The following is a 922,746-nucleotide window of genomic DNA, read 5'->3' as shown; positions in this document are numbered from 1 at the left end:
CGCGAATCGGTCGACGCGATCGCCGCCCTACGCTGATCCCCCTAGGCTGACCTGGCCAATGTAGGAGCCTTCGGCAGCTCCTACACGAAATGTGTGTCAGCCAGACAGGCATAAAAAAGGGCTCCTCGAAGGAGCCCCTGGGCCGCAGCCCGCCGTCCGGGAAGGACGTGCATGGTAAGTCGTTACAAATTCAGATTGTCGTGTCGGAATAAATGCCCTGTGTCAGCCGACGGCGTGAAGTTCGTTGAGTCTGTGGATTCCCGCAGTGCCGGTCATACCGTCCCAGTTGTCGCCGCGTCCTTCTCGCCAGCCGTTAATCCAGGCTTGACGTACCGACGGTAGAGTAAATGGGCAAAGCTCACGGGATTTGCCACCAACGCCATATTGATATCCGCGCAAAAATGCTCTTTCCAACGGATCACGCTTAAGTCTTCTCATAGGGTGTTTCCCTCACTTGTTGACTGTTTTGTGTCGCGTTGACCTCAACTGAGGTCTGGCAGAAGAAACCTGCCATGGTGCGGCTCGCTGCCGGCGTGGCGAGCCAAGGTGTTGACGCCGTTGCGACGTCAACCTGTGTTCAGTTCTAACCAATGAGTCACACCGAGGGAATGATCGTTTTGTCATAAGGACGTAACGAAATTAGTGCTACAGCCATAAGTAACGACGGGTTTCATGCACGGTTTTTCAGCAAACCCCGGTATGATCGGCCCCGCGCTGGATGATGGGGTTAATTCTTTAGTGAGAATGACCCACGTTTGCGCTGGGGTATAAAGCGACGAAGGGTCGCTTTAAGACTTTTTGTTGCATCAACTTTTTTATCTGTCCCGGCATCTAAGCTCTTTTAACCCGAGCAGCGGGGATGGAACGGCACACCTTCGTGCCACACGGGCGTTCTTTTAGAAAAGCGCCTGATTGAAAACCGGATCGGCAATGCGTTGCCGATTCACTAGCCAAAGGCTCTGGAAATACCATGTCCGACCGTTTCGAACTCTTCCTCACTTGCCCTAAAGGCCTTGAAGGCCTGCTCATCGAGGAAGCCGTCGGGCTTGGCCTTGAAGAAGCGCGCGAGCACACTTCCGCCGTGCGTGGCATGGCGACCATGGAAACCGCTTATCGCCTGTGCCTCTGGTCGCGTCTGGCCAACCGTGTGTTGCTGGTGCTCAAGCGTTTTCCGATGAAAGACGCTGAAGACCTCTACCACGGCGTGCTCGACATCGAGTGGCAGGATCACATGCTCAGCGACGGTACCTTGGCCGTTGAATTCAGCGGCCACGGCTCAGGCATCGACAACACCCACTTCGGTGCCCTGAAAGTCAAAGACGCCATCGTCGACAAACTGCGCACCCCACAGGGCGACCGTCCGTCGATCGACAAGCTCAACCCGGATCTGCGCATTCACCTGCGTCTGGATCGCGGCGAAGCGATTCTCTCCCTCGACCTCTCCGGCCACAGCCTGCACCAGCGCGGCTATCGCTTGCAGCAAGGTGCGGCACCGCTGAAGGAAAACCTCGCGGCAGCCATCCTGATCCGTTCCGGCTGGCCACGCATTGCTGCCGAAGGCGGCGCACTGGCTGACCCGATGTGCGGTGTTGGTACGTTCCTCGTCGAAGCCGGCATGATTGCCGCCGACATGGCGCCGAACCTGCGTCGTGAGCAGTGGGGTTTCACCGCCTGGCTCGGTCACGTCCCGGCGCTGTGGAAAAAACTCCATGAAGAAGCCGTCGAACGCGCCGCTGCCGGTCTGGCCAAGCCACCGCTGTGGATTCGTGGTTATGAAGCTGACCCTCGTCTGATTCAACCGGGTCGCAACAACGTTGAGCGTGCCGGCCTGAGCGAGTGGATCAAGATCTACCAGGGCGAAGTCGCGACCTTCGAGCCGCGTCCGGATCAGAACCAGAAAGGTCTGGTGATCTGCAACCCACCGTACGGCGAGCGTCTCGGTGACGAAGCCAGCCTGTTGTACCTCTACCAGAACCTCGGTGAGCGCCTGCGTCAGGCCTGCCTGAATTGGGAAGCGGCGGTATTCACCGGCGCGCCGGATCTGGGCAAGCGCATGGGCATTCGCAGCCACAAACAGTATTCGTTCTGGAACGGCGCACTGCCGTGCAAACTGCTGTTGATCAAAGTGCTGCCGGATCAGTTCGTCACCGGCGAGCGTCGTACCCCGGAACAGCGTCAGGCCGAGCGCGAGCAAGCGGCTTACGACCAGACTCCGGACGAGCCGCAAGAGCGCAAATTCAACAAGAACGGCAACCCGATTAAACCGACGCCAGCCCCGGCACCGGTGATCGAGCAACCGCGCTTGAGCGAAGGCGGGCAGATGTTTGCGAACCGCCTGCAAAAGAACCTCAAGGCCATGGGCAAGTGGGTCAAGCGCGAAGGCATCGATTGCTACCGCGTCTACGATGCCGACATGCCTGAGTACGCGATGGCCATCGACCTGTACCACGATTGGGTGCACGTCCAGGAATACGCCGCGCCAAAATCCATCGATCCGGAAAAAGCCTCGGCGCGCATGTTCGACGCCTTGGCCGCCATTCCGCAGGCGCTGAACGTCGACAAGAGCCGCGTGGTGGTCAAACGCCGCGAACGCCAGAGCGGCACCAAGCAGTACGAGCGTCAGGCTGCACAGGGCAAGTTCAATGAAGTCAGCGAGGGCGGCGTGAAGTTGCTGGTCAACCTCACCGACTACCTCGACACGGGTCTGTTCCTCGACCACCGCCCGATGCGCATGCGCATTCAGAAAGAGGCCGCCGGCAAGCGCTTCCTCAATCTGTTCTGCTACACCGCGACCGCCAGCGTACACGCGGCCAAGGGCGGCGCGCGCAGCACCACCAGCGTCGATCTGTCGAAGACTTACCTCGACTGGGCGCGCCGCAACCTGTCGTTGAACGGCTACTCGGACAAGAACCGTCTGGAGCAGGGCGATGTCATGGCGTGGCTGGAAAGCAGCCGTGACGAGTACGACCTGATCTTCATCGATCCGCCGACGTTCTCCAACTCCAAGCGCATGGAAGGCATCTTCGACGTGCAACGTGATCAGGTGCAGTTGATCGACCTGGCCATGGCCCGTCTGGCAACCGGCGGTGTGCTGTATTTCTCCAACAACTTCCGCAAGTTCCAGTTGGAAGAAAACCTCGCCGAGCGTTACGCGGTCGAGGAAATCAGTGCGCAGACCATCGATCCGGATTTCGCCCGCAACACCAAGATCCACCGCGCCTGGAAAATCACGGCTCGTTGACGCTTTGCCGGGTTGGATCCACAGAGCCTTGATTTTTAAAGGCTCCGTGGATCTGCCCGCGCTAGCTAAATTAGTGGCTAATAGCTATAACTCACACACGGTCAATGGGGTTTTCCCGTAAATGCTGGCGTAGTGAGTTGTCTTTATGTCGTTGCACCCCGTGCGCCCAAAGATTCTGGGTTTCATCAGCGAAGACGTCTCGGCCTGGCTGGTCGCGCTGCTGGTATTGCTCGCCGGCGGGATTCTCACGGGGCTGCTCGCCTGGGCCACCCTCAATCAGTTTCAGCAACAAACCCGTCAGCGTTTTCAACTTCTGGCCAACGAACGTTACAGTCGCATCGAAGAACGCTTTCAGGATCAGGAGCAACGCCTCGACGGCCTGCGCCGCTTCTTCGCCAACTCTGAATCGGTGTCCCGCGCCGAATTCGACGGTTACACCCAACCCTTATTAATGCGTACCCAGGCCTATTCGTTTGCCCTCAAGGTCAGCGGTGCCGAGCGCGCTGCGTTCGAGCAACGGGTGCGTGACGAAGGCCTGAGTAACTTCACCCTGCGTGAACTGAATGCACAGGGCGAGCTGCAACTGGCTGGCGTGCGCGATGCCTATGTGCCGGTGCTCTATAGCCAGACGCAAAGTCGGCTCGGCTCACCGTTGGGTTATGACCTGCTCGCGCAACCTTTACGCCGCGACACGTTGCAACGCGCCGACAGGCTCGGCGGTCTGGCAGTATCGCAACCGATGCATCTGGTCAGCATCGAGCCGTCCTATGCGCGCGGTGTGCTGCTCGTCGCGCCTGTAAGCCGCAGTGGCGAGCGCCAATCGTTCGGCTACGTGATGGCGGTGATCAGCATGCGTCAGTTGCTGGCCGACGGTTTGCCGGATGCCTTCCATGACTATCTGTCGGTGCGCATTCTCGACATGTCGACCAATGATCAGCACGAGGTGTTGTTCGAGTCGACCAATGAACCGGCGCCGAGCGACCTGACTGCCACGCGCTTGGTGCGCATGGCCGATCATGATTATCAGGTCGATATTCTGCCGAGCGACGCGTTCGTTCAGGCCAACCATTCGTCGGTCGGCAGTGTGATCATTCTGGGCAGCTTGCTCAGTCTGCTGCTCAGCGCCTTGCTCTATGTGTTGGTCAGTCAGCGCCAGCGCGCCTTGCGCATGGTCGAATTGCGCACACAGGAACTGCATGCCAGCGAACAGGAGCTGCGCGGCACCCACGGTCAGTTGCGCGGCGTGCTGAATGCGGCGACGCAGGTGGCGATCATCGCTACCGACCTGCGCGGTGTGATCAATACCTTCAACCCAGGCGCCGAACAAATGCTCGGCTACAGCAGCGCCGAGGTGGTCGGTCACATGACCCTGGAAAACCTGCACCTGCCCCGTGAGCTGACGGCCCGTGCTGCCGAATTGAGTGCGCGCTACGGTAAAAGCATCCCGACCTGCCACGCGATGCTGGTCGAGGGCGGCGAAGTCGGCGGCCACGAGGCCCGCGAGTGGACGCTGGTGCGCAGCGATGGCAGCCATATTCCGGTGAACATGCTGGCCACCCCGGTGCTCGATGAGCAGGGTTTATGGGTCGGGCATCTGGCGATCTGCATCGACATCACCGAGCGCAAGCGCGTGCACGAAGTGCTGGCCGCGCGCGACGTGCTGCTAAAGAAACTCAGCGCGCACGTACCCGGCGGCATCTATCAGTTCAAGATGGAATTCGACGGACGCTTCAGTGTGATCTACGCCAGCGACGGCATCCGCGAGATCTACGAGCTGGAGCCGGACGTGCTGCTGTTCAACGCCGAAGCGATCTTCACGCGCATTCATCCACAGGACGTTACTCGTGTGCGCTCTTCCATTCGCGCCTCGGCCGACAGCCTCAGCCCGTGGCGCGAGGAATACCGCGTGCAACTGCCCGAACGTGGCCTGCGCTGGGTGCGCGGCGAGGCGACGCCGGAGGAACTGCCGGGCGGCGGCGTGCTGTGGCACGGCTATATCTCGGATATTTCCGACCTGAAACGCGTGGAAGAAGAACTGCGTGCGCTGTCGGTGACCGATTCGCTGACCGGCATCCACAACCGCCGCTATTTTCAGGAACGCCTGACCACGGAAATGGCCCGGGTCGAGCGCGGCGGCGGCGAGCTGTCGGTGATCATGCTCGACATCGACCATTTCAAACGCATCAACGATCAGTACGGCCATGCCGTGGGCGACCGCGTGCTGCAAGCGGTGTGCGAGCGGATCGGCCATCGATTGCGGCGCACCGATGTGTTCTGTCGCTTGGGCGGCGAGGAATTCATGGTGCTGTGCCCGGACATCGACGGCGAACACGCGTACATGTTGGCGGTTGAGTTGTGGCAGGGTTTGCGCAGTGCGCCGGTGGATGTGGTCGGCGTGGTCACGGCGAGTTTCGGGATCGCCAGTTGGCGACCGGAGGAGGGCGCGGATGCACTGTTGCTCAGGGCGGATTCGGGTGTGTATATGGCGAAGCAGCGCGGGCGTGATCGCGTCGAGCAGATGAGTTAGCCGCGACGCTAAACCCTTGTAGGAGTGAGCCTGCTCGCGATCGCGATATGTCAGTCACTTTGATATGCCTGAACTGACGCTATCGCGAGCAGGCTCACTCCTACAGGGGGCCGCGGTGATCAGAGGACCGAAGCGGTCTGCGCCAGTTTCGGCTGTTTGTACAGATCGAGCAGCACCTGATCCAGAACCGACGATGCCCCAAACGGTGCCTTGTCGTTGAGGATCGCCACCACCGCCCAAGTGTTGCCATTCACATCACGGCTGAAACCGGCAATCGCTCGCACAGTGTTCAAAGTACCTGTCTTGACGTGCGCTTCACCGCGCATTGCCGTGGTCTTCAGACGCTTGCGCATGGTGCCGTCGGTACCAGCGATCGGCAGCGAGCTGATGTACTCGGCGGCATACGGGCTGTGCCAGGCGGCTTGCAGCATGCTTGCCATTTCACGGGCGCTGACCCGTTCAGCACGGGACAGGCCGGAGCCGTTCTCCATCACCAGGTGCGGCGCAGTAATGCCTTTCTTCGCCATCCACTGGCGCACCACACGTTGTGCGGCTTTCGCGTCATCACCGTCGGCGTCGTTGCGGAATTTCTGCCCAAGACTCAGAAACAATTGCTGAGCCATGGTGTTGTTACTGTATTTGTTGATGTCGCGGATGATCTCCGCCAGATCCGGCGAGTAAGCACGGGCCAGCAGCTTGGCGTTGCCCGGCGTCGAGGCCAGACGATCCTTGCCCTGAATGCTGCCACCCAGTTCTTTCCAGATCGCCCGCACGGCGCCGGCGGTGTAGGTCGCGTGGTCGAGCAGCGACAGGTAAGTCTGCGAGCTGCAACCTTCGCCCAACTGGCCGGCCACGGTCACGGTCACGCTGCCATCAGCTTCTGGCACCGGGTTGTAGCGCACGCCGCCGGTGCATTGTTTGGAGGGCAGGGCTTTAACGGTGTTGGCGATGTGGATGCTGGCAATCGGCGGTTCAACCGAGATCAGTACCCGGCCATTGTCGTTGCGGGCAACAAAGCGCAGGGCTTTGAGGTTGACCAGCAGCGAATCCGGTTTGACCAGGAACGGTTTGTTCTCGTCATTGCCGTCATCGTTGAATTCCGGCAGCACCGGCTGCACGAAGAAGTTGCGGTCGAGGATCAGGTCGCCGGTGATCTGGGTCACGCCGTTGGCGCGCAGGTCGCGCATCAGCAGCCAGAGTTTTTCCATGTTCAGCTTCGGATCGCCGCCACCCTTGAGGTAGAGGTTGCCGTTGAGGATGCCGCCATTGAGGTCGCCGTCGGTGTAGAACTCGGTCTTCCATTGATGATTGGGGCCGAGCATTTCCAGCGCCGCGTAGGTAGTCACCAGTTTCATGGTCGAGGCCGGGTTGACCGAAACGTCGGCATTGAACACGGTCGGCGTGCCCGGGCCGTCGAGCGGCACCATCACCAGCGACAGGGCGCTGGGCTGCAATTTGCTCGCCTTGAGGGCTTTTTCAACGTTGGGGGTCAGGGAAGTATTGATGGTGGCAGCAGAAACAGGCAGGGCCAGAGGCAGAAGAAGGCCAGCGAGCAATAGAGGACGCAACGATTTGATCATATGAAATAAAACCCTACAGTCGAGGGGAAAATAACGAGGACATGGATGAAAAAGCCCTCAGCGGTCATGAAAGTGTCGGCATTATGCCCCAAGGTGTTACAGCTTGTGCCTTGTCGGGGCCGGCCAATACGTTATTTTTTTACAGGCGGTCGGCTTCAGGGGCCAGAGAGTCGGGCAATCGACGGCTTAAACTGGTAAAGTGCCGGCCGTTAATACTTATGAGGATTGTTCCAATGGCGACTAACCGTTCCCAGCGTCTGCGCAAAAAACTGTGCGTTGATGAATTTCAAGAGCTGGGTTTCGAACTGAACCTGGACTTCAAAGAAGACTTGTCCGAAGAAGCCATTGACGCTTTCCTCGAAGCCTTCATCAAAGAAGCCATGGAAGCCAATGGTCTGGGTTATGTTGGCGGCGACGACTTCGGTCTGGTTTGCCTGCAGAAGCGTGGCTCGGTCAACGAAGAGCAGCGCGCTGCCGTTGAAGCCTGGCTGAAAACCCGCTCCGAGCTGACCAAGTATGACGTCAGCCCGTTGCTGGACGTTTGGTATCCGGAAAAGCCGATCAACGCGGCTAAGTGATACTGAAAAAAACGGCGACCTGAGGGTCGCCGTTTTTTTTCGTCTGGGGTTTGGGGGGGCGGTTTGGGATTTGTGGTGAGTCTACCCCTCACCCCAGCCCTCTCCCCCTGGAGAGGGAGCCGACTTGTGGGCTGTTCAAAATTTGAGTTCGACTCGGTATCCCGCGTCGCTATAACTCCCGCATACAACGCGGTCAGTCCCCTCTCCCTCCGGGAGAGGGCTAGGGTGAGGGGCTTTTGACCTTAAGCTTTGCGCCAATTGAGGATCAGCAAGGTCAGCACCCCCGCAACAATCCCCCAAAACGCCGAACCAATGGAAAACAGCGTCAACCCCGAGGCCGTGACCATAAAGGTGATCAACGCCGCTTCCCGTTCCTTCACCTCGGTCATGGCAATGCTTAAACCATTGATGATCGAACCGAACAACGCCAGCGCCGCAATCGACAGCACCAGTTCCTTCGGCAGCGCGGCAAACAATGCCGCCAATGTCGCGCCGAACACCCCGGCAATCCCGTAGAAAATCCCGCACCAGACCGCCGCGGTGTAGCGCTTGTTGCGATCTTCATGGGCGTGCGGCCCGGTGCAGATCGCTGCGCTGATGGCCGCCAGGTTGATGCCGTGGGAGCCGAACGGCGCCAGCAGCAGCGAGGCGATACCGGTGGTGGTGATCAGCGGCGAGGCCGGTACGTTGTAGCCATCGGCGCGCAGGACAGCGATGCCGGGCATGTTCTGCGAGGTCATCGCGACCACGAACAATGGAATGCCGATGCTGATGGTCGCCGCCAGCGAGAAGTGCGGCGTCGTCCATACCGGCGTCGCCACTTCCAGATGAAAACCGCTGAAATCCAGCAAGCCCATGAAGCCCGACAGCGCGGTGCCGATCAGCAGCGCGGCGAGCACGGCGTAGCGCGGTGACAGACGCTTGACCAGCAGATAGGTAAAAAACATCCCCAGTACCAGCCCGGTACGATGCTGCGCGGCGACGAAGATTTCGCTGCCGATCTTGAACAGAATCCCTGCCAGCAATGCCGCCGCCAAAGAGGCCGGAATCTTTTTTACCAGCCGCTCGAAGCTGCCGGTCAGCCCGCAGATCGTCACCAGCACCGCGCAAGTGATGTAGGCGCCGATGGCCTCGCCATAGCTGACACCGCCAAGACTGGTGATCAGCAGGGCCGCGCCGGGCGTCGACCAGGCGATGGTGATCGGCGTGCGATAGCGCAGCGACAGACCGATCGAACACACTGCCATGCCAATGGAAATCGCCCAGATCCACGAAGAAATCTGGCCGCTGGTCAGGCCCGCCGCTTGCCCGGCCTGGAACATCAGCACCAGTGAGCTGGTGTAGCCGGTCATCATCGCAATGAAACCGGCGACGATCGCCGAGGGCGAGGTGTCGGCCAGAGGGCGCAGTCGAGTGTGGGTGGCGTCGTTCATGACAACGGTGTTCCTTATACAGATAAAGATGTCCCCTTTGACGCGATCCCTTGTAGGAGTGAGCCTGCTCGCGATGGCGGTGTGTCAGTCGAATTATTATTGAATGACACACCGCCATCGCGAGCAGGCTCACTCCTACAGGGAAATGTGCACTGAAGGCGGATTCTGTGATCAAGCCTAAACTCAATCGTAACGGATCGTTGCAATACAGCCGAAGTCACAAACAGCCGTACAGTCGTGTTGCCACCTTCCATTGTGTACAATCGCGCTGTTTTTTACGCGATACTTGCCAGCGACCTACTGTGCCGTATTACAGTCACGGTCTATTCGCCGCAGTTCTCCCGACTCGAGTGCCCATGAACGAACAGTTGCAACCCCTCAAGAAACAACCGCGAGCAGGCAAAGCCGGCCGCAGCGGAACCCAGGACGATATTGTCTACGCGCATATCTTCGAGGCCATCCTCGAACAGCGTCTGGCGCCCGGCACAAAATTGAGCGAAGAAGCGCTGGGGGAAATCTTCGGGGTCAGCCGCACCATCATTCGCCGCGCGCTCTCGCGTCTGGCCCATGAAGGTGTGGTGCTGTTGCGGCCGAACCGTGGCGCCGTGGTTGCCAGCCCGAGTGTGGAAGAGGCGCGACAGGTGTTCCTCGCCCGCCGTCTGGTGGAGCGTGCGATCACTGAGCTGGCGGTGCAACACGCCACCGCCGAGCAGATCGCCGAGCTGCGGCAGATGGTCAACGACGAGCGCGACAGCTTCTCCCGTGGCGATCGTGGTGCCGGTATTCGTCTGTCGGGCGAATTCCACCTGAAACTCGCGGAAGCGGCGATGAACGCACCGTTGATCAGCTTCCAGCGCAGTCTGGTTTCACAGACGTCGCTGATCATTGCCCAGTACGAAAGCGGCAACCGCTCGCACTGCTCGTATGACGAACACACCCAGTTGATCGACGCGATCGAGAAGCGCGACGGTGAGTTGGCGGTGAATCTGATGATGCATCACATGGATCACATCGACAGCAAGCTCAACCTCGATGAGGAGGGTGCGTCGGATGACTTGCATGCGGTGTTCTCGCATTTGTTGCAGACCAAGAAACCGGGGCGCCCAGCGGCCAAGCTCTGAGCCTGCTCGCGAAGGCGATCTGACAGGCAATAAAAATCCCCCGGGGTGAACACCACCGGGGGATTTTTTATGCCTTGGAAAAAGCTTAGCGCTGATGCACTAGCGCACCCGCCGCATACGTCTGCTGCACCGTGCGGTCATCACCCAGCGTCATCAGCACAAACAACGTTTCGGCAATGTTGTTGGCCTGCTTCAAGCGGTAGCTCAGCAGCGGCGTAGCGTGGTAATCCAGCACCAGGAAGTCGGCGTCGGAACCCGGTTGCAGATTGCCGATCTTGTCTTCCAGGCGCAGCGCCCGCGCACCGCCCAGTGTCGCCAGATACAGCGACTTGAACGGGCTCAGTCGCGCACCTTGCAGCTGCATCACTTTGTACGCTTCGTTCAGTGTCTGTAGCAGCGAGAAACTGGTGCCGCCACCGACGTCAGTGCCCAGGCCGACATTGAGCTTGTGCTTCTCGGCCATCGGCAAGTTGAATAGGCCACTGCCGAGGAAGAAGTTCGAGGTCGGGCAGAACGAGATCGCCGAGCCGGTTTCTGCCAGTCGCGCGCATTCGTCGTCGCACAAGTGCACACCGTGGGCGAACACCGAGCGCTCGCCGAGCAATTTATAGTGATCGTAAACATCGAGGTAGCCCTTGCGCTCCGGGAACAGCTCCTTGACCCACTCGATTTCCTTGAGGTTCTCGCTGATGTGGGTCTGCATGTACAGATCCGGGTATTCGGTCAGCAGTTGCCCGGCGAGGGTCAGTTGTTCCGGGGTGCTGGTCGGCGCGAAGCGCGGGGTCACTGCGTAGTGCAAACGGCCCTTGCCGTGCCAGCGCTCGATTAGCGCTTTGCTCTCGACGTAGCTCGATTCGGCGGTGTCAGTCAGATAGTCCGGCGCGTTGCGGTCCATCATCACCTTGCCGGCGATCATCCGCAGGTCAAGCTTCTCGGCCGCTTCGAACAACGAGTTCACCGACTGTGGGTGCACGCTGCCAAATACCAGTGCGGTGGTGGTGCCGTTGCGCAGCAGCTCCTTGACGAAAATGTCAGCGACTTCGTCGGCGTGGGCCTTGTCGCCGAACTGGCTTTCGCACGGGAAGGTGTAGGTGTTCAGCCAGTCGAGCAATTGCTCGCCGTAGGCACCGACCATGCCGGTTTGCGGAAAGTGAATGTGGGTGTCGATGAAGCCCGGAGTAATCAGCGCGTCTTGGTAGTGCTCGATTTCGATGTCTGCCGGCAGCGTCGGCAGCAAATCACTGGCGTGGCCAAGGGCGCTGATCTTGCCGCCATCGACCACCAGCAGGCCATCCTCGAAATATTCGTAGGAGGCTTCGATCCCGACTTCGGCAGGGTCGGCGATGCTGTGCAGGATGGCGGCGCGGTAGGCTTTGCGAGTCAGAGGCATGAGGGTTCTCTAATCAGTTTGAGGCTTTGAGTTTGGTGGCTTGACTGCGCCGCGACACCGGCAGCAGTTTGGCAATCGGTTCGGCGCTGGCAGTCTGCTGGCCGAAGTTGGCGTTGTAGGTGGCGATGATTTCGCCGGCGATGGAGATGGCGATTTCCACAGGCAGTTTGCCTTTGACCTCGCCGATGCCCATCGGGCAGCGCATGCGTTGCACGACGCCGCTGTCGAAACCGCGATCACGCAAACGATGTTCGAACTTCGCGCGTTTGGTCTTCGAACCGATCAGGCCGAAGTAGGCGAAGTCGTTTCGCTTGAGAATCGCGGCAGTGAGTTCAAGGTCGAGCTGATGGTTGTGGGTCATGACGATGCAATAACTGCCGGCGGGCAGCTCATCGATTTCATCCGCAGGCTCTTCGGAAACGATTTTACGCACGCCGTGGGGGATGTGTTCGGGGAATTCGGCCTCGCGCGAATCGATCCAGCGCACCCGGCAGGGCAGGCTGGCGAGCAACGGCACCAAGGCGCGGCCAACGTGGCCGGCACCGAACACAGCGATTTGCGCCTGCACCTGGCCCATCGGTTCGAACAGCAACACGGTGGCGCCGCCGCAGCACTGGCCCAGGCTGGCGCCGAGGCTGAAACGCTCCAGATGGGTGTCCTGCTTGCCGCTGGCGAGCATCTCGCGGGCGATCTGCATGGCTTTGTATTCCAGATGCCCGCCACCGATGGTGTCGAAACTCTGATTAGCGCTGATGACCATTTTCGAGCCGGCGTTGCGTGGCGTCGAGCCGAGTTCTTCGATGATCGTCACCAGCACACAGGGCTCGCCCTGGTTCTGCAGGTCGGCGAGGGCGTCGATCCAGTTGTACATAGTTCACCCCTACAACATCGTTGTCTGTTCGGGCCTCTTCGCGAGCGAGCTCGCTGCCACATTTGGAATGCATTCCCCTGTGGGAGCGAGCCTGCTCGCGAATGGCCGCGCCTCGGTCTTTAGAGCGGAGCCAACTCGGTTTCAGCTTCAACGGCTTTCACCGCTTTCAACTGACGCATCTGCTCGCAACCCCACAACACTCGCTCCGGCGTAGCCGGCGCATCGATCTGCGGCTGATGCTTGTAATCACCGAGACTCGCCACCGCATCCTTGATCGCACACCACGAGGCAATCCCGAGCATGAACGGCGGTTCACCGACAGCCTTGGAATGGAACACCGTGTCTTCCGGGTTCTTGCGGTTTTCCACCAGCTTCACCCGCAGGTCGAGCGGCATGTCCGCCACCGCCGGAATCTTGTAGCTGGCCGGGCCGTTGGTCATCAGCTTGCCTTTGTTGTTCCAGACCAGCTCTTCCATGGTCAGCCAGCCCATGCCCTGAATGAAGCCACCTTCGACCTGACCGATGTCGATGGACGGGTTCAGCGAGGCGCCGACGTCGTGAAGGATGTCGGTACGCAGCATTTTGTATTCGCCGGTCAGGGTGTCGACGATCACTTCGCAGCACGCCGCGCCGAAGGCGAAGTAGTAGAACGGACGGCCACGCGCCTGGCTGCGGTCGTAGTAGATCTTCGGCGTCTTGTAGAACCCGGTGCTCGATAGCGACACCTGATTGAAATACGCCTGCTGAATCAGCGCTTCAAAGGTCAGGATATGGTCACGAACACGCACGTGGCCGTTGTGGAATTCAACGTCTTCTTCAGTGACTTTGAAGTGACGTGCAGCGAATTCGATCAGGCGTTTCTTGATGATTTCCGCCGCGTTCTGCGCCGCTTTACCGTTCAGGTCAGCGCCGCTGGACGCCGCTGTCGGCGAGGTGTTCGGCACCTTGTCGGTGTTGGTCGCGGTGATCTGCACGCGATCGATTTCAACCTGGAACACTTCGGCCACGACCTGCGCGACTTTGGTGTTCAGGCCCTGACCCATTTCGGTGCCGCCATGGTTCAGGTGGATGCTGCCGTCGGTGTAGATGTGAATCAGCGCACCGGCCTGGTTCAAGAAACTCGCGGTGAAGGAAATACCAAATTTAACCGGGGTCAGCGCCAGGCCTTTTTTCAGGATCGGGCTGTTGGCGTTGTAGCGACGGATCGCTTCGCGACGCTCGTGATACTGGCTGCTTTCTTCCAGTTCGGCGGTCATTTCCTCGAGCATGTTGTGCTCGACGGTCTGATAGTAATGGGTGACGTTGCGTTCGGTCTTGCCATAGTAGTTGGCCTTGCGTACCGCGAGCGGATCAAGCTGCAGGTGACGGGCAATCGCGTCCATCACTTCTTCGATCGCGACCATGCCTTGTGGGCCACCGAAACCACGGTAAGCAGTGTTCGACGCGGTGTTGGTCTTGCAGCGGTGACCGTTAATGGTCGCATCGCCGAGGTAGTACGAGTTGTCGGAGTGGAACATCGCCCGGTCAACGATCGAGGCGGACAAGTCCGGCGAGCAGCCGCAGTTGCCGGCCAGATCCATGTTGATCCCGTGCAGGCGTCCGGTGCTGTCGAAGCCGACGTCGTATTCGACGTAGAACGGGTGACGCTTGCCGGTCATCAGCATGTCTTCAACACGCGGCAGACGCATCTTGGTCGGCTGGCCGGTGAGGTGCGCGACCACGGCACACAGGCACGCCGGACTCGCAGCTTGAGTTTCCTTGCCGCCGAAACCACCGCCCATGCGGCGCATGTCGACGACGATTTTGTTCATCGACACGTCGAGTACTTCGGCGACCAGTTTCTGCACTTCGGTCGGGTTCTGCGTCGAGCAGTAGACGATCATGCCGCCGTCTTCGGTGGGCATTACCGAGGAGATTTGCGTCTCCAGGTAAAAGTGTTCCTGACCGCCGATGTGCAGCGTGCCTTGAATGCGGTGTTCAGCAGTGGCCAGCGCAGAGGCGGAATCGCCGCGCTGGTGGGTGTGGCTGTCGAGCACGAAGTGGCGTTTGCGCAGGGCCTCAACCACGTCGAGCACAGGTTCGAGGTCTTCGTATTCGATGATCGCCGCCATCGCGGCTTTGCGCGCGGTTTCCAGATCCTTCGCGGCGACGGCAAGCACCGGTTGACCGACGAACTGCACGTCATCGATGGCCAGCAGCGGATCGCCCGGCATCAACGGGCCGATGTCTTTCAGGCCTGGCACGTCTTCGTGGGTGATGGCGATGCGCACGCCCTCGAAGGCGTAGCACGGCGAGGTATCGATGCTGATGATTTTCGCGTGGGCGCGGTCCGACATGCGTGCATACAGGTGCAGTTGGTTCGGAAACTCCAGGCGGTCATCGATGTACTGCGCTTCACCGGACACGTGCTTGGCGGCGCTGTCGTGCTTGACGCTGCGGCCGACACCGGAGGTCAAATCCTTGGCGAACAGTTCAGCCAGTTCAGCTTGAGTTTTCTCTACGCCGTGATGGTTAGACATAAGCGGTCACCCGAGTCTCGATGTGCGGTGTTTGCAGTTCGATGAAGTATTTGCGCAGCAGGTTCTGCGCGCTGAGCAGGCGATATTCCTTGCTGGCGCGGAAGTCCGAGAGCGGGGTGAAATCTTCCGCCAGGGCAGCGCAGGCGCGTTCGACCACGGCGTTGTTGAACGGCGCACCGATCAGCGCGGCTTCACAGTGGGCAGCGCGTTTCGGGATCGCAGCCATACCGCCGAAGGCCATGCGCGCATCGGTGATCACGCCGTTTTCGACGCGCAGGTTGAAGGCGGCGCAGACGGCGGAGATGTCGTCGTCCAGACGCTTGGAGACTTTGTAGGCACGGAACAACTGCTCGGCGCTGGCGCGCGGGACGATGATCTTCTCGATGAACTCACTTTCCTGACGGGCAGTGACTTTGTAATCGATGAAGTAATCGTCAAGGTTCAGGGTGCGGCGGGTTTCGCCCTTGCACAGCACAACCTGCGCGCCGAGGGCGATCAGCAGCGGTGGCGAGTCACCGATCGGCGAGGCGTTGCCGATGTTGCCGCCGAGGGTGCCCTGGTTGCGGATCTGCAGCGAGGCGAAGCGGTGCAGCAACTCGCCGAAGTCCGGGTACTCGGCGTTCAACGCTTCGTAGCAATCGGAGAGGGCGGTGGCGGCGCCGATTTCAATGCGGTCTTCGAAGGTGTCGATGCGCTTCATTTCCGCGACGTTGCCGACGTAGATCATCACCGGCAGGGTGCGGTGAAACTGGGTGACTTCCAGTGCCAGATCGGTACCGCCGGCGAGCAGACGCGCTTGTGGATAAGCATCGTAGAGGTCGGCCAGATCGGCGACGGTCAGCGGCACCAGGCAGCGTTTGTCGCCGCTGTTGAGTTCACCGATATCGGTCGGGGCAATGGCTTTGAGGCGCGAGATGGTCTCCGCTTCGCGGGCATCGAACTGATCCGTTTGCTTGCCGCAGCACGATTGCTCGGCAGCCGCCAGAATAGGGCGGTAACCGGTGCAGCGGCAGAGGTTGCCGGCCAGCGCTTCGTGGGCCTTGGCGTGATCCGGTGCATCGCTGTTCTTTTGCAGGGCGAACAGCGACATGACGAAACCGGGGGTGCAGAAACCGCACTGCGAGCCGTGGCACTCGACCATGGCTTTCTGCACGCTGTGCAGTTCGCCTTTGTGCTTGAGGTCTTCGACGCTGATCAGTTGTTTGCCGTGCAGCGACGAAACAAAGGTCAGGCACGAATTGAGGCTGCGATAGCGAATGTGTTCGCGGCCAGCGTCATCCGTTTGCAACTCGCCGACCACCACGGTGCAGGCGCCGCAGTCACCGCTGGCGCAACCTTCTTTGGTGCCGGATTTACCGACGTGTTCACGCAGGTAATTGAGCACAGTCAGATTCGGGTCCAGGGCGTGCTCGCTACGGAGTTCCTGGTTAAGTAAAAACTGGATCACGGAAGGCCTCGCAGACTCATTATTGTTGTTAACCGACTTGAGCCGAATTTAGCAGGTCTGACTTTTCGGTCAATGGTTTTCTGACTTAAAGGTCAGGAAAGTGTATTTCGTCGATCAACAACGTGTCTATTCAGTATTGACCCACATCGGATCTCCTGCTTTTTTGCGGGAATCGTGCCAAAAACCGCTGAGTGGGCACTCCGCCATGACCGTGCATTTGCGCTACACTGCGCCGCTTGTGCAGATCGATAGAGTTTGAAGGACAACCATGACGTTCAAGGCGCCGGACAGCCTCGCCGAGCAAATCGCTCACCACCTCGCCGAACGCATCATTCGTGGCGAAATGAAGCCGGGAGAGCGCATCCAGGAACAGAAGGTCACGCTGGCACTGAATGTCAGCCGCGGTTCGGTCCGCGAAGCCTTGCTGATCCTCGAACGCCGTCACCTGATCGCGATCCTGCCGCGCCGTGGCGCGCACGTTACCGAGCTGACGCCGCACAAGGTGCAGAGCCTGTGCACGCTGATGAGCGAGCTGTACATCCTGCTTGGCAACTCGGTGGCCAATGGCTGGCAAGTGCAGTCGGACATGGCGCCGTTCGTGCAGATCCAGCAGCGCTTGACCGCCAGCTACGAGCGTCAGGACATCCGCAGCTTTGTCGACGACAGCTTCGCGGTGATGCGCGCCGCTTATCCGTTCGCCAACAATCCTTACCTGCAAGAAACCGTCGAGAACCTGCAGCCGGCGATGAGTCGTGCCTACTTTCTCGCCCTCGAACAGCGCAAGGCCTCAATGAGCGAGTTCCTCGAACTGTTCGAACGCTTGCTGGCCGCTGTGCTCGCCCGTGATTTGCCGCAGATCCGCATCGTGCTGACGGCTTACGCCCAGCGCAGCTGCGATCTGGTGGTTTCTGCCCTGACGGTTGCCTAAGCGTGCGGCTCAAGTGCATCAAACTGGCGGGATTCAAATCCTTCGTCGACCCGACCACGGTGAACTTCCCCAGTAACATGGCGGCGGTCGTCGGGCCGAACGGTTGCGGCAAGTCGAACATCATCGACGCCGTACGCTGGGTGATGGGCGAGAGTTCGGCGAAGAACCTCCGTGGCGAGTCGATGACCGACGTCATCTTCAACGGTTCGACCAGTCGCAAACCGGTGAGTCAGGCGAGTATCGAGCTGGTCTTCGACAACTCCGACGGCACGCTGCTGGGCGAATACGCGGCCTACGCCGAGATCTCGATTCGCCGCAAAGTCACCCGCGACAGCCAGACCACTTATTACCTCAACGGCACCAAATGCCGGCGCCGCGACATCACCGATATCTTCCTTGGCACCGGTCTTGGCCCACGCAGCTATTCGATCATCGAGCAGGGGATGATCTCCAAGCTGATCGAATCCAAGCCCGAAGACCTGCGTAATTTCATCGAAGAAGCGGCCGGCATCTCCAAGTACAAGGAGCGCCGCCGCGAGACCGAAAACCGTATCCGCCGCACCCACGAAAACCTCGCGCGTCTGACTGACCTGCGCGATGAGCTGGAACGGCAACTCGAACGCCTGCACCGCCAGGCCGAAGCGGCGAAGAAGTATCAGGAATTCAAAGCCGAGGAGCGCCAGCTCAAGGCGCAACTGTCGGCCCTGCGCTGGCAGGATCTCAACGATCAGGTCGGCCAGCGCGAGTCGATCATCGGCACCCAGGAAATCAGTTTCGAAGCCTTGGTCGCTGAGCAGCGCAATGCCGATGCGGCCATCGAACGCCTGCGTGACGGGCACCATGACCTGTCCGAACGCTTCAATCTGGTGCAAGGGCGCTTCTATTCGGTCGGCGGCGATATTGCCCGGGTCGAGCAAAGCATCCAGCACGGCCAGCAACGTCTGCGGCAGTTGCAGGACGACTTGAAAGAAGCCGAACGCGCACGCCTCGAAACCGAGTCGCATCTGGGCCACGACCGCACGTTGCTACTGACCCTCGGCGAAGAGCTGGACATGCTTACCCCCGAGCAGGAAGTCACCAGCGCCGCCGCCGAAGAAGCCGCCGCTGCGCTGGAGGATTCCGAATCCGTCATGCACGGCTGGCAGGAGCAGTGGGACGCCTTCAACCTGACCGCCGCCGAACCGCGTCGTCAGGCCGAAGTGCAACAGTCGCGCATCCAGCAGTTGGAAACCAGCATGGAGCGCCTCGCTGACCGGCAGAAACGCCTCGGCGAAGAGCGCGCGTTGCTCTCGGCTGATCCAGAAGACGCGGCGATAATGGAACTCAACGAGCAGCTCGCCGAGTCCGAAGCGACCCTCGAAGATTTGCAGACCAGCGAAGAAGCCCAAGTCGAAAAACTCGAACAATTGCGTCAGGAGTTGCAGCAAGCACTGACCGCGCAGCAACAGGCGCAGGGCGATTTGCAGCGCCTCAACGGTCGCCTCGCGTCCCTCGAAGCCTTGCAACAAGCCGCGCTCGATCCAGGCACCGGCACCGCCGAATGGCTGAAGGAACACCACCTCGCCGAGCGCCCGCGTCTTGCCGAAGGCCTGAAGGTTGAAGCAGGTTGGGAACTGGCGGTGGAAACCGTGCTCGGCGCTGACCTGCAAGCGGTGCTGGTCGACGACTTCAGTGGCTTCGATTTATCCGGGTTCACCCAAGGCGATCTGCGCCTGCTCAGCCCGGCCAGCGATGGCGTGCGCGTGGCGGGCAGCCTGCTCGATAAGGTCGACGCGCAGATCGATCTGTCGCCGTGGCTGGGTCAGGTCAAACCGGTCGACAGCCTCGAACAGGCCTTGGCTTTGCGCGGGCAATTGAGCGCTGGTGAGAGCCTGATCAGTCGTGACGGTTACTGGGTCGGTCGGCACTTTTTACGCGTGCGTCGGGCCAGCGAAGCGGAAAGCGGCATGCTCGCCCGTGGCCAGGAAATCGAAGCGCTGCATCTTGAGCGTGAAGAGAAAGAAGCCACCGTCGAGGCGATGGAAACCCGTCTGCAAACCCTGCGTGCGCAACAGCGTCAGCAGGAAAACGGCCGCGAACATTTGCGCCGTTTGCTGCAAGACGAAGCGCGTCAGCAGGGCGAGTTGAAAGCACAGCTGTCCGCCGGCAAAGCCAAGGCCGAACAGCTGACCTTGCGCCGCAAACGCCTCGATGAAGAACTGGTCGAACTCGGCGAACAGCGCGAACTCGAGCACGAACAAATCGGCGAAGCGCGCATGCAATTGCAGGACGCGCTGGACGCCATGGCGCTGGACACCGAGCAGCGCGAGTTGCTGCTGGCCCAGCGTGACAGCCTGCGCGAACGCCTCGACCGCGTGCGTCAGGAAGCGCGGCAGCACAAGGATCATGCGCATCAATTGGCCGTGCGTCTTGGCTCTTTGCGCGCGCAGCACGACTCCACGCGTCAGGCGCTGGAACGTCTGGAAATGCAGGCCGAGCGCCTCACCGAAAAACGCGAACAGTTGAGTCTGAACCTGGAGGAGGGCGAGGCACCGCTGGAAGAGCTGCGCCTGAAACTCGAAGAACTGCTCGACAAGCGCATGACCGTCGACGAAGAACTGAAAACCGCGCAGATCGCCCTCGAAGATGCCGACCGCGAACTGCGCGACGCGGAAAAACGCCGGACTCAGGCCGAGCAGCAATCGCAGTTGATTCGTGGCCAGCTCGAACAGCAGCGCATGGAATGGCAAGCCCTGACCGTGCGCCGCAAGGCCTTGCAGGATCAACTGCTCGAAGACGGCTACGATCTCAACGGCGTGCTCGCGACATTAACCGCGCAAGCCAGTGAACGCGAAGCCGAAGAAGAACTCGAACGCATCAACGCGCGGATTCAGCGCCTGGGCGCGATCAACCTCGCGGCCATCGATGAATACACGCAACAGTCCGAGCGTAAACGTTATCTGGATGCTCAAGACGCCGATCTGGTCGAAGCGCTGGAGACCCTGGAAAACGTCATTCGCAAGATCGACAAGGAAACTCGTAATCGCTTCAAAGATACCTTTGATCAGATCAATGGCGGTTTACAGGCGCTTTTTCCAAAAGTTTTCGGTGGTGGACGGGCGTATTTGGAACTGACGGGCGAAGATCTACTCGATACAGGGGTAACGATCATGGCGCAGCCGCCTGGGAAGAAGAACAGCACCATCCATTTGCTCTCCGGCGGGGAAAAAGCCCTGACCGCACTGGCACTGGTTTTTGCCATCTTCAAATTGAACCCGGCGCCGTTCTGCATGCTCGATGAGGTTGACGCGCCACTGGATGACGCTAACGTTGGACGCTACGCACGCTTGGTCAAAGAGATGTCGCAGACCGTGCAGTTCATCTATATCACCCACAACAAGATCGCCATGGAAATGGCCGAGCAGTTGATGGGCGTGACGATGCATGAGCCGGGTTGTTCGCGACTGGTAGCCGTGGATGTCGAGGAGGCGATGGCGATGGTGGACGCCTGAGCCAGCGTGGTGTCGGAAAGGTAATTGAGGGTTGTAGGACTTTTTTACCGGGTTCGACTTGCTGGCCAATCGACATATTCGCGCAAGCCAATGAGACAGACGGTGTAAAGTTGTCTTTGGTCGTGCTAGTTTAATGTCAATTTTTCGTATACGTGGGCAAAACGCCTGTCAGAACATAGAGTTGGCGCCACGTTTTAAAGCGGTTTGCACAATGTAAACCCCTTATTTTTCAGCATTTTTTATAGAGGCACGGGATTACATGGAAATCGGTCTGCGCGAGTGGCTGATCGTCATCGGCATCATTGTGATAGCCGGTATTCTTTTCGATGGCTGGCGCCGTATGCGCGGCGGCAAGGGAAAACTGAAATTCCGTCTTGACCGAAGTCTGTCCAACCTGCCGGACGAGGACACCAGCGCTGAGCTGTTGGGCCCGGCCCGTGTTCTGGACAACCATAAAGAACCACAGCTGGACGAACACGACCTGCCGTCGGTGAGCATGCCGGCCCGCGAAGCACGCGAGCCTCGCGAATCCGGCTCGAAACGTGGCAAGCGTGGCAGCAACGGTCCGGCTCAGGGCGACTTGAACCTCGACCTGGATCTGGACGGCGGCCCGAGCTTCAGCAGCCGTGACGACGATTTCGCCGAAGACAGCAAGCCATCGCCGGCGGTGGTCGACAAGGATCAGCCGCAAGCTGAAGAAGTGCTGGTGATCAGCGTGATCTGCCGCGACGCTGCCGGCTTCAAAGGCCCGGCGCTGTTGCAGAACATTCTCGAAAGCGGTCTGCGTTTTGGCGAGATGGATATCTTCCATCGCCACGAAAGCATGGCCGGTAACGGTGAAGTGCTGTTCTCCATGGCCAATGCGGTCAAGCCGGGTATCTTCGATCTGGACGACATCGACCATTTCAGCACTCCGGCGGTGAGCTTCTTCCTCGGCCTACCAGGCCCGCGTCACCCGAAGCAGGCCTTCGACGTGATGGTGGCGGCAGCCCGCAAGTTGTCGCAGGAACTCAACGGCGAGCTGAAAGATGACCAGCGCAGTGTTCTGACCGCGCAGACGATTGAGCACTACCGTCAGCGCATCGTTGAATTCGAACGTCGCGCCCTGACCCAGAAGCGCTAAGGCCAAGATCAAAAGATTGCAGCCTCGTTTCACTCGACAGCTCCTACAGGAATGCTATTTCTGTAGGAGCTGCCGAAGGCTGCGATCTTTTGCTTCTGCTGCCACAGATAGATGAATTAGAGCAGCCTCGGCTGCTCTTTTGCTTTATGAGAGAACACCCATGACCGCCGCGAAAAACCGCATTCTCGAGCTACGCGCTGAACTCGATCAACACAACTACCGTTACCATGTCCTCGACGAGCCGAGCATTCCGGACGCCGAGTACGACCGGTTGTTCCACGAGCTCAAGGCGCTGGAAGCGGCCAATCCGGAGCTGATTACCAGCGACTCGCCGACCCAGCGCGTCGGCAGCGTGGCGCTCACCGCGTTCACTCAGGTGCGTCACGAAGTGCCGATGCTCAGCCTCGGCAACGCCTTCGAAGAAAGCGACATGCGCGAGTTCGATCGCCGCGTCACCGAGGGGCTGGATATCCCTGCAGGTGATCTGTTTGGCGGCGGCGCGGCGGTGGAATACAGCTGCGAGCCAAAGCTCGATGGCCTGGCGGTCAGCCTGCTCTATCAGGACGGTGTGCTGGTACGTGGCGCCACACGCGGCGACGGCACCACCGGCGAAGACATCAGCGTCAACGTGCGCACCGTGCGCAACATTCCGCTGAAGCTGCATGGCGAAGGCTGGCCGGCGACGCTGGAAGTACGCGGTGAAGTGTTCATGTCCAAGGCCGGTTTCGAGCGCCTGAACGCCTCGCAGCTGGAAGTCGGTGGCAAGACCTTCGCCAACCCGCGCAACGCCGCCGCCGGCAGCTTGCGCCAGCTCGATTCGAAGATCACCGCCAACCGTCCGCTGGAATTCTGCTGCTACGGCATCGGTCAGGTTTCCCACGATATTGCCGACACCCACATCGGCAACCTCAAGCAGTTGCAGCAGTGGGGCATGCCGATCAGTCACGAGCTGAAGCTGGCCAAGGGCATCGACGAATGTCTGGATTACTACCGCGACATTGGCGCGCGCCGTAACTCGCTGACGTATGAAATCGATGGCGTGGTGTTCAAGGTCAACAGCATTGCCGATCAGCGTGAACTGGGCTTCCGTGCCCGTGAGCCGCGCTGGGCGATTGCGCATAAATTCCCGGCGATGGAAGAACTCACCGAACTGCTCGACGTCGAGTTTCAGGTTGGCCGTACTGGCGCTGTTACGCCGGTGGCACGATTGAAACCGGTCAAGGTCGCTGGCGTCACCGTGGCCAACGCCACGCTGCACAACATGGATGAAGTCGCGCGTCTGGGCCTGATGATCGGCGACACCGTGATTATCCGCCGCGCCGGTGATGTGATTCCGCAGGTGGTGCAGGTGGTTCTGGAGCGCCGCCCGGAAAACGCACGGCCGGTGGCGATTCCCGAGAGCTGTCCGGTCTGTGGCTCACACGTCGAGCGCACGCAACTGGTCAAGCGCAGCAAAGGCAAAGAAACCGTCAGCGAAGGCGCGGTGTATCGCTGCGTCGGCCGTCTGGCCTGCGGCGCACAACTGAAGCAGGCGATCATTCATTTCGTTTCGCGTCGGGCGATGGATATCGAAGGGCTGGGCGACAAGAGTGTCGAGCAACTGGTCGATGAAGGTTTAGTCAATTCGCCGGCTGATCTGTATGCGCTGAAGTTTGACGATATCGTCGATCTGGAAGGCTTTGCCGAAGTCTCCAGCAACAAACTGTTGGCAGCCATTGAGGACAGCAAGAAGCCGGGGCTGGCGCGCTTCATCTATGCGCTGGGGATTCCCGATGTCGGCGAAGAGACGGCCAAGGTGCTGGCGCGCTCGCTGGGTTCGCTGGAGCGTGTGCAGCAGGCGCTGCCGCAAGTGCTGACCTACCTGCCGGATGTCGGCTTGGAAGTGGCGCACGAGATTCACAGCTTCTTTGAGGATGCGCATAACCAGCAGGTGATTGCCGAGTTGCTGGGGCATGGTTTGCAGATTCAGGATCAGGGTGAGCTGGGCGCCGAGTTTGCTGCCAGCACGACGCTGGGTGGCTTCCTCGACAAGCTGCACATTCCGTCGGTCGGCCCCGGTGGCGCGCAGAAACTGGCGGACAAGTTTGGCTCGCTGGAAGCGGTGATGGATGCGGACTGGCTGGACATGCGTCAGGCATTGCCGGAGAAACAGGCGAATTCGGTGCGAGAGTTTTTTGCGTTGCCTGAGCATCGGCAACTGGCTGAGGCATCTGAGAAACAACTGCGTGATTTCGGCATGCACTGGCAGAGCGAGAGGAAAGTCGTGGAAGGCTTGCCACTGTCCGGCGAAACCTGGGTGCTGACCGGCAAGGTCGAGTTGATGAGCCGCGATGTCGCCAAGGAGCATCTGGAAAGCCTGGGCGCCAAGGTCGCGGGTTCGGTGTCGGCGAAGACCCATTGTGTGGTCGCAGGCCCCGGCGCCGGTTCCAAACTGACCAAGGCCAATGAGTTGGGCGTGAAAGTGATGGACGAAGAAACTTTCATCGCGTTCCTCAAAACTCACGGCGTCGCCGTTTAAGATCAAAAGATCGCAGCCTGCGGCAGCTCCTTGGGGTTAGTGTCTAGCACATTGATCTCCTGTAGGAGCTGCCGCAGGCTGCGATCTTTTGATTTATCCCAAACACAGCGCGGGAACGATGTTGTCACGGGAATGATCTAGTCTTGGCAAGCCCCAGGGAGAGATCGCCATGCACCGTTTTTTCGAGCAGCTCAGTTCCCGCATCATCGCGCCGTTCATGGGCGAATCCTCACGCAACAGCAAAGTCTGGCCGTGCCGCTGCGGCCAGTCGCTGTTCTTTCGCAACAGCCAGTGCCTGGCCTGTAACGCTTTGCTCGGTTATCAACCGGAAGAAAGTCGTCTGACTTCGCTGCAACCGGGCCCGTACGAGGGCAGCTGGACGCTCGACGCCGATCCCGACGCCGGATTGTTCCGCCGCTGCGCCAACCTCGACACAGCCGCCGCGTGCAACTGGCTGCTGCCGGCCAACGATCACGACAGCCTGTGCATCGCTTGCAGCCTCAATCGCACCATCCCCGACCTGTCCGATCCGGACAACCCCGAACGCTGGCGCAAAGTCGAAATCGCCAAGCGTCGTCTTGTCGCACAACTGATCACCCTCGGCTTGCAGGTCATCCCGAAGAGCGTGGATGAAGACACCGGGCTGGCCTTCGATTTCATCGGCGTCGACCTCGAAGGCAACGCGCCGATGACCGGCCACGCCAACGGCCTGATCACCCTCGACATCAAAGAAGCCGACGATGCCCACCGCGAGCAGGTGAGGGCGCAGATGCACGAACCGTATCGCACGCTGCTCGGACATTTTCGCCATGAGGTGGGCCACTATTACTGGGATCGCCTGATCGCCAACGGCCCGTGGCTCGGCTCATTCCGCAGCCTGTTCGGCGACGAACGCGCCAGTTACGCCGAGGCGCTCGATCGTCACTATCAGCAAGGCGCGCCGCTGGACTGGCCGCAGCAATACGTCAGCGCCTACGCAACCATGCATCCCTGGGAAGACTGGGCGGAAACCTGGGCGCATTACCTGCACATGATGGATGCCGTGGACACCGCGTTGGGTTTTGGCATGAGCGCGCGGGAAATGGATTTTGATTACCAGCCGTTTCCGACCAGCACGCTGTACGACCCGGAGCATCCCGGCGGCGAGGCGTTCCTATCGTTCGTCAATGCGTGGATCGAGTTGGCGGGGATGCTCAATGAACTGTCACGCAGCATGGGTCAGCCGGATTTCTACCCGTTCGTGCTGCCGGCGGCGGCGATTGCCAAGTTGCACTTCATTCATCTGGTGATCCAGCAGGCGGGCGGCCGGGCGGACGAGGTTTTGGCCCTGTAGGCGCTGCCGCAGGCTGCGATCTTTATGTCCTTGAACCCGTTCATATTTTTAATCTGCAACCAACGGTTGTAACTTCGTCTCAGATAGGTACAATGGCGCGGCTCGCCGACAGGCAAGCGTCGTTATGGTGACCCCATCGGTCCCCCCGCAACGATTACCCGTGAACCTGGTCAGAGCCGGAAGGCAGCAGCCACAGCGGGAACATTGTGTGCCGGGGTGTGGCTGGTGGGGTTACCACCTTAACGAACAATCGAACGCTTCAACCAGAACTGCATGGGTTTCGCCCACTGCGGTTTTTTTGTGTCTGCGATTTGTCAGGTCGACACAAATCCCCTGTAGGAGTGAGCCTGCTCGCGATGGCGGTGGGTCAGTCAGCTCATGTTTGGGAGACAGGACGCCATCGCGAGCAGGCTCACTCCTACAAGGGTTATGGGGTGGCTTCGGATGACCCGGTATAGAGCCGGATAATCTCATCAATCTCCCCCGACATTTTCATCCGCAGCAACGTGCGCAATATCCGCTGCACCGGCACTTTCGGGTCATTCCTCACATAGCACCCGACTTTCTGCTCCTGCAACACCGCTACCCCTTGCAGTTGCTGCTCCGGCATCAAGCGTTGGTTAAACCAGTCCAGCGTCCACTGATTGCTCACTGCATACCGATAACGCCCGGCCAGCAGCTTCTCCAACACCTGCTCCTGATTGCGCGCATCTTCGCGTTGCAGTCGGTCAGCGTCGAACAACGGTTGCAGAGTCGGGTAGGTGTAGCCAAGCACGGTGCCGATGGATTGGCGGGGCAGGTGAGCGGGATCGGCGCTGGCAGGTTGATCCTTGCGGCTGATCAACAGATCGCGCTGGAAGAACAACGGCAGACTCCAGATGTAGTCCCCCGACTGATTCGGCAGCCATGACTGCGCGGCATAGCAGCGCACGTCGATCTCGCCGTGCTCCATCGCCGTCTGCACACGGGCGCGGGGCAGGACGTGAAATTCGGCCGGTACACCAACCTGCGTGGCCAGGCTGAGCATCAGATCGTAAAGGATGCCCTGGGTCGGGCGGCCGCGTTCGTATTGCACCATCGGCATCGCCCAGCTGTCGGGCATGGCAAAGCGCAACGGGGTTTGCGCTGCCGTCACATTCAGGCTGATTCCCAACAACGCCCCCACGGCCCACCGCATAAACGCTCCGGTAATTCCCGATCCCGAGCCGATAAAAGCCTCTGCTGATGCAGCTTAGCCATATTAGAAGAGGACACCGGATGCAATTTTGCCTTTGCTCCGCTAGCATTAGCCGCTTCTGCTTCCTTCGCTGCGACGGTTTTCGATGAGTTATCAGGTTCTTGCACGTAAATGGCGTCCGCGCTCGTTCCGCGAAATGGTCGGCCAGACCCATGTGCTCAAGGCTCTGATCAATGCCTTGGACAGCCAGCGGCTGCACCACGCGTACCTGTTCACCGGTACGCGCGGGGTGGGTAAAACCACGATTGCGCGGATCATTGCCAAATGCCTGAACTGTGAGACAGGTATCACTTCCAGCCCGTGCGGCGAATGCTCGGTGTGCCGTGAAATCGACGAAGGTCGCTTTGTCGACCTGATCGAGATCGACGCCGCGAGCCGCACCAAGGTCGAAGACACCCGCGAACTGCTCGACAACGTGCAGTACGCGCCAAGCCGTGGGCGCTTCAAGGTCTACCTGATCGACGAAGTGCACATGCTTTCCAGCCATTCCTTCAATGCGCTGCTGAAAACCCTCGAAGAGCCGCCGCCGTACGTCAAGTTCATTCTGGCGACCACTGACCCGCAGAAACTTCCGGCAACGATTTTGTCGCGCTGCCTGCAGTTCTCGCTGAAGAACATGACGCCCGAGCGTGTGGTCGAGCATTTGACCCACGTCCTGACCGCCGAAAACGTGCCGTTCGAAGACGATGCACTGTGGTTGCTCGGTCGCGCCGCTGACGGTTCGATGCGTGACGCCATGAGCCTGACCGATCAGGCGATTGCCTTCGGTGAAGGCAAGGTGCTCGCCACCGACGTGCGGGCAATGCTCGGTACGCTGGATCACGGTCAGGTCTATGACGTCCTGCATTCGTTGATCGAAGGCGATGCCAAGGCGTTGCTTGAGGCGGTGCGTCACTTGGCTGAACAGGGCCCTGACTGGAACGGCGTGCTCTCGGAAATTCTCAACGTGTTGCACCGCGTGGCCATCGCTCAGGCGTTGCCGGAAGGTGTCGACAACGGGCACGGTGACCGCGATCGCGTGCTGGCCTTGGCGCAGGCGTTGCCGGCCGAAGACGTGCAGTTTTATTACCAGATGGGCCTGATCGGTCGGCGAGATTTGCCGCTGGCGCCGGATCCGCGTGGCGGTTTCGAAATGGTCCTGCTGCGGATGCTGGCTTTCCGGCCCGCCGACACCGCGGACGCCCCGAGGCAACCGCTAAAGCCAGTGGGGATCAGCCAGGCCACAGTTGATTCCGCAAACTCCGTGGCTGCCGCGCCTAAACCTGCGCCGGTAGTCGCTGCGGCTGTTGCGCCGGCTCCAGCTCCGGCACCCGTGGCGGTACCAGCGCCTGCACCGGCTCCCGAACCCGCGCCGGTTGCGCCCGTTGCCGCGCCAGAACCTGAACCTGAACCTGCGCCTGTCGTCGCCGAAGCCGTCGTCGCCGAAGCCGTCGTCGACCTGCCGTGGAATGACCCGGCTGAGCCCGAGACGGAGCCAGAGCCCGAGCCTGCGCAGCAACCCGCCGTCGAGCCGGTACTGGAAACCACCGCCGAGCAACCCGATTTGCCGCCGATGCCGTTGCCGACCCCGGACAGCGTCGTTCCGGAGGCTCCAGAATGGGCCGCCGCACCGATTCCCGAGCCGTCGGTCGCCGAGGTCGATGCCGCCACACCGGGCATCGACATGGACGACGAGCCGCCGCTCGACGAGGACTACATCGAGCCGGACATGGATTCGGCCTACAGCTACCTCGACGAACTGGCCAGCGAACACGCCGCCGAGCCTGCCCCGGAACCTGAGCCAGAACCGGCTGCGGCGCCGGCCACAGGTTTGGCGTTGCAATGGCTGGAGCTGTTCCCGAAACTGCCGATCTCCGGCATGACCGGCAGCATCGCCGCCAACTGCACGTTGATCGCGGTCGATGGCGACCATTGGCTGATGCACCTCGACCCGGCGCACAGCGCGCTGTTCAACGCCACGCAACAGCGGCGTCTGAACGACGCATTGAACCAGTTCCACGGTCGCACGCTGAGCCTGACCATCGAGCTGATCAAGCCCGAGCAGGAGACCCCGGCCCAGGCCGCGTCCCGTCGGCGCGCCAACCGTCAGCGCGAAGCGGAAGAGTCGATCCATGGCGATCCGTTCATCCAGCAGATGGTTCAGCAGTTCGGCGCGGTGGTGCGACACGATACTATTGAACCTGTCGACGCCTTGGTCGCCCAAGGCTAATAACTGAAGGTGCCCGGCCTTGCTGGCCGGGCGCTGTTTTGATCCAAGTACTTTGAGGTGATTCCCATGATGAAAGGTGGCATGGCCGGCCTGATGAAGCAGGCGCAGCAGATGCAGGAAAAAATGGCCAAGATGCAGGAAGAACTGGCCAACGCCGAAGTCACCGGTAAGGCCGGCGGCGACATGGTCACCGTGGTGATGACCGGTCGTCACGACGTGAAAAGCGTGAGCATCGACCCAAGCCTGGTTGAAGGCATGAGCGAAGACGACAAAGAAATGCTGGAAGCGGTGATTGCTTCCGCCGTCAACGACGCCGTGCGCAAGATCGAAAAAAACAGCCAGGACAAAATGGGCAACATGACCGCCGGCATGAACCTGCCAGCGGGTATGAAACTGCCATTCTGATTCGCCAATCGGCGGCAGATGAGCTACACAAAATGCCAGGCATTGCGCCTGGCATTTTTGTTTCTGGCCCTTGGGTGTGTGGTGTCTTTGAGGCCGCCTTCGCGAGCAGGCTCGCTCCCACATCTGGAATGCATTCCCCTGTGGGAGCGAGCCTGCTCGCGAATGAATTCACCTCGGTCCACCTGAATAAACATCGAACGCGCAAAAGCCTCAACGGTCTGCTCTATACCCGCTGAATTCACCCTTCACAGGAGACGCTGACATGTCCGAACCTCTCACCCTCAACCAGCGCTTTGTCCTCGCCTCACGCCCGGTCGGTGCGCCGACCCCGGAAAACTTCCGCCTCGAACGCGAAGCGCTGCCGGATCTGCAGGACGGTGAAGTACTGCTGAAAACCCTGTACCTGTCCCTCGATCCCTATATGCGCGGACGCATGAGTGACGCGCCGTCCTACGCTGCGCCGGTGCAAATCGGCGAAGTGATGACCGGTGGCGCTGTCAGCCGTGTCGAGGACTCACGTCATCCGAAGTTTCATAAAGGCGATCTGGTGGTCGGCGCCACCGGTTGGCAAAGCCACAGCATCAGCGACGGCCGTAACATCATCCCGATTCCGTCCGGTCTGCCGAGCCCGTCGATGGCGCTGGGTGTGTTGGGCATGCCGGGCATGACCGCGTACATGGGCTTGATGGACATCGGTCAGCCTAAAGAAGGCGAAACGCTAGTCGTCGCTGCGGCGTCCGGCGCGGTGGGCTCGGTGGTCGGCCAAGTGGCGAAGATCAAAGGCCTGCGCGCGGTCGGCGTGGCCGGCGGTGCCGACAAATGCAAATACGTGGTCGAAGAGCTGGGTTTCGATGCCTGCATCGATCACAAGGCGCCCGATTTTGCTGAGCAATTGGCCAAGGCCTGCCCCGATGGCATCGACATCTATTACGAGAACGTCGGTGGTCATGTGTTCGATGCGGTGATGCCGTTGCTCAACCCCAAGGCGCGCATTCCGTTGTGTGGCCTGATCGCCGGTTACAACGCCTCCGAAGCGCCGCAAGGCGCGGATCGCCTGCCAATGCTGCAACGCACACTGCTGACCAAGCGCGTGCGCATTCAGGGCTTTATCGTGTTCGACGACTACGGCGATCGTCAGCCGGAATTCATCAGCCACATGGTGCCGTGGGTGCGCGATGGCAAGGTCAAATTCCGCGAGGACGTGGTGGAAGGCCTGGAGCAGGCACCCGAGGCGTTTATCGGTCTGCTGGAGGGGCGCAACTTCGGCAAACTGGTAGTGAAGGTCGCGCAGGACTGAGTATTTGACGCTGGCCGGAGGCGCGGGTATAAACCGCGTCTCGTTGTTTTGTCGGACTTTTTACCCATGAGCTTCAGCCCTTTGATTCGCCAACTGATCGACGCCTTGCGCACCTTGCCGGGCGTGGGTCAGAAAACCGCCCAGCGCATGGCGTTGCAGATGCTCGAGCGTGACCGCAGCGGCGGTTTGCGTCTGGCCCAGGCCCTCAGCCAGGCTATGGAAGGGGTCGGTCACTGCCGCCAGTGCCGCACGCTGACCGAAGACGATCTGTGCCCGCAATGCGCCGATACCCGCCGTGACGACACGCTGCTGTGCGTGGTCGAAGGGCCGATGGATGTGTATGCCGTCGAGCAGACCGGCTTCCGTGGGCGCTACTTTGTGCTCAAGGGCCATTTGTCGCCGCTTGATGGCCTCGGGCCTGAGGCGATCGGCATTCCGCAGTTGATGACGCGGATCGAAGAGGCGGGGACGTTTACCGAAGTCATTCTCGCCACCAATCCGACAGTGGAAGGTGAGGCGACGGCGCATTACATCGCACAGCTGCTGAGCAACAAAGGCCTGATCGCTTCGCGGATTGCCCACGGCGTGCCGTTGGGTGGTGAGCTGGAGCTGGTCGATGGCGGCACGCTGGCGCATTCGTTTGCCGGGCGTAAACCGATCTCCCTCTGATAAAAATCAAAGGATCGCAGCCTTCGGCAGCTCCTACAGGGAAGCGCGTATTTCCAATGTAGGAGCTGCCGAAGGCTGCGAACTTTTGATCTTCTGCATCTTGTAAACCAAGCAAGCGCTCGGTTAAGTTCGGCGAACCCTTCCGTGGAGCTCGCCCATGCCTGCCTTTCAGGAATACTTCGACCCCAGCCACCAATTGGTCCGCGACAGCGTCAGACGTTTCGTCGAACGCGAGATCCTGCCGGACATCGATCAGTGGGAAGAAGCCGAAAGCTTCCCCCGCGAGCTATACCTGAAGGCTGGCGCGGCAGGCATCCTCGGCATTGGTTACCCCGAAACGCTGGGAGGCAGCCATGAAGGCGATCTGTTCGCCAAGGTTGCCGCCAGCGAGGAGTTGATGCGCTGCGGCTCTGGCGGCCTGGTAGCGGGGCTCGGCTCGCTGGATATCGGCTTGCCGCCGATCGTCAAATGGGCCCATCCCGAGGTGCGTGAGCGTGTTGTGCCGCAAGTGCTCAGCGGCGAGAAGATCAGCGCCCTGGCGGTCACCGAGCCCGTCGGCGGCTCCGACGTCGCCAACCTGCAAACCCGCGCCGTGCGTGACGGTGACTGCTACCGGGTCAGCGGCAGCAAAACCTTTATCACCAGTGGCGTACGCGCCGATTTCTACACCGTTGCGGTGCGCACCGGTGCGCTGGGTTTCGGCGGCATCAGCCTGTTGTTGATCGAGAAGGGTACGCCGGGCTTCACCGTTGGTCGCCAGCTGAAGAAAATGGGCTGGTGGGCGTCGGACACGGCTGAATTGTTTTTCGACGACTGCCGGGTGCCTGTGGGAAATCTGATCGGTGCCGAAAACATGGGCTTCGCCTGCATCATGGGCAACTTTCAAAGCGAACGACTGGCGCTGGCGCTGATGGCCAACATGACCTCACAGCTTGCGTTGGAAGAGAGCCTGAAGTGGGCGCGCGAGCGTGAGGCGTTCGGCAAGCCGATCGGCAAGTTCCAGGTGATCAAGCATCGCCTCGCCGAGATGGCCACGGCGCTGGAGGTCTCGCGGGAATTCACCTATCGGCAAGCGGCGAAGATGGCGGCGGGGCAGAGTGTGATCAAGGAGATTTCCATGGCGAAGAATTTTGCCACGGACACGTCGGACCGGATCACCACCGAGGCGGTGCAGATTCTCGGCGGGCTGGGGTATATGCGCGAGAGTCTGGTGGAACGGCTGTATCGGGATAACCGCATCTTGTCGATTGGCGGCGGGACGCGGGAGGTGATGAACGAGATCATCAGCAAGCAGATGGGGCTTTAGGTTTTGCGTGGAGGCGCCCGACGCCTTCGCGAGCAGGCTCGCTCCCACAGGAGAATGCATTCCAAATGTGGGAGCGAGCCTGCTCGCGAAAGCGGTCTGACAGGCGCTACTTACTTATCAGTCAGGGCAAACTGCGTCAGGCAGAAGGTAGGAATCCCCATGTCCTCAAGCCGCTGCGACCCGTTCAGCTCCGGCAAATCAATGATCGCCGCCGCCTCATGCACCCGCGCGCCCATGCGGCGAATCAGGTTGGCGGCTGCAATCAACGTCCCGCCAGTGGCGATCAAGTCATCGAACATCACCACCGAGTCGCCTTCACACAGGCTGTCGGCGTGTACTTCCAGGAACGCTTCGCCGTACTCGGTCGCATAACCTTCGGCCAACACGTCCGCCGGCAGTTTGCCTTGCTTGCGGAACAGCACCAGCGGCTTGTTCAACTGATAGGTCAACACCGAACCGATCAGGAAACCACGGGCATCCATCGCGCCGATGTGGGTGAAGTCGGCTTCAACGTAGCGGTGGGCGAAGCTGTCCATCACCAGGCGCAGGGCCGTCGGCGACTGGAACAGCGGGGTGATGTCGCGAAAGATCACGCCCGGTTTCGGGAAGTCGATCACTGGGCGGATAAGCGATTTGATGTCGAAGGAGTCGAAGACCATCGTCGAGGTGTCCTGGCAGGGCTGCAAACGGCGCAGTATACCCGCGGCTGAAACGCTTCGCTCAACCGCGGATCGAGATCAGCCTTCGATCGAGCCACCGGCCAGTGCGCACAACTGGATCGGGTCGAGGATGTGAATCTCCTTGCCCTCGGCGGCGATCAGCTCGTTTTGCTGGAAGCGCGTGAACACGCGAGACACGGTTTCCACGGCCAGACCGAGATAGTTGCCGATTTCATTGCGCGACATGCTCAGGCGGAACTGATTGGCCGAGAAGCCGCGAGCGCGGAAGCGCGCGGACAGATTGACCAGAAAGGTGGCGATGCGCTCGTCGGCGGTTTTTTTCGACAGCAGCAACATCATTTGCTGGTCGTCGCGGATTTCCCGGCTCATCACGCGCATCAACTGGCGGCGCAGCTGCGGCAGTTGCAGGGCCAATTCGTCGAGGCGTTCAAACGGAATTTCGCAGACCGAGGTGGTTTCCAGCGCTTGGGCGGAGACTGGGTGTTTCTCAGTGTCCATGCCGGACAGGCCGACCAGTTCGCTCGGCAGGTGGAAACCGGTCAGTTGCTCTTCGCCGCTGTCGCTGAGGCTGAAGGTCTTCAGGGCGCCGGAGCGTACTGCATAAACGGAATCGAACGTGTCGCCCTGGCGGAACAGGAACTCGCCTTTTTTCAGCGGGCGGCCACGTTTAACGATTTCGTCCAGCGCATCCATGTCTTCCAGATTCAGAGAAAGTGGCAGGCAGAGAGGGGCCAGGCTGCAATCCTTGCAATGGGCCTGGTTGTGAGCGCGCAGTTTAACTGGCTCGGACATTTCTTTAATCCTTGTGGGAAAACACACATAAGCCGTAAGGGTAACCCACGGGAGGACATTCAGGCCAGTCTGTGGCGACTTTGTCCCACCGCCATAAAGCCGCAGAGCGAGCCGCCGATATACAGGTATCAGAACGCATACAAGGAACGCTTCGATGGCCACCATTGGCACGCGGGGCCCCGGTAGCAGCGACGTTGCGGCAGTGCCGGAAACGTTTAAAGCTTCGTCGGGCAATGCACGCGACCCAGACTCGACCGAAGAGGCAACCCCGACCTTGGTCGAGGGCGTCAAAGTGTCGCTGTCCGGTGCGTCGATCGCAAAATCCGCCGGTGTCGGTGGTGAAAACAGCGACATCGACGACAGCGGATTGCCGGAGAACATCCAGCAATTGCTGAAGATGATCCGCAAGTTGCAAAAACAGATTGCCGAGAAAAAGGCGCTTATCGAAGCGGTCATGGCCGACAAGCGCCTTTCCAACGAAGAAAAAATCAACAAGGTCGCGGCTCTTCGCGGCGCCATCGCCGCGTTGAATACGGGTCTGATCACCGCCAACCTGGCCTTGTCCAAAGTGGTGGGGCAGTCGGGCCTGACGGCGGATCAGAATATGAAAGTCGGTTCGCTGCTGATGAAGAACTAAATCACCCGCGAGAAACGCTGGCGGTTCTGCTGCTCCAGATACGCATCGAACACCATGCACACCGAGCGCACCAGCAGACGTCCCGCTGGCAATACTTCGATCCGCTCGCGATCCAGTTCGATCAGGCCATCACTGGCCATGCCTTGCAACTGCGGCCACAGCGTGCCGAAATACCCCTGAAAGTCGATGTTGAACTGCTGCTCGATCTCGGCGAATTCCAGACTGAAATTGCAGATCAGTTGCTGAATCACTGCACGGCGCAAGCGATCATCGGCGTTGCACACCAGGCCCCGGCTAGTCGCCAGTTGCGCGGCGGCGAGGGTGTTCTGGTACTCGTTGAGGTCGCTGCTGTTCTGGCAGTACAGGTCGCCGATCTGGCTGATGGCCGACACGCCCAAGCCAATCAAGTCGCAATGACCATGGGTGGTGTAACCCTGGAAGTTGCGTTGCAGGGTTTGCTCTTCCTGGGCAATCGCCAGCTCATCGTCGGGCAGGGCAAAGTGATCCATGCCGATGTAGCGATAGCCGGCGGCGGTGAGCTGTTCGATGGTGCGCTCGAGCATTTCCAGTTTCTGCGCGGGCGCCGGCAGTTCATTGCCATTGATCCGCCGCTGCGGCATGAAGCGCTCCGGCAGGTGTGCATAGTTGAACACCGAGAGCCGATCCGGTTGCAGGCTGATCACTTCCTCGACGGTGCGGGCGAAGTTTTCCGGCGTCTGCTTGGGCAAGCCGTAAATCAAGTCGATATTGATCGAGCGAAACTGCAGGGTGCGCGCGGCATCGATCACCGCGCGGGTTTCTTCCAGACTCTGCAGGCGATTGACCGCGCGCTGCACCGCCGGATCGAGATCCTGCAGGCCGATGCTGACCCGGTTGAAGCCGAGTTCGCGCAGCAGGCCCATGGTCGACCAGTCGGCTTCGCGCGGGTCGATCTCGATACCGTAGTCGCCGGAGTCGTCGTCCAGCAGATTGAAATGCTTGCGCAGGTGCGCCATCAACTGCCGCAGTTCGTCGTGGCTGAGAAAGGTCGGCGTGCCGCCGCCAAAGTGCAATTGCTCGACTTTTTGTGCCGGGTCGAGGTGGCAGGCGATCAACTGGATTTCCTGCTCCAGCCGCTGTAGATATGGCGCCGCGCGACCTCGGTCCTTGGTGATGACCTTGTTGCACGCGCAGTAGTAGCAAATGTTCGCGCAGAACGGCACATGCACGTACAGCGACAACGGGCGCAGGGCCTTGCGGCTGTCGCGCAGGGCATGAAACAGGTCGAAGGTACCGACCTGACCGTGAAATTGCACGGCCGTCGGATAAGAGGTGTAGCGCGGCCCCGCCAGGTCGTAGCGGCGGATCAGATCAGAGTCCCAACGAATGGCGTCGAGCATGCGGGCATTCCCCCGGATAGGCTGGCAGTGTGGCGAGTCTAGGGGAGGGCGCGCAGGGGCATCTTGATTTGCATCAACAGCATAAGATCAAAAGATCGCAGCCTGCGGCAGCTCCTACAGGGAAACGCATTCCAAAGGTAGGAGCTGCCGAAGGCTGCGATCTTTTGATCTTAATGGCCCATCAACCAATGCTGATGCGGTCCGGGCAATGTCCATATCCCGAACAGAATCACCAGCAAACCACCGGCCATGCGCACGCTGCGTTTGCGCAACAGCGCCGTAACCCGCTCAGCCGCAAGCCCTGTGGCGAGCAACACCGGCCAGGTGCCGAGGCCAAACGCAAGCATCAACAATGCACTGTCCAGCGCATTGCCCTGACTCGCCGACCACAACAGCGTGCTGTAAACCAGTCCGCACGGCAGCCAGCCCCACAACGCGCCAAGCAACAGCGCGCGAGGCAAACTCGACACCGGCAGCAAGCGATTGGCGACCGGCTGAATGTAGCGCCACAGCCCGCGGCCGAGGCTTTCAATGCGGGTCAGTCCGCTCCACCAACCGGCCAGATACAAACCCATGGCGATCAGCAACAACCCGGCCAATACACGCATGAACAATGCGCCTGGACTGTTCGCCACCGCCCATCCCGCCAGCCCGATCAGCAAGCCAGCCGTGGCATAACTGAGGATTCGGCCCAGGTTGTACGCCAGCAACAAGCGAAAACGCCGACTGCGCTGCTCCTTGGGGATCGCCAAAGTCAGCGCGCCCATCAAACCGCCGCACATGCCCAGGCAATGACCACCACCGAGCAGGCCGAGGATCAATGCCGAGATCAGCAAGGGCGCCAGTTCAAGCATGAGGCGGGGCCTTGTCGTCCGGTTTGCTGGCGTTGACTTCGTCCACGGCGGCGGTGTGGTTCGGATCCTGATCATCGAACAGAATGCTGTGCGCAGGGCCGTCGAGGTCGTCGTACTGACCGCTGTCCACCGCCCAGAAAAAGATGTACACGGCGATGGCCACAATCAGCAGGGCGGCCGGGATCATCACGTAGAGAGCTGGCATCGGTACTCCAGGCGCCCGCACGGTTCAGGCCGGCAGCGGGCGGGTTTGTGATCGGGTGCTGGCGGGCGGCGGACTCGGCAGGCGAGTCAGGCGCAGGGCATTGAGCACCACGGTCAACGAACTGATCGACATGCCGACGGCGGCCCACACCGGCGTGATCCAGCCGAGGGCGGCGAACGGCAACATGAGGCCATTGTACAGCGCCGCCCACAGCAGGTTCTCGATGATTACCCGGCGGGTGCGCCGAGCCAGAGTGAACGCTTGAACCAAGGCGTCGAGACGGTTGGACAGCAGCACCGCATCGGCGCTGGTTTTCGCCAGATCGGTGGCCGAACCCATGGCGACACTGATGTCGGCTGCCGCGAGCACTGGTACATCGTTGACGCCGTCGCCGAGCATCAGCACTTTGCGACCTTCCTTGTGCAGTTGCTGCAGGACTTGCAGTTTGTCGTCCGGGCGCAAGCCGCCGCGAGCCTCATCAATGCCCAGTTCCGCCGCCACACTGGCGACCATCGGCGAGCTGTCACCGGATAACAACAGCGTACGCCAGCCGCGTGCCTTACAAGCAGCGAGCAAGGCGGGGGCGTCATCACGCAAGCGATCGTCGAGGACGAACCACGCCAGTGGCCCTTGAGTATCGCCGAGCAGCAACCATTGGCCGGCCTCGTCCGGCATCGACGGTGCCGTTGCGCCGCTGAGGGCGCAGACAAACTCGGCCTGGCCGATGCGCAAACGCTGTCCGCCCACCAAGCCTTCGAGGCCAAGCCCCGGCGTGCTGTGGACGTCTTCAGCGGCCAGCGGCGCACGGCCAAAGGCACGGGCAATCGGGTGTTCCGACCGGTTTTCCAGAGCGGCGGCGAGGCTCAGGCATTGATCACTGTCCTGCGCGCCGAGTGGGCGAATCGAACGCAGCATCAATCGGCCTTCGGTGAGGGTGCCGGTCTTGTCGAAGATCACCGTGTCGATCTGATTCAAGCCTTCCAGCACATGCCCGCGCGTCAGCAGCAAACCAAGTTTGTGCAAGGTACCGGTGGCAGCGGTGAGCGCGGTCGGCGTCGCCAGCGACAGGGCGCACGGGCAGGTGGCAACCAGCATGGCGAGGACAATCCAGAATGCTCGCGACGAATCCAGTTCCCACCACAACAGGCCAATGGCGGCTGCGGCGATCAGCGATAACAACAAAAACCATTGCGCGGCACGGTCGGCGATTTCTGCCAGTCGCGGTTTTTCCGCTTGAGCGCGGTCGAGCAGGCGGACAATGGCCGATAGGCGCGTGTCTTGGCCCAGCGCCTGAACTTCCACGGTGAGCGCGCCTTCAACGTTGAGCGTGCCAGCGGTGACCGCATCGCCCGGCATGCGCGGTTGCGGCAGGTATTCGCCGGTGAGCAGCGATTCGTCGATGCTCGACTGGCCGTCGATGATCTTGCCGTCCGCCGGCAGAATCGAGCCGGCCTGCACCAGAATCCGCTCGCCGAGGCGTAGCTCGCTGAGCAGGATGCGTTCGCTCTGGCCGTTGTTGTCCAGCCGTAGACACGAGGCCGGCAATAGATTCACAAGTTGCGCCGTCGCGGCAGCGGTGCGCTCACGGGCACGGCGTTCCAGATAGCGGCCGGCGAGCAGGAACAGCGCAAACATGCCGACCGCATCGAAATACAACTCGCCAACGCCGGTGATCGAAGTCCAGATCCCGGCAATGTAGGCGCTGCCGATCGCCAGTGACACCGAGACATCCATGGTCAGGTGGCGCGTGCGCAGATCGCGCATTGCGCCTTTGAAGAACGGCGCGCAGCTGTAGAACACGATCGGTGTGGTCAGGAACAGTGCGACCCAGCGCAGGATCGTGTGCAGCTCGGGGCTGAGGTCGATGTTGAATTCCGGCCAAGTGGCCATGGTCGCCATCATCGCCTGAAACCACAGCAGTCCAGCCACGCCGAGCTGGCGCAGAGCGAGGCGGTTTTCACTGGCCAGTTGTTCGCTGGCACGGTCGGCCTGATACGGGTGGGCGGCGTAACCGATGTGGCGCAGTTCGGCGAGGATCTGGCTCAGCGGTAATTGCGCGTCGGCCCAACTCACGTGCAAACGATGGTTGGACAGGTTCAGCCGCGCCTCGGCCACGGCGGGCAGCGTGCGCAGGTGTTTTTCGATCAGCCAGCCGCAAGCGGCGCAACTGATGCCTTCCATCAACAGGGTGGTTTCGGCCAGATCGCCTTCATGGCGAACGAAGGGTTGCTGCACATCGGCGCGGTCGTACAGGGCCAGCTCATCGACCAATTGCACCGGCAATGCTTCGGGGTTGGCCGAGGCTTCGCTGCGGTGTTGGTAGTAGCTTTCCAGACCACCGGCGACGATGGCTTCGGCCACAGCCTGACAGCCCGGACAGCAGAACTCGCGGGAATCCCCGAGTACGACGGCGGTGAAGCGGCTGCCGGAGGGGACGGGCAGGGCGCAGTGGTAGCAGGGGAGTGGGGTGGTCATGGCATCGTTGAGGGGTTAAACCCTTGCATTGGAGTTGTCCGCTTGCCCTCACCCCAGCCCTCTCCCGGAGGGAGAGGGCGCCGATCGGTGTGAGCCTGGATTTTCACTGTCATACACAAAACGTGCAAACGCTCGAGATCAGTTCCCTCTCCTGGGGGAGAGGGCTAGGGTGAGGGGGCTTTCGAAGTTGCTTATTTTTTCAGGTCTTCGGCGCCTTGCAGCGGCTCATCACCGAGCAGCAGATCCTTGTCATGGCTCACCAACTCTTCCTCGAACATGCGCCACACATGGTCATCCTGACTGCCGAGCAATTCGACAAAGCGACGACCCTCAACCTTGTCACCCAGTTGACCGATGTAGCGGCCCGTTTCAGTCTCGCTGCGAGTCAGGATAATCTTGCGATCCTTCTCGGGCTGCGTCGGCGAAATCAGGTTCAATTCCAGTGTCTTCGGCTGACTGTCACCGCTCAAACGCAGATCAACCTCACCAGTAACATCATCCAGACGCACCGCCGCACGCATCTTCAGATTCTGCGCCAACAGCTCACGGTCCAGCGAACGGTTGATGCCTTTGCCAGCCTCGTAATAGTTGTCGTTGACGAGGTTGTCCGGGTTGTTCACCGCAATGGTCACCATGGACAGGGTCAGGGTCACCGAGCAGGCCAGAATCCCGATGATGATCCATGGCCAGAGGTGCTTGTACCAGGGACTTGCGGCGTTTGCTGCGGGCATGTTCAGTTCTCTCAACGGATTTGTGGGCCGATGAATCGGCTCTTGGCTTCAACGTGGACGCTGTCATCATCGGCATCCTTGAGGAGGAATTTCACCTCGTTGGTGCTCGATGGCAGTTGTTCCGGCGCGCTCGACAACTCGACCGGCATGCTGACGATGTCGCCGGCCGCGACTTTGATCTCGCGCTTGCCTTGCAGGCGCAGATCCGGCAAACCGCTGGCTTCGAGCACGTAGGTGTGGTCGCGCTGATCCTTGTTCATGATCTTCAGGCTGTAGACGTTTTCGATTCGGCCTTCAGCGTTTTCGCGGTACAGCACGCGGTCCTTGCTGACGTCAAAACCGACCAGCGAACGCATGAAGAACGCGGTGACCAACAGGCTGATCATCGCCAGCAACACCACGGCATAACCGATCAGGCGTGGCCGCAGTTTATGGGTTTTCTGCCCAGACAGGTTGTGTTCAGTGGTGTAACTGATGAGCCCGCGCGGGTAATCCATTTTGTCCATGATGCTGTCGCAGGCATCGATGCACGCGGCGCAGCCGATGCACTCGATCTGCAGGCCGTCGCGGATGTCGATGCCGGTCGGGCAGACCTGAACACACATGGTGCAGTCGATGCAGTCACCAAGGCCCTGGGCTTTGTAATCAATACCTTTCTTGCGCGGGCCACGGCTTTCGCCACGACGTGGATCGTAGGAGACGATCAGCGTGTCCTTGTCGAACATCACGCTCTGAAAGCGCGCATACGGGCACATGTAAATACACACCTGCTCGCGCAACCAGCCGGCGTTGCCGTAGGTAGCGAGGGTGAAGAAACCGACCCAGAAATACGACCAGCCATCGGCTTGCCCTGTGAAGAACTCAAAGACCAGTTCGCGGATCGGCGAAAAGTAGCCGACAAAGGTCATGCCGGTGACGAAACCGATCAATAGCCACATCACGTGTTTGGCGGCTTTGCGCAGGAACTTGTTGGCGCTCATCGGCGCCTTGTCGAGCTTGATGCGCTGGTTGCGGTCGCCTTCGGTGACCTTCTCGCACCACATGAAAATCCACGTCCACACACTTTGCGGACAGGTATAACCGCACCAGACGCGCCCGGCATACACGGTGATGAAGAACAGGCCGAACGCGGCAATGATCAACAGGCCCGAGAGCAGGATGAAATCCTGCGGCCAGAACGTTGCGCCGAAGATGAAGAACTTGCGCTCCGGCAGATTCCACCATACGGCCTGGTGACCGCCCCAGTTCAGCCACACCGTGCCGAAATACAGCAGGAACAAGGCGGCGCCGCCCATCATCCGCAAGTTGCGGAACAGACCGGTGAAGGCACGGGTGTAGATTTTTTCTCTGGAGGCGTAAAGGTCAACGCTGTTGTTCGCGTTTTTGCTCGGTGGTGTGACGTCGTGTACCGGAATCTGATTGCTCATCATTGCATCCCACGGCAGTGGAAAAATGCCTCGGTCGATACGTGCCAACCAAGGTCAAAAAGGGGCGTTGCAGTGGCGCAATGATACGCCGGTCGCTCTGGGTCGAGGGTGCGACCTTTGGTCGCGTTGGGTAAAAAACCTGAATGGTGTAGCGAATGCAGTAAAGCCTGATGCAGGTCAATTGACTTATTGAGTATGGACGGTTTTGGCGTGGTGGCTAATCCGTTGTTGTCAGGGGTTCATCGGTACGACGCGCTTGCCACCGCAAGCCTTGGAAAAATCTGGGTCGACTTGAAGGGGGGCGAGCACTGACAGTGTCATCTTCAGGTTTCCAGTTGCAGAAGTTGCCGAGTGAGCACTTCAAAGTGCAACTTCAAACATGGCTTTTTGCATCAGGCGTTGTTGTAAGTTTTTTTTGTGCCTGAAACATATCTACTTGATTGTTCTGGTTCGGTGCTTTGAAGTTTTCTGTTTTTTCTAATAAGTTCTGTTTTCGCGAAAACTTGTTCGCGTGTAATTGATTAATTTAAATGGAATTTTAAGTATGACTTTCAATAAGTTTACAAGCGTTGTGCTGGGGGTTTGTTTATTGGCTTCGGTTGCCTGCGCTCAGGCGATGACCGGAACCCCGAAACACATGGTTTTTGCCTCGGATACTCAATATCCCTGGACCGACAAGACAGATAACCGTGATCCTGAATCCGACTCGGAATTCGAAGTTCGCTCCAAGTGGCTGGTCGACAGTCAGCTTGCGAGTATTGCTGATTTCAGAAATCAGCATGGTTCGCAAGCCCAGGTTCCACTGATGATCAATGGTGACATAACCGCTTTTGGTCATGGCTGGCAGCGGTCTTTTATGAAGGATATGTTGAACAAACACTTTAAGGGTGACTACTTGTACGGCCTGGGTAATCACGATTATGAAAATAATGTTGATGATTGTTTTACCAATAGCTGTGCGGCGGGAAGTATCGTCGAGTTCAAGGAACATCATGAAGGCAAGGTGGACAGCTTTGATTTGAAAGTCACCAGTGGATTTCTCAGCAAGACGTACTCCGGCAGTCTCGCGTATTCAAAAAATATCGGCGAAGTTCATATGGTTCAGCTCAATAACGAGCCGACTTATACCACCCGGATTGCTCATCCACTGAACCCGACGACATTTGAAATCAACGACGCGCTGGACTGGCTCGAGAAGGACCTCAGGCTGGCACGAGTTTCGGGTTACGCCATCATCATCAATATGCATAAACCGTTGAACCACAAAGGGACCCAGGCGCAACAAAAACGCTTCCACGACATGGTCAATAAATATCAAGTGACGGCGATCTTTGCCGGCCATTTACATAAGGATGGAGGTGATGCTTATTGGGAGGGTAGCGTACCCATCTACCTGAGCGGCAGTACGTCTCAGCAAACCTATCTGATTGCCAGTTTCACCGAGGACCGCAAGCAGTTGCAGGTCTATCTGGTGAAGAACAATCAGTGGCGCAATCGAACGCTGATCGATACGACGCCGGTGCATTCAATCTTTGCCAAGCGCCCATAAAAAAAGCCCCGCCAGTGATTAGGCGGGGCTTTGTACGATCAGTGATTGGCAGCGTTCCATGGATTGATCAGATGAACGCCGCTGAGTTGGAAATCGGCAACATTACGGGTGACCAGCGTCAGCCCATGAACAAGCGCGGTGGCGGCGATCAAAGCGTCGCATTCATTGCTGCGATCAGGCACGTGCAGCTGTGCGCATCGGCTAGCGACGGCGCTATCGACCGAGAGGATTCTTCCCGAGAATGCGGGTTTGACATGACGCTCGAGCCAGTTGCGCAGCATCCCTCCTTGTGGCGGGTCGCGGCGTTCGATACGCAGAATGCCGGTTTCCAGCTCCAGCACAGTGATGGCCGATAAATACAGGCTGGCCGGGGCAACGCTGTTTGCCCATGTCACCACTTGCCGGTCGGCTTGGGGTTTTCTCAGCTCGGAAACGACATTGGTATCGAGTAGAAACATCAGGACAGATCCACGCTGCGAGGGAGGATGACGGCGCGCTCGGGTTCGAATTCGATGTCAGGCGCATTCGGCATGACCAGCAGGTCGACGATGCTGGTCTGGCTACCGGTCAGTTTCTGGTACTCCTCGATGCTCAGCAGTACATGGGCAGGCTTGCCACGATCGGTAATGATGACCGGACCCAGATGCGCGGCTTTTTTGGCAGCACTGGTGTCCTGATTGAATTCGCGGCTGGAAATGGTCGTGATGGCCATCAAGTTCGGCCTCCGGTGATTCTGGTGTAGAAACGTTACTACGCTGAGGTTTTCCCGGCAATCGGAAAGGTGGGTTGCGGACGATCGGTTTATCACTGTCATAACGGCACCAGCCAGAGCGCCCCAGCCAACGGGCAGGGGCGCAGGATATCGGGCGAATATTCGCTGCGTTTTGCTGCTTTTTCAGAGCAATCGGCCGCCGCCGAGACCGTCCAGACCGCCACCGTTACCTGGATGGGCCATGGTGTCTGGCGATGTCGAGCGTGCGAGCGCAGCAGGTGTTTTTACCGGCGTTGCTTGATGGTCAGGGCAGGGCTGCAAACATTTTGGCAGTGTGTTTTCGTTATTTTTTGACATGTAGGCTTCATCCTTGAAGGTTGACCCGATGCTGCTCATCGGGGTGGGAAAAACCTACAGGGCACCTTTCCTCAGGTCTATTGAGCAAACGTTACAAGTCATGAATGCCAGCATGAAAAAAGGCCCCGCCAATCAATATTGGCGGGGCCTTTTTTTGTTTCAAGCGATGACCCTATTCGGCGTTCGCTTCCGGTGCTTTTTCACCGTGAGACAGGCTGTAAACGTAAGCCGCCAGCAGGTGCACCTTGTCGTTGCCTTGCAGTTGTTCCTGCGCAGGCATCTGGCCCTGACGGCCGTAACGAATGGTCTGCTGCAGTTGCGCAAAGCTCGAACCGTAGATGAAAGCACCCGGGTGAGTCAGGTCAGGCGCGCCCATGGCGGGAGTGCCTTTGCCGGCCGGACCGTGGCACGCCACGCAGTTGGCGGCGAACAGTTTGCCGCCGTTGGCCGGATCAGCCTTGGTGCCTTCCGGCAGCTTGCGGCCATCCAGATTGGTCACGACAAAAGCTGCCACGTCGGCAACGCCTTGCTCGCCAATCACTTCAGCCCAGGCCGGCATCACCGCGTGGCGACCGCCCATGATAGTGGTCTTGATGGTTTCCGGCTCGCCGCCCCAGCGCCAGTCGGCGTCGGTCAGGTTAGGGAAACCGTAAGCGCCCTTGGCGTCGGAACCGTGGCACACCGAGCAGTTGGAGGCGAACAGGCGGCCACCCATTTTCAGTGCTTGTGGATCCTTGGCGACTTCTTCGATTGGCATCGCGGCGAACTTGGCGAAGATCGGACCGAATTTGGCGTCCGAGCGAGCCATTTCCTTTTCCCACTCGTGTACGCCGGTCCAGCCGGTCTGGCCGTTGGCGAACGCGGTCTGTTTGTCGTTATCAAGGTAGTTGTAGCCCGGCAGCAGGCCTTTCCAGTTGCCCAGGCCCGGGTACAGCACCAGGTAACCCAAGGCAAAAATGATGGTGCCGACAAACAGCATGAACCACCATTTCGGCAGTGGGTTGTCGTACTCCTCGATCCCGTCGAAGGAGTGCCCGACCGTCTCGTCCGTCTGTTCGCTGCGCTGGCCCTTGCGGGTCGACAGCAGCAGCCAGGTCAGGGCGAAGATCGTACCGAGACTGAGGACTGTGACGTACAGACTCCAGAATGTAGTCATTCTTTGTTACTCCTAGAAGCTTGCTCGACGTGCTTGATGGCTTCGGGATCATCCGCAAAAGGCAACAAGGTCGCGTCTTCAAACTCCGACTTGCGCTTGGGGCTGAACACCCACAACGCCAGACCGATGAAGGCCACCATCACGACAACGGTGCCCAGGCCACGAATCATCCCGATATCCATCTAATTCACCGTTTGCTTTTGATGATGGTGCCCAGGCCTTGCAGGTAGGCCACCAGCGCGTCCATTTCGGTTTTGCCCTTCACGGCATCCTTGGCACCGGCGATGTCTTCGTCGGTGTAAGGGACGCCGAGCGTGCGCAAGACTTCCATTTTTTTGGCCGTCTCTTTGCCGTCGAGCTTGTTTTCCACGAGGAACGGGTAAGCCGGCATTTTCGACTCAGGCACTACGTTGCGCGGGTTGTACAAGTGCGCACGTTGCCAGTCATCGGAGTAACGACCGCCGACACGGGCCAGGTCCGGACCGGTACGTTTGGAGCCCCACAGGAACGGGTGGTCCCAGACGCTTTCACCGGCAACCGAGTAGTGGCCGTAGCGTTCGGTTTCAGCACGGAACGGACGGATCATCTGCGAGTGGCAGCCGACACAACCGTTGGCGATGTAAACGTCGCGGCCTTCCAGCTCCAGTGCCGAACGCGGCTTCATGCCTTCGACCGGCTTGTTGGTGACGTCCTGGAAAAACAGCGGAACGATTTGGGTCAGGCCGCCAACGCTGACGGCGATGACCATGAAGAAGGCCAGCAGGCCAATATTCTTCTCGACAGCTTCATGCTTCATCAGTGAGCTCCAACGACAGCGATCTGGGCAGCGGCTTCGGCTTCAGCCGGGTTCGAGGCGCGCACGGTGCGCCAGACGTTGTAAGCCATCAGGAACATGCCGCTGGCGAAGAAAGCACCGCCCAAGGCACGCACGATGTAACCCGGGTGGCTGGCTTGCAGTGCTTCAACGAACGAGTAGGTGAGGGTGCCGTCGTCGTTGATTGCACGCCACATCAGGCCCTGAGTGATGCCGTTGACCCACATCGAAGCGATATACAACACAGTGCCGATGGTCGCGAGCCAGAAGTGCGCGTTGATCAAGCCGACACTGTGCATCTGCGCACGGCCGAACAGACGCGGGATCATGTGGTAGATCGCGCCGATCGAGATCATCGCCACCCAGCCGAGAGCGCCGGCGTGTACATGGCCGATGGTCCAGTCGGTGTAGTGCGAGAGCGAGTTGACGGTCTTGATCGCCATCATCGGACCTTCGAAGGTCGACATGCCGTAGAACGCCAGGGATACCACGAGGAAACGCAGGATCGGGTCGGTGCGCAGCTTATGCCAGGCACCCGACAGGGTCATCATGCCGTTGATCATGCCGCCCCAGCTTGGCGCCAGGAGGATGATCGACATCGCCATGCCTAGCGATTGTGCCCAATCCGGCAGTGCGGTGTAGTGCAAGTGGTGCGGGCCGGCCCAGATGTACAGGGTGATCAGTGCCCAGAAGTGCACGATCGACAGGCGATAAGAGTAGATCGGACGCTCGGCCTGTTTCGGCACGAAGTAATACATCATCCCGAGGAAACCGGTGGTGAGGAAGAAGCCCACCGCGTTGTGGCCGTACCACCACTGGATCATCGCGTCGGTCGCGCCCGAGTAGGCAGAGTAGGACTTGAACAGGTTCACCGGCAGCGACATGTGGTTGACGATGTGCAGCATCGCGGTCACGACGATGAAGGCACCGTAGAACCAGTTACCCACGTAGATGTGCTTGGTTTTGCGCTTGGTGATGGTGCCGAAGAACACCAGACCGTAAGTGACCCAGACAATGGCCAGCAAAATGGCGATCGGCCATTCCAGTTCCGCGTATTCCTTGGTGGTGGTGTAACCCAGCGGCAAGGTAATGATCGCGCCGACAATCACCGCTTGCCAGCCCCAGAAGGTGAAGGCCGCGAGGCTGTCGGAAATCAGTCGCGTCTGGCAGGTTCGCTGCACGACATAGTAGGAAGTGGCGAATAGTGCACAACCACCGAAGGCGAAAATCACCAGGTTTGTGTGCAACGGGCGCAGGCGTCCAAAGCTCGTCCACGGCAGACCGAAGTTCAACTCCGGCCAGACCAGTTGCGAGGCGATGAAGACACCGAGCCCCATGCCAAGGATCCCCCAGACCACCGTCATGATGGCGAACTGGCGGACTACCTTATAGTTATAAGCAGTCGGACTGATTGCTGTGCTCATTCTAAGGTTCCACGGTTTGGGTGTTTTATTAGGATTAAAATCGGCCGCAAGTATGCAGAGAGCAGGGGGTCATTGCAACGCGCCATGACCTGGGTCAATGCTTTCCAACGCTGATTCTGCGGCCTTTCCATGCGCCGCGTAAGGACAAAATCGGCCTCGGACAAAATGTCGCAGCGGACGAAAAAAGCGAGGGGTTCAGGTCGCTTGTAACGGGGTGTGTTCAAACGCTCGGTTCGGGTGACGGATGGCAAATGGCACGACAGCCGGTATCTACCGGCGTTTGCGGCCACATCAGTCAGCCGGTTCGCGGAACACAGCAGTCAGCGTTGACCTGGAACCGGCACAAGCCAGTCCGCATCGAGCAAGCGTAGACCCGAATCCGGGGAACCGAAAGGAGAGGGTGTGAAGGGGTGCGACAATGCGTCGCAAAGGGGCTGGATGCTGCCGCACCGAGAATGGTGCGGCAGATGTGTACGCAATACTTACTTTTTCTTGTCTTCAGTAATCAGTTTTTCTGTATTCAATCCGTGCGACAGGCTGTACACATAAGCGGCCAGCAATTGCACTTTATCGTTACCCAGCAGTTCGTTCTGCGCCGGCATATGGCCCTGACGACCGTGGCGAATGGTCTGCTCGAGTTGAGTCAGGCTGGTGCCATAGATAAACCCGGCCGGGTGCGTCAGATTCGGCGCGCCCATGGCTTCAGTGCCGTGACCGGTTGCCCCATGACAGGCCACGCAAGTGGTGCTAAATGCCTGCTGCCCCGCTTGCAGATCAGCCTTGCTGTCGGCGGGCAGCGGCAGGCCGGCGAGTTCGTGACGCACATAGGCGGCCACGTTCTTCACCCCGGCTTCGCCCAAAACTTCGCCCCAGGCCGGCATCGCCGCCATCCGGCCACCCATGATGGTGGTTTTGATGGTGTCGGCGTCGCCGCCCCAGCGCCAGTCGCTGTCGGCAAGGTTAGGGAAACCGAACGCGCCTTTGGCATCGGAACCGTGGCACACCGAGCAATTGGAAGCGAACAAGCGGCCACCCATTTTCAGCGCCTGCGGGTCCTTCGCCACTTCTTCCAGCGGCATGGCGGCGAACTTGGCGAAGATCGGGCCGAACCTGGCGTCAGCCTTGTTCATCTCCTTTTCCCACTCGTGCACGCCGGTCCAGCCATCCTCGTAACCCGGCAGGATGCCTTTCCAGTTGCCCAGGCCCGGATAAAGGATCAAATAGCCCACGGAAAACACCAGGGTGCCGGCGAACAGCATGAACCACCACTGCGGCAGCGGGTTGTCGTACTCCTCGATGCCGTCGAAGCTGTGGCCCATGGTCTGGTCGACGCTGCCCTTGGTTTCGCCCCGGCGGGTGCCGATCAGCAGCCACGTCAGGCCGATCAGGCTGCCGATGGTTAGTACGCAGATCCACGTACTCCAGAAGGTGGTCATGGCCGGGTACTCCTTGGTTCAGGTGCTTGGGTTGTTTCAAATGCTGGGGTAGTTTCGGGTTGTGGCTCGTCGGCGAACGGCAGCAGACGTGCTTCAGCGAACTCTGGGGTGCGCTTGCGGTTGAACACCCACAAGGTCAAGCCGACGAACGCTACAAACACGACAACGGTGCCTAAACCACGGATCAGCCCTGCGCTCATATCAAAGACCATCGTGCTCACCTCTTGCTCTTGATCGCAGTGCCGAGCACTTGCAGGTAAGAAACGAGGGCGTCCATTTCGGTCTTGCCCTTGAGGCTGGCCACCGCGCCGCTGATGTCGTCGTCGGTGTACGGCACGCCGAGGGTGCGCATGGTCTTGAGCTTGGTTTCGGTGTGGCTGCTGTCGACCGCTTGCGTGACCAGCCACGGGTAGGCCGGCATTTTCGATTCCGGTACGACGTTGCGCGGGTTGTACAAGTGCGCGCGGTGCCAGTCATCCGAGTAGCGGGCACCGACCCGGGCCAGATCCGGACCGGTACGTTTCGACCCCCACAGGAACGGGTGATCCCAAACGCTTTCGCCCGCTACCGAGTAGTGCCCGTAGCGTTCGGTTTCGGCGCGGAACGGCCGGATCATCTGCGAGTGGCAACCGACGCAGCCTTCGCGGATATAGATGTCGCGGCCTTCCAGTTGCAGCGCGGTGTAGGGTTTCATGCCTTCCACCGGTTTGTTGGTGACGTCCTGGAAGAACAGCGGGACGATCTGGGTCAGGCCGCCGATGCTCACGGCGAACACCATGAGCAACATCAACAGGCCGACGTTCTTTTCAATCGTTTCGTGTTTCATGGCGGACTCCTCAGGCCATCTGCGCGGCAGCGACGACGTCAGCAGGCTGCGAGGCCCGCACGGTGCGCCAGGTGTTGTAAGCCATCAGGAACATGCCGCTGAGGAAGATCGCCCCACCAATCAGCCGCACGACGAAGCCAGGGTGGCTGGCCACCAGGGTTTCGACGAAGGAGTAGGTCAGCGTGCCGTCCTCGTTGACTGCGCGCCACATCAGGCCCTGAGCGATACCGTTGACCCACATCGACGCGATGTAGAGCACGGTGCCGATGGTCGCGAGCCAGAAGTGCGCGTTGATCAGGCCGACGCTGTGCATCTGTGCTTTGCCGAAGATTTTCGGGATCATGTGGTACAGCGCGCCGATGGAAATCATCGCCACCCAACCGAGGGCGCCGGCGTGTACGTGGCCGATGGTCCAGTCGGTGTAGTGGGAGAGGGCGTTGACGGTTTTGATCGCCATCATCGGACCTTCGAAAGTCGACATGCCGTAGAACGCCAGCGAGACCACAAGGAAGCGCAGGATCGGGTCGCTGCGCAACTTATGCCAGGCGCCCGAGAGGGTCATCATGCCGTTGATCATGCCGCCCCAGCTCGGCGCCAGCAGAATCAGCGACATCACCATCCCCAGCGACTGCGCCCAGTCCGGCAGCGCGGTGTAGTGCAAGTGGTGCGGGCCGGCCCAGATGTACAAGGTGATCAGCGCCCAGAAGTGCACGATCGACAGGCGATACGAGTACACCGGACGTTCTGCCTGTTTCGGCACGAAGTAGTACATCATCCCGAGGAAACCGGCGGTGAGGAAAAAGCCTACGGCATTGTGGCCGTACCACCATTGCACCATCGCGTCGGTTGCACCGGCGTACACCGAGTACGACTTGGTGAAACTCACCGGCAACTCAAGGTTATTGACGATGTGCAGAATCGCCACGGTGATGATGAACGCGCCGAAGAACCAGTTGCCCACATAAATGTGCTTGGTTTTGCGCTGCATGATCGTGCCGAAGAATACGATGGCGTAGGCGACCCAGACGATGGTGATCAGGATGTCGATCGGCCATTCCAGCTCGGCGTATTCCTTGGAACTGGTGTAACCCAGTGGCAGGCTGATGGCTGCCAATAGAATTACAAGCTGCCAGCCCCAGAAGCAGAACGCGGCGATTTTTGGTACAAACAACTGGGTCTGGCAGGTGCGTTGCACCGAGTAGAACGAACTGGCGAACAGCGCACAGCCACCGAACGCGAAGATCACCGCGTTGGTGTGCAGCGGGCGCAGACGGCCGAAACTGGTCCAGGGCAAATTGAAGTTGAGTTCGGGCCAGACCAATTGGGCCGCGAGAAAAACCCCGAGCCCCATGCCGACGATGCCCCACACCACCGTCATAATGGCGAATTGGCGGACCACCTTGTAGTTGTAGGCGGTACTGATAGAAGTGTTCATGGTTCCCCATCCACGGTTCAGCCGAAGTGAGCGCGCGCAAAAGACGCGGCGAATCCTTCGTCTGGAGTTATAGGCAGACTAAAAGCGAGGCAAGCATGGACAAACAGCACAAGGCCAGTATTGACGGGGATCAATGGGCGCAGTGCGTGCTCGATCATGGATGGCTTTGGAACGCCGCCAGTGGTGAGGCTTCAGCGACGTTGATCCTGGCCCACGGTGCTGGTGCGCCGATGGACAGTGACTGGATGAACGATATGGCTGGGCGCCTTGCCGGGCTTGGGGTGAATGTGTTGCGGTTTGAGTTTCCGTATATGGCGCAGCGGCGGGTGGATGGGGTGAAGCGGCCGCCGAATCCTGCGGGGAAATTGCAGGAGTGTTGGCGTGAGGTGTATGCCGAGGTGCGGCGTCATGTCGCTGGGGTTTTGGCCGTTGGCGGGAAGTCTATGGGTGGGCGGATGGCGAGTCTGCTTGCTGATGAGTTGGGGGCTGACGCGTTGGTGTGTCTGGGGTATCCGTTTTATGCGGTGGGGAAGCCGGAGAAACCGCGGGTTGAGCATTTGGCTTCTTTGCAGACTCGGACGTTGATTGTGCAGGGGGAGCGGGATGCGTTGGGCAATCGTGAGGCTGTCGAGGCTTACACTTTGTCACCGAGTATTGAGGTGGCGTGGCTAGTGACCGGGGATCATGACCTCAAGCCATTAAAGGTTTCCGGGTTTACCCATGAACAGCATTTGGCTGCCGCTGCGCAGAAAGTATCCGAATTTCTCAAGGGTTAACCGAGATCCCGAACCGCATAAAGATCGGCTCCCTTTCCCCCTCGCCCCCTTGGGGGAGAGGGCTGGGGTGAGGGGGTAGATCTTGAACGCGACACATTTTTCAATCTGAGTACATATCCGTTGCTGCGGTAACGGCCGCTCAGGGTTCCGCCCTTACGGCGGGTCACTTTTTACAAACGCCTAAAAAGTAACCAAAAACGCTTGCTCCTACGTCCGGCCCGCTCGCTAAGGCTCGGGGTCCCTTCGCTGCGGGATCGATCCGGGCGCAGCGTCTCCGGTTTGCTTCGCTGCACCTCCTCTCGCTGTGTTTGGCTGCGCCAAACGGTCGCTGCGCTCCCACGCCAGGATCAATCCCTCCACTCAGCCTTCCGACGTCGCCCGTGGATCAAGATCAAGAGCAGGCGAGCTGACACTCGGCCTATTGAGTGGTTAAGGGCCAAGCGGTGTTCGGCTATTAATTTGTGTTGTGACTGCCCCTCACCCCAGCCCTCTCCCGAGGGAGAGGGAGCCGATTTGTGAGCTTTTCAAAGCCTGAGTTCAACGCGCTATTGCACGTCGGCGTACCTCTCCCAAACACCGCGATCAGTCCCCTCTCCCTCTGGGAGAGGGCTAGGGTGAGGGGCTTTTGATCTGTTTCAGAATCTGAACTCGACTCGGTATTTCACGTCGGCGTACCTTGCCCAAACGCCTCGGTCAGTCACCTCTCTCTGGGAAGGAGAAGAGCCGATTTGTGTGCTTTTCAGTGCTTGAGTTCAACGCGGTATTGCACGTCTGTATACCTTGCCCAAACACCTCGGTTCAGTCCCCTCTCCCTCTGGGAGAGGGTCAGGGTGAGGGGCGATTTCGCTGACACGATAAAAAACTGGAAGCGCTCTCTGTCCAGCATTTCCTGTGCGTAAACATGATTCCGTGAGCGCGTTTAAAGTACACGAACCGTTACGCCATCGGGCCTACAACACCTTGCGCCGTTACCTACGCGTACGCCAGAATCCGCCGGCTTACGCGGCTATAGGCCGGGCTATATCGTTTGCCTGTCACTGCAAATCAGTGATCGGGTTTGGTAGCCCGCTTTAAATTGTCGTTGTTGCGACACCGTCGATGCTGTCTCCTTTTTTGAGATATGGCTTTGTATGGTGGGCATGCGTGGGGCTCCTCTGTGAGCGCCGGGTTACCCAATTTGACCGGTCTACCAACCCGCGCATGGCCGCCACCCGCCGTTTGGTAGCGAGGGTGATGGCTCCCGTTTTTTCAAATTGGAGCTTTATCTATGTTCAAAATCACACCAAACCCACCAGTCACCGACCCAGTCCCCCACGACCCCTCACTTGATCCGCAAAAGGTCAAAGAAGCGACTGATCGCGCCCTCGACTACTACCTCAGACCCGAAGCCCTGGGGGCTCCACCAAGCTCGCCAAAATTTCGCCCCGTCTATCTCGTCGACCCCACGCTGGATGACGAAACCCTGCTGGTCGAGGCTAGCGAGTCGCTTTCATACGCCCATGCCATGGCCGGTAACATCGCCAACTCAATCGGCGGCCCGGAGCGCAAACCGCTGCTGGCGCTGCAACAGGTGATCATGCTCAACGAACTGTTGGTCAATCGACTGCTGGATAAGCTGAAGTTGCCTCAGTAGTTTCGCTGGCTGTTATGGCTTCATCGCGAGCAAGCTCGCTCCCAAATTGAATCTGCGGTGATCACTGATTGAGTGCCCGACAACGATCCCCTGTAGGAGTGAGCCTGCTCGCGATGGCGGCCTGCCAAGCACCATCGATTTCAAACAGGCAATAAAAAACCGGAAGCTTTCGCCGTCCGGGCTTTCAGAATTAAAAGATCGCAGCCTGCGGCAGCTCCTACACAATGGCTTTTTAGGAGCTGTGGCAGGCTGCGATTTTTTTGATTTACTTTGTAATGGGTAGCCTGCCAGTGATCACAAATTTATCGAGCACTTTCTGCCCATCACGGGCGGCTTGTCGAACATCAAGGAATGTCAGTTCATCACGAACTTTCTGTTTTGCGGGTTTTCGAGCAGGGGTTGTATTCATGCTTGCCGGTCTGCGTGATTGAGTAGCGACCGGCAAACGATAGAACCTGGCCTCAACGAGCACCAGTCGGCGCATTCTGGGCTCGTTGTAGGCAGTGTCTGCATTGCTTGAGTGAGATCTTCGCCGGCAGAGAAGGCCTCTTCGCGAGCAAGCTCGCTCCCACAGGAGATTGTCGTCGGACACAGAACTGTGGTTCCGAGCAGTTCCAATGTGGGAGCGAGCTTGCTCGCGAAAGCGGTCTGCCAAGCACCATCATTTTCAGACAAGCAACAAAAAACCCGGAAGCTCGCGCCCTCCGGGTTTTTTTAGTTACCGCCAGTTCAATCAGCGGTTAAACCGCTCCACCAACGAGTACTGCGTATTCGCCGTCTTCGTCAGTTCTTCACTCAGCAACGCCGAGTTATGCGCCTGCTCGGAAGTCTGATCCGCCAACTCCGAAATATTGCTGATGTTGCGGCTGATCTCCTCAGCCACCGCACTTTGCTCTTCGGTCGCGGCTGCAATCTGCGTGGTCATGTCGGTGATGTTGGCCACCGCTTCACTGATCCCGACCAGCGCCTGATCCGCTTCCAGCACCCGCGCTACACCCTCTTCAGCCTGACGATGCCCGGCTTCCATGGTTTGCACAGCACTCGAAGCTGTCTGTTGCAGCTTGGCGATCAGAGCGTGAATCTGCCCGGTCGATTCGCTGGTGCGTTGCGCCAGTTGGCGTACTTCGTCAGCCACCACGGCAAAACCACGGCCCATTTCACCGGCACGCGCGGCTTCGATCGCAGCGTTCAGAGCGAGCAAGTTGGTCTGGTCGGCGATGCCTTTGATCACATCAACCACGCCGCCGATTTCGTCGCTGTCCTTGGCCAGTTGGGTCACGGTCAGACCGGTTTCCCCAACAACTACGGATAGACGCTGAATGGCTTCGCGGGTTTCCCCGGCGATGTCACGACCACGACCGGTCAGGCGATTGGCTTCCTGAGTCGCGTCAGCGGTGCGCTGCACGTGGCTCGCCACTTCCTGAGTGGTCGCGGCCATCTGGTTGACGGCGGTGGCGACTTGTTCAGTTTCCACGCGTTGACGTTCCAGGCCGGTCGAGCTGCTGTGTGCCAGTCGGTCGGATTGCTTGGCCTGATCGGTCAGGTGTTCGGCTGTGTCCTGCAAACGGGTCAGGCAGGTTTTCAGGCGTGCTTCCTGGCTTAGGATCGACATTTCCAGACGCGCCTGCGCGCCACGGCTGTCGGTGTACATCTGCGCGATCAACGGGTCGGAGGTGGTCTGCTCGGCCAGGCGCAGCAGGCGTTTGAGCCCGCGTTGCTGCCATTGCAGGCCCATCAGGCCCAGCGGCACCGACAAACCGGCAGCCAGAGCAAAGCCCCACTGCGAGTTCAGTGTCGCGCCGATCACGAAGCTCAGTTGGCTGACCAGAATGAACGGCAGCCAGTCTTGCAACACCGGCAGCCATTTATCGCTGGAAGGGATCGCCGACTTGCCCTGGTTGATGCGTTGGTAGAGCGCTTCGGCACGGCGGATCTGTTCGGCGGTGGGTTTGATCCGCACCGACTCGTAACCGACCACCTGATTGCCGTCGAACACCGGTGTTACATAGGCGTTAACCCAGTAATGGTCACCGGTCTTGCAGCGATTCTTGACAATGCCCATCCATGGCAAGCCTTGTTTCAGTGTGCCCCACATGTGCGAAAACACCGCAGCCGGGACGTCGGGGTGACGAACCAGGTTGTGCGGCGCACGGATCAGTTCCTCACGCGAAAACCCGCTGATCTCGACGAATGCGTCGTTGCAGTAGGTGATCACGCCCTTGGCGTCGGTTGTGGAAATCAACCGCTGCTGAGCCGGGAAAGTCCGTTCGCGTTGTGTAATGGGCTGGTTATTACGCATGGTTTTTCAATCCGCAAGGCTTTGAAAGGTTGTCGGCGGTGCCAGCTTTTTATTGAAATTTTTTTTCAATAATCAGCACAGCGTCGCAAAACGGCGCTTGCTTCAGCCGGCGAGCATCGGATAAGTGAACAAGCCGAAATGCAGCAGGTTCAGGCCGAAATGCGTGGCGATCGCCGCGCCGAGTCCGCCAAAACGGTAGGCCAGACCATAACCGACGCCCGCCAGCCCTGCCAGCAACACCCAGGTCCAGCCCGCGCCGGCATGCACCAGACCAAACAGCAGCGAGGCCAGCAGCAGGGCGAGGTTGTCCCCGTACGGCAAGTGTTTGAAGCGCTGGCTGAGGCCGCCCTGTATATAGCCGCGAAACAGCGCTTCCTCGACCAAGGTCACTAGCAGCAGGTTGTTCAGCACCCACAGCCAGGCCTGATCCGGCCATTTCGGTGCCCAGGCAATCACGCCCAGCAACAGCGCGCCGCCGAGGGCCAGAACCGTGCTTAGCGTCAGGGCGAGGGCGGTGGCGTACACGCTCAGGCGTAACGAACGTCGCCCGACAATCCACGGGCACACCAGCAGCAGCCAGAAGCCAATGAGCGGTTTATCCAGATTCAGGTACATCGAGAATGGCACGGCGTTGTCGGTGAAGCGCTGCGGATCAATGGCGCGACCGTTGGCGAAGCCCGGCAGCCAGTGCAACGCCAGCGCCAAAGCCAGCACGATAAATAGGCCATGGCCGAGAAAACGTGCGACCGGAACCTGTTGCTGGCGAACGGCAAAACCGGCGAACACCAGCAGCCCCACGGAAATCAAAGCGAGCCAGCCGAGGTGGCCGTAGCTCAGCGCCCATCCATAACCGAGGCTGAGAAGCGCCAGATAGAGCCATGGCAAAGCCTTCATCGAAAGTCCCTGTGCAGAATGTGTGGAGGGGCTTTCTACACGGGTGGGGGCGTGGGGACAAGTGAAGGTGTGGCGGTGATCGGGGACAACCAAAATATCCTTGGTAACCCGATCAACTGTAGGAGTGAGCCTGCTCGCGATTGCGGTGTGTCATTCAACGCAGATGTTGGCGGACCCACCGCAATCGCGAGCAGGCTCACTCCTACAGGGTTTTGTATTTGGCTGACGAATCAGTGCAGATTGAGTTTCGCGGCAGCACGCTCGGTGATTTCCGTGCGCAACTTCAGTGATGGCGCCGCACGCAAACGTGCCTCATCGACAATCGCACCCGGCGCAGTCTCCGGGCTGCCCGCGTTGAACGGCGGCGCTGGGGCATATTCCAATTGCAACTGAATCAGTTGCGCCGTGTCGGCCCCCACCAACTCTTCAGCCAACACCAAGGCAAAATCGATCCCCGCTGTAATTCCGCCACCCGTAAACAGATTGCCGTCACGCACCACCCGATCCTTCACCGCAATCGCCCCCAATGTCGGCAGCAAATCGTGATACGCCCAATGCGTGGTCGCGCGTTTGCCTTGCAGCAGGCCTGCTGCGCCGAGGACCAGCGAGCCGGTGCACACTGAGGTCACATATTTCGCCTGAAGGGCCTGGCGTTTGATGAAGTCCAGCGTCTGCGCGTCTTCCATCAACGGCCCGACACCGCCGCCGCCGGGAATGCAGATCACATCCAGACACGGGCAATCCTCGAACGTGATGGTCGGTTTCAATAGCAGACCGGTGCTGGCGGTCACCGGCATCAGATCCTTCCAGATCAGATGCACCTGCACGCCCGGCAACGAGGCGAGCACGTCGTACGGCCCGGTCAGGTCGAGTTGCTGAACCTGTGGAAACAACAGAAAACCGATCTGCAGCGTCATCGTTCTTGCTCCATGAAAAAGGGGTGGACGGCTTCACTGTAGGCGCGTAGGTTCTGGCGCATACGCCAATAACCCCACGAATTACGCCAAATGCCCAAAGCCATCCACGTACTCGCGTTTGCCAACATGCAGATCCTCGATGTCACCGGGCCGTTGCAGGTGTTCGCCTCGGCCAACGACATCGCCCGTCAGCGCGGCTTGCCGATGCCTTATGCACCGAGTGTGATTGCCAGCGGCGGCGGGGCGGTGATGTCATCGGCGGGTTTGGCGGTGTTGGCTGAGCCGTTGCCCGAAGCGCCCAGCGACACGTTGATCATTGCCGGTGGCTGGGGCATTTATCCCGCCGCCGAAGATGTGCCGCTGGTGGATTGGGTGCGCCAACATGCCGGCAAATGTCGACGCGTGGCCTCCGTGTGTACAGGGGCATTTCTGTTGGCCGCCAGTGGCTGGCTTGATGGCCGCAGAGTGGTCACCCACTGGACCCGCTGCGAACAACTGGCGCAGCAGCACCCGAAACTGCAAGTCGAAGCCAATCCGATTTTCATCAATGACGGCCCGGTGTGGACCTCGGCAGGTGTCACTGCCGGCATCGATCTGGCGCTGGCGATGGTGGAAGAGGACTTGGGCAGCGACATCGCATTGGACGTCGCCCGGCATCTTGTGGTGTTTCTCAAACGTCCGGGCGGACAGTCGCAGTTCAGCGTGACCCTGTCGTTGCAGAATCAGGGCAATCGTTTTGATGAGTTGCACGCGTGGATCGCCGAAAACCTCACCTGCGATCTCGGCATCCCGACGCTGGCCGAGCAGGCTGGCATGAGCGAACGCAGTTTCGTCCGCCATTACCGCGCCGACACCGGCCAGACCCCGGCGCGGGCGATTGAACTGATCCGCGTCGAAACCGCCCGGCGATTGCTCAGTGACACAGGTTTGCCGGTCAAACGCATCGCCGCCAATTGCGGGTTTGGCAGTGAAGAGACATTGCGACGAAGTTTCCTGCGGGCTATCGGCGTGACGCCTCAGGCGTATCGGGAGCGGTTTTCGGTTAGCGCTGCAGCAGAACTGGTGATGCCTTGAGCATTTCCGGTGGGGCTTTCTCCGGTTCAGATAGACTGCGCAGCTTATTCTGCCAACCGACTTCAAGGACGATGCATGTCACTCAAATCGCTGCTTGCTCTGCTGGTATTCGTCGGGATGCTGGCCGGTTGCGCTTCGCCGCCCCCGTCACTGCCGGATACCCCGCAACGCCGTGAACTGATGGAGCGCATGTTTGCCAAGTCGACGATCATGCTGTCATTCAAGGAACTCGAAGCACGAGCTGCCGCCGAGCCGGGCGAACGAAAGCGCCAAGTCTCTGCAGATGAGGCAGTGGCCAGCCATAAGAAACAAATGAATGTCGACCTGCCAGCCGCGTACTGGCAGCAGCGCCGCGCAAACCTCGCGCAACTGATCGATGCCAGAGCCAAGGGCGAAGCCATCGGCCTGACGGCTTATAAAGAAAAGTACTTCGAGCAGTTGTCCGAGGCTCCGACGCCCATGCTAGCGGCTCTGGCCGATGCACCGCGAATGGACGCGCTGCCAGAGTTTGCGCTGGTGCTGCCCAATGATCATCAACTCAGTTACTTCTACTTGATGACCGTCGCGGATGAGACGTTCTGGGAAATTGAGCAGTTTTACCAGCACATGGCCGATCTGGATGCCCAGTACGGCGTATGCGCGCTGTACCCGGATTGCTACCGCCCGGACTTCCGCACGGCTAAGCCTCGGCTTCCGCCACCTGATTGAAATACTTCGTCCGATCCGGCGTAAACGTCACACGCATCTTCGTCCGCGAGCAGGTCAGCGAACGCTCTTCACTCAAATCGATATCCAGATCCTCGCCGCGCAAGCCTTGCCATTGCGCCAGATACTTCAGCGAGCCATATTTTTCGTTTTTCTTCAGGCTACGGCTCACGCCACCCTTCCAGCCGAGCACTGGCAGTTCGCCGGCGAGACATTTTTGCGCGAGGTCGGGGAAGCGGGTGGCGCGTTGGCGGCCGATTTCCCAGCATTTGATCAGGCCTTTGTCCGCGGCTTCCCAGAGTTGGGTGCGGGTCAGGCCGCTGCGAAGAGGCGTGTCGATGGTGCGCTGGACGTGCTGGGACATTCTGGTTCCTTGAATTCGGGTTTTATTGGACAGCTCCGCTGTGCCCGTTGCGGTGGATGGTAGGGGCGGATGTAACGGCTGGCAACAAGGTATTTCGGGGTGTAAGTGCAAGTTACGAGGGTGGCTTTACGTGGCGTTTGTGAGTTTTTTGCAGGCATTGATTTACACAAAGTGTCGCCGCAGGTAACCGGTGCAGGGGGCAGCGCCGAAATTCGGCGCTGGGTGATGTGTGTGGCGTGTAGTCCGGCTTCCCACAAAAGGCGTTTAAAGTACGATTTATCTGACAGACGCTGACGAAGAACGGGACGACCTCAAGGCTGCCACTCACTCTTTTCCCCGCTCAAGCGTCGATCCAGAAAGCTCGCCGCACTGATCAACGCCAGATGTGTCAACGCCTGTGGCGTATTGCCAAGGTGCCGGCCATGGCTGTCGAATTCTTCGGCATACAACCCGAGCGGGTTGGCATAGCGCAGCAATTGCTCAAACTCCAGATGTGCTTTTTCAACCTGCCCCGCGCGAGCCAGGCATTCGACATACCAGAACGAGCACGCAGCAAAAGCGCCTTCGGTGCCGGCCAGGCCATCGATATTGCTGTCGTCGTTGCGATAGCGATACACCATGCCGTCGCGCACCAGATGTTTTTCAATCGCCTCAAGCGTCGACAGCCAGCGCGGATCCTTGGCGCTGACGAAGCGCACCAACGGCATCAGCAGCATCGAGCCGTCCAGCGCCGTGCCACCCTTGTACTGAACGAAATGCCCGCGCTTTTCATCCCAGAAGTTGTCCCAGATATCCGCGTAGATCGCCTGCCGGGTCTGATCCCATTGCGCGAATGGCGCCGGCAGCGAGCGTTTCGAGGCCAAACGAATAGCCCGGTCCAGCGCTACCCAGCACATCAAACGCGAGTGCAGAAAGTGGTGCTGCTCACCGCGCATCTCCCAAATGCCAACGTCTTTGGTCTGCCACGTCTCACAGACTTGATCGACGACTTCGCGCACGTGTTTCCAGCCCTCGTGGGAAATTGCATCGCCGTATTTGTTGACCAGATACACCGCGTCCATCAGCTCGCCGAAGATATCCAGTTGAATCTGATCGTAAGCGCCGTTGCCGATGCGCACCGGTTGCGCGCCGCCGTGACCGGACAGGTGCGAAAGCTCGGTTTCCGGCAATTCCTGTCGTCCGTCGATGGCGTACAGAATGTTCAACTTCATCGGCTTGCCGCAGCAATCGCTGACCCGTCCGCGCAGCCAGCCCATATAGGCGTTGGCTTCGCCGACAAAGCCCAGGCGCATGAGCGCGTACACCGTGAATGACGCGTCGCGGATCCACGTGTAGCGATAATCCCAGTTGCGTTCGCCGCCGGGCGTTTCCGGAAGACCGAAAGTGGCGGCAGCGAGAATGGCTCCGTGTTTGCGCGACGTCAGCAGTTTCAACGCAAGGGCCGAGCGGTTGACCATTTCGCGCCAGCGTCCGCGGTAAATCGACTGTCCGATCCAGTCGCGCCAGAACTTCAGCGTGCGTTCCATGCACAAGTGTCCGGCGCCTTCGGCGAATCGAGGATCATCGGTGGCACCGAGCATGAACGCCGCCGTTTCATCTTGCTTGAGCGTGAATTGCGCCACCGCTGCTTGCGCATCGATCCGCAGCGGCTGGTCCGAAGCCAGGCGCAGTGATGGTTGGCCAGCAGCGCTGAACGTCACGTCTTGTTGATCCATCTCTGCTCGGGTGTCGGCTCGGGCGTAATCGTGGCGCACGGCGCAGCGCATCGTGAAAGTCGCCGAGCCACTTACTACGCGAACCCGCCGCATTAACAGCGGCAGGGCATCGTCACTGTCTCCGATAGGCAACAGGTCGGTGATTTCTACCACCGCACGCTCACTCAGCCAGCGGGTTTGCAGCACATTGGTGTCGGGCAGGTAAATCTGCTCGCGGCGCGCATCGGGCAAGTCCGGCGCCAACTGAAAAATCCCCGCGTCGGGGCTGTCCAGCAACGAACAGAAAATCGACGGGCTGTCGAACTCCGGCCAGCAGAAGAAATCCACGCTACCGCGATCATTGATCAGCGCTGCACTGCGCATGTCACCGATGATGCCGTGGGCATCGATCGGACTTTGTCGTTCCAGGTGATGCTCAGCCATTGCCGCGAAACTCCGGATAGAGGCTCATGCCGCCGTCGATGAACAGGGTGGTGCCGACGATGTAATCGGAGGCATCCGAGGCGAGAAAGACCACGGCGTTGGCGATGTCTTCCGCGTCGCCGATACGGCCGTAGGGGATCAGCTCCAGCAGCTTGTCGCCGGCAGCGCCTTCGGTCGCGTCTTTGTTGATTGCCGTGCGAATCGCCCCCGGCGCGATGCCGTTAATGCGAATGCGTTGATGGCTGACTTCCTGCGCGAGGGTCTGCATCAATTGATCGACGCCACCCTTGGACGCGGCGTAATTGACGTGCCCGGCCCAGGGAATGCGCTGGTGCACCGAACTTATGTGGATGATCTTGCCGGCCGCGCGCGACACGCCTTCGCGAATGCCCTGGCGATTGAAGATGCGCAGGGCGGCGCGAGCGCAGAGGAACTGCCCGGTGAGGTTGACGCTGATCACTGCGTTCCAGTCTTCGAGGGTCATGTCCACGGCGGCGGCGTCTTTTTGCATCCCGGAATTGGCGATCAGAATATCCAGCGAGCCGAAGGCGTCGAGGGTTTCGGCGAACAGTCGTTCAACGTCTTCTTCCTTCGAGACGTCGGCGCCGATGGCCAGCGCCTGGCCGCCGTCGGCAATGATCTGCCGGGCCAGTGCTTCGGCCGGTTCTGCCTGGCGGTTGTAGTTGATGACCACCGCCGCGCCGGCAGCGGCGAGGGCTTTGGCGGCAGCGTGGCCGATGCCGGAGCTGGCGCCGGTGATCAGGGCTGTTTGTCCGGCGAGGGAAATGTGCATGCAAAGTCGCACCTTGGGTCAGTGGGCTTATTTAGCTGACTGACGTGCGGCGGCGAGAGTTCATCTCGCGATCATGAAAAGATCGACAGCTTCAGACCCGATAGCGCCCACTTGTGCGATGCCATTCGACATTGCCGGCCAGCCAGCTCTTGATTCCGCACAGGTAACGTTTGAGCGGCGCTGATGCGTTCGGCAGTACGGACTGTTCTGCGGCTTCGTACAAATGCATGATTTCTTCGTGAATGGCGGCACTTTGCGCCATGGCTTGTTCGGGCGAGCATTGCTGTTCACGGGTCAACAGCAAAGGCAGGTTGAAATCACCGATCCCGGCCTGCTGTTCTTTCAGCGCCGAAAAAAGATCATTGGCAATGATCGTCGCGCTGGCGGCCAGAGCCGTGACGCGTCGCACATCCGGTGCGCTATACACATTCGCGGGGAGTTCGTAGCCCCCGATGATGTCGATCAACGACAGGCACGGCAGGAAACTGTTGACCTGACGGTGGGCCAGATATTCCCAAAGCGCGGGCGTGAGACCTTCGGTGCGCCAGGCCGCTTCGGCGCTCATGGTCACGAACATGGCGATGATTTCATGGCGTACGCGTGCGACCTGTGCCGGTGTTGCGAGGGCCTCCACCCGCGCCAGATAGCCGCGCAGAGCGACCAATACCGGATCGCTGCTCAATGCCTGCTCAAGACCGGGCCGGAACCGTTCGCTCAAGTACACCGGTTCCAGCGCCGCCAGCGCCACGGACAGGCGCGGGCCGACCATTTTCGGTTCAGATCCCGTTCTCTCATCATCACAGTAGTAATCATCGACAGCGAAGAGGGCGGCAAAACATTGCGCCGCCAGCAACAGCCGAGCCGGATCATCGGTGTCGGTATGACACAGCATGGCGAAGCGGCCGAAGCCCATGGCGCGCACTTTTGCATGGTGTCCTGGAAAAATTCCGACCTGCTCAATCCACGGCATGAGGCGATCATCCACTTCTGCCGCCAGAGAGAGGTCGACTCTAAAGGGCGCAAGTCCATAAAGCTGCGGGACGGTCCAGGGCGATTTCATCGACGATTCCTTCGCGGTTGAGCGCAGGGTCATCAGAGCCCTATTGGCCAAAAAAGGCACCTGTCAGACCTGACAGGTCTGTGCGTTTTGCGACGGATGGTCAACGTCGATCCAGCATCCAACGGAGATTTCCATCGGTCTGGTCAGTTGACACCGGCAGGCTCGCCGGGGCGGCTGAGTCATCTGTTTATCAAAAGGCCCTTGGACTTCACTCCTTCACATTCCACCAACAATTGCGCGCTTCCCCGCCACCCGACCCTATGGCAACTTGGCGGCCCTTGATGAGGCTGCAGTCCATGGCAAACCCTTACCGCGAATTATTCAACGCCCCCGGTGCACGAAATTTTGTGCTGGCCGGGATGATCGCGCGCATGCCGATCTCCATGACCGGTATCGGTGTGATCACCATGCTCTCGCAGTTGAAGGGCGGCTATGCGTTGGCCGGTGCGGTGGCGGCGATGTTTGCCTTGGCCACCGCGTTTTGCGCGCCACAGGTGTCGCGTCTGGTTGACCGTTATGGCCAGCGAAAAATTCTCCCGGTATCGGCGTTGATCGGCGGCGGAGCGCTGCTGATGCTGCTGCTCTGCACCCGCTTGCAGGCACCGACCTGGACGCTGTTCATCTTCGCCGCGCTGGCCGGTTGCATGCCGAGCATGTCGGCGATGGTGCGGGCGCGCTGGACGGAAATCTATCGCGGTCAGCCGCAATTGCAGACGGCTTATGCGCTGGAGTCGGTGCTTGATGAAGTCTGCTTTATCGTCGGTCCGCCGCTGTCGGTGGGGTTATGCGTGGCAGTGTTCCCCGAGGCCGGACCGTTGGCGGCGCTATTGGCGCTGGCGATCGGCGTGACGGCGTTCGTTGCCCAGCGCAGCACCGAGCCGCCGGTGCACCCGCATGCGTGCGAACATCACGCCTCGATCATTGGTTCGACCGACGTTCAATTACTGCTGGCGCTGATGATCGCCATGGGCGTTATTGTCGGCGTGATTGATGTAGTCAGCGTTGCGTTTGCCCAACAGCAAGGGCAGCCGGCGGCCGCGAGCATCGTGCTGTCGGTGTACGCGATCGGTTCGTGCCTGGCCGGCATCGCCTTCGGTGCGATGCGCTCGAAATTGCCATTGCCGCAGTTGTTCCTGTACGGCGGGGTGGCGACGGCGGTGACGACATTGCCGCTGTTGCTGGCGAGCAATATTTTCGGCTTGTCGCTGGCCGTATTCGTTGCCGGGCTGTTCTTCTCGCCGACGCTGATTGTGGCGATGGCGTTGATTGAACGCATTGTGCCAGCGGCCAAACTCACCGAAGGGTTGACCTGGCTGGTTACCGGTTTGAGTATCGGCGTGGCCGTCGGGGCTGCCGGCTCCGGTTGGCTGGTGGACGCTTTCGGTGCGCGCAGCGGTTTCTGGCTGGCGATTGCAGCAGGGGCGGTGGTGCTTGGCTCCGCGATACAGAGCTACCGCCATCTCAAGTAGGAGCTGCGGCACGCTGCGATCTTTTGATCTTGATCGTTAAAGTCAAAAGATCGCAGCCTCGTTTCACTCGACAGCTCCTACAAAGTGGAGGTGGCAACTGTTTACCAGCCCCGTCCCGAATTCACCCAGAAATTCACCGACAGTGATGTCGACACCGACTCCACCTGATGGAACCAGCCCTCCGGCAAAAACAGCAGATCCCCAGCCTCCAGCGTTACGCGCAGGAAGGTCACGTCCCGAGCGGCGGGGAAGCGCTTGTAATCCGGCGCATCGGGGTTGAAATCACAACCATCCAGCCCGCCCTTCGGCGCCGTCGACCAAGTGCCCAGCGCCTCGCGGTGATGCGGCGCGGCGAGGGTGAATTTCTTCTGTCCCCAGACTTGCGCGAACAGGTTGTCGGTGTCATCGCGATGCAGCGGCGTCAGCGTGCCTTTGGGACCGATCCAGATACGCGGCGGAATGAATAACGAGGCGTCGAAGTAGGCCGGGTATTTGATCTGTTGCATCAACTGCGCTGGCAGAATGTTGTTGCCCATATACGCTGGCGGCTCGCCATCCGCACCCTTGACCGCCGGTTGGTCCAGCGAGGCGATAAAGTCGGCCATCGACGTCGAGCGGAAATCACGTTCGGTGGAGAAGGTTTTCTTCACGTAATCGCCATGGCGGGTGATGCCTTGCAGCTCGGCGAAATGCACCAGCGATTCTTCGCGGCTGAGCTTGAACAGTGGCCAGTCGTGCAGCGCATTGCTGATCACCACCGGAATGCCATTGGGCAGGTAACGGCTGTTGAATTCGGCGACCGACAGATCACTGCGGGCAAGGCGTTCGATGCTGCTTTGGGTCGGCAGGCTGGCGGTGAGTTTTTCACTGAAGCGCGGCGGGGTTGGGTAGCGCTTGTTCATGTCGACTTTTTCCGCCACGGCGCCACCGTGCATCGCATGCTCGATGATTTGCGGCAGCATCGTTGCCAGGCCCATGTTGCCGCCGATTTTCAGGCGCCCGCTGGCGAACAGCTCCTCAACGTTGGCCATGCCGCTCATGATCCCGAGGAAATCGCGCTCGGCGACTTCAATGGTCACGTCCGGGCTGGCGTGAAGTCCTGGCTCGGTGCGGCTGCTGGCCTTGACCTCTGACCAGAAAGCCAGGTGCGGGCCAAAGACGAATTGGAAAACGCCTTCGATGCCGACGGCACCGGCATTGGCGAACAGCTTGCCCAGAATGCTCTGCAGGTCCACGGTGAATCCTCGTTATTGGTTTTGGCCTGAACAGTTAACGAGCGCCTGTGGGGGGAATTTACCGGTCGATGACTAATTTAACCGCCACGGGATCCGTTTCTCTCTACAGATGAATTTTCCGAGGAAAGCGTGGTGACCAAGCTGACCCTGCTGTGCCTGCCGTATTCCGGCGCCAGTGCCATGGTCTACAGCCGCTGGCGGCCGAAACTGCCGCAGTGGCTACACTTGCAACCGGTTGAGCTGCCGGGACGTGGCGCACGTTTTGGTGAGCCGCTGCACACTGACATGCGTGGGCTGGCGATGCAGCTGGCCAAGGAATTGCGCCCGACCCTAAAAGCGCCTTATGCGCTGTTCGGCCACAGCCTTGGCGCGTTGCTGGCCTGCGAAATTGCTCATGCCTTGCGTGCGCTGGGTTGTCCGGAGCCGGTGGCGATGTTCGCTTCGGGAACCGCGGCGCCGACGATGCGTGCCGATTATGATCGCGGCTTTGCCGAACCCAAGACCGACGCCGAATTGATCGAACAATTGCGCACGCTCAATGGCACCAGCGAGGAAGTGCTGGCCAACGAAGAATTGATGAGCCTGACCCTGCCGATCCTGCGTGCCGACTTCCAGCTCTGCGGCAAGTTCGAGCCGCTGGCCCGACCGCTGCTCAACTGCCCGGTGCATGTGTTGGGCGGCAAGGCAGATCGCGCCACCACCGAGCAATTGATCGGCTGGAGCAAGGAAACCCGCGGCAGTTTCTCGGTGGACATGTTCGCCGGCGGGCACTTCTTTATTCATGAGCATGAAGCGAAGGTGCTGAAGGTGATCAAGGATCAGCTCGACGTGCATCATCGCCGGCATGCCATGGCCGCCACCGCCTGAACACCGAAAATCCCTGTGGGAGCGAGACTGCTCGCGAATGCGCCCTGTCAGCCAATATAGATGGCGCCTGACACACCGCGTTCGCGAGCAGGCTCGCTCCCACACTGATTTGCACATGTCTCAAACCCTCGCATAGCCCGCCTGACAGTTGTTCTCATTCGCTAATTTTTCCGGTCTGCATTCGTTTTATAGGGATGACGTGCCTTTGTGCTTCCTGCCTACTGATCCGGATGCTGAGAAATGAATGCTGAAGACTCCTTGAAACTTGCTCGCCGGTTTATCGGGTTGCCCCTGGAAAAGCGCCAGATGTTCCTCGCGGCGCTGCAAAAGGAGGGCGTGGATTTCGCCCGGTTTCCGATCCCGGCCGGGATCGAAGCCGAGGATCGCCTGGCGTTGTCCTACGCGCAGCGGCGCATGTGGTTTCTCTGGCAACTCGATCCGCAGAGCGGCGCCTATAACCTGCCGGGCGCGGTGCGCCTGAGCGGCCGCCTCAACCTCGGCGCGCTGGAGCAAGCTTTCGCTAGCCTGGTCGAGCGTCACGAAACTCTGCGCACGGTGTTCCAGCGCCAGGCGGACGACAGCCTGTTGCAGGTGCCGGCCACGGCGCCGCTGATGATCAGGCATCAAGATTTCAGCGCGCTGCCAGCCAGTGAGCGGGAACAGGCCGTGGTGCAGGCCGCCGAACAGCAATCGGTATTGCCGTTCGATCTGGCCGTCGGCCCGCTGCTGCGGGTGACCTTGCTCAAGCTCGCCGAGCAGGAACATGTTCTGCTGCTGACCCTGCACCACATCGTCTCCGATGGCTGGTCGATGAACGTGCTGATCGACGAATTCATTCGTTGCTACGACGCGTTCGATGCCGGTCAGCCGCCACAGCTGAGCACGCTGCCGATCCAGTACAGCGACTATGCCTTGTGGCAGCGCCGCTGGCTGGAGGCGGGCGAGCAGGCGCGGCAACTCGATTACTGGCAAGCACAACTGGGTGACGAACACTCGGTGCTGGAGCTGCCGCTGGATCATGCCCGCCCGGCGATGCCGAGCTATCGCGGCACTCGTTACGAATTCGCCATTGATGGGCAATTGGCCGAGCAACTGCGCAATACCGCGCAGAAGTATCAGGTCACCCTGTTCATGTTGTTGCTCGGTGCCTTCAACGCGCTGCTGCATCGCTACACCGGTCAGACTGACATCCGTGTCGGCGTGCCGATTGCCAACCGCAACCGTGGCGAAATCGAAGGGCTGATCGGCTTCTTCGTCAACACTCAGGTGTTGCGTACTCGACTGGACGGGCAGACGCGAGTCGATGACCTGCTGCGCGGGATCAAGGAAACCGCGCTCGGCGCTCAGGCGCATCAGGATCTGCCATTCGAGCAACTGGTCGAAGCACTGAAACTGGAGCGCAGCCTCAGTCACACGCCGCTGTTCCAGGTGATGTACAACCATCAGCCGCAAGTGGCCGATATCGCCACCCTCAGCACGGCGTCTGGCCTGGTGCTCGACAGCCTCGACTGGCAGAGCCGCACCACCCAATTCGATTTGACCCTGGATACCTACGAGAAGGGCGGCAAGTTGCACGCCGCGCTGACGTACGCCAGCGATTTGTTCGAGCCCGCGACCATTGAGCGCATGGCGCGCCACTGGCTGCGTCTGCTCACCGCCATGGTCGCCGATCCGGCGCAACGCATCGGCGAATTGCCGTTGCTGGAAGCGGATGAACAACACACGCTGGTGCATGACTGGAACAACGTCCACGCGGTCTATCCGACCGAAACACCGATACACCAACTGATCGAAGCGCAAGTTGCGCGTACGCCGAATGCGCCGGCGCTGCTGTTCGGTGAGCAGACCCTGAGCTACGCCGAACTGGATGTCCGCGCCAACCGCCTGGCGCATCTGCTGCGTGAGCAAGGCGTGCGGGCCGACAGTCTGGTCGGTGTGTGCGCCCTGCGTTCGGTGGAAATGGTTATCGCGCTGCTGGCGATTCTCAAGGCTGGCGGTGCTTATGTGCCACTGGATCCGGAGTACCCGCAGGAACGTCTGGCGTACATGATCGAGGACAGCGGCATCACTTTGCTGCTGACTCAGGATGCTTTGCGGGCATCGCTGCCGACTGACGGCGTCAAGGTCATCACACTGGATCAGCCAGGTCTGCTCGACGGCTACAGCGACAGCCGTCCCGAGGTCAGCGTCGATCCGCTGAATCTGGCCTATGTGATTTACACCTCCGGCTCTACCGGTAAACCGAAAGGCGCCGGCAACAGCCACGCCGCGCTGGTCAACCGTTTGTGCTGGATGCAGGAAGCGTACGCGATCGATGCCAGCGATTCGGTGTTGCAGAAAACCCCGTTCAGTTTCGACGTGTCAGTCTGGGAATTCTTCTGGCCGCTGCTGACCGGCGCGCGCCTGGTGGTTGCCGCGCCGGGTGCGCACCGCGATCCGCTGCAGCTGATCGACATCATCAACCGCCACGGCATCAGCACGCTGCACTTTGTGCCGTCGATGTTGCAGGCGTTCATTCACGAGGCGGGCGTTGAAAGCTGCGTGGGCCTCAAGCGCATCGTCTGCAGCGGTGAAGCGCTGCCGCTGGACGCGCAACTGCAAGTCTTCGCCAAACTGCCGAATGCCGGCCTCTACAACCTCTACGGCCCGACCGAAGCGGCCATCGACGTGACCCACTGGACCTGCGTTGACGAAGGCGCCGACAGCGTGCCGATCGGCCGGCCGATCGCCAACCTGCGTACCCACGTCCTCGACGCCGAGTTGCTGCCGGTGCCAAGTGGGGTGGCTGGCGAACTGTATCTGGGCGGTGCCGGTCTCGCGCGCAGTTATCACCAGCGTCCGGCGCTGACCGCCGAGCGTTTTGTGCCGTGCCCGTTCCACGACGGCGCGCGGCTGTACCGCACCGGAGACCGTGTGCGTCAGCGCGCCGACGGCGTGATCGAATACCTCGGTCGTCTCGACCATCAAGTGAAACTGCGCGGTCTGCGCATTGAGCTGGGCGAAATCGAAACCCGCCTGATGCAGCACCCGCTGGTGCGCGAAGCGGTGGTGCTGGTGCAGGGCGGCAAGCACTTGGTGGCCTACCTTGTGCTGGAACAGGCTCAGCCGGACGAACAGTGGCAGCAGGACGTCAAGGCGTGGCTGCTCGGCAGCCTGCCGGAATTCATGGTGCCGACCTACCTGATGACGCTGGCCAAACTGCCGGTCACCGCCAACGGCAAACTCGATCGCAAAGCCTTGCCGCAACCGGATGCGGCGCCACAACAGGCGTTCGTCGCGCCGCAGGATGCGCTGCAAAAAGCTCTGGCGGCGATTTGGGAGGACGTGCTCGGCCTTGAACGCGTCGGCCTCGAAGACAACTTCTTCGAACTGGGCGGCGACTCGATCATCTCGATTCAAGTGGTCAGCCGTGCGCGGCAGGCCGGGATTCGACTCAGCCCGCGCGACCTGTTCCAGTACCAGACTGTGCGCAGCCTCGCGCTGGTTGCCACGCTGGATAATCAGACCTCGGTAGATCAAGGGCCGGTGACCGGCAGCGCCGTACTCGGGCCGATCCAGCAGCACTTCTTCAGCCGCGCGATGCCGCTGCGTGAACACTGGAACCAGTCGCTGCTGCTGACGCCGCGCGACACCCTGAATGCACAGTGGCTTGATGCCGCGCTGGCGCAGGTGATCAATCATCACGACGCCTTGCGCCTGCGCTTTGTCGAAAGCGCCGAAGGCTGGCAGCAAAGCCACGGCCCGCTGGTCGACAGTGCTGAGCTGTGGCTGCGTGACGCCGAGACTGCTGAGCAATTGCAGGCGCTGTGCAACGAAGCCCAGCGCAGCCTTGATCTGCAAAACGGTCCGCTGCTGCGTGCACTGCTGGTGACGCTGGCCGATGGCTCTCAGCGCCTGGCGTTGATTATTCACCACTTGGCGGTGGACGGCGTTTCCTGGCGGGTGTTGCTGGAAGATGTTCAGCAGGCGTACGAGCAATTGGCGGCGGGAGGCGGCATTCAGTTGCCGGCCAAGACCAATGCCTTCCAGACCTGGACCGCGCGCCTCGAAAGCGCCGCTTCACGCTTCGACGAACAACTGGATTACTGGAAAACCCAGCATCAAGGTGCGCAGGATTTGCCGTGCGAACGTCCCGATGGCAGCCTGCAAAACCTGCACGGCGAGAAAATCGAATGGCGCCTTGATGCCGAGCGCACCCGTCAGTTGCTGCAACAGGCACCGGCCGCGTATCGCACGCAGGTCAATGATCTGCTGCTCACCGCATTGGCGCGCACCATCAGCCGCTGGACCCGGCAGCCGGGTACGCTGATTGAACTGGAAGGGCATGGTCGTGAAGACCTGTTCGATGACATCGACCTAACCCGCACCGTGGGCTGGTTCACCAGTCTGTTCGCGGTCAAGCTGACGGCTAGTGACGATCTCGACGGGTCGATCAAGTCGATCAAGGAGCAGCTGCGCGCGGTGCCGGACAAAGGTCTGGGCTACGGCGTGCTGCGTTATCTGGCGGCGCCATCGGTGCGCGCCGAGCTGGCGCAGTTGGCACCGCCACGCATTACCTTCAACTACCTCGGCCAGTTCGACCGTCAGTTCGACGACGCCGCGCTGTTAGTGCCGTCCGCTGAAACCAGCGGCGTCGCCCAGGATCCGGCTGCGCCCTTGGCCAACTGGCTGACCGTAGAAGGTCAGGTGTATGGCGGTGAGTTGTCGATGAGCTGGGGTTTCAGTCGTGAGATGTTCGACAGCGCGACCGTGCAGCATCTGGTCGATCGATACGCGCTGGAACTGCATGCGCTGATCGAGCATTGCTGCACGTTGCAAGCCGCGCAAGCGACGCCGTCGGACTTCCCGCTGGCGCGCGTGACGCAAGCGCAACTGGATGGGTTGCCGGTGCCAGCGGGTCAACTCGACGATGTCTATCCTCTGTCGCCGATGCAGCAAGGCTTGCTGTTCCATACCCTCTACGAACAAGCCGCGGGCGAGTACATCAACCAGTTGCGCGTTGACGTACAAGGTCTCGATCCCGAGCGGTTCCGCGCTGCGTGGCAAGCCACCGTCGATGCGCAGGACATTCTGCGCAGCGGGTTCGTCTGGCAGGGTGAGCTGGCGCAGCCGGTGCAGATCGTCCACAAGCAGGTGCATCTGCCATTCAGCACGCTGGACTGGCGCGACCGCGACGATCAGCCCGCAGCGCTTGCGGCGTTGGCCGATGCCGAGCGTCAGCAAGGTTTCGATCTGAGCAGTGCACCATTGTTGCGACTGCTGCTGGTGCAGACTGGCGCCGAGCAATGGCACCTGATTTACACCCATCACCACATCCTCATGGACGGCTGGAGCAACTCACAGTTGCTCGGCGAAGTCTTGCAGCGCTACAGCGGGCGCACGCCGGCGAATGGCGGCGGGCGTTATCGCGACTACATCGCCTGGCTGCAACGCCAGGATGGTCAACTGAGTCAGGCATTCTGGAGCGGTCAATTGGCCGCGCTGCAAGAGCCGACGCGACTGGCGCGCGCAGCCACCGGCGGCGAGAACCTCAGCGGCCACGGCGATCACTACCTGACCCTGGACGTGCAGCGCACTCAAACACTGGAGGCCTTCGCCCGCCAGCAAAAAGTCACCGTCAACACCTTGGTGCAAGCGGCGTGGCTGCTGTTGCTGCAACGCTATACCGGTCACGAAGCCGTGGCGTTCGGTGCGACCGTGGCCGGGCGTCCGGCGGATCTGCCGGGCATCGAGCAACAGGTGGGTCTGTTCATCAACACCTTGCCGGTGATTGGCGCGCCGCGTCCGGATCAAAGCGTTGGCAGCTGGTTGCAAGCCGTTCAGGCGCAAAACCTGAGCCTGCGCGACTTCGAACACACGCCACTGGCGGACATCCAGCGTTGGGCCGGGCAGGGCGGTGAAGCACTGTTCGACAATATTCTGGTGTTCGAAAACTACCCGATTGCCCAGGCGCTGAGTCAGGCCGGACAAGGACTGACATTCGGCGAGGTCGGTAACCTCGAACAGACGCACTATGCACTGAGCGTGGCGGTCACGCTTGGCCAGCAACTGGCGTTGCACTACAGCTTTGATCGCGGCCAGTTTGACAGCGATGTCGTCGCCGGCATCAGTGCACACCTGCTGCAATTGTTGGAACAGTTCGCCCTGTCGGCCGAGCGCAATCTCGGTGAAATCGCTCTGGCAGATGCTCAAGAGCAGGCACGCCAGCAAGCCGAAAACCACCCGCAGCCGTACCCGGTGGACATCGGCGTGCATCAGCGCATTGCCGCATTGGCCGCTGAAAATCCGCAACGCACAGCGGTGATTTTCAATGATCAGCATTTCAGCTACGGCGAAATCGACCAGCGAGCCAATCAACTGGCGCACGCGCTGATCGCCCGTGGTGTCGGTGCCGAAACCCGCGTTGGCGTAGCGTTGCCGCGCAGTGAGTCGGTAATCGTCGCGCTGCTGGCCGTGCTCAAGGCGGGCGGCGCCTATGTGCCGCTGGACACCAGTTATCCGCGCGAGCGTCTGGCCTATCTGATCGAAGATTCCGGGCTGGCGCTGCTGATCAGCGACTCGTCGGTGTCGGCGCAATTGCCGGTCGATGAAGCGGTGCCGCTGCTGGAACTGGATCGCCTCGATTTGCGTGAGCTGCCGATCAAGGCACCGCAGGTGCAACTCGATCCGCACAACCTCGCCTACGTTATCTACACCTCCGGTTCCACCGGCAACCCGAAAGGCGTCAGCGTCGCGCACGGCCCGTTGGCCATGCACTGTCAGGCCATTGGTCAGCGCTATGAGATGCGTGACAGCGACTGCGAATTCCACTTCATGTCGTTCGCCTTCGATGGTGCCCACGAACGCTGGCTGACCAGCCTGACTCACGGTGCGTCGCTGCTGATTCGCGACGACACGCTGTGGACGCCGGAGCAGACCTACAACGCAATGATCGAACACGGCGTAACCGTGGTCGCCTTCCCGCCGGTGTACTTGCAACAACTGGCCGAACACGCCGAGCGCGTCGGCAATCCGCCGAAGGTGCGTATCTATTGCTTCGGCGGTGATGCGGTGCCGAACGCGAGTTTCGAGCGGGTTAAACGCGCGCTCGATCCGGACTACATCATCAACGGTTACGGCCCGACCGAAACCGTGGTCACCCCACTGATCTGGAAGGCCGGACGCGAAGTGCCATGCGGTGCAGCCTATGCGCCAATCGGCAGCCGCATTGGTGACCGTAGCGCTTATGTGCTCGACGCCGATTTGAACCTGCTGCCGCAAGGCATGGCCGGTGAGTTGTACCTTGGTGGTACAGGGTTGGCGCGGGGTTACCTGAACCGTCCGGGTCTGACCGCCGAGCGCTTTGTCGCTGATCCGTTCAGCACCACCGGCGGTTTGCTTTATCGCACGGGCGACCTGGTGCGTCAGCGTGGCGATGGCACGTTCGACTATCTGGATCGCATCGATAATCAGGTGAAAATTCGTGGCTTCCGCATCGAGCTCGGCGAAGTCGAAGCGGCGCTGCAAGCCCTCGACGGCGTGCGCGAAGCGGTGGTCGTCGCGCAGGAAGGCAGCGCCGGCAGTGGCAAGCGCCTGGTGGCGTATGTAGTCGGCGATGCAGACCGTGCCGGCTTCACCGACGATCTGCGTGCACAACTCAAGGCGACGTTGCCGGCGCACATGGTGCCGGCGTACGTGCTGCGTCTGGAACGCATGCCGCTGACACCGAACGGCAAACTGGATCGCAAGAACCTGCCGAAACCGGACGTCAGCCAACTGCAGCAAACTTACGTTGCACCGCAAACCGCGCTAGAACAGCAACTGGCGACGATCTGGCAGGACGTGCTCAAACTTGAGCAAGTGGGCGTCAGCGACAACTTCTTCGAGCTGGGCGGCGACTCGATCATTTCGATTCAGGTGGTCAGCCGTGCACGGCAGGCCGGGATTCGCTTTACACCGAAAGACCTTTTTCAGCACCAGACCATCGCGGCGTTGGCGTTGGTGGCGCAGACCGGTGAAGCGCTGCAGTCGATTGATCAGCAACCGGTGACGGGCAGCACTGCGCTGTTGCCGATTCATCAGGAATTCTTCGCGCAGGCGATTCCCGATCGTCATCACTGGAACCAGTCGGTGATGCTCAAGCCGAATCAGGCGCTGGACGCGCAGCTGCTGGAACAAGCGCTGGACGCTTTGGTACTGCATCACGACAGCTTGCGTCTGGACTTTGTCGAGCAGGCTGACGGCTGGGTCGCGCAATACCGCGATGCTGCAACGCAAGCGGGCGAGACCATCCTCTGGCAAGTCGAGGTGGCTGATCTCGCGGCGCTGCAGGCCCTGGGTGAAAAGGCCCAGCGCAGCTTGCAATTGAGCGGCGGCTCGCTGATTCGCGCGGTGCTGGCGAACCTGGCTGACGGTACGCAACGCCTGTTGCTGATCGTTCATCACCTGGTAGTCGACGGCGTGTCGTGGCGAATTCTGTTCGAAGACCTGCAGAACGCTTACCGGCAGATCCTTGCCGGTCAACCCGTGCAATTGCCGGCCAAGACCAGTGCGGTCAAAGCCTGGGCAGCGGCCTTGCAGGACTACTCGGCAACCCCGGCGCGGCAGGCAGAATTGAGCTTCTGGCAGCAGCAGTTGCAGGGCGCTTCGGCTGCCTTGCCTTACGACCATCCGGACGGTGGGCAGCAACACGATCAGGCGCTGACGATCCGCCGCAACCTCGACAAAAACCTCACCCGCCAGTTGCTGCAGAACGCTCCGGCCGCCTATCGCACGCAGGTCAACGATCTACTGCTGACGGCACTGGCGCGAGTGATGGTGCGCTGGACCGGTGCTGACAACGCGTTGGTCTTGCTTGAGGGCCACGGTCGCGAAGACCTCTTCGACAACATCGATCTGACCCGCACGGTCGGTTGGTTCACCAGTGTGTTCCCGGCGCGTCTGTCGCCAGTGGCTGAGCTGGGGGCTTCGCTGAAACAGATCAAGGAGCAGTTGCGGGCGATTCCGCACAAAGGCATCGGCTTCGGTGCGCTGGCACATCTGGGCGATGCGCAGGCTCGCGAAACGCTGCAGGCCTTGCCGGCACCGCGCCTGACCTTCAACTATCTGGGCCAGTTCGATGGCAGTTTCGATGTGGCCGACCAAGCCTTGTTCGCACCGACCAGCGAATCCGGTGGCGCCGAAGTCAATATGCAAGGGCCGCTGGGCAACCCGCTGGCGCTGAACGGCAAAGTCTTCGGCGGCGAGTTGGACCTGAGCTGGACTTACAGCGGCGCCATGTTCGACGCGGCGACCATTCAGCGTCTGGCCGATGACTATGTGCAGGAGCTGACAGCACTGATCGGCCACTGTTGCGACAGCGGCAACCGCGGCGTGACGCCGTCGGACTTCCCGCTGGCGCAACTGTCGCAAGCGCAACTGGATGCGCTGGTGCTGGAGCCGCAAGGCATCGATGACATCTACCCGCTATCGCCGATGCAGCAGGGTATGTTGTTCCACACCCTGCTCGAACAGGGCAGTGGCGACTATATCAACCAGATGCGCCTGGACGTCGATGGCGTCGATCCGCAGCGTTTCCGCGCTGCCTGGCAAGCGGTGGTGGATGCCCACGACATTCTGCGCACGGGGTTCTTCTGGCAGGGCGACTTGCCGCAACCGGTGCAAGTGGTGCAACGGCAGGTGGACGTGCCGTTCAGTGTGCTCGACTGGAGCGGCAAGGCTGATCTGGATTCGGCGTTGCAAACCCTGGCTGATGAGGAGCGCGCACTGGGGCTGGACCTGACCTGTGCGCCGCTGCTGCGTCTGGTGCTGGTGCGCACGGCGACTGATCGTCATCACCTGATTTACACCAACCATCACATCCTGATGGATGGCTGGAGCAGTGCGCAATTGCTCGGCGAAGTGCTGCAGCATTATCGCGGCGAAGCGGTGCCGCGTCCGGCGGGTCGCTATCGCGATTACATCGGTTGGCTGCAACGTCAGGATGCAACGGCGGCTGAAGCCTACTGGCTGGCGGCGCTGGAACCTCTGCACGAGCCGACGCGTCTGGCCAATGCCATTGCACGGCCAGTCGATGCTTTGCCAAGTGTCGGTTACGGCGACCATTACCAAGTGCTGGATGCTGATCTGAGCGTGCGTCTGGGTGAATTTGCCCGGGCCTCGAAAGTCACCGTTAACACGCTGGTGCAAGCCGCATGGCTGCTGCTGTTGCAGCGCTACACCGGCAAGGACTGCGTGGCGTTCGGCGCGACCGTGGCCGGGCGTCCGGCGGATCTGCCGGGAGCCGAAGAACAGATCGGTCTGTTCATCAACACCTTGCCTGTGGTGGCCGCGCCGCAAACGCAGCAGAGTCTGGCCAGTTGGCTGCAAGCCGTGCAGGCGCAGAACCTCGCTTCACGCGAGTTCGAACACACGCCGCTGGCGGACCTTCAGCGCTGGGCCGGGCAGGGCGGTGACGCACTGTTCGACAGCCTGATGGTTTTCGAGAACTATCCGATTGGCGAAGCGCTGGAGCGCGGCGCGCCGCAGGGTTTGCGTTTTGGTGCAGTGGTCAATCAGGAACAGACCAACTATCCGTTGACCTTGCTGGTGAGCATGGGCGCGCAACTGTCGGTGCACTTCAGTTACCAGCGCGACAGCTTCGCCCCGGCCAGCGTGGCGCAGTTGGGCGCGAGTCTGCAGCGTTTGCTGACGCAGATGGCTGCAGCAGGTGAACGTTCGTTGAGCGAGTTGAACCTGATCGACCACATCACGAACGTCGACACCGACTTCGTCACCGAGCTATGCATTCATCAAGCCATCGCTCGCCAAGTGACGGCGACCCCGGATGCACTGGCGGTGACCTTCGCCGATACACGATTGACCTACGGCGAACTGGACGCGCAGGCCAACCGTCTCGCGCACAAGTTGATCGAGCTCGGTGTCGGTCCTGAAGTGCGCGTAGGCGTGGCGGTGCCGCGTTCCGAGCAGTTGCTGATTGCGCTGTTGGCGGTGCTCAAGTCGGGTGGCGCTTATGTGCCGCTGGACCCGGATTACCCGGCCGATCGCGTTGCCTACATGCTTGAAGACAGCCGTGCACGAGTGCTGCTCACCGAGCAAGCAGTCGCGGCGACGCTGAGCGTGCCGGGCGATACGCAGGTGCTGCTGATGGATCAGGATTCGCTGAGCGGTTATTCAGCCGTCGCACCGCAAACCAAAGTGCAGCCGGACAACCTCGCGTATGTGATCTACACCTCCGGTTCCACCGGCAAACCGAAAGGCGTGGCGATTGCCCACCGCAATGTCATGGCGCTGATCGATTGGTCGGCCAAGGTCTACAGCCGTGACGACATTCAAGGCGTGCTGGCGTCAACTTCGGTGTGCTTCGACCTGTCGGTGTGGGAGCTGTTTGTCACGTTGGCCAATGGCGGTTCGCTGATCATCGCGCGCAACGCGCTGGAGTTGCCGAACCTGCCGGCGCGCGATCAGGTACGCCTGATCAACACCGTGCCGTCGGCCATCGCTGCGCTGCAACGCGCCGGGCAGATTCCGCCGAGCGTGCGCATCATCAACCTGGCCGGTGAGCCGCTGAAACAAGGGCTGGTCGACGCGCTGTATCAACAGCCCACCGTTGAGCATGTCTACGACCTTTACGGCCCGTCGGAAGACACCACCTATTCGACGTGGACTCATCGCACCGCCGGTGGCCAGCCGCGCATCGGTCGTGCTCTCGATCACAGCGCCAGTCACTTGCTCGACGCCGATCTGCAAGCGGTACCGCACGGGGTTTCGGCGGAGCTGTACTTGTCTGGTGCCGGCATCACCCGCGGTTATCTGGGTCGTGCGGCGATGACCGCTGAGCGCTTTGTGCCGAACCCGTTGGTTGGCAATGGCGAGCGCATGTACCGCACCGGCGACCTGATTCGTGAACGCGAAGAGGGCGAGCTGGAGTACATGGGGCGGATCGACCATCAGGTGAAAATTCGTGGATTCCGCATCGAACTGGGCGAGATCGAGGCGCGATTGCTCGCGCAACCGGTGGTCACCGAAGCGGCGGTGCTTGCCGTTGAAGGCGAGGGCGGTGCGCAACTGGTGGCCTACGTGGTCGCCGCGCAACTGGATCTGTATGACGGTGAAGCGCAGCGGCAACTGCGCGACGGACTAAAGACTGGCCTCAAGTCTTCGTTACCTGACTACATGATTCCCGCGCACCTGCTGTTCCTTGAGCAGTTGCCACTGACGCCCAACGGCAAACTCGACCGCAAGGCCCTGCCAGCGGTGGATGCCAGCCAGATGCAGGCCGCGTATGTCGCGCCGCAGAGTGAGCTTGAGCAGCAGGTCGCGGCGATCTGGCAGCAAGTGCTCGAGGTTGAACGCATTGGTCTGAACGATCACTTCTTCGAACTGGGCGGGCACTCGCTGCTGGCGGTCAACGTGGTGTCGCGCATGGCCCTTGAACTGGGCCTGACGCTGACCCCGCAACTGTTATTCCAGCACCCCGTCCTGAGCGACTTTGTCGCTCGACTCGATACAGAAGGCGGGGCAATCAACGAACAGAAACTGAACAAGCTGGAAGCCCTGCTTGACGATATGGAGGAAGTCTGATGGACAAGAGTGTTGCTTTGAGGGTAGCCAAGCGCTTTATCACTCTGCCGCTGGACAAACGTAAGCTGTACCTGGAAAAGATGCTCGAAGAGGGCGTCTCTCCGGCCAACCTGCCGATCCCGGAAACACGTTCCGGGTTTGCAGCGATTCCTCTGTCGTACGCTCAGGAACGCCAACTGTTCCTCTGGCAAATGGACCCGCACAGCACCGCGTATCACATTCCCAGCGCCTTGCGCCTCAAGGGGCAGCTGGACGTGGCGGCGCTGGAGCGCAGCTTCAATGCCGTGGCCGCGCGTCATGAAAGTTTGCGCACCACGTTCGCCGAGCACGGCGAAACTTTCTGTCAGGTGATTCACCCGCAGTTGCCGCTGAGCATCACCCTGGCCCCTTTACCGGCCGGCCTCGACACCGCTGGCGCAGAGGCGGCGATCAAGGCGTTCGTCGAAAGCGAAACCACGCGCCCGTTCAATCTGCAACAGGGGCCGCTGCTGCGCGTGGCATTGCTCAAGGTCGCCGATGACGATCATGTGCTGGTGTTGATCCAGCACCACATCATCTCCGATGGCTGGTCGATCAAAGTGCTGGTCAACGAGTTGATCCAGCATTACGCCGCCGACACCGCCGGGCAGCCACTGGCATTGCCGGAACTGGAGGTGCAATACGCCGACTACGCGATCTGGCAGCGTCACTGGCTGGAAGCGGGCGAGCGTGAGCGGCAACTGGCTTACTGGATCAAGACGCTGGACGGCGAGCAGCCGGTGCTGGAATTGCCCATCGACTTTCCGCGCCCGGCGGTGCAAAGCCTGCGCGGTGCACGTCTGCAACTGGACCTGCCAGCCGCCCTCGGCGATGCGCTCAAACAACTGGCCCAGCGTGAAGGCGCGAGCCTGTTCATGGTGTTGCTGGCGTCGTTCCAGGCGTTGCTGCATCGCTACAGTGGCCAGGCGCAGATTCGTGTCGGCGTGCCGACTGCCAACCGCAACCGGGTCGAAACTGAAGGCCTGATTGGCTTCTTCGTCAACACCCAGGTCTTGAATGCCGAGGTCAATGGTCAACTGCCGTTCAACCAATTGCTGGCGCAGGTCAAGCAAGCGGCGATGGCCGCCCAAGCGCATCAGGATCTGCCGTTCGAGCAGTTGATCGAAGCGCTGCAACCGGAACGCAGCCTGAGCCACAGCCCGGTGTTCCAAGTGATGTTCAACCATCAGACCAGCCGTGATCAGGGCCGTGGCGCGGTGCAACTGCCGCAACTGAGCGTCGAGGATGTGCAGTGGGAAGGGCGCACCGCGCAATTCGACCTGACCCTCAATACCTATGAATCGAATGACGGTTTTGCCGCCGAGCTGACCTACGCCACCGATCTGTTCAAACCGGAAACCGTCGAGCGTCTGGCCCGTCACTGGCAGAACCTGTTGCAAGGCATCATCACCGCGCCAACCCAGCGTGTCGGCGAACTGCCGCTGCTGGACAGCGCTGAACACGGCGTGTTGTTGCAGGACTGGTTGCGCGTGGCGGATCACAGTGCGCAGGCCGAGTGCGTGCAGCAGGACTTTGCCTTGCAGGCGCAACAAAACCCGCAGGCCACGGCGCTGATCATCGGCGACGAGGTGCTGACGTATGGCGAACTGGATACCCGGGCCAATCAACTGGCGCATCACCTGATCAAGGCCGGCGTCGGCCCGGATCAGTTGGTCGGCATCGCGGTCGAGCGCAGCGTTGAGATGATCGTCGGCCTGCTGGCGATCCTCAAGGCCGGTGGCGCTTATGTGCCGCTGGACCCGGCGTATCCCGAGGATCGTCTGGCCTACATGATCGAAGACAGCGGTCTGCAATTGCTGCTGACCCAAACGCACTTGCAGGCGCAATTGCCGATCCCGGCGGGTGTGCAAACCCTGTTGCTCGATCAGCCCGGTGACTGGCTGGCGGCTTACCCACAGACCGCGCCGGACGTTGCCGTCAATGGCGAACACTTGGCGTACACGATCTACACCTCTGGCTCTACCGGCAAACCGAAAGGCGTGATGGTACGCCACGCGGCGCTGCGCAACTTTGTCGCGAGCATGATCAAGCAGCCGGGGATTGCCGCTGCGGATCGCATGCTGTCGCTGACCACGTTCTCCTTCGATATTTTCGGCCTGGAAATCTACGGCCCGCTGCTCGCCGGCGCCTGTGTGGTACTGACCGGCAAGGACGTGCATCAAGACCCGCAAGCGGTGCTCGAACTGATCGAGCGTCATGCCGTCAGCGTGCTGCAAGCCACGCCATCGACCTGGCGCATGCTGCTCGACAACGAACACGCAGCGATTCTCAAGGGCCGCACGTTCCTCTGTGGCGGTGAAGCGCTGCCGCAGGAACTGGCCCAGCGCATGCTGGCGCTGACGCCGAGTGTGTGGAACCTGTATGGCCCGACCGAAACCACGATCTGGTCGGCGCAACATGCGCTGAGCGTGGACGACAGTCGTCCATTCCTTGGCACGCCGATCGACAACACCGCGCTGTACATCCTCGGCAGCGACCTTGAGTTGAATCCGCTCGGCGCACCCGGTGAATTGCTGATTGGTGGTGACGGTCTGGCGCGTGGTTATTTCCAGCGTCCGAGCCTGACCGCTGAACGTTTTGTGCCGGATCCGTTTTCGGCAAACGGCGCGCGTCTGTACCGCACCGGCGACCTGACCCGTTATCGCGCAGAAGGCGTGATCGAGTACATCGGGCGCATCGACCATCAAGTGAAAATCCGTGGTTTCCGTATCGAGCTTGGCGAGATCGAAGCGCGCTTGCTTGCGTTGGACAGCGTGCGTGAAACCGTCGTCGTCGCTCAGGACGGCCCGACCGGTCCGCAACTGGTCGGCTATGTGGTGCCGTCCGCCAGTGCTGTTGACGAAGTCGAACTGCGCGCCGCACTGAAAGCCAGCCTCAAGGCTGAGCTGCCGGAATACATGGTGCCGGCGCACCTGTTGTTCCTCGCGCAACTGCCGCTGACGCCCAACGGCAAAGTCGACCGCAAAGCCTTGCCGGCACCCGACGCCAGCCAGTTGCAATCGACTTACAGCGCGCCGCAAACCGCCACCCAACACACCGTCGCCGAGATCTGGCAAGCGGTGCTCAAGCTTGAGCGTGTCAGCCTCAGTGACAACTTCTTCGAACTCGGCGGCCATTCCTTGCTGGTAACGCAAGTGGTCTCCCGTGTGCGTCAGGCGCTGAACGTTCAGGTGCCGCTGCGCACGCTGTTCGAACACAGCACGCTGGAAGATTTCGTTGCTGCATTGGGTGTCGATCAAGCCACTCAGGAACCACCGATTGTTGCCTTGCCACGCCTGCAACCGCTGGCGCTTTCCTATGCACAGGAACGCCAATGGTTCCTCTGGCAGCTGGAACCGACCAGCAGCGCTTATCACGTTCCGGCGGCACTGCGTCTGCGTGGCGAACTGGATCTGCCGGCGTTGCAGCAAAGCTTCAATGCGCTGATCGAGCGCCACGAGTCCCTGCGCACCTGCTTCGTCGAAGAGCAGGGCCAGACCCTGCAAGTGATTCAGGCCCACGGCACGCTGAATCTGCAAGTGCAGGACGTTGCCGGGCTGGACGATGCAGCGTTGCAAGCGCTGGTCGCCGCAGAAACCCTGCACCTGTTCAATTTGCAGCAAGGCCCGTTGCTGCGGGTGAAACTGCTGCGCCTGGCCGCCGATGACCATGCGCTGGTGATCACCTTGCACCACATCGTCTCCGATGGCTGGTCGATGAACATCATGGTCGATGAACTGGTGGCGCTCTATGCCGCCTACAGCCAGAGGCAGACCGCGACATTGCCCGCGCTGCCGGTGCAATACGCCGACTACGCCGTGTGGCAGAAACAGTGGATGGACGCCGGCGAGCGCGAGCGTCAACTGAGCTACTGGACCGCGCAACTCGGCGATGGCGATCAGCCGTTGCTGGAGCTGCCGACCGATCGTCCGCGTCCCGCCGAGCAAAGCTATCGCGGCGCGCGTCGCGACATCCCGCTGAGCCTCGAACTGGCCACTGCCCTCAAGCACGTCGCGCAGCGTGAAAACGTCACCCTGTTCGCGCTGCTGCTGGCGTCGTTCCAGACCTTGCTGCACCGCTACAGCGGTCAGGCCGACATCCGTGTCGGCGTGCCAGTGGCCAACCGTAATCGGGTCGAGACTGAAGGGCTGATTGGCTTTTTCGTCAACACTCAGGTACTCAAGGCCGAATTCGACAGCCAGCAGACGTTCCGCAGCCTGTTGCAACAAGTGAAGAACACCGTGCTCGGCGCTCAGGCCCATCAGGATCTGCCGTTCGAGCAACTGGTCGACGCGCTGCAACCGGAACGCAGCCTCAGCCACAGCCCGCTGTTCCAGGTGATGCACAACCACCAGAGCCAGGCGCGTCAGGCGCAGGGCGCGACACGCCTGCCGCAACTGCAGATCGAAGGCTTGCCTTGGGCGTCCAATACCGCGCAGTTCGATCTGACGCTGAACACCTTTGAGTCGACCGACAATGTCTGGGCCGAGCTGACTTACGCCACCGACCTGTTCGACGTCGAGACCATCGAGCGTCTGTCGCAACACTGGACGAATCTGCTGCAAGGCATCGTCGCCGACAGCGCCCAGCGTATCGCCGAACTGCCACTGCACGATGCCACCGAGCGCGGCGCGACCCTGCTGCAATGGAACCCGGCCGTGGCCGACTTCCCAAGCGAGCAGTGCCTGCATCACTTGATCGAAGCCCAGGCCGCCCGCGCACCGTACGCGGTTGCCGTGACGTATGCCGAGCAGTCCTTGAGCTACTTTGAGCTCAACAGCCGCGCCAACCAGTTGGCGCACAAGCTGATTGCCAGCGGCGTCGGCCCGGACGTGCGCGTCGGTCTGGCAGCCGAACGCAGTCTCGACATGCTGGTCGGACTGCTCGCCATTCTCAAGGCGGGCGGTGCTTACGTGCCGCTGGACCCAAGCTACCCGGAAGAGCGCCTGAGCTACATGATTGGCGACAGCGGCATTGGCCTGCTGTTGACCCAAAGCCATCTGCTCGGTCGTCTGCCGGTGCCGGATTCGGTGCGCAGCCTGATGCTCGATCAGGATCGCGAAGACCTCGAGGGCTACAGCGACAGCAATCCGCACGTGAGCATGAGCGCGGATAACCTGGCGTACGTGATCTACACCTCGGGATCGACCGGCCAGCCCAAAGGCACCTTGCTCGCCCATCGCAATGTGCTGCGCCTGTTCGAAGCCACTGATGCCTGGTTCGATTTCGGCCCTTCAGATGTGTGGAGCCTGTTCCACTCCTATGCGTTCGACTTCTCCGTGTGGGAGATTTTCGGCGCGTTGCTGTACGGCGGCAAACTGGTGGTGGTGCCTTACGAGGTCAGCCGTGCGCCGGAAGATTTCTTTGCCTTGCTGTGCCGCGAAGGCATCACCGTGCTCAACCAGACGCCTTCGGCGTTCAAGCAGTTGATGCAAGTCGCCTGTGCTCCGGAGCACGCCGCGCAACAACTGGCGCTGCGTTACGTGGTGTTTGGCGGTGAAGCACTGGAAGTGAAGAGCCTGCGTCCATGGTTCGAGCGTTTCGGCGATCAGGCGCCGCAACTGATCAACATGTACGGCATCACTGAAACCACCGTGCACGTGACCTACCGGCCGTTGTCGATGGCCGATTTGCAGCGTGACGCGAGCAGCCCGATCGGCGAGCCGATTCCTGACCTGTCGTGGTACCTGCTCGACGGCGACCTGAACCCGGTAGCCAAGGGCTGCATCGGCGAGCTGTATGTTGGTCGCGCCGGTCTGGCGCGCGGTTATCTGAACCGTGCCGATCTGACTACGTTGCGCTTCATCCCCGATCCGTTTGCCGCTGACGGCGGTCGTCTGTACCGCACCGGCGACCTGGCGCGTTATCGCGCTGACGGCGTGATCGAATACATCGGGCGGATCGACCATCAGGTGAAGATTCGCGGTTTCCGTATCGAACTCGGTGAGATCGAAGCGCAACTGCTCGAACAGACTGCCGTGCGTCAGGCGGTGGTGCTGGCGCAACCGGGCCTCAGTGGTCAGCAACTGGTTGCTTGGCTAGTGCCGAACGATGCGGCGTTGCTCGACGCCAGCGCCGCTGAGCAAGCGCAATGGCGCGACAGCGTGCGTGCCGAGCTCAAGGAAAACCTGCCGGATCACATGATCCCGGCGCACCTGTTGCTGCTCGGGCAATTGCCGCTGACGGCCAACGGCAAGCTCAACCGCAGCGCGTTGCCGTCGCCGGATGCCAGTCAGGCGCAGCAGGCCTATCAGGCGCCGCAAAGCGAGCTGGAACAGCGCTTGGCGGCGATCTGGCAAGACGTGCTGAAGCTGCCGCAAGTGGGCCTCAACGATAACTTCTTCGAATTGGGTGGCGACTCGATCATTTCGATTCAGGTGGTCAGCCGCGCACGGCAGGCCGGCATTCGGCTGAATCCGAAAGACTTGTTCCAGCACCAGACCATTCAGCGTCTGGCGCTGGTCGCGCAGTTGGGCGACGATGAAACGAGCATCGACCAGCAAGCGGTCACCGGCGCGGCGTTGTTGCTGCCGATCCAGCAGCAGTTTTTCGAAGACGATATCCCTGAGCGTCAGCACTGGAACCAGTCGGTGTTGCTCAAGCCGCGTCAGCCGCTGGACGCGGAGAAAATCGAGCAAGTATTGCGCGCGCTGGTCGCGCATCACGATGCCTTGCGCCTGAGCTTCACTCTGCACAACGGCGTGTGGCAGGCCGAGCACCGCGCGATTGAAGCGCAGCCGCACAACCTGCTGTGGCAAGAAGACGTCACCGATGCCGCTGCGCTGGAAGCCTTGGGCAATCGTGCCCAGCGCAGCCTCGACCTGCAGAGCGGGCCGTTGCTACGGGCGGTGCTGGTGAATCTGGCCGATGGTACTCAGCGTTTGCAGCTGGTGATCCATCACCTGGCTGTCGACGGTGTGTCGTGGCGGATTCTGCTGGAGGATCTGCAAAACGCTTATCAACAAGTGCTCGACGGTCAGCCCCTGAACCTGCCGTCCAAAACCAGTGCCTTCAAGGACTGGAGCGAGCACTTGCAGCGCTACGCCAACAGCGCGGCGTTGCAACAGGAACTGGCTTACTGGCAGGCATGCCTGAGTGATGTCGGCAGCGATCTGCCGTGCAAGCGGATGGACGCCGGTCAGCAGAACAGACTGGCGCAGACGGTACAGACCAAACTGGGCGCGGAGCTGACCCGACAACTGTTGCAAGAAGCGCCGGCGGCTTATCGCACTCAGGTCAACGACCTGTTGTTGACGGCGCTGGCGCGGGTGATCGGGCGCTGGAGCGGGCAGTCATCGACGCTGATTCAGCTCGAAGGCCATGGCCGTGAAGAGCTGTTCGACGGCGTCGATCTGACCCGCACCGTGGGCTGGTTCACCAGTCTGTTCCCGGTGCGTCTGACCCCGGCGGCTACGCCGGGCGAGTCGATCAAGCAGATCAAGGAACAACTGCGCTCGATCCCCAACAAGGGCATCGGTTTCGGTGCGCTGCGTCACCTTGGCGATGCTCAGGCACAACAGAGCCTGCGCACCTTGCCGACCCCGCGCATCACCTTCAACTACCTCGGCCAGTTCGACGGCAGTTTCGAGGGCGATGACGGCGCGCTGTTCGCTCCGGCGCCGGACAATGCCGGTCTCGACCAGAGCCCGGACGCGCCAATGGGTAACTGGCTGACCCTCAACGGTCAGGTGTATGGCGGTGAACTGCGCGTGGGCTGGACCTTCAGCAGCGAGCGTTTCGACAACGCCGTGATCGAAGCACTGGCGGCGGATTACGCCAAAGAACTGGCCGCTTTGATCGAGCATTGCCTGACCCCGGGCGTCGAAGGCCTGACGCCGTCGGACTTCCCTTTGGCGGCGCTGACCCAGGCACAACTCGACGGCTTGCCTTTGCCGGTCCAGCAGATTGCCGATGTCTATCCGCTGTCGGCGATGCAGCAGGGCATGTTGTTCCACAGTCTCTACGAACAGGCCACCGGTGATTACATCAACCAGGTCCGTCTCGACGTCGAAGGCCTCGACCCGCAGCGCTTCCAGCAGGCCTGGCAAGCGGCGGTGGATAACCACGACATCCTGCGCACCAGTTTTGTCTGGCAAGGTGAACTGGCGCGCCCGGTGCAAGTGGTGCACAAGCAACTGGACATGCCATTCAGCGTGCTCGACTGGCGCGAGCGGGGCGACTGCCGGACTGAACTGGACACGCTGGCCAGTGCCGAGCAGGCGCAAGGTTTCGACCTGAGTCAGGGGCCGCTATTGCGTATGGTCGTGGTGCGCCTGGACGATCAGCGCTGCCATTTGATCTACACCAACCACCACATCCTGATGGACGGCTGGAGCAACTCGCAGTTGCTCGGCGAAGTGCTGCAGCGCTACAGCGGCATTGCCCAGCCGACGCTGGCCGGGCGTTATCGCGATTACATCGAATGGCTGCAGCGTCAGGACGTGCAGGCCAGCGAACATTACTGGACCGCGCAACTGGCTGACCTGGAAGCGCCAACCCTGTTGGCGCAAGCACTTCAGGCGCAGCGTGGCGACGCCCCGCGAGACGGTCATGGCGAACATTTCTGTGTGCTCGACGCGGCGCAAACCCGGCAGTTGGGCGAGTTTGCCCGGCAGCAGAAAGTCACCCTCAACACGCTGATTCAAGCGGCCTGGTTGCTGTTGTTGCAGCGCTTGACCGGTCAACAGAACGTCGCATTCGGCGCTACGGTGGCGGGGCGTCCGGCGGAACTCAAAGGTGTCGAGCAGCAGATCGGTTTGTTCATCAATACCTTGCCGGTGATCGCCAGCCCACGTTCGCAATCGAGCGTAGGTGAGTGGTTGCAGAGCGTGCAGGCGCAGAATCTGACGTTGCGCGAGCATGAACACACGCCGTTGTTCGACATTCAGCGGTGGGCGGCGCGCAACGGTGAAGCGTTGTTCGACAACATTCTGGTGTTTGAAAACTACCCGGTGTCCGAGGCGCTGGAGCAGGGCGCGCCGCAGGAATTGCGCTTCGGCGAGATCAACAACCATGAGCAGACCAACTATCCGCTGACGCTGTTGGTACATCTGAGCGATGAGTTGTCGATGCACTTCAGCTACCAGTGCGACAGCTTTGCGGCGCACAGCATTGTGCAGCTCGGCGGGTTCTTGCAGCACCTGCTCGGGCAAATGAGCGAGTCGGGCGAACGTACGCTCAGCGAGTTGAACCTGATCGATAATGTCACGAGCGTCGAGACCGATTTCGTCGCCGAGCGGTGCATTCATCAAGCCATCGCTCGCCAAGTGGCGGCGACTCCGGATGCGCTTGCGGTGACCTTCGCCGATACACAACTGACCTACGCTGAACTGGATGCGCAGGCCAATCGTCTGGCGCACAAGTTGGTCGAGTTGGGTGTCGGCCCGGAAGTGCGCGTGGGCGTGGCGATGCCGCGTTCCGAGCAGTTGCTGATTGCGCTGTTGGCAGTGCTCAAGTCGGGTGGCGCGTATGTGCCGCTGGACCCGGATTACCCGGCGGATCGCGTTGCCTACATGCTCGAAGACAGCCGTGCGCGGGTGCTGCTCACCGAGCAAGCGGTCGCTGCGACGCTGAGCGTACCGGGCGATACGCAAGTGCTGCTGATGGATCAGGTTTCGCTGAACGCTTATCCGGCTAGCGCACCTCAAACATCGGTCATACCGGACAACCTCGCCTACGTGATCTACACCTCCGGTTCCACTGGCAAACCGAAAGGCGTGGCGATTGCCCATCGCAACGTCATGGCGCTGATTGGCTGGTCGGCCAAGGTTTACAGCCGCGACGACATCCAAGGCGTGCTGGCCTCGACTTCGGTGTGCTTCGACCTGTCGGTGTGGGAGCTGTTTGTCACCTTGGCCAATGGTGGTTCGCTGATCATTGCGCGCAATGCTCTCGAACTGCCGCAGTTGCCAGCGCGTGATCAGGTACGCCTGATCAACACCGTGCCGTCGGCCATCGCTGCACTGCAACGCGCCGGACAGATCCCCGCGAGCGTGCGCATCATCAATCTGGCCGGCGAACCGCTCAAGCAAGGCCTGGTCGACGCGTTGTATCAGCAGTCGACGGTCGAGCACGTCTACGACCTCTATGGCCCGTCGGAAGACACCACCTATTCGACCTGGACCCGCCGCGTTGCCGGTGGTCAGGCGCGCATTGGTCGTGCCCTGAACTACACCGCCAGCCATCTGCTCGATGCCGATCTGCACGTTGTGCCGCAAGGTGTGTCGGCGGAGCTGTACCTCTCCGGTGCCGGCATAACGCGCGGTTATCTGGGCCGTGCGGCCATGACCGCCGAGCGGTTTGTGCCCAATCCACTCGCCAGCAACGGTGAGCGCATGTACCGCACTGGCGACCTGATTCGTGAACGCGAAGAGGGTGAGCTGGAGTACATGGGGCGGATCGACCATCAGGTGAAGATTCGCGGTTTGCGTATCGAACTCGGCGAAATCGAAGCGCGCCTGGTGGCGCATGACGGCGTACGCGAAGCGGTCGTGGTGGCCAGTGAAGTGCAGGGCAGCCAGCAGTTGATCGCCTACCTTGTGCCGAGTGATCCGGCGACGGTCGACGCCAGCGCCGAGCAGCAACGTCAGTTGCATGACAGCCTCAGTACCTGGCTGGGCGCAACGCTGCCGGATTACATGGTGCCGACCCATCGTCTGTGGCTGGCGCAAATGCCGCTCACGCCCAATGGCAAGATTGATCGCAAGCGCTTGCCGATTCTGGAACTCACGGCGGCGCAACAACACGTCGACCCGGTCAATGCCACCGAGCAGGCGTTGGTGGAGATCTGGAAAGACGTGCTGGGGCTGGCACAGGTCAGCACCAGCGACAGCTTCTTCGCCCTGGGCGGCGATTCGATCATTTCGATTCAAGTGGTCAGCCGCGCCCGTCAGCAAGGCCTGGAACTGAGTCCGAAGGACCTGTTCCAGCACCCGACGATTGCGCAATTGGCCCTGCGCGTCGAAGCCTCCTGCGATAAGCCGGTGGCAGCACTGATCGAGGTGCCGCTGCATGGTCTGAGTGAGGTGCAAGTCGCGCAATTGCCGCTGCCGCAAGATCAGTTGGCAGGTCTTTATCGTCTGTCGCCGATGCAGCAGGGCATGCTGTTCCTCGGCCTGAACGCGCCGGAGTCGGATCTCTACATCAACCAGTTGTGCATTCCGGTGCAGGGCCTTGACCCCGCGCGGTTGAAAGACGCCTGGGCAACCGTCAGCCGACGCCACGATATCCTGCGCACCGGATTCCTCTGGCAGGACATGGCCGAGCCGCTGCAATTCGTCCTCGCCGATCCGCAATTGCCAATCAGCCTGCTTGACTGGCGCGAGCAGAATCACTCGGCCGAAGCGCTGCAAGCGTTGGCCGATGCCGAGCGAGCCAAGGGCTTCGATCTCGATCAGCCGCCGCTGCAACGCCTGACGCTGGTGCAAGTGGGCGAGGACAGCTATCAACTGATCTGGACCTACCACCACATTCTGCTCGACGGCTGGAGCAGTTCGCAGTTGATCGGTGAGGTGTTGAGCCAATACTCCGGCAAGCCATTGGCCGACGCCGTGCCGTACCGCCGCTATATCAACTGGCTGCAACAGCAGGATGGCAACGCCAGTGAAGGGTTCTGGCGTCAGCACCTGAGTCAGCTCGACGAGCCGACTTATCTGGCCGACGCCGTGGCGCGCACCGGCAGCGGTCGTGGCCACGAAGCGTTGTACAGCCGCCTGGGCGAAGAACGTACCGAACAGCTCAAAGCCTTCGCGCAAGCACAGCAAGTCACCCTCAATACCTTGGTGCAGGGCGCGTGGCTGATGCTGCTCAGCCGTTACAGCGGTCAGCGTTGTGTGGCGTTCGGCGCCACGGTGGCGGGGCGCCCGGCGAGTCTGCGGGCGTCGGAATCGATCCTCGGTCTGTTCATCAACACCTTGCCGGTGATCAAGGATGTACCGGCCGAGCAGGCGGTCGGCGACTGGCTGCGCGACTTGCAGGACTTCAACCTGGAAATGCGTGAGCGCGAATACACCCCGCTCACCGACGTGCAGCGCTGGGCCGGACGTGCCGGGCAATCGCTGTTCGACAGCATCATCGTGTTCGAGAACCACCCGATCGACCAAGCGCTGCGCGAGTGGCGCGATGACTCGCTGAAGTTCGGCGAGATCAGCAACGCCGGCCTGACCAACTTCCCGATGGACTTGATGGTCACCCTCGAAGAGGGGCTGGTGATCGAGTACATGTTCCTGCGCGAGCATTTCGACCGGGCGACCGTTGAAGGCATTCGCAGCAACATGGAAGGCTTGCTTGCGGCGTTGGCACAGGATGCGGCGCAACCGCTGGGGCGCATTGGTCTGCCAACGGGGCAGGCGGCTACCGCGCAGGTTGTGCCGGCCGCTTCGCAAGCACCGGCCGTGCATCAGCGGATCGCTCAATGGGCGGCGCAGCGTGGTGAGCAGACGGCGCTGATCTTCAATGGCCAGACCTTCAGTTACGGGCAGATCGACGCCCGCGCCAACCGTCTGGCCCATGCGCTGATCGCTGAAGGCGTCGGCCCGGAAATACGCGTCGGCGTGGCGTTGCCGCGTAGCGAAAACATGATCGTGGCGTTGCTCGCGGTGCTCAAGGCTGGTGGCGCTTATGTGCCGCTGGATGCGACCTATCCGCGTGAGCGCCTGAGTTATCTGATGCGCGATTCCGGAATTGCCTTGCTGCTCAGTGATTCGAGTCTGCGTCAGGTGCTGCCAACGCAGGACAACCTGCATGTGCTGGAGCTCGATCAACTGGATCTGAGCGCGCACTCCGCCAGCGCACCGGATGTTGCGGTGCAACCGGGCAATCTCGCCTACGTGATCTATACCTCCGGTTCGACCGGCCAGCCGAAAGGCGTCGGTGTCGCTCACGGCCCGTTGGCGATGCACTGCCAGGCGATCGGTCAGCGTTATGAAATGAGTGAGGCCGATTGCGAGCTGCACTTCATGTCGTTCGCGTTCGACGGCGCGCATGAGCGCTGGTTGACCACTCTGACACACGGCGCGCGTTTGCTGATCCGTGACGACAGCCTGTGGACCGCCGAGCAGACGTACAGCGCTCTGCATGAATACGACGTAACCGTGGCCGCGTTCCCGCCAGTGTATTTGCAGCAACTGGCCGAACACGCCGAGCAAGACGGCAATCCGCCGGCGGTGCGTATTTACTGCTTCGGTGGCGATGCCGTGCCGTTGGCGAGTTTCGAACTGGCCAAACGTGCGCTCAAGCCGCAATACATCATCAACGGTTACGGGCCGACGGAAACCGTGGTCACACCGCTGATCTGGAAGGCCGGTGCGGATGATCAGTGCGGTGCGGCCTACGCGCCAATCGGCAGTGTGGTCGGCGAGCGCAGCGGTTATGTGCTCGACGCTGACCTCAATCCATTACCCGCGGGCGTTGCCGGTGAACTGTACCTGGGCGGCGCGCTGGCCCGTGGTTATCTGGGCCGTGCCGGCGGCACCGCCGAGCGCTTTGTGGCCAACCCGTTCAGCACCGACGGCAGTCGTCTGTATCGCACCGGTGACCTGGTTCGCCAGCGCGAGGACGGCACTGTCGACTACTTGGGACGGATCGACCATCAGGTAAAAATCCGTGGTTTCCGCATTGAGCTGGGTGAAGTCGAGGCGCGTCTCAAGCAGCAGCCAGGCGTGCGCGACGCGGCCGTGGTGGCCCGTGAGGGGGCCAGTGGCAAGCAATTGCTCGGCTACGTGTTGGCGAATGCCGATACGCAAACCGATGGTTTGTGCGAACGCCTGCGCGAGCAGCTCAAGGCCAGCTTGCCGGACTACATGGTGCCTGCGCACCTGATGTTGCTCGACCGCATGCCATTGACGCCGAACGGCAAGCTTGACCGCAAGGCGCTGCCGAACCCGGACGCTGAACAGCGTCAGGATTACCTGGCGCCGCGCACTGAGCTGGAAAAGGCCCTGGCGAAGATTTGGCAGGAGGTGCTGAAAATCGAACGCGTCGGCCTCACCGACAACTTCTTCGAACTGGGCGGTGATTCGATTCTCAGCCTGCAAGTGGTGGCCCGTAGTCGTGTGCTCAAGGCTCAGGGGCTGAGCCTGAAACTGCGCGACCTGATGCAGAAACCGAGCATCGCCGAACTGGTCGCCAGTGTGCAGGGCAGCGCCGAAAAAGCTTCCGGGCTGTTGGCGATGAACGCAGAGGTCAAGGGCGTTGCGCCGCTGTTCTGCATCCACGCAGGCTTCGGCACGGTGTTCGACTACGAGCCGTTGGCGCGCCGTTTGAGCGGTCGTCGTCAGGTGTTGGCAATTCAGTCGCGCATGCTCTTGGACCCGGCATTCAACGATGTGTCGTTGCAGAGCATGGCCAGCGCTTACGTGGCGCAGATTCGCGAGAAGCAGCCACACGGGCCGTATCACTTGTTGGGCTGGTCGCTGGGCGGGACGTTGGCGATGTTGATGGCCGCGCAATTGGAACAGGCTGGTCAGACCGTGAAATTCGTCGGCCTGGTGGACAGCTTCGTGCCGTCGGCCAAGGTCAACGAAGGCGCAGTGGATGACTGGCAGGCTGATCTGCGCGATTTCCTGCGGGTGACCCTGCCGGATGCTGCGCAGGACTTGAGCATCGACGGTGAGGAAACACCGCAGAACCTGCGGGCACTGTTCGCCGGCGCCATGAGTGTCGAACGTGGCGCTTCAACCTACGTGGCACTCGGCGCCGATGAACTGGCCCATGTGTTCAGCGTGGCACGCCGGCTCAAGCAATTGTCGTTGCAACTGGATCGCTGTGCTCCGTTGGCGGTCAATCCGATCTGCTGGTGGACGCTGGGTCGCGAAGAGGAGGCTGTGGAACTGGCGGCGCAACTTGAGCAACCGGGTATGGGCGGCGAATGGCTCGATTGCGGGCACTTCCAGATCCCGCGCGATGAAACTTTCCTGTCCGAGGCTGAAGAAATGCTCGGCGAGATCGTTGAACCAGTAGCCATGTCCTGAACTATGTTCTGAACCTGAAAAAACGGTCGGGCGCCTTTATGGCGCTCGACCTGTCTGGAGAGATACGAATGTCGTTGAACCCTGATATCGCCGCGTTCCTGCAACTGGTCGGCAACGGCCGGGCCAGTGGCAAGCGCGTTGGCATGCATGAGCTGAGCCCGGCAGAGGCTCGCGAACAGTTTGATCAGTCGTCGTTGTTGATGGACGCCGGCGGCGAAGAGCTGGTTGTGGTGGATGAACTGCAATTGCCGGTGCGCGATGGCACGCGTCTGAACGCGCGGATCTACAGCAATCAGCCTTTGAGTAGCGGTGCCGGGCGTCCGGCGCTGTTGTATTTCCATGGTGGCGGTTATGTGGTCGGCAGCCTCGATTCCCACGATTCTCTGTGCCGGGCGTTGGCTTCGATGGCTGATTGTGTGGTGTTGTCGGTGGCGTATCGGCTGGCGCCGGAGTTTCGCTTTCCGACGGCAGCCAACGACGCCCGCGATGCCTGGGACTGGCTGGTGGCCCGTGCTGCGGATCTGGGCATCGATGCCGCGCGTCTGGCGATTGCCGGTGACAGCGTCGGTGGCAGCCTGACCACGGTGCTCGCCGCGCAACTGACGGATGCGGCTGTGCAGCCGCGCTTGCAGGTGCTGATCTATCCGGTCACCGATGCCAGTCGCAGCACGCCTTCCATCGAGCAGTTCGGCGAAGGGTATCTGTTGGAGAAGGCTTCGCTGCAGTGGTTTTATGAGCACTATCAGCGTGATGCCAGTGATCGTCTCGATCCGCGTTTCTCGCCGTTGCTGGCTGAGGTTAACGCTAACGTTGCGCCGGTGCTGTTGGTGTTGGCCGAGTGTGATCCGTTGCACGATGAGGGCGTGGCGTATGCGCGTCACTTGCAGGCGGCGGGGGTTGCGGTGGAGCTGAAGGTTTATGAGGGAATGACCCACGACTTCATGCGCATGGGGGCGATTATTGATGAGGCTGAAGAGGCGCAGGAGCATATTGCTGGGTGCTTGGTAGAGGTGTTTGCTTTGGCTTGACGAGGGGGGGGGAATATCCGTTGCTGCGGGTGTTGCTGATTAGGGTTCCGCCCTTACGGCGGGTCACTTTTTCCAGACGCCGAAAAAGTAACCAAAAAGGCTTGCTCCTGCGTGCGGCCCGCTCGCTGGGGCTCGGGGTTCCTTCGCTCCGGGATCGATCCGGGCGCAGCGTCTCCGGTTTGCTTCGCTGCACCTACTCTCGCTGTGTTTGGCTGCGCCAAACGGTCGCTGCGCTCCCACCCCCGGATCAATCCCTCCACTCAGCCTTCCGACGTCGCCTTACAGATCAAGATCAAAAGCAGGCGAGCTGACACTCGGCCTATTGAGTGGTGAAGAGCACAGCGTGGTCGGCTTTGGGTTTGGTGGTGGATTTGCCCCTCACCCCAGCCCTCTCCCGAGGGAGAGGGAGCCGATTTGGGTGTTTTTCAAGATCTGAGTTCGACTCGGTATTTCACGTCGGCGTATCCCTCCCAAACAGCCCGATCAGTCCCCTCTCCCTCAGGGAGAGGGCTAGGGTGAGGGGCTCTTGATCTGGCTTTTGATCTTGCTTCGGCTTTTGATCTTTTGCCCCATCGGCAGGCCGAGCGTAGGTGTTCATCCCGGGGGTTAGGCGCGCAGCGCCGTGCGGCGCAGCCGCACACATCGAGAGGAGGTGCAGCGAAGCAAACCGTAGGCGATGCCCCCGGATGGACACCGTAGCGAGGGAACACTGAGCCTAAGCGAAGTGCCGTACGCCAGGGGCAAAGCCTTTTGCTTACTTTTTGGCGTTTGAAAAAGTGAGTCGCTGTAAGAGCGAAACCGCCAGCGGCAGCACCCGAAGCAACGGATATACACCCAAAACCCAAGATCCCAACCCCCCAAAAGCCTGGTCGGCCCACAGGCCGCCAAGCCCAAATCAGCCCCAAAAAAAACGCCGGCAAATGCCGGCGTTTCAGTGAGCGCAAAACGTATTACCAGTTGTAGGTCACGTCAGCAGTCATGGTACGGCCTTCGCCGTAGTAGCAGTCGAGGGTCCCGTTGCACGCGGCAACATACTTCTCGTCGGTGATGTTCTGCAGGTTAGCCTGCAGCTTCACACCTTTGACATGTAGAGGCGATTTTTCCAGATCATAGGAAACCATCGCGTCATACACGGTGTACGACGGTACCTGGAAGGAATCCGACTCGTAGTCCGAGCCGTAGCTTTGTTGTACGTAACGAGCACCCAGGCCCATGCCGAAACCGGCCAGAGCAGTAGAAATGTCGAAGTCGTAGTTGATCCACGCCGATGCGGTCAGCGGCGGAGCCATGGCCACGGTGCGACCTTCGCGACCGTCGTTGGCGCTGTGCCACTTGGTCTGGTTACGCGACACGGCGGCCAGTACGCGCAGGTTCTGCGTGACATTGACCTTGCCTTCCAACTCTACGCCACGCGAACGCACCGTACCGCTCTGCACGCTGAACCCCGGGTTGTTGAGGTCGGTGGTCAGCATGTTGTCCTGGTCGATCTGGTAAGCCGACAGCTGAATGAAACCGTCGACGAAGGTCGGTTCGTACTTGATACCGACTTCGTACTGCTTGCCGGTGGTCGGTTCGAACGCACCACCGCCGATGTCAGTACCGGTTTGCGGCAGGAACGATTCGGCGTAGCTCACGTAAGGGGTGATGCCGTTCTCGAACTCGTAGCCAAGGCCGGCGCGACCGGTGAACTTCTCGTCTTTCTGGTTGCTGTGACCACCGGTCAGCGGTTGCTTGTTGTCGGTTTCGGCGAAGTCGTAACGACCGCCGAGGGTCAGGAACCACTGGTTCCAGCGCAGTTGATCCTGAGCGTACAGACCGGTCTGGGTGATGGTGTTATCCCATTTGTACGGCTGGCGGAAGTTGATCGCGCTGCCATACACCGGGTTGTACAGGTCGATACCCGGAGCAGTGCGGTCATACAGGCCAAGGAACTTCGAGTTGAAGTGGTAGTAGTCCACGCCCAACAGCACGGTGTGGTCGATATCGGCAGTCTTGAACTTGGCCTGGGCAATGTTATCGAGGCCGTAGACCTTGTTGTGCTGCGACCAGTCCACGGCGTAACGGCTCTGGAAGCTGCTGTCGTTGAGGCCGGTGACCGGGTTGGTCGGGAACGAATAGCCGTGCAGCGGCGCGACGTACTGGTCGTTGACGTCGGCGTAACGGGCATTCTGCTTGAAGGTCCAGACGTCGTTGAGTTCGTGAGCGATTTCGTAACCGACGACAAACTGCTCGCGATGGTATTTGTTCACGTCCGGCTCGCCGATGAAGCGGCTGCGGCTGATGCGACCATTGGAGGTGCTCTTGACTGTGCCGAACGCTGGCAGGCCCTGGGCTTCCGGTACGTCGTGGTCCTTCTGGTACTGGCCGAACACGGTGATGGTGGTGCGGTCGTTCGGCAGCCAGGTCAGGCTTGGCGCCAGCATCATGCGGTTCTGGCTGGCGTAGTCGATGGCCGAGTTGCTGTCGTTGACCACACCGGTCAGGCGATAGAGGAATTCACCCTGATCGTCGATCGGGCCGCCGAGGTCGAAGGCACCGTAGGCGCGGTCGTAGCTGCCGCCACCGATCTTCACTTCGTGCAGCGGTGTCGCGGTCGGACGCTTGCTGACCATGTTGACGATGCCGCCAGGCTGGTTCTGACCATAGAGCACCGAGGCCGGACCTTTGAGCACTTCGATGCGCTCCAGGGTGTATGGGTCGATCTGCAGCGAACCGCCGGTGCTGCCGCCGCCGTAAGGCATGTGCAGGCCGTCGAGGTACAGCGGAGTCGGGGAGAAGCCGCGGGAAGTCGGCTCGTCAAAAATCTTCACGCGGTCGGCGAATCCGCCACCAGTGATGCCCGGGGTATAACGCAGGGCCTCGGTGACCGATTGCGAACCGCGCATCTTGATTTCGTCCTGGGTGACGACGTTGATCGTCTGCGGGATGACCTTGATTGCCGTATCGGTTTTCGAACCCGTGGCGCTGCGTTTGGCGACGATCCCGTCGACCGGACCCCAGGCCGATTCCGCGGTGGCGGAGATGTTGGTCGGTGCCAGATCCAGACTGGCGCCGCTGTTGCTGCGCGAGCGCAACGCGACGTTATTGCCTTCAACGCTGTAGGCAATGTCGGTGCCGTTGAGCAACTGCGCGATGGCGGCAGTCGGTTCCAGGTTGCCGCTGACCGCGCTGCTGCGCAGACCACTCACTTCATCCGGGCTGTACAGCACCTGAAGGTTGGTCTGGCGGCCGAATTCCTGCAAAGCGCTCCCCAGCGACTGGGCAGGAATATTGATCGCCACGGCCGCAGCCTGCGCCTGGCCGATCATCGGCAAGGTCAGAACCATGGCGCACAGCGCTGGCAACGTGGAACGGAAAGAACGGCGGATCAGCAGAGCCTTGGCGAGCGGGTGGAGTCCGTGCGGTGCGGGCATTATTCTTCTACTCTTCAAAGTGTTGACTGAGAACTATTTCTATTAACTGTAAATAAGACGTTGAACCTTCCGAAAACCGGAAAGGCTCAACGCACTTTTTTTACAAATTTTTCACAATCAGGCGGGTTGAAGCTCGGTGACCACTTTGCCGGCGCTCATGCGCACCAATTGGTCGGCGACATCGAAGTAACGATCGTCGTGGGAAATGACGATGATGGTTTTGCCCAGACGCTTCAGGTCAGGCAGCAGCTCGGTGTAGAAAATGCGGCGGAAGGTCGGGTCCTGGTCGGCGGCCCATTCGTCGAACACCAGCACCGGACGCTCTTCCAGCCATGCGTTGATCAACGCCAGACGCTTGCGCTGGCCGGTGGACAGGTCGGTGGTGGTGAACGAACCGTCACGCACGCTGACCTTGTGGGCGATTTCCAGACGCTGCAGGTATTTGTTGGCGTCTTCCGGGATATGCGTGTCGCCCTGGACCACGTCGTCGAACAAGTAATAGTCGGCGAAAATCGTCGTGAACAACTGACGATAATCATCGCGGGTCGCGGCGTCGATGATCTGCTGGTTAAGGCGGATCTCACCCTGTTGCGGCGCGTACAGGCCCAGCAGCAGCTTGATCAGGGTGGTCTTGCCACAGCCGTTTTCACCGACGATGAAGATGATGTCGCCCTGTTCGATTTTCAGGTTCACCGGGCCGAGACGGAACGGTGCCGCACCTTCCACGGTCGGGAAGCTGTACGACACATCGGTCAGTTCGAGGCTGTGCACAACGTTGTTTTTCGGGCCTTGATCGCTGAGCAACAGATGCGGTTCGGGCGAGGAGAACTGCTCCGACAGATCGGCGATGCGGCGGAAGGCGATCTGTGCGCGGCTGACAATCGGCAAGGTGCTGATCAGGTGTTCCAGCGGACCTTTCATGTACAGCAACACCAGCACGAAACCGCTGATCACCGCTTTATCGGCGCTCGGCCACAGCGATTGCAAGCCCAGCGCCAAGCCGATGACCACAAAAAACAGCATCGAACCGAGGGTTTTGGCGATGACGAACGTATTCACCGAGCGCACCTGGGTGTCGCAGATCTTGTTCGCCGTTCCTTCGATACCGGCAACGAACATACGGTGGCGGCGAGGGCGGTGGATGCGCAGTTCTTTCGCGCCTTCAGCCACGGCGTGGTAGTTTTTCTGCAACTCGTCTTCGTAGTCGCGGGCCTTCATGAAGCCCTGCATGCCACGCCCGCGAGCAATGTACTGAATGATCGTGCTCAGCAGAATCGCGACCACCACCATCAAAAACATCGGCCATGACAACATCGCCAGATAGCCCATGCAGCCCAGGGTGACGGTCATGGAAATCGCCAGCGGGGCGAAAGCGAAAGCGAAGTCGCTGATGGTGTCGACGTCGTGGGTCAGCACCGGGATCAGACGATGGCTGCGATAGCGCTCGATCTGTTCAATGGGGGCCGAGAGGACTTTCTCGCCCAGCTCCTTACGCAGTTTGGCAATGATGTGCTGGCCGACATAGTTGGTGCCGATGTCGGAGAAAATCGAACTGGTCAGGGCCAGCAGGCACAACCCGGCGAAGATAACGACCACGGTGTTGCTCAGGTCGCCTTCGGTGTGCAGCACGCTGTTGATGGTCGCCAGCAGCGCGGTGACACTCAGACCACCGACCATGCCGAGCAGGGTCGAGACGGTCACGATCAGCCGAAAGGGTTTGAGCAGGGCGAACAATTCTTTGATCACCCCGCGTGTTGGTTTGCTCATGGAGGTTCCCTGCTTGAAAGAGCGGCGAAGGCCGCTATTGATCGCGGACTTCGCCTGGATGACGTAGAGGGCGGTGGCGCACCGTGGCGGTTCGCGCTCACCTGTAAAACGACTGGCAGGACGGCTAATTTAGCCGGCGATGGCGTTACAGATCGCGGGCGACGCGAAAGCCGATCCAGTCGCCGCGCGTGTCGGTGTAGGTGGCATTGCGGTTACCGGAGCGGGAGAACACTGGCGCTTCGCCCCAGTCGTTGCCTCGGATGCGGCGGATCTCGCATTTGCCGCTCAGCCAGGCGCTGCCGTCGCTCGGTGCGCCGACGTAGTTTTCGTTGTAGCAGTCGGCGGTCCATTCATAGATGTTGCCGTGCATGTCGTACACGCCGAAGGCATTGGCTGGAAAGCTGCCGGCCGGCGCCGTGAAGTTGTAGCCATCGGCGGCGCCGTAAGTGTTGGCGTGTTTGGCGATGCTGTATTCCTTCCCCTCATCGAATGGGAAGGGGAACGGCCCGGTGCTGCCACCACGTGCGGCGTATTCACGCAGGGATTCGCTGACCAGTCGATATTGCTTGCCGGTCTTTTTCGACAGCCACGCCACGTACGCTTCGATTTCAGGAAAGTCCATGCACACTGCTGGGTGCTTGTCGGTGTACTGTTTGCGCGGGTCGCTACCCTGATAGTCGGGGATGCCGGCCTTGCACGCGCGACCGGGGCGGGTGTCGCCGTCGGGCATCTTGTAGCCGCTGTCCTTGAGGTACGCATCCCACTCGCCGCGCAGCACCTGAAAGCGGCTGATCGCCAACGGTTGGGCAAACGTCACCGGGTGCATCGGGCCTTCGTCAGGCTCACGGCCGACCTCGTCATCCGGGGTGCCCATGGTGAAGGTGCCGGTGGGCAGCACAACCATTTCCGGGCAGTCCTTGCAGTCCTTGAACACCTTGCCCGGCGCCGCAGGCGTGGCGGCCAGGGCAACGCCAGGCAGCAGGCCAGCGGCGAGGGCGGTGAGCATCAGCGCCGGCAGGGTCTTGAGAGGAAAACGACGCAGTTCACTGTTCATGGCGGGTCTCGCTAAAAGAAAAAGGGAGCGCTCAGAGGGCTTGGTCGAGCACGGCCAGCAGACGGTCGATTTGTGCTTCGTCGTTGAGCAGCCCGGGGGCGGTGCGGATCACCGGGCCGACATCGCGGTGGACGGCATCGGCGACCACACGGTTGGCCATCAGGTGCGCAGCGATCTTGTCGCTGTCCTTGCCCTTGACCCGGAAGAATGTGAAACCGGCGGACAGCGCAGGACTCAACGGCGTGACGAGTTCGATTTGCGGACGTTGTTGCAGGCGCTGTTTCAAGTAACTGTTGAGCGCGTGAATGCGTGCTTCGACATCAGCCTTGCCCAGTTGCAGGTGCAACTTGAACGCCTCGTCCAGTGCCCAGCGATGCTCGAACGCGTGGTAGCCACCCGGGGTCATGGTGGTGGAAAACGCTGTGGCTTCGGAGAACGTCGGAATAACCGGCGTGACGTATCTGACGTCTTCGAAGCGGCTGCAGATGATCCCGGTACCGCGTGGGCCGAACATCCATTTATGTGTGCCGGCGATGAAGAAGTCGCAGTTCATTTGCGCGAAGTTGAGGTTGTCCACGCCGAAGCCGTGCACGCCGTCGACCACATAGACGATCCGGTCGGCATCGCTGCGACCGCGATTGTGCTTGTCGACGATTGCGCCGATCTCGCCGATTGGCAGTTTCAGGCCGCTGCCCGAATGTACCCAGCACATGCCCAGCACGCGGGTTTCGGGGCGTATGGCGTTGTCGATGTTGGCGAGGATTTCGGCTTTGCTGGCGCTGTACACATCCTTGAACAACGGGATCTTGCGCACCCGCGTGCCATCGCGTTCGGTGCGCAAGGCGAGGATGGTGTGGGTGGCGTAATGTTCGTGGACGGTGGTGAGAATTTCCTGGTCGGCGCGCACATGCACGCCGCCATAAATCGTCGCCAGGCCTTCGGTGGTGCTGCCGGTCAGCGCGATCTGCTTGGCGTTGGCCTGCAAGTAGCGAGCGGCCCAGACCCGCACGTTTTCCTCGCGCTGTTCGATCACGCCCAGGTCCCAATCCATCGCCAGACCGGGGTTTTTGTCGAGGGCCGCGCGATGCTGCTCGATGGCCTCGCGCACCGGTTTGGGGTGCGAGGTGATCAGAAAATTGGAGAAGTGCAGCCAGTCCGGGTCCTGATCGAACAGCTGTTGCAGCTGCGCCCACTTGTTGCGCGGCAGCGGCGCAACGGCTGAAGCACTGGCGAGCGTGGGCAGGCTCGCACCCAGTGGCAGCGCCGCAGCCAGTATCCCGGCCTGCTTGAGAAAAGCACGACGATTGCTCATGGCCTAGCGGTTCCCGGTGCAGCGGCCAGTGCCGGTTTCGCGGCTTTCTCGACCTGATCCCAGACCCGCAGGAAGTTGCCGCCCCACAGTTTGGCGATATCCGCCTCGGAATAACCGCGCGAGATCAACTCGGCGGTGACGTTACGGATCTCGCCAACGTTCTCGAAACCTTTGACGCCGCCACCTTCGTTGAAGTCGGAGCTGATGCCGACATGATCGATGCCGATCTTGCGCACCGCGTAATCGATGGCGTCGCCCAGGTCCTTGAGGCTGGCTTTCGGCTCTTCTTCGAGGATGCCGTAGAGGCGGCCAGCGTACTGGCCGAACTTCTGTTCGGACCACGCGGCAATGATCGGATCACCGGGCATCAACGCCATGGCCAGGTTTGGCAGGGGCGGCAGATCGAAGTCCTTGCGCATCTCATTGAGTTTGTCTTGCGTGGTCTGCGTCAGTGGGCGCAGGTATTGCGAGAATGCGACGATCTGCACCACGCCGCCACTGTTCTTGATCAGCTGCATTTCCTTGTCGCTGAGGTTGCGTGGAATATCGACCATCGCGCGTGGCGCCGAGTGCGAGGCGATCAGCGGCGTGCGGCTCAGTTGCGCGACTTGCTCAAGGGCCTTGGTCGACATTTGCGAGACGTCGATGATCACGCCCAGATCGTTCAGGCGCTTGACCGCTTGCTTGCCCAGATCCGAGAGACCGTCGAGGGCGTCCGGTGAATCATTGAGGAACGGCAACGGACGCGATGAATCAGCCCAGTCGTTATTGCCGATGTAGCTGAAACCGAACATGCGCATGCCGCGCGCCGTCCACATATCCAGCAGGCTCAGATCGTGGCCCAGCGGGTAGGCGTTGAGCATGCTGATGAAAATCGCGAATTTGCCTTCGCCGTGCAGACGACGGAAATCATCCGGGGTGTAGGCGATGGCGACCTGATTGGGATAGTCGCGGACCATGCCGGAGATGATCTTGAAGCGAATTTCCTGCTGGTTGCGCGCCTCGTCAACGAAGCCGGGTGTTGGCTTGTGCGGTGCGTTCGGACCGTTCCACATTTCTGGCCAGCCGAAGATGGTCAGTGCCGCGCCGGACAGGCGACCGCGATTGGCTTTGGCCAGATCGAACTGGCCGTCACCGTCCTTGTCGGCCTCGTGGCCGTCGGTGCCGAAGTTCTGCGTCAGGCTGACATGGCTATCGAAAGAGAGCATGCGTTCGTGCAGCTCATCTGCCTGTTTCATGACTTTGACCGGGTAGCCCAGGTCATCCTTGAACCAGTGTTGCCATACGGCAAAGCCTGCGCCGGCGCTGATCGCCAAGGCTAACGGCAGGCCAATGAATAGAGCCTTTTTCGAACGTGGTTTTGTCATTGCCATCTCAGTCGGGTTCGCCATTGAGGTGCAGGCGCGGGGGCCTTTGCTATCTGGGAAGAACGAGTGGATGGCCGTGGAATTTAGGTTGCCAGGTTAAAAGATCGCAGCCTTTGGCAGCTCCTACAGGGATATACATTCCATGTAGGAGCTGCCAAAGGCTGCGATCTTTTCAAACCCACATAAATTTACCTGCGCAACAAACGTTCTAGCTTGGATAAAGCCTGCTTCATGGCTGACACAGGTAGGGCAATGAAGATTTCTCGACGATGGTTCATGGCAGGCCTGGCGCTGACTGGCGCTGCCGTGCCGGCGGCTTATTTTGGGCATCGTGAATGGACGAAGCCGGATCCGACGATCACGCCGGGCGAGGCCTCTTTTGATGTGGCGGACATGGCCGGTCAGCGCCTGGCGAACGCCTTGCGCGGGGTCTGGGATATCCGTTTCGAAGGCGCTGACGCGGGCCTTGCAGGCTTGCCGCAGAAAGGTCTGCAGGTGCTTCTCGACATTGGCCATAAAGGTCGGGGCGTGTGCGGTTTTCTCGATACGCCGGAGCGTTTGCGCTCTGGCGAAACACCTCGTTACCGAATTCTCGGTGATCTGGCCAAGGCCGATGCGGCGAAACTGAGTTGGCGGTTGATCGGCGCCGATGGCCAGATCAGCTATGAGCTGGACATGATCCTCGATGAGGTCTGGGCCGATTTCGGCAATGCCGGCAGCGGCACTCTCAGCGGCAAAGCGCTGCGCCTCGACCGGCCGTTGAATTTGCCTGCGCAGGACAACCGCTTCGTCGCGGTCAAGCAGCTGTTTCCCGAAGCCCGCGAGCGCACGCCGCTGAACGCGACGCTGCTGGCGTGGTTGATTTCTCCTGAGCATCGCCTGTTCCACCAGTTGTGGCATGCGACGCGCGACAAATGGCACAAGCTTCCCGAGGACAAGCGCGAGGCGCTGCGCGGGATTGGCTGGCAGCCCGGGCCGCGTGACAAGGAGCGAGATGCCCGTGGCCCGCGCAAAGATCGCAACGGCTCCGGCGTGGACTTCTTTTTCATGCACCGGCACATGCTCGGTACGGCGCGTTCCATGCAGGACCTGCCGTCCTGGGAGTATTTCCCGCTACCGCAGCCGGAGTTGATCCGCGATCGCATCGGTTTCGCCCGCTACTTCGACAACCACGACGGCACGGCTTTGCCGCCAACGTGGACGGCGGCGGGCGACGATGAGTTCAGTCAGTGGGTCAGCGACATCAAGACTGCTGAAACCTATGAAAGCAACTTCCAGGTCTGGGAGTCGCAATACCGCGATCCGGCGTATCTGGCGAAACTCACGTTGGGGCAGTTCGGCTCCGAAGTGGAGCTGGGGCTGCACGACTGGCTGCACATGCGTTGGGCTTCGGTGCCGCGCGATCCTTCCAATGGGCAACCGGTGCCGTTTGCACGGGATCCGGCAGACTTCGCTGCGCGCTGGTACAACGCTGAAAACGACTTCCTCGGTGACCCGTTTTCATCCCACGTCAACCCGGCGTTCTGGCACTTTCATGGCTGGATCGACGATCGCATCGAAGACTGGTTCCGCGCCCATGAGCGTTTTCATCCGGGTGAAGTCAGCCGCCTGCAGGTCAATGGCGTGCAGTGGTTTGCGCCAGGGCGTTGGGTCGAGGTTGATGATCCGTGGCTGGGGCCGATCACCCATGGCTGCAGCACCACGCCGGGTCTGCAGGTGGGCAAGTCGGTGGAAATGGATCCGGAAACCATGAAACTGGCGCTGCGCATCACCTTCATCACCGACGAAGAAAAACTTGCCGGGCTGTTCCGCCGCGTGCCGCAACGACCGTGGTATGCGCGCAATCTGAAGCCTAAAACCAGCCCGGCTTGAGGGCTGCGTCATCGTTCATTCGCGAGCAGGCTTGCTCCCACAGGATCAGGTGTTGCTCGCAGATTGCGCAAACACAGCCATTCATTGTGGGAGCGAGCCTGCTCGCGAAAGCGGTCTGTCAGGCAAAGCTATTACTGCGTCCACCCACCGCCCAGCGCCTTGTACAGCGCAATGCTTGCCTGCACTCGTGACAGCCGCAGTTGCGCATTCTGGTCCTGCGCGGCATACAGCGTGCGCTGGGTTTCCAATACCGTGAGCAAATCTTCAGCACCGGCCTCGTATCGACTTTGCGCAATGTTGAAAGCGGTCTGCGCCTGATTCAATTCTTCGTTCTGCCACAACCGCTGCTCGTCCAGCCGACGAATGCTGTTGAGGGCTTTTTCCACGTCGGCGAAACCGTTAATGATCGCGCCACGATAGGTTTCCAGCAGCTCTTGCTGGCGTGCCGTGGCCTTGTCGCGTTCCGCGCCGAGGCGACCGTTGTTGAAGATCGGTGCGACCAGCCCGGCGGTCAGGTTGTAGAACGGGCTGCGAATCAAATCGTCGAACTGGTTGGCGCCTGAGCCGAGCTGGGCGGTCAGGGTCAGTGCTGGCAACATCGCCGCTCGGGCGACTTTGACGTCAGCTTCGGCGGCGGCCAGTTGTGCTTCGGCGCGCGCGATGTCCGGACGATGAGAGAGCAACTCGCTGGGCACGCCGGCGGCAATATCAGGCCATTGCAGGTGATCGAAGGACTCTGTCGGCGACAGTTGCTGCACCGGTCGGCCGAGCAGGGCGGCGAGGCTGATCAACGCTTCCTGGGCTTGCTGTTGCACGCGCGGCAATTGCCACTGCTGGGCGGCGACCAGGCTCTTCTGCTGTGCCAGTTCCAGCGCGGTCGCCGAGCCTGAATCAAAACGCGTCTGCACCAATTTCAGCACGCTTTGTGCGTTGGCCAGATTGAGTTCGGCGATGCGGCTCTGCTCGCGCAGTGACAGGGTTTGCGCATACGTGCTGGCTACGCCGCTGAGCAATGTCAGCTCGACGGTTGCCCGGTCGAATTCGCTGGCCTGCAAAGTGAACTGCGCGCTGTCCCGCGAGGCGCGTTTGCCGCCCCAGAAATCGATTTCGTAAGTGGCACTCAGATTGGTGTCGAAGTAGTCCACGGCTTTGTTGCTGCTGTTGGCATCGAGCTGGCTGTAGCCATTGCCGCGCAGCAGTTTCTGCCGATTGGCATTGAGCCCGGCCTTGACCTCCGGCAGCAGTGAGCCGCCGGCGATCACCGTGCCGGCCTGCGCCTGGCGCACGCGGGCAACGGCGGCCGCGAGGTCGAAACTGCCGACGCGGGCCTGTTCGATCAGGCGATCCAGCTCGGGGCTGCCGAACTGCGTCCACCACTGCAGGTTGTTGCGGGCGCTGCTGGCGCTGTGCGGCGACTGCCAGATCGCGGGCGCTTGCACGCCACTGTCGGGGCGTTGCACGGGACTGCCGCAGGCGCTGAGGATCAGGCACACGGTCAATAAACTGAGGCGCGGTTTCATAGATCGATCATTCACTGGTAAGGGCCGTGACCGGGTCGAGCCGGGCAGCTTTGCGGGCTGGCATGAAGCCGAAGACAACACCGGTGACAAGGGCGCAGCCGAAAGCGCCGAGCACTGCCATCAACGAGAACGCGACGGCCACTTCGCTCAGAATCAGCACGCCGCCAACGATCAACGCCAGGGCGATGCCGGCAATGCCGCCGACCACCGAGAGCATCACTGCCTCGGTGAGAAACTGGCGCAATATGTCGCGCTGCCGCGCACCGGTGGCCATGCGGATACCGATCTCGCGGGTACGTTCACGCACGGTCATGAGCATGATGTTCATCACGCCGATGCCGCCGACCAGCAGGGAAATCGCGGCAATCGAGCCGAGCATCAGCGACAGGGTATTTTGCGTGCGCGCCTCGGCCTGGATCATTGCGGCATTGTTGGTCAGCTCGAAATCCTTCTTGCCGTTGTGCAAGCGCAGCATGAGCTGCTCGATGGCTTCTTCGGCGTCCTTGACCTTGCGTGCGTCGGTGGCGGCGATGGCCACGTATTCCGGATCGCGGGTGCCGAACAGCCTGACGCTGGCGGCCGAGTAGGGGATGGCGATGCGGTTGTCGCTGTCGGAGTCGCCAGAGCTGGCGCCTTTTTCCGCCAGTACACCGACCACCTGAAACGGTACGTTCTCGATCAGGATGTATTGGCCGATCGGGTTGATCACGTCCTTGAGCAGTTTGCTCCGGACTTTGTGGCCAATCACCGCCACTGCGGCGGCGTTCGCCTCGTCGGCCTCGGTGAAATAGCTGCCTTGCACCACCGGCCAGTTGAAGATCGCCGGGAAGTTGGTGTCGTTGCCGCCGACGTAACTCAAGTGGTCGGCATTGCCGAACCGCACACCGGCCTCGGCGCCGTTGACCGGCATGATCCGTTGCACTTGCGGCAGGCTCGCCAGTGCGCGGACGTCGTCGAGGGTGATGATCCCCGGTGGCGTGCGCGGATTGGGCGCCGAGCCGCTGAGGTAAATGATGTTCGAACCGAACGCGCCCATCTGCGCCATGACCTGACGCTTGCTGCCTTCGCCGACCGCAAGCATTACCACTACCGAGGCTACGCCGATGATGATGCCGAGCAGGGTCAGCGCGGTGCGGAAGCGATTGATCCACATCACCCGCCAAGCGGCGTGCAAGGCGTCGACTAGTTCGCCTTTCCAGGCGCCGGTGGCTTCGGCGCCTTCGACCAGGCGTTTGCGCAGATCGACGGCTTGCAAGGCGCCAGGGTTGGCGCTGGTCTGGGCTTCGGGGTTGTCCTTGGCGCTGTCACTGATGATCAGGCCGTCGCGAATTTCAATGATGCGTTTGGCCCGCGCCGCCACTTCGCGATCGTGGGTGATGAGAATGACGACGTGGCCCTGACTCGCCAGTTCGTCGAGCAGCGCCATGACTTCCTTGCCGCTGTGGCTGTCGAGGGCGCCGGTCGGTTCGTCGGCAAGAATAATGTGGCCGCCGTTCATCAACGCACGGGCAATCGACACCCGTTGTTGCTGGCCGCCCGAGAGCTGGTGCGGACGGTTGCCGGTGCGTGAGGCCAGGCCGAGGCGGTCTAGCAGGGCGGCCGCGCGGGCGTGGCGCTCGGCGGCCGGAGTGCCGGCATAGATCGCCGGCATCTCGACGTTTTCCTGGGCTGAGCCTGACGGAATCAGGTGATAACCCTGGAACACGAAACCAAAGGCTTCGCGGCGCAGCCATGCGAGTTCGTCGCTGTCGAGGCCGGCGACGTTTTCCCCGGCGAAGCGGTATTCGCCGGACGTCGGGCGGTCGAGGCAGCCGAGGATGTTCATCAGTGTCGATTTGCCGGAACCGGATGCGCCGACAATTGCCACGAATTCGCCGGCGTGGATCGACAGGTCGATGCCGCGCAGTACATGAACTTCAGGTGCGTCGCCGCCGCCGTAGGATTTGCGGATGTCCTGCAGATCGATCAAGGGCGTTTGCATTCAACCACCACTGCCGTCAGCGGGGCCGATGAGCAGGTGATCACCTTCGTCAAGTCCTTCGAGAACCTGCACCTTGAGCCGATCGCTGATCCCGGTACGTACCTCGCGCGACTGGATCTTGCCGTTGGCAGCGACCACTTGGGCTGTTTGCAGGTTGGCGGTAGCGCTGCCTTGCAGAGCAGCCACTGGGGCAGTGAGGACGTCCCTGGCCTGATCAGCGACGAAAAACACCTGGGTAGTCATCTCGGCCATCAAGGCGTTATCGGCGTTATCGACGTCGAGCAAAACCGTGTACAGCACGACGCGAGCGCTGCCGCTTTTACTGCTGCTGGCCGGGCTGCCGCCGCCCTGGCTGGTCTGATCGAGCGGTTTTGGTGGCACCGGCAGAATTTGCCGCACGGTGCTGCTCCAGCGCCGGTTGCCGCCGCTGAGGGTGGTGAAATAAGCCGTCATGCCCGGTTTGACATGGCCGATATCTGCCTCGGAAACCTCGGCCCAAACGGTCATCGGTGACAGCTTGGCGATGCGCAGGATCAGCGGTGTCTGCTGTTGCGCGTTGAGGGTCTGGCCTTCGCGGGCATCGAGGGCGACCACGGTGCCGGCCATTGGCGCATAGATCCGCGTGTAGCCGAGCTCGGCCTGATCGCTGCGCAGGCTGGCTTCAGCCTGACGGATTTGCGCCTGGAACATGTCGATGCGCGCTTGCGTGGCTTTCAGTTCGGCGCGGGCGGTCTGCACGTCTTCCTCGCGGGTTGCACCGCCAGCCGCCAGATTCTGTTGGCGCTGATACTTCTGTTGCGCCAATTCGTGCTGGGCACGTTGTTCCTGCAATTGCGCCTTGAGGTTCTCGACCGAGAAGCGGCCGGCGTCAAGCTTGGCCTTTTGCGTTGATGGATCGATTTCCACCAACAACTGTCCTTCCTTGACCACGTCGCCGACTTCGACATGGATTTTCTGAATCTGCCCGGAGGCTTGCGCGCCAACATCCACGTAACGACGCGGTTGCAGTGTGCCAAGCGCGGTGACGCTGCTTTCGATGTCGCCACGGGTCACTTGCACAGTGGTGAATTTATCCCGACCTGGCGGCAGGATCTGCCACGCAGCGTACGCGACAGCGGGGATCAGACAAAGGACTACGAGCAGGGCGCGTCGGGCGGGGCGGGGACGTTTCATGCAGGGTTCCGGCCAGTGAAAATCGGCCCGTCGTTCGGCTGGCACACAGATTCGGGCAGCACTGAACGCTGTCGCAAGGTGCGACAGACACGGGGAGCTGTCCTGTAAACGATGGAAGTGCAGGAGAATTTAACTGCGGACATACGAAGTTACAGCTATAGAGCAGCACTATTTGTCGGTCAACGATAAACACCACTTTAAATCTATATGAGAATTACTATAAATTACGCACCTCAAGTTGCCACTATCTTGCTACTGCGTTTTGCGCAGGGGTCAATCAGTGAGCTCAAGGACAGAACCCGCAGGTTTGCGGCCGGGAGTCATGTTGGAAAACTACTATCGCGAGCTGGTGTGTTTCCTGAACGCCAAGCTCGGCAACCGTCAGGTTGCCGAAGATGTGGTGCATGACGCCTATCTGCGAGTGCTGGAACGTTCCAGCGACACACCGATCGAGCAACCCCGCGCCTTTCTCTACCGAACCGCGCTGAATCTGGTCATCGACGATCATCGGCGCAACGCTTTGCGCCAGGTCGAGTCACTCGACGTGCTCGATAATGAAGAGCGCTATTTCACCCCGTCTCCCCACGGCAACCTTGATCATGGCCAGCGCCTGGAGATGCTTCAGCGTGCGTTGGCCGAGTTGTCACCGCTGTGTCGCGAAAGTTTTCTGCTGCGCAAGATCGAAGGCCTGTCACACCCGGAAATCGCCGGGCAGCTCGGCATTTCCAAGGCTCTGGTGGAAAAGCACATCGTCAATGCCATGAAGCATTGCCGCCTGCGCATCAAGCAATGGGATGCCCATTGAGCCGTCCGCGTTAAATTTTAATTCACTGTCCTCGTTCCTACTCAACAGACGACCTGCTGTCCTGCTCAAGGCCAGTCAGGTCACTTAGGCTCTCCTTGCCCCTTGTTGAGGGGTTCATCCAGAGGACACTGGAAATGACTCAGGCAATTGCATCGCCCATCGTTCACGACCTGATCGGCGTCGGTTTCGGCCCTTCGAACCTGGCACTGGCCATCGCTCTGCAAGAGCGCGGCCCGACCCAAGGCGAGCTGGATGTGCTGTTCCTCGACAAGCAGGCCAACTACAGCTGGCATGGCAACACCCTGTCGACGCAGAGCGAGTTGCAGATTTCCTTCCTCAAGGATCTGGTGACCCTGCGCAATCCAACCAGCCCGTACTCGTTCGTCAATTACCTCAAATATCACGGTCGTCTGGTCGACTTCATCAACCTCGGCACCTTCTATCCGTGCCGTATGGAGTACAACGACTACCTGCGCTGGGTTGCCGGGCAATTCGCCGAGCAGAGCCGTTACGGCGAAGAAGTGCTGACCATCGAGCCGGTCCTGCACAACCACCAGGTTGAAGCGCTGCGGGTGATTTCCCGTGGCAGCGATGGCCAGCAGCATGTGCGGACCACCCGTTCGGTGGTGGTCAGCGCCGGCGGCACGCCGCGCATTCCGGAGGCGTTCAAGGCGCTGAAGGGCGACACTCGTGTGTTCCACCATTCGCAGTACTTGTCGCAAATGGCCAAGCAGCCATGCGTCAACAATAAACCGATGAGCATCGCGATCATCGGTGGCGGACAGAGTGCGGCGGAAGCCTTTATCGATCTGAACGATTCGTTCCCGTCGGTACAGGTCGACATGATCCTGCGCGGCTCGGCACTCAAGCCTGCCGACGACAGTCCGTTCGTCAACGAAGTGTTCTCCCCGGAGTTCACCGACCTGGTGTTCCAGCAGAACAGCGCCGAGCGTGAGCGTCTGGTCAACGAGTACCACAACACCAACTATTCGGTGGTCGACATCGACCTGATCGAGCGCATCTACGGCATCTTCTATCGTCAGAAGGTGTCCGGGGTTGCCCGTCACGCGTTCCGTACGTTGACCACTGTCGAGAGCGCTACCGCGACCGAAAACGGTATCGAACTGGCCGTGCGCAACAACGCCACCGGCGAAGTCACCGTGCGCAACTACGATGCCGTTGTTCTGGCGACCGGCTACGAACGGCAGATGCACCGCAAACTGCTGGCACCGCTGGAAGAATACCTGGGCGACTTCGAGGTTGATCGCAACTACAAAGTGATCACCGACGAACGCTGCAAGGCCGGCATCTACATGCAGGGCTTCTGCCAGGCCAGCCACGGTCTGAGCGATACGTTGCTATCGGTGCTACCGATTCGTGCGGACGAGATTGCCGGTTCTTTGTATGAGCATGGCAAGAACCGTGGGCATCGTTCGATGGCGGATCTGCTGTTGGCAACCGCCAGCTAAGATCAGCGGCGCCTGATACACCGCTATCGCGAGCAGGCTCGCTCCCACAATGGTTCTGTGTACGCAGGACAAAATGTGGGAGCGAGCCTGCTCGCGAAGGGGCCATCAAAATCACCGCAAAATCCGAATCCTGAACCCTTCCTGAACACCCGCCACATTCCCCGACACACCTCCTTTTGCCGGTTTACTCTCCCATCATCGGGGCGTAAGCTTCGCGCGTTTTCATCAATAGCGGAGACCCACAGTGGGTACTTGTTCGAGTGACAGTTGTCGGCCGGTCTCGGTAACCGGCAGATTCTCGGCAAGATAACGCGCAGACTTTCTCTGTCGTTGTCTCGCCGTAAAAGCGAGCAGCGGCATCCCGTGCATGACCCGTCCTGGGCCATGGCTAGACGTCCTTCTCATCGACGCTGAACAGAGCGTGATTGCGACTTCATTGTTGTGATCGCAGCCCTATCGACACGCCTGTCTTTTCTGACCGGCGCGCCAAGCCTTGCCGTGCCGGTTTTCCGGCGGACGAGGCGCGGCGGTACCTGCTTGACAGTTTCCCGGCTGACCATAGGGGCAACAGCCATGAAACTTACGCTCAAGGAATTCTTCGCAGGTTTTCTGCGGACCCGCCACATCGCCCGGCACTTCCGTCGCCTGGCGCTGCTGGAATCGATCAGCGACTCCACGGTCAGCCGTGAAGTCCCGCCCACTCTGGCCAACACCCTGGTCGATGCCGCGCAGTGCGACAGCGGTATGTTGCTGTCGTCACTGGGTACGCATTCCGATGGCCTGACCGATTTCGAAGTCGATGCGCTGCGTGCGCAATACGGCCTCAACGAAGTCGAACACGAGCAGCCGCTGCCATGGTGGATTCACCTGTGGCACTGCTACAAAAATCCGTTCAACCTGCTGCTGACCCTGTTGGCGGTGATCTCGTGGTTGACCGAAGACCTCAAAGCCGCCGTGGTGATTTTCTCCATGGTGGTGCTGTCGACGCTGCTGCGTTTCTGGCAGGAAAGCAAATCCAACCAAGCCGCCGATGCGCTCAAAGCCATGGTCAGCAACACCGCGACGGTGATGCGCCGTGACGCGCCACGCAGCGAGTTGCCGATCAAGCAATTGGTGCCGGGCGATCTGATCGTGCTATCGGCTGGTGACATGATTCCTGCCGATTGCCGGGTGCTCAGCGCCAAGGATCTGTTCGTCAGCCAAGCGGCGATGACCGGCGAATCGATGCCGGTGGAAAAGTTTCCACGTCAGGCTGATCGCGACACGCGCAATCCTCTGGAGCTGGACAACATCCTGTTCATGGGCACCAACGTCGTCTCCGGCACAGCGGTGGCGGTGATTCTCACCACCGGCAACAGCACTTATTTCGGTGCGTTGGCCCAGCGTGTTGGCGCTACTGATCGCGCAGTGACTTCCTTCCAGCAAGGCGTCAACAAAGTCAGCTGGCTGTTGATCCGTTTCATGTTCGTGATGGCGCCGCTGGTGCTGTTCATCAACGGTTTCACCAAGGGTGACTGGACCGAAGCGCTGCTGTTCGCACTGTCGATTGCCGTCGGCCTGACCCCGGAAATGCTGCCGATGATCGTCACCTCGACGTTGGCCAAAGGCGCGGTGTTTCTGTCACGCAAAAAGGTCATCGTCAAACGTCTGGACGCGATTCAGAACTTCGGTGCCATGGACGTGCTGTGCACCGACAAGACCGGCACGCTGACTCAGGACAAGATCTTCCTGGCGCGCAATGTCGATGTCTGGGGTGAAGACTCCGATGACGTGCTGGAAATGGCTTACCTCAACAGCTACTACCAGACCGGCCTGAAAAACCTGCTGGATGTCGCGGTGCTGGAACACGTGGAAATTCACCGTGAACTGAAAGTCGGCACGGCGTTTCGCAAGGTCGATGAGATTCCGTTCGACTTCAATCGTCGGCGTATGTCGGTGGTGGTCGAAGGGCGTGGCCAGCCACACCAGTTGATCTGCAAAGGTGCGGTGGAAGAAGTGTTGGCGGTGTGCAGCCGCGTGCGTCACGGCGAGGTCGATGAAGCCTTGAGCGATGAATTGCTGACCCGGATTCGTCAGGTCACCGCAGCATTCAACGCTGAAGGCTTGCGCGTGGTGGCGGTGGCCGCCCGCTCAATGCCCGAAGGTCGCGAGATTTACAGCCTGGCCGATGAGCAGGACCTGACGCTGATCGGTTACGTGGCGTTCCTCGATCCACCGAAGGAAAGCACCGCGCCAGCGCTCAAGGCCTTGGCCGAACATGGTGTGGCAGTGAAGGTGCTGACCGGTGACAACGAACTGGTGACTGCGAAGATCTGCCGCGAAGTCGGCCTCGCGCAACAAGGCCTGCTGCTGGGCAATGACGTTGAGCGCATGAGCGATGCCGAACTGGCGGTAGCCGTGGAAACCACCAATGTGTTCGCCAAACTGACGCCGTCGCACAAGGAGCGCATCGTGCGCATCCTCAAAGGCAACGGTCACGTGGTCGGTTTCATGGGTGACGGCATCAACGACGCACCCGCGCTGCGTACGGCTGACATCGGTATCTCGGTAGACAGTGCGGTGGACATCGCCAAGGAAGCGGCCGACATCATCCTCCTCGAAAAGAGCCTGATGGTGCTGGAGGAGGGCGTGCTCGAAGGCCGGCGCACCTTCGCCAACATGCTCAAGTACATCAAAATGACTGCCAGTTCCAACTTCGGCAACGTGTTCTCGGTGCTGGTCGCCAGTGCGTTCATTCCGTTCCTGCCGATGCTTCCGATGCACCTGCTGGTGCAGAACCTGCTCTACGACATTTCGCAGATCGCCATTCCATTCGATAACGTCGACGAGGAAATGCTGAAAAAACCACAACGCTGGCAGCCGGGCGATGTCGGGCGCTTCATGCTGTTCTTCGGCCCGATCAGTTCGATCTTTGACATCACCACGTTCGCCTTGATGTGGTACGTGTTTGACGCCAACACGCCGGATCACCAGACGCTGTTCCAGTCCGGCTGGTTCGTGGTCGGCTTGCTGACCCAGACGCTGATCGTGCACATGATTCGCACGCCGAAGATTCCGTTCCTGCAAAGCCGTGCCGCCATGCCGCTGCTGGTGATGACCGGGATCATCATGGCGGTTGGCATCTTCCTGCCGATGGGGCCGCTGGCGCACTACTTCAAATTGCAGGCGCTGCCGTCGCTGTACTTCGTGTTCCTGCCGGTGATTCTGCTGGCGTACATGGCGCTGACCCAGGCGGTGAAAGGTTTTTACATCCGCCGGTTCGGCTGGCAATAAACAGCTAGAACGCTGCCCCCTGTAGGAGCTGCCGAAGGCTGCGATCTTTTGATTCTGCTTCCAAAGATCAAAAGATCGCAGCCTTCGGCAGCTCCTACAGGGCTGTGTATTTTTTCAGGGAGATGACGATGCAAGCCATCAACAACCTCAACCTCGATTCGCTGCTCGACACCCTCGTCAGCCTCAGCGCTGCGTTCATTCTCGGCGGTCTGATCGGCTTCGAGCGCCAGTACCGGCAACGCACCGCCGGCCTGCGCACCAATGTGCTGGTCGCGGTCGGTGCGGCGATTTTCGTCGACATGGCCAACCGTCTCGCCGGCGCTGAAGGCGCGGTGCGTGTGGTCGCCTACGTGGTGTCCGGCATCGGTTTTCTCGGCGCCGGGGTGATCATGCGCGAAGAGGGCAACGTGCGCGGCCTCAACACCGCCGCGACTCTGTGGACTTCAGCGGCGGTCGGCGCCTGTGCCGGCGCCGATCTGCTCGCCGAAGCCGTACTCGGCACGCTGTTCATTCTGGCCGCCAACACCTTGCTGCGGCCGATCGTCAACAACATCAACCGCCAGCCACTGGACGTGGTCTCGGCGGAAGTCACCAACATCGTCTATGTCATCGCCCGACGCTCACAGCAAACCGCCGTGTTTGCCTTGCTCGAAGCCGAGCTTGAACGCAGCAACTACCCGGCCAGCGATGTTGATGTGCATGCGTTCGGTGCCGATGAAATCGAGATCGAAGCGACGCTGGCGACAACTTCGGTCGATGGCGATGAACTCGACGCACTGGTGGCGCGAATTTCCACGTCGGCGCTGGTAGTGCAGGCGTTCTGGAGTCCGAGTACCACTGAGTAAACTGCCTCACCCTCCGATGAGTAGCTGTTTTTTTCGGAATATTCCTACAGATCCCGCCACGAGGCTTGCGTAGTCTTGCCGCACCCAGAAACCGTGACCCCGGGAGATTGACCATGATCAATAAAGCCCTGCGCATCCTGATCGCCGACTCGCAGCACTTCCACCGGATGAAAGTCGAGCGCTTGTTCAACAGCCTCGACTATTACCGCGTGGCGCCGGCGCAAAGCCTTATCGAACTGATGACGCTGGTGGATTACGGTTGCGAGCCCTTCGATGTGGTGGTCATCAACGCCGAACTGGCGGCGGGCTCGCTGGATCTGCTGGGGTTCTTCCTCGATAACCCGCAGGTTCGTCAGGCGTTGATCTACAACGAAGGCACGGCACCGCTACAGCAGGCTTCGGGCTTCGCTCAGGAAAATGTACACGTCAGTCATTTGTCACTGCCCTCAAAGCAGTCGATCCGCCAGTTGATGGCGCTGGTCGATGTACCCGCAAAGCCACACGAACCGGCCGTGCGCAAGGTGTGCCCGTCGGTGCAAAATGCTGCACATGCATAAAAAATCCCTGACCACAACTGTCAGGTCTGACAGGTGATTCGCTCGCCGTTCCATGTAACAGTCCCTGCGCAGCCACTGAGTCTGGATCAGCCCCCATCGGTGGCTCGTTCGCCAGACTTTGCATCGGGAGTGGCCATGAAGTCAGCGCTGATCGTCGATGATCATCCGGTGGTGCGCGCCGCCATCCGAATCGTGTTAATAGCTGCGGGTTTCAAACTGATCTACGAAGCATCTCAAGGCAACGAGGTGGTGTCGCTTATTCGTGAACACAAGCCTCAACTGGTGATACTCGATCTGAATTTGCCAGTACTCGATGGACTGGACGTTCTGGAGCGAATCAGGGTCAATAATCTTCAAAGCCCGGTGGTGGTTTTCAGTACATACGAACCTGCGTTCTATCAGGAGCGCTGTGTGCGTGCCGGGGCCATGGCTTACGTGACCAAAACCAATCAACTGGAGCAGTTGCGCAATGCCATTCGTGCGGTGATGTCAGGGCATACCTATTTTGCCGCACTCCCGGACTATTTCAGCACGCTGAATGCCGTGCAGGCCACGGAAAAACAGATGATCGATCAGCTCTCTGATCGTGAGATGAGCATTTTCCAGCAGCTGGCGCAGGGCAAGTCCAACAAGGCGATTGCCGAGGACATGCACCTGAGCCACAAGACCGTGAGTACTTACAAGACCCGCCTGATGAAAAAACTCGGGGTGATTTCGGCGATGCACTTGCGCGACTTCGCCAAGCGCAATCATTTGATCTGAGCGATCGCACATGAAGCCAGGATGCTGGATTGTCTGGTGGTGGTTGAGCCTGATGGCCACCTGTTGGGCGAGTGAAGCGCCGCAAGTGCTGCAAGTGCTGACCCGCACGGGACCGGGAAATGTCCAGCTACGTCTGGACGAACAGGATCGGCAATGGCTGCGTTTGCACCCGGTGTTGCGCATGGGCATTTCCGGACCGGATTACCCGCCGTTCGAGATCTCCCGCAATCAACAGGAACTCGAAGGGCTGACCGCTGATTACGCCGATCTGCTGGCGCAATTACTCGGCGTGCGCATCGAAGTCCTGCGTTTTGCCAATCGCGATGCGGTGATGGCGGCGCTCAAGCGCGGCGATCTCGATGTGTTGGGGACTTCCAACAGTTTTGAGACCGCCGACCCGGACATCATCCTGTCCCGTGCTTACGCCGAAGATCAGCCGATGCTGGTGACCCGGCTCGAAGAACAATTGCCGAGCGATCTGGCCGGCAAGCGTCTGGCCATGGTCGAGGACTATCTGCCGCTGGCGAGCGTGCAAGCGTTTTATCCCCACGCCAGCGTGCAGCGTTATCCTTCGGCGATGGATGCGCTGGGCGCGGTGGCCTTTGGCGCGGATGACGTTTATCTGGGTGACTTCATCAGCGCCAACTACCTGATCAACACCAATTATCGTAACGACCTGCAATTGGCCGGCCCGGCGGGACTGGACGCCAATGCGTTCGGCTTTGCCCTGTTGCGCAGCGACCCGCACCTCAAACGCATCGTCGATAAAGCGTTGGCGGCCATCCCCATGGAGCGCCGTCAACGTATCGAGCAACGCTGGAGCGCTGGCCTTGCCGAAATGGCTGAACAGTCGCGGGTGCAACTCAGTGCCAGTGAGCGGGAGTGGCTGGAGCAGCATCCGGTGGTGCGCGTCGGTGCCATCGAAGATTTCGCACCGCTGACTTTTTTTGATGCCGATGGCCGTTTCAGCGGGCTGTCGGCGCAACTGCTGAACTTGATCAGCCAGCGCAGCGGCCTGAAGTTCGATATCGTGCGCGGAGCATCGCTCGATCGCCAGATAGAACAGCTCAAGGCCGGTGAACTCGATGTATTGCCGGTGGTGACGCCGAGCAGCGAGCGCGAAACCGAACTGCAATTTACTCGCGCCTATCTGAACAATCCGTTTGTGCTGGTCAGCGCAAACACTGCGCAGGGGCCGCTCAACCTTGATGACCTGGCAGGCAAGCGACTAGCGATTTATCGCGGCCATCCGTTGCGCAGTTATCTCCTGGGACGCGTGCCGCGCGTTCGTCTGGTCGACGTCAAAAGTCCCGCTGAAGGCATGGCGATGATTGCCAAAGGTCAAGTCGACGCCACGGTGAGCTCTCTACTGGTCGCACGCTTTCTGATCGCCCGTCACTACCGTGAACACCTGCGGATCAGCGGCACCGTCGGCGATCAACCGGCGCGCATTGCGCTGGCGACCGCACCGCAAATGCCCGCGCTGCATTCGATCCTGAACAAGGCACTCCTGAGTATCGCCCCGCAACAGATGGACGAACTGGTTGAACGCTGGAGCCACGATGTGGTGGTCGATGACAGTTACTGGTTAAAACATCGCCAGGAAATCCTGCTTGGCTTTGCCGGTGCAGCGGTCTTGTTGGCGCTGGCACTGGCCTGGATCGTTTTTCAGCGCCAGCAGATTCGCCGGCGCCAGCAATGGTTGCAGCAATTGCAGGAAGCCAAGGATGCGGCGGACGACGCCAATCGGGCGAAAACCACCTTTCTGGCGACCATGAGCCATGAAATCCGCACGCCGATGAATGCCTTGATCGGTATGCTCGAACTGGCCTTGAAGCGCGCAGAAGAGGGTGTGACCGATCGTTTGGCCATTCAGGTGGCGTCCAACGCCGGGCAACAATTGCTGGCGCTGATCGGCGACATTCTTGACATCGCACGGATCGAAACCGGGCATTTGTCACTCGCGCCCGAACGCGCCAACCTGCGTGAACTGGTGGTGTCGGTGTGTCGGGTGTTTGAAGGGCTGGCGCGGCAGAAACGCTTGCTGTGGCACATCGAACTCGATGCGCGCAGCAATGTGGACGTGCTGATTGATCCGACGCGCTTCAAACAGGTGCTGTCTAATTTGCTCAGCAACGCGATCAAGTTCACCGAGGAGGGTGAGGTCAGTCTACGGCTGACGGTGAGTGCAAGAATGACTGAGCGCCTGGCCGTGAAGGTGCTGATTGAGGACAGCGGAATAGGGATCAGCCACGATGATCGGCAGCGGCTGTTCAGCCCTTTCGTGCAGGCGAGCAATCACTCGCAGTCGGTACGCAGTGGTTCCGGACTTGGGCTGGTCATCAGTCGCAGCCTCTGCGAAATGATGGGCGGCACGCTGCGGCTCGACAGTACGCCGGGCGAGGGAACGCAGGTCGAAGTGAGTCTCGAACTGCCACTGTTGGTCGTCCTCGCTCAGCCCCCGGCAACCCCACGAACTGCGGCTGCTGATACGTGTTCACTGAGCGTGCTGGTGGTGGACGATCACCCGGTGAACCGTTTGCTGTTGTGCTGGCAGTTGAGTGAACTCGGCCATCACACGGTCGACACCGAGAACGGCGATGAAGGGTTGGAGCGCTGGCGGGCGCAGGCGTTTGATGTGGTGATCACCGACTGCAACATGCCGCGGCGCAACGGTTATCAACTGGCGCGGACCATTCGTGATGAAGAAGCTATTACCGGTCGCGAACCCTGTCTGATTCTCGGGTTTACCGCCAATGCACAGGCCGAAGAAAGAACGCGTTGCCTGCATGCCGGCATGGACGAATGTCTGTTCAAACCGATCCGCTTGCACGACCTGGCGCAGGCGTTGGCGGCGGCCAGTCATTGCGACATCGCGGTTGACCCCGTTGAGGTGCTGGCGCTGGCGGAAATCGACCTGAGCACCCTGGAGCAAATGGCCGGGGATAATCGTGCCATGATCGAACAGTTGCGCAAGGAAGTGTTGAACAGTTTGCAACTCGATCTGCAACGTCTTGATGATTTGCAGCCTGAGCTGGATCGTGCAGGGCTGCGTGAACTCACTCATCACATCAAGGGCGGGGCGCAGATGGTGGGCGCGGCGCAAGTAGTGGCGGCGTGTGTTGATCTGGAACTGGCGAGTCAACAGGCGCAAGCGGCCACGCTGGGCATCGCAGTCGAGACGTTGCGCAAGGCCATGACCGGTCTCGCGCAACGTCTGCAGGCCTGAACGGGCAATATCGCTGGATCAGTCCCAGTCTGGCGCGATGCCTTTCGGACTGGTCAGGCGATGGCCGCGATCCAGTTTGGCAATCAGTGCCATGTCGGCGTCGCTCAACGTCAGCGCCGTGGCGGCGAGGTTGCTTTGTAGATTGGCCTGTTTGGTCGACGAAGGAATCACGGCATAGCCCGACTGCATTGCCCAGGTGAGAGTGACTTGCGCCGGAGTAGCCTGCAGGCGCTCGGCGATTTGCAGGATCAGCGGATCGTTCAGCACTTCACCGTAGGCGAGGGTCATGTACGACGTGATGTGGATGCCTTGGCTCTGTGCAAACTCGACGACTTTACCGTTTTGCAGGTACGGGTGCAGTTCGATCTGGTTGGTCGCGATGTGGTCGGCACCGACCGCGGCGATCGCCTGTTGCATCAGCTCGATGGTGAAGTTGGACACACCGATCTGCCGGGTCAGGCCCAGGCGTTTGGCTTCCAGCAGGGCGGCCATGAACTCTTCGACCGGGACCTGGTTTTCCGGCGATGGCCAGTGAATCAGCGTCAGGTCGAGGTAGCCGGTCTGCAGTTTTTCCAGGCTTTCCTTGAGGCTGTCGATCAGGCGATCCTTGGCGAAGTTGGCGACCCAGATCTTGCTGGTGATGAACAGCTCTTCACGCGGGATGCCGCTGGCTGCGATGGCCTGGCCGACATCGGCTTCGTTTTCGTAGATTTGCGCGGTGTCGATGACCCGGTAGCCGAGTTCGAGGGCGGTGCTCACTGAGTCAATGACGACCTGGCCTTGCAAGCGAAACGTGCCAAGGCCAAAAGCGGGAACAGACATGAAAGACTCCAGGGGTTGCAGTGGGAATGGCCGGGAGTATCCGCGTCTGCATCGTTGAGAAAAACCGCTGGCGGGGCAAAGCACTGTTGACCGCAAGTCATGAATCCACCCATTGATTTTTGTTGTTTGGACTGGCCCTATCGCGAGCAGGCTCACTCCTACATTGGAACGCGGTCTCCTGTAGGAGTGAGCCTGCTCGCGATGGTCGCGACTCGGTCTCAGGCTATATCGCTCTGCGCAAACTCCTCCCCGAGAAAATCAATCAACGTGCGCACCGACGGCAACAACCCGCGCCGCGACGGAAAGATCGCATGCACCACCCCGCATTTCGGAGCCCAGCCCGGAATCAACTCCACGACTCGTCCGGTAGCAATGTCCTCTCGCACGACTACGCTCGGCAGATGCGCCACGCCAACGCCGGCAATCACCGCCTGACGCAAGGCAATCAAATCATCGGTGACCATCCGCGGCGTATGCCGATTCAGCGCCGTGTTGCCATTCGGCCCGAGCAGTTCCCATTGATATTCGCGCTGCGCCGCCCCCCAATGCAGGCTCGGCAGGCCATTGAGGTCAGCAGGCGAGGGCGGTGATGACAGACGTTCGACGAACTACGGGCTGCCGACCACTGATTGCGTACTGTTGCCCAGCACTTTCATGACCATGTCGGTGTTTTCCAGCGGCGGGAAACGCACGCGCAAGGCAATGTCAATGCCTTCATGCAACAGATCGACACGGCGGTTGGTGCTCTCGATAAACAACTCCACCATCGTTCTCCAGATAGAACGCTAAGGCTGATTTTTGCAGTCTAGTGCATTAATGGTCATGGATTTAAGCTTAATCCATCACATCACTCACCCCATTGGAGACAACCATGAAAAACATCATCGGTATCTACACCAGCCCGCGCGGCCATTGGGTCGGCGATGGTTTCCCGGTTCGCACGCTGTTTTCCTACGACAACCTGGGCAAACACATCAGCCCGTTCCTGCTGCTCGATCATGCCGGCCCGGCCGACTTCACCCCGACGACTGAACGGCGTGGCGTTGGTCAGCATCCGCACCGTGGTTTCGAAACCGTGACTATCGTGTATGAAGGCGAAGTGCAGCATCGCGATTCGACCGGCAGTGGCGGCGTGATCGGCCCGGGCGATGTGCAATGGATGACTGCGGCTTCCGGGATCCTCCACGAGGAATTCCATTCGGAAAACTTCGCCAGAACCGGCGGCAAACTGGAAATGGTCCAGCTGTGGGTCAACCTGCCGGCCAAGGACAAAATGGCCGCGCCGGGCTACCAGACGATTCTCGACAGCGACATCCCGAGCATTGCGCTCAAGGACAACGCCGGCAGCCTGCGCCTGATCGCCGGTGAATTCGAGGGGTACAAAGGCCCGTCGCGCACCTTCACACCGATCGACGTGTGGGATCTGCGCCTCAACGCCGGCAAGTTGCTGACGCAGGATCTGCACGAAGGCCGCAATACCGCGCTGGTGGTGTTGAAAGGCTCGGTGCAGGTCAACGGTGTGGAATCGGTGCGTGAAGGGCAGTTGGCGCTGTTCGAACGTGACGGCCATCAGATGACGCTCGAAGCCAGCCAGGACGCGGTGGTGTTGCTGCTCAGCGGCGAGCCGATCGACGAACCGATCGTCGGCCACGGCCCGTTCGTGATGAACACCGAGCAGGAAATTCACCAGGCCTTCGCCGACTTCCAGTCCGGCCGCTTCGGTCAGATGCACGCTTAACGCATCACCACTCCGCTCTACACAGGACGCGTAGGCCGGTTCGCAGGCCAGGGATGGCTGTTGCCTATAGAAAAGAGGAAACGCACATGACCACTCAATACAAACGTCTGGACAAGAACAACGCTGCGGTGCTGCTGGTCGACCATCAAGCCGGACTGCTGTCACTGGTGCGCGACATTGAACCGGACAAATTCAAGAACAACGTGCTGGCGCTGGCCGATCTGGCCAAGTACTTCAAACTGCCGACGATCCTCACCACCAGTTTCGAAACCGGCTCCAACGCCCGTTGGTGCCAGAGCTGAAGGCGCGTCCGGTACGTTCAACGAACTGACCAGCGAATCGGCGTGGAACCGCATGTCCAGCGCCGGTGCGCAATTGATGACCTGGTTCGGTCTGGCCTGCGAGCTGCATCGCGACTGGCGCAACGACATCGAAGGGTTGGGCACGCTGTTCTCCAACCACATCCCGGACTACCGTAACCTGATGACCAGCTACAGCACCCTGACTAACGGTAAGTAATCTGCCACCCCGTAAACCTGTGTAGGAGCTGCCGCAGGCTGCGATCTTTTGATGTTGTTTTTTAAAGATCAAAAGATCGCAGCCTGCGGCAGCTCCTACATGGGTTTCGCGGTGTTTTGGCGTGGGTGTTCAGGCTCTGAAATCAATTGCTCCTACACTTGCTCAATCTGTGCGATCTTCTCGCGATTGGCCCCCGTCGGAGTTGTTTGATGCTGTCTCTGCTCACCGAACATCCGTTGTTCTGCGCGTTGATCCTGATCCTCCTCGATCTGGGCCTGTGGCGTCTGATCTCCTCCCACGGCAGCGAGTGGAAACTGCTGGTGCGGGTGCTGATTTTCACGCTGTTCAGCGTGCTGCTGTTCAACGAAGGCCTCAACCCGATGGAGCCGGCGCCGTGGGCCGACAACGTGCCGCTGCATCTGGCGGCGACCGGATTGCAGATTGGCTGGTGGCTGTTCGGCGCGCGCACTCTGACGGTGTTGATCGGCGCGGTAATGATGCAGCGGGTCGGCCACACCGGGCGGCTGTTGCAGGACTTGCTCGGCGCGGTGATTTTCCTCATCGCAATCATTGCCGCGCTGGCCTATGTGCTGGATCTGCCGGTCAAAGGCGTGCTGGCGACGTCTGGCGCCTTGGCGATCATCGTCGGTCTGGCTTTGCAGAGCACACTCAGCGATGTGTTCTCCGGGATCGTCCTCAACACCACCAAGCCATATCAACTGGATGACTGGATTTCCATCGACGGCACGGAAGGGCGGGTCACCGACATCGACTGGCGCGCTACGCGTCTGCAAACCAGTCAGGGCAGCATGGCGGTGATCCCTAACTCGCTGGCGGCCAAGGCCAAGATCATCAACTTCAGTCGACCGAGCAATATGTTCGGTGTCGCGGTCAGCGTGCAGGTCAGCCCGCATGCCCGGCCCAGTTCGGTAATCGATGCGCTGGAGCGGGCAATGCAGGGCTGTCGGCAGCTGCTCGATACGCCAGCGCCGAGCGTGGCACTGAAAAGCTCCAGCAGCAGCGGTGCGGAATACGAAATCAGCGGGTTCGTCGCGTCGATGGGCGAGAAGCGTGTAGTGCGCAATCAGCTGTTCGATCTGGCCTATCGGCACTTGCAGGCGTCCGGGGTCAATCTGCTGTCGAGCGATGAAAGCTCTGCACCGACCAATTTGTCGCGGCCCCGGGCGTTGCTCGACAGCTCGCCGATTTTTTCCACCCTGCGTCAGGAAGAGAAAGACACCTTCAGCCAGAACATGAGCCTGCAAACCTTTCGCGCCGGTGAAATCATTCTTGCGGGCGGCGAGGTCAGCGATCACCTGTTCATTATCGAGTCCGGAGTGGTTTCGGTGACATTGAAGCGCCACGGCACACCATTCGAGTCCGGGCGCATGGGGCCGGGCGAGGTGATTGGCGAGGCTGGGATCTTGTCCGACACCGCGTTGCCGGCGGACTTTTCGGCGAAGACCTTTTGCGCGTTGTATCGCATCGAGAAGTCCTACCTTAAACCGTGCCTCGATGCGCGCCATGACATCCACGACGCGATGCAGACGCTGCTCGATTTCCGCCTGCACAAGGCGCAGTCCCTGACCGAGGAAGCGCCGGCGGTGGTACCGAAAAGAGGCTTTTTGCAGTGGCTGCGCAATCGCGCCTGAAGGGTCAGGCGCCGAGTTTCTGCTCCAGATGCAAGCGCACCTGCGGCCACTCGTCGTCGATGATGCTGAAGCGCACCGAGTTGCGCTTGCGTCCATCCGGCATGATCCGCTCATGGCGGACGATGCCTTCCTGTTGCGCGCCAAGGCGCAGAATCGCGTTGCGCGACTTCTGGTTGGTCTCGTCGGTGGTGAACTGCACGCGCACGCAATCGAGCACTTCGAAGGCGTGGCGCAGCATCAGGTACTTGGCTTCGGTATTGACGAAGGATTTCTGCCAGCTCGCCGCGATCCAGCTGCTGCCGATTTCCAGCTTGCGATTGAGCGGGTCAATCTTCCAGAAGCGGGTTGAGCCGATCACTTCCCCGGTGTCTTTCAAGACAATGACAAACGGCAGCACCGTGCCGGCGTCACGGCCGTCGAGGGCTTTTTTCAGGTAGCTGTCGACGATGCTTGCTGAAGGCACAACCGTGACGGTGAGGTTCCACAACTCGCCATCGGCGGCAGCCTGGAGCAGGGCGGCGGCATCTGAATACTGAAGCGGGCGCAACAGGATGCGCTGACCTTGCAGCGTGGTTGGCATGGGATTCAGGTCTCGGCGGAACGGGCGAATGACGAGTGTCTATTACGCCGCAGTGGGTGGATCCGATGCAACCGTGGCGATGTTCACGAGGTCACAATTTTCACAGCCCATGGGCAGGAGCCTCAGCCGATGAAAAACCTGCGGATCGCCACCTACAACGTCAACGGCCTGCGCGCGCGTCTGCCAAATCTGCTGGATTGGCTCAAGCGCGAACAACCGGACATCGCCTGCCTGCAAGAACTCAAATCTGTCGACACGGCATTCCCCGCCGCAGAACTGGAAGCCGCCGGTTATGGCGCGATCTGGCAAGGCCAGGCGTCGTGGAACGGCGTGGCGATTCTCGCCCGTGATGCGCAACCGCTGGAGAGTCGACGCGGTCTGCCGGGCGATCCGGATGACAAGCACAGCCGTTATCTGGAAGCAGCGGTGCACGGCGTTCTGGTCGGGTGCCTGTACCTGCCCAACGGCAATCCGCAGCCCGGTCCGAAATTCGATTACAAACTGGCTTGGTTCGAGCGGCTGATCAGCTATGCGAAAGACCTGCAAAGCAGCGATCACCCGGTGGTGCTGGCCGGTGATTACAACGTCGTGCCCACTGATATGGACATCTACAACACCCGCTCCTGGCTCAAGGATGCGCTGCTGCAACCGCAGAGTCGCGAGTGCTACCAGCGCCTGCTCGATCAAGGCTGGACCGATTCGCTGCGGCATCTGTACCCCGAGGATCGCCTCTATACGTTTTGGGACTACTTTCGCCAGCACTGGCAAACCAACTCCGGACTGCGCATCGATCATCTGCTGCTCAACCCGGCGCTGAGTTCCTATTTGCACGAGGCCGGGGTCGACGCCTGGGTGCGCAACGAGCCGCATGCCAGCGACCATGCGCCGACGTGGATTCGTATCGGTTCACGCAAGAAACGCTAGCGGGCGATTGGCGAAATCAATTGTCGAAAACAGTGCCCGATCCCGTATACATGGCGACCATCAACGCAGTGACCTGCGGCCCCATGCATAAGGATCGAGCAATGAGTGAGCCACGCCTGACGAATCTGAAGCTGTACCTGCAACGTTTGGGCTTCGACACACCGCCCGCGCCGGCGCTGGACAGCCTGCGGCAGTTGCAACTGCGCCATACCGGCGTCTTCCCTTTCGAGAATCTGGCGACGATAACCGGTGCACCGGTGCTGATTGATCTGCCGTCCATTGAAGAAAAAGTCTTGCTCGGTGGGCGCGGTGGGTACTGCTATGAACTGAATAACCTGTTCTTTGCCCTGTTGCTGGAGCTGGGCTTCGATACACGGGCCATCAGCGGGCGCGTGGTGATGAATCAGCCGGAAGGCAGCTGGACGGCGCGCACGCACCGCTTGAGTCTGGTGACCATCGACGATGTGCGCTACATCACCGATGTCGGTTTTGGTGGCATGGTGCCGACTGCACCGCTGCTGCTCGACACCGAAGCGGAGCAACCAACGCCACACGAACCTTATCGCATTGAAAAACAGGCCGACGGCTACATGCTGCGTGCCAACGTGGCGGGGGAATGGCGGCCGATGTACCTGTTCGATCTGCAACGCCAGGAAGACATCGATTACACCGTCGGCAATTGGTATGTCTCGACTCACCCTGAGTCACCGTTCAGCCAGCGTCTGATGGTGGCGCGCACCGGGGAGGGCTGGCGCAAGACGCTGAATAACGGCAGTTTCGCTGTTCACCGCATGGGCGCCGAGAGCGAGCGGCGTGAGGTCGCGGACGTCGAGGATCTACTCGATCTGCTTGAGGTTGAGTTCGGGATACGTGTCGCGCGCCCAGAGTTGTTAAGGCCGGTGCTCGGACACCTTATCCAGCCTGGTCAGGGATCCTCAGCGTAAGCATCGACCTGGATCGTGAAGCGATTGATCTTCGCCCACGACTCCCGTTGCCTGACCTCTGTTTCCTCTGAGCCAATGCTGATCAGGTAGTTGATGCCTGTTGCTGGATCTCTGAATCCATTTTGGGTCGAGTCCCAGACACAACAGGCGCGCGTGATCGGCGAAATCCCGAAGTGCTGTTCAAGGTACTGTTCGGCTTTCGAAGCATTGGCCCCGGATACTTCATAGCTGGCGGAAAATGGCTGGCCCATGCGATCAAGCGCCTGTGTGCAGCCTTTGAATTCAACAAACGATGGCTTGTCTGCGAGCTTCGACAGAAAGTCATCACAGCCAAAGTCGGCACTGGCGCTGTTGGCAATGACCAGCAACAGCGCGGGTATCAATCGGATAAGTAGCAACCGTTTCAATTATTTCTCCACCAGCAATTCACCGACATATTTCCCGCCTTCACCTTTGACTCGCCGGCAGATCAGGTAGTCGTAAACATCGTTCCATTTGATCAGCTCATAAAAGGTTACACAGCCGTCGGACAAATGGCCGACGTGGATGTAACGACTGCTGTTGCCTTTTGTGCCTTGCAGTTCAATGGGAAACCAGACGTCGGTGCAATGCAGATTACCTTGTGCCTTGTAGCCACCTGTGGAGATATTTCCGTGGGAGCGGTCGGGTGCCATGATCCGGTGGCGTCCGGGAGGAATCGGGGTAAATTCGCCGCCCCACTGGCTGTTCAGCGTCACCTTCGCCGTTTTTCCATTGAAGCTGACCTGTGCCCATTGCTGCAGGAGTTTGCCTTTGAACTCCGAGACCGCATGAGCCGGTGCACCGGTGTACTTGACCTTGACGGTGGCCGGCGCCGTTGGCGGGGTATCCATCAGGTACTTCAAGGCATTTTCGGTTTTCAGGCTGGCCGTCTGCCCGACGAACTCAGAATTGCCGTCGGCGATGCGGAAGTAGGTCCGACCACCGGATTCCTTGGTGAAGGTCACTTTGGTGTATTCGCAGAGGGCGACAAGTGTGCCCTTAGGCTCGAGTTTGACACTCAGCCAACCGTTTTCGTCAGCCCGTTTGGTGTATTTGGTGACAACGACCGCCGGATGCGTACTGCCACCCTGTCGGTTCGAGGGAGCCTGGTTATTGTTGAGGATTGCCTGCGCCATGCTGGTTACAGCTCCTTTCAGGTGAATTCAGCCGCTGGTTTTTTTCTGCTCAGGCTAGGTCGTCAGGCTCCAGATGCAGCATTTCGCTCGCGCGGGTCGACACTCTTTGAGTCAGTCCGCGCTCATTGGTGACACCGCGGATTACCTTGCCCGACGCGGTGGTGATCTTGTAAGCGAAGTCGGGTACGGGCTCGCCATCGGCGTCCAGCAACGTGAACTGTTCGTCGAAACCCAAGTTGATCGGCGGAACGGGGCTGATCGCTGCGCCACCGCCGCTCTGGCCAATGATGACGGTGCCGGAACCGCCGACGATAACGTCGCCGTGGCTGCCCAGGCTGCCTTGCGTGGCGGCGTTTTTACCATTGATGAAAACGGTCGCGGAAATGTTGCCGCTGATGGAGCTGCCGCAAGAGGCGGGGTCGCCGAGGCGCGCGGCTGGCAAACCATCGAAGAATACGTCGGGGGAGCCGGCAACTATTTTCTGTGCCGCATGGGCAGGGCATGTCGTGGCATCTGTTGCGCGTGCAGCGGGCTTTCCACTCATGGTGATGTCCTTTTCTTGCCCGGCAGCGGGCATCCATTAATCCGTACGGCGTGGTGCTTGATCCTGCCACGTGATAGGGGAGCACTCAAGTGGTCAGGCCGTTTGAGTGATGAGTAACCCTCCGCTGTTTTTTGTATACAAAACCATGGACACTTGTCGCGAGTTTTGAATACAGTGTGCGCATAACAAAAACCAGGGAACCCCCCACCATGAAAACGCCCCATGTTTCACACCAACGGCCCGAGGACGAAAATCTCGGGGTCGGCGCGAATATGGCTTACGGCCTGCAACATGTTCTGACCATGTACGGCGGTATCGTTGCGGTGCCACTGATCATCGGCCAGGCGGCCGGCCTGTCGCCGGCGGACATTGGTTTGCTGATTGCTGCTTCATTGTTTGCCGGGGGGCTGGCGACACTGCTGCAAACCCTGGGTCTGCCGTTTTTTGGCTGTCAGTTGCCGCTGGTACAGGGCGTGTCGTTCTCCGGCGTGGCGACCATGGTCGCGATCGTCAGCAGTGGCGGGGAGGGCGGCTTTCAGTCGGTGCTGGGCGCAGTGATTGCGGCGTCCTTGATAGGCTTATTGATCACACCGGTGTTCTCGCGCATCACCAAGTTCTTCCCGCCCTTGGTCACCGGAATCGTGATCACCACCATCGGCTTGACGCTGATGCCGGTGGCCGCACGCTGGGCCATGGGCGGTAACAGCCATGCGCCGGACTTCGGCAGCATGCAGAACATCGGTCTGGCGGCGGTCACGCTGGTATTGGTGCTGCTGCTGAGCAAGGTCGGCAGCTCGACCATCTCGCGTCTGTCAATCCTGTTGGCCATGGTGATCGGTACGGTGCTGGCGGTGTTCCTTGGCATGGCGGATTTCTCCAGCGTCACCACCGGCCCGATGTTCGGCTTCCCGACGCCGTTCCATTTCGGTATGCCAACCTTCCACTTCGCCGCAATCCTGTCGATGTGCATCGTGGTCATGGTGACGCTGGTGGAAACTTCGGCGGACATTCTGGCGGTCGGTGAAATCATCGGCACCAAGGTCGATTCCAAACGTCTGGGCAATGGACTGCGGGCGGACATGCTGTCGAGCATGTTTGCGCCGATCTTCGGTTCGTTCACCCAGAGTGCGTTCGCCCAGAACGTCGGGCTGGTGGCGGTCACCGGGATCAAGAGCCGTTACGTGGTGGCCACAGGCGGTATCTTCCTGGTCATCCTCGGCCTGCTGCCATTCATGGGTCGGGTCATTGCGGCAGTGCCGACTTCGGTACTCGGTGGTGCCGGTATCGTGCTGTTCGGCACCGTGGCAGCGAGCGGCATCCGTACCTTGTCAAAGGTTGATTATCGCAACAACGTCAACCTGATCATTGTCGCCACCTCGATCGGTTTCGGCATGATCCCGATTGCTGCGCCGAACTTCTACGATCACTTCCCAAGCTGGTTCGCGACCATTTTCCACTCGGGCATCAGCTCGTCGGCGATCATGGCGATCCTGCTCAACCTGGCCTTCAACCACTTCACCGCCGGTAACTCGGATCAGCAATCGGTGTTTGCCGCAGCCGAAGAGCGGACGTTGCGTTATCGCGATCTGGCAGCGCTGCGTGAAGGCGATTACTTCAGCGACGGCAAGTTGCACGACTGCGATGGCAAGGAAGTGCCAGTCATCGAGCCTGATGATCACGATCATGGGCACGGTGCGCCGAAGGTGCAGGTGAAAAGCAGCGAGCATGTCTGACCGCTGTGGCTGAATAGAAAAGGGTCGATCTGTTAACCACAGATCGGCCCTTCTTCATTTCAAGATCAAAAGATCGCAGCCTTCGGCAGCTCCTACACAGATCTCATACTTTGCCGATTCTGCGGATGAACGCTGAACCTGTAGCTGCCGAAGGCTGCGATCTTTTGAGCTTTTCGAGCGCCCACAAAAAAGCCCCTGAATCTCTCGATTCAGGGGCTTTGCTATTTGGCTCCACAACCTGGACTCGAACCAGGGACCCAATGATTAACAGTCATTTGCTCTACCAACTGAGCTATTGCGGAATTGGTGCGTATGTTACTGATTCAAAAAGAGAAGTCAAGCGCCGGTTGCAAAAACGAGTGAATTCTCGGGACGGACGGTGGTTTGTCAGCGATTGGCGGTTACCAGAACCGTAGCAGAGGTCTACCATGGCCGCCCGGAAGTGGTCACACGCGCTGCCGGCCATTCGCCGAAAAAGGTCCGCGTCATGAACCATTTGTCCCGCAACAACGAGGTGTTCGCATGAGCATCGCGCAAATCAGCCTGCCTAAAGGCGTCGGTCCACACGCCGAAAAACTCTTCGACGCAATCACTCAGGCTGGCACCGCTGAAGAATTGAACCGCGCCGGCGGCAAGGCTGAAGGTTTTGTCCTCGGCCTGGAAAGCACCAAGGCGATCAAAAGCCAGATCGCCGAATCGCTGTATGTCGCTTATGACGATGCCGCCACTCAGCGCGCGAGCGAACTGGCTTAACTGCCGAAGGTAATGGTGCCCAGCATCAGTTTGGCGTAAGCCGCTGTGGCTGCCAGTTGCACCAGCCACAGGACCAGGCCACCCAGGAACACCCCGGCGGCGACTTGCAGCACCAGGCTTTTTTCGCGTTTGGCCGAGGCGCGAGGGATGAAATCATCCAGATCGTCACGGTCGGCGCGCAGGTTGTCGTTTTTCATATGGGGTCTCTTCAGAAATCTCGGGTGTACACAAAACCTGTAGGCCTTCGCCTGCTCGCGATAGCGTCGTGTCAGCCGAAGATTCATTACCTGACACGCCGCTATCGCGAGCAGGCTCACTCCTACAGTTTGATTTGTGTGCAGTCTAGAGGGTATGGGGCGTTATTCGTGACAATAAAAAACGGGAAGCCCCAAGGCTTCCCGTTTTTCATCACGCGGCGAAATCAGATGACCTGAACAATCGCATCCGTTACAGCCTTGATGTTGCTCTGGTTCAGCGCCGCCACGCAGATGCGGCCGGTGTCCAGGGCGTAGATGCCGAACTCGTTACGCAGGCGATGCACTTGCTCAGTGGTCAGGCCGGAGTAGGAGAACATGCCGCGTTGACGACCAACGAAGCTGAAATCGCGGCCCGGTGCTTTCTCGGTCAGCAGGGCAACCATCTGCTCGCGCATGCCGCGAATGCGCAGGCGCATTTCGGCCAGCTCGGCTTCCCACTGCGCACGCAGTTCCGGGCTGTTCAGTACAGCAGCGACGATGCTTGCACCGTGGGTCGGCGGGTTGGAGTAGTTGGTGCGGATCACGCGTTTGACTTGCGACAGCACGCGCGCGCTTTCTTCTTTCGATTCGCTGATGATCGACAAGGCGCCAACGCGCTCGCCGTACAGCGAGAACGACTTGGAGAACGAGCTCGAGACGAAGAAGGTCAGGCCGGATTCAGCGAACAGACGCACGGCAGCGGCGTCTTCGTCGATACCGTCGCCAAAACCCTGATAAGCCATGTCGAGGAACGGCACGTGACCTTTGGTCTTGACCACTTCCAGTACGTTGTTCCAGTCCGCCGGGGTCAGGTCGACGCCGGTCGGGTTGTGGCAGCACGCGTGGAGGATAACGATCGAGCCGTTCGGCAGGGCGTTGAGGTCTTCGAGCATGCCGGCACGGTTAACGTCGTGGGTGGCGGCGTCGTAGTAACGGTAATTCTGCACCGGGAAACCGGCGGTTTCGAACAGCGCGCGGTGGTTTTCCCAGCTTGGGTCGCTGATCGCCACAACGGCGTTCGGCAGCAGTTGCTTGAGGAAGTCGGCACCGATTTTCAGTGCGCCGGTCCCGCCGACAGCCTGAGTGGTGATGACGCGACCGGCGCTGATCAGCGGCGAGTCGTTACCGAACAGCAGCTTTTGTACGGCCTGGTCGTAGGCAGCGATGCCATCGATCGGCAGGTAACCGCGCGAAGCGTGTTGAGCGACGCGAATCGTCTCGGCTTCGATCACGGCGCGCAGAAGTGGAATTCGCCCCTCTTCGTTGCAGTAAACACCCACGCCCAGGTTGACCTTGGTGGTCCGGGTATCGGCGTTGAATGCTTCGTTGAGGCCCAGGATTGGATCGCGGGGTGCCATTTCGACAGCGGAGAACAGGCTCATTATTGCGGCGGCTCTGAATGGAGAATGGAGGGACGTGTCGCGCTCCAGCCGGATGCACTAGAGCGGTGCACAAACGGGGAGCTAGTATAGAGGCCATTACTGAACAATGGCGACAGGCGATTCGGCTTTTAGGCCAAGTTTTTCCGATTATTTCTTGACCGTTAGTCGACTGCTCGTGTCAGAGTCTTTACCGGATGTAGGACGTTTGCCTTGAAAGGTGAGGCAATCGCCACCACATTGAGCACAATCCAGCTTTTTTCTTGCGCGACACTGGTCGTTTGCGGTCGTCCCCGTGGTGCTCCGTTTTACTCGGAATGCCGCGATTCCAGAGGTGTTTATGTCCGAATTCCAGCTCGTCACCCGCTTCGAACCCGCCGGCGACCAGCCGGAGGCCATTCGCCAACTGGTGGAGGGCATCGAAGCCGGCCTGGCGCACCAGACGCTGCTCGGTGTGACCGGCTCGGGCAAGACCTTCAGCATCGCCAATGTCATCTCGCAGATTCAGCGCCCGACGCTGGTGCTGGCGCCGAACAAAACCCTCGCCGCGCAGTTGTACGGTGAGTTCAAGGCGTTTTTCCCGAACAATGCCGTCGAATACTTCGTTTCCTACTACGACTACTACCAGCCCGAAGCCTATGTGCCGTCGTCCGACACCTTCATCGAGAAGGACGCGTCGATCAACGACCACATCGAACAGATGCGCCTGTCCGCGACCAAAGCGCTGCTTGAGCGCAAGGACGCGATCATCGTTACCACGGTGTCATGCATCTACGGTCTCGGTAGCCCGGAAACCTATTTGAAGATGGTGCTGCACGTCGATCGCGGTGACAAACTCGATCAGCGTGCGTTGCTACGGCGTCTGGCCGACCTGCAATACACCCGCAACGACATGGATTTTGCCCGTGCGACGTTCCGTGTACGCGGCGATGTGATCGACATTTACCCAGCGGAATCCGACCTGGAAGCGATACGCATCGAGTTGTTCGATGACGAAGTCGAAAGCATTTCCGCATTCGACCCGCTGACTGGCGAAGTCATCCGCAAGATGCCGCGCTTCACCTTCTACCCGAAGAGCCACTACGTGACGCCACGGGAAACCCTGCTCGACGCCATCGAACACATCAAGGTCGAACTGCAGGAGCGTCTCGAATATCTGCGCAGCAACAACAAACTGGTGGAAGCCCAGCGGCTGGAGCAGCGCACCCGTTTTGACCTGGAAATGATCCTCGAACTGGGTTACTGCAACGGCATCGAAAACTACTCGCGCTACCTGTCCGGGCGTCCGGCCGGTGCCGCGCCGCCAACCCTTTACGATTACCTGCCTGCTGACGCTTTGCTGGTGATCGACGAATCCCACGTCAGCGTGCCGCAGGTCGGCGCGATGTATAAGGGCGACCGTTCGCGTAAGGAAACCCTCGTCGAATACGGTTTCCGCTTGCCGTCGGCGCTGGATAACCGGCCAATGCGTTTTGACGAGTGGGAAGGGGTCAGCCCGCAGACCATTTTTGTCTCGGCGACGCCGGGCAACTACGAAGCCGAGCACGCCGGGCGTGTGGTCGAGCAACTGGTGCGTCCGACCGGGCTGGTCGATCCGCAGATTGAAGTGCGTCCGGCGCTGACGCAGGTCGACGATCTGCTGTCGGAAATCTCCAAGCGCGTGGCAATCGAAGAGCGTGTGCTGGTCACCACGCTGACCAAGCGTATGGCTGAAGATTTGACCGATTACCTCGCTGACCACGGCGTGCGCGTACGTTACCTGCACTCGGACATCGACACCGTCGAGCGGGTCGAGATCATCCGCGATCTGCGTCTCGGCACTTTTGATGTACTGGTCGGTATCAACCTTCTGCGCGAAGGCCTGGACATGCCGGAAGTGTCGCTGGTGGCGATTCTTGATGCGGACAAGGAGGGTTTTTTGCGCTCCGAACGTTCGTTAATCCAGACCATCGGCCGCGCGGCGCGTAACCTCAATGGCCGGGCGATTCTTTACGCCGACCGCATGACCGGGTCGATGGAGCGAGCGATTGGCGAGACCGAGCGTCGTCGCGACAAGCAAATCGCCTTCAACCTGGAAAACGGCATTACCCCGAAAGGCGTGTTCAAGGACGTCGCCGACATCATGGAAGGCGCCACCGTGCCGGGCTCGCGCAGCAAGAAGCGCAAAGGCATGGCCAAGGCCGCCGAAGAGAACGCCAAGTACGAAGCCGAATTGCGCTCGCCGAGCGAGATCACCAAGCGCATTCGTGCGCTGGAAGAGAAGATGTATCAACTGGCGCGGGATCTGGAGTTTGAAGCGGCGGCGCAGATGCGCGATGAGATTGCCAAACTGCGTGAGCGGCTTTTGGCTGTTTGATCTTCATTGCCTGAGCGGGCCTCTTCGCGAGCAGGTTCGCTCCCACCTTGGATCTGTGTCGTTCACAAAACCCCTGTGGGAGCGAGCCTGCTCGCGAATGGGGCGACTCGGTCTTAATGAGACTCCCCAGCCTTCAGCCCTTGCGGCAGTTTTTTGGTCAACAAAATCGCCAACATGCTGATCCCCAACGCAATCCCGACAAAGTGAAATGCATCGTTGTAGGCCATGATCGCCGCCTGCTGATGGACGATCTCGCTCAACTTGCCCAACGCTGCCGTGTCACTACCAAACCGATCCGTCATCGACGCTAACCGTTCCGCCACCTGCGGATTGGTCGGCACCACCGCCTCGCGCAAATAGTCGAAGTAAGTCTTGGTGCGCGCATCCAGCAGCGTCGCCAACAGAGCAATCCCGATCGCACCGCCCAGGTTACGCAGGATATTGAACAGACTCGACGCCGACCCTGCGTCCTGCGGCAGGATGTACGCCGTGGCGATCAGCGAGATGGTCACCATGATCAACGGCTGCCCCAGCGCGCGAATGATCTGGATCTGATTGAACTGCGGCCCGGCGAAATCCGGGTTTAGCACTCCCGACGAAAAACTCGCCAGCCCGAACAATCCAAAGCCAAGCGTGCACAGCCATTTCGGCGAAACAATCTTCATCAGCTTCGGCACCAGCGGAATCAGAAACAGCTGCGGCACGCCCATCCACATGATCACTTCGCCGATCTGCAGCGCGTTGTAGTTCTGGATCTGCGCCAGGTACAACGGCAACAGATAAATTGAGCCGTACAACCCGACACCCATGCCCAGGCTGGAAATACTCGATAAACCGAAGTTGCGATTGCGCAGAATGCCGAGGTTGATCAACGGATTGGGTTTGGATATCTGCACGATCACAAAAGTGATCAGGCTCACCAGCGCAATGCTGCCCAGCGTCACGATCAGGCTTGATTCCAGCCAGTCCTTGCGATGGCCTTCTTCCAGAAACACCTGCAAGCAGCCGAGGCCAATCCCCAGCGTGAGGATGCCGGTGTAGTCGGTGCTTTTCAGCAGTTCCCAGTGCGCTTCTTTCTTCTCCAGCCCGTACATCAGGCCGGCGATCATGATCAGGCCCGGTGGGATGTTGATGTAGAAGATGTATTCCCAGCCCCAGTTTTCCGTGAGCCAGCCGCCCAGCGTCGGGCCGATGGACGGCGCGAAGGTGGCGGTCATGGCGAACATCGCCATGCCTTTGGCGCGGTGGTGTTCGGGGAGTTTGATCAGGGTCAGGGTGAACGCCAGCGGGATCAGCGCGCCGCCGGTAAAACCCTGCATGGCGCGGAAGACGATCATGCTCTCCAGGCTCCAGGCCATCGAGCACAGCAGCGATGAAACCAGAAAGCCCAGTGACACCCACACCGCCAGACGTCGCGCCGAGAGCAACTGCACCAGCCACGCGGTCAGCGGAATCATGATGATTTCCGCGACCAGATAAGAGGTGGAAATCCATGAGCCTTCTTCCAGCGTCGCCGACAGCGCGCCCTGAATATCTTTCAGCGACGAGTTGGTGATCTGGATGTCGAGCACCGCCATAAAGGCGCCGAGCATCACGCTCATCACTGCAATCCAATCGCGCCGGGTCGGTTCGCCGACCGGGCGGATCAGCGAATCACCGGCCATTGTCCGGGGCGTCTTTGATATTCACGGTGGCGGTCACCGACATGCCCGGACGGATCTTGCCGTGCAGCGGGTTGTCGGCCTTGAAGGTCAGTTTCACCGGAATTCGTTGCACGACTTTGGTGAAGTTGCCGGTGGCGTTGTCCGGCGGCAGCAGGCTGAACTGCGCGCCGGAAGCAGCGAACAGGCTGTCGACCCGCGCTTCGATTGGCGTGTCGCCATACGCATCAAAGGTCAGCTCGGCTTTTTGCCCGGGCTGCATGTGGCCGATCTGGGTTTCCTTGAAGTTGGCCTGCACCCAGATGTCTTCGTCCGGGACGATCGACAGCAGATAGGCGCCGGCCTGCACCACTTGACCATTACGCGCGGCGCGCTGGCCGACCAGACCACTGATTGGCGCGTGGATTTCGCTGCGGGTCAGGTTGAGTTCGGCTTGCGCGAGATCGGCGCGGGCGTTGGCGATTTGTGCGTCGAGGCGTTTGATTTCCGCGTTCAGGGCGTTGACCTGTTGGCGCTGGCCCTGTGCGTCGGCTTGCGCCTTGGCTACTTGCGAACGGGCGATATGCGCGTCAGCGGAGAGGGTGGTCACGCGTTCTTCGGAAACATAACCGGGTTTGCGCAGGGTTTCGGCGCGCGACAAATCCATCTGCGAGCGGCCCAGCGTTGCTTGTGTAGTCGCCACTTGCGCGTCACTGGAAGCAATCAGACTGGCTTGCTGAGTCAATTTGCTTTGCGCTTGCAGGCGTTCCGCCTCGCGCGTCGCGAGGGCGGCGTTGGCCCGATCAATGGCCAGACGGAAATCATTCGGCTCCAGGCGCACCAGCAGTTGGCCTTTTTCCACGTGTTGATTGTCCTGCACCAGCACTTCGTCGATGCGCGCGCTCAATTGGCTCGAGACACGGGTGATTTCGCCCTGGACATAGGCGTTGTCGGTGCTTTCATAAAAGCGTCCCTTGAAAAACCAATGGGCGAAAAAGCCCCCGGCGATCAGCAGGACGAGCAGCAGGAAAATCAGCAGGCGACGCTTGAGTTGGGCAGGCATGGGCAAACTGTAGTCGAGGAATTGTAAGGAAAGTTATCAGCAGGCGAATCTGGCATACAGCCGATAAACGGTAAATGCCATCCGTTGATATTTGCCCATTCACCACGGCTTACGGGCGTTACAGACGCAAACTTGGCTTAAATGCCCTGCCCGCTGGAGCGGGGCGGGTGTCGCCTGTTACCATTCGCCGCTTGATTGTTTTGCTTTTCATTCTTTTCGAGACATGCCATGACCACCGTCCGCACTCGCATCGCGCCATCGCCTACCGGGGACCCCCACGTAGGTACCGCTTACATCGCATTGTTCAACTACTGCTTTGCCAAGCAGCATGGCGGTGAGTTCATCCTGCGGATCGAAGACACCGACCAGTTGCGTTCGACCCGCGAGTCCGAACAGCAGATCTTCGACGCCCTGCGCTGGTTGGGTATCGACTGGAGCGAAGGTCCGGACGTTGGCGGCCCGCACGGTCCATACCGGCAGAGCGAACGCGGCGACATCTACCAGAAGTACTGCCAGCAACTGGTCGACATGGGGCACGCGTTCCCATGCTTCTGCACCGCTGAAGAACTCGATCAGATGCGCGCCGAGCAAATGGCTCGCGGCGAAACCCCACGCTATGACGGCCGCGCGCTGCTGCTGTCGAAAGAAGAAGTCGCGTCCCGCCTGGCCGCTGGCGAACCGCACGTAATCCGCATGAAAGTGCCAAGCGAAGGCGTTTGCGTGGTGCCGGACATGCTCCGTGGCGATGTCGAGATCCCGTGGGATCGCATGGACATGCAAGTGCTGATGAAGACCGACGGCTTGCCGACGTACTTCCTCGCCAACGTCGTCGACGATCACCTGATGGGCATCACCCACGTGCTGCGTGGCGAAGAATGGCTGCCATCGGCGCCGAAACTGATTCTGCTGTACGAATACTTCGGCTGGGAACAACCAGAGCTGTGCTACATGCCGCTGCTGCGTAACCCGGACAAGAGCAAGCTGTCCAAGCGCAAGAACCCGACTTCGGTGACTTTCTACGAACGCATGGGCTTCATGCCGGAAGCGATGCTCAACTACCTCGGTCGCATGGGCTGGTCGATGCCGGACGAGCGCGAGAAGTTCTCGCTGCAGGAAATGGTCGACAACTTCGACCTCAAGCGTGTCTCGCTGGGCGGGCCGATCTTCGACATCGAGAAACTGTCGTGGCTCAACGGCCAGTGGCTGCGTGATCTGCCGGTGGAAGAGTTTGCCAGCCGTCTGCAGACCTGGGCGCTGAACCCGGAATACATGATGAAGATCGCGCCGCTGGTGCAGGGGCGCGTTGAAACCTTCAGCCAGGTTGCGCCGCTGGGCGGGTTCTTCTTCGCTGGTGGCGTCAATCCGGATGCCAAGCTTTTTGAGTCGAAGAAACTCTCGGGTGATCAGGTTCGTCAGTTGATGCAGTTGATCCTGTGGAAACTGGAAAGCCTGCGTCAGTGGGAGAAGGACAACATCACCGCAACGATTCAGGCGGTGGTTGAATCGCTGGAGCTGAAACTGCGCGATGCGATGCCGTTGATGTTTGCCGCGATCACCGGGCAGGCGAGTTCGGTGTCGGTACTCGATGCGATGGAAATCATTGGCCCGGATCTGACGCGTTATCGTCTGCGTCAGGCGATCGACCTGCTGGGCGGCGTATCGAAGAAAGAAAACAAAGAGTGGGAAAAGCTGCTGGGCGCTATCGCCTGATAGCTTAACCCCCCTGTAGGAGCTGCCGAAGGCTGCGATCTTTTGATGTTGGCTTTTAAAAACCAGATCAAAAGATCGCAGCCTGCGGCAGCTCCTACAGGGGCATGCTTTATCCCAAGTCCCGGTTTTTCGGGAGGAGGGCGGTAAGTGATTGTTATGCCGACGAAAAACTTTGAAATTTTTCAAAAATAAGTTTGACAGGCTTTCGATACGCCCTTAAGATTCGCCCCGTCCTCAGCGATGACATCAACGATGAGGGGCTATAGCTCAGCTGGGAGAGCGCCTGCATGGCATGCAGGAGGTCAACGGTTCGATCCCGTTTAGCTCCACCAATTTACACTTCGAAGCCTGGCCACACCGGCTCCGAAGCGATCAACACTCAGCGTTGATCAGTTGTATAGAAGGGTTTGCGTCCCCTTCGTCTAGTGGCCTAGGACACCGCCCTTTCACGGCGGTAACAGGGGTTCGAGTCCCCTAGGGGACGCCAGTTTTACAGAAGCGATGTTGCAAAACTTCGCTCCGCCGCGAGGCGAAAAATCCGGGGCTATAGCTCAGCTGGGAGAGCGCCTGCATGGCATGCAGGAGGTCAGCGGTTCGATCCCGCTTAGCTCCACCAATTTACAGTTCAAGGTCTGGCCACACCGGCCTTGAATCGATCAGATCTCAGCACTGATCAGTTGTATAGAAGGTTTGTGTCCCCTTCGTCTAGTGGCCTAGGACACCGCCCTTTCACGGCGGTAACAGGGGTTCGAGTCCCCTAGGGGACGCCACGATTACCCGCTCTGCGGGATTTTATAAGGGTCATTCAATTATTGAATGGCCCTTTTGTTTGTCTGGCGTTTGGCCAACTCTCCTTTTTCCTTACACTGTGCTTCAGACCAGCGGTCATATCCTTGACTTGCAGAATATTATTATGCGAATAATATTCTAGTCGTAATATTCGGAGGCTACGATGAACGATAAAAAAGCTCAAACCCGCGAACGCATCCTCAAGGCTGCCAGCGCCGCACTGATTCAGCGCGGCCCGGCTGACCCGAGCGTGGGCGAAGTGATGGGCGCCGCCGGCCTCACCGTCGGTGGCTTCTATGCGCACTTCGAAAGCAAGGACGCAATGATGCTCGAAGCGTTCAAGCAATTGCTCGGTCGCCGCCGCGACCTGATTGCCGACATGGATGCCGAGTTGACCGGCGAAGAGCGCCGCGCCCTGGTCGCTGCGTTCTACCTGTCGCGCAAGCATCGTGACTCCAGCGACGCGGCGTGCCCGATTCCAGCTTCGATCGGTGAATTGGGCCGTTTGCCGGAGTCGTTCCGCATCGCGCTGAACGAGCACCTGGAATTGATGATTGCGCAGTTGGCGTCCAGCCCTGAGGACACCGACAAAGCCCTGGCCGACGTGGCCTTGATGGTGGGTGGTCTGGCCCTCGCCAGGGCGCTGGGCCCGGGAGATTTATCCGATCGATTGCTGCGCGCTGCCAAGTCGGCGGTGCGTTGACCTGAAGGCAGCAGGCCTGAGGAGAGAGCGATGAACACGTTGAAGTGGGTTCGTGGCGTTAATGGCACCTTGGGCTGGATTGCACCGCAACGGGTAGCGAGCAAAATGCGTCTGGCGTTCATGACGCCGCGCGCGCTGCCACTGCGCGATTGGGAGCTGCCGCTGCTGGCAAGTTCCGAGCGGATCACTTTGCGCTTCGGTCTCTCGGCGCTGCGCTGGGGCCAAGGCCCGGCGGTGTTGCTGATGCATGGCTGGGAAGGGCGGCCCACTCAGTTCGCTGCGCTGATCACTGCACTGGTCGATGCCGGGTATACCGTCGTCGCGCTGGATGGTCCGGCCCACGGGCGCTCGCCGGGGCGTGAAGCCAATGTCGTGTTGTTCGCTCGGGCAATGCTCGAAGCCGCTGCCGAATTGCCGCCGCTGCAAGCGGTGATCGGTCATTCCATGGGCGGCGCCAGTGCCATGCTCGCCGTGCAATTGGGCTTGCGCACCGAAACCCTCGTCAGCATCGCCGCGCCTGCACGCATTCTTGGCGTACTGCGCGGGTTCGCTCGCTATGTCGGCATGCCCCCTCGAGCGCGTTCCGCGTTCATCCGTCAGGTCGAGCAAGACGTTGGCATGCGCGCTGCCACGCTCGATGTCGCTCACTATCAGCTGGATATGCCCGGTCTGATCGTGCATGCCGAGGACGACAACTTCGTCTCGGTCAAGGAGTCGCAACTGATCCACGAATCCTGGTTCGACAGCCGCTTGCTGCGCCTTGAAGGAGGCGGGCATCAGCGTGTGCTGGCCGACCCGCGCGTGGTTGATGGCGTGTTATCACTGCTGGCTGGCCGCAGCCTTCAAGCGCGCCAATCGGCGTGAGCTCCGTTACACTGCCCCGGTTGAATACATTGACCGGGAGTGTGGCATGGGCTGGGATCGGGCAACGCCGTTTACCATTGATCTGCAAGTAGGCGCCGAGGACATCGATGGGCTGGGCCACGCGAACAACGCGGTGTACGTGACCTGGCTCGAGCGCTGCGCCTGGCGCCACTCGCAGCGTCTGGGCCTGGATCTGGTGGAGTATCGGCGATTGGATCGGGCGATGGCCGTGGTCCGTCACGAGATCGATTATCTGGCTGCCGCCTATGAAGGCGACGAACTGCAATTGGCGACCTGGATCGTCGATTGGGATCAGCGCCTGAAAATGACCCGGCATTTCCAGCTCAAGCGCCCGAGCGACAACACCACGCTGCTGCGTGCGCAAACCACTTTCGTCTGTATCGAGCTGTCCACCGGCAAGCCCAAGCGCATGCCGGCCGAATTCATTGACGGTTATGGTCCGGCGATCCATATTTCAGAATCTGCGAAAATCTAATGTAGGAGTGAGCCTGCTCGCGATAGCGGTGTGTCAGTCACTTATTTTTGACTGACACACCGCTATCGCGAGCAGGCTCACTCCTACAAGGGAAATGTGTTGTTCTGCGGATTTGCGCGATATCCAGTAAACTGCCGCACGTTTTTCTTCAAGTAGTGTTTTCCCATGCAAATTGCTCTGGCGCCCATGGAGGGGTTGGTCGACGACATTCTCCGCGACGTGCTGACCCGTGTTGGCGGCATCGACTGGTGCGTGACCGAATTCATCCGGGTCAACGATCAGTTGCTCACGCCGGCCTATTTCCACAAGTTCGGCCCAGAGTTGCTCAACGGTGCCCGCACCGCCTCCGGTGTGCCATTGCGCGTGCAATTGCTCGGTTCCGACCCGGTGTGCCTGGCGGAAAACGCTGCACTGGCCTGCGAACTCGGCTCCGAAGTCATTGACTTGAACTTCGGCTGCCCGGCCAAGACCGTCAACAAATCTCGTGGTGGTGCGGTTCTGCTCAAAGAGCCGGAACTGCTCAACCAGATCGTCGAGCACGTGCGCCGCGCCGTACCCGCGCACATTCCCGTGACCGCGAAGATGCGTCTTGGCTTCGATAGCCCCGACGGTTCGCTGGTCTGCGCCACAGCGCTGGCCGAAGGCGGCGCCGAACACATCGTGGTCCACGCCCGAACCAAAATGGACGGCTACAAACCACCGGCGCATTGGGAGTGGATTCCGCGCGTGCAGGACGTGGTCAAAGTCCCGGTGTTCGCCAATGGCGATATCTGGAGCGTCGAAGACTGGCGCCGCTGCCGCGAAATCAGCGGCGTCGAAGACATCATGCTCGGTCGCGGTCTGGTGTCGCGCCCGGATCTGGCCAAACAGATTGCTGCCGCCCGCGCCGGTGAAGAAGTCGTCGAGATGAGCTGGGCCGAGCTGATGCCGCTGATCCAGGACTTCTGGCTGCAAGCCAAAGCGCAGATGACCGCACGCCAATCGCCGGGCCGTTTGAAGCAATGGCTGGCCATGCTGACGCGTAATTATCCCGAGGCCACCGAGCTGTTCACCGTCCTGCGCCGTGAGACCGAGCCGGATCACGTCTCGCGTTTGCTCGGTCTGCCGGTCGCCGAAGCGGCCTGAAAAAAATCTGCAAATAATCTCTTGAAATCAAATCAGCGGTCCCTATCTAAGGGTTACGCGATGCCGAATTCGGGTCGCGGAGTCAAAAAACCTTGCTGATTGTTTTCAGGAGATTTGAACCATGAGTACTGCATTTTCCCTCGCGCCACTGTTCCGTTCCTCGGTGGGTTTCGACCGTTTCAACGACCTGTTCGAAACCGCCCTGCGCAACGAGCCAGGCAGCAGCTATCCACCTTACAACGTGGAAAAACACGGTGACGACCAATACCGCATCGTCGTAGCGGCCGCCGGCTTCCAGGAAGAAGACCTGGAACTGCAAGTCGAGAAAGGTGTGCTGACCATCAGTGGTGGCAAGCGTGATGCCAACGAAGGCGTGACCTTCCTGCACCAAGGCATCGCCCAGCGTGCTTTCAAGCTGTCCTTCCGTCTGGCCGATCACATCGAGATCAAGGCTGCCGATCTGAGTAACGGCCTGCTGAGCATCGACCTGCTGCGCGTGATCCCGGAAGAAGCGAAAGCCAAACGCATCCCGATCAATGGGGTGCAGAAGCCGGCGCTGCAGCACTGATTCATGTGCCGCAACACAATCGTCTGAACAGGCGATGAGCCGCTGAATGAAGGCCCCGATACGTCGGGGCCTTTTTTGTGCGCGCAAGAAAACCGTTGTTCGGCTTTGCCGCAGGCGGCGGTTTCTCTACAATCCGCGGCAGTTTTGCCGACCCCCATTCCGCACCGGTCGGCCTGGAGCCTTTTTTCATGGACGAGATTCAACAGCGCTGGCTGTGCGCCCTGTCTGCGCCAATGGCGGCGATCAATACCGGCGCCAGCTACGACGACCCGGCGTTCTGCGACGATCGCTACATCGACCTGAAAGACAGTTGGGGGATCGATGACCGTGGGCAGCTGTTCGACATGCTCGAACGGATGACCGACGACGGCCATGCCAAACACCTCAGTGCAGCCTATATGGTGTGGCAGCGCTGTCTGCCGAGTGAATGGCAGGCCTTGCTCGACGACCTGAGTCCCCGCGAACGCATCCTGCATGAGTTTGCCAGTCGCACCTTCGGCAGTTGCGGGCCGGGCGGGATTTTGTCCTGGGACTATGGCCGCATGGGTTTTCTTTTGCGTTGCGCGGTGCGCAATCAGTGGGTCGACCTGGACGAAAGCAACTGGCTGCACAGTCGTTTGGCCCTCAGAGCGCAATTTCACTACGGTAGCTGGATGGCTTACTTCGACGGCTTTGTGGTGGGTCGGACGTTTTGGTCCTGCCTGAGCGCCAGCGACGATGAGCTGGCGCGCGAACTCGATCGACAAGGCGCCAACGCCCTTAACCTGCGGATTGCCCGCGGCCTTGCCGAAAACATCCCTCGGTTCCTTGCTGATTTGCCGTGGCATATGGAAATCTATTTGCCGCCACGCCCGGCATCGCTCAAGGAGTTCGACTGGTCATGAGTTGCTGGATCCGCTTGGGCATCGAGCCTACTAACGACGAAACCCTGATTCGCAACGCCTACCGCGCACGCTTGCCGGCACATCACCCGGAGACTGACCCGCAAGGCTTCCAGACGCTGCGCATGGCCTACGAAAACGCCCTGCGTCTGGCGCGTGAAGACGAGGAAGAAGAGCCCGAGGACGAGTACGAGTCCCAAGCCTCAGAACAGACTGTGGTTGAGGTCCCTCCAGTGCTCGGGGATTTTTGCGAGCTGCTGGATGATCCCGCGCGCCGGTTCAATTTCGCCGCGTGGCAGGCCTTTGTCCGAGGGCTGGATGAGCTGTCGCTGGACGTGCTCGATGAACTCAGCTGGCCGCTGTACCACCGGATGGCCGACGCCGGTCCGTTGTCGTACCGCTGCGCGAATCTGTTGGCCAAGCGTATGGCCTGGGATCAACAGCTGCTGGATCTGGGCTTCGACGACGCGCATCAGGTGGGCTTCTTTCTCCAGCGAATCGAAACGCCGGACCCGTTCGATACGGATCTGATGTGCACATGGTCAGAGGCCGCCCAGACTGAAGCGCTGTGGTACGCCCGTAGTCTCGACTTCATCTTCAATCAGCGTCCACTGCAGGAGTTCGCCGACTTCGCCAGTCGGCACACCTGTCTGCCATTGCCGAATGATGCCGCGTTCCTCAAGCGTCTGTTGGTGCAGTTCACTCAGGCAGGTATTGGCGGGCCGACATTTTTGCAGTGCTGTGTCGAACAGCAGCTTGCTGCACCGGATGATGTCGACTGGCTTTACCTGTTGGCATGTCAGAACAGTCTGCAGGGGCGCGACGATCAGGCATTACCGTGCTGGATCCGGCTGTGGAACGAGCACCGCCATCCGATGGCTGAAAGTCGTCTGCTGGAGTTGTGCGCCAAGCGCCAGCCGACTTTTCTGCCGCTGCTGATTCAGGCATTCGATCGCCTGCAGGCTATTTCTGACTGGCCAGAGGATCTTGGGGATGACGCCCAAGTGTATGGCTGTCCGTCTCAACATCCCGAGACGCTGAACCGCTGGCTGGGTGTCGGGCGGTTGAAGCTTGAGAGCCTTGCGCAAAGTTTTGTCGATTGGCGCATGAGCGGTGATGAGCTGCCATTGCTCGCGCAATTGCTGGGCGAAAATGCCGACAGCCGATTGCTGCATCTGTACCGCTACGCCTGGGCGCTGCATCGGGGTGATTCGGCGTTGTTGCAGCAGATTGTGGATGCACCGCTGCCGATCGATGCCCTCGAAAGCCTGGTGATGAGCGGATTCAAATATCAGTCCGCCCAACACTTGCGTTGGTTGGGCAGGGCGCCGATTGCGCTGGCCATGAGCGCGTTCAGCGACGTGGATTCAGGTTCGCGGCCATTGCCGCAGGTGCTGACACAAGGCGAGCCGCACAAGGTCTGTCGTTTGTGGTTGCGTCGCTTGCGGCCTTACAGCGACGCTGCGCTGGAACGACTGGCAGACGCGTTCACGCTGGCCGCGGTCAAAGATGATTGCGACTTGTCCGAACTCGATTTGATTCTGCAGTTGAGCCGGCGCGGGATTCAGTTGCCACCGGTCGGGCTGGGTGAGGCCACCTGGGAGTGGCACGCGCAGACCTTGTTCTTGCTGGCATTGCTGGACCAGCCCGAACGCTGGTTGCAAATGATTGATATGCAGTGCGTGGAGCGCCTGCCTTTCAATCCGGCCCATCCGTTGAGTCGCCTGCAACCTTTGTTGCGGCGCTTGCTGCGCGAGCAAGGCAATTTCCACGGTTTGCTCGGATGGCTGCAAGGCAATGACCCGGTGCACGGTTTGTTGGTGCAGCAATTGTTCAGCGTACAGCAGGCACTCGACAGTGCCCGGTTGCCGGCCAATACCCTGCTTTACACCTGCCTCGAAAGCGATCGTGCTGCCTGCGGCGATGATTTGCTGGGGTTGATGATGTTCTGGGGCGTGCTCTATCACGACCCGAGCCTGAGTGCCGAGCAGCATCGCGCATTGTTGCAATCGATTGCGGCAATCAGTTGTGAGGACGAATGGTTCGAAGGCTTCCGCGACGGTTTGATCAAAGGCGAACCGGTGTGGCCGCCGCGCAAAGTGCTGAACGATTTTGGTGTCGACAAACTGCTGGCGTATGAAGCGCTGGATGCGCTCAAGGGCTTGCTTCGCTATGGCGCTGCCGGGGTGCCGAAAACGCGCGTCTTGCGCCAACTGCAACAGGGCAAGGACGATGTGCAGAACAGCATCGGCCTGCGCCTGGCCCTGTGCGCGATATTGTCCTGGTCGGAACGATTACTGCTGGCGAAAAGCGATGTTCAGCCGGTAGCGGCGACAGCGATCTGGCGCCTGGGATCGCGGTTGGGGCGCAAGGCTTTTATCGCTCAGGTCTTGGGGTGTCTGGTGATTGCGCCGGTGGCAGGGCTGATCAGTGGCACCACGGGCGCTGGCATTCTTATCTTGCTATTGGCCGTGCTGTTGTTGTTCGGCGCCATTCTGCGTCGCTTGCACGACATGGGCCGGGGCATCCCGACGTTGCTGATCTTCCTGGCGCTGACGCCGGTTTTGCCATTCCTGCCATTGGTGCTGTTCGGCTTTCCCGGTGACAAGCTGCCCAACCGTTATGGTGTGCCGCCGGACAGCGGCGATAGCGAGATGCTGTCCAGCGGCCTACAGGCTGCTTTACGGCGGCTCAACGGCTAGAGGCGCAGTTGATCCAGCGCCTTGTTCAGCTCCGAGCGATGGCTGGCAATCTCCGCTGATTGCTGGCCGCCGAGCACCGTGGTGAAGTTGTGCAGCCATTCGGCAATGTGCTCGCGTTGCGCGCCGAGGCTCTGCATCCATGCCCGTTCCAGACGAGCCAGCAATGTGCGGTTGGGCAGCGCATCGCGTGGATGGACCTTCAGCGTCGACAGCCGGTTATGGCTGTCGCGGCGCGCTTGCTCATCCAGGCCCGTGGGGCTGCGGTCGATGCTATGACTGTGACGCTCGCCGGTTTCGAGCAGGGTGACGTCCACCTCGAGCAAACCGTTGATGTCATAACTGAAGCGCACATCCAGCGCCTGAATGTGCGCGGTGGGCGTCAAGGTGACATCGAAAGCATCAATGAGAATGTTGTCGCATACCCACGGCCGCTCACCCTGATAGACCGCGATGCGCAGCACTGCCTGCTGAGGGCGGGTGGTGTAATAGCGCTCCACCCGTGAGGTCGGAATGATGGTGTTACGTTCGATGATCGGCGAAAACGCGCCATCGATGTCTTTGCCGCGGATGGTCTCGATGCCCAGCGTATACGGGCAGACATCCGTCAGAATCAACTCTTCAACCGCCCCGTCACGCGCCTTGCACGCCGCTTGCGTCGCCGCCCCGAGCGCAACGATGGTATCCGGATCAAGATGCCGGTAAGGCAAACGCCCGAACAGCGTGGCGACCATTTGCTGCACCGCCGGCATGCGCGTGGCGCCGCCGACCAGCACCAGGCTGTCGAGGTCGCGGGGCTTGAGTCGGGCGTCGCGCAGGGCCTGTTCGATCGGCGCGCGCAAACGCGCCAGCAACGGTTCCCAGATTTTTACCGCAGCGGCTTCGTCCAGTGACCATTCGAAGGTCTTGTCGGCGTGGCGCCAGCTCAGGTGTTGAGTGCCTTCGCCGAGTTTGCATTTGAGCTGCTCAAGGGCATCACCGAGGCTGGCCATGCTTTGCGCATCGACCATTGCCGGGGTCAGTTGCCAGTGTTTCAGGCAGGCCTGCAACAGCGCCGCCGTGAAGTCTTCGCCGCCCAAAAAGTTGTCGCCGGTGGAGGCGTGCACTTCGATCAGTGGCAAAGCGTATTCCAGCACCGTAACGTCGAAGGTGCCGCCGCCGAGATCGAAGATCAGCGTGCGTTCGAACTTCTGCTCATGCAGCCCGTAAGCCATGGCGGCGGCCGTCGGTTCGTTGATCAGACGCGTCACCGAGAGCCCGGCCAGTTCGGCGGCAAACAGCGTGCGTTTGCGTTGCTCATCACTGAAATACGCCGGCACGGAAATCACCGCTTCCGAAACGGCGTGGCCGAGAAAGGCTTCGGCGTCTTGCTTGAGTGAGCCGAGTACCAGCGCTGACAACTCTTCCGGGCTGAACCGACGTGTGCCGAGCTGAACTTGTTTGTCGCTGCCCATAAAACGCTTGAATGCTGCAGCGGTTCGTTCCGGGTGCGTGGTCAGGCGGGCGCGGGCGGCTTTGCCGACCAGAATCGTGTCGTCTTCATCGAGGCTGATCACCGAGGGCGTCAGCACATCACCCAGGGCGTTGGGAATCAGGCGGGCCTGACCGTCCTGCCAGACGGCGATCAGACTGTTGGTGGTGCCAAGGTCGATGCCCAGCAGAGCCGGGCGGGGGAGGGTTGCATCCTGCATGACAGATCTCGAAACGGCGCAAAAAACGCGACCCTACAGGTTGCCGCAAACCGTGGCAATTACGCGTCTGTTGCAACGTGCACCGGTTATGGCAGGAGTTTTTTCAGATCCTCCAGCGCAACCGGTCGACTGTGCAGATAACCCTGATACAAATGGCAGCCCAGACCTTGCAGGAACGCCAGTTGTTCGGGGGTTTCCACGCCCTCGGCAATAACTTCCAGCTCCAGGCTGCGCGCCATGGCAACAATCGCGCGGATGATCTCGGCATCGTTCGGGTCGGTCGTTGCATCGCGGATAAACGACTGATCGATTTTCAGCGTGTCTAGCGGCAGGCGCTTGAGGTAGGTCAGTGACGAATAACCGGTGCCGAAGTCGTCCATGGCGAAACTCACGCCGAGCTTTTTCAACCGGCGCATTTTGCTGATGGTGTCTTCCAGGTTCTGGATGACGATGCCTTCGGTGATTTCCAGTTTCAGCAGCGAGCAGGGCAGGCCATGGCTGCTCATGCTGTGTTCGACGCGCTCGACAAAGTCGTTCTGGCGGAACTGGCGCGGACTGATGTTGACGCACAGGCTGAAGTTCAGCGGGTCGACCAGTTTCAGCGCGATCAGTTGTTTGAAGGCATTGCAGGCCTCGTCGAGGATCCAGGTGCCGACTTCGAGAATCAGGCCGCTGTCTTCCAGCACCTTGATGAACTCGGTAGGCGACTGCGCGCCCAGTTCCGGGTGATTCCAGCGCACCAGGGCTTCGGCGCCGATGATGCGGTTGTCGCGGGCATCGACCTGCGGTTGAAAGTGCACATTGAATTCCCCGCGCGACAGCGCCAGGCGCAAGTCGGTCTCCATGCGCAGCCGCTCGCTGGCGGCTTTCTGCATGGTGTTGTGATACATCTGCGTGGTGTTACGCCCGGAATCCTTGGCCCGGTACAGGGCAATATCGGCGCGTTTGAGCAGGTCGGTCGGCGTCGAGCCGTGATCGGGGATCAGCGCCACGCCGATACTTGGGGTCACTTGCAGGCGCTGGCCGTCGAGGAACATCGGTTCCGAGAGCAGTTCGCGCAGGGTGTCGGCCAGATTGCGCACTTGCGCGCTGACTTCATTGCGCGAGCCTTCGAGGCCGCTGAGCAGTACGACAAACTCATCGCCGCCGAGGCGCGCGACCGTGTCTTCCATGCGCACGCTGGCTTCGAGCCGCGCGGTAATGATCTTCAGCACGGTGTCGCCGACCGGATGGCCTAGGGAATCGTTGATGTGCTTGAAGTGATCGAGATCGAGGAAAAGTAGCGCGCCACGCAAATTGTGGCGCTTGAGCAAGGCGATCTGCTGGCTCAGGCGATCCATCAGCAAGGCGCGGTTGGGCAGGTTGGTCAGCGGGTCGTGATAGGCCAGATGACGAATTTGCGCTTCGGCGTTTTTCAGCAGGCTGACGTCCCGCGCGGTCAGCAGCAGGCAAGCAGTTTCATTGAGGGTGATCGGCTCGACCGAGACTTCCACGGTCAGCATCTCCCCGCGTTTGTTGCGCCCGAGCATTTCCTGATGGTGCACGCGGCCCTTGATCTGCAATTCGGCGAGTAATGCCGAGCGCTGTTTTTCCTCAGCCCAAATCCCCACCTGATAAACCGTTTTACCCACGACTTCTTCTGCGCGGTAGCCAGTGAGACGGCAGAAACCGTCGTTGACCTCCAGATAACGTCCGGTGTCGCGCTCGGTGATGGTGATCGCGTCGGGGCTGGAGTGGAACGCCTTGGCGAACTTTTCCTCGCTGGCTTTGAGCGCCGCTTCCGAGCGCTGCTGCTGGGTGATGTCGCGCAGGGTGGTGACGATGCATGGCTGGTCGCCGACGCTGATCTGCCGACTGGAAATCACGCAGGTCAGCGACTGCCCGTCCTTGTGCTGGACGATGATCGCGACATTGCTCAAACCCTGTTCGCGGATGACCCGTTCAATGCGTTGCAGGCTTTTTGCCGAGGCGTCCCACAGGCCGATTTCTTCGGCGGTGTGGCCGATGACGTCGGGGGCGCTCCAGCCAAAGGTCTGAGTAAAGCTGTTATTGATTTCGATGAACTCGCCACTGTCCTGGCGGGTGACGCAGATCGGGTCGGGGCTGACCTGGAACAGCGTGGCGAATTTCTCTTCCGAGGCCACCAGCCGCTGTTCACGTTCGACCTGATCGGTGATGTCGAGCAACGTGCCGGCCATGCGCAGTGGCGCGCCGTTGTCGTCACGGTAGAGGCGGGCACGGCTTTCCAGATAGCGCGAGCTGCCGTCGGGCAGTTGCACGCGATAGGTCAGCTGATAATTGCCCGCCGGGCCTTCGCGCAGGCTGCGGTAGGCGTCGCGCATGCTGTCGCGCTCTTCGCCGGGCACGCCCTCGAAAAACTCATCGAACGACTCGTGAAACGGTTTCGGTTCCAGGCCGTGCAGTTGCGCGGCCCGCGCCGAGCCGTAGAGCATGCCGCTGGGAATATGCCAGTCCCAGGTGCCGAGCTGCGCCGAGTCCAGTGCGAGATCGAGGCGTTCCTGGCTGTCCTTCAAGGCGTGTTCGGCGGCTTTGCGCTCGGTAGTGTCGAGGAAGGTGCTGAGCAGATACGGCTGACCTTCAAGTTCGACTTTCTGCGCACTGAGAATGCCGTCGTGAATTTGCCCATTGCTGGCGCGAAATTGCACCTCCATGCTGATCAATTCGCCCTTGGTGTTGGTCTTCTTGACCAGTTCTGCGCGCTGCTCGGGGTGCACCCACAAGCCCAGCTCTAGCGTGGTACGACCGATGGCGCTTTGTACCGGCCAGCCAAACAGGCTTTCGAAATACTGGTTGGCTTCGCTGATCAGGCCGTCTTCCTGGCGGGTCAGCAGGACCATGTTCGGGCACAGGTGGAAAAGTGTCGCGAAACGTTTCTCCGAACTGCTCAGGGCCTGTTCGCGTTGTCTCTGGTGGGTGATTTCACGAATCACCCCGATCATTCGGGGGCGGCCGTGTTTATCCGGCAGCAAGCTGCCGCTGATCTCCAGCCAGTGCAGGCTGCCGTCGGGCCAGCGGATGCGGTGGTGCATCGCCTGTTCCAGCGGCGCCCCGGCAATCACCGCGTGGAAGGCGCGGACGGTTTTCGCGCGGTCTTCCGGCGGCAGCAGATCGAGGTATTCCAGATCTTCGGGCAGCGGTTGCCGAGGATCGAAGCCGAACAATGCCTGGGTGCCACGCGACCAACTGATCTGCCCGCGCTCGATGTCCCAATACCAGGCGCCGAGCCGCGCGCCGTTGAGCGCCGCCAGCAATTGCGGCGCACTCTCCCAGCTCTGCTCGGAATGTCGCGGGTCAATCGCCTGAATACGCGGCATCGGCGGAATTCGGTCAACAGATTTCGGCATTGTGGACAGGCCTTGAGCTGATGGTGGCGTTAGGCACAGGGGTAGCGGCTCTATAGGAGTAGCACAAGTTGGCCTTAAGTCCCTGGCAGATCGATTTGTGCATCCAGCAAGGCCATAAATGCTCTTGCCGCATTCGATAGCGTCCGTTCAGTGTGCAGGATATAGCCTAGCTGGCGACTGAGCTGTATGCCCGGCAATACGATGCTTGCCACCTGTTCGTCGAGCATGGTGCGTGGCAGAACGCTCCAGGCCAGACCGATGGAGACCATCATCTTGATGGTTTCCAGGTAATTGGTGCTCATGGCGATGTTCGGCGTCAGTCCCTGGGCCTCGAACAGGCGTTGGACAATATGGTGGGTAAAGGTGTTGCCGCCGGGGAAAACTGCCGGATGACCGGCAATGTCCGCCAGACTGACGGCTCCGTTATTGATCAGCGAATGCTCGGGCGCGACCACGAAATCCAGCGGGTCGTCCCACACTGGCTTGGCTTTGACCAGTGCGTGAGGCTCCGGCGCCAGGGTAATGACCGCCAATTCGGCGCGGCCGTGGAGTATTTCTTCGTAGGCCACTTCCGAATCGAGGAACTGTATATCCAGCGCCACCCGTGGGTAACGGCGGGTGAACTCCCTTAAAAGTGGCGGCAAACGGTGCAAGCCGATGTGGTGACTGGTGGCCAGGGTCAGGCGCCCACTGACTTCACCGGTGAGGTTGGTCAGCGCGCGGCGGGTGTCATCCAGCACGTTGAGTATCTGGTAAGCCCGTGGCAACAAGGCGCGACCCGCTTCGGTCAGGCCGACTTCACGGCCCAGCCGATCGAACAGGCGCACCTTCAATTGCTGTTCCAGCCCGGCGATGCGTTTGCTGATCGCCGGCTGCGTCAGGTGCAGCCGTTCGCCGGCGCCGGAGAAGCTGCCGGTCTCGGCAATCGCGATAAACGCGTTGAGGTTGGCCAGATCCATCGTCGTATTCCAGTTGGTTATCCAAAGCATAAAAAATATGAATTTGAGTTATTTAATCTAACCCCATAGGATCGGCCTCACAAGCCAAAGGGTTATTGATAAGCCCAGGGCATAGAAACAAGCTGATGAGGAACCGTCTGATGGCCGGCAAAACGCTCTACGACAAGCTCTGGGATTCGCATTTGGTCAAGCAGCGCGACGATGGCTCGGCGCTGATCTATATCGATCGTCACATCATTCACGAAGTGACCTCGCCGCAAGCCTTCGAAGGCCTGCGTCTGGCCGGGCGCAAGCCTTGGCGCATCGATGCCAACATCGCGACCCCGGACCACAACGTACCGACCACCCCGGAGCGCAAGGGCGGCATTGAAGCCATTGCCGATCAGGTCTCGCGTTTGCAGGTTCAGACCCTCGATGACAACTGTGATGAATACGGCATCGTCGAATTCAAGATGAACGACGTGCGCCAAGGCATCGTCCACGTGATCAGCCCGGAGCAGGGCGCAACCTTGCCGGGGATGACCGTGGTCTGCGGCGACTCGCACACCTCGACCCACGGCGCCTTCGGCGCTCTGGCTCACGGTATCGGCACTTCCGAGGTCGAGCACGTGCTCGCCACCCAGTGCCTGGTCGCGAAGAAAATGAAAAACATGCTGGTGCGCGTTGAAGGGCAACTGCCGTTCGGCGTGACCGCCAAGGACATCGTCCTCGCGGTGATCGGCAAGATCGGCACCGCCGGCGGCAATGGCCACGCTATCGAGTTCGCTGGCAGCGCGATCCGCGACTTGTCCGTCGAAGGCCGCATGACCATCTGCAACATGTCCATCGAAGCCGGCGCCCGCGTTGGCCTGGTGGCAGCGGATCAGAAGACCGTCGACTATGTGAAGGGCCGTCCATTCGCCCCGAAAGGCGCGGAATGGGACATGGCCGTCGAAGCCTGGAAAGACCTGGTCTCCGACGCTGACGCCAAGTTCGACACCGTGGTTGAGCTCGACGCTGCGCAGATCAAGCCGCAAGTCAGCTGGGGTACTTCCCCGGAAATGGTTCTGGCCGTTGATCAGAACGTGCCGGACCCGGCCAAAGAAATGGACCTGGTCAAGCGCGACTCGATCGTCCGTGCCTTGAAATACATGGGTTTGACCGCCAATCAGGCGATCACCGACATTCAATTGGATCGCGTGTTCATCGGTTCCTGCACCAACTCGCGGATCGAAGACTTGCGCGCTGCGGCGGTGATTGCCAAGGGTCGCAAAGTCGCTTCGACCATCAAGCAAGCGATCGTGGTGCCGGGCTCGGGTCTGGTCAAGGCGCAAGCCGAAGCCGAAGGTCTCGACAAGATTTTCCTCGAAGCCGGTTTCGAATGGCGTGAGCCGGGTTGCTCGATGTGCCTGGCGATGAACCCGGACCGTTTGGAGTCCGGCGAGCATTGCGCCTCGACATCCAACCGTAACTTCGAAGGCCGTCAGGGCGCCGGTGGCCGTACCCACCTTGTCAGCCCGGCCATGGCGGCGGCGGCAGCGGTGAACGGTCGTTTCATCGACGTTCGCGAATTGATTTAAGGAGCGCAGCATGAAAGCTTTTACTCAGCACACTGGTCTTGTCGCGCCTCTGGATCGTGCCAACGTCGACACCGATCAGATCATTCCGAAACAGTTCTTGAAGTCGATCAAACGCACTGGTTTCGGCCCGAACCTGTTCGACGAGTGGCGCTACCTCGATGTCGGCCAGCCGTATCAGGACAACTCCAAGCGTCCGCTGAACAAGGACTTCGTCCTCAACGCCGAGCGTTACCAAGGCGCCAGCGTCTTGCTCGCTCGCGAGAACTTCGGTTGCGGCTCCAGCCGTGAACACGCGCCGTGGGCGCTGGAAGAATACGGTTTCCGCAGCATCATCGCGCCGAGCTACGCCGACATTTTCTTCAACAACAGCTTCAAGAACGGCTTGCTGCCAATCATCTTGAGCGATGCTGAAGTGGATGAATTGTTTAAGCAGGTTGAGGCCGAGCCGGGCTATCAATTGCAGGTCGATCTGCAAGCGCAGACTGTGACGCGTCCGGATGGCAAGGTGTATAGCTTTGAAATCGATGCGTTCCGCAAGCATTGCTTGTTGAACGGTCTGGACGATATCGGTTTGACCTTGCAGGACGGTGATGCGATTGCGACGTTTGAGGCCAAGCATCGTGTGAGCCAGCCGTGGTTGTTCCGCGACGCGTAAGCAAGTTTTGAATTGATGCAGTTCAGGCTGGCCTCTTCGCGAGCAAGTTCGCTCCCACAGGGAATGCATTTCAAGTGTGGGAGCGAGCTTGCTCGCGAAGACGGCAGCTCGAACAACACAAATATCAGGATGTGACCATGACCAGCACCGCCCAGCACACTCAGGTCGTACAAAAGCAATTCGGTGAGCAGGCCGCCGCCTACCTGAGCAGCGCTGTTCACGCGCAGGGCAGCGAATTCGCACTGCTACAGGCTGAGCTGGCCGGGCAGGGCAACGCCCGGGTACTGGATTTGGGGTGCGGCGCCGGTCACGTCAGTTTCCACGTCGCACCGCTGGTCGCGGAAGTGGTCGCCTACGACCTGTCGCAGCAAATGCTCGACGTGGTCGCCGCCGCTGCCGTTGATCGGGGGATGAGCAACATTGCCACGGTCAACGGCGCCGCCGAGCGTCTGCCGTTTGCCGATGGCGAGTTCGACTTCGTGTTCAGCCGTTATTCGGCGCATCACTGGAGCGATCTCGGCGTGGCCCTGCGTGAAGTGCGCCGGGTGCTGAAGCCGGGCGGTGTGGCGGCGTTCGTTGACGTGTTGTCACCGGGCAGCCCATTGTTCGACACTTACCTGCAAAGCGTCGAAGTGCTGCGCGACACCAGCCACGTGCGCGATTATTCCGCCGCCGAATGGCTGCGTCAGGTCAGCGAGGCCGGTTTGCACGTGCGCAGCACCACCCGTCAGCGCCTGCGTCTGGAATACACCAGTTGGGTTGAACGCATGCGTACACCGGAAGTGATGCGCGCCGCGATCCGCCAGTTGCAGCAGTCGATGGGCCACGAAGTGCGCGAATATTTCGAGATTGATGCCGACGGCTCTTTCAGTACAGATGTCATCGTGCTGATGGCCGAGCGATAAGAATTTTTCCGGGCGCGTCTAATATGGCGCACCGACTGAAGACACGAGGAAAGCATGAGCAAGCAGATTCTGATTCTCCCAGGTGACGGTATTGGTCCGGAAATCATGGCCGAAGCGGTCAAGGTTCTTACACTTGCCAACGACAAGTACAGCCTGGGTTTCGAGCTGAGTCATGACGTGATCGGTGGCGCCGCCATCGACAAGCACGGCGTGCCGCTGGCCGACGAAACCCTCGACCGCGCTCGTGCTGCCGATGCTGTGCTGCTGGGCGCTGTGGGTGGTCCGAAATGGGACACCATCGAGCGTGACATCCGCCCTGAGCGTGGTCTGCTGAAAATCCGTGCGCAACTGGGCCTGTTCGGCAACCTGCGTCCGGCGATCCTGTACCCGCAACTGGCCGACGCTTCGAGCCTTAAGCCGGAAATCGTCGCTGGTCTGGACATCCTGATCGTCCGTGAGCTGACCGGCGGCATCTACTTCGGCGCGCCGCGCGGCACCCGCACTCTGGATAACGGCGAGCGTCAGTCCTACGACACGCTGCCTTACAGCGAAAGCGAAATCCGCCGCATCGCCCGCGTCGGTTTCGACATGGCCATGGTTCGCGGCAAGAAACTCTGCTCGGTGGACAAAGCCAACGTGCTGGCGTCCAGCCAACTGTGGCGTGAAATTGTTGAAGAAGTAGCGAAAGACTATCCAGAAGTCGAACTCAGCCACATGTACGTCGACAACGCCGCGATGCAACTGGTGCGCGCGCCGAAGCAGTTCGACGTGATCGTCACCGACAACATGTTCGGCGACATTCTGTCCGACGAAGCGTCGATGCTCACCGGTTCCATCGGCATGCTGCCGTCGGCCTCGCTGGATTCCAACAACAAGGGCATGTACGAGCCTTGCCACGGTTCCGCTCCGGACATCGCCGGTAAAGGCATTGCCAACCCGCTGGCAACCATTTTGTCGGTGTCGATGATGCTGCGTTACAGCTTCAATCTGCATGACGCGGCCGATGCCATCGAGAAAGCCGTCAGCGTCGTGCTGGATCAAGGCCTGCGCACTGGCGACATCTATTCGGCCGGTTGCAGCAAAGTCGGTACGCAGGAAATGGGCGACGCAGTAGTCGCCGCGCTGCGGAATCTGTAATCTCTCGGGCCCGCTGCGAAATTCAATACAAAGCAGCGGCCCACTTTTCAAGAAGGTGTAGTTGCGATGAAACGTGTAGGTCTGATCGGTTGGCGCGGGATGGTCGGTTCCGTGCTCATGCAGCGGATGCTGGAAGAGCAGGATTTCGATCTAATCGAGCCGGTGTTTTTCACCACGTCCAACGTCGGTGGCCAAGGCCCGTCCGTGGGCAAGGACATTGCTCCGCTCAAGGATGCTTACAGCATTGATGAGCTGAAGACCCTCGACGTGATTCTGACCTGCCAGGGCGGCGACTACACCAGCGAAGTGTTCCCGAAACTGCGCGAAGCCGGCTGGCAGGGTTACTGGATCGACGCGGCCTCGAGCCTGCGCATGAACGATGACGCGGTGATCATTCTCGATCCCGTCAACCGCAAGGTCATCGACCAGCAGCTCGACGCGGGCACCAAGAACTACATCGGCGGCAACTGCACCGTCAGCCTGATGCTGATGGGCCTGGGCGGTCTGTTCGAAGCCGGTCTGGTCGAGTGGATGAGCGCCATGACCTATCAGGCGGCCTCCGGTGCCGGCGCGCAGAACATGCGTGAACTGATCAAGCAAATGGGCGCAACCCACGCCGCTGTCGCCGATCAACTGGCCGATCCTGCCAGCGCGATCCTCGACATCGACCGTCGCGTAGCGGATGCCATGCGCAGCGAAGCGTACCCGACCGAAAACTTCGGTGTGCCGCTGGCCGGCAGCCTGATCCCGTGGATCGACAAGGAACTGCCGAACGGCCAGAGCCGCGAAGAGTGGAAAGCTCAGGCCGAGACCAACAAGATTCTCGGTCGCTTCAAGAGCCCGATCCCGGTCGACGGCATCTGCGTGCGCATCGGCGCCATGCGCTGCCACAGCCAGGCGCTGACCATCAAGCTGAACAAAGACGTACCGATCGCCGATATCGAAGGGCTGATCAGCCAGCACAACCCTTGGGTCAAGCTGGTCCCGAACCAGCGCGAAATCAGCATGCAGGAGCTGAGTCCGACCAAGGTCACCGGCACCCTGAATGTTCCGGTGGGTCGTCTGCGCAAGCTGAACATGGGTTCGCAATTCGTCGGTGCTTTCACCGTCGGCGACCAACTGCTGTGGGGTGCGGCCGAACCGCTGCGTCGCATGCTGCGGATTTTGCTTGAGCGTTGATCGTTTGCGGCAATGAAAGAGCCCGTGCCTTGTGAGAGGTGCGGGTTTTTTTATGCCTTGGATTTCTCGGTTGCCTAGTCTGGCCCCTTCGCGAGCAGGCTCGCTCCCACAGGGGGAATGCATTTCAAATGTGGGAGCGAGCCTGCTCGCGAAGAGGCCGGTCCAGACACCGCAAATCCCGGCAGAAATTGCCTGTGCGCCAGTCACCCGGTAAAGTGCCGCTCCCCCCGTTTCGCCAGAGGCTCGCACCATGACCCAGACCCTAGATATTGCCGTGATCGGCGCCACCGGTACTGTCGGCGAAACCCTCGTACAGATTCTCGAAGAGCGCAGCTTCCCGGTCGGCACCCTGCACCTGCTGGCGAGCAGCGAATCCGCCGGCAGCTCGGTGCTGTACCGCAACAAGAACGTGCGCGTTCGCGAAGTCGACGAGTTCGATTTCAGCAAGGTCAAACTGGTGTTCTTCGCCGCCGGCCCGGCCATTACCCTGAGTTACGCCGCCCGTGCCCACGCTGCCGGCTGCTCGCTGATCGACCTGTCCGGCGCCTTGCCGGCCGATCAAGCGCCGCAAGTGGTACCGGAAGCCAACGCCGAAGTGCTCGCTGGTTTGAAAGCACCGTTCCAGGTCAGCAGCCCAAGCCCGTCGGCTACTTCGCTGGCCGTGGTACTGGCGCCGCTGCTCGATCTCATTGACCTGCAATACGTCAATGTCACCGCCAATCTGGCCGTTTCCGCCCAGGGTCGCGAAGCCGTTTCCGAGCTGGCGCGGCAGACCGCCGAGCTGTTGAACATGCGCCCGCTGGAGCCGACTTTCTTTGATCGGCAGATGGCGTTCAACTTGCTGGCTCAGGTCGGCACGCCCGACGCGCAGGGCCATACGCTGCTGGAAAAACGTCTGGTGCGCGAGTTGCGTCAGGTGCTGGCCAAGCCTTTATTAAAGATTTCCGCAACTTGCGTTCAAGCCCCGGTGTTTTTTGGCGATAGCTTTAGCGTGACCTTGCAGTCAACGTCGGCTGTCGACCTGGCGAAAGTCAACGCTGCACTCGAAGATGCGCCGGGTATCGAGCTGGTCGAAGCCGGTGATTACCCGACTGCAGTCGGTGACGCGGTAGGGCAGGATGTTGTCTATGTCGGTCGCGTGCGCAGTGGTGTCGACGACCCGGCGGAACTAAATCTGTGGCTGACGTCAGATAACGTACGCAAAGGCGCGGCCCTTAACGCTGTGCAGGTGGCTGAATTGTTGATAAAAGACCTGCTGTAAAAGATACTTGGCAACAATTTGTCGACTGATTCTAGGTGAGCGCTATGCTTGCCCAGATTGATCGATAACGTGTCACCCTCCGGGACATTCCGGGGCATCAAAGAAATAATCGCGCGCGACATCTGTCGTCGCGCGCAATGCCTTACGGCAGCGGTATTCAACATCTTCTCGCTGGCCGAGGAACGTTCAAACAAAGGATGAGGCTATGGTTCAAGTTCGCAAACTGGTGTTAGCAATAGCGGCCGCCTCGGCGCTGTCCTCCGGTATGGCGCATGCCCTCGGGCTCGGGGAGCTGACCCTGAAGTCGACCCTGAACCAGCCGCTGGTGGCTGAAATCGAGCTGCTCGACGTCAAGGATCTCACCGCTGCCGAAGTGGTGCCGAGCCTGGCTTCACCTGAAGATTTTGCCAAGGCCGGCGTCGATCGCCAGGCCTTCCTCAATGACCTGACTTTCACTCCGGTGCTCAACGCCAGCGGCAAAAGCGTGCTGCGCGTGACGTCGAGCAAGCCGCTGTCGGAACCGATGGTGAAATTCCTCGTGCAGGTGATGTGGCCGAACGGCCGTCTGCTGCGCGACTACAGTGTGCTGCTCGATCCGTCGAAGTTCTCGCCGCAGACCGCTGACGCCGCCGCGCAACCGGCGCCGTCGCAGACCGTTGCTGCGCCGACTACTGGCGCCACGCACCCGACGCAGTACACCACCACGCCGCGCGATACCCTGTGGGAAATCGCCGCGAAGGCGCGTACCGGCGGTTCGGTGCAGCAGACCATGCTGGCCATTCAAGCGCTGAACCCGGATGCGTTCATCGGCGGCAACATCAACCGCCTGAAAACCGGTCAAGTGCTGCGCCTGCCGGATTCGGTGCAAAGCACTGCGTTGCCACAATCGAAAGCGATTGCCGAAGTGGCGGCGCAGAACGAAGCCTGGCGTCAGGGCCGTCGTTATGTGGCCAAACCGGGCACTGGTCAGCAGCAGCTCGATGCGACCAACCGTGGTCGCGGCAATACCGCTGGTGCACAGAATGCCCAAGACAATCTGAGTCTGGTCTCCGCTGAAAGCGCCAAGGCGCGCGGCAAGGGCCCGGCGGGTGACGCCAAGGCGCTGAGCAACAAGCTCGCGGTCACTCAGGAAAGCCTCGACACGACCCGTCGTGACAATGAGGAACTGAAAAGCCGCGTGTCCGATCTGCAAAGCCAGATGGACAAGCTGCAAAAACTGATCGAGCTGAAAAACAATCAGCTGGCGAAACTGCAGGCCGAAGGGGCGGGCGCTGCGCCAGCCGCAAACGCTGCTGCACCGACGGTGCCTGCAATCACGGCTGAACTGGCTGCCACCCCGCCGGCCACCCCGGCAGAAGCGGCGCCGACGCCAGAGTCCGCGATTGCACCACCGGCTGAAGCGCCAGTTGAGCCAGTGGTCGCACCGAAGCCGCCTGTCGATGAAGAGAAAACCTTCAACGATCTGCTGACCAACCCGATTCTGCTGGGGCTGATCGGTGGTGGCGCAGTCGTTCTGCTGCTCCTGCTGTTGCTGCTGGCGCGTCGCCGCAAAGCTCAGCAGGAAGCCGAGAAACATCTGCGCATGGCCCGTGCCTTGTCGGAAGAGCAAGAGTTCTCCGCCGAGCAGGATCTGCCGGAAAGCAGCTTCGAAGGTCTGGAAACTCCTGCGGCGAGCGTCAAGCTCAACACTCCGGCACCTGCTCCGGCCCCCGTAGTGGCTCCGGTAGTCGCCCCGATAGTGATGGCCGAACCGATTGCTGCGCCACTGGTGGCGCCGGCCGCCGAACGTTCGGACGACGTGCTCGACAAGGCGCAATCGCACATCAACGCCGGTCGCCTGAATCAGGCAGCCGCGCTGCTCGAAGAGGGCGTCAGCCTGGAGCCGCAGCGCAGTGACCTGCGTCTGAAGCTGATGGAAGTTTACGGTCAGCAGGGCGACCGCGATGCCTTCGTCGGTCAGGAGCGTCAACTGGTGGCCAATGGCGACAACTTCGCCAAGGTCGAAGAGCTGAAAAGCCGCTTCCCGGCCATGGCCGTCGTTGCTGCCAGTGGTCTGGCCGCTGCCGCCGTGGCTGCCGAACTGGACGCGCAATACGTCAAGGATCTGCTGCTGGATGAGCCAGAAGCACCTGCGCCAGCGCCAGTGGAAGACGACCTCGACAGCGCGTTTGATCTGAGCCTGGACGATCTCGACAACATCACGCCGGTAGAGCCTGCGCCGGTGGTTGAGCCTGAAGCACCGGTCGAGCTGGACGAATTTCCGGCGGACGACGACCTGAGCTTTGAGTCGGTGCTGCAACAGCAGACCGATATCAAAGAGAACCTGGATGATCTGTCGGACTTCGACCTCGATCTGGACCTCGGTGCCGAGCCGGCGGCTCCTGCGGTTGATCTGGCGGACGATGACTTCCTGCTGGATCTGGACGAAGGCGTGAAGGATCTGCCGCCGGTCGAGGCGCCGGTGGTGGCCGATGTGCCGCAGGATGATCTGGAGCTGCCGGCCGATTTCGATCTGTCGCTGGCCGATGAAATGGACAGCAACCCAGCGGCCGAGCCTGATGCGTTCGCTGCTGAACTGGACGACGTCAACGCCGAGCTGGATCGTCTGTCGCAAAGCATTGCAGAGCCGACCTTCACTGAAGCCGATGCAATGAAGGGTGATGATCTTGGCGAGGATGATTTCGACTTCCTCGCTGGCACCGATGAAGCGGCGACCAAGCTCGATCTGGCTCAGGCCTACATCGACATGGGCGACAGCGACGGTGCGCGCGACATCCTCAACGAAGTGTTGACCGAGGGTGACGAGAAGCAGCGTGGCGAGGCCAAGGACATGCTCTCGAGCCTGTAGTAAGTCCAGCGGTAAACGAAAACGGCAGCCCGGTGAGGCTGCCGTTTTTGTTTCGGTTGGATTATGGGTTGTCTGATTTGCCGTCTTCGCGAGCAGGCTCGCTCCCACCTTTGAAATGCATTCCCCTGTGGGAGCGAGCCTGCTCGCGAAGAGGGCGGCACTGCTGATAGAGAACTCTGGTATCCCTGAACCGCCGCCTTATAATGCCCGCCTTTGCACAAACAGCAGGCTGTCCCACCTTGGCAAACATAGATAACCCGGTCGCCGAAATGGCCCCCGACGGCTTTTACCGCGTCGCGCTGGGCGTTGAGTACAAAGGCTCGCGCTACAGCGGCTGGCAGCGTCAATTGGCGGGTGTGGCGACGGTGCAGGAAGAACTCGAAAAAGCCCTGTCGAAAGTCGCCAATTCGCCGGTTTCGCTACAGTGCGCTGGTCGCACCGACGCGGGCGTGCATGCCTGCGGACAAGTGGTGCATTTCGATACGACGGTCGATCGTTCACTGAAAGCCTGGGTCATGGGCGCCAATATCAATCTGCCCCATGACATCAGCGTCAGTTGGGCGCGGGTGATGCCGGCGCATTTTCACGCGCGGTTCAAAGCTATCGCGCGGCGTTATCGCTATGTGATCTACAACGATCAGATTCGCCCGGCGCATCTCAACGAAGAAATCACCTGGAACCACCGTCCGCTGGACGTCGAGCGCATGGCCGAGGCCGCGCAGTACCTGATTGGCACCCACGATTTCAGTGCGTTCCGCGCCGGCCAGTGCCAAGCCAAGTCGCCGATCAAAAAAATGCATCACCTGCGCGTGACCCGTCACGGCAAGATGATCGTGCTCGATATACGCGCCAACGCGTTCCTGCATCACATGGTGCGCAATATCGCCGGCGTGCTGATGACCATTGGTGCCGGTGAGCGCCCGGTGGAGTGGATGAAGGAAGTGCTGGAAAGCCGCGAGCGCCGTTCCGGTGGCGTTACGGCGCATCCGTACGGTCTGTATCTGGTGCAGGTCGAGTACCACGACGAATTCCCGTTGCCCGAGCGTTTTATCGGGCCACATTTCCTTACGGGTTTCTCCGAACTTGACGGCTGACGCCCTCGAACGCTTTTGTTACCATCCGGGACTTTCCCGGATTTTGCCTCGGAGTTTTTCTCGATATGTCAGCCGTTCGCAGCAAGATCTGCGGGATTACCCGCATAGAAGATGCGCTGGCCGCCGTTGAGGCCGGGGCAGATGCGATCGGGTTCGTGTTCTATGCCAAGAGTCCGCGTGCGGTCACCGTGCAGCAGGCGCGGGCGATTATTCAGGCATTGCCGCCGTTCGTGACCACCGTTGGCCTGTTCGTCAACGCCAGTCGCTGCGAGTTGGGGGAAATCCTCGATGCCGTGCCGCTGGATCTGTTGCAGTTCCATGGCGATGAAGCCGCTGAAGATTGTGAAGGCTGGCATCGTCCGTATATCAAGGCGTTGCGGGTCAAGGCCGGTGATGACATAGCGGCTGCCGTTGACGCTTATCCCAGCGCCAGCGGTGTTCTGCTCGATACCTACGTTGAAGGCGTGCCCGGCGGAACCGGTGAGGCGTTCGACTGGTCTTTGATTCCGCAGGGGTTGAGCAAGCCATTGATTCTGGCGGGTGGTTTAACCCCAGAGAACGTCGCAGAGGCCGTGGCTCGGGTAAAACCCTACGCGGTGGATGTCAGCGGCGGGGTAGAGGCGAGCAAAGGCATCAAGGATCACGCAAAGGTTCGGGCGTTCATCAACGCGGTACGCAAAGCGCCATATTGATGTGACGGCTGGCAGTCTGCCGCCGTCCATCAATGCACTTGCACAAAGCAGGCGCGGCTGAGGGTTTCTGGATCGCACGCAGGTCATGTTTCGCGCTGACCGTGGCTGTCCACCAACCATCGCCACACACATGAATTTAGCTGAAGGGCATACGCGGGGCTGCGAACCAGAGCGTTCGGGCCGCCGGTACTGGAGAAAGAAAGCATGAGCAACTGGTTAGTAGACAAACTGATCCCTTCGATCATGCGTTCCGAGGTCAAGAAGAGCTCGGTCCCTGAAGGTCTGTGGCACAAATGCCCGTCTTGCGAGGCGGTGTTGTATCGTCCAGAGCTGGAAAAGACCCTGGACGTTTGCCCTAAATGCAACCACCACATGCGCATCGGCGCACGTGCGCGCATTGACATCTTCCTCGATGCCGAAGGTCGCAACGAACTGGGCGCCGATCTGGAACCGGTTGACCGTCTGAAATTCCGCGACGGCAAGAAGTACAAGGATCGTCTGACCGCCGCACAGAAGCAGACCGGCGAAAAAGATGCGCTGATCTCCGTCAGCGGCACCTTGCTGGGCATGCCAGTGGTGGTCTCGGCTTTTGAATTCGCCTTCATGGGCGGTTCCATGGGTGCCATCGTCGGTGAGCGCTTCGTGCGCGCCGCCAACTACGCGCTGGAAAACCGCTGCCCGATGATCTGCTTCGCCGCCTCTGGTGGTGCGCGCATGCAGGAAGCGCTGATCTCGCTAATGCAGATGGCCAAGACTTCGGCTGTGCTGGCGCGTCTGCGTGAAGAAGGCATTCCGTTCATCTCCGTACTGACCGACCCGGTCTACGGCGGTGTTTCGGCGAGTCTGGCGATGCTCGGCGACGTCATCGTCGGTGAGCCGAAAGCCCTGATCGGCTTCGCCGGTCCGCGCGTTATCGAACAAACCGTGCGTGAAAAACTGCCGGAAGGCTTCCAGCGCAGCGAGTTCCTGCTGGAGCACGGCGCGATCGACATGATCATCCACCGTCAGGAACTGCGCCCGCGTCTGGGTAACCTGCTGGCACAAATGACTGGCAAGCCGACGCCGAAATTCGTCGCCGCGCCAATCGAGCCGATCGTGGTTCCACCGGTACCTGCTGGCCTATGACCGAGCGCACCCTTGGCGAATGGCTCGCCTACCTTGAGCAGTTGCATCCGTCGGCCATCGACATGGGTCTGGAACGTTCACAACAGGTAGCGTCCCGTATGGGGCTGGGCCAGCCGGCGCCTCGGGTGATCACGGTCACCGGCACCAACGGCAAGGGTTCCACCTGCGCTTTCGTGGCTTCATTGCTGCGGGCGCAGGGCCTGAGCGTTGGTGTCTACAATTCTCCGCACCTGCTGCGTTACAACGAGCGGGTGCAGCTCAATGGCGTCGAAGCCACTGACGCGCAACTGTGCGAAGCCTTTTCAGCAGTCGAGGCCGGGCGCGGCGACACTTCCCTGACTTACTTCGAAATGGGCACCCTCGCGGCGTTCTGGCTGTTTCAGCAGGCCGGGCTGGATGCGGTGGTGCTGGAAGTCGGGCTGGGCGGGCGTCTGGACACGGTCAACGTGGTCGATGCCGATATCGCACTGGTCACCAGCATTGGCGTCGATCACGCCGATTATCTGGGCGACACCCGCGAATCTGTGGCCTTCGAAAAGGCCGGGATCTTCCGCCAGGGCAAGCCTGCTCTGTGTGGAGACCTCAATCCACCGCAACCACTGCTCGACAAGGCGCGTGAACTGGCATGTCCGTTCTTCCTGCGTGGGCGTGATTTCGACCTCGGTATCACTGATCAGCACTGGCAATGGCGCGGCACTGATGCGCAAGGTCAGGTTGTCGAGTTGCGCGACTTGCCGCTGCTCGATCTGCCGATGGAAAACGCCGCGCTGGCGTTGCAGGCGTATTTGCTGCTCGGTTTGCCATGGAATGCCCAGCAGATCGTCGCTGCGTTGCGGGCCACTCGCGTGGTCGGGCGACTGGATCGCCGCGCGTTCGAGTGGAACGGCAAGCGCCTGAATCTGTTGCTCGATGTTGGTCACAACCCGCATGCTGCCGAGTATCTGGCCCGTCGTCTGGCCTCGCAGTCACCGGTCGGCAAGCGCTTGGCGGTATTCGGCCTGTTGGCCGACAAGGATCTGGATGGTGTTGTCAGCGAATTGAATGCTAGTGTCGAGCATTGGGCCGTTGCACCGCTGGATTCACCGCGCACACGTCCAGTGGCTGAATTAAGCGCTGCATTGCAGAACCTTGGCGCTGCGGTCACGTCTTACGACAGTGTCGCGTCCGCGCTGGAAGGGCAGTGCGCCGTGGCAACCAGTGACGACGAGATTCTGTTGTTCGGATCATTTTATTGTGTCGCCGAGGCCCTTGAATGGCTGGCCCGGCGCTCCACGGAGGAAGCGGCAAATGGCTTTGCTGGATAAAGCGTACAAGCAGCGCATGGTTGGCGCTTTGGTGCTGGTCGCGCTGGCGGTGATCTTCCTGCCAATGCTGTTTTCCCGTCAGGACGAGCAGCGTCAGGTAACTGTCGAATCGCCCGCCGCACCACAAGTACCTGTCGTGCCGCAAGTGCAAATGGAAACCGTGGCTGTTCCCGAGCCGCAAGCCTTGCCGCAAGAACCGGTGCCGACGGATGAAGAAGTCGCAGAAGATACTGCACCTGTTGCGCCTGCGCCGGCGGCTCCCATTATGATTACCAAGCCTGTTGCGCCGCCGGCGGTGGCCAAGCCGATTCCTGCGCCTGCCCAGCCGATTACCTCTGCATCGAGTAAGCCTGACACGACGCAAAGCCGCGTCGATGCCAACGGTCTGTCGGTGAGCTGGTCGGTGCAACTGGCCAGTCTGTCGAGTCGTGCCAGCGCCGAAAGCCTGCAGAAGACCCTGCGCAGTCAGGGCTATAACGCTTACATCCGCTCCGCCGATGGCAAGAATCGGGTGTTTGTCGGTCCGCTGATCGAGCGTGCCGAGGCTGATCGTCTACGTGATCTGTTGGGTCGTCAGCAGAACCTCAAAGGGTTTGTCGTGCGCTTCCAGCCTGAGCGCGGCTAAAAACTATCGCGCCGATTGAAATGCACTGACAATCGCAGCTTACCGAGAGGCATGCGCTCTGCTAAAATGCGCCGCCTTATCCGTCTGTAGGCTGCACTGTGCCATTTACCTGGGTTGACTGGGCGATCGTTGCAATCATCGCCATCTCCGCTTTGATCAGTTTGAGCCGCGGCTTCGTCAAGGAAGCATTATCGCTGGTGACCTGGATCATCGCAGGAGTCGTCGCCTGGATGTTCGGTGGCTCATTGTCCGAGTACCTCGCCGGATACATCGAAACCCCATCGGCTCGCGTGATCGCGGGCTGTGCCATCATGTTTGTCGCCACGCTGATCGTGGGCGCAATGATCAATTATCTTATCGGCGAGTTGGTTCGCGTCACCGGGTTGTCCGGGACCGATCGATTCCTCGGCATGGCCTTCGGCGCAGCGCGTGGCGTGTTGCTGGTGGTCGTGGCGGTCGGGCTGTTGAGTCTGGGGCCGGTACAGCAGGACGGGTGGTGGAAAGAATCACAGCTCGTACCAAAATTTCTATTGGTCGCTGATTGGTCCAAAAACCTGATTCTCGGGTGGAGCAGTCAGTGGCTTGCCAGCGGAATCAGCGTACCCGCTGATATTCCGTTCAAGGAGCAACTCTTGCCGTCGGCGAAAACGCCCCAGTGAGTGTTGTTCAGTTCAGATCCATTAAGTAGGGGTTGCGTCGCATGTGTGGCATCGTCGGTATCGTCGGTAAGTCGAACGTCAATCAGGCGCTGTATGACGCGCTAACCGTGCTCCAGCACCGCGGCCAGGACGCTGCCGGTATCGTGACCAGCCATGATGGCCGGTTGTTCCTGCGCAAGGACAATGGCCTGGTGCGTGACGTGTTTCAGCAGCGTCACATGCAGCGTCTGGTCGGCCACATGGGTATCGGCCACGTTCGTTACCCGACCGCGGGCAGCTCGACTTCGGCCGAAGCCCAACCGTTTTACGTCAACTCGCCTTACGGCATTACGCTGGCGCACAACGGTAACCTGACCAACGTTGAACAGTTGGCCAAAGAGATCTACGAATCCGATCTGCGTCACGTCAACACCAGTTCCGACTCGGAAGTGCTGCTTAACGTGTTCGCTCACGAACTGGCCCAGCGCGGCAAGCTGCAACCGACTGAAGAAGACGTGTTTGCCGCCGTGACCGACGTGCACAACCGTTGTGTTGGTGGTTACGCCGTTGTGGCGATGGTGACCGGTTACGGCATCGTCGGTTTCCGTGACCCGCACGGCATCCGCCCAATCGTGTTTGGCCAGCGTCATACCGACGAAGGCGTCGAGTACATGATCGCCTCGGAAAGCGTTTCGCTGGACGTGCTCGGTTTTACCCTGATTCGCGACCTGGCCCCGGGCGAAGCGGTCTATATCACTGAAGACGGCAAGCTGCACACCCGTCAGTGCGCGACCAACCCGTCCCTGACACCGTGCATCTTCGAGCACGTCTACCTGGCGCGTCCGGATTCGATCATCGACGGCGTGTCGGTCTATAAGGCCCGTCTGCGCATGGGCGAGAAGCTCGCCGAGAAGATCCTGCGCGAGCGTCCAGAGCACGACATCGACGTGGTTATCCCGATTCCGGACACCAGCCGCACTGCGGCACTGGAGCTGGCCAACCACTTGGGCGTGAAATTCCGCGAAGGTTTCGTCAAGAACCGTTACATCGGTCGTACCTTCATCATGCCGGGCCAGGCGGCTCGCAAGAAGTCGGTTCGCCAGAAACTCAACGCTATCGAGCTGGAATTCCGCGGCAAGAACGTGATGCTGGTCGATGACTCGATCGTGCGCGGTACCACCTGCAAGCAGATCATCCAGATGGCCCGCGAAGCCGGCGCGAAAAACGTCTACTTCTGCTCGGCAGCCCCAGCGGTACGCTTCCCGAACGTGTATGGCATCGACATGCCAAGCGCCCACGAACTGATCGCGCACAATCGTTCGACTCAGGACGTGGCGGATCTGATCGGCGCTGATTGGCTGATCTATCAGGACCTGCCTGACTTGATCGAGGCGGTCGGTGGCGGCAAGATCAAGATCGAGAACTTCGATTGCGCGGTGTTCGACGGCAAGTACGTCACCGGCGACGTCGACGAGGCGTACCTGAACAAGATCGAGCAGGCGCGTAACGACTCCTCGAAGATCAAGACCCAAGCGGTCAGTGCGATCATCGATCTGTACAACAACTGAGTTATCACCGGCCCTGAGGGGCCGGTTTTGTATCTGACTTTCAATTTTCGCGAACAGGGCAAGGAGTGACAGCATGAGTCAGGAATGGGATGCCGGTCGACTGGATAGCGACCTCGAAGGCGTAGCGTTCGACACCCTGGCCGTACGTGCCGGTCAGCACCGTACGCCGGAAGGCGAGCACGGTGATCCGATGTTCTTCACCTCCAGCTACGTGTTCCGCACCGCTGCCGACGCAGCCGCGCGGTTTGCCGGCGAAGTGCCGGGCAACGTTTACTCGCGTTACACCAACCCGACCGTGCGCGCGTTCGAAGAGCGCATTGCCGCGCTGGAAAGCGCCGAGCAGGCCGTTGCCACCGCAACCGGCATGGCCGCGATCATGGCAGTGGTGATGAGCCTGTGCAGTGCCGGTGATCACGTACTGGTTTCGCGCAGCGTATTCGGTTCGACCATCAGCCTGTTCGAGAAGTACTTCAAGCGTTTTGGCGTTGAAGTCGATTACGTTCCGTTGGCTGATCTGTCGGCATGGGATTCGGCGATCAAGTCGAATACCAAGCTGCTTTTCGTCGAATCGCCATCCAACCCTCTGGCTGAACTGGTCGACATTGCCGCACTGGCGGAAATCGCTCACGCCAAAGGCGCGATGCTGGTGGTCGATAACTGCTTCTGCACGCCAGCGTTGCAGCAGCCGCTGAAAATGGGCGCAGATATCGTTGTGCACTCGGCGACCAAGTTTATCGACGGTCAGGGCCGTTGCATGGGCGGCGTGGTTGCCGGTCGCAGTGAGCAGATGAAAGAGATCGTCGGCTTCCTGCGCACCGCCGGGCCGACCTTGAGCCCGTTCAATGCGTGGATCTTCCTCAAAGGTCTGGAAACCCTGAACCTGCGGATGAAGGCCCACTGCGCCAACGCCCAGGAGCTGGCCGAATGGCTGGAGCAGCAGGACGGCATCGAGAAGGTGCATTACGCCGGTCTCAAGAGCCATCCGCAGCACGAACTGGCCCAGCGTCAGCAGAAGGGCTTCGGTGCGGTAGTGAGTTTCGAGGTCAAGGACGGCAAAGAGGGCGCGTGGCGCTTTATCGATGCCACCCGGTTGATTTCGATCACTGCCAACCTCGGTGACAGCAAAACCACCATCACGCACCCGAGCACCACCTCCCACGGCCGTCTGGCGCCGCAGGAGCGTGAAGCGGCAGGCATCCGTGACAGCCTGATCCGCATTGCGGTCGGTCTGGAAGATGTGGCGGACCTGCAGGCCGATCTGGCGCGCGGTCTGGCAGCGTTGTGATCGAGTTGTCTACGCCGACAGCGGGTACCCATGGCCGCGTTGCGCTGGTCACGGGAGCCGCGCGCGGTATCGGTCTGGGGATCGCGGCATGGCTGATCAGCGAAGGCTGGCAAGTGGTGCTGACTGATCTGGATCGTGCGCGCGGTTCGAAAGTGGCGAAGGTGCTGGGCGAAAACGCCTGGTTCATCGCCATGGACGTCGCCGATGAGGGCCAGGTCGCGCTCGGCGTTGCCGAAGTGCTGGGGCAGTTTGGTCGCCTCGATGCGCTGGTGTGCAACGCGGCGGTCGCCGATCCGCACAACATCACCCTGGAAAGCCTCGATCTGGCGTACTGGAATCGTGTGTTGGCGGTGAATCTCAGCGGGCCGATGTTACTGGCTAAGCACTGTGCGCCGTATCTGCGCGCGCACAACGGTTCGATCGTCAACCTGGCCTCGACCCGTGCGCGGCAGTCGGAGGCGGACTCCGAGGCGTATGCGGCGAGTAAGGGCGGCTTGTTGGCGCTGACGCATGCGCTGGCCATCAGCCTCGGGCCGGAGATTCGCGTCAACGCAGTCAGCCCGGGCTGGATCGATGCGCGGGATCCCTCTGCGCGTCGGGCCGAGCCTTTGGCCGATGCCGATCATGCTCAGCATCCGGCGGGCAGGGTAGGGACGGTTGAAGATGTGGCGGCCATGGTCGCCTGGTTGCTGTCGAGGAATGCCGGGTTTGTCACTGGGCAGGAATTCGTCGTCGATGGCGGTATGACGAAAAAGATGATCTATAGCGAGTAGATCGCCTTTTTCTCTGAATTTGCGTTGGATGAACTGACGCCTTCGCGAGCAGGCTCGCTCCCACATTTGGAATGCATACCCCCTGTGGGGGCGAGCTTGCTCGCGAAGGCGGTCTTGCAGGATGGAAAAAATTCGTCTTTTTAAGAAAAACTTCAATCCTGCTATTGACTTAGGTTCGCTACCTGCGTAAATTTCGCGGCCTCGGAGATGCAAACGGGTGATTAGCTCAGCTGGGAGAGCGTCTGCCTTACAAGCAGAATGTCGGCGGTTCGATCCCGTCATCACCCACCACTCCCCGAGAAACTTGCGTAAGCAAGAGCGTAGGCTGAAAGTGCCTGCACCGACGCGCAGCGGTAGTTCAGTCGGTTAGAATACCGGCCTGTCACGCCGGGGGTCGCGGGTTCGAGTCCCGTCCGCTGCGCCATATTTTACGAATCAGGCTTGTCTGGTTCGCGATTGCAAAGCACCGAAGCTTGCAGTCAAAACGAGTTACTTGAGCGTAAGCTCAAAGCGATACGCAGCGGTAGTTCAGTCGGTTAGAATACCGGCCTGTCACGCCGGGGGTCGCGGGTTCGAGTCCCGTCCGCTGCGCCATATCTGCTTCAAGGACCACTGAACGCCTTGAAGCACCGAAAGCAACCCTTGGTTGATTCGGAATCGATAGCAAAGACCCTGGTCGAAAGACTGGGGTTTTTTGTGTCTGAAATTTGGCTATCCACCTCTTTTTCTCCTGCCTAAATCCTGAATCCAATACAAATCCCTGTAGGAGTGAGCCTGCTCGCGAAAGCGGTGTGTCAGCTAATAATGTGCTGGCTGACACTACGCCTTCGCGAGCAGGCTCGCTCCCACAGGGGGGGATATCTATTGGTTCGGTAATCTGCTGCGGTGCCACGTCGCATTGATTTTTTGATTCTTTAGTCAAATTTTTGTAACTGGTTGTTTGCTGCGAGCGCAGAAACCTTTAAAGTTAACCTTTCGGTCAGCTTTGCACTGTCAACACGCCCTTTGTTTCGCCAGAAAGGGCTTCTGCAAGACTCGAGATTCCCCAGTAGATAACCAGAAGGGCGGACACATAACCGCCCAGAGGATGATCCATGTCCAACCGTGATATATCCCGGCGCTCGTTCCTCCAGGGCGGGCTGGTGGCGGGTGTGAGCGTCACGCTCACGCCGCTCAGCACCCAGGCGCTGGCTGCCTTGATGGAAAACACTGTCACCGTGCCGTCCGAAAAATGGCTCGGCAATAACGGCAAGGCGCGTCAGCGTAACGATGCACTGTCCAAAGTCTGCGGCAGCAAGGTCTTCGCCCGCGACATCCGCTCCAAGGACATGCCGGGCTGGCCTGAACAGCAAGGCCACGCCATGCTGCTGAAAACCATCAAGGCTGACCGCATCTACGCCGGTTACGACCTATCGTGGCTCGGCGCCGATTTGCAGCCGGACCGCATCGTCACCGCGGCTGACCTGGACAAGGACGGCATCGTCTTCCCGGAAGAGCACGCCCCGGATCCGTTGCTGCCGGAAGGCAAGGTGCCGATGTTCATCGGTCACCCGGTAGCGATCCTGATCTGGAACGATTTCGAGCGTTTCCGTCAGGCCAAGAACAAACTCAAATTCAATGACAAAGCGATTCGTTACGGTGCGAAAGTGCCGTTCTACGAAGGCGATCCGTATGGCAGCTTCCGCTACGTACGTGTGGGCGGCGCGACCTCGGCAGACGAAGATGAATTTGCCAGCCTCAAGGATTCGATCCTGTTCCCGATGCTGAAAAACCGTCGTCCAGTGTGGAATTCTCAGCCCAATCTGCATGGCAGCCTGACCGAGCGCGGCCTGTTCTACGCCGACCGCATGAAGAAAGAGATCGACACCCCGCCGGACAACTGGCTGGTGTTCGACGAGCGCTACAAAACCCCGTCGATCGAACCGGCCGCGATGGAGCCGGACAACGGCAATGGCTGGTACGACCCGAAAACCAAAACCCTGCACTTCGTCGTGGCCACCCAGTGCCCATTGGAAGCTGCGACCGAGACCGCGAAAATGATCGCGCCGTCGCGCTTCGGCCTCGACAACCTGAGCATGCACCCGGGTTACACCGTGGGTTACGGTTCCAAAGACCACAACATTTTCGTCTACTACGCAGCCCTTGCTGCACTGTACGGCGCTGGCGTGCCAGTGCGTCTGGCCAACGACCGCTACGAGCAATTCCAGAGTGGCATCAAGCGCCACCCGTTCGACATCCGCTACCAATTGGCCGTGGACAAGAACGACTACAGCTTCAAGATTTTCCGCGCTGACATGAGCGTCGACGGTGGCGGCCGGGTCAACTACAGCCCATCGGTAGCGGCGGTTGGTGCCACGGCGGCGCAGTCGATCTACTACATGCCGCAGAATGACCTGCAGGTCACCGCCTACCACTCGCGTGGTGTCGAGGCCGGTTCGATGCGTGGTTACGGCACCCTGCAGAGCATGGCGGCGACCGAAATGATGGTCGACGAAATCGCCAATCGCCTCGGTGTCGATGCCATCGACCTGCGTCGCAAGAACGCCCTGCGTTCGGGCATGAAAAACACCCAGGGCGCGATCCCCGCCGGTGCTTTGCGCCTGCATGAAATTCTCGACAAGGCCTCGGTGCACGAGGTCTGGAAAAACCGCGACGCGATCAAGAAACAGCGCGAAGCTGCCGACCCGGACAACTGGTACGGCGTTGGTTTTGCCATTTGCCAGAAAGACTTCGGCACCGGTTCCGAAGCGCCGATGGCCAGCATCGAATTCACCGCTGACGGTCGCATTACTCTGCGCCATATCGGCATTGAGATCGGCACCGGCATGTCCACCTCGCAAGCCTTGGTCGTGGCCGACTTCCTCGGCAGCCCGGCGCACGAAGTGAAAACCGGCGAAACCGAGTGGAAGGAAATGCAGCTGATCACCAGCGGCAATCCTTACATCATGAGTCAGGCCGAGCAGGACAACCTGCTGCGCAACCCGCGTTGGGTCGGCAAACTGGCTTCGGCCTCGTCGGCGACCAACTCGGCTTACTACTTCAGTCACGCTACCCGTGAAGCAGCGCGCGTGCTGTTCAACAACGGTTTGTGGCCGGCGGCAATGGAGATCTGGCGTCAGGGTCCTTACGGCGGTCAAGCCAACCCCTACGTCGTGCGTCGCGAAGATGCGCATTGGGTCAACGGCAAACTCACGGCCAACGGCATGCAGCCGTTGAGCTTCGAAGAGCTGGCCAAACACGCTCACGAGCGTGGTCTGGTGACCGGCGCCACCGTTCACGCATTCAACCGCTGGAGCTGGGCAGAAGCTGAATACAGCATCGACGGCGTGCGCGAGCGTCTGCCGCTGGATGGTCTGGCAGTGAAGTATGGCGATGGTGCGCCGAAGGCGAAGAAAGCGTTGATGACCACGTCTGGTTTCCATCTGTTGGACCGCCAGAACATCAATTATCCGGTTGTTCAGCTGAACAACGCTGCCGTGACTTACTACAGCCCGGTCGCCACGCTGGTCGAGCTGAAGGTCAACAAGGGTTCTGCTGAAGTCGAAGTGCTCAACCACCATTCGTGGGTCGAGTGCGGTCGTGTGTTGGTGGAAGAATTGGTCAAGGGCCAGCTCGAAGGCGGTATTGCCATGGGCATCGGCCACGCCTTGATGGAAGAGATGCCTCTGTACGAAGGTGGACCGGGAGAGGGTGACTGGAACTTCAACCGTTACCGTCTGCCGATGGCACGTCACGTTGCCGTGTGGAAACAGACGTCGGAGATTCTGCCGGCGCTGTCGCTAAGTGATCCGTCCAAAGGCATCGCCGAAGTGGTGATGATCCCGATTGTCGGTGCCATCGGTAACGCCGTGGCCCACGCCATCGGTAAACGTGTTCGCGATCTGCCAATCACTGCTGCGCGCATCAAGGAGGCCCTCAATGGCTAACCGTCCGCTTCAACTGACCCTCAATGGTCAATCCGTCGGCCCGGTGGACATCCCTGATGACCTGCCGATGATCGACTACCTGCACGAATACAAAAACCTCACCGGCTCGCGTCTGGGCTGCGGCCAGGGCATCTGCCACGCCTGTGTGGTGATCGTCGACAACCCGGACGGCACCAGCGAAGAAGTGCGCACCTGCATCACCGGCGCGCATTACTTCGAAGGCAAGAAAGTCCGCACCATCGAAGCTCACGCCAAGCGTGATGAGGCGGGCCAGGTCACCGAACTGAACCCGATCCAGCAGCGCTTCGTTGATGAGTTCGCCTTCCAGTGCAGTTACTGCGCGCCGGGCTTCGTCAACGCTGCGACCGTGCTGGTTGAAAAGCTGCAGCGTCAGCCGACCGTGCAAAGCAAGCTCGAACAAGTCATCGAGGACAGCCTCGGGCATCACGTCTGCCGTTGCACCGGGTACGTGCGTTATTACAACGCGACCCGCAACGTGCTGACCGATCTCGGCCTGGTCAAGGAGGGTTAAGCATGAAGCTTTTTCTGACCCGCCTGACCCTGGCGGTCGGCCTCGCCGCGCCGGTGTTGTTTGCCCACGCCGATGATCAGGTCAAACGCGGCGAATACCTCGCTCGCGCCGCTGACTGCATGGCTTGCCACACCGCAGCGGGTGGCGCGCCGTTTGCCGGCGGCCTGCCGATCGTCTCGCCATTCGGAACGATCTATGGCACCAACATCACCCCGAGCAAGGAGCACGGCATCGGTCTGTACAACGATGACGAGTTCTTCGCTGCGCTGACCGAAGGCAAACGCCGCGATGGCGCGAACCTGTATCCGGCGATGCCGTACACCTCGTATCACTTGATGCCGCGTGCAGATTCGGATGCGATTCATGCGTACCTGAAAACCATCGAGCCAATCGAGCGCGCAGCGCCGGTTACCAGCCTGAGCTTTCCGTTCAACGTGCGTCTGGGCCTGATGGGCTGGAACATGATGTACGGCAAAGCCCTGAAACTGGAGCCAGCCGAAGGTAAAAGTGAGGCCTGGACGCGCGGCCAGTACATGGTCGAGGTGCTCGGCCACTGCGGCGAATGCCACACGCCACGCGGCCTGCCGGGCGCGATGCAGTTGGATAAACGCCTGACCGGCGGCATCCTCAATGGTTATCTGGCGCCGAGTCTGCTGGCCACTGATCTGGCTGCGCGCGGCTGGAATGAGCAGGATCTGAGCACGTTCCTCAAGCACGGCATGAGTGCGCAGGGGACGATGTTCAATGAGATGTTCCCGGTGTTCCACAACAGCACCCAGGGCCTGAGCGATGCGGATCTGGCAGCGATGGCGACGTTCCTGCTCGGCGACCAACCTCCTGCAGCCAAAACGCTGGTTGAAGTGCCAGTCGAGAAGCTCAGCGCCAGTGCCCAGCGCGGTCGTCAGGAATACCTCAACGTTTGCGCCGGTTGCCATGCGGTTGGTGGCGAAGGCAAGCCGCACATCGCGGTGGCCATGCGCGGCAACACTACGCTGCGCCTGGAAGACCCACGTAACCTGTTGCGGGTGATCGAAGATGGTATTGGCGAACAGAAGTTCTCCGGCTTCGAGCATATGCAACCGATGCCGGGTTTCGCCGACAAGCTCAGTCCTGAACAGCTGACGGATCTGCTCAACTATCTGCGTCAAGGTTGGGGTGGTCAGTCCGCTGAGTTGGCGGTGAGTGAGGTGCAGAAGCTGCAAGCCGACGCACCGTCCATCGAGCACAAGGCGCACTGACATGCAGCATCTCGATCTACAAGTGGTGCGGCGAGCGCTGGAGTGGTCGGTGGCGGGGCAGCGCATCTGGCTCTGCACCGTGCTCACCACTTACGGTTCGGCACCGCGTGCGCCGGGTTCGCTGCTGGCGGTGAACGATGGCGGACAGTGGATCGGCTCGCTGTCCGGCGGTTGCGTCGAGGAAGATTTCCTGGAGCGCGTCGCCGAAGGTGCGTTTCTCGATGCGGTCAACGTCGTGCGTTACGGGGAAGGCGACGATCCGCGTTCGCGAGTCAGCCTGCCTTGTGGCGGCATTCTCGACGTGCTGGTTGAGAAATTTGACGCTGACTGCGAGGTGCAGGCGCATCTGCGTGAATTGGAATCGGCGCTGCTCGGTCAGCGTCGCTTGATTCGCGAGGTCGATCTGGTCAGCGGTGCGCGCAGTTTGTTCGCTGATCGCGAGCAGGGTGCGCGGATCGAGCGTGAGATTGATCGGGTGCGCATCCGTGTCGGCGCGGCACAGCGTCTGTTGCTCGCCGGCTACTCCAGCGTGGCGCAGGCGTGTGCCGAGTTTGCCGTTGGATTGGGTTTTGATGTGATTCTCTGCGATCCGCGTGACGAGGTGCTTGAAGGCGTGGTGCTGGATGGCGTGGAAATTCGTCGGCAATTGCCGTCGGTGTTTATTGCTGATGGTGGCTGTCATCGTGATACGGCGGTGGTGGCGCTGACGCATGATCCGCGCATCGACGACCTGGCGATGATGGAAGCAGTGCGCACCGAAGCGTTCTACATCGGCGTGATGGGGTCGCAGCAGACGTCGCAGAAGCGCTTCGAGCGGTTGCGTCGTATTGGTGGCTTGGGCGAGGCTGAGCTGGCGCGGATTCATGCGCCGATCGGTCTGAACCTCGGCAGCAAGACCCCGGCGGAAATTGCTTTGGCGGTGCTGGCCGATATCCTGCGCATCCGCAGCGGGATTGCTCGGGATCAGCTCTGAGTGCTGTATTTAATAAAAAGGGCCGCGACCAGCGGCCCTTTTTTTACATCCCGAATTTATCGCGTAGCCCGTAATACCACGCACCCAGTGCGGCAAACGGCGTGCGCAACAGTTGCCCGCCGGGGAACGGGTAGTGTGGCAAGTCGGCAAACGCATCGAAGCGCTCAGCCTGACCGCGCAGCGCCTCAGCCAGCACCTTGCCTGCCAGATGCGTGTAAGTCACACCATGGCCGCTGCAACCCTGCGAGTAATAGATGTTGTCGCCCAAACGGCCGACTTGCGGCAAACGCGACAGGGTCAGCAGAAAATTTCCTGTCCAAGCGTAATCAATCTTCACATCCTTGAGTTGCGGGAAAGCCTTGAGCATCTTCGGGCGAATGATCGCTTCGATGTTCGCCGGATCACGCGCGCCATACACCACGCCGCCGCCGAAGATCAGGCGCTTGTCGCCGGTCAGTCGGTAGTAGTCGAGCAGGTAGTTACAGTCCTCGACACAGTAATCCTGCGGCAGCAGCGCTTTCGCCAGTTCATCACCTAGCGGTTCGGTGGTGATCACTTGCGTGCCGCATGGCATCGATTTGGCCGCCAGTTCCGGCACCAGATTGCCGAGGTAGGCGTTGCCCGCGACGATGATGAATTTCGCCCTGACTTTGCCTTGCGGTGTATGCACCACCGGGTTGGCGCCGCGCTCGATGCGCACGGCAGGCGATTGTTCATAGATAGTGCCGCCGAGGGATTCAATCGCCGCCGCTTCGCCAAGCGCGAGGTTCAGTGGATGGATGTGCCCGCCGCTCATATCAAGCATGCCGCCGACGTACTGATCGCAGGCAACCACTTCGCGGATGCGGCGTTGATCGAGCAATTCCAGTTGTGTATGGCCGAAGCGCTCCCAGAGGCGCTTCTGCGATTCCAGGTGGCCCATCTGCTTGGCCGTCAGCGCGGCGAACACGCCGCCGTCCTTCAGGTCGCACTGGATGTTGTACTTGGCCACACGCTCGCGAATGATCCGGCCGCCCTCGAACGCCATATGTCCGAGTAGTTGCGCCTGCTTCGGGCCGACACTGCGTTCGATCACATCGATGTCACGGCTATAACTGTTGACGATCTGCCCGCCATTACGCCCGGAAGCGCCGAAACCGACCTTGGCCGCTTCCAGCACGGTGACGCGAAAACCGTTTTCCAGCAGAAACAGGGCAGACGACAATCCGGTATACCCGGCGCCGATCACACAGACGTCCGTCTCCACATCATCCTGCAAGGCAGGGCGGGGCGGTACGGCATTGGCCGACGCAGCGTAATAGGACTCTGGGTAAAGGGTGTTCGCCATCCTGCAGCCTCTGTTTAATATATTTTACGAGTGCGTCGATCCTACCCGAGTTGAAAAACCTCCGCTAGCCACCGGAAAATCTTCGCCAACGACCCGAAATTAAATATTTTGCATATTCATAGGGTTAGGTGAAAAAAAGGTGTTGACACCCCTCCGGAATTCCGTAGAATGCCGCCTCACAGCAGGCACGTAGCTCAGTTGGTTAGAGCACCACCTTGACATGGTGGGGGTCGTTGGTTCGAGTCCAATCGCGCCTACCAAACAAAATCCGCTCTGCTGGGCGGTCTGGAAGGGCTCACCGAAAGGTGGGCCCTTTTTTGTTGTCTGGGGTTTCTTCAGAACGTTCACAAAATATCGGGTTCGTTCACACTGGGCAATGTGAACGCTGATTTCCGTGGGTTTTTGGCGTGCCGCAAGCAATGGCGCTTATGCCTGCGGCTACTGCTGAGAAGGGTGGTAAACAAAGCTGTATAGCTTATTTGGCGAGTGCGTATCACTCGATTGCGGCTGGCTCTGAATCATTTCCTAGCATTGGATGATCGCTGCCACTTGGCAGTTCCTCTGCCCGAGCTTGAGCAGTCCATGCAATTCCAGCAAGCTCTTTCATTCGATCAACAAGCGGTTTGGCGTTTGTTCCCAGCTTCCCGAGCATCACTCCGGCGTCACCTACCAAAGCGTAAAATCTGCTGAGGTCGGAAACCTTTTTGTGCATCTCCCTCTGCATTTCTTCCAGTCGCTTCAGAAGTCGCTGCTTATGATCTGCATCCAGTTCCGTGTTCGCGGAAACCAATTCTCTTAACTCATTCAGCAGTTGTTGAATTCGCTTAAGGTCGCCATCAGTAAACTCATAGCCGAACGCGTTATTGAGGGTGACGGAGAAATGGTTTTTCATCTGGTCGAGCTTTCGCTGGTTCGTGTCAATCCGTAGCTTAGCCTCAACCTGATGCTTCACTTCAACAAGGAATCTTTGTAGTTGGGAGCACGTTGTTTTCAGAACTGAGTTTATGGTGGGGGGGAGTGCGTTGACGCTTATGCGTCCTGTCTCTGACAAGCTGGATACAAGGGCATAAGCCTCAAGCATTATCTCCTCGTCGCGGTCCTCCCATTCGCCTTCGTCGAACGAAAGTACAAAAGTTAATGCTTCGATGGTTCCGGCTAGCGGATCATCCATCACCTTATCCAAAATTTCCTGTGGTATCCGCATACTCTTCCTTGCTTTTCTGCTGTTCGTTGTTGAAAGTGATGCTATATAGCCACAGTCATAGGAAGTATTACCAGTGCAGGTTTGGGGGCTTGGCTAGTGATTCACTTATGAGCAACTGTAAGAAACGGTGTGGCCTTCAATTCCCTTCTCAACATCTGCCATCAGGAAGTACACGATAGCGTCTCTTCTGGCTGAATCGCACGCTCTTGGATTGTTGCACATGCGATCTAGCCGGGTATCCGCACAGCCATAGCCTTCAGTGCAATGGCGAATCGTGATGAGGTGGCGCGTGCGTCATTGCTCACGGGTGGTTTCATTCCTGCATTCTGAATCAGGCTGTCAGCATTCACTGTCGTGCAAGTCAGTCCCAGGAGCAGTGCGAACCCTGCGATCAAGTTTTTCATTGGTTACTCCATGTATTGTGTTGAGTGGGTCGAGGCGTCTTCTGAGCCTAACTTCCCTTGGCGGCTCCGTAGACCAGCGTAGTAAGCCCGCTTATGAATGCCTTCAGAGGGTTATCTCGGCAGAACTTTTCTACCACTAGCATTGCGTCGTTCAGGTTGGCAGTGCCCAGCACATTACCTCCATTGGGTAGTGCCACGTTCTGCCCTGTGATGTAGCCAGCGGTGTAGTCGAAGTAGCGGGTGTACTCCGGTGTATTCAGCGAGCGTATGAAAGCCCCGCAAGTGTTCGTAGTTCCCAGCCCGTACACGACAACAGGAGGGCCAAATGTCTCAGGTGGGTCCGCTGCTTGAGAGGCGACCGAGAATGAAAACATTGCGCTTATCAGAATGGGCCGCACCATCAGTTTCTCTCCTTGGGGTATCCGTGGGCTGTCGCCCTCGCCAAAGAGTAGGCAATGTCGAAAGATTGTTTTTACACAAATCCCAAATTGCCCAAATTTTTGATGAGCACTTTCAGGAAGAGGGGGGCGTTCTGAGAAATATAATCTGGAAGCCGTCACGGCGAGCTAGGTGTTAAGCAAGAAGCGACGGGCTCAAATAAAAAGCTGCGGAATCTTGAAATAAACCTAGGTCGCTGGAAGCTCCTACAGCCTCAGAACGAGTCGTTGAAAGCGAGCATCAGACGACGTATTGCCGTTGGTGTGAACTAACTGCCACGAGAGGTACGCAAGCCTTTGGTGTTAAGGCAATAGGCTACTGACTGGAGCGTATTCACTTTGTTGTAGACACAGGCGAGCAGGTGGGGTTGTAAGGCTGCCTAATGGGGGTTGACGCTCTTCAAGCGCGGTCATTGGCGACTGTGATGCCTGCGACAGCACGACCCTTGGTGAGCGCATCAGCACGGTTTTGCACTGTACTGCAATCGCATCTCTGACGACTCGAGCCAGTCAAGACGTGTTCTAGGTGACGACAGGACACGCCGAAGGAGTAGGATCGGGTGACGCACAAGGAGGTTCACCATCATGAAGATGTTATTTGCAACAGCGCTAATGGCATCCGTGCTGGGCAGCGCACCAGTCACCTCTGCTACGTTCGACGGCAATACATGCCTTGGCGACTGCTCGGGTCATCAGGCCGGGTATGACTGGGCTGAGCAAAACGATGTTGACGACGAATCGTCATGCAGCACGCCATCACCCTCATTCAACCAAGGGTGTGAGTCCTACGTCGAAGAGAACGCTGCCTCTGTGTCTGATGATGAGGATGATGAGGACGAATAACCAAGATCGCTTTCCACAGAAGCTAAGAACTACCGCAGAGGAGGCGACATGACAAAGCGTCTGGTGCAGAAGACTGCCAAGAAAAACATTCACATTCACAACGACATTTCCAACACAGCTAACCACCTCAAGAAACGAATCGAGGAAATGGAAAGGGCCGGGAATCGCGAAGGTATAGCGTTAGACATCACTGCTTGTCTCGTGATGCTGGCATTCACATTTGAATCGCGGCTCAACTTCATTGGTGAGAAAAAGGTGGATGGTTGGATTGAAAGAGATCGCTTCCCCGAGAAGTTGAAAAATATACAAAAGGCACTGAATCTTGCGCCCAACTACTCGGTACGCCCGTACTCTTCCGTCAAGCAATTGCAGGACTTCCGCAACATCATTGCACACGGTAAGCCAAGCAAGGTTGAGGTAAATGAAGCGGTAGATTTCCAGCCGGGCGCCGACTACGACGACTTTGATCTTAAAGGCGCGTGGGAAGCTTTTCTTACCACTGACTTCATGCGGCAATGTTCCGACGACATCGATAAAATTTGGAATGAATGGCTTGCGACGGCAGAAATCGACCTGCATGAAACGCTTACTCATGGCGAATACAGCATTACTCTGATGGAAAAAGCCCCTGTTTCGGGGGGGGACTGATCGTTTGGGGAAGAAACTATTCTCGCAACCCCGCCAAAAACCAAGTTGGCAATCGGTGTTCAACCGCGTGCTGATGATGCTGGGAAACTCTATAGGGATAGCTACACCGCTCGACCAAATGAGCACGCGCGTTGCAAGCATGTTAAGTGCGAAAAATTCCGATCCTGATCGCGCCTCTGTTGTGTTTGGTGTTAGCGTTAGTGAAAATCAAATTTCATCACATAAACAGAGGTGAGGGATGCCTGAAAAAATTGCTTTTCACATGCCAGGAAATTTGACATTCCTCACCACCGATTCCATTCCTGAGCATATGATTGCAGACTGGCAAAAAGAAGTTCTCAAGGAGGGTAGGCATTCGGAAATAATAGCTACAACAAATGAGTTTCTCGAAAAAATAAAAAGCTATGAGCTGCACGATGCGCTAGGTCTTACTGCGCTCTATACCTTTATAAAGGCTGTCATAAAGGACGGGCATAAGTCCAGCTATCCTGAACATGCTGATCTTGAGGTCTTGCAGGCACTACTGCTTGGCTATGAAGGAGTTCTTTCTAAGAAACCGCTTCCTCGTAATGAAATAAGCGAGTTTTGGTTGGAGTTAATGAAGCAGAACTATGCTGCGTCGCACAATAATAAGAGAAAAGATCAATCCCCTATTGAGGTGCTTGCAGATAGCCATATTGCGTATTATCGAAACCCATACGGTGACGATTTTTTTGACAGGATGCTTGTTGAAATCACTTCCGAGTATGATAGTCGCTATTTGAGAACTGGGCATTTTGCGACTGCTGGCAAACTACTTGTTTTCATTAGAAAAACTATATGGGAAAGATTTCAATCCTTCTACGGTCTTTGGATTGAGATGTTTGGCTATAGTCGAAAGCGACTAATAAGTGAGATTTCACGATATACCCAGCTAATCGAATGCGAAGAGCCGATAAGTGATTGGAAGTCGGTCAGTAATACTTCGCTTAGAAACCACCTTAGAAATCTTGTTGAGGATCATGCAGTAAAGAATATGTTTAAGCTTGATCATGATTGGATTAAGAATTCAAATTTCGATTGCGATTTATCAATAGCTATCTTGGACAAGCTGAGCCTGTCTAGGCTAGAAGGACTTGAGGGGTTTAACGGGTTATGTAGGTTCAACCCTATAGCTGATCGTCCCTTTATCAAGTCTGACGACGGTTATTCAATCTACTGCCTTTTGACCTTGATGAGTCTTCCATTTTCTTCATTGTTGACGATTCTGGACAACAATCCAGATGCGAAAACTAAAATGGAAAAAATCCGAGGTTTTTTCGCCGAGCGAGAAACGGCACGAATTCTTAATGAGGCTTTTCCCTCAGCCAAACACGTATCCTCCGGGTATTGGTTTAGAAACAAAGAAGAACGAATTGAGTCCGATCTTGTAGTTTTGGTCTCACGACATTTGTTGATATTTGAAGCAAAAGGTGCACTTATAACTGATCGTATGAGGTCGGGCGCGGCTGGTGCCGCACAGCAGTTTCTTAAAAAAACATGGGGGAAGTCGACTCAGCAGGGCGCTGCTTTATCCGATCATCTTAAATACGCTAAGCAGTCCGTGAATATTGTGGATGGCAAAGGGGTCGTGCAATTAGTTCTTGATCCAAATGAAATACGTACGGTTTCACGGTTTAGCGTTTCACTGGAGCAAGTTGGTCCGCTAATGAACTCGCCAAGAATGTTACGTGATCTAAACATCATTGATGAGGATATGCAGCCAGCACCATGCATTATACTTTCCGAGCTGGCGAATCTTCTTGAAGTGCTGAGGGATGAATTGCATCGGTTGCACTATTTGACTCGCCGCTTCGCAGTTTGCAATAGAAATCAAATTTTCGGGGACGAAATGGATGTGTTTTCCATTTACCTACGAACAGGCTTTGCCGGGCTACTTGCATCCGAAGATTTTATGATGATTCTCGGTGAGTCCTACCAGCTATCTGAATATAAGCGGCAAGATGGTAAGTTGAAAATCCCCAAGGATAGCGCGTTGCGAAATTCATCATATTTCGAGTCGCTTCTGTCTTTGATGCGAACAAGAAAGTCCTCGGCTTTATTAGAGGTAGGGCTCTTGATATTGGATATGCCGTACGAAGAGCAGTTGACTTTTGAACGTGAGATAAAACGACGCTTCATAGGTAAGCCTAACGAGTGCGATACGCCTGTCGTATTCTCGACAATACGTGGGTTGCTAGGTGACTTTACAATATGCGGTATTTATATGGATCGGGATATTGCCTATCCACTCCGGCAACAAATGGCCTTAAACACGCTTGCTTCCATTGGCGGGGAGTGTAAGGCCGTTGAAGGTTTCGCGTTTGCCAAGTTGAATAAGAGCTCGGCCCCTTACGATGCGTTGTACTACGCTGGAAATTTATTTTCCGGAGATGTTAGGTAGATTTACCCGGCTTCGTGAACAGGTGTTTTATCAATATTTTAGGTCAGATTAATGGAGCTAAAGGTACACCTTAGATAAGTTAATTAGAAATCATTATGTTGGATAACGACGTCACTTCCCCAGAATCTGAGTTGGCAATCGGTGTTCAACCGCGTGGTGATGTCGTGCGTACCATAGAGCCACAAGCCTCAGCTCCAGCAGCGATTCCAGGTGCTCGTGTTAAACGAGATGTCCACGAGGTTAGGTGGATAATCAGGTCAGAGCATCAACGATTTATCCACATGCGTGATTCTGGCAATATTTAGGGTGGGTACGTTGGCTAATGAGCGACCGGTATGTTCGCTAGTAATCCCCTCAGAAAACACATCACAAACATACTTTTGCAGCTTGCTTTCCAAACTTTCCCACCAAGCGGGATGCATATATATATTTTCGATCAAGCTGATCATAAAAATCGCGAGGTGGTCTGATGTAAGGTTTTTTTCTGCAAATTGTTTTATAAGTTTATGTGCGGTAGTGGCGTGCTCTTGTAGCCACGAAATAACTATATAGCCTTTCTCTGTATTCGAAAAAGAATTGATGACTATATAGTCTGGAATATCCTTAACATTTTGAGAGAAGCGCTGTATCGACTTTCCATCAAAGCCAAATTTTGGAGCTACAATAGCGCTTCCCATTATGGCTGGTGGTCGTTCCAGTTCGAATACCACATGTTTTAGTTGAGAGGCTTTCTCTTCTGTAAACATCATGTCTAGCTTGCCTTTTATATACGCAAGGTCGTTTTTTGTCAGGTCATTTCCGTTGTAGGCGCTTCCCGCAAACTGCTGGAAGTCTATTTGCTGATTTAGTGGGAGCCCTTTATCAAAGCCTTTAACATCATGGAAAACCTTCGAGGCGGCACTTTTAACATATACCTCACTCGAAACTGCACGATAAGCCACAAGAAAACAGTGTTCAGAGTTAATGCCAAAAGCACTGTCTTCAATGGGGGAAAACAATGTTTTGTCGTGGTGAGAGCAAAAGCCAGTAAAGGTCGAAGCTTTATTGATTCCTATTTTTGTAGGACTAAGCTTTCCTGCTTTTATGTTTTTCTGCGCGTTAGAATAAAATGATAAAACATGACCATCAACTGATATCTCTTTGAGTGAGGAGCTTTTGGATACTGTATGTGCGTTTATTATTTTGTTGGTGCATTCTGAACGTAAAGTTGGCGGCACGCTGCACGTTTTCGACACGTTGAACTTTTTCAAGGTTTTGTAAGCGTCAGCAAGACTAGCGGCGGGCTGCTTCTCACGATCAAGATGGCATTTCTTAAACTTAAGTTTTGATCCGCACCAGCATGGATCGTTGCGTCCTAAATTCATTTTTACGCAGACTCCTTTCTATTGAGAAATACCAAACCCTTGTATTTCGGAATCTGATTCTCAGTCTAATGGGTATTGTGCTGCTGTGAATTTATTGCTCTCACTTCAACAGGTCTATTTTCTTCTGCTCTTCAAGCTTCTTACGTTGAAGCCAAAGACCCAAATACGAAGTGCTGTTACCGGTATGAGTAAATATATAAATCAATGAGCTGACACTTGCACCAGCAAAAGCAATGATGATTCCCCACTCATCATTCCTCGGCATTCCTTTATCAACCATCAGATAGCCAAGGGTTAGCAATGAAGCAATGTTGAATAATATTGAGATAGTTTTCATTCTTCACTCGTTGATGGAGTCGTGATACCCAACGATACTGGGCGTGAGCGTTCGACACGGCGGATGATAGCTGACTACCTCAAGCAATGCACCACGGATAAATCTGCTCCCTGAAAGGAGCTTGCTCACACCAAAGGTCTGTCATCCTGCACAACGGTTAAACTGAAGGTGTGAGCAAGCGAGAGAATTTTACAACACTCTTACTTTTACCCAAAACTCTAATCCTCCCTATTTTGGAATCTCGACTTCAAGTTGAAATCAGAAGTCCACGCTGATGAAATCCGGTAGTGAATGTTTGGATATCGGTCTGACGTTTCCAACCGGCATGACAATGTGGGCCGCTGAGTGCCCAATCTTTATCAGAATCCGTAGGATGATGGTCTTTATGCGGTCTGAGGCTGCGCAGGATCGCGTACAGGCTGTTTTAATGCGATGTGATTACACGGCGCACTGCCTTGCCGTTTATCGTTGCTCTGTGAGCACTACAGAAAAAGTAAGGTTGAATCGCTCCATCACACGTTTAACTGCCATTGGTGAGAACTTATTACCAAGTGCTATTCCTTCATGGCACGTTGAACAGACGACAGTGATACACCAAGGGATTCAGCAGTGACTCTGTAGCTCTTACCACTAGCAATGCAAGCACGGATATCATCATTGGATACCGCCTTGGTGCGTCCCTTGTAAACCCCTTTGGCCTTTGCTTTAGCGATGCCTTCACGTTGACGCTCTTTTATCATGGAGCGTTCAAACTCAGCTACAGCACCCATCACCTGTAACATTAGGTTCTGACTGGCATTCGTTTCACCAGTGAACTCAAGAGACTCCTTGTGAAACTTGACTGACACACCTTTGGCATTGATGTCTTTGACAAGGCTCAGGAGGTCTGGGAGGCTGCGAGCGAGACGGTCAATAGAGTGCACGTGGATAACGTCACCTTCACGCACAAACTCAATCATCTGTTGTAGCTGGGGACGGTCTGTTGTTGCACCACTCACTTTGTCTGTGAATGTCTTGGCGAAGGTCAGGCCATCAAGTTGACGGTCGGTATTCTGGTCAGCAGATGAAACTCGAATGTACGCAACGTCAACCATTTGGTGTACCTCTGTAGTCATAGGGTCTAGAGGTTTTCATTGTGTGCCTGTATCAAACTGAAAACAACCCTATGAATACGCGTTTTTTGTATTCACCGACTAGTGGTCATGGACTAAACCCAATTGAACACGACAATCATGCTTGCCGTATTCGATTGATGCCGTCGCTGATTGCTTGGGCGTTGGTGTCCAACACCTGAAGCGAGCCCAACACGTTTTCAGCCACGTATGCGCCTCCTTGGCGTGTTGCCCAGCTTGCAAGCTCTTCTAGCGCAGCAGCGATCCCATGTTGGTTGTGCAGCAACAGGGTCAGTACATCAGCTGTGGTGATGTTGTTGTCTGGCATGGCTTTCGTCCTTGATAGGTGATGTAGAGATCGTAGTTCAGCACATGGGTACGGCGTATAGTGGCATCTGAGGTGAAATTGATATACCAGTCATGGTTGATGGCAACACCGTGTAGCGGAGGTCACAGCATGTCTGTGATGAGCTTCATTCAGCATCTGATAACCAAGCCAGTTGGTATGGTGCGTTCGCTCTAGGTCAACCGTGTGAAAGCCGCTACCACTGTCTGGTTTGGATGCCATCATGGATAAGGTTTCCGCCAAAAGTCTATACCACGTTCATCACCGACTTCGACGTGGTTTTGTCTTAGATTCAATCAGATTGCTTTCATCTGTGAGGGAATCTAGGGAGAAAGTGAAACGTGCTTAACCGAGAATGGTTGAAGGCCAGGTATAATCAGGGTTGTGGGACATTACCGCATACACATCAGACTGTTCTGACTCTCTGTCACACCTGATTTTGGCTCTGATAATAATCCTGTTTCCCTGATGATTGTTCAAACTTGTTTCTGTGTGTTTTCACACAGCAGATTGCTGACATGTTCTGATTGTCAATCAGAAATAACTTCTAGAGTTTATCAACTCTAATACATAGACATGATAGCAAGCTGAACGGAGTGAAGTGCTCTTAGAGAGGAAAGGGTGATAAACCCCTCTCGCTTTTGAACTTTCTTCTGTGAATACAGAATATGCACTTCCTGTCGTATGCGACAGAATGTTCGCTCTAAAGAGAAAATGCTTTTTGGTTTGAGAGGTCTAGCCTCTCCTCTTTCTTGATTTTACTAATACACATTAGCGTGTGTCCCACACAGAAGATTATACTATTCTCATTAACCTATTCAAAGCTTACGCTTTAACGGCCCAGTCGTTCGCTTTCGCTTTCTCTCTCTTTCCGTCGTTAATTAAAAAATGATCAATCGTGACCAAGCCTGGCTTACTGGTCACGTACGCAGGGTGTTCACCCTAAAAAAAAGCATCGTTCGCTTTGCTCTCTTTCTTTCCGACGTTAATCCGCTCGTCGGAAATCGCGTAAGGCTTTTCCATAGCTGTAGTAGTCGCCCTGTCGATAAAGCTCAAGTATCTCATCGGGTACTTGTTTGAGAGGGCGATATGTCTCAAGTCTCGTGATGTAATAAGACTGACTAACCTCAACCTCGGCATCAGCACTGAGACGCTCGAGAGTTTTGGGCTGGCTACGCTCGAGGTATTTGATTATTCCGTGCGCTACGAAGCGGGCAGCCTTAATAATTCTTTCAGATTGACGTTTTTCATATCCGAGTTTTTGTAGCGGTTCTGTTTCAAAAGTGGGCAGCCAGAGAGCAGCACGCACGTCCTTCATCGAAACATTAGAAACATTCCGAGATTGTCCTACTGCGGTGAGGGTGCTACCAAACAGAATATCATCAAGCCACTCTGGTCTTTTTTTCTCTGCCAACAGAGAAGGGAGAATCACAGACACTGGATTAACTGTCACGATACGTGGACGACCGCGCTTTCGCTTGAGTGTTTGATCGTGGCTTATGCAGGAGTCGTTCGCTGCTACTAAGGGCGTATTGAGCGCGTTCGCCAATGAATGGGCTGTAGCTTGTTGTTGCATAGGTTTTCTCCTTGATAATGTTTTATTTAATAGGCAATTCCTCACGGTAGCTGCCAGTGGGTTTGGGCGAAGTTAAGATATTCAAGCCGGTCTAAGTTTTCGTCTCCAGCGAATGAAAACATTCTCTAAAAATGGCGTCAAGCATCTTTATCTTTTCTAAATAAAAAAGTTTTCTAAAGAAAACGAGTTCTGTAAATGAAGTCGGCTATACTCGCATGAGGAACTGACGGCAAGCAAAAGCCCTGCACAGCCCTATTGAGCTGTCTGGGCAATGGTGGGTAGGGTTGCATTGGGAAACTACCTGTATCGCGTTATACGAGGTTCTGTCTGGTGTCGCGGTCGGCGTCTGTCACTGGATCATTCGGTTACTCAGGAATGACCAACGGAGTAAATGTATTTAGCACTTCTTTGTCTATCTCTGACATTCGTCTGCTGCGAGCGTCATCAACCTTCTTTTGTTCTTTCGCTTGCGCTGCTTGAATAAGTTGTTGACGTAGCAAGTCTTGATATCGAACTTGTTCACCTTGCAAGAATTCAACATACTCAGCTTTCACTCGCACTCGGATGTCATCAATATCTTTCTGCTGTTTGTTATCTGGCTTGATCATCCAGCACGAATGATTGAGTGCTTCGTGCGTGACACCTTGGTTGCGAGCGACTCTATAGTCCTCTGCAACTTTCGAAGCTACCAACTCAAGAAAGTCATGAGGCAGTGGTGATCGTATAAATTCCATACACTGAGTAGTACCCCGATAAACATTTACCCAGCTATCAACACGAGCTTCGAATTCAGCATTATCCCATTTAGGCGGGACCCCCTTCACAATGATTTTTGCATCAGTCATTTTTCACTTCTTCCTTTTCCGTTTAATAAAATCTAGCATATTCTTAATGGTGGTTATTCTGTATTGCTCGTCACGATCTAGTTGAGTGATTGTGATGGCTGCACCATCATCAATATTCTGTGCAATCTGAGTGATATGTTGTCGTGCCTTTTCCTTTGCATGTCGCTCAAAAGCTCTCGCAATACCACGACTGAAGTAATCCGAATTAGCACTCATAGCAATTCATTCTTGTTATTCATTTTCTTCCGATCAGTGTCTCTTAGGTTGTTTGCAATCGTCGTTAGCATTACTTGGAGTGTGTGTTGCTTATTTGTGTAGCCCGTACGATCCATGATGAACTCAAGCTGTGCGACCGCCCTGTCGTTCAATTGCACTCTCATTGCTTACATCCCGCAATTGCTTGAGCTTGTAGATGATCACTTACCGACACGCCACCAGCTTCAGCATTACCTTTAATAACTTCATAGTCGGTGACGCTAAATATCAACTTAACTGAAATCATTGCTGATTGCTTTGCATACCAAATCCGCCAGCGGCAAGTATTTGAACATGTTCGGGCATGACTCCTTTTATTGGCTAGCGCTGTTCCGCAACTGGAACATTGTTTTGTTTTGGACATAATAGACCCTCCGTTGGATTGGTGGTAATAAAGGCTTGGTGTTTGTTAAGCAGTCTGTTTTCGAGACATTAAAAAAGGTCTAACCGTTAAGTAAGACCTTTTGAAATTAGGGGGGCTAAGGACATGGCTAAGTTTGGAAAATGGTGCTCAGATAGGCGGTGTTGCCTCTCTCCTTATATGTACCATTCTACACTAGCAAGCGCACTTTGTCAATATGTTGAGCAACTTTGTCAAGCGCTTTCTTCAACTATCTTTCAGTATAAAAGTTGCTTTCAGTATAAAAGTTGAGTTGATGTCGCTTGGCAGCGAAAGGTGTCCCAATGCTTCGACCATAGCTTTTATCGGGATACGGCTGCCGTAAACACCGATGGTGACGGCAGAGTCTTCGTGACCAGCGATACGCTTGATCAGGGAATCTTGTACTCCAGCATCCCGTAGGTCATCGATCATTGTGTGACAGAAACTGTGAATGGGTTTCGTTGGGTTCGTGGCTTAGCATGCCGCATTGGAGCTGACGAATCATTTGGAAGGGGAGAGGCAGCCAACTCCTATCTCATCATGGCTGCCCGCCCTGTTTGATCAGTCGATCAGGTGCAGCACGTCCCTAACATTGAGGTGGGAGTATCGCGCCACGGATCGTGTATCTCTATGCCCTGACACAATCATGATCTGAGCATTGTTGAAGCCTTTCTTTGCAACGTTGGTGATTCTGGTGTGCCTGAGTTGATGTAGCCTGACACTGCTGTCTAAGCCAGCCTTCACACGTGCCAAGCGCACGGCTTGAGTAACGGCGTGCGGTGTAACTGTAAACACTTGACCGTTTGGGTGGCGTGCCACAATGGCACAAAGTTGGGCGAGTTCAAGAATCTCTACCGCACGGTGGGTGAGGGGAACTGACCGTGTACCGTTCTTCCCGTCGATAACATCAGCGATACGGTCCTTGAGGTGGAGGCAGTCTTTTGTCAGCTTCAGAATTTCGGATCGTCTCATGGCAGTCTCATAAGCCAGTTCAACGATGAGCTTCATGGTGGGTGAGAGCTTCGCCAATAGTCGCTCAAGCTCACTCGCTCGGATCACCTTGTCAGAAGATCGGTCTGGCTTCGGTAGGGCGATATCACTCACAGGGTTGTGAATGTCGATCAGCAATCCGCGTTTAGCGAACCTGTAGAAACGTGACATGAATGCAAGCTGCGTCCTGCACGTCGATGGCTTCACTTTTTTCAGTCGCATGATCTTGAAGTCGTTGATCATCTGAGGCGTGATTTCGTGAATGGGCTGCGTGAAGTGTCTGCCCAGATGCTCCACGATTTTCAGTGCGTGGTCGTAGCTGCCTTTGCCCTTGAGCATGGTTTCGCAGTAGGTCATGCCCAGCGTATATATAGTGTGATGCTTGCGATCCACCGTCACGGCTTCGATCTGTCTCGCCCATAGTTCTGCTTCGGCCTTCGTGCTGAAGGTCTTTGACTGGGGGGATTTACTTTTAACCCGTACCTGAGCGTTCCAGTTGCCGGATGGGAGTAAGCGAAAATTAGCCATTTTTGACGCCTCATGATGTGAATGGGCGTTCTGAGAAATCCAAGAGCAGCAGGGCTCGGAGCTCGCTCCTAGCAGACCTTGACATGGTGGGGGTCGTTGGTTCGAGTCCAATCGCGCCTACCAAACAAAATCCGCTCTGCTGGGCGGTCTGGAAGGGCTCACCGAAAGGTGGGCCCTTTTTTGTTGTCTGCGATTTGCAAAACTTTTGCAAAACCCTCCGTAGAGTGCCAGTTCGACTCCGCGCTTAATCGATCTCCGGGCATTCCAAATTCCATGAGTAGACCTTCATGGTTTTTATATCTTCGCCCACGGTTCCTGCTCCAAGGCAGGTTCTCTGTTCGGTGTAGTTGAGCTGATGTGTTGAATTCCCATGGTGCAGGATTCAATTTCTACGAAGCCTTTTCTCTTTACGATGTTTTCTACGCCAAACTTCCCTGAGCAGGTCGGGTGGCGGAAGATTGAGGAATCGCCGTTCGTCGCCAGCGTCCTTTGAAAAAGTGTGGATATTGAATAGGTTACGATTGTTACTAACCAGCCAGTTATCAAAAAAATGTTGTTACTGTTCGTGGAATTAAGTAACATTCGCCCCGCGTTCACCACCACGGTTTATGCATTTTTAAATCCCAAGCTTCCATCAGCTGCTTGGGATTTTTTTTGCCTGCGATTTGGCATCTGCTGTTTCAAATTCTCCTCGCAATGCCTCATCGCGCCCGACGATTCCGTCGCAAGCAAATCCCTGCTTTTTCGACTACTACTGACTGGCCGATTTTCAACTCTTTCTGGTGGAGGTGTGTCGATGCTGGTTCACTGGTTTCTCGCAGCTGTTCATCTGCTGGCTTTTGCTTTGGGCTTTTGGGCGGTTCTGACTCGCGGGGCGGCATTTAGTCGCCTGGCTGCCGGTTCAGGCGAGGCCAAGCGCGTTTTACTGGCCGATAACCTGTGGGGCATTTCTGCGTTGATTCTGCTGGTGACAGGCGGGATGCGGGCTTTTGGCGGCTTTGAAAAAGGCACTGACTATTATCTTCACCAGTCACTGTTTCATCTGAAGATGACCCTGTTTGTGCTGATTTTGATTGTAGAGCTCGCCCCGATGATCACGTTGATCAAGTGGCGGATCGCATCTGCGCGCGGCGCGGTACTCGATACCGGGCGCGCGAGGCTGTACGCCCGAATCAGTCATGTCGAGGCATTGTTGCTGGTGCTGATGGTGGTTGCGGCGACGGGGATGGCGCGTGGCGTGACATTCGGTTAGAGGGCAAATTCTCTGCGGTCTATCGGAAACGTCCGACAGCCAGCCAGGGGGAGGGCAGGTAGTATCGTGCGGCAAGGGAATAGAGGGGGGAAGTAGAATCGGCTTATCGTGTCAGGCGCCGTACCCAGCAGAGTGGGGAGCGGATGGCAAAACGGCGCATGAAGCTCTAGCCAGTCATTCCACAAGGTAAACGGACTGGCTACTGACTGCGAGGCGGCTCAGGGAGTTTGTGGTTTGTCCGGGGCGGTCAGGCCAGCCTGAATGCGCTGGTAAATCTCTTCTCTGTGCACGGCAACGTTTTTCGGAGCGTTGATACCAATGCGGACCTGTTGGCCGCTTACGCCCAGAATGGTGATAGTGATGTCATCACCGATGTTTATGCTTTCACCGACTTTGCGGGTGAGTATCAGCATGGTCTTCTCCTTGATTGCTTTGTAGGGCACCTGATTCAGACAGTGCAGAGGTCGGTGGTACGTATAGATTAGTGCGAAGTCTCACGGTTTGGGTGCCTCTTTCTGACGCGCAGATGCGGCATTAATTCCCAGGGCGTAACTATACAGAGGCTGCAGGCATCAATCTCGTTGTTTTGTGCCCATTTTGCGGGGCTCGCGAAGTATTTATGAATGATAAGATCGCGGCTTTGAGAATTTCGAGGAAAGCGTTGTGCGCAAATTGGTTTGGGTAGTCGCGGCACTGGTATTGGCAGGGTGTGGTGAAGGCAAGAATGCAGACGCACCAAAACCACAGTCGGCAGCAGTGACGGCGCCGGCGGCGGCCGCTGCACCACAATGGGATCTCGAAGTGCGCGGTGAAACGCCACAGGCTATCAGCGACCTGAGTGGCTGGTTGATCGAGCACGCCTTCGTACCTACGGTGATCAAGGACAGCAGTGGCAAAGCGCGAATTCTGATTGGTCCTTTCAACTCGCAAGCCGACGCTGAGGCCCGAAAAGTACAAGTGGATGCTGCTCTGGTGAAAGCCAAGAAGCAGAATATTGAATCGGTAGTGATCGAGCACCCGATCACGCCGTAAACGCTGCGTTTCAGCGGAGCGACCTAAAGGACCTTGGATGTGGCTCGTCTTATACGAGTCAGTCACGATTTTCCGAAGGAGCTCCGCATGGCCTCCGCCAATCCTTACAAGCTGTTCGACGTCATCCTGCATCGCAAAACCTTACTCAGCCCGCACATGATGCGGATCACGCTGGCCAGTCCTGCTGTTAAAGAAATGGCCACTTGGGCGCCTGATCAAAGGGTGAAGCTGTTTTTTCCTGCGGCTGATGGTTCGCCTGCCAGGCTTGCTCAGGGAGAGGGTTGGTACGCCCGGTTCAAGGCAATGATTGCCGATCGACGTCCGGCCATGCGCACTTACACCATTCGCCATTTGCGTGCAGAACAAGGCGAAGTGGATATTGATTTCGTCCTGCATGGCGAAACCGGACCTGCTTCGCGTTGGGCGCTTCGGGCGCAGCCCGGTGATTCGATGCAGGTTCTCGCTCCGGATCGCCGGTTTTCAGCACGGGACGCCGGAGGATTCGAATGGAAGCCGCCGCAGACCCTCAAGCAGGTTTTGCTGGTCGCCGACAGCACCGCGCTACCTGCGGCCATGGGCATTCTCGATGAGTTGGCCGCTATGGCCGAGCCACCTCTGACTCAAGTGTTTTTCGAAGTCGACAGTGTCGAGGATATGCTGGCAGTTCCCGATTGGGCCGGGCTGACGGTGCAGTGGCTGATCCGGGACCAGGCCAGCGCCGGTACGTTGATGGCGGCGGCGGTACAGAAAGTCGTTCCAGCCATTCATGCCTCATCCATCGGCAAGGCTGTCGAGTTGGCCGAGGTCGATATCGATAAAGAGATTCTTTGGGAAATAGCCGAGACAGCCAGTGAGGGTTTCTATGGCTGGATCGCTGGAGAAAGCGCTGCAGTGATGAGCCTGCGCAGATACCTGATCAAAGAGTGCGGGATCCCGAGGGAGTCGCTCAACCTGATGGGTTACTGGCGCTACAACAAGGCGGGCAGCTAGCCACAAAAAAGGCCTCGGACATGACGTTCGAGGCCTTTTCGTTTAAGTGGTCGATCAACCGCAGGCTTTCATATTCACCGGACCGACAAATTCATTGCCGCGCCCCATCACGCACGCCACGCTCTGATTGCGCTGGCGCTCCCAGTCTTGCACCGGGTAAGTCTTGTCCCATGCCTCATACAATTGCCGATCCTGCTTCGACAGGCGCAAGCCGTACTGCTTGCTCATGTAGAAGTATGTGCGGGCAATCATGCCGCGAATCGACGGGCGAGGCATGACCTTCTTCGCCTTGAAGTCGACCTGGGTCAGGCACGAACCGTATTGCCCGGATTGCACTGGCAGCCAGCCGTAGCTGAAATTGCTGCGATCGCCATTGACCTCGCCAATGCTCGGCACCAGGTTATGCAGATCGGCTTCAGCCTTTTGATAGCTTGGGTCGTATCGGGTGCAGTTCTTGCGGCCGCCTTCCTGCCAACACTGACGCTGATGGCCGAACTGCCAGGCCGGCACGATGTGTTCCCATTCAATACGTGACGCACGTTTGGCATTCTTGCGCGGTACGTAACCGCAAGCCTTCAGGTCAACCTTGTTGCCGGTGTACTTGCACCCGCAATAAAACTCTGTGGACTGCGGTGCATAAAGCTTCCAGGCAACCTTCTTGGCTTCGGTAAATGTGCGGGGGGCGCCAGCCTGGGCACCCATGGCGATGAACAGCAACAGCAGAGCAAAACAGCGGACACTCATTGAATCAATCTTCCTTCGGCACAACCCAAAAAATCTGCACGCCACCGTCGTCGCGATAGGCAAGGGTAACGTTGTCGTTCTCGTCGATTTCCTCGAGCAGGCGCTCCCACTCGTCCATCGGCTCGTCCGGCAGACGGAAGATCAGTGCCGCTTTGGCTTTCTGTGCGGTGGGGGAATTGATGATTTTCTGAACGCGCATGCCCATGCGTTCGTAAGCGTCAGGAGCATCAGGGGAGGTGGCCACGAGGTTATCCTTATTAAGCTGTACGTGCATACAGTATTTAACTGTAAGCATTTTCGCAACTGCTTAAAATTCAAGAAAATCCTCTGACAGCGCTTTTCCGATTTTGGTGTAGGTCGTGTCGAATTTTTTGTGGGAAAAGTGCGAGAGCGTTGTGAGCGATGCACCACCCGCCCGACAGGCGAATGGCGCAGGGTGCCCAATCAAGAATTGATTGGGCGAAGGCCCATCAATATTCCCAGAACATCCGTTGCAGCTCTTTGCTGTCGTTGGTTTTGGTCAGGGCGACCATTGCCAGGATGCGGGCTTTTTGCGGGTTCAGGTCGTGAGCCACAACCCAGTCGTACTTATCATCTGGCTGTTCGGCGTTACGCAGGACGAAGCCGCCAGCGTTGACGTGGGAGGAACGAATGATTTGCACGCCATCCTTGCGCAGTGCTTGCAGGCTCGGAACTACGCGAGAGGACACCGAGCCGTTGCCGGTACCGGCGTGGATGATTGCCTTGGCACCGGATTGTGCGAGGGCCTTGTAGGCAGTATCGCTGACGTTGCCGTAGGAATAAGCGATTTCTACGTCAGGAAGGCTCTTGATGTTTTTGATGTCGAATTCAGAATCCATGGTGTGACGCTTGGCTGGCAAGCGGAACCAGTAGGATTTGCCTTCTACCACCATGCCCAGTGGGCCCCAGGCACTTTTGAAGGCTTCGGTCTTGATGTTGATCATCTTGCTGACGTCGCGACCGGACTGGATTTCATCATTCATGGTCACCAGTACGCCTTTGCCGTGCGCTTCTTTGCTGCTGGCTACGGCCACGGCGTTGTACAGGTTGAGCATGCCGTCTGCAGACATTGCGGTGCCCGGACGCATCGAGCCAACCACGATGATCGGCTTGTCGGTTTTTTCCACGAGGTTGAGGAAGTAGGCGGTTTCTTCCAGGGTGTCGGTGCCGTGGGTGATGACGATGCCGTCGACGTCTTTGCTGTCGGCCAGTTCGGCTACACGACGACCCAATTGCAGCAGGTTTTCGTTGGTGATGCTTTCCGAGGCAATCTGCATGACTTGTTCGCCACGCACGTTCGCCAGTTTGCTCAGTTCGGGAATGCCGGCGATCAATTGTTCGACGCCAACCTTCGCCGCCTGGTAGGTGGCGCTGTTGGCGGCGCTCGCGCCAGCGCCGGCGATGGTGCCGCCGGTGGCTAGTACTACGACGTTAGCGAGCTTGGTCTGGGTTTCGACTTCTTTCGCCTGAAGGGCGGTGGGCAGGAGCAGGAGGAGGGCCAAAGCGCCCGGAACCAAAGTGTTGAAAGCAGATTTCATTATTTTTCTCTCTAGTAGTGAGACGGTGCTGATGCAGGTTCATCTAGATGCACTCCGAGCCGATCTGGATGCCCGGGGTGCGGTGAAGGGAGCAGGATCTGTACCAGCCGTACTTTGCGTCAGAGAAATGTTTAACTCGATGATTTACATCAAGATTTTATTAGTTGGCAAATCGCGGGACGAATCGTTTATCCGGGTTTCCGAACAATGGGCGCTTTCTCGTTCGGCTCTCCGAAAAGGACTACTGCTTTTGTCGAGTGATTCCAGTGGCCGGTTTCGGCTTTTGTGCTAAAGAAACCTTCGCGGGGGCCGATGGTTGTTCAAGTAAACAGAATCTAGGGAGTTCACATGTCACTGACGGTCGGTTTATCTAATCCTGCTGCAGTCACCATCGGCGGCAAAACCGCAGCGACAATCAATGCATTGAGCGAGGCGGGAGCTGAGGCTTCCACCGAGGCGCTGGGCACTGAGAAAGAATCGAACAATCAGGTCCGGACCGGTGGTGCTGCTGCGCCAGAAGACAGCAAGGCTGAAAGCGGCGACAACCTGAGCGTCACGGTCAAGATGTTGCTCAAGCGCATGCAGGAATTGCAGAAGCAACTTCAGGAGCAGCAACAACAACTGGCGGCCGCACAGGCCAAGAGCTATCCGACGCCTGAGGCCAAATCGCAGGCGGTGATGTCCATTCAGGGGCAAATCGCGCAAACCAGCGCTGCGATGGCAGAAGTGGCCGGTGCACTGGTCAAGGAAATGACGAAGAGTTCCACCAGCGGTAATCTTGTCAGCACCACGGCATAAGCAGCGGAGGGCGAGTCGGACGATTCGCCCTAAAAAAAATGACGATTTCTGATTGTTGACAAATGTCGGCGGGATTCGCATAGTTCGGTCTACGCAAACGTTTGCGCGGCTCTCCCGGCGCTATATGGCCCGCAGATAGCCAAGTAGCTTACGCCAGCGCAAGCGTTGCTCACAATAATCATAAGATCGGAGTGAACCCATGAAGCTGCCATTCGCTGGACGTCTTCTTGCTGTCGCTATGCTGGCTGCCACAGCCGCCGCACTACCTGTCTCTTCGGCATTCGCCGAATCCGCCGAAAAACCTAAAGTCGCGCTGGTCATGAAGTCTCTGGCCAACGAATTCTTTTTGACCATGGAAGATGGTGCCAAGGCCTACCAGAAAGAACACTCCGCCGATTTCGACCTGATCTCCAACGGCATCAAGGATGAAACCGACACTGCTGGCCAGACCCGCATCGTCGAGCAAATGATTCTGGCCAAGGTCAATGCACTGGTCATTGCGCCTTCCGATTCCAAGGCCATGGTGCCGGTGATCAAGAAAGCCGTCGACGCTGGCATCACCGTGATCAACATCGATAACCAACTCGATCCGGCAATCGTCAAAAGCAAAAACATCAGCGTGCCTTTCGTAGGTCCGGACAACCGCAAAGGTGCGCGTCTGGTCGGTGAGTACCTGGCCAAGCAGCTGAAGGCCGGTGACGAAGTCGGCATCATTGAAGGCGTGTCCACCACGACCAATGCCCAGCAGCGCACTGCTGGCTTCAAGGATGCGATGGATGCGGCGCAAATCAAGATCGTTTCCCTGCAGTCCGGTGACTGGGAGATTGACAAGGGTAACAAGGTTGCCGCCTCTATCCTCAGCGAATACCCAGACGTCAAAGCACTGCTGGCCGGTAACGACAGCATGGCCGTCGGTGCTGTTTCCGCCGTACGTGCCGCCGGCAAGGCTGGTCAGGTTCAGGTCGTCGGTTACGACAACATCAACGCGATCAAGCCAATGCTGAAAGACGGTCGCGTGTTGGCCACGGCTGACCAGTTCGCTGCCCGACAAGCGGTGTTCGGCATCGAAACCGCGCTGAAAATCATCAAGGGTGAGAAAGTTGACAGCGGCGCCAACGGCGTGATCGAAACACCGGTCGAGCTGGTCACCAAGTAAGTCTTCTGGCGACACAACGGCGCTCGTCCGTCCGGGCGAGCGCATGGAGAGTTTTTATGTCAGTTTCCGCCCCGAACGCTGTCCTCTCGGTCAGCGGTATCGGTAAGACCTATGCGCAGCCGGTGCTCAGCGGCATCGATCTGACGCTGATGCGCGGTGAAGTGCTGGCGCTGACCGGCGAGAATGGTGCCGGTAAAAGTACCCTGTCGAAAATCATCGGCGGACTGGTCACCCCGACCACCGGCCAGATGCAATTCCAAGGCAAGGACTACCGTCCGGGCAGTCGTACCCAGGCTGAAGATCTCGGCGTGCGTATGGTCATGCAAGAACTCAATCTGCTGCCGACCTTGTCGGTCGCGGAAAACCTGTTTCTCGACAATCTGCCAAGCAATGGCGGCTGGATCAGCCGCAAGCAACTGCGCAAAGCGGCGATCGAAGCCATGGCGCAAGTCGGTCTCGACGCCATTGATCCGGATACGCTGGTTGGCGAGTTGGGTATCGGCCATCAGCAGATGGTCGAAATCGCCCGCAACCTGATTGGCGACTGCCATGTGCTGATTCTCGACGAACCGACCGCGATGCTCACCGCGCGCGAAGTTGAAATGCTCTTTGAGCAGATCACCCGCTTGCAGGCGCGCGGCGTTTCGATCATCTACATTTCCCACCGTCTCGAAGAGCTGGCCCGAGTCGCACAGCGCATTGCCGTGCTGCGTGACGGCAATCTGGTCTGCGTCGAGCCGATGGCCAATTACAACAGCGAGCAACTGGTAACGCTGATGGTCGGTCGCGAGTTGGGTGAGCATATCGACATGGGCCCGCGCAAGATTGGTGCCCCGGCGCTGACGATCAAAGGACTGACGCGCTCCGACAAAGTTCGCGATGTCTCGTTCGAAGTCCGTGCCGGCGAGATCTTCGGGATTTCCGGATTGATCGGGGCAGGGCGCACAGAATTGCTGCGCCTGATCTTCGGTGCAGACACCGCCGACAGCGGCACCATCGCCCTCGGTTCGCCAGCCAAGGTCGTCAGCGTACGTTCGCCGGTTGATGCGGTGCGTAATGGCATCGCGTTGATTACTGAAGATCGCAAAGGTGAAGGCCTGCTGCTCAGTCAGTCGATCAGCGCCAACATCGCCCTCGGCAACATGCCGGAAATTTCCACTGGTGGGGTCGTCAACAACGGCGAAGAGATCGCTCTGGCGCAGCGTCAGATCGACGCCATGCGCATCCGCAGTTCAAGTCCGACACAACTGGTCTCAGAGTTGTCTGGCGGCAACCAGCAGAAGGTCGTGATCGGCCGCTGGCTGGAGCGTGACTGTTCGGTGCTGCTGTTCGATGAGCCGACCCGAGGCATCGACGTTGGTGCCAAGTTCGACATTTATGCCCTGCTCGGCGAACTGACGCGCCAAGGCAAAGCACTGGTGGTGGTGTCCAGTGATCTGCGTGAACTGATGCTGATCTGCGACCGGATCGGCGTGCTATCGGCAGGGCGCTTGATCGACACCTTCGAGCGCGATAGCTGGACCCAGGATGACTTGCTTGCCGCCGCGTTCGCCGGCTACCAAAAACGTGATGCGCTGCTCAATGAAGCGGCGCCTAGGGATCTCCCATGAAAACTGCTTCTCCTGCCGGCAAACGTGGTGGCAACTTCTATGGCCTGGGCACTTATCTGGGCCTGGCCGGTGCCTTGCTGGCGATGATTGCGCTGTTCTCGGTCTTGAGCAGCCACTTTCTGTCCTATAACACCTTCAGTACCTTGGCCAACCAGATTCCCGATCTGATGGTGCTAGCGGTCGGCATGACCTTCGTGTTGATCATCGGTGGCATCGACCTTTCGGTGGGTTCGGTTCTGGCGCTCGCCGCTTCGACGGTCAGCGTCGCCATTCTTGGCTGGGGCTGGGGCGTGTTGCCGTCAGCATTGCTCGGCATGGCAGTGGCGGCACTGGCCGGTACGGTCACTGGTTCGATCACAGTGGCGTGGCGCATTCCATCGTTCATCGTTTCCCTGGGTGTGCTGGAAATGGCTCGGGGACTGGCCTATCAGATGACCGGATCGCGCACCGCGTACATCGGTGACTCGTTCGCTTGGCTGTCGAATCCGATCGCGTTCGGCATCTCGCCGTCGTTCATCATTGCCCTGCTGGTGATCATCATTGCTCAAGCGGTTTTGACCCGCACCGTGTTCGGTCGCTACCTGATCGGCATCGGCACCAACGAAGAGGCGGTGCGTCTGGCGGGGATCAATCCGAAACCCTACAAGATTCTGGTTTTCAGCCTGATGGGCCTGCTGGCCGGTATCGCCGCGCTGTTTCAGATTTCCCGTCTGGAAGCCGCTGACCCGAATGCCGGTTCTGGTCTGGAGTTGCAGGTGATCGCCGCTGTGGTGATCGGCGGCACCAGCCTGATGGGCGGGCGCGGTTCGGTGATCAGCACGTTCTTCGGCGTGTTGATCATCTCCGTGCTGGCGGCGGGTCTGGCGCAGATCGGGGCGACCGAACCGACCAAACGAATCATCACTGGCGCGGTCATCGTGATAGCGGTGGTACTCGATACTTATCGCAGTCAGCGCGCCAGTCGCCGGGGCTAAGAAATGGCAACGATCAAGGACGTGGCAGCCCTCGCGGGAATTTCCTACACGACGGTGTCGCATGTGGTGAACAACACGCGGCCGGTCAGTCAGGAAGTGCGGCTGAAAGTCGAGGCAGCGATCAAGAGCCTCGACTATGTGCCAAGTGCAGTGGCGCGCTCGTTAAAGGCCAAGACCACTGCAACCATTGGCCTGCTGGTGCCGAACAGTCTCAACCCGTACTTCGCGGAGTTGGCGCGGGGCATCGAGGATTACTGCGAGCGTAACGGCTACTGCGTGATCCTCTGCAACTCCGATGACAATCCTGACAAGCAGCGCAGCTATTTGCGTGTGTTGCTGGAGAAGCGCATCGACGGTTTGATCGTCGCCTCCGCTGGCGGTGACAGCGGTCTCGCGCAGGGACTGGCCGGGGTGAAAACGCCGATGGTCATCGTCGACCGTGGTCTAGACGGTGTCGATGCCGATCTGGTGCGCATCGACCACGAATACGGTGCATACCTGGCGACCCGTCATTTGCTGGAATTGGGTCACCGCGACATTGCCACCATCGGCGGCCCGGCCAGTACCAGTGTGGCGCAGATGCGTCAGGCCGGTTATTGCCGGGCGCTGAAAGAGGCGGGCATCGACGTCCGCCAGGAGCGCATGCTGGAAAGCGACTTCACCAGTACGGGTGGATACAACGCGGCGGCGATTCTTCTTGAGAGCAATCCACCGAGCGCGATCTTTGCCGGTAACGACATGATCGGCATCGGTGTGCTGCGTGCGGCGGCGGAACGTAATGTCCGCGTGCCGAGCGAGTTGTCGGTGATCGGTTTCGACGATATCCAGATGAGCCGTTACGTATATCCGGCACTCACCACTGTGGGGCAATCGATCCTGCAGTTGGGCGAGATGGCGGCCGAAGTGCTGTTGCGAAGGATTGCTACGCCGACTCTGGGTACCGATCAGCGGATCGTGACCCCGAGTATTGTCTTGCGCGAATCGACCGCACCGTTGTCCGGCGTGTTCACCGAATACCGCTGAAACCGAATTGACGAGTAATGATGTATGCCAGCAAATGTAGTGGTAATAGGCAGCCTGAACATGGACCTGGTGACCCGGGCGCCACGGTTGCCCGTAGGTGGTGAAACGCTGATCGGTCATTCGTTTGCCACGGTTTCCGGTGGCAAGGGCGCCAATCAGGCGGTGGCCGCAGCGCGTTTGGGCGCACAGGTGGCAATGGTCGGCTGCGTTGGCAATGACGACTATGGCGTGCAATTGCGTGACGCTCTGCTGGCTGAGCAGATCGATTGTCAGGCCGTGAGCACGGTCGAGGATTCCAGCGGTGTGGCGTTGATTGTGGTCGATGACAACAGTCAGAACGCCATTGTCATTGTCGCCGGTGCTAACGGTGCCATGACACCCGCAGTGATCGATCGGTTTGATGCGGTGCTGAAAGACGCCGACGTGATCATCTGCCAGCTGGAAATTCCGGATGCCACGGTGGGGCATGCGCTCAAGCGTGCCCGCGCCCTCGGCAAAATCGTCATTCTCAATCCGGCACCGGCCAGTCGTCCGTTGCCGGCAGACTGGTTTGCCGCGATCGACTACCTGATTCCCAACGAGAGCGAAGCGAGCGCATTGAGCGGATTGCCGGTGGATTCGCTGGAAGCCGCAGAAGCTGCTGCCAGCCAGTTGATCGCCATGGGGGCGGGCAAAGTCATCATTACTCTGGGGGCTCAAGGCTCGCTGTTCGCCAATGGCAAGGGCTTCGAGCATTTCCCTGCGCCGAAAGTGAAGGCCGTCGACACTACAGCGGCAGGTGACACCTTCGTCGGTGGTTTTGCCGCTGCGCTGGCCAATGGCAAGTCCGAGGCCGAGGCTATTCGCTACGGACAGATTGCCGCTGCGCTGTCGGTAACTCGTGCCGGCGCGCAGCCGTCCATTCCAACCCAATCCGACGTACAGGCCTTTGAACCCGTATGAAAAAGACTCCTTTGCTTAACGTCGCCTTGTCGCGGCTGATCGCGTCCCTGGGCCATGGCGACATGGTGGTTATTGGTGATGCCGGGTTGCCAGTGCCGCCGGGTGTCGAGCTGATTGACTTGGCGCTGACCCACGGCGTCCCGGATTTCATCAGCACTCTGAAAGTCGTGCTCAGCGAGATGCAGGTGGAAAGCCATGCGCTGGCCAAAGAAATCTTCGACAAACAACCGACCGCGCTTAATACGCTGGATGAGTTGAATGAAGAGGGGGCCCTGGGTCGTCGCGATCTGCTCAGTCATGAGCAATTCAAGGTTCTCAGCCGACAGGCTCGGGCGATTGTTCGTACAGGTGAATGTCAGCCGTACTGCAACATCGTGCTGGTCGCTGGAGTCACCTTTTAACTTTTGATTTCACAAGCACAAGGAATGCGCCATGCAACGCTATGCTCAGAAACTGCATCAATTCATCCGGAGCCTACTGCTTTTGTCCGTGATAACTGCCACCGGCGCTCAGGCGGCGGAGAAAATCGACCTGATCATCGACACCGACCCAGGTGCTGACGATGTAGTCGCCTTGCTGTTCGCTCTGGCCTCGCCGGACGAGCTGAATATTCGCGCGCTGACCACCGTCGCCGGCAACGTGCGCCTCGACAAGACTTCGCGTAACGCCCGACTGGCGCGCGAGTGGGCAGGGCGCGAAGACGTACCGGTTTATGCCGGTGCGCCAAAGCCGCTGATGCGCACGCCGATCTACGCCGAGAACATCCATGGCAAGGAAGGCCTGTCGGGTGTCACCGTGCACGAACCGAAACAGGGTCTGGCTGAAGGCAATGCGGTCAATTACCTGATCGATACCCTGAAAAAAGCCAAGCCGCACAGCATCACGATCGCCATGCTCGGTCCGCAGACCAACCTGGCATTGGCGCTGATCCAGGAGCCTGAAATTGTTCAGGGCATCAAGGAAGTGGTGATCATGGGTGGTGCGCACTTCAACGGCGGCAACATCACCCCGGTGGCTGAATTCAACCTGTTTGCTGACCCGCAAGCGGCTGAAGTCGTGCTGAAAAGCGGCGTGAAACTGACCTACCTGCCACTGGACGTGACCCACAAGATTCTCACCAGTGATGCGCGCCTGAAACAGATCGCGGCGCTGAACAATAACGCGAGCAAGATTGTCGGCGACATCCTTAATGAGTACATCAAAGGCGACATGGAGCACTACGGTATTCCGGGTGGCCCGGTGCATGACGCTACCGTTGTGGCCTATCTGCTCAAGCCGGAACTGTTCACCGGTCGTTCGGTGAATGTCGTGGTGGATAGCCGTGAAGGGCCGACTTTCGGTCAGACCATCGTCGATTGGTACGATGGCCTGAAAGCGCCGAAGAACGCCTTCTGGGTGGAAAACGGCGACGCGCAAGGCTTCTTTGATTTGCTGACCGAGCGCCTGAAGCGCCTGAAGTAAATCATTCGCCCGCAGGTGCCAGCCTGCGGGTTTCTACACCCTCTCAGTGTGTTCAACCTGCTCGGTCGGGTAACGCTCGAAAATCTGCTTGATGAATTGCTGAGCCGCCTCCGTACCCAACTCCTTGACCAATAGATCGATACCAATCAGCGCAAGCTCCTCGGTGGTTCCCGGGCTGTAAGAGCTGTGTCCGTCTGCCCATTTGGCATTAATGGCGGCGTCGATGCTGATGGTGGTCATGGGAGCGCTCGAAAAGTCGGAAAGTCTGAGTTTCGAGTTAACCATTTTGTCGGGCGTTTGGCACTGCGACTTAGGCATGAACGGAGCGCTATGCGACACTTGGTCTTTCAAGGCTTTCCAAGGACCGTGCTGTGCAGATCGATTTGAACACCCCTGACGGATTGACGCTCGACGCTGTGCGCCAGTTGCTTGCTTCGGCCAGTGATGACGAGCACACGCAACTGCGCGTGACCAAGGGCGGTATCGCTTACATTTCTTCCGGCGTTACCGGCGGGCAGGATATCGATGGTCTGTTGTTTCGCCTGGAAACCTGGGCCAAGGGCTCGGGCTACGTGGGCAATGTCGCGGCCAGTGACGAGGTGTGGGTAATGCAGATTTTCAATGCGCTGAAGGACAACTGGCCGAATCCGCCGTATGACTACATCGACGTTTACTGAGCGCTGTTAATATTCAGTCACGATTGATTGCTGAAGTGACGCATGCCGCTCAGGCACACTCGGCGTTTTTCTGATCGTGGGGCAGGGTGATGGCCTTGGCTGTGAAACCAAAAGCCGGAATGGCGGTCGCACGATCTCAGCTTAACCATTTTGAAAACAAGGAGGCTTCATGCCTTTGAAGTTCGCGACACTGGGTGCACTTATGGCCGCTGCCATGTTGGCCGGTTGCAGCACGACCTCCAGCGAGTCGGCAAAGGAATCTGCGGCGACCGAAGCCGGTCACAGCCGCTGTGAAGCAACGGCGGCGGAGTTCGCCATTGGCAAGAAAGCTTCGCCAGAGCTGCTGGAGCAGGCGCGCAACAAGGCCGGGGCGCAAAATGCCCGCTTCCTCAAGCCGAACGATATGATCACGCTCGAGTACCGCTCTGACCGCTTGAATCTGAACACCGACAACAACCTGGTGATCACTCGCGTCAACTGTGGCTGATGAGCGAAGGCTTTTGTTGCAGGCATAAAAAACCCCGTCACATGGACGGGGTTTTTTTAGTGCGCGCAGAAATTACTCTGGGCGAACCTGTGCAGCTTGCATACCCTTTTGGCCTTTCTCAGCCACGAAAGAGACGGTCTGGCCTTCTTTCAGGCTTTTGAAACCGTCGGATTCGATAGCTTTGAAGTGTACGAACAGGTCGTCACCGCCACCTTGAGGAGTGATGAAGCCGAAGCCTTTTTCATCGTTGAACCACTTAACGGTGCCGGTTTGGCGATTAGACATGGTGTATCTCCAAGAAACATATATTTTTCAGTACTGTGCTGCTCAGGCCAACTGGGCACACCCGGGTATCATAGTCGAAATGTTCGCTTTGGTAGCCCCCCGGACGTGCTGTTTGCCAATCAGTCGTGTTTTCTTTACTGCCTTTTTCTGCTGAAAGCCCCGGTTTACAAGGCTTTGCGCGGAACGTAAAGACAATAAAAAAACCTGTAAAACCTGCATAAATCGTCTGAAAAGGCTCAAATTCAGCCCTTTTTACAGGCGCTGAGCGGACTCAGAATGCTTTTTTGATCACTTTTTCGCCGGAGTATTTGCCTTGCATTTGGCGATTTGGCCCAGTGCTTTCTGCTGCAATTCAGGAGTGGCTTTGTTGTCCATCAGCGCCTGAATGTCGCTCGCTGGATAAGACTTGATGGCGTCAGCGCCGCAAGCACAATGGGATTTGGCAGCTGCAGCACCGATTTGTTGGGTCGCCGCCTGGGTGCACTGGGCCATGTACTTCTCGCGCTCGCCCTTCGGCCAGTCGGCGTGGGCACTCAGCGGCAGCAACATAACAATAGGGGCGACGACGGCGAACAGGGTATTCAGACGCATGCGAGGATGCTCCTTGTGGGTCAATGTCTTGTTATCTGAGGGCTGAAGGGGCCATCAAGTTCAGCACTCTGGCATAAAAACAGACGATTTGCCTTGTGATCAAACAGAGGCATAAGTGACCGCTCATCTGTGCTAGCATGCCGGGCTCAAGCGTTCTCAGGCTCCGGATGACCCACAGTCCCGGCAGCGGTCGACGTGCGAATATTTCGATTTGAATCCCAGTCACTCTGGTTCGGTTTTCCGGTTGGCCGCAAGGCTCCTGCCGCTGTAAGGCAGGCGTTCGTCATTGAATGGCCTGGATCGGATCTTGTACTGGCTCATCCCAACCCACGTGACCTTTGGTAGGGGTCACCACTAGGAGAGGAGGCGCCATGCCAACTATTACTCTTCCCGACGGCAGTCAACGTTCATTCGATCACCCGGTTTCCGTAGCCGAGGTCGCCGCATCCATTGGTGCCGGTCTGGCCAAAGCCACTCTGGCCGGCAAGGTCAATGGCCAACTGGTCGACGCCAGCGACATCATCAGCAGCGACTCGACCCTGCAAATCATCACGCCAAAGGATGAAGAGGGGTTGGAGATCATTCGCCACTCTTGCGCTCACTTGGTGGGTCATGCGGTCAAGCAGCTGTATCCGACCGCGAAAATGGTGATCGGGCCGGTCATCGACGAAGGCTTCTATTACGACATCGCCTTCGAACGTCCTTTTACTCCGGACGACATGGCCGCTATCGAACAGCGCATGCAGCAGCTGATCGAAAAAGATTACGACGTGATCAAGAAAGTCACTCCGCGCGCCGAAGTGATCGAAGTGTTCAAGGCCCGTGGCGAAGACTACAAGTTGCGCCTGGTCGAGGACATGCCGAACGAGCAGGCCATGGGGCTGTACTATCACGAAGAATACGTCGACATGTGCCGCGGTCCGCACGTGCCGAACACACGCTTCCTGAAATCCTTCAAGCTGACCAAGCTGTCCGGTGCCTACTGGCGCGGCGACGCCAAGAACGAGCAACTGCAGCGCGTTTACGGCACCGCTTGGGCAGACAAAAAGCAGCTGGCCGCTTACATCCAGCGCATCGAAGAAGCTGAAAAGCGCGATCACCGCAAGATCGGCAAGCGTCTGGGCCTGTTCCATACCCAGGAAGAATCCCCGGGTATGGTGTTCTGGCACCCGAACGGCTGGACTCTGTACCAGGTGCTCGAGCAGTACATGCGCAAGATCCAGCGCGACAACGGCTACCTTGAGATCAAAACCCCTCAAGTCGTTGACCGCAGCCTGTGGGAGAAATCCGGGCACTGGGCCAACTACGCCGACAACATGTTCACCACGCAGTCGGAAAACCGCGACTACGCCATCAAGCCAATGAACTGCCCGTGCCACGTGCAGGTGTTCAATCAGGGCCTGAAGAGCTACCGCGAACTGCCGATGCGTCTGGCCGAGTTCGGTGCTTGCCACCGTAACGAGCCGTCGGGTGCGCTGCACGGCATCATGCGCGTACGTGCGTTCACTCAGGACGACGCCCACATCTTCTGCACCGAAGAGCAGATGCAGGCTGAGTCCGCTGCGTTCATCAAGTTGACCATGGACGTTTACCGCGACTTCGGTTTTACCGATGTCGAGATGAAACTGTCCACTCGTCCGGAAAAACGCGTCGGTTCCGACGAGCTGTGGGATCGCGCTGAAGCTGCATTGGCTGCAGCCCTTGATTCTGCGGGCCTGCCGTACGATCTACAGCCGGGCGAGGGGGCGTTCTACGGTCCGAAGATCGAGTTCTCGCTGAAAGACTGCCTTGGTCGGGTCTGGCAATGTGGTACTCTGCAGCTCGATTTTAACCTGCCTGTCCGTTTGGGCGCTGAATACGTCTCCGAAGACAACAGCCGCAAACACCCAGTGATGTTGCACCGCGCGATCCTCGGTTCCTTCGAGCGTTTCGTCGGGATTCTGATCGAGCACTATGAAGGTGCGTTCCCTGCCTGGCTCGCGCCAACGCAGGCGGTGATCATGAATATCACTGATAAACAGGCAGATTTTGTTGCAGAAGTAGAAAAAACTCTCAACGAAAGCGGATTTCGTGCCAAGTCCGACTTGAGAAATGAAAAGATCGGCTTTAAAATCCGCGAGCATACTTTGCTCAAGGTTCCCTATCTCTTGGTAATCGGAGATAAGGAAGTCGAGATGCAGACTGTCGCTGTGCGTACTCGTGAAGGTGCTGACCTGGGCTCGATGCCCGTCGCCCAGTTCGCTGAGTTTCTCGCGCAAGCGGTTTCCCGGCGTGGTCGCCCAGATTCGGAGTAATTATTATTAAGCGTGAAATGAGACAAGATAAACGAGCTGCACCGAAAGCCCCGATCAACGAGAATATCTCGGCACGCGAGGTTCGGTTAATTGGGGCTGAAGGTGAACAGCTTGGGATTGTGTCAATTGAAGACGCGCTTCTTAAGGCTGAAGAGGCCAAACTGGATTTGGTGGAAATTTCCGCCGATGCAGTACCCCCTGTTTGCAAACTGATGGACTACGGCAAATCGATCTTCGAGAAGAAGAAACAGGTTGCCGCAGCCAAGAAAAACCAGAAGCAGATTCAGGTTAAAGAAATCAAGTTTCGTCCAGGGACGGAGGAAGGGGATTACCAGGTAAAACTGCGCAACCTGGTACGTTTCCTGAGTGATGGGGACAGGGCCAAGGTATCCTTGCGATTCCGCGGCCGTGAGATGGCCCACCAGGAGCTGGGGATGGAACTCCTCAAGCGGGTTGAAGCTGACCTGCTCGAGTACGGTTCGGTCGAACAGCATCCTAAGATGGAAGGACGCCAGCTGATCATGGTCATCGCCCCGAAAAAGAAGAAGTAATCAACAGGGCACGGCAGGCCTTCTGATTATGTTTATCAACTGAATGCGGAGTATCCGAACATGCCAAAAATGAAAACCAAAAGTGGTGCTGCTAAGCGGTTTCTGAAAACTGCTAACGGTATCAAGCACAAGCACGCTTTCAAGAGCCACATCCTGACTAAAATGTCGACCAAGCGTAAGCGTCAACTGCGCGGTAGCAGCTTGCTGCATCCGTCTGACGTGGCAAAAGTCGAGCGCATGCTGCGCCTTCGTTAATTTTAGTCAAGAATAGAGGAAGTAACTCATGGCTCGTGTAAAGCGTGGCGTCATTGCCCGTAAGCGTCACAAAAAAATTCTGAAACTTGCTAAAGGCTACTACGGCGCACGCTCCCGCGTATTCCGTGTTGCCAAGCAAGCGGTAATCAAGGCAGGCCAATACGCCTACCGTGACCGTCGTCAGAAAAAACGTCAGTTCCGCGCTCTGTGGATCGCTCGTATCAATGCTGGTGCTCGTGTTAACGGTCTGTCCTACAGCCGTTTCATCGCTGGCCTGAAAAAAGCGTCCATCGAGATCGACCGTAAGGTTCTGGCTGATCTGGCAGTGAACGAAAAAGCGGTGTTTGCTGCGATTGTCGAGAAAGCTAAAGCCACCTTGGCTTAAGTACCCCCGACAATCACCCGGCCTCACTTCCGTGGGGCCAGGTGGTAAACGTCTTAAATAGGGGAAGAGCCTTCAAGCTCTTCCCCTATTTTGTATCTGGAGTCTGTACATGGAAAACCTGGATGCGCTGGTCTCTCAAGCACTAGAGGCTGTGCAAAGCGCTGAAGATATCAATGCCCTGGAGCAAATCCGGGTTCAATACCTTGGCAAAAAGGGTGAATTGACTCAGGTGATGAAGACCCTGGGGAATTTGCCGGCAGAAGAGCGTCCGCAAGTCGGTGCGCTGATCAACGTTGCCAAGGAGCGTGTTACAGGCGTTCTCAATGCGCGCATGGCTCTGTTTGAAGAAGCCGAACTGGCTGCCAAACTGTCTGCCGAATCCATTGACGTGACATTGCCGGGCCGTGGCCAGACCTCCGGTGGTCTGCATCCGGTGACCCGGACTCTGGAACGTGTCGAGCAGTTCTTCACCCGCATCGGCTACGGCATTGCCGAAGGCCCTGAGGTCGAAGACGACTATCACAACTTCGAAGCGCTCAACATCCCAGGCCATCACCCGGCCCGGTCGATGCATGACACCTTCTATTTCAACGCCAACATGCTGTTGCGCACCCATACCTCGCCGGTACAGGTCCGCACCATGGAATCGAAGCAGCCGCCGATCCGCATCGTCTGCCCAGGCCGCGTGTATCGCAGTGACTCCGATATCACCCACTCGCCGATGTTCCACCAGGTCGAAGGCCTGCTGGTTGATCGCGACATCAATTTTGCCGATCTCAAAGGCACCATCGAAGAATTCCTGCGGGTGTTCTTCGAGAAAGAACTGGCCGTACGGTTCCGTCCTTCGTACTTCCCGTTCACCGAGCCATCCGCTGAAGTCGACATGGAATGCGTGATGTGCAGCGGTAAAGGCTGCCGCGTCTGCAAGCAGACTGGCTGGCTGGAAGTGATGGGCTGCGGCATGGTTCACCCGAACGTGCTGCGTATGTCCGGCATCGATCCGGAAGAGTTCTCCGGTTTTGCCTTCGGCATGGGCGTCGAGCGTCTGGCCATGCTCCGTTACGGCGTGAACGACTTGCGTCTGTTCTTCGACAACGACTTGCGGTTCCTCGCGCAATTTCGCTAGTCGTAACGAATTCTTAGGAGAGCAGGATGAAATTCAGTGAACAATGGCTGCGTGGCTGGGTTAGCCCGCAGGTAAATCGCGACGAGCTGGTTGCTCGTCTGTCGATGGCTGGCCTTGAGGTCGATAGCGTGACCCCGGCCGCCGGTGTTTTCAGTGGTGTTGTGGTGGGCGAGGTGCTGAGCACCGAGCAACACCCTGATGCCGACAAGTTGCGCGTGTGCCAAGTCAGCAATGGTGCGGAAACCTTCCAGGTCGTGTGCGGTGCGCCAAACGTGCGTCCGGGCCTGAAGATTCCGTTCGCCATGATCGGTGCTGAGCTGCCGGGCGACTTCAAGATCAAGAAAGCCAAGCTGCGCGGCGTTGAGTCCAACGGCATGCTCTGCTCGCAAGCCGAACTGCAGGTCGGTGAAGGCAATGACGGTCTGATGGAACTGCCGGCCGATGCGCCGGTGGGCGAAGATTTCCGTGTGTACCTAGATCTGGAAGACGCCAGCATCGAGGTCGACTTGACCCCGAACCGCGGCGACTGCTTGTCCCTGGCCGGTCTGGCCCGTGAAGTCGGCGCGCTGTACGACGCGCCGGTGACCCGTCCAGTGGTCATGAGCATTCCTGCCGTGCACGATGAAGTGCGTTCGGTAGAAGTGCTGGCGCCAGCAGCATGCCCGCGTTACCTGGGTCGCGTTATCCGTAACGTTGATCTGTCCAAGCCGACGCCGCTGTGGATGGTTGAACGTCTGCGCCGCGCCGACGTGCGCAGCATCGACGCTGCCGTCGACATCACCAACTATGTGATGCTCGAACTGGGTCAGCCGCTGCATGCCTTCGATCTCGCCGAAATCAATGGCGGCATCCGTGTGCGCATGGCGGAAGAGGGCGAGAAGCTGGTACTGCTCGACGGTCAGGAAGTCAGCCTGCGTAGCGATACGCTGGTGATTGCCGACCACACCCGCGCGCTGGCGATTGCCGGTGTCATGGGTGGTGAGCACAGTGGTGTCTCCGCGACCACTCGCGATGTATTCCTGGAAAGTGCGTTCTTCGACCAGATCGCTGTGGCGGGCAAGGCTCGTTCCTACGGCCTGCACACCGACGCATCGCACCGCTACGAGCGTGGCGTCGACTGGCAACTGGCCCGTGAAGCCATGGAGCGCGCCACCGGCCTGCTGCTGGATATCACTGGCGGCGAAGCAGGCCCGATCATCGAGACCGTCAGCGAGCAGCATCTGCCGTCGATCGCACCGATCACCCTGCGTTCCCAGCGCATCACCCAGATGCTCGGTATGGAAATGGACTCCGCCCAGGTTGAGCGTTTGCTCGGCGGCCTGGGTCTCGGTATTTCCGCCGACGGTGAAGGCCAGTGGCGCGTAGAAGTGCCAAGCCATCGCTTCGACATCAGCCTGGAAGTCGATCTGATCGAAGAACTGGCGCGTCTGTACGGCTACAACCGTCTGCCGGTTCGTTACCCGCAAGCGCGCCTGGCGCCACAAGCCAAAGCTGAAGCACGTAGCGATCTGCCGGAGCTGCGTCGTCTGCTGGTGGCGCGTGGTTATCAGGAAGCGATCACTTACAGCTTCATCGATCCGCGTCAGTTCGAACTGTTCAGCCCGGGCGTCGAGCCGTTGTTGCTGGCCAATCCGATCTCCAATGACATGGCTGCCATGCGTTCGTCGCTGTGGCCGGGTCTGGTCAAAGCGCTGCAGCACAACCTCAACCGTCAGCAGGATCGCGTGCGTCTGTTCGAAAGCGGTCTGCGTTTCGTCGGTCAGCTCGAAGGCCTGAAGCAAGAGCCGATGCTGTCCGGTGTGGTTTGCGGTAGCCGTCTGCCGGAAGGCTGGGCACAAGGTCGCGACACCGTCGACTTCTTCGACGTCAAAGCTGACGTGGAAGCGGTGCTGGGCTTCGCCGGCGCACTGGATTCGTTCACTTTCGCTCCGGGCAAACACCCGGCGCTGCACCCGGGTCAAACCGCGCGCATCGAGCGGGAAGGGCGTGAAGTCGGCTTCATCGGTGCTATTCACCCGGAATTGTCGAAAGCATTGGGTCTGGATCGTCCAGTCTTCGTTTTCGAGCTGGTTCTGGCTGAAGTGGCACTCGGTAAAATGCCGAAATTCCACGAGTTGTCGCGCTTTCCTGAAGTGCGTCGTGACCTTGCACTGATTGCGCACAAAGACGTCGCGTCCGCAGCCGTACTGGACGTAATCCGTGAAAATGCAGGCGAATGGCTCACAGATCTCAGGCTGTTTGACGTGTATCAGGGTAAAGGTATTGATCCTGATAGAAAAAGCCTTGCAGTTGGCTTGACCTGGCAGCATCCATCGCGCACTCTTAATGACGATGAGGTGAATTCGACGACGCAAAATATCCTCACCTCGCTCGAACAAAGGTTGAACGCCACGTTAAGGAAGTGACGTATGGGGGCTTTGACGAAAGCTGAGATGGCGGAACGTCTGTATGAAGAGCTGGGCCTGAACAAGCGGGAAGCCAAGGAATTGGTCGAACTGTTTTTCGAGGAAATCAGGCACGCTCTTGAAGACAACGAGCAGGTCAAATTGTCCGGTTTCGGCAATTTCGACCTTCGGGACAAACGCCAGCGGCCTGGCCGCAACCCGAAAACGGGGGAAGAAATCCCGATCACGGCTCGCCGTGTGGTCACCTTTCGTCCAGGGCAGAAGTTGAAGGCCCGAGTTGAGGCTTATGCTGGAACCAAGTCATAACGACGAACTACCCGTCATCCCGGGCAAACGCTACTTCACCATCGGTGAAGTCAGCGAGCTGTGTGCCGTAAAGCCACACGTGCTGCGCTACTGGGAGCAGGAGTTTCCTCAGCTCAACCCCGTCAAACGCCGCGGAAACCGCCGGTATTATCAGCGCCAAGACGTGCTGATGATCCGGCAGATCCGCGCGCTCCTTTACGATCAGGGTTTCACCATCGGCGGCGCACGCTTGCGTTTGTCCGGCGATGAAGCCAAAGACGACACGACCCAATACAAGCAGATGATTCGGCAGATGATTGCCGAACTGGAAGACGTACTGGTGGTTCTCAAGAAATAAAAAGCAGCGTTTGAATACTTCCAGTTTTCAAACGCTTGCGCTATATTCTTGAGCGTTCTTCGAGGTGAAGAACAGTTGCAAAACCAGTCGGGGCGTAGCGCAGTCCGGTAGCGCACTAGCATGGGGTGCTAGGGGTCGAGTGTTCGAATCACTCCGTCCCGACCATTATTCCTGAGTAAAATCAGACAGTTAAGCCGATCAGATGGATCGGCTTTTTTGTGCCTGCGCAAAACTACCCGGTAATTTCGTTGAGAAGGCCTGGATTCACTCCGTCCCGACGATCTTTGCTGGCATTCAGCAAGCGTAAAACACCATTAAAAACCAGACATCCCCTCCGCACGAGAATTGATGCCTTCCTCAGCATCTGATTCCATCTCGTCTATGCGTAGTAAAGGTTCAGCGCAATCAGCTCAAACACAGCCACAAATACGCAGAACGTAACGAATCCCCGGGTAAACACCCTGCGAGGCTTTTCATAGCCTTGATAGTTACTGAATGCGCTGCAAAGGTTTCCCAGAAAATCAATAAAATCCATCAGATCTGCATCCTCGCCTGCACGCTTCACGCATCTTGCCAATTCCAGTCTGGTTGAAGTTTCTCATTGTCCTTACGGTCGGCCTCGGTAGTCGGCGTAGGGCTCTACTCCACCCACGGGGGTGGCCCGTCGTAGAGGGAAAGTCATCTGCAACTCTGTCTATGCAGCTCAGCATCAACAACTAATAAGGATATTAAGTGTTTCACAAACTGATATTACTGGCGTTGATCGCCAGTTCAAGCGGCTGTGCAGCAACGGCCATGCGGATGGATTATGACAAGCACCGATGTCCCTACATCGGTGTTCGGCTCGACTGGTGGTTGGTCGGTACATCCAAAGGCAAGTTGATTCCCTTTTTACTGATCGACGCGCCATTTTCATTGGTGGTCGATACCGTATTCTTCCCCTTCGAATATCAATACACCTGCAATTTCTGACTGGCGGGTAGTGCAACCCAAAGCAATGTAAAACTCCCTTAGAAAAGTCTTGGCATGTGCCAAGGCTTTTTCGTTGCTGACGCCTCCGCCGATAAAACTCAGGACGATCCAACCCTGCAGTCCCGCACCTGCATCAATGCAAACCCCAGAAGATTCAGACCTTTCCACAGATTCGGATCGTTCACATCTGCGTGATCCTGCGCGAGCCCAATTCCCCAAATGTCATCAACCGGGCTCGCTTCGACGATGACCCGAGATCCAGTGCGCATCAGGTATTCGTTCAGCTCCGGATTTTGGGAAACCTTGGCTTGGTTTGCCCGGACGACGATGTCGTATCGGTGGTGCAGCCAGAGCTGGTCGTTGAACCCGTGCACCTTGCGGCCGAGGGCTTTGGCGGCGTTCGGGGTCGGGGCCTGGAGTACTTGTGCACGAATTTCCTGATCGTCGAACAAGGCTGCCTTCTCGGCCATCATGAAGTGTTCGGCTGTCGGGTAGCGTTGCCCCTCGACAACGAATTCGGCTTCATACCACTGGCTGAAGCACGAAGCCGTGACGGCGTTTTTGCTTCGCTGGTGTCCCCAGAAAAAAGTGAAATCCAGAGGCTCTCCAGCGTTGAAGCGAGCGCGTAGATCTTCGAGAAGTTTAGAGTCGTGCAATGAGATTTCCTCGGTAACTGACGTTCGACGTTACAGTTGCTGTGCGTGTCAGGGCAATACGCAATATTGCCCAGAGACTAATCCAGTGGGCCCAAGACCTGGCGGTAGTGTTCTTCGCCTTGAAGCGTCTGCCGGGTCAGGCGGATTTCCAGGCCTTGGGGGTTTTCTTTGCGGTTGCCGCTGAGCTGGCGCCAGCCCATCTCGGGTTCCCAGACGCGTACTTGCAGGTCGCTGATGCTGTCGAGCACCGCCACTGCCTGTTTCGGCGCGGGCAGCGGGTAGTGATCACGTGGCGTGGCGGCGGCGCGGTACAGGGTTTGATCTTTCAACCACCAGCGCACGCGCTGCAAGCCGTTGTGCGAGGTGGCAGCACTGCGGATCACGTCAAGACGAAAGCGCTGGTCGTCGGCGCTGCGCACGCTGATTGCCGCTGGCTGCCCGGATCGTTCGTCATCGTTGTCGTTCAACAGTGGCTCGCGCAGTTCGATGCTGGCGCGCAAGGCGATATCTCGTTCCAGTTGATGCAGCGTGCGCAGCAGTGCTTCGGTGTGTTCGGTGCTCGCCTGCAGGTGCGTGTCGGCGCGGCTCACGCTGTCCAGACCGCGCCAGGCAATCAGGCTGACGATCGCCATGAGCATGATCGCGACCATCACTTCGATCAGGGTAAAACCCTCTTGCCGGTTATTCATGGCTGGTTGGCCAAGGTCAATTTGCCCGTGGCTGTGCGCTGCACGGTGAGCGTGTTCTGGCCGTCCGAGAGTTGCAGTTGTGCGGGTGAATCGAACCACTCGGCGTTCAGTATCAGCGGCTGCCTAGGTGTCACTTGCACCTTCAGCGATGGCGTTTCCCAGTGACGGGGGCGCAGTTGCGGATCGGCGAGAAAGTGATCGAAGCCGGGGCCTTGTTCATTGCGACGAATGAAATGAAAGCCGTTTTTGTCCGCCAGCCAAGTGATCGGGCGTCCATCGGCCAGGGCTTCGGCATGGGCGATTTGCAGCAACTGGATCAAGCGATTGGCGTCCTTGCGCAGCAGTTGTGCTGGGTCAGGCTTGATACTCAGGCTGACGGCGGCGCTGGCAATACCGATGATGATCAACACCACCATCAATTCGATGAGGGTGAAGCCTGTTTGTCTGTCCTTGTTCATACCGCAACGTTCCTTCGTTGTGAATCCATCCTGGCGGATTCGAACCATCAATCCCGATAGAAAAGCGAATGTTGTCCTGTAGACTGCGACGCAAGACAACAGGGAGGTTGGGTCTTGGCATTTACTTTTCGCTTATCCGCAACGCAGCTTGTGCAGTCGGCGGCGCTGATCACGGCGCTGGCAGGCGGACTATTCTGGTCTGCGCTGTTGCTGACGCAGGCACAGTCCCACGTTCCGGCGGTGGACCCCCAAGTGCTGCCGGCGCGCGCCGACACAGCGGCTTTGCAGTGGTTTTCCAACCAGCCGGCACCGTTGGATATCAAGGTTTCCGGAGTGCTGGCAGGGGCGCACGCTGCAGTAGCAATCCTGAGTCTCAACGACGGTCCGCCGCGCAGTTTTCTGGTGGGTGATCGCTTGGCTCTGGGTGTGCACGTGATAGCTATTGAACAGGATGCGGTGGTCATTGAGCGTGGCGCAGAAAAGAGCCGATTAAAAGTCAGCACGCTGCCAGACTCCCCGTCGCTGCCTCGGTTGACTCGACCCTGAGCTGTGTCATTGGCGCTTTTCCTGCGGCCGGCCGAGTAAGGTTTCGAGTCGCGCCAAGGGCGGTGCCTGACGTTCGCGATCCGAAACCAGCAGCGTCACGCGCATCAGTCGTCCATCGGTGCTCGGGGTCACGCGTTGATCACAGCGCAGTTGCAGGCGACCTTGATCACACTCGAAGGTTTTCAGTCCCGGGGCAAAGTCTTCTTCCAGACGCAACTCGGCGAGTCGGGTCTGCGCCGCCAGCAAAGCGATCGAGCGATCGCGCAACAGGCCATTGCTCTGGGTCATCAGGCCCGCAACGCGCACGGCCGCAGACATGGCCACGGCGATGATTGCCAAAGCCACCAGAACCTCGATGAGGGTGAAACCTCGCTCCTTGCGCAACGCTTCCATGCTTGTCTCTGCGGTTGAAACCGGCCCGCAGAATAACACCCGTCCTTTGGCGAATGTGCAGAAAAACAGTGCGTTAATGATTGTTGTACGATGACTGGCTTTTGTTACACTGCGCGCCGAATGTAATCATGCCAAGGAAGGTTGAAATGGATTTCGCGCGCGTCAAATCTCAGTCCGCAGGTCGTCGAGGTCAGCAGGGTTTTACCCTGATCGAGATCATGGTGGTGGTAGTCATCCTCGGCATTCTGGCGGCGATGGTCGTGCCCAAGGTGCTCGACCGACCTGATCAGGCCCGAGCCACTGCGGCGAAACAAGACATCGCCGGCCTGATGCAGGCGCTCAAACTCTACCGCCTCGACCACGGCAATTACCCGACGCTGAATCAGGGGCTGAAGGTGTTGGTGGAGCGTCCGGCGGATGCGAAAAACAGCAACTGGCGCTCTTATCTGGAACGCTTGCCCAACGACCCGTGGGGGCGTCCTTACAACTATCTGAATCCTGGCGCGAACGGTGAGATCGACATCTTCTCCCTCGGCGCAGACGGCCAACCCGACGGCGACGGCGTCAATGCCGATATTGGTTCCTGGCAGCTCTGAGAGCGGCCATGAAATCATCGTCGCCACAGGCGCAGAAACAGCGCGGCATGGCCATTATCAGCGCCTTGCTGATTGCCGCCGTGGTTGCGGTGATCGCCGCTGGCATGCTCACCCGTCAGAGCGTCTTTACCCGTTCTCTTGAAGCGGAACAGTCGCGAGTGCAGGGCGCTGCTGCGCTGTTGGCGGGGCTGGAGCTCAGTCGGCAACTGCTCAGAGACACGCGTCAACAGGACGCGCTGACCCGGCTCGATCAACCTTGGGCGCAGCCTGTCAAAAGCCATTTGTTGAGTTCGCCGGGGGGCGGTTTCGAGGGGCGCATCGAGGATCAGCAGGGCAAGTTCAATTTGCGCAATTTACTCAGCAATGAGCGCGTCGATGGCGGACAGTTGCGCAGCTTCGAACGCCTCTGCGAAATGATCGGAATCGATGCTGCCCTCAGCCAGCGCATCAGCCAGCGAGTCATTGCCTCCTACCCGAGAATGCCCGACCTGCAAGCCGCCGGGCAGAGTATGGCGCAGACCGGTTTCGACGGCGTCCGCGCGACGTCGCCGAGTGCGCGTCGAAGCCCCTTGCCGGCCACTCAGCCGATGTTGCGCAGCCTTGATGATTTACGTGGCCTCGAAGGCATGAACGAGGAGCTGCTTGGGCGCTTGAATCAGTATGTCAGCCTGATTCCGGCCAAGACCTGGGTCAACGGTAATACTGCCAGCGCCGAGGTATTGGTGGCGGTGGTACCGGGTTTATCGCTGGCGCAGGCCAGGGCTGTGGTGGGAGAGCGCGATCGTGGTCAGTGGTTCATCAATCGCGGGGACTTCGTCAACCGTCTGCACTTGCCGCATCTGACCGTCGACGGACTGAACGTCGGCATCAGCAGCGATTGGTTTCTGCTGCGCGGACACGCGCGTCGTGACCAGCGCCGCGTCAGCCTGGATGCGCTGCTGCATCGACCCGCCGACGACCTGCCGAAAGTGGTCTGGTCGAGGCTCGGCGTATGACTCGCCTGCGAGTCGCCTTGCCGCCGCTGGCGGGTTTGACCTCAGACTCTGAGGTTGAATTTGCGCGCCTGGATCGGCATGACCAGGTCAGTCAGACCGGTGTCAGCACGCTGTTGCTGATTGAACAGGAGTGGCCGTTACAGCCCGTCGAGTTTTTTCTGCATCCGGCGGACAGTGTACTGACCAGTTTGCAGTTGCCACCGCTGGCTCCGGTGAAGATCGAGGCGGCGGTGAAGTGTGCCGCGCAGGCGCTGATTCTGGGTGGCACTGAACAAATGTACGTTGCACACAGTGCTCGTGAGGTCTCGGGGCAAGTGTCGCTGGCCTGGCTCGCGCAGGCATCTCTGGATCGTTTCGGGCTGTTATTGGCTCAGCACCGATTGAAGCTGCGAGGCCTTTACCCGGCGCCTTATGCTCTGCCGGTGCCCACGCAGGGGCAGGTCAGCGCCTGCGTGCTGGACGGGCAATTGCTGCTGCGCTTCAGCGGTGCGCAGGCTTCGGTAGAACCCTTGGCGCAGGAGCGTCTGGATGAACTCGTCACCAGTGGTCGCGGCTTGCAGTGGATCGGCGCGGATGCTCCTGCAACAGTCTTCGAACCACAACCTGCGGAGCAGCGCTGGTGTGGCGTTGCGCCGGGATGGGGGTTGCATGCAGGCATCGGCAAGGCTGCCGGCCCCGCTCGCGGTTGGGGCAAGGCCGTCTTCTGTTGTGCCTTGGCGATTGCGATCTGGGTGTCAGGGCTGAACCTTTACGCGGCCCGTGAAGTGACCCAGGGCGAGCAGCTCAAGGCGCAAATGAGCCAACGGGTGAAGCAGGCTTTTCCAGAGTTACCGGTGATTCTCAATCCGTTGCAGCAGGCTCGCCAGCAACTGGCGGCTCGACACAATGGGGTGGCGGCCGAGGCGAATCACGGGTTTGCCTACCTGGTGCAAAACGCCGCGAGCGCGCTGCCGTTTATGGCGGGCAGCGTCCAGCGTATGACCTATGAGCAGGGACGTTTGCAGTTGGAGTTGGCCGCCGACACTGCGCAGGCACCCGCCGACGGCGCATTGCCGGGGGCGCTGACGCAGGCAGGATTGGTCGCCAGACGCGAAGACAACGTGTGGATTTTCAGCCCGCAGATTGAGCCGGCAGCGGTTGAGGACGATGCCGACATGGACAGCGACGATGAATAATCTACTGGCGATCTATCGGGCTCGCTGGCTGCTGCTGCGTGCACAGATTCATCGGCATTGGGCGCCGCTGACCTTACGCGAAAAACGCCTGGTTGCGGGCACCGCATTGATGTTAGGGGGTGTGCTGATCTGGCTGCTGCTCGTCCAGCCACCGCTGAAAAAGATTGAGCATTGGCAGACCGAAACGCCGAAGTTGCGTGGCCAGGCCGAAGCGCTGGATCTGTTGTTGCGCGAGGTGGCGACAGCGCCCATTGGGCAAAACTTCGAGCGGTCATTGCAGCAATCTCTCGATGGCAGCGGGCTGCTTGGTCACTACCAGTTGCAGACAGTTGGCACCGCTTGGCAGTTGACGTTCGAGGATGCACCCGCTGATGCCGTCATCAGTTGGCTGTTAATCCACCCCGTGCGGTTTTCACTTGAAGTGGTCGAGGCTCGTTTGCAGCGTGCAAGTGAGGTCAAGGTCGATGATACGGCAGGCACTCTGTCGGGAACCGTTCGCATGGATCAGGCGCTGGGCGCTAAGGAAGCTTCATGAAGTGGTCAGGATCCAAACCGGCACGTCTGGCGTTGCCGATGCTGCTGATGGCGTTGAGCGCGTGCAGCAATACCAGCACCACGCCGCAGAACCAGCCGCCGTTGCTGGTCGACAGTGAACTCGGGCGGCCGCTGGCCAACACCCAGCGCAGCGGCGACGCGGTGCTCGACCGCGAACGTGCGCAGGCCCAAGCGCGACCTGTGCCGAAGCAATTGCACAACATCAGCAAGAGTGCGCGCAGTGGGGCGGCGGCGTCGGGCATTGCCTTGCCGAGTAATCCTTTGGGCGATCAACCGGTGACGCTGAATTTTGTCGACGCCGATATTCAAGCGGTGGTGCGCGCGTTGGCGCGTTCTACCGGGCAGCAGTTTTTGGTCGACCCTCGGGTCAAGGGCACGTTGACGCTGGTGTCGGAAGGTCAGGTGCCGGCGCGGCAGGCTTACGACATGTTGCTGGCGGCGTTGCGCATGCAGGGTTTCAGTGTGGTCGATGTTGGCGGTGTGGCGCAGGTGGTGCCGGAGGCGGATGCGAAGTTGCTCGGCGGGCCGATCTACAGTGCCGACAAACCGGCCGGCAACGGCATGCTCACGCGCACGTTTCGTTTGCAATACGAAAACGCGGTGAACCTGATTCCGGTGCTGCGGCCGATCGTTTCGCCGAACAATCCGATCAACGCCTATCCGGGCAATAACACCATCGTCATCACCGATTACGCCGAGAACCTGACCCGCGTTGCGCAGTTGATCGCGAGCATTGATTCGCCGAGTGCGATCGACACCGATGTGGTGCAGATCCAGAACGGCATCGCTGCCGACATTGCGCCGATGGTCGCGGATTTGCTTGATGCGCCGGGCAATGATCCGACGCAGAAAATTGCGGTGATTGGTGATCCGCGTTCCAACACCATCATCATTCGCGCCGGCAGCCCGGAGCGCACCGAGCTGGCGCGTAACCTGATTTACAAACTGGATAACGCGCAGAGCAATCCGAGCAATCTGCACGTGGTTTATCTGCGTAATGCGCAGGCGGCGAAACTGGCGCAGGCCTTGCGCGGTTTGCTCACCGGCGAGAGTGACAGCGGCAGCAGTGACAGTGCGCGTTCGGTGCTCAGTGCCATGGGCGCAAGTACCGGTGGCAGCGCTGGGCAAAATGGCCAAAGTAGTACGCAAAGCAGCGGCACTACATCGACTAATAGCAGCGGCAGCACGGGCGGCAGTTACGCCCAGGGCAGCAGTGGCGGCACAACTGGTAGCGGCGGCGCGCAAAGCAGCGATCAGAACGTCGCTTTCAGTGCCGGCGGCGTGACCATTCAGGCGGACGCCACCACCAACACCTTGCTGATTTCCGCGCCGGAGCCTTTGTATCGCAACTTGCGCGAGGTGATCGATCTGCTTGACCAGCGCCGCGCGCAAGTGGTGATCGAGAGCCTGATCGTCGAAGTCGGCGAGGACGATGCCAGTGAGTTCGGTGTGCAGTGGCAGACCGGCAATCTCGGTGGCAATGGCGTGATCGGTGGCGCGAATCTCGGTGGTTCGGGGCTCAACACCAACGGCAAAACCAGCATCGATGTGCTGCCTCAGGGGTTGAATCTGGGCTACGTCAACGGCACCGTCGATATCCCCGGGATCGGCAAGATCCTTGACCTGAAAGTGCTGGCCCGGGCGTTGAAGAGCAAGGGCGGCACCAACGTGTTGTCGACGCCGAACCTGCTGACCCTCGACAACGAAGCGGCGAGTATTTTTGTCGGCCAAACCATTCCGTTTGTCAGCGGCAGTTATGTGACGGGCGGCGGGGGCACCAGCAATAACCCGTTCCAGACCGTGACCCGTGAAGAGGTCGGTTTGAAGCTCAACGTGCGCCCGCAGATTTCCGAGGGTGGTACGGTCAAGCTCGACATCTATCAGGAAGTCAGCAGCATTGATGAGCGGGCTTCGGCCAGTGCCAATTCGGCGGGGATTGTCACCAACAAACGCGCGATCGACACCAGCATTCTGCTCGATGACGGGCAGATCATGGTCCTTGGTGGCTTGCTGCAGGATGGCTACAGCCAGAGCAATGACGCGGTGCCGTGGCTGGGCAGTTTGCCGGGCATCGGCGCGCTGTTTCGCAATGAACGCCGGGCGATCACCAAGACCAACCTGATGGTTTTTTTGCGGCCGTACATCATTCGCGACAGTGAGGCGGGGCGCAGCATTACGTTGAACCGCTACGACTTCATGCGCCGCGCTCAGGGTGGTTTGCAGCCGGAACGCAGCTGGGCGATGCCAGACATGCAGGCGCCGCAGTTGCCGACGGCGGCGCAGGGTGTGCCGGCGGTTTTACCAGGGGCGGGTCCGCGCGCCACTATCAAAGCGGTGCCCATCCAATGAGTGCGCTGCCCTACGCCTGGGCCAAGGCGCAGCGGATTCTGTTGTGCGATGGCGTGTTGACGGTGTGCCCGTCAACGCCGGGCTGGTCGATCAGCGAGGCGCGGCGGCAGTTCGGCGCGACCACGATTCAGCGGGTGCGCGATGACGAACTCGACGGTTTGCTCGCCAGCGCGTACGCCGACACCGGCAGTGCGGCGGCGGTGGTTGGGGCTGCGGAAAACGAAGTTGATCTGGATCGGCTGATGCAGGACATGCCGGAAATCACCGACCTGCTCGACACCCAGGACGGCGCGCCGGTGATCCGCATGATCAACGCCTTGCTCACCCAGGCCGCGCGCGATGAGGCCAGCGACATTCACATCGAACCGTTCGAAACCCATTCGGTGGTGCGCTATCGCGTCGACGGAACCTTGCGCGATGTGGTCTCACCGCGCAAGGCGTTGCATGGTGCGCTGGTGTCGCGGATCAAGATCATGGCCCAGCTCGACATCGCCGAAAAACGCCTGCCGCAGGACGGTCGCATCGCCTTGCGCGTGGCCGGGCGGCCGATCGATATCCGTGTTTCCACGGTGCCAACCGGGCATGGCGAAAGGGTGGTGATGCGTCTGCTCGACAAACAGGCCGGGCGTCTGCATCTGGAAACCCTGGGCATGGACGCGCAGGTGCTGGCCAAACTCGATCACCTGATTCGCCAGCCCCACGGCATTGTTTTGGTCACTGGACCCACCGGCAGCGGCAAAACCACCAGCCTCTACGCCGCACTGGCTCGGCTCGATGCGAGTACCAGCAACATCCTTACCGTGGAAGACCCGGTGGAATACGACCTGCCGGGCATCAGCCAGATCCAGGTCAATGCCAAGATCGACATGACTTTTGCGTTGGCGCTGCGAGCGATTCTGCGCCAGGACCCGGACATCATCATGATCGGCGAAATCCGCGATCTCGAAACTGCGCAAATCGCTGTGCAGGCTTCGTTGACCGGCCACTTGGTGCTGGCGACGCTGCACACCAACGACGCGGTGTCGGCAGTCAACCGCTTGATCGACATGGGCGTCGAACCGTTTCTGCTGGCCTCGTCGATGCTCGGCGTGCTCGCGCAAAGATTGGTGCGCCGCCTCTGTAATCAATGCAAAGAGGAAGACCCGGCGACACCGGGCACTTGGCGCCCGGTCGGTTGTCCAGCGTGCAATCAGACTGGCTACAGCGGCCGCACCGGCATCCACGAATTGTTTTGCATCGACGACGACATCCGCACACTGATTCACCAAGGGGCAGGGGAGCAGGCTCTGCGCGCATCAGCCGCCAAGGCCGGGATGTTCAGCCTGCGCGAGGACGGTGAGCGATGGATCCGCAGCGGCGCCACCGCGCCTGAAGAAATCCTCCGTGTGACACGGGACGCCTGATGAATCGCTATCGTTTTGAAGCTGCCGACGTGACCGGCAAGATTGAGTCCGGGCATCTTGAGGCCGAGAGCCAGAGTGCGGCGTTCAGCGTTTTGCGTGGACGCGGTTTGACTGCACTGTCGGTAAACAAAGAAAGCAACGTTGCCCAGCACGGCGGCGGCGGGTTGTTCAGTGCCAAACTTTCCGATAACGATCTGGCCTGGGCCACACGGCAACTGGCGAGTCTGTTGGGCGCGAGTCTGCCGTTGGAAGCGGCGCTGAGTGCCACGGTCGAACAGGCCGAGAAAAAACACATCGCCCACACTCTTAGCGCCGTGCGCGCCGATGTGCGCAGCGGCATGCGACTGGCGGAATCGCTGGCCGCGCGACCGAGAGACTTTCCCGAGATTTACCGCGCGCTGATTGCGGCCGGGGAAGAGTCCGGCGATCTGGCACAGGTCATGGAGCGACTGGCTGATTACATCGAGGAGCGCAACAACCTGCGTGGCAAGATTCTCACGGCGTTTATCTATCCGGGCGTGGTTGGGTTGGTGTCGATCGGCATTGTGATTTTCCTGCTCAGTTACGTAGTGCCGCAGGTGGTCAGCGCGTTTTCCCAGGCGCGGCAGGATTTGCCGGGGTTGACCCTGGCGATGCTCAACGCCAGTGATTTCATCCGCAGTTGGGGCTGGCTGTGCGCAGCGATCATGGCCGGCGCGTTCTGGAGTTGGCGCCTGTATCTGCGCAATCCGGCGGCGCGTTTGAGTTGGCATCATCGGGTGCTGAAGTTGCCGCTGTTCGGGCGCTTCATCTTGGGCCTGAACACCGCACGTTTCGCCTCGACGCTGGCGATTCTCGGCGGCGCCGGGGTGCCATTGTTACGCGCACTGGAGGCGGCGCGGCAGACGCTGTCCAACGACCGCTTGAGTTTGAGCGTCACTGAGGCCACGGCCAAGGTACGTGAGGGCGTCAACCTCGCCGCCGCGTTGCGCGTGGAAAATGTCTTCCCACCCGTGCTGATTCATCTGATCGCCAGTGGCGAGAAAACCGGTTCATTGCCACCGATGCTTGAGCGCGCGGCGCAGACCCTGTCGCGTGATATCGAGCGGCGAGCGATGGGCATGACCGCGTTGCTGGAGCCGCTGATGATTGTGGTGATGGGCGGGGTGGTGCTGGTGATTGTGATGGCGGTGCTGCTGCCGATCATTGAGATTAATCAACTGGTCCAGTAGCCGCTTTTGATGGTGTCTGATCGGGCCCCTTCGCGAGCAGGCTCGCTCTCACAGGGGGAATGCATTTCGAAATGTGGGAGCGAGCCTGCTCGCGAAGGGGCCAGTCAGGGCAACAAAAAATCCAGATTTTTGTCAGGACTTCACCCCCGCACGGTCTGCAAACAGACATGAAAAAGCCCTCGTTACCGAGGGCTTTTCATTAACACGGTTACATCGACCAATCAGATCTTGCCTGCGCCAGCCTTGGCCTTAACGTCGGCCGCGACTTTGTCTGCGTTCAGCGGGGTGTAGCTGTAAGGCGGGGTCCAGCCGATGTTGGTGCCCCACTTGCAGGTCAGCAAGGAGCCATTGAGCGTAGAACCCTGATCAAGGTAGGTGCTGCCACCGTAGTCGCCGGCGATTTTGTCGCAGCCGCTGATGCCGGAGATTTCGAAGGCGTTTTTCTCGGAGAAAATCTTCGAGCTCTTGCCCACACCGTGCGCGTAGCTGAACGGGTAGACCTTATGGCTGGTGCTGCCCACGTGATAGTTGTTGTACAGATGCACCTGGCCGAAGCGAACGCGTGGCGCGCGGGCGGAGATGTTTTCGAACAGGGTGTTGTGGATCGTGACCTTGAGCTTGCCATCATCGGTGGTACGGCTGTCGCTGGAACCGATCAGGTTGTTCTTCTCGTGCGACTTGAACGCCGAGTAGGAAATGGTCACGTAGTTGGCACCGTTTTTCACGTCCAGTGCGCCGTCGTGATGTTGCTTTGGACGACCGTTGGCAGTGCCGTTCTGGTCATCGGTGCGGCGGCCATCGGTGAAGGTGACATGGTCGACCCACACATTGTTGGCGCCTTCGATGGTCAGCCCGTCGTACTCGGAGTTCCAGTTGCCGGCGCTGCCGTCATTGGCGTCCCAGATCGGCTCGGGATCCCACGGGTTTTCGATGGTGATGTTGCGGATGATCACATCGTTTTCCTTGGCATAGAAGAAACCCTCGCGGATCTCCGCCGTGCTGCTCGTACCGACGATGGTCGTCTTGCCCGGGATATCCAGACGACCGCGCTTTTTCATATCGGCGGTCGTCGTATAAGCTTTGCCTTCGCTGATGTCGATCGGCCCGGTAATCTTGATGATGCGACCGTTGGTGCCGACCGAAGCGCTGAGTGCGGTCTTCAGTTCGGCAGCGTTCTTCACGGTGTAGATGTTGTTGGCTGCCGCTCTGGAGCCACCCTTGGTGCCACCGTTTTGCGTGGCCCAGCCAGTCGTTGCAACATCCAGCCAGATATCGGCTGCTTGTGCAGGCAGGCTGGAAAACAGCAGGCTGCCGACGATGGCGCTGGCCAGTTTGCAGGCCGTGAAGGTTGTTGGTTTTGTCATGAGTAATCAGATCCTTGATTAACTTGAGTGTTTTACACGCGATGTCTCGACGTGTTTCTCGAGCGGACGTCCTTATCGCCATTGCAGCGAATCGAACGTCCGCTGCATGAGAAATCCTATCATTGAACTGGTGCGTTGTCGTACAACTGAATGGGCTATGATGCGTAATTATTCGAAAACTCGAGATTTTTGTTGCTGATGGACAGATCCAACGCCACACCCAATGTTCGTCGCCGGCATCGCAGCCTGGCGGAGGACCTGGTCACCGAGCTGTCCCGACGCATTTGCAGTGGCGAACTCGCGCGCGCGACGAAGCTGCCGACTGAATCTCAGGTCATGGCCGAGCACGGCGTCAGTCGCACGGTCGTGCGCGAGGCGATATCGCGTCTGCAGGCAGCAGGCCTGGTGGAAACCCGGCACGGTATCGGCACCTTTGTTCAGGACATTCCCAGCCCGAGCGGTTTTCGCATTGATCCGGACAGCATCGTCACGCTTCAGGATGTCCTCGCGGTGCTTGAATTGCGCATCACTTTGGAGGTCGAGGCTGCCGGCCTTGCGTGCGCGCGACGTACCGATGAGCAGCTGCAACTGATGCGTGACTCGCTGGACGCCATCAATTCCCGCGCCGTCAGTGTCGACTATGCCGTGTCGGCGGATTTCCAGTTCCACCAGCAAATTGCGCTGGCCACCGGCAACCGCTATTTCACCGACATCATGCTGCACCTAGGCGCGAACATTCTGCCGCGCACACGCCTGCATTCCAAACGCCTGGAGAATGACCGCAAGGAGCCCTATCTGGAGCGCCTCAGTCGCGAGCATGAAGACATTTACATTGCGATTGTCCGGCGTGATTCCGACGCCGCACGCGCAGCCATGCGCTTGCATCTGTCCAACAGCCGCGAGCGTCTGCGCCGTGCCTACGAGGCCGCAGACGCGGCGGCGTTGAACGTCTGAAGCCTCAGGCGCGGGCCTTGGGTTCGGGCAGGCCTTGAACGCCCGGATTGAGGGCGAACACCCCGCCCGCCAATGGCTGGTCGGCGAGGTCGATGCCTTGCGGGCGAATCGAGGTGACAAACAGGGTGTCGAGCCGAGGGCCACCAAAGGCACACATCGTCGGTTTCTTCACCGGTACCGGCAGCGCGCGATCCAGTTTCCCCTGCGGGGTAAAGCGCAGCACCAGGCCGGCATCAATCGCGCAGATCCAGTAACAGCCGTTTGAGTCGACGGCGGCACCGTCCGGTCGACCGGGGTGGTCGTTCATGTCGACGAACAACCGGCGGTTGTGCGGCGTGCCGCTGTCGATGTCGTAATCGAAGGCCCAGATCAGTTGACGACTCGGGTGCGAATCGGACAGATACAGGATGCTCCCGTCGGGACTGAACGCCAGGCCGTTGGGCACTACGAGGTCCTCCAGTTGCGGCGCGAGCATCGATGCATCATTCGGGTTTTGCGCGTCGTAGCGATACAGCCCGCCGACCGCCTCGGCACCCATGGCGGTTGGCATCGAGCTGGCCCAGAAGCGTCCCTGACGATCGCAGCGACCATCATTGAAACGCATGCGCGGGCGGGCGTGCTCGACGCCGATGAGCTTTTCGGCAGCCAGACGTCCGTCAGCCTGCGGGCACAGTTTGAACAGGCCACTTTCCTGCGCGCCCAGCCAATGTCCCGCTTCGCTGCGGGCGATACAGGCGAGCATTTCGTCCGCCTGCCAGCAGTCGGTCTGGCCGTCGAGCTGCCAGCGATGCAAGCGGCCGGCCGGAATATCCACCCAATACAAGGCATTTTCGTCGGCTTGCCAGACCGGGCTTTCACCGGTGGCGTTGCGCGCATCGACAATCAGTTCGGCACTCATGAGTGCGTCTGCGCCGGCGTTTCAAACGGACCTGCAGCGGTAAAGGCGCCGCCCTGATACAAGCGGTCGGGGTGGTCGGCAGCGAGTGCCGGTTGTTGTTCGACCTTTGCGCGAAAGGCTTCGGAACTGTCCTGCGGCGCAAAGCCCAGGTGCGCGGCGTAACGGTTGCTCCACCACTGATCACGGTTGGCGGACACCCCGTACACCACGCTGTGCCCGACATCGCTGGCCAATAGTGCGCGGGCGATCAGATGCTCCAGATCGGTATAGCTCAGCCAGGTCGCCAGCATGCGCAGGTTGCGCGGTTCGGGAAATGAGGAGCCGATGCGCAGGCTCACTGTTTCAATGCCATAGCGGTGGAAATAGAACGTTGCCAAGTCCTCGCCGTAAGCCTTCGACAAGCCGTAATAACCGTCCGGGCGCCGCGGCGAATGGGCGTCGATCTGTTCGTCCTGCGAGTAGAAACCGGTGACGTGGTTGGAGCTGGCGAAGACGATGCGCTTGACTCCGTGCAGACGCGCGGCCTCATAAACATGAAAGGTGCCGCGAATATTCGCCTCGAGGATTTCTTCGAAGGATCGCTCCACCGAGATCCCGCCCAAATGCACGATGGCATCGACGCCCTCGACCAGCGCGGCGACAGCGGCCTTGTCGCTTAGATTGCAGTTGATCACTTCGTCATGCGCGCCGCGACTCGGCGCCATCGCACTGATGTCCGAGGCGCGGACGATGTCGGCGTGAACCTGCAGGGTTTCGCGCAGAATCTGGCCGAGCCCACCGGCGGCGCCGGTCAGCAGAATACGGTTGAAGGGTTTGGCTTGCGTAGCGTGTGTGGTCATGGTCGGGTCTTCCATTACGCGGGGGAGAAAGGGGGAGCGGCGGGGGGGCTGCCCGACAAGCGATGCGCGCTCGCCAGGCAAAGCTGCACGCGGCTTACATGAAGTTGTACTGCACGCCCAGACGCCAGCGAGCCTGGCGGTCGGGTGAGGTGGACTCGACTTTGATGTCGCCGATTTCCATGAAGGGCGCCCATTGTTTGGTGAGCTTGTATTTGACGATCAGGTTCTGTTCGTAGTCGCTCTTCTTGTTGTCGTAGCGGATGTAGTCGGTCTTGAAATAGATGAACTGATATTCGTAGGCCCACTTGTTGGCTGGCGTATAGCCGAGCCAGCCTTCGAAGCGGTGGGTGGTCTGGTCATCCTTGTAGTGATCGGGCATGTCTTTGTTGACCTGATCGCGATCGAGTTTGCGCAGGTCCAGGCGATAGCGCGTCGCAACGTAAAAGGCGTCGTCGATTTTGTAGTTGTACTTGAGGCCGAACTTGTAGGCGGTCGCATCCTTGGAGCTGTCCATCTGAAACGCCGGGGTCAGCGTCGACTGTGCGCTGAGCTTGTAGTTGTAGCTCACCGTGAACTCATGGCCGTTGTTGACCATGTTGTCGTAGGCGACATCTTTGCGGTCACCGGCCGTGCGGTATTTCATCTCCGCCTCAAACCCCAGTCCACTGTCCAGGCGGTAGTTGAGCTTGATTCGGTCGGCGTGGGCGCTGTCCTCCTCGGTGTACTGGTGGCGGTAGTTGAGGCTGGCGGAGTCAGCGTTGACAGCGAAGGGCAGGCCGAGGGCCGCGACAGTGACGAGCGTGCGTAGGGTGGTGTTCATACGGTCTTCTTTTTTTGTTTTTGTTAGGGTCGTTTGACGAGTACTACAGGCACCGCGATGTTGCGTATGGCTCTCATTTGAGCCGCAGATATAAGTTATCGTACGACAAGATGACTCGTCTACGTGATTTTGCTTGTTTAGAAACATATTGATACATATATGCCCTATGAATAGGGTTCTAAAGCAAGTCCTGTTATTCCGTAGTCATCTTTAAATATGGCGCTTTGCTGGACGTTTAGCCGCAAAGGCTTCGATTGGAAGAGGTGTTATTGGGTCTTTTCAAGTGTTGTACGATGACCTATGATCGGTCGCAACCGACGACACTCCTGTCACAAATCCAATAAGAAGGCTCAAGACGTCCATGAGAATCACAGCAGTCAACGTCCAGGTTTTTTCCTATCCCACCCGCCGCGCAGTCGACAGCGCCGGTCATGCTCATCCTGGTGATGTCAGTCAGGCGCAAATGGCGTTGCTGCGCATCCAGACCGAAGACGGCAAGGAGGGTTACGCCCTCGGTGCGCCGGAACTGATTCGTCCTTATGTGCTGGATGGTTTTGTGCGCAAGGTGCTGGTCGGGCAGAACGCCTTTGATCGCGAAAAGATCTGGCATGACCTGGCGCATTGGCAGCGTGGCAGCGCCAGCCAGTTGACTGATCGCGCGCTGGCGTTGGTCGAGCAGGCGTTGTGGGATTGGGCGGGGCGCAAGCTCGGCGTACCGGTGCACAAGTTGATCGGTGGTTTTCGCGACAAGGTGCCGGCATACGGCTCAACCATGTGCGGCGATGAATTGCCCGAGGGCCTGGCGACGCCGGAAGATTACGGACGCTTTGCCGAAACGCTGGTCAAGCGCGGCTACAAGGCGATCAAGTTGCACACCTGGATGCCGCCGGTCTCGTTCGCACCGAGCCCGCGCATTGACGTCAAAGCCTGCGCGGCGGTGCGCGAAGCGGTGGGCCCGGACATCGCCTTGATGCTCGACGGTTATCACTGGTACAGCCGCACCGAAGCGCTGTACATCGGACGTGAACTGGAAAAACTCGACTTCGCCTGGTTCGAAGAACCGATGATGGAAGAGTCCGCCGAATCCTATGCCTGGCTGGCGGGGCAACTGGACATTCCGGTGCTCGGCCCGGAGACCCTGTCCGGCAAACACCTGAGCCGGGCCAGTTGGGTCAAGCACGACGTTTGCGACATCCTGCGTGCCGGCGTCGCCGGGGTCGGCGGGATCGGGCCTTGCCTGAAAGTCGCGCACATGGCCGAGTCGTTTGGCATGGATTGCGAAATTCACGGCAACGGCGCAGCCAACCTGACAGTGGTTGGCGCGATCAAGAACTGCACCTGGTACGAGCGCGGTTTGCTGCACCCGTACCTGGATTACGACGAGGTGCCGGCGTACCTCAAGCGCCTGGTCGACCCGATGGACAGCGACGGTTTTGTGCATTTGTCCGACCTGCCGGGTCTGGGCGAAGACATCGACTTCAACTTCATCGAGATGAACACGCTTAAAAGCTTCTGACGTGTACGCGGGCTGCCCGGTGCATGCCGGGTTGTCCGAGAGCCCTATAAATATAAGAAAGGCACTCTCGCTATGAACATTCTTCCTTCGCTGTGGGCGCGGGTTCTGGCGGCTACCCTGACGGTGACCGCGCTACCTGTCGTGCATGCCAAAACCCCGGCCGATCAATTGATCGTCGGCATGAGCATGATCAATCTGCTGTCCCTCGACCCGGCGGCCGCCACCGGCCTGGACGTGTCGGAGATCAATGCCAATCTCTATGACATGTTGCTGGTGCAGGACGTCGCTGCGCCGGATCAGCTGTTGCCGGCACTCGCCGAGCGCTGGCAAGTCAGCGACGACCGCAAGACCCTGACCTTCAATCTGCGCCAGGGCGTGCAATTTCAATCGGGCAACCCGTTGAGCGCCGAAGACGTCGCCTGGTCGTTGCAGCGCGTGCTCAAACTCAATCTCGCATTGGCGTCGACCTGGAAGGCTTACGGTTTTACCGCCGAGAATGTCGAGCGTTCGATGCGCGCGACTGATGCCAATACCTTCGTCATCGAATTGCCGCGCCCCACCGATCCACAGTTGGTGCTCAACACGCTGGCGACCTCGCCAAGCGCCTTCATTCTCGACCGCAAAAAAGTCCTCGAACATCAGAAGAACAATGACCTCGGCGCCGCCTGGCTGGTGACGCACGCCGCCGGCAGTGGTGCCTTCGTGCTCAATGACTGGCGGGCCAACGACGTGATCCTGATGAGCCGTTTCGACGGCTACTGGGGTGGCCCGGCCAAGCTCAAACGCATCGTCATGCGCAACATGACCGAGTCGCAGTCGTTGCGGCTGATGATCGAGCGCGGTGACCTCGACATCGCCAAAGGCATGTCGGCGCCGGACATCCAGGCCTTGCAGAAAAGCGACAAGGTCCGCACGCAAACCCTGCAACGCGGCACGCTGTATTACGTCGCGCTGAGCGTGAAGCAGCCAATGTTTGCCGACGCGCGCGTGCGCAAAGCCGTGCGCTCGTTGATCGACTATCAAGGCATCAACCAGACCGTCATGCCGCACTACGGCGTGATCAATCAGCGGCCGATGCCGTTGGGACTGGCCGCGCGCCTGCCGGATCCCGGTTATCGACTGAATGTCGATGAGGCAAAAAAACTTCTCGCTGACGCCGGTTACCCCAACGGGTTCAAGACCAGCATCCGCGTGCTGGCCGAGCCGCCCTTCATCAACATTGCCTCCAACCTGCAATCGACGCTGGCGCAGGCCGGGATCGAAGCCAGCATCATCACTGGCACCGGTAACCAGATCTACGGCGCCATGCGTGAGCGCAGTTTCGACATCATCGTCGGCCGTGGCGGTGGCGGCGCCGAACGTCATCCTCATTCGAGCCTGCGCACGCTGGTGTACAACCCGGATAACCGTGACGAGGCCAAGCTGAGCAACTTTCAGGGCTGGCGCACTTCGTTCTACAGTCCCGAGTTGAATCAGTTGATCGAGAGTGCCGAAGTCGAGCCCGATGCGCAGAAACAGCAGGCGCAGTATCAGGACATCCAACAGCAACTCGATCAGCAAGTGGGCGCGATTCTGCCGGTCTCGCAGATGACCGACACGGTGCTGGTCTACGCCGATGTTGCCGATTTTCAGGGGCACACGGCCGCGACCACGCGCTACAAAGACGTCTACAAAAAACGCTGAAATGCACGGACGAACTTCGCGTGCCGGGTGCACCGGTGACCGTTTTATCAGGAGCTGACTATGTTTGTTATGACTGCCTCTGCCATGGGAGCCCGCGCCTCCAATACTGCGCGGCGTGCCAGCACGGTACTGGTGACGTTGCTGGGCCTGCTGGCGCTGACGTTTATCATCGGTCGGGTCATGCCGCTCGATCCGGTGCTGGCGGTTGTCGGGCCGGATGCCGACAGCTCGACTTACGATCAGGTGTACCGGGCGATGGGGCTGGACAAGCCGATCTGGACCCAGTTCGGCCTGTACCTCAATGACTTGCTGCACGGCAATTTCGGCAACGCGCTGTTGACCGGGCACCCGGTGCTCGATGATATCCGCCGAGTGTTCCCTGCCACCATCGAACTGGCGACTCTGGCCATCCTCTTCGGTGTGCTGATCGGTTTGCCGCTGGGCGTCTGCGCGGCGAGTAATCAAGGGCGACTGGGCGATCATGTCGCGCGAGTGATAACCCTGTTCGGCTATTCCACGCCGATTTTCTGGCTGGGCATGATGGGCTTGCTGGTGTTTTACGCCTGGCTCGGCTGGGCCGGTGGCGCCGGTCGCATCGACCTGACGTACGACGGCATGGTGCCCGAGGTCACCGGGCTATTGCTGATCGATTCGAGCCTGGCCGGTGATTGGGAAGCCTTCGCCAGCGCCTTGCGCCACATCGTCTTGCCGGCGCTGATCCTTGGGCTGAACTCGGTGGCTTACATCAGTCGGATGACCCGCAGCTTCATGCTCGAGCAACTGTCTCAGGAATACATCATCACCGCTCGGGTCAAGGGTTTGTCGCGTCGCCAGGTGGTCTGGGGTCACGCCTTTCGCAACATCCTCGTGCAACTGCTCACAGTGGTGGCGCTGGCTTACGGCTCGCTGCTCGAAGGCGCGGTGCTGATCGAAACGGTCTTTGCCTGGCCGGGTTTCGGCCAGTACCTGACCAGCAGCCTGATGCTCGGCGACATGAACGCGGTGATGGGCTGTGTGCTGGTAATCGGTTTGATTTTTGTCGCGCTCAACCTGATCAGCGATGCCTTGTACAAGGTCTTCGATCCGCGCACCCGTTAACACGCCTGGCTGCGGCACCAAAACTATAAAAACAAGGATTTTTCAATGACGACTGCATTTACCAAACTGCACGCTGGCCTGTTGGCGGCGGTCCTGGCGCTGGTGCCGATGACCCAGGCCAGCGCCAAGACGCCGGCCGATCAACTGATCGTCGGCATGAGCATGGTCAACCTGTTTTCCATCGATCCGGCCAACGCGCCGGGCCTCGACGCTTCCGGCGTCAATGCCAATCTTTACGACACCCTGGTCAAGCGTGATCAGGGCAATCCGGAACAGCATCTGCCGCAACTGGCCGAGCGCTGGACGATCAGCGACGACGGCAAGCAGATAACCTTTCATTTGCGTCAGAACGTGAAGTTTCACTCCGGCAATCCGCTGACCGCTGAAGACGTGGCCTGGTCGTTGTACCGGGTGATGAAACTGAATTTCGGCCTGGCCACGACCTGGAAAGCCTACGGTTATAACGTCGACAACATCCAGTCACTGATCCGTGCCAGCGATGCCCACACGCTGGTTATCGACTTGCCGCAAACCATGGACCCACTGTTATTGATTGACTCGCTGGCGATCTCGCCGAGCGCGGTGGTGATCGATCGCAAAACGGCTTTGGCGCATGAGAAAAACGCTGACCTCGGTGCTAACTGGCTGGTGACCAACGAGGCCGGCAGCGGCCCCTTTGTACTGAGCAAATGGACCGCGAACGACTCGTTGTTACTGACCCGCTTCGACGGTTACTGGGGTGGTGCTGCCAAGCTCAAGCGCGTGGTGGTGCGGCACATGACCGAATCGCAGTCGCTGCGCCTGATGCTGGAGCGCGGTGACCTCGATCTGGCGTATGGCATGGCCGCACCGGACATCCGCGCCATCGACGGTTCGGAAAAAATCCACGTGCAGTCACTGCCGCGCGGCACCATGTACTACGTCGCGTTGAGCATGAAACAGCCCGAATTTGCCAATCCCAAAGTGCGCGAAGCGGTGCGCAACCTGATCGACTACAAGGGCCTCGACGAACAGGTGATGCCGTATTACGGCCAGCTGAATCAGCAGCCGATGCAACTCGGTCTGGCGGCGCGCCTGCCGGATCCGGGTTATCACATGGACGTCGCCAAGGCGAAAAAACTCCTCGCCGAAGCGGGTTATCCGGACGGCTTCAGCACGACCATTCGCACCTTGTCAGAGCCGCCCTTCATCGACATCGCCGCGCGTCTGCAAGCGACGCTGGCCGAGGGCGGGATCAAGGCCAGCATCGTCAACGGCACTGGCAACCAGGTGTATGGCGCCATGCGCGCGCGCAACTTCGACATCATCGTTGCGCGCGGGGCCGAGCGCTATCCGCATCCGTATTTCAGCCTGCGTACGTTTGCCTACAACCCCAACAACAGCGATGACGCCGGCCTGCCGAATTTCCAGGGCTGGCGCGCGTCGTTTTTCAGCCCGCAGCTCAATAGCCTGATTGATCAGGCCGGGGTCGAACGCGATGCCGGCCAGCGCCTGAACCTGTATCACCAGGCGCAGAAAATCTACGACGAGCAGGTCGGCCCGATCATGATGATTTCGCAGATGACCGACACCGTGGTCAGCGCCGCCGACGTCAAGGGCTTCGCCGGTGATGATGCCGAGGCCACGCGCTATCTGGGTGTCTACAAACAACGCTGAACGCTGAACGCTGCCCGGTGCGTCGGCGTACGCGCCGGGTGATCCTCAATTCAATCCGAGAACATGCCCATGATTGCCAACATGTCTTCTACTGATTCGAGCGCCAAGCGGCGGTCGGATCGTACCCCCGGATCCAGCTTCGACGCCTTCTGCAAAAGTGCCCTGAAAGTCTTGCGGCACCTGCTGCGCAACCCGATGACCCTGGCCGGATTGCTGGTCGCGCTGGTGCTGGTGGTGGTGGCGTTGTTTGCGCCGTGGATCGCTACCCATGATCCGGTGGCGCAAAACCTCGCCAATGCCCTGCAGGCACCGGGCGCCGCGCACTGGTTCGGCACCGATGAATACGGCCGGGATATCTTCAGTCGGCTGGTCTACGGCTCGCGCATCACGCTGTACATCATCACCCTGGTGACCGTGATCGTCGGCCCGATCGGCCTGTTTATCGGCACCGTCTCCGGCTACTACGGTGGTGTGGTCGACACGGTATTCATGCGTCTGACCGACATCTTCATTTCCTTCCCCAGCCTGGTGCTGGCGCTGGCGTTCATCGCTGCGCTCGGTCCGGGCCTGGAACACGCGGTGGTAGCGATTGCGCTGACGTCGTGGCCGCCGATTGCGCGACTGGCGCGGGCTGAAACCCTGTCGTTGCGCAAGGCTGACTTCGTCGTGGCGGTCGAGCTGCAAGGGGCTTCGTCCACGCGAATCATCCTGCGGCACATTGTGCCGATGTGCATGTCGTCGGTGATCATCCGCCTGACCATGAACATGGCCGGGATCATCCTCACCGCAGCGGCTTTGGGCTTTCTCGGCCTCGGTGCGCAAGCGCCGTCGCCGGAGTGGGGCGCGATGATTTCCACCGGGCGCCGCTACATGCTCGAGTGCTGGTGGCTGGTGGCTGTTCCGGGGGCCGCAATCATGTTGGTCAGCCTGGCTTTCAACCTGTTGGGCGACGGCCTGCGGGACATTCTTGATCCGCGCAGCGAGTAATCGGAGGCTGTATGTCTGCAATCAAATTGAACGTCGAAGGGCTCAATGTGCGCTTCGTCAATGCTCAGAAAGAAACCCATGCCGTGCGCGACGTGTCCTTCACCCTCGGGCGGGAAAAACTCGCCATTGTCGGTGAGTCGGGCTCGGGCAAATCGACGGTCGGTCGCAGCTTGCTGAAGCTGCACCCGGCCAGCGCGCGGATCACCGCCAAGGCAATGCAGTTCGGTGAAGTCGATCTGCTCTCAGCCGGCGAAAAGGTCATGCAGAAGATTCGTGGTCAGCGCATTTCGATGATCATGCAGGACCCGAAATACTCGCTGAACCCGGTGGTCAAGGTCGGCGATCAGATTGCCGAGGCGTATCTGGCGCACCACAAGGCCAGCCGCAGCGAGGCCCGCGAGCGGGTGCTGGAAATGCTCGAAAAGGTGCATATCCGTGATCCGCAACGGGTCTACAACCTTTACCCGCATGAGGTTTCCGGTGGTATGGGTCAGCGCATCATGATCGCGATGATGGTCATCACCCGGCCACAGGTGATCATCGCCGACGAGCCGACCTCGGCCCTTGATGTGTCGGTGCGTCAGCAAGTGCTCAACGTGCTGGAAGAACTGGTCGAACAGCAGGAAATGGGTCTGATTTTCGTCAGTCACGACCTCAACCTTGTGCGCAATTACTGCGACCGCGTGTTGGTGATGTACGCCGGCAGGGTGGTCGAATCGCTCGCCGCCGGTGACCTGCAACATGCGCAACATCCCTATACCCGCGGCCTGATGGCGGCGTTGCCGAGCATGGACAACCGTCGCGAACGGTTGCCGGTGTTGCAACGCGATCCACTGTGGCTGACTTGCTGAGGAATCGACCATGTCCATGATCCAAGCACACGCGCTGAACCTGAGTTTCGGCGCCGGCCCGGCCCTCAATCAGGTGCTGCACGACGTCAGCCTCAGTGTCGCCGACGGCGAATCCTTCGGCCTGGTAGGGGAGTCCGGCTCCGGCAAGACCACGGTATTGCGCTGCCTGGCCGGGCAGTACCGGCACTGGACCGGCGAGTTGAGCATTGCCGGCGCGCCGCTGCAGCACAAGATTCCCAAGGAACATTTCCGTCAGGTGCAGATGGTGTTCCAGGACCCTTACGGCTCGCTGCATCCGCGCCACACCGTCGACACGGCCCTGCGTGAGCCGCTGATTATTCACGGCGTGCGCGACAAGGACGACCGGATCAACGAGATCCTGCTCAAGGTCGGTCTGAACGACAGTTACCGTTTTCGCTATCCGCATCAGTTGTCCGGTGGCCAGCGCCAGCGCGTGGCGATTGCCCGTGCGCTGATTCTCGAGCCGCGCGTGTTGCTGCTCGATGAGCCGACTTCGGCGCTGGATGTCTCGGTGCAGGCGGAGATTCTCAATCTGCTGGCGGATTTGCGCCGGCGCGAGAAACTCACCTACCTGATGGTCACTCACGATCTGGGCGTGGTCACGCATCTGTGTGATCGGGTGGCGGTGATGCAGCTGGGCAAGATCGTGGAGCTGCTCGACAGTCAGGCGCTCAGCCAGGATCTGGCAAGCCACGCCTACACGCGGATGCTGGTACAAGCCAGTCGTGATTTCAGCCAGGAATCGGCGCGCCAGCTCGCTGGTTGAGCCGATCCATCAAGGAGCGCGACATGCCGCATTGTCTTATCGATTGCCCGCAAAGCCTGGCCCAGCGTGTCGGCGAGCAAACCCTGCTCGCTGCCGTGCATGACGCCCTCGATGCCTTCGGCCTGTTCAAGGCCGGGGACATCAAGGTGCGCCTCAACACGTTCGAGCATTACCGCTGCGGTGCGGGCGCGGACGATTTTGTCCATGTCGTCCTGTCGGTGTTGTCCGGGCGCAGTGCTGAACAGCGCCGGCGTCTGGCCTCGGCGACCGTGGCGGCGCTGGTCGCTTTGCTGCCGGACGTCGAATCGCTGTCGATGGAGGTTGTGGAAATGCCCCGCGAGACGTTCGTCAACCGCAGCCAATATTTGCAAGAAGCCGGATTGTCGGCCTGAACAAGGAGTGCTCATGCCTTATCGATATGTTGTTCCGACGCAGCGCAAAAAGCCTTTGGCCTTGTCGCTGGCAGCCACGTTGACGCTGGTTTGCAGTGTGCCGTCGTGGGCGCTGGAGGCGCCGGTAAAACTGCAGGTGCCGACGCTGGCCTACGATGATCAGCAGATCATCCTGGTCTGGGAGAAGCCCGCCGATCACGCCGATATCAGCGACTACCGAGTCTACGCCAACGGTGTGTTGCTGGGCGGCAGCAACGCCAACAATGACCGCGTCTCGCCGGCCAAACCTTACATTGATCGATTCTACGAACAGGATGTTGCCGGTTTTCATCATCGCATTGGCATTCACAGTTACACCGCGCAAGGCTTGAAAGCGGATACGGCCTATCGATTCACCGTGCGTTCGGTGGGCACCGATGGCACAGAGTCGGCCGACAGTCCGGCCGTTGTACAACGGACGAGCAAGGTCGCCGCCGTGTTCGATGTGAGGAAATATGGGGCCAAGGGTGACGGCAAAAGCCTCGATACTTTGGCGATCCAGAACGCCATCGACGCCTGCACACCCGGCTGCAAAGTATGGTTGCCCAAGGGCACCTACAAAAGCGGGGCGCTTTACCTGAAGAGCAACATCACCGTGGAAATCGCCGAGGGTGCAACGCTGTTGGGTTCCGAGCGTGCCGAAGACTATCCGTTGGCTGGCTACATCCAGTATCCGTATTCGAGCACCGTGCGCCCGGCGTCGCTGATCAACGCCTTGCCGCGCGACCCGCGGCAGCACCAGTCGTTCGAAAACATCCGTATCGTCGGCAAAGGCACGATTGACGGCAACGGCTGGAAGCGCCGCGCCGATGTCGTCGACGAACGCGGTCAGCCATTGCCGTTCTACCTGCCCAGCGACAACACTCGCTACCAACAGGACGGCATTCTGGCCAAGGCGCAAGTCGAGCAAGCGGTGGCGCGCGGCATGAACGTCAAGGACGCCTACGGGCAGATGCGCTCGTCGCTGATCACCCTGCGCAACGTCAAAAACGTGTTCTACGGCGGTTTCACCGTGGTGAACCCGGCCTTCCACGGAATCATGAACCTGGAAACCGAAAACGTAGTGCTGGCCAACACCACGCATAAAACCTACGACGCCAATAACGGCGACGGCATCGAATTCGCCAACAGCAAGGGCGCAATGGTCTTCAACAACTTCTTTGATACCGGCGATGACTGCGTCAATTTTGCTGCGGGTACCGGGGCGGATGCCGTGCAGCAAAAGCCGCAGGAAGATGCCTGGATCTTCAATAACTACTTTCGCAAGGGTCACGGCATGGTGGTTGCCGGCAGCCATACCGGCGCGTGGATTCAAAACATCCTCGCCGAAGACAACGTTTCCGATGGCACCGATGCCGGCCTGCGCATGAAGAGCACCAACTTCATGGGCGGCGGCGCGCGTAACGTGATCTTCCGCGACTCGGCGATCCGCAATACGCTCAAGCAGGCGTTCATTTTTACCCTCGACTACAACGATCCGAATGCCAAGCTGGATTACCAGCGCTCAACCATTCCCGGGCAATTCCGTGATATCCGCATCGCCGACGTGAGCATCGAAAATGCCCAGGGCAAAGCGATCGAGGTCAAGGGCGACAGTCAGCACAATGCCTGGCATCAGGGATTGGTGTTCGAGCGCGTGCGCTTCAGTGGTCCGGCACAGGCGCAGATCGACGGGTTGAAGGATTCGCTGTTCGACCATGTGTCGTTCAGCGAGTACGGTGCTGCCAACCCGTGGCAAGTCACCGGGAGTGTCGGGCTGACGTTCAAGGATGTGCAGCCACCACCACCGTAGAACCCTGATCAAGGTTTCGGCGATTTACCGAGGTCTTCCGAGTCGCTCGAAGTAGCAGCATCTTTTGCCGTTTCATGCGACTCGGCGCCGGAATTCGAGCCCGACGCCTCTTCACCTTTCTTGTCGGCCTTGTCTGCGTTGGATTGAGCTTTGCCGGCTTGATTCACGCCGGGAAGCGCGGTGGGCGGCGCGGCAGACTCGTCAGCCGTCTTAGCGGCTGCCGAGGCGAAAAGCGGGCAGGCCGCGAGCAGGCTGGCCAAGGTGATCGCTGCAATTTTGCTGTTCATGATGGTCGTCTTCCGGTCGAGGCGGATGGTGATCATTGGAGGCGCCCGGCAAGCGAAGGTGCCCGCTGCTGGACGGGCGGTCAGTCGCTGCTGTTCGCATCACGCGAGGTCGACGATCTGGCTCCACTCAAGCCCGAACCGGCCGAGTGAGCGAGGTGTTTTTGCCGGATCGCATCGATTGTCGGGTGGAGGGCGCGGGTCGATTGCGTGTTGAGGTCAGCGCCAATTGATAGTCAGCCTAGGGGCGGTGGGATTTCATCAGGAAACCCCACTGCCTTTTTACGTCCGTAAAAAATCGCGAAAGGCGGCAAATTGCTGGCCCCCGGATTTTTGCTTCCCCGGCAAAATCGCCTTTTTTCAGAAGGTTAGGTTGGCTTATGCGGACGATTGTCATCACCGTTGCAACGCTTTCCCTGGCTGTTTTCGCGGTGGGAGTGCAGGCGAAAGAGCTGAGTAAAAGCCATCGCTTTGCCTGCACCTGGGGCTCGGACATTGCTGCCGGTGCCCAGCAATCGAAGTTGGCGGGCGTCTCGCTGTACGGCGCACGCAAACAATTGCAGGTGCGCCGCTTCCAGCAACCGTGGATGCGCATGACCGCGATGGGGATTACCGAGCAAACCTACAACAGCACGTCGAAGCTCAAGCCTGCGGCGGTCAAGCAGACCTATTACGAACAATGCGTACGCCACGAATTGGCCCAGCGATAACGCAGAAAGCCCAATTTTTTCAGGTTGGGCTTTTTCATGCCTGAGGAAATGTCAGGATTACTTTTCGCTCTCGCAATTGACCATCCACGATACGCCAAAACGATCCACCAGCATGCCGAAGCGCACCGCCCAGAACGTCGCTTCTAACGGCATGTCGACGCGCCCGTCCTTGGCCAAGGCGTTAAACACTCGATCGGCTTCAGCAATGCTGTCGACATTCAGCGAAATCGAGCAGCCGCTCATGCCTTGGGTCGGGCGGTCGGGCGTGGTGTCCGAGGCCATGATCATCTGATCTCCGACCTTCAGACAGGTATGGATGATCAGAGAGTGGTGCTCTTTGGGCACATGCTCGGCGGCGGGCGTTTCGCCGAACGTCATCATCGCCTCGAGTTTTCCCTGCAAGGCTTGCTCGTAAAAGGTGAAGGCCTCGCGGCAGTCACCGTTGAAGATCAGGTACGGGTCGATTCTCATGTCTCTGCTCCCGGCAGTCAGGCGCGGAGAGTGGCGGGGGTTCGTCGGGTTCCGCGTAGGGCGGTTAAAACATAGCAGAGCGTTGGACGCCGGAAAGGCCAGAGTCTTCCAGATGTTTTTGTTCTGAAAAGCGCCTCGACGATAACGCGCTCTTCGTGTGAAATTCAGTCGTAGCGCTGGAGTACCATAACGCACCGCCATCGCCTGCCGAGTCCCATGCCCCATGCCTGATCTATCGCGTTTCACCTCTTTGTTCGATCAGGCGCAGCGAGCCTTGCGCTTGGTTTGGGGGACATCGCGTGGCTTGTTTCTCGGGCTGGTGCTGGCAACGCTGGTGGCCGGGTTGCTGCCGGCACTGGCGGCGTGGTTGGGGCAGCGGATTGTCGATGCCGTGGTGGCGGCGATGCAGTTGCACGCGCAACACGGCAGTGCGCCGCTGTGGCCGGTGTTGCGTTATGTGTTGTTGGAGGCCGGGGTGTTGGCGCTATTGTCCGGCACACAACGAGCACTGTCGGTGCAGCAGTCGTTGTTGCGGGTGCAACTGGGGCAGAAGGTCAATACGCTGATCCTGGAAAAAGCGCAGACCCTGTCACTGGTGCAGTTCGAGAACTCCGAGTTCTACGACAAACTCGTGCGCGTGCGTCGCGAGGCTTCGACCCGGCCACTGGCGCTGGTCATGAAGTCGCTGGGACTGATTCAGAACCTGATCATGCTGATCAGCTTCGGCGTGCTGCTGGTGCATTTTTCGCCTTGGGCGCTGGTGCTGCTGGTGGTGGGGGCGTTGCCGGTGTTCTTTGCCGAGGCGCATTTTTCCGGGGATGCCTTTCGGTTGTTCACCCGCCGCGCGCCGGAGAGTCGGCAGCAGAATTACATCGAAACCTTGCTGTCCCACGAAACCTATATCAAAGAGGTCAAGCTGTTCGGCTTTGCCCCACTGTTGCTGCAACGCTACCGCGACACGTTCGCCAGGTTGTATGCCGAAGACCGCCGTTTGACGTTACGGCGCGATGGCTGGGGTTTCGGCCTCGGTCTGCTCGGTACTGCGGCATTTTACGTGGCCTATGCCTGGGTGGTGATCGATGCCGTGCATGGCCAGATCAGCCTCGGCCAGATGACCATGTATCTGGTGCTGTTCAAGCAAGGCCAAAGTGCGGTGAGCAGCAGTTTGAGTGCGATCAGCGGCCTGTATGAAGACGGACTCTACCTGACGAGTCTTTATGAATACTTGGCCGAACCGGTGCAGGCGGATGCCGGCCACCTGACGGTTGGAGCCTGCCCGGGTGATGGTTTGCGCTTCGAAAATGTCGGTTTCCGTTATCCCGGTGCCAGTCGGCCAGCACTGGAAAACATTGACCTGCAACTGGTGCCAGGCCAAAGCATGGCGCTGGTCGGCGAGAACGGTTCTGGCAAGACCACGCTGATCAAGTTACTGACCCGGCTCTACCGCCCTGATCAAGGGCGCATTCTGCTCGACGGCAGCGATTTGCAGGATTGGCAGGAGACCGCATTGCGTCGGCGTATTGGCGTAATTTTCCAGGACTATATTCGCTACCAGTTCAGCGTCGGCGAAAACATCGGCGTCGGCGACACCTTGGCGTTCAACGATTCGCAACGATGGAAAGAGGCGGCTGCCCAAGGCATGGCGGCGCCCTTTATCGAAGGACTGGACAAGGGCTATGCCACGCAGTTGGGACGCTGGTTTGCCGGTGGCCAGGAATTGTCTGGCGGGCAGTGGCAGAAGATTGCCTTGTCCCGCGCGTACATGCGCCGTGAGGCCGACATTCTGATCCTTGATGAGCCGACTTCGGCGCTCGACCCGGCAGCTGAAGCCGCGGTGTTCGAGCATTTCAGCCAGCACAGCGAAGGGCGCATGACCTTGCTGATTTCCCATCGCTTTTCCAGCGTGCGCAATGCCGACCACATCATCGTGCTGCAACAAGGCCAAATCCTCGAGCAGGGCGGCCACGATCAACTGATAGCCGCTGCCGGGCATTACGCGCAACTGTTTGATTTGCAGGCGCGCGGCTACCGTTAAGTGTCCCGTCCGCTGCGCACGGTTGTCGGCCCGGCCACCCTAGGGACGGGCTTGCTCTGCATCAGGCTGTCGAGCGCCTTGCGGTAATTCTGCCCGCCGAGCGCCATGCTGTTGTTGTGCGTCGCCCCCGGCACCAACAGCAGGCGCTTGGGTTGTTGCGCGGCGTTGAACAATTGCTCACTGAAACGTGGTGGCACGAAAGCGTCAGCCAGACCGTGCACCACCAGCAGCGGCATGTGAATGTCGGCGATCTTGTCGATCGAATCGAATTTCTGCGAGAGCAGCCAGCGCACCGGCAGTGAAGTGTTGGCCACGGACGCGGCAACGTCGGCCAGTGTCGTGAACGTCGACTCGATGACCAGTCCGCGCACTGGCAGTGCGGAATGATCGCGGGCGGCTGTTTGCCCGAGTTCCGCCGCCAGATCGATCGCCACGGCGCCGCCCAGGGAGTGCCCGTAGATCAGGCGTTTGGCCGGATCCGGTTGCAGCAGCTTGAAGCGCTCCCACGCTACTCGCGCATCTTCGTAAACACTGCTTTCCGACGGCAGATCACCGTGGCTCTTGCCAAAACCACGGTAGTCGATGGCCAGCACCGAATAACCCGCCGCGCGCAATTGTTCGATGCGGAACAGTTGCCCGGTGAGGTTCCAGCGTACGCCGTGCAAATAAAGAATGGCCGGCGCACTGGCCTTTTCCGCCGGCCACCACCAGGCATGAATGTTCTGCCCGGCCTTGAAACTCTTCGGTTGCAGGTCGAGTTCCTGCACGCTGCCGGGCAAGCCGTGATACCAGCCGGCGGTGCCCGGCTCAATGCGAAACAGCAATTTGCGCTCGGTGTGTTGCAGCACACCACAACTCGCCGGCACGCCGATAATCAGCGCGGCCATGCAGGCGAACGCCAAACGGCGGCGTCGTAGACGCGTCATGAAGGACTGGAACATTAAACGTTTCACCAAGGCGCAGCCAAAGAACGCTTTTTACCAGATGGCTCGGCCTGCGCGTGAATTTTTCGACCACCGCCCCGGCGCAACGATTACCAAATGCTGCAAGGACTCACACGACCTGCAGAACGATCTTGCCGATATGGTCGCCAGCCTCCATGTGCGCGTGGGCCTGAGCCGCGTCGTTGAGTGAATAAACCTTGTCGATCATCGGCAGGCAGCGCCCGGCAGACAGTGCCGGCCATCCGTGCTCACGCAGTTGATCGGCAATCGCGGCTTTTTCGGCAGCGGTGCGGGCGCGAAGGAGAGATCCGGTAATGACCGCGCGTTTGGCCATCATCGCCAGCAGATCAAAGTCATTGGCCCGTGCGCCGCCAAGGAAACCGAGCATGACCAGACGGCCATCCATCGCCAGGGCGCTGACGTTATCGTTGAGATACGAGCCTCCCATGATGTCGAGGATCACATTCACACCTTGGCCAGCAGTTTTATCGGTGATGACCTGTGCGAATTTCTCATCGCGGTAATTGATCGCTTCGCCACCCAGATCGCGAATTGCCGCGCATTTGTCCGGGCTGCCGGCGGTGGCAAACGCTTCTATACCGAACTCGCGGCAAAGCATCAGCGCAGTAGTGCCTATACCGCTGGTGCCACCGTGAATCAGCGCGCGTTGACCACGGCTGGCGCCGCCAAGGCCGAACAGGTTGGCCCACACGGTGAAGAACGTTTCCGGGATCGCGGCCGCCTGGACCCAGTCCACGCCATCAGGAATCGGCAGGGTTTGGCCGGCCGGTACGGCGCAGTATTCGGCATAACCGCCGCCATTGGTCAACGCGCAGACTTTGTCGCCCACGGCGAATTGACTGACACCCGCCCCGAGTGCAACGACTTCGCCGGCAACCTCCAGCCCGGGGATCGGGTTGATGCCGGGTTTCATCGGGTATTTACCGGCACGCTGCAAGGCGTCCGGCCGGTTGATCCCGGCGGCGTGTACGCGGATCAGCACTTCGCCTTGTGCCGCGACCGGCAGCGGCACGCGTCGCGGTTGCAAGACTTCGGGGCCTCCGGGTTCGGTAATTTCGATTCGGGTCATTTCATTGGGCAGGGACATATCGTTTCTCTTGGCTTGAGTTGTGTAGGTGGGAGCCTGCCGGGCAGGCAATGATTCCCTTCAATTTGCGCAGCAGCGCGGCTCAACCGGGGCGGGCAGCCATTTCATGGCCTGCTCCAGCAGCAACGCCACGACGATCGCACCAGCGGCAATAACGAACAACAACGCGTGGTGGCCGCCGCTGGCATTGAACAGCGCCGAATAGGCAAATCCGGCCAACGCCTGAAACGTGGCGAACGACACCGTGGCGCGGCTCCAGGCGATTTGCTGGCGATGGTGCTCCGGCACCAGTTCATGCACCCGGGCCAGCGCCAGCGGCACGATGCCGGGCGGAAATGAACCGAGAATCACCGCCAGCAACGCCAACGCCAGAAACGAGTGGGAGATCGCCAGCAGTCCGAGGGTAATCGCCTGCACTACCAGCACCAGACGAATGCTCGACCGTGCACCCAACTGATCGGCGAGAAAGCCATAAGTCACTGGCCCGACAATCGCACCCAAGCCATACATCACCCATACCAGCGCACCGATATGCGCGCCGGCGCCGAGTCCACGCGCCACGTAATCCACCAGAAACACCATCGCCGGCACCAGACCGGCGGCCATAAAGGCATATTGGGCGAACAGCACGTAGACCGCGCGCGGCGTCGGTTCAACGGACGCCGTTTCGTGCGCAGCCACCGGGTGCGCAAAATCGGACGGCCAGCCGAACCAGCTCAGCGCAGTCAGCAACAGGGCCAATGCGCCCAGGCCCAGCCAAGTCGCCTGCAAACCCAGGCCCAACAGCGGCGGCACCAGCGTCCCGGAGCCGGCAATGCCGAGACCGATGCCGAGAAAAATCGCACCACTGGCCAACCCTTTGCGTGCGGCTGGAACATGCGGCAATACCGTCGCCGCAACCAACACCATGATCGCGCCACCGGCAATCCCCGACAGCAGCCGCCAGCCGAAGAACCAGCGCACCGACAAGGGAAATGCACAGGCAAAAAATGCGGCGGTGACGATCAGCATCATCAAGCGCAAGGCATTTCTATTGCCGAACTGGCGCGCTGTCGGCCGGCCGAGCAGGGCGCCGATCAGATAGCCGACCAGATTGGCCGCACCGAGGTAGACCACATCATCGGCGCTGAACCACTGCGCTTCAATCAGCGCAGGAATCAACGGCGTGTAAGCGAAACGTGCCAGTCCGATGCTGACCAGGCTGGCGCAGAGGCCGGCGAAGATCGGCAGCCAGATACCGGTGGAGGTTGAAGTGCGCATGATAGCGATCTCGCGGAAGGTTTATGGCGTTCAGCATATCGGCTATCTTTGCTGCGTTAATGCAGCGATTAAGCGGCACGCTGATGCGTATTTGCATCATACGGAGGCAGCATGAATTGGGATGACGCACGGGTATTTCTCGCCGTTTGCCGCGAGTCGACGCTGCGCGGGGCCGCACGGATTCTGGGGGTAGATCAGGCAACCGTCGGGCGGCGGATCACGGCGCTGGAAAAGTCCCTGGGTGCGACGTTGTTTTTGCGCACCTCCGACGGCTACGCGTTGACGGCCGTCGGCGAAGCGGCGCTCAAAAGCGTGGAGAAGATGGAGCATTCGGCACTGGAGCTGGAGCGGCAGATTCAAGGCCTGGACGATCGCCTGACCGGCACGGTGCGCGTCAGCACCACGGATTCGCTGGCCATCGATTTCCTGATTCCGGCGATCGCCCGTTTGCACGAGCAGCACCCGGACGTGCGGGTGCAACTGGATGCGTCCACGCAAATCCTCAGCCTGGCCAAGCGCGAGGCGGATATCGCCGTGCGCAACACCCGACCGGACAATCCGGATCTGATCGCTCGGCGAATTGCTCGATGGCCGGTGGGGCTGTTTGCTTCCCAAGCGTATATAGACGCCAATGGCGTGCCGCCGCCGGGCACGGCGTTCGAAGGGCATGATCTGGTGGTCTATCAACCGTATCTGCAAAGCAAAAAGGACCTGACCCTGGTATCGGAACCGCTGAGCCGCGGCCGGATAGTCGCCAGCCTCAGTTCCAGTTTGCTCGTGCGTCGTTCGATTGCAGTAGGGTTGGGTGTAGGAGAAATCCCGGTGTACATGGGCGAGCGCGATGGCCTGATCAGGCTTTGGCCGGAGCGCACCACGCCATTGCCCTATGAGGTATGGCTGGTAACCCACGCGGACCTGCGCCATACCGCGCGGGTGAGGGCGGTGATTGAGCAGATTGTCGACGTGTTCGCGTCGGAGAATGAGTAGGTAGATGCTGTTTTGGCAGGGCTACAACCTCTGACGAAACGGCCTACACCAGAGGCAGAATCTCCCGGCTTGTGAGCCTGTTGGATGGGGCCTATTGTTTCGGCATGTCGGTGAGGGGCGCAGGACTCGCACTGATGTTGATACCAGGGAAGGTATTGGTAAACCCAGGAAGGTGCCGAATTGAGAACCACGGAATTCAGTCAAAATCCAGTCAGTGACCTATCGAGTAAAGGTCGGAATACTCAAACCATGAACGCTATAAGCCGTGAAGAGTTCAATGCCAGGATCGAGACCATTGAGACGAGGATGGATGCTCGGTTCGAGGGTGTGTCGGCAAAAATCGATGCTTATCTTTTGACTCAGGCGGAGAGGGACAAACGATACGATCTGATGTGGGACGGTGTACAAAAAATCGCCGAAGACTCAAAAGAAGCCATCAAACAAGCCTCGACAGTGAAGGCGCATTACTGGGCGACGACAGCCGTCCATTTCCTTGGAATGATCACCGTCGTCGTGGGGGCGCACTTCGCCAATCAGGCAGCGGTGTTAACCACCTTGCAGACGACACTCGCTGCGATCCAGGCAGGTAAAGATATAGGCGCACCAAGACCTGCTTCGCAACAAGCACCCGAATCAGCACAATAGAAAACGGCCTTCAAAGAAGGCCGTTTTTCGTGAGCATTGAAACACCGCGTTATGGCATCTCTGGCAATTCCTGCGGCCGCAGGTCGAATACCAGCACTTCGGCATCGACACCGTTGCTCAAAGTCAGCAACTGTTCCTCGCGAATCCGCACGCCGTCACCTTCGCGCAGTGACTGGCCGTTGAGTTCAACGCTGCCACGTGCGACATGCACATAGGCATAGCGGTTGGCCGCCAGTTCCAGCGTGGCGCTTTCCTTGCCGTCGAACAGCCCGGCGAAGACCCGTGCATCCTGACGCACCTTGAGCGAACCGTGCTTGCCGTCCGGCGAAATGATCAACTGGAGGCGACCGCGTTTTTTCTCGGCGCTGAAATGCTCCTGTTGGTAGCGCGGTTTGGCGCCGGCAACCTCCGGCACAATCCAGATCTGCAGGAAGTGCACCGGTTTGCTCGCCGAATGGTTGAACTCACTGTGCGCCACGCCGCTGCCAGCGCTCATCAATTGCACGTCACCCGGGCGGATGACCGAGCCGGTACCCAGCGTGTCCTTGTGTTCCAGCGCACCTTCCAGCACGTAGGAAAAGATCTCCATGTCGCGATGCGGGTGCTGGCCGAAGCCTTTACCGGCGGCAACGCGGTCGTCGTTAATCACCAGAAGGTCGGAAAAACCCTGTTCACGTGGGTCACGATAGCTGGCGAAGGAAAATGTGTGAAAGGACTTCAACCAGCCATGATTGGCGAGGCCACGATCGGAGGCTTTGCGAAGGGTCAGCATGATGAAATCTCCTTGCAGGACGTGAATTCGTCCGAGTGAGGAGAAGGTTACTGGTTACTGTTCGGCGCAATAAGTAGATGAAAATTGAAAGACTGTCCTGATCAGGTTGACAGTTGTGCGATGCTGTTCACACAAACTTTTATGCCCGGAGTGCCGCACTTGGCCATAATGTCTGGCCTGTCTCATGTCTCCCTGATTTAAGTGATGTCTGCCCATGAAAACCGTGGCAATGGTGCTGTTCCCCGACTTTCTCCTGCTCGATATGGCCGGGCCATTGGAGGTTTTTTCGGTTGCCAACCGCTACCTGAAAGCCGAAGCGCATTATCAATTGGTCACGCTTGGCACCGAGCGTGGCCCACTTCGGGCATCCAATGGCGTGTTGGTGCATGCCGATGCGACCATTGACGACAACACCGAACATTATGATCTGCTGTTGGTGCCGGGCGGTCCGGGTGCCTACAACCAACAATTTCCGTCGTTGTTCGCCTGGCTCAAAGGTGCTGTTCAGCGCGTCGAACATTACGGTTCGATCTGCACCGGCGCCTTCGTGCTCGGGCATGCCGGGTTGCTGGATGGCTACCGGGTGACCACCCACTGGAACTACACCGAACGTCTGATCAAGGGGTTCCCGAAGGCCCATGTCACCACGGATCAGATCTATGTCGAAGATCGCAATCTGATCACCTCGGGCGGTGTCACGGCCGGAATCGATATGGCGCTCGCTGTCATCGCCCGCGATCACGGGAAGAAACTCGCCCAGGATGTCGCCAAAGTCCTGCTGGTGGTGATGAAACGGCAGGGCGGGCAGGCCCAGTTCAGTCCGCTGATGGCCGCTGTGGCACCGCAGGAAACGCCGATCACCCGCGCGCAAAGCTACGTGCTGGAGCACCTCGACGAAGCGTTCACGGTCGAACGCATGGCCGCCATTGCCAACATGAGTGCGCGGCACTTTGCACGCGTGTTCACCCGCGAAATCAATATGACGCCGATGGAGTTTCTGCAAAGTGCGCGCATCGACTGCGCGCGCAACCTGCTCGAAACCAGCGATCTGCCGCTTAAAACCGTGGCTTACAAAAGTGGTTTCGGCAGTGTGCGGCACATGCGTTCACTGTTCGCTGAAAAGCTCGGCCTGACCCCTGCGCAGTACCGCGAACAGTTCAGCTAGAGCGCTTGTGTCCGTCTGGCGCACCCGGATGTCCGTGCTGCGCCTCGTCTAGCGGTTGTCGCGTCATCTGAGGCTGCCAAGATAGTTGGCATGGATAGCCTCAATGATTTGAACACGGCGTCGGTGCTACATTTCGGCCCTTACGCGTTCCACCTGCGGCAACGGCTGATACTCGATGGAGATCGGCCCTTGCGTATGGGCGGGCGCGCGCTGGACATTCTGCAAGTGCTGGTCGAGCGTGCCGGTCGAGTGGTCAGGAAGGAGCAATTGATTGCTCTGGTATGGCCGACGTCGGTGGTCGAGGAGATCAACCTGCGCGTGCACATCGCTGCGCTCCGGCGGGCCTTGGGTGACGGCGAAAACGGTCAGCGCTACATCGTCAACGTGCCGCAATGTGGATACAGCTTTATTGCCCCGGTGCGTTGCGACAGCGCCGCGCAAGTGGTCTTCGAGGGTCTGCAAACGCCCCAGCATAATTTGCCTGCGCGACTGACCCCGGTTGCCGGACGCGACTCATTGGTCGGTGGGCTGGTGCGGAAAATGCCGCTGTATCGGCTGATGACCGTGACGGGAGCGCCTGGCGTCGGTAAGTCAACGGTGGCGCTGCGGGTTGCGGAACTGCTGTTGCAGTACTACAGGGACGGCGTGTGGCAGATCGATCTGAGCTTGATCGATGGCGAGACGTCGCTGCTCGATCATGTGCTGCGCACCCTGGACAGCGATTTGACCGGGCTCTCGACTCGCCATGCCTTGTTGCTGCTGGATAACTGTGACCAGCGCCGCGACGCTTGCAGAGCAGCGGTTGAAACGTTGCTTGAAGTGGCGCCTCGGCTGTCGATTCTCGCCTCCAGCCGTGAAGCCTTGCAGGTCAGTCTGGAAACCCAGCAGTGTGTGCCACCGCTGGCCATCCCGAAACGCTCGGCGGCTGATTGCATCACTGAAGCCATGGGCCATTCTGCGGTGCAGTTGTTTGTCAGCCGGGCTCGGGCGCGACAGCATGATTTCAGCCTGCGCGAGCAGGACGTCAAAGTCGTGGTCGAGATCTGTCGGCAACTCGACGGTTTGCCGCTGGCAATCGAATTGGCTGCGGCGCAGATCGATGCACTGGCGTTGGTCGGCTTGCAGGCGCAAATGGCCAACGGTCTGCAAGTGCTCAGCCATGGGCGGCGCACGGCTGTGCCACGGCACCAATCCATGCAGGCGGCGCTCGACTGGAGCTATCAGCGCTTGAGTGAGCAGGAACAACGTGTGCTACAACGCTTATCGGTGTTCAAACTGGCGTTTACGCTGGAGGCGGCGCTGGCGGTGATCAGTTGCCCGCAACTGGCTCCGCAGAGGCTTTCCGCGATCATCGACGGCCTGGCGCAAAAGTCATTGTTGACGGTGGAGCGGGGCGGCACTTCAGGCCGGTACCGGATGTTCAATACCATCCGATGCTATGCCCGCGAGCAACTTGAGCGCAGCGGTGAAGGAATTGATCTTGAACGCCGGCATGCACGTTACATCAAGCGGATTCGTCTGGCCTCAGGAGTGCACGCACTCGCGTAATTCGTCGATCAGCAAGTGCACCTTGCGCAGATCCGGGGTCGCGTAGCCCTCAGTGAAGCGTTGATAGATCGGACTGAGCAAATCCAGCGCCTCGCGATAGCGCATTTGGCGCTGCCAGAGTTGCGCCAATGAAGTAGCGCTGCGCAGTTCCCAGGCGAGCGCGCCTTGGGTGCGAGCGATGGTCAGGGACTGTTGCAGGAGTGCTTCGGCTTCCTGAATGGCCCCTTCGCGAGCAGGCTTGCTCCCACATGGGGTCTGACTACACCCAAAATCCCTGTGGGAGCGAGCCTGCTCGCGAAGAGGACCACCCAGACAAACCATCTCTCCATTCAATAAGGCATCCGCCCGCACCCGTAGAATCTCCGCCGTGCTCCACCCCGCATCACCACTCAACGCCCGCTCAACCAGCGCGTCATCCACAAAACGGCCATCCAGCGTGACCATGATTTCCCGAATCAGCCCGCTACTGTCCTTCGGCACTGGCGTGATGTTGGGCGCATTGAGCACCTGCGCGTAGTGCCGCGCCCACGTGTTGAACAGCAGCACCGAATGTTTCTGCGACTGCTCGAGCAGTAACTGCAACAGCGCCCGGGCGTTTTGCTCATCGCCGTTGTAATGGGCGATCAGGCAACTCGCCAGCGCGAGGGTGTAGCAAATCGAGGTGCCATGGTCGATCTGTACGGCAATGTTCAGGGCCTGCCGCGCCGTGCGCCAGGCTTGTTCCGGCAGACCTTGCATCCATAAGACCCGCGCCAGCACCGTCAGCGACGCGACGCTCTGGTCGTATTGCACGCCAAAGCCATGAGTGAAGCGGTTGACATGGCCGCTGTGCGCCATGCGCTGGAGTACCTGTTCGGCGTGAATGCGCGCCTGCAATTGATCGCCGGCATAATGCAGGGCCAAAACGCGCAAGCGGTGGGTACTCAGTGACAACAGCGGGTCGCCGTGCAGGCCGAGGCGGTCGAAGTGCTCGCTCTGTGCCAGCGCCATGCGGTAGTGCCCGCAACTGAGGTTGACCGCCATGTGCCCGGACACCGCGCGCAACTGCCCGGCAACATCATCGTTTTCGTGCGCCAACCGGCGGGCATCGACGAAGGCTTCGATGGTTTCTGCAGTGCCGCCCCATGTGTGGTAGCAGGCGCTGCCAAGAGCCAGTTTCAGCGCAACTTTCAGACGCAGGCAAGGTTCGCCGAGTTCATCAAGCAGGCTCAGCGCCCGCCGTACATAGCTGCCGTATTCCTTGAGCAGCGACAACTCTTGCCACAAGGGCGCCGACGCCGCTGTCAGGCGAATCCCCAAACTACCGTGGCCGACACCGTTCAGACTCCAGTCCAGTGCCGCGCGCAGATCTTCCAGGCCTCGGGCGTAGCGATCGATCCACAACAGCGTTGGGGTATTTTCCCAATCGTTTTGCGCCTGCTGCATCAACGCCAGACAGCGTTCGGCATGGCGCTCACGGGTATCCGCGCATTCGGCGGCGTGATCGAGTTTTTCCAGGGCGTAGCGGCGGGTCGTGTCGAGCAGGCGATAAAACACCTGTTCGTCACCGACCTCGACGCTGAGCAGGGATTTCGCCACCAGTTGGCTGATCGATACAAATACCATGCTGGGGTCGATATGTTGGCCGACGATAACGGCCGCCGCGGACTCCAAGGTGAAACCCCCTCGAAACACGCCCAAACGGCGCAGGCAGGTTTGTTCGCAACGGTCGAGCAGATTGAAACTCCAGTCCAGCGTGGCGCGCAGGGTGAGATGGCGCTCAAGACTGTTTTGATTGCCCGCTGCCAGCGGCGGCAAGCGGCCCTGTAACTGACTCAACAGACCGTCCAGACCCAGTTCGGCGACCTGCGCTGCGGCCAGTTCCAGCGCCAGTGGAATACCGTCGAGTCGGTGGCAGATCTCGATCGCTTGCGGCAACTGTGCATCGCTCAGTTCGAAGCTTTCCTGCGCGGCCGTCGCTCGTTCGACGAACAACTGCAGCGCCGAGAAATTCAGCGTTTGCTCACGATCCAGCGTCGCTGTCATCGGCGGGTATTCGAGGGAGTCCAGACGCTGCACGTATTCGCCTTCGGCCCGCAGACTTTCGCGGCTGGTGGCGAGGATATGCACGTGCGGCGCCCCGCGCAGAATGCGTTCACTGAGCGCCGCAACGGCATCAATCAAATGCTCGCAGTTGTCGAGCAGCAACAGCATCCGCCGCTGTTGCAGGCCTTTGACCAGTGCTGTCTGCGGGTCGCCTTCGAGAAGCGCCAGATCAAGCAGGGCGGCCAGGTGTGAACAGATCAGTTGGGGATCGCTCAGAGGTGCCAGATCCACGAGACGAATGCCATCGCGATAGTGCCCGATCAACTGCTCGGCCACGCGCAGGGCCACGGTGGTCTTGCCGATCCCGCCAGGGCCGACCAGGGTGATGCAGCGTCGGCGCGGCAACTGCCTCATCAAGCTGTCGACCAGCGGTTGGCGGCCGATCATCCGCGTGCGCCGCAAGGGCAGATTGTGCCGACCGCCAGCATCGCCCACAGGACGCTCCTCCATGGATTGCAGTAAAACCGGTGCGACAAAACTGTAACCGCGTTGCGCCACGGTGATGATGTAGCGCTGGCCGGCCTGACCGTCACCGAGCGCCTTGCGCAGCGCCGCCATGTGCACCCGCAGGTTAATGTCTTCGACCACGCTGTCCGGCCAGACCCCGGCCATCAATTGCTGCTTGCTCACCACTTCGCCGGCATGGGCCAGCAGAATCAGGAGGATGTCCATCGCCCGTCGACCGAGGCGCAACGGCTGCTCGCCTTCGAGCACCCGCCGTTGTCCGGGATGTATCCGATAGGGGCCAAAACCGAGGGCCTGATTCGGGGAAAGACTCAACAGCTCACTCCTGCGGTGCTGCGGCGGACAGGGCGGAGTAGTGCCGGGCGCGTGCGCAGGCCTTCTATTCCGGGGTGTCCCGGCATAATCCTCAGGTTTTAGCTTCAGTGCAACGGGCGTCGCGATCAAAACGCGGCGGGCTGTGAAGGGTGGGCTTTGGGTTCTCTCGTGATCTGGCAGCGCCAGGCAAACGGATTGATGCCTTCGCTGCGGGTAAACATATGGCAGAAGTGCGCCTGATCGCAGAACCCGCACTCCAGGCTGATTTGCGTCAGGCTCAGGTCGGTGTGGCGGATCAGCAGCTTGGCCCGCGCGAGGCGCTGGGTGCGAATCCAGTCCTGCGGCGACAGCCCTGTGCTGCATTTGAAGGCACGGGAAAAATGGCTGCGCGACAGCGAACAGGCGCGGGCCAGTTCGGTGACCTCAAGGCTTTCGCCCAGACGTTCGAGGATCAGTTGTTTGACCTGTCGTTCGCGCTGCGGACTGAGCCCGCCGATCCCGGTCTTGCGTGGTTCGTTGGCAGGGGCGAGGGCGACGCTGTGCTGTAAATGAGCCATGGCCAAAGTCCGTGTCGATGGGGAATGCACGGTCGGCGCATCCCCTCAGGTCAAAAAAGCAACGCTGCGCAGAGGGATTCATTGTTGGGCGAGGGCGGGGGACTGACGAGTTAATCGTTGTTAATTTCGCTGCGAAACGGCGCTAAAAGTCTCGTTGATCGCGTAAAGTGCGTAGCACTTGCGTCTGGCTGGCTATAAGGAACCCGTGCCCATGAACCGTAACGACCTGCGTCGCGTTGACATGAACCTGCTGGTGATTTTCGAAGCGCTGATGTTCGAAAAGAACCTGACCCGCGTCGCCGAAAAACTGTTCATGGGCCAGCCGGCCGTCAGCGCTGCGTTGGGGCGTTTGCGCGATCTGTTCGACGATCCATTACTGCTGCGCAACGGTCGCGGCATGGAGCCGACCGCGCGAGCGCTGGCAATTCTCAAGGAGCTGCAACCGGCGATGGACGTCATCTCCGGCGCGGTCAGCCGGGCCAAGGAGTTCGAACCGGCGAGCAGTTGCGACGTGTTCCGCATCGGTTTGTCGGACGACGCCGAATTCGGCCTGTTTCCGCCGTTGCTGCGCCAGCTTCAACAAGAGGCGCCGGGAATAGTCGTGGTAGTGCGCCGCGCCAATTACCTGCTGATGCCGGCACTGTTGGCCTCTGGAGAAATCTCCGTCGGCGTCAGTTACACCACTGAGTTGCCGGCCAACGCCAAGCGCAAAAAACTGCGCGACATTCCCTGCAAGGTCCTGCGCGGCGACGACCGTCCGGGGCCGCTGACTCTCGACGAATACTGCGAGCGCCCGCATGCGATGGTGTCGTTCTCCGGCGACTTGAGCGGCAACATCGACATGGACCTGGCCAAGGTCGGACGCAGCCGCCGGGTCGTCCTCGGCGTGCCGCAATTCAGCGGCTTGCGCGCCTTGCTGGCCGACACCGAAATGATCGCCACCGTGCCCGATTACGCCGCCTGCGCGCTGGTGGAAGGGTGTGCGTTGCGCGCCGAAGATCCACCGTTGCCGATTGATGCGGCGCAATTGTCGATGGCCTGGAGCGGGGTGCATGACAACGATCCGGCGGAGAAATGGTTGCGCTCACGAATCAGCCAGTTCATGGCGGCGCCGCTGGATATTCCCCTGACGTGAGTGTCCATTCGTCTGAAACAGGGCTTGACCTGTTAGTTCTGACAGTGGCGCATCACCGTGTTCCGATGTCTGATTGGCCGATGTCGAAAGGTAGCCAAAAAGGACGTGAACATGGACACGCTGACACCCGCGCTGGACAGCAGCAGTCTTCCGCCGCTCTCAATCATAGAAAGTCGCCCTGACGGTTTGTTGGACCCGGAAGCCGCTCGGTACAACCTGACGGTAAAAATCGACTTCGATTGGCAGGCAGGAGACAGTCTCACGATCACGTGGGCGGGTACGCCAGGACCTGGGTCCTACACTTCACCGCGTATTCCGATCGGCGGATTTTCCCGACCTTTCCAGACCCATATTGATAACCTCTTGGTGGTTTTCAACTTCGAGCGAACCGTCATCGTCACTTACACGGTTTATCGTGGCTCAGAACCGCCTGTTACTTCACAGCCTTTGCCGCTTTACATAACACGCATCAATCAGTTGAATCTGCCTCGGCCATTTATCCGACAGGCCGACAACGACGGTCAGGGAAGTGAGCTGAATGTCAGCAGCCTGTCTGAGTTCACCTTGCGTATAAATGCGTGGCTACTGGGCAGGCGCGGCAATCCCTTCTGGCTAAAGCTCAAAGGCACAAATGCCGATGGCAGTGATTTCGAGGCGACGTACTGGCAAGCGCCGGACAATGTGGTCGATGACGAATTCAACCGCTTCGGTTTCTTCGAGCAGAACTTCCCCGCTGCACCACTGCAACGTCTGCAGAATCGCAGCGTGCTGTCGCTGAGCTTCATGGCCGGGCTGCAAGGCAGTCAGGATCCGCTCCTCTCACAGCCATTTGCACATCGAAACTACATCGTACTGACAGGAGCCCCCAGCGGGCCGAGGATATCGTCAGTCACCGATCCTGATGGAGGCGAGATACTCAATGGCGCGGACACCCGATACTCCACTGTCACGCTGAGCGGCAGCGCTAGCGACACAGTGGCTGTGTTCGATGGCGCGACCAGGCTCGACACGGCCGATGTTGTTGATGGTAACTGGCAGTACGTTGCGACTGACCTGACACCAGGATCGCATGAATTTACGGTGAGGTTGGCCGATGGTAGCGGGAGCGTCTCAAATCCATGGCGAATCAACGTCTTGATGCAAAGCTCGGTGCTGACCATTGTCGAGGCCCCCGGTAACATCAACCTTGATCCGCTGAGAGCAATAACGACCCTGACTGCGTTGTTGTATCTCGACCTGCAACCCACCGATATGGTTTCAGTGACGGTGACAGCCGCTGACGGCACTCTTCCTGCAGGTTCACATACAACTACGCCGGTTGAGGCCGGTACCACAAGGCCGATAAGGATTCCTTTGCCCCCACGGCTGGTGGCATTCAGCATTGGAAAAATAATGCAGGTGAGTTTTACCTATACCCGAGGTGCTTCTGCTCAGGTGACCTCAGAACCTTTGCGCCTCAACGTGTTGCCGATTTCGAGGGATCGACTCCTGGCCCCCGTGATCACTCAGGCCAACGGCACGGATATTCTCGATCTGAAAGATGTCCAGTCCGGCGGGAGGATGTTGTTTGGTCTTTGGCCGCATATTTCTGTGAATCAACCGGTCTGGCTCAGATTTGAAGGGCAAAGCGATTTGGGACAGCACGATCTCCAGATGTGGATCGGCACCAGTCACGCGGTGCATCGAAGTTGGATTACGAACAGTGCTTACAGCCCCAGTGTTTCTGCCAATTACCTGAGGTTGCTGATTGATGGCAGCAGGCTGTTCATTTATTTCAGTGTCAATCTGGACAAGGTGGCGAACCCGGATACCGCGACGGATTTTCAGACACGTGAATACACTATTCGCGCGGTGCCTTGAACTCGTGTAACCGCCATCGCAACTGAGCACATCCGTGCAATTTCCCCCCACCCATCATTGGCATGATTCAGGCCAATGACATTACAAGGGTGGGGTCATGAACGCTTGGCAACGAGAAGAACGGTCGCGCGACATCGGTTTGCTGTTCCTGCGGGTCAGCGGCGGGTTGTTTTTGCTCTGGGTCCACGGCTTGCCCAAGCTGCTGGATTTCACCGCGCAACTGCAACTGATCGAAGACCCGTTCCACCTCGGATCTCACCTCACGTTGATCCTGGCGATCTTCGCTGAAGTCCTCTGTCCGCTACTGATCGTCGCCGGGTTACTGGCGCGATTGGCCTGCGTGCCTATTCTCTTTGTGCTGCTGGTGGCGCTGCTGGTCGTGCATCCGCAATGGAGTGTGGCCGAGGGGCAGTTCGGCTGGTTGCTGTTGATCCTGTTTACCACTGTGCTGATCGCCGGGCCGGGACGGCTGGTGATTCCTGTTCGTTTGCCCGGAGTGCTGCGTTATGCCTGAAGTCCTCAATCCACAAACACCGGGGGCCGATGAGACGGTCACGCTGATCATCAAGCACCGGGTCAAGGCCGGTTTCGAGTCGGCGTACGAGGCCTGGCTGCGCAATATCGTCCGCGTGGCGGGGCAGCGTGAGGGGCATTTGGGTGTGGACGTGGTGCGCGGCAAGCGCGGCCGTCTCGATTTCTACACTTGCGTGCTGCGCTTCAGCACCACCGAAGCGATGCAAGGCTGGCTGGAGTCGCCGCAGCGTCAGGCACTGGTCGCCGAAGCCGCGCCAATGCTGGCTGATGGCGATCAGACCGAAGTCGCGCCGATCAAGGAATTCTGGTTTACGCCGCTGGCCGACGCCGCTACGCCACCGCCGCGCTGGAAACAAGCCGTCATCACGCTGCTGGTGATTCTGCCGCACACCTTGCTGGTGCCGCTGATCTGGGGGCCGCTGTTGGCGTTGCATCCGCTGCTTTCCAATTACGTGGTCGCCACGTTCCTGATCACCCTGACCATCGTCCTGTCGGTGGTGTACGTGGTGATGCCGCCGGTCACCCGTTTGTTTACGCCGTGGCTCGAAGCCAGCCAGGCCCATGAACACCTCGATTCCCAAGAAACCTCGCCACGCTGAGCGCGCGAGGTTCGCTCCTTTTCACTTTGCTTGAGGAACTGCGATGAGCGCCGATCTGATTCTGTTCAATGGTCAATTTCACACCGTTGACCGCACCAAACCGCTGGCCAGTGCCGTGGCAATCACCGATGGCCGCTTCGTGGTTGTTGGCAACGACAATCAAGCGATGGCCCTGCGCGGGCCGAACACGCAAGTGGTCGATATGCATGGTCGCTGCGTTATTCCGGGTCTCAACGACTCGCACTTGCACCTGATCCGTGGCGGTTTGAACTACAACCTCGAACTGCGCTGGGAAGGCGTACCGTCGCTGGCCGATGCGCTGCGCATGCTCAAGGATCAGGCCGATCGCACACCGACTCCGCAATGGGTGCGCGTGGTCGGTGGCTGGAACGAATTCCAGTTCGCCGAAAAACGCATGCCGACCCTCGAAGAGATCAACCAGGCCGCGCCGGACACCCCGGTGTTTATCCTGCACCTGTATGACCGCGCGCTGCTCAACCGCGCCGCGCTGCGCGTGGCCGGTTACACCCGTGACACGCCGAACCCGCCGGGTGGCGAGATCGTCCGTGACAGCAATGGCAACCCGACTGGCATGCTGGTCGCGCGGCCGAACGCGATGATCCTCTACTCGACGCTGGCCAAGGGGCCGAAGCTGCCGCTGGAATATCAGGTCAACTCGACTCGCCAGTTCATGCGCGAACTCAATCGTCTCGGCCTGACCAGCGCGATCGATGCCGGCGGTGGTTTCCAGAACTACCCCGACGATTATCAGGTGATCGAGCAACTGGCCAAAGACGACCAGTTGACCGTGCGCATCGCCTACAACCTGTTCACCCAGAAGCCGAAAGAAGAGCTGAGCGATTTCCAGAACTGGACCGGCAGCGTCAAGTTGCACCAGGGCGACGACTTCCTGCGCCACAACGGCGCCGGCGAGATGCTGGTGTTCTCCGCAGCGGACTTCGAAGACTTCCTCGAACCGCGGCCCGATCTGCCGCAAACCATGGAAGAAGAGCTGGAGCCGGTGGTGCGCCACCTGGTCGAGCAGCGCTGGCCGTTCCGTTTGCACGCGACCTACAACGAATCGATCAGCCGTATGCTCGACGTGTTCGAGAAGGTTAACCGTGACATTCCGTTCAACGGTCTGCCGTGGTTCTTCGACCACGCCGAAACCATCACCCCGCAGAACATCGAGCGGGTGAAAGCGTTGGGCGGCGGCATTGCGATCCAGGATCGCATGGCGTTCCAGGGCGAGTACTTTGTCGACCGCTACGGCAAGCAAGCCGCCGAAGCGACTCCGCCGATCAAGCGCATGCTCGCCGAAGGTGTGCCGGTCGGTGCGGGCACCGATGCAACGCGGGTGTCGAGCTACAACCCGTGGACCTCGCTGTACTGGATGGTCAGCGGCCGCACCGTCGGCGGTCTGGCCTTGTACGAAGAAGGTCTGCCGCGCACCACGGCGCTGGAACTGTTCACCCACGGCAGCGCCTGGTTCTCCTCGGAGCAGGGCAAGAAAGGCCAGATCAAGGTCGGGCAACTGGCGGATCTGGCGGCGCTGAGCGCGGACTTCTTCCATGTCGAGGAAGAGGCGATCAAGTGGATCGAGTCGGTAATGACCGTGGTTGGCGGCAAAATTGTCTACGCCGCCGGCGACTTTGAAGACCTCGGCCCACGCTCGATTCCGGTGCTGCCGGACTGGTCACCGGTGGTGAAAGTCCCAGGCCACTGGCGGCCGAATTCGCCATTGCAGGCGCAGGTCCACCAGTGCAGCGGCCCGTGCGCGGTGCATACCCACAGCCATGAAAAGGCGCGGATGTCGAACGCGCCGGTCAGCGACTTCGCCGGTTTCTGGGGTGCGTTCGGCTGTTCCTGCTTCGCTTTCTGATTTCCCCTGAAGCGCCGGCCATCCGGTCGGCGCTCAACGCTTCATCCATCCGTCCATCAGGAGTTTTCCCATGAGCGTTCCTTACACACGTCTGAACAAAGATGATGCGGTTGTACTGCTGGTCGATCACCAGACCGGCCTGATCTCGCTGGTACAGGATTTCACCCCGAACGAATTCAAGAACAACGTGCTGGCGCTGGGCGACATCGCCAAATTCTTCAAGCTGCCAACCATCCTGACCACCAGTTTTGACGCAGGCCCCAACGGCCCGATCGTGCCTGAGTTGCGTGAGCAGTTCCCGGACGCGCCGTTCATTCAGCGCCCGGGCCAGATCAATGCCTGGGACAACGAAGACTTCGTCAAGGCAATCAAGGCCACCGGTCGCAAGCAACTGATCATCGCCGGTGTGGTGACGGACGTTTGCGTAGCGTTCCCGACGCTGTCGGCGATTGCTGAAGGCTACGAAGTGTTTGTCGTGACCGACTCGTCCGGCACCTTCAACACCACTGTGCAACAAGCGGCGTGGGCGCGGATGTCGGCAGCGGGTGCTCATCTGTTGAACTGGTTCTCGGTGGCGTGCGAGCTGCAGGGTGACTGGCGCAACGACATGGAAGGCCTGGCGCATCTGCTGTCGGAGCGTCTGCCTAACTACCGCAATTTGATCAACAGCTATACCAAGTTCACTGCCAAGTAATCGGCTGATCCTGAAAAGCCCCTCACCCTAACCCTCTCCCGGAGGGAGAGGGGACTGACCGAGGGGCTCTTTCGAGGTACGCCGACCTGCAATACCGAGCCGAACTCAGGTCTGAATTGCATGCAGTCTGCTCCCTTTCCCTTTGATGTCTTGGGGAGAGGGCACTGACCGAGGTGTTTTCTAGATACGCCGACCTGAAACTTCGAGCCGAACTTCAGTTTTGAACCGCATGAAGATCGGCTCCCTTCCCCCTCGCCCCCCTGGGGGAGAGGGCTGGGGTGAGGGGGAGGCTTTTGATCTTGATCCTGCCGCTTCAACGCTTCTGCAACCAACCCAAAAACCCACCTTTCCTCACCACCACCGGCTTGGCCATCAACGCGAGGCGACTGTTCTGCTGACGCACCGCCTGCAACTTGTTCAACGCCCGACCGACCTCCGTGCGCTGCGCCATGCACTCGCGGGTCAGATTCTTGTCGAGTCGATAAATGATGCTCGACGTCAGTGCCGTGAACGTCGCCTGCGACGGTGTATCGGCCAGAATGCTCTGTTCACCCATGACCTCACTCGGTCCCATTCGCCCGGCCTCGACCTTGCTGTCACCGTCAGGCACAGTCGCACTGACGACGCCGGTAGCAATCACAAACAGACTGTCCGGCACTTCGTCCAGATCCAGCACCACCTGGCCCGCCGCGTACTGCTGCGCAACCATCGATTCGGCGAGGCGATCACGCTCCTCACTGCTCAGCGAGCGGAAGACTTTCACTTCATCGAGCAATGCGCGGGCGCGGGTCGACGGCTCGATCACGCCGTCGGGATGGCGCGAAATGCCTGCTGCTTCAAGATGCCGGTGGGCGAGGTCGAACAGTTGATTGCGCACTTCGCTTTTTTTGCCGAGCTCGGCGATGAAACCGCTGGCGACGTACTCCGACATGGTTTCGCCGGCCTCTTTCAGCACGGCTTTTGGCGCTGGCGTCAGCAACAGCGAACTGCTGCCCTGCAAGGTGCGATCAAGCGCATCGAGTACCCGACGTGGGCGGATGTGATTCGGCACTTTGATGCTGATCGACACGCCATGCATGTTGTTCGGACGGCTGAGGTTGACGATCTTCGCCTTGGCCGCGACCGAGTTCGGCACTACCGCCATGGTCCCGGCGCTGGTCAGCAGGTGCGTAGCGCGCCAGTCGATGTCGAAGACCTTGCCTTCGACGCCGTCGATCACCACGAAATCATCCACCTGATACGGCTTGGTGGTGTTGAGCACGATCCCGGAAAACACGTCAGCCAGGGTGCTTTGCAGAGCCAGACCGACAACGATGGCGACCACGCCGGAGGTCGCCAGCAAACCTTTCACCGGCAGCTCCAGCACGTAACCGGCAGCGGCGACCGTTGCGACCAGAAACACCAGGGCGCCGATCACGTCCTGCAGCAAACGACCGCTGTGGCCGATGCGACGCATCAGCGCCAGGCCGATAACTTCGGTCAGCACCCGCGCGGCGTACAGCCACCAGAGAATGCCCAGCGCCGTCGCACCCAATTGCGCCACCCGGTCATCGACAAACTGTGGTGCCTGCAACGGACTGACGCCGGCGTTGATCACCAGCGCCGTGAACGCGAGAAACAGCACCAGCCGCACACCGACTCTCGGGGCGCGATGGGTGAAGGGCGAGAAGTGCCAGAGCACAGCGTCGAGCAGCAGCAGGGCAGCGCTCCAGGACAGCAGGTGAGTGTAGAAAAGGGTCATGACCGAAGCTCCGCAATGTCTGCCAATAAAAAGATCGCAGCCTGCGGCAGCTCCTACAGAAAATTGCATTCCCAAGTAGGAGCTGCCGAAGGCTGCGATCTTTTGCCGTTATGGATTCAGATGGGTTTTCAACTCAGCCGCCGCCTGACGCACCGCTGCTTTCACCTCAGGAATCTGGCTCAACGGATTGAGCAGGCCAAAGTCATGAATCATCCCGTTGTAACGCACCGAGGTCACCGCCACGCCGGCTGCATCGAGGTGCCGTGCATAGCCTTCGCCTTCATCCCGCAGCACGTCGAATTCGGCGGTCTGCACCAATGCGGCAGGCAAGCCCTTGAGCTGTTCGGCGCTGGCGTTGAGCGGCGAGGCGTGGATCTGCGCACGTTCGGCCGGGTTGGTGGTGTAGTTGTCCCAGAACCACTGCATCATGCCTTTGGTGAGGAAGTGGCCCTCGGCAAATTGCTGATACGAACCGTCGTCGAACTGCGCGTTGGTCACCGGCCACATCAGCAACTGGAAGCGCAGCGCCGGGGCTTTCTGTTCCTTGGCCATCAACGCGACGACCGCCGCCATGTTGCCGCCGACGCTGTTGCCGGCCACTGCCAGGCGCTTACCGTCGACACCAATGTCTTTGCCGTGCTCAGCCACCCATTTGGTCGCGGCGTAGGCCTGGTTGATCGCGGTCGGGTACTGCGCTTCCGGCGACGGCGTGTAATCGACGTACACCGCTACGGCGCCAGAGCCCACCACCAAGTCACGAATCAAGCGCTGGTGCGTTGGGTAATCACCGAGCACCCAGCCGCCACCGTGGAAGAACATGAACACCGGCAACTCGCCTTTGACCTTGGCCGGCCGCACGACTTTCAGGTTGATCGTCTGGCCGTCGACCTTGATCGCTTTGTCGCTGACTTCAACTCCGGACAAGTCCACTTTCACCGAAGCCTGCGCACCGGTCAGCACCGCACGGGCGTCTTTCGGGCTCAGTTGCTCCAGGGGACGACCACCGCCAGCGGCGAGGGCATCGAGGAAGGCCTGAGTGTTGTGTTCCACGCCAGGGCTGCCGGCGGCAAAAGCGCTGCTGACGGAAAGGGCGAGGAGGGACGCAGCGAGGGTTTTCTTGACGATGTTCATGGGTGGAAATCCTTTTGAATAATTTTGATTTTTTGCCTGAGTTGCGGGCTGCTGTGGCGCTGGGCTTCAGGCCTCAGCAACACCGTGAGCACAGATTAATGAGCTGCTTGAAAGTGAAAAAGCGGCTATAAAGCGTTTAACTGTCCACCAGAGAGTGACAATGAACCCGTTCGAAGACATGCGTATTTTTTGCCAGGTCATGGACTCCGGCAGCTTCACCTCAGCGGCCGATCAATTGGGCCTGTCCAAGCAGTTCGTCAGCCGGCGCTTGATGCAATTGGAGGAACGTCTTGGCGTGCGCCTGTTGAACCGCTCGACCCGGCGTCTGGACGTCACGCCGCTGGGGCAGAGTTATTACGAATCGGCGTTGCGCCTGTTAGGCGAAGTCGAACAGGTCGAGCAGGGCATCGCCGGGCAAACCGCGGAGCCACGCGGGACGATTCGCCTGAGCGCGCCGCTGTCGTTTGCCGTGGCGCATCTGGGGTGTCTGCTGCCGCTGTTCTTGCAGCGTTATCGCGAGGTCACGGTGGAAGTGGATTTGAGCGATCGCCCGGTGGATTTGCTCGGGGAGGGCTACGATCTGGCGCTGCGCATTGGCGTGCTCGAAGACTCGACGCTGATTGCCCGGCGCATCGCGTCGATCGAACGGGTGTACTGCGCCAGCCCGGCGTACCTCGCCGAGCGCGGCACGCCACTCAAGCCTGAAGATCTGCATAGCCATGATTGCTTGCCGTATGGGCACGGTCGCTCGGTGCAATGGCGTTTCAATGCCGGGCAGGGCAAGCCGTTGTTGGTCAATGTCACCGGGCGCATGCGCGTTAACAACGGCGAGTTGCTCAGGGATGCGGCGGTGCAGGGGATGGGGATTACCTATTTGCCGACGTTCATCGTTGGCGCGGCGTTGAGAGATGGCCGGTTGGTGCCGGTGCTGGATGATTTGCGGCCGGAGCCGCTGACGTTGTCGGCGGTGTATCCGCAACATCGTCAGGCTTCAAGGCCGGTGCAGGCGTTGGTCGAGTTTTTGCGCGAGCGTCTGGATGGCGGTCTGGATCTGTTAACAAGGAAGTGATGGCATTTTGATTTATCTTCGCTAGTATGCCCAGCATTCGAGGACAATCGCAGCACAGGGATGTCGCATGATTATCAAAAGGTTGCTGGCCTGGCTTGGGTTTTCTGAGCCAGCGTCCTGCGTAGCAGAGGCTGATGAGCCCCTGTCCGCGACACTACCGCACAGTCCGCCGGACTATTTCAGCCTGGATTGGGCCCAACGCAAGCAACAGTTACTCACCAGTATTGATGATTCTTTCCTGGGCGGCTTCGCTGCGGCCAACAGTGCAGAAGTTGCGCGGATTGCGCTTGCCGACGGCAAAAACGCTCATGTGCATGTGATCTTCAATCTGGGTGCCGATGCACTTGCTCAATACATGCGCACCGATAACTACCAAAATGCCTACGAACGTCCGGTAGTGGGTTCGAAGGTGCTTGAACCTTCGAAAAAGCGCCGCACAGTCGATGAGATGCTCGGGCTCAAACCTGCAGAAAACTTTTATTTCTGTGCCGCTTCCATCGCCGGAACCGGTATCCGCTTCTATGGCGATTTTTGTGTTGCACTCAAATCACCGGCAGACAAGGCATCAGTCACGCAGGGCCTGGATCGCAATTCCTACGACCTGGTAGTCCCTCCACTGGATGCGCTGATGGGTTGCAAGAGCCGAGTCGACAGTTTGAAGTTCCGGTTTCGTGAGCCCGAGTTCGCCGATATGTTGGCGATAAAGGTTTTGCAGCACCAAGCCATGCGACCGCGACGGCTGACCATAGGCAACATCGGCGACGCTGTATTGAGCGATGAAGACTACGTCGAGTTATTCCATAAGGGCAAAATTCGTCGGGACACAATTCTGGAGGTTCGCTCGCACCCCGAAGATGACATGACCGAAACGGTGATCGAGTCACGCCAATTTCGCGAAGGCGGTAGCACCCCCGCGCAAATCCTCTGGTTGCAGCAGCGGCAAATCGCACGTCAGGAAATGCATGAAAAAGGCATTGTTCATCGAGTTGTCAGAGGCAGCGGGAGGGGCTACCGGTGGAGTTGAAATGGTTCATCGATAGTTGGTCGCCGACTGAAGGCATTGCATTTGTTTCACAACGAGAACCTTGCGAAGACCCGTGGGCTCTGGAGCAAACGCAAACCTTCCTGTTGCGTGCTCCCGATTTTGTGATCAGCCCTGTTGATCGAAGCATTGCCTTCGGTGCAACACTCAGAAATTTCCAGGAGCGTTTCGGGCTGGTTGAATCCAGGCAGGAGTATGAGTTTGCTTCCCTTGAGTATCTGACCACGTTTGTTCGCAGGATCTATCTGGGAGGTGGGCCGGGTTCGGGAGGAGAGGGCGGTGGCTCTCCTGTTGATGGCAATCCAGACGCTGGCGGTGATAACGGTAATGAGCGCCTTGGTGAATCTTACGGGGCGTTACTGGATTTGCCTGAAGCTGAGCGATTGAACGGTGTCAGGGCGCAACTGGACAAGTCTGTTTTCGAAGACGCTGTGCAAATCCTGGAGCAAATCCAATGGGACTCCAGACGCGGCCGCCGTCATTTATTCTCAGATCGAACGCCACGGAGAATCGCCTGGCTATCACACCAGTATGTTCGTCCCAACGGGGTGCCGAAAAAAGTTGGAAGTCTCAACGATGCGATGTTTTTCTTCGCTGCTGATCGGACGTTAGCGGCGCGGGTACCGTTGACCGATGTGATGCCTTTGTTGCTGGCCACTGCGATCTACTTCTCGACCCCGCCTGACTATTACTTTAATGGCTGGCGTTACCACAATAATTTCGAGTGGTGGGAGTGGAAAGCTTCCACCACTTATGCCCCTTACATCGTCGACTGGCTGCCTTTCGATCAACTTCCGCCCGAGCTTGAAGTGATATTGGAAACGTGGAACGCACTTGACTACGACGAACAACGTACAAGCTCGAACTAAGGATATAGCTCATGGCGATTCGAATTCTTTTTGGTAAAAAAGCCGAGGAGTACAAGGAAGGCGAGTGTAAGAAAACGACAGATAGTGCGAGTCCGGCTGATGGTGATCTGAACAAGTCCATCAATGTCCTGATGCCGGTACTGGCGATTGGCGTGTTGGCAGCAATCTGGCTGGGTTGGTCTGCAAATGCTGTTGCCGGCGTTTTGCTTTGGGTGGTTGCGTGTCTGGCAACCGGGGCAACATTAGGGTTTCTTTTCGGTATACCCAAGTCTGCTGTCCCCGTTGTCTCTGCACCTCATTCCGGCTCGGAAGGAACTGTTCACGAAAACACCAGCGGTGGCAGGCCAAACACCAATCTGGAGGAAGTGTCTGACTGGCTGACAAAGATAATTGTTGGTCTCAGTCTGGTTCATCTCAAGGACATTAATGCGTATGTCGCCAAGATCAGCCAGACCATTGCTGCGTCCTTGGGCAATCAACCGGTACCCACGCCAGGCCATGTGTCGGTGGCAATGGCTATGGTGATTGGTTTCCTCGTGCTCGGTTTTCTATTTGGGTACCTGTATACCCGATTGTTTTTACAGGGTGCCTTCCAGCGTTCAGATTCCAACATGCATGCAGCATTCAAAACCCTGTCTATGCGCGTTTTGTCGAGCACTGGTGAAACCAATGAGACGCATCTGGGTGAACCGGTTGTGCCGACTGAGGAAGATCGAAAGTCCGCGCAGCATGTCCTGCAGGTAGCGCCCGCAGATGATCCAGAGGTCGCTCTGGCGCCCCTGCGCAGCCTCGCAGCCGAGTATGAGCAATTGCGGCGGGATACTCCCTATGGCAACTTGCGAACCAGAAAGATGGCAGAAATTGCCAAGAAGATGACGTTTTTCGGTTTGTTGGCGACTCGGTATCTTCCGGTATTGACGCAGAGTCCGTCACCCGGTGAACGACTTGCTGCCATTATTGCGTTGCAAATGCGCTTTGATCCGACCTATATCGATTGGCTGGCTGAGCGGCTGGTGGTTGAGCCCGCGTTCCCGGGCTATCAGGCAGCCAGCGCTTTTCTCGCACGCCTGCCGGTCGTTGGCCGAGAGGAGGCCGAGAAAATCCAGTCTGCGGTGAGGGGGGCAGTGCAGCGGCGTATCGAACGCGGTATCGCTGCCGAAAAAAGTCTGGATGAGCTGTGCGAAAGAATTCTGTCGTTCGGTCAGTAGGGCCTAAATCCTTTTACTCCTCACACTCCAGAAGGCCGGATGATCATCTCTTCCGGCCTTTTTGAACAACAATACTCAATTGGCGCGTTTGTCATCGCCAGGCTCACCGCCGACATGCACACCGCGATTGTCTCCCGGTTCACCTGCAGCATGCAGGCCATGGTCATCCCCGACTTCACCTGCATGATGTACTCCGTGATCATCCCCGGGTTCGGTATGGGCGCCGTTGCGACCGGAGGAGGCGGTGTTGCCTGAGTGTCCGGTGCCGTGGTCGCTGCCGCTGTGGCCGCTGTTTCCACCGCCGCCGTGACTGCCACCGCCACCACTTCCGCCCCCGCCGGTGCCACCTCCATTTCCGCCATGGCTACCGCCGCCCCCGCCACCATTTGCTCCGCCGCCACCACCGCTCCCCCCATCCTTGGCATAAGCACTGGACACGCCCGACAGGCTGTCGGGAATCAATACGGTGGACGCCGACAGAACTGCGCCGATGGCCATTGCGAGCACGAGCTTTTTAATGTGCATATCGTTCTCCGTCTTTGTGGTTTTGTTGGGAACGTAAAAGTGTGTTGTTGCAGGGATCGGACCCGTTCCCGGAGTCAGTGAATACTCGAAGCCAGTTCGAAAATCGGGATGTACATCAGGATCACGATGACCCCGATCAGCAGGCCGATAAACGTCATCAGCAGCGGCTCGAACAGCTTCACGAACCACTCCAGCCAGCGGCTGATTTCCTCGTCGTAGAAGTCGGCACTGCGTTCCATCATCTGCCCGAGATTGCCGGACTGTTCACCGGCGCGCAGCAGGCGCAGAGACACCGGTGTCACCAGATGATTGAGCTCCAGCGCGGTCGACAGCGACTGTCCCTCGCGCACCCGTTCGCAGGCCTGATCCAGCCGCGTCCGTGAGGCCACGGTGAGCAAGCCGCGCACCATGCTCATGGCGGTCACCAGCGGAATCCCGCCTTGCAGCAGAATCCCCAGCGAACGATAAAACCGTGCCAGCTCATACATGAAAATCCGCTGATGTACGGCCGGCAGTTTTTCCACCAGCCGATCCAGACCACGGCGAAACGCCGGTTGCTTTTGCAGCACGGCGAGGGCGATGACAATCCCTGCCAGCCCAGCGAAGAGTTCAGCCTGATGCGCATGTAAAAACATGCCACTGCTCATCAACACCTGCGACAGCCACGGCAGGTTATTGCCCAGCCCTTCAAACACCAGACTGAAACGCGGCACCACATAACCCATCAAGAACAGCACCACGCCACCGCCGACCAGCAGCAACAGCAGCGGGTAGATCGAGGCGCTGATGATCTTCTGTCGCACCTCGTCCATGCGCTGCCGATAGCTGACGTAGCGACCGAGCGCATCGCCGACCGCGCCGGTCTTCTCGCTGGACTGCACCAGCGCCACGTACAGCGGCGGGAATACCGCCGACAACTGGCCTAATGCCTGCGAGAAGGATTTGCCCTCATAAAGCAGGCGCACCAGCTCACTCAAGGTTTTCCGGGCAGCGGGGGCGGTTTCTTTTTCGGCGAGGCTTTCCAGCGCATCGATCAACGGCAGGCCGGCATTCAGCAGGGTGGTCAGTTCCTGACTGAACAACACCAGATTGAACGTCTCGCGCTGGCGCAGTTTCAGCGAGCGCCAATGCTTGTCGGCGTGCGAGCTGAGCACACGTAAACCCTGATCCTCGGCGATTCGCCGTGCCTCGCTGTCGCCCGGCGCTTCGACGCTCAAGGACACCACGCCCGTCTTGCCGACCGCTTTCAAATGAAATCGCATGGGCCGCGCTCCGCTTACTGCCAGTTGGTCACTTCAGCGTTTTCACCTTCGCCGCCGGGCTGGCCGTCCTTGCCCATCGACAGCAAGTCGTACTCGCTGTTTTCGCCGGGATAGCGGTAGGCGTAGTTACGCCCCCACGGGTCCTGCGGGAGCTTTTTCTGCAAGTACGGGCCGGTCCATTTCGCCTCGTCGCTCGGCGCGGTGACCAATGCCTGCAGGCCCTGCTCGGTGGACGGGTAGTGACCGACTTCCAGCCGATAGATATCCAGCGCTTTGCTCAGCCCTTCGATCTGCGCCTTGGCCACTTTCACTTCCGAGCGACCGAGTTGGGCGAAGTATTTTGGCGCGACGATCCCGGCCAACAGGCCGAGCACCACCAGCACCACGAGCAATTCGAGCAGGGTAAAACCGCGTTGGCCACGCGGACGAAATTGCAGCTTCATGATGACCTCCCGTGAGTGGCAGCCGTGTCGCGAAGAGGGCTTATGCAATTGCCATGCTCAGCCCCCACTGAAAACCCGCTTGTGCGCTGAAACCCTTGAAATACGGGCCTTTCAAGAATCGGCACAGTGCTTGCGTATGGCTCAAACGTGATCGGCCATTGGGGCATTTCCCCCAATTTATCGGGGTCGATCCGGGGAGGCCCGACATGAAAATTATCGCCAGCGGATTGCTCGGTTGTGTGCTGCTCAGCGGCGTTGCGCAGGCCGATGTGTTCATTTCGGTGGACGCCAAGGGCAGCTATGTACTGTCCAACGTTCACCGGCCCGGACGCACTTACGAACGGGTGATCCACGAGGCTGAAATGCCTGTGGCCAGCCTCGATCAACAGCCGCAAATGATCGCCAACCAGCCCTACGCGGAACTGGTCTCAGCGGCAGCCAAGGTCAATCAATTACCCGAGGCGTTGCTGCATGCAGTGATTAACGCCGAGTCGCATTACAACCCCGGCGCGACATCGGCCAAAGGCGCCGGCGGGCTGATGCAGTTGATGCCCGACACCGCACGGGAGCTGGGCGTCACTGACGTCTACGACCCCAAGGCCAACATCCAGGGTGGGGCCAGATACCTCAAGCGCCTGATGACCCTGTTCGACAACGACATTGCTCTCGCCGTGGCGGCCTACAACGCCGGGCCAGACGCGGTGCTCAGCCGTGGCCGGGTGATTCCGCCGTTCGCCGAAACCCAGCGTTATGTACCGAATGTGTTGCGTCAGTACCGGCGTTTGCAGGGCCTGGCGATGGACGCGCCGTTGTGACCCCCAACCCGGTTTTCCCCACTTTCGGGGTAAACCGTGGAGGCCCGAAAAGTGGGGAAAACGGGTGGGGAATATCCCCCGGATTCTCAAGTGGCCGCAGTAACTGATTGAACGCTAATGCAATTTTTTGTGGCACGCGGATTGCTCCGAGGCATTTGTCGAGAAGTGTTCCCAAGAGCACCCACTACGAGGTTACTGATCATGGCTGGCTTTCCTCACGCTCCGTCCCTGATTAACTGGTTGCTGATTCTGGTCTCGATGCTCAGCGTCGAGCTGGCCGGCGCAGCCGTACGTTGCGAGCGCAACCTGGTGGCCAACGTCGTCGCCTTCGATCAACCGCTGATGTTCAACCGCCTCGGCGCGCAGAACATCAACGGCATGATGTTCGCCCTGCGTCGCGACGTGGTGGATGAGCATGAGCAGTCGCTGGCTTACGGCGGCGCCGCAGTGCCAGGCAAAGTTTCGCTGCGCCCGGACAAGCGTCCACGGCCGCTGGTGCTGCGTGTGGCTGCCGGCGATTGCCTGACGATCAATCTGCAGAACCTGCTCGACTATCAGGCCAACCCGAACAAGCACTTTGAAAACGAGGGCGAAGAGGAGGGGGCCGAGAACACCAACGGCGCCGAAGCCTTCAAAGTCGATGAGCAGGTGGCGGATCGTCACGTCGGTTTTCAGGTCAACGGCCTGCAAGCGGTGAACAGCATCGATGACATTTCCTCGTTCACGGGGCGGAACGCCAATACGCTGGTGCCACCGGGCGCCAGTCGTTCTTACACCTTGTACGCCGAACGTGAAGGCGCGTTTGCCGTGAGCAGCCGTGGCGCAACGTTTGGCGGCGAGGGCGCGGCCGGCAACGTTGCCAACGGTCTGTTCGGCCAGGTCGTCGTGCTGCCCAAGGGCGGTCGCACCTATCGCAATACCCTCACCGAAGAAGAAATGCGTCTGGCCACGACTGGCCGCGCACCCACCGGCCAACCGATCGTTGATTACCAGGCGCGTTACCCACAACGCGAACCGTGGTTGCGCGAAGGCAAGGCTGGTACGCCGATCATCGGCATGGTCGACGGCAATGAAATCATTTCCAGCGAGAGCGATGCGATTGTCATGGGCAGCAACGCCGACGGCAGTTTCCCATCCAGCACTTATCCGCTGGAGTCGGTGGGCAAACGCAACCCGGCAATCCCCAACCGCCTCGAAGCGTTCCGCGATTTCGCCTCGCAATTCCAGGATGAAACCGCTGCCACTCAAGCGTTCCCGGCGTATTGGACCGACCCGGTGATGGCCCATGTGCTGGAGCCGACCCGCGACTCGTTCATGATTAACTATGGCTCCGGCGGCATGGGGGCCGAAGTGGTCGCCAACCGCTTGGGCGTGGGGCCGATGCACGACTGCCTGTCGTGCGCCTATGAAGAATTCTTCCTCAGCTCGCACACGGTTGGTGATGTGGCAATGCTGGTGGATGTGCCGGCCAACACCGGGCTTGAGAACATCGCCCCCGGCCAGATACCGCGCGCCGATCAGATCGGCGTGAAAGCCACCATGGCGCTGTATCCGTCGGAGCCGTCGAACGTCAACCACAGCTACATCGGTGACTTCGTCAAATTCCGCAATACCCACAATGGCCACGAGCAGCACATCTTCCACCTGCACGGCCATCAGTGGTTGTTCAACCCCAACGACGACAACTCCGATTACGTCGACGCCCAGGGCATCGGGCCGGGCGCCGGTTATACCTATGAAATCGCCAACGGTGGTTCGGGCAACCGCAACCGCGTTGCCGGTGATGCGATCTATCACTGCCATTTCTATCCGCACTTCGCCCAGGGCATGTGGGCCATGTGGCGGGTGCACGATGTGTTCGAAGAAGGCACCCGACTCGATGTTTCGCAGCAGGGCGCCGATGGCTATCACAGCGAACCGTTTGCCTTACGCAGCGGCAAACCGGCGGCGGGTGCACGGGCCTTGCCCGATGGCGAAATCGTCGCCGGTACGCCAATTCCGGCCATCGTGCCGCTTCCGGGCAAAGCCATGGCGCCAATGCCGGGCAAAGTCGTGGTGGTGCCGAAAATCGGTGAAACCCTGATCGCCGGCAATGATGACGACGATGACGAAGAAGAGGGCGATGATGACGGCGAGCACCATGGCGGCAACGCCGGCGGTCAAGCCATCGGCTCGCTGGCGCTGGTCGATCGCAGCGAAGCCAACCGCAATGCCGACGGCAGTCTGAAAAACCCTGGCTACCCATTCTGGATCGGCGGCATGGAAAGTTCGGTCGGCCAGCGCCCGCCAACTCCGCCACTGGACATGCTCGACGCCGCCACCGCGCAAGCGCTCAAGGCCAGCGGCAAAGCGCTGTGGGCCAACCTTGACCCGGCGCAGTCCGGCGGTTGGGATGGCGGCTTGCAACGGCACGCACTCGACGGCGTCGCGGCCGGTGGCGAGGCGCACACCGTCACCACTTCGCTGGACTTCTCCAAGGAAGTCACTCGCGCCAAACCAATTTATCTGCCGGAAGAAGGCACCGAAGTCGAACAGGCCGCGATGGCTTTCCACGCGAAAAAAGACCATCCAAGCTATGCCTTGCTGCCCGGCAATCAAGTGGTGGCCAAGGCGTTCCGCACCAACGGCGCCTTGCCAATGGCCGGCGCGCCGTACTACGAACCGTGCATGGACGATCGGCAAAAACGCCTGACCAGCAGCGCTGGCAGCGGTGAGTTCGCCAGCGGTGAACGCATCGACGGCATGTCCTTTGTCGGCGCCTCGAGCTTCACCGCCGACCGCCCACGCATCTACAAAGCCGCCAACATCCAGTTCGACGCGGTGTACAACAAAGTCGGTTATCACTTTCCGCAAGCGCGCATTCTCGCGCTGTGGGAAGACGCCTGGCCGGTGATTACCAAGCAACGTCCGCCAGAGCCGCTGGTGATGCGCATGAACACCTTCGATTGCGTGCAATACCAGCAAACCAACCTGGTGCCGGCCACCTATGAGATGGACGACTATCAGGTGCGTACGCCAACCGACGTGATCGGCCAGCACATCCACTTGCCGAAATGGGATCTGACCTCGGCGGACGGCTCGTCCAACGGCTGGAACTACGAGGACGGCGTGCTCTCGCCCGGCGCCGTGCAGGAACGCATTCACGCGATCCGCGAGTTCAATCAATGCGCCGGTACTGACCCGCGCGACGGCACCCAGGCCTGCCCGAAAGCCAAGAACCATCCGTTCTTCGGCCAGTACGGCCGCGCCGATTGGCTCGGTGCGCGCACGGCGATGCAGCGCTGGTTCGTCGATCCGGTGGTCAATGCCAAAGGCGTCGATCGCGGCCTCGGCACGATCTTCACCCACGACCACTTAGGCCCATCGACGCACCAACAGATTGGTCTGTACGCGACTGTGCTTGCTGAGCCGGCCGGTTCGACCTGGTTCCACGCCGAAACCGGCGAGCCTCTCTATAGCGGCGCGCGTCAGGACGGCGGGCCGACCTCGTGGCAAGCGGTGATCAACACCGGTGACCTTGATGGCGACGGCAAGAACGACAGCTTCCGCGAGTTCTTCCTCGAATACAGCGACTTCCAGCACGCCTATGAAGCTGGCGTCTATGTGGGAGCGGGTCCTAACGGTGTGCCGAATGCGCAGGCGTTCCCGGCCACCGCCGACAGCTTCCGCTACGCGATCAACCCGCCGGTGCGCAACAACGCCAGCAACTTGCTTGAAGGCGTACTGGAAGTGCAGGGCGGTCAGGTCCCTGGCTGCCCGAGCCGGCCATGTCCGCAGGCGATTTCGGTGGATGATCCTGGGATGTTCGTCGTCAACTATCGCAACGAGCCACTGGCGCTGCGCGTGTACGACCCGAACAAGGTCGGTCCGGATGGCAAGCGCGGCATGCAGGCTGATGGCCTCGGTGGCGATCTGTCGTTCGCCATGCAAAGCCGCACCGACCGGGCGATCCCGGCGATGAACCTGGCGCCGAATCTGCTCACCTCAGCGACCGGCCCAACCGGCGGCACTACGCTGTTTCCGCCGCACATCAACAAGGGCGGCGCCGAACCGGGTGACCCGTTCACGCCGATGCTGCGCACCTATACTGGCGACAATGTGCGGCTGCGGGTGCATGCCGGCGGCCATGAAGAAGAGCACAACGTCACCCTGCACGGTGTGAAGTGGCTGCAGAGCGGTTCCGGCTTCGGTAACAGCTCCAACTCCGGCTGGCGCGCGTCGCAGATGATCGGCATCTCCGAGCAGATGGGCTTCATTGCGCCGGTGTCGATGCTCTCCAGTTCGGCGGCGACCACGGGCGATTATCTGTACTCGATGGACGCTTCGATCGAAGGCTACTGGAGCGGTATCTGGGGCGTGATGCGCAACTACACCGCCAAACGCGCCGACCTGTTCGCCATCCCGAACAACCCGAGCCCGGCGGGCATGCGCAACACCGTAGCGTTCGAGGGCAGTTGCCCGCGCTATGGCGCCAACCCTAACGGCATTGGCACCCGGCCCACTGTGCAGCGCAACTATGAAGTGGTCGCGGCGCTGGCCAATGACATCCTCGGCAATACGCTGGGCCTGACCATCGGCGATCCCGAAGGGCTCGGCCAGCATGTCGGCGGGCCGCTGAATCCGGCGGGTGGCACCTTGGTGCTGAACTCGCGCACGGTGAGCATTCCACAAGTCACAGTGACCGACCCGGAGGATGGCGAAACCATCACCATCGGCGGGCAGAGCGGGCCGTTGCATGACCCGACCGCGATTCTGTATGTGCGTAAATCCGATCTCGATCCGGTCAGTGGCAAGCTCAAACCCGGAATCCCGGTCGAACCGCTGGTGTTGCGTGCAGCCGCAGGGGATTGCATCAATATCACTCTGGAAAACCGTCTGCCGAGCGTGATGCCTGACCTGACCCAGACGGCGGTGATGCAAGGCATGGTCAAGCGTGATCGCAACAGCGGTCTGGGTTCGACCACCTTCAGTAACAACCTGATGCGGCCGTCCAGCCACGTCGGCCTGCACGCGCAATTGCTGGCCTACGACATCACCAAATCCGACGGTGCCAACGTCGGCGCCAACCCGATCCAGACCGTGCCACCGCGTGTTGGCAACAGCGGCGCGTACCCGACCCGTACCTATCAGTACTACGCCGGGCATCTGGAGCGTGAAGGCAAACCGGTGACTCAACTGGGCCGCAGCGTCGACAACATCAACGCCACGGCGGTGGAGTTCGGCGGCTTGAACATCACCCCGGCGGACGTGATCAAGCAGCCGCAAAAAGGCCTCGGTGGGGCGATGAGCATTCTGCCGATCGGCGCGACCTGGGTTGATGATGCACGCAAGGTCAACGCCACGGTTACGGCGCCTGGGCAAACCAGCTACCGCGATTTTGCGATGGTCTGGCACAAGGCGTTGAACACCCGTTGGGCCAATGGCCGGCCAGTGGAAGGGATTGCCGCTGAGGGCTTCGGCGTGCCGACTGATCCGCAGGACAACTCGAGCATGGCGATCAACTACAAGACCGAACCGCTGTGGTATCGCTTCGGCCTCGCCCCGGACGCACCGTTTGGTCATGCCGACGGCGCGGGTTACGGCGACATGGTCAACGCGCACATGGCTTACAGCAATGCGCTGGTCGGCGGTGATCCGCAGACGCCTGTGCTCTACGCCAAACCGGGGCAACCGTTCCGCACGCATATTCTGATGCCGAGCGGTGGCAGTCGTGGCACCACGTTCCAACTCGACGGGCACGTCTGGTCGGTGAACCCGTTCCAGGCCGAGAAGAGTGATGTCGGTGGCTATCCGATGGGCTCGCCGGGCGTAGGCTCGGTGCGCTTCGGCTACAACCCGATGTCGATGTACATCGGCGCCCACGAAAGCATCCTGCCGGCTGCGCACTTCAGCTTCATGATTCCGAGCGCTGGCGGCAGCAATGCGATCCCGGGGGATTACCTGTTCCGCGACTACGCCGCCTACGGCAACACCTCCGGTTTATGGGGACTGCTGCGCGTGACCAACGAACCGGAGCCGGCGCCGCCAAGCCAGTAGGCACAACGAAGAGCCTTGTAGGAGTGAGCCTGCTCGCGATTGGGGCAACTCGGTTTCGGATGGTGAGGCGGATGACGCCATCGCAAGCAGGCGAAGGCCTACAGGGGCCGGTGGTGGGCAGTGAGGATGCGGTAGGAATGCAAATCCCTTGTGGGAGCGAGCCTGCTCGCGAATGGGAGCAACTCGGTTTGTGAGGGTGAGGCTGAAGACGCTTTCGCGAGCAGGCTCGCTCCCACATGGGGGACGGTGTTTTGCCAGGTGAAGAGGTAGGGGAGAGTTAGATGAACAGGATCATCAACATCATTGGTATTTGCTCGCTGGCCATGGCCGGGGCGGTGCTGACGCTGAGTGAGATTGCGCTGGCGCAAACCGCTGGCGATCAGATGCTCAATCGTGACGGAGTGGCGGTGGACTTCAACCTCAAGCCACTGGCCGTCGACGGCAAGCTGCGCGAAGGCGAATTCGCCGATGTGCAGTTCCGCGTCACTGACAGCGCCTCCGGCCAGGCTCTGTCCGGCGTGGCGCCGGGCGCCTGGGTCGATCCGCAGACCCTCGCCGCCGATCAGGCCCAGGGCCGCGACCAGAGCTGCAAAGCCCGGGTCGGCGTGTTCCTCAAATCCAACATCGGCGCGCGGCCGTTACTCGACCTCAACAGCTATTTCCTGCTGGTGATGAACCGTGACGCCAGCATCGCCGTGGTCGATCCGTCGGTCTCGGTCGGCGGCATCACCAGCACCCTCGCACGGATCGAACTCAAACAACCGCCGATGGATTGGGTCACGCCCAAAGACAACAAACGCGTGTTCGTCTCGATGCCGACCGCCGGCGAAGTGGCCGTTATCGACAGCGAGCAATTCAAGGTTCTCGATTCGATCAAGGCCGGCAGCCAACCGGTGCGCGCGGCGCTGCAACCCGATGAACGTCTACTGTGGGTCGGCAACAACGCGAGCAAAGCCGAGGACTCCGGCGTGACGGTGATCGACACGCAAAGCCTAAAAGCCCTCAAACATCTGAATACCGGACGCGGCCACCACGAAATCAGCTTCAGCAAAGACAGCCGCTACGCCTTCGTCAGCAATCGCGACGACGGCACCGTCAGCGTGATCGACATCGCCAGCCTGACCATCGTCCAGCAGATCAAGACCGGCTCCCATCCGTTGTCAGTCGCCTATTCGCCGCTGTCCGGCGCGGTCTACGTGGCCGATGGCAAGGACGGCACCGTGAGCGTGATCGACGCCAGCACCCACGCCATCCGCCGGGTGATCAAACTGCAACAAGGCCTCGGCCCGATGGGCTTCAGCGCCGACGGCCGCTTCGGTGTAGTGCTCAACACCGTGGAAAACCGCGCCACGGTTATCGACGCCTCCACCAACAGCGCGATCCACGACCTCGACGTCAGCGCCGAACCCTACCAAGTGGTGTTTACCCAGGCCTACGCCTATATCCGCGGACTCGCTTCACCAAAAGTCACCATGATCAACCTGTCCTCCCTCGGAGAGGGCCGCCAACCGATCAGTCAAGGCTTCGAGGCCGGCCCGCAAGCGCCGCGCCTGGCCGGGGATTTGCCGCTGGCCTCAAGCCTCGCGGTGTCGCGTGACGACAACGCGGTGTTCGTGGTCAATCCGGTCGACAACACCACCTATTTCTACGCCGAAGGCATGAACGCGCCGATGTCCGGTTACCCCAACCGTGGCCAGATCGCCCGCGCCGCCATGGTTATTGATCGCAGCCTGCGCGAAGTCTCGCCGGGGCTCTACAGCGCCCGGGTGAAACTGCCGGCAGCAGGGCGCTTCGACGTGGCGTTCCTGCTCAACCAGCCGAACATCATTCACTGCTTTACCGCGCAGATTGATCCTGACGGCAAACCGCAAAAACACCTCGGCCAGCCGAAAGTCGAGTTCCTCCTCGACAAGACTGCCGTGGCACTCAACGACCCTTACGTCGTGCGTTTCCGCATCGTCCAAGGCAAAGACAAAACCCAGCGCAGCGGCGTCAAAGACGTGCAACTGCGCTACTACCTCGCGCCCACCTCGCACCCCCGCGAAGTGGCGGCGCTGGAAGTCGCCGATGGCGTATACGAAGCGCCAATCACCCTCGACCGCAGCGGCGCCTGGTATCTGCATGTGCGTGCGGCGTCGCTGGGTGCCGGTTTCGATGACAAGACCTTTGCCAGTGTTCGGGTCGCCCCCGGCCAGGCCCGTTGAAGAGGAGTTTCGACATGAACCGATTTGCATCCGCTGGCCTGTTGACCCTGTGCCTGTTGAGCCTCGGCATCCAACAAGCCCAGGCCCACTCGGCCGACGAACACGCCGGTCACAAAGCCCCGGCCAGCAACACCCAGGAACATGCCCAGGTGAAATTCGCCAATGTGCCGTTGCTCGACCAGAACGGTAAAACCGTACGCCTCGAACAAGACCTGGTGCAGGGCAAAATCGTCGTCATGAGCTTTATCTACACCAGTTGCACCACGGTGTGCCCGGTGGTCTCGTCGATCATGGGCAAGGTGCAGAAGCAGCTCGGCGCGCGGGTCGGCGAAGAAGTGCAGTTGGTCTCAATCAGCATCGACCCGCAGCGCGACGACCCGAAACGCCTGCAGGATTATGCCCGTACCTTCCAGAGCGGGCCGGGCTGGAGCTGGCTGACCGGCTCGCCGCAGTCGATCAATGAAACCCTCAAGGGCCTTGGCAGTTTCAGTGGCGACCTGAAAAGTCATCAACCGCTGATCCTCGTCGGCGACGGCGACAGCCGCCACTGGATGCGCTACTACGGCTTCACTGATCCGGCGCTGCTGGCCAAGGAAGTGGAAAAACTCAGCGGCCTGCGCACCCACGCCAAACACACCGCCATCGCCATGGAGCAACAGCCATGAGACTGCTCGACTGGATCTCCCTGACCGTGTGCTTCTGGATTCTTGGTAACGTCGCGTTCGCTCACGAAGGCCACGTCTCTGAGCCGCCAGCCGCTGTGGCTGCCGCGCCGGCCAAAGGCACTCACGACGCAAAAACCTGGTTCACCGACACGCCGTTGCAGGATCAGAACGGTGAAACCCTGCGCTTCTACAGCGACGCACTGCAAAACCGCATAGTCCTGCTCAACGTGATCTTCACCAGTTGCAACGATGCCTGCCCGCTGATCACCCAAAAGCTCAAGGAGGTCCGCGAGCTGCTGGGCGACAAGGCTCAAGACATCACTTTTATTTCCCTTACCAGTGACCCGCTGCGCGACACGCCGGCGGTGCTCAAGGCTTACACCTTGAAGCAGGGTTCCGATGACCCTCATTGGCTTTTTCTTACCGGCGACAAGGCGCAGATGGACCTGGTATTGAGCCGCATCGGCCAGATCGTGCCGACTCCCGAACAGCATTCCACACAGTTGATCGTCGGCGATGTCGCCAATAAACGCTGGAGCAAAATCCGCCCCGACGCCCCGGCTGCCGCCATTGCCCAGCGCTTGCAGTTGCTGACAATGCCCGTGGCTGGCCGCTGAGTCCGCGCCATGAACCTGAGCGATGTACTCGCCCTGATCCTGCTCGCTGGCGTCAGCCTTGGCGCGAGTGCTGCGCCGCTGACTTCGGAGGAAGCGGCAGGCAAGCGCCTGTACCGCCAGGGTCTGTCGGCCAGCGGCGAAGCGATCATGGCGCGGGTTGGCGCGGCGGATATGTTGCTGCCGGCAACCAGCCTGCCGTGCGCCAATTGCCACGGCGCCGATGGCCTCGGGCGACCGGAAGGCGGGGTGCGTCCGCCGCCCCTGAACTGGGCGCGACTGACCAGCACCTACGGTCAGCAACAGGTCAACGGGCGCAGCTATCCGGCGTACACCGAAAGCAGTCTGGCGACTGTCATCGAGCAGGGCCGCGACCCCGGCCACAATCGCCTCGACCCGAGCATGCCGCGCTTTCTGCTGTCGATGAAGGATCAGCGCAATCTCACCGCGTACCTCAAGCGTCTGGCCGATGAGCGCGACCCGGGCCTCGATGCCGAGACCCTGCACCTGGGCACCTTGCTGCCCAGCCAAGGCCCTTTGGCCGAGGAGGGCGCGACAGTAGCAGCCGTACTCAACGGCAGTGTCGCGCGGATCAATCAGGCCGGTGGCATTCACGGCCGCCAGTTGCGGTTGACGGTGATCGATCCCGGTCCGGATCGCGCCAGTGCCGAGCAGGCATTGCAGCGTTTGATCGAGCAGGAACAAGTGTTTGCCCTGATCGCGCCGCTGGCGCCGGCCCTCGACGGCGAACTCGGGCCGCGTCTGGAACAGGCCGGCATGCCGCTGATCGGGCCGATGTCGATCCTCGGCACCCTGCAGACCAGTCCACAGATTTTCGAACCGTTGCCCGGCCTGCGCGAGCAACTGATCGCCCTGGCCGACTATGCCACGGTGAGTTTGCGCGTGCTGCAAGGGCCGACGCTGATTGCCTATCCCGATGACCCTGCACAAACGCTGGCCGCGCAAAACCTCGGCCAGTACTTGCAGGATCACGGCTGGCAGAACGTCCATCTGCAAGCCTACGACCCAGCAGCGGATGCACTGCCGCTGGGCTCGCGATCAGTGTTTTATCTGGGCAATGGCGGCGGTTTCAGTCGTCTGGCGACGCGCCTGCAAAGCGCCGGGCAAGTGCCGTATCTGTTCGCCGCTTCAAGCCAAGTGGCCGGCGATCTGCTGCAAGTGCCCGACGGCTTCACCCGGCGTGTGTTTCTCGCCTATCCGTTCGTGCCCAGCGACTGGACCCAGACCGGACGCATGGCCCTGACACTGCTGCGCGAAGGCCAGGGCCTTGGCGCCCAGCACGCCGTGCTGCAAGTCGGCGCTTACGCCTCGATGTTGCTGCTCAGCGAAGGCATGAAACAGGCTGGCCGCGACGCCAGCCGCGAAAAACTGGTGACGGCGCTGGAAGGCCTGCACGACTTCGACACCGGCCTGACCCCGCGCCTGAGTTTCGGCCCAGGCCGACGCTTGGGCTTGAGCGGCGCCCACGTGGTCACCGTGGATTTGCCCGATCAGCGTTTCTATCTGGTCGCGCCTTATAAACCGATTGTTGCCAGCCCCTGAATGGAGGGCCCGATCATGAAGCTCACAACGCTGATAATGCTGCTGACCTGTTGGCTGCCGCTGGCGTGGGCCAATAACGAACCGGCCGTGGCGCGAGTCAACGGCGAGGAGATTTCCGGGTTTCGCTTTGAGCGCTTCTTCGCCGAATACCTGGAAGATCAGGGGCGCGCCGTGGCGAGCATTCGTAGCCCCAGGGCCTATAAAGAGCTGCGTCAGGCAGCGCTGCAAACGTTGATCGACAAAGAACTGCTATGGCAGGAGTCGCAAAAACGCGGTGTGCAGATTGACGATCAAGTGGTGCGCGAGCAAATCGAGCAAACCCGCATGGCCATCGGCGGCGCGGATAAATTCGTCCGGCGCTTGCAGGACGCCGGTTTCGATGAGGCATCCTTCACCGAGTACACCCGCCGCGAACTGGCGGCGCAGCAGATGTTCGCCGAACTGATTCGCGCCAATACCTTGCAACCACGCCACCTGCTGATCCGTGTGCCCGCGCAAGCGGATACAGCCACAGTCGCCGCAGCGCGTCTACGCTTGTTGCAAATGCGCGCCTCGATTGTCAGCGGGGCGAGTTTCGCCAGCGAACCGGTGCGTTCACCGTTTGGCTGGCATGTGATTTATTTGCCGAACCACTTGGAGGCCGCCGATGTCCCAGATTTGCAGGGGCTGGACACAGTCAGGGCACAGCTCGCCCGACAGCAACAGACCCAGGCTCGTCGCCAAGTGCTCGCGCAATTACGGGTGCAGAACAGGATCGAACGAATTGACGACGACTGAAGGTTCCCCCCCAATAGTGGGGAATGGCTTCGATGCCCGTTCAGGTGCTTCCCCGTTTCTGGGGAACGGGGTACCGGGACGAGCGGGCATTGTCTTTAAATTCAAGGACATGAAGACGTAAAATTACCGGCACTCAGCCTGGCATGAAGTGTGCGTTACCGATGGTAAGGCGCACTCTCAGGGCGGGGTCATCGGACCTGCTGTTTCAAGGAGTCGACCTTGGTTAACAAAGTACTGGTTGTCGAAGACGAACAGCTGCTTGCACAGAACCTTCAGGATTATCTGTCGGCGCAGGGGCTGGACGTCCGGATTGCACATGACGGAGCGACGGCGATCGGCCTGGCCGAAACCTTTGCCCCCGACGTGCTGGTGTTCGATTACCGCTTGCCCGATATGGAAGGCTTTGAGGTGCTCGACGCGGTCCGCCAGAACAGGACGTGCCATTTTGTGCTGATAACGGGTCACCCGACCGCTGAAGTCTGTGAGCGGGCGCGGCAACTGGGGGTCAGCCACATCCTGTTCAAACCGTTTCCTTTGGCGGAACTGGCCCGAGCTGTCTGCGACCTTCTGGGGTTCAAGCGCGAAGCGAAACCCGGTGCAAACCCTTCCGAGGGTTTCGTCGAACGACGCCAGAGCAGGACCGAGAGCTTCCCGTTGCAGTTGTACGATGGCAGTTGGGTGTTGGCGGATCGGCGACGACAGTTGCACGCCATGGCACCGGACGACGATCAAATGCTCACCGGGGAGTAATGGCGCGAACAGACGTTCCGGCACTTGCCGCCAAGGTTTGCCGCGCCGACAGGGCTCTAAGCCCCGGTTGGAGAGCAAGCTATGGAACGTCTGTCCGTTGTCGTCGAACCGCTGTTGGCCGAAAGCGTCCCCGCGCGCTTTTCCAGTGAACAGCTTGCTCAGGCCCGGGCGCGGGCCGCCACCTCCGGCGAACGCGTGCTTGAAGCCCTTGGCGTACTCTGTGAATTGGCGCCGATGCGGTTCATTCACACCCTCGGCGCTACCCTGCATTACCCGGTGCTCGACACCGACAGCCTGTTTCAAGCGACGCCGGTGTTCGACCGGGTCACCCTCGCACAATGCCTTAAACGTGAATTCATCCTGCTGCGCCACAACGACGAAGTCATTGGCGTGTTCGCCGACCCTTTCGACCCGGCGCGGCTGGCCTGGATCGACGATTGCCTGCATGGCGCGCCGCTGCATCTGGTGCACGCCGATGACCTCAAGGCCTATCTGGCCCGCCACGAAGAAAGCTTCCACGCCGTCGAATCGCTGAACGCCCAGGGCGACACTCACAGCGAAATCGACACCCTGCAAAGCCTGTCGCTGACCAGCATCAGCGAAGACGCCAGCAGCGTGGTGAAACTGGTCAACTCGACCCTCTACGACGCGCTGAAAATGCACGCCAGCGACATTCACCTCGGCACCACCGGCCACGGTCTGGTAATCAAGTACCGTATCGACGGCGTGCTCAACAACATCAGCAAAGTCCAGGGCAACGAGTTCGCCGAGCAGGTGATCTCGCGGGTCAAGGTCATGGCTGAACTGGACATCGGCGAGAAGCGTGTGCCGCAGGACGGACGCTTCAAGATCGGCATCAGTGGCCGTCAGATCGACTTTCGCGTGTCGATCATGCCGAGCATTTTTGGCGAAGACGCGGTGCTGCGTGTACTCGACAAACAGGATCTCGCCGACAAGGTCTGCGGCGTGCAATTGCAGGCGCTGGGCTTTGAAGACGAAACCCTGCGCCAGTTGCGCCGCCTCGCCGCTGAACCCTACGGCATGGTCCTGGTCACCGGCCCGACCGGCAGCGGCAAGACCACCACGCTGTACGCGATGATCACCGAGATCAACCACGGCGTGGACAAGATCATCACCATCGAAGACCCGGTCGAATATCAATTGCCGGGGGTACTGCAAATCCCGGTCAACGAGAAAAAAGGCCTGACCTTCGCCCGAGGCCTGCGCTCGATCCTGCGCCACGACCCGGACAAGATCATGGTCGGCGAGATCCGTGACCCGGACACCGCGCAGATCGCTGTGCAATCGGCGCTCACCGGTCACTTGGTGTTCACCACCATCCACGCCAACAACGTCTTTGACGTGATTGGCCGCTTCACCCAAATGGAAATCGACCCCTATAGCCTGGTCTCGGCGCTCAACGCGATTCTTGCCCAGCGCCTGATCCGTCTGGTCTGCGCCAGTTGCAGCGCGCCGGTCAATCCAAGCGATGAAGAGCTGCGCGCCTCAGGCCTCGATCCACAGAAAGTCGACCATTACCACTTCGTTCATGGCAAGGGCTGCGGCCACTGCCGGGGCAGCGGTTACCGCGGGCGCACGGCGATTGCCGAACTGCTGCACCTCGACGACGAGCTGCGCCAGATGATCGTCGAGCGCCAACCGATCAAACAAATCAAAGCCCTGGCCTGTGCCCGAGGTTTGCGCCTGCTGCGTGAATCGGCGCTGGAACTGGTGGAACAAGGTCGCACCACGCTGGAGGAGATCAATCGTGTCACTTTTATCTCGTGAGCGTTTTGTCGCCGTGCTCGGCGCCAGCGGTGTTGGCCTCGGTCAGCGGCGTGGCAGCGACACCCTGTGGCTGGGCAGCGTCGGTTACATCGACGAAGGCTTCCAGAGCTACGCGGTGGCGCTGGATACCCTCGATCGCCTGCTCGGTGAACACGCTCGCGCCGGTGCCGAATTGAGTGTGGTCATCTCCGGGCACTTCAGCCGCTTCTGCCTGGTGCCGTGGAGCGCGCAGATCAGCAGCCCTGAAGAACTGCGTGGTTTCGCCCAACTGTGTTTCGAAGACCTGTTCGGAGCGCCAAGCCAAGCCTGGAGTCTGGTGCTGTCCGCCGAGCCTGCCGGTTACGACCGCATTGCCAGCGCCTTGCCGCAAGACTTGCTTGAACGTCTGCGCGCGCTGGTCAACGGTCGCGGTTTGCGCCTGCGCTCGGTGCAGCCGTACCTGATGACGGCGTTCAACCGCTTCGACAAAAGCCTCGATGCCGGCGACTTCCTCTTCGTCGTCGCCGAGCCGCAACGCAGCGTGTTGTTGCTGGCGAGGGAAGGGCGCTGGGCCGGTGTGCGCTCAGTGGGCGGCAGCGACAGCGATGGCGCGTTGAATGCCCTGATCGGTCGCGAGCGGCAGCTGCAAGCCTCGACCAGTGAACGCGCCTTCAACGTTTATCTGCATGCCCCGGCGCGCCTCGATGCGCATCCGGACGTGGCGGGGGTGCAACTGCGCACCCTTGAAGACGCCTCGATGAACGTGCGTGACGGCTTGTACGTCATGTCCCGGGCGGTGGCCTGATATGCGCGCCCTGAATCTGGATTTTCAACCGCGTCCCCGTTCCGGCCCGTTGGGTTGGAGCCTGCTTGGCGGCGGTGTGTTGTTGGCGGCGCTGTGCTTCGGCGTGCAACAGCACCTCGACGCGCACACCGAACAGCAACAGGGCCACCTGCAAACCACCCAGCGTCAGCTCAACGGTGACAGCGGCGCCAAGTCAACCCTGAGCCCGGCGCAAATCCGCGAGCAAGCGGCAAACCTCGCCGAAATGCGCAAGGTCTCGCAGCAACTGCGCCGGCCGTGGGAACGCCTGTTCGCCATGCTCGAAGCGATGCCGCGCGATGACGTCGCGCTGCTGACCCTGACCCCGGATGCGCGCAAAGGCCAGGTACGGATCAGCGCCGAAGCACGGGATCTGCAAGCGATGCTCGACTTCCACAAACGGCTGGAAGCCAGCGACGAGCTGTCCGACGTGTCGCTGCTGAGCCATGAAATCGTCGTCAAATCGCCGGAACAACCGGTGCAATTCAACCTGTCGGCGACTTGGGAGATTGGCGATGCGAATCCCTAGACTGATCGTCCACGAATACCTGCAAGGCCTTGGCATTCCGGGCCTCGCCGGACTGGCGCTGCTGCTGGTCGCCGTGGCTTGGGCACTCGGCGGTTTACTGCCGGGCTGGCAATCGTTGCAGCACATCAGCCAACAGACTCAGGAAGCCACCTCGTATCTGGCCAAGGTTGAAGACGGCAGCATCGCGCCGCCGGTGGTGCCGCAGCGTCAGCTCGACGACTTCCGCAACAAACTGCCGACGCAGCCGCAAGCCACCGTCGCCATCGACCGCATCTACGCCCTCGCAGCCCAGGAGCACATCACCTTGGCTCGCGGCGAATACGCCCTCGGCGTCGACCCTAAAACCCATCTGGCGCGCTATCAGATCCTCCTGCCAGTGCGCGGCAGCTACCCGCAACTGCGCCGCTTTCTGCATGCCTTGCTCGGTCAGTTGCCGGCGGTGGTGGTGGAAGACCTCGAGTTGCAACGCAAGAAGATTGGCGACACCGACCTCAATGGCCGGATCCGTATGACCCTTTACCTGTCGAGGTCGTGATGAATACCAAACGCGTGACAGGTTGGTTGGCGTTCTTCGGCGTAGCGGCCGCGCTGGCGTGGTTGCCGGAATATTTCTCGCCGAGCGAAGACGCCGACTCGAACGAAGTGGCTGTCGCTACGCCGGGGAAGACCCGAGGCGCGCTGCCGGCCAGCACCGCCAAGGCTAAAGACGCCCCGATCAAGGACCTGAGCCCGGCCGGCGACCTGTTCGCGGCCAAATCCTGGAAGGCCGCGCCGACTCTGGCCACGGTCACCGAAATGGCCATCAATCCAGCAACAGTGGTGCAAGCCCCGAGCCTGCCACCGGTGCCGTTTCAGTTCGTCGGCAGGCTGCATGACCGCAGCGACCTGCAAGTGTTTTTGCAGAACGGCGAAAAGATCTACGTCGTGCGCAACGGGGATGTGATCGACGACACCTGGAAGATCACCGGCATTTCCGATCTGGAACTGAGTCTGGTCTACCTGCCCTTGCATTTGTCGCAGACCCTGTCTGTGGGGAGTACGCAATGAACCGTTGCCGTTTGCTGATGAGCCTGGGCCTGTGCGCCGGGCTGGCCGCGTGCAGTTCTGCACAAGTGGCGAACAAGGAGGCCGCCGACCTGATTGAACAGGGTCAGTACGAGGCGGGTCTGGCCCGAATCGAAGAAGGCCTGCGCGAAAACCCACGGGACACCGAACTGCATCTGTTGCTCAACAGCGGTCGGGCCAAGGCGATCACGGCGTTGCTGACGACTGGCGACACTGACCGTTCGCGCCGCGACTTTGCTTCGGCACGGGTGGCCTACAACCGCGCGCTGACCATCGAGCCGAACAACCGCCGCGCTCAGGATGCCCTGAAGCAGATGGATTACCTGCGCAGCATGGACGAAAAACTGGAACTGGCCCGTGGCGACCTGCGTCGCGGCGACATCTACGGCGCTGATCGCCAGGTCAAACAGATCCTCGAACTCGACCCGAACAACGAGGGTGCGCTGGAGCTGCAAGGCAACATTCGTCTGGTGCAGAGCCGCAACGTGATTGCCTATCCGCAACTGCGCACCAAGCTAGATCGGCCAGTGACTTTGGAATTTCGCGACGCCAACCTCAAGACCATTTTCGAGGTGCTGTCGCAGGTCGCCGGGCTCAATTTCATTTTCGACAAAGACCTGCGCCCGGACATGAAAGCCACGATCTTCGTGCGTGACGTGCGCATCGAAGATGCGGTGACCCTGCTGCTGCAACAGAACCAGTTGCACCAGAAAGTGGTGAACGAAAACACCTTGCTGATCTACCCGGACTCGCCGCAGAAAGTGAAGGATTACCAGGAATTGGTGATGCGCACCTTCTACTTGACCAGCATCGACGCCAACACCGCGCTGAACATGGTCAAAACCATGCTCAAGACCCGCGACGTGTTCGTTGATGAACGCCTCAACACCCTGACCATGCGCGACACCGAAGACGCCGTGCGCATGGCCGAAAAACTTCTGCAGTCGCAAGACCAGTCCAACCCGGAAGTGGTGCTCGAAGTGGAAGTGATGGAAGTCGCCACCCAGCGCATTCTCGACCTCGGCCTGCAATGGCCGAACACCTTCGGCGTGGTCAACAGCGACGGTTCGGCGGTGACCCTGCTTGATCAACTGAAAGGCATCAACTCCAGCCGGATTTCGATTTCACCGTCACCGCAAGCCAAGATCAACGCCCAGGACAACGACATCAACACCCTGGCCAGCCCGGTGATTCGCGTCAGCAACCGCGAGCAGGCACGGATCCACATCGGTCAGCGCGTGCCGATCATCAGCGCCACGTCGGTGCCGTCGACGCAAGGCCCGGTGATCACTGAAAGCGTCACTTACCTCGACGTCGGTCTGAAGCTCGAAGTGCAACCGACCGTGCACCTGAACAACGAAGTGGCGATCAAGATTGCCCTCGAAGTCAGTAATGCGACGCCGCTGGAGCCGACCCGTCAGGGCACGATCCCGGTGCAGGTCGACACCCGCAACGCACAAACCTCGCTGCGCCTGCATGACGGCGAAACGCAGATCCTCGCCGGCCTGATGCGCAACGACCACGGCGCCACCGGCAACAAGATTCCCGGCCTCGGCGACATTCCCGGGATTGGCCGCTTGTTCGGCAGCAACAAGGACACCGTCGGCAAATCCGAACTGGTGCTGTCGATCACCCCACGGATCGTGCGCAACTTGCCGTACCAGAGCCCGTCGGACATGGAGTTCTCCACCGGCACTGAAACCAGCATGCACATCCAGGCACCGGATCGTTCGCAGAGTTACGTGATGCCATCGCCTGCCGCGCAGCCGCGTGCAGTCGGTGAATCGGCCGTGGCCACCACCCGCGTCACTGTCGAGAAGCCTTGATCATGAACGCCTCCCAACGCGGTTTCAGCCTGATCGAAGTCGTGGTGACGCTGGCCCTGATCGGCCTGTTGGCGAGCATGGCCGCGCCGCTGACCGAGACTTTGGTGCGGCGTGGCAAGGAGCAGGAATTGCGCAACGCGCTGTACCAGATTCGCGATGGCATCGACGCCTACAAGCGTGCCTTCGATGCCGGGTACATCGAGAAGTCGCTGAACAGCAGCGGCTACCCGCCGAACCTGCAAGTACTGGTCGAAGGCGTGCGCGATGTGCGCAGTGCCAAAGGCGCCAAGTTCTACTTTTTACGCCGCATCCCGCGCGATCCGCTGGTGCCGGCCAAACGTGATGACGAAGGGGGTTGGGGCGTGCGCGCCTACAACAGTTCGGCTCAGAACCCGCGCGATGGCGAGGACGTGTTCGACGTCTACTCCCACGCCCGCGGCAAGGGCCTCAACGGCATCGCCTACCGCGAGTGGTGAACCTCATGCGCCGGGAAAAAGGTTTTACCTTGCTGGAGTTGATGGTGGTGATGACGATCATCGCCACGCTGATGACCATCGCGCTGCCGCGCTACTTCAATAGCCTCGAAGCGTCGAAGGAAACCACGTTGCGCCAAAGTCTGTCGGCGATGCGCGAGGCGCTGGATCACTTCTACGGTGACACCGGGCGCTATCCGGATTCCATCGAGCAACTGATCGAACAGCGTTACCTGCGCAACGCGCCACTCGATCCGATCACCGAACGTAAAGATCAGTGGGTGCTGATCGCGCCACCGGATGGCGTTGCCGGTGGCGTGGCCGACATCAAAAGCGGTGCTTCCGGGAGGGCGCGTGATGGCAGCCAATTTTCCGAGTGGTAACCGCGCGCAGCAGGGTGGCTTCACCTATCTCGGCGTGCTGTTCCTGATTGTGGTGATGGGCATGGGCCTGGCCAGTGCCGGTGAGTTGTGGTCGACCGCTTCGCGCCGTGACCGTGAACGCCAGTTGCTCTGGGTCGGCACTCAGTACGCCCAGGCGTTGCGCAGCTACTACCGCAGTTCACCGGGGTTGGCGCAGTACCCGAAAGAACTGGCGGATCTGCTTGAAGATCAGCGCTTTCCCGAGGCCAAGCATCACCTGCGTCAGCTCTATCCGGACCCGATCGGCCAAGGTGAATGGGCGCTGCAACGCGGTTTCGATGGACGCATTACCGGTCTCAACAGCCCTTCGGCCGAGCTGCCTTTGAAGCAATCGGGCTTCCCGACGCAGTGGTCGGATTTCGACGGCATGCAGCGTTATTCGGACTGGCAGTTCGTCGCCGAAAAAGCCTTCCTCGACGGCACCAATGGCCCGGCCAAAGGCCAGTCGAATCTGCCACAGGCGTTGCAGCCATGACTCGCCAATGGTGGTGCGCGTTGGTCCTCACCGTGGTGGCGGGCTGCGCCCAGGCCGGTGAAGAAGACGAAATGATGGGTTTCATCGTCGATGACACGATCTCGCACATCGGACACGACTTTTACTACTCGTTCAGTGAACGCCTGCGCGACACCAGCCGGATGGATTTCAACCTGGTGGTGCGCGAGCGGCCCGACGCGCGCTGGGGCAGCCTGGTGACCGTGGAATATCAGCAACGCCTGGTTTATCGGCGCTTCCTGCCGCCGAACACCGTGGAACTGAAGGACGAGGCCTACGCGGCCGCCGACTGGGTTCGACGCCAGGTTGTCCAGCGCAAGCTGGAGGCTCTGTTGCAGGACACCACCGACCTTGAGAAGGACGAACTATGAACAGCACAACGTTCTCACGGCGCAGCGGATTCTGGATCTCGGGGTTGTTGATCGGGCTCGCCAGCGCCGCGGCTGTCCAGGCCACTGAACTGGTCTACACGCCGGTCAACCCGTCGTTCGGCGGCAACCCGCTCAACGGCACCTGGTTACTCAATAACGCGCAGGCGCAAAACGATCACGACGATCCGGACCTGAAAAGCCGTTCGAGCGTGGCCGGCACCTCGGCGCTGGAGCGCTTCACCAGTCAATTGCAATCGCGGCTGCTAGGGCAGTTGCTGGACAACATCTCCACTGGCAATACGGGGAGCCTGTCCACCGACTCTTTTATCGTCAACGTCATCGACGACTCTGGGGCACTGAGTATTGAAGTGACCGATCGAGCGACCGGTGAGGTTTCGGAAATTCAGGTGAACGGCCTCAACCCGTGACGGGCTGACGGTTCCGGGGAGAACGGACATGAAAAAGATCATCGCGTTAGGGCTGCTGTTGGCGACATTACAAGGGTGCAGTCTGCGTGAGCCGATGTCGGCCGAGCAGGACACCGAAACCCCGACCCTGACTCCAAGGGCCTCGACTTATTACGACTTGCTGAAGATGCCGCGACCCAAGGGGCGGTTGATGGCGGTGGTGTACGGCTTCCGTGATCAGACCGGGCAGTACAAGCCGACGCCGGCGAGTTCGTTTTCCACCAGTGTGACTCAGGGCGCGGCGTCGATGTTGATGGACGCGATGCAGGCCAGTGGCTGGTTTGTGGTGTTGGAGCGGGAAGGGCTGCAGAACCTGTTGACTGAACGCAAGATCATTCGCGCGTCGCAGAAGAAGCCGAATACGCCGGTGAATATTCAGGGTGAGCTGCCACCGTTGCAGGCGGCGAACATGATGCTCGAGGGCGGGATCATCGCGTATGACACGAATGTGCGTAGCGGTGGGGAAGGGGCGCGGTATCTGGGGATTGATTTGCAGCGTGAGTATCGGGTGGATCAGGTGACGGTGAATTTGCGGGCGGTGGATGTGCGTAGCGGGCAGGTGTTGGCGAATGTGATGACCAGCAAGACGATTTATTCGGTGGCGCGCAGTGCGGGGATTTTCAAGTTTATCGAGTTCAAGAAGTTGCTTGAGGCTGAGGTTGGGTATACGACGAATGAGCCGGCGCAGCTTTGTGTTCTGTCGGCGATTGAGGCGGCGGTGGGGCATATGGTGGCGCAGGGGATTGAGCGGCGGTTGTGGCAGGTGGCGGGGGACGCTTCTGTGCCGGGGCAGGATGATGTGTTGAATCGGTATTTGAGCCAGAACAAGATTGATCCGGATGCCGAGTGAGGTTTTTGCTGTTGAGCTTGGCGGCCTGATAGCCGACCAGGCTCTCTCGGTCGAAACCGGTTCAAACCTGTAGGAGTGAGCCTGCTCGCGATAGCTATTTCTCAGACACAGGAGCTATTGCGGATGTACCCAAATCCTTGTGGGAGCTGGCTTGCCAGCGATGGCGGCCTTACAGCCGACCAATCTCTGGCAGATGTACCCAGTTCCAACTGTGGGAGCCAGCCTGCTGGCGATGATTTTCTGGCTGGCTGAGTACATATCCATTCTTGCGGTAACGGCTGCTTAGGGTTTCGCCCTGACGGCGACTCACTTTTTTTACAAACGCCTAAAAAAAGTAAGCAAAAAAACGCTTGCTCCTACGTGCGGCCCACTCGCTAAAGCTCGGGGTTCCTTCGCTCCGGGATCGATCCGGGCGCAGCGCCTACGGTTTGCTTCGCTGCACCTCCTCTCGCTGTGTTTGGCTGCGCCAAACGGTCGCTGCGCTCCCACGCCCGGATCAATCCCTCCACTCAGCCTTCCGACGTCGCCCGTGGATCAAGATCAAGAGCAGGCGAGCTGACACTCGGCCTATTGAGTGGTGAGGAGCACAGCGTGGTCGGCTTTGGATTTGTGGTGGATTCGCCCCTCACCCCAGCCCTCTCCCGAGGGAGAGGCAGCCGATTTGTGGGCTTTTCAAAGCCTGAGTTCGACTCGGTATTTCACGTCGGCGTACCTCTTCCAAACACCCCGGTCAGTCCCCTCTCCCTCCGGGAGAGGGCTAGGGTGAGGGCTGCGATCTGAAGTGTGTTTAAAGAAGTGTCTGAATCGGCGGAACCTTCCCACAATGTTTTCAGGTTGTCCGTCGGACGTCCGGTCTCTAGCCTATGTTCGTCGCTGTCAATTCAGCGACCGGGCGTGGAAACCCGAGTAACTACAGAGCGCACAAGCGCCATTCATAACGTATCCTTGCGCACCTCACTGTGTGCACTTTGTTATGGCGGCTGTGCGTGGGAGACCTTGTGTCTGCCGGGTTGCCTCTGTCCCGGGTTTCCAACCTGCGTACAGCTGCCACCTATTCGCTTGGAAACCGAATGGGGGGCCAGCTATAACCGTCATACAGGGTAAATAACCATGAAAAAACCAACACCCAACCCCCCAGAACCAGACACCAACACCACATCCCCCTACGCCTCAGTCGACTGCAAAAAACTCCACGAAGCCGCCGACCGCGCCCTCGATTTCTACCTCAACCCCACCGCCCACATCATGTCCAGCGCCAACGAGCCGGAACCCATGTACCTCGCCAACCCCAGGTACAACACCGAATCCCTGTTGGCCAACGCCAGCGAAACCCTCGGTTCAGCCAGCGAAATGCTCATCAACTTCGCCGCCTCGCTGGAAACCTCACAGCGCAAGACTGCACTGGGTATCGCACAAGTCGTCATGCTGGGCGAACTGGCGGTGAATCAAGCTCTCGATCACGTCGAGCTGAAGGATGGCTGATTGATCGTTCCCACGCGCAGCAAAGGAATGCAGCCCCTGACGCTCTGCGTCAAATTCGCGAGTTGGAACGCGGAGCGTCCCGAGAGGCATTCCCACGCAGAGCGTGGGAACGATCAAAAAAACCGTACCTCCACGGGAGGCACGGTTTTTTGTGTTGAGACGAGGAAGCGATCTTAACCGGGGTCGCGTCGAGGGTACTCCTGACGCGCATGCAAGATGCTCACAATCTCAATTTGGTCCGCCACTTGATAAACGACGAGATAGTTCGGGCTTACCACAATCTCTCGAGTGCCAGGAGAGCGGCCTTTGCGATACAGGTGTGGATGCCAACAAAGCGCAGATGTAGTTTTTACGACGGACGTGTGAAGTGCAGTCGCCGCTACAAAATTTCGTTCGCCAATGTACTTCAGGATTTTCGAGAGTTCGACCCGAGCCTTGGGTCGCCACTTAATCTGCATCAGCGCTTTTGCGCATTGATTCCATCAAGGCATTGATTTCCTCCATCACTTGCTCATGGGGAATACTCGGGCGCGGATCATCGAGAGACGCTTGTACTTCCGCCCTGAACCAGCGGTCATAACTCGCAGCCTGTTCTTCAGGATCAAGATCCGAGACGACTGGGCACAGTGGGTCGATCAAGGACGGGTCGATCATAGAGCCTCCGGGTTTGGTGCCTCGAAGTCTATTCGTTAACGGTATCGCTGTCGTCGCTGTCTGGATGAATTGCATGTAGGCCAAGCTCCATTAGGATCAAGTTGTCCTGGCAAATCCTAGAGCCTGCACTTCCGACGGCCAACCGCCAGAACTTGTCAGAAAACTCCCCGAATTTCTGAAAACGTTCCGTTTTCCGTAGGACGCAACTCAAGCGTAAGCGCAAAAAAAACCGCGACCCCCTCACCAGAGAATCGCGGCCCATCAACACCCACCCCCTACTGCTGCAACACCGTCGCCTGGTTAGCTGACCCGAACTGCTGAATATTCGCCGTCTGCGTAACCCCACTCTGATCGACATTGGCAATGTTCCCCGTGCCGCCCTGGGTCACATACGCCACGTTCATCGTATCCGCCTGCTTAACAGTGATCATGTTGTCGCTGCCATACAACTGCGCGGTATACGCCTGGTTCCCCGACCCAGACTGATCAAACTCAGCACTGTTCCCCGTGCCATTCGAAGAACCCTGCACCAGGTTGCCCGTCCCGCGCTGATCCGAGATCAAAATGTTGTCACTGCCATTCTGATCAAAATACAGCTCGTTATACGAATCAGCCTGACTGACCGTGGTCTTGTTGCCCGTCCCGGTCTGATGCGTGGTCATGACTTGCCCGACGCCATCCTGAGTGAAGCTGGCGATGTTGCCATTGCCCGCCTGAGTAACGGTCGCGCGTTGGCCGCTGCCGAACTGGCCGCCGGATTGCGGGCCTTTCCAGTTGCTGGCGTAGACCTTGTTGTCGTTGCCCACGGAGGTGGCGTTGAGCACGTGGCTGTCGCCGTTCTGGTAGGTGAAGTGCACGTTGCCGTTACCGACCTGATACAGCGCCAGTGTCGAGTTGACCGATTCGAACTGGTCGGCGTAGATCGCGTTGGTGTTGCCGACCTGGGTAACGGCGGCGGTGTTGTTTTCGCCGAAGCTTTGGTCGACCACGGTTTCGTTGCTGTCACCGTACTGGTTGACGGTGGCCTGGCTGGCGAGTTGCGCGTCCTGCCAGATTTCAGTGCCGTTGAGGTTGCCGAACTGGTTGATGGTGATGTTGCCGCCGGTGCCATTGCGCTGGTCGCCGTAGGCGTAGTTGCCTTCGCCGGCCTGGTTGATGCCGATCTGGCCACCGTTGTGCAGCACTTGTTCGGCGGTGCCGTAGTTGGCGGTGCCGTACTGGGTGATCACGGCGCTGTTGCCGGTGCCTTCATAGAGTTGTTCGATGTTGGCTTCGTTACTGTCGCCGAACTGGAAGGTTTTGCCTTCGCTGCCGTTCTGCGAATCCTGATAGATGAACGAGAAATTGCCAGTGCCTTGCTGTTGTTGCAGCGCATTGTTCGGTGAGCCGAAGCCCAGCGACTGGCTGGCGTGGGCGGTGTTGAAGGCGCCGACCTGTTGCTGGGTGATGGTGGCGTTGTTTTCGTAAAGTTGTTCCGCGTAAGCGGCGTTGTAGTCGCCGACCGCGTCCTGGGTGATCACGCTAGTGGCATGGTCTTGCACGGCGGCGGCGTCGTTGCCCTGGCCCAGTTGGGTCTGGGTTGCGGTGCTGAATGGGGCCTGGGTCTGTTTCACATCCGCGATGTTGGCGGTACCGACCTGGCTTTGGTTGGACAGGCTGTCGTCGGCCATGGCCTGGGCACTGATCATGACCAGGATGGCGGCGGTGAGGGGCGTCAGTTTGAACATGATGAACTCTCCGATGATTTGCAGTGCTTAGCGATATTGCTTGACCGAAACGCTCATGCCGTTGCCCGACTGGGTCACGGCGCTTTGCAGCCCCGCGCCGGCCTGCTCGATGCTGGCGTTGTTGTTGTTGCCGTTTTGCGAAATCTGCGCGCGGTTGTGGCTGCCGTTTTGCGTGATTGAGGCGGCGTTGCCGGAACCGTTCTGGTTGATCAGCGCCATCAGGTCGCTGCCCTGTTGCAGGATGTACGCCTCCTGATTGCTGCCCGACTGCACGATCTGCCCGAGCAGCGACTGACCGTTCTGTTGCAGCAGGGCGACGTTGGCCTGGCCGAGCTGGTCGATCAGGGCTTGCTGACCCACCGGTGGGGGCAGTTCGCCGAGATCGCTGCTGGTTGGGGCCAGGTCGTCGTTTTCCATCAGGTCGTCGGCGCGCACGCTCGCAGTGCTGCACAGCAGGAGCAGGCAAAGCAGGGCTGCGATCGGCGTGTTCATGGCGAAAATCCTGTGTGGCGTTATCCGGTTTAGAACCGTGCCCCAGCCACCCGAAAGTGGCTGGGGATCTGGCTTACAGCGTGGTCACCGAGACCGTGCGCACGGTGCCTTGGGACGAGCGGATCGTCGCGGTCGGGTTGGCCGAAGGCACTACCAGCGTGTTGTTCAGCGTCAGCCGCCAGCGTCCGGTTAACGGCACCGTGGTGGTGCCAAGGGTGACCAGCCCGGAAGGGGTGGTGACCTGCACAGTGATGGTGTTGCCGGTGGTCACTGACGAGGTGCCGGTGAAGTCCCAGTTGAAGCGCCCGCCGGAGCGTGCCTGCACCGTCGACGCGGTGACGGCGAACGTTTCCGCTGCTGGCCGTGGCGAAACTTGCACCGTGACCGTGGCCGGCGTCGACAGGGCACCGAAGGCGTCCCGGGCGATGTAGGTGAAGGTCGTGGTGAATGCCGTGGTCACGGTGGCCGGTGGGGTGTAGGTGATCACCGTGCCGTTGCTGCTAACCGTGCCGCGCCCGGCGGCGGGTTGGGTCAGACTGTTGACGGCCAGTGGCACGTTGCCTTCCGGATCGGTGTCGTTGGCCAGCACGTTGATCGGGATCGCTACGCCCAGAGTGGCGACACTGTCGGCGACGGCGGTCGGGGCCTGGTTCGGTGCGACGGTGATGGTTACGGTCGCCGGGTTGGCCGAGGCCAGACCTTTGGCGTCCTGCGCCTTGTAGGTGAAGGTCGTGGTCAGTGGCGCGTTGACTACCGCTGGCGGCGTGTAGACCACCGATGTGGTGCCGTTGAGCGCTACGGTGCCTTGGCCCGCGGCCGGTTGAGTCAACGCGGTGATGCCCAGTGGATTATCGCCATCGGGATCGCTGTCGTTGGTCAACAGGCTGAGGGTGATCGGCACACCGAAGCTTGTGCTGCCGGTGTCGGCATTGCTGATCGGCGCTTGATTTTCACCCGTGTCCGGCGCGCTGCCGACCACGACGACCGCTTCAGTGTCACCACCGCCAGCGGCAGATTTCACCGTCACGGTAGCGGGTGGCTGAGTCAGGTCGGCGACGGTGATGCGCTGCAGGGTGCCGGTCTTCGACAGACGTCCGTAGCCTTGGGCAACCATGTCGGGGATCGCCACTTCATCGCTCGAAGTGGCCTCGATCAGCAAGCTATGGTTGGCCCAGTTGTAACGGGCAGTCTGCACTTTCACCACGTCGGTGAGCTTGGCTGATACGGCCGTCGGACGCGTGGTGCCGGCGGGGTTGGTGGCGGTCACGACGACTACCGGAGGTACCGCGCCAATGCCCAAGCGGTGGCCGAAGAACAGACCATTGTTGTCACCTAGCAGAGTGGTCTGGCACGGCGTTGGCGGTGGGCCGGGGAGCAGCGCCACGGTTTCGCGGAAGCACAGGGTCGAGCTGTTACTGGCCTTGGCAAACACTTCGGCACGCACGCCGGCGGCGGTGCGGCGATAGGTGGCGCGGTCGATTTCCACTTGGGTCTGCTGACGGTTGTCGAGCACTTTGCCGGACAGGCTGAACACGTTCGACTGGATCGTCCCTGCAGGCCCGGTGATGCGCAGGAAGTTGGTGTTGAACGGGCTGCCGGTCACCGCTTCGTTGAGGTTCGGGTCACCGACGAAAGTTTCCGTGGCGCCGGTGTCGGGGTTCACTTCGGTGTACGGGCCGTTGACGCTGCGCAGGAACGGTCCGATGGCGCCATTGACGGCACCGGTGAAATTGCCCGGTGCGCCGATGCCGATGTCACGGGTAATGTTGATCGCGCGGCGTCCAGGCGCGGTGACATTGACCGTCTCGACGCCATACGGGTGAGTGATCGTATAGGTGCCGGCAACGGGCACGTTCACCCGGATGCGAATCCGCGCGAAGCTTTGCTGATCACCATCGGCCGGATTTTCCGAGGCGAATGCCGCTTCGATCCCGGCGACATAAGCGTCCACGCCATAACCGGCAGCGTTGTCGGCAATCGTGGTTTCGGCGAGGAACCAGAAGGCTTCCGGCGGCCAGTTGTCCGGGAAGATCATCGGCTGGGCGTCGTCGTAGATACCCGGCTCGGCCAAGAGAATGCACATGTAGGCCGGCGGCGTGGTCGCGGCAACGCGCGAACTGGCAGCACGCGACTGGCACAGTTCCATCGACAGCAGATTGTTGTCCTGATACCACATCGGGAATTTCCCGGTGGCGAAGGTGTAGGGGCCGGGGTCGACGGCGGCGAGTTGCGCATAGGCACTGCCGGTCAGCGAGAGAGCGAGCCCGAGCGCGTTGAGCGCAAAGCGTGGCCACTTATTCATGATGCCTCCTGATGCGGATCTGGGCATGTGAGCGTTCATTGCACGATGACCACTTCTTCGGTATCGCTGCCGCCGTTGGACGACGTCACGCGGACCTTGGCCGGCGGTATTGGCGAGATCCCGGTGGCGAGGGTTTTCACCGCGCCGTCGCCGCCCAGCGCACCGATGGCGGCGCCGCTGCCGGAGGTGGCGGTGAGTACGGGTGGCGAAGTTTCGTCACTGGTCGAGGCGACCACGGTCAGTTGCCCGGAGCTCAGGCTGTATTGCGCGCTCTGGATCACCACCAGATCGGTCAGGGTCATGGGCAGAGTGGTCGGCGTGCTGCTGGCGATGGCCAGGTGGTTGTCGGCGGTCACTTGCAAAGTGGTTGGCAAGGTCGGGTTGACCGAGGACTGCGCGTACCAGCTGCCGGTGCTGTTGGCTTCGGTCATGTTCAGCACCGGGGTGCTGCTGGTTACGGCGACGGTGCCCGGCGCGGGTGGCGCGAGAACGAACACGTCTTGCTGTGCGACCGGCGCGCTGGTTCCCGCTTTACGCGAGTAGGTGCTGCGCTGGGTGATCATTGGCGTTGGCCGGACCACCGTCGACAACTTGCCGGAGACGGCGAACACATTCGTCCGCAGGTCGAGGCCGTTAGGGCCTTCGATGCGCACGTAGTTGGTGTTGAACGGGCTGCCGGTGACTGCCTCGTTGAGGTTTGGGTCGCCGACGAATTGTTCGGCGGCACCGGTCAGCGGATTGGTCTCGGTGTACGGGCCGTTGACGCTGCGCAGGAACGGCCCGATGTCACCCTTGAGCGCGCCGTCATAGGTTTTCGGCGTACCGATACCGATGTCGCGGGTCATGTTGATCGCGCGGCGGCCGGGGGTGTCGATGTTGAACACATCGACGCCATACGGGTGGGTGATGACGTAGGTGCCGGCCGTGGGCACGTCGACGCGAATGCGGATGCGGGCGAAGCTGACTTGATCGCCCTCAACCGGTTCTTCGGCAGCGAATGCGGCTTCGATGGCGCTGACGTAGGTCAGGTCGATTCCACGGGCGGCGTCGACGAGGGCCGTTTCGCCGGTGAACCAGAACGCTTCGTCGGGAAAGTTTGTCGGGAAGACAATCGGTTGCGCGTCATCGAATACGCCGGGGGTTGGCAGCAGCGAGCACATGTACGACGGCGCGCCGGGGGCGCTGGGTACTCGGGAGCTGAGCGCTTTGGACAGGCACAGATCCAGAGTGCGACCGTGGGAGTCCTGATACCAACTGGCGAAACCACCGTTGGCCGGCGTGTACGGACCCGGATCAACAGCAAACAAAGCGGCTTGGGCAATGCCTTGGGCCAATGCGCTCACGACCAGGACAGTCGCGGTTTTGGACAGTAAAGGGTGCATGAGTTAATCCCTCTATCAAAGTACCTGCCCCTTGGGGATGGGTCAGTTGCACAGGGCCTGTACACCTTCCATGCCAAGGTGCGGTGAATGGGCGGCAGAGGGCCGGGGTAGAAGGCTTGGCGGGTATGGGCGTGAGGTTTTTGGTCAGCGGGGAAAGGGCGTCATTCCCCAGAATCGGGGACGGTGGGGATGAAAACTGAATACCTGTCGTACACCGAACCCTTGTAGGAGTGAGCCTGCTCGCGATAGCGATGTGTCTGTAATGAAAATGTCGACTGGCCCACCGCGATCGCGAGCAGGCTCACTCCTACAAGGGATTGGCGGTGTCTGTGGGATCAACTCAACCGGGTCGATACCCCCGCAACCGGGCAAACACCCAACGGTGGGCTATAACCCTATAGGGACGTATAGAGAAGTCGCCGCCATGAACATGCAGTCGAAATCGCTACCGGTCGAGGAGGGCAATCTGCGCTTGAACTCGCGCAAGCAGTCGTTCAACCTGCTGCGCTGGTTTTCGCTGATCAGCATGGCGGTGATTGGCACGGTGGCGGTGGCGCTTGGGGCGGTGTCGACGCGTTTTGTCATTGATGAAAGCGTACAGCGCGATGCCTTGCTCACCGCGCAGTTCATTCAGGCGATCGCCTCGGCCGAGGTGCGCCATGTGTCGATTCCCAATGTGCGGACCATGGGCGAATTGCTCGATCCGCGTCAGGACATGCACTTTCCCGACGTCAGTCCGCAAGCCCGGGCCGATGCACGGGGCGAGTTTCTCGATCACATCGAACACTTGCCGGACGTGATTCTGGCTAATATTTACGCGCCGGACCGCCAGGTAATCTGGTCAACCAATCCCGTGCTGATCGGTACCAGCATTCATGCCGACGAAGACCTTGATCGCGCCTTCAACGAAAAGATTCCGGTATCCGCCAGCTACCACGACGTCGACAAGGCCCGTGAAGAACAGAAATTCATCACGCCGCCGGATTACATCTTCATCGAGAACTACATTCCGCTGTTCGACGCCGAGGGCAAGAACGTCACGGCGATGGTCGAGATCTACAAGGAGCCCAAGGATCTGATCGCACGCATGGAGCGCGGATTGGTTCTGATCTGGCTGGCCACCGCGCTCGGCGGCGGGCTGATTTATCTGGGGCTGTACTGGATCGTCCGGCGCGCGGCGATTCTGCTCGCCGCTCAGCAAAAACAACTGATTGCCAACGAAACCTTTGTCGCTCTGGGTGAGATGTCTTCCGCCGTGGCGCACAGTTTGCGCAATCCGTTGGCGACGATTCGCTCCAGCGCCGAACTGGCGCTGGAGTTCGATGCCGGCCCGGCGCAGAAGAACATCAACGACATCATCGGCCAGGTCGACCGCATGTCGAAGTGGGTGCGCGAGCTGCTGCAATCGCTGCGACCGCTCAACGATGATCCGGAACCGGTGAATCTGGTGGCCGCGTTGCACGAAAGCCTGGTGGCGTTCGAACAGCAGATTGCCAGAGCGAGCGTGCAGGTGGTGTTTCATCCCCAGCACACGCCGATGGTGCTCAGCCAGCCGGTACAACTGACACAAATCCTCAACAGCCTGCTGGCTAATGCACTGGAGGCGATGGACAAGGGCGGCACGCTGACCGTCAGCCTGGAACCGAGCGACGACCGTGGCGTCTGCGTGGTGCTCAGCGACACTGGTAAAGGCATGAATGAAGAACAACGGACCATGGCCTTCCGGCCGTTTTTCACGACCAAATCGGGTGGTTTGGGTGTCGGTCTGGTCCTGGTCAAACGCATCATGGAACGCTTCGGCGGCGGCGTGACCCTCGACAGCCGCGAAGGCGAGGGCACCACCGTTCGTCTGGCCTTCCAACTCGTCCCCTGATAAACACATTCCCCTGTAGGAGCTGCCGAAGGCTGCGATCTTTTGATTCTGTTTTTAAGATCAAAAGATCGCAGCCTTCGGCAGCTCCTACAGGGGGATTTGTATGAACAAAAAAATGTGAACTTCCCCCATCAGTGGGTGTCAAGCCCCGGTCACCGGGGAGTGGGGAAACTCACAGCATCCCCAAGCCCCTGTTACAACTGGAAATAATTTATTGGCGCAGTAGTTGCAAAACACCATCACCCCTTCCTTGATGAGGCGGCTGGTGATGGACAGAACAACGCGTGCCCCAAGCAACACCTTTTCGCTGACGCCCTTGAGCGTCTTTCTGATGTTGACCCTCGGCAGCATGGCCGGCGTTCGCGCCAGCCCGATCGATGACGAGCGACAGCCAGAAACCTCCGACCCTTCGGCGTACTACGACGAACCGGCTGACCGCGCCGGTGCGCTCAATGCCATTCTGACCATGCCGGAGGCGAACGAAGACTCTTTCGATTTGCCCGACGGGGTCAAAGGCGACCGCGCTGAAACGCGTGTCGAAAACGTCCTGCCGCCGTCCGTGCAGACCAGTTTCAATTACCCCACCAACGGCAAGCCGAGCCCGCTCTATGGCGCGCAGCCGTTCACCCAGCAGTTGACCCTGTTCGAAGAGTTCGGGCCGGAAAAACTCGACCCGACCACCCCGGCCGCGCCGCTGCCGTTTCCGCCGGCCGCGATTGGCCCGGCACCGGCTCAGGACCCGAACAACATCGCCCGCAGCGCGCCACCCGGCACCGCCCTTGATGCGTTCCTGCGCCAACCGGGGCTGACACCATTCCCCAGCCAGTTCGCCAACGTGGTCGACCGCAACCCGTGGCAGGCGCAGATCGAGGTGTACCTCAACCGGCATATCGGCTCGTCCGCCGAAGGTCGGCCGCCAGGAAAAGGCTGGGCGCACCAGCGCTGGAACGAGTTCTACCCGCAAGTCGCCTACAAAACCGCGCAGACCGGTGCACGCCTCAATGGTGGCCTGCGTGACAGCGTGCAAATGCACCATTACGCGGTGGGCGAATTCGGCCCCGGCGGCCTGTACCACAACGTCGCTGGCGTACCAGCGACCGATGGCACCGCCAAAGGTGTCGACCCGCGTTTCCACCCGGCCATGCCGGCGCAAAACCACAATTCGGTGTGGACCTTCGACGGCACGTTGCCGCCCAAACTGTTGATGGTGCGCTACGGCCAACCGGTGATGATGCGCCACTACAACGGCTTGCCGATCGACCCGTCGGCCAACCGTGGATTCGGTCTGCACACCATCAGCACCCACGAGCACAACGGTCACGCGCCGGCGGAAAGCGACGGCTATGCCAACGCGTTCTTCTTTCCTGGGCAGTTCTATGACTATCGCTGGCCGATCCAGCTTGCCGGTTACGACAGCATCAACACCAAGGCTGAAGACCCGCGTGCGGCGTTCCCGTGTGCACCGGGTGAAACCTTGTGGGTCAACGACCTGGCCCCCGCGAAGAAAACCTGCGACCACGGCACGATCAAAATCCGTGGCGACTGGCGCGAGACCATGAGCACCCACTGGTTCCACGATCACATGCTCGATTTCACCGCGCAGAATGTCTACAAGGGCAACGCGGCGATGATGAATTACTACAGCGCCCTGGATCGCGGCAACGAGTCGGTGGACGACGGCGTGAACCTGCGTCTGCCCAGCGGCAGCGCCTTGCCATGGGGCAACCGTGACTACGACGTCAACCTGGTGTTCGCCGACAAGGCCTGGGATCAGGAAGGGCAGTTGTGGTTCAACCCTTTCAACACCGACGGCTTCCTCGGTGATCAGTTGCTGGTCAACTGGCAGTGGAAACCGGTCCTCGATGTGCGTGCGCGCAGTTATCGCTTCCGCATCCTCAACGGCTCGGTGTCGCGCTACTTCAAACTGGCGCTGGTGCGGGAAATCAAAGGCACCAGCGGCGAGTTCCAGGGGCCGAAAAACTCCGGTGTGTCGTACAGCCGTGTGCCGTTCCACATGATCGCTAACGACGGCAACATCATGGAACACAGCGTGCCGTTCGACGGCAGCATGGATCTCGATGCCGATGGCGACAAACAGAACCACAACGCGATCCTGCCGACTCAGGGCATCGCCGAGCGCTTCGACATCATCGTCAACTTCTCGAAAAACGGCATCAAGCCAGGCGACAAGCTGTTCTTCGTCAACCTGCAGGCTCACGACGACGGCAAGGGACCCAAAGACGTCATCCCGTTAGGCGACATTCTGTCGGAGAAATACCTGGCGGTGATCAAGCAGACCAGCAAGGGTCCGCAGTGGGACAGAGGCGACCCGGCGGTGGGCAAGGTCTTGCAGCTCAACGTCAAGTCTTACACCGGTCAGGATCTGGCGATGAACCCGGCAGCCTACGAACCGGCGAAACCGGGCAAGGCGGAAGGGCTGGTGATGATCCCGCTGAAGCTCCATCGCGACAACGCCGCCGATAAAGCCGTGCTGGCCAAGGCTCGCCACCGCACCTTCACCTTCGGCCGTTCCGACGGCACCGATGAAGCGCCGTGGACGGTCAAGACCGATGGCGGCTTCGGCTTCCACATGGACCCGCGTCGCCTGAACGCTTCGACGCAACTGTCGAGCGGCCCGACCGATGCCGGTGTCACCGGGTTCGGCACTCTGGAGGTGTGGAACATCAAGGCTGGTGGCACGGGCTGGAGCCATCCGGTGCATGTGCACTTCGAGGAGGGGATCATCCTCAGTCGCGGCGGCAAGGCCCCGCCAGAGTGGGAAAAATGGGCACGCAAGGACGTCTATCGCATCGGCTCCGAAAAGGACGGTCTGGACAGCGTCGAAATGGCGATCAACTTCCGCGAGTTCGCCGGGACCTACATGGAGCACTGTCACAACACTCAGCATGAGGACAACTCGATGCTGCTGCGTTGGGACCTGGAGAAGCCCGGGCAACTGCAACTGATGCCAACCCCACTGCCAAGCTGGGACGGTGTGCGCTACGTCAACTCTGCCGCGCTGCCTACCTTCCGCAACGGTGACGGTGTTGGCCCACAAGTGGTGGTCAAGCCATGAACCGCCGCCACGGTGACCGCCAACCGCTGCATACCCCGCGCTCCCGGGCGTTGGGCATGCACCTGGTGCTGATGCTGGTGGTCTGTGTGCTCGCCAGCCGTGTGCTACTGGCACACCAGGCCAGCCTCGGCGAGCCGCCAGCGGCCAGTGAATCCGCCACCCCGTGGGGTGGCGACTATTTCCCCAACACCTTGCTGACCGATCAGGACGGTCGGCAGGTGCATTTCTTCGATGACCTGATCAAAGACAAAGTGGTGGTGATCAATTTCATCTTCACGTCGTGCAGCGACTCCTGCCCACTGGAAACCGCACGGCTGCGTCAGGTGCAGAAACTGCTCGGCGATCGGGTCGGCCAGGACATCTTCTTCTACTCGATCAGCATCGATCCGCTCAGCGACACTCCCGAAGTGCTCAAGGCCTATTCGCAGCGCTTCAAGGTCGGCGCCGGCTGGAAGTTTCTCACCGGCGAATTCGAAGACGTCACCGACCTGCGCAAGAAACTCGGGTTGTTCATCGAAGGCGTCGACAACGGCCGCAACAAGGATCACAACCTCAGCCTGATCGTCGGCAACCAGAGCACCGGTCGCTGGATGAAAGCCTCGCCGTTCGAGAACCCGTGGATCCTTGCCGATCAACTGGCCAACACCTTGCAGAACTGGAAGCAGCCGAGCATCGAAGAAAGTTACGCCAACGCCCCGGACATTCGCCCGCCGAGCAATGGCGAAGAACTGTTCCGCACCCGCTGCGCCTCGTGCCACAGCCTCGGCCCCATGGACGGGCAGGGCATCGGCATGCGCAGCATCGGCCCGGATCTGATTGGCGTAACGCGTAGTCGAGATCCGAAATGGCTGAATCGCTGGATTCGTGAGCCGGATCGCCTGCTCGCGGAAAAAGACCCGATTGCCCTGCAGATGTACGAACAGTTCGAGCGAATTCCGATGCCCAACCTGCGCCTCGACGAGCAGTCCGCGCAGTCGATCATCGACTTCCTCAGCGATGAAACCGAGCGTCAGCAACCATCCGCGAAAGCCTTGGCCGACGGCGCTTTGACGCCAGTAAAACCGGGCGATAGCGCCGCGACGTTGAGTCGTATGCAGTAGCGGCGAAATAGCATCATTGAACCGTGTGTCGCGGTCAGAGCCACCTACACTGATGTCTGTACGCGACTCGATTGAAAAACTCCAGGGCACTCCCATGCAGCGACTGGAAGCACAAAAAACCTCTGCACCGAACCCATCGGTCGCAGGCAAGGGCTGGCGCGAGCAGTTCAATCTGCTGCGCTGGTTCTCGCTCGCGAGTTTTTTCATCATCGCCGCCGTGGCGCTGGGGCTGGGTTATATCTCCACGCGCTTCGTGGTCACCGAAAGCGTCGAGCGCGATGCGCTGCTGACCGCGCAATTCGTTCAGGCCATCGGCGCGGCGGAAATGCGTCACGCCAAAATCAATCCGAACCGAACGATGGGCGAAATGCTCGACCCGCGCCAGGACAACCAATATCCCGATGTTGACCCGGCGTTACAGGCTTCGGCACGCACCGAGTTTCTCGATCACGTCGAACACTTGCCGGACATTTTGCTCGCGACGGTTTATGCGCTGGATCGCACGGTGATCTGGTCGACCAACGCTGAGCTTATCGGTGTGCACATCAAGGATGACGATGAGCTCGACGAATCATTCGAGATGAAAGTGCCGGTGTCTTCCAGCTACCACAAGATCAACGATGAGAAACCCGAACAGCAAATGTTGCGCGAACCGAAATACCTGTTCATCGAGAACTACATCCCGATGTTCAACGCCGACAAAAGCAAAGTCGTCGCCATGGTTGAGGTCTACAAGGAGCCGGCGGATCTGGTCGACCGCATCGACCGTGGCTTCGCCTCGATCTGGGCGGCGACTTGCTTCGGCGGTGCGGCGATCTTTCTCGCGTTGTTCTGGATCGTCCGCCGTGCCGCGAAATTGCTGCAGAGCCAGCAGCAACAACTGATCAGCAACGAAACCTTTGTCGCCCTCGGCGAGATGTCCTCGGCGGTGGCGCACAGTCTGCGCAATCCATTGGCGACCATTCGCTCCAGCGCCGAACTGGCGCAAGAGATCGCCAGCCCCGGTGCGCAGCGCAACATCGGCGACATCATCAGTCAGGTCGATCGTATGTCGCGCTGGGTGCGCGAATTGCTCGTCTCACTGCGGCCGATGAATGACGACGGCGAGGCGGTGGATCTGGTAATGGCAGTAGAAGACACCTTTGGCGCATTTGATGCATTGATTAAACGCAGTGGCGTCGAAGTGCGATTCAGTCCGCAAAACTGCGCGCCGGTCGTCAGTCAAAAGGTGTTGCTCACGCAAATACTCAATAGCCTGTTTGCCAATGCCCTGGAAGCCATGCCCAAGGGCGGTGTGCTCAGCGTCGAATTCGAAACGCCGCAGCCGGACCGCGTACGCATGACCCTGAGCGACACCGGCAAGGGCATGAGCGCACAGCAGCAACTGTTGGTGTTCAAACCGTTTTTCACCACCAAACAGGGCGGCCTCGGGGTTGGTCTGGCGTTGGTCAAAAGAATTATGGAGCGTTTTGAAGGTTCGGTCGTGCTGACCAGCCGCGAGCAGGAAGGAACCCGCGTCAGTCTCAACTTCAAAGTGGCATCGGGAGGGGAATATGGAACACAGCATTCTGCTGGTCGAGGATGACGAACTGTTGGCCGAAAATATTCAGACCTACCTTGAGCGCAAAGACTTCGAGGTGACCGTCTGCCATTCCGCCGAAGACGCGCTGGAGCAATTGGGCAGCTTCATGCCCGACATCGTGCTGACCGACAACTCGCTGCCGGGCATGAGCGGTCACGAGCTGATCCAGAAGCTGCGCATCAGCGCGCCGGATCTCAAAGTGATCATGATGACCGGGTACGGCAACGTCGAAGATGCGGTGGTGGCGATGAAGGAGGGCGCCTTTCATTACGTCACCAAACCGGTCGCGCTGCAGGAACTCAAACTGCTGCTCGACAAGGCTCTGGCCACCGAACGGATGGAGCGCACGCTGTCGTTTTATCAGGAACGCGAGGCGCAGAAATCCGGGGTGCAGGCGCTGATCGGCGACTCGGCACCGATGCAATATCTAAAAAATACTATCGGCCAGTTGCTCGATGCCGAGCGGCGCATGGCCAACACCGATCTGCCCCCGGTTTTGGTGGAAGGTGAGACCGGTACCGGCAAGGAATTGGTGGCGCGGGCGCTGCATTTCGACGGCCCGCGCAGCAAAGGTCCGTTTATCGAGTTCAACTGCGCGTCGATCCCGTCGAATCTGGTGGAATCTGAGCTGTTCGGGCATGAGAAGGGTGCGTTCACCGATGCCAAGGATCGCCGGGTCGGGCTGGTGGAAGCGGCGGATGGCGGCACGCTGTTTCTCGATGAGATTGGCGAGATGGATCTGCTGTTGCAGGCAAAGATTTTGAAGTTGCTGGAGGACCGCACCATTCGCCGCGTCGGCTCGGTGAAGGAGCGTAAGGTCAATCTGCGGGTGATCAGCGCGACCAACTGCAATCTGGAGCAGATGGTGCAGCAGGGCAAATTCCGTCGCGATCTGTTTTTCCGTCTGCGGATCATTTCGATCAAAGTGCCGCGGCTTTACGCCCGTGGCGATGACATTCTGTTGCTGGCGCGGCACTTCCTCGCCAGTCACGGCAAACGCTACGGCAAACCGAATCTTCACTTCAGCCAGCAGGCCGAAGAATTGCTGCTCAGTTATACCTGGCCGGGCAACGTGCGTGAGCTGCGCAACATGCTCGAGCAGACCGTGCTGTTGGCGCCGAGCGACACCATCGCCGCGCATCAGCTCAACGTGTGCATGAGCCTGGTCGACGAGCCGCCGCTGCATATTCATGAAGCCCCGATGCACTACGAACCGCGCCCGGCGAGCAACACCGAATCGATGAACCTGCCGGAAGTCGAACGCGACATGGTGCGCAAGATGCTCGACAAGACCGACTGGAACGTCACCAAGTCCGCGCGCCTGCTGGGCCTGAGCCGCGACATGTTGCGCTACCGCATCGAAAAGCTCGGCCTCGCCCGCCCGGATAAACGCCAGTGGTAACCCAGACACACCGCATTTCCCCTGTGGGAGCGAGCCTGCTCGCGAAGAGGGCATGTCAGCCGACATCAATGTTGACTGGTCCACCGCCTTCGCGAGCAGGCTCGCTCCCACAGGGTTTTGTGGTGTCTGGTTAATACTTGGTCGTCAGAATCAATGCTGCTGCCGACTCAAACATTCCAGCAAACAACCCGGATCCAGCACCTCATCATTCACATAAATCCCGCGTTCGGCATCGTAGGTGCGGATAAACACCCGCACCGTCGCATCCGCCACGGTGGGCAACTGCGAATCGTAGAACTCATGGTCACCCGGAATCACCACAAAATCCTGCGGCGCCGTATCGTCGTAAGGCTTGGGCGGCGTGGAACTCAGTGAATACGGAGCAGGGTGGGCGAAGGGCTGGTTAGGCCCGTAATAATTGAAATTGCTGTCCAGCGCTTGCGCCTGTGTGGCAGCGAGCAGACAGCCGGTCAACAACAGCCGTTCGAGCATTTGCATGGCGGCACCTGCGAGTGCGGTTTTCCCCAAGGCTATTAACTATAGCTGCCCACGCCCCCAACGCTCGATCCACATCGGATCTCTGTAGGAGCTGCCGCAGGCTGCGATCTTTTGATCTTGACCTTTAAAAACAAGATCAAAAGATCGCAGCCTGCGGCAGCTCCTACACGAATTGGCTTACAAGTTTGCAACAACCGCAATTGCCGGGCTGATCTAGACTCGGATCCGCTCAATCACGAGCATCGTCCGGAGTCCGCCATGGAAGTGCCCAACAATAAAATCGCCATCGAGAGCAATCGACAGGCGTGGAACGATTCCGCCCGCCATCATCAGGATTCGCCTGACTGGCAGGCTTTGCTCGGCGAGGTCGTGCAGGTGGATTTCTCTTGTCTCGATGAGACGTTGAGCGGGTTGCTGGAGGTCGATGGCAAGGATGTGATTCAACTGGGCTGCAACAATGGCCGTGAGAGTCTTTCGCTGTTTGCGCTGGGTGCCAGAAGCGTGGTCGGTGTCGATCAGTCGGCGGCGTTTCTCGATCAGGCGCGTGAGCTGAACAAGCGTTCACCGCACAATGCCGAGTTCATCGAAAGCGATATCCATCATCTGCCGGTGTCTTTGCACAATCGCTTCGATGTGGCGCTGATCACCATCGGTGTTCTCAACTGGATGCCGGACATCGGCGAGTTCTTCCGCCATGTCGCCTCGACCCTGAAACCGGGTGGCAAACTGGTGATCTACGAAACCCATCCGTTTCTGGAAATGGTCGATCCGGAGGCGGAGGATCCTTATCGCCTCGCCAGTTCGTACTTTCGCGCCGAGCCGTTTGTCCAGGAAGAACCTATTGTCTATGTCGGCAAGGTCGAGCAGCAGTCGGCAAAGTCGTATTGGTTTGTGCATACGCTGGGGGCGATTTTCAGTGGTGCCATCGGGGCGGGGCTGAATATTGCGCACTTCAGGGAGTACGCGCATTCGAATCGGGAAGAGGTGTATGACCAGTATCTGAATCGAGAGGCGCAGATGCCGATGTGTTTTACCCTGATCGCCACCAAGTCCTGAATTCTTGATCGCGACAACCGGCCTCTTCGCGAGCAGGCTCACTCCTACATTTGAAATGCATACCCCTGTAGGAGTGAGCCTGCTCGCGATGGCGGCATCAAAGCCGCCACAAATATCCAGACTGAATCAAGCCTGCGCCGCCACCGTCACTGCTGGTCTTTCCGGCTTGCGCAGTGCCTCCAGCCTTGAATCGCTGTAGTTCGATTCGCGGAAGAAACGCCAGTGCCCGAACAGGTCGTAAACATGCGTGATATGCCCTTGTTCCTGATAGCCCAGGCGAATATGCATCTTCAGCGCCTGTACATTGGCGTTGTCGCAGATATCCACGACTTTTTTAAAGCCTCGGGCAGCCATGACTTGCCAGAGTGCGGTCTGTGCATCGACGGTCAAGCTACTGCCGAAATAGTGCCGGGTAATTTCGGCACCGAACTGGAAGTATTCACCGGGCTTGACCGGGAACGTGCAGCGGTAGAAGTGGCGGTCGTAATAGTCGCGAGTGCTGGCCCAGACGAACCCGACGGTGTGATCGTCCTGGTCCAGGTACATGTGCCCCGTATGCCCTTCAGCGGCCAGCTCGGCCATGGTCTCCACGCGGTCACCAAAGTACTTGCCGAATGCCTTGGCGTTGTCCTCGGTGATGTCGACTCTGCGCAAACCTTCGCAGGGGCGCAGTTTGTTCGCGGCAATCGGCGTGACCAGGTCGCGCTCCATCCACAGCAATTCACGGTGAGCGAACACGTAACGTTTCCACAGCGCGGCAAGGGTGCGGCGCAGGCCTTTTTGTCTGATGCGCAAAAGCAGATTTTCGATGACGCTCATGATGCCCTCCGAGGCGCTAGCCCAGGTGTGTTGGATGGTGTTGCCGGTTGAATTTCGGATGTGTTCGCTGTTGAGTTGCCGGCACGCTGTGCGCGCCATTTTTGCAGGGCCGGTTTGACGTGGTGCCAAAGGCGTAACCCCAGGCCCAGCAGCAAGCCGCTTGGGCGCCACGAGTAGAAACTCCAGCGCCAGTGTTCCAGTTGCCCGGTCATGCGTTCGTGCAGTTGATGGCTGGAGTTTTCCAGGCTGACCCGCGACGCGTCGATCCAGCGCCAGTGCTCATCCAGCCCCCAGCGAATCCATTCCTCCAGCAACACCCGGCCGCTACCGAGGTCGGCGTACTGCGGCAAAAACGCCAGGTTGTAATCGTAGAGCCGGCCCTGTTCGAGCAGGCCGAGGCGATAGCTGATGCAGCGGCCGTTCAGCTCCAGCGTCACGACCCGCACCAGGCCTTGGTCGGCGAGGGCGGTGAAGGCGCTTTGCATCCACTGACGACTGCGTTCGGTGGCGAATATCCCGACGCCCTCGTCACCTTTCCAACTGACCGACTCGACTTCCTGCAGCGCTTCCAAAATCGTAGGCATCGACAGCGCATCGGGGGTGATTCGCCGCACTTGCGCACCGCATGCGGCAATCCGTTTGCGTGCCCGACGCAGCTTGTAGCGCGGGTCGCCGGAGATCTCCTGATGATCGGCATCGCTGATCAGATGCACCGGCACCCGGCAACTCAGGCGTCGTTCAGCCGTGGAACTGCGCGCCATCCATTCGGTGAGCGCACTTTCTTCACCGGCAGGTTCCGACAGTTCATTGAGTTGCAGCAGCGCATGGGGCAGATGTTTACGGATCAGCACCAGTGCCTTGTGCATGTCTTCGCTGCCGAGCAGCGACAGCAAGGCCAGGCGATCGGCCATTGGATAACCCAAGTGATGCAAAACGCGAAACGGTACGCCAGCGAAGCGTTCGCGGCTGGCCACCAGTGGCAGGCACAGCAGCAATTGCTCTGCTTCCCAGCCGAGCAGAATGTGCAGGCGCTGATCCTCGTCCATGGCCTGCTCTGCCGCGCACAACCAGCCAAGGTTGTTGAACGGCGTGTGGTCGGCCACGCGCAGGCGCAGTGCTTCGTAGGCTGTGGCCGGGAAGTCGGCAGCGCACAGGGACGTGCGCCATTCGAATCGCATCACCATAGGTTCAGGCCGCCGTTGCTTTGACAGGTGGACGGGAAGTTTTACCCAGCGCCGCCAGGCGCGAACCGCTGTAGCGGGTTTCGCGATAAAAGCGCCAGCGGCCGAACAGCGTGTAGATATTCATGATCCGCTGTTGTTCGGTATAGCCCATGCGCAGGTGCAGCTTGAGCGCCGGGACATTGCTCGAGTCACAGACATCGACCACTTTGCGGCAGCCTTTCAAGGCCATGGCTTCCCACAGGCGCAGTTGCAGATCTACCGACAATTCGGTGCCCCAGTAGGCACGGGTCAGTTCGCCGCCGAACTCGAAAAATTCGCCGGGTTTAACCGGGAACCGGCAACGGTAGTAATGCCGATCGAAATAGTCGCGTGGCGTGCCCCAGATAAACGCCACGGCATCGCCGTTGTCGTCGATATGCATGTGCCCGGTGTGACCGTCACTGGCCAGCTCGGCCATGACGCCGACGCGGTTGCCGAAGTAGCGGGTAAAGGCGCTGGCGTTGCTTTCGGTGATCTTCAACATGCGCAGTGGCGGGTAGGGCTTGAGGCTGTGTGGCGGCACTGGGCTGACCAGATCGCGCTCCATCCACAGCAGTTCCTGATGGGCAAAAATGTACATTCTGCGGATCTTCGCCAAGGTCGCTCGCAGGCCTTTACGACGGATATGTCCGCTGAGTTTTTGCAAAACATCCATGGTCTCTTCTCCTGTTGAGGGTCCCGCGCACAGCAAGAGGCTCGCGGGACAGAACATCGAAGGGCGGTTCATGAAGCGCTCCAGTTCAGGGCAAACAGGGTTTGCCCCGGTAATTCGAAACGTACGCGCCCGTTTTCGCAGGCAAACGGTATGTCGCGGCTGCGATTGTCAGCGCCGAAGAAACGCAGGGCGCTTTGGTTCAGCGGGCACTTGGCACCGCTCAGATCAACCCGTTGCAGGCGCGTGCCTTTGTTCACCCCGAGCAGTGCGCGCTGCTCGTCGCCGGCCATCGCCAGAACATCCACCTCAAAAGCGTCGTTATCCAGTCGCAGCACTTGCGGCAGCCAATGCCGGGCGATGAATTGCTGGGCAAGACCCACCGGTTTCAGCTCGAAGCGACCATCGTCATGTATGCGCACCATGCCCTTGCCGTAGGGCGGTTCGTCGGCGGCCTGAAACCAGTTGAGCATGCTCAGCAGGCCATCCTGAGAGGCGTTGATCACCACCGAGGCCCACCACAGCGCGGTGTAATGGGTTTCCTGATCGTAGGGGCTCAGGGCTGAGCCACTGGACAGATTGGTCTGGTCGAGCAGCAACGCTTTGCGTGGCTGACCTTTAGCGTCCAGCCCCACCAAGTCTGCTGCGCGGCGTACGCTATCGCGGTAAACCCGGGTCGCCAGCAAGTCGCGAATCATCCATTCATGCCAGGCCAAGGCATCGACCTGATCGGCGGATTCACTGAGTAGACGCCGCGCCCAATCGATGCCGCGCTTGTCCGCTGCGTTTTCGGTGAACGGTCCGTTGACCAGCCGTGAACTGGCCGGCATTGCGATGCGCACGCCGGCCTTGGCGTTGGCCGGGTCGCTGCGCACCTGCCGCGCCATGCTGTTGAAGATCGCCCGGTATTGTTCGTAGCTTGAATAGTTGAGATTAGGCTCGTCGGCGAACCCGATGTAATGCGTGCCTTTGCCACCCAGGGCGCGAGTGCCGGCGAGCCAGGCGTCGAGGCCGCTGTTGCTTTGTCCATCGGCGCGCAGATCGGCTTGACGCCCGGTGCCGGCGAGCAGGGTGATGTCCTGGCGAATGCCGAAGCGATTTTGATAAAGCTGACGGAACGCGTCTTCGAAATGCGGATTCTTCGCGGTGACGTCAACGAAGCTGTAGTAACTCGCTGCCCCAGGCCTCAGCGCATCAAGTAAAGCATGGCTGGCGGGTGGCGGCACGAGGTACGGCAGAGCAATGCCCAGATCCGGCGTGCGGCCGATAATTTTGTCGTGCAGGGTCAAATGCGTTTGCCCCGGATCTTCGCGCAAGGGCTGCAACTGCTGCGGATTTTGCGCAAACAGATTGGCCGTGCCGTCGAGCCAGAATGCTGCTTTGCCCCTACCTTGCAGAAGCAGGCGCCAGACCTGCGGTTGTTCGCTGACGGGCAGCGCAACTTGATCGAACTGCCAATAGGCACGATAGGGTTTCAGTGCCAATGACAGTTGCTGTCCATCGCCAACCCGCTGTGCCTGCAAACCGCTGACGCCGCCATGGAACTTGCCGGCCAGCACCGCGTGTTCGCCGGGTGCGACTCTGAAATACAGCTCAGTGGCGTTACGTACTTCCGCGCTGAAATGCACCTTGGCCGGGGCAAACAGCGCCACGGTTTTTTCGTCATGTTCGATCCGGTAACCGCGGAAGCTGTAGCCGGGAATCTCCAGTTGATAACTCGCAGCGCCAGGTGCCAGCGGCCAGCTCTGGCTGCCACGGGTTTCATTGGCCTTGATCAACCGTTCGCCCTGCAACTTGCCCTGACCGTCGAGCAGGTAAAGATGCTCTTCGTTAGCCTCGGCCTGCCACGCCGGCACCCAGCTGACGGTCACGGTGTCCGCGCGATCAGCCTGCAGATACAAACTGCCGTCGCGGATATCGCCCCAGCGCATCGACGCCGCGTAGGCGTCCAGCGTCAGGCCGAGTCCGAACAGCAGGGCAAGGCGTTTCATGCTGTCTTCCGACGTTGCAGCATCAACCACATCGGGGTGATGTCGCTGGGCAGGATGATCAAGGTTTGCCAGAACGGCACGTTGCTCAAGCGGCAATAAAGCACCAGCATCGCCACCGTCACCGCCAGATAGGCGATTGATGAAGCCCCCGCTGCACCGACAATGCCGAAGGCAGGGATCAACAGCAGATTCAGCGCCAGGTTGAACAGAGCGCCGATGCCCATCAGCAACGACACCGTGCCCGGGCGATCCTTGCCAATCAGATCCAGGCGCAGAATGCTCGCATAGCACAGGCCCAGCAGACCGGGCAGCAACGCGAGCAGCGCCGGATACGCCGGTTGATACGCCGCACCGAACAGCGTGACGATCAACCATTCGCCGATCACTGCCATGGTGATGCAGGCGCCGAGCATCACCGTGGCGGTCAGGCGCAGCGCCAGCGGAGTGACCTTGTCCATGCCTTTGTCCTGTTGCAGCAGTCGCTTCATCAGCGGTGTGGTGACCGCCTCCGGAACGATCAGCAACAGTTCGGCGGCGGCGCTGGCCATGGCGTAGTGGCCGAGCGCGGTACTGCCCAGCAGGGCGCCGATAAACAAGTAGTCGGAGCGCAGAATGATCTGTTGAAACAGCAGGTCCGGATGGCTGCGCGCACTGAATCGCAGCAGCTCGTTCTGGCTCGCACGGTCCCATTGCAGTTGCAGCGGCTGCGCGCGTTTTAGCCACATCCAGCCGACCAGCACCACCAGACTGATGCCGGCCAGCCAACTGATCAGCGCGGCTTCGAGTGCTGCCTCTTTCCACATCCAGAACAGCGCAACAAACAACAGCAGCGGCGCCAGGGATTCGATCAGCCGCAGAACATTGAAGGCGACCACACCACCCGACGCGTTGTGCAAGGTCAGCAAGCCGCTCTTAAGGACGGTCAACGGCACCGCCAGCAGCAACAGCCACGCCAACAGACCAAGCTGCATCGTCACATCCAGTTCGCTGCCGAACTCACGGGCCAACGCGACCACCAGCAAGGTCAGCAGTCCGGCCAGAACACAGCCGAACACCAACACCTGAGCGAGCAACAAGCCCATCGGCCGCTGATTGGCCGCTTGATAACCGACTGCCGAATTCAAACCGCCGCTGGTAGCCGCGCTGATCAGATCCGGCAGGGTGCTGAGCAGGGCGAACAAACCGCGTTCACTCGGGCCGAGAATCCGCGCCAGCAACACATTGCGCAGCAGGCGCAAGGCAATCATTGCCAGTTTGGTGCCCATGCTCAGGGCCAGATGCTTGAGGTAGCTGCCGCGACTCATGGCCGTGCCCCGCGATAAATGCGCCACGACAACAACGCCGGATTGCACGCGATGCGCTGACTGACGCCGAAGCGCGGCAGGTTCAGCGGGTCGCCTGCGCCGCGATAAATGCCGGTGCCGGTGCCGAGGGCGAACGGATAATCGTGATTGGCGATCTGCTCGCGCACGCGTTCATCGTTGTCGCCGTTGGGGTAGCAATACACCGGCAGTGGGCGGTTGCAGCCGTTGTACAAGGCATCGCGGCTGCGGCTGATTTCTTCGTTCAGGCGCTGATCATCAAGGCCGGTGAGGATGGCGTGGCTGGCACCGTGCGGGCCAAAGCGCACCAGACCGGAAGCCTCCAGCGCGCGCACTTGATGCCAGTCCAGCGCTTGCGGCTGTGATTCGGCTGGGCACTCATCGGTGAGTTTTTCCAGTTCCTGCGGGTCAAGCGTCTTCAACCCTTGGAGGAAATGCAGCAGCGCCAGGCTGCGGCGGTCGACATCGATGTCATCGAGCATTACCGGCAATGGGTGATGCATGAACTGCAGGCTCTCGATCAAGTGCATCCGCGCTTTTTCACCGTGGCTGCCCCACAGGGTTTCGCCAAGGCTTTCCCACCAGAAACGCTGACGGCTGCCGATGAAATCGGTGGAGAGGAAAATGCTCGCCGGCACCTGATGTTTCTGCAGCAGGGGGAAGGCGTTGACGGCGTTGTCGCGCCAGCCGTCATCAAAGGTCAGCGCCACCCGTGGGCGCTCGCTGCGCAGCGAATTGGGCTGGAGGATTTCCATCAGCGGCACGCAATCGAAATGCCGACGCAGCCACAGCAGTAAATGCTCGAAGGCCTTGGGCCCGACGCACAGTTCATTGCGGTGCGGGAGGTTGGCGGCACGGTCGTTGGCCAGCACCCGGTGCAGCATCAGAATGACCCCGGCACCGTGCAACTGGTTGCGCCCCACTGACGAGTTGAGATAAAGCCAGCCGCTGGTGCGTTTTAGCAGTTGTTTGATCGCCATGGCATGAGTCCTCTCAACGATTCTGGTCAGGATTCCACTGTGCGTAGCGTTGCCCGCGCAGGAACTGCCACAGACCGACGCTCATGCCGGCCAGCGTCACCAGCAGGAATGCTGCGAGGCGGAACGGTTTGGGTAAACGGTGTTGCGAATCCAGCAGGCCGGCGATGGCCACCGCGTAGCCGAGCAATTGCGCCACCAGGCTCAGGCGATAGAAACCGTGCTCGTTCCACAGCCAGAAATTGCTCAGCAGCAGCGGCAGCAAGAGAATCGGCGCGAGGCGGCGGATCAGTTTGTGGCTGATCAAGGCGATGGAATAAAGGCCGTACTTGAACGGGTTCAGCAGGGCGCTGCGTTGCGCCAGGCTTTGCAGGCCACCGACCGTGACCCGCTGGCGGCGGCGCCATTGCTTGCCCGCTTCGTCGACGCCCTGGTCGATCACTTGCGCCTGGGGGACGTAAACAATGCGTTTGTGCGCGACCGGCGCGCAGGTACTGATGAAGAAGTCGTCGTTGACCTCGGCCGGTACGTTCTGGAACAGCTCGCGGCGCAAGGCGAGCAGGGCGCCGTCGGCGGAGACCATGCAGCCGGTGCGATTCTCGACCCGGCGCAACCAGCCTTCGTAATGCCGATAGAGGCTGTCGCCAATACTCAGGCCGCCACCGGTGACCGGGATCACCATGTGCCCGGCGCAGGCACCGACCTGCGGATCGCTCAACGGCGCGAGCAAATGGCCGAGGGTGTCGCGCGACCATTGGTTGTCGGCGTCGGTGAACACCAGAATGTCGCCGCTGCTCACGGCGACGCCGGCATTCAGTGTGGCGGCCTTGCCCTGGCGCGGCAGGTCGAGGACGGTGATGCGCGGATCGATCACTTTGTGCGCGCAGGCCACAGTGTCATCGCTCGAACCGTCGCTGGCGAGAATGATCTGCAGCGTGGCAGGCTGATAATCCTGGGCCAGCAGGGTGCGCAACTTGTGCTCGATGTGTCGCGCCTCGTTGTGCGCGGCGATGACGATGCTGACGTTCAGCGGCGGTGCCGGCGCGTGCCGCCAGGCCGGGAACAGTGGCGCCAGCAAGGTCAGCAGCAGCGGATAGCCAATGTAGGCGTACGCCGGCAGCACAAGGCACAGGCAAAAAATGAATTCAGCCACGGGCGGGCCTCCTGGCGTTCCAATGACACAGACTGAGAACAAGTGCCGCGCTGGGCAGGTGCAGGCGTAACCAGTGCAGACCCCACAGTTGCACGGTGAGGCGAGCATTGTGGTGCTTGATACTCTGTCGCACGCTGAGCGCCAGACTCGGCAGCAGGGTCAGCACCAGCAGGATCATCGCGAGCTGCGCGAGGCCGGCGAGCAAGGCAACGATCAGTAAAAAATCCGTCATCCAGACCAGCAAGGACAGCAGCGGAAAACGCAGCAGGCGCAGGCTCATGCCATGGGTGCGCAGCAACTGCAGGTGGCTGCCCTGGCGCCACAGCTCCTTGCCCATCCACTCGCGCCAGTTCATTTCGTAGCCCCAATGCAGGGCGATGCTGTGACTGGTCGACAGCAGCCGAGCGCCCTGCGTGCTCAGACGCAAGGTGTATTCCTTGTCTTCGCCGGTGCGCAGGGTTTCGTTGAATCCGCCGACGACGTCAAACCACCGTTTGCGCATCAACAGGTTGGCGCTGGGCAGCCAGTCCACGGTGCGACTGGCGTGCGCTGATGGACGCAACATGCGCCGTTGCCAGGCGGTCGCGTACCACGGCGCGGCGGCGGGGGTGTGCAGATCCAAGCCAAAAATGTCGCCCTGATTCTGCGCTTCGAGAGCGAACAATTCGCTCAGCCAGTCTTCGGGCATTTCGATATCGGCATCAATGAACGCCAGCCATTCACCGCTGGCAACCGTTGCGCCACGATTGCGCAAGGCGCCGATCAGCAGGCCGGGGAGCACCAGCACCTGTGCGCCGAAGGCGCGAGCGATCTGTGGCCCGTCATCAGTGGAACCGTTGTCGACGACGATCAGTTCACAGTCGATGTCGGCGGCGTTCGCGGCTTTGCGAGCGGCCAGAAGGGTGCGGCCGATGTGCCGTGCCTCGTTGTACATCGGAATGACGATGCTGATCCGGCTCATGCTCTGGCCTCCGTCAGCGGCGCTTGCTCGGCTTTCAGGCGCAGCACCCAGGTCAGTGCAAGCATGATCCACAGGTATTTGAGGTTCGGCGCGCTGAGAAACATCAGGAACAACGTCAACGACAGAAAACTCATGCCCAGATGGGTCATCAGGTCGGCGTGCTGCCACTCGCGCCGTTGCAGCCATTCGCGTCGTGCGCGGATCAGGTTGTAGAAACCCTGCACGAGCATGCCGACAAACAGCAGGCCGGCGGGAATCCCCAATTCGCTGAAAATCTCCAGATAAGTGTTATGCGCCCGGCGATACAGGTCGCCGATCTTGCGGTTGGCCGAGAATGCCTTGGCATAACCGGTGGTCGCATAGTGCAACGGGAAGGTCCCGGGGCCGGAGCCGAGCAGCGGATGTTCGCGGATGATCTGGCTGCCGACGACAATGTACGAGGCGCGACGGCCGAGGGATTCATCCTGAGCCTTGGCCCCGGCGCTCAAGATACTCAGCGACTGGATGCGCGCCAGGTAACCGGCAGGCATCGCATACATCGCCAATGGCAGCACGATGGCCGCGCCGAGCATGGCGAATCCGAAATGCCGGGGGCGGATGCGGTTGAGGTGCTGGCGGTAATGCCAGACCCCGATCGCCAGACTCAAGGCCAGTACCACCAAGCCCGAGCGCGACTCCGTTTTGGTCATGCCGCCGAGCAGCAAAAGACAGCAGCCCGCCCAGAACAGACGGTGGAGCAGATTCGGGCCGCGAATCACCAACAGCAGGCCCAGCGGCACGGCGAAGGCAATCAGCAGAGCAAAGGCATTCGGGTCTTCGAGCAGGCCGGCGGCGCGGCCCTTGTCCTGGAATCGGCTGGAAAACATCGCCATCGCGCAGGTGGCGCTGACGCTGAGCGTGACCAGCCGGGCGAACAGATCGAGGTTCAGCTCGCGGCCGACCAACAAGGTGATCACGAACAGAATCAGGCCCACGCTCAGTTCACGCAGATGACTCTGTGACATGCCCATGTTGTCGGTGGCGAGCAGGCTCAGCAGGTACAGCGCCATGAAGCCGATCAGGTAGCGCCACAGATTGCTGCGCAGGCGCTGCGATGGAATCTGATGCAATGCCAGTTGCAACGCCAGGATCAGCGCCAGCGAAGCACCGATCAATTTGCTCCCGGATAACGCGCTGTCCTTGAAGAACCCTTCAAACGGCACCAGCGCGGCAATGCCCAGCAGGCCCCACGACGGTTTGCGGTACAGCACCGTGAAACCCAGCAGCCCCAACACCGCCCCCGGCGCCAGATACGGATAAGGACTGACCAGCAAAGCCATGCAGACCAGTGCCAGCAGGCTGACGATCGAGAGCGGGAAAATCATGCGCGTGCCTCCGGTGCCGTGTGGATGTACAGCTGCGACCAGCGTTCAGCCAAAGCCTTGAGGTCGTAGCGTTCCTGTTGTGTGCGTCTGGCGTTGTCGCGTAGTTGTGCGGCCAGCTTCGGTTCGGCCAGCAACGTGTCGAGCTGACGGGCGAGGGCGGCGGTATCGGTCGGTGCGGCGAGCAGGCCGTTGTGGCGGTCCTGCAAGACATCGGGAATGCCACCGATCGCGAACGCCACCACCGGCACACCGGCCTGCATCGCTTCGAGCAGAATCATCGGCGTACCCTCGGTGCGCGAGCTGATCACCAGCGCATCGAGTTGCTGCCACCAGCCTTGCATCGCCGTCTGATAGCCCGGCAAGCGAATCCGCTGTGGTAAACCGGCAGCGTCGATACGCGCCTGCAAGGCCTCACGTTCCGGACCGTCACCGAGCATCACGGCGTCCAGTTGCGGATGCTGGTGACACAACGCAATCAGCGCATCGAGAAACAGATCCGGGCCTTTCTCGCTGCTCAACCGACCGACGTAACCGACCAGCCAGCGTTGTCGTTCCAGTGCCGGCGGCAGCGCAGGCGCCGCTGGCAAACCGTTGGGAATCACCTGCAACTTCTCGGCACGGACGCCGGCCTGACGGTGCAGCACAGCGATGCTTTGCGCGACGCAGACCACCCGCTTCACCGAGGCCGTGCGGCACAGTTGCAGGCTTAGCCAGGTGTAGAACTTCTGCTTGCGACTGCGCGGGGTGAAACCGTGCTGAGTGATCACCAGCGGCAGGCGCAACACAGTGGCGCCGAACCAGCCGAACAGTAGCCCTTTGAAGTTGTGCGTGTTGAGCAACGGCTTGTCACTACGGCGCTGATGCAAGTGCCACAGCAGTCCGCCGAGCCCGGCACAGGCGCGAGCGTCCACCCCGGCCTCGCGAAAGCGCTCGATCAGCTCTGGTGGCGCATCGAGGAACAGCACCTGGTGCTGCCCCGGCGTCGCCAGGCAATGATCCAGCAACATCCGCTCGGCTCCGTAGAAGCCGCCGCTGCTGAGCAAATGAATGATCGGCAGGGCGACGCACGGGGTAGACGCCGCGTTCAATTGCGCACCCAGTGAACCAGGCTCGGCACGGTCCAGTTCTTGTGCGGATTGCCCGGCTGCGATGTTTCTTCGTTGAGCACCAACAGCACCGGCAGGCCCAGTTCATGGCTGATTTGCGCAGGATGCTTGAAGCGGTGATCGAAGAACTCACGTACATAGACGAAGGCAATGGCCAGCAGCAGACCGGTGAGCAGACCAAACGGAATGATCAGCATCGGTTTCGGAAACGCCGCCTCGGTCGGTTCATACGGCGGGCTCAAGACACGGGCGTTGGACAAGTCGTTATCCAGCGCTCGCGTCGTGCTGCTTTCGGCAAAGCGTTGCGCATAGGTTGAGAACGCTGCATGCAATGCGCCGATCTCGGTGTCCATCTGGCGCAGCTTGCTTTGGGTCTGCTGCAATTGATGGATGCGATTCTTGAACTCGGCAATGCGCGCGGTTTTCTGCTCGATGACCTGGCTGACCACCGACAGGTCGATCGTGCGTTCCTGGATGCGGTTGTTGACCACTTTGAGGAACTGCTGGCGTGTCCGGGCAATCTGCTCGCGGGCCAGCAACATCGGTTCGCTGCTGGGCTGAAATATCGCGAGGTCGTTCATATAGCGGCTGACCTGAGTGGTCAGCGCCTCGCCCATCTGCCGGATCTCGCGATCCTCGAACGCGATGTTGTCCACCGTCGTCGTGAAGGTGAACGGAAAGGTGTAGTCATTGAGTTTGTTGGTGTTGGCGGTGGCCAGGCTGGTTTTCAGGTAATCGAGCCAGCGCTGGCTTTGCAGCAAGCGATCGCGATACAGGTTGAGTGCCTGCTCTTCGGTGTTGATCGCGTTGAGGCGAAAGGTGATTTCCTCTTTCGGATCGGACGAACCGACGCTTTCCAGCAGGCTCAGCCGCTCGCCTTCCAGACCGTCGAGGCGGACCTGATACTGAAGCTTCTTGGTCTCGTAGAACGAGTGCGGCAGCTCGATCGACTGCAACGCCTGACGATCGACCAGATAGTTGCGCAACAGCGTGGCAACGAACGTCGTGCCCTGGGCGGGATCGGGGAAGCTGTAGACGATCGAGATGACATTGGAACCCGGCAGGGTTTCGATCTTCAGATTGTCGATGGCCTCCTGGGTCAAGCCGTCCAGTGCCGTGTCGCGCACCGGATCGGTTTCCATGCCCAGTGCATCACGCAGCGGATTGATCACGTATTCGCGCAGCGGCGTGCTGACATAACGCTTGAACGGTTCGGCCAGTTTGCTGAGCATCCCCGGCGGCGGGTTGTACTGACCCTGGTCGCGCAGTTCGCTGATGGTCTGACGAATCAGTGCCGGCGAACGGAGGATGTTGCTTTCGGTTTCCATGTCCGCCAGCGATGGCGGAATGAAGGTGGCGTTGTCCTGGGTCAGCGAGGTGGTCGCATCGCCCTGAGACAGTTTTTTCGACTGCACGATCACCTGCGCGGTGATATCGAAGCTCTGTTTGAGCAACAGCGGCAGCAACAGCGCGATCACTGCAAAGATCAGGAAGATGCGCTTCACCAGTTGCTTGTTGGCGAAGAAAATCCTGAAGAACTCGTGCAGGTAATTTTCTTTTGGGTTCATGTCGTTCACCTGAGAGTCAGTTGTCACTGCCTTTGTTGTCGACGCGGTAGCCGAAGCTGAACCCCACGCCCTGGAACAGCACCACATCGGCCAGTTGGCGGGCGAGTTCGCCGGCGCTGGCCAGTTTGGTTTTCGGTACGTAGAGCATGTCGTCCGGTTGCAGGTAGGCGATCTGTGGCGCATCGCCCGACAGCGCTTTCTCGACGTCGTAGTTCATGGCCTGCACCTGATTGCCGTTGCGCCGCATGATCACCACCGAATCGAGACGCGCCTTGACATTGGTACCGCGTGCCAGGGTCAGCGCCTCAAGCACCGACACCGGCCGGCGGATCGGGTACGAGCCCGGCTGAGCGACTTCGCCGAGCACGTAGATCTCGTTGCCGGCGGTGGATTTCAGCAGCACATCCACCGTCATCCGTCCCGGCAGTTGCGCGTATTTGCTGTTGAGGAAGGTTTCCAGTTGATTGACCGTCATGCCTTGCAGCGGCACGGCGCCTATTTCCGGAAAACTCGCATAGCCATCGGTGCCGACGGTGATTTCGCGGCTCATGCCGGTGGCCGGGTGGTTAAGCGCGCTTTTGAGGTTTTGCTCGTTGCTCAGCGGGCTGAGAATCTGCACCGAGAGTTGATTGCGGTTGGGCTGGAACAACTGCTTGCGTTGATAGGCGCGCTGGATTTCCTGCCGCGCCTCGTCGCTGGTCAGCCCGGCAATTTTCACCGAGGTGTTGGCGCCCGGCAGTTCGATGGTGCCGTCAGGCAGCACCAGTTGCGTGCCGTTGAGCTGACTGGCGGCGGTGAAGTTCAGGCCGATCTGGTCACCCGACTGCACGCGATAAGCGTCCGAGCCGCTGGTACTGATGTGGAAAATCACATCCAGCACGTCTTTCGGGCGCAGGGTCTGCTCGACCCTCGGCATGTCGGTGGCTTGCGCATTGGCCGGTGTGGCGGTGAGGATATTCACCGGCATGTTGCGGGTGTCGGAATTGCTGGAGCAGCCTGCAAGCGGCAGCAACAGCAGGACAAGCATTTTGGCGTTCATGGCGTCATCCTTTGCGTTCGCTTACAGGTTTTTGTAAAGCCATTTGGGCATGTAGTACTTGCGCCGGTTGAACACGCTACCGACCACTTTTGCCCCGGCCTGAGTCAGGCGTTGCACGGCGGCTTGCGCGACTTCCCAGCGGGTGTCTTCGGCGCGTACGACAAGCACCACGCCATCGACTTGCGTGCTGATGACCAGCGTGTCGGCGTCGGAGTACACCGCGTCGCCATCGATCACCACAAAGCGATACTGGCTGCCCAATTGATCAAGCAACGGGCTCAGACGCTCGGCGGTCAGGTGCTCCAGGGTGCGGATCGGCCGGCCATTGGGCAGCACGTGGAACGGCAGGCTCGAGACCTGCACCACGCAGTCCTGCAACAGCGGCGGTTTGTCGGGGTTGAACAGCAAGTCGCGCAGGCCGCGCTCCTTGCTCAGGTTCAACTGCTGGGTGAGATTGTTTGCCGACTGACTGGCATCGACCAGCAGCACTTGGCCGCTGCTCATTTGCGCCAGTTGGCTGGCCAGCGCCAGCGCACTGGTGGTGGTGCCTGAGCCGGGGTTGGCGGCGGTCAGGAACAGGATCCGCAGATCGAGATCCAGCACGGTCGAGGTCAGGTTCGATTCGCTGGGGGTGGCGATGCTCAGGCTTTTGTTGGTTGAACCGTCCATTAGCTTGCTCCGTGGCCGCTGAATACTTTGAAGGGGGTTTTCAACAGAATCTTCAGATCAAGCAGAAGGCTCTGCTCGGCGATGTAGCTGAGGTCCAACTCAACGCGCTGGTCGAAGTCGATATTGCTGCGTCCGGAGATCTGCCACAGGCCGGTCATGCCGGGGTAGATCGCCAGACGCGCGAGGTGATTGTCCTTGTAGCGATAGGCGTTGAACGAGGTCGGACGCGGGCCGACCAGGCGCATGTCGCCGGTCACTACATTGATCAGGTTGGGCAGTTCATCAAGGCTGGTGCGCCGCAGGAAACCGCCGATGCGGGTGATGCGCGGGTCGTGGTCGATCTTGAAATCGATGGCGTCGGCACCGTGCTTGTTGAGGTGACGCAGTGACTCTTTCAACTCTTCGGCGTTGGCGACCATGGTGCGGAATTTGTACATGCCGAATTTGCGCCCGCGATAACCGGTGCGTTTCTGCACGAACATCACCGGGCCTTCGCTGGTGAATTTGATGGTCAGCGCCAGACCAATCAACAACGGCGAAATCAGCAGCAGAATCATCAGCGCACCGAGGCAAGCGACCACGCGATTGGTGCGTGACAGTTGCCATGGGCGACCGCCGTCGCGGCCCGTGAACCAGCCGCGACCCTGGCGATGAATCGCCGCGTCGAGCCGCATTCGGTGCTCGGGATCCACGCGCTTGTCGCGGCGCATTTCTAGGATCGGTACACCTTTCTCATGTCCAGTCATGGAGTCCTCCACAGTAATTCAGCCGCGAACGGCGCGTGGGCGATAGGCAGTGGGGTAGTAGTCGCGGAACCAGGCGATAAAGCGTCCGAGTCCCTCATCCAGCTCTATCCGGGGCTGAAATCCGGTGGCCTGGGCCAGATCGCTGGCCTCGGCGCAAGTGTTGAGCACGTCGCCCGGTTGCAGCGGCAGCAACTCGACAATGGCGGTCTGACCGAGGTGCTTTTCCAGCAGCGCCAGATAGGTTTTCAGCTCGACCGGGTGCTGCCCGCCGATATTGAACAGGCGCCACGGCGCCATGCTGCTGGCCGGGTCGGGCTGCTCGCGATCCCACTGCGGATTGACCTGCGGTGGCTGCTTGATGAGGCGGGCGATGCTTTCGATGATGTCGTCGATGTAGGTGAAGTCGCGCTGGTGCTCGCCGTAGTTGAACAGCTTCAGCGGCGTGCCTTCGCTGATCGCCCGGGCGAACTGGATCGGCGACATGTCTGGCCGGCCCCACGGCCCGTACACGGTAAAAAAACGCAGGCCGGTGCAGGGAATGCCGAACAGGTGGCTGTAACTGTGCGCCATCAGTTCATTGGCTTTCTTGGTCGCGGCGTACAGCGACAACGGGTGATTGACGCCGTCCTGCACCGAGTAAGGTGTGTGCTGGTTGGCGCCGTAGACTGAACTCGACGACGCGTAGATCAGGTGCTCGACCGGGTGATGCCGGCAGCTTTCCAGAATGTTCAGAAAACCGTTGAGATTGCTGTCCAGATACGCACGTGGATTTTCCAGCGAGTAACGCACCCCGGCCTGCGCCGCGAGGTGAATCACCACTTGCGGACGTTCACGGACAAACAGTGCTTCGATGGCCGAGGCATCGGCCAGGTCAACCGTCGCGAGCTGGAAATCGCCGGCCTGCTCACGCACCCACTGCACGCGGTCGTGCTTGAGCTGCGGGTCGTAGTAGCCGTTGAAATTGTCCAGACCGACCACTGAATGCCCGTCGCGCAGCAGCCGCAGTACGCAATGGGCACCAATGAAACCGGCCGCACCGGTGACCAAGACCTTCATGGCCGTAGTCCTTCAGGGGCAATGTGGCGCAAGCCGATGCCGCTGTAATGCAGGCCGGCGGCCGCCACTTGTTCCGGGTTGTACAGATTGCGGCCGTCGATGATTACCTTCGAGCGCAGCTTTTCGGCGAGCAACTCGAAATCGACCACACGGAAGTTTTTCCACTCGGTGCAGATCACCAGTGCGTCGGCGTCTTCCAGGGTGTCGTCGCGGGTCGCGCACAGGTGCAAATCGTTACGGTAACCGTAAATGCGCCGGCATTCGGACATGGCCTCCGGGTCGTAGGCTTGCACGCTGGCACCTTCGGCCCACAGCGCATCCATCAGATAACGGCTCGGGGCTTCGCGCATGTCATCGGTGTTTGGCTTGAATGCCAGGCCCCAGATCGCGATCGATTTACCCGCCAGGCCCTGCGGGAACTGTGCTTTGAGTTTGCTGAAGAGGATGTGCCGCTGCAGGTCGTTGACGTCGGTGACGCTGCGCAGCAATTTCAGCGGCATGCCGTTGTGTTCGGCGGTGTGCAGCAGGGCGCGCAGGTCTTTGGGAAAGCACGAGCCACCGAAGCCGCAGCCCGGATAGATGAAGTGGTAGCCGATGCGCGGATCAGAGCCGATGCCTTTGCGCACCGCTTCGATGTCGGCGCCAAGCAATTCGGTGAGATTGGCCAGCTCATTCATGAAGCTGATGCGCGTGGCAAGCATGGCGTTGGCCGCGTACTTGGTCAGCTCGGCGCTGCGGTTGTCCATGAACATCAGTTTTTCGCGGTTGCGGCAGAACGGTGCGTACAACTCGCTCATCTGCTCGCGGGCTACATCGTCACGGGTGCCGACGATGATCCGATCCGGGCGCATGCAGTCGGCGAGGGCGCTACCTTCCTTGAGGAATTCCGGGTTGGACACCACGCGCACTGTCAGGCTGCTCTTGTCGCGGCGTTGCAGTTCGCTGTTGGCGGCGGCCAGCACCTGATCCGCCGTGCCGACCGGCACCGTCGATTTGATGATCAATGTGCGATCGGCCTCCATGTACGAGGCGATTTGCCGGGCAACGTTGAGCACGTGACTGAGGTCGGCAGAGCCATCCTCATCGGCCGGGGTGCCGACGGCGATGAAAATCAACTCGGCATGCTCGACCGCGTCGCTGGCCTGAGTACTGAACAACAGACGGCCGGCCTTGATGTTTTCCTCAAGCGTGCTCGATAAACCTGGCTCGCTAATGGGCGGCACTGCTTGTTGCAGTTGTTTAATTTTGTTTGGGTCAATGTCCACGCATAAAACGCGATGACCGACATCTGCAAGTGCGGCGGCTTGTATAAGTCCGACATAGCCAGTGCCAAATACGCTCACGTCCATCTGCGCACCTCAATAACACCAAAAGTTAACTACGGAATGAGATAGTTAAAGGGGTATAGCGCAGCGTTTGAAAAGCGTGTCAGCAAAATGACATGTTGCATCTGTATAACACTTGAGCATTTTTTGGCGATTGGCCATCAAGTCATTGCTGCGATTGAATTTGTTGCTTTTGTGCAGATTTGTTCAGATTTAAAATATGCGATAAACGGTCGTAGGCCGCTAATTTAAAGGCTTGTAGCGTCTCGGTTGTGTCAGATTTGAGTCACCGTTTTTTTGACGCTTTCTACAGAAAACAGTCAATTCTTGCGCTTTGATGGCTGGGTGCTAGTGTCAGGTTCTGACTGACAAACCTTTGACTCCCTGCCGTTTTGCCCGATCGGTATCGCCATGTTCAGATATGCCAAAGAATTGTTCTTAATTGTTTATTTGTTGATTTATTCCGAATATTACATTGATCGGTTAAATGCTATCGGCCTCGGTTTTGCTGTACTTCTTTTTGGCGCGATGTTTTTGGCGCTTACTTTTGCGTTATATCTAATGGCGTATATAAGGCAGGCTCTCATTCGCCACGTGTTCGCATTGGCAATGTTTGTCTCGGCAGTGTTTTTCGATGTCTATACCCGGGTCACGGCGGATTACCTGACCTACAGCGGTTTCGTCTCATTGGTTTACTCCGGCGGTTTCATCCAGGAGGCGGCGTACCAGTACCGGGACGCGCTCCTGCGTGGCATGCTCAGCGGTTTGCTGTTGCTACTCGGCATCGGTCTGAAGCCCCGCCATGGTCTGGCGATTCCCAACGCGCTGCGTGTGGCGGCGCCGTTGTGCGGCGTGTTGCTGCTCAGTGCCGTGCTGTTCTTGCGTGCGGGAGAGGGCGCTCGTGGCTTGCCGATCATGTACACGCCGCTGGCCTATCTGAACCTGTTTGCCTATGAAGCGCTGCACAACACCGTCGGCCCGCGTGAACCGGTGACCCTGGCGCGCACCTCGCAAGCGGTCGGCCATGACATCGTGCTGATCATCGACGAAAGCATCTCCGGCAATTATCTGGATATCAACGCGCCGTTCGGTGTGCACAGCAATCTCAAGCAGGCGCACCCCGGCGTCGACATCTTCAATTACGGCTACGCCGCGTCCATTGCCAATTGCAGCGCCGACACCAACGTGACCCTGCGTTACGGCGGCACCCGCGCCGATTACATGCGCATCAACACCACGCTGCCGTCGATCTGGCAGTACGCCAAGAAGGCTGGGCTGCGCACCGTGTACATCGACGCCCAGCGCACCGCCGGCAATCTGCAGAATCTGATGACCGATACCGAAAAGAAGGACATCGACCAGTTCGTGCAATTCGACCAGACCAGCGTGCGCGATCGCGACATGGCGGCAGCGGCGAAGCTCATCGAATTGCTCAACGATGACAAGCCGGAGCTGGTGGTGATCAACAAGGTCGGCGCGCACTTCCCGGTGCATGACAAATATCCGGATGCGTTCATGGCTTACCGCCCGACCTTGCCGCGCGGGCAGTTCACCGAGGTGGCCGATACCGGCGAGCGCAACGGTTTCAATGGCCAGCCGGATGACTGGGTGCTGTACCGCAATGCCTACAAGAACACCGTGTTGTGGAATGTCGGCGAGTTTTTTGCGCGGGTGTTCGCCGAGGCCAGTCTGAACAATGCGTTGCTGATCTATACCTCTGATCATGGCCAGGATCTGCATGAACGCGGTAATCCGGGCTTGAACACTCACTGCGGTGGCGACCCGGTGGAGGAGGAAGGATTGGTGCCGTTGGTGGTGATTCAGGGCCGCGATCTGAAAACGCTGGACTGGTCGGCGCAATTGGCGGCGAACAAGGATCGTTCCAGCCACTACAACATTTTTCCGACCCTGCTGCAGTTGATGGGCTACGACCTGGCGGGGATCGAGGCTGTTTATGGCAAGCCACTGAGTGTCGCGACGGCGGATGAGTTCACCTTCAACTACCGCTTCAACGCGCGGTTGGGGGCCAAGCCTGAGTGGAAGCACATTGATCTGGGCAGCATTGTCACGCCGTCGCAGGCGCCGGCGAGTGTGGCGGCGGGGCAGTAAGTTTTGAGTTGGCTGGGCTGACGCTTTCGCGAGCAGGCTCGCTCCCACCTCTGTAATGCGATCAACCTGTGGGAGCGAGCCTGCTCGCGAAGGGGCCATTTGCTTCAACGCAAGATTCAGGTCTGTCATCGCCATCCGCTATCCTTGCCCCACACTGACTGATCAGGTGGCGGCATGCTTCGTGTTGAAAACGTCTTCAAAAGCTATCTCACCCCGCAAGGTCCATTGCCGGTGCTGCAAGGTGTCGACCTGACGCTGGCATCCGGCAGCAGCCTGGCGTTGATGGGCGAATCCGGCAGTGGCAAAAGCACGTTGCTGCACCTCGTGGCCGGTCTCGACAAAGTCGACAGCGGCAGCATCCGCAGTGGCGAGCATCGATTGGAAGCGATGAACGAGGCGCAACTGGCGAATTGGCGGCGAACGGAAATCGGTCTGGTGTTCCAGCAGTTCAACCTGATCGGCAGTTTGCGCGTCGAAGACAATCTGGCGTTTCAGGCGCGTCTTGCCGGGCGCCATGAGCCGCGCTGGCAGGCGCATCTGGTGCAACGCTTAGGGCTGGGCGATTTGCTCAAGCGTTATCCCGAGCAACTTTCCGGTGGTCAGCAGCAGCGGGTCGCGTTGGGCCGGGCATTGGCGTCGCAGCCAAAATTGCTGCTGGCCGATGAACCCACCGGTAGCCTCGATGAAGCGACCAGTGATGAAGTCCTGCGGCTGTTGCTGGAATTGCTCGACGACACGCCGACCACGTTGTTAATGGTCACCCACAGCCAACGGGTCGCGGCGCGTCTGGCGCAGCGAGTGGTGTTGTCTAGTGGGCGGCTGACGTGATCGTTTTCCGTCAGACCCTGCGTGCTCTGCTCAGCCATTGGCGGCGCCATCCGGTGCAGTTTTTCAGTGTGCTGACCGGGTTGTGGCTGGCGACCAGTCTGCTCACCGGCGTCGAAGCGCTGAACAGTCAGGCGCGCGACAGTTACGCGCGGGCCAGCCAGTTGATCGGCGGCGAACCGCAGGCCAGTCTCGGTACGCCGAATGGCGCGACGTTCGCGCAGCAATGGTTCGTTGATCTGCGCCGACAGGGCTGGCCGGTGTCGCCAGTGTTGCAAGGTCGGGTGTTGCTCAAGGGCTTCGACAATCAGCGGCTGCAATTGATGGGCATCGAACCGGTGTCGCTGCCGGCCGATTCGGCGGTGGCCGGGCAGGCGCTGCCGATTGAGCGCGTTGTCGAGTTTTTCACGCCGCCGGGCAGTACGTGGATTTCACCGGATACCTTGCAGGCGCTGAATCTGCGCGAAGGTGACACGCCGCAAACGCTCAATGGCTTGAAACTGCCACCGCTGCTCGCGCAGAAGGAAATGGCGCCGGGCGTGTTGCTGGTGGACATCGGCGTCGCACAAACCCTGTTGGAACAGCCCGGGCAATTGTCGCGGCTGTTGCTGCCCAAGGATTTTCACGCCGAGTTGCCTGCCGTGTTCAAAGGTCAGTTGCAGCTAAAAAGCAGCGGTGAGGAAAACAATCTGGCGCGACTGACCGAGAGTTTTCACCTCAATCTCGATGCGTTGGGATTTCTCTCGTTCGTGGTCGGCTTGTTCATCGTCCACGCCGCGATTGGCCTGGCTCTTGAGCAACGGCGCGGTCTGCTGCGTACGCTGCGCGCCTGCGGGGTCAGCGCGCGGATGTTGATCTGTTGCTTGATCGTTGAGTTGGGGGTTCTTGCACTGATCGGCGGATTGTTCGGCGTGATCAGCGGCTATTGGCTGGCGAGTGTGTTGCTGCCGGACGTCGCCGCCAGCCTGCGCGGTTTGTACGGCGCAGAAGTGGCGGGGCAGTTGCGTCTGAGTTCTTGGTGGTGGTTCAGCGGCATCGGTTTGAGCCTGCTCGGCGCCTTGCTCGCCGGGGCCAACAGTCTGCTGCGCGCCGCCCGTTTGCCGTTGTTGGCCGTGGCGGATCCGCAAGCCTGGCATCAGCAATATGCGCGTTGGTTGCGTCGGCAGGGCTGGTTGGCGGCAGGGTTGGGTTTGATTGCGTTGGCGGCATTGATCTGGGGCGACAGTCTGGCTAGCGGTTTTGTCCTCATGGCCGGGTTGCTGATCGGCGCTGCATTGGCGCTGCCGGTGTTGCTCAGCGCGTTGTTGAATCAGTTGCTCGGGCGCAGTCGCTCGGTGCTGGGGCAGTGGTTTCTCGCCGATTGCCGTCAGCAATTGCCAGCACTGAGTCTGGCGCTGATGGCGTTGCTCCTGGCGCTTGCCGCCAACATCGGCGCGGGGAGCATGACCGCCGGTTTTCGCCAGACCTTCGATGACTGGCTCGAACAACGCCTTAGTGCCGAGCTGTATATCAATCCGAGCAATCCGGCGCAGTCGCGGGAAATGTACAGCTGGCTCAAGCAGCAGCCGAACGTCGCGGCAGTGCTGCCCAACTGGCAGGTCGCGGTGACATTGCAGGGCTGGCCGGCGGAGGTGTTCGGCATTATCGATCACGCGCATTATCGCCAGCATTGGCCGTTGCTCGATGTCAGTGGCAGCGACCCATGGGCGCATCTGGCCACCGACGATGCGGTGATGCTCAGCGAACAGCTGGCGCGTCGACTGAAGGTGCGCGCGGGTGATCGACTGACGATTCCTGCGCCGAATGGTGCGTGGTCGCCGCGCATCGTCGGCATCTACGCCGACTACGGCAATCCCAAGGGGCACTTGCTGGTCAACATCAACCACCTGCTGCGCGGCTGGCCGCAGTTGACGCCGAACCGGTTCAATCTGCGCATTGAGCCGCGGAACATTCCGCCGTTGTTGAATGGCTTGCAGGCGCGCTTTCAACTCGATGACAGCCGCATCGTCGATCAGGCGCGGCTCAAGGGCTGGTCGGTGCAGGTTTTCGAGCGGACCTTTGCGGCGACGGCGGCGTTGAACAGTCTGACCTTGGCGGTGGCGGGCGTGGCGCTGTTCATCAGCCTGCTGACGCAAAGTCAAAGTCGCCTCGGCCAACTCGCACCGCTTTGGGCGCTGGGCGTAACGCGGCGGCAATTGATGCTGCTCAATCTGGGACAGACGTGGTTGCTGGCGGTGCTGACGCTGGTGTTGGCGTTGCCACTGGGCATCGCGCTGGCGTGGTGCCTGGATGCGGTGATCAATGTCCAGGCGTTTGGCTGGCGGCTGCCATTGCGGGTGTTTCCGCTGCAATTGCTGCAATTGATGGGGCTGGCGTTGCTGGCGACGTTACTGGCTTCGGCATGGCCACTGTACTCGCTGTACCGCACGCAACCGGCGGACCTGCTGAGGACGTTTGCCCATGAGGATTAACTTCGTTGTGCTGATGGTTTTGTTGCTGCTCGGTGGTTGCGATCAATCGGCGCCTGAACAGGAAGGCTTCGCCGGGATGGGCGATCAGGCGTTGGCATTTACGCCGGTGGTGCCGGGGCGAGTGTTCAGTTTTCCGGCGGATCACGCTGCGCATGAGGGGTTTCGCATTGAGTGGTGGTACGTCACCGCCAATCTCAAGGATCAGCAGGGCAATGAATTCGGCTTGCAGTGGACGTTGTTTCGCAGTGCGCTGAAACCCGTGGCGGAGCAGGCGGGGTGGGGCAACCAGACGATCTGGCTGGGGCACGCGGCGGTTACTTCCAGCACGGTGCATCACGCTGCCGAACGTTACGCCCGAGGTGGAGTAGGGCAGGCCGGTGTGCTGCTGGCGCCGTTCGAGGCGTGGATTGATGATTGGCGATTCGCCAGTCAAGCGCAGGATCCGTTGAGCGACCTGCAACTCAGCGCTCGCGACAAGGATTTCGCCTATCAACTGCACCTCACGTCCAGTCGTCCGTTGGTGTTGCAGGGCGACAAGGGTTTCAGTCAGAAATCCGAAGAAGGTCAGGCGTCGTATTACTACAGTCAGCCGTTTTTTCAGGCCAGCGGAACGTTGCAGATTAACGGCCAGAGCTACACCGTCAGCGGCCCGGCGTGGCTTGATCGCGAATGGAGCAGCCAGCCGCTGACCGCCAATCAAACCGGTTGGGACTGGTTTTCCCTGCATCTGGACAGCGGCGAACACGTGATGCTGTACCGCATGCGCCAGAAGGACGGCGCGCCGTATCTCACCGGCACGTGGATAGCCGCCGATGGCCAGACGCAAACCCTGCGCAGTTCGCAGATTCAGCTCACCCCGCAAAAAACCTCTAAAGTAGCCGGCCGGGCGATGCCGGTGAAATGGTCGATCAAAATCCCCGACAAACACCTCGACATCAGCCTCGACGCGCTCAACCCCAACGCCTGGATGAACCTGCGCATCCCTTACTGGGAAGGCCCGGTGCACATCAGCGGCAGTCATTCCGGCCAGGGCTATCTGGAAATGACCGGGTACTGAAAGGTACCCACGAATCCCTGTAGGAGCTGCCGAAGGCTGCGATCTTTTGATCTTGTTTTTTAAAAGCAAAATCAAAAGATCGCAGCCTTCGGCAGCTCCTACAATGGATCGGTTTGAACTTGGCTTGGTGTGTTGTCCTCTACAGAAAAATCTGCCGAGGATTAGCCATGAGCGACGACCTGCAACCCCCAGACATGACCACCTGGCAGCGCCTGTTCGACGACGAAACCTACTGGCAGCAATCCCCCGACGCGCATTATTTCGACCTGCAGCGCATCGCCGACGATATGCTCGGCCAAGGCGCCATCGATCTTGAGCAATGGCAGATCCTGCGCGGCAAAGCCGACGACCTGCATAAGGATTCCCCCGCCATCAACGTCACCCGTGAACTCGACGACCCCGAAGCCTGAGGACAACCCCATGAAACCCATCACCCAAGGCGAACACCCCGACGAACCCCGGCCACCGGGCGAGACCGAACGTGACAACGACGCCCTACGGCCCACCGACCCGAAACAGCGTGAAAACAATGGCAAAGGCACGCCCAGTGGCGAATCCACCGCGCAAGACATCGCTAAGCAACAAACCTCGCCGTCACAAACCAAAGCCAAGCCCTGAACTGCGTCTATGCTCAGTGTCACGCTCGTCGCCGAAGTCGATTCGGCGGCGAGTGCTGCCATTAATCACAGGGAAGGTATCGCTTATGAAGCTCGACGCACTGGCCAAGGCCATCACCCTCGCAACCGTACTGTCCGCCACCAGCTTCGGCGCACTGGCTGCCGATATTCCGCTGTCTGCCACAGTTGAAGCCGATCAGGTCACCACCAAAGTGATCTCCGTCGATGCCGCCAACCATCAGGTTGTGCTCGAAGGCGCGGAAGGCAAGCCGGTTCACGTTCAGCTCAGCGACAAGGCGAAAAACCTCGCCAATCTCAAGGCCGGCGATCAGGTCAACATCCACGTACAGCGTTCCGTCGCTGCTTACCTCGACACCGATGTGGATAAAGGTCTGCCTGGCACCACCGAACGTACCGGTGAGTTGCGTAAGGCTCCGGGCAGCGATAACCCCGGTGGCGAAGCGTACCGTCAGGTTCAGGTGCAACTGAAAATCACCAAAATTGATTTGAAAACAAATCAGGTGACCCTGCAAAACCCGGCGGGCGTATCGAAAGTCCTCGACGTGAAACAGCCTGAAATTCAAGCCAAGCTGAAAGATCTGAAAGAAGGGCAGAGCGTTATTGTCACTTACACCGATATCTTGAAAGTGACCAGTCAACACGAAAGTTGAGCTTTAACTCTACAGGATGACTGCTCTTGTACAGTTTTTGTATGAGAGTAGTCATACTATTAGTGTGGTTTGACCTCATTGAAAGTTTCATGAAAGGAATCGCCGATAAATATCTATTAACGTTTCCGTACATAAATTTCATATTCAAGAATGAGGACATAAGCGCCAACTTCTATTAAAATCCACCCCGTTCGCCCAGTGTCAGGGCTCTTTACCGGTGCATGGATTGCCAGGCCATTACACTGGGCGAACACCTCTTCGGAGTGGATGTATACAATTTCTGCAAACAAAAAGGGCGACTTTATAGTCGCCCTTTTTGTTTGCTGTGAATTAGTCCGAGGTGTGCGCTTCAGCTGTGTCTAGCTGCCCCTTGAAAGCGCTTCAACGTGGCCTGATACATTTTTGTCCTGCGGTGATTTTCCCCGTAGGTGCCGGCAGCCGCGACAGTTCCTGACTGAATGTGATCCAGATAGCTAAAAATCTTGCGTGGCGACAGAAACTTGATGCCATAGCCCAGGCTGCTCATGCGATCTTGCAGCGCATAACCGGGCACCTGCTCATCCATGCAGAAGTGCAAGCCCAGGGACTTCATCAAACGTGCGTTCCACAATGTGCAGAAACTTTTCAGATGAGTTTCTTTGTAGGGTCTTGGCATTTTCGAACGCAGGCCAAGACGCACTTTTGCTTTACGAACATAGTGCTTGCAGAAACGCGAAGTTAAACGCCAGGTGTCACGCACAATCCCGCGATTGAGTTGTTCGACACAACCGACTGCGGCCATATCCGGGTTTTTCGTGCATTCACGCATCATCATGGCGAACACTTCTTTGTCGTAGACAAAGGTGTCGGTGTGCAACAGGAACAAGTAATCGGTGTCGACTTTTTCCAGTGCCAGATCCAGCGCCTTGCCGTGCGCAATATGGCCGATTTCCTTACCCGGGGAAGGCCGTTCAATCAAGTTGATCCAGTCGAGCGAACGCAAGTAATCGAGACTGGCATCCGCCGAATCGTTGTCCACCACCCACACAGGAATGCGTTGTTCCTGGACATGCTCACGCAAAAGCTCGAGGCACATTCGGGTGATGTCCGGGGTTTTGTAATTTACCAAGACAAGGCTGAAATTCGACGCTGGCTGGGCTGGTAAATCAAACGCTTTCATGTCGGAAGGACTCATCTGCGATTCAAAGACAACAGGGTTTCGTTGCCGCGATCGTAGCGAGGCAACCTTAGTCGAACCTTAATTTGCGGATGTGACGGTAGATGTATGCCGAAGATAGGCTGCTGGTCTTATGAAATGCATGGGGTGCTGCCGATCATTACCGGATAAAATGCGCGCCCCTCTCACGGTTCAAGGAAGAAACGGCGCACGCCGTTGTGTCACGGATGAAACCACTTTCCCTTTACCACCCGGCCTTGTACTGGCTGCGCGTGTGGCAAAAAAGACTGTTCCGCCAGATTGCCTGGCACTGTTCCAGCAAACGCTACGCACGCCCCGTTGCTGCAGCTGAGCGTCTGCCATATCGCTACCTCAAACACACCTCGAAACTCATCCGCAAACTCGGCGACTCCGACCTCGCCCTGCAACACAACAAAGTCATCAACCTCAAACTCGCCGTCGCCGCCATCGACGGCGTCATCATCGGCCCCGGCGAACACTTCTCCTTCTGCCGCCTCGTCGGCCGCCCGACGTTGAAGCGTGGCTACGTTGAAGGCATGGAACTGTCCTTCGGCGAGGCTAGACGCGGGGTAGGCGGAGGCATTTGCCAACTGAGCAACCTGATTCACTGGATGGCCATTCATTCGCCGCTGGTGGTGGTCGAACGCTCCAACCACAGCTTCGACCCGTTTCCGGATGAGGGGAGGGTGCTGCCGTTCGGGTCCGGGGCGGCGATTTTCTACAACTACGTTGATCTGGTGCTGCATAACCCGACGGATCGGAGCTTTCAGTTGAAATTGAACGTCGGCGAGACACAACTCGAAGGGGAGTTGTTGTGTGATCGGGTGAGGGAATATCGCTATCACGTGTTCCAGGAGGCGCATCGGTTTGTGCGGGAGGGTGCGCGGGTGTATCGGGAGAACGAGATTTGGCGAGAGGTCAGGGAAAAGGGGCAGGTGGGGCAGTTGGTGGAAAGGGAGAGGCTTTATCGGAATCGGGTCGTGGTGAAGTATGACGTGGCGGGCGAACTGGTTGAGTAGATGCATTGTGAATGTGAGGCTTCAGCTTCGATGATGTGACTTTTGCTCTTCAGTTTTTCGTGGATTTTTATGCGGGTTAGCCGTTGCCTTTCGGGCACTTTATAAGGAATTTTTAGTGATACGTCCGTATGCGTTAGCCCTGGCAAGCACGATGCTTTTGACCGGATGCGGTGCAGAGTCGGGTTCTTTACCCAGCAGTCAAAGTATGTCCCCTGAAAAGGTGGCCTCGATCGCGACGACAATCAAAACGAAATACCCTGACCTTTCCAGCGAACTTCGTGACAAGGTTCTCAACACGGTTGTGCAGTCGATCGACAATATGGTTTTTGTTGAGGGCGGGCAATTTGATATGGGGGATTTTGGCTGGATTTGTGAGTATGACGAGAAAGATGTTTGTACCTGGCCTTGCGGGCAGGAGCCGGAGCAGCTTTGTAATATTAGTAGCAAAGGCAATGATGATTTCGTCCATCCGATTAAATTGAGCAGTTATTATCTTTCGAAATACCAAGCTACGCTGGGGGATTTTGATCTGTTTTTCGTGGCCAATGGTGAACCGCTCTATGATGAGGAGTATCGAAAGCGCGAGGATCTAAAATTTCGCTATCAGTCTGATTTACCTGCCCCAACTAAAAGATGGCAGGAAGCTAACGACTATTGCCAATGGCTAGGCGATCTTAGCGGTTATGTGGTGGATTTGCCTACTGAGGCTCAGTGGGAGTACGCCGCTCGCAGTCGAGGACAGCATTTATTATTTCCGACTGATACTGGTAGCTTGGATTATGGAAAGAATTTTCCTATCGAAGACGAAGAGCATAATTTCCCAGTCGGTCGCTTTGCACCTAACCAATTAGGAATATATGGACTTTCGGGTAATTCAACTGATTGGGTTAGTGACTGGTATGATGATAATTATTACAAAAACTCTCCGCTTGAAAATCCGCAAGGCCCAGAGTCTGGAACTCAAAGAATTAGACGCGGTTCAACCGTTTTAGAAGCGCCTTTATCCTCTGCACCAATGATCCGTCGTTGGGCTACAAGTCCCGTGCAGAAATATCATACTAGTGATACTGGTTTTCGGTGTGCAATTCAAACAAGTGCACCATTGTAGACTTGATTAAGGGCGCCCTTGAGTGCGTCTTTTTAAGCTGATCCGTCATATAAGTCGCTTCTTTTTGCAGCGATTAAAGAGTAATTCTCGGGTAGACCATGCTAGAAGAACGAAAACGTAGTCTGTCCCCGACGGCTTCCTCCCCGACGGCTTCCGTCGGCTTTCGAGTGCTTACTACAACTGGATGTTTGTAATCTGCGCGTAGTTTGATTGTCAAAGATGGGCTGACTTACTCATACATGTACAAAAGGTCATTCATCAGTTCAAGTTCTTGCTGGGTGCGCTGAACCTTGTTGTAACGTAGAATGCCTTCAAGTATTCCTCTGAACGGGATTTGCCGCGATGGATTCTCAACGACTTCGATCATATGGTCGTAACCTGGGTCGTTTTCCTTGAGATATTCTTCGATCAGCTCTTTGAGTAATACGCGAGCTTGTTCATCGGTTAGCACTTTTACTTCTCCGACAAAGTGGCGGTGTCGGTTATTTTGGGTTTATTCGGAGGCACGCGACGCTTAATTTCGAGAAAGCGTGGTCTTTTCACGGTGCTTGCGGAATGCTGTTGGGGCACTGGTGAGCTGGGTGAGCTTGCCATGCATGTGCAGGACAAAACGCAGTCATCGATAGAGCTTGCCACCTCAGGAGGCGACCAAAAGTCTCCGCCTGCCAAAGGGGGAGCTTCGGTAAGCATGCCCAGCCCGTTTCAGCAGTTTGTTGTCATCGTAGGGAATGGTAAAGTTTACACTTTGACGCACCCTATAAGGATATTGCCTGTGTTACGTCAGTTTGTACTTGCCCTGCCAGCCATGCTGTTCCTGGTCGGCTGCGAGGCCGAATCCGGTCCCCTACCTAGCAGCAAAAGCCTCTCTCCTGAAAAGGTGGCGTCCATCGCGACGACGATCAAGACGAAATATCCTGCCTTATCCAGCGAAATGCGTGACAAGGTGCTCAAAACGGTTGTGCAGTCGATCGACAATATGGTGTTCGTCGAAGGCGGCCAGTTTGATATGGGGGACTTCGGCTGGGCTTGCGAATACGACGAAAAGGATGTGTGTGCCTGGCCCTGTGGGCAGGAGCCGGAGCAGCTTTGTAATATCAGTCGTAATGGTGATGATGATTTTGTTCATCCTGTCACGCTCACCTCATACTACCTCTCAAAGTTCCAGGTTTCGCTGGGTGAATTTGATGTGTTTTTTACTGCAAAAGGGTTGCCTCTTTTTGACGCTGAAAAACGTAAGCGTGAGGATTTAAAGTTTCGCTACCAACCGGACTTGCCAGCTCCGACTCAGAGTTGGCAGCAGGCAAAAGACTACTGTGAATGGCTTGGAGAATTAAGCGCGTACGCTGTTGATTTGCCATCAGAAGCACAGTGGGAATACGCGGCCCGTAATAGAGGGCAGCATATACTTTTTCCAACTGATAGCGGAAGTCTTGATTATGGGAAGAATTTTCCACTTGATGATGAGGGGAATAATTTTCCGATTAGTAGGTTCGCTCCAAGCCCATTAGGTATTTATGGCGTTGCTGGAAATTCGACTGACTGGGTAAATGACTGGTACAGCAAAGACTACTATGAGAACTCCCCTCTAGAAAACCCCAAAGGCCCAAGCACTGGTCTCAAACGAATTCGGCGCGGGTCAACCGTTTTGGAGGCGCCATTATCTTCTGCGCCGCTTGTTCGTCGTTGGGCAGTAGATCCGTCCAGTGATCGATACTCTGGCGGAACAAGCTTTCGTTGCTCTATCCAGTCAGATCAAAAATTATAGGATGATGGTAAGTCTTTCTGTGTATTTAGAGCTGGCTGTTTTTATTTAGATATTTTAAGGCGCCTTTGGCGCCTTTGCTTAAACAAGGCCTTCGAAGTGATCACTGCGTTTTGCTGCGAGAAGTGTTCTTTCTTTCCGCCATGAAGGGCCTGGGCTCCACGCAAGTGCTCCATAATCCAATGCCGATGTATCAGTGTTTACGGCTAAGGTTTTAATAAAGCTATTGAATTGCTGTTGCTCTGCCCCGTCAAGAAGCATATTTAAACGGTTTAGACTGTTTATGGAATTGACCTTGCTGCCATCTTTTGAGCAGTGTTCTAAGACCTCAATGAAATGCCGCCAACTGCGCAAATGGGATAATAAAAGTACGACTGCTTTTTCTTGCTCTTCTGCCCAGCTTTCTACAAAGCTTTCAGTTAATAGATACACCATGGGGCCGATTGTTTCTGGCGGTAAGCTGCTGAGTGGGATTCTCTTTTTGTTAACTATAACTGACTGGTTTTTTAGCAAGTATGTCGCCAGTTTTTGCGCTTCCTGCTTAGTTCCTTCTCTATCGGCCCACCAGTCTCTCATGTTTTCAGCTCCCTTCGAGAACGCTTCTTGCGCGATTTGTCCGGGCTGCGTCGTGATCCTGAAAAGCCCTTGTGCCATATAATTGAAAGCGTCTTTCGTTACCGCCAACTGGTAGTGGAAGTCTGCTTTAGATAGAGCATTACAGAACACATAGATCAAATCACCAATCTTCTCAAGGTCCACAGAAGTACCGAAACCACCACCCGCTCCAGGTCCAAAAACCAGGCTGGCTTTGCAGTTGATCGCCAAACGGTCTGCACTGATCTCAATACCAAAATCAAAACCCGCCCCAATACCCAGAGCCACATTTCCTTCAGCCTTGATTTCAACCAGGCTCGACCAATCAGTGCTGCCGCTATCGTTTGCCTGTCCTGCGACGATTTTTCCTACCCCTAGTTTGGTCGAATCAAGCCACTTCAATGTGCCTGTCAAAGTGCCGCCGCCTTGCACTCCGGCGAAAGCATTACCCTTCACCCCCAAGCTGCCGCCGCGTCGTTTGTCGACTGCAATATCGGGGGTGCTTAGAAACGCGGTCGCACCGGAGGCTTCCGCTTCCTTTGGTTTGTATTGGGCTTTGACACCGGCCTGACCTTGCGCCGTTGCTCCAACGAAACACGACAACTCCACCTTGCCTTCGAGTCGGAAGACACCGATATCGCTGACGACTTCCTTACCCTCGGCATTGCGGTAAGGCATGCGCACCACATACCCACCCTGATCGGGGAAAAAACCCTTGATCGCTGCAGAGCCTTCGGCCAATGAGATCGCCGCACTGCCTTTGACGCCGATTTCGACATTGCCCTTGCCTGGTTCCCAACTATTGATTCCGGCACTGGCGGTAGCGGCAAAGCGAAAGGCGTGAGCCTCAGCGGAGACTGCGTATATCGCCGAGTCAGCCTCATTGGAGGTCCAGGAGCACTCTTTGTGGAGTGCGTTGAGTAAATTGTCCTCTTTGCTCGTCCACGAGGTGAGTTTGGCTTCCAGGCTGCCGAGAGGGCTGGTTTTGCGGGCGTCGGAGACGGCCGCTCTGATGTCCTTTATCAGGTTCTTCGCGAGATTCTTATCGAAAGGCTTGCCTTGCATCACTGTGGTAGGGACCTTGACACTCCATGTGAACCGCTCCCGATCCCGAACCGGGATGTAGTGGCGCCGGGTCGGATCACGGAAGGAAATGTATTCGACCGGAGTGATACCGGTTTTTATCTGTTTGCCCTTCTGAATATCAGTGCCTTGGCCCTTCCCATGTTTGATGTCAGGGGCCGCCCCGTTAGCACTGGTGGAGCTGTCGCCAGCTTCGGCTTTGCCTTGCGCGGCGATCCGGGTCCGCAGCGATTGTATTTCGGCGTTCAGTTCGGCGACCTTTTTGTCTCGCAAGCCTTCCCAATTGGTTTCCAGATAGTTGCCTTCAAAGGCCGGCTGGGGCGTGTAACGGTTATACCAATCGCGAGCCTTTTGCACGGTCGCCAGTTGGCCCTGCAGATCTTCCTTGCGCTCGATGACGGTTTTCGGTTTTGCCTCCACGGGAGGGGAGCGCTGTAACAGGCCGGCTTCTTCTGCCTTGGCGTTCCACTTGTCTTTAACGCAACTCGTGCAGGAGCAAGAAGCCTGAGGATCTTTGTGTTTGGCGCACTTGCTGGCTTCGGTCGCGCTGGCGAGATTTTGATGTAGCTCATCCATCAGTTTTTTGACGAGGTCGGACTGCTGCTTGAGTGCGTTCGACTCTTTTTCCGTCAGTATGTAGAAGTGCTTTTCACCGGTGATATGGATGATATCGACCAGTTCGTCCTTGCACTCGACGGCACCTTTGACGGCCGTTGTGCTCTGGTTATCGGCGTGCTTGGGCGGTGGCAGGCTCTTGGCCGCAGGCAACTTCAACGCCCAACCGGTCTTGATGTGGTTGGGGTCGGTAATGATCGGGTTCAGTGCCCGCAGATCTGCCACGGAGCATTTGTTGGCGGCGGCAATGCTGCCAAGAGTGTCGCCGCTCTTAACGGTGTAAGTGTTGCTCATTGCTCGTCGTCCTTGTGATTACAGACTTTCCAGTTGGATCAGCTTGTCGCCCAGTGCGATATCTTCATGTGCTAGCAATTCGGCGGCGGGGGGGCTATCCCAGAAGCTGTCCCCGCGTTGGATGGCTAAACGAAGCCATCGCTCTTGATCAGCCATTTGGTCATAGCCCTGGTCTCTTCCGGCCAGTAACTGGCGGTAAACGAACTCGATGCTGCCTTCTGCGGGTAAAACTTCGTGGTAGTCGGTAGCAAAGCGGGTCGCTATGACCTTCAACCGGTTCTGCTCAATCAACGCCTGACGCTCTGGGCTCAGGTACAACCAAGCGGGAGGCTGAGGCACATTCTTCTGGTTTTGGGGCGACTTGGCGTAATACCGCCAGCCGATCTCGTTTCTCCATGCGAGACCGCTGAATGGTCCGAAAAACTGGGCTTTTTCAGGTTCACTGAGCGAAAGCAGTAATGGCTCCATCCAGCGCGGATCAAAAAAACGCATCATTTGCAGCGGGTCTTCATCGGTTCTCACTGTCAGCAGGCTGCGCCAGTGTTCAATAGCCTGATCCAGCAAGGAGGGACTTTCTAACCAAGCAACACATCCAGCGTCGAACTGTTTCAGTAACTTACTGGCATAGGTCGCTGCTGATTGTTTTTCCGGGTACACGACCACATAGGGGCCCGCGGGCTGCAGGTCGGCATACGGTGTGTTAGTAAACAGTGGAATGCATTCGGGCCGGAAATATGCTTCATCTTGAAACAGGTGGTTCAATAGATCCGTATCAAAACTGCGATCTAGAATCAGGCACATAACACCGGATGCGGCAGACTGTTCGAAGGGTGACGCGATGGAGACAATCATGCTGACGCACCCGGTTGGTGAATAGGGCAGCAACCTGTCGCATCCAGATGACATGACGGGGTCGGTAGCAACACGCCAGCTTTTGACTGAACCTTGAAGGAGCCGAGGGAGGGTTTCACGACCTGCCCAGCTTTATCCGCATCCGCCTGCTTCAACGGCCCCGGCAACAACGGCGCCGCCCCCGTGCCACTCCCCGGACTACCCCCGGAGTTCATATTGATCACCGGCCCGCTCATCGTCACGCCGCCAGCATCAATCTTGATGAAGCTGCCGCCGCCGATCAGGGTCAGCTCTGCGCCTGCTTCCATCACCACTTTCATGCCGCTGCTGAGGTGGATTTCCTGGTCGGCATCGATGTACTGGCCGGTGCCGATCTTGATGTGCTGATTGACGCCGACGGTCAGGTGGTCGTTGGCGCGGGTTTCGACTTTGCGGTCGGCGTAGACGGTGTGGTGTTCTTCGGCCTTGAACTCGCTGTAGCTGTTCTGTTCGACGGTGTCGTGGCGTTCGTTGCCGACGCGGATTTTCTGGTCGTGCTCGATGTTTTCGTCCCAGTCGCGCTGGGCGTGCAGGTAGATCTGTTCCTGACCTTTTTTGTCTTCGATGCGCAGTTCGTTGTAGCCGCCACCGCCCATGGAGCTGAGGGTCTTGAAGGTGCTGCGGGTTTTGTTCGCCGGCAGTGGATAGGGGACGGTGTTTTCCTTGTGGTACAGGCAGCCGCTGATCAGCGGTTGATCGGGGTCGCCTTCAAGGAAGGTGACCAGCACTTCCATGCCGATGCGTGGGATGGCGATGCCGCCGTATTGGGCGCCGGCCCAGGCGCTGGAGACGCGCAGCCAGCAGCTGGTTTTGTCGTCGGCTTCGCCTTCGCGGTCCCAGTGGAACTGGACTTTGACGCGGCCGTATTCGTCGCAGTGGATCTCTTCACCTTTCGGGCCGGTGACCACAGCGCTCTGGCTGCCGAGGATGCGCGGTTTCGGGTGGCGCAGGGGCGGGCGGTTCGGCACGTCCCACGGGGTGGCCTGGAAGCGGTTGCGGTAGCCCTGGTGGAAATCGTCTTTGAGTGCGGTGGTGTCGCTGGTCACCGACTCTTCGAGGACCTGCGGCTGCTTGCCTTCGTGGTGGACTTCGGTGAGCAGCCAGAGGTCATTCCATTTGGCTTTCGGGTGCGCGGTCAGGGCGAGGAAGTGGCCGCTGACCAGCAACGGTTGATCGCTCTTGCCTTCAGCCAGCTTGAAATCACTGCGATGACGTTCGAGGGCGCGTTTGGCCAGGTGTTTGCCGCGCTCGCGGTCGATGAAACGACCTGGGTAATCGTAGTCTTCGAGGTCGGGCAGGGCGTCGCCGCGGTTTTCGCTTTCGAGGGTGAGGCGCGGTTTCTCGAAGTCGTAATCGCGGCGGGTGGTGCGGCTGGTGCGGGTTTCCAGGCGCAGGTCGAAACGCTTGATCACCGGGTCGCTGGCGACCATGCCGGAGTCTTGCTGATAGGCCACAGGCTTGAGTTTCGGGAACACCGTCTGGTCATCGCCGAACAGCAGTTTGTGCGCCGTTGCCGTGTGCTCGAAGTGGTAGTGGATACCTTCTTCTTCGCACAGGCGCTGGATGAAATGCAGGTCCGACTCATCGTATTGCACGCAGTAGATGCGCTCGGGATAAATCGAACCGGTCTTGAATTCGTAGGCGTTGCTTTGGATGCCGTGCTCTTCGAGGACCATGCCGATGATTTTCGGCACGCTGAGGTTCTGGAAGATGCGCTGGTTGATGCGGTGTGCCAGGTACGACAGTTGCGGGCGCAGGGTCACCGAGTAACGGGTCAGGCGTTTGCCCGAGTCGCCTTGCGCGGCGCGGTAGATCTGGCCGTGGATGCCGCTGCCGTCGGGCGACAGTTGCAGGAAGGCCGGTTTGTGCAACAGGGTTTCGAGGTCCAGCGACGGCTGCTCACTGACCAGCTCCACCTCGAACACAAAAGGCTGGCTGATGGCTTCCCGACCGGTGAGGGTAAACACCTGGAAATCGGCGGAAAGGCCTTCGATGGTCAGGGCAAAGTGGGTTTCATTGGCCGGCGCGAACATCCCTTGTTCCTCGTGCTGTACAGCGGCGTACGTCGACGACCGCAAAGCGGCTCAACTTACGCGAAATTCTGGAGGGCGAAAACAACATCGACCAGCAGAGCTGGCCGATGCTTGTAACGATCAGCCGTAATTAAACGACTGGAGCACGCCAGTCATCGGAACCCGAAGTACCGGATACTTCGTGGGTCCAGGTGATTTTACGGTAGGTGAACTGCACTTCTTCCAGGTGGGTGAAGTGCGAGTTGCCTGGATCCTGGCAGTTGTGCATTTTGTTGTTGATGGCGACGATGATCGCGTCTTCCAGTTTGGTGGTGTAGTAGTGCTCTTGGGTGCCTTGAGCAGAAGTACGGAACCACTGGATAACGATTTCGCTCATGCGCTCGCCGGAGGTCAGAGCAGCTTGCAGCAGAGGCGAAGCCTTGTCGTAGACCTTGGTGATCACAACTGGCTTGTGAACGCGCTGACCGGTTGGCTGACCGGATTGTGGGTCACGCGGGATGATCACGTCGTGGCTGAAAGCCTGAACCATAACCTGGTCTTCGTGGCCTTCCTGGTAGGTGTTGCCTACGGAGTCAGCGGTGAAAGCGCCTGCAGTGATCAGGCCTTGTTTTTCGCCGGTAACCGACATGTACGCTGGTGTTGCCATGGGGTGCTCTCCTTGCGGAATAATTTAAGGTGCCCGGGAGGCGAAATCGCCCGGTGGGTGCCTGACTGTTATCAAGGAGCGTGCCAACAATTGTGGCGACCATGCGGGCCGGGGTGTTTGTCTGATTTTTCAGGCGCTTGTGCGAAATAAAGCGCTCGCTCAAGGCAAAAGTGCGCAAGAAGTTGCGCAGTACTGCGCAACTTCTTGCGCACTTGGCTGCAGGCCTTGTGCGACGTGGCTCTCAGCGGTTTTATCAGGCTTTTTTGCAAAACAAGTGCGCAACTTCTTGCGCACAATGGCCACGCGCCATCATTTGGTCGAAGCGGCTGCTTAAAACTTTTAGATCAAAAGATCGCAGCCTTCGGCAGCTCCTACATTTGGAATGTATTTTTCCTGTAGGAGCTGCCGAAGACTGCGATCTTTTCGGCCGTTACCGGGAAAGTGTGGACAGACAATTATCGATCGAACGCTGCTGCGTCGCGGCATACAACCCCAACTCATCAATAGTCGCGCGCCCCAACGCCTGCTCAAAAGCCTGCCGATTGGAATGCTCGCCATAATGCGCCTGCGCCGCATCGCCAAGGTTCGACTGAAAAATCCCCGCCGCACTCACCGGCAGGAAGTCTTCGTACACCAACGGTTCCGCTTTCACATAACCACCGCGCAACAAGTCCTCCAGAGACGACTGCCCAAGCCCTCCAGCAGCCTGCCCTTTTTCCGTGGCGAAATAGCGAAAGTACGCCAGCTCTTGTTCACGCATGCCCTCGACACTGTCAGGAAATTCGCCAAAGTGCTGAGCCATCAGCGCGTTGTAGCGTGCGGCATTGCCCTCGTTGGGGAAGTCGCCGAGTTCATCGCGTGCGGCATTCAGCAAGCGGTCATACAGCGCCCGACCTTTGGGCGTGAGCGCCGCGCCGCGCTGTTCGATTTCGCCGAAACGCGCGCTGTGGCTGCCACGGGTCTGGTTTTGATCGGTGAAGGCAATCGGCTCGTCCAGCGCCTTGAAACTGGTCTGGCGCAAGAGGATCGGGCACTGCCGGCGCGGCGGTCCTTCGATCACGGCTTTCGGGGTGATGCCATGGGCCGGCATCTGTTCCTGGACGCGGTCGATGTCCAGCGTGCGCGGCGTCAGGTGATTGATGTGTGGGCCTTTGAATGCGACCACGTCGGCGATCAAGCGATGTTGCGCGCTCAACGTCTGATATTGCGTAGCGGTAACCGTGGCGCTGTGATGCCAACGAAAGGTTTCCAGTGCCTGCAGTACGAATGCCTCGGCCTCGCTTTCATTCAGTCCACCTGCGTTTTCAGCTTGCGCGATCAAGCGCAACGCCTCCGAGGTAAAGATCGAACGCTTGGCCAGCACTGATTCGGCAAAGGCACGCAGTTGTGCATCCTCAATCAACTCGAGGCGCAACAGCGACGTAAACACCCGAAACGGGCTGACTTGCAGCGCCTCTTCATGCACCGCGCGAAACGCAGTGGAGTGCACCGGCACGCCCGCCGGGGTCAGGTCGTAATAGCCCACAGGCTGCATGCCCATCACCGCAAACAGGCGGGCGAGGGTGGCCAGTTCCGTCGCGGTGCCGACGCGAATGGCGCCATGGCGCTCCATGTCCAGCCGTTGGATTTCACCGGTGCTGTCGAGCTGCCGGGCGATGTCCGGCTGATCGGCAAGCACCTCGCGGTTGGTTTGCTCGACCAATTGCATCAGCGCGCCGTACAGCGGCACTTCTTCGCGGTACATGTCGGACATCGCTTTGGAGAAGCGTTGGCGGATCAGCTCGGGGCTGACGAACGGCTGCACGGTCATGAAAAAAATTCCTGCCACGGTCACGGAATGGATTAGAGAAAAGATCGCAGCCTTCTCGCACGCGGGCAAACGAAGAATCCTACGAACTTCATTCTGCCAACGACTGATCCACCAGTTCGATCCAGTGCATCACCCGCGTGCGTCCGGCACTGGCCAGATGGCTCTGGCAGCCGACGTTGGAGGTGACGATCAGCTCAGGTCGGCCGCTCTCCAGCGCATTGAGGCGGTGGTCGCGCAATTGCCGGGCCAGCACCGGTTGCGTCAGCGAATAGGTGCCCGCCGAGCCGCAGCACAAATGGCCGTCGGGCACGGCGGTAAGATTGAAACCCAGGCGTGTCAGCACGGCTTCCACCGCGCCGCCCAATTTCAACGCGTGCTGCAAAGTGCAGGGGCAATGCACGGCAATCCGCCGTTCAGTGGCGGCGCAGATCTGTTCGAGCGGTTCCTGCGCAAGTATCTGCACCAGATCCAGCGTCCGCTCGCTGATTTCCCGTGCCTTGGCTGCATACAGCGGATCGTCTGCCAGCAAATGCCCGTAATCCTTGATGAATGCGCCGCAACCGCTGGCGGTCTGCACAATCGCTTCGGCGCCGTTTTGCAGGTGCGGCCACCAGGCATCGATGTTCTGCCGCGCGCGGTCGAGGCCTTTGGCCTGTGCGTCGAGGTGATAGTCCAACGCGCCGCAACACCCGGCCTCGGCCACCGGGGTGACGCTGATGCCCAAGCGATCCAGCACCCGCGCCGTGGCGTCATTGGTGTTTGGCGACAACCCCGGTTGCACGCAGCCTTCAAGCAACAACACGCGACGGGCATGCCGAGGGGCAGGGCGCGAGCCGTTAACCGGCAAGTGCTGCGGAAGTTTGCTTTCAAGCAAACGCGGCAACAACGGCCGAAAAGTCGTGCCCACCCGCAGCAAGCCTTTGAACAACCCCTGATTCGGCGCCAATGCGCGCAAGCTCTCACGCAACAGGCGTTGCGCCGCCGGACGCGGCACCGCGTGATCGACCACCGCGCGGCCAATGTCGAGCAGGTTGTGATAGTCGACACCGGACGGGCAGGTGGTTTCACAGTTGCGGCATGACAGGCAGCGGTCCAGGTGCAGTTGCGTCTGCGCCGTCGCGGGCGCGCCTTCGAGCACTTGTTTGATCAGGTAGATGCGCCCGCGCGGGCCATCGAGTTCATCACCGAGCAATTGATAGGTCGGGCAGGTCGCGTTGCAAAAGCCGCAATGCACGCAGGTGCGCAGAATCTTTTCCGCCTCGGCGGCGCGGGGCAGTTGTCGCGATTGTTCGCTGAGGGTGGTTTGCATGGCTAGAACTCCGCGTACATGCGCCCGGGGTTGAACAGCCCTTGCGGGTCGAGTTGCGCTTTGAGTTGTCGGTGATAGCGCAGCAGTGTCCAGGCTAGCGGCTGGAATGGCGAAGAGCTGGCGCCGTGGGTGAAGCAGGTGGCATGGCCGCCGAGTTCCTGAGCGAGAATATGAATGTGCTCAACGTCGGATTTCAGCCAGCGTTGTGCCCCGGCCCAGTCGATCAGTTGCTCGCCGGGCAGATCCAGTGGCCCGAGATTGTTCGGCAACGACAAGCGCCACAGCGGCAGACCTTCGTTGAAAAAGGCTAGACGCTGCTCATTCAGATCTCGCCAGAACCCTGAATCCAGCGGCTCACCACCGAGTCGTTGATGCGCCGCCGTCACCGAACCTTCGCCGCCTTCAAGCCGCAGATACAGACTCTGACCATCGTGACACGCGGCACTGATCGGCAGCGGTTGCTGACCCCATTCGGCAAGCTTGGCCAGTGCCCGCGAGCAGTCCATATCGAGACGAATGCTCAGACACTGGCGTGGTTTCGGCAGGACTTTCAGCGACACTTCGGTGAGCACGCCGAGGCAGCCGTAACTGCCGGCCATCAACCGCGACAGGTCATAACCGGCGACGTTCTTCATCACTTCGCCGCCGAAGCGCAGGTGCTGACCGAGGCCAGTGATCACCCGCGTGCCAAGGACGAAGTCGCGCACCGAGCCCGACCACGGTCGTCGTGGCCCGGACAAACCGGTGGCGATCATGCCGCCGACTGTCGCGCCTTCACCGAACGCCGGCGGTTCGCACGGCAGCATTTGTCCGGCGGCATCCAGCGCTGCAAACAGCTCGGACAAAGGCGTGCCGGCGCGCGCCGTGACCACCAGTTCGGTAGGCTCATAACGGACGATGCCGCAGTGGGCGCGGGTGTCGAGCACTTCCCCGGCGACCTCGCGGCCGAGAAACGCTTTGCTGTTGCCACCCTGAATTTTCAGCGGCGTGGCATTGGCCCGCGCCTCGTTGACCTGATCGAGCAGGGCGCTGGCGGCGTCGACATCGGCCATCAGAAACGCTCCAGTTCGGGGAAGGGCAATTGCCCGGCGTGAATGTGCATCGCGCCGAATTCGGCGCAGCGGTGCAGGGTCGGAATATTCTTGCCGGGGTTGAGCAGGCCTTGTGGGTCGAACGCGGCTTTTACCGCATGGAACAGGCTCAGTTCGTCGCTGTTGAACTGCGCGCACATCTGGTTGATTTTCTCGCGGCCGACGCCGTGTTCGCCGGTGATGCTGCCGCCGACCTGCACGCACAGTTCAAGGATCTTGCCGCCCAAGGCTTCGGCGCGATGCAGTTCGCCGGGTTGGTTGGCGTCGAACAGAATCAGCGGGTGCATGTTGCCATCGCCGGCATGGAACACGTTGGCCACGCGCAAACCGTATTCTTCACCGAGGCGGGCGATGCCTTGCAGGACGCCGGGCAATTCGCGGCGCGGGATGGTGCCGTCCATGCAGTAATAGTCCGGTGACAAACGGCCAATGGCCGGGAAAGCATTTTTGCGCCCGGCCCAGAAGCGCACGCGCTCGGCTTCGTCACGGGCCTGACGCACTTCGGTGGCGCCGGCCGCGGTCATGACGTCGCGCACCCGTTGGCAATCGTCGTGGACATCGGCTTCGACGCCATCGAGTTCGCACAGCAGAATCGCCTCGGCATCGACCGGGTAACCGGCGTGGATAAAGTCTTCAGCGGCGCGAATGGCGAGGTTGTCCATCATCTCCAGCCCGCCGGGAATGATCCCCGCCGCGATGATTTCGGCGACCGCGCGGCCAGCCTTTTCCACGGAGTCGAAACTGGCCAGCAGGACTTTTGCGACTTGCGGTTTGGGCAGCAGCTTGACCGTGACTTCGGTGATGATCCCCAGCAGGCCTTCGGAACCGGTGAACAACGCGAGCAGATCGAAACCCGCTGAGTCGAGCGCGTCCGAACCCAGGGTCAGGCGTTCGCCTTCAATGGTCAGCACTTCGATTTTCAGCAGGTTGTGCACGGTCAATCCGTACTTGAGGCAATGCACGCCGCCAGCGTTTTCGGCGACGTTGCCGCCGATCGAGCAGGCGATTTGCGAGGACGGATCCGGCGCGTAATACAGACCGAAAGGCGCGGCTGCCTGAGAGATCGCCAGATTGCGCACCCCCGGTTGAACCCGCGCGGTGCGGGCGGCGGGGTCGATGTGCAGGATATTGTTGAAGCGCGCCATCACCAGCAGCAGGCCCTGTTCCAGCGGCAAGGCGCCGCCGGACAAGCCGGTGCCGGCGCCACGCGCAACCACCGGGACGTTCTTCTGATGGCAGAGTTTGAGCAGGGTTTGCACTTGCTCAAGTCGTCGGGGCAGGGCGACCAGCATCGGCGTGGTGCGGTAGGCGGAGAGGCCGTCGCATTCATAGGGTTTGAGTTCTTCCTCGCGCCACAGAATATCCAGATCAGGCAGCGCTTGCTGCAATGCCTTGAGGAATTCGGCCTTGTTCACCTTCGGTAACGGGCCGTCGAGGCGTTCGTCATAAAGAATGTTCATCTACACCTCAGACCTCGTCAGCTTGTAGGAGCTGTCGAGTGAAACGAGGCTGCGATCTTTTGATCTTGTTTTTTACAAGCAGAATCAAAAGATCGCAGCCTTCGGCAGCTCCTACACAGGATGTGTTGAGTGTCATTTCTGGCTTCCGAGGAATTCACGATACAGGCGTGCAGTATTCCCCGGCTGTTCAACCATCGGCATGTGCCCGACATGATCCCAGACATCCACGCGCAAATTGGCGATGCCCTTGCTCCACACCGGCACGCTGCTGACATCGATCAGCCGATCCTTGCGCCCCCAGAGCAACAGCGCCGGGCACTTGATGTCGGGCAGTTTCGGCTCCATCGGCGGGCTGGCGCGAAAATCGCGGAAGATCTCTTCCAGTTCATCGCGTTGTTGCTCGTAGCGCTGGGCGATGGCGTCCAGCACCAGGTTCGGCACCCACGGTGGCGACTCCATGGTCATCGCGTAAAACTGGCGAAATTCTTCCCGGGAGTTGATCAGAAACGGGTTATGCCCGCGCGCCAGATGCCGCTCCATGTCGCTGACCTCGGGCGCGGTGACGCCCGCCGGGTCGATCAATGCCATCGAAGCGATGCGGTCCGGATAAGTCGCCGCCAGCCACGCGGCGATGTAGCCGCCCATCGAGTTGCCGATCACATGGACTTTCTCCACGCCGCAGACGTCGAGCAACTGGATCATGCGTTTGGCTTGCAGCGGAATGTCATAACCGCCGCCCGCCTTGAAGCCGGTTTCACCATGGCCGGCGAGGTCCGGGATGATCACCCGATACTGGCGCACAAAGTGCCGGGAAAAGCGCAGCCACAGGTTCTTCTCGCCGCTGTAGCCATGCAGCATCAGAATCGCGCTGGCCGCTTCGTACGGCCCGCCCTGCCAGGTCGAGACGGTCATCTCGGCGATCGGCACTTCGATCTTGTGCAATTTGTACAACTTGGCCTCGATGGCCATGTTCAGGTCGTACAGCCAATGACCGACCGCCGGATAACTCAACCAGCTCCAGGCCACGAAAACCGCGAGGGCGACAAACAGCAAAAGCATCGACGTCTTCCTTTTACGTGTTCAGGACAGAATGTGGTCGGCCGGTTTCAGCGCTCGGGTCAAGCGGTGATAGCTGAAACTGAAGCCGGGAAACATCGCGATCACATGACCGCTCTTGCTTTGATACCAACTGTGGCAGCCGCCGGACTTCCAGACCGTGCGCTCCATCTCCCGATGAATCATCTCAGTGTAGGTACGTTCCGCATCACGGCGCACTTCGATGCTGCGCAGACCTTTGGCCTGCACGGTGCGAATGCAGTCGAGGATGTAGTTCATCTGCGACTCGATGATGAACAGCGCCGAGGTGTGCCCAATGCCGGTGTTGGGCCCGGTGACGATAAACAAGTTGGGAAAGTCCGGCAGGCTGGTGCCCAGATAGGCGCGCGGGTATTGCGCCCAGACCTCTCTGAGTTGTACGGCGTTTTTTCCGCTGACCGGGTAGGAAATCACCCCGTCGGTGGCGGCGTAACCGGTCGACCAGACGATCAGATCAACATCGATGTGCTGACCGTCCTGAGTGTTGATGCCGGTTTCGTCGATGGAAGCGATGCCTTGCTCGCGGGTATGCAAGGTGACGTTGGCGCGACTCAGCGCCGGGTAATAGGTGCTGGAAACCAGCACCCGTTTGCAGCCAATGGTGAAGTCCGGGGTGAGTTTTTCTCGCAATACCGGGTCCGGCACCTGGCGTTTTAGAAAGCGCAGGGCGTGCTGCTGCACCATGTGGATCGCCGCTTTTGAGTATTTGAACGCGATGACCCGGGTTTCGAATTGCCAGTAAATCAGCCAGCGCAACAGCTTGTAGGCCGGTTTCAGACCGAGCAGCCAGCGTTGCAGCGGCCCGAACTGGCGATCAGCGCGGGGCAGCACCCAATGCGGCGTGCGTTGGAACACGTGCAGTTGCTCGACTTGCGGCGCAATCGCCGGAATCACCTGCACGGCACTGGCGCCGCTGCCGACAATCGCCACACGTTTACCGCGATAGTCGTAGCTGTGATCCCAGTTGTTTGTATGAAACGTCTTGCCTTGAAAGCGATCCCGGCCGGGAAAGTGCGGGATGACCGGTTGGCTCAGCGGCCCGGTGGCATTGATCAGGAACTGCGCATAAAAGGTGCCTTTGCTGGCGGTATGCACGGCCCAGCGTTTTTCCGTATCGTCCCATTCGACGCGCTCGACATTGGCTTGCAGCTCCACGCATTTGCGCAAATCGAACTGCTCGATCACATGCTCGGTGTAGTGCTGCAGTTCGGCCTGTCCGGCGAACATCTGCGACCAGCGGTACGGCGCGAACGACAGCGAATACAGCGGCGACGGCACGTCCACCGCCGCGCCGGGATAGGTGTTCTGGCACCAGGTGCCGCCAAAGAAGTCCCGTCGCTCCAGCAGGCGAAAATCGTCGATCCCGGCCTTGAGCAGGTTGACCGCAGCACATTGACCGCCAAAACCGCTGCCAATGATCAACACGTGATAGGTGTGCATGGGCCTCCTTCTTATAGTTGTTTTTCCATTTTGCTCCTTTCATGTATAGCCAAATATTTGCACTGTGTGCGGCCATGATGTCGCTCTATTCAGCCCGCTGGCCGGTGATGGCTATTTAACGTCGCCCTGTTAGACTTCCAGCACATCCGTCCTGCGGTGTGCGTGATCGAGGTCCTTATGGGAAATACCGGAGGAAAGGGACTTTCATTGGCCAGGAGGCTTTATACGTCGCGCATCCTCGGGTTGATTCTGGGGCTCGTGTGCGTGAGCGTGGCGATGTACTCGCTCGATCCGCCGCTGTGGGTCTGGGCACTGATGTTTTTCAACGGCCTGGTCTGGCCGCATCTGGCGTTTCAATGGGCACGCCGCGCCCGGGTTCCTTACCACGCTGAACACCGCAATCTGTTGATCGACGCCTTTTTCGGCGGCTTTTGGCTTGCCGCCATGCATTTCAATCCGCTGCCCACGGCGACGACCATTTCGATGATGGCGATGAACAACGTCGCTATCGGTGGTTCACGTTTTCTATTGGCAGGCTCGGCGGCGCAATTGCTCGGGGTCGGCGTCGGGCTGGTGGTGTTTGCTCCGGCATTCGTTCCTCAGACCACGCCTGCGCAAATGTATGCCTGTTTCCCGTTACTGCTGCTGTACCCGTTGGCGCTGGGCTGGATCTGCTTTCGCCAGGCCTACACCTTGGGTCGGCATAAACGCGAATTGCTTGCCCTGAGCCGCACCGACAGCCTCACCGGGTTGCTCAATCACGGCGCCTGGAAGGATCAACTGGAGATCGCTTTTCAGCGTTGCAAACGGCAGAAGCAGGGCGCAGCGATTGCGTTGATCGACATCGATCACTTCAAGGCAATCAACGACACTTACGGCCATGTTGCGGGCGACATCGTGTTGCGCCAGTTGAGCAAATTACTTAAACAAAACCTGCGGGCGACTGACGTTGCCGGGCGTTACGGCGGTGATGAGTTCTGCGTGATTTTGCCGGATCTGCCGCTGTTCAACGCCGCGCAAGCCATGGAAGCGTTGCGCGAGCGTTTCGCGATTCTGGGTTATGAGCAGAATCCGGCGTTGAAGGTCAGTTTGAGTATCGGCCTGGCGGCGTACGATCCGGCGCATGCCGACGCGACACGCTGGCTCAATGATGCCGATCAGGCGTTGTACGAGGCCAAGGCGAGCGGGCGTAATCGGGTGATCTGCAATTGTGATGACAAGCCCCGGCGGACGTTGCTGGATTCGGTTTGACCGCTACACCGTAGATCCCCTGTGGGAGCGAGCCTGCTCGCGAAAGCGCTGGGTCAGCCAACATTGATATCGCCTGACACGACGCCTTCGCGAGCAGGCTCGCTCCCACAGGGTTTGTGTGTTGTCGGTTAGATCAGTGTCGCATTCGGTGTAGAGCCTCGCGCCGATGTCGGGTACGGTTAAATCCCCCCGACGCGAAACAAGGATCGCTTCATGACGTTCTCATTTTCTCGCTCCCTGTTGGCCGCCAGTCTCGGCCTGTCTCTTGCTTTCTCCGCTGCCTACGCCTTCGCCGAACCGCACAAACAAGTGCTCGCCGATGCCGAACAATACCAGCCAGAAGCCCTGAAACTGCTGGAGCGGCTGGTCAATATCGACTCCGGTTCAGGTTACGAGCCGGGCCTCAAGCAAGTCGGCGATATCGCCATCGATGAGCTGAAAAAACTCGGCGCCACCATCGAACTGGTACCGAACACACCGGAAAAATCCAACCATGTACTCGCGACGCTGAAAGGCACCGGCAAGGCGAAAATCCTGCTGATGGCGCACATGGACACGGTGTTCAAGGAAGGTTCAGCGGCCGAGCGGCCGTTTCACATCAAGGATGGTCGTGCTTACGGGCCGGGGGTGATGGATGACAAGGGCGGCATCGTCGCCGGGATCTATGCGCTGAAAGTCCTGAAAAACCTCGACTTCAAGGACTACGCGCAAATCACTTTTCTGCTCGACGCCAGCGAAGAAACCGGCTCGGACGTCGCCACCGACCTGATCAAGAAAACCGCCAAACAGCACGACGTGACCCTCAATCTGGAGCCGGGGCGCCCGGCCGATGGTCTGGTGGTGTGGCGCAAGGGCAGCGCGACGGCGCTGGTCGAGGTCAAGGGCAAAGCCGCACACGCCGGCGTCGCTCCGGAACTGGGGCGCAATGCCGCAATGGAAGCGGCGCACCAGATTCTGCAACTGGGCAAACTCGGCGATGAAGCGAAGAAAACCACCATCAACTTCACCGTGCTCAAGGCCGGCGACCGCACCAACGTGATTCCCGATCAAGCCACGGCCAAGGCCGACGTGCGCGCGGCGGTGCCGGAGGAGTTCGACCGGATCGAGAAGGATCTGGCGCGGGTGTCCCAGGACAAGCTGATTGCTGATACGGAAGTGAAGACGTCTCTGCAGCGCGGCTTGCCACCGATGCCGCAGACGCCTGAGTCGGATCGCCTGATGGCCATGGCTCAGGGGATTTACGGCGAGATTGGCCGCAAGTTGACGGAGGAGGGCAGTGGCGGTGCGGCGGATGCCAGTCTGTCCGCCGGGGTCGGCACGCCGACACTGGATGGCTTCGGGATTGTTGGTGGCAATATTCATACGCCGGAGGAATACGCCGAAGTGGCGAGCGTGGCGCCGCGGATTTATCTGTTGTCGCGGATGATTATGGAGTTGGCCAAGTCGCGGTGAGTGGGTTCGTGGTGTGACTGATGCGGGTGGGGTGTCAGGTGCATTTGCCCTCACCCTAACCCTCTCCCAGAGGGAGAGGGGACTGACCGTGTTGTGTGTGATTAACACGGCGACCTGAAAGATCCATTTTGAATTCAAAATCGGATTCAGCGCGGTATCACAAGTCGGCGTAGCTCCCGAGCATCCCCCAATCAGTTCCCTCTCCCTCTGGGCGGTCCGACGTTTCGGGAGGGCTAGGGTGAGGGGCTTTTGTGGGAAAAGTGGAAGCTGTGAGTGACCAGTGCGGTACATCTGTTGATGCGCGAGGGCTGTGCGATTCTGAATGTGATTCAGGCGCGGGCGGTGCAGCGGGAGGAGGCTTACAAGACGCTGGTTTAGCGGTGTAGCGGCTGTTGCTATCGCGAGCAGGCTCACTCCTACAGTAGATCTTCAGTGCACACAGTATTTGTGTTCAACACTGATCAATTGTAGGAGTGAGCCTGCTCGCGATGGCGTCAGCCCGGCCAACCCATCACTCCTTGACGCTCATGTATTCCTTGGCCCAGAGAATGTATTCCTCCGGCTGGGTATAGGTGTGCGTCAACTCGGTAGCGCTCAGGTCGGACGCCTGGGTAAAGATCTGCCGCTGTTCGCGCAGGCTGTCATACGTCGCTTTGATCGCGGCAAAGTAAGCGCCATGCCCATCAATGGTCACGCGCACACCGAGTTCGGCCAGACGCTTGTCGTCGCGCAGCGCCGGGTTGCCGTAGGTCACCAGCATCAGCGGTACGGTCAGGTGTTCGGCGATTTGCTCGAGCTGATCGAAATCCTGAATCCCGACCATGCAAATACCGTCAGCCCCGGCCGCCTGATACTGGCGAGTGCGGCTGATGATTTCCTGGTTCGGCAGGATGCCGGCGTTGGTACGGGCGATGATCGCCATTTCCGTATCAACCCGGGCTTCCAGCGCTGCGCGGATCTTGCCGACGCCTTCGGCCACGGTGATCAGGTCGGTGGATTTGCGGCCGAATTGTGCCGGCAGCAAGGTGTCTTCGATGGTCAGGGCGGCGACCCCGGCGCGTTCCAGTTCGACGATGGTGCGCATCACGTTGAGGGCGTTGCCGTAGCCGTGGTCGGCGTCGGCGATCACCGGCAATTGGGCGACGCGGCCGATGCGGGTGGCCTGTTCGGCGAACTCGCTGAGGGTGATCAGGGCAAAGTCCGGGGCACCGAGCACCTGCAACGAGGCCACGGAACCGCCGAGAATCCCCACTTCAAAACCCAGGTCAGCGGCAATGCGCGCGGACATCGGATCGAACACCGACGCCGTGTGATAGCAGGTGTCGGAAGCCAGCAGTTGACGGAAGTTACGGCGCAAATCTTGATGGGAAAGCCTGGTCATACGAGTTCCACCAATACAAAGGAATGGAAAGGCTTGAACAAAGGTGTCAACGCCGAAGAATGAAAAGGCTATCACGCGAATGGGTCAATGATCATGACGAATTTGCAAGGGACAGGTTGTCGCGGACGCTTTTGCTGAAAGGATTTACCTTTTTGCGATGATGACCGTCAGGCCGCCACCGCCTGTTGCTGTTGATTGGGCAGCATCGCCGCGCGCACCGAATTGCCCGGTTGCAGTTGCAGGCGCTTGGCCGTGAGGCGGTCAATCACCAGGCTGCTGCCGACCCGGCGGGCGCGGGCGACGGTGATGCGGCAGTTTTCCAGACGACGATTGTGAATCAGCCACAACGGTGCCTGTTCATCCGGGCTGCCGAGGCTCAAGGTCAGCTCAAGACTTTCGCGCACGGTGCGGATATTGCGCACTGGCGCCTCGATCACCGGGCCGCCGTCGAAAATGTCAATGTAGCCTTTGTGGGTAAACCCTTCGGCCTGGAGGATTTTCAGTGCCGGCTCGGTATTCGGGTGTGCCTGGCCGATCGCCGCCTGCGCCTGTTCGGTGAGCATGCAGGTGTACAACGGCTGGCGCGGCATCAGTTCGGCGATGAACGATTTGTTACCCAGCCCGGACAAGTGATCGGCATGGCTGAAGTCCATTTGAAAGAAATGCCGGCCCAGGCTGTCCCAGAACGGCGAACAACCGTGTTCATCGGCACTGCCGCGCAATTCGGCAATCATCTTCTCGCCGAACAGGTGCGGGAATTCGGCAACGAACAGCAAGCGCCCCAGTGACAACAAGCGGCCATTACTGCCGTGACGCTGATCATGGCCGAGAAACAGCGAGCACAGTTCCGATTGGCCGGTCAGTTCGTTGTTGAGAAACAGCGTCGGGATCTGTCGTTGAATACCCAGGTCCGGCGCCGAACTCACGGTCAACCCGACCCGGTAGTTGTACCAGGGCTCGCGCAGGCCGACCGCCCCGGCCAATGCGCTGACGCCGACCACGCGCATGTCGTCGTCTTCGAGTACAAAGAGATAGTCCGCGTCGGCCCGCTCCACCTGTTCGGCGAACGCCCGTTGTGCCCAACGGACCCGGTGGGACAGGCGATCTTCGTTGGCCGGCAGGGTGGTGAACCCCGGGCCGGCCTGTTGCACCAGCGCCATCAAGGCTGGCAGGTCGCTGACTTTGACCGGGCGGACAATCATGCTGTAACTCCTTCTGCGCGCCTGTTCGGGCACTGTCGTTGACTGCGCAACCGCGCGGGTTTCACAGGGCAATCAGCCGGATCGGGCTGCCATCGGTCACGTTCAGCGCCGCACACATTGCAGGGGTGAGGGGCAGCGGTTGATCGGTCTGGTAATCGAGTTCGGCCATGATTGCGCGGAAGCCGTGCAGCGCATCGTTGCTCAGCAGATAACGGCCACGGGCATCGATCTGTGGCCGTTGCTGCACCGTTGCGGTCTGGCTGCGGGCAATCGAACGGATATTCGACGTGCGCGCATACAGGGTCGGGCCGGCGTCGAACAGGTCGATGTAGCTATTGGTTTCGAAGCCTTCGCGCTCAAGAATGTCGAACGCTTCCTGACCGTCCGGGTGAATACGACCGATACAATCCTGCGCCGCTTGCGGCAGCATCGGCACGTAGATCGGGTATTGCGGCATCAGTTCAGCCAGGAACGAGCGGCTCTGCAGGCCGCAAAGACGTTCGGCCTCGGCGTAGGGCAGATCGAAGAAATGTTTGCCCAGCGCATCCCAGAACGGTGAATTGCCGGTCTCGTCGCTGTAGCCGACGATTTCGGTAATCACCGCTTCGGCAAAGCGCGGCGCATGGGCAGCGATGAACAACAGGCGCGCGCGGGACAGCAATTCGGAAAATGGCGTGCGCACCAGCCCGGCGTCGATATGAAAACCGCGCAGCAGCGTGTGATCGTTGAGGTCATGGCACAGCGACAGCGCTGGCACGCCGTGTTCGATGTTCAGCTCGCGGGACGCACTGGTGAAGTGGCGGTTGCGCAGGCTGTAGAACGGCTCGTCGAAGCCTGCAGTCGCGAGAATTTCCGAGCAGCCAACCAGCCGCTGATCGTCCAGATCCTCCAGCACAAAGAAGTAATTCTCCGGGCCGTGGGCCGTCGCTGCGCTGGCGAACGAGGCACAGGAACCGGCGATTTTCGCGCGCAGGCGCTCGCTGTCGTCCGGCAGGGAGGTCACGCCCACCAGACTGTCGCGGGCCAATTGTTGGAGCTGGGGCAGGTCAGTCTGCTCGACTGGGCGTAGGACCAGCATGGATGTACTCCTGTATCAAAAGGTTCGGCAAAGTCGCTGAACCTGACTATCACTGTCGGTTTCCACGCGATAAATCGGCGGTCGCCTGATTTGTTGTCAGACGCCGCTCTTTTTCTTGTCAGCCGTTGCTCGGGTCGGGCAGCGCGGTGCTGGCGCCGAGCTTGTTAAGGAAGAACAGGTACACCAGACCCAGAGCAATCCAGATCAGCCCGAGTTTCTGCGCATCGACGCCCATGTTGTACATGATGGCCGCGACGATAATGAAGCCGATCACCGGGCAGATCAGGTGACGCACGACCTGACCGGACTTTTGCCGACGCCAGTAGTAGTTGATCACTGTCAGGTGCAGCAGCATGAAGCCGCTGAGCGCGCCGAAGTTGACCAGCGAGGTCAGGGTGTCGACCGAGTTGATGAACAGGTAGCAGATCACCAGCGACAGCACCGCCACCAGATAAATGCTCAGGTACGGTGTGTTGTGTTTTGGGTGCACCTTGGCCAGCACTTTCGGCAGCTTGCCGTCGCGCGCCATGCCGAACAGCAGGCGCGAAACAGCGGCTTGCGAGGTGATGGCCACGGCCACGCCCCAGGCCAGCGCCGTCGCAACAGCGGTCAGGGTCGCCAGCCAGCTGCCGGCGGCGATTTCGGCGATTTCATAGAACGCAGTGTCAGCGGATTTGAAGCCCATGCCGGCTGCCAGATCGGTGGCGATCCAGGTTTGTGCGACGAAAATCACGCCCATGACCACCAGGGTTATCAACGCGGCTTTGCCGACGCTCTTGCCCGGATCGCCTTTGATTTCTTCGGCCAGCGTCGAAATCGCATCGAAGCCGAGGAACGACAGCACCGCAATCGACACCGCTTGCATCAGTAGGGCGAAGTTGAAGGTTTCCGCGTGATACAGCGGCGCCAGGGTCAGCTCGCCGTTACCGCCACCGTTGTGCAAGGCATTCCAGGCGTAGAACAGGAAGATGCCGAGTACTACCAGTTGCGCCAGAAGGAAGATGATGTTCATCCGCGCGGTGAAAGTGATGCCGCGCAGGTTGACGAAGGTCGCGCTGACCAGAAACGCCAGAATGAAGCCGACTTTCGGAATGTCCGGGTACAAATGGTTGAGCGCCATCGCCGCGTAAACGTAGAGCAGCGGCGGAATCAGCAGGTAATCGAGCAGCATCAGCCAACCGGCGATGAAGCCGACGTGTTGATTGAGGCCGCGTTGCGCGTAGGAATACACCGAGCCGGCAATCGGAAAAGCCTTGGCCATGCTGCCGTAGCTCAGCGCGGTGAACAGCATCGCCACCATGCCGATGATGTACGCCAGCGGCACCATCCCCGGGGCCTCGGCGTTGACGTAGCCATACACACCGAACGGGGCGATGGGGATCATGAAGATCATCCCGTACACCACCAGGTCGGTCAGCGTCAGGCTACGTTTCAACTCTTGCTTGTAGCCGAATTCTTCAATTTCCATGAAGCGCAACTCCTTGTCAGCCAGTCGGTCGTTTTAGTTGTTATCGGTCCATCGTTTACAGCATCAGCCGTCTTTTATTCATTACAGCAATGGCGCGAGGTATCCGGCCCAGCGCGATACGGCTTCGGGGCTGCGCAGCAAGTCGTTGCGCACCTCGATCAGCACCGAGTCGAGGCCACGGGCATCGCCGTGTACCGGCACGGTCATGTCGCCCAGCGGATCAATCTTGTAGGGCTGGTTGCCGGCCACTTTCAGCGGATGTTCGCCGAGGCCATCGAGCAAACGTTGCGCGTAAGCCTTGGCCTGACCGAACAGCACGCCGACCTCCAGCGGACGCGGCTGGCCGTAATACACCGGGGTGAAACTGTGAATCCCCACCACACGAACTGCTTGGCCTTTAGCAACACGTTCGTCGATCAACGTTTGCAAGCGCGCGTGAAACGGTTTGAACAGGATCTGACGTCGGTATTCGCGGGTGGCTTCGTCCAGCTCGCGGTTGCCCGGCACCTGATAAATCTCGCTCTGCGCCGGAATGCTGTCCGGGGCGTGGCGTGGCCGGTTCAGATCTATCAGCAGGCGCGAATAGTTGGCGCTCAACAGGGTTGCGCCGAGCATCTTCGATAGTTGCTCGGCCAGTTGCAGCGCGCCAATGTCCCAAGCGATGTGTTCAGCAGCGGCGGCGGCGTCCAGGCCCAGATTGTTCAGGGTTTCGGGGATGTAGCGGCTGGCGTGTTCGCACACCAGAATCAACGGGTGCGTCGAGTCTTCGCGGCTCAGGTTATAGGCCGGTCGGGTGTACAACCCCAGCTCGGCGGATTCAGTACAGGCGTGCATAGTGCTCACACAAGTCAGCGGGCGAGAGCTGTTCCGTCAGCGCCAGTTCCTCGGTTTTCAGGGCGTAATAGGTGTCGAGCAGCGGCTTGGGCAGCCATTCGGTGAAGGCGCCACTGTTGCGCAGGCAATCCAGCGCCTGGGCCAGCGAGGCGGGCAGGGCGACGATGCCCCGGGCCTGGCGTTGCTCGTCGTTGAGTGAATCGGGAATTTCGTTGGTGATCGCGTTCAGCGCCAGGCGCTGTTCGATGCCCAGCCGTCCGGCGATCAACAGGGCGGCCATCGCCAGATGCGGCGAGGCGGTGGCGTCCATGGCGCGGAATTCGAGGTTGAACTGGTTGGCCACGGACTTGCCGCCGAGGGTCACGGTCGGGCAGATGCGCAGCGCCGCCTCGCGGTTCTGTTGGCCCAGACACGCGTAGGAAGCGCTCCAGTGATGCGGCTGCAAGCGCTCGTACGACACCGGCGTCGGCGCGGTGAAGGCACAGAGTGCCGGCAAGTAATGCAGGATTCCCGCCGCCCAATGCTGACCGAGGCTCGACAGACCATTGCTGGTGCCTGCGTCGTAGAGCATCGGCACACCGGCCAGATCGAGCAGGCTGACGTGCAGGTGTACGCCGTTGCACACCGCGTCGGCGGCGGTTTTCGGCGCAAAGCTCAAGTCCAGGCCCATTTGCCGGGCGATCTCGCGGCTGATCTCGCGCACATTGACGGCGCGATCCGCCGCCGCCACGCCGAGCGTCGGGCGGCAGGTGATTTCGTATTGGTGCTTGCCGTATTCGGGCAGAAACATTTCCGGCTCGACACCGCCGGCGCGCAGGGCGCTGAGCAGCCAGCCGCCGAACTCGGCGCCCTGACGCTGAGCTTCGAGGGAAAATGCCAGATGCTCGGCGAAACCGGCGTGCAGGTTGAATTCGTGTTCGAACGCGGCGTTGACCTGCAAGCCCAACCCATCGCGATATCGCTCGATTTCCTCGCGCAACAGCGTGCGCGGGCAGGCGCCCCAAGGGCGGCCATCGGTTTCGCGGATATCGCCGTGGATGAAATCCAGCGCCGGCGCGTTGACGTCCGGGCCGTTGCTGACGGTGACGCGGCTGCTCAGATCGGGAATCAGCCGCAAATCGCCATAGGCGCCCCACGGATTGGTTGAAGCAATGATGTCCTGCGGCGTCAACGCGCTGTTGGCCGGCACCCAGCCGCAACCGGCGGCCTGATAATGCTCCAGCTCATCGGTGGGAAACGAGCGGCCACGGGTGATGCCGATCAGGTCGGTGGTGACCAGAGTGGTCATCGGCAGCGGCGTCAGGCAGGCGCTCATGGCCGCATCTCCTGCAGGCGGGCGAGCACGGTGTCGGTGTCGGTGATCCAGCAGTAACCCTTGATCGCATTCAGGCAGGCGTGATGGCGTTCGGCGCTATAGGTGGCGCAGGCATCTTCGACCAGCGTGACCAGATAGCCGCGATCAGCAGCGTCGCGCACGGCCATATCCACACATTGGTCGGTGACGATGCCGGCGATAATCAGATGACGGGTTTCCAGGTTGCGCAGCACGTAGTCGATGTTGGTCGAGTTGAACACCCCGGACGAGGTCTTCGGCAGGACGATTTCGTTTTCCACCGGGGTCAGGTCTTCAATGATCCTGGCCTGCACGCTGCCTTTGGGCAGGTGCATGTCCGAAAGTTTGTGATCAAGCGAGCGGTCGCGGCCATCCGCGGTGAGGCTTTCGATAATGGTGTGCAGCACGTTCTGCCGCGCTTCGCGAAAAGCGCTGAGCAGGCGACGTTGGTTGGGCACCACCTGCATGTGCGCGCGGGTCAGGAAATACTCGGCGTCAGGCCCGTTGAGGTGCGCGTCGAACTGCGGTTCGAGCCAGGCACGCTGCATGTCCACCAGCAACAGTGCGGTGTGATCGCTGACAAACGGCAAGTCTCGCGGCGAGCGGTGGGGAAGGCTGAACATCCTTATTTATCCTCCAGCAGGTGGGTGTTGAAGTCATTGCGCAGGGCATCGATGCCTTCCAGGCGATCGGCGAGGTTTTCGGTGCGCAGGGTCAGGCAGGCGATCAGCGCTTCGACCTGAGCCAGCGCCGGCACCATGGTGTCGAACGGCGAGGCCGATTCGACCGGTGCGCTGATGATCAGGTCGGCCAGTTCGCGCAGCGGCGAGGCATAGATGTCGGTGAACAGCACCACGCGCGCGTTGTTGTTCTTCGCAGCACTGGCGACGCGCAGGGCCTGCGTCTGGTAGCGGCGATAATCGAACACCAGCACTACGTCCTGGCGCTGCAGATCAAACAAACGATCGGGCAGTTGCGCGTTGTCTTCCAGGGCAAAGCAACCGGGGCGCAGCAGGCGCAGGTGATTGAGCAGGTAGGTGGCCATCAGGCTGCTGAAGCGACCGCCGAAGCAGTACACCTGATGCCGGGCATCGAGCAGCCAGTCGGTGAGAATGCGCACGTCTTCGGGTTGGGTCAGCGATTGGGTGTCGACCAGCAGGCGATGGCTGTCGCCCAGGTAGTGGCTCCAGGCGTCATCCTTGTGCTGATGGGCGCGCGGTTGCAACAGCGTGCGCGGCGAGCGCAGGCGGTGATCCATGTCGCTGAGCAGTGCATCCTGGAATTCGGCATAACCACCGAAACCGAGTTTTTTCACCAGCCGCACAATAGTCGGATCGCTGACCCCGGCATGTTCGGCCAGACGCGCCATCGGCCCCAGACCGTTGCGTGGGTACTGATCAAGCAAGGCGCGAACGACTTTGCGCTCCGACGGCGTAAGATCCAGGCCGGGATCGGTGATCAGGTCTCTGAGAGGGGGCATCCGGGCTCCTGCTGGATGAGGTGTTGAATTCGCTTCAAAATCCATTAAAACAGTATTTATGTAACTAGCGTTACATGTCTAGTGAATTTTTTTGCATGTTGAAAGGCCTGCAAAATGGGCCGAGATGCCCGTTTAACAAGGGCTACACCGAATTCGACTGATTTTGTAGTCCATCGCCCATAACCGTGTCAGACATTGCCGTATTTCTGCCTTTGTCCGCTGTTGCCGGGGTGAACAAACAGTCCCGCAGCCCTCCGTTTACGGCACAATTGCCGACAGAACGGCTTTGTGTCGTTGATTTACATGAAGGCCTTCCGGAGCGATCCCTGTGCAAACCACCCGTTTGACATTGATTTGCCATGCGCGAACCGTCGCACAGAAACTGGCGTGTTTTCCTACGAATGAGCCTGTTGAAAATGGCGAGTTGGCGTCGGCTGCATTGGCCCAGCGTTTCGACGCTGCGCGACGCTTGATTTGCGCGCCGGAATTGCGCACGCGGCAGACGGCGGCGTGGCTTGGCGCGGATGCGCAAGTGGATGAGACGCTGCGCGATTGTGACTGGGGACGTTGGCACGGGATGTCGATCAAGGATCTGCAACGCTCGGAAGACGCCGCGCTGCAGGCTTGGCTGGAAGATCCCCACGCCACGCCCCATGGTGGTGAGTCGGTGGCGCAGTTGTGTGAGCGCGTGGCGCAGTGGCTGGCCAGCCTGCAAGCCACGCCGGGGCATGTGGTAGCGGTGACGCATCCGTTTGTCATCCGCGCGGCGCTCATCCACGTGATGCGCGGTTCGGCGTTTCATGACATTGATGTCGAACCGCTGTCGATGGTCGAACTACGCTTCACCGGGCGCTGGCGCCTGCTTCTGCCAAGTCTGGAGGTTAAAGGAGCACCTTGATGAAACAACTGCTGGTAATCGGCATCGGGGCCGGTAACCCCGACTACATCACGATGCAGGCCGTGAAGGCGCTGAACCGGGTCGACGTGTTTTTTCTGATGGATAAAGGCCAGAGCAAGGACAAGCTGATCGACCTGCGTCGTGGGATCTGTGAGCGCTACATTGACGACCCCGACTACCGCTTCGTCGAAGCCCACAGCCCGGAACGCGAACGGGGCGATGTCGACTACACGGCCAGTGTCGATGATCTGAACCGCGCCAAGCAGCAGACCTTCGAACGCCTGATCAATGACGAATTGTCTGATGGTCAGTGCGGCGGTTTCCTGGTGTGGGGCGACCCGGCGTTGTACGACAGCACTGTGCGTATCCTCCAGGCAATACTGGCCTCGGGCACGTGTGCCTTCGAGTTTGACGTGATTCCCGGGATCACCAGCGTTCAGGCGTTGGCGGCGCAGCATAAGGTGCCGCTGAACACGATCGGTCGTTCCATCGAAATCACTACCGGGCGGCGTTTGGCGGCCGGGCAGGTGAGTGATACGGACAGTCTGGTGGTGATGCTCGATGCTGAAGACTCTTATCACCATGTCGCCGATCAGCAGACCGAGATTTACTGGGGGGCCTACCTGGGCACGCCGGATGAGATTCTGATCAGTGGCAGGCTTGCCGATGTCGCGGATGAGATCGAGCGGGTGCGCAAGGCTGCGCGGGCGGAGCATGGGTGGATCATGGATACGTATTTGTTACGCAAGCCATAGATTTTCGCTGGCTGGGATGGCTTCTTCGCGAGCAGGTTCGCTCCCACATTTTGAAATGCATTTCCCTGTGGGAGCGAGCCTGCTCGCGAAGGCGCCGGAACATTCAACGCACATTTCGAGCAGGCAAAAAACACCCGGTGCAACGCAAGTCGCACCGGGTTTTTGTTGCCAGCCAACGACGGATGTCGTGGATCCGCCGATCACTGTTGAACTCTGGTTATGCGCGTTCCAGCGCCAGCGCCACACCTTGGCCACCGCCGATGCACAGGGTCGCCAGACCCTTTTTCGCATCACGCTTGATCATTTCATGCAGCAGGGTCACCAGCACGCGGCAACCCGAGGCACCGATCGGGTGCCCCAAGGCGATGGCGCCGCCGTTGACGTTGACCTTGTCCAGATCCCACTGGAGATCCTTGGCCACTGCCAGCGATTGTGCGGCGAAGGCTTCGTTGGCCTCGATCAGGTCGAGCTGATCGATATTCCAGCCAGCCTTGTCCAGGCAGCGGCGGGTCGCCGATACCGGGCCGATGCCCATAATTGCTGGATCAACGCCTGCGTTGGCATAGGCGGCGATTTTTGCCAGCACAGGCAGGCCGAGGGATTTGGCTTTTTCGGCACTCATCAGAATCACCGCAGCGGCGCCGTCGTTCAGCGACGAGGCGTTGCCAGCGGTGACGCTGCCGTCCTTTTTGAACGCCGGGCGCAGTTTCGCCAGGGATTCTGCGGTGGTGTCGCCACGCGGCTGTTCGTCGACCTTGAAGGCAACAGGATCGCCTTTGCGCTGCGGGATCAGGATCGGGGTGATCTCATCGACAAAGCGACCGGCCTCAATCGCGGCAGCGGCTTTCTGCTGCGAGGCTGCGGCGAACGCGTCCTGCTGTTCGCGGCTGATGTCGTACTTGTCGACGAGGTTCTCGGCGGTGATGCCCATGTGGTAATCGTTGAACGCATCCCACAGACCGTCACTGATCATGGTGTCGACGATTTGCGCGTGGCCCATGCGCAGACCGGTGCGTGCGCCCGGCATCACGTAGTTGGACAGGCTCATGTTTTCCTGGCCGCCGGCGATGATCACCTCAGCGTCGCCGCAACGGATCGCCTGTGCGCCGAGGTGCAGGGCTTTCAGGCCCGAGCCGCACACTTTGTTCAGGGTCAGCGCTGGTACGGCGTGGGGCAAGCCAGCCTTGATCGCCGACTGACGCGCCGGGTTCTGGCCAGCGCCGGCGGTAAGAACTTGGCCCATGATCACTTCATCGACTTGAGCACCGTCCAGGCCGGTTTGTTCGAGCAACTGGCGGATCACCGCCGCGCCCAGATCAACGGCGGAAACGCTGGCCAGGGAACCCTGGAAACTGCCGATCGCGGTACGCGTGGCGGCAACAATTACGACGTCTTGCATTTTCGAATTCCTCACTGGGCAGCGAACTGCATTTCCGGTACGTGATCCGGGACGATCAGTTTACCAGCGGTTTTGGCGACGATTTCCTCGACGCTGACGCCAGGTGCGCGTTCCTTGAGGACAAAAGCGCCATTTTCGATTTCCAGGTACGCGAGGTCGGTCAGCACACGTTTGATGCAACCGGCGCCGGTCAGCGGCAGGCTGCATTTGGCGAGCAGCTTGGACTCTCCGTCCTTGGATGCGTGGGTCATGATTACGATGATGTTGTCGGCGCCAGCCACCAGATCCATCGCGCCGCCCATGCCCTTGACCAGTTTGCCGGGGATCATCCACGAAGCGATGTTGCCTTCGACGTCGACTTCGAACGCGCCGAGCACGGTCAGGTCGACGTGGCCGCCGCGAATCATTGCAAAGGACTCGGCGGAGTTGAAAATCGACGCGCCGATGCGCGCGGTCACGGTCTGTTTGCCAGCGTTGATCATGTCGGCGTCGATGGTGTCTTCCGTCGGGAACGGACCCATGCCGAGCAGGCCGTTTTCCGATTGCAGCATGACTTCCATGCCGTCGGGAATGTAGTTGGCGACCAGGGTCGGAATGCCGATGCCGAGGTTTACGTAGAAGCCGTCCTGCATTTCGCGGGCGACACGCTGAGCCATTTGTTCGCGGGAAAGTGCCATGTTTTTATTCTCCGTCAGCCTGAATTATTTGCGGATGGTGCGCTGTTCGATGCGTTTTTCGAACGTGCCGCAAATGACCCGATCGACGTAGATGCCCGGGGTGTGGATCTGCGATGGATCGAGTTCGCCGGGTTCGACGATTTCTTCGACTTCAACCACGGTGATCTTGCCGGCGGTGGCGGCCAGCGGATTGAAGTTCTGCGCGGTGTGACGGTAGATGACGTTGCCGAAGTGGTCGGCTTTCCAGCCTTTGACGATAGCGAAGTCGCCGGTGATGGATTCTTCCATCAGGTACTTGCGCCCTTTGAACTCACGCACTTCCTTGCCTTCGGCGACCGGGGTGCCGACGCCGGTGGCGGTGAAGAAGGCCGGAATGCCGGCGCCGCCCGCGCGCATTTTCTCGGCGAGAGTGCCTTGCGGGGTCAGGATGACTTCGATGTCGCCTTTGAGCAGTTGCTCTTCGAACAGCTTGTTTTCGCCGACGTAGGAGGCGATGACTTTGCTGATTTGACGATCGGTGAGCAGCACGCCGAGGCCAAAGCCGTCGACGCCGCAGTTGTTGGAGACGACGGTGAGGTCGCGGGTGCCTTTGCGCTTGATCTCGGCGATCAGGTTTTCCGGAATGCCGCACAGACCGAACCCGCCGGCGATGACGGTCATGCCGTCCTCAAGCCCGGCGAGGGCTTCCTCGTAGGAACTCACGCGCTTGTCGAAACCTGCCATATGCACCTCTTTTATTATTTGCGGGCGGCTGGCTAGCCGAATAGTTGGAGTGTCTCGCTGAAGGATATATTTGTTAAGTTGATTTTTAAGGTTGATTGATTGATAAAGCTCAATAGTCGCGTTATGGCGGCTGCTTTGATCGATCCCACGCTCCGCGTGGGAATGCCTCTAGGGACGCTCCCCGTCCAGTGACGCGGAGCGTCCCGGGCTGCATTCCCACGCAGGAGCGTGGGAACGATCATCATGGCTTGCCGCTTAACGCTTGTAGCTTACAACTGGAGCGAAGCGACCATGACCATCAAACAGATCCGCGCCTTCCTCGCCGTGGCACAGAGCCTGAGTTTTGCCGTGGCCTGCGAGCGTCTGCACCTGTCGCAATCAGCCTTGAGCCTGACCATCAAAGCGCTGGAAGAGGGCTTGGGCGGTCGCCTGTTCAGCCGCAACACCCGCAATGTGGCGCTGACCGCAGAAGGTGAGTCGCTGCTACCGCTGGCGCGGCGGCTGATCGCCGACTGGGACAACGCCGAAGATGAAATGCGCCAGCGTTTCAGCCTGCAACGCGGGCGGGTGACGCTAGCGGCGATGCCGTCGTTTGCCGGCAATCTGCTTCCGCCGATCCTCAAGACCTTTCGCGCGCGTTATCCGAACGTCAACGTCACGGTCAATGACGTGATCAACGAGCAGGTGCTGGAGATGGTTCGTGATCGTCAGGTGGAACTGGGGGTGGCGTTCGAGCCGATGCAAAACACTGCGATGACGTTCACGCCGTTGTATATGGATCGCTTTGTTGCGGTGGTATCGAAGGATTCGCCGTTGGCCCAGCGTGCTGAGATCGATTGGCAGACGTTGCTTCAGGAGCCGTTTATCACCTTGCAGCGGCCATCGACGGTGCGGGTGATGCTCGAAGAGCACTTGCAGGCTCGCGGCATGAAGTTGCCGGTGGAATTTGAAAGCCATCAATTAGCGACCGTCGGGCGCATGGTCGCCAGCGGGCTGGGTGTCAGTGCCGTCCCAGCGTTGTGCGCCGGGCAGATGCAGGAGCTTGGCGCCCATTGCCTGACGCTGGACGACTCGGTGGAACGGGCGATTGGTGTGTTGACCGAGCCGGGCAATGAACTGTCGGCGGCGGCGCAGGCGTTGTTCGATATTCTCAAGGCTGAATGATGCCGCGCGCGTAAAACTTGGGTGTTAGCGCGCGGTATTTGTAGGTGGATTCTTTTGCACTGGGTGCAATGGAATTGCAGGATGGTAGCGGGAACTGGGTTCCCGCTGGTGGGGTTAGTTGGTTTTTATTAGTTTTTCGGCGATCCATTGGGCGATTTGCGGGACGACGGCGTTTCCGGCAGCGAAAGCCTCTGCAAGGTTGGACGCATCCAGTCCGAGACAAAGCCCATCATGTTCAGACGTTCGCTGCCGCTCAGCCATCTGATGCCATCCGTTCGGGTGAGCGACGAAAGTGGTACAGCCCATAGCGATTTGGGAGCCGGCTTTGTTTGCCAATAGAGTATTGGCAGCCCATGCATCCGCGGGGCGTGGCCATTGCTGCGACTGAGACGCTGGAGGTATTGCTTCCACTGGCGCGGCGTCAGCCAGCAGCTCGATGGGGGGCATTCGTTGATGACCTGCGACCAGGAATATTCGACGACGTTGTTGGGGGACTCCGAAATATTGAGCATTAAGCACTCGCCAGCATCCCACATACCCGCTGTCCGCAAGGGCCCGGATGACTGTTTCAAAGTCTTGGCTATCGTTGATAGCGAGCAGGTTAACGACATTCTCAAGCACCACCCAGCGAGGTTGTGTCTCTTGGAGGATGCGTATGACTTCCCAAAATAAACCGCTGCGTTCGCCGCGTAGGCCTCGGTTGGTTTGGTTGCCGGGGCGGCTGCCGGCGATGCTGATGTCTTGGCAGGGAAAGCCTGCGGTGATGACGTCGACGGTTTGGAGGTTGTGGGCGCCGCAGTGGCGGACGTCTTCGTGTTGGGTGGCGTGTGGAAATCGGTCGGTAAGGACAGCCCGGTTGGTGGGGTTGAGTTCCACTTGCCAGGCGGTGCGGTAGCCTGCGTTTTCGAATCCTTCATCAAATCCTCCTATGCCTGCGAACAGGCTTCCAATGGTGGGCTGGGGCATGTCTGCGCTCGTGTGGGCAGATGCTCAGGGCATTCGGATAGGAGGCTCGGGGCCTTCAGGTGGTTGAGTGTCCGGCAGCGCGGGCACTTGATTTGTAGGTCGGTGAAGCCTCGCGCTGTGGCGAGTTTGCGGTGGCATTGGCCACAGCGGATGTCTTGCATGTTTATGTCCCTTTGGCTGTGGGCCAGCCGTTATAGGGTGTGTCGGGGCCCCTGATTGGTGCATAAGAAACAGTTCAGCGGTTGTTCGCCCGCGCGTAAGTGTCACCATTGAATGGTTACCCGTCCGTCAGCGCCATCCGGTGCTGCGCTGGAGGTGCGGCCGCCACCTCCGTGTCCTGGCGTAATGGGTTTGCGGGTATCGTCCGAAGAGGCTCCTGACTCGCCGCCCCCGCCGGCACCGCCTAGAAAACCGGTGTTTGAAGCGTTGCCGACAGGGTGACCCGCGACGCCGATGCAATCGTTTTCATTTCCCCCGTAGCCGGTGCCCCCATGTGGCGCTTGACCATCGAGCAATCCGCCTCTTCCAGCGGTCGCGTAGACAAACGTTCCGAAAAGCGTCGTGCCGCCGTCTCCTCCTTTGGTGTCGATATCGGACGCCCCCTTACCGCCCGCGCCTACAGTGATGGTTACCGAGGTAATGCCGCGTAAGTCGACGAGTTTTCTAGCGACGCCAGCGCCCGACCCGCCTGAGGGCCCGGGTAATGTTTTGGACCGAGCGCCTCCGCCGCCACCGCCAATGACGACGACCCATGCTTGAGTGACGCCCGAAGGCACGTCCCAGACGTGGGTGCCGGGGGTAAAAAAAACGGCGCGCCCACGGAACGGGTAAAGGCTGGCGAGCGTTTTGGGCGTCACGGTTGTATTGGTCTCTGTTCCGGCTTTGACGGCGTTTTGTGAGGCGATGCGCGCAATGCCGGCGGCTCGCTCGGTGGCCTGGATCACTTTGTCGGTCATGGTTTTCAGTGATTCGATTTTTCCTTTGAGCCACAGCGTGCGGTTGGTCAGTTGTTTTATTGGGAGGTTGGTGACGCCTTCCGGGCCGCCGACGACGGGGTCGGAGGTTTCGATCTGGTAGACGCCGGGCGTCCATTGGTTGGCTTCGGGTAGGTCGGCCATTAGCTGCTTCCGTGGTTGTATTGGCCGTCGTAGCGGGCGACTGCGTTGTAGCGGATGGCGACGGTCTGATAGTCGAGCGAGACCAGGCGACAACGTGCCGGTGCGACGGATAGGAGGACGCGGCGCAGGAGCACCGCTTGGTCGTTGGTGAGTGGGCGTTTGAGGATGACGCGGTATAGCGGCCAGATCGGCTTTTTGCTCTGTTCAATATCGGGCTGTATTGCAGGCCCCTCTTGAAGACTGACCTCACCAAAACCCAGTAGGCGGATAACTTCTCGAATCGCCCAAGGAGTGCCCTTGAATCGGTGCAGTTCGATGGCGTTTTTGATGAGGTTGCGTTTGGCTTGTTCGGACTCGGCGAGTTGCCAGGCGGCTTCGTCGAGCAATGAGAATTGGTCGGCTAGGTGCGGCAGTAATTTGGGCTGCACCAAGTCGATCAGGTAGACCAGCATGGTGTTGATGTCGAGCTTGGCCAATGACTGGTCGAGCAGTTCGCACAGCAGTGTGAAACGTTCATCGCCGGCCAATGCGGGGGGCGGCATTGGGTCAGCCATGGGCCACCCCGGCATCGGTCAATTCGATTGAGGTGCAGTGGGCCCATTCGTTGCCGCTTAACTCGCGAATTTTCTGCGGCACGGTCAGGTCTGCACGGTAAACGCCGGGGACTTGTAGCGCGGCGGTCAGTTGTTCTGGGACCAGATCGTGACCGAGTGTGGCGCTGCATTCTTGCGCGTAAGCGTTGGCAGCCGCTTGGGCCGCAGCCATTGTCGCGCTGCGGTCGACGGCTGCGTAGAACGTCAGGTTTGCTTTGATTTGGAAGCTGACTTCGACAGGGGCCAGTGCATTGACGGTGTCGCACAGAGGACGCAGCTTTTCGCCGCTGACCTGGCGTGTGATGTCTTGAAGCAGTGAGTCTGTTGGCAGGCCGTCGAGGGTCAGGGGATACAGCGCGACATGACCGTCTGGTTGACCTTCGTCTGGGCCGTGAACGGCGACGTCGATGATGGATTGATGTACGGCCAGTGTGTGGTAGCGGTACGCCGCGCGGCTGCCAGCATTGCTGAAGGCTTCCGGAGCCAAGATGATTCGTTCGCGGTAGCGCTCGTCATTTTCGTGTGCGGCACCGTCAGCGGTTGTTGTGATGTTGCTGACCGTCAACGCGGCGACTGGCGAGTTGCCCAGCACGTTGATCTGGCCGATGGTCCAGCCATTGCCTTGCTCGCCGACGGTCAGGCACGTTGCCGTGACGGTCACGTGTGTTTGGTCAGCGGGGATGGTCACGTCGCGATCAGTGATGAAGGTCAGTTTGGCATCTTGGGTACTGACCCGTGTGCCGATCGGGATCAACACCGGCTGGGCTGGTTTTGCCGGCAGGTTGAAGCGCAATGTGCACCGGGCGGCTTTTGCCTGCAGGCGCGGAGTGGCGACCAACTCGCCGAGGTAGTCGAGGATGGGGCCGCGGGCGAAGCGCACCAGGAGTTGTTCGCCGGCGTGCTGGATGCTTATCTGCAACCGGGAGACGGCGTAGGCGATCTGGTCGATGTACAGGCGTTCGATCTGGGCTGGGTACAGGGTTTTGCCGGACTTGTGTTCGTAGCGGGCGATGAGTTCGGCTTCTAGTGCGGCGGGGTCGATTTTGATGAATTCGGGTTTAGGGAGTTCGCGCATAGGGGACCTCGGTGCGCTGGGGGCGCTGGCCGGTGACGCGCCATTGCACGCGGACGATGATGTGTTGGGTGTTGATCTGGATGTGGACTTGATCCACGGCCACGCGTGGTTCCCAGCGGCGGATAGCTTCGATGGCTTCGCGCACCAAGTGTGGGGTGACGCGGTGGGTGGGCCAGTCGAGGTACAGGTGCAGGTTGCTGCCGAATTCCGGGCGGTGTGGGTCGCTGGCTTTTGGGGTGGTGAGGATGATGCGCAGGGATTGGTCTATGTCGCGCAGGCCCTCGACGACTTCGCCGGTGGTACCGAGTGCGGGTTGCCAGTGGGCGGCGGTGATGCTGGTGTGGGGGATGGGCGTTGTCATGGCGCCCATGGTGAGGATCTCTTATGACTACCGCTTTTAATTAGGTTTAAGGATGCTGTGCGGGCTGCGGATAAGGCAAAATCACTGAAATATCGAAAGGAGTCGCTTCAGTGTTTGGAATCTCAAAGAAAACATTGCATCAGCTAGTTAGGGAGTTCTGGATTCCTTTTATTGCTGCCAGTGGATGGACGATCTATTCGGTCTGGGGAGAGGACGTCACGGTTAAAAGCGTTTTAGCCAATTTTGGCCCGTCATTTTTTTTGGCAAGCTGGATGACTGGTCAGTTTTTCCGCGTTCGCAAGCAGGCGAGCGTTGAGTCAACCCTGACTAATGTCGAAAACCGTCTTGAGAATCTGGTAGCGGAGCTCGAAGCCAAATCCTCGCACATGATTAACCATGTGACAGGCGGCGACAGTTTTTGCTTTTTGTTACCTTTCCGTACAATGGCAAACAATGCTTCCTGGCTAGCGATGAATTCTGGCGAGTACTCTCTCTATCAAGTGAACGTAAGAATTATCGACTTGGAAGCCATGGTTGTTACTCCCCAGTTTCAGCCTGGCGAAGACTCTGGGTATTCGCAACGTATCGAGATCGGTGATATGCCTCGTGACTTCAAGACGATGATCGAGGGAGCGGATCTTGGTGAGACAGGCGATCGTAGCTTCAATATTTCTATTGACGCTCGGAATGGACGAATTTACCAAGAGGTTCGTTTTAAACGGGTAAAAGGGATGCTTTCCGTTGCCTATAGGGTGATGAGGAATGACACCATTTTGAAGGAGGTCGTACCACCTCAACTGCTAGACAAAGACGGAAATTTCGATTGGGCTGGACCTGTATTCAGCTTTGACTCGGATGAAGAATCGACCTCACCTCAGAATCTGCCTTCAACGATGATCTAACATCTGATCTCAGCAGACGGAATGACTTGGGTTCGGCGTTCGGAAGCCATTGGCATTAATGCTTACAGGGAAAACCATGGAATTACTGAAAGTAATCAAAGCTGAATGGTCTGTCATCGCGATGGCTCCTTTCTCCTTCTTGATACTGGCTGCATTAATGTTTGGCGCTGCCTATTTCGTGGCCCGATGGCGGTATACAGCTGTTGTTGATCAAGTGAAAGCGACCTGTGAAACCCTCAAGGAGCGGTTGCACTTGAGGTCAGAGCAGAGTGAGTCTTTACGAGAGAAAGCATCCAAATACGACGAAATGCTCGCTGAAGTCGTCGACTCTGGAGAGGGTGATTTGAGAGATAAGACGCTAAAGCTAGTCGCCGATCTAAGAGAGTTTGTCGGTCGTTACCGGCGTCTTGAGACATCGGCTGGTGACTCCCGATTTTTCCGTCCGTGGAATGCCACCGATGAGGAAAAAAGTCGCGTGTGGGATGAGTATGCTCGTGCGACGATAAACAACAGTTACGAACGCAACGATGAATATGACCGCCGATTCAAAGTTGAAGCGATCATGTTACGCGACGAATTACGCAGCCGTTTGCCTGACTACGAACCCCAAGCCGAAGCCGCATTCTCATATGAGCGGCCTACCAATTTCTTTGGCTTCAATTTTGTGGCAGACGATCTTGAGAGAATGGCCAAGGCTCTCTAGTGGGTTCTTTTAATGTTTATGGTTGTTCGAATTCCCGCGGACATCCATGACTGTCCCTTTTGCCTCGACATTCCCCTCCACACTCAGATTTCCGCTCAACCGCAGGTCACCCTTCAGCGTGACCTGCGGGATGCCTAGCGTTGCTGAAGGTGCGTTTAAAATTAACGGCCCGCTGGCCTCAATCGTAATATTCCCCTCGCACTTCACCATCAACGTCCCCACACACTCCAACTGCATTACCCCAGCCGTCCGGTCGTAAGTCGCCACCGTCCCATCGCTATACCGCACGTACTCCGTGTCCTCATCCACCACCGGTGGTGGCTCCGCCGTTGAATAAATCCCGCCCAGATAAACCCCGCCCACGCCGTCCGCATCCAGCAGCACTGCCACCTGTTCGCCGATTTCAGGCATGAGTGGGCGGCGTTGGGTGCCTTGGGTGTTGCGTTGGGGGATGTTGAGCCAGTGGGTCTGGAGGCCGTCGCGGTCGTCTAGGCGGACGCGTAGGCGGCAGGTTTTGTGGTCCAGGGCGGTGACTTCGCCGTATTCGAGTTGGGTGGGCATGGGGGCTCGTTTTGGTCTGGTTAATTGTTGGGTGTTTGGGCTGGCCTCTTCGCGAGCAGGCTCGCTCCCACAGGGGATTGTGTTGTGTCAGGGGTTGGGTTGGATTTTTGAGACGTGTTGGGTGGTGGTGTAGCCGCCTTGGCGGGTGATGCGGTGGGTGGATGAGGTGATGAGGTAGTGGCCGTTGAGTTGGCCGCTGGCGTTGAGGGTGATGGTGTTGCCGCTGGTGAGGTGGGGTTGGCCTGTTGTGGTCCATTTGCCGGTGGTGCGTTGGCGGTTGGCTTGGGCGAGTTGGGCTTTGGCTTTGGCGTGGGTTTGTGCGGTGGAGGTGGTGCGTTGGCGGTTTTTTTTGGTGTCGGCGCTGGTGGTGGTTTGGGTGATGCTGCTGGGGACGGCGACGGTTTGGTGGTTGACTAGCGTGTAGGTGATGAGTTGTTTTTTGGCGGGGTCTTTGTGTTGGATCTGGATGGCTTTGGGCAGGGTTTTGATTTGGTCGCGCAGGTGGATGTTGGCCAGGTCTGTGAGGTGGTGGGTGGCGACGGGTGTGGTGTTGGCCAGGTGTTGGATGGCGTGGAAGACGAGTTGCTGGCCGGTGATTTTGAAGGCGTAGTCGTAGGTGTTGGCGAGGTCGCGCAGGAAGGTCAGGTCGGTGTCTTGTTGGGTCAGGCGGTCGAGTGGGATGGGTTCGATGTGGCCGACTAATGTGAGGCCTTGGCGGGTGGCGATTTGTTGGGCGATGGCGGCCAAGGTGAGGTTTTCGTAGGCGCGGTGTTCGAGGGTGCGCAGTGGGCTGTTGATGCCGGTGGCCAGGGCGTGGATGGTGATGGTCGAGGGTGGGCCGTTGAGTTCGACTTCGTCGATTTCGAGGCGGCCGAGGGTGCGCAACGGTGTGCCCTCCCAGCCGATGGCCACGGTCAGGGTGTCGCCGTGGCCGGGGTACCAGGTGCTGCGCCAGTGGCCTTGGGTGTCTTCGAGTTCGACTTCGAGGCTGTCGGCCTGACCGGTCAGGTGGTCGGTGTAGGTCAGTGACAGCAGGTGTTGGCTGACGTCGCGGGTGATGTTGTGTTGTTGGTAGGTGAGCACAAAGCGGGCCTGCGGGGCGTGTTGGTGGGTTAGCGCATCCATGGCGGAACGTCCTGTGCGGTGGGCCGTGCGGCGAGTAGCGGAATGGCCAAGGTCAGCCCCGAGGGCAGCGTGGCATTGAGGGGCACGTTGGGGTTGGCGTCGGCGATGGGGCCGTAGCGATGGGCGTCGCCGTAATAGCGCCAGGCCAATTGGTCCCAGCGCTCGCCTTCGGTGGTGTGGTGCGGAATGAACATCAGATTCTCCGGGTGAGGACGTCGGCCGCCAGCCCGGCCAGCCGCTCGTTGGCGCTGTCGAGTACGGTGATGGCCTGGTCGAGGGTGGCGTGTGAGGCGCTGAGGCGATCGATGATGTTGGCGAGGTCGACGGGGTTGAGGCTGGCGCGGGCGCCGATGACGCTGGCCAAGACGTCCTCACCCACGCGGGACAAGTCGGCGCCGTCACGCAGCAGGCCGGCGACGGTGACGAAGCCTTGCAACGGTTCGAGGGCGCGGGCCGTGACGCCGAGCAAGTGCGGGACCTGGCCGAGGATGATCGAGGGGTTGCCGCTTTGCGCGGCGTCGTAAAGTTGTTTGCCTGCGCGCAAGACGTTGCCGGCGGTTCGGGCGTGGCTGAGCACGCGTTGGGCAGTGCTGGGCGTCGACGCCTGGCGCGAGATCACCCCCGGTGAGCCGAGGGCCGTTGCCGGGTCGTCGACGGTGGGATCGAGCAATCCGGGGTGATGGGGTTTGCGGACGAAGGCGCCGGTGTATTCGCGCAGGCTGAGTTGCACGGTGGCGGCCATCAATTGGCCGCTGGCGGTGGCACGGCGAACGGTATTGCTCAGGTGGGTGATGACGTAAGGCCCGAGGTATTCGCCGTTGCCCATGACAAAGGCCAATGGTTGATGCTGACTTTTGGCCACGCGCAGTGCGCGCAAGCGTTGTTCCGGGTCGCCCAACAGCGGGTGCAATTCGATGCTGAGGTGACATTCGTCGAGCCCTTCGCCGACCCACTCCAATAAGGGCTTGCCCTGAATGCGTGGGTGCTCGGCCCAGTCGGCGGTGCCACTGTGCTCAAGGGCACTGATGCCACCGGCAACGGTGAACTCAATGTTGCCCAAGATGGCAAACATCAGACGTCGCCCTGCGCTGACGGGCCGTAACAACGGCGGCGGGTGTCGTGCAGATAGCGTTCCATCATGCGCATCCATTCGGTGTAACTGGCTTGCAGCCCTTGATGAATCGCGTCCATGCCGGCGCCGGCGGGCACGTTGATCTGCGGCGAGAAATGAAAGGTCATGGTGGGCGTGGCGGCGGATGCCGATGTGCCGGCCCCCATTCTGCTGGCTTGGGTGACTTGCATCAGATTGGGGGGCGCCATGTCGACGCGGCTTTGTGCGGCCATGCCCAGTGCGGCCTGTCGCACCAACCCCGCCTGGCTGCTGATGCCCAAGGCGGCGCCCTGGCTGATGTTGGCGCCGTAGCCGATGAACACACGGCTGGGCGACTCGATGCCGAGGGTGTCGGTGAACCAGTCTTTGACGGCTGAGCCGATGCCGATGACGCTGTCTTTCAGCTGGCCGGCGTTGTTGCGGATACCGTTGACCAAACCGCTGATGAGCAAGCTGCCGAACTCGGTGAATTTGCCGGGCAACTCAACACCCAAGTAACTCATCACGCCGGCGAATGCGCGGTACAGCCAACCCAACGGGGAGAAGTTGACCAGTACCCCGAGGATGCCCGACAGGCCACCGCTGAAACCGGCCTTCACTTCGGCCCACAAACCGGTGAAGAAGGTTTTGATCGGCTGCCAATAGCGATAGATCAAATAGGCGGCCAGCGCGATGCCGGTGATCAGCAGGCCGATCGGGTTGAGCATCAGGGCTCTGCCCAGCCAGAGGATGGCTTGGCCTGCCAGCTTCAAACCGAACAACAACGTGCCGCCCAGAACCTTGCCCAATAACAACCCGCCTTTAGCGGCCAACTTGAGTGGACTGACCAGCGCGAAGAGCATGCCGCGCACGAACAACCCGCTGTATTTCGCCACCGTGAGCAGGCCCGCGCCGACTCGTTTTAATACGCTGATCAGCGGCGTGAATTTTCCCATCTGCCACGCACTGCGCAGCAAGGTGAATTTCGCCGACAGCGCCGTGACGGTGGTGGTCATGGCCACAAACGGCGCCATGATCAAATTGATGCCGTAGGCCAGACCGATGAACGCCAATTTGCCGAGCAACAGACCACCGACCAACCCGACCACGCCTTTGATCAGCGCCGGATTTTCACCTGCCCAGACCGAGAACGAACGCATCAGCGGCACGACGGCGCGGGTGACCTCGATGATCGCGGGCAACAACGCATTGCCGACGGAAATGCCGATGTCCGCCAGATTGATGCGCAGGGATTTTAATTGCTCTTTGGTGCTGCCCATCCGCTTGATCCAGTCGTCATCGAGTACGCCCTGATCCGCTGCGTTTTGACTGCCTTGCTGGATGCCGGCCAAGTCTTTTTGGTTGGCCAGTGCCGGTCGGATGAAGGACAACACCTGCTGGTCGGCGAACAGCTCGCCGAGCTTGTAGGCCTCGTCCAGTCGAGCCAGTGCGATTTGCTGCTCGTGCTGGTCCTTGATGTGCAGCGCCTTGCCGTATTGCGCGGCAGCGGCTGGCGCTTTTTGGCCCAAGTGTTGGGTGAGGACGCTGAGCATGGCTTGGGCCGGTGACAACCCTTCGCCGACCAGATTTTTGAGGCTGCCTTTGAGGTCGATGCCGGCCTTTTCAAACGCCTTGAGGGTGTCTGGTGCGGTGAGTTTGGAGAGGAAGTTTTTGAAGTTGTTGGCGGCCTCGTCATTGCTGCCGGCACCGCGACGGGCGATCTGCAGCGACGCGCCGATTTCCGCCACGGCGCGCTCGCCGGTGATGCCGAGGGCGGCGAACTGGGGCGTTAATTGCGGCAGCCATTTGGCCATGTCGGCCAGCTCGAACTGGCCGCTTTTACCGGCAAAGGCCAGCATGTTCATCGAGCGCTCAAAGCCGACGGCGCCGATGTTGAGGTTGTCACTGAGGGCGATGGCCACCGCGCCGAGGTGGTCCATACTGGCGCGGGTGGCGGTCGCGGTTTTGGCCATGATCGGGGCGTAGGCCGTTAATTGCTTGAGGTTGTCGATGCCGCCGGCGATCAACACGGCGGTACCTTGGGCGACGTCGGTTTGGGTCTGGTTCCAGGTGATCGCCGCGCCGCGCATGGCCATGCTGAGGCGCTGTTCTTGCGCCGGGTTGAAGCCTGCGCCGATGGCGAGGTCGCGGGTCTGGTCTTGAAAGTTGATGGCGGTTTTCATCGATTGAACGATCGGCGCGCCCAATGCCGCGCCGGTACCGACGACCTCCATGGCCTGACCGCGTAACTCACCGCGTTCGGTGCGGAGGGCCTTGCCGCGCGCCATGCTGGCCGTGAGACGTAATTGCTTGGCGTTGAGCTGGTCGAGGGTGTGGCCGACCGCGTCGTACTGACGACGTAAGCGCTCGATGCCCGTGCCGCCCCGGGCCAATGACGCCGACAGCTCATTACCGATGTGCTGTTGCTTGAGCGCTAGCCCGTCGACGGCGCGGCCCAATTGGCGCACGGTGGACTTGGCCGAGCCAAACGCTGCGTTGAGGCTGCCGGAAACAACGGCACCAATTTTTAAACCGATGAGGACTTCGTTGGCCATCGTTGCTACGCTTCCGGCATGTTTGAAAAAATCGCACTGCGCACCGCTAAAACACTCTATGCACTGGCCATCGGCGCCGGTGTGATCTGGCTGGCGTGGCTGTGCCTGGTGCATTTGCCATGGTGGGCGGCGATCGTGGCGTTCTGCTTGGGGTTACCGTTACTGGCCCTGGCCGCCGCCCCTGTTGCGGCGGGCGGCGCCTTGCTGGCGGGGCTGGCGGTGGGCGCGGTGACGCTGATCAGCTACGCGATGGCTCGGCGAGTTCGAGCCGGCGATTGATTTCGCGCTGACAGACGTCGACCCACCGCCAGTAATCGACCATGTCGAGCCGTTCGATTTCAGACGGCGGCAATCTCAGGACTAACAGCAGCGCCTCGTCCCAGGACTGGAGCAAGGTTTCGGCCGGCCGCCATTTCCCGCAACACCTCGGTGGCGAGGGTTGAGTCGGCGATGTCGAACTCGCCCAGGTCTTCTAAGGTAATGCCCAGCAGCTTGGCGACCAGTTGGTCTTCCATGGCGCCTTCGTCTTTGGTCACCGCTTGCGCGGCGCTGATGTCTTTGCGTTTGAGGCGCTTGATGGGCAGCGTTGCCAGCCGGTCGCCGCTGGCGCTGGTGAAGGGGAATTTGAGGGTGAAGGTGTGTGCGTCGTCCATGTCATTGCTCCGGGTTCATCAGTGGTCTGCAGTGGAAGCCTGATGTTGGAGCAGCATTGAGCGACTGGCTTTTAATCGGATTTAAAGAGGCGGCATTGAGCGGAGAAATTGCCTATGATCATGCGGCCAAGGCACAGGTCTGTGGCCTTCAAGGAGATAGCTGGATGAGTACTGATACCAAAACTCAATTTAATCTGCTGACCCGCAAGATCATCGAGCTTCTTGTGAGCGCATGCCCCGCCGCCATCAAAATTACGGGTGAGACGTTTGAGCTTCCTAAAGGCAAAATGGAGGAAGTAAGTATTTCAGGGCTTTTTGCTAGTGGTTTTTACAGCGAGTCCCCTGAGGAGGAGTTTCTGGGTAGTACGTTGAGGTGGCTTCAGGATGAGGGCTATATTAGGTCCCCCGCCAGTGACCACTACGTCGCCACTCTGAAAGCGCTGACACTTGCTGGCGCTATTCCAAACGCCCTTTCTTGATGATCAAAAGGCGGTCAGCCTTGGGCTGACCGCCTTACTTCGCATCACACCCCTTCACCATGCGCCGACTATTCTGGTGGCACCACGTTATCCAGTGCTTGGTTCACCGCCAACTCCCCCAACATAACGACCTGCGCAATGCCTAACAGCGCATTGCGGTTCGACCCCTCCAACGTCCCCGCAAAATTCCCGAGCATGACCGTGGTCCAGGCCAGGGATTCGCAGGCATTGACCAGCAAGGACTCGGTATCGGATTGCGGGTTGACCATGAACAGGTTGTTGGGGATGTAGGGCGTGGCCATGATTTGCACGGGCACGAGGTAATGGTCGAGCGCACGCTCGGCTGCTTCATGGAGCTTTTTGGAATTGAACGATTCGTAAGGCGACGCCGGGTCTGTGACTGGCGGCTTGGGTGGTGTCTTGGACATCAGCTTTAACTCCGTGTAAACGCTGCTTGAGGTTTGAGAACAGGCGTGACGCCTGTTCATCTCGATCGTTGATGGCTTGCGTGCCAGTCAGGGGAACGCCCCCCAGACTGGCTGACTTGCCACTAGCTCGGTAAGCGTCGGGCATCCAATACCCGGTTGACGATGAGCTCACTGAGCATGATCACCTGTTGCAGGATCAGCATCGATCGGCGCTGAGGGGTGTCGACGGCGCCGCCGATATCACGGGCCATGTCACTGGCCGCCGCTAACGTTTCACTGGCTTCGACGAGCAGCGTTTCTTCATCCACGGTGGGGTCGATGAGGAAGATTCTGCCGGTTTTTCGTGTAGGAATTGAGGTCTTTAGCGCGTCGGGGTTGAGATAGAAGTTGATGGCGCGGTTAGTCGCCTCTTTTATCTTCTGCGGTTCAAGCGCTGGGTCGTACGGGATTGGACCGGAATCGGTTTCCGGTGGGTTTGGCGTAACTTTGAACATAGATGACACCTGTTTTTTGATATTTAAGGAGCCATCACTCTCGCTACCAAACGAAGGGTGGTGGCCATACGCAGGTTGGTAGACCGGTCAAAAACAGCAAACCCCGGCGCTCACGAATGAGCCCCACGCATGGACACCATAATGTAGAGCCTAAAAGAGGCTGCAATTAAGGCGACGGGATGCGGCTGTAATTTTGAATACGGGCTACCAAACCCGACCACTGTTTTGCAGTGACAGGGAAACGATATAGCCCGCCTCAAAGCCGCACAAGCCGGCGGATTCTGAAGCACCCGTAGGCAATGGCGCAAGGTGCTGTAGCCTTTATGGCGTAACAGTTGGTGTAATTTAAACGCGATCGCTTGGTCGTGTTTAAGCGCGGCGGATTGTAAGAATCTTCCGTAGTTATTTGGCGGTTTAAAGCGAGCATGGTGCTGGGTTGGATACCGCTGCACGACACCCACCCTGTCTAGGAAGGCAGTGGATGACGTAGACGGGCGCGGTTTTTTTGCACGGGCGCTAGCATTGGGCGTTCACCCAAAGCAGATTGTTGGTAGGTAGGTATTTAATGCGGTCGGGAATGGCGCATTCCCTTTAAGGCAAAGGGAGGCAGCTATGCGAGGCACCGACAAAGGCCCTAATCAATGCGACAGTAACACCCTCGCACAGCCACCATAAAAGTGGCCGGTCTGCAAAAAGATGCCGACTGTACGCCTGCGATTGAGTCGCGGATTTTGCAATGCCGGAGTGACCAAGGGGGCCCGGCGTACAGTCGTCATCAAAGCTCAGGCAGTGAGCAACCGGTTCTGTCCATAGAGGCACTTGCGTGCTACTGGTTGCTCTGCCTGGTCACTGTGGGCGGTGACGGGAGACAAGATACCGGTGGGCTGACAGATGCGCTGCCGGGGGATTCTGTGTTGGTTGTAGGCAATGGCGCTGAAGGATGTAGCATCGCAGATCAGACTGATTGATCAGGGAGTGTGACCTACAGAATGGCGTGACATTTCAGCAAGGCACCACGCCCCTTCGCTTCTGCCAATCCATCTGCAGTCTAAAGTCGCTTTTACCATTCTTCGTTTCGCCCTGATTGGGCTTGCGGAGCTTCATAAAATATAGAATAGTGGCAGTTCGCCCTCGTAACGAGGGCATATTTTTGTCTTTAAGACTTCATTTTGACACCAAAATGGTGTCAGTGTTTGTTTTGCGTAAGGAGTGATTTTTATGGCGAGAATTAACATTCGTGAATTACCTGACCACATTCACAAAGCAATCAGCGATTCAGCGGAAAGAAACAATCGTTCGACCGAAGGGGAAGTTCGATCCATTCTGCAGAGCTACGTTTCGAGCTTAGAGGTCAAACCTGCCCCCATCGAGACCCTTCGGCAGAGTTGGCAAAAAGGCGTAGGCAATCGCTTGGACCAACTGTTTGCTTGCGTGCGTAAAGATCAGGTTTTTGGTTTTGGTGATCGTCAAAGCCTGGTGGGTATTGCGCGAACGATTGGCGAAGACACACCTGCCCACTTGTTGGACTGCATGGAGGGTATTGCCTCTCCCTCCTTTGAAATGCTTGATCGTGTTGTCGCTTGGTCCGGTGGATCCTACGAATGGTTGGTTAGCGGTCTGGGGACGGTCTTTCCTGTGGAAAACCTCGGTAACGACTACCACGATTTTTTCTTGCATGATCGGAAGAGCAAACACATTACTTTCCATCTGCTACGCGTCTGCGGCGGGCGCTGTGAGGGGATGCTGTTATGCTTTCGGCACGATTCAGTGAAGCAGACCTATGCCAGTGGGTACATGTACGCCAACTTCAATTTAAAGGGCGGGATGGGTTCTGGCGGGCATCACAAACTTAGCCAGTTTATTCGCTTCCTGAAAACACAGTGCGGTGATCGAGCTTTCAAAGCCTATAACTATGAAGAAACTGAAGTGAATACGGAGCAAGGTACTCACCATCCTGTGTACTACATTCGTGCCGCCAGCACGGCCAACTGGTTACGTATGTTGTTTGATGGACAGGATCCGGATGACTGGTTGGAGGGCTATCGGTCAGCTTGGAAGGAAATTGCCGAGTTGCCGTTTGGGAATGGCGAGACTGAGTGAGATCGGTGCGCTTGAGTCCAGATGCGTTGCGTTAACCGGCACATCTGTTCTCAAGCTCCTTTCTGCAAATCTCAGACACCTAAAGGTCCAATGATGCCTTTCGCAAGCAATTCATCTAAAACCGAATCCGAAATTAGAGGTTCGTCCGCCTCGACCTGATCTGCCAGATTTAGAAACCAGTCATACTTGTCGACGTGCTGAGGGAACCGAATCTTTAACTGTTGCACTCGGTTTTTGGCAGATCTGAACCAAACACTGTTGAACGGATTGACCAGATTGAGGCCCTCGAAGTGCAAGAGCGGCGCCATGTATGGACCATCTCGAAATCGAAGTACCCAAAGACCTAAGGGTATTTCCACTTCAGGTGATAGTGCGACGCCGGGAATCTTTACGTTGGATTCGAGCCGCACCGCCCTCACCAGAGCATCGCTGACGACAAAAAGATTCCCGTTGCTCCTATCCTCCCAATATTTGCCATAAGCGATGCCTCCTCTTATCAACCAATTCTGAGCGAGGGTGGCGAACCATAAGCCTTGCACTGCGTACAGGAGTGGAGGCAGCTCATCACATACGATGAGGATCGAGTCCGAATACATAGAGATATTGGCTTTTTTCGGGAATGGCCAATCAGAAATGCGTTCACTGAATTCTCTATAGAGACTTAGCGTGGCTTCGAACTCATTTTCTACAGCATGGGAGAAGCCGAGCACGTCGCAGAAGGCGACGTACTTGTTGGGAATGGCTTCTTCAGCCAATGCCGGGTCTATGTGTTCCACGGGGCGCACTCACGTTTATGGGTAAGAAGTGACTACCCAACCCAAGATAGTCGCGTGCAGCTCTTTGCACCAATCGGCATCGCGAGATGCGGAATGGCATGCTTCAATGTGCACCATTATTTCAATCGACCTTTGCCCCCATGCCGAACAATCCCGCAATAGACACGACTGTACTGATTACGATTTTAGGGCTGATAGCTGCTGTCTGGGCTGTCGTTCCGGCCAGTACGCGCCTGCGCTTTCGGCTGGGTATGTCATGGGTTGACTGGTGCGTAGCGATCGGCGTTTTTCTCGTTGTGCACTATCTTGTTTTTGAGGCGTTTTTTCGATCTATCGGGCTGTATTACAGCTTTGGCCCTTGGAAGTGGGGGCTAGATAAGGGAAGCTCGGTTTACTTGCTGTTAGTAGGTCTGGGTTTCTACATACTTTTTCGTGCTCGAAAGCCAAAACTTGCAAACGGGAAAGTGGGGGTGTTCGAAGCACTCGCGAATACCCTGCTTTTAACAAAGCGTTACGATGAACTTTTTACCCTGATAGAACCCCATATATTCAAGCTGTTTAAGCTCACGAAGCATCGTCCGTTGCTTATGAAATGGCTCGATAAAATCAGCTTCAAGCCAATTGCTTCGACGTTTTACTGGGACGACGGAAATCTAGTGGTTCAGTCGGAGCATGAGAATATCATCTACACGCGTTATCGCTCAGTGCTCGCCAAACTGAAATCGAGTTCCTACTTTCAAAATCATCTTGCTGATCAGGCGCGGGATCTTGTAAAAAGCCTGCTTAACCACCCACAGTTTGTAGCTTATCTCGGCGTGTATCACCCCCATTTTTGCTTGAAAATATTGGGAATACCTGAGGTGGTTCGGGAGGATTTTACAGATTTCTTTGTGACCAGTCTTATTGCTGATAACAATAGTCTGCTTTACAGCGAGTTGAAGAATAATGAGAATTTAAACGGCCGTTATCGACTCGCACTGCCAAGCTCGAATCGAATTTTATACTTCTTGTTTAAAGATGTAACAGTAGCGCAGAATCTAGCGTTGTACCAACCCATCGGCGAAAGTGTATGCAGGTGCATTGATGAGGACCGCACGCTCGCTGATGCCTACAATTTACCATTGGGATACTACGATGAGTCGGGGAAATATAAGTGCCCGATTTACGCCGGCATAAAGCTTTTTGAGATCATGATCCACGAGGCGATTCACCAAGGTATACAAGATCATCTTTGGCTATCATATTACAGATTTTTCACCGACAAAATTTTGAATCAGCTTCGTGATCAGCAGCCAGATGACACTAACTCAGAATGGCCAACACCTTTTCACTATCTAATCTGCAAGATTGTCACAATTACATCCAATTGGATTGATGAGTGCATTGAGGTAGATGTGTCACTTATCTCTGAGGAGGTCCAAAAGGAACGCGGCTTTGATAATCAGTACATCCCCCAAAAAGCTGTCTCAACGCTAGCGGCAATTGTTCAAATGATTTTGATTTCGCCAAAAATTGACGACAGGTTCAAAGGTCACGTTCTAGGGATCTGCTTGGAGCGATTTAAGCGCTTTCATGGTAAAAAAATCGCTGGAAAAATTTCACAAAAATTCATCAGTTTAATGATTGTAGGGGATGGATATGTTAAGGACAGCTACAAGCAAGAACTCAATAGAATTTACCAGATGCTAGATCCTGCTCTAAAATTTGATATAGGCGACTTTGATAAGGCATTAAAACAGTCATTGAATGTGTAGAGCTTCTAAAAAATTCTGTGATATTTAACCGAGTTTGGAGTATGCAAAGTGACGGAGTTGCTCGCGCGTATCTGGATGAGTTTTACGGAAATTCCTATCGGTGCCTGGGCCGTGATTGGGCCTTTAGTGGCTGTTCTTCTCACAGTATTTGTGAATAATCTAATTGCGCGCAGAGTGCTTGAGGTGCAACGTGGATCGCTCGACATCCAACGCCTGACAAATGTGCGATCAGCATCTACGTTTATCGCAGAAAAACGGCAAAAATGGATAGACGACCTCCGTAACGACGCTTCAAAGTACCTGTCTTTATCTTTAGAGATTTCCGAGGCATGGAAGCAGCTTTATTGGAAGTGCAACATTGAGTACGACGAGCATTATCATCACGATCCTCAAGGCGTATTTCGCGCTTGCGAAGCTTTACGTATAAAGTTTATTAGCGAAAATGCAGCGCGTGACAGTGAACACCATCAACTGTATATGCGCATAGTTTTACGCTTGAACAACGACGAGGAGGATCATTTGAAACTGATGTTCACACTTGATGCGCTGCGGACTTGCATGAGTGATCTCGCGGTGTCTGCATCAAAAGGGAACTATTCGAATCAAGCACCTCTAGATGCCGTGAGAAAAAACCTGGATGCGGCAAAAGAATGCACTAAAATTATTTTGAAGGCGGAGTGGGAGAGATTGAAACGCGAGATTGCAGATCCCGACAGATTAATTCGAGATATCCTTTTAGGTGGTAAGGCTCGGTGAAAGTTTAACTGAACGCCGTTCCAGTGTAGATCAAGGCGCTGTTTTTTTATTGCAGCGCCTTCTTAGATAACCGCCTCGCCCCCAGTGAGTGATAAGGCTACAAAGGCGACACCTGTGAAGCGCCGAGTTCGGTCAGTTTTGAATCTAATATTCTTAAGTAAGAAACTGCCGATCGGTCATAGTGCTGAAGCAGTTTTTTGGTGTGCTTTTGCAAGGATGCTTTTGAATTGATTTTTTCAAATAATTCGTCAGTATCTTTATCGTCTCCGACGTCGTTGATTGCGTCCTGTCTCTTGGTTACAGATCTCGCGTAGCACTTAATTTCCGAAGAGAGCTTCTCAATGTCATAGTCTTCCTCTTCTCCAGGTGGAGTGCATGGATCAGGCGAAGCCAAGTTGTTAGTGGGGCTGATATCAATCTCATCAATATGAATAAGTGAGTTTGCAGTATTTTTTCCGAAGTATCTTGAGAGTTTGAAATGTTCCGATATTAACTGCTGGCGCCAGCCTCGTCGGAATTCCATGTATTCCTCTAGCGGCCCTTCAGAAAATTCTTTCGAGCCCTTGTGCTCCATCTCTTTCACTAATTTGGCAAGGGCGTTATAGCCGTTATCCAAAATCCGGCTAGTTTCCTGAGCCGTTGCCTGAGCATTGTCTAGAAACCTTACGTCGTCAGCTCGTTTTTCTTGTCGCGCCTGTAAGTAGCTTGTACCTGCGAGCGTTATAGCAGCAGTGAGGAGTGAAACCGACAGTGTCTGGGACCACGACAAATCAGCCATCAACAATTACCTATCTTTATTAATTCATGTTTTACATCGGCAGGTATTCAGGTTTCGTGAGTAATGGTCTCCATCCGCTGCAAGGTCGAGGGGTTAAGCCTGCCCAATATTTCTGCGATACTTCGCCAACTGATCCTCCCCACCCACTCGAAAAATATTGGCTAGATAATCCAACAAAACCACCTCTTCACCATTGATCATCTGCCGCACATACGTCGCCGAAAACGGCGTCTCGTACTTCGTCGGATCCCGCGGTTTATGCGTGCCCAACTGGTACTCCTTCCCGGTGATGGTCATGGTCGTCACCAGCGGCACTTCGTTCACCAGCCCGCCGTTGTTGAACACCTGCACATTCGACCGGCACTGCAACTGCACGCTCTTGAACGGCGTCACCAGCTTCCTGGCGGCCTCCACATACAAGCTGTTCCAAGTGATTTTCCCTTCCAGTTTGTCGATGCCATCCGGCAGTTCGATCAGCCCGACCATGCCCAGCCCTTGAAAGTCGCTCATGACGGTTTTGATGGTGCCCAAGTCGATCTCTTCACACTTGCCAAAGAAGCTGGCGCCATCGAGGTAGAGGTTGGCGTTGGAGATGCGGTGTGCGCTGAAGCCTGCCATTTATACGGTCCCCAGGTTGACGAGGTAGTCGCCGGTGATTTCGGTTTCGAAGGTGCCGCGTTCGAACGGCAGCGGCACGGTGAGTTTGTAGTTGAACAGTGCGTGGCCCTGTTCGAGTTCGGTGCTGGGGTTGCGCGCCGGGTCGTACCAGCATTCGCCGCCGACCAGGGCGCCGTCGCCGATGAGTTTGCGCAGGAACAGGTTGACGCTTTCGGTGAGGCTGGTGATGAGCGCGGTGGTGATGGGCTGGTCGACGAACTGTAAGGCGCTGTAGCGGATGGATTCGTCGATGACGTCTTTGGTGCGGCGTACGTTTTCGAAGTTGCGCATGTGGGTGACGCTGGGCCATGCGGCGGTGCGGTTACCCCACAGGCGCAGGCCGGTGCCGTAGGCGTTGAAGACGGTGGTGATGCCGTTTTCGTTAAGCAAATTAACTTCGCTGTGGGGGTCGTCGATGCGTGCGGTTAATGGGCGTTCGAGGCCGATGACGCCGAGCAGTGGCTGGTTGGAACTGCTCCACCAGTAGCCGTGGTCGTTGTCGATTTTGGCGCGCAGGCCGGCGGCGCGGATGGACAGCGGTTGCAGGCGTTCGCCGTTGCTGGCGGCGTCGTAGACGCGCACGTGGGGGTAGCAGAGGCGCACGCGATCGCTGCTGGTGTTGAAGTTGATGTCGCCGGCCGCGCCGCGTCCCGCTAGCACTTGTTGGACGGTGGCGCCGATGGGGGCGTCTATGTAGGCGACGCCGCCGACTTGGCTGGCGGCGGCGGTCAGTTCTGCCGTGACGGGTTTTAGGGTGCTGAAGCCTGGGGCGATGAAGAGTTTGGGGAAGAAGCCCAAGTGGTTGTAGCTGTCTTGAAAGGCTTTGAGGCCGGTGCGTCGGCCGGCTTGGTTGAGGCTGCCGATGATGTCGGCGGCGCTGACTTTGGCGGGGTCGGTGTAGGTGTAGTTGACCTTGATGGGGGCGTTGGCGGGGATGGTGCCGGTGGCCTGTCGGGTGATGAGGCCGGTGGACATTGAGACGGTGTAGTCGGTGCCCTGCAGGTAGGCGTCGGTGCCTTCGGCGGGCATCAGTTGCAGTTGTTGCAGTGCGTTGTGTTCGAGTTGTAGCTGGTTGTTGTCGGCGAATTGTTTTAGTTGGCCGGTGACGGTGCTGTGGTGGATGGCTGGGTCGAGGACGTTGACGACCAGCACGGTGCCGGCGCCGAAGTCATAAATGCCTTGCAGCGCTTCGGGGATGCTGTGGCCGGTGGTGTGCGGGCCGAATTGGGCAGCGTGGGTGTCGTTTAGGCACAGGGTGAGTTCGTTGATGGGGCCGGTGGGCGCGGTGCCGACCAGGGCGATGACGGCCGATTTGACGACGCGGATGGGGCGCGGGCCGCGCTCGATTTCGGTGGTTTCGATGCCGTGCAGGTAGTTGGCGGGCATGGGTTATTCGTCCTTGGCCGGGAGTTGTGGTTTGGGTGCTTTGGCGGCCGGTCTTGGGTGTACCGGGAGCGGTTGCAGGTGGTTGAGGGCGAGCAGGACGCGGGTGTAATCGTGGTCGGCGGGCAGTTCGACGGGCTCGCCGGGGTGTAGTTGTCTGTCGAGCGTTTCGGCGTGTTGATCGAGACGCAGCGAGACGCCGCTGGGTGGGCCGTTGTAGCGATAGCGCGTGAGGGTCATGGGGTTTGCTCGAATTCGGGGTGTTTGAGTAAGGGCCCGTGCTGGTCAGGGCTGGCTTGCAGTTGGGTGGCGCGGGTGGCGTAGTCCTGGGCGTATTGCCAGACGCCGTTGCTGTGGCCAATGAAGTGTTCGGCGAGCGGACGGCAGGCTTGGTCGGTGTGTGGCGGGACCCACCCGGTGAGGCTGGCGCGCAGTTGGTCGAGGTGACTGATGACGCCGTCGGTGCCGTTGAGTTGGCGAAAGATGAGGGTCAGGCGCAGGACGATCTGGCGGGCCTGGACGGTGGCGTCGAGACTTTCGGTGTGGCCGAAGGTGGATTTGCCGTAGGCCAGGAGGACGGCGCCGCGGGGGTGGTTGAGGCGGTATTGCTGGGGGTTCTCGGGGAAGCGTTCGACGATGAGTTGGTGGCCGAAGTCGGCTTGCAGTCGGCCGAGCATGGCGTCCATGAGTTGTTCGGTCTGGGTGTTGGGCGTTGGGGTCATGGGTAGCCCTGCCAGATCTGTGCGGTGAATTGTTGCGGGCGTGCGCGTACGCGAATTTCGCCGGGTTCTGGCATGGCGTGACCGCTGGGCAGGCCGAGGGTGATGACGCCGTCGCGGATACTTTCGAGCAGTTTTAGGGTGTCTTTGCGGGCGCTGATGACGGCGTCGGGCAAGGCGCCTTCGGGGCGACGCTGGTAGAGCCAGTGCCGCGCCAGATAAAGCACGGCGTCGCGCAGGACGGTGGGTACTGGATCGAGCGGTAATTGGTAGCGGCCGCGCAGGTAGCCGTCGACGAGTTCTTCGGCCTGGCGGACGCTGTTGGCGATGACAATTTCGTCGGGCTGCCGGGCGGCCGGGTCGTCGTTGGAGAGCTGGGTGAGCGTGATCAGCGGGATGGCGTTGCCGAGGTCGGCGCGGGTGCAGTAGCGCATGGTCAGCCGGCCTTGAGTTCGACGAGGGCTTCGGGGAATAAGCACAGGGCCAAGGGGTTGGCTTGGGCTTCGAGGTCCCAGCCTTTGCCCATCTTGCGAGGCTCGGCTTTGCTGTAGTACGGCTGGCCAAGGGTGTTGACGGTTTCGTTGTAGTTGGCCGGGGCGTTGAACAGGCGGAAGACGCCACGGGCGACGGGGAAGACTTGGGCGACGTCGGCGGGGATGAAGCGCTGGCCGCTGACGGTGACGTCGTATTCGATGAATTGGATGCCGCCGAAGGTGAAGCCGTTGCGCAGGTCGCCGCCGATGCGGTCTTGGGCTTCTTGGTAGTGGGCGAAGGCTTCTTTGACTTTGGCGTGGTCGGTGAAGGCGTCGAACCAGTCGGGCCCGCAAAAGGACCGGAAGCCGGTGACCATGACGCCGCCGAGTTTGGATTCGGCGTGGCGCTTGGCGTCGAGGCAGGCTTTGCGCACGTTGGTGCCGGGGCTGCCGAGGGCGACGGTGACGCTTTTTTGTTGGACGTCGAATTCGTCGAAGAGGTCGAAGAGCAGCGAGCCGTCGGCGTCGAGCAGTTGGCCGCGCAAGGCGCCGACGCGCTGGAATTCGCGGGTGGTTTCGATGCTGTTTTTGAGGTCTTGCAGGTGGTCGTTGATGACGGTGGCGATGGGCGCGGTGGCGCTCTCTTGGCCGAAGGCGGCAATGCCTTGCAACTGGCTGGGCAGGATGGGCCGGCTGATGGGCAGGTGCAGGGTTTCGAAGGTGCGGCGTTTGCGTTTGTTGCCTTTGACGGGGGCCGGGTCGTCGTTGCGTGAGGTGTTGGGCACAAGAACGAGGCGGCCTTCGCGCTCGTCAATGATGACGCTGGTGCTGGTGACGCCTTTTTCGTCGAACAGGCCCATGGCGCCGACTTTGCCGGGGATGGCCGGGAGTTTGTTGACGGCGGCGGTGAGGTTGGCGACGGTGAAGAGGTCTTGCAGGTTCATGGGGTGGCTCCGTTAGAGGGTGGCGCGGGCGACGATGCCTTGGGCGTTGAGGTCGTCGAGGGCGGCGGCTTTTTGCGGCTCGGTGATGCCGGGCGGCCAGACGAGTTCGGGCAGCGCGAGGACGGCGCCGCGGGCGATGACGACGGCGGGTGTGTCGCCGGCAGTGGCGTCGATGTGTTCGGCGAGGACGGCGACGGCCTTGTTGGCTGGGCCGGTGCCGGCTGGGTCGAGGGCCTGGTATTTGCCGGCGATGTTGGCGAGGACTTGGCCGAGGGCGTAGTCGCTGCCGCCCAGCAGCGTGATGCGGTCTTTGGTCCAGCCTGGGCTGACTTGGACGAGCAGGAGGTCGCCGAGGTCTTTGGGTTGGTTGAAGGTGGCCATGGTTAGCCCTGCCTTTGGGTGCGGGATTCGGCGTCGGCGAGCAAGGGGTTGGTGGTTGGATTAGATGTGTTGTTGGCGCGGTGTTGGGTGGCGATTTCGGTGAAGCTGATGGCGCCGGTGAGGTCTTTGAAGAGGGTTTTGAGGCCTTCGGTTAACGGTTGGCGCTGCTCGCCCTCGCCGAATTGCAACGGTGTTGCTCCGGATTGGGCGGCGTTGAGGGCGGCGATGACGACGGGCGCGTGCAGCGGCTTCATGCCGGCGGCGACGAGTTGTTCGGCGTAGGCGACGCTGGTGGTGTTGATGGCTTGTTGGGCGGCGGCGCGGGCGGTTTGGTCGCGTTGGGCGAGTTCGGTTTTGAGGCGCTGGTTTTCGGCCTGGAGGGTGTCGGTGTCGGGCACCTTGGCTGGGGGCGTTTGGGGGCTGGCTTGTGGTGGCGGCGCTGCGGGGGCGCTTTCGCTGAAGTGGATGACGCCGGGCTCGCTTTCGGCGAGTTCTATGGGGCGCAGGCCTTTGACGGCCGGCGGCTGGGCGCCGAGGAAGCCGACGTGGCGCAGGTAGTAGACGCCGGGCACGGGGTTGTTGGGGGCGGTTGGGTGGTAGAAGGAGGCGGAGATTTTTTTGTAGCGGCCGGCGGCGAGTTGTTCGGCGAAGCTGGGGTCGATTTGTTGGGGGGTGGCGATTAGGCCTTCGGGGGTGGCGGTTAGGGTTTGGACCCAGCCGGCTGCGGGGCTGTTGTGTTGGGGGTGGCCGATGACTAGCGGGGCTTCGTGGAGGGTTGGGTTGTAGGCGGCTACGGTGGCGGTTAGGTCGGATTGCGTGAAGTTTAGGGTGGTGCCGCAGGAGGCGGTGTGGAGGCCGGGTTTGAAGATGTGGAGGGGGTTCATGGGGTGCGCTGCCAGAGGGATGGTGTGCGCAGTTTGGGGTGGTGGTTTTGGTGAGGCTTTTAATCGGGTTTAGGGAGGTGAGAACGTAATTGTTTTCTGGAACGGCTTGGGCCTAATGCGTTTTGGATGAGATCATTCCTGTTGATTTTTCGCGATTATTAAATGAACAGGGATAGCCGTATGAGTGATAAGTCGGAGGTGGTTTGCTCCACCTGCGTCGTTGAGCCTTTTCTCGCTTCGCGAATAAAGCGCAAGGGCATCAAATCTGTGTGTTGCCTATGTGGTGCCACCAGAAGGTGTATTTCTTTGAAAGGGCTGGCTGATGATGTTGAACTCATTCTCAGCGATCACATTTGCGTAGCCGAGTCCCAATCGCATCGCTACGGTTATCAATACTCGGGAGATGATCTGGACTACTGGGTCAGCGAAATTTTTCAGTGTGACAATGACGTACCAATTGTGCGTGCCATCTGCCGCGAACTGGTTAGGCATAACGGTTCAAGACATCGTAGATTCTCTGATGACGATAGCTACGTTCGACTGCCTGCGATGCCTATTGATGCCGAGACCGATTGGATCAATTTCACCGATGGTTTGAAGCATGGCGCCCGTTTTTTCAATCATGACGCTCAGAACTTCCTGAAATGGCTCTTCAAGGACGTGGATCGTTATGGCTCCCTGAAAGGCTCGCGTGTTATTCAGACGCTTCTGCCGTCGGGTAAGCCAATTTATCGCGCACGCCTGTCGAATTCAGACGATGACCTAAATCCGATCATCAAGGCGCCGCGCGAAAAGCTTGCGGCACCCCCTAAAGAAAAGGCTCGGTCAGGGCGAATGAATGCGGAAGGCGTCCCCGCTTTTTATGGCTCTTTTGAGCGCAATACCTGTGTCGCAGAGCTCCGGCCTCCGGTAGGTGGAACTGTTGTCAGTGGAAAATTCAAGGTTACACGCTCGTTGCGGGTTTTGAATTTCCACTATCTCGAGAACGCATATTTGGGGCCTCACCCTAGCTACTTTGACTCTACCTTCAGAACTAATTTCGCGCGTAGAGAAATCCTGAGAGCGCTGCATCAGAAGATCACTACCCCTGTGCTTCCCGGCCAGGAAAGTAATTATCTAGTCACCCAAGTAATTGCGGAGTACCTCGCTAGGCAGCATTCACAACGCTTTGATGGGGTTATTTTTCGATCAGCGCAGCGAAAAAACGGGAACAATGTTGTACTTTTTGCGCATGCCATCTCTACGGATCCCATTCCAGATGAAGACGGATTCTGGGACCCGAAACCAGTAGAGCCAGGAATACAATATGTCCCAGAAAGCCTGCGACTGCATGACATTCAAGGGGTGCGTTTCACGGCCCCTTCTGAAAAAATCCAAGACGGCCACTTGCCAAAGCCCAAGGTGAAACACGAAGAATGGGGCTGGTAAGTGATGTGCACTTGAGATTCACTGCCGAACTGGAGTGTGCGGCTTTATAAAGCCTTTAAGAATGGCTTTTGTCGGCGAACCCATGCACCGACGCCATAGGGGCATAAATGGCTCTAAATCACTGGAGGGACGTGGTGGTCAATGGTGTGTAACGCGCAATTCGAGTATTGAAAGCATTCAGTGCATGGCGAATATCCAATAATGGATTTCCCAAACCGACTGTTTGGTTTACGGATATGAAGTGGTCGAGCCTCCTCTATGGCTCGACCACTTTTTCAAGATTAGCGACCACCGTTTACTTCTTTGTTGCCTGAGCGACGGCCTCCATAAGATCCGCGATTGCCAAATCGAGCTTGCGCGCTAGTTGTGCTCGGACTTCTTCTGGTTCACCACTGGCCTTTTCAAGTTCGCCTTTGGCGTCATTAATAGCTGCCTTAAGCTGCGTCAATTCAGGGTTGTTCAGTTCACCTTTGAGTACACGACGCATCAGCCAGCGTTGCATCTGAAATGCAGCGTGGTCCTGGGCTGCCCCTTGGCTGGCAGCCTCCCATTTTTCGATGGCACGAATAACGTGCGGGTTCGACTTCACTTGGAAACGCTGGCGATGGACCTCAGGAGCTCCGGACAGACGGTTAATGCCATACGATGCGATTAGCGCCGTCGCACCATCATCGCTAATTGCATAACCCGCGTAGTTTCCGCTCGACACTACGTCAAGAGGCGACTGTTGCTCGCTCAAGACAACCACCACTTGCTCGTTTTCATGATTGAGTTCAGCGAGCACCTCATGCACGAACAACCGCCACCGGGAGTCCGACATGACCTGAGCTCCGCTTTCTACGGACGAGATCGTGCGGGTGCTCACGCCAACGTGTTTCGCAGTTTCACCAACACTCCAGCCGACCGTGGTCCGCCATTTCAGTACCAATTTGCCCCGATCCTCCGGAGCGACACCTTCAAATTCAGACATAAATCACCTCTATATTCAGCTTCAGGCTTGAAGCTGCTGCGACTATGAAACGCTAAACTTCCGACACCGGAAGCTGGATTGTTGGTCGGAAGTCGGCATCTGTCAAACATTTTTTGGTGGGAGGTACTGCTTGATCGAGCGGTCGTCGCGCGCAAAGAGATATGACCTGACATTTGTTTGCGTTGCCCCCAACCAGACTCAGGCATACGGGTACTGATCTCGATTGCCCCAGCGTGAGACTATTAGAGTTTTACGCAATGATTCCTGGTGCTTGATCCTGCTAGGAATTTTCTTTGCCAAATTTTTTGACGGTGTGTTTCATCTTTTCGAAGGAAATAGGTGTTAATTGCACCGAAAAAAATCGACCAATAGGAGCAAGTTGTAAATGGGAACTGGCAAGCGAGGAAAGCCCCCTACGCAGAAGGCAAAATCTGGCGTCGTTCGGGTAAGACGCCGGGATGATTTTCTAGAATCGACAATTCGAACCCTCCGAGATATGGCAGGCAATGTTTGCTCGTTTCCTGATTGCTCTGTTCATACCCACGGGGCCAAAGGGTCCCTAGATGGAGCATTCAGTATCGGTGTCGCTTGCCATATCACCGCTGCGGCTCCAGGAGGTCCTCGCTATGATCAGAACCAAAGCGCCGCAGAGCGTAGAGACGTCAGCAATGGTATCTGGATGTGTCAGACGCATTCGAGGCTCGTGGACGCAGACGACTCCCCATATCCTGTTGAGTTGCTTCGCGAGTGGAAGCGACAAGCCGAAATCCGTGCTAACCAAATGGTTAATCAGCGGGCATTTACAGAGCGAGAGCTAAAGTCGGCAGTAAAAGACGAATCCGTCGATATATTGGGAAGATATATCAACCGATTTACTGATCCCCTTGGAACACCTGTCAATGAGATGCTAAGCACCTATGAGTCTGGCATGTCTGAAATTGACCCGCGATTCAAAGTTCGGGTTAATAAGAGTGCGAGCGGAATAAGTCACGAAATATTCGCAGTGGCGCCAGACGCGAAATTTAATTTACTCATCCGTGGTGTTGATGAACTTAAGGATTTTGAAGCGGCCGAAAGAGCATTTTTTGAAGAGGGGCGAGAACTGAGTATCCCGAGCTCGAATTTTGAATTTGCTGGTTCCAAGTTATTCGAGGCAATCCACCAGCGACTTGATACAGATCGCGTCGGAAGCATAGTCCTAGGTGGGATCAAGAAAAAAATCAACGCAAACCTATTCGCGTGCGATGGAGAAGGACACGAACACTTTATTGTTTCATTTGACGCGGAGTATACCTCCGGGACATTAAGAACCATAATTCAAGGAAGTTGCCTTGGTGGCTTTCTTACGTTTGAGCATAGACTTGAACATAATGGTGGCAGCCTTCTGAATATGAGCATTGACGTTAAGGCTTGGCAAGGGCTTGATGTTTTAGAACTACCACTATTTGGGCGATTGACAAAAGCACTGCAATACTTGGAAAAAGGCAGCTTCGTTGTAGAGTTTGAGGTGGCCAATCGACTCGTTCGAATAGATACGAAGCAAAGCCCAGAATCAAATGGTTTTGCAGAGCATTTTTCCTATTTTATAACCATGATAGATCAGTGCCGCAAAATTGCAGAGAAATGCGAAGACAACATATTTATGTTGGACATTAATTTTACTGAGGAAGTGATTATTTTTCTCAGAAAGCTCACCCGTCTAATAGACAATAAAATCATTGGCCGAAGGGCTCCATCAATGCTCTGTCGAGGGACTTTCGATTGGTATGATGGCTATTCAGTTGAGGATTTAGATGATAAGGTTCAGCGAATTACTCTTCAAAATGAAATTCGTCCGGAAATAAATCTGCTTGGTCAAATGGTGAAAGCACCTAGAATCTCAAGTACTTATACGGGTGTTGAGGCGGTTTTGTATTGTGACTTAGAGGAAAGAGAACAAGTCAAAATGGAGATAGTCACCACGGAGAATACTTTAATTGAACACCAATTTAACGATGTCGATCGGTGGGAAGTGCTTGCCTTGCCAAGCTGAATGTTTTAGAAATGCAGGATAATAAATGCACTTTCTGAAACGGCGCAACAATGTTCAGCTGAAGCATTTTTAGCTTTGAAAGCATGTCTTGCTAACGAAAGCTACCTAAGATTTACTGGGGCTTTGTTCCGTTTCCCATGGAGGGATGAATTTATCGTCAATCAAGTCTGTGGCCTTCAGAGACGGTCGATACTCACCGTCTCCAAGTGACGCCGAATTAATATCTCTAATGCTCCTATTGTACGTATTAGCCAACGATTTGAAATCGTTATCAAGGTACGCTGCTTCACCTAGTAATCCACCCAGTTTGTACTCCAGCTGAGTTTTGGTAAGGCCAAAGCTATCGCGCTTTCCTTCGAGGGCCAGTTTAATTAATCTCATTTTTCTAAACCTAGCATTGGGGACCCTCAATGCACCTTCAGAAACCACGGTGCCAGTAATATGCTTGGGAACCTCTACGCCGAAAAGACGTGTTTTCTTGGCCGCGGTCAAATGTCCATATTTTTTCACTATTTTTTCGACTTCCCATAGGAGCCCGTGGGTTATGCGAGTGCCCGAAAATGTCAGGTCGTCAACATAGCAAGTGAATTTTAGGTTTGAGTTTTTCGCCAAGACACTCAGCTCGTCAAATAATGGCTTGTTAGAATAAAACGACAGTAGAGGGCTTAAGGGGCTCCCCGTCGGGATGCAGTCATCACAAGTAACGAGTTCAGCATAAAGATTGGCGATATCACCTGGGCACTCAAGGCGATCCCTGAAGAAGTTAAATGCCTGAGACTTTTTAGTGGAACGAAAAAAATTGCTAATATCGAGCGTCGCCACCATGCAGCCGCTCAAATGTTGTTCGGCATTCCTCTTGTATGATGTTCCCTTTAAAGCTGATTGCATGTACTCAGGCACTTTGACACAGCGCAGTAACTTCAGAATACGCTCGTGAATGGCTAGTAGTTTTCCTTTAGGCTTTTGCACCCATCGGGATTTAGGTGGCTTGCCAATTTTGAAAGGGTCAGGTTTGGGAGTCATCTCAAAGCGTTTGTAATCTCCTATGCTGCATAGAAGGTCATGGATGCTGAGAGAGAGAATAGCTGCTAACTTCGATCGTGAAGTGGTTTTGTACAACGCGCTTTGTGATATCTCGTAGGACTTTTTCTCTTGCTTAGCCTTTTTTACTCGCTTTGGCTTCATTTTTATTTTCAATCCATTCGAGAAGATGAATTACTTTTTTTGCTACTCCCAGGCGCAATCTGTTCGAAGGCTTAGGCGCGTCGAGATTCTCAGAAAAGAACAGTATTGATGACAACGGAATATCGAAACGATTGCTGTACTTTCCTAGCAATTCGATAGTCGGTTGCTTTTTGCCTGACTCTAGCTCGGAAAGGTGGGAATTTGAGATTCCCAGCTCCTTACTCAGCTCTGTTTGCGACAGATCGTGGTAGGTTCGAATCAAGCGTAATGCCTGGTTCAGCATCACAGCATCCTCATTAATAAGTGACAACAGCGGGGGTTAGGCATTAGAAGAGCTCACGAAGATTTTCCATTAGCTTTGGCCAGTGTTTGTCGATCAGAGGAAACAAAAATCCGACCAAACGTACAACACACATCATCAGCCTTAACCACTTAACAATCTTTCGTTTTCTAACAACCGGACGTCGTTTGGCGGGTTTTGCAATTTTCATGGGTTTTACCTCAGTTGCCCCTCTCAGACGTTGAGAAGGTCTCGCATGCAACTGGATAGAAAATTGGAGCAAACGACGCTTTTCCCCCCTTCTGAGCACCTGCTTCCGACTCGCACGGAAGCAGTATCCCCGCGTCTCCGGATCCCTGTGCTGCCGGGTGCCGAAGCGCTTGGGAAAGGGTTTAGAGGCAAGCCTCCACTGGACCGAAGCCCTCACAACAGCGAGATGATCTCCTTACCGCAGATGCAGGCTAACTGAGGCTTCGCGACAAGTCAAAAATATTCGCTAATAGCGAATATTTTTAGTCCGAAGGGCTGCGGCTTGCTCCAGCTACAGGTCAGGTAAAATTTGCCTTCCTCTCTTTTCTCCTGTCCTTCAGCCGAGCGCTGCGCTTTCTAAATAACTGAGAGCCAGCAATAAAACAGCACTTTCGGCTTGCGGTTGCAGGTGGCCTTCGCTGTCCATCGGTAAATATGGCCTCGCCGGTATGTCACCCCACAGCTGCGGAAAGTCTGCCTGGTCTCCTCCAAACTGCATCATCGCCGCATACGGTTTGTTACTACCGACCATGGCCGAGCTGGCCTTTGTGTGGGTGGTAATTGAGGCTGCAAGGCCTGCGGCGCTGATCTGCAGGATCTGGCCCGGCCAGTGGCCGTGTTTGGCTCGGTTTTCGGTGGTGACGTCGGAGAGTTCTGGCCATCGGGGGCGGCCTTCGTGTTCGAAGTTTTCTTCGGTCTGGCTGGCGAGTTCGGTGGCGATGGTTTGCATCAGGGGGTTGAGGTCGCCGACGGCCGATTCTATTTCGCTGAGGGTTTGTTGCAGACGTTGTTGGTTTATTTCGATGGTGAGCATTTTGGTTTTTTTTCCGGTCAGGAAATTTTGTGGGCTGGTAGGCCGCGATCGCTGGCAAGCCAGCTCCCACAGGGAATTGGGGTGGGTCAATGGGTGTGGTTTTGAGTGACGGTTTGTTTTTGTTTTAAGGCTTGGGTCAGGCCTGCGCCTGGGGCGTGGTTGAAGCCGGGGTCAGGACGGAATGTGATGGATTGGTTTTGGCTGGTTTGGACGGTCAGGCCTTTGCGTTTGACGGCGGCTTCGGTCAGGGCGATGACGCGGCAGCGGCAGTTGTAGCCGTTGGGTGGGTAGATGGTTTGCCAGATGGGGTCGTCATGGCGGTAGACCTGGCCGTGGAGTGCGCGGTGGCTGGGGCGGGTTTTGCTGTCGAGGATGGCGACGAACATCCAGTACGGGTGGGTCTGGGTGGTTTGTTCCATGGCGGTTTTGCGACCGGCCATGTAGGCGCTTTGCAGGTTGGTTTGGTAGATGGTTTTGAGGCGGCGTGGGCTGCCGAGTTGGACGGGTTGGGCGGCGCCTTGGCTGTCGACGATGATGGGTTTGCCCCACCAGCCTTGGTCTTGCAGGGTCGGCTGGAGGTTGTTGGTGAATTGTTTGAGGGTGTGGCCTTGTTGCAGGGCTGTTTCGAGGGCGGCGCGGATGTCGGACAGCAGGTCCAGGTGCATGGCTTTGGCGACGGTGAAGGCTTGATCGTGGGCTTGATCGAGCATGTCTTGCCAGTGCCAGGTGATGGCGTAGCCCTTGGCTTTGAGGTAGGCGATGGCGTTAGCGGGTTCGAGGCCGAAAACGGCTTTGAGGTCGATGGGGTTTACGGGTTGGGTCTGGGTGGCCATGTCAGTCTTCTTTGTCGGCGGTGGCGCTGAGGTGGCCCCAGGTGTTGGCGATGAAGATGAGGTGGGCCAGTTGCTGTGGGAGGGCTTGGCTGTCCATGTGTGGGTAGGCTTCGGCCAGCAGGCCTAAGGCGTCGGTGTCGTTGTGGCTGTGTTGCAGGGCTTGGATCAGTGGCGTGATGGCGTGTTCGGTGTGTTGTTGCAGGGTGGCGGTCGGCAGGCTGTTGATGGCTTGGTCTAGGGCCAGTTGGTCGAGTGCGAGGCTGGTGGTGGGTTCGGCGAATGCGGCTGAACCGGTGGTGGCTGGTGGTGGTTGCAGGTCGCCGTCTTGCAGGTTGTAGGTGCGTTGCCAGTAGGCGTTGCTGAATTTGACACCGGATTCGGTGAGGGCTTTGTCGCGTTGGGCGAGGCTTTTGTCGATTTCTTCTTGTTGCCACAGGTGGTAGTCGGGGGCGGCGATGTGGGGGCCGAAGTTGAGGTCGACGACGTGGCGGATGCAGGCGTTGAGTGCGGCGGCGACGATGCTGGCGTCGCCGTCGCGGATGTCTTGGGTGACTTCGGCACCGGCGGTGGCGCTGGCGCGGTTGCTGTCTTTTTCGGTGGTCTGGTTTTGGCCGAGCATGGCGACGTTGATTTCGCTGCGGCAGTACTCGAGCAGTTGGCGGTAGACGTCGGCGCTGCCGGCTTTGCCGGCGGCTTCGATGATTTGGACGCTGGCGTCGTCGGGGATGGCGGCGACGGCGTCTTGGACCATGGCTTCGAGGCTGTCGAGCAGCAGGTTGGTTTCGTCGTCGGTGGCGCCGCGTGGGTGTTTGCCGATGACCCAGGGGCTGCCGTATTTTTCGGTGAATTGGACCCAATATTTTAGGCCGCCGCGCATGAAGGTGGCGGGCCAGAAGCACATGCTGAGGTCGGGGAAGCCGTAGGGGTTGGCGTAGGTGGCGTCTTGGCGGGCGACGATGATGCGTTGCGGGTCGCAGGGTTGGCCGTCGGGGCCGGCGTCTTTGGCACGAAAGCGCAGTGCGTTGTGCTGGTCGTAGTAGAACCACTCGGCGGGTTTGCCGAGCAGGTCTTGGGGTACGAGGTGCCGGCCGAGGGGCTGCCACATGAGTTCGAGGGGTTGGTAGCCGTATAAGGGGGCGTCGAGCAGTTCGCGCAGGATGCGATCGAGGTCGAGGTCGGCGAGCCAGTCGCTGATGAAGCGTTCGATTTTGGGGCTGGCGTCGCCGCGTTTGAGGCCGCGCTCCAGTGAGAGGACAGCGGCTTTGCGGCGGCGGATGTTGCCGCCAACAAGGGCGCTGCTGCGCAGGTCGCGGTAGACCTTGATGTCTTTGCCTTGGGCTTTGAGGATGGGGTCGGGGTTTGGCAGGTGGGCGCCGAAGGTGGCTGATTCGGCGCGGCTGCGGGTGGCGATGTGGCGCTTGAGTGCGGGGTTGCGTTTGGCTTCGGTGAAGCTGACGAATTCGGTGGGACTGATCCATAGGCCTTGGTTGTTCATGCGTACCCTTGGGTGATGCGTGGGCCCTGGCGTGGGCGCCGTGATTTGACGGTGATGGGGCCGGACGCGACTTCGAGTGTGGCGAAGTGGGCTAAGGCGCCGGCGCCGGCGAAGTCGCCGTGGCGGTAAAGGTCGGGGTCTTTGAGGTCTTGTTGGCGGGCTTTGCTGATCATGGGGATGCCGTCGATGGTTTCGATGGCGCGCAGGTCTTGGTGTAAGGAATCGTCACGCGGCAGCGTGAGGTGGGCGTCTTCGAAGAGTTGGACGAATTTGGGCATCCAGGCGCCGTACCAAGTGCGGCTGATTTTGATTTGGTGGATGCGGTTGTGGCCGAAGGTGTCGGCGGTTTCTTCGGCGAGGGTTTCGCCGTTGCCGGTGGCGTCGAGGGCGGCGCCGATGAAGCGTGGCAGCCCGCGCAGGAGGTGGAAAAGGATTTGTTTTTGTTGGCGGGTGGGCACTTTGTGCAGTTCGATGACGAAGGGGATGTCGCGGTGTCGGGTTTGGTCGACGGACATGGGGCAGATGATGGAAAAGTCGCGGTGCCGGGCGTAGTCCATGCCGAGGAAGTGGCGCAGGGTTGGCGCGAGTGTTTGGCGCATGACGGGGTTGAGGTGGCGGTCGATCCAGTCGGTTACGTAGGCTTCGCGGCGGTGGATGGGTTGTTGGGTGAAGGCGTCGTCGAGGGCCAGGCGCAGGACGCTGCGGCCGGGGCGCATGGCTTCGTCGATCCAGACGCCGGGGATGCAGACGCCGTTGCCGTCGCGGGGGATGGCGTCGAGTTCTTCGCGCATTTGCGCTTTGCGCGGGCCGTAGGCGTTGCGGATGTTTTTGTACCAGGTGTGTTTGCCTTCGGCTGTGGGCGGCTCCCCGGCCATGTAGCAGACGCGTTCGTAGAGGCCGTTGGCGACGGCGTCGTCGAAGGTGGCGCGGTAGACCTGGGCGCTGTCGCCGTAGCGTTTGTCGCGGATGTCGCTGACCATTTGGTTGAAGGCGTTGGCTTTGCCGTTGTGGGTGCTGATGATGACGATGCGTCCGCCCCAGATGAGCAGCGCGGTGGCGGCGTCGAGGACCGCGGAGACGTTTCGGTGGAAGGCGGCTTCGTCGATGATGACTTTGCCTTGCAGACCGCGGACGCTGGCGGGGTTGCTGGAGAGTGCGACGATTTTGAAGCCTGAGGCGTAGCGGATGCGGTAGGCATTGATGTGCCGGGTGTGGCCGGTTTGGTCTTGGTCCTGGAATAGGAACTCTTCGATCTGGCTGGCGCCGGCGGCTTGGGCTTGGGCCATGACGCGGCTGAATTTGGCGCAGTAGCCGATGAATTCGAGGCCTTTTTCTTTGGTGTCGCCGATGTAGTAGCAGTCCATGCCGGCGGCGGCTTTTTGGGAGGCGGCGGTGATGACGCTGTCGAGGGCTTCGGCGAAGGTGATGCCGGTGCGCCGGCCTTTTTCGCAGAGTTTGATTTGGGCGTCGATGGCGAGCCATTGGGCTTGGTGGGCCATTAGCAGGCCTTCGGCTTGCGGGTTGTAGTCTTCGGGGATCTGGCGAACGCTGGGCGGCAGTTCGTCCCATTCGATGACGCGCAGTGTGCTGGCGGCTGGGGTCATGGTTTGACGCCGAGGAAGGTTTGGCGCCAGTACTGGGCTTGGTCTTCGGTCATGCCTTTGGCTTTGACGGCGTTGTCGAGGGCGGCGGCTTGTTCTTGCAGGAGGCGTTGACGGGTGGCGTTTTCGATGGCTTGGCGCTCTTTGACGCTGAGGGTGCGGGCTTCCATGGTGGCTTTGGCGGCGCGGGCCAAGGCACTGATTTCGGCGATGGTGATGTCGTCTTTTTCGTGGGCGCCGAGGGCGGCTTGGTAGGTCAGGGTCGAGATGGCTTCGATGAGGAGGACGCCGGTTTTGTCGGTGGCATCTTCGCCAAAGGCGCCGACGAAGGCTTCGGCCATTTGCCGTTGTTGGCGGGCTTTGTCGGTGAGTTGGTCGAAGCCGATTTTGAAGCGGCTGAGGGCGCTGCGACTGGGGGGCGTTTGGCTGGGGAAGCGGGCCTGGAGGTCGGCGAGCATGGCGTCGAGGGTGTGGCGGTCTTCGCGCAGGAGTTTGTGCAGGTAGGCTTTGACGTCGGCGGGCAGGCGGCTGACGGTGGATTTGCCGGCCATGGTCAGGCGCCCGGCCGTTGGATGCCGGGGACGCGGGCGCGGCCGGCGGCGATGTCTTGGCCGCGTTCGGTGAGGGTGGCGACGAGGATGGGGCCGATGTCGTTGAGGGTGATGGCGCTCTGTTCGGCGAGCCAGTGGAGTTCGGTTTTGGTCTGGTCGCGGCTGGTGCTGTGGCCGTGGTGGTCGAGGGCGGTGTTGAGGACGGAGCTGTTGGCGCGGTAGCCGGGCATGTCGGCGAGCAGGCGCAGGAGGACGAGGCGGATGTCGTGGCGCAGGTAGTCGGTGTAGGTGCTCATGGTTTTTCTCGCAGCAGGTAGTCGTTGATGCGGTCGAGGGCGCGGGCCAGTGGGCTGAGGGCGTCTTTGACGCCGGTGAGTTCGGCGCGGATGGCTTTCATGTCGCCGAGCAGGTCGGCGATGGCGCTTTGGTCTGGGAGGTGACGGACGTGTTCTTCGAGGGCGACGATGCGGGTGTTAAGGTGGAGCAACTGGTGGGCGCTGGCGGCTTGGCGTTTGGCGAGCCAGGTGTAGAGGCTGAGGGTGGCGAGGATGAGCCATTCGGCGATTTGCAGGACGGTGGTGAGGTCTTGGTGGGTCATGGGGTGCCCCGGCGGGTGTCGGGGGGTTGCGGGGGGATTGCGGGCGCATGGGGTTGCCTCCGGTCGGGGCGCCCCGGGGGTTCGGGGGCCAGAAATACTCACGCCGCTATGGTGGGCGGCGTGGGGTTGGAGGGCTTTTAATTGGGTTTAGGGAGCGGTTTGGGGAGGATCTTTGGCTTTCGGGTTTTGTATGTCGCCCTCACACAAATCAAATAGCTGAGCTACGAGTTTCTGGACGGGGCCGATTTTGGGTAGGTCTTCCTTCGCGTATCCCATCGCGCGCATTGTTTCGTTATGGCAAATGGCATTCAGGACATGCAAAACGGGAGGTTCTTCTGCTTCGATGGAGAGTCGTCTGGCTGCTACTTCGAGCAAAAGCTGTTCCGATTCAGCACCGAGCATCAGCTTCTCTAATTCCACGTACTTGCGCATAAAGTCTGTGTGATCTCTGGCACGTGTGGCGCTGCTGAGCACTAAGTTTATGGAAGCAAAAACGGTTACGAGGCCGGATGCTATGAGTGCGATGTCTTTTGAGTTGTCTTGAAGCGTGCCATAAACCGCAACGGAGCCGAATATCAGTGACAGCATGTTAGATATTTTATCTAACCGGTCAAAGAACGAACGACGGCGTTGGTGATACCGAATTGAGCGACGAACGCTAAAGAGCGTTGCATACCAACGGTCGGCTAAGTCTTCCGTTGTGGCGTCCATCGTCACTGACCCCGACCAGGCCGCTTTGGCGGAGAGAGGGTATCTACCACGTCAGAATGTCTCGGCTTATTGTGGTCTTCAAACTTTGGACGCGGACCACTCCGATCTGATTTGTTGGTGCTGCCTTGTTCTTTGTGTTTGTCATTGCTGCCACTCTTGTCCTTGCTCAATTGATGACTCCTTTCTTGGTTTGGTATTGAGGCGAGATCCACTCTAATTTGATCGCGTCGAAATATGTATCTTTTCCTTACGCCGGTACGGCCTTCTCTGCTGGATCTGAAAGGTTTAAGCATTCATTTCGATTGATTTGATACTGATCAAAATGAGCATAAGCCGTGCTTGGATCGGCTTCCCCACCGTTTTGACGTATTGCGCTGACCTTGGCCTGCCACCAGCTGTTGGCGAAAATTCCCGCTGCGGCGCAGTGGCCCAGCGGTTCAAATACGGAACGGCCGAACTGTGCTTGGCCAGTTTCGCGCAGGGTTTTGAAGTGTTGGCTGTGGGCTGATAGGTCTTTGAGGTTGTTGGCTTTGAGAATCTGCACACCTCGGCTCATAGCGGTATCGAGGTCTGCCAAGTATTGGGTGGCGCTGGCCAGAGCTTGGGGACTGGCGCTGGTGTAGACGGTTGGCGTCTGCTGCTGTTCGGCCGTTGGGGCGACGGCTGGTTTCACTGGGATGGGTTCGTTCGGGCTGAGCCAATACCAAATGCTGGCGGCGACGATGACCCATGACACTGCCGTCGCGACTTTTTGAGCGATGGTTTTTTCTGTTTTTGCGTTGTTTTTATTCTGGTCCATTGGTGCTTCCTTCTTGGGGCGTTTCGTCCGTGGGTGCTGCGTGGGCGACGGTGGTGACACCGTCTGTGGTTGGGGCATTTAGTGGGATGCGACGAGCATGAAGGCCAGGCCTGCGAATATGCCTGTGGCGATGAGGGCGTAGGTTTTGAGGGCTTCGGGCAGGTGGTCTTTGATTGAGTAGCTGAGGGCGGCGATGCCGATGCAGGCTACGCAGGTTTTGAGGATGAGCCGGTGGTTGTTGTGTTGCTGTGTCAGGGCGCTTTTATGGGCGGCTATGTCATCGTGGGGGTTGTGGTCGCAATACAAGCACTGTCGTTCGCTGGGTTGGGGTGGCGGGTGTTTGAGGGTGTGGTGGCCGAGGTTGATTTGGCCGCGGTTGCCTTTGATTTTGATGGTGAGTTGATGGTCTTTTCCATCCATGGGGAGGTTTTGTATTTCCTCTGAAAGCCTGGCTGATAGTTTGCTGACCAGGTCTCCGTCCTCGCTTGGCATAGTTCTCCTTTGCTATTTCAGCGATTTATTACCAATTTCAATATGCGCTCAACGCGGGGCTGGTCGAACTGTTGTTCGTGGCCCAGCGCGTTGTAGATCTCTGCGGCCACTTCGGCCAGTTTTTTTGATGGCCAACGCCGGCCGGCTTGTTTGGCGGCGGTTTCGAGCATTTCGATGATTCGTCCGAGTTTTTCGCCGTCGATGGGCGCCCAGGTGGGGGCTGCTGCGTCAGCGTTGGGGACGAGGATTTTTTGGCCGGTGATGATGAAGTAGAGGTCGGCGCCGGCTTGGGCGATGGCGGCCATGTAGTGGGCGTCGGGGACGCGGTCGCCTGCTTCGTAGAGCATTTGGGTTTTTTTGGTTACGCCGGCCAGGGCTGCGAAGTCGGTTTGGTTGAGGCCTAGCCGTGTCCGCTCGCCGCGTAGTCGCTCACAAAAGGAAACCATTCGGTTGCCAAAATCCTTTTACATGGGAACCGTTCGGTTCCATCATTCGTTCACACCGTCCGACCACGAACGGCAACTTTATCGGCACCAAGGCGGGTGCTGTTTCCCCGGAGGGATTTTATGACGCTACGTACTGCGGATGAGGCTAAAGCTGAGCTTAGGGCCAAGGGTGTTTCGATTACTCAGTGGGCGATCGCGAATCGTTTTTCGCCCAACCTGGTGTTTGAGGTGTTGGGTGGGCGCAAGAAGTGTGTGCGCGGTCAGACGCATGAGATTGCGATCAAGTTGGGGCTTAAGGCCGGGGAAATTTGTGTGGACCCGGCGTCGGCTCTTGAGTCTTCGCGTTTTGTGGCGTGAGGCTCTGGATGAAAAATCATATCGGTTATGGGGAATCTACCGCTTTTATTTGTTTGCCGAGACTGCGCGCGGGTGAAAAAGAGAGTTTTCCTACAAAAAACACACTATTTGCCACTTTTTTTGCGGTGACGCGTGGGCTGCTTAATAGGTGGCAGGTGCGGGCCTTCGGTTTTGAGGGGGGCAATTTACCTGATTTTGTTGTGCGTGCTGTGTCGTGTTTGACCGCTTTTGCTTGGGTGTTGCGATGAGTCGGCCGGTGTCGGCGTCTGCTCGGGTGTTGCGTGTGCTGTTGGCGTTGAAGGGGCACACGGTGACGGGCTTGAGTAATGCGGAGTTGGCGGTTTTGACGCAGGACAGTCCGAGCAATATTACGCGGGCGATGCAGACGTTGATTGAGGAAGGTTTGGCGCTGAAGTTGGATAACGGGCGTTTTGCTCATTCGGTGAAGGTGTTGCAGATGGCGCAGGCGCATGCCGAGCACATGGCGCGTTTGACGGGACGGATGCAGGAAATCAATCAGCGGATTGCCGCGGGTTCGAGGGTTTAAGGAGGCTGTATGGCAAGGAGCAAGGGTGTTTGCGCTGAGGCGTTGGTGTTGCCGGCGTTGGATGGCGCGAGGTTGACGGCTGATCAGAATGCGATGGCGTCGTTGCAGGCTTTGCATGGTGATGAGCGGGATGTGGTGAATCAGTTGTTGGGTCAGTCGCTGATGGCGGGTGCGTTGGAGGCGTTTTCCCGCACGGTGCGGATTTCGAAGTTGGCGTTTGTGAAGGAGAAGAAGCTTTATCGAGCGATTGCCGGGGGTAAAAGTCCGCACGGTGCGCAGGTGTTGAGTGGGACGTGGGAGGAGTTCTGCGGCCTGCTGGGGCGCTCGGTTGATCAGGTGGATCGCGATATTGCGAATGTGCGGGCTTTCGGTGAGGAGGCGCTGGATTCGATGTCGCGGATGGGGTTTGGCTATCGCGAGTTGCGCCAGTTTCGCCAGTTGCCGCAGGACCAGCAGTCGGCTTTGGTTGAGGTGGCCAGGGCCGGTGATAAGGAGGCGTTTGTTGAGTTGGCTGAGGAGTTGATCGGCCAGCATGCTCGGGAGACGGCGGTGTTAGGTCGACGGCTTGAGGAGGCTACGGCGGATTATTCGGCGCAGAGTGAGTTGCTGGCGAAGCGGTCCGGTGAGTTGGATGGCGCTCGCCGGGCGCTGGAGTGCTCCCGCCAGCAGGTGCAGGCGATGCCGGCCGATGAGATGGCGAAGGCGTTGCGCTCTGAGGTGACGGCGATTGCGTTTGAGGCGGAGTGTTGTGTGTTGGGGCCGCTGCGGGAGGGGTTTGCGAAGTTGGCGGCGCTGGCGGGTGACGGTGAGGATCATCGGGTGTTTCAGGCCGGGTTGATTGGGCAGTTGGAGACGACGCTGGGCGTGGTTCGCAGTGAGTTCAATTTGCTGGGTGCGGCGGATGGTGCTGCGGTTTGGTTGTCGGCTGCGGAGGTTGAGGGATGAATCCTGTTCAGGCTCAGCAGTTGATGGAAATTGCGCGCCGCCTTGATGCCGCGGGGTATGGCGAACGTACGGCGATTTATGAGGCGGGTGTGTTGGAGCTAGGGGTGTCGCTTTCTACGTTGCAACGGCTGTTGAAGTCGGTGTGTGTGGCGAAGCCGCGTAAGCGCCGTCGGGATGCGGGCAGCAGCGTTTTGCCGATTGAGGAGGCTCGGTTGATTTCGGCGATGTTGTTGGAGTCGATTCGGGCGAATAACAAGCAGTTGTCGACGATTGTGCGGGCGGTTGAGCGCTTGCGCAGTAATGGGTTGATTACGGCGGGTCGTGTGGATGAGTTGACGGGTGTGTTTCGCCCGTTGAGCCGCAGTGCAATTTGCCGGGCGTTGCATGCTTATAAGTTGCATCCCTCGCAGTTGTTGCAGGACGCCCCGGCGGTGTCGTTGGCCAGTTTGCATCCTAATCATGTGTGGCAGGTGGATGCGTCGATTTCGACGCAGTTCTATTTGGCGGATGACGGTGCGCGGGTGATGCATAAGGCTGAGTTTTATGAGGGGAAGCCGGCGAATTTGAAGCGGATTGAGCGCCAGCGGTTGTGGCGGTATGTGGTGACGGATCATACGAGCGGTGCGCTGTATGTGGAGTATGTGCTGGGGGCAGAGTCGGCTGAGAATTTGTGCAGTGTGTTGATTAATGCGATGCAGAAACGCGGTGCGGCGGATCCTTTTCACGGAGTGCCTTGGGTGTTGATGACGGACCCGGGGGCGGCGATGACGAGTGGGATTTTCCGCAATTTGTGCCGGGTGTTGTCGATTGATTTGGTGATTAATCGGGTCGGGAATGCGCGGGCGAAGGGCCAGGTTGAGCAGGCGCACAATTTGGTGGAGCGGGAGTTTGAGAGTGCGTTGAAGTTTCAGCCGGCGAAGACGCTTGAGCAGATTAATGCGTGGGCGACGCAGTGGATGCGGTTTTTCAATTCGACGTCGATTCATACGCGCACGCGCCGCAGTCGGTATGGGGTTTGGCAGTTGATTACGCCTGAGCAGTTGCGCTTGGCGCCGAGTGTTGAGGTGTGCCGGGAGTTGGCGGTGTGTACGCCGGAGTACCGCAAGGTGAGTAATTTGCTGCGGGTGTCGTTTCGCGGGGCGTCGTTTGATGTGAGTTCGGTGCCGGGTGTGATGGTGGGTGAGAAGTTGTTGGTGACGCGTAATTGCTGGCGGGATAAGGATTCGGCGATTGCGGTGTTGGTGGGTGATGACGGGCGTGAGCGGTACCACGTGATCGAGCGGATCGGGGTGGATGCGTTTGGCTTTGCTGAGTCGGCGGCGGTGATTGGCGAGCAGTTTAAACAGCATGCGCAGACGCCGGCGCAGGTGTCACGCAAGGTGTTGGAGCAGTTGGCGACGGGGACGAGCTCTGAAGAGGATGCTTTGGCTGCGCGCAAGGCGAAGACGGTGCCGTTTGGTGGGCGTGTGGATCCGCTTAAGTATGTGAAGGATACGGTGTTGCCGGCTTATCTGCCGCGTCGCGGTTCGACGCTGAATGTGGAGGCACCGACGGTTGAGGTGGCGCCGTTGAGTGTGGTTGAGGCGGCGAAGTGGTTGCGGCCGAGGCTGGGTCAGTTGTGGTCGCCGCAGTCTTATGGGTGGTTGTTGGAGCGTTTTCCACAGGGTGTTCCGGAGGAGGATCTTGAGGCGATTGAGGCTGAGTTGAAGCGGCCTGTTGAGGTCAGGCGTGGGCCGTTCGGTTCGGTTGGGGGTGTGTGATGTTGAAGTTGAAAGGGATTTTGCAGGAGATGGGCCGGCCTCAGGCGGCGTTGGCGCAGTCGTTGTGTGTGAGCAGTGCGGCGGTGGCGCAGTTGGTGAATCACAATCTTTGGCCGCGCAAGTTGGATGGTGAGGTGTTGCGGGGGCGTATTCGCTCTTTTCTGGCGGATTGTGGGGCGAATGATGCTGCGATTGCGGGTGCTTTTGATGAGGCGGTTGTGCCGTGTTTGATGGCCGATGTTCCGGCCGCTGTGGTTGTGCTGTCCAAGGAGGACGATTCGATGTTGTTGCCTAAGCAAACGCTTCAGCCCGCTACGCGTAAGGCGTTTGGTCTGTTTCGTGATCCGTTTGATGAGTTGCAGTGTGCCCAGGATATGTGGGTGAGTCCGGATATTCGTTACGTGCGGGAGGCGATGTATCAGACGGCTCGGCACGGTGGGTTTTTGGCGGTTGAGGGGGAATCGGGGGCCGGTAAAAGTACGCTTCGCCGGGATCTGGTGAATCGGCTTGCTGAGAATAATGATCCGGTGTTGATTATTGAACCGTATGTGTTGGCGTCTGAGGATAACGATTCGAAGGGGAAGTCGCTTAAGAGTACGCATATTGCTGAGTCGATGATGGCGGCTGTGGCGCCGTTGGCTAAGCCGAAGAGTAGTCCTGAGGCGCGCTTTGCTCAGTTGCATCGGGCGCTGAAGGAGTCGCATGCGGCGGGGTATCGCCATTGTCTGGTGATTGAGGAGGCGCATAGTTTGCCAGTGCCGACGCTTAAGCATTTGAAGCGGATTTTGGAGTTGGAGGTGGGGTTCACGAAGTTGGTGAGCGTCATCATGATCGGCCAGCCGGAGTTGGGGGTGAAGTTAAGTGAGCGTAATGCGGATGTGCGGGAGGTTGTGCAGCGCTGTGAGCGTGTGACGCTGGGGCCGGTCGATCATTCGCGGTTGGGGGAGTTTTTGACGTTTCGGTTTGATCGGATCGGTAAGGCGTTGGGAGATGTCATCGAGCCTGGCGCTGTTGAGGCGATTGTGGCGCGCCTGTCTCAGCCGACTCGGCATGGTGGGCGGGATGGGACGGTTTCGCTGCTTTATCCATTGGCGATCGGGAATCTGGTGATTGCGGCGATGAATTTGGCGGTGCAGTTGGGTGTGCCGAAGGTGTCTGCTGATGTCATCAAGGGGGTGTGATTTGGAGACTTTGAATCTGACCAGCCGCTTGAGGCGTGTGCCGCTGAGTATTTTGGCTGAGGGGTTTCCGGTCATGCTTTCGGCTTTTAATGAGTTGGTGCGGGAGTTGCGTGGGGCCGGCATTGGGATCAAGGAGCAGGTGCTATTAGAGAATAAGGTGGTGATTGATGAGGACTGTGCTGATTTGTTTGTGGTGCGGTTCGGGGATTGTTTGAGTGGGATTCGCTATTCGTCTGCGGGGCAGTTCACTTGTAGTTCGGTGACGGTTCGCGGGGTGGATGTGGTTTGGCTGACGTTGGCTAGGGGGCAAGTGCAATGATTGTTGGCCTCTTGGGTGCGGCGGTGCTGGGATGAGTGGCTTGCGCAGTAAGGGGCCGGAGTTGTTGGTTGATTTGACGGAGCATGTGGCGGCTTCGTTGGTTGAGTTGGTGTCGATGGAGGATGAGGCGGCTCGGCATGTGGCTAAAGAGGTGGCTGATCGGATGGCGGCGCATTGGGGTGGGCAGAATGTCTATTTTCCGATGGGGCTGGCGGGGAAGCTTAGTCGGCGGGATCGGCAGATTTTTGAGGAGTTCAATGGGACGAATCATAGTGATCTGGCGAGGAAGTATGCGGTGTCGCTGCAGTGGATTTATAAGATTGTGAAGGCGGTGCGCAAGGATGAGGTGGCGCGTCGTCAGGTGGATATGTTCGCCCCGTCGGTTGATGACTGACGGGGCGTTTTTCGTTGCGCTGGGTGCAATGGAATTGCAGGGGGTGTCCCGGTTTGGGTCGGGGTGGACCGGAATGGGTCGGGTTTATCGCGCGTTTTGGGTATGATTTAGGTCACGCGTTAACAGCTGAAGATCTGGGGCGACTGTGAGATCTACCCCCTCACCCCAACCCTCTCCCCCAAGGGGGCGAGGGGGAAGGGAGCTGATCGGGGGTATTTCAGAAAATGGGTTCGACTCGAAATTTTCAGGTCGATGTATCGCTTGACTACAACTCGGTCAGTTCCCTCTCCCTTGGGAGAGGGCTAGGGTGAGGGGCCTGGGTCCTGAGTCGAGCGCAGAGTGCAGCAACTCACCGATCCAGCTCCCTGACCAACAGGGGTAGAAGCTGTTCACACGACGCTTCAATCTTCAAATCGAGCAAGTCATCCGCCCGTGTCTTGCCCAGATTGATCGCAATCAACGGTTTGCCGCGATCGGCAATCACCCGGCACAAACGAAACGCCGAATACGCCATCAACGACGACCCCACCACCAACATCCCCGCCGCATTTTCCGCTGCCGCCATCGCTCGAGCCGCCGTGGGCTGCGCGACGTTTTCGCCGAAAAACACCACGTCCGGTTTCATCCGCTCGCCAAAGCAATGCGGACAGTGCGGTACCTGAAAACGCGCCTCGAACGCCGGGTCGAGCAGGGTGTCGCCATCCGGTGCCTGCACCGCATCGACCCCGGCCAGATACGGATTTTGTCGTTCCATCAATTGCTGAATCGAATCACGCTCACTGCGCTGGCCACAGTCCAGACACACAACGCGATGCAGGCTACCGTGCAGTTCGATCACATCGTGACTGCCAGCCTGATCGTGCAGGGTGTCGACGTTCTGGGTAATCAAGTCGTGGATCAGCCCATGGCGCTGCAAACCGGCCAACGCTTCGTGCGCTGCATTCGGCTGCGCCTGACGTACCCTTGGCCAGCCGAGCATGGCCCGCGCCCAGTAGCGGCGGCGTGATTCGGGGGCGGCCAGAAACTCCTGATACATCATCGGTTGCCGCCCACGGCGTACACCGTCGCTGTCGCGGTAATCCGGAATGCCCGACGGCGTGCTGATACCGGCCCCGGTCAATACGAGGAAATCGCCGTCCGCCATCACTTGCTGGAGCGTGTCGAGGTGTTCGCGGGTCGGGCTGTCGAGCATGGTCAGCGCTCCGGATAAGGACGATGCCAGCAGGTTAGCACGCGACCCGCGAGGCTTACTTGCGCGCCTCCAGAATCAGGTTGAACGGTGTTTGCGTGGCCCGGCGGAAGTGCTTGAACCCGGCCTCGACAAACACTTTACGCAAGCGTATTTCCCCGGCTTGCGCACCTAGGTCCGAGGCCGACTTCCTGCGACAGCGAGTTCGGTGTGCAGATAAATGTCGAGGCCGCGTAGAACAGCCGTCCTACCGGGTTGATGTTGTCGTCCAGCGTGTCGTTGGCGAACGGTTCGACCAGCAACACCGTGCCGTCGTCCTTCAGTGAATCATAGGCGTGGCGGGCTGCACCGACCGGGTCGCCCATGTCGTGCAGGCAGTCGAAATAGCAGATCAGGTCGTAGTCATTGCCCGGGTAGCTCTTCGCCGAGCCCTGGAAGAACTTCGCCCGGCTGCTGACTCCGCCTTCCTCGGCGCGCTGGGTGGCGACCGTGATCGACGGCGCGTGATAGTCGTAGCCGACGAAACGCGAGTTGGGGAATGCCTGGGCCATGATCACCGTCGAGGCGCCGTGGCCGCAGCCGATGTCGGCGACTTTGGCGCCTTCTTCAAGCTTGGCCACCACACCGTCCAGCGCCGGCAGCCATTCGGCGATCAGGTGACCTTTGTAGCCGGGCCGGAAGAACCGTTCGGTGCCGGTGAACATGCACGGATGGTGATCGCCCCAGGGCAGGGCGCCATTGCCGCGCATGGCTTTGACCAGTTTGTCTTTGTCATGGAAAAACGATGCCACCACGCCGAGGCCACCGGCGACGTAAACCGGCGAGTCTTCGACGGCCAACGCCAGCGCCTGTTCTTCCGGTAAACGAAACTGGCCGTCGTGGTGTTCCATGTAGCCGGAGGCCGCGTGAGCGCTGAGCCATTCGCGCACCAGACGCGGGTTGCAGGTGGTTTTTGCCGCGAGGGCATCGGCACTGACCGGCTGACTGTCGGCCATGGCCCGGTACAAGCCGAGCTCTTCGCCGACGATGACATTGGCCAGCATCGCCGCGCCGCCCATGTCGTTGACCAGTTTGGCCATGAATTGGTTGAGCTTCGCCTCGTCCATCATGTGTGCTCCTGAAACAGGATCACGGTCCGGCGGCGTCGAAGGTCGAGGCGTGCGCCACCGGGCGGTGGTCACGGAGTTGGGCAGGGCACGGCTGACGTCCTGCGTCCCCCTCGACTGGGTAATAAAGGAGTCTAGCCCCGGTCCGCGACTGCCGCTGTATTTGTAAACACTGAAAAAACCTGTGGGAGCGAGCCCGCTCGCGAAGAGGCCAGTACAGTCAACATCGTTGTCGACTGTTCAGCAGTCTTCGCGAGCAGGCTCGCTCCCACAGGTTTTTTGGCGTGTATCACTGTGTGTCGCGGTTGTTGAGAGATACATCGGGCTGCAAATGTTTATTCAGTTGTACACACCAGCGATACAGCCAGCGCTTCAACTGGAGAAAACCCACTGCTGAGGTACTCCCTATGCAAACGCCTGTCTCATCACTGCAACCGAGCGTCGGCCTCGGCCTGCGCCGTGGCCTGCTGAAAGACCTGCAAGCGGCCCGCACCGGCGCTTTCGACTTTCTCGAAGTCGCCCCGGAGAACTGGATCGGCGTTGGCGGCGCTCATGGCGCGGCGTTGCGTGAACTGGCCGAACGCTACCCGTTGTCCTGTCACGGCTTGTCGCTGTCACTTGGCGGACCGGCGCCGCTGGACGTCGGGTTCTTGCAGGAAGTGCGGATGTTTCTCGACCATTACAACGTGCCGCTGTACAGCGAACACCTGAGTTATTGCAGCGATGACGGGCATCTGTATGACTTGCTGCCATTGCCGTTTACCGAAGACGCGGTGCACCACGTCGCCGCACGGATCCGTCAGGCTCAGGACATTCTCGGCCGGCGTCTGGCCGTGGAAAATGTCTCCTATTACGCCGCACCGCGTCAGGACATGGACGAGGTGTGCTTCACCAACGCCGTGTTGCGCGAGGCCGATTGCGATCTGCTGCTGGACGTCAACAATGTCTACGTCAATGCGATCAACCACGGATTTGATCCGCAAGCGTTTCTCGCCGCTATCGAGCCGAGCAGGGTGGTCAGCATGCATGTGGCCGGGCATTTTGATGAGTCCGACACGCTGAAAATCGACACCCATGGTGCCTCAGTCAAACCGGTCGTGTGGTCTCTGCTGGCGGAGGCTTACAGGCGGTTTGGCGCGCAGCCAACGCTGCTTGAGCGGGACTTCAACTTCCCGGCGTTTTCCGAACTGGTCGCTGAGTTGCAAACCATTCGCCACTTGCAGGCGGGGGGCGACCATCGTGGATAACCTGATACTGCAACAACAGGCACTGACCCGATACTTGCGCGATCCCGACCATCAATCGCCGCCGGCCGAGATGAACGCGGCGCGGGTCAATGTCTATCGCGATCTGGTGTTCAACAACGTATCGCAACTGTTGAGCGGCACGTTTCCGGTGTTGATCCGCATCGTCGGTGAGCAACGTTGGGGTCTGCTGGTGCGCGGCTTTTTGCGCGACTGGCGGGCGCAGACGCCGAAGTTTGGCGAGATTGCCGGAACCTTTCTCGACTACCTGGCCACGCAACCACAGGTGTTGCGCGAAGGTCAGTGGCCGGCGTTTTTGCTGGAGCTGGCACATTACGAATGGGTTGAGATGGTTTTGCAGCAATCTGATGCCCAAGCGCTGCTGCCGACCGATCCGGCGTTATTGCTGGAACGCCCGTTGCTGATCTCGGCACTGGCCTGGCCGTTGGCGTATGTCTGGCCGGTGCACGAACTCGATCCGCACCATCAACCCGCCACGCCCCCGGCGCAACCGACGCTGTTGCTGGTGCGGCGTACGGCAGACTGGAGTATGAAGTTTTCCGAACTGAGTCCGCTGGCTTGGCGCTTGCTGCAGCGCATCACTGAGTTTGCGTCGTTGACGGGGCGCGAGCAGTTGCAAGCTCTGGCGCAGGAGGCCGGGCAGCCCGCCAGCAATTCGTTCATGGATAACGGCCTGGTGTTGTTGCGCCAGATGCATGAGGACCAAGTGATCGGTCTCGCACCTTGAGTACTAATATTGCGCCGCACACTGTGGGAGCGAGCAAGCTCGCTCCCACAAGGACTTTCGCTGTTCTCAGGGGTGCAGGGGGAGTTTCAGTTCCGCACACAATCCGCCACCCTCGCGGTTGCTCAAGGTCAACGAACCACCCAGCGCCATCGCCAGCTGCTGGGCGATGGCCAGTCCCAGTCCGGTGCCGCCGGTGTCGCGATTGCGCGAATTTTCTACGCGATAAAACGGTTGCAGCACCTGCGCCAGTTCGGCATCGGCGATGCCCGGGCCACGGTCCATGACGGTGATTGCCAGGTTGCCTTTGTTGGCTTCGACCCAGACTTCGGCGGCGCCGGCGAATTTCAGTGCGTTGTCGGTCAGGTTCACCAGCACCCGGCGCAACGCATGAGGACGGGTGTCGATGACCGCCGCACTCTTGCCGACCAGTTGCACCTGCTTGCCCATGTCCTGATAGTCGAACACCAGGCTTTCGAGGAACGAATCCATGTTGGTGCGGCGACTTTCTTCGGTCGAGCCATGGATGCTGCGCGCATACGCCACGCCTTCGCGCACCAGATGTTCCATCTCGCTGAGGTCATTCCACAGTTTGTCTTTTTCAGCGCAATCGTCCATAAGCTCGGCGCGCAGTTTCATCCGCGTGATCGGCGTTTGCAGGTCGTGGGAAATCGCCGCCAGTAGTTGCATGCGCTCTTTGAGGTAAGCGGCGATGCGCGCCTGCATCGTGTTGAATGCACGTGCCGCGTAAACCACTTCGTTCGGGCCGCTTTCGTCGAGGTTGATCGGGTGGGCGTTGGGGTCAAGGGTTTCCACGGCGTTGGCCAGACGGGTCAGCGGGCGAACCGCAATACGCACCGCCAGCCAGGTGCAGACGATCATCAGCGCCAGTTGGCCGAGCAAAACCACCGGCAACCAGGGCGATAACGGGACCATGGCGGGGCGCACGTCGATGGTCACTGGACTGCCGTCGCTCAGGCGCAGATGGCCCTGAAAGTGTTTCTTCGGCCCGGGAATATCGGTGAAGGTCAGCGGATAGCGTTCACCGATGGCTTCGGTGATCGAGGTAACGGCCACCGGCACATTTCCGACCTCGATCGGCGTGCCCGGTTCGCCTTCGCTCAACAAGTAGCCGTAATTTTTTCGCGCCAGACGCTCGAGCCAGGCAGGGCGCTCTTCGGCAGGCAGTCGATCAAGGATCGCAATCGAAGTCGACACGTCGGTCTCGAGATTGCCGAGCATGGTGTTTTTCGCGCTTTGATAACGCTCGTAATACTGCGCGCCGAACGACAGCGCCTGAGCGAGCAGCAAGCCAATCAGGAAAATCAGCGACAGGCGCGAGGCGAGGGTGCGTGGCCAGTGCAGATTGACGCTCATGCCGGGGCACCAAGAATTTCGACCGGCAACGAGAACACATAACCCTCGCTGCGCACGGTCTTGATGTAGGCCGGCTCGCGCGCATCATCGAGCAGACGCTGGCGCAAACGGCTGACCAGCAAATCGATCGAGCGGTCGAACAGGTCAGCGTCACGGCCCTGCGTTAGATTGAGCAGTTGATCGCGGCTGAGCACCCGTTGCGGGTGATCGAGAAAGACCCGCAGCAATCGATACTCGGCACCGCTGAGGGCGACCATGGTGCCGTCCTTGTCCAGCAAGTGACGGGCCGAGGTGTCCAATTGCCAACGGCCGAAAGCCAGCAAGCGCCCGGCCTCGGTGACCACCAGATTCGGCGGCAGCATGCGCGTGCGGCGCAGTACGGCGTTGATCCGCGCGAGCAATTCGCGGGCGGCGAACGGTTTGGTCAGGTAATCGTCGGCGCCCATTTCCAGGCCGATGATGCGGTCGGTTTCATCGTTGCGTGCGGTCAGCATCAACACTGGCGTGGCCTTGTGTTTGCCCACGCGCAGTTCGCGGCACAGCTGCAGGCCATCGTCGCCGGGCATCATGATATCGAGCACGATCAGGTCGACGGTGTTGGCTTCGAGAAAGCTGCGCATCTGCCGGCCATCGGCGACCACGGTGGTGCGCAGGCCGTTTTTCTTCAGGTAGTTGCCTACCAGTTCACGGATCTCGCGGTCGTCGTCGACGATGAGAATGTGATCGACATGATCCATCGGTTCAAGCCTCAGTCAGAAGGGGAATGCCGTGCAGTCTATAGAGCCTTCAGTGGCTCGCCTGCCTGCCTTTGTATTGCAGTGTATCTGCCATGTCGGCGGATACACGGAGACGCAAAAACGCGATTTTTACAGGGTTTTGTATCGCTGTGTATCCCCCGATGGCAGGGATACACAGCGATTGAAACGCGCCTGTTCCTGACACAGACGCGATACCTCGCGAGCCTCAAATAGGCTCCATCGAGGCCCACACAGATCGCCTCGGCTCAAACCCCACTGAAGCCTTGAGGAACACGCCATGAATAACAAATCCGTAATTGCCGCCTGCCTGTTTGCCGCCCTGAACATCTGCACGCTGTCGGCCCGCGCCGAAGCCGATGTCACCGCGCAAACCTACACCTACGGCACCCACCTGGATATCCAGAAAGTGATCTCGCTGAAACAGGACAATTCAGTGAATTGCGGGATTGTCGAGGCGCGCATGACCTACCTCGATTCGGCCGGTCAGACCCGCGTACTCGATTACAGCAAATTCGCCGACGGCTGCAACAACGACAACTAAGCCATCACTCTTTATAGAAGGAAACAGCCATGAACAACGTATCGCGTTTTTTGACCGCCATCGCTTTCTCTCTCGCCGGCGTCGCCGCCCATGCCAACGCCGCGGTTGAACAGCATAGCTGCCACAGCAGCGCCTGCTTCCAACTGACGCCGGTGGCCAAGCAGGGCAGCGACGGCTTGATTGCCGCGGACGGTTCCAGCCGCACGCCACAGGGCCAGATGTTTGCCGCGGACGGTTCCAGCCGCACACCACAAGGCCAGATGGTTGCTGCAGACGGTTCCAGCCGCACGCCACAAGGCCAGATGGTTGCCGCCGATGGCTCCAGCCGCACGCCGCAGGGCCAGATGTTTGCCGAGAACGGCGCCAGCCGTACGCCGCAGAGCCATTGGCTGGAAAGTCAGAGCGTCTGAATGGCTCGTCACATTCATTGATCAAGGGTGACTCACTATGTACCTCATCGCATTTCTCGGCGGTCTGCTGACCGTGCTCAGCCCCTGCATTCTGCCGGTGGTGCCGTTTCTGTTTGCCGGCGCCCAACGCAGCCGCGCTTCGATACTGCTGACCCTCGGCGGCATGGCCTTGACCTTCGCGCTCATCTCCAGCCTGGCCGTGGTCAGCAGCGAGTGGGTGATCCAGGCCAGCAACAGCGGACGTTACGTCGCCCTGATCGTAATGAGCGTGTTCGCCCTGTCACTGATCTCGGCGCGCATCGGTGACTGGCTGACGCGACCGTTCGTGATGCTCGGCAACCGTCTCGACCCGGACACGCGGAAAAAGGCCGGACCGATGGCTTCGATCATGCTCGGCGTGGCTACCGGACTGCTTTGGGCTCCGTGCGCCGGACCGATTCTCGGCGTGATCCTCACCGGGGCCATGCTGCAAGGCGCCAACGCGCAGACTAGCCTGTTGCTGCTGGCCTACGGCGCCGGCAGTGCATTGTCGCTGGGTACGTTGATCTTCACCGGACGCGGCTTGGTCAATCGCCTGAAACCGTCGATTCCGTTCACCGGCTGGTTGCGTCGTGGTGCCGGTGTTGCGGTACTCGCGACGGCGGCGGTAATTGCCACTGGCTTCGATAAAACCTTGCTGGCGAACACGTCCTCCCAAGGCGTGGCCAGCGTCGAGAAAAGCGTGCTGGAAAACGTGCCGAAAGTGGTCGACTACTTCGTCAGCAAAGTCCGTGCGGACTCGCCGATGGAGGAGGGCACAGGCGCGATGCCGTCGCTGGCCGGCGCAGTGCAATGGCTGAACTCGCCCGAGCTGAGCGCTGAGTCACTGCGCGGCAAAGTGGTGCTGGTGGACTTCTGGACCTACGACTGCATCAACTGCCAGCACACCTTGCCGTACGTAAAGGACTGGGCTAAGAAATACGAAAAGGACGGGCTCGTGGTGATCGGTGTCCACACCCCGGAATACGGCTACGAGCGGATCATCGACAACGTCCGGGATCAGGTGAAAAAACTCGGCATTACTTACCCGGTGGCCATCGATAACAACTATGCGATCTGGCGCAACTTCGACAATCAATACTGGCCGGCGCATTACCTGATCGACGCCAAAGGGCAAGTGCGTTACAGCCACTTCGGCGAAGGTCGCTACGAAGCGCAGGAGCAGATGATCCAGCAATTGCTGCAAGAGGCGAAAGCGCCTGCCGCTTGATCAGCAAAGGCAATGGTTCAGAGGTCACGCACCATGAGCCATTGTTCGTTGTCCCAGGCGCGAAAACGCTCCAGGACTTGCCAGCCGCGCTTGGCGTAGTAGTCCTGCTTGTTCTGCGTGTGCAGATACAGGCGTGCAAAGCCGCAGTCTTTCGCCTCTCGGCAAATCCCTGCAATCAAACGCTCCGCCAGACCTTGCCCGCGTGCTTCAGGGCTGACGAACACGCAGGCCAGCCAAGGTCCGAGATCGGGCCGCAGGGCGAGGTCATCGCGTGCCAGCGCGGCGCCGCCGACCAGATGATCACCGTCCATGGCGATCAGGCAGGACCAGTCGCCATTGCTTTGGCCCTCGGCAAATTCACGCTGCCATTCGGCCAGCGGGTGATCGACGTATTCGTAGGGGAATTGTTCGTGGATCCATTGAGCATAACGGTCGCTGTAGTGCATGTGGTGCGCGAGCCAATCGAGTTTCAGTGACATCAGTCGAGTCCGTTCCAGAAGCGAGAGCGCATCAGAAACCAATCTCCGAACCTTGGCAATCGTCAAGGTGTTCCAGACGCTTTACAGATATCCACCACTCATCGGCAAACCCTCGGTTTTCCGGGCTTGCCAGACGATTGGCAGGGACGCCGGCCGAACTCGGCGCGATAGTGCAGGAGCAGGGTCACTGCCGGCCTTGCCACATAAAAAGAACGCGAGGTTGCCATGCCGAAATTCGTGATTGAACGCGAGATTCCAGGGGCCGGGAAGCTGTCGGACGCAGAACTCAAAGCCGTGTCGAAAACGTCCTGTGATGTCTTGCGTGAACTCGGTCCGCAAGTGCAGTGGCTGCAGAGCTACGTTACCGCTGACAAGATCTATTGCGTGTACATCGCACCTGACGAAGAGCAGGTACGCGAACACGCCAGGCTTGGAGGATTTCCTGCCAACAGTGTGGCGCGGGTGATGACGGTCATCGATCCGACGACGGCCGAATGATCACCGACCCCACCCGCAGCGGAGTTCACGCTTATGAGTACCCCGATTGATCTGACTGCCTTGAAAGAACGCCAGAAAATCGCCTGGGCCAGTGGCGACTACGCCGTGATTGGCACGACGTTGCAAATCGTTGGCGAAAACCTTGCCGAAGCCTGCGACCTGCGTTGCGACGAGGAGGTGCTGGATGTCGCTGCCGGCAATGGCAATGCAACGCTGGCGGCGGCGCGGCGCGGTTGCCTGGTCACCTCGACCGATTACGTCGCGGCGCTGCTGGAACGCGGCCAGGATCGTGCCCGCGCGGAGCATCTGGACGTGACGTTTCAGGTGGCCGATGCCGAAGCGCTGCCGTTCGCCGACGAGAGCTACGACGCCGTGCTGTCGACCTTTGGCGTGATGTTCGCACCGGATCAGGACAAGGCCGCTGCCGAACTGGGGCGGGTTTGTCGCCGTGGCGGGCGGATCGGTCTGGCCAACTGGACGCCGGAAGGTTTCGTCGGCCAGATGTTCAAAAACCTCGGCCGGCATCTGCCACCACCTGCCGGCGCACAACCTCCCTCGAATTGGGGCTCCGATGCGTGGCTGCACAAACATTTCGATGACCGCGATTTTCTGCTGCGTGTGACGCGGCGCGAGTTCAACTTCCGCTATCGCTCGGCCGCGCATTTCATCGACATCTTCCGCCATTGGTACGGGCCGGTGCACAAGGCCTTCGCGGCACTGCCGCCGGAGAGCGGGCAGGCGCTGGAAAGTGATCTGGCGGATTTGCTCAACCGTTTGAACCGGGCAGGGGAGGAGTCGCTGGTGGTGCCGAGTGAATATCTGGAGGTGGTGATCACTAAACGCTGAATGAAGATCCCTGTAGGAGTGAGCCTGCTCGCGATAGCGGTCTTTCAGTCAAAAATATTCAGCTGACAGACCGCGATCGCGAGCAGGCTCACTCCTACAATGGATTTGTGTTGGGCTCTGGAGCCTATTTCACCTGCGGCCGTTCAAACCACTCCAGCGCCGTGCGCCAGATGCAGATCCCCAGAAAATACGCCGACATCAGCAACCACAAGCCCATTACCAACGGGTTGATCACCGGGTGGTTGAGCACCAGCGACAAACTGCACAGCAGCCAGATTGCCGTCACCGCAATGTTGATCGGCATGAACCGGCGCACACGGAACGGGTGGAGGAATTTCATCCGCGTCACCGTCAGCAACGCCAGGCCAATCACCGTCAGAAAAGTGATCCACGGCCCCGGGCCGATGATGTACAGGCACAGCGCGACCACATTCCACGCCGCCGGAAACCCGACAAAGTAGTTGTCCTTGCTCTTCATGTTGACGTTGCAGAAACAGAACAGCGACGACACCAGAATCAGCGACACGGTCAGCAGCAGGGTGTAGTCGGGCAACGGAATGTAGCGATAGATAAACAGTGCCGGAATGAATACATAGGTCAGGTAATCGATCACCAGATCGAGGATCGAACCATCGAAGCTCGGCAGCACCGACTGCACGTTGACCTTGCGCGCCAGCGCGCCGTCGAGGCCGTCGACAATCAGCGCTACGCCCAGCCACATCAGGCAGTGGGTCGGCTGGTTCTCCAACAGGGCGAGGGTGGCCAGAAAAGCAGTGACCACGCCAGTCGCGGTAAAACCATGGGCGCCCCATGCTTTGAGCCTGGCGATGTGTACGGTCGATATCACGGGGGCGTTCTCCAGAAAGTGAAGCAAGCCGGGTATCACCCTTGAGTAACAGGGCGCCGGCAAACCGGGTCGGGGTTGCAGCTATCGACCGGTCTGGCCGGGATAAGGTTCACCAATGATCAATCTTAGCTGGCCGGCGAAAAAATACGCGGGCGAAATCCGCCAAGGCATTGAGTGTCAGCCAAACGGTGCTGGCGCTATGGCTTAAGGGGTCTATCGTTGCCAGACGCAGTCACTGCCAATGTTTGAGGATGACGTCATGAACACCAGCGATTTGCTTGAACAACTGCTGCGAGGCCAGGCCCCGGCGGGACAACAATCTTCAGCGTCTGCCGGCGGTGGTTTGGGTGGGTTGCTGGGTGGGCTGCTCGGTGGCGGCTCGGGCGCGGCCAGCGGCGGCGGATCTGCCGGTGGACTTGGCGGCTTGGGTGGCTTGCTCGGTGGTTTGCTCGGCGGCGGTGCCGGTGGTGGTCTGGGCGGCGCGTTGGGTGGGGCGCTGGGCGGCGGGGGCGGTACGCAAAGTCGTTCCGGCGGTACCAATTATGCGGCGCTGGCATCGCTGGGAATGATGGCGTTCCAGGCGTATCAGGCCTGGCAACGCAGCCAGGCCAGCTCGGCACCGCAACAAACGCCGCAAACGGCTAACCTCCTGGCTGGCCCGGAGATTGAAGAACACAGCCACGCGGTATTGCGCGCGTTGATCGCAGCAGCCAAGGCTGACGGGCGTATCGATGAATCCGAGAAACACCTGATCAGCAGCGAAATCGGCAAACACACCGACGATCCGCAGTTGCAGCAATGGCTCAATGCCGAAGTCGCCAAGCCGCTGGATCCTGAGGAAGTAGCGCAATCGGCAAACGGTGACCCAGCCGTCGCCGCCGAAATGTACCTGGCCAGCGTGATGCTGGTGGACGACCAGCAGGACGCCGAGCGCAGTTATCTGGATGAGCTGGCAGCAGCGTTGAATATCGACCCGCAGTTGCAGGTGCATCTGGAGCAGCAAGCCAAGGGCCAGGCCTGAAAGCAACATCAAAACCAGATTGCATCCCATAACGGGTAGTCCCCCACACGCCGAACCAATCCGGCGCGTTTCGGGTTCATAACGATATATCGGGCCGCCGCTTTAAGATCTTCATCGCGACGCAACGCGCGGTCGTAGTAACCGCGTTGCCATAACCGTCCCTGACTGCCGCGCTTGAGATTGATCGAACGACAACTGCGCGATTTCACGCGGCACATGAGCGCTGCCAATGAACCTTGTTTCAATTCAATCAGCCAATGCAGATGATCCGGCATCACCACCCACGCCAGCGACTGAACCATTCCCTCGTCATTGGCTGCACGCATTTGCTCTACCAGCAGTCTTCCCAAACGCAATCCGAAAACACCGACTGACGTTCGTGAACGGCGGCGGTAAGCAGATAAATACGTCCATCCTCGCTATAGCGTCCCTTGCGTAATCCACACGCCTTTGCAGCAACAGGCATTCCTTTGCCCTCCCAAAAACATCGTCCCTGAACGTTAGCCATCCCTCACCGTTACGCGAACTCAACCCATTGCACGATGTAACCCTGAGCTGCCGAAGGCTGCGATCTTTTGATCTTGTTTTTAAAATCACAATCAAAAGATCGTCCGATCGCGGCTCGAGCCTTCGGCAGCTCCTACACGGTGTTTCAGTGCATTTGACGGCCGTCCGTCCGGGCAATTTTCACGTCGATTGAATTTTTCACAGGCGCCGCCTCTCTGCTGCTGTAGAGGCGTGTGGAACAGCGTCCTGCCAACCGACCGAGAATTTTGCCATGACTGTCCTGACAAACCTGCAGGCCGCGCCTGCCCAACCGCATCTTATGAATGCCGCCGGGAATATCCGCCAGGTCTATGAAGCGCTGTTGCGCGATGACAATCCCCAAGAGCTTGCGCAGGCGTTTTTGCAGGAGCAACTGCAACACGCCGCGCCCCTCACCGATGCTCTTCCTGAAGACCCGACGACGTGGCACGCCTGGGTGGCCGAACATTGCGCCGATGTCGCCCGGCAATACGCCGACTATCTGCAACAACGCAAGTCCGGCGGGCCTCGGCAATTCTTCCGTGGCAAAGCGCAGGCGCTGTATTTCCTGCGAGCGGTGGCACCGACCAAACTGGTCGACGGCGCCTGGCTTTTTGGCCTGTTGCCGCGCTGGCAGGACCCGCGTTTCCAAGGCTTGCTGCGCACCTTTCTGGAAGAACTGGGCGAAGGCAATCCGGCGCAAAATCACGTGGTGATTTACCAGAAATTGCTCGCCGAGCACGATTTGCAGGATGGCAACGCCATCGACGATGAACGCTACCTGCAAGGCGCGATACAACTAGCCCTAGGTGTCTGTGGCACTGATTACTTGCCCGAAGTGATCGGCTACAACCTCGGCTATGAACAGCTGCCGTTGCACTTGTTGATCAGCAGCTACGAACTCAGCGAACTGGGCATCGATCCTTACTATTTCACCCTGCATGTGACCATCGACAACGCCAGCACCGGCCATGCGCAAAAGGCTGTGCAGGCGGCGCTCGATCTGCTGCCGCTGGAGGCCGATCGCGGCGAATTTCTGCGCCGGGTAGCGCTGGGCTATCGACTCAACGATCTGGGGCAGGGCAGTCGCGCGATCATCGAAGGTTTCGACCTTGAGCGGGAGCTGCTGGCGATGCTCGAACGCAAGTGTCCGTTCGCCCAGCACATGCATTCCGATTACTGCCGCTTCGAAGGGCAGACCGTCAATCAGTGGCTGGCTGCACCGGAGCAATTGCCCGGATTTCTGCAGGCATTGCAGAACAAAGGCTGGATCAAACGCCACGAAGACCCGCAGGCGAGCCGCTTTTGGCAGCTGATCGCGGGCGACGGTGCGGCGATGTTTGGCGTGTTCAATGCCTACGAGAAACAACTGGTGCACGACTGGATTGCGGGTGACTGGACCTCTTCGGATAAAACCAAACCCGCTCGACGGCACAGTCAGACCGCAGCGGCCATCGAAGGGCTTGAGCAGGATCCCGACGTACAGGCGCTCAACGCCGCGCTGCAAGGTCAGGACGAACTGGCGCAGATGGCGATCCTGATCCCCTGGCTCGCCCCGGCCCGCCATGCACACCCGGCCGGACTGCTCGCTACCCAGCGTTTTATCGAACTCAAATCCCGCTTGCCTTAAGGACCTTGCCGATGAATCAGGAAGAACAACTCTGCCCCAACGATCTTGTGCTGCTGCACCTCGGCCGGCGCTTGTTGGCAGATGGATATCGGTTCACCACCCCGACGCCGTTGACCCATCAAAGGGTCAACCAGCGTGACGAGGGTCAGATGGCCGACTCTTTGCGCGATGTGTTCGGCTGGTCGCGGCCATTCGCGCCGGGGTTGTTGTCGGCCGATGAGCAGCGGCAACTGCACGACGCGCAGGTCATTGATAATTACGAAGGCCACCTGAAGAGTCGCGTGCGCTGGTCGAGCCTGGATGATTTGCTGTTCGTGCATTCGGCATTCCCCACCGAGGCGGCTGATGCGGTGTTTTTCGGCCCTGACACCTATCGTTTTGCGCAACTGATCCACACTCACCTGCAGCAAAACTTCGCGCCGATCCATCGCGCGGTGGACATCGGCTGTGGGGCTGGCGTCGGTGCGATTCTCATCGGCCGCGCCCGTCGCGAGGCACAGGTGCTGGCGCTGGACATCAACCCTGCCGCGCTGCGTCTGACTGCTATCAATGCCGCGCTGGCGGAAGTTGCCAACGTTGAAGCGCACGCCAGTGATCTGTTGCAGGGCGTCGACGGCGAGTTCGACCTGATCGTCGCCAACCCGCCGTACATGGCCGATCCGGCCGAGCGCGCCTATCGCCATGGTGGCGGCACGCTTGGGGCAGGGTTGTCGCTGCGCATCGTCGAGCAGGCACTGAATCGGCTGGCACCTGGTGGCTCGCTGCTGCTCTACACGGGCGTGGCGATGGTCGATGGTCGCGATCCGTTTCTCGACACCGTGCTACCGCGACTCGACGAAAAGCGCTTCGGCTGGACGTACCGCGAACTCGATCCGGATGTCTTCGGCGAAGAGTTGCTCAACCCCGGCTATCAACGAGTCGACCGCATCGCAGTGGTGGCGCTGACCGTGACCCGAATGGGTTGAAACAAGGCAGGTGGACGATGAACAGGAACCTCGACGACTACAACCGCATGCGCGATTTTTCGGCGACCTCGGAACCGGCCGCCGTCAAGCGCTCGGGGCGTAAAACCGCTACGGATCACGCGTTGCAGTTCTGCATCCAGAAGCACGATGCTTCGCACCTGCATTACGACTTTCGCCTGGAACTCGACGGCGCCTTGAAGAGCTGGGCAGTGCCGAAAGGGCCGTCGCTCGACCCCAAGGTCAAACGTCTGGCGGTGCATGTCGAGGATCATCCGCTGGATTACGCGACGTTCGAAGGCAGCATTCCCGAAGGGCATTACGGCGCCGGGGATGTGATTGTCTGGGATCGTGGCGTATGGATTCCGCTGGAGGACCCGCACAAGGCCTACGAAAAGGGCAAGCTCAAGTTCGAATTGCAAGGCGAAAAGCTCGGCGGTATCTGGAACCTGGTGCGCACGCACATGCCAGGCAAGAAAGAGCAATGGTTTCTGATCAAGCATCAGGACAGCGCTGCACGGCCGCAGGATGACTACGACGTGTTGCTGGCCGAACCGGACAGTGTCCTGAGCGAACGCACGATCGTCGACAAACCCAAACTGGCCGCCGAGCAAAGCAAACCGCTGAAGAAACCTGCGGCGAAAACCCGCAAGCCCGTGAGCGGCAAGCTCACCGGCGCGCACAAGGCCAAACTGCCGACGCAACTCAAGCCAGAACTGGCCACGCTGGTCGACAGTGCGCCCGAAGGGCAGTGGAGTTACGAGATCAAATTCGACGGCTACCGGATCATGGCGCGCATTGATCATGATCAGGTGCAGTTGTTTACCCGCAACGGTCACGACTGGACGCACAAGTTGCCGCAACAGGCCGCAGCTCTGGCGGCGCTGGGATTGGAATCGGCGTGGCTGGACGGGGAAATGGTCGTCGCCAACGATCAGGGCGTCCCGGATTTTCAGGCCCTGCAAAATGCCTTTGAAGCAGGGCGTAGCGGCAACATCCTCTACTACCTGTTCGATCTGCCGTATCTCAACGGTGTCGACCTGCGTGAAGTGCCGGTTGAAGAGCGGCGCGCTGCGCTGGCCACGGTGCTCGGCGTCCACGAACAACCGTTGCTGCGTTTCTCTGAAGCCTTCGACGAAACCCCGGATGCACTGCTCAACAGTGCCTGCCAGATGCAGATGGAAGGCCTGATCGGCAAACGCCTAGGCTCGCCGTATGTGTCGCGGCGCAGTGGCGACTGGATCAAGCTCAAGTGCAAACACCGTCAGGAGTTCGTGATCGTTGGTTACACCGATCCGAAAGGTTCGCGCAGTGCCTTTGGCGCATTGCTGTTGGGGCTGCACGATCGCGACAGCGGCGAATTGCGCTATGCCGGTAAGGTCGGCACCGGTTTCAACGAATCAACGTTGAAAAGCATTCTGGCCCAACTCAAACCCTTGCAGGTGAAGAAGGCGGCGGTGGTCAATCCACCCAGCGGCTTCGAGGTCAAAGGCGTGCACTGGCTCAAGCCGAAACTGCTGGCAGAAGTCGCATTCGCCGAAATGACCAAGGACGGTTCGGTGCGCCACGCTGTGTTCCATGGCTTGCGCGATGACAAACCGGCCAAGGGCATCACAGAGGAGCGAGCGAAACCGGTGAAGACTGCAGAGAAGAAAACGCCTGCGAAGAAAGCGCCGAAAAAGGCCCCGGCGAGCAACACCGAAACCGCGCCGTCTCAACTTGGACTAGCCAACGGCAAGGTGCGCATCACACACCCGGATCGGGTGATCGACGCAGTCAGTGGCACCACCAAGATGCAACTGGCCGAGTATTACGCCAGCGTTGCCGAATGGATTCTGCCGCAGCTCAAGGATCGCCCGGTGGCCCTGGTGCGTGCCCCGGACGGCATCGCCGGCGAACTGTTCTTCCAGAAAAACGCCGAACGCCTGGCGATCCCCGGCATCACCACGCTGGACAAGGACGTTACCGGGCAGCCGGTGATGTTGATCAACAACGCCGAAGCGCTGATCGGCGCGGTACAGATGAGCACCGTCGAACTGCACACCTGGAACGCCACCACGGTCGATCTGGACAAGCCCGATCGCTTCGTTCTCGACCTCGACCCGGATCCGGCACTGCCATGGAAAAGCATGGTCGAAGCGACGGCACTGACATTGACCGTACTTGATGAACTGGGCCTCAAAGCGTTTCTCAAAACCAGCGGCGGCAAGGGCATCCACCTAGTGGTGCCGCTGACCCGCAAACTTGGCTGGGACGAGGTCAAGGACTTCAGCCACGCCATCGTCCGTCATATTGCCAAGCTGTTGCCGGAGCGGTTTTCGGCGGTGTCCGGGCCGAAAAACCGCGTCGGGCGAATCTTTATCGATTACCTGCGCAACGGTCTGGGCGCCACCACCATCTGCGCCTACGCCGCGCGCACCCGCGAAGGCTTGCCGGTGTCGGTGCCGCTGTTTCGCGAGGAGGTCGCCGAGATCAAGGGCGGCAATCAGTGGAACGTGCACAACATTCATGAGCGGTTGGCGGAAGTTGGCGACGAGCCATGGGCCGACATGAAGAAAACCCGCCAGAGCATCACGGCCGAGATGCGCAAACGCTTGGGTCTGAAAAAGTGATCAGGTGTCGCGCAGCAAGTCGTGGGCGTTGAGCAGTTCGAAGGCAATTTCCGGGTGGTTTTCCAGTCCGCGGCGGATGGCGGCCGGAATCGCTGCACGGGTCTTGCGGCACAGGCCGGGTAACTCATCGATTTGAATGGCGATGCCGCGCATGGTGCGGACTTCGTTGAATCCGGGGGCGACTTCGACGCGGATGCCCAGTTGCTCGAACATCCGCTGTTGCAGATGCTTGAGATCATTCAGGTCTTTGAGCATTTCGAGGCGAGCGAGCAGGCGTTTTTCTTCCTCTCGGGTCAAACGCAGGATGCGCAAATCTGCATCGGGCATCTCCAGCAACGGGTCGCGCCCGCAATTGCAGGCGCCGGGCGGGCAGGGTGAGCGCAAGGGCACAGAAGTCGTCATGGCCTCCATCATAGAGGCCGTCGGACAGTTTTGCCTATGCGCCTTCAGCGGCCATCCATCGGCTGCTTTATCCGTGACAGCTACTGATTCAGGCCTTCGTAATGCACCAGAATCGCGTTGGCCAGATCTTCATCGCTGGCATTGATGCCAGGATTGTCCTGGCGAACCTGTTGCAGCACCGACTCAAGATAAACCCCACGAATGGCCCCGCCACTGGCGACAAATGCAGACAAGTCGTCACGGGCCGGAATCACCATTTTGTGATCCTTGAAGGTCGAGTACAGCGACGCGGAGACACCGGCCGAAGTGGCAACATCTCCGGCATCGACTTTGGCCAGAGCGGAACCAACGGGCAGGCATAGGAGTAAAGAAGAAACGAGCACTAACTTGCGCATGACGGTGTTCCTCCACAAGCGCGAAGCAAAAAGGGAAGGACTACATAATGTGAGAGGGGCGCGCGCGGCGGGAGTTCCGTGGCGCAACAAAGTCTGCGTTATTGCAAACAGGCGCGGGCAACGCCATGGCGGGTTGCCCGTCTTTCACTCTGTAATGAGTCAGATCACTCCACAGGCCATGCGATCACCGCCACCGCCCAGCGGTTTGGGCATGTCGGCGTGGTTGTCGCCGCCAGCGTGAATCATCAGCGCGTGGCCTTTGATTTCGGAGATTTTTTTCAGGCGCGGCGCCAGAACCGGGTAGTTGGCGATGCCGTCGGCAGTCACGTAGACCGCTGGAAGGTCGCCCAAATGACCATCAGCGTACGGGCCGAGGTGCTTGCCGGTTTTCTGCGGGTCGAAATGTCCGCCTGCGGCGAGTGCGGCGCCTTTCACGCCATCCTTCATGCCGGCTTCGCAGCTGCCGTTTTCATGCACGTGAAAACCATGGATGCCGGCAGGCAGGGATTTCAGATCCGGGGTGAATAGCAGGCCATAGGCGGTTTCACTGATGGTGACCGAGCCGATCGCCTGCGGCGCACCGTCGGCGCTGACCAGATTGATGGCGACTTTTTCCGTCGCCGCCTGTGCGGTACCAATGGCGAAGGTGCCGAGCAAACCCAACCACAATGCGCGTTTCATAGGCGTTTCCTTTTGCTGTACGAATGTTCAGAGCGACGGACTCAATAGCCTGACGGCATTAACCGGCGATGAAGGCGTTGGCCGTGCGCGTTGAAAAGTGAGACTTGCTGCGCAATCCGAAAGTTTTGCTGCCTTTAGCCAGCATGCCGACACCTGCTGACACGCTCTGGCGCGGCAGACCTGCGCAAATAGGCTTAACTGAAGGCTGACAAGCGCTTACGGGCGTAACGAGAGAGGAAAATCCGGTGTCGATCAAACTGCGTTTAGTGTTGCTGATTGTGACAAGTCTGCTGACCGCGTTGATCGTGAGTCTGGTCAGTTACGTCGGCAACCAGCGGATGGCCTCAGCGGTCAGCGATAACGCGGTCAGCATGAGCGCGCTGCGCAACCACATGGAAGCCGACATGATGCACGACGCCCTGCGCGCCGATGTCTACTCGGCGATGCTGGTCGGGCTAGGCAAAAGCACCAGCACGGCGAGCGAGGTGCGCGATTCGATCAACGAACATGCCGGGCATTTTCGCGAAGTGCTCGAGGAGAACCTCAAACTGCCGATCAACCCGACATTGCGCACGGCCCTGGAAAAGATCAAACCGAGCCTCGATACCTACATCAACGCGGGTGAACGGATCGTCGGGTTGGCCTTGGACAATCCTGATGCCGCTCAACAGGAACTGGGCACCTTCAACACGGCGTTTGGTCAGCTTGAAGAGCAAATGGCTGCGTTAAGCGAGTCGATCGAGTCCAATACGCTGCAGACCAGCGCAGCAACCGAATCAGCGATCCGTAGCGCCAACGTTGCGCTCGGCGTGGTGTTGATCGCCAGTCTTGTGCTGCTCTTGATCCAGGGGCGCTGGGTCATTTTGAGCATCATGGGGCCGTTGAAGACCGCCAGTCGCATCGCCGAAAGCATCGCCCACGGCAACCTCAGCGAGCTGATTGCCGAACCGTCCGGCAAGGATGAAGCCAGTGTCTTGATTCGTACATTGGCGACCATGCAGCGCGACTTGCGCAACATGATCGATGTGGTGCGGCGCAATGCTCACGGCGTCAGTGGCATGAGCGAACAGCTCAGCCACGGCTGCCATCAGGTTGCCGACAGCAGTCAGCAGCAAAGCGTGGCTGCCGGCACCATGGCCGCCGCCGCCAGCCAGATGACCGCGAGCATCGAGGAAATCACCCGCCACGCCGAACGCGCCCTGAGCATGGCCAATCAAGCCGAAACCCTGGCGAAAGAGGGCGGTGGTGTGATTCATCAAGTGGTCAGCGACATGGACGATATCGCGCGCTCGGCGCAACAGTCGGCACAGGTGATCCGCACGCTGGATCAGGAATCCGAAGCCATCTTCAACATCATTCAGGTGATCAAGAGCATCGCCGACCAGACCAACCTGCTGGCGCTCAACGCCGCCATTGAAGCGGCCCGGGCCGGCGAGCAGGGAAGGGGGTTTGCGGTGGTCGCGGATGAAGTGCGTAGTCTGGCGGCACGCACCAGCGCTTCTACCCAGGAAATCGCCGCGATGGTCGCGCGCATTCAGCACAGCACCCGCGAGGCAGTCAGCAGCATGGAGGCGGGTGTCGCGCAGGTCGACAAGGGCATGGCGGTGACGGCGGATGTCGAGCGGGCCATCCGCGAAATCCTCGAGGCGACGTTGAGCACGACGCAACTGGTCAACGACATCACCCGCACGATTGGCGAGCAGAGTCAGGCCAGTAACGAAATTGCCCATCAGGTGGAAATGATTGCCGGGATGTCCGAGGGCAATAGCCGTGTGATCGGGCAAACGGCGAATACCACCGATGAGTTGTCGAGTCTGGCGGGGCAGTTGGCGCAGTCGGTGGATCGGTTTCGGTTGTGACCAGAAAGATGTGTAGTGCCTGGGCTGCCGCCTTCGCGAGCAGGCTCGCTCCCACCTTTGGAATGCGTTCCCCTGTGGGAGCGAGCCTGCTCGCGAAGAGGGCAGCCCAGTCAACATCTATTCAGAGTCAGTTAACCCCGATCAAAACTTGAACGCCTGCCGCCCCACCAACAACCACTTGCCGTCCTGCTTCTGCCAGATCTGGAAATTCTCGATCTCGGTCGGTATCACCTCGGTCCCCTTCAACGCCTGCGCGGAAAAGTGGTGGCGCACCAGCGCGGTATCGCCGGACAGGGTAATGGTCTGGTTCTGCATCTCTAGCGTCTTGAACGCGCTCTTGCCGGTTTCGATATCGGCGATGAATTCTTTCTTGTCCTGAATCTTGCCGCTGGAATGGCCGTAGGTCAGGTTGGGCGCGGTGAGGGCGTTCAGTTCGGCGATGTCCTTGTGCAGCATTGCCTGGGTCAGATGATCCACCGCTTGGGCGACATCTTTTTCCGCCGGGGCAGACGCAGCCATGGCGTAACCGTTGAAGGCACAGAGAAAGCCGATCAGGAGTCGGGTCTTGGTCATGACATGTGTTTCCTTGTTGTTATGGGTGATGACTGGTTCGTCAGTCATCGTACAACCTAGCAGATAATGATTGGATAAGGCACTGCCCCAAAGCGCTAATCGTCGGGGTCATGTTCAGCCTTCATCGGCCGATACCGTCCAGAGCGGAAAAAGACTCTCAGGTCGGGAACAGACGCGCGGGTTTGCCCTGACGTGATATTCTTCGCGCCAACTTGGTTTGACCTTATTCAGTTTGCTTGCCTCAGGGCGGGCCGACGGAATCCCTGTCGCTCAAGTAGCTGAGCCAATAATGATAAGAAGTCAGTTCAGAAGGGACATTAACTGAGGTCGATGCAACATGTCGGCCTTGTGTGCCCACCCGTCAAAATTGAAGTGTGCCGGAATCTGCGACGCTAGCCTGAGCGTCATCAAAGCGGATCGCATACAGATAACAGCGGCGGGCGGAAGGCGTTTTATCATAGGTGCAACAGATGTTTAAGAAAGTGAACACAGCCCTGCTGGGTCTGGCTTTGGCGATGGGGATGACATCCGCCAATGCTGACGAAGCAAAGAAAGTCGACGTCCTGCTGATCGGCGGCGGCATCATGAGCACCACCCTCGGTGTGTGGATCAATGAGCTGGAGCCAAGCTGGTCGATGGAAATGGTCGAGCGCCTCGACGGCGTCGCCCTGGAAAGCTCCAACGGCTGGAACAACGCCGGTACCGGTCACTCGGCGCTCGCTGAGCTGAACTACACCCCGGAAGACGACAAAGGCAACGTAACGATCCCGAAAGCCGTCGAGATCAACGAAGCGTTCCAGGTCTCCCGTCAGTTCTGGGCCTGGCAGGTTCAGCAAGGCGTTCTGAAGAACCCTCGCTCGTTCATCAACACCACTCCGCACATGAGCTTCGTGTGGGGCGATGACAACATCAAGTTCCTGAAAAAGCGCTACGAAGCCTTGCAAGCGAGCCCGCTGTTCGCCGGCATGCAGTACTCCGAAGACCCGGCTGTGATCAAGAAGTGGGTTCCGCTGATGATGGAAGGGCGTGACCCGAACCAGAAAATCGCGGCCACCTGGAGCCCGCTGGGTACTGACATGAACTTCGGCGAAATCACCCGCCAGTTCGCTGCCCACCTGCAGACCAAGCCTAACTTCGATCTGAAACTGTCGAGCGAAGTGCAGGACATCACCAAGAATGCCGACGGCACTTGGCGCGTCAGCTACAAAAACCTGAAAGACGGCACTAAAACCGAAACCGACGCCAAGTTCGTCTTCATCGGCGCTGGCGGCGGTGCACTGCACCTGCTGCAGAAGTCGGGCATTCCTGAAGCCAAGGAATACGCTGGCTTCCCGGTAGGCGGCTCGTTCCTGGTGACCGATAACCCGGCCATCGCTGAACAGCACCTGGCCAAGGCCTACGGTAAAGCCTCGGTTGGCGCACCACCGATGTCCGTTCCGCACCTGGACACCCGTGTTCTGGACGGCAAGCGCGTCATCCTGTTTGGCCCATTCGCGACCTTCAGCACCAAGTTCCTGAAGGAAGGTTCGTACCTGGACCTGCTGACCAGCACCACCACTCACAACATCTGGCCTATGACCAAGGTCGGCATCAAGGAATACCCGCTGGTCGAGTACCTGGCTGGTCAACTGATGCTGTCGGATGAAGACCGTCTGAACGCGCTGAAGGAATACTTCCCGAACGCTAAAGCCGAAGACTGGCGCCTGTGGCAAGCCGGCCAACGCGTGCAAATCATCAAGCGTGATGAAGCCGCTGGTGGCGTGCTGAAACTGGGCACCGAAATCGTTGCTGCACAAGACGGCTCCATCGCCGGCCTGCTGGGCGCATCGCCAGGCGCGTCGACCGCTGCACCGATCATGCTGAGCGTGCTGCAGAAAGTCTTCAAAGACAAAGTTGCATCGCCTGAGTGGCAAACCAAGCTGCACCAGATCGTGCCAAGCTACGGCACTCAGCTGAACAGCGATCCAGCCAAAGTGGCTGCAGAATGGGCCTACACCGCCAAGATCCTCGAACTGCCGACGCCTCCAGTGATCGGTCAGGTGACTGCTCCTGCGGCACCTGCAGCTGAGAAAGCTGAAGCGCCGAAGGAAAACGCTGCACGTGACATGGCGCTGTAACTAGCCGCCTGACACACAAAGCCCACTGAACCGGCGACGGTCAGTGGGCTTTTTTTTGCATTTGCCCTTTACGTCCCTGTAGGAACTGCCGAAGGCTGCGATCTTTTGATCTTGAAGAAAAGTCAAAGATCGCAGCCTTCGGCAGCTCCTACGGGGTTATATCTGTGCTCAGGTGTTTAGGCTTTTGCCTTGGCCAGATAAGCGCCGAGTCGTCGCCCCATCTCTTCCCCCAACGCCTGCAATCCGCTCAGCGGGCGAACCATTACCTCGAATTCGACAATCTTGCCGTGCTCATTGAAGCGAATCATGTCGATACCTTTCAGCTCCTTCGAACCCACCTTGGCGCTGAACTCCAGAATCACATTCAAGCCATCGGCAGTCGCCAGTTCGCGGTGGTAGATGAAGTCTTCAAACACCTCAAATACGGTATTGAGGATCATCGACACTACCGGCGCACCCGGGTAAGGCGTATGCGCCATCGGCGAGCGGAACACGGCTTGCGGATCAAGCAATGAGGGCAGGGCGCTCAAACTGCCGGTGCGGATCATTTCGTGCCATTGCTTCAGGGATTCGGCGACGTTGGCTTGCAGGTTCAGGTCAGTCATGTGCACTCCGCGATGTTGTTGGTTTTCTGGCGACCGCCATGACTCTAGATCAATCTCAGTGAAAGGAAACCCTTGTGTGCCGACCTGAATATCGGCCCATGGCCGGTGCAGATCAGATGCGTATCTGATCCGTATTTTTTCGTCTTATCTGACGCTGTTACCGGCGCAGCCAAACGCTCAAAATGCCCCGGCAGTGCGGTCACTCGCGACAGTCCTTCATTCCGAAGCGCCCAGTGCACCGCAAGCTCAGCATTGAGGAGAGCAACATGAACAAGATGGCGATTTTTCTGGGTGGCTTTCTGACACTGACCATTCTGATCGGCCTGCTTGCAACGATTTCTCCGGTCTGAGATGGCCACCGGGTGATGTCGGAGGAGTTGCGCGCGAATCGTGTTTAAATGCCGCGCCTTCAGAGCTGGAAATGGACGTCACCCATGGCCGAACAACGGATCCGCGCCCTCGCACTTTGCGTTTTTCATCACAACGGCAAAATTCTGGTCAATGAGTTCCGTGACCCGGTCAGCCAGCAAACCTGCTTTCGGCCTATTGGCGGCGGTATTGAATTTGGCGAGACCAGCGCCGAAGCGATCGTGCGCGAAGTGCAGGAGGAGTTGGGCCTGTCCGTGAGTGACGTGCGCCTGCTCGGCACACTCGAAAGCCTCTTCGTCTACAACGGCAAACCGGGTCATGAAATCGTTCAGGTGTATGACGCGACGTTTATCGACCGTAGCGTTTACGCGCACCCACAGATCGATGGACATGAAAGCGACGGCGCTCCCTTCACCGCGCGCTGGCACGACAGCTCAAGCTTCAGCGCGCTAGCGCCTTTGGTACCGAAAGGTTTGCACGATATGCTGGAGAATGCCGGATTGCTGGTTTGAGAATCGGCGAAGGAGAGGTTCATCGGGGCGCCGTGGTTAGTTTGGCAATCGCGGCCCAAGTGATGACGGTTTCTGTACCGGCCTCTTCGCGAGCAGGCTCGCTCCCACAGGATTGCAGGTGAACACAAGTTTTGTGACCGACCTCGATCAGGGTGGGAGCGAGCCTGGTCGCGAAAACTGAGTATCAGCCACCGTTGTTGCGACGACGTTCAATACCCTCCGGGCCGCCGCTGTCCAGCAACCTTCTTTCCACCAGGACATTCTCAAGCGCCTGACGCTCGACCGGCGCCATTTGGTGTTCACGCTTTTTCAGCTCCAGCAGAATCGGGCTGGACCAGGCGCGGTAGGTCTGTTCGATGTTGCGACGCGACGTCATCAGTCTCTCCTTGATCAAGAGCCCGGTGTTGCGGGCAGGGGCTCAATCCGATGAGGTATTAACGTTAGACGACAAAGCCGGAAGTCGCGAATGTGCCGCGAAGGCCTACAAAGAGATTTGTACCGTTGCGAACATTTATGCTCGGCACGATCAGAGGTCGCCGCGGTCGTACTCTTCACATGGGCGTATCACTTGTGGAGATCCAATGAGCCAGGAAGTCCTGACCACCGAAACCAACCGCCGCCAGTTGCAGCAGATTATCGCCGGGCTGTCCGACGGTGTGATTCTGCTGGAGCTGGATCAGAGAATTCTCTGGGCCAACGAAGCGGCCCTGGTCATGCACGGTGTCAAGCGGATCACCGATCTGGGCCACAATGCCGACGAATACGCCAAGAAATTCAACCTGCGCTATCGCAATAATCACTCGATCACCGCCGAAAACTATCCGATCAGCCGGGTAGCGCGCTGTGAGAGTTTCAATGACGTGTTGATTGAAGTGTCGCCGAGCGACGACCCCGAGCGCATCTGGGTGCACAGCGTGCGCAGCATGATTCTCACCGATCGCGAAGGGCAGCCCGAGTCGTTGGTGCTGATCATGAGCGACGTCACCGACTGGGCCAACGCCGAGCAACGCTTCGAAAGGACGTTCAACGCCAACCCGGCACCGGCGGTGATCTGCCGGCTCAGTGATCTGCGTTACATCAAGGTCAATTCGGGGTTTCTGGACATGACCGGGTACACCCGTGAGCAAGTGATTGGCACGTCCTCTTATGAAATCGATATTTTCGAGCAGGCCGAACACCGCGATCTGGCGATTCAGCGCCTGCGCGATGTCGCGACCATCCCGCAGATGCAGGCCGAATTGCGCCTGCCCGATGGCAGCAGCAAGCAGGTGATCGTGGCGGGCCAGCCGCTGACGCTCAACGATGAGGATTGCATGCTGTTCTCCTTTGTCGACATGGAGCTGCGGCACAAGGCGGAAGTGGCGTTGCGCCAGAGTGAGGAGCGTTTTGCCAAGGCGTTTCGCCTGACGCCGGTGCCGATCCTGATTTGCAGTGCCGACGAGCAGCAGGTGATCGACGTCAATCAGGCCTTCCTCGAAACCCTGGCCTACGACAGCGAGGACGTACTCGGCAAAACCGTCACGCAGCTGGATTTCATCGATGACAGCGGCGCTTGTACTCGGTTGCTGGCGGCGCTGGCGAAAAACGGGCGAGTCGATCGGGTGGATGTGCGGGTGCGCAGGAAGGATGCGGATCTGCTCGAATGTGCGCTGTCCGCCGACACCGTGAATATTCAGGACACACCGTGTTATTTGCTGGTGTTGATGGACATCACCGAGCGCAAGCGCACCGAGCTTGAACTGGTGGCGGCGATTGAGGAGGTGATGAAAGATGCTTCGTGGTTCAGTCGGACGCTGATCGAAAAACTGGCCAATGTGAAGAAGGTCAACTCGCCGCAATTGCCTACCGTTTCGTTTACCGATCTGACGGCGCGTGAACGTGATGTGCTGGGGCTGATCTGTGAAGGGCTGGCGGACAAGGAGATCGCGGCGCGGCTGAAACTCGCGCCGAACACGGTGCGTAATCATGTCGCCACGGTGTATTCCAAGCTGGATGTGCACAGTCGCAGTGAGGCGATTGTCTGGGCGCGGGAGCGTGGATTGTTCTCCGGGGAGTCGGGTGGCAAGGGTCAGCGATAGGGTGCAAATGCACTAGTGGGTCTGGTGCAATTTGAGGTGTTGGCGGGCGGCGGCTGTTCTTAGTCTGGTGGGGTGCGGTGCAAGCCTTTTGAGGTTTGTGGTCGCGTCCCTTCGAAGTTGGTAAAGGAACAGCTGCAATGATGAATCTTGCGCAGTTGCGCGCTCAGCTTGAACGCAGTTTTTCGCCGCTGGCGTGTGAGTGTCTGGTGGATGGTGATCATTCGCTTACCGTAAAGCTTTATCACCCGGTGTCGGGGCAGGTGGATCTGGTGATCAGTGGGTTGAAGCTTGATGGGTTGCGTTCGCCTGAGTCGGTCGAGGCGTTGGTTGAAGAGTTGCGGTATGAGCTTGAGAGCAATTCTTTGCGTTCGTCTCGGGATTCGGGTTTGGCTTAGGGCTTTTGAGCTTGGCGGCCTTTGGGCCGACCATGCTCTTGGGGGTTGGGGGGGATATCCGTTTCTTCGGGGGCTGCGGCTGGCGGTTCCGCTCTTACAGCGGGTCACTTTTTCAGACGCCAAAAAGTAACCAAAAGGCTGGGCCCCGGCGTTCGGCCCACTCGCTAAAGCTCGGGGTTCCTTCGTTCCGGGATCGATCCGGGGGCAGCGCCTACGGTTTGCTTCGCTGCACCTCCTCTCGCTGTGTTTGGCTTCGCCAAACGGTCGCTGCGCTCCCACCCCCGGATCAATCCCTCCACTCAGCCTGCCGAAGGGGCCAGCACGGCAAGATCAAGAGCTGCAGCCGAGCTAACGCTCATCCTGTTGAGTGGTTAGAAGCCGATGCGGTTTGCTTTTGCTTTTGCTTTTCTGTAGGAGTGAGCCTGCTCGCGATGGCGGCCTGACAGCCGACCAATATCTTCCAGATGTACATGATCCCTGTGGGAGTGAGCCTGCTCGCGAAGAGGCCTTGTCTGGCAAAGCACATTTCAAGTTGCCAATCCTCTCGAATCCGAACGCAAAATCGACAGCCACTTTCTCCCGATCCGGCCGATTCACTGGCGCTTGCAGGGCGCTCGGCTATAAAGAATGAGTGGTCAGGTCTTCCGTGGTCGGTTGGGTCGCGGGAGTTGCTCTTCCATTCATCGCGGGTCGTCCTATGAACAATCTTGGGAAACGCGTGTTGCCGTTGGTTTTTTTTACCGTTTTGCTGGCGGGTTGTGCCAGTCCACCGCCACCTCCACCGGTAGCGCCACCTCCGCCACCGGAACGTACTTGCCAGGTGCTCGAAAACACTGAAGTCGCCGGTGACGTGTACGCCGACGGGCAGGTGACTCGACACATCACCACCACCCGTTGCGTCACGCAGTAGCGCCGGCGGGGCGCAAGTCCCGGGTTGAGCGGATTGTGCTGGTGGCCGATCTGGCCGGTACGGCGGTGTTTGCCGTGGAAGGTGCGATTGCGGCGATGCGCAGTCAGCTCGACTTGCTCGGGGTGATGGTGATTGCGTTTATCGTCGCCCTCGGCGGCGGGGTTACTCGTGACTTGCTGATTGGTGCGACGCCACCCAATGCCGTGGCCGACTGGCGCTATCCGGCACTGGCGTTTTTCATGGGCGGGCTGGCGTTTGTCTTTCATGAGCAGGTGCTGGGCTGGTCCGGTTCAACCCTGATCGTGCTGGACGCTGCGGGGTTGGCGTTGTTTGCCGTGGCGGGTGCGCAGAAGGCGTTGAATTACGGCATTACGCCGTTTGTGGCGATGCTGATGGGCACGATCACCGGCGTTGGCGGCGGGGTGATTCGTGACATTGTGCTGGCGCGGATACCGGTGGTGTTGCAGGCGGATTTGTATGCGAGCTCGGCGTTTGTCGGTGCGGCGGTGTTGATCGTTGCGCGCAGGTTGGGCGTTTCACCGGTAGCGGCGGCGTTGCTGGCGGGGGCGGGGTGTTTGATGTTGCGTTTGCTGTCGGTGCATTTTGGCTGGCAGTTACCCAGAGTCATTGCCTGATACACAAATCCCTGTAGGAGCTGCCGAAGGCTGCGATCTTTTGACTTTGATTTATTCAGATCAAGATCAAAAGATCGCAGCCTTCGGCAGCTCCTACAAATTCGATTTCAGATCCGGATCAGGAAAGAAATCCACCGTCGACGTTGAGCGCAACCCCGGTGGTGTAGCTCGACGCATCACTGGCCAGGTACAACACCGCACCGGCCATTTCACTCGGATCCGCCACGCGCTTGAGTGGGATCTGCGTCAGCGCTTGCTTGAGAATCGCATCGTTCTTCACCAGCGCCGAGGCGAATTTGGTGTCGGTCAGGCCCGGCAGCAGGGCGTTGCAGCGGATGCCGAACTGCGCGCATTCCTTGGCAAACACTTTGGTCATGTTGATCACCGCCGCTTTGGTCACCGAGTAGATGCCCTGGAAGATCCCCGGCGAAATGCCGTTGATCGACGCGACGTTGATGATGCTGCCGCCACCGTTTTCGCGCATCAGCTTGCCGGCCTCGACCGACATGAAGAAGTAGCCGCGAATGTTCACGTCGACGGTCTTCTGAAATGCGCTCAGGTCAGTATCCAGCACGTTGCAGAATTGCGGATTGGTCGCGGCATTGTTGACCAGAATGTCGAGGCGGCCGAACTGTTCCTTGATCCCGGCGAAGACCTGGCTGATCTGCTCCATTTCACCGATGTGGCAGGCCACTGCGGTGGCTTTGCCGCCAGCAGCGATGATCGCATCGGCGACGTGCTGGCAGCCGTCGAGTTTGCGGCTCGAGACGATCACGTGGGCGCCTTGCTGGGCCAACAGTTTGGCGATGGCTTCACCGATGCCACGGCTGGCGCCGGAAACGAAAGCGATTTTGCCGTCGAGGTCGAACAACTGAGTCTTGGACATAAGGGTTCCTGGGTGTGGGCCGTCAGAGGCTCGATTTCGCAATGACCTGCAAGCTCATCTGCTCCAGCAGTTTGTTCATGTGAATGAACTGCGCGAAGCGTTTGTCCTGGGTCTGGCCATGGTAGAAGCGGTAGTAGATCTGCTGCACGATGCCGGCCAGACGGAACAGGCCGTAGGTGTAGTAGAAGTCGAAATTGTCGATCTGGATGCCCGAACGCTCGGCGTAGTAATCGACGAACTCGCGGCGGGTGAGCATGCCCGGTGCGTGGCTCGGCTGGCGGCGCATCAGTTGCACCGGCGCCGGGTCCTCGGCCTGAATCCAATAGGCGAGGGTGTTGCCCAGGTCCATCAGCGGGTCGCCGAGGGTGGTCAGTTCCCAATCCAGAACACCAATGATCTGCATCGGATTCTGCGGATCGAGGATGACGTTGTCGAAGCGATAGTCGTTGTGGACGATGCTTGAAGTCGGGTGGTCGGCCGGCATCTTGTCGTTGAGCCAGGCTTTGACCTTTTCCCAGTGTGGCGCGTCGGGGGTCAGGGCTTTTTCGTAGCGTTCGCTCCAGCCTTTGATCTGGCGCGCGACGTAGCCCTCCGGTTTGCCCAGGTCGCCGAGGCCGCAGGCGTTGTAATCGACGCGGTGCAGTTCGACGAAGCGATCGATGAAGCTTTTGCACAGCGCTTCGGTTTTTGCCGAATCGAGGCCCAGTTCCGGCGGCAGTTCCGAGCGCAGGATGATCCCCTTGACCCGTTCCATCACATAAAACTCGGCGCCGATTACCGATTCGTCGGTGCAGTGCACGTAGGCTTTCGGGCAATACGGGAAGCCGTCACGCAATTGATTGAGGATGCGGAATTCGCGGCCCATGTCGTGGGCGGATTTGGCCTTGTGGCCGAACGGCGGACGGCGCAGGACGAATTCCTGTTCCGGGTATTCCAGCAGGTAGGTCAGATTCGACGCACCGCCGGGGAACTGGCTGATCGCAGGTGTGCCGCTGAGGCCCGGAATGTGCGCCTTGAGGTACGGATCGATCAGGCTGGCATCGAGTTCTTCGCCAGAGCGGATACGGGTGGACTGGTCAGTAAGCGCCATGCTTATCCCTTCTGCTTATTTTGGAGGCCAGACATCATTGGCTAATCTAATGGCGCGCCCGATTGCTCACAAGCGCGGTACGGTCTTATAGGTTAGCGTGTTGCCGGATAATCAGCGTTCCGAATAAGCGCAGAAGCCCTATGCACAAGCCGCCGCAGGCTGCGGCGTTTCTGCAGCGGTCGGGTGTTGGTCAGTGCACGCGCTGGTTGTTGAGTTTCGGTGGAAGAGCGATGGGCGTCAGCACCGGTTCGCCGGAGAAGAATGCCACGAGGTTTTTGCCCACCAGTTCCACTGTGCCTTGCGTCGCTTCCGGTGACAGGCCTGCGACGTGTGGCGTCAGCAGCACGTTACTCAGGGTTTTCAGCGCATCGGGCACTTGCGGCTCGTGGTCGAACACATCCAGTGCCGCACCGGCAATTCGGCGTTGTTCAAGCGCCGTGATCAGATCCGTCGTGGCAATCACACTGGCGCGGGCGATGTTGACGATAAAGCCCTTCGGCCCGAGCGCATCCAGCACCGGACGAGTGACCAGATGCTGTGTGCCGATTCCGCCAGGCGTGGCAATGATCAGGAAGTCCGATGCCCGCGCCAGTTCGGTCGGCGTTGAGCAGAACGCATAAGGCACATCGCTGCGCACCTGGCGGCTGTGATAGCTGATTTCCATGTCAAAGCCGAGATTGGCGCGTTTGGCGATCGCCATACCCACTGCGCCCAGTCCGAGAATACCCAGGCGTTTGCCCGCCAGTGACGGGCGCATGATCTTCGGCCATTCACCCCGGCGTACGGCGGCGTCGCAACGCGGGATATCGCGTACCAGTGCCAACAACATTGCCATCGCATGGTCGGTCACCGACGAGGCGTTGACGCCGGCGCCGTTGGTGACGGTAATGCCACGGTTGCTGGCGGCTTGCAGGTCGACCTGTTCGTAACCGGCGCCGATGACGGTAATGATCTTCAGCGCGGGCAGGGCGGCGATTTCATCGGTAGTCAGGCCCAGCGGGCCACGGGTCAGCACTGCGTCGATGCGGCTGCCTTGGGTGGCAATGGCCTGCGCACGTTCGGCGGGCGTGGGAGCGAGGATCAGGTGAAAGCCCTGATGTTCGAGAATCGGTAAATAGTCATTGATGGTTTCAACCAGTACCAGAACGGTTGCGGGCATTGCGCGGCTCCTGTGAACGTCGGCGGGTTGGTTGCGAAAGTCGTTTCAGAGTGCTGAATCCGCAGCGGCTTGGCAATCATTGTCATTCACGCAGTGGTGCTTTTGATTCTGGACGGCTTCGGGCAAGAAGCAAGGGGAGGCAGCACACCGGTGATCCGCTGTGCTGTCGGCATCATTGGGCCGCTTGGGCTTTGGATTGTTCAGCCAGGGCAATCGGCTTGAAATCGTAGGTCGGATAAAACTCGGTTCGGTAACTGCCCCACGCGGTGTTTTCCAGGGCGAGGTTCACTTCTGCCAGTCTGGAGGCGGGGAAGCGCACGGTCACCACCTGGCCAATGCCCATCATGATGTTCCAGCTCACCACTTCGACCCCGGCGGGAGGAAAGGTTTTGTAAAAGCCTTGTTGCGTCAGCTGGGCTTTGAGCTCGTTCAACGGACGGGTCTGATCATGTTTGAGAAACACGGTCAGCATCATGGCGTTGTCGGCCGTGGCAACTGCATTTTTGACGGGTTGGGTGGCGGCTTGCGCGTTGACACCGGCGCAATATACCGATGAGACAACTAACGTGGAAATCAGCAGGGATTTAAGTGACTTTTGCATCATCGACTCCTGGCTTTATTGTTTGATGGCGGACTTTGTTTCAATAGTTCCGGTATACGGTGCATGAACGACATGAATGCGCACCAGCGAGTTGTTTTCCATCATGTCGCGAGGGACTTCCCGAGAATAAGTGAATTCAACGCTGTTCATTGTTTCCAGCTGCCTGACAATCGTTTTGGTGGGGCCGATATCAGGCACCAGTACGTGCTGTTTTTGATCGCCGGTGACAAAGAAGTAACCTCCACCACCCTTGCTGTACTTTGACTCGCCTGTGTCGGCGTAAAAGAACTCATAGCGATTACGCTCGGGATCCCACGTCGATATCCCCACGACATCGGGATACTTTGCTTTAACGTCGGTTTCAGGGGCACCGTCGATATATACCCGGGTTGTCAGCCAGCGGGGCGAGGAGGCCAGTTCGCGGACGTCAGCGCTGGCGGGCGAGGAGAACAGTACGGCCAACAACAGGCCGGTCATCAGGTTCTTTTGCATGCGGTGATCCTCTTGAAAAACTTTAAAGATCGCTTGCTATTGGTTTTTTGAACTCACGGCGTGAAAAATATAGACCCGCTGTGGAGGGATATTCAATGGCTGCGTAGTTGCTTGTAACAAATGCCTGTTGTTTGGTTTCTGGTCGTGTTTTGTTGCAGGTTTTTTCGGTGTTATTAGTTGTAGGAAAATTCTGAGTAGTGGGTGTGTGATGAGCTTGTTTGTTGGCGAGTTCTGTCATTAATGTCGCGATTTATATTAATGACCTACACGGTGTTGTAGGACGGGGAATAGGGTTACAAATTCCTGATTGACGCAACTGCAGTCAATGAAGTTGCGTCGATTTCAAGAGGCGCTTTTTCAGAACGTCACTTGCGCGCTGTCGATTAACCGCGCGAAGGCGCCGCCGAGGGTTGCGTTGTGATGCTCGATGATCGCTGCGGCCGGTAGCGCAGCAGTGTCCATGCAAGTGTGAGCATCAACGACCAGCAGTGGCTTGAAGCCGAGGTCTGCGGCGGCGCGGCAGGTGCTGTCGATGCAGAACTGGCTTTTCATGCCAACGATATAAAGGTCATCGACTTGCGCGGATTCGAGTTGCCGAGCCAATTGAGTGCCATGGAAGGCATTCGGCCGGGATTTGTCGAAGAGGGTGTCGAGATCAGCGTCCAGTTCAAGCGCTGGCAGCAATTGCCAGAATGGGCTGCCAGCGGCAATCGGTGAGTCTTCCGGGCCGGTGTGGCGTACGGCGAAGATTGGCACTTGACTGGCGCGTGCCTGAGCGATCAGGCGCTGGATGTTGGCCAGAATCCGTTCGCCGTCGCAGGGCTTTTCCGGGCCGTGGAACAGGCCGACCTGCATATCGATGATCAACAGTGCTGCGGGCATGGTGCTTCTCCTTGAGTGCTGCAGATGCCGCACGGACGGGAGAAACAACAAGGCCCCGTCCATTGCTGGCGGGGCCCTGGGTTTGCTGCGCTGGGTTTACCTCACGCACAAACACCACGGCCCGCCGGTGGCGGTCGTGGTGGTGCGGGTGCGTTGCAGCGCGCGAATGTTCATGGAACCGATCATGCTGGCACCGATGCCGGGCTGTCAATCACCCGCTCAAGTGACGTATTGCGCAACGCCGTTACCGAATGACCAGTTCTCTTTTTTCACCTCCACCAGATTGATGAAGACGTCTTCCAGGCGCACCGCCAGTTGGGTGTGCAGGCTTTCGGCGATGGTTTTGAACAGCAACTGTTTCTTCTCTACCGAGCGCCCTTCGCTGATGGTGATCTGAATGAACACCACGCCGTCGCTGCGCTGGATTCCCAGATACTGCGGGTCGTAGACGAAGTGCTGGCCATCGTGCTCGGTGAGGATCTGGAAGTTGTCGTGCTCCGGCACATCGATACAACTGCGCAGGGCGGAATAGATCTGCTCACCGATGCGTTTGGCGAAAGTTGGGTCGGGGTTTTGTTTGATGTCGACGCGAACGAGGGGCATGGGCAGAGACTCCGGTGGGAGGGGACTCATTCACGCTAGAACATATCAACCAGATTGAAAGTATGGGGTGATGACCTCGTTGCTGTTTTTGTATGAGGCTACCTACGAAACTCGAGGATTTTACCTACGCATTTGGCAGAGCCATCTGCTATCGGGCAGACGGTCCACGCGAAATCATGGGGCAGCAATGGGAGGTGGTCCAGGATGGAAAAGCTTCCCGAGCGTTAACTGTCAGCAGCCAAGGAAGGTTCATGCATCTTGATGACCACAAAAATGTGGAGCTCGAAAGGCTACAAACGGAAACCCAAAAGCTCGGTGCGGAGAGGCGCAAGCTCTTGGCGGAGGAAGCAAAACTGAAACCTGAGACTTTTTTGTATCCCCTTGTGGTGGGGGCTGGGGCATTAACTGCAATTGCCACCGCCGTTGGGCTTTATCTGAAGCTGTAAGAGAGCGCAGCAGGTTGCCGTTGCGCATGCGTGTTGATTCAGAGCACCAAAAAAAGGGAAGGGGGCAGTATGAGCACAGAGGAAAGCAGAGCCAGGATAGACCGACTGTATCAAGAGGAGTTTGAGTTCAGAGAAGCCATGAAGCCCTTTCGCAAAGCCGAAAGGCGTGAAACGGTTTTGCTGTTTGGCCTTGGAATGCTGATGGGTGCGGTGGGGATCGCTTTCGTGATGGTGTTGGCTCGAGCCCTCTGAATACCCTTGCATGTGCCTGTTAACGACATCATGAATACCTGTTTACGACAGATAATTTCCCGAAAACGACACCAAACGGATCTGCTCCGCACAACCATTCCTCAGCTAAGTCTTTGCTTCTGCTCATTTATCGCGGAGAATCGCGCCCCTGTTTCGGCCGGAGCATGTCTGTCGGTTTTTTCCGACGCGTCCTGACCGAGTGGCAAGTGACCGGAATGCGGAGATCCGACCGGATGAATGATCAGGCCAATAGCGTCGAAGAGCGCTTTGATGCAGCAGCACCCGCTGAACTTTCGAGCTGGAATCGCCAGGACACCACCTGGATGTTGGGACTGTTCGGGACGGCCATCGGCGCCGGAACCCTGTTTCTGCCGATCAACGCAGGTCTGGGTGGCTTCTGGCCGCTGGTGGTCCTCGCGCTGCTGGCGTTCCCGATGACCTTCTACGCGCACCGTGGCCTGACCCGTTTCGTACTTTCCGGTCGCGAAGGCGCCGACATCACGGAAGTGGTCGAGCAGCATTTCGGCATCAAGGCCGGTGCGCTGATCACCTTGCTGTACTTCTTCGCCATTTTCCCGATCCTGCTGATCTACAGTGTTGGCCTGACCAACACGGTCGCCAGTTTCCTCGAACACCAACTGCACATCACACCGCCACCGCGCGCGCTGCTGTCGTTCGTGTTGATCCTCGGTCTGCTGGCCGTGGTGCGCTGCGGTGAGCAGGCGATCGTCAAGGCGATGAGCCTGATGGTTTACCCGTTTATCGTCGCGTTGCTGTTCCTCGCGGTGTACCTGATTCCGCACTGGAACGGCGGCATCCTTGCTACTGCTTCGCACGTGCCAGCGCCGTCGGCGTTGCTGCACACACTGTGGCTGGCGATTCCGGTGATGGTGTTCTCGTTCAACCATTCGCCGATCATCTCGGCGTTTGCGGTCGATCAGAAGCGTCGTTATGGCGTCCACGCTGAAGAGCGCAGCTCGCAGATCCTGTCCCGCGCGCACCTGCTGATGGTGGCGATGGTGCTGTTCTTCGTCTTCAGCTGCGTGCTGACCCTGACGCCGGAGCAACTGGCGGAAGCCAAGGCGCAGAACCTGTCGATCCTGTCGTACCTGGCCAACCATTTCAGCAATCCGACCATCGCCTTCGCGGCGCCGTTGATTGCGTTTGTGGCGATCTCCAAGTCGTTCCTCGGTCACTACATCGGCGCCAGCGAAGGTCTCAAAGGCCTGATCATCAAAAGCGGCAAACGTCCGGGCGCCAAGGCGCTGGATCGCATCGTGGCGGCGTTCATGCTGGTGGTGTGCTGGATCGTGGCGACCCTGAACCCAAGCATTCTGGGCATGATCGAAACCATCGGCGGCCCGGTGATCGCAGCGATTCTGTTCCTGATGCCGATGTACGCCATCCGTAAGGTGCCGGCGATGGCGCGTTATCGTGGTCAGGCGTCTAACGTGTTTGTCACCGCAGTAGGTCTGGTGGCGATTTCGGCGCTGATTTATTCGCTGACCGCGTAAGCCACAACTCCAGATACTCAGCTACAGTGGCCGCTGCATACGGTGTATGCAGCGGCTTTTTTTCGTCTGGAGACAGTGGATTGTCGAGCGCCCCGCAACCTGTTGAACCACCCAATCGCTGGCAGGATGTGCTGGCCGGCCTATCGATAGCCGGCCTCTTGCTGCCCGAAGCGGTGGCGTATTCGACCATCGCCGCTCTGGCGCCACAGGCCGGGGTTATCGCCCTGTTTGCCGGGCTGTTGTGTTACGGGGTGTTCGGCACCAGTCGTTTTGCGATTGTCTCGGCCACTTCCTCTTCGGCCGCCGTGTTGGCTGCGGCAACGGCGACCCTGGCCAATGGAGACCCGCAGTTACGCTCAACGTTGGCGGTTGGTCTGGTCTTGGTCACGGGCGTGTTGTTTTTGCTGGCCGGGGCCTTTCGTCTGGGCAGTGTCACGTCCTTCATCGCCAAACCGGTTTTGCGTGGATTCGCCTTCGGTCTGGCGCTGACGATCATTCTCAAGCAGGTCGCCAGTGTGGTCGGCGTGCATCTGACCGACGCCAATCTGGTGCGCTTCGCCCCGCAACTGCTTGAGCAACTGCCGCAATGGAACTGGCCGGCCGCAGGTGTCGCTGCCGTTGCGCTGGTATTGCTCGGGCTGTTTTCACGATTCCCTCGTCTACCCGGTGGCTTGCTGGTGGTAATGATCGGCATCGCCGCCGGGCAATGGCTGAACCTGCCAGCGCATGGTGTGAAGATGATCGGCATTATCGACCTCAGCCTGGACGTCCCCAACCTGCCGGCGCTGCCGTTCGCCGACTGGCTACGACTGGGGGAGGTGGGGTTTGCGTTGGCGATGATTCTGTATGCGGAGTCTTACGGATCGATCAGTTCCTATGCGCTCAAGCATGGCGACCGCGTCACCTCAAACCGTGATCTGTTGGCGCTGGGAGCGTCGAACCTGCTCTCCGGGTTGTTTCATGGCATGCCGGCAGGGGCTGGATACTCGGCGACCTCGGCAAATGAAGCCGCAGGGGCGACGTCTCGCTGGGCCGGCGGGGTAGCCGCGTTGGTGGTGTTGATCATCGTGTTGACGGTGTTGCCGTGGATTGCCCTGACGCCGGAGCCGGTTCTTGCCGCGATTGTCATGCATGCGTTGGGTCGCGGTTTGAGTTTGCAGCCGCTGGGCCGCTACTTCATCTGGCGCCGGGATCGTGTGCTGGTTATCTGTGCGGTCTCGGCCGTTTTGATGTTGGGCGTGCTGGACGGCTTGCTGGTCTCGGTGGCGATCAGTGTGCTGTTGATGCTCAAGCAGATGTCGGCAGCGGACATTCAAGTGTTGGGACGGATTGATGGCGGGCACGATTTTGTCGATGTGCAGCGTCATCCCATTGCGCAAACGGAACCCGGCGTACTGATCATTCGACCGAGTGAAGCGTTGTTTTTTGCCAACGTTGAACGAATTCTGGGGGCGGCGTTACGGCTGATCCGCCATGCAGAGGTGCCGGTGCACACGGTGATTCTGAGTCTTGAGGAGACGCCTGACCTGGATGGCACCAGTATTGAGGCGATGCAGGAGTTTTTCCTGCGGGTGCATCAGGAAGGCAAGCGATTGATTCTGGCGCGGCTCAAGCATGAAGCGCTGACGGTGTTGGACGCATTGCCTGAAGTGCAGGCCAACGGTGTGATCCTCAGCGGTTTGAGCGTCGATGGCGCCGTGCAGAAAGCCCTCAAACCAGACCCCAAGGCATAAAAAAACGCCGCTCATCTCACGATGGGCGGCGTTTTTCATTGCGTTGCAACGTTAGGCTTGAACGACCGGGATGTTGGCGTTCGCAGCAGCTTCACGGAACTCGGCGATCTGGTCGAAGGACAGATAGCGGTAGATATCGGCCGCCATGCTGTCGATCTTGCCAGCGTATTCCATGTACTCCTCGACGGTCGGCAGGCGACCCAGGATCGAAGCCACGGACGCCAGCTCGGCCGAAGCCAGGTAGACGTTCGCGCCGTCGCCCAGACGGTTCGGGAAGTTACGGGTCGACGTCGACACCACGGTGCTGTTCGGCTCTACACGTGCCTGGTTACCCATGCACAGCGAGCAGCCTGGCATTTCCATGCGTGCGCCAGCCTTGCCGTAGATGCCGTAGTAGCCTTCTTCGGTCAGTTGGTGAGCGTCCATTTTGGTCGGCGGCGACAGCCACAGACGGGTTGGCAGCTGACCCTTGACCTGATCCAGCAACTTACCGGCAGCGCGGAAGTGACCGATGTTGGTCATGCACGAACCGATGAACACTTCGTCGATCTTCTCGCCAGCAACGCTGGACAGCAGACGGGCGTCGTCCGGATCATTCGGCGCGCACAGTACCGGCTCGTTGATGTCGGCCAGATCGATTTCGATGACTTCGGCGTATTCGGCGTCGGCATCGGCTTCCATCAGTTCCGGGTTGGCAACCCAGGCTTCCATCGCTTGAGCGCGACGTTCCAGAGTACGTGCATCGCCGTAGCCTTCACCGATCATCCAGCGCAGCAGGGTGATGTTGGAGTTCAGGTACTCGGTGATCGACTCTTTCGACAGCTTGATGGTGCAACCGGCAGCCGAACGTTCGGCCGAGGCGTCGGACAGTTCGAACGCCTGCTCCAGGGTCAGACCTTCCAGACCTTCGATTTCCAGGATGCGGCCGGAGAAGGCGTTTTTCTTGCCTTTCTTCTCGACGGTCAGCAGACCGTTCTGGATGGCGAAGTAAGGAATGGCATGAACCAGGTCACGCAGGGTGATGCCAGGCTTCATTTTGCCTTTGAAACGCACCAGAATCGATTCCGGCATGTCCAGCGGCATAACGCCGGTGGCAGCGGCAAACGCAACCAGACCGGAACCGGCCGGGAACGAAATGCCCATCGGGAAACGGGTGTGCGAGTCACCACCGGTACCGACGGTGTCTGGCAGCAGCATGCGGTTCAGCCACGAGTGGATGATGCCGTCGCCCGGACGCAGGGAAACGCCGCCGCGGGTCATGATGAAGTCAGGCAGGGTATGGTGGGTGGTCACGTCGATCGGCTTTGGATACGCCGCGGTGTGGCAGAACGACTGCATCACCAGATCAGCGGAGAAGCCCAGGCACGCCAGGTCTTTCAGTTCGTCACGGGTCATTGGACCGGTGGTGTCCTGAGAACCTACGGTGGTCATCTTCGGTTCGCAGTAGGTGCCAGGACGGATGCCTTTGCCTTCTGCCAGACCGCAAGCCTTGCCGACCATTTTCTGCGCCAGGGTGTAACCCTTGGTGCTTTCGATCGGTGCATCAGGCTTCTTGAACAGGTCGAACGGTGGCAGACCCAGTTCGGCGCGAGCCTTCTCGGTCAGGCCACGGCCGATGATCAGCGGGATACGGCCGCCGGCACGGACTTCGTCCAACAGCACCGGGGTTTTCATTTCGAAGGTGGTCAGGACTTCGTCGGTGCCGTGTTTGCAGACTTTGCCAGCATGCGGGTACAGGTCGATCACGTCGCCCATGTTCATGTTGGAAACGTCGAACTCGATTGGCAGTGCGCCGGCATCTTCCATGGTGTTGTAGAAGATCGGAGCGATTTTGCTGCCGAAGCAGAAACCGCCAGCACGCTTGTTCGGCACGTAAGGAACGTCGTCGCCGAAGAACCACAGCACCGAGTTGGTGGCCGATTTACGCGAGGAACCGGTACCGACCACGTCACCGACGTAGGCGATCGGGAAGCCTTGACCGCGCATTTCTTCGATCTGCTTCATCGGGCCGATGGCGCCCTGCTGATCAGGAACGATGCCGTCACGGGCCATTTTCAGCATGGCCAGGGCGTGCAGCGGGATGTCTGGACGCGACCAGGCATCTGGAGCAGGGGACAGGTCGTCGGTGTTGGTTTCGCCGGTGACCTTGAATACGCGCAGGCTGATCTTGTCTTCCAGCGTTGGGCGGTTCTTGAACCACTCGCCGTCAGCCCAGGATTGCAGCACGGCTTTAGCGTGAGCATTGCCGTTCTTGGCTTTTTCCGCGACGTCGTGGAACGCATCGAACATCAGCAGGGTGTGCTTGAGTTGCGCGGCGGCGACTGGCGCCAGTTCGGCGTCGTCGAGCAGGTCAACCAGAGTGACGATGTTGTAGCCGCCCTGCATGGTGCCGAGCAGTTCTACAGCGCGCTTTTTGTCCAGCAGAGGGGAGGAAACTTCGCCCTTGGCCAGTGCAGACAGGAAACCGGCTTTAACGTAAGCCGCTTCGTCCACGCCTGGTGGAATGCGATTGGTGATCAGGTCAACGAGGAATTCTTCTTCGCCAGCCGGAGGGTTTTTCAGCAGCTCGACCAGGCCTGCTGTTTGTTCGGCGTTAAGCGGCTGGGGAACGATACCCAGGGCTGCACGCTCTTCGATATGTTTGCGGTAGGCTTCAAGCACAGTTATTACCCTCATCAGTGGTCCCAAATGGGTGTCCGGGACGCTCATCCCGAAATTGCCGTACTCATGCTCCTCACGACGTTGTGGGTCGTTCGGCCAGAATTACCGGCAATTCCTTACAGAAGCTGCTTTCAAAGTTTTACGCCTGCAGAACGGGGAACTGATGAGGGTTGGCGCTGGATTTTTCCCCGCTGGAAAAATCCCTCGCCAACACCGCTCTGAAGGAACGACTGTGCTCGTGACGCTTTGAAAACAGCTTCTAACGGACATTGGCGCCTTAAAAGGCTGGCTGATTCTACGGCAAAAAAAATTTAAAGGTAAGTCGGGCTCTATTGGACTTTCGTGGCAATGCGCGTGTCTGGGTCAAACGCGCGGTGCGACTGAGACCCTGATGTTTGAGGGGTGATCAATGCCCGACAAAGGGCTAACATGCCGACCTGTTCCGCGTTTCAGTGTTTTGCCTATCTTATGCCCAATCAGACCATCAAGACCCCCTGCGTCGGCCTCTGCTCCACTGTTTACGGTGATCTGGTGTGCCGTGGGTGCAAGCGTTTCCACCACGAAGTGATCCACTGGAATGGGTACAACGAGGAGGAAAAACGCGCGGTGTGGCTGCGTCTGGAGCAATTGCTGTCACAAGTGATGGCAGGCAAGGTCGAGATTTTCGATTCGGCGCGCCTGCGCGAGCAACTGGAGCAGCGCAAGATCCGCTTCGTGCCGCATCAGTCGGAATATTGCTGGGCGTATCAGCTGATTGCTCGCGGTGCGCGGGTGATCATTAATCTGGAAGCCTACGGAATGGTGTTGCTGCCGGAGTTTCGCGACTGGAACCTGCCGGAACTGCGCGATGCCATTGATCGGGAATTCTTCCTGCTGTCGGAAGCGCATTATCAGCGCTACATCGCCCCGGGCTTTTTGAAAGACGCTTTCGGCGCCTAGAAGCTTCGCGAGCAGGCTCACTCCTACAGGGATCGCATTTCAAATGTGGCTGTTCAGTGTTTCACCGCCAACTCCACCAGATGATCCTCAACCTCCTGCGGCTTGAGCACCAGTACATCGCTCTCCAGCGCATCCAGCACAACTTCCGCCGTATTGCCGATCAATGCCCCTGACAGCCCGGTCCGCGCCACGGTGCCAATCACGGTCACCGCCGCCTGCAGCTTGTGCGCCATGAACGGGATCAACACATCCGCCGGGCCTTCCTCGATGTGCAGATGTTCATCATCGACATCGAATTCCGCCTGAAACGCTCGACATTGCTCGCGGTAACGCGCCTCGATGGTTTCGCTCAGTTGCAGCGTCGGGTCTGCAGCTGACAGCATCGGCGATGGATGCGCGGCGATCACATGCAAATGCGCTTTGGCCAGACTGGCAATGTCGTAGCCATGATCAATGATCGTTGTGTGCAGATGCCGGTGCTCACCATCGGCATTGCCCACGTCCACCGCCGCCAGAATCACCTTGTCCTTCCACGAACCGGCGGTTTTCACCAGCAACACCGGGGTAGGGCAGTGGCGCAATAGCTTCCAGTCCGCCGGGGTCAGCAGGGCTTTTTTCAACGAACTGTCAGGGAAATGCTGTTTGATCACCAACCCGCAACCTTCGGCCTGCTGCACATCGATGATGGTTTCGTGCAGGCTCTCGTTCCACGCCTGCTCGGTGGTCACGCTGTAGCCGTCGGCCAGCAGTGCGGCTTTGAGCACGCCGAGCATACCGGCGTGATCGTGCTTCTTGTCGCACACCAGCAGGTGCAGATGGGCCTGGGTCACGCCCGCGATCAACTTGGCGCGCTTGAGCGCCAGGCTTTCCGAATGTTCGGGTTCGATGACCACCAGAATGCTGCGAATGGCTTGCATGAGCGGAGTCTCCAGCAAAGAAAAGGCACGGCGTTGCACAACTATAGTTGCTGCTCGATCATGCGCGACTTGATGCATATCAACGCCAGCCGCTGGTGGTCTGCGGGCAGGCCGGTATAATCGGCGCCCTTCGCTCGAACACCTTTTACCGTGAGCCCCATGATCCTTCCCGAAATCCACGAATTCCTTGGCTGCCGCACCCCCGACGCCTGGGTTCAGGCGGCACTGGCCGATCAGGAAACCCTGCTGATCGACCACAAGAACTGCGAGTTCAAGGCTGCCAGCACCGCCCTGAGCCTGATTGCCAAGTACCATTCCCACGTCGACCTGATCAACATGATGTCGCGTCTGGCCCGAGAAGAACTGGTGCACCACGAGCAGGTCATGCGCATCATGAAACGGCGCAAGATCGAACTGCGCCAGCTCCACGCCGGTCGTTATGCCTCGGGCTTGCGCAAGGTCGTGCGCAGCCACGAGCCGGTGAAACTGGTGGATACGCTGGTGGTCGGCGCGTTTATCGAAGCGCGCAGTTGCGAGCGGTTCGAAGCGCTGGTGCCGCATCTGGACGAAGAACTCGGCAAGTTCTACTTTGGCCTGCTGAAAAGCGAGGCGCGGCATTTTCAGGGGTATTTGAAGCTGGCCTATCAGTACGGTGATGCGAAAGATATTGCCCAGGTCATCGACAAGGTCCGCGCCGCCGAGCAGGAACTGATCGAGTCGCCGGATGAAGAGTTTCGCTTCCACAGCGGTGTGCCTGCCAACACTTAAAGATCAAAAGATCGTCCGAACGCGGCCCGAGCCTTCGGCAGCTCCTACACTTGGAAATGCGTTTCCCTGTAGGAGCTGCCGAAGGCTGCGATCTTTTGCGTTTGAATGTTAAAAACTCTTAAGAGTATGAAACATCACCGAAAACCGGCCCCAGCGGCCGGTTTTTGCTGCCTGAAGCAAACGCCTTCAGCGCGATTGCCGCCATAATGCCGACCACTTCACACTTGGGTGGCAGACGGTCGTTATGGATAACCTGGGTTTTGGCAAAGTTCTGTTGGTGGAAGACGATGAGCGTCTGGCGGCGCTGATCGCGCACTTTCTCGAACAACACGGCTACGAGGTGCGCACCGTGCTGCGCGGCGACCTGGCCGTGGCTGCCTTTCTGGAATTCAAGCCGAAAGTCGTGGTGCTCGACCTGATGTTGCCGGGGCAGAGCGGTTTGCACGTGTGCCGCGAGATTCGCAGTGTATCGGACACGCCGATCGTGATTCTGACTGCCAAGGAGGACGATCTCGACCACATTCTCGGGCTGGAATCCGGCGCCGATGACTATGTGATCAAACCGATCAAGCCGCCGGTGTTGCTGGCCCGGCTGCGGGCGCTGCAACGGCGCCAGGTGCCGGATAGCAATGTCGTCAGTTTTCTGGAGTTCGGCCAGTTGAGCGTCGACCGCAGTTGTCGGGAAGTGCGGCTGGCGGGCGAGGTCATCGAAATGACCACCATGGAATTCGAGCTGCTGTGGTTGCTGGCCAGCGCGGCCGGCAAGGTGCTGTCGCGTGATGACATCCTCAATCGCATGCGCGGGATCGCCTTCGACGGGCTCAATCGCAGCGTCGACGTTTACATCAGCAAGTTGCGCAACAAACTCAAAGACAACCCCCGTGAGCCGATGTGCATCAAGACCGTGTGGGGCAAGGGTTATCTGTTCAATCCGTTCGCGTGGGAGCTGTAGATGCTGCGGTTATTTCTCGGGCTGTTTCTGGTCATGACAATTGGTCTGGTGCTGGCGTTGCAGACGGTCGAACGTACCTTTGATGCCTTGCTCGATTACCAGATGCAGGACTACAACCGTGAGGCCGTGCGCGGGCAGGCATGGACATTGGGCCAGCAGTTGCGTGACCTCGACGGCCCGGCCCGGGAAAAGCAGCTAGAAACGATCCGCCCGCATTACGGCTTGGGGCTGACGCTGGTCGACACTTCTGAACTCGCCCTGAGTGACGAGGAAAAGGCCGAACTGGCCAAAGGGTTGCTGGTGATCCGCGACAAGTACACCCAGTACATTTCGGCGATTGATGAGGGGCCGCAATTACTCAGTATTCGCTTGCCGGCCGAGCCGAGTCTGATGCCGTTCTACATCGCCGGCGCCTACCTGATGATTGCCGTGATGATCGGCATCGTCCTGTTTTTCTGGGTGCGTCCGCACTGGCGCGATCTGGAGAAACTGCGTCTGGCCGCCGAGCGTTTCGGCGACAACGATCTGTCGGTGCGCATCCAGTTGTCGAAGCGCTCGAACATCCGCGATCTGGCCGAGCACTTCAACCTGATGGCCGCACGCATCGAAGGCCTGATCGCCAACCAGCGTGAGCTGACCAACGCCGTCTCCCACGAACTGCGCACACCGATTGCGCGGCTGTCGTTTGAACTCGACCAGCTCAAACAGCAACCGGACGCCAGTCAGAACCGCGAGCTGATTGCCGACATGTACGCCGACCTCGGCGAACTCGAGGAAATGGTCTCGGAACTGCTGACCTACGCCAGCCTCGAGCGCGGTGCGACGGTAATCAAACGCGAAAACATTCAGGCTGCCAATTGGCTCGACAGTGTGGTTGGCAGCGTGGCGCTGGAGGCCGAAGCGGCGGGAGTGCAATTGCTGATCGGTGATTGCCGGCTCGACACCGTGCGTATCGAGCCGCGATTCATGGCGCGGGCGGTGATCAATCTGCTGCGCAACGCGATTCGTTACGCCGAGCAGCGAGTTGAGGTGACGCTGGTGCGCACCGGCGATTATTACGAAGTGCGGGTCAACGACGATGGGCCGGGCGTACCGGTGCATGGGCGGGAGAAGATCTTCGAACCGTTTTCGCGGCTGGATGCCAGCCGGGATCGGCGTACGGGTGGGTTTGGCTTGGGTTTGGCGTTGGTGCGCCGAGTGTCGCAGTCCCATGGCGGGCAGGTTGAAGTGGGCGATTCGGCTTGGGGTGGGGCGTCGTTCCGGATGACCTGGGCGCATCTGGATTGAATGCTGTTGCCTGCGCCGGCCCCTTCGCGAGCAGGCTCGCTCCCACAAATGGAATGCGTTCTTCTGTGGGAGCGAGCCTGCTCGCGAAAGCGTCGGGTCAGTCAGCATGGGTGTGTCTGATCCACCGCTATCGCGAGCAGGCTCGCTCCTACAGGGGGCACGGTTCAGCGGGTCAAGCCGAGACGTTCATGCCACTGGGCAATGGATTCTTCGGGGTAGACGTCGAACTGTTGGTCTTTGGTTTTGGCCTCGACTTCGACCCAGGGTGCTTTCGAACCGAGCATCAGATGTGTGTGCTCCGGCGGCACCGGCAAAGGCGTGTCGATGGCCGAGGCGAACGGGTGGATCAGCTCCGGCCATTCAGGGCTGAACAGCCACAAACCGCTGCCACACAGTGAGCAGAAATGGCGTTCGGCCGTGCTGCGATGGGCGCGCTTGTCGCCTTCGTCTTTCATCTTCGCGTGGTAAACGCTGATGTGTTTGCGCCCGCGCACTTTGAGACTGGTCGCGTCGCCGCCGAGGTTTATCGCATAACCGCCACCGCCCTGGGTCTTGCGGCAGATCGAGCAGTAGCAGCGTTGATAAGGGTAGGGGTGGGCGCTGGTGAGGCTGAATGTGACCTCGCCGCAATGGCAGGAGCCTTCGAGATGCATGGGAGCTCTCCGGTTTCTGAATGTGCGGTTGAGCCTAGAACATTCAGTGCGATGGCGGTCGGTGTGATTCGACGGGCGGGCGCAGCGTCTAGCCCCAGTGTCCCCGCAATCCCATGGGGCGAGACTTCGGAACCCGGCATGCAAGCGCTGTTGAACGAGATTCTTGACGCTGTCCGCCCGCTGATCGGGCAAGGCAAGGTGGCTGACTACATTCCCGCCCTCGGCACTGTGCCGGCCAATCAACTGGGCATCGCCGTGTACGGCAACGACGGCGAGATGTATTGCGCCGGGGACGCCGAGACACCGTTCTCGGTGCAGAGTATTTCCAAGGTGTTCAGCCTGGTGCAGGCGATCGATCATTCCGGCGAAGCGATCTGGGAGCGCCTTGGTCACGAGCCGTCCGGGCAGCCGTTCAACTCGCTGGTGCAGCTGGAATTCGAGCGCGGTCGGCCACGCAACCCATTCATCAATGCCGGTGCGCTGGTGATCTGCGATATCAACCAGTCACGCTTTGCCGCACCGACCCTGTCGATGCGCGATTTCGTCCGGCGCCTGTCAGGCAATCCGCAGATCATGATCGACGGCAAAGTCGCCGATTCTGAATATCAACACCGTGCGCGCAATGCGGCGATGGCGTATCTGATGCAGTCGTTCGGCAATTTTCACAACGATGTCGAAGCGGTGCTGCGCAGCTATTTCAGCCACTGCGCGTTGCGCATGAACTGCATTGATCTGGCGCGGGCGTTCTGCTTTCTGGCCAACGACGGTTTTTGCAAACACAGCGGCGAACAGATCCTCACGCGTCGGCAAACCCAGCAGGTCAACTCGATCATGGCCACCAGCGGGCTGTATGACGAAGCGGGTAACTTCGCTTACCGCGTTGGCTTGCCGGGCAAGAGCGGCGTTGGTGGCGGGATTGTCGCGGTGGTGCCAGGGCAGTTCACGGTGTGCGTGTGGTCGCCGGAATTGAATGCGGCGGGGAACTCGCTGGCGGGGATGGCGGCGCTGGAGATGCTCAGTTCGCGGATTGGCTGGTCAGTATTTTGATCTGAAACCCAATCCCTGTAGGAGTGAGCCTGCTCGCGATAGCTTAGTGTCAGTCAACATGTGTATATCTGATCCACCGTTATCGCGAGCAGGCTCACTCCTACAAGGGGTTTTGTGTTGCCTGGGGAGAGGGTGTTCCTATACATTTTCCGGCCGCTCCCTGCATGGTGAATCCGCTTCATGTCTCTTGCGCTCGAACGTCTAGTCGCTGGCACGCCGATCCCTTTCGCTGGTAACCGCGTCACCGTGGTCAGCCCCGAACTGGCCGCGCGCTTTCAGCCCGGTGATCACCTGCTGGTGGAGCAGGTCAGTGGCGAGCTGCTGTTGATCCCCGTGGCGGATCAGCAAGCGGCGTCGGTAGCGATCGAGCGCGCAGCCGCCGCATTCACTGCGCTGTCGGCTGTATCCGATGAAGCGATCAGCACGTTTTTTGACCTGTTCGCGCAACGTCTGGAAAACCCGGCGTGCTGGGCGCACATCGAAACCGCCAACCTTGCCGACATCGAACGCGCCAAGGCACGCGGCCGCTCCACCACCCGGCTGCTCGCCGACGAGCGCATGCGCGGCGACATGATCGCCGGCCTGCGTGCCTGGCGAGATGCCGCCGCCACGCGCGGTAAAGTCATCAGCAGTGTCGAGCACGACGGCTGGAAGGTCGAACAAGTGGTCTCGCCGCTGGGCATTGTCGCGTTTGTCTTTGAAGGTCGGCCGAACGTGTTCGCCGATGCGGCCGGTGTCTTGCGCACCGGCAACACCGCTGTGCTGCGTATCGGCAGCGATGCCTTGGGCACCGCGCAAGCCATCGTCACTCACGCACTGAACCCGGCGCTGACTGATGCCGGTCTGCCGGCGGGCGCGGTCTCGTTGGTGGAAAGCGTCAATCACGCGGCTGGTTGGGCGATGTTTGCTGATCGACGTTTGTCGCTGGCGGTGGCGCGCGGCTCGGGTCGTGCGGTCAGTCAGTTGGGCAGCATTGCCCAGCAGGCTGGCACCGCGGTCAGCCTGCATGGCACGGGTGGCGCGTGGTTGATCGCCGATCGTGCTGCCGATGCCACACGTTTTGCCGCCGTGGTGCGCAACTCGCTGGACCGCAAAGTGTGCAACACCCTCAACGTCTGCCTGATCCAGCGTGATCGCGCGGCGGAACTGGTGCCGCTGTTTCTTGATGCGCTGCAACAGGCCGGTACTGCGCGTGGCCAGGGCTGCAAATTGCACATCGTTGAAGGCAGTGAAGGATGCTTGCCGAGTGAGTGGCAGAACGCGACGGTCGAGGTCTATCGCGCCGAGGGTTTTCAGACCGAAGCGTTGGCTGAACCTTTGGCGGAGTCGGCGCTGGGCCGCGAATGGGAATGGGAAGAAACCCCGGAAGTCAGCCTGATGATCGTTGACGATCTGGATCAGGCGATTGCGCTGTTCAACCGCTACAGCCCGCAGTTCACTGTGTCTTTGATCAGTGAGGATGCAGCCGTACAAGAGCGTTTCTACAACGCGGTGAATGCGCCGTTCGTGGGCAATGGCATTACCCGTTGGGTCGACGGCCAGTACGCGCTGAACAAGCCGGAGCTGGGGCTTTCGAACTGGGAGAGCGGGCGCTTGTTTGCGCGCAGTGCGATTCTTTCCGGTGACGGCGTGTTCACTGTGCGCAGCCGCATGACCCAGATCGATCTCACAGTAAAACGCTGATCTGGCGGACAATGATCGTTCCCACGCAGAGCGTGGGAACGATCAGTTGCTCAGGCCGCGTGGGTGGTTTGTGCATGAATCGCGCAAGTCGCCGGTTGCTCGGCCAGTGGCACAAACGTGCGGCGGTCCGAGGACAGCGCATCGATCGAGCCGGTCTCGATGTCATACACCCAGCCGTGCAGGTTCAGCAGGCCTTTCTCCTGCGCCAGACGCACGCTCGGGTGGGTCTGAATGTTCGCCAGTTGCGCGATCACGTTTTCGCGCACCATCGAGCTCAACTTCGCCGCGTCATTGGCATGTGGCCGCGCTTCGTTAACCACTTTCGCCGACTCGGCATGCTGCAGCCAGCCGCTGACCGCAGGTAAGTGATCCATGCATTTGCACTTCGCGATCGCGGTCATCGCGCCGCAGTCCGAATGCCCGCAGATCACAATGTCGGTCACCCCGAGCACCGCCACCGCGTACTCCACCGTCGCCGAAACCCCGCCCGGATGCGGGCTGTAGGACGGCACGATATTGCCGGCGTTGCGGATCACGAACAGTTCGCCGGGTTCTTGTTGGGTCAATAATTCTGGCACTACTCGGCTGTCGGAACAGGTGATGAACAAGGTGCCGGGCTGTTGCGTGGTCGCCAGGTGTTTGAACAGTTCGGTGCGTTGCGGAAACGCTTCGTTCTGGAATTTCAGGAAGCCATCAATCAGGTTTTTCATGGTGTTGTCCTCTCAGTTCGAGCAACCGCTGCCGAATTCGCTGTATTGAAGAATGTGTTTGCCACCGTGGCTGTCCAGATACGTCATCTCCACCGGCACTACGCCACACACATCGGTAACCGGGGTAATGCTCAGCACTTGAGCGATGTCCAGTGGCATGCCGTAGCGGTAGGCGACGACCTCGTCAGCGGCAGATGCCTGGGCGCAAACGCCGCCGAGCAGGGCCAGAATCAACAGAATTTTTTGCATGGGGCAGCCTCCAGATGTGTTGGGTGACGGGTAGCCATTCGAGGTGGGTTGGCCCGCACGCTCGGTGCGGGCCGGGGCGGATCAGAACGGACGCAGGGGCAGGAACTTGCCGTCGAGGGTGACCACAGCGCGGGAACCGCCTTCCGGGTCTTCGACTTTCTTGATGTCGAGTTTGAAGTTGATTGCGCTGATGATGCCGTCGCCGAACTGCTCGTGAACCAGCGCTTTGAGGGTGGTGCCGTAGATCTGGATCATCTCGTGGAAGCGGTAGATGGTCGGGTCGGTCGGTACGCCGCTGAGGCTGCCACGCAGGGGGATGATCTGCATCGCCGCGACGTCTTCAGTGCTCAGTTCGAGTTTGTCGCCGACCACTTGGGCGGCGTTTTCCGGCAGCGGGTGCTGGCCGAGCAGGGCAGCGGTGACGTATGCCAGGCTGAGGCCGGTGCCGTCGGCCAGATCCTGCCACGACAGATCTTTGCGTGCCTTGGCGTCGAGAACGCGGGTGGTCAGGGCCAGGCTGGTGTCGTTGTAGGCGTGGGACTGTTGCATGGTGTCACTCCTTTCAGGGGTTGGCTTGCTGTGTGGGATTGATCTTCTGCCGATTCATCCATAGCGTCCAAGACCGATATACAATGCTTCGCATAAGTCCTGCCTATAGATGGTGATTGCCATGCTGCTGCGACATTTGCGTTATCTGCTGGCCGTTGCCGATCACGGCGGCTTCACCCGTGCCGCCGAGGCGTTGCATGTGTCGCAGCCGACCCTGTCGCAGCAGATTCGCCAACTGGAAGAAACCCTGGGGGTGAACCTGTTTGATCGCACTTCGCGCACGGTAAAACCGACGGATGCCGGCGCGGCTTACATCGAATGCGCGCGACGGGTGCTGGTCGAGCTGGAGGCGGGCAAGCGCGCGCTGCATGACGTGAAGGATCTGTCTCGCGGCACGTTGCGTCTGGCGATGACGCCGACGTTCATGGCGTATCTGGTCGGGCCATTGGTGCGCGACTTTGCCGCGCGGTATCCGGGGATTCATTTGCAGATCTTCGAGTTGTCGATGGATGACATTGAGGCGGGGTTGGCGGATGACTCTCTGGATATCGCGATTGCGTTTACGCCGGTGCGCAGCGCCGATATCGAGTGTATTCCGGCGTTTACCGAAACCTTGGGGATCATGGTCGGGCGGGAGCATCCGTTGTATGACAGTCGCTCGGTACTGACGCCGGGGGATATTGCTTCGCTGGACTTTGCCTTGTTGGCGCCCGACTTCATCACGCGGTTATCGGTGGACGAGTATTTCCGCCAGCACGGGATTACGCCACAGGTGCGGATCGAGGTGAATTCGGTGAGTACGTTGCTGGAAGTGGTGCGGCATTCGCCGCTGGCGACGATGTTGCCGGAAGCGATTGCGACGGAGGATCGGGCGTTGCGCCGGTTGCGCGTGGAGAGTGATGCGCCGCAGCGTGGAGCGGCGTTGTTGCGGCGGCGCAATAATTATCACAGTGCGGCGGCGGTGGCGTTTGTGGAATTGGTGTTGGGCATGGGAAGCCCCTCACCCTAACCCTCTCCCAGAGGTAGAGGGGACTGACCGAGATGTTTGTGCGATCTACGCCGACCTGAGAAACCTGAGTCGAACTCAGGTTCTTAAAGCACCATAAATCGGCTCCCTCTCCCTCGGGAGAGGGCTGGGGTGAGGGGCTACAATTCCAGTCACGCCAAATCAATGCAAGCGAACAAAAAAAGGCCTGCTTCCTTTAAGGAAGCAGGCCTTTCAATTATTTAATGACTAACTCAGCAGAACCGATCAATCACCCGAACTTCATTATTGTTCTGCATCGAACCCCACGCCTGTTTCAGCGTTTGCAGAACATTCCCGATGAAGTCCTTGTCGGCCGCGGCTTTCTTGCCAACATAACCGTGGCCGCGACGGTACATCTTCAGGCGGGCCAGCAGGTTCTGATGGTTGCGGTCGAACTCGTCTTCGTCAGCATGGGTCGCCAGGCAGTCGATATGTACCTGACCCGACTTGCTGATCCACAGAATATGGCTGTCGTGGCTGTCTTTCTGCGCAGCGAACATACGAGCCAGTTCTTCGATAGTTGGTTGATTGTTCAGATTCATGATATTGCCCCTTGACCAGTCTGGTGATCTTTCAAAGTTGATTCGCTAATACAGGTAGCCCATCGGTTAGTTGATCCCTGGCACCGAAACCAGGACGTCAGCGCTCGCCCGTGTGCAGTACGGGGTCGTGCATCTGTTGCATGTAGTCGTGTTGAATAACTGCTACGCAATAGCGTCACAACGAGGAGAAGCAGCGAAAACCGGGAGGCTCCTTGACGACATTTACCGTGTCGACCACAAGCGTCTTGAGAATTTTCGCCAGCGCTTCTCGTCCTTGTACTGGACGTTCAGGCCAGGTCAGCTTCTTCAATCTGCCTTGTGGGCAGCGTGTATCCGGAAAAAACAACTCGGCGGTCAGACGAGTTTGCTCAAGCGTGTTACCGATGTTCCCGATCGGGGAACGTCTTCATCATGCAAAAGCAAAACGATGCCGTCAACGGTTTTGTAGTGATTATTTTTACTCACTACATATTGTCGGACAAAGCAGTTTTGGAATGAGAAAGAGTCCGTTCAGGCAACGGAAAAAGGCGTGCGCAGCGCATAGAAGGTGCATGGATAACCGCCTACTTCGCGCTGCTGCAGGGTGAAGTGGGCGTCGCTCAATAACGGAATCAGCCTGGCCCAGAAGCGCTGGGCCGGCAGGTTGGCGTCGATATGGAAAATCTGCCATTGACCGGGGATCTGGCTCAAGAGGGCAGAGACGACAAACTGCGCGACGCCTTGGCCACGAAAGCGTCGCGCGATGAAAAAGTATCCGATGTTGTGCTCAGCCCCGGCGATATGCGTTTCGTTATCGACGGTCACGAAACCGGCGAGTTCGCCGTCGACGCGAATCAGAAATGGTTGGGTGGCCGGGTGGCGCCAGTAGTCGATTTTCGGCTGGATGGAGAAGAAACCATGCGGAGCGAGCTTTAGCGGCAGCCATTCGCTGAAGTCGTACATGTAGAACTGCATGAGGTTTTCGATGATTTCCAGCTCATCGCGCCGGGCTGGGTGCAGTTCGATATTGGCCATACGCCGGGTTCCTGAAAGTGATGAGCCTTGCAGAAACACTAGCGGGTTTTATTTGGCAGCTGGTTTCGGCGTGCGTTTGGTGGTGCCTGTGGTTTTGCTGCGGGTCGATGATTTGCGTTTCTTCTTCCACGGGGCCGCCGCTTTACCGGCCGGCGGCGGGCCGCTGATGGTCAGGCTGAGGCTGGAGCAGCGTGTCACCTGTTTGCTCATCCACGCCGCTTGTTTGGTGACGAACTCTTCAAGACTCATTTCGCCACTTTGCACCATGTCCAGCGCCTGTTCCCAGATCGCCGTAGTGCCGGGGTCGGCAATCGCGCGTGGCACCGCATCAATCAGGCTGAACGCCGCCGGTGTGGCGGCGAGGGCCTTGCCGTTTTTCACCAGATAACCACGGTCAATCAAGCCCTGAATGATCGAGGCGCGGGTGGCTTCCGTGCCAATGCCGGTGGTGTCCTTGAGTTTCTGTTTGAGCAGTGGATCCTCGACCAGTTTGGCGACGTTCTTCATCGCCTTGATCAGATCGCCCTCGGTGTAGGGTTTCGGTGGTTGCGTCCACAGATCCTTGAACTTCACTGCGGCGATGGCGCATTCGACGCCTTGGCTCAGCGCCGGCAAGGTTTGCGGCGCGGGAGCTTCGCGGCCCTTGGCCGGCGCCAGTGCCTCGGGCAGCGCGCGTTTCCAGCCTGGTTCGATGATCTGCTTGCCGACCGCGCGCAACGCTTCACCGGCGCAATCGAAGTCGGCCTGGGTGCGATCGTATTCGTGATTGGGCAGGAACTGCGCCAGATAGCGAGCGCGGATCAGGGTGTAGACCGCACGGTGTTTGCCTGTCAGGCGCTCTAGATTCTTCGCTGCAGCGGTGGGAATGATGCCGTGGTGCGCGCTGACCTTGGCGTCGTTCCACGCTCGGGAGCGGCGCTGGGGGTCGAGATGGCCTTGCAGTGCGTCAAGACTCGAGTCGGCCTGACGCAACGCCGCGAGAATTCCCGGCGCCTCACTGTGCTGGCTTAGCGGCAAGTAGCCGCAATCACTGCGCGGGTAGGTGATGACTTTGTAGGTTTCGTAGAGTGCCTGAGCAATGTCGAGGGTTTCCTGCGCGCCGAGGCCGAGCTTCTTCGAACAGACCTCCTGCAAGGTGCCGAGATCGAAGGGCAGGGGCGCCACTTCGCGCATGCGCTCGGTTTTCAGCTTGGCCACCCGGGCATTGGCAGCGCCGTTGATGGCGGCGGCCGCTTGTTGGGCCAGCGTTTGATTCAGGCAGCGCTCCTGATCATCGCAGGCATCCGGTGGTGCACGCCATTGCGCAGTAAACGGAATGCCGTTGTGCAGCAGATCGACATCGATCGCCCAGAACGGCACCGGCACGAAATCGGCGATGCTGCGGTCGCGATCCACCACCAGCCGCAAGGTCGGTGTCTGCACCCGGCCAACCGGTAACACGCCCTGATAACCCGATTGCCGACCGAGCAGCGTGAACAGTCGGCTCATGTTCATGCCGATCAGCCAGTCCGCCCGCGAGCGGCCCAGCGCCGAGTGATACAGGCTGAAGGTCTCGGCCCCCGGTTTCAATGCGGCCAGAGCCTTGCGGATCGAGGCTTCGTCCAGCGCCGACAGCCACAAGCGGCGGATCGGCCCGCGATAACGACAATGCTCGACCAGTTCCCGGGCAATCATCTCGCCCTCACGGTCGGCGTCGGTGGCGATGATCAGCTCGCTGGCCTCGCCGAGCAGGCGCTTGACCGCTTTGTACTGGCTGGCCGTGCGCGGTTTGACGGTCATTTTCCACTTGTCCGGAATGATCGGCAGATCGGCCAGTACCCAGCGCTTGTAGCGGGCGTCATAGGCATCCGGCGGCGCGGTTTCGAGCAAGTGGCCGATGCACCAGGTCACCGTGACGTCCGTTCCCAGCCAGCAGCCGTCGCCCCGACGCTTGGCGCCGAGCACGGCCGCAATGTCTTTGGCCTGGGAGGGTTTTTCACAGAGGTACAGCCGCATAACCACCATCGTCGATCAAGGTCCGAACAGGTGCACAGAATGGCCGGACTTGGCGTCAGGGGCAACTTTTATCTGTATGGATATACAGATAAAAAACATTGCAGCAGGTGACGGGCAATACAGGGACGCAGGCCCGGCTATCGAGAAATTGATTAGCGCCCGGTTTGCGCCTGTGTCAGGTTTTTCGCCGATTCAAAACACGCGAGTGACAGGACGATCTCGCCAGAAGATCGCCGTGGTCTGTCGACACTGACTACTCAGAAACAAGGAAGTCCATCATGGCTCAAGCCAAATCCAACACCAGCAGCGCCTTCGACGAAATCGATACCTTCAGCCATCTGTATGACCGTGGCGTCGGGCTGGTCAATGGCAAACCCTCATTCACTGCCGATCAGGCTGCGGATGAAATCCTGCGCAAAGGCCTGTCGTGGGGCGACAAGAACGCTGACGGCAAAGTAGACCTCAGTTACACCTTCCTGACCGAGAAACCGACGAACTACAACGTCAAACTGGGCAACTTCAGCGAGTTCAGCGCCCAGCAAAAGGCCCAGGCCGTGCTGGCCATGCAATCCTGGGCTGATGTCGCCAACGTCACCTTCACTGAAGGCAAGGGCGGCGATGGCCACATGACCTTCGGTAACTACGATGTCAGCACCGGTGGTGCGGCATTCGCTTACTTACCGAGCGGTGGCAGCTATGACGGCCAGTCGTGGTACCTGATCAACGATCAATACCAGGTCAACAAAACCCCGGACATCAACAACTACGGGCGCCAGACCCTGACCCACGAGATCGGTCACACCCTTGGCCTGTCGCATCCGGGCGCGTAAAACGCCGGTAATGGCAACCCGACCTATAACGACGCCAAGTACGCCGAAGACACCCGTGGCTACAGCCTGATGAGCTACTGGAGCGAAGCCAACACCGAGCAAAACTTCAGCAAGGACGGCAGCGGCGCGTACGCCTCGGCGCCGTTGCTCGACGATATCGTCGCGGTGCAGAAACTGTATGGCGCCAACTACGCGACCCGTGCCGATGACACCACGTACGGCTTCAACTCCAATGCCGAGCGCGATTTCTACAGCGCCACTTCGGCGTCCTCCAAAGTGGTGTTCTCGGTGTGGGATGGCGGCGGCAACGACACGCTGGACTTCTCCGGCTTCAACCAGAACCAGAAGATCAACCTCAATGAAGGTTCGTTCTCCGACATCGGTGGCCTCGTCGGTAATGTGTCCATCGCTTACGGTGTGACCGTGGAAAATGCCATCGGCGGTTCAGGCAATGACCTGCTGATCGGCAACACCGTTGCCAACGAACTGGTCGGCGGTGCCGGCAATGACATCCTTTACGGTGGTGGCGGTGGCGACACCTTGTGGGGTGGTGCAGGTGCGGACACCTTCGTGTTTGGCGCGGCCAGTGATTCGACCATGACTGCGCCGGACTGGATCATGGATTTCACCAGCGGCCTGGACAAGATCGACCTGTCGGGGATCGCCGGTTTCGCCACGGGCGCGGCGTCGCTGAACTTTGTCAGCGGCTTCACCGGGCATGCGGGCGACGCGATCCTGACCTACTTCGCGCAGACCAATCAGACCAGCCTGATGGTTGACCTGACGGGGCAGGGGGCGGTGGACTTTGCCGTGGGCGTGGTGGGGCAAGCGGTGGCAACTGATATCGTTGCGTGATGCCTGAAGAACGGCCCTCACCCTAACCCTCTCCCAGTGGGAGAGGGGACCGATTGGGGGATATTGGCGAAATTCACCGACTTGAACGATTGGCTTTGAATCCATAATCGACTCGATTTTTCAGGTCGATGGATTTCGCCAGACAACTCGGTCAGTTCCCTCTCCCTCCGGGAGAGGGCTAGGGTGAGGGGCTTTTGATGTTGAAGGGCCGTTCGGCTGCAAACCCACCCCAACCAGAACCAATGAGCTATACCTGAACCGGTCTCTTCGCCGTATCCAGGAGAACCCCCATGAAAAGCTCCGGCCCTAGTCCCGTCATTGCCCTCGAACAACTTCCCGGCTGCCTGATAGTGAAATTCCACGGCATCCAGGTCGCCGCCTCGTCCCACGTACTGATCCTCAACGAAGCCAACTACCCGCCGGTCTATTACATCCCCCGCGAAGACATCGACGAAAAGTACTTCGCCCGCACCGACCACACCAGTTATTGCCCGTACAAGGGCGACGCCAACTACTTCAGCCTGCAAGTGCCGGGGCATGAAGGGGCGAACGCGGTGTGGACTTATGAGAAGCCGAAAATCTCGGTCGGGCCGATCAAGGACTACGTGGCGTTTTATCCGGATCAGGTGAAATTCGAAGTGATCAAGGCTGATGCCTGAGCAAAAAAATCGGCGAGAGTAAAAACCCTCGCCGATTGAATTATCTGGTTGAGTTTCAGTTCTTGTCGAGATCGATATTCTTCGTCTCACGCAAACAGATCATCCCCACCACCAGGCTCACCCCGGTAATCAACACCGGATACCACAGCCCATAAAAGATGTCCCCGGTGTACACCACCAACGCGAACGACACCGTAGGCAGGAATCCGCCAAACCAGCCGTTGCCGATGTGATATGGCAGCGACATCGAGGTGTAGCGAATGCGCGTCGGGAACAGTTCGACCATCAGCGCCGCCAACGGGCCGTAGCACATCGCCGAGATGATGATCAACGCCACGATCAGGGCGACGATCATCGGTTTGTTGATCTGCTGCAGATCGGCCTGTTGCGGGTAGCCGGCCAGCGTGATCGCACCGCGCAGTGCAGCCTCATCGAAGCCGTCGAGTTTGACGTCGCCGACGCTCACTTGCACGGCGCTGCCAGCAGGCGCAGCGGCGCTGGAGTAGGGCAGGCCTTGCTTGACCAGGAAGGTCTTGACCTTGTCGCACGGGCTGTCGAATTTGGCTTTGCCGACCGGGTCGAACTGGAAGGTGCAGGTCGCCGGATCCGCCAGCACGGTGATCGGCGCCTGACGGCTGGCCTGATCGATCGCCGGGTTGGCGTAGTGCGCGAGGGATTTGAAGATCGGGAAGTACAACGCGGTGGCCAGCAGCAAGCCCAGCATCAGCACCGGTTTACGCCCGACCTTGTCCGACAGCCAGCCGAAAAAGATGAAGAACGGCGCGCCGATGACCACGCTGATGATCAGCAAGGTGTTGGCCACCGCCGGGTCCATTTTCAGGAACTGGGTGAGGAAGAACAGCACGTAGAACTGCGCCGCGTAAAAGGTCACCGCTTGCCCGGCGTTGATGCTGAACAGGGCGATCAGCACAACTTTGAGGTTTTCCCATTTGCCGAAGGATTCGCGTATCGGCGCTTTCGAGGTTTTACCTTCCTCTTTCATTTTCAGGTACGCCGGCGACTCGTGCAGGCTCAGGCGAATCCAAGTGGAAATGCCCAGCAGTACGATCGACAGCAGGAAGGGAATACGCCAGCCCCACACCTCAAACTGATCGCCGGTGAAGTAGCGGCAACCGAGCACCACCAGCAGCGACAGCAACAGGCCGAGAGTCGCGGTGGATTGAATCCAACTGGTGTGGAATCCGCGTTTGCCGATTGGCGCATGCTCGGCCACATAGGTCGCCGCGCCGCCGTATTCACCGCCAAGCGCCAGGCCCTGCAGCATGCGCAGCACCACCAGAATGATCGGCGCGGCGATGCCAATGCTGGCGTAGGTCGGCAGCAGACCGACGCAGAACGTCGCCACGCCCATCAGAATGATCGTCGCGAGAAAGGTGTATTTACGCCCGATCATGTCGCCCAACCGACCAAACACCAGCGCCCCGAACGGCCGCACGATAAAGCCTGCGGCGAAAGCCATCAGCGCAAAGATGAACGCCGTGGTGTCGTTGACTCCGGCGAAAAACTGCTTGCTGATCACCGCCGCGAGGGCGCCGTAGAGGAAGAAGTCATACCACTCGAACACCGTTCCCAGTGATGAGGCGAAGATGACTTTGCGTGTATCCGGGCTGGTCTCCGCGCTGCGCACGGCGTCCAGCGGCTGAACGTGTTCTGACATATCGGTATCCCTCACAGTGATTGTTTTTGTTGTTCCACTGGTGTTGCGTGTCCGGGTGATGCCTTGAATTAAACGCGGTCCCTTGTAGGAGTGAGCCTGCTCGCGATAGCGGTGTATCAGCCAACGCAGATGTTGAATGTTATTCAGTCATCGCGAGCAGGCTCACTCCTACAGGGGTTGTGTTCACAGCATTAGGGTTGAGGATGAGTTGTGCCGCTTTCTCGGCAATCATCAGCGTAGGCGAACAGGTGTTGCCCGAGGTGATGCGCGGCATGATCGACGCGTCGGCAATGCGCAAACCGGGCACGCCGTGGACGCGCAGCTGTGCGTCGACCACCGCATCGCCGTCATTGCCCATGCGGCAGGTACCGACTGGATGGAAAATCGTCGTGCCGATCGTCGCCGCTGCTTGCTGCAATTGTTCTTCACTTTGCAGGTTGGCGCCGGGCAGGTACTCCACCGGTTTGAACGCTTGCAGGGCAGGGGCGCTGACGATGCGGCGGGTCAGGCGAATCGCATCTGCCGCGACGCGCAAATCCTCTGGATGACTGAGGTAGTTGGGCTGAATCAACGGCGCTTCCTGCGGATCCGCCGAACGAATGTCGATGCGCCCACGACTCTGCGGACGCAGGTCGCACACAGAAGCGGTGAACGCCGGGAAACTGTGCAACGGCTCGCCAAAACGCTCCAGGGACAATGGCTGCACGTGGTACTCAAGATTCGCCGAGGTCTGCTCCGGCCCCGAACGCGCAAACGCGCCCAACTGACTCGGCGCCATCGACAGCGGCCCGCTACGGTCATACAGATAACGCAGGCCCATGCCCATTTTGCCCCACACGCTGCCAGCGATCTGGTTGAGCGTGCGGGTGTTTTCCAGTTTGTAGATCAGGCGCAGTTGCAGGTGATCCTGCAGGTTGCCGCCGACGCCTGGCAGCTCATGAATCACGCCGATTCCCAAGCGTTCGAGCAGTGGCCGTGGACCAATCCCGGAGCGTTGCAAAATACTTGGTGAACCGACCGCGCCGGCGCACAAGACAATCTCTTTGCGCGCCTTGAACTGCTTGGCCTGACCTTCGTGACGCGCGCTGACTTTCGAGGCGCGACCGTCCTCCAGCAGAACACGATCCACCTCAACCCCGGTCAGCACCGTCAGATTCGTCCGGTCGCGCACCGGTTTCAAAAACGCCTTCGCCGCGTTCCAGCGCACGCCGGATTTCTGATTGACCTGGAAGTAGCCGCAACCCTCGTTGTCGCCCTGATTGAAGTCATCGATGCTGGCGATGCCGCTCTGCTCAGCCGCACTGCGAAAGGCATCCAGAATCGGCCACGACAGGCGCTGCTGTTCAACCCGCCATTCACCCTTGGCGCCGTGAAACTCAGCCGCGCCGGCAAAGTGGTTTTCGCTCTCTTTGAACAGCGGCAGCACATCATTCCAAGCCCAGCCCGGATTGCCCTCGGCAGCCCAGCCATCGTAATCGTTGGCCTGGCCACGCATGTAGATCATGCCGTTGATGGACGAACAACCGCCCAGCACTTTGCCGCGCGGATAGCTCAGCGCGCGGCCGTTGAGGCCCGGTTGTTCTTCAGTCTTGAAGCACCAGTCGGTGCGCGGGTTACCGATGCAGAACAGGTAACCGACAGGAATGTGAATCCACGCATAGTTGTCGCGCCCGCCGGCTTCGAGCAACAGCACGCGCTGCTGAGGATCTGCCGACAGCCGATTGGCCAGCAAGCACCCGGCAGGGCCGGCGCCGACCACGATGTAGTCGTATTCATCGAGGGAAGTCTGCATTCCCTGACCTCGCTTTTTGTTTTTATTGTCGGACACTCTAGTTGTTAGCTTTCGTTAAAAGAATGTTAGTTTTTGCGCAGCCGCTGTGCGTTTTCAAACAGCCTGCATAGACCATAGCCGACAAGGACACACCATGTTCGACTGGAACGACCTGCGGTTTTTTCTCGAACTGCAACGCAGCGGCCGCCTGCTCACCGCCGCCCGCCGTCTCAACACCACCCACGCCACCGTCGCCCGCCATATCGAAGCCATCGAAAAAAGCCTCGGCACCGCACTGTTCGTCCAGCACGCGCAAGGCTACGAAATGACCCCGGCGGGGGAGGCGTTGCTCAAACATGCCGAAGCGATGGAAAACGTTGCGCTGTTGGCGCAGGAAGAGATCACCCAATCCACCGCGCCACTGGGCAAGATTCGTGTCGGCGTCACCGAAGGACTGGGCATCAAGTTTCTCGCCAGCCGCATGATCGGCTTGTTCGAGCGCTATCCGGGATTGGAAGTGGAACTGGTCGCGGTGCCGCGCTTTGTCAGCATCCTTAACCGTGAGGCGGAAATCAGCATTCATCTGGAGCGTCCGGCGGCGGACATGCTCGTCACGCGCAAACTCACGGACTATCGACTCGCGTTGTATGCCAGCCAACGCTATCTCGATAAGGCGCCGCCACTGCACAGCCGCGAAGACCTCGGGCGGCATGCGTGGATCGGTTATGTCGATGATTTGCTGTTCAGCCAGGAACTGATGTTTCTCAACAGCTTCTGCCGCAGCCCGCGCGTGGTGTTTCATAGCACCAGTGTCATTGCGCAGCAGGAAGCGGCGCGGTCGGGATTGGGCATTGCGGTGCTGCCTTGCTACATGGCCGAGTCGGATCCCGATCTGGTGCCGTTGCTGCCGGATGAAAGCATCGAGCGCAGTTACTGGATCAGCACGCGGCGCGAGCTGCACAAATCGGTGCGGCTGCGGGTGGTCTGGGATTATGTGGTGGGGTTGTGTGAGGCGGAGCAGGGGCTTTTACGCGGTTAAACCCCGCATCCAAATCCCCCTGTGGGAGCGAGCCTGCTCGCGAAAGCGGTGTATCTGATACGCAAATCTCGCCTGACCCACCGCCTTCGCGAGCAGGCTCGCTCCCACAGGGGGTATGCGCATATCACTCGAGATGTGTGTCATCTCCGGGTTGATTTACATATGGATATCCGTATATTCAGATTTCCGTATGTGATGAGCCCGTCCCATGATCACCCCCACCGAAGTCTTCAAGAGCCTCGCCGACGAAACCCGCGTCCGAGCCATGCTGCTCATCGCCGATCAAGGTGAACTCTGCGTCTGCGAGCTGATGTGTGCACTCGACGACAGCCAACCGAAAATCAGCCGTCACCTCGCGCAACTGCGCAGCAATGGTTTGCTGCTTGATCGCCGTCAAGGCCAGTGGGTCTATTACCGTCTCAACCCGAATCTGCCGGCGTGGGTACGCGAAATCCTGCAAGTGACGTCCAAAGCCAACGCCGATTGGCTCAAGGACAACGCCGCGCGTCTGCAGAACATGGACGGTCGTCCGGTTCGCGAAACCGCCTGCTGCTGAGGGAGCAAAAAACCATGCGAATTCTGTTTATGTGCACGGCCAACAGCTGCCGCAGCATCCTGTCCGAAGCCATGTTCAATCATCTGGCGCGCCCCGGATTCGAGGCCGTGAGCTCCGGAAGTTTCCCCAAGGGCCAAGTGTTGCCGCGCAGCCTGTCGACGCTGCAACAGGCCGGCATTGCCATCGATGGCCTGTATAGCAAGGGCAATGACGCGTTCGAAGACAATCCGCCAGACATTGTCATCACCGTCTGCGACAAGGCCGCCGGTGAGAGCTGCCCGGTGTACTTCGGCCCCGCGCTCAAAGCCCATTGGGGCCTGGCAGATCCCTCGGATATGACCGGCGACGATGCCGCCGTGGACGCGGCATTTGCTGCAACCCTGGCGATCATCGAGCGGCGCTGCGCGACCTTCCTTGGCCTGCCATTTAAAGCACTCAGCCGCGCTGAGCTCCAGCGTGAGCTGGATCGTATCGGCTCTCTCTGAGTCGGAGGACACATGTCAGAACAACTGCCCAATCTTGATCATTCGCTGTTCGAAGGAGTCTCCCCTTTGCGCGAACACAAACCGCGCATCCTGCTGCTCTACGGCTCGACCCGCGAACGCTCCTTCAGCCGTTTGCTGGTAGAGGAGGCCGCGCGCCTGCTCGAACACTTCGGCGCCGAGACGCGCATCTTCAACCCGTCCGGTCTGCCACTGCCCGACGACGTTCCGGTCGACCATCCCAAAGTGCAGGAACTGCGTGATCTGGTGCTGTGGTCGGAGGGTCAGGTCTGGTGTTCGCCAGAACGGCACGGCGCGATGTCCGCCGTGTTCAAGGCGCAGATCGACTGGGTCCCGCTGGAACTCGGCGCGGTACGCCCGACCCAAGGCAAGACCCTCGCCGTGATGCAGGTCTGCGGCGGTTCGCAGTCGTTCAACGTGGTCAACCAGTTGCGCGTGTTGGGCCGCTGGATGCGCATGTTCACCATCCCCAACCAATCCTCGGTGCCGAAGGCCTACATGGAATTCGACGACGCCGGGCGGATGAAAGCGTCGCCGTTCTACGATCGTGTGGTCGATGTGATGGAAGAACTGGTGAAGTTCACCGTTCTGCTGCGCGATCAACAGGCGCATCTGGTCGATCGTTACTCCGAGCGTAAGGAAAGTGCTGAGCAATTGATGGCGCGGGTCAACCAGCGTTCGATCTGAGGCCGTCCCTCGGCGAGGGACGGCAGACACCACTCTGCGGCGGCTCGCGGGTGCTACGTTGCGAAGCGGGTTAGACATCGACAAGGTGGCGCGCAGGCCGCCCTCAGCGCTGTCGGCCAGGGTGATTCGACCGCCCAACTGCGTGGCGATGGTGTTGATGATCTTGGCTGACACACCGCCTTCGCGAGCAGGCTCGCTCCCACAGGTTTTTTCTGGTGTTTTCGAGCAACCGATACTTCATGTTTTGCTTCTGCCTGCCGATGAAATCTGCACGATTTCAACGGATGCCATTCATGAACAAGGTTGTTGCTGTACTGGCGCTTACTGCCCTCGTTGCAGGCTGCAAATCCCATCATCGCCCCAATCTTGCGGACGATGAATTCCCCAGCTTTCGTTGTGCGGCGTACTTCAAGCAAGCGTCGATCAGTGAGCAGCAGTTCGACGAGATCCGCTATCTCAGCACCCAGAACGCCAACTGCAAGGTGATCCTCGGTGAGATGTACGAGCAGGGACATGGCGTGCCGAAAAACATCGAGAAGGCCAAAGACATCTATGAGTCGGTGGCCCGACGTGCGCCGAATGTCTACAGCCGACTGGGCGATATGGCGGCAGCCGGTGTCGGCGGGCCGGTCGATCTGGTGGCTGCCCGGGACTTTTATGAGCGCTCAATCGCGGAGCCCGGCAATACCGCAATGGAGCTCAAAGTCGCCGAGTTTCTGGAGAGCGGCAAAGGCGGCCCGCAAGACCTTCAGGGGGCGCTGAAGCTGTATTTCAAAGCCGACTCATGGGACAACCTCCAACGCCTGCGCACCAAAGGCGTGGTGATGACGATCGAACAACAACAGCAGTACAACAAGGTTTATCTCAATAGGATGCAGTACGGCGTCAGGGCGAAGATTGAAGGTATCGAGAAAGCGCTGGCGCAAGAAAAGCTGTCGACCCCCGAGCGCAAGTCGGTGCAGCTGGAACTGACTTACACCCCCGGCTCGTTGGTGCCAGTGATTGCCTTGCGGCAAAGTTGCGGTAACAGTGCCATCGACCAAAAAGTCATGCAGGGCTTTAGCGATTACCGATACCCCGGCGAACCGATCCTTTCGCCGCAGCAGAAAAACCACACGACTGTCGCCAGCGTCAGGACCGATGGGCTGACCGATAGAGAGCGACTCAGAGCGCTATCGAAAAAATAAGGGGTGCCGTGTGGCCCGAACTGATCGGCGGGCCACTTGCCGGAACAGCGTCTCGCGTCCACTCTATGCCCTGCCGACAAGGAGCGTCCGCCGACCCTCCGTCGTGACCACAGGGAGCTTGCAGCATGAGCGAAGACAACAAGGTAAAAGGCCCGGCGTCGTACTTCCCCTCCATCGAGAAAAAATACGGCCAGCCCATCGATCACTGGCTGAACCTGCTCGCCGGCATCACCGACAAGAAACACATGGAACTGGTGGCGTGGCTCAAGGAAGAACACGGCATGGGCCACGGTCATGCCAACGCCTTGGTTGCGCATCATCTGGCGGGTAAAAAGTGAGGGCAAGGCAGCGATGAATTTCTCCCACCGGCCCGTGACGGCCGACGACGTCAACACCCTCTGCAGCTTTCCCCAGGGCGAACAAGAACTGTTCTTCATGTTCCCGAAAGCCAACTTCCCGCTGACGGAAGAGCAGATGCACAGTGCAATCAGCCAACGCTTCGACTCCACGGCTTTTCTGGCCAACGGCGAGTTCGTTGGCTTCGCCAATTTCTACCGCGCTGAGCACGATGGCATCTGCTGCATCGGCAACGTCATCGTCGCGCCCTACGCCCGAGGCCAGGGTGTTGCGCGGTACATCTTCGAAACCATGACCGCGCTGGGTTTCGAAAAATACCAGGCCAAGGAAGTGCAACTGTCCTGCTTCAACGAAAACACCGCAGGCCTGCTGCTCTACCCAAAACTCGGCTTCGTGCCGTACTCCATCGAAGAGCGCCCGGCACCGAATGGTGGACGTTCAGCGCTGATCAACATGACGCGCCGCCGACCCTAATCATCCCCCAATCCTTGTGGGAGCCGGGCTTGCCCGCGATGACGCCAGCCCAGCGACCGCGAACCCAGAGCCCGACACAAAACCTGTGGGAGCGAGCCTGCTCGCGAAGACGCCAGCCCAGCCACCACAAGTCTCGCGCCACCCACAAACCCCCTGTGGGAGCGAGCTTGCTCGCGAAGACGCCCACCCAGCCACCCCATCAACCACTAACCGAAATAAACAGTAAAAACCACCACTGTTTAAACGAAGCCTCAAGTAACCACCGAAACCCTACAACGCCTTGCGCCGTTACCTACGACTAAGCCAGAATCCGCCGGCTTGTGCGTCTAGGTCGCGGGTTCTATCGTCTGTCGGTCGCTGAAAACAGCGATCGGGTTTGGTAGCCCTGAGTTTTCGTAGATTGCATAAGCATCATGATTCGCAGTGTCTGTTCGACACGGCTTTATGGTGGTCATGCACAGGGCGTCTTCGGGCGCGCCGGTTTTCTACGTCCCGGTCTACCAACCTGCGCATGGCCGCCACCCTCGTTTGGTAGCGAGAGTGATGGCTCCTTTTTTTGACGTAGGAGCTTCATCAATGATCAAACCAACACCCAACCCACCAGAAACCGACCCCACATCCCCTTACGAATCCCCCGACTCCAAGCGATTCCACGAAGCCGCCGAACGCGCCCTCGACCACTACCTCAAACCCGCCAGCCAAATCATGGCCAGCACCCAACAGCCCGAACGCATGTACCTCGCCAACCCGAAGTACAACAGCGAATCCCTGCTCGCCAACGCCAGCGAAACCCTCGGCTCCGCCAGCGAAATGCTCCTCAACTTCGCCGCCATGCTCGACACCCCGCACCGCAAAACCGCACTGGGCATCGCCCAGGTGGTGATGCTCGGCGAAATCGCCGTAAACCAAGCGCTGGATAACGTCGAAATCGCCAGCTAACCCCCACCCCGACGAGGGGAAACCCTCGTCGAACCCCGCTGTCACAGCCTGGCTGGCACACGGCCACGGCTTGCGCCCCCCAGCCACGGCTGTCACCCTTCGGGCCGTTCTCAAGGATCAGAACCAGGAATCACGGATGAGTGGCTACGTACCCAACCCCCCGAAAAATTACCGTTACGAAGAAGCCAAACCCGTCGATATTCACGCCCAGCGTTGGGCGGAATATGAGAAACACGGGAAAGAACCTGCGCGCGAACCTGAGAAAATCGGGATTGCGTTGAGGATTGGGGTTTTCTTTGATGGCACTGGGAATAATGCGAATAACACGGCGGCGGGATTGCTGTGTGGGGCGCAGCATCCGATTGCGCCTCAGGATATTCCCGTCAGTTGCATGCCGTACATGAGTGACCCGGACAGCAGTTACGGAGCCGGACTCACCAATGTTAAAAAACTGCATGATCTATATAAAAAGACCGAGAAAGCCGAGGGCGCTGGCGCCTTTAGATGCATATCACGTCCTGTCTATGTCGACGGTATTGGCACTGTAAACAATGAGAAAGACAGCGCCGTAGGCTCTGGCATGGGTCGCGGTGATACCGGTGTCGTGGGACGTGTTCAGGCGTCTTTCGCACAAATAAAACAAACCATCGAAGAAGCCCTGCTAGATAGTCCTGGCAGTGAAATAGTGTCTCTGACTTTTGATACGTTTGGCTTCAGTCGTGGAGCAGCAGCTGCACGGCATTTCTCAAATGAAATCGTGCGAGGCAAGCAAGGACCACTAGGAAGCTTGTTGAGCAACAGCGCCAAAGATTTCAGCCGCAGTTTTGATAGCCAATACGGAAACGGTATCAAAATGGGATTTATCGGCCTGTTCGACACAGTGCCATCCATCGCCGGTTTTACCAACCTTGGTCAAGTGACGAGCCCTATCGCTCCCGGTGTGAAGCTTTATCTGGATCGCAGATTCTTCAAAGATGTTGTCCATCTCGTAGCTCGCGATGAGTGCCGCGCCAACTTCGCGCTCAGTCGGGTTAAGCCCGACCATCCGGAGTACACCTTTCCCGGCGTCCATTCGGATATCGGAGGAAGCTACCTCGATGAAGTCGAGGAATGCGTGTTGGTCAGTCCCATGCAAGCGCTTGAAGTCTCAGTCCAAACTGACGTTGCAACTACATCGATCTACCGGGATGCTGCACGCCTGAAAAGTCAGTGGGTTGCCAAAGGGTGGCCTGCAAATCTACTGGAAGTTGTCACACCGGCCGCGCTCTTACTCCCTACGGACAATCAGGATCGACTGGCACCCCGAGAGAAGCGTGTGTACGCCGCGCTGCAACTCAAGCGACCAGTGAGCGGCAAGCTCTCGCGCGTCTACTTGAGAGTCATGTATCAACTGGCGAAGGAAAAGGGCGTCCAGTTCATCGATATGCCTGAGAGCGATGAGTACGCTGTGCCAGATGACTTGCAAGCATTGTGTAATCGTTTTGTCGCCGGCGACTACAGCACCACGGCTGAGGAAGAAAAGCTGCTAAAGCTCAAATACATTCACACCTCCGCGAACTGGAATCATCCCCTCGGCAGGAGGGATGCAAGCGGCATAGAAGCCGTTTACATCAACGCGCCGACGGCAGACGCAATTCGCGTACAACACCCACACGTACCTGATTGGAAGCTTTGGTAATGAGAGCGTTGATTGTTCTGCTGGGCGTTTTTCTGTTAGCGGGTTGCCAGACGAGAGCCGCAGAAAGTGGCGAAAGTGACCCTAAGTCCCCGTGGTGGCAACTAGGGTTTGTTGAGCCGGACTACATGAAAATATGGGTAGAGGACAGCTCCGTTCTGGACATTCAAAACAGGATGTTTTTCAAGGCAGGAGGGAGAACCGCTGCCGGAGGTGAACCCGAAGATGGCACAGAGTCCGCCCGTGGTTGGGGCACTGTCAGTGGCTCTGGTATTCCGGTAATTGGTGCCGATCTTCCCAAACTCATCTTCGTTCGTTGGCAGTCCATATCAGAGCAGAAGACCTACAAGGGATTCATCGAAATCCCAGAATCAGCCAGACAGTTGATGGTGGACTCAACGCACCAACGTTGCCCCGAAACTCCTGAAAGAGCTGCACGGTATATGGCCTCTCTGTACGTGGGCCTAGCCCCGGGTGGTGTATTACAAGCGTGGGTCAGAGACTCATGCCACCGCCCGGTCCAAGTCGCTCATGCCCAAGGTGAAGATGAACCGCTAGGTCCGGAGCAGGGAAAGCACGGTGGGCGCTATGCCTACCCGGTGAGTGAAAAGGCCCTGCGCTATATCGACAAGTACGGTATTCCGTATGGAAGTTGGTAATCATCATCCGATGAAACAACTTACAACGATGTTTTGTGTCCTGTTGATTAGCGGTTGCCAATCAAACGATCCACTATCAGCCAAAAACGACCCCAAATCTCCTTGGTGGGAGCTAGGCTTCACCGAACCTGACTACATGAAGGTGTGGGTTGAAGACACTTCCGTCGAAGACATCAAAGGAAAGACGTTTGTTCGTACGGGAAAGGGATCCGCATCGGGTGGGCAGCCAGAAGATGGAACAGAGTCGGCGCGAGGTTGGCATGGTGTGGGCAGTTCCGCGAAAGCAGTAGTGGGTGCTGATCTCCCGAAACGGATCTTCGTTCGCTGGCAGTCCATCGTAGAACCTCAGACCTATCGAGCCTGGGTGGATATACCCGAAGAGGCTAGGCAACTGATGCTGACATCCGTGAATCAGCGCTGCGCGAAAACTCCAGATCAGACAGCTACCTATATATCTTCGGTCTATCTGGGTTTAGCTCCCGGCGGGGCCATCCAGGTTTGGGTAAGAGACTCATGTCACCATCCGGTCGAAGTGGCGAAAGCGCAGGCCGATATCGAACCGTTGGGGCCGAGTCAGGGGAAAACCCAAGGGCGATACGCTTACCCCCTCAGTGAAAAGTCTAAGCGATATATCGAAAAATTCGGTATCCCTTACGGGAGTTGGTAGACGGTAAACCAATGAAGCAATGCATTGTTGCGGTGTGCGTGTTGTTCCTGAGCGGCTGCCAGTCTGCCTATCATCTATCCCTAAAAAACGACCCGAAATCCGAATCGTGGGAGCTTGCGTTCACCGAACCCTATTACATGAAGGTTTGGGTTGAGGACAGTGCCGTTGAAGACATAAACGGCAAGCTATTCATGCGCACAGGAGGAGGGACGGGCGCTGGCGGGGAGCCAGAAAACGGCAAAGAGTCCGCGCGCGGTTGGCATGCGGTAGGTGCGGCTGCGACACCAGTGATTGGCGCTGGCTTGCCCAAACGCATTTACGTTCGCTGGCAATCCATTGTTGAGCCGCAGACCTATCAGATTTGGTTGGATCTGCCTGAAGAGGCGAGGCAACTGATGATGCAATCAGTCAGTCAGCGCTGCCCGGAAACACCGGAGCAACAGGCCAGCTATAGCGCATCTATTTATTTGGGTTTGGCTCCAGGGGGCGTTGTACAGGTTTTTGTTCGGGACTCATGCCATCGTCCGGTCAAGATCGCCAGAGCACAGGCCGAGATTGAGCCACTAGGTCCTAGTCAAGGTAAGAACCAAGGGCGCTATGCGTATCCCGTCAGCGAAAAGTCCAAGCGGTATATCGATAAATTCGGCATACCGTACGGGAGTTGGTAATCCTTAACCAATGAAACAACTCATAACGATACTTTGCGTTTTGCTGATCACAGGATGCCAAGCGACTGATCCACTCTCAGCCAAAAATGACCCGAAGTCCGAATGGTGGGAGCTGGCGTTTATTGAGCCGGACTACATGAAGGTCTGGGTTGAAAACAGTTCTGTTCAAGACGTTAACAACAGGATTTTCTACAAAGCCGGCGGCGGCAACGCTGCTGGAGGAGAGCCTGAAGATGGAACAGAGTCAGCCCGGGGGTGGACAGGCGGGGTTGGCGGCAGCGGGAGGAGGGTGGTGGGAGCAGACTTGCCGGTTCGCATCTGGGTTCGTTGGCAATCAATCGTCGAACAGAAAACCTGGCAAGCATGGGTAGATATTCCAGAGGAGGCCAGAAAGTTGATGGTGACGTCCGTCAATCAGCGCTGCCCGCGGACTCCCGATCGGGAAGCAAGATTCATGGCGTCGGTCTATTTAGGTCTAGCTCCCGGCGGTGTCGTGCAGGTTTGGGTAAGAGATTCATGTCATCACCCAGTCAAGGTCGCGCGAGCACAGGCCGAAATTGAGCCACTGGGGCCGAGCCAAGGTAAGAACGAAGGGCGATACGCCTATCCGGTGAGTGAAAAGGCTAAGCGGTATATCGACAAGTACGGTATCCCTTACGGTAGTTGGTGAGTAGCGTGCGTCTGACCTCCAACCTCACCCTGTATGAAACGCCTCACGAGGCTGTTCTCGTATGCCACCTGAGTGTCGCAACACGTTTGGTTGGCGCTAGTCGTATCATGGGAATTAGTTTTGATAATTGTAAACACTACACGCTTCGATGATGTCGACCACGACGCAGGATATGAGTACCGCGGTTTCAACTACGTGATTCGGAATGAAATGGAGGAGTTTCACGTCAGAGCCTATGATGGTGACCTCGGTAAGGCAACGGTAGTACGTCCGACTTCTATGTATAAAAACTGCAACCTAAGAATGCTTGTTGATTTTTACAATCAAGACTTTGTGCATTCTCGATCTCCGTCTATAAGACGGAGGTAGGGGCCTATGAAGAGATAGATCTCAACGAATTGATTTTCAAACAATAAAACTGTCCCTTTTTTTCAATAAGAATCAGACCAATCTTGCCGGCCCCGCCACACTCCAGCTCGTGAGCGTAGATCCAATGCTTTTCCACAAGGCTTTTAAAGTAGGGCATTCATCTGGGTGTAGCGGCACAAGTTGCTCAATGTGAAGCCGCATCTCAGCTCTATTCTGTAATGGTTTCAATAGTTCGCATGTGCAGTTAGCTTGCAGGCAATCTTTAGAGCAAACTTGAGGAAGTTCGGGTAATGCAGCGCTCCAATATATACTAGCATCCGGGCAGGTACGTAAATAGCCTAACTTTAAGCCTTTCTTGTAGTCGAAAAAAAGTTTTGCCTCTTGATGTCCGTTCTGCTCGGCGAATTTCAAAGCAGTAACCATCGTATCGGTATGGCGAGAATTTGATTTTTCTGAGATGAAAGATAATGGCACGAGATTTTCTATTTCGTGAAAATCTAAATCTAAGTGGTGCGCGAGGACTTTAGTCAAGTCATTAGACTCACGAACTTTTACACTGGTCAGTCCACAGCTATCAGTCGGATACTTTTTGTCCGAATCCGTGATGCATAGACAAAATAAATTATTGTCTCTTTGCGCTCTTTCGAATACCGCATAAGTCCGATTGCCTCCGCCGTGGATGGGTCTATATTTACGATTAAGTGTTTTTACTGCCAAAGTTTGGCTTACATACCATTTGGAAATTATTTCGTAAATATAGTGATCGTTTATCTCTTCGAAGATTATTTCCAGTGGGGTTCTTAAGTTCATGTCCGCACAAAAAATCAGGGGGATGGATATTATCTTCTGATCTGCAACGGTGCTAAGCGTTGGAATACCATCGCCTGGGACGATCTTTACATAGACTTCAACCTTTTCAAGAATTGATTCTTGTTGGGGAACTCTAACAAATACGCTTTTATATGCGGCCCGCGCAGATTCCCCCAGCTTTACAAATTTGCTCAGAGAGATCAACGCTTTAGCGTCGCCGAGCACTAAATGGTCTCCAGAACGCACTGCAGATGCGATATCTTCAAGTGCACTTATCTCAGTAGGACTCAAGGTTCCGTTAACTGCGCAGCCTTTAATAGACTCGTCAATATAAATAATCATTTAGGCCTCATAATCAAAGAAGCCATACGGCCAGTTGTGAAGAGACCCATTTTCACGATACCCACTAAATTCAACGATTGTTTGTGATGCATTGGGCTCTTTTGAGAACAGCACAATAGTAGAGTCATCTTTTTTCAAGACCCCCATTGCCGTCATCAGTCCGATTTTATTGACAATTACCTCACTGTGCGTTTCGATGATCAAATGCAGAATCACATCAGATTCTTTAGCTGTGTTCACTACTGAAACTAACATTTCTGCAAGTTTCGATTGCATGCGCGGGTGAAGATGAAGCTCAGGTTGTTCAATGACGCAGGTGTAAGAAAGTCCCGCTATACCATTGCGACTAGGCTTATGTAATATAGTCCAAAGTTGTATTATGATTGGGATTACTTGCGAGTAACCAAAGCCCATATCAGCAAGATTATAAGACTCTTTGCTTTTGTCGAAAGCGACGCCCAAGTTTACATGGCCTCCGTTGAACTGTACTACTGTCCTAAATCCAAACTCCTTCATAGACCATTCATCAAGCGCGTTTTTCTCCCGGTCACTTAGGTTGCGTAAAAACATTGCTAAGTTCTCGCCTTTTGAGTCGAGCTCTTTTACGCCGATATCTTGTGAGCGATAGTATCGCTGCGCTGATGCACGAATAGGCTCAATATAAGAAACTCGCCTGAATGTTTGATCTAAGATCTCGTCCAGATTGTAGAGTATCATTCCTGTTCTAGCTAATATCAGAAGATTTTGAAAGCGAATAAAAACTTCGTCATCCCGCTCTGTATTTACAGTTTTGCTTTTCCAAGTGTTAGTGCTGAACATTTTTTTGAAGTTGATAAGCATATCTGTCTGCTTGCCAATAGCAGCCTTGTAAACTGCATTGGTAAGAGATTCTAGGCTTGTCCGCTTATTTGAGTAGACTCTCAGAGAGTCTACCAGGTCATCCAAAATTCCATCGGGCCAGAATCCACTCCACCATGTTCTGTATAAATCTTCTTTAGGTGAGTCACTTTTGGCGCGAATGAGCGGAAGCAATCTGACTGCTGAGCTGTACGTGTAACTATCGCAATACCGGCTGTGGTTTTCGCCGTTAATAATTATGGAGCTAATTTTGTTTGATTCGTTGATATCAATTTTAACTGAGTTCCCTTCGATATCTAGATCAATTCCAGCAGTTCTCGTAAGGCCATCCTTTCCCAAAGACGCTAGTCTCAGATTTACTGTGATATTAGAGGTGCTGCGATCGCGAGAATTACTCTGAGCTCTGATCGGTCGATGGTAGATTAGCTCGGGAACGGTCAACCCAAATGAAAAAACGATTTCTTTTTCACCTTGCTTCCTGATGAGTGCTTGATCGAAATCTCCGAAATCGACATACTTCCCGAACCAGAGAATTGAACTCCGAGTTGTGGTTTCAGCACTTTGTTTTAGAAGAGGGAATGTCCGAAGAAAAGTACTTTTGCCAGAACTGTTTTCGCCCAGGAGAATAGTTATTGGAGAAAGTTTTACCGTGCCTGTATCCTTTAAGCTTCTAAGGTTTTTTACTCTGAATTCGGTCAACATCCTGTACGTTCCTTGTGATATTTAGCCGTGAGCGTGAAATAATTTTCAATTGGTCTTAGTTACGGTTCGACTCTGCGGACGGCTGAAAACCTCCGATAATCATTACAGTTTTATACCGCTTTTGGCTAGTGGCCAAATGACCTCATATTAAAAAAAATTGAGATTAGGTGGGAAATTTGGCCATAACACTCCTAGCATATGTCCCTCGATGTAGCTGAACCTTCGGAGCGTCCATTAGCGGAATCTATTATGGTCCCATTGACGGACCGACGGTTCTCGCCGAATGCAGGCGATCATTAATGGAAGCTAATTGCAGAAAGCTACCCCATCCGACATTCCATACCGCGTAAGTAATGCCCAAATCAACGATGTTTATCTTTGGCTTCCTCCAGCGATGACGTTGAATTCAGCACTACCCAACACCTCCCCATTAACCATCACCCGCACCCCATGCAGCCCCTCAAAATGCTTCCGAGTCGTAAAATCCTTAATCACCTGCCGCCTCCCCACAACCAAACTCTCAAACCCCGCCAACCCCACCGTCTTCAACTTAAAAACCTTCCCCGAAACCCCGCCATTCGCCTTCACATAGTCAATCGCATAATCAATCACCAACCGCTGCTCATGCGCCACCGTCGACTTCACCACAAACGACAACGTAATCGCTTCCCCCAACCTAACCACCGCCGGCTCAACCCGCACATCCAACAACTCAACCTCAGCCTTCGCCCCGGCCCCAATCAGCGTCAGCGCCCGCAAATCCCCCTGCTTGATCAAACTCCGCAACGCATGTTTCGCAATCCAGGCCGTGTGCTTGTTCTCCAACGACCAACCTTCAATCGTGTCCAACACCCACTCCGGATGCACTTTCGTCACATCATTCAAATGATTCGCCACGGACTTGCGCACGTACAAACTCTCATCCGCCTTCAATCGATCCAGTATCCCGGCGGCCAACTGTGGATCGGCCTGAACCGCGTCCAACCGAAACGACCAAGGCAAGCGAGGGCGGCTGCCTTCGCTGGCGAGTCGTCGGACGTGGTGGTTCTCGTCGCGGGTCCAGTCGTGCATCCGTTCCAGTGAGCGTTCCAGATCGCTGCGCAAAAAGTGGCGGATGGCGAATTCGGAGGAGCCGAAGGTGGTGAAGTACTTCAGGGCGTCCATGGAGGTGTCGAACGCGTGTCCGCCGTAGCTTGCGACGTAATGCGGCAGGCACATGCTGACGAATCCGCTGTTCAGCCTCGGCGCGAGTTCACGCAATACATCGAGGGAATCTTCGTAATCCAGCGGCAACACCGCATGCAGGCTTTCACTGACACGCGCCATGCGTTGCATCACTGATAATTCGGCGAGTCCGTCTTGGGCATGTTTGAGAAACGCCTTGGCCTTGAACGCCGGGTACACGGCGCTCATTTCGCGGGCGATGTGTTGCAAGCGCTCGGCGTTGAAGATTTCCTTTAACGCCGGGGCGGCGGTGTCGGTGGTGCTCATGGTCAGGTCATCGGGGTGCTGACGAACGCTTCGAGGGTTTCGGCGTAGGCGGTGTATTGGGCGATGTGGGGGTAGCGGCGGGTGTCGATCTGGTCGGGGACGACGAGGTCGGTGAAGCTCCAGGCGACGGCGAGGCTGATGCCGGCCTGGGTGAGGGTGCCGTCGGTGGGCAGGCCGGTTTTTTCCAGTTCGTGTTCGAGGGCGGTGAACGCGGCGGCGAGTTGGCCTTCGACGCGTTCGACCCACGGCTGGTATTGAATGTCGACCGGGCGCAGGTTGCGTTCGTAATAAAGCTGCACGGCTTTTTCGCAGGCGGCGAGGCTCAGGCCGATCAGGCGCAGGGCTTGGGCGCGTTGTTTCAGGTCGGTTGGCAGCAGTCTTTTGCCGCAACTAGCTTCGAGGTAGTCGAGAATGAGGGTCGAGTCCATCAGGACCAGGCCGTCGTCGAGGATCAGTGTGGGCGCTTTGACCACCGGGTTGATCTGCTGGAATTGCTCGAAGTGGCGGAACACCGAGACCGACTCGTGTTCGAGGTCGATGCCAAGGCGTTTGGCGGAGATCGCCACGCGACGCACGTAAGGGGAGTCCAGCATGCCGATCAGTTTCATGACGCGTTCCTTCAAGTCAAACCGGTGGGAAGGCATAACCTAGCCGACGTTGAGGCAATTGTCAGTCGTCGAAGCCGGGTTGTTCGTGAATCTCATCGACATTCAGTTCCAGCCGATACGCCACCGCGACAAACAACGCCTGACACAAACACAGCGTCGCACTCAGCGAACGAAAGGCGAGGGCGCTGCCTTCGTTGACCAGCAATACGCTGTGGGCGAGTTTTGCCAGTGGCGAGAGGTGGCTGTCGGTGAGGATCAGGGTGTTGGCCTGCTGCTGGCGGGCGAAGCGCAGGCAGTGTTGGGTTTCTTTGGCGTAGGGCACGAAGCTGATGGCGATGACCAGATCGTTGGCGCGCACGCTGCGCATTTGCTCTCGATAGCTACCGCCTAGCCCGGACACCAGATGAATTTTTTTCTGAGTGTGTTGCAAGTTGTAAGCGAGGTAGTCGGCGACGGCGAAGGAGCGGCGTACGCCGACGACATAAATGTTGTCGGCGTTGACGATCAGGTCGACGGCTTTTTCGAACGCGGCGTCGTCGAGTTCGCGGCCCAGGCGTTCGATGCCGGAGCCGGTGGCGTCGATGCATTCACGGGCGAGGTCGCCGGCGCTGGCTTGCTGCGACTGGTTGGCGATCATGCTGCGGATGCGTTGCTGGTAGTTTTGCACTGGCGAGGCTTTGTGCGTGTAGGCGCTGCGGAACAGCGCCTGCATTTCGCTGAAGCCGCTAAAACCAAAGCGTTGCGAGAAGCGCACGATGGCGGACGGGTGGACTTCGCACTCGCGGGCGATGTCGCTGATGCGGTCGACCATGATCCGGTCGCTCTGCTGGCTGATGTAGCTGGCGATGCGTTTGAGCTGGCGCGGCAGCGCGTCGTATTCGTCGGTGATCAGTTGCAGCAGGCGCTCGGCATTGATCGGGGGGCTGGCGAGTGAAACCTCGTCGGTGGCCGGCAGATCGGGGCGGGGCATAGGTCATCCTTCAGGCTGGTTGATCACACGGTGGGCCTGATAGTAGGGGGGCTTTTGCAGGTCTGCTTTGCTGAAACGATGCAGTGCGTGGTAAAAAATTGCGTCTGGGCGCTGCGTGGTTAGCCGTTTGTCTTCTATATACAGCCGCTCGACTGAATTTCTTGCTATAAACGCACTCCGATGGCCGTGTGAACCCTGTGTCAGAGCAGTTTCCGAACGTTGTCGGACAAATTCCCTGTATTTACAGTTGCTGAGGCCTCATTCGGGCCTTAGACTGCCGCCCCTCGTAAATTGAGTGCCGGGTGGCATTTGCAATAAACGATGCCTTTTCGCCGACCGCACGCGGTTCGCCGAAACGCTCCCTAATTCGCCTTAATGCACGTTTTTTTATAGAGATATCAATGACAAAGGACAAGTTGCTGGCCATGCCGGCAGATGACTACATGAATGCCGAGCAGCACGCTTTCTTCACTGAGCTGTTGCAGAACATGAAAGTCGAAACCCACGAGCGCATTGAGCAAAACCGTATCGCCATCGAAAGCCTGGACACCCCGGCTGACCCGGCGGACGCGGCTTCGGTTGAAGAAGAGCGCACTTGGCTGGTGAACGCGATCGATCGCGACCAGCGCATGCTGCCGCAACTGGAACAAGCCCTTGAGCGCATCAAGGAAGACAGCTTTGGCTGGTGCGATGACAGCGGCGAGGCCATTGGCCTGAAACGCCTGCTGATCAGCCCGACCACCAAGTACTGCATCGAAGCTCAAGAGCGTCACGAGCAGATCGACAAGCACCAGCGTCAGGCCTGATTCTGTGAGGTGACCCTTTCGATAGGGGCGCCTTGAAAAGATCGCATCCTTCGGCAGCTCCTACACAGGCGTTGCTGGAGGCTGCGATCTTTGTTTTTGCTCGTCCGCAATATTTCCCCGCGATTCCATTGACCTGCCACAGACCCCACGACTAACGGACCATGGATAATGGCGTTGTAGTGGCGTTTAATGCAGTCACAACAATGAGAACAAGCGTGGGGTGTTGATATGACGAGAGATGGATCTCTGGTTGGGGCTTTGCCTGCACCAGTGCTTTTGCCGAAAAACCGCTGGATCGCACCGACCCTGCAAAGCATCGCCCTGATGCTGTTGCTGGCCGGCATGTCCCTTGCCGGATGGTCGCTGTACATTGGCATGCCGCTGGCGGTGCTGATCGTCTGGCTGCCGCGCCTGCGCTCCCGAGCCACCCCCGAATCTCAGCCTGCCGACCCTGGCAGCGCCATGTCTGAATTGACCCGCGACCTTTCCTACACCACCAGTCATAACGCCTTGTCGGCGGCGGGCGTGGCATTTTCGGTCAAGGAACTGGCGAGCAAACTCGAATCGCAACTTGATGCGGCGGCGCAGATCGTCAGCAACGCCGAGGTGATGATCGCCACCGAACATGCGACTTCGCAGCTCAGCCGTGCAGCGCTTGAGGCGGCCAGCCAGGCGCATCACAGCAGCGCGGCGGGACGCACGGAACTGGTAGATTCGATCGCGCGCATGCATCAGCTCAGTCAGCGCGCCAATGCCAGCCGTGAATTGATCGAAGCCTTGAGTCTGCGCAGCGATGATATTCAGCGCGTGACCCTGGTAATTCAGTCGATTGCCAGCCAGACCAATCTGCTCGCATTGAACGCGGCGATCGAAGCGGCGCGGGCCGGTGAGCATGGTCGTGGTTTCGCGGTGGTGGCGGACGAAGTTCGCGGGTTGGCGGCACGCACAGCTTCGGCAACCGGTGAAGTGGGCGAGATGGTCGCGGACATTCAACAGCGCACGGCGCAGGTGGTTGAGCAGATTCGTGAGCTGTCCAGCGATCTGCAGACCGGTGTCGAGCAGGTCGAGCACACCGGCCAGCATCTGCAGAACATTGCGCGATTGGCAGCCGGGGTGGAAAGTCAGGTCGGTGAAATTGCCCAAGGTGCAGAAACCAATCGCGAGCAACTCGACAGTCTGTTCAAGGCCATCGAGCAAATGCGCAGCGACTTGGCGATCAGTGATCAACAGACGCGCCGCCTCGCCGAAGCCGCTGTGCAAATGGAAGGGCAGGCGGAAACCATCAGCGAGCGTCTGGCCGAAGTCGGTCTGGATGACTATCACCAGCGCATCTACGACCTGGCCCGCGAAGGCGCGAGCCAGATTGCTGCGCGATTTGAGGCGGATGTCGAGCAGGGGCGGATTAGTCTTGAGGATTTGTTCGACCGTCAGTATCTGCCGATCCCGAATACGCAACCGGCGAAATTTCAGACCCGTTTCGACCGTTACACCGATCAGGTGCTGCCGGCGATTCAGGAGCCATTGTTGCCGCGTCACGAAGGGCTGGTGTTCGCCATTGCCTGTACGCAGCAGGGTTATGTGCCGACGCACAATCAACTGTTCAGTCAACCGTTGACGGGCGATGCGCAGGTCGACGCGGTGAACAATCGCACCAAACGCAAGTTTGCCGACCGCACGGGTATTCGCTGCGGCAGCCATCAGCAACCGGTGTTGTTGCAGACCTACACTCGCGACACCGGTGAGCTGATGCATGACTTGTCGGTGCCGATCATGATCAAGGGCCGGCACTGGGGCGGATTGCGTCTGGGCTATAAACCGGAAAGTCCGCGCTGAGGGATTGTTACTTGCGGTGCAATGAATCTGTGCACGGAGCTTGCTGTTTCCGCCCGCAAGAAACCATTAATCTGCCCGCTTAGTTAGGTAGCTAATGATTTCGGGAGGGCTGCATGCAGTGCAGAGTTGATGTTGCCGTGATGATCGGCAGTGGCGTGCCGGCCGGTTTGCGCGCAATGGGCCGCAGCGTCTGCTGGGTGGTGTTGCTCAATGGCGAGCGTCGCGGTACCGCGTTTGCCAGTCGCGACGAGGCGGAGGAGTGCAAGGCTGCGTGGCTCGCGCAATTGCACGCTGAGCCGGGTGACAGCCTTCACTGACTCCTGATTACTTGCCGTCGTGCAGGCGCACATTCAGTTCATCAACCACGATCGCCTCTTCACCGTCGGCCCTTAACCATTCCTTGAGTAATTGCGCCTGTTGCGGCGTCCAGAAATCGGCGTCGATCAGTTTGGTCTCAGAGGTCAACTGATGCTTTTCGATGAAATCGTCGATTGCTGTGCCATCTGAAGGCAACCCCAGTTGATCGAACAGGGTTTTTAGATCGTATGCTGGCAGTTCCATCGTGTACTCCTTCGGTGGGCGCCGGTACGGCGCGGTCGATCACTCTCTTTATCTGAGGCAGCCATTCGCCAGGAGTTCGATCTTCGATTCAAGTGAGCGGGCGAGGGCGCAGGCTTCGTTGTGATCTTCACGGAAACCTCTTACACGCCCGGTCGAGGTTTCCTTGATGTGGAAGAAGGCGTTGCCGGCCGGTACGACTTGAAAGCGTGGCCAATGCTCGTTGATGGCGCTGAGATGCAGGATCAGCGGCGATTCGATACGGGCGTCTGTGGTCATGGCAAAGTGAGTCCGAGTGCACATATGAAGTCCTTTTCATCAGTTGGCCGATATTTACAGGCCGTTTCGGGTAGTCGGAATGAGCATCGCTGCTCTAGAATCGCCAGTACCTGTTGACGACAGGGCTTATCTAAAGCAATTTTTCGCCAGCGATATGTCGGAAAAGTGCTTTTTTTCGTGAGAATTTTCCCTAAAGTTCGTAGTCAGACTGCTCTTGCCAACGGTGAGGATTTTTCCTTCAAGCTTTGGCGAAATCTGGATGAGTTTCGCGAGTGACAATCCAGTAGTCTTAGGGGCCTCGCGCTGAATCAGCACTCTGCTCGATTCGGGTATTTATTTGAGTCATTTGGTAGTTGCATTGGCCTGGCTTTTTTTTGCCGTGCGCGTTTTCCGTGTGCGGTTTTTTCAGATGTGGGGATGTTTCTTTGGCAGTCAGTAATCTCGATATGCATGCTTTGTTCGTGTTGGGTGATTTGCGTGCAAAGCTGGTCAAGTTGTTCCAGTCGCGTTTTGTTTACATCACCGAGCAGAACGCCGAAGGCATTTACGTGGCCGAGATCGACACCGAAAGCGCCTTGGTGGTCGATGACAAACCAGGGCTCAAGCTCAAGGTCGGCGATCATTTCAGTGCATCGGTCTTGCCCAGCCGTGAAGGCGGCAAGATGGATATCCGCTTTCGCGAAATCAAACTCACGGTCTATGGACTGGGCGATTACGCCTTCGTCGAAACTGCTGACGGGCACGCGATCCTGTTCAAGGAAGGCCACAGCGTGGTGACCGTGTTCGCCGCTCATCAGCAATTGCAGGAAGGCCTGACCAAAACCCTGAAAGCCGTGACCGCCAAAGCCGCCAAATGGCGCAAGGGCGAGCTGGTGACGTTCAAGGCCAGCGAGTGAGTCGCTCAGATTTCCATTCGCAGAACCTCGACACTGCACGCGAGGAAGCCCTGCGTTTGTTCGCCGCCAAGGCCGAATTGCAGGGCGCCTGGCTGAACTGGGTGGCTGCGCAGATCTACCAGTTACGTCCCGCGGAATACGCCAGCATGGTCAGACGCGAGCTGCAAAGCTTGCAGGAAAATTCTGATTCGTAACCTCGTCTGGGGCATGGCCCGGAAAAAGCAGGAACCTCGGCTACAGTCAGTTGACTGAGTATTCAGAGGCTTGCGGTCTTCTGTCAGGCCATCCTGCCATTGCTGTGAACAGCACGAGGTGCAATGCATGAACGGATTTCGACGGTTACTGGCCGCCAGCGTGGCCACGTTCGGTTTGCTGATATCAGCGCAATCGGTGACGGCCGCCCAGGCGCCGATCCATTTTGCCGACCTGAACTGGGAAAGCGGCAGCCTGATTACCGATGTGCTGCGGATCATCGTCGAGAAGGGTTACGGCTTGCCAACCGACACCTTGCCTGGCACCACCATCACGCTGGAAACCGCACTGGCCAACAATGACATTCAGGTCATTGGTGAGGAGTGGGCCGGGCGCAGTCCTGTGTGGGTCAAAGCCGAGGCCGAAGGCAAAGTCGTCAGCCTCGGTGATACCGTCAAGGGCGCTACCGAGGGCTGGTGGGTGCCGGAATACGTGATCAAGGGCGACCCAGCCAAAGGCATCAAGCCGCTGGCGCCGGATCTGCGCAGTGTCAGTGATCTGAAGAAGTACAAGGACGTGTTCAAGGATCCGGAAGCCCCGAACAAGGGGCGGTTCCTCAACAGCCCGATCGGCTGGACCTCGGAAGTGGTCAACAAACAGAAGTTGACGGCTTACGGATTGCAGGACGACTACACCAACTTCCGCAGTGGCTCGGGGGCGGCGCTGGATGCCGAGATCAGCTCATCGATTCGTCGTGGCAAACCGGTGTTGTTTTACTACTGGTCGCCGACGCCGCTGCTGGGCAAGTTCAAACTGGTGCAACTGGAAGAGCCGCCGTTTGATGCCGAGGCGTGGAAAACGCTGACCGATGCCGATAATCCCAATCCGAAACCGACCCGGTCGCTGGCGTCGAAGCTGTCGATTGGTGTGTCTACGCCGTTTCAAAAGCAGTATCCGCAGATTGCCGAGTTTTTCAGCAAAGTGGATTTCCCGATCGAGCCGCTGAACAAGGCGTTGGCCGAGATGAGCGAGAAGCACACGGCGCCGCGTGAGGCGGCGGAGGCATTCATGAAGGCGCACCCGGACGTTTGGCAGGCCTGGTTGCCGAAGGATGTGGCGGAGAAGGTTTCGGCTGATTTGAAATAGAGGCTGATGCGGCTGGCCTCATCGCGAGCAGGCTCACTCCTACAATTGGAATGCATTCCCCTGTAGGAGTGAGCCTGCTCGCGATGCTTTTAGAATCGGGTCTGCACCGCCAATTCAAAGGTGCGCGGTGTACCGAGGTAATACGCCGGCGAAACATGCGCAAACTCGGCATACACCTCATTGGTCAGGTTACGCACGCGCCCGGTCACGGTGGTATGCGAATCCACCTTGTAGCTGAGGAAGCTGCCGAACAGTGTGTACGACGGCACGGTCATGGTATTCGCAGTATCGGCATACACCGACGCCACATATCGTGCATCAACCCCACCGTGCCACTGCGGCGAAAAGTCATAGGTCAGCCACAGATTACCGACCCGATCCGGCACATTGGTCGGCGTGTTGCCCTTGCGTGACACCACCACGCCGGCGGCATTCTTTTCGGTGAAATCATCGTACTGCGCATCGACCCAGGCGAAGTTGCCTTCGGCCAAAAGCTTATCGGTGATCCGCAACGAACTGGCGATTTCCACCCCTTTCGACGTCTGTTGACCGACCGGAATGCTGCCGGCCGGATCTAGCGGGTCGGTCACCGCGAAGTCTTTTCGCTCGATGGTGTAGGCCGCAATCGTCGCCGAGCCGCGCCCATTCAGATAATCGAATTTACTACCAATCTCCCACTGCTTGCCGGTCGAGACGTCGAAATCCTGCGTGCCGTTCGGTTGCTCGGCGGCGGTGCTGTATTGCACGTAGACGTTGGCCGACGGAATGAACTGGTAGCTCAGGCCGGCGCGGCCGGTGACTGGCTCCCAACTGCGCTTGAGGTGCTTGGGATTGGCGGCGGTGACGGTGCGATGGTTGGTCACATCGAGGTCAATGTCGTCATAGCGCAGACCGGTGAGCAGCGACAGTTTGTCGGTCAACGCCAAACGGTTTTCCACAAACAATGCCTTGGTGGTGACCTCGTTGGTTTTGTCGCTGATCAATTTCGGGTTGGTGCCGGGAATGTCGTAGAAGTGCCCCGGGCGGTAGTTGTTCGGGTCAACGGTGCTCGCACCTTTGATGTTCAGCGGCGAGTTGGTGGTCTGGTTGACCTTGTATTCGAAGCCCCCCGACCACGTGGTGTCGAGACCTAAAAGCGTGTTGTCGTGGCGCAGTTCGAACTGGTTGCCGTTCTGTTCGCCCTGATGGCGAACCTGATAGGCGGTCGAACGGTTCACCGCGGTGTTGTCGGCGTTGTACTGGTAGGTTTCGAGGTTGCGGTAATCGCGCTGGCTGTCGAGGTGATACAGCGTGTTGCGCAGGGTGGTGTTGTCGTTGATGCGGTAGTCGATGATCGAGCGTACCCAGATCGTTCGCTGCTCGTAACGTCCGTCCTCGACGTTGTAGTTGTTGAAGCGATTGTGTTTGTCGATCTTCAATTCGCCGGCCTTGGGATTGAGCACGGGCGTGCCCCAGTAAGGGCTGTCTTCGTGTTCGTCCTGATATTCCAGCGCCAGCGTGTGCGACAGGTTCGGAGTGAGATCGCTGAGCAGCGAGAACGCCACGCTCCAGGCATCGCGCTCCTGGCGGTCGATGTAGCCGTTGCTGGTGTTGTGGCTGACGTCGAGTCGCGCGTAGTGCTGCACGTCGGCGCTTGGGTCGGTCAGGGTATGGTTGAGGCCGAACGCGGTTTCGGTGGTGTCGTAGGTGCCGTAGCTGACCCGGCCTTCAACAGCTTGTTCGTCGCGGCTGGCGAGTTTGGTCACGTAGTTCAGTGAGCCGCCGACGGAGCCTGCGCCATTGATCAGCGATGACGGGCCGCCGACCAGTTCAACGCGGTCATAGATCCACGAATCGACGGGCCGCGCGAGACCGCCGGAAACGTTGATGCCGTTGAACATCTGGGTGATCTGGCTGCTGGTGAAACCACGGTAGGAAACGAATCCGCCGAAGCCCGGCGGCGCGCTGGCGTTGACCCCGGGCAGGGTGTTGGCGGCGTCCTGGAAGTTCTGCGCGCCGTGGCGCTCGATGTCGTTGCGCTTGGCGATTGCCACCGAAGCCGGTGTGTCGCGCACGCTCAAACCCAGACGCGAGGCCATGCCGCTGGATTGGTCGAGGCTCAGGCCCGGTTCTATGCCGGACTCGCCATCGATGGTGATCGGCGCCAGATCCACAGTGGATTGCGCCCAGACGTTAACGGACAGGCAGCCGCACAGGCTCGCCAGCAGAGTGAGTTGTTTCATCATTGAATCCTGAATGCTTGTCTAGGAGTCAGCGCACAGGCAAACGCCGCGCGTTGGCGCAGTGGGCTGACAAATCAAAAAGGCAGGGATATTCAGGCGAGCGGTGGGGCGCGGGGGTTGGCCGAAGGCCAGGTGAAGCGGGCAGGGAGGTCAGCGCTGACGATGGGCGCCAGTGGCGGGCTGTGTTGTTCCGGCAGGATCGCCAGCGTGAGGCTGGAGTTGAACGCCGGGCCCATGCCGCCGCCGACCGAGCACAGCGGGCAGCCAAACGCCTTGGACAGCGTCGGCAGTTGTTCTTCGGTGGGATTGCTGGCGAGCGGCGCTTGAGTGGCCGGGTCGACTGTACAGAACTGGCCGCCGATGCCGTTGAGTTGCATGCCGACCATTTGTCCGTGACCGATGCTGCAGGCGAACACGTTGAACAGGACGCAGCAATAAAGCATCCAGGCCAGCAGTGAGCGATCGGAACGGGAGAATTTCATGGGGCGGCACTTTACCGTACCGCTGATCGGTCGTGCACTTGAAAAAAATCCGACTAGGATGATTTGTTCAAATCCCTTTCCAAGGATTTCAACCATGACCTTTGTGTTGGCTCAATGGCTGGTGACAACGTTTGCGGTGATCGCCTTGATGCATGTGTATTGGGCGTTGGGTGGGCAATGGGCGGCAGCGGTGGTGGTGCCGCAGGTGCCGGTGCGCGGATTTGTCGCAACGGTGCGACCGGCGTTCAAGCCATCGGGCTGGCTCACGTTGATCGTGGCGGCGGCGTTACTGGTGATTGCGGCGTTGGTGTGCATGCGGGTTGGCTGGGGAATGCCGGCGGTGACGCACAAGGCGCTGCAATGGGTGATCAGCGCGATTGCGCTGTTGATGTTTGCCCGGGCGATTGGTGATTCCAATCTGGTCGGGTTCTTCAAGGAAGTGAAGGATTCGCGGTTTGCGCGACTGGACACCTGGGTGTATTCGCCGTTGTGTGCGGTGTTGGGGGCCGGGTTGTTGGCGGTGGCTTGGGTTTGATATTTGAGGTGATCTGGAGATTGCTATCGCGAGCAGGCTCACTCCTACAGGGGAACGCATTCCAAATGTAGGAGTGAGCCTGCTCGCGATAGCGTCATTGCAGACAATACAAAACTTCAGCTACCACTCTCGGTGCGTCGGCTACTGACCTCAGCCGGCACATCATCCCCAGCCATGCGCTTGCGGAACAGCGCCGCCCGCGCCAGCAGCAAAGTAGTCACCGGTACAGTGATCGCCAGCAATATCGGAATCAGCCAGGCGTGTATGACTGGCCCGGCCTTCAGCGCCGAAAAACAGATGATCGACGCCAGCGCCACACACCATGCGCCCAGCGTCGAAGCCAATGCCGGCGGGTGCATGCGCTGGAAATAATCCTTCATGCGCAATAATCCGACCGCACCGATCAGCGCGAACAGGCCGCTGAGTACCAGCAGGATCGCCACCGGAATCTCGACCCACAGAGACAATTCGGCATTCATTCGATCACCTCGCCACGCAGCAGGAATTTCGCCAGGGCAAACGAGCCGACGAAGCCGAACAGCGCAATCAGCAGCGCCGCTTCGAAGTAAGTGTCACTGGCATAACGAATGCCCAGGGTCAGCATCATCAGCATGGCGACGATGTACAGGTAATCCAGCGCCAAGACCCGATCCTGCGCCGACGGGCCTTTGAACAGGCGCACCAGCGTCAGCACCATGGCCAGCGAGAACAGGAACAGCGTCAGCAGGATCGCGTTCGACAGTAATGGGCTCATTCGAAAATCTCCATCAACGGCCGCTCGTAGGTGCTCTTGAAGTGCTCGATGAATTGCGCTTCGTCATCCAGATCCCAGACGTGCAACAGCAGAATGCTGCGATCCAGCGACAGCTCCGACCACACCGTGCCGGGCACCACCGTGCAGATCATCGCCAGCGTCGCCAGGCCGTGGGCATCGCGCAGCTCCAGCGGGACTTTGACAAAACCCGACCGCGGCGGGCGGCGACCGGCGTTGAGCACGCCCCACGCGACGATCAGGTTGGACATCACCACGTCACGGCCCACGAGCAGGAACAGGCGCAAAATCGTTCCCGGACGGCGAATGCGCACTTGTTTCGGACGCAGTTTGCGCATCATCAACGGCGCAGCAAATCCCAATATTGCGCCGAGCAGCAGGTTGCCCGGGCTGACCGACAGGTTCAGGGTCAGCCATAAGGCGCACAGCGCCAGCGATAGCAACGGTGCAGGAAACACACGCTTCATGGCTGCACCTCCAGCATCGCCGATTTGGCTTCCGGGCTCGGTACGGCACGGGTGCCGAGCACCGCCATGACGTATTGCTGCGGGTTGTTCAGCGCTTCGGCGGTGGCCTGGGTGTAACGCAACAAAGGCTCAGCCTTAAAGGTCAGGACGATGCTCAGCCCGAGCAAAAGGAAAATCGGCGCGCATTCGAGTTTGCGCAGTAGCGGTGAAGGGCGCTCTTCTGGCGTCCAGAAGCGCTGAATGCCGAGACGCGAGAACGCCATCAACGACGCCAGCCCGGTGAGGATCAGCAGCGCCAGCAATGCCCAGGCCGCGTTGGAAATCGGCGCGCCAGTGCCCAGCCCCAGTGGATTGAGCAATGCACCGATCAGGCTCAGTTTGCCGATAAAGCCGGACAGCGGCGGCATGCCAATGATCAGCAGCGCGCAAGCAATGAAGCTCAGGCCGAGAAACGCCATGGTCCACGGAATGACCTGACCGACCACGGCTTTCTGCTCGTCATCGAGGTTGATGCCTTTGGGCGGCTGCAGGGATTCCTGTGGGCGCGGCAGCAGTTCGCTTTCGTCTTCCAGCGGAATCTCGTTGGCCGAGCGCGAACGCTCGATCAACTCGGCCAGCAGGAACAGCGCACTCATCGCCAGCGTCGAGCTGACCAGATAGAACAGCGCCGCGCCGATCAGGTTCGGCTGCGCGAAACCGACGGCGGACAGCAGAATCCCGGCCGACACCAGAATGCTCAGGCTGGCCATGCGCTCCAGGCGTTGCGCGGCGAGAATCGCCAGCGCCGCGCAGGCCATGGTCGCCATGCCGCCGTAGATCAGCCATTCGCCGCCAAAGAACGCGGACGCTCCAGCCTGGCCTGAAAACAGAAGGGTCCACAGGCGCAGCAGGGTGTAGACGCCGACCTTGGTCATGATCGCGAACATCGCCGCCACCGGTGCACTGGCCGAAGAGTAGGCTGGCACCAGCCAGAAGTTCAGCGGCCACATGCCGGCCTTGGCCAGGAACGCGACGGCGAGAATCCCCGCACCGGCGTGCAGCAAGCCCCGGTCGGCTTCCGGCACCAGCGGAATCTTCAGCGCCAGATCAGCCATGTTCAGCGTACCTGTCACGCCATAGATCAGCGCGGCGCCAATCAGAAACAGCGACGAGGCGAGCAGGTTGATCGAAATGTAATGCAGCCCCGATGAAACCCGCGCCCGCCCCGAGCCGTGCAGCAACAGGCCATAGGACGCGGCGAGCAACACTTCGAAGAACACGAACAGATTGAACAGGTCAGCGGTCAGGAATGCGCCATACAAGCCCATCAACTGAATCTGGAACAGTGCGTGAAAGCTCGAACCGGCGCCGTCCCAACGGGCCATGGCAAACAGCAAAGCGCTGACGCCGATGATACCGGTCAGCACCAGCATCAGCGCCGACAGGCGATCGACAACCAGCACAATGCCGAACGGCGCCTGCCAGTTGCCCGGCAGGTAAACGCCGATGGAACCGGGGACGCCAGTGGTTTGCGTCCATTGCAGCAGCATCACCGAAATGAACAGGCCGACGAGGCTGGAGAGCAGGTTGATCTTCGCCTTCAGCGGTCGGTGCCGCTCGCCGAGCATCAGCATGATGGCGGCGGTCAGCAGCGGCAGCAGAATCGGTGCGGCGATCAGGTGAGTCATCGCCATCATTCTTTAGGCTCCCGGCCGTCGACGTGGTCGGTGCCGGTCAGGCCGCGCGAGGCGAGCAGAACGACGAGGAACAGCGCGGTCATGGCGAAACTGATGACGATCGCGGTGAGTACCAGTGCCTGTGGCAGCGGGTCGGTGTAATGCAGCAAATCCTGGGTGACGCCATCCTTGATCACCGGCTCCTTGCCGATGAACAGGCTGCCCATGCTGAAGATGAACAGGTTGACGCCGTACGACAGCAGGCACAGGCCCATGACCACCTGGAAGGTCCGTGGTCGCAGGATCAACCAGACGCCGGACGCGGCGAGCACGCCGATGGCGATTGCGATGACTTCTTCCATCAGACGGCTCCTTTGCTGGCGACGGACTTGGGCAGCGATGCGGTCTTGTGACCTCGCACCGATTGGTGGGCGAGGGCGGTGAGGATCAACAGCGTCGAGCCGACCACAACACCGTATACGCCAATGTCGAAGAACAACGCGCTGGCGATATGGATGTCACCCAGCACCGGCAAGCTGAAATGCCAGGTGTGCGTGGTCAGGAACGGATAACCGACGACCATCGCCCCCAGGCCGGTGGCGGTGGCGAACAGTAACCCGGTGCCCATCCAGCGCAGCGGCCGCAGGCTCATTTGCGCCTCGACCCACTGTGTGCCAGCGACCATGTATTGCAGGATGAACGCCACCGACATCACCAGACCGGCGACGAAACCACCGCCCGGTTGGTTGTGTCCGCGCATAAACAGATAGAACGACACCACCAGCGCAATTGGCAGCAACAGACGCACCAGCACTGCAGGCACCATCATGAAGCCGAGCGCGGTGTCGCTGGCTGAACGCGGGTTGACCAGATCGGTGACCACGTCCGGCGCCAGCAAGCGTTGCTGGGCTGGCAATTGCAGGCTTTCTTTCGGCGGGCGGAAACGCCGCAGCAGGGCGAACACGGTCAGCGCCACGGCGACCAGCACGGTGATTTCACCGAGGGTGTCGAAGCCACGGAAATCCACCAGCATTACGTTGACCACGTTGCTGCCGCCGCCCTCGGGCATGGCGCGGCTGAGGTAGAACGAGGAGATGTCGTTCGGCGTCTGCCGCGTCAGCATCGCGTAGGACAGCAGCGCCATGCCACCGCCGACGGCAATCGACAGCAGCAAGTCGCGCAGACGACGAATCCGCGCCTTGCGCAGGCTGCTTGGCAGTGGCGAGACTTCTTCGATACGGCGTGGCAACCAGCGCAGGCCGAGCAGGATCAGCACGGTGGTGACCACTTCGACTGCGAGTTGTGTCAGCGCCAGATCAGGCGCGGAGAACCAGACGAAGGTCACGCAGGTCATCAAGCCGCAGACGCTGACCATGGTCAGGGCCGCGAGACGGTGATACTTGGCCTGCCACGCGGCGCCGAGGGCACAGGCAATTGCCAGCAGCCAAAGAGTCACGAAAACGATCGAACCAGGAATCTTCGGCCGGTCGCCCCAGCTAAGACTGCTGTGCAGCATCGGGATCAGGCCGGCGAGCACTGCCGCCAGTACCATCAGGAACAATTGCATCTGCAGACGCTTGGTGCCGAGTCGCCGCTCGACGCGCCGGGCCATGCGCATCATCACTACCAGACTGCGCTCGAACAGGCGCTTGCCGTTGAAGCGGCCTACCAGTGGCGGGTACTTGAAGCGACCGCGCTTGAGCTGATTGCGCAGCAACAGGTAGACGATGATGCCGCCGGACATGGCGATCAGGCTCATGATCATTGGCGCGTTGAGGCCATGCCAGATCGCCAGGCTGTATTCCGGCAGTTCGCCGCCGACGACAGGCAAGGCGGCTGCCGCGAGCAGTGGGCCGACGATCTGCGCGGGGAAAATCCCCACCAGCAAGCAAGTGAACACCAGCAGTTCTACCGGCGCACGCATCCAGCGCGGCGGCTCATGCGGGGTGTGCGGCAGTTCAGTGGCCGGTGGACCGAAGAACACATCGACGGTGAAACGCAGCGAGTAGGCAACGCTGAATGTACCGGCGATGGTCGCGACAATCGGCAGCGCCGCTTCAACCCACGCCGTGGCGTTGATGAACACGGTTTCGGCGAAGAACATCTCTTTCGACAGGAAACCGTTGAGCAATGGCACACCCGCCATCGAGGCGCTGGCAACCATGGCCAGCGTCGCGGTGAACGGAATCAGTTTGATCAGGCCGCTAAGTTTGCGGATATCCCGGGTACCGCTTTCATGGTCGATGATGCCTGCGGCCATGAACAGCGAAGCCTTGAACGTAGCGTGGTTGAGGATGTGGAACACCGCCGCCACGGCAGCCAGCGGACTGTTCAGGCCCAGTAACAGGGTGATCAAGCCGAGATGGCTGATGGTCGAGTAAGCGAGCAGACCTTTGAGATCGTTCTGGAACATCGCGCAATACGCGCCGAGCAACAGCGTGCACGCGCCGGCGCCGCTGACGATGTAGAACCATTCTTCACTGCCAGACAGCGATGGCCACAGACGCGCGAGCAGGAACACCCCGGCCTTGACCATGGTTGCCGAATGCAGATAGGCAGAAACCGGTGTCGGCGCCGCCATTGCGTGCGGCAACCAGAAATGGAAAGGGAACTGCGCACTTTTGCTGAGTGCGCCGATAAGAATCAGGGGTAAAAGAATAGGGTAGAGGGCGTGTGCACGAATCATGTCGCCGGCGGCCAGGACCTCGTCGAGGTCATAGCTGCCGACGACATGGCCGAGAATCATGACCCCCGCCAGCAGGCATAATCCGCCGGCACCGGTGACCATCAACGCCATATAGGCACCGCGACGGGCGTCGGCGCGGTGGTGCCAGTAGCCAATCAACAGGAATGAAAAGAGGCTGGTCAGTTCCCAGAAAAACACCATCTGGATGAGGTTGCCGGAGATCACCAGACCGAGCATGGCACCCATGAACGCCAGGAAAAACGCAAAGAAGCGCGGCACCGGATCGTCCGGCGACATGTAATAACGCGCATAGAGAGAAACGAGCGTGCCGATGCCGAGCACCAGCATCGAGAACAGCCAGGCGAAACCGTCCATGCGCAGAACGAAGTTCAGCCCGAGGCTGGGCAGCCACATGAATTCTTCGCGGATCACGCCGCCGTGGGCAATTTGCGGGTACAACAGCGCGACCTGGACGGTGCCGATCAGAGCGACCAGACCTGCCAGCAGGGATTCGGTATTACGCGCGTTGTGTGGCAGCACCGCTGCCAGACAGCTGCCAATGAATGGCAGAAGCAGTAGAACTATCAGGGACATAGGCTTCTAATCTGCGGAAGTTTGTGAAGCATCATACGTGCCAGCTCCCCGATCACCAAACGCCAGGATGTCTCAGAATCCTACAAAGTAGTCTGGAATTTTCTGTTTGGCATTGTTTCAGGGGCAGCGATGTTGTGGCAGATGGCCCTTTCGCGAGCAGGCTCGCTCCCACATTGGAATGTATTTCAAAATGTGGGAGCGAGCCTGCTCGCGAAAGCGTTGGGCCAGACGCTGAAGGTGATGCGGGTTAACCTTGGGTTTCCTGCTCCAACCCAGCTTCGGCTTCAGCAACCTTACCCTTGGTCTTCAACTCACTGACAATCACCGCCGCCACAATCAACCCCGCGCCCACCAGCGCAATCGCCGGCAAGCGCTCCCCGGCAATCCGTCCGACAATCCCGGCCCATACCGGCTCACCGGCATAGATCAACGTCGCCCGGGTTGGCGAAACACTCTTCTGCGCCCAGTTCATCGCCACCTGAATTGCTGCACTCGCTGCGCCCAGTCCCAGCGCGGTCACCAGCAGGGTCCAGGAAAAGTCCGGAATCATTTCCCCGGTCGGCACCACCAGCAGGAACGACAGCACGGAGGTCGTTGCCAGTTGCACGACGGTCACTCGGCGCACATCAACTTGACCGGCGTAGGTGCTGATCAGAATGATTTCGGCGGCAATGGCGATGGCGCTGATCAGCGTGGCGATTTCGCCGGGACTGAAATTCAGCGCTGCGCCGGACGGCCCGGACAGCAGCATCAAACCGGTGAACGCCAACATGATGCCGATGCTTGGCATCAACCCCGGACGGCGTCCAAGCACCAGCCATTGCAGCAACGGCACGAACGGGACGTATAGCGCGGTGATGAACGCCGACTGACTGCTCGGAATGGTTTGCAAGCCAACCGTCTGCAAGCCGTAACCGAGCATGATCGCCACGCCAATAAACGCGCCGGCCTTGAGTTCGAATAGGGTTAGTGCGCGCAGATGCCGCCACGAGAACAGCGCCACGATACAAGCCGCCGCCGCAAAACGCAGACCGACAAAAAACATCGGCCCGCTGACCGTCATCGCATGCTGAACCAGCAGAAAGGTGCCGCCCCAGATCATGGTGATCAGCACCAGCACGCACTCGGCTTTGCTGAAACGAGAGAAACGAAGGGGAGTGGGAGAGCTGTTCTGCGACGTCATGACCTTGCGCACTATAAAAAGGAGGCCGCACAATGCGCCCAACGTTGCGCAGTATACTGCCCAACCTCACCGAGTGAGCAATATAGTGCACAAAGATTCAACGCAACGGGCGTCCGTCCTGCAACACGTCAGCCTGAATGTGCGACGTCTACGCCATGCCGCTGACATGAGCCAGACCGCGCTGGCGGAAAAATCTGGCGTCAGCCGGCGCATGCTGGTGGCGATTGAGGCGGGCGAAAAGAACGTCAGTCTGACCACGCTTGATCGCGTTGCCGAGGCGCTTGATGTGGCGTTCAGCGATCTGATCCAGGCACCGGATGCGCGTGATCCAAGCCGCATCAACGAGGTGGCCTGGGCGGGCACGATCCCGGGCAGTAAAGCGGTGCTGCTCTCCAAAGCGACGGCGACTCGCGAAGTCGAGCAATGGGAATGGTGTCTGCAACCGGGCGAGGTCTACCCGTCGCAAGCGGATGCCGAGGGCTGGAGCGAGCAGATTTTCGTCTTTGAAGGTTGCCTGACGCTGATGCTCGGCGATCAGCCGCAGCACATCGGCACTGGGGAGTTTTTCATGTTTGCCAGCAACCAGCCGCATTCCTATCGCAATGATGGCGATGTTGCGGCGCGGTTTGTGCGCAATGTGGTCATATGACCGTTTGTCGGTAAAACGTGTCTACCTGTAATTTCTGACGGTAGACCTTAATCTTGGATACGGGCCATATTCTCTTCGCGGTATTCAAACCAAACTGCAATGGAAAGGAGTTGGAAAATGGCCTACGCACTCACTATCAAAGAAGCAAAAGAGGGGGCGATCAGCATGGGGGACGTACCCGCTCAGGGCGCGACAGCGGAAATTACTGTACATGGTGATGTTCGTGAAATTGAAATCCTGATCTCCGATAAAATTGTTGTGGAAATTCAACCTGTAAGTGCAGAGGTTTTCATTCCAAGAGCCCACCTGCATGATCACACCGGCCCACAGAAGTCATTTTCGTATGTCGGTTATGACCAACTCGGCAATTCGTATTATTCGGATGTTGTTTTTTACGACATTCTACCTTCTTGAAAGAGAGAAGGTCACGGTCTTCGACGTCTCGAATGTTGACGTCGAAGACACAACCGATCCGACAATAGGGGGACTGCATAAACGCTTCGTGAGATGGTCATCACTTGCGTTTCAATATTAGATCTCATCATTGTCTCTTCCTCAGCCAAACCTCTAAAGTGTTGGAACTATCAGGTTGACTCAGGCTGGCGAAATCAGCATGGACGAAGCGCAGCACAGGCAATTTTCCCCCTTAAACAAACAGGAAACTATCCTGATCATCGGCGGCGGCCTCAGCGGCACGATGCTGGCGGTGCAATTGTTGCGTCTGCCCGGCCAGCGCAAGGTCCTGATCATTGAGCCGCGTGCTGAATTGGGACGCGGCGAGGCCTACAGTGCAGTCGAGTTGGGCCACACACTCAACGGCAATGCGGCGCGCATGAGCGTCGATCCGGATAATCCTGATGATCTGACGCAATGGCTGACTGAACACATTGCCGGCGGAGGCTGGCCGGAGTCTGCAGAGCAGAACGTACCGGTCAGCGAACTGTTCCCGCCGCGTGGATTGTTCGGGGTCTATGTGCAGCAGCGTCTGGCTGAAGCCTGCACTGTCGGGGCGCGTTATGGTTCGAGCGTTGAACACATTCGTGCAGAGGTCGTCGATCTGCAGGTCGATGCCGATTCGGTGCAGCTGACGCTGAGCAATGGTCAGTCATTGTCTGGAGTCTGCGCAGTGCTGGCGACTGGAATGTTCCCTGCCGCACGAACTCCGCAGAAAGCCTCCAGCGGCCTCAACGCCGCCGCGCTTGATCCGTGGGATGTCGCGGCGATGCGTCAACTCGACCCGCAATCGACCGTGTTGATCATCGGCTCTGGCCTGACCATGGTCGATGCCGTGGTGTCGTTGGAGCAGGCGGGGCATCGCGGGCCGATCGAAGTGTTTTCGCGGCATGGCTTGTTACCCCATGTGCGCCGACAACCGCCGGCCTGGGTGGATTTTCTTGGCGACGATCACAGTACTCGCACGCCCCGACAGTTATTGCGCGAGTTGCGTCGGCAATGCCGGGCAGCCATCGCCCAAGGTATCGATTGGCAAGCGCCGCTGGACACGGTGCGGGTGCACATCGCCCGGTTGTGGAGTCAGGCGACTGACGTGCAGCGTCGACAATTCGTACGGCATGTGCGGCCGTGGTGGGAAAGCCATCATCACCGTTCGCCGCCGCTGAGTGCGGCGCTGGTTGAGCATCTTTATAAAGAAGGGCGATTGCGTATTCAGGCAGCGTCGTTCAAGGGGCTTGAGTCGAGCCCTGAAGATGGCGTCAGCATTCGTATTCGACGGCGCGGTGAGTCGGAAATCTGCGTGGTGCAGGGCGCCGCGCTGATCAATTCCAGTGGCATCGAATACGACTGGCGTCGGGTGGCGCGACCGTTGCCGCAGCAGGTGCTGGCGCGTGGTCTGGTGCAGCCGGGACCGTTGGCGTTGGGGATTGCGGCGGCAGGGGATGGCGCGGTGCTGGATGCCGAGGGGCTTGCGGCTAGCCGGTTGTTTGCAATGGGACCGCCATTGCGCGGGATGTGGTGGGAGAGTACGGCGGTGACGGATGTGGCGTTGCAGGCCAAGGCGTTGGCGGCGCGGTTGGTGGGTTGAGGTTGTTCTTTCGGGCCTCTTCGCGAGCAGGCTCGCTCCCACAGGGGGATTCAGGTTGCAAATACCATTTGCGCCACATAACAGAACCTGTGGGAGCGAGCCTGCTCGCGAAAGCGGTGGTTCAGTCAATATAAAAGGTGACTGATATACCGCTATCGCGAGCAGGCTCACTCCTACAAGGTCAGGTGGTAGCTGAAAGTATTACGCCACCACTCGATAACACGGCACATACGCCGCGCCACCCGGCAGTTTCATCCGGTGCTGGGCGACGAAGGCTTTGAGCAGGGCATCGAGCGGTTGCATGATCGCCGCATCCCCACGGATCTGGTACGGCCCGTGTTCCTCGATCAGACGAATGCCCTTGTCCTTGACGTTGCCAGCGACAATGCCGGAGAACGCCCGGCGCAGATTGGCCGCCAGTTCGTGCGGTGGCTGGTCGCGGTGCAGTTTCAGGTTGGCCATGTTCTCGTGGGTTGGATCGAACGGACGCTGGAAGCCTTCGTCGATTTTCAGCAGCCAGTTGAAGTGGAACGCGTCGTTGCGCTCGCGACGGAACTGCTTCACCGCTTTCAGCCCCTGAGTCATCTGCCGTGCCACTTCGGCCGGGTCGTCAATGATGATTTCGTAGTGCTGCTTGGCCGCTTCACCGAGGGTCGCGGTGACGAAAGCATCGAGTTGTTCCAGATACGGCGCGGCGTGTTTCGGCCCGGTGAGGATTACCGGGAACGGCAGCCCTTTATTGTCCGGGTGCATCAGGATGCCCAGCAGGTAGAGGAATTCTTCCGCGGTACCGGCACCGCCCGGGAAGATGATGATGCCGTGGCCAACACGGACGAAGGCTTCCAGACGTTTTTCGATGTCCGGCAGAATCACCAGCTCATTGACGATCGGGTTCGGCGCTTCGGCGGCAATGATGCCCGGCTCGGTGAGGCCGAGATAACGACCGCCGTGAATACGCTGTTTGGCGTGGGCGATGGTCGCGCCTTTCATCGGGCCTTTCATCACGCCGGGGCCGCAGCCGGTGCAGATGTCGAGGCTGCGCAGGCCGAGTTCGTGGCCGACTTTCTTGGTGTATTTGTATTCTTCGGTGTTGATCGAGTGACCGCCCCAGCACACGACGATTTTCGGCTCGACGCCCGGACGCAAAGTGCGCGCATTGCGCAGCAGGTGGAAAACGTAGTCGCTGATGCCTTGCGAGGTGGTCAGGTCGATGCGTTGGCTGTCGAGTTCGTTTTCGGTGTAGACGATGTCGCGCAGGGCGCTGAAGAGCATTTCGCGGGTGCTGGCGATCATTTCGCCGTCGACGAAGGCGTCGGCCGGAGCGTTCAGCAGCTCCAGGCGTACGCCGCGGTCCTGTTGGTGAATGCGGATTTCGAAGTCCTTGTAGGCTTCGAGGATTGTTTTGGCATTGTCGACATGGGCGCCGGTATTGAGGATGGCCAGGGCGCACTGGCGGAAGAGGGTATAGGTGCTGCCGGATCCGGCTTCGCTCAGTTGTTGAACTTCACGTTGAGAAAGGGTTTCCAGGCTGCCTTTCGGGCTGACCGAGGCATTGATTACGTGTCGTTGGGTCATGCAATGATCCTTAAAACGATGTCATCCCAAAACCAGGCGAATGGCATCCGAATAGTGTGTATCCATGAATGAAGATGGCACGATCTGCGCTGTACCGCCATGTCCCCGTTGGACGCTGAAAAGATGAAAAGGAGCCCCAGCATAGCTAAATCCGCGGTAGAGGCGATAATGCGCCGGCCGGTTTTTTCTGTTAGCCCTTTTGTCGCTCAAGGAAGTCATTTGTGATGTTCGAGATTCAGCCGATGGACGCCGCCACTTTTCGTCAGCAGACACGCCGCAGCACGATCATCATCGCCGTGCTGTTCCTGGTGCTGGCGATGCTGTTTTCCAGCGTCGCGGTGGCGCTGTTCGGCGAGCCTGGCGGCGATAACCTGCGCTTCAATGTCGGCGGGGTTTTTCTGGCATTTCTGCTGACTGCGGCATTACTGCGCGGGCGCTTCTGGAATCAGAGCTGGATGGCGCCAGCGGTGTATAGCTGGCGACTCAAGCGCAACCTGATGAGCATCACCAATGTGATGCATCAGGTCAAGGCGGCGGTGGAGCAGAACGATGCGACGGCGATGAAGGTGCTGCGCTTCTACCATCTAGGGCTGACACAAATGCACGAACTGGATGGCAACTCCAGCGATCACGGGCAATTGTGGCGGGAAGCTGAAGCACACAAGGAGCGGATGCAGGCGCTGGGGCTCGATACCGCGCAGACGCGCCTGGATCCGGCCTGGCTTGAGGCCTTGAAGCAAACGGCGCGTTGATTACAGTGCTCGGCGCAGTTTCCACGACCGGATTAAACGGCCGTAAACCAACAGGTTCACCGCCAGTACCACGCTGCCGAGCGCCAGTTGAATCTGCGGGGTGAGCCCGGCCGGGTAAATGATCGGCCAGATGTAATGCTCGATGAAGCCGCCGGCGTATTCAGTCTGCCCGGCCGCGTGGCGCATAAGGTTTTCCCAGTAGGTCAGCGGGCAGGTCAAGTGCAGTACTTCGACCGCCACGCCCCAGGCGGCTGCCGGCAGATGCAGCCACATCAAACGCGGCCATTTGAGTACCAGCAGCCCGCCAAACAGCACGAACAAAATGAAGCACAAATGGAACAGCACCAGCCCGTCGGCTGCGATTCGGTACAGCATGTCGTCTCCCTGACGCGATTGTGAATAGCGCCATGTTACGCCGGTCAGGGGATCAAAGGTCAGTGCGAAAATCAGCGAATTGCGCGCGCATCCGGCCGATTTCCCACAAGTGCGCAAGATTGTTCAAGCCAGAAAGGCGAAATGGCTGGCACAGTCTTAGACCGTTTTCCTGGTTGAAGAACGTTTATGTCTGACTCACTCATGCCGCGCAGTGCGTTCCTTCGCGGCGCTGCGGCGATCATGCCGTTGTCTCTGGCCACCGCGCCGTGGGGGCTGTTGGCCGGCTCCATGGCGATCGAAGCCAATCTCACACCGCTGCAAGGCCAAGGCTTGTCGAGCATTGTGTTTGCCGGGGCGGCGCAATTGGTGGCGATTGGCATGCTCAAGGGCGGCGCGGGGATTTTTTCGATTCTGTTGACCACGCTGCTGCTGACGTCGCAGCACTTGCTGTATGGCATGAGCATGCGTTCGGTGATTTCGCCGCTGCCGGGGCGCTGGCGCATAGGTCTGGGTTTTTTGCTTACCGATGAGTTGTTTGCACTGACCAGTCAGCATGATCGTCAACAATTCAATCGCTGGTATGCGCTCGGCGTTGGCCTGACGTTCTACATCGCGTGGAATCTGTTCACTCTCGCCGGCATTGTCCTCGGCAGCAGCATTCCGGGGCTTGAGCACCTGGGGCTGGATTTTTCGATTGCCGCCACGTTTATCGCATTGATCACGCCGGTGGTGCGTAACGTGCCGACGGTGGTGTGTGTGGCGGTGTCGCTGTTTTGTTCGGTGTTGTTCAGTTACTGGCAATGGGGCTCGGCCCTGGTGTTGTCCGGGCTGGCCGGAATGACCGCAGGGTTTATCTGCAACAAGCTGTATCGGGAGCGCACATGATGGTTTGGGCGGTGATTTTCGGCATGGGGATTCTGGTCTTTCTTAATCGCTACGTGTTTCTCGAACCGCGTTTGCCGGTGCGTCTGAGCAGCAATGCGCGACAGTTTCTCGGGTTTGCGGTACCGGGGATGTTGACCGCTATCTGTGGGCCGATTGTCTTTATGCCCGACAAACAACTGAATCTGCAGTGGGATAATCCTTATCTGCTTAGTTCGCTGGTAGCGATCGCACTGGTGATATACACCCGCAGTACTTTGCTCAGCATGCTGTTGAGCATGGCGTTCTTCTTTTTGCTGCGCTGGTGGTTGTAAGTTGTCTGTTCTACGCTTCAGGGATGGAGATTAACTGATAACGGGAGGTGCACATGGCGACTGAGCAGAAGGATCCGGAGACGAATGAGCAAGAGACTTATGAGCCGACTGAAGAGGAAATAGAGCGGGAAAAGCACAAGGAGCAAACCTGGAAGCACGATGACAGCAGAGAGCTTTCAGACCCTGACCGCAAGTTTTGAGTGAATTTCACGAAAAAGCCCCGCAAATGCAGGGCTTTTTTGTGGTTCAGAGATCGTCCAGCTGCGTGAAATCGGGGTGTGTGGCCCGATATCCCAAGGTTCGATCAATCCACGCATTCAGCTCGTTGACCATCACCGGCGCGTGGCCGGGATACCCTTCGAGGGTGGTGCGCAGGATGTGTTCGATATCGGGTACGGAACGCAGGTTTCGGGTCTTGATGTAGTGGCCGATAAAACAGTCGAGTTCAAAGCGTTCTGTCATCGACAGATGAATACACTCCAGGCCGCTGACCTGTTTGATTGCAAAATCGTCGCGCAACTTATTTCTCTGCAAGGCTTGTAGACGTTAGGGGTTCCTGGTTTGTTGACTCTTTGGTCAACTGGTATACCAAATGGAAATGCGGCGCGCATGCTAGCCGTAGTGCATATAAATGTATGTATGACGGTTGAAATGTCAGACAGGCGGTTAGTTCATTCGAACGTCTGTTTTATGTGCTCCGTCTCAAAAATGAAACAGTGTTTGTAACAACAGTGATTCGCTTTATGAGTCGCTAAAATTTGCAATAGTTTTATTGCTTGTAACGCTGCGTCAAAAGATCGCAGCCTTCGGCAGCTCCTACATTGATAAACGCTTGAAGTCGGCAAATGTTTAAGTCTGCTCGATAATCAAACTGGCCCCCTGATTGCGCACGTTACCGACAGCTTTGCCGACTTTGTACCATTCGAACACTTCGTTGCGTTCACCTTCGAACAGCAGCATTTGCTCGGCGCGCTCAAAGGGTGTCGCCGGATCCAGCCATTCATGCACCAAGTCTGCGCAGAAGACTACGGGTCGGCGATCATGGATATCGAGCATGCCGCCGAGAGCATCGGCGGTGATTATCACGAAACCGTCGTCATCCCGAGCTGGCGTTTCGGCTGTAGGAAATTGCCCGATGGCTGCGCAGAAAACCGCTTCGTGATCCGCGCGACGGATCAGCCATGGTTGTCGTGTTTTGTCAGCGCTATCGACCCATTCAAACCAGTTGTCCACGGGCACAATCAAACGATGTCGCCAGATCGCCCGGAAGAATGGTCCATGGGCGACTTTCTCGACCCGGGCATTGATCGGTGGTGGACGATCCTTGGCCCAATGCGGGCGCCAGCCCCAGCGCAGATTGTCGGCATGCAGGTGTTGCCCTTGTTGATGCAGGACGGCCAGCGCGGTGGTCGGCGCCGCGTTGTAGCGATCGAGCGGCGCGTCGCCGACGTGATTGATCAACGCGTCGGGAATGCTCAGCACCGCGACGAAGTCGTGAATGCCCCGGTACTGCGAGAGTCTTCCGCACATGGGCTGAATCTCCGGTTGGAGAGTTCAGCTTAGTCGCTGGCGTCCTGCCCGGTGAAGGTGTCACGCCAGTTCAGCCAGCGGCGTTCGAGCATGGCCAGCAAGCCGTCGCTGAGTTTGCCGAGCAAGGCGAGCACGATGATCGCGGCCAGCACGATGTCCGGCCGCGAGGTTTCCCGGCCGTCACTGAGCAGATAGCCCAAACCCTTGGTGGCCGCGATCAACTCTGCTGCCACGAGAAACATCCATGCCAGGCTCATGCCGCTGCGCAATCCGGTGAACAGGCCGGGCAGGGCGGCGGGCAGCAATATTCGTCGCACCAGTTGCAAGCGGCTGAAACCATAGATGCGGCCGACTTCCACCAGTTTGCGATCAATATTTCGAATCGCCGCGACGACATTCACATACACCGGAAAGAACGCGCCGATCGCGATCAAGACAATTTTCGAGGTCTCGTCGATGCCCAGCCACAACAGCAGCAGTGGCACCCAGGCCAGGCTCGGAATGGAGCGCAGGGCGGCGAACGTCGGCTCCAGATAGGCCTCGGCTTCACGGCTCAAGCCGACCCAGGCAGCAAACACCAGCGCCAGACTGGCGCCAATGGCAAAACCCAGCAACACGCGAATCAGGCTGGCGCCGATGTGCTTCCACAGCGCGCCCTCAGCAAGGTCGGTGAGGGTTAGGGCGATTTCGCTCGGCGCCGGCATCTGGTAGGACGGCAGCCAACCGATGCGGACGATAATTTCCAGTGCAACGATGATCAGCAGCGGCAGGGCCAGGCCTTTGCCGCGGCGCTGCCACGTCGGATTCAAACTCGCAGGACGCTGGCGCGGTACGGCAAGTGGCGCGGGCAAGTCTTTGCTGTGAGTGGTCATGGTTTTGGCTCCGCTCACGACAAATCCGCGACGGGGCGCGGATTTGTCGTGAGGCTGATCGGTTACTGGTGGGCGACGGCTTGCTGCACACCGCTGTCGAGCAATTGATCGATGACTTGATCGACATTCACCCCACGGCGCACCAGTTCCTCGGAGACCAGAATCGGCGCCGCTGCCTTGGAGGCGCTGATGTCCTGTTGAGTGAGTTGCGGGCTGCTCAGGTCAGTGCGCGACAGTTGCAACTTGGCTACATCCAGCGGCAATCCGGACTCCTTGGCGAGAAGGGCGGCGAATTCATCGGGATTTTTCAGCGCCCAGTCGCGGGCCTGTTCGTAGGCTTTGATGACGGTGTCGATGGTTTGCGGATGTTCTTTGGCGTATTGCTCGGTGACGCTGACCACGCCGTAACTGTTGAACGCCGGGTTGCGGTAGAGCAGGCGCGAACCGGCCTGCACCTGACTGGCGGCCATGTGCGGATCGAGTCCGGCCCAGGCGTCGACATCGCCTTTTTCCAGTGCGGTGCGGCCATCTGGATGTTGCAGATGGACCAATTCGACATCGTCTTTTTTCAGCCCGGCCTGTTGCAGGCTGCGCAGGGTGAACAGGTACGGGTCGGTGCCTTTGGTGGCAGCGATCTTTTTGCCCTTGAGGTCGGCGACAGTCTGGTAAGGAGAATCCTTGCGCACCACCAATGCTGTCCATTCGGCGCGGCTGTAGACATAGACCGATTTGATCGGGCTGCCGTTTGCTCGGCTCAGCACGGCGGCGAGACTGGCGCTGGAAGCGAAATCCACGCCGCCGCTGTTGAGGTATTCCAGCGAGCGGTTGCTGCCCTGGCTCAGGACCCAGCTGACCTTGGTCTGCGGCAAGGCTTTTTCGAGGAAACCGAAGTGCTTGAGCACCAGACTGACTGGTGAGTAATAGGCGTAGTCCAGATGCACTTCTGCCGGCGCCGTTTCAGTCGCGTGGGCGAGCGGTTGCAGGCTCAGTGCCACTGCGCTGGCAGCCAGCAGGGTTTTGAGTCGAGGAAAGAACGATGTCATGGGGCGCTCCGGCAAAGGCACAGGTTTCTTATGTCCAAAAAGATATTTTTATCGAATGCTTCCTGCATGAATGGAATATTGCAGGCTCTGTGCCATGTGCTTGAAAGCCCCGGTTTGTAAGGGTTTTAACGTCAAGTGCAGGATTTCAGCTGTTGCGTGGGCAACAGTGTGATCTGCCACTGTTGCCAAGCAAACAGCAAGTATCAACCGTGATGAGCTTATGCATTTATCGAATTTCAAAACCTTGAATCAACAGCGTTATGGTCTATGCAATTACCTTTGCAGGACTCGCCATGAAGCTTTCTCGTTTCCTCCGCCGTGCGTTAATCACTGCAGTATTCACCTCGCCGCTTTCCTATGCAGCCGAGCCATTGGTCCTGCATGTGGGCGATCAGAACTACTACAACATCCGTGCCTCGGTGGAGGCATCCGGTGTGTTGAAAGACGCGCCTTATACCGTCGACTGGAAACACTTCCAGGCCGCTGCACCCTTGGCGGAAGCCTTGCAAACCGGTTCGCTCGACCTGGGCTTTTTGGGCGATTCCGGTTTTCTGTTTCTGGCTGCCAAGCAGGCGCCGGTGAAACTGATCGGCGTATCGCGGCAGAATCCGGACACCATCGCGTTGTTGGTGCCCAAGGATTCTCCGGTGAAAACCATCGCCGACTTGAAGGGCAAAAAGGTCGCTTATTGGCCCGGAGCCTGGAGTCAGCAGTTGACCTTGCGCGCGCTGGAGCAGGGCGGTCTGCCGGAAAACTACGTCGACTTCGTCAAGCTGATGCCGATCGATGCCGCCGCAGCCCTGCCACAGGGCAGTATTGATGCCTTCCCGGTGTGGGAACCGTATATTTCCCAGCAGATCGTGTTCTCCGGTGCGCGGCCGATCCTGACCGCAAAAAACCTGATGCCGGGGCTCAGTGCAATCGCGGCGTCGACACCGTCCATCGACAGCAAACGTGCAGCGATTGCGGATTTTCTCGGTCGTTTGAAACTGGCGCGGGCCTGGGTCGACAGCCACACCGATGAGTACGCCGATCTGTGGGCGAAGAAAGCCAATCTCGATCAGCAAGTGTCGCGGCATTGGTTGCGCCAGGCGCACATGACGGTCGGCCCTGTGGACACGCAAGCGGCGACGGATCTGCAAAGCACTGCCGATTTCCTGTTCAAAGTGAAAGCGCTGCCAGCTCCGTTGGCCACCGCTGGCATTATCGACACGTCTTTTCAGCAGGCATTGGCTCACTGAACGAGCGCCGGAACCAAACCCTGTGTACCTTATCCAACCTCGGCTCGAATATCCGAGCGCAGGGATGGATAGGGGCGAGGGAGTTTTGCCAGTCGACCACATGACGGCAGCCGCCGTGCTCAAGGCAAAACATGACATCCGGATTCAAACTTCTTTGTGCCGCGCTGATTGCTCTCGGGCTGGCCGGTTGTATCGCCGCCCCGATCGAAATGACCGCGCAAACCGAAACGCGCCTGAAGACCCAGGCGCCAGTGCGCTTTCTGCTGACGTTCGACGACGGCCCCAGTGCCTCGAGTTTGTGGAATCCGTCGGCCACGGTACTCGACAGTCTCAAGGACAATCCGCTGATGCCTGACATCAAAGCGGTGTTCTTCGTGCAGACGCGTGCACCGCGAGCGGGCAACAGTGACATCGGTCGCGGCATCATGCACCGTGAGTATGAAGAGGGGCACATCCTCGCGTTTCACACCGCGACCCATTGGCACACCAATCATCGCTTGCTCGACCCGCAAGAACTGGAAGAGTCGCTGAGCAACGGCACAGCTGATATTGCCGCCATTACGGGGGCGCCGCCGACGCTACTGCGCCCGCCGTTCTGGAATTACGACAAGCGCACCTTCGCCGCCTATCAACAGCATGGCTTGCATGTATTGCTCACCGATTTAAGCGCCAATGACGGCAAGATCTGGGGCTTCAATGCCAGCCCGCGACGTCGGGCCAACATGCTGCGACAGTTATCCGAAGTCCGTGAACGTATCGCCCGTGGCGAATTGCCCGCCGTGGACGGGGTCATCCCGGTCGTGGTGACGTTTCATGATCTCAACCGCTATACCGCGCGGCACACCCGCGAATACCTGCAGATTCTGCTGGATAGCGCCGCTGCCACGGGCGTGAAGCTGGCGGACAAGCCTTTCTATGATGATCACGCTGAACTTGAGAAAGCCGCGTTGGCGCGTGCCGTGGAGAACAGTTCGGAGTCGGTGAATTTGCCGGGGATGTGGAACTGGATCTGGGATCATGACGCGCATTGACGGCGTGCTTGAAAGTTGTGATCGGGTTGGCATTTTGTCTCGAGCGAGACACAAATTGCTCATCTATGCTCAACCAGTCGACCGACCCACCGCCTGCGAGGCGTCCACTCATGCTTGCCATTGACGATATCTGCCGGATTGTCGAATCCGGCTTTCCTGCGTTCAAGTGCGATTGCATTCCGAGCACGCAGGGGCTATTGCAGATCAAGGTGTATGAACCGGACAGCGGGCGAGTCGAGTTGCTGTTGAATGGCGTCTCCCCGGAACACCTCGTCACGATTCGTGACATTTCCAACTTCATCGGTGAATTACGCACGGAAATGAGCGCCGGTCGTCGTGCGTTCGCTGGCTAATCCCTCATAACCGTCGCTGAAACGCTTGAACGATGCGTAGCGTCGCGTCGCTGGTATTCAAATTGCGCACTGCGTCCAGCGGATGCCAGATGCAATCGATGATCTCGTTCTGCGGCCGCGCTTGTTCGAGATCCTGCACTGACGCTTCGTAGACATGGTGTCGCGTGCTGCCGCTCTGCAGTTCCATCAAATACAACACGTCGTCGGCGTTCAGGCCGGTTTCTTCCTGCAGTTCGCGTACGGCGGCTTGCGCGCGGGTTTCTCCGGGCTCTACTTTGCCGCCGGGCAATGTCCAGCGGCAGTGGGGTTTGCGCACCAGGAGAATGTGGCGATCCTGTTCGCATATAACGGTGGCGCGTACTTTCATCTGTTACCTGTTTACTGCCTGTCACAAAAAAGAAATAAAACTGCAATATTTGAGCCGAGGCTTGCGGCAAAGGTTTCATTGGAGTTTGGAGCGTTCGCGGCGGCGAAAAGTGCCAGAGCCATGACGGATGCGGCTTGCGACACCCGGTCGGCATTTCGGGCGGATCAGGGTGTAAGGTAAAAGCGTGAAGCTGGATCTGACCGTTAGCAAAAATGGAGGTGTCCATGAGCATGCCAATGTTGAACAAGATGCACATGAACGGCTATGACGTGCTTAGCGTGAACAATGGCCCATGGCGGGTTTGCACCCAGGGTGATCGGCTGGCGTCGTTTGGCAGCCGGGAGGAGGCGCTGGCCTACGCCGCCGCATTGCCTGGCTACAAAAAACGCTCGACGCGCGTGCAGAGTCACAAAACCCACTGACAGGCTGCCTGTAATGAAAGAGCCCCGGCAATTGTCGGGGCTTCTGTTTTGGGGGAGGGTGCTCTCAGTGGACCTTGGTTCGGCTGATGGCGCGGGCTTTCACTTCCTTGGCATACAGTTGCAGCCGTTCTTCGTCGCTTTGCAGCACCTCGCAGGATCTCAGCACGGTTTGTGCGTCCGCCTCATTGCCGGATTTGCGCAGCTGTTCTGCGATTCGTTTCAGGTCGACCGCCGACCATCTCAAGTCCGATGCAACGCTTTGCAGGTCGCGTTGAAGTTCGTGTTCGTATTCATTGAGCCGCATGATCACCTCCAGAACATTCTCGGTAGAAAAGAGTAGTCGCATTTTTCGTCGATGGGCAAAGCCTGTTCGTCAGTAAGCCGGACGGTTGTGAAAAGTTGTGCAGATTGCGCCGAGGGCGCGGTGCCACGATGGATGTAGCGCCGCTTACACGCTACATTCACTTTTTTTCAGATCAGGAACACAGCATGCGGATATGGATCGGGAGTTTGGCGTTGACCCTGTTGGCGGGTTGTTCGTTGCCGGCATCGCTGGTGCCGGGTGAGCCGAATATCAGCAAGACCAGCGACAAGTCGCCCAAGGACTATGCTGCGTGTTTATTACCGTTGTGGCAGAAGGATGTGGCCAAGACTTCCCAGACATCGATTTCCAACGGCTATCGCATCACCGCGCCAAGCATCATCACAGCGGACGAGATCCTCGACATCGTCAAGTACAAGGATGGCAGTCGGGTTTCGTTGTATCAGGGCCCGCCGTGGGCCAAGTCCGGGTCGTTGCGCCAATCGGTGCGTGACTGCCTGTAATGACGCCTGCAGAGACAAAAAAAGCAGAAGCCGTATCGTCGGTTTCTGTTTTTTTTTGCCTGCCTGGAGGCTGATAAGGTGTGGATCTGATTCGCGAAATGAACGGTGACAGTTGCGCACGAAGGGTTTCCTCGGTGTGCACTAGGCTTTTGCGGGGCGGTCGATAGTCAGGTCGGCCGGTCTTTCAAGGAGCCTCGGATCATGGATGATCTGGTCAAAGAAGTTATTCCGCTGTTGCAGTATCTGATTCCCGGGTTTTTGTCGGCGTGGATTTTTTATTCGCTGACGGCGTTCAAGCGACCGGATACGTTCGGGCAGATTGTGCAGGCGCTGATTTTTACGTTTGTGATTCAGGGCGCGGTTTGGGGCGTGGGCACTCTGTGTTTGTGGGTGGGTTCGAAGGGATTTTCTGTCGGGCGCTGGGATGCCAAGAGCGAAACGATGTGGGCATTCGTTGTGTCGGTGACGCTCGGGCTGTTTTCCTGTTATCTGGCCACGAATGACAAATTGCACGGCTGGTTACGCAATCGAAATGTCACGAAACAAACTTCCTACCCCAGCGAATGGTTCAGCATTTTTGCCCAGCACCATCGTCTGGTCACACTGCATTTGATCGATGAAAGGCGCGTGTTTGGCTGGCCCGTGGAGTGGCCACCGGAATCCAGCAGTGGCCAGTTCGTCATGCAGAATCCCTGTTGGCTGGATGCGGAAGGGGCAGAAGTGCCTTTTGGCGCTGAGTTTTTGCTGATAGATTCCGGGAAGGTCAAGTGGGTCGAATTCGGCCCGAAATCGGAGGTTTCTATATGACAGCCAGAGCACCGCAACCAATGCCGGAATGGGTAGCGCGTCGCTACACGAAAGATGGCAAGCCAGTGGCAAATGCGCAGCCCAAGGCACCCAGTGCTCCACCACCTCTGAAGAACTAGTATTTCTTCAGCCCCAACCCTCAGCCACCGCCCGGCGAATCGCTTCCAGCAACATCGCAAACGCCGGGTTGTCGTTGTTCTCCCGCCAGATCAGATGCAGCTCGCTCTGCACCCCTTCGCCTAGATCGATATCGCGAAACACCACATTCTTGAACACCACACTGGTGGCGCAACGCGGCACCAGCGCCAGGCCCATGCCGGCGTTAACCAAAGCCAGAATTGTCAGCGATGACCCCAGCCACTGCACATAATCCGGCGCGACCCGTGCCGAGCGCAGCATGCCGGTCAGCAGTTCATTGAACGGCGGATACGCGGCGTGGGAATACATCAGGAACGGCTGTTTATCCAGATCACTGACCGCCACTTCAGCCGCCGTTGCCAATGGATGTCCACTCGGCACCGCCAATACAAACGGCTCGCGTACCAGGCATTCGGTGGCGTAGCCCGGCTCCAATAACGGCGCACGGGCAATGCCCAGATCGATGCGGCGAGCGCGCAGGGCTTCGTGTTGCTGGTAAGTGTTCATCTCCGACAAATCGATTTTCACCTGCGGCTGTTTCAGCCGTGCCTCGGCGATCACTTTGGGCAGAAACTCGTACACCGCGCTGCCGACAAAACTGATGTTCACCGAACCGATATCGCCCTCGGCAAAGCGTCGGGCGGTGACGGCTGCTTGCTGCGCGCGCTCCAGCAGGTTCTGTGCTTCGATGAAAAATGCACGGCCAGCGGCGGTCAGCGCGACGCTGCGGGTGCTGCGGGTGAACAACTCGACGCCAAGGTGATGCTCCAGCAACTGGATCTGCCGGCTCAGCGGCGGCTGCGTCATGTTCAGTCGCTCGGCGGCGCGGCGAAAGTTGAGTTCGGTGGCGACGGTGGTGAAGCAGCGCAATTGGGTCAGTTCGAACATTGATCTAATCCGGGTATCAATCGAATGCCAAGTTAGATTAGACGGGATCAATGATCGCCGTCCATGATCGGTCCATCGCTTTACGCCATCCCTAAAAAAACAAGATCGGGAGTCGCCCCTTGAAAACCCTCCAGAGTCCGCTGGACGTCACGGTTCTCGCCCGTGCCGCCGCCAAGGTCAAGCGCCACGTGCTGCCGCTGTTCGTGGTGATGTTCATCGTCAACTACATCGATCGGGTCAATATCGGTTTTGTGCGCAGCCAAATGGAAACCGATCTGGGCATCGGCGCGGCGGCTTACGGCCTCGGCGCTGGATTGTTCTTTGTTGGCTACGCGCTGTTCGAAGTGCCGTCGAACATGCTTTTGCAGCGTTACGGCGCGCGGGTCTGGTTGACGCGGATCATGTTCACGTGGGGTGCAGCGGCCATGGCCATGGCCTTCGTCAGAGGTGAAACCAGTTTCTATGTGCTGCGCTTTATTCTCGGTGCGGCCGAGGCGGGTTTCTTCCCGGGGATTATTTATTACTTCACTCAGTGGCTGCCGGCCTCCGAGCGCGGCAAGACCATGGCGGTATTTCTCAGCGGTTCGGCCATTGCTTCGGTGATCTCCGGCCCGGTCTCCGGTGCGTTGCTGCACATCAGTGGCCTGGGCCTGCATGGCTGGCAATGGATGTTTTTGATCGAGGGCGCGGCTTCAGTGGTGCTCTGCGCATTCGTCTGGTTCTGGCTGCAATCGCATCCGCGTCAGGCCAAGTGGCTGAGCGAAGAAGAGCGCGAAGCACTGGTGGCGGCAATTGCCGAAGAGCAGCGCGCTCGTGAGGCGTCGCAAGTGGCCAAGCCGTCGATGTTCAAGCTGTTGGCGGATCGGCAGATTGCGCTGTTCTGCTTTATCTACTTTTCTATCGCCCTGACCATTTACGGCGCGACGTTCTGGCTGCCGAGCATGATCAAGAAGATGGGCAATCTCGGCGACTTCCAGGTCGGCCTGCTCAACTCGATCCCGTGGATCATTTCGATTGTCGCCATGTATGGCTTTGCGGCGATGGCCGGCAAGTGGAAGTTCCAGCAAGCCTGGGTCGCGCTGACGCTGGTGATTGCGGCGATTGGCATGTTCATGTCGACCACCGGTGGGCCGATCTTCGCCTTCGTCGCCATCTGCTTCGCCGCCATCGGCTTCAAGGCTGCGTCGGCGTTGTTCTGGCCGATTCCGCAAAGCTATCTGGATGCGCGTATCGCCGCTGCAGTGATCGCTTTGATCAACTCCATCGGCAACCTCGGCGGTTTCGTTGCGCCGACGGCGTTCGGCATCCTCGAAGAAACCACCGGCTCCATCGAGGGCGGACTGTACGGCCTGGCGGCGACGTCGCTGGTCGCTGCGGTGGTGATCTTTTTTGCCCGCACGGCGCCTGGCGCGAAAGGTAAAAACCTTGCAAAGCCGCATGACGAGGCCGCCGTTGTCGTGACGGCCAGCCCGGCCGCGAGCCATTGAATTGATTGTTGATCTGTCAGGAGCGTTATCTTGAAAATCACCCGCGTAACTGTGACCCCGATTGCCTTTCGCGATCCGCCGCTGCTCAACGCCAGCGGCATCCACGAACCCTTCGCTCTGCGCTCGATCATCGAGATCGAAAGCGACAACGGCTATATCGGCCTCGGCGAAAGCTATGGCGATGCCCCGGCGCTGGCGATTCAGCAGCAGTTGCAGGCACAGCTGATCGGCCTCGACCCGTTCAACCTCAATCAGTTACGCGCGATCGTGCAGGCCACCGTTGCCGCGAACAAACCGGCCAGTCTTGCCGGCGCCGAACTGGCACCCGGTTCCCACGCCAGCAAAGCGGTGAGCAATGCCTACTCGGCGTTCGAAGTGGCGTTTCTCGATTTGCAGGCGCATTACCTGAATGTGCCGCTGGTGGACCTGCTCGGCGGTGCTATTCGTGATGAAGTGCCGTTCAGCGCTTACCTGTTCTTCAAGTACGCACAGCATGTCGATTCGCCGTACAAACCGGACAATTGGGGCGAGGCGCTCAGCGAGCAGCAGATCGTCGCGCAGGCTGCGCGGATGATCGAGGCGTACGGTTTCAAGAGCATCAAGCTCAAAGCCGGCACGTTGCCGCCGGAGCATGAAGTGGCATGCATCAAGGCACTGAAAAAAGCCTTTCCGGGATATCCGTTGCGCATCGATCCGAACGGCAACTGGTCACTGGAAACCTCGATTCGCATGGCCGAGTTGCTCGGCGATGATCTGCAATATTACGAAGACCCGACCCCGGGCCTCGACGGCATGGCCGAGCTGCACAAGCGAACTGGTCTGCCGCTGGCGACCAATATGGTGGTCACCGATTTCGACGAATTCCGCCGCAGCATCGCGCAAAACAGCGTGCAGATTGTTCTCGCCGACCACCATTACTGGGGCGGCCTGCGCGACACGCAGACGCTGGCGAAGATGTGCGATGTATTTGGCGTTGGTGTGTCGATGCATTCCAATTCGCACCTGGGCATCAGCCTGATGGCGATGGCACATGTGGCGGCGGCGGTGCCGAATCTGGATTACGCCTGCGATACGCATTACCCGTGGCAGGAGCCGGATGAAGAGGTGATCAAGGGCGGCAAACTGCCGATTGTCGATGGCTGCGTGAAGATCACGCGAGCGCCGGGGCTTGGGCTGGAGCTGGATCAGGATCAGTTGGGCAAGCTGCATGATCAGTATCTGACGTGCGGGATTCGTCAGCGCGATGATGTGCGGCAGATGCAGCGCTACAAGCCGGACTGGAAGGCGGTCAAGCCACGGTTTTGAGGTGTTTGATTTGACGCCATCGCGAGCAGGCTCACTACTACAGTTGGAATGCGCTTCCCTGTAGGAGTGAGCCTGCTCGCGATTGGCGTCCTCATGTTCACAACGTTTTTACCAGCCAATCCCGAAACGCTTTCAGCGACGGCAAATTCTCATTGCGCGGCGGATACACCAGGTAATAGCTGCGTCGACTGGTGATCGGCTCGCCCAGTTGCAGCAACTCACCGCTGAGCAACTCATCCTCGACCAGAATCCGCGGCACCAAACCCACGCCAATATTCGCCCGCACCGCCTGAATCAGGTGCGAGGTCATTTCAAAGCTCGGCCCGATACGCATGCTTCGGTGCGGCAGACCTTGATGGCTGAACCATTCCGCCCACGCCTGGGCATTGCTGCTGACATTGAGCAACAGTTGCCCGGCGATGTGTTGCTCGGCGTCGTCGCGCTCAGTGTCAGAGAGTTGCGCACTGGCGATCACCACCAGTTCCTCGGTGTGCAAGGGCAGGGCCGTCAGCCCCGGCCATTCACCACCACCGACGCAGATCGCCGCATCGATTTCGCTGGTATCGAAGTCGATTGCTTCGATACGCGAATGCAAGTGCACGGTCATGCCTGGATGTGCGGTGTAGAAATCCTTCAAGCGCGGCAGCAACCATTTCGAACCGAAAGTCGGCAGCGTCGCCAGGCGCAGACTGTGAATGCCCGAGCCAAACGCCATCGCCTGCAACGTCGCACTGCGAATCTGCCCGAGCGCTTCGGCGAGTTCGCGCTGATACATGCGTCCGACATCGGTCAGCACCACTTGCCTGCCTTCGCGCGTGAACAAACGCATGCCGAGCATTTTCTCCAGAATCTGCACTTGACGGCTGACCGCACTCTGCGTCAGCGACAGTTCGTGGGCGGCGCGGGTGTAGCTTTCGTGGCGCGCGGCGGCCTCAAAGGCCAGCAATAACGACATGGAAGGGGTGAGCGTGCGCGGATTCATTCGTAAAAGTCATCAATAGCGGGTCGAATTTACGGTTGTCCCGGCGTTCGCCAGCAATGAACATGGGCACCATGAGATGGCGGAGCCTGACGCAATCATTCGTTGCGTACAACTGTTCACCGCCACGCGGCCCGATTTGACCGAGATAACCTGACCGATGATTGCCCAGCTGTCCCCTGCCAAAGCCCTGACCAGCGATTACCAGCAGTTCCTCCAAGCCCTGAAAGCCAGCGGTTTTCGCGGTGAAATCAGCGCCGATTACGCCAGCCGCGTGGTGCTGGCGACCGACAACTCGATCTATCAGCGTCTGCCGCAAGCGGCGGTGTTTCCGATGGACGCCGATGATGTGGCACGGGTAGCGCGACTGATCGCCGAGCCGGCCTATCCAAACGTGGTGATCACCCCGCGTGGCGGCGGCACCGGTACCAACGGCCAATCGCTGACCGACGGCATCGTCGTCGATCTGTCGCGGCACATGAACCGCATCCTCGAAATCAACGTCGAGGAACGCTGGGTGCGCGTGCAGGCCGGGGTGGTCAAGGATCAGCTCAACGCCGCACTGAAATCCGCCGGGCTGTTTTTTGCCCCGGAGCTCTCGACCTCCAACCGCGCCACCGTCGGCGGCATGATCAACACCGACGCCAGCGGCCAGGGCAGTTGCACCTACGGCAAGACCCGCGACCATGTGCTTGAGCTCGACATGATCCTGCGCGGCGGCGAACGTCTGCACGGTTTGCCGCTCGAGGAAAGTGAACTTGAAGCACTGTGCGTCCGCGAAGATCGCGTCGGTGAAGTCTATCGCTGCGCGCGGCAGATCATTGATGAGCAGGGCGAGCTGATCAAGGCGCGTTTTCCCGATCTCAACCGTTGCCTGACCGGTTATGACCTCGCGCACTTGCGTGAGGCGGACAACCGTTTCAACCTCAACAGCGTGCTCTGCGGCGCGGAAGGCTCGCTGGGGTTTGTCGTCGAGGCGCGGCTGAACGTGTTGCCGATTCCCAAGCACACGATGTTGGTGAACATTCGCTACGCCGGGTTCATGGACGCACTGCGCGATGCTCGCGCCTTGATGACGCTCAAGCCGCTGTCGATCGAAACCGTCGACTCGAAAGTGCTATTGCTGGCGATGCAGGACATCGTCTGGCACGGCGTCGCCGAATATTTCCCGGAAAGCGCTGAGCGCCCGACCTTGGGCATCAATCTGGTGGAGTTCTGCGGCGACGATCCGGAGGATTTGCAGCGCCGGGTCGAAGCATTCGTCGAACACCTGAGCCGCGATCAAACCGTTGAGCGCCTGGGTCATACGCTGGCGGTCGGTCATGCGGCGGTGAACAAGGTCTACGGCATGCGCAAGCGCGCGGTAGGTCTGCTCGGCAACGTTGCCGGTGAAGCGCGGCCGCAGCCGTTCGTTGAAGACACCGCGGTGCCGCCGCAGCATTTGGCCGAATACATTGCCGAACTGCGCGACCTGCTCGACAGCCACGGTTTGCAGTACGGCATGTTCGGTCACGTCGATGCTGGCGTGCTGCACGTGCGGCCGATTCTCGACATGAAGGATCCGCAGCAAGCGGCGCTGGTGCGCCCGGTGTCCGATGGCGTTGCCGCGCTGACTCAGCGTTACGGTGGCCTTTTATGGGGCGAGCACGGTAAAGGGTTGCGCTCGGAATATGCCCCGGCGTTTTTCGGCGAGTTGTATCCGGCGCTGCAAGCGCTGAAGGCCGCGTTCGACCCGTTCAACCAGTTCAACCCGGGCAAGATCGCCACCCCGGCCAACACCGGCGCGGCGCTGCTGAAAATCGATGAAGTCACTTTGCGCGGTGAACTGGATCGGCAGATCGACGAAAAAGTCTGGCAGGACTACGGCGCCGCGATGCATTGCAATGGCAACGGCGCCTGTTACAACTTCGATCCCGATGACGCCATGTGCCCGTCGTGGAAAGCCACCCGCGAACGCGCGCAATCGCCCAAGGGCCGCGCTTCGTTGATCCGTGAGTGGCTGCGTTTGCAGGGCGAGGCGGGCGTTGATGTGTTGTCCGATGCGATTCGCAAGCCGGCGTTTTTCAGCACGTTGTGGCAGCGCTGGCGCAACAGCCGTGCACAGTCCGAGGATTTCTCCCACGAAGTCTACGACGCCATGGCCGGTTGCCTGGCGTGCAAATCCTGCGCGGGGCAGTGTCCGGTGAAGGTCAATGTGCCGGAGTTTCGTTCGCGATTTCTTGAGCTGTATCACAGCCGTTATCTGCGTCCGGCGCGGGATTATCTGATTGCTTCGCTGGAGTACAGCATCCCGTACATGGCGCGGATTCCGGCGCTGTACAACGGTTTGATGGGCGCTTCATTCGTTCGTAGCTTGCTGGAACGGGTCGGCGGCATGATCGACGTGCCGTTGCTCAGTCGTTTTGATTTCCATGCGGCGATGCGCCGTTGGCAGGTGCAGCCGGCGACGGTGTCGACCTTGGCGGCGCTGACCCCGGCGCAACGCGAGCGCAGCGTGGTCATCGTGCAGGATGCCTTCACCCGCTACTTCGAAGCGCCATTGTTGGCCGATCTGGTCGAGTTGATTTCGCGTCTGGGTTATCAGGTGTATCTGGCACCGTTCAGCGCCAACGGCAAGCCGCTTCACGTGCAGGGCTTCCTCTCGGCGTTCAACCGCGCGGCATTGCGCAACGCTCGGCAGTTGCGTGAATTGGCCGATGTGGGCGTGCCGTTGCTGGGCCTCGATCCGGCGATGACGCTGGTGTATCGCCAGGAATACCTGAAAGTGCCGGGCATGGAGCAATGCCCGGAAGTGGCGCTGGTGCAGGAGTGGTTGCTCAAAGTGATGCCAGAGCAGGCGGTGCAGGATAAAAGCGCAGCGTTCCGACTGCTCGCGCACTGCACCGAGAAAACCAACGCCCCGGCCGCCACCCACCAGTGGGAACAGGTGTTCGAACGCGCAGGTTTGAAGCTGGCCACGCAGGCCACCGGTTGCTGCGGCATGTCCGGGACTTATGGCCACGAGGCGCGCAACCGCCAAACCTCAGCGGTGATCTACGAGCAGTCGTGGGCACGTCAGGTAGACGCGCCGGCAGAGCATGGCGAAGCACTGGCCACGGGGTATTCCTGCCGCAGTCAGGTCAAGCGCCAGTCGGATCAGGCACTGCGCCATCCGTTGCAGGTGTTGCTGACGGCTCTGCGTCGCTGAGTGGTTCATCGACTGGAGCGTTGTCCCAGATCAGCCGAGGGTCGAAGCTCATTGCCGAGAGCATGGTCAGCACCACGACCATGCCGAAGAACAGGATGCCCGGTCGCGGTTCGATATCGCCCAGTGTCTGGAACTTCACCAACGCTGCCACCAGTGCGACCACCAGCACATCGAGCATTGACCAGTAGCCGATCAGCTCGACGAAGCGGAACATTTTCGAGCGTTCCCGGCGTGCCCAGCCACTGTCGCGTTGCACAGTGATCAACAACAGCGACAGGGCGACGAACTTGACGCCCGGCACGGCGATACTGGCAATAAAGATGATCAGTGCGATGTCCCACGCGCCATGCTGCCAGAACTCCAGCACGCCGCTCATGATCGTGCTGTCGGCGCCGCTGCCAAGCATGGTGGTGTTCATCACCGGCAGCAGATTGGCCGGCACGTAAAACGCCAGCGCCGCGAGCATGTAGGCCCAGGTGCGCGCCAGTGAATTGGTTTTGCGCCGGTGCAGCGGCGCATCGCAGCGCGGGCATTCATGTGGCTCGTCGGTCATGTCGCAGGCCAGGCCACAGCTGTGGCACAGGCACAGGTTGAGTTCGCTGGCAGTCGCGGGTCGGTTCATGGAATGTCCCATAGGTCGCGGATATCGCGGCCGGCAATCCTGATCATCATCAAACTCAGCACGGCCAATGCGAACAGGCCGATGCCGGGCAACACGTCGAGCAATCCCGCCAGTTTGAACACCGCGACCATCGCCCCCAGCAGGCACACTTCGAGCATGCTCCACGGCCGCAGGGTTTCCAGCCAGCGCATGCACAGCTTGAAGCCCGGCGCGCGTCGGGAGGACAGCGCGAAGCTGAGCACCCAGATCAGCAGCACCAGTTGAAATGCCGGGGCAATGATGATCGAAATTGCCGCGACCATCGCTATGAAGGTGATCGGCCCCTGACTCAGCGCCAGCACCGAATCCCACAGTGTCGCGCTGTTTTTCAGGCCTTTGAGGCTGATGCTCATCACCGGATAGAAATTGGCAAACAGCCACAGCATCGCCGCCGTGAAGGTCAGTGCCAGGCGCTGTTCGACGGTCAAACCGTTGAAGCGCTGGAGTACGCCGCCGCAGCGCACGCACGAGGTTTTCTGGTGTTTGGCCAGCACGGTTTTTTCGTACACACAATCGCAGTGCTCGCAGATGATCAGGTGTTCGGTGTTGACCATGGACAACGCTCGACAGCAAGCCGCAAGGGCAGGGGACTTGATCACTATAGAAGCCTGAGGCTATTGGGCAACTTGCCCGGCGTGATCAACTGAGGTTTTTCTGAGAATCACTATCGATTGAGCTTGGGTTTTTGCTGGTTATTGTTATAAGGTAACGCGAATTTTCAGGGGTGGTCCTTGTGGGCATCCGGTGTTAACCCTTCGATTGCGAAACGCTCATGACGATTGTGCTCCCTCGTTCTGCCCCGTTGGCCGCTGGCCGGCTGCTGTCCATTGACGCCCTCAGAGGCTTGGTCATTCTGTTCATGCTGCTCGACCACGTGCGCGAAACCTTTTTGCTGCACCGTCAGGTCAGCGACCCGATGGACATTGCCAGCACCGAGCCGGCGCTGTTTTTCAGCCGCACGTTGGCGCATCTGTGTGCGCCGGTGTTTGTGCTGCTGACGGGATTGTCGGCGTGGTTGTTCGGTGAAAAGTACGCGGGCAAGTCTGATGTCAGCGCCTTTCTGTTCAAGCGTGGTCTGTTTCTGGTGCTGCTGGAATTCACCCTGGTGAACTTCGCGTGGACGTTCCAGCTGCCACCGAGCGTGATTTATCTGCAAGTGATCTGGGCGATCGGTTTGAGCATGATCGCCTTGTCGCTGCTGGTCTGGCTGCCGCGCTGGCTGTTGCTGACGTTAAGCCTGACGATCATCGCCGGACACAACCTGCTCGACACTGTGCATTTCCCGGTGGAGTCGGCGCTGCATGTGCCGTGGGCGATTTTGCATGATCGCGGCTGGATCGACGTCAGCGACACTCTGCGCCTGCGCACCTCCTATCCGTTGTTGCCATGGATCGGTGTGATTGGTCTGGGTTATGCACTGGGGCCGTGGTTTGCTCGCGGCGTTGAAGCGGGTTTGCGTCAGAGCCACCTGTTGATCGCGGGTTGCGCCGGGCTGCTTGGCTTTGTCGGGCTGCGGCTGATCAATGGCTATGGCGAAAAACCGTGGGCCGTGGGCGACACGTCGGTGCAAACCCTGATGAGTTTTTTCAACATCACCAAGTACCCGCCGTCGTTGCTGTTTATCGCGCTGACCGTGAGCGTCGGCCTGTTGCTGCTACTGGCATTCGAACGTTTGCAGGATCGTCGCTGGATTCGCTGGCTGACCGTATTCGGTTCGGCGCCGATGTTTTTCTACCTGCTGCACCTGTACGCGTTGAAGGTGTTGTACCTGATCGGCGTGGCCTTGTTCGGGCTGAATCAGGGCAGCTATTTCGGTTTCTCGTCAGTCGCGGCCATCTGGCTGGCGGCAGCGCTTCTGTCGATAGCGCTGTACCCGGCCGTGCGCTGGTTCTCGGCGTTGAAGGCCCGTCGTCGCGACATCGCCTGGTTGAAGTACCTGTAAGCGCTAGCGCCGGTTGCGCACGAAGTCGATAAACGCCTTCAGCGCTGCCGGCACATGACGGCGGCTCGGGTAGTACAGGTGCAGACCTGGATAGAACGGGCACCAGTCTGCCAGCACTTGCACCAGAAGCCCGCTGGCGAGGTGTTCGCTGACCATGTCTTCGAACACATAGGCCAGGCCCAGCCCTTGCAGCGCTGGGCCGACCATCAGGCTGACATCGCCGAGGGTCAGCGGGCCGTTGACTTCGATTTCCTGGGCAATGCCGCCGCGCTCGAACTCCCAGCGATACATCGAACCGCTGGGGTAGCGGTGGCGGATGCACGGCAGTCCGTGCAGGTCTTCGGGCTTTTGCGGTGCTGCGTGACGTTCAAAAAACGCCGGTGAACCAACGACCACTGAACGCATTGGCGGGCCAATCGGCAGCGACACCATGTCGGCCTCCAGGCGATCACCGAAGCGCACGCCGGCATCGAACCCATTGGCGACGATATCCAGCAGCGCATCGCTCTCGACCACTTCCAGACGAATGTCCGGATACACCTGCAAAAACTCACTGGCAATCGGCAGCAACACCAGTTCGCAGGCTTGCCGCCCCGAAGTGATGCGCAAGTTGCCCGAGGGTTTATCGCGAAAATGGTTGAGGTCTTCCAGCGCATCGTCGATATCACGAAAGGCCGGTTTCAATCGCGCGTACAGGCGCTCGCCAGCCTCGGTCAACGCCACGCTGCGGGTGGTGCGATTGAACAGGCGCACGCCTAGACGGTTTTCCAGCGCCTTCACCGAATGGCTCAGGGCGGAGGGCGTCAGACCGAGTTCGATGGCGGCTTTACTGAAGTTCAGGTACTGCGCGGTGCAGAGGAAAACGCTGAGATCTGCCGCCGAAGGTGATTTCATCTGTGAATGCCTTTCACAAAGTCATGCAAAATTGTTGGGATTATCGCATCAGTAGCACGGCTTTAAAGTCGCATCAACTTATCAAACAGGCCCGGCACCCATGTCAGGGTTTCTAACAGGAGAAGTTGTTATGCGCACCTGGTTCATTACTGGCGCTTCCCGTGGCTTTGGCATTCTCATCGCCGAGCAGGCCCTGCGTTCCGGTGACGCGGTCATCGCTACCGCGCGCAACCCGCAAGACATCACTGACCGCCTCGGCGAGCAACCGAACCTGCTGGCATTGCGTCTCGACGTCACCCGTGAAGACGAAGCGCATCAAGCGGTCGCTGAAGGGATCAAGCGTTTTGGCCGTATCGATGTGCTGATCAACAACGCCGGGTTTGGCGTACTGGGCGCGGTAGAAGAAACCAGCGCCAGCGAGACCGAGCGCTTGTTCGCGACCAATGTGTTCGGTTTGCTCAATGTCACCCGCGCCGTGTTGCCGCATATGCGGGCGCATCGCAGTGGTCGGGTGATCAACATCTCGTCGATTGGCGGCTATCAGGCGTACATGGGCTGGGGCGTTTACGGCTCGACCAAGTTCGCCGTCGAAGGCATCACCGAAGCATTGCATCAGGAACTGGCGCCACTGGGCATTCAAGCCACGGTGGTCGAGCCGGGTTTCTTTCGCACTGATTTCCTTGATGAACAGTCGTTGATCAAGACGCAACTTGAGCTGCCGGACTACGACGAAACCGTGGGCAAGATGCGAGTGTTTGCCGAAGCTGCGAATCATGCACAACCGGGTGATCCGCAGAAGTTTGCCGAGGCGATGCTGGCGCTGGTCAATGCACCGAACCCGCCGCTGCGCCTGGCGCTGGGCAGCGATACGGTGGCGCGGATCGAGGCGAAGAATCGCCTGGTGGCGCAGGAGTTGGCCGAGTGGAATGAGCTGGCGCTGTCCACCGACTTCGCCAACTGAACGCCAGAGCTGTGAGAGCGAGGCTGCTCGCTCTCATCTTTTTCGTGCGCAAACTTCGGTGGATTTTTCTGTGTGCTTTGCGCCTTATTCGCTGCGCGACGCAGCTTTGTGATAACTCAAAGGATGGAACGAATGATTTCTATGACTCAGCCGCACGGAGCGCGCGACAAGTTGCTCGTACTCGCGGCCGTGTGTCTCTCGGCACTGGTCCTGCCGTTGAGTTTTACCGGCGGCGCGGTGGCGACGCCGGCCATTGGTCGCGATCTGGGCGGCAGCCCGGTGGCGCTGACCTGGATCACCAATGCGTTCATGTTGTCGTTCGGCAGTTTGCTGATGGCCGCCGGCGCATTGGCTGATGTTTATGGGCGCAAACGCCTGTTCACCTTTGGCATGCTGCTGTTCACCGCCGCGTCGTTTGCGCAGAGTCTGGCGCCTTCGGTGTTCTGGCTGGACGTGTTGCGTGCCGTTCAAGGTGTGGCGGGGGCAGCGGCGCTGGCCAGCGGTTCGGCGGCGTTGGCGCAAGAGTTCGAAGGGCACGCCCGGACCCGCGCGTACAGCGTGCTTGGCACGACGTTCGGCATTGGTCTGGCGTTCGGACCCTTAGTGGCCGGGGCATTGATCGAGGTTTTCAACTGGCGAGCAATTTTTGTCTTTACGGCGTTGGTTGGAATGATCGCAATGGTCTTCGGTCTGCCACGCATGCGCGAAACCCGTGACCCCGATGCCAAAGGGCTGGACTGGCCGGGCACGTTGCTGTTCAGCACAATGCTGGCGCTGTTCACGTTTGGCCTGATTCAGGCGCCGGACAGTGGTTGGGGCAGTCCGCTGGTCATCGGTTTGTTGGGTGCTTCGGCAGTATTGCTGGCGGTGTTCGTGCGCGTCGAAATGCGTGTCGAGCGGCCGATGCTGGACTTGACCCTGTTTCGTTATCCGCGATTCATTGGCGTGCAGATGCTGCCGATCGGCACCTGTTTCTGCTACATCGTGCTGGTGGTGATGTTGCCGCTGCGCTTTATCGGCGTTGAGGGCTTGAGCGAGATCGATGCCGGTCTGCTGTTGCTGGCGTTGTCGGCGCCGATGCTGGTGGTACCGATGCTGGCCGCCGCGCTGGCGCGCTTTGTATCCGCTGGCATTTTGTCCGGCGCCGGGTTCCTGACTGCCGCCTCGGGTCTGCATTGGCTGAGTTTGTACAGCGTCGGTGAGGCGAAATTCGCGCTAGTGGTGCCGATGCTGCTGATCGGTGTAGGCGCCGGTTTGCCCTGGGGGCTGATGGATGGTTTGTCGGTCAGCGTCGTGCCGAAAGAGCGCGCCGGCATGGCGGCGGGCATCTTCAGCACTGTGCGCGTGGCGGGTGAGGGGATTGCCCTGGCGATTGTCGCGGCATTGCTGGCGTCATTGCTGCACGCTGATCTGTCGAGTGCCGTGCACGTGGTGACAGGCAGCGCCGAGGCATCGCTGATTGCCGAGACCGCGCACCGGGTGACGACGGGTGATATGGCGCATGCGATCAACACCGTACCAGGTCTGGCCAATGAACGCCTGGTGCAAGGTTATGCGTCAGCGTTTCAATATCTACTGCATATCCTGACGGTGATCACGCTGGTGTCGGCGGTGGTGGTGCTGGGCTTGTTGAGCAAGGATCGCAGCGTCGCCGAGCCACAACAGGCTGCTGCATAAACCCAATGTGGAAGCGAGCTTGCTCGCGAAAGCGGTGAGTCAGCAACGGATGGGTTGACTGACATTGCCTCTTCGCGAGCAGGCTCGCTCCCACAGGGTTTTCCGGTGTCTGGATTATTTGCGATCCAGCCACACAGTTTGCGCGTTGCAGAACTCGCGCACGCCGAAGTGCGACAGCTCGCGACCGAAACCACTCTTCTTCACGCCGCCAAAGGTCACACGCGGATCGCTGGCGGAGTAGCCGTTGATGAACACGCCGCCAGTGTCCAGTTCGCTGGTCAGTTGCTGGGCCAGTGCCACGTTGGCGGTGTAGATCGTAGCGGTCAGGCCGAACTCGCTGTCATTGGCCAAGGCCACGGCATGCGCGCAATCGCGGGCGGTGATGATCGACGCGACCGGGCCGAACAGTTCCTGTCTGAACGAGGTCATACGATCGGTGACATCGGCCAGCACGGTTGGCTCGTAGTAGTTGCCCGGGCCTGCGGACTTGCCGCCGCCGAGCAGCAGGGTGGCGCCTTCTTCCAGGGTGTCACGCACTTGCTGGTCGAGTTCATCGCGCAGGTCGAAACGCGCCATCGGGCCGATGTATGTGTCGGCGGACAGCGGATCCCCGACCTTCAACTTGCGCGTGGCTTCGACAAACTTGCGGGTGAATTCTTCAACCACGCCTTCTTCGATGATCAGGCGTTTGGCTGCCGCGCAGACCTGACCGGAGTTCTGGTAGCGACCAATGACCGCCGCTTGCACCGCTTCGTCCAGATCGGCGTCGTTGAGCACGATAAACGGATCGGAACCGCCCAGTTCCAGCACGCATTTCTTCAACGCAGCACCGGCCTGCGCGCCGATTGCCATGCCGGCACGGACGCTGCCGGTCAGGGTCACGGCGGCAATGCGGGGATCAGCGATGGCGGTGGAAACGCCTTCCGGAGTGACGTTGATCACCTCAAAAACACCCTCGGCGAAACCGGCGCGGGTGAAGGCATCGCGCAACAGATAGGCGCTGCCCATCACGTTCGGCGCATGTTTGAGCACGTAAGTGTTGCCGGCGATCAGCGCCGGCACGGCACCGCGCAGTACTTGCCAGATCGGGAAGTTCCACGGCATCACCGCGAGAATCGGGCCGAGCGGACGGTATTCGATGCGCGCCTTGCCACCTTCAACCTGCGTCGGCTCGGCGTCGAGCATGGCCGGGCCGTGTTCGGCGTACCACTCGCAGAGCTTGGCGCATTTTTCGATTTCGCCACGAGCCTGGGCGATTGGCTTGCCCATTTCCTGAGTGATCATGGTGGCCATGGCCTCGCTGGTTTCACGCAGCGCACCGGCGAGGGCGGTCAACAAGCGCGAGCGATCCTGCAACGGCTTGCGCTTCCATTTGCCGAAGCCGTAGGCGGCGCGGGTCAGCGCGGCGTCGAGGGCGGCAGCGGATTCAAATGCGTAATGACCGATCTGCTCGCCAGTGGCGGGGTTGATCGAGATGGCGTGGGTCTGGCTGGAAATCTGGCTCATGGCATCGTCCTGCGTGTTCGTCGGATGAGCCTAGAGTAGAGTGGTGTTTGTTTTCTGGAAACTGAATAATAAAGATCGTTTCTTTCACGATTGGAGAATGAATGTGGATCTGGTGCAGCTGGAAATCTTCAAAGCCGTTGCCGAACACGGCAGCATCAGCGCCGCCGCCGCGCAGATCCATCGCGTGCCGTCGAACCTGACCACGCGGATCAAGCAACTTGAGCAGGATTTGGGCGTTGATCTGTTTATTCGCGAGAAAAGCCGTCTGCGTTTGTCCCCGGCGGGGTGGAGTTTTCTTGAATACGCGCGGCGCATTCTCGACCTGGTGCAGGAGGCTCGGGCGACGGTGGCGGGCGAGGAACCGCAGGGCGCTTTTCCATTGGGCTCGCTGGAAAGTACGGCCGCCGTACGCATTCCCGAATTGCTGGCGGCGTACAACCAGTTGCACCCGAAAGTCGATCTCGATCTGTCCACCGGACCGTCCGGCACGATGATCGACGGCGTGCTGTCCGGGCGTCTGGCTGCAGCGTTTGTCGACGGCCCGGTGCTGCATCCAACACTGGAAGGCGTGCCGGCGTTCGAGGAAGAAATGGTCATCATCGCCCCGATCAACCACCCGCCCGTGAAGCGCGCAGCGGACGTAAACGGCGAGAATATTTATGCCTTCCGTTCCAACTGCTCCTACCGTCACCACTTTGAAAAATGGTTCAGCACCGACGCCGCTGTGCCGGGCAAGATTTTCGAAATGGAGTCCTACCACGGCATGCTCGCCTGTGTCAGCGCCGGCGCCGGTCTGGCGCTGATGCCGCGCAAAATGCTGCAGAGCATGCCCGGGAGTGCGACCGTCAGCGTCTGGCCATTGGCGGCGGATTTTCGCTATTTGACCACTTGGCTGGTGTGGCGACGGGGCACGGTGTCGCGCAGTTTGAGCATGTTTGTGCGCTTGCTGGAAGAGCGCGGGGTCGTGCGCGCAGATGCATGATCGCGTCTGCCGCGCACTGGCTCCTGTTATTGCCCGTCGACGCTGCGCGGCAGATTCAGCGGATTACCTTCGCGCAACACTTGCGGCAACAACTCATCCGGAAAACCCTGATAAGCCACGGGCCGCAAGAAGCGTTCGATCGAGGTCATGCCGACCGAAGTGAAGCGGCTGTCCGATGTGGCCGGAAAAGGGCCGCCGTGCACCGTAGCAAAGGTCACTTCCTGTGGGTGGGCGAAGGCGTTGACCACGATGCGTCCGGTGCGCCGTTCCAGAATCGGCAGCAGGCGCCGCGCCAATTCCAGATCGACACTTTCAAGGTGAATCGCCGCGCTGAGCTGACCCTTGAATGAGCGGGCGACCGCCAGCAGTTCGGCTTCATCGTTGACCGCCACCAGCAGCGCCGACGGGCCGAAAACTTCATGGGCCAACCCCGGCTCGCTGAGCAATTGGTGTCCCTCGACTTCCAGCAACGCAGCACGTCCGGCGAATGTGGCATCGGCCGGTGTGCCTGCCGCGATCACCTGCGCGCCGGCACTTTTCATCACCATCAAGCCCTCGACGTAGGCGCCATGAATGCCCGGCGTCAGCATCGTCCGTGCCGGTGCCTCGCTGACCCGTTTACGCATGGCGCTGCGCAGTTCATCAAACCCCGCACCGCGTACGGCGATCAGGATCGACGGACACAAGCAGGCCTGACCGACATTGACCAACATCCGTTCGATAAAGCCGTCACCGATTTCGGCGCCGCGAGCCGCCAGTGCTTTGGGCAGGATGAAGGTCGGGTTGACGCTGGTCATCTCGGTGAACACCGGGATTGGCTCGGGGCGCAATTGCGCGCGGCGATAGAGCGCCATGCCGCCCTGTTCGGAGCCGGTGAAGGTCACGGCTTTGATCAACGGATGATCGACCAGCGCTTCGCCAATGGCATTGCCGCCACCACGCACCATCGAGAAAACACCTTCGGGCAAGCCATGTGCCTGCACGGCTTTACGAATGGCTTGCGCCTGGATTTCCGAAGCGCCGGGATGCGCGTTGTGTGCTTTGAGAATCACCGGCGCCCCGGCCGCCAGTGCCGACGCGGTATCGCCACCCGCCACCGAGTAGGAGATCGGGAAGTTGCTCGCGCCGAAAATCGCCACCGGGCCAATGGCGATTTTTTGCAGGCGATGATCCATCCGTGGGCGCGGCTGACGCTCGGGTTGCGCCGGGTCGATGGCCAATTGCAGAAAGCGGCCTCGGCGCACCACATCGGCGAACTGGCGGAACTGGGTTGCCGCTTTCGCGGCTTCGCCTTCGAGCTGGGCTTGCGGCAGTCCGGTTTCCAGTGCGGCGCGTGCAGATAGTTCGCGGCGTACTTCATCGAGATTGTCAGCGATGCTTTCGAGGAACGCCGCGCGTTCGGCCAGCGAGGTGTGGCTGTAGCGGTCGAACGCTGCATCGGCGAGTGTTGCAGCCTGATCAACTTGTGCGGCACCGCCGAAGGCGAAGTCGGGTTCGATCAACTGATCAGTGGCCGGATTCAGCGCTTTCATCGTGCCTGCGGTGGCGGCGACATCCGCCGCGCCGATCAGCAAATGGCCGGACAGATTCATTGCGCTTCACCTTGGGATTGGAGGTTGGCAATCAGTTCGTCAGTGTTGGCAATCACGTGAGCGAATGTCGGGCCGTTGAGCTCGTGGGCGGCGTGCATCATTTCTGCTTTGAAGGCCGCTGTTGCATCGCGTACGAGGGTGACGTGGTAGCCCAGTTCCGCGGCATAGCGCGCGGTGGCTTCGATGCAGGTGTTGGCCAGCAGGCCGACGATGATCACGTGGGTGACGCCTTGCTGCTTCAGGCGAAAATCCAGGTCAGTGTTGGCGAAACCACTCGAACCCCAGTGTTCCTGAACCACGATATCGCCGTCCTTCGGGGCGAAATCAGGGTGCCATTCACCGCCCCATTCTCCGCGGGCAAAGTGGTGCATGTGCATGATCTTGCATTGGGTCGGGGTAGGGTGGTCCCAGCTTTCGTAGTCGCCTTTTTCCCAGCGATGATGGGGTACGATGACCACCGGCATTTTCAGCTCGCGCACGGTGCGGTCGAGTTTGCGCAGGTTATCGAGCAGGCCATTCTGTTCGGCCATGGGTTTGATCAAAGGGAAAATCTTACCGCCGTCCGAAAGAAAATCGTTGTACGGATCGACCAACAGGTAGGCGGTTCTGTCCAGCGGATAGGGGGTATTCGACATGGCGGCTTGCTCCGGCATTGGGATTATCGGTGCGCAGGGCTTGTCCCGGCATTTTGTAGATATGATAATCATAGTAACAATAAAAGAGGCAAGCCCTGATGGCAGTAAACAATAGTCTTCCTGACACGCTGTGCCCGATCTCCCGGGCCGAGACGATCGTCGGAGACCGCTGGACGGTGCTGGTTTTGCGCGAGTTGTTCATGGCCAATCATCGCTATGACGAAATCCAGGCGCAGACCGGCGGTACGCCGCAAATGGTTGCCGCGCGTCTGAAATGTCTGGAAGCGGATGGGTTGGTCGAACGACGCTTGTACAACGAGCGGCCGAAACGCTACGAGTATCACCTCACCGCGAAAGGCGAGGCGTTCTATCCCGTGATCATCGCGTTGCGGGCTTGGGGTGAGACCTGGTGCAAAGCACCGGAGGAAGGGCTGGCAGTGATCATGACCCACAAAAACTGCAACCACAGCGCCGGCCTCGGGCCACTGTGCGATCACTGCGGCGAACCGTTGCGACGGCAAGATCTGATCAGCCAGCCACAAGCAGCCTACGCCGCCGAACGACAGGCGCGGCGTGAGGCATTCAAAGGCAAATGATCTCTATCACGGCGTGCCGTTGCGACCGTGCAGCACGTAGCCGGGACGCAGGCTCAAGCGTTCGTAATAGGCTTTCACTGCGGCAAAATCCGGGTGAGCCAGTGGCGTTTCGAACCAGCGGTTCACCGACAGCCCGATGGGAATGTCCGCCAGGGAAAACTGCTCGCCGCTGACGTAAGCGCCGGTCTTTTCCAGTTGCCGGTCGAGGATGGCCATGTTTTTCGACCATTGCTCAATCCCGACCGCCAGCGTGGCATTGTCCTGATAGTCGGGCGACTGACGCACCAGTGACATGAAGGCGTACGACCACGAACGATTCAGCTCCGACGCTTGCCAGTCGATCCACTGATCAATCCGCGCTCGAGCCATCGGCTCCGTCGGATAAAACTGCGCGCCGTCATAGCGCGACACCAGATAACGAATGATCGTGTTCGATTCCCATAGCGTGAAATCCCCGTCCTGAATTACCGGCACCATGGCACAGGGATTGAGCACTAGAAACTCCGCATCGTTGGTCGATTTGAAGCCCGACCCCCAGTCTTCGCGCTCGAAAGGAATGTGCAATTCAGCGCAAGTCCACAGCACTTTGCGCACGTTGATCGATGAGGCTTTACCGAGTATTCGCAGCATTGGATTTCCCTTTCCCCAAAGTCGTCAGGCTTGAAGAAGTACCATACCGAAATAAAGAAGGCCCGCACTAGGCGGGCCTTGGTTTTTCATCGGGACAATCTCACAGACTGCTCGCCAGTTTCCCGCCCATCATCCGCCGACGATAGGAGGTGTCCCGATTGGCCAGCCAGAAATACAACGGCGAGGTCACCAGCAGTCCCACCAGCCACGACAGATCCGCGCCGTTGATGTGCGCCGACACCGGGCCGACGTACAGCGGCGTGTTCATGAACGGGATCTGCACGGCGATACCGATCGCGTAGGCCAGCAGGGCTTGCGGGTTGTACCGGCCGTAAATACCGCCATCGACCTGGAAGATCGACTGGATGTCGTACTGGCCTTTGTGGATCGCGTAGAAGTCGATCAGGTTGATCGCCGTCCACGGCACCAGCACCACCAACAACACCAGCACCATGTCGACGAAGTGGCCGATGAAGTCTTTCGAGGCGCCAACGGCGGCAAAGCAGCAGGCCAGCAAGACGATGATCGAGATCACCGCGCGGCTCTTGGCGGTGGGGATCCAGCGATAGGCGAAGGTCTGCACCAGGGTGATCAGCGACAGCACCGCGCCGTACAGGTTGAGAGCGTTGTGACTGATCACGCTGAGCAGGAACAGCACCAGCATCAGCGGGCCGATGGAGCCAGTGGCGAGTTTGACCGCGTCCATGGTGTCCATGCCCACCGGCGTCGCCAGCACTGCGACGGCACCGAAGATGAACGCCAGACTCGACCCCAGCGCCGACCCGAGGTACGTGGTCCAGAACGTCGACGAGACTTTCACGTCCGCCGGCAGGTAACGCGAATAATCAGACACGTAAGGCGCAAACGCGATCTGCCACAAAGCCGCCAGCGACACCGTGGCGAGCCAACCGGAGAGGTTGAAGCTGCCACGAGTGAGGAAATCATCGGTCTGAATATGCGTGAAGATATAGCCGAAACCGACGACGATGCCGATCCCCAACACCCACGTGCCGATGCGGTTGAGCACGTGGATAAAGCGGTAGCCGATGATCCCGATGACTCCCGAACCGACTGCGCCAATGACGATGCCGACCGGCACAGGAACGCTGTCGACCACGCCATGCAGCGACTTGCCGGCCAGCACGATGTTGGAGGCGAAAAAGCCGATGTACATGACGCCGGCAATCAACACCACCAGCAACGCACCGAGGGAGCCGAACTGCGCGCGGCTCTGGATCATTTGCGGGATGCCCATTTGCGGGCCTTGCGCCGAGTGCAGCGCCATCAGTACGCCGCCGACCAGATGGCCGACCAGAATCGCGACGATGCCCCAGAGCAGATTCAAGTGAAACAACTGCACGCCCAGCGCACCGGTGACGATGGGCAACGGCGCGATATTGCCGCCGAACCAGAGCGTGAACAGATCCCTGACCTTTCCGTGGCGATCTTCGTGGGGCACGTATCCTATCGTGTGTTTTTCAATCAGCGGAGCGGAGGATGCTGCAGGGGTAGCCATGACGAACTCCAAGGCAAGGATGAGTACGTGGACGTACTTCGGCAAGCGCCGGCACGGGCGGCGCATTTCTTGTTGAAGTGATCATGTGCAAAGCGTCGGGATAGATAAATTAGTAAGTTTGTTGCTTCAGACCTTAAAAAAAATATGCTTCGACGGATGCGCGCGTCCGGTATGTTCAAACCTGATCGTGCGCCAGGGAACAGGGCGAACACTCGCGCTCTTCGGGAGACTCACATGGCTGCCTACAACCTGCGTCAGCTCAAATACTTCGTCACCACGGCCGACTGCGGCAGCGTCGCCGAAGCCTCGCGCAAGCTGTACATCGCGCAGCCGTCGGTCTCCACGGCCATCAAGCACCTGGAGGAAAGCTTCGGCGTGCAGTTGTTCATCCGCCATCACGCTCAAGGCGTCTCTCTGACGCCCAGCGGTTCGCGGTTCTATCGCAAGGCGCTGGAGCTGCTGCGCGTGGCTCACGAATTCGAGCAGAACGCGCTGGCCGACAATGATGTGGTCGCGGGGCAGATCGATATCGGCTGTTTCGAAACCGTTGCTCCGCTGTACCTGCCGCGTCTGATCGCCGGGTTCAAGGCGCGTTGGCCGGGGGTGGAAATCCGCATTCGTGATGGCGAGCAACAAGAACTGGTGCAGGCCCTGACCGCTGGCAGCATCGACGTGGCGATGCTGTTCGAACACGATCTGGACAGCACTATCGAAACTGCGCCGCTGATGCCGCCGCAACAGCCTTACGCGTTGCTGCCGGCCAGCCACCGCTTCGCGCAACAGGCGAAAGTCTCGCTGGATGATCTGGTGCTGGAACCGATGATCCTGCTCGACGTGGTGCCGAGCCGCACCTATTTCGTGAGTATCTTCGAAGAGCGCGGGCTGACGCCGAACATCGTCTTCAGCTCACCGTCGATCGAGATGGTGCGCGGCATGGTCGGCAATGGTTTCGGCTTTTCGATTCTGGTGACCAAACCGTTCAGCGACTACACCTACGACGGTCAGCAAGTCGTCTGTGTGCCGCTGGCGGAAAACGTCACCGGTTCGGGCTTGTCGGCGGCCTGGTTGCGTCGTGTGCAATTGACCAAACCGGCGCAGTTGTTTGTCAATCATTGCCGCGAAGAACTGGCCCGAGAGCACCCGTGAGGGCGGTCGGGCCAGGGTTCAAGCTCTGATAAACGCAAGCATGCGCTGGAGCATCTGATCGCAAGCCTGCAACTGATCGAGGCTGACAAACTCATCGGGTTTGTGGCCCTGATCCATGCTACCGGGCCCGCAGACCACGGTCGGAATGCCGACAGCATCAAACAGACCGCCTTCAGTTCCGAACGCCACAGTGCCGAAATCCTTCGAACCGCAAAAAGCCGAAATCAACTCGGCGGCCTGACTTTGCGCATCAGTGGCCAACCCCGGATACGCCGACAAGGCGCTGAAGCGAATATCACTCTGCGCACTGACCGCTCGCATACGCGGTAGCACTTCGCGTTCGGCATAGGCTTGCAGCGCTTCGGCAACGAGGATCGGGTCCTGCGAGGGCAGGGCACGGATTTCGAAATCGAAACGGCAATCGGCCGGGACGATATTCAAGGCCTTGCCGCCGCTGATCACGCCGGTCTGCACCGTGCTGTAGGGCGGATCGAAGCGCGCATCGTGATGCTCCGGCGCTTTCAACTGCTGGCCGAGACGACCCAGTTCGCCGATCAGTTCGGCGGCGTATTCAATCGCGTTGACCCCGAGCGGGGCATAGGCCGAATGGCACGGATGGCCGTGCACATCGCAGCGCATTGCCAGTTTGCCCTTGTGGCCGAGCACCGGTCTCAGTTCGGTCGGCTCGCCGATGATGCACAGCAGCGGTTTGATCGGACGTTGCTGCAAGACCTTGAGCAGCGAACGTACTCCGAGGCAGCCGACTTCTTCGTCATAGGACAAGGCAATGTGCACCGGCATGCGCAGCGGCGTTTTAACCAGTGACGGCACCAGGGCGAGCACGCAGGCGATATAACCCTTCATGTCTGCGGTACCGCGCCCGAATACTTTGCCGTCGCGTTCCGTCAGTTCGAACGGCGGCAGCGTCCACGGCTGGCCATCGACCGGCACCACATCGGTATGCCCGGACAGCACAATGCCCGGTTGATCCACCGGGCCGATCGTGGCGAACAGGTTGGCTTTGCTGCGCTCATCGTTATAGATCAGCGCGCACGGCACGTCGAAACCCGCGAGGTAATTGCGAACGAATTCGATCAACTGCAAGTTGGATTCACGGCTGGTGGTGTCGAACGCCACCAACGCTTTGAGCAACTCGACGCTGTTCATCGGTTATCACCGGCCACGCCATAACCCGGCGCTTTGGCCGGATCGAGGGCGCGGTCGATGTAGTCCTGAAGCTGCGGCTCGTAGGCATCCCAGAGCTTTTGCAACTGACCGATCGGGTCTTCATCAGCCCAGTCGACGCGCAGGTTGACGATCGGCCAGGTCTGTTCGCCGACTACCACGACAGCGGCCGAATGCACCGGGCCGGCTTCGCCACCGAGTGCTTGCGCGGCGTGCAGGGCTTGGAGCAGGCGATCAGCGAGTTGACCTTCGCCGCCCTCAAAGGCACTGACCATCGCTTCGATGACCGAACGCCCGGCGAGCATGTTGCCAGCGGCGACGCACTGTTCGCCGCTGACGGCGTTGTGTATGCCGAGGGTTTGCGCACCGCTGAAATGTGCGGTCTGGCCGAGGTGGTTGATCGCGGTGATCTGACGGTACTGGCTGTAGCCGTTGCGCGTGAGGACTTTGTCCAGCGCATCGTCGGGTGCCAGGCCTTGTTCCATCAAAGCGAGGACTTCCGGGCCGAGGGACGGCAGAGTGATGTTCTGGCTCGACACCGCGCCAACACCCGGCAGCAGCCACGGGCAGCGCGCGCCGACGGCGATGCTGGAGGAACTGATGGCGACACCGAACTGGCCGGTTTCCGCGCAGCGGGCTGCGATTGAAAAGGTCATCTAATGAACTCCTTGTGTGTCTGGGCTGGCCTGCTCGCGAAGGCCGCGACTCGGTGTGATGCCTTACTCAGGAATCACCGCAATCACATCAATCTCCATCAACCACTGCGGCTGCCCCAGCGCCGACACCACCAGTCCGGTTGAAATCGGGAACACACCCTTGAGCCATTTGCCGACTTCGCCATACACCGCTTCGCGATAACGCGGGTCGATCAGGTACGTCGTGGTCTTGACGATATGACTCATGTCGCTGCCGGCTTCTTCGAGCAGTTGCTTGACGTTGCGCATTGCTTGTTCAGCCTGCGCGCGCGGATCGCCAAGACCGATCAGATTGCCGTCGAAATCAGTGCCGACCTGACCGCGCACATACACCGTGTTGCCGGCGCGCACGGCCTGGCACAAATCGTTGTCCAGCGTCTGGTTGGGGTAGGTGTCTTTGGTGTTGAACATGCGGATGCGAGTGTGGGTTGGCTGGCTCATTGAGCGCTCCTGAAGAAGGTTTGCCCCGGCGCCATCGGCGCCGGTACGAAAAGGGACATCAAGCGTCGACGGTGTCGGTAGCTTTGCTGTGGGTGTTCTGGTGCAACTCCGCTTCACGCTGCTCGGCATCGCGGTAGTCCAGATACTTGCGCTGGGTGGCGATGTGATCGGCGACGTGTTTGGCGTCGTGCCAAACACCCCAGATAAACGACGAGCCACGACGCGACTGCCACGGCAGACCAAGGAAATACACCCCCGGCTCACTCGACACGCCACGCTGATGCACAGGCTTGCCCTTGTCGTCGAACGCGGCGACTTGCAGCCAGGAGTAATCCACGGCGAACCCGGTGGCCCAGATGATTGAGGTCACGCCAGCCTTGGCCAGATCGAGATCGGCCAATGGGTTTTTCACGCACTCGGGATCCGGATAGGTTTCGCGCGCTTCCGGTTCTTCCGGCAGATCGAGGCCGTTACGCTCGATGTAGGCATCGGCAGCATCCAGCAGAGCCAGGTAGTTTTCGTCGCCGCGAGTAAGGTTGCCGACGAGGTCCTGCTTGAAACTCACCACGCCTTTATTGAACGACTCGGTAACGCCAACCAGGGTCATGCCGCGATGGGCCAGACCACGGAAATCGATGGTGCGACCGCCATGGGCACCACTGACTGCGATGGTCACGTGCTCGCGACCGGGTTTCATCGCCGCTTGATCCCACTCGCCGAGCACACCCAGCCACCAGCAGAAATCCCGGTTGCGATAAGCGCGAGGCGGGCGGTCGTGAGCGCCGACCGACAGGTAAACCTGCTTGCCGCTACGTTGTAGCTCATCGGCGATCTGCACACCGGAAGAACCGGCACCGACCACCAGCACCGCGCCTGCCGGCAATTGCTGCGGGTTGCGGTAGTCGGCGGAGTGGATTTGCAGCAGACGTTCGTCTTGCGGGGCAATCGCCGGGATCACCGGTTTCTGGAACGGCCCGGTCGCGGCGACTACGCGGTTGGCTTCGATCACACCTTCGGAGGTCTCGACGGTGAAACCCGGGCGACCGACATTGCGCACCACGCTTTTCACCTCAACACCGGTGCGGATCGGTGCATTGAATTTCTTCGCATAGGCTTCGAAGTAGTCGGCTACACGTTCTTTCGGGGCGAAACCGTCGGGATCGACGTCATCGAATTCCAGGCCCGGGAAGCGGTCGTGCCACGCCGGGCCGTTGGCGACCAGCGAGTCCCAGCGCCCGGTGCGCCAGCGTTCGGCGATGCGATTGCGCTCCAGCACAAGGTGCGGCACGCCGAGTTTGCTCAGGTGCTCGCTCATGGCGACGCCTGCCTGGCCGGCACCCACGATCAACGTGTCTGTTTTTATTATTTCAGGGGTCATCTCTACATCCTTCCTAGCAAGGCAGTGGGATTCGGGCCGCTGTTGGCTTGTCCGTTTGGCTTGAGGTCAGACTAGGGAGAGGGGGGATATCGGTAAAATATTATTAAGCTGGGATGTGAAGATAAAATTCTGATGCAGAGGGGCGAAAGCCTTGAACCATGCGGGCTACAGCTTTGCAGGCGGGAAGGTCGGGGTGAACCTGACTCTTAAATTTCACGCTTGCGCTCAAGCGCCAGACCATGACCGGTGAGGAGTTTTTTCGCCGTCTCGGGTTCATCCGGCAATTGGCCGCTGAGATCCCAGATCTCGAGCATTTTGGCGTATTCGAAAGCGTGGCGCGGGTCGAGTTGTACCCAGCGCTGGAAATCCTGGCGTACAGCCGGCGAACACTCATCATCGTGCAGACGCATGCACCAATCGGCGGCTTGCAGAGAGATGTCTTCGTCCATTTCGTTGCGGTCGGAAGGGGTCATTGAACGAGGGTAACAAAAAAGTCCGTCAAGCCGATGCCGACGGACTTTTTTAATGCCGAATTTTCAGCGTTTGAGAAACGCTAGCAAATCCTCATTCAAGGCCTGCGCATGTGTCACCGCAAAGCCGTGTGGCGCTCCTGCGTAGACCTTCAACTCGGCGCCTTTGATTTGTGCAGCAGCCTGTTTGCCGGTGGTTTCGAGCGGCACGATCTGATCGCCGTCGCCATGGATCACCAGCGTCGGTACATCGATTTTCGCCATGTCCGGACGGAAGTCGGTTTCCGAGAACGCGGTTACGCAATCCACCGTGCCTTTGAGCGACGCTAGCAGGGCGACATTCAGGGTTTGTGTGAGCACGCCGTCAGATACTTTCTGGCCCTGATTGGTGCCATAGAACGGCGCAGCGAAATCCGCAATGAACTGCGCGCGATCCTGCAGCAGGCCGGCCTTGATGCCGTCGAACACCGAGGTGTCGACGCCCTGCGGGAAATCGGCTTTCTTGCCGAACAACGGCGTCACCGCGCCCAGCAACACCAGCCCGGCGACCCGCTCGCTGCCATGTCGGGCGATGTAGCGGCTGACGTCGCCGCCGCCCATCGAGAAGCCCACCAACGTCACGTCGCGCAGGTCCAGATGATTGATCAGTTGCGCGATGTCATCGGCGAAAGTGTCGTAGTCATAACCGGTCCACGGCTGGTCGGAACGACCGAAACCGCGGCGATCGAAGGCAATGGTGCGATAGCCACGGCTGCTCAGGTATTCCATCTGGTATTCCCACATGTCGGCATCCAGCGGCCAGCCGTGGCTGAACAGCACGGGTTTACCGCTGCCCCAATCCTTGTAGTAGATATCGGTGCCGTCTTGCGTGGTGAAGGTGCTCATGGAAACTCCTGCTTCGGGGTTCATTGCCGAAATGGCGGCATTCACTATCAGCGCAAAGCGCTCCGGCTACTTGTATGCAGGTGCTGGTTTTGCGTCGGTCCAGTCGTGAACGTGTCCTGGAGTTGTATGATGCAACTGAGAGCCGCGAGGCCAATCGACGAATGCATGGAGTACTCCTACGTGAAACGCAAAAGTTTGCAGGGCAATGCCTGCCCGGTGGCCCGGACGCTGGACCTGATCGGCGACTGGTGGTCACTGCTGATCATTCGTGACGCGCTGGACGGGATTCGCCGTTTCAATGATTTTCAGAAGAGTCTGGATATCGCCAAGAACATGCTCAGCGCGCGCCTCAAAGGCCTGGTGGAGCAGGGGATCCTGCAAGCGCTGCCAGCGGCCGATGGCGGCGCGTATAAGGAATACGTGCTGACTGAGCGCGGCAAAGCCTTGCAGACGGTGATCGTCGCGCTGTCGCAGTGGGGTGGTGAATTCATGTATGCGCCGGGTGAGCCGGGTTCGGTGATGGTCGATGCGAAGAATCGTCAGCCGATTCGCAAGCTGACCTTAACGGCGGCCGATGGCCGCGTGCTGGCCCCCGAGGACGTCGCCACACGACTGGGTGTTGAACACTGAAAGGCGGGGCTGCTTGACTGAGTCACCCGCTGCCGCCAGATCAATGAAAACGGGCCCTCGCTACACCGAAACCGGTCGTACATTCCTCGATACAAACCCGACAAGCGGTCGACACGATTGTTTGACGTCAAAATGATGGCCATCTAATATCGCGCCACTATTTTGATGTCACTTTTCGTCTCGAGGGATCGAACATGTCCTCACCCGCCCTCGTGGCGAGGTTGTGCGTAGCGTTGCTGTGCCTGTCTCCACTTCAGATTGCCGTCGCCGCTCCGACTCCCGGTGACACCGACCTTATCCGTGACCGGCAGAACCGCTTGCTCGAAGAGCAGCAGCGGCGCCTCGAAGAACTCAAGGATCTGCCCGGCAAGGACGCCAGGCCTGCGCAACCGGCAGCCCCCAACGATACCCGCTGTTTCCCGATCAAAGATATCGAACTCAAAGGCGCCGACAGCCTTTCCGAGCGCGACAAGACTCGCCTGCTCAAACCCTATATCGGTGAATGCCTCGGTGTGCCGCAGCTCAACGAACTGCTCAAAGTCATCACCGATCACTACATCGAGAAAGGTCTGGTCACCAGCCGCGCCTACTTGCCACAGCAGGATCTGTCCAGCGGGCACCTGCAAGTGCTGGTGGTCGAAGGCAAGCTCGAAGGCATGAAAGGCGCGGAAAACAGCCAGCTCTCGGAGCGGGAACTGGCCATGGCCTTTCCCGGCAAAACCGGTGAACTGGTCAACCTGCGCGAGATCGAGCAAATGGTCGATCAGCTCAACCGTCTGCCATCGAATCAGGCAAAAATGGAGCTGGCGCCCGGCCAGAACGTCGGTGGCAGCAAAGTGTTGGTCACCAACACCCCGCAGAAGCCATGGCGAGTCGGGCTGTCGCGCAACAACGACGGTCAGCGCAGCACCGGTGAGCAGCAATGGGGCACGACTTTTGATTGGGATAGCCCGCTTGGCCTGGCGGATCAGTTGAGCCTGCGCGGCGATCACGATGCGATGACTGACCATCAACACACCTCCAATAACGCCATGCTCAATTACAGCTTGCCATGGGGTTGGTGGACATTTGGCTACACGTACAGCCAGAGCGAGTACCGCTCGCAAATCGCCGCCAATGGCTACAACTTCAAACAGACCGGCGACAGCGAAAACCATCAGTTGCGCGCCGAGCGGGTGATCCATCGCGACGCCGTCAGCAAAACCTCGCTCAGCGCTGGCCTGTCGTACCTGCGCACCAACAACTTCATCGAAGACAGCAAACTCAAACTGAGCAGCAACCGCATCAGCGAAGCACAATTTGGCTTCAACCACGGTCGCCGTGTCGGCAGTGCCTTCGTCAACTTTGACGCGGGCATGCAGGAAGGCATCGGCGCCTTCGACGCACAGGGTAGCCATGACCCCGGCCCCGGCGAGCCGAATGCGCGCTACCGCAAATACACCGCGACCCTGAGCTATCTGCAGCCCTTCAAAGTGTGGGGCGAGTCGTTCAGTTTCAGCAGTTTGATGACCGGTCAACGCAGTGAAGACGTGTTGTTCAGCTCACAGCGCACCAGTCTCGGCGGATCGTCGTCGATCCGTGGCTACAAGGATCAATCGCTGTCCGGCGACAGCGGCGGCTACTGGCGCAACGACCTGCGCTGGAGCCGTCCGGTGACTGCCGAGTGGCTGCAACCGGTGTTCGCCGAGTACGGCACCAGCCTCGGTTACGACCAAGGCGTGATCCAGAACAATCAGTACAACGGCAATCAGCATGGGCGCATGTCGAGCAACTCGCTGGAACTGTTCACCCGTGGCCAGCACGTCGCCGCCAGCGTGACATTTGCCCATTCCCTGGAACGACCGGACGCGCTGACCGAGCGTGAAGCACCGATCTATTTCCGCCTCGACTTTTTTATCTAAAACAACTTTTCGAGATCATCGACATGGATGTTCGTCAGTTCGCCTTCCTTGCAGACCAACCTTCTGCGGCCGTGAAAACACGTGAGTCTTTTTTGGGCATGCCCAAACGCGGGTTGGCGTTCCTGTTGGCGAACGTGATGTTCTGGCAACCGATGTGGGCGCAGGCTGACGGCATTGTCGTAGCCAACCCCAACACCTCGCTGGATCGCGCCGGCAATGGCGTGCCGATCATCAACATCGCAACGCCCAACGCCAGCGGCCTGTCGCATAACCAGTTCCACGACTATAACGTCGGTGCGCAGGGGCTGATCCTCAACAACGGCTCCACGCAGAATAACGTCACCCAATTGGGCGGGCACATCGTCGACAACCCAAACCTGAAGAACAGCGGTTCGGCGCAAGCAATTCTCAATGAAGTCATCAGCGGAAACCCGAGCCAGTTGCGCGGGTACACGGAAGTGGCGGGGCAGTCGGCGCGTGTGATTGTCGCCAACCCGTATGGCATCACCTGCAACGGTTGTGGCTTCATCAATTCGCCTCGAGTGACGCTGACCACTGGCAAACCGGTGCTCGACAACGGCCGGCTGGATCGCTTTCAGGTTGATCAGAGTTCGGTGGCCATCGAGGGCGCCGGGCTTAACGCCAGCAACGTCGACCGTTTCGAAATCATCACCCGCAGCGCGAAAATCAACGCACAGATTCAGGCACAGAACCTGGCCATCGTCGCAGGTCGCAACGACGTCAATGCGCAAACCCTCAACGCCACCGCACGCGTTGAGGACGGCAGCAGCAAACCGCAGCTGGCCATCGACTCCTCGGCACTCGGCGGCATGTACGCCGGGGCGATCAAACTGGTCGGCACCGAAGCCGGGGTCGGGGTGAAACTCGACGGCAAACTGATCGCCAGCGGTGGCGACATCCAGCTTGATGCCAATGGGCAACTGAGTCTGGTCGATACCTCGGCCACCGGCGCGGTCAACGTCAAAGCCGCCAGCCTAGATGCGCGCGGTCCGGTCTATGCGGGGACCGCACTGAACGTGCAAACCCAAGGTGATCTGAATAACCGGCAAAGCCTTGCGGCCCGCGACAACATCACACTCAGTGCTGGCGGCCGCTTGACCAACAACGGTGTGATTGAAGCCGGCATCAATGCTGATGGCAGTCGCAATGCTACGGGGGATTTGAGCCTGACCGCGCAGAACCTCGATAACACCGGCAAGAGCCTGGTGGCGAGCCGCTATTTGGCGGTCAACGCTGCGACTCTGAACAACCGCAGCGGTTCGCTCAGTGCACAAGCCATCGCCATGGGCGGCGGGACTGTAGACAATCGCAGCGGCCAGATTCTTGGCGATCTGGGCCTCAACATTGATCTGAGCGGGGCGCTGGACAACCGTGACGGCATGCTCGGGTCCGGACGGTCAGTGAGCTTCAAAGCGGCCGGTCTGGATAACCGCGATGGCGGCGTGGTGGTCAGCGATGGCGGCCTTACGGTGCGTGTCAGCGGATTGCTCGACAACCGCAACAAAGGCGAGATCTCGGCCAAGGGCGCAACGTCTGTGAGCGGGCGCACACTGAACAACAGCGGCGGCATCCTCAGTAGCCTCAACGGTCTGGTGATTACTCTTGATGATGCACTGACCAACGCCACGGGTGTCATCAGCAGTGAAGGCACGCTGACCCTCAATGCCGGGCGTATCGATAACAGCACCGGCAATCTGAGCAGTGCCGGCATGCTCACGATCACCAGCGCGGGAGCGTTGCTCAACCGGGCCGGTTCGATCAGCACCGACAGCGCATTGGCCATCAACAGCGCAAGTCTGGACAACAGTCAAAAAGGCCTGATCATCGCTAAACAGAACAGCCGGATTGATACCGGCCTGTTCGACAACAGCAACGGTCAACTGCTCGGGCAACAAGGCTTGACGCTACGCATGGCGCAAGCATTGAACAACGTCAAAGGGGTAATTTCCGCCGCCGCCGTGGACAGCCACAGCGCCAGCCTCGATAACCATGAAGGTCTGATCAGCAGTCGCGGTGTGTTGCTGTTGGCTACCGACAAAACGCTGGATAACCAGCTGGGCACAGTGATTGCCGACGGTCAGCTCACGCTCACGGTCGGTGTTCTCGACAACCGGGTCGGCAACATCGCCGGCAAATCGGACGTCAGCGTGCAGGCACCGAACGTCTATAACCAGAAAGGCAAGTTGATCGCCACCGGCGTGCTCAAACTGAACGCCGCTCAACTGGATAACCGCCAGAGCGGTCTGTTGGGTTCGACCAAAGCCATGACCCTGACTGTGGGTGAACTGGATAACCGCGGCGGTGAAATCAGCACCAACAGCGATCTGCTGCTCACCGGTAAAAAACTCGACAGCAGTGACGGCGGCAAGGTCTTCACCGGCAAAGCCTTGACGCTGACTGTCGATGACGTGCTCAACCGCAATAAAGGCCTGATCGATGCGGGCACGTTGTTGACGCTGAGATCGCGCACCCTGGCCAACAACGGCGGTGAATTGCGCAGTCAGCAAACCATGCTCCTGACCGCCACCGAAGCCCTTGATAACACCCAGGGCAAGGTCAGCAGTGAAGCGACATTGACGGTCGACACCGCGCAGATGACCAACGCTCAGGGCAGTCTTTCCAGTGCCGCCGATTTGAAGCTGGTCAGCCGTGACGGCGTTGATAACCAGGGCGGCAAGGTTGTTACCGACGGTGCACTGGTCATTGAAAGTGGCAGCCTCGACAATCGCCAGCACGGCACGCTCAGCGGTAAAGGTGCAGTCACGGTTACTACCGGCGCCTTCGATAACAGCAACGGTCTGCTCAGCAGTGCCGACACCCTGAACCTCGTCGCCGCTCAGGTCACCAATGCCGGTGACGGCAGTATCGGCAGTCAAGGTGCTTTGACGGCTTCGGTTACAGGACTCGATCAACAGGGCGGCAAGCTGTTCAGCAACACGCGCCTGAGTCTGGATTTGAATCACGGTCAGCTGAACAATGGTGGTTTGATCAGCGCCCCTGGCACTCTGCTGCTCAAACAACTCAACGGCATCAACAACCAGGGCGGTACGATTTCCAGCGCTGAAGCCTTCACGCTGACCGCGCAAAGTCTGGATAACGGCAACGGCAATCTTTTGAGCAATCAGGGGCTGATCCTGCGCATTGCCGCAGCGCTGGATAACGTCAAAGGCATGATCGGCGCCGCATCGATCGATGCCCGCGCCGCCAGCCTGAACAACAGCGGCGGTAACCTGATCAGCCGTGGCGGCCTGGAACTCACGGTCGATGGCCTGCTGCGTAACGATGCCAAAGGCTTGATTAGCGCCGCGCAGGCGCTGCACATCGACAGTGCCGAACTGAACAACCGCGACAGTGGCTTGATCAACAGCAAAGGCAACCTGACGCTGAGGGCGACCGGTCTCGATTCCAGCAATGATGGCGAAGTCTCCAGCAATGGCGACATAGACCTGACGCTGACCTCGCTGACGCAGAACGGCGGGCGACTGCTGGGTGACAGATCGATCACACTGGATCTGGCCAACGGCGACCTCGACAACCAGAACGGTCAGCTCACCGCCAAAGGTCCGCTGACCCTCCAGCGTCTGCGCGACCTGCGCAACCAGAATGGCGAACTATCGAGCAATCTCGGTTTCGATGTGATCGCCAGAGCGGTGAACAACAGCGCCGGCAAAATCATCAGCGGTGAAAAACTGCTCGTGCGCGGCACGAACCTGATCAACCAGAAAGGCCTGATGTCCGGCTGGCAAGGGCTCATCGTCAACGGTAACAGCCTGGACAACCGCGACAGCGGCACGCTGTCCAGCAAGTACGCCGATGTCAGCGTAGATTTGACGGGCGCGCTGCTCAACAGTGGCGCGGGTGCTGTGGTCGCTCAGGGCAATCTGAGTATCAACGCTGACAATGTCGATAACAGCAACAAAGGTAATCTCAGCAGTGGGGCGGGGCAGACCCTGACGTTGGCCGGTGCGCTTGATAACAATCAGGGCGGCCTGATTGCCAGTGGCGCGGCGCTGGATATCGTCAGCACGGCATTCAGCAATATCGGCGGTGTGATCAATGCACAGCAGGTCTTCAATGCCACGGCATCGAGCCTCGATAATCGTGGCGGACAGATCGCCAGCAACAATGCTATCAACCTCAACCTGAGCGGTGACCTGAACAACAACGCCGGTAAACTCGCTGCTGCCGGTCCGCTGCTGATCAAGGGCGTAACCGATCTGCACAACCAGAACGGCCAACTCGCCAGCCAGAAAACCCTGGACCTGCGCACGGGTTCGCTGGACAACAGCAACAAGGGCACCGTCGCCGCCAATGACCAGTTGCTGATCACCGCCACTGGCGCCGTCAGCAACAATGCCGACGGCCTGATCTACAGCCAGAAAGCCGATGTGCAACTGAAAGCGGCAAGCTTGCTCAACGCTAAAGGCTCGATCCAGAGCGACAGCGCGCTGACGCTGGAGATCAGCGGCGATTTCGACAACCAGAGCGGCAAAGTCATCGCCCAGAATGGCGATGTGCTGATCAAAGCCGCCAACATCGATAACCGTGGCGGCACACTCGCCAGCATCAAAGGTGCACTGGAAGCACGCACGGTTGGTGTTCTGCGCAATGGTTTCGACCTGAACAACAACCGTCAGGGCGGCATCATTCAGGCACAGGGCCTGACGCTGTCGGCACTGGCCGGCCTGAACAACAACGGCGGGCGGATCTCGGCGCAAGCGGCAGACAGCAGCATCACCACGGCGGCGCTGGATAACGGCGCTGGGGTGCTTTACGCGAAAGGGCTGCTGGGTGTTACCGCCGCAAGCCTCGATAACAGTGGCGGCCAGATCGCCGCCGAGCGTATCGACTTCGGCCTCAGTGGTGCGCTGCGCAATGGCACGGGCGTCATCGAAAGCAACAGCCAACTGAGCGTCAAAGCCGCCAGCGTCGACAACCAGAACGGTCGCCTGCGCTCCCTGGGCACCTCCGGCAAGACCGAATTTCAGCTCGGCGGCTTGCTCGACAACCGTAATGGCGTACTGGAAACCGCCAACACTGACATGACCCTCGCGGTCGGTAGCTTCCTCAATGCCGGTGGGCAACTCAACCACGTCGGGCGCGGCAAGTTCGATATCTCTACGGCCAATGTGCTGGGGGCCGGCGGCAGCATCGTGACCGGCGGCCTGCTGGAGCTCAATGCAGATACCTGGAATAACACCAGCACGATTCAGGCCGGTCGCCTGAACGTTAACGTGCGCGAGTTCAGCCAGAGCGCCAGCGGCAAGCTGCTGGCTTCGGAGTCTCTACAGGCCCGTGGCGGCAATTGGACCAACCACGGTTTGATCGCCAGTGACGGCATTATCGACATGCAGCTGTCGGGCAGTTACGGCGGCAGCGGCCGCTTGACCAGCCAGCGAGGGACCGAACTGTCTGTCGCGCAGATGAACATCGGTGCAGGCGGCAGTTTTGCCGCCGGTGCGACGTCGACCATTCGTGTCAGCGGGCAACTGATCAACTCGGGCCGCATCACGTCCAGTGAAGACCTGACCGTCAACGCTGGCAGCGTTGCCAACTACGGCAGTCTGGGGGCGGCGCAGAACCTGACCATCAACACGCCTTCATTGCTCAACGATCGCGGACTGATTTTCAGCGGCAATGACATGACGCTCGGCGTCAGCACATTGACCAACCAGAACGGTGATTTCTACAGCCTGGGCAATGTAGTCATCGGCGGATATGGCGGTGCGGCGCGGGCTGCCGGGGTCTACAACATTTCCGGCTCGATGGAGAGCGTGGGCGGGTTCACGCTCAATGCCGATGTGTTCGAGAACCGAACTGAAGGCTCGGCGGCTTCGTCTGAGCGCAAGCTGATATCGGGGTATATCGCGGCCAGTTGTGGCGACTGCGTCGGCAGCACTTTCAGCAACTTCCTCACGGCTCGTGAGATTTATGAAAGTGTCGACACTGACGCCAGCGCCTCTGCCGTGCTCAACGTCGGCAAGGATTTTGTATTTCAGGGTGGCACGTTTCTCAACAGTAAAAGCACGGTGGCGGCCAGTGGCAATATCGATATCAACGCTACGAGTCTGAAGAATATCGGCGCAAAAAGCGGGACTATCGAAGTCACCCGCGAGTACGCCTTTGAAATGGGCGCCGGCAGCACGGAAAATTTCATGGCCAACTACGTTGCGCCTTACAACCAGCACAACAACCCCGATTTTCCGTATGTGTATTACCTCGCCCCTGATAGCACGGTGCGCAAAGCCATCGCGAAATCAGGCAGTAAAAGGGAGGGCGGGCGAGACGGGGAGACGTTTCGAGTCGTTATTCTCACAGACAGTGAAACAGGCGAAGTCGTCAGTGATCGCAAGTATGGTCGGGGGCTATCGGGGCTGAAATATGGCTTTGAAACCTCGATGCCATCGCTGTACGACCCCAATAACCTGGTTGCGTTACCGAGCGAACTGGCGCCATACCAGCAAGGCGATACCATCGAGCTACCCACTGACAGCACCGGCTCCACCGGTACAGTCACCAGTCGCAACGCGGTCATCCAGGCGGGCGGCAAAGTCTCGATCACGGCCACCCGGGAAGTCGAAAACAGCGTTATCCATGAGGACTACAACTCCGCTGGGGGTACTAACAAAATCGCCGACACCAACGTCGGCAAGAGTGGCACCACCGTTGTCCGCATCAACAGCCAATTGCCGCCAGATCTTGCGCAGCAGCAAGTCAATCCGCTGAGCTTGCCCGGTTTCTCCCTGCCCACCGGCGAAAACGGTTTGTTCCGTTTGAGCGGGCAGGGCAGTAGCACCGCATCGCCCGGCAACGGCCCCGCGCCAACCTGGACTGTGGGCGGTCAAGCGGTCAGCGCTCAGGACCACATGGTCGCCGCCACCAGTGGCGGTCCGCGCAATCTGTTCATTGACGCGCCGGCTCAGGTCTCCGACAGCACCCGCGCAGTCGATACATTCCGTCGCACGCCGAGTGCTGGCAACGACGCCAAAGACTCGATCGACAACCGCCCGGTGACCCGCGTCACCGGCCTGCCGGACACCAGGGCGCCGTCCAACGCGCACAAATACCTGATCGAAACCAACCCGGTGCTGACCGACCTCAAGTCGTTCATGAGCTCCGACTACCTGCTGGAAAAACTCGGCTATGACCCCGACCAAAGCGCCAAGCGCCTCGGTGACGGTCTCTACGAACAACGCCTGATCCAGCAAGCCGTCACCGCACGCACCGGCCAGGCTTTCATCGACGGCCAGACCTCCAACGAGGGCATGTTCAAGTACCTGATGAACAACGCCATCGCCAGCAAGGACGCACTCAACCTGTCGGTAGGCGTCGGCCTCACGTCGCAGCAAGTCGCGGCACTGACCCACGACATCGTCTGGCTCGAAGAGCACGAAGTGAATGGCGAAAAAGTGCTGGTGCCGGTGGTGTATCTGGCGCAGGCCAATGGCCGTTTGGGCCCGACCGGGGCGTTGATTGCCGGTAACGATGTGACGCTGATTGCCGGTGAGAACCTGGATAACGTCGGGACGTTGAAGGCGACGAATAATCTGTCGGCCACCGCAAGTAAAGATCTTGTTAACAGTGGATTGATCGAAGCGAACGGACGAGTGGATTTGTTAGCCAGTGAGAATCTGGTGAACAAGGCCGGCGGGATCATCACCGGGGGTGATGTCAGCATGGTGGCTGTTCGTGGCGACGTGATCAATGAGCGAACGATTATCGGAATGGATCGCAGCGGTCTTGGTATAACCCAACATCAGGACTACGGCGACTCTGCCGCGCGCGTGGAGGCTGCAAACGATCTGACAATCAAAGCCGGGCGTGACGTAACTATTGCGGGTGGAGTACTGCAGAGTGGGCGTGACATGCTTTTGGATGCCGGGCGGGATGTCAATATTCTGTCGATGGAAGAGCGCTCCTACAAAGGTAACTCTGTAAATTTCAAAGAATCGGTTGATCAGTTGAGCTCTTACGTCGATGCGGGTCGAAATCTTTCAGTGGAAAGTGGCCGAAACATCGCTGTAATCGCAAGTGAAATTACGGCCAAGCAGAATATCTCGATGAGTGCGGGCCAAGATATTCTCTTTGCTTCTGCGGCCGACGAAGAGCACTCGGCCTCGAAAAATCGCAAAATTGTCCGCAAGGAAGATCACGTTGACCAGGTTCAGACGACTGTCGAAGCGGGTGGGAAAATATCCCTTAGCGCTCGGGATGACATGACGCTGATAGCCAGTCGTGTCACCGCCGGCGAAGAGGCTTATTTGATCGCGGGAGATCAGCTCAATTTACTGGCGGCACAGGACAGTGACTATTCTCTATATGACAAAAAGAAAAAGAGTAGCTGGGGTAAAAAGGAAACCAAGCGGGATGAAGTCACCAAGATAACTAATATTGGTACGCAAATTTCCAGTGGCGGCAATTTGACTCTTGTCAGCGCTGGTGATCAGCGCTATCAAGCAGCTGAACTCACCAGTGCAAAAGATCTGTCCCTTTTCAGTGGCGGCTCTATCACTTTTGAAGGCGTCAAAGACCTCAAGCAGGAAAGTCACAATAAAAGCAGCAGCAGCCTTGCTTGGAATTCTGCCAAAGGCAAAGGTACAACCGATGAGACTTTACGCCAGAGTGAATTGACTGCCGAAGGTAACCTGGTCATTCATGCGGTTAATGGATTGACTGTCGATATCAAGCAGTTAGACCAGCACACTATCAGTCAGACAATCGATGTAATGGTCAACGCAGACCCAAAGCTCGCGTGGCTTAAGGATCTGGAAGCTCGCGGGGACGTGGACTGGCGTCTGGTCAAGGAAACGCACGACTCATACCAGTACAGTAGCTCCGGCATGGGGCCCGGTTTGATGCTGGCGGTGCTCATCATTATCACTGTTCTTACTGCAGGTGCTGCCAGTGGTGCTGTAGGGGCAGCCGCAGGTGCAACTGCCGGATCAGGGACCACCATGGCGGCTGCGACTACCGCGCAGGCCGTTGCGGCAGGCGCTCAGTTCACTGCAGCTGGATGGGGTAACGTGATGGCCTCCAGTGTTCTGACATCAATGGCCGGAACTGCTTCAATCAGTTTCATCAATAACCAGGGAGATATAGGTGCTGTCTTCAAAGATCTCCTGGCTGAAGACAATTTGAAGAACTATCTGACCGGGGCTGCAACAGCCGGCTTCACGTCTTCCTTCTTGAATGATTTTTTCGGCGTTCAAGGCATTGAAGTCGTTCAGCCTGAACATGGATTCAACCTTAGTACGCTCGACGGGATGCTGGGCTTTACGGCTTATTCGTTGAGTCAGGGCGCTACTCAGGCAACAATCAGTACTGCTCTGAACGGTGGGGATTTGGGGCGCAATCTAGGCAACGCTTTAGCATCGCAGGCCGGTAACTCGGCCATGGCGATCGGATTCAAACTGGTAGGCGACTACGTCTCTTACCCTGAAGGCAGTCCGCAGAAAATTCTCGCGCACGCCATTATGGGTGGGCTACTTTCGAAAGCGACAGGCAGTGACTTCGCCACTGGTGCGGCTTCGGCAGGGCTCAATCAGGCAATGATAAACGTGCTGGCCAGTATGGCTAATGGCGACAAAAACATTGAAGGCGTGCTTTCTCAACTCACCGGTATTCTGGCTTCATCCGCGGTGGGAGGGGACGTCGACACTGGTGCTCAGATCGCCATGAACGCCACCACGTTCAACCGCCAGTTACACCCGGAAGAGAAGGCTCTGGCACGGCGACTGGCTGCTGAAAGCAATGGCAAGTACACGGTGGAGCAGATTGAAGCTCAGTTGCGATTGTCTTTTGTCAAAGGGACGAAGATCGGCCCAGGCAGCGATATCGTAGCGACTCAAGAAGGTATGTATGATCCCGATGGTAATTGGTTGCCGCTGGGTAATAGTGGACTCTTTGTACAGAACTTCACTGGTAGCGATCATGATGTTGTGGCGTACATACAAGGGAAAACCGACCTCTATTCATGGACACTGGAAGCGGAGATGGGGTTTTCATCAATCGTCAAAGATGGATGGTCTCAGTTCAGTTCTGATGGTTCTGGCGGTCGTGACCGGCTCACTGGGTACCCCATGGATAGCAATGGCGGGTATCGTGTACCCATCACCATCGACGGCAAGAACTACACACCACGGTTTTATCCCTGTGCAACTGCTGAATGCATCGCAACGGGAGGTAATATTGATCTGAAGGATCCACAGACACTCAAGTGGATCAGAGCTGCAAACATTCAAATGGTCAAGGATGTTGGGTATGCGATGAGTTGGGGAGCAGTCATGGGGCCGGCGAAAGCATCGGTAATTTTGTCGAACTCATCAATGGCTGCATCGATGCTCGCGGGATATTTGGACAGTGATCTGCCAAAAACAACCGCCAGTAATATCTTGAGCACAGGGTTTGAGAAATTTCTGGTAGCTAAGGGCATTCCGGCCGTGGATGCGGGAAGGATCTCCAATTACTTAGGAACGCAAGAGGTGTGGGACAATCTTGTAAAGGAAGCGGCTGATGCCTATTCCCATTAAATCAATAATTGCAGCGCTTTTTAAACACCACCACATGGTGGGTGTTGCATTGCTTGTCGCCGCAGTCATAAATGGTTATCTGCAATTCAATGGTAGCTGGGGGCGCTTTTTCACTGTGCTGGCAACCCAGTTATGGTTTGCACAAGGTGTCTATTGCTACTTTCGTGGCGCGGGTATTTCAATCGCCCCGGGTGGGCTGGGCAGAGATGCAGATCCCACCTGGCGAGCCGGTTTGGCGTCTTTTGCTTTCTTTCTATACGCAATATTCTTCTTTTTGGATTACCAGTATTGAATCGTAATAATCGGCCAACTTCCTGCTCTTTCGGGAATGAAGAGGGAAAAATGACTGGGGACAGACCACGTTTAGAAAACACTCCGAAAACGTGGTCTGTTGCTTGGGCGATGCGTTGCAATTTCGGCTTCACGTTCAGGAATTGAATCGCAGGTTAGAAAACGCCCCGAACAATGTCGGGGCGTTTTCATTTACGGGCTGAACCAGCATAGTGTTTACCGAAACGCTGGCACCACATGCTTGATAAACAGCTCCAGTGATTTCTTTTTCTCTTCATGCGGCAAGCTGTTGTCACACCAGAAACTGAACTCATCCACCCCCAGTTCCTGGTAGTACTTGATGCGCGGAATGATCTCTTCCGGCGTACCAATCATCGCCGTCTTGTGCAGACTCTCCAGCTCAAACTCCGGCCGCCCGGCAAACTTCTCTTCCGGGCTTGGCGCGAGGAAGCCGTTGACCGGTGTCTGCTTGTTGCCGAACCACGCATCAAAAGTGCGATAGAAACGTGAGATGGCTTTCGCGCCGACTTTCCAGCCGTCCGGGTTATCAGCGGTGTGCACGTGGGTGTGACGCAGCACCATCAGTTGCGGGCGCGGTACGTCTGGATTGTTGTCCAGCGCGGTCTGGAACTTGTTCTTCAGGTCGAGGACTTCCTCGTCGCCCTTCATCAGCGGCGTGACCATTACATTGCAGCCGTTGGCCACGGCGAAGTTGTGCGAATCCGGGTCGCGGGCGGCGATCCACATTGGCGGGTTCGGCTGTTGGATCGGTTTTGGCACGCTGGTCGAGGTGGGGAATTTCCAGATGTCGCCGTCGTGGGCGTAGTCGCCTTGCCACAGGGCGCGGACCACCGGGACCATTTCGCGCAATGCCTGGCCACCGCTGGAGGCAGGCATGCCGCCGGCCATGCGATCGAATTCAACCTGATAGGCGCCACGGGCCAGGCCGACTTCCATGCGGCCGTTGCTGATCACGTCGAGCAAGGCGCATTCACCGGCAACGCGCAGCGGGTGCCAGAACGGCGCGATGATGGTGCCGGCGCCGAGGTGGATGGTGGTGGTTTTGGCGGCGAGGTAGGCGAGCAATGGCATCGGGCTTGGCGAGATGGTGTATTCCATCGCGTGGTGTTCGCCAATCCACACGGTGCTGAAACCGCCGGCCTCGGCCATCAGGGTCAGTTCGGTGAGGTCTTCGAACAGTTGGCGGTGGCTGACGCTTTCGTCCCAGCGTTCCATGTGGATGAACAGGGAAAATTTCATGACGCTTCCTCGGATCTTTTGTTGTTGAGGCTACATGTGGGAGCGAGCAAGCTCGCCCCCACAATTGTTATGCGTTGTTCTTTTATCAGGCCAGGACGGGCAGGGCGCCCATCTTGCCGTGGCAATACACCAGCGGTCCGCTGTGCTGTTCGGGGACGATCAGGTTCTTCACCGCGCCGACCATGATGGCGTGGTCGCCGCCTTCGTATTCGCGCCACAGTTCACACTCGATGATAGCTGTCGCGTTGGCCAGGATCGGGTTACCCAGTTCGCTCAAGGTCCACTCGATGCCCTGCGCCTTGTCTTTGCCTTTGCGGGCGAAGGCGTAGGCTTCGCTTTGCTGGCCGCCGGACAGAACGTGGATGGCAAAGCGCTTGTTCTTGATCAGTACCGGGTAGGAATCAGAGCTGTAGTTGGGGCAGAACAGCACCAGCGCCGGGTCCATCGACAGCGAGCTGAACGCGCTGGCAGTCAGGCCGACGATCTGACCGTCATCGTCCAGGGTGGTGATAACGGTTACGCCGGACGGGAACGAGCCCATGACTTGTTTGTAGATGGCGGCATCGATCATTGGTCGGTCCTCGGGTGTGGTGCTGCTGTTTTTATGTGTTTGTTGGTCTGATGGTATACCACTATTCGATCTTTGCAAGGCCTTTTAAGCTGAACCGATAAACGTGCCGCGTTCGTCGGAAACTCAGCATTTACGGGGCTTTCGGCTGGTCTGCAAGCCGCGGTTTCAGTAAGGATGGCGTATCAGATAGCGCCGCAAACTACGGATCAGTCTTGTGAATTGTTTGGAATACCATAATATGGTCTGCATCTGAGGGGCGGCCAGAGAGTCCCCCCGGTTTGGCTTCATACAACGATAAGAACAGACAAACTCGAGTTCATGCATATGTCCCAGATGTCCCGGCAAGATCCGTTGATCGAGAACCATACGGTCGACTACGTCCCACTCGCGGAACGCCACGGGAAGGCCCGCGACCTATTCACCCTTTGGTTCAGCACCAACATTGCGCCACTGCCCATCGTCACCGGCGCCATGGTGGTTCAAGTGTTCCATCTCGATTTGCTTTGGGGGCTGCTGGCGATTGCGCTGGGGCACATGATTGGCGGCGTGATCATTGCGCTGGCCTCGGCGCAAGGCCCGCGCATGGGCATTCCGCAGATGGTTCAGAGTCGCGGCCAGTTCGGCCGTTATGGCGCGCTGTTAATCGTGTTCTTTGCCGCACTGATCTACATTGGTTTCTTTATTTCCAATATCGTCCTGGCGGGCAAATCCATCGTCGGCATCGCGCCGTCGGTGCCGGCGCCGTTGAGCATTCTGATCGGTGCACTGGCAGCTACGGCGATCGGTGTGATCGGCTACAACTTCATCCACACGCTGAACCGTATCGGCACTTGGGTGATGGGCAGCGCGTTGTTGGCGGGGTTCATCTATATCTTTGCCCATGACTTGCCGGCGGATTTTCTCACTCGCGGCAGCTTCAACTTGTCCGGCTGGCTGGCAACGGTGTCGCTGGGGATCATCTGGCAGATCAGTTTCTCGCCGTACGTGTCTGACTATTCGCGTTACTTGCCGGCGGACATTGGCATTGCCAAACCATTTTGGGCGACCTATCTGGGCGCGACGCTGGGCACGATTCTGTCGTTCAGCTTCGGCGCCGTTGCCGTGTTGGCGACCCCGGAAGGTACTGAAGCGATGGTCGCGGTCAAGCAGTCGACGGGTTGGCTCGGGCCGATTCTGATGGTGCTGTTTCTGCTCAACATCATCAGCCACAACGCGCTGAATCTGTATGGTGCGGTGCTGTCGATCATCACCTCGATCCAGACCTTTGCCAGCCAATGGACGCCGAGCATCAAGGTGCGCGTCGTGTTGTCGAGCGTGGTGCTCGCGGGTTGCTGCGTGGTAGCACTGGGTGCGTCGGCGGATTTCATTTCCGAGTTCATTGGTTTGATTCTGGCACTGCTGTTGGTGCTGGTGCCGTGGGCGTCGATCAACCTGATCGACTTCTACCTGATCAAGCGCGGGTGCTACGACATCACCTCGATCTTCTGCGCCGATGGCGGGGTTTACGGGCGCTTTAATCTGCACGCGATCATTGCTTACTTCATCGGCATCCTCGTGCAGTTGCCGTTCGCCAATACCTCTCTGTACGTCGGCCCTTACGCCAATCTGGTCGAGGGCGCGGACTTGTCCTGGCTGGTTGGACTGGTGGTCACCGTGCCGTTGTATTACTGCCTGGCCACACGCGGCCAGACACAGCAGAGCAGGGCGGCAAGGCTGGGTTACACCGACTGAGCTGATCCGCTTCACGACAATGCCCGGCCATTCGCCGGGCATTGTTGTTTCCGCATCCCGGCGGTCAATCAAATTGGCCACATCGATCCCCTTTTGGCCCATCCCCTACTGTGCTCCAGCTACGCTGTCAGCAAGAATCAAAACCATAACCAGACGCTGAACCTTTTTTACCCTTGGCTACCTTTACAGCCGCTGCCGTGTACAGAACATAAAAACCATCGAACTCACGCTGCCTTTTGGGGAACAACCATGGTCACGATGAAACGCATTCTGGGTGCCACTGTGTGTGGGCTGTCGCTGTTGGCCGGCGCGGTCCAGGCCGAGCAACGCGAACTGCGCGTGTACAACTGGGCGGACTACATCCTGCCGTCCGTGCCCAAGGATTTCGCCGCCAAAAGCGGCATCAAAGTGATTTGGGACACCTTCGACACCAATGAATCCCTGGAAGCCAAACTGCTCACCGGCAACTCCGGCTACGACCTGGTGGTGCCGTCGAACCAGTTCCTTGAAACGCAGATCAAGGCTGGCGTGTTTCAGAAGCTGGATAAATCCAAACTGCCGAACTGGAGCCACCAGGATCCGGAGCTGTTGAAACTGCTGGGCAAGAATGATCCGGGCAACCAGTACGGCGTGCCTTACATGGTCGGCACCGTGCTGATCGGCTTCAACCCGGCCAAGGTCAAAGCGGCATTGGGCGACAACGCGCCGGTGGACAGCTGGGATCTGGTGTTCAAACCGGAGAACATGGAAAAACTCAAATCCTGCGGTGTAGCGATGCTTGATTCGCCGACAGAAATCCTGCCGTTGGCCCTGCATTACCTGGGCCTCGACCCGAACAGCCAGAATCCCGCCGACTATGAAAAAGCCAAGGAGCTGATGCTCAAGGTTCGTCCGTACGTGACCTACTTCAACTCGGCCAAATACATGACCGACATCGCCAACGGCGACATCTGCGTGGCCATCGGTTACTCCGGCAGCTTCTACCAGTTCGGCAACCGCGCCAAAGAGGCGAAGAACGGCGTGGTGGTCGACTGGCGCTTGCCCAAGGAGGGCGCGCCGATCTGGTTCGATACCTTCGCCATTCCGAAGAGCGCGAAGAACGTCGCCGAGGCGCATGAATTCCTCAACAACCTGCTCGACCCGAAAGTGATCGCGCCGATCAGCGACTTCCTCGGCTACCCGAATGCGAACAAGGATTCGATACCGCTGATCAATAAGGAAATCACCGACAACCCGAACCTGACACCGACCCCGGAAGCGCTGAAAAATCTCTACGTCGTGCAGCCATTGCCGCAGAAACTTGAGCGCGTGCGTACTCGGGTGTGGACCAACATCAAGTCCGACAAGTAACAATCACCGCGATCCAAATGTGGGAGCGAGCCTGCTCGCGAAAGCGGAGTGTCATTCAACGTCGATGTTGACTGGTCCGACGCCTTCGCGAGCAGGCTCGCTCCCACAGGGTTTTGTGGTGTGTCATTCGGTGCTGCGTTCAGCATTTCGGGTGATGACAAGGCTCAGCAAAACCGACCCCAGAATCACCCCTCCCACCACCGCCAGCGACCACTCCACCGGCATGTGCAGCCACGGCATCAACACCATCTTCCCTCCGATAAACACCAGCACAATCGCCAGCCCATACTTGAGCAAGTGAAAGCGGTCCGCCATGTCCGCCAGCAGGAAATACAACGCCCGCAGGCCCATGATTGCGAAGATATTCGACGTGAAGACAATGAACGGGTCAGTCGTCACGGCGAAAATTGCCGGGATGCTGTCGACCGCAAACATCAAGTCACTGGCCTCGATCAGCACCAGCACCAGAAACATCGGCGTGGCCCAGCGCACGCCGTTCTGCAGGACGAAAAAGCGTTCGCCATGAAAGCCACTGGTGATGCGCATATGCCCGCGCACCCAGCGCAGCAACGGATTCTTGTCCAGGTCCGGCTGGTGGTCGGCAAACACCAGCATCTTGATCCCGGTGAGGATCAGGAACACGCCGAATGCATACAGCAGCCATTCGAACTGCGACACCAGCCACACGCCGGCAAAAATCATCACCGCGCGCATCACGATCGCCCCAAGTACACCGTACAGCAGCACACGCCGCTGAAGCTCCGGCGGCACGGCGAAGTAGCTGAAGATCATTACGAAGACGAACATGTTGTCGATAGACAGCGATTGCTCGATCAGATAACCGGTGAGGAACTCGAGGGTCTTTTCCCGGGCGATCTCGGCGCCGAACGCACCGTGCAAATACCACCAGAGCAGTGCCGCGAAACTCAGTGCCAGCAAGCACCAGGCGATGACCCAGGACAAGGCTTCGCGCACAGAGACCCGATGCGCCTTGCGTCCACCGAAGACGAACAGGTCCAATGCCAGCATGGCAAGCACGAAGACGATGAAAGCGCCCCACATCCACGGTTCGCCGATATTGATGTTTGTGGCTGGCATGTCACGCTCCCTGTCTATTCTTGGATTGGGGTCAGACGAGGCCATGCTAGCGACGAGTTTGCAGCAAAGAAAAATCGTTTATTTCTGCGCAACAGTTCGATAAAAACGAAGTATCTGCCCTCGTTAACAGCTCGGGCACTCTTTACGGAGCAAATTTTTCAGCGATGAATACCGACATTCTCGAACCTCAAGCGGTGTGCAGTCCGATCACCAGCAGCGCGATTTTCATCGTCGCGACGCTGAATGCGGGGGCTGAAGCCGCGCAAACCGTGAAAGACTGGTGCGGCGATGTCGCCGGGCTGGTGCGCTCGGTGGGCAAGCGTGTACCGACAGGCAATCTGACCTGCATTTGCGGCTTTTCCTCGAACGCCTGGGATCGCCTGTTCGGCCATCCACGGCCAGCGGCGCTGCATGGTTTTCGCGAGTTTGGCGGGGAAGGGCGCCACGCCCCTGCGACACCTGGCGATCTCCTGCTGCACATCCGCGCCGATCAAATGGACCTGTGTTTTGAGCTGGCCACACAAATCATGGCGGCCCTCGGCGATGCGGTGACCGTGGTCGATGAGGTGCAGGGTTTCCGCTATTTCGACATGCGCAGCATCATCGGATTTGTCGACGGCACGGAAAACCCGGTCGGGCGCAAAGCGCTCAACTTCACCATCGTCGGTGACGAAGATCCGGGTTTCAGCGGCGGCAGTTACGTGCTGGTGCAGAAGTACCTGCACAACATGACCGCGTGGAACGGTTTGAGCGTTGAAGCTCAGGAGCGCGTTATCGGGCGCACCAAGCTCTCCGATATCGAACTGGATGACGCGGTCAAACCGAGCAACTCGCACAGTGCGCTGACCACCATCACCAACGCAGACGGTGAGGAAGTGAAGATCCTCCGCGATAACATGCCGTTCGGCCGGCCGGGAGCAGGGGAGTTCGGTACCTTCTTCATCGGCTACGCGCGCTCGCCCGAGCCGCTGGAGCAGATGCTGGAAAACATGTTTGTCGGCAAGCCACCGGGCAACTACGACAAGTTGCTGGATTTCAGCACGGCCGTGACTGGGAGTCTGTATTTCGTGCCGTCGGCGGATTTGCTGGAAGAACTGGCGGATCGCTGATCAGCGAAAAAACTCCCCCGGTGTTTCGCCAAACTGCTGACGAAACGCCGCGATAAACGCCGACGTCGAGTCGTAACCACAGGCCAGTGCGACATCGGTAACCCGTTCACCTTTCTCCAGCGGTGTCAGCGCACCGAGCAGGCGCAAGCGCTGGCGCCAGGCGCGGAATGTCAGGCCGGTGTCGCGCAGAAACAGGCGCGTAAGGGTCTTTTCGGTGACGCCGAACTTCTCGCTCCAGTGGCTCAGCGTGGTTTGCTGTTCCGGATGGTGTTCCAGGCTCTGATAGATCTGCTTCAAGCGCGCGTCTTGCGGCAACGGCAGCATCAGGTCGATCTGCGGCGCCTCGGCCAGTTGATCGAGGATCACTTGAGCGAGGCGTCCATGCGGGCCGCTCTGGTCGTATTCCACCGGGACCTGACTGAACGCGCGGATCAGTTCCCTGAGCAGATCGCTGACGCCGAGTACGTGACAACGCTCGATTGCCCATCCGGCAACGCTGCAATCGATGTACAGGCTGCGCATTTCCGTGTGCGGCGAGCTGAATACCCGATGCGGCACACCGGCCGGGATCCACACGGCACGCTCTGGCGGGGCGACAAAGCGGCCGGCGCTGGTCTGGATTTCCAGCACCCCCTGAATCGCGTAGGACAACTGTACCCACGGGTGGCTGTGGCGTCGGGTCAGGGCGCGATTGGGTAGCGATTCGGTGCGCCCGTAGAGTGGACGCGGCAGGCTGGGCAGCCCGGGAATGCTGCGGCGCACGCTCTTGTCATGTCCTTTAGGCGGCATCTTGTGGCCCTTCGGCGTTAGTCGGTAATTGGCAGTCACGTTAGAGTCGTCGGCACGCACTGGCAACCCCCGGATGAACCGACCATGACCCGCCCACGTTTTTTGCCCGATAACTTCACTCTGACGCTGATTGGCGTCGTGCTGCTGGCCAGTTTTCTACCGGCCAGCGGCCAAGTCGCCGTCGGCTTCGGCTGGCTGACCAACATCGCCATCGCCCTGCTGTTTTTCCTGCATGGCGCCAAACTGTCCCGCGAATCGATCATTGCCGGTGCCGGCCACTGGCGCCTGCATCTGCTGGTGTTTGGCCTGACGTTTGTCCTTTTCCCGTTACTGGGCCTGGCGCTGAAACCGCTGCTGTCACCGCTGATCGGCGACAAGCTTTATATGGGCATGCTCTACCTGTGCGCGTTGCCGGCCACGGTGCAGTCGGCGATCGCGTTCACCTCGCTGGCCCGGGGCAATATTCCGGCGGCGATCTGCAGCGCGGCGGCATCGAGCCTGTTCGGGATTTTCCTCACGCCGCTGTTGGTGACGCTGCTGCTCAACGTCCACGGTGATGGCGGCTCAACCCTCGATGCGATCCTGAAAATCAGCGTGCAATTGCTCCTGCCGTTCATTGCCGGGCAGATCGCCCGTCGCTGGATCGGCGCGTGGGTGGGGCGCAACAAGAACTGGCTGAAGTTCGTTGATCAGGGTTCGATTCTGTTGGTGGTTTACGGCGCGTTCAGCGAGGCGGTCAACGAAGGTATCTGGCATCAGATTCCGCTCATCGAGCTGCTGGGGCTGGTGGTGGTCTGCTGCATTCTGCTGACGCTGGTGCTGTTGGCGTCGACGCTGTTGGGCAAGGCATTCGGCTTCAGCCAGGAAGACCGCATCACCATTTTGTTCTGCGGTTCAAAAAAGAGCCTGGCCACCGGCGTGCCGATGGCGCAGGTGTTGTTTGCCGGCAGCACGATTGGCGTGCTGATCCTGCCATTGATGCTGTTCCATCAGATTCAACTGATGGTCTGTGCGGTGCTGGCTCAGCGCTACGCCAAGCGCCCGGAATCGGTGCCAGAGCTGATGGCGCAAGTCGATCCATGATCACCGCAGATCAGACGATGTCGTCGATCAGGATATGCGACAGCCCTTTGCTGCACTGCTCGATCCTCGCCTCGACCTGATAGACATCGCGCAGCATCTGTTCGGTGATCACCTCATTGCTCGGGCCGCTGCCCTGACTGGTGCCATCAGCAATCACCAGCACCTGATCGGCGAAGCGCAACGCCTGATTCAGATCATGGATGGCAATGAACACAATCACCTCGCGTTTGCGCGCGAGGCTGCGCATGAAGTTCAGCACCTGCACTTGTCGATGCATGTCGAGGGCGCTGGTCGGTTCGTCCATCAGCAGGATTTCCGGTTCGCGCACCAGCGTCTGGGCGATGGAGACCAACTGCTGCTGACCGCCGCTGAGTTCACCAAGGTTACGGAACGACAGCCCGGTGATGCCCAGTGCGGCGAGAATCTCGTCGACCAGTTTCAGCTCATCATCGTGGACCACCCAGCCTGGCGTCAGCTGCTTGCGCGCCAGCAGCACCGATTCGTACACCGTCAAACGCGCACTGGCGTTCAAGCCTTGCGGCATGTAACTGATGCCGCTCGGGCCTTTTTTCGAGTCCTGCAAAATCACCTGCCCGGGGCCATCGATCAGCCCGGCCATGCGTTTGAACAGGGTCGATTTACCGGCCGCATTGGGCCCGACCACGGCCACCACCTGACCGCCAGAAAACGTCGCCGTCGAGACACCACGAATGATCTCGCGCTGACCGTAGCGCGCGCCCAGATTGTCCAGTTGCAGCGTCACCATGAGTTTTTCTTCCCGCCGAGAATCAGTGAAATGAAGAACGGCACGCCGATCAGCGAGGTGACCACGCCGATAGGGAAAATCGCACCGGGGATCAGGGTCTTGCTGACCACCGAACTGGCCGAGAGAATCAACGAACCGGTGAGCAAGGAGGCCGGCAAAAAGAAGCGCTGATCTTCACCGATCAGCATGCGCGCGATGTGCGGACCGACCAGACCGATGAAGCCGATGGTGCCGACGAAGGCCACGGGAAACGAGGCGAGCAGGCTGACCATGATCAGCGTCTGAAAGCGCACGCTGCGCACGTTGATGCCGAAACTGGCAGCCTTGTCGTCGCCCAGGCGCAGGGCGGTCAGGGCCCAGGCGCGTTTGGCGAAGATCGGCAGGGTGATCAGGATCACCAGGCAGATCACCCCGAGTTTCGGCCAGGTGGCTTTGGTCAGGCTGCCCATGGTCCAGAACACCACGGCGGCGACGGCTTGTTCGGTGGCGAAGAACTGCACCAGCGCCAGCAGCGCATTGAAGGTGAACACCAATGCGATGCCGAGCAGTACGATGGTTTCGGCAGTGACGCCACGACGCATGCTCAGAAAGTGAATCAACAGCGCCGAGAGCATGGCCATGATGAAGGCGTTGAGCGGCACCATGAATTGCGCGGCCAGCGGGAACAGCGCAACGCCGAAGGCCAGGCCCAGTGCCGCGCCGAAACTGGCGGCGGCGGAAATGCCCAAGGTGAATGGACTGGCCAACGGGTTGTTGAGGATGGTCTGCATCTGCGCGCCGGCCAGCGATAACGCCGCGCCGACGGCCACGGCCATCAACGCCACCGGCAGACGAATGTCCCACATCACCACGCGCACTTGTGGCGAGGCGCTGTCCGGCGAAAACAGGGCGCCGAGCACTTCGCTGAAACTGTAACTCGCCGGGCCCAGTGCCAGATCGAGCAGCACACTGCACAGCAACAGAACCACCAGCCCGGCGAGGATCAGGCGTTTACGCAGCACCAGTCGCCGGTAGGTTTCGCGCTGCACCTCGACGGTGTCGGTCAACGAACTCATGGTTTGACCTCAGGATTACGCAGGCTGACGAAGTAGCCCGACTCATACGGCACGGGCAGAAAACGTTCGTGCAGTTCACGGAAGGAGGCGTCCGGGTCGAGATCGGCAAACAGCTCCGGGTGAAACCATTTGGCCAATTGCTGAATGGCCACGAACTGGTAGGGGCTGTTGTAGAACTGATGCCAGATGGCGTGGAAGGCTTGTTTCTCCTGAGCCTTGATCCCGGCGTAGGCCGGACGCTGCGTATACCACGCGAGTTTTTTCCGTGCCTGGTTCATGTCGGCGCCGGGCCCGACACCGACCCAATGGCCACCGGGTGCAAAGGCTTCCCAGTTGGCCGTGGTGACCACCACGTGCGCCGGATTGGCGACGATGACCTGCTCGGGATTCAACTGGCCGAACGTGGTCGGAATGATCCCCCGGGCGATGTTGTTGCCGCCGGCCATATCGACAAACAGGCCAAAGTTCTCGTTGCCGAAACTCAGGCAGCAATCGTCGGTATAGCCGCCGATGCGCTCGATGAACACGCTTGGACGCGGTGGGTGCTGTTTCTCGATGACGTCGGTGACGCGGTGAATCTGCTGGTTGCGAAAATCAATGAAGGCTTCGGCGCGTTGCTCTTTACCGAACAGTTTGCCGAACAGGCGCATGGTCGGTTCGGTGTTCTGCATCGGGTTGTTGCGAAAATCTACGTACACCACCGGGATGCCCAAAGCGTCGAGCTTCTCGATGTAGCGCGCATCTTCGGTGGCGTGCTGCGCTTCGATATTGAGGATGATCACATCCGGGCGCTGCGAGATCGCTTGTTCGATATCAAAGGTGCCGTCTTCAAAGCCGCCGAAGGTGGGGATTTTGGCAATGCCGGGAAATTTGCGCAGGTAGGCATTGTAGGTGTCCGGGTCGGACTGGATCAGATCCTTGCGCCAGCCGACGATGCGTTCGATCGGATTCTGTGTGTCCAGCGCGGCGAGCAGATACAACTGCCGGCCTTCACCGAGAATGACCCGTCTGACCGGCAGATGCACCTTGACCTTGCGCCCGAGCAGATCGGTCACTTCGGTGCGCGCCGTATCCGCTTCGCTGGCGTTTGCATTGCGCGGCGCCAGCGCAGACAGGCTCAGCAGTCCTGCCAGTAACAGCGCAGCCATCGCGAGGCTGCGTCGATCGAAAATCACCATGGTCAAAGCCTTTGCAAAGGTCAGTTCGGCCAACGGCTCACACCGCTGGCCGGCTGAACGTTTCAGAAATCGACAGTCGCCGACAGTAATAAGGTGCGCGGTGAGCCTTGGGAGAACGCGCCGTAGGAAGCGACGCCCGACCAATACTCGTGGTCGAACACGTTCTGCACGGTGGCGCGAAACGTGGTCGGTCGATCATCGATGCGCGTGCTGTAGCGGGCGCCGACATCGAAGCGGGTCCAGTCATCGAGTTTTTGTGTGTTGGCCTGGTTCACGTACTGGCTGCCGGTGTGGATCGCGCCTCCGGTCAGCGTCAGCCCCTCGACCCATGAGGTGTCCCATTCGGCCCAGAGGTTGGCCTGAACCTCGGGCACGCCGACCGGTTTGTTGCCGCGGTTGGCGGCCACGCCGGTTTTCGTCAGTTCGGCATCGAGCAGGGTCACGCCGCCGAGCAGGCGAGTGCCCGGCGTGACTTCGCCGAACACGTTCAGCTCCAGCCCGCGATTGCGTTGTTCGCCCTGCACCGAGAACACCCCGGAGGCCAGTTCGCCGCTGGGTTTGGTGATCTGAAACAGGCTGATGGTGGAGGTAAACGTGCCGTAGTCGGCTTTGACCCCGAGTTCGTGCTGGCGGGAAACATAAGGGGCAAAGATCTCGCCAGCGTTGGACGCGGTGGAAGGCGCGATGTCGCCCTTGCTCAGCCCTTCGAGGTAGTTGTAGTAGAACGAAACGTGATCCCAAGGCTTGATCACCGCGCCGAACAACGGGGTCGTCCGGCCGTCGTCATAGGACGTGGTCACCACGCCGGCGGCGTTGTAGTTGTCGGATTTGATGTTCTGTTTGCGCAAGCCCAGGGTTACCTGCGCGCGATCATCGAGAATCGACAGCGTGTCGGCAAGCGCCACGCCAGTCAGTTCGCTCTGCGAGACCTTCGGCGTATCCGGCTTGGGAATGTAAGGTTGCGGGCGATCCACCGGGTGATAAATGTTCGACAGGATTGGTGCTCCGGAAATGATCCCGCGCGACAACACATCGCGATAGCGACTGACCTGCACGGTGGTGCGGTGACTGATCGGCCCGGTATCGAAGCGCAGCCGCGCACCGGCATCAACGGTGTAACGCTCGACTTCGAACTTGTAGTAACCGGGGATCGACGAGGTGTCGCCAGCGGCATTGATAATGGTCGGCGTCTGGTCGGACATCCGCGCCACATCGGATTTGCCGCCACCGGCATGGGCGAACACCGTCAATGCGTCGCTGAGGTCATATTCGCCGCTGAGCAGCGCCGATTTGTCACGGGTTTTCGACCAGCCCCAATCCTGACTGACGTTGCTGCGGCCGTTGGCGGCGGAAGGAATGTCCACGCCCGGAGCAATCAGGAACGGCCGCGAAGCGGCGTCGAAGCTTTCTTTCTGGTTGAGCCAGTCGAAGGTTGTGCGCAGGCGTTCGCCCTGATAGTCGAGGGAAATCGCGCCGATGTCGACGTGGCGCGATTGATCGTCGATCGCCGTGTTGCCCAGTTGCGTACTGCCGTTGAAGCGCACGCCAAAACGGCGCTCTTCACCGAAGCGGCGACTTACATCGAGATGGCCACCGGCCTGAGCATCCATGGCATAACTGGCGGTGAAACGGGTCAGGTCTTCATCGAGGGAGCGTTTCGGCACCACGTTGATCACGCCGCCCACCGCGTTGTTGGGTGACATGCCATAGAGCAGGGCACCGGGGCCTTTGACCAGTTCGATGCGCTCGGCGTATTCGGTGAACACGCGGTAATTGGGCGCCACTCCGTACACGCCGTCGAAGGCCAGTTCACCGAGGTTGCCTTCGCCGACGGGAAAGCCACGGATGAAGAACGAGTCGACAATCCCCCCGGTCTGGCCAGTGGAGCGCACCGAAGAATCACGTTCCAGCACATCGCCGACGGTGACGGCCTGTTGATCCTTGATCAGCGCCGAGGTGTAGGTGCTGATGCTGAAGGGGGCGTCCATCACGTCAGTGTTGCCGAGCAAGCCCAAACGTCCGCCGTTGGCCACCTGGCCACCTGCATACACTTCTGGCAGGGAATCGGCGCGCTTTTCGGTGCCGATGATCGATGTTTCATCCAGCGTCACCCGGCGTGGCACCAGCGTGTAGCTGCCGTCGCTGCGTAAGACCATGTCCAGGCCACTGCCGGCCAGCAAGCGATTGACCGCCTCCTGCGTCGAGTAATGACCGATCAGCGCAGGGCTGGTCAGGCCTTCGGCCAGCGAGGGCTGGAACGACAGGGCAATGTTGGCGTCCACGGCGAAGCTCGACAGGGTCGCACCCAGTGGCCCGGCAGGAATGTTGTAGGCACGAACCGCGACAGCGTCCAGTTGCACCGGCACGGCGGCCAAGGCAAACGGGCAAACGGCACCGATCAGGACAAGGCTTAGCAACGCACTGCGAACAACGGGTTTGAGCTGACGTTCCGGGCGCAGGTGGCGTGCGGCAAGCATGGATGAATGAGCCTATGAACAGGACGAAAAGGTGCTTCTCCCCAGTAGCCAGTCGAGATCGGAAAAAGTATCACCGCTGCGGCAAATATTTTTTCACTCAGGCGGGGGAAAGCATGACCCAGTAGCCATTCAGGTGGCCGCTGACGAGGATCGGGTAGGTTTGCGCCAGCATGTTCAGGGTGCGCTGGCTGTCGCTGATCGGGTAGGCGCCGGAAATGCGCAGATCGGCAAGCGCCGGATCGAGGCGCACGAAGCCACGGCGATAGCGCGTCAGTTCTTCGACGAAGTCGGCCAGACGCATCTTGTCGGCCATCAGCATGCCTTGACTCCAGGCTCCGACATAGCGGTCGGCAACGCTGATCTGGCCAAAAGTGTGGGACGAGAAGTCGGTGCGTTGACCGGCGTTGACGATCAGCGGCGTGGTCTGGCGATTGTCCGCGAGCTCGACTTTGACCGCGCCTTCGAGCACCGCGAGGTGCGTGCGCGGTTGCAGTTCGCGCACGGTGAAACGCGTGCCCAGTGCCTGCATGCGACCTTGACGGGTGCTGACCAGAAACGGTCGCGCCAACGGTGAAATGTCCGGCGCGGTCTGCACCAGTATTTCGCCTTCGCGCAGGTGGATGAGGCGTTGATTGGCGTCGAACAGCACGTCGATGGCGGTGTCGGTGTTCAGGGTGATTTTCGATCCGTCGGCGAGGGTCAGCTCGCGTTGCTGGCCAATCGCAGTGCGGTAGTCGGCTGACCATTGCTGCGACTCTGCCAGCTTCCAGCTGCCCCAACCGGCCGGCAGGATCGCCAGAATCATCGCCAGTTTGCCCAACGCCGCACGGCGCTCCGGGCTGCTCGGGCGATCGAGTGCGGACATCGCCAAGGATGGTGGCAGGCCGCCGAGTTTGCTCTGCAACAACTGCGCCCGCGCCCAGGCACGACCGCGCTCGGGCGTGCTGGCTTTCCAGTATTCCCATTCGCCGCGCTCGCTGTCGCTGAGTTCGCCTTCACTCATGCGGATCAACCAGTCCGCGGCTTCTTCCAGGGCCTGGTGATCGAGGTGCGGCTCATGGCGGCGGCTGAGCATTCACTCCACCAGCAACAGGCACTGCACGAAGGCTTGCTTCATGTAGCGTTTGACGGTGATCAGCGATACGCCCAACTGCTCGGCGATGTCGTCGTATTTCAGCCCGCTGATCTGCGACAACAGAAAGGCGCGTTTGACCAGCGGCGGCAGGGCGTCGAGCATCGCGTCGATTTCGTGCAGGGTTTCCAGCACCATGAAACGCAATTCCGGCGAAGGCACTTCCGGCGCCGGCACATGGGCGAGGGCGTCCAGGTAGGCACGTTCCAGCGCCTTGCGTTGATACCAGTTGACCAGAATGCCTTTGGCCACGCAGCTCAGATACGCGCGCGGCTGCTCAATGACGGTGACTTGCGAGGCGAGAATGCGCGTGAAGGTATCCTGCGCCAGATCCGCCGCATCCATGGCGTTTCCCAGTTTTTTTCTCAGCGTCGCGTACAGCCAGCCATGATGGCCGCTATACAGGGCTTCGATCGCGCGCAGGTGATTGGCATTATTCGCGGGAAGGGTTTCGCTCATGGCTGCAGATTTTCATGCAATTGAGAAGTATTCCCAATGCTAGTTTACAACCCCTCTTTGACGCAAGCGCCGATTGGCGTCCTGTTCAGGCGCCCTGCAAACCGCGCAGCGCAGCAACCATTGTGTCGATTTCCGCCTCGGTGTTGTACGCATGCAACGAGGCACGGCTGACCTCCAGCAAGTCCCTGTGCTGCATGTCGAGCAAAGTCGAGCGCACGGTCGAGGTGCTGACGTTGATGCGCTTTTCCTGGCCAGCCAGCCACTGCTGAACGTGCGCAGCGCTGCTGTCGAGATGAGTAAACGTGACGATGCCGGACTTCTGCACCCCGAGGTCTCGCGGCGTGATGCCAGGAATATCTGCCAGTTGTCGGCGCAGGTAATCAGCCAGTTGCTGAATCCGCAGCCACATCGGTTCGATGCCTTGCGCCAGCGCGTATTCCACTGCCGCACCGAGACCGAGTTTGGCGGCGACGTTGCATTCCCAGTTCTCGAAACGTCGGGCATCGGCGCGGATTTCGAACGTCTCGGCGTCCTGCAATGAGGCGGCATGCAAGTCGAGAAATGCCGGTTCCAGGTTCTGGCACAGGGACTTTTCGACATACAAGAAGCCCATCCCGCGCGGTCCGCGCAGGTATTTGCGACTGGTGGCCGCGAGCATGTGGCAGCCGATTTTCTGCACGTCGATCGGCATCTGCCCGACACCCTGACACGCGTCGAGCAGAAACAGCACGCCAGCCGTACGGGCGAGTGCGCCAATCTGCTCGATGGGTTGCACCGGGCCGCCATTGGTGGCGATCACCGGCAGGGAAATCAGCGCAACCCGATCATCGTCGAGCATTGCCGTTAGTGCCGACAGGGAAACCTGGCCGTGTTCATCATTAGGAATGACCCGAATCTCGATGCCACGCCGCTGCTTCATTTGCAGATAGGGAATGTAGTTGCCGGCGTATTCGGTGGTCGACGTCAGCACCACATCGCCGGGTTGCAATGGCAAGGAGTAGAACGCCATATCCCATGCGCGGGTCGCGTTCTCGATCACCGCAATTTCATCATGCTGGGCGTTGATCAAACGGCCGATGGCGCCATACACGTTTTCCAGGTTGGCCGATTGCCGTCCGGCAGCTTCATAGCCGCCCTGAGTCGCTTCAAGCTGAATATGACGGGTCATCGTCTCGATCACCGGCGCGGGCATCAGCGCCGCGCCGGCATTGTTGAAGTGGATCAGTTGCGCGACGGCGGGGGTGTCGGCGCGCAGTTGTTCAATATTCAAAAGCAGACTCCTTGATCATTCCCCGTCCGGGGCAGGGCTTGCTTGCATCGCCGCCGGCCAGTAGCGCAACGCGACGATCGGGATCAGTGCGACGACGTAAGCGAGGCAAACAAACAGATAGGTGTACTGCAAACCGTAGACCTGACTGAGCAGGCCGCCGGCGGAAATTCCCGCAATCGAAGCGAATTGCGCAGTGCCCTGAGCGATGCCCAGTACATGACCCTGTTGCGAGCTGGCGGCGGTTTTCGAGATCAGCGCCATCAACACGGGTGTAGTCGCACCGAGCAGCACGCCCCAGATGAAGTAGGCAATGACGAACACCACCGGGTTGTGGGTGACGCCTGCCACCGCAGTGAGGACGATGCAGCCGATGACCACGTAAGTCATGCGCTGCAAGGTGTCCTGCTGACCACGGTGTTCGAAATAACGCGACCACGCCGTGGCCGACAGAATGAAGCCCAGCGCCAGCAAGCCGTAGCACAGACCGACCACCGAATTGCTGACCTCGAACACCGAGCTGACATACAGCGAAAACGAGGTCTGCGGCAGCATCCGCGCCAGCAACAGAATGCCCATCACACCGAGTAGCGACAGCAATGGCGAGCCTTGCCAGAGGCTGCCGGAACGAGGCGGCGCAGTTTTGTCGGCGACCACGGCTTTCTTCACAGGCGGCACGTCCGGCAAGGTCACGGCGGCGATCACGGTACACACCGCACACAGCGCCGAAGCGATGATGTTGATCCAGAAGAACGTCGCGTAATCGAGGATCAAGCCGCCGACCACCGCACCCAGCAGCGAGCCGACGTTGGTCGAGATTTGCAGGATGGCGAACAGCCGTGCGCGCCGCGACGGCGCTTCAATGCTCACGCCGTAGCGCCTGTGCCGGCGCGATATAGCCGGCAAACGCGCCTTGCAGAAAACGCAGGATCAGAATCACCCAGATATCACTGAAGAGGGCCAGCCCAAGCTGGGTCAACGACAAACCGGCGAGGGCGCGGATCATCATCAACTTGTGGCCGTAGCGATCACCGATCCGGCCCCAGAATGCACTGGTGAGAATAATGCCCAGCATCGGCCCGACGTACACGGCGATGCTGGCGAAGCTGAAAAGCGACTCTGACGTCGTCAGCCCACGCAGGTGGACAGGCCAGAACGGCCCGCTCATTTCCATCGCGCCCATCGATACCAACTGGATCGCAAATAGAAGATAAATCAGGATTCTTACTCTCGAACCCTGGATGGCACCTGCTTGGGACATGAGTCAGCCTCGGTTAAACGCTAGCGAGCGGGTTGGTCAGGGTGTGTTGCAAACGATAGTTGCTGTACTGCATCAAGTGCATGCGCAACAGCGAACGGGTTGGCCATGGCTCTTCGACGAACGCCTTGTGCTCGGTTTCCCACACATCTGCCGCGACACGATCACGCACGGCCTCGAAGGCAAGGTCGGTTTCCTCGCGCAGAATCTGCCACAGCCGCGTGTTATTGAAGCCGTACTCTTTGGTCAGCCACAGGGCGATCTCATGCAGGTGCGTGAGGAACGCCGCGTCGAGCACAAACATGCGCACCGGCTCGATATCACCGGAGAACACTGTCGGCAGAATACCCGGCTGCACGTGCGGTTGCAGGCTGTAACCACGGCCCTCGAGCAACGGCGCGTAAGTGCGGCCATCGCCGAAATCGCGGATCAGCAGACTACGTGCTTTGCCGTCCGGGGAGAACAGCACCATGGTGTTTTGCTGGTGCGCCTCAAGGCCGATGCCGTACATCAAGTAGATCGCCACCACCGGGTGAGTCACCACTTTCGCGTACTCGCGGAACCAGTTCTCGACCTGCGCAGTATTGGCGCGCACACCGTCGCGTTCAATCAGATCAGTGAACAGCGGACGACCGCTGCCGGGCAAACGGGTGAACAGTGAAGCCACGGTTATCGGCAGACACTTATCGTTGCGTTCGAACGCTGGTGCGCTGGCGCGATACACCACGGACAGATGACGGCCCGGGTGATCGTCCTGCGTCACCGCGTTTTTGTAACGCACACCGATTTCTTCCGGGAAGATTTCCAGGCGTTGATCGAAGCCGTTTTCCGTCTCGAGAATCTTGCTGATCACCGTACTGATGCGCGGACCCATGTGAATCGACTTGGCTTGCAGGCTGCGCAGTTCGCTGGTCATCCATACCGCGATGGGCAGTTTGATCAGCGGCGCGGATTCGTCCAGTACCGGCATCATCGTGCGATAGGACATGGTCGGCAGGGTTGGCAGGTCCGGGCCATCGGTGATCAGAATGCCGTCGGCGATTTCCTGCGCGAAGGTTTCCAGCACGTAGGCTTGTAAATGCCAGCTGTGGATCGGCAAGGGCAGCCACTGGTTTTCGTCCAGTCCCTTGCTGTTGAGCGAGGCTTTCCATTGCGCCCATTGCGTCGGGAAATGCTCGGCGAACCAGGCGCGGTAATCGATCACGTGCGGCATGCTTTCGCTTTTCGCGTTGTCGGCGCGCAGTGCGGCGATGCGCAGGGGCACCTGTGCGTTGAACTCGGGCGATAGTAGCTCGACCTCTTCATCGGTCAGGCCCGGGCGGGCTTTCCAGGTCGGGTAATACGGGTGACCTTCCAGCGAACCCCACTGGTCGAGAAGAATGGCGGCGTCCTTGGTTTTGGCGTGCTGGCGCAAGTAATCAGTGAAGCTGTGCAGTCCTTGATCCTTGGCGGCTTGTGCCAGTCGGGCGTTCCAATGCTGACGATGCTGACGGGCGTGGGCGTCGTTGCTCAGGCTGTTTTCCATGTCGGATTTGAGCCCCGCGATGCCGTCGTCGGTCGGCGCGAAGTCGAAGCTGTCGCGCAGCACATCGAGCATGTCCTGGTGGCTGGTGATGACCTGGCGTACGCCTTCATCGGTGACCAACACCACGTCGCCGTCGTTGACCACGGTATCGGCCGGGCCTTTGGCTATGTCGGAAAAGGCCAGATGGGCGCGACCGCCCTTGAGCGGGTAAGTCGCCTGGTGGCCCTCTACGGAAAAGCTCAGGGCCGAACGGTCGAGGATGTTTTCCGCAAACAGGCAACGCACCAGACGGCGCATGGCGTTTTTGCGGGAGTAGGCGATCAGTGTCTTGAAGTCATCCATATCAGCGGTCTGCTCGTCGAAAATTGAGTAAGAAGATCAAGCGGCGGCGCTTGTCGTGTGCGGCCATTGGCGCGGGAAATAGTCGAGTGCCGAGCCGCGCAGGCCTTCCATGTAGGCCACGCTCCACTGCAGGACTTCCTCGATATAAGGCACCTTGAGGTCGAAGCGTTTGGCCATTTCCACCAGCAGCACCAGGCCGTAGGCGACGTCTTCGTTGAAGGCGCGGCTCTCGCGCTCGATCACGTAACCGGCGCGGTTGTCTGCGGCCGGTACCATCGGCGCAAGGATGTCGTTGTAGGCCTGATTGGTGCGCAGGATCGACAGCATGCTGCTCGGGTCGCGAATCTGCTCGCCGTAGGCCTCGACGATTTCCTGTTTCAGGGATTTCACCGAAGACAGGTCGATGCCCAGACGCTGGCTGATCACCGCGCACAGTTGCTGGCTTTCCTGATCCATGCGTTCAAGGAAATACGCGCCGAGTTCCGGGCATTCGGTCCACCAGCACATGCGTTGCGGGAAGATCTTGCGATGCCATTGGCCGTAAGGGCCGATGAGGCCGTAGATCACCGAGCTGTGCATGATCGGGTTGCCCGGCGTCAGGGTGATTTCCAGAAAGTGGTCGAGCATCGTCACGCACGGGCCATAAAGCCGGGTGAGTGTTTTCTCCAATTGGCGGCGCGCGGTTTGCGGCTCTCGGGCATGGGTCGCGACGTACAACTGGCTTTTACCGCCGCCCATTTTGATCGAGCGTCCCGGGGTCAATTCGAACGCCGTGTGCGGCACATCTTTCATGCCCCAGATCACCACGTTCGGCCGGTCGGGCAGGGTCGCTTCGGCCAGCCAGTCGAAACCGCAGAAGCCGGGAATAGCGCCGATGAACACGGGTTTGCTGGTGGTCAGATGCGGCGCGATATCTTTCAATGTTTGCGGACGCGCATGGGCCGGCACGGTGATGATGACGATGTCGGCATCTTCCACCGCAACCCTGGCATCGCTGGTCACTCGATCCAGTCGGGCGCTCAGCGTCGAGCCGTCCGGCAACAAGGCCTGCATCGGCGTCTGGCGGGCGTGCTGTTCGATGACTTCCTGATTGTGGGTGTGCAGCGAAACCTGAACATTGGGTAGCTGCTTGAACAGGATGGCGTTGAGATGGCCGGTCCTGCCGCCACCACAGATGGCGACTTTCAATAGATTCATCGAGAGGCGTTCCTGTGTGAAGGGTGGGTCATGCGACGCTCAGTTGCAGCGGCGCGGAAACAGAGTCCAGCCAGTGGGTCTTGCCCAGCCAGGCGTCCAGTTGCGGGGCGATGCTCGGATCGATCAGGTCGCGCTCCTGCAGCCACTTGTCGTCGAACACGGTGTGCAGGTATTTCTCGCCGCCGTCGGCAATCGGCACCACGACGTTGCCGCTCAGCACACCTTTGTGGATCAGCTCCAGCGCCTTGAAAATTGCACCGCCAGTGGAGCCGCCGACCAGCAGGGCGAAGTTGCGCGCGATGTAGCGCGCGGTTTCGAATGCCTGCGAGTCGGTGACTTGCACGCCCAGATCGATGCAGCTGTAGTCGAGCACCAGACCCACGGTGTCGCCGGCCGGCGTGCCGGTGCCGGATTGGTAGTACGGGTAGCCGGGGTGACCGAAGACAATCGAACCGGCCGGTTCCACCGCGACGGTGACGGTTTCCGGGTTGTGCACTTTCAAGCCGCGTGCGATGCCGGTCATCGAACCGCCGGTGCCGACGCAACCGACGTAAGCGCCGACCACGCCTTCAGCCTGGACAATGGTTTCGCGGACGAAATCACTGTAACCGCCGGCATTCGCCGCATTGTCGGACTGGTTCATGAATACCGCGCCGGGAATCTCGCTGGCCAGTTCGGCGGCCATCTGTTGACGCTCGACCACCGCGACTTCGTCTTCGCGATAAGTGCCTTTGACGAAACGAATGTCGGCACCGAGGGCCTTCATCACGGCGATCTTGTCTTGCGCGGCGTGGTGATCGACCACGGCGATGAAATGCAGACCGAACTCGACCGCGGCCATGGCCAAGCCAATCCCGGTATTGCCCGACGACGATTCGACAACGACACCGCCGGGTTTCAGGCGACCGGACTTGAGCGCCGCCAGCACCATGTTGCGCGCCATGCGGTCTTTGATACTGCCGCCGGGATTGTTCTTTTCAATCTTCAACAATAATCGCGCGTTGGTATCCGGAACATCGATGCCCAACATCGGTGTATTACCGATAAGGTCAGAAACTTTATTCAAGATCATTGCAATTGTTCCCTTTAGTAGTCAGGTGAAAACGCATAGTTACCTTCCGTACAACAGGTCGCCGTCAACCGCCGGGGCAGGGGATGGCGATGAAACTCGTTTTCCAGCAAGTCCATCTGGTAACCGGCGGTGTTGATATAAATCAATAAGTCACCGGCTTGCGGTGCCGTTGCAAAGTTGATCAGGCGATGGGTAATGACGTCATCGTCCAGGCAACTATGGCCGGCGATATAAGCTTGGATCGGGGCGTGTGGCTGTTGTTTGGTGCTGACAAGTATCGGATCTACCAGATATTCCGAGGTAAACCAGGTTTCGCAAGCGCTGAAACTGCTGCCCTCAACGAAGATGACGGTTTTATTGTCAGCCAATTGTTTGCTGCGCGTGACGCGAAATACTGACATGGCGGCTTGATCGACCAGACTTCGGCCTGGCTCGAGTGCGAGGGTTATATTCTGCGTCTGCAAGTAATTGGCAATCGACAAGCCCGGCGAATGCTCGGCTTCGAGCAATAACGTCAGCCATTGTGTCGCGGTCAGTTCACTGCCGTAAGGATAATAAGCGGCGGGAACTTTCTGATTGTAATAGTGGCTGGGGTTATTGTCGTTCTGCAGGAATTGAGCGTAGGCCTGCGGTTCGACATAACGAATCGGCAAGCCGCCACCGATATCGATTATCTGCGGATTCAAGCCCATTTCCCTGGCAGCCTCGATAAATCCGCTGACCTCACGAAAGGCTTGTGCGCGGGATTCGAATCCATAGCCGCCGAGGTGAAAATGGAAACCTTCAAAGTGAAAAAGCTCAGGTTTTTCTGCCAGCCTTTGCAGGCATTGCAGCAGGTCTTGCGAGCCCATTCCGAATCGGCTCTTCGGACTGCTTTGCGGTCTGTAACGCAGTAAAACTCTGGTTTTCGTCGGACCTGGCTGTGTTGGGAACACGCTATGCAGGTGATCGAATTCCTCCAGCGAATCCACACAAATCAATGAACCGGCGCTGATCAGCGCTTGATGGAAAACGGCTGTTTTGGCCGGTCCTGTGGCGCAGATTCTGGTGCCCGGCACACCTGCGCGCAGGGCAGCATTCAATTCGTGAATGCTCGACACATCGACGCCGATCCCCGAATTCGCTGCAGCGCCGAGCATGCTTTGCGACTTGTTGGCCTTGGCCCCGTAGAAAATGGCATGGGGCACCTGGTATTGCTTCAACACGTTCAGCAGCGCTTGCGTGTTTAATTCAAACGCATGGGGCCAGACCAGATTTAACGGTGAGCCCTGTTGTTCCACCAAGTCTGTAAGTTTGTTCGGGAACTTGTTGATAAACGTGGAAATAACCGGGTCGATCAACGGCGTTAACATCTCCGGGTGATGAACTTTATACGGCTGTTCAACAGCAGATTTATTTGTTGTAGGCATAGTTAACCCCTGGCGTCGAAAGTTACGTCGCCATTGATAGTTCGATCACCGATCGTTATCGATGCAGGTCGTCTTTTTTTGCTCGTCAGCGTCGAGCCTTTAAATAACTTGGAGGCGGATGCCAAGTGAAATCCGCTATTGGATCTGTAGCCCTGATCGTAATAAATGGTTCACAAAACAATTGCATGAGAACCCCATTCCATAAGGTTTGTGCGGATGTACTGAATGGCCATTAGTTGCTGGCCATTGCCCTGTAGCAGCCTGTAGCTGATGTTTAAGTGACATCACTGACAGGTACTTTTGCAGATACCGATGACTCGCTTTGATACGAGAATAGTTCCTCTTGGCGGCGTGAACAATATTGCGAGCAGGAACGATTATCAAGTAAGGTTTTCAAATATTTTTCAATAACGACCTGCTCAAGGCGAATCCATGGACGTGTATTTACACGCTCAAGGACTCGTTCGTCCCGAGATTAAAAAGTCTCTTAATTGCTTGATCAATAAGGCGTTAAGGGCTGTTGCGATAAGCCCCGGAACGGCAGGCAAATCCGCCGTTGAACGGGCCTGAAAGTTTTCACAAACCACGACGGGTTCACGTCAAAGGAGCAACGCCATGCAATCCGATCGACTCAGCCGCAAAGCGCCACTCGCGATCAGCTACCTGTTCGTGCCGGGCAACCGTCCCGAGCGTTTTTCCAAAGCCTGCGAAGCAGGGCCGGACGCGATCATTCTCGACCTTGAGGATGCCGTTCATCCGGACAGCAAAGCCGCCGCCCGTGACGCCATCCAGGCGTGGCAGGAGAAAACGCCGAGCGTTGCTTGTGAGCGTTACATCCGCCTCAACAGCGTCAGCAGTTCGCTGTTTCGCCAGGACCTGAGCTGGCTCAGCGACATGCGTTACCCCGAGCGTTGCGATGGGATTTTTTTGCCCAAGGCCGAATGTCCCGAGACGCTGGCGCGGGCGGTCGAGCGCTTGCTGGAGTGGCAACCGACGCTGGCGATCGTCGCGATCATCGAGACCGCCAAAGGCCTGCAGCAGGTCGAGTCGATCGCTGCGATTGCGGGCGTGGCGCGGCTGGCGTTTGGCTCGCTGGATTTCTCGCTCGATATCAACTGCAGCCAGGTGCCCGAGGCGTTTCTGTTTGCCCGCAACCGCATCGTGCTGGCGTCGCGCACGGCTGATCTGCCGTCGCCGATCGATGGCGTGACGCCGGCAATCAGCGACTTGGCGGTGGTTGCCCAAGACGCGCAATACGCGCGTTCGCTGGGCTTCGGCGCCAAGCTGTGCATCCATCCCGGGCAACTGGCGACGGTGCAGCGCGCCTTCCTGCCGGACTCGCGCCAACTGGCGTGGGCCGATCGGGTGATGCGGGCGGTGGCCACGGGCAGCCACGCGGTGCAAGTGGACGGCGAAATGGTCGACTTGCCGCTGATCGAACACGCCCAGCGCCTGCTCGATGTGGCCAGTCAGCATGCGCCATTGGCCCGCGCCGATGCCTGCTGAATCCCCGGCGAATCAGGAGATCATCATGGACCACGGTTATCAGATTGCGCTGCGGCCGCTGTGCGAAGTGTTGCAGTCGGAGCAGGTCGACCCGGTCAACGTGACGCTGCTGCGCGAGTCGATTGTCCGCGCCGGGCATTGGCTGGAACCGATCATCGTCGAGCGTTCGCGCGGCATCGTCATGGACGGCAATCACCGTTTCACCGCAGCGTTGCAGTTGGGCTTGAGACGGGTGCCGTGCATCCAGCTCGATTACTCCGATCCGCGCGTCTGTGTGCGGCACTGGCAAACCGGGCAGGCGTTCGAGGTGGCGCGGATTTTCACCACCATCGCTCGCGGCGAGATTTTTCCGTACAAGACCACCCGGCACGCGTTTGACCCCGCGCTGCCGCTGGTCGCGATTCCGCTGGAGCGCCTCTACGCCTGACCCTGATCGGGCGACGGAAAAAAACTTTACTGGGGGTGATACTTTTTCGCAGATCGACTGGCAATAGGAGTGATTACCATTTTCCCTCGATGAAAAGGATCCTCACGTCATGCCTGTTGTCAGTCGTCCTTGCGGTGAGCGGGTGTTAGCACTCGCCGTGCGTACCGCCATGCTGAATTTCGTTTTGGTCGCAGGAAGCGCCAACGCTTGGGCCGCCAGCCCCGAGCAACCAGGCGTTGCCGCCGACCCGACTGCGAACGCCGCGCCGGACGCGCTGACCCTCGACACCACCAACGTCAACGCCCGTTACAACGGCGCGACTGCCTTGCCGGAAACCCTCGCCGGTGGTCAGGTGGCGCGCGGCGCACGACTGGGCATGATGGGCAACAAAGACGTGATGGACACGCCGTTCAGCGTCACCAGCTACACCGCCAAAACCCTCGCTGATCTGCAAACCGTGACCGTCGCCGACGCCTTGGAGCGCGATCCTTCGGTGCGCTCGACCGGGCAGACCGGTGGTATCGTCGACTCGTTTTTCATCCGTGGCTTCCCGATTGGCGAAGGCAACCTTGGTGAGCTGGCGTTCGACGGCGTCTACGGTGTCGCGCCGAATTATCGGGTGTTCACCGACTACGCCGAGCGCGTCGAAGTGCTCAAAGGGCCGGGCGCGCTGATGTACGGCATTTCGCCGAACAGCGGCGTCGGCGGCGTGATCAACATCGTGCCCAAGCGCCCGCTGGATGAAGACCTGACCCGTTTCACCGGCACCTATGCCTCGGATTCTCAGGTCGGCGGGCACCTGGACCTGAGCCGGCGCTTCGGTTCGGAGAACCAGTTCGGCGTGCGTTTCAACGGCAACCTGCAGGGTGGCGATACCGCCGTCGATGATCAGCATCGCGACCTCGGTGTCGGCGCGATCGCTCTGGATTATCGCGGCGAGCGTCTGCGCCTGAACCTCGATTACATCAGCCAGAAAGAAAGCTGGGAGGGCGCTTCGCGGCCCTTCACCATTGCGCCGGGCGTTGATGTGCCGTCTGCGCCGAACGGCCGCACCAATCACTCGCAGGACTGGGGCTGGTCGGATACCAAAGAGCAGTCGGCGTTGCTCGGTGGCGAATATGACCTGACCGACAACGTCACCGTGTTCGCTCATGCCGGCGGTGGTAGATCCGACGTCAAACGCCTGTCCGACCAGGTGCCGAGAATCCTCAATGACGCCGGTGATACCAGCAACATTCCCGGCTACTACAAATTCAACGTTGATCGCTCGACGGCTGACGTCGGTATGCGTGGTGTGTTTGCCACTGGGCCGATCACTCACACCACCACGGTCATGGCGACCCGGTATCAGGATGAGCTGTCACGCGGTATCAACAACGGCACGGCCATCCTGTCGAATATCTACCATCCGATCGACAGGCCGCAGCAGTACATCAATTCGCCGAAAGTGTTGCGCGTTTCCGAATCGGAACTGTCCGGCGTGGCGTTGACCGACACGATGTCGATGCTCGATGACCGCTTCCAGTTGACCCTCGGCGTGCGTCGCCAGGACATCGAATCGCGTAACTACAACGCGGCCGGTGCGGTCAGTTCGAAATACAAGGACAACGCCACGAGCCCGCTGGTCGGCGTGGTGATCAAGCCTTGGGAGGACGTTTCGCTCTACTACAATTATGTCGAAGGTCTGAGCAAGGGCGACATCGCCCCGGGCACGGCGTCCAATGCCGGCGAAACCTTTGCCCCGTACGAATCCAAGCAGCATGAGATCGGCGTCAAGTATGAACACGGCACGTTCATGACGACGTTGGCGTTGTTCCAGATCGAGAAGCCGAGCGGTGAAGTCGGTGCCGACAACGTGTTCTCTGTGCAGGCCGAACAACGCAACCGTGGTGTCGAGTTGAGCATGTTCGGCGAAGTGGCACCGGGCACTCGCCTGATGGGCGGGGTGACCGTGCTCGACGGCGAGCTGACCGATTCGGCGACCCAAGCCAATCGCGGCAACAAACCGGTTGGCGTGCCGGACGTGCAAGCCAACGTATGGGCCGAATGGGACACGCCATGGCTTGAAGGCTTCACCCTTACCGGCGGTGCGATTTACACCGACAGCCAGTACGTCAACCAGGCCAACACTCAGGAACTGGATGCCTGGACCCGCATCGACGCCGGCGCGCGTTATGCGACCAGAATCGAAGGCCGGCCCACCACGTTCCGCGCCACCGTGCAGAACGTCTTCGATCGTGAGTACTGGTCGGGCGTGGCGTCCTACGGCGCGTTCTCTCCGGGTTATCCACGGACCTTGCAGCTGTCGGCCACGGTCGATTTCTGACGGGGCGGGAAGGGCGGCGCTGTCGTCACCTTCTATATAGAAAGTCACGATCACGTTGCCTGTCCGACACGTGGTCGGCAGGCGGGAAGCAGCTGCAACCCGCCTGAACATTTCAGAAAAGGAGTATTCGCCATGTTTAACCACCCAGGCGTTGGTGCTGTAAACGCACCTTCAGCGTTTCGGACAGCGAACAACCCATTGGCCCTTGAGTTTGATCGCAGCGCCAATGCGTATATTCGCGAACTGCTGCGCCATTTTGGGCTGCGCACCAGCCTGATCCGCTTCAAAGTCATCAATGCACTGGTGGTGGCCGACCGTGACGGACATGGGATCGGGGTGAATGGAGTGCATGCGTTTGTCGAGTCTTCATCGCCCGAGCTGTCGTTCGTCAGTGTGCGTGAAGTGCTCAAGCGTCTGGGTGAAGAGGGGCTGATCGTGCTCGGGAGTGACAAGACCTACCGATTTTCCACTGAGGCCATGGAATTGCTGCTACAGAGTCCCCGTGTATTTCACGGCGGCGGCCGCTCGCGAGGGCACATTGAGCGTGCGTAATAAAGAAGACACATGAATGCGCACCGTGAACGGGGAGATATCCAGGTCGCGGGCGATTTCCTTGTTGGTCTTGCCTTGGGCGATCAAGCGCAGCACGTCCTGCTGACGGGGTGTGAGGGCGGTGTCGGTTTCCAGCGGTAGCAGGCCTGACGGCGCGAACTTCACCAGTACTTCACCTTCGCGAATCGCCAGAATCGCCTGACCGATTTCATCGGGGGCAATATTTTTGCCGATAAAACCGTCAATGCCAGCGGCCATGACTTCGCTGATCAACGCCTCATCATCGACCATCGACACCACAATCAGCGTGGTGCGCGGCAAGCGCTGGCGCAGCCCGGCGAGCTGGCTGACGCAGGTCAGTCCGGGAAAACGCAGATCGAGTATCAGGGTGTCGGGCTCTTCACCCGAGAGCAGCAGCGTCAGCACCGTGTCGAGATCGCCGGCTTCGTCGATGACGGCTGCGGGGAGTAAACGCTGCACCGTGCGCAACATTGCCTCGCGAAACAGCGGGTGATCGTCGGCTATGATAATTCGGCATGTCATGGCATGACCCTCCCTGGGTCAGGCGTTGCTCAAGATCTGCACATTAGCACCGAGCGCAAGGGTTGCCTGTAGGCTGCTTCTGAATCTGACGAATACCGCACAAGGACGTTTCCCATGAAGTTCGAGAAAAACACCGAACTGGACCAGGCCAATCTTCGCATTATCATCGCCGCGATTGCCGTGGTTTACATGCTCGTCCTCGGTTTTTTGCCGGGACAGCGCTTCGATACGTATTTGCCCGTGATCACTTACATTGGCCTGTTTTTGCTGGCCTCGATCGGTTTGCGTCAGGCGATTGCACGCTGGCCGGGGCATTACCCGGCGCGGCGGATTTTTTCCATGGTCCACGATTACACCGGCACCTGTTTCGGTCTGGTGGTCGGTGGTGAGGCGGCGTTGCCGCTGTATGCGGTGATCATCTGGGTCAACCTCGGCAATGGCATGCGCTACGGCTCGCGCTATCTGGCGATTGCCACGGCGCTGGCGTTAGTGGCGTTGCTGTGTGTCTATCGCCTGACGCCAGTGTGGCAAGCGCAACCGTTCATGGTGTTGATGCTGATGCTCACCAGCACGGTGATTCCGTTCTATGCGCATCTGCTGTTGGAGCGCACACGTAAAGCCTCCGAAGAAGCCGTCGCAGCGAATCTGGAAAAGTCGCGGTTTCTCGCTCAGGCCAGTCATGATCTGCGCCAGCCGATTCACTCCATCGGCCTGTTTACCGCGTGCCTGCGGGAGTCGCGGTTAGGGAATGAGGAGCGGCGTCTGGTCGATAACATCGACCGATCACTGCTCAATGTTTCGCAACTGTTCCGCTCGATTCTCGATCTGTACACCCTCGATAACGGCCGGATTCTGCCCAAACTGCAAACCTTCAATTTGGGTGAATGGCTCGCGGATCTGATTCGCCAGAACGCTGAAGCAGCACGTTGGGCCGGGGTCGAGCTGCGGTTGCGCCCCTGTGAATATTGGGTGCGCACGGATCCGGCGTTGCTCGCGACCCTGGTGCAGAACGTGCTTTCCAACTGCTTCAAATATGGCGCGCATCGGCCGGTGCTGATCGGCGTGCGCCGGCGCGGAGCGGGGCTGGCCATCGTGATTTATGACCGCGGCAACGGTATCGCCGAAGACCATCTGGCCAAGGTGTTCGAGGAGTTTTATCGAGTGCGCCAAGTACGCGACAAAGACGTCGAAGGCGTCGGGCTCGGGTTGTCGATCGTCAAGCGTCTGGGCGAGTTGATCGGTGTCGGCGTTGACCTGCGTTCGCGGCTTGGGCGGGGAACGGCAGTGACCTTGTACGGCCTGTCAATCGCTGCGCCCGCACCGTTAACGGTCAATCGCGACGAGGCGCGTCAGGTCGGTTTGCTGACCGGGCTGAAGGTGTGTCTGGTGGAGGATGATCGCAACGTATTGCTCGCGACTTCAGCGTTATTGGAGCGTTGGGGCTGTGTGGTTCAAGCGGAACTGAGCGGGCAGGATTTGATGACCGACTGCGACATCATCGTCGCCGACTATGACCTCGGCACCCACGCCACTGGCATCGAGTGTATTGACGATGTCCGCAAGCGCAGAGGCTGGGCGGTTCCGGCGATGATCATCACCGGGCACGACGTCGAAAAAATCCAGGCGGCCCTGCACGATCGCCAGATTGCCATTCTGTCCAAACCGGTGCGCCCGGTCGAACTGCGCGCGACCCTGCGAGCGCTGCGCGACTGCGAAACCCAAACCCTGTAGATACTCTGTTCATGCTGCGATCTCTTGATCTTCATTTTCAGGATCAAAATCAAAAGATCGCAGCCTCGTTGCACTCGACAGCTCCTACAGGGTTAGTGCGTGTTCAGCGCTTGCACAGATAATCCTGGGTGATGGTGGTTTGCAGGCAGTTGTACTGGCCCATGGTGCGGCAGATGTTTTTCTCGGAACCGGTGACCTCGGCGTTTTTGTAGCCCCAGGTCTTGCAGCGTTGCGTGGCAACGGTCAAACCTTGTTCGGCGCTGGTCTGGCCGCTTTCGAACTGGCCCAGTTCATAGGAAACCTGGACGACGCCATCGTTTTTGCTGCCGCCGGTAGCTTCCCACTGTTTGGGTGTGGCGCAGCCGGTCAGGAACAGGGCGCTGAGGGTGAGTGTTGCGATCAGAGTTTTCATGGGCAAACGGTGTCCTTTACCGGGCGGGGAAATTATTGCAGCGGGATTGGCGAAGCGCCTTTTGGCAGGCAGGAAAGCGGCGGCGACATCATGCCCATGCTCGCCACGGCGATAATTACGCCGCTGGGCAATTCACAGTTGTATTCCCCGGCCGGGGTGTACGCGGTGTAGTAGGTGAGGGTGCTGTCGTTGCGGATATTGTCGATTTTCGACACCGGTTTACCGATCACCGTTTGCGCGCGTTCTTTCATGCTCGCTTCAGTGGGTTTGACGGTCTGGCAGCCGGCAACGCCGAACAGCACAGCGCCGACCAGGGTGATCTTGCAAAGGTTTGCATGCAGTTTCATGGTGTGTCTTCCTTGGTGTTGTTCTGATTTCCAGGCACAACGATCCCGTACGCTGCGAACAGGCAACGTTGAGGAACATCGGGGGTGCGGTGGAATATAGCGCCAGCGGACAGGGCGGTCGATTAGCACAAATGTGCTAGTGCAGTGGGGGATCGACGGCCGTTAGGCGCTTCTCTTCCTGCCCGATTGGGGCAAAGCTCGAATCAGTCTAAAAACACTGACCCGCGTCGGCGAGCCTTTGCTAGGCTCAAAGATGTAGGCGAAGACGCAGACTGATGCGCAATCGGATAGCAAGGGGGCGTGGGGCGCGCTCCGAAAGGTACACGGTTAGAAAGATCTCCGCGCTGAGATCCAGCCCTTATGCCGTGTGAAGCAGCCGAGGCCGTACCTTTTCAATTTGGCCCGGTACTGTGGGAAGCCCGATAAACCTTGTAAGCCAGAGACCAGCACTGGCCGCCTGCTCGAACATCAAAGCCCGCTTCGTGCGGGCTTTGTCGTTCCTGCAAGGTCAGATCGATTGCAGCGCCTGCGCCAGATCGGCGCGCAGGTCTTCGACGTCTTCAACGCCAACCGACAGCCGCACCAGACCATCGCCGATCCCCAGTTTGGCGCGGGTATCAGCCGGAATAGTCGCGTGGGTCATGATCGCCGGGTGCTCGATCAGGCTTTCCACGCCACCGAGACTTTCCGCCAGGGCGAAGATCTTCACGTTCTCAAGGAAGCGCCGCGCGCCCGCCAGATCACTGTTCAGATCCACGGAAATCATCCCGCCAAAACCGCGCATCTGGCGCTTGGCCAATTCATGCTGCGGATGCGAGGCCAGCCCCGGATAGTAGACGCGTTTGACCTGCGGTTGCTGTTCCAGCCACTGCGCCAGATCCAGCGCGTTGCTGCAATGACGCTCCATGCGCAGCGCCAGGGTTTTCACCCCGCGCAGAGTCAGAAACGCATCGAACGGCCCGGCAATCGCACCGACTGCGTTCTGCAAGAAGCCCAGTTTCTCGGCCAGTGCTTCGTTCTGCCCGACCACGGCGATGCCGCCGATGACGTCGGAGTGACCGTTCAGGTACTTGGTGGTCGAGTGCAGCACGATGTCGAAACCCAGCTCCAGCGGCCGCTGGATATACGGGCTGGCAAAGGTGTTGTCGGCCACGCTGATGATCCCGCGAGCGCGGCAGATGCGCGCGATCGCGGCCAGATCCGACAGGCTCAGCAGTGGGTTGGTCGGTGACTCGACAATCACCAGACGTGTGTCGTCCTGCAGCGCCGCTTCGAACGCCGCCAGGTCAGTCAAATCGACGTAGCTGAAACGGTGTCCGGCACTGCGCTGACGAACCTTGTCGAACAGGCGGAACGTGCCGCCGTACAAGTCATTGCCGGAGATCACGTGCGAACCGGCATCGATCAGTTCGAGCACCGTGGAAATCGTCGCCAGCCCGGAGGCGAACGCAAACGCCTGGGTGCCGCCTTCAAGGTCCGCCACGCAACGCTCCAGGGCAAAACGCGTCGGGTTGTGCGAGCGGCCGTAATCGAAACCCTTGTGCACGCCGGGGCTGTCTTGCAGGTACGTGGAGTTGGCGTAGATCGGCGGCATCAGCGCGCCGGTGGTCGGGTCCGGCGTCTGCCCGGCGTGGATCACCCGGGTCGCGAAGCCTTGGGATTTGTCGTCGTGCTGACTCATGCGAGGGATCTCCGTAATTGGTTGAGCATGTCGGTGCGGGTGATCAGGCCATGGAAGCCCGATGCATCGGCAATGATGGCGACGAGGCCACGGCTGAGCACCGCTTCCAGCTCGGCAAGGCTGGCGCCGGGTGCGAGGGTTTGCAGCTTGTCGGTCATCACGCTGGACACCGATTGGCTGAAGCGGGCGGCGTCTTCGTGCACCGGCAGGAGGATGTCCGATTCATCGATCACACCGACCAGTTGCTTGCCTTCCACCAGCACCGGCAACTGCGAAACATCCGCCAGACGCATGCGCTGGAACGCGGTGAGCAGGGTGTCGTCAGGGCCGACACTGATCACGCGGCCATCCTCAAAGCGGCGGGCGATAAGGTCGCGCAGGTCGCCATAGCCTTTGCGCTGCAACAGGCCTTGATCGGTCATCCACTGGTCGTTGTAAACCTTCGACAGATAGCGCGTGCCGGTGTCGCAAACGAAGCTGACCACACGTTTTGGCTCGGTCTGTTCGCGGCAATAACGCAGCGCCGCTGCGAGCAGGGTGCCAGTCGAGGAGCCGCCGAGAATGCCTTCGGCCTTGAGCAACTGGCGGGCGTGATCGAAGCTTTCTTCATCGCTGATGGAGTAGGCGTGGCGCACGCTGGAGAGGTCGGTGATCGATGGAATGAAGTCTTCGCCAATGCCTTCCACCGCCCATGAACCGGGCGTCGGCAGCGAGCCGTCGCGGCTGTATTGCGCCATCACCGAACCGACCGGATCGGCCAGGACCATTTCCAGAACCGGCTGCACACGCTTGAAGAAACGGCTCAGGCCCGTCAGCGTGCCGGCCGAACCAACACCGACGACGATGGCGTCCAGATCATGTTCGGTCTGCGCCCAGATTTCCGGCGCGGTGCTGCATTCGTGGGCCAGCGGGTTGGCCGGGTTGTTGAACTGATCGGCGAAAAACGCGCCGGGGATGTCTTTCGCCAAACGGGCGGCGACGTCCTGGTAATACTCGGGATGGCCCTTGCCGACGTCGGAGCGGGTGATGTGTACCTCGGCGCCCATGGCCTTCAAGTGCAGGACTTTCTCGGTGGACATTTTGTCCGGCACCACCAGTACCACGCGATAGCCTTTGGCGCGGCCAACCAGTGCCAGGCCCAGGCCGGTGTTGCCGGCGGTGGCTTCGACGATGGTGCCGCCGGGTTGCAGGCGACCATCACGTTCGGCGGCGTCGATCATCGCCAGACCGATGCGGTCCTTGATCGAACCACCGGGGTTCTGCGATTCAAGTTTGAGAAACAGCGTGCAAGGCCCGGTGTCGAAGCGGGTGACTTGCACCAGTGGAGTATTGCCGATCAGCCCAAGTACGGCAGGGCGTGATTCCTTAGACATTTCTTCACCTCTTTGTGGTGTTGATCGCGTTCCAATCGCGGGGAAAAGACTCGCGTGCAACATAGGCTCAGACATCAGCTGTCGCAACCTTTAGTCGGTCGCAAATACAGCCATTTCGATCTAACGATAGATCGAAATCAAAGACCTGCCGGGGTGCTTTCGGGGGCGTTTATACGGAGGCGTCATCGAGTTTTCAAAGGGCGTCTTCATGGCGACGAACAGCTTGAATTACCAAGAAATTTACTGCCGCAAAAACCGTCCAGCCGTCGCCCGCGCGCTCAACTCTGCAATGTCTTCAACTGACAGGCTGGGATGATTTGATCATGAGGGAAACTCGTGTTGATCAAGATTAAATTGAGTTTGTCTCACTAGCGACCGATGCCGACAATGGCCGCCATCAACAGAACATTGGAGTTGTTTGTTATGGCACTGGCCCATTCCCTTGGATTTCCGCGCATCGGTCGCGACCGCGAACTGAAAAAAGCGCAAGAGGCGTTCTGGAAAGGAGAACTGAACGAGGCAGGCCTGCGTGACGTCGGTCGCGAGTTGCGCAAGGCCCATTGGGACTTGCAGAAAAACGCCGGCATCGAGTTGCTGCCGGTTGGCGATTTCGCCTGGTATGACCAGGTGCTGACGCACTCGCTGATGTTCGGCGTCATCCCCGAGCGCTTCCGTCCGCATGACGGCAAAGCCAATCTGCAGACCTTGTTCGCCATGGCCCGTGGTGTCAGCGACAGCTGCTGTGGCGGTGCACACGCCCAGGAAATGACCAAGTGGTTCGACACCAACTATCACTATCTGGTCCCGGAATTCAGTGCGGATCAACAGTTCCAGTTGGGCTGGGAGCAGTTGTTCGAAGAAGTCGAAGAAGCCCGTGCACTGGGCCATAACGTCAAACCGGTGATCATCGGCCCGCTGACGTATCTGTGGCTGGGCAAGGCCAAAGGCGCCGAATTCGACAAGCTCGAACTGCTTGATCGTCTGCTGCCACTGTACGGGCAGATCTTCGCGCGTCTTGCCGCCCAAGGCGTCGAGTGGGTGCAGATCGACGAGCCGATTCTGGTGCCCGACCTGCCGCAGGAATGGAAGAACGCTTTCGAGCGGGCCTACAACCAGATTCAGCGGGATCCGCTGAAGAAGCTGCTGGCGACTTACTTCGGGGGCCTGGAAGAAAACCTCGGCCTGGCCGCCAACCTGCCGGTCGACGGTTTGCACATCGATCTGGTGCGCGCACCAGAGCAATACCCGACCATTCTTGATCGTCTGCCGGCCTATAAAGTGTTGTCCTTGGGCGTGGTCAATGGCCGTAACGTCTGGCGCTGCGATCTGGAAAATGCCTTGGCGACTTTGCAGCATGCGCACGAGCGTCTGGGCGATCGTCTGTGGGTCGCGCCGTCCTGTTCGTTGCTGCACAGCCCGGTGGATCTGGGCCGTGAAGACAAGCTCGATGCCGAGTTGAAAAGCTGGCTGGCCTTTGCCGTACAGAAGTGCGAAGAAGTGGCGGTGCTGGCCCAAGCCGTCAACCAACCGGAAGCGCCGAATGTGCTGCGTGCCCTGACCGAAAGCCGTTCGGTGCAGGCCGCCCGCGCGGCGTCGCCACGTATTCACAAGCCTGCCGTTCAGGCTCGGGTTACCGCTATCACGGCCAAGGACAGTCAGCGTCAGTCGCTGTTCGCCCAGCGCATTGCCAAACAGCGCGCTGGCCTGGACCTGCCGCTGTTCCCGACCACGACGATCGGTTCGTTCCCGCAAACCGCGTCGATCCGCCTCGCTCGTCAGTCGTTCAAACAGGGCAAGCTGACCAAAGCCGAATACACCGAAGCCATGCACAGCGAGATCCGTCACGCAGTGGAAATCCAGGAGCGTCTGGGCCTCGATGTGCTGGTGCACGGTGAAGCCGAGCGCAATGACATGGTCGAATACTTCGCCGAGCAGCTCGACGGTTATGTGTTTACCCGTTTTGGCTGGGTACAAAGTTACGGTTCGCGTTGCGTTAAACCGGCGGTGATCTTCGGTGACCTCAGCCGCCCGAAAGCCATGACTGTCGAGTGGATCCGCTACGCCCAAGGCCTGACCGACAAAGTCATGAAAGGCATGCTGACCGGCCCGGTGACCATGCTGATGTGGTCGTTCCCGCGTGAAGACGTGAGCCGCGAAGTGCAGGCCCGACAACTGGCCTTGGCGATCCGCGATGAAGTGGTCGATCTGGAAGCCGCTGGCATCAAGATCGTGCAGATCGACGAAGCGGCCTTCCGTGAGGGGCTGCCGTTGCGTCAGGCGCAGTGGCAGCAGTATCTGGATTGGGCGACTGAAGTGTTCCGCCTGTGCGCCTCGGGTGTGCGAGACGAAACGCAGATCCACACGCACATGTGCTACAGCGAGTTCAACGATGTGATCGAATCTATCGCGGCGATGGATGCCGACGTGATCACCATCGAGACTTCGCGCTCGGACATGGAATTGCTGGAGGCGTTCGAAGCCTTCGCTTACCCGAACGACATCGGCCCGGGCGTCTACGACATCCACTCGCCACGCATCCCGGATGCTTCGGAAATGGCTAATCTGCTGCGCAAGGCTGCCAAGCGGATTCCGGCTGAGCGCCTATGGGTCAACCCGGATTGCGGTTTGAAAACCCGTGGCTGGCCGGAGACGGAAGCGGCGCTGGTGCACATGGTTACTGCCGCCCGGCAATTGCGTAAAGAGTTGACCTGACACCTTAACCACCTGAATAAACACAACCCCTTGTAGGAGTGAGCCTGCTCGCGATAGCGGTGTGTCAGTCAACTCATCGGTGACTGACACACCGCTATCGCGAGCAGGCTCACTCCTACAGGGGTTGTGTATGTATTTTCAGAAACGGGAATTCTCATGGCATCGCCGAAAAGCTGTTGCTACTGTAGTCAGCCGCAGTTCAGGTATTTGCCGCTAAATGAGTGATCAACCCGTTATCCAGACTGTGTCCGACGCAGACATTCCTGAAGTTCTGGATTTTGTTCTAAAGGCCCGTGCCGAGCTTTTTCCCAAGCTCAGCGCGACCGGTATGCCTGACGATCTGGCGCGTTTTGCCGAGGTTTATCTGCGTGGGGCAGGGCGCTTTCTGATTGCTCGCCATGAAGGGCACATCGTCGCGTCCATCGGCTATCTCCCTTACGACCGGCGCTTCCCGCACTTGCCCTATCCGGACCTTGAAGTGGTGGAAATCGTCCGTCTGTTTGTCCTGCCATCGCAGCGCCGCTCAGGGCTGGCCGGTGCGATATATCGATCACTCAAAGACCTGGCACTCGCCGACGGAGTCGAGGTGATCTACCTGCACACCCATCCGTTTCTGCCGGGGGCCATCGAGTTCTGGCAGCGGCAGGGCTTCGAGATAATCGATGTCGACGCTGACCCGGTCTGGCAAACAACCCACATGCACAACGTCATGAGTGAAATCTGAGAATCTGCGCCCCATCAAACGGGTCCGTCAGATAATGCGCCCTGACCCCGAAAGTCTCGTGTAACCGCTGTGGTGTCAGCACCTCCAACGGTTCGCCCAGCGCCACCAGTCGCCCGCGCTCCAGCACCGCCAGACGATCACATTTCAACGCCTGATTAAGGTCATGCAATGCGATCAGCGTGGTCACCGGCAACGCTTGCACCACATTGAGGATGGTCAGTTGATGCTGAATGTCGAGGTGGTTGGCTGGCTCATCCAACAATAGAATTTGCGGTCGCTGCGCCAATGCCCGAGCAATGTGCACCCGCTGCCGCTCGCCGCCGGACAGACTGCGCCAGAGACGCGTGCGCAGGTGCATGGCGTCAACGTCGTGCAGCGCCTGCTGAACAATCGCGTCGTCCGCCGCCGACCATGGTTGCAGCGCCGACAGCCAAGGCGTGCGCCCCAACGCCACCGCATCGAACACGCGAATGCCGTCGTCGGTGTCGGCCTGTTGTTCGACCACCGCAAGCTTTTGCGCAATGCTGCGCCGGGCCATTTTGCCCAAGCGCTGACCTTCGAGCAGGACCTCGCCAGCGCTCGGTTCGCGCAGCCCGGCCAGCAGTTTAAGCAGGGTGGATTTGCCGGATCCATTCGGCCCGACGATGCCCAGGGTTTCGCCACGCTGAACCTCAAGGCTGACACCGTTGAGCAACTCGGCGCCGCGCACTTTGAAGCTCAGACCAGAACAACTCAAAACACTGCTCATCGCGCCGATCTCCGACCCACCAGAATCAGGGCAAACACCGGCGCGCCGACCAGCGCGGTAATCACCCCGACCGGAATCACCTGGCCCTTGATCAAGGTGCGCGACAACACATCGGCAGCAATCAGAAACACCGCGCCGCCCAACGCACTGGCCGGCAGCAAACGTGCATGCCCGGTGCCGAGCAACAGCCGTGCGGCGTGGGGAATCACCAACCCGACAAAACCGATCGAACCGACAATCGACACCATCACCGCCGTCACCAGCGCCGCGCAGCCAATCAACAAAATCTGCACACGTCGCACCGGAATGCCGAGGGATGCCGCCGAATCCGCACCAAAGGTAAACGCATCCAGCGCGCGACGATGCCACAGGCACACGACCAAACCGAACACGGCCACCGGCACCGCCAGCCATACCGACGGCCAGCGCACGCCGCCAAGATTGCCCAGCAGCCAGAACATGATCCCGCGTGCCTGCTCGGAACTGGCCGAGCGGGTGATCAGAAACGCCGTGAGCGCGTTGAACAGCTGCGAGCCGGCGATCCCGGCAAGAATGATCTGCCCGGTGCCGCTGGCCGAACCGCTGACCCGCGCCAGCAGAATCACCAACACGAACGCCGTGACCGCGCCGGCGAAGGCACCGACTGACAGCGAGATCATCCCTGCGCCAACACCGAGCAGCGCCACCATCACCGCTCCGGTCGAGGCGCCGGCAGAAATCCCCAGCAGATACGGATCGGCCAACGGGTTGCGCAACAGCGACTGCAAAATCACCCCGCACGTCGCCAGACCGGCACCGCACGCGGCCGCGACCAGTGCGCGGGTCAGGCGGTAGTTCCAGACGATGCCTTCATCGATAGGATCCAGCGCGTACCCGGCGCCGCACAATTTGTTCGCCAGTACTTGCATCACCACGCTAGGTTCAATCGACGTCTCACCAATGGCCACGCCAGCAACCACTGCAATCAACAGCGTCGCCAGGGCCAGTAACGTGCGGATCAGGCTGGCACTCATTGCGACAGGTCATAGCCGTTGATGGCCGTGGCCAGTTGCTCGATGCCGTCGAACATGCGCAGGCTCGCCTGCATGGCCATGGCGTCGAGAATGATGATGCGGTTGTGTTTCACCGCGTCCATGTTGCGTGTCACCGGGTCGCTGCGCAGGAAGGCGAGTTTCTTTTCATAGTCGTCAGCGGGGAAGCGCCGACGGTCCATGCGCGCGATGACGAGGAAGGTCGGATTGGCTTTGGCGATGGTTTCCCAGCCGACCGTTGGCCACTCTTCATCGGACGCCACCACGTTACGCACGCCGAGGGTGCTGAGCATGAAATCGGGAACGCCTTTGTGCCCGGCCACGAACGGCTCGATGTCCATTTGTGCACTGGAAAACCAGACCAGCGCGCTGGCGTCCTTCAGCTGTTTGCCTTGGGCGGTGGCAATCGATTTGGCGAGGCTGGCCTTGAGCTCGTCGTTAAGTTGCTGGCCATGCTCCTGAACATCGAAGATCTGCGCCAGTTGGCTCACGCTTTTGTAAATCGTCTCGATGCGAAACGGCGCCAGTCGCGTGCCATCGGCGCCGACGAGGTTGTCCTTGGCCTCACAATCGGAGGGCAGCAGGTAGGTCGGAATCTTAAGTTCATGAAACTGCTCGCGGGTGCCCACCGCACCTTGTGGGCCGACCATCCACTCCAGTTCAACGGCAACCAGTTCCGGGCGCTTGCCGATCACCGATTCGAAACTCGGCTCGTTGTCGGCCAGGCGCTGGATCTTGTCGTCCTGCGCTTTGTACTTGGCCAGCACATTGTTGAACCACAGTGAGGTGCCGACGACTTTATCGCTCAGGCCCATGGCGTAGAGCATTTCCGTGCCGGCCTGGCCGATGGTCACGGTGCGCATCGGTGCGTGCTGGAAGGTCAGGGTGCTGCCGCAGTTGTCGATCGTCAGTGGATAGGCCGTCGGGGCCGCCTGCGCCATGGCGTAAAGGCTCAGGCCGGTAATGAGGGTGGCGATGCGGGGCAGCAGCATGGGGCAGTCTCCGAGGGAACCGTACGGGGAGCGGGAGAGTACGGATCGGAAACACATCTTCGAACGCAGTCAGGGCAACCGCGCAAGGCCGGGCAGCAAACAAAGACGCGCACGGCACGATGTCCTTCCCGGACACCCCGCCGGTTAGTAGTCACTGTGCCGGCAGGTCTCCTGACTGATGCGTCATCGCCTGGCTCCGGCCTTCCCGGGGTTCACCCAGTGGCAGTCGTGGAGCAGGCTCGGCACCTACAGTTGCGGGGGCAGTTCCGATCAATGCTGTGCAAGCACCTCGGATTCCCTGTTAGTCCCGTTCGGGAACCAGCGGCGGCATGTTAGTCGATCGAGCCGCTGAAGGGGAGACGAATCTGTCGTGGCGCGGATTAGTGCTGGCTCATCAAACCGTGCAATACGCCCAAACGCAGACCCGGTTCGGAGGGCACCATCTGCGCGATGCCGAACACTTTGAACGCCGCCAGCATCAGCACCAGACCACCGGGCAGAATGCTCTGGCGGTGCGCTTGCAGACCGGTCAGTTTCAGTTGCTGGACGTTGTTCACTTTCAACAGCAGCAGCGACAGGCGTAGTAGCCCGCCGTAGGTGATGCCGTCCTGGCCGAAGTCATTCAGGTGGTTGGCCTTGAGCACTTTGGCGAGCATGCGCGCAGTGCCGGAAGAGCCGATGGTTTGCTGCCAACCCTGAGCACGGTAACGCCGGGCAACTTTTTCAAACTGCAGGATGGCGAAGCGTTCGGCTTCCTGCAGCGCGCCGGCGGACACATCGCCGCCGCGAAAAAAGCGCGTGCTCAAGGTGCCGCTGCCGATGGCGATGCTTTCGGTGAGCAACGGTTGCGCACCCTGACCGAGGATCAGCTCTGTGGAGCCACCGCCGATGTCGACCACCAGGCGCAGGTCTTCAGCGCTTGGCAAGGCATGGGTCACGCCGGCGTAGACCAGCCGCGCCTCTTCATGGCCGCAGATGACGTCGATGGGAAACCCCAGATGCCGCTCGGCACTGGCCAGAAACAGTTGCGAGTTGTCCGCCTCACGCACCGCGCTGGTCGCCACCGCACGGACTCGGCCGGCCTCGAAGCCGCGCAGCTTCTTGCCGAACCGCGCCAACGCCTGCCAGCCGCGATCCAGTGCCAACGCGTCCAGCGCGCCACCGTCAAATCCTTCGGCGAGGCGCACCGGCTCACGCAGGGTTTTCACCTCCTGAATCTGCAAGCCCTTTCGACTGCGCACCGACTGGCCGATCATCAGGCGAAAGGCATTCGAACCCAGGTCGATGGCGGCAAACAGCGAGGCGTCGTCTTTCATGGGAATCCTTGCAGAGCTTCCGTCGGGAGGCGCGAGACGGTTTGCGAGGATTCTGCCGTGATCTTGATGACATCCTGATGACGGGGCAGGGGCGGTTCAGTGAATGTGTGGCTGTCATGACACTGTCATTATCCGGCGTTTATGCTGAGGCCAATACATCGCGTGTTCTTAAAGTTTTTGCTGCCATTTTTGGCAGCTTTTTTTTGCCCAAAATTCAGCGAAATCCCTGTAGGAGCTGCCGAAGGCTGCGATTTTTTGACTTTGTTTTTGGAGAGCAAGATCAAAAGATCGCAGCCTTCGGCAGCTCCTCCAAGGGTCGTATTTGCAATTTTTAATAGAGGTTGGCTAATATACGATCCATATACACATCGTATCGGATTCATATATGGGTATCGTAAAGATTTCAGAGGACATGCACGAGAACCTGCGGATCTCCAGCAACGCCCTCAGCCGCTCGATCAACGCGCAGGCTGAACACTGGATGCGCATCGGCATGCTCGCCGAACTGCACCCCAACCTCGACCACAGCGCCATTTGCCGCTTGCTGATCCGCGCCGAACAGAACGGTGGGCTGGATTTGCAACAACTGACTCAGGAAGCCGTCAGCGCATGAGAAACCAGATCAAGATCAACACCCCGGCCGACATCGCTCAATCGCGCGCTGCCGGCAAACTCGCCGCCGAAGTACTGGCAATGCTGGTGCCCCATGTGAAGGCGGGCGTGACCACCGATCAGCTCGATCAACTGTGCAATGACTACATCGTCAAGGTGCAGAAAGCCGTGCCGGCCAACGTTGGCTATCACGGCTTTCCGAAAACCGTCTGCGCGTCGGTCAATGACGTGGTCTGCCATGGCATTCCGTCGGGCACACCGTTGAAGGATGGCGACATCGTCAATCTCGATATCGCGGTGATCAAGGATGGCTGGTTCGGCGACACCAGCCGCATGTACGTGGTCGGCGAGGCGACACCTGAGGCGCAGCATCTGATCAAGACTACCTATGACGCCATGTGCGCGGGGATTCGCGTGGTCAAGCCAGGCGCCACCTTGGGCGATATCGGCCACGCGATCCAGACGTTGGCGGAGAAGGAAGGCTTCAGCGTGGTGCGCGAGTATTGCGGGCACGGGATCGGCAAGGTCTATCACGATGAGCCGCAGATTCTGCATTACGGCTTTCCCGATCAGGGCATGAAGCTTAAGGCGGGGATGATTTTTACCGTAGAGCCGATGCTCAATGCCGGCAAGCGTCATGTGAAGAACATGCCGGATGGCTGGACGGTGCTGACCAAGGACGGCTCGTTGTCGGCGCAGTGGGAGCATATGGTGGCGGTGACGGAGACGGGGTTTGAGATCTTGACCGCGTGGCCGGATGAGATTGAAGGCTACCGCGCTATTGTCTGATACCGCGTCGACTGGTTCCCTTACCCTAGCCCTCTCCCAGAGGGAGAGGGGACTGACCGGGTTGATTGGACAAGTTACACCGACCTGAGAATGCAGCGTCGAACTCAGGTTTTGAACAACATGGAGATCGGCTCCCTTTCTCCCTCGCCCCCTGGGGGAGAGGGCTGGGGTGAGGGGGTAAATCTCACAGGCAACACGCTATCAGTGAGCGCCGGCAGCCTTGTTCAGGTCGCTTTCGGTCCATTCGGTGTAGACGCAGGCGTCGGCAGTGGCCCAGCGCACTTGCACTGGGTCGCCAGCCTCGAGCGGCATGCCCGCCGCCGACAGTGCTTTCACCGTCATCGACGTGCCGCCCGAGGTGACTACGCTGCAGGTCTGGCTCTCACCCAGAAACAACACCTCCACGACCTTCGCTGAAACCTCATTCCAGCCCGACGGCAGCGGTTCGCTGATTGCTTGCGCCACGCTCAAAGCCAGTGCCTTTTCCGGCCGCACCATCAACAAAACATCTTGATCGGTGTGCAGCCCAGCGGTCAGTCGAATCGACAATGACTGGCCTTCAAACGAAGCCGCCGCATTGCCCTGCGCCTTGAGCTTGAGGAAGTTCGAATTGCCCAGAAACGACGCCACAAACGCATTCGGCGGATTCTGATAAAGGTCATAACCGCTGCCCAATCCAACAATCTTGCCGTGACTGAAAATCGCAATGCGCTGCGACAAACGCATGGCTTCTTCCTGGTCGTGGGTTACGTAAACAATGGTGATGCCCAGACGACGATGCAATTGGCGCAATTCATCCTGCAGATCTTCCCGCAGCTTTTTATCCAACGCGCCGAGCGGTTCGTCCATCAACAGAATGCGTGGCTCATAAACCAGCGCCCGGGCGATGGCGACACGTTGCTGCTGACCACCAGACAATTGCGAAGGGCGGCGATGAGCGAACTGCTCAAGCTGCACCAGTTTCAACATTGCATCGACACGCTTGTCGCGCTCAGCCGCCGCGAGTTTGCGAATCGCCAACGGGAAGGCGATGTTGTCGCGCACCGACAGATGCGGGAACAGCGAATAACGCTGGAACACCATGCCGATATCGCGCTTGTGCGGCGGCACATTGACCAGCGATTGACCGTTGACGAGGATCTCGCCGCTGCTCGGTGTTTCGAACCCGGCGAGCATCGACAGCGTGGTGCTTTTGCCCGAGCCGCTGGAGCCGAGGAAGGTCAGGAACTCGCCGTCCTTGATGTCCAGCGAGATGTTGTCGACGGCGGCAAAATCACCGTAGTGCTTGTTCAGGTTGCGCAGGCTGACCAGGGGTTTGTCGTTCTGCTGGGAAGCGTCTTTGATCACGGCACTCATGTCGTACTCCTGGGCGCTCAGGCGCTGATTTCGTTGCGCCGGCGCAATGCGGCGGCGATGACCATGACCAAAACAGACAAGCCGATCAGCAGCGTCGAGGCGACGGCGATCACTGGCGTCAGGTCTTGGCGCAGGGTGGTCCACATTTTCACGGGAAGGGTTTGCAGGGTCGGGCTGGCCATCATCACGCTGAGCACCACTTCGTCCCACGAAACGAGGAAGGCGAAGAGGGCGCCGGCGACCATGCCCGGACGAATCGCCGGAAAGGTCACTTTGAATACCGCTTGCAGGCGTGAAGCACCGCAGATCACCGCGGCGTCTTCAATCGACTGGTCGAACAGCTTCAGCGAGTTGATGATCGAGATGATGGTGAACGGCAACGCGACGATCACATGGCTGACGACGAAGGCGAACATCGTCCCGGTGTAACCGAGCTTGAGGAACAGCGCGTACACCGCCACGGCGATGATCACCAGCGGCACGATCATCGGCAGGGTGAACAGACCGTAGAGCATTTCCCGACCGGGAAAGCGTCCGCGCACCAGCGCAAACGCCGTCGGCAAACCAAGGGCCACGGCAAAGATCGTCGTCAGCACAGCAACCTTGAGGCTCGCCGCTGCAGCGTTCATCCAGTCCGGGTTGGAGAAGAACTGGCCGTACCATTTCAGCGTCCAGCCCGGCGGTGGAAACACCAGCCACTGCGACGAACCGAACGACAAAAGCACGATGAAGACGATCGGCAACAGCAGGAACAGACCGATCAGCCCGGTGGTGGCGTAGAGGCCGAAACGCATGCGCCGGCTCATCGCATTGGGGGTCAGGAGCATGTCGGCTTACCTCGCGTTACTGGCGCCAACCGGGGATTCCGGCTGAAGCTTCAGGTAGAAGTAGAACAGCACCAAAGTGATCGCGATCAGCAACGCGGCGCCGGCACTGGCCAGGCCCCAGTTGAGGAACGATTGCACCTGCTGAATGATGAACTCCGGCAGCATCATGTTCTGCGCCCCACCAAGCAGCGCCGGGGTGACGTAGTAACCGAGCGACATGACGAACACCATCAGCCCACCGGAGGCCAGACCCGGCCGGCACAGCGGCAGGAACACCCGGAAGAAGTTGGTCCATGGGCTGGCGCCGCAGATCGATCCGGCCTGCAGGATCATCGGATCGATGGCCTGCATGGTCGCCTGCAACGGCAGCACGATGAACGGGATCATGATGTAGCTCATGCCGATCACTACGCCGGTGAGGTTATGGACCATTTCCAGCGGTTGATCGATGATGCCCATCGCCATCAGAGCCTTGTTGATCACGCCCGACGCTTGCAGCAGCACCAGCCACGAATACGTGCGGGCGAGCAGGCTGGTCCACATCGACAGCAGCACGATGTTGAGAATCCAGCGTCCCCAGCCGCGCGGCACCAGAGTGATCGCCCAGGCCAGCGGAAAGCCCAGCAACAGGCTGAACAGCGTCACCAGCCCGGCCACCGAAAAGGTGTTGAGCAGGACGCGGGCATAGGCCGAGTTGGCGAACAGTTGTTCATAGTTGCCGAGGCCTGGCGTCGGTTCGAGCACGCCGCGCAACAGCAGGCCAATCAACGGCGCGAGAAAGAACAGGCCGATGAACAACAGCGCCGGGGCGAGGTTGCCGGCGCCGCGCCAGCGTTGTCTGAGTGACGGGGCTTGCTGCATCGCAACCGCCTGTGTTCCGTGGGCCGAACCGGCAGCGCTTGCGGCGCTCCCGGTGGCAGTGGAGGGACGGGACGCGGTGGCCGCCATTTTCATTTGACCAGCCATTCGTTCCACCGTGTCGCGATGGCCTGGCCGTTTTTGGCCCAGTACGCGAAATCAAGAGTGATCTGATCCTTAGCGTAGGCAGTCGGCAGGTTGGGGGCCAGCGTCGAATCCAGACGCTCCACACTGTCGAGGTTGACCGGGGCGTAGGCGGTCAGGTTGGAGAAGTCGGCCTGGCCCTTGGCGCTGCTGGCGGCGGCGAGAAACTTCATCGCCGCGTCCTTGTTTTTCGAGCCTTTTGGGATGACCAGAATGTCGGCCATGACCAGGTTCTGTTTCCAGCTCACACCGACCGGTGCGCCGTCTTCTTGCAGGGCGTGAATGCGACCGTTCCAGAACTGGCCCATGCTCGCTTCACCGGACGCCAGCAGTTGCTGCGACTGCGCGCCGCCGCCCCACCAGACGATGTCTTTCTTGATGGTGTCGAGTTTCTTGAAGGCGCGATCCAGATCCAGCGGGTAGAGCTTGTCAGCCGCTACGCCGTCGGCCAGCAGCGCCAGTTCGAGCACGCCAGGGCTTGGCCATTTGTACAGGGCGCGTTTGCCGGGCCAGGTTTTGGTGTCGAACAGGGCGCTCCAGTCCTGCGGCTTGTTGGCGCCGAGTTTGCCCTCGTTGTAGCCGAGGACGAAGGAGAAAAAGAACGAGCCGACGCCATGATCGCTGACGAATCGCGGGTCGATCTTGTCGCGCTGGATCACTTTGAAATCGAGGGGTTCGAGCAGGCCTTCAGCCGCGGCGCGCAGAGCGAAATCGGCTTCGACATCGACCACGTCCCATTGCACGTTGCCGCTTTCGACCATGGCTTTGAGTTTGCCGTAGTCGGTCGGGCCATCCTGCACGACGGTGATGCCGCTGGCCTTGCTGAACGGATCGGCCCAGGCCTGTTTCTGCGCATCCTGGGTGCTTCCGCCCCAGCTGACGAAGTTCACGCTTTCGGCAGCCATTGCAGCCTGGCCGGTGACGCTGAGCAGTCCCGCAAAAAAGATCGCGGTTGCAGCTTTGTTCAACACCATGTTCACGCCCTCATTGTTGTGTTTTTGAGCGGGCTTGCGTTGTTGCCCGCCTGTCGGGAGCAGTAGCTGGACGTTCATTGGAGCGTCCGGTCTATGGAATATCATATTATGGTATTCCAAACTTTGTGCAAGCACTTTGCCTTACCGGTTATCTGGCCGGGCGGTTATTTGATGCGTTCGGCTTGGATGTTTTTTGTGAATGTTAGATCCAGCCCCTCACCCCAGCCCTCTCCCTTCGGGAGAGGGGGCCGATCGGAGGCTGTTCAAAACCTGAGTTCGGCTCGGTATCTCAGGTCGGTGTATAGCGTTCAAACAACCCGGTCAGCTCCCTCTCCCTCCGGGAGAGGGCTGGGGTGAGGGCAGCTTCACTCGGTAAACGGAATACTCTCGACCACTTCCAGGTCATACCCCGTCAACCCCGCATACTTCAGCGGTGGGCCTAGGTGACGCAGTTTGCCAACCCCCAGATTCTGCAAAATCTGCGCCCCAGTCCCCACCTCGGAATAAATCCGCGATTGCGAACGGCTGAACTGCCTCGGCGGCTGAGTCAATTGCGGCACCCGCTCCAGCAACGCCTGCGAAGACTCGTGATTGGACCAGCACCACAACAACCCCATGCCCCTCAGCCGCAACCCGTTGCAGCGCCGCCCATAGCGTCCAGTTGGTCGGCCCGCTGTATTGCGCGCCGACTAGATCACGCAGCGGATCGATTACATGCACACGCACCAGTGTCGGCTCTTCACGGCGCAGATCACCCATGACCATCGCCATGTGCACGCCGCCCTCGATGCGATCCTCAAAGGTGATCAAACGGAACGTGCCATGCACCGTCGGCAGCTCGCGTTCGCCAATCCGTTCGATGGTGTGCTCGGTGCTCAGGCGATAGTGGATCAGGTCAGCGATGGTGCCGATCTTGATCCCGTGCTTGCGCGCAAATAATTCCAGATCCGGGCGCCGGGCCATGGTGCCGTCGTCGTTCATCACCTCGACGATCACGGAGGCGGGGGTGAAACCGGCCAAACGCGCCAGATCGCAACCCGCTTCTGTGTGACCCGCGCGAGTCAGCACGCCACCTTCCTTGGCGCGCAGCGGGAAGATGTGCCCCGGCTGCACCAGGTCTTCGGCACGGGCATTCGGTGCGACGGCGGCGGCGACCGTGCAGGCGCGATCCGCCGCCGAAATGCCGGTTGTCACGCCAACCGCCGCTTCTATCGACACGGTAAACGCGGTGCTGAACACGCTGCCATTGGCCGGGACCATTTGCTCCAGGCCCAAACGCTGGCAATGTTCGTCAGTCAATGTCAGGCAGATCAGCCCTCGCGCTTCTCGGGCCATGAAGCTGATGGCCTCGGGCGTGCAACGGTCGGCGGCCAGCAACAGGTCGCCTTCGTTTTCGCGGTCTTCGTCATCGACCAGCAAAACCATTTTGCCGAGACGATAATCTTCGATGATTTCTTCAATGCTGTTGAAGGCCATGCTGGACTCTCAGGGTTCGTTGGAAATATATTGGTATACCATAATACAAAATCAACAGAGAGGTCACTATGAAGGCGTACTGGATTGCTCATGTGGATATAGCCGATGCCGATCACTACAGCCAATACACCCAGCGCGCGCCGGCAGCCTTCGCTGAGTTTGGCGCGAAGTTTCTGGCCAGAGGCGGGCGCAGCGAGGCGATGGAAGGGCGCGAGACGCCGCAGCGCAGCGTGGTGATCGAGTTCGAGAGCTATGAGAAGGCTGTGGCTTGCTACCACTCGGCGGCGTACCAGGAGGCGAAAAGTTATCGGGAAGAATGGGCGAGGGCGGAGATCATCATCGTTGAAGGCATCGCCCCAGTTTAAGCCACACCACAAAACCCCTGTAGGAGTGAGCCTGCCCGCGATAGCGGTTTATCAGTCAAAATTTTCACCGACTGACACACCGCTATCGCGAGCAGGCTCACTCCTACAAAGAGCGGGCTGCGTTGTCAGCGGATGAAGTGGATCTTGCCGCTGTCGTCATTGCCCATGTAAATCCCGTACACCCCAGCCTGGCGCTCTTCGATATAGCGTTCGAGAATCTGCCGGATCGCCGGGTAATAGATCTGCTCCCACGGGATGTCTTCCGGCGCGAAGAACTTGTAATCCATGGTCTCGGGCCCGTACTGCCCGGTGATCTCCAGCGCGATCGCGCGGAAGATGATGTACACCTCGCTGATCTTCGGCACGCTGAAAATCGAATACGGCGAGACGATTTCCGCACGCACGCCGCTTTCTTCCCAGACTTCTCGGAGGGCCGCTTGCTCGGTGGTCTCGCCGCTTTCCATGAAACCGGCGGGCAGCGTCCAGGTGCCCGGGCGCGGTGGGATCGCCCGTTGGCACAACAGGTATTTGCCGTCCTGCTCGATGATGCAGCCGGCAATGATCTTCGGATTGACGTAGTGGATGTAGCCGCAACCGCGACACATCAGGCGCTCGTGCGTATCGCCCGCTGGTACCTGCTGACCGAGGTCAGGGCCGCCGCATTTCGGGCAATAGCTCGGGCTGAACATATCAGTGACCTATACGCGGTTCTTTCAGCGCGATCGGCAGGGTCATGGCCGGCGTGCCTTTAACGACAGAGCCGGTCTCTTCCTGCTTGCGCTTGAGATAGTCGAGCGCTACCGCAGCGGCAGCGCGAACGTGATCAACACAGGCCTGATGCGCCACCAGCGGATCACCGCTCTTGATCGCTTCGACCATTTTTTCCATTTCCTGATTACTCGCGCCGCGACGGTTTTCCTGCGACACCGAGGTCGCGCGCAAGTAGCTGATGCGCGCCTGCAACTGACGCAGCTGAGTCGCCGCGACATGGTTGCCCGAGCCTTCCAGCAGCACATCGTAGAAGCCCTGCACCGAGTCGATCACCTGTTGCAGTTCGCCGTCCTTGAGCGCCTTGCGATTTTCGTCGAGGGCTTTTTCCAGGGCTTTGATGTCCTTGGCCTTGGCACGCAGGGTGAACAGCTGGACGATCAGGCCTTCCAGTACGCAACGCAATTCGTAGATATCGACGGCGTCGGCCAACGTGATGATGGCGACACGCGGGCCTTTGGCATCGGCGAACTCGACCAGACCTTCGGATTCCAGGTGACGCAAGGCCTCGCGCACGGAGGTGCGGCTGACGCCAAGGCGATCACACAGATCGCGCTCGACCAGACGATCGCCGGGCATGAGCTGGAAATTCATGATCGCGCTACGCAGTTTATCCAGCACGATTTCGCGCAGGGTAACGGGGTTGCGATTGACCTTGAAGCTGTCGTCGAGTGGCTGGCGTTTCATGGGGTCCGCTCTTTAAGTTGGCTGTCCATGCCAGACGGGCATCTAAACAGCCGAGGGGTTGACTGAGGCTTCGGCGTCGGCTTCGGCAAAGGCTTCACGGGCCAGCCGGAAACTGTCCACGGCTGCCGGAACGCCGCAATAAATGCCGACCTGAAGCAGAATTTCGCGTATTTGCTCACGACTCAGGCCGTTACGCAAGGCGCCACGCACATGCAGCTTGAGTTCATGCGGACGGTTGAGCGCCGAGATCATCGCCAGGTTGATCATGCTGCGCTCCTTGAGCGACAGACCGTCGCGACCCCAGACATGGCCCCAGCAGTATTCGGTGACCATTTCCTGCAGAGGGCGGGTGAAATCGTCGGCGTTGTCGATTGAACGCTGAACGTAGGCTTCGCCGAGCACCTGCGTGCGGATCTTCAGGCCTTTTTCGTACTTTTCGTTATTCATCATTCCTCCTGTGACCACAGATCCCTTGTAGGAGTGAGCCTGCTCGCGATAGCGGACTGACATTCAACATGGATGTCGACTGATCCACCGCTATCGCGAGCAGGCTCACTCCTACAGGGTTTTGTGTGAATCCGTCAGGCCAGGGTTGGCAGGGGCCCGAGCTTGCCTTTGTGGTAAATCATCGGTGTCACCGGTTGCGCGGGCAGGATCAGGTTCTTCACCGCGCCAACAATGATCGCGTGATCACCACCGTCGTATTCCCGCCACAACTCGCATTCGATGATCGCCGTGGCCTTGGCCAGAATCGGGTTACCCAACTCGCTCAAATGCCACTCGATGTCCTTGGCCTTGTCCTTGCCCTTTCCGGCGAAGGCGTAGGCCTCAGCTGTCTGGTCAGCGGACAGCAAATGGATCGCAAATTTCTTGCTGTCACGCAACACCGGATACGTGTCGGAAGCATAGTTAGGGCAGAACAGCACCAGCGCCGGATCAATCGACAGCGCACTAAAAGCGCTGGCGGTGATGCCGACGATCCCGCCTTCGGGGTCAACGGTGGTGACCACCGTGACGCCGGACGGAAAGGAACTCATGACGTCTTTGTAAATGCCGGGTTCGATCATTTCGCAGGACTCCTAGCGCATCACAAACGGATCAGGCATTGGCGCCTGAGACAGGTTGATCCACACCGTTTTCAGTTCGGTGTAGGCCAGCACCGAATCGATGCCGCTTTCGCGTCCATAGCCACTATTCTTGAAGCCGCCGATCGGCGCCATTGCCGACACCGCACGGTAAGTGTTGACCCAGATAATCCCCGAGCGCACATCGCGAGCGAGGCGGTGAGCACGGCCCAGATCGCGGGTCCAGATGCCGGCGGCGAGGCCGAACTGCGAGTCGTTGGCGATCGCCAGCGCCTCGGCTTCATCTTTGAAGCGAATCACCGAAGCCACCGGGCCGAAGACTTCTTCCTGCATGATCTTCATCGAATTGCGGTCGCATTCGAACAGCGTCGGCTCGTAGAACCAGCCTTCGCCGAGATCCGTTGGCCGCTTGCCGCCAGTACGCAAACGGGCGCCTTCAGCTATGGCATCAGCGACCAGACCTTCGACCACCGCCAGTTGCTGCGCGGTGGCCATCGGGCCCATCTCACTGTTGTCTTCTTGCGGGTTGCCGATGCGGATGCGCTGGGCGCGTTCGACCAGTCGATTGACGAATTCGTCGTAGATTTCGTCCTGCACCAACAGCCGTGAACCCGATACACAGCTCTGCCCGGACGCGGCATAGATCCCGGCAATCGCACCGTTGATCGCGCTGTCCAGATCGGCGTCGGCGAAGATGATGTTCGGCGACTTGCCGCCCAGTTCCAGCGACAGCTTGGCGAAGTTCTCGGCGCTGCTGCGCACCACATGCCGGGCCGTCGCCGCGCCGCCGGTGAAGGCGATCTTGCGGATCAGCGGATGGCGGGTGAGGGCGGCGCCAGTGCTCGGCCCGTAACCGGTGACGACGTTGACCACACCCGGCGGAATCCCCGCTTCGAGGGCCAGACGCGCCAGCTCAAGAATGGTCGCCGAGGCGTGCTCGGACGGCTTGATCACAATCGTGTTGCCAGCGGCGAGGGCCGGCGCCAGTTTGATTGCGGTCAGATAAAGCGGGCTGTTCCACGGAATGATCGCGGCTACCACGCCCATCGCTTCGTGCACGGTGTAGGCGAACAGATCGGGCTTATCCAGCGGCAGCGTGCCGCCTTCGAGCTTGTCGGCCAAACCGGCGGTGTAGTGGAAGAACTCCGGCAGATAGCTGACCTGGCCACGGGTTTCGCGAATCAGCTTGCCGTTGTCGCGGCTTTCCAGCTGCGCCAGTTGTTCCTTGTTTTCCGCGATCAAGTCACCGAGACGACGCAGCAATTTGCCGCGTGCGGTGGCGGTCAGGTCACGCCACGCTGGGCTGTCGAAAGCAGTCTGTGCCGCTTGCACGGCGCGTTCGACGTCCGCCTCATCAGCGTCAGGCAGTTGGGCCCAGGCTTGTGCCGTGGCCGGGTTGAGGCTTTCGAAGGTCTTGCCGGAGAGGGCGTCGACCCATTCTCCGCCGATGCACATCTGGAAGCGTGCGAGTGTCATGCAACGATCCCCTTTATATGGTTTTGTCGGGAGTGTGCGAATTGGAGAAACTCCAGCAACGTCTGATTGACCAGACGCGGCGACTCTACGGGCATCATATGCCGTTGCTCAGACAGCACGGCAACCTTCGCACCGGGGATGCGTCGGGCCAGTTGCTCGGCCATTTCCGGGGTCGAACCGGGGTCGAGTTCGCCGGTGGCGATCAGCGTCGGCGCCTGAATGCTGCCCAGGTCGTCGGCGCGGTACATGTCTTGGGTGGCGAACAATTCATAAGTCGTCAGATAGCCTTGCGGATCATTGCCGGCCAGAGTCTGGCGGATCGCCGCGATCTGCGCCGGGTTGGCCGCCTGATATTCACGGCTGAACCAGCGTGACAGCGCCGCTTCGGCATTGGCGTCCGGGCCATGCTCGGCCGCTTGCGCGGTGCGCGCGATGACGCCGGCACGCTGTTCTTCGCTACGATTGAACACGCTGTTCAAGACCACCAGGCTTTGCAGGCGCTCCGGGTAATGCAGGGCAAAGGCCCGCGCGACCAGACCGCCCATGGAGAAACCGATCACCGCTGCCTGTGGCAGATTGAGGTGGTCGAGCAGCTCCAGCAACTGATCGGCGTAACCGAGCAGGTTGGTGCCGCTGGCCGGTCGCGGACTGGCGCCATGACCGAGCATGTCGTAGGCGATCACCCGATATTGGCTGGACAGGCCGACAATCTGCCCGCCCCACATTTCTTTATTGAGGCCCACGCCGTGGATCAAAACCACGGGCTGGCCTTGGCCGGTCGCCAGGTAACTGGTGCCAGCCGGGGTGAGTTCAGCGGTGAGCCGAATCATGGAGCGCTCCTGCAATGCCTTTTTATTGTGATTACTGGGCTTTTTCGGCGGCCAGTTCTTCCAGATCGATGTAGCGGTTGCCGATGCGCGGGTGCAGGCGACCACCGTCGGCGCAACCCAGCACCACAACGATTTCGTCGGCGCGCGGCGCGTCTTCGATCTGCATTTCCAGGGTGATGTAGTGCGAACGCTGACCTTCGTCGTCCTTGTGCATCATCGGGATCTGAATCGAGGTGCCCGGGCCGCCGCGCTTGTTGGTGAAGCTCAGGTAGCTCTTGGCGTTGACGGCTTCGCGGTAGTGGTTGCCGAAGCGCAGGGTGTGGATCACCGCGGAGGCGTGTTCGATCTCGCCATCAGCACCGACCACAGCGGCTTTGCCGTAGGCCTCGATCTTCTCGGCACCGCCGATGATGCCGACCAGACGCTCGACCATCAGTGCACCGAGGTCGGAGCAGTTGGCGCGGATCTGCGGCTTGAGGTCTTCAACGAAACCGTTGCCCACCCAAGGATTTTTCATCACCACGGCGAGGCCGACCATGGTCACGGGCTTGTCAGTGGCCTTGCCGCCTTCGATGAAGGTTTCTTCGACATAGCTGACGATCTTGCGAATTTCGAAACTCATGAGCTGCTCCGTAGGTGTATTGAGAGTGTCTGTGCGTCTGATGGTATACCATAATACCGATCGTGCAAGTCCCCTCGATGACTTTTGCCGCATCACCCCGGCGAATGGTCATGTATTCAAATCCCAAAGCCCCCACAACCCCTGTAGGAGTGAGCCTGCTCGCGATAGCGGTGTGTCAGTCAATGATTTCTTACCTGATACACCGCTATCGCGAGCAGGCTCACTCCTACAGGGGAATCCGTCGGCAATGCGGTTAACAAAAGATAACGTGGCGCCGATTGTCAGACGTTTCGAAAGCCCGATAGGATGAGCCAGCTTCCGAAGTGGCTCTGGATTGCGGGTTTCAGGACTATGCTCCTGAGCAGCCATCAGCGGAGCACACTTGCGGCGCCCTTGAAGGTCAGATGGCCTAACAATAATAAATAGGGGAAGGTCTATGAGTCGTTGCCGCCCGCCGGCGTTACGCAACACCGCGTTGCTGGCCACAGCACTCTCTCTGCTGGGCTTTGCCACGTTGTCGGCACCTGTGATTGCCGCCGAGGCGCCAGCCGACGTGGTCTACGCCACCGAATCCGCCAAAGCCGCGAAAAGCCTGATTCTCGATGTCGTCCACGCCGGTGTGCGACTGGTCGCGGTCGGCGATCGCGGGCACATTCTCTATTCCGATGACCAGGGCAAAACCTGGACGCAAGCCAAAGTACCGACCCGGCAACTGCTGACGGCTGTGTATTTTGTCGACGACAAGCACGGCTGGGCGGTCGGGCATGACGCGCAAATCCTCGCCAGCGCAGACGGCGGTCTGACCTGGAGCAAACAATTCGAAGACCTCAAACGGGAATCGCCGCTGCTCGACGTCTGGTTCAAGGACGTCAACAGCGGCTTCGCCGTGGGCGCGTACGGCGCGCTGCTGGAAACCACCGACGGCGGTAAAAACTGGGAAGACGTCAGCGACCGCCTCGACAACGAAGACCAGTTCCACCTCAACGCCATCGCGGCGGTGAAGGATGCCGGGCTGTTCATCGTCGGCGAGTCGGGCAGCATGTTTCGCTCCGCCGACGACGGCCAGACCTGGGAAAAACTCGAAGGCCCGTACGAAGGCTCGCTGTTTGGCGTGATCGGCACGGCACAACCGCAAACCCTGCTGGCCTACGGCTTGCGCGGCAATCTTTATCGCTCCACGGATTTCGGCAGCACCTGGGAGCAGGTCGAACTGAAAGCTGCACGTGGGGCGCTGGAGTTCGGCCTGTCAGGTGCGACCCTGCTCGAAGACGGCTCGATCGTCATCGTCGGCAACGGCGGCTCGGTGATCAGCAGCAGTGACAATGGCGAGACCTTCAGCGTGTTCAACCGTCCGGACCGCATTTCGCTGTCATCGGTCACTGCGGCCGGCGACGGCAACCTGATTCTGAGCGGGCAGGGCGGCGTTCACACCACACTGCCGAACGGTGCCGAGATCAATAACAAGAAGGCGGGGCTATGACTTCCTTGATCACTCCTCAGCAGGACAAGGCGACGTTTCTTGAACGCCTGATCTTCAACAACCGCCCGGCAGTAATCCTGATCTGTCTAGTGGTGAGCATTTTCCTGTTCTGGCAGGCCACGCTGATCCGGCCTTCCACCAGTTTCGAAAAAATGATCCCGCTCCAGCATCCGTTCATCGAGAAGATGATGGAGCACCGCAACGATCTGGCGAATCTCGGCAATACCGTGCGTATTTCGGTGGAAGCCAAGGACGGCGACATCTTCTCCAAGGAGTACATGGAGACCCTGCGGCAGATCAACGACGAGGTGTTCTACATCTCCGGCGTCGACCGCTCCGGCCTGAAGTCGCTGTGGAGTCCGAGCGTGCGCTGGACCGAAGTGACCGAAGAGGGTTTTGCCGGCGGTGAAGTGATCCCGCAGAGCTACAACGGCTCGCAGGACAGCCTCGATCTGTTGCGTAACAACGTGCTCAAGTCCGGTCAGGTCGGGCGTCTGGTGGCCAACGACTTCAAGTCGAGCATCGTCGACATTCCGCTGCTGGAGTCCTACCCGGATCCGGAAGACCAGGGCAAGTTACTGGCGCTGGACTACCGCAAGTTCTCCCATGAGCTTGAAGACAAGATCCGCAACAAGTTCGAAGCGCAGAATCCCAACGTCAAAATCCACATCGTCGGTTTCGCCAAGAAGGTCGGTGACCTGATCGACGGTCTGGTGATGGTGGTGCTGTTCTTCGGCATCGCCTTCGTCATCACCCTGATCCTGCTGCTGTGGTTCACCAACTGCGTGCGCAGCACCATCGCCGTATTGAGTACGACGCTGGTGGCGGTGGTCTGGCAGCTCGGCTTGATGCACTTCTTCGGTTTCGGACTCGATCCGTATTCGATGCTGGTGCCGTTCCTGATCTTCGCCATCGGTATTTCCCACGGCGTGCAGAAGATCAACGGCATCGCCCTGCAATCCAGCGAGGCCGACAACGCACTGACCGCAGCGCGGCGTACCTTCCGGCAACTGTTTCTGCCGGGGATGATCGCGATTCTGGCGGATGCGGTGGGCTTCATCACGCTGCTGATCATCGACATCGGCGTGATCCGTGAATTGGCCATTGGCGCGTCGATCGGCGTGGCGGTGATCGTGTTCACCAACCTGATTCTGCTGCCGGTGGCGATTTCCTATGTCGGCATCAGTAAACGTGCGATTGCCAGGAGCAAGAAGGACGCCAACCGCGAGCATCCGTTCTGGCGCCTGCTGTCGAACTTTGCCAACCCGAAAGTCGCACGCATCTCGGTGCTGCTGGCGCTGATCGCCTTCGGCGGCGGCCTCTGGTACAGCCAGAACCTGAAAATCGGCGACCTCGACCAGGGCGCACCGGAACTGCGTCCGGACTCGCGCTACAACAAAGACAACAACTTCATCATCAGCAATTACTCCACCAGCTCTGACGTACTGGTGGTGATGGTCAAGACCAAGGCTGAAGGCTGCTCGCGTTATGAAGCCATGGCGCCGATCGATCAGTTGATGTGGAAGATGCAGAACACCGAGGGCGTGCAGTCGGCGATCTCGCTGGTGACCGTGTCCAAGCAGATGATCAAGGGCATGAACGAAGGCAACCTGAAATGGGAAACCCTGTCGCGCAACCCGGACGTGCTGAACAACTCCATTGCCCGTGCCGACGGCCTGTACAACAACAGTTGCTCGCTGGCGCCGGTGCTGGTGTTCCTCAACGATCACAAGGCCGAAACCCTCGATCGGGCGGTACATGCGGTGCAGGAGTTTGCCCAGGAGAATAACAAGGACGGTCTGGAGTTCATCCTCGCCGCCGGTAACGCCGGGATCGAAGCGGCCACCAACGAAGTGATCAAACAGGCTGAGCTGACCATCCTGATTCTGGTGTACATCTGCGTGGCGGTGATGTGCATGATCACCTTCCGTTCGTGGGCGGCGACCTTGTGCATCGTCCTGCCGCTGGTGCTGACCTCGGTACTCGGCAACGCGCTGATGGCGTTCATGGGCATCGGCGTGAAGGTTGCGACCTTACCGGTGGTGGCGTTGGGTGTGGGGATTGGTGTCGACTACGGCATCTACATCTACAGCCGTCTGGAAAGTTTCCTGCGTGCCGGGTTGCCGTTGCAGGAGGCCTATTACCAGACGCTGAAATCCACCGGTAAAGCGGTGCTGTTCACCGGCCTGTGCCTGGCGATCGGCGTGTGCACCTGGATCTTCTCGGCGATCAAGTTCCAGGCCGACATGGGCCTGATGCTGACCTTCATGCTGCTGTGGAACATGTTCGGTGCGCTGTGGCTGCTGCCGGCACTGGCGAAGTTCCTGATCAAGCCGGAGAAACTGGCGGGGCAGAAGGGCAATTCGCTGTTTGCGCATTGATCTGAAGCGCTGAAACGACAAAGCCGCAACCTTAGGGTTGCGGCTTTTTTTGGGTTCAGCGTGGTTCAATTGGCAGGAATATCAGGGCCAGTTCATCGCTGATGTTCGCCCGATGGATGTCGATTTTCTGCCGTGAGTCCGCGGCTTTCGCCAACGCCGTCTCGTAGTTTTCATATCGCTGATCTTTGGTTTTCAGATGTGTGCGTCTGTAATTGGCCTTCGCGTCAGTGAGATTGTCATAGTGAAAGTGCGCGTACCAAAGGGGAGTGTCCTCGTTGACCATCAAGGTGTATTCCTGCATGAAGTCTTTTCGCCCGGTTGTCAGCTGAACGCGTTTACCGTCCGTGCGAGCGTAAATGACTTTCTTGTTCAGCAAATACTCGACTCCTTCGCTAGTCGGTGGTGCGGCCAGCGTCATCTGTGTGCGCAGTTCAATGGCTTTGGTATTGATAACCGTCGCCTTGTCCCTTAGTTGACTGATCAGCCGGGCATCCGGCTCGTTATTCGCTGGAGCCTGCACATGGCTTTCGAGCTTGCTCGCAAATTCGGCGAGTTTCGTTGCCTCACGCTGCAACTGTTCTTCAATCTCCTTGGGGTAACTGGCTCGGAGCGCATACCCCTCGATTTTCAGCATCTCCTGGTCAACCTTGGCCAAGGCTTTTCGAGCATAACCCTTCAGTTGTGAGTAGGGCGTTGCCACCGTCGCGGCGTCGGCCCTGCGGGGTGTGATCTCCTTCCAGACATCCGGTTGTTTTTCCTCGAAAGAAGCGAGGATGCCTTCGTCCATCGGGTTTCTGACATCGACGATGTTCGTGACCTGACCCGCTACCGGGGTACGCAAGTCGCCGATCAATACACCTTTTGTGTCGGTTTTGATAACGCGCTTGTGACTGGCCCTTGGCCTGACCGGTCTGGCGGGTTTTGCAGGTTTTGCAGGTTTGGCCGCAGCAGTGCTGGAGCCGGCTTGAGGAGCAGGTGACTCGGGCGGTTCAGGCAGTTGCTGCAGTTCGTCTGCCAAGCGACGTTCAGCGTCGTTGCGCAGTTCGACGATGATCTCGCGCAAGCGACTGAAATTGCTCGGCTCCAGTTCCTCGCTGTTGAAAATGCCGATACTTTCCAGCGCGTCCTGCGCCTTGCCGTAGCGTTCGACCAGGTTGTCAAACACGGCAATACGTTCCTTGCTGTCAAACACTTCCAGGCCTTGCAGATCGGAGTGTGAACGAGACAGCACCACCACAGGCTCAACAGCGTCGTCCAGGCCGACGACGGTTTCAAATTCCAGGGTCTTGATACTCAGCGGACGCAGTACTCCAAGTTGAAAAGCCCTGAGTCGCAAGGCTGTCAGTTCTTCGGGGCGGCCACTGGTCAATTGTTCCCAGGCAGAAGGCGTGGTTTTGTCTGGGATCTTTTTCAATTCCTGCAACCGGATTTCCACTTCGTCATAGAGCTTGATCATCGTTTCATTGACGGTGGAGGTTTCGCGGAGAAACTCAAGGTAGCGGTTCCTCATGGCGTCCCCTCCGGTTAACAACGCTACGCTGGTTTGGTCACGATTAATGTTGAACTCGCGATATTTGACGATTATGGCTCGACGGTCCAGGTCAGCCATTACGATCTGTTTTCTGAGGTTATTGATGCTGTTTCTCAGCAATGGCCTGATGCGGGAAACATCCGGATCGGTTTTTTTCAGCTCGGCAATTTCCTTTTGTTCGGCGATCTGCTGAAGGTAGGTTTCGGTCTGTTGTTCCAGCTTGGCGCTGAACAATTGCCTGAGTCGCGTTCGTTCCGGCTCGGTGATACCCGTGCGATTCATCAACTGTTCAGCGAAATCCACGCGTGCCTGAGCTCCCGCCTGCTGAGCGATAAAATTGTCGTAGTTTTCATCCAGTTTTTCGATGCGGCGATTTTTTTGGTCTCGCTGCTTGCTGATTCTTGCTTTGGGACCGCCGCCACCCAGTTTCAGGCCATGATCCAGACGCCATTGCCCTTGGCCGTTGCTTCGTAACTTGATGCCTGGATGGTCCGGGTGGAACAGGTACACCTCACCGAAGCCCGGCACGATACGCACGCGAAACAGCAGGCCGGCAAGGCTGGCGTGCCACTCGTTGGCAATCAGATATAACCCTTTGAAAGGGCCGGTTGTGGTCGGACTGGGCAGAGGTGTCGGCCACGGAACATGCATCTCCCGAAACGTGTCAAGCAACCTGGCCGAAGTCGAGTCCCGGGCTGTCGAGAAGTTGAAATCCAGCACCGTATTGCCATCGCCAGGTGACGCGGAGGGCAACCCGGGGGCCTCCTCACGCACCACTGGATCAAATGGCGACGGGTATGGATGGCGTAACGGTTCAAGAGCCAGCGGGACGACCCTGTCGACGCTACCGGGCAACGCGGCGCTACTGGATTCCTTCGCCACATGCAGCACGACCAGGCCAATATTCAACAAAAGGTCGGTCCACGCCTGGTTCCGGGTCGTTGCATCATCACTGTCCAATGCCGGAATATCGTTGATCAGGCTATGGGTGAGCTGAAGCATCCAGCCGACGATCATTGCCGGGCCGCGCAACGGCAGGAGCAGGAGGTTGAAGATCAGCCAGCCACCTTCAAGCATGATCGCCCAGCGGCTCTCTGCATTGGACACAGCTTGCTGGTCTGCAAACTGGACCAATGCCTGAGCATTGCTGACGAACAGGCTGCGCAATACCCGATTCTCTTCGACAGCCTTCAACCATTCAGCGGCGGCTGCGTTGCCAACCAATATCGCGGGCGCAGGTTTTTCGAACGAAGGGAATTCGTCGCCAATATGAAAATGGCGGATGTGCGGTTCATTGAAACCGTTGTTGGCGTAGATCGGTCTGGCTCGATCAGTGAGCCATGTCAGCACACTGTCTTGCAGCGGTCCGGGAAGGGCGATCGCCTTGAATAGATCCCTGCGACTCGCGTATTGCTGAAGGGCAGGCGTATACAGCGGGCGATAAAGAATGTGGGGACCCTCGGCGTTCAGGTCTTTGGCTTCGATGACAAACATGTTGGCGACTGTATCGATGGCGGCATCTGCTTTGCGTTGAAACGCCAATGGCCTGATGACGATGGCCTGCCCTTCGACAAGGCGGTCGGTGCTGCTGCCCTTCATCAGCGCGTTGACGTACCGGTAGCCCAGTCGGTTAAAACCGTGCTCGCCCCGAATCGAATGTTCGAGCGCCTGCAGCGGTAACTGAATGGCAAGCTCCAGCGCAAACAGTCGCTCGCGCTCGCGCGTCTCGGTACTGTGTCCCAGCAATAACGTATCGATCAGTTGCGGATAGTGTTTGCCGACATCGACGCGTTTTACCAAATCCAGCAGGTACGCCTCGGTGGTCCAGTCCTGAATCAGTTGATTACCTGTGTGCCGAATGGTCATCCGGCCTTTTGGCTTGCCCGCAAGGTTCTTGATTGCCAGTTCGGTCAGGGACATTTTCACCTTTTCGATGTAGCCGCTGCCCATGTCACCGACAGGCACGTGAAAGGTCAGCTCCAATTCGTCGGCGTTGTAACCGGGCGCCTGGGGTTTGTCCTCCAGCATCTGCTTGTGCAGTGCTTTTTTCGCAAAGGTGTGAAGGTCGTCAATCCCGTCACTGAAGGATCGCCCCCGGGTTTGCTGCCGGGTCCTCGCGAGCGCCAGAACGTGTTGCCGGTAGGCCATTCGATTATCTGCACTCGCTGTTTGCAACCAGTCCGGAAGGCCCGCCTGAATCGGGACAAGGTTGTGCAGATCGGGCGTCTCGTCGACGAACACGCGGGCGAGATCAGTGATTGCGTCAATCCGCCTTTGCAATTCGTCCAGAGTTTGGTTAGCGGGCAGCTTGAGTGCTGCCAGATTGTCCAACTGCTGATTCAGCAGCAGGGCGGCCTGCAGGTCGAAGATATTGCCGTCAGGCTCGAAGCGCTTCCAGGTCGTCACGTCGGCCGAAAAGTCTCGTTGAAAACGCTTGGCCCACGCCAGGCCAAAACTCTCCAGTGATGTATAGGCCTCGACGCGACCGGTCAAACTGCAAAATAGATGGGTTTGCCCGCAGCTGACCAATAGATCGGGTGCCTGCAACGTGGCCGAGCGCTTGCCTTTGCTCAGTGTCGTTTGCAGTGTGCAGGCTTGCAGGGCACTGCCCGGACGCTGCCTGCGATCGGGGTGTTCAGCCAGCTCTGCCAGTATTCCGGCCTGCAAGGCGTCAACAGTGACGTGGCGAACCGCTGCCGTTTTCAACACCCCGGCAAGCAAGTCACCCAGCCATTGCCAGCGGCTGATCCCCGTGTTGTTGTCGTCGCTCCAGTAGTTCGTCAGAGCGTCCTGCAAGCCGATGTACACAATGCTCGGCAGTTCGAGGATCACGTTGGAAATGACCTGCATATCGGGCCAGGGTGCGAAACCCTTACCGGTGCGCATCTGCTTGGGGACTTTGTTGGTCAGGAAACAGTTGCGATCGTATTGATCGGAAAGGTCGAGTTTCACGCCACTGGCAAGGTATTCCAGTACCTCGTCGAGTAATAAAGACAGGCGCCAGGCGCCCCCGGGAATGGGCAGCGCAATTCGGGTCAGATAGGGGTCGAACTCGAGGTCGGGATATTTTTCCAGCAAGCCGTCCTTGAGCAGACGCGCGGTTTCCGAGCGCAATGTCGGGCGGTTGCTGAACCGGGCGCTGACGGCCCGGGCGATGATATTGGTTGAGTCCGTTGGGTCGGAGGTAGGCATAGTGCAATCCTTGGCACGTTGGGGATTGCACACGGTAAAACGCAGTACGTATTCAGGTGCGGTAACGGGATACCGCACATCAAATCATTCAAAGCTTGAAGCGGGCGCGGTTACACAGGGTCGTTGCCCAATACAACATTCAATGCACTGCGCGCATCATCGAGCTGAACCAGCGTGGCATGCCGGGCGCCAAGGGCGTCGCGGTTTTCGATGGCGGTAAGAATTGCTTTGTGCCGCGGCAACGCCAATTCATGCAGATTCGGCCGCTGATTCGAATGCTTCAACGCTTCGGCAATCGCCACCGACAACATATTGCACAGGTTCGCCAGCAAATCGTTGTGCGTCGCATCGGCAATCCGGCTATGAAAATCCAGATCCGGCTGCAACAAGGCTTCCGGTGTCGGCGCCGCTTCCATGCGCTGGTAAGCCTCGCCGATCGCGGCAATATCAGCCTCGGTCGCATGTTGAGCGGCGAGGGCGGCAGCCGCCGGCTCGATAATGCTGCGCACACTGGTCAGCACATTGAAGAATTCATTCTGCGGGCTGCTTTGCATCAGCCAGTGCAGCACGTCCGGGTCGAGCATGTGCCATTCGCGGCGGGCCTTGACCACAGTTCCCACACGCGGCTTGGAATACACCAGACCTTTGGCCACCAACACCCGCGTCGCTTCACGCAATACCGGCCGGCTGACCGCGTACTCCTCGCAGAGCAAGGCTTCGGCGGGCAGTTTGTCGTCGGGCTTGAAGCGTCCGGAGACGATCTGCATGCCCAGTTCCTGGACGATGCGCGAGTGCATGCTTTTGCGGTCGGAGGGTTTGCGGTAATCCATGGGGAACGGCGCGATCCTGAGCGATGGAGATGCCGCGCATCATAGCAGGCACGGCACAATCCTGAGGGAGTACACAAAACCAAATGTAGGAGTGAGCCTGCTCGCGATAGCGGCGTGTCAGATGAACAATTGCTAACTGACACACCGCTATCGCGAGCAGGCTCACTCCTACAGGGGAATACATTCCAATGCAGGCTATGATGCTGGGCCGTTAATGGGAGTGGCGCGGTACTTCGGCGCCTCGGCAGCCGACGAGGAAGTCAAAGTCACAACCCTGATCCGCCTGCAGCACATGGTCGATGTACAACTGGCGATATCCGCCCACCAGCAACTGCTGCGGTGGCTGCAGATCCGCCATGCGTGCCGCCAGTTCGGCATCCGGAATATCCAGATGCAGACGCCCGGTGGCGCAATCCAGCTCGATCCAGTCGCCTTCCTTCACCGTCGCCAGAGGCCCGCCGGCCGCCGCTTCCGGCGCCACATGCAGAACCACGGTGCCGTACGCCGTGCCGCTCATTCGCGCATCAGAAATGCGCACCATGTCCGTCACACCCTGCGCGAGCAGTTTGGCCGGCAAGCCCATGTTGCCGACTTCGGCCATGCCCGGATAACCCTTCGGCCCGCAGTTTTTCATCACCAGAATCGAATCCTTGTCGACATCCAGCTCCGGATCGTTGATCCGCGCCTTGTACATGTCGAAGTTCTCGAACACCACCGCACGGCCGCGATGCTGCATCAGTTCCGGTGTCGCGGCGGACGGCTTGAGCACCGCGCCGAGTGGCGCCAGATTGCCGCGCAGCACGCAGATGCCACCGTCGGCGCGGATCGGATTGTCGAGGGTGCGGATCACTTCGTCTTCGCCATAGATCGGCGCGTCCTTGGTGTTCTCGCCGATGGATTTGCCGTTGACGGTCAGTGCATTCGGGTTTGGAATCAGATTGGCCTCACCGAGACGGCGCAGCACCGCTGGCAAACCGCCGGCGTAATAAAACTCTTCCATCAGGAAACGTCCCGACGGTTGCAGGTCGACAATGGTTGGCATGCCACGACCGATACGGGTCCAGTCATCCAGATCCAGCTCGACACCAATGCGCCCGGCGATGGCTTTCAAGTGAATCACCGCGTTGGTCGAACCACCGATGGCAGCGTTGACCCGGATAGCATTTTCGAAGGCTTCTTTAGTGAGGATCTTCGACAGTTTCAGATCTTCGCGAACCATCTCCACCGCACGCATGCCGGACATGTGCGCCAACACATAACGCCGCGCATCCACCGCCGGGATCGCCGCGTTGTGCGGCAGCGAAGTGCCCAGCGCTTCAGCCATGCAAGCCATGGTCGACGCGGTGCCCATGGTGTTGCAGGTGCCCGCCGAGCGCGACATGCCGCCCTCGGCTGCAAGGAAATCGTCAATCGTGATGGTACCGGCCTTGACCTGTTCGCTGAGCTGCCAGACCACCGTGCCCGAGCCGATGTCCTTGCCCTTGTGCTTGCCGTTCAACATCGGCCCGCCGGTGACAACAATCGCCGGCACGTCGCAACTGGCTGCGCCCATCAGCAGCGCCGGGGTGGTTTTGTCGCAGCCGGTCAGCAGCACTACGCCGTCGATCGGGTTGCCGCGAATCGCTTCTTCAACGTCCATGCTCGCCAGGTTGCGGGTGAGCATGGCGGTCGGGCGCAGGTTCGATTCGCCGTTGGAGAACACCGGGAATTCCACCGGGAAGCCACCGGCCTCGATCACCCCGCGTTTAACGTGCTCCGCGATCTGGCGGAAGTGCGCGTTGCACGGGGTCAGTTCCGACCAGGTGTTGCAGATGCCGATGATCGGCTTGCCGTGAAACTGGTGGTCGGCGATGCCCTGATTCTTCATCCAGCTGCGGTACATGAAGCCGTTCTTGTCGGCCGTGCCAAACCATTGGGCGGAGCGCAGGGTGGGTTTCTTATCAGACATGATCGATTCTCTTATTGTATGACTATAGTGTTCCAGCTACGGCTTAATCTAAGCGCAAAATCCTAGGTTTGGAAGTGTTGTTGGTGAATTAGTATTACTATATAGTCGTTTTCGACGGAGGGATGGCCCTGACGGTTTTCCGTGAGAGGCGTCCCCCGAGGTTCTATAAAAACAACAATCGGAGACCGATCTCATGAGCCAGGAACTGCGGCTGATACGGCGCATCACGCTGAAACTGATTCCCTTCCTGATCCTGCTGTACCTGATCGCCTATGTGGATCGCTCCGCCGTCGGCTTCGCCAAGCTGCACATGGGCGCCGACATCGGTATCGGCGACGCGGCCTACGGCCTCGGCGCCGGGCTGTTCTTTATTGGTTATTTCCTCCTCGAAATCCCTAGCAATCTGATGCTTGAACGCTTCGGCGCACGGCGTTGGTTCGCGCGAATCATGATTACCTGGGGCGCGATCACCATCGGCATGGCCTTCGTTCAGGGCCCGCACAGTTTCTACGTGATGCGCTTTCTGCTCGGCGCGGCCGAGGCGGGGTTCTTTCCGGGCGTTCTCTACTACATCACCCAATGGTTCCCGGTACGCCATCGCGGCAAGATCCTTGGCCTGTTCATCCTTTCCCAGCCGATCGCGATGATGATCACCGGCCCGGTGTCCGGCGGTTTGCTCGGCATGGATGGCGTTCTGGGTCTGCACGGCTGGCAGTGGCTGTTTATCGTCATTGGCACCCCGGCGATCCTGCTGACCTGGCCGGTGTTGCGCTGGTTGCCGGACGGCCCGCAGCAAGTGAAGTGGATGGATCAGGCAGAGAAAGACTGGCTGACCGGTGAGCTGAAAAAGGACCTGCAGGAGTACGGCCAGACCCGCCACGGCAACCCGTTGCATGCGCTGAAAGACAAACGCGTTTTGCTCTTGGCGCTGTTCTATCTGCCGGTGACGTTGAGCATTTATGGCCTCGGTCTATGGTTGCCGACGCTGATCAAACAGTTTGGCGGCAGCGATCTGGTCACCGGTTTCGTCTCGTCGGTGCCGTACATCTTCGGGATTATCGGTTTGTTGATCGTGCCGCGCAGTTCCGATCGTTTAAATGATCGTTACGGACATCTGGCTGTTCTGTATGTGCTGGGTGCGATTGGCTTGTTCCTCAGTGCCTGGCTGTCGTTGCCGGTAGCGCAGTTGGCGGCGCTGTGTCTGGTGGCGTTTGCGCTGTTTTCCTGCACGGCGGTGTTCTGGACCTTGCCGGGACGGTTCTTTGCCGGCGCGAGTGCGGCGGCGGGGATTGCGTTGATCAATTCGGTGGGGAATCTGGGTGGGTACATCGGGCCGTTTGTGATTGGCGCGTTGAAGGAATACACCGGCAATTTGGCGTCCGGCCTGTATTTCCTGTCGGGCGTGATGGTGTTCGGTTTGATCCTGACGGGCGTGGTTTACCGCGTGCTGGAACGCAAACACGTCCTGCCGGTTGACCAATTTGCCGCCAGCGCCCGTGGCGCAACCCGCACCTGACAGACCCACACCGGTCCCCTGTAGGAGTGAGCCTGCTCGCGATAGCGGTCTATCAGTTGACAACTTTTTGGCTGACACACCGCTATCGCGAGCAGGCTCACTCCTACAAGGATCTGCGGTGTTTCGAATAACACAGGAGAAAAACATGCATCTGGTTCAATTCGAATTAAGCAACGGCGAGCGCCGCGTCGGCGTGGTCGACAACGCTCTGGTGCGCGAAGTGCAGGATGCGCGCAGCGTGCGCGATCTGGCGCTGGCCGCCATCGAGGCCGGCCACTCCCTTGAGCAGCAAGTGCAAAACCTCGGCCTCGGCATCAGCCACGACTACGCCGAACTACTGTCGCAACTGCGCATTCTGCCGCCACTCGACCATCCGGACCCGGCACATATGCTGGTCAGCGGTACCGGCCTGACCCACCTGGGCAGCGCCTCGGCGCGGGACAAAATGCACCAGCAGGCCGGCGACGAAGCGGCGATGACCGACACCATGCGCATTTTCAAATGGGGCGTGGAGGGCGGCAAACCGGCGGCGGGGCAGGCCGGTGTGCAACCGGAATGGTTCTACAAGGGCGATGGCAGCATCGTCGTGCGTCCGGGCCAACCTTTCCCGGTGCCGCCGTTCGCCGAGGATGCCGGTGAAGAACCGGAGATGGCCGGCCTCTATGTGATCGGTCACGACGGTAAGCCTTATCGTCTCGGTTTCGCGGTGGGCAACGAGTTCTCCGACCACGTCATGGAGCGCAAGAATTACCTGTACCTCGCGCACTCGAAATTGCGCAGTTGCAGTTATGGCCCGGAACTTCGCACCGGTGAATTGCCTCAACACCTTGCCGGCACCAGTCGAATTCTGCGTGACGGCGAAGTGCTCTGGCAGAACGAGTTTCTCAGCGGCGAGGCGAACATGTGCCACAGCCTCGCCAACCTCGAATACCACCACTTCAAATACCGTCAGTTCTTGCGTCCGGGCGACGTGCACATTCACTTCTTCGGCACCGCGACGCTGTCGTTCGCCGATGGCATCCGCACGCAACCGGGCGACCTGTTCGAAATCAGCCAGGCCGAATTCGGCGCACCGCTGGTCAACGGCATCGTGCCGATCGCAGGCGCTTTTGCGCCGGACAGCATCGGCACCCTTTAAGGAGATCCCATGAATCAGATTCTCGGTCACAACTACTTCGGCGGTCAGCGCAGCGCCGCTGGCACCGTCAAACTGCAATCGGTCGACGCCACGACGGGCGAACAGCTACCGCACGACTTTATCCAGGCCACGGCTGAAGAAGTCGACGCCGCCGCTAAAGCCGCCGCTGCCGCGTATCCTGCTTATCGCAGCCTCAGCGCCGAACGCCGCGCGCAATTTCTTGATGCGATCGCCGATGAACTGGATGCGCTCGGTGATGATTTCGTCGCTGTGGTCTGCCGCGAAACCGCGTTGCCGGCCGGACGCATTCAAGGCGAGCGCGGACGCACCAGCGGGCAGATGCGCCTGTTCGCCAAGGTTCTGCGTCGAGGTGATTTTTATGGTGCGCGAATCGATTTACCGCTGCCGGGTCGCCAACCGCTGCCACGTCCGGATCTGCGCCAGTACCGCATCGGCCTCGGCCCTGTCGCGGTGTTCGGCGCAAGCAACTTTCCACTGGCATTTTCCACCGCTGGCGGCGACACCGCGTCGGCGCTGGCCGCCGGTTGCCCGGTGGTGTTCAAGGCCCATAGCGGTCACATGGCCACGGCTGAACTGGTCGCCGATGCACTGATCCGTGCCGCCGAAAAAACCTCGATGCCGGCCGGCGTATTCAACATGATCTACGGCGGTGGCGTCGGCGAATGGCTGGTCAAGCATCCGGCGATCCAGGCGGTCGGTTTCACCGGTTCGCTCAAGGGCGGACGCGCACTGTGCGACATGGCCGCGGCACGCCCGCAACCGATCCCAGTGTTTGCCGAAATGTCGAGCATCAACCCGGTGATCGTCCTGCCGCAGGCCCTTGCCGAGCGTTCGGAAACGGTTGCCCGCGACCTGACCGCTTCGGTGGTGCAGGGCTGCGGTCAGTTCTGTACCAATCCGGGACTGGTCATTGGCATCCGCTCGCCAGAGTTCAGCGCGTTCGTACAGCAAGTCGCCGGTCTGATCGGTGATCAGCCAGCGCAAACCATGCTCAACGCCGGCACCCTCGGCAGCTACGGCAAAGGTTTGCAGAAGCTGTTGGCACATCCGGGCATTGAACATCTGGCCGGCAATCCGCAGCAGGGCAATCAAGCGCAGCCGCAGTTGTTCAAGGCCGATGCCAGCCTGTTGATCGATGGCGATGAAGTGCTGCAGGAAGAAGTGTTCGGCCCGACCACGGTGATTGTCGAAGTGGCGGATCAGGCGCAACTCAGTGCGGCATTGCATGGCCTGCACGGGCAGCTCACTGCGACTATTATTGGTGAGCTGGCGGACTTCGAGCGCTTCGCAGAACTGACACCGCTGCTGGAACAGAAGGTCGGGCGGATCCTGCTCAACGGTTATCCGACCGGTGTCGAGGTGTGCGATTCGATGGTCCACGGCGGCCCATACCCGGCAACGTCCGATGCGCGCGGCACCTCCGTCGGTACCCTGGCTATCGATCGCTTCCTGCGCCCGGTATGCTTCCAGAACTACCCGGACAGCTTGCTGCCGGAGCCGCTGAAAAACGCCAACCCGCTGCGCATCCAGCGCCTGGTCGACGGCAAGCCTAGCCGCGAAGCCCTCTGACACGGTACCCCTGTAGGAGCTGCCGAAGGCTGCGATCTTTTGTTCTTGATCTTAAAAACAAAATCAAAAGATCGCAGCCTTCGGCAGCTCCTACAGGGGGGAGTGGAGCGCCATGAGCTATCATTGGCCCTTTCCCCCCTAGAAAGACTGTTTGCCATGACTGCCCAAACCCTTCTCGACGTCCTCGAACACTCCGATATGGTCGAAATCGACGGCCTGCACGCCTTCGAATTTTTCCTTGATGAAGACGACAACCTGCACATCGAATGCATCGACGGCCGAGCGGTCAAGTATTGGGAATTCACCCCGGCTCAGGTTGCAGCGGCAACGTTTGATGACTCCCTGCAAAGCTGGCTGATCGTCGGTTATTTCAATGAAACCAAAGCGATCGGCGAACACCGCCTGGTTTGTCATGGCGATGTAGTCAGCAGCAGCGATGACGAGGAAGAATCTGATGAAAATGCGTAAATTCTGGCCGCTGCTGATGGCCGGCAGCGTCGGCGCCATGGGCCTGTCCACGGCCTCTGCAGAAAGCTTCCAGTTGCTGGTCGGTTCCTATACCGCCAACACCAGCCAAGGCCTCTATCGAATGAACTTCGACAGTGCCACCGGCCAGATCGCTGCCAAACCGCTGCAAGTGGTCAAAAGCGAAAATCCGTCATGGCTGACGCTGTCCAAAGACCAGCGCAGGCTTTACGTGGTCAACGAAAACGGTCCTGGCCAGAAAGACCCGGTCGGTCGCGTCAGCAGCTATTCGATCGATCCGAAAACCCACGCCCTGACCCTGATCAATCAAGTGCAGAGCCTGGGCAACGAACCCACCCATTCAAGCCTCAGCGGTGATGCCAGCCACTTGTTCGTCAGCAACTATTCGGTGATGGAAGATCCGGGTGGAACGCTGGCGGTATTGCCGGTCGGTGCCGACGGCAAGCTCAAACCCGTCGTGCAGATGAGCGCGCACCCGGCGAGTCGGATCAATCCTGAGCGCCAGGCCTCCAACCACGTGCACTCGACGGTTTCTTCGCCTGACGGCCGCTACGTGTTTTCCAACGATCTGGGCGCGGACAAGGTCTTCGTCTACCTGTTCGATCCGAAGGCCAACCCGGACTTGCCGCTGACCCCGGCGATGACCGCTGCAGTGCCCTTGCCGGCCGGCAGCGGCCCGCGTCATCTGCTGTTCAGCGCTGACGGCAAACACGCCTGGCTGACCATGGAAATGAGCGCGCAAGTCGCGGTGTTCGATTACCACGATGGCGTGCTGACCCAGACGCAACTGGTCGATCTGGCCGCTGGTCAGCCAACGTCGGATAAAGCCGGCGCGGCGCTGCATGCCTCGGCCGATGGCAAGTTCCTCTACGTCAGCAACCGCGGTACCGCCAACCAACTGATGGTGTTCGCGATCGATCCGGCTACCGGTCAGCTCAAAGAGTTGCAAAAGCGTTCGGTGGACGGCGATCACCCGCGCGAGTTCAGCCTCGACCCGAGTGGCAAATTCCTGCTGATCGCCAACCAGAAAAGCAACGAAATCGTCGTCGTCGAGCGCGATGGCAAGACCGGTCTGCTCGGAAAAACCGTGCAGAAACTGCCGATGGACGCCCCCAGCGACCTCAAGTTCATAGTGCGACAATAAGCCACAGGCCCCGGTTTTCGGGGCCTGTCTCTTTGTATTAATCGCGCTGATATCCGGTAATGCTACAAAGCATTTCAAGCGATCAACCCTCGAGCGTTAAGTTTGCTTCACAGCCCAATCGGGCAAACAAGCCAACCGCACACGAGGGTTACCGCCATGAACTTCAATCTCTTCTCCGTAATTGCCGCTTCCGCCATCTCTGCCACCGTGGTACTGCCAGCCGGTGCCAACGTTGAAATCGCCAGCAAAAAATCCCACACCCAGAGCTACACCCAGAAATACCTGCAACAAAGCGCCAACTTCTACGCCGCCCTGGATCACAAAGCCCAACACTGAAAGTCTGCAGACAACTCCCTTGTAGGAGCTGCCGAAGGCTGCGATCTTTTGATCTTGTTTGATCGTTCCCACGCAGAGCGTGGGAACGATCGGCAAAAGCAAAATCAAAAGATCGCAGCCTTCGGCAGCTCCTACACGTGTGAGTGTGTTTTTCGCAAACCGATAGGTTTCTTCAAACACGCAAATAGACTGGCTAAATAATCAACGAAGCTGATGTTTACTATGGAAAACCCTGAGTGGTTGCCACGGCTTTTTTGATCGATTCTGTGGACATCGAAACATGCCCACGGGAGAACACCATGGCCAGCGCAATCATTCATTCAGCCAAACGCGGCGCCTATCTGGCCATCGGTCTTTACCTGGCCGTAGTGTTGGTCGTCAGCATCGCCTCACAGATGGAACACAGCTTCGAAGCGCCGATTCAAGTCGCCCACCCCGGCGTCCAGTTCGAAGTCCGCTCGCAAAGCGTGATGGTCGACCGGGCCGAACTCGCGGGAGTCGGCGGAGCATGAAAGGCTACAGACTTTGGGTAGTCGCCGGTTTGGCGTTTTTCACCAACGGCGCTTCATTATTGGGTATCGGTCAAGGCTCGGTGGGGGCATTGGCCCGGGCCATAGAGGCTAATCACACGATCGCGCACAACATCGAACGGGCGAATACCTTAGGGCTGATGGCAGGCAATCCGCCGGTAAAGGTTTCGGCGGATTTTCTCGGGCCTTTCGAAGTCGATTGCATGGCACTCGGCATGTGCCATGCGCTGGCTTGACCTCTGTAGGAGCTGCCGAAGGCTGCGATCTTTTGATCTTGTTTTTAAAAGATCAGAATCAAAAGATCGCAGCCTCCGGCAGCTCCTACAGTGAGTTACTTCTTCATGATCGAAGTGAAGAGCTCGGATTCGAGGAAGCGCTGCAACCAGGCCTGTAAGCGAACATAAGGCGTCTGTGCAAACCACTCGCGATCCACATGGGCAAACTGCCGAACGAAGGGCAGCAGGGCGATATCTGCCAGGCTCGGATGGTCGGCCAGAAGATAATCGCGATCGTTGAGCAGCGCTTCCAGCCGCTGCAAATACACCGCGCCTTCAGCCCGATAAACCTCCATTGGCTGCTCGGGATAACGCTCGGCATACTTGTAGCGATTCAACTGCACCTTGAACCCCTGATCATTCGCCTCGATCAATTCAGCAATCCGCGAGTCGCCATCAAGCAACCAACCCTGCGGATCATTCTGCGCCAACGCCCAGCGCATGATCTCCAGGCTCTCATCAATCACCCGCCCACCCGCATCCAGCACCGGCACCGTACCCTTGGGCGAGATCGCCAGCATCTCGGCCGGTTTGGCCTTGAGGCTGACTTCAACGATCTCCACGGGCACACCCGAATAGCGCAGCGCCATTCGCGCGCGCATCGCGTACGGGCAGCGGCGGAAGGAGTACAGCGTGTTCATTTCACCTCCAGTGTGCTCAAACCATTGCCCTGACGCTGCACCTGAATCTGCACCGGAATCCGCTCGTGCATTTCCTGCACATGGGAAATCACTGCCACTTTGCGGCCCTGCGCTTGCAAGCCATCGAGCGCATCCATGGCCAGTTGCAGCGACTCCGGATCAAGGCTGCCAAAGCCTTCATCGATAAACAGCGATTCGATTTTCAGCGTGCTCGACGCCATCGATGCCAGGCCCAGCGCCAAGGCCAGCGACACCAGGAACGTCTCGCCGCCAGACAACGAATGCACCGAGCGCAGTTCATCGCCCATTTCGGTGTCCATCACCAGCAGGCCGAGCATGCTGCCGCCGCGTTTCAAGCGATAGCGTTTGACCAGTTGGCGCAGTTGCACGTTGGCGTGATGCACCAGCAAGTCGAGGTTGTAAGCCTGGGCGATCTTGCGGAAGGTGTCGCCGGTGGCCGAGCCGATCAAGGCACTGAGTCGCGCCCAGCGTTGATACTCGGCATATGCCGAGGCAATCTGCTGCGCCAGTGCCTGATTGGCGTTCTGCCGGCGCTGGTCTTCGACCTGTTCGGCGCGCAATTCGGCGCACTGCTGTTCGCTGACGGTGAACTGGTTTTGCAGGTCCGCGAGGGCGCTGGCCAGTTGTTCGGCATCCAGATTGCCGTTGTGCTGCGCCTGATGATCGAGCAGACGCTGGTCACGCTCCTGCAACAACACCTTGGCCTGTTCGATGGCTTTTTCGTTGTGCTGCAAGCGCTGGCGCAGCTCGGCGACCTGCCCGTCGTCGACCCGCAACAGGTCTTCGAGGCCGCCGTCATCCAGTTCAGGATGGCGAGCGCGCCAGTCGGCAATCTTGCTGGCCAGATCCTGGTCTTCGCTTTGCAGCGCCTGCAAACGTTCCTGCTGCGCCTTGAGTTCGGCGGCGATCTGCACGAGTTGCGTGCGCACGTTCTGCAGTTCCTGCGCGGTACCGGTTTCGGCATTGCGCGCCTGCTCAACCGCTTGCTCAAGCTGCTGCTGCCAGTGTTCGGCGCTGCTGTGCTCGCCGAGCAACTGTGCAAGTTTTTGCTGGCAGGCTTGCTGTTGCTCAGTGAGCGCGGCGAATTGCTGTTCGGCGCTGAGCAACTGCTGTGCGCGGGTCTGCTGGCGATCCTGCTCCTTCTCTAGCGTCTGCTGACGTTGTTGCTGTTCGGTCTGCTCCTCCTTCTGCTGATCGACCTGCGCCAGGCGCTCGGCAATCTGCCGGTCGAGCTGCATGAAGGTCGCCGCCGGTTCCTGGCGCAAGGCCTCAAGGGTGTCGGCCGGCAGTAGACTGCCGAACGCAGTGAGTTCTTCGTCGAGGCGCTGACGGTCGCTGCTCAGCTCGCGCTGCTGATTGCTCAGGTGCTGCGCCGCTTGTTGATGCGTAGTTTCGGCCTGACGCAATTGCTGGGTCAGACGCGCGGCATCCTGTTGCAGGGTGAGCAGGGCGCTCTGGCGTTGTTCGTCCTGAGTGATGCTCTGGTTCAGTTGCTCGTTTTGCCGGGCGAGCCAGCCATCGCGCTTGTCGGCGTCCTGATTGAACAACTGCGCGGACAGCGGATGCGCGTCGAGGCTGGGCGCCAACGCTTGTTGCTGAGTGGCCAGTTGTTCCTGCTGTTGCAGTAATTCTTTTTGCTGAGCTATCACGCCACCGACTTCGGCGCGCAGTTCGATGAGTTTTTCCTTGAGCTGATCGACTACTTGCTGAGCGTTGGCCTGTTCGCTTTCGTCGTGGCGGCCGAGGCTTTGCAACAGCGCTTCGGGCTGATGATACGGATGCTCGTTGCTGCCGCAGACCGGACACGGCTGATCATCCTGCAACTGCGCGCGCAACTCTTCGACGCTGGCACTGCGCGCCAGCCGCTGACGTTCGAGCAGCTCGCGAGTGACGTTGAGGGTTTGCTCGGCAACGGTCAGCTCGGCCTTGGTTTTTATGCCGTCCTGAGTCAGCCGCTCGCGTTCCAGCTGGGCGCTGAGCTGGCGTTGTTGCAGTTCGCTGCTGCGCTTGTCGAGATCTTGCTGCGTGGCCCACAGACGCGACAGGTCTTCGAAGGCGCGCAGTTGTTTGCGGTTGTCCTGCAACAGCGTGCTGAGGAGGCCGATCTGTTCGGCGACGGCATCAGGTTCGGCGCCGGCCTCCTTGAATAGCATTTCCAGTTGCTGCTTTTGCGTGGTCAGCTCTGCGGCGCTGCGAGTGGCGTTTTCTTCGAGGCTCGCCAGTTCCGCCTGACCCTTGTTCAAGCGATTGCCGATCAACATCAACTGTTGCAGGCGATCGCGGTAGGCATTCCACGCATCACTCAGCGGTGCCAGATGGGTACTTTGCTCCAGCTCAGCGGCGATGCGTTGTAGGCGTTCGGCGACTTGGGTCTGTTTATCCAGCAAGGCTTGAATGGCATTCTGGCCCTCGGTGCAAGCCTGCTGCGCATTGAGCTTGGCTTCGGTACTTTGCGCGACATCCTTGGCCAGACGGGCGAGGGTGCTTTGCTCATCAAAGGCCTGACGCAACAGCGGCGCGTTTTCACTTTGCCGTTGCTGCGCTTCGCTCAGGGCAACTTTCGCCGCTTCCAGAGTTTGCTCCAGTTGCGTCTGGCGCTCAGTCAGTTCGGCATGTTGCCGGGTGTGCGCGGCAATTTGCGCGGCCAGTGGCGTCAGCAGGGCATCGAGTTCGCTTTTGCGGGCGAACTGGTGTCGCTGCGGGCCGAGTTGCTCCAGTCGCGTCAGTTTCACCCGCTCGCCGGCCAGACTGTCCGATTGCTGCTGTGCGCTGTGCAATTGCTCGGTGGCGGCTTGCTGCGCGTCCTGCAACACACGCAAATCCTTGAGCCAGCTGTGTTGTTGCTCAAGTTGTTTGAGCTGCGCCTGCTGCAACTTCATTTGCTGTTGTGCAGCATTGAAACGCTCATCCAGCTCGGCCCGGGCTTCAGGTGCCAACGGGGTCACGCCGGTGGCCTGATCCTGCAACAGCTTGTGCGCTTCGCGGGCCTCTTTGGTCTTGTCGAAGGCGCGGCGGCCGAGGCGGGTGTACAGCGCGGTGTCGGTGAGCTTTTCCAGCAGCTCGCTGCGGTCGTTGTCGTCAGCCTTGAGGAATGCGCTGAACTCGCTCTGGGCCAGCAGCACGGCGCGGGTGAACTGTTCGAAGTTCAGGCCGAGCGCAGCTTCCAGTTGAGTTTTGTATTCGCCTTTTTGGCTGGCGAGCAGTTGATCCTGATCGATGTCGCGCAGGCTCTGACGGCTGGCCTGCAGCTTGCCGCCGGCCTTCTCGCGGGCGCGGTTGGCCTCCCAGCGCGCACGATAACGACGGCCATCGACACCGACGAAATCCACTTCGGCATAACCTTCGCCGGTACCGCGACGCAGCAGAGTGCGCGGGTCGCCGGTGGCGATTTCACCGTCGGCATCCGGGACTTTGGCGTCACGTCCGGTGTTGTTCAGACGCGGCACAGCGCCAAACAACGCCAGGCACAACGCGTCGAGCAGGGTGCTTTTACCGGCGCCGGTCGGGCCGGTGATCGCGAACAAACCGGCGCTGGCCAATGGTTCAGCGGTGAAATCGATTTCGAACGGGCCGGCCAGCGAGGCCAGGTTCTTCAAGCGAATGGCGAGAATCTTCATGGCTGCTCGCCCTCCAGTTGTACGTCCTGCAGCAATTCGGCAAAGTCCTTCAGCGTCTGCTCATCGACCTCGTTGCCGTAGTTGTCGAGCCAGGCGCGGCTGAACAGTTCTTGCGGAGTAAGTTGGTCGAGTTCGATCAGTGCGGCGCCGTCTTCGGTACCGTCAGCTCCACGATTGCCGGCGTATTCGGCGGCGATGCGCACCAGGCGCACGGCTTTGCCTTGCAGGGCGCTTTCGACTTGATGGCGCAAATCCGGCTGCGGCTCGTCGAGGGTTACCCGTACTTCCAGCCACGGTTGACGCTGGGTTTCGGCGAGCAGGTCGATGTTCGGCAGATCGGCCAGTTGCAGCAGAATCTCGGCCAGCGGTGCCGGGCCGATGCGTTGCAGATTGACCGAGCGCGGGATCAGTTTCGGCTCGACGCTGACCAGGGTTTCACCGTCGAGAATGACGTCGAGGATCTGGTGCTGATAGCCAATCTCCGAAAACGACAACGGAATCGGCGAGCCGCTATAACGAATGCGTTCTTCACCGTTGACCTTCTGCGGCTTGTGCAAATGGCCGAGGGCGACATAGCTGATGCTCGGCCCGAACAGGCTGGCGGGCAGGGCTTCGGCGTTGCCGATGATCAGGCTGCGCTCGGAGTCTTCCGACACCGAACCGCCGGCCATGTGCGCGTGGCTGATGGCGATCAGCGCCTGACCGGGTTTGCGCTTGGCGTTGGCCGCTTCGATCAGCCATTCATGCACCTGACCGATGCCGCGCAGATAGTTGTCGCCCAGATGCGCGCCAGTCACCTCCGCCGGACGCAGGAACGGCAGCGCCAGACACCACGCAGCAATTTCGCCTTGGGCATTGGGCAACGGCAGCAGCAGACGCTCGGCATCGAGTTGACCGTCATCCAGCCACAGCACCCGACCCAGCGCATGGGTGCGCAAACGGCGCATCAGCGGCGCGGGCAGTTCGATCCGCGAGCCGGAATCGTGGTTGCCGGCAATCATCACGATGGTCAGCAACGGCTGCTGTTCGTGGGCGCTGACGATGAAATCGTAGAGGCGTTCCTGGGCTTTGACCGGCGGATTGACCGTGTCGAAGATGTCCCCGGCAATCAGCAGCACATCCGGCTGCGCCAGTTGCAGTTGGCGCAGCAGCCATTCGAGGAAGCACGCATGCTCGAAATCGCGCTCCTGGCCGTGCAGGTTTTGCCCAAGGTGCCAGTCGGAGGTGTGGAACAGACGCAAGGTGGACTCCGCAACAATTAAAGAGGTGATGGCCGCGAAGAAATGAAGGGCGGCGAAAGAGGGGAGAGTTTACAGATTATTGCGCCAGTAGGGCTTGTCGGGTCAGGGTACGGCAGGGCATGTCGATGAATCCCTTCATTGACGCCCAAACAGCAGCTATCTAGTATCTGGCCATCATATTGACATTGCCTCGACCGCATGGAGCAAATGCAGTGCAACTGATCAACTCTATTTCCCCGGTTACCGACACTGAAAAATATGATGCCTGGAAGAAACAGTGGGCGAAGCAGGAAGGGTTGGATATTCATTCGTATATCAATGATCAATGCCACCCGGAACAGATGCTGGTGTTTTCGACATTGTTCTTCCCGACGTTCGTCATGTCTCAAGGGGGCGTTTTTCTAGAGCGAAATTTTTCAGTAGAAACGTTCGCGCGCTGCTTGAGTCTGGCCTCTCACGACATGGCAGAGGCTGAGCGACTGTTGAATTATGTGAAGCTCTACGATGTTTTTGGTCAATACGGGGATGGCGTATCAGCCAGCATATTTCTGCAGTTGTGCGAGGTCATTGGTTTTGCCTGGCGCATGGTGCTGAAGGAAAAATTCCTGGACAAATCATTTAGTGTCGAGGTCTCGAACTCCGACGAAAATTACGGTCCGGTGATTACGTTTTATCAGGTGAAGCAATTATTGATAGTGGGTCGGCAGGCTTTCCGCCCGGAGAATCCGGACAGTGAAGATACTTTGCCCGAGGTGTGAGCAGGACCACATTGTCGGTGCCAGTATCAGGGCTACCGGGACTGAGTTATTTATATGCCCAGAGTGTGACGCCATCTGGTTTTCAATTGAGAAAATCGGCGTTGGACCTTTTATGGATTATGGTACTTACATGCAAAGCATGGGGCTTTCAATGCTGTGGGACGAGTTGGACGTCATTTCCGAAGAGCCATAGGTGGTGAATGGGATAGACCACGTTTAAATAAACGTTGTCATTCCCCGGTTCTCCAGCCTTTCCGGGGGGGGTGGAATTGCTGTTGATGAGAAATGGAAGGAAGAGTCGTTGGGCGCAAAAGACGCATTGTTTTCCGGTGAGAAGAATACTGGTTTGCTTGAGGTTTTGAGGTCTTGCTTTCCTGCTATCAACCTTGCGTTCGTGCTGGATTGGGTTCCTGAACAAGGGGAAGATATCTATTGGGTGCTGGTTGATAACTCAAGAGTAGCCATGATTGAAAGATTTGAACTGGGTGAAGGATTAGCTAATGAGTTTTGAAATCCTGCTGGAAAAAGAGCCTTTCGAGCACTTTGGAACCCAGGCCTTACGTGGATTGATACGACTGGGTGACGAAGAGGAAAACTTCTTTGCTCCGATCTCCTTCTGGGGCAGGCAGGAATACGTGAGTAGCTGGTACTCATCGCTTTGTCTCGGTCTCGAAAGGAGACAGCATTCTGTATTAGTCACTTCAATGCTTGATCCAGACTCCGCAAATTTTCTGATGGTCTGGGTTTTATACTTTGTTGGAGAGTCTGTTCACATTCAGAATAATGTGGTTTTTCTAGACTACGTTGTTTCCGGGTTCAATCTGGATGATGTTAATTCTTACGTCGGTGCACGAGAGGTCGTTAACGAAGATGGCGACAGGATTTCCGAGTGGGTCGTCCCTCTGTCGGAGGTGCTCAGTTTCAAAGAAAATTTGAAGATGGAAGTCGATGCTTGAGCGCCGAAGAGCTACTAAACAGTCGCTTCGCGAAACGTAACAGTCAGAGTCGTACTGGAGATAAGGTTGAAGATTGAGATGAATGATTTCGAGGCGGTGAAAGACCTGATCATCCAGTTGGTGAAAGAAAAAACCGGTGATTTTGATGCCGACAGTTGGGAGGCTGATTACAAGCTGAATTGGGAGTCCGAGTTGGCGGAAAGGCTTGAGAGCGCTCTTTTCAGTATGTCTAAAATGGCCTCCGCGAGGGAGAGTGGCGATGGTGTCATGTTGACGGCGGCGCTGGTGCATTCCCGGATGAATTTCATGGACCTCGCAAATTTTTTCAGGGACATCTTTGACGATCTCGATGCACTGCTGGTAAAACCAGTCTGGCCGGATATTCCTGAAGGGTTTGATTACGGAAAAAGCGCAAATTAACGGGTCGTGCGGTTTTACCCTGATGGAATCCTGGCACAACGTTTTTCCCGTCTATGAATCCTAAATATCGGGCACATTCATGGAGCTGAAGTTTTTTTATCACTCGGCCGGTCCTCACCCTGTTTTGGGCGAGGTCTTTTATGAAATGGCGCAAGTGAGCTCGGGGCAGGAGGGGGCTCAACGCTATGAGCTTTATGTCTGCAGCGTGCTGGGCGCCGTTGCGCAAACCCCGGCCAGTTGTGATCGAATGCTTGGGTATCTGGCGGCTGTACTGGATGGCACAGAGCGATCAATTTGTGCGGGTGGAAACGACGTTGTTTTGAATATTGATACAGCGGGTGTGCAGGTTGACATTTCGATCAATGACGACTGGATCGGTCAGCCAGAAAGCAAATTCACCTTGCAGGAATGGCAAAAAATTCTTGAGGGCTGGAAACACCTTTTGGAGTTGCCCCAGGGGTCAGATGAGGTTGTGTTAGTCCAACTGCCATAGAAAATTTTGACCCTCAGCACACGCGCTGAGGAGTAGTCGTAAATTCCAAGGCATTTATGGAACTGAAATTTTATCAAACCGCCGGCGGTATCTACCCCGAAGGACAGTTGTTTCACGCGATCGTTGAAGTGAATTCTGATCAGGAAGACGCGCAACGCTACCAGCTTTATGTATGCAGTGTTCTTGATGCCATCGCACAAGTTCCGGAGGATTGTGATCGTCTGCTGGCAGCTATTTCAACAGTAGAGCGGGGCGCGCAAACCTCAGTCACTGAAGGGGGAAACGATGTTCTGCTGAATATGAGCTCCGAGGGAGTACAGGTGGATATTCTGATCAACGATGACTGGACTGGTCAGCCGCAAAGCTGGTTTACGTTGGAGGAGTGGCGCAAGATCCTGAAACAATGGAAGCATACTTTAGAGCTGCCAAAAGCTTCCGATGAGGTTGTGATACTGAAATTGCCATAGTTGAAAAATGAATCAGTGGAGAGCGGCACAGAGAGTTCTTACCGTTGAATCGAGTGACAATTTCTTGAGACATACGAGTAAATGATGGGGACAGACCACTTTTAGAAAGTACTCCGAAAACGTAGTCTGTCCCCGTTTTACTATGAGAGAAAATTGAGATGAATGATTTTGAGTCGGTGAAACAGCTGATCATCGAGCTGATGAAAGAAAAGGCGGGTAGCTTTGATGGCAATAGTTTGGAGGCCGATTACAAGCTGGACTGGGAGGTTGAACTTTCCGAAAGGTTGGGAAACGCTCTCTACAATATGTCCAGAGCGGCATCCGCCAAGGAAAATGCAGACGATGTCATGTTGAAAGTTGCGCTGATGAATTCACGTGTGGACTTCATGGATCTGGCTAATTTTTTCCGCGATATTTATGACGATCTCGATGCGCTGGTAAAAAAACCTATTTGGCCGGAAATCCCCAAAGGTTTTGTTTACGAAAAAGTTTCGGATTAAGAGGCCGCTGGCTGGGGTGTAAACGGGGGGGTAGGATGAGTGAAGACGAAATTTATCGCCAGATCGGCCAAATTCTGATTAACACTGCTCCTGATACAGCGAGTGCGGTTATCGTTGAGGCTGAACTTTCACCCGAGGATGATCATTGTAAGTTGTTGTTTGACTATATTGATGAGAATGGAGAGAAAGATTGGTTCAGCCCAGGCAGCCCAGAGGTCGATGTTGGTATTCATGAAAACCTGATAGCGCTGAGGAATCTCTATAAAGCGCAAAACATGACATCCGGGCTACCGGTTTGGAACAGCTGTGTTATCACGTTGGATACCGTGCTGGGGAAGTTGAAAATTGATTTCAACTACATTGCGCCAGAAGAAGGTTGAGTGTTTTTTTCCTGTAAAGCCCTGGGAGATTTACTCAACGTAAATCTCCCAGGTTCAGTGCTATCTCCATGAAGTGGTGGAATCTTTTATCGTTCATGGCATCCGCAGGATTTTGTCTCATTATCATACCGATCATGATGCCGCACCCACTCCATGATCTCGTCCTCATTTCTGCCCTTGGGCGTGAGGTCGAGGTAGTTGTAGGCGCCGACCAGCATGTCCAGACTACGGGCATAGGTTGAATAGGCGGAGGATAACGGGACAGACCTCTTTTAAAAAAAACGTGGACTGTCCATGAGGGATCTTTCGTGGGTGTGACTCCAAAATCGCCATAAGGCAACTTGAACAGAAAAAGGACACTTCAGTAGCCATGCCAAAATTTGCTTGTGTATGCGGTCACGTCATTAACCTGTCTCAAGGGACGTCCGAGTGTGAAATGTCTCTGGTCGCTGAACAGAAGATAGATGAAATTGGCTATGCGCTATCAAATCGCTGGCTGTCTGAAGACGAATTCTACGAAGCGATAGACCAAGGGGCTGTTACGGTTTATCGATGCCAGCAGTGCGGGCGGCTGCACGTGGACCAAGGTGGTGGACAGTTTTCTTCCTATATAAAGGAAGTGAATTAGTTGCTTGGGATTGGGCGATTGAAGTTGACAGGATGTCGAGGCCAACTGTGTCGAGCTTTTCCGCGCACACTTAAAAGAGGGGATGATTGGAACAATAAATTTCCGGAGGTCAGAGAGTGATTGCTGAAGATTTTGAACTTGTGACAGCCATTTTTCAGCTGGTTGAGGCCGGAATTGTTCACGGTTATGACGCCTTTCGATACCGCGTTGAATGGGGGGGGAACTATATGGAGGCAGACCTCGCCGTTGAAAAAAATGGCTCAGAAATCTGGGACGCTGAAACTGATTTCAACCATTCGAAAATCTATGCGCTTGTAGAAAAATTACACGAGCGTGCGGTCGCTCGCGGTGAACCCTGGAAGGCATTTGTTCTCTCCTATCGCGAAGGCGAACAAGTGAAAACGAAATTCGACTATTGATTCCGATTGTTTTCAGCCTTTTTTCCCTAAAGTAGAATCGAAAGATCGCAGCCTTCGGCAGCGCCTACACATACCCTCTGTAGGAGTTGCCGAAGGCTGCGATCTTTTGCTTTTACTTCGGATAAAGCGGCGGCAACCCGCTGTCACCCACCGGGTCCTGCACCCGTTCCGCCGCCGGAATAGTCCGGATCGCCCGCCACAAATCCTCACCCTGCCAATGCTGCCCCGTCTCGCTGTACAGCGCACCATTAAGCCCATCCAGCGCATCCGACAACGGCACAAACCGCGCCGCCATGTCCGCCAATGTCTCCGGCTGCTGCCGCGCCCACGCATCCAGCGCCTGCCGCGTCGCCTGCGGATCATTCGCCTGGCTCGCCCGCTTGATGTCATCCATCAACGTGCGCGGGCTCGGGCCGGTTTGGGCGGCGCGATGCACTGCTGGTTGCCAGCGTGCGCGCCACCACAGGCCGAAGCCGAGGAGGGTGGTGCAGGCGAGGATAAGCGTGCTGAGTTTCCACCACCACAACACATCGTTATCGACGGCGCTCAGTTGCAGATTGCCGGCCGGGGTGTCGACTTGCAGGCTCGGATTGTTGGCCACTTGCAGGGTGCGCGCGGGCAGGCTGCTGTGTTCCAGATGGTCTTCGAAGGTGTTCCACCAGACCACGTCCACCGTCGGCAAGTCGATGGCGCCGCTGCGACTTGGTACCAGCGCTTCGCGTTCTTCGCGGCTGCCGACAATACCGCGGTCGGTGCTCTGGTTACTCAGCACCGGTTGATCGGGGTAGCGGCGCAGGCCGTTGACGTCGGTGGCGGGCAGCGCTGGCAGTTGCGAGCTGGCGAGGCCTTCGACTTTCAACGTCAGGCTGCGTGTCAGGGAATCACCGACCTGGGTGTGCTCCGGCTCCGGGTTCCAGCTTTCGCTCAGGCTCAGGCTGCGCGCGGGCAGCCAAGGCGCGTCGACGGGATAGGTCAGCGGTTTGGGTTTGACCGTCAGGGGGATTTCGGACGAACTGACGCGCATCAGTTTGCCCGGCTTGGGGCCCTGCGCATTCGCGTCCTGAGACGGCTGCGTGTCGACCAGCGTCGCGCTGAACGTTTGCGGCGCAATGGTCAGCAAACCGCTGTGCTGCGGGTAGATCGCATAGCGCATCTCGATCACGCCGTGGCGCACACCGTTGAGGTCTTTTTCGTAGGTGCGCGTGTCGCCGAGTTGCTCGATGCGCGCATCGGCGATTTGCAGCGGCGTCAGGCTGCTGTCGTCGTAAAGCGACACCGAATGGTAGATACGCAGGGTCAGAATTGCCTGTGCCTGCACATACACGCTGGACTGATCGAGGCTGGCCTCGATGAACACCGGATCAAGGCTGTTCTTATTCTCGCGGGTGTCGCTTTCGACCACTTGTACGGTGATCGGCTGGCTCTGCGCGTCGCCCAATTGCAGCGGCGGGATCACCACGCTGCCGTTCTCTTTGGGCAGCAGGGTGATGATCCAGCGCGTGGTCGCGGGGTTGTCACCATTGAGGGTGTTGAGCTGGTTGACCTGCCGCGTGCCGCGCACTTCGAACAACGCTTCCAGCGCAGTCAGGTCGGGTTTGCCGAACTGGGTGACGTCGTTGGTTTCGAGGGTGAGTTCGACCGTCTCGCCGGAGTTCAGGCGACTGCGATCCACACTGGCGGTCAGCTCGGCCGCCTGGGCGGTGGCCGTGCAGAGCAGCAGGGGCAGCAAGAGAGCGGTGAAGCGGGTCATCGAGTGTTTTCCTGATCCTGATGTTGTTGCTGTTCGTACCAGAATTTGCGTCGCAGCAATTCGCCCGGATCATCCGGGATCTTGCCCAGCCATTGTTCCAGTGCCTGGCGTTGCTCGCCTTCGAGGTTATCTTCACTCGGGCGCAGCGTCGGCACGGTGTCCGTCTGTTCTTCCTCGTCGCTGCCCGGCACTTCGTTGGGGCCTGGCTGCGGCGGCGTGGTCGGTGGCGGTTCGCTGGCCGATTCGCTCGGTTGCGCTTCGCTGTGGGTTTCACTTTTTACCGCCGGTGGTGGTGCGGTTGCAGGCGGTGGTTCGTCGCCGGGCAGGCTCTGTTCGGTCGATTTGTTGTCCGGTTCGGCGGGCGGCGGCGTGTTTTTCTGTTTGAGCAGGTTTTCCACCAGCGCCTTGTTGGTCTGCGCCGGGCGCAAATCCGGTTGCAGTTCCAGTGCCTGTTCATAGGCGTCGATTGCCGCTTCCAGCTCACCGCTTTTCGCTAAAGCGTTGCCACGATTGTAGTGGGCGCGGGCATCGCTGCCTTCGGCGAAACGCTGAGCGGCGCCACTGTAGTCGCCGGCCTCGTACAACGCCACCCCTTGCCATTGGTGATCGTCAAAATGCTGCGCGGCTTCGGCCGGACGCTTCTGTTTGAGCAAGTGCAGGCCCTGTTGATCGGGGCGCAGCCACAAGTCCTCAAAATCAAAAGCGTAGCTCGGCTGTGGCAAGCACAGCAGCAACGGCAGGCAGAACAACCAGCCACGACGCCCGGCACACGCAGCGAGTAACAACAGCGGCAACAGCAGCCAGTAACCCTGATCGGCCCAGGTATCGAGGCGCACGGTCTGGCCATCATCGCGCAGGCTGCGTGGACCGTTGAGCAGGCCGAGCGCGCCAAGATCCGCTTCGTCGAGGCGCGCAGGGTGGTATTCGCCACCGACGCTGTTGAGGAAAGCGCTCAGGCCCGGACTGTCGAGTTGTGGCACGCGAATCGCGCCTTGTTCGTCCTTGAGGAAACTGCCGTCCTCTTGAGCGATTGGCGCACCTTCGGCGGTGCCGACGCCGAGCATCAACAACTGCGCCGATTGTCCGCTGAGTGCGCGGCGAATGCCTTGGCGTTCTTCTTCATCGAGCGATGAGCCGATCAGCAGAATCCGCCCCTGACCGAGCGCACCCTGTTTCAGCAGCGCCAGCGCTTTACTCACGGCGAGATCGGCACGGTGGCCGCTTTCCGGCATCAGCGAAGGCTTGAGCGCATCGAGCAAATTGCGACTGGTCGCCAGGTCATCCGACAGCGGCACCAGCGTGTGCGCGCTACCGGCGTAGACGATGATCGCGGTCTGCGCATCGCTGCGCGCCTGCAACAGGTCGAAGAGCTTGCGCCGCGCCTGTTCCAGTCGCGTTGGCGGCGAGTCGGTGGCGAGCATTTCCGGGGTCAGTTCCAGCACCACCACCAACGGATCGGCGGGTTTCTGGCTGGTCTGTTCGACGCGTTCCCAGCTCGGCCCGAGCAGCGCCAGGACCGTCAGCAACCACGCCACGCCGAGGGCGACCCACGGCAGTTTGCTGTCGCGACCATTGCCGCCGCTGAGCAGGGTGGCATGAAACGCTGGCGGCAAGATCATCTGCCAGCGCCCGGCACGTTTCTGTCGGTGCCAGAGTTGCCAGATCAGCCAGCCCAGCAGCGGCAGCAACAACAACCACCACGGACGGAACCAGTGCGGCCAGAGCGCGATCATCGGCGCCTCCGCAGACGCAGGCGCTTGAGGCGCTCGCGCCAGTCAGGCAGCGGACTTTGCAGATACAGCTCCTTGCTGAACAGGCGTTGCAGCGGGTTGTCCGGCCACAATTCCCGGGCGACCAGCAACAGGCTCAGCCATAACGCCAGCGCCAGAGGCCAGTGATACAAGGCTTGCGCCGGGCGGGCCTGGGTCGGTTGCTGGGTGACCGGCTCGAGTTGATCGAGGGTGTCCTTGATCGCTTGCAGTTCCTTGCCGTCGTGGGCGCGGAAATACTGGCCGCCGGTGACTTCGGCGATGGCTTTGAGCGCCGGTTCGTCGAGGTCCAGGCTCGGATTGACGCCGAGCAGGCCGGTTGAACCGCTGTCCTCCGGATTGGCGCCGATGCCGATCGGGTAAATCTTCACGCCTTCGCTAGCGGCCAGTTTTGCCGCCGTCAGCGGATCGATTTCGCCGCCGTTGTTCGCGCCGTCAGTGACCAGAATCAGCACGCGACTTTGCGCCGGGCGCATGCGCAGGCGTTTCAGCGCCAGACCGATGGCATCGCCGATGGCGGTGTTTTTGCCGGCAATGCCGATGCGCGCTTCGTCGAGCCAGACGCGCACGGTGTGGCGATCAAAGGTCAGCGGCGCTTGCAGATAAGCCTGACTGCCGAACAGGATCAGGCCGACACGGTCGCCATCGCGGCTTTCAAGGAAATCACCGAGCAGATGCTGCACCAGCGTCAGGCGACTGACCTCTTCGTCCTGCCACTGCATATCGGGGAAATCCATCGAGCCGGACACATCCACCGCCACCAGCAGATCACGCCCACTGGCAGCAATCGGCAGTGGTTCGCCGAGCCATTGCGGGCGCGCGGCGGCGGTCAGCAGCAACAGCCACAACAGCATGAACGGTGCTTGTTGGCGCCATGCGGGGAGATTGGCGCGAGCGCGACGGCGGGCAAGGCCTTCGAGGTCGGACAAGAAACTGACTTTCAGTGCCGGTTCGCCGCTGTCGGCCACTGGCAATACGAGGCGCATCAGCCACGGCAGCGGCACCAGCACGAAGATCCACGGCCAGGCGAACTCAAACATGTTTGCGAATCCACGTGTCGACAGCCTGGGTCAGGCCGGCGATGGCTTTGTCGTCGAGTTTGCATTCTGGTTTGTACGCGCCTTCGACCAGCACCATCCAGCGCGTCAGGCCCGCCGCCGGGCAGCGGTTGTCGAGGAACGCCAGCCATTTGCGCCCGTTGAGGGTATGGCTCTGGCTGTAGGGATAGTGGTTGCGGCACAGGCGTTTGAGCAGGCCGTTGAGTTGCTGCAGCCACGCGCCAGCCGGAGCGCCGTCGTAGGGTTTGGGCATTTGCGCCAGTTCGGCGAGGGCGGCGATGCGCACGGGGTCGAGCGGCTGTTCGGCGCGCACGATCGGGCGCTTTTTCATCGGAAAGAAACGGCGCAGACGCCACGCGGCATAACCGAGCAGCGGCAGCAACAGAAGCAGCAGCCACCAACCCGGCGCCGGCGGCCAGAAGGCGATCGGTGGCGGCGAGATCAGTGGTTGCAGTTGTTCGAGGCCGCTCATCGACCTTTCCCCGGTCGCTGCGGATTGAGGAATTCGCGCATCTGCTCGACCATTTCGCTTTGCGTGCTTAGCGGCATCAGCAGCACCCGTAGCTTTTGCGCGAGCAGTTCCCAGCGAGCGATGCGCGCTTCGGCCTGGGCGCGATAGGTCTGGCGCAGGTCGAAGTTGAGGGTGTCGAGTTCAAGCTGTGCGCCACGTTCGGCGAACCGTAGAAGGCCGGCGGCGGGCAGGGCGTGATCAAGGGGATCGGACAGCGGCAACATCAGCAGATCGCAATGGCGCGACAGGAGGCTCAGTTGCTGTTCGGCGCTGTCGGACAGCGCGCGCTCATCGCAGATGACGATCACCAGACTGCCCGGGCGCAGCACTTCACGGGCGCGGCGCAAGGCCACGCCGAACGCATCGCGATCCGGTTCACGCTCGCTGTGCAGCGACTGATTGACCTTGACCAGACGATTGAGCAATTGCAGCAGGCTCTGTTTGCTGCGCCGTGGCTTGATTTCGTAGTGCTCGTTGTCGCCGAACACCAGCCCGCCAACGCGATCGTTGTGGCCGAGCGCGGCCCAGCCGATCAACGCCGCAACTTGCGCCGCGAGCACCGATTTGAACATCAGCCCGGAACCGAAAAACAGCCGCGTGCTTTGCTCGACCATGATGAAAATCGGCCGTTCGCGTTCTTCATGGAACAGCTTGGTGTGCGGCTCTTGCGTGCGCGCCGTCACGCGCCAGTCGATGGTGCGCACGTCGTCGCCGGCCTGATAGACCCGCACTTGATCGAAGTCGACGCCGCGGCCACGGAATTTCGAGTGATGCAGGCCGATCAGCGGGCTGCGCTGACTCGGCGTGGAAAACAGCTGCACTTCACGTACGCGGTGACGCATCTCGATCAGCTCGGCGAGGCTGACGCGGATGCCCGGTTCGGACGGCAGGGAAGCGTTCATGGGGGTCAAGCGACGGCTACGACGTCGAGAATCCGCTGCACCACCCGATCCTGATCGATGCCGGCGGCTTCGGCTTCAAACGACAAAATGATGCGGTGACGCAACACATCGAACAGCACCGCCTGAATGTCTTCCGGGCTGACGAAGTCGCGACCGGCCAGCCAGGCATGAGCGCGGGCGCAGCGGTCGAGGGCAATCGAACCGCGCGGGCTGGCGCCGTAAGCGATCCACTCGGCCATTTCCGGGTCGAACTTGGCCGGGTTGCGCGTGGCCATGACCAGTTGCACGAGGTATTCCTCCACGGCGTCGGCCATGTACAGACCGAGGATTTCCTTGCGCGCGGCGAAGATTGCCTGCTGGCTGACGCGGCGCTCGGGTTTTGTTTCGCCGTTCAACGCTTCGCCACGGGCCTGCTGGAGGATGCGGCGCTCGACGGCGGCGTCCGGGAAACCGATTTTTACGTGCATCAGGAAACGATCGAGCTGGGCCTCCGGCAGCGGATACGTGCCTTCCTGCTCGATCGGGTTCTGCGTGGCCATCACCAGAAACAGCGGCGACAGCTCGTAAGTGCTGCGGCCGACACTGACCTGACGCTCGGCCATGGCTTCGAGCAGCGCCGATTGCACCTTGGCCGGGGCGCGGTTGATTTCGTCCGCCAGCACCAGGTTGTGGAAGATCGGCCCTTGCTGGAACACGAAACTGCCGGTTTCCGGGCGATAGATCTCGGTGCCGGTGATGTCGGCCGGCAGCAGGTCAGGGGTGAACTGAATGCGATGGAACTGGGCTTCGATGCCCTCGGCGAGTTCTTTGATCGCTTTGGTTTTGGCCAGACCCGGAGCGCCCTCGACCAGCATGTGGCCGTCGGCGAGCAGGGCGATGAGCAAACGCTCGATGAGTTTTTCCTGGCCGAGAATCTGCGTTGAAAGAAAGGTTCGCAGCGCCAGCAGCGCTTCACGATGTTCCATCGGTGACTGTTCCTGGAAAGGGGTGGCCACGCGCGTTCGGATAACGCCGGGGCTGGGGGCGTTACTTTAATCCATCGCGGGGGGTGGCGACTAACGGCATTTTGCGCAAAGTGCGGGAAATGACTGGGGGAATTGTTGGGTTTTTGTAGTGCCGGGGGAGGGGCTGTGTTCTTCAGGGTCCCTTCGCGAGCAAGCTCGCTCCCACATTGACGGTGTACACGCAGTTCAAATGTGGGAGCGAGCTTGCTCGCGAAGAGGCCTATTCAGAAACCATCAAACTTCGTTAATGAAGGTGCCAGTCCCGTCGAGGATATTCGTCAAGGTCTCGACAACCTCATCCATATCCACCATATCCGGGTTAAAGCTGATCTCCAGTACATCATCCCCATTCAACGCATCAGCATCCGCCGCCGCAATCTCGATCTTCAGCAGCGTCGAGGTCAAAGTAATTTTTACGCCGTCGAGCGTCGAAGGCTCGCCATCCAGGGTGATCTCCAGCTCATCCTCATCCGGATAGCGGCTCATCAGGAACATGTCGCCCTTGTCGCTGTGGCAGCAGAGCATGGCCATGTTGTCTTCTTCGTCATCGCACGGGTTGACGATCAGTAGGGCGGTGGTCATTTGCATCGGGGTATTCCTAGTTGGCGCGGACAAAATGTAATTTTGCCACCCTAAAAAAGTTTTTGCTGCTATTGCTTCACGCTTTTTCTCTAGAGTTCCACCACCTTTTTAGAATGCGACATGGGATGTAATACAAGCAGCGTTGCACCATAAATGGTACAACGAGAAATGGAAATAAAGACATGGCCACGTTGTGGGCGGAAAAGAAAAAGACATTAAGTCCGAACAAATTTCCGTATTTGCCTTTGGTTGTTCCGAGGTCTGTTGATGTCAAATAAAAACACCAGATAAAAAGTGCTGAGAGAGCTACGCCTGCGAAAAGCAAGGTCAGATATCGTCTAAGTGTCATTTGATCGAACTGCGTTGAGTCGAACTTTTCCGTGAAGGCATAAAAAGTTGAGACAGCAGCGAGCAGGGGGGCAAAAAGCGCAATATAATTTGCAGTCGCTTTTGAGCTGAAAGGAAATAAGGATGACCAGAAACCAATCAGTCCGAATAGCTGATTGTCCAGAAAGTGATCAATCGCCATATCCAAGTTGGACTGAGGGTGGGCGGGAAGGATCAGGTTAATTAGAAAAATGGGCGTCGCGAACAGTCCGAATGCAATCAAAGGTAAAGGTTGATCTGGTTTTTTACTCGTCATGAACTGCACTCTTTGGAATCGAGGTTTATGCCGCTTTGGTAATCGGGGTCTGGCAAGGCGTGCTCGACCCCGACAGTGACTTTAGCGCTGATCTTTCAGTGCAGTTTCTAGGTGGTCAGAGATGAAAGCGTTTATTTTTTCTACATTATTGGCATTTAAAAGAGATGCGATTGTGGCAATCGCTACGCCAACGGCAACGATACCTATTGCGCTAGCGGCGAAACCCGGGCTGAACACTGCGAGCAATGTCGCCACCGCCGCGCCAGCACCCACGCCGAGCGCGATACTCTCAAGCTCCAGAATCAAGGGCTTCCAGTTACCGTCCCGGAAGCCAATGACCGTCTTTTCGATCACCGAATGGGCCTGAACGATTTTTCCGGTCACGCCAAACCCCTTGGCGAGCTTATTGACACTGTCCATATAGGTCGCTTTATCCAGCGCATTGAGCGCGTCCACAACCGCACGCGTATCCTGCGGACTGAGCCGCGCATTGGGATTGGTCCGCACTGTCTCGAAAGTCTGCATCGCCTCCGCATAGCTTCTGATCTTCTTCCCCGAAATATCCTTTTGAAGATCCATGACCACCTGGTGCAGATTGGCGCCATATTTCTCGAAGATGTATTTGTTCGCGTCGGCGACGAAAGCCACCGCGCGTTTGTAGTCATCAATGCGTTTGGCTTCTGCTTCGGCCGCAATTCGCTTTTTTTCGTCGTCCTGTCGTTGAGCTTCCGCCAGAGCGGCCAAATGAGCTTGTTCTGCCGCGTGTCTCTGAGCTTCTTCAGCACGTCGCGCCGCTTCGGCAGCCTGTTGTTGCGCAAGCGCCTCGGCCTGTCGACGGGCTATCTCGGCATACAGTTGTGCTTGTCTTGATTGAAGGCTGGAAATTTGCGCATTCAACAGCATCGCATCATAAGTCGCTTGCAACTTTGCATGCTGTCGAGAAGTCTGCACGTCTCTCAGCTTTTGTTGCAGTGCCGTATTCTTCTGAAAGAGTAACTCGTTGACGGTGTTGGTTGCTCTGTCGAGCCATGCTTGCGGGGTTGCATCAATCAATGGTGGCTGTCGGCTGTCTGCCAGATTGAGCTCTATTTGCAAGTTGTGCTCAAGGTTTTGTTGTTGCGCGAGATAGTCGCTTTCGATGGCCAGTGTAAATCCATGCATTGGATTACCAAGCGGATAATTCTTTAGAATGTCACCGCGAATGGAGCCTGGGTTCAGATTGATTATTTCCCATGTGCCGTCGCCATAAAATACAGTTGTCGGAAGTTCCAGTTGTCTCATGTGCTGACTCCTGTTCCTGATAAAGAACCTGTTCCGTGGTTCGGTCTCATATTAATAGCGCTGCTGGCAGAAATATTCTGTAGGGTCCGGTCTTTTAGTTTTGTGAGACAATTCTTGTCGGGTTGTAAGTTTTTATAAAAGCTTTTTGGTGGTCGTTATTTTTGGTGTTTTTTTGATTTAAAAAGAGCTGCGGTAGAAATATCCTGCGATATTTTCTTATTGTTGGAGATGAAATTGCTGACGCGAAGGTAGGATTTTTTACGTGGCGGGACTGATCCGCGTCAACCGCTCGCGCTGAACCCGATGCCACGCTCAAGGTCGATAGAACGGCCTTGGGCGTTTTGGTTTCTGGATATGTAGAGGGAAAAGGTCTGCACTTGGGACGGATGTCCCGTAAATACGGGCATGTAGCCCGGCGTTTTCCGCCACGACTGCTAGTGTTTACCGGTGCCAAACCCTCGGTTTACGTGCCAATGACCGAATATGTCGCAGCACCGCAAGCAGACACATTGTCGCACCCTTTAAGCTGCGCAACGGATGAGCACCCGTAAAGGCATTGTCGGCACCGCTGGCAGTCGCTTTTGCAGATGCTCATTCTATGGAAGGTGAATGTGACCTGAGTGTCCCGTCCAGCTTCACCCACCTGTCTCCCTGTTTCCTCTGCCCGAGAATCAGGAACAGGGCGACACAAGCCCCGAAAGGGGTGTTGCACGCGACGCTTTCCATCAATAACAAGCTTAAGCGGAGTACCACAGATGGCGTTCTTCACCGCAGCCAGCAAAGCCGACTTCCAGCACCAACTGCAAGCGGCACTGGCGCAGCACATCAGTGAACAGGCACTGCCACAAGTGGCGCTGTTCGCTGAACAATTCTTCGGCATCATTTCTCTGGACGAGCTGACTCAACGTCGCCTCTCCGACCTCGCTGGCTGTACTCTTTCCGCGTGGCGCCTGCTTGAGCGCTTCGATCACGCGCAACCGCAAGTGCGCGTCTACAACCCCGATTACGAGCGTCATGGCTGGCAGTCGACCCACACCGCGGTCGAAGTCCTGCACCATGACCTGCCATTCCTGGTCGACTCGGTTCGTACCGAACTGAACCGCCGCGGCTACAGCATCCACACCCTGCAAACCACCGTGCTCAGCGTGCGTCGTGGCAGCAAGGGCGAGTTGCTGGAAATCCTGCCGAAGGGCAGCACCGGCGAAGGCGTTCTGCATGAATCGCTGATGTACCTGGAAATCGACCGCTGCGCCAACGCGGCCGAACTGAATGTGCTGAGCAAAGAGCTGGAACAGGTTCTCGGTGAAGTCCGCGTCGCGGTCGCCGATTTCGAACCGATGAAAGCCAAGGTGCAGGACATCCTCACCCAGCTCGATAACAGCGCGTTCGCCGTTGATGCCGACGAAAAGAACGAAATCAAAAGCTTCCTGGAATGGCTGGTGGGCAACCACTTCACCTTCCTCGGCTACGAAGAATTCGTGGTCACCGATCAGGCCGATGGCGGCCACATCGAGTACGACCAGAACTCCTTCCTTGGCCTGACCAAACTGCTGCGCACCGGCCTGACCTACGAAGACCTGCGCATCGAAGACTACGCCGTTGCCTACCTGCGCGAACCGACTCTGCTGTCATTCGCCAAGGCTGCGCACCCGAGCCGTGTCCACCGTCCGGCGTACCCGGACTACGTGTCGATCCGTGAAATCGACGCTGACGGCAAAGTCATCAAGGAACACCGTTTCATGGGCCTGTACACCTCGTCGGTGTATGGCGAGAGCGTGCGGGTCATCCCGTTCATCCGCCGCAAGGTCGAAGAAATCGAAACGCGCTCCGGCTTCCAGTCCAAGGCTCACCTGGGCAAGGAACTGGCGCAGGTTCTCGAAGTGCTGCCGCGTGATGACCTGTTCCAGACCCCGGTCGACGAACTGTTCACCACCGTGATGTCGATCGTGCAGATCCAGGAACGCAACAAGATCCGCGTGTTCCTGCGCAAAGACCCGTACGGGCGTTTCTGCTACTGCCTGGCCTACGTGCCGCGCGACATCTACTCCACCGAAGTTCGTCAGAAGATCCAGCAAGTGCTGATGGAGCGCCTGAAGGCTTCCGATTGCGAATTCTGGACGTTCTTCTCCGAATCCGTGCTGGCGCGCGTGCAGTTGATCCTGCGTGTCGACCCGAAAAACCGTCTCGACATCGACCCGGTGCTGCTGGAAAAAGAAGTCGTTCAAGCCTGCCGCAGCTGGCAGGACGATTACGCCGCACTGACCGTCGAGAGCTTCGGCGAAGCCCACGGCACCAACGTGCTGGCCGACTTCCCGAAAGGCTTCCCGGCTGGCTACCGCGAGCGTTTTGCTGCGCATTCGGCCGTGGTCGACATGCAGCACCTGCTGAGCCTCAACGAAAAAAATCCGTTGGTGATGAGCTTCTACCAGCCGCTCGGTCAGGTCTCCGGCCAGCGCGAGCTGCATTGCAAGCTGTATCACGCCGACACGCCGCTGGCGCTGTCCGACGTGTTGCCGATTCTGGAAAACCTCGGCCTGCGCGTACTGGGTGAATTCCCGTACCGTCTGCGTCACACCAATGGCCGCGAGTTCTGGATTCACGACTTCGCGTTCACTGCCGCTGAAGGCCTCGACCTCGACATTCAGCAACTCAACGACACCCTGCAGGACGCGTTCGTCCACATCGTTCGCGGCGACGCCGAAAACGATGCGTTCAACCGTCTGGTACTGACCGCCGGCCTGCCATGGCGCGACGTAGCGCTGCTGCGTGCTTACGCGCGTTACCTGAAGCAGATTCGTCTGGGCTTCGACCTCGGTTATATCGCCAGCACCCTGAACAACCACACCGACATCGCTCGCGAGCTGACCCGGTTGTTCAAGACCCGCTTCTATCTGGCGCGCAAACTCAGCGACGACGATCTGGAAGACAAGCAACTGCGTCTGGAACAAGCGATTCTGACCGCACTGGACGACGTCCAGGTGCTCAACGAAGACCGCATCCTGCGTCGTTACCTCGACCTGATCAAAGCCACCCTGCGGACCAACTTCTATCAGACTGACGCCAACGGCCAGAACAAGTCGTACTTCAGCTTCAAGTTCAACCCGCACGCGATCCCTGAACTGCCGAAGCCAGTGCCGAAGTTCGAAATTTTCGTTTACTCGCCACGCGTTGAAGGCGTGCACCTGCGCTTCGGTAACGTCGCCCGTGGTGGTCTGCGCTGGTCCGACCGTGAAGAAGACTTCCGTACTGAAGTCCTCGGCCTGGTAAAAGCCCAGCAAGTGAAGAACTCGGTCATCGTGCCAGTGGGCGCGAAGGGCGGCTTCCTGCCGCGTCGCCTGCCACTGGGCGGCAGCCGTGACGAGATCGCAGCCGAGGGCATCGCCTGCTATCGCATCTTCATTTCCGGTCTGTTGGACATCACCGACAACCTGAAAGACGGCGCGCTGGTACCGCCATTGAACGTGGTTCGCCACGACGATGACGACCCGTACCTGGTGGTCGCAGCGGACAAGGGCACTGCAACCTTCTCCGACATCGCCAACGGCATCGCCATCGATTACGGCTTCTGGCTGGGTGACGCGTTTGCGTCCGGTGGTTCGGCCGGTTACGACCACAAGAAAATGGGCATTACCGCCAAAGGCGCGTGGGTCGGCGTACAACGCCACTTCCGCGAGCGCGGCATCAATGTTCAGGAAGACAGCATCACCGTAGTGGGCGTCGGCGACATGGCCGGTGACGTGTTCGGTAACGGCCTGTTGATGTCGGACAAGCTGCAACTGGTCGCGGCCTTCAACCACATGCACATCTTCATCGACCCGAACCCGAATCCGGCGACCAGCTTCGTCGAGCGTCAGCGCATGTTCGACCTGCCGCGTTCGGCCTGGACCGACTACGACACCAGCATCATGTCCGAAGGTGGCGGTATCTTCTCGCGCAGCGCGAAGAGCATCGCGATCTCTCCGCAAATGCAGGAACGCTTCGACATCAAGGCTGACAAGCTGACCCCGACCGAACTGCTGAACGCCTTGCTCAAGGCGCCGGTGGATCTGCTGTGGAACGGCGGTATCGGTACTTACGTCAAGGCCAGCACCGAAAGCCACGCCGATGTCGGCGACAAGGCCAACGACGCGCTGCGCGTGAACGGTAACGAACTGCGCTGCAAAGTCGTTGGCGAGGGCGGTAACCTCGGCATGACCCAACTGGGTCGTGTGGAGTTCGGTCTGAATGGCGGCGGTTCCAACACCGACTTCATCGACAACGCCGGTGGCGTGGACTGCTCCGACCACGAAGTGAACATCAAGATCCTGCTGAACGAAGTGGTTCAGGCCGGTGACATGACCGACAAGCAACGCAATCAGTTGCTGGCGAGCATGACCGACGAAGTCGGTAATCTGGTGCTGGGCAACAACTACAAGCAGACTCAGGCCCTGTCCCTGGCGGCGCGCCGTGCCTATGCGCGCATCGCTGAGTACAAGCGTCTGATGGGCGATCTGGAAGGCCGTGGCAAGCTGGACCGTGCCATCGAGTTCCTGCCGACCGAAGAGCAACTGGCCGAGCGTATTGCTGAAGGCCACGGTCTGACCCGTCCTGAGCTGTCGGTGCTGATCTCCTACAGCAAGATCGACCTCAAAGAGCAGCTGTTGGGCTCGCTGGTTCCGGACGACGATTACCTGACCCGCGACATGGAAACGGCGTTCCCGCCGACCCTGGTCAGCAAGTTCTCCGAAGCCATGCGTCGTCACCGTCTGAAGCGCGAAATCGTCAGCACCCAGATCGCCAACGACCTGGTCAACCACATGGGCATCACCTTCGTTCAACGACTCAAAGAGTCGACCGGCATGAGCCCGGCGAACGTCGCTGGCGCTTACGTGATCGTGCGCGACATTTTCCACCTCCCGCACTGGTTCCGTCAGATCGAAGCGCTGGACTACCAAGTCAGCGCTGACGTTCAGTTGGAACTGATGGACGAACTGATGCGTCTGGGCCGTCGCGCTACGCGCTGGTTCCTGCGTGCCCGTCGCAACGAGCAGAACGCTGCCCGTGACGTCGCGCACTTCGGTCCGCACCTGAAAGAGCTGGGTCTGAAGCTCGACGAACTGCTGAGCGGCGAAATCCGTGAAAACTGGCAGGCGCGTTATCAGGCTTACGTCGAAGCCGGTGTACCGGAATTGCTGGCGCGTATGGTCGCGGGCACCTCGCACCTGTACACGCTGCTGCCGATCATCGAAGCCTCCGACGTGACTGGCCAGAACCCTGCTGAAGTGGCCAAGGCCTACTTCGCTGTGGGCAGTGCGCTGGACATCACCTGGTACCTGCAACAGATCAGCGCGCTGCCGGTTGAAAACAACTGGCAAGCCCTGGCTCGTGAAGCGTTCCGTGACGATGTCGACTGGCAGCAACGTGCGATCACCATCTCCGTCCTGCAACAGGGCGACGGCACGCTGGATGTGGAAGCACGCCTGGCGCTGTGGATGGAACAGCACGAAAGCATGATCTCGCGCTGGCGCGCCATGTTGGTGGAAATCCGTGCGGCGAGCGGTACGGACTACGCCATGTATGCCGTGGCCAACCGGGAACTGCTGGATCTGGCGTTGAGTGGGCAGGCGGTAGTGCCTGCTGTTGCTGCGAATGCCGAGCTTGAACTGGCGTAAGTAGTGCTTGAATGAGAAAGCCCCGGCGTCGAGAGATGCTGGGGCTTTTTTATGTCTGAGGGGTTTCTGGTGCCTGTTGCGGCGCCATCGCGAGCAGGCTCGCTCCCACATTTGGAGTGCGTTCCCCTGTGGGAGCGAGCTTGCTCGCGAAGAGGCCCTTACTGTCAATACAACTTCTGACCTTGTTTACTATCAAGCATCGACACTTTATCCGCAGGCCGCGCGACTAAATTGTTGAGCGACTGGTCAAACTTCTGCAGCGCCCGAACTTGCACATCCTGCTGCTGATTAATATCGGCAACTATCTCTTCCGACCGCTTGAAGTCCGCCCATACTGGCGTCAACTCTCTCGCCTCGGAACCTTTCGCCGTACCGATATAGTTCAACTGCGCATCATAAAAGTCGGCACTGACATCGGCCTTGATATCGGAACTGCGCGAAGTGATCAACTGACTGTGGGTGTCGACGATTGCTACCACATCCGGCCTGGCCGCACGCAGGCTTTGCATATTCGGATACACCGTCACCGAGCCGAACTGGCGTTGCAAGGATGCGTTGACCCATTCCACCGCCATGTCTGGTTTCGAGCTGGCGACGTAGGCGTCATGGATCGGTTGCACCAGCAGGCTCTGGCCAAAACCGGTGCCAGCGTTGGCCTGATAGTCGCGCAGGTATTCGCGGTTGGTCTGGGTGCTTGGGCTGTAGATCACGCCCAAGGACACGCCGGGACCGCTTTTCACTTGCGCGGCGCTGCTGCGGCCGGTGGGATGGGGGAGCAGGGTATCCAGTGAGGAAACGGCTTGCGGCGCGGTGGGTACCGAACAGGCGGACAGAGCCAAAACCGATATCGCCAGTACACTGGTGAACGCAAGTTTCATGGTGTTTCTCCCGTGAAACAACATCAGTCGGAAAGTTTGAAATGCCGTCGGCGACGACAGTTAATTCAGACTAAACCCGCCAAGCTGACAATTTGCTGTAATAAAACCAGAGCAATAGTTTGATTGGCTTTAACCCGTAGCGGCTAATTGCGCAGGGAAATAAAAAGGCGCTAATCGTCGATTTGCGCCCGTTTATTTATGGCTGATTAAACAGCCATCAGTTTTTCAGCGGGATCAACACCTGTTCATCCGGGGACAGCACCAAGAACACCAGCAACTTGGCAGGTTTGCTTTTGCTGGCATTTTTTGACACCAGATGTTCGGAGCCGGCGGGCTCGTACCAGAACTGGCCTTTCTTGTAGGTGATCGCCTGTTCACCTTTGACCTGGGAAATCACTTCACCTTCGAGCACGTAAGCCATGGCGGTGCCGTCGTGTTTGTGGGCAATGGAAGACTGGCCGGGTTTGTAGTCGACCTCGATCATCATGGCTTTTTTGCCCGGGGCGTTTTTCAGCATCTGGTCTTGCAGGACCGTGACTTTTTCCGAGGGATCGTGAGCGAAAGCGGCCGAGGTGCAAAGGCTCAGGGCGAGGGCGGCGGCGAAGAAGGGCAGGGCTTTCATGGCAGGCTACCTGTGAGGGTTGGGAGTGCAATCACAGTAGTCCGCAGGGTGGCGCATTCAAACGGCCAATATTCGGAAAGATCAGGTGACCAATCGGAGGCGCGTCAGAAAGGTTATCGGTGTGGCGGAATACGTCTTCGCGAGCAAGCTCGCTCCCACAGGGGACAGTGTTTCGGCCAATAAAAAACCCGCCTGAAAAGGCGGGTTTTTTATTGGCTAAGCGAAGATCACTCTTCGATGTTGCCCATGGCGGTGGTGTTGAAGCCACCGTCGACGTACATGATTTCACCGCTGATGCCCGACGCCAGGTCGGAGCACAGGAAGGCGCCGGCGTTGCCGACTTCGTCGATGGTGACGTTGCGACGCAGCGGGGTTTGCGCTTCGTTGGCGGCCAGCATCTTGCGGAAGTTCTTGATGCCGGAGGCTGCCAGGGTACGGATCGGGCCAGCCGATACGCAGTTGACGCGGGTGCCGTCCGGGCCCAGAGAGCCGGCCAGGTAACGCACGCCAGCTTCCAGCGAAGCCTTGGCCATGCCCATGACGTTGTAGTTCGGCATGGTGCGCTCGGCGCCCAGGTACGACAGGGTCAGCAGGCTGCCGTTGCGACCTTTCATCATTTCGCGGCCGGCTTTGGCCAGGGCCACGAAGCTGTAGGCGCTGATGTCGTGAGCGATGCGGAAACCGTCACGGGTGGTGGCTTCGGTGAAGTCGCCGTCCAGTTGGTCGCCCGGGGCGAAACCAACGGAGTGAACGATGCAGTCCAGGCCGTCCCACTTCTTGCTCAGTGCTTCGAAGACCTTGGCGATTTCTTCATCGCTGGCCACGTCGCACGGGAAGCACAGCTCAGGGCTCGAACCCCAGCCTTGGGCGAATTCTTCAACACGACCTTTCAGTTTGTCGTTCTGATAAGTGAAGGCAAGCTCAGCGCCCTCGCGATGCATGGCGGCAGCAATGCCGGATGCGATGGACAGCTTGCTGGCGACACCGACGATCAGTACGCGCTTACCGGCGAGAAAACCCATGTGTTGCTCCTCTTTCAGGTTATTGCGCAGTGGCTGGTGCCAAAAAAGCGGCTTCCAGCAACTGCTGTGTATACGGATGTTGGGGGGCGGCAAAAATACTTTGCGCGTCTCCCTGTTCGACCACTTGGCCATGCTTGACCACCATCAACTGGTGGCTCAGCGCTTTGACGACAGCCAGGTCATGGCTGATGAACAAATACGTCAGGTTGTACTTGGCTTGCAGTGAACGCAACAGCTCCACCACTTGCCGCTGCACCGTCCGGTCGAGCGCCGAAGTCGGCTCGTCCAGCAGGATCAGCGCCGGTTTCAGCACCAAGGCCCGGGCAATGGCGATTCGTTGCCGTTGCCCACCGGAAAATTCGTGGGGGTAGCGGTGCCGGGTTTCCGGATCCAGACCTACCTCCTTCAATGCCGCAATAATCGCCGCTTCTTGCTCCTCGGCGCTGCCCATCTTGTGAATCCGCAGGCCTTCGCCAACGATATCGCCGACGCACATGCGCGGGCTCAGGCTGCCAAACGGGTCCTGAAACACGACCTGCATCTCCCGCCGCAACGGGCGAACCTCGTTCTGCGTCAGGCAGTCTAGCTGCTTGCCCTCAAAGCGGATCGCGCCTTTGCTACCGATCAGCCGCAAAATCGCCAGACCCAGGGTGGATTTGCCGGAACCGCTTTCCCCGACAATCCCCAAGGTCTGACCCTGGGGCAGGCTGAAATTGATGCCGTCCACTGCCTTGACGTGATCCACCGTGCGTTTGAGCAGGCCTTTCTTGATCGGGAACCAGACTTTCAAGTCCTCGACTTCGAGCAACGGCGCACCGATTTTATTGCTCGCCGGGCCTCCGCTGGGCTCCGCGCCGAGCAATTCGCGAGTGTACGGATGCTGCGGCGAACGGAACAGCTCTGCGCACGATGCCTGTTCGACGATGCAACCGCGCTGCATGACACATACGCGATGCGCAATTCTTCGCACGAGGTTCAAATCGTGACTGATCAGTAACAGCGACATGCCCAATCGGGCCTGCAATTGCTTGAGCAAATCGAGGATTTTCAGCTGAACGGTCACGTCCAGCGCCGTGGTCGGTTCGTCGGCAATCAGCAGTTCCGGTTCATTGGCCAAAGCCATGGCGATCATCACCCGCTGACGCTGGCCGCCGGACAATTCGTGGGGCAGGGCCTTGAGGCGCTTGTGCGGCTCGGGAATGCCGACCATCTCCAGCAGCTCCAGCGTGCGCTTGGTCGCGACTTTACCGGTCAGGCCTTTGTGGATGCCGAGCACTTCGTTGATCTGCTTCTCGATCGAGTGCAGCGGGTTCAGCGAAGTCATCGGCTCCTGAAAGATCATCGCGATGCGGTTGCCGCGAATATGCCGGATGGTCTTTTCGCTGAGGCCCAGCAGGTTTTGCCCGGCATAGTTGATGCTGCCGGCGGGATGACGGGCCATCGGGTAGGGCAGCAGGCGCAGGATCGAGTGCGCGGTCACCGATTTGCCCGAGCCGGATTCGCCCACCAGCGCCAGGGTTTCACCGCGCTTGATGTCGAAACTCACGCCTTCGACGACCCGGTGCACGCGCTCGCCGAAACCGAATTCGACGGCGAGGTCACGCACTTCGATCAGATTGTCCTGATTCATTTCACTTCCTCGGGTCGAAGGCATCGCGAGCGGACTCGCCGATAAACACCAGCAAACTCAACATCAGCGCCAGCACGGCAAAGGCACTCATGCCCAGCCACGGCGCTTGCAGGTTGGATTTGCCCTGCGCGACCAGTTCACCCAGCGACGGACTGCCGGCCGGCAAGCCGAAACCGAGGAAGTCCAAAGCGGTCAGGGTGCCGATGGCGCCGGTGAGGATAAACGGCATGAAGGTCATCGTTGAGACCATCGCGTTGGGCAGGATATGGCGGAACATGATCGCGCCGTTCTGCATGCCCAGCGCCCGCGCCGCACGCACGTATTCAAGGTTACGTCCACGGAGGAACTCGGCGCGCACCACGTCGACCAGGCTCATCCACGAGAACAGCAGCATGATCCCCAGCAACCACCAGAAATTGGGCTGGACGAAACTGGCGAGAATGATCAGCAGATACAGCACCGGCAGCCCCGACCAGATCTCCAGAAAACGCTGCCCGGCCAGATCGACCCAGCCGCCATAGAAGCCCTGCAACGCACCGGCAATCACGCCGATGATCGAACTCAACACAGTCAAGGTCAGCGCAAACAGCACGGAAATGCGGAAGCCGTAAATCACCCGCGCCAGTACGTCGCGGCCCTGATCGTCGGTACCGAGCAGGTTGTCCGCCGAGGGCGGGGCCGGGGCCGGGACTTTCAGGTCGTAGTTGATGCTCTGGTAGCTGTAGGGAATCGGCGCCCACAGCACCCACGCGTCCTTGGCCTTGAGCAATTCGCGGATGTACGGGCTCTTGTAGTTGGCTTCCAGCGGGAATTCGCCGCCGAAGGTGGTTTCCGGGTAGCGTTTGATCGCCGGGAAGTACCAGTTGTTGTCGTAATGCACCACCAATGGCTTGTCGTTGGCGATCAGCTCGGCGCCGAGGCTCAGGCCGAACAGGATCAGAAACAGCCACAGCGACCACCAGCCACGCTTGTTGGCCTTGAACAGTTCGAAGCGGCGGCGGTTGAGAGGGGACAGGTTCATCTCAATGCTCCCGGCTTTCGAAGTCGATGCGCGGATCGACCAGGGTGTAGGTGAGGTCGCCGATCAGTTTCACCACCAGCCCGAGCAGGGTGAAGATGAACAGGGTACCGAACACCACCGGGTAGTCGCGGTTGATCGCCGCTTCGAAACTCATCAGCCCGAGGCCGTCGAGGGAGAAAATCACTTCCACCAGCAGAGAGCCTGTGAAGAAAATGCCGATGAACGCCGACGGGAACCCGGCAATTACCAGCAGCATGGCGTTGCGGAACACGTGGCCGTAGAGCACGCGATGACGGGTCAGGCCTTTGGCCTTGGCGGTGACCACGTATTGTTTGTTGATCTCGTCGAGGAAGCTGTTTTTCGTCAGCAGGGTCATGGTCGCAAAGTTGCCGATCACCAGTGCCGTCACCGGCAGCGCCAAGTGCCAGAAGTAATCGAGGATCTTGCCGCCCATGCTCAGTTCATCGAAGTTGTTCGAGGTCAGGCCCCTTAGCGGGAACCAGTCGAGATAACTGCCGCCGGCAAACACCACGATCAGCAGGATCGCGAAGAGGAACGCCGGGATCGCATAACCGACGATGATCGCCGAACTGGTCCAAACGTCGAAGTGGCTGCCGTGCCGCGTGGCCTTGGCGATCCCCAGCGGGATCGACACCAGGTACATGATCAGCGTGCTCCACAGCCCCAGCGAGATCGACACTGGCATCTTTTCCTTGATCAGGTCGATGACCTTGGCGTCGCGGAAAAAGCTGTCGCCGAAATCCAGCGTCGCGTAGTTCTTGACCATGATCCACAGGCGTTCCGGGGCCGATTTGTCGAACCCGTACATGTGCTCGATTTCCTTGATCAGCGCCGGATCCAGACCCTGCGCGCCGCGATAGGACGAACCGGCCACGGACACCTCGGCACCGCCGCCGGCAATCCGGCTGGTGGCGCCTTCGAAGCCTTCGAGCTTGGCGATCATCTGTTCCACCGGGCCACCGGGCGCGGCCTGAATGATCACGAAGTTGATCAGCAAGATGCCGAACAGCGTCGGGATGATCAGCAGCAGTCGCCGAAAAATATACGCCAGCATCTGATTACTCCGTGCCCACAGGGTCGGCTTGCAGTTTGGTTTCGACTTCTATCGCCGGTTTTGCGTTCGGCTTGACCCACCAGGTGTTAATCCCGATGTCGTACTTGGGCGAGACTTTCGGGTGACCGATGTGGTTCCAGTACGCCACGCGCCAGGTCTTGATGTGCCAGTTGGGCACGACGTAATAACCCCATTGCAGCACTCGATCGAGTGCACGGGCGTGGGCCACCAGGCTTTTGCGCGAGTCGGCGTTGATCAGGTTCTCGACCAGTTGATCGACGATCGGATCCTTCAAGCCCATGGTGTTGCGGCTGCTCGGTTTATCGGCGGCGGCACTCATCCAGTATTCGCGCTGTTCGTTGCCCGGCGAGTTGGACTGCGGGAAGCTGCCGACCATCAAGTCGAAATCACGCGAACGCACGCGGTTGATGTACTGCGAAACGTCGACGCGGCGGATTACCAGATCGATGCCGAGGTCGCTGAGGTTGCGCTTGAACGGCAGCAGTACGCGTTCGAATTCGGTCTGCGCGAGCAGGAACTCGATCACCACGGGTTTGCCGGTGGCGTCGACCATTTTGTCGTCGACGATCTTCCAGCCGGCTTCCTGCAGCAGTTGATAGGCCTCGCGCTGCTGGGCGCGGATCATGCCGCTGGCATCGGTCCTCGGGTTTTCGAAGGCTTCGCTGAACACTTGCGCCGGCAGTTTGCTGCGGAACGGGTCGAGGATCGCCAGTTGATCGGCATCGGGCAGGCCGGTGGCGGCCATTTCCGAGTTCTCGAAATAGCTGCGAGTGCGGAAGTAGGCACCGTTGAACAGCTGTTTATTGGTCCACTCGAAATCGAACAGCAGACCCAGCGCCTGACGCACTCGCGCGTCCTGGAACAGCGGGCGGCGCAGATTGAAGACGAAACCCTGCATGCCGGTCGGGTTGCTGTTGGCGATCTGTTCCTTGATCAGGCGACCTTCGGTGACCGCCGGAATGTTGTAGGCGTTGGCCCAGTTCTTCGCGGTCATTTCAAGCCAGTAATCGAACTGCCCGGCCTTCAGCGCTTCGAGGGCGACGGTGTTGTCGCGGTAGTAATCGGTGGTCATCGTGTCGAAATTGTAGAAGCCACGGTTGACCGGCAGGTCCTTGCCCCAGTAATCCTTGACCCGCTCGTAACGCACCGAACGGCCAGCCTTCACTTCGGCGACCTTGTACGGGCCGCTACCGAGCGGGATTTCCAGGTTGCCCTTGTTGAAATCGCGATCGGCCCACCAGTGTTTCGGCAGCACCGGTAACTGGCCGAGGATCAGTGGCAATTCGCGGTTGTTGCTGTGTTTGAACTTGAACAGCACTTTCAGCGGGTCTTCGGCGATCACTTCGGATACGTCGCTGTAGTAGCCGCGAAACATCGGCGAGCCTTCCTTGGTCAGCGTATTGAAGCTGAATACCACGTCGTCGGCGCGCACCGGGTGGCCGTCATGGAAACGTGCTTCGGGGCGCAGGTAGAAACGCACCCAGCTGTTGTCCGGGGCTTTTTCGATTTTGCCGGCGATCAGGCCGTATTCGGTGAACGGCTCGTCGAGGCTGTGTTTGGTCAGGGTGTCGTAGATCTGCCCGACGTCATCGGCTGGCACACCTTTGCTGATAAACGGGTTGAGGCTGTCGAAGCCGCCGAATCCGGCCTGACGAAAAACGCCGCCCTTGGGCGCATCGGGATTCACGTAATCGAACTGCTTGAAATCAGCCGGGTACTTCGGTGGCTCGTTGTACAGGGTCACGGCGTGTTGCGGGGCGGCAAAGGCCAGCCCGGCGAACAGCAAGCCGCTGGCCTGGACGAGCAGGGCGCGGATGGGTTTCATCGATCTTTCTCCGAAGACTTCAGCCACCATGCGCTCAGGCCCAGGGTGTAGGGCGGCGTGGTGACGAAGGCCAACCGGTTGCGGTAGGCCAGACGGTGATAATTGAGGTACCAGTTGGGAATGCTGTAATGCTGCCAGAGCAGCACGCGGTCGAGCGCCTTGCCAGCGGCGACCTGTTCGTCGCGAGTGCGCGCGGCGAGCAATTGTTCGAGCAGGTGATCGACCACCGGGTTGGCGATGCCCGCGTAATTCTTGCTGCCCTTGACGTTCACCTGACTGGAGTGGAAGTACTGCCACTGCTCAAGGCCCGGGCTTAGGGTCTGGTTGAGCGTCATGGAGATCATGTCGAAATCGAATTGATCGAGGCGCTGTTTGTATTGCGCCCGATCCACGGTGCGCAGGCGCGCGTCGATGCCAATGCTGTTGAGGTTCTCGATGTAGGGTTGGTACAGGCGCTCCAGGTTCGGATTGACCAGCAGCAGCTCGAACCGCAGCGGTTGGCCGTTAGCGTTTTGCAGGCGCTGGCCGTTGAGCTTCCAGCCGGCTTCGGCGAGCAACGCCAATGCCTTGCGCATGGTTTCCCGGGGAATGCCGCGCCCGTCGGTTTTTGGCAGGGTGAACGGCTCGGTGAACAGCTTGGCCGGCAGTTGTTCCTTGTACGGCTTGAGCATCAGCCATTCACCCCCGACCGGCAGGCCGGAGGTTGTGAATTCACTGTTGGGGTAGTAACTGGTGGTGCGTTTGTAGGCATCGCTGAACAGTGCGCGGTTGGTCCACTCGAAATCGAACATCAGGCCCAGCGCTTCACGGGTCTTAACGTCCGAGAACGTCGCACGGCGGGTGTTCATGAACAGGCCCTGACTCTGGGTCGGGATCTGATGCGGGATCTGCGCCTTGATCACGTCGCCTCGGCGTACGGCGGGGAAGTTGTAGCCGTTGGCCCAGTTCTTCGCCTGATGCTCGATGTAGATGTCGAACTCGCCAGCCTTGAACGCTTCGAAGGCGACATCGCTGTCGCGGTAGAACTCGACTTCCATGCGATCGAAGTTGTACTTGCCGCGATTGACCGGCAAGTCCTTGCCCCAGTAATCCTTGACCCGTTCGAAGATCAACTGTCGACCCGGCGTCACCGAAGTGATGCGATAGGGGCCACTGCCCAGTGGCGGTTCGAAGGTGGTGGCCTTGAAGTCGCGGTCTTTCCAGTAATGTTGCGGCAGCACCGGTAACTCACCGAGGCGCAGGATCAGCAGCGGATTGCCCGAGCGCTTGAGCACGAAGCGGATGCGCTGTTTGTTGAGAATGTCGACCCGCAGTACTTCCTGCAACGCAGTGCGGTACAGCGGATGGCCGTCCTTGAGCAGCGTTCGATAGGAGAACGCTACGTCATAAGCGGTGATCGGCGTGCCGTCGTGAAAACGCGCCTCAGGACGCAGGTTGAAGACGACCCAGCTGCGATCTTCGCTGTACTCCACCGATTGCGCGATCAAGCCGTAGCTCGACGCCGGCTCGTCGCCGGACGGCGAATATTGACCGGTACCGACCATCAGCGGCTCGTTCAGCTCATTGATGCCGTACTGGAGGAAATTCGCTGTGGTGACCGGGCTGGTGCCCTTGAACGTGTACGGGTTGACCGTATCGAAGGTGCCGAACGCCATCACCCGCAACGTACCGCCCTTGGGCGCTTGCGGGTTGACCCAGTCGAAGTGGGTAAATCTGGCCGGGTACTTGAGCGTGCCGAACTGCGCATAACCGTGACTTTGGGTAATCGTCGCGCTTGCGGTTGAGCTCAAGGCCAGGCTGATCAGGAGCAGGAGGAGGGGACGCTTCAAGTCAGATCCGATCCAGGCGGCTTGGGCTTAGTGGGCCGTACAGTAACAGCTTGTCTGGACAGGAAAAAGATGCGGGTTAATGCGCGGTTAATCGTTTGCGCGAAGAGCCCCTCACCCTAACCCTCTCCCGGGGGGAGAGGGGACTGTTTGCGGTGTTTGCGAGAGTTGCACCGACGTGCAATACCGAGTCGAACTCACGTTTTGAAAAGCCCTCGATCGGCTCCCTTTCCCCCTCGCCCCCGTGGGGAGAGGGCTGGGGTGAGGGGGATGGATCTAAAGCACACCACAAAAACATCACCAAAAAAAAGCCCCCGAAATCTCAGGGGCTCATCTGTCAGTGCGGCTGATAAACCGTGAGCATCTGCCCCGGCTTCAGTGCTTTACCCGCACCCGGATTCCAGCGCTTGAGATGCTGCATCTCAACGTTGAAGCGCTTGGCCACCACGTACAGCGTGTCGCCGCGCTTGACCTTGTACTGAGTCTGCTGCGCGCTGTCGTCTTTGCCTTTGCTCTTGCTGTTGGCCGCAACCACCGTGTTGACCCGGCCGGACTTGCGAGCCGGTGCGCGTTTGGTGGTGTCCTGCATGACCAGGGTCTGGCCGACCTTGAGGTTCTTGCCGGTCAGCTTGTTCCAGCGTTGCAGATCCTTGACTTCGACCTTGTTGGCCTTGGCAATGGAACCGAGGTTATCGCCACGCTTCACGCGATAAGCACGCTTGAGTTTTGCCACTTCGGAAGGATCGGCGCCTTCGAACACCGGTTTCAGCGAGCGCGGGCTGATCAGTTCGTCAGGCCGCATGGTCTGCAAACTGGCAGTGAGCAATTGCGCCTTCGACGTTGGCACCAGCAAATGCTGAGGACCGTCGATGGTGGTGCGCTGCTTGAAGGCCGGGTTGAGCTGGAACAGTTCGTCTTCGTCGATGTTGGCCACCGCAGCAACTTTCGACAGGTCCATGCGCTGGTTGATTTCGACGACCTGGAAGTACGGTTCGTTGGCGATCGGGTTGAGGTTCACGCCGTAGGCTTCCGGCGCCAGTACCACTTGCGACAATGCCAGCAGTTTCGGCACGTACGCCTGGGTTTCCGCCGGCAGCGGCAGGTTCCAGTAGTCGGTTGGCAGGCCAAGCTTTTCGTTACGTTCGATCGCGCGGCTGACGGTACCTTCACCGGCGTTATACGCCGCCAGGGCCAGCAACCAGTCGCCGTTGAACATGTCGTGCAGGCGGGTCAGGTAGTCCATGGCTGCCGTGGTCGAAGCGGTGATATCGCGACGGCCATCATAGAAGCGGGTCTGACGCAGGTTGAAGTAACGCCCGGTGGAAGGAATGAACTGCCACAGCCCTACAGCATCGGCCCGTGAATAGGCCATCGGGTTGTAGGCGCTTTCAATCACTGGCAGCAGGGCCAGTTCCAGCGGCATGTTGCGTTCTTCGAGGCGTTCGACGATGTAGTGAATATAGAGACTGCCGCGTTCGCCGGCGTTCTCGAGGAAAGAGGGATTGCTGGCGAACCACAGGCGCTGCTGCTCGATGCGCGGGTTGACGCCGAGGCCTTCCTGCAGCTGAAAGCCCTGGCGCATGCGTTCCCAGATGTCCTGAGGAACCTGTGGGCTGGGCTTTTCGGTCAGCCAGATCGGCTTCTGCTTGGCTCGCGCAGCAATGTTCGGCGTATGGGTCGCTTCAGTCTGCGGAGCATGGCTGGAACAGCCCGCCAGCGTGGCGGACACAGCCACCGCGATGGCTTGCGCCAGGCGGGTCAATGCGTCTGAATTGACGGACTTACGTATGGATGACGACATTGGCTGGAAGTAAGTTCCGGGCAAAAATGTCGGGCGATTCTAGAAAGCGCACCCCCCTAGGTCAACCATTCAGAATTTTTGTATCAGGTGCTGGGTCACTTAGAACGTATCTTTCCAGGCCCGCAGAGCCGCAAATACCTCGCTCGGCGCCCGGTTTTGAGCGCCTGCCCGTTCGTCCACTTTTTGTGTAACTAATGTTTCAGTGGTGCGCAAAAACGGGTTGGTGAGTTTTTCCAGGGCCAGGGTCGAAGGCAGGGTCATCACGCCGTTTTGCCGTTGCTGGGTGACTTTTTCCAGACGGGCGGCAATGTCCGGGTTGCCCGGCTCGACGGCGGCGGCAAACTTCAGATTGCTCAGAGTGTATTCATGGGTGCAGTAGATCAGCGTATCTTCCGGTAACGCGGCGAGGCGGCTGAGCGAGTGGTGCATTTGCTCCGGCGTGCCTTCGAACAAACGTCCGCAACCGGCAGCGAACAGCGTGTCGCCGCAGAACAGCAGACCGTGGTGGTAATAGGCAATGTGTCCCAGGGTGTGACCGGGCACCGCATAGACGTCGAAGTCCCAGCCGAGCACGCTGACTGTGTCGTTATCCTTGAGCGCCACATCGCGTCCCGGAATGTTTTCGCTGGTCGGCCCGTAGACCTTGGCGCCGGTCGCCGCTTTCAGGCGTTCGACGCCGCCGACGTGATCATGATGGTGGTGGGTGATCAGGATATCGCTCAACACCCAGCCCGGATGCGCTGCAAGCCACGCCTGAACCGGCGCGGCATCGCCCGGGTCGACCACAGCGCAGCGCTGGGTGCGGTGATCCTGTAACAACCAGATGTAGTTGTCGGTGAACGCGGGCAGGGCACTGATCTGTATCATTGTCGGAATTCGCCAAGCGGGAAACATTGGCGCATCTTAGTAGTTCCTGGCGCTTTGGAGAATGCGATGAGTGATAAAGCGTTCGCACAGGCTGATCCTGACTGGCTGGCCTTGATCGGTGCAGCCCGTGAATGGCTGTCCGGCCCGCTCGGGCAATTTCTGCTCGATGAAGAGCGGCGCATGCTCGAAGACGAGTTGGGTCGGTTCTTTGGCGGTTATCTGGTGCATTACGGGCCGTCGGCCGAAACCCCGCCGGCGGCGCCGCAAGTGCAGCGTAATGTGCGCCTTGGCGCGCCGTTGCCCGGCGTCGAGATCGTCTGCGAAGAACAGGCCTGGCCGCTGAGCGAGCATGCTGCCGACGTGGTAGTGATGCAGCACGGTCTGGATTTCTGCCTGTCGCCCCATGGTTTGCTGCGTGAAGCGGCGAGCAGTGTGCGCCCCGGCGGGCATTTGCTGATCATCGGCATCAACCCGTGGAGCACCTGGGGATTGCGCCATGTTTTCGCCCACGACGCCTTGCGCCAGGCACGCTGCATCTCGCCGTCGCGGGTTGCTGACTGGCTCAATCTGCTGGGCTTCGCGCTGGAGAAACGCCGCTTCGGGTGCTATCGTCCGCCGCTCGCGTCACCCAAGTGGCAGGCCCGTCTGGCCGGCTGGGAACGCAAGGCCGGTGACTGGCAGTTGTCGGGCGGCGGCTTCTATTTACTGGTCGCGCGCAAGATCGTGGTTGGGTTGCGGCCGCTGCGTCAGGAGCGTCGCGAGCCGATGGGCAAGCTGATTCCGCTGCCCATGGCCAAGGTCAATCGCCGGCGCATCGAACCGTAAACCTTCTTTATTTGTGGTCGGGCTTGTCCCGGCCTCGGTCATTGTCGGTCCGTGATCGGCAAGACAGGCATTTTTCTGGATAGATTGGCATGAGCGAAAGCGTTGAAAGCGTCGACACCGTAGAACTGTTCACTGACGGCGCCTGCAAGGGCAATCCCGGCCCGGGCGGCTGGGGCGCCTTGCTGGTGTGCAAGGGCGTCGAAAAGGAACTGTGGGGCGGCGAAGCCAATACCACCAACAACCGCATGGAACTGCTCGGCGCGATTCGTGGCCTCGAAGCCTTGAAGCGTCCGTGTGAAGTGCTGTTGGTGACCGACTCGCAGTACGTGATGAAGGGCATCAACGAGTGGATGGCCAACTGGAAAAAGCGTGGCTGGAAAACCGCCGCGAAAGAACCGGTAAAGAACGCTGATCTGTGGAAAGAACTGGACGAGCAGGTCAACCGCCACAAGGTCACCTGGAAATGGGTGCGTGGGCATATTGGCCATCATGGTAACGAACGGGCGGACCAGTTGGCTAATCGTGGGGTGGATGAGGTCCGTGGTTACAAGCAGAGCTGATTTTGTCGTTACACCGTGTCGCGGCCTTCGCGAGCAGGCTCGCTCCCACAGGGAAATGCATTCCAGATCTGATGCCCTAAGTTGGAATGCATTCCAATGTGGGAGCCTGCTCGCGAAGGGCGCGACACGGTCCACCTGAAACACCCCGCCGAGCGTGCTAACATCCGCGTTTTTTTGCAAGAACGACCCGTTGAGAGCTGAACACTGATGGCCACCAGATCCGTTGTACTCGATACCGAAACCACCGGCATGCCGGTGACCGATGGTCACCGGATCATTGAAATCGGCTGCGTCGAACTGATCGGCCGACGCCTGACCGGCCGGCATTTTCACGTTTACCTGCAACCGGATCGCGAGAGTGATGAAGGCGCCATCGGCGTTCACGGCATCACCAACGAATTCCTGGTCGGCAAGCCGCGTTTTGCCGAAGTCGCCGATGAGTTTTTCGAGTTCATCAAAGGCGCGCAGCTGATCATCCACAACGCGGCGTTCGACGTTGGCTTCATCAACAACGAATTCGCCTTGATGGGCCAGCAGGATCGCGCTGACATCACGCAGCACTGCTCGATCCTCGACACCCTGATGATGGCCCGGGAACGTCACCCGGGGCAGCGCAACAGCCTCGATGCCTTGTGCAAACGTTATGGCGTCGACAACTCCGGCCGTGAACTGCACGGCGCCTTGCTCGACTCGGAGATTCTCGCCGACGTCTACCTGACCATGACCGGTGGCCAGACCAGTCTGTCGCTGGCGGGCAATGCGTCTGACGGCAATGGCACCGGCGATGGCGCGGACAACTCGGCGACCGAGATTCGTCGTTTGCCGGCGGATCGTCAGCCAGCGCGGATCATTCGTGCGACGGAAGATGAACTGGCGGCGCATCTGGCGCGGTTGGAAATTATTGCCAAGTCTGCCGGTGGCCCGGCGATGTGGACGCAAATCGCCGAGGCGGACGCTCAGGCTTGAAAATCAAAAGATCGCAGCCTTCGGCAGCTCCTACATTGGAATGCGATCCTCTGTAGGAGCTGCCGAAGGCTGCGATCTTTTGTTTTTGGCGGTATGAAGCCAAGTGGCCACCCTCGCCACATTCGCCGCAACCCTCTACCCTGAGTGCATTGGCAGACATTGAGCCGCCGCCTCAGGACACTGAGCCCCATGTACAAAGATTTGAAGTTTCCGGTGTTGATCGTCCATCGCGACATCAAGGCCGACACGGTCGCCGGTGACCGTATCCGTGGCATCGCCCGGGAGTTGGAGCAGGAAGGTTTCAATATCGTTTCGGCTATCGACTACACCGAAGGGCGGTTGGTGGCGTCGACCCACCACGGCCTCGCGTGCATGCTGATTGCCGCCGAGGACGCCAGCACCAATTCCCATCTGCTGCAGAACATGGCCGAACTGATTGGTCTGGCGCGGGTGCGCGCACCGGATTTGCCAATCTTTGCCTTGGGCGAGCAAGTTACCCTGGAAAATGCCCCGGCCGATGCCATGGCCGAGCTCAATCAACTGCGCGGCATTCTCTATCTGTTTGAAGACACCGTGCCGTTTCTGGCCCGGCAAGTGGCGCGGGCGGCGCGCAAGTATCTGGACGGCTTGCTGCCGCCGTTTTTCAAAGCGTTGGTGCAGCACACCGCCGATTCCAATTATTCCTGGCACACCCCTGGCCATGGTGGTGGCGTGGCGTATCACAAGAGTCCGGTGGGGCAGGCGTTTCACCAGTTTTTTGGCGAAAACACCTTGCGTTCGGACTTGTCGGTGTCCGTGCCGGAGCTTGGCTCGCTGCTCGATCACACCGGGCCGCTCGCCGAAGCCGAAGAGCGTGCGGCGCGCAATTTCGGCGCTGATCACACCTTTTTCGTGATAAATGGCACCTCGACCGCCAACAAGATTGTCTGGCATTCGATGGTTGGCCGCGATGATCTGGTGTTGGTCGATCGCAACTGCCACAAGTCGGTGTTGCACGCGATCATCATGACCGGCGCGATTCCGTTGTACCTGTGCCCGGAGCGTAATGAACTGGGAATTATCGGCCCGATCCCACTGAGCGAATTCAGCCGCGAATCGATTCAGGCGAAGATCGATGCCAGCCCGCTAACCAAGGACCGTGCGCCAAAAGTCAAACTCGCGGTGGTCACCAACTCGACCTACGACGGCCTCTGCTACAACGCCGAACTGATCAAGCAAAGCCTCGGCAACAGTGTCGAAGTACTGCATTTCGACGAAGCCTGGTACGCCTACGCGGCGTTTCACGAATTCTTCGCCGGGCGCTATGGTATGGCCACCTCGCGCAGCGCAGACAGCCCGCTGGTGTTCACCACCCATTCCACGCACAAATTGCTTGCCGCGTTTAGTCAGGCGTCGATGATTCATGTGCAGGACGGCGGCGCGCGGCAACTGGATCGCGATCGTTTCAATGAAGCGTTCATGATGCATATCTCGACGTCGCCGCAGTACAGCATCATTGCCTCGCTGGACGTTGCCTCGGCGATGATGGAAGGCCCGGCCGGGCGTTCGCTGTTGCAGGAAACCTTCGATGAAGCGCTGAGCTTCCGCCGCGCGCTGGCCAAACTGCGCCAGCATATCGACGCTGATGACTGGTGGTTTTCGATCTGGCAGCCGCCGGGTGTCGAGGGCATTGACCGCGTACAGACGGAGGACTGGCTGCTGCAACCGCAGGCCGACTGGCACGGTTTTGGTGAAGTCAGTGACGATTACGTCCTGCTCGATCCGATCAAGGTCACGCTGGTAATGCCGGGGCTGAACGCCGGCGGCGCACTGAGCGAGAAGGGCATCCCGGCGGCGGTGGTCAGCAAGTTTCTATGGGAGCGTGGCCTGGTTGTTGAAAAAACCGGTCTGTATTCATTTCTGGTGTTGTTCTCCATGGGCATCACCAAGGGCAAATGGAGCACGCTGCTCACCGAGTTGCTGGAATTCAAACGCAGTTACGATGCCAACGTGCGTCTGGAAACCTGCCTGCCGTGCGTGGCACAAGAAGACGCCGCGCGTTATCGCGGCATGGGCCTGCGCGATTTGTGCGATCAACTGCACGCCTGCTATCGCAGCAACGCCACGGCCAAACACCTTAAACGCATGTACACCGTGCTCCCGGAAATTGCTATGAAACCGGCTCATGCCTACGATCATCTGGTACGTGGTGAAGTCGAAGCGGTGCCCATCGATGAGCTCGAAGGACGCATTGCCGCAGTGATGCTGGTGCCGTATCCGCCGGGGATTCCGCTGATCATGCCCGGCGAACGCTTTACCGAATCGACGCGCTCGATCATTGATTACCTGAAATTTGCTCGCACGTTCGATAGCAGCTTCCCCGGTTTTGTCGTGGATGTGCATGGATTGCAGCACGAAGACGAAGGCAATGGACGGCAATACACCGTCGATTGCGTCAAGGAATGAGGACTTTTCCCAGTATGCAACCGGTCATGAATCCAAAATACCCAGGGCTGTCGGTGCGTGTCGCCGATGAAGGCTTTGCGCCGTATATCTGGGGCAGCGACTTCAGTTTCGAAGTCGCCGCCTATGGCGCGGCCGTGATTGGCCAGCCGGTCGAGCAATGGCGGGTGACGCCGATCATCCCGTACCGCAAGTGTTACGGCATCGATCCGGAGGAGTTCAGCGCCTTTCACAACGCGCCGGACAGCGCGATTTTCATGGCCTATCTCGACGATGAGCCGGTTGGCCATCTGGTGATCAGCACCAACTGGAACGGCTTCGCGCATATCGACGAGCTGGCGGTGCACGCGCCGGCTCGTCGGCATGGTGTGGCCAAGGCGTTGCTCGATGTCGCGCAGTTCTGGAGCCGCAAGAAAAAGCTGCCGGGGATCATGCTCGAAACCCAGAACAACAACCTCGGCGCCTGTCGGTTGTATGAGCGCTGCGGCTACGTGATTGGTGGCGTGGACCAGTTGCGCTATCGCGGCATTGATCCGAACACCGCCGAAGTGGCGCTGTTCTGGTACCGATTGTTCGATAATCCACTGGAAAACCCGCTCAGTTCGACAGCATCGCCTCGGCTTGTTCCGTGACGATGGCGAGCAGGGTCTGAATCGCCGCTGACGGCGCGGCGTGCTTGAAGGTCAGGGCGTACAGGCTGATCGGCACCGCTGGCGACAGCGGGCAGACATCCAGCCCGGCAGAGCGTGCGCCCAATGCAGTGAACGGGTCGACGATGGCCAGGCCTTCGCCGGCCTCGACCATGCTGCGCATCATCTGATGGGTTTGCACGCGGGTCTGGATGCTTGGCGCCGGGCGCAAGGCCTGCAGCTTGTTTTCCAGCGCCGGGCTCAGCGGGTCCTGACCTTCTAGGCCGACCATCGCCTGGCCAGCGAGATCCTGCAAAGAAATGTATTTCTGCTTCGGTTGCAACCAACCGTGGGGCGCGAGCAATTGCAGCTTGCCCTGGGCCAGTGGCCGGCAATCAATGTCGGGGTGTTCGGGATCGTGCAGGCTCAAGCCCAGATCGCTCTCGCGCAGCAACAGGCTGCGGACGATGTCGCGGGTCGGCGCGCTGAGCAGGCTGCACGGTGCGTCGGGCAGACGTCGGCGCAGGGCGGCGAGACTTTGCGGGAGTAACTGTTGCGCCAGCGGCGGGGTGCCGATGATGCGCAGTGGCGGGGCGAGGTATTGCTTGAGGCTGCTGGCCAACCGTTGCACGGGTTCCAGAGCTTCATAAACGTGGGCGATTTCCACCTGCAACGCCCGTGCTTCGGGCGTCGATTGCAGGCGTCCGCGCACGCTGGCGAACAGCATGAACCCCAACTGACTTTCGGCTTCGCGCAAACGCTCTTCGACCTCGGCCACCGGCAACTGCAGCCATTCGGCGGCGGTGCCCAGGTGACCGGTCTGCAAGAGCGCCTGAATCACTTCGATATGACGTAAACGCATGCGTGAAGTCCATGTTCAGCAGGTGGGGTCAGTGGCTGAATCCTACCCCAAGTCTGCGCATATGACTTCTGCTCATAACGGCCAGTTATGAAGCGATGGTTGGCTCGGGTTCGCGGATCAGGGTGATGCCGGACTGAACCAGTTCGAATGTCTGGTCATCGATCTTTTTAATGCGATCGCCAATGGCCAGTCGGTAAATCGGCTCCGAGCCAGTGAGACCGTCGTCCGACGGGGTGGATTCCTGGAACTCATGCACGGAATAAACGCGGCCTTCCGCATCTCTTGCATGGAACTGACCGACGAGTACTGCTGCCATCTGCTTAGAACCTCTGGAGATAAAACGCTTGATTTGCGGCTTGGTAGACCGCCATCAAGGCCTGTAAGTTTTCCTACAGGAAAAAAATAATCAGCGCGCGGGAATTTCCCATTGTGTGCTGGTGGAATCGTCACCGGATCATCTATAACTACTGGCTCCTCCCACGGACCATCGAGAGTCTTCCATGAGCAATGTCTACAACGTCGCTGTAGTGGTCGGTAGCCTGCGTAAAGCATCGATCAATCGCAAGGTCGCCCTGGCACTGGCGGAGCTGGCACCGGCGAACCTCAAACTTGAGATTGTCGAAATTGGCGATCTGCCACTTTACAACGAAGACATCGACGGTGATTCACCGCCGGCAGCCTACAGCACTTTCCGGGAAAAAGTGGGTTCATCCGACGCGGTGCTGTTTGTCACGCCCGAATACAACCGGTCGGTGCCGGCGCCGTTGAAAAACGCCATTGACGTCGGTTCGCGGCCTTATGGCAAAGCTGTCTGGAGTGGTAAGCCGGGCGCGGTGATCAGTGTATCGCCCGGCGCTATCGGTGGTTTCGGCGCGAACCAGCATCTGCGCCAGTCGTTCGTGTTTCTCAATGTGCCGTGCATGCAGCAGCCAGAAGCGTACCTGGGCGGCGCGGGTTCGGCGTTTGATGAGGCGGGAAAATTGAGCGAATCGGTGAAACCTTTTCTGCAGAGTTTTATCAATGCCTACGGACAATTCGTAGAACAACACAAGAAGTAACCTGTACACGGAACAATGTAGGAGTGAGCCTGCTCGCGATAGCGGTGTGTCAGTCGACCAATTGGTAACTGACAGTCCGCTATCGCGAGCAGGCTCACTCCTACAGGTTTTGTGTTGGCTTCATAACCCCATTTCAATTTAAGGCTGTTGCGGATGCTCGCTGCGTCACTGATTTTCCTGCTGACCATCACCCTTGTCATCTGGCAACCCAAAGGCCTCGGCGTCGGCTGGAGTGCCACGCTTGGCGCGGTGCTGGCGCTGATCTTCGGCGTTGTGCACCTGAGCGATATCCCGCTGGTGTGGCAGATCATCTGGAATGCCACCGGCACCTTCGTCGCGCTGATCATCATCAGTCTGTTGCTCGACGAAGCCGGGTTCTTCAACTGGGCCGCGCTGCATGTGGCGCGCTGGGGACGCGGCAGTGGGCGCAAGCTTTTTGCCTTCATGGTGCTGCTCGGCGCGCTGGTGTCGGCGTTGTTTGCCAATGACGGCGCGGCGCTGATCCTCACCCCGATCGTGATTTCGATGTTGCTCGCGCTACGGTTTTCCCCGGCGGCGACGCTGGCCTTCGTCATGGGCGCGGGGTTTATCGCGGACACCGCGAGCCTGCCGCTGGTGGTGTCGAACCTGGTCAACATCGTTTCGGCGGACTTCTTTCACATCGGCTTCAACCGCTACGCAGCGGTGATGGTGCCGGTCAACTTCGTCAGCGTCGCGGCAACGCTGGGTATGTTGCTGTGGTTTTTTCGCCGCGACATTCCATCGACGTATGACCCTGAGCAACTTGAGCATCCAGAAACCGCGATCCATGACAAAGCCACGTTTTATACCGGCTGGGCGGTGTTGGTGATTCTGCTGATCGGTTGTTTTGCGCTGGAGCCGCTGGGCATTCCGATCAGTGCGATATCCGCCGTGTGCGCCGCACTGCTGTTGGGCATCGCCGCTCGCGGTCACAAGATTTCCACGCGCAAGGTGATGAAAGAAGCGCCGTGGCAGATCGTGATTTTCTCGCTCGGCATGTACCTGGTGGTGTATGGCCTGCGCAACGCCGGACTGACCGGGTATCTGGCCGGTTGGCTGGATGTCTTCGCCGGTCATGGCGTCTGGGGTGCGGCAATGGGCACCGGGGTGCTGACGGCGTTGCTGTCGTCGATCATGAACAACTTGCCGACGGTGTTGATTGGCTTGTTGTCGATCGATGCCAGTCAGGCCAGCGGAGTGGTCAAGGAGGCGATGATTTATGCCAACGTGATTGGCAGTGATCTGGGGCCGAAGATCACGCCGATTGGCAGTCTGGCCACGTTGTTGTGGCTGCATGTGCTGGAGCGCAAGGGGATTCACATTGGCTGGGGCTATTACTTCCGGGTCGGGATTGTGCTGACGGTGCCGGTGTTGTTGGTGACGTTGGCGGCTTTGGCTTTGCGGCTTTCCCTTTAGACCGAGGTGACCCTATCGCGAGCAGGCTCACTCCTACAGGGGAACGCATTCCAATGTAGGAGTGAGCCTGCTCGCGATAGGGCCTGTACAAACGCCACAAAAACTTCAGGGCTGGCCGGGTACATTCGGCCAAAGATCGGAGACCAGAAACAACCGCTCAGTCTCTTCCCATTCCCCCTGCGAATTCTCGATCAGGCGCACCATCAGTTGTGCCGGTGCCAGCGGCTCGAGGTCTTCCAGCCACATCCGTAAATGCTCCAATGTCCAGGTCTGATCCGCCGGGTAATGCGCCGGCGCCAGCCATGCATGGCGGGGCAGGGGTTGCCAGCGTCCGGCCGGACGTTGCGCAACAAATGCCGGCCAATCCTTTTGATGCAACCAGCTCCCGCGTAAATGCTGCGGATGCGCACCGTTCGGTGATTCAGCCTGCCCGGGCCACGGGTACAGCAAATAACCACCCAGCCACAGCTGCGCGCTGAACACCTCGATATCCAGCGCCGCCAGCACTTCGCGGCTTTCCGGACGCGCGGAGATCGGCAGTTGATGCTCGGCCAGATGCGCTAGTTTGCGATCCAGCCGATCATGACAACCCGGGCCTAGCCACTGCGCGGGATCACGACCGTCGCCATTTTGCGGGCCCAGATAAAGCTTGATCGCCAGTTCCAGGTGATGCACGCCGTCGCGGTCACGCAACAGCATGTCCAGCTCGCCGAGGGTGTGGCCCTCGCGGCGGATCGGCAGGTTGGCGGCGATCAGTTCAATGCCCGGCGCATGCTCCACGGCAAACTGCCACAGCCGTTCGTAATACAAGCCCAGACGCCGCGTGCGCGCCTGCGACAGCCAATGCAATAAGCCATAACTGTCGCGGTCGAGCTGGCGCAACCAGTGCTCCAGTCGCTGCGGGTCATGCACCCAATCGCTGCCCGCCAGCGGATGGCGCTGCGGCCACGGCGTGGTAGCAAGCATCGGCGGGGCGAGGATCACCCACGCCAGATCGCGCACTTCCGGATGGCGTAATTGGTGAGGCAACTGAAGCAAGTCGGGAAATAGGATCATCTTGCGAGCATAGCCGTAAACACGAGCACACCCTTGAGGCTGAAAGGATTTTGTCTAACCGGCGCTTTCGCCCATAATCGGGTTTTTCGCGTTTTCGATTGTCCGCAGAGGTCCCATGGAGCAATTTCGTAATATCGGCATCATCGGTCGCCTGGGCAGTTCCCAGGTGCTGGATACCGTCCGCCGACTGAAACGGTTTCTGCTCGATCGTCACCTGCATGTGATCCTCGAAGACACCATCGCCGAAGTCCTGCCGGGCCACGGCCTGCAAACCTCGTCGCGCAAGATGCTCGGCGAAGTCTGCGACATGGTCATCGTCGTTGGCGGTGACGGCAGCCTGCTCGGTGCCGCGCGAGCGCTGGCCAAACACAATATTCCGGTGCTGGGGATCAACCGTGGCAGCCTCGGTTTCCTCACCGATATTCGCCCGGATGAGCTGGAAGTCGAAGTCGCCAAGGTGCTCGACGGCCACTATCTGGTGGAAAACCGCTTCCTGCTGCAAGCCGAAGTGCGCCGCCACGCCGAGGCCATTGGTCAGGGCGATGCGCTCAACGATGTCGTGCTGCACCCCGGCAAATCAACGCGGATGATCGAGTTCGAGCTGTACATCGACGGTCAGTTCGTCTGCAGCCAGAAGGCCGACGGCCTGATCGTCGCCACGCCGACCGGTTCCACCGCGTACGCGCTGTCTGCCGGCGGGCCGATCATGCATCCCAAGCTCGATGCCATTGTGATTGTGCCGATGTACCCCCATATGTTGTCGAGCAGGCCAATTGTGGTCGATGGCAACAGTGAGCTGAAAATCGTCGTGTCGAAAAACATGCAGATTTACCCGCAAGTCTCCTGTGACGGGCAGAACCATTTCACCTGCGCGCCGGGCGACACCATCACCGTCAGCAAGAAAGCGCAGAAGCTGCGCCTGATTCACCCGCTTGATCACAACTACTACGAAGTCTGCCGCACCAAGCTCGGCTGGGGCAGCAAGCTGGGCGGTGGAGGCGACTGATGCTCGATCCCGCGCGCAGTTATGACCTGATTGGTGACGTGCACGGATGCGCCCTGACCCTCGAACACTTGCTCGACCGCCTCGGTTATCACAAGCAGGGCGGGGTCTGGCGGCATCCATCGCGCATGGCCGTGTTCGTCGGCGACATCATCGACCGAGGCCCGCGCATTCGCGAGGCGCTGCACATCGTCCACGACATGGTCGAGGCCGGCCAGGCCTTGTGCATCATGGGCAACCACGAATTCAACGCCCTCGGCTGGAGCACGCCGGCGCCGCCGGGCAGCGGCAAGCAGTTCGTCCGCGAACACACGCCGCGCCATGCGCGTCTGCTGCACGAAACCCTGACCCAGTTCGAAGACCATCCAGGCGACTGGCATGATTTCCAGCGCTGGTTCTATGAGCTGCCGCTGTTTGTCGACGCCGGACGTTTCCGCGTCGTGCATGCCTGTTGGGATGCCGGACTGATCGAACCGTTGCGCGCGCTGTTCCCCAACGGCTGCATCGATGAACACTTCCTGCAGGCCTCGGCGGTGCCGGACAGTTTCGCCTGCACCGTGTTCGACCGCCTGTTGCGCGGCACCGACATGCGTCTGCCGGATGGTCTGACCATGACCAGCGGCGATGGCCTGGTGCGTTCGTTCTTCCGCACCAAGTTCTGGGAAGACGATCCGAAGACCTACGGCGATATCGTCTTCCAGCCCGATGCGCTGCCCGATCCGGTGGCGCAGAAGCCGCTGACCTCCAGCGAAAAAAATAACCTGCTGCGCTACGGTGTCGACGAGCCGTTGCTGTTCGTCGGCCACTACTGGCGCAGCGGCAAACCGGCGCCGATCCGCCCGAACCTCGCGTGTCTGGATTACAGCGCGGTGCTCTACGGCAAACTGGTCGCCTATCGTCTGGATCAGGAAACACGTCTGGATCCGCATAAATTTGTCTGGGTCGATGTCGAGCGGCCGGAGGTGCTGCAATGAGTGCGGTAGCAGTATTGCGTCTGCCGTTGGCGGTGGACTTGAGTGGTTTCGTCAAACTGCTGCAACGCATGCAAGTGCCGCATCGCGTCAGCGAAGAGGCGGGCGAACAAGTGCTGTGGGCACCGGCGGAAATCAGCGAAGACGTGCGCTCGCTGTACGAGCGCTTCCCGGCGGGCGATCCCGATCAGCAAATGGACATTCCCGTCGCGCCGACCTTCAAGCGGCCGAGCTTCACCGAGCAACTGAAATACGCCAAGGCCACCGGGTTCATCCTGTTGTTGTGCCTGATCGTTGGCGGGCTGACCTACCTCGGTGAGAACCTGCAAACGCTGCGCTGGCTGACCTTCCTCGATTTTCAGGTAGTTGGCGAGTACATCCATTTCACGCCGTTAGCCGACAGTCTGGCGGCGGGGCAGTGGTGGCGTCTGGTCACACCGATGCTGATCCACTTCGGCATCCTCCATCTGGCCATGAACGGCATGTGGTACTGGGAGCTGGGGCGGCGTATCGAGTCGCGCCAGGGCAGCATCAATCTGATCGGGCTGACGCTGCTGTTCAGTCTGGTGTCCAACTACGCACAGTTTGTCTGGAGCGGCGCGACCTTGTTTGGCGGCCTGTCCGGCGTACTTTATGGCTTGCTCGGGCATTGCTGGATCTTCCAGCTGCTGGCACCGAACCCGGCCTATCGCCTGCCGCGCGGCGTGCTGGTGATGATGCTGGTGTGGTTGCTGGTGTGCATGTCGGGGCTGATCTCGATGATCGGTTTCGGCGAAATCGCCAACGCCGCCCATGTCGGCGGGTTACTCATCGGATGCTTCACCGGTTTGTTGGGTGGTTTGTATAACCGCCGTAAACTGGCCGCCTGAAATTTTTCTGTAGATAAAGAGCACGGAGACCCTGATGTCCTCTTTTAACGACATGATCAACAACATTACCCCGGACATCTACGAGAGCCTGAAACTGGCTGTGGAAATCGGCAAGTGGTCGGACGGTGGCAAGCTCACCGCCGAACAGCGCGAGCTGTCGTTGCAGGCGATGATCGCCTGGGAAATCCAGAACCTGCCTGAAGACCAGCGCACCGGTTACATGGGCCCGCAGGAATGTGCATCGAAGTCGATCGAAGTGCCGAACATCCTGTTCAAGTCGGATGCGATCCATTGATCGAGATTGGCCGCGGTGCAATCAGCAAAATGTCGGCGCGCCTGGACGGGCCGAACGTGCAATACGCGTTTCGTCTGGATGACGTCGAGGTGCCGGTCAACCCGTTGATCGGCACCACGGTGCGTCTGGAGTACCTGGGGGCGATCCACTGCACCCATTGTGGGCGTAAAACCAAGACCAGTTTCAGTCAGGGCTATTGCTACCCGTGCATGACCAAACTGGCGCAGTGCGACCTGTGCATCATGAGCCCGGAGCGCTGCCACTATGACGCCGGCACGTGCCGCGATCCTGCGTGGGGCGAGCAGTTCTGCATGACCGATCACGTGGTTTACCTGTCCAACTCGTCTGGCATCAAGGTTGGCATCACCCGTGCAACGCAACTGCCGACCCGCTGGATCGATCAGGGCGCGTGTCAGGCCTTGCCGATCATGCGCGTGTCGACGCGGCAGCAGTCGGGCTTCGTTGAAGACCTGTTCCGCAGCCAAGTGGCCGACAAGACCAACTGGCGCGCGTTGCTCAAGGGCGATGCGGTGGCGGTCGATCTGGCACAAGTGCGCGATCAACTGTTCGACAGTTGCGCTGAAGGTCTGCAAGGCCTGCAAGAGCGATTCGGCCTGCAGGCGATTCAGACCATTGCCGATGTCGAACCGCTGGAAATCCGCTATCCGGTCGAGCAATACCCGGCCAAAATCGTCAGCTTCAACCTGGACAAGAACCCGATTGCCGAAGGCACGTTGTTGGGGATCAAAGGCCAGTACCTGATCTTCGATACCGGCGTGATCAATATTCGCAAGTACACGGCTTATCAGCTCGCCGTGCATCAATAAGGACCCCAGCATGCGCACCGAACAACCGAAGATGATTTACCTGAAGGACTATCAGGCGCCCGAGTACCTGATTGACGAAACACACCTGACCTTCGAGTTGTTCGAGGATCACAGCCTGGTGCACGCGCAGTTGGTGATGCGCCGCAACCCGGCACGTGGCCCGGGCCTGCCGCCGCTGGTGCTCGATGGCCAGCAGTTGGAGTTGTTGTCGGTGACGCTGGCTGATAAAGAGCTTGGCGCTGCTGACTATGAATTGTCCGAGAATCATCTGACCCTGCAGCCGACCGCCGAAACGTTCACAGTCGACACCAGCGTCAGGATCCACCCGGAAACCAACACCGCGCTGGAAGGCCTGTACAAATCCGGCACGATGTTCTGCACCCAGTGCGAGGCTGAAGGTTTCCGCAAGATCACTTACTACCTTGACCGCCCGGACGTGATGAGCAAGTTCACCACCACCGTGGTCGCCGAGCAGCACAGCTATCCGGTATTGCTCTCCAACGGCAACCCGATCGCCTCGGGCCCGGGCGAAGACGGCCGGCACTGGGCGACGTGGGAAGACCCGTTCATGAAACCGGCGTACCTGTTTGCGCTGGTGGCCGGTGACTTGTGGTGCGTTGAAGACAGCTTCACCACCATGACCAACCGCGATGTTGCACTGCGCATTTACGTCGAGCCGGAAAACATCGACAAGTGCCAGCACGCGATGAACAGCCTGAAGAAGTCGATGCGCTGGGACGAAGAGGTTTACGGTCGCGAGTACGATCTGGACATCTTCATGATCGTCGCGGTCAACGACTTCAACATGGGCGCGATGGAGAACAAAGGCCTCAACATCTTCAACTCCAGCGCCGTACTGGCCCGCGCCGAAACCGCGACCGACGCCGCACACCAGCGCGTTGAAGCGATCGTTGCTCACGAATACTTCCACAACTGGTCGGGCAACCGCGTGACCTGCCGCGACTGGTTCCAGCTGTCGCTGAAGGAAGGTTTCACCGTGTTCCGTGATTCCGGCTTCTCCGCCGACATGAACTCGGCCACGGTCAAGCGCATTCAGGACGTCGCCTACCTGCGTACCCACCAGTTCGCCGAAGATGCCGGCCCGATGGCTCACGCTGTGCGCCCGGACAGCTTTATCGAAATCTCCAACTTCTACACCCTGACTGTTTATGAGAAGGGTTCGGAAGTGGTCGGCATGATCCATACCTTGCTCGGCGCTGAAGGTTTCCGTAAGGGCAGCGATCTGTACTTTGAACGTCATGACGGCCAAGCCGTGACGTGCGACGACTTCATCAAGGCGATGGAAGATGCCAACGGCGTCGACCTGACCCAGTTCAAGCGCTGGTACAGCCAGGCCGGCACACCGCGTCTGGCGGTGAGCGAGTCTTACGACGCTGCCGCGAAAACCTACAGCCTGACCTTCCGCCAGAGCTGCCCGGAAACCCCGGACAAAGTTGAAAAGCTGCCGTTCGTGATTCCGGTCGAGTTGGGCCTGCTGGACAGCCAAGGCAACGAGATTGCCCTGCGTCTGAGCGGCGAAGCATCGGCGCAAGGCACCACCCGCGTGATCTCGGTGACCGAAGCCGAACAGACCTTCACCTTCGTTGATATCGCTGAACAGCCGCTGCCATCGCTGCTGCGCGGCTTCTCGGCGCCGGTGAAACTGAGCTTCCCGTACAACCGCGATCAGTTGATGTTCCTGATGCAACACGACAGCGACGGCTTCAACCGCTGGGATGCCGGTCAGCAACTGTCAGTGCAAGTGCTGCAAGAGCTGATTGGCCAGCAGCAGAAGGGCGAAAGCCTGAAGCTCGATCCGCGTTTGGTTTCAGCGTTGCGCACGGTGCTGTCGGATGAGTCGCTGGATCAGGCGATGGTCGCGGAAATGCTCTCGCTGCCGGGTGAGGCGTACCTCACTGAAATCAGCGAAGTGGCTGATGTCGATGCCATTCACATCGCCCGTGAGTTCGCTCGTCAGCAACTGGCGGAAGGTTTGTTCGAAGCCCTTTGGCTGCGTTATCAAGCCAATCGTGATCTGTCGAAAAAGACCCCGTATGTGGCCGAGGCCGAGCACTTTGCTCGTCGTGCGCTGCAGAACATTGCGCTGTCTTACCTGATGCTCAGCGGCAAGCCGGAAGTACTGGCGGCGGCGCTGGAGCAATTCGAAAGCGCCGACAACATGACCGAGCGCTTGACGGCGCTGGCGGTGTTGGTCAACTCGCCGTTCGAAGAGCAGAAAGCACTGGCACTGGCCAGTTTCGCCGAGCACTTCAAGGACAATCCTCTGGTCATGGATCAGTGGTTCAGCGTGCAGGCCGGCAGTACTTTGCCAGGCGGTCTGGAGCGCGTGAAAGCGTTGATGCAGCACCCGGCGTTCAACATCAAGAACCCGAACAAGGTGCGTGCACTGGTCGGTGCATTTGCCGGACAGAACCTGATCAACTTCCACGCGGCGGACGGTTCCGGTTATCGCTTCCTCGCGGATCTGGTGATCGAGCTGAACGGCTTTAACCCGCAGATTGCATCGCGGCAACTGGCGCCGCTGACCCGCTGGCGCAAATATGACGATGCGCGTCAGGCCTTGATGAAGGGCGAGTTGGAGCGGATTCGGGCGTCGGGGCAGCTGTCGAGTGATGTGTATGAGGTGGTGAGCAAGAGCCTGGCTTGATGGGCCCCTCACCCTAACCCTCTCCCAGTGGGAGAGGGGACTGACCGAGGTGAATGTTCGAGTTACGCCGACCTGAAAGTCCGGAGTCGAACTCAGGTTTTGAACAGCACGAAGATCGGCTCCCTTTCCCCCTCGCCCCCTTGGGGGAGAGGGCTGGGGTGAGGGGGTAGGATTCAAGCATCACCACAAATCCCAAACCGTACACACAAAAAACGCCGCATTAATGATGCGGCGTTTTAATTGACCGAAAGTTACTTCAGGTCGAAACGATCCAGATTTGTCACCTTCGTCCACGCCGCAACAAAGTCCTTAACGAACTGCTCCTTCGCATCCGAACTGGCATACACCTCAGCCAACGCCCGCAGTTGCGCATTGGAACCAAACACCAGATCCACCCGCGTCGCCGTCCACTTCACGCTGCCGGTTTTACGGTCGCGCCCCTCGAACTCATCCGCATCCCTTGAAGTCGGCTTCCACTCCACGCCCATGTCCAGCAGGTTGGTGAAGAAGTCGTTGGTCAGCGCTTCAGTTTGCGATGTGAACACACCATGACGGGTCTGCCCGACGTTGGTATTCAACACCCGCAAACCACCCAGCAGCACAGTCATCTCCGGTGCGGTGAGGGTCAGCAGTTGAGCCTTGTCGATCAGCAGCGCTTCGGCCGAAACGGTATATTTGCCCTTGCTGTAGTTGCGGAAACCATCGGCAATCGGTTCAAGGAAGCCAAACGAGTCAACATCCGTTTGCTCTTGCGAGGCATCCGTACGGCCCGGATTGAACGGCACGGAGACGGAGTGCCCGGCGTTTTTCGCTGCTTGCTCAACCCCGGCATTCCCTGCCAACACGATCAGGTCTGCCAGCGAGACTTTCTTGCCAGCGCCGCCGCCATTGAACTCGCCCTGAATGCCCTCAAGGGTTTGCAGCACTTTGGCCAGTTGCTCAGGCTGGTTGGCCTGCCAGAACTTCTGCGGTGCCAGACGCAGGCGACCACCGTTGGCGCCGCCGCGCTTGTCTGAGCCGCGGAACGTCGAGAGTGCCGCCCAGGCGGTGGAGACCAGTTGCGACACCGACAGGCCTGAGGCGAGTACTTTGCTTTTCAGCGCCGCCGCATCGCTGTCGTCGATCAGCGGATGAGTGACATCCGGAATCGGATCCTGCCACAGCAATTCTTCGCTCGGCAGTTCCGGGCCGAGGTAGCGCGACAGCGGGCCCATGTCGCGGTGGATCAGTTTGTACCAGGCGCGGGCGAAGGCGTCGGCCAATTGATCCGGGTTGGCGAGGAAGCGCCGCGAGATCTGCTCGTAGGCCGGGTCGAAACGCAGCGCCAGGTCGGAGGTAAGCATGGTCGGCGAAAGTTTTTTGCTCGGATCATGGGCATGCGGAACGGTGCCAGCACCGGCGCCGTTTTTCGGAATCCACTGGTGCGCACCAGCCGGGCTTTTGCTCAACTCCCACTCGAAACCGAACAGGTTTTCCAGGTAGTTGTTGCTCCACTTTGTCGGTGTGGTGGTCCAGGTCACTTCGAGGCCGCTGGTGATGGTATCGCCACCCTTGCCGGTGCCGAACGCGTTGCGCCAGCCGAGGCCCTGTTCTTCGAGGCCGGCCGCTTCCGGTTCCGGCCCGACGTTATCGGCAGGGCCGGCACCGTGGGTTTTCCCGAAGGCGTGGCCGCCGGCGATCAACGCGACGGTTTCTTCATCGTTCATGGCCATGCGGCCAAAGGTTTCGCGGATATCGTGGGCCGACGCGACCGGGTCCGGATTGCCTTCCGGACCTTCGGGGTTTACGTAAATCAGGCCCATTTGCACCGCAGCGAGCGGGTTTTCCAGATTGCGTTCGCCCTGATCGGTGCGGCTTTCCTCTTTACCGTGTAAATCCGGCTCGGCGACCAGCGTGCCGTCTCCGGGCTCCTGCATGGCGGACTTGTCTTTGCCATAACGGCTGTCGCCACCCAGCCATTCGTGTTCCGAACCCCAGTAGACGTCTTCGTCCGGCTCCCACACATCGGGGCGGCCACCGGAGAAACCGAAGGTCTTGAAGCCCATGGATTCCAGCGCAACGTTACCGGTCAGAACGATCAGGTCGGCCCAGGAAATATTGCGGCCATATTTCTGTTTGATCGGCCACAGCAGGCGGCGGGCCTTGTCGAGGCTGACGTTGTCCGGCCAGCTGTTCAGCGGCGCAAAACGTTGCTGGCCGGAGCCGGCGCCACCACGGCCATCGGCGGTGCGATAGGTGCCGGCGCTGTGCCAGGCCATGCGGATGAAGAGGGGGCCGTAGTGGCCGAAGTCGGCCGGCCACCAGTCCTGGGAGTCGGTCATCAGCGCATTGAGATCTTGTTTCAGGGCTTGAAAGTCGAGGCTCTTGAAGGCTTTGGCGTAGTCGAAATCCTTGCCCAGTGGGTCGGACTTTGGCGAATGCTGACTGAGGATTTTCAGGTTGAGTTGATTCGGCCACCAGTCACGGTTCGTCGTACCACCACCGGCGGCGTGGTTGAACGGGCATTTCGATTCGTTTGCCATGTTCGGGTCCTTATCAGGTTTGCTACGGCCGGCTCGTGCCGACTTCGGACTAGTAAGGCTAGACCCGACTTGGGGAGTCAGCTAATAGGCCGACTATTGGACATTGATAGTCAGAACCTTTTACTGCGCGCTCGCCCGTATAGAACCTTGGTCAGGTGGATTGGGCGGTGTCGTCCTCCGGCACGTCGTCGAGAATATCCTCTTGCCCCGGCAATTCAGTAATCACACTGAAGTCCGTCACCTCAACCGCACCCAACCCATACCCCAGCAAATGGAAAGAAAACGCTTTGCGCTCTTGCGGGTTGTCGAAGCTGAAATTCATTTGCAGTGGCTGGTCGGCGGTTGCCACCATCTCCTGTGGCAAACCGATCTGTACGTCCTGTTCAAACTCCTTGGCCTTGAGCTGAATGTACGCAGCCTGCTGCGGGTCGACTGAACGTACGGTCAGGCGCACGCGGGTGTGCGAGCCTTTGGGCATTTCCAGGTACTGCGCGCCGATCAGATTGTCGGCCCAGTCATCCTTGATCTGCGCCTGCAGCGGGATGACGTTGGTGCTGCCGAACTGATAGCGATGATTGAGCGGCGTACGCAGCAGTGACAGGTCCAGCGCATTGGCGCGGGCGGCGATCTGCCGGGCCGGGTGGCCGCTGTAGTTGCCTTTGTATGTGGCACTTTCGGCGATGAAGCCGGCGCTTTCGTAATAGCGGCAACGGCGTGGCATGTCGCACTCGGAGAAGATCCCCTGACCGTTGTGATAACGCAGCTTGCCGTTGGTGAACGACATGATTTCGCGGCCGCTGTCGTAGTCGCGAAACAGCGAACGACCGCTCAGCGCGGAGGGCACCGGCAAGTCGAAGTAGTCGAGGATCGAGGTGCTCAGATCGACGTGGCCATACACGCCTTTATTCAGCCGCGGCAGCTGTTCTTGCTCCGGCGCCAAGGTCAGATTGAAGCCCCATGAAGAGGCCAGGCGCACGCCGTCGATGCCGTGGGATTCGTCGGAAGTGATCACCACCAGCGTGTCTTTCAGAACGCCCTGATGTTCGAGGCCGCTGAGGAACTGTTCCAGCGCATCGTCGAGATAACCGACGGCAGCCTGTTTTGGCGTTTCGTAGCGCTCCAGATATTCCTCAGGCGCGGAGTAGGGCTGATGGGTGCCGACGGTCAGCAACGTCAGCATCCACGGCTTTTTCTGCTTTTTCAGTTGGCCGACATAGTCCAGCGCGCCTTCGAAAAATGCCTTGTCATCCTTGCCCCACGGGAATTCCAGATAGTTGCTGTTGCTGAACCACTCCAGACCGTGGGTCGCATCAAAACCGATGTGCGGCATGATCTTGTCTTTGGCCATGAAACGCAGGCCGGCACCTTGCAGATAGTGCGTGCTGAAGCCGTGCTCCCGCAGTTGCGCCGGCAGGCAGGCCTGATTGCGTTCGTTGAGGGTGAGCATTTCCACGCCTTTGGGCGTGCCGTTGTTGAGTTTGTCGTAGTCACCGCAAAGCATCGCGTACAGACCGCGAATGGTCTGGTGGGTATGCAGCACGTAATCCGGGGTGTTCATGCCGCGCTCGGCCCAGCGGCTGAGGTTGGGCATCAGGTCTTCCTGATAGTGGCTGCCGATGGCCTCGCGGTTGGCGCGGATGTAGGCGCCGGGAATGCCTTCGAGGGCGATGATCAGTACGTTGCGCGCCTGACCTGGTACGGCCAGCAGTTTCTGCCCGTTGAGGTCGACGTCGGTGAGTCCGGCCATGGCCGGCGCGGGTTCTTCGACATCGCCATCGAGCCATTCCTCGGCCCGGATCTGCAGATCGGCCACTTCGGTCGCCAGCAACTGGTGCGGCAGATTGTACTGGCGCCACGGATCCGCTTCGCTTGGCCACAGGTTTTGCGCGCCCCAGTGCGCGGCGAACAGCGCCAGCGGCGCGCCCCAGACCGCGCGGGGCAGGGCTGGACGCTGCATGCCACGGCCGGCAAATTGAGTCAGCAGCCAAAACAGCAGGGCGAGCAGCAAGGTGATGCCCAATGCCGGATGCGCCAGCCCGCCGCCGGTGGAGTTCTCGACGAACTGCGGATCGATCAGGTAATGAATATCCGAAGGTGTCGGCAGACGCCCGACCGCGCTGACCAGCTCAGCCGTCGCCACCGCCAGCAATCCCCAGAACACCAATACCGGCAAGGCCAGCCACCACGCCCGGCGATGCAGCAACACCACCAACAGGCTGCCAATGGCCAGGTCCGACACATAGCCCAGCGGTGTTGACCAGCCCAGTGCTGCACGCAGGCACACCGGCACAATCAACACGAGAAAAATCAGCGAAAAGAGGCGGGCATACGGCTGCCGCAACCGGTTAAAAAGAGCGCTCACAAAAAAAGACCTTCCAGCCATTAAATCGTCATAAAAGTGTGCGCGATGATACCAAGGGTGGGCTGTCTGATCGCCCTTTTAAACGCTCAACTGATGCGCTGGTGCGCGAGCTTTCGAAGGTGATGTCGCGTCTGCAGCCCTGACCGGCCCTCGCGTGGCACGGCAATCGACGATATTGAGGCTGGTGGATTTATTGTTTCAGGCTGTTTAACCCTTCGAGCCGCCACCGAATTCCAATGTAGGAGCTGCGGGACGCTGCGATCTTTTGATCTTGTTATCGAAACCCGGAATCAAAAGATTGCAGCCTCATTCCGCTCAACAACCCGTGCTATCGATATGCGATAAAGATATTTAATTTCTATTTTTTATAGCGATAAAGTCAGGCCTTTCAGCAAACCACCCCATGCTGCGAGGTTGTCATGGCCACACCGTTCAAACGTTCCGCACTGACTCTGCTGGCCGCTTCTCTGGCCGCGAGTGCGTTGTTCAGCACCGGCGCTCAGGCCGAAGGCAAGATCAGCATCGCCCAGCAATTCGGCATCGGTTACCTGATTCTCGATGTGGTGCGCGATCAGAACCTCATCGAAAAACACGGCAAGGAGCAGGGCCTCGATATCAAGGTCGACTGGAACAGCATTTCCGGCGCTACAGCAATGAACGAGGCGCTGCTGACTGGTTCGCTCGATGTGGTTTCGGCGGGCGTGCCGCCGATGCTCACCGTGTGGGATCGCACCAAAGGCAAACAGAACGTCAAAGCCATCGCTGCACTGGGTTCGATGCCCAACTATTTGTTGACCAATAACCCGAACATCAAGACGCTCAAGGACTTCACCGACAAGGACCGAATTGCTGTGCCGGCCGCCGGTGTCGGCTTCCAGTCGCGTACTTTGCAGATCGAAACCGCCAAGGAGTTCGGTGACGCGCAGTACAAGAAATTCGATGACATCTCAGTCAGCCTGCCGCACCCCGATGCGACCGCCGCGCTGATCGCCGGCGGCTCGGAAATCAACTCGCACTTCTCCAGCCCGCCGTTTCAGTACCAGGCCCTGCAGAATCCCAACGTGCACAAAGTGTTGAGTTCCTACGACGTGCTTGGCGGGCAGGCGACGTTCAACGTGCTGTACACCACGGAAAAATTCCACGACGAAAACCCGAAAACCTACAAGGCGTTCTACGACGCTTTGGCCGAGGTCGAGAAGATTATCAAGGCTGATAAGCCGGCAGCGGCTCAGGCGTACATTCGTGTCGAGCAGTCGAAATTGCCGCTGGCCCTGGTCGAGCAAATCGTCAAAGACCCCGAAATCGATTTCACTGTGGTGCCGCAGCGCACCTTTATTTATGCCGAGAAGTTGCAGGAGCTGGGCGTGCTGAAGAACAAGGCCGATAGCTGGAAGGATTATTTCTTTGAAGAGGCGCATGGTGGCGCGGGGAGCTAAGGGGGCGATTAATTCTGAGGGGGCGGGGCGTTCTGGACAGGGAGATGGCCACTTAGTAGCATTCGCGGCCTATGGATTTCTATCCCGAACGTCGACCGACGCATCAAGGACCCCCAATGCACAAGTTCACCCATGGCGATGTAACCGTTGATTTCACCGTGTTGAGCGGTGAGGTGGTGGGCAGCGAGAAAATGAGCGAAACCCACATCACCTCCACCGGTGGCAACGGGCAATTCGACAGCAATGGTCAGCCCATCGCAGTGCACATCAACTCGGTGATGGTTATCAACCATGAGTTCTGGATCAGAACGGCGGACGGTATCGAGCACGATGTGAATTTCCGCGGGCTCGATATTCCTCTGCGCAGCGGTCAGGACATTTCGCTGATCAGCGCGTTGAGCAGCGATGGCAAGAAGACGCTGCACACCTACCTGCAAAACCAAGCCTCGGCCAAGACCTACCAGATTCGCGATGCCAAGGCGCTCAACACTGAGCTTGGGTTGTCGCCGTTTCGCTGGAAGCCCTTGCTGATTGCCTTTGCCTTGTGGATCGGCATCGGTCTGGTTGCCGGTGTGTTGGGCTTTCTGGTGGGGACGGGCTATTACATTTATGAGTGCGTCAAAGGCTCCAAGCGCAAGAAGCTGTTGGTTGCCGAACTGGAAGCCTTTTTGGCCCGTTTGAACCAGCAGGTCGAAAGCCAATACCACGCAGGGCGGTCCGACCAGGTGCAAATGCCTGAGCAACCTCAGGCTCAGGCGCAACCTCAGGCAACCGCCGAACCTGCAGGCATGACCAGCAGCAGTGTGCGCAAAGCGCTGTCGCGTAACGGTTGAACAACGGGGGTTAATGCGCAGGCCCTTAAGCTTGCGCAGTATCTCTATCATCGAAGATGCTTTCTATGGGCATCGCGAACGCCCGGGCAATCTGGAATGCCAGCGGCAAACTCGGGTCGTAGCGTTCGTTCTCTATAGCGTTAATCGTCTGACGCGACACGCTCAGGCGTTCAGCCAGATCGACTTGCGACCACTTGCGCTCGGCGCGCAATTCCTTAAGGCGGTTTTTCATTGGTAGCGGCGTCGCGCAATTTGCAGGCCGACAATCCACATCAGCCCCATCACCGGCCACACACACGTCCACGGAATGTGCGGAGCGCCGACGTTTTCCAGAAAACCGTAGCTGAAGGTCAACAGTGCCGAGGCGGCGAAGGCGAAGCCCAGCGCTTCGAACTGGATGCGCAGATGCATTTCGTCCATGCGCCGCATGTTGCGCACAATGGCCCAGCACATCAGTCCCGCCGGAATGATCGGCGTCAGTGCGACGGCCGAGCGCAGCACGATGGGGGCGTCCATCAGGTATTGCGAGGCAATCAATGAGGCTGTCAGGACCAGCATGTAGATGATTAATGCTGCGCCCAATTCGAGGTAGTACCGGTTCATTCTTCACTTCCTATGTAAAAGACCCTTTACATGGTCGCTGAAGATTTATTCGATGTAAAGCACACTTTCCATCATGGCTGGTAGCCTAGAACAGACTCATGCCGGAGGATTTTCGCCTAGGTCAGTAGCTTAAAAGCACGCCTTCTGGACAGCGTAATAACCACTCAGTAGCATTCGAGCCCAACGGATTATCCCTTCGCACGTCGTCCGACGTGGAACGCTCAAGGAATCGACATGCGCGACACCCGCATTGACCAAAAACGAACGGTCGTGACCCAGGTCAACGGCGAGATTCACTATGAAACCCAGATCAGTTTCAGCTCCACGTCGCTCGTCGATGGCGACATTCGGGGGCATCGTGCTGAAGGCAATCAGCTAGACATTCCGGTGGCCGGGGCGGACTTCGCTTGGCGCATTGATCTGGATGGCGTGCATAGAGTGCCGGTGACGCAGCAGGCAGCGGTTGAACCGGTTGAACCGTTGCCTGCTGATGACAGCTTGAAGCTGTTCACCTCGAAAAACGTGTGGATCACCCTCGGGCTGTGGTTCTTCGTCAGTTCGGTGTTCGGTTGGCTGGGGATTGTGGCGGCAGGCGGATATCTCGGTTACCAGTGGCGTGAGGTGGAAAAGCGCAAGGGACAGTTGGCCAAGGCGCCCGTAGAGAAAGCCGTGACCCGTTCCGGCTCGGGGATGTCACGGGAAAGCGTGCGCAAGGCATTGGCCCGCAAGCGTTAATTCGGCACACATCAAAAACAAAAAAAGGGGCGGCCTGATCATCGATCGGGCCGCCCCTTTTTTACTGCCGCTCAGTGATCAATGCATCTTGCTGTGATCGTGACCTTCCATGTTGGTCAGCGCACGAACCGGTGCCTTAACTTCGATGGTTTCTTTCTCGCCCTTGGCGTTTTCCACGGTCAGGGTCAGCGGCACTGTTTCGCCTTCCTTAAGCTGACCGGTCAGGCCCATCAGCATCACGTGGTAGCCGTTCGGATCAAGCTTGACGGCTTTGCCGGCCGGCAGCTCGACGAACTTTACCGGGCCCATGCTCATGACGTCGTTCTTCATGGTCATTTCGTGGATCTGCACATCTTTGGCCACCGGCGTCGCGACGCTGAGCAACTTGCTGTCGCTGTCGGCGGTGAGGGTCATGAACGCGCCGCTGGCGGTCTGGGTTGGCACGGTGGCACGCACCCAGGCGTCGTCGACTTTGGTCTGCGCGGAGACCTGGAACGCCAGGCCCAGCAGAGACAGACCGATAACAGCGCGTTTGAGGTGGTTCAGAACAGGTTGCATCAGCAAACCTCCATAACAGTAAGCAAATCTTCCGTGCATTGTTCTGCCGAAAGCGAGGTGGACAGACCCAGGCGCAAGCCGCCATTGGAGTCGTAAACGTAACTGGTGGCGGTGTGCGAGATGGTGTACGTGTCGCCGGCCGGGACTTTCTCGTAGAACACGTCGAATTCCTTGGCCGTGGCCGCGGTTTCCTCAAGCGTGCCGTACAGCGCAACGAAGGTCGGGTCGAAGGCTTTCATGTAGGCGTCGAGGATTTCCGGGGTGTCGCGCTCGGGATCGAGGCTGATGAAGATCACCTGCAAGCGATCGCCATCGGCGCCCATCAGTTTCTTGATTTTTGCTGCGCGGGCGAGGGTGGTCGGGCAGACCGCCGGGCACTGGGTGAAACCGAAGAAGACCATCGGCATCATGCCGCGAAAGCTCGACAGCGTCATGGTTTCGCCGTCGGTGTTCTTCAGTTTGAAGGTGCGCCCCATGATCTTGTTACTCAGATCCTTGCCGTACTTGTACGACAGTTGGCCGCGGGTGTCGCAGCCGGCGAGCAGGCCTAGCCCGAGCACGCCCATTCCCGCAAGCACCTTGCGGCGAGTCAACAAAGCCGTCATCTAATACCGCCTTTTGCAGCCCGTCAGTCAGCAGGACTGGCGGGGGGTTAACCGTAAAAGCGGCGCATGATACCAAACTGAGGGCAGAGGCCGGCCACGGATCGCCGCACGGCACAGGATCGAGCGACAAAAGGTGTAAGAAAAAGTGACGATGGCTCACTGCATTCGCGACTCGTCAGCGCTCCAGCCACCGCCCAGCGCGGTGTACAGATTGACCTCGGCGACCAGTTGCGCAAGGCGATCGGTGATCAGACCCTGCTGCGAACTGAACAACGAACGCTGCGCATCGAGGAACGTCAGGCTGCTGTCGACGCCATTCTGATAACGGTTCTGCGCCAGGTTGTAATAGGTCTGCGTGGCCGCGACCAGATCGCGCTGCGCCTGCAATTGCTGCTGATACGTACTGCGCGCGGCGAGGCCGTCGGCGACCTCCTGAAACGCGGTCTGAATCGATTTTTCGTATTCGGCCACTGCGACGTCTTTCTGCAACTTCGAATAATCGAGACTCGCGCGCAGGCTGCCGGCATTGAAGATCGGCAGGCTGATCTGCGGTTGAAAGCTCCACGCGCCCGAGCCACCGCCGAACAATCCGGACAGGTCACGACTGGAGGTGCCGGCATTCGCCGTCAGGCTGACACTGGGAAAAAACGCCGCCCGCGCTGCGCCAATATTGGCGTTGGCGGCCTTGAGTTTGTATTCAGCCTGGAGAATGTCCGGACGGCGCTGCAACAGGTCCGAAGGCAGTCCGGCCGGCAGTTGTTGCACCAGATCGCTGGCCAGCGGACGGGCGGGCAGGGCGTCCGGCACCGGTGCGCCGACCAGCAAGGTCAAGCTGTTCAAGTCTTGGGCGACCTGACGCTGGTAGCGCGCCAGATTGGCCCGGGAACTGTCGACGCTGGTCCGCGCCTGCGCCTGTTCCAGCGCCGACGATTTGCCGGCCTCGCGATTGCGCGTGGTCAGGTGCAGGCTCTGCTCATCGGCGGCAAGGGTGTCGCGGGTCAGTTCCAGCAGTTCCTGATCGGCGCGCCAGGTCAGGTAAGCGTTGGCGACGCTGGCCACCAGACTCAGCTCGGCACTGCGCCGCGCTTCTTCAGTCGAGAGCCAGGTCTGCAAGGCCTCCTCGCTGAGGCTGCGCACGCGCCCGAAGAAATCCAGTTCATAGGCGCTGATGCCGAGGTTGGCCGAGTACGTCGAGTTGATCAGCGCTTTGCCCTGGGTCACGCTCGGCGGCATCCGCTGGCGCAACTCGTTGGCGTTGGCCGACACCGCCGGGAACAGGTCGGCGCGCTGAATGCGGTATTGCGCCTGAAAGGCTTCGACGTTAAGAGCCGCTACGCGCAGGTCGCGGTTGTTGACCAAGGCGCTTTCAATCAGCTGTTGCAGCGCCGGGTCGGTGAACAGTGTGCGCCAGTCTTCGCCGTTCCTGGCCGCTTGCGTTGCTGTCGGATATTGCGCGGCGGTGGGGGATGCGGGGCGCTGATACTCGGGAATCAATGAACAACCGCCCATCAGCACCGCGATGGACAGCAGGGAAAGTCGCAACGTCAACATCGAACTGCCTCATGCATATAAAGAGCGTTGTGCTCAGGCCCCGGCCATCCATTTCGCCAGACCATGGCGGCCACTGACGCCGAGTTTGGCGGTGGCGCGCTTGAGATACGTCTCGATCGAACTGTTTTTGACCCGCAGTTTTTCCGCCATTTGCGGCACGGTGCCACCGGTCAACAAGCCCAGGCAGACTTCTTTCTCGCGCACCGACAGGGCGATGTCGCTGAGCGCCAATCGCTCATCGAACACTTGCGCCAGCGGTGCCTGATCCAGCTCGGCCAAGGGTTGGCGAGGTTGCCTGGCAAGGATCTGCCGGCTGATCTGTGCGTGGCGTTCGATCAGTGGCAGCAGGGTGTCGGACAGACTTTTCAGAAACGACAACTCCGGCAGGGAAAACACCCGTTGTGTATGCGGTCGGTAAAACGAAATCACGCAACGGCGGTTGGACGTGCGCGAGACCAGATTGCATTGATGGGCGCTGTGTTGCGGATGGCGCGGCTGGAGCGAGGCTTTCAGTTGAATCAGCAACGAGTCGTTCATCTCGATCATTTTCTGCAACAGCGGATGATCGTCGGGGCTCTCCAGCGGATCGGGCGGGGCACACGTCTGCGCCGGACCGGCGCTGCCCAAGGGTTTGATGTCGACCACACTGGCCTGACGCTCATCCAGCGTCCACTCACTGAGATCTACCCGGTTGACCGGCACCAGTGTGTCGACCAATTGGAACATGTTCGTGGCGAAGTGATCATCGCCGGTACTGGCAATCAGTTCACCGAGTTGCCAGTAGAAATGCGGGTTTTCGGTGTTGCGAATAGTGCCGGTCAGATTCATATCCTTCATCCCTGGTTCAGAGCCATCACTGAATCGTCTGCCGTCTCTGTAAAAGCCGCCCACGCAGTCATTTCTCCTTGAACATGATCTGGAGCGGGATTTAAGCCTATGGATTTGTCCTACGTCTGTAGGGGAAAACAGGGACACAAAGTGCCACTATTTCTGAATCTTGGCGCCGGGGTTCTGACGCCGCTGAACCCAGGTGTACCGGCATGAGTGACTGTTCAGTCACGCTGAAGCCCCGGAAAACCTGGCGAAGGGGAGTTCTGATCGGCAGCGCTCGGGCAAATGGCGGCGCTGCTATGTGGTTTTTTTCCTACAAGCTTTTCAGTTTTTCCTCTCCGAGCTTTTCGACAGTGCCTACGATAAACACGCCCGTAAACGTCAGACAGGCGTGTTCGAGCCTCGCGGTTGTCCGGGTTTCAGGTGTCATGTCAGCGTCGGGGCCGATGCTTGAATACCGGCAAAATCACATGAGAAGGATCTTATGCAGCCTACTTCTGCCAACGTGGCGGACGATCTGTCCGTGCCTGTCGAGACATTCGCGCTGACTGCCGCTCAACGGGATATCTGGCTGGACCAACTGAGCCGTGGAGATTCGCCGCTGTATAACATTGGCGGTTATGTGGAGCTGACCGGGCCGCTGGATCCGGCATTGCTGCAATCGGCGCTTGAGTGTCTGGTGGAAGCGAATGATGCCTTGCGCATTGTTCTGCGATCGGATGTTGGTCACGACGGGCTGCCGTTGCAAGGGTTTGCCCAGGTGTTGCCGGTGGCCATGCCGCTGCATGACTTCAGTGGGCACCCCGATCCGCAGTCGGCGGCCCGCACGCTGGTCGAAGAGCAGATGGCGCATGCCTTCGTGTTGCACGGGCAAGCGTTGTTCCGCTTCACTCTGATTCGCCTCGATCGCGATCGCCACTGGTTGGCAGCGCAGGCCCACCACTTGATTATCGATGGCTGGGCTTTCGCTCTGCTGTTCAAGTCGCTGGGCGACATCTACAGCGCGTTGTGCCTTGGCGAGCGTCCGAGTGGGGCGGCACCGTCCTACGTCGGCTTTATCGAAGATGACGCGCGCTACCACCAGTCACCCCGTTATGAGCGAGATCAACGCTACTGGCTGGACAAGTACCGCAGCTTGCCCGAACCCTTGTTGACTGCCCGCCATCGCGAATCCCTCGACGTTGAAGCCGCCCCCAGTCGCATCCACGTCGAGGCTTTTCCAACCGTGCTGCACGAGCGCATGAAGGACTGCGCGCGGCAATTGGGTGGCTCGGCCTTTCACGTGTTGCTGGCGGCGCTGCACGTGTATTTCAGTCGCACCGCGCAACGTGACGAGTGGGTGGTCGGGTTGCCGATTCTCAATCGCTCCGGTGCCCGCTTCAAAAGCACTCTAGGGTTATTCACCCAGGTCAGTGCAATGCGTATGGAGTTTGGCCGGGCACTGTCATTTGGTGAATTGATCAAGGCGATCGGCGCTGGCCTGAAGCAGGATTTCCGCCATCAGCGCTACCCGCTGAGCGAGATGAACCGCGCGCTGGGCCTGTTGCGTGAAGACCGTGCGCAACTGTTCGAACTGTCGGTGTCGTACGAACAGGACGACCATGACTACCGTTACGGTGAGGCGTCGGGACACTCGGTCAAGGTCTCCAACCAGTACGAGGCGACACCGCTGGCCCTTCACCTGCGCAGCAACCGTTACACCGATAAGGCCTGGTTGCATCTGGTGTACTCGCCGGCCTGTTTCACGGCAGACGAGATCGCGTCGTTGACCGAACACTTGTTGTTGATACTGGAGCAAGGCCTGGAATGCCCTGCGCTGGCAATCGCCGATTTCAACCTCAATAGCCCGGCAGAGCTGGCCCTGCTCGATGAGTGGAACGACACCCGAGTCAGTTATCCGCAGGGCCAGCTGATTCAACGGCGATTTGAATCCCGAGTGACCGAACAACCGGACGCTGTGGTCGCGACTTGTCAGGGGCGGACGCTGAGCTACGCCGAACTGAACCGGCAAGCCAACGCGTTGGCCCATCATCTGCTGGGCCTCGGTGTACGGCCGGATGACCGGGTAGCGATCGTTGCCCGCAGAGGCCTCGATACATTGGTCGGGTTGCTGGCGATTCTCAAGGCTGGCGCCGCTTATGTGCCGATTGACCCGGCGCATCCGCCCGAGCGCCTGAGCTATTTGCTCAGTGACAGCGCTCCGGTGGCGTTGCTGAGCCAAAGCGATCTGCGTGAGCGTTTGCCCGCCACAGCGCTGCCGGTGATCGAGCTCGATCGGCGCGAATGGTCGCTCGATAACATGGTCGATCCTGACGTGCCGGGGTTGACCACGAAAAACCTCGCTTATGTAATTTACACCTCCGGCTCAACCGGATTGCCCAAAGGTGTGATGGTCGAGCACCGCACACTCGGCAATCTGGTCGACTGGCACTGCGAGGCATTCGGGCTCGGCATCGGACAGCACACTTCGAGCCTCGCCGGCTTCGGTTTCGACGCGATGGCGTGGGAGGTCTGGCCGGCGTTGTGTGCCGGGGCGACATTGCACTTGTCGCCCGCAAGCGAAGGCAACGAAGACATCGACGCGCTGCTCGACTGGTGGCGTGCGCAGCCGCTGGACGTCAGCTTCCTGCCAACGCCGATTGCCGAATACGCTTTCAGCAAACAACTCGACCATCCGACCTTGCGCACCTTGCTGATCGGCGGTGATCGTCTGCGCCAGTTCAACCGTGCGCCGGGTTTTGCGGTGGTCAACAACTACGGGCCGACCGAAGCCACGGTGGTCGCCACCTCGGGGCTGATCATGTCCGGGCAGGCGTTGCACATCGGCAAACCAGTGAGCAATGCCACGGCGTATTTGCTCGATGATCAGCAGCGCCCGCTGCCGATCGGCATCATCGGCGAGCTGTATGTCGGCGGCGCCGGGGTTGCCCGGGGCTATCTGAATCGCCCGGAGCTGACCGCCGAACGCTTTCTCGACGACCCGTTCAGTGCGCAACCGGATGCGCGCATGTATCGCACCGGCGATCTCGCCCGCTGGCGCGCCGACGGCAATCTTGAGTACATCGGTCGCAACGATGACCAGGTGAAAGTCCGTGGCGTGCGTGTCGAACTGGGCGAAATCGAAGCGGCACTCTCCAGCCATGACGAGGTGCAGGAAGCCGTGGCGTTGGTGCGTGACGGCCAGCTATTGGCGTGGTTCACCGAACGTGAAACGCTGGACATCCTGCAACTGCACGCGCACCTGACATCGCGCTTGCCAGCCGCGATGCTGCCGGCCGCCTATATCCGTCTGGCGACGTTGCCGCTGACGGCCAACGGCAAGCTCGATCGCCAGGCCTTGCCGACGCCGGGGCCGGAAGCGCTGATCCGGCGGCAATACGAGGCGCCCCAAGGTGACGTAGAAATCGCTTTGGCGCAGATCTGGGCCGAGGTCTTGCAAGTCGAACGGGTAGGGCGTCACGACCACTTCTTTGAGCTGGGCGGCCACTCTTTGCTCGCCGTCGGCCTGATCGAACGCATGCGCCAGATTGGCATGAGCAGCGATGTTCGCGTGTTGTTCAGCCAACCGACACTGGCCGCATTGGCTGCAGCGGAGGGCAGCGGCCGCGAAGTCGAGGTGCCGGCCAACCGCATTGCGCCCGATTGCACGCACATCACGCCGGATCTGCTGCCGCTGGTGCAACTGGATCAGCCGATGATCGAGCGCATTGTCGCGACGGTGCCGGGTGGTGCCGCCAATGTGCAGGACATCTACCCCTTGGCGCCGTTGCAGGAAGGCATTCTCTATCACCACATCACCGCCGCGCAGGGCGATCCGTACCTGCTGCAATCGCTGCTGGCGTTCGACAGCCTCGAACGGGTCGAGGCCTTCGCCGCTGCGTTGCGTCAGGTCATGGCGCGGCACGATATCCTGCGTACGGCGGTGGTTTGGGAAGGGTTGACGTCGCCAGTGCAAGTGGTGTGGCGCGAGGCCATTTTGCCGGTGGAGGAAGTCGAACTCGACCCTGTTGGCGGCGCGATCATCGATCAGTTGCACGAGCGTTTCGATGCACGGCGTTATCGCCTCGACGTCAGTCAGGCGCCGCTACTGCGCCTGATGTATGCCCGTGATCCCGCGCACAACCGGGTGGTCGGCATCTTGCTGTTCCATCATTTGGCGATGGATCACATTGCGCTGGAGGCGATGCGCGAAGAAATCCACGCCTGCCTGTCCGGGAGCGCTGAACCGCTGGCGCCGCCGGTGCCATACCGCAACTATGTGGCGCAGACGCGACTGGGTGTCAGTGAACAGGAGCATGAAGCGTTTTTCCGCCAGATGCTCGCCGACATCGACGAGCCGACCTTGCCGTTCGCTTTGCAGAACGTACAGGGTGACGGCAGCAACATCGAAGAAGCCGAGCAAACCCTGGCGAGCGATCTCTATCAGCGCATGCAGCAGCAGGCACGTCTGGCGGGCGTCAGCGTCGCCAGCCTGATCCACCTCGCCTGGGCGCAAGTGTTGGCGACGACATCCGGCCAGCAAAGCGTGGTGTTCGGCACAGTGTTGATGGGGCGCATGCAGGGCGGCGAGGGTGCCGACCGGGCGCTGGGGGTGTTCATCAACACCTTGCCGCTGCGGGTCGACGTCGGTGAAGGCGCGCGCGCGGCGGTGAAGTCCACCCATGCACGGCTGACCGCTTTGCTCGCCCATGAACATGCCTCTTTGGCGCTGGCCCAGCGTTGCAGTGGCGTTGCCGCGCCAGCGCCGCTGTTCAGTGCCTTGCTCAACTACCGGCACAGCGATGATGTCGAGCAAAAGACTTCCCGGCAAACCTGGCAGGGCATCGAGACCCTGGCCAACGAGGAACGCACCAATTACCCGTTTACCCTGAGTGTCGATGATCTCGGCACGGGCTTGCGTCTGACCACCCGAACCCTGTCGAGCATTGGTGCGCAGCGCATTTGCAGTTATGTGCAGTCGGCGCTGAACGGTTTGGTAGAAGCGCTGGAGACCACGCCGCAGCGGCCGCTGAATAGCCTGCCGTTGTTACCACCGGAAGAACTGCAACGGCTGCTGATCGAGTTCAACGATACGGCAGTCGACTGCCCGATGGAGCAACCGCTGCAGGCGCTGTTCGAACAACAGGTGCAGCGCAGACCGAATGCCATCGCCGTGCAGTTCGCCGAGCAACGCCTGAGCTATCGCGAGTTGAATGAGCAGGCCAACCGCTTGGCTCATCATCTGCGCGGGCTCGGCGTGCAGCCGGATTCGCGGGTAGCGATCTGCGTCGAGCGCGGGCCGGAGCTGGTGATCGGTCTGCTGGGCATTCTCAAGGCGGGCGGTGCCTATGTGCCGCTCGATCCCGATTATCCGCTGCAACGCCTGAACTACATGTTGCAGGACAGCGCACCGGTCGCGCTGCTGGTGCATGCCGCGACGCGCGATCTGCTCGGCGAACCCGGCGTGCCGCTGATCGATCTCGACCTCGGTGCCTGGCAGGAGCAGCCGCACGATAATCCGCAGGTTCCGGGTCTCGGCGCGGCGAATCTGGCCTACATGATCTACACCTCAGGCTCCACCGGCACGCCGAAGGGCGTGATGATCGAACACCGCAGCGCTTGCAACATGGTGCACTGGGGCTCGCAGTTGTCGCCGCCGACTGAACACGGCGCGTTGCTGCAAAAGGCGCCGTACAGTTTCGACAGTTCGGTGTGGGAGATCTTCTGGCCGCTGTGCTCGGGCATGCGCCTGGTCTTGGCGCGGGCCGACGGCAACCGTGATTCGGCGTATGTCACGCAAGTGATCCGCGAACAGAATATTACCGTGGTCAAATTCGTGCCGGCGCTGTTGCAGCAGTTCATCGAACAAGACGACGTCAGCCAGTGCACCAGCCTCACCGACGTGCTCAACGGTGGCGGCGAGTTGACCGTTGCGCTGGCCCGGCAAGTGCGCGAGCGCCTGCCGTGGGTGCGTCTGCACAACGTCTATGGGCCGACCGAAACCACGGTCGACAGCAGCGGCTGGACCCTGGAGCCCGGCGAGCCGCTGCCGCCGACACTGGTGCCAATCGGCAAGGCGCTGAGCAACACGCGGCTGTATGTCCTCGATGCCAGCGATCAACCGGTGCCGTTTGGCGTCAGCGGGCATTTGCACATTGGTGGAGTGGGCGTGGCGCGCGGCTATCTGGGGCTGCCGCAATTGCAGGCCGAACGCTTTATCGACAGTCCGTTCGTGGCCGGTGACCGCTTGTATCGCACTGGGGATCTGGTGCGTTACGGCGCTGACGGCAATCTCGAATTCCTCGGTCGCAATGACTTTCAGGTCAAGCTGCGCGGGGTGCGTCTTGAGCTGGGCGAAATTGAAGCGCGCCTGCTGGAACATCCGGCGATCCGTGAGGCAGTGGTGCTGGTGCGCGATGAGCGGCTGGTGGCTTATTACACCCTGCGTACCGAGCTGGCTGCGCCGACGCTTGAAGCATTGCGAGCGCATGTATTGGCGCAGTTGCCGGAGTTCATGGTGCCCGGTGCCTATGTGATGCTGGCGGTGCTGCCCCTGACGCCCAACGACAAAATCGATCGCAAGGCATTACCGGAGCCGGGGGCGGAGGCACTGCTCAGCCGTCCTTACGAGGCACCCGAAGGTGACGTGGAAAGTGCTTTGGCGCAGATCTGGGCGCAGGTGCTCAACGTCGAGCAGGTGGGGCGTCACGACAACTTCTTCGAACTGGGCGGGCATTCGCTATTGGCGGTCAGTCTGGTCGCGCGCATGCGTCTGGCCGGCCTGCATGTCGACGCGCGCACGCTGTTCAGTCAGCCGACACTGGCCGCGCTGGCGGCACAGACCTCGCGGCAGGCCAGGCAGGTCGAGATCGCCCCGACCACCATCCCCAACCTCAACCGCAAACGCCGCCTCTAACGGCGCACACAAACCCTGTAGGAGTGAGCCTGCTCGCGATTGCGGTGGGTCAGTCACGAACATATCGCCTGACCTGACGCCATCGCGAGCAGGCTCACTCCTACACGGGGGGTTGTGTGGCTCCTGTCCGGTATGGCTTGTCCCCGCTTCCCATGTCAGACACCCACGCCCCGATGTTTTAGTTTTTCCAGGCTGCGCGCCGTCTGCACGGACTCGCTGCTGCGCGCTCCTTTTTTCCGTATTTACAGCAGGTTACCTCATGCATTTCAGCGAACTGATGGCTGTTATTTCCACCCATGCGATCCGCCTTCAACAGGAAGATGAAGACCTGGTCATTCTGGGCAGCGACGACGCGCTGGATGACGCTTTGTGGGACAGCCTTTCGGCGCACAAGGCGCAACTGCTGGAGCTAGTAGCCCAACATGGCGGCGACTGGCTGAGCCCGGCCTTTCGCATTACCCCGGACATGCTGCCGCTGGTGACGCTGAATCAGCACACCCTTGACCGCATCGTTGCCACGGTGCCGGGTGGCGCGGCCAATGTGCAGGACATTTATCCGCTGTCGGCGTTGCAGGAAGGCATGCTGTACCACCATCTTTCGGCCGCTGCCGGTGACCCTTACATCTCGCAGGCGCGCTTCGTGTTCGACAGCCAGCAACGGCTGGACGCCTTCGCCGACGCGCTGCGTTGGGTGGTCAAACGTCACGACATCCTGCGCACCTCGTTTGTCTGGGAATACCTCGACGAGGCGGTGCAAGTGGTCTGGCGCGAGGCGCCGCTGCTGTGTGAGGAAATCAACGTCGACAGTGGTGCCGACGTACTAACGCAATTGCTCGAACGTCACGATCCGCAGCACTTTCGTCTGGACATGCAGCAAGCGCCCTTGCTGCGCATGGTCTACGCGCAGGATCCTGCTCAGGGCCGCGTGGTCGCGCTGTTGCTGTTTCATCACATGATCATGGATCACGTGGCGCTGGACGTACTGCGCCGGGAAATTCAGGCCTGTCTGCTCGGGCAGACTGCGCAAGTGCCAGCGGCGGTGCCGTATCGTGATCACTTGGCCAAGGCCCGCAGTGCGGGCAACGAGCAGGCACAGGAAGCGTTTTTCCGCGAGATGCTCGCCGATATCGACGAGCCGACGCTGCCGTGTGGTTTGCAGGATGTGCAGGGTGACGGCCATGCTATCGAGGAGTCTTCGTTGATGCTCGACAGCCGCTTGAGCCGGCAGTTGCGCGAGCAGGCGCGGCAGCTCGGCGTGAGCGTCGCGAGCCTGACGCATCTGGCGCTGGCGCGGGTGCTCGGGCAATTGTCCGGGCGCACAGCGATAGTGTTCGGCACTGTACTGCTGGGGCGGATGGACGCGGGCGAGGGCGGTGAGCAGGCGTTGGGGATGTTCATCAACACCTTGCCGCTGCGCGTTGATGTCGGTGAGCAAAGCGTGCGCGCCGGGGTCCTGGCGACCCATCGGCGGCTGACCGCGTTGCTGGCGCACGAGCAAGCCTCGCTGGCTTTGGCGCAACGCTGCAGCGCCGTCGCGGTGCCGACGCCGCTGTTCAGCGCGATCCTCAACTACCGGCACAGCAGCGTCGAAGAAGTCGCTGATGTGGTCGACATTGCTCCCGGTGTGCAGGTATTGGGTGCCCGCGAGCGCACCAACTACCCGCTGACCATCAACATCGATGACCTCGGCGCAGATTTGCGCATTACCGCGCTGGCAGATGCGGCGCTGGGTGCCGAGCGCATGGCCGCGTACCTGAATACGGCGCTGGAAAGTCTGCTCGCGGCCCTGCAAACCAGCGCCGATGTGCCGCTGCAAGAGCTGAAAATCCTCCCCGCCAGCGAACGCGAACACCTGCTGTACGGCAGCAATTTGCCGCTGTCGCAGTTCCCCGACACCCCGCTGATCCACCAGCAATTTGAAATCCATGCACAGGCCCGCCCGGACGCCACGGCGCTGATCTTCGAAGGGCAGACGCTCAGCTACGGCGAGCTCAACCGCCGCGCCAATCAGGTCGCCCACCATTTGCTGGCGCTGAACATTCGCCCTGACGACCGTGTCGCCATCTGCGTCGAGCGTGGCCCGCAAATGATCATCGGCCTGCTTGGCGTGCTCAAGGCAGGCGCCGGTTATGTGCCGATCGATCCGGCCTATCCGCTCGACAGAATCAGTTTCACCTTGCAGGACAGCGCCCCGGCGGCGGTTCTCATGCAGGCGGCGACCCGCGATCGCGTGGCCGCTCTCGATGTGCCGCAGATCGACCTCGGCAGCGCTCACCTCAAGGCCGAACTCGACAGCAATCCGCAGATCCCCGAGCTGACCCCGGCGCATCTGGCGTACGTGATCTACACCTCCGGCTCCACCGGTTTGCCCAAAGGCGTGATGGTCGAGCACCGCAACGTGGCGCGGCTGTTTTCTGCCACCCATGACTGGTTCCAGTTCAACCAGCAAGACATCGGGGTGCTGTTCCATTCCTTCGCGTTCGACTTCTCGGTGTGGGAAATCTGGGGTGCATTGGCGTTCGGCGGGCAATTGCTGCTGGTCCCGCAAGCCGTCAGCCGCTCGCCGGACGACTGCTATGCACTGCTCTGCGAAACCGGCGTCACGGTGCTCAACCAGACGCCGAGCGCATTCCGCCAACTGATCGCCGCTCAGGGCCGCAGCACCTTGCAGCATTCCTTGCGGGAAGTGGTTTTCGGCGGCGAAGCGCTGGAGCCTGGGCTGCTCAAGCCGTGGTACGCGCGGGTCGGCAATGCCGGAACGCGGCTGGTGAACATGTATGGCATCACCGAAACCACGGTGCACGTGACCTATCGGCCGTTGCAGGCCGCCGACGCGCAATTGCTCGGCGTCAGCCCGATTGGCGTGCGCATTCCCGACCTGCAACTGTATGTCCTCGATGCGCAGCGTGAACCGGTCCCCGTCGGCGTGATCGGTGAGCTATATGTCGGTGGCGCCGGGGTGGCGCGCGGTTATCTGAATCGCGAAGCGCTGACGGCGGAGCGTTTTATCAATGATCCGTTTGGCGCAAATGCCGAGGCGCGGTTGTATAAAACCGGCGACCTTGCGCGCTGGGCCGCTGATGGCAACCTCGAATATCTGGGGCGCAACGACGATCAGGTGAAAATTCGCGGTTTCCGCATTGAGCTGGGTGAGATCGAGGCGCGCCTGTCTACCTGCGAAGGTGTACGCGAAGCCGTGGTGATCGCCCGTGAGGACAGCCCCGGTGATCAGCGTCTGGTTGCCTACTGGCTGGCTGACGCCGATGCCGCGCCTGATGTGGCGCAATTGCGTGATCATTTGCTGGCGACGCTGGCTGACTACATGGTGCCAAGCGCTTTCGTGCGCCTGGACGCTTTTCCGCTGACTACCAATGGCAAGCTCGACCGCAAAGCCTTGCCGGCACCGGACAGCGATGCCTTCGCCCGACGTGGTTTCGAAGCGCCGGTCGGAGCAGTAGAGAATCTGATCGCCGGTCTCTGGCAGACATTGCTCAGTGTCGAGCAGGTCGGCCGCCATGACAACTTCTTCGAACTCGGTGGTCACTCGCTGTTGGCAGTGAAGCTGATCGAGCGCATGCGCCAACAGGATTTGCATTGCGACGTGCGCGTACTGTTCGGTCAGCCGAGCGTGGCGGCGCTGGCAGCGACCTTGAGCAGCGAACGTGCCATCGTTGTCCCGGACAACCTGATCGAACCGGGTTGCACGCGCATTACTCCGGCCATGTTGCCGCTGGCCAATCTCGATCAGGCCGCGATCGACCGTGTCGTTGCAACCGTGCCGGGTGGTATCGCCAATGTGCAGGACATCTATGCTCTGGCGCCGTTGCAGGCGGGGATTCTCTATCACCACTTGGCAACCAGCGCCGGAGACCCGTATGTGTTGCAGGCGCAATTCGCCTTCGACGGTCTGGCACAGATCAAAACCTTCGTCCGCGCCTTGAACGGCGTGATCAAACGCCATGACATTCTGCGCACCGGCGTGGTCTGGGAGGGGCTTGAGGAAGCCGTGCAAGTGGTCTGGCGCGAGGCGCCACTCGCGCTGGAACGCGTCGATGCCGATGACCTCGACGGCGACGTGCTCGAGCAGATGCAGGCGCGTTTCGATCCACGCCACTATCGTCTGGACCTCAATCGCGCGCCGCTGATGCGTTTTGTCTACACCGAAGATCAGCCGCACAACCGGTGGGTCGGCATTCTCCTGATGCACCATATCGTCCTCGATCACACCGCGCTGGACGTGCTGGTGGCGGAAATGAGCGACGTCATGCTCGGCTGCAGCAGCGACCTGCCGCCGCCGGTGCAGTACCGCCACTTTGTCGCGCAGGCGCGCCTTGGCGCCGATGATCAGGCGCATGAGGCGTTCTTCCGCGAAATGCTTGCCGACATTGACGAGCCGACCGTGGCCTTCGGTTTGCAGGACGTGCACGGCGACGGCAGCGATATCCTCGACAGTCATGCCGAGCTGGACGTCGGCCTCGGCGAACGCCTGCGCGAGCAGGCGCGGCGCCTGGGTGTCAGCGTGGCCAGTCTGGTGCATCAGGCCTGGGCTCAGGTGTTGGCGCAGGTGTCCGGCCAGCAGGATGTGGTGTTTGGCACGGTATTGCTCGGACGCATGCAGGGTGGGGAGGGCGCTGATCGGGCGCTGGGCATGTTCATCAACACCTTGCCGCTGCGTGTCAGCGTCGGTACTGAATCGGTAGAACTCGGCGTGCGTGCCACCCATGCACGTCTGGCGCAATTGCTCGGCCATGAGCAAGCTTCGTTGGCGCTGGCCCAGCGTTGCAGTGGTGTCGCCGGTTCGCAGACGCTGTTCAGCACCTTGCTCAACTACCGCCACAGTGCGCCGGAGTCGGCCGCTGTAACGTGGGATGGCGTGCAGATTCTCAGTTCGCGCGAGCGCAGCAATTATCCGCTGGTGGTCAGTGTCGACGACCTTGGCGAAGGGTTCCGCTTGAGCGTACAAGCCGTGCCTCAGGTGGATGGCGCGCGGGTCTGCGACTTCTTGCAAACCGCGTTGCACAGCCTGGTCACGGCACTGGAGTACACGCCAACGGCGCCGTTGCAGCAGCTATCGATCGTGTCGCCGGGCGAGCGGCAGCGTGTGCTGGTTGGTTTCAACATCAGCGGTCGTGAATACCCGTCCGCGCAGACAGTGCCGCGGCTCTTTGAAGCGCAAGTCTTGGCGTATCCCGAAGCATTGGCGGTGGTGCAGGGTGAGCAACAGTTCAGCTACCGCGAACTGAATCAGCGCGCCAATCGTCTCGCTCATCACTTGATCGGCCTCGGCGTGCAAACCGATGACCGAGTCGCGCTGTGCCTGCGTCGCGGCCCGAACATGCTTGTTGGAATGCTGGCGATTCTCAAGGCCGGCGCGGGTTACGTGCCGATCGATCCTGATTATCCGCGAGAACGCATCGCCTACCTGTTGCAGGACAGCGACCCGATTGCGGTACTGGCGCAGGCATCGACGCGCGACCTGCTCGGCGCTGTACCGGTGATTGATCTGGATGCCAGCGAGTGGCGGCACCTGCCTGACGACAATCCGCAACGGCCGGGACTGACCCCGGAAAATCTGGCCTACGTGATTTACACCTCGGGTTCTACCGGGCAGCCAAAAGGCGTGATGGTCGAGCACCGCACTCTGGAAAACCTCGTGCACTGGCACGCCGAAGCGTTCGACCTGCACGCCGGCAGCCACACCGCCAGCGTCGCCGGTTGCGGTTTCGATGCCATGGCCTGGGAAGTCTGGCCCGCGCTGTGCGTCGGCGCGACCGTGCACCTGCCACCGCCCGCGATCGGTAATGAACACCTTGATGAACTCCTCGAATGGTGGCGCGCGCAGCCGTTGCAGGTGAGCTTTCTGCCGACCCCGGTGGCCGAATATGCCTTCAGTCGCGGGCTGGGCCATCCGACCCTGCGCACGCTGCTGATCGGGGGCGACAAGTTGCGCCAGTTCCCACGGGATCAGACCTTCGACGTCATGAATAACTACGGCCCGACCGAAGCCACGGTGGTGGCGACGTCCGGGCGCATTGAGCCCGGGCGGGTTTTGCACATTGGCCGGCCGATTGCCAATGCCAAAGTCTATTTGCTGGACCGCCAGCAACAGCCGGTGCCGACCGGTGTGCAGGGTGAGTTGTACGTCGGGGGTGCCGGGGTCGCACGCGGCTATCTGAATCGCCCGGAACTGACCGCTGAACAATTTCTCGACGACCCGTTCAGCGACGAGCCGCACGCACGGATGTACCGCACCGGTGACCTCGCGCGTTGGCTGGCGGACGGCAATATCGAATACCTGGGACGCAATGACGATCAGGTGAAATTGCGCGGTGTACGCATTGAACTCGGCGAAATCGAAGCGGCGCTGAGCGCACATGATGCGGTCCGCGAATGCGTGGTGCTGGTGCGCGACGGACGATTGGTCGCCTGGTTCACTGAGATCGAGTCGGTCGAGATCAGCGACTTGCACCAGCATCTGCAAACGCGACTGCCCGACACTTTAGTGCCGGCGGCTTACGTGCGACTGGACAGCCTGCCGCTGACCGCACACGGCAAACTCGACCGTAAGGCCTTGCCCGAACCGGATCAGGATGCGTGGCTCAGCCATGAATATGAAGCGCCGCAAGGCCCGGTCGAAATGGCGCTGGCGCAGATCTGGGCCGACGTACTCAACATCGAACAGATCGGCCGCCACGACAATTTCTTCGAACTGGGCGGCCATTCGCTTTTGGCGGTTAGCCTGATCGAACGCATGCGTCAGGTCGGTCTGAGCGCCGATGTGCGCGTGCTGTTCAATCAGCCGAACCTGGCCGCGCTGGCACGGGCCTTGGGCAGTGGACGGGAAATCGAGGTGCCGGCCAATCTGATTCCGATCGGTTGCACGCACATCACACCGGACATGCTGACCCTGACCACACTCGATCAGGCCAGCATCGAACGCATCGTCGCCACGGTGCCGGGCGGCGCCGCCAATGTGCAGGATATCTATCCACTGGCGCCGTTGCAGGAAGGCATTCTTTATCACCACCTCAGCGCCGAGCAGGGCGATCCGTATCTGCTGCAATCACGTCTGGCCTTCGACAGCCTCGAGCGTTTACAAACCTTCGCCACGCATTTGCAGCAGGTCATCGCCCGTCACGACATTCTGCGCACCAGCGTGGTCTGGGAAGGCTTGCCCAACCCACAGCAAGTGGTGTGGCGCGAGGCGCAGATGGTCGTCCAGCAAGTGTCACTTGATGCACAGGACGGCGATATTCTCGAACAGTTGCACGCGCGTTTCGATGCCCGGCATTTCCGCCTCGACCTCAATCAGGCACCGCTGATTCGCATGGTCTACGCCGAGGATCCGGCGCAACAGCAAGTCGTCGCCATCGTGCTGTTCCATCACTCGATTCTCGACCACACGGCCATGGACGTGATCGGCCGGGAAATGCACACGCTGATGTTCGATCAACTCGACACGCTGACGCCGCCGATGCCGTACCGCAACTACGTGGCGCAGGCCCTTCTGGGCGCCGACGAGCAGGAACATGAAGCGTTCTTCCGCGAGATGCTCGGCGATATCGACGAGCCGACCTTGCCCTTCGGTCTGCAGGATGTTCAGGGCGATGGGCGGGGCATCGAAGAAGCGCTGCAAGCGGTCGATGCCGGTCTCAATCTGCGCCTGCGTGAACAGGCGCGACAGTTGGGTGTCAGCCCGGCGAGCCTGATGCACATGGCCTGGGCGCAGGTGTTGGGCGTGGTCTCCGGACGCCGTGACGTGGTCTTCGGCACGGTGTTGATGGGGCGCATGCAGGGCGGTGAGGGTGCCGACCGCACGCTGGGGGTATTCATCAATACCTTGCCGCTGCGCGTCGATCTCGCTGAAGGCGTGCGCGTCGGGGTGAAGTCCACTCATGCGCGTCTGACGGCACTGCTCGGCCATGAACACGCATCGCTGGCGCTGGCTCAACGATGCAGTGGCATGGTCGGTTCCGCGCCGCTGTTCAGCGCGTTGCTTAACTATCGACACAGTGCCGCCGAGCAACAGCCGCATGACGGCCAGGGCATCTGGCAAGGCGTGCGCATGCTTGGCGGCGAGGAGCGCAGCAATTATCCGCTGACCCTGTCGGTGGATGATCTGGGCGAAGGTTTTGTCCTCGACGTGCTGGCGGTCGCCGAGATTGGTGCGCAACGGATCTGCAGTCACATGCACACCGCACTCGAACATCTGGTGACGGCACTGGAAGAGGCGCCGCAATGTCCGCTCAACCGTTTGCCAGTGCTTTCGGTGGCCGAGTACGAGCACTTGCTGGTCGGCTTCAACCAGCACTCAGCGGCTTATCCGCCTGGCGCGACGATTCAGCGCATGGTCGAGGCGCAGGCCGAGCAGCAGCCGGATGCACTGGCGGTGGTTCAAGGCGTGCAGCAACTGACTTACGCTCAACTCAATCAGCGCGCCAATCGTCTGGCCCATCACTTGCTCGGGCTCGGCGTGCAGCCCGATGACCGCATCGCCGTGTGTCTGCGCCGCAGCCCGGACATGCTCGTCGCGTTGCTGGCGATCCTCAAGGCCGGCGCCGGTTATGTGCCGGTCGACCCGGCGTATCCGGCGGAACGCATCGCCTATCTGTTGCAGGACAGCGCGCCGATGGCGGTGCTGGCGCAGGCTGCGACGGCTGATCTGCTTGGCGCCGTGCCGCTGATCGATCTGGACCATCCTACCTGGCAGCACTTGTCCGAGAGCAATCCGCAACTGTCGAGGCTGACCCCGGCGCATCTGGCCTACGTGATTTACACCTCGGGTTCTACCGGCCAGCCGAAAGGCGTGATGGTCGAACACGCAACACTGGAAAACCTTGTGCACTGGCACTGCGAGGCGTTTGACCTGCGCGCCGGCAGCCACACGTCGAGTGTCGCCGGGTTCGGTTTCGATGCGATGGCGTGGGAAGTCTGGCCGGCGCTGTGTGTCGGCGCGACCCTGCACCTGCCGCCGCAAACGGTGAGCAACGAGCACCTCGATGAGTTGCTGAAATGGTGGCGCGCGCAGCCGTTGCAGGTGAGTTTCCTGCCAACGCCCGTCGCCGAATACGCGTTCAGTCGCGACCTCGGCCACCCGACTTTGCGCACGCTGTTGATCGGTGGCGACAAACTGCGCCAGTTCCCCCGCGAGCAGACCTTCGCGGTGATCAATAACTACGGCCCGACCGAAGCCACGGTGGTTGCCACCTCCGGCGCGGTCGAGTCCGGGCAGGTGCTGCATATCGGCCGGCCGATGGCCAACGCGAAGATTTACCTGCTTGACGACCAGCAGCGCCCGGTACCGTTCGGCGTCGCCGGCGAGTTGTATGTCGGCGGTGCCGGCGTGGCGCGCGGTTATCTGCATCGCCCCGAGCTGACTGCCGAACGCTTCCTCGACGACCCGTTCAGCGACGAACCGCAGGCGCGCATGTACCGCACCGGCGACCTCGCGCGCTGGCTCGCCGACGGCACAATCGAGTATCTGGGACGCAACGATGATCAGGTGAAACTACGCGGTGTGCGCATCGAGCTGGGCGAAATCGAAGCGGCGTTGAGCAGTCACGCGGCCGTGCAGGATTGCGTGGTGCTGGTGCGCGACGGGCAGTTGCTGGCGTGGTTTACCGAACGCCTGAGCGTCGACATCGAGGATCTGCGCAGTCATCTGCAAACGCAATTGCCGCAAGCCCTGGTGCCCGCCGCTTACGTGCGCCTGCCAGCACTGCCGCTGACCGCCAACGGCAAGCTCGACCGCAAGGCGTTGCCGGAGCCGGATCAAACGGCGTGGCTGAGCCGCGAATACGCCGCGCCACAAGGTTCGGTGGAAATCGCCCTGGCGCAGATCTGGTCGGACGTCTTGAACGTTGAACAGGTCGGGCGTCACGATAACTTCTTCGAATTGGGCGGGCATTCGTTGCTGGCGGTGACGCTGATCGAACGCATGCGGCAGGTCGATCTGAGCACGGACGTGCGCGTGCTGTTCAGCCAGCCGACATTGGCCGCGCTGGCGGCAGCGGTGGGCAGCGGGCGCGAGGTTGCGGTACCGGAGAATCTGATTGCGACCGATTTCACGCACATCACCGCGGACATGCTGCCGCTGGTGCAACTGAATCAGGCCAGCATCGAACGCATCGTCGCTACGGTGCCGGGTGGCGCGGCCAATGTGCAGGATATTTATCCGCTGGCGCCGTTGCAGGAGGGGATTCTGTATCACCACCTCAGCGCCGTGAAAGGCGATCCGTATCTGCTGCAATCGTGTCTGGCGTTCGACAGTATCGAACGTTTTCAAGGGTTCGCTGCGGCGCTGCGTCAAGTCATGGCGCGCCACGATATCCTGCGCACTTCGATAGTCTGGCAAGGCCTTGCGGCGCCGGTGCAAGTGGTCTGGCGTCAGGCGGAGTTGCCGGTACAAGCTGTGGCGCTGGAGCCTGCGCAGGGAGAGGCCATCGATCAACTGCGGGCGCGCTTCGATGCGCGGCACTGGCGTCTGGAACTTGATCGGGCACCGTTGCTGCGTTTGGTGTATGCCCTCGATCCGGACAATCAGCGTGTCGTCGCCATGCTGTTGTTCCATCACATTGCCATGGACCACACCGCGCTGGCGGTGGTCAGCGAAGAAATGCAGGCGATTTTGCGCGGTGATGAACGATTGCCTGTGCCCGCAGTGCCGTACCGCAATTATGTCGCGCAGACCCGCCTTGGCGTCAGCGAACAAGAGCACGAAGTGTTCTTCCGCGAAATGCTCGGCGACATCGACGAACCGACGCTCCCATTCGGCTTGCAGGACGTGCACGGCGACGGCAATGACATCGAGGAAGTCTGCCAGCCACTGCCTGCTGCGGTGGCGCAGCGTCTGCGCAGTCAGGCACGCTTGCTCGGTGTCAGCGTCGCCAGTCTGTTCCATCTCGCCTGGGCGCGGGTGCTGGCGGTAACGTCCAGTCAGGAACGCGTGGTCTTTGGCACCGTGTTACTCGGGCGCATGCAGGGCGGCGCGGGCGCGGATCGCGGCTTGGGCATGTTCATCAACACCTTGCCATTGCGCGTGGATGTCGACGAAAGCAACGTGCGCGCCGGGGTCAAGGCGACCCATGCGCGGCTCAGTGCACTGTTGGCCCACGAACATGCTTCACTGGCACTGGCCCAGCGTTGCAGTGGTATCGCGGCACCGTCGCCACTGTTCAGCGCGATGCTCAATTACCGGCATAGCGAAAGTGAAACTCAGCAAAATACCAAGCGTGAGGCCTGGCAAGGCATTGAATCGCTGACCGGCGAGGAACGGACCAATTACCCGTTGACCCTCAACGTCGACGATCTGGGCAGTGGCTTCCAACTGACAGTGATGACGCCGTCGCGCATTGGTGCGGCACGCGTCGGTCAGTACATGCACAACGCGCTGATCGCACTGGTTGCAGCGCTGGAACAAACACCACTGCAACCGTTGAACCGCTTGATGGTGTTGCCGGAGGAGGAACGGCAGGCGTTGCTGTTCGGCCTCAACGACACCAACGTCGATTACGATTTGCAGCAGACGCTGCATGGCTTGTTCGAGGCGCAGGTGCAGCGTACGCCAGAGGCTGTGGCCGTCGTCGCCGGCGAACACGCATTGAGCTACACGCAGCTGAACGAACGCGCCAATCGCTTGGCCCTGCACTTGATCAGCCTTGGCGTGCAAGTGGATTCACGGGTGGCGATCTGCGTTGAACGCAGCCTGGAAATGGTCATCGGTCTGCTGGCGATCAACAAGGCCGGCGCTGGTTATGTGCCGCTCGATCCGGCCTATCCGCCGGAGCGCCTGGCCTACATGCTCGAGGACAGCGCGCCGGCCGTGGTGCTGGTGCACGGCGCGACCCGCGCGCTGTTGGGAGATATCTCGGCACCGGTAATCGACCTCGACCAGAACACTTGGCAATCCTTGTCTGCCGAAAATCCACAGATCTCGGCGCTGACGCCACAACACAGCGCCTACGTGATCTACACCTCCGGCTCGACCGGCCAACCGAAAGGCGTGGTCAACGAGCATGCTGGTGTAGTCAACCGCTTGCTGTGGATGCAGGACGCCTATCGCCTGAGCGCAGCCGATTCGGTATTGCAGAAAACCCCGTTCAGTTTCGACGTGTCGGTGTGGGAGTTCTTCTGGCCGCTGATGACCGGCGCGCGACTGGTCATGGCGCGGCCCGACGGGCATAAGGACCCGCAATACCTCACTGAAGTGATCGAAACCGAAAACATCACCACGCTGCACTTTGTGCCGTCGATGCTCGACGTGTTCCTCGCCAACAGCGACACCACACGCTGCGACAGCGTGCGGCAGGTGATGTGCAGCGGCGAGGCGTTGCCGGGCAGTCTGGTGCGACGTTTCAAACTGCAATTGCCGGGCAGTGGTTTGCACAACCTCTACGGCCCGACCGAAGCCGCCGTCGATGTCACCGCATGGGACTGCACCGGATCCATCGAGCAGACCCCGGACAACACACCGATCGGCAAACCGATTGCCAACACCCGCCTGTACATCCTCGATGCGCAGCAGCAACCGGTGCCGCAAGGCGTGATCGGCGAGTTGTACATCGCCGGCGTGCAGGTGGCGCGCGGGTATCTGAACCGACCGCAGTTGACGGCCGAACGCTTCCTCGAGGATCCGTTTCATCCGCACGGGCGCATGTACCGAACTGGCGACGTCGCGCGCTGTCGGCCGGACGGCAATATCGAGTACCTGGGGCGTAACGATGATCAGGTGAAGATCCGCGGCCTGCGTATTGAACTGGGCGAAATTCAGGCACGCCTGGCCCAGATCGAAGGTGTGCAGGAAGCCGTGGTGGTCGCTCGCGAAGAGGTGCCCGGCGACAAACGCCTGGTCGCGTATTACACCGGTGAACGCCTGGAAATCGACGTGCTGCGCGCCCAACTGTTGGAAAATTTGCCGGATTACATGGTGCCTGCGGTGTTTGTGCATCTCGACGCTTTGCCGCTGAGCCCCAACGGCAAACTCGACCGCAAGGCCCTGCCGGCGCCGGACCGGCAAGCGCTGAAAACCCGCGAATACGAAGCCCCGGTCGGCGACGTCGAAATCACCCTCGCACGGCTCTGGGCCGAGCTGCTCAACGTCGAACGGGTAGGGCGTCACGACCATTTCTTTGAACTGGGTGGTCACTCATTACTGGCGGTCAGTCTGATCGGCCGGTTACGTCAGGAAGGCATGGAAGCCGATGTCAGGGCGTTGTTCGAACAACCGACCCTGGCCGGCTACGCCGCAATTACGGAAAGAATGGAGATCGTCCTGTGAATGTGCTCGAACTGTTGGCAACCCTGAAGACAAAAGACATTCAGTTGGTGGTGACCGACGATCAATTGCGCGTCAATGGCAACAAGCAGGCATTGAGCGATCCGGCGCTGCTGGCGGCGCTGCGCGAGCACAAACCGGCACTGATCGAACTGATCAAGGCCGGGCAATACTCGGCCACCCGCGTTGGCCAGATCGATGTGCCGGCCAACGGCATTCTTCCCGGCAGCACGCACATCACACCGGCGATGGTCACCTTGGCCGAAGTGGATCAGCCGACCCTTGACCGCTTGCTCGCCGAGGTACCGGGCGGCGCCGTCAATGTGCAGGACATCTACCCATTGGCGCCGTTGCAGGAAGGCATTCTCTATCACCACGCGAGCAACGAGCAGGGCGATCCCTACGTCATGCAATCGTACTTCGCGTTCAGCAGCCATGAGCGTCTGCAGGACTTCGCTCAAGCCTTGCAAAAAGTCATCGATCGCCACGACATCCTGCGCACAGCGGTGCATTGGGAGGGGCTGGACGTGCCGCTGCAAGTGGTCTGGCGTCAGGCACAGTTGCCGATCGAAGAGGTCGTGCTGGCAGACGGCGCAAGCGCTGCGCTGCAGCAACTGCACGAGCGTTTCGATGCGCGGCATTTCCGTCTGGACGTCCGGTGCGCGCCGATGATGCGTCTGGCCTACGCATGGGACGAGGACGGTCAGCGCGTGGTCGCGACGTTGTTGTTTCATCACATGGCGTTGGACCACTCGGCACTCGATGTAGTGCGTCACGAACTGCTCGCCTGCCTCACCGGCCAGGATCAAACGCTCGGGCGCCCGGTGCCGTTTCGCAATTACGTGGCGCAAGCGCGGCTGGGCATCAGCGAAGCCGAGCACGAGGTTTTTTTCCGCGAGATGCTCGCTGACATTGCCGAGCCGACGCTGCCCTACGGTTTGCAGGATGTGCAGGGTGACGGCCTCGGCATCGCCGAACTGAGCCTGCCGATCAACCCGTTGCTCGGCCAGCGTCTGCGCGCGCAGGCGCGGCAGCTCGGCGTGAGTGCCGCGAGCCTGTTTCATCTGGGCTGGGCGCAGGTACTGGCGGCGCTCACCAGCAAGCCAAACGTGGTGTTCGGCACTGTGCTGATGGGCCGTATGCAAGGCGCCGAAGCCACCGAACGGGCGCTGGGGATTTTCATCAATACCTTGCCGCTGCGAGTCGATGTCGATGCGCAGGGCGTGCGCGCCGCGGTGGAGGCGACGCACAAACGCCTGACCACACTGATGCGCCACGAGCATGCGCCGCTGGCACTGGCCCAGCGTTGCAGCGGCGTGGTCGCGCCGACGCCGTTGTTCAGTGCCTTGCTCAATTACCGCCACAGCCACACGGCGGCGACCGCAAGTGCCGAGACCCTGGCGGCGTGGGAAGGCATCAGCACGATCAGTTCCGAAGAACGTACCAACTACCCGCTGACCCTGAGCATCGATGATTTCGGCGACGCGTTCAGCCTGACATTGCTGGCCACCACCGAGGTCGATCCACAGCGCATCTGCGATTACCTGCACTGCGCCCTGGAAAGTCTGGTGTTGGCACTGGAGCAGGCGCCGGACACCGCGCTCAACCAATTGCCGATTCTGCCGACGGCCGAGCGCGAGCAGGTGCTGCTGACGTTCAATGCCACTCACGCCGACTACCCGGCGACGTTGACCATCGCCCAACGCTTCGAGGCGCAAGTGGCGCAGCGGCCCGAAGCCGTGGCCGCGCAATACCTCGGTGAGCAATTGAGTTACGCCGAACTCAACCGGCATGCCAATGCCTTGGCCCATCATCTGATCGCACTGGGTGTGAAGCCCGATGATCGCGTCGCCATCGTCGCCCGCCGTGGCCTCGATACGCTGGTCGGGCTGGTCGCCATTCTCAAGGCCGGCGCCGGTTATGTACCGGTCGACCCGGCGCACCCGGCCGAGCGTCTGCACTACTTGCTCAGCGACAGCGCCCCCGTCGCAGTGCTCACCCAGAATAATCTGCGGGAGCGCTTGCCGGCGCTGGCGGTGCCGGTGATCGATCTTGACCCGCGCACCTGGCCGCTGAGCGAGACCCCTGATCCGCAGGTGCTGGCTCTGACCGCCGCTCATCTGGCCTACGTGATCTACACCTCCGGTTCCACCGGCCTGCCCAAAGGCGTGATGGTCGAACACCGCACCTTGTCGAATCTGGTCGATTGGCATTCCAGCGCGTTTGATCTGTGCGCCGGTCGCCACACCTCAAGCCTTGCCGGGTTCGGTTTCGACGCGATGGCGTGGGAGGTCTGGCCGGCGTTGTGTGCCGGCGCGACCCTGCACCTGGCACCGACTCACGAAGGCAGCGAGGACATCGATGCGCTGCTCGACTGGTGGCGCGCGCAGCCACTGGACGTGAGTTTTCTGCCAACGCCAGTCGCCGAATATGCTTTCAGCCAGAACCTTGAACACCCGACACTACGCACACTGCTGATCGGTGGCGACCGCTTGCGCCAGTTCAGCCGCAATCAGCAATTCGATGTGATCAACAACTACGGCCCGACCGAAGCCACCGTGGTTGCGACCTCCGGGCTAATCGAGGCGGGTGACGCCTTGCACATCGGCAAACCGGTGACCAACGCCACGGTGTACCTGCTGGATGAACAGCAGCGTCCGGTGCCGATTGGCGTCATGGGCGAGTTGTATGTCGGCGGCGCCGGGGTGGCGCGCGGTTATTTGAACCGCGCCGACCTGAGCGCCGAACGCTTCCTCCATGACCCGTTCAGCGCCTTGCCGAATGCGCGCATGTATCGCACCGGCGATCTCGCACGCTGGCGCGCCGACGGCACGATCGAGTACCTGGGGCGTAACGACGATCAGGTGAAAATCCGCGGCGTGCGCATCGAACTCGGTGAAATCGAAACCCGCCTCAATCAGTTGCCCGGCATTCAGGAAGCGGTGTTGCTGGCGCGTGAAGATGAACCCGGCCAACCGCGACTGGTGGCGTATTTCACCGAGCAGAGTCAGGTTGAACCGCTGGCGGTGGCCGAGTTGCGTGCGCACCTGTTGACCCAGCTGCCGGAGTACATGGTGCCGGTGGCCTTCGTCAAACTCGACGCACTGCCGTTGACCGCCAATGGCAAGGTCGACCGCAAGGCCCTGCCGAAACCCGAGCGTGCGGCGCTGTTCACCCGCGAATACGCGGCACCGCACAACGAACTGGAAAGCGCCTTGGCACAGATCTGGGCGCAGGTGCTGCAAGTCGAGCGAGTCGGGCGTCAGGACCATTTCTTCGAACTCGGTGGTCACTCGCTGTTGGCCATGCGCATGGTGTCCCAGGTTCGCCAGCGTCTTGGCGTGGAACTGGCGCTGGGCGATCTGTTCGCCAACGCCGAACTGGCAGCGGTTGCCGAGGCGGTGGCGCAGGCCGGGCGCAGCACGCAACCGGAGATTGTCGCGGTGGCCCGTGACGGCGCGTTGCCGCTGTCGTTCGCCCAGCAACGCTTGTGGTTTCTCGCACAAATGGAAGGTGCCAACACCGCGTACAACATTCCCATCGGCCTGCGCCTGCGTGGGCAACTGAATGAGCATGCGCTGCAACAAGCCTTGGCGCGTATCGTTGCGCGTCACGAAACCCTGCGCAGCCGTTTCGCCCAGTTCAATGACCAGGCGCAAGTGCTGATCGCCCCGGTCGACAGCGGTCTGCTGCTGCGCGTTGAAGACCTGCGCCAACACCCGCAACCGGACCAGGCCTTGCAGGCGCTGATTCAGGGCGAAGCCTCGGGGCCGTTCGATTTGGAGGACGATGCGCTGATTCGCGGACGGCTGGTGCGTCTGGCCGACGATCATCACGTGCTGTTGCTGACGATGCATCACATTATTTCTGATGGTTGGTCGATGGGCGTTTTGACCCGCGAACTGATGGCGCTGTATCAGGCCTTCAGCCAGGGGCAGGCGGATCCACTGCCGCCGCTGCCGCTGCAATACACCGATTACGCGGTGTGGCAGCGACGCTGGCTCAGTGGCGAGGTGTTGCAGCGCCAGAGTGAATACTGGCAACAGACCTTGGCGGGCGTTCCGGCACTGTTGACGCTGCCGACTGACCGCGTCCGGCCGGCACAGCAGGATTACGCCGGCAGCACCGTCGACGTGGTGCTCGACGAACGCCTGAGTGCCGGGCTCAAGGCCTTGGCCCAGCGTCACGGCGTTACCATGTACATGCTCATGCTCAGTGCCTGGGCGAGTCTGTTGAGTCGTTTGTCCGGGCAATCGGAAGTGGTCATCGGTTCGCCGGTGGCCAACCGTACCCGCGCCGAGATCGAAGGCTTGATCGGCATGTTCGTCAACACGCTGGCCTTGCGTATCGATACCTCGGGCGCTTTGAGCACCGAGGCGCTGCTGGCGCGGGTCAAGGCGCGGACGTTGGATGCGCAAGCGCATCAGGATCTGCCGTTCGAGCAAGTGGTGGAAATCACCCGGCCTGAGCGCAGCATGGCGCACAGCCCGTTGTTCCAAGCGATGTTCAGTTGGGACAGCGGCCATGGCGCGAGCCTGAGTCTGGGCGAGCTGACGCTGGAAAGCGTCGCCGAACCAAGCCACTTTGCCAAATTTGATCTGTCACTGACGCTGGCAGAGGTGCCGGACGGGATTCGCGGTGTGCTGGAGTACGCCGTTGCCTTGTTCGATGAGTCGACTATTCAACGTTACGTCGGCTACTTCCAGCGCCTGTTGCAGGCGATGGTCAGCAATGATCAAGCGGTGCTGGAGCAGGTGGCGTTGTTGGCGGATGACGAGCGTCAGCATCTGCTGTTCGATCTCAACGCAACCGCCGTCGCCCACGATCTCGAGCAGACCGTTCATGGTCGCTTCGAAGCGCAGGTGTTGCGCACGCCAGACGCTGATGCCGTGGTGGCCGGTGAATTGCGTTTGAGTTACTCCGAACTGAACCGCCGCGCCAACCAACTCGCCCATCACCTGCGCCAGTGCGGCGTGGGTAGCGATTCGCGGGTGGCGATCTGTGTCGAACGCGGGCCGCAGTTGCTGGTCGGTCTGCTGGCGATTCTCAAGGCTGGCGGCGCTTATGTGCCGCTCGACCCGGGGTATCCTGCCGAACGTCTGGTCTACATGCTTGAGGACAGCGCACCAACGGTGCTGCTGGTGCATGCGCCGACGCGTGCGCTGATCGGCGAGTGGGCGGGCGTGCAGGTCGATTTCGACCAGTGCACCTGGCAAAACCTGGCGCAAAACAATCCGCAGGTACCCGGCCTGAGCGCCGCGAACCTGGCTTATGTGATTTACACCTCCGGCTCCACCGGTACACCGAAAGGCGTGATGGTCGAGCACCGCAACCTGGGCAATCTGCTGCACTGGAGCGCCGGACTGTGTCCGCTTTCTACCGGCGCCGCGCTGTTGCAGAAAACCCCGTTCAGTTTCGACGCCTCGGTATGGGAACTGTTCTGGCCGTTGAGCTGCGGGATGCGCCTGGTTCTCGCCGGCCCGGATGATCACCGCGATCCGGCCGCGCTGGTGCAACTGATTCGTGAGCAACAGGTCAATGTCGTCCAGTTTGTACCGGCGCTGTTGCGGCAATTCCTTGAAGTGGAAGAGGTGGGCGAGTGCCGCAGTCTTACTGATGTGTTTTGTGGCGGCGGTGAGCTGACTGCCGCGTTGGTGCGCAGCGTCCGCGAGCGTCTGCCGCAGGTACGCCTGCACAACGTGTATGGCCCGACCGAAGCCACCGTCGACAGCACCGTGTGGACGCTGGAGGCGGATTCGCCGGTGCCGGACGGCACGCCGCCGATCGGCAAACCGCTGTGCAATACCCGCGTGTATATCCTTGATGCTCATCAGCAACCGGTGCCATTCGGTGTGGTCGGTGAGATGTATCTGGGCGGTGGGCAGGTGGCGCGGGGGTATCTGAATCGGCCGGAGCTGACGGCCGAGCGCTTCCTTGACGACTCATTCAGCGATCAGGCCGACGCGCGTTTGTACCGCACCGGGGACGTCGCACGGTATCTGGCTGATGGCAACATCGAGTACCTGGGGCGCAACGACGATCAGGTCAAGATCCGTGGTCTGCGCATTGAACTGGGCGAGATTCAGGCGCATCTCGCGCACATTGATGGCGTGCGTGAAGCGGCCGTGCTGGCCCGTGAAGACGTGCCGGGCGATCAGCGGCTGGTGGCGTATTACAGCGGCGAGCCACTGGAAACAGATCAGCTACGCAGCCAATTGCTCAAGCATCTGCCGGATTACATGGTGCCTGCCGTGTTTGTGCATTTGCAGGCCTTGCCGCTGAGCCCCAACGGCAAACTGGATCGTCAAGCCTTGCCGGCTCCCGACCAGACTGCACTGCTGACCCGCGAGTACGAAGCCCCGCTCGGTGAAGTTGAAACGGTCATTGCCGGCCTCTGGGCCGAGCTGCTGAAGGTCGAGCTGGTCGGGCGCTTTGATCATTTCTTCGAACTGGGCGGCCACTCGTTGCTCGCGGTCAATCTGGTTGCGCGCATGCGCCGGGCCGGACTGTCGGTGGATATCCGCGTGCTGTTCGGCCAACCGACGCTGGCCGCATTGGCTGCGGCGGTGGGCGGAGAGCCTGAGGCAGCGGTGCCGGCCAATCTTGTTCCGGCCGATTGCACGCGCATCACGCCCGAACTGCTGCCACTGGTGGCGCTGGATCAAGCGACGCTTGACCGAATCGTTGCGAGTATCCCCGGCGGTGCGCGCAACGTGCAGGATATCTACCCGCTGGCGCCGTTGCAGACCGGCATCCTGTTCCATCATCTGTCGGCTGCGCAGGGTGATCCGTATGTGCTGCAGGCGCAGTTTGCCTTCGCCGACGAGCAGCGTTTGCAGGTATTCACTGAGGCACTGCAACGGGTGATCGAGCGCCATGACATTCTGCGCACTTCGCTGTTCTGGGAAGGCCTTGAAGAACCGGTGCAAGTGGTCTGGCGTGAGGCTTCGCTGGGCTGCGAGGCCTTGCAGCTGGACACCGAAGCGGGCGACGCACTGAGCCTGTTGCGTGAGCGCTTCACCATCGATAACTACCGCATGCCCGTCACCGAGGCGCCGCTGATGCGCGTGGTGTACAGCCGCGATGTGTCCAATCACCGCGTGGTTGCGTTGTTGCTGTTTCATCATTTGGTCATGGATCACGTGGCGCTTGAGGTGTTGCAGCACGAGATGCAGGCGTTTCTGCTGGGCAACGCCGCACACTTGAGCGAGCCGGTGCCGTATCGCAATTACGTGGCGCACACCCGCGCCGGGCTTAGCGCGCAAGAGCACGAAAGCTTCTTCCGCGAAATGCTCGGCGCGATCAATGAGCCGACCTTGCCCTATGGCCAGAATCTGGCCCATGACGGGCCCGCGCAAGAAGCGCAGTTGGCGCTGGAAAACACAATCAGCCACAGCGTCCGGCAACAGGCACGGCGCTTGGGTGTCAGCGCCGCCAGCCTGATGCACCTCGCCTGGGCGCAGGTGCTGGGGCAATTGTCCGGGCGCGACGCCGTGGTCTTTGGCACGGTTTTGCTTGGCCGATTGCAGGGCGGCGAAGGAGCGGAGCGAGCGCTGGGTGTGTTCATCAACACCTTGCCGCTGTGCATCGAACTGAATGCGCACAGCGTTAAAGGTGCGGCGCTGGCGACCCATCAACGCTTGAGTCAGTTGCTCGCTCACGAGCACGCGCAACTGGCGCAGGTGCAACAGTGCAGCGCGATGCCGGCGGGCACGCCGCTGTTCAGCACGCTGCTCAACTATCGTCACAGCACCCCGGTCGGGCCGATATCCGCAGAGGTGCAAGCGGCGTGGCAGGGCATGCAATTGCTGGCAGCCGAGGAGCACAGCAACTATCGCCTGACCCTCAGCGTTGATGATCTCGGCGAAGACTTCCGCCTGAAGGTATTGGCCGGTGCGGGGATTGATGCACAGCGTATCTGCGGGTACATGCAGGGTGCGTTGATGACGTTGCTGGAGGCACTGGAGCACACGCCGCACGTGGGCTTTGACCGGTTGTCGATCCTGCCGGCAGATGAGCGCGAACAGTTGCTGGTGGATTTCAATGCGACCGAGGCTGACTACCCGCGTGAGCTGACGATTGCCCAGCGCTTCGAATCGCAGGTCACCGAGCGTCCGCAGGCTATTGCAGCGCTGTTTGCCGGACAGCCACTGACTTACTTGCAGCTCAATCGCCAGGCCAATGCCTTGGCTCATCACTTGATCGCCATCGGGGTGAAAGCCGATGACCGCGTGGCCATTGTCGCCCGCCGGGGGCTGGATACATTGGTCGGGCTGGTCGCCATCCTCAAGGCCGGCGCCGGCTATGTGCCGATCGATCCGGCGCATCCTGCCGAGCGGATCAGCTATTTGCTCGGCGACAGCGCGCCGGCTGCGGTGCTCACGCAAAGCGATCTGCACAAGAGACTGCCACTGCTGACCGTGCCAGTGATCGATGTCGACCTGTGCGCCTGGCCAGCGCAGGCGCAGCACAACCCTGCAGTGCCGGGCCTGAGCGCTACGCATCTGGCGTACGTGATCTACACCTCGGGTTCGACCGGTCTGCCCAAAGGGGTCATGGTCGAGCATCAGACGCTGTCCAATCTGGTCGACTGGCACTGTGATGCATTCGATTTACACGCCGGCAGCCACACCTCAAGCCTTGCCGGATTTGGCTTCGATGCGATGGCGTGGGAAGTCTGGCCGGCTCTGTGCGCGGGCGCCACGGTGCATCTGGCACCTAATCACGACGGCGCGGAAGACGTCGATGCCTTGCTCGAATGGTGGCGTGCGCAACCGCTGGACGTGAGCTTTTTGCCGACCCCGGTCGCCGAATACGCGTTCAGCCAGAACCTCGATCACCCGACTTTGCGCACTCTGTTGATCGGTGGCGATCGCTTGCGTCAGTTCAGCCGTCAGCAGCGCTTCGCGGTGATCAACAACTACGGCCCGACCGAGGCCACTGTGGTCGCCACTTCAGGACGTATTGAAGTCGGTGCGGCGTTGCACATCGGCCAACCGGTGGCGAACGCGGCGGTGTACTTGCTCGACGAGCAGCAACGTCCGGTGCCCATGGGCGTCCTGGGCGAGTTGTACGTCGGTGGCGCGGGCGTGGCCCGGGGTTATCTGAACCGCGCCGACCTGACCGCCGAGCGCTTTCTGCAAGACCCGTTCAGCAACACGCCGAATGCGCGCATGTACCGCACCGGTGACCTTGCCCGTTGGCGCGAAGACGGCTCGCTCGCCTACCTGGGGCGTAACGACGACCAGGTGAAAATCCGTGGCATGCGCATTGAATTGGGTGAAATCGAGACCCGCCTCAATCGGCTCCCCGGGATTAACGAAGCGGTGCTGCTGGCCCGCGAAGACCAACCCGGTCAGCCGCGACTGGTGGCCTATTTCACCGAACAGACGGGGGCCGAGCCACTGGCGGTGGGCGAGTTGCGCGAGCATCTGCTGGCGCAGTTGCCGGACTACATGGTGCCGGCAGCGTTTGTCCGGCTCGAAGCTTTGCCGCTGACCGCCAATGGCAAGGTCGACCGCCGAGCGTTGCCGAAACCGGATCTGGCCGCGTTGCCGGCCCGCGAATACGAGGCGCCGCAAGGCCAACTGGAAACCGCACTGGCGCAGATCTGGGCCGAAGTGCTGCAAGTCGAGCAGGTCGGCCGTCACGATCATTTCTTCGAACTCGGCGGTCATTCGCTGTTGGCGATGCGCATGGTCTCGCTGATCCGTCAGCGCCTCGGCGTCGAACTGGCGCTGAGTGACCTGTTTGCCGACGCGCAATTGAGCGCAGTCGCTGAAGTATTGAATCGCGCCGGGTGCAGCGCGCTACCGGACATTGTGCCGGTACCGCGTGATCAACCGTTAACGATGTCCTTCGCCCAACAACGCCTGTGGTTCCTGGCGCAGATGACGGGTGGCAACTCGGCGTACAACATTCCCCTCGGCTTGCGCCTGCGCGGCCACCTCCACGTTGATGCCCTGCAAGCGGCGCTGGCACGCATCGTTGCCCGCCACGAAACCTTGCGCAGCCGTTTCATCAGCCTCGACGACAGCGCACACGTGTCGATTGCCCCGGTCGACAGCGGTTTACTGTTGCGCGTGGAAGATCTGCGCCAGGACTTGCAAGCCGAGCACACCGTGCAGGGATTGATGGCGCAGGAAGCCTCGACAGCGTTTGATCTGCACAACGATCCGTTGATTCGCGGACGGTTGGTGCGCCTGGCCGACGATCACTGTGTGTTGCTGTTGACCGTGCATCACATCGTCGCCGACGGCTGGTCGATGGGCGTGCTTACCCGCGAGTTGATGGCGTTGTATCAAGCGTTCAGCCACGGTCAGCCTGATCCGCTGCCGCCACTGACCTTGCAATACGGTGACTACGCCGTGTGGCAACGTCAGTGGCTCAGCGGTGAAGTGCTGCAGCGGCAAAGCGACTATTGGCAGCAGACCCTCGACGGCGCGCCGGCCTTGTTGACGTTGCCCACCGATCGCCCGCGACCGGCGCAGCAGGATTACACCGGCGGCAACGTCGAGGTGTTGCTGGACGAACGCTTGAGCACTGGCCTTAAAACGTTGAGCCAGCGTCACGGCACGACCCTGTTCATGACCTTGACGAGCGCCTGGGCGCTGCTGATGAGTCGTCTGTCCGGGCAAACCGATGTGGTGATCGGTGCGCCGGTGGCCAACCGCAGCCGCGCTGAAATCGAAGGCCTGATCGGCATGTTCGTCAATACACTCGCTTTGCGCATCGACACCTCGGACGCGCCGAGTGTCGAAGCGCTGCTGGCGCGGGTAAAGGCGCGGACACTGGAGGCGCAAGCGCATCAGGATTTGCCGTTTGAACAAGTGGTGGAAATCGCCCGACCGCTGCGCAGTCTGGCGCACAGCCCGTTGTTCCAGACCACGCTGAGCTGGGACAGCAGTGTCGGCCCGCAACTGGCGTTGGGCGAGCTGACACTGGAGGGTGTTGCCGGGCCGGGCGATGTCGCCAAGTTTGACCTGACGCTGACACTGGGCGAGGTCAACGGGGTGATTCGTGGCACGCTGAACTACGCCACGGCGCTGTTCGATGCGCTGACGATCAAGCGTTACATCGGCTACTTCGAACGTCTGCTCGACGCGATGGTTATCGATGATCAAACGGTGCTGGAACGTGTGCCATTGCTGGCAAACGATGAGCGCCAGCGCTTGCTGTACGACTTCAACGCCACGGCGCGTGACTACCCGCAAACACTGACCGTACACGGGGTTTTCCAACAGCAGGCAGCCGCGCATCCCAAGGCTGTGGCGGCAGTGCATGGTGCACATTCACTGAGCTACTTTGAACTCAACGCGCAAGCCAACCGCTTGGCCCATCACCTGATTGCTCACGGCGTGCAGCCGGGCGATCACGTGGCGATTCTGCTGCCACGTTCGCTGGAGTTGCTGGTGGCGCAACTGGCGATCGCCAAGTGCGCGGCGGCCTATGTGCCACTGGACATCAATGCGCCGAGCGAGCGCCAGGCGTTCATGGTCGAGGACTGTCGGGCGGTGGCGCTACTGACTTTGAGCAACGAAGTCATCGACTACGCCGCGCCGCGTATCGATCTGGACACGCTGACCCTCAACGGTCAGCCGACGCACAACCCGAACCTGCTGCAGTCGTCCGAGGCCCTGGCGTACATCATGTACACCTCGGGTTCCACCGGCACGCCGAAAGGGGTAATGGTGCCGCACCGGGGCATCGGCCGCTTGGTGCTCAACAACGGTTACGCCGATTTCAATGCACAGGATCGCGTGGTGTTCGCCTCGAATCCGGCGTTCGATGCGAGCACCATGGACATCTGGGGGCCGCTGCTCAATGGCGGTCGCGTGGTGATCATTGACCATCAAACCCTGCTCGATCCGAATGCCTTCGGCCGCGAACTGAGTGCCAGTGGCGCGACGATCCTGTTCGTCACCACCGCGCTGTTCAACCAGTACGTGCAGCTGATTGCGCAGGCGCTCAAGGGCTTGCGCATCCTCTTGTGTGGTGGTGAACGTGGTGATCCGGCGGCGTTCCGTCGACTGTTGGCCGAAGCACCCGCGTTGCGCATCGTGCATTGCTACGGCCCGACCGAAACCACCACCTACGCCACCACATTCGAAGTGCAGGAAGTGGCGCAGGACGCCGAGAACGTGCCGATTGGCGGCCCCATCGGCAACACGCAGGTGTACGTGCTCGACGCGTATCAGCAACCGGTGCCGATGGGCGTCACCGGGGAGCTGTATATCGGCGGGCAGGGCGTGGCGCTGGGTTACCTGAACCGGCCGGATCTGACCGCCGAGAAGTTCCTCCGCGATCCGTTCAGCGAGACGCCTGGTGCGTTGCTCTATCGCACCGGCGATCTCGCACGCTGGCTGGCACCGGGGCAACTCGACTGCATCGGGCGTAACGATGATCAGGTGAAGATCCGTGGCTTCCGCATCGAACTGGGGGAAATCGAAAACCGCCTGTTGAAATGCCCGGGGATCAAGGAAGCGGTGGTGCTGGCGCGCCGCGACGGTCAGGACGCCACGCGTTTGGTGGCGTACTACACGGCGCACGATGAACCCTTGGACAACGCCGATCTGCACGCGCAGCTGCACGCACGACTGCCGGAATACATGCTGCCGACGGCGTGGGTGCAACTCGACGTATTGCCGTTGAACAACAACGGCAAGGTCGACCGCAAGGCACTGCCGGCACCGACGCAGGAGGCGCTGCTCAGCCGGGTTTACGAGGCGCCGGCCAATCCACTGGAAATCAGCCTCGCACAGGTCTGGGCCGAGGTGTTGCAGGTCGAACAGGTTGGGCGCCATGACAACTTCTTCGAACTCGGCGGGCATTCATTGCTGGCCATGCGCATGCTGTCCCAGGTGCGCCAGCAATTGGGTGTGGAACTGGCGCTGGCTGATCTGTTCGCCAACCCGGAACTGGCGGCAGTCGCCGAAGTGTTGAGTCAGGCCGAACGCAGCAGCTTGCCGCAGATTCTGCCGGCGCCGCGCGATCAGGTGCTGCCGTTGTCGTTCGCCCAGCAACGCTTGTGGTTCCTCGCGCAGATGGACGGCGGCAATACCGCCTACAACATTCCTTTAGGCCTGCATTTGCGCGGCCGACTCGACGCCGTGGCCCTGCAACGGGCATTGGCGCGGATCGCCGCTCGTCACGAAACCCTGCGCAGTCGTTTTGCGCAATTGAACGACGAAGCACAGGTGCTGATTGCTCCGGTCGACAGTGGCCTGCCGCTGATTGAAGAGGATTGGCGGCAACAGCCGCAGACCGACGAGGCATTGCGCGCGCTGATCGAAACTGAAGCTCGCGGACCGTTTAATTTGCAGGACGGTCCGTTGATTCGGGGACGGTTGGTGCGGCTGGCCGATGAGCACCATGTGCTCTTGCTGACGATGCACCACATCATCTCCGACGGCTGGTCGATGGGCGTGCTGACTCGTGAATTGATGGCGTTGTATCAGGCGTTCAGTTACGGCGAGGACGACCCGCTGCCGCCGCTGGCCTTGCAATACGCCGACTACGCGGTGTGGCAACGTCGCTGGCTCAGCGGTGAGGTGCTGCAGCGCCAGAGCGATTACTGGCAGCAGACGCTGGCCGGCGCCCCGGCCTTGTTGAGCCTGCCGACCGACCGTCCGCGCCCGGCGCAACAGGATCATCGCGGTGGCAGTGTCGAGATCGTGCTGGACGAGCAGACCAGCGTCGGTCTCAAGGCGTTGTGTCAGCGTCACGCCGTGACACCGTACATGGTGCTCATGAGCGCCTGGGCAATGTTGCTCGCTCGTTTGTCCGGGCAGTCCGATGTGGTCATCGGCTCGCCGGTGGCCAACCGTACCCGCGTCGAGATCGAAGGGTTGATCGGCATGTTCGTCAACACCCTTGCGTTGCGTGTCGATACCTCAGGTGATCTGACGGGCGCAGCGCTGCTGGCGCGGGTCAAGGCCCAGACCCTGGCCGCGCAGGCGCATCAGGATCTGCCGTTCGAACACGTGGTGGAAATCACCCGACCGCTGCGCAGCCTTTCCCACTCCCCGTTGTTCCAGACCCTGGTGAGCTGGGACAGCAGCGTCGCGCCGGCCCTGGCATTGGGCGGTCTGACGCTGGAAGGCGTGGCCGGGGAAAATCACTTTGTGAAGTTCGACCTGTCGCTGAGCCTGGGGGAAAACCCGCAAGGCATCCGTGGCGCGCTGCGCTACGCCACGGCGTTGTTCGATGAGGCGACCGTGCGGCGTTTTAGTGGTTACTTGCAGCGCTTGCTGAAAGCGCTGGTCAGCGATGACCAAGCTGTGTTGGCGCAGGTCAACCTGCTCGCGGCGGATGAACAGCAGCGCTTGCTCGGCGACTTCAACGCGACGGCGGTTGATTGCCCGGTCGAACAACCGATTCAGAGCCTGTTTGAAGCGCAGGCGCAGCGTCAGCCGGATGCCATCGCCGTGCAGGCTGGCGAACACAGCCTGACCTATCGCGAGCTGAACGCCCGTGCCAACCGTCTCGCGCATCACCTGCGCGAGCAGGGCGTGGGGCCGGATGCGCGGGTGGCGCTGTGCGTCGAGCGTGGACTCGATCTGGTGGTCGGGCTGCTCGGCATTCTCAAGGCCGGTGGCGCCTACGTGCCGCTGGATCCGGCTTACCCGACGGAGCGCCTCGACTTTATGCTCAGGGACTGCGCGCCGGTGGCAGTGCTGGTTCACTCGGCCACCCGATCGCTGTTTGCCGGGACCGACGTAGCTGTGATCGACTTTGACCAATGCAACTGGCACGCGCAATCGGAGGGCAATCCGCAGGTGCCTGGCCTGACGCCTTCGAATCTGGCGTACATGATCTACACCTCAGGTTCTACCGGCACACCGAAAGGCGTGATGCTCCAACACCGTGGCTTGTGCAATCTGGTGCATTGGGGCTCGCAGATTTGCCCACCGACCACAGACGGCGCGCTGTTGCAGAAAGCGCCATTCAGTTTCGATGGCTCGGTGTGGGAGTTCTTCTGGCCGCTGACGGCCGGCGTACGCCTGGTACTGGCACGGCCGGGCGGTCATCGGGAACCGGCGTATCTGGCGCAAGTGATTCGTCAGCAACGGATTACCGTAGTCAAGTTTGTGCCGGCGCTGTTGCAGCAGTTTGTTGAGCTGCAGGAGGTCAGTGAATGCACCAGCCTCAGCGATATTTTCTGTGGTGGCGGCGAACTCACGGCGGCACTGGCCGCTGCCGTGCGCCAGCAACTGCCGTGGGTGCGCCTGCATAACGTGTATGGCCCGACCGAAGCCACGGTCGACAGCACGGCATGGACACTGGAACCGCACATGCCGGTACCGTCATCCGAATTGCCAATTGGCAAGGCCATCTGTAACACCCGTGTGTATGTGCTCGATGCGCATGACCAACCGGTGCCGATTGGCGTCATCGGCCAGTTGCACATTGGCGGCATCGGTGTGGCGCGCGGTTACATGGGGCTGCCGCAGATGCAGGCCGAGCGCTTTATCGACAGCCCGTTCGTGGCCGGTGATCGCTTGTACCGCACCGGCGATCTGGTGCGTTACCGCGCCGACGGCAACCTCGAATTCCTCGGGCGCAACGACTTTCAGGTCAAGCTGCACGGCTTGCGTCTGGAACTCGGTGAAATCGAAGCGCGATTGATCCAGCACCCGCAGGTGCGCGAGGTGGTGGTGCTGATGCGCGACGAGCGTCTGGTCGCGTATTTTACTGTGCGCGAGGGCAGTGCAGTGCCCGCTATCGATACGTTGCGCGCGTTCATTCTCGAGCAGTTGCCGGAGTACATGGTGCCGGGCGCGTTTGTTGCGCTCGACGCCTTGCCCTTGAGTCCCAATGGCAAAATCGATCGTCAGGCACTGCCGGCACCGGGGCTCGACGCCGTGCTCAGCCGCCACTACGAAGCACCGCAAGGCGAGGTTGAAACCGTGTTGGCACGGTTCTGGGCTGAGGTGCTGAATGTCGAGCAGGTCGGACGTCACGACAATTTCTTCGAATTGGGCGGGCATTCGCTGCTGGCGATTCGTCTGGTCAACTTGCTGCAGCGGGCGGGGCAACAGGTGACGCTGGCGGAGCTGTTCCAGCGGCCGAGTATCGAATCACTGGCAGCGCTGATCAGCCAGCGCAGTGGCGTGCCTGAACAGCCGGAAGGACTGGTCGTGGTGCGGCCGGGCGAGGGCGGTAATGCGCTATTCCTGATTCATGAATTCAGCGGCCGGGACGTATATTTCCCGGCATTGGGCCTGCATATCGAGGGCGAGTTTCCGATTTACGGCTTGCCCGGTGTGCCACTGGGGCAGCCGCAACTGCGCACCCTTGAGTGCATGGCCACGCGGATGGTCGGGATTATCCGCTCGGTGCAGCCGCATGGGCCGTATCATCTGGCCGGGTGGTCGTTTGGCGGCTTGCTGGCGTACGAAGTCGCGCAGCAATTGCTCGGTCTCGATGAGGCGGTGGCGTTTGTCGGCCTGCTTGATACTTACGCACCGCATCCAGCCAGCCAGGATAAAACCCGCTGGAGCGGCGAGCATCGCGACAAGCGTCAATTGCTCGAACATTGCCGGGCGCGCTCACAGATGCGCGGTGAAGAAGGGCAGCAAGCATTGACTGACGTCGAAAGGCTTGAGGCTGAAGTCGAGCTGACCGGCTTCGACGAACTGTTCCAGCGCTGCTGCGAACAGCAATTGCCTGACCCGGAACTGGCCGCACTGAGCGCAGCGGATGCCTGGAGTTACTTTGATCGTGAGGCCGCTCATGGCCTGGCACTGGCGCATTACCGCGTCAGCCCGGCCAGCCAGCCGGTGCACTTGTTCCGCGCCCAGGCATTGATGCCGGGACAGGCACAGCCGAGTCCGACCCGTGGTTGGGAGAACAAGGTCGGTACAGGTTTGCTGCGCTGCATCGATGTGCCGGGGGATCACCGCAGCATGATGAAAAACCCGGATATCCAGGCGCTCGGCCAGGCTTTGAGTCAGGCCATGGCGGCGGCGCGGGTCCCGCAACCACAGGTGTATCAGCCAGTATTGACGATCCAGAGTGGGCACGCCGGGCATGCGCCGATCTTCTGTGTGCCGGGGGCGGGCGACAGTGTCACCGGGTTCATTCACCTGACCGAAGCGCTCGGTCCTGAGTGGCCGATCTATGGTCTGCAACCGCGTGGCCTGGATGGTCACGGCGTGCCGCACAGTCAGGTAGAAGCGGCAGCGGCGTGTTATCTGCAAGCCGTCGAGCAACTGTATCCGCAAGGCCCGGTGCATTTGATCGGCCATTCGTTCGGCGGTTGGGTCGCGCATGCCATGGCCACGCAGTTGCAGGCGATCGGACGTGAGGTAGCGTCGTTGACCCTGATCGACAGCGAATCTCCCGGCGGCAATGGCACGGCGGGCAAGCCGTACACGACGACTGCCGCGCTGGAACGCTTGATCGAGACGCTGCAATTGTCCAGCGGCAAGTCCCTGGGCATCGATCCGCTGGCGTTCGCCGAGGCTGACGACACCACGCAAATGCGCCTGTTGCACGAGGGCATGGTGCGTGCGGGTGTGTTGTCTGCGCGTTCGTCAGCGCAGGCGATGCACGGCCCGGTGCGCACCTTCGCCACGGCATTGCGTACGGTCTATCAACCGCAACTGGCCTACACCGGCCCGGTGCGGCTGGCGCTGGTCGATGACCCGACGCTGGATGCGTGGGGCAATCAGCGCGAGCAAGCGGCGATGGTCGAGGGTTGGCAGCGCCAGGTTGCGGATCTGGCGGTGTGGTACGGGCCGGGCAACCACTTCACGATTCTCAAGGCGCCCAACGTCTTCAGTCTCGCGGCGTGGTGGCATGACGGCCTGAAAGTGCCGGCCGGCCAAGTGGTTTCCTGATTGTTGTTTATCTACCAGAGCCCGGCCGCTGGCCGGGCTCACCCCTGAACGGACTTGTGGTCATTTATGGAAAAGTCGAAGTTGCGCAAAGTCGGTATGGGTCTGGCGTTGGTGGCGGTCGCGGGATTGGCGTTCTATGCGGTGCAGGCACCGGCCGAGGCGCCGCAATATCTGACGGCGCCCGTTGAACGCAGTGATATTGAAAACGCGGTGCTGGCCACCGGGTTGCTTGAAGGCATCAAACAAGTGGACGTCGGCGCGCAAGTGTCCGGGCAATTGAAGTCGCTCAAGGTCAAGGTTGGCGACAAGGTGAAGAAGGGCCAGTGGCTGGCGGAAATCGATCCGCTGGTGTTGCAGAACACCCTGCGTCAGGCCCAGGTCGATGAGGAGAACCTGCAGGCGCAAAAACGCGCCACGCAGGCTCAACTGAGGCAGACCAAAGCGATTTACGAGCGCTACAAGAACTTGCAGGACGACGCCTCGATCTCCCGTCAGGATTTCGAAACCGCCGAGTCGAACTATCAGGTGCAGCAGGCCAATCTGATGTCACTGGACGCGCAGATCAAAAGCGCGCACATCCAGATCGACACGGCAAAGGTCAATCTGGCCTACACGCGGATTGTTGCGCCGATCGATGGCGATGTGGTCGGCGTGGTAACACAGGAAGGGCAAACGGTGATCGCCAGCCAACTGGCGCCGGTCCTGCTGAAACTGGCGGATCTGGACACCATGACGGTGAAAGCGCAGGTGTCCGAGGCCGATGTGATCCACATTGCGCCGGGGCAAGAGGTGTATTTCACCATTCTTGGCGAGGACAAACGCTACTACGCGAAGCTGCGCGGCACCGACCCGGCGCCGCAGAACTTTCTTGAAACACCGCCCGCCGGCACGCCTAAGCAAAGCAGCGCGGTGTTCTACAACGCCTTGTTCGAGGTGCCCAATCCCGATCATCGCTTGCGCATCTCGATGACCGCGCAGGTGCGCATTATCCTCGACACCGCCAAGTCGGTGCTGACCGTGCCGGTGGCGGCGCTCGGTCCGCGCAATGCCGATGGCAGTTTTCCGGTACGGGTGCTCGACGCCAAGGGCCACGCGCAGTCGCGCAACGTGCAGACCGGGATCAACAACAACGTCAAAGTGCAGATCAATGATGGCTTAGCGGAAGGTGATCGCGTGGTCATCGGTGATCCGCTGACCAATGTGGCGGGGGCCTGAGCATGACTGAGCCACTGCTACAGCTGAGCGGCATCACCCGCAGTTTCACCGCTGGCGACCGCGAGTTTCTCGCGCTGAACAACATCAATCTGACGATCAATGCCGGGGAAATGGTGGCGATCATTGGTGCCTCCGGTTCCGGCAAATCGACGCTGATGAATATCCTCGGTTGCCTCGATTACGCCACCGCCGGCAGCTACAGGATCAACGGCCAGGAAACCCGCGATCTGGACAATCAGGCCCTGGCCGAGCTGCGCCGTGACTACTTCGGCTTCATCTTCCAGCGTTATCACTTGCTGCCGCATTTGAGCGCGATGCACAACGTCGAGATGCCGGCGATTTACGCCGGCACACCGCAGCTTCAGCGCCATGCCCGCGCCCGTGAGCTGTTGGCGCGATTGGGTCTGGAAGGGCACCTGACGCATCGGCCGAGCCAGCTTTCCGGCGGTCAGCAGCAACGGGTGAGTATCGCCCGGGCCTTGATGAATGGCGGCGAAGTAATCCTCGCCGACGAACCGACCGGCGCTCTCGACACGGCCAGCGGCAAAGAGGTGATGCGCATCCTGCTGGAGCTGCACGCGGCAGGGCACACGGTGATTCTGGTGACCCACGACCCGAAAGTCGCGGCCAACGCTGAGCGCATCATCGAAGTCAGCGACGGCGAAATCCTCAGCGACCGCGCCAACGAACGCGACACCACGCAGCTGCTCAGCGACGAACCGGTGACGCCGAAAGCCACCGCCTCTCGACGTCTTGTTGCCAGTCTCGGTTTGTTCAAAGAGGCGTTCGCCATGGCGTGGGTGGCGTTGATTTCCCATCGCATGCGCACCTTGCTGACCATGCTTGGCATCGTCATTGGCATCACCTCGGTGGTGTCAATTTCAGCGGTGGGCGAGGGCGCCAAGAACTACGTGCTCAAGGACATCGCCGCGATTGGCAGCAACACCATCGATGTCTATCCCGGCAGCAGTTACGGCGACAAACGTGCAGCGGCCATCGAAACCCTGACACCGGCCGATGTCACCGCGCTGAATCAGCTGTACTACGTCGACAGCGCCACGCCGATGATCGGCCGCAGCCTGTTGCTGCGCTATCGCAATATCGACCTGGATGCGCAGGTCAACGGCGTCAGCGATCAGTACTTCAAGGTGCGCGAGATCAAGATGGCAGCGGGTATCCCGTTCAGCGAAAACGATGCACGGCGCCAGGCGCAGGTGGTGGTCATAGATCACAACACCCGGCAGCGCCTGTTTGGCCAGGATGTCGACCCGTTGGGCCAGGTGATCCTGATCGGTAACCTGCCTTGCACGGTGATCGGCGTGGCCGCGCAGGATAAAAGCCTGTTCGCCTCGGGCAAGACCCTCAACGTCTGGGTGCCCTACGAAACGGCAGCCGGGCGGGTGTTGGGTCAGCGTTATCTGGACAGCATCAGCGTGCGCATGAAGGACGGCCAGCCGAGCAAAGTGGTGGAAGAGCACGTCACTCAACTGTTGCTGCAACGCCACGGCACCAAGGATTTCTTCACCAACAACCTCGACAGCGTCCTGCAGACCGTGCAGAAAACCAGCCGCTCGCTGGCGTTGTTGCTGTCGCTGATTGCGGTGATTTCGTTGGTGGTGGGCGGTATCGGCGTGATGAACATCATGCTGGTGTCCGTGACCGAACGTACCCGCGAGATTGGCATTCGCATGGCGGTGGGCGCGCGGCAGTCGGACATTCGTCAGCAGTTTTTGGTGGAGGCGGTGATGGTCTGTTTGTTGGGCGGGGCGATCGGAATTTCCCTGTCGTATGCGATCGGGCATCTGTTTTCGGTGTTTATCAAGGAATGGGAGATGGTGTTTTCGTTGGCGTCGGTGCTAACGGCGGTGGTGTGCTCGACGTTGATCGGGATTGTGTTCGGGTTTGTGCCGGCGCGGAATGCCTCGCGGCTTGATCCGATTGAGGCGTTGGCACGGGATTAAGAGCTGACCCTCACCCTAGCCCTCTCCCAGAGGGAGAGGGGACTGAACGCGGTGTTTGCTGGAGATACGCCGACGTGGGATACCGAGTCGAACTCAGGTTTTGAACAGCACAAAAATCGGCTCCCTTTCCCCCTCGCCCCCCTTGGGGGAGAGGGCTGGGGTGAGGGGGTAGATCCAACTGACACACCGCAAAAACTCGAACCACCGCCATCCAGAATTTCCATCAATAAACACGATACCGTGAGCGCGTTTAAATTACACGACCCGTTACGTCATACCGCCTACAACACCTTGCGTCGTTACCTACGCGTACGCCAGAATCCGCCGGCTTACGCGGCTATGGGTCGGGATATATCGTTTGCCTGTCACTGCAAATCAGTGATCGGGTTCGGTAGCCCGCTTCGGTACCGCCGTATGGCGCCCCCTTATGCAGTCTCTTTTTTGCGGCTGCGTTTTATATGGTGGACATGCGTGGGGCTCATTCATGAGCGCCGGGTTTCCGTATCGACCGGTCTACCAACCCGCGCATGGCCGCCACCTTCGTTTGGTAGCGAAAGTGATGGCTCCGGTTAATTTCGATACGAGACTTTATCTATGTTCAAAGCCACACCCAACCCACCAGATACCGATCCAATCCCCTACGACGCCGCACTGGAACCTCAAAACATCAAAGAGGCCACAGAACGGGCGATCAATTTCTACCTCAATCCTTCCGCGTTCAAAACCTCAAAACCTACTCGCAAAACCGGCAAGATCTACCTGATCGACCCCACCATCGACGACGAAACCCTGCTCGTTGAAGCCTACGAATCGTTGTCATCGGCCAGTGACATGGCCCGCGACCTTGCCGACTTGGTCGACAGTCCTCACCGCAAAAAAATGCTGATCCTGCAACAGGTGATCATGCTGAGTGAATTGGTGGTGAGTCGCGTCCTCGACAACCAGCGCTTGCCCAACTAATTGCGAAACAGCCGCGTGAGGGAGCCTGCTCCCTCGCATCGTGCAAGTGGTGATGTTGGGGGAATTGGCGGTGAATCAGGCTTTGGAGCACGTCGCTGGATTGCCCTCACCCTAACCCTCTCCCAGGGGGAGAGGGGACTGACCGAGGTGTTCTTTCGAGGTACACCGACGTGGGATAACGAGTCGAACTCAGGTTTTGAACAGCACAAAAATCGGCTCAAAAGTCGAACTCAGTTTCGAATTCAACCGAGATCGGCTCCCTTTCCCCCTCGCCCCCTTGGGGGGAGAGGGCTGGGGTGAGGGGGGAATCTCACTGACACACCCAAAAAACCGAAACCCTCTCAATCCCTGCGTATCAAGCCGCACTCGACGCCAACGCCTCCAACGGCGAATACATCCAGCGCATCAACGAATGCCGTCCGCTGATACCCAACTTGATCGCCGCCCGTTTCAGATAACTCTCCACGGTGTTGACCTTCAACGCCAATTGTTCCGCCAGTTCCGGCGCCGTGCGGCCGGCGAGCAGGCCGACACACACTTCGGTTTCGCGGTTCGACAGGCTCAGCCCCAGTTGCTCAAGGCGCTCGTCAAAGCGCAGGCGCAAGGTTTCCAGGCCGTTGCCTTCGGTTGCTTCGGGCGGGGTTTGCGGATCAGGAGTGGCCGGTTGCAGGGCGTTGATGTGTTTTTCCACCATCGGCAGCAGCACCGGGGAAATGTCCTGCAACAGGCTGCGTTCCTGCGCGGAAAAGCGCTGCGATTCGCCGTTGCGGTACACCGAAATCACGTAGCGGTAGCCGTCCTTGCGTCGGGTCAGGTGCAGTTGCGAGGCGTCTGCGCTGGTCGCGGCTGGCGGGTTCTGCAAATGATGGGCGGGCGCTGCGCTGTGCTCGGAAAACACCGTTTCGGCGATCAGGGCCGGCCCTTTCAGCGGCTCCGGCTCACTGCGACTCGACGTGCGGCCGACCGGTTCGACACGCATCTGCCGGATGTGCGTGGCGTCGACCGCCAGTTGCGTCAGGATCAGGTCATGCAGCATGCGCGGAAAGTGCCGGCTGCCGGTGCTGGCAATAACCTTGCCGATGTGGGGGAACAAGTGTGAATTCATTTGCGTGTCATCCCTGAGAGACGTTAATTCATAAACATCTGCCGCACTGTCGACGATCTCCTTGGTCGACGAAATACCGCAGACTTGGATCCTATCCTAGTACAACGTTTGAGCGACGGTTTAATGAAGGTGTTATTTGCTCATAACCGCGACGTCGGGTTGCTTGCCCTGTGAGCACCAGCGGTTGCGGCCTTGCTGCTTGGCTTGATACAGGCAGGTATCGGCTGCTTTCAACAGGGTCGCCGGGGTTACCGTGTCATCGACTGGATGCCAAGTGGTAATCCCGGCGCTGGCGGTGACATAACCCAAAGGATGCCCGGCGTGCTCCAGTTTCAGTGCACGGATGGCCTGCAGTATGTCTTCGGTAACCTGAATGGCGCCGGCATTGTCGGTGTTGGGCAGCAGCACGGTGAACTCTTCGCCGCCGTAGCGCACCGCCAGGTCGCTCGGTCGTTTGACTGCTTGCTGGATCGCCTGCCCGACAGCGCTCAGGCAATCATCACCCGCCGCATGGCCATACTGATCGTTGTAGCGTTTGAAGTGGTCGACATCGAGCATGATCAATGACAGCGCCGAACCTTGTCGCCGCGCTAGACGGATTTCGTCCGCCAGCGCATTGTCCAGACGTCGGCGGTTGCCCAGTCCGGTCAGGCTGTCAGTCAGCGCCATGTCACGCATGGTCTGGTGCGCGTAGCGAATTTCCCGCTCCATGGCCATGCGCTGGCGCAACTGGTGCAGCACCACCAGGCCGAAACCGCTGAGCACCAAAATCAGAAACACCAGCACGAAGCCGTTTTTCAGCAAATCCTGCTGCCACGGTTCGATGATCGAGTCCCGTGAAAGCCCGGCCTCGACCACCAGCGGATAGGTGGTGAGCGCGCGATAGCCATACAACCGCTCAGTGTCGTCGACCACCGCGCGGACTTGCGCAATACCGGCGTTGGCGTTGGGCAGGTAGACCTTGAAGATCTCGCTGTTGGCCAGGCTTTTGCCGATCACCGAGGCGATGAACGGCCGGCGCACGAGGATGGTGCCGTCGCGTCTGGCCAGCACCAGTGCGCCTTTGTCATCGATTCTGAAGTCGCCGTAATAGTCGACAAAGTAGCTGACCTTGACCGTGCCCAGCAGCACCCCGGCGAACGAGCCGTCGGGATTGTTCAGACGACGGGAGACGGGAATGATCAGGTCATGGGTCGATCGGCTTTCCACCACATCACCGATGCGCACCTGCCGATCATCATGGCTGCGGTGGTATTGAAAGTAATCGCGATCGGCGTTGTTAGCGGTCTCGGGCGTGACTTCCTTGTCGGTGACGAGCCACTGCCCATCCGCCCCGTAGATAAACAAGCCATGCAGCTGCGGCATGATTTTCGATTGCTGCACCAGCAGTTTGTGAATACGCGGCACGTCGAGATTCTGCAGGCCATCGCCTTCGATCCGCTCACTCAGGGCGGCGGTCAGCACATCCATTTGCCGAATGGTGTCTTCGGCGTGCTGCGCGGTGGCGCGGGCCAGGTTGGTCACCGAATCGCGCGCCGAGGCGAATGCAGCGCGATAGTCGCGCCAGGTGCGCCAGCTCTCGACCGTCAAAAAGGCCAATACCACCACCAGCATAAAGCTGACCGTCAGGCGGAATGTCGAGCCGGCGCGCACGGCGTTGCGGGCAGAGGCGGCTCTGCTTGGGTCTACGGTGTTCGGCTCTGGCGGACGGCGTCCGAGCATGAACATCTCCTTTTTTCATACGTAATGCATCGCAACAGTATGACAAGGATCGCCAGAAAGTTCGGCGCGGAGCGTGTTTTATTGCCTGATTGTCCTGTTCGAGTTGACGGTGAAACGCTTTTCAGCCGATTTATCCCGTCCCTGTGCGTCAGTAATCTGTACCCAACTTGAACGCAACAACAACTTCAAAAACTCAAAAGGGACGCACACCATGACCACTCCAACCTACAACCGCCTGAACAAAGACGACGCCATCGTGCTGCTGGTCGACCACCAGACCGGCCTGATTTCCCTGGTGCAGGACTTCTCGCCAAACGAATTCAAGAACAACGTGCTGGCCCTGGCTGATCTGGCCAAGTTCTTCGAACTGCCGACCATCCTCACCACTAGTTTCGAACAAGGCCCGAACGGCCCGCTGGTGCCAGAGTTGAAAGAAATGTTCCCGGACGCGCCGTACATCGCTCGTCCAGGCCAGATCAACGCGTGGGACAACGAAGATTTTGTGAAAGCGATCAAGGCTACCGGCCGTAAACAGATCATCATTGCCGGTGTAGTAACGGATGTCTGCGTAGCGTTCCCGACCTTGTCGGCGCTGGCGGAAGGGTTCGAGGTGTTTGTGGTGACTGATGCGTCCGGCACCTTCAACACCACCGTGCAACAAGCCGCGTGGAGCCGCATGACTCAGGCCGGCGCACAGATGATGAACTGGTTCTCGGTGGCCTGTGAGCTGCATCGCGACTGGCGCAACGACATTGAAGGGCTGGGCAATCTGCTGTCGCAGCGGATTCCGAACTACCGCAACCTGATGAACAGCTACTCGGCGCTGACCGCCCAGCAGAAGTAAGCTGACGCGACCGAACAAAAGCCTGCCTTGAAAGCAGGCTTTTGTCGTGTCTGCGCTTGAAAGCGCTGGCAGCGTTGCGATGGCGTTACTTCAGGTTATGGCTGAAGAACGTGGTCAATTTGGCGAAGGGAATCAGGTTGACCCGGTCGTACAAGTCGACATGGCCGGCCCCTGGAATGATCAGCAGCTCTTTGGGCTCGGCCGCGCGCTGGTACGCGTCTTCACTGAACTCGCGGGAGTGCGCCTGAGCGCCGGCAATGAACAGCAGCGGGCGCGGGGAGATGCTCTCGATGTCATTGAACGGGTAGAAGTTCATGAACTTCACATTGCTGATCAGTGTGGGCATGGTGGTGGTCTGCGGCGAAGCGCCGGCCGGGGTGACCTGGCCACGCGGGGTGCGGTAGAAATCGTAGAACTCGTCACCCACGGCGTTGCCGGTGAGTTTCAGCGGTGTGCCGCCGGTGTAGCGCACCGGGCCGCCCCAGGACTGCGCGTTACGCTGCTGCGCCGCCTGTTCAATGATGGATTGGCGTTGCGCTGGCGTGAGCGAATGCTTGAGGCCGTTACGGTTGGCGGCGCCCATGTCGTACATGCTCACGGTGGCAATCGCCTTCAAACGTGGGTCGATCTTGGCGGCACTGATGGCGAAGCTGCCGCTGCCGCAAATACCGATAACGCCGATACGCTCGCGATCGACCAGCGGACGAGTGCCGAGAAAGTCCACCGCCGCGCTGAAGTCTTCGGCATAAATGTCCGGTGCAACCGACTGGCGTGGCAGGCCCTCGCTTTCGCCCCAGAAGGACAAGTCGAACGACAGCGTGACGAAACCCTGTTCCGCCATTTTGGTCGCGTAGAGATTGGCGCTTTGCTCTTTCACTGCGCCCATCGGGTGGCCGACGATGATCGCGGCATTTTTTGACTGTGGGTCGAGGTTTTTCAGGCTGAACAGATTGCCTGCGACCTTCATCCCGTACTGGTTCTTGAAGGTGACCTTTTCCACGGTCACTTTATCGCTGGTGTAGAAGTTGTCTGCGCCGTTCGACATATCGGCTCCCATGGCTGAAAAAGTACTGAAGAGCAGCCCGAAGGCCAAGCAAAAACCTTTCACTGGAATGTCCTTGCGATTGAGGGTTTATTCGTCTGAGCCTGTGCACGAACATTCTCTCGATCAGCGCCTCAGCGCCGAAGTGCATTCCTCTGGATTGCTTGCCTGATCCACTGAGTCTGGATTTTCAACGCCGCGCAGACACGATATGGCGGCGATCAGAGGGCAGGCACGGGATATGGATTACGCTGAGGATTCAGCGCTGGCGTCGGCCACTCCGGTTTCAGCCTGACGGCCACTGCGCAGGGTTTCCGGAACCCCAATCCCAAGCAGCACAACCGCCACCGCCGCAATACCGGCCAGGGTCAGAAATGCCGCGCTGTAACCGGCCTCCTGCACAACGAACCCGGCAAGTCCGTTGCTCAGTGCTGCGCCCAGCCCGAACACAGTCGTCAACGCGCCGAGGCTGATGTTGAAGTGGCCGGTGCCCTGGGTGAGGTCTTTGACCATGATCGGAAACAAGGCGCCGAACAGACCGGCGCCGACGCCGTCGAGCAGCTGCACCGCGACCAGCCAATAAGCATCGTCCGACAGCGTGTAGAGCACGCCGCGCAAGGGCAGGATCAGGAATCCGGCCAGCAGCAGCGGCTTGCGTCCCCATAGATCGGCTTTCGCCCCGACCAGTAATGCCGCCGGCACCATCACCAGTTGCGCCGCGACGATGCAGGCCGAGGTCAGCGGGGTGGCCATCTGCAGATTGGCTTGCGCAAGTTTTTGGCTTACCAGCGGCAACATCGCCGCATTGGCGAGGTGGAACAGTGCACAGCAAATGGCGAACAGCAGCAGCGACCGGTTACCCAGCAGCACGGATAACCCGGAAGGTTGGCGATGCCCAGTGTCGGCCGGGTCCAGTCCGCGGGCCTGATCATGGTCGATCGCTTCTGGCGCCACGCAGGCGATGGCGATGACACTGGCCAGGGCCATGGCCGCCATCAGGTAGAACACTGCCACCGGGCCGAACAGATAAGCGAATACACCGGCGAGGAGGGCGGCGCAGGCGTTGCCGGCATGATTGAAGGTTTCATTGCGCCCGGTTCGCCGGGTGAACGCCCGTGGTCCGGTCATGCCCAGGGTGATCGCGCAGATGGCCGGGGCGAATATCGAGGCGGCCATTGCACTCAGGGTTTGCGTCAACGCCACCCAAGTGAACGACGTCACGAACGGCAGCAGCAGGCAACTGCCGGTCACCAGCAGCGCGGCGATCGCAATCAACGCACGTTTGCGTCGGCTGTTGTCGACCCAGGCGCCGGCGGGTGTCTGGGTGATCAGCGCGGCGACCCCGGCGATGGTCATCACCAGACCAATGCTGGCCGGCTCCCAGTGATGCACCGCCAACAGATAGATGGCCAGATAGGGGCCGAGGCCGTCGCGCACGTCGGCGAGGAAAAAGTTCAGGCTGTCCAGGGACAGGTTGTTGCGGCGATCGAGGTCAGCGGCCACGGCGGTGTCTTCAATGTTCGAGGTTTGCGGATGGATTCAACCTCAGCAAGCCTAATGACCTGCGGCCGTGAATATAAGTTGCAGGCCGCTGCCGTGTCGTTGCGAAACAACGCCAAGGGGCTGAAAACGACGTTCCGTCATACGGTTGCTGCACGTTCGACGCGCTACTTGTATCCTTGCGCCGGTCGAGGACATACGACCGCTGTTATTGCCTTGAATCAGTAACGGCCGGAACGGGAAACCGGACTTTCCATTAGGTACTTTCGTGAAGCGTGATACCCACCTCGTCATCCTCTTGCTGCTGGTCATCGGCTGCTCCCTGGCGTCGCTGACCATCTGGAAAGTGCTGTCCTCGCGCGATCGCGCGCTGGAGGAAGTCAACGTGCACGGGTTGAACCTGACCCAGGCACTCGAGACCTATTCCGAGGGCATTGTCCGGCAAAGTTCGCTGCTGTTGCTCGGGCTGGTCGAGCGCCTGGAAACCGAAGGCAGTGGCCCCGCGCAGATCCAGCGCTTGGGTGCGTTGATCAACCGCCAACAGCCGTTGATGCCACAAATGAGCGGGATCACCATCTATGACCGTCAGGGCCATTGGCTGATGTCGTCGAACCGACCGATTCCGGCGGGGGCCAACAGCAGTGATCGGGCCTACTTCATTCATCATCGCGACGACCCGAGCCGCGAACCCTTTATTGGGCCACCCATCCGTAGCCGCTCCAATCAGGAGTGGGTGATCACCGTCAGCCGCCGTTTCAATGATGATCGCGGCGAGTTTGCCGGGGTCGTGGCCGTGACCTTGGGCGTGGAAAACTTCCTGCGCCTGTTCGGCAAACTCGACGTCGGGCAGGAAGGTGCCATCGGTTTGTCGTATACCGACGGCACGTTGCTGGTGCGCTATCCGTTCCGCGAGCAGGACATGGGCCGCAACTTTTCCAAGTCGCCGATCTACGCCAAGTACCTGGTCGATCAATCGGTCGGCACCGCGTCGTATACCTCCAGCCTGGATGGCGTCGAACGCCTCTACGCCTTCCGCAAAAGTGAAAAATTGCCGCTGATCACCACGGTCGCCATCGGCAAGCGTGAAGCGCTCACGGCCTGGCGAACCGAGGCGCTGTTGTCGGCGGTGGTGGTGGCGGGGCTGTTGGGACTGACCGGCCTGATCGGCTGGTGCTTGATCCTCGATATCCGGCGCCGGACCCAGGTTGAAGGCGAACTGCGCATTGCTCAGCAGCAGTTGCTCGGCTCGAACCGACAACTGGAACTGCTGGCCATGAAGGATGCACTGACCGGTCTGGCGAATCGGCGCTGCTTCGACCAGACCCTGGCCACAGAGGCGCGGCGGGCACAGCGCGACGGCTCATCGCTGGCCTTGCTGATGATCGATATCGACTATTTCAAACTGTTCAATGATGCGCTCGGGCACGTTGCCGGCGACGCTTGTCTGCAAGCTGTCGCCAGGGTGCTGGATGAATGCGTGCGGCGACCGTCAGACCTGGTCGCGCGCTACGGCGGTGAAGAGTTCGCGGTGATCATGCCCGCCACCGACATCGACGGTGCCGCCGTGGTAGCGCAGTTGATTATCGAGCGCTTGCAGAAAGCCAACATTGACCACCCGACAAGCCCGGTGGCCCGCGTGAGCCTGAGCATTGGCATCGCCGCCGCGCGCGGGTCGCACCTGGACCCGGTGCACGGTTTGATCGAGTCAGCCGATCAGGCGCTGTACCAAGCGAAGTTGGCCGGGCGCAACCGCTTCATGGCGTCTCGCGCGCAAGCCTTACTCGACTTCGATGGACAGCAGGCCACAGACGCGTGACACCAACGTGTCGACGGCAAACGGTTTGGTCAGCACCTGCATGCCCGGGCCGAGTTGACCGTTACCGATCACCGAGTTTTCCGCGTACCCGGTAATGAACAAGGTCTTCAACTTCGGCCTGATTTGCCTGCCCGCATCGGCCATCTGCCGGCCGTTCATGCCGCCGGGCAAACCGACATCGGTAATGAGCAGATCGATGTGCGCGCTGGAACGCAGCACTTCCAATCCTTCAACGCTGTCGCCCGCTTCGAGCAAGTCGTAGCCGAGGTCGCTCAGCACGTCCTTGAGCAGCATGCGGACGGTGGGTTCGTCGTCGACAATCAGGATGGTCTCACCGGCCTTGGCATGAGGCGTCGCCGAGCTTTGCGCGTCATCGTGATTGCGCTGCGCTTCGCCGAGGTAGCGCGGCAGGTAAACGCACATGGTGGTGCCTTGACCCACAGTCGATTGCACCCGCACCTGCCCGCCGGATTGCTTGGTGAAACCGTAGATCATCGACAGCCCGAGCCCGGTGCCCTGGCCCAGCGGTTTGGTGGTGAAAAACGGGTCGAAGGCCTTGGCGATCACTTCCGCACTCATACCGGTACCGGTGTCGGCGACCGACAGGCACAGGTATTGTCCTTCGGGCATTTCCCGTAAGCGTGCTGATTCAGCATCCAGGGTTCGATTGGCGGTCTCGACGATGATGCTGCCACCATCGGGCATCGCATCGCGGGCGTTGATGCACAGGTTGAGCAGGGCGTTTTCCAGTTGGCTGGCATCGACCAGCGCCGGCCACAGATCGGCGGCGGCGACCGTCTTCAGGCGAATACTCGGGCCGACGGTGCGCTGGATCAGTTCGCTCATGCCGGCAATCAGCGCGTTGACTTCAGTCGGACGTGGATCGAGGGTCTGACGTCGAGAGAAGGCCAGCAGACGGTGGGTGAGGGCAGTGGCGCGTTTGGCGGCGTCCTGGGCGATCTGCATGTATTTGTCGATGTCGTTCGAACGACCCTGGGCTATGCGTTTGTCCATCAGCTCAAGGGATGCGCAGATGCCCGCCAGCAGGTTGTTGAAGTCATGGGCCAGACCGCCGGTGAGTTGCCCGACCGCTTCCATTTTCTGCGATTGCCGCAACTTTTCTTCGGCCTGCATCAGGTCCGCTGTGCGCGCCGAGACCCGTTGTTCCAGTGTGTCGTTGAGGGCTTTTAACGCGGCGGTGACCCGGTCGCGCTCGGCTTCGACGTTGCGCCGGTCTTCGACATCGATGAGCACGCCGGGAAAGCGCAAAGGCGTGCCGTCTTCGGCGCACTCGACGCGGCCGTTCGCTTCAATCCAGGTGTATTGGCCATCCGCGCCTCGCACTCGGTATTGGTGCGAATAGGCACCGCCACGGGCAATGACTTCGTTGATCGCGGTGGTGAGTCCTTCCCTGTCGTCCGGGTGCACGGTCATTACCACTTGTTCCAGGCTCAAACCGTCGAGACCCCAGGCCGGATCGAGGTCGAAAACCCGCGCGAAGGCCTCATCGACGCTGAAACGATCGCTGGGCAGGTGCCAGTGCCAGGTACCGATAATGGCGCCGGCGGCCAGGGCGAGTTGTACCCGCTCGACGTTTTCCCGGGCGACGGCCTCGCTGATGCGCAAGCGTTCTTGCGCGTCGCGGCGCTCGGTGACATCGCTGAAGAAGATCGCAATCTGCCGATCGGCCGGGTCGCCGACGCGGACGGCGCGTACATCGAACCAGCGTTCGAAGGTATTGGCGTAGTTCTCGAAGTTGGCCGGCTCGCCGGTCTTGGCCACATGGCCGTAGGTCTCGAACCAGAATTTTTCCAGGTTGGGCGCAAACTCGGTAACCCACTTGCCGCGCAGATTGACCCCGGCCTGACGTTCGAATGCCGGGTTGGCCTCGACGAAGTAATAGTCGATGGGGTGGTCGTCGGCGTCGAATTTGACTTTGACGATGGCGAACGCCGCCTCGATGGTTTCCAGAATGGTGCTGAAGCGCTCTTCACTCTGGCGCAGTGCGGTTTCGGCGCTGCGTGAGCGGGTCAGGTCGAGCATCGCGCCGATCATGCGTTCGGCCTGGCCATCGGCATTGCGGATCAGATGGCCGCGATCCAGCACTTCGGCGTATGAACCATCTTGGCAGAGGAAGCGGTACTCAGCGCTCCAGGTCGTCCCGGAGCCGTCAATCGCCGAGCGAATCGAGGTGGTCACGCGCGCGCGATCCTGCGTGTGAATCTGCGCAAATCGCCAGTCACACGTCGGCTCGATGGCTGCTGACGCGTAGCCATACGCCTGTTGCAGCGAGTCGTTCCAGATGACCTGGTTGGTTTTCAGATCCCAGTCCCAGACGGCGTCGCAGGTCGCCTTGACGGCCAGACGCAGGCGCGTGACCTCAGACTCAAGCTCCTCGCGAGTAAGCTGTTTCAGGATGTTCACCCTTCATGCGTTGATGGTTGGCTTGCGTTCAATTGGCGTGTTTCAAACCATCGGCCTCACAAGCTTTGTCAGCCATTGACCCGGGGCCCCATGTTTAAGTTGCACACGGGCCAAAGGCACACGCGTTTTCATAGCGATTCGCCGCGATCCAGTCTGTCGAGCAGACTCTGCCCGCGTTGCCACAAAGCCTGCTGTTTTTCCAGCGGCATGCGATCGAGGTTTTTGTACATCATGCCCATGCGCTGATTGCCGCGCAGGAAGTCAGCGTGGCGCATGAGAAAATGCCAGTACAACGCATTGAACGGGCAGGCGTTGTCAGTGGTGGTTTCGCGCACCGAGTAAGCACAGCCGCGACAGTAGTCGGACATCCGGTTGATGTACTGGCCGCTGGCGCAATAAGGCTTGGAGCCGAGGTAACCGCCGTCGGCGTGCATGACCATGCCGAGGGTGTTGGGCAGTTCGACCCAGTCGAAAGCGTCCATATAAATCGCCAGATACCATTCACAAATCTGGCTCGGTGCGATGCCGGAGAGCAGGGCGAAATTGCCAGTCACCATCAGGCGCTGAATGTGATGGGCGTAGGCGTGTTTGAGGCTTTGGCCGATGGCCTGGCGCATGCAGTTCATCTTTGTGTCGCCGGTCCAGTAAAACTCTGGCAAGCGCCGCGTGTTACCAAAGGCATTGCCCTCGGCGTATTCCGGCATGTGCAGCCAGTAGACGCCCCGAACGTATTCGCGCCAGCCGATCAGTTGGCGGATGAAGCCTTCGGCGGCATTCAGGGCAATGTTGCCTGACCAATAGGCAGACTCCACGTCACTGCAGAGTTGACGCAGATCGAGCAAGCCAATGTTCAGCGCAGCGCTGATGCGGGCATGGAACAGAAACGGTTCGTCGCTGGCCATGGCGTCCTGATAGTCGCCGAATCCGGCCAGGCCGTAATCGAGAAACCAGGCCCAGAGTGCCTGGGCATCGGCATGGGTCACCGGATAGTTGAAATCATCCAGGCTGCCGTAGTGACTGGCGAAGCGATCCTTGACCAGTGCGAGAACTTCGAGGGTGATTGCATCGTTGGTAAAACCCGCCGGGTAGGGCGCCTTTACCGTTTTGGGCAAGGTTTTGCGATTGTCGGCATCAAAGTTCCAGGCGCCACCGACCGGGGTGCCGTCGCCGTTGAGCAGCAGGCGACTCTTGCGGCGCATCTCACGATAGAAGAACTCCATGCGCAGCTGCTTTTTGCCAGCGGCCCACGCGCGAAATTCGTCGCGGCTGCACAGGAAACGGTTGTCGGCATGCCAGTGGATCGGCAAGCCACAATCCTTCAGTGATTGCTCCAGACGCCAGTCGCCGCATTCGGTCAGGTGCACCTCGTTCGCTTGCAGCAGCGCCTGCCAGCGCTTTAATTCGCCGGGCACCGAGCCGCTGTTGTGCGGGTCGTCGAGGGTCACGTAATGCACCTGAAAGCCTTGGTCTTTCAGTGCCTGAGCGAAATGACGCATGGCGCTGAAGAGCAAGGCGATCTTCTGCGGATGATGGGCAACATGGCTGGCTTCTTCCATGACCTCGACCAGCAGCACACGATCCTGTTCGCGATCCAGACCTGCCAATGAAGCCAGATCAAAAGAGAGCTGGTCACCCAGAACGAGGCACAGCCGATGGGTTTTGTTCATTTCGCGGATTCAGCGTAGTGAGCAGCAGGCTGCCGAGTGGACGTTTAAGCATCAAGTCCAGATAGTTGTACAGATTGTAGTATGTGTATAGGTTTTTGTGCGGTGAATTGCGTGATATTCAGATCTCCCCTGTGGGAGCGAGCCTGCTCGCGAAGGCGTCGTCACATTCAACATTTTGGCTGACTGACACGCCGCTTTCGCGAGCAGGCTCGCTCCCACAAGGGCTTGCACTCCGACTCGGATGAACGTTCCCGCTGTTGCGGGAGCGCTTGACGCCGCGAGGAAAGGCTTAGCCGGGATAAACGGGGTAGTCGGTATAGCCTTCGGCGTTGCCGCCATACACCGTCGCCGGGTTCAACGCATTCAACGGCCAGTCATTGGCGATACGTGCAGGCAGATCGGGGTTGGCCATGAACGGGCGGCCAAAAGCGACCAAGTCTGCCAGCCCCGAATCGAGCAGTTGCGCGCCGGATTCGGCGGTGTAACGCCCGGCATAAATGATCGCGCCGCTGAAGGTGTCGCGCACCGCCTGGCGGAACGTTTGTGGCATCGCCGGGGCGTTGTCCCAATCGGCTTCGGCGATGGACAGATAAGCAATGCCGACGTCTTGCAGGATTTTGATCGCTTCGATGTAAGTGGCGTGCGGATCTTCCTCGACCATGCCCAGGTAAGTGCGCGCTTCATCGGTGGTGGTGAACAGCGGGGCGAAACGCACGCCGACTTTTTCCTTGCCGATGCACTCGGCGACGCCGGCGACGACTTCCTTCAAAAAGCGCAGGCGATTGTGCAGCGAACCGCCGTACTGATCGTCGCGCAAATTGCTGTGGGCGGAGATGAACTGGTTGACCAGATAACCGTTGGCGCAGTGCAATTCGATGCCATCGAAACCCGCGTCCATGGCGTTGCGTGCGGCCTGGATGTACAGCTGAACCAGTTCCTGCACTTCGTCGGTGCTCAGTGCACGCGGTGCCGACGGTGGCACCAGTTCACCGGCGCCGGGGGCGGTTTCGATAAACACGCTGACCCGATCTGTAGCCACGGCGGAAGCGGAAACCGGCGCTGCGCCGTCGGGTTGCAGCGCGGTGTGGGAGACGCGGCCGACGTGCCACAGCTGGGCGAAAATCACCCCGTCCACGGCATGTACGGCTTCGGTGACTTTGCGCCATCCGGCGATTTGCTCTGCGGTATGGATGCCCGGCGTCCACGCGTAACCCTGGCCACGAGGCTCGATCTGCGTGCCCTCGGTGACCAGCAAACCGGCGCCGGCGCGCTGTTGGTAATACTCGGCCATCAGCTCATTGGCAATGTTGCCCGGTTGGGTGCTGCGCTGGCGGGTGAGTGGCGGCAGGACGATGCGGTTTTTCAGGGTGTGATGACCGAGTCTGGCCGGGGTGAAGAACGGGCTGCTATTCATGGATTACCTTGTCTTTGGGTTTATTAGACCAGTCGACTAATTGGTGGGCGAAAAAATAACGCCGGGTGATACGCCCCCGGCGTTCGATGAGGTTGTAGGGTTTTAGCCGAGCATTTCCAAAAGCTTTTTAGCAACAGCGGCGGAGCTGGCCGGATTCTGGCCAGTGACCAGTTGCCCATCGGCAACCACATGAACCTGCCAGTCAGCCACTTTCGAGTAATAACCGCCGAGACGCTGAAACTCGTCTTCGATCAGGAACGGCACCACGTCCGTCAGCCCGACGGCCTCTTCTTCGGAGTTGGTGAAACCGGTGACCTGGCGATGCTGAACCAGCGGTTTGCCGTCAGCGGTGAGGGCGTGACGCAACACACCCGGCGCATGGCAGACAAAACCGTGGGGTTTGTTGGCGCGGTCAAACGCTTCGATCAACGCGATCGACTGCTTGTCTTCGGCCAGGTCCCACAGTGGGCCGTGGCCGCCCGGGTAGAACACCGCATCGAAATCATCAGCGCTGACGTCAGCCAGGAGGCCGGTATTGGCCAGTGCCTGTTGCGCGGCGGAGTCTTTGCGGAAGCGATCAGTCTCGGCAGTCTGCGCATCGGGCTCATCGCTTTTCGGGTCCAGCGGCGGTTGGCCACCGGCCGGCGAGACCAGGGTGACGTCGGCACCGGCGTCCTTGAAGGCGTAGTAGGGCGCGGCGAACTCTTCCAGCCAGAAGCCGGTTTTCTTGCCGGTGTTGCCGAGTTGATCGTGGGAAGTCAAAACCATCAGGATTTTCATAGAGCACCTTGAGTCGATCAGGTGTCTTCGATTGAGCGAAGGATTCGCCCATCGGCCACACCGGTCAGAAAACGTTTGTCGGGGCGCAGCATAGATTCCAATTAGACCGGTCGTCTAGTAATTTTTTATCCTGCGGTTTTTCATCGACAGGTATGGCAAACTTCCGTTCCTCCGAAAATACGACTGGTCTATTGCCTGGTAATTTGCGCCCCATGAAACCGACCTACGACGACACCCGCCAACATTTGCTCGACACCGGCCACCGGATGATGGCCGAGAAAGGCTTTACCAGTGTCGGCCTCAACGAAATCCTGCAAACCGCCGGTGTGCCCAAGGGTTCGTTCTATCACTACTTCAAATCCAAAGAACTGTACGGCCAGGCGTTGCTTGCGGATTACTTCGTCGGCTACCTCGCTGACATGGAGCGGCGCCTGACGCTGCCAGGGCTGAGCGCCTATGAGCGGTTGATGGATTACTGGCAGGGCTGGCAGAACCGCTGCACCCTCGAAGGCCACGGTGACGAATGTCTGGTGGTGAAGCTCAGCGCCGAAGTCGCCGATTTGTCGGAGTCGATGCGCCTGACCTTGCGCGATGGTGCCGAGCAAGTGGTGGCGCGCATTTCCTTGTGTATAGAACAGGGTCAAGCCGAAAACAGCCTGCCCCAGGGCGATGCCCGGCATCTGGCGGAAACCTTGTATCAGCTGTGGTTGGGCGCCAGTTTGCTGAACAAATTGCAGCGCACCGGGCAGTCGTTGCAGACCTCGATGGCGATGACCCGACAACTGCTGGCGGTATGAGCGGTGGGGCCGTTGTGGTCGTTGTGGCCCAGGTTACATGACTCAACACGCCTCGCCCTGACTGTTGCAGGGCCGCACATCCTCGGCGCGCCATTGTTTGATCAAGCGCCGGCGGTCAGGCGCGTAGTGTTCGACAAGCACCTGCACCGTCGCAAGGTCAGCCATATCGATCACGCGAAACCGGCTGTCGCTTTCGCACCACGCCGCAATGCAGCGCTTGCCTTCGATAAAGCCCAACATGATCGGCCAGATGATGTGTTCGGCGGCATCCGCATGTTCGAGCGCTAGCGCGATGCGCAGCTTGTTCTGCTCGCGCAGCGCCCGACGAATCTCGCTGAGGTCGATGGTTGTGCCGGGCTTGTGCGGCTTGGCCACGTAAAAGGTTTCGTCTTCGAAGATCGGCCGCATCTGCGCGGGCAGCACGGCACTGATTTTCGCCAGGGCATTGTTGACGGCATCCGCGAGTTGGCTGTCGGTCTGCCGGCTGACCCATTGCGCGCCGATGACCAAGGCTTGTATTTCCTCGGCGCTGAACGATAGCGGCGGCAGGACAAAACCGGGCTTGAGCACATACCCAAGACCCGGCTCGCCGTCGATCTCGGCCCCCATGCCTTGCAGCGTGACGATGTCGCGGCGAATCGTGCGCAACGACACGCCCAATTCAGCCGCCAAGGCTTTGCCGGACACCGTGCGACGATGACGCCGCAGCGCTTGCATCAGCTCAAACAGACGATGACTTCTGGCCATTAACGCTCCATGGCGACGACGCCTTTGCCGCCGAGTTTGCGGCCCTGTTCGAGCTCGCGGATCAATTGTATGGCGCCGTCCAGCGGCACCACTTCTCCTAGCCGAATCTTCAAGCGTGCCTCACTGGCGGCGCTGGCCAGTGTTTCGAGGATTTCGTGTCGCGGTGTGCCAATGACCAGTTTCAGTCGCCGATCAATCAGGCCACGCAGGAATTTACCCGGACCCGGATTGAGATCAAGCAAACAGCCGCCCGGACGCAGCAATCCGATACCGGTCGAGACCGTCATCGACGCGGCCGTGTCATACACCACATCGAAGCGCGTCGGCAGCCTCTTCAGGTCCGTTAACCGGTAGTCGTAGACGGTCGATACCCCCAGCGCCTGTGCCCGGGCAGCGTCCGACGCGCTGCAACTGCCCGATACCGTGGCCCCCGACATCAGGGCGATCTGCACCGCCGCTTCGCCGACAGCCCCGGCGCAACCATTGATGAAAACCTGCTGACCGGCTTGCAGTCTGGCCTTGTCGATCAGCCCGTTCCACGCGGTAATGCCCGGTGTGCCAAGGCACGCCGCATCGGCGAAGGAAAGAGTATCCGGCTTGCTCGCCAGAAAGTCCTCTCTGGTCACGACGGCTTCACCCAATGCGCCACTTTCTTTGAAGCGGGATAGCCCGAAAACCGCGTCGCCGACCTGGAAGCGGCTGACGCTCGCGCCAACCGCAAGAACCACGCCAGAGAAATCCATCCCCATCGCGCGCGGAAACGTTCTGCCGGTGATCAGCTTCATCCGGCCCTGACGCAACTTCCAGTCAATGGGGTTGATCGCTGCAAATCTGACCTGCACCAGCACTTCATCCTTGCCGGGGGCCGGCAGCGGGAATGCTTCGACGCGCATCACGTCCGGGCCGCCGTAGCACGAGTACTGAATACGTTTATAGCCTGCTGACATGTTGGGTTCGCCTTCCGAGAGTGGACATGACACCGACTCTATAACGGGGCAGTGCCAGTTTTTGGCACCATTCGCTTTATGCAGATTGATGAACGGTGTTCATGACTTCATGACGCTGAGCGCAGATAGTCGCAGGATCCTCGTCGGTTTAACGTAGCGGCTGATTATCCCGCCAGCAGGAGCTTTGCGATGCCAGCACACCCGGTTCGTAGCGTGACCCACTTCAGCCGACTTCTGTTGACAGCCATCGCACTGTTGCTGACAGCCTGTGCTTCAACTGAAAAAGGTTCGACCTCCATGAAACGTTCACTTGCAATGACCTCCGATGCCGCGGCTGCCGTGTCCCCGGCACTGGCTCATAACACCGACGCAATGTTGTTTGGCGAAGTATGGAAACGCCCGGGCTTGTCACCGCGTGACCGCAGTCTGGTGACGGTTGCGGTGTTGATCGCACGCGGGCAAACCGCCGAGATGGCCGCGCAATTCAACCTTGCGCTGGACAACGGTGTCACGCCGCTTGAGCTGTCCGAAACGCTCAATCACCTGGCGTTTTATTCCGGTTGGGGCAATGCATCAGCGGCTCTGCCCATCGCCGCCGAGGTGTTCATCGCCCGCAACATCGATGCTGAGAAACTGGCACCGGTTGCGCCGTCATTGCTGCCGCTGGACCAGGCTCGCGAAGCTGACCGCGTGGAGCGCGTGAATGCGGCGGTGGGATCAGTGGCGCCGGGGCTGGTCGAGTTCACCACCAAAGCGCTGTTCCGCGATCTGTGGTTGCGGCCAGGTCTGGCGCCTCGCGATCGCAGCCTGATCACGGTCAGTTCGTTGGTGGCCAACGGGCAGACCGGCCAGGTCGGCTATCACCTGGGTCGGGCGATGGACAACGGTTTGAGCCAGACCGAAGCGGCGGAAATGATTACCCAACTGGCGTTCTATGCCGGATGGCCGAATGCGTTTTCCGCCGTGCCGGTGTTCAAGGAAGTGTTCAGCCAGCGCGCGCCGGGCTGACTGAACAGGGCGTCAAATCTGCTCCGGCAAGTGCGCGATAAGTTTGTCCAGCGTGATCGGATAATCGCGCACGCGCACGCCGGTGGCGTTGTAAATCGCATTGGCAATGGCCGCTGCGGCGCCACTGATGCCCAACTCGCCGACACCTTTGGCCTTGAGCGGCGTGGCGTAGGGGTCGACCTCATCGAGAAAAATCACCTGCTGATGGGGAATGTCGGCGTGCACCGGCACTTCGTAACCGGCGAGGTCATGGTTGACGAAAAAACCAAGGCGCTTGTCGACCTGCAGTTCTTCCATCAGTGCGGCCCCGGCGCCCATGGTCATGCCGCCGATGATTTGGCTGCGCGCGGTCTTCGGATTGAGAATCCGCCCTGCTGCGCAGACCGCCAATTGGCGACGCAGGCGAATCTCGCCGGTCGCCGCGTTGACCTCGACTTCGGCGAAATGTGCGCCAAAGGTCTGCTGGGCAAAGCGCTGGGCCAGATCGCCGAATTCCATGCGGTCTTCGCCAACGAGATCGCCTGCGGCCGCCGCGTGAGCCAAAGGAAAATGCCGCGTGCCATCGTGCACCTCGCCGTGGGCAAATTCGGCCGTTTGCGGATCAAGTCCGACGGCGCGGGCAGCGGCTTCGCGCAACTTGACGCAAGCGGCATAGACCCCGGCGGTAGACGACGCTGCACCCCATTGCCCGCCCGATCCCGACGACTCCGGAAAGCGCGAGTCGCCAAGGCGCACTTCGACCCGGTCCAGTTCCACACCCATCATCTCGGCGGCGGTCTGCGCAATGATCGTGTAGCTGCCGGTGCCGATATCAGTCATGTCGGTTTCGACGGTGATTGTGCCGTGCCGGTCAAGGCGCACACGGGCCGCCGAGGCGGTGGTTGGCGCGCCACGTATGGCAGACGCCAGACCGATGCCGATCAGCCAGCCATTCTCCAGACGTTGGCCGGCGCTTGCGTTGCGCTGGTGCCAGCCGAAGTGCTCGGCGCCGGTTTGTAAGCACTCGACGAGTTGCCGTGTCGAGAACGGTCGTGATGGCTGTTCGGGGTCGACCTGGGTGTCGTTGAGCAGGCGCAACTGCAGTGGGTCGATGCTGAGTTTTTCCGCCAGTTCATCCATGGCAATTTCCAGCGCCATCATCCCCGGTGCTTCCCCCGGCGCGCGCATGGCCGAGCCTTCGGCCAGGTCCAGCACGGCAAGATTCAAGCGGGTCATGCGGTTGGCGCCAGCGTAGAGCAAACGTGTCGAGGCCGTCGCGGCTTCGGCCCGGCCCCCGGGCAGGTTGCCTGACCAACTCTCATGGCCGATGGCTGTGATCAAACCTTCGCGACTGGCACCGAGGCGAATGCGTTGGAGCGTCGCGGGGCGATGGGTCAAATTGTTGAACATCAGCGGACGTGGCAGCGCGACTTTCACCGGACGCCCGGCGTGTCGCGCCGCCAGCGACGCCAGCACCGCGTCACACAGGATCGTACCTTTGCCACCGAAACCGCCGCCGATGTAGGGCGATATCAAACGAATATCTTCTTTGCGTATGCCGAGTGTCCTGGCCAGATCGCGCACGCCCCAGTTGATCTGCTGGATCGACGTCCACAACGTCAATGAGTCACCGTTCCACTGAGCGATGGTGGCGTGGGGTTCCATCATCGCGTGCGCCTGATCCGGCGTGCTGTAGTGCTGGTCGATCTGGACCGGTGCGGTGTTGAAGGCGCCTTCGAAATCTCCGGTCTGCGTCTGCGGCGGGGGGCCGAAGCCGGCAGGTGGGGGCGGGGTTGCCGAATCCTTGGCGGCCGCCAGATCGAACGCGCCGGGTTCGGCCACATAGGTGATTTCCAGCAGGTGGGCGGCGCTGCGGGCCTCTTCAAATGTCTGCGCGACGACAATCGCGACGGCTTGGTGATAGTGGTCCACCTGCGGGCCGGCCAAGGCGCGTGCAACATAGAACTCGCCCTTGGCCAAAGGCCCGGCATTCTCGTAGGTGACGATGGCAATCACCCCGGAACTGTTGCTCGCCTGCGTCGAGTCGATCGAGGTCATTCGTCCCTTGCCGATCCCGGCGCCGACCACATAGCCATAGGCGGAGTTGGGCACTGCGGCATGTTGTTCGTACGCGTAGGGCGCGGTCCCGGTGGTTTTCAACTTGCCATCGATGCGGTCGGCGGGTTTGCCGATGACGTTCAATTGATCGATCGGATTAGTGCCGGCCGGTGTGTCGAATTTCATCGCTGAGTTCCTCTTCAGGCGGGCTGGCGGACAACGCCGGGCGCCTCAGCGCCAGCGTTTGCAGGCCATATCGCCCACGAGACTAGGCCATTGAAACGCATCTGATAATACGCCTTGCCAGGATGGAGTCATGAGTCCGGCTCACGAATCCTGACCAACATGACAAATAAGAATAAGTTTCAATTACACGATCCCTGGTATACCATCCGCGCCGCTGTTCTGGCGGTTTCACCCTTCGTTCTGGCCTATTCACAAGGTTTTCATTTCATGCGTCGTACTCTGCTTTCAATTTGCGTGCTGCAGGCGTTGTCTTCTTCCTCATGGGCCGAACAGGCCGAATCAACACCCGCAGCGCTAGAGCTGGAGGCGACCGACGTGGTCGGTACAGCGGATTACGAACGGGCCGACGGCCCGGTGCAGGGTTACCGCGCGACACGTTCTGCCAGTGCCACCCGTACCGACACCTCGATCCATGAAACCCCGCAATCGATCAGTGTAGTGACTAAAGATGCTGTCGAAGACCTCGGCGCCACGCGTCTGCAAGATGCGCTGGATTACGCCGGCGGCGTCGGCCGGGCGAACAATTTTGGCGGGCAGGGCCTGACGACGTTCACCGTGCGCGGTTTCACCACCGGCGAGTTCTACCGCAACGGCTTCCCGATCAATCGTGGCTACCCGAACATGCCCGATGCCAACACCATCGAGCGTCTGGAAGTGCTGCGCGGACCGGCAACCATGCTCTACGGCCGTGGCGATCCGGGCGGCACCTTCAATGTCGTGTCCAAGCAGCCGTTGGCCGAGCGCACGGTCACGTTGGGCAGCCAGTTGAATGATCAAGGCATGAAGCGCGGCACGCTGGACGCCTCCGGCCCTTTGGATGAAGAGGGGCGCCTGGCCTATCGACTGAACGTGGTGGGTGAGGGCGGCGATACCTTCCGCGATCACGTCGAGACTGAGCGCTACGGCATCACGCCAGTGCTGACCTGGCAGGCCAGCGATGCCACCCGGGTGATCTTCGAGGGTGATTTCATGCGCAACAATCATCCGCTGGATCGCGGTGTGACGCGTTACGCCAAGCAGATTGGCACCGCCTCGCGGGACACGTTTTTCGGCGAAAAAGACGCCGGCAAATTGCACAACGACAACAACATGGCGCAACTGCGCTTCGAACATCTGCTCAATGATGACTGGACGCTGGGCGGTGGTTTCCAGTGGCTCGACGGCTCGCTTGAGGGCAATGCCATCGAAGCCAACGGCATTGCCGATGACGGTCGAACCCTGGGGCGCAATTTCAACTACCGCAAACTGGAGTGGACCGACAAGGACACCCAGCTCAATCTGACCGGGCATTTCAGCACCGGTGGCTTGCAGCACACCTTGCTGACCGGTATCGAATACGAAGATTACGACTACAAGTCGATCATTCAGCGCTCCAGTGGTGCGATCGGCGCCTACCCGATCGACATCTTTGATCCGGTTTACGGTCAGCCACGCCCGGCATTGACCCGCACGCCGACCCACGACAAGGAAAACCTCAAGACCTACGCCGCATTCGTGCAGGACCAAGTGGCGTTGACCGAGCGCTTGAAAGTGCTGGCCGGGGCGCGGTTCGAACGATTCGAGCACGATTATGAAACCTACGTGCCAGGCGGCAAAAACTGGCAGGCCAGCGACAACGCGGTGACTCCACGACTCGGCGTGACCTACGATCTGACCGACACGCTGGCGGTCTACGCCGACACTGCGCGCTCGTTCAAGCCCAATACCGGTGCAAGCCGCGTGGGCGGAGGCTTCGCCCCGGAGAAAGGCAAGTCTTACGAAATGGGCATCAAGTGGGAAGCGCTGGATCATCAGTTGAGCGTCGACGCGGCGATCTATCAGATCGAAAAACGCAACGTGCTGACCACCGACCCGGTGGACTCGACCTTCAGTGTGGCGGCCGGGGAAGTGCGCAGCCGTGGTTTCGACCTGAACGTCGCCGGCAACCTGACACCCGAATGGCGCGTCATCGGCGGCTACGCCTACGTGGATGCCGAAGTGACCAAGGACAACGTGATCCGTTCGGGCACGCGGCTGATGAACATTCCGCAGAATAGCTTCAGCCTGCTCAACGTTTACGAGTTTCAGGACGGCGCGCTAAAAGGCCTGGGCCTGGGTACCGGACTCAAATATGTCGACGAACGCGCCGGGCAAACCGCCAATACTGCCTTCTCGATGGACAGCTACACCGTTGTCGATTTGCTCGGTTTCTATAAGGTCAACGAGAAAGTGCGGCTCAATCTTGACGTGAAGAACCTGTTTGATCGGGATTATGAAGAGGGCGCGTTCGGTAATGTCTACGCCTATCCGGGTGCGCCGAGAACGGTGCAGGTGGGGATTTCCTACACCTTGTAAGCCGCGTTCGACGCTGCAACGGCGGCCCCTCACCCCAGCCCTCTCCCTGAGGGAGAGGGGGCCGACCGAGGTGTCTTGGGTTATGCATCGACCTGACAGATCGCGTCGATTACGGGCCCATCGGTAATGCTTGACGGCATTGGATTCACAGGCGTTATTTCAGGTCGGCGTTTATCGTCAATATCCCCAAATCGGTTCCCTCTCCTGGGGGAGAGGGCTAGGGTGAGGGCCGCTGTTCGGCACCTGCCACTTAACCAGTGATACAACCCTGCGGCGTTTTCCCTGCAAAGCTGTCCAGCAAACTCGCCACTACCATTTCCCCCATGCGCGTGCGCGTCTGCAATGTCGCGCTGGCACGGTGCGGCTGCAGCACCACCTGCTCGTTACCGAACAAGGCTTCTGGCACATTCGGCTCATCAACAAACACATCCAGCCCCGCACCGGCGATCTCTCCGGCATTCAGCGCCGCCACCAGATCAGCCTCGTTGACCAGTTTGCCCCGTGCCACATTGATCAGATAACCGTCCTTGCCCAAGGCCTGGAGCACCGAGGCATCGATGATGGCTTCAGCCTTGTCCGCAGCGGCGGCGAGAATCAGCGCATCGCTGTCGCGGGCCAATTGCTTGAGGTCGGCGACGAAAGTGTGGGGTACATCGCTCATCGGTTGCAGGTCGGTGTAACTGATCGGACAGCCGAAGGCGGCCGCTCGGCTGGCCACCGCGCGGCCAACCCGGCCCATGCCGACGATACCGATACGCATGCCGGACACCTGACGTGCCAGCGGCAGAGGCGCCAGCGGTGTGGCGCTGTGCGGCCATTGACCCGAGCGTACATAGCGATCACTGGTACACAGCCCGCGACACACGGAAATCAGCAAACCGATGGCAAGGTCGGCGACGTCTTCGGTCAGCGCGCCAATGGTCGCGGTCACGCGGATGCCGCGATCACGGGCGTAAGCCAGGTCAACCGCGTCGGTGCCGACTCCGTTGACCGCCACCACCTCAAGATTCGGCAGTTGCGCCATGACGGCTTGGGTGATGCCGGTATGGCCACCGGTGATCACTCCGCGAATATTCGCGCCGTGTTCCTGCAAATACGCCTGTTTGTCGGCCTGCTGGAAATAGCGTCGGACCGTAAACAGTTCATCGAGACGCGCATTGATTTCAGGAATCAGGATCGGGCTGAGCTGCAGGATTTCTGGCTTCATGTAAACCTCTCTTACCGAATAAAAAGGCCGGATCAACCGCGGCCGGCAAACGGCATGGCGGTGGCCATGACGGTCATGTTCAGAACGTTGGCCGACAACGGCAGGCCGGCGATGTAGCGCACCGCATCGGCGACATGCTTGACGTCGACCATTGGCTCCACGGCGATGCTGCCGTTGGCCTGGCGCACGCCTTTGGTCATGCGTACCGACATTTCGGTGAGGGCGTTGCCGATATCGATCTGGCTGCAAGCGATGTTGAATTCACGACCGTCCAGCGCCAGCGATTTGGTCAGGCCCAGCACCGCATGTTTGCTGGCGGTGTAGGCGCTGCTGAATGGACGTGGCGTGTGTGCCGAAATCGAACCGTTATTGATGATGCGTCCGCCCTGAGGCTGTTGACGGCGCATCAGGCCGAAGGCACCCCGAGCACACAGGAAAACCCCGTTGAGGTTGGTGTCGATCACGTTGCGCCACTGCTCGAACGTCAACTCATCCAAGGGCACGGCGGGGGCATTGACCCCGGCATTGTTGAACACCACATCCAGCCGTCCGTAAACCTCGGCAATGGTTGCGAACAGCGCATCGACACTGGCCGGGTCGCGCACATCGGTGGGCACCGCCAGGGCTTCGTGCCCCTCGCTTGCCGCCAGTTCGACCAGCGCCTGTAACGGTTCCGGCCGGCGACCGGCAAGCACCAGGGTGTAGCCGTCGGCCAACAGGCCAAGCGCCACAGAGCGGCCGATTCCGCTGCCGGCGCCGGTGACCAGCGCGACTTTCAAAGGTTGAGTGATGGACATTTTGTTGTTCTCCTGTCTTCAAATCACTGAGGCGTGCAGGGCGTTCAAGCCTTGCGGCCGACACGCATTTCCAGTTGGCCGATGCCGTCGATTCCGGCGTTGATCACATCGCCCGGTTGCAGGCCGTCGACGCCGGCCGGGCTGCCGGTCATGATCAGGTCGCCGGCCCTCAGCGCCACTGACCGGGAGATCCGGCTGATGACTTCAGCCACCGACCAGATCTGGCTGTCGAGACTGTCGCGCTGACGCTCCTCGCCGTTGACGTTCAACCACAATTCGCCTTCGGGATGGCCAGCGCGGGTCACCGGGACAATCGCGGTCATCGGCGCGGCCCCGTCAAATACCTTGGCACCTTCCCACGGCAAACCATTGCTCTTGGCGGCGCGCTGAACATCACGGCGGGTCAGGTCGAGGCCGGCGGCGTAACCCCAGACATAGGCCAGCGCTTCGCTTTCGGGGATATTCGCGCCACCTTCACCGATGGCTACCACCAGTTCGATTTCGTGGGCGAAATCATCGGTCAGCGAAGGGAATGCCACCTCACCAACGGCGTCGACGACATTGCTCGCCGGTTTCATGAAAAACACCGGCGGCTGGCGCGACTGGCCGATGGCGTCTGGCCACGGGTAGTTGCGGCCGACACAAAACACCCGACCGACGGGAAAGCGCTGCTCACTGCCGACAACCGGCAAAGTCACGGGCAGATCCGGGGTGAAGACGTATTCGGTCATGTTCATCCTGTTAAGAGTCCTGTTGGTAGCTTCAGCGTACGGCGGCAGTCGTTGGTGAAGTTGGACGAAAGCCGCCTGCAGTTGGAGAAAACGGTGCTGTTGGCTTCAGCGCACCTTCAATTCGATGCGGTACAAGCGCCCGAGCAACAGCGAGTAGGAGAGGGTGCCGATCAGGGCTACGCCGCCAATGAACCAGAAGGCCCAAGCGAAGGAACCGGTGGCATGCACAATCGCGCCAATCACGATCGGCGTGACGATGCCGCCGATGTTGGCGGCAAGGCTGGTGATCCCGCCGGTCAAGCCGATCAACTCCTTGGGCGCAACTTCCGACACCGCCGCCCACGAAGACGACGCGATGCCTTGGGCGAAGAAGGCAATGGTCAGCACGGCGATGCAGATCGTGTTCGAGTCGGTGAAATTCACCAGCACGATGGACATGCCCAGCATCGAGCCGATCACCAGCGGCAACTTGCGGGCGAACGACATCGAGTAGCCACGGCGGATCAACAAGTCAGAGACGATGCCGGCGAGGAGGATGCCGACCGTCGCGCCTACAAACGGCAGAACAGCGAAGATCCCGGCCTTGATCATGGTCAGCTTGCGTTCTTCGATCAGGTAGGTGGGGAACCAGGTCAGGAAGAAGTACAGCGCCGAGGTGCTGGCGAATTTGCCGATGCAAATCGCCCAGATCTGGCGGTAGCTGAACAATTCGGCGATTTGCCGCCAGTTGAAGCGGGTGCGCTCCTGGCTGCTTTTGACCAGACCGCCGCCGGCTTCGATGTACTTCAGTTCTTCTTTGCTGACTTTCTTGCAGTTCAGCGGGTCACGATACAGGTACAGCCACAACACCCCGAACACGATGCCGAGTACGCCGGTGCTGTAGAACACGTGACGCCAGTCGAAGGTGGTTGCCAGCCAGAGCAGTGCACCGGTAAACAGCGCCGTCCCCAGATATTGCCCGCAGACGTAGATACTGCTGGCCAGACCGCGTTCCCGCGCCGGAAACCACACCGTCACCGCACGACTGTTGGCCGGAAACGCCGGTGCTTCCATCGCACCGACCGCCAGACGCAACCCGAACAAGGACGCGAAGCCCGTGGCAAAGCCCTGGCACACGGTCACCGTCGACCAACTGATCAGGGAAACCCCGTAAGTGAAGCGCGAACCGAAGCGGTCGGCGATGAACCCGGCCGGCACCAGGGCCAAGGCGTAAGTCCAGGCAAATGCCGAGAAAATCAGGCCCATCTCGATCTTGTCCAAGCCAAGATCCTTGGCCATGAACGGCGCGGCAATCGAGATATTGACCCGGTCGATGTAGTTGATGATCGTCGCGATCAGCAGCAACGAGAGCATGAACCAGCGCCGCCGCGAGGGCAGGCGTTGCGGCACGACGGCGTCCCGGGCGCCGTCTATCACCGGCGGCACGGTGGCTTGGGAAGCATGTGAATTCGACATGAAGAGACCTCGTTATTGTTAGAAGAGTCGAGATGTTTTCGTGCAGCCGAAGGCGTTTGCCCGCGATGGTCGGGGCATGCCAATCGATACTGAAACGAACGGTGCGAGCAGCCAGCGTCAGACGTTCAGAAACGTCTTCCAGTCGGCGTGATCGGGGCAATGTCGGGAGGGGTGGCGAGGGGGAATAGCAGAATCATGACGTGCACACCTGTGATTGTTTTTGGAAGAGGTTGGGCTGCGTCGGCTCACAGTGGTCGTACAACGTTGGTAAAGCAACCGAGGGGTTAGAACGTTTTTTTTCTATGGAAGCGGCGTTGCTAAACCTGTCCAAAAAATAAATCGAATGATTTCCTAAGTGTCTTTTTAGACATTGCTGTTAATCCATTGATTATTAACAATAAAAAATCTTGATGCGTTCTCGACGGTTTTGGACAGGCTAAACGCCATATCGAGGATAAAAAATCCTTGGAAAGGCAGGTCGTCGTATGACTGCTTGCGTGTATTGCGTACATGTCTGCAAGATTAGGGTCGTCAGCTCACTGCCAATACTTGTCGAGGATTCTGCGCAGATGTCGTCACTCAGCCGTATTCCCACCTATGTCATGCAGCAGCGCAGCGAATTGACCGACTTCTACATTCGCGACAAAAAGGGCCGGCGCGCCGAGACCAGTCCCCATCGACACGAGTATTTCCAGATTCAGATCAACCTCGGTGGCGACACCGTGCAGCACATCGGCAACGTCGAGCGTCCGTTCCCGCGCAACACCCTGGCATTCATCCTGCCGCACCGGGTGCACGTAATCCCGCATCCAGCGGACAGCAATTTCATGGTGATCAATTTTTCCCAGACCTTTCTGTTGCCGCATTTGCAGTGCGACCCGATGGATCTGGAAGAAGTGTCGATCCTGCTGGCGCCGGAGTTATCGCCATTCCGCTTTCAGGAGCATCTGGATTTCATTCTTGGGGATGAGGACTTCGCCAAGGTCTGTGCCTTGATCGAGCAGATGCGCACGCTGGACGAGAACCGTCAGTTTGGGACGCGCGAGATGCTCAAGGGCTTGTTGCTGCAACTGATTGGCAGCGTGTGTTTTCTTTACGCCGAGCCACTCAAGCGTCTGGCCGAAGAGAATGCGGCCGAGGTCAGCCGTCGGGATGCGCTGGGCCGCATGTTCGAATATTTGCGCAAGAATATTGCCGACCCCGATCTCAATCTGATCAAGGTGGCTGCGGCGACGTACCTGTCGCCGACCTATCTGACGCACTGGTTGCGCAAGGAGATCGGCAAGACCTTCACCGAACTGGTGCTCGAACGCAGGATGCACGCGGCGCGCAATTTTCTGCTCAACAGCACGCGCTCGGTGGGCGAGGTGGCGCGGTTGTGCGGCTTCGCTGACGAAGCCTATTTTTCGCGACGCTTTCGGCAGATTCACGGTCAGCCGCCGGGACAGTTTCGCCGCCGGCAACTCAATCCGGATACACCGCAATCGCCGTTGAACACTTAGGGCTCAAGCATCAAGGGCCGCCAGACGATCGGAGCAACGCCAAGTATTGCGTTGTGCTGCTTGGGGTCGGGCGTTTCGTGGTTCGCTGGTTCAGGTGGGTGTTTGTTTTCCGTGTCTTGGCGTTCGTTGGCGGGGGGCTTTTCGGTGTCGCAGGCAACATTATCCATGGGTCTTTCGCCAGATGATTTCAGGCAGGCAACTATTTGATCTGCACGATTACCTTGCCTTTCGCACGGCCCTGTTCGACGTAAGTCAGGGCTTCGCCCGCTGACTCGAAGGCGAAGGTGCGATCCAGCACGGGCTTTATTTCGCCGGCTTCAATCAGGGTGGTGATTTCTTGCAGCTGTGCACCGTTGGCCCGCATAAACAGGAAGCTGTAACGGACATCCTGCTTGCGCGCCTTGCGCCGAATGCTCAGGCTCAACAAGCGCATGACTTGCCGCAGCGGCCACGCCAGGCCTTGCGCCTTGGCGAACTCGGCAGTTGGCGGGCCTGAAATGGAAATCAGCTGACCACCCGGTTTGAGTACCTTCAGCGAGTTTCCCAGCACGTCGGTGCCGAGGCTGTTCAGCACCACGTCGTAATCGCGCAGTTCCTCCTCGAAGTGCTGCTGTTTGTAATCAATCACCACGTCTACGCCCAACGCTTTAACCCATTCGACATTCGCCGTGCTGGTGGTGGTCGCGACAATAGCGCCGAGGTGTTTGGCCAGTTGAATGGCGATGGTGCCGACACCGCCGGAACCGGCGTGAATCAAGACCTTCTGACCCTTTTGCAAACGGGCGATGTCGACCAGCGCTTGCCAGGCTGTCAGGGCGACCAGAGGAATAGCCGCGGCTTGCTCCATATCGAGGTTGGCGGGCTTCAAGGCCACCGCGTTTTGGTCGACGGCGATTCGCTCGGCGAACGTGCCGATTCGCTGTTCGGGCACGCGCGCATACACCGCGTCGCCGGGCTTGAAACCCTTGACCGCTGCGCCAACCGCAATCACCACGCCGGCACAATCGTTGCCCAGCACCAAGGGGAATGAGTACGGCAAAATCAGTTTGAATTCGCCGCTGCGAATCTTTGAATCGAGTACGTTGACGCTGGCAGCATGTACTTCAATCAGCACGTCATGGGCGCCGGCTACAGGCTCGGAGATATCGCCAATACGCCCGTTCTGCTTGCCGTAGCGATCGATAAAATAAGCTTTCATGGTGGGGGCGGCTCTCACGGTTCTGGGGGAGGGCAGTGTTGTCTGAGCAGACTGGTTCAGCGATCGAGAAACGCCTGCGCCTTGCTGACAAAGTCAGCGTAGTTCTGGAAAATCGCGCCGTGTCCGGCGTCCTCATAAATGATCAGTTGCGCGTAGGGAATCCGGTTCGCCAGGTCAATCGAATTGACCGTGGGCACCATGATGTCGTTGTCACCGTTGACCACCAATGTCGGAATTTGCAGGCCGCCAAGGTTCTGTGGCGTCTGTTTTCCCCATGCCTTGATGGCTCTCAACTGCCGTAGAAAAGCGCTGGGTGTCGGGCGCTTGTCGCGATCTTTGCGGCGTTCTTTCAGGCGTTGCAAAAAGTCTGTCGCGGCCCGCCGTCCGTTGGCGGTCGTGGTGAAAAACAGGTGGAACTTGGGATCGCGCAGGGTCAGCAAACCCTTGAACATCAGTGGCCAGGAAACCGCACCGACCTTGGCGATACCGACTCCGCCAGCCGGTCCGGTGCCGGTCAGAATCAGGCGCCGCACCAAGGCGGGATCTTTGAGCGCGATGTCCTGAGCAACGAATCCGCCGAGGGAAAAACCCAGCAGATCGACGCTGGTGAATTTCAGCGCTGCGATCAGGCTGATGACGTCGTCGGCCATCTGCGCGACGGTCAGGGGCGCGGTGCCGCCTGAGCCACCGACACCGCGATAGTCAATGGCGAGCACGCGCCGGGTTCTGGCCAAGCCATCGACGATTCGCGGATCGAAGTCGTCCAGTACCGCGCCCCAATGGTTGAGCAGGATCAGCGGCACAGCCGTTTTCGGACCAAGGTCTCGATAGGTGAACGCCGTGCCGCCAACCCTGATCGATTGGTTGGCGGCGTTGACGAAAAGCATCTGCTTCATTGCACTCACGCCAGATAGCGCTGGGCGACTGCCGACTGGCGGATCTGCGCCAACAGGCCCTGCCGCGCGGTTTGCAAGGCATCCCAGCGCTCACCTTCATGCAGCGGCGGAATGGTCACCGGCTCGCGACGATCAAAGCCGACCAACGCTGCATCGACCAGATCGGTGACTTCCATGATCTCGCTCAAGGTGTTGATGTCGATGCCCGCGCGATCCCAGATCTCGGTACGCGTCGCGGCCGGCAGCACGGCTTGCACGTAGACGCCCAGTGGCGACAGTTCCAGGCTCAGGCCCTGCGACAGAAACAGTACAAACGCTTTGGTCGCGCCGTACACCGACATGCCGAACTCCGGGGCCAGACCGACCACCGAGCCGATGTTGATAATGGCGCCGTCACCGGCCTTCGCCAGACGGGGAGCGATGGCACTGGCGAGCCGCACCAGTGCCGTGGTGTTGAGGGCGACCAGATTGGCCACTTGGTCGGTGCTCTGCTCGATGAAGTTGCCGGACTGCGCGGCACCCGCGTTATTGACGAGGATGCCAATACGCGCATCGTCGCGCAGGCGCGATTCGACGGTGGTCAGGTCTTTGAGTTGGGTCAGGTCGGCCTGAAGCACATCCACGGTGACGCTGTGTTCGCTACGCAGTTTCGCGGCGAGTGTTTCCAAGCGCTCGAGATCGCGGGCGACCAGCACCAGATCGTGCCCGCGTTGAGCGAAGCGTTTGGCATAGACCGCGCCGATGCCGGTAGAGGCGCCAGTGATCAGAACAGCAGGGTGGGCGTTCATAGGGTCATCTCTTTTCAATAACATCGATTAAGGAGAGGCAGTAAATGCGCTGAAGCTCGGCTTACTGAGCAGCAGCGCTCCATTCAGCCAGGGTCGGGTAGTCGATGTAGCCTTCCGCGCCACCGCCATACAGGGTGGCGGGGTTGAAACCGGCCAATGGCGCACCGGCCGCCAGGCGCTCGACCAGATCGGGATTGCCAATGAACGGGCGACCGAAGGCGATCAGATCGGCGTGGTCCTCGGCAATTCGCGCGTTCGCCAGGTCGAGGTCATAGCCGTTGTTGGCGATGTAGGTGTTTTTGAAACGCTGGCGCAGAGAGCCGAAATCGAACGGCGCGATATCGCGCGGCCCACCGGTTGCGCCTTCGACCACGTGCAGATAAACGATGCCCAGCGCATCGAGTTGCTCGACGATGTAGTCGAATTGCCCTTGCGGGTCGCTGCTTGAAACCCCGTTGGCCGGCGACACCGGCGAGAGGCGAATGCCAGTGCGATCTGCGCCAATCTCGGCGACGACCGCGGCCGTCACTTCCAGCAACAAGCGCGCACGATTTTCAATCGAGCCGCCGTAGGCATCGGTGCGCACGTTGGCGCCATCCTTGATGAATTGATCGAGCAAATAGCCGTTGGCACCGTGGATTTCCACACCATCAAACCCCGCGGCGATCGCGTTGACCGCTGCCTGACGGAAATCGTTGACGATCCCCGGGAGTTCGCTGATGTCCAGTGCTCGCGGCGCGGAAACGTCTTCAAAGCGGTTGTTGACGAACACTTTGGTCGCCGGGCGTATCGCCGATGGCGCTACAGGTGCGGCGCCGTTTTCTTGAAGATCAACGTGTGAAACACGGCCGACATGCCACAGTTGCAGAAAGATCTTCGCGCCTTTTTCGTGTACCGCAGCGGTCACCTTGCGCCAGCCATCGATCTGCGCCTGCGTGTAAATCCCCGGGGTGTCCTGATAGCCCTGGCCCTGTCGGGAGATCTGCGTCGCTTCAGAAATCAGCAGGCCAGCGGAGGCGCGCTGGCTGTAATAGGTGGCTGCGAACTCACTGGGCACAAAGCCTTCGCCCGCTCGATTGCGGGTCAGCGGCGCGAGAACGATGCGATTCGCCAGCGTCAGGGAGCCAAGCGTGTACGGCGTGAACAGATTTTGATCGGTCATGGGGTTGGATCCGTGCCTGTGGATGAGCAGCGATAATGTCTGTAATTAGGATGATGATCTAAATCTAAACTGTCAACGGTTTTGATTATGGCTGACATCTATGTATCATCTGCGCATGATTTTTCAGCGGAGGTATTGCACGTGAGAGTGAGCAAAGCCCAGGCGCAGGCAAACCGCGAGCACATCGTCGAGACCGCTTCGGTGTTGTTTCGTGAGCGAGGTTTTGACGGTGTCGGCGTCGCGGACCTGATGGCGGCTGCCGGATTTACCCACGGTGGTTTTTACAAACACTTCGGCTCGAAGGCCGACCTGATGTCCGAAGCCTCGGCAAACAGCCTTGCGCGCTCGTTAGCCGGTGCCGAAATGGTCGATGTTCAAGGCTTCATCGACGCCTATGTGTCGAAAGAACATCGCGACGGGCGGGGCAGCGGTTGCACCATGGCCGCTTTGTGCGGCGACGCAGCGCGTCAGTCTGACGATGTGAAAACCGCGTTTGCCGACGGCATCGAGCGCACGCTGCAGACGCTTGGCGACAAGTACCCGACAGGGCCCGACGCGGCATCTGGTGAGGGGCGAGTGAAAATGATCGACATGCTGGCGCGTGCGGTTGGCGCGATCATCCTGTCGCGGGCCTGCCCGGCTGATTCCGCGCTGGCCGATGAAATCCTTGCGGTATGCCACGCTGAAATGACCGCGTCGTTGCTGATGTCCGCCGACAGTGCAGAAGTGCCTGGCTGATCGGTATTGTCCTTTTTGAGTTGACGGTGAAACGCTTTTCAGCCGATTTATCCCGTCCCTGTGCGTCAGTAATCTGTACCCAACTTGAACGCAACAACAACTTCAAAAACTCAAAAGGGACGCACACCATGACTACTCCAACCTACAACCGCCTCAACAAAGACGACGCCATCGTGCTGCTGGTTGATCACCAGACCGGCCTGATTTCCCTGGTGCAGGACTTCTCGCCAAACGAATTCAAGAACAACGTGCTGGCCCTGGCTGATCTGGCGAAGTTCTTCGAACTGCCGACCATCCTCACCACCAGTTTCGAACAAGGCCCGAACGGCCCGCTGGTGCCAGAGCTCAAGGAGATGTTCCCGGACGCGCCGTACATTGCTCGCCCAGGCCAGATCAACGCGTGGGACAACGAAGATTTTGTGAAAGCGATCAAGGCTACCGGCCGTAAACAGATCATCATTGCCGGTGTGGTGACGGATGTGTGCGTAGCGTTCCCGACCTTGTCGGCGCTGGCGGAAGGGTTTGAGGTGTTTGTGGTGACTGATGCGTCCGGCACCTTCAACACCACCGTGCAACAAGCCGCGTGGAGCCGCATGACTCAGGCCGGCGCACAGATGATGAACTGGTTCTCGGTGGCCTGTGAGCTGCACCGCGACTGGCGCAACGACATTGAAGGGCTGGGCAATCTGCTGTCGCAGCGGATTCCGAACTACCGCAACCTGATGAACAGCTACTCGGCGCTGACCGCTCAGCAGAAGTAAGCCTGCGCGCTGCAAACGAAAAGCCTGCCCTGAAAAGCAGGCTTTTTCTGTTTTCTGCCGCTGCGCCTATCAGAACGGCGTTTCTAGACGGTCGACGGCATCCCTTCCTTTTCGCCGCCACGGCTTTTGAACGCCAGTGCGAAACACAGCAGAACCACCACCGAAAATCCTGCCGGGAACAGCCATATACTTCTCCAGTCGTGGCCGTTTTGCGCGGTGAAGTGGTCAGTGATCTGTCCCGCCACCCAGAATCCGATCAGCATGCCCACCCCATAAGTCGCCAAGGTGATCAGGCCCTGAGCCGAGCTGCGGAAGCGCTCGGGCGCTTTGGCATCGGTGTAGATCTGCCCACAGACGAAGAAAAAGTCATAACACACGCCATGCAGCGCAATACCGATCAACAGCATGAAAGCCTGGTCACCGTTGTTGCCGTAGGCGAACAACACATAGCGCAAGGCCCAGGCCAGCATGCCGACCAGCAACGCAATCTTGATGCCGAAACGCTGGATGAACAGGGGTAGCAGAAGCATGAACAGCACTTCGGAGACCTGACCGAGGGCCATCTTCGCGGTGGGATTGGTGACACCGATTTCGGCCAGGAACGGATTGGCATTCTGGTAATAGAACGCCAGAGGAATGCAGATCAGGATGGACGCGAGAAAGAACACCAGATAGCTGCGATCCTTGAGCAGGCCCAACGCGTCAGGCCCCAGCATCTGTTTGATGCCAGGCGCATCGGCGGTGGATTTCAACGGTGCGGTTTTCGGCAGGCTGAAGCTGTAGAGCCCCAACACCAGCGAGGCCACGGCAGACATCAGGAACGTGTTGCGCAAACCGCCTGCAGCAATCGCCTGTTGAGCGTCCCAGGCAAAGCCGAAACTGATCACGATGCCGGCGACGATCCAGCCAACGGTGCCCCACACGCGGATGCGGGAAAACTCCCGGGCCGGGTCTTTGATCTGGCGGAAGGCTACTGCGTTGACCAAGGCCAGCGTTGGCATGTAGACCAGCATGTAGGCCAGCACATAGGGATAAAACGCGCTGAAATCAGCTGCCCGATAAAGCTGAAAGAGCAACACCGCGCCCAGCAGGTGCAACACCGCCAGAATGCGTTCGGCATTGAAAAATCGATCTGCAACAAGCCCAACGACAAACGGCGCAATGATCGCGCCCCACGACTGTGTGGAAAACGCCATTCCCACTTGGCCGCCGCTTGCTGCCAGTGTCGTGGTGAGGAAAGTGCCGAGGGTGACGAACCAGCCGCCCCAGATAAAAAACTGCAAAAACATCATGACGCTGAGTCGCGCATTCATTACGTTCATTTCAATCACCGTATTATTTTTATGTCGGTAACAGCGTGGTAATCAGCGTTCGCCAAGGCCCAGCAGACGCCGGTTGGATTGCTCGTCAGCGCTCACACCGGCGAAATCGTCGAATGCCTTGCGGGTTCGGGTGATCATGTGGCGTTCGATGAAGGCCGCCCCTTCGGCAGCGCCTTGTGCCGCGTCTTTCAGGCAGCATTCCCACTCCAGCACGGCCCAGCCGTTGAAGTCGTATTGAGTCAGTTTGCTGAAGATCGCCTTGAAGTCGATCTGGCCATCGCCCAGTGAACGAAACCGGCCCGGGCGATCAACCCAACCCTGATAGCCGCCGTAGACGCCGGATCGCGCGTCGGCGTGAAACTCCGCGTCCTTGACGTGGAACATGCGGATTCGCGCGTGGTAGCGATCGATGAAGCCCAGGTAGTCCATTTGCTGCAGCAACAGATGGCTCGGGTCATACAGAATCGCTGCGCGGGGATGATGATTCACCGCTTCGAGGAATTGCTCGAAAGAGGCGCCATCGTGCAGATCCTCGCCGGGGTGGATCTCGTAGCAGAGGTCGACACCGGCCTCATCGAAGCACTCGAGGATCGGCAACCAGCGTTTCGCCAATTCGGCAAAGCCCTGTTCCACCAGGCCGGCCGGGCGTTGCGGCCACGGGTAGACGTATGGCCAGAGCAGGGCGCCGGAAAAGGTCGCGTGGGCCGTCAGCCCCAAGCGCTGACTGGCGCGCGCCGCCAGTTTCAACTGGTTGATCGCCCATTCGGTGCGTGCTTGCGGATTGCCACGCAGCGCTGCTGGGGCAAAGTCGTCGAAAAGTGCGTCGAACGCTGGATGCACCGCGACCAGTTGGCCTTGCAGGTGTGTCGACAGCTCGCTGATCACCACACCGGCCTTGGCGCATACAGCGATGAGTTCGTCGCAATAATCCTGACTGTCGGCGGCGCGTTCAAGGTCGATGAAGCGCGTGCCGAGGGTTGGCAACTGAATGGCTTTGTAGCCTTGAGAAGCTGCCCATTGCGCGATGTTGGCCAAGGTATCGAAAGGCGCTTCGTCGGCGATGAATTGGGCGAGAAAAATGCCGGGGCCGCGCATCCCGCTCGGGCGTTGTTGATTAACGTTCATTGGCGGTTGCTCCATTGGCAAGGTCAGGTATTGCAGTCCATTTGGCTTCGCCGCAATGATTGGCGATGGCGGTCTCGATGAAGGCCATGCCGCGCAGCCCGGTGGCTATACCGGGAACGCCCGGTGCGTCAGGGCCGCTCGCACCGTTGAAAATGGCCTGCGCGAGGTCACCGTAGAGATTGGCCATGGCCTCCAGGTAGCCTTCCGGGTGTCCGGCGGGCAAGCGCATGCGCCGCGTGGCGTTTGCGCACAGCCAAGGTTGACCAAGGCCCGAGCGCAGCACGCGCATCGGTTCATTCAAGGGTCGATGGATCAAACTGGCGGGCTCTTCCTGACGCCATTCCAGCCCGCCTTTATCGCCATACAGACGAATCTTCAGCGGGTTCTCTTCGCCGGCGCACACTTGGCTGGCGATTAATACGCCGCTGGCGCCGTCGGCCATTTTGAACAGCATCGAGGCGTCGTCATCCAGTTGGCGACTGCTCAAATGTGAGCCGAGCATCGCGCTGATGAACTGGATGGGTTGACCGGCGACAAACTCCGCGAGGGAGAACGCGTGCGTGCCGATGTCACCGATGCAGCCACCGATGCCGGATTGTTCAGGATTGTCGCGCCAGCCCGCCTGTTTGTTGCCTTGGCCAGCCACATCGCTGCTGAGCCAGCCTTGCGGATATTCGACGAGGACTTTGCGCAGGCGCCCGATTTCACCGCTGGCGACCATCTCGCGTGCCTGCCAGACCATCGCATACCCCAGGTAGGTGTGCGCCAGGGCGTAAATTCGCTGGCTGTTGTTGACCACGCGGGCCAGGTCCTGCACTTGCGCCAGATTCAGCGCTGCAGGCTTTTCACTGAACACATGGAAACCCGCACTCAGTGCTGCACTGGCGATAGGGGCGTGCAGATGATTGGGCGTGACAATCACCAGCAGCTCCATGCGCTGATCGGCCGGCAGTGCGTGTTCGGCGGCCAGCATGTTCTGCCAGTCGTCATAGCAGCGTTGCGCAGGCAGCCCGAGCGCCGCACCACTGCGTTGATTGTTGTGTGCGTCGCGGCTGAACGCACCGCAGACCAGTTCGAAGCGTCCATCAAGACCGGCGGCTTGCCGGTGTGCCTGGGCGATGAAGGCGCCTTCACCACCGCCGACGAAGCCCATTCTTATTTTTCGACCTGCAGCAATCATGGCAATTGTCTCAGTGGATTCATGCGGAACATTGATGATGTAACCGGTTACATTGTCGGCAAAATCTAGGCCTGAAATCAGCGAGTGTCAAACCGCATCTGACGAATGCCAACGTTTCGGCGCGTGACGCTGTGCGGTAAGCTCGACGGCCGATTTGATTGAAAGAGCGAGGCAGTCTTGTCCAATATCCGCGAAGTGGCACGGCTGGCGGGTGTCTCGGTGGCAACGGTGTCGAGAACATTGAAGTCCCCCGAGCGGGTGCTGCCCGATACCCGCGATCGGGTCATGGCCGCCGTCCAGCAAACCGGCTATCGACCGAATTTGATGGCGGTGCAGTTTCGCTCGCGTAGAACGGGAAACCTGGTGATTCTGGTCCCGACCATTGCCAACACCTTTTTCGCCAGAGTGATCAGCGGCGCACAAAAAGCCGCGCAGGCCGCCGGTTACCGGTTGCTGTTGTGCGACACCCAGGGCCAGGCATCACTTGAGCGCCAGTTCGCTGATCTGGTGCACGCCCATCAAGCCGATGGCGTCATACAGTTGCGCGCCTATGATCCCTTCGAAGAATCTGCCGCCGAGCCAGCACTGACCCCGATCGTCAATGCCTGCGAAGTCATCCGGCACGGACGGCATCCAACGATCAGTCTGGATAACGTTGCGGCGGCCAAAGCCATGACCGAGTACCTGATCGCGATGGGGCATCAGCGCATCGGACTGATCAAAGGACCCAAAGGCAGCCCGCTCACGCGTGATCGTCTGGCGGGGTATGAGGCGGCCCTGCGCGATGCCGGTCTCGCGCTGGATCACACGCTTATCTGTCACGGCGATTTCACGCTCGACGCGGGCTATTCGGGTGCCGGCAAACTACTCGCGCTCGACAGCCGACCGAGCGCGCTGTTTTGTGAAAATGACGAAATGGCCATCGGCGCGCTCAAGCGGATCAAAGAGCAGGGGCTGCGCGTGCCGGAGGATATTTCTCTCGCCGGATTCGACGATATTCCAATGGCCGCGTACTCCGATCCACCGCTGACGACCATTTCCCAACCCGCCGAAATGTTCGGCGAGAAAGCCGTGGAAATGCTGATCGCGCTGATCGAGAAACAGCCGTTGCCGCAACGGCATGTGGTATTGCCGTTCGCATTGACCAAGCGCGACAGCACGGCGCGGGTTGATCAAGCGGGCAGGTGAAACTCTGAATTCCAAGCCGACGCAACCAAGCGATAGCACGAGAGAAAAAAACCTGTGGCGAGTGCGCTTGCTCCCTCGCCACAGTCATGGTGGATCCTCAGAGCTCTGAAAAAACAGGCGACTATCGAACCGCGTAAACCTTGCGCACATAGCGCGTGCTCTTCCACGCGCAGGACGCGCCGCGCGGTACGAACACGCTGTCGCCGGTATCGACTGTAACGCTCGATCCGTCCGGTGCGAGTAATGCGACGCTGCCTTCGATCAGGTGCATCAACTCATTGAGTGTGTGTGCTCGGCCGTGGCGTTCGTAGGGCGTCGAATCCCACACACCGACACGCAGATCGGTTACCGGATCTTCGAAGGCATTGCGGGAACGGCATTGTGGTGTCGCGCCAATCAGAATCTGTTCTTGCGGTGCCGCCGACGGCGATAGCATCGCCAACGGATCGAGGCCGGTGAGGCCGGGTGTCGGGGTGTCAGTGGTCATTGCACAGAAAGCCCATTGCGTTCCGACCTGAGCCTCTATTCGCAGCGAGGTGCCACGGCCGATCACTGCGCTGCCGCCGACAGCCAATGCCAATGCCAATGTCTGTTCGCCGGATTTCAACCGCACGTGCCCGGCGTGCACGACAATGGTTTCGGTGTGCGGAAAATCCTCGATTTCCATCGACTCGCCAACCTCAACGATGCCTGCACTGATGCCGTCATCACCGTGCCAAGCAACGCGTCGGCCAGCGGCAAAAGGATCTCTGGCGCTCAGCGCCATCTGTTCGAAAGACGTAGCGATGCGGCCACCGTCGGCGCGAGCCAACAGCAGAACAGTAGGTTGCGACATACGAAGAACACTCCATTAGAAAACCTTGAGGCACTGCAACAGCGCAATCAACCGATGGCTTGGGTAACCAGAGCAAACTGGCGCATGCCATTGGCGGCCGCAGGAGGCGTGCCTCGGGCCATTTGCGCGACGGTGTCGATCTGCTTGAGTCCGGCTGTTTCCAGCCATTCGGCGAGGCCACAATCGGCCGGAATGTCGATGCGCACAAAGGCGTCCGGTACTTGGTTCAACAATGTGCCGATCAAGTACTTTGCTTGTTCGAGGTTTTCAGCAACCACCGGGCCTATGCAGCGGCCGCGTCCGAACGGGCGCATCAGCGCGAAGGCGCGCAACTGGCCGTCGCGTTGAATGCCGACGGACTGCTCCACCACCGGCGCCAGGTCGTCCAGCACAGCGCGCCGATCCAGGCCGCTGGCCGCGTTCGCCAGCGTCAACCGTTGTTGCTGATCCGCAGCCGTCAGGGCACGACATGCTTCGCCCTCGGCCAGCGCGGTCAGCGCCGGTGCGTGCGCCTGGCCCTGATGTTGCTGGATCCTGCCAAACTCGACAAAACCCTGACTGGCATACAGCGGCGCACCGGCGAGGGTCGCATTCAACATGGGCGTTCGCGCCTGGCAGGCATCAAGGGCTTGCTCCATCAACTGGCGTCCGATGCCTTTGCCTTGATAGTCGTCGCTGACGATGACCAGCCCGATGGTGGCGAAATCACCTTGCGGGCAGGCGAATGCCGTACCGATCAACCGTTCGCCATCAAGCACGACGAAACCGGCACTGACCCGTTGCAGCATCGCCCAGTCGTCCAGTCGATGCGGCCATTTCAGCTGCACGGACAAGGCATGGGCGGCGGGGAGATCGGCGGCGGTCATCGGGCGATAAACATACGCGGACGGGTGTGAGGCGGACATGGCGAGTCTCCGTTGAACAATGTGCGCGAGCGCCCGGTTTTGCGGCGCGATGGTGCCTGTATCCCATCTGGGTGAAGCGCTGACAAGGGGCGATCGCGCATTCGGCAGATTCGGCGAGACGATGCCCGCAAGACCACACTTACTACTTATTTGCACGGCAAGGTCGGCAGCAAATGCTTGGGCTTTTTTTCTACGATGGAGGCCTGAGTAATGACTCGCCGGCCCCTCTTCTGGAGTGCTCCATGAATAGCTTCGATCCCCGCCTTATCGCTGTTCGCAGCGCCCACTTCATTGACGGTCAATACCGCGATGCGCATTCAGGGCTGGAAGTGGTTCGCCCCTCCGACGGCCAGGTCTATGCCGAACTGCCGGTGGCGGATGCCGACCTGGTGGACGAAGCCGTCAATAATGCCTGGCAGGCCTTCAATCGCAGTGACTGGGCCAGCCGTCCACCGCGCGAGCGAGCGCGGGTGATGCGGCGCTGGGCCGATCTGATTGAGGCGGACGCGGAGATTCTTGCGCCTCTGGAAGCTGTCGGCTCAACCCGCCCGCACAAAGATGTGATTGCCTGGGATATTCCCTATGTGGCCGAAGGCATTCGTTTTTTTGCCGAGCTGGCGGACAAGCATGGCGGTCAGGTCGCCGCCACCCAGACTGATCGCCTGGGCATGCAGATTGCAGAACCCTATGGGGTGATCGCCGCCATCGCACCATGGAATTTTCCGCTGAGCATGGCGTCCTGGAAGGTCGCGCCAGCCTTGGCTGCGGGCAATGCCGTGGTGCTCAAACCTTCAGAGCTGACGCCGTTCTCCAGTCTGCGCTTTGCTGAACTGGCGTTGCTCGCCGGGCTGCCGGCCGGCATCTTCAACGTCGTGCAGGGGGATGGCCGTGTGACGGGCGACGCACTGTGTCGGCATCCGCGTGTGGGTAAAGTGACGTTCACCGGCTCCACGGCAACCGGTTCGAGCATCATGTCGACGTGCGCGCTGGTCGGGCCCAAACCGGTCACACTGGAACTCGGTGGCAAAAGTCCACAATTGGTCTTCGCCGATATCCCCGACATTGCCAAAACCGCGCGCACCGTGGCCTTGGCAATTACCGGTAACGCTGGCCAGGTGTGCGTCTCCGGCTCACGGCTGTTGATTGAACGCTCGATCATGGAACCCTTCCTGGCGCACTTGCAGACTTACTTCGAGACGCTGCGTCCCGGCCCTACGTGGTCGTCGCAAAGCACGCTGTCGCCGATCATTTCGCGTCTGCAGGCCAGTCGCATCGATGGCATCGTTCAGCGTTCGCGCCAGGCCGGGGCCGAGGTGTTGACCGGCGGCGGACTGTTTGAAGAAATGGGCGGTGCTTACTATCAACCGACGTTGCTGACCGGCGTCGACAATCAGAATCCGGCGGTCTGCGAAGAGATCTTCGGGCCAGTGCTGACGGTGCAGGCGTTCGATGACGAGGAGCAGGCACTCAGTCTGGCTGCGCACGCCACTTACGGTCTGGCCGCGGGCGTACACACCGCTGATATCAATCGCGCCTTGCGCCTGGTGCGCAAACTGGAGGCGGGGACGGTGTGGGTCAACCGTTACGGGCGCAGTAACGATTACATCCTGCCCACCGGTGGCTATAAACGCTCCGGTATCGGCAAGGACCTGGGGCGCGAGGCGTTCGAGGCCAATCTGCGCTTCAAGAGTGTGCTGATCGATATTGTTCAGTAATGCCGATCAAGCCATGGGAGCGAGTTTGCTCGCGAAGAGGGCGCCTGAGGCGACATTGATGTTGCCTGACACAGCGCTTTGCGAGCAGGTTCGCGCTCGCAGAGATCGGGTCATCCAGTGGCATCAGTAACGCTTGCATCAGTCGCCAAACGGGCGCGTCCTTAGGGACGCGCCCGTTTTCGTTTTGCTCGGCGCAGTTTCTGCGGTGAATGCCGCAAAACCAGCGCGCAAACAGCCAAAGGAGGTCCATAAGGGCGCACAAATACAGGGTTTGCCCAAGGCTGGAGCGAGCCGCAAAGTCTGCTGAGGCAGGTGGCCAAAACGGTGGTTTGTATCGAGCAGAGGTCGCTTTTAACGCCATCTGCTGAATTCACAGTGTTGTAATGACGGTGTGCTGCAGCGTTGCATCACCGCTTGCCAATCAAGCGAATGCTGGCCGCGCCATGACCTCAACGAACTTCAGGATCGCACCCAATGAGCTTTCTTCGTCCCAAATTCATTACGTTCGACTGCTACGGTACGCTGACCAATTTCCACATGGGCACCATGACGCGCGAACTCTTCGCCGATCGCGTGCCAGCGGAGCAGATGGACCAGTTCGTCAAGGATTTCTCGGCTTATCGCCTGGATCAGGTCATGGGCGACTGGATGCCTTACGACGAGATTCTCAAGACAGCACTGGCGCGTACCTGCAAGCGTTGGGGCGTCGAGTACCGCGACGAAGGTCAGCTGTACTACGACGCCGTGCCAACCTGGGGCCCACACGCGGATGTGCCGGCCGGTCTGGCGAAAATTGCCGACAAGATCCCGCTGGTGATTTTTTCCAACGCCAGCGACAGTCAGATCATGTCCAACGTCGACAAACTCGGCGCGCCGTTTCACAAGGTCTTCACCGCTGAACAGGCACAAGCCTACAAGCCACGCCTGGCGGCGTTCGAGTTCATGCTCGACAACCTCAACTGCGGCCCGGAAGACATCTTGCATGTGTCCTCCAGCTTCCGTTACGACTTGATGCCGGCACACGACATGAAGATCAAGAACAAGGCCTTCGTCGCCCGTGGTCACGAAGTTCCGGGCAATGCGTTTTACGGCTATCAGCAGATCACTGACATCGGCGGACTGCCGGCGCTGGTCGGTCTCTGAGTTGCATCGGCATCGGCTTTTTTTCTGGCATAGGCGAATCAGACATGGGCAGTGAATCCTACTGGCTCGACACCGCGCCGGCTTTCACCGGTGGGCAACTCGGCGCATTGCCCGCGCAGGTCGATGTGGCCGTCGTGGGGGGTGGTTTCACCGGGTTGGCGGCGGCCCGCGCCTTGGCGCTCAAGGGTGCCAGTGTGGTCGTGCTCGAAGCCGGGCGAGTGATCGGCGAAGCCTCGGGGCGTAACGGTGGGCAATGCAACACCGGAGTGGCCCAGGATTACGCCGGCCTCAGTGCCAGCCTCGGTGCGGACAAGGCGCGCGCCTATTACCAGGCGTATGAGCGAGCAGTGCAAAGTGTTGTTTCGCTGGTGGAACAGGAGCAGATCGCCTGCGACCTGATCCGCAACGGCAAGCTGAAACTGGCCGCCAAACCCATGCACTACGAAGGCCTGGCGCGCACTTGTGAGCTGATTCGTCGTGAGGTCGATGCCGATGTCGAGTTGTTGTCCGCTGAGCAGACCCGCGCTGAAGTGAATTCGGCACAGTTTCACGGCGCTCTGCTGCAACGCAACGGCGTGCAAATGCACGTCGGCCGCTTCGGCGTCGGCTTGGCCGAAGCGGCGGCGCGGCACGGTGCTCTGATCCATCAAGGCACTTCGGTACTGGACTGGAAGGCCAGGGCCGGCGGCTATCAGGTCAATACCAGCAAGGGTTCGCTGCACGCCGGGCAGGTGCTGCTCGCCACTGGCGCTTGTCAACACGGCGGCTTGAGCTGGTATCGGCGGCGCATCGTTCCGGTCGGCAGTTTCGTCATCGCTACCGAGGTATTGCCAGACGCGTTGATCGACCAATTGCTGCCGTGTCGTCGTGCCTATGTCACCAGCCGCATGATCGGTAACTACTTTCGCCTGACCCCGGACAACCGTTTGCTGTTTGGCGGCCGCGCGCGGTTCGCCATGTCCGACAGCGTCAACGACGCCAAGAGCGGCAAGGTCCTGCAAGCCGCCATGGTGCAGATGTTCCCGCAATTGGCCGAGGTGGAAATCGACTACTGCTGGGGCGGGCTGGTCGACATGACCTCCGATCGGCTACCTCGGGCCGGTCAGCATGGCGGGGTTTTTCACTCCATGGGTTACAGCGGCCACGGTGTACAGATGTCGGTACACATGGGCCAGGTCATGGCCGAGGTGATGGCGGGTAACGTTGAGGCCAATCCATGGCGCGAACTTGAATGGCCAGCCATCCCCGGGCATTTCGGCAAGCCGTGGTTTTTGCCGTTCGTGGGCGCGTATTACCGCTTTCAGGATTATCTGCATTGAGTTGCTGTTGTGGCGTCACCGTCGTTTGCGTTTCAGGACGTTCCGGTCAACCGGAACACTCGAGCCTTCTCATCTTCGACAGGTAGCACTGATATGACTGACAACAAGAACGACTCACCCCTGATCTCCGGCGAAGAAAGCCTGCGGGTTTTCGAGGGCCTCAATCGTGGCATGTCACGCCGTCATGCCCTGCAAATGCTCGGTGTCGCGGGGGTTGCCGCGGCGGGCGCCAGCAGCCTGTTTGGCGCCGCGGGCAAGCTGTTCGCCGATGAAACGGCAACACCGGGCAAAGGCAAACCGGGCGGGCGCATTCGTGTCGCCGGGATGTCCAGTTCCACGGCGGACACCCTCGACCCGGCCAAAGGCGCGTTGTCCACCGACTATGTGCGCCATTACATGTTCTACAACGGCCTGACCCGATTCGACTCGCATCTGGTGCCACAGTTGGAACTGGCCGAGCGCATCGACAACACCGACGCCACCGTGTGGACCATCACCCTGCGCAAAGACGTTACCTTCCACAACGGCAAGACCCTGAGCGCCGCCGACGTGGTGTTTTCGTTGTCGCGACACAAGGACCCGCTCACCGGTTCGAAAGTCATGCCGCTGATGGAGCAGTTCGTCGAGATCAAGGCTACCGGCACCAACGAAGTACAGATCCGTCTGAGCGCACCCAACGCAGAGCTGCCGTCGATTCTCGCGGTGTCGCACCTGCTGATCGTTCCCGAAGGCACCACCGACTTCAATCAGGGCATCGGCACCGGGCCGTTCAAGGTCAAGGAATTCAAACCGGGCGTGCGTTCGGTGGCTGCGCGCAACACCGGTTACTGGAAACCAGGCCTGCCGTACCTCGACGAAATCGAGTTCATCGCCATTGGTGACGAACCGTCGCGGGTCAACGCGCTGCTTTCCGGCGACGTACACATGATCAACGAGGTCAATCCGCGTTCTACCACCCGGATCAAAGCCAGTGCCAAGCATCGGGTCGTTGATGCGCCTTCGGGCAACTACACTGATTTGATCATTCGTCAGGATCAGATGCCCGGCAAAAGCGCCGAATTCACCCAGGCGATGAAGTATCTGCTCGACCGCGAGCAGGTCAAATCGGCGGTGTTCCGTGGCTTTGCCGTGGTCGGCAACGACCATCCGATTGCGCCGGGTTCGCGCTATTACAACGCCGACCTGCCACAAACCGTCTATGACCCGGAAAAAGCCCGGTTCCTGCTGAAGAAAGCCGGGATGGAAAACATCAGCATGCCGCTGGTCGCATCGCCGGCCGCCACCGGTTCAGTGGATATCGCGGTGCTGTTGCAGCAATCGGCGAAACAGGCCGGGCTGAAACTCGACGTCAACCGTCTGCCGAGCGACGGCTATTGGTCCAACCACTGGATGAAGCACCCGCTGAGCTTCGGCAACATCAACCCGCGGCCGAACGCCGACGTGATGTTCTCGCAGTTCTTCCAGTCGAAAGCGCCGTGGAACGAGTCCGGTTGGCAGAACGATCAGTTCGACCAATTGCTGATGCTCGCCCGCGCCGAAACCGACGACGCCAAGCGCAGCAAGATGTACGCCGATATGCAAACGCTGGTGCACGACCACAGCGGCATCGGCGTGCCGGTATTCATCAGCAACATCGATGGCGTTGACCAACGCATCAAAGGCTACAGCAGCAATCCGCTGGGCGGCTTCATGGGTTACATGTTCGCCGAGCAGGTCTGGCTGGACGCTTGATAAGCCGTCGGTTTGAGCGGCAGTAACAGTGCAGGAGGACAGGCGATGAACAGCAACACCTTGTGGTTGATCGGTAGGCGCATGGGCGCCGCGATCGTGACGTTGTTGATTGTGTCCATGGTCGTGTTCGCGATCACGGCGGTATTGCCGGGCGACGCCGCGCAACAATCGCTGGGGCAGTTCGCCACGCCGGAGCAGGTCGCGGCGTTGCGCCTGAAACTGGGACTCGATCAGCCCGGCGTGTTGCGCTATTTGCACTGGCTGATGAACTTGCTCAGTGGCGACATGGGCCTGTCGGTTTCCAACGCCATGCCGGTGGGTGAGCTGATGGCCGGGCGCGTCCCCAACACCTTGATGCTGGCCGGCGCAACCGCACTGGTTTCGGTACCGGTGGCGCTGATTCTGGGCATCGGTTCGGCGATGGGTAGGGGCGGGCGACTCGACAGCCTGTTGAGCTTTTTTACCCTGGCCATGGTCGCCGTTCCGGAGTTTCTGGTGGCGACCCTGGCGGTGCTGATCTTCGCGGTAAACCTGGGTTGGTTATCGGCGCTGTCCTATGCCAGCGACATCACTTCACCGTGGCAATTCATGCGCACTTACGCGTTGCCGGTGATGACCCTGTGTTGCGTGATCGTCGCGCAAATGGCCCGCATGACCCGCGCAGCGGTGATCGATCAACTCGACAGTCCTTACGTGGAAATGGCCCGGCTCAAAGGGGTCAGCCCGATTCGTATCGTACTGCGGCACGCCTTGCCCAACGCGATCGGGCCGATTGCCAACGCCATCGCCCTGAGCCTTTCCTACCTGCTGGGCGGGGTGGTCATCGTCGAGACCATCTTCAACTATCCCGGTATCGCCAGCCTGATGGTCGATGCCGTGACCAACCGTGACATGGCACTGGTTCAGGCCTGCACCATGTTGTTCTGTACAGCGTACCTGGGGCTGGTGCTGCTCGCCGACCTGTGCGCCATTCTGTCCAACCCGAGGCTGCGAAACCAATGAACAATCTCATTGTGAAATCGACGCCTTCAGCGCCCGACCTGTCGGTGGGCAAGGTGTCCCATGGCCCGGCCTGGCTGGGTCTGATCGGTGCTGCAATGTGCCTTCTGTGGTTGCTGGTGGCAATGTTCGGCCCGTGGCTGGCACCCCATCCGGTGGGCGAAGTGGTGTCGGACAATGTCTTTGACAGCATCAGTGCCCTGTACCCGTTCGGCACGGATTATCTGGGCCGTGACATGCTCAGCCGCGTACTCGTCGGCGCCCGCTTCACGGTGGGCCTGGCGTTGATTGCGGCGATATTGGCCAGTGGCCTGGGCACCAGTTGCGCGCTGCTGGCGGTGGTGTCGCCAAAATGGCTGGACGAAGTGATCAGTCGCCTGATGGACGCGTTCATCTCGATCCCGAGCAAGATGCTCGCGCTGATCATGGTCTCGGCGTTTGGTTCGTCGGTGATGTTGCTGGTATGCACCGCCGTGCTGAGCTTCGCTCCCGGGGCCTTTCGCATTGCCCGCAGCATGGCAGTGAACATCGAGGCTCTGGAGTACGTACAAGTGGCGCGTACCCGTGGCGAACGGCGCCTGTACATTGCCTGTGTGGAAATCCTGCCGAACATGCTCAACCCGGTGCTGACCGATCTGGGCCTGCGCTTCGGCTTTATTGTGTTGCTGCTCAGTGGCATGAGCTTCCTGGGCCTGGGCGTGCAACCACCCGACGCCGACCTTGGCTCGCTGGTGCGCGAAAATATCGGTGGACTCAATCAGGGCGCGCCGGCCATCGTCATTCCGGCACTGGCAATCGGCACCCTGACCATTGGCGTGAATCTGTTTATCGACAGGCTGTCGTCTCGCCGCAGTCGCCGTTCGGGAGGTCATTGAAATGAGCCAATTGATTCGAGTCGAAGACTTGCGGGTGGTCGCGTGTGGCGAGCGCGGTGAAAGCGAAATCGTCAAAGGCGTGAGTTTCGCTCTGGAAAAAGGCGAAGTATTGGCGCTGATCGGTGAGTCCGGGTCGGGCAAAACCACCATCGCCCTGGCCTTGCTCGGGTACGCCCGGCGTGGCTGCCGGTTGTCCGGCGGAGTGGTGCAGGTCGGTGAGCACGACATGCTGGCCCTCAGCGAAAAAGAACTGCAAAAACTGCGCGGCAACCGTGTGTCGTACATCGCGCAAAGCGCGGCGGCCGCGTTCAATCCGGCAAAAAGACTGCTCGATCAAGTGGTGGAGGGCGCATTGATTCACGGTTTGGGCACCCGTGCGGTGCTCGAAGCCAAAGCCATCGCGTTGTTTCGCGACCTCGCATTACCGAACCCTGAGCGCATCGGCCAACGTTATCCGCATCAGGTGTCGGGCGGGCAATTGCAGCGGGTGATGGCGGCGATGGCGCTGATCAGCGATCCGTTGCTGGTGGTCCTCGATGAACCGACCACCGCCCTCGATGTGACCACCCAGATCGACGTGTTGCGTGCCTTCAAACGGGTGGTTCGCGAACGAGGTGCGACCGCTGTCTACGTGTCCCACGATCTGGCGGTGGTGGCGCAAATGGCTGACCAGATTGTGGTGCTCAATGGCGGCCAGATATTCGAACAGAGCGCTACCGCGCCGTTGTTGAAGGGGCCGTCCCATGAATACACCCGCAGCCTGTTGGCCGCCGCGCGCCCGGACACCTCGATCCGGCCGCCCTGCGGCATTGCTGAAGAGCAACCGCTGCTGACCATCAAAGGCCTGACCGCAGGCTACGGCAACAAGAACACGCACGGCATGCCGGCGATCCGCGTATTGGAAGACATTGATCTGACCGTGCGTCGCGGGCAGGCCATCGGCGTGATCGGTGAGTCCGGTTCCGGCAAGTCGACGCTGGCGCGGGTGGTGGCGGGGTTGCTGTGTCCGGCGCTGGGCGGGTTGACCTTCGATGGTCAGCCACTCGGCGGCTGCCTGTCCGAGCGCACCGATGAACAGTTCCGACGGATACAGATGGTCTTTCAAAACGCCGATACCGCGCTTAACCCTATGCACAGTGTCAGCACCATCCTCGGTCGGCCGCTGAAAATGTATTTCGGCCTCAAGGGCGCGGCGTTGCACGAACGAATCGGCGAACTGCTCGATCTGGTGCGTTTGCCCCGAACCCTGGCCGAACGTCGCCCGAATGAACTGTCCGGCGGGCAAAAACAACGGGTCAACCTGGCGCGTGCGCTGGCGGCAAAACCGGACTTGATCCTGTGCGATGAAGTAACCTCGGCACTGGACACGGTGGTGGGTGCGGCGATTCTCGAACTGTTGCGCGATCTGCGTCAGGAGCTGGGTGTTTCGTACCTGTTTATCAGTCACGACATCTCCACCGTGCGCGCGCTGTGCGATGACATTGTGGTGATGTACAGCGGCCACAAAGTTCAGGCCGGGACGCGTCAGGCATTTGCCCAGCCGCCGTTTCACCCCTACACCGACTTGCTGATTCATTCTGTCCCGGAACTGCGCCAGGGCTGGCTGGAGAATTGCGGCACGACGTGTGGGGAACTGCCGCCGGTGGGGGCCAGATCCGACGAACCAGAACTGTGTACGTTCCTCGACCGCTGTCCGGTGCGGGTCGATGGCCTGTGCAATCGCAGCGCGCCTGCGCGTCGCAACATTGACGGCGGCAGTGAAATTCTCTGTCACCACGACAGCATCGAACTGCTGAAAACCCAGCGCGATGTCATCAATCTGAGTCAGGGAGCCTATGCATGAGCGGGCGTTTTGTAAGGCTGGCCGAACAGGGGCGACCTAGCGTCAACCTGACGGTGGATGGTGCGCAGGTGCAAGCGTTGCAGGGTGACACGTTGATGGTTGCCTTACTGACTCACGGCAATGCCTTGCGTCAATCGGAGTTTGATTCAGGTCGACGCGCCGGGTTTTGCCTGATGGGCGCCTGCCAGGATTGCTGGGTCTGGACGCGCAGCGGCGAGCGTTTGCGCGCCTGTTCCAATGAAGTGCGTGAAGGCCTGGACATTGTCACCACGCAACCGGAGGCAAAATGGCCATTGCACGCATAGTCATTGTCGGCGCTGGGCCTGCGGGCATTCGTTGTGCCGAAACGCTGGTGGCGGCCGGTTTCAAGCCGACGCTGATCGATGAAAATCGTCGCGATGGCGGACAAATCTATCGTCGCCAGCCCGAGGGTTTCACCCGCAATTACGCCACGCTGTACGGCAGCGAAGCGCATAAGGCGCAAGACCTGCATGAGAGCTTTGATCGCCTGCGCGAGCGGATCGACTATCGTCCGGACACCCTGGTGTGGAACCTCACGCCGGGACAATTGTGCTGCGTCAGTCAGGGCCGGCACTCGACGCTGGATTACGACGCGTTGCTGCTCTGCACGGGCGCCACTGACCGGCTGATGCCGATCGAAGGCTGGCAACTGGCGGGCACTTACAGCCTTGGCGGGGCGCAGATTGCGCTCAAGTCTCAAGCGGTGTCGATTGGTCGCAGCGTTGCGTTCATGGGCAGCGGACCGTTGTTGTATCTGGTTGCCAGTCAGTATGTGAAAGCCGGGGCGACGGTGGCCGCGGTGCTGGACACCTCGCCGCTGCACAAGCGTATCGGCGCACTGCCGAAATTGCTCGCGCGCCCCGGCGTGCTGTGGACCGGGATGAAGTTGTTGGCGCAGTTGTATCGGGCAAAGATACCGGTGCATCTCGGCGTCGAGCCGTTGCAGGTACTGGGTGATGCAGCCAGCGGCGTCAGCGGCGTGCGGATACGCACCGGTAAGGGTGAAACGCTGAGTCTGGATTGCGACGCCGTGGCGCTGGGTTATCACTTGCGTCCGGAAACTCAGCTGGCGGATCTGGCGGGATGCCGGATGGCGTTTGACCAGGCGTCCGGCCAGTGGTGGCTGGCGGTCGACGAAGCGGGGCGCACGTCGGTCAGCGGTGTCTACGCTGCCGGCGACGGCGCGAAAATTCGCGGTGCCGATGCGGCTGAGCACGCCGGGCGACTGGTGGCCATGGCCTTGCTGGAAGATTTGAACCAACCGGTAAACGCCGGTCTGCGTGAGCAACAACGGCAGGCGCTGGTGGTGATGGATCAGTTTCGTCTTGGCCTGGCGCAAGCCTTTCCCTGGCCTGCGCAGCAAGCCTCGGCGTTGCCGGACGCTGCCATTGTCTGTCGGTGCGAAATGATCAGCGCCGGTGAGCTGCGCCGCACTGTCAGCGAGAAGGGCGCCTGTGAGCTCAACCGTGCCAAAGCGTTCAGCCGGGTCGGCATGGGCCGCTGTCAGGGCCGTTATTGTTCCCAGGCCGGGGCCGAGGTGATCGCGGCAGCGGCGGGTGTCAGCGTGCAGCAGGTCGGTCGACAACGCGGCCAGGCGCCGGTCAAACCGCTTTCGATGTTCACCGAGGAGGTGTCGCCATGACTGTTGAAAAAGCTGATGTGGTGATTGTCGGCGGTGGCTTGATGGGCTCGGCGGCAGCGTTTTTCCTGCGTCGTCGCGGGCACTCGGTGATCCTGCTTGAGCGTGACCAGATCGGCCAGTACGCCAGCGGTGTCAACTTCGGCAACGTCCGTCGTCAGGGCCGCTATCTGGGGCAACTGGAACTGGCCAACCGTTCATGGGCATTGTGGAAGCGCTTGCCGGAACTGATCGATGACGACCTGGAGTTCATCGCCAGCGGGCACATGCGCGTGTGTTATCGCGACGACGAAATTGCCGAACTGGAGGCGTATGCCAACGCGCCGGAAGCGGCGCAACTGGATCTGCAAATCTACCGTGGCAAAGCGTTGCATGAGCGCTTTCCCTTCCTCGGCCCGGACGTCAAGGGCGGCTCTTACGCTCCGCACGATGGTCACGCCAATCCACGCCTGGCGGCACCGGCCTTTGCCCGGGCAGCACGGCGTCTGGGGGCGCGGATCGAAGAACAGACTGAAGTGGCCGAAGTGCAAAAGGTTGCTGGCGATTTTCGCGTCAGCACCACCGATGGCCGCCAGTTCAGCGCGGCGCAGTTGTTGATTACTGCCGGTGCGTGGGGGCAGAAGCTGTCACAACAGTTCGGCGAACCGGTGCCGCTGGACACCCACGGCCCGCAAATGGCCGTGACCGAGCCGGTGCCTTACGCGTTGCCGACGGTGATTGGCGTTTACACCAAAATCGCCGAGGAAGTGATCTATTTTCGGCAGATTCCGCGCGGCAACATCGTCATTGGTGGCGGCTACCGCAGCAAGCCGGACATGCTCAATCGCCGCGCCTATTTCGAGCCGCGCAGCCTGCTCAATCAGATGGAACAGATGCGGCGCCTGCTGCCGGGTGTCGGCAATCTGAACATCATCCGCGTCTGGAGTGGCATTGAAGGTTATCTGCCGGACTCCTTGCCGATCATGGGACCGAGCGGCACGGTTGACGGTTTGTTCTATGCCTTCGGGTTCTGCGGTCACGGCTTCCAGCTCGGCCCTGGCGTGGGTGACGTCATGGCCGAACTGATCAGCACCGGCAGCACCAGCACCTCGATTGAACCGTTCTCCATCCGCCGGTTCGCCACCCTGACCGAGCAACGGAGCAAAGCCTCATGAAGCCGCGCGTACTGGAGATTCTCAAGCGTTTGTTGGCGTTCGATACAGTCTCTTCGGAGTCGAACATGGCCCTGATTGACTACGTCCGCGAATTGCTGCTGAGCAAGGGCATCGAGTCGCTGATCGTCAAAGACGAAACCGGCAGGAAAGCCAATCTGTTCGCCAGCACCGGCCCGCAAGGCTTGCCGGGTATCCTGCTGTCCGGGCACACCGACGTCGTGCCGGCGGCAGGGCAGGCGTGGACGCTTGAGCCGTTTCAGGCGACGCTGCAGGACGGGCGAATTTACGGGCGCGGCAGTTGCGACATGAAAGGGTTCATTGCCTTGGCCATCGACGCGATGCTCGACGCTGCCGACCATTCGCTGAACCGGCCTTTGCAACTGGCATTGTCCCACGACGAAGAAACCGGCTGCGTCGGTGTGCGGCGCTTGCTCGACGTTTTGCATCTGGCCCCGGTGCGCCCGTTTCTGTGCCTGATTGGCGAGCCGACCAACATGCAGTTCGTACTCGGGCACAAGGGCAAGGGCTCCTATCGCACCTACTGTCGTGGCCTGGAAGCGCATTCCTCACTGGCGCCTCGCTCGGTCAATGCGATTCACGTGGCTTGCGACTTTATCGCCGCACTGCGCGACAGTCAGCGCCAATTGCAGGAGCAGGGCGCCCAGGATACGGATTACGACGTGCCTTACACCACGGTGCATGTTGGTCAGATTGGTGGCGGGCGCGCCCTGAACATCGTGCCCAATCTCTGCACTCTGGACTTCGAGGTGCGCAACTTGCCGGCCGATGATCTGGACCAGTTTCTCGCGCAGATGCAGGAGCGCGCCGAGCTGATCGTACGCGAGGCGCGTTTACTGTCGAGCGTCGCCGCCATCGAGATCGAAACGCTGAACGTCTATCCCGGGCTCGACACGCATCCAAGCGTCGAAGCCGTGCGCTTTCTGAAAAACTTCGCCGCGCCGGATACCGGTGTGTCCAAGGTGTCTTTTGGCACGGAAGGCGGTTTGTTCAAGCAGCGTCTGGATGTGCCGGTGGTGGTGTGCGGGCCGGGTTCGATCGAGCAGGCGCACAAGCCGGATGAGTTTATCGAGGTCAGTCAGATGGAGGCCGGGGAGCGGTTTCTTCAGGGTTTGCTGGGGTCGCTGAAACAATGACGGTGCCTGTAGGTGCGAGCCAGCTCGCGCCTACAGGGTTTTGTGTTGATCTGCTGTTGCGGCGAAAATTTCAGCATCCGACGCCGTCCTCAAAGCGCTTTCAGCATCCTCCCCCGTAGTACCTCCCTAGACTGGAGCATGTCTCGAATCAGGACTCGACCATGCTCAAGAATCGTTTGAAAGACTCCAGCCTTTTGGCAGAACTCGCTTATATAAACGGGCAGTGGATCGGCGCCGATGACGCCGCGACCCTCGACGTTATTGATCCGGCCAGCGGTCAGTTGCTTGCCCGGGTGCCGGCCATGCAAGGCGCGGAGACCCGCCGCGCCATCGAGGCCGCCGACAAGGCCTGGCCCGCCTGGCGTGCGCGCCCGGCCGCCGAACGCGCCACTTTGCTTGAGCGTTGGTATCAGGCCATGGTCGACAACCTCGATGATCTGGCACTGATCATGACCTGCGAACAGGGCAAGCCGCTGAACGAGGCCAAAGGCGAAATCCGCTACGGTGCCGGGTTCGTCAAGTGGTTCGCTGAAGAGGCCCGCCGTGTCTACGGCGAAACCATGCCGGCACCTGGCGGCGACCGTCGGCTGCTGACCTTGAAACAACCGGTCGGCGTCTGCGCGGCGATCACGCCGTGGAACTTCCCCAATGCGATGATCACCCGAAAATGCGCGCCGGCGCTGGCGGCGGGTTGCCCGATCATTGTCAAACCGTCGGATCTCACACCGCTGTCGGCGCTGGCGCTGGCGATATTGGCAGAACGTGTCGGTATTCCGGCCGGTGTGTTCAATGTGGTGACCGGAATGCCCGCCGGCATTGGTGAAGAGCTGACTGGCAACCCGACAGTTCGCAAGATCTCCTTTACCGGCTCGACCCCTGTAGGCCGTTTGCTGATGCGCCAGAGCGCCGAGCACATCAAGCGCTTGAGTCTGGAGTTGGGCGGTAACGCGCCCTTCATTGTCTTCGATGACGCCGATCTGGAGCAGGCCGTGGCCGGGGTCATGCTCAGCAAATTTCGCAATGCCGGCCAGACTTGCGTGTGTGCCAACCGCATCCTTGTGCAAAACGGCATCTATGAACGCTTCGCTCAGCGACTGGTGGAAGAGGTCGGCAAGCTCAAGGTTGGTAATGGCCTGGAAGCTGATGTCACGATTGGCCCGCTGATCAACCCGGCCGCAGTAAGCAAAGTCGCGCGGCACATTGACGATGCGCTGACCCAGGGCGCGCGTTTGCTCTGTGGCGGCATGCCTGATGCCAGCAGCCAGTTCGTGCAACCCACCGTTCTGGGCGATGCCCATGCCGGCATGCTGCTGGCCAACGAAGAAACCTTCGGCCCGGTGGCGCCGTTGATGCGGTTTGACAATGAGGCACAAGCCCTCGCTCTGGCCAATGCCACGCCGTATGGCTTGGGTGCCTACTATTTCACCCAGGATCTGCGCCGCTCCTGGCGGTTCGGCGAAGCGCTGGAGTTCGGCATGGTCGGCCTTAATACCGGAATCATCTCCATGGATGTCGCGCCGTTCGGCGGTATCAAGCAATCGGGGCTGGGCCGCGAGGGCAGCAAGTACGGCCTGGATGAATACCTTGAAGTCAAAGCCTTCCACATCGGCGGGCTGTAATTCACGTGCATGGGGAGGCAGGTTCAATGAGCAAGGCATTCAAGATCGCCGCGATTGCCGGCGACGGCATTGGCAAGGAAGTGTTGCCCGAAGGTTTGCGTGTGCTGGAGAAGGCTGCGAAAAAATGGCAGTTGGACTTGAACATTGAAGTTCTTGAATGGGCCAACTGCGATTACTACCTGGAGCATGGGCAGATGATGCCCGATGACTGGTTTGAGCAGCTCAAGGGCTTCGACGCGATTTATTTCGGCGCGGTCGGCTGGCCGGACAAGGTGCCCGATCACATTTCGTTGTGGGGATCACTGCTGAAGTTTCGCCGTGATTTCGACCAATACGTGAATATCCGTCCGGTGCGTCTGTTTCCCGGTGTCCCGTGCCCGCTGGCCGGGCGCGAACCGGGCGACATCGACTTCGTGGTGATCCGCGAGAACACGGAGGGCGAGTATTCCTCGGTAGGCGGAAAAATGTTCGAAGGCACCGAGCATGAGTTCGTGCTGCAAGAGTCAGTGTTCACCCGTCGCGGTGTCGACCGAATTCTGAAATTTGCCTTCGATCTGGCCCAGACCCGTCCGCGCCAGCGTCTGACGGCGGCGACCAAGTCCAACGGCATTTCCATCAGCATGCCCTACTGGGACGAGCGCACCGCGTTGATGGCGGCGAACTACCCGCAAGTTACCTGGGACAAGCAACACATCGATATCCTCTGCGCACGGTTCGTCTTGCAACCGGATCGATTTGATGTGGTCGTGGCCTCGAATCTGTTTGGCGACATCCTGTCCGACCTGGGGCCGGCGTGTGCCGGAACCATCGGCATTGCGCCTTCGGCCAACCTCGATCCTGAGCGCCGTTTTCCCTCGTTGTTCGAACCGGTGCATGGTTCGGCGCCGGATATCTACGGGCAGAACATTGCCAATCCGATTGCGATGATCTGGTCCGGTGCGTTGATGCTCGATTTTCTCGGCAACGGTGATGAGCGTTATCGGGCCGCGCATGACGGGATATTGCGGGCAATCGAGCAGGTGATTGCCGACGGCCCGATTACCCCGGATCTCGGCGGAAAAGGCGCGACGCAAGACGTCGGTAAAGCCATCGCCGACATCCTTTAAGCCCACGTCAATCAGCCTGGGGAAGCGAGCCTGCTCGCGAAAGCGGTGTCAGCCCGGAGACGATCAACTGACGATGCGCATTCGTGAGCAGGCTCGCACACTTGGGTTATTGATGTTTTCAGTAACCCTGCTGGCGGTCGATCTGGCCCGCCATTGGCTCCCCGCGCTCAAACCGGCGAATGTTTTCCAGCAACACCGCAAATGCGCTTTGCGGTTGCGTCATCGCCGCAATGTGCGGCGTCAGCAGAATCTTTGGGTGCGCCCAGAACGGATGATCCGCCAGTGCTGGTTCTTCTTGTAATACATCAAGCACCGCGCCACTGAGCTGTCCGCTGTCCAGTGCTTGCAACAAATCGCTTTCCACCAGATGCCCACCCCGGCCCATATTGATCAGCGCCGCACCGTGTGGCAGTTGCCGGAACACGTCACGATCAAGAATCCCTTGGGTCTGTTCGGTCAGCGGTAACACGCACAGGAGAATGTCGCACTGGCTGAGAAACGCCGACAGTTGCGCGTCACCCGCGAAGCAATCCACGCCGGCAATTTGATGGCGGCTGCGCGCCCAGCCTTTCAACGCGAACCCCAGCGGCTGCAACGTCGCCAGAATCTGTTGCGCCTGCGCACCGAGCCCCATTACCCCGACCCGCCGCGTGTGCGCCGGTTGCAGCATATGCGCTTGCCAGCAACGCGCGATTTGTTGCTGACGGTAACGCAGCATGTCGCGGTGCAGGCTGAGCACGGCGAAACTGGCGTATTCGCACATGCCACGGGTGATGCCGGGATCAAGCAGGCGCACCACCGGCAGGCTGGGTGGAAGGCGGCTCAGATCGAGTTGATCGACACCGGCCGACAGCGCGAACAACACTTTCAGGTTTGGCAACACCGCAGCCAGATCGTCCGGCGCTTGCCACGCAGCCAGGTAATCAATGTCGGCCGGATCGCCGATATCTGGCCAGGCGCGCCATTCGATGTCCGGGGCGTGTTCGGCGAACAACGCTTGCCACTGTTCGCCGCGTACAGGGTCAGCTTTATAAAGCAGGGCCATGAGCAATTCCTGAAAGGGGTAGGTGCTTTCATGATCGCGCAATGCCGGCGCAGGATCTGTCGAAAGCGTCAGTGCAAACGGTCTGCGTCACGCTCGATGAACGTGACGGCGGCAGATTCGGCGGGCTGAAGGAATCTGCCGTTTGGCAGGGTCAAAACAGTCGATCCGAATTTCTCAGGGGGGAAGTTCGGCGTAGTTCGTTTCGCGCAAGCCTTAATCTGAACACCATCGCAACCACCTCCAGGTTGCCGGTCTCACGATGGGAAATGCCATGAATAGCAAAGTCGACGACACCCCTCATTTGCTCCGTCAGCGCGATCAATTCGTGCCGCGTGGCCTGGTTACCGCTCACCCATTGGTGATTGATCGCGGCCAGGGCGCCGAGTTGTGGGACGTGGACGGCAAGCGCTACCTGGATTTTGTCGGCGGCATCGGCGTGTTGAACATTGGTCACAACCATCCCAAAGTGGTGGCGGCGGTGCAGCAGCAATTGCACAAGATTTCGCACGCCTGTTTCCAGGTGGTCGCCTATCAACCTTATCTGGATCTGGCCCAGCGTCTGTGTGAAATGATCGGCGGCCAGCAAGCCTATAAGGCCGCGTTCTTCACCTCCGGCGCCGAAGCGGTCGAGAACGCAGTGAAAATCGCCAGGGCTCACACCGGCCGTTCGGCGGTGATTGCCTTTCGTGGCGGCTTCCATGGTCGTACCTTGCTGGGCACCACGCTGACCGGCATGAGCCAGCCTTACAAACAGAACTTCGGCCCGTTTGCACCGGAGGTTTTTCACACGCCTTACCCGAATGCCTATCGCGGCCTGACCAGTGACATGGCGCTCAAGGCCCTCGAGGAACTGTTCGCAACGCAAGTGGCGCCTGAGCGGGTGGCTGCCATCATCATCGAACCCGTGCAAGGCGACGGCGGCTTTCTTGCGGCACCGGCCGAGTTCCTCCAGGCCCTGCGCGCGCTGACCGAAAAGCACGGCATCGTGCTGATTCTCGATGAAATCCAGACGGGGTTCGGCCGCACGGGCAAATGGTTCGGTTTCCAGCATGCGGGCATCCAGCCTGATCTGGTAACCGTGGCGAAAAGTCTGGCCGGTGGTTTGCCGCTGTCGGGGGTGGTCGGTAAAGCGGCCATCATGGACGCGCCGTTGCCCGGAGGTCTGGGTGGCACTTACGGCGGCAACGCGTTGTCATGCGCAGCGGCGCTGGCGGTGATCGAGGCCTTTGAGGAGGAGCAGTTGCTGGCACGCGGCGAGGCGCTGGGCGAGCACTTGCGTCAGGGTTTGTTGCAGTTGCAGAGCCGTTACGCGCAAATCGGCGACGTGCGCGGTACCGGTTTCATGCTGGCGATCGAGTTGATCAAGCCTGACGACGCGCGTACACCCGATGCGGATCTGAATCAACGCTTGATCGATGAGGCGCGCAAGGGCGGCTTGCTGGTGATCAAGTGCGGTGTGCACCGCAATGTTCTGCGTTTTCTCGCGCCACTGGTGGCCACGCCGACGCAGATCGACGAAGCCTTGCAGATTCTCGAAAGCGCCTTGGCACGCGTCTTGAACTGAGTGCCTGTGCGCTCGCGGCGGTGCGTCAGCGCATCGCTTGTGAGCATTTGTGGAGCATGGACGGATGGAATGCATCATTGGAGGCTTCGCACGCCATGGGACTGATTGATTATCGAGCGTTGCTCATTGATTGCGATGAAGCGCTGGTCGACCGCGACTCGGGAGTCTGGACGGCATTGCTACCGCTGCTGGTCAGTCGGGGTGGTCATCCGGACAAGGATCAGGTGCTGGCTGAATACCGTGAAGTGCTGCATGCGCTGTATCCGCGTTTCGCTGAGCTAGGCTTCAGTGGCATGTTGTGTTTCGCCCATCGTCAACTCGCCGAACGCTGGGGCTTGAATGCCAGTTGGGAGGAGGGCATGAGCTTTGCCCGGTCGGTGGCGGCATGGTCATTGTTCGAAGACGCGCCAGGTGCGATGTTGTACCTGCGCAAGTTCTACCGCCTGCTGGTCCAGGGTGACCGCGATGCCGAAGATCGTGGCCCGCTGTGCGAGCGTTTGGGGATCAATGCCGACGACTTCATTTCATTGGCTGACGCACCGTTGCAGGACGCCAATTGGCTGAGCGCCAACGCACTGGTACCGGGCGACATTCTCCATATCACGCGCGCAGGTGCGCGCCGAGGGTCGGAGAATGACGTGTGCCTGATCAGTCGTGATCGGGGCAGGCAACCCACGCCCTGCTCGGCGCAATACTGCATCAACAGCATGGCGGACCTGGTGACTCAGCATCAGCTGTCATTACGGCGCTGATTTTGCTAGAAGATTGTCCTACAAATGGCAGTCAGAGGTATGCAATGGAAGGGATAGTAAAACTGGACCGGATCGACATCAGCATTCTGGTCGAGTTGCAGAAGGATGGCCGCATGACCAACGTCAGCCTGGCCGATGCCGTCGGGCTGTCGGCCAGTCCGTGTCTGCAACGGGTCAAGCGACTGGAATCAGCGGGTTATATTTCCAGCTACAAAGCGCACCTGAATCTGGCGAAGATCACCGACTCGGTCACGGTGTTTACCGAAATCACCTTGAGCGATCACAAACGCGAGGATTTCGCCAAATTCGAATCGAATATTCGTTTGGTCGACGAAGTGCTTGAATGTCATCTGATCAGCGGCGGCTACGATTATCTGGTGCGCTTCATGACCCGCAGCATCCAGCATTATCAGGAAGTGATCGAAAGCTTGCTGGACAAAAATATCGGCATTTCCAAGTACTTCAGTTACATCGTCATCAAGTCGCCCGTACTCAAGGATGGCGTGCCGCTGCGCAAATTGCTGCGGCATTGAACTGCAGTGACTGCCACCGCGTGGACTTCAGCGCTAAGCCCCGGCCCACTCATCACGAAACTGCAGCAGAAAATCGACAAACGCCCTGACCCGTTGCGGCACATAGCGGCCGTGCGGGTAGAGCAAGGTGTAAGGTCGCGAACGCCCGGCGTAAGGCTGTAGCACCTCAACGAGGCTGCCGTCGGCCAGCTCCTTTTCGACGATGAACTTGTACGTCTGGAAGACCCCCGCGCCGTGTTTGGCCAGGGTGACGCCGCCAAGCACATCGTCTGAGCAGGAGTAGCCTCCCTCGGAAATCACTTCCCGATCATCGCCGTTTTCCTGGAACAGCCAGGAGATCCGCCGTCCGCTGCTCGGCAGTTCGAACTGAATGCATTCGTGTTGCACCAGATCCTCAAGCGTCTGCGGTACGCCAGCCTTTTTCAGATAGTCGGGAGAGGCGACCACCACCAGTTTTGCATCCTCCAGCAGGCGCGCGACCATGGTCGAATCCGGTTGGGCGCGGACGCGGATTGCCAGATCGTAGCCTTCGCCGACAAAGTCGATATTGCGGTTGCCCAAGTGGATGTCGACGGTGACGTCGGGGTAGAGCGCGCGGAATTTTGGCAGCAGCGGCAGGATACGGTGATGCCCATAAGTGGTGGGCAGGCTGATGCGCAACAGCCCTGAGGGTGACGTCTGTGCGCCCATGACTTCCTGTTGCGCTTCGACCAGTTGCGTCAGCGCCTGGCTGCACTGGACGAAAAAGTTTCTGCCAGCTTCGGTCAAGCGAATGCTGCGCGTGGTTCGCGCAAACAGGCGCGATCCCAAGCGCTGTTCCAGACGCAGAATCGACCGGCTCACCGCTGCCGGCGTTACACCCGCAAGCTGGGCGGCAGCGGTGAAACTGCCGGCTTCAGCGGCGAGGCAAAAGAGTTCGATGCTGCCTAACTGCAAGTCTTCAAAGTGGCGCTTCATGGAGTAAGCCTGAGGATCAACTGACGGTTCATTCTCAGGTTTATCTCATGAAGCGGCACCGCCGGTACACACCGGCAGTGCCGTGGTGAGGTATCAATGGCCAGCGCTCTGACCACCGTCAACGTGGAGGATTTCGCCGGTCACGAACTTCGCACTGTCCAGGTAAAGGATCGCTTGCACGATGTCGTCGATTTCGCCCATATGACCAACCGGATGCAGGCTACCGAGGGCGGCGTGGGTTTCTTCGCCGTGCATCGGTGTCTTGATGATGCCCGGCGACACCGCGTTGACCCGAATGCCGCGCTTGGCGTACTCGATGGCCAGGGATTTGGTCGCCGCGTTGATGCCACCCTTGGTCAGCGAAGCGAGCACCGACGGTACGCCGTCAATCGCGTGGTCGACCAGGCTGGTGGTGACGCTGACGATATGGCCGCTGGCGTTTTTCTCCATTTCGGCAATTGCCAGTTGCGAGATATGGAAGAAGCCGCTCATGTTGGTCGCCACGACCTGTGCGTAGTCTTCTTTGCTGTATTCGGTGAAGGGTTTGGCGACGAATATCCCGGCGTTATTGACCAGCGTGTCGATACGACCGAAGCGTGCAACGGCTTCGCGGATCACCCGCTCGGCGGTTTGCGGGTCGGCGATGTCGCCGGCGACGGCGAGAATGTCCGGGTCAGTGGATGGTTTGATCGAGCGCGAGGTCGCGACAACCTGATAGCCGCGTTCACGGAATCCTTTGACCAGACCTGCGCCAATGCCTTGCGAGGCGCCAGTGATCACTACAACTTTTTTGGACGTGTTCATGATGTTTCCTCATGCAATCTGGATGGTTTGAATAAACGGATTTCGCAGGTCAGGCGTGAGCCGCAACCTGTGCTGCCTGACGTAACGCTTGCTGGTAATAAGCAACGGACTGGGAACCGGGGATGACCTGTTTGTCATCCAGGACCATGGCCGGAACCGAATCGATGCCGCGCTGCCGGTAAAACCGTTCGAGTTCGCGCACTGGTTGGCTGAACTCAGCGTTGGCCAGCACCTCTTGTGCACGCTGGCTGTCGAGTCCGACTGCGCCTGCCAGTGTCACCAGCGTGGCGTGGTCATTCGGGTTCTTGCCGTCAGTGAAGTAGGCCTTGAGCAGCGCCTGCTTCAACTCACGCTGACGTCCTTGTGTGGCGGCCCAGAACAGCAGTCGATGGGCGTCGAAGGTGTTGTGGAAATGGCTGCGTTTTTCCAGGTCGAAGTGAAAACCGATCTGCTCGCCGCGCTCAATGATCATCGCGTTGCGATCCGCCACTTGCTCAGCGCTGCGCCCGTATTTGCGCATCATGTGCTCGATGGCGTGCTCACCTTCGGCGGGCATGTCGGGGTTCAGTTCGAACGGTTTGTAGGTCAGCTCCACGTCGACTTCGCCTGCCAGGTTGCGGATCGCTTGCTCCAGAGCGGTGGCGCCCAACGCACACCAGGGGCAAACGACATCCGAGACGAAATCGATTTTCACGGCCCGGCTCATGACTGCGAGTCCGCCAACTGTTGGCGATATTCGGTGGTGGTGATGCCGGCATAACCCCAGTTATCGGTGTCGACTTCTTCGATCACGATGTGGGTGAGTTTCGGATCCTTGTGCAGCACCCGCTGCATCGTTTCGGTGATTTCCTTGATGACCTGGGCTTTTTGCTCCCGGGTCACGCCGTCACGGGTGATGCGTACGCTGATGAAAGGCATGGGGATCGCTCCACTGGCCAGCCCGTCAGGATGATGGGCCGCTGTTGGAGTGAACTTTAAGAAGCCACGCAAGATTGATAAATAGGCTTTGAGGTACATCATTTGTGATGTGGTGTATCAAATGGCTGCGTGCGGTGAAGTGCGCAAGAAGTTGCGCAGTACCTGGCCTGTTTTCATCCGGGAAAGTCTGTGCAGGCCTTATGAACCGCGGCTTTCAGACAAGTGCGCAACTTCTTGCACACCACTGCGCAAAAAGTTGCGCACTTTTATTTGTTTAATCTCGTTTATTCAAAGGTCGGCGTACGGGCTGTTTGTTTAAGGCGTTGAAGAATAATGGTTTTGTGATAGCTGGCATGGAGTTTGATAGCTCAAGCCTGCCCGGACAGGCAATGGTGCCTGTCGGTTGTGTGTTTTAAGCAAGGAGAGCATCCCCATGGCAACACCAGCGTACATGTCCGTTACTGGCGAAAAACAAGGTCTGATCACTGCCGGCGCATTCACCGCCGACTCCGTTGGCAACACCTTTCAGGAAGGTCATGAAGACCAGGTCATGGTGCAGGCTTTCACCCACGACGTGATCATCCCGCGTGACCCGCAATCCGGTCAGCCAACCGGTCAGCGCGTGCACAAGCCAGTGGTCATCACCAAGGTCTACGACAAGGCTTCGCCTCTGCTGCAAGCGGCTCTGACCTCCGGCGAGCGCATGAGCGAAATCGTTATCCAGTGGTTCCGTACTTCTGCTCAAGGCACCCAAGAGCACTACTACACCACCAAACTGGAAGACGCGATCATCGTCGCCATCAACAACAAAATGCACAACTGCCAGGATCCAGGCAACGCGCACTTCACCCATCTGGAAGAAGTGCAGTTCACCTACCGTAAAATCACCTGGACCCACGAAGTCTCCGGTACTTCGGGTTCCGATGACTGGCGTGCTCCGGTCGTTTAATCGCGGCTGATAGTGATACCGACTCGACCAGTCTGACTGGTCGAGTTCACTGTTCGATCAAGGAATTCTTCGCCTCAGGCTCTTGCACCCTGAGGCGTGTTGCAGCACTGCGCGAGGGACAAGGGAATGTTCTCACCGGCCAACCAGCCTCATTTCAATCTGACCGTCGATGGCATCGACAGCGATTTCCAGGTGCTGTCGTTCACCGGTCGTGAGGCCCTCAACACGCCGTTCGAATTCGAGCTGGAACTGGTCAGTGAAAAGGCCTCGATCAACCTCGAAAGCGTGCTGCACAAACTGGCATTTCTTCAGCTGTCGCCAACCGGCACGGGGATTCACGGGTTGGTCTACAGCATCGCCCAGGGCGAGGCGGGCAAGCGCCTGACGCGCTACAAGATTTCCCTGCGCCCGCAACTGGCGTACCTCGCGCACCGGGTCAACCAGCGCATTTTCCAGCAGATGACCGTGCAGCAGATCATCAGCCAAGTGCTGGAAGAACACGGCATCCTCGCCAGCGATTACCACTTCCAACTCAGCGCGATTTACCCCGAGCGCATCTACTGCGTGCAGTACGACGAGTCCGACCTGGATTTCATCCAGCGCCTGTGTGAAGAAGAGGGCATTCACTACCACTTCCAGCACACGTCCAGCGGCCACAAACTGACTTTCGGCGATGACCAGACGGTGTTCCCGAAACTCGCGCCAGTGGCCTATCAGCAGGACTCCGGACTGGTCGCCGACAAACCGGTGGTCAAGCGTTTCGGCCTGCGTCTGGCGACCCGCACCAGTCGCACCACGCGCCGCGATTACGACTTCGTCAAACCGAAGATCGAGCTGGAAAGCGATGCCAAAAGCAGCGCCCAGCCAGACCTCGAAGACTACGATTACCCGGGCCGTTTCGTCGATCGCGAGCGCGGCAAACACCTGGCCAATCGCGCCTTGGAGCGCCATCGCAGCGACTATCGACTGGCCGAGGGCAACAGCGATCAGCCGATTCTGGTCAGCGGGCATTTCCTCGCCCTGACCGACCACGCCAACCCGACCTGGAACGACCTGTGGCTGCTCACCGAAATCTTCCACGAAGGCAAGCAGCCGCAGGTGCTCGAAGAGTCGGTGACCAGCGACACCACCGACCTCAAGGACGATTTCCACCAGGGCTACCGCAATCGCTTCAGCGCCATCCCGTGGGACGTCCCGTACCGTCCGCCGCTCGATCACCCGAAACCGAAAGTCCTCGGCACGCAAAGCGCGGTGGTCTGCGGCCCTGAAGGCGAAGAGATCTACTGCGACCAGTACGGCCGGGTGAAGGTGCAGTTCTTCTGGGACCGCGAAGGCAAGCACGACGACATGACCAGTTGCTGGATGCGCGTCGCGTCGAGCTGGGCGGCCGAAACCTTTGGCTCGATCAATATTCCACGGGTCGGCATGGAGGTGTTGATCACCTTTCTGGAAGGCGATCCCGATCAGCCGCTGATCACCGGTTGCCTGTACCACGGCGCCAATCTGCCGCCGTACAAACTGCCGGATTTCAAGACCCTGGCCACGGTCAAGAGCAAGGAATACAAGGGCAGCCGCGCCAACGAACTGCGCATCGACGATACCACCAGCGAGATCAGCATTGCGCTGCGCAGTGATCACGGTGCGAGTGCAATCAACCTCGGTTACCTGACCCATCCGCGCCCGAGCGGTGGTCAGCCGCGCGGCGAAGGTTTTGAACTAAGAACCGATCGCCACGGCGCCGTGCGTGCGGCGGCCGGTCTGCTCATCACGACTGAGCCGCGCCCGAACGAATCCAAGCACCACAAGGATCTGCCGGAAACCGCTGAACGTCTCGCCACAGCCAGCGATCAGCAGGATGGATTCGCCGTTCAAGCCAAAGAGTTGCAAGCCCAAGAGGCGGGCGACCAGGACGACGTCGCCAAAGCGTTGCACGCCCAGCATCAAGGCGTGCTCGGCAGCGGTCCGGCGAACCTCACCGCCAACGAATTCCCCGAATTCACCGAGCCGCATCTGGTGCTCGCCAGCCCGGCCGGCATCGCCCTGACCACGCCACGCTCCAGCCACATTGCCACCGGCGAACACCTGGCGCTGAGCAGTACCGGCCACACCAGCCTGTCGATCGGCAAACGCCTGCTCGCCAGTGCCAGCCGTGGCATGCGCCTGTTCGTGCAGAGCATGGGCTGGCGTCTGGTAGCCGCGTCCGGCGACATCGACGTACGAGCGCTGAAGGACAGCATCAACCTGCTGGCCAAACTCAACATCACCGCCAATGCCGACCGCATCACCATCACTGCGAAAACCGAACTGGTGATCCAGGGCGGCGGCAGCGCCACCACCTACAACGCCGGCGGCATCACCCACGCCACCAGCGGCCCGTACACTGCGCACGCGGCGAACTTCGCCTACACCGGGGCGAAAAGTCTGGCCGGCGTGTTCCCGGAACCGCCGAAGCCGGGCAAAGGCAATCTGGAATTGTTCAACCAATACGCCGGGCGCCAAGGCATCAAGGACGGCGATTACGAAGTCATCGATGCCCTGGGCAAAAGCATCAAGGGCAAGCTCGACGGCAAGGGTTTCGCCAGCGTCGCCGGTGCTGCACCGGGGCCTGCGCGGGTGCTGTTCGGCAAGGATCCGGCGGATACCTGGAGCGATGGCAGTTACATCGGCAAACCGGAGTGGCCGTTGAATCCACCGGGGGCCGAAGAAGTACCGAGTCAGGTGCAGGCGATGGTCGCGCAGGTGTTGCCGAGCAAGAGTTGGGACATGTTGGAGAAGGGCAAGGACATGGCGCAAACAGGGATGAGTGCGATGCAGACGGCGCAAGGTGCGATGCAAACAGCGCAGCAAGTGAAGGGTGTGGTGCAGGGCGGAGCGGCCGGGTTGCCGAAATTGGCGAGTGCGGCCATGCCGAGTGCTTCGGGGCTTCTAGGGGCGGCGAGCAAGGCGGGCAAGTTGCCGAGCCTGCCAGCGCCGACGATTTCGAAATCTGTTGTTAAAACTCCAAGCCTCCTGACCGGAGAAGTACTGTCATGACTGAAGCAGCCGGTGCGCAAAAACGTGAACCACAGGTCGCCGTTGTACCGTTGAACACTCTGGATGTGCAGGATGTCGGGCGCGGTGCGGCTCGATTTGATGCCTGGCTGCGATCTATCAGTGGCGATGTGGTTACGCTGGATCGTATCAAGGGTGTAGCTGGAGCCCTGCCTGTTGTCGGCAACATCATGGCGCTGGTTGATGCGCTTGGCGATATCGTGACGCTCACCAAAAGCAAGCAGCGCGAACTGCTCGACTGGGTGAGCCTGGGCATCAACCTGATTGGTGTCTTGCCCGCGCCTCCCACGATGGCTGCAGCGCGCATGAGCTTGCGTCCGACCCTGTTTCTTGTTCGTCAGGAACTGCGCAACAGCGTCAAAATGCTGTTGGGCGATTCAATGATTGAAGTATTGGTCGGTCATTTGAATGCAACCATCGTCGGCACGATTGATGACTTCGTCAAACAAGCCCAAGGAAAGCTTTCCGGGATACTCGCTGACGCTGGAAAACTGGGCGAAAGCGCGGTCAGCGAAATTGCCAAAGGGCTTGAGGCCGTCGTCAACGGCAAGCTTGACGCGAAAGGCGATGCACGCGCGGCCAGTCAGAAAATCACCACGGCGGGCAATCAACTGCTCAGTGATCCTAAAGCGGCCATCGGGAACATTTTTGGTGCCGCCTTCAGTGCTTACAAAGCAGTAGGTAAGGGTGTCGCCAACAGTGCAGCCAGGAATCTGCTTCCGGATCAAGCCAAGAAGCTGGTGTTGACGCATACCGGAACCTTGCGAGCCATGGGGCCTGAGATAAAAACCCAACTGAGCAAGTTGGGGGATCCAGGTACACGTCATTCGATCGGCTGGTTATTGCAAATGCTCAGCGGTGCTGTTTTGACGTGGCGCAAGCGCCGTGGGCATGGTCAGAGCGCGAGCGTCAAACCCAATGCGACCAGCAAGGCACAACGCAAGGCCGGGGAAGGTCGATTAGAGGCCTCCAGTCATCAAGCACCGGCCAAAGGTGCAGCCAATCCAAACAAGAACGTCGCTTGTACGGGGACCTGCCACAGTATTAGTTTTTCGCTGGGCTCAGAGCTACTTCGTCATATCGACTTCAGTCTGCCCGGTGCCTTTCCAATCGAGTGGTCGAGAACCTATAACTCTCGACTGGATGCCTATGACCAAGGCTCATTGGGTGCACGCTGGGTAACCGAACTGAGCACACGCTTCGATTGCCGAGAAGAGGGTCTGGTCTTTTTTGGCTCCGATGGCAGAAGCCACGACTACCCACTCCCCAAGGTCGGACTGTTTCACTATGACCCTATAGAGAACGTCACGCTGATCCGCAGCAGAGAAGATCAGTTGCTGTTATGCCACGGCTTTGAGCGCAAGGAAACCTACGTCCGTCATGGTCGGCGCTATCTGTTGGCTGGCGTTGTACTTCGTAACGGTGCCGGGATCATGCTTCATTACGAGCATCGTCACGGTGACGAATCGATCCTGTCGGACTTGATGACTTATCAGGACGAAGTCACTCAAGTGCTTTCGCATCTGGGCACGTTAATTGATGATCACGGACGTCTCACCGGTTTGTGGGAGATCAAGGATGGCGTGCCTCAGCGTCAACTGTGCAGTTATCAATACGACACCTTCGGCAATCTGATTCTGGCCCAGGATGAAAATGGAGCCGCTTGGTCGTATCAGTACGAGCATCACTTGATCACTCGCTATACCGATCGAACCGCCCGGGGCATGAACATCGAATGGCAGGGGCGTGGCGCCGACGCAAAGGCTATTCGGGAATGGGCGGACGATGGCAGCTTCGATACGCGTCTTGAGTGGGATGACAATATTCGTTTGACCTATGTGACGGACGCGTATGGCAACGAGACCTGGCATTACTACGACATACTTGGCTATACCTATCGCATCCGTCATCCGGATGAGCGCTCTGAATGGTACTTTCGTGACGACGCCAAAAATCTGGTTCGTCATGTTCATACAGATGGAAGTACCGATCGCTTCAGCTACGACGCCCGCGGGAACATGGTTGAACACATCCGCCCGGATGACAGCGTCGAGTACTACGCGTTTGACGACCATGATCAACTGATCAAAATCAGTGACGCAGAAGGTGGTCAGTGGCAAAGAGGGTATGACGACCGCGGCAACCTTGTTGAGGCGATAGATCCTTTAGGCAACAAGACGGAGTACGCCTATAACAAGGCCGGACTGCCAATTGCCATCAAAGATGCCAACGGCAATGAAAAAGCGATCGAATACAACGAGGCCGGCCAACTGACCAAGTACGTTGACTGTTCTGGCAAGGCCAGCGCATGGGCGTACGATGCGCGTGGCCAGATGATCTGCTTCACTGACGCCGCCGGACAAAGCACTGAATACGAATACAGAAATGGTCAGCTGGTGCTGATCAAACATCCTGACAAAACGGAAGAGCGTTTTGAGCGGGACGCAGAGGGGCGACTGCTGGCGCACGTTGATGCATTGGGGCAATGCACGACTTGGAGTTATACCGCGGCCGGGTTCGTCAGTGAGCGTGTAGATGCCGCCGAGCAGAGCCTGCGTTACAGCTGGGACCGTTTGGGTCGTCTGGTTGCCTTGGAGAACGAGAACGAACAACGCGCCCACTTTCACTACGATCCGCTTGGCCGCTTGTTGGAGGAGAGGGGGTTCGACGGACGCACGACTCGCTATCAATACAATCCTGAAACCGGGCGCCTGGATAGCAAGTTCAATGGCCAGCGTGTCATCAAGTTCAACTTCGACTCCATGGGGCGCCTGACTGATCGTCATGCAAATCTGGGCGGTGAGTCTCAAAGTGAAGCGTATGCCTATGACGGAAATGGTCGTCTGGTCATGGCTAGCAACGGCAACAGTCGCCTGAACTGGTTTCATGATCCTGCCGGCAATCTTATTCGTGAACACCAGCACTATCTGGATCTCGACATGCCTCTTGTCGCTGTCTGGAAACATGAATACGACGTTCTCAATCTACGCATAGCGACGGTTCGCCCAGACGGGCACAAGGTGAGCTGGTTGACCTACGGAAGTGGCCACCTTCTGGGGTTACGACTGGACGATCATGATCTGATTGCATACGAGCGCGACGATCTGCACCGTGAAGTGGCACGCCATCAAGGTAATCGGCTACTACAAACCCAGAAGTGGGACCCGGCTGGGCGGCTTCAGGAGCAACTGCTGGGGCACTCTGACGACAAATCGACTCTACTCAAGCGCGAGTATAAGTACGATGCAGTGGGCCAGTTGACCGAGATTAACGACACTCGACGGGGCCCATTGGCGTACCGCTACGACCCGGTTGGCCGTCTCATCAGTGCCGTCAGCCGACTGGGCACCGAAACATTTGCATTCGATCCGGCCAGTAATCTGTTGGATGACGCGGTTACGCAGGTTCGAAGACCGCTTGATCAGGACACGCCGCGCAGCAAGTTGCTCGATAACCTCCTGCGTGAATACGCCGGTACTCACTATGAGTACGACGAGCGTGGCAATCTTATCCAGCGATGGCACAACGGAAGTTACAGCCGTATGCGCTGGGATCTGTTTGATCGAATGGTGAATTTCGACGATGCACGTTTGAGTGTCGATTTCGCTTATGACGCGTTGGGCCGGCGCCTGTACAAAAACTCCAATGCTCACTACAAGGAGCGTCCAGAGGCAGGGTCTCAGTGGAATCACAACGAACATGCTCGTAAACAAAGAGAGTTAGGCTGCGGTTTCACGTTATTTGGCTGGGACGGAGATAACCTGGCGTGGGAAAGCAGTCCTGCTCAAGCAGATGACGGAACGGGGAGAACGGTTCATTACGTTTTTGAGCCAGGCACTTACATTCCGGTAGCCCAGGCTGTTTCCAACGGCTCGATACAACTGTCAGGACTGCCCGATTATGTTGGCGACTACACGCTCGACGACGATCCCTTGTGGAATCACCAACCGACTGTACAAAGTTTCGATGCGATTGCCTGGTACCAGTGCGATCGTATGGGGACACCATTAGAACTCACTGATGAGAACGGTGAGATTGCCTGGAGTGCTCACTACAAGGCATGGGGAGAGGTTCGTGAGCAACGTTCCGCTCGAGCACAGCAGTTGGGGTTGGACCCAACCCGATACGTTTCCAGGGGCAGTACCACGATGTCGAGACCGGCCTGCATTACAACCGCCATCGCTACTATGACCCTGGTGTCGGTCGATTCATAAGCAAGGACCCGGTAGGTTATGCAGGTGGTTTGAACACCTACGCTTACGCGCCTAACCCCACAGGCTGGATTGACCCTCTAGGCTTGACGAATACCCCAGACGGTACGGGGAAAACCGTTCCGATGAACAATCTGGGTATTCCCGACAAGAGTCAATTTGCTCCAAAACCTGGCATTACAAAGCCTTACGCTCGAAGTTCGGCGTGTGGGCCTACTACGGCGCAAACCGCCTCGGTACAGGGCCTACCTTGTGTGGTGTGTGGAACCGTGGCGCCTAAAATGGTTGCTGATCACAAAGATGCCTTGGTGGTGGAGTATTATCGAACGGGCACTAACGATGTGACGCATCAGTCCTCGTTGTTGGCTGTGCAGTCACACTGCCCCGTCTGCTCAAAAAAACAGGGTGGGCATGCATCATCGTATTCAAAATGTATGAAAACCAAGCTGGGAATCTGATTTATGCAAAAGGCTGACGCTGTTTATCCGGACCAGGCGCAAACAGAAATCTGTAGCAAGTATGGAATGCCTGTGCAACCGCCCGAAGAGATGGTCGCGATCGCTATTGACTCGCTTGGCAAGTCGCCGATTTATGGCACAAGAGTTCAATTGCCGGAAGACGGCAATATCAGCTGGTTTATTCACTGTGGTGAGTTCTCTGACGCGGATGACTTCTACAAGCCTGTCCATGTTCACCACCTGAGTGAAATGTTGCCTCAGGTTGTGAATTATCTTTGTCTGCCCACTGGCGCAAAATTCATCATCGATACAGCCGGCTATGAAGATGTCTGGATGGCTGAGTAAGGAGTATTGAAGCCGGTTCACCACCGGTTTCGCGTTTGATTGATCCCGTGGATCAATTGGAATATCAGCGGCTTGGTCAAAGGAGTGACAACATGAAAGACGCCATTCGCTTGGGCGACTCCACCACTCACGGTGGCAAGGTCCTCGAAGCCTTCTCCCGGACTGACCTCAATGGCAAGCCGATTGCCGGTGTCGGTCACAAGGTCAGTTGCCCGTTGTGCAAAGGGATATTCCCGATTGCCGAGGGCAGCAGCACCTACACCGTCGATGGCACGCCCATCGCGCTCGATGGCATGAAAACCGCCTGTGGCGCTGCGCTGATTGCCAGTGGCCCGAAGGGTGCGGTCGTCAGCTGAGTGCTGTAATGCCGCTGACGGAGAGCCAGCGGCGTGGCGTTTGACCTTAGTGAAGAAATGTAATTTGAATGCAGTGGGCGGTAGCGGCTGCGGAGGAAGGCAATGACGTCAGGGTTTTCAAGCGAACTCAGAACTCTCTCCGCCAGAGATTTACAACGTTATCCCTCAACTGTAATTCAAGGGAGGGCAGCATCACGTCACCGTCACACTTGGACTCCCGTTCAAGTGTGACGGTGACAAAAGCAAAGCCCAGGGACGAAAGGGCGAAGTGTTGACGTGAGGTCAATACCAGAATCTGGAAGCGAGCCTGCCCGCGGAATTGGCGCATGCGCACCTGCCGGCCACGGCTTCTCAAGCCAGCAACTGCGCGATCCATTCAGCCTGTCGCGTGATCTCTCGTACCTTCGCCTCGGGCAAAGCCTGCTGCGCCCGGGCGAACTGACCGAGGGTCTTTTGCTTTTCGTTCAGTATGCGTTGCCACTTGGCCAGAAACTCTGGCCTGCGTGCCTGCATCTGTAGCGGGCCGAAGTACAGTTCCTGGTCGGAATAGCTCACCGGTTCGGCGCGTTCGGCGACGATGATTTCGTAGTCGAAGCGGTTTTCCCGCAGCACTTCTTCACTGAGGATGCGGTAGCCGTTTTCCATCAGCCACTGGCGCAAGGGTTGTTCACCGCCGTTGGGTTGCAGGATCAGACGTTCCTGGCCGTTGAGGTGAGCCTTGCCGCTGTCGAGGATGTCGCGGATGGTTTCACCGCCCATGCCGCAGACGCTGACGGCGGTGATGCCGTCGTCAAGTTTGATTGCTGCCAGACCATCGGCCCTGCGCACACAGATGTGCTGCTGCAAATCGTTTTCGCGCACAGTGCGTTCAGCCGCGTGGAACGGCGTCGCCGCAACCTCGCCAGCCACGGCCGCGCTGATCAAACCACGACGCATCAGCGCCACCGGCAGATAGCCGTGATCCGAGCCGATATCCGCCAGTCGCGCACCGGCAGGTACGTGGGCAGCCACCCGCTCGAGGCGCATGGACAATGTCTGTTCGTTCAACGGCAACCCCTTGATGGCAGGCAAAGGGGTGCAACTCTGGCGAGCAACGTCGGGCCTGTCAAATCCCGGCGACGGAATTCAATGGCCCATTGGCCGCGCTTAATGGCCAATGGGCGCTGAGGTTTAGCCGGCCAACGTTGCGTTGTCGATCACAAAACGATATTTCACATCGCCCTGGAGCATGCGCTCGTAGGCGTCGTTGATCTGGTCGGCGCGGATCAGTTCGATGTCGGAGACGATGCCGTGCTCGGCGCAGAAATCCAGCATCTCCTGGGTTTCCGGGATGCCGCCGATCATCGAACCGGCAATCGTGCGGCGCTTCATGATCAGGTTGAACACGTTCGGCGACGGGTGCGAGGTGGCCGGTGCGCCGACCAGCGTCAACGCACCATCGCGCTTGAGCAGCACCAGGAATGCATCGAGATCGTGCGGCGCGGCGACGGTGTTGAGGATCAAGTCGAAACTCTTGGCGTGCGCGGCCATTTCTTCGGCATTGCGCGATACCACCACCTCATCGGCGCCCAGCGCTTTGGCCGCTTCGCGTTTGGATTCTGACGTAGTGAATGCAACCACGTGAGCGCCCAGAGCATGGGCCAGTTTGATGCCCATGTGACCGAGGCCACCGATGCCGACCACGCCGACTTTCTTGCCGGGGCCGGCGTTCCAGTGGCGCAGCGGCGAGTAGGTGGTAATACCGGCACACAGCAGCGGTGCGACGGCGGCCAGTTGCGCTTCGGGATGACGGATGCGCAGCACGTAGCGTTCATGCACGACGATGTTTTGCGAATAGCCACCCAGCGTCCAGCCCGGTGCGTCCGGGGTCGGGAAGTTGTAGGTGCCGATCATGCCGTCGCAGTAATTTTCCAGGCCGCTTTCGCAGTCATCGCAATGTTTGCAGCTGTCGACGATGCAACCGACGCCGACCAGATCACCGACCTTGTAGTCCGACACATGTGCGCCGACGGCCGACACGCGACCGACGATTTCGTGTCCCGGTACGCAAGGAAATTGTGTCCCGGCCCATTCGGCGCGTACCTGGTGCAGGTCGGAATGGCAGATGCCACAGAACGCGATGTCGATCTGCACATCATGGGCGGCCGGCGCGCGGCGGTTGATCTGCATCGGCTCAAGGGGTTTGTCGCCCGCGTGGGCGCCGTAGGCTTGTACAAGCATGGGAACATCCTCGATCGGTTTGTCGTAAGGCATTGTTTCTTTTTCAGCGCTGCGGGCACTAGTGCATTCCTGTGCGATTCTTGCCTGATCCTGTGCGTTGTTGTGACATTGCGCGGACAGACGCTGGTGGCGTTTGCAGGTAATCTCCCGATTCACTGACGACAACAAAATCAAAACAGGAGTCATTGATGCAACCAATCCGTCTCGGTCTGGTGGGCTACGGCAAGATAGCCCAGGATCAACACGTCCCGGCAATCAACGCCAATCCGGCTTTCCAGTTGGTCTCCGTCGCCACCCAAGGCAAGCCTTGTGCTGGCGTGGAAAACTTCCAATCGTTGAGTGAGTTGCTGGAAAACGGCCCGTCGGTGGACGCCATTGCCTTCTGCACCCCGCCGCAAGGGCGCTTCGCACTCGTACAGCAAGCCTTGGCCGCCGGCAAACACGTGCTGGTTGAGAAGCCACCGTGCGCCACGTTGGGCGAGGCGCTGGCCTTGGTTGATCAGGCAGCGGAGCAGGGTGTCAGCGCGTTGTTTGCCTGGCATTCACGCTACGCGCCCGGTATCGAAGCCGCGCGCGACTGGCTCGCCTCGCGCACTTTGCAAAGCGTGCAGATCGACTGGAAAGAAGACGTGCGCAAATGGCACCCCGGTCAGACCTGGATCTGGCAACCCGGCGGCCTCGGCGTGTTCGATCCGGGCATCAATGCCTTGTCGATCGTCACCCATCTGCTGGCGCTGCCGCTGTTTGTCGAATCCGCCGAACTGCGCGTGCCGAGCAACTGCCAATCGCCAATCGCTGCGTCGATCAAAATGGCTGATGCGCATCAACTCGATGTGCGTGCGGAGTTCGACTTCGACCATGGCCATGATGAGCTGTGGAGTATCGAAGTTCGTTGCGCCGAGGGTGTTCTGCGTCTGGATAACGGCGGCGCGTTGTTGAGCATCGATGGCGTGCGTCAGGCCGTGTCGGAGGAGGGTGAGTACGCGGCAGTGTATCGGCATTTTCAGCAGTTGATTGGCGACAAGGCCAGTGACCTGGATGTGCAGCCGTTACGGTTGGTGGCGGACAGTTTCTTTGTCGGCAGTCGGGTGTCGGTTGAAGCGTTTTACGATTAGTGCGACGGGCAACGTAACCGGTCAATCGCTCTTTACTTTTTTTGCCTTGCCGACGCTCTATTGAAGGCAGAACGGCGGGAACTGAAAAGCTCCCGCCGTCTGAATTTCTATTCAGCGATTGGCTTCGACCAGACCCGCCTCAATGAAACGTACTGAGCTCTCCATTGCCTGTTGACCTTCTGGCAGCATGGCAGAGTAGAAGTGCCAGGCGTGGAACATGGCAGGCCATACCTCGAGATTGACTCGGACACGGTTGTCCGCCAGATGGCTGGCAAGCCGTATCGCGTCACTCAGCATCAGCTCGTTCTCGCCAATCTGAATCAGAATGGGTGGGAGTCCAGTGACGTCCGCGAAAACCGGCGATGCCAGAGGATGGTTGGCCAGTGTCTCGCCAAGGAATGTTCTGGCAAGAATATCCAGAACAGGCTTGGAATTCAGCGGATCCAGGCCCTCACGGTTGCTCATAGAGGCGCCGGTGTGTTCGAGATTTGCCCAAGGCGAGATCGAAGAACCCACCGCAGGTAACGCAAGCCCTTTGGATTTGGCCGCCACCATCACGCTTACTACCATTGCGCCGCCAGCCGACTCGCCGGAAAACGCGATTTTTTCAGCCGGGATTTTCTGCTCAAGCAACCATTCGTAGGCGCGCAGTGTGTCGTCGATGGATGCGGGGAATTTGTGCTCCGGGGCCAGGCGGTAGTCAGGCATGTATACACGAGCACCCAGCATTTTCGCGTAGTTGCCACCAATGCCGTGGTAGCCATCTGGACGGCCGACAATATACGCCCCGCCATGGATGTACATCACAACTGCGTCGGTCTTGACTTCATCGGGTGTCACCAGGGTCCCTGGAACACCGCCCATGTCGACTGCTTCGAACCTGACGCCGGTGGGCGCTGGATTTTGCGCGAGCATTCCTGCGTAGGCGTCGCGGATATCGCTCATTTTCGTGGTGGTATCAATGCCTTTGAGGACAGGTATCAAATCGCTCAGGCTGTTGGCCCAGGTTTGAACGGCTGCTTTTACTTTCGTATTCATAGTGATCTCGATTGAAGGAGGGCGTTGGATTAGCTAATTGAGATACTATTCTCTTGATTGGGGAATAGGGTTCCCCATAGCGAGTGCCGGGGCGCCCGAACGTTGATCGAGTGAGGAAGTATGGAAATTCATAACCTGAACGACATCGCGGCTTTTGTGAGTTCTGTAAATGCCGGAAGCTTTACCGCAGCTGCCAAGCAATTAGGTCTCACTCGTTCGGCAGTGGGTAAATCGATTGTCAGGCTGGAAGCTCGATTGCAAGTGCGGTTACTCAACCGCACAACCCGCAGTCTGAGCCTGACGGACGACGGTCAGGTTCTCTACGAGCGCTGCGTTGGCATCCTTCAAGATCTTGACGATGTCGAAGATGCACTGGCGTTTCGTCGCTCGACACCCAGTGGGCGATTGCGTATGAGTCTGCCGGTCGCACTGGGTAGGCTTCACGTTCTCCCGCATATCGAATGCTGTCTGAAGGACTGGCCTTCGCTAAGTGTCGACGTTACGTTTTCCGACCGACTGGTAGACCTCATTGATGAGGGGGTTGATCTGGCCATGCGAATTGGCCCGCCGAAAGAGGATTCTCGATTGCTGACACGCACCGTGGCGTACCAGCAGATGATCACCTGTGCTTCACCCCACTATCTGGCTGAGCATCCACGGCCGCAAACGCCCGAAGAACTGTCCACGCACGAATGTCTGCATTTCGTCAGCGGGGGACGATTACTTCCATGGAATTTTCGAGTAGACGGCCAAGCGGTTGCCTTTACTCAAGGTGGGCGGCTACAGATGGACAGCGCGGAAGCGCTGCATGAGTGCGCGATGGCGGGCTTGGGTATTGCGACACTGCCGTCGTACGTAGTGAGCCACCAACTACGCAGCGGCAAGCTTGTTCAACTGCTCGAAGAATACGCTGAGGCCGCAGAACCCATCCGGATCATCTATCCCAGCAAACGACATCTTTCGCCCAAGATCCGCCTGTTCATCGATAAGCTTTTAGACGCGTGGTCTCCTTGTCCGCCGTGGGAACAATGTCTGGTTGATGATATTGGCGCTGTATGAAAAGGGGAGCTGATGCTCCCGGCGGAACGGCTAGTTGCAATGTTGTCAGGAGCGCTGATAGAAGCGTTACAACCGATCACTTGAGGGCAGACGCTCAATCGCATCGGCACCCGCCGTTCAGAAACGATCGAGTCTGAAGCGTTCATCTGCCGTCAGATCAGTCACCTGATGCGTCGTTGCTGGCCGAGCCATCCGCACCACCATCTCCGCTGTCACCGCCGCCTGTGTCAGCCCCAGATGCTGATGCCCAAAAGCAAGCAACACCTTACCTCCACAGACCCGATCAATCACCGGCAACGAATCCGGCAACGACGGTCGAAAACCCATCCACGGCGTCGCCGCTTCAGCGCTCAGATCCCTGCGAAACAAGCCCTGACTCAATCGATGCAACTGCCACGCGCGTTCCATGCTCGGCGGTTTTTCCAGACCGGCGAATTCGACGGTGCCGGCCAGACGCAAGCCTTCGGACATCGGCGTCATGATGAACTTGCGTTCCAGCGAGGTCACGGGGAAGGGCAGTCGGTCGTGTTCCTGAGGCAGCATCAGGTGATACCCGCGCTCGGTGTCCAGCGGTACTTTTTTGCCGGCGAGGGCGGCGGTGAGTTTCGCCGAATGTGCGCCACAGGCGATCAGCACGCGGCGTGCAGTCAGACCGCCATTGCCGGTGGTCAGCGTCACCCCGTGCTCTTGCACATAGCCACCCTGAACCTGCTGCTGTACGAAGCTCACGCCGCTGGCCTTGGCCGCTTCGACCAATTCACACACCACGCGATACGGGTCGATGAAGTGCCCGGTGCGCGGAAAGAACAAGCCGCCCTGAATCTGTTCGCTGAGTTGCGGCGCGGTGTCGCGTATGGCGCCGGCCTGCCAGAGGTCGACCGGCACTTGCTGCTGATGCATCCGGGCCTGTAATGCCTGGATGGTCTGACGCGATTCGGGGCGCTCGAATACCAGTAACGATCCATCGATCTTCAGCAGGTCCGGCCGCTGGATGTCGGCGAGCAAGCGCTGCCAGGCCTCCAGACTGCTTTCATTCAGGGCGCGCAAGCCTGCTACGGTATTCTGAAAAGGCGCCGGGCGCAGATTCAGCAACAGCCGGGTAAACCACGGCAAGGCGCGCGGCAGGTATTTCCAGTCCAGCCGCAATGGCCCCATCGGATCCAGCAGCATGGCTGGCAGGCGCTTGAGGATGGACGCGTCGGCAATCGGAAACACCTGCTCGGTCGCCAGATGCCCGGCGTTGCCGAACGAGGCGCCGTGGCCGGGTGGCTGCTGATCGATCACCACCACACGCAATCCCTGGCGCGCCAGACGCAGTGCACAGGCGACGCCGATGATGCCGGCGCCGACCACAGCAATGTCGTGGGAGACGTTATTGGTCATGGTACTGCGCTTCCCTTTGCCCATCGAGCAGACGTCGCAATTGCAGCGGGTTGTCATGTTTCAACGCTTCAGGCAGCAAGTTCTCCGGGAAGTCCTGATAGCAGACCGGACGCAGAAAACGCAGAATTGCCGCTGTACCCACGGATGTAGTGCGCGAGTCTGAGGTGGCCGGGAACGGCCCGCCGTGAACCATTGCGTCACACACCTCGACGCCGGTGGGCCAGCCGTTGACCAGCAACCGACCGGCCTTGCGTTCCAGTGTCGGCAGCAGGTCGCGTGCCTGTTCCAGGTCTTGCTCATCCAGATGCAATGTCGCGGTCAACTGGCCCTCCAGATGTTCGGTGACCTGGCGGATTTCAGTTTCACTTTCGCATTGCACAATTAATGCAGCTGCACCGAAGGCTTCAGCTTGCAGGCGGTGATCGGCGAGAAACTCGGCGGCTTCGGTCACGAATACACGGGCCTGACATTGATTCGGGCCGTTGCTGCTTAGACCAACACCCGCGATGTTCGCACTGGCATTCTCGGCCAGCGCATTCACGGCAGATTCGTAAGCACTGAAGATGCCCGGTGTGAGCATCGTTTGCGCCGGACTGCGTTGAATAATTTCGGTGGTGGCGCCAATGAATCTGTCCAGCGCCGGTTCTTTCAAGGCAATCACCAAGCCCGGATTAGTGCAGAACTGGCCCGCGCCCAGCGTCAGCGACGCCACAAACCCTTCAGCCAACGCCTGCGTGCGATTCTCCAGCGCCGCAGGAAACAGCAGCACCGGATTGATCGAACTCATTTCCGCGTATACCGGAATCGGCTCGGGCCGTGCTTGTGCCGCTTGAATCAATGCCAGACCGCCGCTGCGCGAGCCGGTGAAACCCACTGCTTTGATCCGTGGATCAGTGACCAGCGCAATGCCCACTTCGCGGCCGGAACCGTACAGCAACGAGAACACGCCTTCCGGCAAACCACAGGTTTTTACCGCCCGAGCGACTGCGCGGCCGACCAGTTCGCTGGTGCCGGGATGCGCACTGTGCGCTTTGACGATCACCGGGCAACCGGCGGCCAGCGCCGATGCGGTGTCACCGCCGGCCACGGAGAACGCCAGCGGGAAATTGCTCGCGCCGAACACCGCAACCGGCCCCAGTGCAATCTGCCGTTGACGCAGATCCGCGCGCGGCAGTGGTTGGCGCTGCGGTTGCGCGCTATCGACGCGCACATCCAGCCACTCACCAGCGCGGACCGTGCGGGCGAACATTCTTAATTGTTGGCAAGTGCGCCCGCGTTCGCCCAATAAACGCGCACGCGGCAGGCCGGTTTCGGTGTGGGCACGCTCGATCAGTTCATCGCCGAGGGCTTCGATTTCCTTGGCAATGCTTTCGATAAATTCGGCGCGGACATTCAGGGTAGTTTCGCGATAAACATCGAACGCTGCCCAAGCCAGAGCACAGGCCTGTTCGACATGCTCGGCCGATCCACCGGCATACGCTGGTTGCAGCGCTTCATCGGTGGCCGGATTGATCCCGTGAATGGCGGCGCGATTGCCCGCAACCGAGTGCTGTCCGATCAGCATGTGGCCCGTCAGAGTCATGGTGTCTTCCTGATGAAAAGGGAAATGCGTGCCGCGTAGCACTACGCATCGCGGCAGGTGAGGCTGAAGTGTCAGGCGAAGCTCTGTTCCGCCGACCAGTTCTCGTACCAGTGACGGAACAGCGAGTACTGCTTCTCGGCATAACGCCGCTGCGAATCGCTCAACGCATCGGTTTCGTTGAAGTGCAGGGTGTATTCCTTGTCGCCGTTGAGCACCATCAGGTGTTTGTAATACAGCACCAGGTCGCAGCCTTCATCGAACGACGACAACACGGCCAGCGCCGATTCCAGCTCCCGCGCCTGACGACGGGCCTTGGCATCACCCTTGGCCGCTTGCTTGCTCAGCGCGACCAGTTGCAGCACCTCGCGGGGCAGCGCGTTGCCGATACCGGTGATCGCGCCGGTGGCGTTGCAGTTGACGAAACCGTGCACCACTTGCGTGTCGACGCCGACCATCAAGGTCACGTCATCGTCCTTCGACGTGATGTTTTCGGCGGCGTAACGCAGGTCGGCGCCACCGCCAAACTCCTTGAAGCCGATCAGGTTCGGGTGCTCGCGGCGCAGTTCGAAGAACAGGTCGGCGCGGGTGGCGAAGCCGTAGTAGGGGCTGTTGTAGATCACTGCCGGCAGGTTCGGCGCGGCTTGCAGAACCGCGGCGAAGTGGGCTTTTTGCGCGGCCGGCGAAGCACCACGGGACAGTACGCGTGGAATCACCATTAAACCCTGCGCGCCAACTTTCGCCGCGTGCGCCGCATGGGCAACCGCTTCGCGCGAGTTCACTGCGCCGGTTCCGACAATGGTTGGAATCCCGGCGGCGACCAGACGCGCCACGCCTTCCTGCCGTTCAGCCTCGGTGAGCAACGGCCAGTCGCCCATCGAACCGCAATAAACCACGGCGCTCATGCCGACATCGATCAGCTCGCGACCCTTGGCCACCAACGCGTCGAAGTCCGGTTTGCGCTGGGCGGTGCATGGGGTCATCAGGGCCGGCATGCAACCGGTGAAGATGTTGTCGCTCATTGCTTTAACTCCTTGGCACATCGTTCAAATTGAGGTGAAAAGTCAGCGCGGCGGCTCAGATGCCCCACGCGAACGGGTCTGCTTCGTCGATCAGCAACGTGCTGTCGGCGGTCATGTAGGCACGGCCGGTGATGAACGGGCGGATGCGTTCGCCATGCCATTCAAAGCGGCCTTCGAACTGGCTGCCGGTGATGCTCGCCTGCACCCAGGTTGCGCCGGGTTGCAGTTTTTCGTCGGCCGCAAGGCAGGCGAGTTTGGCGCTGGTGCCGGTGCCGCAAGGGGAGCGGTCGTAGGCTTTGCCAGGGCACATGACGAAGTTGCGGCTGTCGGCCCGATCGTCATCGGCGAACAGTTCGATGTGATCGATGACGGCACCGTCTTCGCCGAAAATGCCCTGATCTTCGAGGGCCTTGAGCATGGCCCAGGTGTACGCCGTGAGGTGTTCGACGTTGTCCATGGTCAGCGTCTGGCCGTGCTCGGAGACGAGGAAAAACCAGTTGCCGCCGTAAGCGACATCGCCGAATACACGGCCGTAACCCGGCACATCCACCGATACCTGTTTGCGGTGACGATAAGCGGGGACGTTGCCCAAGGTGACGGTTCCGTCGTCATGCAACGTGGCACTGACCGGGCCGACCGGGGTGTCGATCTTGTGGATGCCTGGCTCGATTTTCCCCAGGTACTGCAACGAGTTGATCAGGCCGATGGTGCCGTGGCCGCACATACCCAGATAACCGGCATTGTTGAAGAAAATCACCCCGCACGTGGCGTCCGGCGAGACCGGCGCGCAATACAACGCGCCGACCAGCACATCGTTGCCGCGCGGTTCCAGCAGGCAGGCGCGGCGCCATTGATCATGCTGAGTGCGCAGCGCATCGCGTTTTTCCACCATGCTGTTGCCGGGCAGATTCGGGAAGCCTGTCATCACCAGACGCGTGGGTTCACCGCCGGTGTGGGAATCAATGACGTGTAGTTCTTTCATGATTAGATCCCGTTGGATGATTTCAGTAGGCGCCGGCAGGGCGTGCAGAAACGGTCGAGGCAGGGGCGTTGACTTCGCTTTCCTCATCGTCCTCTTCCAGACGCAGCAGATGCGCCGGCACACCGGTTGCGGCACCCCAGTAATAAATGCCGGTGGCGCAAGCAGCGACGACGATGGTGTCGAACGGATGAGCGAGGATGCCGAGGCCACCAAAGGTGCCGAGTTTCGACAGAACGATGGTCACCGCATAGAAGGCGATCAACCATGCCGAGGAACGCACTTGGCTGGCCAGATTCAGGTGAGCGGTCGGCACAAAACGACCGCAGAGCAGATAGACGACGAACATCAGGATTTGCAGGCCGAGCAGCCACGACACAGTGTTCCAGCCCGACCAGTAGACAATCAGCGCGGCGATGATGAACGACACCGGCCCGAGCAGACCCATGCACTTGACCCGGAACGGTCGTGGCATGTCTGGCGCATTACGGCGCAGCGCGGCCACGGTCACCGGCGCCACGGCGTAACTCAACACCAGCGCAGCGGAAACCACGTTGATCAGCGCTTCCCACGACGGAAATGGCAGGGTCCAGAACACCGACAGAGCAAAGGTCAGCCACAGCGCCGGACGCGGAATCCCGGACTTCTCATCGATATGAGTGAAGACTTTGAAAAAGGTCCCGGTCTGCGCCCAGCCATAGATCACGCGTGGGGTGGCGTTCATGTAGATGTTGCCGCAGCCGCTCGGCGAGATCACTGCATCGGCGACCACCAGATAGGCCAGCCAGCCCACACCCAGTGCCAGGGCGATGTCGCGGTAAGGCAGGGAAAACTCCTTGCTGATACCGGCCCAGCCATTGGCGAGCATTTCCGTCGGGATGCTGCCGAGAAAGGCCATTTGCAGCAGCACATAAATCAACGTCGACAGCAGCACCGAGAGGATCAGTGCGATGGGAATGGTGCGCTGTGGATTCTTCACTTCACTGGCCACGGAGATTATCGGCGTCAGCCCCAGGTAAGCGAAAATCACGCCACCCGCCGACACCGCCATTTCGATACCGGACAAGCCGAACGGGGCGAAACCTTGTACTTGGAAATTCGCCGGTTTGAAGAAGGTGAACAGCACGCCGATCACCAACAGCGGCACGATGAACTTGAACACGCTGACCAGATTATTGGCCTTGGCGAAGGTTTTCACGCTGCGGTAGTTGAGCAGGAAAAACACGCACAGAAGGCCGAACTGCACCAGCCAGCCGAGAATCGTCGGATCGCCGCTGCCAGCCTTGGTCAGCTCGGGAAACCACGCTGCTGCGTATTGGCGTGAGGCAACCACTTCGATCGCCACCAGACTGGAAAACGCAATCAGGGTAATGAAGCCCATCAAGTAGCCGAGCAGAGGCCCGTGGGAATAAACCGGATAGCGCACCACACCGCCGGCTCGCGGCAATGCAGCGCCCAGCTCGCAATAGACGATGCCCAGCAACAACACGGCAAAACCACCCAGCAGCCAGGAAAAAATCCCCGCCGGCCCGGCGATGGCGGACACATGACTGGCCGCGAACAACCAGCCGGAGCCGAAAATCGCCCCGAGTCCGATAAATGTGAGGTCGATCAGTGAAAGCTGTTTTTTGAACTTGCCTTGGCCTGACATGGCATCGCCTTCTTGTGAGTTATTGGATAGGCAGTTGTGTCACTGGGACGCCCAGACTTTGAACGTGTCGACGCTGTGGCGATTGATGTTTTGCGGCGGCTTCGATGACGAAATCAGCACAGTCGCGCTGAATAAACGTGGCCCTCGACATGCTTTGAACCATGCTGCAATCTGCACGCGAAGGCCGCATGGCGGGCGCTTCGTCCATCCACGTTACGAGGGGATTGTTTGATGCAGCAGGCGTTCTCGATCCTGTCTCAAGGCATTGATGGGCATCGTCCGCAGACACTTGAGGAGCTGTTGGCCGGCGCGGCGCTGCTGCTGCCGATGCTCGATGTGATCCCTAACGCGGCGATTTTCATCAAGGATGTGCAGGCCCGTTACGTGCTCGCCAACCGCACGCTGGTGCAACGCTGTGGCTTGAAGGATCTGCGTCCGCTACTTGGCAAAACCAGCGCGCAGGTATTCCCGGCGCAACTCGGGCCGGGCTACACCGAGCAGGATCGCAAAGTGCTGGAGGAGGGCTTTGTGCTGGAGGATCAGCTTGAACTGCATCTGTACGGCAGCCGCGAACCAGGCTGGTGCCTGACGCACAAGCAGCCGCTGTACAACCGTGACGGAGTGATCATTGGCCTGGCGGGGATTTCCGTGGACCTGCAATCGGCCAGTGAAACGCACCCGGCATTCGAGCGGCTGGCGGCTGTCGATGAGCATATCCGCGCGAATTTCAATCGCCGCGTGACCCTCGGTGAGCTGACCCGCATCGCTGGCATTTCCGTGGCGCAGCTGGAGCGTTACTGCAAACGCGTGTTTCACCTGACGCCACGGCAGATGATCCAGAAAGTACGCCTCGAACACGCGCATCGATTGCTGCACACCGACCTGCAGATTACCGAAGTGGCGCTGCAATGCGGCTATACCGATCACAGCGCCTTCACCCGCCAGTTCAAGGCGTCGACCGGGTTTACGCCGCGTGAGTACCGGCAGGCCACCTCACCCTGATGAAATGGCACTGAGAAGCAATGTAGGAGCTGCCGAAGGCTGCGATCTTTTGATTTTGTTTTTTAAGATCAAGATCAAAAGATCGCAGCCTTCGGCAGCTCCTACGAGGGCGTTAAGCCAGGACAGTCAGCCATGCCGAGAGCAGCAGTAACAAGGCAAGCGTCGCGTTCATCCGCTTGAACGCTTTCGGCGACCCCATCAATCGCGCACTGCCCACACCCAGCAACGCCCACAACGTCATGCATGGCAACGACACCAGCAGAAACGCCAGCGACAACACCAGCAGCCGCAGGGTCTTGTCACCACCGCCGACAAACACGCTGACCACCGCCACAGCCATCATCCACACTTTGGGGTTGACCAGTTGCAGCATCGCCGCGCCGAGCACGCTGAAACCCTCTTCCTGCGTATCCGTCGGGTCCAGCGACGGCGGCGCACTGCGAAAGATCTGCCACGCCAGCCAGCTCAACCAGAGCACACCGCCCCAGGCCATCGCTTGCTGCACGCGCGGGTAGCGCAGCAAGGTTTCGCCGGCACCGAGGCCGACCACCAATACAATCAGTGCCGCCGCCGCGCAGGCACCAAAAATGATCGGCAATGTGGCGAGCAAGCCTTGGCGCGAACTGTGGCTCAGCACCAGAATATTGGTCGGCCCCGGCGTGATCGAGGCAACGAAAGCAAACAGCAGGAAGGGCAATAATGACGCCATGGGCGGATTCCTTGGAAGTAAACACAGGAAGCCATGATCGCCAGCCGTTGTGGATCAGTCTGGAAGGTTTGAGCAGCGCTTGCGGTAGTCGGCGGGGGTAAGCTGGTAGGCGCGGCGGAACCAGCGGCCCAGATGACTCTGGTCAGCAAAACCGAGCACGCTGGCGACCTGCGCCGGCGTTTCACCCCGGGCCAGCAACTGCCGCGCCTTGGCCAGCCGTAACTGGATCAGATACGCGTGGGGCGCCAGGCCAAAAGCAGACTTGAAGGCGCGGCTGAGACGAAAACGGTCTACCCCGCAGATCCGCGCGAGATCATCGAGACCGATATCTTCATAGGTGTGCGCGTGCAGATAATCCCGCGCCAGTTGCGCCACCAATGGCAGGCGCGGATCGAAAACCTGGCGCTTGCGCCAGTCGAGATGGCGCGTGAGCGAGCTCAGCAAACCATCGACGGCGGTCTGCCGGACGATGCGCAGATCGCCGTCATGCAGCGCATGGAAGGCTTGACTGATCGCTGTGGCCAGACGCGGATCCTGACTCAGCGTGTCGGCAAAACCGGGCTGGCTGTCGGCCGGGGCGTCTTCGAACAGCGCGTGCATTTCACGCTCCAGCCAGTGCGGATCGAGGTAGAGCATCGAATAGGTAAAACCTTCCTCGGTCGGCGCTTGCCCATCGTGGATTTCCCCCGGCTCCAGCAGGAACACGTTGCCCGGCGTACTGCGATGGCGCACGCGGCGGCAATTGAACTGCTGCACACCTTGCTCGGTGACGCCGACGAGGAAACTGTCATGCCAGTGCGGATCGTAGGCATGGCCCTCAAAGTGAGCGCGAATCGATTCAATCCCGGTGTCGACATCCTGGGAAAGATCGATCCAGTTGCGTTTATCCACGAAGTCTCCAGTGTTCGGCGTTAAAAGGTGCGGCTCCATAAAATACCGCGCAATGGTGAAGGGCGTTTAGAAGATTTGTGCAGGTGAGGGGGCTAGACTCTGTAGGTCACGACCCCTTTGGCGGCAGGTGAAATACGATGCTCAACCGATGCTCGCTCTGGGGCATGCTTACCCTGATCGGCCTCAGCCTGACGTTTAACGCAGGCTGTTCCAGCCGAAAACACTATCCACCGTCGGGTGTTGGCGATGCCTGCTACGCCAAAGCCTTGCCGTCGGTCGGCGAGGGCGGTCTGGCCTGGGGCTCCAGTTTGAACATGGCTCGGCAGAAGTCGATGAACAACTGCATCCGCTATGCCGGTCGGTCTGGAGGCACGCCGGATACCTGTCAGGTGGTCTTGGCCAAATGCAAATAGCTTTCTGTTGACATGGTTGCTTCAGGCAAATATATAGTTGCCTTAAGCAACTACTTGAGTATCTGCCATGTCCAGCAGCCATCTCCTCGAACAAGCCGACGTTGTGCGCGGCTTCAACCGCTTCTACACCCATCAGATCGGCGTACTGCAGGAGCATCTGCTGCAAAGCGATTACTCGCTGACTGAGCTGCGCATTTTGTATGAACTCGCCTCGCGTGGTGACCTGACCAGCGCTGATCTGCGCCAGATGCTCGGCCTCGACGCCGGTTATATGAGCCGGATCATCAGCGGTTTCGAGAAGCGCGGCTTGATCCAGAAAGTCCCGTCGCCTACGGATGCCCGCGCTGCACAATTGCACCTCACTGACATCGGGCGCGAAATTCTGGTCCCGCTGGAAAAGGCTTCCCGCGAACAGATCGTCGCCATGCTCGAGCGATTGCCTGAACCGCAGCAAAAACAACTGATCGGCGCCATGACGCTGATCCAGGCACTGCTGGAGGGCAGCAAGGATTCAACTTACCTGTTGCGCGATCCGCAGCCCGGCGACATGGGCACGGTGATGCAACAACAAGCGGCACTCTATACCCGCGAATACGGTTGGAACGCGGAGTTCGAGGTGTTGGTGGCGGAGGTGGTCGCCAAGTACCTGCGTGATTACGACCCGACGAGCGAGCGCTGCTGGATTGCGGAAAAGGACGGCAAGGTCATCGGCTCCGTGTTCATCGTCCGCCAGGACGCCACCACTGCCAAACTGCGCATGCTCTACGTCGACGCCAGCGCGCGGGGCTTGGGCATTGGCAGTCGTCTGGTCGAGGAGTGCCTGCGCTTTGCCCGGCAGATTGGCTACCAGAAAATGACCCTGTGGACGACCAGTAACCTGACGGCTGCACGCAAGATTTATCAGCAGGCCGGGTTTGAACTGGTGGAGGAAGAAGCTGTTCACAGCTTTGGCAAGGATCTGGTGAGTCAGACATGGGCGCGGGCGTTGTGATCTGATTTTCATCGGTGGGTGCAGTGAAAAGGCAGACGAAAAAAAACCGCCTTTGCGGGGCGGTTCTTTTGTAAACCTTGGGTTGCGACCGAGGTTTGTTGCTTCACTAGCTGCTTTAACGTTCGCTCATGGTAGGAGTCTTTGTGCCCCCTTGCAAGGTTAAAGTTCGTATGAAGCTGGTTGTTTGTGCTATTTCATTTCCAGAAAAAGCTGGCAGAAATAATGGTTAACAAAACAGAAAATTACTTTTCCTGAAAGCCTTTGAATGAAGGTTATGATGCGGGCGCTCACTTGTTCGAGCAGCGGTGAGGCCAGGCTGGTGACTAAACGGTTTCATGCCCTTTGACACGGTTTTGCACCCGTGCCGGAATGATGTTTCGGAGGGATTTCAACCGGCCGCCTCACTAGCTGCTTTAACGTGCAGGCTGAAGGCAAGCATGATCCGGTAAGTTTGCCGGAGGTTTGGCCCCCAGCCCTGGAGGCCAAAACGTATGAAGCTTTTGCTGCGTACGCTGAGCCTTGTATGGAGATTGTTTAAAGCATTTCGCTTTTACGAGTTCCTGCGAGACCACTTTGACGACCTGAAGTAGCGGCTGTTGAGGTGGGAGAAGCCCGTTCCAGTTTCGACTGAAACGGGCTTTTTATGTTTTATAAAGCTGTCATAAGTAGGATTTTTCTTTATCGGTTTTTTTTGGCGTGTAGGGCATTTCTTCGGCAAGTGTAGGCGTTGTTCAAACACACTCTGTAATCCACAAAAAGTGTTCGATTATCGAGTACCCAAACCTTCGTCCAATTGCCCACCCTGACACTCCGGCGTACTGTGACACGTGATGCCTGAAACCCCGTGAAACCAAAATAACGACAACAACGAGCACCTCCCATGGACAGCCATCTGCTGAGCGATCGCAGCAGCGTGTTTCGTCACGCTGACCCTTATGCCGTCTCCGACTACGTCAATCAGCACGTCGGCCAGCACTTCATCGGCCTGTCCAGAACCGCCCACCCGCAAGCCAGCCTCAACCATCGCAAACTCGCCAATCTCGATCTGGCCCGCATCAGCTATGGCGGCAGCGTACGCGTGACCTCCGTGGCCCTGGAGACCGTTTACCACCTGCAAGTGCTGCTGCAAGGCAATTGCCTGTGGCGCGGGCACAAGCGCGAGCAGCATCTGGTGCCGGGCGAGTTGCTGTTGATCAATCCGGATGATCCGGTCGATCTGACTTACTCGGATGATTGCGAGAAATTCATCCTCAAGGTGCCGGTCAGCGTGCTTGAATCGGTGTGCGACGAGCAGCGCTGGCAGCGTCCGGCAAGCGGTATCCGTTTCCTGCGCAATCACTATCGGCTCGATGAGCTGGAAGGCTTCACCAATCTGCTGGCGATGATCTGTCAGGAAGCCGAGGCCAGCGACCCGTTGCTGCGGGTGCAGGAGCATTACGCGCAGATCATCGGTAGCAAACTGATCTCGCTGATGAACACCAATGTCAGCCGTGAGTGCCTAAGCGCACCGAACGTCAGCTTCGAGCGCATCGTCGATTACATCGAGCGCAATCTGAAACTGGATTTGCCGGCCGAACATCTGGCCGCACAGGCGAGCATGAGCCCGCGCTCGCTGTACGTTTTGTTCGAACGCCAACTCGGCGTCACGCCGATGCAATACATCCGCCAGCGCAAACTGGCGCGCATCCACACCTGCCTCAGCGATCCAAGTTGCCCGGTGCGCAGTCTCACCGAACTGGCCCTGGACTACGGCTTCCTGCACCTCGGTCGCTTCTCCGAAAGCTATCGCCAACAGTACGGCGAACTGCCGTCGCAGACCTTCAAACGCCGCCACTAAAACACAGCGCTAAAACCCTCTCCGAAACACGCCGAATCATCTGCCGCGCCATCCTGCACAAAACGGATAGCGATCTGCAGGATTCGGCTATTGCCCCGTGCATCGCCTCCCTAATCTGACCTGGCCTGAACAATAACAATGGAGGCCCCGGCCATGTCCCTGGGAATCGACTACCTCAATGCCATGCTTGAAGAAGACAAGGAGAAGGGCGCCTACCGCTGCAAGCGGGAGATGTTCACTGATCCGCGGCTGTTCGAACTGGAGATGGCGCACATCTTCGAAGGCAACTGGATCTACCTCGCCCACGAAAGCCAGCTCCCCAACAATAACGATTTTCTGACCACCACCATGGGCCGTCAGCCGATCTTCATCGCGCGCAACAAGGACTGTGTGCTCAACGCGTTCCTCAATGCCTGCAGCCATCGTGGCGCCATGCTCTGCCGGCACAAGTCCGGCAACCGTTCCAGCTACACCTGCCCGTTCCACGGCTGGACGTTCAACAACAGCGGCAAACTGCTCAAGGTCAAAGACCCGAGCGAAGCCGGCTATCCCGCAGGCTTCAATTGCGAAGGCTCCCATGACCTGACCAAAGTCGCGCGTTTCGAGTCCTATCGCGGCTTTCTGTTCGGCAGCCTGAATGCCGATGTGAAATCCCTCGCCGAGCACTTGGGTGAGTCCGCCAAGATCATCGACATGATCGTCGATCAGTCGCCAGAAGGCCTGGAAGTGCTGCGCGGTTCCAGCTCTTACATCTACGAAGGCAACTGGAAACTCACCGCTGAAAATGGCGCCGATGGCTACCATGTCAGCTCGGTGCACTGGAACTACGCCGCCACCCAGAACCAGCGTCAACAGCGCGAAGCAGGTGAGGCGATCAAGACCATGAGCGCCGGCAGTTGGGCGAAAAAGGGTGGTGGTTTCTATTCCTTCGATCACGGCCATCTGCTGCTCTGGACTCGCTGGGCCAACCCCGAAGACCGTCCCGCTTATGAGCGCCGTGACGAACTGGCCCGGGATTTCGGTCAGGCCCGCGCTGACTGGATGATCGAAAACTCGCGCAACCTGTGCCTGTACCCGAACGTGTACTTGATGGATCAGTTCAGCTCACAGATCCGCATTGCCCGGCCAATCTCGGTCGACAAGACCGAAATCACCATCTACTGCATCGCTCCCAAAGGCGAGAGCGCTGAAGCGCGGGCCAAGCGCATTCGTCAGTACGAAGACTTCTTCAACGTCAGCGGCATGGCCACGCCGGATGACCTCGAAGAGTTCCGCTCGTGCCAGACCGGTTACGGCGCCGGCCGTGGCTGGAACGACATGTCCCGTGGCGCGACGCATTGGGTCGAGGGCGCGGACGCAGCGGCCGAAGAAATCGATCTCAAACCGTTGCTCTCCGGCATGCGCACCGAAGACGAAGGCCTGTTTGTACTGCAGCACAAGTATTGGCAAGAAACGATGCTAAAGGCCGCTGCCTCCGAGCCACAATTGATCCCCGTGGAGGCCGTGTGATGAGCAACCTCTACGACTGCGTGCGCGATTTTCTCTACCGCGAGGCGCGTTATCTCGATGACGGCCAGTGGGATCAATGGCTGGAGCTGTACGCCGCCGACGCCACTTTCTGGATGCCGGCCTGGGACGACAACGACACCCTCACCGAAGACCCGCAAAGCGAAATCTCGCTGATCTGGTACGGCAACCGTGGCGGCCTCGAAGACCGCATTTTCCGGATCAAGACCGAGCGCTCCAGCGCGACCATTCCCGACACCCGCACCTCGCACAACCTGAGCAACATCGAAATCGTCGAGCAGAGCGCAGACGAGTGTCAGGTGCGCTTCAACTGGCACACCCTGAGCTTTCGTTACCAGGTCACTGACAGCTACTTCGGCAGCAGTTTCTACACCCTCGGTCTGCGCGGCGAACAGCCGCTGATCAAGGCCAAGAAAGTCGTGCTGAAAAACGATTACGTCCGTCAGGTCATCGACATCTACCACATCTAGTCGACACGGCGAGGTGCACCATGAATTTCCAGATCGCGCTTAATTTTGAAGACGGCGTCACCCGTTTCATCGAGGCTGGCGGCCATGAAACCGTCGCCGATGCGGCTTATCGCCAAGGCATCAACATCCCGCTGGACTGCCGTGACGGCGCCTGCGGCACCTGCAAATGTTTCGCCGAGGCCGGGCGGTACGACATGGGCGACAACTTCATCGAAGACGCCTTGAGCGCCGACGAACTCGCACAAGGTTATGTGCTGACCTGCCAGATGCGCGCTGAAAGCGATTGTGTGGTGCGAGTGCCGGCAGGCTCGCAGCTGTGCAAGACCGAACAGGCCAGTTTCCAGGCCTCGATCAGCGATGTCCGGCAGTTGTCCGAAAGCACCATCGCGCTGTCGATCAAGGGCGAGGCGCTGAGCAAACTGGCGTTTCTGCCGGGTCAATACGTCAATCTGCAAGTGCCGGGCAGCGCGCAGAGTCGCGCCTATTCTTTCAGCTCGTTGCAAAAGGACGGCGAGGTCAGCTTCCTGATTCGCAACGTGCCTGGCGGCTTGATGAGCAGTTTCCTTACCGGGTTGGCCAAGGCTGGCGACAGCATGACGCTGGCCGGTCCCTTGGGCAGCTTCTATCTGCGCGAGATCAAGCGGCCGTTGTTGCTGCTCGCTGGCGGCACCGGCCTGGCACCGTTCACCGCGATGCTGGAAAAGATCGCCGAGCAGGGCAGCGATCATCTCGTGCATTTGATCTACGGCGTGACCAACGATTTCGATCTGGTCGAACTTGATCGTCTCGAGTCCTTTGCCGCACGTATCGCCAATTTCAGCTTCGGCGCGTGCGTGGCCAATCCGCAGAGCGCGCATCCGCTCAAGGGTTACGTCACCCAGCACATCGAGCCGCGCCATCTCAATGAAGGCGACGTCGACGTGTACCTGTGCGGGCCGCCGCCGATGGTTGAGGCGGTCAGCCAATACATCCGCGAGCAGGGCATCACCCCGGCGAATTTCTACTACGAAAAATTTGCCGCTGCGGCTGCCTGAAATCCTTTTTCGAGGTTGTCATGAACAACAGATTCTCCAACAAGGTCGCACTGGTCACTGGCGCGGCGCAGGGTATCGGCCGCCGCGTGTGCGAACGCCTGTTGCGCGAAGGCGCACAAGTGGTCGCCGTAGACCGCTCAGAGCTGGTTCACGAGCTGCAAGGCGAGCGCGTTCTCGCACTGACCGCTGACCTTGAGCAATACGCCGATTGCGCCCGGGTGATGGCGGAAGCCATCAACACCTTCGGCCGACTCGACATCCTGATCAATAACGTCGGCGGCACGATCTGGGCCAAGCCCTTCGAGCATTACGAAGTCGAACAGATCGAGGCTGAAGTGCGCCGCTCACTGTTCCCGACGCTGTGGTGTTGCCACGCCGCGCTGCCGTACATGCTCAAGCAAGGTCGTGGCGCCATCGTCAACGTTTCATCGATTGCTACCCGCAGCGTCAATCGCGTGCCGTACGGCGCGGCCAAGGGCGGCATCAATGCGCTCACCGCGTGCCTGGCCTTTGAAAACGCCGAGCGCGGGATTCGCGTCAACGCTACCGCACCGGGCGGTACCGAAGCACCGCCCCGGCGGATCCCGCGCAATGCCGCCGAACCGTCGGCGCAGGAGCAGGCCTGGTATCAGGAGATCGTCGCGCAAACCCTCGACAGCAGCCTGATGAAACGCTACGGCAGCCTCGACGAACAGGTTGGCGCGATCCTCTTTCTCGCCTCCGACGACGCTTCCTACATCACCGGTGTGACTCTGCCGGTTGGTGGCGGCGACCTCGGTTGATTAGTTTTCAAGGGACATTGAAATGCAGCGAATCCTGATTGAAAACCTGACGACGATCATCGTCGACCTGCCGACCATCCGCCCGCACAAACTGGCGATGCACACGATGCAGAAGCAGACCCTGGTGATTCTGCGCCTGCGCTGCAGCGATGGCATTGAAGGTATCGGCGAAGCCACCACCATTGGCGGCCTCGCTTACGGTTATGAAAGCCCGGAAAGCATCAAAGCCAATATCGATGCGCATCTGGCGCCGGCGCTGGTAGGCATGGAGGCCAACAACATCAACGCGGCGATGCAGCGGCTCGACAAAATTGCCAAGGGCAACACTTTCGCCAAGTCCGGCATCGAAAGCGCGCTGCTCGATGCGCAAGGCAAACGCCTCGGTCTGCCGGTCAGCGAACTGCTCGGCGGCCGCGTACGGGACAGCCTAGAAGTGGCCTGGACCCTGGCCAGCGGCGACACCGCCCGCGACATCGCTGAAGCCGAGCAAATGCTCGAAGCGCGTCGCCATCGCATCTTCAAATTGAAGATCGGCGCCAACCCGCTGGAGCAGGATCTCAAGCATGTGGTGGCGATCAAAAAAGCCTTGGGCGAGCGCGCCAGTGTGCGGGTTGACGTTAACCAGTATTGGGACGAATCCCAGGCGATTCGCGGCTGTCAGGTATTGGGTGACAACGGCATCGACCTGATTGAACAGCCGATCTCGCGGGTCAACCGCTCAGGGCAGATTCGCCTGAATCAGCGCAGCCCGGCACCGATCATGGCCGATGAATCGATCGAAAGCGTCGAGGATGCTTTCAGCCTTGCCGCCGACGGCGCTGCCAGTGTGTTCGCCCTGAAAATCGCCAAGAACGGCGGCCCGCGTGCCGTGCTCAGAACCGCGCAGATCGCCGAGGCCGCCGGCATCGCGCTGTACGGCGGCACCATGCTCGAAGGCTCCGTCGGCACGCTGGCCTCGGCGCACGCCTTCCTCACGCTCAAGCAGCTGACCTGGGACACGGAGCTATTTGGCCCGTTGTTGCTGACCGAAGACATCGTCATTGAAACGCCGCAGTACCGCGATTTCCACCTGCACATCCCGCGAACCCCGGGCCTTGGCCTGACGCTGGACGAAGAGCGTCTGGCGCGTTTTCGTCGCCACTGAATCAGGAGAACCAGCATGTTGTTCCACGTAAAAATGACCGTGAAATTGCCCGTCGATATGGACCCGTCGCTGGCCGCCCGGCTGAAGGCGGACGAAAAGGAACTGGCCCAACGGTTGCAACGCGACGGCGTATGGCGACACCTATGGCGCATAGCCGGGCATTACGCCAATTACAGCGTGTTCGATGTGCCGAGCGTTGAGGCCCTGCACGACACGCTGATGCTTCTGCCGTTGTTCCCCTACATGGACATCGAGGTCGATGGCCTGTGCCGGCATCCGTCGTCGATCCACAGCGACGACCGCTGACCCAACCCGGTCCCTGTAGGAGTGAGCCTGCTCGCGATAGCGGTGTGTCATTCAGCATCGATGGTAACTGGCAGACCGCTATCGCGAGCAGGCTCACTCCTACAAGGGACGGTGCTGGAACTCAAGAACTGCGTCGACAAAACAACAAGATGAGGTAACCACCATGACCGTGAAAATTGCCCACACCGCCGAATTGCAAACGTTTTTCAAAGAAGCCGCCGGTTTTGCCAACGTCGACGGCAACTCCCGGCTGAAAACCATCGTCCTGCGCATTTTGCAGGACAGCGCCAACATCATCGAAGACCTCGACATCAGCGAGGACGAGTTCTGGAAATCGGTCGACTATCTCAACCGTTTGGGCGCTCGCTCGGAAGCAGGGCTGCTGGTCGCCGGCCTCGGAATCGAGCATTTTCTCGACCTGTTGCAGGACGCCAAGGATGCACAGATCGGCTTGACCGGCGGCACGCCACGCACCATCGAAGGCCCGCTGTACGTGGCCGGCGCGCCGTTGTGCGAAGGTGAGTGCCGCATGGATGACGGCAGCGAGGAGGGCGTCGCCACCGTTATGCACCTCGAAGGCCAAGTGTTCGATCTGCATGGCCAGCCGCTGGCCGGTGCCACCGTTGATCTGTGGCACGCCAACACCAAGGGCACGTACTCGTTTTTCGACCCGAGCCAGTCCGAGTACAACCTGCGTCGACGCATCATCACTGACGCCGAAGGCCGCTACCGCGCTCGCAGCATCGTTCCGTCCGGTTATGGCTGCGACCCGCAAGGGCCGACCCAGGAATGCCTGAACCAGCTCGGCCGCCATGGCCAGCGCCCGGCCCATGTGCATTTCTTCATCAGCGCACCGGGGCATCGGCACCTGACCACGCAGATCAATCTGTCGGGCGATCAATACCTGTGGGATGACTTCGCCTATGCGACCCGTGAAGGCTTGGTCGGGGAAGTGGTGTTCCGTGAGGACGCGGTTTTGGGGCGTTATGCGGAGCTGAAGTTCGACTTCCAGTTGCAGCAGGCGCCTGAAGCCAGTGCCGAACAACGCAGCCAACGGCCGCGTGCGTTGCAGGACGCTTGATACCGAGTCGTCAGTGCCCCTCACCCTAACCCTCTCCCAGAGGGAGAGGGGACTGACCGAGGTGATCTAGAGCGCTACGTCGACCTGAACGCTTTGTACCGAATCCAACCCGGTTGTTCAGGTCGATGTACACCGCAAGCCAACACGGTCGGCTCCCTCTCCCTCTGGGAGAGGGCTGGGATGAGGGGAACTGATCAAGGTGATCTTGAGCGTCACGCCAACGTGAACGATATTCGCCGAATCCAACCCGGTTGTTCAGGTCGATGTATACCGCAAGACAACTCGGTCGGCTCCCTCTCCTCGGGAGAGGGTTGGGGTGAGGGGAATTCAGACCTAAGGTAATGCGAAAAAGATATTGGCTACGTATTTTTAAGATCGTTTAGTTTTGTCGCAACGACGAATCAAAACGCATCAAACCGATAGACCCCGATTGCCATGACGGCACACGCTGAATCGATCACAGGTTCTTCAGGTTTGATTCACACGGGAGTGAATCATGCCGCATACCCTCGATATCACCGCATTACCGACGCTGGACCTGTCGCAGTTCGAAGGCACAGCTCAGCAGCGCTACGAATTTCTCGAAAACCTGCGCCACGCCGCCCGCGACGTCGGCTTCTTCTACCTGACCGGCCACGGTATCGACAGCGACTTGCTCAAGCAGGTGCAGGCCCACGCCCGGCAATTCTTCGCCTTGCCCGACAGTGAGAAAACCGCCGTCGGCATGATCAACTCACCGCACTTTCGCGGGTACAACCGTGCCGCCTCGGAGATCACCCGTGGCCAGCCTGATCTGCGTGAACAGTTCGATCTGGGCGCCGAGCGCGAGGCGCTGCCATTGACGGCGGACAGCCCGTTCTGGGCGCGGCTGCAAGGCCCCAACCAATGGCCGGCGGCACTGCCGGAACTAAAACCTTTGCTGCTGGAATGGCAAGAGGCGATGACGCGGATGTCGTTGCGCCTGCTGCGTGCGTTCGCTCAGGCACTGTCGCTGCGGGCCGACGCGTTTGATCAGCTCTACGGCGACAAACCCAACGAACACATCAAGTTGATGCGCTATCCCGGCCAGTCCAGCGAGTCGAGCCACCAGGGTGTCGGCGCGCACAAGGATTCCGGTTTCCTCAGCTTCCTGCTGCAAGACCAGCAGGCCGGTCTGCAGGTCGAGATCGAAGAGGGGCGCTGGATCGACGCGTTGCCGCGTGAGAACACCCTGGTGGTGAACATCGGCGAACTGCTCGAACTGGCCAGCAACGGTTATCTGCGGGCCACGGTGCATCGCGTGGTTTCGCCACCGGCGGGTAGCGAACGCCTGTCGGTCGCGTTCTTCCTCGGCGCGCAACTGGACGCCGTGGTGCCGCTGTATCCGCTGCCTACTGCACTGTTGCGCGAGGCGCGCGGGCCGGCGAGTGATCCGCTCAATCCGCTGTTTCGCGATGTCGGCTGGAACTACCTCAAGGGTCGTTTGCGCTCGCATCCCGATGTCGCGCAGCGCTTCTACGCCGATGCGCTGCTGCCGCCACCGCCGGTTCGCAAATCCGCCTGACTCATCACTCGCTCAAGGACTCCGCACATGATCAAGAAAGCAGGTTTGACCCTGGCCGTGCTCGGCGCACTAGTGACGTCGTTCGGTGCGCAGGCGCTGGAGCCGTTGCGCGTGGCCGCCGACCCGGTGCCCCACGCGCAGATTCTGGCGTACATCCAGAAAATCGATCCGCAGCTGAATCTCAAAGTCATCGAGATCCCCAACGGGGTGAACTCCAATGAGCTGTTGGTGCACGGTGATGTCGACGCCAATTACTTCCAGCACCTGCCGTACCTGAAATCCCAGGAAAAGGCCCTCGGCGAGAAACTTGCGGTGGCGGCCACGGTGCATATCGAACCCTTGGGCATCTACTCGCACCGGCACAAAAGCTTCGCCGACGTGCCGGTAAAAGGCACCGTCGCCGTGCCCAACAACGTCACCAACCTGAGCCGCGCGCTGTACCTGTTGCAGGACAACGGCCTGATCAAACTCAAATCCGGTTTCAATGACCCGGCGGCCGATCAGGCAACGCCCAAGGACATCGCCGAGAACCCGAAACAGCTGAAGATTCTCGAAATCGAATCACCGCAGATTCCGCGCTCGCTGGACGACGTCGATCTGGCCGTGATCAACGGCAACTACGCGCTCGACGCAGGCTTGGTGCCAGCCAAGGATGCCTTGGACCTGGAGAAAGCCGAGCACAACCCCTACGCCAATATTCTGGTGACCACGCCGAAGCTGGAGCACGACCCGCGTATCGCGCAACTGGCCAAGGACCTGACTTCGCCAGAAGTCGCCAAATACATCACCGACAACTTTGCCGGTTCAGTGATTCCGGTGGCGGGCAGCAAGCCATGATCGCCGTCGAGCAGTTGAGCAAGACGTATCCTTCGGCCGCGCAACCGGCACTCGATCAGGTCTCGCTGAGCATTCCCGACGGTGCGGTCTTCGGGATTCTCGGGCGTAGCGGGGCGGGCAAGTCGACGCTGCTGCGCTGTCTCAATCTGCTCGAACGTCCGGACAGCGGCCGGATTCTGATTGACGGTGTGGATCTGCTGACGCTGTCCGACAGTGACCTGCGCAAACAACGCCAGCGCATCGGCATGATCTTCCAGGGCTTCAACCTGCTGCATTCGCGCACGGTGTTCGACAACATCGCGGTGCCGCTGGAGATTGCCAATATCGGCAAACCGTGGCGCCATGTGCGGGTTCGCGAATTACTGGAACTGGTCGGTTTAAGTGACAAGGCGCAGGCCTTCCCGTCGCAATTGTCCGGCGGCCAGAAACAGCGCGTCGGCATTGCCCGCGCCCTCGCCGCAGAGCCGGCGTACCTGCTCTCGGACGAGGCCACCAGTGCGCTCGACCCAGAGACCACCGAATCGATCCTGCAATTGCTTCGCGACATCAATCGGCAATTGGGCGTGACCATCGTGTTGATCACCCATGAACTGGAGGTGGTCAAGTCGATCTGCGATCACGCTGCGTTCATGGCCAACGGACGTCTGGTCGAAGCCGGGCCGGTGCCAAGGCTGCTGGCCGATGCGCAATCGCAACTGGGCGCTTCGCTGCGGCCGACCTGCGGCTTGCCACTGGGTCACGCTGAGCCGGGCCTGAGTTTTCTTAAACAATACGGCGTACGGGCGGCGCATTCATGAACCGCACGGTCAATTGGGATGAAATCCTGCAACTGGTGTTCAACGCCACCGGTGAAACCCTGTACATGGTCCTGCTTGCGGGGCTGTTTACGCTGCTGATCGGCTTGCCGCTGGGCGTGTTGCTGTTTATCAGCCGTCGTGACGGATTGTTGCCGATGCCACGCTTGAATGCCGCGCTGGGTGGCGTGGTCAACCTCGGCCGCTCACTGCCATTCGTGGTGATGCTGATTGCCCTGATCCCGCTGACACGGCTGGTGGTCGGCACAACGCTGGGCAGCACCGCCGCTGTGGTGCCGATCACCATCGGCGCGTTTCCGTTCTTCGCCCGCATCGTCGAAAACGCGCTGGACGAAGTCGACAAGGGCCGCATCGAAGCGATTCTCGCCATGGGCGGCGACATCGGCCATGTGATTTTCAAAGTGTTGTTGCCCGAAGCGCTGCCGGCATTGCTGGCCGGGATCACCTTGACGCTGGTGATGCTGATCGGTTTTTCCTCGATGGCCGGGGTGATCGGTGGCGGCGGGCTCGGTGATCTGGCGATCCGTTACGGCTATCAGCGGTTCAACAATGAAGTGATGGTGGCCACGGTGGTGGTGTTGGTGATCCTCGTCCAAGGCGTGCAAAGCCTGGGTGATCGATTGGTTCGTTCGCTGGCGCATCGCCGCTAAGGATTTGTATGAGTGTGCCGGTCGCTGTAGTTCGCGAGCCACTGATTCGTGTGCGTGAGTTGAGCAAAATATTTGGCGCGAGCCGGGCGCTGGATGCCGTCAGCCTGGACATCTATCCCGCCGAAGTAGTGGCGCTGCTCGGTGCCAATGGCGCGGGCAAGTCGACCCTGGTGAAGATCCTCGCGGGCAGCCAGACTGCCGACGCTGGCGAGATCTGGCTGGAAGGCGCGCCACGGCATTTCAGCTCGCCGCTGTCGGCGCGGCGCTTCGGCATTGTCGCGGTGCATCAACAGATCAACGAGGGCATTGCACCCGGTTTGAGCGTCGCGGAAAACCTCCTGCTCGATGAACTGTGCAAGCCAGACGCGGACTTCTGGCTCAATCGCAAACGCCTGCTGGAACGCGCCGCGAGCATCGCCGCCGGGCTGGGTTTGACCTTGCCGCTGGAGCAGCCAATCGAGCATCTCGGTCAGGCCGAACGGCAATTGGTGGTGCTCGCTCGAGCCTTGGCTTTGCAGCCGCGCCTGCTGATTCTGGATGAGCCGACGGCGGCGCTTTCCGATGCCGAGGCGCAGCGGCTGTTTGGATTGATCGACACCTTGCGCAATCGCGGCGTGGCAATTCTGTACATCTCCCATCGACTCTCCGACCTGCAACGCGTGGCGGATCGCGCCATCGTTCTGCGTGATGGTCAGTTCGCGGGTGAGTTCACCGCTCGGCAATTGCCGGAAGCGGTGAGCGCCATGCTCGGGCAGGCGCTGGCCGAGCATGTTTATCAGCCGTGCGTGGCCGGGCGCGAGGTGTTGAAACTCAACGCCATGCAAATTCTGCCGCGCTCCGCCGCGTTCGACCTGACACTGCACGAAAACGAAGTGGTGGTGCTCACTGGGCTGTTGGGCGCCGGTAAAAGTGAAATCGCCGAGGTGCTGTTCGGCCTGCGTAAAGCGACCTCGGGCCGCGTGCAACTGGATAACGCTGACTGGCGTGCGGACTCACCGCGCCAGGCCATTCAAAGCGGGGTGTTCTTTGCTGCCGAAGACCGCGCCAGTCAGTCGATGGTGGCGGATTTTTCCCTGCGCCGGACGTTGACCTTGCCGTTTCTGGAGCGCTTCACACGTGGCGGTTTTATCCGCAACCGCGCCGAGGCCGCAGCGGTCGAGGCACAAGTGGCGGCGCTGGGGATCAAGACTGCCGGCATCGATGTGCCGATGAGCGCGTTGTCGGGCGGCAATCAACAGAAAGTCGTGCTCGGCCGCTGGCTGCTCGGCGAAGGGCGGGTATTGATCCTTGATGAACCCTTTCAAGGCGTCGACGTGCGCGCCCGCCGCGACATCGGCCAACTGCTGCGCGACAGCGCCGAGGGGCGCGCGACTTTAGTGATTTGCGCCGACGTCGATGAAGCCCTGGAAATTGCCGACCGCATTCTGCTGGTGCGCGATCACGCCGTGGTCGTCGAGTACCCGCGTGCCGGCCTCAATCGTGCTGATCTGGTCGCTGCACTGGCCGGCAGCGACGTGACCGAACATTCCCCTCAAGCCACGCCAAGGAGCAGAGCGAGTGCCTGATTCAAGTTTACTGTTATCGACCGAGCCGGCACGCGCCGAACGTCTGCTGCACGGGCTGATCCGCTATGGTCTGTTATGGCTGCTGGCGCTGATCGTGGTGTTTTTCAGTGTGGCCGAGCCGGCATTCCTGCGAGTCGGCAATCTGTTCAGCATCCTGCAATCGGTTTCGATTGTCGCGCTGCTGGCGCTCGGCGTGACGCTGACCATGGCGGTCGGCGGTCTCGATCTGTCGATTGGCGCGGTGGCGGCGATGAGCCTGATGATCGCCAGTTACGTGATGGTCGTGCTCGGCTGGGGCGCGGTGCCGGCGGTGTTGATCAGTCTGGCGGGCGGTGCGCTGGTCGGCCTGCTCAACGGTTGGCTGATTGTCAAACTGCGGGTGCCGGACATTCTCGCGACGCTGGGCAGCATGTTTCTGGTGATCGGCGTGCAGCTGATTCCCACTGGCGGGCGCTCGATTGCGGTAGGCATGACGCTGCCCAGCGGTGAGGAAACCGAAGGTACGTTCAGTGCTGCGTTTCTGGCGCTGGGGCGTGGACGGTTGTGGGAGGTGGTGCCGATTCCGGTGTTGATCACGGCGGTGGTAGCAGTGGCGGTGTGGCTGTTTCTCGAACGTACGCGCATTGGTCGTTTGTTCTATGCGATCGGCGGCAACGAGCAAGCGGCGCGTCTGGCCGGTGCTCCGGTGCAGCGCTTCAAGTTGTTGGCTTACGTGCTCTCGGCGTTGCTCGCATCGCTCGGCGGGTTGTTGCTGGCAGCGCGCCTGGGTCGCGGCGATGTCAGTTCGGGCAACGGTCTGGTGCTGGATGCTCTCGGCGCGGCGCTGATCGGTTTTGCCGTGCTCGGTGCGAAGAAGCCCAATGCCTTCGGCACCCTGGTCGGGGCGCTGCTGGTGGCGGCGCTGCTCAATGGCCTGACCATGCTCAACGCGCCGTATTACGCGCAGGATTTCGTCAAGGGACTGGTGCTGGTGCTGGCCCTGATGTTCACGTTCGGCCTCGCGCATCGGGCGCGTTGAGCCGCTTTATTCAAGGAAGTTGCATGCACGGTTCAATCACACAGTTCGCCCGTCAATGCCTCGCTGGTGCGTTGCTCTCGGCAGTGGCGCTGGGCGCTCAGGCTAAAGCCTTGCCAGGTGCGCCGGCACCGTTCGATAAAGGTCAGGTGCAGATCGCGCTGGTGGGATATTTGTTCTCCGGGGACTTCCCCGAGGCGTATTTGCGCGGCGTCGAAAAACAGACCGAAGCGCTGGGTGCCAACCTGCGGGTATTCGATGCCCGGCAGCAAGCGGCGAGTCAGGGCGAGATGATCGATCAGGCGGTCGATCTCGGCGTCGACGGCATCATCGTCCAGCTCGGCCTGGCCGAAACCCTGAAAGCGCCGATCGATCGGGCCATCGCCAAAGGCATCAAAGTCGTCGCTTTCGATGTCGATCTGAACACCCCGCAAGTGACTCAGGTCGAGCAGGATCACCATGCGCTGGCGCGTCTGGCACTGGATCAGGCCATCAAGGACAACGGCACAAAGTTTGATGCCGGCTACGTGTACATTAGCGGCTTTACGCCGATGGAGCGCCGCGATGAAATCTGGAGTCAGGTGAAGAAAGCCAATCCGGGGATCGTCGAGAAGGCACGCTTTGGCACGCTGAATCCGCCGATTGCCAACTCGGTGGCGGATCAGGCCAGCGCCGTGCTTCGAGCCAATCCAGGCATCAGCGTGATCTTCGCACCGTTCGATGAGTTCGCCAAAGGTGCGAAAATCGCCGTCGATGAGGCTGGGCTGACCAGCAAGGTGAAGATCTACAGCGCCGATATTTCCACCGCCGATATTCAGATCATGAAAGAACCGGACAGTGCCTGGGCGGCGACGGCGGCGGTCAATCCGCAAGTCGCCGGGGCGATCAGCGTGCGCAGTCTGGCGATGTTGATTGCCGGGGAAAACCCGGGGCATCAGGTGCTGGTACCGCCGACGTTGATTACCCGCCAGCAGTTGCTGGATCTGGATGTGAAGAATGTTCGTGATCTGGCGCAGAAACTCCCCAGCTTCGGTGATACCGCGAATGTTGCGCGGGCGTCGTGGATTCCAGTGGCCAACTAGATCCTCCGCCGACAACGATCCCCTGTAGGCCTTCGCCTGCTCGCGATGGCGTCAGGTCTGTCGACATCTTTGGCGCCTGACCCAGCGCTATCGCGAGCAGGCTCTCTCCTACAGGGAATGGGGGGCGCCCTTGAAAATGGAGTGACTATGCACAACAAAGCCTCACGCTTACGTAAAAGCCGTTCGCCGAAAGCCGATCCGGCGTTCGGTGAACGACTACCCCCAGGCCAGGTACTGACGGAGCGATTTCCAATCCTCCACGAAGGCGATGTACCGGAATATGACCTCGCCAACTGGTCGCTACGCCTGTTCGGCACGCTCCCCCAGCCAATCGAATTACGTTACGCCGATCTGCAGGCATTGCCGCAACGAAAACTGCGTTGCGACATCCATTGCGTGACGCGCTGGTCGACGTTCGACACCGAGTGGAGCGGGGTGCATCTGCAGGACCTGTTGCAGGCATTTGATATCCAGCCAACATCGGATTTTGTCATGGCCCATGCCGACCACGATTACCAGACCAACTTGCGACTCGACGATCTGTTGCATCCGGGCAGTCTGCTGGCCACCCATTACGCCGGCCAACCGCTGACCGCACAACATGGCTGGCCACTGCGGCTGGTGGTGGCGGGGCGGTATTTCTGGAAGAGCGCGAAGTGGCTGCGCGGGCTTGAATTCGTCGAGCAGGAACAACCGGGGTTCTGGGAGCAGAATGGCTTTCATCTGCACGCCGATCCGTTTGCCGAACAGCGTTTCAGTGGGGATGAACTGGATATTGCCGAGAATGCCTGGCTGGAAAAAGAGTTCGACTAAGTAGTGCCCGACGCAGATCAAAACTGTAGGAGTGAGCCTGCTCGCGATAGCGGTTTTAAATTCAACGGTGATGTCGACAGATGTACCGCTATCGCGAGCAGGCTCACTCCTACAGGGGGACTGCATTTCAATATAAAAAATTGGTGTTGGTTGGTTCAGGTGTTGGCTCAGCAACACTTCTGTTGAACTAAGAACAACTTTTTAGAGCGATCTAACCTAAGCGTTATTGGTTCTTTTGCGATCGACGGCAGCTCGTCTAGCATCGGCTTTCAAGGGGAAACGTCTCACGCTGGGGAAACTGCAACTCACCGTAAAAAAGCCTTCACTGCCTTCCAGAAATCCAAAACTACAGCAGACATTTCCGCGCATTGCTTGCCGAACTTTTATTGTCGGCAACGGCCGGGTATTAACTGCGATTCAAGGAGCTGTTATATGCATTACCGTTCCCGTTCATTACTGGCGGCTGCTGTCGTGTCCGCTATCTGGCAACTTCCGGCCAACGCCGAAGAAACTTCGGCAAGCGCTGACAGCGAATCCCGACTTGGTACCGTGTTGGTCACCGGCACCCGTGGCACTTCGCGCACCGTGCTGGATTCGCCGGTGCCGGTCGATGTGCTCACCGCTGAAGACCTCAAATCCGCCGGCGCCGCTGACGGTGAACTGGGCGCGGCATTGCAGACTTTGTTGCCATCCTTCAGCCTGCCGCGCCAATCCAACTCCGGCGGCGCCGACCATGTGCGTGCGGCGCAACTGCGCGGCATGAGCCCGGATCAGGTGCTGGTACTGGTCAACGGCAAGCGCCGCCACACGTCGGCGGTGGTCAACGATTCGTCGAAGATCGGTCGCGGTACTGCCCCCGTGGATTTCAACTCGATACCGATCAGCGCGATCAAACGCATCGAAGTGCTGCGTGACGGTGCCGGCGCGCAGTACGGCTCCGACGCGATTGCTGGGGTGATCAACATTATCCTCGACGACGCCCCCGAGGGCGGTGAGGTGTCGACCAGTTATGGCGCCTATCACACCCGTCAGGACGCGATCGACAAGACCACCACCGACGGCCAGAACAGCGTGACCACGGCGAAGATCGGCACGCGTTTGGGCGAGGAGGGCGGGTTTATCCGTGGCGGCACCGAATACAAGGATCGCAACCCCACCAACCGCGCTGGTTTCGACGGTTTTGCCGACAGCCCTGGCCAGCGCAACTATGTGATGGGCGACGGCGTCGCGCGCGACGTCAACCTCTGGTTCAACAGTGAGTTGCCACTGGCCGGCGGCAAGGCCTACAGCTTCGGCACCTATAACCAGCGCCACACCACCGGCGCCGAGTTCTATCGCTACCCGTACGAACAGCCGCAGTTCTACCCCAACGGCTACTTGCCGCAATCGCTCGGCGACAACAAAGACATCTCCGCCACCGCCGGTTTCAAAGGCCTGATCGGTGACGAGTGGGACTTCGACAGCAGCGTCACCCACGGTCGCAACCGCTTCGACGGATCGACCCGGCACACGCTCAACGCCAGTCTCGGCGAAGACTCACCGACGAAGTTCGACACCGGCGATTACGAGCTGCGCCAGACCACCAGCAACCTCGACTTGAGCCGCGAACTGCGTCTCGGTGAGCGCTCCTTCGTACTCGCGGTTGGCGGCGAATACCGCTACGAAAACTACCTGACCTATGCCGGTGACGAGGCCTCCTACATCGGCTCCGGTGCCGACGGCGCCAATGGCCTGCGCCCGAGCGAAGAATCGGATCTGGATCGCAACGTGTTCGGTACTTACGCCGAGTTTTCCGGCGATCTCACCGACCGCTTCTTCGTTGACGCCGCTACGCGCTGGGAGCATTACGACGATGCCGGCAGCAAACTCACCGGCAAACTCAGCGGTCGCTACAAGCTCACCGAGCAATGGGCCTTGCGCGGTGCGGTGTCGAACAACTTCCGTGCACCGTCGCTGGCGCAAAGTGGCTTCCAGAACACCACCAGTAACTTCGGCGATGGCGGCACGCTGACTGACATCCGCGTGCTCTCGGTCAACGACCCGATCGCCCGCGCACTGGGCGCTGAAAAACTCGATCCGGAAACCTCGAAGAACTTTAGCCTTGGCCTGACTTTCCAGTTGAACGAACGCTTCGACGCGTCGCTGGACGTGTTCCGCATCGACGTCAAAGACCGCATCACCCTGTCGCAACGCATTGGCAGCGATGCTCTGGAAAACTACATCAACGACAACTTCGGCGTTGCTGGCGTGCACGACGTCAACTTCTTCACCAACGCGGCGGACACCAGCACCGACGGTGCCGAATTGGTGCTCAACTACCACCAACCGTTCTACGAAGGGCAACTGGGCCTGACCACCGCGTACACCTACAACCACACCAAAGTCACCAGCACCAAAGGCACGCCGTCGCAACTGACGGCGCTGGGCGTTGGCAATGACGCGCTCGTTGGTGTCGAAGAAACCAACACCCTGACCGACGCGGCGCCGAAGGATCGCTTCATCTTTTCCGCCAATTGGGCCAGCGAGCATTGGGGCTTGCTCGGGCGTCTGACCCGCCAGGGCGAGACCACTCGCGTGTTCGATTTCGGCGATTCGCAACCGGAGCAAACTTACGGCGCGGTGTGGCAGCTGGACGCCGAGGTGGCCTACAAATTCACCCCGAAATTCAACATTGCCGTGGGCGGCAACAACCTCACCGACAACTACCCGGAACGTTCCGGTTCGGCGATCAACTACGGCGGCAACCTGCCGTACGACGTGCTCTCGCCAATCGGCACCAACGGCGCCTACTACTACGCCCGCGTCACCTATGGTTTCTGACGCGGGGCCGGGGCGGCATCTGCCGGTGTTTCAGGCGTTGCTGATCACGCTGGGCATGGTGATCACCACCGACATCCTGAAAACCGCGCCGACCGTGGCCCTCAATGTCGGGCCGGAGCATTTCTACCTGGTGTGGGTGCTGGGCGGCGTCGCGTCGATGATTGGCGCGCTGTGTTTTGCAGAGATGGCCACGGCGTTTCCGCATCCGGGCGGCGACTATCACTTTCTGCGCACGGCGTATGGCGAACGCATGGGATTCTTGTTCGCCTGGTCGCGGTTTTCGGTGATGCACACCGGGTGGATAGCGTTATCGGCGTTCATGTTTGCCGATTACGTCGATGCGGTGGTGCCGCTGGGGCAGTACGGCTCCGGGTTGTTTGCCGGGGCGGTGATTGCGGCATTGGTGTCGCTTAATCTCATCGGTAAACACACTGGTTTTATTACCCAGACCTTGTTGGTGGGGCTGCTGGCGCTGGGTTTTTTGAGCATCGCCAGTGCCGGTGTTTTTCTGGCCTGGCAAGGTATCGAAGCGCCTGCGCCGAGTCTTGCGCCCGTCGCGCAAAACACCGGCATGGCCGGGTTCTCGGCGGCGATGATTTTCGTCTTTCTGGCATTCGGCGGCTGGAGCGATGCGGCGACGTTGTCGGCGGAAGTGCGTGATGGCCGGCGGGGGATTTTCATCGCCATGCTCGGTGCGCTGAGCGTGTTGATGGCGATCTATCTGGCGCTCAATTGGGCGTTCGTTCAGGGCTTGGGATTCGCTGGACTGGCCGCCAGCAATGCACCGGCGGTTGAGTTGTTGAACCGTGCTTTCGGTGCACCGGGTGTCATGCTGATTTTGCTGATGGTCGGTATCGCCGCGATCGCGACCATCAACTCGACCCTGCTGGTCGGCGCTCGCACCACTTACGCTGCTGCGCGCGATGTGCCACAACTGCGCAGCTTCGGCGCCTGGGATGACCGCCATGGTGTACCGCGCAAAGCGTTACTGGCGGAAGGAGCGGTGGCATTGTTGCTGGTGCTGTTTGGCAGTTTTACTCAGAGCGGCTTCAACACCATGGTCGAGTACCTGACCCCGGTTTATTGGCTGTTTCTGAGTTTGAGCAGCGTAGCGCTGATCATCCTGCGACGGCGCTTTCCTGAGGTGCCGAGGCCGGTGAAGGTGCCGTTGTATCCGCTGTTGCCGCTGCTGTTTTTCGGGTTGTGCCTGTACATGCTGTATTCCAGCGTGACGGTGGTGGGGTTTGGGGCATTTTTGGGGATTGCGGTGTTGCTGGTGGGCTTGGTGCTGTTGGCCGGGTTGAGCCGACTGACGCTAAACCCTCACCCCAGCCCTCTCCCAGAGGGAGAGGGGGCCGATCGAGGTGTCTTGGGGGATACATCGACCTGAAAGACCGAGTTGATTATGGATTCAGTGAAGCAAATACTGGTCGAAGCCGATTATGGATTCAGTGAAGTACGTTCAGGTCGGCGTACTTCTCCAATATCCCCGGATCGGTTCCCTCTCCCTTTGGGAGAGGGCTAGGGTGAGGGGCTTCTGATTCTAGAAGGACACCTCCGCCGGCTGCGACAACCGCAGCACCGACAAGTCCCCCGTAATACGCTTGTAAGCCAAACGAATCGCTTCGATGCTGGCCCCATTCTTCGCACTATTTTCATGCAAAATCACAATCACCTTGGTGCTCAAGCGCTCAGGCTCCTTCGCGCCCTTATCCCGCCACTGCCCATAAGCATCAAGCACACTGAATCCATCAGGAAACCGCGACGTAACCTCCTGATCAAGAAACTCGCGCCAGCGCGCCGGGCTGACCGCACCTTCCTTGCCATCGATCGAACCCACGGAGAAGTACAACTCGGTGCGAATCCACTGCGCCTGCGCCGGCCGTGAAGCATCGCATTGCAGGGTCGAACTGGCGGGGTCATGGGTGTGAACGGACGCAGGAGGAGGGCTGGCACAACCGGCGACGGCGAGGAACAGCGCCGCCAGTAGAAAACGTCGAGGCATGGAACATCCTTATTGAACGATGAGTAAACCGCTCGAGTATAAGGTTGCTGTCTGACCGCCAATAAAGACCTAAAAAGCCGGCATTTAGGCGCTTCCGGAATAACCCTTCACCGCGCAAAAATTGTGGGAGCGAGCCTGCTCGCGAAAGCGATTTTTCAGACAGCGAAAATATTCCATGCCACAGCTTCACCGATTCATTACCCACTCGCCGGTGGTTTCGCCAACGCAATCTCTGCCGCACCCAGCCGCTTGAGAATTTCAAACAACAAATCACTTTTGGTCACCCCGACAATCCGCGGGCTGCCCACATAACCGGTCACCGTCAAAGTAATCCCGTCCGGCGACAACTTGCTGAAGCGCACGAACGGTGCCGGTTTATCGAGGATGGTTTCGTTCTCCCGATAAGTGTTGAGCAACAGGTCTTTCACCTCTTCGGGATCGATGTCCAGCGGGAACACCAGTTCCAGCGACGCCACGCCTTGCGCGCTGCCACCCAATGTCACGTTGCGCAGGTTCTGCGAGATCAGTTGCGAGTTGGGCACGATGACAATTGAGCGGTCGCTGAGCTGGATTTCCGTGGCGCGCACATTGATGCGGCGAATATCGCCTTCGACGCCACTGATGCTGATCAAGTCGCCGACTTTCACCGGCCGTTCAGTCAGCAAAATCAGCCCCGAGACAAAATTCTTCACGATCTCCTGCAAGCCGAAACCGATGCCCACCGATAATGCACTGACGATCCACGCCAGATTGGTCCACTGCACGCCCAGCGACGACAGCGTCAGCAGAATCACGAAGGCGTAGCCGATGTTGGAAAACAGCGTGCTCAGCGAGGCGCACATGCCCGGGTCCATCTCGGTCTTGGGCAGGAACTCGTTGTCGAGCCAACGGCGCAGCGCGCGGATCAGCCAGATGCCGATCATCAGCGCCAGCACGGCATTGAGCAGGTGGCCGGGGACGATGTTCAGCTTGCGCAGCCCGGCGCCGCCGAGGATTGCCATGATGTTGCTCGCCAGTTGTCCCAGCGTGGTGCCGATGCCGCCGACAAACAGGGCGATGACCGCCAGCAACAACAGCGCGGCCCGGCTGAAACCGGACAGCAGAATCTCGATCTGATCAAGCCGGCGATCGCCAATGCCGAGCAACTGTTTAAGTGCCTTGCCGCTCGCATGTCTGGGTGAAAACACGTGTTCGCAGGCGTCCTTGACCAATTGAATCAGCAAGTAGAACCCCGACAAGACTATGTACGCCCACACCAGCTCATAACTGATGAACCGCGCCAGCGACACGTAACCGGTGAGCAGGGCAATCGCCGAGACAAACATCGAAATGCTCGCGATGGTGTAAATCACCCCGGCAAACGTACTGTTGGCCGCCGCTGCATCATTGGCCGCGACCAGTGCCTTGCGCACCTTGCCGACGCGCAACAGCAGGACCGTCACGATCGCTAGCACGACGATCGAAATGACCCCGCGCCCGGCAATCACGATCTGGCTGCTCATGCCGGTGGCGTTGCTGACCTGCACCAGCGTCACCAGCACCAATAACGTGCAGGACAAGATGCGCGGGTAGGGCCTGAGCGCCAGCGCCACCTGATCGGCAATCGCCGGCAGGCGCCACGAGGGATGTTCGGTCGACAACAACGCGCGGCTCAAACCGGTGATCAGCACGCAGGCATAGACGACCTTCTCGAACTCTTCGGAGAATGTTTCCAGTACCGGCGGCAAATTTTGGTGGCGGGTGCAGGCGTAGAACAACAATTGCAAGGCAATGCCGGTGGTAGCGATGGTCGCCAGCGCTGAGGCGAACGCCAGTGCACTGCGGCGCAGACGCCCCTCGGGCATGCGGTAAATGCACACCCAGGTCAGGCCGCGTTCGGCCAGTCTGCGGCCGAATGTCCAGATGATCAGCGCCAACGCCATCAGTACACTGGTGTAGGCGCGTTCGCCCGGCGCCCACACGGTGGACCATGTATCGCGCACCTGTGTGACGAAAAAGCGTAAACGCTGACGGTCGTCGTCACTCGGACTCACCAGCGGCGACCAGAAACTCGGGCTCAGCACGCTGTCAGTGCCCAGCGTCAGCTCACTTTCAAGCAGTGTGCGACGGATGCCAGCGATCTGCGTAATAAGGTCCGCTGCGCTCTGCTTCAGCGCAGCCAGGCTCTTCAGCGTGCCGTCGACCTTGCTCTTTTGCTCGGCCAGCGATGCCCGTTGCGCGACGATATCTGCCTGCTCGGCCGCCAGATCGGCATCCGGCGCAGCCCCCAGCACCCCAAGCTGCACGGCCAGTTGCGCCTGCTGCGGCAACAACGCTGCCGACAACCGATCGACATCCAGAATAAACGCCTGCACCCGATCCTGCGGGCCTTCGAGCTGGTTGTAATTGTTCGCTGCGGAAATCTGTTGCTTGAGGCCGTCGAGGCGTTGTTGCAACGCCTGCAGATCGCTTTGTGAAATCACCGGCAACGGCGCGGCGGCGGTGGCCGGCGCCGGCAAATCGGCTGCCCACAGCGGCGGACTGCCGCAAACAAGCAGCATGAACGCGACAAAAAACAACGACTTCAGTGTGTTGCGCATGGGTGAGGCGGCTCGAATGGATCACACAGTCTATGAGGTTAGGTGATCGAGCCGATCAGGGAGGAAAACTTTCCGGCAAAGCAGGGCAGGTGAGCAAGTGTCCAGACGAAAAAAGCCCGACGGGTAAGGTCGGGCCTTTCTTCGGTGACGGCGCTGAAGCACTGCATTCAGACGGCGCGGCGTTCAATCAAGCGGTCCGAACCACCTTCGGCAACGGCATCACTGAACAGCGGGTCGGTTTCAGTGGCGGCGGCAACTGCGTCGCTGAACAGCGGATCAGTCTGGGTCGCAGCGGCGACTGCATCGCTGAACAGTGGATCAGTCTGGGTGGCAGGTTCAGCGGCAAAAGCATTCAGGGCGAACAGTGAGAAAGCGATGCTGAGAAGGGCTTGGCGTTTCATGAGTGTGTGCTCCGTGGGGTAGTGGTTGGGTCTGGAGCCGATCTTACGCCGTGAGCCTGATAAGAGAACTTCATTGAATCAATGGCTGTTATTGACGCGGTTAATGATTGGGCTTTCTGAAGTCATCAAGGCGTAAATCAGGCTTACGCATAACCGATCTTCACCTGAGCACTGATCAGTTCAGCCAGCATCCGCACAGGTTCTGTAAAAGTCTGCCGCGACCGGTGCACCAGGCCGATATCGCGGTGGAAAGTGTGTTGCCCCAGGTTCAGCACCCGGACACCGGCAGGCCATGCAAAGTCGGGCGCGGTCTGCGGCACCAGTGCCACTCCGACACCGTTTTCGACGAGTCTGATAATCGCCTCCAGCTCATCCAGCTCGCAGACCTCTCGCAGCGTGAAATGCATCTGCCGCAAAAAGCGGTCGACCTGCCTGCCGCCAAAGGAAGATCGGTCATATCGAATGAACGGCTGGCTGGAAAGCAACTGGGTCCAGTCATCTCCCGGCATATCACGCGGCACGATCAACCGGTAAGGCTCCAGTGCCAGCGTCGTCCAGCGCAGGTCGCTTTGCAGTGAAAAGGGTGGGCGGATGATCACGGCCATGTCGATCTCGCCAACATCCACCAGGTTGACCAGTTCCATCGACAATCCAGGCACCACGCGGGATCGGCACTGCGGGCAGTGCTGGTGAAACTTAGCCAACGCGTCCGGCAAGTAAGAGCGCTGCACTGAAGCAATCGCGCCAATGTTGACCAGCACGTTGGGCGGCAGTCCCATCGTTGTCGAACCGAGGCTGTCGTAGAGCCTGAGCAGTTCTTGCGCCTGCAGGAGGATCTGCTGGCCCATTTTGTTGAGGTGTGCCGAGCGCCCCTTCCTGTCGAAAAGCTCGAAGCCGAGTTCAGCTTCCAGGCGCTGGATCTGTGCGCTGACGGCGGCCTGCGTGAGGCCGATTTTGTTGCCTGCAGCAGCGAAAGTACCTTCGCGCGCGACGGTGATGAGTGTCTTCAGTTCTTTGATCATTCACAAATATTAATTGTGTTTCTAAGAAATATATATTGATTTTTATGTTTGGTTTTCCGTCCTAGGATGTTTCCCATTCCCCGGCAGCGGCTGAATCCTAAGGCGCCGATGACGGCAGGAATGTTCGCCAACCCACAACAATATGATCGGAGTTCTGATGAGCCTCTCGCCTTTTCACCTCGCTATCCCCGTTTACGATCTGGCTGCAGCGCGCACCTTTTACGGTGAAGTCTTTGGTCTTGCAGAAGGGCGCTCCAGTACTCAGTGGGTCGACTTCGATTTTTATGGCCACCAACTGGTCATCCACGAACACCCGAAAACCGCGTCCCAGGAAAGTGTTCACAGCAACCCGGTCGACGGTCACGACGTTCCGGTTCCGCACTTCGGCATCATTCTGGGATGGCAACAGTGGGAAGCATTGGCCGAACGCCTGAAGTCCTTTGGCACCGAGTTTGTGATCGAACCGTACATTCGCTTTCAGGGGCAGGTCGGCGAGCAAGCCACCATGTTTCTCTTTGATCCGTGCGGCAACGCTCTGGAATTCAAGGCTTTCAAGGATATGAGCCAGCTCTTCGCCAAATGACAGGCGGCATGGCACAACCCGGTTGTGCCATTCGGTCTCAAGTGAGCTGGAAGCTCATGACTCTAGCAACTGCCCTTAGCGCAGACCTTTCATTCCAACAAAAAGGCTAGACATGAAACGTATTCCCCTGGTGTGGCAAATCGTTGCCGGGCTGTTGCTTGGCGTGCTCGTCGGTTGGTATTTCAACACCCATCCGCAGTATCAAACATGGGTGAGTGCGGAGATCTTGAAGCCTCTGGGCGACATCTTTATCAAGATGATGAAGATGGTGGTGGTACCGATTGTGTTCTGCTGCATGATCCTGGGCATTGCCGGCGGTGGCGATAACAAGTCGTTTGGCCGCATGGGCATCAAGTCGCTGGGGTATTTCTTTGCGATAACCGCGCTGGCGATTGTGGTCGGCCTGTGTTTCGCAAATATCTTCGAGCCGGGTACTGGCACCGATATTTCCGGCCTGTCCCACGGCACGGCGTCGATCAACATGGAGCCGTCAAAAGGTGCGCTGGTGATCCTGCAGAACATCGTGCCGGACAATGTTCTGGTGGCGATGTCGGAAGCGAAATTGCTCTCGGTGCTGTTCTTCGCCGTGCTGTTCGGCCTCGCCCTGAACGCGCTGCCGAGAGAAAAAAGTGCACCGGCCATTGCGCTGGTTCAGAGCATTTCCGATGCGATGTTCAAGGTTGTCTCAATCGTCATGGCCTACGCACCGATAGGTGTCTTCGGCATGATCGGTGCGACTGTCGCGACGTTTGGGTTTGCCTCGCTGTTGCCGTTGCTCAAGTTGATCGGCGTGGTTTACCTGGCGCTGGTGGTTTTCGCCTTGGTGATACTCGGCGGAATTTGCTACTTGATTGGCGAGAACATTTTCAAATTGATTCGCTACTTCCGCAGTGAATTGATTCTGGCGTTTTCAAGTGCCGCATCCGCCGCCGTCATGCCGCAGTTGATGACCCGGTTGGAGAGCTACGGTGTACCGCGTCGGATCGTCAGTTTCGTGGTGCCGGTGGGTTATGCATTCAATCTGGACGGCGCTTCGATTTTCCTTGGCGTCGCGACGATCTTCGTCGCGCAACTCTATGGCATCGACCTGTCGCTGTCGCAGCAGATCCTGCTGGTGGTGACGATGGTACTGACATCGAAAGGCGCGGCAGGTGTGCCCGGGTTTGCCATCATCATTCTCTCCGCAACGTTGGCTTCAGCCGGTTTGCCCCTGGAGGGTGTGGCATTGATCGCGGGTATTTTCAGGATCATCGACAGCGGTACGACCACGCTGAATGTATTGGGCAATGCCATTGCACCGCTGGTGATTGCCAAGTGGGAAAGAGCAACGCTTGAACCTGCACGCGTTCGTCCTGCGGCCGAAGTGTGAGTCTTTAGTCGCACCTCGGCACGACGGATATCTGCTTGTTAAACCGCACTGATGACGAGTGCACGCTCGCTGACAAAGGGGCGTTTTTTTTCGGTCTGTTTACTAGACGACCGGTCTATTGAGTTGGAGGGTTTATGATTGATAACGCTGTGGATACCGACCTTTTTTCGCCCATGGCCATGGGTGCGCTGCAATTGGCCAATCGAATTGTCATGGCGCCCGTCACGCGCAGCCGGATGGCTGATGACGGTGTGCCGAATGAAATGCACGCGACGTATTACGCCCAACGCGCCAGTGCAGGCTTGATCATCGCCGAAGCGACGAACATTTCCGCTCAGGGCCGTGGCTATGCGATGACCCCGGGAATCTGGTCGCAAGCGCAGGTCGCCGGGTGGAAGAAAGTCACCGATGCCGTACACGCGGCCGGCGGAAAAATCGTCAGCCAGTTGTGGCATGTCGGGCGTTTCTCCAGTGTCGAGTTGCAGCCCAATGGCGAATCGCCTGTGGCACCTTCGGCGATCAAGGCTGAGGGCAGCACGTACACCGAGAAAGGTTTTGTCGAAGTGTCGATGCCGCGTGCGCTTGAGACCTCGGAAATTCCGGGAATCATCGAGCAGTACAAACTGGCTGCTGAGAACGCCAAGCGCGCCGGTTTCGATGGCGTGGAAGTGCATTCGGCCAACAGTTATCTGCTCGACCAGTTTCTGCGCGATTCGACCAATCAGCGCACGGACCGATACGGCGGCGCCATCGAAAACCGTGCGCGGCTGACGCTGGAAGTCACCGAAGCGGTGGTGTCCATCTGGGGCAGCGACCGCGTCGGTATCCGCCTTTCACCGGTAACCCCCGATGCCGGCAATACGCCGCCCGACAGCAATGTCATGGCGACATACGGCTACCTGATCCAGCAACTCAATCGATTCAATCTGGCCTACCTGCATTTCGTCGAAGGCGCCACCGCCACATCTCGAACCGTGCCGGCGGGCGTGGACCTGGACGCGCTGAGTGCGCAGTTCGAAGGCGCGTTCATTGGCAACAACAACTATGACCTGGCGATGGCGCTTGAGCGTCGGGCGCAGGGGCGTATCGACGCGGTGGCGTTTGGTCGCCTGTTTATTGCCAACCCCGACCTGGTGGAGCGTCTGCGGCGCGGTTTCGAACTGACCATTGCGCCGCGTGAGAGTTACTACGGCGGGGGCGCCAAAGGCTACATCGATTGGCCCACCGCTAACGCCTGAATGACTGCCCTGACGCAATCGCATTCATTGTAAAGAGGAACGGAACATGAACTATCTGCACAACAAAGTCGCCATCGTCACCGGCGCATCGTCCGGTATCGGGGCGGCAACCACACGTGCGCTGGCAGCACACGGCGTTCGCGTCGTTGCCGCCGCGCTGGATGAACACGGTCTGGCAGCCTTCGTCGCCGAGTTGCGTGAGGCCGGTCATGACGTGGCTGCATTTACCACGGATGTGACCCGGCTGGATCAAACCCGGGCGCTCGCCAGATTCGCGCAGGACACCTATGGCGCTGTCGACATTCTGGTGAACAACGCCGGGCTGATGCTGTTCTCCAACTGGGTCGATCTGGCCGTGGCGGATTGGGACAAGATGATCGACGTGAACATCAAGGGCTATCTCAATGCCACAGCAGCCGTGCTGCCAATGATGCTGGAGCACAAGTCCGGGCAGATCCTCAACATGGACTCGGTGGCCGGCCATCAGGTCGGGCCGGCGGCGGGTGTTTACAGCGCCACCAAATTTTTCGTGCAAGCCATGACGGAGTCCATGCGCAAAGAGCTGGGTGTGCAGCACGGCATCCGCGTCAACACGGTCAGCCCCGGTGTCATCAATACCGGCTGGGCGGACAAGGTCAGTGATCCACAAGGGCGCAAGGCTGCCCAGGAACTGAACCGCATCGCCATCGCACCTGACGATATCGCGCGTGCCGTGATCTACGCGCTCAATCAGCCGGAAAACGTCACCGTCAACGACCTGATCATTTCGCCGACGCGCCAGGACTGGTAACCGTCGGCTGTTCCTGCTGCCGGGTGCCAATCCTGGTTCCTGGCAGCCTGTGTCACTCACCCCCAACGATAGGAAACAACCATGTCCAAGAACATTAAAGCCGTGCCGACGGCTGAATACAACGCTGTCATCGCGACCGCCAATCAATACGTCGAAGGCCTTCGCATTGGCAGCGCGCAAGGCGTCGCTCAAGCCTTCCATAAAGAGGCAGTGATGTACGGTTTCACCAACGGCGAACTGCTCGGCGGCCCGATCAAGAACCTGTTTGATTTTGTCGAGAAGAACGGCGCAGCCCCCGAAATCAGCACGCGACTCGACGTGCTGGCGATCACCCCGACCACTGCGGTGGTGCGTGTGGACATGGAAACGGATGCAATTGGCGCCGACTACAACGACTACCTGACCCTGATCAAAATCGACGGAGCCTGGAAGGTCATCGCCAAGGTGTATCACCAGTTCGAGGTCTGAATTACCGACCGCTCCCGGCATCTCGCTGCCGGGGATCAACATAAGAGGATTTTTGTCATGCCGATGGTTGAGTTTGACGCTGTCGTGGACGGCGATGCACAACAGGTCTGGAGTGTGTTGAAGCAGTTTGGCCAGATTCAGAACTGGCATCCTTCGATCGTGAGCAGCCAGATCGAAGGCGGGGCGGCGCAGAGGGTGGGTTGCATTCGCACCCTCACGCTGACCGATGGCGCGGTTGTCAGAGAACGCTTGTTGGCGCTTGATGACTCAGCATTATCGCTGTCCTATCGCTTTGAAGAGGCACCTTTACCGCTGGACAACTACGTGGCCAGCGTGAAGTTGGTCGCTTTAACGGGACAGAACAAAACGCTCATCAGTTGGTCGGCAAGTTTCGATCCTCAAGAACTGAATACCGCTGAGCACTATCAGGCACTGATCCAAAGCCTGATCGTTGAGGGGCACAGCGGGCTGCAGGCATTGCTCGCTCAGCTTTAACAACACACGGTTCACACGCCCTCATTCCCGCAAGGAATGCAGGGCATGAAGCGAATGAATTTTTCCTCGCGTGGCGGCCAGTCTAGGTACGCGACCGGCCTGAGGCGGGGTTTGGCGAGGCGCCGCGGTTTTTCAGCTGCCTGTTCTGGGAGGCGTGGCTGACGTGTAAAAGCGACAGCCTCTAAAAGTACCGACTCGGCACTTCCCCCAACACTTGCTTGAACACCGTCGCAAACGCACTGGAACTGCTGTAGCCCAAGTCCATCGCGACCTCTGTGACCGACTGACCTTTGCCCAGCATGACAATCGCCGCCAGCAGACAGGCTTGCTGCCGCCATTCGATGTAGCTGATCCCGGTGTGCAGTCGAAAGTGTCGGGTGAAGGTGCGTCGACTCATGCCAGCACGTTGCGCCATGTCGTCGATACCGACCTCCAGCGAAGGCTGTTGCAGAAACGCGCGGCACACCATTGCCAGTCTAGGTTCTGCCGGTAACGGCGCATTGAGCGAAAGCGCCGGCATGCTGGCGATTTCATGCAGCAGCAAGCCCATCAAATGGCCGTCATGCCCTTGAGTGGAATAGCGCGCGGGTACATCGATGGCTTTCAACAGCAAATGGCGCAACAACGGTGACACCTCCAGCACCTGACAGTGCCCCGGCAGTTCGAGGCGCTGCGCCGCTTGTTTGCGGATATAGGTGTTGTGCAGCTTGACAGGCCCGCGCATTTGCATGGAGTGCGGCAGTTGCGCGGGTACCCAGATGCCGCGTTGCGGCGGCACGACCCAGTTGCCGTCATCGGTAAAAACGGTGATGACGCCGCTGGCCGCGTAGGCAAATTGGCCGCGCTGATGATCGTGCAGTGGGAACAGCGTGCCGTCCGCGTAGTCAATGGCAGTCACGACGGCATCGCGCGGGGTGTTCTGATAGGGATGGCTGGAGATTTCTCGCATGGCCCGATTCTAATGAAAGTTGGCCTGTGACTGAAAGCAGGCCATGCAGATTGCCGGCATATTTCTCCGCGCCCGAGTACTTCCGCTCGGCGCCGGGAAAGATTGACCATGCAAAAGAAGCATCTTGTACTCGCCGTTCTGGTGACGGCTGTCTGGGGATTGAATTTCCCCGTGACCAAACTCGGACTGGCCGCTATCGACCCGCTGTTGCTGACCGCGCTGCGTTTCACGTTGGCTGCATTGCCCTGGGTGTTTTTCGTCGAGCGTCCACGCGTAGCGTTCCACTGGCTGGCTGCTTACGGATTGATTTTCGGTGTGGCGATGTGGGCGTTGATCAACCTTGGTATTGCGTGGGGCGTGCCCCCCGGAACGGCATCGTTGCTGATCCAGGTCAGTGCATTTTTCACCTTGGGCTGGGGCGTGGTCTTCTTCGGCGAGCGCCTGGGACGGCTGCAATGGCTTGGCACTCTGCTGGCCGCCGCCGGCCTGATAGGCATCGTACTGAGTCGCCCCGGCGACGCATCAACGGCGGGTTTGGCGTTGGTCATTGGCAGCGCCGTGGCGTGGAGCATTGGCAACGTCGTGATCAAAGTCTCGAAGGTGCGGGAGATTTTCGCATTCGTGGTGTGGGCGAGCTTGTTTCCTCCGATCCCGCTCATGCTGCTGACGTGGCTGCTGCATGGCTCGGCACCGTTCACGGCATTGCCGTCGCAGCTCAATGCGATAACCGTGTTTTCACTCGCGTTTCAGGTCTACGCCGCGACGCACTTCAGTTACTGGGGATGGAACCTGCTGTTGCGCGAATACCCGATGTCGCGAGTGGCGCCGTTGTCGCTGTTGATCCCTGTGTTCGGGATCTTCAGCTCGATGGCGATATTCGGGCAATTCCCAAGTCCGGGCGATTGGTTTTTGATTTTGCTGGTGTTACTGGCAATCGCCTTGGGATCAGGGCACCTGCACGCAATGTTTCTTCGCCTTCGTGTGCGCCATTGACCGTTCAGTAGTTGATGCGACCCATTGTGCCTTGGACAGACCGTTGGAGAATGCAGAGGATTTTCGCCAGGCGAGAGGGATTTCAGCTTTCGCTGGTTTCGACTGGCTCTGCGGCTTCAGCTTCCAGTTTCGCCCGGTCAGCCTTGCTGATGTACTTGGGCTTTTTCGGCGCGAGTTTGGCGCTGGCCTTTTTGGCCTTTTCCTTGAATAACTGCTTGAGTTTCTTTTGACGATTCATGTTTTCTGTCCGGCCTACAAGTTTGAATAGCGACTAGCGAAGGGCGTAAACGTATGCATCAAGGGGCGATCCACAAGATATGCACTTTGCCCTCAAAAAGGCCGCGAATCCTGACGTAAGCTTCCGTCCAAGGCAATGCCAATTCTTCACATCGCGATAAAGTCGCGCACAGCCTTGATGGTCGGCGCCGGGGCTTCTTCCATCAACCAATGTCCTGCCGCCGGAATCACCACCTCGGTGACGTTGTCCGCAGCATTGCGCATGACGATCGCTTCATTGTTGCCGAAGGACTTTTCACCGCCCACGGCCAGCACTGGCATGCTCAAGTGTTTGTGCAGGACGGGGGCGTTGTCGAGGGCGTCCTGACGAATGCTGCGAAACTGCGCGAACGCGGCGTGCATGGCGCCAGGGCGGGCGTAAAGCCTGGCGTAGTGCTGGCGGGTGCCCTCATCGACTTTGGCCGGGGTGCCGGCGAACTCGTTCCAGAAGCGGTCGAGGTAGATGCGCTCGCGTCCAGCCACCAGACGCTCCATGTCCGCACCGCCAAAGTCGAAGTGCCAGAGCATCGGCGAACGAACGATATCGTTCCACGGTGTGATACCGGGCACGGGCGCGTCCATCACCACCAGGCGCTCGGTCAGTTCGGGATAGCGCGCGGCATAGGCGAACGCGACCATGGTGCCGATGTCATGCCCGATGACCACCGAGTGCTCGATCTTCAGCGCGCTCAACACCTGACGAATGTCGCCGGCCTGGGTCTTCTTGTCGTAGCCGTCCGCCGGAATCGAAGACAAACCCATGCCGCGCAGATCCGGCACCACCACGGTGTGATCGCGGGCCAGATCCGCCGCCAGCGGCGCCCACATGTCGCCGGTATCACCGAAGCCATGCAACAGCACCACGGCCGGACCCTTGCCACCGACCCGCACATGCATTGTCGCGCCTTCGACCTTGATGTCCTGAGTGTGGAAGGTCGGCGGGAAGGGGACGACGTCGGCATAAGCCTGGAAACTCAGGGCAGTAAGGGCGAGGGCGGCCAGTAGCGGACGAGTCATGACGAAGTCTCCGGGCGTAGGGGGAATGGAGAGAGCGTAGACGTATCGATCAGGGCTGGCGGAGTTTCATTCAGAAGCGAACGCTGCCTCGATAAACGCCCCCAGCGCCTGCTCTTCAAGAATCTCGATCGAGAAATGTCCGAAGCGTTTCGGCAGCCAGATGATGCGCGTTCCGGACGGCGATTGCAGGTTCTCGCGAGTCAGCGGCTGGCCGTTTTCGTCCTCCGGCTGAACCCCGCTGGCGAGCAGTTCGTCGTAGGCCAATTCGATATCAGGGGTCGTGTAGCAATGGCGGTAAATCATGCCTTCGCCAACCGTATCCAACAAATCCTTGAGATTGCCCGTCAGCGGCTGGACCAGCATGAAGCGTTCCTGACCGATCAACGCGACGGCATAGCGTACGTGCAGGCCCCCGCGATTCCATATCTGCGTTGTGGAGATCCGCGCCTGCAGTATCTGCGCGTAATAGGCACAAGCTTGTTCAAGGTCTTTGACCAGTACGTCGATGTGGCTGAACTTCAAATCCATGAAATAGCTCCTGTCGGGCGGTGTCGATGGGCCGGGCTGTCATCGACGAACGGTCAGCCGGAATAAACTAAGCTGATGTGTAACGTCAAGATGACACAGGAGCAACCCACCATGAAGGCGCGCCGCATGATCAAGTCACGCAGGTTGATTGCAACGGTTTCTTCGCTGGCGCTGGTTTTCAGCTCGGCGATGGCATTGGCCGATCCCGGCAACGGAAAGGGGCAGGGCAATGGCAAGGGTAATCCGCAGAACATGCAGGGCCACGGTAACCAGAAAGGTAATGGCAACAAGGGCAACAACGCTGGGGGTGACTGGAGTCATGGCCCAAGCATCGATCGCGGCAATGTGCTCGGAATTGTTGGCGGCTACCGCGACTACTGGAGCCCGGGCCCCGCGCTGCCGCCGGGCATCCAAAAGAACCTTGCACGCGGCAAACCGCTGCCGCCCGGGATCGCGAAAAAGCTCGATGGACGCCTGGTAGGGCACCTGCCGCATTACGATGGCTACGAATGGCAGCAGGTGGGCACGGATCTGATCCTGGTCGCGCTGGCAACCGGGCTGATTTATGAGGTGCTCAACGGCGCATTTGATTAAGCCGTAGCGCTGAGCCACGGTCGCCGTCAGCTGTTATTGATGTGCGATTGAATTGCTGCAAAATACGCAGCAATGATCTGCATGTTGAGGGTCTTGTTCGTCGACTCATCGGTTATCAGACTGGAACCACTGACGTTGAAGCAACTTCCAGAAAGGAGAGATAACCATGGTTTCCGTGATCCGGCTTGAGCAGTTTGGCAATCAAGACGTACTGCAAATGCAGATAACCGATTGGCAGGCACCAGGGCCCGGTGAAGTCTGGCTTGAGCAGGAAGCGGTAGGTGTCAACTTTCTCGACGTGACCCAACGCAAGGGCGCGGTCGCGGTTCCTCTGCCTTCCGGCCTTGGACTGGAGGGCGCGGGACGTGTGGCTGCGATTGGTGCAGGTGTGAGCAACATCAGCGTCGGGGATCGTGTCGCCTACGCCACCGGGCCATTGGGGGCTTACGCCTCGGCGCGGCTCTTCCCCGCTGAGCGCCTGGTCAGAATTCCTGACTCCTTGTCATGCGATGAGGCAGCCGCAGTCATGTTCAAGGGCATCACCGCGCAGTACCTGTTGAAATCCACTTATCCCGTAGGGCCGGGTACCACCCTTCTGCTTTACGGGGTGGCGGGGGGGGTGGGGGCGATCATGGCGTCATGGGCCAAGCATCTGGGAGCGACGGTGATCGGTGTCGTGTCGAAGCAGGCCAGTGTCGAAAAAGCTCGGGCGTCGGGTTGTGATGAGGTGCTGGTGTTCGACGCCGAGACCCTGGCAGCGGACGTCGCGCGACTCACCGATGGACAGAAGGTCGATGTGGTGTATGACCCGATCGGGCGGTTGTCTTTTCAGGCGTCACTGGACAGCCTGCGTCCACGTGGTTTGATGGTGTCGTTCGGCGCCTCATCCGGTGCGCCGGCAGCGGTGGAACTGGCGACACTCAACAGCAAGGGCTCGCTGTTTTTGACGCGTCCCTCACTGGCCGCGCACACGGCAACGGTCGCTGAGTATCAGGCGCGCGCGCAAGATGTTCTGGCCGCTGTCGCAGCCGGTATTATCCAACCGCATATCTGGGCAAGCTATCCATTGGCCGATGCCGCGTTGGCCCATGCCGACCTGGAATCGGGCCGATCTTCAGGGGCGATCATTCTAAAACCATGAATCTCGATGTTTTGAGCAATCAGCACGGCGACGAAATCGCTGCCTTCCTCGCCGTCGCCTCGCAGGATTCCTTTGCCGCGGCGGGGCGGCTGCTGCAACGCCATCCGACGATCATCTCCAAGCGCCTTGCCGCCATGGAGCAACGCCTGGGTGTTCGCCTTGTCGAGCGCTCGACCCGCCGGGTGCGCATCACCGAGGCCGGCGCCCAACTCGAACAGCGCCTGCGCTCCGCCGTTGAGCTGATGAACGACGCGCAGCAGCAAGCGGCGCAGGGTGCCGGCGAAATTCGCGGCACGTTGCGCCTCGCATTGCCGGCTGCCATGGGCCGCCTCTGGCTGGGGCCGATGTTGCCGGAGTTTCTCAAGGCGCATCCGCAGGTCTCGATTATTGCCGACTACAGCGAGGGGCTGGTCGACATCATCGAGCAGGGTTTTGACGCCGCCATTCGTATTGGCGAGCTGGAGGATAATCGGTTGATCGCGACGAAGCTTTGCGACCACCGGCGGATTCTATGCGCCTCGCCAGCCTATCTCCAGGCGCATGACGTGCCCGCAACACCTGAGGATTTACTTCAGCACAACTGCCTGCGCTTCAGTGGGTTGGCCTCTTTTCCGCTGTGGCGCCTTCATCGTGGTCATGAACTGCAAACCGTCAGCGTCAAAGGCAACCTGACCGCCAGTGACAGCGAGTCGCTGCTTGCCGCTGCCCGAGCGGATGCCGGCATTCTGGGCGCGGGAGACTGGTTGATGAGCCGTGATATCGCCGCCGGAAAGCTGATTCATGTCCTGCCTGACTGGCAACTCGACAGCGCTGGAGGCGTTTATCTGGTCAGACCTTCGGCGCGGTTTCCAACGGCGGTGGTCGTCGCGTTCAAGCAATGGCTCGAAGAGAAGTTCGCGCCCGCGCCGCCGTGGGCTTTTTGAAAACCGGCAGTGGTGCGTGCTGATGGCGCGAGTGGCAGCAGACTCCAGACTGCACCGCTGCGCGCCAACAGGGCGATCAGACGATTCTCAACGCGCTCAGCACGATCAGTGATTGCTCGGCAAATGCCTGGGCCTGTTCGGTCAGCGCGGCGATGTTGGCTTCGGCGGTGGTCAACGCTTTGCCGTCCTTGACCAACACTTCGTTTTGTTCGGCGATGACGCTCCACGCCAGTTGCGCCCACTCCGCCGGGTGCTGCTTGCCCTGACGGATCGCAATCAGGAACAGTTGCTGGAAACGACTGACGGTAACGCCGCCACCGGTAACCGGGCTACTCAGCACCTGAATGTCGGCGTTGAGCAGCGCGCGCTTGCACAATTGCAGGTTGAACGCGGCGCAGCGTTCGTACACCAGCGCCTCGGCGGCTTCGCTCTGGCACGGGGCTACCGCGCCCATACTGACCAGGATGGCGATGGCCTGTTCGAGATCGTCATAGGCCATTGGTGACACCGCATCGAGCAACTGCTGCATCGTTTTGGCTTCATACGTCTGGCCGGCGAGTGCATCGAGGACCGGGCCATAAATTTCCGCTTGCAGTGATGCTTCGCCAGCCGGGCCGGTGACGCTGGACGCTACGTTTTCTGTCGGTTGCATCAGGACAAAACGCGTACTGAGCATGCGCGACCGGCGCTCGGTCGCGCTGAGTCGGTTGGCACCGCGCACGTACAGGTCGCGACGGAAAGCCTGGTTGACGAAGTAGTCACGCGCCTGCTCGCGCATCACCGGGTGTTCGATCCCGTCGAGAAAGGCCAGGCCTTCGGCGCTCAGGTTGAGTACGTCGACCGAATCCAGCGGCACCGCCGTCGTAACGTAATCGAGCTTGGCCGGGGCCAGCGCATCGACCATGTCGGCGAAATACATGCAGTTCCAGTCGCGATTGAAATATTCGTGGGCGACGTATTGGCGATCCTGACCTTTGATGGTCTGCAGGCGCGCGCCCAGGCTTGGCGCAGCAATGGCGTACTTGGGGTTGGCCGCCAGCAGCGCTTCGGAAAACTGCAACGCGGCATCGATGCGCTGATCCGCCCGCGTCGAGTGATTGGCAAAACGGTCGTGCAGGCTGAACAACTGGCGCAACGGCGCTGCAGGCGACCAGCCCGGGAAGGCGTTGTAGCTGACGTACAGATGACCACCCGGTTTGAGGTGGCGGCGGGCGAATTCGACAATCAGCTTCTGGTTGTCACGGCTGACCCAGGTCCAGATGCCATGCAGGCTGATGCTGTCGAACTGCGGCAGATCATGACGCGCCAACAGTTGCTCGAAGCTGTCGTCATACAGCCGCGCACCGTTGTTGCCGAGCGCTGCGAGTTCAATGGCATGGGCCGCCTGACCGGGGTGGAAGTCGGTACCGACGAAGCCTGCCGGGTTGGCGGTGGCGTGGATATTGATCGACACACCCTGACCAAAACCGAGTTCGCAGTGATAGCCGTCGGGATTGTCCAGACCGGCAAAGCCGCGCAACAACAGGCAGTAACGCTGGAAAACCGGATTGATTTCCCGGCTATAGCTGTAGGTGTAGCCTTCGTCGGTGAAATAACCTTCGTTCCAGGCATTGCTCATGGGTGCAGCCTCTTGAATCGTCATTGAAAGTAGCTTTATACGGGACGGACTTGCATCGTTGAAACCTCTCGCCGTCCACACAGGATGTTGTCGGCAGGATAGGACCGTTCGATAGGGGGCATGCGGATATTTCGCCGGGGTTATTGATGATCGGACCTGGGCGCTCCTGACAAACGCACGCCCATCTCAAAGGCGCGGGTCTCGAAGCCGAACTCGGCATACATGCGCACCGCGCGCTCGTTGAATGGCCAGACCGTCAGGCGCAAGTCCTGTGCATTCTGCTCGATGGCCCAGTCCTTGATCCGTTGAATCAGCGCGCGGCCAATGCCTTTGCCCCAGAACGGCTCGGCGACACACACCGAACCGATGCGAACAACATTCTGCGGTTGCATCAACGGCCCGGAACTGGCGGACAGGTTGGCCGTAATGAACGCGACGGGACGGTCACCGGCGCTGGCAATGAAGACGATCTGACCGGGCTTCTCGAAAACACCAGACCAGTGCGGCAAGTCGCGGACAAAATCTTCGGTCGCGGCGGCGTAGATATCTGGGCGGGCGGCGTGGTGAACCGAATTGAGCAATTGGCCTAGTTCGCACATCGCCAGAGCATCTTCGGCGGTGGCGGTTCGGTAGGTAATGACTTCTTCCATGAATGGCGCTCCTGTGTTGTTCGGCAATCGTAGCGTTGCGTCAGGGTAAAGCTCAAATTGCTCGTTCACCCAAGCGTTCTACCAGTCTGATCAGATACCCATCGGGATCCTGAACGATGAATTCACGTTGGCCGACTTCAATGTTGTCAGCGCGATACCAAGTGTCTTGGCAATCACGGTAAAGCGCAAAACCTGCCTGCCCGAGAAGACGGATGATCGAAGCGACTTCGGCAACATCGATCTGCAGGTTGATGCCGCGTCCGAAGGGCTTGCTTAGCGGTGCCGTCAACCATTGGCCTGCATCTGGATCAACTTGTTCGAGCATGACCTGTGCGCCATTCAGATTCAGGTAGGCGAAACCGTCTTCGGGCCGCTGATAAGCGATGCTGAATCCCAGGCAAGACACCCAGAACCGCAGGCTGTCTTGCAGGTTGCTCACCATCAATTCCGGGACCAGTCTGTTGCGTTCGAGCATGAGGTGACTTCCGTTTCGAGTTGTAAACTGTGATCAAAGTCGATCGGTTGAATCCTTCGTAAGCGTCGTATCCTGCGGTAAACCGGCTGAATAAAACATCCCGGCGGCTATCGGCATTTCACCGAGAACGTCCGAAGCAGGGTGCACCTGGGTCGCTTTTTCAGGAAAATCTGTGCATTGAATGTTTTTACGTCAGGCGAATAATCGAGCGCTCGAAACCTTTTGGAATGAGCACTGTATGGAAGTTTTCCGCGTTGATTCTGACGACATCTATCGTTTACGGACGGCTGCCTCAAGGAGTCGCCCATGAGCCTGCATACCCGCACCAAACGCCTGACCGTGCCGCAACTGGTCGCGATGAAAGGCAAACAGAAAATCGTCTCGCTGACGGCGTACTCCAGCAGTATCGCCAGACTGATCGACCCGATCGTCGACTTCATTCTGGTCGGCGATTCCACGGCCATGGTCGGTTATGGCCGCGCCTCGACGCTGAGCATGCAGCTCGAAGAAATCATCGGCCACACGCGGGCGGTGGTCGATAGCACGCGCCTGGCCTGTGTGGTGGCCGACATGCCGTTTGGCAGTTATCAGGAATCCAGTGAACAGGCCTTTCGCAATTGCGCTCAGGTGCTGGCGCGGACAGGTTGTGATGCGGTGAAGCTGGAGGCCAACAAGACCTTGGCGCCGACGGTCGAGTTTCTCGTGGCGCGCGGGATTCCGGTCATGGCCCATGTCGGGTTGATGCCGCAGTTCGTCAATGTCATGGGCGGTTTCAAGGCTCAGGGCCTGACGGCTGAAACCGGTGCAGTGATTGCCGAAGATGCCCGGGCCAATCTAGAGGCAGGCGCTTTCGCTTTGTTGCTCGAAGGTGTGGCCGAGGGCGTGGCGCGGCAGATTACCCTGGAGTCGAAAATGCCCACCATCGGCATTGGCGCCTCACCGGCCTGCGACGGGCAGGTGCTGGTCACCGAAGATGTGCTCGGCCTGGGCGGTGAGCATCTGCCGCGTTTCGTCAAACGCTACGCCGATGTCGGCGCAGTGATCAGTGAGGCCTGCGCGCAGTTTGCTGAGGATGTGCGCCATGGGCGGTTTCCGGAAGCGCGGCATTGTTATGGGCTCTGATTACGCCGGATGTTCTGTGCCGATAGCTTGCGCCAGTTGTTTCACCGCGTGGCCGATGTCCTTTTCCCAGTCGAGGGTGTAGCTCAGGCGCAGGTGCTGCTTCCAGGCGCCTTGCTGGCTGAAGATTTCGCCGGGGGCGATGACGATCCGCTCGGCCAGCAGGCGCTCGAACACCCGTTGCATGTCGATCGCCCGCACAGCCTTGAGCCAGAAGCTCGCACCGCCCTGAGGGGCGACTACCTGCCACTGGCCGCTACCGTGCTTTTCCAGCAAGGTCTGCAGCTGTTGCATGCGCTTGACCAACAGTGCGCGCAGCATAGTCAGGTGCTGGTCAATGCGCCTGGAGTTGTAGAGTCTGGCAATCGCTTTCTGCCGCATCGGCGAGAGACGAAATCCGCGCTGCATAAACAGTCGATGAAATTGCGCGCTCTGCTGGCGACACAGCACGTAGCCGTACGGCGCTTCGCCGCCAATGATCTTGTCGAACGTCGAGAACACCAGCAGCTTGTCCGGGTTGGCAAAATCGCGATAGCGCGCGGGAGAATCGGAGAAACACAACTCGCCCCAAGCATCGTTTTCGAACAGCCAGACATCGTGCTCGGCCAGCCAGTGACAGATCTGCTGTTTATCCTGTGCTGGCATCAACTGGCCTTGGGGAATATTCACCGTGGAGGACAGCACCGCCAGGCGCACCGGTTCGCGCGTGAGCAGTTCGTTGAACGCAGGCAAGTTGAAGCGGCCGTCTTCGCCGAGGGGCATCTCGATGACGCGGATGTTGGCAGCCTGCAATTGGCGCAGAATCGCCCATGAGCAAGGCGATTCCACCAGCGCTACGCTGCCGCCGAGGTTCAAGGCGCTGAGCGACAATTCCAGCACGCTGCGCAGGTCCGCGCCGATATACACCTGCTCGGCCTGCCAGTGGTCGTGAGTGGAGCGGGTATAGCGTTCAGCCAGGGCCGCGCGCAATTCGGGTTCACCTAGGGGCTGATAAAGCGGTGCGTGCGAGTGCGGGTATTGGCGGGTCAGTTCGCGCTCGATCGTCAACAGCGGACCTTGAAGCGACAACAGCATCGCCGGGGCATCGCTGCTCAGGGCCAGCATGGCCGGCTGACGGGCACTGGCGAAGACGTTGTCCAGCAGGCTGTCTGCGCTGCCTGTCACACGCGCCGCCGGTGTTGCCCGGGTGAAATAACCGAACCTGGCTTTGGCCTGGATTCTGCCTTCGTCCTCAAGCAGTGCATAGGCGTATTTGGTCGTCGACACCGAAACGCCAAGGCGCAGGGCCAGTTGTCGCAAGGACGGCAGTTTCTGTTCAGTCGTGCCACTTGAGGCCTCTATCAATCCGACGAGGTAGTGGTAGACATCCTGATAGGCAAATGACACGTCCTTGCGTAACGTCAATGCTGCGCTCCTTGAATGTCAGTGTGTCAGCGTCGGGTGCATTGAGGTTTTCGCACATCGGCCAGTTCAGCCAGAAACGCTGAAATCTGCTGGGGGCCGCGCACGTGAATGACCGGGATCTGCGGTCCGACGGTAGCACGTATTGCTTCAATGCTCGGGCGATTGATACGGTCAAAATTCCACACGTATTTCAGGAAATGCAGAAAGGCTCGGTTCAGACGCTCGGTGCAGCCCACCGGCAAATCAGCGCGTGGGCGATTCAGTGCGCTGCGCAGAATGACCCGCTTGATGCAGGTCAATCGTGGCGTATCCAGCCAGATAACCAGCTCGGCACGGGGCAGGCGCAGATCGAGGGTTCGCCGCGAATAATTGCCTTCGCAGATCCAGGCGTCGCCCGCCACGGCTTGGCGAACCCGTTCGCGGAACACTTCATTGTCCGGCTCTACCCAGTCCGGTTCCCAGAACAGCGGGTCGAGGTGAATCACTGGCAGACCCAGGCGCCTGCCCATCTCGCGAGCAAGGGTGGATTTGCCGCTGCCCGAGTTGCCCAGAATGACGATGCGTTGCATGTGCAAATCCCTTGCTGCAAAAAGCCGCCAAGTCTAAATCAAGCGCCTCCGCAATTCTGAAAAAAACGCTCTGGGCGGTGGGGGCCGAGTGGCAACCAGAAAAAAGCCCGGCGAAAGCCGGGCTCGTCAGCTTTCAACGGGTTAAGCAGCCATGTTTCCGGCGGCCATTTCCTTTTTGCAACTGGCCTTCATGGCCTCCATCTGCGCACCCAGTTCTTCAAGTTTTTCCTTGCCCAAGAGCTTTTTCGCCTGAGGAAACATTTCCGTTTCTTCCTCTTCGATATGGTGTTCAAGCAGTTCCTTGACCACTTTCACCCGACCGGAAAACTCCGGTGTGCCGGGGTCGGTCAGTTTCAGATCGGGCAGAACCAGTGAGTCGACGGTGCGGTGTTCTTCCTTGGCCTCGAAGTACATGACGTCCTGTTCCTTGCTGCCGGCGGCCTTGAAGGCGGGGTAGAGGATTTCCTCTTCGAGTCGGGTATGGATGGAAATTTCCATTTCCAGCTTGCCCAGCAGCTCGACACGTTTTTTCAGCGCGCGCTCGGTCGAGTCGCTCAGTTGGCTCAGGATATCTTTGACTTTGGCATGATCGGCTTTGAGAAGGTCGATGGCGTTCATGGGATTGCCTCTGCTGTCACGGAGTGGACACAGGCCGTTTTCTCACGGATCTGTGAATGCCCTGACTCAACCGCATTTGCCGTGCCAGTTCGTGGCAAATGTTCAAGCGCTATGGATCAAGGGCTTGCGCGGTCAGAGGCAAAAAGCCTTCGTGCAGGCTGCATGAAGCGGGGGGCGTAGGCATTGCAGATCACCGCTTCGCGTCAATTCATGGCCCGCTGATCCGAATGTGCGAAAGCCTTCTGAACTCGTTTTGGCGTTGCCCTGCCGTATGGAAACAGCAGCCATTTCACTCAAATGATCGAGGAACTCACCATGCGAGCAATGACCTATCACGGCGCCCATGACGTCAGAGTCGAAACCGTGCCGGACCCGAAACTGGAAGCCGCCGACGACATCATTCTGCGGGTGACGGCCACGGCGATTTGCGGCTCGGATCTGCACCTGTATCGGGGCAAGATCCCGACGGTCGAGCATGGCGATATCTTCGGCCATGAGTTCATGGGCATCGTCGAGGAAACCGGTTCGGCGGTGACCGCAGTGCAGCGCGGTGACCGGGTGGTGATTCCGTTCGTGATTGCCTGCGGCGACTGTTTTTTCTGTCAGCAGGAACTGTATGCCGCGTGCGAAACCACCAATACCGGCCCCGGCTCGGCAATGAACAAGAAAATCATCCCGCCACCCGCCGCGCTGTTTGGCTATAGCCGTCTGTACGGTGGAATCCCTGGAGGCCAAGCGGAACTGGTGCGGGTGCCGAAGGCCAATATGGGGCCGTTCAAAGTGCCGGGGACACTCTCGGACGAGAAGGTGTTGTTCCTTTCGGACATTCTGCCAACCGCCTGGCAAGCCGTGACCAATACTGGCATCGGTCAGGGTTCAAGCATTGCGATTTATGGTGCCGGACCGGTTGGCCTGCTCAGCGCGGCATGCGCGAAAATGCTCGGCGCCGAGCGCATTTTCATGGTCGATCACCACCCATATCGGCTTGACTACGCGCAACGCACCTACGGCGTGATACCGATCAACTTCGATGACGACGATGACCCGGCAGATACCATCATTCGCCAGACTCCGGGCAGTCGTGGCGTCGATGCAGTAATTGATGCCGTAGGGTTTGAAGCCAAGGGCAGCACCACCGAAACGATCCTCGCCACCCTCAAGCTAGAAGGCAGCAGCGGCAAAGCGTTGCGCCAGTGCATTGCTGCCGTGCGTCGAGGTGGGGTAGTGAGCGTGCCGGGTGTGTATTCGGGCTTCATCCACGGCTTTCTGTTTGGCGATGCCTTCGACAAAGGACTAACGTTCAAAATGGGCCAGACCCATGTGCAGCGCTACTTGCCCGAGTTGCTCGGCTACATCGAAACCGGCGCATTGCAACCCGAAGCGATCATCACTCATCGACTGTCCCTTGAGCAGGCCGCCGAGGGTTACAAGATCTTTGACAAGAAAGAGGAAAACTGCCGCAAGGTCATTCTGACCCCCGGCAGCAGTGAAGTGCCGCTGGCGCAGATGGAGGAGATGCCGCCGCTGGTGCCCGCCAGTTAAATCGAGCTTGAACAGCGGGGCGCTGCCGGTGGCAAGCCCCGCACGACAGCGAATGAATCAGGTTACGACGACGCGTTATGACTGACATGCTTGGGCCCCGCCAACGCCCAGGCAATCAAGCCGAACAGCGGCACAAACACGATCAGCACAATCCATACACCTTTGTTGCTCGATTTCCCCTCACTCTTGCGCACCCGATTGATGGCCCAGAGTTCGATTAGCAGAAGAACTGCCGCCAGTACGATCCACACGGTTTCGATTTGCATTGGCTACCTCCTGATGGTCTGTTCGTTAGGTGGCGTGCGGTGCGACGGGTTCATTTATTTTTCTTCAGTGCATTGAGCTGCCGCGTCAGTTGCAAGGCTACGCGGCCGCTGTTGAAAGTCGGCAGCAGGTGGGTGAAAGGGATCTCGATGATGCGGTTCTCGCGCACCGCGCGCAGTTGCGACAACACCGGGTCGTGGGTCAGCAGATAGCGTTTGCGCCTGGCGGGCGACCATTCGGCGTCGGCCAGCAGGATTACGTCCGGGTCGCTGGCCAGCAGGGTTTCGCTGTTGACGGTGACTCGATAGAGGTTGATGTCGGCGAACACATTGCGTGCCCCGGCAGCCGCCAGCAGCGGGGTGACAAACCCGCGTTGACCTTCGCTGTCGAGGCCTTTGACTTCGCTGTCGAGATAGAACACGGACAACGGTTTACCGGCACCGGCCAAGGCTCGGGCGCTGGCAAGGTCCTTTTCCATGGAGTCGATCAACGCTTGGGCTTTTTGCGGCTGGTGCAGCAGCTTGCCCAGCGTCAGCAGGTCATGGCGTACATGCGCGAAATAGTCCAGCGAGTGCCCGTTGCAGGCAGATTCCAGCAGATACGAACCCACGCCATTGCGCGCCAGTCCCGAGCGTGAGGTCACCCCGTCGCCGAACGCCGTGGCAAAACCGCCGATCACCAGATCCGGCTTCGCAGCGTAAAGCACTTCGCTGGCCGGGTACTGCCGCGCGATTACCGGCACGCCGAAATAATCGGCTTGCCGCTGACCGGCATCGTTGTCATCCAGATAGGCGACCCCGACCAACGATGACCCCGCGCCCAACGCCAACACAATGTCGGCCGCATGCTGGTTGAGCGCAACAATTCGCGAGGGTGGTGTTGTCGCAAAGTGCCAGTCCTCGGCGCAATTGCTGAAACTGTCGGCGAGCACTGGCGTTGAGCAGAGCAGGGCGCCAAGCGCCAACATAATCGATCTCATCCCCGCGCCTTGATCAGCAAATCCGCGACAATTTCACCGCCCACCAGATGCCCCTCGACCAGCCGCTGCACATCTTCATGGCTGTGCACGCCATACCAGCAGCGTTCCGGGTACACCGTCACAATCGGCCCCAGATTGCACGGAAACTGGCAGTGCGTGCGGGTCAGCAAGACGCCGCCTGGCGTCTCGATGCGATCGTGCGCCAGCAAATGCCGACGCAGGGTTTTCCATAACTGCAAGGCGCCGCGCTGGGTGCAGCGCGGGCCGGTGCAGAGGAACACATGGCGCGCATGCTCGGGCACGTGCGACCAGTCCGGGTGCGTGTCGACGCCGTCGACGGTTGTGATTTCACTCATCAGAAGCGGTACGTGTAGCGCACTTCGGTGGTGAACGGCCGGCCGAGGTTATCGACGTTGCTCGAACGGCTGGTGACGTAATCACGGCCGAACAGGTTCTCTACCAGCACGCTTACGCGGTGTTGGTGGACGTTGTCGAGGTAGCGATAAGCGTCGGCGTCGACCACTGAATAGTTGCCGTATTCGACTTGCTTCGAGCTTTTGATGTCGCGAATGTAGCGCATCGCAGCGCCGGCACCCCACAGGCGGTTTTCCGATTCATAACCCACCCGCGAGCGGGCGAAAAAGCTTGGAATGTCGTTGATCGTCACACCGGTGCGCGACTCGGTGAGGTTGCGCGTCATGTCCGCTTGCAGGCTCCACTGATCGTTGAGCGCCAGTTTGGCGTCGGCCTCGAAACCGCGCATCTGGATCGTGCCTTCACCGTTGACCCACTGAATGCCGTCGAGGGTGATCAAGTCGTCGATCTTGCGTTTGAACAGGGTCACGCTGGCGCTGAATTCGCGATCGAGCAAGAAGCCTTTGTAGTCGACACCGAGTTCAACGTTGCGGCTTTTTTCCGGTTTGAGATTACGGTTGCCGATCTCGTCGCCCGGTTCGTTGACGAACAGTTGCTCGGCGTTCGGCAGTTTGTAAGCGCTGCCGTACTGACCGCGCACCGACCAGTTGTCATTCAGATCGTACAGCGAAGTGAGCATGCCGACCGTGGCACTGTCGCCGCCGCTCATGGCTTCATGACGCACGCCGATGCTCGGGTGCCAGTCGGGCAGGGCGTCGATCTGCGGGCGCAATTGCGTGTAGAACGCATGGGCTTCAGCCTTGTCGTTGTCGATGATCAGCACATCGTCCTGGCCCTTGAACCACTGGTTGTCGGTGCCGAACACCAGCACATGGCCGCCGGGCAGTTCAGCCTTGCCTTCGGCCTGCACACCCCAATCGGTGAAGCCCCAATAGTCGTTGTGGTTAATGACTTTGGTGCCACCGCCGACGACGTTGTTGACCCGCGTGTAGCGCGTGTCCCAGTCGTTGATATGCCCTTTGACAAAGTAGCTCAGGCGCTCATTGATGGTCTGCTCGAAGGTCGCCGTGGCGATCTGTTGCACGCGGTCGTTGGTGGTGTTGTGGTTGTCGACCGGGCGGGCGAAGTCGAGGTTGGCGTCGGCGTATTGGTAGAACAGTTCCAGCCGCGCATCCTCGCCGAACGACTGAATGGCCTTGCCGCCAAACGTGGTGACTTCGTAGGCGCGGCGCTTCTCGCTGATGTTTTTCATGTCGCGGTTGCGATAGGGCTGGTAACCGTCGGAAACGTTGTGGCTGACATACGCCAGCAGACCGAGATCGCCGAAACCGTTCGTGAAGATGTTCTCGACGCGCGCGTCTTCGGTGGTGCCGCCGAAACTGTCGGCGCCCAGATTCACTTCGCCAGAGGTTTTGCGCGATTGCGGGCTGCGGGTGACGATGTTGATCACGCCGGAAACGGCCTGAGTGCCGAACAACAGACTCTGGCCACCCTTGAGCACTTCGATGCGCTCGATAGCGTTGGCCGGCAGGGTGTCCAGATAGAGGCCGCCGTACAGGCGATTGTTCAATCGAACGCCGTCGAGCAGGATCAGCGTGTCGTCGTTGCGCCCGCCGAGCAGCGAATAGGTGCCGTAGTCGAACGGGCCGTTTTTCGGCGCTACGTACAAGCCGGGAATGAACATCTGCATGACGCGGCTGACATCGGCGCTGGGGCCGGCGCGTTCGATCTGCTCGCGGCTGACGATCTCGACCTTGCTGCCGAACTTCGCCATCTCGGCGACAGTGGTGGACTCCACCGACGGTGCAGAAACGATTTGCTGATTGAGTTCCAGCGGCGCGTCGTCGGCCAGCAGCAGTGGGCTGAACAGGCAGCCGCACAAAAGGGTTGGAGCAGAAGTGTTGAAAGGTCGAATCATTGTCTTCTCGAAAAGGATCTTCGCAGAAGAGCATGCAAGAGAAGGCATCGCGCACAGCCAATACCGGCCCATGCCCGCCCACCGCAGGATTTTGCCAAACGAAATTCCAGGCCGGTCTCCGGGCTCGCGCGTATCGAGGCTTTCACCTTCCCATGGCCGTCTGGCCACAGTGGTGTATCGAAAGCATCACGCGCATACCGTTGCGGGGGCAGCACCGGACTGGTTCGAAAAGAACGTACCGGTTTCCCGTTTCACCCCATGCACGGCGGCATGGGACACCTGAAACTGGCCGGCATCTGAACATTCGACAGACCGTTCGTCAACTTGCCGATGAGTGCTCCTCAATCTGGATCTGCCAGTACCACCTATGGACGCCTGAGCGATCGCTTTGATCTGAATGGCTTGCCGACGTTCGGCCCTATATCCTGCACGCCTGTGTGATGGAATGACTTAGGGAAGAATTGCATGCCGTTCAGGGTGATGGTGGTCGGTGGTTACGGAAATTTCGGCAGCATCGTGTGCCGGCATCTGGCGTTGATGCCGCAGATCGGCCTGGTACTCTCCGGCCGTGATCCGCAAAAATTGCAGCGCAAAGTCGATGAACTGAATGGTCAATCGGGCAATGTCTGCGAAGGCTGGTGCGGCGATGCCATGGGCGCCGATTTCAAAGACGCATTGCGGGCGCTGAACATTCAGTTGGTCGTCCACACCGGCGGGCCGTTTCAGGGGCAATCCTATGCCGTCGCCGAGAGCTGCATCGACGCGGGCGTGAACTACTGCGATCTGGCCGACTGCCGAACTTTCGTCAATGGCATCGACGTGCTCGATGCGCGGGCGAAACTGGCCGGCGTGGCGATTCTCAGCGGTTGCAGTTCGGTCCCAACGCTGTCGTCGGCAATCATCGATGAACAGCGCCAGCGCTTTTCCCGCATCGACTCGATCGAACACGGCATTTCCTCATCGGCGAAAATGCCGGGGCTGTCGACCATCGAAGGCGTACTCGCCTATGCCGGCAAGCCGATCAAACAGCTGAAGAACGGCAAGGTGCATGAAGTGTCCGGCTGGCTGGACCTGACCTTGCGCAAAATGCCGCAGATGGGCACCCGGCTGCTGGCCAACGTCGATGTCCCGGACATGGACATCTTCGCCAGCCGTTATGGCGCGCAGACCCTGAAGTTCAAGGCCGGCGCCGGGCTGAAACTCGGCGGCATCGCCAACGGCTTGCTGGCGCAGGCTCTCAAGGTGGGGCTGGTGCGCGACCATGCGCTGTGGGCCGGCAGACTGCATCGACTGGGCCTGCGCTTCGAGCGTTTCGGCGATGGCAAAAGCGCGATGTACATCGACGTTCGGGGCCTTGGGTTTGACGGCAAACCGCTGTCGATGACCGCGCAACTCACCGCCCTGAACGACAAAGGCCCGGAAATCCCCAGCTGCGCCGCCGTCGCCCTGGCAACAAAAATGGCTTCGGGCTACGTACCGGCCGCCGGCGCCCGACCGTGCGTGGGCGAAATCAGCGTCGCCGAGTACATGGCCGCGATCAACGACCCGGCCAACCTGAGTCTGGTCGTGAACTTCTCGGACGGGCAGCGCTGACATGCTCTACCTGTGCCTGAAATACCTGCACATCATCGCCGCGATTTTTTTGTTCGGTTTCGGCATGGGCTCCTACCTCTACCTGATCGCCGCCAGCCGCACGCGCAACCCGCAAGTGATCGCCCACGTCGCGCGCATGGTCGTCGGCTTCGACACGTGGATCACCACGCCGGCCGGTTTCGTGCAGATCATCACCGGTTATCTGCTGATGCGGCTTTCTGGGCTGAGCATGAGTACCGAGTGGGTGCTGATGTCGCTGATCATCTTCTTCTGCGTCGGCTCGCTGTGGTTGCCGGTGCTGCTGTTGCAGAAACGCCTGTGCGTGATGGCGGCGAGTGCGAACGAAGTGGGCGCGGCGCTGGATGAGCAGTATCAAGCCGTGTACCGGAAATGGTTCTGGATGGGCGTGATGGGTTTTGCCGGAATGTTTGTCATCGTGCTGATGATGGTCACGAAGATGACGCCGGTGCAGTTGTTCAGCTTTCTGGTGTAGGTGCTGCGGCTTTCAGGAAGCGCTGTTCATGGTCCGGAGTGGGTAGCAGGCAGGTGTCGTATTTACCGAACAGGCGATAGCGGTTTAGCGCGATACGGTCGTAGGCCCAGTCGCGCAGGCTGCGGGGGAAAACGCGCAGCAACTGCAACGGTTGCCAGCGGGCGGGTAATTGGCGGATGACTTCGAAGAAGGCGTCGGAACGTTCCCAGTAGTGGCGGTCGCGGATGACGGCCATGGTGTCGAATTGGTCGATGGGGAGGCCGGCCCATGCCAGAAGCTCCTGACCCTCGGGGGATTGCACGGCGGCCAGACGTACGCGGTGTTGGTGGTCGTGGCGGATCAGGAAGCGTGCCCAGCCGTTGCAGAGTTTGCAGACGCCGTCGAACAGGACCACGGATTCGCCGGGATTGAGGAGCGGGGCGGCGGTAGGGCGGGTTTTTGAGGTGGGCATGGGGTTGGGTTCGGGAGAGTCTGGAATGTTGCGATCATAGCCTTAGAAGTTGCTGTCTGCGAATGGCCGTACCTGGCAAGAACCGGCGGGGGGGGGAACTCATCGCTCCGTGACAAACATCAAGTCGGGCCAAGTCTCACGCCACGCTTTGGCTCGAATGCGGTCCAGAAACATGGCATGTTTTTCGATTCTGAATCGCTCTGTTGGCCGCACCACCAGCGAGAACAGATCTTCCAGCCCGAACGGCGCCAAAACCTCTATCTCATCGTGATGATCAAGTCTGGCAGCGACGGCGGTTGCGGTTTCGGGCCAATAGGTCATTGCATCGGCAGCGGAGCGATAGGGAGCATCGGCGTTGCGCAAGTGCATTCGAGCCTGATTTTTTACAGACCAGTTCAATTCGCTACAGAGGCTCGATAGTGTGCCTTCCAGTGTCGAATCGGTTTGCGCACTGGCACGTGCCGGGTCGAACCAGATGATATCGATATCTGCGCGCAGCGCTGAAGACTGGCGCTGATGCAGATGATCCCACACCAGGCTGCGCACGAAGCCGGCGCCAATCCAGCAGTCCGGCAAGTTCAGATCGCGAGCTATGCGCAGGATTTTCATCCTTACAGGATTCTGAGTGAGCAGGGTTTTTAGCTGTGCTTCGTGCTGCATTGGGGTTTTCTCATTGCGCTTGGTCATTTGATCTTGTCAAAGGTAGCCACAATCGTGCCATTCGATGAATGCTTTCGACTGTTTTTGGCCAGAAGCGGATCGTCGTGAATGTCCGCTTTCGGCCAATAGCAGCCAGTCACTAAAGGGTGCTTTCGACGGATTGTGTTGAAAAAGTCGGTTCTCCCAAAACATTCGAATATTGATGGATGAAAACACCTCTGTTGCGCGCTGTTACGTGAAATCCGAATACTGAACCTTCTGCCAAAAATTCAGATTTCAATCTCAGGCGGTACTTTTCTGGCGTGGAATTCGAAGCCGACTTTTTCAACAGAATCCACGCAGAGCGGACGTTCGCGGAGAGCAGTAAACAGCCAACAGTGGCTGATAACAGATCAGGAGATCCAGATTGGGTCATTGAAGGTGAGAAATCGATGAACAAGCCACTTAAAACCCCTAGGAAAAAGGATAGGTAAAAGAATATACCGGAGGTGTTTTCCTCAAAGATTTAGAGCCTGCCGCTTCTGTCTGCTGTGGAGCTTCCGGGGGGAGCGGGGACGCAAGTTGATGGATGCTGCGTCCCGAGAAGCGTATGTGCCGGCGCGAGACCTAGACATCGAAATCCCCTCCAGCACCGACAGTGGTGTACCGAGGGTCCCTGAGGTAGAGTGCGATTCAGGAGGCGCGCCCGTTCTGGCTGCGCCCGGATCCAGTGCTGAAGTAAGGAAACAACGCCTTGATCACCCTTACCATATTAGGCTTTCCGGATATCTATAACCGGCTGACTAATCTATATCCCACCAAACCTTGGCTTAAAGTTGTAGAAAATATTAGTAAACTATCAAAGCAGTTCGCTGGTCGCGGCGGCCAAGAGGAATTAGATAGCTCAGTCGCCTTTGGCCTGACGTTCTGGGAGAGGCATAAGTACGCACTAAGTACAGGTTACGAATGGAACACAATGTATCAGACTATGCTATTCGTTCAGCGGGTAGTAGAACTCTGCGAAGCTGTCGATCGTGGTGAGCCGGGGCCAAAGGAACTGAAAAAACGATTTGAGGGCGCATTCAAACTTTCTAGCGATATGCGTGCTTTGCAGTATGAGCTCTACATGGCCTATGTGCTGACGTCTAGGGGATGCACTATCGATTGGCCAGAAGAAAGCAAGGGTAAGGAGACCTTCGACTTATTGGTCTATCCGCCTGGAGGCTTAGAGCCCTTTGAGCTTGAGTGCAAGTCCTTCGCAGGCGATAAAGGATTCGCGGTACGCCTTGCTGACGGGCACCGTTTGATAGGTGCTTTGCTGGAAAAGATTTCGCTGGGAAGGCTTCTCCCAGCCAAGAAAGATTTCGCAAGCATCTTGACCATTGCCTTGACTGAATCCGTGCCCACGGACGAAAAGAGCTTCAAGACATTCGTTGTTAATCTAGCCAGCGAGATCGAAGCCAAGGGGAGCAATTTAGAAGGCATCGGTTTCTCGGTCACTGAAGATTTTTGTCCTCTGGTTGGCGACCCTATGGATGAGGACGCGTGTTTTAACGCTGCGCAGTCCCTACCTGGCTCAGTAGCCGCTTTCGTAGCGTGTCATAGCCCAGAAGACAGGTTGAAAGGTATTAGGGTTGTACACGCTGGAGATGTCCGGATCTGGACGGAAGTGGAGAAATTATCCAAGCGAGCCTTAAATAAACAGTTAACCGGTAAGCGTCCGGGCGCACTTGCCCTGCAGTTTACCAATGATACGATCGAACCTATTAATACCGCATTTGAGCCCCAAAACAAATATCGTCTTCTTTCAGAAAAACTGCTTACTAGAGATCATGCGCTGATGCTTATAGTTACGAATAGTGTCGAGCTATCTATTGAGAGTGTAATCATTCCGTACAGAATAGACGCCAATCAACAAGAACATTGCACGCTTGCGGTATTTTACAATGATCAGCTCGACTATCCGATAGCGCAGATCAAAGCTCTATTTGACCCCCGATGATACTCGGTTGGTGCCCCCATGCAGCCCATTGGTAGCAAGGGGCATATCCACTATGTAAGACGGGGCTTTGAGGAGCTTCGTCGGCTTGAACTAGAATTATTCCAGAGCGACCCCAAGGATTGGCATTGAGCCTTGCTCCCGGTTAAAGGTTCGGTCGTTACCGCTAATTATCGAGCGGCAGCTATGGGTCGAAATCGGACATTTACGAATGGCTGCTTATGGCCTTCAGCGACCGCTTGCGAACGTCCGCTTCTGGCCGAAAGCGGCAGCTGGCTAGCTCCGATGATGGATTGGGATAGGTAGCTGCCCAACTCGTCATATCCCTGCTCCCAAAGCTCCTGCGTAATTTACAAAGCAGCTATCGCGTTACTTAGCCCGCTGTCCTTACGAGCAGGTTAGGAGGTGCTAGCAGCGGAGCCCACCGAGGCGCGTCACAAAAAAAGCTGTGATTCGAGATTACACCCGGCGAGAATGTGAGATTTAAGCCAAATGAAAGGAGTCGAACCCGATGGCGGGATTTCATCAGCGAGAGTTCAGAATAGTCGCACTCATAGCTTTTTTATGCGGCGGGTTATGCTTAAGTTCATTCAGTTATGCTGCCACCGTCAAACAAGAGGCATTGGATCTTGCAACTTATAAAGATCTAACTCAAATTCGCTTAGATAACATTCGCGAAAGTATTCAAAAAGACATTCAGTCTCTCTCATCACGCTTAGAAATTCAAGATAAGCGGCTCGATACTCAGAACTCGCACATAGATCAAAATCTCAGCATCTTGGGGATACTGCTTTCTGCACTGGGTATTGCGCTACCACTAGCTGGTTTGGCTGGATACTTTTCGGTCTCACGTAAAGCTAGAAATGAGGCCAAAATAGAAGCTCAAAAAGAAGCTAGAAAAGAGGCTGAGGTCACCGCTAACGACTGGTTTCAACTACATGCACACGAACTGCAAAGCCGGTTAGACGCTCTGCAAAGTAAACTGCAGCAAATGGAAGGACAAGCGGAGGTCGGTTTCAATACACATATCCAGCGTGTACAACATGGTGCGGATTTAGCTATTAAAGAAATGCAATTGTCCGTGAGTGGGCAACATTCTTTTAAGAAAAATATTTCAGAGCTTGCCGCAACTGCGCTTTCTGAGGCAGCTATTGCGGCTAAAAACAAACCAGAGTCAGAGTATACGTTTAAAGATTGGAATAACAGAGCATTTGATGCTTACAGGGTGGGAGATAATGAACGCGCCGCAAGATTCTGGCGTGATGCTGCTGATGATAGCTCAGCGTCTCCAGAGCAAGTTGCACAAGCTCTCGCTAACGCCGGTTCCGCACTAACGGATTTAAAACAATATGACCAAGCGATTAGAATATATGAGGAGGTCATCCAGAAATTCGCAGTCACTGATAATCCTCTCTTGAGAAAATCAGTAGCAACCTCGTTAAATGGGAAGGCAACTTGTTTAGGGTTATTGGGGAAGCTTGAAGAGCTAAACCAACTCTTAGATATGCTAATTTCGCAACTTGAAGCAGATGACATGCTATCGCATGGCGAGGACATGGCACATGCCATGACTAATAAAGTTGTTGGATTAGGACTCCTGAAAAAACATCAAGAGGCGCTTGAGCTATGCGAGGTCTTCGAGAAACGATTTAATGACACAAAAACACTAGAAATACAAAGCCATTTAATTACGATACGCTGCAATAAAATCTCAAACCTATGGGATTTAAATCAAAAGCATGAAATTAATAGTGTTTATGAAGATACTCTTGCTCAGTTTGGAAGGTCAGAGGATTTAGAGATTAAGCAAGAGCTGGGGGATCTTAAAAGCGGTAAGGCATTCATCTATATGTGCGATGCTAAAGAACAATGGTCTGATGAAGAATTCAGGCAAGAAACTCTAAATAAAGCCGCAGTTCTTCTCGGTGAAGCATTATTGTTAAGGCCTAACGAGGGGTCAATTCTGGGAAATCAAGCATACTGTGAGTATCTCAAGTCTAATGATGCCGCAGACATTCAAGAAAAGCTGATTTATGCGCTTGATTTGGATGGTCAGTTTTTGTATGAGGGCACACTCAATGACCTCCTAATTCATCCAGTGCCCGAAAAAGATAACGCATTCCGAATATTACTGGATGACGCATGGGAAATAGTCAAGAACCGCCAGAACAAAAAAGGTTAACCATGTCGTATTTTGTACTTGGCTTTGATCTATCTGCCCTGCGTGTATATCTGAGCTACGCAACACTGAATACAGAGTCGAACCCACTACTTAGCCTTAAAGGCCGATTCAGGCCTAAAGGATAGTAAGCCCAACGTCAAACCGGCGATTCCATTGCTTCCCTGGACCACGAAGATATGGCCCTCCGGGCGATCGCCAAACCGCAGAAGTTCCGTCTGGCTCTTTCTGGCCGGAAGCTGTCGCTCACAAACGTCCGCTTTTGGCCGAAAGCAGACACAAAATACAACCTTGATCCCTTTGTGACAGCAACCTGATCACCGCCACAAAAGGATTACCCCTCAATCCACCGGCACAACATTATCCAGCGCTCGATTCACCGCCAATTCCCCCAACATCACCACTTGCGCAATCCCCAGCGCAGTTTTGCGGTGGCATGGGTCCAGGAGGGCGGCGAAGTTGCAGAGCATTTCGGTGGCTGAACTAAGGGACTCGCTGGCGTTGACGAGTAGGGATTCGCTGTCGTAGTCGGCGTTGGCCAGAAACATGGGCGCGTGTTTCTGGTCGCTGCCCATGATGCGTTGGGTTGGCGTGAGGTAATAATCGAGGGCGCGCTCGGCGGCTTCGTGGAATTTCTTGGAGTTGGGGGATTCATACGGGGAGGCCGGATCTGTTTCCGGCGGGTTCGGCGTGATCTTGAACATGTTCTTCTTTTTCCTGTTATGTGGCCGCCGCACCGAGCTACTAAACAGGGGGTGGCAGCTGTACGCAGGTTAGTAGACCGGGGAAAAGAAGAAAGCCGGCGCGCCCGAGGGCGCCCTACGCACAGCCGCCATCGAGTGCAGGTACGTGAATACCTTTTGATGGACGCTTGTGCACTTTCATTTACCACGGGCTACTAAACCCGATCACTGGGAATCAGTGATGCGAACCAAGTTACCGGTGGCCCTTGAGGCGCACAAGCCGGCGGATTCTGGCGTAGTCGTAGGCAATGGCGCAAGACGTTGTAGCCTTAAGCAGGTAACGCGACGTGTCTTTTAAACAACCACGAAAAACTCCTAAACACGCCTCATCAACACGCCGTTCAAACTGACATTCGTCGGTCCATCCTCCAGCTCAGCCAATGGCTTGGAACCCCTCACGCCAAGGCACGCACCAACACTAAGTTGCAACCCAATAAGACGAGGAGGGATACCTATGTCAGTTCATCCAATTCTGTTTCTGGGCGGCTCCGGCGCCATCGGCCACCTTTCTACCAAAGCCTTGCGCGCCGCCCATCCCGACGTACCTTTACTGATCGGCGGCCGTGACCTGGCCAAGGCTCAGCAAGCCGCAGAAGAAATGGGCGGGGCGCAGGGCGTGGTCATTGATCCTGCTGCCGATCAGTAAAAAAGGGACAGATTTATTTTCAGAGAATAAATCTGTCCCATTTCTTCTTTTTGTTCTACATAGTCGTATTCGACCGGTAAATCGTTGAGATGCCATGAGAGTGCAGCTCTGATGTCGGTCAGCTATGGCACAGTCAGAAAATGTCCCAAACCAAACCACCTTTAGTTCGTCACTCAGCGGATGAGAACAAGGGACGGGGATATTTCTTGAAAGATAGTACTGGGCTTTTATTGGCAGAAAAGGAATGGCGGGAATTTCAGGATTTCGGAGAATGCGGGATTTATGCGAGCCATTCAAAGTGGGCGAGAGCGCTCGGCACGGAACCAAGCGCTCAGGGTAGGGCGGGGACTTATTGCTCCACCCTGACGTTTCAGCCTTTGTTCGCGTTTAGCTTGCGCAGTTCTTCGTAGGTCGCCGACTGGACGAACCAGAAGCCGGAAATGATGCACCAGCACAGGGTGCCAGCCACGAAGATACCCAGTGCCGGGAGGAACCCGCTGGTGAAAATCGCGACGATAGCGACCAGCCAGATGAACGCCAGGGAGAGATAGAGGACGGTGTTGTTGACGCTGATGACGAAGTCTTTCACGGGGCATATTCCTTGCAGGATGTAGAAAAATTCCCCCTCTCCGGGGGGCGAACGCATGCTATCACATTGCCTTCATGGTTCAAGGAAGGGGAACTTTTTGCCGGGTGGAATGGGGAAAGGTTTATTTATCATGCGACCGGTCGCTGCTCGCCTAAAGCAGACACCCAATGCAATCTTGATCCCTTTGTGGCAGCAGCCAGAGACCCGCCACAAAGGGATTACCCATCAATCCACCGGCACAACATTATCCAGCGCTTGATTCACCGCCAATTCCCCCAGCATCACCACTTGTGCAATCCCCAGCGCAGTTTTGCGGTGGCCTGGGTCAAGGAGGGCGGCGAAGTTGCAGAGCATTTCGGTGGCTGAGCTGAGGGACTCGCTGGCGTTGACGAGCAGGGACTCGCTGTCGTAGTCGGAGTTGGCCAGAAACATGGGAGCGTGTTTTTTTTCGCTGCCCATGATGCGTTGGGTTGGCGTTAGGTAGTAGTCGAGGGCGCGTTCGGCCGCGTCGTTGAGTGTTCGGGAATCTGGGAATTTGTAGGGTGAAACTGGGTCGGTTTCTGGTGGGTTGGGTGTGACTTTGAACATAGATGACACTCCTGGGAAACAATTGAGGAGCCATCACGATTCGCTACCAAACGAAGGGTGGCGGCCATGCACAGGTTGGTAGACCGGTCCAGGAACCCGGCGCGCCCGAGGACGCCCTACGCATGGCCACCATAAAACGGAGATCAAGAGGTACGATCTCTGAGAGAGGTGCGCGATGCGCCTGGAAATACCGGGCTACCAAACCCGATCACTGTTTTTCAGTGACCCGGAAACGATAAAACCCGCGCCCCAGACGCACAAGCCGGCGGATTCTGGCGTAGTCGTAGGCAATGGCGCAAGACGTTGTAGCCTTGAGCCGGTAACGCGGCGTGTCTTTTAAACAGTGATGGAAAACTCGTAAACACGCCTCATCAACACGCCGTTCAAAATGGCATGCGTCAATACTCAGATCATTGCGTTGGAACCCTCACGCCAAGGTACGCACCAACACTAAGTTGCAACCCAAAAAGACGAGGAAGGATACCCATGTCAGTTCATCCGATTTTGTTTCTGGGCGGATCCGGCGCCATCGGCCACCGTTCTGCCGAAGCGTTGCGTGCTGCCTATCCTGAGGTGCCGTTACTGATCGGCGGCCGCGACCTGGCCAAGGTTCAACAGGCTGCCGAGGAAATGGGCGGGGCGCAGGGCGTAGTCATTGATCCTGCTGCCGATGACCTGGGGTTGGGCGATCGCCCGGTCAGCGCTGTGGCGGTTTTCTACATGGATCATTCTCTTGCCGGGCTGCGTTTCGCGCAGAAGCGCAAGGTGCCGCACCTGAGCATTTCTTCTGGCGTGTTCGAGATTGCGCCGCAAATCGCCAATTTCATCCATCGACCTGGTGCGTCGCCCATTGTGTTGGGTTACGAATGGATGGTGGGCGCGACGACGGTGGCGGCGCTGCATATTGCTGAGGCATTTGCCCGGGTGCGCGATATTCGCATCGATGCGCTGGTCGACGAGGAGGACGGCGGCGGGCCGACCGTGGCCAAAGATTTCGAGCATTTGAGCAGAATGCTGCCCGCTGCCCTGACGCGGCGCGATGGCAATTACATCTGGCGTGAAGGTGAGGAGCAGAGCGTCAGCTTCCGTGCGCTGGACGGCACGTCGATGCAAGCCTCTGGCTTCTCGTCCATTGATGTTAGCGGGCTGGCTGCCGCTACCGACGCGCCAAATGTGCAGTTCAATCTGGCCAGCGGGGTCAGTTCTTCGCGGCGCGCGGGTCGGCCGATGTCGACTGAAATTCTCATCGAAATGGTCGGCGAGGATCGCCAGGGTCGGACGTTGCACACACGGCATGCCGTCGTTCACCCGGCAGGTGCCGCAGCGTTGACAGGGCTCAGCGTGGCCATGTTGCTGGAACGACTGCTCGGGCTGGATGGCAAGCCACCCACTCCGGCAGGTCTGTACTTTCCTTATCAGTTGCTGGAGGCCGGTGCTTATCTGGGGCGTCTGAGCAAGGAGGGCGGTGAGCTGGTTGAGCTGAAAGTGCTGCAGTAAGGCAGGTCGCTTTCGGCAATGCCGATCTTGCTTTTTGAACCGCTGGCGAGCCTCGATGTGCTCGCCAGCGGCCATTAGCCCTAGGGCGACTGCCAAGGCCCACCATCCGCCACAGGCACCTCACCCAGATCATAAGGATTGATCCCTTCTAGACACCCCACATTGAAACCAAACTCATGCGGATTGGTGCTGCGTCGATGGTGGGTGTAAATCCCGCAGTTACCGCAGAAAAAATGCTCGGCCACTTGCTGGCCAAAGCTGTACTTCAACAACGTAGATTTTCCGCGAATGACCTTCAAGTCCGTAGCCGGCACCGCTGCGACGATCGCGCCTCGGCGTTTGCAGAACGAACAGTCGCAGCGGTGGGGCGTGGGCAGGCCTTCGGGCAAGTGGATTTCGAGGATAACGGCGCCGCAATGGCAACTGGCGCGGTGGTCACGGCGGATCAGCGTGTTGCCGATTTGTTTGAGCATGACTAAGCCTCCATCCAGTCCACCGTTGCCGTTTCGCGCCATTTCACCTCGGTAATGCCGAACCGCTCGGCCTGGGGTTTGGAGATGACTTTCAACGGTGGCTTGCCAGGTTTGGGAATCGGCGCAATGCCGGCATCGCAGCTCGCCCAATGCCATGCGTCAGCATTGCGCATGGTTTTCGCGCGGATGACGAATGATTTTGGCTGGCCGTGAAGTTTGTATTCGATGACGAAGATGTCGACGTTGCTCATGAGTTCCTCCTTACGCTCATACGCAAATGAGTTTTGTCGACGAAAAAAATTCAAAGGATTTTCGGGGTTTGTGTCAGGCTGCTGACAAACGCTTTGCTTTGAACGGTTGGAACCGGCGGCGGCCTAAAGATCAAGCGCCTGCCAAGCACACACGCGGACGAAAATACCCCACGATTTCAGCCCCGGAGATAACCGGTGAACAAGACGATCAGCGCCGAGGATTTGAACATTCAGCTCAAGCACAACGATGACGCTGCACTGTTCAAATGGCTGCTTGCCAGTTTCCTGATGGGCAAGCGGATACAGGCCGAAATCGCCGCCGAAGCCTATCGGGTGATTGTCGATAAACACGGGCGCGATACACCGCGCAAACTCGCTGCGTGCAGCCATCGTGAGCTGGTTGCGATGCTCGGGGAGGCGCATTACGTGCGTTACGACGAGACCACCGCCGTACGGCTGCATGCCTTGGCACGCAAGCTTAACGACGAGTACGCGGGCACGGTCAGCCATATGGTCGAGGCCAGCGCTGATCGTCAGGCCTTTGAAAAGCGCCTCGCAGAATTCGACGGCATCGGTCCGAAAACCGTGGAAATATTCATGCGCGAAGCAGGCTCTGCGATAAGCCTTTGAGCGCGGGCCGTGACAAAGCAGCGGCCACTACCCGCGTCGTGCGAAGGCTACCTGACTCGACGACCAGAACGATTGATCGCCAACAGGCACAGCCCGACCAGCAATGCAGCGCCTGCAACCAGGAGCGCCGAAGGTTGCATCGGTTGGCGCAAGCCTGCTGCTGTATGCCGCTGCGATATCGCCCGAGGTCGGGTTTCAATAGCTATTTCGTCAAGCGTCTGCAATGGCGTAATGACCTCTGCCTGAAACGGCATTTCCTCGATGCTCAGACGCAGGCCGTCTGTCAGCTCCAGTGTCCGTGCGGTGATAGTGCCGACGATTCTGTCCGGATAAACCGGTTCGCCATTGGGATCGAGTTGGTCATACAGGAAATTCTGCCCTTCGAGCCAGCCCACGGCCGTTTGCAACTCGGGGCCCAGGTAATACTTGCCGTCGAGGAAAAATCCAGCAAATTGCGGCGCGCGCTCGACGCTTTCAATGCGATAACGCTCACCCGGTTTCATACCGGTTTCAGGGGCAATCATGGTCAATCCCTCCGCTGTAGGTTCAGCAGTAGAGAACAAGGATCGACCGTCGTTCCATGTAAATGAGGAAAGGTAGCGGTTGTCCCGGAACGGACAGGCAAACGGTGAAAACAACTTCGTCCGGTGAAGGCCGGGCGAAGCAGCAGCGCTACAGGTCCAATGCTTTCGCCATGATGATCGTGCGCTCCGCCCCGTGGAACTCGTCGCGGATTTTCTGAAAGCCGAGCGAAGCGTAAAAGCCCTCCGCGGTGATTGAGGAGGGAACACGAAGCACCTCCACGCCTGCGTCGAGTGCGCTTGATTCAATCTGCGCCATCAGGTGTCTTCCAATGCCCTTGCCCTGATAGCGCGGGTCGACAAATACGCTGCGGACAACGTCCTTATCCATACTTGCCGTTGCGACGACTCGGCTGTCGATTGTTGCGACGAGTACCTGGCGTTCGGTCAACCATTGAAGGATCGCCTCAGGCGTAAAGTGTTGCGTCACTTGATTGATGATTTCCGGAGAATAATCCTGCGCATTGGACTCGCGCAGCGTGTGGGTGATGGTTCGACTGATGGCCGGCGCATCTGTATGCGTAGCCTTTCGAATTAGGTAATTGATCAAGCCAGCGCTCTCCCGATTTACGGCGTGGGTTGTTCGATCCGGTGCCTAATAGGCGATTCACAACGTCCGCGCTGATCAGTCCGGATCACTCAGGAGAGCAAACGCACACCCGAGCGGATCAGCCCCTTTGACGTCAATTCCCGAATCTTTTCCCGCAATGCGTCGCGCTCGGCCTTGGGCGTTATCGGATCGGCAGTCAGATACTGCCTGTCGCACCACGATTCGATTTGGCTGATCCAGTAATTCTGTCCGGCATGCCCCGTGTCGAGGCGGCTTAACAAGTAGCCGACTTGTTGCCAGGTCGGCAGCAGTTGGAAAATGGCGCTGCGCCGCGCCAACGGGAGTTCATGCCAGTCTTGATCAAGTTTGGCTTTCACTCCACGGATCAACAGCGGCCAGGACACTTTGTCCAGTCGCGCAATCACCACCGAAAAAACTTTATCCGACGGATCGTCGAGTGCCGCGAACAGTTCAGGCAATTGATCATCGCGAAGCAGGCGCGCTGCTGCCTGTCGCACGGTGACAAAAGCCGAGCGTAATGCGCGGGCATGCCAGTGCTCTGGCAACGTGTCAGCGAGTTCATTGGTCAGGCCGAGCACGCCCAGCCAGTGTTGTTTTGCTGTGGGCAAAGGTTGACTCAAGCGCTCGGCGAGGACCGTATGCGCCTCAACGTCGTTACGCGGTGCGGCCCACAGTGCCAGATTGCGCACCGCGGGTGACACATCCAATAAGGCTTCGCGCAGAACAGGTTTTGGATCGGCGAGGAGCGGGAGCAGCGCATACAGCACGAGCGCGCGGATTTTGGCGCCCGGGTGTGACATCGCTTCAAGCAGCAACGGCAGACGTTGTGCCGCCGGCAACATCGCACTCGCCGGCACTGCCATCAAGCGTACGGTCAACTCGCGATGCGCCAGAGCACTGCGCAGCAGGGTTTCGGGATTTTCAGGGTTTTCCAGCAACAGCGTAAACAGGTAGCGCGCGGTTTTACCCTGACGATGCAAGAAGTCGGCATACACCTCATCCCGGCATTCCGCCGATTGCAGCAGTGCGCGCACCGTCGACAGCGTCTGGCTGTGGTCGACCCGGCGTTGCGCTGCCAGTGCCATCAACGGTCCAAGGGCGGACAACCAAGCCTGAGTGTGGGCGGGCGACAAGTAGTGTTGCAGGCCTGCCGCCGCGAGGTCGCGCACCTGCGGGACCCAATCGTTCAGGCGTTCGATCAACACCGCCAATGCTTCGGCAGACGCTTGCCTGCACATTTCTCGCACAGCGACTTCACGAACAAAACCGTTGGCGTGATTACTTACGTCTGCCCATGTGCCGGTGCTGCCGACGTGAGCGAGTATTTCCAGCGCCTCGTTGCGTCGGTAGTCCTCATAAGTGGCAGGCTGTCCTTGCTTGCGTGCCAACCGGGTCAGCCAGTCTTGTGTGGTGTTCATCGGGCAGTGCGTCCTTGCGGGGGCAAATTGTTTTGCGCAAAAGCGTCAGCCTACGCGACTGGCGCCCGAGCACAAAATATCTTCGCTGCCATCCGGGCAGTGCGACGAGCCACGGCGCGTCGCCATAATTCAGGATGGATTGTCCATGGCCCAGACACACCTTCGCCCGACACAGGCCGGGCGAAGGTGCACAACGCAATCGCGATCAATAATCCCAGATCGCCGGAATCCAGCGAAACGCCTCGCCATTCACGGCAACACGGCCCACCGATGGAAACGGCAGGTGCGTGGCGACAAACAGTTCGCCACTGGCCGCAGCTTCCTGCAATAGCCGGACGCGCACGCGCACCGCTTCATTCGGGTCGTGCTCGAAGCCGTTGTGCCAGTCCGGGTGGTCGAAGGCCACCGGGAACAGGGCGTCGCCGGCGAAGGTCAGGCGTTCGTCGCCGGAGCTCACGTAGACCACGCAGTGGCCCGGGGTGTGGCCGCCGGTGAGTTTGGCGACGACGCCAGGGGCGACTTCGAACGTGTCTTCGAAGATCCGCAGTTTGCTTTGATATTGCTGGATGAACGCGTTGGCGGTGGAGCGCAATACATCCGGCACCGGTGCGGGCATGTCGGTATAAGTGAAGTCCGGCGAGGTCCAGAAGTCGACTTCGGTGGCGGTGACGTGGATGCGCACGTCGTCGCGCAGACGGTTTTTCACGGTGTCGACGAGCAGGCCGCCGATGTGGTCCATGTGCATGTGGGTGATTACGATGTCGGTGACATCGCGTAGGTCGATACCGGCCGCCGCGAGGCGTTTGGGAAATTGTCCGGCGCGGGGGAACCCGGGGAACTGCCCGCCGAGGTCGGCGTCGACGAGGATCACCTGTTCGCCGCTACGCACCACCAGCACGTTGAGTGCCCAGTCGAATGCGTCGGGGCCCAGATACATCTCCTTGAACCACGCAGCACGGGCTTCGGGATCGGCGTTGGTCGACATGGTCTGGGTCGGCAGCGGCAGGACGCCGTCGCTGATCACCATCACGTCGATGTCACCCAGGCGCAGCGCGTAGCGCGACGGCACCAGTTCTTCGGGCGGGGTTTGCAGGGTTGCGCTATTGGCGGTGAAGGAATCCAGATGCACGGTCATGGTGTTCTCCTTGTACTCAGGCAAGACATCGGTTCGAGGTTGAAGGGGGGCGATCAAGCCACCGGAATTGCCGGGTCGGCAGCGGCCAGCGCGGCGCTGCGCTCGGCGGCCGGCGGGTAGATCCACACGCTGTTGATTTGCGTCTTCAATTCTTTGGCTTCGGCTTTCACCAGTTTCAGTTGGCGATCCCAGCCCTCGGTGTACACGGCGCCCCAGGCACCCAGGTCAAGGCAGGTAACGTACTTCGGCTGACGGTAAGTGGTTGGCGCCACGCCGAGCAGATCGGCGACGGCGTTGTTGCCAGCGTGACGACCGAGGCTGATGGCGTGCTGGCAAGACATCACCGAGAAGTTACCGACGTCGTCGGTGGCGGCGCGGGCGACATCGCCGGCGGCGAATACGTGATCGAGACCTTGCACTTTGAGGTTGCCATCGACGTGCAGACGACCCTGGACGTCGCGTTCGGCGTTGAGCTGTTCAGTCAATGGACTGGCGCGGAAACCCACGGTCCAGATCACCGTGTTGCTTTCGATGTGGCGGCCATCGGCGAGAGTTACGCCGTTGGCATCCACGCCGGCGACCGAGGCGTCGACGATCCACTCAATGCCCAGTTCTTTCGAGGCTTCGATGATGGACGGGCGAATCCCGTCGCCCATGGTCGCGGCGATGTCTTTGCTGCGATCAACGATGATCACTCGAACGTCTTGACCCTCACCCAGAATGGCGCGCAAACGGGCCGGCATTTCGGTTGCGGTTTCGATCCCGGTGAAGCCTCCGCCGGCGATGACCACAGTGTTGCGGGCCTTGCTGGCCGGCTGACTGGCCAGCGAGATCAGGTGGCGTTCCAGCCGCGCCGAAGATTCGATCTGGTCAACGTCGAAGGCGTGTTCTTTCAGGCCCGGCACTGGCGGACGGGCCAGTTGGCTGCCGCTGGCCAGCACCAGGCGATCGTAAGAAAGTTCGCCCGGGCGACCGTTTTCATCGCGATAGCCGACGCGACGTGCCTGGCCGTCGATGCTTTCAGCGGTGCCTTTGACGAAGCGCACACCGACAGCGTCGAAAAGTGCGTCGAGCGGCGCATACATGCTGTGCACGTCGGGTTCGTAGAAACGCGGACGGATGCGCAGTTCGGCTTGCGGGGCGAGCAGAGTGATCTCCACGTCGTGACGGTCATGCATGTCCAGCAAACGCGCGGCGCTCAACGTGCTCCAGAGTCCGCCGAATCCTGCACCGATCACCAATAATTGCTGTTTCATAAAATGCTCCCTGACGCTGATGGTTGGATAAACCGAGTCGTGGTTTCGACTCTGGCGAGACGATCACTGGCCGCCGCAAACTGCTTGCCGTACTGCATGGCGCTTAGTCGCCCGCTGTCGAAAACAATGCTATGGCGTCGGGGCTGCGGGCGCAGTTGTCCATCGGTGTGCGTCGATTACGCATGCGTTGAGGGGAGGTATACGAAGGTATCGAACTGTTGGCGCTGCCGAAGGCGGCGATCTGTTGATCTTGCTTTTAAAGGGCAACAGCAAAAGATCGCAGCCTTCGGCAGCTCCTACGCGGGAGGTGTTTTATTCAGGGTTTGTTTGATATGGCTGAGCAAGTCATCAGCCTGGAAGGGCTTGGGCAGGCAAGCCACCACTCCGGGGACTCGGGTGTTCACGTCATCGGGATGAGCAGTGACGAAAATCACCGGAATGCGCCAGCCTTGCGCGTGCAATGCCTCATGGAGTTGCAGGCCGCTCATGCCGGGCATCTGGATATCGGAAATCAGGCAGTGCGTCTGCGAGGGGCCTGTTGATTGAAGAAACGCGCAGGCGCTGGAATAGCTCAGCACCCGGTAGCCACTGGCGCGCAGCAAGCTGTTCAGCGCACTGCGAATGGCCTCGTCGTCGTCAACCACTGCAATGACAACCGTGTTGTGCATAAGGCTCCCTGGCCGGATGGGCACGCGTTACGACTCCTGTCGTTCTTGCACCATACGCCGTCCGCACTGGCGCAAAACTATACCTAGGTATAGTCGGTCGAGACCCTTTGACTCTCAGCCGTTCGGGCCATCAGCCTTCACGGCTGAAGCGGCTGCGGTAATCACGCGGTGAAATCGACAGGTGCCGCTGAAAGCAGGCGCGCAGCCGCTCTTCGTCACCAAAGCCGCAGAGACGCGCGACCTTGTCGATGTTGTGCGCTGAGTTTTCCAGCAGACGCTTGGCCGCTTCGAGGCGGAACAATTCGATGGCTTTGGACGGCGTGCGGCCGGTGCTCTGTTTGTAGACCCGGGTGAAGTTGCGCAGGCTCATTCTGGCCTGCTCGGCGAGACGCTCCACACTCAGCTTGGGATCGCCGAGGTTGTCCATCAGCCACAGGTGCAGTGAGTCGAACAACGGACTTTCCTGCACTTGCGCTTGCAGCAGCGTGCTGTATTGCGCCTGACCACCGGGGCGCTTGAGGTACACCACCAGTTCGCGAGCGACCTGCAAGGCCACTTCGCGGCCGCCATCAGCCTCGACCAGCGCCAGCGCCAGATCGATACCGGCCGTGACCCCGGCCGATGTCCACACCGAACCTTGCTGGATGAAGATCGCATCGGCATCCACCTCGATTGCCGGGAAGCGCTCGCGCAACGTTTCGCACATGGCCCAATGCGTCGCGGCGCGACAGCCGTCGAGCAGGCCGGCCTTGGCCAGCAGGAATGCGCCGCTGCACACCGAGACCACGCGTTGCGCGCTTGGCGCCTTGCGACGCAGCCAGTCGGTCAGTTGACCATGCTCGTCGAGGGTCTGGCAGATGTCCGGTGCACCGGGGACGACGAGGGTGTCCAGCGTGGCAATGTCCAGATCGCGTAGCGCGCGGGTGTCCACGGCCAGACCTTCGACGGTGTACACCAAACCGCCGTCAAGGCTGGCGGTGTGCAGTTGATAACCGGGTTGACCGCGTTCGGCCAAGGCTTTGCTCGCCGCCCAGAACACCGTTTGTGCGCCGCTGAGGTCGAGCAGGCTCATGCGCGGGTAGGCAATGAACACCACGTCGCGTGATTGCGCGGCAGAAGTGCGAGGCTGTGGGAAGGCGCTGGACATCAAAATCTGCCTGTTCAATCGGCTGAAGTGGGGCGGAGGCGACATGGCCGATTTTCAGGGTTTTCTGGCCTGTCGGCAACGCGCGCCGACTGCTAGCCTGCTGCGCGACCGTTTGGCTGGCCTCTGGCTGCGTTTGCCATCATGGACTAGATTTATTCACCTGCACATCGTACGCGTTGCGATCTCGCCGAGGAGACAGCATGACCCTGTGGTCGCATTCCAGCCCCAGCCCCAGCGCCAACCCGCCGACGTTGCGCGAGCCAGTGGTTTATGTGGTCGACGACGACGCCTCGATGCGCCAGGCCCTCGACGGTTTGCTGCGCTCCATCGGCCTGCAGGTGCAGACCTTCGAAACCTCCCAGGATTTTCTCGCATCGGCCAAACGTGACGTGCCCGGTTGCCTGGTGCTCGATGTGCGCCTGCGCGGTGAAAGCGGTCTGACTTTACAGGAGCAGATGGAAAAGACCGGCGTGCGCATTCCCATTGTGTTCATGACCGGACACGGCGATATCGCCATGACCGTCAAGGCGATGAAGGCCGGCGCGGTGGACTTTCTCGCCAAGCCGTTTCGCGATCAGGACATGCTCGACGCCGTGGCCAGCGCGCTGGCCCGCGACAGTGCGCGGTTGCTTGCCGAGCAGTCTGGCGCGGTTATGCGCCAGGCCTACGAGACATTGACGGTGCGCGAACGTGAGGTGCTCAGTTTTGTCATTGTCGGGCTGATGAACAAACAGATCGCCGCGCAACTCAACCTCAGTGAAGTGACGGTGAAAGTTCATCGCGGCCAGATGATGAAGAAACTTTCGGCACGCTCGGTGGCGGATCTGGTGCGCATCGCCGAAGCCCTGGGCATCGAGCCGGCGCGGCGCAACGCTTGAACGGCGGTCTTCGCTAAAAATCGCGGGTCATCCACCGCGTGGCAGAAAACCCTTTGACGGTGTCGACACAGATGGCCAGCAAAAAACAGATTTTGTGGGACGACGGCGAGCGGGTGTTTACCCGCGAACGCGGCCAGGGGGAGGGCAGCCGCAATGTTCTGGTAATGCGCCCGACCCTCGCTCAGCCGCTGCCTGCGACCCTCGATCGACTGGCGCACGAATACAACCTCAAGGACGATCTCAACGGTGAATGGGCGCTGCAACCGCAAGCCCTTGAACGCGCAGGCGCAACCACGCGTCTGCTGTTCGACGACCCCGGCGGCGAGCCGCTGTCACGTTTATTGATCGCGCCGCTGGACACCGAAACCGGCCTGCTGCTGGCCATCAACATCGCCGTGGCGCTGGGCCGCCTGCACCAGTGCGGGCTGGTGCACAAAGACCTCAAGCCGCAACACATTCTGGTCAATTGCAGCGACGGCCAGACACGCCTGACCGGCTTCGGCCTCGCCTCACGTCTGCCCCGTGAACGACAGGCGCCGGAACCACCGGAAACCATCGCCGGCACCCTCGCGTACATGGCGCCGGAACAAACCGGGCGGATGAACCGCTCGATCGATTCGCGCAGTGATCTGTATGCCTTTGGCGTGACCCTTTATCAGATGCTCACCGGCTCACTGCCATTCAGCGCCAATGAACCGATGGAATGGGTGCATTGCCACATCGCGCGGTTACCGATGCCGGCGTGCGAACGGGTGGCCACCGTGCCGGCGATGCTTTCGCGGGTGGTCATGAAGTTGCTCGCCAAGACCGCCGAAGAGCGCTATCAAACCGCAGCCGGCGTCGAGCATGACCTGCGTCGTTGCCTGAACGATTGGCAGCGCGCCCGGCACATCGAGACATTTACCCTGAACGAACAGGGCGCGATCGATCGCCTGCTGATCCCGGAGAAACTGTACGGGCGCGAGCGCGAAGTGCAAACGCTGATCGATGCGTTCGCACACGTGGTGCAGAGCCAATCGCCGAAACTGGTGCTGGTGTCCGGTTACTCAGGCATTGGCAAATCCTCGGTAGTCAGCGAGTTGCATAAAGTGCTGGTGCCGTCGCGGGGGCTGTTCGCCTCCGGCAAGTTCGATCAGTACAAGCGCGATATTCCCTATGCGACGCTGGTTCAAGCCTTTCAAGGGCTGGTGCGCACGCTGCTGGGCAAGCGCCGCGAAGTGCTCGTTGAATGGCGCGCGGCGCTGTTGCAGGCGCTGTCGCCGAACGCGCGGCTGATGACCGAATTGATCCCCGAACTGAAACTGATCATCGGCGATCCGCCAGCGGTGCCGGAGCTTGAACCGCAACAAGCGCAGCAGCGTTTCCTGCGGGTGTTGCAGCGCTTTATCAGCGTGTTTGCCCGACCGGAACACCCGTTGGCGCTGTTTCTTGATGACCTGCAATGGCTGGATGCGGCGACGCTGGATCTGCTCGAAGAGCTGCTGACCCGCGCAGAGGTTGGCCACCTGCTGCTGGTCGGCGCCTACCGCAATAACGAGGTCGATGCCGACCACCCGCTCAGCAGCAAACTCAAAGCCATTCGTAGTGCCGGCGCGCACATCGCCGAGATTCGCCTGACCCCGCTCGCGGGTGTGCACATCGAACAACTGATCGCCGAATCGTTGCGCTGTCCACCCGCGAGCATCGTCACGTTGGCGCGACTGGTGCTGGACAAGACCGGCGGCAATCCGTTTTTCGTCATCCAGTTCCTCCAAGCCCTCGCCGAGGAAGAACTGCTGATTTACGACCATCAGCTCAATCGTTGGCGCTGGGATCTTGAGCTGATCAACGGCAAAGGCTACACCGACAACGTTGTCGATCTGATGGTCGGCAAGCTTGCGCGTTTGCCGCTGGAAACCCGGCAGGCCCTGCAACAACTGGCGTGCCTGGGCAACGTCGCGCGGATCGACACCCTGGCCACCGTGCTCGATCTGTCCACGGCGCGCGTACACGCGGCGCTGTGGCCGGCGGTGCGCCAGGATCTGGTTGAACGTCTGGACGGCGCCTGTGCGTTTGCCCACGACCGTGTGCATGAGGCGGCTTACTCGCTGATCGCCGAAGCCGAACGTGCGCAGACGCATTTGCGCATCGGCCGGCTATTGGCGCTGCAAACGCCGGGCGAGGGGCGCGAAGAGGCGATCTTTGAAATCGTCGGCCAACTCAACCGTGGCACCAGCCTGATCAGCGCCCGGGCCGAGCGTGAACAACTGGCCGAATTCAATCTGCTCGCCGGTCAGCGCGCCAAGGCTTCGACCGCTTACACCTCAGCGCTGACCTACCTGGGCGCGGGTGCAACAGTGCTTGGCGCACAAGGCTTCGACAGCCGCCATGAGTTGGCGTTTGCCCTGGAGCTGAACCGCGCCGAGTGCGAATTTCTCACCGGGCAATTGGCACTGGCGGATGCCCGTTTGCAGGGTCTGGCCGAGCGCGCGGCAACCACCGTGGAGCGTGCGGCCGTGACGTGTTTGCACATGGATGTCTACCTGTTGCTCGATCGCAGCGACCGCGCGGTGGCAGTCTGCCTGGCCTATCTGCGTCAGGTTGGCATCGACTGGACGGCGCATCCGGACGATCAGCAAGTGCGCCGGGAATACCAGCAGATCTGGACGCAACTGGGTGAGCGCAGCATCGACCAATTGATCGACCTGCCGCTGATGGAAGATCCGGCCTCACTGGTGACGCTGGATGCGTTGAGCAAACTGTTGGCCCCGGCGTTGCAGTCCGATGCGAACCTCGCATGCCTGACCATCTGTAAAGCCGTCAGTCTGAGTCTGGAGCACGGCAATTGCGACGCCTCCTGCATGCTCTACGCCAACGTTGTGCGGGTCGCCGGGCGGCGCTTCGGTGACTACACCAGCGGTTACCGCTTTGGCCGTTTGGGCTGCGATCTGGTCGACCGCCGTGGCCTGACACGCTACGAGGCGAGCACGTATCTGTGTTTCTCGATTTTCGTGGTGCGCTGGATGCGCCCGGTGCGCGAGTGCCGTGAGTTGCTGCGCCGCGCGCTCAGCGCCGGCAACCGCAGCGGCGATTTGCCCTATGCAGCCTATGCCGGCAACAGCCTGATTTCCGACCTGCTGTTTATTGGCGAACCGCTGGCGGAAGTGCAGGTTCAAGCTGAGGCGGGGCTGGCTTATGCGCAGAAAATCCGCTTCGGGCTGGTGATCAGCTTCATGAGTTGCCAGCGGGCACTGATCCGCATGTTGCGCGGGCAGACTGCGCAGTTCGGTAGTTTCAACGATGAACAGTTCGATGAAGCGCGTTTCGAGGCGAACCTCGCCGCGCCTGATCTGGCGCTGGCTCGGGGCAAGTATTGGGTGCGCAAGTTGCAGGCGCGCTATCTGGCCGGGGATTACGCGGCGGCCGCTGACTGCGCGGCTCAAGCGCGGGAATTGATGTGGGTGATCTCCTCGTTTTTCGAGGAAGCCGAATACCATTTCTACGCCGCGCTGACATTGGCCGCCCACGGCGATGCCAATAGCCATCAACTGCAACGCTTGGCAGAACACCACGATCAACTGCAGACCTGGGCGCAACAGTGTGCCGAAACCTTCGCCAGTCACGTGGCACTGGTCGGCGCGGAAATCGCGCGGGTTGCGGGGCAACTGATCGAAGCAGAGTTGCTGTACGAACGGGCGATTCAATTGGCGGCGGATAACGGTTTCGTTCACATCGAGGCTTTGGCCAACGAACTGGCGGCGCGTTTCTACGGTGCTCGCGGTCTGGCGAAAATCGCCCGTGTCTACCTGCAAGATGCGCGCTACGGTTACTTGCGTTGGGGCGCCGATGGCAAGGTGCGACAACTGGAGCGACGGCACCGTTTTCTGCGCCAGGAAGACGCGCTGCCCAGCCCGACTGCGACCATCACCACTGCCGTCGAGCATCTGGATCTGGCCACGGTGCTCAAGGTTTCCCAAGCCGTGTCTGGCGAAATTGTTCTCGACCGGCTGATCGAAACGATCATGCGCACCGCCATCGAACAGGCCGGCGCCGAGCAGGGTGTGCTGATTCTTGCCGAAGGCGAGACGCCGTATATCGCCGCGCGCACCCGCATTGGCGACAGCAGCACATTACTTTGCAATGAACCGGTCAATGCGATGGCTTTGGCGGAGTCGGTGCTCTACCAGACCTTGCGCACCGGCGAAAATCTG

Annotated in this window: 781 protein-coding genes, 10 tRNA genes, 1 other RNA gene, 13 pseudogenes and 2 riboswitches (2 of these 807 only partly in view); of the genes and pseudogenes, 408 read left to right on the top strand and 397 right to left on the bottom strand. The window is 59.3% G+C overall.

Going from position 1 to position 922,746, the window contains the following annotated elements; genetic code table 11:
• A protein-coding gene (locus tag ACOYXE_RS13315) for a quinone-dependent dihydroorotate dehydrogenase (protein ID WP_160057066.1) crosses the window boundary here: on the top strand, positions 1–36 show its final stretch. Its footprint begins 984 nt before the window's first position; the window shows 36 of its 1,020 coding nt (coding positions 985–1,020); its start codon lies beyond the left edge, outside the window; the stop codon is at positions 34–36.
• Positions 37–222: 186 nt separating this feature from the next.
• Here the strand turns inward: ACOYXE_RS13315 and rmf are convergent, their stop codons facing one another.
• On the bottom strand, positions 223–438 hold the full coding sequence (rmf, locus tag ACOYXE_RS13310) for a ribosome modulation factor (protein ID WP_003223300.1): 216 nt from the start codon (positions 436–438) through the stop codon (positions 223–225).
• 532 nt (positions 439–970) lie between these two features.
• Between rmf and rlmKL the strand changes: the two genes are divergently transcribed.
• Both rlmKL and ACOYXE_RS13300 read left to right on the top strand, forming a co-directional pair.
• On the top strand, positions 971–3,241 hold the full coding sequence (gene rlmKL, locus ACOYXE_RS13305) for a bifunctional 23S rRNA (guanine(2069)-N(7))-methyltransferase RlmK/23S rRNA (guanine(2445)-N(2))-methyltransferase RlmL (RefSeq protein WP_095047738.1): 2,271 nt from the start codon (positions 971–973) through the stop codon (positions 3,239–3,241).
• A 145-nt stretch (positions 3,242–3,386) separates the two neighbouring features.
• Complete coding sequence (locus tag ACOYXE_RS13300) at positions 3,387–5,768, top strand: sensor domain-containing diguanylate cyclase (protein ID WP_160057068.1); 2,382 nt, start codon at positions 3,387–3,389, stop codon at positions 5,766–5,768.
• Between the two features lie 119 nt (positions 5,769–5,887).
• Here ACOYXE_RS13300 and dacB read toward each other — a convergent pair whose 3' ends face one another.
• The gene (dacB, locus tag ACOYXE_RS13295; RefSeq protein WP_160057069.1) at positions 5,888–7,348 is read right to left on the bottom strand and encodes a D-alanyl-D-alanine carboxypeptidase/D-alanyl-D-alanine endopeptidase; all 1,461 of its coding nucleotides are present in this window, start codon (positions 7,346–7,348) and stop codon (positions 5,888–5,890) included.
• 233 nt (positions 7,349–7,581) lie between these two features.
• Between dacB and ACOYXE_RS13290 the strand changes: the two genes are divergently transcribed.
• Positions 7,582–7,926, top strand: a complete 345-nt coding sequence (locus ACOYXE_RS13290; protein ID WP_160057070.1) for a YggL family protein — start codon at positions 7,582–7,584, stop codon at positions 7,924–7,926.
• 242 nt (positions 7,927–8,168) lie between these two features.
• On the opposite strand, the gene ACOYXE_RS13285 is transcribed toward ACOYXE_RS13290, so the two are convergent.
• Positions 8,169–9,359, bottom strand: coding sequence for a benzoate/H(+) symporter BenE family transporter (locus ACOYXE_RS13285; RefSeq protein WP_160057071.1), 1,191 nt, complete (start codon positions 9,357–9,359; stop codon positions 8,169–8,171).
• Positions 9,360–9,715: 356 nt separating this feature from the next.
• Here ACOYXE_RS13285 and ACOYXE_RS13280 point away from each other — a divergent pair, with 356 nt between their 5' ends.
• The gene (locus ACOYXE_RS13280; RefSeq protein WP_007918375.1) at positions 9,716–10,480 is read left to right on the top strand and encodes a GntR family transcriptional regulator; all 765 of its coding nucleotides are present in this window, start codon (positions 9,716–9,718) and stop codon (positions 10,478–10,480) included.
• An 85-nt stretch (positions 10,481–10,565) separates the two neighbouring features.
• On the opposite strand, the gene guaD is transcribed toward ACOYXE_RS13280, so the two are convergent.
• From guaD to xdhA, 4 genes are all read right to left on the bottom strand, one after another.
• Positions 10,566–11,870, bottom strand: a complete 1,305-nt coding sequence (gene guaD / locus ACOYXE_RS13275) for a guanine deaminase (RefSeq protein WP_405122020.1) — start codon at positions 11,868–11,870, stop codon at positions 10,566–10,568.
• A 13-nt stretch (positions 11,871–11,883) separates the two neighbouring features.
• The gene (gene xdhC, locus ACOYXE_RS13270) at positions 11,884–12,741 is read right to left on the bottom strand and encodes a xanthine dehydrogenase accessory protein XdhC (RefSeq protein WP_405122019.1); all 858 of its coding nucleotides are present in this window, start codon (positions 12,739–12,741) and stop codon (positions 11,884–11,886) included.
• Positions 12,742–12,860: 119 nt separating this feature from the next.
• Positions 12,861–15,260 carry a xanthine dehydrogenase molybdopterin binding subunit gene (xdhB, locus tag ACOYXE_RS13265; protein WP_122597605.1) on the bottom strand — a complete coding sequence of 800 codons (2,400 nt, stop codon included), beginning with the start codon at positions 15,258–15,260 and terminating at the stop codon, positions 12,861–12,863.
• A complete protein-coding gene (xdhA, locus tag ACOYXE_RS13260) occupies positions 15,253–16,707 on the bottom strand; it encodes a xanthine dehydrogenase small subunit (RefSeq protein ID WP_460929585.1) in 1,455 nt (484 codons plus the stop codon). Before xdhA ends, xdhB begins: the two co-directional genes overlap by 8 nt.
• 268 nt (positions 16,708–16,975) lie before the next feature.
• Between xdhA and ACOYXE_RS13255 the strand changes: the two genes are divergently transcribed.
• The 6 genes from ACOYXE_RS13255 to ffs all read left to right on the top strand — a co-directional run bounded on the left by ACOYXE_RS13255 (position 16,976) and on the right by ffs (position 26,331).
• Positions 16,976–17,635: a GntR family transcriptional regulator gene (locus tag ACOYXE_RS13255; RefSeq protein ID WP_160038949.1), complete on the top strand. Its 660-nt coding sequence runs from the start codon at positions 16,976–16,978 to the stop codon at positions 17,633–17,635.
• A 2-nt stretch (positions 17,636–17,637) separates the two neighbouring features.
• Positions 17,638–21,126 (top strand): chromosome segregation protein SMC, encoded by a 3,489-nt coding sequence (smc, locus tag ACOYXE_RS13250; protein ID WP_460929582.1) that lies wholly within the window; start codon positions 17,638–17,640, stop codon positions 21,124–21,126.
• Between the two features lie 259 nt (positions 21,127–21,385).
• The gene (zipA, locus tag ACOYXE_RS13245; protein ID WP_160057077.1) at positions 21,386–22,249 is read left to right on the top strand and encodes a cell division protein ZipA; all 864 of its coding nucleotides are present in this window, start codon (positions 21,386–21,388) and stop codon (positions 22,247–22,249) included.
• Between the two features lie 160 nt (positions 22,250–22,409).
• Positions 22,410–24,767, top strand: coding sequence for an NAD-dependent DNA ligase LigA (gene ligA, locus ACOYXE_RS13240; RefSeq protein WP_160057078.1), 2,358 nt, complete (start codon positions 22,410–22,412; stop codon positions 24,765–24,767).
• A 169-nt stretch (positions 24,768–24,936) separates the two neighbouring features.
• Positions 24,937–26,100 carry a zinc-binding metallopeptidase family protein gene (locus ACOYXE_RS13235; RefSeq protein WP_460929579.1) on the top strand — a complete coding sequence of 388 codons (1,164 nt, stop codon included), beginning with the start codon at positions 24,937–24,939 and terminating at the stop codon, positions 26,098–26,100.
• A 134-nt stretch (positions 26,101–26,234) separates the two neighbouring features.
• Positions 26,235–26,331, top strand: an RNA gene (ffs, locus tag ACOYXE_RS13230) — signal recognition particle sRNA small type.
• A 196-nt stretch (positions 26,332–26,527) separates the two neighbouring features.
• On the opposite strand, the gene ACOYXE_RS13225 is transcribed toward ffs, so the two are convergent.
• Positions 26,528–27,277: a substrate-binding periplasmic protein gene (locus tag ACOYXE_RS13225; protein ID WP_460929577.1), complete on the bottom strand. Its 750-nt coding sequence runs from the start codon at positions 27,275–27,277 to the stop codon at positions 26,528–26,530.
• Positions 27,278–27,422: 145 nt separating this feature from the next.
• Here ACOYXE_RS13225 and dnaX point away from each other — a divergent pair, with 145 nt between their 5' ends.
• The 5 genes from dnaX to ACOYXE_RS13200 all read left to right on the top strand — a co-directional run bounded on the left by dnaX (position 27,423) and on the right by ACOYXE_RS13200 (position 33,223).
• Positions 27,423–29,546 (top strand): DNA polymerase III subunit gamma/tau, encoded by a 2,124-nt coding sequence (gene dnaX / locus ACOYXE_RS13220; protein ID WP_460929575.1) that lies wholly within the window; start codon positions 27,423–27,425, stop codon positions 29,544–29,546.
• A gap of 66 nt (positions 29,547–29,612) precedes the next feature.
• Complete coding sequence (locus ACOYXE_RS13215) at positions 29,613–29,951, top strand: YbaB/EbfC family nucleoid-associated protein (RefSeq protein ID WP_016984747.1); 339 nt, start codon at positions 29,613–29,615, stop codon at positions 29,949–29,951.
• Positions 29,952–30,213: 262 nt separating this feature from the next.
• Complete coding sequence (locus ACOYXE_RS13210) at positions 30,214–31,248, top strand: NADP-dependent oxidoreductase (RefSeq protein ID WP_160057082.1); 1,035 nt, start codon at positions 30,214–30,216, stop codon at positions 31,246–31,248.
• A gap of 66 nt (positions 31,249–31,314) precedes the next feature.
• The gene (recR, locus tag ACOYXE_RS13205) at positions 31,315–31,917 is read left to right on the top strand and encodes a recombination mediator RecR (protein WP_007918335.1); all 603 of its coding nucleotides are present in this window, start codon (positions 31,315–31,317) and stop codon (positions 31,915–31,917) included.
• A 157-nt stretch (positions 31,918–32,074) separates the two neighbouring features.
• Positions 32,075–33,223: an acyl-CoA dehydrogenase family protein gene (locus ACOYXE_RS13200; RefSeq protein WP_160057083.1), complete on the top strand. Its 1,149-nt coding sequence runs from the start codon at positions 32,075–32,077 to the stop codon at positions 33,221–33,223.
• A 110-nt stretch (positions 33,224–33,333) separates the two neighbouring features.
• Here ACOYXE_RS13200 and ACOYXE_RS13195 read toward each other — a convergent pair whose 3' ends face one another.
• Together ACOYXE_RS13195 and fnr are read right to left on the bottom strand one after the other, a co-directional pair.
• Positions 33,334–33,882 (bottom strand): adenine phosphoribosyltransferase, encoded by a 549-nt coding sequence (locus ACOYXE_RS13195; RefSeq protein ID WP_460929571.1) that lies wholly within the window; start codon positions 33,880–33,882, stop codon positions 33,334–33,336.
• 78 nt (positions 33,883–33,960) lie between these two features.
• Positions 33,961–34,695 (bottom strand): fumarate/nitrate reduction transcriptional regulator Fnr, encoded by a 735-nt coding sequence (fnr, locus tag ACOYXE_RS13190; protein WP_007918332.1) that lies wholly within the window; start codon positions 34,693–34,695, stop codon positions 33,961–33,963.
• A 154-nt stretch (positions 34,696–34,849) separates the two neighbouring features.
• Here fnr and ACOYXE_RS13185 point away from each other — a divergent pair, with 154 nt between their 5' ends.
• Positions 34,850–35,332 (top strand): hypothetical protein, encoded by a 483-nt coding sequence (locus tag ACOYXE_RS13185; RefSeq protein ID WP_460929569.1) that lies wholly within the window; start codon positions 34,850–34,852, stop codon positions 35,330–35,332.
• Here the strand turns inward: ACOYXE_RS13185 and hemN are convergent.
• The 6 genes from hemN to ccoG form a co-directional block, all read right to left on the bottom strand.
• A complete protein-coding gene (gene hemN / locus ACOYXE_RS13180) occupies positions 35,329–36,711 on the bottom strand; it encodes an oxygen-independent coproporphyrinogen III oxidase (protein ID WP_160057085.1) in 1,383 nt (460 codons plus the stop codon). The genes ACOYXE_RS13185 and hemN overlap by 4 nt on opposite strands.
• A gap of 170 nt (positions 36,712–36,881) precedes the next feature.
• The gene (locus ACOYXE_RS13175; RefSeq protein ID WP_160057086.1) at positions 36,882–37,565 is read right to left on the bottom strand and encodes a sulfite exporter TauE/SafE family protein; all 684 of its coding nucleotides are present in this window, start codon (positions 37,563–37,565) and stop codon (positions 36,882–36,884) included.
• Positions 37,558–37,770: a cbb3-type cytochrome oxidase assembly protein CcoS gene (gene ccoS / locus ACOYXE_RS13170; protein WP_160057087.1), complete on the bottom strand. Its 213-nt coding sequence runs from the start codon at positions 37,768–37,770 to the stop codon at positions 37,558–37,560. Before ccoS ends, ACOYXE_RS13175 begins: the two co-directional genes overlap by 8 nt.
• Positions 37,771–37,794: 24 nt before the next feature.
• Complete coding sequence (locus ACOYXE_RS13165) at positions 37,795–40,245, bottom strand: heavy metal translocating P-type ATPase (RefSeq protein WP_160057088.1); 2,451 nt, start codon at positions 40,243–40,245, stop codon at positions 37,795–37,797.
• Positions 40,246–40,436: 191 nt separating this feature from the next.
• Positions 40,437–40,976 (bottom strand): FixH family protein, encoded by a 540-nt coding sequence (locus tag ACOYXE_RS13160; protein ID WP_405122012.1) that lies wholly within the window; start codon positions 40,974–40,976, stop codon positions 40,437–40,439.
• A gap of 11 nt (positions 40,977–40,987) precedes the next feature.
• The gene (gene ccoG / locus ACOYXE_RS13155; protein ID WP_077571861.1) at positions 40,988–42,403 is read right to left on the bottom strand and encodes a cytochrome c oxidase accessory protein CcoG; all 1,416 of its coding nucleotides are present in this window, start codon (positions 42,401–42,403) and stop codon (positions 40,988–40,990) included.
• Positions 42,404–42,947: 544 nt separating this feature from the next.
• Between ccoG and ACOYXE_RS13150 the strand changes: the two genes are divergently transcribed.
• Positions 42,948–43,952 carry a metallophosphoesterase family protein gene (locus ACOYXE_RS13150; RefSeq protein ID WP_160057090.1) on the top strand — a complete coding sequence of 335 codons (1,005 nt, stop codon included), beginning with the start codon at positions 42,948–42,950 and terminating at the stop codon, positions 43,950–43,952.
• A 38-nt stretch (positions 43,953–43,990) separates the two neighbouring features.
• On the opposite strand, the gene ACOYXE_RS13145 is transcribed toward ACOYXE_RS13150, so the two are convergent.
• The 10 genes from ACOYXE_RS13145 to ccoN (ACOYXE_RS13100) form a co-directional block, all read right to left on the bottom strand.
• A complete protein-coding gene (locus ACOYXE_RS13145) occupies positions 43,991–44,410 on the bottom strand; it encodes a type II toxin-antitoxin system VapC family toxin (RefSeq protein WP_095124870.1) in 420 nt (139 codons plus the stop codon).
• On the bottom strand, positions 44,410–44,664 hold the full coding sequence (locus ACOYXE_RS13140) for a type II toxin-antitoxin system Phd/YefM family antitoxin (RefSeq protein ID WP_160057091.1): 255 nt from the start codon (positions 44,662–44,664) through the stop codon (positions 44,410–44,412). Before ACOYXE_RS13140 ends, ACOYXE_RS13145 begins: the two co-directional genes overlap by 1 nt.
• A gap of 529 nt (positions 44,665–45,193) precedes the next feature.
• Positions 45,194–46,177: a cytochrome-c oxidase, cbb3-type subunit III gene (ccoP, locus tag ACOYXE_RS13135; RefSeq protein WP_007917163.1), complete on the bottom strand. Its 984-nt coding sequence runs from the start codon at positions 46,175–46,177 to the stop codon at positions 45,194–45,196.
• Positions 46,174–46,359, bottom strand: coding sequence for a CcoQ/FixQ family Cbb3-type cytochrome c oxidase assembly chaperone (locus ACOYXE_RS13130; protein WP_003175465.1), 186 nt, complete (start codon positions 46,357–46,359; stop codon positions 46,174–46,176). Before ACOYXE_RS13130 ends, ccoP (ACOYXE_RS13135) begins: the two co-directional genes overlap by 4 nt.
• Before the next feature lie 5 nt (positions 46,360–46,364).
• The gene (gene ccoO, locus ACOYXE_RS13125; protein WP_160057092.1) at positions 46,365–46,973 is read right to left on the bottom strand and encodes a cytochrome-c oxidase, cbb3-type subunit II; all 609 of its coding nucleotides are present in this window, start codon (positions 46,971–46,973) and stop codon (positions 46,365–46,367) included.
• On the bottom strand, positions 46,973–48,415 hold the full coding sequence (gene ccoN, locus ACOYXE_RS13120) for a cytochrome-c oxidase, cbb3-type subunit I (RefSeq protein WP_007917159.1): 1,443 nt from the start codon (positions 48,413–48,415) through the stop codon (positions 46,973–46,975). Before ccoN (ACOYXE_RS13120) ends, ccoO (ACOYXE_RS13125) begins: the two co-directional genes overlap by 1 nt.
• 482 nt (positions 48,416–48,897) lie before the next feature.
• Positions 48,898–49,851, bottom strand: a complete 954-nt coding sequence (ccoP, locus tag ACOYXE_RS13115; protein WP_160057093.1) for a cytochrome-c oxidase, cbb3-type subunit III — start codon at positions 49,849–49,851, stop codon at positions 48,898–48,900.
• The gene (locus ACOYXE_RS13110) at positions 49,848–50,063 is read right to left on the bottom strand and encodes a cbb3-type cytochrome oxidase subunit 3 (RefSeq protein ID WP_160060066.1); all 216 of its coding nucleotides are present in this window, start codon (positions 50,061–50,063) and stop codon (positions 49,848–49,850) included. The genes ccoP (ACOYXE_RS13115) and ACOYXE_RS13110 overlap by 4 nt, the downstream gene beginning before the upstream one ends.
• Positions 50,064–50,068: 5 nt before the next feature.
• A complete protein-coding gene (gene ccoO, locus ACOYXE_RS13105; protein ID WP_003223389.1) occupies positions 50,069–50,677 on the bottom strand; it encodes a cytochrome-c oxidase, cbb3-type subunit II in 609 nt (202 codons plus the stop codon).
• A gap of 10 nt (positions 50,678–50,687) precedes the next feature.
• On the bottom strand, positions 50,688–52,112 hold the full coding sequence (ccoN, locus tag ACOYXE_RS13100; protein ID WP_460929561.1) for a cytochrome-c oxidase, cbb3-type subunit I: 1,425 nt from the start codon (positions 52,110–52,112) through the stop codon (positions 50,688–50,690).
• 95 nt (positions 52,113–52,207) lie between these two features.
• Between ccoN (ACOYXE_RS13100) and ACOYXE_RS13095 the strand changes: the two genes are divergently transcribed.
• Positions 52,208–52,888, top strand: a complete 681-nt coding sequence (locus ACOYXE_RS13095) for an alpha/beta family hydrolase (RefSeq protein ID WP_460929559.1) — start codon at positions 52,208–52,210, stop codon at positions 52,886–52,888.
• Between the two features lie 1,267 nt (positions 52,889–54,155).
• Positions 54,156–54,521: a DUF6124 family protein gene (locus ACOYXE_RS13090; protein ID WP_016983499.1), complete on the top strand. Its 366-nt coding sequence runs from the start codon at positions 54,156–54,158 to the stop codon at positions 54,519–54,521.
• Positions 54,522–54,786: 265 nt separating this feature from the next.
• Here ACOYXE_RS13090 and ACOYXE_RS13085 read toward each other — a convergent pair whose 3' ends face one another.
• The 4 genes from ACOYXE_RS13085 to inhA form a co-directional block, all read right to left on the bottom strand.
• Complete coding sequence (locus tag ACOYXE_RS13085) at positions 54,787–55,005, bottom strand: hypothetical protein (RefSeq protein ID WP_460929556.1); 219 nt, start codon at positions 55,003–55,005, stop codon at positions 54,787–54,789.
• Positions 55,006–55,254: 249 nt separating this feature from the next.
• Positions 55,255–56,820: a methyl-accepting chemotaxis protein gene (locus tag ACOYXE_RS13080; RefSeq protein WP_007917140.1), complete on the bottom strand. Its 1,566-nt coding sequence runs from the start codon at positions 56,818–56,820 to the stop codon at positions 55,255–55,257.
• A 102-nt stretch (positions 56,821–56,922) separates the two neighbouring features.
• Positions 56,923–57,714, bottom strand: coding sequence for a CPBP family intramembrane glutamic endopeptidase (locus ACOYXE_RS13075; RefSeq protein ID WP_160057097.1), 792 nt, complete (start codon positions 57,712–57,714; stop codon positions 56,923–56,925).
• A gap of 230 nt (positions 57,715–57,944) precedes the next feature.
• Positions 57,945–58,631, bottom strand: coding sequence for an isonitrile hydratase (gene inhA, locus ACOYXE_RS13070; protein ID WP_405122008.1), 687 nt, complete (start codon positions 58,629–58,631; stop codon positions 57,945–57,947).
• Between the two features lie 90 nt (positions 58,632–58,721).
• Here inhA and ACOYXE_RS13065 point away from each other — a divergent pair, with 90 nt between their 5' ends.
• The gene (locus tag ACOYXE_RS13065; RefSeq protein WP_160057099.1) at positions 58,722–59,705 is read left to right on the top strand and encodes a GlxA family transcriptional regulator; all 984 of its coding nucleotides are present in this window, start codon (positions 58,722–58,724) and stop codon (positions 59,703–59,705) included.
• Between the two features lie 75 nt (positions 59,706–59,780).
• On the top strand, positions 59,781–60,413 hold the full coding sequence (locus ACOYXE_RS13060) for a hypothetical protein (protein WP_160057100.1): 633 nt from the start codon (positions 59,781–59,783) through the stop codon (positions 60,411–60,413).
• On the opposite strand, the gene ACOYXE_RS13055 is transcribed toward ACOYXE_RS13060, so the two are convergent.
• From ACOYXE_RS13055 to ACOYXE_RS13040, 4 genes are all read right to left on the bottom strand, one after another.
• Positions 60,385–60,774 (bottom strand): hypothetical protein, encoded by a 390-nt coding sequence (locus ACOYXE_RS13055; RefSeq protein WP_460929552.1) that lies wholly within the window; start codon positions 60,772–60,774, stop codon positions 60,385–60,387. The two genes, ACOYXE_RS13060 and ACOYXE_RS13055, sit on opposite strands and share 29 nt — an antisense overlap.
• Before the next feature lie 311 nt (positions 60,775–61,085).
• Positions 61,086–62,912, bottom strand: a complete 1,827-nt coding sequence (locus ACOYXE_RS13050) for a glycoside hydrolase family 15 protein (protein ID WP_460929550.1) — start codon at positions 62,910–62,912, stop codon at positions 61,086–61,088.
• Positions 62,905–63,705, bottom strand: a complete 801-nt coding sequence (locus ACOYXE_RS13045) for a glucose 1-dehydrogenase (protein WP_460929548.1) — start codon at positions 63,703–63,705, stop codon at positions 62,905–62,907. Before ACOYXE_RS13045 ends, ACOYXE_RS13050 begins: the two co-directional genes overlap by 8 nt.
• Before the next feature lie 91 nt (positions 63,706–63,796).
• Positions 63,797–64,798, bottom strand: a complete 1,002-nt coding sequence (locus tag ACOYXE_RS13040) for a family 2 encapsulin nanocompartment cargo protein terpene cyclase (protein ID WP_405122003.1) — start codon at positions 64,796–64,798, stop codon at positions 63,797–63,799.
• A 263-nt stretch (positions 64,799–65,061) separates the two neighbouring features.
• On the opposite strand from ACOYXE_RS13040, the gene ACOYXE_RS13035 reads away from it, so the two are divergent.
• On the top strand, positions 65,062–66,234 hold the full coding sequence (locus tag ACOYXE_RS13035; RefSeq protein WP_460929546.1) for an MFS transporter: 1,173 nt from the start codon (positions 65,062–65,064) through the stop codon (positions 66,232–66,234).
• Between the two features lie 101 nt (positions 66,235–66,335).
• Here the strand turns inward: ACOYXE_RS13035 and ACOYXE_RS13030 are convergent, their stop codons facing one another.
• Positions 66,336–67,469, bottom strand: coding sequence for a cupin-like domain-containing protein (locus ACOYXE_RS13030; RefSeq protein WP_405122001.1), 1,134 nt, complete (start codon positions 67,467–67,469; stop codon positions 66,336–66,338).
• 129 nt (positions 67,470–67,598) lie between these two features.
• Between ACOYXE_RS13030 and ACOYXE_RS13025 the strand changes: the two genes are divergently transcribed.
• From ACOYXE_RS13025 to ACOYXE_RS13010, 4 genes are all read left to right on the top strand, one after another.
• Positions 67,599–68,336, top strand: a complete 738-nt coding sequence (locus tag ACOYXE_RS13025) for a thioesterase II family protein (RefSeq protein WP_160057107.1) — start codon at positions 67,599–67,601, stop codon at positions 68,334–68,336.
• A gap of 240 nt (positions 68,337–68,576) precedes the next feature.
• Positions 68,577–80,897 (top strand): non-ribosomal peptide synthetase, encoded by a 12,321-nt coding sequence (locus ACOYXE_RS13020; RefSeq protein ID WP_460929543.1) that lies wholly within the window; start codon positions 68,577–68,579, stop codon positions 80,895–80,897.
• Positions 80,897–95,884 carry a non-ribosomal peptide synthase/polyketide synthase gene (locus tag ACOYXE_RS13015; RefSeq protein ID WP_460929541.1) on the top strand — a complete coding sequence of 4,996 codons (14,988 nt, stop codon included), beginning with the start codon at positions 80,897–80,899 and terminating at the stop codon, positions 95,882–95,884. Before ACOYXE_RS13020 ends, ACOYXE_RS13015 begins: the two co-directional genes overlap by 1 nt.
• 68 nt (positions 95,885–95,952) lie before the next feature.
• Positions 95,953–96,912 carry an alpha/beta hydrolase gene (locus tag ACOYXE_RS13010; protein WP_160057110.1) on the top strand — a complete coding sequence of 320 codons (960 nt, stop codon included), beginning with the start codon at positions 95,953–95,955 and terminating at the stop codon, positions 96,910–96,912.
• A 950-nt stretch (positions 96,913–97,862) separates the two neighbouring features.
• Here the strand turns inward: ACOYXE_RS13010 and ACOYXE_RS13005 are convergent.
• From ACOYXE_RS13005 to pvdM, 5 genes are all read right to left on the bottom strand, one after another.
• A complete protein-coding gene (locus ACOYXE_RS13005; RefSeq protein WP_160057111.1) occupies positions 97,863–100,325 on the bottom strand; it encodes a TonB-dependent siderophore receptor in 2,463 nt (820 codons plus the stop codon).
• Between the two features lie 117 nt (positions 100,326–100,442).
• Positions 100,443–102,092, bottom strand: a complete 1,650-nt coding sequence (locus ACOYXE_RS13000) for a cyclic peptide export ABC transporter (protein WP_102900914.1) — start codon at positions 102,090–102,092, stop codon at positions 100,443–100,445.
• Positions 102,093–102,237: 145 nt separating this feature from the next.
• Positions 102,238–103,146, bottom strand: a complete 909-nt coding sequence (gene pvdO, locus ACOYXE_RS12995; protein ID WP_460929538.1) for a dihydropyoverdine dehydrogenase — start codon at positions 103,144–103,146, stop codon at positions 102,238–102,240.
• Between the two features lie 31 nt (positions 103,147–103,177).
• Complete coding sequence (gene pvdN / locus ACOYXE_RS12990; protein WP_405121997.1) at positions 103,178–104,458, bottom strand: pyoverdine-tailoring periplasmic protein PvdN; 1,281 nt, start codon at positions 104,456–104,458, stop codon at positions 103,178–103,180.
• The gene (gene pvdM, locus ACOYXE_RS12985) at positions 104,455–105,825 is read right to left on the bottom strand and encodes a pyoverdine-tailoring dipeptidase-like protein PvdM (protein WP_405121996.1); all 1,371 of its coding nucleotides are present in this window, start codon (positions 105,823–105,825) and stop codon (positions 104,455–104,457) included. Before pvdM ends, pvdN begins: the two co-directional genes overlap by 4 nt.
• A gap of 252 nt (positions 105,826–106,077) precedes the next feature.
• On the opposite strand from pvdM, the gene pvdP reads away from it, so the two are divergent.
• Positions 106,078–107,697, top strand: a complete 1,620-nt coding sequence (gene pvdP, locus ACOYXE_RS12980; RefSeq protein ID WP_405121995.1) for a pyoverdine maturation tyrosinase PvdP — start codon at positions 106,078–106,080, stop codon at positions 107,695–107,697.
• Positions 107,698–107,828: 131 nt separating this feature from the next.
• On the opposite strand, the gene ACOYXE_RS12975 is transcribed toward pvdP, so the two are convergent.
• Genes ACOYXE_RS12975 through ACOYXE_RS12965 form a run of 3 tightly spaced genes read right to left on the bottom strand, consistent with a single transcriptional unit; the run spans position 107,829 to position 112,371 of the window.
• Entirely contained in the window at positions 107,829–109,217 is a 1,389-nt protein-coding gene (locus tag ACOYXE_RS12975; RefSeq protein WP_460929534.1) for an efflux transporter outer membrane subunit, read from the bottom strand.
• A 7-nt stretch (positions 109,218–109,224) separates the two neighbouring features.
• Complete coding sequence (locus ACOYXE_RS12970) at positions 109,225–111,198, bottom strand: MacB family efflux pump subunit (protein ID WP_160057118.1); 1,974 nt, start codon at positions 111,196–111,198, stop codon at positions 109,225–109,227.
• Positions 111,199–112,371, bottom strand: a complete 1,173-nt coding sequence (locus tag ACOYXE_RS12965) for an efflux RND transporter periplasmic adaptor subunit (RefSeq protein WP_160057119.1) — start codon at positions 112,369–112,371, stop codon at positions 111,199–111,201. It abuts the gene before it with no gap.
• Between the two features lie 322 nt (positions 112,372–112,693).
• Between ACOYXE_RS12965 and ACOYXE_RS12960 the strand changes: the two genes are divergently transcribed.
• The 7 genes from ACOYXE_RS12960 (at position 112,694) to ACOYXE_RS12930 (ending at position 123,311) form a co-directional block, all read left to right on the top strand.
• The gene (locus ACOYXE_RS12960; protein WP_160057120.1) at positions 112,694–113,176 is read left to right on the top strand and encodes a sigma-70 family RNA polymerase sigma factor; all 483 of its coding nucleotides are present in this window, start codon (positions 112,694–112,696) and stop codon (positions 113,174–113,176) included.
• Positions 113,177–113,310: 134 nt separating this feature from the next.
• Complete coding sequence (locus ACOYXE_RS12955) at positions 113,311–114,645, top strand: lysine N(6)-hydroxylase/L-ornithine N(5)-oxygenase family protein (protein WP_405121992.1); 1,335 nt, start codon at positions 113,311–113,313, stop codon at positions 114,643–114,645.
• A gap of 573 nt (positions 114,646–115,218) precedes the next feature.
• Complete coding sequence (gene mgtA, locus ACOYXE_RS12950; RefSeq protein ID WP_160057122.1) at positions 115,219–117,918, top strand: magnesium-translocating P-type ATPase; 2,700 nt, start codon at positions 115,219–115,221, stop codon at positions 117,916–117,918.
• A gap of 128 nt (positions 117,919–118,046) precedes the next feature.
• Positions 118,047–118,763, top strand: coding sequence for an MgtC/SapB family protein (locus ACOYXE_RS12945; RefSeq protein ID WP_007913384.1), 717 nt, complete (start codon positions 118,047–118,049; stop codon positions 118,761–118,763).
• A gap of 113 nt (positions 118,764–118,876) precedes the next feature.
• The gene (locus ACOYXE_RS12940; RefSeq protein WP_160057123.1) at positions 118,877–119,320 is read left to right on the top strand and encodes a chemotaxis protein CheY; all 444 of its coding nucleotides are present in this window, start codon (positions 118,877–118,879) and stop codon (positions 119,318–119,320) included.
• A gap of 135 nt (positions 119,321–119,455) precedes the next feature.
• Positions 119,456–120,082 (top strand): response regulator transcription factor, encoded by a 627-nt coding sequence (locus tag ACOYXE_RS12935; RefSeq protein ID WP_160057124.1) that lies wholly within the window; start codon positions 119,456–119,458, stop codon positions 120,080–120,082.
• Between the two features lie 10 nt (positions 120,083–120,092).
• Positions 120,093–123,311: a transporter substrate-binding domain-containing protein gene (locus ACOYXE_RS12930; protein ID WP_405121990.1), complete on the top strand. Its 3,219-nt coding sequence runs from the start codon at positions 120,093–120,095 to the stop codon at positions 123,309–123,311.
• An 18-nt stretch (positions 123,312–123,329) separates the two neighbouring features.
• Here ACOYXE_RS12930 and dkgB read toward each other — a convergent pair whose 3' ends face one another.
• Both dkgB and ACOYXE_RS12920 read right to left on the bottom strand, forming a co-directional pair.
• The gene (dkgB, locus tag ACOYXE_RS12925) at positions 123,330–124,133 is read right to left on the bottom strand and encodes a 2,5-didehydrogluconate reductase DkgB (RefSeq protein ID WP_460929530.1); all 804 of its coding nucleotides are present in this window, start codon (positions 124,131–124,133) and stop codon (positions 123,330–123,332) included.
• 218 nt (positions 124,134–124,351) lie between these two features.
• Positions 124,352–124,900 (bottom strand): annotated as a pseudogene (locus ACOYXE_RS12920) (LysR substrate-binding domain-containing protein); the annotation flags it as partial.
• Positions 124,901–125,004: 104 nt separating this feature from the next.
• Between ACOYXE_RS12920 and ACOYXE_RS12915 the strand changes: the two are divergent.
• The 3 genes and pseudogenes from ACOYXE_RS12915 to ACOYXE_RS12905 all read left to right on the top strand — a co-directional run bounded on the left by ACOYXE_RS12915 (position 125,005) and on the right by ACOYXE_RS12905 (position 128,042).
• Positions 125,005–125,871 carry a pirin family protein gene (locus ACOYXE_RS12915; protein ID WP_460929528.1) on the top strand — a complete coding sequence of 289 codons (867 nt, stop codon included), beginning with the start codon at positions 125,005–125,007 and terminating at the stop codon, positions 125,869–125,871.
• 86 nt (positions 125,872–125,957) lie between these two features.
• Positions 125,958–126,390, top strand: a pseudogene (locus tag ACOYXE_RS12910) (hypothetical protein).
• Between the two features lie 209 nt (positions 126,391–126,599).
• Complete coding sequence (locus ACOYXE_RS12905; protein ID WP_405121988.1) at positions 126,600–128,042, top strand: mechanosensitive ion channel domain-containing protein; 1,443 nt, start codon at positions 126,600–126,602, stop codon at positions 128,040–128,042.
• Positions 128,043–128,046: 4 nt separating this feature from the next.
• Here the strand turns inward: ACOYXE_RS12905 and ACOYXE_RS12900 are convergent, their stop codons facing one another.
• Complete coding sequence (locus ACOYXE_RS12900) at positions 128,047–128,622, bottom strand: GNAT family N-acetyltransferase (RefSeq protein WP_460929526.1); 576 nt, start codon at positions 128,620–128,622, stop codon at positions 128,047–128,049.
• Between the two features lie 129 nt (positions 128,623–128,751).
• Here ACOYXE_RS12900 and xth point away from each other — a divergent pair, with 129 nt between their 5' ends.
• Both xth and ACOYXE_RS12890 read left to right on the top strand, forming a co-directional pair.
• The gene (xth, locus tag ACOYXE_RS12895) at positions 128,752–129,546 is read left to right on the top strand and encodes an exodeoxyribonuclease III (protein ID WP_460929524.1); all 795 of its coding nucleotides are present in this window, start codon (positions 128,752–128,754) and stop codon (positions 129,544–129,546) included.
• Positions 129,547–129,647: 101 nt separating this feature from the next.
• A complete protein-coding gene (locus tag ACOYXE_RS12890; protein WP_405121986.1) occupies positions 129,648–130,490 on the top strand; it encodes an arylamine N-acetyltransferase family protein in 843 nt (280 codons plus the stop codon).
• Here the strand turns inward: ACOYXE_RS12890 and ACOYXE_RS12885 are convergent.
• Genes ACOYXE_RS12885 through ACOYXE_RS12875 form a run of 3 tightly spaced genes read right to left on the bottom strand, consistent with a single transcriptional unit; the run spans position 130,472 to position 132,191 of the window.
• Positions 130,472–130,897, bottom strand: coding sequence for a DUF4952 domain-containing protein (locus ACOYXE_RS12885; RefSeq protein ID WP_150751578.1), 426 nt, complete (start codon positions 130,895–130,897; stop codon positions 130,472–130,474). The two genes, ACOYXE_RS12890 and ACOYXE_RS12885, sit on opposite strands and share 19 nt — an antisense overlap.
• The gene (locus ACOYXE_RS12880; protein WP_160057132.1) at positions 130,898–131,647 is read right to left on the bottom strand and encodes a hypothetical protein; all 750 of its coding nucleotides are present in this window, start codon (positions 131,645–131,647) and stop codon (positions 130,898–130,900) included. It lies immediately after the preceding gene.
• A gap of 49 nt (positions 131,648–131,696) precedes the next feature.
• Positions 131,697–132,191, bottom strand: coding sequence for a PAAR domain-containing protein (locus ACOYXE_RS12875; protein WP_102900938.1), 495 nt, complete (start codon positions 132,189–132,191; stop codon positions 131,697–131,699).
• A gap of 209 nt (positions 132,192–132,400) precedes the next feature.
• On the opposite strand from ACOYXE_RS12875, the gene ACOYXE_RS12870 reads away from it, so the two are divergent.
• Positions 132,401–133,924, top strand: coding sequence for a nucleobase:cation symporter-2 family protein (locus ACOYXE_RS12870; RefSeq protein ID WP_007913403.1), 1,524 nt, complete (start codon positions 132,401–132,403; stop codon positions 133,922–133,924).
• Positions 133,925–134,150: 226 nt separating this feature from the next.
• On the opposite strand, the gene ACOYXE_RS12865 is transcribed toward ACOYXE_RS12870, so the two are convergent.
• Positions 134,151–134,226 (bottom strand) — tRNA-Asn (locus tag ACOYXE_RS12865).
• A gap of 220 nt (positions 134,227–134,446) precedes the next feature.
• Here ACOYXE_RS12865 and ACOYXE_RS12860 point away from each other — a divergent pair.
• A complete protein-coding gene (locus tag ACOYXE_RS12860; protein WP_160057133.1) occupies positions 134,447–134,677 on the top strand; it encodes a hypothetical protein in 231 nt (76 codons plus the stop codon).
• Here ACOYXE_RS12860 and ACOYXE_RS12855 read toward each other — a convergent pair.
• Together ACOYXE_RS12855 and ACOYXE_RS12850 are read right to left on the bottom strand one after the other, a co-directional pair.
• Positions 134,674–134,874 (bottom strand): hypothetical protein, encoded by a 201-nt coding sequence (locus tag ACOYXE_RS12855; protein ID WP_053118898.1) that lies wholly within the window; start codon positions 134,872–134,874, stop codon positions 134,674–134,676. The genes ACOYXE_RS12860 and ACOYXE_RS12855 overlap by 4 nt on opposite strands.
• Before the next feature lie 224 nt (positions 134,875–135,098).
• Positions 135,099–136,295 (bottom strand): amino acid aminotransferase, encoded by a 1,197-nt coding sequence (locus ACOYXE_RS12850; protein WP_405121985.1) that lies wholly within the window; start codon positions 136,293–136,295, stop codon positions 135,099–135,101.
• A gap of 337 nt (positions 136,296–136,632) precedes the next feature.
• Between ACOYXE_RS12850 and uvrB the strand changes: the two genes are divergently transcribed.
• Entirely contained in the window at positions 136,633–138,648 is a 2,016-nt protein-coding gene (uvrB, locus tag ACOYXE_RS12845) for an excinuclease ABC subunit UvrB (protein WP_008083013.1), read from the top strand.
• Between the two features lie 113 nt (positions 138,649–138,761).
• On the opposite strand, the gene ACOYXE_RS12840 is transcribed toward uvrB, so the two are convergent.
• Positions 138,762–140,312, bottom strand: a complete 1,551-nt coding sequence (locus ACOYXE_RS12840; protein WP_160057135.1) for an MDR family MFS transporter — start codon at positions 140,310–140,312, stop codon at positions 138,762–138,764.
• Positions 140,302–141,351, bottom strand: coding sequence for an HlyD family secretion protein (locus ACOYXE_RS12835; RefSeq protein ID WP_127926569.1), 1,050 nt, complete (start codon positions 141,349–141,351; stop codon positions 140,302–140,304). Before ACOYXE_RS12835 ends, ACOYXE_RS12840 begins: the two co-directional genes overlap by 11 nt.
• Before the next feature lie 228 nt (positions 141,352–141,579).
• Here ACOYXE_RS12835 and gltX point away from each other — a divergent pair, with 228 nt between their 5' ends.
• The 12 genes from gltX to ACOYXE_RS12775 all read left to right on the top strand — a co-directional run bounded on the left by gltX (position 141,580) and on the right by ACOYXE_RS12775 (position 151,189).
• Positions 141,580–143,061, top strand: coding sequence for a glutamate--tRNA ligase (gltX, locus tag ACOYXE_RS12830; RefSeq protein WP_160057136.1), 1,482 nt, complete (start codon positions 141,580–141,582; stop codon positions 143,059–143,061).
• A gap of 256 nt (positions 143,062–143,317) precedes the next feature.
• Positions 143,318–143,393 (top strand) — tRNA-Ala (locus ACOYXE_RS12825).
• Between the two features lie 79 nt (positions 143,394–143,472).
• Positions 143,473–143,548, top strand: a tRNA-Glu gene (locus tag ACOYXE_RS12820).
• 53 nt (positions 143,549–143,601) lie between these two features.
• Positions 143,602–143,677, top strand: a tRNA-Ala gene (locus ACOYXE_RS12815).
• Positions 143,678–143,755: 78 nt separating this feature from the next.
• Positions 143,756–143,831: transfer RNA gene (locus tag ACOYXE_RS12810), tRNA-Glu, on the top strand.
• Positions 143,832–144,013: 182 nt separating this feature from the next.
• On the top strand, positions 144,014–144,553 hold the full coding sequence (locus ACOYXE_RS12805; protein ID WP_007913421.1) for a TetR/AcrR family transcriptional regulator: 540 nt from the start codon (positions 144,014–144,016) through the stop codon (positions 144,551–144,553).
• A 30-nt stretch (positions 144,554–144,583) separates the two neighbouring features.
• On the top strand, positions 144,584–145,417 hold the full coding sequence (locus tag ACOYXE_RS12800) for an alpha/beta fold hydrolase (RefSeq protein WP_160057137.1): 834 nt from the start codon (positions 144,584–144,586) through the stop codon (positions 145,415–145,417).
• 46 nt (positions 145,418–145,463) lie between these two features.
• A complete protein-coding gene (locus ACOYXE_RS12795; protein ID WP_160057138.1) occupies positions 145,464–145,913 on the top strand; it encodes an acyl-CoA thioesterase in 450 nt (149 codons plus the stop codon).
• Between the two features lie 165 nt (positions 145,914–146,078).
• Complete coding sequence (locus ACOYXE_RS12790) at positions 146,079–147,038, top strand: tRNA dihydrouridine synthase (RefSeq protein WP_160057139.1); 960 nt, start codon at positions 146,079–146,081, stop codon at positions 147,036–147,038.
• Between the two features lie 121 nt (positions 147,039–147,159).
• Entirely contained in the window at positions 147,160–147,606 is a 447-nt protein-coding gene (locus tag ACOYXE_RS12785) for an Hsp20 family protein (RefSeq protein ID WP_016985252.1), read from the top strand.
• 188 nt (positions 147,607–147,794) lie between these two features.
• A complete protein-coding gene (locus ACOYXE_RS12780) occupies positions 147,795–148,490 on the top strand; it encodes a DUF1266 domain-containing protein (RefSeq protein WP_160057140.1) in 696 nt (231 codons plus the stop codon).
• Positions 148,487–151,189: a DUF805 domain-containing protein gene (locus ACOYXE_RS12775; protein ID WP_460929517.1), complete on the top strand. Its 2,703-nt coding sequence runs from the start codon at positions 148,487–148,489 to the stop codon at positions 151,187–151,189. The genes ACOYXE_RS12780 and ACOYXE_RS12775 overlap by 4 nt, the downstream gene beginning before the upstream one ends.
• Here the strand turns inward: ACOYXE_RS12775 and ACOYXE_RS12770 are convergent.
• The 3 genes from ACOYXE_RS12770 to ACOYXE_RS12760 all read right to left on the bottom strand — a co-directional run bounded on the left by ACOYXE_RS12770 (position 151,186) and on the right by ACOYXE_RS12760 (position 157,201).
• Complete coding sequence (locus ACOYXE_RS12770) at positions 151,186–152,877, bottom strand: Hsp70 family protein (protein ID WP_460929515.1); 1,692 nt, start codon at positions 152,875–152,877, stop codon at positions 151,186–151,188. The two genes, ACOYXE_RS12775 and ACOYXE_RS12770, sit on opposite strands and share 4 nt — an antisense overlap.
• An 86-nt stretch (positions 152,878–152,963) precedes the next feature.
• Positions 152,964–156,242 carry a sensor domain-containing protein gene (locus tag ACOYXE_RS12765; protein ID WP_160057143.1) on the bottom strand — a complete coding sequence of 1,093 codons (3,279 nt, stop codon included), beginning with the start codon at positions 156,240–156,242 and terminating at the stop codon, positions 152,964–152,966.
• Positions 156,243–156,316: 74 nt separating this feature from the next.
• Positions 156,317–157,201: a LysR family transcriptional regulator gene (locus ACOYXE_RS12760; RefSeq protein ID WP_160057144.1), complete on the bottom strand. Its 885-nt coding sequence runs from the start codon at positions 157,199–157,201 to the stop codon at positions 156,317–156,319.
• A 140-nt stretch (positions 157,202–157,341) separates the two neighbouring features.
• Here ACOYXE_RS12760 and leuC point away from each other — a divergent pair, with 140 nt between their 5' ends.
• The 23 genes from leuC (at position 157,342) to ACOYXE_RS12645 (ending at position 182,518) form a co-directional block, all read left to right on the top strand.
• Positions 157,342–158,760: a 3-isopropylmalate dehydratase large subunit gene (leuC, locus tag ACOYXE_RS12755; protein ID WP_016984527.1), complete on the top strand. Its 1,419-nt coding sequence runs from the start codon at positions 157,342–157,344 to the stop codon at positions 158,758–158,760.
• A 10-nt stretch (positions 158,761–158,770) separates the two neighbouring features.
• The gene (gene leuD, locus ACOYXE_RS12750; RefSeq protein WP_007913445.1) at positions 158,771–159,415 is read left to right on the top strand and encodes a 3-isopropylmalate dehydratase small subunit; all 645 of its coding nucleotides are present in this window, start codon (positions 158,771–158,773) and stop codon (positions 159,413–159,415) included.
• A gap of 137 nt (positions 159,416–159,552) precedes the next feature.
• Positions 159,553–160,320: a class I SAM-dependent methyltransferase gene (locus ACOYXE_RS12745; RefSeq protein WP_160057145.1), complete on the top strand. Its 768-nt coding sequence runs from the start codon at positions 159,553–159,555 to the stop codon at positions 160,318–160,320.
• 54 nt (positions 160,321–160,374) lie between these two features.
• Complete coding sequence (gene leuB / locus ACOYXE_RS12740) at positions 160,375–161,457, top strand: 3-isopropylmalate dehydrogenase (RefSeq protein WP_160057146.1); 1,083 nt, start codon at positions 160,375–160,377, stop codon at positions 161,455–161,457.
• Between the two features lie 66 nt (positions 161,458–161,523).
• On the top strand, positions 161,524–162,636 hold the full coding sequence (gene asd, locus ACOYXE_RS12735; RefSeq protein ID WP_007913448.1) for an aspartate-semialdehyde dehydrogenase: 1,113 nt from the start codon (positions 161,524–161,526) through the stop codon (positions 162,634–162,636).
• A gap of 250 nt (positions 162,637–162,886) precedes the next feature.
• A complete protein-coding gene (locus ACOYXE_RS12730; RefSeq protein WP_160057147.1) occupies positions 162,887–163,897 on the top strand; it encodes an aspartate-semialdehyde dehydrogenase in 1,011 nt (336 codons plus the stop codon).
• A 205-nt stretch (positions 163,898–164,102) separates the two neighbouring features.
• Positions 164,103–166,745 (top strand): FimV/HubP family polar landmark protein, encoded by a 2,643-nt coding sequence (locus ACOYXE_RS12725; protein WP_460929510.1) that lies wholly within the window; start codon positions 164,103–164,105, stop codon positions 166,743–166,745.
• A 269-nt stretch (positions 166,746–167,014) separates the two neighbouring features.
• Positions 167,015–167,839: a tRNA pseudouridine(38-40) synthase TruA gene (truA, locus tag ACOYXE_RS12720; RefSeq protein ID WP_174244500.1), complete on the top strand. Its 825-nt coding sequence runs from the start codon at positions 167,015–167,017 to the stop codon at positions 167,837–167,839.
• Between the two features lie 65 nt (positions 167,840–167,904).
• On the top strand, positions 167,905–168,531 hold the full coding sequence (locus ACOYXE_RS12715; protein WP_405121978.1) for a phosphoribosylanthranilate isomerase: 627 nt from the start codon (positions 167,905–167,907) through the stop codon (positions 168,529–168,531).
• Positions 168,532–168,735: 204 nt separating this feature from the next.
• A complete protein-coding gene (gene accD, locus ACOYXE_RS12710; protein ID WP_007913458.1) occupies positions 168,736–169,656 on the top strand; it encodes an acetyl-CoA carboxylase, carboxyltransferase subunit beta in 921 nt (306 codons plus the stop codon).
• Positions 169,653–170,960 (top strand): bifunctional tetrahydrofolate synthase/dihydrofolate synthase, encoded by a 1,308-nt coding sequence (gene folC / locus ACOYXE_RS12705; protein ID WP_160057151.1) that lies wholly within the window; start codon positions 169,653–169,655, stop codon positions 170,958–170,960. The genes accD and folC overlap by 4 nt, the downstream gene beginning before the upstream one ends.
• Positions 170,944–171,585, top strand: coding sequence for an SPOR domain-containing protein (locus ACOYXE_RS12700; RefSeq protein ID WP_160057152.1), 642 nt, complete (start codon positions 170,944–170,946; stop codon positions 171,583–171,585). Before folC ends, ACOYXE_RS12700 begins: the two co-directional genes overlap by 17 nt.
• 98 nt (positions 171,586–171,683) lie before the next feature.
• Positions 171,684–172,244: a CvpA family protein gene (locus ACOYXE_RS12695; RefSeq protein ID WP_007913461.1), complete on the top strand. Its 561-nt coding sequence runs from the start codon at positions 171,684–171,686 to the stop codon at positions 172,242–172,244.
• Between the two features lie 41 nt (positions 172,245–172,285).
• On the top strand, positions 172,286–173,791 hold the full coding sequence (gene purF, locus ACOYXE_RS12690) for an amidophosphoribosyltransferase (RefSeq protein WP_007913462.1): 1,506 nt from the start codon (positions 172,286–172,288) through the stop codon (positions 173,789–173,791).
• Positions 173,792–173,864: 73 nt separating this feature from the next.
• Entirely contained in the window at positions 173,865–175,076 is a 1,212-nt protein-coding gene (locus tag ACOYXE_RS12685) for an O-succinylhomoserine sulfhydrylase (protein ID WP_460929505.1), read from the top strand.
• Complete coding sequence (locus ACOYXE_RS12680; protein WP_008083223.1) at positions 175,073–175,849, top strand: SDR family oxidoreductase; 777 nt, start codon at positions 175,073–175,075, stop codon at positions 175,847–175,849. Before ACOYXE_RS12685 ends, ACOYXE_RS12680 begins: the two co-directional genes overlap by 4 nt.
• Positions 175,850–176,064: 215 nt before the next feature.
• A tRNA-Val gene (locus ACOYXE_RS12675) sits at positions 176,065–176,140 on the top strand.
• A 56-nt stretch (positions 176,141–176,196) separates the two neighbouring features.
• Positions 176,197–176,273, top strand: a tRNA-Asp gene (locus tag ACOYXE_RS12670).
• A 93-nt stretch (positions 176,274–176,366) separates the two neighbouring features.
• Positions 176,367–176,443 (top strand) — tRNA-Asp (locus ACOYXE_RS12665).
• A gap of 500 nt (positions 176,444–176,943) precedes the next feature.
• Positions 176,944–179,775, top strand: coding sequence for a xanthine dehydrogenase family protein molybdopterin-binding subunit (locus tag ACOYXE_RS12660; protein ID WP_460929503.1), 2,832 nt, complete (start codon positions 176,944–176,946; stop codon positions 179,773–179,775).
• Entirely contained in the window at positions 179,768–180,307 is a 540-nt protein-coding gene (locus ACOYXE_RS12655) for a (2Fe-2S)-binding protein (RefSeq protein ID WP_160057155.1), read from the top strand. The genes ACOYXE_RS12660 and ACOYXE_RS12655 overlap by 8 nt, the downstream gene beginning before the upstream one ends.
• Positions 180,308–180,309: 2 nt before the next feature.
• The gene (locus tag ACOYXE_RS12650; RefSeq protein ID WP_160057156.1) at positions 180,310–181,545 is read left to right on the top strand and encodes a c-type cytochrome; all 1,236 of its coding nucleotides are present in this window, start codon (positions 180,310–180,312) and stop codon (positions 181,543–181,545) included.
• Between the two features lies 1 nt (position 181,546).
• Positions 181,547–182,518: an XdhC family protein gene (locus tag ACOYXE_RS12645; protein ID WP_460929500.1), complete on the top strand. Its 972-nt coding sequence runs from the start codon at positions 181,547–181,549 to the stop codon at positions 182,516–182,518.
• 43 nt (positions 182,519–182,561) lie between these two features.
• Here ACOYXE_RS12645 and ACOYXE_RS12640 read toward each other — a convergent pair whose 3' ends face one another.
• On the bottom strand, positions 182,562–183,845 hold the full coding sequence (locus tag ACOYXE_RS12640) for an NAD(P)/FAD-dependent oxidoreductase (protein ID WP_405121972.1): 1,284 nt from the start codon (positions 183,843–183,845) through the stop codon (positions 182,562–182,564).
• Positions 183,846–184,028: 183 nt separating this feature from the next.
• Here ACOYXE_RS12640 and ACOYXE_RS12635 point away from each other — a divergent pair.
• Positions 184,029–184,105: transfer RNA gene (locus ACOYXE_RS12635), tRNA-Val, on the top strand.
• 233 nt (positions 184,106–184,338) lie between these two features.
• Here the strand turns inward: ACOYXE_RS12635 and ACOYXE_RS12630 are convergent.
• Positions 184,339–185,049: a hypothetical protein gene (locus ACOYXE_RS12630; RefSeq protein ID WP_460929498.1), complete on the bottom strand. Its 711-nt coding sequence runs from the start codon at positions 185,047–185,049 to the stop codon at positions 184,339–184,341.
• A 1,426-nt stretch (positions 185,050–186,475) separates the two neighbouring features.
• Between ACOYXE_RS12630 and ACOYXE_RS12625 the strand changes: the two genes are divergently transcribed.
• From ACOYXE_RS12625 to ACOYXE_RS12615, 3 genes are all read left to right on the top strand, one after another.
• Positions 186,476–186,733: a hypothetical protein gene (locus ACOYXE_RS12625; RefSeq protein ID WP_460929496.1), complete on the top strand. Its 258-nt coding sequence runs from the start codon at positions 186,476–186,478 to the stop codon at positions 186,731–186,733.
• 48 nt (positions 186,734–186,781) lie between these two features.
• Complete coding sequence (locus ACOYXE_RS12620) at positions 186,782–187,381, top strand: hypothetical protein (RefSeq protein ID WP_460929494.1); 600 nt, start codon at positions 186,782–186,784, stop codon at positions 187,379–187,381.
• Between the two features lie 238 nt (positions 187,382–187,619).
• Positions 187,620–189,803 (top strand): hypothetical protein, encoded by a 2,184-nt coding sequence (locus ACOYXE_RS12615; protein WP_460929492.1) that lies wholly within the window; start codon positions 187,620–187,622, stop codon positions 189,801–189,803.
• 257 nt (positions 189,804–190,060) lie between these two features.
• Here ACOYXE_RS12615 and ACOYXE_RS12610 read toward each other — a convergent pair whose 3' ends face one another.
• The 10 genes and pseudogenes from ACOYXE_RS12610 to ACOYXE_RS12565 form a co-directional block, all read right to left on the bottom strand.
• Positions 190,061–191,167, bottom strand: coding sequence for an SEC-C domain-containing protein (locus ACOYXE_RS12610; RefSeq protein WP_460929490.1), 1,107 nt, complete (start codon positions 191,165–191,167; stop codon positions 190,061–190,063).
• A gap of 100 nt (positions 191,168–191,267) precedes the next feature.
• Positions 191,268–191,504, bottom strand: a complete 237-nt coding sequence (locus ACOYXE_RS12605; RefSeq protein WP_460929488.1) for a hypothetical protein — start codon at positions 191,502–191,504, stop codon at positions 191,268–191,270.
• A gap of 554 nt (positions 191,505–192,058) precedes the next feature.
• The gene (locus tag ACOYXE_RS12600) at positions 192,059–192,598 is read right to left on the bottom strand and encodes a recombinase family protein (protein ID WP_460929486.1); all 540 of its coding nucleotides are present in this window, start codon (positions 192,596–192,598) and stop codon (positions 192,059–192,061) included.
• A gap of 136 nt (positions 192,599–192,734) precedes the next feature.
• Entirely contained in the window at positions 192,735–192,944 is a 210-nt protein-coding gene (locus ACOYXE_RS12595; RefSeq protein WP_460929484.1) for a hypothetical protein, read from the bottom strand.
• Positions 192,945–193,947: 1,003 nt separating this feature from the next.
• Positions 193,948–194,538: a hypothetical protein gene (locus tag ACOYXE_RS12590; RefSeq protein WP_460929483.1), complete on the bottom strand. Its 591-nt coding sequence runs from the start codon at positions 194,536–194,538 to the stop codon at positions 193,948–193,950.
• 365 nt (positions 194,539–194,903) lie between these two features.
• A complete protein-coding gene (locus ACOYXE_RS12585) occupies positions 194,904–195,383 on the bottom strand; it encodes a hypothetical protein (protein WP_460929481.1) in 480 nt (159 codons plus the stop codon).
• Positions 195,384–195,386: 3 nt separating this feature from the next.
• Complete coding sequence (locus ACOYXE_RS12580) at positions 195,387–195,599, bottom strand: hypothetical protein (RefSeq protein ID WP_460929480.1); 213 nt, start codon at positions 195,597–195,599, stop codon at positions 195,387–195,389.
• Between the two features lie 160 nt (positions 195,600–195,759).
• On the bottom strand, positions 195,760–196,002 hold the full coding sequence (locus ACOYXE_RS12575; protein ID WP_460929478.1) for a hypothetical protein: 243 nt from the start codon (positions 196,000–196,002) through the stop codon (positions 195,760–195,762).
• Positions 196,003–196,245: 243 nt separating this feature from the next.
• Positions 196,246–196,491, bottom strand: a pseudogene (locus ACOYXE_RS12570) (hypothetical protein); the annotation flags it as partial.
• Between the two features lie 90 nt (positions 196,492–196,581).
• A complete protein-coding gene (locus tag ACOYXE_RS12565; RefSeq protein ID WP_133338767.1) occupies positions 196,582–197,538 on the bottom strand; it encodes a tyrosine-type recombinase/integrase in 957 nt (318 codons plus the stop codon).
• A 796-nt stretch (positions 197,539–198,334) separates the two neighbouring features.
• On the opposite strand from ACOYXE_RS12565, the gene ACOYXE_RS12560 reads away from it, so the two are divergent.
• Positions 198,335–198,790, top strand: a complete 456-nt coding sequence (locus tag ACOYXE_RS12560) for a DUF2214 family protein (protein ID WP_160060067.1) — start codon at positions 198,335–198,337, stop codon at positions 198,788–198,790.
• A gap of 218 nt (positions 198,791–199,008) precedes the next feature.
• On the opposite strand, the gene csrA is transcribed toward ACOYXE_RS12560, so the two are convergent.
• A complete protein-coding gene (csrA, locus tag ACOYXE_RS12555) occupies positions 199,009–199,203 on the bottom strand; it encodes a carbon storage regulator CsrA (protein WP_003179932.1) in 195 nt (64 codons plus the stop codon).
• 250 nt (positions 199,204–199,453) lie between these two features.
• Here csrA and ACOYXE_RS12550 point away from each other — a divergent pair, with 250 nt between their 5' ends.
• Together ACOYXE_RS12550 and ACOYXE_RS12545 are read left to right on the top strand one after the other, a co-directional pair.
• The gene (locus ACOYXE_RS12550; RefSeq protein ID WP_160057159.1) at positions 199,454–199,822 is read left to right on the top strand and encodes an SPOR domain-containing protein; all 369 of its coding nucleotides are present in this window, start codon (positions 199,454–199,456) and stop codon (positions 199,820–199,822) included.
• A gap of 87 nt (positions 199,823–199,909) precedes the next feature.
• On the top strand, positions 199,910–200,812 hold the full coding sequence (locus ACOYXE_RS12545) for a siderophore-interacting protein (RefSeq protein ID WP_160057160.1): 903 nt from the start codon (positions 199,910–199,912) through the stop codon (positions 200,810–200,812).
• A 54-nt stretch (positions 200,813–200,866) separates the two neighbouring features.
• Here the strand turns inward: ACOYXE_RS12545 and ACOYXE_RS12540 are convergent, their stop codons facing one another.
• From ACOYXE_RS12540 to ACOYXE_RS12530, 3 genes are all read right to left on the bottom strand, one after another.
• The gene (locus tag ACOYXE_RS12540; protein ID WP_034152754.1) at positions 200,867–201,556 is read right to left on the bottom strand and encodes an endonuclease; all 690 of its coding nucleotides are present in this window, start codon (positions 201,554–201,556) and stop codon (positions 200,867–200,869) included.
• 4 nt (positions 201,557–201,560) lie between these two features.
• On the bottom strand, positions 201,561–201,830 hold the full coding sequence (locus ACOYXE_RS12535; protein WP_166219800.1) for a DUF1654 domain-containing protein: 270 nt from the start codon (positions 201,828–201,830) through the stop codon (positions 201,561–201,563).
• Positions 201,831–202,026: 196 nt separating this feature from the next.
• Entirely contained in the window at positions 202,027–203,115 is a 1,089-nt protein-coding gene (locus ACOYXE_RS12530) for an asparaginase (protein WP_160057162.1), read from the bottom strand.
• Positions 203,116–203,463: 348 nt separating this feature from the next.
• On the opposite strand from ACOYXE_RS12530, the gene ACOYXE_RS12525 reads away from it, so the two are divergent.
• The 8 genes from ACOYXE_RS12525 (at position 203,464) to ACOYXE_RS12490 (ending at position 211,079) form a co-directional block, all read left to right on the top strand.
• Positions 203,464–203,913 (top strand): hypothetical protein, encoded by a 450-nt coding sequence (locus ACOYXE_RS12525; protein WP_116031048.1) that lies wholly within the window; start codon positions 203,464–203,466, stop codon positions 203,911–203,913.
• A 199-nt stretch (positions 203,914–204,112) separates the two neighbouring features.
• Entirely contained in the window at positions 204,113–205,069 is a 957-nt protein-coding gene (locus tag ACOYXE_RS12520) for a sugar ABC transporter substrate-binding protein (RefSeq protein WP_034152750.1), read from the top strand.
• Positions 205,070–205,125: 56 nt separating this feature from the next.
• Entirely contained in the window at positions 205,126–206,679 is a 1,554-nt protein-coding gene (locus ACOYXE_RS12515; RefSeq protein ID WP_160057164.1) for a sugar ABC transporter ATP-binding protein, read from the top strand.
• Positions 206,676–207,653: an ABC transporter permease gene (locus ACOYXE_RS12510; protein WP_095123149.1), complete on the top strand. Its 978-nt coding sequence runs from the start codon at positions 206,676–206,678 to the stop codon at positions 207,651–207,653. Before ACOYXE_RS12515 ends, ACOYXE_RS12510 begins: the two co-directional genes overlap by 4 nt.
• A gap of 3 nt (positions 207,654–207,656) precedes the next feature.
• The gene (locus tag ACOYXE_RS12505) at positions 207,657–208,676 is read left to right on the top strand and encodes a LacI family DNA-binding transcriptional regulator (protein WP_160057165.1); all 1,020 of its coding nucleotides are present in this window, start codon (positions 207,657–207,659) and stop codon (positions 208,674–208,676) included.
• A 24-nt stretch (positions 208,677–208,700) separates the two neighbouring features.
• Positions 208,701–209,618 carry a ribokinase gene (gene rbsK / locus ACOYXE_RS12500; protein WP_160057166.1) on the top strand — a complete coding sequence of 306 codons (918 nt, stop codon included), beginning with the start codon at positions 208,701–208,703 and terminating at the stop codon, positions 209,616–209,618.
• A complete protein-coding gene (gene rbsD / locus ACOYXE_RS12495) occupies positions 209,615–210,019 on the top strand; it encodes a D-ribose pyranase (protein ID WP_160057167.1) in 405 nt (134 codons plus the stop codon). The genes rbsK and rbsD overlap by 4 nt, the downstream gene beginning before the upstream one ends.
• A gap of 31 nt (positions 210,020–210,050) precedes the next feature.
• The gene (locus tag ACOYXE_RS12490; RefSeq protein WP_160057168.1) at positions 210,051–211,079 is read left to right on the top strand and encodes a nucleoside hydrolase; all 1,029 of its coding nucleotides are present in this window, start codon (positions 210,051–210,053) and stop codon (positions 211,077–211,079) included.
• Between the two features lie 33 nt (positions 211,080–211,112).
• Here ACOYXE_RS12490 and ACOYXE_RS12485 read toward each other — a convergent pair whose 3' ends face one another.
• Positions 211,113–211,319 carry a hypothetical protein gene (locus ACOYXE_RS12485; RefSeq protein WP_077571950.1) on the bottom strand — a complete coding sequence of 69 codons (207 nt, stop codon included), beginning with the start codon at positions 211,317–211,319 and terminating at the stop codon, positions 211,113–211,115.
• Positions 211,320–211,450: 131 nt separating this feature from the next.
• Here ACOYXE_RS12485 and ACOYXE_RS12480 point away from each other — a divergent pair, with 131 nt between their 5' ends.
• Positions 211,451–211,756, top strand: a complete 306-nt coding sequence (locus tag ACOYXE_RS12480; protein ID WP_007913485.1) for a hypothetical protein — start codon at positions 211,451–211,453, stop codon at positions 211,754–211,756.
• Positions 211,757–211,925: 169 nt separating this feature from the next.
• Positions 211,926–212,243, top strand: coding sequence for an I78 family peptidase inhibitor (locus ACOYXE_RS12475; RefSeq protein WP_007913486.1), 318 nt, complete (start codon positions 211,926–211,928; stop codon positions 212,241–212,243).
• 72 nt (positions 212,244–212,315) lie between these two features.
• Here ACOYXE_RS12475 and ACOYXE_RS12470 read toward each other — a convergent pair whose 3' ends face one another.
• Positions 212,316–212,528 (bottom strand): cold-shock protein, encoded by a 213-nt coding sequence (locus ACOYXE_RS12470; protein WP_003179963.1) that lies wholly within the window; start codon positions 212,526–212,528, stop codon positions 212,316–212,318.
• Between the two features lie 288 nt (positions 212,529–212,816).
• Positions 212,817–213,119 (bottom strand): hypothetical protein, encoded by a 303-nt coding sequence (locus ACOYXE_RS12465; RefSeq protein ID WP_095047633.1) that lies wholly within the window; start codon positions 213,117–213,119, stop codon positions 212,817–212,819.
• 371 nt (positions 213,120–213,490) lie between these two features.
• Between ACOYXE_RS12465 and thrS the strand changes: the two genes are divergently transcribed.
• From thrS to ACOYXE_RS12415, 10 genes are all read left to right on the top strand, one after another.
• Entirely contained in the window at positions 213,491–215,413 is a 1,923-nt protein-coding gene (gene thrS / locus ACOYXE_RS12460) for a threonine--tRNA ligase (protein ID WP_160057170.1), read from the top strand.
• Positions 215,413–215,964, top strand: coding sequence for a translation initiation factor IF-3 (gene infC / locus ACOYXE_RS12455; RefSeq protein WP_170947229.1), 552 nt, complete (start codon positions 215,413–215,415; stop codon positions 215,962–215,964). Before thrS ends, infC begins: the two co-directional genes overlap by 1 nt.
• Positions 215,965–216,024: 60 nt before the next feature.
• Entirely contained in the window at positions 216,025–216,219 is a 195-nt protein-coding gene (gene rpmI / locus ACOYXE_RS12450) for a 50S ribosomal protein L35 (protein WP_002553160.1), read from the top strand.
• Positions 216,220–216,247: 28 nt separating this feature from the next.
• Positions 216,248–216,604 (top strand): 50S ribosomal protein L20, encoded by a 357-nt coding sequence (rplT, locus tag ACOYXE_RS12445; RefSeq protein WP_007913489.1) that lies wholly within the window; start codon positions 216,248–216,250, stop codon positions 216,602–216,604.
• Between the two features lie 109 nt (positions 216,605–216,713).
• Positions 216,714–217,730 (top strand): phenylalanine--tRNA ligase subunit alpha, encoded by a 1,017-nt coding sequence (gene pheS / locus ACOYXE_RS12440; RefSeq protein ID WP_003226365.1) that lies wholly within the window; start codon positions 216,714–216,716, stop codon positions 217,728–217,730.
• 26 nt (positions 217,731–217,756) lie between these two features.
• Positions 217,757–220,135, top strand: coding sequence for a phenylalanine--tRNA ligase subunit beta (pheT, locus tag ACOYXE_RS12435; RefSeq protein WP_460929468.1), 2,379 nt, complete (start codon positions 217,757–217,759; stop codon positions 220,133–220,135).
• Positions 220,136–220,138: 3 nt separating this feature from the next.
• Positions 220,139–220,441 carry an integration host factor subunit alpha gene (gene ihfA, locus ACOYXE_RS12430; RefSeq protein ID WP_002553164.1) on the top strand — a complete coding sequence of 101 codons (303 nt, stop codon included), beginning with the start codon at positions 220,139–220,141 and terminating at the stop codon, positions 220,439–220,441.
• Complete coding sequence (locus tag ACOYXE_RS12425) at positions 220,422–220,778, top strand: MerR family transcriptional regulator (RefSeq protein ID WP_003179985.1); 357 nt, start codon at positions 220,422–220,424, stop codon at positions 220,776–220,778. Before ihfA ends, ACOYXE_RS12425 begins: the two co-directional genes overlap by 20 nt.
• An 88-nt stretch (positions 220,779–220,866) precedes the next feature.
• Positions 220,867–220,943: transfer RNA gene (locus tag ACOYXE_RS12420), tRNA-Pro, on the top strand.
• 567 nt (positions 220,944–221,510) lie between these two features.
• Positions 221,511–221,750 carry a YceK/YidQ family lipoprotein gene (locus tag ACOYXE_RS12415; protein ID WP_460929465.1) on the top strand — a complete coding sequence of 80 codons (240 nt, stop codon included), beginning with the start codon at positions 221,511–221,513 and terminating at the stop codon, positions 221,748–221,750.
• A gap of 98 nt (positions 221,751–221,848) precedes the next feature.
• Here ACOYXE_RS12415 and ACOYXE_RS12410 read toward each other — a convergent pair whose 3' ends face one another.
• From ACOYXE_RS12410 to ACOYXE_RS12400, 3 genes are all read right to left on the bottom strand, one after another.
• A complete protein-coding gene (locus ACOYXE_RS12410; protein WP_460929463.1) occupies positions 221,849–222,406 on the bottom strand; it encodes an NADAR family protein in 558 nt (185 codons plus the stop codon).
• 77 nt (positions 222,407–222,483) lie between these two features.
• The gene (locus ACOYXE_RS12405; protein ID WP_160057174.1) at positions 222,484–223,095 is read right to left on the bottom strand and encodes a type II secretion system protein GspJ; all 612 of its coding nucleotides are present in this window, start codon (positions 223,093–223,095) and stop codon (positions 222,484–222,486) included.
• The gene (locus ACOYXE_RS12400) at positions 223,092–223,553 is read right to left on the bottom strand and encodes a GspH/FimT family pseudopilin (protein ID WP_460929461.1); all 462 of its coding nucleotides are present in this window, start codon (positions 223,551–223,553) and stop codon (positions 223,092–223,094) included. Before ACOYXE_RS12400 ends, ACOYXE_RS12405 begins: the two co-directional genes overlap by 4 nt.
• A 114-nt stretch (positions 223,554–223,667) precedes the next feature.
• Here ACOYXE_RS12400 and ACOYXE_RS12395 point away from each other — a divergent pair, with 114 nt between their 5' ends.
• Complete coding sequence (locus tag ACOYXE_RS12395; protein WP_460929459.1) at positions 223,668–224,099, top strand: type II secretion system protein N; 432 nt, start codon at positions 223,668–223,670, stop codon at positions 224,097–224,099.
• A gap of 6 nt (positions 224,100–224,105) precedes the next feature.
• Here the strand turns inward: ACOYXE_RS12395 and gspI are convergent, their stop codons facing one another.
• Positions 224,106–224,492: a type II secretion system minor pseudopilin GspI gene (gene gspI, locus ACOYXE_RS12390; protein ID WP_034152659.1), complete on the bottom strand. Its 387-nt coding sequence runs from the start codon at positions 224,490–224,492 to the stop codon at positions 224,106–224,108.
• A 146-nt stretch (positions 224,493–224,638) separates the two neighbouring features.
• Between gspI and gspG (ACOYXE_RS12385) the strand changes: the two genes are divergently transcribed.
• Genes gspG (ACOYXE_RS12385) through gspF form a run of 7 tightly spaced genes read left to right on the top strand, consistent with a single transcriptional unit; the run spans position 224,639 to position 232,776 of the window.
• Positions 224,639–225,088, top strand: a complete 450-nt coding sequence (gene gspG / locus ACOYXE_RS12385) for a type II secretion system major pseudopilin GspG (RefSeq protein ID WP_160057178.1) — start codon at positions 224,639–224,641, stop codon at positions 225,086–225,088.
• Positions 225,089–225,096: 8 nt separating this feature from the next.
• Positions 225,097–226,083: a type II secretion system minor pseudopilin GspK gene (gene gspK / locus ACOYXE_RS12380; protein ID WP_460929456.1), complete on the top strand. Its 987-nt coding sequence runs from the start codon at positions 225,097–225,099 to the stop codon at positions 226,081–226,083.
• Positions 226,080–227,258, top strand: a complete 1,179-nt coding sequence (gene gspL / locus ACOYXE_RS12375; protein ID WP_160057180.1) for a type II secretion system protein GspL — start codon at positions 226,080–226,082, stop codon at positions 227,256–227,258. Before gspK ends, gspL begins: the two co-directional genes overlap by 4 nt.
• The gene (gspM, locus tag ACOYXE_RS12370; protein WP_460929454.1) at positions 227,251–227,793 is read left to right on the top strand and encodes a type II secretion system protein GspM; all 543 of its coding nucleotides are present in this window, start codon (positions 227,251–227,253) and stop codon (positions 227,791–227,793) included. The genes gspL and gspM overlap by 8 nt, the downstream gene beginning before the upstream one ends.
• On the top strand, positions 227,790–230,162 hold the full coding sequence (gene gspD, locus ACOYXE_RS12365; protein WP_460929452.1) for a type II secretion system secretin GspD: 2,373 nt from the start codon (positions 227,790–227,792) through the stop codon (positions 230,160–230,162). The genes gspM and gspD overlap by 4 nt, the downstream gene beginning before the upstream one ends.
• Entirely contained in the window at positions 230,159–231,565 is a 1,407-nt protein-coding gene (gene gspE / locus ACOYXE_RS12360) for a type II secretion system ATPase GspE (protein WP_460929450.1), read from the top strand. Before gspD ends, gspE begins: the two co-directional genes overlap by 4 nt.
• The gene (gspF, locus tag ACOYXE_RS12355) at positions 231,565–232,776 is read left to right on the top strand and encodes a type II secretion system inner membrane protein GspF (protein ID WP_460929448.1); all 1,212 of its coding nucleotides are present in this window, start codon (positions 231,565–231,567) and stop codon (positions 232,774–232,776) included. The genes gspE and gspF overlap by 1 nt, the downstream gene beginning before the upstream one ends.
• Positions 232,777–232,997: 221 nt before the next feature.
• Here gspF and ACOYXE_RS12350 read toward each other — a convergent pair whose 3' ends face one another.
• Positions 232,998–234,140, bottom strand: coding sequence for a pectate lyase family protein (locus ACOYXE_RS12350; protein ID WP_160057185.1), 1,143 nt, complete (start codon positions 234,138–234,140; stop codon positions 232,998–233,000).
• A 198-nt stretch (positions 234,141–234,338) separates the two neighbouring features.
• On the opposite strand from ACOYXE_RS12350, the gene ACOYXE_RS12345 reads away from it, so the two are divergent.
• A complete protein-coding gene (locus tag ACOYXE_RS12345; RefSeq protein ID WP_038364752.1) occupies positions 234,339–235,094 on the top strand; it encodes a FadR/GntR family transcriptional regulator in 756 nt (251 codons plus the stop codon).
• Between the two features lie 4 nt (positions 235,095–235,098).
• On the opposite strand, the gene ACOYXE_RS12340 is transcribed toward ACOYXE_RS12345, so the two are convergent.
• The 3 genes from ACOYXE_RS12340 to ACOYXE_RS12330 all read right to left on the bottom strand — a co-directional run bounded on the left by ACOYXE_RS12340 (position 235,099) and on the right by ACOYXE_RS12330 (position 237,651).
• Positions 235,099–235,992, bottom strand: a complete 894-nt coding sequence (locus tag ACOYXE_RS12340; protein WP_460929445.1) for an SMP-30/gluconolactonase/LRE family protein — start codon at positions 235,990–235,992, stop codon at positions 235,099–235,101.
• A complete protein-coding gene (locus ACOYXE_RS12335; protein ID WP_405121957.1) occupies positions 235,989–236,831 on the bottom strand; it encodes an NAD-dependent epimerase/dehydratase family protein in 843 nt (280 codons plus the stop codon). Before ACOYXE_RS12335 ends, ACOYXE_RS12340 begins: the two co-directional genes overlap by 4 nt.
• A 94-nt stretch (positions 236,832–236,925) precedes the next feature.
• Positions 236,926–237,651 carry an oligogalacturonate-specific porin KdgM family protein gene (locus ACOYXE_RS12330; protein ID WP_122597771.1) on the bottom strand — a complete coding sequence of 242 codons (726 nt, stop codon included), beginning with the start codon at positions 237,649–237,651 and terminating at the stop codon, positions 236,926–236,928.
• Between the two features lie 361 nt (positions 237,652–238,012).
• Here ACOYXE_RS12330 and ACOYXE_RS12325 point away from each other — a divergent pair, with 361 nt between their 5' ends.
• The 9 genes from ACOYXE_RS12325 to ACOYXE_RS12285 all read left to right on the top strand — a co-directional run bounded on the left by ACOYXE_RS12325 (position 238,013) and on the right by ACOYXE_RS12285 (position 248,452).
• Positions 238,013–239,167: a mandelate racemase family protein gene (locus ACOYXE_RS12325; protein WP_008079679.1), complete on the top strand. Its 1,155-nt coding sequence runs from the start codon at positions 238,013–238,015 to the stop codon at positions 239,165–239,167.
• A 72-nt stretch (positions 239,168–239,239) separates the two neighbouring features.
• Positions 239,240–240,850, top strand: coding sequence for an ABC transporter substrate-binding protein (locus tag ACOYXE_RS12320; protein ID WP_460929443.1), 1,611 nt, complete (start codon positions 239,240–239,242; stop codon positions 240,848–240,850).
• Positions 240,851–240,934: 84 nt separating this feature from the next.
• On the top strand, positions 240,935–241,948 hold the full coding sequence (locus ACOYXE_RS12315) for an ABC transporter permease (protein WP_460929823.1): 1,014 nt from the start codon (positions 240,935–240,937) through the stop codon (positions 241,946–241,948).
• 45 nt (positions 241,949–241,993) lie between these two features.
• Positions 241,994–243,604 carry an ABC transporter substrate-binding protein gene (locus ACOYXE_RS12310; RefSeq protein ID WP_460929441.1) on the top strand — a complete coding sequence of 537 codons (1,611 nt, stop codon included), beginning with the start codon at positions 241,994–241,996 and terminating at the stop codon, positions 243,602–243,604.
• Positions 243,605–243,673: 69 nt separating this feature from the next.
• Positions 243,674–244,591: an ABC transporter permease gene (locus ACOYXE_RS12305; protein WP_034152645.1), complete on the top strand. Its 918-nt coding sequence runs from the start codon at positions 243,674–243,676 to the stop codon at positions 244,589–244,591.
• Between the two features lie 11 nt (positions 244,592–244,602).
• Complete coding sequence (locus tag ACOYXE_RS12300; RefSeq protein ID WP_026000816.1) at positions 244,603–245,442, top strand: ABC transporter ATP-binding protein; 840 nt, start codon at positions 244,603–244,605, stop codon at positions 245,440–245,442.
• Between the two features lie 10 nt (positions 245,443–245,452).
• Positions 245,453–246,229 carry an ABC transporter ATP-binding protein gene (locus ACOYXE_RS12295; protein WP_160057189.1) on the top strand — a complete coding sequence of 259 codons (777 nt, stop codon included), beginning with the start codon at positions 245,453–245,455 and terminating at the stop codon, positions 246,227–246,229.
• 23 nt (positions 246,230–246,252) lie between these two features.
• A complete protein-coding gene (locus tag ACOYXE_RS12290) occupies positions 246,253–246,621 on the top strand; it encodes a 5-carboxymethyl-2-hydroxymuconate Delta-isomerase (RefSeq protein WP_160057190.1) in 369 nt (122 codons plus the stop codon).
• A 13-nt stretch (positions 246,622–246,634) separates the two neighbouring features.
• Complete coding sequence (locus ACOYXE_RS12285; protein ID WP_460929438.1) at positions 246,635–248,452, top strand: glycosyl hydrolase family 28 protein; 1,818 nt, start codon at positions 246,635–246,637, stop codon at positions 248,450–248,452.
• Between the two features lie 8 nt (positions 248,453–248,460).
• Here the strand turns inward: ACOYXE_RS12285 and ACOYXE_RS12280 are convergent, their stop codons facing one another.
• Positions 248,461–248,739 carry a hypothetical protein gene (locus tag ACOYXE_RS12280; protein ID WP_160060068.1) on the bottom strand — a complete coding sequence of 93 codons (279 nt, stop codon included), beginning with the start codon at positions 248,737–248,739 and terminating at the stop codon, positions 248,461–248,463.
• 377 nt (positions 248,740–249,116) lie between these two features.
• Here ACOYXE_RS12280 and ACOYXE_RS12275 point away from each other — a divergent pair, with 377 nt between their 5' ends.
• Complete coding sequence (locus ACOYXE_RS12275) at positions 249,117–249,446, top strand: hypothetical protein (protein WP_160057192.1); 330 nt, start codon at positions 249,117–249,119, stop codon at positions 249,444–249,446.
• A gap of 57 nt (positions 249,447–249,503) precedes the next feature.
• Here the strand turns inward: ACOYXE_RS12275 and ACOYXE_RS12270 are convergent, their stop codons facing one another.
• Positions 249,504–249,917 carry a VOC family protein gene (locus tag ACOYXE_RS12270; protein ID WP_150752119.1) on the bottom strand — a complete coding sequence of 138 codons (414 nt, stop codon included), beginning with the start codon at positions 249,915–249,917 and terminating at the stop codon, positions 249,504–249,506.
• Positions 249,918–250,140: 223 nt separating this feature from the next.
• Between ACOYXE_RS12270 and ACOYXE_RS12265 the strand changes: the two genes are divergently transcribed.
• Complete coding sequence (locus tag ACOYXE_RS12265; protein WP_460929435.1) at positions 250,141–251,952, top strand: ABC transporter ATP-binding protein; 1,812 nt, start codon at positions 250,141–250,143, stop codon at positions 251,950–251,952.
• Here the strand turns inward: ACOYXE_RS12265 and ACOYXE_RS12260 are convergent.
• From ACOYXE_RS12260 to ACOYXE_RS12250, 3 genes are all read right to left on the bottom strand, one after another.
• Entirely contained in the window at positions 251,949–252,893 is a 945-nt protein-coding gene (locus tag ACOYXE_RS12260) for an alpha/beta hydrolase (RefSeq protein ID WP_160057195.1), read from the bottom strand. The two genes, ACOYXE_RS12265 and ACOYXE_RS12260, sit on opposite strands and share 4 nt — an antisense overlap.
• Positions 252,894–253,005: 112 nt before the next feature.
• Positions 253,006–254,004 carry an NAD(P)H-quinone oxidoreductase gene (locus ACOYXE_RS12255; protein ID WP_460929433.1) on the bottom strand — a complete coding sequence of 333 codons (999 nt, stop codon included), beginning with the start codon at positions 254,002–254,004 and terminating at the stop codon, positions 253,006–253,008.
• Positions 254,005–254,064: 60 nt separating this feature from the next.
• A complete protein-coding gene (locus tag ACOYXE_RS12250; RefSeq protein ID WP_460929431.1) occupies positions 254,065–255,264 on the bottom strand; it encodes a YbfB/YjiJ family MFS transporter in 1,200 nt (399 codons plus the stop codon).
• 111 nt (positions 255,265–255,375) lie between these two features.
• On the opposite strand from ACOYXE_RS12250, the gene ACOYXE_RS12245 reads away from it, so the two are divergent.
• On the top strand, positions 255,376–256,251 hold the full coding sequence (locus ACOYXE_RS12245; RefSeq protein ID WP_460929429.1) for a LysR family transcriptional regulator: 876 nt from the start codon (positions 255,376–255,378) through the stop codon (positions 256,249–256,251).
• Between the two features lie 249 nt (positions 256,252–256,500).
• The gene (locus tag ACOYXE_RS12240) at positions 256,501–256,896 is read left to right on the top strand and encodes a hypothetical protein (RefSeq protein WP_160057199.1); all 396 of its coding nucleotides are present in this window, start codon (positions 256,501–256,503) and stop codon (positions 256,894–256,896) included.
• Positions 256,897–256,945: 49 nt separating this feature from the next.
• Here ACOYXE_RS12240 and ACOYXE_RS12235 read toward each other — a convergent pair whose 3' ends face one another.
• The gene (locus ACOYXE_RS12235) at positions 256,946–257,668 is read right to left on the bottom strand and encodes a pirin family protein (protein WP_160057200.1); all 723 of its coding nucleotides are present in this window, start codon (positions 257,666–257,668) and stop codon (positions 256,946–256,948) included.
• Positions 257,669–257,882: 214 nt separating this feature from the next.
• Between ACOYXE_RS12235 and ACOYXE_RS12230 the strand changes: the two genes are divergently transcribed.
• Together ACOYXE_RS12230 and ACOYXE_RS12225 are read left to right on the top strand one after the other, a co-directional pair.
• Positions 257,883–258,833 (top strand): GlxA family transcriptional regulator, encoded by a 951-nt coding sequence (locus ACOYXE_RS12230; RefSeq protein ID WP_160057201.1) that lies wholly within the window; start codon positions 257,883–257,885, stop codon positions 258,831–258,833.
• Positions 258,834–258,923: 90 nt separating this feature from the next.
• The gene (locus tag ACOYXE_RS12225) at positions 258,924–260,381 is read left to right on the top strand and encodes an ATP-binding protein (RefSeq protein ID WP_460929426.1); all 1,458 of its coding nucleotides are present in this window, start codon (positions 258,924–258,926) and stop codon (positions 260,379–260,381) included.
• On the opposite strand, the gene ACOYXE_RS12220 is transcribed toward ACOYXE_RS12225, so the two are convergent.
• Entirely contained in the window at positions 260,358–263,246 is a 2,889-nt protein-coding gene (locus tag ACOYXE_RS12220; RefSeq protein ID WP_460929424.1) for an ATP-binding protein, read from the bottom strand. The two genes, ACOYXE_RS12225 and ACOYXE_RS12220, sit on opposite strands and share 24 nt — an antisense overlap.
• 125 nt (positions 263,247–263,371) lie before the next feature.
• Positions 263,372–263,803 carry a helix-turn-helix domain-containing protein gene (locus tag ACOYXE_RS12215; protein ID WP_160057204.1) on the bottom strand — a complete coding sequence of 144 codons (432 nt, stop codon included), beginning with the start codon at positions 263,801–263,803 and terminating at the stop codon, positions 263,372–263,374.
• Between the two features lie 211 nt (positions 263,804–264,014).
• Here ACOYXE_RS12215 and ACOYXE_RS12210 point away from each other — a divergent pair, with 211 nt between their 5' ends.
• The 6 genes from ACOYXE_RS12210 (at position 264,015) to ycaC (ACOYXE_RS12185) (ending at position 270,507) form a co-directional block, all read left to right on the top strand.
• Complete coding sequence (locus ACOYXE_RS12210; RefSeq protein ID WP_460929421.1) at positions 264,015–264,938, top strand: LysR family transcriptional regulator; 924 nt, start codon at positions 264,015–264,017, stop codon at positions 264,936–264,938.
• 111 nt (positions 264,939–265,049) lie between these two features.
• The gene (locus tag ACOYXE_RS12205) at positions 265,050–266,798 is read left to right on the top strand and encodes a hypothetical protein (RefSeq protein WP_405121950.1); all 1,749 of its coding nucleotides are present in this window, start codon (positions 265,050–265,052) and stop codon (positions 266,796–266,798) included.
• A 97-nt stretch (positions 266,799–266,895) separates the two neighbouring features.
• On the top strand, positions 266,896–267,312 hold the full coding sequence (locus tag ACOYXE_RS12200; RefSeq protein ID WP_460929419.1) for a DoxX family protein: 417 nt from the start codon (positions 266,896–266,898) through the stop codon (positions 267,310–267,312).
• The gene (locus ACOYXE_RS12195; protein WP_160057208.1) at positions 267,305–267,931 is read left to right on the top strand and encodes an antibiotic biosynthesis monooxygenase; all 627 of its coding nucleotides are present in this window, start codon (positions 267,305–267,307) and stop codon (positions 267,929–267,931) included. The genes ACOYXE_RS12200 and ACOYXE_RS12195 overlap by 8 nt, the downstream gene beginning before the upstream one ends.
• 43 nt (positions 267,932–267,974) lie before the next feature.
• Positions 267,975–269,813: an amidohydrolase gene (locus tag ACOYXE_RS12190; RefSeq protein WP_016987824.1), complete on the top strand. Its 1,839-nt coding sequence runs from the start codon at positions 267,975–267,977 to the stop codon at positions 269,811–269,813.
• Positions 269,814–269,883: 70 nt separating this feature from the next.
• Entirely contained in the window at positions 269,884–270,507 is a 624-nt protein-coding gene (gene ycaC, locus ACOYXE_RS12185) for an isochorismate family cysteine hydrolase YcaC (RefSeq protein WP_007913541.1), read from the top strand.
• Positions 270,508–270,820: 313 nt separating this feature from the next.
• On the opposite strand, the gene ACOYXE_RS12180 is transcribed toward ycaC (ACOYXE_RS12185), so the two are convergent.
• Complete coding sequence (locus tag ACOYXE_RS12180; RefSeq protein WP_160057210.1) at positions 270,821–272,248, bottom strand: mechanosensitive ion channel family protein; 1,428 nt, start codon at positions 272,246–272,248, stop codon at positions 270,821–270,823.
• 108 nt (positions 272,249–272,356) lie between these two features.
• A complete protein-coding gene (locus ACOYXE_RS12175) occupies positions 272,357–273,379 on the bottom strand; it encodes an alpha/beta hydrolase (protein WP_150650834.1) in 1,023 nt (340 codons plus the stop codon).
• Between the two features lie 160 nt (positions 273,380–273,539).
• Here ACOYXE_RS12175 and ACOYXE_RS12170 point away from each other — a divergent pair, with 160 nt between their 5' ends.
• The 4 genes from ACOYXE_RS12170 (at position 273,540) to ACOYXE_RS12155 (ending at position 277,567) form a co-directional block, all read left to right on the top strand.
• A complete protein-coding gene (locus ACOYXE_RS12170) occupies positions 273,540–274,448 on the top strand; it encodes a LysR family transcriptional regulator (protein WP_460929416.1) in 909 nt (302 codons plus the stop codon).
• A 67-nt stretch (positions 274,449–274,515) separates the two neighbouring features.
• On the top strand, positions 274,516–275,472 hold the full coding sequence (locus ACOYXE_RS12165) for a hypothetical protein (RefSeq protein ID WP_460929414.1): 957 nt from the start codon (positions 274,516–274,518) through the stop codon (positions 275,470–275,472).
• The gene (locus ACOYXE_RS12160; RefSeq protein WP_460929412.1) at positions 275,463–276,359 is read left to right on the top strand and encodes a hypothetical protein; all 897 of its coding nucleotides are present in this window, start codon (positions 275,463–275,465) and stop codon (positions 276,357–276,359) included. The genes ACOYXE_RS12165 and ACOYXE_RS12160 overlap by 10 nt, the downstream gene beginning before the upstream one ends.
• An 11-nt stretch (positions 276,360–276,370) precedes the next feature.
• Positions 276,371–277,567, top strand: a complete 1,197-nt coding sequence (locus ACOYXE_RS12155) for a hypothetical protein (protein ID WP_460929410.1) — start codon at positions 276,371–276,373, stop codon at positions 277,565–277,567.
• A gap of 75 nt (positions 277,568–277,642) precedes the next feature.
• Here the strand turns inward: ACOYXE_RS12155 and ACOYXE_RS12150 are convergent, their stop codons facing one another.
• From ACOYXE_RS12150 to gspG (ACOYXE_RS12140), 3 genes are all read right to left on the bottom strand, one after another.
• Positions 277,643–278,092 carry a hypothetical protein gene (locus tag ACOYXE_RS12150; protein WP_460929408.1) on the bottom strand — a complete coding sequence of 150 codons (450 nt, stop codon included), beginning with the start codon at positions 278,090–278,092 and terminating at the stop codon, positions 277,643–277,645.
• Positions 278,093–278,166: 74 nt separating this feature from the next.
• Entirely contained in the window at positions 278,167–279,354 is a 1,188-nt protein-coding gene (locus ACOYXE_RS12145; protein ID WP_460929406.1) for a type II secretion system F family protein, read from the bottom strand.
• Between the two features lie 14 nt (positions 279,355–279,368).
• A complete protein-coding gene (gene gspG / locus ACOYXE_RS12140; protein ID WP_007913548.1) occupies positions 279,369–279,797 on the bottom strand; it encodes a type II secretion system major pseudopilin GspG in 429 nt (142 codons plus the stop codon).
• 206 nt (positions 279,798–280,003) lie between these two features.
• On the opposite strand from gspG (ACOYXE_RS12140), the gene ACOYXE_RS12135 reads away from it, so the two are divergent.
• The 21 genes from ACOYXE_RS12135 to ACOYXE_RS12035 all read left to right on the top strand — a co-directional run bounded on the left by ACOYXE_RS12135 (position 280,004) and on the right by ACOYXE_RS12035 (position 303,789).
• Positions 280,004–280,612 (top strand): lytic transglycosylase domain-containing protein, encoded by a 609-nt coding sequence (locus tag ACOYXE_RS12135; protein ID WP_460929404.1) that lies wholly within the window; start codon positions 280,004–280,006, stop codon positions 280,610–280,612.
• A 201-nt stretch (positions 280,613–280,813) separates the two neighbouring features.
• On the top strand, positions 280,814–286,648 hold the full coding sequence (mnxG, locus tag ACOYXE_RS12130) for a manganese-oxidizing multicopper oxidase MnxG (protein WP_460929402.1): 5,835 nt from the start codon (positions 280,814–280,816) through the stop codon (positions 286,646–286,648).
• Between the two features lie 281 nt (positions 286,649–286,929).
• On the top strand, positions 286,930–288,852 hold the full coding sequence (locus ACOYXE_RS12125) for a YncE family protein (RefSeq protein ID WP_460929400.1): 1,923 nt from the start codon (positions 286,930–286,932) through the stop codon (positions 288,850–288,852).
• A gap of 14 nt (positions 288,853–288,866) precedes the next feature.
• Complete coding sequence (locus tag ACOYXE_RS12120) at positions 288,867–289,517, top strand: SCO family protein (RefSeq protein ID WP_460929398.1); 651 nt, start codon at positions 288,867–288,869, stop codon at positions 289,515–289,517.
• Positions 289,514–290,134, top strand: a complete 621-nt coding sequence (locus ACOYXE_RS12115) for an SCO family protein (protein WP_007919362.1) — start codon at positions 289,514–289,516, stop codon at positions 290,132–290,134. The genes ACOYXE_RS12120 and ACOYXE_RS12115 overlap by 4 nt, the downstream gene beginning before the upstream one ends.
• A 9-nt stretch (positions 290,135–290,143) precedes the next feature.
• Positions 290,144–291,694: a cytochrome c/ABC transporter substrate-binding protein gene (locus ACOYXE_RS12110; protein ID WP_405121941.1), complete on the top strand. Its 1,551-nt coding sequence runs from the start codon at positions 290,144–290,146 to the stop codon at positions 291,692–291,694.
• Between the two features lie 15 nt (positions 291,695–291,709).
• A complete protein-coding gene (locus ACOYXE_RS12105; RefSeq protein ID WP_405121940.1) occupies positions 291,710–292,471 on the top strand; it encodes a peptidylprolyl isomerase in 762 nt (253 codons plus the stop codon).
• 219 nt (positions 292,472–292,690) lie between these two features.
• Positions 292,691–293,221, top strand: a complete 531-nt coding sequence (locus ACOYXE_RS12100; protein WP_405121939.1) for a response regulator — start codon at positions 292,691–292,693, stop codon at positions 293,219–293,221.
• Positions 293,222–293,302: 81 nt separating this feature from the next.
• On the top strand, positions 293,303–295,009 hold the full coding sequence (locus tag ACOYXE_RS12095; protein WP_460929395.1) for a GspE/PulE family protein: 1,707 nt from the start codon (positions 293,303–293,305) through the stop codon (positions 295,007–295,009).
• Positions 294,990–295,793, top strand: a complete 804-nt coding sequence (locus tag ACOYXE_RS12090) for a hypothetical protein (protein ID WP_160057224.1) — start codon at positions 294,990–294,992, stop codon at positions 295,791–295,793. The genes ACOYXE_RS12095 and ACOYXE_RS12090 overlap by 20 nt, the downstream gene beginning before the upstream one ends.
• 1 nt (position 295,794) lies before the next feature.
• On the top strand, positions 295,795–296,340 hold the full coding sequence (locus tag ACOYXE_RS12085) for a PilN domain-containing protein (RefSeq protein WP_160057225.1): 546 nt from the start codon (positions 295,795–295,797) through the stop codon (positions 296,338–296,340).
• A complete protein-coding gene (locus tag ACOYXE_RS12080) occupies positions 296,327–296,875 on the top strand; it encodes a GspMb/PilO family protein (RefSeq protein WP_160057226.1) in 549 nt (182 codons plus the stop codon). The genes ACOYXE_RS12085 and ACOYXE_RS12080 overlap by 14 nt, the downstream gene beginning before the upstream one ends.
• Positions 296,875–297,387 carry a hypothetical protein gene (locus tag ACOYXE_RS12075; RefSeq protein ID WP_095047573.1) on the top strand — a complete coding sequence of 171 codons (513 nt, stop codon included), beginning with the start codon at positions 296,875–296,877 and terminating at the stop codon, positions 297,385–297,387. Before ACOYXE_RS12080 ends, ACOYXE_RS12075 begins: the two co-directional genes overlap by 1 nt.
• Positions 297,384–299,231, top strand: coding sequence for a secretin N-terminal domain-containing protein (locus ACOYXE_RS12070; protein ID WP_160057227.1), 1,848 nt, complete (start codon positions 297,384–297,386; stop codon positions 299,229–299,231). The genes ACOYXE_RS12075 and ACOYXE_RS12070 overlap by 4 nt, the downstream gene beginning before the upstream one ends.
• Before the next feature lie 2 nt (positions 299,232–299,233).
• A complete protein-coding gene (locus ACOYXE_RS12065) occupies positions 299,234–299,707 on the top strand; it encodes a type II secretion system protein (protein WP_038364886.1) in 474 nt (157 codons plus the stop codon).
• Positions 299,708–299,712: 5 nt separating this feature from the next.
• Positions 299,713–300,087, top strand: a complete 375-nt coding sequence (locus tag ACOYXE_RS12060; protein WP_160057228.1) for a type II secretion system protein — start codon at positions 299,713–299,715, stop codon at positions 300,085–300,087.
• Positions 300,062–300,601, top strand: coding sequence for a type II secretion system protein (locus ACOYXE_RS12055; RefSeq protein WP_160057229.1), 540 nt, complete (start codon positions 300,062–300,064; stop codon positions 300,599–300,601). The genes ACOYXE_RS12060 and ACOYXE_RS12055 overlap by 26 nt, the downstream gene beginning before the upstream one ends.
• Entirely contained in the window at positions 300,598–300,990 is a 393-nt protein-coding gene (gene csgE, locus ACOYXE_RS12050) for a curli production assembly/transport protein CsgE (RefSeq protein ID WP_127926659.1), read from the top strand. The genes ACOYXE_RS12055 and csgE overlap by 4 nt, the downstream gene beginning before the upstream one ends.
• Positions 300,987–301,418 carry a curli assembly protein CsgF gene (locus tag ACOYXE_RS12045; RefSeq protein WP_016987875.1) on the top strand — a complete coding sequence of 144 codons (432 nt, stop codon included), beginning with the start codon at positions 300,987–300,989 and terminating at the stop codon, positions 301,416–301,418. The genes csgE and ACOYXE_RS12045 overlap by 4 nt, the downstream gene beginning before the upstream one ends.
• Positions 301,419–301,446: 28 nt before the next feature.
• Positions 301,447–302,307, top strand: a complete 861-nt coding sequence (locus ACOYXE_RS12040; RefSeq protein WP_095111635.1) for a CsgG/HfaB family protein — start codon at positions 301,447–301,449, stop codon at positions 302,305–302,307.
• Between the two features lie 1,110 nt (positions 302,308–303,417).
• Positions 303,418–303,789, top strand: coding sequence for a DUF6124 family protein (locus ACOYXE_RS12035; RefSeq protein ID WP_405124179.1), 372 nt, complete (start codon positions 303,418–303,420; stop codon positions 303,787–303,789).
• A 173-nt stretch (positions 303,790–303,962) separates the two neighbouring features.
• Here ACOYXE_RS12035 and ACOYXE_RS12030 read toward each other — a convergent pair whose 3' ends face one another.
• The 6 genes from ACOYXE_RS12030 to ACOYXE_RS12005 form a co-directional block, all read right to left on the bottom strand.
• A complete protein-coding gene (locus tag ACOYXE_RS12030; protein WP_160057231.1) occupies positions 303,963–304,247 on the bottom strand; it encodes a type II toxin-antitoxin system RelE/ParE family toxin in 285 nt (94 codons plus the stop codon).
• On the bottom strand, positions 304,237–304,443 hold the full coding sequence (gene relB, locus ACOYXE_RS12025; RefSeq protein ID WP_034152589.1) for a type II toxin-antitoxin system RelB family antitoxin: 207 nt from the start codon (positions 304,441–304,443) through the stop codon (positions 304,237–304,239). Before relB ends, ACOYXE_RS12030 begins: the two co-directional genes overlap by 11 nt.
• 275 nt (positions 304,444–304,718) lie before the next feature.
• Complete coding sequence (locus ACOYXE_RS12020) at positions 304,719–306,170, bottom strand: curlin (RefSeq protein WP_460929389.1); 1,452 nt, start codon at positions 306,168–306,170, stop codon at positions 304,719–304,721.
• Between the two features lie 27 nt (positions 306,171–306,197).
• Positions 306,198–306,662 (bottom strand): curlin, encoded by a 465-nt coding sequence (locus ACOYXE_RS12015; RefSeq protein WP_460929387.1) that lies wholly within the window; start codon positions 306,660–306,662, stop codon positions 306,198–306,200.
• Positions 306,663–306,735: 73 nt separating this feature from the next.
• On the bottom strand, positions 306,736–308,964 hold the full coding sequence (locus tag ACOYXE_RS12010; protein ID WP_160057234.1) for an Ig-like domain-containing protein: 2,229 nt from the start codon (positions 308,962–308,964) through the stop codon (positions 306,736–306,738).
• A 35-nt stretch (positions 308,965–308,999) separates the two neighbouring features.
• The gene (locus tag ACOYXE_RS12005; protein WP_405124177.1) at positions 309,000–310,346 is read right to left on the bottom strand and encodes a hypothetical protein; all 1,347 of its coding nucleotides are present in this window, start codon (positions 310,344–310,346) and stop codon (positions 309,000–309,002) included.
• 424 nt (positions 310,347–310,770) lie between these two features.
• Between ACOYXE_RS12005 and ACOYXE_RS12000 the strand changes: the two genes are divergently transcribed.
• The 5 genes from ACOYXE_RS12000 to ACOYXE_RS11980 all read left to right on the top strand — a co-directional run bounded on the left by ACOYXE_RS12000 (position 310,771) and on the right by ACOYXE_RS11980 (position 319,379).
• The gene (locus ACOYXE_RS12000) at positions 310,771–312,219 is read left to right on the top strand and encodes an ATP-binding protein (RefSeq protein WP_160057235.1); all 1,449 of its coding nucleotides are present in this window, start codon (positions 310,771–310,773) and stop codon (positions 312,217–312,219) included.
• A gap of 268 nt (positions 312,220–312,487) precedes the next feature.
• The gene (locus ACOYXE_RS11995) at positions 312,488–315,295 is read left to right on the top strand and encodes a multicopper oxidase domain-containing protein (protein ID WP_405124176.1); all 2,808 of its coding nucleotides are present in this window, start codon (positions 312,488–312,490) and stop codon (positions 315,293–315,295) included.
• Positions 315,292–316,395, top strand: a complete 1,104-nt coding sequence (locus ACOYXE_RS11990; RefSeq protein WP_460929383.1) for an SCO family protein — start codon at positions 315,292–315,294, stop codon at positions 316,393–316,395. The genes ACOYXE_RS11995 and ACOYXE_RS11990 overlap by 4 nt, the downstream gene beginning before the upstream one ends.
• Positions 316,396–316,489: 94 nt before the next feature.
• The gene (locus ACOYXE_RS11985; RefSeq protein WP_405124174.1) at positions 316,490–317,980 is read left to right on the top strand and encodes a sensor histidine kinase; all 1,491 of its coding nucleotides are present in this window, start codon (positions 316,490–316,492) and stop codon (positions 317,978–317,980) included.
• The gene (locus tag ACOYXE_RS11980) at positions 317,949–319,379 is read left to right on the top strand and encodes a sigma-54-dependent transcriptional regulator (RefSeq protein ID WP_160057239.1); all 1,431 of its coding nucleotides are present in this window, start codon (positions 317,949–317,951) and stop codon (positions 319,377–319,379) included. The genes ACOYXE_RS11985 and ACOYXE_RS11980 overlap by 32 nt, the downstream gene beginning before the upstream one ends.
• A 150-nt stretch (positions 319,380–319,529) precedes the next feature.
• On the opposite strand, the gene ACOYXE_RS11975 is transcribed toward ACOYXE_RS11980, so the two are convergent.
• Positions 319,530–319,877, bottom strand: coding sequence for a hypothetical protein (locus ACOYXE_RS11975; RefSeq protein ID WP_405124173.1), 348 nt, complete (start codon positions 319,875–319,877; stop codon positions 319,530–319,532).
• A 258-nt stretch (positions 319,878–320,135) separates the two neighbouring features.
• On the opposite strand from ACOYXE_RS11975, the gene ACOYXE_RS11970 reads away from it, so the two are divergent.
• Positions 320,136–320,933, top strand: a complete 798-nt coding sequence (locus ACOYXE_RS11970; protein ID WP_460929380.1) for a class I SAM-dependent methyltransferase — start codon at positions 320,136–320,138, stop codon at positions 320,931–320,933.
• A gap of 126 nt (positions 320,934–321,059) precedes the next feature.
• On the opposite strand, the gene ACOYXE_RS11965 is transcribed toward ACOYXE_RS11970, so the two are convergent.
• From ACOYXE_RS11965 to ACOYXE_RS11890, 16 genes are all read right to left on the bottom strand, one after another.
• A complete protein-coding gene (locus ACOYXE_RS11965) occupies positions 321,060–321,752 on the bottom strand; it encodes a GNAT family N-acetyltransferase (protein WP_460929379.1) in 693 nt (230 codons plus the stop codon).
• Positions 321,749–322,936 (bottom strand): GNAT family N-acetyltransferase, encoded by a 1,188-nt coding sequence (locus tag ACOYXE_RS11960; RefSeq protein ID WP_460929377.1) that lies wholly within the window; start codon positions 322,934–322,936, stop codon positions 321,749–321,751. The genes ACOYXE_RS11965 and ACOYXE_RS11960 overlap by 4 nt, the downstream gene beginning before the upstream one ends.
• Before the next feature lie 4 nt (positions 322,937–322,940).
• Positions 322,941–323,630 carry a GNAT family N-acetyltransferase gene (locus ACOYXE_RS11955; RefSeq protein WP_160057244.1) on the bottom strand — a complete coding sequence of 230 codons (690 nt, stop codon included), beginning with the start codon at positions 323,628–323,630 and terminating at the stop codon, positions 322,941–322,943.
• A gap of 68 nt (positions 323,631–323,698) precedes the next feature.
• The gene (locus tag ACOYXE_RS11950; protein WP_460929374.1) at positions 323,699–325,618 is read right to left on the bottom strand and encodes a hypothetical protein; all 1,920 of its coding nucleotides are present in this window, start codon (positions 325,616–325,618) and stop codon (positions 323,699–323,701) included.
• Positions 325,615–326,922: an oligosaccharide flippase family protein gene (locus tag ACOYXE_RS11945; RefSeq protein ID WP_460929372.1), complete on the bottom strand. Its 1,308-nt coding sequence runs from the start codon at positions 326,920–326,922 to the stop codon at positions 325,615–325,617. Before ACOYXE_RS11945 ends, ACOYXE_RS11950 begins: the two co-directional genes overlap by 4 nt.
• Positions 326,919–327,920 (bottom strand): polysaccharide deacetylase family protein, encoded by a 1,002-nt coding sequence (locus ACOYXE_RS11940; RefSeq protein ID WP_460929370.1) that lies wholly within the window; start codon positions 327,918–327,920, stop codon positions 326,919–326,921. The genes ACOYXE_RS11945 and ACOYXE_RS11940 overlap by 4 nt, the downstream gene beginning before the upstream one ends.
• 13 nt (positions 327,921–327,933) lie before the next feature.
• Positions 327,934–329,070, bottom strand: a complete 1,137-nt coding sequence (locus tag ACOYXE_RS11935; RefSeq protein WP_095047547.1) for a glycosyltransferase — start codon at positions 329,068–329,070, stop codon at positions 327,934–327,936.
• The gene (locus ACOYXE_RS11930; protein WP_460929368.1) at positions 329,063–330,031 is read right to left on the bottom strand and encodes a glycosyltransferase; all 969 of its coding nucleotides are present in this window, start codon (positions 330,029–330,031) and stop codon (positions 329,063–329,065) included. The genes ACOYXE_RS11935 and ACOYXE_RS11930 overlap by 8 nt, the downstream gene beginning before the upstream one ends.
• On the bottom strand, positions 330,028–331,395 hold the full coding sequence (locus ACOYXE_RS11925) for an O-antigen ligase family protein (protein WP_405124165.1): 1,368 nt from the start codon (positions 331,393–331,395) through the stop codon (positions 330,028–330,030). The genes ACOYXE_RS11930 and ACOYXE_RS11925 overlap by 4 nt, the downstream gene beginning before the upstream one ends.
• Positions 331,392–332,483 (bottom strand): glycosyltransferase family 4 protein, encoded by a 1,092-nt coding sequence (locus ACOYXE_RS11920; RefSeq protein ID WP_160057250.1) that lies wholly within the window; start codon positions 332,481–332,483, stop codon positions 331,392–331,394. The genes ACOYXE_RS11925 and ACOYXE_RS11920 overlap by 4 nt, the downstream gene beginning before the upstream one ends.
• On the bottom strand, positions 332,480–334,069 hold the full coding sequence (locus tag ACOYXE_RS11915) for a GumC family protein (protein ID WP_122600406.1): 1,590 nt from the start codon (positions 334,067–334,069) through the stop codon (positions 332,480–332,482). The genes ACOYXE_RS11920 and ACOYXE_RS11915 overlap by 4 nt, the downstream gene beginning before the upstream one ends.
• Before the next feature lie 16 nt (positions 334,070–334,085).
• Entirely contained in the window at positions 334,086–335,108 is a 1,023-nt protein-coding gene (locus ACOYXE_RS11910; RefSeq protein WP_038369600.1) for a polysaccharide biosynthesis/export family protein, read from the bottom strand.
• 21 nt (positions 335,109–335,129) lie between these two features.
• A complete protein-coding gene (locus ACOYXE_RS11905) occupies positions 335,130–335,777 on the bottom strand; it encodes a CpsD/CapB family tyrosine-protein kinase (protein WP_137217211.1) in 648 nt (215 codons plus the stop codon).
• A complete protein-coding gene (locus ACOYXE_RS11900) occupies positions 335,777–336,523 on the bottom strand; it encodes a sugar transferase (protein ID WP_122854624.1) in 747 nt (248 codons plus the stop codon). Before ACOYXE_RS11900 ends, ACOYXE_RS11905 begins: the two co-directional genes overlap by 1 nt.
• An 18-nt stretch (positions 336,524–336,541) precedes the next feature.
• Positions 336,542–337,579 carry an NAD-dependent epimerase gene (locus ACOYXE_RS11895; RefSeq protein WP_460929364.1) on the bottom strand — a complete coding sequence of 346 codons (1,038 nt, stop codon included), beginning with the start codon at positions 337,577–337,579 and terminating at the stop codon, positions 336,542–336,544.
• Complete coding sequence (locus tag ACOYXE_RS11890; protein WP_160057252.1) at positions 337,576–338,928, bottom strand: UDP-glucose dehydrogenase family protein; 1,353 nt, start codon at positions 338,926–338,928, stop codon at positions 337,576–337,578. The genes ACOYXE_RS11895 and ACOYXE_RS11890 overlap by 4 nt, the downstream gene beginning before the upstream one ends.
• A 387-nt stretch (positions 338,929–339,315) precedes the next feature.
• Here ACOYXE_RS11890 and ACOYXE_RS11885 point away from each other — a divergent pair, with 387 nt between their 5' ends.
• From ACOYXE_RS11885 to ACOYXE_RS11855, 7 genes are all read left to right on the top strand, one after another.
• Positions 339,316–341,013, top strand: coding sequence for a sulfatase-like hydrolase/transferase (locus tag ACOYXE_RS11885; RefSeq protein WP_160057253.1), 1,698 nt, complete (start codon positions 339,316–339,318; stop codon positions 341,011–341,013).
• 174 nt (positions 341,014–341,187) lie between these two features.
• The gene (locus ACOYXE_RS11880; protein ID WP_160057254.1) at positions 341,188–341,841 is read left to right on the top strand and encodes an ABC transporter ATP-binding protein; all 654 of its coding nucleotides are present in this window, start codon (positions 341,188–341,190) and stop codon (positions 341,839–341,841) included.
• Positions 341,838–344,309 carry an ABC transporter permease gene (locus tag ACOYXE_RS11875; protein ID WP_460929361.1) on the top strand — a complete coding sequence of 824 codons (2,472 nt, stop codon included), beginning with the start codon at positions 341,838–341,840 and terminating at the stop codon, positions 344,307–344,309. Before ACOYXE_RS11880 ends, ACOYXE_RS11875 begins: the two co-directional genes overlap by 4 nt.
• The gene (locus ACOYXE_RS11870; protein ID WP_460929359.1) at positions 344,299–345,366 is read left to right on the top strand and encodes a lipocalin-like domain-containing protein; all 1,068 of its coding nucleotides are present in this window, start codon (positions 344,299–344,301) and stop codon (positions 345,364–345,366) included. Before ACOYXE_RS11875 ends, ACOYXE_RS11870 begins: the two co-directional genes overlap by 11 nt.
• 167 nt (positions 345,367–345,533) lie before the next feature.
• On the top strand, positions 345,534–345,776 hold the full coding sequence (locus ACOYXE_RS11865; protein WP_160057257.1) for a hypothetical protein: 243 nt from the start codon (positions 345,534–345,536) through the stop codon (positions 345,774–345,776).
• Positions 345,777–345,786: 10 nt separating this feature from the next.
• Positions 345,787–345,984: a hypothetical protein gene (locus ACOYXE_RS11860; protein WP_160057258.1), complete on the top strand. Its 198-nt coding sequence runs from the start codon at positions 345,787–345,789 to the stop codon at positions 345,982–345,984.
• An 85-nt stretch (positions 345,985–346,069) separates the two neighbouring features.
• Entirely contained in the window at positions 346,070–346,654 is a 585-nt protein-coding gene (locus ACOYXE_RS11855; protein WP_460929356.1) for a hypothetical protein, read from the top strand.
• 349 nt (positions 346,655–347,003) lie between these two features.
• Here the strand turns inward: ACOYXE_RS11855 and ACOYXE_RS11850 are convergent, their stop codons facing one another.
• Entirely contained in the window at positions 347,004–347,813 is an 810-nt protein-coding gene (locus tag ACOYXE_RS11850; RefSeq protein ID WP_160057260.1) for a glycosyltransferase family 2 protein, read from the bottom strand.
• A gap of 224 nt (positions 347,814–348,037) precedes the next feature.
• On the opposite strand from ACOYXE_RS11850, the gene ACOYXE_RS11845 reads away from it, so the two are divergent.
• Both ACOYXE_RS11845 and ACOYXE_RS11840 read left to right on the top strand, forming a co-directional pair.
• The gene (locus ACOYXE_RS11845; protein WP_460929354.1) at positions 348,038–348,850 is read left to right on the top strand and encodes a VanW family protein; all 813 of its coding nucleotides are present in this window, start codon (positions 348,038–348,040) and stop codon (positions 348,848–348,850) included.
• A 205-nt stretch (positions 348,851–349,055) separates the two neighbouring features.
• Entirely contained in the window at positions 349,056–349,958 is a 903-nt protein-coding gene (locus ACOYXE_RS11840; protein ID WP_460929352.1) for a formylglycine-generating enzyme family protein, read from the top strand.
• A gap of 229 nt (positions 349,959–350,187) precedes the next feature.
• On the opposite strand, the gene ACOYXE_RS11835 is transcribed toward ACOYXE_RS11840, so the two are convergent.
• Complete coding sequence (locus tag ACOYXE_RS11835; protein ID WP_460929350.1) at positions 350,188–350,409, bottom strand: hypothetical protein; 222 nt, start codon at positions 350,407–350,409, stop codon at positions 350,188–350,190.
• Positions 350,410–350,646: 237 nt separating this feature from the next.
• Here ACOYXE_RS11835 and ACOYXE_RS11830 point away from each other — a divergent pair, with 237 nt between their 5' ends.
• A complete protein-coding gene (locus ACOYXE_RS11830) occupies positions 350,647–351,723 on the top strand; it encodes a formylglycine-generating enzyme family protein (RefSeq protein WP_460127930.1) in 1,077 nt (358 codons plus the stop codon).
• 78 nt (positions 351,724–351,801) lie between these two features.
• Here the strand turns inward: ACOYXE_RS11830 and ACOYXE_RS11825 are convergent, their stop codons facing one another.
• From ACOYXE_RS11825 to ACOYXE_RS11780, 10 genes are all read right to left on the bottom strand, one after another.
• On the bottom strand, positions 351,802–354,306 hold the full coding sequence (locus tag ACOYXE_RS11825; RefSeq protein WP_460929348.1) for a LysM peptidoglycan-binding domain-containing protein: 2,505 nt from the start codon (positions 354,304–354,306) through the stop codon (positions 351,802–351,804).
• 18 nt (positions 354,307–354,324) lie between these two features.
• Positions 354,325–355,158, bottom strand: a complete 834-nt coding sequence (locus ACOYXE_RS11820; protein ID WP_460929346.1) for a DUF4123 domain-containing protein — start codon at positions 355,156–355,158, stop codon at positions 354,325–354,327.
• Positions 355,155–357,230, bottom strand: a complete 2,076-nt coding sequence (locus ACOYXE_RS11815; protein ID WP_460929344.1) for a type VI secretion system Vgr family protein — start codon at positions 357,228–357,230, stop codon at positions 355,155–355,157. Before ACOYXE_RS11815 ends, ACOYXE_RS11820 begins: the two co-directional genes overlap by 4 nt.
• A 130-nt stretch (positions 357,231–357,360) precedes the next feature.
• On the bottom strand, positions 357,361–357,876 hold the full coding sequence (locus ACOYXE_RS11810; protein ID WP_007919523.1) for an Hcp family type VI secretion system effector: 516 nt from the start codon (positions 357,874–357,876) through the stop codon (positions 357,361–357,363).
• A 430-nt stretch (positions 357,877–358,306) separates the two neighbouring features.
• A complete protein-coding gene (hglS, locus tag ACOYXE_RS11805; RefSeq protein WP_460929341.1) occupies positions 358,307–359,686 on the bottom strand; it encodes a 2-oxoadipate dioxygenase/decarboxylase HglS in 1,380 nt (459 codons plus the stop codon).
• Positions 359,687–359,774: 88 nt separating this feature from the next.
• Complete coding sequence (glcF, locus tag ACOYXE_RS11800) at positions 359,775–360,995, bottom strand: glycolate oxidase subunit GlcF (protein WP_460929339.1); 1,221 nt, start codon at positions 360,993–360,995, stop codon at positions 359,775–359,777.
• Between the two features lie 2 nt (positions 360,996–360,997).
• Complete coding sequence (gene glcE / locus ACOYXE_RS11795) at positions 360,998–362,047, bottom strand: glycolate oxidase subunit GlcE (protein WP_405124150.1); 1,050 nt, start codon at positions 362,045–362,047, stop codon at positions 360,998–361,000.
• Positions 362,047–363,546, bottom strand: a complete 1,500-nt coding sequence (gene glcD / locus ACOYXE_RS11790) for a glycolate oxidase subunit GlcD (protein WP_460929337.1) — start codon at positions 363,544–363,546, stop codon at positions 362,047–362,049. Before glcD ends, glcE begins: the two co-directional genes overlap by 1 nt.
• Before the next feature lie 132 nt (positions 363,547–363,678).
• Positions 363,679–364,605 carry an alpha/beta fold hydrolase gene (locus ACOYXE_RS11785; protein WP_160057271.1) on the bottom strand — a complete coding sequence of 309 codons (927 nt, stop codon included), beginning with the start codon at positions 364,603–364,605 and terminating at the stop codon, positions 363,679–363,681.
• Positions 364,606–364,626: 21 nt separating this feature from the next.
• Positions 364,627–366,081 (bottom strand): flavin-containing monooxygenase, encoded by a 1,455-nt coding sequence (locus ACOYXE_RS11780; RefSeq protein ID WP_460929334.1) that lies wholly within the window; start codon positions 366,079–366,081, stop codon positions 364,627–364,629.
• 177 nt (positions 366,082–366,258) lie between these two features.
• On the opposite strand from ACOYXE_RS11780, the gene ACOYXE_RS11775 reads away from it, so the two are divergent.
• Complete coding sequence (locus tag ACOYXE_RS11775; RefSeq protein ID WP_122599978.1) at positions 366,259–367,332, top strand: diguanylate cyclase; 1,074 nt, start codon at positions 366,259–366,261, stop codon at positions 367,330–367,332.
• Positions 367,333–367,545: 213 nt separating this feature from the next.
• Positions 367,546–368,784, top strand: a complete 1,239-nt coding sequence (locus ACOYXE_RS11770) for a M20/M25/M40 family metallo-hydrolase (RefSeq protein WP_160057274.1) — start codon at positions 367,546–367,548, stop codon at positions 368,782–368,784.
• A 511-nt stretch (positions 368,785–369,295) separates the two neighbouring features.
• On the opposite strand, the gene ACOYXE_RS11765 is transcribed toward ACOYXE_RS11770, so the two are convergent.
• The 8 genes from ACOYXE_RS11765 to ACOYXE_RS11730 form a co-directional block, all read right to left on the bottom strand.
• A complete protein-coding gene (locus tag ACOYXE_RS11765) occupies positions 369,296–370,165 on the bottom strand; it encodes an isocitrate lyase/PEP mutase family protein (RefSeq protein ID WP_007919546.1) in 870 nt (289 codons plus the stop codon).
• Positions 370,166–370,332: 167 nt separating this feature from the next.
• Complete coding sequence (astA, locus tag ACOYXE_RS11760) at positions 370,333–371,367, bottom strand: arginine N-succinyltransferase (RefSeq protein ID WP_077572158.1); 1,035 nt, start codon at positions 371,365–371,367, stop codon at positions 370,333–370,335.
• Positions 371,368–371,428: 61 nt separating this feature from the next.
• Positions 371,429–372,445, bottom strand: coding sequence for an arginine N-succinyltransferase (locus tag ACOYXE_RS11755; protein ID WP_160057275.1), 1,017 nt, complete (start codon positions 372,443–372,445; stop codon positions 371,429–371,431).
• 118 nt (positions 372,446–372,563) lie between these two features.
• On the bottom strand, positions 372,564–373,913 hold the full coding sequence (locus ACOYXE_RS11750) for an APC family permease (RefSeq protein WP_077572161.1): 1,350 nt from the start codon (positions 373,911–373,913) through the stop codon (positions 372,564–372,566).
• A gap of 81 nt (positions 373,914–373,994) precedes the next feature.
• The gene (locus ACOYXE_RS11745) at positions 373,995–374,747 is read right to left on the bottom strand and encodes an N-formylglutamate amidohydrolase (protein WP_160057276.1); all 753 of its coding nucleotides are present in this window, start codon (positions 374,745–374,747) and stop codon (positions 373,995–373,997) included.
• Positions 374,731–376,062: a type I glutamate--ammonia ligase gene (locus ACOYXE_RS11740; RefSeq protein ID WP_460929330.1), complete on the bottom strand. Its 1,332-nt coding sequence runs from the start codon at positions 376,060–376,062 to the stop codon at positions 374,731–374,733. The genes ACOYXE_RS11745 and ACOYXE_RS11740 overlap by 17 nt, the downstream gene beginning before the upstream one ends.
• Positions 376,059–376,703, bottom strand: coding sequence for a cysteine hydrolase family protein (locus tag ACOYXE_RS11735; RefSeq protein WP_405124144.1), 645 nt, complete (start codon positions 376,701–376,703; stop codon positions 376,059–376,061). The genes ACOYXE_RS11740 and ACOYXE_RS11735 overlap by 4 nt, the downstream gene beginning before the upstream one ends.
• A 2-nt stretch (positions 376,704–376,705) precedes the next feature.
• The gene (locus ACOYXE_RS11730) at positions 376,706–377,560 is read right to left on the bottom strand and encodes a MurR/RpiR family transcriptional regulator (protein ID WP_460929327.1); all 855 of its coding nucleotides are present in this window, start codon (positions 377,558–377,560) and stop codon (positions 376,706–376,708) included.
• A 328-nt stretch (positions 377,561–377,888) separates the two neighbouring features.
• Between ACOYXE_RS11730 and ACOYXE_RS11725 the strand changes: the two genes are divergently transcribed.
• Together ACOYXE_RS11725 and cobF are read left to right on the top strand one after the other, a co-directional pair.
• Positions 377,889–378,458, top strand: a complete 570-nt coding sequence (locus tag ACOYXE_RS11725) for a histidine phosphatase family protein (protein ID WP_405124142.1) — start codon at positions 377,889–377,891, stop codon at positions 378,456–378,458.
• Positions 378,458–379,213: a precorrin-6A synthase (deacetylating) gene (gene cobF / locus ACOYXE_RS11720; RefSeq protein ID WP_160057281.1), complete on the top strand. Its 756-nt coding sequence runs from the start codon at positions 378,458–378,460 to the stop codon at positions 379,211–379,213. The genes ACOYXE_RS11725 and cobF overlap by 1 nt, the downstream gene beginning before the upstream one ends.
• A gap of 217 nt (positions 379,214–379,430) precedes the next feature.
• Here cobF and ACOYXE_RS11715 read toward each other — a convergent pair whose 3' ends face one another.
• Genes ACOYXE_RS11715 through ACOYXE_RS11705 form a run of 3 tightly spaced genes read right to left on the bottom strand, consistent with a single transcriptional unit; the run spans position 379,431 to position 382,012 of the window.
• The gene (locus ACOYXE_RS11715; RefSeq protein WP_160057282.1) at positions 379,431–380,612 is read right to left on the bottom strand and encodes an acetyl-CoA C-acetyltransferase; all 1,182 of its coding nucleotides are present in this window, start codon (positions 380,610–380,612) and stop codon (positions 379,431–379,433) included.
• 11 nt (positions 380,613–380,623) lie between these two features.
• A complete protein-coding gene (locus tag ACOYXE_RS11710; RefSeq protein ID WP_064120025.1) occupies positions 380,624–381,289 on the bottom strand; it encodes a CoA transferase subunit B in 666 nt (221 codons plus the stop codon).
• A 24-nt stretch (positions 381,290–381,313) separates the two neighbouring features.
• Complete coding sequence (locus tag ACOYXE_RS11705; protein ID WP_016983257.1) at positions 381,314–382,012, bottom strand: CoA transferase subunit A; 699 nt, start codon at positions 382,010–382,012, stop codon at positions 381,314–381,316.
• Between the two features lie 291 nt (positions 382,013–382,303).
• Here ACOYXE_RS11705 and ACOYXE_RS11700 point away from each other — a divergent pair, with 291 nt between their 5' ends.
• The gene (locus ACOYXE_RS11700) at positions 382,304–383,176 is read left to right on the top strand and encodes a LysR substrate-binding domain-containing protein (RefSeq protein ID WP_460929324.1); all 873 of its coding nucleotides are present in this window, start codon (positions 382,304–382,306) and stop codon (positions 383,174–383,176) included.
• A gap of 114 nt (positions 383,177–383,290) precedes the next feature.
• Here the strand turns inward: ACOYXE_RS11700 and ACOYXE_RS11695 are convergent, their stop codons facing one another.
• The 6 genes from ACOYXE_RS11695 to ACOYXE_RS11670 form a co-directional block, all read right to left on the bottom strand.
• Positions 383,291–384,142 (bottom strand): DNA cytosine methyltransferase, encoded by an 852-nt coding sequence (locus tag ACOYXE_RS11695; RefSeq protein WP_460929322.1) that lies wholly within the window; start codon positions 384,140–384,142, stop codon positions 383,291–383,293.
• Positions 384,103–384,303, bottom strand: a complete 201-nt coding sequence (locus ACOYXE_RS11690; protein ID WP_123375362.1) for a Com family DNA-binding transcriptional regulator — start codon at positions 384,301–384,303, stop codon at positions 384,103–384,105. The genes ACOYXE_RS11695 and ACOYXE_RS11690 overlap by 40 nt, the downstream gene beginning before the upstream one ends.
• A gap of 102 nt (positions 384,304–384,405) precedes the next feature.
• A complete protein-coding gene (locus tag ACOYXE_RS11685; protein ID WP_460929320.1) occupies positions 384,406–385,260 on the bottom strand; it encodes a glycine-rich domain-containing protein in 855 nt (284 codons plus the stop codon).
• Positions 385,260–385,814 (bottom strand): phage tail protein I, encoded by a 555-nt coding sequence (locus ACOYXE_RS11680; RefSeq protein ID WP_460929318.1) that lies wholly within the window; start codon positions 385,812–385,814, stop codon positions 385,260–385,262. Before ACOYXE_RS11680 ends, ACOYXE_RS11685 begins: the two co-directional genes overlap by 1 nt.
• Complete coding sequence (locus ACOYXE_RS11675; RefSeq protein ID WP_460929316.1) at positions 385,807–386,928, bottom strand: baseplate assembly protein; 1,122 nt, start codon at positions 386,926–386,928, stop codon at positions 385,807–385,809. Before ACOYXE_RS11675 ends, ACOYXE_RS11680 begins: the two co-directional genes overlap by 8 nt.
• Positions 386,912–387,298, bottom strand: a complete 387-nt coding sequence (locus ACOYXE_RS11670; protein WP_460929314.1) for a GPW/gp25 family protein — start codon at positions 387,296–387,298, stop codon at positions 386,912–386,914. The genes ACOYXE_RS11675 and ACOYXE_RS11670 overlap by 17 nt, the downstream gene beginning before the upstream one ends.
• 101 nt (positions 387,299–387,399) lie before the next feature.
• On the opposite strand from ACOYXE_RS11670, the gene ACOYXE_RS11665 reads away from it, so the two are divergent.
• Both ACOYXE_RS11665 and ACOYXE_RS11660 read left to right on the top strand, forming a co-directional pair.
• On the top strand, positions 387,400–388,191 hold the full coding sequence (locus ACOYXE_RS11665) for a hypothetical protein (protein ID WP_460929312.1): 792 nt from the start codon (positions 387,400–387,402) through the stop codon (positions 388,189–388,191).
• 76 nt (positions 388,192–388,267) lie between these two features.
• Complete coding sequence (locus tag ACOYXE_RS11660; RefSeq protein WP_460929310.1) at positions 388,268–388,894, top strand: hypothetical protein; 627 nt, start codon at positions 388,268–388,270, stop codon at positions 388,892–388,894.
• A gap of 9 nt (positions 388,895–388,903) precedes the next feature.
• Here ACOYXE_RS11660 and ACOYXE_RS11655 read toward each other — a convergent pair whose 3' ends face one another.
• The 5 genes from ACOYXE_RS11655 to ACOYXE_RS11635 all read right to left on the bottom strand — a co-directional run bounded on the left by ACOYXE_RS11655 (position 388,904) and on the right by ACOYXE_RS11635 (position 394,225).
• Positions 388,904–389,455, bottom strand: a complete 552-nt coding sequence (locus ACOYXE_RS11655; RefSeq protein ID WP_460929308.1) for a phage baseplate assembly protein V — start codon at positions 389,453–389,455, stop codon at positions 388,904–388,906.
• 87 nt (positions 389,456–389,542) lie between these two features.
• A complete protein-coding gene (locus ACOYXE_RS11650) occupies positions 389,543–390,580 on the bottom strand; it encodes a phage late control D family protein (protein WP_460929307.1) in 1,038 nt (345 codons plus the stop codon).
• Entirely contained in the window at positions 390,568–390,774 is a 207-nt protein-coding gene (locus ACOYXE_RS11645) for a tail protein X (protein ID WP_016987145.1), read from the bottom strand. The genes ACOYXE_RS11650 and ACOYXE_RS11645 overlap by 13 nt, the downstream gene beginning before the upstream one ends.
• Positions 390,774–391,652 carry a phage tail protein gene (locus ACOYXE_RS11640; RefSeq protein ID WP_460929304.1) on the bottom strand — a complete coding sequence of 293 codons (879 nt, stop codon included), beginning with the start codon at positions 391,650–391,652 and terminating at the stop codon, positions 390,774–390,776. The genes ACOYXE_RS11645 and ACOYXE_RS11640 overlap by 1 nt, the downstream gene beginning before the upstream one ends.
• Positions 391,652–394,225 (bottom strand): phage tail tape measure protein, encoded by a 2,574-nt coding sequence (locus ACOYXE_RS11635; RefSeq protein ID WP_460929302.1) that lies wholly within the window; start codon positions 394,223–394,225, stop codon positions 391,652–391,654. Before ACOYXE_RS11635 ends, ACOYXE_RS11640 begins: the two co-directional genes overlap by 1 nt.
• An 18-nt stretch (positions 394,226–394,243) precedes the next feature.
• On the opposite strand from ACOYXE_RS11635, the gene ACOYXE_RS11630 reads away from it, so the two are divergent.
• A complete protein-coding gene (locus tag ACOYXE_RS11630) occupies positions 394,244–394,504 on the top strand; it encodes a hypothetical protein (protein WP_460929300.1) in 261 nt (86 codons plus the stop codon).
• Positions 394,505–394,563: 59 nt separating this feature from the next.
• On the opposite strand, the gene ACOYXE_RS11625 is transcribed toward ACOYXE_RS11630, so the two are convergent.
• Entirely contained in the window at positions 394,564–394,878 is a 315-nt protein-coding gene (locus ACOYXE_RS11625) for a phage tail assembly protein (protein ID WP_038369209.1), read from the bottom strand.
• Positions 394,879–394,934: 56 nt separating this feature from the next.
• On the opposite strand from ACOYXE_RS11625, the gene ACOYXE_RS11620 reads away from it, so the two are divergent.
• Complete coding sequence (locus ACOYXE_RS11620) at positions 394,935–395,357, top strand: hypothetical protein (RefSeq protein ID WP_460929298.1); 423 nt, start codon at positions 394,935–394,937, stop codon at positions 395,355–395,357.
• Positions 395,358–395,425: 68 nt separating this feature from the next.
• On the opposite strand, the gene ACOYXE_RS11615 is transcribed toward ACOYXE_RS11620, so the two are convergent.
• Complete coding sequence (locus ACOYXE_RS11615) at positions 395,426–395,785, bottom strand: DUF6124 family protein (RefSeq protein WP_460929296.1); 360 nt, start codon at positions 395,783–395,785, stop codon at positions 395,426–395,428.
• 122 nt (positions 395,786–395,907) lie between these two features.
• Positions 395,908–396,279 carry a DUF6124 family protein gene (locus ACOYXE_RS11610; protein WP_016987152.1) on the bottom strand — a complete coding sequence of 124 codons (372 nt, stop codon included), beginning with the start codon at positions 396,277–396,279 and terminating at the stop codon, positions 395,908–395,910.
• Positions 396,280–397,497: 1,218 nt separating this feature from the next.
• Here ACOYXE_RS11610 and ACOYXE_RS11605 point away from each other — a divergent pair.
• Positions 397,498–398,379: a FitA-like ribbon-helix-helix domain-containing protein gene (locus ACOYXE_RS11605; protein ID WP_123375347.1), complete on the top strand. Its 882-nt coding sequence runs from the start codon at positions 397,498–397,500 to the stop codon at positions 398,377–398,379.
• 71 nt (positions 398,380–398,450) lie between these two features.
• Here the strand turns inward: ACOYXE_RS11605 and ACOYXE_RS11600 are convergent, their stop codons facing one another.
• Complete coding sequence (locus ACOYXE_RS11600) at positions 398,451–399,155, bottom strand: hypothetical protein (RefSeq protein WP_460929293.1); 705 nt, start codon at positions 399,153–399,155, stop codon at positions 398,451–398,453.
• Positions 399,156–399,295: 140 nt separating this feature from the next.
• On the opposite strand from ACOYXE_RS11600, the gene ACOYXE_RS11595 reads away from it, so the two are divergent.
• A complete protein-coding gene (locus ACOYXE_RS11595; RefSeq protein ID WP_460929291.1) occupies positions 399,296–400,909 on the top strand; it encodes a hypothetical protein in 1,614 nt (537 codons plus the stop codon).
• Between the two features lie 48 nt (positions 400,910–400,957).
• On the top strand, positions 400,958–401,665 hold the full coding sequence (locus ACOYXE_RS11590) for a hypothetical protein (RefSeq protein WP_460929289.1): 708 nt from the start codon (positions 400,958–400,960) through the stop codon (positions 401,663–401,665).
• 97 nt (positions 401,666–401,762) lie between these two features.
• Here the strand turns inward: ACOYXE_RS11590 and ACOYXE_RS11585 are convergent, their stop codons facing one another.
• The 9 genes from ACOYXE_RS11585 to ACOYXE_RS11545 all read right to left on the bottom strand — a co-directional run bounded on the left by ACOYXE_RS11585 (position 401,763) and on the right by ACOYXE_RS11545 (position 407,884).
• A complete protein-coding gene (locus ACOYXE_RS11585) occupies positions 401,763–402,443 on the bottom strand; it encodes a hypothetical protein (RefSeq protein WP_460929288.1) in 681 nt (226 codons plus the stop codon).
• A gap of 93 nt (positions 402,444–402,536) precedes the next feature.
• A complete protein-coding gene (locus ACOYXE_RS11580; protein WP_460929286.1) occupies positions 402,537–403,061 on the bottom strand; it encodes a phage major tail tube protein in 525 nt (174 codons plus the stop codon).
• Complete coding sequence (locus ACOYXE_RS11575; RefSeq protein ID WP_460929284.1) at positions 403,062–404,486, bottom strand: phage tail sheath subtilisin-like domain-containing protein; 1,425 nt, start codon at positions 404,484–404,486, stop codon at positions 403,062–403,064. It lies immediately after the preceding gene.
• Between the two features lie 3 nt (positions 404,487–404,489).
• On the bottom strand, positions 404,490–404,723 hold the full coding sequence (locus tag ACOYXE_RS11570) for a hypothetical protein (RefSeq protein ID WP_460929282.1): 234 nt from the start codon (positions 404,721–404,723) through the stop codon (positions 404,490–404,492).
• Complete coding sequence (locus ACOYXE_RS11565) at positions 404,720–405,205, bottom strand: Gp37 family protein (protein WP_460929280.1); 486 nt, start codon at positions 405,203–405,205, stop codon at positions 404,720–404,722. The genes ACOYXE_RS11570 and ACOYXE_RS11565 overlap by 4 nt, the downstream gene beginning before the upstream one ends.
• Positions 405,202–405,636 (bottom strand): gp436 family protein, encoded by a 435-nt coding sequence (locus ACOYXE_RS11560; RefSeq protein WP_460929278.1) that lies wholly within the window; start codon positions 405,634–405,636, stop codon positions 405,202–405,204. Before ACOYXE_RS11560 ends, ACOYXE_RS11565 begins: the two co-directional genes overlap by 4 nt.
• A 2-nt stretch (positions 405,637–405,638) precedes the next feature.
• A complete protein-coding gene (locus tag ACOYXE_RS11555) occupies positions 405,639–406,619 on the bottom strand; it encodes a major capsid protein (RefSeq protein ID WP_212809729.1) in 981 nt (326 codons plus the stop codon).
• Between the two features lie 12 nt (positions 406,620–406,631).
• Positions 406,632–407,000, bottom strand: a complete 369-nt coding sequence (locus ACOYXE_RS11550; protein ID WP_460929276.1) for a head decoration protein — start codon at positions 406,998–407,000, stop codon at positions 406,632–406,634.
• A gap of 2 nt (positions 407,001–407,002) precedes the next feature.
• The gene (locus ACOYXE_RS11545) at positions 407,003–407,884 is read right to left on the bottom strand and encodes a phage protease (protein ID WP_460929273.1); all 882 of its coding nucleotides are present in this window, start codon (positions 407,882–407,884) and stop codon (positions 407,003–407,005) included.
• A gap of 180 nt (positions 407,885–408,064) precedes the next feature.
• Here ACOYXE_RS11545 and ACOYXE_RS11540 point away from each other — a divergent pair, with 180 nt between their 5' ends.
• Positions 408,065–409,312 (top strand): RES family NAD+ phosphorylase, encoded by a 1,248-nt coding sequence (locus tag ACOYXE_RS11540; RefSeq protein ID WP_460929271.1) that lies wholly within the window; start codon positions 408,065–408,067, stop codon positions 409,310–409,312.
• A 295-nt stretch (positions 409,313–409,607) separates the two neighbouring features.
• Here ACOYXE_RS11540 and ACOYXE_RS11535 read toward each other — a convergent pair whose 3' ends face one another.
• The gene (locus ACOYXE_RS11535) at positions 409,608–410,282 is read right to left on the bottom strand and encodes a hypothetical protein (protein WP_102902391.1); all 675 of its coding nucleotides are present in this window, start codon (positions 410,280–410,282) and stop codon (positions 409,608–409,610) included.
• A gap of 703 nt (positions 410,283–410,985) precedes the next feature.
• On the opposite strand from ACOYXE_RS11535, the gene ACOYXE_RS11530 reads away from it, so the two are divergent.
• On the top strand, positions 410,986–412,314 hold the full coding sequence (locus ACOYXE_RS11530; RefSeq protein WP_460929269.1) for a hypothetical protein: 1,329 nt from the start codon (positions 410,986–410,988) through the stop codon (positions 412,312–412,314).
• 105 nt (positions 412,315–412,419) lie between these two features.
• Here the strand turns inward: ACOYXE_RS11530 and ACOYXE_RS11525 are convergent, their stop codons facing one another.
• From ACOYXE_RS11525 to ACOYXE_RS11465, 13 genes are all read right to left on the bottom strand, one after another.
• Positions 412,420–413,499, bottom strand: coding sequence for a reverse transcriptase family protein (locus ACOYXE_RS11525; protein WP_460929267.1), 1,080 nt, complete (start codon positions 413,497–413,499; stop codon positions 412,420–412,422).
• Entirely contained in the window at positions 413,471–413,782 is a 312-nt protein-coding gene (locus ACOYXE_RS11520) for a helix-turn-helix transcriptional regulator (RefSeq protein ID WP_102902394.1), read from the bottom strand. Before ACOYXE_RS11520 ends, ACOYXE_RS11525 begins: the two co-directional genes overlap by 29 nt.
• A 583-nt stretch (positions 413,783–414,365) precedes the next feature.
• Positions 414,366–414,842 carry a phage virion morphogenesis protein gene (locus ACOYXE_RS11515; protein WP_102902395.1) on the bottom strand — a complete coding sequence of 159 codons (477 nt, stop codon included), beginning with the start codon at positions 414,840–414,842 and terminating at the stop codon, positions 414,366–414,368.
• Between the two features lie 86 nt (positions 414,843–414,928).
• Positions 414,929–415,675: a phage head morphogenesis protein gene (locus ACOYXE_RS11510; RefSeq protein ID WP_460929264.1), complete on the bottom strand. Its 747-nt coding sequence runs from the start codon at positions 415,673–415,675 to the stop codon at positions 414,929–414,931.
• A gap of 1 nt (position 415,676) precedes the next feature.
• Positions 415,677–417,170 carry a DUF935 domain-containing protein gene (locus tag ACOYXE_RS11505; protein ID WP_460929262.1) on the bottom strand — a complete coding sequence of 498 codons (1,494 nt, stop codon included), beginning with the start codon at positions 417,168–417,170 and terminating at the stop codon, positions 415,677–415,679.
• A complete protein-coding gene (locus ACOYXE_RS11500) occupies positions 417,167–418,774 on the bottom strand; it encodes a hypothetical protein (RefSeq protein WP_460929260.1) in 1,608 nt (535 codons plus the stop codon). The genes ACOYXE_RS11505 and ACOYXE_RS11500 overlap by 4 nt, the downstream gene beginning before the upstream one ends.
• The gene (locus tag ACOYXE_RS11495) at positions 418,771–419,322 is read right to left on the bottom strand and encodes a phage protein Gp27 family protein (protein ID WP_460929258.1); all 552 of its coding nucleotides are present in this window, start codon (positions 419,320–419,322) and stop codon (positions 418,771–418,773) included. The genes ACOYXE_RS11500 and ACOYXE_RS11495 overlap by 4 nt, the downstream gene beginning before the upstream one ends.
• Before the next feature lie 2 nt (positions 419,323–419,324).
• The gene (locus ACOYXE_RS11490; protein WP_460929257.1) at positions 419,325–419,618 is read right to left on the bottom strand and encodes a VpaChn25_0724 family phage protein; all 294 of its coding nucleotides are present in this window, start codon (positions 419,616–419,618) and stop codon (positions 419,325–419,327) included.
• Positions 419,615–419,920 carry a DUF2730 family protein gene (locus ACOYXE_RS11485; protein WP_460929255.1) on the bottom strand — a complete coding sequence of 102 codons (306 nt, stop codon included), beginning with the start codon at positions 419,918–419,920 and terminating at the stop codon, positions 419,615–419,617. Before ACOYXE_RS11485 ends, ACOYXE_RS11490 begins: the two co-directional genes overlap by 4 nt.
• 147 nt (positions 419,921–420,067) lie before the next feature.
• Positions 420,068–420,631 (bottom strand): hypothetical protein, encoded by a 564-nt coding sequence (locus ACOYXE_RS11480; protein WP_460929253.1) that lies wholly within the window; start codon positions 420,629–420,631, stop codon positions 420,068–420,070.
• A gap of 247 nt (positions 420,632–420,878) precedes the next feature.
• Complete coding sequence (locus tag ACOYXE_RS11475) at positions 420,879–421,430, bottom strand: hypothetical protein (RefSeq protein WP_460929251.1); 552 nt, start codon at positions 421,428–421,430, stop codon at positions 420,879–420,881.
• A 78-nt stretch (positions 421,431–421,508) separates the two neighbouring features.
• Positions 421,509–421,922 carry a hypothetical protein gene (locus ACOYXE_RS11470; protein WP_460929249.1) on the bottom strand — a complete coding sequence of 138 codons (414 nt, stop codon included), beginning with the start codon at positions 421,920–421,922 and terminating at the stop codon, positions 421,509–421,511.
• 17 nt (positions 421,923–421,939) lie between these two features.
• Positions 421,940–422,269 carry a hypothetical protein gene (locus ACOYXE_RS11465; protein WP_460929247.1) on the bottom strand — a complete coding sequence of 110 codons (330 nt, stop codon included), beginning with the start codon at positions 422,267–422,269 and terminating at the stop codon, positions 421,940–421,942.
• A 219-nt stretch (positions 422,270–422,488) separates the two neighbouring features.
• Between ACOYXE_RS11465 and ACOYXE_RS11460 the strand changes: the two genes are divergently transcribed.
• The 8 genes from ACOYXE_RS11460 to ACOYXE_RS11425 are packed head-to-tail and all read left to right on the top strand — an operon-like array spanning position 422,489 to position 427,871.
• Positions 422,489–422,725, top strand: coding sequence for a DNA-binding protein (locus ACOYXE_RS11460; protein WP_038361110.1), 237 nt, complete (start codon positions 422,489–422,491; stop codon positions 422,723–422,725).
• A gap of 8 nt (positions 422,726–422,733) precedes the next feature.
• Entirely contained in the window at positions 422,734–422,973 is a 240-nt protein-coding gene (locus ACOYXE_RS11455; RefSeq protein WP_460929245.1) for a hypothetical protein, read from the top strand.
• A complete protein-coding gene (locus tag ACOYXE_RS11450; RefSeq protein WP_038361108.1) occupies positions 422,970–423,272 on the top strand; it encodes a helix-turn-helix domain-containing protein in 303 nt (100 codons plus the stop codon). Before ACOYXE_RS11455 ends, ACOYXE_RS11450 begins: the two co-directional genes overlap by 4 nt.
• Before the next feature lie 45 nt (positions 423,273–423,317).
• Complete coding sequence (locus tag ACOYXE_RS11445; RefSeq protein ID WP_460929821.1) at positions 423,318–424,217, top strand: hypothetical protein; 900 nt, start codon at positions 423,318–423,320, stop codon at positions 424,215–424,217.
• Positions 424,214–425,977: an integrase gene (locus tag ACOYXE_RS11440; RefSeq protein WP_460929243.1), complete on the top strand. Its 1,764-nt coding sequence runs from the start codon at positions 424,214–424,216 to the stop codon at positions 425,975–425,977. The genes ACOYXE_RS11445 and ACOYXE_RS11440 overlap by 4 nt, the downstream gene beginning before the upstream one ends.
• The gene (locus tag ACOYXE_RS11435; RefSeq protein ID WP_460929241.1) at positions 425,977–427,158 is read left to right on the top strand and encodes an ExeA family protein; all 1,182 of its coding nucleotides are present in this window, start codon (positions 425,977–425,979) and stop codon (positions 427,156–427,158) included. The genes ACOYXE_RS11440 and ACOYXE_RS11435 overlap by 1 nt, the downstream gene beginning before the upstream one ends.
• Before the next feature lies 1 nt (position 427,159).
• The gene (locus ACOYXE_RS11430; protein WP_258014261.1) at positions 427,160–427,477 is read left to right on the top strand and encodes a hypothetical protein; all 318 of its coding nucleotides are present in this window, start codon (positions 427,160–427,162) and stop codon (positions 427,475–427,477) included.
• Between the two features lie 31 nt (positions 427,478–427,508).
• Complete coding sequence (locus ACOYXE_RS11425; RefSeq protein ID WP_016987191.1) at positions 427,509–427,871, top strand: Mor transcription activator family protein; 363 nt, start codon at positions 427,509–427,511, stop codon at positions 427,869–427,871.
• 349 nt (positions 427,872–428,220) lie between these two features.
• Here the strand turns inward: ACOYXE_RS11425 and ACOYXE_RS11420 are convergent, their stop codons facing one another.
• Both ACOYXE_RS11420 and ACOYXE_RS11415 read right to left on the bottom strand, forming a co-directional pair.
• A complete protein-coding gene (locus ACOYXE_RS11420; protein ID WP_460929239.1) occupies positions 428,221–429,063 on the bottom strand; it encodes an NAD-dependent protein deacetylase in 843 nt (280 codons plus the stop codon).
• 55 nt (positions 429,064–429,118) lie between these two features.
• Positions 429,119–430,166 (bottom strand): annotated as a pseudogene (locus ACOYXE_RS11415) (class I SAM-dependent methyltransferase).
• Between the two features lie 407 nt (positions 430,167–430,573).
• Between ACOYXE_RS11415 and ACOYXE_RS11410 the strand changes: the two are divergent.
• A complete protein-coding gene (locus tag ACOYXE_RS11410) occupies positions 430,574–431,413 on the top strand; it encodes an HvfB family MNIO-type RiPP peptide maturase (protein WP_460929237.1) in 840 nt (279 codons plus the stop codon).
• Complete coding sequence (locus ACOYXE_RS11405; RefSeq protein ID WP_460929235.1) at positions 431,406–432,158, top strand: HvfC family RiPP maturation protein; 753 nt, start codon at positions 431,406–431,408, stop codon at positions 432,156–432,158. Before ACOYXE_RS11410 ends, ACOYXE_RS11405 begins: the two co-directional genes overlap by 8 nt.
• A gap of 66 nt (positions 432,159–432,224) precedes the next feature.
• On the opposite strand, the gene ACOYXE_RS11400 is transcribed toward ACOYXE_RS11405, so the two are convergent.
• Both ACOYXE_RS11400 and ACOYXE_RS11395 read right to left on the bottom strand, forming a co-directional pair.
• On the bottom strand, positions 432,225–433,532 hold the full coding sequence (locus tag ACOYXE_RS11400) for a sensor histidine kinase (RefSeq protein WP_460929233.1): 1,308 nt from the start codon (positions 433,530–433,532) through the stop codon (positions 432,225–432,227).
• Positions 433,529–434,269, bottom strand: coding sequence for a response regulator (locus tag ACOYXE_RS11395; RefSeq protein WP_007919579.1), 741 nt, complete (start codon positions 434,267–434,269; stop codon positions 433,529–433,531). The genes ACOYXE_RS11400 and ACOYXE_RS11395 overlap by 4 nt, the downstream gene beginning before the upstream one ends.
• A 298-nt stretch (positions 434,270–434,567) precedes the next feature.
• On the opposite strand from ACOYXE_RS11395, the gene ACOYXE_RS11390 reads away from it, so the two are divergent.
• From ACOYXE_RS11390 to ACOYXE_RS11380, 3 genes are read left to right on the top strand one after another with little or no spacing between them, the layout of a single operon-like run.
• Complete coding sequence (locus ACOYXE_RS11390; RefSeq protein ID WP_160057288.1) at positions 434,568–434,831, top strand: DUF2790 domain-containing protein; 264 nt, start codon at positions 434,568–434,570, stop codon at positions 434,829–434,831.
• Between the two features lie 29 nt (positions 434,832–434,860).
• Entirely contained in the window at positions 434,861–435,241 is a 381-nt protein-coding gene (locus tag ACOYXE_RS11385; protein WP_160057289.1) for a hypothetical protein, read from the top strand.
• A gap of 37 nt (positions 435,242–435,278) precedes the next feature.
• Positions 435,279–436,490, top strand: a complete 1,212-nt coding sequence (locus ACOYXE_RS11380; protein ID WP_460929230.1) for a cytochrome c biogenesis protein DipZ — start codon at positions 435,279–435,281, stop codon at positions 436,488–436,490.
• A 17-nt stretch (positions 436,491–436,507) separates the two neighbouring features.
• Here the strand turns inward: ACOYXE_RS11380 and ACOYXE_RS11375 are convergent, their stop codons facing one another.
• Positions 436,508–436,969 (bottom strand): GNAT family N-acetyltransferase, encoded by a 462-nt coding sequence (locus ACOYXE_RS11375; RefSeq protein ID WP_405124136.1) that lies wholly within the window; start codon positions 436,967–436,969, stop codon positions 436,508–436,510.
• Positions 436,970–437,194: 225 nt separating this feature from the next.
• Here ACOYXE_RS11375 and ACOYXE_RS11370 point away from each other — a divergent pair, with 225 nt between their 5' ends.
• Positions 437,195–437,467 carry a DUF4242 domain-containing protein gene (locus tag ACOYXE_RS11370; protein WP_405124135.1) on the top strand — a complete coding sequence of 91 codons (273 nt, stop codon included), beginning with the start codon at positions 437,195–437,197 and terminating at the stop codon, positions 437,465–437,467.
• A 33-nt stretch (positions 437,468–437,500) separates the two neighbouring features.
• Complete coding sequence (locus ACOYXE_RS11365; protein ID WP_405124134.1) at positions 437,501–438,313, top strand: class I SAM-dependent methyltransferase; 813 nt, start codon at positions 437,501–437,503, stop codon at positions 438,311–438,313.
• A 124-nt stretch (positions 438,314–438,437) separates the two neighbouring features.
• Here ACOYXE_RS11365 and pcsA read toward each other — a convergent pair whose 3' ends face one another.
• The gene (pcsA, locus tag ACOYXE_RS11360; protein ID WP_105709010.1) at positions 438,438–439,160 is read right to left on the bottom strand and encodes a phosphatidylcholine synthase; all 723 of its coding nucleotides are present in this window, start codon (positions 439,158–439,160) and stop codon (positions 438,438–438,440) included.
• A 259-nt stretch (positions 439,161–439,419) separates the two neighbouring features.
• Here pcsA and ACOYXE_RS11355 point away from each other — a divergent pair, with 259 nt between their 5' ends.
• Positions 439,420–440,181 (top strand): tellurite resistance TerB family protein, encoded by a 762-nt coding sequence (locus ACOYXE_RS11355; RefSeq protein WP_460929226.1) that lies wholly within the window; start codon positions 439,420–439,422, stop codon positions 440,179–440,181.
• An 8-nt stretch (positions 440,182–440,189) separates the two neighbouring features.
• Here ACOYXE_RS11355 and ACOYXE_RS11350 read toward each other — a convergent pair.
• Positions 440,190–440,647: pseudogene (locus ACOYXE_RS11350) on the bottom strand (REP-associated tyrosine transposase).
• A gap of 312 nt (positions 440,648–440,959) precedes the next feature.
• Here ACOYXE_RS11350 and ACOYXE_RS11345 point away from each other — a divergent pair.
• From ACOYXE_RS11345 to ligD, 3 genes are read left to right on the top strand one after another with little or no spacing between them, the layout of a single operon-like run.
• Entirely contained in the window at positions 440,960–442,336 is a 1,377-nt protein-coding gene (locus tag ACOYXE_RS11345) for an iron-containing redox enzyme family protein (RefSeq protein WP_460929224.1), read from the top strand.
• Positions 442,337–442,347: 11 nt separating this feature from the next.
• Positions 442,348–443,301, top strand: a complete 954-nt coding sequence (locus ACOYXE_RS11340; protein ID WP_160057297.1) for a methyltransferase — start codon at positions 442,348–442,350, stop codon at positions 443,299–443,301.
• A 17-nt stretch (positions 443,302–443,318) separates the two neighbouring features.
• Entirely contained in the window at positions 443,319–445,910 is a 2,592-nt protein-coding gene (gene ligD, locus ACOYXE_RS11335; RefSeq protein ID WP_460929222.1) for a DNA ligase D, read from the top strand.
• Here the strand turns inward: ligD and ACOYXE_RS11330 are convergent, their stop codons facing one another.
• The 3 genes from ACOYXE_RS11330 to sodC all read right to left on the bottom strand — a co-directional run bounded on the left by ACOYXE_RS11330 (position 445,911) and on the right by sodC (position 447,388).
• The gene (locus tag ACOYXE_RS11330; RefSeq protein WP_460929221.1) at positions 445,911–446,312 is read right to left on the bottom strand and encodes a hypothetical protein; all 402 of its coding nucleotides are present in this window, start codon (positions 446,310–446,312) and stop codon (positions 445,911–445,913) included.
• 80 nt (positions 446,313–446,392) lie between these two features.
• The gene (locus ACOYXE_RS11325) at positions 446,393–446,707 is read right to left on the bottom strand and encodes a DUF2388 domain-containing protein (RefSeq protein WP_141129811.1); all 315 of its coding nucleotides are present in this window, start codon (positions 446,705–446,707) and stop codon (positions 446,393–446,395) included.
• Between the two features lie 159 nt (positions 446,708–446,866).
• On the bottom strand, positions 446,867–447,388 hold the full coding sequence (gene sodC / locus ACOYXE_RS11320; RefSeq protein WP_160057300.1) for a superoxide dismutase family protein: 522 nt from the start codon (positions 447,386–447,388) through the stop codon (positions 446,867–446,869).
• A 245-nt stretch (positions 447,389–447,633) separates the two neighbouring features.
• Here sodC and ACOYXE_RS11315 point away from each other — a divergent pair.
• A pseudogene (locus ACOYXE_RS11315) lies at positions 447,634–448,341 on the top strand (MCP four helix bundle domain-containing protein); the annotation flags it as partial.
• A 42-nt stretch (positions 448,342–448,383) separates the two neighbouring features.
• Positions 448,384–449,247, top strand: coding sequence for a methyl-accepting chemotaxis protein (locus ACOYXE_RS11310; protein ID WP_405124224.1), 864 nt, complete (start codon positions 448,384–448,386; stop codon positions 449,245–449,247).
• A 141-nt stretch (positions 449,248–449,388) separates the two neighbouring features.
• Here ACOYXE_RS11310 and ACOYXE_RS11305 read toward each other — a convergent pair whose 3' ends face one another.
• A complete protein-coding gene (locus tag ACOYXE_RS11305; RefSeq protein WP_095120253.1) occupies positions 449,389–449,820 on the bottom strand; it encodes a nuclear transport factor 2 family protein in 432 nt (143 codons plus the stop codon).
• A gap of 470 nt (positions 449,821–450,290) precedes the next feature.
• Between ACOYXE_RS11305 and mqo the strand changes: the two genes are divergently transcribed.
• Positions 450,291–451,937 (top strand): malate dehydrogenase (quinone), encoded by a 1,647-nt coding sequence (mqo, locus tag ACOYXE_RS11300; protein ID WP_160057302.1) that lies wholly within the window; start codon positions 450,291–450,293, stop codon positions 451,935–451,937.
• A gap of 176 nt (positions 451,938–452,113) precedes the next feature.
• Here the strand turns inward: mqo and ACOYXE_RS11295 are convergent, their stop codons facing one another.
• Complete coding sequence (locus ACOYXE_RS11295) at positions 452,114–452,542, bottom strand: nuclear transport factor 2 family protein (protein WP_160057303.1); 429 nt, start codon at positions 452,540–452,542, stop codon at positions 452,114–452,116.
• A gap of 434 nt (positions 452,543–452,976) precedes the next feature.
• On the opposite strand from ACOYXE_RS11295, the gene ACOYXE_RS11290 reads away from it, so the two are divergent.
• Positions 452,977–453,423: an NUDIX hydrolase gene (locus ACOYXE_RS11290; RefSeq protein ID WP_160057304.1), complete on the top strand. Its 447-nt coding sequence runs from the start codon at positions 452,977–452,979 to the stop codon at positions 453,421–453,423.
• A 184-nt stretch (positions 453,424–453,607) separates the two neighbouring features.
• Here the strand turns inward: ACOYXE_RS11290 and ACOYXE_RS11285 are convergent, their stop codons facing one another.
• Entirely contained in the window at positions 453,608–453,799 is a 192-nt protein-coding gene (locus ACOYXE_RS11285; protein WP_160057305.1) for a hypothetical protein, read from the bottom strand.
• A 205-nt stretch (positions 453,800–454,004) separates the two neighbouring features.
• On the opposite strand from ACOYXE_RS11285, the gene ACOYXE_RS11280 reads away from it, so the two are divergent.
• From ACOYXE_RS11280 to ACOYXE_RS11265, 4 genes are all read left to right on the top strand, one after another.
• Positions 454,005–455,501: a helix-turn-helix transcriptional regulator gene (locus tag ACOYXE_RS11280; RefSeq protein WP_405124129.1), complete on the top strand. Its 1,497-nt coding sequence runs from the start codon at positions 454,005–454,007 to the stop codon at positions 455,499–455,501.
• 137 nt (positions 455,502–455,638) lie between these two features.
• Positions 455,639–455,896, top strand: coding sequence for a DUF1652 domain-containing protein (locus ACOYXE_RS11275; protein WP_160057307.1), 258 nt, complete (start codon positions 455,639–455,641; stop codon positions 455,894–455,896).
• A 697-nt stretch (positions 455,897–456,593) separates the two neighbouring features.
• Positions 456,594–456,806 carry a hypothetical protein gene (locus tag ACOYXE_RS11270; protein WP_160057308.1) on the top strand — a complete coding sequence of 71 codons (213 nt, stop codon included), beginning with the start codon at positions 456,594–456,596 and terminating at the stop codon, positions 456,804–456,806.
• Positions 456,791–457,441, top strand: a complete 651-nt coding sequence (locus ACOYXE_RS11265; RefSeq protein WP_238785257.1) for a trimeric intracellular cation channel family protein — start codon at positions 456,791–456,793, stop codon at positions 457,439–457,441. Before ACOYXE_RS11270 ends, ACOYXE_RS11265 begins: the two co-directional genes overlap by 16 nt.
• Before the next feature lie 118 nt (positions 457,442–457,559).
• On the opposite strand, the gene ACOYXE_RS11260 is transcribed toward ACOYXE_RS11265, so the two are convergent.
• The 7 genes from ACOYXE_RS11260 to ACOYXE_RS11230 form a co-directional block, all read right to left on the bottom strand.
• The gene (locus ACOYXE_RS11260; protein WP_034152479.1) at positions 457,560–458,327 is read right to left on the bottom strand and encodes an SDR family oxidoreductase; all 768 of its coding nucleotides are present in this window, start codon (positions 458,325–458,327) and stop codon (positions 457,560–457,562) included.
• Between the two features lie 22 nt (positions 458,328–458,349).
• On the bottom strand, positions 458,350–459,417 hold the full coding sequence (locus ACOYXE_RS11255; RefSeq protein ID WP_160057309.1) for a phosphotransferase family protein: 1,068 nt from the start codon (positions 459,415–459,417) through the stop codon (positions 458,350–458,352).
• A 190-nt stretch (positions 459,418–459,607) separates the two neighbouring features.
• Entirely contained in the window at positions 459,608–460,576 is a 969-nt protein-coding gene (locus ACOYXE_RS11250) for a 2-hydroxyacid dehydrogenase (RefSeq protein ID WP_460929214.1), read from the bottom strand.
• 172 nt (positions 460,577–460,748) lie between these two features.
• The gene (locus tag ACOYXE_RS11245; RefSeq protein WP_460929212.1) at positions 460,749–461,177 is read right to left on the bottom strand and encodes a hypothetical protein; all 429 of its coding nucleotides are present in this window, start codon (positions 461,175–461,177) and stop codon (positions 460,749–460,751) included.
• Between the two features lie 15 nt (positions 461,178–461,192).
• The gene (locus ACOYXE_RS11240; protein WP_405124126.1) at positions 461,193–461,669 is read right to left on the bottom strand and encodes a DUF4822 domain-containing protein; all 477 of its coding nucleotides are present in this window, start codon (positions 461,667–461,669) and stop codon (positions 461,193–461,195) included.
• 357 nt (positions 461,670–462,026) lie between these two features.
• Positions 462,027–462,551 (bottom strand): cysteine hydrolase family protein, encoded by a 525-nt coding sequence (locus ACOYXE_RS11235; RefSeq protein WP_160057313.1) that lies wholly within the window; start codon positions 462,549–462,551, stop codon positions 462,027–462,029.
• 219 nt (positions 462,552–462,770) lie between these two features.
• Positions 462,771–463,154, bottom strand: a complete 384-nt coding sequence (locus ACOYXE_RS11230; RefSeq protein WP_160057314.1) for a tautomerase family protein — start codon at positions 463,152–463,154, stop codon at positions 462,771–462,773.
• Between the two features lie 251 nt (positions 463,155–463,405).
• Between ACOYXE_RS11230 and ACOYXE_RS11225 the strand changes: the two genes are divergently transcribed.
• The 4 genes from ACOYXE_RS11225 to ACOYXE_RS11210 all read left to right on the top strand — a co-directional run bounded on the left by ACOYXE_RS11225 (position 463,406) and on the right by ACOYXE_RS11210 (position 467,099).
• Positions 463,406–463,600: a hypothetical protein gene (locus ACOYXE_RS11225; RefSeq protein WP_460929209.1), complete on the top strand. Its 195-nt coding sequence runs from the start codon at positions 463,406–463,408 to the stop codon at positions 463,598–463,600.
• A gap of 69 nt (positions 463,601–463,669) precedes the next feature.
• On the top strand, positions 463,670–463,852 hold the full coding sequence (locus ACOYXE_RS11220) for a hypothetical protein (RefSeq protein WP_160057316.1): 183 nt from the start codon (positions 463,670–463,672) through the stop codon (positions 463,850–463,852).
• A gap of 233 nt (positions 463,853–464,085) precedes the next feature.
• On the top strand, positions 464,086–465,366 hold the full coding sequence (locus tag ACOYXE_RS11215; protein ID WP_160057317.1) for an HAAAP family serine/threonine permease: 1,281 nt from the start codon (positions 464,086–464,088) through the stop codon (positions 465,364–465,366).
• 80 nt (positions 465,367–465,446) lie between these two features.
• On the top strand, positions 465,447–467,099 hold the full coding sequence (locus ACOYXE_RS11210; protein WP_460929207.1) for a SulP family inorganic anion transporter: 1,653 nt from the start codon (positions 465,447–465,449) through the stop codon (positions 467,097–467,099).
• 51 nt (positions 467,100–467,150) lie between these two features.
• Here ACOYXE_RS11210 and acnB read toward each other — a convergent pair whose 3' ends face one another.
• The gene (acnB, locus tag ACOYXE_RS11205) at positions 467,151–469,760 is read right to left on the bottom strand and encodes a bifunctional aconitate hydratase 2/2-methylisocitrate dehydratase (RefSeq protein WP_160060074.1); all 2,610 of its coding nucleotides are present in this window, start codon (positions 469,758–469,760) and stop codon (positions 467,151–467,153) included.
• Between the two features lie 468 nt (positions 469,761–470,228).
• Here acnB and ACOYXE_RS11200 point away from each other — a divergent pair, with 468 nt between their 5' ends.
• Positions 470,229–470,699: a DUF1289 domain-containing protein gene (locus ACOYXE_RS11200; protein ID WP_038366489.1), complete on the top strand. Its 471-nt coding sequence runs from the start codon at positions 470,229–470,231 to the stop codon at positions 470,697–470,699.
• 53 nt (positions 470,700–470,752) lie between these two features.
• On the opposite strand, the gene ACOYXE_RS11195 is transcribed toward ACOYXE_RS11200, so the two are convergent.
• Complete coding sequence (locus ACOYXE_RS11195) at positions 470,753–471,616, bottom strand: universal stress protein (protein ID WP_160057319.1); 864 nt, start codon at positions 471,614–471,616, stop codon at positions 470,753–470,755.
• A 159-nt stretch (positions 471,617–471,775) separates the two neighbouring features.
• Here ACOYXE_RS11195 and ACOYXE_RS11190 point away from each other — a divergent pair, with 159 nt between their 5' ends.
• From ACOYXE_RS11190 to ACOYXE_RS11180, 3 genes are all read left to right on the top strand, one after another.
• Positions 471,776–472,384 (top strand): MiaE family protein, encoded by a 609-nt coding sequence (locus tag ACOYXE_RS11190; RefSeq protein WP_127926765.1) that lies wholly within the window; start codon positions 471,776–471,778, stop codon positions 472,382–472,384.
• A gap of 244 nt (positions 472,385–472,628) precedes the next feature.
• Entirely contained in the window at positions 472,629–473,336 is a 708-nt protein-coding gene (locus tag ACOYXE_RS11185; protein ID WP_160057320.1) for a winged helix-turn-helix domain-containing protein, read from the top strand.
• Positions 473,337–474,623: an ATP-binding protein gene (locus ACOYXE_RS11180; protein WP_460929204.1), complete on the top strand. Its 1,287-nt coding sequence runs from the start codon at positions 473,337–473,339 to the stop codon at positions 474,621–474,623.
• A 164-nt stretch (positions 474,624–474,787) separates the two neighbouring features.
• Here ACOYXE_RS11180 and ACOYXE_RS11175 read toward each other — a convergent pair whose 3' ends face one another.
• Positions 474,788–475,276, bottom strand: a complete 489-nt coding sequence (locus ACOYXE_RS11175; RefSeq protein ID WP_160057322.1) for a GFA family protein — start codon at positions 475,274–475,276, stop codon at positions 474,788–474,790.
• A 138-nt stretch (positions 475,277–475,414) separates the two neighbouring features.
• Between ACOYXE_RS11175 and glsB the strand changes: the two genes are divergently transcribed.
• Both glsB and ACOYXE_RS11165 read left to right on the top strand, forming a co-directional pair.
• A complete protein-coding gene (glsB, locus tag ACOYXE_RS11170; protein ID WP_034152462.1) occupies positions 475,415–476,323 on the top strand; it encodes a glutaminase B in 909 nt (302 codons plus the stop codon).
• Between the two features lie 180 nt (positions 476,324–476,503).
• A complete protein-coding gene (locus ACOYXE_RS11165) occupies positions 476,504–478,006 on the top strand; it encodes an aldehyde dehydrogenase family protein (RefSeq protein ID WP_405124121.1) in 1,503 nt (500 codons plus the stop codon).
• 50 nt (positions 478,007–478,056) lie between these two features.
• Here ACOYXE_RS11165 and ACOYXE_RS11160 read toward each other — a convergent pair whose 3' ends face one another.
• From ACOYXE_RS11160 to cynS, 3 genes are all read right to left on the bottom strand, one after another.
• Positions 478,057–478,716: a carbonic anhydrase gene (locus ACOYXE_RS11160; RefSeq protein ID WP_160057324.1), complete on the bottom strand. Its 660-nt coding sequence runs from the start codon at positions 478,714–478,716 to the stop codon at positions 478,057–478,059.
• Positions 478,717–478,728: 12 nt separating this feature from the next.
• On the bottom strand, positions 478,729–478,965 hold the full coding sequence (locus ACOYXE_RS11155; protein ID WP_160057325.1) for a DUF2790 domain-containing protein: 237 nt from the start codon (positions 478,963–478,965) through the stop codon (positions 478,729–478,731).
• An 81-nt stretch (positions 478,966–479,046) separates the two neighbouring features.
• On the bottom strand, positions 479,047–479,514 hold the full coding sequence (gene cynS / locus ACOYXE_RS11150; protein ID WP_460929200.1) for a cyanase: 468 nt from the start codon (positions 479,512–479,514) through the stop codon (positions 479,047–479,049).
• Positions 479,515–479,635: 121 nt separating this feature from the next.
• Here cynS and cynR point away from each other — a divergent pair, with 121 nt between their 5' ends.
• Positions 479,636–480,523 (top strand): transcriptional regulator CynR, encoded by an 888-nt coding sequence (cynR, locus tag ACOYXE_RS11145; RefSeq protein ID WP_160057326.1) that lies wholly within the window; start codon positions 479,636–479,638, stop codon positions 480,521–480,523.
• A gap of 230 nt (positions 480,524–480,753) precedes the next feature.
• Here the strand turns inward: cynR and ACOYXE_RS11140 are convergent, their stop codons facing one another.
• From ACOYXE_RS11140 to ACOYXE_RS11130, 3 genes are all read right to left on the bottom strand, one after another.
• On the bottom strand, positions 480,754–481,083 hold the full coding sequence (locus tag ACOYXE_RS11140) for a hypothetical protein (protein WP_160057327.1): 330 nt from the start codon (positions 481,081–481,083) through the stop codon (positions 480,754–480,756).
• A gap of 510 nt (positions 481,084–481,593) precedes the next feature.
• Positions 481,594–482,097 carry a GNAT family N-acetyltransferase gene (locus ACOYXE_RS11135; protein ID WP_460929197.1) on the bottom strand — a complete coding sequence of 168 codons (504 nt, stop codon included), beginning with the start codon at positions 482,095–482,097 and terminating at the stop codon, positions 481,594–481,596.
• Between the two features lie 48 nt (positions 482,098–482,145).
• The gene (locus ACOYXE_RS11130; protein WP_460929195.1) at positions 482,146–484,092 is read right to left on the bottom strand and encodes a DNA topoisomerase III; all 1,947 of its coding nucleotides are present in this window, start codon (positions 484,090–484,092) and stop codon (positions 482,146–482,148) included.
• A gap of 278 nt (positions 484,093–484,370) precedes the next feature.
• On the opposite strand from ACOYXE_RS11130, the pseudogene ACOYXE_RS11125 reads away from it, so the two are divergent.
• Positions 484,371–485,777: pseudogene (locus ACOYXE_RS11125) on the top strand (serralysin family metalloprotease).
• Between the two features lie 290 nt (positions 485,778–486,067).
• Positions 486,068–486,436, top strand: coding sequence for a DUF427 domain-containing protein (locus ACOYXE_RS11120; RefSeq protein ID WP_116255400.1), 369 nt, complete (start codon positions 486,068–486,070; stop codon positions 486,434–486,436).
• Positions 486,437–486,491: 55 nt separating this feature from the next.
• On the opposite strand, the gene ACOYXE_RS11115 is transcribed toward ACOYXE_RS11120, so the two are convergent.
• The gene (locus ACOYXE_RS11115; RefSeq protein WP_095047447.1) at positions 486,492–488,114 is read right to left on the bottom strand and encodes an MFS transporter; all 1,623 of its coding nucleotides are present in this window, start codon (positions 488,112–488,114) and stop codon (positions 486,492–486,494) included.
• A 139-nt stretch (positions 488,115–488,253) separates the two neighbouring features.
• Positions 488,254–489,906, bottom strand: coding sequence for a GMC family oxidoreductase (locus ACOYXE_RS11110; protein ID WP_460929193.1), 1,653 nt, complete (start codon positions 489,904–489,906; stop codon positions 488,254–488,256).
• A gap of 133 nt (positions 489,907–490,039) precedes the next feature.
• Here ACOYXE_RS11110 and ACOYXE_RS11105 point away from each other — a divergent pair, with 133 nt between their 5' ends.
• The 13 genes from ACOYXE_RS11105 (at position 490,040) to ACOYXE_RS11045 (ending at position 499,966) form a co-directional block, all read left to right on the top strand.
• Positions 490,040–490,924: a LysR family transcriptional regulator gene (locus ACOYXE_RS11105; RefSeq protein ID WP_180699467.1), complete on the top strand. Its 885-nt coding sequence runs from the start codon at positions 490,040–490,042 to the stop codon at positions 490,922–490,924.
• Positions 490,925–491,132: 208 nt separating this feature from the next.
• Entirely contained in the window at positions 491,133–491,480 is a 348-nt protein-coding gene (locus ACOYXE_RS11100) for a metalloregulator ArsR/SmtB family transcription factor (protein ID WP_460929190.1), read from the top strand.
• A gap of 14 nt (positions 491,481–491,494) precedes the next feature.
• Positions 491,495–491,965 carry an arsenate reductase ArsC gene (locus ACOYXE_RS11095; RefSeq protein WP_460929188.1) on the top strand — a complete coding sequence of 157 codons (471 nt, stop codon included), beginning with the start codon at positions 491,495–491,497 and terminating at the stop codon, positions 491,963–491,965.
• 12 nt (positions 491,966–491,977) lie between these two features.
• Positions 491,978–492,670 carry an arsenical resistance protein ArsH gene (gene arsH / locus ACOYXE_RS11090; RefSeq protein ID WP_460929186.1) on the top strand — a complete coding sequence of 231 codons (693 nt, stop codon included), beginning with the start codon at positions 491,978–491,980 and terminating at the stop codon, positions 492,668–492,670.
• Between the two features lie 293 nt (positions 492,671–492,963).
• Entirely contained in the window at positions 492,964–493,857 is an 894-nt protein-coding gene (locus ACOYXE_RS11085) for a tetratricopeptide repeat protein (RefSeq protein ID WP_460929184.1), read from the top strand.
• Between the two features lie 125 nt (positions 493,858–493,982).
• Complete coding sequence (locus ACOYXE_RS11080; RefSeq protein ID WP_016982975.1) at positions 493,983–494,195, top strand: DUF4287 domain-containing protein; 213 nt, start codon at positions 493,983–493,985, stop codon at positions 494,193–494,195.
• A gap of 13 nt (positions 494,196–494,208) precedes the next feature.
• Positions 494,209–494,688 carry a GNAT family N-acetyltransferase gene (locus ACOYXE_RS11075; RefSeq protein WP_460929817.1) on the top strand — a complete coding sequence of 160 codons (480 nt, stop codon included), beginning with the start codon at positions 494,209–494,211 and terminating at the stop codon, positions 494,686–494,688.
• A gap of 576 nt (positions 494,689–495,264) precedes the next feature.
• Positions 495,265–495,627: a DUF6124 family protein gene (locus ACOYXE_RS11070; protein WP_016982978.1), complete on the top strand. Its 363-nt coding sequence runs from the start codon at positions 495,265–495,267 to the stop codon at positions 495,625–495,627.
• 136 nt (positions 495,628–495,763) lie between these two features.
• Positions 495,764–497,305, top strand: a complete 1,542-nt coding sequence (locus ACOYXE_RS11065; RefSeq protein ID WP_460929181.1) for a phospholipase effector Tle1 domain-containing protein — start codon at positions 495,764–495,766, stop codon at positions 497,303–497,305.
• On the top strand, positions 497,305–497,961 hold the full coding sequence (locus tag ACOYXE_RS11060; RefSeq protein WP_460929179.1) for a DUF2931 family protein: 657 nt from the start codon (positions 497,305–497,307) through the stop codon (positions 497,959–497,961). The genes ACOYXE_RS11065 and ACOYXE_RS11060 overlap by 1 nt, the downstream gene beginning before the upstream one ends.
• A gap of 10 nt (positions 497,962–497,971) precedes the next feature.
• Complete coding sequence (locus tag ACOYXE_RS11055) at positions 497,972–498,628, top strand: DUF2931 family protein (RefSeq protein WP_460929815.1); 657 nt, start codon at positions 497,972–497,974, stop codon at positions 498,626–498,628.
• An 11-nt stretch (positions 498,629–498,639) separates the two neighbouring features.
• Positions 498,640–499,296, top strand: coding sequence for a DUF2931 family protein (locus ACOYXE_RS11050; protein WP_460929177.1), 657 nt, complete (start codon positions 498,640–498,642; stop codon positions 499,294–499,296).
• A gap of 10 nt (positions 499,297–499,306) precedes the next feature.
• Positions 499,307–499,966: a DUF2931 family protein gene (locus tag ACOYXE_RS11045; RefSeq protein WP_460929175.1), complete on the top strand. Its 660-nt coding sequence runs from the start codon at positions 499,307–499,309 to the stop codon at positions 499,964–499,966.
• A 441-nt stretch (positions 499,967–500,407) separates the two neighbouring features.
• Here ACOYXE_RS11045 and ACOYXE_RS11040 read toward each other — a convergent pair whose 3' ends face one another.
• The 5 genes from ACOYXE_RS11040 to ACOYXE_RS11020 all read right to left on the bottom strand — a co-directional run bounded on the left by ACOYXE_RS11040 (position 500,408) and on the right by ACOYXE_RS11020 (position 506,116).
• The gene (locus ACOYXE_RS11040; protein WP_460929173.1) at positions 500,408–501,487 is read right to left on the bottom strand and encodes a hypothetical protein; all 1,080 of its coding nucleotides are present in this window, start codon (positions 501,485–501,487) and stop codon (positions 500,408–500,410) included.
• The gene (locus ACOYXE_RS11035) at positions 501,488–503,047 is read right to left on the bottom strand and encodes an AAA family ATPase (RefSeq protein WP_460929171.1); all 1,560 of its coding nucleotides are present in this window, start codon (positions 503,045–503,047) and stop codon (positions 501,488–501,490) included. It abuts the gene before it with no gap.
• Positions 503,048–503,419: 372 nt separating this feature from the next.
• Positions 503,420–504,538, bottom strand: a complete 1,119-nt coding sequence (locus ACOYXE_RS11030) for a DNA alkylation repair protein (protein WP_460929169.1) — start codon at positions 504,536–504,538, stop codon at positions 503,420–503,422.
• Positions 504,539–504,540: 2 nt separating this feature from the next.
• The gene (locus ACOYXE_RS11025; RefSeq protein ID WP_460929167.1) at positions 504,541–505,146 is read right to left on the bottom strand and encodes a glutathione S-transferase; all 606 of its coding nucleotides are present in this window, start codon (positions 505,144–505,146) and stop codon (positions 504,541–504,543) included.
• 61 nt (positions 505,147–505,207) lie between these two features.
• Positions 505,208–506,116, bottom strand: coding sequence for a MurR/RpiR family transcriptional regulator (locus tag ACOYXE_RS11020; RefSeq protein ID WP_460929165.1), 909 nt, complete (start codon positions 506,114–506,116; stop codon positions 505,208–505,210).
• A 401-nt stretch (positions 506,117–506,517) separates the two neighbouring features.
• On the opposite strand from ACOYXE_RS11020, the gene ACOYXE_RS11015 reads away from it, so the two are divergent.
• The 3 genes from ACOYXE_RS11015 (at position 506,518) to ACOYXE_RS11005 (ending at position 509,072) form a co-directional block, all read left to right on the top strand.
• The gene (locus ACOYXE_RS11015; RefSeq protein ID WP_003225981.1) at positions 506,518–506,922 is read left to right on the top strand and encodes a TraR/DksA family transcriptional regulator; all 405 of its coding nucleotides are present in this window, start codon (positions 506,518–506,520) and stop codon (positions 506,920–506,922) included.
• A 228-nt stretch (positions 506,923–507,150) separates the two neighbouring features.
• Positions 507,151–508,755, top strand: coding sequence for a methyl-accepting chemotaxis protein (locus ACOYXE_RS11010; RefSeq protein WP_460929162.1), 1,605 nt, complete (start codon positions 507,151–507,153; stop codon positions 508,753–508,755).
• A gap of 113 nt (positions 508,756–508,868) precedes the next feature.
• Complete coding sequence (locus ACOYXE_RS11005) at positions 508,869–509,072, top strand: hypothetical protein (RefSeq protein ID WP_016982990.1); 204 nt, start codon at positions 508,869–508,871, stop codon at positions 509,070–509,072.
• Between the two features lie 7 nt (positions 509,073–509,079).
• Here the strand turns inward: ACOYXE_RS11005 and ACOYXE_RS11000 are convergent, their stop codons facing one another.
• Both ACOYXE_RS11000 and ACOYXE_RS10995 read right to left on the bottom strand, forming a co-directional pair.
• Positions 509,080–509,316, bottom strand: a complete 237-nt coding sequence (locus ACOYXE_RS11000; RefSeq protein WP_405124097.1) for a DUF2789 family protein — start codon at positions 509,314–509,316, stop codon at positions 509,080–509,082.
• Between the two features lie 48 nt (positions 509,317–509,364).
• Positions 509,365–509,616, bottom strand: coding sequence for a hypothetical protein (locus ACOYXE_RS10995; protein WP_160057346.1), 252 nt, complete (start codon positions 509,614–509,616; stop codon positions 509,365–509,367).
• 401 nt (positions 509,617–510,017) lie between these two features.
• Between ACOYXE_RS10995 and ACOYXE_RS10990 the strand changes: the two genes are divergently transcribed.
• The 3 genes from ACOYXE_RS10990 to ACOYXE_RS10980 all read left to right on the top strand — a co-directional run bounded on the left by ACOYXE_RS10990 (position 510,018) and on the right by ACOYXE_RS10980 (position 511,826).
• Positions 510,018–510,488, top strand: coding sequence for a hypothetical protein (locus ACOYXE_RS10990; RefSeq protein WP_038366424.1), 471 nt, complete (start codon positions 510,018–510,020; stop codon positions 510,486–510,488).
• Positions 510,485–510,682 carry a hypothetical protein gene (locus ACOYXE_RS10985; protein WP_405124096.1) on the top strand — a complete coding sequence of 66 codons (198 nt, stop codon included), beginning with the start codon at positions 510,485–510,487 and terminating at the stop codon, positions 510,680–510,682. The genes ACOYXE_RS10990 and ACOYXE_RS10985 overlap by 4 nt, the downstream gene beginning before the upstream one ends.
• A gap of 127 nt (positions 510,683–510,809) precedes the next feature.
• Positions 510,810–511,826: an ABC transporter substrate-binding protein gene (locus ACOYXE_RS10980; RefSeq protein WP_405124095.1), complete on the top strand. Its 1,017-nt coding sequence runs from the start codon at positions 510,810–510,812 to the stop codon at positions 511,824–511,826.
• 89 nt (positions 511,827–511,915) lie between these two features.
• On the opposite strand, the gene ACOYXE_RS10975 is transcribed toward ACOYXE_RS10980, so the two are convergent.
• Both ACOYXE_RS10975 and ACOYXE_RS10970 read right to left on the bottom strand, forming a co-directional pair.
• Complete coding sequence (locus ACOYXE_RS10975) at positions 511,916–514,048, bottom strand: TonB-dependent receptor (RefSeq protein WP_460929158.1); 2,133 nt, start codon at positions 514,046–514,048, stop codon at positions 511,916–511,918.
• Between the two features lie 92 nt (positions 514,049–514,140).
• Complete coding sequence (locus ACOYXE_RS10970; protein ID WP_016982997.1) at positions 514,141–514,530, bottom strand: DUF2946 domain-containing protein; 390 nt, start codon at positions 514,528–514,530, stop codon at positions 514,141–514,143.
• Positions 514,531–514,624: 94 nt separating this feature from the next.
• On the opposite strand from ACOYXE_RS10970, the gene ACOYXE_RS10965 reads away from it, so the two are divergent.
• Positions 514,625–515,065 carry a DUF3995 domain-containing protein gene (locus tag ACOYXE_RS10965; RefSeq protein WP_007910751.1) on the top strand — a complete coding sequence of 147 codons (441 nt, stop codon included), beginning with the start codon at positions 514,625–514,627 and terminating at the stop codon, positions 515,063–515,065.
• Between the two features lie 116 nt (positions 515,066–515,181).
• Here ACOYXE_RS10965 and ACOYXE_RS10960 read toward each other — a convergent pair whose 3' ends face one another.
• From ACOYXE_RS10960 to ACOYXE_RS10930, 7 genes are all read right to left on the bottom strand, one after another.
• On the bottom strand, positions 515,182–515,544 hold the full coding sequence (locus tag ACOYXE_RS10960; RefSeq protein ID WP_405124092.1) for a Na+/H+ antiporter subunit G: 363 nt from the start codon (positions 515,542–515,544) through the stop codon (positions 515,182–515,184).
• Positions 515,541–515,819 (bottom strand): K+/H+ antiporter subunit F, encoded by a 279-nt coding sequence (locus ACOYXE_RS10955; RefSeq protein ID WP_011334688.1) that lies wholly within the window; start codon positions 515,817–515,819, stop codon positions 515,541–515,543. Before ACOYXE_RS10955 ends, ACOYXE_RS10960 begins: the two co-directional genes overlap by 4 nt.
• On the bottom strand, positions 515,816–516,304 hold the full coding sequence (locus ACOYXE_RS10950; RefSeq protein WP_460929155.1) for a Na+/H+ antiporter subunit E: 489 nt from the start codon (positions 516,302–516,304) through the stop codon (positions 515,816–515,818). The genes ACOYXE_RS10955 and ACOYXE_RS10950 overlap by 4 nt, the downstream gene beginning before the upstream one ends.
• The gene (locus ACOYXE_RS10945; protein ID WP_460929153.1) at positions 516,301–517,980 is read right to left on the bottom strand and encodes a monovalent cation/H+ antiporter subunit D; all 1,680 of its coding nucleotides are present in this window, start codon (positions 517,978–517,980) and stop codon (positions 516,301–516,303) included. Before ACOYXE_RS10945 ends, ACOYXE_RS10950 begins: the two co-directional genes overlap by 4 nt.
• On the bottom strand, positions 517,977–518,321 hold the full coding sequence (locus tag ACOYXE_RS10940; protein WP_007910763.1) for a Na+/H+ antiporter subunit C: 345 nt from the start codon (positions 518,319–518,321) through the stop codon (positions 517,977–517,979). The genes ACOYXE_RS10945 and ACOYXE_RS10940 overlap by 4 nt, the downstream gene beginning before the upstream one ends.
• Positions 518,321–521,239, bottom strand: coding sequence for a monovalent cation/H+ antiporter subunit A (locus tag ACOYXE_RS10935; protein WP_460929151.1), 2,919 nt, complete (start codon positions 521,237–521,239; stop codon positions 518,321–518,323). The genes ACOYXE_RS10940 and ACOYXE_RS10935 overlap by 1 nt, the downstream gene beginning before the upstream one ends.
• Positions 521,240–521,486: 247 nt before the next feature.
• Positions 521,487–522,422 (bottom strand): DMT family transporter, encoded by a 936-nt coding sequence (locus ACOYXE_RS10930; RefSeq protein ID WP_405124088.1) that lies wholly within the window; start codon positions 522,420–522,422, stop codon positions 521,487–521,489.
• Positions 522,423–522,507: 85 nt separating this feature from the next.
• Between ACOYXE_RS10930 and ACOYXE_RS10925 the strand changes: the two genes are divergently transcribed.
• The 3 genes from ACOYXE_RS10925 to ACOYXE_RS10915 all read left to right on the top strand — a co-directional run bounded on the left by ACOYXE_RS10925 (position 522,508) and on the right by ACOYXE_RS10915 (position 525,112).
• A complete protein-coding gene (locus ACOYXE_RS10925) occupies positions 522,508–523,071 on the top strand; it encodes a helix-turn-helix domain-containing protein (protein ID WP_160057355.1) in 564 nt (187 codons plus the stop codon).
• 117 nt (positions 523,072–523,188) lie between these two features.
• A complete protein-coding gene (locus tag ACOYXE_RS10920) occupies positions 523,189–523,485 on the top strand; it encodes a hypothetical protein (protein ID WP_160057356.1) in 297 nt (98 codons plus the stop codon).
• Between the two features lie 199 nt (positions 523,486–523,684).
• Positions 523,685–525,112, top strand: coding sequence for an FAD/NAD(P)-binding protein (locus ACOYXE_RS10915; RefSeq protein ID WP_160057357.1), 1,428 nt, complete (start codon positions 523,685–523,687; stop codon positions 525,110–525,112).
• Between the two features lie 201 nt (positions 525,113–525,313).
• Here the strand turns inward: ACOYXE_RS10915 and ppnN are convergent, their stop codons facing one another.
• On the bottom strand, positions 525,314–526,687 hold the full coding sequence (gene ppnN / locus ACOYXE_RS10910) for a nucleotide 5'-monophosphate nucleosidase PpnN (protein ID WP_008085844.1): 1,374 nt from the start codon (positions 526,685–526,687) through the stop codon (positions 525,314–525,316).
• Positions 526,688–526,911: 224 nt separating this feature from the next.
• Here ppnN and ACOYXE_RS10905 point away from each other — a divergent pair, with 224 nt between their 5' ends.
• Positions 526,912–527,439: a DUF3087 family protein gene (locus tag ACOYXE_RS10905; RefSeq protein ID WP_160057358.1), complete on the top strand. Its 528-nt coding sequence runs from the start codon at positions 526,912–526,914 to the stop codon at positions 527,437–527,439.
• On the opposite strand, the gene ACOYXE_RS10900 is transcribed toward ACOYXE_RS10905, so the two are convergent.
• Entirely contained in the window at positions 527,440–527,814 is a 375-nt protein-coding gene (locus tag ACOYXE_RS10900; RefSeq protein WP_077573342.1) for a DUF2784 domain-containing protein, read from the bottom strand.
• 186 nt (positions 527,815–528,000) lie between these two features.
• Here ACOYXE_RS10900 and ACOYXE_RS10895 point away from each other — a divergent pair, with 186 nt between their 5' ends.
• From ACOYXE_RS10895 to ACOYXE_RS10885, 3 genes are read left to right on the top strand one after another with little or no spacing between them, the layout of a single operon-like run.
• Positions 528,001–528,699, top strand: coding sequence for an AzlC family ABC transporter permease (locus ACOYXE_RS10895; protein ID WP_016983007.1), 699 nt, complete (start codon positions 528,001–528,003; stop codon positions 528,697–528,699).
• Complete coding sequence (locus ACOYXE_RS10890) at positions 528,699–529,010, top strand: AzlD domain-containing protein (RefSeq protein ID WP_174244501.1); 312 nt, start codon at positions 528,699–528,701, stop codon at positions 529,008–529,010. Before ACOYXE_RS10895 ends, ACOYXE_RS10890 begins: the two co-directional genes overlap by 1 nt.
• Before the next feature lie 53 nt (positions 529,011–529,063).
• The gene (locus ACOYXE_RS10885; RefSeq protein WP_460929146.1) at positions 529,064–529,210 is read left to right on the top strand and encodes a hypothetical protein; all 147 of its coding nucleotides are present in this window, start codon (positions 529,064–529,066) and stop codon (positions 529,208–529,210) included.
• A 46-nt stretch (positions 529,211–529,256) separates the two neighbouring features.
• Here the strand turns inward: ACOYXE_RS10885 and ACOYXE_RS10880 are convergent, their stop codons facing one another.
• The 4 genes from ACOYXE_RS10880 to ACOYXE_RS10865 all read right to left on the bottom strand — a co-directional run bounded on the left by ACOYXE_RS10880 (position 529,257) and on the right by ACOYXE_RS10865 (position 532,455).
• Positions 529,257–529,529 (bottom strand): hypothetical protein, encoded by a 273-nt coding sequence (locus ACOYXE_RS10880; protein ID WP_160057359.1) that lies wholly within the window; start codon positions 529,527–529,529, stop codon positions 529,257–529,259.
• 330 nt (positions 529,530–529,859) lie between these two features.
• Positions 529,860–530,540 carry an SOS response-associated peptidase gene (locus tag ACOYXE_RS10875; RefSeq protein WP_160057360.1) on the bottom strand — a complete coding sequence of 227 codons (681 nt, stop codon included), beginning with the start codon at positions 530,538–530,540 and terminating at the stop codon, positions 529,860–529,862.
• Positions 530,541–530,569: 29 nt separating this feature from the next.
• Positions 530,570–531,412: an ABC transporter permease gene (locus ACOYXE_RS10870; protein WP_077573337.1), complete on the bottom strand. Its 843-nt coding sequence runs from the start codon at positions 531,410–531,412 to the stop codon at positions 530,570–530,572.
• A 62-nt stretch (positions 531,413–531,474) separates the two neighbouring features.
• Positions 531,475–532,455, bottom strand: a complete 981-nt coding sequence (locus ACOYXE_RS10865; RefSeq protein ID WP_160057361.1) for an aliphatic sulfonate ABC transporter substrate-binding protein — start codon at positions 532,453–532,455, stop codon at positions 531,475–531,477.
• Positions 532,456–532,748: 293 nt separating this feature from the next.
• On the opposite strand from ACOYXE_RS10865, the gene ACOYXE_RS10860 reads away from it, so the two are divergent.
• From ACOYXE_RS10860 to ACOYXE_RS10850, 3 genes are all read left to right on the top strand, one after another.
• Positions 532,749–533,696, top strand: coding sequence for an ABC transporter substrate-binding protein (locus ACOYXE_RS10860; RefSeq protein WP_405124086.1), 948 nt, complete (start codon positions 532,749–532,751; stop codon positions 533,694–533,696).
• 131 nt (positions 533,697–533,827) lie between these two features.
• Entirely contained in the window at positions 533,828–534,727 is a 900-nt protein-coding gene (locus tag ACOYXE_RS10855; protein ID WP_160057363.1) for a polysaccharide deacetylase family protein, read from the top strand.
• 110 nt (positions 534,728–534,837) lie between these two features.
• Positions 534,838–535,080, top strand: coding sequence for a DUF1652 domain-containing protein (locus ACOYXE_RS10850; protein WP_016983016.1), 243 nt, complete (start codon positions 534,838–534,840; stop codon positions 535,078–535,080).
• A 4-nt stretch (positions 535,081–535,084) separates the two neighbouring features.
• On the opposite strand, the gene ACOYXE_RS10845 is transcribed toward ACOYXE_RS10850, so the two are convergent.
• Complete coding sequence (locus ACOYXE_RS10845; protein ID WP_405124084.1) at positions 535,085–535,447, bottom strand: NUDIX hydrolase; 363 nt, start codon at positions 535,445–535,447, stop codon at positions 535,085–535,087.
• A gap of 224 nt (positions 535,448–535,671) precedes the next feature.
• Here ACOYXE_RS10845 and ACOYXE_RS10840 point away from each other — a divergent pair, with 224 nt between their 5' ends.
• Positions 535,672–535,869, top strand: coding sequence for a DUF2188 domain-containing protein (locus ACOYXE_RS10840; RefSeq protein ID WP_160057365.1), 198 nt, complete (start codon positions 535,672–535,674; stop codon positions 535,867–535,869).
• Positions 535,870–535,933: 64 nt separating this feature from the next.
• On the opposite strand, the gene ACOYXE_RS10835 is transcribed toward ACOYXE_RS10840, so the two are convergent.
• On the bottom strand, positions 535,934–536,173 hold the full coding sequence (locus ACOYXE_RS10835; RefSeq protein ID WP_008085812.1) for a hypothetical protein: 240 nt from the start codon (positions 536,171–536,173) through the stop codon (positions 535,934–535,936).
• A gap of 185 nt (positions 536,174–536,358) precedes the next feature.
• Here ACOYXE_RS10835 and ACOYXE_RS10830 point away from each other — a divergent pair, with 185 nt between their 5' ends.
• Positions 536,359–536,694 (top strand): hypothetical protein, encoded by a 336-nt coding sequence (locus ACOYXE_RS10830; protein WP_405124083.1) that lies wholly within the window; start codon positions 536,359–536,361, stop codon positions 536,692–536,694.
• Positions 536,695–536,895: 201 nt separating this feature from the next.
• Positions 536,896–537,501 (top strand): DUF6338 family protein, encoded by a 606-nt coding sequence (locus ACOYXE_RS10825; RefSeq protein ID WP_405124082.1) that lies wholly within the window; start codon positions 536,896–536,898, stop codon positions 537,499–537,501.
• Between the two features lie 126 nt (positions 537,502–537,627).
• Here the strand turns inward: ACOYXE_RS10825 and ACOYXE_RS10820 are convergent, their stop codons facing one another.
• Positions 537,628–538,527, bottom strand: a complete 900-nt coding sequence (locus tag ACOYXE_RS10820) for a LysR family transcriptional regulator (RefSeq protein ID WP_127926836.1) — start codon at positions 538,525–538,527, stop codon at positions 537,628–537,630.
• A 119-nt stretch (positions 538,528–538,646) separates the two neighbouring features.
• Here ACOYXE_RS10820 and ACOYXE_RS10815 point away from each other — a divergent pair, with 119 nt between their 5' ends.
• Positions 538,647–540,014: an MFS transporter gene (locus ACOYXE_RS10815; protein ID WP_460929139.1), complete on the top strand. Its 1,368-nt coding sequence runs from the start codon at positions 538,647–538,649 to the stop codon at positions 540,012–540,014.
• A gap of 30 nt (positions 540,015–540,044) precedes the next feature.
• On the top strand, positions 540,045–541,319 hold the full coding sequence (locus ACOYXE_RS10810) for a glucarate dehydratase family protein (protein WP_460929137.1): 1,275 nt from the start codon (positions 540,045–540,047) through the stop codon (positions 541,317–541,319).
• A gap of 97 nt (positions 541,320–541,416) precedes the next feature.
• On the opposite strand, the gene ACOYXE_RS10805 is transcribed toward ACOYXE_RS10810, so the two are convergent.
• Positions 541,417–542,301 (bottom strand): LysR substrate-binding domain-containing protein, encoded by an 885-nt coding sequence (locus tag ACOYXE_RS10805; RefSeq protein ID WP_460929135.1) that lies wholly within the window; start codon positions 542,299–542,301, stop codon positions 541,417–541,419.
• Positions 542,302–542,458: 157 nt separating this feature from the next.
• On the opposite strand from ACOYXE_RS10805, the gene ydiJ reads away from it, so the two are divergent.
• Positions 542,459–545,485, top strand: coding sequence for a D-2-hydroxyglutarate dehydrogenase YdiJ (gene ydiJ / locus ACOYXE_RS10800; RefSeq protein ID WP_460929133.1), 3,027 nt, complete (start codon positions 542,459–542,461; stop codon positions 545,483–545,485).
• Here ydiJ and ACOYXE_RS10795 read toward each other — a convergent pair.
• On the bottom strand, positions 545,418–546,107 hold the full coding sequence (locus ACOYXE_RS10795; protein ID WP_405124076.1) for a paraquat-inducible protein A: 690 nt from the start codon (positions 546,105–546,107) through the stop codon (positions 545,418–545,420). The two genes, ydiJ and ACOYXE_RS10795, sit on opposite strands and share 68 nt — an antisense overlap.
• Positions 546,104–546,700 carry a paraquat-inducible protein A gene (locus ACOYXE_RS10790; protein WP_160057371.1) on the bottom strand — a complete coding sequence of 199 codons (597 nt, stop codon included), beginning with the start codon at positions 546,698–546,700 and terminating at the stop codon, positions 546,104–546,106. The genes ACOYXE_RS10795 and ACOYXE_RS10790 overlap by 4 nt, the downstream gene beginning before the upstream one ends.
• A gap of 218 nt (positions 546,701–546,918) precedes the next feature.
• Here ACOYXE_RS10790 and ACOYXE_RS10785 point away from each other — a divergent pair, with 218 nt between their 5' ends.
• A complete protein-coding gene (locus ACOYXE_RS10785; protein ID WP_160057372.1) occupies positions 546,919–548,088 on the top strand; it encodes a DUF1624 domain-containing protein in 1,170 nt (389 codons plus the stop codon).
• Between the two features lie 3 nt (positions 548,089–548,091).
• Here ACOYXE_RS10785 and ACOYXE_RS10780 read toward each other — a convergent pair whose 3' ends face one another.
• Positions 548,092–548,982, bottom strand: coding sequence for a LysR family transcriptional regulator (locus tag ACOYXE_RS10780; protein WP_405124074.1), 891 nt, complete (start codon positions 548,980–548,982; stop codon positions 548,092–548,094).
• Positions 548,983–549,112: 130 nt separating this feature from the next.
• Between ACOYXE_RS10780 and ACOYXE_RS10775 the strand changes: the two genes are divergently transcribed.
• Complete coding sequence (locus ACOYXE_RS10775) at positions 549,113–549,943, top strand: oxidoreductase (protein WP_160057374.1); 831 nt, start codon at positions 549,113–549,115, stop codon at positions 549,941–549,943.
• Between the two features lie 132 nt (positions 549,944–550,075).
• On the top strand, positions 550,076–551,620 hold the full coding sequence (locus ACOYXE_RS10770) for an MFS transporter (protein ID WP_460929129.1): 1,545 nt from the start codon (positions 550,076–550,078) through the stop codon (positions 551,618–551,620).
• A gap of 114 nt (positions 551,621–551,734) precedes the next feature.
• Here the strand turns inward: ACOYXE_RS10770 and ACOYXE_RS10765 are convergent, their stop codons facing one another.
• Positions 551,735–553,126 (bottom strand): aldehyde dehydrogenase family protein, encoded by a 1,392-nt coding sequence (locus tag ACOYXE_RS10765; protein WP_160057376.1) that lies wholly within the window; start codon positions 553,124–553,126, stop codon positions 551,735–551,737.
• A gap of 103 nt (positions 553,127–553,229) precedes the next feature.
• Between ACOYXE_RS10765 and ptrR the strand changes: the two genes are divergently transcribed.
• Positions 553,230–554,108, top strand: coding sequence for a putrescine utilization regulator PtrR (gene ptrR, locus ACOYXE_RS10760; protein ID WP_160060076.1), 879 nt, complete (start codon positions 553,230–553,232; stop codon positions 554,106–554,108).
• Between the two features lie 26 nt (positions 554,109–554,134).
• Here the strand turns inward: ptrR and ACOYXE_RS10755 are convergent, their stop codons facing one another.
• Together ACOYXE_RS10755 and ACOYXE_RS10750 are read right to left on the bottom strand one after the other, a co-directional pair.
• Positions 554,135–555,700, bottom strand: coding sequence for an aldehyde dehydrogenase (NADP(+)) (locus ACOYXE_RS10755; RefSeq protein ID WP_460929128.1), 1,566 nt, complete (start codon positions 555,698–555,700; stop codon positions 554,135–554,137).
• Entirely contained in the window at positions 555,697–556,335 is a 639-nt protein-coding gene (locus ACOYXE_RS10750) for a cysteine hydrolase family protein (RefSeq protein ID WP_405124070.1), read from the bottom strand. Before ACOYXE_RS10750 ends, ACOYXE_RS10755 begins: the two co-directional genes overlap by 4 nt.
• A 98-nt stretch (positions 556,336–556,433) precedes the next feature.
• On the opposite strand from ACOYXE_RS10750, the gene ACOYXE_RS10745 reads away from it, so the two are divergent.
• Complete coding sequence (locus ACOYXE_RS10745) at positions 556,434–556,931, top strand: winged helix-turn-helix transcriptional regulator (protein WP_460929126.1); 498 nt, start codon at positions 556,434–556,436, stop codon at positions 556,929–556,931.
• Between the two features lie 6 nt (positions 556,932–556,937).
• Here ACOYXE_RS10745 and ACOYXE_RS10740 read toward each other — a convergent pair whose 3' ends face one another.
• Both ACOYXE_RS10740 and ACOYXE_RS10735 read right to left on the bottom strand, forming a co-directional pair.
• Positions 556,938–557,561, bottom strand: coding sequence for a glutathione S-transferase (locus ACOYXE_RS10740; RefSeq protein WP_160057380.1), 624 nt, complete (start codon positions 557,559–557,561; stop codon positions 556,938–556,940).
• Positions 557,562–557,661: 100 nt separating this feature from the next.
• A complete protein-coding gene (locus ACOYXE_RS10735) occupies positions 557,662–559,077 on the bottom strand; it encodes a purine-cytosine permease family protein (RefSeq protein WP_160057381.1) in 1,416 nt (471 codons plus the stop codon).
• Between the two features lie 234 nt (positions 559,078–559,311).
• Between ACOYXE_RS10735 and ACOYXE_RS10730 the strand changes: the two genes are divergently transcribed.
• Positions 559,312–560,223 carry a LysR family transcriptional regulator gene (locus ACOYXE_RS10730; protein WP_460929123.1) on the top strand — a complete coding sequence of 304 codons (912 nt, stop codon included), beginning with the start codon at positions 559,312–559,314 and terminating at the stop codon, positions 560,221–560,223.
• A gap of 18 nt (positions 560,224–560,241) precedes the next feature.
• Here the strand turns inward: ACOYXE_RS10730 and argE (ACOYXE_RS10725) are convergent, their stop codons facing one another.
• The 6 genes from argE (ACOYXE_RS10725) to ACOYXE_RS10700 form a co-directional block, all read right to left on the bottom strand.
• A complete protein-coding gene (argE, locus tag ACOYXE_RS10725; protein WP_460929121.1) occupies positions 560,242–561,390 on the bottom strand; it encodes an acetylornithine deacetylase in 1,149 nt (382 codons plus the stop codon).
• Positions 561,387–562,064: a DUF1028 domain-containing protein gene (locus ACOYXE_RS10720; RefSeq protein WP_160057384.1), complete on the bottom strand. Its 678-nt coding sequence runs from the start codon at positions 562,062–562,064 to the stop codon at positions 561,387–561,389. Before ACOYXE_RS10720 ends, argE (ACOYXE_RS10725) begins: the two co-directional genes overlap by 4 nt.
• A 63-nt stretch (positions 562,065–562,127) precedes the next feature.
• Positions 562,128–562,544: a RidA family protein gene (locus ACOYXE_RS10715; RefSeq protein ID WP_099758743.1), complete on the bottom strand. Its 417-nt coding sequence runs from the start codon at positions 562,542–562,544 to the stop codon at positions 562,128–562,130.
• 58 nt (positions 562,545–562,602) lie between these two features.
• Positions 562,603–563,922 (bottom strand): flavin-containing monooxygenase, encoded by a 1,320-nt coding sequence (locus ACOYXE_RS10710; RefSeq protein WP_160057385.1) that lies wholly within the window; start codon positions 563,920–563,922, stop codon positions 562,603–562,605.
• 206 nt (positions 563,923–564,128) lie between these two features.
• Positions 564,129–564,395 (bottom strand): FecR/PupR family sigma factor regulator, encoded by a 267-nt coding sequence (locus ACOYXE_RS10705; RefSeq protein ID WP_160057386.1) that lies wholly within the window; start codon positions 564,393–564,395, stop codon positions 564,129–564,131.
• Between the two features lie 63 nt (positions 564,396–564,458).
• Entirely contained in the window at positions 564,459–565,277 is an 819-nt protein-coding gene (locus ACOYXE_RS10700; protein WP_160057387.1) for an alpha/beta fold hydrolase, read from the bottom strand.
• A gap of 180 nt (positions 565,278–565,457) precedes the next feature.
• Here ACOYXE_RS10700 and ACOYXE_RS10695 point away from each other — a divergent pair, with 180 nt between their 5' ends.
• The 4 genes from ACOYXE_RS10695 (at position 565,458) to ACOYXE_RS10680 (ending at position 578,650) form a co-directional block, all read left to right on the top strand.
• A complete protein-coding gene (locus tag ACOYXE_RS10695; protein WP_160057388.1) occupies positions 565,458–565,907 on the top strand; it encodes a winged helix-turn-helix transcriptional regulator in 450 nt (149 codons plus the stop codon).
• Positions 565,908–566,101: 194 nt separating this feature from the next.
• Positions 566,102–567,808, top strand: coding sequence for a ShlB/FhaC/HecB family hemolysin secretion/activation protein (locus ACOYXE_RS10690; RefSeq protein WP_460929117.1), 1,707 nt, complete (start codon positions 566,102–566,104; stop codon positions 567,806–567,808).
• A gap of 23 nt (positions 567,809–567,831) precedes the next feature.
• On the top strand, positions 567,832–578,358 hold the full coding sequence (locus ACOYXE_RS10685) for a two-partner secretion domain-containing protein (RefSeq protein ID WP_460929115.1): 10,527 nt from the start codon (positions 567,832–567,834) through the stop codon (positions 578,356–578,358).
• Positions 578,342–578,650 carry a hypothetical protein gene (locus ACOYXE_RS10680; RefSeq protein WP_160057391.1) on the top strand — a complete coding sequence of 103 codons (309 nt, stop codon included), beginning with the start codon at positions 578,342–578,344 and terminating at the stop codon, positions 578,648–578,650. The genes ACOYXE_RS10685 and ACOYXE_RS10680 overlap by 17 nt, the downstream gene beginning before the upstream one ends.
• Positions 578,651–578,865: 215 nt before the next feature.
• Here ACOYXE_RS10680 and ACOYXE_RS10675 read toward each other — a convergent pair whose 3' ends face one another.
• Together ACOYXE_RS10675 and ACOYXE_RS10670 are read right to left on the bottom strand one after the other, a co-directional pair.
• Positions 578,866–579,909 carry an LLM class flavin-dependent oxidoreductase gene (locus ACOYXE_RS10675; RefSeq protein ID WP_077573303.1) on the bottom strand — a complete coding sequence of 348 codons (1,044 nt, stop codon included), beginning with the start codon at positions 579,907–579,909 and terminating at the stop codon, positions 578,866–578,868.
• Between the two features lie 85 nt (positions 579,910–579,994).
• Positions 579,995–580,480: a flavin reductase family protein gene (locus ACOYXE_RS10670; protein WP_095120372.1), complete on the bottom strand. Its 486-nt coding sequence runs from the start codon at positions 580,478–580,480 to the stop codon at positions 579,995–579,997.
• Positions 580,481–580,804: 324 nt separating this feature from the next.
• Between ACOYXE_RS10670 and ACOYXE_RS10665 the strand changes: the two genes are divergently transcribed.
• Together ACOYXE_RS10665 and ACOYXE_RS10660 are read left to right on the top strand one after the other, a co-directional pair.
• The gene (locus ACOYXE_RS10665) at positions 580,805–582,211 is read left to right on the top strand and encodes a purine-cytosine permease family protein (RefSeq protein WP_405124065.1); all 1,407 of its coding nucleotides are present in this window, start codon (positions 580,805–580,807) and stop codon (positions 582,209–582,211) included.
• 249 nt (positions 582,212–582,460) lie between these two features.
• Positions 582,461–583,561, top strand: a complete 1,101-nt coding sequence (locus ACOYXE_RS10660) for a polyamine ABC transporter substrate-binding protein (RefSeq protein WP_460929111.1) — start codon at positions 582,461–582,463, stop codon at positions 583,559–583,561.
• A gap of 123 nt (positions 583,562–583,684) precedes the next feature.
• Here ACOYXE_RS10660 and ACOYXE_RS10655 read toward each other — a convergent pair whose 3' ends face one another.
• Positions 583,685–584,659 carry a TerC family protein gene (locus ACOYXE_RS10655; RefSeq protein ID WP_460929109.1) on the bottom strand — a complete coding sequence of 325 codons (975 nt, stop codon included), beginning with the start codon at positions 584,657–584,659 and terminating at the stop codon, positions 583,685–583,687.
• 164 nt (positions 584,660–584,823) lie between these two features.
• On the opposite strand from ACOYXE_RS10655, the gene ACOYXE_RS10650 reads away from it, so the two are divergent.
• Positions 584,824–585,768: a Dyp-type peroxidase gene (locus ACOYXE_RS10650; protein WP_160057395.1), complete on the top strand. Its 945-nt coding sequence runs from the start codon at positions 584,824–584,826 to the stop codon at positions 585,766–585,768.
• Here the strand turns inward: ACOYXE_RS10650 and ACOYXE_RS10645 are convergent, their stop codons facing one another.
• Positions 585,769–586,557, bottom strand: coding sequence for an AraC family transcriptional regulator (locus tag ACOYXE_RS10645; RefSeq protein ID WP_160057396.1), 789 nt, complete (start codon positions 586,555–586,557; stop codon positions 585,769–585,771).
• A gap of 84 nt (positions 586,558–586,641) precedes the next feature.
• On the opposite strand from ACOYXE_RS10645, the gene ACOYXE_RS10640 reads away from it, so the two are divergent.
• Positions 586,642–587,640, top strand: coding sequence for a bile acid:sodium symporter family protein (locus ACOYXE_RS10640; RefSeq protein ID WP_460929107.1), 999 nt, complete (start codon positions 586,642–586,644; stop codon positions 587,638–587,640).
• Between the two features lie 10 nt (positions 587,641–587,650).
• Here the strand turns inward: ACOYXE_RS10640 and ACOYXE_RS10635 are convergent, their stop codons facing one another.
• The 12 genes and pseudogenes from ACOYXE_RS10635 to ACOYXE_RS10580 form a co-directional block, all read right to left on the bottom strand.
• Complete coding sequence (locus ACOYXE_RS10635; RefSeq protein WP_405124062.1) at positions 587,651–588,406, bottom strand: ABC transporter ATP-binding protein; 756 nt, start codon at positions 588,404–588,406, stop codon at positions 587,651–587,653.
• Positions 588,400–589,461, bottom strand: a complete 1,062-nt coding sequence (locus tag ACOYXE_RS10630) for a FecCD family ABC transporter permease (protein ID WP_460929106.1) — start codon at positions 589,459–589,461, stop codon at positions 588,400–588,402. The genes ACOYXE_RS10635 and ACOYXE_RS10630 overlap by 7 nt, the downstream gene beginning before the upstream one ends.
• The gene (locus ACOYXE_RS10625; RefSeq protein ID WP_460929812.1) at positions 589,458–590,639 is read right to left on the bottom strand and encodes an ABC transporter substrate-binding protein; all 1,182 of its coding nucleotides are present in this window, start codon (positions 590,637–590,639) and stop codon (positions 589,458–589,460) included. The genes ACOYXE_RS10630 and ACOYXE_RS10625 overlap by 4 nt, the downstream gene beginning before the upstream one ends.
• 62 nt (positions 590,640–590,701) lie before the next feature.
• On the bottom strand, positions 590,702–593,116 hold the full coding sequence (locus ACOYXE_RS10620; RefSeq protein WP_460929105.1) for a TonB-dependent siderophore receptor: 2,415 nt from the start codon (positions 593,114–593,116) through the stop codon (positions 590,702–590,704).
• Positions 593,117–593,213: 97 nt separating this feature from the next.
• Positions 593,214–594,191, bottom strand: a complete 978-nt coding sequence (locus ACOYXE_RS10615; protein ID WP_160057401.1) for a FecR domain-containing protein — start codon at positions 594,189–594,191, stop codon at positions 593,214–593,216.
• Positions 594,192–594,707, bottom strand: a complete 516-nt coding sequence (locus ACOYXE_RS10610; RefSeq protein ID WP_016987079.1) for a sigma-70 family RNA polymerase sigma factor — start codon at positions 594,705–594,707, stop codon at positions 594,192–594,194.
• Positions 594,708–594,792: 85 nt separating this feature from the next.
• On the bottom strand, positions 594,793–595,977 hold the full coding sequence (locus tag ACOYXE_RS10605; protein ID WP_460929104.1) for an aminotransferase class V-fold PLP-dependent enzyme: 1,185 nt from the start codon (positions 595,975–595,977) through the stop codon (positions 594,793–594,795).
• 15 nt (positions 595,978–595,992) lie between these two features.
• A pseudogene (locus ACOYXE_RS10600) lies at positions 595,993–597,235 on the bottom strand (MFS transporter).
• 13 nt (positions 597,236–597,248) lie between these two features.
• A complete protein-coding gene (locus ACOYXE_RS10595) occupies positions 597,249–599,099 on the bottom strand; it encodes an IucA/IucC family protein (RefSeq protein ID WP_460929102.1) in 1,851 nt (616 codons plus the stop codon).
• Positions 599,100–599,135: 36 nt separating this feature from the next.
• A complete protein-coding gene (locus ACOYXE_RS10590) occupies positions 599,136–600,296 on the bottom strand; it encodes an NAD/NADP octopine/nopaline dehydrogenase family protein (protein WP_460929100.1) in 1,161 nt (386 codons plus the stop codon).
• 28 nt (positions 600,297–600,324) lie between these two features.
• Positions 600,325–601,368: a PLP-dependent cysteine synthase family protein gene (locus ACOYXE_RS10585; protein ID WP_460929098.1), complete on the bottom strand. Its 1,044-nt coding sequence runs from the start codon at positions 601,366–601,368 to the stop codon at positions 600,325–600,327.
• A 14-nt stretch (positions 601,369–601,382) separates the two neighbouring features.
• On the bottom strand, positions 601,383–602,777 hold the full coding sequence (locus ACOYXE_RS10580) for a Y4yA family PLP-dependent enzyme (protein ID WP_460929096.1): 1,395 nt from the start codon (positions 602,775–602,777) through the stop codon (positions 601,383–601,385).
• 615 nt (positions 602,778–603,392) lie between these two features.
• Between ACOYXE_RS10580 and ACOYXE_RS10575 the strand changes: the two genes are divergently transcribed.
• From ACOYXE_RS10575 to ACOYXE_RS10560, 4 genes are all read left to right on the top strand, one after another.
• Positions 603,393–604,283 carry an HpcH/HpaI aldolase/citrate lyase family protein gene (locus tag ACOYXE_RS10575; RefSeq protein WP_460929094.1) on the top strand — a complete coding sequence of 297 codons (891 nt, stop codon included), beginning with the start codon at positions 603,393–603,395 and terminating at the stop codon, positions 604,281–604,283.
• A gap of 25 nt (positions 604,284–604,308) precedes the next feature.
• The gene (locus ACOYXE_RS10570) at positions 604,309–604,710 is read left to right on the top strand and encodes a transcriptional regulator (protein WP_460929092.1); all 402 of its coding nucleotides are present in this window, start codon (positions 604,309–604,311) and stop codon (positions 604,708–604,710) included.
• 109 nt (positions 604,711–604,819) lie between these two features.
• Positions 604,820–607,036: a TonB-dependent receptor gene (locus ACOYXE_RS10565; RefSeq protein ID WP_460929090.1), complete on the top strand. Its 2,217-nt coding sequence runs from the start codon at positions 604,820–604,822 to the stop codon at positions 607,034–607,036.
• Between the two features lie 132 nt (positions 607,037–607,168).
• Positions 607,169–607,588 carry a fe2+ zn2+ uptake regulation protein gene (locus ACOYXE_RS10560; protein ID WP_460929088.1) on the top strand — a complete coding sequence of 140 codons (420 nt, stop codon included), beginning with the start codon at positions 607,169–607,171 and terminating at the stop codon, positions 607,586–607,588.
• On the opposite strand, the gene ACOYXE_RS10555 is transcribed toward ACOYXE_RS10560, so the two are convergent.
• Positions 607,526–608,131: a LuxR C-terminal-related transcriptional regulator gene (locus tag ACOYXE_RS10555; protein WP_160057412.1), complete on the bottom strand. Its 606-nt coding sequence runs from the start codon at positions 608,129–608,131 to the stop codon at positions 607,526–607,528. The genes ACOYXE_RS10560 and ACOYXE_RS10555 overlap by 63 nt on opposite strands.
• Before the next feature lie 114 nt (positions 608,132–608,245).
• Here ACOYXE_RS10555 and ACOYXE_RS10550 point away from each other — a divergent pair, with 114 nt between their 5' ends.
• Positions 608,246–609,862, top strand: coding sequence for an ATP-binding response regulator (locus tag ACOYXE_RS10550; RefSeq protein ID WP_160057413.1), 1,617 nt, complete (start codon positions 608,246–608,248; stop codon positions 609,860–609,862).
• Positions 609,863–609,965: 103 nt separating this feature from the next.
• Here ACOYXE_RS10550 and yecR read toward each other — a convergent pair whose 3' ends face one another.
• From yecR to ACOYXE_RS10530, 4 genes are all read right to left on the bottom strand, one after another.
• A complete protein-coding gene (yecR, locus tag ACOYXE_RS10545) occupies positions 609,966–610,274 on the bottom strand; it encodes a YecR family lipoprotein (RefSeq protein WP_160057414.1) in 309 nt (102 codons plus the stop codon).
• Between the two features lie 32 nt (positions 610,275–610,306).
• Complete coding sequence (locus tag ACOYXE_RS10540) at positions 610,307–610,621, bottom strand: hypothetical protein (RefSeq protein WP_160057415.1); 315 nt, start codon at positions 610,619–610,621, stop codon at positions 610,307–610,309.
• A 508-nt stretch (positions 610,622–611,129) separates the two neighbouring features.
• Positions 611,130–612,302 (bottom strand): cystathionine gamma-synthase, encoded by a 1,173-nt coding sequence (locus tag ACOYXE_RS10535; RefSeq protein ID WP_160057416.1) that lies wholly within the window; start codon positions 612,300–612,302, stop codon positions 611,130–611,132.
• Entirely contained in the window at positions 612,299–613,675 is a 1,377-nt protein-coding gene (locus ACOYXE_RS10530) for a pyridoxal-phosphate dependent enzyme (RefSeq protein ID WP_460929084.1), read from the bottom strand. Before ACOYXE_RS10530 ends, ACOYXE_RS10535 begins: the two co-directional genes overlap by 4 nt.
• 423 nt (positions 613,676–614,098) lie before the next feature.
• Here ACOYXE_RS10530 and metE point away from each other — a divergent pair, with 423 nt between their 5' ends.
• Together metE and ACOYXE_RS10520 are read left to right on the top strand one after the other, a co-directional pair.
• Positions 614,099–616,387, top strand: coding sequence for a 5-methyltetrahydropteroyltriglutamate--homocysteine S-methyltransferase (metE, locus tag ACOYXE_RS10525; RefSeq protein WP_460929082.1), 2,289 nt, complete (start codon positions 614,099–614,101; stop codon positions 616,385–616,387).
• Between the two features lie 217 nt (positions 616,388–616,604).
• On the top strand, positions 616,605–617,111 hold the full coding sequence (locus ACOYXE_RS10520; RefSeq protein WP_160057419.1) for a GNAT family N-acetyltransferase: 507 nt from the start codon (positions 616,605–616,607) through the stop codon (positions 617,109–617,111).
• Here the strand turns inward: ACOYXE_RS10520 and ACOYXE_RS10515 are convergent.
• From ACOYXE_RS10515 to ACOYXE_RS10500, 4 genes are all read right to left on the bottom strand, one after another.
• Positions 617,095–617,859, bottom strand: a complete 765-nt coding sequence (locus ACOYXE_RS10515; RefSeq protein ID WP_460929079.1) for an ABC transporter ATP-binding protein — start codon at positions 617,857–617,859, stop codon at positions 617,095–617,097. The genes ACOYXE_RS10520 and ACOYXE_RS10515 overlap by 17 nt on opposite strands.
• Entirely contained in the window at positions 617,856–618,860 is a 1,005-nt protein-coding gene (locus tag ACOYXE_RS10510; protein ID WP_174244502.1) for a FecCD family ABC transporter permease, read from the bottom strand. The genes ACOYXE_RS10515 and ACOYXE_RS10510 overlap by 4 nt, the downstream gene beginning before the upstream one ends.
• 8 nt (positions 618,861–618,868) lie before the next feature.
• Positions 618,869–619,882, bottom strand: coding sequence for an ABC transporter substrate-binding protein (locus tag ACOYXE_RS10505; protein ID WP_460929078.1), 1,014 nt, complete (start codon positions 619,880–619,882; stop codon positions 618,869–618,871).
• A 144-nt stretch (positions 619,883–620,026) separates the two neighbouring features.
• A riboswitch (cobalamin riboswitch) is annotated at positions 620,027–620,220 on the bottom strand.
• 42 nt (positions 620,221–620,262) lie between these two features.
• A complete protein-coding gene (locus ACOYXE_RS10500; protein WP_460929076.1) occupies positions 620,263–621,198 on the bottom strand; it encodes a Ppx/GppA phosphatase family protein in 936 nt (311 codons plus the stop codon).
• Between the two features lie 385 nt (positions 621,199–621,583).
• On the opposite strand from ACOYXE_RS10500, the gene ACOYXE_RS10495 reads away from it, so the two are divergent.
• Positions 621,584–621,811 (top strand): ParD-like family protein, encoded by a 228-nt coding sequence (locus ACOYXE_RS10495; protein WP_007918027.1) that lies wholly within the window; start codon positions 621,584–621,586, stop codon positions 621,809–621,811.
• Positions 621,808–622,599 carry a type I methionyl aminopeptidase gene (gene map, locus ACOYXE_RS10490; protein ID WP_460929074.1) on the top strand — a complete coding sequence of 264 codons (792 nt, stop codon included), beginning with the start codon at positions 621,808–621,810 and terminating at the stop codon, positions 622,597–622,599. Before ACOYXE_RS10495 ends, map begins: the two co-directional genes overlap by 4 nt.
• A gap of 201 nt (positions 622,600–622,800) precedes the next feature.
• On the opposite strand, the gene ACOYXE_RS10485 is transcribed toward map, so the two are convergent.
• The 5 genes and pseudogenes from ACOYXE_RS10485 to ribBA all read right to left on the bottom strand — a co-directional run bounded on the left by ACOYXE_RS10485 (position 622,801) and on the right by ribBA (position 628,234).
• Positions 622,801–623,955, bottom strand: a complete 1,155-nt coding sequence (locus tag ACOYXE_RS10485) for an ABC transporter ATP-binding protein (protein ID WP_460929072.1) — start codon at positions 623,953–623,955, stop codon at positions 622,801–622,803.
• A 17-nt stretch (positions 623,956–623,972) separates the two neighbouring features.
• Positions 623,973–624,782 (bottom strand): ABC transporter permease, encoded by an 810-nt coding sequence (locus tag ACOYXE_RS10480; protein WP_122594265.1) that lies wholly within the window; start codon positions 624,780–624,782, stop codon positions 623,973–623,975.
• Positions 624,783–624,788: 6 nt separating this feature from the next.
• Positions 624,789–625,736, bottom strand: coding sequence for an ABC transporter permease (locus ACOYXE_RS10475; protein ID WP_174244503.1), 948 nt, complete (start codon positions 625,734–625,736; stop codon positions 624,789–624,791).
• On the bottom strand, positions 625,733–626,758 hold the full coding sequence (locus ACOYXE_RS10470; RefSeq protein ID WP_064392978.1) for an ABC transporter substrate-binding protein: 1,026 nt from the start codon (positions 626,756–626,758) through the stop codon (positions 625,733–625,735). Before ACOYXE_RS10470 ends, ACOYXE_RS10475 begins: the two co-directional genes overlap by 4 nt.
• 365 nt (positions 626,759–627,123) lie before the next feature.
• Positions 627,124–628,234, bottom strand: a pseudogene (gene ribBA, locus ACOYXE_RS10465) (bifunctional 3,4-dihydroxy-2-butanone-4-phosphate synthase/GTP cyclohydrolase II).
• Positions 628,235–628,302: 68 nt separating this feature from the next.
• Between ribBA and ACOYXE_RS10460 the strand changes: the two are divergent.
• Complete coding sequence (locus ACOYXE_RS10460) at positions 628,303–628,599, top strand: DUF1330 domain-containing protein (RefSeq protein ID WP_160057427.1); 297 nt, start codon at positions 628,303–628,305, stop codon at positions 628,597–628,599.
• Positions 628,600–628,724: 125 nt separating this feature from the next.
• Here the strand turns inward: ACOYXE_RS10460 and ACOYXE_RS10455 are convergent, their stop codons facing one another.
• From ACOYXE_RS10455 to ACOYXE_RS10425, 7 genes are all read right to left on the bottom strand, one after another.
• Positions 628,725–629,288: an NUDIX hydrolase gene (locus ACOYXE_RS10455; RefSeq protein WP_160057428.1), complete on the bottom strand. Its 564-nt coding sequence runs from the start codon at positions 629,286–629,288 to the stop codon at positions 628,725–628,727.
• Position 629,289: 1 nt separating this feature from the next.
• Positions 629,290–630,054 carry a GntR family transcriptional regulator gene (locus ACOYXE_RS10450; RefSeq protein WP_053121182.1) on the bottom strand — a complete coding sequence of 255 codons (765 nt, stop codon included), beginning with the start codon at positions 630,052–630,054 and terminating at the stop codon, positions 629,290–629,292.
• A gap of 42 nt (positions 630,055–630,096) precedes the next feature.
• Positions 630,097–630,501: a carboxymuconolactone decarboxylase family protein gene (locus ACOYXE_RS10445; RefSeq protein WP_405124045.1), complete on the bottom strand. Its 405-nt coding sequence runs from the start codon at positions 630,499–630,501 to the stop codon at positions 630,097–630,099.
• A gap of 134 nt (positions 630,502–630,635) precedes the next feature.
• Entirely contained in the window at positions 630,636–631,121 is a 486-nt protein-coding gene (locus tag ACOYXE_RS10440) for a flavin reductase family protein (protein ID WP_016984497.1), read from the bottom strand.
• A gap of 12 nt (positions 631,122–631,133) precedes the next feature.
• Positions 631,134–632,615, bottom strand: coding sequence for an aldehyde dehydrogenase (locus ACOYXE_RS10435; protein WP_460929067.1), 1,482 nt, complete (start codon positions 632,613–632,615; stop codon positions 631,134–631,136).
• Complete coding sequence (locus tag ACOYXE_RS10430) at positions 632,612–633,445, bottom strand: alpha/beta fold hydrolase (protein ID WP_460929065.1); 834 nt, start codon at positions 633,443–633,445, stop codon at positions 632,612–632,614. Before ACOYXE_RS10430 ends, ACOYXE_RS10435 begins: the two co-directional genes overlap by 4 nt.
• A gap of 31 nt (positions 633,446–633,476) precedes the next feature.
• Positions 633,477–634,067: an amino acid synthesis family protein gene (locus ACOYXE_RS10425; protein ID WP_007917992.1), complete on the bottom strand. Its 591-nt coding sequence runs from the start codon at positions 634,065–634,067 to the stop codon at positions 633,477–633,479.
• A 436-nt stretch (positions 634,068–634,503) separates the two neighbouring features.
• Between ACOYXE_RS10425 and ACOYXE_RS10420 the strand changes: the two genes are divergently transcribed.
• Together ACOYXE_RS10420 and ACOYXE_RS10415 are read left to right on the top strand one after the other, a co-directional pair.
• Positions 634,504–635,547, top strand: coding sequence for a WD40/YVTN/BNR-like repeat-containing protein (locus ACOYXE_RS10420; protein ID WP_460929063.1), 1,044 nt, complete (start codon positions 634,504–634,506; stop codon positions 635,545–635,547).
• Positions 635,544–637,928, top strand: coding sequence for an efflux RND transporter permease subunit (locus ACOYXE_RS10415; protein ID WP_160057433.1), 2,385 nt, complete (start codon positions 635,544–635,546; stop codon positions 637,926–637,928). Before ACOYXE_RS10420 ends, ACOYXE_RS10415 begins: the two co-directional genes overlap by 4 nt.
• Positions 637,929–637,983: 55 nt before the next feature.
• On the opposite strand, the gene ACOYXE_RS10410 is transcribed toward ACOYXE_RS10415, so the two are convergent.
• The 3 genes from ACOYXE_RS10410 to ACOYXE_RS10400 form a co-directional block, all read right to left on the bottom strand.
• Entirely contained in the window at positions 637,984–642,651 is a 4,668-nt protein-coding gene (locus ACOYXE_RS10410) for a dermonecrotic toxin domain-containing protein (RefSeq protein WP_460929061.1), read from the bottom strand.
• 110 nt (positions 642,652–642,761) lie between these two features.
• On the bottom strand, positions 642,762–643,481 hold the full coding sequence (locus ACOYXE_RS10405) for a FadR/GntR family transcriptional regulator (protein ID WP_160057435.1): 720 nt from the start codon (positions 643,479–643,481) through the stop codon (positions 642,762–642,764).
• A 211-nt stretch (positions 643,482–643,692) separates the two neighbouring features.
• Positions 643,693–645,429, bottom strand: a complete 1,737-nt coding sequence (locus ACOYXE_RS10400; protein ID WP_007917984.1) for an IlvD/Edd family dehydratase — start codon at positions 645,427–645,429, stop codon at positions 643,693–643,695.
• Positions 645,430–645,622: 193 nt separating this feature from the next.
• On the opposite strand from ACOYXE_RS10400, the gene ACOYXE_RS10395 reads away from it, so the two are divergent.
• The 8 genes from ACOYXE_RS10395 to ACOYXE_RS10360 all read left to right on the top strand — a co-directional run bounded on the left by ACOYXE_RS10395 (position 645,623) and on the right by ACOYXE_RS10360 (position 652,405).
• A complete protein-coding gene (locus ACOYXE_RS10395; RefSeq protein WP_038368111.1) occupies positions 645,623–646,945 on the top strand; it encodes an MFS transporter in 1,323 nt (440 codons plus the stop codon).
• Positions 646,946–647,090: 145 nt separating this feature from the next.
• Complete coding sequence (araD1, locus tag ACOYXE_RS10390) at positions 647,091–648,083, top strand: AraD1 family protein (protein WP_460929058.1); 993 nt, start codon at positions 647,091–647,093, stop codon at positions 648,081–648,083.
• Between the two features lie 9 nt (positions 648,084–648,092).
• Entirely contained in the window at positions 648,093–649,673 is a 1,581-nt protein-coding gene (locus ACOYXE_RS10385; protein ID WP_460929056.1) for an aldehyde dehydrogenase (NADP(+)), read from the top strand.
• 156 nt (positions 649,674–649,829) lie between these two features.
• A complete protein-coding gene (locus ACOYXE_RS10380) occupies positions 649,830–650,141 on the top strand; it encodes a DUF5629 family protein (RefSeq protein WP_160057438.1) in 312 nt (103 codons plus the stop codon).
• Positions 650,128–651,303, top strand: coding sequence for a lactonase family protein (locus ACOYXE_RS10375; protein ID WP_460929054.1), 1,176 nt, complete (start codon positions 650,128–650,130; stop codon positions 651,301–651,303). The genes ACOYXE_RS10380 and ACOYXE_RS10375 overlap by 14 nt, the downstream gene beginning before the upstream one ends.
• Before the next feature lie 156 nt (positions 651,304–651,459).
• Complete coding sequence (locus ACOYXE_RS10370; RefSeq protein ID WP_026000548.1) at positions 651,460–651,639, top strand: hypothetical protein; 180 nt, start codon at positions 651,460–651,462, stop codon at positions 651,637–651,639.
• 299 nt (positions 651,640–651,938) lie between these two features.
• Complete coding sequence (locus tag ACOYXE_RS10365; RefSeq protein ID WP_160057440.1) at positions 651,939–652,151, top strand: hypothetical protein; 213 nt, start codon at positions 651,939–651,941, stop codon at positions 652,149–652,151.
• Positions 652,148–652,405, top strand: coding sequence for a hypothetical protein (locus ACOYXE_RS10360; RefSeq protein WP_160057441.1), 258 nt, complete (start codon positions 652,148–652,150; stop codon positions 652,403–652,405). Before ACOYXE_RS10365 ends, ACOYXE_RS10360 begins: the two co-directional genes overlap by 4 nt.
• Positions 652,406–652,500: 95 nt before the next feature.
• Here the strand turns inward: ACOYXE_RS10360 and ACOYXE_RS10355 are convergent, their stop codons facing one another.
• From ACOYXE_RS10355 to ACOYXE_RS10345, 3 genes are read right to left on the bottom strand one after another with little or no spacing between them, the layout of a single operon-like run.
• Entirely contained in the window at positions 652,501–653,085 is a 585-nt protein-coding gene (locus ACOYXE_RS10355; RefSeq protein ID WP_405124039.1) for a glutathione S-transferase, read from the bottom strand.
• A complete protein-coding gene (locus tag ACOYXE_RS10350) occupies positions 653,082–656,723 on the bottom strand; it encodes an SbcC/MukB-like Walker B domain-containing protein (RefSeq protein WP_460929051.1) in 3,642 nt (1,213 codons plus the stop codon). Before ACOYXE_RS10350 ends, ACOYXE_RS10355 begins: the two co-directional genes overlap by 4 nt.
• Entirely contained in the window at positions 656,720–657,964 is a 1,245-nt protein-coding gene (locus tag ACOYXE_RS10345) for an exonuclease SbcCD subunit D C-terminal domain-containing protein (RefSeq protein WP_160057444.1), read from the bottom strand. Before ACOYXE_RS10345 ends, ACOYXE_RS10350 begins: the two co-directional genes overlap by 4 nt.
• Positions 657,965–658,176: 212 nt before the next feature.
• On the opposite strand from ACOYXE_RS10345, the gene ACOYXE_RS10340 reads away from it, so the two are divergent.
• From ACOYXE_RS10340 to ACOYXE_RS10305, 8 genes are all read left to right on the top strand, one after another.
• A complete protein-coding gene (locus ACOYXE_RS10340; protein WP_460929048.1) occupies positions 658,177–658,722 on the top strand; it encodes a hypothetical protein in 546 nt (181 codons plus the stop codon).
• A gap of 301 nt (positions 658,723–659,023) precedes the next feature.
• The gene (locus tag ACOYXE_RS10335; protein WP_405124036.1) at positions 659,024–659,233 is read left to right on the top strand and encodes a hypothetical protein; all 210 of its coding nucleotides are present in this window, start codon (positions 659,024–659,026) and stop codon (positions 659,231–659,233) included.
• A complete protein-coding gene (locus tag ACOYXE_RS10330) occupies positions 659,223–659,678 on the top strand; it encodes a hypothetical protein (protein WP_460929046.1) in 456 nt (151 codons plus the stop codon). Before ACOYXE_RS10335 ends, ACOYXE_RS10330 begins: the two co-directional genes overlap by 11 nt.
• Before the next feature lie 66 nt (positions 659,679–659,744).
• A complete protein-coding gene (locus tag ACOYXE_RS10325; RefSeq protein WP_174244444.1) occupies positions 659,745–660,098 on the top strand; it encodes a hypothetical protein in 354 nt (117 codons plus the stop codon).
• 79 nt (positions 660,099–660,177) lie between these two features.
• Positions 660,178–660,591: a hypothetical protein gene (locus ACOYXE_RS10320; protein WP_095122884.1), complete on the top strand. Its 414-nt coding sequence runs from the start codon at positions 660,178–660,180 to the stop codon at positions 660,589–660,591.
• Between the two features lie 56 nt (positions 660,592–660,647).
• Positions 660,648–661,058, top strand: a complete 411-nt coding sequence (locus ACOYXE_RS10315; RefSeq protein WP_405124035.1) for a hypothetical protein — start codon at positions 660,648–660,650, stop codon at positions 661,056–661,058.
• A 158-nt stretch (positions 661,059–661,216) separates the two neighbouring features.
• Complete coding sequence (locus ACOYXE_RS10310) at positions 661,217–661,558, top strand: hypothetical protein (protein ID WP_095122880.1); 342 nt, start codon at positions 661,217–661,219, stop codon at positions 661,556–661,558.
• A gap of 35 nt (positions 661,559–661,593) precedes the next feature.
• The gene (locus ACOYXE_RS10305) at positions 661,594–661,938 is read left to right on the top strand and encodes an immunity protein YezG family protein (RefSeq protein ID WP_405124034.1); all 345 of its coding nucleotides are present in this window, start codon (positions 661,594–661,596) and stop codon (positions 661,936–661,938) included.
• A gap of 86 nt (positions 661,939–662,024) precedes the next feature.
• Here the strand turns inward: ACOYXE_RS10305 and ACOYXE_RS10300 are convergent.
• Positions 662,025–662,183 (bottom strand): annotated as a pseudogene (locus ACOYXE_RS10300) (DUF899 family protein); the annotation flags it as partial.
• Between the two features lie 499 nt (positions 662,184–662,682).
• Between ACOYXE_RS10300 and ACOYXE_RS10295 the strand changes: the two are divergent.
• Positions 662,683–662,985 (top strand): hypothetical protein, encoded by a 303-nt coding sequence (locus tag ACOYXE_RS10295; RefSeq protein ID WP_160057449.1) that lies wholly within the window; start codon positions 662,683–662,685, stop codon positions 662,983–662,985.
• Positions 662,986–663,097: 112 nt separating this feature from the next.
• Here ACOYXE_RS10295 and ACOYXE_RS10290 read toward each other — a convergent pair whose 3' ends face one another.
• From ACOYXE_RS10290 to ACOYXE_RS10250, 9 genes are all read right to left on the bottom strand, one after another.
• Entirely contained in the window at positions 663,098–664,735 is a 1,638-nt protein-coding gene (locus tag ACOYXE_RS10290; RefSeq protein WP_460929042.1) for a BatD family protein, read from the bottom strand.
• Positions 664,732–666,468, bottom strand: a complete 1,737-nt coding sequence (locus ACOYXE_RS10285) for a vWA domain-containing protein (protein ID WP_460929040.1) — start codon at positions 666,466–666,468, stop codon at positions 664,732–664,734. The genes ACOYXE_RS10290 and ACOYXE_RS10285 overlap by 4 nt, the downstream gene beginning before the upstream one ends.
• On the bottom strand, positions 666,465–667,544 hold the full coding sequence (locus tag ACOYXE_RS10280) for a vWA domain-containing protein (RefSeq protein WP_405124033.1): 1,080 nt from the start codon (positions 667,542–667,544) through the stop codon (positions 666,465–666,467). The genes ACOYXE_RS10285 and ACOYXE_RS10280 overlap by 4 nt, the downstream gene beginning before the upstream one ends.
• A complete protein-coding gene (locus ACOYXE_RS10275) occupies positions 667,537–668,034 on the bottom strand; it encodes a DUF4381 domain-containing protein (protein WP_160057453.1) in 498 nt (165 codons plus the stop codon). Before ACOYXE_RS10275 ends, ACOYXE_RS10280 begins: the two co-directional genes overlap by 8 nt.
• Entirely contained in the window at positions 668,031–668,975 is a 945-nt protein-coding gene (locus ACOYXE_RS10270) for a DUF58 domain-containing protein (RefSeq protein ID WP_160057454.1), read from the bottom strand. Before ACOYXE_RS10270 ends, ACOYXE_RS10275 begins: the two co-directional genes overlap by 4 nt.
• 5 nt (positions 668,976–668,980) lie before the next feature.
• Positions 668,981–669,940: an AAA family ATPase gene (locus tag ACOYXE_RS10265; RefSeq protein WP_007913915.1), complete on the bottom strand. Its 960-nt coding sequence runs from the start codon at positions 669,938–669,940 to the stop codon at positions 668,981–668,983.
• Between the two features lie 273 nt (positions 669,941–670,213).
• Entirely contained in the window at positions 670,214–670,567 is a 354-nt protein-coding gene (locus ACOYXE_RS10260) for a hypothetical protein (protein ID WP_160057455.1), read from the bottom strand.
• A gap of 70 nt (positions 670,568–670,637) precedes the next feature.
• Entirely contained in the window at positions 670,638–671,204 is a 567-nt protein-coding gene (locus ACOYXE_RS10255) for a hypothetical protein (protein ID WP_095122866.1), read from the bottom strand.
• A gap of 81 nt (positions 671,205–671,285) precedes the next feature.
• Positions 671,286–672,485, bottom strand: coding sequence for a colicin-like pore-forming protein (locus ACOYXE_RS10250; protein WP_038369291.1), 1,200 nt, complete (start codon positions 672,483–672,485; stop codon positions 671,286–671,288).
• Between the two features lie 755 nt (positions 672,486–673,240).
• On the opposite strand from ACOYXE_RS10250, the gene ACOYXE_RS10245 reads away from it, so the two are divergent.
• Positions 673,241–678,136: an NAD-glutamate dehydrogenase gene (locus tag ACOYXE_RS10245; RefSeq protein ID WP_160057457.1), complete on the top strand. Its 4,896-nt coding sequence runs from the start codon at positions 673,241–673,243 to the stop codon at positions 678,134–678,136.
• A 164-nt stretch (positions 678,137–678,300) separates the two neighbouring features.
• Here the strand turns inward: ACOYXE_RS10245 and ACOYXE_RS10240 are convergent, their stop codons facing one another.
• The 10 genes from ACOYXE_RS10240 to gloB form a co-directional block, all read right to left on the bottom strand.
• The gene (locus ACOYXE_RS10240) at positions 678,301–679,014 is read right to left on the bottom strand and encodes an ATPase (protein ID WP_160057458.1); all 714 of its coding nucleotides are present in this window, start codon (positions 679,012–679,014) and stop codon (positions 678,301–678,303) included.
• Between the two features lie 217 nt (positions 679,015–679,231).
• Positions 679,232–679,636, bottom strand: a complete 405-nt coding sequence (locus tag ACOYXE_RS10235; protein WP_160057459.1) for a cupin domain-containing protein — start codon at positions 679,634–679,636, stop codon at positions 679,232–679,234.
• A 227-nt stretch (positions 679,637–679,863) separates the two neighbouring features.
• Positions 679,864–680,658 carry an enoyl-ACP reductase FabI gene (gene fabI / locus ACOYXE_RS10230; RefSeq protein WP_007910591.1) on the bottom strand — a complete coding sequence of 265 codons (795 nt, stop codon included), beginning with the start codon at positions 680,656–680,658 and terminating at the stop codon, positions 679,864–679,866.
• 19 nt (positions 680,659–680,677) lie between these two features.
• Complete coding sequence (locus tag ACOYXE_RS10225; RefSeq protein WP_160057460.1) at positions 680,678–682,288, bottom strand: ABC transporter ATP-binding protein; 1,611 nt, start codon at positions 682,286–682,288, stop codon at positions 680,678–680,680.
• A gap of 1 nt (position 682,289) precedes the next feature.
• On the bottom strand, positions 682,290–683,309 hold the full coding sequence (locus tag ACOYXE_RS10220; RefSeq protein ID WP_064587187.1) for an ABC transporter permease: 1,020 nt from the start codon (positions 683,307–683,309) through the stop codon (positions 682,290–682,292).
• A 1-nt stretch (position 683,310) separates the two neighbouring features.
• Positions 683,311–684,384, bottom strand: coding sequence for a microcin C ABC transporter permease YejB (locus ACOYXE_RS10215; RefSeq protein WP_150650480.1), 1,074 nt, complete (start codon positions 684,382–684,384; stop codon positions 683,311–683,313).
• 4 nt (positions 684,385–684,388) lie between these two features.
• Positions 684,389–686,230 carry an extracellular solute-binding protein gene (locus tag ACOYXE_RS10210; RefSeq protein ID WP_460929032.1) on the bottom strand — a complete coding sequence of 614 codons (1,842 nt, stop codon included), beginning with the start codon at positions 686,228–686,230 and terminating at the stop codon, positions 684,389–684,391.
• A complete protein-coding gene (locus ACOYXE_RS10205; protein ID WP_460929030.1) occupies positions 686,227–688,059 on the bottom strand; it encodes an extracellular solute-binding protein in 1,833 nt (610 codons plus the stop codon). The genes ACOYXE_RS10210 and ACOYXE_RS10205 overlap by 4 nt, the downstream gene beginning before the upstream one ends.
• Positions 688,060–688,393: 334 nt before the next feature.
• On the bottom strand, positions 688,394–689,857 hold the full coding sequence (locus ACOYXE_RS10200; protein WP_038366034.1) for a transglycosylase SLT domain-containing protein: 1,464 nt from the start codon (positions 689,855–689,857) through the stop codon (positions 688,394–688,396).
• Between the two features lie 99 nt (positions 689,858–689,956).
• Positions 689,957–690,724, bottom strand: coding sequence for a hydroxyacylglutathione hydrolase (gene gloB, locus ACOYXE_RS10195; RefSeq protein WP_460929027.1), 768 nt, complete (start codon positions 690,722–690,724; stop codon positions 689,957–689,959).
• Positions 690,725–690,790: 66 nt separating this feature from the next.
• Between gloB and ACOYXE_RS10190 the strand changes: the two genes are divergently transcribed.
• The 5 genes from ACOYXE_RS10190 to ACOYXE_RS10170 all read left to right on the top strand — a co-directional run bounded on the left by ACOYXE_RS10190 (position 690,791) and on the right by ACOYXE_RS10170 (position 696,149).
• A complete protein-coding gene (locus tag ACOYXE_RS10190; RefSeq protein WP_007910573.1) occupies positions 690,791–691,549 on the top strand; it encodes a class I SAM-dependent methyltransferase in 759 nt (252 codons plus the stop codon).
• A gap of 89 nt (positions 691,550–691,638) precedes the next feature.
• On the top strand, positions 691,639–692,109 hold the full coding sequence (gene rnhA, locus ACOYXE_RS10185; RefSeq protein WP_007910572.1) for a ribonuclease HI: 471 nt from the start codon (positions 691,639–691,641) through the stop codon (positions 692,107–692,109).
• Between the two features lie 207 nt (positions 692,110–692,316).
• The gene (gene dnaQ / locus ACOYXE_RS10180; protein WP_160057464.1) at positions 692,317–693,075 is read left to right on the top strand and encodes a DNA polymerase III subunit epsilon; all 759 of its coding nucleotides are present in this window, start codon (positions 692,317–692,319) and stop codon (positions 693,073–693,075) included.
• A gap of 189 nt (positions 693,076–693,264) precedes the next feature.
• A complete protein-coding gene (locus ACOYXE_RS10175; protein ID WP_460929024.1) occupies positions 693,265–695,520 on the top strand; it encodes an Orn/Lys/Arg family decarboxylase in 2,256 nt (751 codons plus the stop codon).
• A gap of 14 nt (positions 695,521–695,534) precedes the next feature.
• Positions 695,535–696,149 carry a GNAT family N-acetyltransferase gene (locus ACOYXE_RS10170; protein ID WP_160057466.1) on the top strand — a complete coding sequence of 205 codons (615 nt, stop codon included), beginning with the start codon at positions 695,535–695,537 and terminating at the stop codon, positions 696,147–696,149.
• On the opposite strand, the gene ACOYXE_RS10165 is transcribed toward ACOYXE_RS10170, so the two are convergent.
• Together ACOYXE_RS10165 and ACOYXE_RS10160 are read right to left on the bottom strand one after the other, a co-directional pair.
• On the bottom strand, positions 696,115–697,008 hold the full coding sequence (locus ACOYXE_RS10165) for a LysR family transcriptional regulator (protein WP_160057467.1): 894 nt from the start codon (positions 697,006–697,008) through the stop codon (positions 696,115–696,117). The two genes, ACOYXE_RS10170 and ACOYXE_RS10165, sit on opposite strands and share 35 nt — an antisense overlap.
• A gap of 85 nt (positions 697,009–697,093) precedes the next feature.
• Positions 697,094–697,324: a hypothetical protein gene (locus tag ACOYXE_RS10160; RefSeq protein ID WP_160057468.1), complete on the bottom strand. Its 231-nt coding sequence runs from the start codon at positions 697,322–697,324 to the stop codon at positions 697,094–697,096.
• 184 nt (positions 697,325–697,508) lie between these two features.
• Here ACOYXE_RS10160 and ACOYXE_RS10155 point away from each other — a divergent pair, with 184 nt between their 5' ends.
• Positions 697,509–698,066: an NADPH-dependent FMN reductase gene (locus ACOYXE_RS10155; protein WP_007910565.1), complete on the top strand. Its 558-nt coding sequence runs from the start codon at positions 697,509–697,511 to the stop codon at positions 698,064–698,066.
• 153 nt (positions 698,067–698,219) lie between these two features.
• Positions 698,220–699,503: an arsenic transporter gene (locus ACOYXE_RS10150; RefSeq protein ID WP_160057469.1), complete on the top strand. Its 1,284-nt coding sequence runs from the start codon at positions 698,220–698,222 to the stop codon at positions 699,501–699,503.
• A gap of 105 nt (positions 699,504–699,608) precedes the next feature.
• Here ACOYXE_RS10150 and ACOYXE_RS10145 read toward each other — a convergent pair whose 3' ends face one another.
• On the bottom strand, positions 699,609–700,559 hold the full coding sequence (locus ACOYXE_RS10145) for a DUF1853 family protein (protein WP_460929020.1): 951 nt from the start codon (positions 700,557–700,559) through the stop codon (positions 699,609–699,611).
• A 115-nt stretch (positions 700,560–700,674) separates the two neighbouring features.
• Here ACOYXE_RS10145 and ACOYXE_RS10140 point away from each other — a divergent pair, with 115 nt between their 5' ends.
• Genes ACOYXE_RS10140 through pepN form a run of 6 tightly spaced genes read left to right on the top strand, consistent with a single transcriptional unit; the run spans position 700,675 to position 707,192 of the window.
• Positions 700,675–701,565 (top strand): NAD(+) kinase, encoded by an 891-nt coding sequence (locus ACOYXE_RS10140; protein ID WP_003224174.1) that lies wholly within the window; start codon positions 700,675–700,677, stop codon positions 701,563–701,565.
• Positions 701,565–702,536 carry a metallophosphoesterase gene (locus ACOYXE_RS10135; protein WP_093430727.1) on the top strand — a complete coding sequence of 324 codons (972 nt, stop codon included), beginning with the start codon at positions 701,565–701,567 and terminating at the stop codon, positions 702,534–702,536. Before ACOYXE_RS10140 ends, ACOYXE_RS10135 begins: the two co-directional genes overlap by 1 nt.
• Positions 702,533–703,402 (top strand): rhomboid family intramembrane serine protease, encoded by an 870-nt coding sequence (locus ACOYXE_RS10130; RefSeq protein ID WP_460929018.1) that lies wholly within the window; start codon positions 702,533–702,535, stop codon positions 703,400–703,402. Before ACOYXE_RS10135 ends, ACOYXE_RS10130 begins: the two co-directional genes overlap by 4 nt.
• 34 nt (positions 703,403–703,436) lie before the next feature.
• Positions 703,437–703,697 carry a YeaC family protein gene (locus tag ACOYXE_RS10125; protein WP_007919229.1) on the top strand — a complete coding sequence of 87 codons (261 nt, stop codon included), beginning with the start codon at positions 703,437–703,439 and terminating at the stop codon, positions 703,695–703,697.
• Positions 703,694–704,524: a DUF2797 domain-containing protein gene (locus tag ACOYXE_RS10120; protein WP_460929015.1), complete on the top strand. Its 831-nt coding sequence runs from the start codon at positions 703,694–703,696 to the stop codon at positions 704,522–704,524. Before ACOYXE_RS10125 ends, ACOYXE_RS10120 begins: the two co-directional genes overlap by 4 nt.
• Before the next feature lie 10 nt (positions 704,525–704,534).
• The gene (gene pepN, locus ACOYXE_RS10115; protein ID WP_460929013.1) at positions 704,535–707,192 is read left to right on the top strand and encodes an aminopeptidase N; all 2,658 of its coding nucleotides are present in this window, start codon (positions 704,535–704,537) and stop codon (positions 707,190–707,192) included.
• 251 nt (positions 707,193–707,443) lie between these two features.
• Here pepN and katG read toward each other — a convergent pair whose 3' ends face one another.
• The gene (gene katG / locus ACOYXE_RS10110; protein ID WP_460929011.1) at positions 707,444–709,714 is read right to left on the bottom strand and encodes a catalase/peroxidase HPI; all 2,271 of its coding nucleotides are present in this window, start codon (positions 709,712–709,714) and stop codon (positions 707,444–707,446) included.
• Between the two features lie 151 nt (positions 709,715–709,865).
• On the bottom strand, positions 709,866–712,076 hold the full coding sequence (locus tag ACOYXE_RS10105) for an LTA synthase family protein (protein WP_160057475.1): 2,211 nt from the start codon (positions 712,074–712,076) through the stop codon (positions 709,866–709,868).
• Positions 712,077–712,495: 419 nt separating this feature from the next.
• Here ACOYXE_RS10105 and ACOYXE_RS10100 point away from each other — a divergent pair, with 419 nt between their 5' ends.
• A complete protein-coding gene (locus ACOYXE_RS10100) occupies positions 712,496–713,512 on the top strand; it encodes an ABC transporter substrate-binding protein (protein WP_460929009.1) in 1,017 nt (338 codons plus the stop codon).
• Positions 713,513–713,628: 116 nt separating this feature from the next.
• Positions 713,629–714,345, top strand: coding sequence for an ERF4 family protein (locus ACOYXE_RS10095; RefSeq protein ID WP_460929007.1), 717 nt, complete (start codon positions 713,629–713,631; stop codon positions 714,343–714,345).
• Positions 714,346–714,370: 25 nt separating this feature from the next.
• Here ACOYXE_RS10095 and ACOYXE_RS10090 read toward each other — a convergent pair whose 3' ends face one another.
• Together ACOYXE_RS10090 and ACOYXE_RS10085 are read right to left on the bottom strand one after the other, a co-directional pair.
• Positions 714,371–714,577 carry a helix-turn-helix transcriptional regulator gene (locus ACOYXE_RS10090; RefSeq protein WP_460929005.1) on the bottom strand — a complete coding sequence of 69 codons (207 nt, stop codon included), beginning with the start codon at positions 714,575–714,577 and terminating at the stop codon, positions 714,371–714,373.
• Entirely contained in the window at positions 714,574–714,948 is a 375-nt protein-coding gene (locus tag ACOYXE_RS10085) for a hypothetical protein (RefSeq protein ID WP_102899169.1), read from the bottom strand. Before ACOYXE_RS10085 ends, ACOYXE_RS10090 begins: the two co-directional genes overlap by 4 nt.
• A 234-nt stretch (positions 714,949–715,182) precedes the next feature.
• Between ACOYXE_RS10085 and ACOYXE_RS10080 the strand changes: the two genes are divergently transcribed.
• Positions 715,183–715,683, top strand: coding sequence for a hypothetical protein (locus ACOYXE_RS10080; RefSeq protein WP_160057477.1), 501 nt, complete (start codon positions 715,183–715,185; stop codon positions 715,681–715,683).
• Between the two features lie 78 nt (positions 715,684–715,761).
• Here ACOYXE_RS10080 and ACOYXE_RS10075 read toward each other — a convergent pair whose 3' ends face one another.
• The 4 genes from ACOYXE_RS10075 to ACOYXE_RS10060 all read right to left on the bottom strand — a co-directional run bounded on the left by ACOYXE_RS10075 (position 715,762) and on the right by ACOYXE_RS10060 (position 719,225).
• Positions 715,762–716,241 carry a copper chaperone PCu(A)C gene (locus ACOYXE_RS10075; protein WP_160057478.1) on the bottom strand — a complete coding sequence of 160 codons (480 nt, stop codon included), beginning with the start codon at positions 716,239–716,241 and terminating at the stop codon, positions 715,762–715,764.
• Positions 716,241–716,846 (bottom strand): SCO family protein, encoded by a 606-nt coding sequence (locus tag ACOYXE_RS10070; RefSeq protein WP_008079652.1) that lies wholly within the window; start codon positions 716,844–716,846, stop codon positions 716,241–716,243. The genes ACOYXE_RS10075 and ACOYXE_RS10070 overlap by 1 nt, the downstream gene beginning before the upstream one ends.
• A 156-nt stretch (positions 716,847–717,002) precedes the next feature.
• Positions 717,003–718,397 carry an efflux transporter outer membrane subunit gene (locus tag ACOYXE_RS10065; RefSeq protein ID WP_160057479.1) on the bottom strand — a complete coding sequence of 465 codons (1,395 nt, stop codon included), beginning with the start codon at positions 718,395–718,397 and terminating at the stop codon, positions 717,003–717,005.
• A 33-nt stretch (positions 718,398–718,430) separates the two neighbouring features.
• Positions 718,431–719,225, bottom strand: a complete 795-nt coding sequence (locus ACOYXE_RS10060; protein ID WP_460929001.1) for a helix-turn-helix transcriptional regulator — start codon at positions 719,223–719,225, stop codon at positions 718,431–718,433.
• 487 nt (positions 719,226–719,712) lie between these two features.
• On the opposite strand from ACOYXE_RS10060, the gene ACOYXE_RS10055 reads away from it, so the two are divergent.
• The 8 genes and pseudogenes from ACOYXE_RS10055 to ACOYXE_RS10020 all read left to right on the top strand — a co-directional run bounded on the left by ACOYXE_RS10055 (position 719,713) and on the right by ACOYXE_RS10020 (position 761,375).
• Positions 719,713–726,123 carry an amino acid adenylation domain-containing protein gene (locus ACOYXE_RS10055; protein WP_460928999.1) on the top strand — a complete coding sequence of 2,137 codons (6,411 nt, stop codon included), beginning with the start codon at positions 719,713–719,715 and terminating at the stop codon, positions 726,121–726,123.
• 259 nt (positions 726,124–726,382) lie between these two features.
• Positions 726,383–739,399 carry an amino acid adenylation domain-containing protein gene (locus ACOYXE_RS10050; protein WP_460928997.1) on the top strand — a complete coding sequence of 4,339 codons (13,017 nt, stop codon included), beginning with the start codon at positions 726,383–726,385 and terminating at the stop codon, positions 739,397–739,399.
• Positions 739,396–739,491 (top strand): annotated as a pseudogene (locus ACOYXE_RS10045) (hypothetical protein); the annotation flags it as partial. The gene ACOYXE_RS10050 and the pseudogene ACOYXE_RS10045, both read left to right, overlap by 4 nt.
• A 99-nt stretch (positions 739,492–739,590) precedes the next feature.
• Positions 739,591–755,445: pseudogene (locus ACOYXE_RS10040) on the top strand (non-ribosomal peptide synthetase); the annotation flags it as partial.
• Complete coding sequence (locus ACOYXE_RS10035; protein WP_460929808.1) at positions 755,437–757,239, top strand: thioesterase domain-containing protein; 1,803 nt, start codon at positions 755,437–755,439, stop codon at positions 757,237–757,239. The pseudogene ACOYXE_RS10040 and the gene ACOYXE_RS10035, both read left to right, overlap by 9 nt.
• Positions 757,240–757,305: 66 nt before the next feature.
• Complete coding sequence (macA, locus tag ACOYXE_RS10030) at positions 757,306–758,454, top strand: macrolide transporter subunit MacA (protein ID WP_405124016.1); 1,149 nt, start codon at positions 757,306–757,308, stop codon at positions 758,452–758,454.
• A gap of 2 nt (positions 758,455–758,456) precedes the next feature.
• A complete protein-coding gene (locus ACOYXE_RS10025; RefSeq protein ID WP_460928995.1) occupies positions 758,457–760,415 on the top strand; it encodes a MacB family efflux pump subunit in 1,959 nt (652 codons plus the stop codon).
• 594 nt (positions 760,416–761,009) lie between these two features.
• Positions 761,010–761,375 carry a DUF6124 family protein gene (locus ACOYXE_RS10020; protein ID WP_460928993.1) on the top strand — a complete coding sequence of 122 codons (366 nt, stop codon included), beginning with the start codon at positions 761,010–761,012 and terminating at the stop codon, positions 761,373–761,375.
• Positions 761,376–761,730: 355 nt separating this feature from the next.
• Here the strand turns inward: ACOYXE_RS10020 and ACOYXE_RS10015 are convergent, their stop codons facing one another.
• Positions 761,731–762,480, bottom strand: a complete 750-nt coding sequence (locus ACOYXE_RS10015) for a response regulator transcription factor (RefSeq protein ID WP_460928991.1) — start codon at positions 762,478–762,480, stop codon at positions 761,731–761,733.
• Between the two features lie 132 nt (positions 762,481–762,612).
• Positions 762,613–764,202, bottom strand: a complete 1,590-nt coding sequence (locus tag ACOYXE_RS10010; protein WP_160057487.1) for a sensor domain-containing diguanylate cyclase — start codon at positions 764,200–764,202, stop codon at positions 762,613–762,615.
• Between the two features lie 211 nt (positions 764,203–764,413).
• On the opposite strand from ACOYXE_RS10010, the gene ycaC (ACOYXE_RS10005) reads away from it, so the two are divergent.
• Positions 764,414–765,046, top strand: coding sequence for an isochorismate family cysteine hydrolase YcaC (ycaC, locus tag ACOYXE_RS10005; protein ID WP_007915995.1), 633 nt, complete (start codon positions 764,414–764,416; stop codon positions 765,044–765,046).
• 85 nt (positions 765,047–765,131) lie between these two features.
• On the opposite strand, the gene ACOYXE_RS10000 is transcribed toward ycaC (ACOYXE_RS10005), so the two are convergent.
• Both ACOYXE_RS10000 and ACOYXE_RS09995 read right to left on the bottom strand, forming a co-directional pair.
• Positions 765,132–766,154: an alpha/beta hydrolase gene (locus tag ACOYXE_RS10000; protein WP_460928988.1), complete on the bottom strand. Its 1,023-nt coding sequence runs from the start codon at positions 766,152–766,154 to the stop codon at positions 765,132–765,134.
• A gap of 180 nt (positions 766,155–766,334) precedes the next feature.
• The gene (locus ACOYXE_RS09995) at positions 766,335–767,591 is read right to left on the bottom strand and encodes an MFS transporter (protein WP_460928986.1); all 1,257 of its coding nucleotides are present in this window, start codon (positions 767,589–767,591) and stop codon (positions 766,335–766,337) included.
• A gap of 265 nt (positions 767,592–767,856) precedes the next feature.
• Between ACOYXE_RS09995 and ACOYXE_RS09990 the strand changes: the two genes are divergently transcribed.
• Positions 767,857–769,404 carry a sensor domain-containing diguanylate cyclase gene (locus tag ACOYXE_RS09990; protein ID WP_160057490.1) on the top strand — a complete coding sequence of 516 codons (1,548 nt, stop codon included), beginning with the start codon at positions 767,857–767,859 and terminating at the stop codon, positions 769,402–769,404.
• On the opposite strand, the gene ACOYXE_RS09985 is transcribed toward ACOYXE_RS09990, so the two are convergent.
• The 4 genes from ACOYXE_RS09985 to ACOYXE_RS09970 form a co-directional block, all read right to left on the bottom strand.
• A complete protein-coding gene (locus ACOYXE_RS09985; RefSeq protein WP_460928984.1) occupies positions 769,366–771,828 on the bottom strand; it encodes a PAS domain-containing protein in 2,463 nt (820 codons plus the stop codon). The genes ACOYXE_RS09990 and ACOYXE_RS09985 overlap by 39 nt on opposite strands.
• A gap of 128 nt (positions 771,829–771,956) precedes the next feature.
• A complete protein-coding gene (locus ACOYXE_RS09980) occupies positions 771,957–773,495 on the bottom strand; it encodes a cryptochrome/photolyase family protein (RefSeq protein WP_460928982.1) in 1,539 nt (512 codons plus the stop codon).
• Positions 773,496–773,784: 289 nt separating this feature from the next.
• A complete protein-coding gene (locus tag ACOYXE_RS09975) occupies positions 773,785–774,909 on the bottom strand; it encodes an alkene reductase (protein ID WP_405124008.1) in 1,125 nt (374 codons plus the stop codon).
• A gap of 102 nt (positions 774,910–775,011) precedes the next feature.
• Positions 775,012–775,689 (bottom strand): type 1 glutamine amidotransferase domain-containing protein, encoded by a 678-nt coding sequence (locus ACOYXE_RS09970; protein ID WP_160057494.1) that lies wholly within the window; start codon positions 775,687–775,689, stop codon positions 775,012–775,014.
• 212 nt (positions 775,690–775,901) lie between these two features.
• On the opposite strand from ACOYXE_RS09970, the gene ACOYXE_RS09965 reads away from it, so the two are divergent.
• Positions 775,902–776,486 (top strand): TetR/AcrR family transcriptional regulator, encoded by a 585-nt coding sequence (locus ACOYXE_RS09965; protein ID WP_160057495.1) that lies wholly within the window; start codon positions 775,902–775,904, stop codon positions 776,484–776,486.
• 42 nt (positions 776,487–776,528) lie between these two features.
• Here the strand turns inward: ACOYXE_RS09965 and ACOYXE_RS09960 are convergent, their stop codons facing one another.
• Together ACOYXE_RS09960 and ACOYXE_RS09955 are read right to left on the bottom strand one after the other, a co-directional pair.
• A complete protein-coding gene (locus tag ACOYXE_RS09960) occupies positions 776,529–777,233 on the bottom strand; it encodes a helix-turn-helix transcriptional regulator (RefSeq protein ID WP_460928979.1) in 705 nt (234 codons plus the stop codon).
• Complete coding sequence (locus ACOYXE_RS09955; protein ID WP_160057497.1) at positions 777,233–778,180, bottom strand: NAD(P)-dependent alcohol dehydrogenase; 948 nt, start codon at positions 778,178–778,180, stop codon at positions 777,233–777,235. Before ACOYXE_RS09955 ends, ACOYXE_RS09960 begins: the two co-directional genes overlap by 1 nt.
• A gap of 297 nt (positions 778,181–778,477) precedes the next feature.
• On the opposite strand from ACOYXE_RS09955, the gene ACOYXE_RS09950 reads away from it, so the two are divergent.
• A complete protein-coding gene (locus tag ACOYXE_RS09950; RefSeq protein ID WP_238785262.1) occupies positions 778,478–779,188 on the top strand; it encodes a carboxymuconolactone decarboxylase family protein in 711 nt (236 codons plus the stop codon).
• A 12-nt stretch (positions 779,189–779,200) separates the two neighbouring features.
• Here the strand turns inward: ACOYXE_RS09950 and paoC are convergent, their stop codons facing one another.
• Positions 779,201–781,411, bottom strand: a complete 2,211-nt coding sequence (gene paoC / locus ACOYXE_RS09945; protein WP_460928976.1) for an aldehyde oxidoreductase molybdenum-binding subunit PaoC — start codon at positions 781,409–781,411, stop codon at positions 779,201–779,203.
• A gap of 267 nt (positions 781,412–781,678) precedes the next feature.
• Here paoC and ACOYXE_RS09940 point away from each other — a divergent pair, with 267 nt between their 5' ends.
• On the top strand, positions 781,679–783,805 hold the full coding sequence (locus ACOYXE_RS09940) for a TonB-dependent siderophore receptor (protein WP_405124005.1): 2,127 nt from the start codon (positions 781,679–781,681) through the stop codon (positions 783,803–783,805).
• A gap of 250 nt (positions 783,806–784,055) precedes the next feature.
• On the opposite strand, the gene ACOYXE_RS09935 is transcribed toward ACOYXE_RS09940, so the two are convergent.
• The 4 genes from ACOYXE_RS09935 to ACOYXE_RS09920 all read right to left on the bottom strand — a co-directional run bounded on the left by ACOYXE_RS09935 (position 784,056) and on the right by ACOYXE_RS09920 (position 787,995).
• A complete protein-coding gene (locus ACOYXE_RS09935) occupies positions 784,056–785,012 on the bottom strand; it encodes a 2-hydroxyacid dehydrogenase (RefSeq protein ID WP_160057501.1) in 957 nt (318 codons plus the stop codon).
• A gap of 32 nt (positions 785,013–785,044) precedes the next feature.
• The gene (locus ACOYXE_RS09930) at positions 785,045–785,803 is read right to left on the bottom strand and encodes an SDR family oxidoreductase (protein WP_034155520.1); all 759 of its coding nucleotides are present in this window, start codon (positions 785,801–785,803) and stop codon (positions 785,045–785,047) included.
• 50 nt (positions 785,804–785,853) lie between these two features.
• The gene (locus tag ACOYXE_RS09925; protein ID WP_160057502.1) at positions 785,854–786,546 is read right to left on the bottom strand and encodes a fumarylacetoacetate hydrolase family protein; all 693 of its coding nucleotides are present in this window, start codon (positions 786,544–786,546) and stop codon (positions 785,854–785,856) included.
• A gap of 99 nt (positions 786,547–786,645) precedes the next feature.
• Positions 786,646–787,995 (bottom strand): MFS transporter, encoded by a 1,350-nt coding sequence (locus ACOYXE_RS09920; RefSeq protein ID WP_160057503.1) that lies wholly within the window; start codon positions 787,993–787,995, stop codon positions 786,646–786,648.
• 569 nt (positions 787,996–788,564) lie between these two features.
• Here ACOYXE_RS09920 and ACOYXE_RS09915 point away from each other — a divergent pair.
• A complete protein-coding gene (locus ACOYXE_RS09915) occupies positions 788,565–789,497 on the top strand; it encodes a helix-turn-helix transcriptional regulator (protein ID WP_095111883.1) in 933 nt (310 codons plus the stop codon).
• A 199-nt stretch (positions 789,498–789,696) separates the two neighbouring features.
• On the opposite strand, the gene ACOYXE_RS09910 is transcribed toward ACOYXE_RS09915, so the two are convergent.
• From ACOYXE_RS09910 to ACOYXE_RS09895, 4 genes are all read right to left on the bottom strand, one after another.
• Positions 789,697–790,695 (bottom strand): NADP-dependent oxidoreductase, encoded by a 999-nt coding sequence (locus ACOYXE_RS09910; protein ID WP_460928971.1) that lies wholly within the window; start codon positions 790,693–790,695, stop codon positions 789,697–789,699.
• Positions 790,696–790,751: 56 nt separating this feature from the next.
• The gene (locus ACOYXE_RS09905) at positions 790,752–791,591 is read right to left on the bottom strand and encodes an alpha/beta fold hydrolase (protein WP_460928969.1); all 840 of its coding nucleotides are present in this window, start codon (positions 791,589–791,591) and stop codon (positions 790,752–790,754) included.
• Positions 791,592–791,596: 5 nt separating this feature from the next.
• On the bottom strand, positions 791,597–792,379 hold the full coding sequence (locus ACOYXE_RS09900; RefSeq protein ID WP_460928967.1) for an SDR family NAD(P)-dependent oxidoreductase: 783 nt from the start codon (positions 792,377–792,379) through the stop codon (positions 791,597–791,599).
• A gap of 61 nt (positions 792,380–792,440) precedes the next feature.
• The gene (locus ACOYXE_RS09895; protein ID WP_405124001.1) at positions 792,441–793,541 is read right to left on the bottom strand and encodes an alkene reductase; all 1,101 of its coding nucleotides are present in this window, start codon (positions 793,539–793,541) and stop codon (positions 792,441–792,443) included.
• Between the two features lie 141 nt (positions 793,542–793,682).
• Here ACOYXE_RS09895 and ACOYXE_RS09890 point away from each other — a divergent pair, with 141 nt between their 5' ends.
• Both ACOYXE_RS09890 and ycaC (ACOYXE_RS09885) read left to right on the top strand, forming a co-directional pair.
• The gene (locus ACOYXE_RS09890) at positions 793,683–794,279 is read left to right on the top strand and encodes a TetR/AcrR family transcriptional regulator (RefSeq protein WP_160057508.1); all 597 of its coding nucleotides are present in this window, start codon (positions 793,683–793,685) and stop codon (positions 794,277–794,279) included.
• A gap of 128 nt (positions 794,280–794,407) precedes the next feature.
• Positions 794,408–795,040, top strand: coding sequence for an isochorismate family cysteine hydrolase YcaC (gene ycaC, locus ACOYXE_RS09885; protein ID WP_007915995.1), 633 nt, complete (start codon positions 794,408–794,410; stop codon positions 795,038–795,040).
• Between the two features lie 83 nt (positions 795,041–795,123).
• On the opposite strand, the gene ACOYXE_RS09880 is transcribed toward ycaC (ACOYXE_RS09885), so the two are convergent.
• From ACOYXE_RS09880 to ACOYXE_RS09870, 3 genes are read right to left on the bottom strand one after another with little or no spacing between them, the layout of a single operon-like run.
• On the bottom strand, positions 795,124–796,362 hold the full coding sequence (locus ACOYXE_RS09880; protein WP_460928964.1) for a nucleoside permease: 1,239 nt from the start codon (positions 796,360–796,362) through the stop codon (positions 795,124–795,126).
• 42 nt (positions 796,363–796,404) lie between these two features.
• Positions 796,405–797,487, bottom strand: a complete 1,083-nt coding sequence (locus ACOYXE_RS09875; RefSeq protein ID WP_460928962.1) for a sugar phosphate isomerase/epimerase family protein — start codon at positions 797,485–797,487, stop codon at positions 796,405–796,407.
• On the bottom strand, positions 797,477–798,667 hold the full coding sequence (locus ACOYXE_RS09870) for a Gfo/Idh/MocA family protein (protein WP_460928960.1): 1,191 nt from the start codon (positions 798,665–798,667) through the stop codon (positions 797,477–797,479). Before ACOYXE_RS09870 ends, ACOYXE_RS09875 begins: the two co-directional genes overlap by 11 nt.
• Positions 798,668–798,844: 177 nt before the next feature.
• Here ACOYXE_RS09870 and ACOYXE_RS09865 point away from each other — a divergent pair, with 177 nt between their 5' ends.
• Positions 798,845–799,855: a LacI family DNA-binding transcriptional regulator gene (locus tag ACOYXE_RS09865; protein ID WP_405123997.1), complete on the top strand. Its 1,011-nt coding sequence runs from the start codon at positions 798,845–798,847 to the stop codon at positions 799,853–799,855.
• Between the two features lie 121 nt (positions 799,856–799,976).
• On the opposite strand, the gene ACOYXE_RS09860 is transcribed toward ACOYXE_RS09865, so the two are convergent.
• Together ACOYXE_RS09860 and ACOYXE_RS09855 are read right to left on the bottom strand one after the other, a co-directional pair.
• A complete protein-coding gene (locus ACOYXE_RS09860) occupies positions 799,977–800,690 on the bottom strand; it encodes a cupin domain-containing protein (protein ID WP_460928957.1) in 714 nt (237 codons plus the stop codon).
• A 47-nt stretch (positions 800,691–800,737) separates the two neighbouring features.
• The gene (locus ACOYXE_RS09855; RefSeq protein WP_460928955.1) at positions 800,738–801,595 is read right to left on the bottom strand and encodes a GNAT family N-acetyltransferase; all 858 of its coding nucleotides are present in this window, start codon (positions 801,593–801,595) and stop codon (positions 800,738–800,740) included.
• Positions 801,596–801,837: 242 nt separating this feature from the next.
• On the opposite strand from ACOYXE_RS09855, the gene ACOYXE_RS09850 reads away from it, so the two are divergent.
• The 13 genes from ACOYXE_RS09850 to ACOYXE_RS09790 all read left to right on the top strand — a co-directional run bounded on the left by ACOYXE_RS09850 (position 801,838) and on the right by ACOYXE_RS09790 (position 817,913).
• Positions 801,838–803,310, top strand: coding sequence for an aldehyde dehydrogenase family protein (locus ACOYXE_RS09850; protein ID WP_016987767.1), 1,473 nt, complete (start codon positions 801,838–801,840; stop codon positions 803,308–803,310).
• Between the two features lie 474 nt (positions 803,311–803,784).
• On the top strand, positions 803,785–804,453 hold the full coding sequence (locus ACOYXE_RS09845; protein WP_405123994.1) for a haloacid dehalogenase type II: 669 nt from the start codon (positions 803,785–803,787) through the stop codon (positions 804,451–804,453).
• Positions 804,454–804,497: 44 nt separating this feature from the next.
• Positions 804,498–805,772, top strand: coding sequence for an NAD(P)/FAD-dependent oxidoreductase (locus ACOYXE_RS09840; protein WP_160057515.1), 1,275 nt, complete (start codon positions 804,498–804,500; stop codon positions 805,770–805,772).
• 93 nt (positions 805,773–805,865) lie between these two features.
• On the top strand, positions 805,866–807,503 hold the full coding sequence (locus ACOYXE_RS09835) for an ABC transporter substrate-binding protein (RefSeq protein ID WP_160057516.1): 1,638 nt from the start codon (positions 805,866–805,868) through the stop codon (positions 807,501–807,503).
• Between the two features lie 45 nt (positions 807,504–807,548).
• Positions 807,549–808,505, top strand: a complete 957-nt coding sequence (locus tag ACOYXE_RS09830) for an ABC transporter permease (protein ID WP_077572462.1) — start codon at positions 807,549–807,551, stop codon at positions 808,503–808,505.
• Positions 808,502–809,377: an ABC transporter permease gene (locus tag ACOYXE_RS09825; RefSeq protein ID WP_160057517.1), complete on the top strand. Its 876-nt coding sequence runs from the start codon at positions 808,502–808,504 to the stop codon at positions 809,375–809,377. Before ACOYXE_RS09830 ends, ACOYXE_RS09825 begins: the two co-directional genes overlap by 4 nt.
• Before the next feature lies 1 nt (position 809,378).
• A complete protein-coding gene (locus tag ACOYXE_RS09820) occupies positions 809,379–811,220 on the top strand; it encodes an ABC transporter ATP-binding protein (protein ID WP_160057518.1) in 1,842 nt (613 codons plus the stop codon).
• Positions 811,217–811,525, top strand: a complete 309-nt coding sequence (locus tag ACOYXE_RS09815; RefSeq protein ID WP_160057519.1) for a (2Fe-2S)-binding protein — start codon at positions 811,217–811,219, stop codon at positions 811,523–811,525. Before ACOYXE_RS09820 ends, ACOYXE_RS09815 begins: the two co-directional genes overlap by 4 nt.
• Positions 811,507–812,883 (top strand): FAD/NAD(P)-dependent oxidoreductase, encoded by a 1,377-nt coding sequence (locus tag ACOYXE_RS09810; RefSeq protein ID WP_460928949.1) that lies wholly within the window; start codon positions 811,507–811,509, stop codon positions 812,881–812,883. The genes ACOYXE_RS09815 and ACOYXE_RS09810 overlap by 19 nt, the downstream gene beginning before the upstream one ends.
• A complete protein-coding gene (locus ACOYXE_RS09805) occupies positions 812,880–814,034 on the top strand; it encodes an NAD(P)/FAD-dependent oxidoreductase (RefSeq protein WP_405123990.1) in 1,155 nt (384 codons plus the stop codon). Before ACOYXE_RS09810 ends, ACOYXE_RS09805 begins: the two co-directional genes overlap by 4 nt.
• Positions 814,031–815,188, top strand: a complete 1,158-nt coding sequence (gene argE, locus ACOYXE_RS09800; RefSeq protein ID WP_460928946.1) for an acetylornithine deacetylase — start codon at positions 814,031–814,033, stop codon at positions 815,186–815,188. Before ACOYXE_RS09805 ends, argE (ACOYXE_RS09800) begins: the two co-directional genes overlap by 4 nt.
• A 161-nt stretch (positions 815,189–815,349) precedes the next feature.
• On the top strand, positions 815,350–816,807 hold the full coding sequence (locus tag ACOYXE_RS09795) for an NAD-dependent succinate-semialdehyde dehydrogenase (protein WP_405123988.1): 1,458 nt from the start codon (positions 815,350–815,352) through the stop codon (positions 816,805–816,807).
• A 26-nt stretch (positions 816,808–816,833) separates the two neighbouring features.
• A complete protein-coding gene (locus tag ACOYXE_RS09790; protein WP_016987779.1) occupies positions 816,834–817,913 on the top strand; it encodes a tartrate dehydrogenase in 1,080 nt (359 codons plus the stop codon).
• 118 nt (positions 817,914–818,031) lie between these two features.
• On the opposite strand, the gene ACOYXE_RS09785 is transcribed toward ACOYXE_RS09790, so the two are convergent.
• The gene (locus tag ACOYXE_RS09785) at positions 818,032–818,958 is read right to left on the bottom strand and encodes a 2-hydroxyacid dehydrogenase (RefSeq protein WP_460928943.1); all 927 of its coding nucleotides are present in this window, start codon (positions 818,956–818,958) and stop codon (positions 818,032–818,034) included.
• Positions 818,959–819,229: 271 nt separating this feature from the next.
• On the opposite strand from ACOYXE_RS09785, the gene gabT reads away from it, so the two are divergent.
• The 3 genes from gabT (at position 819,230) to ACOYXE_RS09770 (ending at position 821,807) form a co-directional block, all read left to right on the top strand.
• Entirely contained in the window at positions 819,230–820,522 is a 1,293-nt protein-coding gene (gabT, locus tag ACOYXE_RS09780; protein ID WP_016987781.1) for a 4-aminobutyrate--2-oxoglutarate transaminase, read from the top strand.
• Between the two features lie 95 nt (positions 820,523–820,617).
• Positions 820,618–821,274 (top strand): HAD family hydrolase, encoded by a 657-nt coding sequence (locus ACOYXE_RS09775; protein ID WP_123594368.1) that lies wholly within the window; start codon positions 820,618–820,620, stop codon positions 821,272–821,274.
• A 44-nt stretch (positions 821,275–821,318) separates the two neighbouring features.
• Complete coding sequence (locus ACOYXE_RS09770) at positions 821,319–821,807, top strand: Lrp/AsnC family transcriptional regulator (RefSeq protein ID WP_016987783.1); 489 nt, start codon at positions 821,319–821,321, stop codon at positions 821,805–821,807.
• 33 nt (positions 821,808–821,840) lie between these two features.
• Here ACOYXE_RS09770 and ACOYXE_RS09765 read toward each other — a convergent pair whose 3' ends face one another.
• The 4 genes from ACOYXE_RS09765 to ACOYXE_RS09750 form a co-directional block, all read right to left on the bottom strand.
• Entirely contained in the window at positions 821,841–822,764 is a 924-nt protein-coding gene (locus tag ACOYXE_RS09765) for a LysR family transcriptional regulator (protein ID WP_460928940.1), read from the bottom strand.
• A 93-nt stretch (positions 822,765–822,857) separates the two neighbouring features.
• Entirely contained in the window at positions 822,858–823,568 is a 711-nt protein-coding gene (locus ACOYXE_RS09760) for an SDR family NAD(P)-dependent oxidoreductase (RefSeq protein ID WP_460928938.1), read from the bottom strand.
• A 49-nt stretch (positions 823,569–823,617) separates the two neighbouring features.
• The gene (locus ACOYXE_RS09755) at positions 823,618–824,274 is read right to left on the bottom strand and encodes a DsbA family oxidoreductase (protein WP_460928936.1); all 657 of its coding nucleotides are present in this window, start codon (positions 824,272–824,274) and stop codon (positions 823,618–823,620) included.
• Positions 824,271–824,486, bottom strand: a complete 216-nt coding sequence (locus ACOYXE_RS09750) for a tautomerase family protein (protein ID WP_016987787.1) — start codon at positions 824,484–824,486, stop codon at positions 824,271–824,273. The genes ACOYXE_RS09755 and ACOYXE_RS09750 overlap by 4 nt, the downstream gene beginning before the upstream one ends.
• A gap of 433 nt (positions 824,487–824,919) precedes the next feature.
• Here ACOYXE_RS09750 and ACOYXE_RS09745 point away from each other — a divergent pair, with 433 nt between their 5' ends.
• The 5 genes and pseudogenes from ACOYXE_RS09745 to ACOYXE_RS09725 all read left to right on the top strand — a co-directional run bounded on the left by ACOYXE_RS09745 (position 824,920) and on the right by ACOYXE_RS09725 (position 833,856).
• Complete coding sequence (locus ACOYXE_RS09745) at positions 824,920–825,435, top strand: Hcp family type VI secretion system effector (protein WP_127646759.1); 516 nt, start codon at positions 824,920–824,922, stop codon at positions 825,433–825,435.
• A gap of 126 nt (positions 825,436–825,561) precedes the next feature.
• Positions 825,562–828,468, top strand: a complete 2,907-nt coding sequence (locus ACOYXE_RS09740; protein WP_460928933.1) for a type VI secretion system Vgr family protein — start codon at positions 825,562–825,564, stop codon at positions 828,466–828,468.
• Positions 828,465–832,798 (top strand): annotated as a pseudogene (locus ACOYXE_RS09735) (RHS repeat-associated core domain-containing protein); the annotation flags it as partial. The gene ACOYXE_RS09740 and the pseudogene ACOYXE_RS09735, both read left to right, overlap by 4 nt.
• 360 nt (positions 832,799–833,158) lie before the next feature.
• Positions 833,159–833,500: an immunity protein Imm33 domain-containing protein gene (locus tag ACOYXE_RS09730; protein WP_116029673.1), complete on the top strand. Its 342-nt coding sequence runs from the start codon at positions 833,159–833,161 to the stop codon at positions 833,498–833,500.
• Between the two features lie 92 nt (positions 833,501–833,592).
• Positions 833,593–833,856: a PAAR domain-containing protein gene (locus tag ACOYXE_RS09725; RefSeq protein ID WP_011333757.1), complete on the top strand. Its 264-nt coding sequence runs from the start codon at positions 833,593–833,595 to the stop codon at positions 833,854–833,856.
• Between the two features lie 351 nt (positions 833,857–834,207).
• On the opposite strand, the gene ACOYXE_RS09720 is transcribed toward ACOYXE_RS09725, so the two are convergent.
• A complete protein-coding gene (locus tag ACOYXE_RS09720; RefSeq protein WP_342794635.1) occupies positions 834,208–834,903 on the bottom strand; it encodes a tRNA (adenine(22)-N(1))-methyltransferase in 696 nt (231 codons plus the stop codon).
• A 123-nt stretch (positions 834,904–835,026) separates the two neighbouring features.
• Positions 835,027–836,076, bottom strand: coding sequence for an NAD(P)-dependent alcohol dehydrogenase (locus ACOYXE_RS09715; RefSeq protein WP_460928930.1), 1,050 nt, complete (start codon positions 836,074–836,076; stop codon positions 835,027–835,029).
• Between the two features lie 188 nt (positions 836,077–836,264).
• Between ACOYXE_RS09715 and ACOYXE_RS09710 the strand changes: the two genes are divergently transcribed.
• Positions 836,265–837,191 (top strand): Gfo/Idh/MocA family protein, encoded by a 927-nt coding sequence (locus ACOYXE_RS09710; RefSeq protein ID WP_460928928.1) that lies wholly within the window; start codon positions 836,265–836,267, stop codon positions 837,189–837,191.
• A 111-nt stretch (positions 837,192–837,302) separates the two neighbouring features.
• On the opposite strand, the gene ACOYXE_RS09705 is transcribed toward ACOYXE_RS09710, so the two are convergent.
• A complete protein-coding gene (locus ACOYXE_RS09705) occupies positions 837,303–838,229 on the bottom strand; it encodes an alpha/beta hydrolase (protein ID WP_368968442.1) in 927 nt (308 codons plus the stop codon).
• Positions 838,230–838,349: 120 nt separating this feature from the next.
• Between ACOYXE_RS09705 and ACOYXE_RS09700 the strand changes: the two genes are divergently transcribed.
• Positions 838,350–839,288, top strand: coding sequence for a LysR family transcriptional regulator (locus tag ACOYXE_RS09700; RefSeq protein ID WP_460928926.1), 939 nt, complete (start codon positions 838,350–838,352; stop codon positions 839,286–839,288).
• Positions 839,289–839,405: 117 nt separating this feature from the next.
• On the opposite strand, the gene ACOYXE_RS09695 is transcribed toward ACOYXE_RS09700, so the two are convergent.
• From ACOYXE_RS09695 to ACOYXE_RS09675, 5 genes are all read right to left on the bottom strand, one after another.
• A complete protein-coding gene (locus ACOYXE_RS09695; protein WP_460928924.1) occupies positions 839,406–840,671 on the bottom strand; it encodes an NAD(P)/FAD-dependent oxidoreductase in 1,266 nt (421 codons plus the stop codon).
• Positions 840,661–842,253 carry an aldehyde dehydrogenase (NADP(+)) gene (locus tag ACOYXE_RS09690; RefSeq protein ID WP_460928922.1) on the bottom strand — a complete coding sequence of 531 codons (1,593 nt, stop codon included), beginning with the start codon at positions 842,251–842,253 and terminating at the stop codon, positions 840,661–840,663. Before ACOYXE_RS09690 ends, ACOYXE_RS09695 begins: the two co-directional genes overlap by 11 nt.
• Positions 842,254–842,324: 71 nt before the next feature.
• Positions 842,325–843,272 carry a dihydrodipicolinate synthase family protein gene (locus ACOYXE_RS09685; protein ID WP_460928920.1) on the bottom strand — a complete coding sequence of 316 codons (948 nt, stop codon included), beginning with the start codon at positions 843,270–843,272 and terminating at the stop codon, positions 842,325–842,327.
• A 55-nt stretch (positions 843,273–843,327) separates the two neighbouring features.
• Complete coding sequence (locus ACOYXE_RS09680) at positions 843,328–844,254, bottom strand: 4-hydroxyproline epimerase (protein WP_160057534.1); 927 nt, start codon at positions 844,252–844,254, stop codon at positions 843,328–843,330.
• Between the two features lie 22 nt (positions 844,255–844,276).
• Positions 844,277–845,902, bottom strand: coding sequence for an APC family permease (locus ACOYXE_RS09675; protein ID WP_160057535.1), 1,626 nt, complete (start codon positions 845,900–845,902; stop codon positions 844,277–844,279).
• 231 nt (positions 845,903–846,133) lie between these two features.
• Here ACOYXE_RS09675 and ACOYXE_RS09670 point away from each other — a divergent pair, with 231 nt between their 5' ends.
• A complete protein-coding gene (locus tag ACOYXE_RS09670; RefSeq protein ID WP_460928917.1) occupies positions 846,134–846,904 on the top strand; it encodes a PAS domain-containing protein in 771 nt (256 codons plus the stop codon).
• A gap of 112 nt (positions 846,905–847,016) precedes the next feature.
• Here ACOYXE_RS09670 and ACOYXE_RS09665 read toward each other — a convergent pair whose 3' ends face one another.
• Positions 847,017–847,613, bottom strand: coding sequence for a LysE family translocator (locus ACOYXE_RS09665; RefSeq protein ID WP_160057537.1), 597 nt, complete (start codon positions 847,611–847,613; stop codon positions 847,017–847,019).
• Between the two features lie 54 nt (positions 847,614–847,667).
• Positions 847,668–848,504 carry an AraC family transcriptional regulator gene (locus ACOYXE_RS09660; protein ID WP_095118485.1) on the bottom strand — a complete coding sequence of 279 codons (837 nt, stop codon included), beginning with the start codon at positions 848,502–848,504 and terminating at the stop codon, positions 847,668–847,670.
• A 137-nt stretch (positions 848,505–848,641) separates the two neighbouring features.
• Here ACOYXE_RS09660 and ACOYXE_RS09655 point away from each other — a divergent pair, with 137 nt between their 5' ends.
• The 20 genes from ACOYXE_RS09655 (at position 848,642) to ACOYXE_RS09560 (ending at position 870,619) form a co-directional block, all read left to right on the top strand.
• Positions 848,642–848,917, top strand: coding sequence for a hypothetical protein (locus ACOYXE_RS09655; RefSeq protein WP_095118486.1), 276 nt, complete (start codon positions 848,642–848,644; stop codon positions 848,915–848,917).
• A gap of 67 nt (positions 848,918–848,984) precedes the next feature.
• The gene (locus ACOYXE_RS09650) at positions 848,985–849,908 is read left to right on the top strand and encodes a bifunctional helix-turn-helix transcriptional regulator/GNAT family N-acetyltransferase (protein WP_095118487.1); all 924 of its coding nucleotides are present in this window, start codon (positions 848,985–848,987) and stop codon (positions 849,906–849,908) included.
• An 880-nt stretch (positions 849,909–850,788) separates the two neighbouring features.
• Positions 850,789–851,745, top strand: a complete 957-nt coding sequence (locus ACOYXE_RS09645; RefSeq protein ID WP_095118488.1) for an AraC family transcriptional regulator — start codon at positions 850,789–850,791, stop codon at positions 851,743–851,745.
• A 153-nt stretch (positions 851,746–851,898) separates the two neighbouring features.
• On the top strand, positions 851,899–853,254 hold the full coding sequence (gene benA / locus ACOYXE_RS09640) for a benzoate 1,2-dioxygenase large subunit (RefSeq protein ID WP_460928913.1): 1,356 nt from the start codon (positions 851,899–851,901) through the stop codon (positions 853,252–853,254).
• Complete coding sequence (gene benB / locus ACOYXE_RS09635) at positions 853,254–853,742, top strand: benzoate 1,2-dioxygenase small subunit (protein WP_160057540.1); 489 nt, start codon at positions 853,254–853,256, stop codon at positions 853,740–853,742. Before benA ends, benB begins: the two co-directional genes overlap by 1 nt.
• 20 nt (positions 853,743–853,762) lie before the next feature.
• The gene (gene benC, locus ACOYXE_RS09630) at positions 853,763–854,776 is read left to right on the top strand and encodes a benzoate 1,2-dioxygenase electron transfer component BenC (protein ID WP_460928911.1); all 1,014 of its coding nucleotides are present in this window, start codon (positions 853,763–853,765) and stop codon (positions 854,774–854,776) included.
• 20 nt (positions 854,777–854,796) lie between these two features.
• Complete coding sequence (locus ACOYXE_RS09625; protein ID WP_460928909.1) at positions 854,797–855,558, top strand: 1,6-dihydroxycyclohexa-2,4-diene-1-carboxylate dehydrogenase; 762 nt, start codon at positions 854,797–854,799, stop codon at positions 855,556–855,558.
• A 22-nt stretch (positions 855,559–855,580) separates the two neighbouring features.
• Positions 855,581–856,702, top strand: a complete 1,122-nt coding sequence (locus ACOYXE_RS09620; RefSeq protein ID WP_460928907.1) for a muconate cycloisomerase family protein — start codon at positions 855,581–855,583, stop codon at positions 856,700–856,702.
• 15 nt (positions 856,703–856,717) lie between these two features.
• A complete protein-coding gene (gene catC / locus ACOYXE_RS09615) occupies positions 856,718–857,008 on the top strand; it encodes a muconolactone Delta-isomerase (RefSeq protein ID WP_460928905.1) in 291 nt (96 codons plus the stop codon).
• A gap of 163 nt (positions 857,009–857,171) precedes the next feature.
• On the top strand, positions 857,172–858,089 hold the full coding sequence (gene catA, locus ACOYXE_RS09610; protein WP_460928903.1) for a catechol 1,2-dioxygenase: 918 nt from the start codon (positions 857,172–857,174) through the stop codon (positions 858,087–858,089).
• A gap of 496 nt (positions 858,090–858,585) precedes the next feature.
• Positions 858,586–859,632, top strand: a complete 1,047-nt coding sequence (locus ACOYXE_RS09605; protein ID WP_160057545.1) for an isopenicillin N synthase family dioxygenase — start codon at positions 858,586–858,588, stop codon at positions 859,630–859,632.
• Between the two features lie 27 nt (positions 859,633–859,659).
• Positions 859,660–860,469 (top strand): MetQ/NlpA family ABC transporter substrate-binding protein, encoded by an 810-nt coding sequence (locus ACOYXE_RS09600; RefSeq protein ID WP_460928901.1) that lies wholly within the window; start codon positions 859,660–859,662, stop codon positions 860,467–860,469.
• Entirely contained in the window at positions 860,466–861,266 is an 801-nt protein-coding gene (locus ACOYXE_RS09595; RefSeq protein ID WP_160057546.1) for a methionine ABC transporter ATP-binding protein, read from the top strand. The genes ACOYXE_RS09600 and ACOYXE_RS09595 overlap by 4 nt, the downstream gene beginning before the upstream one ends.
• Positions 861,263–861,934: a methionine ABC transporter permease gene (locus tag ACOYXE_RS09590; RefSeq protein ID WP_316916576.1), complete on the top strand. Its 672-nt coding sequence runs from the start codon at positions 861,263–861,265 to the stop codon at positions 861,932–861,934. The genes ACOYXE_RS09595 and ACOYXE_RS09590 overlap by 4 nt, the downstream gene beginning before the upstream one ends.
• 8 nt (positions 861,935–861,942) lie before the next feature.
• The gene (locus tag ACOYXE_RS09585; RefSeq protein ID WP_460928898.1) at positions 861,943–863,499 is read left to right on the top strand and encodes a sugar ABC transporter ATP-binding protein; all 1,557 of its coding nucleotides are present in this window, start codon (positions 861,943–861,945) and stop codon (positions 863,497–863,499) included.
• Complete coding sequence (locus ACOYXE_RS09580; RefSeq protein ID WP_160057549.1) at positions 863,492–864,517, top strand: ABC transporter permease; 1,026 nt, start codon at positions 863,492–863,494, stop codon at positions 864,515–864,517. The genes ACOYXE_RS09585 and ACOYXE_RS09580 overlap by 8 nt, the downstream gene beginning before the upstream one ends.
• 23 nt (positions 864,518–864,540) lie before the next feature.
• Complete coding sequence (locus ACOYXE_RS09575; RefSeq protein WP_460928896.1) at positions 864,541–865,596, top strand: substrate-binding domain-containing protein; 1,056 nt, start codon at positions 864,541–864,543, stop codon at positions 865,594–865,596.
• A 147-nt stretch (positions 865,597–865,743) separates the two neighbouring features.
• Positions 865,744–866,409, top strand: a complete 666-nt coding sequence (locus ACOYXE_RS09570; RefSeq protein ID WP_460928894.1) for a sulfite oxidase-like oxidoreductase — start codon at positions 865,744–865,746, stop codon at positions 866,407–866,409.
• A gap of 432 nt (positions 866,410–866,841) precedes the next feature.
• A complete protein-coding gene (locus tag ACOYXE_RS09565; RefSeq protein WP_460928892.1) occupies positions 866,842–869,229 on the top strand; it encodes a TonB-dependent receptor plug domain-containing protein in 2,388 nt (795 codons plus the stop codon).
• On the top strand, positions 869,219–870,619 hold the full coding sequence (locus ACOYXE_RS09560; protein WP_405123965.1) for an APC family permease: 1,401 nt from the start codon (positions 869,219–869,221) through the stop codon (positions 870,617–870,619). The genes ACOYXE_RS09565 and ACOYXE_RS09560 overlap by 11 nt, the downstream gene beginning before the upstream one ends.
• A gap of 153 nt (positions 870,620–870,772) precedes the next feature.
• Here the strand turns inward: ACOYXE_RS09560 and ACOYXE_RS09555 are convergent, their stop codons facing one another.
• The 4 genes from ACOYXE_RS09555 to ACOYXE_RS09540 form a co-directional block, all read right to left on the bottom strand.
• Positions 870,773–871,234, bottom strand: a complete 462-nt coding sequence (locus ACOYXE_RS09555) for a DUF3574 domain-containing protein (RefSeq protein WP_460928890.1) — start codon at positions 871,232–871,234, stop codon at positions 870,773–870,775.
• Positions 871,235–871,431: 197 nt separating this feature from the next.
• Positions 871,432–873,813 carry a DUF3772 domain-containing protein gene (locus ACOYXE_RS09550; protein ID WP_160057555.1) on the bottom strand — a complete coding sequence of 794 codons (2,382 nt, stop codon included), beginning with the start codon at positions 873,811–873,813 and terminating at the stop codon, positions 871,432–871,434.
• A 167-nt stretch (positions 873,814–873,980) separates the two neighbouring features.
• Positions 873,981–874,214 carry a hypothetical protein gene (locus ACOYXE_RS09545; RefSeq protein ID WP_160057556.1) on the bottom strand — a complete coding sequence of 78 codons (234 nt, stop codon included), beginning with the start codon at positions 874,212–874,214 and terminating at the stop codon, positions 873,981–873,983.
• A 143-nt stretch (positions 874,215–874,357) separates the two neighbouring features.
• Positions 874,358–875,236 carry a LysR family transcriptional regulator gene (locus tag ACOYXE_RS09540; RefSeq protein ID WP_160057557.1) on the bottom strand — a complete coding sequence of 293 codons (879 nt, stop codon included), beginning with the start codon at positions 875,234–875,236 and terminating at the stop codon, positions 874,358–874,360.
• 157 nt (positions 875,237–875,393) lie between these two features.
• Between ACOYXE_RS09540 and ACOYXE_RS09535 the strand changes: the two genes are divergently transcribed.
• From ACOYXE_RS09535 to ACOYXE_RS09510, 6 genes are all read left to right on the top strand, one after another.
• The gene (locus tag ACOYXE_RS09535) at positions 875,394–875,819 is read left to right on the top strand and encodes a VOC family protein (protein WP_108225465.1); all 426 of its coding nucleotides are present in this window, start codon (positions 875,394–875,396) and stop codon (positions 875,817–875,819) included.
• 112 nt (positions 875,820–875,931) lie between these two features.
• Complete coding sequence (locus tag ACOYXE_RS09530) at positions 875,932–877,188, top strand: cation:dicarboxylate symporter family transporter (RefSeq protein WP_160057558.1); 1,257 nt, start codon at positions 875,932–875,934, stop codon at positions 877,186–877,188.
• 134 nt (positions 877,189–877,322) lie between these two features.
• A complete protein-coding gene (locus tag ACOYXE_RS09525) occupies positions 877,323–878,426 on the top strand; it encodes an alkene reductase (protein ID WP_460928886.1) in 1,104 nt (367 codons plus the stop codon).
• A 46-nt stretch (positions 878,427–878,472) separates the two neighbouring features.
• Positions 878,473–879,216 (top strand): SDR family oxidoreductase, encoded by a 744-nt coding sequence (locus ACOYXE_RS09520; RefSeq protein ID WP_160057560.1) that lies wholly within the window; start codon positions 878,473–878,475, stop codon positions 879,214–879,216.
• A gap of 81 nt (positions 879,217–879,297) precedes the next feature.
• The gene (locus ACOYXE_RS09515) at positions 879,298–879,684 is read left to right on the top strand and encodes a nuclear transport factor 2 family protein (RefSeq protein ID WP_160057561.1); all 387 of its coding nucleotides are present in this window, start codon (positions 879,298–879,300) and stop codon (positions 879,682–879,684) included.
• Between the two features lie 57 nt (positions 879,685–879,741).
• On the top strand, positions 879,742–880,179 hold the full coding sequence (locus tag ACOYXE_RS09510) for an SRPBCC family protein (protein WP_405123961.1): 438 nt from the start codon (positions 879,742–879,744) through the stop codon (positions 880,177–880,179).
• Between the two features lie 181 nt (positions 880,180–880,360).
• Here ACOYXE_RS09510 and ACOYXE_RS09505 read toward each other — a convergent pair whose 3' ends face one another.
• Positions 880,361–881,128 carry an AraC family transcriptional regulator gene (locus ACOYXE_RS09505; protein ID WP_460928883.1) on the bottom strand — a complete coding sequence of 256 codons (768 nt, stop codon included), beginning with the start codon at positions 881,126–881,128 and terminating at the stop codon, positions 880,361–880,363.
• Between the two features lie 108 nt (positions 881,129–881,236).
• Between ACOYXE_RS09505 and ACOYXE_RS09500 the strand changes: the two genes are divergently transcribed.
• Positions 881,237–882,121, top strand: coding sequence for an EamA family transporter (locus ACOYXE_RS09500; protein ID WP_160057564.1), 885 nt, complete (start codon positions 881,237–881,239; stop codon positions 882,119–882,121).
• Between the two features lie 82 nt (positions 882,122–882,203).
• On the opposite strand, the gene ACOYXE_RS09495 is transcribed toward ACOYXE_RS09500, so the two are convergent.
• The 3 genes from ACOYXE_RS09495 to ACOYXE_RS09485 all read right to left on the bottom strand — a co-directional run bounded on the left by ACOYXE_RS09495 (position 882,204) and on the right by ACOYXE_RS09485 (position 883,942).
• Entirely contained in the window at positions 882,204–882,359 is a 156-nt protein-coding gene (locus ACOYXE_RS09495) for a DUF2986 domain-containing protein (RefSeq protein ID WP_077572520.1), read from the bottom strand.
• A gap of 146 nt (positions 882,360–882,505) precedes the next feature.
• Complete coding sequence (locus ACOYXE_RS09490) at positions 882,506–883,414, bottom strand: alpha/beta fold hydrolase (RefSeq protein ID WP_160057565.1); 909 nt, start codon at positions 883,412–883,414, stop codon at positions 882,506–882,508.
• Between the two features lie 66 nt (positions 883,415–883,480).
• On the bottom strand, positions 883,481–883,942 hold the full coding sequence (locus ACOYXE_RS09485; protein ID WP_460928880.1) for a VOC family protein: 462 nt from the start codon (positions 883,940–883,942) through the stop codon (positions 883,481–883,483).
• A gap of 126 nt (positions 883,943–884,068) precedes the next feature.
• Between ACOYXE_RS09485 and ACOYXE_RS09480 the strand changes: the two genes are divergently transcribed.
• The 3 genes from ACOYXE_RS09480 (at position 884,069) to ACOYXE_RS09470 (ending at position 886,600) form a co-directional block, all read left to right on the top strand.
• Entirely contained in the window at positions 884,069–884,536 is a 468-nt protein-coding gene (locus ACOYXE_RS09480) for an anti-virulence regulator CigR family protein (protein ID WP_174244505.1), read from the top strand.
• Between the two features lie 166 nt (positions 884,537–884,702).
• On the top strand, positions 884,703–885,677 hold the full coding sequence (locus ACOYXE_RS09475; protein ID WP_460928878.1) for a quinone oxidoreductase family protein: 975 nt from the start codon (positions 884,703–884,705) through the stop codon (positions 885,675–885,677).
• Positions 885,674–886,600 (top strand): LysR family transcriptional regulator, encoded by a 927-nt coding sequence (locus tag ACOYXE_RS09470; RefSeq protein ID WP_460928876.1) that lies wholly within the window; start codon positions 885,674–885,676, stop codon positions 886,598–886,600. The genes ACOYXE_RS09475 and ACOYXE_RS09470 overlap by 4 nt, the downstream gene beginning before the upstream one ends.
• Before the next feature lie 76 nt (positions 886,601–886,676).
• Here ACOYXE_RS09470 and ACOYXE_RS09465 read toward each other — a convergent pair whose 3' ends face one another.
• From ACOYXE_RS09465 to ACOYXE_RS09455, 3 genes are all read right to left on the bottom strand, one after another.
• Positions 886,677–888,218: a class I SAM-dependent methyltransferase gene (locus ACOYXE_RS09465; protein WP_160057570.1), complete on the bottom strand. Its 1,542-nt coding sequence runs from the start codon at positions 888,216–888,218 to the stop codon at positions 886,677–886,679.
• A gap of 140 nt (positions 888,219–888,358) precedes the next feature.
• Positions 888,359–888,868 (bottom strand): GNAT family N-acetyltransferase, encoded by a 510-nt coding sequence (locus ACOYXE_RS09460; RefSeq protein WP_174244447.1) that lies wholly within the window; start codon positions 888,866–888,868, stop codon positions 888,359–888,361.
• Between the two features lie 52 nt (positions 888,869–888,920).
• Positions 888,921–889,343, bottom strand: coding sequence for a bleomycin resistance protein (locus ACOYXE_RS09455; RefSeq protein ID WP_160057571.1), 423 nt, complete (start codon positions 889,341–889,343; stop codon positions 888,921–888,923).
• A 306-nt stretch (positions 889,344–889,649) separates the two neighbouring features.
• Here ACOYXE_RS09455 and panB point away from each other — a divergent pair, with 306 nt between their 5' ends.
• Entirely contained in the window at positions 889,650–890,465 is an 816-nt protein-coding gene (gene panB, locus ACOYXE_RS09450; protein ID WP_460928873.1) for a 3-methyl-2-oxobutanoate hydroxymethyltransferase, read from the top strand.
• Here panB and ACOYXE_RS09445 read toward each other — a convergent pair whose 3' ends face one another.
• The 3 genes from ACOYXE_RS09445 to ACOYXE_RS09435 form a co-directional block, all read right to left on the bottom strand.
• Positions 890,466–891,866, bottom strand: a complete 1,401-nt coding sequence (locus ACOYXE_RS09445) for an aminotransferase-like domain-containing protein (protein ID WP_460928871.1) — start codon at positions 891,864–891,866, stop codon at positions 890,466–890,468.
• Between the two features lie 26 nt (positions 891,867–891,892).
• Entirely contained in the window at positions 891,893–892,435 is a 543-nt protein-coding gene (locus ACOYXE_RS09440; RefSeq protein ID WP_460928869.1) for a P-loop NTPase family protein, read from the bottom strand.
• 141 nt (positions 892,436–892,576) lie between these two features.
• Positions 892,577–893,053 carry a hemerythrin domain-containing protein gene (locus ACOYXE_RS09435; RefSeq protein ID WP_034155440.1) on the bottom strand — a complete coding sequence of 159 codons (477 nt, stop codon included), beginning with the start codon at positions 893,051–893,053 and terminating at the stop codon, positions 892,577–892,579.
• Between the two features lie 315 nt (positions 893,054–893,368).
• Between ACOYXE_RS09435 and ACOYXE_RS09430 the strand changes: the two genes are divergently transcribed.
• Complete coding sequence (locus ACOYXE_RS09430; protein WP_160057575.1) at positions 893,369–894,595, top strand: zinc-dependent alcohol dehydrogenase; 1,227 nt, start codon at positions 893,369–893,371, stop codon at positions 894,593–894,595.
• A 62-nt stretch (positions 894,596–894,657) separates the two neighbouring features.
• Here the strand turns inward: ACOYXE_RS09430 and ACOYXE_RS09425 are convergent, their stop codons facing one another.
• From ACOYXE_RS09425 to ACOYXE_RS09410, 4 genes are read right to left on the bottom strand one after another with little or no spacing between them, the layout of a single operon-like run.
• Positions 894,658–894,861 (bottom strand): PLD nuclease N-terminal domain-containing protein, encoded by a 204-nt coding sequence (locus ACOYXE_RS09425; RefSeq protein WP_160057576.1) that lies wholly within the window; start codon positions 894,859–894,861, stop codon positions 894,658–894,660.
• 50 nt (positions 894,862–894,911) lie between these two features.
• Positions 894,912–895,838 carry an ABC transporter substrate-binding protein gene (locus ACOYXE_RS09420; RefSeq protein WP_460928866.1) on the bottom strand — a complete coding sequence of 309 codons (927 nt, stop codon included), beginning with the start codon at positions 895,836–895,838 and terminating at the stop codon, positions 894,912–894,914.
• Positions 895,835–896,194: a (2Fe-2S) ferredoxin domain-containing protein gene (locus tag ACOYXE_RS09415; RefSeq protein ID WP_160057578.1), complete on the bottom strand. Its 360-nt coding sequence runs from the start codon at positions 896,192–896,194 to the stop codon at positions 895,835–895,837. The genes ACOYXE_RS09420 and ACOYXE_RS09415 overlap by 4 nt, the downstream gene beginning before the upstream one ends.
• A complete protein-coding gene (locus tag ACOYXE_RS09410; RefSeq protein WP_405123952.1) occupies positions 896,194–898,131 on the bottom strand; it encodes a TonB-dependent receptor plug domain-containing protein in 1,938 nt (645 codons plus the stop codon). The genes ACOYXE_RS09415 and ACOYXE_RS09410 overlap by 1 nt, the downstream gene beginning before the upstream one ends.
• Positions 898,132–898,223: 92 nt before the next feature.
• A riboswitch (cobalamin riboswitch) is annotated at positions 898,224–898,429 on the bottom strand.
• Between the two features lie 167 nt (positions 898,430–898,596).
• Here ACOYXE_RS09410 and ACOYXE_RS09405 point away from each other — a divergent pair.
• Both ACOYXE_RS09405 and ACOYXE_RS09400 read left to right on the top strand, forming a co-directional pair.
• Positions 898,597–899,724, top strand: a complete 1,128-nt coding sequence (locus ACOYXE_RS09405; RefSeq protein WP_405123951.1) for a saccharopine dehydrogenase family protein — start codon at positions 898,597–898,599, stop codon at positions 899,722–899,724.
• 1 nt (position 899,725) lies between these two features.
• On the top strand, positions 899,726–900,217 hold the full coding sequence (locus ACOYXE_RS09400; protein WP_405123950.1) for a DUF2269 family protein: 492 nt from the start codon (positions 899,726–899,728) through the stop codon (positions 900,215–900,217).
• Here the strand turns inward: ACOYXE_RS09400 and ACOYXE_RS09395 are convergent.
• Positions 900,201–900,668 carry a thiol-disulfide oxidoreductase DCC family protein gene (locus ACOYXE_RS09395; RefSeq protein WP_405123949.1) on the bottom strand — a complete coding sequence of 156 codons (468 nt, stop codon included), beginning with the start codon at positions 900,666–900,668 and terminating at the stop codon, positions 900,201–900,203. The two genes, ACOYXE_RS09400 and ACOYXE_RS09395, sit on opposite strands and share 17 nt — an antisense overlap.
• A 99-nt stretch (positions 900,669–900,767) precedes the next feature.
• On the bottom strand, positions 900,768–901,328 hold the full coding sequence (locus tag ACOYXE_RS09390; RefSeq protein WP_460929806.1) for a nucleotidyltransferase family protein: 561 nt from the start codon (positions 901,326–901,328) through the stop codon (positions 900,768–900,770).
• 733 nt (positions 901,329–902,061) lie between these two features.
• Between ACOYXE_RS09390 and ACOYXE_RS09385 the strand changes: the two genes are divergently transcribed.
• Complete coding sequence (locus ACOYXE_RS09385) at positions 902,062–903,309, top strand: hypothetical protein (RefSeq protein ID WP_460928862.1); 1,248 nt, start codon at positions 902,062–902,064, stop codon at positions 903,307–903,309.
• Between the two features lie 508 nt (positions 903,310–903,817).
• A complete protein-coding gene (locus ACOYXE_RS09380) occupies positions 903,818–905,488 on the top strand; it encodes a hypothetical protein (RefSeq protein ID WP_460928861.1) in 1,671 nt (556 codons plus the stop codon).
• 338 nt (positions 905,489–905,826) lie between these two features.
• Here ACOYXE_RS09380 and ACOYXE_RS09375 read toward each other — a convergent pair whose 3' ends face one another.
• Positions 905,827–906,189 (bottom strand): DUF6124 family protein, encoded by a 363-nt coding sequence (locus tag ACOYXE_RS09375; protein ID WP_405123944.1) that lies wholly within the window; start codon positions 906,187–906,189, stop codon positions 905,827–905,829.
• 493 nt (positions 906,190–906,682) lie between these two features.
• On the opposite strand from ACOYXE_RS09375, the gene ACOYXE_RS09370 reads away from it, so the two are divergent.
• Positions 906,683–906,874, top strand: a complete 192-nt coding sequence (locus ACOYXE_RS09370) for a hypothetical protein (RefSeq protein WP_405123943.1) — start codon at positions 906,683–906,685, stop codon at positions 906,872–906,874.
• Between the two features lie 370 nt (positions 906,875–907,244).
• Here the strand turns inward: ACOYXE_RS09370 and ACOYXE_RS09365 are convergent, their stop codons facing one another.
• Together ACOYXE_RS09365 and ACOYXE_RS09360 are read right to left on the bottom strand one after the other, a co-directional pair.
• Positions 907,245–907,463, bottom strand: a complete 219-nt coding sequence (locus tag ACOYXE_RS09365) for a hypothetical protein (protein ID WP_007916145.1) — start codon at positions 907,461–907,463, stop codon at positions 907,245–907,247.
• A 225-nt stretch (positions 907,464–907,688) separates the two neighbouring features.
• Positions 907,689–908,051 (bottom strand): DUF6124 family protein, encoded by a 363-nt coding sequence (locus ACOYXE_RS09360; protein ID WP_160057584.1) that lies wholly within the window; start codon positions 908,049–908,051, stop codon positions 907,689–907,691.
• 486 nt (positions 908,052–908,537) lie between these two features.
• Between ACOYXE_RS09360 and ACOYXE_RS09355 the strand changes: the two genes are divergently transcribed.
• Positions 908,538–909,548 (top strand): NAD(P)-dependent oxidoreductase, encoded by a 1,011-nt coding sequence (locus ACOYXE_RS09355; protein WP_460928858.1) that lies wholly within the window; start codon positions 908,538–908,540, stop codon positions 909,546–909,548.
• A gap of 80 nt (positions 909,549–909,628) precedes the next feature.
• On the opposite strand, the gene ACOYXE_RS09350 is transcribed toward ACOYXE_RS09355, so the two are convergent.
• Positions 909,629–910,021, bottom strand: a complete 393-nt coding sequence (locus tag ACOYXE_RS09350; protein ID WP_460928856.1) for a GFA family protein — start codon at positions 910,019–910,021, stop codon at positions 909,629–909,631.
• A gap of 2 nt (positions 910,022–910,023) precedes the next feature.
• On the bottom strand, positions 910,024–910,272 hold the full coding sequence (locus ACOYXE_RS09345; RefSeq protein WP_016984867.1) for a DUF6555 family protein: 249 nt from the start codon (positions 910,270–910,272) through the stop codon (positions 910,024–910,026).
• Between the two features lie 195 nt (positions 910,273–910,467).
• Here ACOYXE_RS09345 and ACOYXE_RS09340 point away from each other — a divergent pair, with 195 nt between their 5' ends.
• Positions 910,468–910,902, top strand: a complete 435-nt coding sequence (locus tag ACOYXE_RS09340) for an HhH-GDP family DNA glycosylase (protein WP_460928854.1) — start codon at positions 910,468–910,470, stop codon at positions 910,900–910,902.
• A 47-nt stretch (positions 910,903–910,949) separates the two neighbouring features.
• On the opposite strand, the gene ACOYXE_RS09335 is transcribed toward ACOYXE_RS09340, so the two are convergent.
• From ACOYXE_RS09335 to ACOYXE_RS09305, 7 genes are all read right to left on the bottom strand, one after another.
• Positions 910,950–911,426 carry a short chain dehydrogenase gene (locus ACOYXE_RS09335; RefSeq protein WP_405123939.1) on the bottom strand — a complete coding sequence of 159 codons (477 nt, stop codon included), beginning with the start codon at positions 911,424–911,426 and terminating at the stop codon, positions 910,950–910,952.
• Positions 911,427–911,574: 148 nt separating this feature from the next.
• Positions 911,575–912,030, bottom strand: a complete 456-nt coding sequence (locus ACOYXE_RS09330; RefSeq protein WP_160060081.1) for a GNAT family N-acetyltransferase — start codon at positions 912,028–912,030, stop codon at positions 911,575–911,577.
• Between the two features lie 92 nt (positions 912,031–912,122).
• Complete coding sequence (locus ACOYXE_RS09325; RefSeq protein ID WP_160057589.1) at positions 912,123–913,472, bottom strand: PBS lyase; 1,350 nt, start codon at positions 913,470–913,472, stop codon at positions 912,123–912,125.
• Positions 913,473–913,677: 205 nt separating this feature from the next.
• Positions 913,678–914,607 (bottom strand): MBL fold metallo-hydrolase, encoded by a 930-nt coding sequence (locus ACOYXE_RS09320; RefSeq protein WP_460928851.1) that lies wholly within the window; start codon positions 914,605–914,607, stop codon positions 913,678–913,680.
• Positions 914,608–914,660: 53 nt separating this feature from the next.
• Positions 914,661–915,863, bottom strand: a complete 1,203-nt coding sequence (locus tag ACOYXE_RS09315; protein ID WP_160057591.1) for an NAD(P)/FAD-dependent oxidoreductase — start codon at positions 915,861–915,863, stop codon at positions 914,661–914,663.
• A gap of 296 nt (positions 915,864–916,159) precedes the next feature.
• A complete protein-coding gene (locus tag ACOYXE_RS09310) occupies positions 916,160–916,531 on the bottom strand; it encodes a response regulator transcription factor (protein ID WP_160057592.1) in 372 nt (123 codons plus the stop codon).
• Positions 916,532–916,661: 130 nt separating this feature from the next.
• Positions 916,662–917,678 carry a GlxA family transcriptional regulator gene (locus ACOYXE_RS09305; RefSeq protein WP_405123938.1) on the bottom strand — a complete coding sequence of 339 codons (1,017 nt, stop codon included), beginning with the start codon at positions 917,676–917,678 and terminating at the stop codon, positions 916,662–916,664.
• Between the two features lie 200 nt (positions 917,679–917,878).
• Here ACOYXE_RS09305 and ACOYXE_RS09300 point away from each other — a divergent pair, with 200 nt between their 5' ends.
• Positions 917,879–918,556 (top strand): response regulator transcription factor, encoded by a 678-nt coding sequence (locus tag ACOYXE_RS09300; RefSeq protein ID WP_405123937.1) that lies wholly within the window; start codon positions 917,879–917,881, stop codon positions 918,554–918,556.
• A gap of 71 nt (positions 918,557–918,627) precedes the next feature.
• Positions 918,628–922,746 carry the 5' portion of a trifunctional serine/threonine-protein kinase/ATP-binding protein/sensor histidine kinase gene (locus ACOYXE_RS09295; RefSeq protein ID WP_160057595.1) on the top strand. The gene runs 1,362 nt beyond the window's last position, so only the first 4,119 of its 5,481 coding nucleotides appear in the window; the start codon lies at positions 918,628–918,630; the stop codon falls past the right edge of the window.

This window comes from Pseudomonas sp. MC6, from assembly GCF_054790575.1.
This window is presented reverse-complemented; position numbering and strand designations above follow the sequence as displayed.

Excerpts from the sequence above, each read along its gene's own strand:
- rmf (WP_003223300.1), bottom strand. The coding sequence starts at position 438 with ATGAGAAGACTTAAGCGTGATCCGTTGGAAAGAGCATTTTTGCGCGGA.
- rlmKL (WP_095047738.1), top strand. The coding sequence starts at position 971 with ATGTCCGACCGTTTCGAACTCTTCCTCACTTGCCCTAAAGGCCTTGAA.
- ACOYXE_RS13300 (WP_160057068.1), top strand. The coding sequence starts at position 3,387 with ATGTCGTTGCACCCCGTGCGCCCAAAGATTCTGGGTTTCATCAGCGAA.
- dacB (WP_160057069.1), bottom strand. The coding sequence starts at position 7,348 with ATGATCAAATCGTTGCGTCCTCTATTGCTCGCTGGCCTTCTTCTGCCT.
- ACOYXE_RS13290 (WP_160057070.1), top strand. The coding sequence starts at position 7,582 with ATGGCGACTAACCGTTCCCAGCGTCTGCGCAAAAAACTGTGCGTTGAT.
- ACOYXE_RS13285 (WP_160057071.1), bottom strand. The coding sequence starts at position 9,359 with ATGAACGACGCCACCCACACTCGACTGCGCCCTCTGGCCGACACCTCG.
- ACOYXE_RS13280 (WP_007918375.1), top strand. The coding sequence starts at position 9,716 with ATGAACGAACAGTTGCAACCCCTCAAGAAACAACCGCGAGCAGGCAAA.
- guaD (WP_405122020.1), bottom strand. The coding sequence starts at position 11,870 with ATGCCTCTGACTCGCAAAGCCTACCGCGCCGCCATCCTGCACAGCATC.
- xdhC (WP_405122019.1), bottom strand. The coding sequence starts at position 12,741 with ATGTACAACTGGATCGACGCCCTCGCCGACCTGCAGAACCAGGGCGAG.
- xdhB (WP_122597605.1), bottom strand. The coding sequence starts at position 15,260 with ATGTCTAACCATCACGGCGTAGAGAAAACTCAAGCTGAACTGGCTGAA.
- ACOYXE_RS13255 (WP_160038949.1), top strand. The coding sequence starts at position 16,976 with ATGACGTTCAAGGCGCCGGACAGCCTCGCCGAGCAAATCGCTCACCAC.
- zipA (WP_160057077.1), top strand. The coding sequence starts at position 21,386 with ATGGAAATCGGTCTGCGCGAGTGGCTGATCGTCATCGGCATCATTGTG.
- ligA (WP_160057078.1), top strand. The coding sequence starts at position 22,410 with ATGACCGCCGCGAAAAACCGCATTCTCGAGCTACGCGCTGAACTCGAT.
- ACOYXE_RS13235 (WP_460929579.1), top strand. The coding sequence starts at position 24,937 with ATGCACCGTTTTTTCGAGCAGCTCAGTTCCCGCATCATCGCGCCGTTC.
- ACOYXE_RS13225 (WP_460929577.1), bottom strand. The coding sequence starts at position 27,277 with ATGCGGTGGGCCGTGGGGGCGTTGTTGGGAATCAGCCTGAATGTGACG.
- dnaX (WP_460929575.1), top strand. The coding sequence starts at position 27,423 with ATGAGTTATCAGGTTCTTGCACGTAAATGGCGTCCGCGCTCGTTCCGC.
- ACOYXE_RS13215 (WP_016984747.1), top strand. The coding sequence starts at position 29,613 with ATGATGAAAGGTGGCATGGCCGGCCTGATGAAGCAGGCGCAGCAGATG.
- ACOYXE_RS13210 (WP_160057082.1), top strand. The coding sequence starts at position 30,214 with ATGTCCGAACCTCTCACCCTCAACCAGCGCTTTGTCCTCGCCTCACGC.
- recR (WP_007918335.1), top strand. The coding sequence starts at position 31,315 with ATGAGCTTCAGCCCTTTGATTCGCCAACTGATCGACGCCTTGCGCACC.
- ACOYXE_RS13200 (WP_160057083.1), top strand. The coding sequence starts at position 32,075 with ATGCCTGCCTTTCAGGAATACTTCGACCCCAGCCACCAATTGGTCCGC.
- ACOYXE_RS13195 (WP_460929571.1), bottom strand. The coding sequence starts at position 33,882 with ATGGTCTTCGACTCCTTCGACATCAAATCGCTTATCCGCCCAGTGATC.
- fnr (WP_007918332.1), bottom strand. The coding sequence starts at position 34,695 with ATGTCCGAGCCAGTTAAACTGCGCGCTCACAACCAGGCCCATTGCAAG.
- ACOYXE_RS13185 (WP_460929569.1), top strand. The coding sequence starts at position 34,850 with ATGGCCACCATTGGCACGCGGGGCCCCGGTAGCAGCGACGTTGCGGCA.
- hemN (WP_160057085.1), bottom strand. The coding sequence starts at position 36,711 with ATGCTCGACGCCATTCGTTGGGACTCTGATCTGATCCGCCGCTACGAC.
- ACOYXE_RS13175 (WP_160057086.1), bottom strand. The coding sequence starts at position 37,565 with ATGCTTGAACTGGCGCCCTTGCTGATCTCGGCATTGATCCTCGGCCTG.
- ccoS (WP_160057087.1), bottom strand. The coding sequence starts at position 37,770 with ATGCCAGCTCTCTACGTGATGATCCCGGCCGCCCTGCTGATTGTGGCC.
- ACOYXE_RS13165 (WP_160057088.1), bottom strand. The coding sequence starts at position 40,245 with ATGACCACCCCACTCCCCTGCTACCACTGCGCCCTGCCCGTCCCCTCC.
- ACOYXE_RS13160 (WP_405122012.1), bottom strand. The coding sequence starts at position 40,976 with ATGCCCGCAGCAAACGCCGCAAGTCCCTGGTACAAGCACCTCTGGCCA.
- ccoG (WP_077571861.1), bottom strand. The coding sequence starts at position 42,403 with ATGAGCAATCAGATTCCGGTACACGACGTCACACCACCGAGCAAAAAC.
- ACOYXE_RS13150 (WP_160057090.1), top strand. The coding sequence starts at position 42,948 with ATGACTTTCAATAAGTTTACAAGCGTTGTGCTGGGGGTTTGTTTATTG.
- ACOYXE_RS13145 (WP_095124870.1), bottom strand. The coding sequence starts at position 44,410 with ATGTTTCTACTCGATACCAATGTCGTTTCCGAGCTGAGAAAACCCCAA.
- ACOYXE_RS13140 (WP_160057091.1), bottom strand. The coding sequence starts at position 44,664 with ATGGCCATCACGACCATTTCCAGCCGCGAATTCAATCAGGACACCAGT.
- ccoP (WP_007917163.1), bottom strand. The coding sequence starts at position 46,177 with ATGACTACATTCTGGAGTCTGTACGTCACAGTCCTCAGTCTCGGTACG.
- ACOYXE_RS13130 (WP_003175465.1), bottom strand. The coding sequence starts at position 46,359 with ATGGATATCGGGATGATTCGTGGCCTGGGCACCGTTGTCGTGATGGTG.
- ccoO (WP_160057092.1), bottom strand. The coding sequence starts at position 46,973 with ATGAAGCATGAAGCTGTCGAGAAGAATATTGGCCTGCTGGCCTTCTTC.
- ccoN (WP_007917159.1), bottom strand. The coding sequence starts at position 48,415 with ATGAGCACAGCAATCAGTCCGACTGCTTATAACTATAAGGTAGTCCGC.
- ccoP (WP_160057093.1), bottom strand. The coding sequence starts at position 49,851 with ATGACCACCTTCTGGAGTACGTGGATCTGCGTACTAACCATCGGCAGC.
- ACOYXE_RS13110 (WP_160060066.1), bottom strand. The coding sequence starts at position 50,063 with ATGGTCTTTGATATGAGCGCAGGGCTGATCCGTGGTTTAGGCACCGTT.
- ccoO (WP_003223389.1), bottom strand. The coding sequence starts at position 50,677 with ATGAAACACGAAACGATTGAAAAGAACGTCGGCCTGTTGATGTTGCTC.
- ccoN (WP_460929561.1), bottom strand. The coding sequence starts at position 52,112 with ATGAACACTTCTATCAGTACCGCCTACAACTACAAGGTGGTCCGCCAA.
- ACOYXE_RS13095 (WP_460929559.1), top strand. The coding sequence starts at position 52,208 with ATGGACAAACAGCACAAGGCCAGTATTGACGGGGATCAATGGGCGCAG.
- ACOYXE_RS13090 (WP_016983499.1), top strand. The coding sequence starts at position 54,156 with ATGTTCAAAATCACACCAAACCCACCAGTCACCGACCCAGTCCCCCAC.
- ACOYXE_RS13085 (WP_460929556.1), bottom strand. The coding sequence starts at position 55,005 with ATGCGCCGACTGGTGCTCGTTGAGGCCAGGTTCTATCGTTTGCCGGTC.
- ACOYXE_RS13080 (WP_007917140.1), bottom strand. The coding sequence starts at position 56,820 with ATGCGTAATAACCAGCCCATTACACAACGCGAACGGACTTTCCCGGCT.
- ACOYXE_RS13075 (WP_160057097.1), bottom strand. The coding sequence starts at position 57,714 with ATGAAGGCTTTGCCATGGCTCTATCTGGCGCTTCTCAGCCTCGGTTAT.
- inhA (WP_405122008.1), bottom strand. The coding sequence starts at position 58,631 with ATGACGCTGCAGATCGGTTTTCTGTTGTTTCCACAGGTTCAGCAACTC.
- ACOYXE_RS13065 (WP_160057099.1), top strand. The coding sequence starts at position 58,722 with ATGCCCAAAGCCATCCACGTACTCGCGTTTGCCAACATGCAGATCCTC.
- ACOYXE_RS13060 (WP_160057100.1), top strand. The coding sequence starts at position 59,781 with ATGTCACTCAAATCGCTGCTTGCTCTGCTGGTATTCGTCGGGATGCTG.
- ACOYXE_RS13055 (WP_460929552.1), bottom strand. The coding sequence starts at position 60,774 with ATGTCCCAGCACGTCCAGCGCACCATCGACACGCCTCTTCGCAGCGGC.
- ACOYXE_RS13050 (WP_460929550.1), bottom strand. The coding sequence starts at position 62,912 with ATGGCTGAGCATCACCTGGAACGACAAAGTCCGATCGATGCCCACGGC.
- ACOYXE_RS13045 (WP_460929548.1), bottom strand. The coding sequence starts at position 63,705 with ATGCACATTTCCCTCGCCGGACAAACAGCCCTGATCACCGGCGCCAGC.
- ACOYXE_RS13040 (WP_405122003.1), bottom strand. The coding sequence starts at position 64,798 with ATGACCCTGCGCTCAACCGCGAAGGAATCGTCGATGAAATCGCCCTGG.
- ACOYXE_RS13035 (WP_460929546.1), top strand. The coding sequence starts at position 65,062 with ATGGCAAACCCTTACCGCGAATTATTCAACGCCCCCGGTGCACGAAAT.
- ACOYXE_RS13020 (WP_460929543.1), top strand. The coding sequence starts at position 68,577 with ATGAATGCTGAAGACTCCTTGAAACTTGCTCGCCGGTTTATCGGGTTG.
- ACOYXE_RS13015 (WP_460929541.1), top strand. The coding sequence starts at position 80,897 with ATGGACAAGAGTGTTGCTTTGAGGGTAGCCAAGCGCTTTATCACTCTG.
- ACOYXE_RS13010 (WP_160057110.1), top strand. The coding sequence starts at position 95,953 with ATGTCGTTGAACCCTGATATCGCCGCGTTCCTGCAACTGGTCGGCAAC.
- ACOYXE_RS13005 (WP_160057111.1), bottom strand. The coding sequence starts at position 100,325 with ATGCCCGCACCGCACGGACTCCACCCGCTCGCCAAGGCTCTGCTGATC.
- ACOYXE_RS13000 (WP_102900914.1), bottom strand. The coding sequence starts at position 102,092 with ATGAGCAAACCAACACGCGGGGTGATCAAAGAATTGTTCGCCCTGCTC.
- pvdO (WP_460929538.1), bottom strand. The coding sequence starts at position 103,146 with ATGAACAGTGAACTGCGTCGTTTTCCTCTCAAGACCCTGCCGGCGCTG.
- pvdN (WP_405121997.1), bottom strand. The coding sequence starts at position 104,458 with ATGAGCAATCGTCGTGCTTTTCTCAAGCAGGCCGGGATACTGGCTGCG.
- pvdM (WP_405121996.1), bottom strand. The coding sequence starts at position 105,825 with ATGACAAAACCACGTTCGAAAAAGGCTCTATTCATTGGCCTGCCGTTA.
- pvdP (WP_405121995.1), top strand. The coding sequence starts at position 106,078 with ATGAAGATTTCTCGACGATGGTTCATGGCAGGCCTGGCGCTGACTGGC.
- ACOYXE_RS12975 (WP_460929534.1), bottom strand. The coding sequence starts at position 109,217 with ATGAAACCGCGCCTCAGTTTATTGACCGTGTGCCTGATCCTCAGCGCC.
- ACOYXE_RS12970 (WP_160057118.1), bottom strand. The coding sequence starts at position 111,198 with ATGCAAACGCCCTTGATCGATCTGCAGGACATCCGCAAATCCTACGGC.
- ACOYXE_RS12965 (WP_160057119.1), bottom strand. The coding sequence starts at position 112,371 with ATGAAACGTCCCCGCCCCGCCCGACGCGCCCTGCTCGTAGTCCTTTGT.
- ACOYXE_RS12960 (WP_160057120.1), top strand. The coding sequence starts at position 112,694 with ATGTTGGAAAACTACTATCGCGAGCTGGTGTGTTTCCTGAACGCCAAG.
- ACOYXE_RS12955 (WP_405121992.1), top strand. The coding sequence starts at position 113,311 with ATGACTCAGGCAATTGCATCGCCCATCGTTCACGACCTGATCGGCGTC.
- mgtA (WP_160057122.1), top strand. The coding sequence starts at position 115,219 with ATGAAACTTACGCTCAAGGAATTCTTCGCAGGTTTTCTGCGGACCCGC.
- ACOYXE_RS12945 (WP_007913384.1), top strand. The coding sequence starts at position 118,047 with ATGCAAGCCATCAACAACCTCAACCTCGATTCGCTGCTCGACACCCTC.
- ACOYXE_RS12940 (WP_160057123.1), top strand. The coding sequence starts at position 118,877 with ATGATCAATAAAGCCCTGCGCATCCTGATCGCCGACTCGCAGCACTTC.
- ACOYXE_RS12935 (WP_160057124.1), top strand. The coding sequence starts at position 119,456 with ATGAAGTCAGCGCTGATCGTCGATGATCATCCGGTGGTGCGCGCCGCC.
- ACOYXE_RS12930 (WP_405121990.1), top strand. The coding sequence starts at position 120,093 with ATGAAGCCAGGATGCTGGATTGTCTGGTGGTGGTTGAGCCTGATGGCC.
- dkgB (WP_460929530.1), bottom strand. The coding sequence starts at position 124,133 with ATGTCTGTTCCCGCTTTTGGCCTTGGCACGTTTCGCTTGCAAGGCCAG.
- ACOYXE_RS12915 (WP_460929528.1), top strand. The coding sequence starts at position 125,005 with ATGAAAAACATCATCGGTATCTACACCAGCCCGCGCGGCCATTGGGTC.
- ACOYXE_RS12905 (WP_405121988.1), top strand. The coding sequence starts at position 126,600 with ATGCTGTCTCTGCTCACCGAACATCCGTTGTTCTGCGCGTTGATCCTG.
- ACOYXE_RS12900 (WP_460929526.1), bottom strand. The coding sequence starts at position 128,622 with ATGCCAACCACGCTGCAAGGTCAGCGCATCCTGTTGCGCCCGCTTCAG.
- xth (WP_460929524.1), top strand. The coding sequence starts at position 128,752 with ATGAAAAACCTGCGGATCGCCACCTACAACGTCAACGGCCTGCGCGCG.
- ACOYXE_RS12890 (WP_405121986.1), top strand. The coding sequence starts at position 129,648 with ATGAGTGAGCCACGCCTGACGAATCTGAAGCTGTACCTGCAACGTTTG.
- ACOYXE_RS12880 (WP_160057132.1), bottom strand. The coding sequence starts at position 131,647 with ATGGCGCAGGCAATCCTCAACAATAACCAGGCTCCCTCGAACCGACAG.
- ACOYXE_RS12875 (WP_102900938.1), bottom strand. The coding sequence starts at position 132,191 with ATGAGTGGAAAGCCCGCTGCACGCGCAACAGATGCCACGACATGCCCT.
- ACOYXE_RS12870 (WP_007913403.1), top strand. The coding sequence starts at position 132,401 with ATGAAAACGCCCCATGTTTCACACCAACGGCCCGAGGACGAAAATCTC.
- ACOYXE_RS12860 (WP_160057133.1), top strand. The coding sequence starts at position 134,447 with ATGAGCATCGCGCAAATCAGCCTGCCTAAAGGCGTCGGTCCACACGCC.
- ACOYXE_RS12855 (WP_053118898.1), bottom strand. The coding sequence starts at position 134,874 with ATGAAAAACGACAACCTGCGCGCCGACCGTGACGATCTGGATGATTTC.
- ACOYXE_RS12850 (WP_405121985.1), bottom strand. The coding sequence starts at position 136,295 with ATGAGCCTGTTCTCCGCTGTCGAAATGGCACCCCGCGATCCAATCCTG.
- uvrB (WP_008083013.1), top strand. The coding sequence starts at position 136,633 with ATGTCCGAATTCCAGCTCGTCACCCGCTTCGAACCCGCCGGCGACCAG.
- ACOYXE_RS12840 (WP_160057135.1), bottom strand. The coding sequence starts at position 140,312 with ATGGCCGGTGATTCGCTGATCCGCCCGGTCGGCGAACCGACCCGGCGC.
- ACOYXE_RS12835 (WP_127926569.1), bottom strand. The coding sequence starts at position 141,351 with ATGCCTGCCCAACTCAAGCGTCGCCTGCTGATTTTCCTGCTGCTCGTC.
- gltX (WP_160057136.1), top strand. The coding sequence starts at position 141,580 with ATGACCACCGTCCGCACTCGCATCGCGCCATCGCCTACCGGGGACCCC.
- ACOYXE_RS12805 (WP_007913421.1), top strand. The coding sequence starts at position 144,014 with ATGAACGATAAAAAAGCTCAAACCCGCGAACGCATCCTCAAGGCTGCC.
- ACOYXE_RS12800 (WP_160057137.1), top strand. The coding sequence starts at position 144,584 with ATGAACACGTTGAAGTGGGTTCGTGGCGTTAATGGCACCTTGGGCTGG.
- ACOYXE_RS12795 (WP_160057138.1), top strand. The coding sequence starts at position 145,464 with ATGGGCTGGGATCGGGCAACGCCGTTTACCATTGATCTGCAAGTAGGC.
- ACOYXE_RS12790 (WP_160057139.1), top strand. The coding sequence starts at position 146,079 with ATGCAAATTGCTCTGGCGCCCATGGAGGGGTTGGTCGACGACATTCTC.
- ACOYXE_RS12785 (WP_016985252.1), top strand. The coding sequence starts at position 147,160 with ATGAGTACTGCATTTTCCCTCGCGCCACTGTTCCGTTCCTCGGTGGGT.
- ACOYXE_RS12780 (WP_160057140.1), top strand. The coding sequence starts at position 147,795 with ATGGACGAGATTCAACAGCGCTGGCTGTGCGCCCTGTCTGCGCCAATG.
- ACOYXE_RS12775 (WP_460929517.1), top strand. The coding sequence starts at position 148,487 with ATGAGTTGCTGGATCCGCTTGGGCATCGAGCCTACTAACGACGAAACC.
- ACOYXE_RS12770 (WP_460929515.1), bottom strand. The coding sequence starts at position 152,877 with ATGCAGGATGCAACCCTCCCCCGCCCGGCTCTGCTGGGCATCGACCTT.
- ACOYXE_RS12765 (WP_160057143.1), bottom strand. The coding sequence starts at position 156,242 with ATGCCGAAATCTGTTGACCGAATTCCGCCGATGCCGCGTATTCAGGCG.
- ACOYXE_RS12760 (WP_160057144.1), bottom strand. The coding sequence starts at position 157,201 with ATGGATCTGGCCAACCTCAACGCGTTTATCGCGATTGCCGAGACCGGC.
- leuC (WP_016984527.1), top strand. The coding sequence starts at position 157,342 with ATGGCCGGCAAAACGCTCTACGACAAGCTCTGGGATTCGCATTTGGTC.
- leuD (WP_007913445.1), top strand. The coding sequence starts at position 158,771 with ATGAAAGCTTTTACTCAGCACACTGGTCTTGTCGCGCCTCTGGATCGT.
- ACOYXE_RS12745 (WP_160057145.1), top strand. The coding sequence starts at position 159,553 with ATGACCAGCACCGCCCAGCACACTCAGGTCGTACAAAAGCAATTCGGT.
- leuB (WP_160057146.1), top strand. The coding sequence starts at position 160,375 with ATGAGCAAGCAGATTCTGATTCTCCCAGGTGACGGTATTGGTCCGGAA.
- asd (WP_007913448.1), top strand. The coding sequence starts at position 161,524 with ATGAAACGTGTAGGTCTGATCGGTTGGCGCGGGATGGTCGGTTCCGTG.
- ACOYXE_RS12730 (WP_160057147.1), top strand. The coding sequence starts at position 162,887 with ATGACCCAGACCCTAGATATTGCCGTGATCGGCGCCACCGGTACTGTC.
- ACOYXE_RS12725 (WP_460929510.1), top strand. The coding sequence starts at position 164,103 with ATGGTTCAAGTTCGCAAACTGGTGTTAGCAATAGCGGCCGCCTCGGCG.
- truA (WP_174244500.1), top strand. The coding sequence starts at position 167,015 with ATGGCCCCCGACGGCTTTTACCGCGTCGCGCTGGGCGTTGAGTACAAA.
- ACOYXE_RS12715 (WP_405121978.1), top strand. The coding sequence starts at position 167,905 with ATGTCAGCCGTTCGCAGCAAGATCTGCGGGATTACCCGCATAGAAGAT.
- accD (WP_007913458.1), top strand. The coding sequence starts at position 168,736 with ATGAGCAACTGGTTAGTAGACAAACTGATCCCTTCGATCATGCGTTCC.
- folC (WP_160057151.1), top strand. The coding sequence starts at position 169,653 with ATGACCGAGCGCACCCTTGGCGAATGGCTCGCCTACCTTGAGCAGTTG.
- ACOYXE_RS12700 (WP_160057152.1), top strand. The coding sequence starts at position 170,944 with ATGGCTTTGCTGGATAAAGCGTACAAGCAGCGCATGGTTGGCGCTTTG.
- purF (WP_007913462.1), top strand. The coding sequence starts at position 172,286 with ATGTGTGGCATCGTCGGTATCGTCGGTAAGTCGAACGTCAATCAGGCG.
- ACOYXE_RS12685 (WP_460929505.1), top strand. The coding sequence starts at position 173,865 with ATGAGTCAGGAATGGGATGCCGGTCGACTGGATAGCGACCTCGAAGGC.
- ACOYXE_RS12660 (WP_460929503.1), top strand. The coding sequence starts at position 176,944 with ATGTCCAACCGTGATATATCCCGGCGCTCGTTCCTCCAGGGCGGGCTG.
- ACOYXE_RS12655 (WP_160057155.1), top strand. The coding sequence starts at position 179,768 with ATGGCTAACCGTCCGCTTCAACTGACCCTCAATGGTCAATCCGTCGGC.
- ACOYXE_RS12650 (WP_160057156.1), top strand. The coding sequence starts at position 180,310 with ATGAAGCTTTTTCTGACCCGCCTGACCCTGGCGGTCGGCCTCGCCGCG.
- ACOYXE_RS12645 (WP_460929500.1), top strand. The coding sequence starts at position 181,547 with ATGCAGCATCTCGATCTACAAGTGGTGCGGCGAGCGCTGGAGTGGTCG.
- ACOYXE_RS12640 (WP_405121972.1), bottom strand. The coding sequence starts at position 183,845 with ATGGCGAACACCCTTTACCCAGAGTCCTATTACGCTGCGTCGGCCAAT.
- ACOYXE_RS12630 (WP_460929498.1), bottom strand. The coding sequence starts at position 185,049 with ATGCGGATACCACAGGAAATTTTGGATAAGGTGATGGATGATCCGCTA.
- ACOYXE_RS12625 (WP_460929496.1), top strand. The coding sequence starts at position 186,476 with ATGAAGATGTTATTTGCAACAGCGCTAATGGCATCCGTGCTGGGCAGC.
- ACOYXE_RS12620 (WP_460929494.1), top strand. The coding sequence starts at position 186,782 with ATGACAAAGCGTCTGGTGCAGAAGACTGCCAAGAAAAACATTCACATT.
- ACOYXE_RS12615 (WP_460929492.1), top strand. The coding sequence starts at position 187,620 with ATGCCTGAAAAAATTGCTTTTCACATGCCAGGAAATTTGACATTCCTC.
- ACOYXE_RS12610 (WP_460929490.1), bottom strand. The coding sequence starts at position 191,167 with ATGAATTTAGGACGCAACGATCCATGCTGGTGCGGATCAAAACTTAAG.
- ACOYXE_RS12605 (WP_460929488.1), bottom strand. The coding sequence starts at position 191,504 with ATGAAAACTATCTCAATATTATTCAACATTGCTTCATTGCTAACCCTT.
- ACOYXE_RS12600 (WP_460929486.1), bottom strand. The coding sequence starts at position 192,598 with ATGGTTGACGTTGCGTACATTCGAGTTTCATCTGCTGACCAGAATACC.
- ACOYXE_RS12595 (WP_460929484.1), bottom strand. The coding sequence starts at position 192,944 with ATGCCAGACAACAACATCACCACAGCTGATGTACTGACCCTGTTGCTG.
- ACOYXE_RS12590 (WP_460929483.1), bottom strand. The coding sequence starts at position 194,538 with ATGCAACAACAAGCTACAGCCCATTCATTGGCGAACGCGCTCAATACG.
- ACOYXE_RS12585 (WP_460929481.1), bottom strand. The coding sequence starts at position 195,383 with ATGACTGATGCAAAAATCATTGTGAAGGGGGTCCCGCCTAAATGGGAT.
- ACOYXE_RS12580 (WP_460929480.1), bottom strand. The coding sequence starts at position 195,599 with ATGAGTGCTAATTCGGATTACTTCAGTCGTGGTATTGCGAGAGCTTTT.
- ACOYXE_RS12575 (WP_460929478.1), bottom strand. The coding sequence starts at position 196,002 with ATGTCCAAAACAAAACAATGTTCCAGTTGCGGAACAGCGCTAGCCAAT.
- ACOYXE_RS12565 (WP_133338767.1), bottom strand. The coding sequence starts at position 197,538 with ATGGCTAATTTTCGCTTACTCCCATCCGGCAACTGGAACGCTCAGGTA.
- ACOYXE_RS12560 (WP_160060067.1), top strand. The coding sequence starts at position 198,335 with ATGCTGGTTCACTGGTTTCTCGCAGCTGTTCATCTGCTGGCTTTTGCT.
- csrA (WP_003179932.1), bottom strand. The coding sequence starts at position 199,203 with ATGCTGATACTCACCCGCAAAGTCGGTGAAAGCATAAACATCGGTGAT.
- ACOYXE_RS12545 (WP_160057160.1), top strand. The coding sequence starts at position 199,910 with ATGGCCTCCGCCAATCCTTACAAGCTGTTCGACGTCATCCTGCATCGC.
- ACOYXE_RS12540 (WP_034152754.1), bottom strand. The coding sequence starts at position 201,556 with ATGAGTGTCCGCTGTTTTGCTCTGCTGTTGCTGTTCATCGCCATGGGT.
- ACOYXE_RS12535 (WP_166219800.1), bottom strand. The coding sequence starts at position 201,830 with ATGCACGTACAGCTTAATAAGGATAACCTCGTGGCCACCTCCCCTGAT.
- ACOYXE_RS12530 (WP_160057162.1), bottom strand. The coding sequence starts at position 203,115 with ATGAAATCTGCTTTCAACACTTTGGTTCCGGGCGCTTTGGCCCTCCTC.
- ACOYXE_RS12525 (WP_116031048.1), top strand. The coding sequence starts at position 203,464 with ATGTCACTGACGGTCGGTTTATCTAATCCTGCTGCAGTCACCATCGGC.
- ACOYXE_RS12520 (WP_034152750.1), top strand. The coding sequence starts at position 204,113 with ATGAAGCTGCCATTCGCTGGACGTCTTCTTGCTGTCGCTATGCTGGCT.
- ACOYXE_RS12515 (WP_160057164.1), top strand. The coding sequence starts at position 205,126 with ATGTCAGTTTCCGCCCCGAACGCTGTCCTCTCGGTCAGCGGTATCGGT.
- ACOYXE_RS12510 (WP_095123149.1), top strand. The coding sequence starts at position 206,676 with ATGAAAACTGCTTCTCCTGCCGGCAAACGTGGTGGCAACTTCTATGGC.
- ACOYXE_RS12505 (WP_160057165.1), top strand. The coding sequence starts at position 207,657 with ATGGCAACGATCAAGGACGTGGCAGCCCTCGCGGGAATTTCCTACACG.
- rbsK (WP_160057166.1), top strand. The coding sequence starts at position 208,701 with ATGCCAGCAAATGTAGTGGTAATAGGCAGCCTGAACATGGACCTGGTG.
- rbsD (WP_160057167.1), top strand. The coding sequence starts at position 209,615 with ATGAAAAAGACTCCTTTGCTTAACGTCGCCTTGTCGCGGCTGATCGCG.
- ACOYXE_RS12490 (WP_160057168.1), top strand. The coding sequence starts at position 210,051 with ATGCAACGCTATGCTCAGAAACTGCATCAATTCATCCGGAGCCTACTG.
- ACOYXE_RS12485 (WP_077571950.1), bottom strand. The coding sequence starts at position 211,319 with ATGACCACCATCAGCATCGACGCCGCCATTAATGCCAAATGGGCAGAC.
- ACOYXE_RS12475 (WP_007913486.1), top strand. The coding sequence starts at position 211,926 with ATGCCTTTGAAGTTCGCGACACTGGGTGCACTTATGGCCGCTGCCATG.
- ACOYXE_RS12470 (WP_003179963.1), bottom strand. The coding sequence starts at position 212,528 with ATGTCTAATCGCCAAACCGGCACCGTTAAGTGGTTCAACGATGAAAAA.
- ACOYXE_RS12465 (WP_095047633.1), bottom strand. The coding sequence starts at position 213,119 with ATGCGTCTGAATACCCTGTTCGCCGTCGTCGCCCCTATTGTTATGTTG.
- thrS (WP_160057170.1), top strand. The coding sequence starts at position 213,491 with ATGCCAACTATTACTCTTCCCGACGGCAGTCAACGTTCATTCGATCAC.
- rpmI (WP_002553160.1), top strand. The coding sequence starts at position 216,025 with ATGCCAAAAATGAAAACCAAAAGTGGTGCTGCTAAGCGGTTTCTGAAA.
- rplT (WP_007913489.1), top strand. The coding sequence starts at position 216,248 with ATGGCTCGTGTAAAGCGTGGCGTCATTGCCCGTAAGCGTCACAAAAAA.
- pheS (WP_003226365.1), top strand. The coding sequence starts at position 216,714 with ATGGAAAACCTGGATGCGCTGGTCTCTCAAGCACTAGAGGCTGTGCAA.
- pheT (WP_460929468.1), top strand. The coding sequence starts at position 217,757 with ATGAAATTCAGTGAACAATGGCTGCGTGGCTGGGTTAGCCCGCAGGTA.
- ihfA (WP_002553164.1), top strand. The coding sequence starts at position 220,139 with ATGGGGGCTTTGACGAAAGCTGAGATGGCGGAACGTCTGTATGAAGAG.
- ACOYXE_RS12425 (WP_003179985.1), top strand. The coding sequence starts at position 220,422 with ATGCTGGAACCAAGTCATAACGACGAACTACCCGTCATCCCGGGCAAA.
- ACOYXE_RS12405 (WP_160057174.1), bottom strand. The coding sequence starts at position 223,095 with ATGAATAACCGGCAAGAGGGTTTTACCCTGATCGAAGTGATGGTCGCG.
- ACOYXE_RS12400 (WP_460929461.1), bottom strand. The coding sequence starts at position 223,553 with ATGAACAAGGACAGACAAACAGGCTTCACCCTCATCGAATTGATGGTG.
- gspI (WP_034152659.1), bottom strand. The coding sequence starts at position 224,492 with ATGGAAGCGTTGCGCAAGGAGCGAGGTTTCACCCTCATCGAGGTTCTG.
- gspG (WP_160057178.1), top strand. The coding sequence starts at position 224,639 with ATGGATTTCGCGCGCGTCAAATCTCAGTCCGCAGGTCGTCGAGGTCAG.
- gspK (WP_460929456.1), top strand. The coding sequence starts at position 225,097 with ATGAAATCATCGTCGCCACAGGCGCAGAAACAGCGCGGCATGGCCATT.
- gspL (WP_160057180.1), top strand. The coding sequence starts at position 226,080 with ATGACTCGCCTGCGAGTCGCCTTGCCGCCGCTGGCGGGTTTGACCTCA.
- gspM (WP_460929454.1), top strand. The coding sequence starts at position 227,251 with ATGAATAATCTACTGGCGATCTATCGGGCTCGCTGGCTGCTGCTGCGT.
- gspD (WP_460929452.1), top strand. The coding sequence starts at position 227,790 with ATGAAGTGGTCAGGATCCAAACCGGCACGTCTGGCGTTGCCGATGCTG.
- gspE (WP_460929450.1), top strand. The coding sequence starts at position 230,159 with ATGAGTGCGCTGCCCTACGCCTGGGCCAAGGCGCAGCGGATTCTGTTG.
- gspF (WP_460929448.1), top strand. The coding sequence starts at position 231,565 with ATGAATCGCTATCGTTTTGAAGCTGCCGACGTGACCGGCAAGATTGAG.
- ACOYXE_RS12350 (WP_160057185.1), bottom strand. The coding sequence starts at position 234,140 with ATGACAAAACCAACAACCTTCACGGCCTGCAAACTGGCCAGCGCCATC.
- ACOYXE_RS12345 (WP_038364752.1), top strand. The coding sequence starts at position 234,339 with ATGGACAGATCCAACGCCACACCCAATGTTCGTCGCCGGCATCGCAGC.
- ACOYXE_RS12340 (WP_460929445.1), bottom strand. The coding sequence starts at position 235,992 with ATGAGTGCCGAACTGATTGTCGATGCGCGCAACGCCACCGGTGAAAGC.
- ACOYXE_RS12335 (WP_405121957.1), bottom strand. The coding sequence starts at position 236,831 with ATGACCACACACGCTACGCAAGCCAAACCCTTCAACCGTATTCTGCTG.
- ACOYXE_RS12330 (WP_122597771.1), bottom strand. The coding sequence starts at position 237,651 with ATGAACACCACCCTACGCACGCTCGTCACTGTCGCGGCCCTCGGCCTG.
- ACOYXE_RS12325 (WP_008079679.1), top strand. The coding sequence starts at position 238,013 with ATGAGAATCACAGCAGTCAACGTCCAGGTTTTTTCCTATCCCACCCGC.
- ACOYXE_RS12320 (WP_460929443.1), top strand. The coding sequence starts at position 239,240 with ATGAACATTCTTCCTTCGCTGTGGGCGCGGGTTCTGGCGGCTACCCTG.
- ACOYXE_RS12315 (WP_460929823.1), top strand. The coding sequence starts at position 240,935 with ATGGGAGCCCGCGCCTCCAATACTGCGCGGCGTGCCAGCACGGTACTG.
- ACOYXE_RS12310 (WP_460929441.1), top strand. The coding sequence starts at position 241,994 with ATGACGACTGCATTTACCAAACTGCACGCTGGCCTGTTGGCGGCGGTC.
- ACOYXE_RS12305 (WP_034152645.1), top strand. The coding sequence starts at position 243,674 with ATGATTGCCAACATGTCTTCTACTGATTCGAGCGCCAAGCGGCGGTCG.
- ACOYXE_RS12300 (WP_026000816.1), top strand. The coding sequence starts at position 244,603 with ATGTCTGCAATCAAATTGAACGTCGAAGGGCTCAATGTGCGCTTCGTC.
- ACOYXE_RS12295 (WP_160057189.1), top strand. The coding sequence starts at position 245,453 with ATGTCCATGATCCAAGCACACGCGCTGAACCTGAGTTTCGGCGCCGGC.
- ACOYXE_RS12290 (WP_160057190.1), top strand. The coding sequence starts at position 246,253 with ATGCCGCATTGTCTTATCGATTGCCCGCAAAGCCTGGCCCAGCGTGTC.
- ACOYXE_RS12285 (WP_460929438.1), top strand. The coding sequence starts at position 246,635 with ATGCCTTATCGATATGTTGTTCCGACGCAGCGCAAAAAGCCTTTGGCC.
- ACOYXE_RS12280 (WP_160060068.1), bottom strand. The coding sequence starts at position 248,739 with ATGAACAGCAAAATTGCAGCGATCACCTTGGCCAGCCTGCTCGCGGCC.
- ACOYXE_RS12275 (WP_160057192.1), top strand. The coding sequence starts at position 249,117 with ATGCGGACGATTGTCATCACCGTTGCAACGCTTTCCCTGGCTGTTTTC.
- ACOYXE_RS12270 (WP_150752119.1), bottom strand. The coding sequence starts at position 249,917 with ATGAGAATCGACCCGTACCTGATCTTCAACGGTGACTGCCGCGAGGCC.
- ACOYXE_RS12265 (WP_460929435.1), top strand. The coding sequence starts at position 250,141 with ATGCCTGATCTATCGCGTTTCACCTCTTTGTTCGATCAGGCGCAGCGA.
- ACOYXE_RS12260 (WP_160057195.1), bottom strand. The coding sequence starts at position 252,893 with ATGTTCCAGTCCTTCATGACGCGTCTACGACGCCGCCGTTTGGCGTTC.
- ACOYXE_RS12255 (WP_460929433.1), bottom strand. The coding sequence starts at position 254,004 with ATGTCCCTGCCCAATGAAATGACCCGAATCGAAATTACCGAACCCGGA.
- ACOYXE_RS12250 (WP_460929431.1), bottom strand. The coding sequence starts at position 255,264 with ATGCGCACTTCAACCTCCACCGGTATCTGGCTGCCGATCTTCGCCGGC.
- ACOYXE_RS12245 (WP_460929429.1), top strand. The coding sequence starts at position 255,376 with ATGAATTGGGATGACGCACGGGTATTTCTCGCCGTTTGCCGCGAGTCG.
- ACOYXE_RS12240 (WP_160057199.1), top strand. The coding sequence starts at position 256,501 with ATGAACGCTATAAGCCGTGAAGAGTTCAATGCCAGGATCGAGACCATT.
- ACOYXE_RS12235 (WP_160057200.1), bottom strand. The coding sequence starts at position 257,668 with ATGCTGACCCTTCGCAAAGCCTCCGATCGTGGCCTCGCCAATCATGGC.
- ACOYXE_RS12230 (WP_160057201.1), top strand. The coding sequence starts at position 257,883 with ATGAAAACCGTGGCAATGGTGCTGTTCCCCGACTTTCTCCTGCTCGAT.
- ACOYXE_RS12225 (WP_460929426.1), top strand. The coding sequence starts at position 258,924 with ATGGATAGCCTCAATGATTTGAACACGGCGTCGGTGCTACATTTCGGC.
- ACOYXE_RS12215 (WP_160057204.1), bottom strand. The coding sequence starts at position 263,803 with ATGGCTCATTTACAGCACAGCGTCGCCCTCGCCCCTGCCAACGAACCA.
- ACOYXE_RS12210 (WP_460929421.1), top strand. The coding sequence starts at position 264,015 with ATGAACCGTAACGACCTGCGTCGCGTTGACATGAACCTGCTGGTGATT.
- ACOYXE_RS12205 (WP_405121950.1), top strand. The coding sequence starts at position 265,050 with ATGGACACGCTGACACCCGCGCTGGACAGCAGCAGTCTTCCGCCGCTC.
- ACOYXE_RS12200 (WP_460929419.1), top strand. The coding sequence starts at position 266,896 with ATGAACGCTTGGCAACGAGAAGAACGGTCGCGCGACATCGGTTTGCTG.
- ACOYXE_RS12195 (WP_160057208.1), top strand. The coding sequence starts at position 267,305 with ATGCCTGAAGTCCTCAATCCACAAACACCGGGGGCCGATGAGACGGTC.
- ACOYXE_RS12190 (WP_016987824.1), top strand. The coding sequence starts at position 267,975 with ATGAGCGCCGATCTGATTCTGTTCAATGGTCAATTTCACACCGTTGAC.
- ycaC (WP_007913541.1), top strand. The coding sequence starts at position 269,884 with ATGAGCGTTCCTTACACACGTCTGAACAAAGATGATGCGGTTGTACTG.
- ACOYXE_RS12180 (WP_160057210.1), bottom strand. The coding sequence starts at position 272,248 with ATGACCCTTTTCTACACTCACCTGCTGTCCTGGAGCGCTGCCCTGCTG.
- ACOYXE_RS12175 (WP_150650834.1), bottom strand. The coding sequence starts at position 273,379 with ATGAACATCGTCAAGAAAACCCTCGCTGCGTCCCTCCTCGCCCTTTCC.
- ACOYXE_RS12170 (WP_460929416.1), top strand. The coding sequence starts at position 273,540 with ATGAACCCGTTCGAAGACATGCGTATTTTTTGCCAGGTCATGGACTCC.
- ACOYXE_RS12165 (WP_460929414.1), top strand. The coding sequence starts at position 274,516 with ATGATTATCAAAAGGTTGCTGGCCTGGCTTGGGTTTTCTGAGCCAGCG.
- ACOYXE_RS12155 (WP_460929410.1), top strand. The coding sequence starts at position 276,371 with ATGGCGATTCGAATTCTTTTTGGTAAAAAAGCCGAGGAGTACAAGGAA.
- ACOYXE_RS12150 (WP_460929408.1), bottom strand. The coding sequence starts at position 278,092 with ATGCACATTAAAAAGCTCGTGCTCGCAATGGCCATCGGCGCAGTTCTG.
- ACOYXE_RS12145 (WP_460929406.1), bottom strand. The coding sequence starts at position 279,354 with ATGCGATTTCATTTGAAAGCGGTCGGCAAGACGGGCGTGGTGTCCTTG.
- gspG (WP_007913548.1), bottom strand. The coding sequence starts at position 279,797 with ATGAAGCTGCAATTTCGTCCGCGTGGCCAACGCGGTTTTACCCTGCTC.
- ACOYXE_RS12135 (WP_460929404.1), top strand. The coding sequence starts at position 280,004 with ATGAAAATTATCGCCAGCGGATTGCTCGGTTGTGTGCTGCTCAGCGGC.
- mnxG (WP_460929402.1), top strand. The coding sequence starts at position 280,814 with ATGGCTGGCTTTCCTCACGCTCCGTCCCTGATTAACTGGTTGCTGATT.
- ACOYXE_RS12125 (WP_460929400.1), top strand. The coding sequence starts at position 286,930 with ATGAACAGGATCATCAACATCATTGGTATTTGCTCGCTGGCCATGGCC.
- ACOYXE_RS12120 (WP_460929398.1), top strand. The coding sequence starts at position 288,867 with ATGAACCGATTTGCATCCGCTGGCCTGTTGACCCTGTGCCTGTTGAGC.
- ACOYXE_RS12115 (WP_007919362.1), top strand. The coding sequence starts at position 289,514 with ATGAGACTGCTCGACTGGATCTCCCTGACCGTGTGCTTCTGGATTCTT.
- ACOYXE_RS12110 (WP_405121941.1), top strand. The coding sequence starts at position 290,144 with ATGAACCTGAGCGATGTACTCGCCCTGATCCTGCTCGCTGGCGTCAGC.
- ACOYXE_RS12105 (WP_405121940.1), top strand. The coding sequence starts at position 291,710 with ATGAAGCTCACAACGCTGATAATGCTGCTGACCTGTTGGCTGCCGCTG.
- ACOYXE_RS12095 (WP_460929395.1), top strand. The coding sequence starts at position 293,303 with ATGGAACGTCTGTCCGTTGTCGTCGAACCGCTGTTGGCCGAAAGCGTC.
- ACOYXE_RS12085 (WP_160057225.1), top strand. The coding sequence starts at position 295,795 with ATGCGCGCCCTGAATCTGGATTTTCAACCGCGTCCCCGTTCCGGCCCG.
- ACOYXE_RS12080 (WP_160057226.1), top strand. The coding sequence starts at position 296,327 with ATGCGAATCCCTAGACTGATCGTCCACGAATACCTGCAAGGCCTTGGC.
- ACOYXE_RS12075 (WP_095047573.1), top strand. The coding sequence starts at position 296,875 with ATGAATACCAAACGCGTGACAGGTTGGTTGGCGTTCTTCGGCGTAGCG.
- ACOYXE_RS12070 (WP_160057227.1), top strand. The coding sequence starts at position 297,384 with ATGAACCGTTGCCGTTTGCTGATGAGCCTGGGCCTGTGCGCCGGGCTG.
- ACOYXE_RS12065 (WP_038364886.1), top strand. The coding sequence starts at position 299,234 with ATGAACGCCTCCCAACGCGGTTTCAGCCTGATCGAAGTCGTGGTGACG.
- ACOYXE_RS12060 (WP_160057228.1), top strand. The coding sequence starts at position 299,713 with ATGCGCCGGGAAAAAGGTTTTACCTTGCTGGAGTTGATGGTGGTGATG.
- ACOYXE_RS12055 (WP_160057229.1), top strand. The coding sequence starts at position 300,062 with ATGGCAGCCAATTTTCCGAGTGGTAACCGCGCGCAGCAGGGTGGCTTC.
- csgE (WP_127926659.1), top strand. The coding sequence starts at position 300,598 with ATGACTCGCCAATGGTGGTGCGCGTTGGTCCTCACCGTGGTGGCGGGC.
- ACOYXE_RS12045 (WP_016987875.1), top strand. The coding sequence starts at position 300,987 with ATGAACAGCACAACGTTCTCACGGCGCAGCGGATTCTGGATCTCGGGG.
- ACOYXE_RS12040 (WP_095111635.1), top strand. The coding sequence starts at position 301,447 with ATGAAAAAGATCATCGCGTTAGGGCTGCTGTTGGCGACATTACAAGGG.
- ACOYXE_RS12035 (WP_405124179.1), top strand. The coding sequence starts at position 303,418 with ATGAAAAAACCAACACCCAACCCCCCAGAACCAGACACCAACACCACA.
- ACOYXE_RS12030 (WP_160057231.1), bottom strand. The coding sequence starts at position 304,247 with ATGCAGATTAAGTGGCGACCCAAGGCTCGGGTCGAACTCTCGAAAATC.
- relB (WP_034152589.1), bottom strand. The coding sequence starts at position 304,443 with ATGATCGACCCGTCCTTGATCGACCCACTGTGCCCAGTCGTCTCGGAT.
- ACOYXE_RS12020 (WP_460929389.1), bottom strand. The coding sequence starts at position 306,170 with ATGTTCAAACTGACGCCCCTCACCGCCGCCATCCTGGTCATGATCAGT.
- ACOYXE_RS12015 (WP_460929387.1), bottom strand. The coding sequence starts at position 306,662 with ATGAACACGCCGATCGCAGCCCTGCTTTGCCTGCTCCTGCTGTGCAGC.
- ACOYXE_RS12010 (WP_160057234.1), bottom strand. The coding sequence starts at position 308,964 with ATGAATAAGTGGCCACGCTTTGCGCTCAACGCGCTCGGGCTCGCTCTC.
- ACOYXE_RS12005 (WP_405124177.1), bottom strand. The coding sequence starts at position 310,346 with ATGCACCCTTTACTGTCCAAAACCGCGACTGTCCTGGTCGTGAGCGCA.
- ACOYXE_RS12000 (WP_160057235.1), top strand. The coding sequence starts at position 310,771 with ATGAACATGCAGTCGAAATCGCTACCGGTCGAGGAGGGCAATCTGCGC.
- ACOYXE_RS11995 (WP_405124176.1), top strand. The coding sequence starts at position 312,488 with ATGGACAGAACAACGCGTGCCCCAAGCAACACCTTTTCGCTGACGCCC.
- ACOYXE_RS11990 (WP_460929383.1), top strand. The coding sequence starts at position 315,292 with ATGAACCGCCGCCACGGTGACCGCCAACCGCTGCATACCCCGCGCTCC.
- ACOYXE_RS11985 (WP_405124174.1), top strand. The coding sequence starts at position 316,490 with ATGCAGCGACTGGAAGCACAAAAAACCTCTGCACCGAACCCATCGGTC.
- ACOYXE_RS11980 (WP_160057239.1), top strand. The coding sequence starts at position 317,949 with ATGGAACACAGCATTCTGCTGGTCGAGGATGACGAACTGTTGGCCGAA.
- ACOYXE_RS11975 (WP_405124173.1), bottom strand. The coding sequence starts at position 319,877 with ATGCAAATGCTCGAACGGCTGTTGTTGACCGGCTGTCTGCTCGCTGCC.
- ACOYXE_RS11970 (WP_460929380.1), top strand. The coding sequence starts at position 320,136 with ATGGAAGTGCCCAACAATAAAATCGCCATCGAGAGCAATCGACAGGCG.
- ACOYXE_RS11965 (WP_460929379.1), bottom strand. The coding sequence starts at position 321,752 with ATGAGCGTCATCGAAAATCTGCTTTTGCGCATCAGACAAAAAGGCCTG.
- ACOYXE_RS11960 (WP_460929377.1), bottom strand. The coding sequence starts at position 322,936 with ATGGTGATGCGATTCGAATGGCGCACGTCCCTGTGCGCTGCCGACTTC.
- ACOYXE_RS11955 (WP_160057244.1), bottom strand. The coding sequence starts at position 323,630 with ATGGATGTTTTGCAAAAACTCAGCGGACATATCCGTCGTAAAGGCCTG.
- ACOYXE_RS11950 (WP_460929374.1), bottom strand. The coding sequence starts at position 325,618 with ATGAAACGCCTTGCCCTGCTGTTCGGACTCGGCCTGACGCTGGACGCC.
- ACOYXE_RS11945 (WP_460929372.1), bottom strand. The coding sequence starts at position 326,922 with ATGAGTCGCGGCAGCTACCTCAAGCATCTGGCCCTGAGCATGGGCACC.
- ACOYXE_RS11940 (WP_460929370.1), bottom strand. The coding sequence starts at position 327,920 with ATGGCGATCAAACAACTGCTAAAACGCACCAGCGGCTGGCTTTATCTC.
- ACOYXE_RS11930 (WP_460929368.1), bottom strand. The coding sequence starts at position 330,031 with ATGAGCCGGATCAGCATCGTCATTCCGATGTACAACGAGGCACGGCAC.
- ACOYXE_RS11925 (WP_405124165.1), bottom strand. The coding sequence starts at position 331,395 with ATGATTTTCCCGCTCTCGATCGTCAGCCTGCTGGCACTGGTCTGCATG.
- ACOYXE_RS11915 (WP_122600406.1), bottom strand. The coding sequence starts at position 334,069 with ATGAACCCAAAAGAAAATTACCTGCACGAGTTCTTCAGGATTTTCTTC.
- ACOYXE_RS11910 (WP_038369600.1), bottom strand. The coding sequence starts at position 335,108 with ATGAACGCCAAAATGCTTGTCCTGCTGTTGCTGCCGCTTGCAGGCTGC.
- ACOYXE_RS11905 (WP_137217211.1), bottom strand. The coding sequence starts at position 335,777 with ATGGACGGTTCAACCAACAAAAGCCTGAGCATCGCCACCCCCAGCGAA.
- ACOYXE_RS11900 (WP_122854624.1), bottom strand. The coding sequence starts at position 336,523 with ATGACTGGACATGAGAAAGGTGTACCGATCCTAGAAATGCGCCGCGAC.
- ACOYXE_RS11895 (WP_460929364.1), bottom strand. The coding sequence starts at position 337,579 with ATGAAGGTCTTGGTCACCGGTGCGGCCGGTTTCATTGGTGCCCATTGC.
- ACOYXE_RS11890 (WP_160057252.1), bottom strand. The coding sequence starts at position 338,928 with ATGGACGTGAGCGTATTTGGCACTGGCTATGTCGGACTTATACAAGCC.
- ACOYXE_RS11885 (WP_160057253.1), top strand. The coding sequence starts at position 339,316 with ATGTTCAGATATGCCAAAGAATTGTTCTTAATTGTTTATTTGTTGATT.
- ACOYXE_RS11880 (WP_160057254.1), top strand. The coding sequence starts at position 341,188 with ATGCTTCGTGTTGAAAACGTCTTCAAAAGCTATCTCACCCCGCAAGGT.
- ACOYXE_RS11870 (WP_460929359.1), top strand. The coding sequence starts at position 344,299 with ATGAGGATTAACTTCGTTGTGCTGATGGTTTTGTTGCTGCTCGGTGGT.
- ACOYXE_RS11865 (WP_160057257.1), top strand. The coding sequence starts at position 345,534 with ATGAGCGACGACCTGCAACCCCCAGACATGACCACCTGGCAGCGCCTG.
- ACOYXE_RS11860 (WP_160057258.1), top strand. The coding sequence starts at position 345,787 with ATGAAACCCATCACCCAAGGCGAACACCCCGACGAACCCCGGCCACCG.
- ACOYXE_RS11855 (WP_460929356.1), top strand. The coding sequence starts at position 346,070 with ATGAAGCTCGACGCACTGGCCAAGGCCATCACCCTCGCAACCGTACTG.
- ACOYXE_RS11850 (WP_160057260.1), bottom strand. The coding sequence starts at position 347,813 with ATGAAAGCGTTTGATTTACCAGCCCAGCCAGCGTCGAATTTCAGCCTT.
- ACOYXE_RS11845 (WP_460929354.1), top strand. The coding sequence starts at position 348,038 with ATGAAACCACTTTCCCTTTACCACCCGGCCTTGTACTGGCTGCGCGTG.
- ACOYXE_RS11840 (WP_460929352.1), top strand. The coding sequence starts at position 349,056 with ATGTCCCCTGAAAAGGTGGCCTCGATCGCGACGACAATCAAAACGAAA.
- ACOYXE_RS11830 (WP_460127930.1), top strand. The coding sequence starts at position 350,647 with ATGCCCAGCCCGTTTCAGCAGTTTGTTGTCATCGTAGGGAATGGTAAA.
- ACOYXE_RS11825 (WP_460929348.1), bottom strand. The coding sequence starts at position 354,306 with ATGAGCAACACTTACACCGTTAAGAGCGGCGACACTCTTGGCAGCATT.
- ACOYXE_RS11820 (WP_460929346.1), bottom strand. The coding sequence starts at position 355,158 with ATGATTGTCTCCATCGCGTCACCCTTCGAACAGTCTGCCGCATCCGGT.
- ACOYXE_RS11815 (WP_460929344.1), bottom strand. The coding sequence starts at position 357,230 with ATGTTCGCGCCGGCCAATGAAACCCACTTTGCCCTGACCATCGAAGGC.
- ACOYXE_RS11810 (WP_007919523.1), bottom strand. The coding sequence starts at position 357,876 with ATGGCAACACCAGCGTACATGTCGGTTACCGGCGAAAAACAAGGCCTG.
- hglS (WP_460929341.1), bottom strand. The coding sequence starts at position 359,686 with ATGACCGTGCAGCCGTTCGTCAGCCCCGAGCTGATCCGCCAACGCTTC.
- glcF (WP_460929339.1), bottom strand. The coding sequence starts at position 360,995 with ATGCAAACCACCCTCAGCGAACAATCGCGACAACTGCCCCGCGCCGCC.
- glcE (WP_405124150.1), bottom strand. The coding sequence starts at position 362,047 with ATGGCCGATGTCGACGCCGCCAGCGCCCTGCTCGATCAGGTCAACGAG.
- glcD (WP_460929337.1), bottom strand. The coding sequence starts at position 363,546 with ATGAACATTCTTTATGACGAACGCCTCGACGGCCCGTTACCGAAGGTG.
- ACOYXE_RS11785 (WP_160057271.1), bottom strand. The coding sequence starts at position 364,605 with ATGCTTTTGCTGTTTGTCGCCCTCGCGGTTTTCGTGGCCTGGAGCTGG.
- ACOYXE_RS11780 (WP_460929334.1), bottom strand. The coding sequence starts at position 366,081 with ATGCACACCTATCACGTGTTGATCATTGGCAGCGGTTTTGGCGGTCAA.
- ACOYXE_RS11775 (WP_122599978.1), top strand. The coding sequence starts at position 366,259 with ATGGGAAATACCGGAGGAAAGGGACTTTCATTGGCCAGGAGGCTTTAT.
- ACOYXE_RS11770 (WP_160057274.1), top strand. The coding sequence starts at position 367,546 with ATGACGTTCTCATTTTCTCGCTCCCTGTTGGCCGCCAGTCTCGGCCTG.
- ACOYXE_RS11765 (WP_007919546.1), bottom strand. The coding sequence starts at position 370,165 with ATGACCAGGCTTTCCCATCAAGATTTGCGCCGTAACTTCCGTCAACTG.
- astA (WP_077572158.1), bottom strand. The coding sequence starts at position 371,367 with ATGATTGTCCGCCCGGTCAAAGTCAGCGACCTGCCAGCCTTGATGGCG.
- ACOYXE_RS11755 (WP_160057275.1), bottom strand. The coding sequence starts at position 372,445 with ATGCTGGTCCTACGCCCAGTCGAGCAGACTGACCTGCCCCAGCTCCAA.
- ACOYXE_RS11750 (WP_077572161.1), bottom strand. The coding sequence starts at position 373,913 with ATGGAAATTGAAGAATTCGGCTACAAGCAAGAGTTGAAACGTAGCCTG.
- ACOYXE_RS11745 (WP_160057276.1), bottom strand. The coding sequence starts at position 374,747 with ATGCACGCCTGTACTGAATCCGCCGAGCTGGGGTTGTACACCCGACCG.
- ACOYXE_RS11740 (WP_460929330.1), bottom strand. The coding sequence starts at position 376,062 with ATGAGCGCCTGCCTGACGCCGCTGCCGATGACCACTCTGGTCACCACC.
- ACOYXE_RS11735 (WP_405124144.1), bottom strand. The coding sequence starts at position 376,703 with ATGTTCAGCCTTCCCCACCGCTCGCCGCGAGACTTGCCGTTTGTCAGC.
- ACOYXE_RS11730 (WP_460929327.1), bottom strand. The coding sequence starts at position 377,560 with ATGCCCCCTCTCAGAGACCTGATCACCGATCCCGGCCTGGATCTTACG.
- cobF (WP_160057281.1), top strand. The coding sequence starts at position 378,458 with ATGAAACAACTGCTGGTAATCGGCATCGGGGCCGGTAACCCCGACTAC.
- ACOYXE_RS11715 (WP_160057282.1), bottom strand. The coding sequence starts at position 380,612 with ATGCAAGACGTCGTAATTGTTGCCGCCACGCGTACCGCGATCGGCAGT.
- ACOYXE_RS11710 (WP_064120025.1), bottom strand. The coding sequence starts at position 381,289 with ATGGCACTTTCCCGCGAACAAATGGCTCAGCGTGTCGCCCGCGAAATG.
- ACOYXE_RS11705 (WP_016983257.1), bottom strand. The coding sequence starts at position 382,012 with ATGGCAGGTTTCGACAAGCGCGTGAGTTCCTACGAGGAAGCCCTCGCC.
- ACOYXE_RS11700 (WP_460929324.1), top strand. The coding sequence starts at position 382,304 with ATGACCATCAAACAGATCCGCGCCTTCCTCGCCGTGGCACAGAGCCTG.
- ACOYXE_RS11695 (WP_460929322.1), bottom strand. The coding sequence starts at position 384,142 with ATGCCCCAGCCCACCATTGGAAGCCTGTTCGCAGGCATAGGAGGATTT.
- ACOYXE_RS11690 (WP_123375362.1), bottom strand. The coding sequence starts at position 384,303 with ATGCAAGACATCCGCTGTGGCCAATGCCACCGCAAACTCGCCACAGCG.
- ACOYXE_RS11685 (WP_460929320.1), bottom strand. The coding sequence starts at position 385,260 with ATGGCCGACCTACCCGAAGCCAACCAATGGACGCCCGGCGTCTACCAG.
- ACOYXE_RS11680 (WP_460929318.1), bottom strand. The coding sequence starts at position 385,814 with ATGGCTGACCCAATGCCGCCCCCCGCATTGGCCGGCGATGAACGTTTC.
- ACOYXE_RS11675 (WP_460929316.1), bottom strand. The coding sequence starts at position 386,928 with ATGCGCGAACTCCCTAAACCCGAATTCATCAAAATCGACCCCGCCGCA.
- ACOYXE_RS11670 (WP_460929314.1), bottom strand. The coding sequence starts at position 387,298 with ATGGGCGCCATGACAACGCCCATCCCCCACACCAGCATCACCGCCGCC.
- ACOYXE_RS11660 (WP_460929310.1), top strand. The coding sequence starts at position 388,268 with ATGGAATTACTGAAAGTAATCAAAGCTGAATGGTCTGTCATCGCGATG.
- ACOYXE_RS11655 (WP_460929308.1), bottom strand. The coding sequence starts at position 389,455 with ATGCCCACCCAACTCGAATACGGCGAAGTCACCGCCCTGGACCACAAA.
- ACOYXE_RS11650 (WP_460929307.1), bottom strand. The coding sequence starts at position 390,580 with ATGGATGCGCTAACCCACCAACACGCCCCGCAGGCCCGCTTTGTGCTC.
- ACOYXE_RS11645 (WP_016987145.1), bottom strand. The coding sequence starts at position 390,774 with ATGTTCATTCCGCACCACACCACCGAAGGCGAGCGCTGGGACCAATTG.
- ACOYXE_RS11640 (WP_460929304.1), bottom strand. The coding sequence starts at position 391,652 with ATGTTTGCCATCTTGGGCAACATTGAGTTCACCGTTGCCGGTGGCATC.
- ACOYXE_RS11635 (WP_460929302.1), bottom strand. The coding sequence starts at position 394,225 with ATGGCCAACGAAGTCCTCATCGGTTTAAAAATTGGTGCCGTTGTTTCC.
- ACOYXE_RS11630 (WP_460929300.1), top strand. The coding sequence starts at position 394,244 with ATGTTTGAAAAAATCGCACTGCGCACCGCTAAAACACTCTATGCACTG.
- ACOYXE_RS11625 (WP_038369209.1), bottom strand. The coding sequence starts at position 394,878 with ATGGACGACGCACACACCTTCACCCTCAAATTCCCCTTCACCAGCGCC.
- ACOYXE_RS11615 (WP_460929296.1), bottom strand. The coding sequence starts at position 395,785 with ATGTCCAAGACACCACCCAAGCCGCCAGTCACAGACCCGGCGTCGCCT.
- ACOYXE_RS11610 (WP_016987152.1), bottom strand. The coding sequence starts at position 396,279 with ATGTTCAAAGTTACGCCAAACCCACCGGAAACCGATTCCGGTCCAATC.
- ACOYXE_RS11605 (WP_123375347.1), top strand. The coding sequence starts at position 397,498 with ATGGCGAGAATTAACATTCGTGAATTACCTGACCACATTCACAAAGCA.
- ACOYXE_RS11595 (WP_460929291.1), top strand. The coding sequence starts at position 399,296 with ATGCCGAACAATCCCGCAATAGACACGACTGTACTGATTACGATTTTA.
- ACOYXE_RS11585 (WP_460929288.1), bottom strand. The coding sequence starts at position 402,443 with ATGGCTGATTTGTCGTGGTCCCAGACACTGTCGGTTTCACTCCTCACT.
- ACOYXE_RS11580 (WP_460929286.1), bottom strand. The coding sequence starts at position 403,061 with ATGGCAGGCTTCAGCGCACACCGCATCTCCAACGCCAACCTCTACCTC.
- ACOYXE_RS11575 (WP_460929284.1), bottom strand. The coding sequence starts at position 404,486 with ATGCCCGCCAACTACCTGCACGGCATCGAAACCACCGAAATCGAGCGC.
- ACOYXE_RS11570 (WP_460929282.1), bottom strand. The coding sequence starts at position 404,723 with ATGACCCTCACGCGCTATCGCTACAACGGCCCACCCAGCGGCGTCTCG.
- ACOYXE_RS11565 (WP_460929280.1), bottom strand. The coding sequence starts at position 405,205 with ATGACCCCAACGCCCAACACCCAGACCGAACAACTCATGGACGCCATG.
- ACOYXE_RS11560 (WP_460929278.1), bottom strand. The coding sequence starts at position 405,636 with ATGCGCTACTGCACCCGCGCCGACCTCGGCAACGCCATCCCGCTGATC.
- ACOYXE_RS11555 (WP_212809729.1), bottom strand. The coding sequence starts at position 406,619 with ATGAACCTGCAAGACCTCTTCACCGTCGCCAACCTCACCGCCGCCGTC.
- ACOYXE_RS11550 (WP_460929276.1), bottom strand. The coding sequence starts at position 407,000 with ATGGCCACCTTCAACCAACCCAAAGACCTCGGCGACCTCCTGCTCGTC.
- ACOYXE_RS11545 (WP_460929273.1), bottom strand. The coding sequence starts at position 407,884 with ATGAACCCCCTCCACATCTTCAAACCCGGCCTCCACACCGCCTCCTGC.
- ACOYXE_RS11540 (WP_460929271.1), top strand. The coding sequence starts at position 408,065 with ATGAGTGATAAGTCGGAGGTGGTTTGCTCCACCTGCGTCGTTGAGCCT.
- ACOYXE_RS11535 (WP_102902391.1), bottom strand. The coding sequence starts at position 410,282 with ATGTCTGAATTTGAAGGTGTCGCTCCGGAGGATCGGGGCAAATTGGTA.
- ACOYXE_RS11525 (WP_460929267.1), bottom strand. The coding sequence starts at position 413,499 with ATGAAGCCAAAGCGAGTAAAAAAGGCTAAGCAAGAGAAAAAGTCCTAC.
- ACOYXE_RS11520 (WP_102902394.1), bottom strand. The coding sequence starts at position 413,782 with ATGCTGAACCAGGCATTACGCTTGATTCGAACCTACCACGATCTGTCG.
- ACOYXE_RS11515 (WP_102902395.1), bottom strand. The coding sequence starts at position 414,842 with ATGCTCACCATCGAAATAAACCAACAACGTCTGCAACAAACCCTCAGC.
- ACOYXE_RS11510 (WP_460929264.1), bottom strand. The coding sequence starts at position 415,675 with ATGGCCACCCAGACCCAACCCGTAAACCCCATCGACCTCAAAGCCGTT.
- ACOYXE_RS11505 (WP_460929262.1), bottom strand. The coding sequence starts at position 417,170 with ATGAACAACCAAGGCCTATGGATCAGTCCCACCGAATTCGTCAGCTTC.
- ACOYXE_RS11500 (WP_460929260.1), bottom strand. The coding sequence starts at position 418,774 with ATGACCCCAGCCGCCAGCACACTGCGCGTCATCGAATGGGACGAACTG.
- ACOYXE_RS11495 (WP_460929258.1), bottom strand. The coding sequence starts at position 419,322 with ATGGCCGGCAAATCCACCGTCAGCCGCCTGCCCGCCGACGTCAAAGCC.
- ACOYXE_RS11490 (WP_460929257.1), bottom strand. The coding sequence starts at position 419,618 with ATGAGCACCTACACCGACTACCTGCGCCACGACATCCGCCTCGTCCTC.
- ACOYXE_RS11485 (WP_460929255.1), bottom strand. The coding sequence starts at position 419,920 with ATGACCCACCAAGACCTCACCACCGTCCTGCAAATCGCCGAATGGCTC.
- ACOYXE_RS11480 (WP_460929253.1), bottom strand. The coding sequence starts at position 420,631 with ATGGACGCCACAACGGAAGACTTAGCCGACCGTTGGTATGCAACGCTC.
- ACOYXE_RS11475 (WP_460929251.1), bottom strand. The coding sequence starts at position 421,430 with ATGGACCAGAATAAAAACAACGCAAAAACAGAAAAAACCATCGCTCAA.
- ACOYXE_RS11470 (WP_460929249.1), bottom strand. The coding sequence starts at position 421,922 with ATGCCAAGCGAGGACGGAGACCTGGTCAGCAAACTATCAGCCAGGCTT.
- ACOYXE_RS11465 (WP_460929247.1), bottom strand. The coding sequence starts at position 422,269 with ATGCTCTACGAAGCAGGCGACCGCGTCCCCGACGCCCACTACATGGCC.
- ACOYXE_RS11460 (WP_038361110.1), top strand. The coding sequence starts at position 422,489 with ATGACGCTACGTACTGCGGATGAGGCTAAAGCTGAGCTTAGGGCCAAG.
- ACOYXE_RS11455 (WP_460929245.1), top strand. The coding sequence starts at position 422,734 with ATGAAAAATCATATCGGTTATGGGGAATCTACCGCTTTTATTTGTTTG.
- ACOYXE_RS11450 (WP_038361108.1), top strand. The coding sequence starts at position 422,970 with ATGAGTCGGCCGGTGTCGGCGTCTGCTCGGGTGTTGCGTGTGCTGTTG.
- ACOYXE_RS11440 (WP_460929243.1), top strand. The coding sequence starts at position 424,214 with ATGAATCCTGTTCAGGCTCAGCAGTTGATGGAAATTGCGCGCCGCCTT.
- ACOYXE_RS11435 (WP_460929241.1), top strand. The coding sequence starts at position 425,977 with ATGTTGAAGTTGAAAGGGATTTTGCAGGAGATGGGCCGGCCTCAGGCG.
- ACOYXE_RS11425 (WP_016987191.1), top strand. The coding sequence starts at position 427,509 with ATGAGTGGCTTGCGCAGTAAGGGGCCGGAGTTGTTGGTTGATTTGACG.
- ACOYXE_RS11420 (WP_460929239.1), bottom strand. The coding sequence starts at position 429,063 with ATGCTCGACAGCCCGACCCGCGAACACCTCGACACGCTCCAGCAAGTG.
- ACOYXE_RS11410 (WP_460929237.1), top strand. The coding sequence starts at position 430,574 with ATGCAAACGCCTGTCTCATCACTGCAACCGAGCGTCGGCCTCGGCCTG.
- ACOYXE_RS11400 (WP_460929233.1), bottom strand. The coding sequence starts at position 433,532 with ATGAGCGTCAATCTGCACTGGCCACGCACCCTCGCCTCGCGCCTGTCG.
- ACOYXE_RS11395 (WP_007919579.1), bottom strand. The coding sequence starts at position 434,269 with ATGGATCATGTCGATCACATTCTCATCGTCGACGACGACCGCGAGATC.
- ACOYXE_RS11390 (WP_160057288.1), top strand. The coding sequence starts at position 434,568 with ATGAATAACAAATCCGTAATTGCCGCCTGCCTGTTTGCCGCCCTGAAC.
- ACOYXE_RS11385 (WP_160057289.1), top strand. The coding sequence starts at position 434,861 with ATGAACAACGTATCGCGTTTTTTGACCGCCATCGCTTTCTCTCTCGCC.
- ACOYXE_RS11380 (WP_460929230.1), top strand. The coding sequence starts at position 435,279 with ATGTACCTCATCGCATTTCTCGGCGGTCTGCTGACCGTGCTCAGCCCC.
- ACOYXE_RS11375 (WP_405124136.1), bottom strand. The coding sequence starts at position 436,969 with ATGTCACTGAAACTCGATTGGCTCGCGCACCACATGCACTACAGCGAC.
- ACOYXE_RS11370 (WP_405124135.1), top strand. The coding sequence starts at position 437,195 with ATGCCGAAATTCGTGATTGAACGCGAGATTCCAGGGGCCGGGAAGCTG.
- ACOYXE_RS11365 (WP_405124134.1), top strand. The coding sequence starts at position 437,501 with ATGAGTACCCCGATTGATCTGACTGCCTTGAAAGAACGCCAGAAAATC.
- ACOYXE_RS11355 (WP_460929226.1), top strand. The coding sequence starts at position 439,420 with ATGAACACCAGCGATTTGCTTGAACAACTGCTGCGAGGCCAGGCCCCG.
- ACOYXE_RS11345 (WP_460929224.1), top strand. The coding sequence starts at position 440,960 with ATGACTGTCCTGACAAACCTGCAGGCCGCGCCTGCCCAACCGCATCTT.
- ACOYXE_RS11340 (WP_160057297.1), top strand. The coding sequence starts at position 442,348 with ATGAATCAGGAAGAACAACTCTGCCCCAACGATCTTGTGCTGCTGCAC.
- ligD (WP_460929222.1), top strand. The coding sequence starts at position 443,319 with ATGAACAGGAACCTCGACGACTACAACCGCATGCGCGATTTTTCGGCG.
- ACOYXE_RS11330 (WP_460929221.1), bottom strand. The coding sequence starts at position 446,312 with ATGACGACTTCTGTGCCCTTGCGCTCACCCTGCCCGCCCGGCGCCTGC.
- ACOYXE_RS11325 (WP_141129811.1), bottom strand. The coding sequence starts at position 446,707 with ATGCGCAAGTTAGTGCTCGTTTCTTCTTTACTCCTATGCCTGCCCGTT.
- sodC (WP_160057300.1), bottom strand. The coding sequence starts at position 447,388 with ATGAAACGCGCATTGTGGTTGGGTTTGCTCGGCACCTTCGCCATTGGT.
- ACOYXE_RS11310 (WP_405124224.1), top strand. The coding sequence starts at position 448,384 with ATGCAGCGCGACTTGCGCAACATGATCGATGTGGTGCGGCGCAATGCT.
- ACOYXE_RS11305 (WP_095120253.1), bottom strand. The coding sequence starts at position 449,820 with ATGACCAAGACCCGACTCCTGATCGGCTTTCTCTGTGCCTTCAACGGT.
- mqo (WP_160057302.1), top strand. The coding sequence starts at position 450,291 with ATGTTTAAGAAAGTGAACACAGCCCTGCTGGGTCTGGCTTTGGCGATG.
- ACOYXE_RS11295 (WP_160057303.1), bottom strand. The coding sequence starts at position 452,542 with ATGACTGACCTGAACCTGCAAGCCAACGTCGCCGAATCCCTGAAGCAA.
- ACOYXE_RS11290 (WP_160057304.1), top strand. The coding sequence starts at position 452,977 with ATGGCCGAACAACGGATCCGCGCCCTCGCACTTTGCGTTTTTCATCAC.
- ACOYXE_RS11285 (WP_160057305.1), bottom strand. The coding sequence starts at position 453,799 with ATGACGTCGCGTCGCAACATCGAACAGACCTACCGCGCCTGGTCCAGC.
- ACOYXE_RS11280 (WP_405124129.1), top strand. The coding sequence starts at position 454,005 with ATGAGCCAGGAAGTCCTGACCACCGAAACCAACCGCCGCCAGTTGCAG.
- ACOYXE_RS11275 (WP_160057307.1), top strand. The coding sequence starts at position 455,639 with ATGATGAATCTTGCGCAGTTGCGCGCTCAGCTTGAACGCAGTTTTTCG.
- ACOYXE_RS11270 (WP_160057308.1), top strand. The coding sequence starts at position 456,594 with ATGAACAATCTTGGGAAACGCGTGTTGCCGTTGGTTTTTTTTACCGTT.
- ACOYXE_RS11260 (WP_034152479.1), bottom strand. The coding sequence starts at position 458,327 with ATGTCCAAGACTCAGTTGTTCGACCTCGACGGCAAAATCGCTTTCGTT.
- ACOYXE_RS11255 (WP_160057309.1), bottom strand. The coding sequence starts at position 459,417 with ATGGCGCTTACTGACCAGTCCACCCGTATCCGCTCTGGCGAAGAACTC.
- ACOYXE_RS11250 (WP_460929214.1), bottom strand. The coding sequence starts at position 460,576 with ATGCCCGCAACCGTTCTGGTACTGGTTGAAACCATCAATGACTATTTA.
- ACOYXE_RS11245 (WP_460929212.1), bottom strand. The coding sequence starts at position 461,177 with ATGCAAAAGTCACTTAAATCCCTGCTGATTTCCACGTTAGTTGTCTCA.
- ACOYXE_RS11240 (WP_405124126.1), bottom strand. The coding sequence starts at position 461,669 with ATGCAAAAGAACCTGATGACCGGCCTGTTGTTGGCCGTACTGTTCTCC.
- ACOYXE_RS11235 (WP_160057313.1), bottom strand. The coding sequence starts at position 462,551 with ATGCCCGCAGCACTGTTGATCATCGATATGCAGGTCGGCCTGTTCCAC.
- ACOYXE_RS11230 (WP_160057314.1), bottom strand. The coding sequence starts at position 463,154 with ATGCCCCTCGTTCGCGTCGACATCAAACAAAACCCCGACCCAACTTTC.
- ACOYXE_RS11225 (WP_460929209.1), top strand. The coding sequence starts at position 463,406 with ATGCATCTTGATGACCACAAAAATGTGGAGCTCGAAAGGCTACAAACG.
- ACOYXE_RS11220 (WP_160057316.1), top strand. The coding sequence starts at position 463,670 with ATGAGCACAGAGGAAAGCAGAGCCAGGATAGACCGACTGTATCAAGAG.
- ACOYXE_RS11215 (WP_160057317.1), top strand. The coding sequence starts at position 464,086 with ATGAATGATCAGGCCAATAGCGTCGAAGAGCGCTTTGATGCAGCAGCA.
- ACOYXE_RS11200 (WP_038366489.1), top strand. The coding sequence starts at position 470,229 with ATGCCCAATCAGACCATCAAGACCCCCTGCGTCGGCCTCTGCTCCACT.
- ACOYXE_RS11195 (WP_160057319.1), bottom strand. The coding sequence starts at position 471,616 with ATGCAAGCCATTCGCAGCATTCTGGTGGTCATCGAACCCGAACATTCG.
- ACOYXE_RS11190 (WP_127926765.1), top strand. The coding sequence starts at position 471,776 with ATGATCCTTCCCGAAATCCACGAATTCCTTGGCTGCCGCACCCCCGAC.
- ACOYXE_RS11185 (WP_160057320.1), top strand. The coding sequence starts at position 472,629 with ATGGATAACCTGGGTTTTGGCAAAGTTCTGTTGGTGGAAGACGATGAG.
- ACOYXE_RS11180 (WP_460929204.1), top strand. The coding sequence starts at position 473,337 with ATGCTGCGGTTATTTCTCGGGCTGTTTCTGGTCATGACAATTGGTCTG.
- ACOYXE_RS11175 (WP_160057322.1), bottom strand. The coding sequence starts at position 475,276 with ATGCATCTCGAAGGCTCCTGCCATTGCGGCGAGGTCACATTCAGCCTC.
- glsB (WP_034152462.1), top strand. The coding sequence starts at position 475,415 with ATGCAAGCGCTGTTGAACGAGATTCTTGACGCTGTCCGCCCGCTGATC.
- ACOYXE_RS11165 (WP_405124121.1), top strand. The coding sequence starts at position 476,504 with ATGTCTCTTGCGCTCGAACGTCTAGTCGCTGGCACGCCGATCCCTTTC.
- ACOYXE_RS11160 (WP_160057324.1), bottom strand. The coding sequence starts at position 478,716 with ATGAAAAACCTGATTGATGGCTTCCTGAAATTCCAGAACGAAGCGTTT.
- ACOYXE_RS11155 (WP_160057325.1), bottom strand. The coding sequence starts at position 478,965 with ATGCAAAAAATTCTGTTGATTCTGGCCCTGCTCGGCGGCGTTTGCGCC.
- cynS (WP_460929200.1), bottom strand. The coding sequence starts at position 479,514 with ATGCAACAGTCCCACGCCTACAACGACACCAGCCTGGCCCTGACCACC.
- cynR (WP_160057326.1), top strand. The coding sequence starts at position 479,636 with ATGCTGCTGCGACATTTGCGTTATCTGCTGGCCGTTGCCGATCACGGC.
- ACOYXE_RS11140 (WP_160057327.1), bottom strand. The coding sequence starts at position 481,083 with ATGAATCTGAACAATCAACCAACTATCGAAGAACTGGCTCGTATGTTC.
- ACOYXE_RS11135 (WP_460929197.1), bottom strand. The coding sequence starts at position 482,097 with ATGGCCAATATCGAACTGCACCCAGCCCGGCGCGATGAGCTGGAAATC.
- ACOYXE_RS11130 (WP_460929195.1), bottom strand. The coding sequence starts at position 484,092 with ATGCGGCTGTACCTCTGTGAAAAACCCTCCCAGGCCAAAGACATTGCG.
- ACOYXE_RS11120 (WP_116255400.1), top strand. The coding sequence starts at position 486,068 with ATGAAAAGCTCCGGCCCTAGTCCCGTCATTGCCCTCGAACAACTTCCC.
- ACOYXE_RS11115 (WP_095047447.1), bottom strand. The coding sequence starts at position 488,114 with ATGTCAGAACACGTTCAGCCGCTGGACGCCGTGCGCAGCGCGGAGACC.
- ACOYXE_RS11110 (WP_460929193.1), bottom strand. The coding sequence starts at position 489,906 with ATGCAGACTTCCCTCGATGAATACGACTACATCGTGGTCGGCGCCGGC.
- ACOYXE_RS11105 (WP_180699467.1), top strand. The coding sequence starts at position 490,040 with ATGTTCGACTGGAACGACCTGCGGTTTTTTCTCGAACTGCAACGCAGC.
- ACOYXE_RS11100 (WP_460929190.1), top strand. The coding sequence starts at position 491,133 with ATGATCACCCCCACCGAAGTCTTCAAGAGCCTCGCCGACGAAACCCGC.
- ACOYXE_RS11095 (WP_460929188.1), top strand. The coding sequence starts at position 491,495 with ATGCGAATTCTGTTTATGTGCACGGCCAACAGCTGCCGCAGCATCCTG.
- arsH (WP_460929186.1), top strand. The coding sequence starts at position 491,978 with ATGTCAGAACAACTGCCCAATCTTGATCATTCGCTGTTCGAAGGAGTC.
- ACOYXE_RS11085 (WP_460929184.1), top strand. The coding sequence starts at position 492,964 with ATGAACAAGGTTGTTGCTGTACTGGCGCTTACTGCCCTCGTTGCAGGC.
- ACOYXE_RS11080 (WP_016982975.1), top strand. The coding sequence starts at position 493,983 with ATGAGCGAAGACAACAAGGTAAAAGGCCCGGCGTCGTACTTCCCCTCC.
- ACOYXE_RS11075 (WP_460929817.1), top strand. The coding sequence starts at position 494,209 with ATGAATTTCTCCCACCGGCCCGTGACGGCCGACGACGTCAACACCCTC.
- ACOYXE_RS11070 (WP_016982978.1), top strand. The coding sequence starts at position 495,265 with ATGATCAAACCAACACCCAACCCACCAGAAACCGACCCCACATCCCCT.
- ACOYXE_RS11065 (WP_460929181.1), top strand. The coding sequence starts at position 495,764 with ATGAGTGGCTACGTACCCAACCCCCCGAAAAATTACCGTTACGAAGAA.
- ACOYXE_RS11060 (WP_460929179.1), top strand. The coding sequence starts at position 497,305 with ATGAGAGCGTTGATTGTTCTGCTGGGCGTTTTTCTGTTAGCGGGTTGC.
- ACOYXE_RS11055 (WP_460929815.1), top strand. The coding sequence starts at position 497,972 with ATGAAACAACTTACAACGATGTTTTGTGTCCTGTTGATTAGCGGTTGC.
- ACOYXE_RS11050 (WP_460929177.1), top strand. The coding sequence starts at position 498,640 with ATGAAGCAATGCATTGTTGCGGTGTGCGTGTTGTTCCTGAGCGGCTGC.
- ACOYXE_RS11045 (WP_460929175.1), top strand. The coding sequence starts at position 499,307 with ATGAAACAACTCATAACGATACTTTGCGTTTTGCTGATCACAGGATGC.
- ACOYXE_RS11040 (WP_460929173.1), bottom strand. The coding sequence starts at position 501,487 with ATGATTATTTATATTGACGAGTCTATTAAAGGCTGCGCAGTTAACGGA.
- ACOYXE_RS11035 (WP_460929171.1), bottom strand. The coding sequence starts at position 503,047 with ATGTTGACCGAATTCAGAGTAAAAAACCTTAGAAGCTTAAAGGATACA.
- ACOYXE_RS11030 (WP_460929169.1), bottom strand. The coding sequence starts at position 504,538 with ATGAGCACCACCGACACCGCCGCCCCGGCGTTAAAGGAAATCTTCAAC.
- ACOYXE_RS11025 (WP_460929167.1), bottom strand. The coding sequence starts at position 505,146 with ATGAAACTGATCGGCATGCTGGACTCCCCTTACGTGCGTCGCGTGGCG.
- ACOYXE_RS11020 (WP_460929165.1), bottom strand. The coding sequence starts at position 506,116 with ATGCCCCGCCCCGATCTGCCGGCCACCGACGAGGTTTCACTCGCCAGC.
- ACOYXE_RS11015 (WP_003225981.1), top strand. The coding sequence starts at position 506,518 with ATGACAAAGGACAAGTTGCTGGCCATGCCGGCAGATGACTACATGAAT.
- ACOYXE_RS11010 (WP_460929162.1), top strand. The coding sequence starts at position 507,151 with ATGACGAGAGATGGATCTCTGGTTGGGGCTTTGCCTGCACCAGTGCTT.
- ACOYXE_RS11005 (WP_016982990.1), top strand. The coding sequence starts at position 508,869 with ATGCAGTGCAGAGTTGATGTTGCCGTGATGATCGGCAGTGGCGTGCCG.
- ACOYXE_RS11000 (WP_405124097.1), bottom strand. The coding sequence starts at position 509,316 with ATGGAACTGCCAGCATACGATCTAAAAACCCTGTTCGATCAACTGGGG.
- ACOYXE_RS10995 (WP_160057346.1), bottom strand. The coding sequence starts at position 509,616 with ATGTGCACTCGGACTCACTTTGCCATGACCACAGACGCCCGTATCGAA.
- ACOYXE_RS10980 (WP_405124095.1), top strand. The coding sequence starts at position 510,810 with ATGAACGGATTTCGACGGTTACTGGCCGCCAGCGTGGCCACGTTCGGT.
- ACOYXE_RS10975 (WP_460929158.1), bottom strand. The coding sequence starts at position 514,048 with ATGAAACAACTCACTCTGCTGGCGAGCCTGTGCGGCTGCCTGTCCGTT.
- ACOYXE_RS10970 (WP_016982997.1), bottom strand. The coding sequence starts at position 514,530 with ATGAAATTCTCCCGTTCCGATCGCTCACTGCTGGCCTGGATGCTTTAT.
- ACOYXE_RS10965 (WP_007910751.1), top strand. The coding sequence starts at position 514,625 with ATGACCTTTGTGTTGGCTCAATGGCTGGTGACAACGTTTGCGGTGATC.
- ACOYXE_RS10960 (WP_405124092.1), bottom strand. The coding sequence starts at position 515,544 with ATGAATGCCGAATTGTCTCTGTGGGTCGAGATTCCGGTGGCGATCCTG.
- ACOYXE_RS10955 (WP_011334688.1), bottom strand. The coding sequence starts at position 515,819 with ATGAGCCCATTACTGTCGAACGCGATCCTGCTGACGCTGTTCCTGTTC.
- ACOYXE_RS10950 (WP_460929155.1), bottom strand. The coding sequence starts at position 516,304 with ATGAAGCGTGTGTTTCCTGCACCGTTGCTATCGCTGGCGCTGTGCGCC.
- ACOYXE_RS10945 (WP_460929153.1), bottom strand. The coding sequence starts at position 517,980 with ATGATGGCGATGACTCACCTGATCGCCGCACCGATTCTGCTGCCGCTG.
- ACOYXE_RS10940 (WP_007910763.1), bottom strand. The coding sequence starts at position 518,321 with ATGGAAGAAGTCATCGCAATCGCCATCGGCGTGCTCGCCGCGTCCGGC.
- ACOYXE_RS10935 (WP_460929151.1), bottom strand. The coding sequence starts at position 521,239 with ATGTCCCTGATAGTTCTACTGCTTCTGCCATTCATTGGCAGCTGTCTG.
- ACOYXE_RS10930 (WP_405124088.1), bottom strand. The coding sequence starts at position 522,422 with ATGACGTCGCAGAACAGCTCTCCCACTCCCCTTCGTTTCTCTCGTTTC.
- ACOYXE_RS10920 (WP_160057356.1), top strand. The coding sequence starts at position 523,189 with ATGGCCTACGCACTCACTATCAAAGAAGCAAAAGAGGGGGCGATCAGC.
- ACOYXE_RS10915 (WP_160057357.1), top strand. The coding sequence starts at position 523,685 with ATGGACGAAGCGCAGCACAGGCAATTTTCCCCCTTAAACAAACAGGAA.
- ppnN (WP_008085844.1), bottom strand. The coding sequence starts at position 526,687 with ATGACCCAACGACACGTAATCAATGCCTCGGTCAGCCCGAAAGGCAGC.
- ACOYXE_RS10905 (WP_160057358.1), top strand. The coding sequence starts at position 526,912 with ATGTTCGAGATTCAGCCGATGGACGCCGCCACTTTTCGTCAGCAGACA.
- ACOYXE_RS10900 (WP_077573342.1), bottom strand. The coding sequence starts at position 527,814 with ATGCTGTACCGAATCGCAGCCGACGGGCTGGTGCTGTTCCATTTGTGC.
- ACOYXE_RS10895 (WP_016983007.1), top strand. The coding sequence starts at position 528,001 with ATGTCTGACTCACTCATGCCGCGCAGTGCGTTCCTTCGCGGCGCTGCG.
- ACOYXE_RS10890 (WP_174244501.1), top strand. The coding sequence starts at position 528,699 with ATGGTTTGGGCGGTGATTTTCGGCATGGGGATTCTGGTCTTTCTTAAT.
- ACOYXE_RS10885 (WP_460929146.1), top strand. The coding sequence starts at position 529,064 with ATGGCGACTGAGCAGAAGGATCCGGAGACGAATGAGCAAGAGACTTAT.
- ACOYXE_RS10875 (WP_160057360.1), bottom strand. The coding sequence starts at position 530,540 with ATGTGCGGAAGACTCTCGCAGTACCGGGGCATTCACGACTTCGTCGCG.
- ACOYXE_RS10870 (WP_077573337.1), bottom strand. The coding sequence starts at position 531,412 with ATGACCACTCACAGCAAAGACTTGCCCGCGCCACTTGCCGTACCGCGC.
- ACOYXE_RS10865 (WP_160057361.1), bottom strand. The coding sequence starts at position 532,455 with ATGACATCGTTCTTTCCTCGACTCAAAACCCTGCTGGCTGCCAGCGCA.
- ACOYXE_RS10860 (WP_405124086.1), top strand. The coding sequence starts at position 532,749 with ATGAAGCTTTCTCGTTTCCTCCGCCGTGCGTTAATCACTGCAGTATTC.
- ACOYXE_RS10855 (WP_160057363.1), top strand. The coding sequence starts at position 533,828 with ATGACATCCGGATTCAAACTTCTTTGTGCCGCGCTGATTGCTCTCGGG.
- ACOYXE_RS10850 (WP_016983016.1), top strand. The coding sequence starts at position 534,838 with ATGCTTGCCATTGACGATATCTGCCGGATTGTCGAATCCGGCTTTCCT.
- ACOYXE_RS10845 (WP_405124084.1), bottom strand. The coding sequence starts at position 535,447 with ATGAAAGTACGCGCCACCGTTATATGCGAACAGGATCGCCACATTCTC.
- ACOYXE_RS10840 (WP_160057365.1), top strand. The coding sequence starts at position 535,672 with ATGAGCATGCCAATGTTGAACAAGATGCACATGAACGGCTATGACGTG.
- ACOYXE_RS10835 (WP_008085812.1), bottom strand. The coding sequence starts at position 536,173 with ATGCGGCTCAATGAATACGAACACGAACTTCAACGCGACCTGCAAAGC.
- ACOYXE_RS10830 (WP_405124083.1), top strand. The coding sequence starts at position 536,359 with ATGCGGATATGGATCGGGAGTTTGGCGTTGACCCTGTTGGCGGGTTGT.
- ACOYXE_RS10825 (WP_405124082.1), top strand. The coding sequence starts at position 536,896 with ATGGATGATCTGGTCAAAGAAGTTATTCCGCTGTTGCAGTATCTGATT.
- ACOYXE_RS10820 (WP_127926836.1), bottom strand. The coding sequence starts at position 538,527 with ATGTTCGAACTGACCCAATTGCGCTGCTTCACCACCGTCGCCACCGAA.
- ACOYXE_RS10805 (WP_460929135.1), bottom strand. The coding sequence starts at position 542,301 with ATGAATCCGCGCACGCTCACCCCTTCCATGTCGTTATTGCTGGCCTTT.
- ydiJ (WP_460929133.1), top strand. The coding sequence starts at position 542,459 with ATGATTGCCCAGCTGTCCCCTGCCAAAGCCCTGACCAGCGATTACCAG.
- ACOYXE_RS10795 (WP_405124076.1), bottom strand. The coding sequence starts at position 546,107 with ATGAACCGACCCGCGACTGCCAGCGAACTCAACCTGTGCCTGTGCCAC.
- ACOYXE_RS10790 (WP_160057371.1), bottom strand. The coding sequence starts at position 546,700 with ATGGTCAACACCGAACACCTGATCATCTGCGAGCACTGCGATTGTGTG.
- ACOYXE_RS10785 (WP_160057372.1), top strand. The coding sequence starts at position 546,919 with ATGACGATTGTGCTCCCTCGTTCTGCCCCGTTGGCCGCTGGCCGGCTG.
- ACOYXE_RS10780 (WP_405124074.1), bottom strand. The coding sequence starts at position 548,982 with ATGAAATCACCTTCGGCGGCAGATCTCAGCGTTTTCCTCTGCACCGCG.
- ACOYXE_RS10775 (WP_160057374.1), top strand. The coding sequence starts at position 549,113 with ATGCGCACCTGGTTCATTACTGGCGCTTCCCGTGGCTTTGGCATTCTC.
- ACOYXE_RS10770 (WP_460929129.1), top strand. The coding sequence starts at position 550,076 with ATGATTTCTATGACTCAGCCGCACGGAGCGCGCGACAAGTTGCTCGTA.
- ACOYXE_RS10765 (WP_160057376.1), bottom strand. The coding sequence starts at position 553,126 with ATGAGCCAGATTTCCAGCCAGACCCACGCCATCTCGATCAACCCCGCC.
- ACOYXE_RS10755 (WP_460929128.1), bottom strand. The coding sequence starts at position 555,700 with ATGAATCTGTCCGGCCATTTGCTGATCGGCGCGGCGGATGTCGCCGCC.
- ACOYXE_RS10750 (WP_405124070.1), bottom strand. The coding sequence starts at position 556,335 with ATGTCGAATACCCCCTATCCGCTGGACAGAACCGCCTACCTGTTGGTC.
- ACOYXE_RS10745 (WP_460929126.1), top strand. The coding sequence starts at position 556,434 with ATGGCAGTAAACAATAGTCTTCCTGACACGCTGTGCCCGATCTCCCGG.
- ACOYXE_RS10740 (WP_160057380.1), bottom strand. The coding sequence starts at position 557,561 with ATGCTGCGAATACTCGGTAAAGCCTCATCGATCAACGTGCGCAAAGTG.
- ACOYXE_RS10735 (WP_160057381.1), bottom strand. The coding sequence starts at position 559,077 with ATGGCTACCCCTGCAGCATCCTCCGCTCCGCTGATTGAAAAACACACG.
- ACOYXE_RS10730 (WP_460929123.1), top strand. The coding sequence starts at position 559,312 with ATGGCTGCCTACAACCTGCGTCAGCTCAAATACTTCGTCACCACGGCC.
- argE (WP_460929121.1), bottom strand. The coding sequence starts at position 561,390 with ATGAACAGCGTCGAGTTGCTCAAAGCGTTGGTGGCGTTCGACACCACC.
- ACOYXE_RS10720 (WP_160057384.1), bottom strand. The coding sequence starts at position 562,064 with ATGACCTTTTCAATCGCAGCCCGCTGCGCGGAAACCGGCCAGTTCGGT.
- ACOYXE_RS10715 (WP_099758743.1), bottom strand. The coding sequence starts at position 562,544 with ATGAGCCAGCCAACCCACACTCGCATCCGCATGTTCAACACCAAAGAC.
- ACOYXE_RS10710 (WP_160057385.1), bottom strand. The coding sequence starts at position 563,922 with ATGACCCCTGAAATAATAAAAACAGACACGTTGATCGTGGGTGCCGGC.
- ACOYXE_RS10705 (WP_160057386.1), bottom strand. The coding sequence starts at position 564,395 with ATGACCCCTTCCGACCGCAACGAAATGGACGAAGACATCTCTCTGCAA.
- ACOYXE_RS10700 (WP_160057387.1), bottom strand. The coding sequence starts at position 565,277 with ATGAGCACCTTCACCACGCAAGACGGCACCGATATCTACTACAAGGAT.
- ACOYXE_RS10690 (WP_460929117.1), top strand. The coding sequence starts at position 566,102 with ATGTCCTCACCCGCCCTCGTGGCGAGGTTGTGCGTAGCGTTGCTGTGC.
- ACOYXE_RS10685 (WP_460929115.1), top strand. The coding sequence starts at position 567,832 with ATGGATGTTCGTCAGTTCGCCTTCCTTGCAGACCAACCTTCTGCGGCC.
- ACOYXE_RS10680 (WP_160057391.1), top strand. The coding sequence starts at position 578,342 with ATGCCTATTCCCATTAAATCAATAATTGCAGCGCTTTTTAAACACCAC.
- ACOYXE_RS10675 (WP_077573303.1), bottom strand. The coding sequence starts at position 579,909 with ATGAAATTTTCCCTGTTCATCCACATGGAACGCTGGGACGAAAGCGTC.
- ACOYXE_RS10670 (WP_095120372.1), bottom strand. The coding sequence starts at position 580,480 with ATGATCGATGCCGCCATCTACAAACAAGTCATGGGCTCGTTCCCGTCC.
- ACOYXE_RS10665 (WP_405124065.1), top strand. The coding sequence starts at position 580,805 with ATGTCCCAGATGTCCCGGCAAGATCCGTTGATCGAGAACCATACGGTC.
- ACOYXE_RS10660 (WP_460929111.1), top strand. The coding sequence starts at position 582,461 with ATGGTCACGATGAAACGCATTCTGGGTGCCACTGTGTGTGGGCTGTCG.
- ACOYXE_RS10655 (WP_460929109.1), bottom strand. The coding sequence starts at position 584,659 with ATGCCAGCCACAAACATCAATATCGGCGAACCGTGGATGTGGGGCGCT.
- ACOYXE_RS10650 (WP_160057395.1), top strand. The coding sequence starts at position 584,824 with ATGAATACCGACATTCTCGAACCTCAAGCGGTGTGCAGTCCGATCACC.
- ACOYXE_RS10645 (WP_160057396.1), bottom strand. The coding sequence starts at position 586,557 with ATGCCGCCTAAAGGACATGACAAGAGCGTGCGCCGCAGCATTCCCGGG.
- ACOYXE_RS10640 (WP_460929107.1), top strand. The coding sequence starts at position 586,642 with ATGACCCGCCCACGTTTTTTGCCCGATAACTTCACTCTGACGCTGATT.
- ACOYXE_RS10635 (WP_405124062.1), bottom strand. The coding sequence starts at position 588,406 with ATGGTGACGCTGCAACTGGACAATCTGGGCGCGCGCTACGGTCAGCGC.
- ACOYXE_RS10630 (WP_460929106.1), bottom strand. The coding sequence starts at position 589,461 with ATGAGTTCGTTGACCGACACCGTCGAGGTGCAGCGCGAAACCTACCGG.
- ACOYXE_RS10625 (WP_460929812.1), bottom strand. The coding sequence starts at position 590,639 with ATGGTGATTTTCGATCGACGCAGCCTCGCGATGGCTGCGCTGTTACTG.
- ACOYXE_RS10620 (WP_460929105.1), bottom strand. The coding sequence starts at position 593,116 with ATGCTTGCCGCACGCCACCTGCGCCCGGAACGTCAGCTCAAACCCGTT.
- ACOYXE_RS10615 (WP_160057401.1), bottom strand. The coding sequence starts at position 594,191 with ATGCTCAGCCGCCGCCATGAGCCGCACCTCGATCACCAGGCCCTGGAA.
- ACOYXE_RS10610 (WP_016987079.1), bottom strand. The coding sequence starts at position 594,707 with ATGAGCGAAACCCTTCCCGCGAATAATGCCAATCACCTGCGCGCGATC.
- ACOYXE_RS10595 (WP_460929102.1), bottom strand. The coding sequence starts at position 599,099 with ATGGATGACTTCAAGACACTGATCGCCTACTCCCGCAAAAACGCCATG.
- ACOYXE_RS10590 (WP_460929100.1), bottom strand. The coding sequence starts at position 600,296 with ATGAATCTATTGAAAGTCGCCATCTGTGGTGGCGGCAGGACCGGCCAT.
- ACOYXE_RS10585 (WP_460929098.1), bottom strand. The coding sequence starts at position 601,368 with ATGATCTTGAATAAAGTTTCTGACCTTATCGGTAATACACCGATGTTG.
- ACOYXE_RS10580 (WP_460929096.1), bottom strand. The coding sequence starts at position 602,777 with ATGCCTACAACAAATAAATCTGCTGTTGAACAGCCGTATAAAGTTCAT.
- ACOYXE_RS10575 (WP_460929094.1), top strand. The coding sequence starts at position 603,393 with ATGCAATCCGATCGACTCAGCCGCAAAGCGCCACTCGCGATCAGCTAC.
- ACOYXE_RS10570 (WP_460929092.1), top strand. The coding sequence starts at position 604,309 with ATGGACCACGGTTATCAGATTGCGCTGCGGCCGCTGTGCGAAGTGTTG.
- ACOYXE_RS10565 (WP_460929090.1), top strand. The coding sequence starts at position 604,820 with ATGCCTGTTGTCAGTCGTCCTTGCGGTGAGCGGGTGTTAGCACTCGCC.
- ACOYXE_RS10560 (WP_460929088.1), top strand. The coding sequence starts at position 607,169 with ATGTTTAACCACCCAGGCGTTGGTGCTGTAAACGCACCTTCAGCGTTT.
- ACOYXE_RS10555 (WP_160057412.1), bottom strand. The coding sequence starts at position 608,131 with ATGACATGCCGAATTATCATAGCCGACGATCACCCGCTGTTTCGCGAG.
- ACOYXE_RS10550 (WP_160057413.1), top strand. The coding sequence starts at position 608,246 with ATGAAGTTCGAGAAAAACACCGAACTGGACCAGGCCAATCTTCGCATT.
- yecR (WP_160057414.1), bottom strand. The coding sequence starts at position 610,274 with ATGAAAACTCTGATCGCAACACTCACCCTCAGCGCCCTGTTCCTGACC.
- ACOYXE_RS10540 (WP_160057415.1), bottom strand. The coding sequence starts at position 610,621 with ATGAAACTGCATGCAAACCTTTGCAAGATCACCCTGGTCGGCGCTGTG.
- ACOYXE_RS10535 (WP_160057416.1), bottom strand. The coding sequence starts at position 612,302 with ATGAGTCAGCACGACGACAAATCCCAAGGCTTCGCGACCCGGGTGATC.
- ACOYXE_RS10530 (WP_460929084.1), bottom strand. The coding sequence starts at position 613,675 with ATGTCTAAGGAATCACGCCCTGCCGTACTTGGGCTGATCGGCAATACT.
- metE (WP_460929082.1), top strand. The coding sequence starts at position 614,099 with ATGGCACTGGCCCATTCCCTTGGATTTCCGCGCATCGGTCGCGACCGC.
- ACOYXE_RS10520 (WP_160057419.1), top strand. The coding sequence starts at position 616,605 with ATGAGTGATCAACCCGTTATCCAGACTGTGTCCGACGCAGACATTCCT.
- ACOYXE_RS10515 (WP_460929079.1), bottom strand. The coding sequence starts at position 617,859 with ATGAGCAGTGTTTTGAGTTGTTCTGGTCTGAGCTTCAAAGTGCGCGGC.
- ACOYXE_RS10505 (WP_460929078.1), bottom strand. The coding sequence starts at position 619,882 with ATGCTGCTGCCCCGCATCGCCACCCTCATTACCGGCCTGAGCCTTTAC.
- ACOYXE_RS10500 (WP_460929076.1), bottom strand. The coding sequence starts at position 621,198 with ATGAAAGACGACGCCTCGCTGTTTGCCGCCATCGACCTGGGTTCGAAT.
- ACOYXE_RS10495 (WP_007918027.1), top strand. The coding sequence starts at position 621,584 with ATGGGTATCGTAAAGATTTCAGAGGACATGCACGAGAACCTGCGGATC.
- map (WP_460929074.1), top strand. The coding sequence starts at position 621,808 with ATGAGAAACCAGATCAAGATCAACACCCCGGCCGACATCGCTCAATCG.
- ACOYXE_RS10485 (WP_460929072.1), bottom strand. The coding sequence starts at position 623,955 with ATGAGTGCCGTGATCAAAGACGCTTCCCAGCAGAACGACAAACCCCTG.
- ACOYXE_RS10480 (WP_122594265.1), bottom strand. The coding sequence starts at position 624,782 with ATGCTCCTGACCCCCAATGCGATGAGCCGGCGCATGCGTTTCGGCCTC.
- ACOYXE_RS10475 (WP_174244503.1), bottom strand. The coding sequence starts at position 625,736 with ATGAAAATGGCGGCCACCGCGTCCCGTCCCTCCACTGCCACCGGGAGC.
- ACOYXE_RS10470 (WP_064392978.1), bottom strand. The coding sequence starts at position 626,758 with ATGGTGTTGAACAAAGCTGCAACCGCGATCTTTTTTGCGGGACTGCTC.
- ACOYXE_RS10460 (WP_160057427.1), top strand. The coding sequence starts at position 628,303 with ATGAAGGCGTACTGGATTGCTCATGTGGATATAGCCGATGCCGATCAC.
- ACOYXE_RS10455 (WP_160057428.1), bottom strand. The coding sequence starts at position 629,288 with ATGTTCAGCCCGAGCTATTGCCCGAAATGCGGCGGCCCTGACCTCGGT.
- ACOYXE_RS10450 (WP_053121182.1), bottom strand. The coding sequence starts at position 630,054 with ATGAAACGCCAGCCACTCGACGACAGCTTCAAGGTCAATCGCAACCCC.
- ACOYXE_RS10445 (WP_405124045.1), bottom strand. The coding sequence starts at position 630,501 with ATGAATAACGAAAAGTACGAAAAAGGCCTGAAGATCCGCACGCAGGTG.
- ACOYXE_RS10440 (WP_016984497.1), bottom strand. The coding sequence starts at position 631,121 with ATGATCGAACCCGGCATTTACAAAGACGTCATGAGTTCCTTTCCGTCC.
- ACOYXE_RS10435 (WP_460929067.1), bottom strand. The coding sequence starts at position 632,615 with ATGACACTCGCACGCTTCCAGATGTGCATCGGCGGAGAATGGGTCGAC.
- ACOYXE_RS10430 (WP_460929065.1), bottom strand. The coding sequence starts at position 633,445 with ATGATTCGGCTCACCGCTGAACTCACCCCGGCTGGCACCAGTTACCTG.
- ACOYXE_RS10425 (WP_007917992.1), bottom strand. The coding sequence starts at position 634,067 with ATGAGTTTCGAAATTCGCAAGATCGTCAGCTATGTCGAAGAAACCTTC.
- ACOYXE_RS10420 (WP_460929063.1), top strand. The coding sequence starts at position 634,504 with ATGAGTCGTTGCCGCCCGCCGGCGTTACGCAACACCGCGTTGCTGGCC.
- ACOYXE_RS10415 (WP_160057433.1), top strand. The coding sequence starts at position 635,544 with ATGACTTCCTTGATCACTCCTCAGCAGGACAAGGCGACGTTTCTTGAA.
- ACOYXE_RS10410 (WP_460929061.1), bottom strand. The coding sequence starts at position 642,651 with ATGCCTACCTCCGACCCAACGGACTCAACCAATATCATCGCCCGGGCC.
- ACOYXE_RS10405 (WP_160057435.1), bottom strand. The coding sequence starts at position 643,481 with ATGGATTACCGCAAACCCTCCGACCGCAAAAGCATGCACTCGCGCATC.
- ACOYXE_RS10400 (WP_007917984.1), bottom strand. The coding sequence starts at position 645,429 with ATGTCTGATAAGAAACCCACCCTGCGCTCCGCCCAATGGTTTGGCACG.
- ACOYXE_RS10395 (WP_038368111.1), top strand. The coding sequence starts at position 645,623 with ATGAGCCAGGAACTGCGGCTGATACGGCGCATCACGCTGAAACTGATT.
- araD1 (WP_460929058.1), top strand. The coding sequence starts at position 647,091 with ATGCATCTGGTTCAATTCGAATTAAGCAACGGCGAGCGCCGCGTCGGC.
- ACOYXE_RS10385 (WP_460929056.1), top strand. The coding sequence starts at position 648,093 with ATGAATCAGATTCTCGGTCACAACTACTTCGGCGGTCAGCGCAGCGCC.
- ACOYXE_RS10380 (WP_160057438.1), top strand. The coding sequence starts at position 649,830 with ATGACTGCCCAAACCCTTCTCGACGTCCTCGAACACTCCGATATGGTC.
- ACOYXE_RS10375 (WP_460929054.1), top strand. The coding sequence starts at position 650,128 with ATGAAAATGCGTAAATTCTGGCCGCTGCTGATGGCCGGCAGCGTCGGC.
- ACOYXE_RS10370 (WP_026000548.1), top strand. The coding sequence starts at position 651,460 with ATGAACTTCAATCTCTTCTCCGTAATTGCCGCTTCCGCCATCTCTGCC.
- ACOYXE_RS10365 (WP_160057440.1), top strand. The coding sequence starts at position 651,939 with ATGGCCAGCGCAATCATTCATTCAGCCAAACGCGGCGCCTATCTGGCC.
- ACOYXE_RS10360 (WP_160057441.1), top strand. The coding sequence starts at position 652,148 with ATGAAAGGCTACAGACTTTGGGTAGTCGCCGGTTTGGCGTTTTTCACC.
- ACOYXE_RS10355 (WP_405124039.1), bottom strand. The coding sequence starts at position 653,085 with ATGAACACGCTGTACTCCTTCCGCCGCTGCCCGTACGCGATGCGCGCG.
- ACOYXE_RS10350 (WP_460929051.1), bottom strand. The coding sequence starts at position 656,723 with ATGAAGATTCTCGCCATTCGCTTGAAGAACCTGGCCTCGCTGGCCGGC.
- ACOYXE_RS10330 (WP_460929046.1), top strand. The coding sequence starts at position 659,223 with ATGAGTTTTGAAATCCTGCTGGAAAAAGAGCCTTTCGAGCACTTTGGA.
- ACOYXE_RS10320 (WP_095122884.1), top strand. The coding sequence starts at position 660,178 with ATGGAGCTGAAGTTTTTTTATCACTCGGCCGGTCCTCACCCTGTTTTG.
- ACOYXE_RS10315 (WP_405124035.1), top strand. The coding sequence starts at position 660,648 with ATGGAACTGAAATTTTATCAAACCGCCGGCGGTATCTACCCCGAAGGA.
- ACOYXE_RS10310 (WP_095122880.1), top strand. The coding sequence starts at position 661,217 with ATGAATGATTTTGAGTCGGTGAAACAGCTGATCATCGAGCTGATGAAA.
- ACOYXE_RS10305 (WP_405124034.1), top strand. The coding sequence starts at position 661,594 with ATGAGTGAAGACGAAATTTATCGCCAGATCGGCCAAATTCTGATTAAC.
- ACOYXE_RS10290 (WP_460929042.1), bottom strand. The coding sequence starts at position 664,735 with ATGACCCGCTTCACCGCTCTCTTGCTGCCCCTGCTGCTCTGCACGGCC.
- ACOYXE_RS10285 (WP_460929040.1), bottom strand. The coding sequence starts at position 666,468 with ATGATCGCGCTCTGGCCGCACTGGTTCCGTCCGTGGTGGTTGTTGTTG.
- ACOYXE_RS10280 (WP_405124033.1), bottom strand. The coding sequence starts at position 667,544 with ATGTTTGAGTTCGCCTGGCCGTGGATCTTCGTGCTGGTGCCGCTGCCG.
- ACOYXE_RS10275 (WP_160057453.1), bottom strand. The coding sequence starts at position 668,034 with ATGAGCGGCCTCGAACAACTGCAACCACTGATCTCGCCGCCACCGATC.
- ACOYXE_RS10270 (WP_160057454.1), bottom strand. The coding sequence starts at position 668,975 with ATGAACGCTTCCCTGCCGTCCGAACCGGGCATCCGCGTCAGCCTCGCC.
- ACOYXE_RS10265 (WP_007913915.1), bottom strand. The coding sequence starts at position 669,940 with ATGGAACATCGTGAAGCGCTGCTGGCGCTGCGAACCTTTCTTTCAACG.
- ACOYXE_RS10260 (WP_160057455.1), bottom strand. The coding sequence starts at position 670,567 with ATGCAAATGACCACCGCCCTACTGATCGTCAACCCGTGCGATGACGAA.
- ACOYXE_RS10255 (WP_095122866.1), bottom strand. The coding sequence starts at position 671,204 with ATGACGAGTAAAAAACCAGATCAACCTTTACCTTTGATTGCATTCGGA.
- ACOYXE_RS10250 (WP_038369291.1), bottom strand. The coding sequence starts at position 672,485 with ATGAGACAACTGGAACTTCCGACAACTGTATTTTATGGCGACGGCACA.
- ACOYXE_RS10245 (WP_160057457.1), top strand. The coding sequence starts at position 673,241 with ATGGCGTTCTTCACCGCAGCCAGCAAAGCCGACTTCCAGCACCAACTG.
- ACOYXE_RS10240 (WP_160057458.1), bottom strand. The coding sequence starts at position 679,014 with ATGAAACTTGCGTTCACCAGTGTACTGGCGATATCGGTTTTGGCTCTG.
- ACOYXE_RS10235 (WP_160057459.1), bottom strand. The coding sequence starts at position 679,636 with ATGAAAGCCCTGCCCTTCTTCGCCGCCGCCCTCGCCCTGAGCCTTTGC.
- fabI (WP_007910591.1), bottom strand. The coding sequence starts at position 680,658 with ATGGGTTTTCTCGCCGGTAAGCGCGTACTGATCGTCGGTGTCGCCAGC.
- ACOYXE_RS10225 (WP_160057460.1), bottom strand. The coding sequence starts at position 682,288 with ATGAATCAGGACAATCTGATCGAAGTGCGTGACCTCGCCGTCGAATTC.
- ACOYXE_RS10220 (WP_064587187.1), bottom strand. The coding sequence starts at position 683,309 with ATGAACCTGTCCCCTCTCAACCGCCGCCGCTTCGAACTGTTCAAGGCC.
- ACOYXE_RS10215 (WP_150650480.1), bottom strand. The coding sequence starts at position 684,384 with ATGCTGGCGTATATTTTTCGGCGACTGCTGCTGATCATCCCGACGCTG.
- ACOYXE_RS10210 (WP_460929032.1), bottom strand. The coding sequence starts at position 686,230 with ATGAAACCCATCCGCGCCCTGCTCGTCCAGGCCAGCGGCTTGCTGTTC.
- ACOYXE_RS10200 (WP_038366034.1), bottom strand. The coding sequence starts at position 689,857 with ATGTCGTCATCCATACGTAAGTCCGTCAATTCAGACGCATTGACCCGC.
- gloB (WP_460929027.1), bottom strand. The coding sequence starts at position 690,724 with ATGATACAGATCAGTGCCCTGCCCGCGTTCACCGACAACTACATCTGG.
- ACOYXE_RS10190 (WP_007910573.1), top strand. The coding sequence starts at position 690,791 with ATGAGTGATAAAGCGTTCGCACAGGCTGATCCTGACTGGCTGGCCTTG.
- rnhA (WP_007910572.1), top strand. The coding sequence starts at position 691,639 with ATGAGCGAAAGCGTTGAAAGCGTCGACACCGTAGAACTGTTCACTGAC.
- dnaQ (WP_160057464.1), top strand. The coding sequence starts at position 692,317 with ATGGCCACCAGATCCGTTGTACTCGATACCGAAACCACCGGCATGCCG.
- ACOYXE_RS10175 (WP_460929024.1), top strand. The coding sequence starts at position 693,265 with ATGTACAAAGATTTGAAGTTTCCGGTGTTGATCGTCCATCGCGACATC.
- ACOYXE_RS10170 (WP_160057466.1), top strand. The coding sequence starts at position 695,535 with ATGCAACCGGTCATGAATCCAAAATACCCAGGGCTGTCGGTGCGTGTC.
- ACOYXE_RS10165 (WP_160057467.1), bottom strand. The coding sequence starts at position 697,008 with ATGCGTTTACGTCATATCGAAGTGATTCAGGCGCTCTTGCAGACCGGT.
- ACOYXE_RS10160 (WP_160057468.1), bottom strand. The coding sequence starts at position 697,324 with ATGGCAGCAGTACTCGTCGGTCAGTTCCATGCAAGAGATGCGGAAGGC.
- ACOYXE_RS10155 (WP_007910565.1), top strand. The coding sequence starts at position 697,509 with ATGAGCAATGTCTACAACGTCGCTGTAGTGGTCGGTAGCCTGCGTAAA.
- ACOYXE_RS10150 (WP_160057469.1), top strand. The coding sequence starts at position 698,220 with ATGCTCGCTGCGTCACTGATTTTCCTGCTGACCATCACCCTTGTCATC.
- ACOYXE_RS10145 (WP_460929020.1), bottom strand. The coding sequence starts at position 700,559 with ATGATCCTATTTCCCGACTTGCTTCAGTTGCCTCACCAATTACGCCAT.
- ACOYXE_RS10140 (WP_003224174.1), top strand. The coding sequence starts at position 700,675 with ATGGAGCAATTTCGTAATATCGGCATCATCGGTCGCCTGGGCAGTTCC.
- ACOYXE_RS10135 (WP_093430727.1), top strand. The coding sequence starts at position 701,565 with ATGCTCGATCCCGCGCGCAGTTATGACCTGATTGGTGACGTGCACGGA.
- ACOYXE_RS10130 (WP_460929018.1), top strand. The coding sequence starts at position 702,533 with ATGAGTGCGGTAGCAGTATTGCGTCTGCCGTTGGCGGTGGACTTGAGT.
- ACOYXE_RS10125 (WP_007919229.1), top strand. The coding sequence starts at position 703,437 with ATGTCCTCTTTTAACGACATGATCAACAACATTACCCCGGACATCTAC.
- pepN (WP_460929013.1), top strand. The coding sequence starts at position 704,535 with ATGCGCACCGAACAACCGAAGATGATTTACCTGAAGGACTATCAGGCG.
- katG (WP_460929011.1), bottom strand. The coding sequence starts at position 709,714 with ATGGCAAACGAATCGAAATGCCCGTTCAACCACGCCGCCGGTGGTGGT.
- ACOYXE_RS10100 (WP_460929009.1), top strand. The coding sequence starts at position 712,496 with ATGGCCACACCGTTCAAACGTTCCGCACTGACTCTGCTGGCCGCTTCT.
- ACOYXE_RS10095 (WP_460929007.1), top strand. The coding sequence starts at position 713,629 with ATGCACAAGTTCACCCATGGCGATGTAACCGTTGATTTCACCGTGTTG.
- ACOYXE_RS10090 (WP_460929005.1), bottom strand. The coding sequence starts at position 714,577 with ATGAAAAACCGCCTTAAGGAATTGCGCGCCGAGCGCAAGTGGTCGCAA.
- ACOYXE_RS10085 (WP_102899169.1), bottom strand. The coding sequence starts at position 714,948 with ATGAACCGGTACTACCTCGAATTGGGCGCAGCATTAATCATCTACATG.
- ACOYXE_RS10080 (WP_160057477.1), top strand. The coding sequence starts at position 715,183 with ATGCGCGACACCCGCATTGACCAAAAACGAACGGTCGTGACCCAGGTC.
- ACOYXE_RS10075 (WP_160057478.1), bottom strand. The coding sequence starts at position 716,241 with ATGCAACCTGTTCTGAACCACCTCAAACGCGCTGTTATCGGTCTGTCT.
- ACOYXE_RS10070 (WP_008079652.1), bottom strand. The coding sequence starts at position 716,846 with ATGACGGCTTTGTTGACTCGCCGCAAGGTGCTTGCGGGAATGGGCGTG.
- ACOYXE_RS10065 (WP_160057479.1), bottom strand. The coding sequence starts at position 718,397 with ATGTTGACGTTGCGACTTTCCCTGCTGTCCATCGCGGTGCTGATGGGC.
- ACOYXE_RS10060 (WP_460929001.1), bottom strand. The coding sequence starts at position 719,225 with ATGAATCTGACCGGCACTATTCGCAACACCGAAAACCCGCATTTCTAC.
- ACOYXE_RS10055 (WP_460928999.1), top strand. The coding sequence starts at position 719,713 with ATGCAGCCTACTTCTGCCAACGTGGCGGACGATCTGTCCGTGCCTGTC.
- ACOYXE_RS10050 (WP_460928997.1), top strand. The coding sequence starts at position 726,383 with ATGCATTTCAGCGAACTGATGGCTGTTATTTCCACCCATGCGATCCGC.
- macA (WP_405124016.1), top strand. The coding sequence starts at position 757,306 with ATGGAAAAGTCGAAGTTGCGCAAAGTCGGTATGGGTCTGGCGTTGGTG.
- ACOYXE_RS10025 (WP_460928995.1), top strand. The coding sequence starts at position 758,457 with ATGACTGAGCCACTGCTACAGCTGAGCGGCATCACCCGCAGTTTCACC.
- ACOYXE_RS10020 (WP_460928993.1), top strand. The coding sequence starts at position 761,010 with ATGTTCAAAGCCACACCCAACCCACCAGATACCGATCCAATCCCCTAC.
- ACOYXE_RS10015 (WP_460928991.1), bottom strand. The coding sequence starts at position 762,480 with ATGAATTCACACTTGTTCCCCCACATCGGCAAGGTTATTGCCAGCACC.
- ACOYXE_RS10010 (WP_160057487.1), bottom strand. The coding sequence starts at position 764,202 with ATGCTCGGACGCCGTCCGCCAGAGCCGAACACCGTAGACCCAAGCAGA.
- ycaC (WP_007915995.1), top strand. The coding sequence starts at position 764,414 with ATGACCACTCCAACCTACAACCGCCTGAACAAAGACGACGCCATCGTG.
- ACOYXE_RS09980 (WP_460928982.1), bottom strand. The coding sequence starts at position 773,495 with ATGAACAAAACCCATCGGCTGTGCCTCGTTCTGGGTGACCAGCTCTCT.
- ACOYXE_RS09975 (WP_405124008.1), bottom strand. The coding sequence starts at position 774,909 with ATGAATAGCAGCCCGTTCTTCACCCCGGCCAGACTCGGTCATCACACC.
- ACOYXE_RS09970 (WP_160057494.1), bottom strand. The coding sequence starts at position 775,689 with ATGAAAATCCTGATGGTTTTGACTTCCCACGATCAACTCGGCAACACC.
- ACOYXE_RS09965 (WP_160057495.1), top strand. The coding sequence starts at position 775,902 with ATGAAACCGACCTACGACGACACCCGCCAACATTTGCTCGACACCGGC.
- ACOYXE_RS09960 (WP_460928979.1), bottom strand. The coding sequence starts at position 777,233 with ATGGCCAGAAGTCATCGTCTGTTTGAGCTGATGCAAGCGCTGCGGCGT.
- ACOYXE_RS09955 (WP_160057497.1), bottom strand. The coding sequence starts at position 778,180 with ATGTCAGCAGGCTATAAACGTATTCAGTACTCGTGCTACGGCGGCCCG.
- ACOYXE_RS09950 (WP_238785262.1), top strand. The coding sequence starts at position 778,478 with ATGAAACGTTCACTTGCAATGACCTCCGATGCCGCGGCTGCCGTGTCC.
- paoC (WP_460928976.1), bottom strand. The coding sequence starts at position 781,411 with ATGAAATTCGACACACCGGCCGGCACTAATCCGATCGATCAATTGAAC.
- ACOYXE_RS09940 (WP_405124005.1), top strand. The coding sequence starts at position 781,679 with ATGCGTCGTACTCTGCTTTCAATTTGCGTGCTGCAGGCGTTGTCTTCT.
- ACOYXE_RS09935 (WP_160057501.1), bottom strand. The coding sequence starts at position 785,012 with ATGAAGCCAGAAATCCTGCAGCTCAGCCCGATCCTGATTCCTGAAATC.
- ACOYXE_RS09925 (WP_160057502.1), bottom strand. The coding sequence starts at position 786,546 with ATGAACATGACCGAATACGTCTTCACCCCGGATCTGCCCGTGACTTTG.
- ACOYXE_RS09920 (WP_160057503.1), bottom strand. The coding sequence starts at position 787,995 with ATGTCGAATTCACATGCTTCCCAAGCCACCGTGCCGCCGGTGATAGAC.
- ACOYXE_RS09915 (WP_095111883.1), top strand. The coding sequence starts at position 788,565 with ATGTCGTCACTCAGCCGTATTCCCACCTATGTCATGCAGCAGCGCAGC.
- ACOYXE_RS09910 (WP_460928971.1), bottom strand. The coding sequence starts at position 790,695 with ATGAAAGCTTATTTTATCGATCGCTACGGCAAGCAGAACGGGCGTATT.
- ACOYXE_RS09905 (WP_460928969.1), bottom strand. The coding sequence starts at position 791,591 with ATGAAGCAGATGCTTTTCGTCAACGCCGCCAACCAATCGATCAGGGTT.
- ACOYXE_RS09900 (WP_460928967.1), bottom strand. The coding sequence starts at position 792,379 with ATGAACGCCCACCCTGCTGTTCTGATCACTGGCGCCTCTACCGGCATC.
- ACOYXE_RS09895 (WP_405124001.1), bottom strand. The coding sequence starts at position 793,541 with ATGACCGATCAAAATCTGTTCACGCCGTACACGCTTGGCTCCCTGACG.
- ycaC (WP_007915995.1), top strand. The coding sequence starts at position 794,408 with ATGACTACTCCAACCTACAACCGCCTCAACAAAGACGACGCCATCGTG.
- ACOYXE_RS09880 (WP_460928964.1), bottom strand. The coding sequence starts at position 796,362 with ATGAACGTAATGAATGCGCGACTCAGCGTCATGATGTTTTTGCAGTTT.
- ACOYXE_RS09875 (WP_460928962.1), bottom strand. The coding sequence starts at position 797,487 with ATGAACGTTAATCAACAACGCCCGAGCGGGATGCGCGGCCCCGGCATT.
- ACOYXE_RS09870 (WP_460928960.1), bottom strand. The coding sequence starts at position 798,667 with ATGATTGCTGCAGGTCGAAAAATAAGAATGGGCTTCGTCGGCGGTGGT.
- ACOYXE_RS09860 (WP_460928957.1), bottom strand. The coding sequence starts at position 800,690 with ATGTCGCAACCTACTGTTCTGCTGTTGGCTCGCGCCGACGGTGGCCGC.
- ACOYXE_RS09855 (WP_460928955.1), bottom strand. The coding sequence starts at position 801,595 with ATGTCCGCCTCACACCCGTCCGCGTATGTTTATCGCCCGATGACCGCC.
- ACOYXE_RS09850 (WP_016987767.1), top strand. The coding sequence starts at position 801,838 with ATGAATAGCTTCGATCCCCGCCTTATCGCTGTTCGCAGCGCCCACTTC.
- ACOYXE_RS09845 (WP_405123994.1), top strand. The coding sequence starts at position 803,785 with ATGAGCTTTCTTCGTCCCAAATTCATTACGTTCGACTGCTACGGTACG.
- ACOYXE_RS09840 (WP_160057515.1), top strand. The coding sequence starts at position 804,498 with ATGGGCAGTGAATCCTACTGGCTCGACACCGCGCCGGCTTTCACCGGT.
- ACOYXE_RS09835 (WP_160057516.1), top strand. The coding sequence starts at position 805,866 with ATGACTGACAACAAGAACGACTCACCCCTGATCTCCGGCGAAGAAAGC.
- ACOYXE_RS09830 (WP_077572462.1), top strand. The coding sequence starts at position 807,549 with ATGAACAGCAACACCTTGTGGTTGATCGGTAGGCGCATGGGCGCCGCG.
- ACOYXE_RS09825 (WP_160057517.1), top strand. The coding sequence starts at position 808,502 with ATGAACAATCTCATTGTGAAATCGACGCCTTCAGCGCCCGACCTGTCG.
- ACOYXE_RS09820 (WP_160057518.1), top strand. The coding sequence starts at position 809,379 with ATGAGCCAATTGATTCGAGTCGAAGACTTGCGGGTGGTCGCGTGTGGC.
- ACOYXE_RS09815 (WP_160057519.1), top strand. The coding sequence starts at position 811,217 with ATGAGCGGGCGTTTTGTAAGGCTGGCCGAACAGGGGCGACCTAGCGTC.
- ACOYXE_RS09810 (WP_460928949.1), top strand. The coding sequence starts at position 811,507 with ATGGCCATTGCACGCATAGTCATTGTCGGCGCTGGGCCTGCGGGCATT.
- ACOYXE_RS09805 (WP_405123990.1), top strand. The coding sequence starts at position 812,880 with ATGACTGTTGAAAAAGCTGATGTGGTGATTGTCGGCGGTGGCTTGATG.
- argE (WP_460928946.1), top strand. The coding sequence starts at position 814,031 with ATGAAGCCGCGCGTACTGGAGATTCTCAAGCGTTTGTTGGCGTTCGAT.
- ACOYXE_RS09795 (WP_405123988.1), top strand. The coding sequence starts at position 815,350 with ATGCTCAAGAATCGTTTGAAAGACTCCAGCCTTTTGGCAGAACTCGCT.
- ACOYXE_RS09790 (WP_016987779.1), top strand. The coding sequence starts at position 816,834 with ATGAGCAAGGCATTCAAGATCGCCGCGATTGCCGGCGACGGCATTGGC.
- ACOYXE_RS09785 (WP_460928943.1), bottom strand. The coding sequence starts at position 818,958 with ATGGCCCTGCTTTATAAAGCTGACCCTGTACGCGGCGAACAGTGGCAA.
- gabT (WP_016987781.1), top strand. The coding sequence starts at position 819,230 with ATGAATAGCAAAGTCGACGACACCCCTCATTTGCTCCGTCAGCGCGAT.
- ACOYXE_RS09775 (WP_123594368.1), top strand. The coding sequence starts at position 820,618 with ATGGGACTGATTGATTATCGAGCGTTGCTCATTGATTGCGATGAAGCG.
- ACOYXE_RS09770 (WP_016987783.1), top strand. The coding sequence starts at position 821,319 with ATGGAAGGGATAGTAAAACTGGACCGGATCGACATCAGCATTCTGGTC.
- ACOYXE_RS09765 (WP_460928940.1), bottom strand. The coding sequence starts at position 822,764 with ATGAAGCGCCACTTTGAAGACTTGCAGTTAGGCAGCATCGAACTCTTT.
- ACOYXE_RS09760 (WP_460928938.1), bottom strand. The coding sequence starts at position 823,568 with ATGAACACGTCCAAAAAAGTTGTAGTGATCACTGGCGCCTCGCAAGGC.
- ACOYXE_RS09755 (WP_460928936.1), bottom strand. The coding sequence starts at position 824,274 with ATGAGCCGGGCCGTGAAAATCGATTTCGTCTCGGATGTCGTTTGCCCC.
- ACOYXE_RS09750 (WP_016987787.1), bottom strand. The coding sequence starts at position 824,486 with ATGCCTTTCATCAGCGTACGCATCACCCGTGACGGCGTGACCCGGGAG.
- ACOYXE_RS09745 (WP_127646759.1), top strand. The coding sequence starts at position 824,920 with ATGGCAACACCAGCGTACATGTCCGTTACTGGCGAAAAACAAGGTCTG.
- ACOYXE_RS09740 (WP_460928933.1), top strand. The coding sequence starts at position 825,562 with ATGTTCTCACCGGCCAACCAGCCTCATTTCAATCTGACCGTCGATGGC.
- ACOYXE_RS09730 (WP_116029673.1), top strand. The coding sequence starts at position 833,159 with ATGCAAAAGGCTGACGCTGTTTATCCGGACCAGGCGCAAACAGAAATC.
- ACOYXE_RS09725 (WP_011333757.1), top strand. The coding sequence starts at position 833,593 with ATGAAAGACGCCATTCGCTTGGGCGACTCCACCACTCACGGTGGCAAG.
- ACOYXE_RS09715 (WP_460928930.1), bottom strand. The coding sequence starts at position 836,076 with ATGCTTGTACAAGCCTACGGCGCCCACGCGGGCGACAAACCCCTTGAG.
- ACOYXE_RS09710 (WP_460928928.1), top strand. The coding sequence starts at position 836,265 with ATGCAACCAATCCGTCTCGGTCTGGTGGGCTACGGCAAGATAGCCCAG.
- ACOYXE_RS09705 (WP_368968442.1), bottom strand. The coding sequence starts at position 838,229 with ATGAATACGAAAGTAAAAGCAGCCGTTCAAACCTGGGCCAACAGCCTG.
- ACOYXE_RS09700 (WP_460928926.1), top strand. The coding sequence starts at position 838,350 with ATGGAAATTCATAACCTGAACGACATCGCGGCTTTTGTGAGTTCTGTA.
- ACOYXE_RS09695 (WP_460928924.1), bottom strand. The coding sequence starts at position 840,671 with ATGACCAATAACGTCTCCCACGACATTGCTGTGGTCGGCGCCGGCATC.
- ACOYXE_RS09690 (WP_460928922.1), bottom strand. The coding sequence starts at position 842,253 with ATGACTCTGACGGGCCACATGCTGATCGGACAGCACTCGGTTGCGGGC.
- ACOYXE_RS09685 (WP_460928920.1), bottom strand. The coding sequence starts at position 843,272 with ATGAGCGACAACATCTTCACCGGTTGCATGCCGGCCCTGATGACCCCA.
- ACOYXE_RS09680 (WP_160057534.1), bottom strand. The coding sequence starts at position 844,254 with ATGAAAGAACTACACGTCATTGATTCCCACACCGGCGGTGAACCCACG.
- ACOYXE_RS09675 (WP_160057535.1), bottom strand. The coding sequence starts at position 845,902 with ATGTCAGGCCAAGGCAAGTTCAAAAAACAGCTTTCACTGATCGACCTC.
- ACOYXE_RS09670 (WP_460928917.1), top strand. The coding sequence starts at position 846,134 with ATGCAGCAGGCGTTCTCGATCCTGTCTCAAGGCATTGATGGGCATCGT.
- ACOYXE_RS09665 (WP_160057537.1), bottom strand. The coding sequence starts at position 847,613 with ATGGCGTCATTATTGCCCTTCCTGCTGTTTGCTTTCGTTGCCTCGATC.
- ACOYXE_RS09655 (WP_095118486.1), top strand. The coding sequence starts at position 848,642 with ATGCTCAACCGATGCTCGCTCTGGGGCATGCTTACCCTGATCGGCCTC.
- ACOYXE_RS09650 (WP_095118487.1), top strand. The coding sequence starts at position 848,985 with ATGTCCAGCAGCCATCTCCTCGAACAAGCCGACGTTGTGCGCGGCTTC.
- ACOYXE_RS09645 (WP_095118488.1), top strand. The coding sequence starts at position 850,789 with ATGGACAGCCATCTGCTGAGCGATCGCAGCAGCGTGTTTCGTCACGCT.
- benA (WP_460928913.1), top strand. The coding sequence starts at position 851,899 with ATGTCCCTGGGAATCGACTACCTCAATGCCATGCTTGAAGAAGACAAG.
- benB (WP_160057540.1), top strand. The coding sequence starts at position 853,254 with ATGAGCAACCTCTACGACTGCGTGCGCGATTTTCTCTACCGCGAGGCG.
- benC (WP_460928911.1), top strand. The coding sequence starts at position 853,763 with ATGAATTTCCAGATCGCGCTTAATTTTGAAGACGGCGTCACCCGTTTC.
- ACOYXE_RS09625 (WP_460928909.1), top strand. The coding sequence starts at position 854,797 with ATGAACAACAGATTCTCCAACAAGGTCGCACTGGTCACTGGCGCGGCG.
- ACOYXE_RS09620 (WP_460928907.1), top strand. The coding sequence starts at position 855,581 with ATGCAGCGAATCCTGATTGAAAACCTGACGACGATCATCGTCGACCTG.
- catC (WP_460928905.1), top strand. The coding sequence starts at position 856,718 with ATGTTGTTCCACGTAAAAATGACCGTGAAATTGCCCGTCGATATGGAC.
- catA (WP_460928903.1), top strand. The coding sequence starts at position 857,172 with ATGACCGTGAAAATTGCCCACACCGCCGAATTGCAAACGTTTTTCAAA.
- ACOYXE_RS09605 (WP_160057545.1), top strand. The coding sequence starts at position 858,586 with ATGCCGCATACCCTCGATATCACCGCATTACCGACGCTGGACCTGTCG.
- ACOYXE_RS09600 (WP_460928901.1), top strand. The coding sequence starts at position 859,660 with ATGATCAAGAAAGCAGGTTTGACCCTGGCCGTGCTCGGCGCACTAGTG.
- ACOYXE_RS09595 (WP_160057546.1), top strand. The coding sequence starts at position 860,466 with ATGATCGCCGTCGAGCAGTTGAGCAAGACGTATCCTTCGGCCGCGCAA.
- ACOYXE_RS09590 (WP_316916576.1), top strand. The coding sequence starts at position 861,263 with ATGAACCGCACGGTCAATTGGGATGAAATCCTGCAACTGGTGTTCAAC.
- ACOYXE_RS09585 (WP_460928898.1), top strand. The coding sequence starts at position 861,943 with ATGAGTGTGCCGGTCGCTGTAGTTCGCGAGCCACTGATTCGTGTGCGT.
- ACOYXE_RS09575 (WP_460928896.1), top strand. The coding sequence starts at position 864,541 with ATGCACGGTTCAATCACACAGTTCGCCCGTCAATGCCTCGCTGGTGCG.
- ACOYXE_RS09570 (WP_460928894.1), top strand. The coding sequence starts at position 865,744 with ATGCACAACAAAGCCTCACGCTTACGTAAAAGCCGTTCGCCGAAAGCC.
- ACOYXE_RS09565 (WP_460928892.1), top strand. The coding sequence starts at position 866,842 with ATGCATTACCGTTCCCGTTCATTACTGGCGGCTGCTGTCGTGTCCGCT.
- ACOYXE_RS09560 (WP_405123965.1), top strand. The coding sequence starts at position 869,219 with ATGGTTTCTGACGCGGGGCCGGGGCGGCATCTGCCGGTGTTTCAGGCG.
- ACOYXE_RS09555 (WP_460928890.1), bottom strand. The coding sequence starts at position 871,234 with ATGCCTCGACGTTTTCTACTGGCGGCGCTGTTCCTCGCCGTCGCCGGT.
- ACOYXE_RS09550 (WP_160057555.1), bottom strand. The coding sequence starts at position 873,813 with ATGCGCAACACACTGAAGTCGTTGTTTTTTGTCGCGTTCATGCTGCTT.
- ACOYXE_RS09545 (WP_160057556.1), bottom strand. The coding sequence starts at position 874,214 with ATGAAACGCCAAGCCCTTCTCAGCATCGCTTTCTCACTGTTCGCCCTG.
- ACOYXE_RS09540 (WP_160057557.1), bottom strand. The coding sequence starts at position 875,236 with ATGATCAAAGAACTGAAGACACTCATCACCGTCGCGCGCGAAGGTACT.
- ACOYXE_RS09535 (WP_108225465.1), top strand. The coding sequence starts at position 875,394 with ATGAGCCTCTCGCCTTTTCACCTCGCTATCCCCGTTTACGATCTGGCT.
- ACOYXE_RS09530 (WP_160057558.1), top strand. The coding sequence starts at position 875,932 with ATGAAACGTATTCCCCTGGTGTGGCAAATCGTTGCCGGGCTGTTGCTT.
- ACOYXE_RS09525 (WP_460928886.1), top strand. The coding sequence starts at position 877,323 with ATGATTGATAACGCTGTGGATACCGACCTTTTTTCGCCCATGGCCATG.
- ACOYXE_RS09520 (WP_160057560.1), top strand. The coding sequence starts at position 878,473 with ATGAACTATCTGCACAACAAAGTCGCCATCGTCACCGGCGCATCGTCC.
- ACOYXE_RS09515 (WP_160057561.1), top strand. The coding sequence starts at position 879,298 with ATGTCCAAGAACATTAAAGCCGTGCCGACGGCTGAATACAACGCTGTC.
- ACOYXE_RS09510 (WP_405123961.1), top strand. The coding sequence starts at position 879,742 with ATGCCGATGGTTGAGTTTGACGCTGTCGTGGACGGCGATGCACAACAG.
- ACOYXE_RS09505 (WP_460928883.1), bottom strand. The coding sequence starts at position 881,128 with ATGCGAGAAATCTCCAGCCATCCCTATCAGAACACCCCGCGCGATGCC.
- ACOYXE_RS09500 (WP_160057564.1), top strand. The coding sequence starts at position 881,237 with ATGCAAAAGAAGCATCTTGTACTCGCCGTTCTGGTGACGGCTGTCTGG.
- ACOYXE_RS09495 (WP_077572520.1), bottom strand. The coding sequence starts at position 882,359 with ATGAATCGTCAAAAGAAACTCAAGCAGTTATTCAAGGAAAAGGCCAAA.
- ACOYXE_RS09490 (WP_160057565.1), bottom strand. The coding sequence starts at position 883,414 with ATGACTCGTCCGCTACTGGCCGCCCTCGCCCTTACTGCCCTGAGTTTC.
- ACOYXE_RS09485 (WP_460928880.1), bottom strand. The coding sequence starts at position 883,942 with ATGGATTTGAAGTTCAGCCACATCGACGTACTGGTCAAAGACCTTGAA.
- ACOYXE_RS09480 (WP_174244505.1), top strand. The coding sequence starts at position 884,069 with ATGATCAAGTCACGCAGGTTGATTGCAACGGTTTCTTCGCTGGCGCTG.
- ACOYXE_RS09475 (WP_460928878.1), top strand. The coding sequence starts at position 884,703 with ATGGTTTCCGTGATCCGGCTTGAGCAGTTTGGCAATCAAGACGTACTG.
- ACOYXE_RS09470 (WP_460928876.1), top strand. The coding sequence starts at position 885,674 with ATGAATCTCGATGTTTTGAGCAATCAGCACGGCGACGAAATCGCTGCC.
- ACOYXE_RS09465 (WP_160057570.1), bottom strand. The coding sequence starts at position 888,218 with ATGAGCAATGCCTGGAACGAAGGTTATTTCACCGACGAAGGCTACACC.
- ACOYXE_RS09460 (WP_174244447.1), bottom strand. The coding sequence starts at position 888,868 with ATGGAAGAAGTCATTACCTACCGAACCGCCACCGCCGAAGATGCTCTG.
- ACOYXE_RS09455 (WP_160057571.1), bottom strand. The coding sequence starts at position 889,343 with ATGCTCGAACGCAACAGACTGGTCCCGGAATTGATGGTGAGCAACCTG.
- panB (WP_460928873.1), top strand. The coding sequence starts at position 889,650 with ATGAGCCTGCATACCCGCACCAAACGCCTGACCGTGCCGCAACTGGTC.
- ACOYXE_RS09440 (WP_460928869.1), bottom strand. The coding sequence starts at position 892,435 with ATGCAACGCATCGTCATTCTGGGCAACTCGGGCAGCGGCAAATCCACC.
- ACOYXE_RS09435 (WP_034155440.1), bottom strand. The coding sequence starts at position 893,053 with ATGAACGCCATCGACCTTCTCAAAGCCGATCATGCCAAAGTCAAAGAT.
- ACOYXE_RS09430 (WP_160057575.1), top strand. The coding sequence starts at position 893,369 with ATGCGAGCAATGACCTATCACGGCGCCCATGACGTCAGAGTCGAAACC.
- ACOYXE_RS09425 (WP_160057576.1), bottom strand. The coding sequence starts at position 894,861 with ATGCAAATCGAAACCGTGTGGATCGTACTGGCGGCAGTTCTTCTGCTA.
- ACOYXE_RS09420 (WP_460928866.1), bottom strand. The coding sequence starts at position 895,838 with ATGAGATCGATTATGTTGGCGCTTGGCGCCCTGCTCTGCTCAACGCCA.
- ACOYXE_RS09415 (WP_160057578.1), bottom strand. The coding sequence starts at position 896,194 with ATGAGTGAAATCACAACCGTCGACGGCGTCGACACGCACCCGGACTGG.
- ACOYXE_RS09410 (WP_405123952.1), bottom strand. The coding sequence starts at position 898,131 with ATGATTCGACCTTTCAACACTTCTGCTCCAACCCTTTTGTGCGGCTGC.
- ACOYXE_RS09405 (WP_405123951.1), top strand. The coding sequence starts at position 898,597 with ATGCCGTTCAGGGTGATGGTGGTCGGTGGTTACGGAAATTTCGGCAGC.
- ACOYXE_RS09400 (WP_405123950.1), top strand. The coding sequence starts at position 899,726 with ATGCTCTACCTGTGCCTGAAATACCTGCACATCATCGCCGCGATTTTT.
- ACOYXE_RS09395 (WP_405123949.1), bottom strand. The coding sequence starts at position 900,668 with ATGCCCACCTCAAAAACCCGCCCTACCGCCGCCCCGCTCCTCAATCCC.
- ACOYXE_RS09390 (WP_460929806.1), bottom strand. The coding sequence starts at position 901,328 with ATGCAGCACGAAGCACAGCTAAAAACCCTGCTCACTCAGAATCCTGTA.
- ACOYXE_RS09380 (WP_460928861.1), top strand. The coding sequence starts at position 903,818 with ATGGCGGGATTTCATCAGCGAGAGTTCAGAATAGTCGCACTCATAGCT.
- ACOYXE_RS09375 (WP_405123944.1), bottom strand. The coding sequence starts at position 906,189 with ATGTTCAAGATCACGCCGAACCCGCCGGAAACAGATCCGGCCTCCCCG.
- ACOYXE_RS09370 (WP_405123943.1), top strand. The coding sequence starts at position 906,683 with ATGTCAGTTCATCCAATTCTGTTTCTGGGCGGCTCCGGCGCCATCGGC.
- ACOYXE_RS09360 (WP_160057584.1), bottom strand. The coding sequence starts at position 908,051 with ATGTTCAAAGTCACACCCAACCCACCAGAAACCGACCCAGTTTCACCC.
- ACOYXE_RS09355 (WP_460928858.1), top strand. The coding sequence starts at position 908,538 with ATGTCAGTTCATCCGATTTTGTTTCTGGGCGGATCCGGCGCCATCGGC.
- ACOYXE_RS09350 (WP_460928856.1), bottom strand. The coding sequence starts at position 910,021 with ATGCTCAAACAAATCGGCAACACGCTGATCCGCCGTGACCACCGCGCC.
- ACOYXE_RS09345 (WP_016984867.1), bottom strand. The coding sequence starts at position 910,272 with ATGAGCAACGTCGACATCTTCGTCATCGAATACAAACTTCACGGCCAG.
- ACOYXE_RS09335 (WP_405123939.1), bottom strand. The coding sequence starts at position 911,426 with ATGATTGCCCCTGAAACCGGTATGAAACCGGGTGAGCGTTATCGCATT.
- ACOYXE_RS09325 (WP_160057589.1), bottom strand. The coding sequence starts at position 913,472 with ATGAACACCACACAAGACTGGCTGACCCGGTTGGCACGCAAGCAAGGA.
- ACOYXE_RS09320 (WP_460928851.1), bottom strand. The coding sequence starts at position 914,607 with ATGACCGTGCATCTGGATTCCTTCACCGCCAATAGCGCAACCCTGCAA.
- ACOYXE_RS09315 (WP_160057591.1), bottom strand. The coding sequence starts at position 915,863 with ATGAAACAGCAATTATTGGTGATCGGTGCAGGATTCGGCGGACTCTGG.
- ACOYXE_RS09310 (WP_160057592.1), bottom strand. The coding sequence starts at position 916,531 with ATGCACAACACGGTTGTCATTGCAGTGGTTGACGACGACGAGGCCATT.
- ACOYXE_RS09305 (WP_405123938.1), bottom strand. The coding sequence starts at position 917,678 with ATGTCCAGCGCCTTCCCACAGCCTCGCACTTCTGCCGCGCAATCACGC.
- ACOYXE_RS09300 (WP_405123937.1), top strand. The coding sequence starts at position 917,879 with ATGACCCTGTGGTCGCATTCCAGCCCCAGCCCCAGCGCCAACCCGCCG.